Source organism: Saccharothrix violaceirubra, from assembly GCF_014203755.1.
Taxonomy (GTDB): domain Bacteria; phylum Actinomycetota; class Actinomycetes; order Mycobacteriales; family Pseudonocardiaceae; genus Actinosynnema; species Actinosynnema violaceirubrum.
The window spans coordinates 6,063,387-6,986,132 of the sequence record NZ_JACHJS010000001.1; the positions used below are offsets into that span (position 1 = coordinate 6,063,387).

Here is a 922,746-nt window from a genome sequence, read left to right on the forward strand (position 1 = left end):
GGCGTCGAGGAGTCGCTGCCGCTGCCGAAGCTGGACGCCGGGCCGTTCTACTCGTACGCGCTCCAGTGGATCGCGTTCGGCACGATGGCCATCGGCGGGTGGCTGTACTTCACGATCCGCGAGATCAAGCCGGGCGGTGCGCTCAGCGAACCCCGCCCCAGGCGGAAGTCCGTCGCCGAACTGCTCGCCGAGGACGAGGCCGAGGCCGCGCGTACCCCCGCACCGCACTGACCGTCCAGGACAGCCTCAACCGCGCGAGTCATGCGTTCGGACACCGCGAAATGTGCGTTCGGACACCACGAAATGTGCTCTGCCGCACGGGTCCCGCCTCAACCAGAAGCCCGTCGCCGCCGCGGACGCACGAACGCCAACACCGCACCGACCACCGCCGCCGACGCACCGACCACCCGGGACAACTCCACCGCACGGGTCACGTGCCCGGCGTCGGGGTTGCGGCCGTGGCCGAGCACGGGCCGGTCCTCGGCGCCGTGCGCGTAGACCGTCCGCCCGCCGAGCCTGATCTCCAGCGCACCCGCGAACGCCGCCTCGACCTGGCCCGCGTTGGGACTGGGGTGCGCGGAGGCGTCCCGCCGCCACGTGGTCAACGCCTCGCCCGCCGAGCCGCCGACGACCGGCGCGCCCACGACCGTGAGCAGCGCGGCCAGCCGCGACGGCAGCAGGTTGGCCACGTCGTCGAGCCGGGCGGAGGCCCAGCCGAACCGGCGGTACCGGGCGTTGCGGTGGCCGACCATGGCGTCCAGCGTGTTGACCGCGCGGTAGCCGAGCAGACCGGGCACGCCCGCGACCGCACCCCAGAACAGCGGGGCGACGACGGCGTCCGAGGTGTTCTCGGCGACGGACTCGACCGTGGCCTTGGCGATCCCCATCGTGTCCAGCTTCGACGGTTCGCGCCCGCACAGGTGGGGCAGCCGGTCGCGGGCGGCGGCCAGGTCGCCGCCGTCGAGTTCGCGGCCCATCGCCGTGCCCTCCTCGGCCAACGACGCGCCGCCGAGCACGACCCACGTCGCGGCGGCCGTGGTCGCCACGCGCAGCAGCGGGTGCCGCCGACCCAGCCGTTCGGCCGCGACGCCGACCAGCACCGTGCCGCCGACCAGCACCGCCGTGTACACGGCACCGACGGCCCGGTCGTCACGGTGGATCTTGCGTTCCACAGCCGACGCGACCCGGCCGAACCCGGCGACCGGGTGGAACCTCCGGGGATCGCCGAACGCCGCGTCGGCGGCGACACCCAACAGCAACCCGACGGCACGCCCCACGCTCACGTCCGCACGGTAGCCCGCGACTGTCGGTGGTCGGCACTAGGGTGGCCCACCGTGGAACCGGCCCGCCTGAAGCTCTACGCCTACCTGGACGCGCGCGAGCACCAGCGCACGTACCTGGCGATCATGCGGCTGTTCACGTCCACGCTGCTGGCCGACCTGTCGGCGGGCGAGGTCGCCGGCGCGCTCGCGGGCGTGGAGCGCCGGGGCGGGGTCGAGCCGGGCGAGTCGCGGATCGAGAACGTGATCAACCGCCTGCGGCAGCTGGTCGACTGGGGCAACCTGGTGCAGGGCCGGCGCGAGGTGGTGGCGTCGAGCATCGCCGAGTTCCAGCACGGCAGCGTGCGCTACCAGGTGCACAAGCTGGCCGTGCGCGTGCAGCGGGACGTGGACGAGCTGCTGCGCGTGCCCGAGGGCGCCCGCGAGGTGTCGCGCGAGCTGCTGCCCGCCGTCGAACGCGGTCTCGGCGTGCTCGGCGAGTCCCTGTCGGCCGCGCTGGTCGACGGTTCGCGACGGCCGCGCGAACTCGTGGCCGAGCAGGTCACGACCCTGTTCCTCCAGCACGCCGAGCTGGCCGCCACGGTCCGCGACTTCTACGCCTACCTGGGCCAGGTCGTCACCCGCCACCACCTGGCGCCGGACGAGATCTCCGGGTTCCGCGACCTGCTGGTCGAGTACATCGGGATGGTCGTGGAGGACGTGCTGCGGCACACGCCCGCGATCGCCCGCGCGTTGGCCGGACTGGCCGCCGCGCGGTCCGAGCTGCTGCGCGTGCTCGGCACGGCCGGGCTGGACGGCCGGGTCGAGCGGGCCCGCGGCCGGTCGGCCGCCGACTGGCGCGAGCTGACCGACTGGTTCGTGGACCGGCCGGGTCGACCGAGCCAGGTCACGGCGTTGCGGGAGGCGACCGCACGGGCCATCGGGTCGCTGCTCGCGGGCGTGAAGCGGGCGACCTCGGGCGGCGCGCTGCTGCCCGGTCGCCGGGCCGAGCTGCTCAAGCTGGCCCGCTGGTTCGACGAGGCGACGCCGGACGGGGCGCACGCCCTGTACGCGGCGGCGTTCGGCCTGTACCCGGCCCGGCACCTGTCGCCGGCGCCCGAGCACGACAGCGACAACGAGCGCACGCGGTGGAGCGACGGCCCGGTCCAGGAGGTGTCGGTGAGCGTGCGCGGCCGGGGCGACCGGGGTGCGCGGGGCCGGCCGGCGCGCATCCTGGACGACCCGATGACCGAGCAGTCGCTGCTGGCGCAGGCCCGTGAGGCGGACGGCCGGCGGGCCGCGTCGGTCGCCGAGCTGCGGTCGGCGGCGCTGGCGCGGGACACGCTCTCGCCCGGTGCTCTGGGCGTGCTGTGCGAGCTGCTCACGTTGGCGATGGCCCAGCGCGACAGCGACCGCGACGCCGGGCACGCGGTCGACCCGGTGCGCGGCCTGCGCGTGACCGTGGCGCATTCGCCGGGCGTCCACACGAAGGTCCGCTCGGCGGGCGGGACGCTGACCCTGCACGACTCGACGGTGACGCTGGACTGACGTGGACGGACTTCCCGATCTCGACGCGCGCGACGTCGTGCGCTGCGCCCGCACGCTCCTGCGCCGGCCGTTGCTGCGCGCGGACGGCCCCGAGGGCGAACTGCTCTCCCTGGTGTACCGGCACCGCGTGGCGTTGACCGAACTCTTCGCCCGGCACCTGGGCTACCGGCTGGTGGTGGAACGCCGCTTCGCCCGGCTGCACAAGGCGGGTCCCGGCCACGACGGGACGCGCGGCGTCGCGGGCCTGTCGCCGCGCGGGTACGCGTACCTGGCGGTGACGTTGGCCGTGCTGACCGGGATCGGCCGGCAGGCGCTGCTGTCGCGGTTGGTCGCCGACATCCGGGCGGCGGCGGCCGAGGCGGGTGTCGGGGTGGTGGACGACATCGCGGACCGGCGTGCGCTCACGGCGGCGTTGCGGCACCTGGTGTCCCTCGGCGTGCTCAAGGAGACCGAGGGCTCGGTCGAGGTGGGCGCGGAGGCGTTGATCACGGTCGACACGGACCTGCTCGGGCAGCTCGTCACGGGTCCGGTGGCGGACGCGGAGAGCGCGGACGGGCTCGTGGAACTGGCGGCCCGGCCGGGTCCGCGCGGGGTCGAGCACGCGGTGCGCCGCCGACTGGTGGAGGACCCGGTCGTGCTGCACGCCGACCTGCCGGCCGAGGCGTCGGCGTGGCTGCGTGAGCACCAACGTCCGGAGTCCGCCCTGCTGGAGGCGGAATTCGGCCTGTACACGGAGTGCCGGGTCGAGGGCGTGCTGGCGGCCGACCCCGAGGAGTACCTGAGCGACCTGGCCTTCCCGGGCACGTCCACGGTCGCGCGGATGGCGTTGCTGGCGTTGCCGTGCCTGCTCGAAGGCGACGGCGGGCCGGACGGTCGCCACCCGGTCGACCGCACGCGGCTCGTGGAGGTGTGCGCCGGGTTGGTGCGCGACCACCCGACCGCGTGGTCGCGCAAGGTCGTGGCGGACCTGGACGAGCTGGCCGACGAGGTCATGGAGCTGTTGCGGCGCGTCGGGGTCGCGGTCGTCGGCCCCGACGGCGTGTCGCTCAACCCGGTCGCGCACCGGTGGCTGCCGGAGCCCGACGGCGTGCCCGGACCCGAAGCGGAGCGGCCGGTTCCCGAGGAACCGCACTGGTCGCTGTTCGACGAGGAGAACGTGTGAACAGGTGGCGGCTGCACCGCGGCGGCATCGTCAACATCTGGCAGTACGGCGAGCAGGTGTTCGACTTCTCCGGCGGACGCGCGATCTTCCAGGGCACGAACGGCTCGGGCAAGTCGCGCACGCTGGAACTGCTGCTGCCGCTGTGCCTGGACGGCGACCTGCGCCAGGTCGGGTCGAAGGGTTTCGACACGGTCAGCGTGCGCAGGCTGATGCTCGACGACCACGGCGGCGCCTCGACGAACCGCATCGGCTACGCGTGGGTGGAACTCACGCGCGGCACAGACGAGTACCTGACCTGCGGCATCGGCGTGAAGGCGTCCAAGACCTCGCAGGCGATCACGGACTCGTGGCGGTTCGTCACGTCCGAACGGATCGGCCACGACTTCTTCCTGGTCGCCGAGCAGACCCCGCTCGGACCGGCCCAGCTGCGCGACCTGCTCGGCGCGGACCGCGTGCTGGACGAGGCCGCGTTCCGGGAGAAGGTCGCCGAGGTGGTCTACGGCGTGCCGGTCGCGCGGTACGGCGACCTGCTGCACCTCCAGCGCACGCTGCGCAACCCGGACGTCGGACTGAAGGTGCTGGAAGGCCAGTTGGAGCAGATCCTGTCCGACGCGCTGCCACCGCTGGACCCGGCGTTGGTGGAGCGGCTGGCGACGTCGTTCGACGACCTGGAGTCGATCCGGGAGAACATCGCCCGACTGTCGTCGGCGGACACGGCGTTGAGCACGTTCCTGGAGACTTACTCGTCCTATGCGTTCGGCGGTCTGCGCACTGCGGCGGACCGCTCGGACGCGGCCGAGGCGGCCGTGCGCGACCTGGAAAAGGCGGCACGCGACCAGCGGAACTCGTTGGCGCACAAGGAAGCCGAAGCGGCGTCGGCAGAGCGTGAACAGGAACGGCTGGAGGCCGAGGAGCGCCAGGCCGAGGAGTCCGCGGACGCCTTGAAGCAGTTGCCCGCGTTCACCCGGCTCCAAGACCTGCGCACGCACGAGCGCCTGGTCGCGGAGAAGCGGTCGTCGGCCGTCGCGGCGCTGGAGGCGGCGAACCGGCAGCGCGGCGCCGAGGACGTCGCGGTCGACGGCGTGGCGCGGGCGCTCGGCCGGTTGGCCGACGACCTGACATCCGCGCACGGCTCGGCCGTGTCGCTGGGCGAGGAACTGGTCCGGATCGGACTGGACCCGACGCCCGTCACCGTCCCCGTACTGTCCACTGTGGACTTCTCGGTGCGCGAGGAGGAGGTGCGGGCCAAGCCGGACGCGGGCGCGCCACCCCTGACCGTGCGGCGGTCGGTGCCGCCCGAGGTCGACGTGCCGGACCTGGCCGGTCCGGGCGAGCGGGTGGCCGGGATCGCCGCGGCGGCACGCGGGCACGCGGCGTTGGCGACCGCGCTCGGCGAGCGTGCGGGTCGGGTGGACGAGGACGACCGCCGGGCTTCGAGCGCCGAACGGTCGGCGTCGGAGGCCCAGGACGCGGCCGTGGACGCCGCCGCCGAGCGCGACCGGGCGCAGGAGGACTACGTCGAGGCCGGTCGCGCCTGGTCGACCGCTGTCGGCACCTGGCTGACCACCGGCCCGGAGGTCCTCGACGCGGCGGTGCCCGACGCCGTCGACCTGGACGCGGCCCGGACGGTGACCGCCGGCGCACGCGACCGCGCCAGGCCGTTCACGGCCAAGGCCGGCGCGGAGGCCCACGCCTGTGCGGCCCGCTGCGCCGACCTGCGCGCGGCCGTGGACGCGGCGGACGCCGACCTGGCCGCGCTGCGCTCGGGCACGGAACGGACCCCCGAACGGACCCGGTTCATGTCGGCGGACCGCGACCCGTCGTCGGGAGCGCCCTTCTACCGGCTGGTCGACTTCCGGCCCGAGGTCGCCGAGTCCGACCGGGCCGGCGTCGAGGCGGCGTTGGAGGCGTGCGGGCTGCTCGACGCGTGGGTGACCGGCACGCCCGACCATGCCTGCGACGTGCTCGCCGTGCCCGGCCCGCCGGTGGAGTCCTCGCTGGCCGCGCTGCTCGTCCCGGCCGTCGAGCCGGGGTCGCCGGTCGACGAGGCCGTGGTCGCCGCGCTGCTCGCGTCGGTGTCGATCGACTCCGGCACGACCGCGGTGTCCACGTCCGGCCGGTGGAGCGCGGGCGTGCTGACCGGCGCGTGGCGCAAGGACGCGGCCGAGTTCCTGGGCGCGGGTGCCCGCGAATCGGCCCGCGAACGCCGGATCGCCGAACTGGAGGCCACGCTCGGACAGCTCCGGCTCGACCTGGGTGCCGCCGAGCGGGACGACGCCGCGGCCCGTGCCGCGGTCGTGGCCTGGGAGCGGCACCTGGACCGCTTCCCGGCCGACCGCGACCTGGCCGCGGGCCACGCGTTGGCCGACTCGGCACGCCGCGCCGCCGCCGACCGGGAACGCCGGGCGGCGGACGCCCGGGCCAAGGCCCGCACCCTCAGGGCGCACGCCGAAGCGACCCGGGCCGACCTGGAGCGCGACGCGGGCGACGCCGGGCTGCCGGCCGGCGCCGAGTCCCTGCGCCAGGCCGGGCACCGGGCGACCGGCGTGGCCGCCGACGCGGACCGCCTGGCGGACCTGCTCCGGCACCGTTGCGCCACGGCGATCGGCGACCTGGCCGAGGCGGCCGAACGCCACCGGGTGGCCGTGGCCGACCGTGCGGAGGCGGAGGCGACGGCCGACCGTCGGTGCGCGGACTACGCGTCGTCGGCGGCCACCGTCGCCGAACTGGTCGAGGCGGTGGGCGGCGAGGCCCAGGAGATCAACGACCAGCTCGCCAAGCTGGACACCAGGCGCCGCGAACTGCGTGCGGCCCTGGAGACCGAACGCAAACGCGGCGTGACCACGGCCGCGCAGGTCGGCCGGCTCAGCGAGAGCGTGGAGAACACCGACCGGCGCCTGGCCGCGGCCCGCGCGGACCGGGACCGGGCGGCGGCCCACTTCACCGACACGATCCACGCGCCGGGCGTGCTGATCGCGGCCCTGCCCGACGTCGAGGCGGACCCGGCCGCCGTCCGCGAGGCGTTGAAGACCGGACGCCGCGCCGCCGACGAGCCGAAGGTGCTCGCCAAGCTCCAGGAACTCCAGTCGACGCTGGCCGGCACGCACGAGATCGGGACGGGTCGGCACGCGGACCTGCTCACCGTGACCGTGACCGGCGAGGAAGGGCACCGGCCGGTGGCCGTCGCGGCGCAGCGGGTGACGACGCTGCTGGCGCGGCAACGGGGTTTCCTGGACGAGCAGTACCAGCGGATCTTCGCCGACTACCTGATCCGCGACCTGGCCGAGTGGCTGCGCGGGCAGATCGCCGTGGCGGAGGACCTGTGCGCCCGGATGAACGAGATCCTGGGCCGGGCGAAGTCGAGCCAGGGCGTGCACGTGAAGCTGGCGTGGAAGCCGTCCGCGAAACTGGACGACGCCACGCGCGAGGGCCTGGCCCTGGTGCGGACCCCGTACGCGGGCCGGGACCAGGACCAGGACGCCACGCTGCGCCGCGTCTTCACCGAGCGGATCGAGGCCGAACGCGACCGGCACGCGGGCGACTACGCCGACATCCTGTCCAGCGCCCTGGACTACCGCACCTGGCACCAGTTCACCGTGACCGTCGCCGACACCGGGCCCGACGGCAAGCCCCGCGAACGCCGCCTGCGCCAGCTGTCGTCGGGTGAGACGCGGCTGATCTCGTACGTGACCCTGTTCGCGGCGGCGGCGTCGTTCTACGACGCCGTGGGCGAGGAGGCGTCCCCGTTGCGGCTGGTGCTGCTGGACGAGGCGTTCGAACGGCTGGACGACCCCACGATCGCCAGGATGCTGGGGCTGCTCGTCGACCTGGACATGGACTGGCTGATCACGTGGCCCAGCGGCTGGGGCGTCTCGGACCGGATCCCGCGCATGCACATCTACGACATCCTCCGCCCCAAGTCGGGGCGGGGCGTGGCGTGCACGAAGACCACCTGGGACGGCGCCGCCCTGGACCGGGTCGACCCTTGATCCCTACGTGGCGAAGCGTTCGGTGTCCCAACGGTCGTGCGCCTCGAGGAGCTTGCGGCCGATCCGCCTGAGGTCCGCCACGTCCCGGTCCGTCAGCGCGGCCGTGAACTCCTCGGCGACGGCGGCCCGGTAGGCGGGCCCCGTGGTCGACTTGAGGAACGCCCGCCCCGACGGGGTGAGTTCCGCGTAGACGACCCGCCGGTTCTCCGGCAGTTGGACGCGGACCACCCACCCCCGGCCCACGAGTCGCTCGATCAGCCGCGTCACCCCCGACGGCGTCACGGCCAACAGCTCCGACAGGCCGGACATGGGCAACCGTCCACTCCGGTCGATGCGGTACAGCGCCTCGTGCTCGACCAGCGAGCACCCGATCTCCTCCATGCGGGCGCCCATGGCCGCCTTCACGGCATCCACGCCCTGCTGCGCGTACAGCCACGCCAGCAGCGCATCACTCGCCTCGAACACGTCACCACCCTACCAAACCAACTTGACAGCGGAACATTTCCACAGTCAACCTTTGCTCATGGAACTCACATTGGTCACCGGCGCGACCGGTACCCAGGGCGGCGCCGTCGCCCGCCTCCTGCTCGACCGCGGCCACCGCGTCCGCGCCCTCACCCGCACGCCGGACTCCCCCAGGGCGACGGAACTCCGGACACTGGGCGCCGAGGTCGTGCCCGGCGACTTCGACGACGACCGCTCGCTGGCCGAGGCCCTGCGCGGCGTCGACCGGCTCTTCGCCGTCACCACGCCGTTCGGCACCGACCTCGCCACCGAGACCCGCCAGGGCCTGGCGCTGCTCGACGCGGCGAAGCACGTCGAGCACATCGTCTTCACGTCCGCCTGCAACGCCGACCGCGACACCGGCATCCCGCACTTCGAGAGCAAACGCCCGATCGAGGACCGCCTGCGCGACCACACGGTCATCGGCCCGGCCGCGTTCATCCAGGACAAGTTCGACGACTGGACCCTTCAAGGCCTACGCGAGGGCTACGTCGGCATCCCCATGCCCGGCGACGTCCCGCTGTTCCTGATCGACGTCAAGGACATCGCGCAGGTCGCCGTCCTGGCCCTCGAACAGCCGGCCCGCTTCGCGGGCAAGCGGATCGACCTGGCCGGCGAGACCCTCACGCCCGAGCAGATGGCCGCCGTGCTCACCGAGGCACTCGGCAGGCCGATCCGGCACCACCGCACGCCCATCGCGGAGGTGGAACGCTTCTCCACCGACGTCGCCACGATGTTCCGCTACTTCTCCGAGGTCGGCCTGGAGGTCGACATCCCCGCGCTGCGGACCACGCTCCCGGAGGTCACGTGGCACCGCTACGCCGACTTCGTCGCCGCCCGCGACTGGAGTGATCTCTAGGCGAACGCCCAGGACTGGATCATCCGGTACGCGATCGACGCGCCCGGTGCCAGCAGCAGGTCGGGCACGCTGCCCGGCCGCTCGAACGCCTGCCGCACATCCGCGCGCGTGACCCACTTGGCCTGCGCGATCTCGCCGACCGCCGGCCGCAACGGCTCGTCCGGGTCGGCCACCGCCTCGAACCCGATCATCAACGACCGGGGGAACGGCCACGGCTGACTGCCCAGGTAGCGCACGTCGCGCACGGCGACGCCGACCTCCTCGAGGATCTCCCGGGCGACGCACGCCTCCAGGGACTCCCCGGCCTCGACGAACCCGGCCAGCACCGAGTACCGCCCGGCCGGCCAGCCCTCGCCGCGGGCCAGCAGCACGCGGTCCGCGCCGTCGTGCACCAGGCAGATCACGGCCGAGTCCGTGCGCGGGTACTCCTCGTGCCCGCACGCGCCGCAGATCCGGGCCCAGCCCGACTTCACCGCGTCCGACCCGGCACCGCACCGCGCGCAGAACCGCGCGGTGCGGTGCCAGTGGAACAACGCCACGGCGGTCGTGAACAGGCCCGCGCCCATGTCGTCGAGCAGGGCGCCGCACGACCTCAGGTCCAGCCACGTCGGCTCGGCACCCGCCGCCGGCCGGTCCCACACCCGGCCGGGCGCGAGGGCCTCGGTCGTGTCGTCGGCCCGCGGCACGGCCCAGTACGCCACGCCGTCCTGCTCGCCCAGGAACACGGCGTGCTCGTGCGGCACGTCGCCGTACCCGGTGGCCTCCCGGTGCACCAACCGCGACCCGCCGTCCGCGACGAGCGTGCGCCCACCCGCGTCGACCTCGATCACCCGGGCCTTCGGCCAGCCCTGCGCGAGCCGTTCCGCGTCACCGCGCAACGGCTCGGACCGGTCGACCGTGAACCGCGACAGCGCCGGCGACGCGACCAGGTCGAACGTCACGACAGCGCCACGCCGCCGAGCGCGCGCAGCCGGGGCGCCAGCACGTCGGCGTCGCCGACCACCACGCCGGTGAACGCGCTGGGCGCGAAGAACTCCAGCGCCACCTCGGCGACCTGCTCCACGGTCACCCCCGCGAGCCGCTCCGGGTGCCCGGTGAACCACTCGATGCCCAGGCCCAGCCCGGCGAGGTTCACCAGGAACGACGCCAGCCCGCCCTGCGACGACGTCGCCGTCAGCAGCGACCCGATCGCGTACCGACGGGCCGTGTCCACCTCGGCCTCGGTCGGCGAGACCAGGCTCAGCCGGCCCAACTCGTAGCGGGTCTCCAGCAGCGCCGCCGCCGTGACCTCGCTCGCGGTGTCCGCGTCGATCATCAGCGCGGCGCCGCCGGGCGTGAACTCCGGGTGCGACCGCGCGCTGTAGGTGTAGCCCTTGTCCTCGCGGATGTTCTCGACCAGCCGGGACGAGAAGAACCCGCCGAAGATCAGGTTCGCGATCTGCAACGCCGAGTAGCGCGGATCCGTGCGGTCCAGGCCGCGACCGGCCAGCCGGATCTGCGACTGCACGGCACCGGCCCGGTGCACGAACGCCACGTCGCCGCCCTCGACCGCCGGCAGCGGGCGCAGCGCCACGGCCTCGCCCTCGCCGGTCCACGACCCGAGCGCGCCGTCGACCGCGCGCACCGCGTCCGCCGGTTCGACGTCGCCGACGACGACCAGCACCGACCCGCGCGGCAGCACGGCCGCCGCGTGCAGCGCCACGACCTCGTCCCGGGTGACGACCTCGACCTCGTCCGCCTCGGGCATCTCCTTGGCGTACGGGTGGTCGCCGTACAGGTGCCGCTGCAAAGCCTCGCGCGCGATCACGTTGGGCTGCGACCGGGCCAGCCTGATGCGCTCGACGAGCCGGGCGCGTTCGCGTTCGACCTCGTCGGCCGGGTGGGTGGCGCCGGTGAGCACGTCCCGCAACACGTCGAGCAGCGTGTCGAAACCGGACACCAAAGCGTTGCCGGACAACGCCAGCCGCTCCGGGTCGACGACCGCGTCCAGCTCGCCGCCGACCAGGGCCAGCTCGGTGTCGATGTCCACGCGGGTGCGCGTGGCCGTGCCGGTCAGCACGGTGTTCGCCAGCACCTCGGCCCGCGCGGCGTGCGCCGAGCCGACGCTGGTGTCGGCCGGGTCGGCGAACGGGATGCGCAGCCGCAGCTCGACCACGGGCACCGACGAGCGGCGCACCGCGATCACCCGCAACCCGTTGTCCAGCACCGTGTCCACACTGGACAGATCGGCGGCGGCCCGCTGCTCGCCCAGCTCGGGGAGCGGACGCGGGCCGACCTCCGTGCGTCCGATCTCCTCGGCGCTCCGATGGGTCGTCACGGCGTTCACTCGGTACCTCCGTCGGCGGGCTTGACGATCAGGACGGCACGCGCGTCGGCGCGCAGTGCCTTGGCCGCGGCGGCCACCGCGTCGGCGGTGACGGCGGCCAGCTTCTCGGGCAGCTCGTAGAGCAGTTCCGCGCGGCCGAACAGCAGCTCGGCCGAGCCGAGGCCGAGCGTGCGGCTGGTGAGCCGGTCGTGCTCGCGGTGCATCGTGGACACCCAGCGGGCGGTCACCTTGGCCAGTTCGCGCTCGGTCGGACCGTGCTCGGCGAGCTTGAGCAGCTCCTCGTCGACGGCCGCGATCACGCGCTCGACCGGCACGTCCGGCGGGTGGATCGCGGTGACGCTGAACGTGTCCGGGTCGCGCGCCTCCAGCGGACCGAACAGACCGCAGCCCGCGCCGACGTCCACCACGATCGCGTCGCCGTGCACCAGGCGCTGCTGCAACCGCGACCCGTCGCCGTCGGTCAGCACGCCCGCGAGCACCAGGTACGCCAGGTACCCCTCCACCTCCGTCACCGGATCGGGGATGCGGTACCCCAGGGCGAGCGCGGGCATGGGCGCGAGCTTGTCCGTGTGCTCGGCCCGCCGCTCACCCTTCGGCGCGTCCTCCGCGAAGGACGGACGCGCCGGCACGGGCCGCGCGGGCACGTCGCCGAAGTGCTTGTCCACCAGCGACTTGGTGCGCTCGACGTCGAGGTCGCCGGCGACCGTCAGCACCGCGTTGCCCGGCGCGTAGTAGGCGTCGAAGAACGCCGCGCAGTCGTCGACGGTCGCGTTCTCCAGGTCCACGAAGTCGCCGTACCCGTTGTGCGCGTTGGGGAACGTCGTGAACAGCACCGGCGGCAGCAGGATCCAGGGGAACCCGCCGTAGGGCCGGTTGAGCACGTTGAGGCGGATCTCCTCCTTCACCACGTCGATCTGGTTGCGGAGGTTCTCCTCCGTGATCTTGGGCGCGCGCATGCGGTCCGCCTCGAGGAACAGCGCGCGCTCGAGGGCCGCGCTGGGCAGCACCTGGTAGTAGTCGGTGTAGTCGGGGTGCGTCGAGCCGTTGAACGTGCCGCCCGAGGACTGCACATGGCGGAAGTGCGCCAGCTTCTCCAAGCTCTCGCTGCCCTGGAACATCAGGTGTTCGAAGAGGTGCGCGAAACCCGTACGACCTTCGGGTTCGGAGCGGAACCCCACGTCGTAGTGCACGCTCACGCCTACGACGGGTGCGCTTGAATCAGGGGCGAGCACGACCCGCAGTCCGTTGGGGAGCGTGAACCTGTGCAGTTCCGGTAGCGCCATGGACGCAGCCTACGGGGTGGGACCGACAGCGGGGGCGCACCACGTTCACCCCTTGAGCGAACGCAGGTGCCCCGCCTGGGCGAGCACGCCGTCGACCGCGCCGAGGAACGCCGGGAACCGCCCCGCGAACCGCCGCAGGTCGGCGGTGCGCTCGGCTTCGCCGTACCAGTACAGGCCCGCCTGCTCGCCCGCGAACGCGCCGAGCCAGCGCTCGGCCTCGCCCAGCACGACGGCGTAGGGCAGCGATCGGGAGAACACCATCTCGCGGTCGGCCGCCGGCACGTCGGCGGGCGTGGCCGTGACGAGGTAGCCGCGCAGCCCCCGGACGTGTTCGAGCAGCACGCTGCCGCGCTTGGTGCGCGCGGGCATCCACCGCGCGCCGAGCGCCACCGCGACACCGGCCACGGCGACCAGCAGACCGAACAGCGCCGGACCGCCCGTCACCACGAACACGACGGCCGCCGCCAGACCCACCCCGCCGATGCCCAGGCCGACCCACCACCACAGGCTGCGCTCGGCGTCCGGGCGGCGGGCGAACCAGTTCTTGGCCACGACGTCCGCGTACAGCTCGTGCCGGACCGCCGACAGGTCGATCCGCCGGCCGCGCAACTCCGACAGCAGCACGGCGTCCGTCCCGGCGGGCAACACCGCGTCGTACACCGCGCGCTCGTAACCCGACAGCGAGGCGTCGGCCGGGTTGCGGCGGACGAACCGCCAGTCCAGCTCGCCGACCTCCTCGATCCACACGTAGTTGCGCACCGCCAGGTCGACCGCGGTCGCGGTCACGTCGACCACGTCCACGTGCTCGTCCACCACGGTGCCGACCTGGCCGGGCAGCACGCCGTCCGGCGAGGCGAACGCCACGTGCCCGTGCCCGTCGTCGACGAGCACCCGGACCGGGGCGACGTCGCCCGCCAACGCGCGCGCGTCGCGTCCGCGCAGGAACCAGAGCAGACCGACGCCGACCAGCAGGACCAGCGCCAGGGCGCCCAGGCCCAACCCCGTCGCCGGGGTGAGCGCGAACGCCGACGCCAACGTCGACGACTCCTCGACCCGGGCGTTCGGCGGGGCGGCGCCGTCCTGCAGGCCGATCGCGATGTCGACGCGTTCGCCCGCCGCCAGGCCGAACTCGGTGGCGCGCACGCCCCGCCCGTCGCCGAGTTCGGCCGACGAGCACGGCTGGGAGGTGCCGGGCGGACCGGCCAGGCAGTTGACCGACCTCGGCATGTCCGGCGTGATCACCGAGACCTTCACCGAGTCCAGGTCGGTGTTCCAGCCGGAAGCGGGCTGCCAGCGCAGCTCCAGCGCGTCGCCGATCTTGGCCACCGCGCCGACGACGCGGTAGGAGACGGTGGACGTGCCGCCGTCCAGGGCGAGCGAGAGCTGCTCGGCGTCGGCGGTGGCGGTGCCCCTGCCGTCGACCTTCGCGTCCGTGACGGTGAACACGCGGTCGCGGCCGTCACCGACCGCGATGCGCAACGGGACCGTCCGGCCGGCCGTCCGGCCCTCGGGCACGGCGACGACCTCGGTGACGGTCAGCGCGCCGTCGCGTTCGAGCTTGAGCCGCACGTCGACGGCCACCGTGCCGGGCAGACCGGGCGCCTCGCCGGTCGTGGGCTGCGCCGCGGCCGTGCCGCCGAACGCGAGGAGCGCCGCGACACACCCGAATGCCGCCACCCAGTTTTTCGACACGGCCGCGGAGGATAGCGGAGTTCGCCTAAGCTCCAACGCGGATTCGGGCAACCGCGGACATGGGGGATCACCAGCGATGACGCAACCACCGCAGCCGGGTGGCCGGCCGTCGCCACGGCCGGTCGGCCCGCCCCCGGTGCCCGCACCGCTGACGCCGCGGCCGACCCGGCCCTATCCGATGCCGCCGCCCCAGAACCAACCCGGGCCTTATCAACAACCCGGACCGTACCCGCAGCAACCGGGCGGCTACCCGCAGCAGCAGCCCGGTCCGTACGGACCACCGCAGCCCGGCTACCAGCAGCCGTGGCCGCAGATGCCGCCACGTGCGGTCATGCCCCCGCCCGTCCCCGCGCAGCAACCCGGCTGGGGGCAGCAGCCGCCGGGGTGGCCGCAGCAGTACCAGCCGTACCCGCCGTTGCGGCGCAAGAGCAACAGCGGCCCGATCGTCGCGGCGGTCATCGTCGGCGTCGTGGTCCTCGGCATCGCGGCGATCGGCGTGTTCGCCTCGCTCACCCGACACAAGACGACCGACGACGCGTCGTACTCCGGCTACTCCACGTACACGTACTCGGTGGCGCCGACCACGACCACGACGAACCGGACCACGACGCAGAGCACCACCAGACCATCCGCGACGACAAGACCGTCGCCGAGCACCACCGCCAAGGCCGGCCCCAAGGCGGTCGTCGCCCTGGGCGACAACCCCATCCACGGCAACGACCTCGGGGCGTTCGACATCGACGGGTGCGCGTTGCCGCCGATGGACTACTCGGTCGCCGGCCAGGAACGGTTCCTGCGCGCGGCGCTGCCGTGCATCGAGGCGATGTGGAAGCCGTCGTTCACCAAGGCGAACCTGCCCTACCAACCGGTCGAGCTGACCATGGTCACGTCGCAGGTCACCAACGCGTGCGGCACCGTCAGCCCGGACCGGACGGCCGTGTACTGCGAGGGCGGCATCTTCTGGACGCCACTGCACTACTCCGGCGAGACCGGCAACGCCAACCCCAACCACCCCGGCAAGTACCTGGGCCAGCTCGCCCACGAGTACGGGCACCACGTGCAGTGGCTGTCGGGCATCCTGCGCGCCGCGAGCCAGGCCCAGTACGACAAGGGCGGCTGGGACACCCCGGCCGGGCTGGAACTCAACCGCCGCAAGGAGTTGCAGGCCACCTGCTTCGGCGGCATGACGCTGGCGCCGCTGTCGCACGGCGCGATCCCGACCGACGTCATCCAGGTCGCGCTGACCGACGCGGGCAACCGCGGCGACTACCCGGTCTACCCGAACCGTGACCACGGTGCGCCGGAGCGTAATGCGGCGTGGGTCCAGCACGGGTACAAGAACAATTCCACGAGCGCGTGCAACACTTGGACCGCCAGCGCGGCCGATGTCAGCTAGTTGGAGGATCGTGCACACGCCCGAGCAGCCCAGGAACAACCCGATGGTGCTCGTCGGCGTGTTCTCGGCGGTGGTCCTCTTCGTGCTCGGCCTGGGCGCCGTGCAGGACATCCGCGTCCCGGACCCGATCCCCGGCCGGGCGGTCGCCGCGCCCGGTGGCGCGCTGCCCGCCGAGGCGCCGGGGCCGCGGCCCGTGCTCCGGCTCGGCGACCACCCGTTGCTGGTGAAGGCCGTAAGCCTGCCCGCGACCGCGTGCGCGTTGCCCGCGTTCGGGCTGTCGGACAAGGAACTGATCGCCTACTACACGGCCGGTGTCGCGTGCATGGACGAAGCGTGGCGGCCGGTGCTGGAGCAGGCGAACCTGCCGTTCGAACGGCCGACCCTCAACGCCACGCCGGAACTGGGCGGGTCGCCGTGCGGCGACGCGCCGGCCGAAGGCGAGGCCGTGGCGTACTACTGCGGGCGCAACCGCGCGATCTACATGCCGACCGGGCGGATGCGCGACAACGGCGGCGGCGACCGGCCGGGCACGCACCTGGCGACGTTGGCGCACGAGTACGGGCACCACGTTCAGGCGCTGTCGGGCATGCTGCGCGCGGCCGACTTCAAGATCGGCGCGGCGGGCGAGGAGACGCCCGCGGGCCTCGAGTGGTCGCGTCGCATCGAGTTGCAGGCCAACTGCTTCGCGGGGCTCTTCCTGTACGCGACCTCCGACGCCCTGGGGCCGGACCTGGCCCGTGAGGCGGCCGAGGACTTCCAGTACGCGGTCGAGGAGCCGGCGGAGAAGAACGCGCACGGCCTGCCGGACAACCAGGCGGAGTGGGCGATGAACGGGTTCGCGGCCGGCACGACCGGGTCGTGCAACACCTACACGGCGTCGGCGGCGGACGTCGCCTGAGGGCGGGTGCGCAGCAGGTGGGCGTAGAAGCCGCCCGCCGCGGCGCTCAGGCAGGTCAAGAGGATCCCCAGCGGTCCGCCGCCCTGACTCCGGACGGGGCCTGACATGGCCCTGCCGACCATGACGTCTCCGTCGGCGCCGGGGGGGACGGTCACGTCGAACACCTCGCCCACCGAATGCCCGCACCCGTCGAACCGCACGTCCCTGGGCTGCCCGCCGATCTCGACGCGGACCTTGTCGTAGGCGTCGGCGCCGCCGCAGGAGGCGGACTCGACCACGGTGGCGGCTGTCGTCGTGGTGCCTTCGGCGGCGTCGTCGCCGGGCAGGAAGACGACGAGCGCGATCACGACGGCGACGAACCCGACCACCGCCGCCGCGGGCACCTGGACCGACCCAAGCCGAACCGCCACGCGTGGATGGTGGCAGACGGGCCACCCCGTTGTCGCCGGCATCACGACCGTCGATGCCCCGGAACCGGTACCGGGAACGACCACAGTGGACACTCCGCGGATCACCCGATCGTGATCTTGCACCATTCGAACACCTGTTCGAAACTTGAGTCATGCCTCCACACCGGACACTCCGCCCGAAGCCCTACACACCCCCGTACTTCCGCCGGTCGACCTCCCGGACGGCCGCTCCCGACACCCTGCCCACCCGATGGTCCGCGTGCCCGGCCGACTGCCCGATCGCGCGCGCACTCGGCCTCCACGGCACACACCCGCCTGGCGCCCGCCTGCCACCTCCACGGCACACACCCGCCCGGCGCCCGCCTGCCACCTCCACGGCACCCGACCGCCGTCCCCGTGGCCCCCGCCTCGTCGGCTTCCACCACTTCGGTCCACGCCACCTCGACACCCGAGGCGGCCTCCCCCGACCCGACCCGATCCGCCGCCCTGTCCCCCTGACCACCACGCACGCCACAACCCGAACCACAGATCCCCGCACGGCCCCGACACCCGCTGCTCCCCGCCGGCCGCCCGGCCCCGCCGAACGGAGGTTCCGCCATGCACACGACAGCCCCTGCACACACGCCGGGCCGGACTTGGCCACCGCCCTGCCTCCGGTCCAGCCCGCGTCGAACCCACCGCATCCGCGATGCGCCGTCCGGACCGACGACCGGGCAGCCGGTCGGGTCGGCGACCCGGTGGTCTGGCCGGTCGCCGACGCGGCGACCGGCCAGGTGGCTGAGAACCGGCTGAAGACCCGGGCGACCTGGGCGGTGCGGGCCGGCCGGCACGCACAATGACCGGGTGTCGACTGCCGCCAGGGTTCTGGTCATCGAGGACGCCGAGGCCATCGGCGCCGCCGTCGGTTCCGCGCTGCGGGAGGCGGGCTACCAGGTCCAGCTCCGCGCCGACGGGCGGGAGCTGGAGTCCGACCTGGCGCGGTTCCGCCCGGATCTGGTCGTGCTCGACGTGATGCTGCCCGGCCGGGACGGGTTCGCGTTGCTGGAGGTAGTCCGGCGCACGACGGGCGCGGGGGTGGTCATGCTGACCGCGCGTGACGGGGTCGCGGACCGGCTGCGCGGCCTGGACCGGGGTGCCGACGACTACGTGGTCAAGCCCTTCGTGCTGGCGGAACTGGTGGCCCGGGTCAGCGCGGTGCTGCGCCGGCTCGGGCGGACCCCGTCGACGGTGCAGATCGGGGACCTCGTGGTCGACGCCGACTCGGCCGTGGTGCTGCGCGGCGACGCGCCCGTCGAGCTGACCGCGACCGAGCTGCGGCTGCTGCGCTACCTGGCCGTCCAACGCGGGCGGGTGGTCGGCAAGACGCAGATCCTCACGGCGGTGTGGGGCTACGAGGACTACGACCCGAACCTGGTCGAGGTCCACGTCAGCGCGTTGCGCCGCAAGCTGGAGGAGCACGGTCCCCGGCTGTTGCACACCGTGCGCGGGCTCGGCTACGTGCTCAGAGCGGAGGTCTCGTGAGCGTCCGACCCGGCCCCGAGGACCCGGACGAGGCCCCCGGCCTGCGCACGGTGTCGCTGCGGCGTCGGGTCACGCTGTCCGCGCTCGGCGTCCTCGCCGTGGTGCTGATCGGCGTGGTGCTGCTGGTGGACGCGTTGTTCACCGTGCAGTCCGGCCGCGACGTGGACGCGCTCCTCGCGGAACGCGGACGCGTGGCCCAGCAACTGGTCAAGCAGGGCAGGTTGGACGGGGAGGAGTTGGTCGCGCGGCTGGCGGGCCGGGGCATCCAGGTCCGGGTCGTGCTGCCGGACGGCACGGTCTACGGCGACCCGCCGACGGACAAGCGGATCGACAAGGTCTTCCCGGACGGCACGCGGGTCACGCTCTACGCCGACCAGGCCGTGCTCGCCGGACCGCAGGCCCGGTTGCGGCGGCTGCTGGTCGTGGTCGGACTCGGCGCGCTCGGTGTCGCGGCGGTCGCGCTGGTGCTCGTGATCCGGCGGGCGCTGGGGCCGTTGGACGCGATGACGACGCTGGCCAAGTCGATCGCCGGCGGGCACCGGGGCTACCGGCTCAACCCGGCGCGCACGGACAACGAACTGGGCCGTACCGCGGCGGCCTTCGACGACATGCTCGACTCGCTGGAGGGATCGGAGGAACGGACGAAGCGCTTCGTCGCGGACGCGGCGCACGAACTGCGCACCCCGATCGCGGGCGTGCAGGCCGTCGCCGAGGCCCTCGTGCAGGCCGGTGGCGCCGAGGAACGGGAGGAGTTGAACCTGTTGCTGGTACGCGAGGCACGCCGCGCCGGCCGACTGGTCGACGACCTGCTGTCGTTGGCCCGCATCGACGCCGGACTGGAACTGCACCGCGAACCCGTGGACCTGCTCGCGCTCGCCGAAGCGGAGGCGACCCGCACCCGCCTGGTCGCGCCCGAGTTCGACATCGCGGCCGAGGGCACGACGGCCTACGTCGACGGCGACCCGCAACGCCTGGCCCAGGTGCTGGTCAACCTGGCCGACAACGCCCGCCAGGCGACCGGCCACGGCGGCACGGTCCGGATCCGGGTGTCGACACCCGGCGCGTTCGCCCACCTGACCGTGTCCGACAACGGTCCGGGCGTCCCGCCCGACGACCGGGAACGCATCTTCGACCGCCTGGTGCGCCTGGACAAGGCCCGCGACCGCCGCTCCGGCGGCTCGGGCCTGGGCCTGTCCATCGCCCGAGGCGTGGTCCGCGCCCACGGCGGCGAACTCCTCTGCGCCACACCGGAATCCTCCGGTGCCACCTTCCTGGTCCGCCTGCCCCTCACCGACCACCCGACCAGACCGGACCGCCCTTCACCCGCCACCCACCCGATGCCGACCGACCACCCACCCCGGTCGGACCACCCAGGCCAGGCGGACCACCCACCTCGGGCAGGCCACCCACCTCGAACACCGCACCCCGGCTCGGCAGACCGCTCGGCTCCGATGGACCAACTACACGCGGACTCATCGCCCGGCCCGACTTCACACCGCTGACCACATCCCGGCGGCGATCACGAAGTCGACCGTCGGTCCGGCAGTCCGCATCGGGCCCATGGCCATCCCGCCGACCGGCGACCGGCGACCGGACCATCACTCACCACCGACCAGCCGACCTCCGACCACGACCAGCCAGCCCCACCGGACCAGTCGCCACACGACATCGGCGGCACCGGTTCGGTGGCGCCCCCGTCGGGGGGCGGTCGCCGCCTGTCGCCACACGACCTGGGGTGACACCGGTTCGGCGGCCCCTTCGGCGGTGCGCCGGGCTCAGTCGCCGTCGGGCGGGGTGACCTTCTTGACGTAGAGGAGCCGGTCACCGGCCTCCACCGCGTCGGCCTCGGCCGCGTCCACGCGGTACAGCTTCCCGCCGCGCACGACCCCCAGCACGATGTCGGGCAGGTGGCGGGGCGAGCCGCCGATCTCGGACGCCTCGACGTCGCGTTCGGCGATGGCCAAGCCCGCGTCCGGGGTGAGCAGGTCCTCGACCATCGCAACCACCGACGGGGTCGCGGTCGCCATGCCCAGCAGGCGACCGGCGGTCTCGCTGGACACCACCACCGAGTCGGCGCCGGACTGCCTCAGCAGGTGCTCGTTCTCGCGTTCCCGCACCGACGCGACGATCTGCGCCTTCTTCGCCAGCTCGCGCGCGGTCAACGTCACCAGCACCGCCGTGTCGTCCCGGTTGGCCGCGACGACGATCGCCCGCGCCCGGGGCGCACCGGCGACCTGGAGCACGTCGTTGCTGGTGCCCGACCCGTGCACGGTCACCAGGCCGATCGCGGACGCCGCGTCGAGCGATTCCTGGGAGGTGTCGACGACGACGATCGAACCGGGGTCGACACCGTCGCCCAGCAGCGCGCTGACGGCCGACCGCCCCTTCGTCCCGTACCCGACGACGACCACGTGGTCCCGCACCTTGGATCTCCACTTCTGGATGCGCAACGCCTGCCGGGAGCGCTCGGTGAGCACTTCGAGGGTGGTACCGACCAGCACGATCAGGAACAGCACCCGCAGCGGGGTGATGACGAGGACGTTCACCAGTCGCGCCGACGAGCTGGCCGGCGTGATGTCGCCGTAGCCGGTGGTCGACAGCGACACCGTGGCGTAGTAGATCGAGTCCAGCAACGACAGGCCGTCACCGTTGACGTCGCGGTACCCGTCGCGGTCGAGGTAGACGATCAGCACGGCGGCGCACAACGCGGCCAGCGCGCCGATCACGCGTTTCATGATCGCGCGGACCGGGCTCTGCACCGAGTCCGGCATCCTGATCACGCCGACCAGCGAGTGGCCGGGGCGCTCGCTCAGCGGCTCGCCCTGGGTGAACCGGCGGATCATGGCAACCTCTCGGCTAGGAGCCGCCACAGGTGTGCGGCGGCCTCGGCGCCGCGCCCGAGCTGTGACACGACGACACGCTCGTTCGGCGCGTGGATGCGATCATCCGGCAGGGTCGCACCCAGGTAGACGACCGGCACGCCGAGGCGTGCGCGCAACACCGCGGCCGGGCCCGAGCCGCCGGTGCGACTGAACCGCACAGGTTGGTCGAACGCGGTCTCCATGGCTTCGTGCAACGCCTTGACGGCCGGGTGCGCGACGTCCACCGCGTAAGGCGGCACACCGTCGCCCACGTCGACGACCTCGGCGTGCAGACCGGCCGGCGTGTGGGCCGCGACGAACCGGCGCAACGCCTCCGCGACGTGTTCGGGCCGCTGGTCGGGCACGAGCCGGAACGACAGCTTCACCGACGCCCGCGCGGGCACGATCGTCATGACGCCGGCGCCCGTGTACCCGCCGTGGAAGCCGTTGACCTCGGCGGTCGGGCGCACCCACACGCGTTCGAGCGTGGACCACCCCTCCTCGCCGGCCAGGCCGCGCGCACCGCCGGAGTTGGCCAGCCACGTGTCGTCGTCGAACGGCAGGGCCGCGTAGTCGGCGCGTTCGGCGGCGGTGGGCTCGACCACGTCGTCGTAGAAGCCTTCGATCCGCACCCGGCCCCGATCGTCGTGCAACGCGGCGACGAGCCGGGCCAGTCCGGTGACCGGGTTGGGCACGCTGCCGCCCGCACGTCCCGAGTGCACGTCGGACTGCCCGCCGACGAACGTGACCTCGGCCGCGTACACGCCACGCTGACCCGTGCACACGGTCGGGGCCTCGCGCGCGTAGACCGGTGTGTCGCTGAACACGACCAGGTCCGCGGCGAGGTCGGCGGCGTGGTCGTCGACCAACCGACCCAGGTTGGGCGAGCCGGTCTCCTCCTCGCCCTCGACCAGCAGCTTGATCGTCACGGCGGGCTGCCGCGCTCCGATCGCGGCGAGGTGGGCGCGCACGCCGAGCAGGTGCATCGCGACCTGGCCCTTGTCGTCGCTGGCACCGCGTCCGAACAGCTCGTCGCCGACGAGCGTCCCCGCGAACGGCGGGTGGTCCCACCGGTCGAGCGGCCCGGCGGGCTGGACGTCGTGGTGGGCGTAGACGAGCACGGTCGGCGCGTCCGGGTCGGCGGCCGGCAGGCAGGCGTACACGGCGGGCAGCGCGGGCCCCTCGTCCCACACCCGGACGTCGGGCCAACCGTCGGCACGCAGGGTGTCGGCCAGCAGGCGCGCGGAGGCGTCCATGTCGGCGCGGTGCGCCGGGTCGACCCCGACGGACGGGATCGCGAGCCAGTCGCGGAGGCGGGCGACGGTGTCGTCGAGGAACGCCGCGACCGCCTCCCGTTCGGGATTTTCCGGATCACCGGTCACGATGCGGGAGGATAACCCCGCGCACGCGGCACGGCGGTCGCCGTGCCATCGTGGATTCCATGGAACCGACTCGTCCCCGGACGTGGTCCGCGCTCGCGTTGGCCGGACTGCTCGGCACGGCGGGTGTCACGCACTTCGCGAAACCGAAGGCATATGACGCGATCGTGCCACGATCGCTGCCGGGCGAGCCGAGGACCTGGACCCGCCTGTCCGGCGTCGCGGAACTGGCGTTGGCGGTGACGGTGGCCGCACCCCGGACCCGGCGACTCGGCGGACTCCTCGCCGCCGGTTTCTTCGCGGCGATCTTCCCGGCAAACGTGAAAATGGCCAACGACCTTCGGAATGCCCCACCGCGGACCCGGGCCCTGGCGCTCGGCCGGCTGCCGCTCCAGGCGCCGCTGATCGTCTGGGCGCTGCGCGTCCGCCATGCCGCACCTTGATCACTCTCGGCGCAGGCGCGGCCACCGAGAGCGCCGGCAGGTCTGTTTTCGTCACCCCACGCGACTCTAGGATGCCCAGGTGCAACCGCTCCTCCACGCCGCGACAGCACTGGCCTGGCGCGGCGTCGTCGTCCCCGACGTCGCCGTCCTCGGCCACCGGGTGTCCGCCGTCGTGCGCGTGCACGCGGACGTGCACGCCTGGCGTGCCGTCAACGGCTGGCCGCCCCAGGCCGACCCGTCGTGGTTCCGCTCGTGGTTCGAGCCCGACGAGCACGACCGACTGCCCGTCCCGGCGGTCGAGCTGGCCGGGGTTCTCGTGGGCGAGTCGACCGTGGACCGCGCGTTGCAGTCGTGCGGCACGCTGATGACACTCGCGCCGTGCGCCGTGGTGCTGCCCGCCACGCCGGGGTCGAGTTCGTGGCCGTTGATCGAACTCGACTACTACGGCATCGGCGTCGTGGCGATCGACGAACCGGGGACGGCCGAACTGCTCGTTGCGCCGGAGGACCGGTCGACCGAGTTCGGCCCGTCGCTGTTCGGCCGCTGGCTGCTGGAGGTCCTGTACGACCGGGTCCTGCGGGAGGTCCCCGTCGAGGCCCGCGTGAACAGCCGGTCGAGCAGCTAGCTCAGGCCGGCACCGAGGCGAGCAACGCCCGCAACCCGTCCGCGTCGAGCAGGTCCGCGGGCCGCAGGGTGTGGTCCTGCCGCACGTAGTGGAACGCCGCCCGCACCTTCTCCACGGGCGTGCGCGACAAGGCCGCCCACGCCAACCGGTATGCCGCGAGCTGCACCGACAACGCGGGCAGCCGGTCCTCCTCGGGCACCGCACCGGTCTTCCAGTCGACGACGGTCCACCCGCCGTCGTCGTCGGCGAAGACGGCGTCCATCCGCCCCCGGACCGCGAACCCGTCGATCTCCGCCTCGAACGGCACCTCGACGTCGTGCGGGACCCGTTCGGCCCAGGAACTGCCCAGGAACGCCTCCTGGAGCCGGGCCAGGTCCGAGTCGGGCGCGGCACCGTCGTCCGCCGCGCCGGGCAGGTCGTCGATGTCGAACAGCCGTGCCGCGCCGAACCGCTGTTCGAGCCACGCGTGGAACGCCGTGCCGCGCCGCGCGAGCGGGTTGGGCGGGAACGGCAGCGGGCGGCGCAACCGCCGGGCGAGCAGGTCGGGGTCGACGGCCAACTCGACCAGTTGGCTGACCGACAGGTGTCCGGGCAGCACGACGCGTTCCCGCCGCACCGACGCCGCGGCCCGTTCGGCGAGCAGCACGTCGACGTCCCGCGCCCACCCTTCGGGGTCGGCCGGGTCCACCGGTTCTCTGCCGGGCTCCGCGTCCTCGACGGGCTCCGCGAGGCCGTCGGGCACGACCTCGGGCTCCGGCTCTTCGTGTTCCCCGTCCTCGGGCGGCGACCCCCAGTCGTCGAAGTCGGGTGCCGGCTCGTCGGGGAAGTCGGGTTCGTCCGGGAGCGGGATGTCGGCGTCGTCGGGTGGCGGTACGTCGGCGAAACCGGTCCCGTGGTCGGCCGGCTCGGGTGGTTCGGGCAACGGCACGTCGGGTTCCGCGTCATGACGATCCAAAGCGGACAGGACCAGGTTGGCGCCCTCGGTGACGGCGGCCCGGCGGTCGCCGAGCGGATCGGCGGGCCACGTCCCGGTCTTCGCCTGGGCCGAGAGGGGGTTGGACTCGTTCTCGACGGGTTCGTCGGACCACTCGACGACGTCGGCGGGCGGGTGTCCGGCCGCGCGGACCACGTCGTGCAGTTCGGTCAGGAACGCGGACGGCCCCTTGGGACGGTCGCCGGTGTCGGCCCACCAGTGGCCCGAGACCAGCAGCGTGTGCTCGGACCGGGTCAGGGCCACGTAGAACAGCCGGCGCTCCTCGACCAGTCGGCGCTGCTCGAACTCGTCCGCGTGCAGGTCGAGCGCCGCCGCGACCTCCTTGCGGTCGGCTCCGCCGGGAAGGCGCAGCCTGGGCAGGTCCTCGGCGTCACCGCGCAGGTCGGCGGGCAACTCGGCCACGGACTTGAGCCAGCACGAACTCTTCTTGCGCCCCGGGAACACGTCCTTGACCACGTGCGGCACGGCGACGATGTGCCACTCCAGGCCCTTCGCCGAGTGCATCGTGACGATCTGGACGCGGTTGTCGGCGACCTCGATCTCGCCCGGTTCCAGGCCGTCCTCGGCGTGTTCGGCCGTGTGCAGGTAGTCCAGCAGGGCGGGCAGGGTCGCGCTCGGGCTGGCGGCGGCGAAGTCCGCGACGACGTCGGCGAACGCGTCGAGGTGCGCGCGGCCGACGACGCCGGGCCGGGACAGGGCCTCGATGTCGAGCAGCAGCGTGCGTTCCACGTCGGCCACGAGTTCGGGCAGCGGCTGGTCGAGGCGTCGGCGCAACGCGGACAGCTCGGCGCCGAGGCGGCGGATCCGCCGGTAGCCCTCGGCCGAGTACGGGGTCGGGTCGCCCGGGTCGTCGAGCGCGTCGGCGAGTCCGGCCTGGTCGGCGTGCTCGCCGGGCAGTGCGTCGGCGATCACCGCCAGCGGGTCGTCGACGGCGGCCTGTCGGGTCGGTGCGCCGGCCAGGTCGCGGGCACGTTGCCACAGCGCGGCGAGGTCGACCGCCGCGACCCGCCAGCGCGAGCCGGTCAGCAGGCGGGCGGCGGCCGTGCCGGCGAGCGGGTTGACCAGCACGCGCAACGCGCTGACCAGGTCGCGCACCTCGGGTTCGTCGAGCAGGCCGCCGAGCCCGACGACCTCGACCGGCAGGCCGCGTGCGCGCAACGCGGCGGCGATCCGGGACATGTCGGCGCGGCGGCGGACGAGCACGGCCGCGGTCGGCGGCTCGTCGGACGTGTCGAGGTGCTCCTGCCAGGCTTGCGCGACCGTGTCGGCCACCCACTCGACCTCGTCGCGCACGGTCTCGAACAGGCCGAGCCGCACGTCGCCGGGTCCGGCGCCGGCGCGGGCGCGCAACTCGTCGACGTCGAGGCCCGACTCGCGCAGCGGCAGGGACACGGCGTTGGCCAGCGCCAGCACCTCGGGCGGGTTGCGGAAGCTGGTGAGCAGGCCGTACTTGCGGGCCGGCGGGAAGTCGGGCACGAACCGGGGCAGGTTGGCCGCGCTCGCGCCGCGCCAACCGTAGATCGCCTGGGCGGGGTCGCCGACCGCGGTCACCGCCATGGGTTCGCCGCGACCGAACAGGGCGCGCAGCAGGACGCGCTGCGCGTGCCCGGTGTCCTGGTACTCGTCGAGCAGCACGGCGCCGTAGCGTTCGCGTTCGCCCTGCGCGACCTCGGGGTGTTCCTCGGCGAGCCGGGCGGCCAGGGACATCTGGTCGGCGAAGTCCATGGCCGCTTCGCGCCGCTTGCGCGCCTGGTAGGCGTCGAGCAGCGGCAGCAACGCGACCCGCAGGCGTTGGGCGTTGATCACGGACTTCAGCGATTCGGGCAGCTTGTCGGCCTGGCGCGGGGCCTTGGGCGCGGACTCGATCATCGTGGTCAGCCAGTCGGCGTGCGTGCGCAGGCTCGCGTGGTCGACGAGGTGTTCGCCGAGTTCGCCGGCGAGGGCGAGCAGGTAGCCGGTGACGGTCGCGGGGACCTTGTCGGTGTCGAGGTCCTCGGCCCAGGACGTGACGACCCGGTGCGCGAGCTGCCAGGACGCGGTCTCGGTGAGCAGGCGCACGCCGGGTTCGACGGGCAGCCGCAGCCCGTGCTCGGCGACCAGGCGGCCGGCGTAGGCGTGGTAGGTGAGCACGACCGGTTCGGCGGTGAGCACGGCGGCCCGGCGTTCGCCGCTGGGGTCGAGCCGGTCGAGCAGTGGCGAGCCGGCCAGGCGGCGCAGGCGCAGGCGGACGCGGTCGGACAGCTGGCGGGCGGCTATGCGCGTGAAGGTCAGGCCCAGCACGCGGTCGGGCGTGACCAGTCCGTTGGCGACGAGGTAGACGACCCGGGCCGCCATGGTCTCGGTCTTGCCGGCGCCGGCGCCGGCGACGACGAGGGCGGGCGCGGCGGGTGCCGCCACGACGGCGGCCTGTTCGGGCGTGGGGCGGGGCAGGCCGAGGGCTTCGGCCACCTCGAACGGGCCGGCGAGGACCGCCTGACCGCCTGTCCGACCGACCTCACCCGGCACAACCACGTCGAGCATTCTCCGACTTCCCCGCCTGAACCTTCCGGCGCCCCGCGCAAGGCAGGACGATCCCCACCCGAACCGCCCGACCGAGGGAACGCACCGACCCGACCCGGCCACACCATGTGGCCACCACCCCGCAACCGCGGGACCCAGCAGTCCAACACCGGACCACCCCTGCGGGCAACCCGCAAAACAGCGGCCAACCCCACACCCATCCGGCCCAGCGGCCGGAAACCACTTCGGGTATCGCCAACCCACCCCAGCCACGCCGGCCACCCGACCACGACCGAAGAGACCCGAACCGAGCCGCCCGGGCGACACCGGACAGGATCAACCTGAACCGGACCAAGCCCGGCGGAACCGAGCAGCCAAAACAGAACCCGGCCGACCCGACCCGCTCGACCCAGTCCGCTTGGGTCAAGCCGCTCGATCCGAGTCTGTCCGATTGGCTCAGTCGACTCGGGTCCGCTCAGTTCGCCCAGCTCAAGCCAAGTCAAGTCGCCCAGGCCGAGTCGAGTCGGTTGGGGAGGTTCGGTCCGGCCGGTCGCCGAGGGGTGACCTGGCCGGGCTCACCTACTCGCGCCAGGCGAATCATCCACATCGGCCGGGCCTGGGCAGGGCACGTGGGCAGTGGTCGTCGGCCCGACGTCAGGTGGTCATTGGCTCACCTGGCGGCCGGATTCGTGCAGGGGGCAGGTGGTGCGGGCCGGGCAGCGGGAGCAGTCCGGGTTTTCCGTCGCCTGGTAGGCCGGGCCCACGCTGGAACCCGCCGCCGCCTGCACGGCTTCCAGCCACACGCGGACGCCCTGCTCGTCCAGGGGTTTCTGCGCCAACTCGGTGGCGCCGGTCTTCGCGTTCTCCTTCGCCACGTACAGCAGCCGGGCACCGCCCGGTTCGGTGGCCAGGCCCAGGTGGGTGAAGCCGCCCAACGCCGACGCGAGCTGGTACACGGCCAACTGCGGGTGCTGTTCGGCCTCCTTCCTGGTCACCGGCGACTTGCCCGTCTTCACGTCCACCACGACCGGACGGCCGTCGCGGTCGGTCTCCAGGCGGTCGACGCGGCCTCGCACGCGCAGCCAGGGGCCGCCCTCCTTGCGCGGGACCTCGACGGAGATCTCCTCCTCGACGGCCACCTGGGTGAGCTGGGCACGACTGCTCGCCAACCACGTCAGGAACGTGTCCAGCATGCGCTCGACCCGGATCCGCTCCCGGCGCGAGAACCAGGGCGCCCCGGCGTCGACGGCCGCCCACGCCTCGTCCAACTGCTCCCGCAACTGCTTCTCGTCCGCACCGGACGCGGCGGCCTGGGCCAACGCGTGCACGAGCGTGCCGGTGATCGACGCCAGTTCCGCCGGGTCCTGCCCCCCGTGACGTTCGACCACCCACCGCAACGGGCACTTCGCCAGCACCTCGACCGTCGACGGCGACACGCTGACCGTGTGCTCTTCAGTCCACAATGGACTCTCCGACGTCACGGAACCCAAGCCGTACCAGGAATCCGGGTGCGCGCCGGGCACACCCTCGGCCGCCAGCCTGGCCAACTGGGTCGCCGCCCGACCACGACGGTCCGCCGACTCGTCCGCCGAGCACACGACCCGCCGCAGCTCCCCCACCAACTCGGCCAGCACCAGGCCGCGTTCGGGCTTGAACGTCGGCCGCTCGCCCTCCTCGCCCGACAATTCCTCCAACTCGTCCAGGAATCGCGACGGCTGCTCGTCCTCACCCCGCACGGCGCTGACCAACAACGTCCGCCGCGCCCGCGACGCCGCCACCAACAGCAGCCGCCGCTCCTCGGCGAGCAGCGGCGCCACCGGCGACACGTGCTCCGCGTCGACACCGGACACCACGTCCACCATCCGCTCGACGCCGAGCAACGACCCGCGCAACCGCAGGTCCGGCCAACTCCCCTCCTGCACGCCCGGAACGGCGACGACCGTCCACTCGCGACCGGCCGCCGCGTGCGCGGTCAGCACGGTCACGGCCTCACCCGTCGGCGCGGCGGCGGCCAACGTGTCGCCGACGAACTGCTGTGCCGCGAGGTAGTCGGCGAACCCCTCGGCACTCGCGCCCGGCAGCCGGTCGACGTACTTCGCCGCCGACTCGAACAACCCCACGATCGCGTCCAGATCGCGGTCGGCCTGCATCCCGGACGTGCCGCGGCGGGCGGACTGCGCCACCCACCGCTGCTCCAACCCGGTGGCCTGCCACAGCTCCCACAACACCTGCTCGACGCTCAGCCCGTCCGCCATGGCCTTGCGCGCCCGCCGCAGCAGACCGGCGATCCGCCGCGCGGGCACCGCCTCGGCGGCCTCCAACGCGGCCAACCGGTCGCCCGACTCGATCACCTCGACCAGCAGCTCGCCGCTGGCCCGGTCACCGCCCGCCGCCAGGTCGAGCCGACGCAGGCCGCGCCGCAACCGCCGCAACGCCAACGGATCCGCGCCGCCCAACGCCGACGACAGCAGCATCGCCGCCGTGTCCTCGTCCAACGTGCCCGGCACGGCCGCACACCGCAGCAACGCCAGGAACGGCATCACGGCGGGCTGCTGCGCCAACGGCAACTCGTCCGCCGACACCGACACCGGCACGCCCGCCGCGAGCAGCGCGCGTTGCAGCACCGGCAGCGACCGGGTGGCCGACCGCGCCACCACCGCCATCCCCGACCACGGCACCTCGTCGATCAGGTGCGCGCGCCGCAACCGGTCGGCGACCCAGGCGGCCTCCTGGGCGGCCGACGCGAACAGCCGCACCTGCACCGCGCCCACCGCCGGCACGGGCGTCACGTCCCGCGTCGGCGAGACGCCGGGCAGCCGCCCCGCGACCCGCGCCACCGCGTCCCGGATCTCCGGCGCCATCCGGTACCCCCGCCGCAGCACGACCGTGGGCCCGTCGAAGGACGTCAGCACCGCCGGGTCCGCGCCCCGGAACGAGAACACCGCCTGATCGGGGTCGCCCGCCAGCACGAACTCCCGGGCCGCCGTGCCCAACGCCCGGACCAGCTCGTACTGCACGGGATCGAGGTGCTGCGCGTCGTCGACCAGCAGGTGGCGCACGCGGCGGCGTTCCGCGTCCAGCACGTCCGGCTCGGTCTCGAACGTCAGCAGCGCGCCGCCGACCAGCTCGGCCGCGTCGTAGGTCGGCGCGAGCCCCTGGCCCGCGCCGGACAGCAGGTTGACCTGCTCGTACTGCTGCCCGAACGACCCGGCCGCGGCCCATTCCGCCCGGCCGTGCACGCGGCCGAGTTCGAGCAGGTCCTCGGGCGCCAGGCCGCGTTCGGTCGCCCGGGACAGCAGGTCGCGCAGCTCGGCCGCGAAGCCGGGCAGGGTCAACGCCGGGCGCAGGCGGTCCGGCCAGTTCTCCGCGCCCATGGCCACGTCGCCGAGGAGCAGTTCGCGCACGACCGCGTCCTGCTCGGGACCGGCGAGCAGCCGCGGCGCCGGTTCACCCGCCAGCACGGCACGGGCGCGCAGCACCGCGAACGCGTACGAGTGCACGGTCCGCACCAGCGGTTCCTGTGTCGTGGGCAGGACGCCCGCCTCGCCCGGCCGGGCGAGCAGCCTGGTCAGCTCCGCACGCATCGCCACGGCCGCACGCCGGTTCGCGGTCAGCACCAGCACGTTCTCCGGGTGCACGCCCCGCCGCAGCACCCGGTCCGCCACCACCTCGGCGAGCAGCGTCGTCTTGCCCGTGCCCGGACCGCCCAGCACCCGCACCGGTCCGGACCCGTGGTCGAGCACGGCGCGTGCGGGCGTGTCCCAGTGGCGCTCCGGCCGCTCCTGCGGTGCCGGGCGCACCAGCAGGGGTGCTCGGTCGACTGCCATGGGCCGATCGAACCACGAGGGTCCGACAGCGCGAGCCGCACTCCACCCGTCGATCGAACACATGTACGCCTGTCGCCGGACAAGGCTGACCCGATCGAGCGACGGCCGGCAAGCTGTCGGGCGTGGAAGAGGAACTGCACGAACAGGTGCGCGAGATCGTCAAGTCCATCCCGGCGGGACGGGTCGCGACCTACGGGGACGTGGCGGACCTCGCCAAGGCGCCGTCGCCGCGGATGGTCGGCCAGGTGCTCAACGGCGACGGGCACGACCTGCCCTGGCACCGAGTGCTGCGCGCCAACGGGACCTGTGCGCCCCACATCGCCGAGGAGCAGTTGCAGCGGCTGCGCGCCGAGGGCGTGATCGACGACGGGGGCAAGGTCGACCTGCGCAAGTACCGCTGGGAGGAAGCGGTCAAGGACGAGGACGGGCCGCCGTCGCTGTTCTGAGCACTGCCCGAACGCGTGTTTCAGGGTGTCCGAACGCGTACTTCGGAGTGCCCGAGTGCGTGTTTCAGGGTGTCCGAGTGGAGGACTCGCGGGTCAGAGCAGGTCCAGGACGCGGGTGGCGGCGCGTTCGATCCCGGTCAGCGACCGCGTCGTCGACAGGGGGTGCAGGGCGTGCACGGCCAGCCGGAACAGGGTGGCGCGGAGCACGATCTGGGGCCAGTCGTCCAGGTGGGACCAGCGCTTGAGCAGGCCGGCGTCGGCACCGCCCCACGCCAACGAGTCGACCACGACGACCGCCGCGCCGTAAGGCGCCGGACGCCAGTAGGCCGTGAAGTCGATGATCGCCGGCGGCGCGTCGCCGGCGAACAGCACGTTGCCGAACAGGTCGCCGTGCACCACCTGGTTCTTCGCGGTGACGGGCTTGCGCCGGTCGGCCAGGAGTTCGAACAGCCGCCCGCCGAGTTCGGGCCGCAGGTCGGGCGTGTCGTCGCCCCACGCGGCACGGTCGGCCACGGCGAACACGTCGGTGCGGGCGTCGAGGAACCGGGGCCGGGGCAGGTCGGCGGTCGCCGTGTGCAGGCGGGTCGCCACGGCGGCGACCTCGTCGTGCCGGGGTTCGGCCCGGCCGGTCAGGTGCCTGGTCGCCGACCAGCCGCCGACGACGTAGCGGCCGTCGGTCGAGCGCAGGGGACGCGCGATGCGCAGGTTCTCGACCTCGAGCGTGTCGAGCGTTCTGGCCACCCAGGTGGCCTCGGCCGGATTGCCGGCGGGTCTGATCGCCGCGTCGCCACACCGCCACGCCGGTCCGCCGTCGATCGGCTCCGGCTCGGCGTCACGCTGGCCGAACGCGGCGCGCACGTGTGACGGAGGAGGGTCCGGGGGTGTGGTCACGCGCGCACGCTACCCAACCAAGGCTCCGGGGTGGTGGACCTTGAGGCGGCGTCGCGTGCGGTGCCCACATTCAGCGCAGTCCGCAATACTGCGGTTCCACTACGTCACCTGCGTCACACGGCGCCCGACGACCGGTGGTCGTCGGGCGCCCGGACACTCAGTACGTCGGCAGGCTCGTGTCGATCTGCCGCGCCCACGCCAGCACGCCGCCGCCCACGTGCACGGCGTCCTTGAAGCCGGCCGCGTGCAACGACGCCAACGCCTCGGCCGACCGCACACCGGACTTGCAGTGCAGCACGATCTGCTTGTCCTGCGGCAGCTCGGCGAACGCCTCGCCGGACAGGATGCGGTCCTTGGGGATCAGCACCGAGCCGGGGATGCGGACGATCTCGAACTCGTGCGGCTCGCGCACGTCGACCAGCAGGAAGTCGTCGCCCCGGTCCTGCTTGTCCTTCAGCTCCCGCGGGGTGATCGTGCTGTCCGCCGCCGCGCGCTGCGCCTCGTCGGACACCACGCCGCAGAACGCGTCGTAGTCGATCAGCCCGGTGATCTTCGGGCTGGCCGGGTCCTTGCGGATCTTGATGGTGCGGTACGACATCTCCAGGGCGTCGTACACCATCAGCCGGCCCAGCAGCGGGTCGCCGATGCCGGTCAGCAGCTTGATCGCCTCGGTCACCATGATCGAACCGATCGACGCGCACAGCACGCCCAGCACGCCGCCCTCGGCGCACGACGGGACCATGCCGGGCGGCGGCGGCTCGGGGTAGAGGTCGCGGTAGTTGAGGCCCTGGCCGTTCGGCGCGTCCTCCCAGAACACGCTGACCTGGCCCTCGAACCGGAAGATCGAGCCCCAGACGTACGGCTTGCCCAGCAGGACGGCCGCGTCGTTGACCAGGTACCGGGTGGCGAAGTTGTCCGTGCCGTCCAGGATCAGGTCGTAGTCGCGGAACACGTCGAGCGCGTTGGCCGACGTGAGCTGCTCCTGGTGCAGGTTCACGTGCACGAACGGGTTGATCTCGGCGACCGACTCCTTGGCCGACAGGGCCTTGGGCTTGCCGATGTCGGACTGGCCGTGGATGACCTGGCGCTGGAGGTTCGACTCGTCGACGACGTCGAAGTCGATCACGCCGAGCGTGCCCACACCCGCCGCCGCCAGGTAGAGCAGCGCCGGGCTGCCGAGGCCGCCGGCGCCGACGACCAGCACCTTCGCGTTCTTCAGCCGTTTCTGCCCGTCCACCCCGACGTCGGGGATGATCAGGTGGCGGCTGTAGCGGGCCACTTCTTCCTTGGTCAGCTCCGCTGCGGGTGCCACGAGCGGCGGAAGCGCCATCTGGTCCTCCTCGACGAGATATGTCCTACACAGACGGACAACACCAGACTGCTCCGATGTCTTCCGGAACGGAAAGTGATCCCACTACTTGGGCGCCACCGGGAAGGCGTTGGGCGTGCACACCTTGCCATCCGCCGGCACGGCGCCGCTGTTGGAGGCGTCGACCTGGTTGAGCTGGTGCACGTAGTCGTTGGCCACGCCGAACGTCTGCTGCATCATCACCGGCGCGGGCTGCCCGTTCTCCTTGCAGCCTTCGTGGTTGTTGCCCAACGCGTGCCCGACCTCGTGGTTGATCGCGTACTGCCGGTATGTCGAAAGGTCGTTGCTGAACGCCTTCGCGCCACGCACCCACCGCGCGACGTTCATCACGACGCGTTTGGTGGCCGGGTTCCAGCACGACGACTCGTACTGGATCTGGGTTCCGCACAGCCCGTGGGTCGTGCCGGTGGTGGTGAGGCTCACCACGAAATCGGCGTCGATCTCGTTGTCGACCCGCTGCATCGCGACGGTCCCGGTGCCGACCCAGCTGCGCGGGTCGGCGAGGAAGCTGTCCACGGTGCGGGCGAACGCGTCCCGGTCGCCGCCGTAGTCGGCCGGGTCGATCCCGTCCTCGATCGTGATCGCGTACCGGTAGAGCCGCCCCTGGCCGATCTGGCCGGTCGTGCCGAGGACCGTCCCCCACGTGCCCGCGCCCTGCTCGGAGAACCTGGGCCCCTCGGGCAGCACGGCGGTCGGGATGTCCACCAGGTCGACCTTGACCGGCGGCGTCTCGGTCGCGGCGGGCGGTCCGCTCGGCGGCGGCACGACCTGCGCCGAGGTCTCCGCGGCCGGCCGGTCGACCCGGCTCGGCACGGCGGTGTCGATCACCACCAGCGCGGTGAGCACGAGCAGCACGGGGATGGCGTACACCCGCCAGCCGTAGCTCTTGGCCAGGCGTTTGATCCCGGACGACGACTTGTCCCGCCGATCCGCGCCGGGCTGCCAGCACGCGGCCAGCGGCTCGGCGGCGGTGCGCCGCGTGCCGCGGCGGTAGCGATCCTCCGGGGGCGACGACCGGACGCCTTCGGAAGGCGTCGTGTCACGCCCACCCTGAGACGTCCGGTTCACGCGCACCAGCCTGCCACAGGCGTGCCACCGGAGCGGAGTCGAGCACCACGTTCAGGGGGTCTCACCAGGTACCCGCCGCGACGGCTTCCCACATCCCCAGCACCGCACGGGCTACCGTGACCGGTCGTTCCATCTGCGCCACGTGGCCTGTCCTGGGCAGCACGAGCAGGCGTGCGCGGGGCAGCAGGCGGGCCACCCGGGGTGCCTTGCGGACGCTGACGAGACGATCTTCCGTACCCCACACGACCAGCGTCGGAGCCGTGATCCGGGGCGCCAGCACCCACAGCGACCGGCGTCGGGGCGCGAGCCAGGCCCTGATCAGCTCGACGGTGCTGCGGCCCAGCGCGTGGCCGGCCCACGGCTGGGTCGACCGTTCGGCGTACTCGGCGTCACTCTGCGCGATCCGGTGGGCGGGCACGATGTCGGGCTCGGCGAAGCACAGCCGCAGCATCTGACGCGTGCGTTCGGCGGGTGTCACGAGGGCCAGCCGGGCCCGCAGGCGCGGGCCGACGACGGGCAGCATCGCGAACGGCAGCCGCGGGTCGGACACGCGGCGCAGGCTGGGCCGCAGGTCGGGGACGGCGGGCGAGATCAGGGTCAGGGTGCGGACCAGGTCGGGCCGGGTCGCGGCGACGATCATCGAGATCGCGCCGCCCATGGAGTTGCCGAGCAGGTGCACGGGGCCGGCGTCGAGGCCGGCCACGAACGAGGCCACCACGCGGGCGTGCGCGGCGAGGCTGAAGTCGTACCCGTCCACCGGCTCGGACCGGCCGAAGCCGGGCAGGTCGGGCGCGTGCCCGCGGACGTGCCCCGCGAGCTGGGCGGCCAGGTCGGTCCAGTTGGTCGCGGAGCCGCCGAGCCCGTGCACGTACACGGCGGTGGCGCCGTCGGGCCCCGGCGTGCGGCGCACGTGCACCAGGTGGCCGCCGACCACCAGGTGGTCGCCCGGCCAGGGCTGGATCGACGTGTCCAGGTGCGGCAGAGGTGTGGTGGACAGCGGCACATGGGTCAGTGGCGCTCTGCTCGCCTCCACGGTGTCGGTCATGGCACCAGGATGCCCGCCCGCGGACCGTGCCGAACGAGAAGCTTTCCCGCGACGCCGCTACCAGCGAGTAAGGTTGCGCGCGAACCGGGAGGGGCGACCCCTTCGCGGCACCGGTCGGCTGGAGGCACCATGACGGAGACGGCCCAGGGCGCGGTCGGGCACGGCGGCGCGGGACGCGGCGTCCGCCTACCCCGGACCGCACGACGCGCCCAGTTGCTCGCGGCGGCGCAGGACGTGTTCGTGAACAACGGCTACCACGCCGCCGCGATGGACGAGATCGCCGAGCGCGCGGGCGTCAGCAAGCCGGTGCTCTACCAGCACTTCCCCGGCAAGCTGGACCTGTACCTGGCGTTGCTGGAGTCGCACGTCGACGAGTTGGTGGACCGGGTGCGCGGCGCGTTGGCGTCCACCACGGACAACAAACTGCGCGTGCAGGCCGCGGTCGCCGCGTTCTACGACTTCGTGGACGGCGAGGGCCAGGCGTTCCGGATGGTCTTCGAGTCCGACCTGCGCGGCGAGCCCGCCGTGGCCAAGGCCGTCGAACGGGCGACCACCGACAGCGTGGACGCGATCACCGAAACGATCACCTCCGACGCCGGTCTCGACGAGGACCGGGCCCGGCTGCTCGCCGTGGGACTGGTGGGATTGTCGCAGGTCACGGCCCGTTCATGGCTGGCGGACGACCGCAGGCTCAGCAAGGAGGACGCGGTCGCGCTGATCTCCAACCTGGCCTGGCGCGGCATCGGCGGCGGCTTCCCACTTCACCCGAACGAACACTGAATCACCCCGCCCACGAACGTTACCCGGAGTAACGGTTACGTTTGGTAGCGTCACCCCATGGCGCGTACGGGCACGGACTCCCGCCGTGAGCGGTGGAAGGGTCACCGCGAGACGCGGCGGGCGGAGTTCGTCGAGGCCGCGATCCGCGCGGTGGCCCGGCTCGGACCCGACGTCGGCATGGACGACATCGCGGCCGAGGCGGGCGTGAGCAAGCCGGTGCTGTACCGGCACTTCACGGACAAGACCGACCTGTACCTCGCGGTCGGCCGGCGCGGCACGGCCATGCTGCTCGACCGGCTCGCACCCGCCCTGTCCCAGGACGGCCCGATCCGGGCCCGGCTGCGCACGATCGTCGACGGGTACCTGGCGGTCGTCGAGGAGCACCCGAACCTGTACCGGTTCGTGGTGCGCGGCCCGGTCGAGCGGGGCGCGGAGGAGGCGCTGGTGTCGGCGGCGCTGGCGCGCATCCTGGGCGACCACCTGCGCGCGGTCGGCGTCGCGGCCGACGGCACCGAACCCGTGGCGCACGCCCTGGTCGGCATGCTGCGCAACGCGGCCGACTGGTGGCTCGACCGCCGGTCGATGAGCCGGACGAGCCTGGCCGAGCACCTGACCGCGATCATCTGGCACGCGGTGGACGGCCTGCTGCGCGCCGCGGGCCTGGACGCCGACCCGGACGCGCGGGTGCCCGCCGTCCCGGCCTGATCGGCGGACCGGACGCGAACGCCGGCGACCGGGGTCACCCGGCCGAATCCGACGACAGCGGCACGACTCGCCCGCCGGCCCTCGGCCCCGGCGTGCCCGGCACCACCCGCCCACCGCTCTCGTCCACGCCGGATCGCCAATGGCGGACGGCCCGCTCGTCGGGCCAAGTCCGTCCGAAAGTGTGACCTGACAAGCCGAGGGCGGCACCCGTTCGGGTGCCGCCCTCGGCTCACGATCCCGCGAAAAGCCTCACTCCGTGGTGAAGCCGACCCGCCGGGCGTCGCTCGGGCCGATCTCCACGTACGCGATGCGCGCCGCCGGGATGACGAACCGGGCGCCCTTCTGGTCGACCAGCGTGAGCTGGCCGCTGCCGCTCTTCAGCGCGTCCGCGACCTGCGCCTCGACCTCGTCGGGGGTGAGTCCGCTGGACACCTGGAGCTCCCGCGGGCTGTCCGCGATACCGACCCTGACCTCCACGCTGACCTCCGTGCGCGCCTTGACCGACACCGGATTCGACGGTGTTCGAACGACTACCCGGTCAACCCTAGCCGAGCCCGAGGGCGGTCATGCGCCGCGTGTGGCTCTGCTGGAGGCGGCGGAAGAGGGCGGCGATGCCGGCCAGGTCCCCGGAACCGCGCACGATCAACTCGGCGAGCCCGTCGCGTTCCGCCACCACGTACTGGGCCTGCGTCAACGCCTCGCCCAGCAGCCGGCGACCCCACAACGTGAGCCGGTCGCGCAACGTCGGGTCGACCTCGCACGCGGCGCGGACTTCGCGCTCGGCGAACGCCGAGTGCCCGCTGTCCGCGAGCACCTCCAGCACCAGCGACCGGGTCGGCTCGGCCAGCCACTCGGCGACCTCGCGGTAGAAGTCCGCCGCGAGCCCGTCGCCGACGTACGCCTTCACGAGCGACTCCAGCCACGACTTCGGCGCGGTCGACGTGTGGAACGCGTCGAAACCCGCCACGAACGGGTTCATCGCCTCCTCGACCGTGTGGCCGCGGTCGGCCAGGTACCGCTCGATCGCCCCGTAGTGACCGATCTCGGCGGCGGCCATCCGGGCGAGCGCGGCACGGCCGGACAGCGTCGGCGCGGACCGCGCGTCCTCGGCCATCCGCTCGAAAGCCGACAGCTCGCCGTACGCCAGCGCGCCGAGCAGGTCGACCACGCCCTCCGCAACCGGGTCCGACGCCCCGGGCCGACCTGCGTTCGAGTCGTTCATGACGACCGAGCCTAGACGGGTGGTGCCGGCCACACCCCGGGCACGCCGCCGAAGCGCGTGGTCCGGCGTTCCACCCCGATCGGCCTAGTCGCCGGGTAGACTCGCACCTCGACGCCCGGCGCGGCGCGGCCCACCCCGGGGCCCGCAGCGGTGCCGACGGCTGACCTACGGCGGCACCGTGCCGCCCGGAGAGGGTGCGCGCACACTCCTCGCCGGCCCCTCCCGCGCCACAGCCCGGCCCGCCCCCGGCCGAGCGGCGGACGACGCGGTCGAGCGGCCCGTACAGGCCGTGCGTGCGCGCTGTACGAGAGAGGCGATCACCCTGACCGCGACGAACGAAGACACAGACCATCTGGACCCGGTCGCACTGGAGCACAGCGAACTCGGCGTGCCGGACGTGGACACGTCGCACCCGCTGACCGCGAACGCCCCGGTCCAGACCGACTCCCCGACGTTCGCGGAACTCGGCGTCCGCGCGGAGATCGTCCGCGCCCTCGGCGAGGCCGGCATCGAACGCGCCTTCGCCATCCAGGAGCTCACCCTGCCGCTCGCGCTCGCGGGCGACGACGTGATCGGCCAGGCCCGCACCGGCACCGGCAAGACGCTGGGCTTCGGCGTGCCGCTGCTCCAGCGCATCATCACGCCGGGCGACGGCACTCCGCAGGCGCTCGTCGTCGTGCCGACCCGCGAGCTGTGCCTCCAGGTGACCCACGACCTGACCGACGCTTCCAGGCACCTGGACGTGCGCGTCCTGGCGATCTACGGCGGCCGGCCGTACGAGCCGCAGATCGCCGCGTTGCGCAAGGGCGTGGACGTGGTCGTCGGCACGCCCGGCCGCCTGCTCGACCTGGCCGAACAGCGCCACCTGGTGCTGGGCAAGGTGCGCGGGCTGGTGCTGGACGAGGCCGACGAGATGCTCGATCTGGGCTTCCTGCCCGACATCGAGCGCATCCTGCGCATGGTGCCCGACGAACGGCAGACGATGCTGTTCTCCGCGACCATGCCCGGCCCGATCATCACGCTGGCCCGCACGTTCCTCAACCAGCCGACGCACGTGCGCGCCGAGGAGAACGACGCGGGCGCGGTGCACGAGCGCACCGAGCAGTTCGTCTACCGCGCGCACGCGCTGGACAAGACCGAGCTGCTGGCCCGCGTGCTCCAGGCCCGCGAGCGTGGCCTGTCCATGATCTTCACGCGGACCAAGCGGACCGCGCAGAAGGTCGCGGACGAGCTGGTGGAACGCGGTTTCGCGGCGGCGGCCGTGCACGGCGACCTGGGGCAGGGCGCACGTGAGCAGGCGCTGCGGGCGTTCCGCGCGGGCAAGGTGGACGTGCTGGTCGCCACCGACGTCGCCGCACGCGGCATCGACGTCGAAGGCGTCACGCACGTGGTCAACTACCAGTGCCCGGAGGACGAGAAGACCTACGTGCACCGGATCGGCCGCACGGGTCGCGCCGGGCGCACGGGCGTCGCGGTCACACTGGTGGACTGGGACGACACCCCGCGCTGGAAGTCGATCAGCGACGCCCTGGGCCTGGACCGGCCCGAGCCCGTCGAGACGTACTCCACCTCCGACCACCTGTTCGCGGAGCTGGGCATCCCGGCCGGGTCGACCGGACGCCTGCCGCTGGGCCTGCGCACCCGGGCCGGGCTGGACGCCGAGCCCGAGGAGAAGATCAAGGGCGCCAAGCGGTCGCGGCGCCGGCGCGGTGGCGGCTCGGACGAGTCCGCCCCGGCCGGTGAGGCCGTGAAGAGGCCCGCCAAGGCCGAGGGCGACGAGTCGTCGGCCGGCCGGACGCGTCGACGGCGGCGGACCCGGGGCGGGGCCGCCGGGAACGACACCGCCGAGAACACCGCCGAGAACACGACCGGGGCCGTCGCCGTCGAGGCGGGGTCCGGCGACGCGGCACCGTCGGCGGAAGGCCGTACCCGGCGGCGTCGGCGGCGGCGTTCCGGTACGGAGTCCGGCGGTGCGCCGGCCGAGGGTTCGGCGGACTGACCTGGTCGAGGCCGGCCGCCCCCTGATCGCCCGCGGCCGGCGGACACTTCCGCGGCCGGACCGCCCGGGTCCGGCCGTAGCGGTCGGACGGACCTGGAATCCGGTGGTACCGGACCGGCCCCCGGCTGTGCAGACTGGCTCCTCACACGGATCTCGGTCCGGGTAGTGCAGCATGGACGACCACGGATCAAGTCTGAACACCAGGAGCCGGGCAGTGGGTCAGCCGGAGCAGGCGGAGTCGAACGACGTCGTGCGGGTCGTGTCGGAGGAGGACGTGCTCGAACCGGACGCTCTCGGGTCCGACGACGAGCACCACCCCGAGGCCACGCCCCGCACGTGGCGGCGTGGCGGCGACTTCGCCGCGGTCGCGCTGATCGTGGTCGCGGTCGTGGTCGCGTCCCTGGTGCTGTACTCGACCAGCGACGCGGTCGACACCACGTCCCAGGTCGGCCCGAGCCAGGCCACCCCGCTCATCCCGGTCACGTCGTTGCCGCCGACGCTCGCCGAGGCGTGGCGCGCGTCCAGCGGCGCGACCCCGCTGCCGGTGGCCGCCGACGGTGTCGTGGTGACCGGTGACGGCGGTGAGGTCGTGGGTCACGACGCGCTGACCGGCGAGGTGCGCTGGCGTTACGCGCGCGACCGGCAACTGTGCACGGTGTCGCTCACGTGGGGCAAGGTCATCGCGGCCCACACCAAGGGCACCAACTGCTCGGAGATCACCACGCTCGAACTCGCCTCGGGTCAGCGCGGGCCACAGCGCAACGGCGACGCCGAGACCGGCACCCGACTGCTGGCCGAGGGCTCGCACGTGGTGACCACCGGCGAGACGTACATGGAGGTCTACCGGCGCGAGGACCTCGTCCGCGCGTTGGAGTACGGCAAGCTGCGCGCGATCGTGAACCCGGGCAAGCAGCCCCGGGTGGGGTGCACCTACGGCTCGTTCGCGGTGGTCGGCGGCAAGGTCGCGTTGATCGAGCGGTGCCCGCACCAGGACCCGGCCGACCGGTTGACCGTGCTCAAGCCGAACCCGGAGAAGTCCGACGAGCCGCAGGTGCTCAGCTCGACCGTGGTCGGCGGCACCGGTGCGCGGGTGATCGCGGTCAGCCCGACCAGGGTCGCCGTGGCGCTGCCCGGGAGGCTGGAGATCTACGACGCGGAGACCGGCGGGCTGTTGTCCGAGGTCCCGGTCGAGGTGACGGCGGACGAGCTGGCGGGCGACCCGCCGGGTCGCGTGGCGTCGACGTACACGAGCACGGCGAACGTCTACTGGTTCACCGGTTCGAAGACGATCGCCCTGGCGGGCGGCGACCTGACCCCGTTGTGGACCAAGGAGGGCACGATCGGGCCGGGCACGACGCTCGCCGGCCGGGTCCTACTGCCGGTCCGCGACGGCCTGCTGGTGGTCGGCCAGACCACCGGCGCGGAGGAGGCCCGCTACCGGCTGGACCGGGGCGGCTTCACCGGCACCGTGGAGATGGCCACCGAGGGACCGGTCGTGCTGGAGCAGCGCGGCGACACCCTGGTCGCCCTGCGCTGACCCCGCGAGTCCTCCACTCGGACACCCCGAAACACGCACTCGGACACCCCGACCGCGCGAGTTCTGCGTTCAGGCACCACGAGTCGGGCCTCCCCCGCTCGACCGGCCCGGCCCGAGGTTTCGTGACGGTGATACGGGAGTCCGTCGGCTCGGTCACGGGCGGGGCGCGGGGGTGTCGGGCAGACTCGGGGGTGTGTACACGCAGCTGAGTCCCCATCGTGCGCAACGGGTCGACCTGCCCGGACGGCACGGGACGATCGCGGCGTTGCGCGCCGCGGCCTCGGGTCGTGATCTCGGTGCCACCGTGTTGCTGCTGCCCGGTTTCACCGGGTCCAAAGAGGACTTCGCGCCGCTGGTGGACCCGATCGCCGACGCCGGGTTCGAGGTGGTCGCGGTCGACCTGCCCGGCCAGTACGAGTCAGCCGGTTCCCGACTGGAAGGCGACTACCTGCCCGAACGACTGGGTGCGGACCTCGTCGACGTCGTGGGCAAGCTCGCCGCCGAAGGCCGCCGGGTGCTGCTGGTCGGCCACTCCTACGGCGGGATGGTGGCCCGGGGCGCGGTGCTCGCCGGTGCGCCGACGGCCGGGGTCACGCTGATGTCCACCGGCCCGGAGGCGTTGCCGCCGGGCGATCGCCGGGACGCGTTGGACCTGGGCGAGACCGTGTTGCGGGCGCAGGGGATCGAGGAGTCCCAACGGCTCAACGAGGTCCGGCAGGCCATGAACCCGCGCTGGGCGTCGCTGCCCGAAGAACTCCGCGACTTCTACCGGACCAGGTTCCTGCGGTCCTCCACCGCCGGTCTGCTCGGGATGGGCACCGGATTGCGCTCCGAACCCGACCTGGTGGCCAAGCTGTCCCGCAAGCTGCGCACGTCCTGCGTCCCGTGCCTGGTCGTCTGCGGCGAGCACGACGACGCGTGGTCGCCCGCGAGCCAACGGGACATGGCCGAACGCCTGGACGCCGACTTCGCCGTCCTGCCCGGCGTGGGCCACTCCCCCGGCACCGAGGCGCCGGACGCCCTCCTGGCCACCCTGCTGCCGACCTGGCGGGCCTGGCTGCGCCCCTAGGCGTACCAGAAGAACCAGAGCACGAGCGCGGCCGACACCAGCACGACGACCGTGCACCACGGCACCACGCGGCCGGTCCGCCGGTCGGCCAGCACCTGGGCGACCACGGCGACCACGGCCGCCAGCACGTGGCACAGCACCGATGACAGGCCCGGTCCGGGCAGGTCGTGCACGCCCGCGTACACCTGCACGGCCCCCACCGCCAGGGCGAGGAGCACGACCCCGGCCGTCACGACGCCGCCGACACCGCGCCACACCCGCGCGAGCCGCGTCTCCGGCTTGCGGATCTCCACTGTCGTCACAGGTCTCCCTTACCCACCACGGCGCGACATCCACCCCCGCGGACGCCGGGAGACTCTTCCGTGCTTTCCCCGCCGGAACAAGCCCCCGGTACCAACGACGCGCGACCCGCCCCGAGGGTTGGCCTCACGGCGCGAGCGACGCCCACGGTTCCAGCTCGGGCGACGCGGCCCGCCCCTCGGGGCAGGACCGGCGGAAGTCGCACCACGTGCACTGGTTGCCGGTGCGCGGCGGGAACAGGATCTCCGGGTCGCCGCCGGCGGCCAGCGTGTCCGAGGCCAGACCCAGTTCGTCCGCCGCCTCCTCGGCCCGGCCCAGGTGCCGCCCGAGGCTCTCCTCGGTGTGCTCCCACACCGCGACCGTGCCGGACGGCAGGTGGTGCAACTCGACCCGGCGGCAGGGTTTGCGCAACGTGCGCCGCGCGGCCAACGCGTAGAGCGCCAACGCCTGCGAGCCACGCGCGTCGTCCGCGCTCAACGCGTGCCGCCCGGTCTTGTAGTCCACGATCACGAGTTCGCCGTCGCGCAGGTCGATGCGGTCGACCCGCCCCTCGGCCACGATCTTCGCCGTCGGCGTGGACACCCACCGCTCGATGCCGACCGGTTCGATCGACGTGTCGATCCCGGCGACGTAGTCGTGCACCCAGCCCACGGCCCGCTCGCGGTACTCGGCGGCCTGGTCTGCGTCGCGGAACCCCTCGCTCTTCCACTGCCGGTGCAGCAGCGACACGGCGCGGTCCGGATCGCGTTGGGCGGCGGGCAGGTCGAAGAGCCCCTTCAACGCGTTGTGCACCACCGCACCCAACGTGTTGTGCGCCCAGGCACCGCCGCGCGGCGGTGCTGGGCGGTCGAGGTAGGCCATGCGGAACCGACGTGGGCAGTCCGCCCACGTGGCGAGTTTGGCGGGCGTGACCCGCACCAGTTTCTTCGGCATGGCCCCGAAGTCGAACCCGAGCTGCTCCGGCACGGCGCACACGGTACCGAGCGGGGCCGACAAGATCGCGAACCCGGCGGCTCACGCCCCGCCGACCAGCACCTCCACGCCGGTCGCCCGCTCGACGAGCGCGTCGAGCACGTCGGGGTCGGTGGTCTCGGCGCCGATCCGGACGGTCTTGTTGGTGCCGTGGTAGTCGCTGGACCCCGTGGTCAGCAGGTCGAGTTCCTTGGCCAGGCCGCGCAGCCGGTCGCGGGTGTCCGGGTCGTGGTCGGGGTGGTCGACCTCGACGCCGGCCAGTCCTTCGGCCGCGAGCGAGGCCACGACGTCCGCGGAGACGATCGGCCCGCGCGAGGCGGCGAACGGGTGGGCCAGGACGCACACGCCACCCGCCTCCCGGATCATCGCGATGGCCCGTTCGACGGGGGTGTCGGTACGCGGAACGAGGTAGCGACCGTCGTTGAGGTGGCGGGCGAACGCCTCGTCGACCGAGGCGACGACACCGGCCTTGATCAACGCCATGGCCAGGTGCGGACGTCCGGCCGGCGCGTCCGGCGGCAGGCCGGCCATGAGTTCGTCGGGGTCGACGGGGAAGCCGTCCGCCGCCATGCGCTCGGCCATCCGGCGCAGGCGTTTCCGTCGTTCGAGCCGCAACCGCTGCTGCTCTTCGGCCAGCGCGGGCGAAGTGGGGTCGAACAGATAGGCGAGCAGGTGCACGGTCACGCGTCGGCCGGTGCCGTCGTCGGACGCGCAGGACAGTTCGGCACCCCGCACGAGACGCAGGCCGGGCGGCAGCGCGGCGGCGGCCTGCGCCCACCCGGCGGACGTGTCGTGGTCGGTGATCGCCACCGCGGACAGGCCGTGGGCCGCGGCGGCGGCGACCAGGCCGGCCGGGGTGTCGGTGCCGTCGGACTCGGTCGAGTGGGTGTGCAGGTCGATGACCACCCGCCCAGTCTTGCCCACGGCGACTACCGCCGTGTCACGGCACCATCTTCTTGCCGCGCGCCGCGCGCTGCGCCTTGATCATCGAGAACCGCTCGGCCTGGGCCTTCTTGTCGCCGAAGGTCAGCTCGGAGATCGCGTCGTAGACCTCTTCGGGCGCGGGCAGGTACTCGATCCGGTTGAGCGCCTGGATCTGACCGGCCGACTCGACGACCAGGGTGCCGAAGCCGAACATGCGCCCGAGCACGGTGCGCTCGTAGGTCAGGTCCGTGACCTTGCTGATCGGCATCATCGCGACCTTGGTCTCGAAGACGCCCGAGGAGATCATGAACCGTTTGTCCGTCACCACGATCCGCTCGACCCACCACTCGATGACGTAGTACGCCAACCGGAGCAGCACGAGCAGCGCGCCGTACCAGAGGATGTTCTGGACGAAGCCCAGGTTCTCCGGCAGCAGGTACGAGATCATCATCGCACCCGCGAGGAGAGCCATCGCCTCCAACACGTCGAAGAGCACGTAGCTCCAGTGCCTGCGGACGCGGATGACCCGGCGTTCCGTCGGCAGGAGGTACTCGTCGGGGTCTCTTGGCGCGAACATCGTTACGACCTCCGGCGGGGCGGGGAGGGAGCCGGGCGACTCAGAACAATTGTTTCACGAAGGTGATGAGCGCCTCAGCCGCCGAGCGGAGGGTCCCGAGCACGTTGTGCACCAGCTGAGCCGCCTGCTGCGGCTCCGCGATGAGGAAGAACAGGACCAAGCCGACCCCGGCGAAGGTGAGAATCTTCTTCAGATTCACGGTGATCAACCCCGTTCGCTACCGCACCCGTGTGGCGCCAGTGAAAACCGTTGTACCGCACTCGGCGGCACGTTGGGAGTTTTGTACCGCACTTGGGTCAGCGGCTTGCACCACCATTCGGGATTGACTACGCAACGTCACCATAACGCCGAGCGACGACCGCCGAATCCGCCCTGCCGGTGACGCGGAACGCGACACGACCGGGCGACCGCTGCCCGTTCGGCGAGCGAATCGCCCAGGTGAGGGACCGTGGTCGGCCTCGGGTGGTGGAGTCGGCGCCGGCAGGACCGGTCGTGCGACCCCGGTCCACCGAATCGAGGCGGGATCGGGACTGTCCGTGACCGTCGGCGACCGGATCGACGACGTCGGAGCACCGACCGCGAAGGGCGTCCGAGCCGGCCACGACCATGCCTGCCAGGTGCGATCCGGCACGTTGCAACCTCATGGCGACCCGATGCGGGTACACCGCCCCGACGATGCGATCTTGGCCACAGTATCGCTGAGTGACGAACAATGTGAGTCCTGCTCACACAGGCGTCCGCCGGTCGGGTACGCCTGATCGTGGCTGGTCACGCCAGCCAGACGAGCCGCTGGCCGTGGGGTGCGGTCGTGGCCAGCGCCTGCGCCGAGACGACCTCCCCGTCCTCGACGCGGGCCAGGCCGAGCACGATCGGCTCGGGCCCCTCGGCGCCGGGCGCGAGGTCGGCCCGGCCGGGCAGCACGTGCTCGAGCGCGGCCGTGTACCGCTCGTGGCTCACCCACCACGCGGGCCGGTCCAGCGCACGCAGCGCGGCCACGAACTCCACGCCCGACACGTACTCCAGCACCATGCTCGTCACGACCACGAGCGGCAGGTCCGCCGGCACCAGCGCGGCGGCCTTCGCCAGGTCCGCGACGGCGTCCCCGGTCACCAGTTCCGGCCGGGACTTGCCCTGCACGCCCGCGGCGACGCCGAACAGCCGCAGCCGCTCGGGCTGGTCGGCCCACACGCACGCCTCCAGCCACGCGTACGTGTCCTCGTCCGACAGGTCGGCGGGCGCGACGTCGAGACCGATCTTCGCCCCGACCTTCACGGTCTTGGGCAGCTTGGGCAGCACGGCGCCGGGCGCGAGCTCCAACGCGCAGTGCAGGCCGAGCGCGGCCTTGGTCGGACCGGCGACGAGCTGGCCCGCCTGCTCGGTCTGGTAGCGGTAGTTGTACTGGTCGACGCCCAGCAGCAGACCCGCCGAACAGCCGACCTCCAGCAGTCCCAACGGCCCCTTGATCCGCGCCAGCGCCGGGTACAGCAGGGCGGCACGGCGTACCTCGTTGGTCTGCGTGGTGCGCGTGGAGATCAACGCGCGCATGCGGTCCGCGCGCTCCAGCACGAACGAGCGGAACAACGGCCACGTGCGCTCGTCCGCGCCGTAAGTACCGCCCAACGACGGGTAGTAGTCCGCCAACGGGTGCACCGGTTCGGCCTGCACCAACCGATGCGCGGCGGCGAGCAGCAACGTGGGGTGCGCGAACGGTTCCGGTGCGGCGGTGAGCAGACCGGCGACGTCGTCGTCGAGTGCCGCGTTAGCCGAAAGGTGTTCGTAGAGCGGCGAAACACCGGGCGCGTCGAGCCGGGCGAACCGGGACAGCCGGTCCCGCACCAGATCCAGGTCGGTCACGTCGCTCCTCACGTCCGCCGGTCCGGGTCGAACCCACCTGGGCGGGACGACCGTTCCCTCCTGTTTCTACCCGTGTCACGACGTGGACGACGCGCCGGAGGGCGGAATCCGCCTGGTGTGACGGGAAACGTCGGCGACCGGGACGACAGTGTGAACCCCGGAGGAGTACCCTCGGCAACCGGTCTGTGAGCGACTCCACCGCCACAGCCGTCGACCCGAGGAGGTGAGGGCAGCCGATGAGCAACGACCCCCACCCTGCGAGTACCCGGCGCGTCCTCATCGGAGGGTCGGCTTCGCGAGGCTAGATCCGCATTGCACCGGTCGGGGACACGCGCCGTACTTCCGTTCGCCATGCCCTCTCCACTCCAGCGACACCCTGCTTGGAGGACCCGTGCCCAACATGCCTTCGTTGAGCGGACTCGGCGGCCTGAGAGGCCGCCACCAGGACCGCCCCGCCGTGCCCATCCCCGTCCCGCTTTCGGCGTACGTGGTCGACTGCGGCGTGTACGTCGACGGCGCCCGTCTGCCCGGCCGCTGGTCCCACACCGAGGCCGTGAAAGAGGTCCGCAAGCGCGGCGACGGCTTCGTGTGGATCGGCCTGCACGAGCCGGACGAGGAACAGATCCAGGGCATCGCCGACACGTTCGGCCTGCACGCGCTGGCCGTCGAGGACGCGGTGCACGCGCACCAGCGGCCGAAGCTGGAGCGTTACGACAACACGTTGTTCATGGTCCTCAAGACCGTGCGGTACGTGCAGAACGCCTCGCCCGACACCGCGAACGAGATCGTGGAGAGCGGCGAGATCATGGTCTTCCTCGGCCGTGACTTCGTGGTCACGGTCCGGCACGGCAACCACTCCGGGCTCGCCGCCGTGCGCCGCGACCTGGAGGCCGACGTGGAACGGCTCAGGCTGGGCCCGGCGGCCGTGCTGCACACGATCGCCGACCACGTGGTCGACAACTACCTCGACGTCACCGACCACATCGAGGACGACCTCGACCAGATGGAGACGCTGGTCTTCGCACCGCGCAGCGGGGTCAGCGCGGACCAGATCTACCTGATGAAGCGCGAGGTGCTCGAACTGCGCCGCGCGGTGATGCCGTTGGCCGTCCCGCTGCGCCGGCTCGCCGAGGGGTACACGCCGCTGATCCCCGAGCAGGTGCGGTCGTACTTCCGCGACGTCGACGACCACCTCACCGAGGTGTCCGAGCGCGTGACCAACTTCGACGAGTTGCTGACCACGCTGGTCGACGCGGTGCTCGCCAAGATCACGCTCCAGCAGAACTCGGACATGCGCAAGATCTCGGCGTGGGTCGCGATCATCTCCGTGCCCACCATGGTCGTGGGCGTGTACGGCATGAACTTCGAGCACATGCCCGAGCTGAAGTGGAAGTTCGGCTACCCGGTCGTGATCGCGGTGATCCTGGTGTCCTGCCTGACGCTGTACCGAATATTCCGTCGGAACCGCTGGCTGTAGTCCACCGCCCACCCGATCCGACGGGACTCCCACCATGACGAGAATGCTCACCAACCTGCGGTTCTGGATCCTGACGTTCCTGATCGGCTGGCTGGCCACCGTGACGGTGCTGATCGCCACCGGGAACTAGATCTTCGGCAGGTCGTCGAACGTGGTGTTCACGTAGTCGGTGACCGCGTCGTGCACCTCGGACCACCGGGCCTCGCTGTCGAGGTCGGTCTCCACGAGGACGTCCACCCGCACCGTGACGCCGACGTTGCCCCGCTGGGCGCGGAACTGGAGCTGGCCGGGCCGGGCGGCCACCTGCGGGCCGTTGACGAAGCGGTGGCCGCGGTCGCGTAATCGCGTCACGTCCACGACTTCGCCCGCCTTGCGGTCGCCGTCCTGCTTGTGGCCGCGGTAGTCGGCGTAAGCCTCTTCGACGTCGGCGAAGAAGCGGACCTCGGTGTAGATCGTGGCCCCGGTGTAGCGGCCTTCGACGAGGTCGAGGTCGCAGCCCAGGTCCCCGCCGTCGCCCCGTACGCGCGGCGCCAGGTCGGCTTGGCCGAAGAGCGCCTCGAACGGCGTGTAGCGCAACTGGGCGCACCCCTCGTTCGCATCGGTGAACGAACGGAACACCGCGGGACCGTCGGTGGGCGCGGAGTTCGCCGACGGCACGCCGGTCGACGACCCCGGCCGCCGCTCGGACGAGCAGGCCATGACCGAGGCCACGACGAGCGACGCCGCGACCACTCTCCGCATGATCGCGATGCTAGTGATCCACAACGGGATTCCGACCGCCGAACAGCCGACCGCCGACGACTCCGGACATCCCACGCGAAATGGACCGGTCGCATGCCTGTACCGGACACGGGACGTTCCGTGTGAAGGCGTACGCCTTTCGCGTGCGACCGGACGGGACGCGATGCGGCGCGTGCCGGGACGCGGCCATCCCTAGTCCCAGGCGCGGACGTCCCACGTGAACGGGACGCCGTGCGGGGCGCCCGTGCCCAGGCGCAGCGACACCCCGGCGGGCCAGAGCTTGAGCAGCAACTCGTAGTGCTCGCCCGACCGGCGCGGTTCGTAGACCAGCAGGGCCAACGGCGCCATGGGCGTGGCCCGTGCGGCGGCACCGGCCAGCACCTCGCGGCCCATCGCCCGGTCGGCGGGCGAGACGTGGTGCCACACCAGCGAGTGCCACACCACGGTCAGCACGTCGCGCTCCGGCCGGGCCAACTGCTCGGCCAGCCACTCCGGTCCGGCCGCGCGGCTGACCGGCACCGGGTCGAGCAGGGCCAGTGCGAACGCGGCCTGGAGCCGTTCGTAGTGGTCGGCGCGGTCGCCGGGCACGGCCGCCGACAGGCTCAACCTTCCATCCACTGTGGACACGTCGACCGGGTTCGCGTCGCACCCGGCGCGGCGGACCAGGCGCAGGTTGCGGGTCACGTCCGCGTCGGGCCGGCCGCACCACCCGGCGTCGAGCGTGAACGGGCTGTGCCGGTCGCCGAGCAGGTCGTCGTCGACGCGGTAGGCGACCCGGTGCGGACGCAGGTTCAGCCCGCCGGACGCGCCGACCTCCAGCAGCCGCACCGGGAAGCCGGTCCGCCGGCCGGCCGCGTCGGCGGCCAGGTGGGTCGCGGTCTGCAGGCCCCCGAACAACGGCGAACTGCGGCCGGGTTCGTCGGTGGGCACGGCGGCGGACGCGATCACCGTGTGCAGGTCGTCGGCGTGCTCCTCCAGCACGGGCAGGGCGTCGGCCCAGAACGCGCCGGCGTCCAACCGGCCGCCGACCGTGGCGTAGTGGCCGGCCAACGCGGGCGCCCGGCCTTCGAGGACGAGCCGGTGCACGGCGGACGCGAACCGCCGGGCCGGTGCGCTGGCGGCGCGGTCGCACTCGGCGCCCGCCATGATCCGCGCGGTCACGCCGCCGCCGGCCAGGTCGTCGGCCGCCGACACCAGCAGGGCGCGGGTGAGCGGGCTCGACTCCCGGCAGGCGTCGGACGCGTCGAGGAACAGCTCGGCGAGCACCCCGGTGACGTTAGCCCGGATCCCCTTGTGCGGCACCGGGACGACCGGGCTTTTCACCCTTTCACCGAGGACGTGTCACCCGGCGCCCCGGCTCAGCGCTGACCCTCCGCCTTGGGCAGCGGCCGGGCCTGGTCCATGACGCGGTCGGCGTAGCTGTCGAGCAGGCGCGTGGCCACCTGCTGCGAGTAGCCCAGGATCACGGCCCACAGCAGCAGGGCCGCCTGGGACGCCACGCCGATCAGCCCGGTCGTCACGCCCGCGCCCAGCGCCAGGATGCCGACCACGGCCAGCGAGGCGCCCAGCAGGATCTTGATGGTCGCCTGGTAGCCGATCATCACGTACGGGGACAGGCTGGGCCGGCGGCGCAACAGCAGCACCACGGCCGACAGGACCGCGCCGAACGCGCCCAGCACCTGCACCAGCCACACGTCGGTGCCCGCCGCGTCCCGGCCGGACGGGCATACCGTGGGCAGGCGTTCCGAACCGACGCACGTCGGGATGAACCCCGGCTGGAGGAAGCCGATCAGCCCGATCAGCGTGTTCACCGCGAACAGCACGACGGACGCGGCGATCAGCTTGTTGCGCAACGCACGTGACCCGACGTGCGCGAAGTCGGACCGGTCGAACGCGGCGCGCAGGGCGTCCACCACGATCTCGCGCTCGACCGACAGCGGGAACTCGCCCGGCCGCAACTCGTCCAGCGCCACGCGGCGCGGGTCGTCGTCGTCCAGGTACTCGCCCACCCGGCCGCGCAGGCCGGGCAGCCGGCCGAGGAAGCCGTTGCCCGCCGCCACGACCGCGATCTCGGCCTCGTGCAGCGACCGCCACGCCCGTTCGATGTGCCAGCCCGACCACCAGGACGCCACCGTGCGCCACCGCGACTCCTCGCGGGTGAGCATGTCCTCCACGACGGCGGCCTCCTCGACCGCGACCTCGCGCCAGCGCGCGCTCTCCGGGTCGAGCGGGTCGAGCGGGTCGAGCGCGGACAGGTCCGCGCGGACGCGGTCCAACCGCGACTGGACCACCAACCGCCAGTCGGTCACCCTCGGTCTGCGCGTGGCCATACCCGATGGTGGCAGGCGGGTACGCCGGTACTGCGATCACCCGTCCGAGTGAGATCAGGCCGACTGGGACGGTTCGACCAGTTCACGCAGCCTCGGCGGCATGCGCTTCTCCAGCCCGAACGGCTCCAAATGCGCCTGGAGCACGCCGTCGAACGCGCGTTTGACCGACACCGCGTCCCACGCGTCACTCTCCAGCACCGGCTGCTTGAAGTACGGTTGGCCGATCAGGTGCAGTTGCCTCCCGTTGCACCGGACGATCTGGCCGGTGATGCCCTCGGCCGCGTCGCTGAGCAGGAACAGCACCAGCGGTGCCACCTTGCCCGGCGTCCGGTCGGCCGGGATGGCCCGCAGCGACCGCTCGGACTGCCACACCATGCGGGTGTGCGCGACCGGGCAGACCGCGTTGACCCGGATGCCGTCGGACTCCAGGTCCAACGCCCACGACAGGCTCAGGGACGCCACCGCGCCCTTCGTCGCCGAGTACGTGCCCAGCTTGCGCTGCCCGAAGAACGCGCCCGAGGACACGTTCACGATGGACCCGCCGCCGCCCTGGTCGCGCATGGCGCGCATGGCGGCCATGCCGGTGTAGATGACGCCGAGCAGGTTGACCTCGACGGTGGTCCGGATCTGCTCCGGGTCGTCGGCCCAGGGCACCGCCTCGTAGTTCAGGCCGGCGTTGTTGACCAGCCCGTCGATCCGGCCGAACTCGGCCACGCACGTGGCGACGATCTTCTCGGCCTGCGCCGGGTCGGCCACCGTGTGCGCGCTCGCCACGGCCTGGCCCCCGTACGCCCGGATGTGCTCGGCCACGCGTTCGGCCAGGTCGCCGTCCACGTCGTTGACCACGACGGACGCACCCGCCTGCGCCGCGTGCATCGCGTACGCCTCGCCGAGACCGCGGCCCGCGCCGGTGATCACGACGGCCTTGCCGTCCAGGTTCCCCATGTCGCGCTCTTTTCCGTGTCCCCCGGCCGCACGCCGAGGTCGCCCCGCCATGTCGACCAGGGTGCGGACGCGGTACGCGGTACGGCTCCACCGGTGCGGCGAACTGTCGGGTTGCTGCGCTGAATGGCCTGTGGAATTCGTCCCCGCCGATGGCCTTCGCTAATCAGTAACGCACCGTGACATGACACCCGTACAGCGGCTCCCGTGCAGGCCAAGCGTGCGACAAGGCCATGCGCCGAACGGGCGAGCGGGCCGTTCCGGTGGGAACGGCCCGCTCCGGTCACCGACCGTGGACTCAGCCCGCGTAGGTGAGGTTCGCCCCGGTCTTCGGGTCGAAGAGCTGCACGCGGTCCGGGTCGAACCAGACCCGCGCCTCCTGCCCCTCGGTCGCGGTGGACGCGGCGGACAGCCTGGTCACCAGGGCGACGTCGCTGCCGGGCACGTCGGCCGCGCCCGCGTCGGCCGCGAGTTCGGCGAGGTGGTCCGAGGTCGCCCGCTCGGGCAGGCCGAAGTAGGCGTACTTGTCCGAACCCATGGACTCCAGCACGTCCACGTGCCCGCTGAACGTGACGCCCCGGGCCGGGTCGTCGACCAGTCGGGCGTCCTCGAAGTGCTCCGGGCGCAGCCCGAGGATGACCTCGCGCGGCGCGTCGGCGCGTTCGAGCAGGCCGCGCACCCGGTCGGTGAGCGGGACGTCGCCCAGACCGGACCGCACGGCGCCGTCCTCGACCCTGGCCGGCACGAAGTTCATCGAGGGCGACCCGATGAACCCGGCGACGAACAGGTTGGCCGGGTGGTCGTAGAGGTGCTGCGGCGCGCCGATCTGCTGCACGGCACCGCCGCGCATCACCACGACCCGGTCGCCCAGCGTCATCGCCTCGGTCTGGTCGTGCGTCACGTAGACCGTGGTCGTGCCCAGGCGCTTCTGGAGCCGGGACACCGACGTGCGCATCTGCACGCGCAGCTTGGCGTCCAGATTGGACAGTGGCTCGTCCATGAGGAACGCCTTGGGGTTGCGCACGATCGCGCGGCCCATGGCCACCCGCTGGCGCTGACCGCCGGACAGGTTGGCGGGCTTGCGGTCGAGGTGGTCGACGAGGTCGAGGATCTCGGCCGCGTCCCGCACCTTCCGGTCGACGGTGGTGTCGTCGACCTTGGCCAGCCGCAACGGGAAGGCCATGTTCTCCTGCACCGTCATGTGCGGGTACAGCGCGTACGACTGGAACACCATGGCGATGTCGCGGTCCTTGGGCGCGCGCTCGTTGACGCGTTCCCCGCCGATGCGCAGCTCGCCGGACGTGATGTCCTCAAGGCCCGCGATCATGTTGAGGGTGGTGGACTTCCCGCAGCCGGAGGGTCCGACCAGGATGACGAACTCGCCGTCGGCGATCTCGATGTCCACGTCCCGCACGGCCACGGCGCCGTCGGGGTACCGCTTGGTCACCTTGTCGAGCACGATCTCGGCCATCACGTCACCCCTTCACCGCGCCGGAGGTGAGGCCGGCGACGATCCTGCGCTGGAAGAACAACACGAACAGCACGATCGGGATCGTGATGACCACCGCGGCGGCGGCGATCGACCCCGTCGGGTCCTCGAACTGCGAACTGCCGGTGAAGAACGACAGCGCCACCGGAACCGTGCGCGAACTCTCGGTCGAGGTCAGCGAGATCGCGAACAGGAAGTCGTTCCAGCAGAAGATGAACACCAGGATCGCCGTGGTGAACACGCCCGGCGCGGCCAGCGGCGCGATCACCCGGCGGAACGCCTGCCCCGGCGTGGCGCCGTCCATCTTGGCCGCCTTCTCCAGCTCCCACGGGATCTCCCGGAAGAACGCGGACAGCGTGTAGATGGCCAACGGCAGCGCGAACGTGATGTAAGGCAGGATCAGGCCGGGCCACGTGTCGAACAGGCCGAGCGTGCGCTCGATCTCGAACAGCGGCGACACCAGCGAGATCTGCGGGAACATCGACACCAGCAGGGACACGCCGACGAGCGCGCGTTTGCCGGGGAAGTCCAGCCGGGCGATCGCGTACGCGGCCATCGTGCCGAACACGACCGCGATCGCCGTGGCGATGAGCGCGATGCCGATCGAGTTCACCAGCGCGCGCACGAACTCCGCGGTGCCGAAGATCGACGAGTAGTTGTCCAGCGTCCACTCGCGCGGGATGAAGTTGCCGTCGCCCATCGTGGCGGTGGTCTTGAACGACAGCGACACGATCCACAGCACGGGGAACAACGCGTACGCCACGACCAGGACGTTGAGCACGGTCCAGCGGGCCTTGCGGGCGGGGGTCTGGGCCCCTCCGATGCCGGCCATCAACGCCTCCCCTCGCTGTCGCTGCCCGGCGCGGAGGTGCCGAACAGCTTGATGAAGACGAACGCGATCAGCGCGACGGCCAGGAAGATCAGCACGGACATGGTCGACCCGATGCCCAGGTTCAGGCCCTTGATCAGGTTGTTGTAGGTCACCATCGACACCGACGACGTGCCCTGCGAACCGGCGGTGAGCACGAACAGGTTGTCGAAGATCCGGAACGCGTCGAGCGTGCGGAACAGCAGCGCCACCAGGATCGCGGGCTTCATCACCGGCACGATGATCCGGGTGAACCGCTGCCACGCGGACGCGCCGTCCACCGCCGCGGCCTTGAGCAGGTCCTCGGGCACGAGCGCGAGACCGGCCATCAGCAGCAGTGCCATGAACGGCGTGGTCTTCCAGATCTCGGCCAGGATCACGGTCAGGATCGCCGGCACCTTCTCGGTGAGCACGGGGTCGCCGCCGGCGAGTTCGGCCAGGTAGCCGGTACCCGGCGTCCACGCGTACCGCCAGGAGAACGCGGCCACGACCGTGACGATGCCGTAGGGGATGAGCGTGGACGTGCGGACGATGCCCCGGCCCACCAGCGTGCGGTGCATGACCAGCGCGAGCGCCATGCCCAGCACGAGTTCGACCGCGACGGACACGACCGTGATCACGACCGTGATCCACAGCGCGTTCCACCAGTACGGGCTCGACAGCACGGTGACGTAGTTGTCCAGGCCGACGAACTCCGTGCGGTCGGGGAACTTCAGGTCGTAGCGCCGCAGCGACAGCCACACGGAGTAGACGATCGGCCAGCCGGCGACGGCGGCCATCACGAGGATCGCGGGCAGGCACAGCAGCAGGCCGAGGCGGCGTTCGGCCTTGCGGCCCGCGGAGAGCGCGCTCACGGCAGCACCCCCTTCGAGTCGAGCGCGTCCTGGAGTTCGGCCCGCATCCGGTCCCCCGTCGCCTTCGGGTCGATGTCCGCGGGCGGCGACAGGATCGTGGAGATCACCGTGGAGACGTTCTGGTACGCGGGGGTCACCGGTCGCGAGCCGGAGGACTTCAGGGCGTCGAGGATGGCGTCGCGCATCGGGTACGGCTTGGCCATGTCCGGGTCGTCGTAGACGGATTCGATGGTGGGCGGCACGCCGTCGTTGACGGCGGCGAACTTCTGGCTCTCCGCGTCACGCAGGCAGCGCACGGCGTCGAACGACTCCCGCGAGTGCTCGGTGAACGCGCTGACGGCGTAGTTGATGCCGCCGACGGTGACCTTCGCCGGACCGCCGTCGATCGACGGGTACGGCGCCCACTTGAAGTTGGCCGCGAAGTCGGGCTTCTTCTGCGCGGCGGCGTAGACGTAGGGCCAGTTGAGCATGAACGCGGCCTTGCCGCCCTCCATCGCCAGGCGCGACACGTCCTCCGTGGAACTGGCGAACGACGGGTCGACCACGGGCGACGTGGCGAACTTCTTCAGTACTTCCAAGGCTTTCACGGCACCGTCGTCGACGAGGGCCTTGGTGCCCGAGTCGTCGACGATCCTGCCGCCGGCGGAGTTGACGAGCGTGTTGTAGAGGACGACCAGCCCCTCGTACTGCTTGCCCTGCGCCTCGATCAGGCCGGGCTTGCCCTGCTCCTTGAGCTTCGTGCCCATCTCGATCATCTCGTCCCACGTCTCCGGCGGCGTGGGCACCAGATCGCTGCGGTACCAGAGGAGTTGGACGTTGGTGTTGTCCGGTGCGCCGTAGAGCTTCCCGTCGTAACGGGCGGTGTCCAGCGGCGTTTCCAGCGTGCCGTCCTCGACGGCGGTCTTGTCCGCGCCGGTGAACTCCTTGATCCACCCGGCTTCGGCCAGCTCGGCCGTCCACGTGACGTCGAGCGCGAGGACGTCCATCCCGGTGTCGCCGGCGGCGAGCCGGCGCACCAGCTGCTCCCGCTGGCCGTCGGCCTCCCGGGGCAGCTTGTGGTAGACGATCTCGTAGCCGTCCGCTTGGTCGTTGCAGCGGTCGACGATCTTCTGGAAGCTCTCCTGCGGGTACTTGTAGACGTTGACTGTGATCCGCCCGTCGTCCGAGCCACAGCCGGCCAGCCCGGCCGCCGCGATCACCGCGACGACACCCAGGACTGCCGGCCGACGTCGGTACGCGCCCCTCATCGGCCCCTCCCTCCTTCCGACGGCGAAGGAGCCAGACCGCGAACGCCCGGCACCTCGTCGTGCCACGCCGCGTGACGCAAGTCACCCGGTGGAACGAACGTAGGCCCGGTGATCAGGTGCCGCAACCACCGGAGCCCGGCCAGGCGTTACCCGGTGTGCGGAATCGCGAAACCTCAGTCCTTGCGCACGTCCGAGGGACGCATGGCCAGCTTGGCGAGCAGATCGCGGCCCCGTTCGGCCGAACGGGGCTGGCACAGGACGTCGTAGCGGCCCGCGACCAACTGCGACGCGGACTGGAAGTCCCGTTTGCCGCGCGTGGAGCCGTAGCCGACGGCCGCGAAGATCACGCCGAACGCGATGCCGGCCACCAGGCCCGCGATGATCGGCCCGATGCCCGCGCCGGGCGCGGAGTTGAACAGCGACAGCAGGATGCCGACGAAGAAGCCGAACCAGGCGCCGGACGCGGCACCCGTGCCGAGCACCCGGGCCCAGGTGAGCCGGCCGGTGACCCGCTCGACGAGCATGAGGTCGACGCCGACGATCGTCACCTCCTGGACCGGGAAGTCGCCGTCGGCGAGGAAGTCGACGGCGCGCTGGGCTTCCTCGTACGTGCCGTAGGAACCGATCGGCCACCCCGTCGGCGGCGTCGGCAGGCGCGGGGTCATCCCGGGCCGGGCGTTCTGGGGACCGGGCGAGAACGAACCAGTCACGTCGACCACCTCTCGCGGTGCTGATCACCCCATCCTGCCAACCCGGGGCGAACCACGCGAAACGGCCTGCCACGAGTGCGCCGGACCACACCGGAGGAGGGTGTCCTTCCGTACATTCCCGGTGTCCCAGCGTGTATTTCGAGGCGTCCGAACGCGCAATTCCGCGTGTCCGAGCGGAGGACTCGCGCGATTTCGCCACAGGAAGGTCACGAAGTTCCGGACGGCGTCCCGATATGTGCGAATCTCGGGTTATCCTGCGCACCCCGAAAGCTCAAGAGGGGAAAGCAGGCACATGTCCCAGTCCTACCCGCCTCCGCCGCCCGGTTACCACCCGACGCAGCCGCGGGGCACCAACAGCCTGGCGATCGCCGCGCTGATCTGCGCGTTCGTCTTCTCGCCGGTCGGCATCATCCTCGGCATCATCGCCAAGAAGCAGATCCGGCAGACCGGCGAGGAGGGCTCCGGCCTGGCCACGGCCGCCCTCGTGATCAGCATTTTCTTCACGGTGGTCGCGGTGATCGCGATCATTCTGTCGTTCGTGGTGTTCGCGGCGGCCGTGGACCAGATCAACGACCTGCCGAACTACGTCCCGACCACTTGATCCCGAGGATCAGGCCGCGACGATCTCCAGTTCGCCGCCGCAATGGCGGCACACGTCCGCGAAGACGTGGACGTCGGCAGCGCATCCCGGGCACGAGCGGATGCTGCGGCTGAGGAGGTCGTCGGCGGGCCGGCGGCGGAACAGTCGGCGGCCTAGTCGGATCACGCGGTGTCGGGCCATACCCGACACCATGCGCAGGTCCCACCCCGTGATCGCCAGTCCTGGGCGGTGTGACGTGGTGATGCTCACCGGCGGGGTCGACGCAGTGCGACCCCGCCGGTACCGGCAGTCAGGAGGACGGCGTCCAGACGTCCGCGCGCACCAGTCCCGCGGCCCGGCCCTTCGCCGAGATCACCAGCGCCATCTTGCGCGACGCCTCGTCGATCATCTCGTCGCCGAGCATCACCGCACCGCGCCGACCACCCGCCTCGGACGTGAAGTGCGCGTAGGCGTCCAGGATGTTCTCCGCGCGGTCGAAGTCCTCTTGGCGCGGGCTGAACACCTCGTTCGCCGCCTCGATCTGGCCGGGGTGCAGCACCCACTTGCCGTCGAAGCCCAGCGCGGCCGACCGGCCGGCCACCCGCCGGAACCCGGCCACGTCGCGGATCTGCAGGTACGGGCCGTCGATCGCCTGGAGGTCGTACGCCCGCGCGGCCATCAAGATCCGCATCAGGATGTAGTGGTAGGCGTCGCCGACGTCGTAGCCGGCCGGCTGCTCGCCCACCACCAGCGACTTCATGTTGATCGACGCCATGAGGTCCGCCGGGCCGAACACGATCGTCTCCAGGCGCGGCGACGAGGCGGCGATCGCGTCGACGTTCGTCAGCCCCAGGGCGTTCTCGATCTGCGCCTCGATGCCGATCCGGCCCACCTCGAGGCCCGTCGCCTTCTCGACCTGGGTGAGCAGCAGGTCGAGCGCCTGGACCTGCTGCGCCGTCTGCACCTTGGGCAGCAGCAGGCAGTCCACGTGCGCGCCCGCGCCCTCGACCACCTCGACGACGTCGCGGTAGGTCCACTCCGTGGTCCAGTCGTTGACCCGCACGACCCGGGTCCGCGCACCCCAGCCCCCCTCGTTGAGCGCCGCCACGATCGTCTTGCGCGCGTCGGCCTTGGCCAACGGGGCGCAGGCGTCCTCCAGGTCCAGGAAGACCATGTCGGCGGGCAGGGTGCGGGCCTTGTCGACCATCTTCCGGCTCGACCCCGGAACCGCGAGACACGAACGTCGGGGACGCTGCCGGTCGACCACTGGGGAACCTCCTCGATGTCGGCACGGAGCGTGGCACGGGTCACCGGCGTCCGCCATCGGCCTGAGTCGCGCCTCACACCACGCGTGGCAGGCTGGGACCGTGGAACTCGCACAGGTGCTGGACAACGCGCTGCGCAAAGCCGCCGCGCTGTGGGTCCGACCGGCCGGTCACCCGCCCCGGCTGGTCTGGGCGCTGTGGCGCGACGGCGCCGTGCACGTCGCGGTCGGCGGAACCGGGCAGGTCGTGCCCGGACTGGCCGATGGGGTGGACTGCACGCTCACCGTCCGCTCGCCCACGACCCACTCGCACCTGGTCGACGTCACCGCGACCGCGCGGCTGGTCGACCCCGACGACGACACGGCCGCCGCGCTGCGGTCGGCCCGGCTCAACGGCCGACCGGACTGGGATTCGGTCTACCGCTGGGACATCCCGTGATCACCGCACCGGCGGACTTCGCGGTCGACCTCGGCGCCGAGGCCCGGCGGTGGCGCGACACGCTGCCCGCCCTGGCGACGAGGTACTGCTCCCGCTGGGCGCTGACCCCCGACGGCGACCCGATGTTCGGCTACGTCGCGGCCGTCCTGCCCGTGCGCCGGGCCGACGGGCACCCGGCCGTCCTCAAACTCACCTGGCTCGACGAGGAGACCCGGTCCGAACCCCTCGCCCTGGCCACGTGGAACGGCGACGGGGCCGTTCTGCTGCTCGACCACGACGACGCGGACGGCGCACTGCTGCTGGAACGCCTCGACGCCGACCACTCGCTCGCGGACGAACCGATCGCCGCCGCCCTGGCCGTGATCGGCGGACTGGTCCGGCGGCTGACCGTGCCGGCGCCGGCCGGGCTGCGCCGCGTCGTGGTCGACGACCTGGCCGCGCGCAACCGGGAACTCGGCACGCCGGTGGAACCACGCGTCGTCGACCACGCGGCGGGCATGGGCCGTGAACTGGCCGCGTCCGCCGCACACCTGCTCGTCAACGAGGACCTGCACTACGGGAACGTGCTGCGGGCGAGCCGCGAACCGTGGCTCGTGATCGACCCCAAACCGCTGTCCGGCGACCCCGAGTACGGCGTGATCCCGCTGCTGTGGAACCGGCTCGCCGAACTCGACGGCGAACGCGGGCTGCGCGACCGGCGTGCCGCGGTCGTGGCCGCCGCCGGACTCGACCCCGACCGGACCCGCGCGTGGACGTACTACCGGGCCGTGGTGAACCACCTGTGGGCCGTCGAGGTCGGCGACCGGGCGTTCGCCGACCGGCTGGCCGCGATCACGCGGTCCACTGTGGAGCGGGCGGCATGACCGACCGGCGACGGCTAGCCTGATCACCGTGGTCGTCGTGAACCGGGTCTTCGCCGCTCAACTCGCCGGATTGCCCGTGTTCGGGCCGGACGGCGAATCCATCGGCAAGGTCCGCGACCTCGTCGTCGGACTGCGGATCGACCGGCAACCGCCGCGCGTCCTCGGACTGGTGCTCGAACTGGCCACCCGGCGTCGCATCTTCGTGCCCATGCTGCGCGTGACGACGATCGAGCCGAACGCCGTGAGCCTGGCCACCGGAACGGTCAGCCTGCGCCAGTTCCACCAGCGCGCCAACGAGGTCCTGGTCGTCGGCGAACTGCTCGACGCCCGCGTGCGCATGGACTCCGGCGCGCAGGCCGTCCTGGTCGACGCGGCCATGGAACCGACCCGCACCCGCGACTGGCGGATGACCCGCGTGGCCGTGCGCGAGCGCACCGGACGGCTCAGCCGGCGCGGACCCGTGCAGGTGCTGGCGTGGGAGGACCTGACCGGGCTGTCCATCACGGAACTCGCCGGGCAGCCGCAGGGCGCACAACACCTCGTGGCGCTCTTCGAGACCATGCGCGCGGCCGACGTCGCCCTGGCGTTGCACAGCCTGCCGTCCAAACGCCGGTACGAGGTCGCCGAAGCCCTGGACGACGAACGGCTCGCCGACGTCATCGAGGAGATGGCCGAGGAGGACCAGAAGGACCTCCTCGCCCACATGGACGAGGAACGCGCGGCCGACGTGCTCGAGGCGATGAACCCCGACGACGCCGCCGACCTGCTCGCCGAACTGCCCGAACCGGAAAAGGACCGGCTCCTGGACCTGATGGAGCCCGAGGAGTCCGCGCCGGTCAAGCGGTTGCTCAAGTACAGCTACGACACCGCCGGCGGTCTGATGACCCCCGAACCCGTCGTGCTCGCGCCCGACGCCACCGTGGCCGAGGCGTTGGCGCACGTGCGCAACCCCGACCTCACACCCGCACTGGCCAGTATGGTGTTCGTGTGCCGGTCGCCGACCGCGACGCCCACCGGCCGCTACCTCGGCTGCGTGCACATCCAGCGCCTGCTCCGCGAACCGCCGTCCGACCTGGTCGCGGGCGTGCTGGACACCGACATGGCGACTCTGTCGCCGACCGCGTCGCTGGGCGAGGTGACCCGCTACTTCGCCGCGTACAACCTGGTGTGCGGCCCCGTGGTCGACGAGGCCGAGCACCTGCTCGGCGCGGTGACCGTCGACGACGTCCTGGACCACCTGCTGCCGGACAACTGGCGGGAAACGGGGTTGACCAATGCCTGAGCTGCTGCCACGACGCAGACTCGACCAGCCGCGCCAACCGGCCCGGTTCCGGCTCTCCCTGGACCCGGAGGCGTTCGGCCGGTTCTCCGAACGGCTGGCCCGGTTCCTGGGCACCGGAAAGTTCCTGTTCTGGCAGACGCTGCTCGTGCTCGCGTGGATCACGCTGAACCTGGTCGCGGTCGAGTACTCGTGGGACCCGTACCCGTTCATCCTGCTGAACCTGGCGTTCTCCACGCAGGCCGCCTACGCCGCACCGCTGATCCTGCTGGCCCAGAACCGGCAGGACGACCGGGACCGGGTGTCGCTGGAGGAGGACCGGACGCGGGCCGCGCAGACCAAGGCCGACACCGAGTACCTGGCCCGGGAACTGGCCGCGTTGCGGCTGGCCGTCGGCGAGGTCGTGACCCGGGACTACCTGCGCAGCGAACTGGACCGCGTGCTGCGCAAGACCCGACGGCGTGCGCTCAAGGACTCCGAGGTGGGGTCCTAGGTCAGACCTGGCCCTCGTCGACGAGCTTGGCGCAGGACCGGCCGAAGCGCTCCAGCTCGGCGGCGTCGAACACGTCGCCGAAGTGGCGGGCCACGCCGGTCAGGTGCGTCCCGCCGGCGGTGCGCAGCCGGTCGACGCCCTGGGCGGTGAGGACCGCGACGACGCCCCGGCCGTCACCGTCGGCGCGTTCGCGCAGCACCAGGCCGGCGCGTTCGAGCCGGTCCACGAGACGGGTCACGCCGGAGCGCGACAGCAGGACCGCGTCGGCCAGTTCGGTCATCCGCAGTCGGTGCCGCGGCGCCTCGGCCAACTGGACGAGCACGTCGTAGGCCGCCAGGGACAGGCGCTGTTCGGCGATCAGCTCGGCCTCGAGGACCCGAGTGAGCCGCGCGTGGGCGCGGAGGAACGATCGCCACACCCCCAGCTCGGTTCGGGTGGGCAACCGGGCACTTCCGGTTTCCGGCACGGGCCACGATGTTACGGAAAGCACCCGGCCGACTCCCCTGCGGCCCCCGTCTTCCCGGGTCCGCGATCGCCGTAGCATGGGAGGTCGGAGCCCCATCCCGTTGATATTTAAGGCGATCCTGTGTTCCCTACTGCTGACGACGTGCGCAAGGCGCTGGCCGGCGTGCACGACCCCGAGATCAAGCGTCCGATCACCGAGTTGGGCATGGTGAAAGACGTCGTGGTCGGCAAGGACGGCGTCGTCGACGTCGCCGTCTACCTGACCGTCCAGGGGTGTCCGCTGCGGGACAAGATCACCGCGGACGTGACGGCGGCCGTCTCGGGACTGCCCGGCGTGACCGGCGTGCGGGTGGCGTTGGACGTGATGTCCGACGCGCAGCGGACCGACCTGCGCAAGATGCTGCGCGGCGGCGTGGACGAGCCCGTGATCCCGTTCGCGCAGCCCGGGTCGTTGACGCGGGTGTACTGCGTGGCGTCGGGCAAGGGCGGCGTCGGCAAGTCGAGCGTGACGGTCAACCTGGCGGTGGCGATGGCCGCGCGCGGGCTGTCGGTCGGCGTGGTGGACGCGGACATCTACGGGCACTCGATCCCGCGGATGCTGGGCACCGAGGCGCGGCCGACCCAGGTCGAGAAGATGATCATGCCGCCGCAGTCGCACGGCGTGAAGCTGATCTCGATCGGGATGTTCACGCCCGGCAACACGCCCGTGGTGTGGCGCGGACCCATGCTGCACCGGGCGTTGCAGCAGTTCCTGGCCGACGTGTTCTGGGGCGACCTGGACGTGCTGCTGCTGGACCTGCCGCCCGGTACCGGCGACGTGGCGATCTCCGTGGCGCAGCTCGTGCCCAACGCCGAGATCCTCGTGGTGACCACGCCGCAGCAGGCCGCCGCCGAGGTGGCGGAACGGGCCGGGTCGATCGCGTTGCAGACGCGGCAGCGGGTCGCGGGCGTGATCGAGAACATGTCGTACTACGAACTCCCCGACGGCACCCGGGCCGACATCTTCGGGTCGGGTGGGGGCGCGGCCGTGGCGGCTTCGCTGACCGCGGCCGTGGGCGCCGACGTGCCACTGCTGGGCCAGGTCCCGCTGGACCCGCGCCTGCGCGAGCAGGGGGACGCGGGCACCCCGATCGTGCTGGCCCACCCCGAGTCACCCGCCGCCGGCGTGCTCACCGACGTGGCACGCCAACTGTCCGTGCGCTCACGCGGCCTGGCCGGCCGCCTGCTCAACGTCTCCCCCCGCTGACCCGCGCGAGTTATGCGTTCGGACACCGCGAGTTGTGCGTTCAGGCACCGCGAGTCCTCCACTCGGACACCCCGAAATACGCACTCAGGCACCCTGGACCGCCTCTGGCGGTTCGGGGTCTCGAAGGTCCGGCAGCTCTCGGCCCGCAACGTGCAGGCAGCGCACGGGGGTTCGGGGTCCCGAGCGCACATTTCGCGGTGCCTGAACGCACAACTCGCGGTGTCCGAACGCATAACTCGCGCGATGGGGGTCAGGTGGCGTCGGGGTCGTACGGGGGGCGCTCGCCGTTCTGGAGGGGGCGCTCGCGTTCCCGCTCCCGCGCGCCCTGAGGGCTCGGCGGGGCGGACGACTGGACGGCCGGGTGCCCGTTGGCCTTGGTGGGCTCGGGCAGGTCGTCCCACAGGTGCTTGGTGATGGCGCGTTTCGGGTCGAAGTTGCGCAGCTCCCTGAGGTCTTCCAGGGGTTTGCGGAGCGACTCGAACTCCGGTCCCATCTCGTTCTTGAGCTGGTCGCGTGCGCCCGTGGCGTACTCGCGGACCTGCCGCAGCGTCTTGCCGACCCACGCCGCCGCCGACGGCAGCCGTTCCGGTCCCAGGATGAACAGGCCCGCGACGATGATGACGAGGATCTCGACCCAGCCGATGCTGTCGAACACGCCCCTTGCCTCCTCCACGCCCCTCAGCGGCCTGCGTTCGTCAGCCTAGCCGTCAGTCGGACCGCAAAGTCACCTGCACGGTCAGCTCCCGCCCCTGCCTGGCCAGCGTGACCGGCACCGTTTCGCCGATCTCGTGGTCGCGAACGGCAACGGTCAACTCGGCGGCGTTGCGGACCAGGCGGTCGCCCACCTTCACGATCACGTCGCCCTCGACGATCCCGGCCTGGGCCGCCGCGCCGCCGTCGGGCACGTTCTGCACCTGGGCGCCCTCGGCGGTCTCGGCCGACGCCGAGCGCACGTTGACGTTCATGTCGGCGTGCTTGACCTCGCCCTTCTGGATGAGGTCCTGGGAGATCTTGCGCGCGTAGTTGCCGGAGATCGCGAACCCGAGGCCCACCGAACCGCCGGTCTCGGTGCGGATCGACGAGTTGATGCCGACCAGCGCACCCGACGAGTCGACGAGCGCACCGCCGGAGTTGCCCGGGTTGATCGCGGCGTCGGTCTGGATCGCGTCGTAGGTCACCTGCGGGCCACCGTTCTCGCCGGCCGCCGTCACGGGCCGGTGCAGGGCGCTCACGATGCCTTCGGTCACGGTGTTCGACAGTGACAGCGGCGACCCGATCGCCAGCACGGTGTCGCCCACGGCCAACTCGTCGGAATCGCCGAACTGGAGCACGGTCGGGTTGTCCGCCTCGACCTTGATCACGGCCAGGTCGGTCTTGGAGTCACGCCCCACGACCCGCGCGATCGCCCGCTTCCCGTCGATGAAGACCACCGTCAGCTTCGCCGACGAGTCCTGCACGGCGGGCGCCACGACGTGGTCGTTGGTCAGGATGTAGCCCGCACCGTCGATCACGACACCGGAACCGACACCGGCCACGTTGGCGCCCTTGAACTCGATCGACACCACGCTCGGCGTCACCCGCTTGGCGATGTCCGCGACCGACCCGACCGGCCGCTCCTTGCCCGGCTTCACCTCGGCCAGCGTCACGCCCGCGTCGGTCAACTCGTTGCCCGCACGACCGAACAGCCAACCCACCACACCACCGGCCGCACCCACGGCCAAGGCCACGACCAGCAACAACGCCAACGCGGTCGGCTTGACCCGCCGGCCGAACAGCAACTCGGGCACGCTCAGCAACGGCCCACGACCGACCTGCGCGGCCTCGCCGTCCTCGGCGGCCTTCTCGCTCACCGCCGGCGGCCCGATCACCGCACTGGCACCCGGATCGCGCCACGCGTCACCGGCGGGCTCGCCCTCCCAGAACACCGGCTCGACCTCGGGCTCACCCGACGCGTCCAACGGCGGGCGCTGCAGCCGGGTCGTGGTGTCGGGACGACCGAAGGCAGTGGTCAACGCCTCGGCAGGCGGCGGCGCAAGGCCAAGCGACCCGTTGAGCGCCGGACGATCGCCGGAAAACGCCCCGACGACCCCTTCCGGACGACCGAAGGCGACAGCCGCACCGGGATCGACGGCAGGACGGTTCAACGGACGCGGCGCGAGCCTGCGATGGGCCCCGTCGTCGACGCCGGACCTCGGAGTCCCGTTCGGCTGGGTCCCGTTGCCCTGGTCTGGCTCGCTCATCGCTCCCCGAACGTCGTCCTGCCTGAAGCCCCGCCGGGGCAATGGTGCCCGACGACCGGTGAAGTCGCCGTCAGCACCACGTCAAACAGCAAGAAGGAAAGGAGAACCCGGACGACAGCCCCTTTTCTGGTGGTCTGCCCACGCTTCCCGAGGTCGACCCCGGACAGCAGCCACCGAGCGAAGAAACCCCAGCTCAGCGAGCCTGGCCCGAAACCGGCCGCATGACACCGAGCGGACTGTCCACCGGAACAGGCGCCAACGAGGCAGGCGCCACCGCCGGAGTGGTCGGCGCGGCACCCGGTCCCTGCACGGGCACCGGCGCCGGATCATCGCCTCCGGGCACGACCAGGGCCAAGGCACCGAGCATCAACCCGGACACCACCGCCCCCGCACCCTGACGCGCGCGTTTGCCGCCCAGCCGACTACCGGTACCGAAAGGGCGGCTCTGCCCCAACACCGGTCCGGACCCGAACGCGGCGGCGGCCCGATCCGGCCGCTGCACGGCGACCAGCCGCCCGTCCTCGGTGACCGCGAGCCCGTCGGGCGCGCTGGGGAGTTCGACCTCCTGCGGGATGGCACCGAGCCGGGCCAGCAGGCCCGCCGGTGCGCTCGGGGTCGTCGCGGCCCTGACCGCGGACCTCGCCTGCTGCTGCGAGTAGGTCTCGGCCGCGCAGAACGGACATCGCGCGAGATGCGCGGACGCCCGGCCGTGCGCCGAGGCGGACAGCTCGCCGTCGACGAAGGCGACGACGGCGTCCGGCAGCAGGTGCTGCTCGGACAGTCCCCAACCTCGCAGGTCGGTCATGCAGAGTCCTCCTGAACAAGACCCCGACGGCGTTCGAGGGAAGCCCGCAGTGCTTGCCGGCCCCGGTGAATCCTGCTTCTCACCGTACCCAGTTTCACCCCGAGTGTGGCGCCGATCTCTTCGTAGGACAGCCCTTCGACGTCGCACAGCACGACGGCCGCGCGGAACTCCGGCGGCAGCTCGTCGAGGGCGGCCTGGAGGTCCGGGTCGAGGTGGGTGTCCGACCACACCTGCTCCGGGCTCGGGTCGTCGCCCGCGAGCCGGTCGGTGTCCTCGGGCAGTCCCTCCATGCGCAGCCGGGTACGGCGGCGGGCCATGTCGAGGAACAGGTTGGTGGTGATGCGGTGCAGCCAGCCCTCGAACGTGCCCGGCTTGTACGACGCGAGCGAGCGGAAGACCCGGATGAACGTCTCCTGGGTCAGGTCCTCGGCGTCGTGCTGGTTGCCGGTCAGGCGGTAGGCGAGCCGGTACACGCGGTCGGCGTGCTCGCGCACGACCTCGTCCCACGTGGGCGGGCTCCAGTCCGCGCTCTCGATGGGCGCGGTGGGTGCGGCGGTCGACTGCTGGGTCGGCATGGGGCGGTTGAGCACCTCCAGTGGGCCGGCGGCCCGGCTGCACGGTTCAACGCGGTGGTAGGCCCGCGTGTTCCCGTGTGGTTCCTGCGCTGGCACCAGCGTGCCTCGTCCGCTTATAACTCTCGTGAGAGTCGGCTGAGAGCACGCTGAGAAATCCCGGGGTTCCCCGCTTCACGCCGGATTCACCCGATCCGCCCCGGACGGCGTTAACCTTCCCCCTCGTGGACGTGGCTCTGCGCGAGTACGTGGAGCGCTACCCGCCCGAGGACGCCGTCATAGCGGCGGCCCGCGCGCGTGGCGTCGAGCTGGGCTGCGTGCCGATCGGGTCGGGCGGCGGCGCGGCCCTGCGGTTCCTCGCCGCGGCGACCCGGGCCAGGACCGTGGTCGAGGTCGGCACGGGCGCGGGCGTCGGCGCGCTGTACCTGCTCGGCGGCATGACCCCGGACGGCATCCTGACCTCGATCGACGTATCGGCCGAGTACCAGCGCGCCGCCCGGCGGGCGTTCGCCGACGCCGGTGTGGCGGTGTCGCGCACCCGGCTGATCACGGGCGCGGCGCTGGACGTGCTGCCCCGGCTGACCGACGGCGGCTACGACCTGGTGTTCGTCGACGCGGCCAAGACCGAGTACCCGCGCTACCTGGCGGAGGCCGTGCGGCTGCTGCGACCGGGCGGCGTGGTGGCGTTCGACAACGTGCTGTGGCAGGGCCGCGTGCTCGACCGGACCGTGCGCGACCCGGCGACGACGGCGTTGCGGGACGTGACGCGGGCCGTGCGCGAGGACGACCGGTTGGTGCCGGTGATCCTGCCGTTGGGCGACGGACTGCTCGTGGCCGCACGCACCTAGAAAGCCGTCACGCCCTTGCCCAGGACGGTCACGCCACCGGCGGACACCGTGTAGCGGGTGCGGTCGGTGGCCGGGTCGACGCCGATCAGCGCGCCGTCGGGCACGATCACGTTCTTGTCCAGGATCGCCCGGCGCACCACGGCGCCCCGGCCGATCCGCACGCCCGGCAGCAGCACGCTGCCCTGCACGACCGATCCCGACTCGATCACCACGTCCGACGACACGATGCTGCCGTGCACGGTCCCGGAGACGATCGAACCCGGCCCGACCATGGAGTCCTCGGCGCTGCCGCCGGCGACGAACTTGGCCGGGGGCAGGGGCGGTGTGGCGGTCCGGATCGGCCACGACCGGTTGTAGATGTCGAACACCGGGTCCGCGGACACGAGGTCCATGTGCGCCTCGTAGTAGGCGTCGATCGTGCCGACGTCGCGCCAGTAGCCGCGATGGCGTTCGGCCTCGCCGGGCACGACGTTGCGGGAGAAGTCGTAGACGTGCGCACGGCCCTGGTCCACCAGCGCGGGGATGATGTCGCCGCCCATGTCGTGCGCCGAGTCCGGGTCGGCCGCGTCGGCGCGCAACGTGTCGATCAACGCCTCGGTGGTGAACACGTAGTTGCCCATCGAGGCGAACGAGACCTCGGGGTCGTCGGGCACGTGCGGCGGTTCGGCGGGCTTCTCCAGGAACCGGGTGATCCGGCCGTCGGCGTCGGAGTCGATGCAGCCGAACGCCTTCGCCTCCACGCGCGGCACGCGGATGCCCGCCACGGTCACCGAAGCGCCGGTCGCCACGTGCTGGTCGACCATCTGGCCGGGGTCCATCCGGTACACGTGGTCGGCGCCGAAGACCACGACGTGGTCGGGGCGTTCGTCGTTGACGAGGTTGAGCGATTGGTAGATCGCATCACCGGAGCCGTGATACCAACGCGGGCCGAGGCGTTGCTGCGCCGGGACGGGTGTCACGTACTGACCGAGCACAGTGGACAGGCGCCACGTGGTCGAGATGTGACGGTCCAGTGAATGCGATTTGTACTGCGTGAGAACGCAAAGCTTGACGAAGCCGGCGTTGACCAGGTTGGAGAGGACGAAGTCGACGAGGCGGTAGTTGCCGGCGAAGGGCACCGCCGGTTTGGCCCGGTCGGCGGTCAGCGGCCACAACCGCTTCCCTTCGCCACCGGCGAGGACGATTCCGAGGACGTTCGGTTGTCCCGTCACGGCGACGACCCTAATGGCGGGGACTGCCGCCTACCAACGGTCTACACCGGCCGTTCACCCGGCCGGCCCGCGACCCGGCGTTACGGTGGACGTCGTGCGAATCGGACTGCTGACCCGGGAGTACCCGCCGGAGGTGTACGGCGGCGCCGGCGTGCACGTCGGCTTCCTCGTGCCACGCCTGCGCGAACTGGTCGACGTGGACGTGCACGCGTTCGGCACGCCGCGCGCGGACGCCCGGGGTTACCACCCCGCGCACGGCCTGGAGAACGCGAACGCGGCGTTGGCGACGCTGTCGGTCGACCTGGAGATGGCCGCCGCGTTGGCGGACGTGCGACTGGTGCACTCGCACACCTGGTACGCGAACATGGCCGGGCACTTGGCGAAGCTGTTGCACGGCGTGCCGCACGTGGTGACCGCGCACTCGCTGGAGCCGCGTCGGCCGTGGAAGGCCGAGCAACTCGGCGGCGGGTACCGGGTGTCGTCGTGGGTGGAGCGGACCGCGTACGAGGCGGCGGACGCGGTGATCGCGGTGAGCGAGGGCATGCGGACGGACGTCCTCGACTGCTACCCGGCGTTGGACCCGGCCCGGGTGCACGTGGTGCGCAACGGCATCGACCCGGACGCGTACCGGCCGGTCGACGAGACGGACGCGCTGGTCGCGCGCGGGATCGACCCGACGCGGCCGATCGTGGCGTTCGTCGGGCGGATCACGCGGCAGAAGGGCGTCGGACACCTGGTGGCGGCGGCGCACCGGTTCTCGGCGGACGCCCAGCTCGTGCTGTGCGCGGGCGCGCCGGACACCCCGGAGCTGGCCGAGGAGACGCGGGCGGCGGTGGCGGAGCTGTCGGCGGTGCGGCCGGGGGTGTTCTGGATCCGGCAGATGCTCCAGCCGGCCGAGGTCCGGCAGATCATGAGCCACGCGACGGTGTTCGTGTGCCCGTCGGTGTACGAGCCGCTGGGGATCGTGAACCTGGAGGCGATGGCGTGCGGCACGGCCGTGGTCGCCTCGGACGTGGGCGGGATCCCGGAGGTCGTGGAGCACGGCGTGACCGGACTGCTGGTGCACTACGACGAGCGGGACGTGGAGGCGTTCCGGCAGGGGTTGGCGGACGCGGTGGACGCGGTGCTGGCGTCGCCTTCGCGGGCGCGGGAGTTCGGCGCGGCGGGGCGGGAGCGGGCCGTCCGGGAGTTCTCGTGGACGACCGTGGCCGAGCGGACCGTGGAGGTGTACGACCTCGCTCTCCGTTGATGTGTGAGATGCGTCTCACGCTATAGGAGGCAACCCGAAAGGGGTCCCAGCGCACTTACCAGTAGTCAAACCACTACTGGGGGTCCTGGATGCGGTGGGTTGTACTCGCGACGGTGGGGGTCCTCGTGGCCGGCTGCGCCGGGGAGACGGGCTTCGACGCCACCTCCGTGCCGCTCACGATCAAGGGCGGAACCGTGCTCGACCCGCAGGGGCTCCAGGTGCGGGCCGAGGCCGAGGTCAGCTACACGCTGGGCTTCGGGTACGTCGCCCGGACCGACGGCGACGAGGTGAGCTGCTGGTTCGCCCGGGTCGACCCGGACTCCGAGGTCGACACCCGGCTGTGGTGCGGACCGGTACAGGTGCCGGGCACCCCGACCACGACGGACTGGGTGCCCGTGCCCCTCAAGGAGGTCGAGCGGACCGACGCGGGCGTGCGGCTGGACGTGCTGCCGCCACAGGTGCCCGCGTTCGGCGCCAAGAGCACACCCGTGGGCGACCTCGTGCGGACGGACGGGCGTTCGGCGTCGGCCGACCAGGGCGTCGGCGAGGCCGGACCGGACTTCCTGGCCGTGCTGCCCGACGACGGACGTGCCCTCGACAGCGCCACCGGACGGCTGCGCGACGACCAGTTGGACGTGAAGCTCACCGGGTACGCGCGGCCGTCGACCGTGCGGACCGGGCAGGGGGAACTGCGGGCCGAGCACGGGGTCGGGCTGCGGGTCGTGCGGTTGGAGGTCGACCGGCTGCGGGAGGCCGACGGGGCGTTCGACCAGAAGCTGTGGGAGGGCCGGGGGCCGCAGCCGCCCGAGCTGAGCCTCCAGGTGCCGGGACGGCGGCACGCGCTGTCCGTGGACCAGTTGCCCAAGGACGGCACCGTGCTCGTGGTCTACACGGTGCCGTCGACGCCGGGTGCCGAGGAGTTGGTGCTGGACAGCGTGGGTGCGCGTCCCCTGGTGCAGCGGCTTTCGGTCACGGACGGGCGGACGTCGGACGGGCCGCCGGCGTTGCGGCGCGAACCGGCGGCCCAGGTCGACGGGGTGTCGGCGCCGGTGCGCGTGGGGTCGTCGTCGGGGACGTTGGCGGTCAAGCGGGTGCGGGTGGGGTGGCAGCGGCCGGTCGACCTCGGGGGGCGGTACCGGCTCGTGACGGCCGACGAGGGCAAGGCGTTGGTCGAACTGCGGCTGGAGGGTCAGGGCCTGGTGTCGGTCCTCGGCGCACCGGAGACCGTGAAGCTGCTGGGCACGTCCGCCGGGGCGCGGGTGGTGGGTGCCCAGTACGGGGGCGACACGTTCCCGTACGCCGTGATCGTGGAGGTCCCGGCGGACGCGAAGTCGGTGGAGCTGACCGTGGCGGCCGGGCGGCCGGTCCTGCCCAACCTGGGTGCCACCGAGGTCACGGCCGCCCGGATGACCGTCCCGCTGCCCTGACCCGCGCTGCGCGCGTGCCTGAGTGCGCGACTCGGGTGCCCAAATGCGCAGCTCGCGCGCCCGAACGCACGACCCGTGGTGCCCGAGTGCACAACTCGCGGTGTCTGAACGCACAACTCGCGGTGTCCCGACGCACGACTCGCGGGTCAGCGGGTCGACTTGGCGGTGGCCAGGGCCAACAGGGTCCGGGCGGCGAAGCCCGTCGCACCGGGCGTCACCTCGGCGTAGGACTTGTCCGACCGCGCCGGACCGGCGATGTCCAGGTGTGCCCAGGGGACGTCCGCGGCGAACTCCCGCAGGAACAACGCCGCCATGATGCCACCCGGACCCGGCGGGCACTGCCGCAGGTCGGCCAGGTCGCTGTGCACCGCGTCGGCGTGCTCCTGGAGCAGCGGCATGCGCCAGTACCGCTCGGCCGCCGCCTCCCCCGCCGCCAGCAGGTCGGCGGCCAGGGCGTCGTCCGTGGCGAACAGGCCGGCCGTGCGCACGCCCAGGCTGATCTTCATCGCGCCGGTCAGGGTCGCCACGTCCACGATCAGGTCCGGCGACAGGGTGCGCACCGCGTACGCCAGGGCGTCGGCCAGGACCAGCCGGCCCTCGGCGTCGGTGTTCGTCACCTCGGTGGTCGTGCCGCCGTGGTGGCGGATCACGTCGCCGGGCCGGTAGGCCGAGCCCGACACGTGGTTCTCCGCGCACGGCACCAGGGCCGTCACCCGGACCGGGAGCCGCCGCCGTGCCGCCGCGATCGTCGCGGCGATCACGGCCGCGCCGCCCGCCATGTCCGTGCGCATGAGGTGCATGCCCTCGGCGGGCTTGATCGAGATCCCGCCGGTGTCGAACGTGATCCCCTTGCCGACGAACACCAGGTGGGGACCACCGCCGGTGCCCCGCCACGCCAGTTCGACCAGCCGGGGCGGACGCGGCGACCCGCCGCCGACCGCCAGCACGCCGCCGAAGCCCTCCGCGCGCAGCCACTTCTCGTCGCGCACCCGCACGTCCAGGCCGGGCACGGCCCCCGCCAGCTTCGCGGTCGTCGCGGCCAGCCAGGCGGGGTCCTTGGTGTTCGACGGGGTGTTCGCCAGGTCCCGCGCCAACGCCGTCGCGGCGGCGGCGTCCAGCGCCTCGCGCACCGCGTCGGCCACCGGCGCACCGGTCACCAGGCGCACGGACCGCACCCGCCGGGGCCGCTCCTGCCCGGTCACCTTGAACCCGTACCCGCCCAGGGCCAGACCGAGCGTGAACGCCGCCGCGTCCGCGTCGGCGGGCAGTTCCACGTCGCACCGCTCGGCCACGTCGGTCAACGCCCTGCTCAGCACGGCACCGGCGGTACGCCAGTCACCGGCCGTGCCCGCGCCGACACCGAGCACCCACGGGTCGCGCCGGGCCGGCGCGCCGATGTCGCCGTCGTCCTCGCCGGCCGACGCGACGACGACCCGGAGGACGCCCCGTCTGGGCGAGCCCGCCACGTCGACGCTGGGCAGCGGGGTGGGCAACGGCTGGCGCACGGGTGGTTCTCCTGTCCGGTCGATCAACGACTGCCGACGCAGCGATGCCCCGGTTCCACTGTGGAACCGGGGCTTCGACGCTTACTCGTTCCGGCTGGTCAGCCCGCGGCTGCCTTGAGGGCGTCGCCCAGGGCGTTGGCCTCGTCCGCCGACATCTCGACGACGAGGCGCCCACCACCCTCGAGCGGAACGCGCATGACGATGCCGCGCCCCTCCTTGGTGACCTCGAGGGGACCGTCGCCGGTCCGGGGCTTCATGGCCGCCATCGCGTGCTCCCTCCGTCAACATCTTCCCCGTCCGACCAGGGCCGGATACTCGCCCCATTCTCCCCTATGCGGACTGCGCGGCGAAACCGAACCGATCTTTCCGGTCCCGGCGAGACTCGGTGACGATCTTCGCCTCGTCGCAGTTCAACGCCAGGATGGCCGCGCACCAACGACTTCCGGGGGCCCGCGGGTCGTCACCCGGCCGTGACCCGAATCGACGACTGTGGCGTGTCGCGGGGTCCGCCTGACAGACTCGGAAGCCGTGCGAGCCCGTTCCGCGCTCTTCGACGTCTACGGCGGCCACCTGCGCGAGCGGGGTGGTGCCGCGACGATCGCCGCCCTCGTCCGCCTGCTCGAACCGCTGGACTTCGCGGCGCCGGCCGTGCGCACGGCGGTGTCGCGGACGGTCCGCCAGGGGTGGCTCGAACCGGTCCGGCTGGCCGAGGGCCCCGGCTACGCGATGACACCCCGCGCGGAAAGGCGGCTCGACGAGGCCGCCGCGCGCATCTACCGGACCCGCCCGTCCACCTGGGACGGACGCTGGCACGTCGTCGTGCCGGACGTGCCGCCGGTGCGCGAGGCCCGCGACCGGCTGACGTCGTCGCTGCAACTGCTCGGCTACGGCGCGTTGGGCCCGGTCGCGTGGATCGCGCCGCGACCGTCGCCCGAACTGGCCGACGTGCTCGCCGCCGAGGAGGTCGCCGCCACCTCGTTCCACGGCGAACACGAAGGCGACCCGCGCGAGCTGGCCGCCAAGGCGTGGGACCTGGAAGCCCTCGGCCAGGACTACGCACTCTTCGTGGCCGAGTGGGAACCGCTCGTGTCCGCTGTGGACGGAACGGCGCCCGCCACGGCGTTCGCCGCGTCACAACGGTTCCTGCACGCGTGGCGCAAGTTCCTGTTCCGCGATCCGGGACTGCCGCGCGAACTGCTGCCCGCCGGCTGGCCGGGCCTGGCCGCCGCCGAGTTCTTCGACCGGCACACGGCACGGCTCGCGCCGGCCGCGCGCCGGTTCGTCGACGACAGTCTCGGAACCGACTGACCGGAGGTATCCCGTGTCCGAACTCCTCGTCGAGGACGCCGAGGGCGTGCGCACGCTCACGCTCAACCGGCCCGACTCGTACAACTCGCTGACCGTCTCGTTGAAGGAGCGGTTGCGGGACGTGCTGGCCGAGACGGCGGCCGACGACCGGGTGCGCGCCGTGGTGCTGACGGGTGCCGGGAAGGCGTTCTGCGCGGGCCAGGACCTCAAGGAGCACGCGCGACTGCTCGCCGAGGGCGACCCGGCACCGCTCAAGACCGTGGAGCTGCACTACAACCCGATCGTCGAGTCGATCATCGGGATGCCGAAGCCGGTCGTCGCGGCGGTCAACGGGATGGCGGCGGGCGCGGGCGCGTCGTTCGCCTACGCGTGCGACCTGCGGGTGGCGGCGGCGGGCGCGCGGTTCCTGATGGCGTTCGCGAACGTGGGGTTGAGCGCGGATTCGGGCGCGTCGTGGACGCTGCCCCGCCTGATCGGCCGCGGTCGGGCCACGGAGATGATGTTGCTGGCCCAGCCGGTGGACGCGGCCGAGGCGTTGCGGATCGGCATGGTGTCGCAGGTCGTGCCGGACGGCGAGGCGCTGTCCACGGCACACGCCCTGGCCCGCACGCTGGCGTCCGGACCGACCGCCGCCTACGCCGCGATCAAGGAGGCGTTGGCGTTCTCCGGCGCGTTGTCGGCGGCGTTGGAGGTGGAGGCGCGCACGCAGGCGGCGGCGGGCGGCACGGCCGACCACCGCGCGGCGGTCGAGGCGTTCGTGGCCAAGCGGAAGCCGACGTTCAGCGGTCGATAGCGCGGAAGCAGGTCGCCACGTGGTCGTCGACCATGCCGGTGGCCTGCATCAACGCGTAACACGTGATCGGTCCGAGGAAGACGAAGCCGCGCCGCTTGAGCTCCTTGGCCATGGCCTTGGACTCGGCGGTGACGGCGGGCACGTCGGCGATGGTCGCGGGCCGGACGTGGGTCTTGGGCGCGAACGACCAGAGCAGGTCGTCGAGCGGCTCGTCCATGGCCGCGAGGACACGGGCGTTGGCGACGGCCGCGTTGATCTTGGCCCGGTTGCGCACGATGGACGCGTCGGCCATGAGCCGGTCGAAGTCGGCATCGTCGTAGCCGGCGACGACCACCGGGTCGAAGTCCGCGAAAGCCCGCCGGAAGTTCTCCCGCTTGCGCAGGATCGTGATCCACGACAGGCCGGACTGGAACGACTCCAGGCACATGCGCTCGAACAGTTCCGCGTCGCCGTGCAGCTCCACGCCCCACTCGGTGTCGTGGTAGTCGCGGTAGTCGGGCGTGCTGTCGCCCCAGGCGCAACGGACGACGTCGATCATCGGTACCTCTCGGCGAAACGGGCGAAGCGGCGCAGCGACCAGGCCACGCCGGGCGCGAACGCGGCGGCCAACGGCCACGGTACGTCCTCGTACCAGACGAACTCGGAACGGTCGCCGTGCCCGCTCACCCGGAACCCGCCCGTGCCCCGGACCAACCGCCCGGTGTGCTCGACCACGCACCGGACCGGAGGCTCCCACACCGTGACGCGCATGGTGTCGACGAACCCGAACCGGCCGATGCCGGTGAACGCGGACAGCGTCGAGCCGGTGGACGTGCCGTCGCCGCCGGTCACCCGCACGCGCGTGCCGAGCATCCACTCGCCTTGGCGAACCCAGTCGGTGGCCGCCGCCCACGTGGTCGCGGCGGGTGCGGCGACGTCGACGGCGAGTTCGAGCCGGGTCATGAGGGCGTACCGGCCGGCCTCACCGCGTCGGGTTCACGGTCGGCCTCGAGTTCGGCCACGCGGGACCGCAGTACCTCGATCTCGCCGGCGAGCCGGTCGAGCACCCAGTCGACCTCGGACATCCGGTAGCCGCGCAGGACCTGCTGGAAGCGCACGGCACGGACGTCCTCGGGCCGCACGTCGTCGGCCGGCAGCCGCGTCGGGGACGTGCCGGGTGGCAGCGGTGCCATCTCCTCACCCCGCCCGAACACCAGCGAGGCCAGCAGGAACACCACGGCCGCCACGAGCACCATGACGACGAGGTAGATGAGCGCGGTGGTCACGACACGATCGTGACACACCACCACGCGTAACACCGAGGATGGCTCCACACTCGACCAGGCAGCCGAAGTTCCCCGAACGTGACGACACAGCTACCAGGCGGCAACAGAGCTGCCACCCGTTCCGGGCGCCCGAACGCACAACTCACGGTGCCTGAACGCAGAGTTCATGGTGTCCGAACGCACAACTCGCAGTGTCCGAAGGTATAACTCGCGCGTTCAGGGGGCTACCCGTCCCGGCGGAAGCGCAACGCCTCCGTGAGAGCGGCGGTCGCGGCCTCGTCCGCGACCGCCTGCTCATTGGCCTTCTTCAGCTCGCGGTACACCTCGTCCCGGTGCACGGCGATCGACCGAGGCGCCGCGACACCGATCCGGACCACGTCACCCCGCACGTCCAGGACGGTCACCGTGACCTCGTCGCCGATGCGCACGCTCTCGCCGGAGCGGCGGGTCAGGACCAGCATCTCGGTCGTCCTCCCTGGAGGTCAGGCGCTCAACAGCGGCGCGCGGAGATCACCCGCGGTCAGCACGACCTGGACCGCGCGTCGGGTCCGCTGGTCGACCACGATGGGGGCGAGCAGGTTGGCGGTGGCCGAGGAGGCCGACTCGCCGACCGTCACGACCAGCAGCACCAGCAGGTCGGACACGTCGACCGTGCCGAGCTGCTCGACGGCCTGCGCACCGATCTCCGGAGCGTAGTCCGGGAAGAACGGCGCCGGCGGCACGACGAGGAACCGCAGCTCCGGGTCGTCGACCGAGCGCAGCGAGAACAGCAGGCCGTCCTCGGTGGTGCGCACGAGCAGGAAGCGGCGGTGCTCCGGGAACCCGGGCATGGGGACGCTGAACTCGATGACGGGCGCCGTGTCGGCGTCGCTCACGTCCGTCCTCCTCGTCAGGACCGCGGTCATCGGAGGAAGTCCAACAACGAGGGCTGCTGGATGCGCGCCGTGGCGGCCAGGGCCGCCTGGTAGGCGGTCGACTGCGTCTGCAACGACACCACCGCCTCCGTGAGGTCGACTTCCTCGATGTCCGACAACTGCCCGGTCAACGTCACCGCGCGGTCCTTGGCGACGTCGACCGCCGTGGTGAGGCGACTGTATCGACTGCCGACGGCGGCGAGTTCGGTGTTGACCGACGAGAGGCGTGAATCCACACGATCGAGTTCGGTGTTGAGGGTGGGGTCGCCCGATCGGAGCTTGCTCGCCACGGTCGACAGCACGGAGAAGACCGAATCGGTGCCTGTGCCGAACACCGTGGAGGGCACGTCCACGCGCACCTGGGTGCGGGCGTCCACCCGGCGCAGCACCTCACCGTCGTCGCCGAGGTAGGCGCCGCTGTCGTCGAACGCACGGGAGTTCGCGGTCGTGCCGCCGAACACCGGCCGGCCCAGGTAGGACGTGTTGGCCGCGGACAGGGCGGCGTCGCGCAGCGACTCGATCTGACCGGCGAGCGCGACCCGCGCGGTCGGGTCGGACGCGGTGGCGTTCAGGCCCTGCACGACCAGGTCGCGGGCCTGGTTGAGGTAGTTCGAGACACCGAGCAGCGCGTTCTCGGCCGTGCCGAGGCGTGCGGTGCCGTCGGCGGCGCTGCGGGTGTACCGCTCGCCGGCCGCGAGGTCGGTGCGCAGGCGCATGGCGGCCACGGCACCGGTCGGCGAGTCGGACGGGGTGTTGATCTTCCTGCCGGTGGTGACCTGCTGGCGCAGTTCCTCGCCGCGGTTCTGGTTGGCGCGCAGCGCGGACAGCGTGCGCTGCGAGGAGGAGAGTTCCGTCGTCCGGGAGATGCCGATGCCCATCGGGTCACGCACCCATTCGGTTGATCATGGTGTCGAGCATGGAGTCGATCGCGCTCATGACCTTCGCGGCGGCCTCGTAGGACCGCTGGTAGGTGAGCATCGCGGTGAGTTCCTCGTCGAGGTTGACGCCCGACTCGCTGGCGCGGGCCGAGTCGATGGTGTCGGTGACGGCGGTCTGGGTGTTCAGGACCGTCTTCGCCGAGTTCGCCTCGATGCCGATCTTGGACACCGCGGTCCGGTACGCCACGTCGGCGCCCGTGGCCGAGTTCGCGAGTTCGGACAGCTTGTCGGCCGCGCTGCCGTCCAACGCCTTGGTCGCACTGCCGGAGGCGGCGATGTCGGCCGGGTTCGTGATGGCCACGGAGATGCCCGCGGCGGTGGTGCCGCTGAAGAACGCGCCGCCCGCGACGCCCGCCTTGGTGAACGCGGCGGTGTGGACGGTGTTGACCGACGTGGTCAGCGCGGAGGCGACCTTGTCCAGCTCGGCTGCGTAGTCGGGCAAGGTGTTGTTCAGGCCGGACAGCGTGGCGCCCATGGCACCGCCCACGCCGCTCACCGCCGTGCCGGTGTCCTGCCAGACCAGGCCGACCGGGTTCGCGGACTGGCCGGACAGCGTCGTGGCACCGGCCGGATCGACGGCTCGCGCGGTCGCGCCCTGCACCAGCCAGCCGCCGCCCAGGCTCAGGCCCACCGAGCCGTCGGCCGCGGTGACGGCCTTCGCGCCGGTCGCCTCGACCAGGTTCATCACCAGCAGGTCGCGCTGGTCGGCCAGCTCGTTGCCGGTGCCGCCGGACTGGCGGGCGCGGCGCACCGCGTCGTTGAGGTCGGCCAGCCGGGCGGCCTTGGTGTTGATGTCGGCGGTGGTGTCGGTCATCGCCGCGCGCTGGGCCGAGAACTGGTCGGACAGCTCGCCCGCGCCGGAGTTGAGCGCCGTGGCCACGTCCTTGGCCCGCGTCAGCAACTGGGTGCGCGCGCCGAGGTCGCCGGGGTTGTCGGCGAGGTCGGCGAAACCCGCCCACAGCTCGCCGAGCTTGGCCTGCAGGCCCGTGCCGCCGGGCTCGTTGAAGACGGTCTGGACCTCGGAAAGCACTTCGAGGCGTCCGGTGGCGGACGCCTGGCGCTCGTGCTCGACGTGGCCGCGCGACTCCAGGTAGGAGTCCCGCAGACGGGCGATGGACGTGACGTTGACGCCACCCTCGAAATTGGACGCCCGCGCCCACCGACCGGGTGCCATGGTGCCCGCGGGCTCGGTGTTGAGCCGCTGCCGGGAGTAGCCCTCGGTGTTCGCGTTGGCGATGTTCTGCCCGGTCACTTCCAGGCCGCGGCGGTTCGTGGTGAGCGCGCTCAGGGCGGCGCCGATCCCGGCGAAGGTGCTCATGTCTAGAGGGCCTCGTCCACGAGTCGGGCGCCGACCGGCGCGCTGACGGTGCTGCCGTTGGCCTGGTACAGCGGGCCGCTGCCGTCGCCGCCGACGGCGTCGAGGGCGTCGCGCACGGCGCGGGCGCCGACGGTGAGCCGGTCGCGGTTCTCCCGCACGGCACCGGAGATCTCCGCGGAGATGGCCAGCAGCGCGGTGCGGTGCTCGGTGAAGACGTCCCGCCACGGCTCGCCCACGTGCTCGGCGATCTCGGCGAGCGAGGCACCGGGCGCGAGGCCCAGTTCGTCCACAAGGGTGTCGACGAGTACCGCGCGCAGCACGTCCGCCTCACGGACGCGCGCGAGGACCCGCTCGACCTCGTGGGTGGCGGTGCCCAGCCAGCGGGTCCGGCCCGAGGCCAGCACCAGGCTCTCGACCTGCAACTTGTAGAGCAGCATCGACAGCAGCTCCCGCTGACGCCACAAGGCTGCGGACGTCTCGACGAGACTCATCGGTCCTCCAGGTTGTAAGCCGCCGGACTCTCCCCCCAACGACAGCCCCGGTGCCGCCTTGCGGGTTTTTCCCGGACGAGTTGCACCCGGTTCGCACCCGGAACGTCGACCGACTTGCACCCACGGGCTTCGAGTCTTGGACATGTCGCCGGGAGCGAGTCCCGGTGGGGAGGTGGAGACCCATGACCGGCAACATCAAGACCCAGCAGCCCGCCCTCGACGACCAGTACGAGTCGACCGGCACCGGCTTCGACGCCGAGGACGGCAAGCACCGCAACGACGACGCCACGATGCGCGAGCTGGCCGAGGCCCACCTGCCGCTGGTCCGCCACGTCGTCCGCGAGCTGCTGGCCCGCGTCCCGGCGCACGTCCGCCGCGACGAGCTGATGTCCGCGGGTTACGAGGCCCTGGCCCACGCGGCCCGCTGCTTCGATGCCTCCCGGGGCGCCCCCTTCTCCTCTTACGCCAACGTCCGCGTCCGCGGCGCCCTGCTCGACGAGCTGCGCCGCGCCGACTGGGCGAGCCGCTCGGTCCGCAGCAAGGCCCGCAAGCTCGACACCGCGCGGGACGCGTTCGTCGTCGCCCACGGCCGCACCCCCAGCGACGTCGAGCTGGGCGAGAAGCTCGACATGAGCGTCCGCGACGTCGCGTCCATCCGGGACGACGTGCAGCGCTCCGTCCTCCTGCGACTCGAGGGCGCGGTCGGCGACACCAACGACGACGAGGTGTCGCTGTCCATCCCGGACCCCTCGCCCAACCCCGAGCAGACGCTGCTCGAGCGCGAGCGGATCGGCTACCTGCGCGACGCCATCGAGGCGCTGCCGGAGCGGCTGCGCACGGTCATCGAGCAGTACTACTTCGCCGGCCGCCAGATGTCCGACATCGCCGCGGACATGGGCGTCACCGAGTCCCGGGTGTCGCACCTGCGTGCCGAGGCCACCGTGCTCATGCGCGAGGCCCTGAACACCCACCTCGACCCCGACCGCGTCACCGACCGTGACGCGACCGGCTGCGCGGCCCGTCGCCGTGCCGCCTACTACGCCTCCGTCGCCTCCCAGGCGACGCTGCACTCGCGCCTCGCGCGCACTTCTTCGACCGGCATGCCGGTCGACCTCTCCGCGTAGCACCAACCCCATCGGGAAATCCGCCAGGAAATCCCGGAAAGTCCCGCAACTCCCGGGCACGAAGGCCGATCTGCCCGGTGTCGGAACAAGGACGGACCGACCTGGACTCGCTTCAAGGAGGAAATCATGAGTCTGCGCATCAACTCCAACATCGCCGCGATGAACGCCTACCGCAACCTGTCGGTGAACGACAAGCAGATGCAGGGTTCGCTGGAGAAGCTCTCCTCCGGTCTCCGCATCAACAAGGCCGCCGACGACGCGGCGGGTCTGTCGATCAGCCAGGGCCTGCAGGCCCAGATCGGCGGCCTCAAGGTTGCGGCGCGCAACGCCCAGGACGGCGTGAACGTCGTTCAGACCGCCGACGGCGCGCTGAACGAGTCCGCGTCCATCCTGCAGCGCATGCGTGACCTGGCGGTGCAGGCGGCCAACGGTGGCTCCCAGGACGCCACCGCCCAGGGTGCCGCCCAGACCGAGTTCTCGCAGCTGCAGAGCGAGCTCGACCGCATCGCCAAGACCACCTCGTTCGGTGGCCAGAAGCTGCTCGCCGCCGGCACCACCGGTGGCACGGCTTACACGGGCACCTTCCAGGTGGGCGCGAACAACACCACCGACGACCGGATCAGCGTCAACCTCGACTCGTCCGTCTTCGGTGCCGCGGGCACGAAGGCGTCCTTCACGGCGACCGGTGGTACCTACACCAGCGCCGCGTTGGACACCAAGACCATCACGGCCACTCAGGGTTCCACCACCGCCACGGTGACCCTGGCCACCCCTGCCGACCTCGACGCGGTCGTCTCCCAGCTGAACGGCGACTCGACCTTCGCGGCCGGGTTCGTCGCCAGCAAGGCGGGCGGCGAACTCAAGGTCGAGGCCAAGACCGCCGGTGCGGGCACCATCGCCCTGACCGGTACGGCCGCCCTGACCGGTACCGCCACGGCGGGCACCGACGGCCCCACGGCCACCGGCTTCGACAGCACGGGTCTGGGCGTCGGCTCCACCGTCAAGGTGAGCGACACCAGCAGCGCCCAGTCCGCGATCACGGCTGTGGACAAGGCGATCCGCAGCCTGTCGACGGCGCGCTCCGAGCTCGGTGCTTACCAGAACCGGTTCGAGCACACCATCAACAACATCAACGTCCAGGTGGAGAACCTCTCGGCGTCCAAGTCGGCGATCACCGACACCGACATGGCCAACGAGATGGTCAGCTTCACCCGGTCGCAGATCCTGTCGCAGGCCGGCACCGCGATGCTGGCTCAGGCCAACCAGGCTCCGCAGTCTGTTCTGCAGCTCCTGCGCGGCTGATCCACCGGACGGCGGCCCGGGCGAGGTCCCCCAGACCCCTCCCCTGCCCTCGCCCGGGTCGCATCAGGTGACTTAGGAAGGAAGCGAGCAGCATGACCAGCAGCGTCGACGGACTCGTCAGCGGTCTCAGCACCTCCACCATCATCAACCAGTTGATGCAGTTGGAGGCCGCCCCCCAGACCCGGCTGAAGAAGCAGGTGAGCGCCGAACAGACGCTGCAATCCAACTACCAGGCGGTCAACGCGCGCATGCTCGCCGTGCGGAACGCCGCCGAGACACTGACCTCCGCGGACACCTGGAACTCGGTGACGGTGACGTCCTCGAGCGACGCGGTGAGCGGTGTCGCCGGTACCGGAGCCCTCACGGGCACCGCTACGTTCGACGTGGTGCGGACCGCCACCCGACATGTCGCCTCGTCCGCCGTTCCGCAGTCGGGTTCCCTGACGACGAACGGCTCGCTGACCGTCACGGTCGGCAACAAGGCGACGTCGGTGGCGGTCACCACCGATACCGCCCAGGGGGTGGCCGACGCGATCAACAAGGCCGACCTGGGCGTGCGCGCCACCGTGCTGACTACCACCACGGGTTCCGTGCTCCAGTTCTCGGGCACCGGGACGGGCGCGGCCAAGGCTTTCACGATCGACGGCCTGACCTCGGGCACGACGGTCATCACGCAGGGCGCGGACGCGCTCGTCACGGTCGGCAACCCGAACGCGGGCGGCTACCAGTTGACCAGCGCGGACAACAACTTCACCGGCCTCATCCCCGGTGTCACCGTCACGGTCTCCAAGGCCGCGACCAACGTGACCGTCACCGCCGACCAGAACACCGCGAAGCTCGCCGACGCGATGCAGAGCCTGGTCAACGCGATCAACAGCGCGGCGTCGGACATCAACAACCGCAGCTCCTACAACGCCACCACCAAGACCTCGGGCGCGCTCAACGGCGACCCGCTGGTCCGCGGTCTGCGCCAGAGCCTGCTCGGCCAGGTCAGCTCGGGTGTCGAGGGGTTGGGCAGTGCCGCGAAGCTCGGTGTCCAACTCGGCCGCGACGGCACGGTCACGTTCGACCGCGGCAAGTTCCTGGCTTCGCTCAAGGAGGACCCGGCGGCCGTCAAGACCGCCGTGCAGACCAAGTTCGCCGAGGGCTTCCGCAAGACGGCAGACGCCGCGACCAACACGACCGACGGCAAGCTGACCCAGATCATCCAGGGTCGCGACAACGTCGTCCGGTCGTTGAACAAGCAGATCGACGACTGGGACTCGCGTCTCGCCGATCGCAAGGTCGCGTTGCAGCGCCAGTACACGGCGTTGGAGACGACGCTGGGCAAGTTGAAGGACCAATCCACGTGGCTGGCGGGGCAGTTGTCCTCACTGTCTTCGAGCTGAGAGGCTCTCGATGTCGACTTCCGCGCTGCGCGCCCGTTATCTGACCGACTCCGTGTCCACCGCGTCGCCTTCGCGACTGCTGGTGATGCTGTACGACCGGCTGTGCCTGGACCTCGACAAGGCGTTGACCGCGATCGCCTCGGGTGAGCGCGAGGCCGCGTCGGTCGCCCTGGTGCACGCCCAGGACATCGTCCTGGAACTGCGGGGATCGCTGAAGCTGGACGAGTGGGCCGGTGCCCGCGGTCTGGCCGACCTCTACACGTTCATGACCTCCGAACTGATGCGTGCCAACCTCCAACAGGACGCCGGGCGGGTGCGGGCCGTGCTGGCGCTCGTCGAACCGCTGCGCGAGGCGTGGCGGCAGGCGGCCGAGGTGGCGGCGGACGAGCGATGACCGCGGTCGAGACGGACTGGCGCGTGGTGTGGGCCGCGACGCTGGACCTGATGGAGGCCGACGTCGCCGCCGCCGAGGCACTGCTCTCGCACGACCGCACGGTGCGCGCGCTGCCGCCGGCTTCGTTCACCGCGCCGGCGGGGATGGGGCCGTTGCCGTTGGAGCTGCGTCCTCGGGCGGATGCGGTGTTGGCGCGGCAGTTGGCCGTGGCCGAGGCTCTGGTGGTGGCGATGGCGGCCACTGCCAAGCAGGCGGCGATGCTGGGGCGGATCGAGGACGCGGGCCAGGCTCCGGCTCGGCCGGGATACCTGGATTGCGCGCTCTGAGGCTTTTCCCGGGCCGCTGCCTTTCGGGTCACTGTGCCGTTGTGGGCGGGTTTTCAAGCAGGCGCGCGCCGCTGGGGCAGACCGCCAAAATGGGACTGTCGTCCGTCGCCTGCCGCGCGAGTTATGCGTTCAGGCACCGCGAGTTACGCACTCGGACACCGCGAGTTGTGCGTTCCGGCACCGAGAGTTGCGCACCCGAACCCTCTCCCGGTGTGGTCCTGCCGCGCGTGTGCCTCCGTGAACGCGCGAGCCCTCGGTTCGGACACCCTGAAATACGCACTCAGGCACCCTGAAATACGCGTTCGGGCAGTGCCCGTGTCGGAGTGGTCGGATGTCCGGCGTCCGGGGGGCGGTCCTCCGCGCCCTGGAGTCGGGACTGCTTGGTCGGTCGCCGTGCCTCAAGCGCGGGCACGTGGTGACGTTCTGAATAGTGGTCCCACACTTTGGTGCCGGTTCAGGTGAAGCACAGTTGCGAAATGGTTGTCCAGTACTTGCGCTGTGACACCGGATACATCCCTGAAAAACCCTCATGGCTATGGCGTGTCAGCCGATCGGCTAAGCGTGAGCACGGATTGCTCCGCCCCCACCGCCACGGATAGGCGTCCCGGTACCTGTCAAGGAGATCGGACGTGTTCGACGATGTCGCTTCCTACGCGGTGCGCAACGCCCTGACCGGACTGGCTTCCCGCCAGCGGGTGTACGCGAACAACATCGCAAACATCGAAACACCCGGGTTCACCGCAGGTCGCGTCGACTTCGAGGACACTCTGCGCCGGGCCGTCGCCTCGGGCGACACCTCAGCCAAGGTCACCCCGCACTACAGCACCTCCACGCTCGCCGCCCGTCAGGACGGGAACAACGTCAACCTCGACGAGGAGACGATGGCGGCGACCAAGGCCGGCCTCCAGTACAAGCTGGCCCTTCGCGCGATGGACGACCGTTACGGCCTCGTCAGCACGGTGCTGAAGGGGGTGCGGTAAGCCATGTTCGACAGCATCGACATCGCGACGACCGGCGCCTCCACCTACCGCAAGTGGCTGGACGCGGTCTCGGACAACATCGCGAACATCAACGACGTCGCACCCACGAGCGGTGCCGCTTTCCAGGAGCGCTACGTCGTCGCCACGTCCCTTCCACGTGGCGGCGTCACGGTCTCGGGCATCGAACTCGGCAGCGCGGAAGGTCGGATGGTGCAGAACCCCGACCACCCGCTGGCCGACGAGGACGGCTACGTCCGCATCCCCGACATCGACCTCAGCGAACAGATGGGCTACCTGATCATGGCCCAGCGTGGATACCAGGCCAACCTCGCCGTCGTCGATCGCGCGACCAGCGCATACGAAGCGGCGCTCCAGCTCGGGAAGAACGCATGAGCAGCCCCATCTCGGCCATCGGTGCCGTTTCCGCCCCCATCGCCCCGATCTCGCTGTCGGGCGCCACCTCCGCCGACTACGCCGAGAAGTCGTCCTTCGGCGACATGATCGGCGCCGCGCTCGCCAAGACCGAGCAGGCCCAGAGCAAGGCGTCGGACCTCGCGGTCCAGCTGTCCACCGGCGACCTCGACGACCCGCAGGAATACCTGATGGCCGCCACCGAGGCGTCGCTGTCCACCCAGCTCACCGTCGCGATCCGTAACAAGGCCGTCGACGCCTTCAACGAGATCATGAGGCTGCAAGCGTGAACCGGGACCGCCTGAGCGCGCTGATGCGTCGCGCGACCGACGGTTTCAAGGCCTTCACGCCGGGGCAGCGCGTGGTGGCGATCGCGAGTGTCATCGCGGTCCTGGTGGGTGTCGTCCTGTTCACGGGCTGGGCCTCGACGCCGAACTACTCGCCCCTGTTCACCAACCTCGCCTCGAAGGACGCCGCCGCGATCGTCGAGCAGCTCGACGCGGCCGGCACGTCCTACGAGCTGGCCGACGGCGGCCAGACCGTGATGGTGCCCAAGGAGCAGGTCTACCAGCTGCGCATCCAGCTCAGCGCCGACGGCCTCCCCGCGCAGGACGACACCGGCTACGCGCTGCTGGACCAGCAGGGCGTCACGACGTCGGAGTTCATGCAGCAGGTCGGCTACCAGCGCGCGATGGAAGGCGAGCTGGCGAACACGATCAAGTCGATCAACGGGGTCGAGACGGCGACCGTCCACCTGGTGATCCCCAAGAAGGACGTGTTCTCCGACGACTCCAGCAAGCCCACCGCGGCCGTCATGGTCGACACCGCGAGCGGCAAGGACCTGTCCGCGGACCAGGTCCAGGCGATCGTCCACCTGGTCGCGTCCAGTGTGGAGGGTCTCGACCCCGACGACATCACCGTCGCCGACTCGACCGGCACCGTGCTGGCCGCGCCCGGTGGCGCGTCCACCGGCGGCTCGGGCAACCAGAACCAGCAGACGGTGGCGTTCGAGCAGCGGCTCAGCTCCTCGTTGCAGTCGCTGCTCACGCAGGTCGTCGGGACGAACCACGCCATGGTGAAGGTGACCGCGGACCTGGACTTCGACCAGTCGGAGACCAAGACCCAGACCTACACCAGCGACCCGAACACCGCGCCGCTGTCGGAGAGCACCACCGAGGAGACCTACACCGGCACCGGCACCGGGCAGAACGGCACGGGTGTGCTCGGCCAGATCAACGGGTCCGACTCGTCCGCGACCGGCACCAACGGCAACGGGTCCTACCAGCAGAAGTCGACCGTGCGGGACAACGCGGTCGGCACCGTGATCGAGACCCGCCAGTCGGCCCCGGGCAAGATCCGCAAGCTCGGCGTGGCCGTGCTGCTGGACGAGAAGGCCGCCGGCTCCGTCGACATGGCCGCGGTGAAGGAACTCGCGGCGTCGGCCATCGGCGTGGACACCACGCGTGGCGACACGCTGGCCGTCACAGCGATGCCGTTCGACCAGACCGACGCCGAGCAGGCCGCCAAGGACACCGCCTCGGCTTCCGCCTCCCAGCAACAGGACGACCTGGTCTCGCTGATCAAGACCGGTGCCGCCGTGCTCGGCGTCGTGGTCCTGCTGATCGGCACGTGGATCGCCACCCGCAAGCGCCGCAAGCGCGCCGCCGCCAACGCGGAGGAACTGCGGGTGCTGGCCGAACTCCAGGCCGAGCTGGAGCGCAACCGCCTTGAGGCGGGGGCGACCCAGGGCGCACTGGAGAGCGGCGGCGTCGCCGGGGCCCTCGGGCCGGGCAGCGGCCCCAGGCAGGACTCGGACGAGGTCCGGGAGCAGAAGCTGAAGGAGATCGAGGCCCTGGTCGACGACCAGCCCGACGAGGTCGCACGGCTCCTGCGCGGTTGGCTGAGCGGCAAGGGGGTCTGACATGTCGGACATCGTGGTGAGTTCCCAGGCCTCCATGGAGGGGCTGCGCAAGGCCGCGATCCTCATCCTCCAGATGGGCAAGGAGGAGTCGACCAAGGTCCTGTCGAAGATGCGCGAGACCGAGGTCGAGGCCCTCTCGGCGGAGATCGTCCGGCTCGGCTCGGTGGACAACTCGTCCGTCTCGGCCGTGCTCGACGAGTTCCACGCCATGACCCAGGCCCGCTCGCACATCGCGTTCGGCGGCATGGACTACGCCCGCGAGCTGCTGGTCGAGACCCTCGGCCACGACCGCGCGGACGAGATCGTGCACCGCATCGGCGCCTCGATGGTCGACGTCCCGTTCCGCTTCCTCCAGCGCGCCGAGCCGCGCCAGGTCCTGTCGTTCCTCCAGGAGGAGCACCCGCAGACCGTGGCGCTGGTGCTGGCGCACATGCCCTCGCACCTCGCGTCGCTGATCCTGTCCGGCCTGCCGTCGGACCGGCAGTCGGACGTGGCGCTGCGCGTGGCCACGATGGGCCGCACCTCGCCGGAGATCATCCGCAAGGTCGAGAACGTGTTGGAGCGCAAGCTCTCCTCGCTGCTGACGCCGAGCGACGTGTCCACTGTGGGCGGTGTGCAACCGTTGGTGGACATCATCAACCGCTCGGACCGCACGACGGAACGCGCGATCCTCGAAGGCCTGGCGAAGCGCTCGCCGGAGCTGGCCGACGAGATCCGCAGCCGGATGTTCATGTTCGAGGACCTGGTCGGCATCGACGACCGGTCGCTCCAGCTCGTGCTGCGCCAGGTCGAGGGACAGGACCTGGCCACCGCGCTCAAGGGTGTCACCGAGGTCGTCCGCGACAAGATCGTCGGCAACCTCTCGGCCCGCGCCGCGGAGAACCTGCTGGAGGAGATCGAGGTGCTCGGCGCGGTCCGCCTGCGGACCGTCGAAGAGGCCCAGGCCAAGATCATCGGGGTCATCCGATCCCTCGAAGAGTCGGGTCAGCTCGTGCTGCGACGAGGGGACGAGGATGAGTTCGTCGACTGAGCACCTGTCCACCGGCACGGTGCTGCGGGACGTCGAGACGGCCGTGCCGTACCGGGTCGGACCGCGCGGCGTGCCCACCATCGGCACGGTCCGCGCCGGCGCCCACGCCGAGGGCTACGCCGTCGGCTGGGCGCAGGGCATCCGAGAGGCCCGGGAGGCGACCTCCGCCGCCCGCGCCCGTGCGACGAGCGACCTGACCACGCTGTTGGCCGACCGCGACGCCCGCATCGGCCGGGCCGTCGCCGCCGTCGCCGCGGCGGCCGACCAGGTGCGGGCGATCACGGTCCAGCGGGCCGAGGAGATCGCCGAGCCGCTGGTCGCCGCGGCGGTCGACCTGGCCGAGTCGCTGCTCGGCGCCACGCTGGCGGTCGACGCGCCGGCCGCCGCCCGGGCCGCCGTGCGGCGCGCGCTGGCCAACGTGCCCGAGCGCAAGCCCGTCGTCGTCCGGCTCAACCCGGCCGACCTCGCCGAACTGGCCGAGGCGGAGACGCCGACGCTGTCCGGTGCGCCGGTCTCGCTGGCCGCCGACCCGTCGGTCGGCCGCGGCGACGCCGTCGCCGAGACCGACACCACCACGGTCTACGCCGTGCTCGCCGAGGCCCTGGCCGCCGTCCGCGCCGAACTGGGCGCCCTCACCACTTCGCTCCGGGAGGCATCGTGACCACGCTGACGTTCCCGGTGCCGGAACTCGCCGCGTACGGCAAGCCGCGCGTGGTCGGCCGGGTCACCGGCGTCGTGGGCCTGGCCGTCTCGGTCTCGGGCATCACCGCGCGGGTCGGCGACCTGGTCCACATCGGACCGCAGGACGCCCCGCTGCCCGCCGAGGTCGTGTCGCTGTCCGCCGACCGCGTCGTGTGCCTGCCGCTGGGTCCGCTCGACGGCATCGGCATCGGCCAGCCCGTGGTCAACACCGGCCACCCGCTGCGCGTCGTCGTCGGCGAGGGCCTGCGCGGTCGCGTGCTCGACGGCCTGGGCGAGCCCATGGACGGCGGCCCGGCGATCGTCGGCCGCCCGGTGACGGTCGAGATGCCGCCGCCGTCGGCGTTGGAGCGCGGCCTGATCCGCGAGCCGCTCCAGCTCGGCGTGCGCGCCCTGGACACCGCCGTCCCGTGCGGTCGCGGCCAGCGCGTCGGCATCTTCGCCGGTTCCGGCGTCGGCAAGTCCAGCCTGCTGTCGATGATCACCCGCGGCACGTCCGCGCAGATCACGGTCGTGGCGCTGATCGGCGAGCGCGGCCGTGAGGTGCGCGAGTTCCTGGAGCACGACCTGGGCCCCGAGGGCCTGGCCCGCTCGGTCGTCGTCGTGGCGACCTCGGACCAGCCGCCGCTGGTGCGCCTGCGCGCCGGTTTCGTGGCCACGCGCATCGCCGAGTGGTACCGCGACCAGGGCATGGACGTGCTGCTGCTGATGGACAGCCTGACCCGCATCGCCACGGCGCAGCGCGAGGTCGGCCTGTCCGCCGGCGAGCCGCCCGCCACCCGCGGCTACCCGCCGTCGGTGTTCGCGCTCATGCCGCGCCTGCTCGAGCGCGCCGGTCCGGCGTCGAAGGGCAGCATCACCGGCCTGTACACCGTGCTCGTCGAGGGCGACGACCACAACGAGCCGATCGCCGACACCGCGCGGTCGATCCTCGACGGGCACATCGTGCTCACCCGGGCCCTGGCCACCGCGGCGCACTTCCCCAGCGTCGACGTGCTGGAGTCGGTGTCCCGGGTCGCGGGCGCGGTGACCACGCCCGAGCAGCGCGCCGACCTGTCGATGTTGCGCCGGCTGCTGGCCGCGCACCGGGACGTGCGCGAACTGGTGGAGATCGGCGCGTACGCGGCGGGCTCGAACCCGGACGCCGACCGCGCGCTGGCGCTGTGGCCCCGGCTGATGGAGTTCCTGCGCCAGGACATGGACGACCGCGTGCCGTCCGCGCAGTCCTGGGCCGCCCTGCGTGAACTGCTACACGGGACGGAGACCCGATGAGCGTCAAGAGCCGGCTCGCGGCCGTGCTGCGGGCCCGACGCGCTCAGGAGGACATGGCCCGGGGTGCGGTCGCCAAGGCGACGATGGAGCTGCGCCGCGCGCACGACGTGGTCACCGACCACGAGGACGCGCTGGCCGACCACAGCCTGCCCGAGGAAGCCGACCCGCGCGCGTACCTGGCCGCCATCGCGGCCGGCCGGTCGCTGGCGAGCGCGCTGGACCAGGCGGTGTCCCTGGCCCGCAGTGCCGAGGTCGACGCCGACACCACGTACGACCTGCTGCGTGCCGCCGCCCGGCGGCGGCGCGGCGTGGAGAAGCTCGTCGAGCGGGCCGCCGAGGCACGCCGCCTCGAGGAGCTGGCCGCCGAACAGCGCGACACCGACGAACTGTCCACGCGAGGGTGGGAGCAGTCATGACCGTGACCGGCATCGACGGCATCGCGGCACGCATCCAGCAGCTCGAATCGCTGATCTCGGGCGGGGTCCGGACCAGCCAGACCTCGTCGACCGGTTTCGCCGACGCGCTCTCGTCCGCGATGGGCGCGGGCACCACGTCGTCCGGCACGACCGGTGCCGACGTCGTCGCCGATGCCAAGAAGTACCTCGGCGTGCCCTACGTCTGGGGCGGCACCGACCCGTCGGTGGGCCTGGACTGCTCCGGCCTCGTGCAGAAGGTGTACGGCGACCTGGGCGTCTCGCTGCCCCGCGTGAGCCAGGACCAGGCCAAGGTCGGCACCGAGGTGCCGAGCCTGGACCAGGCCAAGCCGGGTGACCTGATCGCGTTCGGCGACCCCGCCCACCACATCGGCATCTACGTCGGCGACGGCAAGATGATCCACGCGCCGGAGCCGGGCGCGAACGTGCGCATCCAGGACGTGTGGGAGACGCCGAGCACGATCCGGCGCATCCTGCCCGACTCGGGCACCTCGTCGGTCTCGTCCGCGTCCTCGGGCGCCGGCCGGTACCAGGCGCTGTTCGACGCGGCGACCAAGAAGTACAACCTGCCGGAGGGCCTGTTGTCGGCGGTGGCCAAGGCCGAGTCGAACTACGACCCGAACGCGGTCAGCTCCGCGGGCGCGCAGGGTCTCATGCAGATCATGCCCGCGACCGCCGCCGGCCTCGGCGTGAACCCGCTCGACCCCACGCAGGCGGTGGACGGCGCCGCGCGGCTGCTGTCGAGCAACCTCCAGTCGTTCGGTTCGGTGCCGCTGGCGCTGGCCGCGTACAACGCCGGTCCGGGCGCGGTCCGCCAGTACGGTGGCATCCCGCCCTACGCCGAGACGCAGAACTACGTCAGCAAGATCATGGCTTCGCTGGGCGGTGCCGCGTGACCACTCCGCTGATCCAGTCCACGCCGTCGCGTCCGCAGCAGGCGTCGACGCGCTCGCGCGGCGAGGGCGAGCCCGGCTTCCACGCCGCGTTCGCCGCGAGCCTCTCGACGTCCGCCGAAGAGTCCACAAAGGACCATGGCGGTGTCGCCGGTGCGCCGGCCGACCGCACGCCGATCCCGGTCGGGGGCGTTCCGCTGCCCGCACCCCAGCCGGAACCGGCGGCCGACCCGACCGTGACGGAGGCCGCTGTCGCGGTCCTCCGTCACGGCACGGTGGTCGCGACCGCGGCGACCGCCACCGCGGTCGAGGCCGACGCGAAGACCGACCCGAACACCGACGTGAAGATCGACGTGGATGTCGAGGCCGAGGTCGGCACGGGTGCGCCGGGGCTCGACGCGCAGGTCGCGCTCGGGCTCCAGGCGGGACTCGCCCAGCTCGCCGTTCCGGCGCCGGTCGTGCGGACCACCACCGTCCCCGTCGCGGACGTCCCCACCACGAAGGTCGCCGTCGTCGGCACCGGTGTCGTGGACGCCGCTGTCGTGGACGCCGCTGTCGTGAATACCGCTGTCATGAATACCGCTGTCGCGGATGCCGCCGTCATGAACGCCGTCAAGGCGAACGTCGCCGTGGTGACACCTGTGCCGCCCATGGCCACTCCGGACGTCGCCGTCCCGGGCACCCCTCCCACGACCGGTGCCGTCGCGGACAGTGCTGTCGCGGACAGTGCTGTCGCGGCGAGTGCCGTCGTTTCCGACACCGTCGTGGCCGGCCCGGCCCGGCCCGAGCCGGTCGCCGTGGACGCGCGCGCCGCCGGCGAGGGCTTCGCCGGTCCGGGCCTGCCCGTCGAGTCGGTCGTCCCGACCGCGACCGCGACCCCGTCGGCGGTCGCGGTGGCCGCCGGCACACCGCAGGTGGCCGCGATCGCCGTGCCCCTGACCCGGACCACGCCGACCGCCCCCGAGGTCGTCGTCCCGCAGGCGGTCGGCACGCCCGACGCCCCGGTCGGGCTCGGTGCCCGGATCGGGCTGCTGGCCGGACTCGCGCTCCAGGCGGACACGAGCGTGTCCGTCGCGACGCCGCAGCCGGCCGTGCCGTCCCAGGCACCCACCGGCCGGGTGGTCGGCATCGACGCCCTGGCCGCCGCGCTGCCCGGCGACGTGCGGATCGCCTTCACGCAGGCGCTCGGCACGCCGGCCGCCACGCCGGTCGTCGACGCGCCCGTCACTCAGACCCCGAAGCCGGTCGCCACGCCGGTCGCGGTCGCCACGCCGGTCACGGTGGCCCAGGTCGCGGGGGCCCAGGTGGCAACGGCCACGGCGACCGTGGCCCAGGCCACGCCCGAGACCGGCCAGACCGCCACCACGCCGGCGGACGGCACCACGCCGACCGCCCAGCAGACCACGGCTCCGGCCGGAATCGCCCGTACCGGCGACACCCGAACCGGTGGCGATGCGCAGGGCGACAGCCGGAACAGCGGATCGAAGGGCCAGGAAACCCCCGCTTCGGCGGCAGCCGGGCACACGACCGGTGGATCTCCGGTAGACGGTTCGCAGGTGACCGCTCCCCGGACCGATGGGGCGCTCGTGAGTCGTACATCGGCCGACGCCGAAGCACCGACCCCCGTGACCCGACCGTCCACAGCGGACGCCGTCGGGATCACCACCGTGACCACCGCTGTGACCACTTCGGCGACCACTTCCGCGACCACTTCGGCGACCACCGCGGCCGACCCCGTGACCACCACGGCGAGCACCGCGGCGACTCCCGCGGCGACCGTCGGCGACCCGACCGCGCAGGCGACCGCCGAGGTCGCCCCCGAGACCGTCCGGCCCGGCAACTCCCCCACCCCCGGGCCGGACACCACCCCCGCGGTCGTCGAGCCACGCCACGCCGACGCGGGCCTGCCCGTCGTGCCGCAGCAGGTACCCGCACCCACCACGCCGACCGCGCCCGCCGCGATCGCGCACGCACCCGCGCCGCACCACCCCGTGCACCCGGTGGCCACGCAGGTCGGTTCCGCGCTGGTCGCCCTGGGCGTCGGCGAGCACGAACTCACCATCCACCTGCACCCCGCCGACCTGGGCCCGGTCGCCGTCACCGCGCAGATCGCCAACGGCGAGATCCGCATCGAACTCGGCGGCGGCACCGAGGCGGGCCGCGAGGCCATCCGCGACGCGCTGCCCGACCTGCGCCGCGAGATGGAACGCGCCGGTTTCGCGTCGTGCCGGTTCGACCTGGGCACGGCCGGTGGCGACCAGGGCCGGCGCACGTGGGCCGACCCCAGGCCCGCCTGGGCCGCCGGTCGCGAGGCGACCGACACCGCCACCGAGGCCACGCCGGTCATCCGCCGGCCCTCCCGAGGCGTCCTCGACCTGCACGCGTGAAAGGAACTCCATGACCAGTCCCATCGGCGGGACGTCGTACACAGCGGCGACGACCACCACGCAGAAGACGGCCCCGACCACCCAGACCACGAGCACGACCGGTCTCAAGTCGGACGACTTCCTCAAGCTGCTGATCGCGCAGATCAAGTTCCAGGACCCGACGAGCCCGACCGACCCGGCGCAGTTCATGTCGCAGACCGCGCAGCTCACCCAGGTCGACGTCCTCAACAAGCTCGCCGCCCAGCAGGAGACGCTGCTCACGTCGACGGTCAGCGCCCGCGCGGCCGACCTCGTCGGCAAGAACGTGGAGTACCTGGACGCGGACGGCATTCGGCACACCGGTGTCGTCGACTCCGCGACGTTCGGGAGCGACCCGACCGTGCGAATCGGGAAAACCGATGTCGCACTGTCCGCACTCACCGCTGTTTCCGGCCGTACAGCCTGATCGGGACGCCCTTACCCACCCTCGAAAGAGAGCAGGAAAATCCATGCTGCGTTCGCTCTTCGCCGGCATCTCCGGTCTCCGTACCCACCAGCGCATGACCGACGTCACCGGCAACAACATCGCCAACGTCAACACCACGGGCTTCAAGGGCTCGCAGGTCATCTTCCAGGACGCGCTGAGCCAGACGATCCGCGGTGCCGCCACCGAGGGCGCGACCACCGCCGCCACCAACCCGGCCCAGGTCGGCCTGGGTGTCGAGCTGGCCGGCGTGAACACCAACTTCGGCCAGGGCGCCACCCAGGTCACCGGCCGCGACACCGACATGCTGATCCAGGGCGACGGCTTCTTCGTCGTGGACGCGGTCGGCCAGCGGTCCTACACCCGCAACGGCGCGCTGTCGTTCGACTCGCACGGCAGCCTGACCACCACCGAGGGCTACCTGATCCAGGGTTGGTCCGCCGACCCGGTCACCGGTGCCATCGACACGACCGGCGCCACCGGCCGCCTGACCATCCCGTCCAGCACCTACGCGGACTTCTCGGTCGCGCCCGACGGCACGATCACCGGCGTGCTGCCCGACGGCACCACCAAGAAGATCGGTGCCATCGCGGTCGCCAACTTCGCCAACCCGGACGGCCTGGAGAAGGTCGGCGGCTCGCTGTACCGCGCCAGCGTCAACTCGGGCACCGAGCAGATCGGTCTCGGCGGTCAGAACGGCACCGGCACGTTCGTCACCGGCGCGCTGGAGATGTCCAACGTGGACCTCGCCCAGGAGCTGACCAACCTGATCATCGCCCAGCGCGGTTTCCAGGCGAACTCGAAGGTCATCAGCACCTCGGACGAGCTGCTTCAGGACCTCATGAACCTCAAGCGCTGAGGTCATCGGACGTTAGGAAGGGCAGGGCGCCACGGACGGCGCCTTCCCCATAAGCCAAGGACGGTCGCCGTGATACTGCTCAACCGCCTCAACGGGCAGGTCTTCGCACTGAACCCCGACCTGCTCGAACGCGCCGACCCGACGCCGGACACGGTGATCACACTCGTCACCGGCGCCAAGTACGTCGTGGCCCAGTCGCTGGACGAACTGGCCGAACTGGTGAGCAACCACCGCGCGGCCCTGCTCGAACGCGCGCAGCTGGGCACCGACAACCCCGGCCCGTCGCGGGCGGCCCGGGCGACGGTGCTGCGGTTCCCGGAAGGGGATGAGCACTGATGGACCCGGCATCCATCGCAGGCATCGTCCTCGCCCTCGTCGCGATCATCGTCTCCATGCTCATGGAGGGCGGTGACCCGATGTCGATCCTGCTGCTGCCCCCGATCATCCTGGTCATCGGCGGCACGTTCGGCGTGGCGATGGCCGGCGGCATGATGAGCGACTCGATGGGCATCGGCGCCCTGTTCAAGCGCGCGCTGATGACCAAGAAGATCGAGAACGGCCCGCTGGTCGACGTCATCGTGAAGCTGTCCGACCGCGCGCGGCGCGAGGGCCTGCTCGCCCTCGAAGAGGAGGCCAAGTCGGTCGAGGACCCGTTCCTGCGCCGCGGCCTGGAACTGGCGATCGACGGCACGGACTCCCGCGAGGTCCGCGAGATCCTCGAAGGCGAGATCGACTCCAAGCGCCGCGCCGACAAGGCCGGTGCCAAGATTTTCACCGACATGGGCGGTTTCGCGCCCACCATCGGCATCATCGGCACCGTGCTCGGCCTCGTGCACGTGCTGGAGAACCTGTCCGACCCGAGCAGCCTGGGCCACCTCATCGCGGGTGCGTTCGTGGCGACCCTGTTCGGCGTCATGACCGCGAACGTGTTCTGGCTCCCGCTGGCCAACCGCCTCAAGCGGATCAGCGAGCTGGAGATCGAGGGCATGGAGCTGGCGCTGGAGGGCGTGCTGTCCATCCAGGCCGGTGCCAACCCGCGCATCGTCGCCCGCAAGCTGCGCGGTCTCGTCTCCACCGGGGGCGAGAAACAGCAGAAGGCGGCGTGATGTCCGGCAAGAAGAAGGGCCACGACGAGGAACACGAGAACCACGAGCGGTGGCTGCTGACGTACTCCGACATGATCACGCTGCTGATGGTGCTGTTCATCGTCATGTTCGCCATGTCCACCGTGGACGCGCAGAAGTTCGACCAGCTCAAGCAGAGCCTGGCGGGCGCGTTCGGCGGCAGCGAGATCGTCGTCGTCGGCGAGATCTCCAGCAAGGGCACCAACGACGAGAGCCTGCTGCCGTCGGCCGTGGACCTGTCCACGGGCGGCGTGGCGAACGACAAGCCGATCAGCGAGGACCAGGCGGCGGCCGCCGTGCGTGAAGCGGACCGGGCCAAGGCGTCGCAGGACGAGCAGAAAGCCCGGGACGAGGTCGACAGCCTGCGCGGCATCCAGCAGCGGATGACCGAGGAGCTGACCAAGCAGGGCCTCGCCGACCAGGTGGCGTTCTCCATCGACGACCGCGGCCTGGTGGTCACCGTCATCACCAGCTCGATCGTGTTCGGCGGCGACAGCGCGGTGCTGCTGCCCGACGGCCGTCGGGTGGTCATGGCGCTGGAGCCGACGCTGGTCGACCTGCCCAACAAGCTGGAGATCGGCGGGCACACCAACCAGCTCAACGTGCCCACCGTGAACTACCCGTCGGCGTGGGAACTGTCCACGGCACGGGCGTCGAGCGTGGTGCGAGTACTCGCCGAGGCGGGCGTCTCCCCCTCCCGGATGACCGCCACGGGCCACGCCGACCAGAAGCCGCTCTACCCGCCGTCGGACCCCCTCGCGGTGACCCGCAACCGCCGCGTGGAGATCGTCGTGATGTCGGGCCAGTCGCCGGAAGTGCGCTCGCTGCTCCCGGTGATCGCCACCCACGAGTAGGAACCGACCGGAAAGGAGGCCGGCCATGGCCAAGTCGGACGAGTCGACCGCCAAACCGGCGGAGAAGAAGAAGTCCAAGAAGCTGCTGATCATCATCGTGGCCGCGGTGCTGGTCCTCGGTGGCGGCGGTGCCGCGTACTTCATGTTCTTCAAGGGCGAGAGCACGCCGCCGCCGCCCGAGCCGGGCAAGGTCATCGCGCTCGAGGCCATCACGCTGAACCTGAAGGACGGTCACTTCCTGAAGCTCAGCCTGGCGTTGCAGGCCACGGCCGACGCGACCGGCGAACTCGACGGCAGCCGGGCGCTGGACCTGGCCGTCTCGGAGTTCAGCAACCGCTCGATCGCCGAGCTGAGCACCTCGGAGGCCCGCGAGGCCGGCAAGGCCGAACTGCTGAAGAAGATCGAGGAGGCGTACGAAGGCCAGGTCATGGACCTCTACTTCACGCAGTTCGTCATGCAGTGACGACGCTCACCGTGCCCCGTTCGGGTTAGCCGACGGGGCAACGGCTCAGGTGCTCCGGGGGTGGGCCGATCGGCTCGACGTGTCAGCCACTCCGCTCACTCCCGGAACTCCTCGGTCCCGGTCCGCCAAGACGGCGGGCCTGGTCACCGACGGCAGGGCGTCGTCGACGTACGACTTCCTGCGCCCGGCGAACCTGCCGCGCGAGCACCTGCGCATCCTCCAGATCGCCTACGAGACGTTCGCGCACCGCCTGAGCGTGCTGCTGACGTCGAACCTGCGCGTGGTCTGCCGTGTCGCCATGACCGGCATCGAGCAGGTCTCCACGCGCACCGTGCTGACCGAGCAGACCGACGACCTGATCGCCGTGTCGATCGGTCTGTCGCCGCTGTCCGGCGCCGGTGTGCTCGTGTTCCCCCGTGAACTGGCCATGGTGTGGATCGACCACATGCTGGGCGGCACCGGCGGCGGCGAGCAGCCCCGACGCACGCTCAGCGACATCGAGACACCGCTGGTCCGCGAGCTGCTCACCGACGCGCTCGCCGAGCTGGGCGCCGCGTACGCCGAGTTCGCCGCCGTCGACCTGGTGCTCGGCGTGCTCGAGTACGACCCCCAGCTGGTCGCCGTCGGCGGACCGGCCGACGCCCTGGTCAAGGCGTCCTTCGAGATCGCGGTCGGCACCGCCGCCTCCGAGCTGACGTTCAGCGTCCCGGTGCAGGCGGTCCAGCCCTCGCTGCAGCGCCGCCTGGACTCCACGGCCATCAGCGCCGGCGAGCAGGCCGCCCGTGCCGCCGCCCGCGACCTGCTCACCGAGAGCCTCAGCGACGTCCCGGTCGAGGTCGCGGTCCGGTTCTCCCCCGCGCGGATGCGCTCCGAGGACCTGCTGGACCTGCGGGTCGGCGACGTGGTCTCGCTGGACCACCCGGTCGACCGCCCCCTTGTCATCACCACGGCGGGCGGCATCTTCGGCCGCGCCGTGCCCACCGCCCGCGGCACCCGGTTGACCTGCCAGGTCGTCGCCACCGAATCGGAGGAGAGCCGAGCATGACGTCCGCGACCACGAACCCCGCCCTGCCGACGACCGTCCGCGCCGCCGCCGAGGCCGCGCTCAGCGTCCTCCCGGTCGGCGAGAACGTGACCGTCGGCCTGCCCGACCAGAACCCGATGGCGGTCGCCCGGATCGCCGGTGCCGCCGTCACCGCGCCGATGACCGGCATGCTCGCCGGTTCCCTGGTCGTCGTCGTGAACCAGGACCTGGTCGACGCGCTGCGTGCCGGTCCGCTGGGCGAACTCGACCTGGTCGCCGCCGTGGCGCCGGCGCTGGGTGCCGCCGCCGGCGCGCTGGGTGCCGCCGCCGGTCCGGCCCGCGAGGTGTCCGTCGCCGAGGCGGTGGAGCTGCTCCAGAACGGCGGCACCCCGGTGGTCGTGCCGCTGGACGCGGCCGGCGCCCCGTACGCGGCCGTCGCGGTCAGCGTCGCGTCCGCCCGGACCGCGCCCGCACCGGCCGCCGCGCCCGTCCGCACCGCCTCGCTCGCGTCCGGCCTGCACCTGCTGCACAGCGTCGAGATGGAGGTCACGGTCGAGCTGGGCCGGACCCGGATGGCCGTCCGCGAGCTGCTGTCGCTGACCACCGGCTCGGTCATCGAACTCGACCGGCTCGCGGGCAGCCCGGCGGACCTGCTGGTCAACGGCAAGCTCATCGCACGCGGCGAGGTGGTGGTCGTCGACGAGAACTTCGGCCTGCGCCTCACGGAGATCCTGGCACCGGCCGACGCGGCGGGAGAGTAGTCGATGGAAGCGCTGCCGCGCCTGCTCCTGGGCCTGGTCCTGATCCTGGGCCTGCTGTGGCTGATCGCCCGCGTCCTGCGCCGCCCGATGCGCGGCCGGGCGGTCGCCGCGGGCCTGGAGGTCCTGGCCCGCACCCAGCTCACCCGCGGTGCGGGTGTCGCGGTGGTCCGCGTCGACCGCCGGGCCCTGGTGCTCGGTGTCACGGACGCGGGCGTCAGCCTCCTGCACGAGGCCGACGCGGACGTCTTCACGGCGCCCACCGGCACCACCCACCGGACCCCGCTGGACCTGGACGAGCTCCAGGCGCGCACGGAGGTCCAGGAGCAGCCGGCAGCGGACGGCACCACCTCGAAGCTCAACGGGTCGGCGTTGTCGCCCGCCACCTGGCGTCAGGCGTTCGACGCCCTCAAGGAACGGTCGGTGCGCTCGTGATCGGACGCAGGTTCGTCGCCCTGCTGCTCACGTTCTTCACGGTCGGCGCCGTCGTCTTCGGCGGCACGGCCACGGCCTCGGCCTCGGCCTCGGTCCAGCCCGCCGCCGCCGTCTCCGGTGCCGTCGCCGCCGCGCCGGTCGGCCCGACCGAGCCGACCTCGCCCGACGTCACCGTCACCGTCGGCACACCGGACAAGCCCAGCGAGTCGCTGGTCATCCTGATCACGCTGACCGTGCTGTCCGTGGCGCCCGCACTGCTGTTGCTGTGCACGAGCTTCACCAAGATCTTCGTGGTCCTGAGCATCACCCGCAACGCACTGGGTCTCACCAACGTGCCGCCCAACCAGGTGCTCGCCGGCCTGGCGCTGTTCCTGAGCCTGTTCATCATGGGACCGGTCGCGTCCAAGGTGAACTCCGAGGGCGTCCAGCCCTACCTCAACGGCGAGAAGTCCCAGTCCCAGGCGTTCGAGGACGGCTCCAAGCCGCTGCGCGAGTTCATGCTCAAGCAGACCCGGCCCGAGGAGATCGCGCTGTTCACCAAGGTCTCGGGCGCCGACAAGCCGGCCAACGCCGACGCGGTGCCGATGACCACGCTGGTGCCCGCGTTCGCGCTCTCGGAACTGCGCGCCGCCATGCTGATCGGGTTCGTGCTCTTCATCCCGTTCCTCGTGATCGACATGGTCGTCTCGGCCGGACTGATGTCGCTGGGCATGATGATGCTGCCCCCGGTGACGGTCGCACTGCCGTTCAAGCTGCTGCTGTTCGTGCTGGCCAACGGGTGGGGACTACTGGTCACCGCGCTCGTCGGCACCTACTCCTGAGGGGCCTGTCGATGAACGACACCACGGTCGTCGAACTCGGTTTCGAAGCCATGATGGTCACCGGCAAGCTCGCCGCGCCGGTCCTGCTCACCGCCCTCGCCATCGGCTTCGGCATCTCGCTGTTCCAGTCGGTCACCCAGATCCAGGAGGTGACGCTGTCGTTCGTGCCCAAGGCCATCGGCGTCGCCGTGGCGCTGCTGATCTGCGGCAGCTGGATGGTGCACGAGGTCATCACGTTCACCTCGACCCTGTACGAGCGCATCCCCCAGCTCATCGGCGGATAAGGACCCCATGGAAGCCGCCATCCCGACCGGGACCCTCCTCGCGCTCCTGCTGGCCACCGCGCGCACGGCCGCGTGGCTGATGGTGAGCCCCCCGTTCAACGGCCGGGCCATCCCCACGACGGTCAAGGGCATGCTGGCCCTGGCGATCGCGCTGCCGGTGCTGCCCGGCACCTCCGCGCACGTGCCGGAGCTGACCACCTGGTCGGTCGTGTCGGGCGTGGTGACGCAGGCGATCGTCGGCGCCGGACTGGGCTTCCTGACCGCGCTGATCTTCGCGGCGATCCAGGCGGCGGGCGACCTGCTCGACGTGTTCGGCGGCTTCTCGATGGCGTTCGCGTTCGACCCGATGTCCTTCTCCGGCAACAACTCCGTGCTCGGCCGCTTCTACGGCATGCTGGCCACGGCGCTGCTGTTCGTCACCGACGGGCACCAGATCATCATCCGCGGCTTCACACTGTCGTTCGAGGCCGTCCCGCTCGACCACGGACTCTCACTGTCCACTTTGGGCAGTCTGCTCACCGAGGGCCTGGGCCGGATGTTCCTGTCCGCCATCATGATCGCGGGTCCGCTGATCGTCGTGCTGTTCTGCGCCGACATCGGACTGGGCCTGCTCAACCGGATCGCGCCCGCGCTCAACCCGTTCGCGATCGGTTTCCCGGCCAAGATCGGCCTGACCCTGCTGCTCGTCGGGTCCGCCATGTTCCTGCTGCCGGCCGCGGTGCGCGGCACCGTCCAGGGCGCCGTCGAGGCGATGTTCAAGGCGATGGGCAAATGAGCAAGAACGAGGGCACCGAGAAGCCCACCGAGAAGCGCATCCGCGATGCGCGCAAGGACGGCCAGAGCCCGCGCACCGCCGAGATCGGCAACTGGGCGGCGGTCCTGGCCGCGTCGTGGCTCGCGCCGATGGGCCTGTCGAGCCTGATGGACTCGGCGCAGCTGATGATGCGCGGCACGGCCGACTTCATCGCCAAGCCCGACACCGGCGTGGCGTTGCGGATGCTCGGCGACGGGTTGGGCAAAGGCGCGTGGGCCGTCACGCCGCTGCTCGCGGGCACGGTCGTGGCGACGCTCGTGGCCGCCGCCGCGCAGGGCAGCCTGCGCCCCTCGCCCAAGCTGCTGATCCCGAAGTTCAACCGGCTCAACCCGTTGCCCGGCTTCAAGCGGATGTTCGGCCCGCAGGCGGCGTGGGAGACGGCCAAGACGCTGATGAAGACCGCCGTGCTGGCGATCGTGCTCTACATGGGGTTGAAGGACCTGGTGCCGACCGCGCTGAGCGCGGGCACGCTGCCGTTGAGCGCGCTGGTCGGCCTGGTGGGCGACACGATCCTGACGCTGATCCGGTGGGCCGGTGTCGCCGGCCTGGTCCTGGGTGTCGTGGACTACTTCGTCTCGCGCCGGCGCGTGATGAAGGAACTCAAGATGACCCACCAGCAGATCCGCGAGGAGCACCGCAACTCCGACGGCGACCCGCAGCTCAAGGCGGCCATCCGGCAGAAGCAGATGGCCATGGGCCGCAACCGCATGATGGCCGACGTGCCCGAGGCGGACGTCGTCCTGGTGAACCCGACGCACGTGGCCGTGGCGCTGCGCTACGACCCGGCCAAGGGCGCACCGCGCGTGGTGGCCAAGGGTGCCGACGCCATCGCCGCCCGCATCCGCGACCTCGCCACGGAGCACCGGGTGCCGATCGTGCGGGACGTACCCCTGGCCCGTGCGCTGCACAAGGCGTGCGAGGTCGGCCAGGAGATCCCGGCGGACCTGTTCGAGCCGGTGGCCCACGTCCTGGCGTTCCTGTACCGGCTCAAGCGCAAGGGCAGCGCGGCCGGCATCCACACCATGACCGGCGCCGCCTGACCCGCGAGTCCTCCACTCGGGCACCCTGAAATACGCACTCGGGCACCGTCGACCGGGTGAACCCGCCACCAATGCGAAAGAGCGCACGGATCGGGGGTCCGTGCGCTCTTTCGCGTACTGCCGTCAGCGGTCGGTGCGTGCGGCCTTGGCCGCCACGGGCGCGGTGGCCACGCGGTAGGACGGACGGCGTGCCGTCGCCATGCGCAGCAGACCGGTCAACACGGCGGACACCGGGACCGCGATGAGGAACCGGGTGAGCGCGTCGACGACGGGCAGGTCCTGCACCACGAGCGCGTGGTACAGGGCGGGCGAGGTCATCAGGGCCGCGAGGCCCAGGGTGGAGTAGCGGAACATCGCAGGGTCACCTTCACTCAGCTGTTCTCGGCGGGCTTGCCTTCGACGAGGAGCACGGGCAGGGCCAGCTCGTCGATCGTCTCGTCGTCGACGTGCGGACCGCGCACCGCGACCGCGTCGACCTTGCCCAGCTCCGCGATGTGGCGGCGCAGGGCGACCAGGGACCTGGTCGGGTCGACGACCGCGATGGACGCGTCGACCCGCAGGGCCTGGGTGATGTCGCGGGCCCACTCGGCGTCGTCGGGCTCGCTGCCCGCGATCTCGATGGCCACGACGGCGGGCAACGGGCTGCGGTGCAGCTCCGTCGCCAGCATGGCGGCGTGCTCCGGACCGCAGATCCGGCTCTGCCCGGCGGTGAGCGCGACCGGTCCGGCCACGAACACCCGGTCGGTGCCGACGCGCAGCTTGCGCGCGGCCCAGTGCGCGACGTCCACCGTGTGCCCGGACGTGCCGATGATCACCACGACCTGGCCGGGCATGGCCCGCACGAGCTGACCAAGCGCCACCCGCGGCGCGCGGCGGAGACGTCCGCCCGCGTCCTGCGGGATGTCCGCGACCAGCGGTTCGCGCACCCGTGCCTCGGGGATGTACGACTCCCCGCCGGGTGCCGTCGCGGCCCCGCCCATGGCACCGGCGGTCATCCCGAGCCCGACGGCGGGCTCGGCCTGCTGCGGCTCACCGCCGTACGGCATCCCGGCCGCGTACTCCTGCGCGCCGGGGGCGGACGGCCGCAACCCCGGCATACCAGCGAATCCCATCCCGGAACCCCCGCTCGACATCTGTTCCGGAGCCGACGCGGCTCCGGTCTGCGACCCGGCCGCCCACTGGGGCGCGGGTCCGGCGGCCACGTACGACGCGGCCTCCGGCGCGGGTCGCGCGACGGACCCGACGGCACCCGCGCCGGCCTGGGCCGTCCCGGGTCCGCCGATGCCCGCCGAAGCGGCCATCGCTTCCCCGGCGAGCCGATACGCGGCTGCCGGGTCGTACGGTTCCCCGCCGTGCTCCGGGGAATAGGTCCGCTCACCGATGTACGGCGACGGCACGGCCATCTGCGGGCCGCCGTGCTGTGACGAGGCCGTCATCCCGGACGACGGCACGAAGCCGGCCCGGTCGCCGAGTGCCCCGACGTACTGCGGTTCGGCGTACTGCGCCTCGGCGTACTGGGCATCGGCGTACCGGGCATCGGCGTACCGGGAGACGTCGGCCGGCTGCCGCACGACCGGGGGAACGCCCCCCGTGGCCTCGGCCGACCTGGGCGCGGGCGCCCCGTAGAACTGCTGTCGCACAACGGATTCGCCCACGTCCGACACCTCCGGTTCACCGGCCGGGTACCCGACCGACAGGGCTGTTGACTCCACATCGCTCCAGGGCCCGGCAACGGGCTCCCGCTCGACGAACTCCTGCCCGGCGAACTCCTGCCCGGACGCGGCCCGCGTCCCGGACGGCACACCGAACTCCCGCTCGGTCACGATCGGATCCGGCACACCGGCCGCGAGCCCGGACCACGGCCGCGGAACGGAAGGCCCGCCCGCGGGCTCCCACTGCCCCGGACCACCGGCGGCCGGCTCGAACACACCCGACTCCGTGACACCCCAGGCCGCCGGCTCGACGGGCGTCGACTCCGACCACATCGCACCGCCCGCGATCCCGGCCTCGACCTCGGCCAGCCACGACGCCGCGACGGTCTCGGGAGCGGGTTCGCCGACGATCGGGCCGGCGGCCGACGCGGAACCCGGTTCCCACTCGTAGCCCTGGAAGATCGGCTCGCCCACGCTCGCCGCCGCCGGTTCGGCACCCTGGCCACCGACGGCCGGACGGGGATCCGACGCCGACGAGGTACCGGGCCACCCCGCCGATTCGTACGACTCGGAGAACTCCCCACCCACGACCGACGCGGCACCCGGGTCGGCACCGACGGGTCCGGCGGCACCGGACTCGACCGCGCCGGACTCGGCGGCGGGTGGGACAGCGGTGTGCCCGGTCGCGGCGGGCACGACCGGCCCGGACTCCGCGGCGGTGTCGACGACGGCGGACCCCACGACACCGGTCGCCGCCGATCCGACGGCTTCAGGACCGCCCCCGGCCACCCCGGTCGCGATGGACTCCGTCCCGACCGACTCGACACCGGTCGGACCGACGCCGGTGATCCCGACCGCACCGGATTCGGCCGCGACAGGCCTGATCACGACCGGCCCGGCAGCGGGTCCGTCGGCGACGGGTTCCGCGGCACCGATCGCGGAGGTCTCGACGTCGATGCGCCCCATCGCGCCGGACCCGACGGCCTCGACCGAACCGGCGGCGATCGAACCGGCAGCGGCCGGATCGGCGGTGATCTGGCCAGCGGCGATCGGGTCGGCAGCGGTCGAACCAACGGCAGCCGGGCCGACACCGGTCTGGCCGGCGGTGATGGACTCGGGCGGCGAGTATGCGGTCGCGGCGGGTTCGACGGCCGCGGTCGGACCGGCGGCGGGCTCGCCCGCACCGGGCCGAGTCGGGCTGGATCCGCTGGTCGCGGAATCGTCGACCGTGAACTCGGCGACGGGCTCGGCGGCCATGGACTCCGGGGCACCCGGACCGGGCGCGGAGAGTGCACCGGTCGCGGCTTCGGTGTCGACCGAAACAGCGGCAACGGGCTCGGAAGCAGTGGATTCGGAAACTGCGGGCTCGACGGCAGTCGGCTCGACGGCAGTCGGCTCGATGGCAGTCGGCTCGACGGCAGTCGGGCCGACCGCCGCGGACCAACCGGCGGCCGGCTCCACCGCATCGACCTCGGCCACGAGGCCGGTCGCACCGGGCTCGGCCACGCCGCCACTCAAGCCGGACTCGGCGGCGACAGGACCGACCGCAGAGGGAGCCTCAGGCATCGAGTCCGGTTCGGAAGTCGTACCGACCGGCGATTCCGGACCGCCCGCGGACATCGGTTCGGAGCCGGCCTCGACCGGAGAGTCCTCATCGACCGGAGCCTGGACGTCCGAAGTGGACGTGAAGTCGTAGACCTCGTAGACCGGCGATTCCGCACGGACCGTCTCGACGACCGGCTCCTGGGGCGAGGTCGCCACCGGGTCGGGCGTCGGCACGGTGCGCGAGGCACCGTTCGCCGACGGGTCGGCGCGGACCGGAGTGTCCGGTTCGGGAATCACCCCTTCGAGGGTCGCCTGATCGGAGGTTTTCGGCGTCTCACGCCGTGTCGCGAGAACGGTTTCGTCGTCCTCGGTGTCCTCTTGTGCCGGCACGCCGTGCGCGGCCAGCAGGTCCTGGAACGCGGGGCGCACCTCGGCCTCGCCGGACCTGATGACCGACGCGCGGGGCCGCTCCTCGGGCTCGTCCACGACGGCGTCGACGAGTTCGTCCACAGGCGACGGTTCACGAAGGGTGCGTGGCTCGACAGGTGGCTCGCGAAGGGTGCGCGGCTCGACCGGCGACTCGCGTCGGGTACGCGGCAGCGTCGGCGTGGACTCCGGCTCGCGCCACGTCGCGGTCGACGGGTCACGGCGCGCGTGGCGGGGCGTGGTGAACGGGTCGGGTCGGGTCCCGCCGCGCATGCGGGCGCGGTCGGCGTTGTCGGCCAGGTCGATGAGCGCGTCGACGGAGTCGGCCTCACGTCGTGGTCGCGGTGGTTTCGCCTCGGCGGTCGCCTGCTCCTCGTCGGGCACCTCGATGCCGATCTCGAACCACTGCTTGCTGAAGAACCCGCCGATGCCCCCGCGGCGCAGCCGGTCCGCGGACACGATGCGTGCCCGCGGACCGTATTCGGCGCTTACGCGGCCGAGGAGGGCCTGAAGATCAGGACCTTCAAGCAGGAATCGCGTAACCACTGTTCACCACTCCGACCGTTTCGATCCGATGTGAACCGCCGGACAGCTCCGAGTAGGACAGCACCGCGAGACGTGGCACGGCCGTCCCCACCACCCTCCGCAATGCGGAGCGCAGTGCGGGCGCGCACACCAACACGGGGCTGACGCCCCGGTCTTCTGCCTGCCCGACGAGGCGGGTCACGTCACCGATGATCGTCTCCAGGTGCTGGGGCTCCAGTGCGAGCCGGGTTCCCGAATCAGTGTTGTGCACCGACGTCAAGAGCGCTTGTTCCAGCCGCGGGTCGAGGGTGAGGACGGCGAGCGTGCCGTCCTGGACGTGCGGGTCGGCGACGGCCGGGCCGAGCGCGAGCCGCGACGCCTCGACGAGCCGCTCGATGTCGGTGCCGGACTTGGCCGTGAGAGACAGCGATTCGTAGATCCGGACCAGGTCGCGCACCGGAACTCCCTCGTCCAGCAGGCGATGCAGCACGCGCTGGATCTCGCCGAGGCTGAGCAGGCCGGGGGTGAGTTCCTCGACGACGACGGGGTGCGAACGGCGGACGAGATCGGTGAGCGCGCGGACGTCCTCACGCCCGAGCAGGCGGGACGCGTTCTGCCGGGTGACTTCAGCCAGGTGGGTGACGACGACGGACGCGCGGTCGACCACCGTGGCGCCCGCCAGCTCGGCCTGGTGGCGCAGTTCGGCCGGGACCCACTTGCCGGAAAGGCCGAAGACGGGCTCCACGCCGGGCGTGCCGGGAAGGGCGTCCAGACCGTCGCCGATGGCGAGCACGGTGCCGGGCAGCGCGGTGCCGGTGGCGACCGTCGAACCGCTGATCCGGATCGCGTAGCTGCCGGGTGGCAGTTCCAGGTCGTCGTGGGTGCGCACGGGCGGCAGCACGATGCCCAGCTCCAGCGCGATCTTGCGGCGCAGCGCGCGGACGCGGTCGAGCAGGTCGCCGCCGGCCGAGTCGACCAAGTCCACCAGATCGGGTGCCAGCGCCAACTCCAACGGGTCGACCGCCATCTCGGCGAGCAACGTCTCGGTGGCATCGCGGGCGGGTTCGGCCGCGGTCTCGTCGACCTGCTCGACCTCCGTCTTGGGGCCGCCGACACGCTGGGCGAGCATGAGCAGCGGCACGCCGACGAGCAGGAACGGCAACATCGGCAGACCGGGGAGCAGGCTGAGCAGGACGAGGGCGCCGCCGCCGATGCGCAGCACCTGCCGGTTGTTGGAGAACTGGCCCGCGACCTGCGTGCCCATGTCCTCGTCGGTCGCCGAACGGGTGACGATCAGACCGGTCGACACGGACAGCAGCAGCGCGGGGATCTGCGAGACGAGACCGTCGCCGACGGTGAGCAGGCTGTAGGTGTTGACCGCGTCCAGCGGGTCCATGCCCTGCTGCACGACACCGACGGTGAACCCGCCGATGAGGTTGATCAGGGTGATGACCACGGCGGCGATCGCGTCGCCCTTGACGAACTTCGAGGCACCGTCCATCGCGCCGTAGAAGTCGGCCTCGGCGGTGACCTCCGCCCGGCGCTTGCGGGCCTCGGGCTCGTCGATCAGACCCGCGTTGAGGTCGGCGTCGATGGCCATCTGCTTGCCGGGCATCGCGTCGAGGGTGAACCGCGCGCCGACCTCGGCGACGCGGCCCGCGCCGTTGGTGATGACGACGAACTGGATGACGATCAGGATCAGGAAGACCACCAGGCCGACGACCAGCGACCCGCCCACGACGAAGTGGCCGAACGCGCCGATGACCGCGCCCGCGTCGCCGTCGAGCAGCACGAGCCGGGTCGCGCTGATGTTGAGCGCGAGCCGGAACAGCGTGGCCAGCAGCAACACCGACGGGAAGACCGAGAACTCCAGCGGCTTGCGGACGAACATGCTGATCATGACGATCAACAGCGCGATGGCGATGTCGAACACGATGAGCACGTCGAGCAAGAACGTGGGCATCGGCAGGATCATCACGACGATGATCATCAGCACGCCGCCGGGCACGGCGAACTGGCTCAGGCGCTTCCCACTCACGGTCCATCCCCGAGTAGCGCGGTCGGCCGGTCCGTGGCCTGGTTCGCCTTCCTGGCGGGTCTCGACGGTCCTATCGACACCGTCGGCCGGCGGTTGCGCCAAAAAGGACGAGGACGGCCACCGGGGTGTTCCGGTGGCCGTCCTCGGAGGTCAGCACGGGGATCAGACGGGCACGACGATGGAGAACTTGCCCGGCAGGTAGCCGTTGACCTGGACGGTGAGGTCCAGGCGCGAACCGAGCGCGTTGAGCTGGGCGGTGATGTCCGACGGCACCTCGGAGGGCTTCGAGTGGAGCGCGTGCAGCCGCACGTGGCGCCCGCCGCCCTTGTTGAACACCGCGGTGAGGACGTTGCACACCTCGAAGAGGTTGTCCTCGATCATCTTGCTCAGCTCGCCGTCCTCGACGCACGCCTCGGCGCCGCCGACCGGGATGAGACCCAGCACGGCGCCGAGGCTGGCCGCCAACGGCAGTTCGAACGCGACGACTACCCCGACCTTCATGTCGTTGCACACGAGCACGGCTGTGACCGGAGGTTTTCCGGACCAACCGGGCGAGTCGTGCGGCGACACGTCCACCGCACGCCCGGTCAGGTCTTCGAGTAGAACGCGAATTTCCATCACGGACGGCAGCTGGTCATTCATCAGGCGGACTCCAGGAACGGTGCGAGGTGTTCCTTGAAAGCGTCGGCGGTGAACGGCTTGGTGATGACGCACAGCGCGCCACCGGCCTCGGCTAGGTTCTTCATGTCTTGCGAGCACTCGGAGGTGACGAAGGCGAAGGGTACCTGCTTGCCGCCCGCGCGCAGCGCGTGCAGCAGCTCGATGCCGGACATGTTGGGCATGTTCCAGTCCGACAGCACCAGGTCGGGGTTCTCCTCCTGGACCACGGTGTGCGCGGCGGCGCCGTCGGGCGCCTCCACGACGTCGTGGTCACCGAAGCCGGCCTGCCGAAGCGTGCGGATCACGATCTGCCGCATCACCCGGCTGTCGTCGGCGACCAGGATCTTCATGACGCCACCTCTTCCTGCGCCACAGCCCGCGGGGACTTGAGCAGCGCGACCGTGAACGTGCGCTCTCGCCACGTCACCACTGTTCGGCAGACCTCGACCACCTGCGAGTCGTCGTCGGTCGTGAATACCTCGGGCAAGGACAACGTGGACGGCGAGGGCAGCATGCTCTTGACGTTGCCGCCGAGCACGTTGGCCAGCTCACCGAGCGCGTCGCCGATGTCGGCGGGGGTCACCTCGCTGACCGGCATCGCGAAGAGGGCCGAGGCGACCTCACGCGACGCGTCGTCCGTGCAGGACACGACCAGGGTGCCTTCCCAGGCACCGGCCACCGAGACGGAGGCGGCCAGGTCGCCACGCTCGTCACCGGCCGCGAAGCCGATGACGGCCGGGTTGCCGTCGTCCAGGAACGCCGCCCAGACCTGCTCGGCAATGTCGTCCAGTTGCTCCACCGTGGGGATCTCGGAGCTCATGAGTTCACCCCCGCGGGGAGCAGACCCAGGAGCGCCAGCTTGTCGTGCAGCGCGTCCCGGGTGAACGGCTTGATGACGTATTCGTGTGCACCGGAGGCCAAGGCTCGCACGATCTGGCCGTGCTCGCTCTCCGTGGTGACCATGATCAGCGACATGTTCCGCAACCTTTGCTGTTTGCGCGCGTTGACCACGAATTCCAGACCGGTCATGATCGGCATGTTCCAGTCGATCAGGGCCAGTTCGGGTACCCGGGTCTCGGCTTCTTCCGTACCGAGCAGGTCGAGCGCCTCCTGGCCATTGCCCGCCTCGACGACCTCGTATCCGACCTCCTGCAGCACGGTGCGCAGGATCCTGCGCATCGCCCGGGAATCGTCGATCACCATCGCTAGCAAGGTGTCACCTCTTTCACGGGTTGCCGACTGCCGGCGGGCACCCGGTAGATCGCGGTGCGTCCGGCCGGGACGCGTTCGAAGTCCGCATCGATGCCAACGGTGGTCTCCGCCGCACCCAGCAGCAGCCAGCCGCCGGGCTTGAGCGCTTGGCGAATCCGGTTGAGCACGGCCCGCTTGGTGTCCAGGTTGAAGTAGATCAACACGTTGCGCAGGAACACCACGTCGAACTTCTGCATGGGGGGCAGTGCCTCGGCCAGGTTCAGCCGCCGGGTGGTGACGTGCGACCGGAGCCGGTCGTTCACCCGCCACTCGGCACCTTGGCGCTCGAAGTACGTGACCAGGTCGCTCGCGGGCAATCCGCGGTTGACCTCAAGCTGGTTGTACCGACCCTCGCGGGTCTTGGTCACCATCTCCTCGGACAGGTCCGTGGCCAGGATCTCGTAGCCGCGACCCGACATGCCGGCCTTGTCCAGCAGGATGGCGACGCTGTACGCCTCCTGCCCGCTGGAGCAGGCGGCCGACCAGATCCTCAGTGGACCGCGCGGGGTGTCCCGCACGATCTCGGGCAACGCCACGTCGGTCAGCGCCGCGAACGGGTCGCGGTCGCGGAACCAGGACGTCTCGTTGACCGTCATCGCCTGCACCAGCTCGTGGCGCAGGGACGGCGGCGAGTTGCGTTGCGCCGCCAAGACCAGGGCGTCGATCGAGTCGAACCCCGCTTGCGTGGCGAGTCTGCGCAATCGCGACTCGACCAGGTATTCCTTGCCTGGAGCCAAGACGATGGCAGCGGCGCGCTCCACCATCTCGGCGATCCAGGCGAACTGGCTCGGGGTCAGGCTCACGATGCCACCTCCGGCACGGGTAGAGCGGACAGGATGCGGTCGGCCATTCCGCCCAGGGGGACGACGGCGTCGGCGAGCCCGGCCTCGACCACCGCCCCCGGCATGCCCCACACCACCGAGCTGGCCTGGTCCTGGGCCAGGACCTGCGCACCGGCCGCGGACAACGCCCGACAGCCTTCGGCGCCGTCCCGGCCCATTCCGGTGAGCACCACGGCGAGCGCGGAGTTCCCGTAGACGCGGGCCGCCGAGCGGAAGAGCACGTCCGCGGCGGGTCGGCAGTGGTTTTCCTTGGGACCGTCGTGCAGACGGGTCTTCACCATCTTCCCGGCACCCGCCACCTCCAGGTGGCGGTCACCGGGTGCGATGTAGACGGTCCCGGGTTCGAGGATCATCCCGTCGGTGGCCTCGACGACCCGCACGGCGTTCTCGGTGTCGAGACGCTGGGCGAGCATGCCGGTGAACACCGGTGGCATGTGCTGCACCACCACGATGGGCACCGACAGGCGGGCGGGCAGACCGCGCAGGACTTGGCGCAGCGCGGTCGGTCCCCCGGTCGAGGAGGCGACCACGACCACCCGCGTCTGACCGCGGGCCGGGCGTGGACCGCCACCGGCGGGACGGCGCACCGGCGGCGGCGCGGCCATGGGCCGCGGGCGCTCGCACAGCGCGTGGATGCGGGGCAGGAGTTCCTCGCGCACACTTCGCACCGATTCGGCGACACTGCCGAAGTTGCTCGGTTTGGTGACGTAGTCGGACGCACCGGCCGACAGCGCGGCCAGGGTCGCCTCGGCACCCGAACTGGTCAGCGTGCTGAACATGATGATCGGCAGCTTGGGGTGGCGGAGGCGGATCTCGCGTGCCGCCGTCACCCCGTCCATGACCGGCATCTCGACGTCGAGGGTGACCAGGTCGGGCTTCAGCTGATCGATCTTCTGCAAGGCCACGCGGCCGTTGGGCGCGGTGCCGACCACACGGACCCGGGGATCGCTGCCGAGCGCGTCGGTGACCAGTCTGCGGATGACGACGGAGTCGTCCACCACCAGTACGGAGATCACACCGGCCTCCCGTCTCGGTCGGCGGAGACCTCAGTGCTCCGCATCGCCAATCCGATCGGCCCCCATCCGGGCTAGCTGAGGAATTCCAGTTCCTCCGGACGGGTTCAGAACGGGTTCAATCCAGTGACAACCAGCCGGGTCCGAGCGCGGCCAGGCACGGCACGAGCAGCTCGTGCGCGGTCGAACCGTCGACCATGTCGCGCACGCTCAACGCCTGCACGGCACCGCTGAGCACGTTCCACACGCCGGCCGCCCGGTCACCGACCGGGATGCCCGCCACGTCGACGGCCTGGACCAGCTCGAACTGGGCCGCCGCCGTCGACCGCACGCGGTCGGACAGGTGGACGGCCCAGGTCGCGGAGTGCATCGCCGACGCCCAGTCACGGCGTTCGGAGCGCATCCGCTCGGCCGCGGCCAGCAGCGCCGCGCTCTCCGTCCTGGTCACGCCGCGCACGCGGGTGAGCAGGGCTTCGACGCTCGGCGACCACGGTCGCGTCCCGCCCGGTTCGGGCAGCAGGCGGCGCAGGGAGACCCAGCGCGCCGAGAGCGTCCGCCGGTCCTGCGCGGACACGAGTTCGCTCAGGTACGACGCCCGGATGGCGTCGCACACCACTTCGACGAGGTCCCCGTCGACGGGGCCGTCCTCGCCGTTGCCGTAGTCCGGCACCAGTACGTCGGTGCGGACGCAGTGCAACAGGGTCGACAGATTTCCGATGGGTGCCCGTTCCAGCGCCTCCGGGTCGAGACCGACCAGTCTCGACACCGGGGGCCGGTTCGCCTCGCCCGCCTCGGCTCGGTGCCGGGCATGCGCAAGCCTCGCGGGTGCAGTACGCACCCACGAGGCCAGTGCCGCCATCCCGGCAGTGTCGAAGCCGAGCAGCGCGGTGAGAATCCCGGCGGTGGCCGACCCTCCCGGCAAGCGGGTCAGGTCGAAACCGAGGACCGGGGCACCGATGAGGGTGTGCACGGAACTGGTCCGCTGCCCGTCAGATCTTGAACTGCCCGACCTGGGCGCGCAGCTCCGTGGAGAGCCGGGCCAGGTCCTCCGACGCGCGGGTCGTCTCGCCGACGCTCGTGGTCGTGGTCTCCGAAGCGGTGGCCACACCCGCGATGTTGGTCGCGATCTCGCCCACACCGGTCGACGCCTCGCCGACGCTGCGGTTCATCTCCGCGGTCGTCGCCGTCTGCTCCTCGACCGCCGAGGCGATGACGAGCTGGAAGTCGTTGATGCGGCTGATGATCTGGCCGATCTCGTTGATCGCCTCGACGGCGTTGCCGGTGTCGTGCTGGATCGACTCGACCCGGCGCGAGATGTCCTCGGTGGCCTTGGCTGTCTCGCGGGCCAGGTCCTTGACCTCGTTGGCGACCACGGCGAAGCCCTTGCCGGCGTCGCCGGCGCGAGCGGCCTCGATGGTCGCGTTGAGGGCCAGCAGGTTGGTCTGCTCGGCGATCGAGGTGATCACCTTGACGACGTTGCCGATCTCGATCGACGACTCGCCCAGCTTCGCGACCGTGCCGTTGGTGGCCTCGGCCACGGTCACGGCGTGGCTGGCCACACCGGCCGCCTCGTTGGCGTTGCGGGCGATCTCCTTGATGGAGGCACCCATCTCCTCGGAGCCGGTGGCGACGGTCTGCACGTTGCGGGCGACCTGCTCGGCCGCGGCGGCGACGACGCCGGCCTGCGCACTGGTCTCCTCGGCACCCGCGGCGACCTCGTTGGCCGAGGTCGACAGCCGGCCCGCGGAGGTCTCCAGGGACGCGATGCCCCGGCTGATCGCCCGGACGGTGTCGCCCATGCTGGTCGTGGCCTTGTTCAGGGCCTCGCCCATGGCGCCGACCTCGTCGCTGGAGGTGATCTCCGCGCGGCGGGTCAGGTCGCCCTCGGCGACGCTGTCGAGCACGTCGTGCAGGCGGCGCAGCGACCGGGTGATGCCCCGGACGATCAGCAGCGCGATGCCGATCGCGACGGTCAGACCCAGGATGACCAGCAGGATCGCGTTCCAGCGGGTGCTGACCCGGGTCTCGTCGACCGAGGTGATCTCGGCCTGGGTGCCGGTGATCTGCGCCGTGCGCATGATCTCCATGATCTGCTGGAGACGGTCGATCATCGGCTGGATGGTCGTCTGGTAGACGCTGAGCGCGGTGGCCCGGTCGCCCGCCATGATGGCCGGCTCGATCTGGCCGACGACGGTGTCGTTGAACTTCGTGATGAGCCCGGCCATCTCGACGTTCAGCGGGTCCGCCTGCATCTGCGGCGTGCCGCCGGACATCATCTGGCGAACGATGCCGATGCCCTTGGTGTAGACGCCCAGCTGCTGCTGCGCGGTGGCCACGTCGCTCGCCGCGACGGCCTGGAGCAGGCCGAACTCGGCGTTGGTCATCAGAGCGGTGCCCTGGGCCATGCCGTCGAGCGCCATGACGTTGTTGCCGACGCGGGTGGTGGCCTCGCTGGACGACTCGATCGTGGAGATCTCCTGCACGCCCAGCGCGATCGCCACGAGGGCGGGCAGGGCGACGGCGAACAGGATCTTCGTCCGCAGCGAGCGGTTCACGAGCACCGAACCGAGACCGCGACGCGGGGTGGGTTCGCCACCGGTGATTTCGGACATTGCCGTTCGCCTTTCCTCAAAGCTCTTGGGCATGGTCGGGAAGCGCTCAGTCGTGGTTGGCCGAGTCGACCGCGCGCTCGGCGTCGAGCACGAGCATCAGCCGGTCGGTCAGCGGGAACGTGGCCGTGATCAGCGACCGCACCGGGCCCATCAGGGTGTCCGGCAGCGGCTCGGCGTGCCGGTCGTCGAGTTCGACGACGTCGCCGATGTGATCCACCAGCAGGCTCACCGACTCGTCCTCGGTGCGGATGATCACGTTCATCGCACCGGCGGACAGGTCGGTCGGCGGCAGGCCGAGCCGCACCCGCATGTCGAGTGCGGCGATCACCTGACCGCGCAGGTTGAACAGCCCGCCCACGTACCCGGGCGCCAGCGGCACCGGGGTGTACTCGGAGAAGGAGAGGACCTCCTGGACCCGCTCCACCTCCAGACCGAAGAGCCGGTCGGCCACCTCGAAGGTCGCGTACTGCACAGTGCTCATGCCGTCACCACCCCACCGCGACGTGCGCGTGGTCGTCGGAGTGCTCGGAATCGAAGAACCGCGGGTCGGCGGCGAGGATCGCCTGCCGCACGTCCAGCAGCTCGGTCACCCGGTCCTGGATCACGGTCGAACCGCCCAGGCCGGTGTCGTCGAGCCGCGAACGGCCCGTCGTGTCCTCGACGATGTCGAGGATGGCGTCCACGCCGAGCGCGACGCTCTCGTCGCCGTCGGTGTAGACGATCGCCGAGACGGTCTGGCTCTCGGTCTCCGACCAGGCACCCAGCAGGGTGCTCAGGCGCAGCAGCGGCAGGATGCGGCCCCGGTACTGCACGACCTCGCGGTTGCCCACGCGTTCGATGCGCTCGACCGGGAACTCCTCCAGGCGCGTCACCATGCTCAGCGGCACCGCGACGCGGCGGTCCGCGACCTTGGTGATGAGCAGGCGCTCGCCGTTCGTCGAAGTGGACTGCTCGACCTCTTCGGCGTTCTGGCGGGCCACCTTCTCCAGCTGGGCGAACTGCGCCCGACGGGCCAGCGAGGGCACGTCGAGGATCAGCGACACCCGGCCGTCGCCCAGGATCGTGGCACCGGCGTAGCAGCCGACGTCCTTGAAGCGCTGGGCCAGCGGCTTGACCACGACCTCCTCGGTGTTGAGCACGCGGTCGACCACGAGACCCAGCTCGTGACCGTCGCCGCGCAACACCGCGATGTAGATCTCCTCGTCCTGGCTCGTGTCCTGCACGCCGAGCACGTGCGACAGGCGGACGAGCGGCAGCAGCCGCCCGCGCAGCCGGTAGACCGGGGCGTCGGAGACGTACTCGACCTTGGAGCTCTGGCCGTCGATGTAGACCAGCTCGTGCACGGCCATCTGCGGCACGACGTAACGCCGTCCCGCGCTCTCGATGATGAGCGCCTGCACGATCGCCAGCGTCAGCGGGATCGTGAGCTTGAAAGTCGTGCCCTGACCAGGGACCGAGCGGATGTCGACGAGACCGCCGACCGCTTCGAGGCTGGTGCGCACGACGTCCATGCCGACACCGCGGCCGGAGACGTTGCTGACCTTCTTCGCCGTGGAGAACCCCGGACGGAAGATGAGCTTGAGGACCTCTTCCGAGTCCATGCCCGCGAGCTGGGTCTCGGTGAGCAGGCCGCGTTCCACGGCCTTGGCGCCGATGACCCCAGGGTCGATGCCGCCGCCATCGTCGCCGACCTCCACGATCACGTGGCCGTGCTCGTGGAACGCGCGCAGCGTCAGGGTGCCCTCGGCGGACTTGCCCTTGGCGACGCGCTCGGCCGGGGACTCCAGGCCGTGGTCGACCGCGTTGCGCACGAGGTGCGTCAACGGGTCCTTGACCGCCTCCAGGAGGCTGCGGTCAAGCTCGGTCTCCGCGCCCTCCATCACCAGGCGGACCTCGCGGTCGAGGGCGTTGCTCAGGTCGCGGACGACCCGGGGCAGCTTCGACCACAGGTTCTTGATGGGCTGCATGCGCGTCTTCATGACGCCTTCCTGCAGCTCACTGGTGATGATGTTGAGGCGCTGGGCGGCCTGGGCCAGGTTGTGCTCCGTGGCGGCCTCGGCGGCCCGCACCATCTGGTTGCGGGTCAGCACCAGCTCGCCGACGAGGCGCATCAGCTTGTCCAGCAGGTGGACGTCGACGCGGATCGACGTGTCGGCGACGCTGCGCCGGCCGGCACCGTCCTCGGTGTCCACCTCGGCGACCGCGACGGGCACGGCCGCGGCGGGCTCGACCGCGACGGCGGGCGCCTCGGCGACGGGCGCCGGGGTCTCCTCCGCGACCGGGGTCGCGGAAGCACCGTCCGACGGCGCCTCCTCGGCCTCGGGCGCGGCGGGCAACGGCGCCACGGGCTCACCCGTGATCGTCGCGCCGACGGCCGCGATCACCTCGTCGATCGCGACGTCACCCTCGGTGCCGTCACGCTCGATGTTGGCCAGCATCGCCCGGACACCGTCGACGACGCGGAGGAGCACGTCAGTGCCCGCCCGGTCGAGCACCTGGGTGCCGTCGCGCAGCCGTGCCAGCAGCGACTCACCGGCGTGGGTGAGTCGCTCCAGCTTGCCGAAAGCAAGGAACCCACTGGTTCCCTTGATCGTGTGAATGGTGCGGAACACCGCGGCCAACCGGTCGCGGGCACCCGGGTCGCGCTCCAGCGCCACCAGATCCCGGTCGAGCTGATCCAAGTTCTCATAGCTCTCGACCAGGAACTCCTGGACCACGTCGTCGATATCGTCCACCGCGTTCCCTCCAGGTCCGACTGCCAAGCCCATCGGCCGGACCGGGGATCGCATGAGCGATCGACGGCGATTCATCCGGACAGGGGAAGCTCCACCCTGAGCACGGTCCCGACCTGGTCGTCCGCGCCGGCCTCGGTGGTCACCCACACCGAGCCGCCGTGCCGCTCGCTGATGGCCCGCGCGAGCGCCAGGCCCAGGCCCGATCCCATGAACGGGTCGGTGCCGTCCTGCGGCAGTGCGACGAACATCCGGCCGCTGGTCGACGTCACGTTCGACGGGTCGACGACGTCGGCGACCCACCGGCCGTCCCGCACGGTCGACCGCACCTCGACGGTCGTGCCGCGCTCGCACGTGCCCGCCACGCTCGTCAGCACGTACTTCAGCATCCGGCCGAGCAGGTCGGCGTCGCCCTGCACGTCGGCACCGGTCCGCCCGCCCGAAAGCCGGAACACCACCCGCCGGGTCTTGGCGGCCAGCCGGGTCTCGGAAAGCTGGCGCCGCAGCAGCCCATCCGGGTCGACGCGCTCGCGGCGCAACGGCAGCGAGCCGGACTCCACCTTGGCCAGGAAGAGCAGGGTCTCCACCAGGTTCACCAGCCGGCGGACGTTGCGCTCGACCGCGTCGGCCAGCGGCAGGTCCGGGTCCTGGAGCACCTCGCCCAGCAGCGGCGCGAGGCCGACCAGCGTCGTCAACGGGGTGCGCAGCTCGTGCGACACGGTCGCGATGAACTCGGTCTTGAGCGCGTACAGCCGGGACAGCTCGGCGTTGCGGCACTCCAGGTCGCGTCGGGCGCGTTCCTGCTCGGTGACGTCGCGCAGCACCCACACCTGGCCGTGCCGCCGGGCGTCGAAGTCCACGGGCACGAAGTCGACCTCGACCATCCGCAGCCCGCCGCCCAGCGCGACCACCTCGCCGCGCACCGGTTCGTCCTGGAGCGCGAAGTGCCGGGCGAGGTCGATCAGCTCCGCGTAATAGGGCTCGGGGTGCGCGGCGACGGACAGGTACTGGGACAGGTCGAACCCCACGAGGTCCGCGGCCGGCACGGTCAGGTCGAGCAACGACACGAGCGCGTCGTTGGCGACGAGCACGCGGTACTCGGAGTCGTGCAGCATCACGCCCACGTCCAGCGCGCCGACCAGCGCGCCGAGCCGGGCCACGGTCAGCCGCCGGTGGAACTGGGCCTGGTGCGTCTCGGTCACGTCGAGCCCGAAGCCGAGCAGGCCGTCGACGGGGTTGGCGCCCAGGTGGTTCTGCACCACGACGTTGAGCACCTGCCAGCCGTCCTCGGGCGTGCGCACGCGCACGAACCCGTTGCGGGAGGTGCCCGGCGGCGCGGTGCGCAGCATGGCCAGCGTGTCGGTGAGCGAACGCTGGTCGTCGGGGTGGGCCAGGGTCGCGATGGCCTCGAACATGTCGCCGCCGTCGACCCGGACCTGGCTGCCGTCGGGCCAGCGGTCGATGTTGGTCCAGCGCACCACGCCGGTCTCGTCGAGCAGCACGACGAAGGCGGGCATCCAGCGGACCAGTTCCTCGTAGAACCCGTGCGTCGGCACGAACCGGTCGTCCTCGACCAGCGCGTCGACGGCCGAGGCGACCACGGGCAGCACGACGTCGACGTCGGAGGGCACGGCCGGGTCGGTCTCGACGACCAGGTGCCCGCCGGCCGCCGGCGCCCACGAGCCCGACCGGTGGGGTGCCGTCGTGTGGAAGACCCGGACGACGCCGGGCAGGACGGCCAGCGCGGACACGGCCGCTTGCACAGCATGCTCCGCGCCCGCGCCCACCACGGAACGCACGGCGTCGGCGACCACCGACGCGCGGCGGGCGGCCTCCTGGTCCTCGGCGCGATCCGCCATGGCACACAGTGTCACCGCGTCCGCCCCCGGTCAGGTACCCCGTGGGCGATGTGCACCCGAAGCGCTACCACGGAACGACACGACCGAGTGAACTCGTGCCACCTGGGCCGGGTCCTGTCGCTCACACGCGCCTAGGGTCGTGAGGACACCGGGACACGCGGGGGAATCGGGACACTGGGCCGGCGAAGGAGTGATCGGTGCACCCTCCGAGCGGCGACCGCGGACGCGGTTTCACCCTGTCGGTCGACCTGGCGGGCCTGTTCGCCGCCGTCCTCGACCTGGCCGCCGCCGACGCGCCGTTCGACGACGCGGCCGACGCGGTCGCCCGCCACCTGCTCGACCTGCCCGGCGTCGTCGACGCGTTCGTGACCGCGGCCGGTCCGCCCCGGGCGGGCAGCCGCGAGGTGGTCGACCCGCTGGGCACGCGTGCGGTGCGCGTGGTGTTCGACGACCACGCCGAGGCGCACGACCGGGCCCGGCTGGACGCGGTGCTGACCCTGGTCGAGGCGGCGGCGGGCAGCCGGACCATGCCGTTGCAGCGGATGCGGGCGGGCTCGCGGCGCAGCGGGTCGGTCGTGGCCACGATCGACGCGGCCGGCCGGTGGTACGCCGCGCCCGAGACGGTCGCCCACGTGCTCGGCCACGTGCGCACCGGCACGGACCTCGCGGGGCTGCGTTCGCTGGTGCACCCCGACGACCTCGAAGGTCTGCAGCGGACGTTCCGGCACATCCTCGCCCACCCCAACAGCCAGTCCGAAGTGGACATCAGGGCCAAGCACGCGGACGGGCACTGGGTCGTGCTGCGGGTGGCGATGATCAACCTGCTGGACGTGCCGACCGTGGGCGCCGTGGTGGTGCACGGGCACGACGTGACCGCGGTGCGGGCCGCCGAGCGGGTGGTCGCCGAGGAGCGGCGGCGGATCCGGGAGGTCGTCTCGCGGCTCACCGGCGGGGTCGTGCTCGACGACGGCGAACGGGTCATCCTGGCCAACTCGGCGACCGCGCGGATGCTGGGCCGGGCGCCCGCGCCGAACACGCCGATCGCGGACTTCCTCGACCTGGTGGCCGACCAGTGCCACGACCCGGCGAGCGCGCAGGTGCTGCTGGCCCAGCTCAGCGGCACCGGTGTGGAGCGGCGCGGCGTGCCGTTCCAGCTCACCGGCGGCCGGACGCTGGTGTGCGACGTGCTGCCGCTGGGCTGCGGCGACGAGACCGTGCCACAGGGCGTGCTGTGGTACCTGCGCGACACGACCGAGGAGACCACCGCCCGGTCGGAGTTGGAGGAGCACAACCGGGCGCTCACCGCCGCCGCCGAGATCAAGAGCCGGTTCGTGGCCGTGGTGTCGCACGAGCTGCGCACCCCGCTCACCGCGATCCACTCGTTCGGCGAGCTGCTGCTCGACGAGAGCGAAGGCATGAATCCCGAGCACGTCGACGGGCTGGCCGCGATCAACCGCAACGCGGCCCGGCTGCTGCGGCTCGTGGACGACCTGCTGCTGCTCACCCGGCTGGAGGCGCTCCAGCTTCCGCTGCACCGGCACCAGGTCGACGTGCCCGAACTGGTCGACCGGGTCCGGCAGGACCAGAGCGGGTCGGCCGCCGACCGCGGGGTGGCGTTGCGGGTCGAGGTCGAACCCGGCCCGAACCTGCACGCCGACCCGTTGCGGCTGGCCCAGGTGCTGGACAACCTGGTCGGCAACGCCATCAAGTTCACCGCCGCCGGTGGCGAGGTCGTGATCCGGGCCGTGCCCGAGGGCGACGGGTGGACGATCTCCGTCGCCGACACCGGCATCGGCATCCCCGAGCACGAGCTGCCCCGGCTGTTCGAGGCGTTCGCGCGGGCCAGCAACGCCGCGTCGGCCGGGTTGCCGGGCAGCGGGCTGGGCCTGACGATCTGCGCCCAGATCGTGGAGCTGCACGGCGGGCGGCTGACCGTGGACAGCACGGAGGGCGAGGGGACGACCGTCCGGGTGCGACTGCCCGGGGACGGAGGCGAGCGGTGAGCGCCGTGCTGGTGGTCGAGGACGAGCCGGACATCGCGATGGTGCTGCGGGTGCTGCTCACCCGCGCGGGGCACGAGGTGCTGCTGGCCGGGGACGGCAAGTCGGGGCTTCGGCTCGTGCACGAGACGCGTCCCGAACTCGTGCTGCTGGACATCGGCCTGCCCGCGATGGACGGGTGGACCGTGCTGGAGCGCATCCGCGACGTGAGCGACGTGCCCGTGATGCTGCTGACCGCGCACGGCCAGGAGACGGACAAGGTGCGCGGGCTGCGCGGCGGCGCCGACGACTACATGACCAAGCCGTTCTCCAACGGCGAGCTGCTGGCCCGGATCGAGGCGCTGCTGCGCCGGGCCGGACAGCAGCAGGCCCCGGCGGAACCGGCCGACCAGGTGTACGACGACGGCACCGTCCGGGTGGACCACATGTCACGCCGGGTGTACCTGGAGGGCGCCGAGGTCACGCTCAACGCGACCGACTACGGCCTGCTCACCATGTTCACCCGGCACCGGGGTTCCGTGCTCTCGGCGGGGCAACTGCTGGCCACGGTGTGGAAGGACCACAGTGGACTCGGTACCGAACGGGTGAAATTCGCGATCCTGCGGCTGCGGCGCAGGCTCGGTTGGACCGCGGACACCTCGCCCATCAAGGCCATTCCCAAGATGGGCTACCGGTACGACCCGCCGCGCCGCTGACGCCCGATCGCGTGCCCGGTGAACCACTCAACTCGGGCGGACCAGGGTCGATGAGCTGGAGGACTCGCCATCGGCAGCTCAGGGAAAGGCGCGAGCGATGACCGCACCCGCAACACAGGCCGGCCGCAAGCGCCGGGTATTCGCCGACAGGTCGTTGACCGTCAAGATCATGTCAGCGCTGCTGTTGTCCAGCGTGGTCACGTTCGTCGTCGGCCTGGTCTGCCTGGCCGCCCTGTCCGCGGCGTCCTCGGCGACCGGCCGGATCAGCACCAACGTCAAGGCGTTGACGCTGCTGAACTCCGTGTCGCTGGCCGGCGCCACCGGCTCCGAGGAGCTGCTGCTGGCCGTGTCGGTCGGCTCGCCCGAGGCGGCCCAGTCGCACATCGCCGCCATGGGCGCGGCGTTCGAGAAGTCCGGCAAGCTGTTCGAGGAGTACCAGAAGGTCACGGCCGTCGACGACGAGCTGCTGGCCGAGTGGGGCAAGGTCGGCGCCCAGTACACCGACCTCATCCAGAACAAGCTGATGCCCGCCGCCATGAGCGGTGACGCCGCGACCGGCATCAAGGTGTTCGCCGACGAGGTGAACCCGCTGCTCAAGCAGTTCGACGCGATCAGCCAGAAGTGGCTGGAGGCCGAGCGTGCGCGTGCCGACGCGGACATCGCCTCGGTCGACGCCGACGAGCGGGACAGCCGCACCGTCGCGATCATCCTGCTCGGCGTCGGCCTCGTCGTCTCGGTCGCGGTCGGCCTGCTGATCACGCGGTCGATCGTGAAGCCGATGCGCAAGCTGTCGGCCACGCTGGACTCGGTCGCCGACGGCGACCTGACCGGACGCCTGGACTCGGCCTCGAACGACGAGGTCGGCCGCATGACCACCGCCCTGAACCAGGCGAGCGAGGGCATGGGCCGCGCGGTGTCCGCGATGGCCGACGGCATCCACTCGCTGCGCGGCGCCACCGAGCGCATGTCGCAGACCACCGACCACCTGACCGCCGGCACGCAGGAGACCAACAACCAGGCCGACGTGGTCGCCGCCGCGGCCGAGCAGGTCGCCCGCAACGTGCGCACCGTCGCCGACGGCGCCGACGAGATGAGTTCCTCCATCAAGGAGATCGCCCGCAGCGCCAACGAGGCGGCCGACGTCGCCGGCCAGGCGGTGCGTGCCGCCGAGGCGACCAACAGCACCGTCGCGAAGCTGGGCGAGTCGTCGATCGAGATCGGCAACGTCGTCAAGGTGATCACCTCGATCGCCGAGCAGACCAACCTGCTGGCCCTCAACGCGACCATCGAGGCCGCTCGCGCCGGCGACGCCGGCAAGGGCTTCGCCGTGGTCGCCAACGAGGTCAAGGACCTGGCCCGCGAGACAGCCAAGGCCACCGAGGACATCTCGCGCCGGGTCGAGTCGATCCAGCACGACACCGGCAACGCCGTCGAGGCCATCAGCGAGATCGGCCAGATCATCAGCCGCATCAACGACTTCCAGCTCACGATCGCGTCCGCGGTCGAGGAGCAGACGGCGACGACCGCGGAGATGAACCGCAGCGTCGGCGAGGCGTCGTCGGGTGTCGCCGACATCGCGGCCAACATCGCGGTGGTCGCGAAGAGCGCCGCCGAGAGCACCGCCAGCATCGCCCAGACCAACGTCGCGCTCAAGGACCTCGACCGGCTGTCCGCCGAGTTGCAGGGCCAGGTCGACCGCTTCGTCTGCTGACAGCACCCGGACACGACTTCCAGCCAGTGGTTCCGCTCAGGGACCGAGCCGTTCACCACTCGGGTACAGGAGAACTCCCCATGGTCAGGTCATCGTCACGGAACCCGCTGAACCGGAGTCTGCGGGTACGCGTCATCAGCGCGTTCTCCGCGCTCGCGGTCGTCGTCGTCGGCCTCGGTGTCTTCGGCATCGTGCAGCAGGACAACCTGTCCGAGCGCGCCGACGCGATCGCCGAGGGCAGCGTGGACCCGCTGGTCGCCCTGAAGTTCGCGCAGACCTCGAACCTGACGGCGCTGCTCACCGACGTCGTGCTGGAGACCGTGAAGGACCCGCAGGCGCAGGCGAGCCTCGCCAAGGGCCGTGACGAGTACAAGACCCAGGCCAAGCAGGGCTTCGCGGCCCTCAAGACGAGCATCCCGGCCGACCTCCAGTCCACTTTGGACAAGCTGGTCGCGGACAACGACAAGTTCTGGACCTCGCACGAGGCACGGCGTGCGGCCACGGCGGCGGGCGACGCCGCCGCCGAGGTCGAGTACAACAAGCAGGCGCAGGCCAGCCTGCCGATCGTGAACGCGGACTTCCAGAGCCTGACCCAGGCCCTGGTCGACCACTCGGCGGCCGAGCGGCAGGCGATCACGGACGCGACGTCCACGTCGCGCAACCTGACCATCCTGGTGATCGCCGTGAGCGTGCTGCTGGCGCTGGGTCTGGGCTGGGTGCTGGCCCGCAGCATCCGTCGTCCGGTGCACGCGCTGGAGGACTTCGCCAAGCAGGTGGCCGCCGGCGACCTGACCGGCGTGCCGTCCGTGCACAGCGAGGACGAGATCGGCCGCATGGGCAAGGCGCTGCACAACGCCGTGGGCACCATCCGCGAGGTCGTGTCGAAGGTCGCCGAGTCGGCGTCGGGCCTGGCCGGTTCCGCCGGGTCGCTGTCGTCGACCAACGTGAAGCTGTCCGGTGCGGCCGGTTCCACGTCGCGTCAGGCCGGCGAGGTCGCGAACGCGGCGGCCCGCGTGTCCGAGAGCGTCGACACCGTCGCCACGGCGACCGGCGAGCTGGGCGCGTCGATCCGCGAGATCGCCCGCAACACCTCGGAGGCGGTCAAGGTCGGTGCCGAGGCGACCGACACCGCGCAGCAGACCAACGACATCATCGCGCGGCTGGGCTCGTCGTCGGCGGAGATCGGCGACGTGCTGAAGACGATCCGCTCGATCGCCGAGCAGACCAACCTGCTGGCTCTGAACGCCACCATCGAGGCCGCGCGCGCCGGCGACGCCGGCAAGGGCTTCGCGGTCGTCGCCGGCGAGGTCAAGGACCTGGCCCAGGAGACCGCGCGGGCGACCGAGGACATCGGCCGCCGGGTGGCCGCGATCCAGACCGACACCGAGGCGGCGGTCGACGCGATCGGCCGGATCGTCGTGGTGATCGACCGGGTGAACCAGTACCAGACCGCGATCGCCGCGGCGGTGGAGGAGCAGTCCGAGACCTCGAAGGAAGTGGGTCGCAGCGTGTCCGAGGCGGCCGGTGGCAGCACCGAGATCGCGTCGGCCATCACGCAGGTGGCCGGTGCCGCGGACGAGACGTCGCGCGGTGTCACGGAGGCCGAGCACACGACCGTGGAGCTGTCGCGGTTGAGCGGGCAGCTCCAGGACATGGTGTCGCGCTTCCGCTACTGAGAGACCCACGGTCGGCGTGCCCCCACCCCTGCGCGCCGGCCGTGTCCGACGACCGGACCTCGACTCGCACGGTCGTCCCGCACCGCCCACCCCTTCCGGGGTGGGCGGTGTTTTCGGTTGTCCCACCTGGCTCGGGTACTGCGGGGTCGGCGGGGAAGCATTGCCCGGCGGGTCACGTCGGCGGCTGGGGGCGGTCCCGCACGTTCGGCGACGCGGTCAGCCCTTTCGAGTGCACGCGCGAGGTGAGGTGCGAAACGGGAGAGCCTGCCGAACACGGAGTGGGTGAGCGACTTTGTCACCGGGTCCGACCGGCTTCCCGGTGGCGAGAAGGGGCCGGTGCGGCGAGGCGGTTGGGCTCGGACTTGAAACCCAACCGCCGGTTCGCCCAGGTCAACCCTGCTGACTGACCTTCAGTGCGGCCAGGAAAGCGAGCCTGGCCCGAGGCCCGACGAGCACCTCGCCACCATCCGAGTTCGTGCTGTCCCGGATCGCCAACCCGGCCCCGACGGTGGCCAGCTCGACGCATTGACCGTTCTCGCCGTTCGAGTAGCTGGACTTCCGCCACTCGCGCTGGGTGAGGTCGTTCATTCCTCTCCCTCCGGTCGCTCTCGTTGCCGCGCCGGCGTATCCAGCAGGTCGCGAGAGTCGGAGGGGTCGGCGGCTGCCGCGATCAGGTCCTCGAACACGGCGCTGAAGGTCTTCAGGTCCTCGGGAGCTTCCAGGTGGGTGCCGCTGCGCAGGTTCTCGGTGTAGACGACTTCCGGGCCGGCGGTGTGCGTCACCGTGTACCCGGCGCCATGGCCCGGTGCGAGCCCTGTCGGTCGTCCGCTCATGTGCGAAGCCGTGCGGTGGACAACAGTATTCACATGGAAGCCGAGTTGGAGCCGAGCCAGGTCGCGAAGTTGGCCAGGTTGCCAGACCGTCGGCTCTCCATCGTCGCGATGCCCCGCACAGTCTCCCGCACCATCGGGTGCAAGCGGGTCTGTTGAGGGGCCACCCTACGCGCGCGGTTGAGCGCTTCGAGTGCGCGAGCACTGTCTCCCGCCATGAGGCAGGCCCTGGCGGTGTCCTGCCAGTGGTGTCCGGCTCGTGGGGGTGCGATCTCCGCTGGGAGGGTAAGCGCGAACCCGGCTTCGGCGGCCTTGCCCGGATCACCTGCTTCGAGTTCGACGGCCACAGCGTGGATTCCGACATTGCCCGCGCCGAACAGGGTTCCGTAGGCGTCCGACTCGCCGCGCACGTGACCGGCGATCACGCGGGCCTCCTCCAAGTGTGCACGGGCGACCTCGATCTTTCGTCCCCGTGCCGCGACAATCGCTCCCGCGAGGTGGCCGTAGCCACGAACCGCAAGCGAGCCCTCCCCGGAACCCTCGATTCGATCGAGGCCACGTTCCACCAGGTCCAAGCCGACCTCATAGGCACCGTGGTACATCAGGACGCGGGCGCGTTTGATGAGGGCCTGGGAGGTGAACAACGGATCGCCCGCCCGTTCCGCGTACATGTCGAGGCGGTCGAGGCTCGGTGTCGACAGTTGCATATAGCCGAAACGACGCGCGATCCGCTCCGCGGTCACATAGGCACTGGCGAGCAGCGAGTAGAGGTCGCCACGCGCTTCGTCGGAACGCGCGACTTCGAGTGCGCCATGAAGCTGCCTGATCAGTCGGGGAAGCAACGCCAGCGCCTGCCGGCCACGATCACCTCGGTACAGGCTATTGATCCTGGTCAACTCCCTGCCCAACTCGCCGAGCGACAACGGCTCCTCGGCTCGGACGTACCTGCCCTCGGCGAGGATGGCTTGGAGGTCGGTCAGACCGTCCAACGGCCCGTCCTTCTGGATGACCTCCTTGTAGGGAGCACCGGTGAGGTCGTCCGGAGAGACCTTGGTCGCGCGCGCCCAAGCGGTCACCAGGGCCGGCGAAGCGGGCTCGGACCCACGCTCGGCCTTCTGGACGTACGACAGGGAGTAGTTGGTCTCACGAGCCATCTGAGCCTGTGTCAGACCCGCCAGCCGCCGAGCCGCCCGCATGCGGTCACCGATTCCGATGACGCCTTCGTCTGCCACTTGCCCTCCCGCCGGGAGTTGAGACGTTGCCGAGTCAAGCCTAACGAACGTCTGCGTTAACCCGGACGGACTGCCACTTTCCTGCCACTTGGCCGCCACCAAGAGTCCTACAGTCGGATTCCACAGGTCAACCACTAGAGGCCAAGCGCATGCGGGCTTCGGCAAGCCACGTCCGGCATGACCGCTCGGCTACGCCCTCAGAAAGGCCGGTCGCACAACGATGGACAGGTTGCGCAGCCCGTTGATCGACTCCGCGATGCCGGCCGGCACGAAAAAGCGGAATATCCGATCGAAATGAACGTCCACACCGAATGGGATTGATCTTGAGCTGGGATTTTCAGCAGAACATTGCATTAATTCTTCGGGTTCGCCGTCCTCGGAATTGCGACAGGGGCCGCCATTGACGCCCTGACCCACCCCGCCCCCGCCTGACCCCCGATCCCCGCCGAACGCCGTCCTCGGCGTGACACCCCCTGCACGTTCTCTCCATTTCCGAACAGAGTCGAGGAGTTCTTTCGATGAACAGTGTCCTGGCCATCCCCACCAGCGTGTGCGCCGCGATCGGCGACACCACCCCGATCCGGCACGAGGTTGTGGGCGAGGAGGTCCGCATCGCCTTCGGCCGCAACGAGATCGACCTCGTCCTGAGCCCCCGCGCCGTCCACGAACTCGCCACCCGCTGCACGATCGCCCTGGACATCCTCGCCGCACCCGAACCCGACGAGAACGTCCCGGCCTGACCGACACCGACACCGACACCGACGTCGAGGAAGGGTGGCGGGCGTGGCACGCAGGTTCCGATGGCTGCCCCACGACGGCAAACGGCACGCCGTCCCGGCCGGACTCGCGGCCGGGACCGACGGGACGACATTGTGCGGCCTGGCCGTGACCGTCCCGGCCACCTCTCCTCCCCGTCACCCGCACGGGTGTTGGCCCACCTGCACCGCCTGCGACACCGCCTGGCGACGTGCCGAAGGAATCCCCCTGCCCGCCGAACGCGGAACGCGGAACGTCCGCGCGAGCGACAACCGCCCGGCGGAGGGCACCACGGCGGTCGTGGTCGTGGGCCGACTGCCCGACGGGCGCGTCCGCTCGTCGGTCGTCGCCCACGTCCCCGGTCTGCTCGACGCCGCCCTCGACGTGGCCGGCGACCTCACCGCCGATCACTTCGAGGCGGACGGGGCATGAGCCCGATTCCCGCCCTCCGTGATGCCGACGAGGCCGCTTCGGTCGCCCGGATCGAAGCCGACCTCGCGCGGGGCCGCTGGTGCGCCGCGCTGGACCGCGCCTTCCGACTTCCCGGCCTGCCGGTGCGGGACGCGCACGACCCGGCACGGCGACTCGCGGTCGTCGCCCGCACCCTGGCCCGCGCGGGCCGGGCTTCGGCCGCACGGCACTTCGCGGACCTCGCCCGCCGGGCATTGCCCAAGGCGGGCGGTGAGACGGCGACACGGATCGCGCTCAGCCTCGACCCCCTGCCCCCCAACGCGCCTCCCCGAACCGCCACGCCCCTGCCTGCCGACCGACCGCGCACCACCCGGATGCCCCCGATCGGCACGGACACGGCAAAGGCACTGGGGCGCGCGGAAGAAGCCCTGACGTGGCTGGACCATGCCGCGACCCGCTCGGCACACGCCGCCGACTGGGCGCGACTCATGCGGTGGTGCGAGGCCCGCGACTCGGCACGCCTCGACGGTGTCCACGCCGCACTGCTGGAGTTGATCCACCACGCCCTGCCCCGCCCCCGCAACCGCCCCGTCCACACCGACCGAGCCCTCGTCCCCTATCTCGACCACGACCACGCCCCCACAGCCGCGACACCCCGGCCGGTGGACCTCGCCGAGATCGCCGTGCGCCACCTTTCACCGGCAGCGACACACCACGCCCACCGCATGGCCTTGGCCGGGGACGTCAGCCGACTCCTGTCCGGTCCCTGGCTGCCGTTCGCCGGCGGCCTCGTCGCCCGTCGACACCAGGCAGACGCGTCCGACGCCGAGCACTTCGTGCGACTGGTCGCCGACGCGACGACCGCCGCCTGCCACGCTGCCGTCACCACCCTGCACGACCTCGAACGCCTGCACGGCCGCCTCGCCACCCTGCTGCCTTTCGGGCGCCTGTCCCGCCTGGCCCTGCGCGACCTGTTCACCCGCGGCCTGATCACCGCACCGGACCTGGCCCGCCGACACCCCATGAGCGCCAAGACCGCGGTGAACATCCTGGGACGGTTCCTCGACCGCGGACTCGTCGTCCCCTACAACCACCACGGCTACGCCCGTTGCTTCTACAACCCGGACCTCGTCGACCTGCTCACCCGCACCCCAAAGCACCTGTGACCTACAGCGTCGAGCGATCGGTGGTCCCGAGGTGCTCCGACGTCGGACCGCTGCCCAACGACAAAAGGGCGCGAGGTCCGAGGACCCTGCGCCCTTCGAGCACGATCATCAGTACCGGAAAGCCGGCAGGCGATCGAGCTGCGGTCGGTGCCCGCCGAGTGACCGTCTATTCGGTGGCTTTGGGGTGGGCACCTGCGTACTGGACCCATACGGTGTGTTTGTCGGCGTCCAGCAGATACCAGATACGGTCGCCGCCGGTGACTTCGATCTGCCAACGGGGAAGGGTCTTCCCGTTGTGCGTGCCGTGGGCAAGGCTGCCTTTGAGTTGATGGTGGCGGTTGGTCGGCTTGCCCGGACCCGGACCCGGGTCTTCGCGCATGGTGTCCCAGGCTTGGCGCAGGTTGCCCGAGGCTCGGGTTTCGAGGTCCTGCCAACCTTTGATCGCTTCAGTGGTGCAGTAGCGGATGCGCCACTCGTCCCCGATGGCGGGCGGGGCGACCGGATCGCCTTTCTTCGGGCTCACGCGGTGGCCGCTCCTGGTGCGGGGACATCACCGAGGTCGCCGCCGTCCTGCTTGAGGACCGCGAGAAGTCGTGGGTCGGCGTGGACTTCGGCCGTGTGCCGCCACTGGTCGATGAGTTGCGTGACCGGGGCCGGGGTGCCCAGCGAGTCGGCGGCTTCCAGAGTCTCGACGAGTTCGACGACGAATGCCCGCATGTCCTCGCGCGGCAGGAAGCGGACCCAGGGGAAGGCTGTGGGCATCACGTCGGTCACCAGGTCCCGGACGCTCTCGCTGTGCTGCATCAACGCCACGAAGAGGGCCGTGGTGGTCGAGACGACCTCACGGACCTCCCGTGCCCGACCGGCGGTGGTGAGGACAAGGTCCTCCTCGTCACCACGGCGATGTACGAGCAGTGTCCGGCTGGGCGACTCCTGAAGCTTGCGGACGGAGTCGGCCGGCTTGTTCGACAGATCGCTGAAGTTGATCTCTGAGGCAGCCGCGGACATAGTTGCAAGGTACCTTAAAACTGGTCGCGATGCCAGGTCATCGCATCCCTGGCAGCCGAAAAGACCCGCGGAAACACAAAGGGGCGTGAGGTCCGAAGACCTCACGCCCCTGAGCGCAGAACAGGAATCAGTACCGGAAAGCACTGACCAGGTGGTTCAGGTCACTCGACGCCGTGGTCAGGTCGTCCGCCGTCGAACGGGCCTCCCCGGCCGCCGCGCTGGTGGTCTCGGTGCCCTGGGCGACACCCGTGATGCCCTCCGCGATGCGGAGCGCACCCGTGGCCGTCTCCTGGACCGCACGGCTCAGCTCGGCCGTCACCGCGGTCTGCTCCTCGACCGCCGCGGCGATCACGTTCTGCGTGTCGTTGATCGAGCCGACCACCGCGGAGATCTGCCGGATGGCGGCGATGGCGTCGGCGCTTCCGGTGTCGATGGCGCGGATGCGGGACGTGATGTCCTCGGTCGCCGAAGCCGTCTGCTGGGCCAGGGCCTTGACCTCGCCCGCCACGACCGCGAAGCCCTTGCCGGACTCGCCGGCACGTGCGGCCTCGATGGTGGCGTTCAGAGCCAGCAGGTTGGTCTGCTCCGCGATCGAGCTGATCAGCTTCACGACCTCGCCGATCTCGCTGGTCGACGCCACGAGCCTGGTCACGGTGTCGTCCGCGGCGACCACGTCGCGGGCGGCGGCGCCGGCGACCTCGGCGGCACGGCTGGCGTTCTGGGTGATCTCGTCGATGGCGGCGCGCAGTTCCTCGGCGGCGGACGCCATGGCACCGGCCATCCGGGACACCTCCTCGGCCGACGCGCTGGCCTCGCTCGCCCGACCACTGGTGTCGTCGGCGTTCTCGGCGAGCTGCCGGCTCACGCCGCCGAGCTGGGCCGAAGCGCTCGCCACATCGACGGCGCGCTGGGCGACGCGGCCGATCAGTTCCTGCATGCGGGTGGCCAGGGCGTTGAAGCTGCGGGCGACCTCGCCGAGTTCGTCACCGCCCGACGCGTCCAGGCGCCGGGTCAGGTCGCCTTCGGTGATGTCGGACAGGCCGGCACGCAGCGAGGTCAGCGGACGGGTGATCGAGCGCAGCAGCACGATGCCGCAGAACCCGCCGATGAGCAGCGCCGCGACGGCCAGCAGGATCATCACGAGGGTGGCCTGCCCGGACTGCGTGTCGGCGTTCGCGGTCGCGTCGGCCACGGCCTGGTCCACCTCGGCGACCATCTGGTCGACCTGGGCGGCGATCGCGTTGAAGATCTCGATCTCGTCGACGGCGACGAGCTGGTTCGCGGTGGCGACCGAGGCCGGGTCACCCGACCGGTACGCGGCGACGATCTGCTCGTCCAGCTTCATGAACCGGTCGAAGTCCTTGCCGATCTGGTCGACCCGGGCCCGCAGGCCGTCGGTCAGCTCCAGTGCGCCCAGCGCACCCAGTTCGGTCTGGAACGCCTGCGCGGACTTGAGGAACGCTGTGCGCGCGGACGCGCTCTCCTCGGCCGCCCCGGCGATGCCGCGCGCGACGTCGAACGAGTAGGCGGTCTGCCAGCCGTTGAAGTCCGCGGACCGGTACTTGACCTGCATCGCCGTGTTGTCCAGCTGGGACAGCCGGGCGATCTCCTCCGCCGACTGGTGCTGCCCTCGCAGGCCCACCAGCCCGACGGCCGCGACCGTGCCCGTCAGTGCCAGCAGGACGGCGAGCGTCACGCCGATGCGGCGGCCCACCCGCCAACGATTGATGAGCTTGCCCATCCGCTCTGCTCCGCTCGTCGTCACCGATGGTTCCCTTGGGCGGCCCATCGACGGACGGACGGCGCGCATGCGGCCGATAACCGAAATTGTCAGCCGGACGCGAACGAGAAGCAACGACGCGCGAGCACCATCAACCTTCCCAGGACCAGCAAGGACACCAGACTGGCCGAGGTCATGGGCGGGGAGGACATCATCCGTTCGGGGTCCAGGTGCAGGGTGGCGACCATGATGGACACGTTGCAGAACAGCGCCAAGCCGACCATGCCCACCGACACCGATCCGGTCAGCCGCCCGAGTGCCTCGGTCGACGTGCCGCGTCGGGCCAGGTACCGGCTCGCGACCAGGGTGAGCAACGCCGTCGCCGCCGCGATCCAGCCGATCCGATCGTTGATGTGGGCGATCACCCGGTACCAGTCGGGCATGACCCCGCCCGGCAGGGGCGGCCACTCGCCGATCCAGAACACCTGGTTCAGGCCCCAGATCGAGTACATCAGCGGCACGGCGAACAGCATCGCGCGCAACGTCCGCGAGCCCTGTGCCAGTGCGAGCACGGACTGGTAGTCCCGGGCGATCACGTGCGCCGGTCCGAACTCGGCCACGGCCAGCCGTTGTGCCTCGGCCTCGGGCACGCCGCCGGCGCGGTACGCCTCGGCCGCGTCCGCCAGGCTGTCGCGCGCCTCGGCGAGCAGGTCGCCCTTGACCGGGCCGGGTCCGCGCAGCCGCCGGTCGAGGTCGGCCAGGTACCGGTCGATCACGCCCGCGTCGGCCACGGCCCACCTCCGAGCACGCCCTCGATCGCGGTGGTGAACTCGCGCCACGCGGTCCGCTCGGCCGCGAGCGCCTTCTGCCCGGTCCTGGTCAACTTGTACGTGCGCCGTCGCCGACCGCCGACGGTGCTCCAGTCGCTGACCACGAGCCCGGCCGTCTCCAGTCGCCGCAACGCCGGGTAGACGGTGCCGGTGGGCAGGTCGAGCGCGCCGCCGCTGCGGGCCTGCAACGCCTCGATGATCGCGTACCCGTGCAGGGGTCCCCCGTCCAGCACCGCGAGCAGGAGCGCGTCGAGGTGACCGCGCAACGCATCGGACTTCATAGGTAGTCACTCTACCGATGAGAGACCCGGGACACATCGGGGACATCCCCCATTCACATGTTGTCTGACTACATATACCGTGGCTACCCATGGACGCACTCGGTCTCGCCCGGTTGCAGTTCGCGGTCACCACCTCCTTCCACTTCCTGTTCGTGCTGCTGACGCTCGGACTCGTGACGCTGGTGGCGGTGACCCAGACCCGGGCGACAGTGACGAAGAACCCGGTCCAGTGGCGGATGACCCGCTTCTGGGGCCGGCTGTACGTGGTGAACTACGCGCTGGGCATCGCGACCGGCATCGTCATGGAGTTCCAGTTCGGACTGAACTGGTCGGGCCTTGCCGAGGTGGCGGGCGACGTGTTCGGTGCGCCGCTGGCGACCGAGACGCTGGTCGCGTTCTTCCTCGAATCCACGTTCCTGGGCCTGTGGATCTTCGGCTGGGACCGGCTGAACCGGTGGGCCCACCTCGCGCTGATCTGGCTGACCGCCCTCACCGCCTACGCGTCGGTGCTGTGGATCATGGTCGCCAACGGCTTCCTCCAGCACCCCGTCGGGCACGTGGACGACGGCGGCGTCCTGCGCCTGGTCGACTTCGGCGCACTGCTGACCAACCCCACGTTCAGGGTCGCGTTCGCACACGTGTTCTCGGCCGCGCTGACCGTCGGCGGCGTCTTCGTCACCGGCGTCAGCGCCTACCACCTCATCAAGCGCACCAAGGAGAACGAGTTCTTCCGCTCCTCCCTGCGCCTGGGCGTGGTCACGACCGCGCTCGCCACCCCGTTCCTGATCGGCGCGGGCTTCGGCCAGTTCCCGGTGATCGGCGAGTTCCAGCCGGACAAGTCGGCGGCGGCCGGCACCCTCGGCGGCATCGGCCTCGGCCTGATGATCCTGACCGGCTTCACGCTGTTCCTGGCGAGCTGGCTCGGCCTGCCGCTGCTGCTGCGCGACTGGGTCATCCGACTGCGCTTCCCGCTGTACCTGATGGTGCTGTCGATCCCGCTGCCGTTCCTGGCCGCGATCGGCGGGTGGCTCTACCGCGAACTCGGCCGTCAGCCGTGGCTGGTCTACGGCGTACTGCGCACCGAGGACGCGATGTCGCCGGTCTCCGAGAGCGGGATGCTCACGTCCTTCATCGCCTTCACGGCCCTGTTCGCCGTGCTCGCGGTCGCCGACTGGGTGCTGATCGCCCGGCTGGCCCGCCGCGGTCCCGAACCGGTCGACGCGCCCGCGACGCCCGTGTCCCCGCTCGTCCCGGCGCTCTAGGAGGCAGCCGTGCACGCTCTCTGGGTCGTACTCCTCAGTCTGCTCACCGCCGGGTACTTCGCGTTGGCCGGCTTCGACTACGGCGTGGGCCTGCTGGCCCGGTTCGTCGGCCGCGACGAGGCCGAACACCGTCGCGTGCTGCGGGCGATGACGCCGTTCTTCCTCGGCAACGAGGTGTGGCTGATCGCGGCGGCGGGCGTGCTGTTCGGCGCGTTCCCCCGCCTGGAAGGCGAACTGCTGCACGCCCACCACGGCACGGTCGTCGTGCTGCTGTGCGGGCTGGTGGCGTTCACGGCCGCGGTGCAACTGCGCGGCACGGCGCCGCTGTGGGACGTGCCGCTGGTCGGCGGCGCGCTGGCCGTCGCCGCGGGCTGGGGCGTGCTGTTGGGCGACGTGGTCGGCGGCTCGCCGGTGCTGTGGGCGGCCGGGATGGTCGCGCTGTTCACGCTGCACGGTGCCGTGTTCCTCGCGTGGCGGTTGCAGGGTCCGCTGCGCGCCCGCGCGATCCGCTACGCCGGGTGGGCCGCGGTCGCGTCCGGGGTGTTCGTCGTCCTCGCCCTGGCGCTGGGCGCCACCGTCCGCGAACCCGTCCTGGGCGTGCTCGGCGCGGTGGTCGCGGCGGCGGTCCTGATCGGACTGCGGTTCGCGCTGCGGGCCGGCGCGTTCCGGGTCGCGTTCGGGTGCAGCGCGGCGGCGTGCGTGCTGCCGGTGCTCACGGTGTTCGCCGCGCAGGACGTGGTGACGCCCGAGGTGATGGCGCACGCCTCGACGTTGCGCGCGCTGTCGTGGGTGGCGCTCGCGGTGATCCCGGTGGCGTTGGCGTTCCAGGCGTTCACGTGGCGGTTGGCCCGTGCGGCACGCTGACCGCCGCTACGTCCTGGTCCTCGGCCTGCTGGGTGTGCTCACGGCCGCGGTCGTACTCGTGCAGGCCGAGGTCCTGGTCGGCGCGCTGACCGGCGCCCCGGACTGGTGGGCGCTCATCGCCGTCGTCGCCGCACGCGCGCTGGTGGTGACCGGCTCCCGGATCGTCACCCAGCGCGAGGCGGCCACCGTGAAGGCGTTGCTGCGCAAGCGTTTGCTGCGGGACGCGGCGGCGCGGCGCGGCGCCCGTGCGGGCGAGGTCACCACGCTCGTGGTGCGCGGCCTGGACGCGGTCGAGCCGTACTTCGCCGGGTACCTGCCGCAGCTCGTCGTGGCGGTGACCGTGCCGGTCGCGGTGCTGGTCCGGCTGTCGTTCGCGGACCTGGGTTCCGCGTTGCCGATCGTGGCGACGTTGCCGCTGATCCCGGTGTTCGCGGCCCTGGTCGGCAAGCACACCCGCGACCGGACGCGGCGGCAGTGGGACGCGCTGGTCACGCTCGGCGGCCACTTCCTCGACGTGGTGCGCGGGTCGGGCACGCTGCGGATGTTCGGCCGGGCGCGGGCCCAGGCCCGGACCGTGCGGGCCATGGCGGACGCCCACCGCGCCGAGACGATGCGGACGTTGCGCGTGGCGTTCCTGTCCGCGTTGGTCCTCGAACTGGTCGCCACGCTGTCCGTGGCGCTGGTCGCGGTGCCGGTCGGCCTGCGGCTGCTCGACGGCGGCGTGACGCTCCACGTCGCGCTGCTCGTGCTGCTGCTCGCCCCCGAGGCGTACCTGCCGCTGCGCGCGGCCGGTGCGCAGTTCCACGCGAGCGCGGAAGGGCTGGCGGTGTTGGAGAACGCGGTGTCGGAGAACGCGGCTACGCGCCCGGCCGCCGCGACGGCCGCGGGTCGGCCGCCGGACCTGCGCACGGCCGAGATCGTGTTCGACCACGTCACCGTGCACTACCCGGACCGCGACGCGCCCGCCCTGGCCGACTTCGTCCTGCGGGTGCGGCCGGGCGAGCGGATCGCCCTGGTCGGCCCGTCCGGCGCGGGCAAGAGCACCGTGCTCGGCCTGCTGCTCGGCGAGGTGGCGCCGACCTCCGGACGGGTCCTGGTCGACGGCGTCGACCTGCGGGAACTCGACCGGGCGGCGTGGCTGCGGCAGCTCGCGTGGGTACCGCAGCGACCGACCCTGTTCCCCGGCACGGTCGGCGGCAACATCGCGCTCGGCGGTCCCGGCGACGTGCGGGAGGCCGCGTCGGCGGTCGGCGTGGCCCACCTGCTCGACGAGCGCCACCCGCTGTCCTCGGGCGAACGTCAACGCGTCGCCGTGGCCCGCGCGCTGGTCCGCCCCGACGCCCGCCTGCTGCTGCTGGACGAACCGACCGCCCGGCTGGACAACGGCACCGAGGAGACCGTGCTCCGCGCCGCCCGTGAGTGGTCGAGGACGCGGACCGCGCTGCTCGTCGCCCACCGGCCCGCCCTGCTCGACGTCGTGGACCGGATCGTGGAGGTGCGATGAAACGCCTGGTCACCGCCGTACTCGCCGGGGTGGCGGCCGAACTGGCGGGCATCGGCCTGACGGTCACGGCCGTGTGGCTGATCCTGCACGCGGCGCAGCAGCCGCCGTTGGCCTCGCTGACCGTGGCGATCATCGCGGTCCGCACGCTGGCGATCGCGCGCGGCACGCTCCGGTACGCCGAGCGCCTCGCCGGCCACGACGCCGTGCTGCGCTTCCTGGTCGAGGCACGCGGGCGGGTGTACGACGCGCTGGTCCGCCGTCCCGTGCCCGGCGGCGACGCGCTGACCCGCCTGGTGTCCGATGTGGACGCTCTCCAGGACGTCGTGCTGCGCTGCCTGCTGCCCGCCGCCGTCGCCGCGGCGGTCGGCCTGGCGGCACTGATCGCGACGGGTTTCGCGCTGCCGCTCGTGATCGGCCTGGCCGGCTGCGGCGCGCTCCTGCCGTTCGCCGCCTACCGGTGGTCGACCACCCGGCTGCGCGACCTCGCGCCCGTGCGGGCCGACCTGGCACAGCGGACCGTGACGCTGCTGGACGGCGCGGCCGAGCTGACCGCGTTCGCCGCGCTGGACCGTGAACTCGACGCCACCGGCGAGGTCGTGGACACCTTGGCGCGCAAGGAGAAGCTCGGCTCCCTGGGCACGGCCGCGCTGGGCGGTCTGGCGGTCGTCGTGCAGTTCGGCACGGCCGTCTTCCTGCTGTGGCAGGGCGAACCGGGTCACGTCGTACTCGGCGCCGTCGCCGTGCTGGAGATGACGATCCCGCTCACCGCCGCCGCACACCGGTTCGCCGAGGTGCGGGGTTCACTGGACCGCCTCCGCGAAACCCTTGCGGCCCAAGCGGAAACGCCAGTAACCGTCCCCCTTCCGCCAGGGCGCCGGACCGCGATCGTCGGCCGCAGCGGCGCGGGCAAGACCACGCTGCTGGACGCGATCGCCGCCGCACACCCGGGCGTGGCGAAAGGCGCGTTGGCCGACTCGCACGTGTTCCACGCGACCGTGCGCGCCAACGTCGTGTTCGCCGCACCCGACGCCACCGACGCGGACCTGGACCGTGTCGCCCGGACGGTCGACCTCGACGTGCCGTGGGACACCGTCGTCGGCGAGCACGGCACCGCGTTGTCCGGCGGCCAACGCCAACGGCTCGTGCTGGCCCGCGCGCTGCTCGCCGACCCGGACGTGCTGCTGCTCGACGAACCCGTGGAGGGCTTGGCCGTCGACCACGGCGACGAGGTGCTCGCCCGCGTCCTCGACGCCGCCCGCGACCGGGTCGTCCTGGTCACGCACCGCCTCGCGCCGCTGGTCGACTTCGACGAGATCCTCGTGGTGGAGGACGGCGTGGTGACCCGACGCGGCACGCACGCCGAGCTGCTGGCCGTGCCGGGCCACTACCGGGACCGCTGGCACACCGAGCGCAGCGGCGGCCGGTCGGCCACGAGCACGTCCACCGGATCGGGCACCCACTCCCCCGCCACCGGCACGAACCGGGTCAGCGTGTCGGACGTCGTCGGCACGCCGCAGCGCCGCAGCACCGTGCCGACGACCTGACGCGCCATCGGCCCAAGATCGTGCAACGACCGGTTGCGATGCCGCCGCACCCCCAGGTTGACCTGCGCGATCCCCGCCAATCCGTACCGGTCGCAGGCGTCGAGCAGCAGCCCGACCTCCACCCCGTACCCGGCCGCGAACGGCACCGACTCGAAGAACTCGCGCGTACCCGCGTACTCGCCGCCCAGCGGCTGCACGACACCGGCCAACTCCGGCCGCAACGCGTTGAGCAGCGGCCGGGCCGCCAGCTCGGTCACCCGCCCGCCGCCCGCCGCCGCCTCGTGCAACGGCCGCCGGTAGAAACCCTTCACCAGGTGCACGCCGGACGTCGACAGCAGCGGCCCGAGCAGCGCCGGCACGAACCCCGGATCGGGGTCGACCAGGTCGGAGTCCAGGAACACCACGAGATCGCCGGAGGTGGCGGCCAGCGACCGCCACAGCACCTCGCCCTTGCCCGGCCACGGCGGCAGGTCGGCCAGCACGTCGGTGCGCCGCACGACCCGCGCGCCGGCCTCCCGCGCCACCCGCACGGTGTCGTCCCGCGAACCGGAGTCGACCACCACCAGCTCGTCGACCAGACCGCCGACCAACGGCAGCACGGCGGCCACGACGGCACCGACCGTGCGTTCCTCGTCGAGCGCGGGCAGCACGACGCTGACCGCACGACCGCCCTTGGCCCGCACCAGCTCCTCGACCGTCCACTCAGGACTCTGCCAGGTCCGCGCGGCGAACCAGTCGCGCATCAGGCCAGCGCCCGCGACACCCGCGCCGGTGGCCGGGTGCCCGCGATGCCGGCCACCATCTCCACCACGTGGCGGGTCCGCCTGACCTGGTGCGCCCGGAACACCTTCGCCCCCGCCAGCGCGGCCACGGCCGTGGCGGCGAGCGTGCCGTCCACCCGCTCGTCCACCTCGGCACCCAGCGTCTCGCCCACGAAATCCTTGTTGGACAACGCCATCAGCACCGGCCACCCGGTGTCGACCAGTTCGTCCAACCGGCGCAGCAGTTCGAGCCCGTGCCAGGTGTTCTTGCCGAAGTCGTGCGTCGGGTCGATCAGCACACCGGCACGCGGCACGCCCAGGGCGACCATGCGCTCGGCGCGGTCGACCAGCTCGGACACCACGGACGCGACGACGTCGGCGTACCGCACCCGGTGCGGATCGGTCCGCGGCGGCAGACCCCCGGTGTGCGAGCAGACGATGCCCACCCCGAACTCCGCCGCCACCTCGGCCAGCCGGGGATCGGCACCCGCCCACGTGTCGTTGATCAGGTCGGCACCCGCCTCGCACACCGCGCGCCCGACCTCGTGCCGCCAGGTGTCGACGCTGATCACCAGCGACGGGTGCCGTTCCCGCACGGCGGCCACGAACGGCACGACCCGGCGGGTCTCCTCGGCGGCGTCCACGACCTCGCCCTTGGACCCGGCCTTCACGCCGCCGATGTCCACGATGTCGGCGCCCTCGGCGACGACCCGGTCCACCGCCGCCATCGCCGCGTCGTCGGCGAAGGTGGCCCCCCGGTCGTAGAAGGAGTCCCGGGTGCGGTTGACGATCGCCATCACCAGGGCACGGTCACCGACCACGTCACGCACACCGAACCTCATCGGGCCATCGTGCCACGGTGCGTGATCCTGACCGCGGCTGTCAGGTACGGGTGTGAGGATGCGGGCGTGGAAGCCGAATTCGACATCACGCGCTGGGAAGAGACCGTGCTCGACGCGACCGAGCCGCCGATCGGGCGGGTCGGCGTCGGCAAGACCTACACCGGGGTGCTGGCGGGCACCAGCACCGGCGAGCTGACCACGTGCCAGGCCGGCGATGCGGGCGCCGGGTACGTGGGCACCGAGCGGTTCACCGGCACGTTCGACGGGCGCACCGGGACGGTCGTGTTCCAGCACGGCGCGACCATGTCGCCCGCCGGGCCCGTCCAGTTCGGCCACGTCGTGCCCGGCTCGGGTACCGACGGACTGGCCGGGCTGACCGGGAGCGTCCGCCTGGACCACGGCCGGATCACGCTCGACCTGCGGTTCGGGTGACGGAGTGGGCGCCCGCGCGGCGCCCACCTCCCTTCAGGCGCAGGCGTCCAGCGCGGTGGTGACGTCGTCGGTCACGACCAGCCGGTCCAGCGCGTACCCGGACACGAACCCGCGCGAGCGCAACTCGTCCAACCAGTCCAGCAGTCCCCGGTAGTGCCCGTCGACGTCGAGCAGGACCACCGGTTTGTCGTGCATGTCCAGCACTCGGCCGGTCCAGATCTCGAACAGCTCCTCGCACGTCCCGATGCCGCCGGGCAGGGCCAGGAACGCGTCCCCGTGCGCCTCCATCAGGGCCTTGCGGTCCCGCATCGTGTCCACGAGCAGCAGGTCGTCGGCCTCCCTGTCGGCCCACTCCCGGTCGACCAGGGACCGCGGGATCACCCCGACGGTCCGGGCGCCCCCGTCCCGGGCGGCCTGGGCCACGCACCCCATCATCGAGGTCCGCCCGCCACCCCAGGCCAGCGACCAACCCCGTGCGGCGATCTCCGCGCCGACCCTCGTGGCCAGGTCCAGGTACGACCGCGGCACGCCGGTGCGGGACCCGCAGTAGACGGTGACCGTCCGGCTCATCAGTGCGCGTCACCCCACGCCTTGTGCGACTCGTCCACCACGCGCACCGCGTCGTCGATGTCGTCGGTCAGGTGCAGCAGCGCCAGGTCCTTCTCGCCGACCTTGCCGCTGGCCAACGCCGAGTTCTTCACCCAGTCGTACAGCCCCTGCCAGTAGGAGCGGCCGAACAGCACGACCGGGAACTTCGTCACCTTCTTGGTCTGCACCAGGGTGAGCGCCTCGAACAACTCGTCGAGCGTGCCGAACCCGCCGGGCAGGCAGATGAACGCCTGGGAGTACTTGATGAACATGGTCTTGCGCACGAAGAAATAGCGGAAGTTGACGCCCAGGTCGACCCACGGGTTGAGCCCCTGTTCGAAGGGCAATTCGATACCGAGTCCGACGGAGAATCCACCGGCCTCCGAACACCCCCTGTTGACCGCCTCCATCGCGCCGGGACCACCGCCGGTGATCACCGCGTACCCGGCGGCGGCCAGCGCGCCGCCGAGCCCGCGGCCCAGCTCGTACTCGGGGTGGTCGCGCTGCGTCCGGGCCGACCCGAACACCGTCACCGCGCTCGGGACCTCGGCCAACGCCCCGAAACCCTCGACGAACTCGGCCTGGATGCGCAGGACCCGCCACGGGTCGGTGTGCACCCAGTCGCTCGGCCCGCGTGAATCCAGCAGGCGCTGGTCGGTGGTGGTCAGTTCCTCCCGGCGCTGCCGGCGCAGGACCACGGGACCACGCTGCTTTTCTTTGGGGTGCTCGTCAACACCGTTGTCGCTCATTGCCGGGATTCTAGGCGCGGAACGGTCCTATTCGCCGCCGAGAAAGCGCGCCAACACGTCGCGGCAGTGGCGGATCTGCTCGACCGGCACGTGTTCCTGCTTCGTGTGCGCGAGCGAGGGGTCGCCCGGACCGAAGTTCACGGCCGGCAGCCCGAGCGCGGCGAACCGGGCCACGTCGGTCCACCCCAGCTTGGCGACGGGCGCGGCACCCGAGGCCGCGACCAGCTCCCGGGCTGCCGGTGCGGACAGGCCGGGCAGCGCGCCGGGCGACAGGTCCGTGACGGTCACCTCGTACCCGGCGAACAGCTCGCGCAGGTACTTCTCGGCGTCCGCGCCCGACTTGTCCGGCGCGAACCGGTGGTTGACGGTCAGCACGGCCTCGTCCGGCACGACGTTGCCCGCGACCCCGCCGGTGATCTTCACGGCCTGGAGGCCCTCGCGGTACGTGCAGCCGTCGATCTCCACGATCCTCGACTCGTACGCGCCCAACGTGGCCAGCGCGTCGCCCAACGCGTGGATGGCGTTGCGGCCCATCCACCCGCGCGCGGTGTGCGCCCGTTCGCCGACGGCCCGCACCTCGACCCGGATCGTGCCCTGGCAGCCGGCCTCGATCACGCCCTGCGACGCCTCGCACACGATCGCCAGGTCGCCGCGCAGCCACTCGGGCAGCTCGCGCTCGACGCGGCCCAGGCCGTTGCGCGACGCCTCGATCTCCTCGCAGTCGTAGAAGACGAACGTCAGGTCGTGCCGGGGCGCGGTGACGGTGGCGGCCACGTTGAGCATGACCGCGTCACCGCCCTTCATGTCGACGCTGCCGCAGCCGTGCAGGATGCCGTCCGCCAGCCGGGACGGCAGGTTGTCGTTGATCGGCACGGTGTCCAGGTGGCCCGCGAGCACGACCCGTGACGGCAGGCCCAGGTTCGTCCGCGCCAACACCACGTTGCCGGTTCGCACGACCTCCAGCCCGGTCTGCTCGCGCAACGCCCGCTCGACCAGGTCCGCGATGTGCTTCTCGTCGCCGGAGACGCTGGGCGTGTCCACGAGCGCGATGGTCAGCTCGACGGGATCGGCGGCGAGGTCCAGGGTGTCGGCCATGGGCCGCACGTTACCGTTGGTGTCCGTGAGCACCGAAAACACCTCCGGCGCGTACGGCGTCGGCCTCGCCACTGTCACCCCGTCGGGCACCGTGCTCGACACCTGGTTCCCGGCTCCGGCGCTGGGTGCGACCGACGCGGGCACGGTCCGGCTGTCCGCCGCCGAGATCGCCGCGGAACTCGGCGAGGACGCCGCCAAGCTGCTCGGCGTCGACGCCGAGCGCGACGTCGAGGTCGTCGGTGTCCGGGTCGGGATCGCCGACCTGTCGACCGCGCCCGCCGACACCTACGACGTGTACCTGCGCCTGCACCTGCTCTCGCACCGCCTGGTGCGCCCGCACGGCCAGAACCTCGACGGCGTCTTCGGCCTGCTCGCCAACGTCGTGTGGACCAACCACGGCCCGTGCGCGGTGGACGGGTTCGAGCGGACCCGGCTGCGGCTGCGGTCACGCGGTGCGGTGACCGTGTACGGCATCGACAAGTTCCCGCGCATGGTCGACTACGTGGTGCCGACCGGCGTGCGCGTCGCAGACGCCGACCGGGTCCGGCTGGGTGCGCACCTGGCGTCCGGCACGACCGTGATGCACGAGGGGTTCGTGAACTTCAACGCGGGCACACTCGGCTCGTCCATGGTCGAGGGCCGGATCTCGGCGGGCGTCGTGGTGGGCGACGGCTCGGACGTCGGCGGCGGCGCGTCGATCATGGGCACGCTGTCCGGCGGCGGCAAGCAGGTGATCAGCATCGGCGAGCGCGCCCTGATCGGCGCGAACGGCGGCGTCGGCATCTCGCTCGGCGACGACACCGTGGTCGAGGCGGGCCTCTACGTCACCGCCGGCACCAAGATCACGACGCCGGACGGCGACGTGGTGAAGGGCGCGCAGCTCTCGGGCGTGTCGAACCTGCTGTTCTTCCGCGACTCGACCACCGGCGTGGTCCGGGTGCGCCCGCGCCAGGGCACAGGCATCGAGCTGAACGCCGCCCTGCACGCGAACGACTGACGGACGAGGACCGGCGGCCACCCAGGCCGCCGGTCCCGCGAGTCCTCCACTCAGGCACCCTGAAATACGCACTCGGACACTCTGAAATGCGCACTCAGGCACCCGGACCACACGCTCGGACCCCCGCGATGTCGGCCTGACGCGACCGTTCTCAGCCCGCCAGCCGCTCGACCGCCGCCGCGATCCGCTCGTCGGTCGCGGTCAACGCGATCCGCACGTGCCGGCCACCGGTCGGCCCGTAGAACGTGCCCGGCGCGGCCAGGATGCCCCGGGCCGCCAGCCACGCCACGGTGTCCCACGCGTCCTCGCCCCGGGTCGCCCACAGGTAGAGCCCGGCCTCGGAGTGGTCGACCCGGAAACCGGCACCGGTCAGCGCGGGCAGCAGCACGTCCCGCCGGGCGCGGTAGCGCTCCCGCTGCACGGCCACGTGCTCGTCGTCGTCCAGTGCCGCGATCATCGCCGCCTGCACCGGCCGGGGCACGATCATGCCCGCGTGCTTGCGGGTCTGCACCAGGTCCCCGACGATCCGGCCGTCGCCCGCGACGAACGCGGCCCGGTAGCCGGCCAGGCTGGAGGACTTGCTCAGCGAGTGCACGGCCAGCAGACCCGTCAGGTCGCCGCCGCTCACGTCGTCGCGCAGCACGGACGCGGGCTCGCCCGTCCACGGCAGCGCCAGGTAGCACTCGTCCGAGGCCACCACGGCACCGACCGCACGGGCCGCCGCGACGGCCTTGGCCAGCGCGTCGGCGTCGAGCACCCGGCCGGTGGGGTTGGACGGCGAGTTCAGCCACACCAGACGCGTGCCCGGCGGCGGCGCTTCGCCGTCCTCCAGTCGCACGGTCGTCGCGCCCGCGAGCGTCGCGCCGACCTCGTAGGTCGGGTACGCCAACGCCGGGATCGCCACCACGTCGCCCGGCCCGATGCCGAGCAACGTCGGCAGCCACGCGACGAGTTCCTTGGAGCCGATCGTGGGCATCACGGCCGCCGGGTCGCAGTCCGGGGTCCCGAACCGCCTGGTCAGCGCGGCGACCACGGCGTCCCGGAGTGCGGGGGTGCCGTGCACGGTCGGGTAGCCGGGCACCTCAGCGACGCTCGCCAAAGCCCGCTGGACGATCTCCGGGACCGGGTCGACGGGTGTGCCGACGGAGAGGTCGACCACGCCACCGGGGTGCGCGCGCGCCGTGGCGGCGTGGTCGGTCAGGCTGTCCCAGGGGAAATCCGGGAGGGTCCGCGACGTCACTCGTGCGACGCCTGCGGGGGGAGCGCCTTGACGAAGGCGGGGTCGGCCGACACCTTGCCCACCTTGGACGCGCCGCCCGGGGAGCCGAGGTCGTCGAAGAAGTCCACGTTCGCCTTCGTGTACTCCTTCCACTCGTCCGGCACGTCGTCCTCGTAGTAGATGGCCTCAACCGGGCACACCGGCTCACAGGCACCGCAGTCGACGCACTCGTCGGGGTGGATGTAGAGCATCCGGTCGCCTTCGTAGATGCAGTCGACGGGGCACTCTTCGATGCACGCCTTGTCGAGTACGTCCACGCACGGCTGGGCGATCACATAGGTCACTGCGCTCTCCTGCTCTGGTCATGGTCCACACCGCGCAAGCCGGAGAGTACGCGGCCGGCTCGATTGTCCAACGCCCAGGTTCGCCTTATCTGCTGCGTGCGGCACGTCACAGGGGCTCCGGACGGCGTCCCGGGCGACGATCCCGGCATGGACGAATTCACCGAAATGGAGGAACTCTGCGCCGACGCGTGGCCCGCGCCGGTGGAGCTGCGGCTGGGTTCGTGGCGGTTGCGCGCGGCGGACGGCTTCACCGGCCGGGCCAACAGCGCGTTGACGCTGGGCGACCCGGGCCGGCCGGTGGACGAGGCGCTCGCCGAGGTCATCGCGTTCGCGACCGCACACGGCATCCGGCCGGCCGCGCACGTGGTGGTCGGGTCGGCGCACGAGGCGGCGATCGCCGGGGCGGGGTGGCGCGTCGACGAGGATCACCCCGGCGGGGCCGAGTCGGCGGTGCTGACGGCGTCGCCACGCACCTTCGCCACCCCGAAGACCCCGAACGCGGCGGTGTACCCGCATCCGCCGACGGCGTGGTGGGCGTTGACCGCCGACGCGGAACCCACGGCGGCGCAACGGTTCGTGCTCGGCGGTGGGCGGACCGCGGACCACAAAGCGACTCCCGACCGTCCGCCCGGCACCGGCCGCGGGCCCGCCTCCCACCGGGCGTGCGAGGTCGGCTTCGGCGTCGTCCGGCGCGACGACACCGTCGTGGCGGCGGCACGTGCGGCGGTGGTCGGCGACCTCCTCCACGTGGCACGCCTGGCGGTACGCCCCGAGGCCCGCCGCGGCGGTCTGGCCCGCTCGCTCATGGGCGCGCTCGGCGTCTGGGGTTGCGAGCGGGGCGCGACCCGGTGCGCTTTGCAGGTGGCCACCGGCAACACGGCGGCCCTCGGCCTCTACGCGGCGCTGGGGTTCACCGAGCACCACCGCTATCGCTACTGGGTGGCGGACTCCGCGGCGAACCACGCGTAGGCGGCCGACCGGACGCGCTTGAGGGCCGACCGCTCGCCGAAGTAGTCGCCGACCACCCCGACCACGGGCAGCATCCCGAGTGCCTGGTGGTAGAAGCGGCCCCGCGGTCGCTTGTCCAGCTCGCCCTCCAACGCCCACAGGACGCGGGCGAGCTTCCACAGCGTGCGGCCGATGCCCTTGATCGTGGACCGGCCCTTCAGGTCGGCGGTGAGGTCCTCGGTCCGCCGGTCCTCGTCCGCCTCGACCGGCGTGGGGTCGACGTCGCGGTGGAACAGCACGTGCGCGAGCAGCCGGACCCGGTCCTCGGTGGACGTGAACCCGTGCTCGCCGGCCAGCGCCGACAGCAGCAGTCCCTGGCCGGCCGTGCCGAGGGTCGACTGGAGGGGCAGCCGGTCGGCGAGCGCGCCGCCGATGCCGGGCAGCGCCGCGATCAACGAGACGACGTGCCCCACGCGGTCGAGCCAGAAGTCGTCGCGGGCGGTCACGTCGGCCTCGGCCCACGCCCGCGTGCCGGGCACGGTCACCCGCGCCAGCCGGTCCCAGACCCGCTCCAGCCGCGTGCGGTCGGCCCCTTCCTCCACCGTGCGGTCGCGCAGGCCGAGCAGGTCCACGTCGCGCAGGGTGTCGAGCAGCGGCCCGGTGGCGCGGACGAAGGGCCGCAGGGCGCGGACGACGTCGCGATCGGTGATCGCCGGCACGTCAGCGCTCGCGGACCTGGCGGCCCATGAAGGCGCCGACCGAGATCGCGGCGGGCAGCGCGCCGGCGCCGAACAGCAGCAGGGTGCGCAGGTCGCCGAGCAGCAGCACGTCGCCGCCCGGCCCGAACAGGCCCAGCACGATCAGCGTGCCGAGCCACACCAGCAGCGGGGACAGCGCGCCCAGGGTGGTGGTGGCGTACCGGGCCGCCATCGTGACCAGGAACGGCGTCGTGCCGGCCGCGAGCAGGATCACCACCGGGAACGGCCAGTCGTGGAACTCGGGCAGCAGCGTGCCGTCCAGCCGCAACGGGAGGAAGAACAGCTCCAGCGTGGCGAGGACGACGGCCTGCACGTGCACGACCGCCAGGGCGAACCGGTCGCGCAGGCTCAATCCAGGCCCCCGAACAGGTCGGTCTCCGCGCCCTCGGCACGACCCCTGGCCAGCACGTAGTGCTCGGCGCGCAGGACGGGCTGGGCGATCGAGTTGGACAGCGAGTACGCCGCGTCCGTGCCGTCCTGCCACACGCCGACCTGCGTCGAGTGCGCGCGCAACGCCCGCAGCTTGGCCACGACCTGGTCCGAGATGTCGATCGTGGTGGTGATCGTGTCGTCGGGGACGGCGGGCAGCTCGCCCGGCTCGGGCAGCCGCCACGGCAGCTCGGGCAGCTCGGCCAGGCCCCGGACGCCCTCGTCCAGCGCGCCGCGCGCGGTGACCGTGTGGAACACCCGGTCGACGTCGTTGGACGCGGCGGCCGTGGTGATCTCGTGCGCCCGGACGTGGTCGGGGTGGCCGTAGCCGCCGAACGCGTCGTAGGTGACCACGACCTGGGGCTTCACCGAGGCGATGACCTCGGACAACGCCTCGACCTGGGCGTCGAACGAGCCGCGCGCGAACGCGCGGGGGTGGTCGTTGGCGGCGACGCCGGCCATGCCCGAGTCGCGCCAGCGGCCGATGCCGCCGAGGAAGCGGTGGTCGGTCACGCCGAGCGCGGCGCAGGCCGAGCGCAGTTCGGCGACCCGGTACCCGCCGAGCTGGTCGGCGGCGTCGGCGGCGAGTTCGCGCAGCGCGGGCGGGATGATCTCGCCTTCCTCGCCCAGCGTGCACGTGACGACGGTGACGTGGACCCCGGTGGCCGCGTAGTGGGCGATCGTGCCGCCGGTCCACAGGCTTTCGTCGTCCGGATGCGCGTGTACCAGCAGCAACCGGGGTGGTGCGGTGAGCGTCACCGGATCAGCGTAGAGACCCGGTCGGGACCACCGTGGACCGGTGGCCCCGACCGACGTCGGTCAGCCGACGAGCATCGGGCGGACCTCGGCGAAGTGGCACGCCGAAGCCGTGCCCGAGCCGTCGCCGCGGCGTTCGAGCTTGGGCTCCTCGACCCGGCAGATGTCCTGCACCTTCCAGCAACGGGTGCGGAACCGGCAGCCCGACGGCGGGTTCACCGGCGACGGCACGTCACCGGTGAGCACGATCCGCTGGCGACGGCGCTCCAGCTTGGGGTCGGGCACCGGCACCGCGGACAGCAGGGCCTGCGTGTACGGGTGCATCGGCCGGTTGTAGATGTCCTCGCGGGCGCCGATCTCGACGATCTTGCCCAGGTACATCACCGCCACCCGGTCCGAGATGTGCCGGACCACGGACAGGTCGTGCGCCACGAACAGGTACGCCAGGCCCAGCCGCTCCTGGAGTTCCTCCAGCAGGTTCACCACGCCCGCCTGGACGGACACGTCCAGCGCGGACACCGGCTCGTCGAGCACGATGAGCTTCGGGTTGAGCGCGAGCGCGCGGGCGATGCCGATGCGCTGGCGCTGACCGCCGGAGAACTCGTGCGCGTACCGGTTGCGGTGCTCCGGGTTGAGGCCGACCAGCTCCATCAGCTCGTTGACCCGGTGCTGCACGTCCTTGCCGTTGCCGCCCTCCACGCCGTGGATGCGGAACGGCTCGGAGATCAGCTCGTTGATCTGCCAGCGCGGGTTGAGCGACGCGTACGGGTCCTGGAACACGATCTGCATGTCCCGGCGGACGCCGCGCAGTGCCCGGCTGCCGATCTTGGTCAGCTCCCGGCCCTCGAACTTGACCGAGCCCGAGGTCGGCTTGTGGAGCTGGAGGATCGCCCGGCCGGAGGTGGACTTGCCGCAGCCCGACTCGCCGACCAGGCCCAGGGTCTCGCCCCGGTCGAGGTCGAACGAGATGTCGGAGACCGCCTGCACCTGTCCCACGGTGCGCGGGATGATGCCGCCGCCCCGCACGGGGAACGACTTCACCAGGTTCCGGACCTGGAGCAGGGGCGCACCGCCCCGGGTGTTCTGCACGGTGCTCATGAGGTCGGGCTCTCCTCTTCGTACCGGCGCTGCGCGTCGGCGAGGTCCTCGACGACGGGCAAGCCCGGGTTGGCCATCGTGAGCGCGGCGGGGTTCTCGACCGTGCCGATCTCGTCGTGCGCGAACAGCCGCTGCGGGTTGGGGATCGTCGCCAGGTGGGCGGACCGGTGGCAGCGGGCGAAGTGGCCCCGCCGGTCGGTCTCCAGCAGCGCGGGCTCGGTGGTGCGGCACTCGTCGACGGCCAGCGGGCAGCGTGGCGAGAACGCGCAGCCCGCGGGCAGGTTCATCAGCGAGGGCGGCGCACCCGAGATCGGGGTGAGCCGCTTGCCCAGCATGTTGGGGTTGGGGATCGAGCCGAGCAGGCCGACCGTGTACGGCATGCGCTGGGCCTCGAAGACCTCGTCGACCGAGCCCTGCTCGACGACCGTGCCGCCGTACATGACCTGGACGCGGTCGACCATGCCCGCGACCACGCCGAGGTCGTGCGTGATGATCATGATGCCCGAGCCCGTGTTGTCCCGGATGCGCAGCAGCGTGTCCAGGATCTGGGCCTGCACGGTCACGTCGAGGGCCGTGGTCGGCTCGTCGGCGATGACCACGTCCGGGTCGTTGATGATCGACATGGCGATCATCACGCGCTGCCGCATGCCGCCGGAGAACTCGTGCGGGTACTGGGCCGCGCGCCGGTCCGGCTGCGGGATGCCGACGAGTTCCAGGGCCTCGACCGCCTTCGCCCACGCGGCCTTCTTGGACACGTCGTGGTGCGCCCGGTACGCCTCGGAGAGCTGCCAGCCCACCGTGTAGACCGGGTTCAGCGAGGTCATCGGGTCCTGGAAGATCATCGCGACGCTGTTGCCGCGGATCGGCTGCATCCGCTTGTAGTCCAGGCCCACGAGTTCGCGGTCCTTGAACTTGATCGAGCCGCCGATCCGGGCGGTCTTGGGCAGCAGACCCATGATCGCCATCGAGGACACCGACTTGCCCGAGCCGGACTCGCCGACGATGCCGAGGACCTCGCCGCGGCCGAGCGTGAACGACACGTCGCGCACGGCGTGCACGGTGCCGTCGTCGGTCGGGAAGTCCACGGACAGGTTCTCGACCGTCAGCAGCTTCTCGTCGGTCCGGTGGCGGCCGATGTCGACCGCCGCGAACGAGGTGGTCATGTCGAAGTCGTTCACGCCTTCACCCTCTTCTGCCGCGGGTCGAAGGCGTCCCGGAGGCCGTCACCGATGAAGTTCACCGACAGCGAGATCAACACGATGAGGGTGAACGGGATGAAGAACAACCACGGGTGCAGCTGCAACTCGTTCTTGTTCTGGTTGATCATCAGGCCGAGCGATGTGTCCGGAGTCTGCACGCCCAGACCGATGAACGACAACGCGGCTTCCAGCAGGACCGCCTGCGCCACCGCGAGCGTCGCGTTGACGATGATCACGTCGATCGTGTTCGGCAGGATGTGCCGGAACACGATCCGGCCGGTCGAGGCGCCCAGCGCACGGGCCGCCTCGACGAACTCCTTCTCGCGCAACGACAGCACCATGCCGCGGATGACGCGGGCGATGGACAGCCAGCTGATCAGGCCGAGGTACAGCGCGACGATGATCCAGTTGCTGTTGTTGCTGCCGTTCACGCCGACCGCGAAGCTGTTGCGCGCCAGCACGGCCGCGATGACGAACGACGGGATGACCAGGATCAGGTCGATGAACCGGCTGATCAGCGTGTCGACCCAGCCGCGCAGGTAGCCGGCGAGCGCGCCGAGCACGACGCCGATGAGCGTGGACAGGAACGCCACGATCATCGCGATCTGCAAGGAGAACTGCGTGCCCCGGATGGTCTGGGCGACCATGTCGCCGCCGAGCCGGTCGGTGCCGAACGGGTGCTGGCCGCTGGGCGGCTTGTACCGGCCCAGGCTCAGCTCGCTGAAGCTGTACTTCCAGAACAGGCCGCCGAAGAAGGCGAACAGCACGAGCACCACGAAGATGATCACACCGGCGACGGCCGCGCGGTGCCGCAGGAAGCGGCGCAGGATGACCTGCCACTGCTTGCGCGCCTGGGTGGAGTCGAACTGGCTGATCGCCTCGGCCGATGCCGGCGTGGGCGCCTGCGCCACGGGGGAACCGATCTCAGTCAAGGCGAATCCTCGGGTCAAGGAAGGCGTACAGGATGTCCGCGATCAGGTTGAACGCGATGATGAAGACGGCCGTCACCATCATGAAGCCCAGCACCTGGTACAGCTCCAGGCCGTTGATCGCGTCGATGATGAACTTGCCCATGCCGGACCAGCCGAACACGGTCTCGGTGATCACCGCGCCGCTGAACTGGAGACCGATGTTGAGCGAGGACACCGTGACGATCGGGATCAGCGCGTTGCGGAACGCGTGCTTGAAGATCGCACGTCCCTGCGAGATGCCCTTGGCCTGCGCCGTGCGCACGTAGTCGGAGTTGAGCGTGTCCAACATGGACGCGCGCTGGAACCGGCTGTAGAGCGCGAACTGGATGACCACGAGGCAGATCGTCGGCAGCAGGTAGGCGCCGGTGTACTGGTACACCTGCTCGCCGAAACTGCCCTTGAACCCGTCGCCGGGTGGTCCGGCCGTGGTGATCCAGCGGTCCGCGCCTATGGATTCGAGCCAGTCGTTCAGCGAGATGCCGCCCTGCTTGATGATCAGCGCGACGCAGAACAGCGGCATCGAGAACATGGTGAACGATATTCCGGTCGCCACGTAGTCGAAGAGTGAGTACTGTCGGACCGCGCCGATCACCCCGACCGCCATGCCGAGCGCGAGGGCGACGAACTCGGCGATCAGGATCAACCGGAGGGTGACGCCGAAGGCCCGGAGCACGTCCTCCTTGACCGGCTTGCCGGCGTGGCCGGGCGCGATGCTCTTGCCCCAGTCGCCCTTGGCGAAGTTGACGGCCCAGTCCCCGTAGCGCTCGAGGAAGGGCTTGTTGTAGCCGGTCCGCTCATAAGCCTGGGCGATCTCGGCCGGTGTCCGGGGCTTCTGGAGCTTCCACTCGCCCAGGGGATCGCCCATGGCGGCGGTGAGCGCGAAGCACAGGAACGAGGCGACGATCAGCAGCGGGATCGAGATCAGCAGTCGTCGAATGATGTAACGAAACATGACAAGGTCTCTAGTCTCCCTAGGCGTGCCCGCTGCGGGCGGGCAGCACCTATCGGACGCGGACACCGTACGGGGGGCCGGTGCTTGTGGCACCGGCCCCCCGGCCGGATGGGTCAGTTAAAGCCGCGAGCTAACCAGAGCCCGTCTTACTTCTTCTTCTGCCACGCGTAGAGGTTCCACGTGATGCCGCCACCGACGCCGATGTAGGAGATCGGGCTGTAGTCGGCCGAGGACGCCGCGAAGTCGGGGAGCTGGAACAGCGGAACGCTGTGCAGGTCCTCGCGCATGATCTTGTCGACGTCGTTCATCTCGGTGACGCGCTTCTGGTAGTCGAGCTGACCGTTGGCCGCCGCCCACTTCTCCGTCATCGCGGCGGAGTCGTAGTTGTTGTAGTTGGCGTTGCCGCCCTTGGCCTTCTGGGCGTAGTTGCCGTACGCGCCGGCCTTCAGCGGCTGGCCGACCCACGCGAACAGCGCAGCGTCGAACTCGCTGGCCGGGAGGCGCTTGTCGTTGAAGTCGGCCGCCTGGTCGTCGAGGATCTCGATGCCGGCCTGCTTGCACTTGTCCTGCAGGATGCGCACGGTGTCGGCACGACGCTGGACGATCTTGTGGCCCAGCTTGAACGACGCCTTGAACTCACCCTTGGTGTAGATGCCGTCGGGGCCCTGCTTCCAGCCGGCGCCTTCGAGGGTCTTCTTGGCCGCCGCGACGTCAGCCTTGCCGACGTCACCGTAGTGGTCCTCGTAGCCGACCTCGTTGGGCATGAAGGTCAGGCTGCCCAGCGGCTTGGCGTTCGGGTCGACGTCCTTGACCAGGTTGTCGACCAGCGACTCGCGGTCGAAGCACTGCGCGACCGCCAGGCGCAGCTCCTTGTTCTGCTTGAACAGGGGGCGGGCCATGTTGAAGTCGATGTGCTCGAAGGTCTGGCCACCGGCCGCGTAGACCTTGAACGCGCTGTCGCCACGAAGCTGCTGGGCCACGGAACCGTCGGCCTGCGGCGCGATCGCCACGACCTCCTTGTTCTGCAGCTGCTGCGCCGCGGACTGGGCGTCGGTGTTGGTCTTGATGATCACGCGGGCCGGACCGCCCGGGTTGCCCCAGTACTTGTCGTTGCGGACGAGGACCGTCTGGTCCTGCGTGTCCGACGACTCGATCTTGTAGGGGCCGCCGGAGAGCGCGACCGCCGCGTCGAAGCCCAGCCAGCCGGTCGTGTAGAACTCGGCGACCTTCTTGACCGTCTCGTCGTTCTGGTCGACGGTCACCTTGGTGATGTCGGAGACGCCGGTCTTCTGCTCGAGCACGTGCGCCGGCAGGATGCCGTCGCTACCGGGCTGGGAGAACATGCCCCGGTAGTCGGCGAAGGTCTTGTCCTTCTTGAAGGTCGTGGTGATCGTCTTGTCGTTGTCCGAGCACTCGACCTTCTCGACGTCCTCGTAGCCGGTCGGCGACGAGTCGAACAGCGAAGCCTCGCTGCCGTCCTCGCCCTTGACCTTGGCCTTGCTCGCGCCGGCGAGCCAACGCAGGTAGAAGTCGTCGCAGTCGATCGGCTGGCCGTCGGACCAGACGGCGGCCTTGTTGACCTTCCACTCGATGACCTGCGGCGAGGTGGAGGTGACCTTGATCGAGTCCATGAGGTCGCCGTCGACCTTGATGACGACCTTGCCGTCGGACGACAGGTCGACGATGAACGGCGAGGGCGAGACGTTGGACAGCGCGATGACGCTGGAGAAGTTGTTCGTCGCGCCGATGTAGTTGTTGTAGTTGTGGAAGCCCTCTTCCACGGCGATGGCGATCTCGCCGATGTCATCGACCTTGGGCCGCTTCAGCAGCTCGTCCTGACCGCCGATCTTGCCGGGGTCCGCGTTCTGCTGGCCGCCCTGGTCACCCTCGCCGGCTCCACCGCCGCCGCAGGCGCTGAGCAACAGCGCCGTGGACGTCACCAGCGCGAGCGCCGAGACAACTTTTGATCTCCTGATCGACACGTGCCCTCCTAGCACCGGGTTGGAACGACTGTTTGAGTCGACTTCCACCCATAACCGAGATGTGCCAAACGCGCCCCGAACCGACACACCGTTGCAGCACGATAAGAAGAGCCCAACCGAAAGGTCACGGCCCGAGCGGCGATCGTAACCAAAGGGTGACACGTTGGTAGCAGCATGCTACTCCGTCGTTACCGGGCGGGAGCGTTCGTTAACCGGACGACGAGAATACTGTCAAAATCATAGTCCGAACACACCCCAGAGGTACCCATTCGGGGTGTGTCAACTGTCAACGTCCTTCGCGACGCCAGGTCGAAGCACCGGACAACGGGCCTGCGAACGGTGCACCGGCCGATACCCCCTGAGCCACCGGCAACGTGACCAACACGTCTGTCACCTGGAACAACGGCATTGCAACCGCCTGTTGCCAGAGCACCGGCTCCACCGTCGCGAGCGCCTCGGCCAGCAGCAGCCGACCGGTCAACGCGTCGTCGATCACGGGCTGGATCGACTGGTCGCAGAAACCCGACAGATTCGCCGGAATGGGTGTACCCGGGTCACCCGTCGTGGAACGACAGCCGAAAGCGGAAGCCAGAACGGCCGCGGAATCACCGGTGTCGACGAGAGGCACGACCGCAATGTCGACGACTTCCGGCGGTTCGCCATTCGACGTAGCTGTGCCCGCGAGATCGACCCCGAACAACTCATTCGCGGGCGTTGTCCGGACCTCGGACGCGATTCCGGACAATGCCAACCGGCGTTGTAGCTGGGTCGCGATGGTGACATACGGTTCGACGCCTTCGGGCGCCGCGATCGTCAGGTTCAACGGACGGCCCTCACGTGACCACTGACCGTTGTCAGGCTTCGAGAAACCGGCCTCGGACAACAGCCGGGCGGTGGCCGCCGGATCGGTCGCGACCAGCGTCTTCCGGTAGCCGGACTTCGTCGGGGGCACGATCTGGGCGTCGGCGCGCAACCCGGCGCCGGGACCGCTGCGACTGCCGATCGCGATCAGCTCGTCGCGGTCCAACGCGCTCATCACGGCCGTCCGGACCCGGACGTCGGACAACTGTGGCGCGGCGGGCCTCAACAGGACCTGGACGACCTCGGCGCGCGGCACCTGCGTGATCGTGAGCGGGGTCGCCTTGCCCAGCTCGGCGAGGTCGGTCATGGCGATCGCGTCGGCCCGGACGAGCGCGGCCTGGTCGTCGCCGGTCTTCAAGGCGCCGACTATGTCGTGCTGGGAGGCACGGCGCAGCACGACCCGGTCGAGCGCGGCCGGCTGCTCCCAGAACCGGTCGTTGCGCTCCAGCACGATCTCGCCGCGCGGCCGGTCCAGCGACTTGACCGAGAACGGCCCGGCGCTGGCCGGGAAGCTGTCGTCCAGCGCGGTCGACCAGCCGCCGGGCGCGTCCTTGAGCAGGTGGGCGGGCAGCAGGTCGTGGAACAGGGTCCGCCACCCCGGATAGGGCTTGGCGAACGTGACCTCGACGACCTTGCCGCCCTCGCGGCTGGCGATGTCGTCGATCAGCCGGTAGCCCGCCGGGTCGACCACGCCGGGTTCGGAGCGCATCCGCTGCCACAGGTAGACGAAGTCCTCGGCGGCCACCGGCGCACTGTCCGACCAGCTCGCGTCCTTGCGGATCGTGTAGGTCACCGTGTACGGGTCGGCCCTGGTCACCCGGGCGTCGAGCAGCAACGTCCGGTCCAGCACCTGGCCGCCGTCGGGCGCCGTGCGGAACGTCGACGGGAGCAGCACGGACGCCAGCGCCGTGGTGATCGTCGACTGGCCGGCGAACGTGTGCGGGTTGTAGCCGCCCTTGACGTCGTCGACACCGACGACGATCTCGTTCAGCTTCTCCTTCGGCACGACCGTCATGCCCGGCGTGCTGGGCACCAGCGGCGGAGGCGGCGTCGCGGTGCAGGCGGTCACGGCCAGCAGGCCGACGAGCACCAGCAGCCGCGTCGCGATCCCCCTCGTCATGAGCACGAGATTGCCAGACGCGGACACCGCCCGACGGAGGAACCCCCGCATCTGAGAGGTGCGCGACATGCGACCGCCCCCGGTCGGGGACGACCGGGGGCGGTGGCGGCGGACCGGGGTCAGCCGCGCAGCTTGAGGCGGTTGCGCTCGCGTCCGCGCTGGTTGGCGTCGAGCGTGACCTTGCGGACCCGGACGACCTCGGGCGCGACCTCGACGCACTCGTCGGCGGCGCAGAACTCCAGCGCCTCCTCCAGCGACAGCTTGCGCGGCCGGGCCAGGGTCTCCATCACGTCCGCGGTCGACGTGCGCATGTTCGTCAGCTTCTTCTCGCGGCACACGTTCACGTCGAGGTCCTCGGCACGCGGGTTCTCGCCCACGACCATGCCCTCGTACGCGTCCGCGCCCGGCTCGACGAAGAACGTGCCGCGGTCGGCGAGCTGGATCATCGCGTAGGCGGTGATCGAACCGGACCGGTCGGCCACCAGGCTGCCGTTGTGCCGGGTGCGGATCTCGCCCGCCCACGGGCCGTAGCCCTCGGCGACCGCGTTGGCGATGCCGGTGCCGCGGGTCTCGGTGAGGAACTCGGTGCGGAAGCCGATCAGGCCGCGGCTGGGCACGACGTAGTCGAGCTTGATCCGCCCGGTGCCGTGGCCGTCCATGTTCTCCATCCGGCCCTTGCGGTTGGCCAGCAGCTGGGTGACCGCGCCGAGGTGCTCCTCGGGGCAGTCGACGCTCAGGCGCTCGAACGGCTCGTGGGTCTTGCCGTCGACCTGGCGGGTGACCACCTGCGGCTTGCCGACGGTCAGCTCGAAGCCCTCGCGGCGCATCTGCTCGACCAGGATGGCCAGCGCCAGCTCGCCGCGGCCCTGCACCTCCCAGGTGTCGGGGCGCTCGGTGGGCAGCACGCGCACCGACACGTTGCCGACCAGCTCGGCGTCCAGGCGCGACTTGAGCAGGCGGGCGGTGAGCTTGGTGCCGCCGTTGCGACCGGCCAGCGGCGAGGTGTTCACACCGATGGTCATCGAGATCGCGGGCTCGTCCACGGTGATCCGGGGCAGCGGCTCCGGATTGTCCGCGTCGGCCAGCGTGTCGCCGATCGTGATCTCCGGGATGCCGGCGATCGCGACCAGGTCGCCCGCGCGCGCCTCCTCGGCCGCGACGCGCTCCAGCGCCTCGGTGATCAGCAGCTCGGTGATGCGGACCTTCTGCGCCGAGCCGTCCTCGCGGCACCAGGCCACGGTCTCGCCCTTGCGGATGCGACCGGACGCGATCCGGCACAGCGCGATGCGGCCGAGGAACGTGGACGCGTCGAGGTTGGTGACCAGCGCGCGCAGCGGCGCGTCGGCGTCGCCCAGCGGGGCCGGGATGTAGTCGAGCAGCACCTTGAACAGGGAGTCCAGGTTCTCCTCGTCCGGCAGGCCGCCGTCCTCGGGCTGGGTCAGCGACGCGCGGCCGGCCCGCGCCGAGGCGTAGACGACCGGCAGGTCGAGCACGGAGTCGTCCGCGCCGACCTCGGTGGCCAGGTCGAGCAGCAGGTCGTGGGCCTCTTCGACGACCTCGGCGATCCGGGCGTCGGGGCGGTCGACCTTGTTGACCACGAGGATCACGGGCAGCCCGGCGGCCAGTGTCTTGCGTAGCACGAACCGGGTCTGCGGCAGCGGCCCCTCCGAGGCGTCGACCAGCAGCACGACGCCGTCGACCATGGACAGGCCGCGCTCGACCTCGCCGCCGAAGTCGGCGTGGCCGGGGGTGTCCACCACGTTGATGGTGACCACGCCGTCGGGCGTGTGCCGCCGGACGGCGGTGTTCTTGGCCAGGATCGTGATGCCCTTCTCCCGTTCCAGCTCGCCCGAGTCCATGACCCGGTCGACCAGCTCGGCACGTTCGGAGAAGGCGCCCGACTGGCGCAGCATGGCGTCGACGAGAGTGGTCTTGCCGTGGTCAACGTGCGCGACGATCGCGACGTTGCGCAGGTCGTGGCGGACCAGCGTTTCCTTGATCGACGCGGTGGCCGTGGGCACGCGGAACTCCTAGAGCTTCTGTCGAGGAAGGCAGGCGCCGGGACGGGTGAACGCGCGCAGCCTTCTACAGCCTAGCGGGCGGAGCGTCATTACCACACACGCGGCCCGGGTGAGGTCAGCCTCACCCGGTGTGGTGACGACCTGACGCACGAGTCACCATCCGCCGCCGCGGAACTCCGGGGGACTCACCCGAGCCGGGGACCGCTACGATCCCGGACATGCGCGTTTACGGCTCGTGGTGGCCCGCCTCCCGGCGGCCCTAGAGCTACGCGTCGAGCACTTTCGACGAAGGCCGCCCGAGCCCCGGGCGGCCTTCGTCGTGTCCGGGGTCGGGCACGACCCAGAGGACCCACCCATGATCAGACTGTCCGCCATCACCCCCTCCGGCCAGGTCCAGCTCGGCAACTACCTGGGCGCGATCCGGAGGTGGGCCGCCGAGGGCACGGCCGAGGACGTCTACTTCATCAGCGACCTGCACGCGATGACGTCCGCGCACAACCCCGCACGGCTGCGCGCCTTGACCAGGGAGCAGCTGGCCGTGCTGGTCGCGGCCGGCGTCGCCCCGGAGTCGGTGTGCGTGCAGTCGGATCTGGTGCGCGAACTGGGCGCGTTGACCTGGTTGCTGGAGTGCACGTGCTCGTACGGCGAAGCGGCCCGGATGATCCAGTTCAAGGAGAAGTCGGAAGGCCGGGCGTCGGTGCGGTTGAGCCTGCTGACGTACCCGGTGCTGATGTCGGCGGACATCCTGCTCCAGGGGACGCACGAGGTGCCGGTCGGCGAGGACCAGTTGCAACACGTCGAGCTGGCCCGCGTGCTGGCGAGACGGTTCAACGGGACGTACGGAGAGGTGTTCGTCGTGCCACGCGCTGTCGTCGCGCCGACGGCGGCACGAGTACGCGACCTGGCCGAACCGTCCCGGAAGATGGCCAAGTCGGCCCCCGACGCGGCCGGCACGGTGTTCCTGCTGGACCCGCCGGACCTGGTGCGCCGCAAGATCATGAGGGCGGTCACCGACGACCGGGGAGAGGTGCGGTACGACCCCGACGGTCAGCCGGGCGTGACCAACCTGCTGGAGATCCTGTCGGCGTGCACGGGCAAGGAAGCCCGCGAACTGGCCGGTTCGCTGTCGGACTACGCCTCACTGAAAGAGGCGACGGCCGAGGCCGTGGTGGCGGAACTGAAGCCCGTCCGCGAAAGGACTTTGGCGTTGTTGGCCGACCCGACCGAACTGGACCGCATCAGGGCGGCGGGAGCCGAACGAGCCCGTGACCGCTCGACGCACAGGCTGGAATCGGCCCTAAGGGTGTCCGGCCTGGGCTGAAAGCAACTCGCGCAGGGCAGGCACCAACACCCGGTCGGCCGGGAGCCAGTCAAGGTCGGCAAGCTCGTCGACCCGAACCCAACGGACGCCTTGGTGCTCCTCGGCGACGGGCTCGCCGTTGATGAGATCGGCGGCGTAGACACGCAACAGCAGGTCGGCCTTCAACGGAACGTCAAGGCCGACCTGTTGGCGTGCTTTTACTTCGACGCCAAGCTCCTCACGACACTCCCGGACAACAGCCGCGCGGTCATCTTCACCGACCTCGACCCGCCCACCCGGCAACTCCCACTTACCGGCCACCTCCGCCGGAAACCCCCGCTGCTGCACTAGAAGGCGGTCACCCCTCACAACAGCCGCCCCGACGACAACCCGCGCCTCAACGAGTTCTTCGATCCTCTTGGCAACCCTGGCAGCCCGATCTTCCAACAACCGCAACGCGATCCGCCGCCAAAAGGCAACATCGACAACCCGCTCCCAGACCGTACGAGGCTGACGCCACCCGACCTCGTGCACAACCAACACCCCGGCCCCGGTCACCCGAACATCGGTGCCCAACCAGAACTCCGGCGAACGGTCGGCGACAACCCGAACACCAACCCCACCAAGCCCAGCCCGAGTGACAACAACACGACCAGACCGCCCGACCAAAGAGAACTCGGCACCCTCGTACAGAAGGCCCCCACCGTCGACCCGAACCCCCAGGGTGCCCACATCGACCACCGCACCCGCCACCGTGGCCACCGGTACATCGACCAGGGCCGTGGCCCTCACCACCGACACGCGGGAATGCTACTTGTCCACAGCCCCCTCAGTTGTCCACAGCCAAGATCCACACCACGCCCCCGACCGGCTGACGCCGGTAGAATGGGTGCGGGGCGCTCCCCCAGAGGATGGGCGGGGGTCTGTACAGGTGACGGCCGAATTCGCGTTTCGGCGACCGAGACGAATTCCCGACGGCCTCACGCTGCTCGTCGACCACCTTCACCACGCGCGACGACGTTGAACAGGTCGTGGAACTCCATCGGTGCCAGGGCGATGAGGGCTCCGGCGATGAAGGCGGGGCCGGGGTTGAGGTGGCCGGTGCGGACGCGGGTGACGGTGCTGCGGTTGAGGCCCATGGTCTGGGACAGGGCGTAGTCGGACCGGTATCCGGCCAGGGTCATGGCCTTGGCGAACTCGACGGCCCGGAGTCGGATCGTGTGGGTCACGGCCGGTTCCCGGTCAGGAGTGCGACGGCGTCGGGGGGAGTAGAGGGATCGGCCGTAGTCGGTGGTGCCGTGGCGGGTGGTGATGCCGTGGTCGCGGAGTCGGGCCAGGGCGTTGTGGGCGGATCTCGACGGCCGGCCGTGGCGGGTGGCCGGGTCGCGGGCGTTGACCATGCCCCGGCCGGCCAGGTCGTGCAGCACGGTCCGGTGGTGCCGGGTCGGCGAGGGCAGGCAGCCCAGGAGCCGGGTGTGCAGGTGGTGGAGGTCGTCGAGCAGGGCGATCTCGGTGTGGCAGGTCTCGGCGATGCCGTCGGCCAGCAGCGCGATCATGGCCGGGTCGTCGCCGTGGAGGGTGCCGGGGTGGTCGACGAGCCACCCGGTGAACGGCAGCCACGGCCCGGACAGCAGACCGGCACGGGCCAGTGCGGACGGCAGTCGTCGTCGGTCGGTGGACACCAGCACCCGTTCCAGCGGTTCCGGCACGACCACCAGGGGCAGCCCGGCATGGGCGATGGCCTCCCGTGCGGCACTCACGTGCGGAAACAGGCCCGCGTCCACCTCCACCGCGTGCCCGCGTGGCAAGAGGTGGTGCAGCACCTCGATCAATGTGGCGGGGACGCCGTCGAGTCGGGCCGCGTGCCACGCCTCCCGGACGAGCACCATCCGCGCCCAGCAGGACGACCAGGGCGAGCGGCGGACGACGTGGTCGAGCCATCGCAACGCCTCACCGGCCCGACCCAACGACGTCGAGACGTTCGGCCCGCCGCGTGACATCCCCAAGCCGGGCACGGGAAAGGCGGTGGAGACGGTCACCACCACGGTTCCGTCTCGTCCTCGACGTCGTCCACCACGTCCACCGGCTCGGTCAAGCGGGCGTTGAACGCGGGCAGCCACACCACCGACGCCGACACGCCCTCCCGCGTGGCGAACGCCGGCAGCACCGAATCCACCTCCCCCAGCGTCATCCGGAGACCGCCCTCCACCGACACGACCTCGGCGTGATCGGGGAACGCCATCCCCCACGCCGCGACCCGACCGTCCACCCGGTCGCCGTACTCCTGCACCACCGCGAACAACCGGGGCGCGAAATCGACCACCATGCCCCGGACGACCTCACCGAAACGCGCCTTCCACAGCAACGAATCGGTCACACCGGTGTCGGCCGTCGAACTCTCCATCTTCCTACCTCCAGGAATGTTGCGTCGATGCAACTGGTACGCAATGCTGGTGGAACAACCCGATCCGAACCCGCCGTGCCCGGCAGCACCGAGGTGGATCGTGTGAAGATTCCGTGCTCGACCACAGCTAATCCGGTACGCGTCCGCGAAAACAGGGCGAGGGTTCGCGGCGGCCGTGAATGCCATCGGGATTCCTCCTTCCAACGGCGTTGCTGCGGTGGTTCACAGCTTCGCCGTTGGAAGGGCTCGGAATCCAACAACGCTCGCTTGTACAACGCGGCGTAGTAGACGACTAGCTCAGCAACGCGTCCCGGTGGCTCCAGGCAAGTGCCAGCAACGCGGCACCGGCGGCCTGAGTCGGTTCTTTGTGGGCGAAGCGCCCGACGGTGTCTTCGGTGAACCGTTGAGCCTTCAGAATCCGGCCTTCGTCGTTGGTTTCCACGATGTTGCCGAACAGCGTGTCGAACAGCGGCGCGTCGACCACGGCGACCGTGAGCATGTCCGTGGCCAGGGTCAACGGGTCCACACCCATGCCCAGGTAGTACGCGCGTACGCCCGTGCCAAGCTCCTGGGTGATCTGTGCGGCGAACGGCCAGGTTTCATAGTCGATCGGCGCCTGGTCGCTGCCGTGTTCCTCGGAGGTTCCGAGCAGCTCTTCCGAGAACTCGCGGACCATGCAGCGCCACAGGTCGAAGTCGTTGTCCTGATTCCACGATTCGTCGCTGGACGCCTGGAAGATGCCGACCGGCAGTACCTGATAGAGACCGCCCGCATGGCCGACCCGTTTCGGATCGCGCCAGTGGAGGAAGAACTGGGCGGTGCCGGCCTCACGGTCGTGGCGGAGGGTCAGCGTGCTGATCGCGACGTTGGTCGGGCGGCGGGCCGGGTCGCACGGAGCACCGATCGCCTCGCGCAGCTTCAGATCGTCGACCAGGCCCAGCTCGCGGGCGGCGAACTCGTGGGCGCTCGCCTCGCCTACGTCGATTCCGTCGAAGTACGTGCCGCTGCCGAAGAGGAGTCGGCCCGTGGAGGTGGTGAGGTCGGCGTCCAGCAGCCGGTAGGTCGATCGGTTCTGGAAGACGCTGGGTGCGGCGAGGTCGGCCATGGCCGCCGAGTAGCTGCGGTAGTGGTGGCCTTGTGTGTCGTCGGGGAGGTGCGCGACGGCGAACCCCTCTGTGCCGTCGACACCGTGGAAGTCGTGGCCGGTTTGGTGTTGAAGGCCGATGTCCGCGAGCGGTATGGGCGCGCTGGGCGTCCACAGTGGGTCGGTCAGCAGCGACGTGCCCGCGACCTTGGGGATGTCGGGGTACTCGGCTGTGGCCTTCAAAGTCAAGACATGGCGGTGTTCACCCAGGTAGGCGCGCACTTGAAGCCACTGGTCAGAGGTCGGCATGGTGTCCTCTCACCCCCGCGCGAGCGGGGAGGAATGGAAACGTTCCTCCCCGCTCGCGGGGGAACTACGTGAGGAACGTTCCCCGACCCCGCATTGGCGGGGTGATATCGGCTGACTCGAAAAGCCTGGTTACAACCCGAGTAGGAGGCGACGATGTCGCCAGGCCAAGGCCAGGCAGGCAGCACCGGGCGAAGCCATCGGCTCGGACGTCAACATACGCTCCACGGCGGTCTGGGTGAACGGAATGCCTTCGGTAGGAGTGCCACCACCGACCGACACGATCTCACCCTCTTCGTTGTAGCGGACGGCATCGCCGAAGAGCCTCTCGAACACGTCATCGTCGATCACCACGACGGTCAGGATGGTCGCCGCGAGTGTCAGGGCGTCCATGCCGATGCCCAAAAGAACGACCCGAGCTTGCCCGCGGCTCGTGCCTCGCCGAGCGCCCGGTAAAGGTGCCAGTTGTCGTAGTCGATCGGCTGCGTGCGGGTGCCGTCGTGTTCGGGTTCGCCCAGCAGTTCTTCGGGGTACTCGCGGACGATGTTGCGCCACAGGCCGAAGTCGTTCCTGCGGTCCCACAGAGCGACGCTCGACGGCTGGAACTCGCCGGCCGGGATGACGTCGTACACCCCGCCGGCGGTGGCGACCTTCGCGGGATCGCGCCAGTGCAACAGGAACGAAGGCTCGGCAGGGTGTCGGCGCAGCCTGATCGTGAGCGTGGTGATGGCGGGGATGATCGCGCGACGGGCAGGATCGAACGGATCGCCGATCAGTTCGCGGAACGGCAACCGCCCACGGAGCTGATCGGGGTTGTCCGGAATGCCGTCCATGCATGCCAAGGCCATTTCGGTGCGGTGATCAGCGGAGTGCGGGGAACGCGGTGCTGCGGCTGGTACAGCCGTACGGCGAGCCGGGCGAGCGCTGACCGGCTCTGGTTCAACCACCGCCGCTGAGCACGCCACCGAACTCGGCTTGAGGCGATCTCGGGACTGGCGTCGTCGGATGCGATGAGGCCACGGGCTTGGCCTCCGGACAGCCCGAGGTCTTCGGGAGCGATGCCCAGACGTTCGACGAACTTCCGACGCAGTTCCAAGGAGACCGGACGAGCACCGTTCTCCATTTGACTGAGGTTCTGCTGCGTGATGCCGAGCACGGCCGCCACCGAGGTCTGGTTCTGCTTGGCCGCCTTGCGCCACTCGCGCAACGCTGCTCCGGCATCGTCGTTGAAGGTGCCGCTCGGTCCTCGCACGAGCCAGGCGTTCGTGTCGTCCATCCGTCCCCTCGGTCGTCCCTCATACTGGCACCATCCGAGAGAGCTTGTGCCTGAGTGTCGATCACGGCGACACGAGAACAAGTAAATGAGAAACACTGTTCTGGTTCGAAGACGCGCAGGTCAGGAAGTGTGCTCCCCGCACATGCGGGGGTGGTCCGTTCTCCACAGTGGACGTGTAGAGGTTCGCCCAACGCTCCCCGCACATGCGGGGGTGGTCCGGTGGGCGTGGACGTGCTTTCCGTCTGCCAGACGCTCCCCGCACATGCGGGGGTGGTCCGTCTGGCTGCGACGGCAGGTGTAGGCGAGACTAACGCTCCCCGCACATGCGGGGGTGGTCCCACCGTGCAGGCAGCCGAGCAGGGGCGCCTGACACGCTCCCCGCACATGCGGGGGTGGTCCCCCGCCGCCGGTCCCGGGAAGGGTCCGGGTCGGACGCTCCCCGCACATGCGGGGGTGGTCCCGGCCTGTTTCGAGAGTGATGGGCATACCGGATGATCCGAATCGAATAGCTCAGCCGACGGCGGCCAGGGCAGAAGTCTCCATCACCGGTAAGCGGGCCAGCGAATTTCCAGGCGGGCTCCGCCCTCGGGGGATTCGGTTGCCCTTACGGCTCCTCGGCGGCGGCTTACGAGGTGGGCCACCAAAGCCAGGCCCAGGCCGAAGCCGCCCGTTGCGCGGCCTCGGTCGGAGTCGACCCGGTAGAAGCGGTCGAAGACCTTTTGGCGGTGTTCCTCCGGGATGCCGGGGCCGTCGTCGTCTACCAGCAGGCGCACTTGGCGGCCTGCCGGCAGGACCGACACCCTGATCAGCGTTCGGGCGTGGCGTGCGGCGTTGCGCAGAAGGTTGTCGAGGACCAACTCCACCTCGGTGTGGGCTGCTGAGATCAGGCAGGCACTGATGGGGGCGCTTACCTGAACCAGGAGTTCCTTGGAACCAAGCCGGTCAACGGCGGACTGGGCGCCCAAGGCCAGGTCGACGGGTTCGGCGCGAGGGAGTTCACCGGTGTCGGCGCGGGCGAGTAGCAGCAACGCGTCGACCAAAGCCGACAGTCGCTCCGACTCCTCCACGATCGACTCCAGCACCTCGATCGAGAAGTCCGGATCGGGGTGGGCTACGGCTACCTCTGCCTGGGCCCGTACGGATGTCACGGGCGAACGCAGTTCGTGGGCAGCATCTCCGGTGAAACGGCGCAAACGCTCGGTTGCCTCGTCCCGACGCGCCAACAGGGCGTTCAAAGCCTCGGCCAAAGCCTGGAGTTCGTCGCGTGCCGCGGGCACCGGCAGTCTTTGCCCGCGTGGCAATTCCCCCGCCGCCGCGCGCATCCGCTCCACCGGGCGCAGCGACGACCGGACGGCCAGCCACGTCGCGATCCCCACGAGCCCGGCCACCAGCACGGCCGCCACGGCGAGCCACCGGGTGCCGAGCTCGTTCGCCTCCTGGTAGCCGACCAGGACGTCCCCCGACACGTGCAGTTCGGGCGTTCCGTCCGCCGCGAACACGACCCGGCCGGTCCAGCGGTGGGCCGACGCGCCGTCCAGGCGCAGTACCGACTCGCCCGCCTTCAGGGACCTGATGTCCGACGGGGTCAGGTCCAGAAAGCCGCCGCCGTCCAAAGGCACGCCCGCGACGTCGAGCACCCTGGTCACCCCGGCCCGTGACAGCTCCCGGTCCACGGCGCTGACCTGCACGAACCCGATCAGCCTCGGCGCGAGCAACGTCAACGCGAGCAGGCACAGCAACGCAACGCCGGTGGCCACCACGGTGATCCGGAACCGCAGCGTGCGCCGCAGCCACCACCGGCGCGGGTTCACCGCCGCCTGCTCGACGCCGCGCCCAACGCGGCGTCGAGGTCCGGCGTCGACGCCAGGTAGCCGTGGCCGCGCACGGTTCGCACGACCTCGCCCGCGCCCATGGCGTCGAGTTTGCGCCGCAAATACCCCACGTACACCTCGACCGCGTTACGGGTCGCCGCCTGCTCGTCGCCCCACACCGCGCGCAGCAGTTCGTCCTTCGTCACGACCGAACCCGCCCGGCCGGCAAGAACGTCCAGCACGGCGTATTCGCGCGGCGACAGCGACAGCTGCTCACCCGCCCAGCTCACCTCACGCGTCGCCCGGTCGACGACCAGCTCCCCCAGTTTCAGCCGGCGCCGGCCCGAGTCCGCTGTGTTGCGTCGAAGCAACGCCCGGACCTGGGCGACCAGCACCACGAACGAGAACGGCTTCACCAGGTACCCGTCGGCGCCCAGGTCGAGCCCATCCGCCTGGTCCACCTCGCCGTCCTTCGCCGACACCATCAGCACCGGCGTGCGCACGCCCTCGGCCCGCATCCGCTGGAGCACCCGGTACCCGCTCAGCCCCGGCAGCATGATGTCCAGCAGCACCACGTCGAACGCCCCGGTCAACGCCACGCGCAGCGCGTTGGGGCCATCGGCGGCCGTGACGACCTCCATGCCTTCCGCGGACAACCCACGCTCCAACGCGCGGCGGACACCGACCTCGTCGTCGACAACCAGCACTCTCGGTCTCACGTACCACAGCATGCCCAACGGAAGGGACAATCGGCTCGGGGTCTCAGCGCGCTCTCAGGCTCTCAGCGTGGTCTCAGTCCGACCGGAGGAGCGTTCACCTCGTACGCGACACGAAGGAGGAGGGACCGATGAACCGGAGAAGGGTGACCGTGGCCGCCGCGGCGGCCGGTGTGGTCGCCGGCGTGGTCGGCATGGGGGTGCTGGCCATGCCCGCGGGTGCGGGTCCCGCACCCGTCCTGCCCGCGATCGAACCGCAGGCGCTGGTCGAGTCGGTGCTCACCGCCAAGCCGGCCGCGTTCGGCGGGTCGGTCGACGTCGACAACGACCTGGGCCTGCCCGGACTGCCGGGCGTGCCAGCGCAGTTGACGGACGGCGACAGCGGGCTGCGCGTCTGGAGCGACGGCACGGGCAAGTTCCGCGTCCAGGCACCGTCGGGCGACTCGGACAAGACGTTCGTCGACGACGGCTCCACGGCGTGGCTGTGGAACTCGGCCGAGAAGACCGTCGCCAGGTTCCCGCACGGCCCCGGCGAGAAGCCCGAGGTCAAGGACGGTGCGGTCGACCCCGTCACCGTGGCCCGCGAGGTCGTCACCAGGGTCGAGGAGTTCAGCACGGTGTCCGTGGACGGCACGGCGCGCGTCGCCGACCGGGCCGCGTACGAGCTGGTCCTCACGCCCAAGCCGACGGAGAAGACCGTGCTGCGCGAGGTGCGCATCGCGGTGGACGCCGAGCTGCGGCTGCCGCTGCGGATCGCGGTGTACACCAACGGCACCAACGAGCCCGCCGCGCGGATCGGCTTCTCGCAGCTGTCCGTCGGCGCGCAGGACCCGGCGCTGTTCGCGTTCACGCCGCCGGCCGGCGCCAAGATCGTGAACGAGGCCGACGGCCCGTCCGAGGAGGAGAAGGACAAGGCCCGGGAGGCGCTGGACGGCGTCCAGCCGGTCGTCATCGGCGACGGGTGGGACACCGTGGTCGGCACGCGCGTCCGGTTCGACAAGCTCGGCGAACTCCAGGACGAGGCAACCGAGAAGCACGGCAAGCCCGAAGGCCTGGAGGGCAACCCCCAGGACCTGCTCAAGCGGCTGGGCAAGCCGGTCTCCGGCGCGTGGGGCAACGGCGTGCTGATCACGACGAAGGTCGGCTCGGCGCTGGTGGCCGACGACGGCCGGGTCGTGGCCGGTGCCGTGCCCGAGCAGGTGCTCTTCGAGGCGATCGGTCAGGTGAAGTGACCGCCTCGACCAGCGCGTGGGTGGGGGCGGCCCCGGCCGACCCCACCCCGGTCCTCGCCGCCCGGACGCGGGGACTGCGCAAGGTGTACGGGCGGACGGTCGCGGTGGACCGCGTGGACCTGGACGTGCCGGAGGGGGCCGTCCTGGGGATGCTCGGCCCGAACGGGTCCGGCAAGACCACCACGATCCGGATGCTGCTGGGCCTGGTCAGGCCGACCGAGGGGGAGGTCGAACTGCTGGGCCGGCGGCTGCCCGACGGCGCCGCACAGGCGCTGCCGCACGTCGGCGCGCTGGTCGAGGGTCCGGGCTTCCACCCGTTCCTGTCCGGACGGGAGAACCTGCGGCGGGTGGCGGCGTTCGAGCCGCTGCTGGCCACGGGCTCGATCCGGCAGGCGGTGGAGGACGCGTTGGAACGCGTCGGGCTCGGCGGTGCGGCGCACCGCCGGTACCGGGGCTACTCGCTGGGCATGAAGCAGCGTCTCGGCCTGGCCGCGGCGCTGCTCGTCCGGCGCAAGCTGATCGTGCTGGACGAGCCGACCAACGGCCTCGACCCGGCGGGCACCCGCGAGGTGCGCAAGGTGATCGCCGACCTGCACGCGGACGGCAGCACGGTCGTGGTGTCGTCGCACCTGCTCAGCGAGATCGAGGCGATCTGCACGCACGTCGCCGTGCTGCACCGCGGCACGGTCGTGGCCCAGGGCGGCCTGACCGAACTGCTCCAGGCCGACAGCAGCGCGCTGCTGATCGAGACGCCGGACGTGGACGCGGCACTGACCGCGTTGCGCGCGGGCCGGATCTCGGCCCGGCCGCTCGGGGAGGGCATCCGGGTCGAGCTGATCGGCACGACCGCACCCGTGGTGGTGCGGACGCTGGTCGAGGCCGGTGTCGAGGTGCACGAGGCCCGCCGGCACCGCGCGGGCCTGGAAGACCTGTTCGCCCGGCTCACCGACGCCGAGGAGTCCGAGCACAGCCTGTCGGCCGTGGACACGATCGAGGAGGGGGCGCGATGAGCACCGCGGTCGCGACGCGCGCGCCACTGGGCCGGCAACTGCGCTCGGAGCTGCGCTGGATCCTGCGCCGCCCGCGCACGGTGATCGGGTTGGCGTCGCTGTGCCTGGTGCCGATCCTGGCCGGGGTCGGCCTGTGGTTCTCGGTCACCGACGGTTCGCCGCCGGAAGGTCCGGGCATCTCGGCGATCATCGGCGGCAACGGCCTGGCGCTGCCGGTGTTCACGCTGTTCCTGGCGTTGCCCATGCTGCTGCCGCTGGTCGCCGCGATCTGGTCGGCGGACGGGATCGCGGGCGAGGCCCAGCACGGCACGCTGCGCGGGCTGATGATCTCGCCGGTGGGCAAGGTGCGGCTGCTGGCGATCAAGTCGTTCGGCATCGCCACGATGTCGGTGCTGGCGGTCGCGTTGATCACCGTGGTCGGCGTGGTCGTGGGCGTGCTGCTGTTCGGCGGCGACGGCCTGTTGACGCTGTCGGGCAGCACGCTGCCGTTCGGCGCGGGCCTGGGCCGGGTGGGGTTGACCGCCGTGCTGGTCGTCGTGCAGATGTGGGGGGTCGCGGCGATCGCGCTGGCGATCTCCACGTGCACCGAGCACCCGCTGGTCGTGATGGCCTCGACGTTGGCCGGGACGATCGTGTTCACCGTGCTGGGCCTGTTCGACTCGCTGTCGTGGCTGCGCCCGTACCTGATCACGTCCACGTGGGAGGGGCTGGCCGACGTCATGCGCGACCCGCTGCCGACCGGGCAGCTGTGGAACGCGACGGCCGTCGCCGGCTGCTACATCCTGGTCGGACTGTCGCTCGCGGTGATCCGCTTGTCCACCAAGGACAATTAGGCCCATGTTCCTGGAGACCCCACGCCTGGTGCTGCGCGCCATCGAACCTTCCGACGTCGACGACGTCGCGCGGCTCCTGGCCGAGCCGGACGTGATGCGCTACATCGACACCGGCCGCCCGGTGCCACGCGACGAGGTCGAACGCGAGGTCATGCCGAAGGTGGTCGGCGGGGTCGGCTGGTGGGCGGGGATCGAGAAGTCCTCGGGCGCGTTCGTCGGCTGGTTCGAGCTGAGTCCGGTGGCCGAGGGCGTGCGCGAACTCGGCTACCGGCTGCACCCGTCGTCCTGGGGCCGCGGGTACGCGACCGAGGGTGCGACCGCGCTGGTCGCCAAGGGGTTCGCCGACCTGGGCGTCCACCGGGTCGTGGCCACCGCGATGGCGGTGAACACCGGGTCGCGACGGGTGCTGGAGAAGGCCGGGCTGGTGTACGTGCGGACGTTCCACGAGGACTGGCCGGACCCGATCCCGGGCGCCGAGCACGGCGACGTGGAGTACGCGCTCAGCCGATGAGCGCGAGGCCGTCGTCGTCGACGGCCAACCGCACCCGGTCGCCCGGTTCGGGGGGACGGGCGACCGGGGCGACCGCGTCGAACTCGCCCTCGCCGTCGACCACGACGACCAGCCGCACGTGGTCACGCCGGTGGACGCGTGCCCGCACCACGCCCGCGAGCGACCCGTCGGCGTCGACCCGCAACGCCGTCGACCGCAGTCCCACGCGGTGGTCGACGCCGACCAGGCGCCGGGCGGCGTCCGCGTCGAGCACCCGGCCGCAGCCGAGGAACCGCGCGGTGTCGTCGTCCGCCGGCCGCCGCCACACGTCGACGGGCGGCCCGACCTGCACGATCCGCCCGGCCCGCAGCACGGCCACGCGGTCGGCGAGCGTGAACGCCTCGTCGTGGTCGTGCGTCACGACCAACGCGGTGGCCCCGGTGTCGCGCAGCAGTCGGGCCAGGTCCAGCGCGAGCTGTTCGCGCAACGCCCGGTCGAGCGCGGACAGCGGTTCGTCGAGCAGCAGCAGCCGGGGTTCGGCGGCCAACGCGCGGGCCAACGCGACGCGTTGCTGCTCGCCGCCGGACAGCTCGGTGACCCGCCGCCGCCCGTAGTCGGCCAGGCCGACCAGGGCGAGCAGGTCGGCCACGCGCCGGTCCCGGGTCGCTTTGTCGACACCGGCCATGCGCGGCCCGAACGCGACGTTGCCCGCCACGTCCCGGTGCGGGAACAGCTGCCCGTCCTGGAACACGAGCCCGAATCCGCGCCGGTGCACGGGCACGCGCGCGAGATCGCCGCCGTCCCACGCGATCGTGCCCGCGCTGGGGCGTTCCAGTCCGGCCACGGCCCGCAGCAGCGTCGACTTGCCGCATCCCGAAGGGCCGAGCAGCGCGACGACCTCGCCGTCGGCGATCTCCAGGTCGACCCCGGACACCGCCTTCACGTCGCCGTAGCGGACGTCGAGCCCACGCACTGCCAACGCCATCAGAACTCCCCGCTGCTGGGCACGCGCAGCCGTTCGATCAGCAGCACGGTCACGGTGGTCACGACCATCAGCAGCACGCACGCCGCGTAGGCCAGCTGGCTGTTGAGCTGGCCGGGCCGCGACATCAGCCGGGCGATCACGACCGGCAGCGTGGCCGCGTCCGGCCTGGCCAGGAAGCTGGTCGCGCCGAACTCGCCGAGCGCGACCACGAACCCGAACCCGGCCGCCGCGACCAGCGACCGGAAGGCCAGCGGGAAGTCGACCTCGCGCCACACCCGCCACGGCGACGCGCCCAGCGTGGCGGCGGCCTGGCGCAGCCGTTCGTCGACCGCGCGCAGCACGGGCAGCACGATCCGCACGACCAGCGGCGTCACGACCAGCGCCTGGGCCAGCGGCACCAGCAGCGGTGACGTGCGGAAGTCGCCGGGCAGCGCGTCCATCGTGATCAGGTAGCCGAAGCCGACCGTCACCGCCGACACGCCCAGCGGCAGCATCAGCGCGGTGTCCAGGGTTTCGGCGAACCACGACCCGGACCGGCGCAGACCGACCAGCACGACCGCCGACAGCACGCCCACGACCAGCGCGATCATCGTCGCGTCGGTGGCCGCGCGCAGCGACCGCACGGCCGCGTCGAGCCCGGACACGACGAGCGTGCCCCGTTCGCCGGTACCCGCCAGCGCCCGGTAGCCCGCGAGGCTCCATCCATCCACAGTGGACAGCGAGCGGACGGTCAACGCGACCACCGGCACCAGCAGCACGCCGACGACCAGCCACGCCGCGCCCACCACGACCCACTCGCCGCCGCCGGGCCGGCGCGGCGGTTCGACCCGCAGCGGCAGGCCGCGTTCCCGTCGGCGCCTGGTCACGACGCCGATCACCAGCACCGCGATCACGGCCGCGAACTGGAGCAACGACAACGTCGCCGCGCCCGACAGGTCCAGCAACTGGACCGTGCGCAGGTAGATCTCGGTCTCCAACGTGCGGTAGCGGGCGCCGCCGAGCACCAGCACGACCCCGAACGCTGTGGAGCAGAACAGGAACACCACGGCCGCCGCCGACCCGATCGCGGGCGCCAGCGCGGGCAGCGTGACCGACCGGAACGCCCGCAGCCGGGACGCGCCCAAAGACCGGGCCGCGTCCTCCACCCGCCGGTCCAGCCGCGCCCACAGCCCGCCGACCGTGCGGGCCACGACGGCGACGTTGAAGAACGCGTTGGCCAGCACGATCGGCAGCACGCCGCCGTCGGGCCACAACGCGCGGAACGCCAACCCGACCACGACCGTGGGCAGCACGAACGGCACCATCACGGCCGCGCGCACCACCCCGGTGCCGCGCACGCGACACCGGGCCAGCAGGTAGGCCACGGGCAGGCCGGCCACCAGCGCCACGGCCGTCGCGGCGGCGGCCTGGCCGAGCGTGAACCCGACCAGGCCCCAGGTGTCCGCGTCGACCTGGACGCCGTCACGAAGGCCCAGGCCCACGATCGCGACGACCGGCCAGAGGAAGAAGACGCCCAGGAACGCCAGCGGCAGCAGGGACGCGAGCGCCCAGGTCAGCCGACGACGAGCGAACGCCACTGCTTGACCCACTCCTCGCGCTTGGCGTCGAGGAGGTCGGCGGGCACGGTCCGGGAGGACGGGGGCAGCGGCGCGGCCTTGGCCCACGACTCGGGCAGCGAGACGCCCTCGCGCGAGGGGTACACGTACATGTTCTCGGCCACGGTCGACTGGAACTTCTCCGAGAGCAGGAAGTCGACGACCTTGCGCGCGTCCTCGGTGTTCTTGGCGCCGCTGAGCACGCCCGCGTACTCGACCTGGCGGTAGCAGGTGTCGAACACGGCCCTGGTGCGCGGGTTGCCGTCCGCGCCGATCTCGGCCGACGGCGACGACGCGTAGGAGACCACGATCGGCCGCGGCCCCTTGCCCGCCGAACCGGAGAAGTCCTGCGTGTACGCCTCTTCCCAGCCGCTGACGACCTTGACGCCGTTGGCCTTCAGACCGGCCCAGTAGGTGCGCCAGTCGCTGTCGCCGCCGTCGCCGTACGTGGCGATCGTGGACAGCAGGAACGCCAGGCCCGGCGAGGACGTGGCCGGGTCCTCGACGACGAGCAGGTCCTTGTACTTCGGGTCGAGCAGGTCGGCGAACTTCTGCGGCTCGCCCTTGTCCTTCAAAGCGGCGATGTCGTAGTTCAGGCACACGTCGCCGACGTCGACCGCGTGCAGCCGGTTCGCGGGCGTGAGCGCGTACCGCTGGGCGCCGTTCTTCGCCGCGCCGCTGTCGTACTCGGCGAACACGCCCTCCTTGAGGGCGCGCGAGGCGAACGTGGAGTCGACGCCGAACGCGACGTCGCCGATCGGGCTGTCCTTGGTGAGCACGAGCTTGTTGGTCAGCTCGCCCGCGTCGCCACTGGCGACCTGCTTGACCGTGATGCCGGTCTCGGCCTTGAACGCGTCGAGCAGTTCGGGCTTCACCACGAACGAGTCGTGGGTCACGAGCGTCACCACGCGTTCGCCCTGCGAAGGGGTCGGCTCGGTGGCCGAACACGCGGCGAGCGCCAGCACGGAGGCGGCGGCCAGGACACGGCGGAGCATCGTCTCTCCCTACACCGGCATGACCCGGATCAGGTGTGGACGGTCGGGGGCCGGCGTGCCCCCCTCTCAGCCCGGCGCGCCGGACTCCCGTGGGTGAACAGGCATTTTACTCGACGGGGTGGAAGGCTCGACGCATGGCCGAACTGCTGACCGACGACCAGGTGACCAATGCCCTGTCCCACCTCCCCGGGTGGATCGCCCGGAACGCGGCCCTCGTGCGCACCGCCGAGCTGTCCTCGTTCGCGCAGGCGATCAAGGTGGTGGACCGCGTCGCGGAGATCGCGGAGCGCGACGACCACCACCCGGACATCGACATCCGGTGGCGCACGCTGACCTTCCGGTGCGCCACGCACTCCAGCGGCGGGATCACCGCGCTGGACGTGTCACTGGCTGAGGAGATCGACCGGGTCCTCGCGGCGCACGCGTAGCGAGACCACGATCGCGACGAGGGTGAGCAGCCCGAGCGCCGGGTAGGCCCAGCCCAGCGCCGACAGGTACCACGGCCGTTCGATGATCCAGATGGACGGCTGGAGGATGAGCAGGATCGAGATCAGGTAGCCGCCGATCGCCAGGACCCACAGCCCGGCCGTGATCCTGGCGATCGGGTGGTTCGCGCGGTAGAGCAGCCACATCAGCGCGGGCACCACCCAGACCCAGTGGTGGCTCCACGAGATCGGGCTGACCAGCAGGCCCAGGAACTGCACCGCGACGATCATGGCGAGCGTGTCGCGGCGTGCCGCGTGCAACGCCCATGCGGTGAGCGCCACGGCCACCGCCACACCCGCCAGGTAGACCGGGCCCGAGCCGACGTCGTGGCCGACCGTGCGGGACAGCGCGCCGCGCAGCGACTGGTTGATCGCCGACCCGACCGGGCCGACGCGGTCGGCGTCGCCGAGCAGCTCGAACCAGAACCGGTGGGACTGGCCGGGGCTCACGGCGTAGCCGATCGCGACCGTGCCGACGAACGCGGCAGCGGACAGCGCGGCGGCCCGGAACCGCTTGGTGACCAGGAAGTAGAGCCCGGAGATCGCCGGGGTGAGCTTGATGCCTGCCGCGATGCCGACGCCCGCGCCCGCGACGGAGTCCTTGAGGCTCACCAACGTCACGAGCAGCAACGCGCACAGCGCGAGGTTGATCTGGCCGTAGTTGAGGGTCGTGCGCACCGGCTCGACCCAGACCAGCAGGCCGGTCCACAGCAGGACGCGTCTGGAGTCGTGCGCGCCGATCAGCCGGAGCGACTGCTTCGTGATCAGCCACAGGCACGCCAGCGACAGCAGTTGCCAGAACCAGCGGGCCGCGCCCCACGGGATCCACGACAGCGGCAGGAAGAGCAACGCCGAGAACGGCGGATAGGTGAACGGCAGGGCGAACTTGTCGGAGAACTCGGACAGTCGCCAGTCGTAGAGGTTCCCGGTGAACAGCTCCGGCGAGCCGTTCCGGTAGACCATGAGGTCGATCATGGTCATCTTGGTCTGGAACGCCACCATGAGCAGGTGGCCCGCCAGGGACACGCCGAACACCCACGGCGCGACGGCGAGCAACCGGGCTTCGACGGCTCGCAGGTGCACCAGGTTCCTCCACGATCGTGTGAATTGCGTGACTACGAGGCCACTATTCCGGGTACCCGGACGTCTGACGAGTGGGAGATCAACGCAAGGGGATTCGCATGACCGCCGACATCGTCGTGTTCGCGATCGCAGCACTGGGCATGCTGGGCACCGCCGGTGGCGTCTTCGCCATGGCCCGCCACAGCCGCAAGCAGCTGCACTGAGACCCGGTCGGGGCGGCGTCCCGCGTGGACGCCGCCCCGACCGTCACTCAGACGTTGAAGCGGAACTCGACCACGTCGCCGTCGGCCATGACGTAGTCCTTGCCCTCCATCCGGACCTTGCCGGCCGCCTTCGCGGCGGTCATCGACTTCGCCTCGACCAGGTCCGCGAACGACACGACCTCGGCCTTGATGAACCCGCGCTCGAAGTCGGTGTGGATCACGCCCGCCGCCTGCGGCGCCGTGGCGCCCTGCGGGATCGTCCAGGCACGCGACTCCTTGGGACCGGCCGTGAGGTAGGTCTGGAGCCCGAGCGTGTGGAAACCGGCGCGGGCCAATGCGTGCAGGCCCGGCTCGTGCTGGCCGATCGACTCCAGCAGCTCCCGGGCGGACTCCTCGTCCAGCTCCAGCAGCTCGGCCTCGACCTTGGCGTCGAGGAACACCGCGTCGGCCGGTGCGACCAGCTCGCGCAGCTCCTTGAGCTTCGCGTCGTCGGTGAGCACGGACTCGTCGGCGTTGAACACGTACAGGAACGGCTTCGTGGTCAGCAGGCTCAGCTCGCGCAGTAGGTCGCCGTCCACTTCGGACTGGGCCGAGAACAGCGTGCGACCGCCGTCGAGGATCTCCTTGGCCTTGTTCGCCGCGTCCAGCGCCGGGCGCCGGTCCTTGACCGTGCGCGCCTCCTTCTCCAGGCGCGGGATCGCCTTCTCCAGGGTCTGGAGGTCGGCGAGGATCAGCTCGGTGTTGATCGTCTCGATGTCGGACGCGGGGTCCACGCGGCCGTCGACGTGGATCACGTCGTCGTCGGCGAACACGCGGATCACCTGGCAGATCGCGTTGGCCTCGCGGATGTTGGCGAGGAACTTGTTGCCCAGGCCCGCGCCTTCCGACGCGCCCTTCACGATGCCCGCGATGTCGACGAACGACACCACGGCGGGCACCTCGCGCTCCGAGCCGAAGATCTCCGCGAGCTTCGCCAGCCGCGCGTCGGGCAGCGGCACCACGCCGACGTTCGGCTCGATGGTCGCGAACGGGTAGTTCGCCGCCAGCACGTCGTTGCGCGTGAGGGCGTTGAACAGGGTGGACTTGCCGACGTTGGGCAGGCCGACGATACCGAGGGTCAAACTCACGGGTGGTGAGTCTACGCTGTCCACCCCCGTGTCCGATTTCCGCGAGAACCCAGGTGGAAGCCCTGGCAGAGTGGTGTCCATGCTCGTTGACGACGAACGCGCCTACCGGGCGGTCGCGGCCCGGGACGCCCGGTTCGACGGCTGCTTCATCCTCGCGGTGCGCACCACCCGGATCTACTGCCGGCCCTCGTGCCCGGCCGTGACGCCCAAGCGCCGCAACGCCGAGTTCTACCCCACCGCCGCCGCGGCGCAGTCGGCCGGCTACCGCGCGTGCCGCCGCTGCCTGCCCGACGCCGTGCCCGGCTCTCCCGAGTGGAACCTGCGCGCCGACCTGGCCGCGCGGGCGATGCGGTTGATCTCCGACGGCGTCGTGGAACGCGAGGGCGTGTCGGGCCTGGCGAGCCGCCTCGGGTACTCCGAGCGGCACCTGACCCGCGTGCTCACCGCCGAGCTGGGCGCCGGGCCGCTGGCGTTGGCCCGCGCCCACCGGGCCCACTCGGCCAGGCTGCTGATCGAGACGACCGACCTGTCGTTCGCCGACGTGGCGTTCGCGGCCGGGTTCGCGAGCGTGCGGCAGTTCAACGACACCATCCGCGCGGTGTTCGCCTCGACGCCGTCGGCCATGCGGGCACGCCGGTGCGCGGTGGGTGCGCCGGGCCGGATCGTGCTGCGACTGCCGTACCGGCCGCCGTTCGACTTCGCGGGACTGCTGGAGGTCTTCGCCGTCGAGGCGATCCCCGGCGTGGAGCACGTGACCTGGTCGTCGTACGCCCGCTCGTTGCGACTGCCGCACGGCGAGGGCACGGTGCTGCTGGAGCCGTCGGACGGGCACGTGCGGTGCTCGCTGCGGCTGACCGACCTGCGCGACCTGGGCAGTGCGGTGAGCCGGGTGCGCCGGCTGCTGGACCTGGACGCCGATCCGCAGGCCGTGGACTCGTTCCTGTCGGCGGACCCCGCGCTGCGCCCGTCCGTCCTCGCTCGACCCGGCGTACGGCTGCCCGGCAGCGTCGACGGCGCCGAGACCCTGCTGCGACTGCTGGGCCACCGTCGCGCGGGAGAGCCCCTGCGCGTGCCCGACGGCGAAGTGACCCACCTCTACCCCGAGCCCGCCGCCGTGGACTCCCCCGTGGCCCGCGCCCTGGCGGACGGCGGCCTCGTCGTCGACGTCGGCTGCGACCAGGCGGAGTTGGAGGCTCGGCTGACCGCGTTCCCCGGCGTGGGCGCCGACATCGCCAGGCAGGTCGTGGTGCGCGTGCTCGGCGCGCCCGACGTGCCGTCGACCACCGACAACGCGGCGTGGCGCCCTTGGCGCTCGTACGCCGCCCTGCACTCCAGGAGGATCGCGTGACCGCGTACGTGTCCACTGTGGACACCCCTATCGGACCGTTCACCGCCGTCGTGGCGGCGGACGGAGCCGTGCTGGCCAGCGGCTGGACCGGGACCACCGACGACCTGCTCCCCCGGGTGTCGCCGTCCCTGCGGCCGACGGCACTGACCACGCGCCGGGACCTCGGCCGGGTGACCCGCGCCGTCCGCGACTACCACGCGGGCGACCTGACCGCGATCGACGACGTCCCGGTCCGGCAGCGGGCCGGCGACTTCATGGACCGGGCCCTGGCCGTGTTGCGCGACGTCCGGGCGGGCGAACCCGTCAGCTACGCCGAGTACGCGGGGCTGGCCGGTCGGCCGTCGGCGGTGCGCGCGGCGGCTTCCGCGTGCGCGCGCAACGCGGCGACGTTGTTCGTGCCCTGTCACCGCGTGATCCGCTCGGGCGGCGCGATCGGCGCCTTCCGCTGGGGAGTGGACGCCAAGCGCTGGCTGCTGAACCACGAGGCCCCGGGTCAGGACGGATCGGCGAGCAGGTCGCCCCGATAGGCGGCGGCCTGGAGTTCGAACAGCTCGAAGTACTGGCCGTTCAGGGCCATCAACTCGTCGTGCGTGCCCTGCTCGACCACGACGCCGCGGTCCAGGACGACGATCCGGTCCGCGTTGCGGATGTTGGCCAGCCGGTGGGTCACCAGGATCGTGGTGCGGCGGGCCGCCGCCGCGCGCAACCCGGTGAACACCCGGGCCTCGGCCTTGGCGTCCAAGGCGGCCGTCGGCTCGTCGGCCACGAGGACCGCGGCGTCGCGGTACATGCCCCGGGCGATGCCCATGCGCTGCCACTGGCCGCCGGACAGGTCCTGGCCGTCGTTGAACTGGCGGGACAGCACCGTGTCGGCGCCCGCCGGGAGCGTGGCGATCACCTCGTCCGCGCCGGAACGGGTCACCGCGGACTGCCACGCGTCCGGGTCGTCGCGGTCCAGGCGGCCGACGGCCACGTTGTTGCGCGCGGTCATCGGCCACTGCGCCGGGTCCTGGGCGATCACCGCGATCGAGCGGTGGACCGTGCGCGGGTCGGCGTCGGCGAGGTCGACGTCGTCCCACCGGACCATGCCCGACGAGGCCGGGAACAGGCCGGTCAGAACCTTGCCCAGCGTGGTCTTGCCCGAGCCGTTCTCGCCGACCAGGGCGATCACCTCGCCGCGTTCGACGGTGAGGTTCACGTCGCGCAACGCGGGCTCGTCCTTGCCGGGGTAGGTGAAGGAGACGTCGGTGAGCGTGATCCGCTCCGGATCGGCGGGCGCGGTCACGCCCGACGTCGACTGCGCCTGTTCGGCGCCCTCGGCCAGCAGTCGTCGGTAGAAGTCCAGGTAGAACGAGTCCTCGTAGAGCGAGTTCACCGCGCTGGTCGTGCGGGACAACGCGGAGAAGCCGGTGCGCATCGCGAGCACGGCCGTGCCCGCCAACGCCAACTCCATCCCGCCGGACGCGAGCAGTAGGCCGAGCACGCCGTACGCCGCGCCCGTGCCGATGCCCGCGAGCGCACGGCCGGTGAGCTGCACCAGGTTCGTGCGGTGGGCCATGCGCACCTGGTCGCGGACCAGGCTGACGGAGATGCGGCGGTACTCGTCCAGCAGCGTTTCCTGGAGCACGAACGCGTGCCGTTCCAGCGCGAAGGTCCGTTCGGTCGCCACGCCCTCGACCACGCTCTTGCGCATGTTGCGCGTGACCGAGTCGAGGAAGTGCTGGTAGCGCAGTTTGGACACGCGGGCCGCGGCCCAGGCATTGGCCACCGCGGCCAGCATCAGGGCCGGGACGAGCCAGGGGTCGAGCAGGCCGGCCGTGACTATCGCCGCGATCATGGAAATGCCCGCCGAGATGAGCGTGGCCGAGGTGCGGAGGCTGCTGTCGAGGCTGCGGACTCCGTGTCGGCCGCCCTGGCGTGCCAGTTCCCGAAAGTCCGCGTCTTCGAAGGCCAAGAGGTTCGCGCGGACCAGGACGGCGGTTACTTCGTCGTTGGCTTTTGTGGTGACCAGCGGGCGTAGGGAGCCTTCCACGGCGGCGACCGCGGCGTCGAGCAAGGCTCTTACGGCGTAGGAGGCGATCACTACGGCCAAAGCCGGGAGTGATGCTTTCACGCGGTCGGGGGTCGGGCCGTCGCGGAGGAGGGCGGCGAAGACGTCGGCCGTGGCCAGCAGCCCGAAGGCGGTCACGCAGCCGGAGAGCAGGTGGACGGCGCCGGCCGCGGCGGTGAGTCTGGGAGATGCCTGCCAGGCCAGGCCTATGACCAGGCGGATGCCCGAGGGGAGGCTTCTCAGGGCTTTGCCCAGGCCTACTGTGGCCGCTTGGCGGCCTCTGGTGGCCCACCTGGGGGTGGCCACGTTCTCTACTCCGATCAGCACCATCCGGTCAGCCAAACCTGGGATCGGCTGTGGGCCAAGCGATTTCGCGGTCCGCACAAGCGCTTCGAGCGGTCGCTCGTCGTTCGGGGTGAGGTTTTCGACCCCAGGTTGTTGTCAGGCGGTCAGGTTCAGGGTCGAGCCGGTGCGGGATTTGGTCACTCGTAGGCGGGTGGGGATGCGTTGGCGTAGTTCTTCCACGTGGGATACCAAGCCGACTACCCGGCCGCCTGCTCTCAGGTCGTCGAGGGTGGTCATCACCAGGTCCAGGGTTTCGGCGTCCAGGGTGCCGAAGCCCTCGTCGATGAACAGGGTGTCGAGTACCGCGCCGGCGGATACCACGTCCGACAGGCCCAGGGCCAAGGCCAGGGATGCCAGGAAGGACTCGCCGCCGGACAGGGTTTTCGCCGGGCGGCGGCGACCCGAGTAGTCGTCGAGCACGTCCAGGCCCAGGCCACCTCTGGTGCCGTATTTGCCGGGTTCCACCGAGTGCACGAAGCGGTAGCGGCCGTGGCTCATGTGTTCCAGGCGGGTGCTTGCGGCCATGGCCACTTCTTCCAGGCGTGCCGCCAGGACGTAGGTGCGCAGGGTCATGGCGCGGGTGTTCTGGCCCCGGCCGTTGATCGCGTCGGTCAGGGCGTCCAGTTCCTCGAACTCGGCCGCCACGGGTTCCAGACGGGTCCACACCTCGCGTAGGTGGGTGGCCAGTCGTTCGGTCCGTTCCACCTTTCCGGTGGCCACGGCGAGGTTTTCCGCTGCCTTTTCCGCGCCGGCGGTTGCCTCGTGGAAGCGTTGTTCGGCGCCGGACACGTCCACTTCGGTCTCCGGGGACACGTCGGCCAGTTCGTCGAGCACGGCCTGCGCCGCGATCCGCGCGTCCTCGATCTCCCGCACGCGGCGTTCGATCCCGGCCAACGCGTCGGGGGTCCGCGCGGCCGACAGGGCGTCGGCCACGTCGGCGAAACCGGCCGCCGCCGCCGCTTCCGCGACCGCCACCCGCTGCTCGGCCAACCGCACGGCGGACTCGGCCGCCTCGGTGCGCCGCTGGTCCCACGTCGACAACGCCTCGGCCTGGCCGATCAGGTGATCGCGGCGGGCCACCACGTCCGGAAAGCCGTCGCGGGCCGCTTCCAGGCGGGATTGCCGTTCCCGCACGACCTCGATCAGCCCGTCGCGCTGTTCGGTCGTCCGGGCGACCTCGCGTTCCCCCTCCGAGCGCTGCCGGACCAGTTCCGCGACGCGCTGTTCGAGCACGCGCAAGGAGTTCTCGCGCTCGGCCCGCTGCCGCGCCAGGGTCTCGACCTCGCGGTGCTCGGCCAGGATGTCCTCGACCTCGCGGTCGCCGACCACCTCGCGCAACGCCGCGACACGGGCCTCGGCCTGCTGCGCCGCGCGTTCCACGGCCGTGCGCCGTTCCTGCGCGCGCTGCTCACGGCCGGCCGCGGCCTCCTCGTCGGCCGCCGTCACGGCGTCGAGCACGGGCTGTGCGGGCGCGGGGTGTTGCGCGGACCCGCACACCGGACACGCCTCGTCGGGACGCAACGCCTCGGCCAGTTCGACGGCCATCTGCTCCAGGCGCCGCGCGCGCACGGCCTGCCACCGGTCACGCGCCAGTTGGTGCGCGTCGACCGCCGCACGGCGTTCCTCGTCCACCTGTCGGCCGCGCTCCAGTGCGTCGGGTAGTTCACGCGCCGCCTGGGCCCGCGCGGTCGTCTCCGCCGACCTGGCCTGTGCGACCACCGACTCCTCGACCAGCGCTTGAGCCGCCGTCACCCGGTCCGGCGCCTCGTCGAGCGCGCGGACCACCACAGCGAGCTGTCCCGACAGCCCGGTCAGGCGCGCGGTGAGCCGCTCGACCCGCTCGCGGTCCGCGCGCTGGCGGTCCGCCTCCTCGGCGAGCGCCGCCAGCCCGCCCGCCACCTCGCGGTACCGCTCCCCGTCGGCCCGCGGATCGGTGCCCTCGTAGCCGATCACGGCGGCAGCGGCCTCGGACGCCCGGGTGCGCTCCAGGTCGCGGGCGAAGCGTCGCTCCACCTCGTAGGCGGGGACGACCGCCAACGCCCGCCGGGCCACGTTGCGCTCGCGCACCCACTCCAGCCGTTGTGGCTCCTGCTCGTCGCACCGCGCCACGGTCGCCGACGCCGCCCGCACCCGCGCGCTGCGCTCGGCGGCGACGCGGGCCTCCTGCCAAGCCTTCTGCGCCGACCCGCGCGCGGCGGCGACCTGCCGGGCCCACAGCCCGGCCGCGTCGCGCTCCTCGACCAGCCGCTTGAGCACGGAGCTGAGCCACTCCTCGTCGCCGGAGTCCTCGGGCGGCTCCTCGCCCGCCGTCTCCGCGAGCCGCACGCCGAGTTCCCGCGCCTCCTGGGCGAGCGCCTTCACGGCCCGCCCCCGCTCCTTGCGCCGTTCCACGAACCAGTTCTCGACCGCCTGGAACCGGTCGGTGCCGAAGAGCTTCTCCAGCACCTTCTCCCGCTCGCCGGTGTCCGCGCGCAGGAACCGCGCGAACTCGCCCTGCGGCAGCAGCACCACCTGGAAGAACTGGTCGGCGGTCATCCCCAGCAGGGACTCCACCTCGCGGGCCACCTCGTCGATGCGCGTGTGGCCCTCGCCCGACCACCCGGCCAGCCAGGTCAACGACACCTGCGCCTGCTGCCGGGTGAACCCGTCCCCGCGCTTCTTCGGCCGCTCGTACTCGGGACTGCGCACGAGCCGGAACCGCCGCCCGCGCACGGTCAACTCCAACTCGACGACCGTCCGCGTGTCCCGGTCCGCGTAGTCGCAACGCAGCCGCTTGACGTCGTTGCGCGCGCCCGGCACCCGGCCGAACAACGCGAACGCCACGGCGTCGAGCAACGTCGTCTTGCCCGCGCCCGTGTCGCCGTGCAGCAGGAACAATCCGTCGGCACCGAGCAGGTCGAAGTCGACCTCCTCACGCCCGGCGTACGGCCCGAACCCGCTGACCACCAACCGGTGCAGCTTCACGAAGCCTCCTCACGCGCCGCGGCGGCGAACGCCTCGCGCAACATCGCCAGTTCCCGCTCCGACGGCCGCTCGTCGCGCACGTCCTCCAGGAAGCAGCACGCGATCTCCTCGTCCGACCGGCCCCGGACCCGCTCGGCGAAGCGCAGTTCGGCCGACCGGCCGCCCTCGGGCTGCCAGTCCACGTGCACCGCGTGCGGGAACCGGGCCTGGAGGCGCCGCAACGCGTCCAACGGCCGCACCCGGTCGGTCAACACCACGGACAGGAAGTGGTCGGCGATCTCGTCGTGCTCCGGCGCGGACAGCAGCTCCGCCAGCCCGCCGCTCACCGTCGACAACGCGCGCGGCACCGGCAGCGGTCGCCGCTCGACCCCGGCCAGGCCCCCCGCGTCCAACTCCACCAGCCACACCGACTTGCCGTGCCGCGCCTCGGAGAACGAGTACGCCATCGGGCTCCCCGAGTACCGCATGCCCTCGGCCAACGTCTGCTGACCGTGGAGGTGGCCCAACGCCACGTAGTCGACCCCGTCGAACACCGACGCGGGCACGTCCTGCACGCCACCCACGGCGATGGTCCGCTCGGACTCGCACGCCTGACCGCCCGTCACGAACGCGTGCGCCAGTACGACCGACCGCGCCGACCGCGTGGCGAGATCGGCCCGCACCCGCCGCATCGCCTCCGTCAGCACCCCCCGGTGGCCGCGCGCGTCCGGTACCTCCAGCGCCTGCCGCGCCGTCTCCGGCTCCAGGTAGGGGATGCCGTACACCGCGACCGGACCGTGGTCGTCCGCCAGCAGCACCGGCTCGCCGACCGCCGCCGCCCGCGTGCGCACGTGCAGCCCGCCCGCCGCCGTGAACCCGCCGAACAACCCCAACCGCGCCGCCGAGTCGTGGTTGCCCGGTGTCACGACCACGGTCGCGCCCGCCGCGCGCAACCGTTCGAGCACGCGCGAGCACACCGCGACCGCCTCGGCGTTGGGCACGGCCCGGTCGAACAGGTCGCCCGCCACCACGACCACGTCGACGCGTTCCGAGTCCACGAGGTCGGCCAGGCCGGACAGCACCGACTCCTGCTCGGCGAGCAGGTCACGGCCGTGGAACGTGCGTCCCACGTGCCAGTCCGACGTGTGCAGGAACCTCATGCGCTGCACCGTATTGAGGAGCACCGACAATTCCCGGCACTCCGATCCGGCGTGTCGCTCGAACGTGTGATCGGCCACGCATGCGCCATGATCGGGGGTGTGGCGGCGGTCCTGAGCACGGCGGCGGTGGTGGTGGCGCTCCTCCTGGCGGGGGCCCTGGTCTTCCTGTGGCGGCTCTACCAGGACGGCGTCCGGCGTGCCGACGCGGCGCTGGCCGCGATCCAGGTCGAGCGGCAGCGGGCCGACGCGCACCGGGAGGCGTTGCAGCGCTACGAGGTCGCGTTCTCGTCCGTCAGCGGCCGGGGCGAACTGGGCGAACAGGTCCTCGTGCAGACCGCGCGGCTGCTCGGCCTGCGCGAGGGCGTGCACTTCGAGGTGCAGGTCGACGTGGCCGGCGGCGGGTCGGTGCGACCCGATCTCGTGCTCAACGTCGGCGGCGGCCGGCAGGTGCCGGTCGACGCGAAGATGAGCATGGCCACGTGGGCCGAGGCCGTGGAGACCGACGACCCCGGCGAGCGGGCCGACGCGTTGCGCGTGCACGTGCGCAACATCCGCGCCCGCGCGGGCGAACTCGCGGGCAAGGGCTACCAGCGGTTCGCCGACGCGATCTACGGGACGATCATGTTCGTGCCCAACGACGGTGCCGTGGTCGCCGCCCTGGACACCGACCCCGAACTGCTGCGCTGGCTGCTGGACCGGCGGATCTTCCTGTGCGGCCCGACCGGGTTCGCGGTGATCGCCTCGGCGGCCATGTTCGCGGTGACCGACCGGGCGCTGGCCGACGACGTCGAACGCGTCCGCACCCAGGCCACGGGCGCGCACCGGGCCGCCGACGCCGCCATCGACGCGGTCAACCTGACCAGCACCCACCTCCAGCGGTTCCTGTCCGCGCGCCGCCGTGAACTCGACGCGCTGGAGGGCTTCCGGGCGGCCGTCGAACCGCTGTCCGACGCCTCCGCGAGCCCCACGCCGCTGCCCGTCGTCCGGCGCGCGGACGAACGCAACGGGCACGGCTCGCCGCTGGACGCCCGCGAAGCCTGACCGAAGTCGGCTACCGTGTGCCGACGACGTTGGCGAACGAGGAGTGTGGCGCGTGACCGCTGCAACGCGCGACCGGCGCAGCGAGCCCGAGGACGACGATCTGCACAGCGTGCGCTGGAACGACCGGGCGCTCTTCGGCACCTTCCGGGGTCTGCCCTGGTGGGCGGCCGTCGCGGGCACGTTCGTGCTCGCCATCGTCGGCACGTTCCTCGACCTGAGCGCGGACTCGGCGGTCGGCTGGGTGTTCGCGGTGACGTTCTTCGTCGGCGCGGTCGGCTCGGTGGTGTTCGTCGAACGCCGCTCGATGTTCGGCCCGGTCGTCGAACCGCCGCTGGTCCTGGCGATCGTCGTGCCGCTCGTGGTCGTCCTGACGCAGGGCCTGCCCACCGGCGGCCTCGCGTCCGTCGGCCTGAAGCTGGGCAAGCCGCTGATCGACGGGTTCCCGGCGATGGCCGTGACCACGGCGTGCACCGTGCTGCTCGGCCTCTACCGGGTGATCAAGCAGCGCGACCCGAACCGGCCGACGGCCGACGAGGTGCGCGCGGCCAAGCGCCGGCCGCGCGACGACGACTAGTCCGCATTCCGGCCGCGGGTACCGCCCGGGCTAGCGGACCATGTCCTTGCGGAGTTCCCGCGGCAGCGCGAAGGCGATCTTCTCGTTGGCCGTGGTGATCTCCTCGACCTCGCCGTACCCGTGGGAGGCGAGGAACTCCAGCAGTTCCATCACGAGGATGTCCGGAACGGACGCACCGGAGGTCACGCCCACCGTGGACACGCCGTCGAGCCACGCGAGGTCGACCTCGCGGGCGTAGTCGATCAGGTACGACGCCTTCGCGCCCGACTGGAGCGCCACCTCGACCAGGCGGACCGAGTTGGACGAGTTCTTCGAGCCGACCACGAGCACCAGGTCGCACTCGGGCGCCATCGTCTTCACCGCGGTCTGGCGGTTGGACGTCGCGTAGCAGATGTCGTCCGACGGCGGGTCCTGCAGCTCCGGGAAGCGCTCCTGGAGCTGGCGCACGCGCACCATCGTCTCGTCGACCGACAGCGTGGTCTGGGACAGCCAGACCACCTTGGACGGGTCGCGCACGGTGACCTTGTCGACATCCTCGGCGGTGTCCACGAGCTGGATGTGCTCGGGTGCCTCGCCCGCGGTGCCCTCGACCTCCTCGTGCCCCTCGTGGCCGATGAGGAGGATGTCGTAGTCGTCACGCGCGAACCGGCGGGCTTCGTTGTGGACCTTGGTCACGAGCGGGCACGTGGCGTCGATCGTGCGCAGGCTCCGCTCGGCGGCCTCCTGATGCACCATCGGCGACACGCCGTGCGCGGAGAACACGACCAAAGCACCCTCGGGCACCTGGTCGGTCTCGTCGACGAAGATCGCGCCACGCGCGGACAACGTCTCGACGACGTGCTTGTTGTGGACGATCTCCTTGCGCACGTACACAGGTGCGCCGTACTGCTCCAACGCCTTCTCCACCGTCACCACGGCACGGTCGACGCCCGCGCAGTAGCCACGTGGCTTGGCCAGGAGAACTCGCTTGTCCATGCACCAAGGGTACGGCGTGGCGTGCCTAGGCATTCCCGGCCCGACTGGGGCAGGCTAATGCGCATGAAGCCACTGCCGCTGCCCGTCCGCCTCGCCGCGGGACTCGCGGTCACCGCCGTCGAGCAGGCGCGCAAGCTGCCGCAGCAGCTGGTGGGTCTGCCCGTGACCGTGGTCAGCGAGGCGCTCCAACTCTCCATGCGGGTCCAGCAGCGCGTGACGGAACTCGCAATCAAGGGCGACGACGCCCTGTCGGTGCTGCGGCCGGTCGAGCAGGAACCGGAGTGGGCGACGTTCGACGAGGACGAGGAACCCGAGCCCACCGACCCGCCGGACGACGGCGACGACCCCTGGTCGGAGGAGGAGCGCGCGCTCGCCGCCGAACGTCCCGGCGTGCTGCCCAACTACGACGAACTGTCGCTGCCGCAACTGCGGGCGCGGCTGCGGACGTTGCGCGTCGACGAGCTGGAGTCGCTGCTGGCGTACGAGCGCTCGCACGCGGGACGGCCCGAGTTCACGGGGATGCTGTCGCGGCGCATCGCGAACCTGCGCGCCGAGTCGTGAGCGAGGAGAAGTCCTCGCCGGAGCACCCGTGGCCGGTGCGCACGGTCGCACGCAAGATCTTCGACTGGATCAACCGGCTCGGCGACGTGTGGGTCGAGGGCCAGGTCACGCAGCTGAGCGCCCGGCCGGGCACGGCCACCGCGTTCCTCACCCTGCGCGACCCGTCCGTGGACATGTCCATGCAGCTCACGGCCCCGGTCGGACTGGTGCGCGACCTCCAGCTCACCGAGGGCAGCCGGGTCGTCGTGCACGGCCGGCCGCACTTCTTCCCCAACCGGGGCACGCTGAGCCTGCGCGTGGACGAGATCCGCGCGGTGGGCGTCGGCGAACTGCTCGCCCGGATCGAACGACTGCGCAAGCTCCTGCACGCCGAGGGCCTGTTCGACCCGCGTCGCAAGCGCCGGCCGCCGTTCCTGCCGACCAAGATCGGGTTGATCACCGGTCGGGCGTCGGCGGCCGAACGGGACGTGCTGACCAACGCCCACGCGCGCTGGCCTGGCGCCCGGTTCCGGGTGGTCAACGTGGCCGTGCAGGGCGCGTTGGCCGTGCCGCAGATCCTGACCGCGCTGTCGACGCTGGACCGCGACCCCGAGGTGGACGTGATCGTGCTGGCGCGCGGCGGCGGCAGCGTCGAGGACCTGCTGCCGTTCTCCGACGAGGCGTTGTGCCGCGCGGTGTCGCGGTGCCGCACGCCCGTGCTGTCCGCGATCGGGCACGAGCCGGACAGCCCGCTGGTCGACCACGTCGCGGACCTGCGCTGCTCGACGCCGACGGACGCGGGCAAGCGGGTCGTGCCGGACGTCGCCGAGGAGGCCGAGCGGATCAGGCAGTTGCGCGACCGCAGCCGGCGGGCGCTGTACGGGTGGGTCGACCGGGAGCGCAAGCTGCTCGCGTCGTTGCGCACCCGGCCGGTGCTGGCCGACCCGCACGGACCGCTGGACCGGCGGGCCGAGGACGTCGACCGGCTGCGCGAACGCGGTCGGCGCGCGATCCGGAACCGACTCGATTCAGAGGCGGCCGGACTCGCCGCGACCACGGCACGCTTGACGACCTTGGGACCGGCCGCCACGCTGGCGCGTGGCTATGCCGTGGTGCAGGTCGTCGGGGACGGGGTCGTCCGGTCGACCGCCGACGCGCCGGCCGGGACCAGACTGCGGATTCGAGTGGCGGACGGCGCTGTGCACGCGGTCGTCGAGGAGGGAGACGGTGGTGGCCGACCCGGCGCGTGAGACCACGTTCCTGCCCTTGACGATGTCCGCCGCGGGCGACGCGGGCGACGACGGCGCGCGTACGGTGCGTCACCGTGCGGAAGTCGCGGACCGGGCCGCCGCCGACTGCTGGCTGTCGCTCGTCGCGGGGTGCACGTCGGGCCGGGAGACGTTGATCGACAGCCTGCACGACCTGTCCGAGGCGACCTCCGGGTACGCCGGACCGCAGTGGTGGCTGTCGCACGGATCGGTGCATCGGCGGCGCGTCGCGGCGGCCGAACACCGCATCGACGACGCCGTCCGCGAGGGCGACGGAGCCGAGTTCGCCGAGGCTTTCATAGGCTATGACCAGGCCGTTGCCACCGTTCTGGTGCACGTGCGCAATCGATTGGGGAACCTGTCCACGTGACGGAGCCGGGATACGAGCAGGCCAGGGACGAACTCGTCGAGGTGGTGCGCCGACTGGAGGCGGGCGGGCTTTCGCTCGAGGATTCGCTGGCCCTCTGGGAACGCGGCGAAGCGCTCGCGAAGTCGTGCGAACGGCAGCTCGCGGGCGCCCGCGAGAGGATCGATCAAGCACTGAGTGTGACCGAGGAGGACGTGGCCGACGCCTGATGACGTGCGAGGATCGGTCCACCGGCCGGTTATCGCAGGAGGATTCGTCATGGTGTCTGGCAGCAACCCGTCCGAGCGTCGACGCGAAGCACCCGACCGGAACCTGGCGCTCGAACTCGTCCGCGTGACCGAGGCAGCGGCGATGGCCGCGGGGCGCTGGGTCGGGCGTGGCGACAAGAACGGCGGCGACGGCGCGGCCGTCGACGCGATGCGCAAGCTGATCGGCACGGTGTCGATGCGGGGTGTCGTCGTGATCGGCGAGGGCGAGAAGGACGAGGCGCCCATGCTGTTCAACGGCGAGGAGGTCGGCGACGGCAACGGGCCGGAGTGCGACGTGGCGGTCGACCCGATCGACGGCACGACGTTGATGTCCAAGGGCATGCCGAACGCGTTGGCGGTGCTCGCGGTGGCCGAGCGCGGCGCGATGTTCGACCCGTCCGCGGTGTTCTACATGGAGAAGCTGGCGGTCGGGCCGGAGGCGGCGGACGTCGTCGACATCACCGCGCCGGTCGCCGAGAACATCCGGCGGGTGGCCAAGGCCAAGCACAGCGACGTGTCCGACGTGACGGTGTGCATCCTGGACCGGCCGCGGCACGAGTCGATCGTGCGCGAGGTGCGGGCTGCGGGCGCGCGCATCCGCTTCATCTCCGACGGCGACGTGGCGGGCGCGATCTCGGCGGCCCGGCCGGGCACGGGCGTCGACCTGCTGCTGGGCATCGGCGGCACGCCCGAGGGGATCATCGCGGCGGCGGCGCTCAAGTGCATGGGCGGCGAGATCCAGGGCCGGCTGTGGCCGAAGGACGACGAGGAGCGCGAGAAGGCGATCGGGGCCGGTCACGACCTCTCCCGCGTGCTCACGACGACCGACCTGGTGCGGGGCGACAACGTCTTCTTCTGCGCGACCGGCGTCACGGACGGTGACCTCGTACGGGGCGTGCACTACCGGGCGGGCGGGTGCACGACGCAGTCGATCGTGATGCGTTCCAAGTCCGGCACGGTGCGAATGATCGACGGTTTCCACCGTCTGACCAAGCTTCGCGAGTACGCGTCGGTCGACTTCGACTTCCCGCCGGGCGACGAGGAAGCTCTTCCCCCGCTTCCTTAACGAGTTGTTAATAGTCAACGGAGCGTTACAGATCGACCGGCGGTTGGCCTACGCCGTGTTCGTCTTTAGTTTCCGATTCGTGCCCGGCATCCCTGCGCCGGGTGCGGAGAGGAAAAGATGAAGGTTCGTACCCTGTTCACCGCCGTCGCGGTCGCGGTCGGTGCTGCGCTGGCGACCATGGGCAGCGCGGCGGCGGCACCGGCGGCGGACGGCGGCGTGACCCCGTACATCGTCGGCGGCGGCAACGCCACGCAGACCTACTCGTTCATGGTCTCCCTGCAGAGCACGTCGGGTAGCCACTTCTGCGGCGGCTCGCTGATCAAGGCCAACTGGGTCGTCACGGCCAAGCACTGCGTGCAGGGCCGGTCGGCGTCGTCGATCCGCGCCCGGATCGGCACGACCAACCGCACCAGCGGCGGCACGGTCGCCACCGGCGCCCAGATCATCACGCACTCCAGCTACGACATCGCGCTGCTGCGCCTGTCGACCTCGGTGACCCAGACGCCGATCAAGGTGTCGGACTCCTCGGGCGCGACCGGCACGGCGACCCGCATCATCGGCTGGGGTCAGACCTGTGCGGCGTCCGGCTGTGGCGGTGCCCCGGTCACCCTCCAGGAGCTGAACACCTCGATCGTGGCCGATGGCAGCTGCCGGGGCATCAACGGCGCGTACGAGATCTGCACCAACAACCCCGGCGGTCGCGCGGGCGCCTGCTACGGCGACTCGGGCGGTCCGCAGATCAAGCAGGTCGGCGGCACGTGGGAGCTGATCGGCGCCACCAGCCGGGCGGGCAACAACAGCTCGACCTGCGCCACCGGCCCGTCGATCTACATGGACGTCCCCTCGTTCCGGTCGTGGATCAGCCAGAACGCCGGCTCCGTGTGAGCCGTCGCTGATCGCTGAGTCACTCGGGCCGTCCCGCCACGCGCGGGGCGGCCCGTTCCGTTTTCGTTACCCCTCGCAGGCAACCATCGTGATCTAGCTGACGTCTCCTTCGGTCAGGTGAGTCACTTACGGGGGTGTCAAATGCGCAGAGTCATGGTGGCCGGGGTCGCGTTGCTGGCCGTGTCGTGCGGGTCGGACCCCGTGGCCTCCTCGGTCGCCACTCCTTCGACCACCGCTTCCCCGACTGCTTCCCCCACCACCGCGCCGTCCTCCACCACCGCGCCGTCCTCCACCGCTGCGCCGTCCCCCACCGCCGCGCCGTCCCCCACCGCACCGGGGGTACCCGTCGAACTGTCCCCCACGACGATCACGCCCGCCCCTGAACCGGCACCCCGACCGCAGACGGCACCGCCCGCCACCACGGTCGGGACCCCGTGCGAGGTCGTGGAAGGCGCCTGCATCCGCCTGTCCACCCGGGAAAGTTGGCTGATCGAAGGCGGCGTGGTCGTCCTGGGCCCGGTGCCGATCACGTCCGGCCGGCCCGGCTACGAGACGCCCGTCGGCCGCTTTCCGGTGCTGTACAAGGTGAAGGACGAGTGGAGCATCCCCTACGACGCGCCCATGCCGTATTCGGTGTACTTCACCAACTACGGCATCGCGTTCCACGAGGGCAGCCTCACCGACCTGTCGCACGGCTGCATCCACCTGTCGCCGGAGGCCGCGCGGCGCTACTTCGATTCCCTCCGGACGGGCGACGTGGTTCAGGTGGTCGCCTGATCCGAGCGATTGCATCCTCACTCGGACGGGTAATCCAGGTCCAAGGGGTGATTCGAGATGAGGAGAACGCTCGGCACCGCACTCGCCACCGGCTTCGCCGCGGTGGTCCTGACCGCCGGTACGGCACCGGCCTGGGCCGCGGGCGGCACGCCGTGTTCGATCCAGGAAGGCGCGTGCCTCAAACTGTCCACCAACCAGGCGTGGCTGGTCTACCACGGCAACGCCAGTTACGGCCCGGTGCCGGTCACCCACGGCCGACCCGGGTACGAGACGCCCACCGGCACGTTCCCCGTACTGCGCAAGGTCCGTAACGACTGGAGCATCCCCTACAACGCGCCCATGCCGTTCTCGGTGTACTTCACGTCCGACGGCATCGCGTTCCACGAGGGCAGCCTGACCGACCTGTCGCACGGCTGCGTGCACCTCTCGCACGCCGCTGCGGAAACGTTCTTCGACAACCTGCTCCCCGGTGAACAGGTCCAGGTCGTGCCCTGACCACAGGCCACACCACGACGGCGACACCGAAAGCCAACACCGACGCATCGATGAACCCGGCCGGCACCGACAGGCCTTGACGGCCACCGGCCCACCACGGCGCCGCGCACCCCGGCTCCACCGCCGCGGTCGCGCCGCCGATCGGTGCGAGGACAAGAACACCGCCCGACCGCCCACGCACCGCCGTCGTCCTGGCACCGTCGTCCTGCCGCCACCGACCCGACGACCGACAGCCCGACGACCGGCCTTCCGGTGCGGTCACCCGGCCGCGCTGGAGTGCCCCGGGAACAGGTGCGCGTCGGGATCGAGCAGCACGGCGATGTTGTTCACCGCCGTCGCGGCCTCCCCGAACCCGGTCGCGATGAGCTTGACCTTGCCGGGGTAGGTGGCCACGTCACCCGCCGCGTAGACCCGGTCGAGCGCCGTCCGCATCGTCGTGTCGACCACGACCGCCCGGTGGTCCAGTTCCAACCCCCAGGACTCGATCGGCCCGAGGTCGGCGGTGAACCCGAGCGCCGCGACGACGGCCTGCGCGGGCAACGCCTTCCGATCACCGCCCTTGAGGCCCAGCTCGACCTCCCGCACGACGTCGTCACCGCGCAGTTCGAGCACCTCCGCATCGGTGATGATCTCCACGCCCAGCTCACGGACCTGGCGCACGGTCGGCGGATGCGCGCGGAACGTCGCCCGCCGGTGGACCAGCGTCACGCTCGCCGCGATGGGGTGCAGCGCCAGCGCCCAGTCGAACGCCGAGTCGCCGCCACCGACCACCACCACGTCCTGTCCGGCGTACACGCTCAACTTCGGCACGAAGTGCACGACCCCGCGCCCGAGCCACCCGTCACCGACCGGCAGCGGTCGCGGCCGGAACTCCCCGATCCCGGCGGTGATCAACACCGCACCGGCTCGCACCGTCGCGCCGTCGGCGAGCCCCACCACGAGCTGATCATCCACTGTGGACAGTTCACGCGCCTGTCTCCCGAGCAGGTAGGTCGGACTCCACTGTGCGGCCTGCCGGACGAGCGCGGCCACGAGGTCCCGCCCGCGCACGGCCGGGAACCCGGCCACGTCGTAGATCATCTTTTCGGGGTACATCGCGGTGATCTGACCGCCCGCCTCCGGCAGCGAGTCGACCAAGGCGACGGACAGGTCCCGGAATCCGGCGTAGTAGGCGGCGAACAGGCCCGTGGGTCCGGCTCCCACCACGAGCAGGTCGACCTCTAGGTCCATGGGTCCGACCATAGGTGGTCGAGGCCACCGTGCCCACCGACGCGCGTCGGTGGAGACTCGAAGGCATGGGTGAACAGGACTACCGCGTAGAGCACGACACCATGGGCGAGGTCCGGGTGCCGGTCGACGCACTGTGGCGCGCGCAGACGCAACGCGCGGTGGAGAACTTCCCCATCTCCGGCCGCGGCCTCGACCGCGCGCAGATCCGGGCCTTGGGCCTGCTCAAGGCCGCCGCCGCCCGGGTCAACGCACGCCTGGGCGTGCTCGACGAGGACGTGGCGACGGCCATCGCCGAGGCCGCCGACGCGGTCGCGGAAGGCGACCACGACGCCCACTTCCCGGTCGACGTCTTCCAGACCGGTTCGGGCACCTCGTCCAACATGAACGCGAACGAGGTCATCGCCACCCTGGCGAGCCGCGCCCTGGGCCGGGACGTCCACCCCAACGACCACGTCAACGCCTCGCAGTCGTCGAACGACACCTTCCCCACCACGCTGCGCGTCGCCGCGACCGAGGCGGTGGCCCGCGACGTGATCCCCGCGCTGGCCCACCTCGCCGAGGTCCTCGACGCCCGCGCCGCCGACTGGGCCTCAGTGGTGAAGTCCGGCCGCACGCACCTCATGGACGCCGTGCCGATCACTCTCGGCCAGGAGGTCGGCGCGTGGGCCACCCAGGTGCGCAACGGCATCGCCCGCCTGGAGGCGAGCCTGCCGCGCCTGGCCGAACTCCCGATCGGCGGCACCGCCGTCGGCAGCGGCCTCAACGCGCCCGCCGGTTTCGGCGCGGCGGTGTCGGCCGAACTGGCCGCCGCGACCGGCCTGCCCCTGACCGAGGCACGCGACCACTTCGAGGCCCAGGCCACCCAGGACGGCGCGGTCGAGATCTCCGGCCAGCTCCGCACCACGGCCGTGAGCCTCTACAAGATCGCGAACGACCTCCGCTGGCTGGGCTCGGGCCCCCGTACAGGCCTGGCGGAACTGGCCCTGCCCGACCTCCAGCCCGGCTCGTCCATCATGCCGGGCAAGGTGAACCCGGTGATCCCCGAGGCGACGATGATGGTCGTCGCCCAGGTCGTCGGCAACGACGCCGCCGTGGCGTTCGCCGGTTCCCAGGGCAACTTCCAGCTCAACGTCATGCTCCCGGTCATCGCCCGCAACGTCCTCGAGTCGGCACGACTCCTGTCCGCCGTCGCACGCCTGCTGGCGGACAAGGTCCTGACCGGCGCCGAGCCCCAGGTCGACCGTCTGCGCGAGTACGCCGAGTCCTCCCCGTCCATCGTGACCCCGCTCAACCGCCACCTCGGCTACGAGGAGGCCGCGTCGATCGCCAAGCAGTCCCTCAAGGAGCGCAAGACCATCCGCGAGGTCGTCCTCGAACGCGGCCACGTACCGGGCAAACTCACCGAGGCGGAACTCGACGAAGCCCTGGACGTCCTCCGCATGGCCCACGGCGGACGCTGAAACACCTCCTCCCATCACCCGACGCCCCAGCCCACGAACCTGACCGGCCGAAGCCCACGCCGCGCCCAGCCCGGTAACCCGAACCAGGTCCCGCACCACATCGGCCCCGAAGTTCCACCGCACGAAAGGCCCCGAACCTCCCCGACCTGGACGAGCAATGCGTAAGTCGGTAGGTGGTCGCGGGCGGTCAGGGACCGGGTAACGGGTCGGCCGGTTACGCGGTCGTGCCGGTTGGCTGTGGTCAGGGCCGGAAGGCGTTGGGCGATGCGGACTCCGACGCCCTCGATGGTGCGTCCGCCGTGCCGTTCCAGGTCGGGCCGGCCCGTGAAGAGGCCATCGACCGACTCGATGAGCCGGCAGTCGGACTTGCGCAGCGGCTCGCCGGGCGCGGGGTCCGGTTGCGGTAGAACGGCCGGATCAGCCGAACACCAAGCTCGTACGGGAACCGGTCCGGTTCGGCGGAGAGACGTGGCCCCTGTCGGCGATGATCGACAGGCCGGGCCGGTCGGCGGGCAGATGGGGTTCGTGGTCGCGGATGGCCGTGGGCACCTGGCGCTCGTCGATCTTCGGGTCGGCCGATGCCCGGGTGCCCGCCGTCCACCTGGGACGGCGGGCACCCGACCTTCACCACCACAAGGCGCGCACGCCCCCGTCACTCCCGCGCACCCCGCCGGACACCGCGTGGTGAAGGCATCCGGAAAGCCCTCACCCAACGGCCACGACACGCCCCGCTTCGCCGCCGTCGCCCGACGCAGCACCAACAGACACCGCACCAGCCGACGCAGCACCGGCAGGGACCGCACCGGCCGAACCAGGTCGGGCCGCCACCGATCTGTCCGACTCCGCACCAGCCGAGGAAGGGCAGGCCGACTCGACACCGGTCGCCACCACACCGGCCAAGACAGGTTCGGCCGCCACGGCACCGCCGTCCCCGCCCGCAGAGGACGACTCGTCCGAAACGACCCGCGCCCCACGCCGCCACAGGCCCACCGCACACCCACCGGCCACGGCCACGGCACCCGCGAACGCGACCAGCGTGGCCTGCTGCGCGCCCAACGCCACGGCGGCCACCAGCCCCGCCACCGGCATGAGCCCGACCAGCACCCCGGCCCGGTCGGCACCCAACCGGTCCATGGCGAAGTACCAGAGGACGAAGGCGACCGCCGTCACCAAAACCCCCAGCACCACCAACGCCGCCCCTTCGCGGACCGTGGGCACACGCCACCCACCGACCACCGAGCCGACCACGCCGCCCACCGCCGCGGCGATGAAGCAGCACCACATCGACACGGCGACCCCGCCGAGGCGCCGCACCACCCCGACGGCGAAGAGCGTGAACGACGCCTCGCACACCATCGTCAACACGGCCAGCACAAGCCCCGGCCCGTGCCACGCCCCACCGCCGGACAGCGCGACGACACCCGCGACCACGGCCCCGGCACCGACCACCGGCATCAGCGCCGGTCGACGCCCCGCCAGCAGGGGCGCGACCAACGCCAACACCAGCGGGCTGGCACCGAGCACCGCCGCCACGAACCCGGGCTCGGCGTACCGCTGGGCGTACAGGACACACGCGTTGAACCCGAGCATCCCGAAGCCCACCAGCGCCACCAACGCCAGCCAGTCCCTGCGCCGCGGCAACACGACCCGTTCACGGCGCAGCAACGTCAATCCGAGCAGCAACACGCCACCCAACGCGTAGCGCAGTGCCTGCCCCGTCAGCAGCGGGTAGTCCTGAAGCATCCCAGTCGTGGGAACCGAGGCGCCCACGATCACCGACGACAGCACACCGGCCACAATCGCCATTCGCATGACAACACCCTCGCCGGGCAGTGGACCAGGATTAAGCTCCACTTCGATGGCCACGAACTGGACCACTTACCGTGAACTCCTGCTCCCCCACCCGACGGGACGTCGCCGCGCCGTGGAGTCCGAACTGCGCCGCGCGGTGCGCGACGGCCGTCTCGCCCCCGGCACCCGCCTGCCGTCCAGCCGGGACCTCGCCGCCCAACTCGGCGTAGCCCGAGGCACGGTCACCTCGGCCTACGCCCAACTGGTCGGCGAGGGCTACCTGGTCGCCAGGCGCGGCTCCGGAACCGCGGTCGCCGCCGCGGTCACGTGGCCCGACGCCCCACCGGCCGACCGGCCGCCGGAGGACGCCGCACCACCCCGCCGCTGGCGGTACGACCTGCGCCCCGGCCTGCCCGCACTCAACGCGTTCCCACGCGACGAGTGGTCACAGGCCCACCGCACCGCCCTCGCCGGACTCCCCGCCGACGCCCTCGGCTACCCGGACCCGGCCGGGTACGCGGGCCTCCGCGCGGAGCTTGCCGACTACCTCGGCCGGGTCCGGGCGGTGGCCGCCCGGCCGTCCGACGTGGTCGTCACCGACGGCGCCGCCGAGGGACTCGCCCTCGTGGCGAAAGTGTTGCGCGACAACGGACACCGCACAGTCGCCGTCGAGGACCCATGCCACTTCGGCAGCACCGCCCTCCTGTCCTCACACGGCTTGGAGGCCGTGCGAGTACCCGTCGACGAACGGGGAATCCGCGTCGACCGATTGGCCGCCACGGACTGCCGCGCCGTGCTCGTGACCGCGGCCCACCAGTTCCCGCTCGGCGTCGTGCTGCATCCGGAACGCCGACGGGCCCTGCTGGCATGGGCACACGACCGCGACGGCCTCGTGGTCGAAGACGACTACGACGCCGAACACCGCTACGACCGACCCGCGACCGGCGCGATGCAGGCACTCGACCCGAACCGTGTCGTCTACCAGGGCAGCACGAGCAAGGTGCTCGCACCCGCACTACGCCTCGGCTGGCTCGTCCTGCCGCCCGTGTTGCACGCCGCCGTCGTGCAACGCAAGCGGATGAACGACCTCGGCACGGCGACCCTTCCGCAGGCCGCACTCGCACACCTGATGCGCTCCGGCGGCTACGACCGCCATCTGCGACGCACCCGTCAGCTGTACCGGGCACGCCGCGACGCGCTGCTCTCCGCGTTGGCCGAAGAGCTGCCGACGTGGGAACCGATCGGTGTCGCGGCCGGGCTGCACGTGGTGATCCGCCTGCCGGACGGGACCGACGACGTTGCCGTGCAAGGACGTCTGGCGGGCAGAGGCGTCAACACCCTCGCATTGGCGGACTTCGCCGGGACACCGACTTTTCCGGGGTTGGTCCTGGGCTACGCGGCCACGACCCCGGACCGGCTGCGGGCGGCGGTGCGGATCATGGCGAGCGTCGGAACCGTGGGCACATCCGTTCGAACACCTCCTCTCGATTCACGACCAAGGTAGCCACCACCAGCACGGACTCGGCAAGTACCGCCATACGATCGTGTGACACAGCACGGTTACCGACCGGTATTTGTCAGGGGTCGGGTGCACCATGGCCGCATGTTGTTCTCCGAGGTCGTCGAGACGTCCGCCGCGGTGGCGGCGACGCGCTCCCGCCTGGCCAAGGTCGCCGCCCTGGCCGGACTGGTACGCCGGTCGACCACGCCCGCGGTCGTCTCGTTCCTGGTCGGTGCACCGAGCCAGGGCCGCGTCGGCGCGGGTTTCCGCACCGTGTTCGACCTTTCCGTGCCGCCGGACGGTGAGGCGACGCTGACGGTGTCCGATGTGGACGAGGCGCTCGGCGCGTTCGCGGGGATCAGCGGCAAGGGCGCGGCGGGCAGGCGGGCCGAGGCGTTGGCCGGCCTGTTCTCCCGCGCCACGGAATCCGAACAGGACTTCCTGCGCCGGTTGCTGACCGGGGAACTGCGCCAGGGAGCGTTGGAAGGGGTGATGCTGGACGCGATAGCGAAAGCCTCGGACGTGCCGGGCGAGGTGGTGCGCCGGGCGTTCATGCTCAGCGGGAGCCTGTCGGAGACGGCTTCGGCCGCGTTGTCGACAGGTGTCGAGGGCCTGTCGGCGTTCCGGCTCCAGGTCGGCCGTCCGGTCCGACCGATGCTGGCCTCCCCCGCGGCGTCCCTACCGGAGGCGTTGGCAGAGCTGGGTTCCTGCGTGGTCGAGCACAAGCTCGACGGCGCACGGATCCAGGTCCACCGGCAAGGGGACGAGGTCCGGGTGTTCACCCGGACGCTGCGGGAGATCACGGCATCGGTTCCGGAGCTGGTCGAGCTGGTGCGGGGACTGGCATGCGACTCGGTGGTGCTCGACGGGGAGACGCTGGCGCTCGACGACAGCGGCAAACCGCGGCCGTTCCAGGAGACGATGAGCAGGTTCGGCGCACAGGACACCCGGGAACTGTTGCTGAGCCCGTTCTTCTTCGACTGCCTGCACCGGGACGGTGTCGATCTGCTCGACGAGCCGTTGCGCGCACGGCTCGCGGCGCTGCGCGACATCGCGGGCGAGCACGTCATTCCCGGCTTGTCCGATCCCGACGGCGACCGTGCGGCGGCCGTGCTCGACGAGGCGTTGGACGCCGGGCACGAGGGCGTGATGGTCAAGTCGCTGGAGTCGGTCTACGCGGCCGGTCGGCGTGGGCGGGCGTGGCAGAAGGTCAAACCCGTCCACACCCTCGACCTGGTCGTACTGGGTGTCGAGTGGGGCAGCGGTCGCCGCAAGGGCCTGCTGTCCAACCTGCACCTGGGCGCCCGGGACCCGGACGGCGGTCCGCCGATGATGGTGGGCAAGACGTTCAAGGGGCTGACCGACGAACTGCTGGCTTGGCAGACCCGCGAACTGCTGGCCATCGCCACCGACAAGAGCGAGTGGGTGGTCGAGGTCCGTCCCGAACTCGTGATCGAGATCGAACTCGACGGCGTCCAGACGAGCACGCGGTATCCGGGCGGCGTAGCGCTGCGCTTTGCCCGGGTCGTCCGCTACCGACCCGACAAGGACGCTGCCGAAGCCGACACGATCGACACCGTGCGAGCGTTGTCGCACAAGGCAGGTGGTGCCATTGGCTGACGCCCCTTGCACGGATTCCGGCCCGCGGGTCCGACCGCTCAGAACAGCCGGCCGGTCATGGCGTCGCCTTGACGACCTTCCGGGTCCGTCACGGTGGGGCATGTCGGTCGTGGGTGCCTGCCTTGGGTTTGGCGATGGCGAACGATGCGCGGCGGACGAGAACGATCGGCCGCTCACCGTTCGACTCGCAATGAACCGACGCGTCGGCGTCGTTCCAGGATCACCGTGTGTACGGAGATCCTGGCCGACGGACGGTGGCCGGGTCCGAAACCGCCGATCCCGACGCGCCGCCACCAACCAGGTCTCGGGCGTGCCGACGACCGGACCGCATCGGAACTCGCCCTGCACGCGGTGCGTGCCGGCATCGCCCGCCACCACGCTGCTCGGCACCCGACTCCTGGTGGCGGCTGCCCAAGCGGCCTGCGGCAACGGCCAGGACGGCCACCCGCTCCCGGCCTTCGTGCCGCCGGTCTGCCTGGTGCCCTGGATGGGGCATGCGCTGGACGGGTAGGGCGTAATTCGGTCAGCGGTCGTGGGCGGTCAGGGTCGGTTGACGAGTTGGTGGGTCTTGTCGTTGTGCCGGATGGCGGCGGCGAGGCCAGAACGCGTTGGAGCACGAAGGCGATCACGCCAGCGGGTGTGCGTCCGCCGTGTCGTTCGAGGTCGAGTTGGCCGTTGGAGGTCTGGTTGATCGACTCGACGGCCTGGCACAGCGGCTTGAACAACGCCGTACCGGGTCGTTCGGCCCCGCCTTTGCGGGCCCGGCCGCAACGGGACCGGCCCGGCCAGGGCCTGTTCGACGTCGTGGCCGTAGTACCGGCGGTCGGGAGCTGACCCGTCGTGCGGTCGTCAGGTCGAGATCGGCGTGGAGGATGTCGAGTCGGGTGGTGCGTTCGTCGGGTGGTGCCCCGGTCAGGCCGAACCTGACCGGCAGTCCGCCCGGCGTGCGGACCGGGTGCGTGCGCAGACCCCGAACCAGCGCGAATGCGAGGCGCCGGTCCACGGTGTCGCGTCGGCCAACCGGGGCCATAGGCCGATTCGAGGACGCCATGGAGCCAGATCCGGGCTCTGCCTGGCTTCCCGACGCACGGGTCCGGTGGACTCGAGGATCGGCGAGCAGCGGGGTGCTCGCGGCGATCCGCGATCAAGACTCCCTGCCTGCCGACCCGGCCCGGTGGTCAGCGGGTGGAGGTCGGACTGTCGGCAGTTGTCGCTTCTCACGGCGGAACGGAGGTGTGCGGGGTATCAATCGGGTGTGCGATTCATCGAGGGGCACCGGCCCAGTCACGATCTGACCTACGACGACGTCTTCCTCGTTCCCGGCCGGTCGGCGGTCGAGTCCCGGTTCGGGGTGGATCTGTCGACCTTCGACGGGACAGGGGCCACGATTCCGGTCGTGGTGGCCAACATGACCGCGGTCGCGGGGCGGCGGATGGCCGAGACCGTGGCCCGGCGCGGCGGGTTGGTGGTGCTGCCCCAGGACATGGCGCCGGATGCCGTCGCCGAGATCGTCGGGTGGGTCAAGGCGCGGCACACGGTCTGGGACACGCCGTTGACGCTGGAGCCCGGTGATTCCGTCGCCGATGCGCTCAACCTGCTGCACAAGCGGGCGCACGGTGCGGTGGTCGTGGTCGACGGCGACGGACGGCCGGTCGGGGTCGTCGACGAGGGTGCGTTGGCCGGGGTGGACCGGTTCACGCGGTTGCAGGACGTCCTGGACGAGCGGGTCGTCACCGTCACGCTCGGGACTCCGTCGCGTGAGGTGTTCGGGCTGCTGCACGGCGGTTCGCAACGGGTCGCGCTCGGGGTCGACGGCGACGGGGTGCTGCGGGGCGTGCTGACCGAACTCGGCGCGTTGCGGGCCGAGGTGTACGCGCCGGCGGTCGACGCCGACGGACGGTTGCGGGTCGCGGCGGCGATCGGTGTCAACGGCGACGTGCGCGCCAAGGCCGCCGACCTGCTCAAGGCCGGGGTGGACACGCTGGTCGTGGACACCGCGCACGGGCACCAGGAAAAGATGATCACGGCGCTGCACGCCGTGCGGTCGTTGGAGCCCGGGGTTCCGGTGGTCGCGGGCAACGTGGTGACCGCCGAAGGCGTGCGGGACCTGGTCGAAGCGGGTGCGGACGTGGTGAAGGTCGGCGTCGGGCCGGGGGCCATGTGCACCACGCGCATGATGACCGGGGTCGGCCGACCGCAGTTCTCGGCGGTCGCCGAGTGCGCGACGCAGGCACGTGCGCTGGGCAAGCACGTGTGGGCCGACGGCGGTGTGCGGCATCCGCGTGACGTCGCGCTGGCGTTGGCTGCCGGGGCTTCCGCGGCCATGGTCGGTTCGTGGTTCGCGGGGACCTACGAGTCGCCCGGCGACCTGCACCGCGACGAGGCGGGACGGCTTTACAAGGAGTCGTTCGGCATGGCCTCGAAGCGGGCGGTGAGTGCGCGGACCCGAAGCGACAACGCGTTCGACCGGGCGCGGAAGGGGTTGTTCGAGGAGGGCATCTCCGCGTCGCGGATGCGGCTCGACCCGGCGCGGGCGGGGGTCGAGGACCTGCTGGACTCGATCACGGCCGGTGTGCGGTCGGCCTGCACCTACGCGGGTGCGACCACCCTGGAGGAGTTCCACGGGCGGGCGGTGCTGGGCGTGCAGTCGGCGGCCGGATTCGCGGAGGGTCGTCCGCTGCCCGCCGGGTGGTGATCACCGAGGCTGCGACTCCCGAGGCGGTGACCAACGCCCGCGACCAGCGATGTCCTGTTCCCGAGGCAGCGACCACCAGGGGCGACCACCAAGAGGTGACCACCAGGGAGGCGAACGCTTGGAAGGCGAACACTTCGGCAGGGAACGGGTGGCGGAGAAGAGTCGGCCGGTGGGCAGGCGGGCAGGCGGGCCAGAGAAGTCGACCGGCGGTCCGCAAGGCCGGACGTCAGGTCCGCGAACCGACGAGTGGCAGGCAAACCGGCGACGCAAGCCGACCCGCGACGCAAGCCGAGTGACAGCGTGCGAGCCGGAGGGCGAAAACTCGCGAAACCGGGCGGGCCGGCAGGAGGCGCCCGGACAGGCACAGCCGAAGCGACCCGCGACCCGTAGCCGAGGTGCACGGAACAAGCCCCACGCCGGGCAGGGAGACCTGCCCGGCGCGGGGTGGGATCAGGACGCGTAGTCCTCCAGCATCTCGGTCACCAGGGCGGCGATCGGCGAGCGCTCCGAGCGGGTCAGGGTGATGTGTGCGAACAAGGGGTGGCCCTTGAGCTTCTCGATCACCGCGGCCACACCGTCGTGCCGCCCCACCCTGAGGTTGTCGCGCTGGGCGACGTCGTGGGTCAGCACCACCCGGGAGTTGGCACCCAGCCGCGACAGGACCGTGAGCAGGACGTTGCGCTCCAACGACTGCGCCTCGTCGACGATCACGTACGAGTCGTGCAGCGACCGCCCCCGGATGTGGGTCAGGGGCAGGACCTCGAGCATGCCCCGGTCCATGATCTCCTCGACCACGTCCTGGCTCACCAGCGCGCCCAGCGTGTCGAACACGGCCTGTGCCCAGGGCTGCATCTTCTCGGTCTCCGAACCCGGCAGGTAGCCCAACTCCTGCCCGCCCACCGCGTACAGCGGCCGGAAGACCACGACCTTGCGGTGCTGGCGCCGTTCCATCACCGCTTCCAGACCCGCGCACAGGGCCAGCGCCGACTTGCCCGTACCGGCTCGTCCGCCCAGCGAGACGATGCCGACCTCGGTGTCGAGCAGCAGGTCGAGGGCGACGCGCTGCTCAGCCGACCGGCCGTGCAGGCCGAACGCCTCGCGGTCGCCGCGGACCAGCCTGATCTGCTTGTCCGGCGTCACCCGGGCCAGGGCGCTGGATGTCCCGGCCAGCAGGCGCAGACCGCTGTGGCACGGCAGTTCGGCCAGTCGGGCGAGGTCGACCGTCGACGGGTCGACGGTTCCTTCGCGGTAGAGCGCGTCCACGACGGACTGGTCCACGTCCACGTCCGCCATGCCGCTGTACCCGGACAGGGTCACGTCGTGCGCCCGGTACTCCTCGGCCGCCAAGCCGACCGCGCCCGCCTTCACGCGCAGGGGCATGTCCTTGGTGACCAGGACGACCTTGTGCCCCTCGGCCGCGAGGTTGAGCGAACAGGCCAGGATGCGGGCGTCGTTGGAGTCCGTGCGGAAACCCGCGGGCAGCACCTCCGGGTCGGTGTGGTTCAACTCGACGCGCAGCGTGCCGCCGACGTCCCCGATCGGCACGGGGCTGTCGAGGCGACCGTGCCGCAACCGCAGGTCGTCGAGCAGTCGCAACGCTTCCCGGGCGAACCAACCCAGCTCGGGGTGGTTCCGCTTGGCCTCCAGCTCGCTGATCACCACGAGCGGCAGCACGACCTCGTGCTCCGCGAACCGCGAGATGGCCAGGGGGTCGGAGAGCAACACGGACGTGTCCACCACGTAGGTGTGGCACGCCGGCGCGCCACGGCGCCGGGAAGTGCTGCGCGGTGAGCCTGAGGAACGGCTCGCGGGTCGTCGTGCGTTCACGGCAACTCCCTCACGAACGCGGCACCCGCGTCCGCTCCTCGCTGGGCCAGGCACTACCCTGATAGGCCGGTGCGCGCTACGCGTACCGACCACAAGGGCCGGGTGCCGGCCCCCTCGCGCCAACCGCCACGATCAGGGCCTCCCTGCGCGGTCCGCAGTGGACGCGGTCCGCCACTGCGGAAGTTACCTCCGCAAGCACTCCTTTTGCAGGCAGCCACACAGGTGATTCGCCAATTCGTCACCTCACCGACGCACCCGCGAAAGATGATCCGTTCGGCCTATTGCGTTACGAAAACGGTATCGCGACGTGTTGACGCGTACGCCGTCGTGGCAGCTCAGGACAGGTTCACACGACCCACCGGTCGGATTTTGCCATGGTCGAAGGACAATCGGGGAATTCCTGCCGACAGTTCCCGTTGAACCATTCGAGGCACAAGCGGTTCGTCCAGAAGGCGCAGATACCGGTCCTGGAGCGTCTCAGCGGGTGGACGCACGTCCAGCCATGCTTTCAGCAACCGGACGCCTTCCACGTACGTTGTGGTGTACGCCCGCCACAGAGGGTCACCGAGGAAGCGCACCAGCTGCCGCGCCCGCACCTCGGACACCAGCAGCCACCGGCACAGGAACGCCACCACGTCGTCGGGGTGGGCGCCCCGGTCGTGCAGCATCAACGCCGCGTCCTGCCGGACCGCGAGCAGCCCGGCCGACGCCGCCTCGACGCGTTCGCACGCCTCGCCCGCCATCCGCAGGCCGAGTTCGGCCAGGACGTCCTGCGCCCACCGCCCCCATCCCGGTCCGACGGCCGCGTGCAGCCCGAGTTCGGCCAGGCCCTCGGCCATCAGGCACTGCGGCGTGTCGATCAGGAACAGCGACCGCTCGGCGTGGCCGGCGAGCCCGACCTCCTTGCGGCAGTGCTCGGTGTGATGACCCGGGTACGACTCGTGCGCCACGAGGTGCGGCAACGTGGACATGCGGTGGCCGAGGTCGGCGTTGACCGCGACGCGCGACCGGAACCCGCCCAGGTAGTGGTTGAACCCGCTCCACGACCGGTCCCGGACGACCTCGTACTCGACCGCCTCCCCGGCGGGCAGCGCAAACCGCGACCGCACCACGCCCCGCAGCGCGCCGGACAACGCCTCGACCGCGCCCTTGAGCCGTCGGCGCGGCACGCGGTCGGCGCACCGGTGATCGGCGAGCCGCCCGGCCAGCGGACCCCGGCCGGGCAGCAGGTCGTCGAGTTCGCGGTGCACGCGCAAGTACCGGTCCTGGTCGCCGGGCACGGGCGTGACCTGGTAGTACGACTCGACCTCGGCGACGAACCCGATCCGCGCACCGGCCAGCGCGCGGGCCGTGCACTCCATCGCGACGAGTTGCGCGTGCAGGAACTCGCGGCGGACCGGTTCCAGGTCGGCGTCCGCCACGGCCCGACGCAGGTCGGCGGCACGGACGGCCAACGCGGCGGCGTGCGGACGCGACTCGTCCCCGACGATCCGCCGCAGCACCGGGTCGCCGGTGTACGAGTCGACGAGACCGGGACGCAGTCGGCCCAGGCGAAGACCCAGGAGCAGGTACTCGCGGACGACGTCCATGCGGTTTACGAACCGAAGCGGCGGTGCCTGATCGCGTAGTCGCGCAACGCCCGCAGGAAGTCGGTCCGCCGGAACTCCGGCCAGTACGCCTCGCAGAACCAGAACTCGGAGTGCGCCGACTGCCACAGCATGAACCCGGACAGCCGCTGCTCGCCGGACGTGCGGATGAGCAGGTCGGGGTCGGGCTGGCCGGAGGTGTACAGGTGCTCGGCGATGTGGTCGACGTCGAGGACCTCGGCCAGTTCCTCGATCGTGCCGCCGGACTCGGCGTGCTTCTGGAGCAGCTTGCGGACCGCGTCGGCGATCTCCTGCCGGCCGCCGTAGCCCACGGCGACGTTGACGACCAGGCCGGTGCGGTCGGCCGTGCGCAGGGCGGCGGCGGACAGCCGGGCCGCGGTCTCGGTCGGCAGCATGTCGAGCGCGCCGACGTGCCGCACGCGCCACGGGTTACCGGGTTCGGCGATCTCGTCGACGATGTCGGCGATGATGTCCAGCAGCGGCAGGAGTTCCGCGGCCGGGCGGTCCAGGTTGTCCGTCGACAGCATCCACAGCGTGACGACCTCGACCTCGGCCTCGCGGCACCAGGCGAGCAGTTCGAGGATCTTGCGCGCACCGGCCCGGTGCCCGTGCGCCACGTCCTCGAACCCGGCTTCACGAGCCCACCTGCGGTTCCCGTCGAGCACGACGCCCACGTGCCGTGGTCGTTGTTTGCCGGCGAGCCACCGGTTCAGCCGGAACTCGTAGCCTTTGAGGAGAACGTGCTTGACATGCTCGCGGACACCCACGCCGGTAGAGCGTACGCCGGGTGGCCCCGCTCACGCCGTCCCGTGCCGGCCGCACAACCTACCGTCCCGTAACCTCGGTCCGGTGACAACGCTCAACCCGGCTCCCGCGCTACGCCCGCGCATGCGGGGCTGGCTGCACCTCTGGTCGTTCGTCGTGTCGGTCGGCACGGGGGCGACGTTGATCGCGCTCGCGGCGTCGACCGCGTCCACGAAGGCCACGCTGGCCGTGTCGGTGTACGGCGTGACGGTGCTGGGCCTGTTCGGCGTGAGCGCGCTCTACCACCGGGTGAACTGGGTGAGCGCCAGGGCGCGGACGTGGATGAAGCGCCTGGACCACTCGATGATCTTCGTGTTCATCGCGGGCACCTACACGCCGTTCGCGCTGTTGGCGATGCCGCCGGACACGGGCAACGTCGTGCTGGCCGTGGTGTGGTTCGGCGCGCTGGGCGGCGTGACGTTGAAGCTAGTCTGGCCGCACGCCCCGCGCTGGCTGGGTGTGCCGATCTACATCGCGCTGGGCTGGGTGGCGGTCTTCGTGCTGCCGGACCTGCTGGAGCACGTCGGGGTCGGAGCGTTGGTGCTGATCGTGGTCGGCGGCCTGCTGTACACGGCGGGCGCGATCTTCTACGCCTCCCGCTGGCCCGACCCGTGGCCCCGGGTGTTCGGCTACCACGAGTTCTTCCACGCGGCGACGGTCGTCGCCGCGTTGTGCCACTACATCGCCATCTGGTTCGCGGTCTACTCCTGAACTGCGGTTTTACCCCTCTCAGCACCCCTATTTCCATGATCAGGCCGTCTCCAGGCCGTCAGGCCGCCCCCTGGGCTTGAAGAGGCGATCGGCGGCCCGGCGGCTCCGGTCGTGACTGGTCGGCATCAGGTGGGTGTAGGTCCGGAGCGTGAAGCCCGGGTCGTGGTGCCCGAGGTTCAGCGACAGCGCCTTGATCGACACCCCGTTCTCCAACTGACTGGAGGCGTAGAGATGCCGAAGGCCGTGCATCCCGTCTTCCCGGGGGCGGTACTCCAGCCCGGCCGTGGCGAAGGCAGGTCGCCAGACTCCCATGTTGAACACCTGACGCCTGCACGCCGTGCCTCCCATCGACAGCACGAGCCGAGCCGTCACCATCTCGCCGCCGGGTCGCTCCCACGGCAACGTCACGTCGACAGGCGGGAAGTCCGCCATGTGGTCATCCAGGGCATCCAGGACGCCGCCACCCAGCGGAACCGTCCGGGCCTTCTTGCTCTTGGGCAGGGCGTACACCAACTGGTTGCCGACGATCCGGACCTGACGAACCACGTTCAGCTGCAAGGCGTCACGATCGATGTCATCGACCGCCAAGCCGAACACCTCACCCTGCCGCAGACCTGTCCCACCACCGAGGACGAGCGCGATCCTGTACTCGATCGGCAGGGCCAGCCGGACCGAACGCATCCGAGCTTCCGGCCACGGCGTAACCCGTCGCTCAGGCGGTGAAGGCCGCTGCACGCTCCGCGCCTTGCACGGGTTGGAGGTAATGATCTTCTCCTCCACGGCCGCATTGAGGATGGACGACAGCCGATCGAACAGCAGTTGCTGATAGCGGAGGCTCAGCCCCGCGTCCCCAAGCCAGCCGATCCACTCGCGGACGCGCGGGATGGTGATCCCGCTCATCTTCATCCGGCCGAAGAACGGTTCGATGCGCTTGTCCACTTGGTTGTGAAGGTTCTCCTGGGTCGCCGCGTCCTGCGACTGCCCGCCGAACCACGTCACGACGTACTTCGAGAACAAGATTTCTCCTGCCCTGGGGTCGACGTACTTACCTTCCCTCTTGTCCGACTCGACCTCAAGCAGGAAGTCGTCGGCCCGCTTCTTCTGCCGGTCCGGGAAGCTCTTGCTCTTCTCGTTGTCCTGCGGGTCGAGGTAGCGCACCTTGTAACGCAGTCCCTTCCCGTACGACGAGGTCTTGACCCGCGTGACCTGACCGGACACCGGGTCGGTGACCTCCTTCCACCAGCGGTCTTGGATGTGACCCATGGCAGGCTCCTCCTGTCTGTCGAATTGCTGAAACCTCTACGCGGCGGCGTCTTCTTCGACCCACCGACGAACCTGAGCGGGCACGTAGCGAAGGTGCTTGCCCACTTTGCGAACCGGCGGTCCGTACCGCCGCCACTTCCATTGGTAAAGCGTCTTCACCGGGACCCCCAGGAAGATCGCGACCTCGTCAACGCTCCACAAGGGTTCAACCTGCGCCATGATTCCCCCCGCCATCAAGCCGCTATTGCCGAAACTTCGGGCGGTCCCGCTGCTGCGAGTAGTGCGCGGTCGTACTCGGCTCGCCATCGGGTCCGTTCGGCGATGGCGTGCATGAGCTGGTGCGCGCGTGGCGGGACGTTCGGGTCTCCGGGCCGGACCTTGTGCCAGACGAGTCGGGAGGTGTCGGGTTCCGGCTTCTCGATGCCGACCGCTGCCAAGGCGTCGAGCACGAACCGCTTCCGGTCCGCCCGGTGGTCGGCCAGGGTCTTGCCCGACCACTTGCGCGACACGAGCACCCGCCGTCCGGGCAGGCCGAGCGTCGACCGGCGGTGCGCCCGACCTTTGCAGTGGCCGGGGATGGTCCGGGGACCGGCGCCGCGCGGTTGGACGCTGTGGAGCAGCCAGACCGGGCACCGGTCCGAGCAGGGCGTGACGGCCAGCTCATCGGCCAGACGGTCGGCGTGCCGCCGTTGCCGGTCGGTACGCTGGTCGACCACCTCGCCGATCGACTTTGTCAGGTATTTGCACAGGTAGCCGATGTGGCGTCCGGCTTCTTCCGTGCCGCCGAGGATGCCCTTGGAGTGCACCTGGCGGCCGAAGCGGACCACGTGCGCGGGTTCGTCGGCCGCCTGGACCGCGTCGTCCCACAAGGTGAGTGGTCGGCGGGTGTCGGGGTCGACGAACGCGTCGGCCCGTGCGTCCCAGACGGGCGGGTGGTCGCGGTCGTAGGCGGGTTCGTCGTGTCGTGGCCACCAGACCTGGTGGTAGGTGGCGGCGGTGACCAGGCGGATCGTCGCGTGCGGCAGCGAGCCGCGGAACGCGGCGTGCAGGTGCGGCGCGGCCCGGCGTTGGGGTTCGACGGTGGCGAAGTACTGCACGTCCCATCCGGCGACGCGGCGCAGGTTCTGCCACCACCGGTCCACCAGCGACGCGAAGTGCACCGCGTCCCGCGCGGCCCGCCGGTAGTCGTAGGTCGTCGGGTCCACGGGGGTGCCGTCGTCGTGGACACGGCCGTAGGTGTCGAGGGTGAGCGTGACGAACATCGAGGGCCGGAACCGACCCGCGTACTCCCGTCCGACGGTCCGCTTCTCGACCCGCCGCCGGGGCAGGTCCGGCGCGTCCTGACGGCGTTTCGTAGACCGCTTCACCGGCCGCGCGGCGGGCAGGTCCGGCGAGGGCAGCCGACCCCGCACGCCGAGTTGCCGAAGTTCCGCGTCGACCGAGTGGACTTCTTCCCTCAGCTCATCCGCGTGCCCCGCCTCCCCGGACCCGACCGCCTCCCGGTACGCCGTGACCAGGTCCGCGCGGAAGGTCGTCAGCGCCGTCTCGTCCTCGGACGGTCGACGCGGCGTGAGGTCGGGTTCCTCCGTCAGGTGCCAGCCCTCGCGGCACTGGGCCATCCGCAACGCCCTGGCCTTGCGGGCACACGGCCCGCACACACTCTCCACAGTGGACCCGCACGGCACGGCCACGTACCGGACTTCGAAGCTCTCCCGGTCCTCGACCTCCATCGTGAACGGCCGCACGCACACCCCGTACTTCTCCGCAGCCGCCTTGGCCACGTCCAGCGCCATGGGTTGGCGCATCCGCTCAGCGCGAGTCCCGCCGTTCATGCCGCCTCCTGCCACTGGTCGCCGTCGTCGGGCTGTTCGTGGACCCGGCCGTAGGTCAGGTAGTCGCGCAGCTCCACCAGATCGCCGTCGGTCACGTGGAACGCGCGGGCACGCTCCGGCTCGCGGCGGTCGTCCTGCTTCACCCAGGCGACACCGGGGGTGTCCTCGCCGATCTCATGCGCCGCCGCACCCCGCTCCCGGACCCCGTCGCCGAGCACCATGTCCACCTGGCCCGGTTCGTCCAGGCGCAGCGCCACACGGGTGGAGAACAGGTGCCGGAACCCGACGACCTCCTTGCGCGGGTCCTGCACCAGACCCACCACCGCATAACCCGGCGCCCGGCCCTGCGAGGTGATCGTCTGCACCGCCCGCACCGCGCGTTCCCGCAGGCCCTTGTCCGGCTGGTAGGCGACCAGGTCCGCGAGTTCGTCCACCACCAGCACGGTGAACGGCTCACCGGCCGACCGCGTCCACAGCCGCCGCACACCCCGGTAGCGGGACGCGCGTTCCCTCACCTGCGCGGCGACGGCCTCCAACAACGCGACCGCGTCGGGCCCGTTGTCGTAGACGACGCGGTCGAACGCCTCCGGGCACTGCCCCAGTTCCATCCCGCCCTTCGGGTCGATCCCGACCAGGCGGACCAGACCGGCCCGCACGGCCGGGGCCAGGAACCAGACCAGCGACCACAGCACCGAGCCCTTGCCCGCACCCGGCACGCCGACCACCAGGACCTGGGCGCCCAGCAACCGCAGCCGCCACGGCCGCCCCGACTCCGTCACCCCCACGACCACCCGGCGGAAGTCCACCTCCACCCCGCCCAGCGCGGGGACCGGGACCGGCCGGGCCAACGGGTCCGAGTGCACGAAGTCCAGCTCCACCACCCGGGGCCGCAGCACCCGCACCCGACACGACCGGGCGCCGAACGAGTGCGCCAACCCCTCCCGCCGCGCCTCCCACGCGTCCGGCGCCTGGCCGGGCACCATCCGCACCCGGACCCGGTCCCGCCACCCCTCCGACCGCACCCGCCGCAACCGGGGCCGGTACTCACGCCCCCGGTCCCGACCGACCAGGCCCGACAACCGCACCACCGACCGCCACCGGGGCACGTACACCGTCGCACGGCGCCACTCCGTCACCACCCGCAGCCAGAACCACCGCAGGAACGACCGCCGCCACAGCCCCCACCACAACTCCAGGGCCGCCACCAGCGACAACAACGCCAGGACCAACGGCGACAACCCGAACCGCCACCAGACCCACGCCGAGCCCGCGAGCACCACGACGGCGATCGGGTACCGCAGCACGACGAACACCAGCCGCACCACCGCCACGACCAGCGACCACACCAGGAAGACCAGCACGGCCAACCACCGCAGCCGCCCCGGCATCAACATCCACCACGGCACACGCGGCCGGGCACCCTCGAACGGCGCCGGATCGACCCACCGCCCGCTCACCGCGCACCCCCGGCGAAGACGAGCGGCAACCAGCCAAGGCACCGCGAGCACACGACCTGTCCAGGCGCGTACACCGCGAACCTGTGGCAGCCGTCGCACCGCCGTCCATCGCGGATCTTCCACATGACCGGACGGCGCCGACTTGACGCGCCACCCCCAGAGAGCAGTACGCTTGACATGACCGAAACCCCTTGTGTGTCAACGAAAGCGCGCAAGAATTCCGGTCGGTGTGTCGTCGGGAAACGGATCTGGCCCGCCAAGACTCGATCCGCTTCCCGCGACCACGCCGACACGTCGGTGATCGTTTTCGGTTGTGTGATGGCAGATGTGGAAGTCAACCGTCGAGTTCGAACACTTCGCCCCACGCGTCCGCGCCGTTCGACGTCAGTCGGAAGCGGCATTTCGTGGGCGTGCCGTCCCGCCGCAACGCGAGGGGCAGGTTGTCCAAGTGGCCTGCCGCTACCAGGTCGTGGCATGCCAACAGCACGGTGCACGTACTTATGGTCGTGGCGAGACTCAGTTGATCACTGGTCCACATCCGCGCCGGTCGCCTCAGCACCGCCCGCATGACCAGGATCAGTGTCCCTTTCGAATAGCCGACCAGGTCGGTTCGCGCCCGTCGCACCTCGGGCAGTCGGGCGCCCATCACCTGGGCCGTCAGGTCGGAAAGTGGAGTCGTCGGGGTCAGGAGCGACCCCGTGCGTGCCAGGCGACCGCCCCATTCGACCGTTCCGGCATCGGTCAGGCGGTAGAGCTTGGCCGCCCGGCAGAAGTCCCGACTGCCTGGCTGTAGCCGGTACCGCAGGTGCCCCAACGAATACAGGTCTCCACAGGCGACCCGAACCGGCGAGTAGCTGAACCCGGCTGGGTCGGCCAGCTCCCGTATCGACCACTCCCGGGCCGGTACTCCGAGCATCGGCATCAGCACGGCCTTCAGAACTCTCGCGCTGTAGCCCGCGCCGCGCAGGTGTTCGACAGGCAACCCTTCCCCGATTACGCGGGACAGCGGCACCCGCCCGGCAGTTCCACTAGGCAACATCGCCCGCGCCTTCCTGCTCGGCCTTCAGAGCGTTCCGGATGCGTGTCGCGCTGTTCAGCTCGCAAGTCGCCCAGGCCGTCGCCTCGTGCTTGTGGGCAGCGTCGACCTTCGAGACCTTCGAGTACACGTCTCGGCATCGTTCGTGGTACGCGATTCGGTCTTCGGGGGCCGCGTTCGGAGGCGGTGCCAGCTTCCCGAGCCGCACGTGCGCCTCGTGCAGCGTGGGAGAGGCCAGGGCATCCGTCCACCGGTCGGATTTCCTCATGGGCGATTCCCTCCCCGCTCGGAGGACCTCTCGCGGGTAGCCGACGAGTCCGCGACGCGTTCGCACAGGCTCGCTTCCTGATCGAACGTGTCGGCCGCGTGCAGCGCCGCCGCCTTTGCCCACCAGGGAATCGTCTTGATCGAGGCGAGTTGGCGCCACGACCAGGCGACGCTGCGGTAGGCCGACGCCAATCGGCATGCCGCATCCGGGTCGTCGGGTCCCGAGTACCGGCTTCGCTCCGACGCTTCCGTGAACCTCCGGTAGGCGCCTTCCCACTGAGCACTGGCCTTCTGCTGATCGCCCACGACTCATGCGGCCTTGGACGGTTCTGCGGCGGCGCCCTTCCCGCCGGCGCCCCGTCCCGAGCCGGCGAAGCCCGTGGCCCGGAACAGGTAGGTCTGGTACTTGAACTCACCCGTCCCCGCGACGCGCGGCTCTGCGGTCAGCCCTTCGAACTCGACCGGCCGCATCCCCGGCAGGACCTCACTGGTGGACGGCACCGGCTGAACGTCGGCCAGCACGGTGACCTCGAAGCTCTTCCGCTTGGCGTTGGGCTCGTGCGGGTCCGTGACGGACACCTTCCACTGCCGCTTGCCGGTGGTCTCGTCCATCCGCTGACGAGCCGGACGACCGGCCGCCTTGTCCTCCCGCGTCTGGTACTCCACGTCGGGCATCACGTCCCCGACCATCACCAGGCCCTGAGGAAACGCGTCGTCGAACGAGATCGGGAACCGGTGTCCCTTGGTGATCGCCATGCCTGTACCTCTCTGGACAATGCCGCCTGTTTGCGGCTTGTCCATCAAGCGTCGGCAGCGATTCGTCCCGTCCGGGGTACGTCGGTGTCTCTCTTCGTGCGCGCCATACTCACGGGTGTCTCATCTTTGTCTCATCCGAGTGCTAGTTGTTCTGTCCTGTGAGGTTGGGGACGCGGCTGGCAGGTGGTTGGCCTTTGAGTGCGGTGTGGCCGCGGTGGTGATTATAGGTGTGCAGCCACCGCGGCAGCGTCTCGCGGCGTTCGGTCTCAGACCGGTATGCCTGGGCGTAGGCCCATTCGTCGAGCAGGGTGCGGTTGAAGCGTTCGACCTTGCCGTTGGTCTGTGGCCGGTAGGCGCGGGTGCGTTTATGGGTGATGCCCGCGTTGGCGAGGGTGTCGCGCCAGAGCCGTGAGCGGTAGCAGGAGCCGTTGTCGGTCAGCACCCGGCGGACGGTGACGCCGGCTTCCCGGAAGAACGCCTGTGCCCGGGTCCAGAACGCGGCGGCGGTGTCCTTGGTCTCGTCGGGCAGGATCTCGGTGTAGGCCAGCCGGGAGTGGTCGTCCACCGCGTTGTGCAGGTAGGCGTAGCCGAGGTTCGGGCGGCCGTGGACCTTGCGGGGCCTGGTCGGGTCGCGGTGGGCGGAGCTGTTGCGCCCGCCGGCCCGCCGTCCGTGCACCTTGTGGCCGCCGCCGTCGGGGATGTTGCCGAGCTTCTTGATGTCGACGTGGACCAGGTCGCCCGGTGCGGCGTGTTCGTAGCGGCGCACCGGCGTGGCGGTGGCCCGGTCCAGGTGGGCCAGGCGGGCCAGGCCGAAGCGGCGCAGCACCCGGTGCACGGTGGAGGGGTTCAGTCCGAGCAGGTGGGCGATGCGGGCCGGGCCCCACCGACGCGCCAGGCGGACCTTGACGATCCGGCGTTCGCGGCGGGTGGGCAGGCGACGCGGGCTGCGGTGCGGGCGGCTGGAACGGTCGACCAGGCCCGCCTCGCCCAGCTCGCGGTAGCGAGAGGCCCAGCGGGCGGCGGTGGTCGGCGAGACCTGGAACCGCTCGGCCGCCCGCCGCAGCGGCCACCCCTCGTCCACGACACACCGGGCCAGGCGCAGCCGTCCCAGCTCGGTCAAGGGTGCGTTAGCGTGGGTCACGAGGGCCTCCGTGGGCTCGGTGTCGACGTCGCAATCCACACCGAACCCGGAGGCCCTCCCTCATTCCAACATCATCCGACTACGTGTCGAACCGTCCACAACCTCTCAGGGCAGTACAGCTAGTCTGGTCGGGACGCACTAGGTAAGGGGACGCCGGATGCCGACTGAGTCGACGTTGCTGAAGCTGCTTCTCAGGCAGCGGCACATGCAGGGCTACCGAACCTTCTGCAAGGAGTACGACCGTATGGCAAAACAGTTGGACGGCGACCTCATAGGGGCGTACCCGAGCAAAGCACAGTTCTACCGATGGCTGTCCGGTGACCTACTGGGCCTGCCCTACGCCGACCACTGCCGCGTTCTGGAGAAGATGTTCCCCGGCTGGACAGCAGAACAGCTACTCGCGCCGCACACGGGTGACGCCGAAAGCCTGGTGACCCCGACGGCGACCCGCTCCGACGCCGCCCACCACGACCGACCGGCGCCGCGTCCGATCCAGCTTCCGCAACAGGTACGCCTTGCCGACGTCACCGCCATCTACCCCAGCCGAACCGACTTTCTGCACAATGTCACCCCGCAGGCCCTGTTCGTCGACGCGCAGGACATCCGCATAGCCGGACTGTCTCTCAACGTCCTGTGTCAGCAGTACTCGGACAAGCTTCTGTTGACCTCGATCCAGACAGGGACCACTGTCAAGGCTCTGTTCCTCGATCCGAACGGTCGGAACACCACCGCGCGCGAACACGAAGAGGGTCTGCCCGAGGGTCACTTGTCCATGCTGACCCGACTCAACATCGAAGCCTTGCGCCGTGTCGCGTCGAAGGTTCCGCCGGATGCGCAGGGCAGCCTGGAAATCCGTACGTATGACGAACCCATCAGGTACAGCATCCTCATCACCGACCACACGAAGTGCGTGGTGCAGCCCTACCTGCCCGATGCCCGTGGGGTCGAATCGCCGACGTTGGTCATAGAGAAGGACGACACCGTCCCTGGCTTGTTCGCCACCTTCTCACAGGTGTTCGAATCCATGTGGGACCGCGCTCAGGAGATGACGTGAAGCGCTCGTACGCGCAACTGACCGAAATAGCACAGAAGGCGGTGCGCATCGGCGGCGATGTCATGAAGCACGCACGTCCGACCACCGTGACCGAAAAGTCCGATCGGGACAGCTACACCGACGTGGATCTGAGGATCGAGCAGGAAGTCCGCGAATACCTCGCCGAGGCCACCCCCGAAATCGGGTTCATCGGCGAAGAGCAAGGCAGGGGCGGGCAGGCCGCGCAGAGCGCCTACGTGTGGCTGCTCGACCCGATCGACGGAACGGCGAACTTCGTCCACGGAATCCCGCTCTGCGCGACTCAGATAGCACTGGTGCACGAAGGAAAGCCGCTTGTCGCGGCGATGAGTTTCCCCTATCTTGAGGCCGACTATTGGGCATCTCAAGGTCATGGCGCTTTCATGAACGGAAAGAAGCTCGCCGTCAGCGATACCGCCCGTCTCGACAAGGCCATCATCGCGATCGGCGACTACGCGACCGGCCCTGAATCTGGCGACAAGAACAAAGTCAGACTGGAGCTTACCCGACTTCTCGCCGAGCAGGCCGAGCGAGTTCGGATGTTCGGATCGGCCGCGCATGATTTCGCGTGGCTGGCCGAGGGGCGAATAGACGCCGCGATCGTTCTCTCAAATGACTTGGTCGATATCTTTCCCGGCGTACTGATAGCGCAGGAGGCAGGCGCGTCACTACGCGATGCCCTGGGTAATGATCATACTGCCAATTCTTCCAGCACGGTGGGTGCCTGCCCGGGAATTTCCGAACAGTTGGCAGAGCTGCTGCGTGGCCTGAAGAGCGCCTGACGTGACGGCCCGGATTTCTGCGGCTACTTGCCGAATTGGGCTCTATGGGATCAAGGCGCGCCGCCTGCGGCGGCGCGCGGGCGGGAACGGCCTGCGTTGGCGTCGACTCCCCGCATCACGGCACGCCGGGCTCCCGCTTCGCTCCGCCCGGCGGCCGTGCGCGGAGTCGACGCCACGGGGCCGGGTGGCGGCGCGCCTGGTAGGAGGAGGCCCCGGCCATGAGCCGCTACCGGCGGCAGGGCTCCGGTCGATCGCGCGGTCATGGGCTTGACAGCGCTGGACACGGCGATCGGCTGCCGCGACGGCTTCGCCGCCTTGCCACCGGGATGCGTAAGCGGCATAGCAGGCCAAACGACGAAGGCCGAGCGTCAGCCCCGATCCGCGTGGAATCGGGACGGCGCCCGGCCGGTTCGCCGTTCAAGATCAGGCCGTCCACAGGCCGTGGAACGTGGGAAAACGGTGAGATGCGGCGAGAAGTGTCGAGATGGAATATCGCAGCTCAGACCACTTTTCGATCATCGACAGGCACAGCGCGTCAGACCTGGGTCAGAACATCGCCATCTGGTTCGCGGTCTACTCCTGAGCGCGGTGGTGATCACCCCCGACGCCGGGGGTGATCACCGGTTCAGGCCAGGTCCGGACCTTGGGCGCGGAGGTCGTCCACCTTCGTCATGGCCTCGCGCAGGTCGGCCAGCCAGCGGTCGGCGTGGTCGCCGACCAGTCGCACCGCCCACGCCAACGCCTCGGACCGCGACCTCGCCACGCCCGCGGCGACGAGCGTGTCCAGCACCTTGCGCTCGGGCTGCCGCAGCCGGGTCATCACCGGCACCGACAGCGTCGTGAACAGCTCCTCGGTCCCGCCCTGCCGCACGCCCCACGCCACCTTGCGCGCGTACCGGCGTTCGGCCTGCCGGGCGATGCCGATCCGCTCCTCCCGGGTCTGCTCGCGGAACCGGGCGATCCGGCCCGACTCGGCGGCCGACCGGTCGGCGGCGTCCGGGTAGTCCTCGGCCAGGGCCGGCAGTTCGCCGACGACCACGATCTCCTCGCGGTCGACGCTCACGTCCACCGGCCCGGTGAACCAGTCGTCCGGCAGGCGTCCGGCGAACCACGCCGCCGCGTCGTCGGCCGGCGGTTGGTCGACCTGTTGCCCTCCACGTCGCATCGCACACCACCTTGATTACATGATTACGGTGATACCGACGCTACGCCCGCAACACCGCACGGCCCAGCGATTTCGCTCAGCGGTGAAGAGCCGCGACCAGCTCGTCCACACCCGTCACCGGCCGATCGCACACGTACCCCCGGCACACGTACGCCGCCGGCCCACCCGCCACCAGCGGCCGGTCGACCAGCAACGGCGCCGCGTCCGGCGCACCGGCCACCACGACCGCACCGCCGGGCACGCCCGCCCACGCCGCCGACACCAGCTCCGGCGCCTCCCCGACGACCGCGACCTGCACCGGACCCGCGAGCAACGCCTCCGCGACGCTCGCCCAGTGCCCGGCGAACCGCGGTTCGCGCGCCACCAGCAACCCGGCCCGCGACACCGCCGCCTCGGCCGCCGCCCGGTACCGCGCGGCATGCGGAGCGCCTAGCACCGAAGCCGTCACCAACGCCGACGCCAACGCCGACGCCCCCGACGGCGACGCGTTGTCGGCCGGGTCGGCGGGCCGCTGCACGAGCGCCTCGGCGTCGTCGGCCGTGTCGAAGTACACCCCGTCCTCGGCACCGGCGAACCGGTCGAGCGCGGTGTCCAGCAGACCGCACGCGTCGGTCAGCCACCGCACGTCACCGGTCGCCTGGTGCAACGCCAGCAACCCGTCCGCGAGACAGCCGTAGTCCTCCAGCACGCCCGCCGCACGCCCCACCACGCCGTCGCGCGACGTCCGCCGCAGCCGCCCGTCGACCAGATGCAGGTCCAGCAGCAACGCGGCGGCACGGGACGCCGCCCCGATCCACTCCCCGACGCCGAACACCGCGCCCGCCTCGGCCAGCGCCTGGATCGCCAGGCCGTTCCACGCCGTCACGACCTTGTCGTCCCGGGCGGGCTGCGGACGCCGGTCCCGGGCCGCCAGCAGCCGCGCCGCCGCCTCCGGGTCCACGTCGCCGAGCAACCTCAACGTGGACGTGCCGTGCTCGAACGTCCCCGCGTCGGTCACGCCGTACCGTGCGGCGGCCTGCGCACCCTGCTCCAGTCCGAGCACCTCCACGAGCTGCGCGGGCGTCCACACGTACGTCGCGCCTTCCACACCTTCGGTGTCCGCGTCCAACGCCGACGCGAACCCGCCTTCGGCCGTGCGCAACGACCTCAACAGGAAGTCGGCCGTCTGCCGGACCACGTCCGCGTAGCGCGGCTTGCCGTCGCGACGGCTCAGATGCGTGAACACTCGCAGCAGCAAAGCGTTGTCGTACAACATCTTCTCGAAGTGCGGCACGACCCACGCCGCGTCCACCGCGTACCGCGCGAACCCGCCCGCGAGCTGGTCGTACAGGCCGCCGTCGGCCATCGCGTCGCACGTCGACCGCGCCATCGACAACGCCTCGACCGACCCCGTGCGCTCGTGGTGGCGCAGCAGGAACTCCAGCACCATCGACGGCGGGAACTTGGGGGCGCCGCCGAACCCGCCGTACGCCCGGTCGAAGTGGCCCAGCAGCGACACCACCGCACCGTCGAGCGCGTCTTCGTCCACAGTGGACTTCGGTAGCGCCTTGAACTCCAGGCGGGACACGATGTCCGCTGCCGACGCGCGCACCTCGTCGCCCTGTTCCTCCCACGCGTGCGTGATCGCCTCCAGCACCTGCCGGAACGCGGGCACGCCCGGTCGCGGCACCGGCGGGTAGTAGGTGCCCGCGTAGAACGGCTCGCCGTCCGGGGTCAGGAAGCAGGTCATCGGCCAGCCGCCGTGCCCGCTCATCGCCTGCGTGACGGCCATGTACACCGCGTCGACGTCGGGCCGCTCCTCGCGGTCGACCTTCACGTTCACGAAGTGCGCGTTCATGTACGCGGCGGTGGTCTCGTCCTCGAACGACTCGTGCGCCATCACGTGGCACCAGTGGCAGGCCGCGTAGCCGACCGACAGCAGCACGGGCACGCCGCGTTCCCGCGCGTGCGCGAACGCCTCCGGCGACCACTCCCACCAGTGGACCGGGTTGTCGGCGTGCTGGAGCAGGTAGGGGCTGGTCGAGGACGCGAGCCGGTTCGTCATGGGACCCACACTAAAACCGCCGCCGATCGGCGTCCCGAGGGGGAAGACTGGCCGGCATGGAGATCGAGGTCCCGGACGGGTCGCTGGTCGTGCTGGTGGACGTGACGGCACCGGACGCGGTGCCCGGACGTCGGCTCGACGAGATCACCCGCCGGGCGGCGGCGGGCGTGCTCACCCTGGTCGAGGGCGGCGACCGGCGGGAACTGGTGCGGATCGCCCGGCGTCACCACGTCCGCCCGGTCGCGATCAGCGCCCACGACCGGCTGCGCGACGAGGGGTTCCGGCCCGTCCACCTGACCGGCGGCGAGCCGTTCGCGGTGCGGGTCGTGCCGGCGCGCTCGGACCTGCGACACCTGACCGGGCCGTTCGACGTGATCGGCGACGTGCACGGGTGCGCGGACGAACTGCGCGAACTGCTGGGACTGCTCGGCTACGTGGACGGCGCGCACCCGGACGGGCGGACGGCGGTGTTCGTCGGCGACCTGGTCGACCGGGGGCCGGACACGCCGGGGGTGCTGCGGCTGGCGATGCCGATGGTGCGCGCGGGCACCGCGCTGTCGGTGCGCGGCAACCACGAGGACAAGCTCGTGCGGGCGTTGAACGGCCACAACGTGGTCGTGGCGCACGGTCTGGAGACGACGTTGGCGCAGCTCGACGACGAGTCGCCGGAGTTCCGCCGCGAGGTGGCCGAGTTCTGCGACGCGCTCGTGCCGCACTACGTGCTCGACGGCGGACGGCTGGTCGTCGCGCACGCCGGGCTGCCCGAGCGGTACCACGGCCGCGAGTCGGCGAAGTCCCGCGGCCTGGCGATCTGGGGCGAGTCGACCGGCGCGCTGGACGACCGGGGCTTCCCCGTCCGGCACCCGTGGGCCCTGGAGTACACGGGTGCCGCGACCGTCCTCTACGGACACACCCCGGTCCGGGAGGCGACGTGGGAGAACAACACCCTGTGCCTGGACACGGGGTGCGCGTTCGGCGGCGCGTTGACCGCCGTGCGCTACCCGGAACGCGAGATCGTGTCCGTGCCCGCCCGGCGCGTCTGGTACCGGCAGGTCAGTCCGGCTTCTTCCCCGACTCCTCGGGCGGCGGGTCGAACGACGCGGGAACCCGCTTGAGGTGCTTGTTCATCGAGCGGACGAGGAACACGACCGCGATGAAGAACAGGACCAGCAGGAGCAGGCCCAGCGGGGAGGACTTGCCGAAGTCCTCCTGCTGGCCGCCTGGGTCCTTGTCGGTCGACGGCTGCACGAGCACCATCGCGGTCGTGCCTGTCCAGGGGTTCATCCGGTGATCACCTTCTCGCGGACGCCCGCGAACAGGTCGTCCTCGGGCACGGTGCTGTCGACCAGCGACCGGGCCAGCTCGTACTCCTCCGTCGGCCACACCTCGCGCTGGAGGTCCAGCGGTACGGCGAACCAGCGGCTGGTCGGGTCGATCTGCGTGGCGTGGGCCTTCAGGGCCTCGTCACGCTGGGGGAAGTAGTCGGCGCACTCGACCTGAGTGGTCACGCGCTCAATGACGTCGGGTTTGCCGTCGTCCCAGTGCTTGAGCCACTCGTCGTACGGCGACTCCAGGCCGCGCGCGAGCATCGCGTCGTGGAAGGCCACGAGCTTCTTGCGGGAGAAGCCGTGCGAGTAGTAGAGCTTCAACGGCTGCCACGGCTCGCCCAGCTCCGGGTAGCGATCGGGGTCGCCGGCCGCCTCGAACGCGGCGATCGACACCTCGTGGCAGCGGATGTGGTCGGGGTGCGGGTAGCCGCCGTTCTCGTCATAGGTGACGATCACGTGCGGGCGGAACTCGCGGATGACCTCCACCAGCGGCGGCGTCGACTCGTCCAACGGGACCAGCGCGAAGCAGCCCTCCGGCAGCGGGGGCAGCGGGTCGCCTTCGGGCAGCCCCGAGTCGACGAACCCGAGCCAGCGGTGCTCGATGCCGAGGATCTCGGCGGCGCGGCGCATCTCCTCGCGACGGATGGGGCCCATGTTCTCGAGCACCTCGGGCCGGTCCATCGCGGGGTTCAGGATGCTGCCCGCCTCGCCACCGGTGCAGGTCACGACCATGACCTCGTGGCCCTCGGCCACGTAACGGGCCATGGTGGCGGCGCCCTTGCTGGACTCGTCGTCGGGGTGCGCGTGCACCGCCATCAGGCGCAGCGTCTCAACCATGAGGGTCGTGGTCCTCCCCTTGCCCCTGCCGAACGGGGTCCGTTCGGCCCCTGCGACACTCAACGTGGTGGTCGAGGGCCATTGTTCCCCACGAGCTGGAAGGCGGTGGAAGGTGGCCGTTCAGGCGGGTCCGCCCGAGGGCAGGTACGGCAGGCCCCGGCGTCCGCTGCCCCGCTGGGCACGGTGGTCGCTGCCCGTCGTCGGCGTGCTCGTCGGCGGAGTCGTGGCGTGGGTCGGCTACCGCAACCTCGGCACCGCGCCCGTGGAGGCGAAGCAGACCGCGTTCCAGGTGCTGGACGACTCGTCGGTGGCGGTGACGTTCGAGGTGTTCCGGCAGACCCCCGACCGTCCCGTGGTGTGCATCGTCCGGGCCCGCGCCGACGACGGCGACGAGGCCGGGCGGCGCGAGGTCCTGGTGCCGGCGGGTGCGGAGACGGTGCGACCCAAGACCGTCGTCCGGACCTCCAAACGACCGACCACCGGCGAGGTGTTCGGGTGCTCTTACCAGGTGCCGCCCTACCTGTCCACGAGGTAGCGGCCAAGCGGGTGATCTGCGGCTTTGGCGGCGTCCGGGGGGAACAAAAGGGGGCCGTCAGGCGTTCTCGGCATGTTACTCTGGCGTTTCAGCACGGCCCCGGCGCGGGCCGTGTTTTTCCGTTCCGGGCGCGTGCGTCCGGGAACTGCCGGCCCTCCGGGGCTTGGAGCACGACAAGGAGTTGGTGACCGTGAGCGACACCGAGGTGACCTGGCTGACCCAGGAGGCCTACGACCGGCTCAAGGCGGAGCTGGACGAGATGATCGAGAATCGCCCGGTCATCGCCGCGGAGATCAACGCACGGCGTGAAGAGGGCGACCTCCGCGAGAACGGCGGCTACCACGCGGCGCGGGAGGAGCAGGGCAAGCAGGAGGCCCGCATCCGCCAGCTCCAGGAGCTGCTGCGCGTGGCCAAGGTCGGCGAGGCCCCCACGACGTCCGGTGTCGCCGCGCCCGGAATGGTGCTCACGGTCCGCTACGACGGCGACGACGAAACCGAGGAATTCCTCCTCGCGACCCGCGAAGAAGGCGCGCACGGCGCTTTGGAGGTGTATTCCCCCTCCTCCCCGCTGGGCAAGGCACTGCTCGGCGCCAAGGACGGCGAGACGCGGCAGTACGAACTGCCCAACGGCAGCACGATGAAGGTGACGCTCATCAAGTCGGTCCCCTACTCGGCCTGATCTTCGGGCGAAAGCGGCCGTCCCACTCCGCGGGGCGGCCGTTTTCGCGTGTCCGGGCCCCGAACGCGTATTCCGCGGCGCCCGGATGCGTATTCCGGCAAAGGACTAGAGGGACTGTTCGAGCAGGGGGCGGACGCGCGGGGGGACGGGGGTCGACAGGGCGATCGACGTGGACAGGCGCTGGACGCCGGGCACGTCGACGATCGAGTCGATCACGCGTTGCAGGTCGGCGTTCGACCGGGCCACCAGGCGGACGAACAGGTCGCCCTGGCCGGTGGTGGCGTGGACCTCGCACACCTCGTTGATCGATGCCAGGCCGCGCGACACCTCCCGCCGCCGGCCCTGGGCGATCTCCAGCACGGCGAACGCGGTGAGCGAGTAGCCCATCGCGGCCAGGTCGAGGGCCGGCGGGAAACCGGTCAGCACGCCCCTGGCCACGAGTCTGTCCAAACGCGCCTGGACGGTGCCCCTTGCGACGCCCAGACGGCGCGAGCACTCCAGGACGCCCAACCTGGGTTCGTCGGTCAGCAGCAACAGCAGCCGGGCGTCCAGTGCGTCGAGAGCCTGGTCAGAGTGTTCGATCTGCCGATCGGAAGTCATAATCAACTATACAAATTGTTCAGCGATGACGGGAAGAGTTGCTCACCCTGACCACCGAACGCATGCTGTGAGCCATGACGCAGCAGCTTGACGACGTGAGCTACGACCAGCTCCGCCAGCTCGTGGGACTGGTCGACTACGACGGTTCCAAGGACCCGTTCCCGGTCCGCGCCATGGACGCGGTGGTCTTCGTGGTCGGCAACGCGACCCAGACCGCCTGGTTCTACCAGGTCGCGTTCGGCATGGAGCTGGTCGCGTACCGCGGCCCCGAGACAGGACATCGGGACCACAAGTCCTTCGTCCTCAAGTCCGGATCGGCGCGGTTCGTGATCAACGGCGGCGTCGCGCCCGACAGCCCGCTGCTCGACCACCACCGCCGCCACGGCGACGGCGTGGTCGACCTGGCGCTGGAGGTCGCGGACGTCGACAAGTGCGTCGAGCACGCACGGGCGCAGGGCGCGACCGTGCTGGACGAGCCGTACGACGTGTCGGACGAACACGGCACCGTGCGCGTGGCCGCGATCGCGACCTACGGCGAGACCCGCCACACGCTGATCGACCGGTCGAAGTACGACGGCCCCTACCTGCCCGGGTACGAGGTGCGCACGAGCACCGTCGTGCGGCCCGAGGGTGCGCCCAAGCGGTTGTTCCAGGCGGTCGACCACTGCGTGGGCAACGTCGAGCTGGGCAAGATGGACTACTGGGTCGAGTGGTACAACCGCGTCATGGGCTTCGTGAACATGGCGGAGTTCATCGGCGACGACATCGCCACGGACTACTCGGCCCTGATGAGCAAGGTCGTCTCCAACGGCAACCACCGCGTGAAGTTCCCGCTCAACGAGCCCGCGGTGGCCAAGCGCAAGTCGCAGATCGACGAGTACCTGGAGTTCTACGAGGGTGCCGGCGTGCAGCACATCGCGCTCGCCACCAACGACATCGTCGCCACGCTCTCCGCCATGCGCGCGGCGGGCGTCGAGTTCCTGGAGACCCCGGACTCGTACTACGACGACCCGGAACTCCGTGCCCGCATCGGCGAGGTGCGCGTCCCGATCGAGGTGCTCAAGGAGCACAAGATCCTGGTCGACCGCGACGAGGACGGCTACCTGCTCCAGATCTTCACCAAGCCGATCGGCGACCGGCCGACCGTCTTCTACGAGCTGATCGAGCGGCACGGTTCGCTCGGCTTCGGCAAGGGCAACTTCAAGGCCCTGTTCGAGGCCATCGAGCGCGAGCAGGAACGTCGGGGCAACCTCTGACGTTTCCCGCCCGAGGCCGGTCCGGTGAACCCGGACCGGCCTTTCGCGTGGAATCGGCGGTACTCGCGCCATGCGGCTGGACCGATACCGGTACCCTCGGTGCCGGGGCGTTCTCACCTGGGGAGGTGCCATGGCTGTCGCGGGACGGGTCACCGCGGTGCTCCCGCTCGTCGGAGCGGTGGCCACGGCCGCCGCGCTCACCGGCGCGGCTTTCCTGACCGTCGCGCACGCCGGGTGCGAGCCGGGCCGGTTCGTGCAGCACGACGGCGTGGTCGAGTACGTCGGCGGCTGTGTCGAGGACCTGCCCACGGTGCCGGCCAAGGCCGAGAACATCAGGTACGACGTCAAGCCCTGACCTGGGCGATAGTGGACGCATGTGCCGCAACATCCGTGTGCTCCACAACTTCGAACCGCCCGCGACCGAGGACGAGGTCGTCGCCGCCGCGGTCCAGTACGTCCGCAAGATCAGCGGGGCCGCGAAGCCGTCGGCCGCCAACCAGGAGGCGTTCGACCAGGCCGTGCGCGCGGTCGCCGAGGCGACCCGGGTGCTGCTGGACAGCCTCGTGACGACCGCGCCGCCCAAGGACCGCGAGGTCGAGGCCGCCAAGGCGAAGGAGCGGTCGGCGGCCCGGTTCGGGCCACGCTGACGTCGGGTGTCCGAACGCATGTTTCGCGGTGTCCGAACGCACAACTCGCGGTGTCCGAACACATGACTCGCGGGCCCGGAGCGACGGTGGTCCGGGCCGGCGGGTCAGTCCAGGGCGGTGAGGAGGTCGGCCACCAGGTCGTCGCCCGACTCGATGCCCACCGAGATCCGGATCAGGTCGGCGGGCACCTGGAGCAGGGAGCCGGCCGTGCTGGCGTGGGTCATCCGGCCCGGGTGCTCGATCAGGGACTCGACGCCGCCCAGCGACTCGGCGAGCGTGAACAGGCGGGTGCGGGCGCAGACCTTCAGCGCGGCGTCCTCGCCGCCGTCGACGGAGAACGAGATCATGCCGCCGAAGCGGCGCATCTGGCGGGCCGCGACGTCGTGGCCGGGGTGCTCGGGCAGACCCGGGTAGTACACGCGGGTCACCTTGGGGTGGTCGAGCAGGGCCGCCGCCACCAGCTCCGCGTTGTCGGAGTGCTTCTCCATGCGCAGCGCCAAAGTCTTGATGCCGCGCAACGTCAACCACGCGTCGAACGGACCGGGCACCGCGCCCGCGCCGTTCTGGAGGAAGCCGAACGCCGCGTCCAGCTCCGCGTCGGAGGTGACGAGCGCGCCGCCGATGACGTCCGAGTGCCCGCCGACGTACTTGGTCGTCGAGTGCAGGACCACGTCCGCGCCCAGGGCCAGCGGCGTCTGGAGGTACGGCGACGCGAAGGTGTTGTCCACGACCAACTTCGCGCCGGCCGCGTGCGCGATCTCGGCCAGCGCCGCGATGTCGGCGATGTTGAGCAGCGGGTTGGTGGGCGTCTCGACCCAGACGACCTTGGTCTCCGGGCGGATCGCGGCGCGCACGGCGTCCACGTCGGACAGCGGCACGGGCGTGTGCGTGAGGCCCCAGTGCGAGAAGACCTTGTCGATCAGGCGGAACGTGCCGCCGTACGCGTCGTTCGGGATGATCACGTGGTCGCCGGGGCGGCACAGCGCGCGCAGGGCCGTGTCGGTCGCGCCCATGCCCGACGCGAACGCGCGGCCGTGGGTGCCGCCTTCGAGCGCGGCGAGGCACTCCTCCAGCGCGGCCCGGGTGGGGTTGCCGGTGCGGGAGTACTCGAACCCGTCGCGCAGGCCGCCGACGCCGTCCTGGGCGTAGGTGGACGTGGCGTGGATCGGGACGATGACCGAACCCGTGGTCGGGTCGGGTTCCTGCCCGGCGTGGATGGCCTTGGTCGCGAAACCGTACTGGTCCATATGCCGAAGCCTACGGCCCGGAAAAGGCGACTGCCCGCGGGTACCGGGTACCCGCGGGCAGTCCTCGATCACTGTCCGATCACCACTGCTGGGGCGGCTGCTGCTGGCCGTAACCCTGCTGTGGCTGCTGGCCGTACCCGGGCTGCTGGGCCTGCTGCCCGTAGCCGGGCTGCTGGCCGTAGCCGTACGGCTGCTGCTGGCCGGGGACGGGCAGCGGGCCGGCGGGCGTCGCGTAGTTGACGACGACCGTCTTCATGATCTTGTCGGCCCAGGTCTGCTTCTTGACCTCCCAGAGCGGGGCGAAGAAGCCGGCGTAGCAGGGCAGGCCGTCCACGATGTGGCACAGGTGGCGGACGATCGCCATGCCGAAGCCGATCGGCTGCCCGGTCTCCTCGGAGATCAGCCGGGTCTTGGCGATGCGCTTGCCGATCGACTGGCCCGTGGTGCCCTGGAGGTAGCCCATGTTGTAGATGAAGTACGCGATCACCGCGATGTAGGCGACGGAACTGATGATGAACGAGATCGTCAGGTCGCCGGTGAGGCCACCGATCAGGACCAGCACGTACATGACCGCACCCGGCGCCGCGAAGTCGATCAGGCCGGAGATCAGGCGGGTGCCCCACTCGGCGTAGCCGCCGGGCGGGGGCGGGGCGCCGTAACCGGCGGGGGCCGCGCCCCAGCCGGCCGGCTGGGCGCCCGGGAAGCCGGGCTGCGCGGGCTGGCCGAACGGGTTGGACGGCGGCGCGGCGGCGTAGCCGGGCTGCTGCGGCTGGCCGTACGGCGACGGCGGCGCCTGGGGCGGCTGGCCGTACGCGGGCGGCTGCTGCGGCTGCCCGTACTGCGGGGGCTGCTGGCCGTAGGCAGGCGGCTGCTGGGCGGGGAACCCGCCCGACGGCGGCTGCTGGGGCGGCTGCCCGTAGGGGTTGGACTGCGGGGGTTGCACGGCACCTCCACCGGGGACGACCTGCGTGGCGTCCGGGTTCGCGACGGGCTGTGGGCCCGAGGGCACGACCTGGGTCGCCTCCGGCGGCGGGAACGCGGGGGGCTGGGAAGCGCCGGGCACGACCTGGGTCGCGTCGGCGTTCGGGGGCTGCTGGGCACCCTGTCCCTGCTCGTTGTTGCCGCCGAAATGCTGGTTTCCTGGCGGCTGAGGAGCGTTCATCGGAGTTTCCAACCCCCTTGGCGTGGGCCGTAGGCGTATGAGTCGGTGGCCAACGCTAGCGGATGAGTCACCCGATAGCGTCGGCGACCGTACAACATCGCGCGTCAGCGACCTGCGAGGAAACCCAGGATGTCCTGCCGGGTGACGACACCTACCGGCTTGCCGTCGTCGAGGACGAGCGCACCGTCCGCTGAGGACAGCGCGTCCATCACGGTGCCGATCGACTCGCCCGCGCCGATCGTGGGCAGCCGGGGCGACATGTGCGCCTCCAAGCGGTCGGCGAGTTTGGCCTTGCCGGTGAACAACGCGTCGAGCAGGTCGCGTTCGTTGACCGCGCCCGCGACCTCGGCCGCCATCACCGGCGGTTCGGCGTTCACGACCGGCATCTGGGAGACGCCGTACTCGCGCATGATCGCGACCGCCTCGGCGACCGTCTCGTTGGGATGGCCGTGCACGAGGTCGGGCATGGTGCCGTCCTTGCGCCGCAGCACGTCCCCCGCGGTGGCGCCGGAGCTGTCCGGGGGCAGGAAGCCGTAGCGGGCCATCCACTGGTCGTTGAACACGCTGGACAGGTAGCCCCGACCGCCGTCGGGCAGCAGCACGACCACGACGTCGTCGGGTCCCAGGCGTTCGGCGACGCGCAGGGCCGCCGCGACCGCCATGCCGCACGAGCCGCCGACGAGCAGGCCCTCCTCGCGGGCCAGGCGCCGGGTGAGGTCGAACGAGTCCTTGTCGGACACCGCGATGATCTCGTCGCACACGTCGCGGTCGTAGGCGTCGGGCCAGAAGTCCTCGCCGACACCTTCGACGAGGTAGGGCCGGCCCGTCCCGCCGGAGTAGACGGAGCCCTCGGGGTCGGCGCCGACGACCTGGACGCGGCCCTCCGACACCTCCTTGAGGTAGCGGCCGGTGCCGGAGATCGTGCCGCCGGTGCCGACGCCCGCGACGAAGTGCGTGATGCGCCCGCCGGTCTGGCGCCACAGCTCGGGGCCGGTGCCGTGGTAGTGGCTGGCCGGGTTCTCCGGGTTGGCGTACTGGTTGGGCTTCCACGCGCCGGGGATCTCGGCGACGAGCCGGTCCGACACGTTGTAATAGGAGTCGGGGTGCTCGGGCGGCACGGCGGTCGGGCACACGACGACCTCGGCGCCGTACGCCTTGAGGACGTTGCGCTTGTCGACGCTGACCTTGTCCGGGCACACGAAGACGCACTTGTAGCCCTTTTGCTGGGCCACGAGCGCCAGGCCGACGCCGGTGTTGCCCGAGGTGGGCTCGACGATCGTGCCGCCCGGCTTGAGCGAGCCGTCCCGCTCGGCGGCCTCGACCATGCGCAGGGCGATGCGGTCCTTCACGCTGCCGCCCGGGTTGAGGTACTCGACCTTGGCCAGGACGAGCGGGCGCAGGCCGTGCGCGACGGCGTTCAGCTTGACCAGAGGGGTGTTGCCGACCAGGTCGACGACGTTCTCGACGTACTCCACGGACGATCCCTTCCCGGCGGTCGCGAGGACGGTCCGAGCGTATATGCGGTCGTGTGGTCCGGCGTGACTACGCTGGAGGACAGCTTCGACGAGACAAGGGAGTTTCGTAATGCCCGAGGCCGTGATCGTCTCCGCCGTCCGGTCGCCCATCGGTCGCGCGGGCAAGGGTTCGTTGAAGGACATGCGGGCCGACGACCTGACCGTGCAGGTGCTGCGCGCGGCGTTGGCGGCCGTGCCGCGGCTCGACCCCGCCACGATCGACGACCTGATGCTGGGCTGCGGCCTGCCCGGCGGCGAGCAGGGGTTCAACCTCGGCCGCGTGGTCGCGGTGCTGGCCGGGTACGACGGGCTGCCGGCGACGACCGTGACGCGGTACTGCGCGTCGAGCCTCCAGACGACGCGGATGGCGTTGCACGCGATCAAGGCCGGCGAGGGGCACGTGTTCGTCAGCGCCGGCGTGGAGATGGTGTCGCGGTTCGCGCGGGGCAGCTCCGACTCGTGGCCGGACACGCACAACCCGGCGTTCGCCGACGCCGAGGCCCGGACGGCGGCTCCCGGGCCGTCGTGGACGGACCCGCGCGAGCGGGACGTGTTGCCGGACGTCTACATCGCGATGGGACAGACCGCCGAGAACCTGGCCCTGGCCAAAGGCGTGACGCGGCAGGAGATGGACGAGTTCGGCGTGCGGTCGCAGAACCTGGCCGAGGAGGCGATCGCGAACGGGTTCTGGGCGCGGGAGATCACCCCGGTCACGCTGCCGGACGGCACGGTCGTGCGGGCCGACGACGGGCCGCGGTCGGGCGTGACGTACGAAGGCGTGGCGGGCCTCAAGCCGGTGTTCCGGCCCGACGGCCGCGTGACGGCCGGGAACTGCTGCCCGTTGAACGACGGCGCGGCGGCGTTGGTGATCATGAGTGACACGCGGGCGGCCGAACTGGGCATCACGCCGTTGGCGCGCGTGGTGTCCACGGGCGTGTCGGCGTTGTCGCCGGAGATCATGGGGCTGGGCCCGGTGGAGGCCACGCGCCGGGCGTTGGCGAACGCGGGGCTGGGCGTGGCGGACATCGACCTGTTCGAGATCAACGAGGCGTTCGCGGCCCAGGTGATCCCGAGCTACCGGGAACTGGGCATCGACCTGGACCGGCTGAACGTCAACGGCGGCGCGATCGCCGTGGGCCACCCGTTCGGCATGACCGGGGCGCGGATCACCACGACGTTGATCAACTCGTTGCGGTTCCACGACAAGCGGTTCGGCGTGGAGACGATGTGCGTGGGCGGCGGCCAGGGCATGGCGATGGTGCTGGAACGCCTGAGCTGATCCTGAACGCACATTTCGCGGTGCCTGAACGCACAACTCGCGGTGTCCGAACGTACAACTCGCGGTAAACGAAAGCCGCCCCTCGGCGAGGGGCGGCTTTCGGGTGAGAGGGAGGTCAGTCCCGCTGGAGGTACGACAGGAGTCGCAGGATCTCCAGGTAGAGCCAGACCAGGGTGGTCATCAGGCCGAACGCGGCCCACCACGCCCACTTCGACGGGACACCGCTGCGGATCATCTCGTTCGCCGCCTCGAAGTCGAGGAGGAAGTTGAACGCGGCGATGCCGATCACGACCAGGCTGAAGACGATCGCCAGGGTGCTGCCGTCGCGCAGGCCCGAGTTCACGCCGAACCAGGACAGGACCAGGTTGGCCAGGATCAGGATCGCGGCGCCGGCCGTGGCGCCGATGATCCACTTGGTCAGGCGCGGGGTGACCCGGATCGCGCCGGTCTTGTAGACCACGAGCATCGCGACGAACACGCCGAACGTGCCGAGGATGGCCTGCCAGGCGATGCCCGGGAACATGCCCTCGAAGAAACCGGTGACGCCGCCGAGGAACAGGCCCTCGAACGCCGCGTAGGCCAGCACCAGCGGCGCGCTGGGCGTCCGCTTGAAGATGATGACCAGGGAGATGATCAGGCCGACGATGCAGCCCGGGGCCGCGAGCGCGTACCACTGGGCCGCGCCCGTGAGCACGAGGTAGGCCGAGATGAAACCGGTGACCATCGTGACCGCGAGCGTGGTGGCGGTCTTGGTCACCACGTCGTCGATGGTGATCGGACGCTCGCCCTGGACGGGCGGCGCACCCTGGTAGCCCCCGAACTGCGGGGCACCGTACTGCTGACCGTAGCCCGCTTGCTGCCCGCCGGTCGGCAGGTTGCGGAACGCGGGATTGCTGGTGGTACGCACCTCGTCCTCCTGTGGCGTGCTGACGCCGTCACGGGGTTCAACGACCACGACAGCCGGTCGGTTCCCGTCGGTAAAAGGGACTTTACCCACACTGTCGATCGTGAATCCACAATCGCCTGCGGAGCGTAGTCGGGATCTCATCCTGCCGGTGGCTTGTCCGCAACTCCGACGACCCATAAGGCTCACCTCCGGTGGGTTCGCCGGAGATCCCGAGGGATGAGGGTCACGCATGAGGTGGAGACGTCTCGGCGCCGCAGCGGTCGCGGTCGGTGTCGTCCTGCTGGTCGCGCCGGGCGTCTCGGACGCCGCCGCCGAGGAGGGCATCGGGTACACGACCCCCGCGCAGGGCTACATCGCCAAGCCCGGCAACACCGACTGGGTCGGCTCCTACATCTGGCGCGGCAAGCACGTGTGGTGCGTGCAGTACGCGCTGCTCGCACCCGATTCGGATGTCGAGTACAGCGACGGCGACGAGCTGAGGACCAAGGCGGGCGCGGACCTGCCCGACGACGTCGCCTCCTACATCTCCTACCTGTTGCTGCGGTACTCGACGACGACCTCGGCGGACGAGTCGGCCGCGCTCGCGCACCTGCTGCACTCGTGGACGGCCGCGCCCCAGCCGGGCCTGGAGCTGGACCCGGACGTGGCCACCTACCTGACCGTCGCCTACGACGAGCAGTTCCACTATGACGGGCTGCCGCCGACCGCCCAACAGGCCGTGAACACGCTGCGTCAGGACGCGATCGCCAACAGGGGACCCTGGACGGTGACGGCCACCGAGCCCGAGGACTCGCAGACCATCGGCACGCCCGGCGCGTGGCGGATCGACGTGACCAAGGCCGACGACAGCCCGGTCCGCGGCGCTCCGCTGACCGTGGAGGTCGTCGGCGGCGAGCTGGAGAACGGCGGCACGACCGGCGAGTTCACCACCCCGACCGACGGCACGGCACTGGAGGTCCAGGTCACGCCCACCGAGGAGGAGGTGTCGCTGGTCGTCAAGCTCGACAGCCCGGCGGACCGGCCGGTGGTGCACGTGCCGGACCAGGGCCAGGGTGCCGCCATGCAGCGGATCGTCACCACCGGCGGCGAGAAGAAGCTGACCGCGCAGGCCGAGACGGTCGCCCGGACGGCCCCCGCCGAGGTGCGCACGGTCAAGACCGACAGCGAGACCGGCCGGCCGATCGGCGGTGTGGCCCTGCGGTTCACGGCCGGTGACGGCGTCTCCCCCGCGATCGGCCAGGACGACCGGCCGCTGGTCGGCGCCGACGACAAGCCGGTGGTGATCCAGACCGCCGACGACGGGTCGATCACCGTGCCCGAGGTGCGCACTCCGCAGGAGGTGTGCGTGGTCGAGGTCGCCGCGCCGAGGGGTTACGAGGAGGACTTCGACCCGAACGCGCCGCCCAAGGTGTGCACGACGGCCCAACCGGGCCAGAAGGTCGACCTGGCGTTGCGGAACAAGCCGAACAAGCCCATCGTGCCGCTCAAGATCCCGGCCGGTGTGGACGGTTCCGGAGTGGTCGCGACGGGGGCGTCCACCACGCGGACCGACGCGGGTGCGTTGATCGGTTACGGCGGCGGCGTGCTCGTCGCGGGCGTCCTGCTCGGCGCGTGGGTGCGGCGGCGGGCGACGGCACGGACATGAGGACGGGTGGCGCGGCCGACGACGTGCCCGCGCGCGAGCCAGGTGATCGGGTGTCCGCGCGGGACGGGGATTCGGCGACTTCGTGGACGGCGGTCGACGGTGTCCCCGTGACATCGGCGCCGGCAAGACCGGTCGCGCGGTCCGAGGCCGACGGGACGACCGGAAGTCCGGCCGGGCCAACCGGAGCCGACGGGCCACGGAGGACCGCGCGGGACGCGGCCGGTGGACCGGCGCCGCGGACGGGAGCCGACGACGTGTCCGCGCGGAAGCCACCGGCGCGGTCGACCTCGCGGACCCGGGACGCGCGCTTGATGCGGACAGTGCGGAGCCGGCGGGCCGGTGGTTCCTCCGCGCGCAGGCCGACCGTGCGGATCGCGTCGGCGGTGGCCGTCGTCGCGGCGGTGGTCGCCGTCGTGACGGCGTTCGACTGGCCCCCGGTCGTGACGGCGGGCGTCGCCCGGCCCGGTGCGCCGGTCACGCCGAACCCGCTCGGCGACAGCATGCGGACGGGACGGGGGCCTGATCTCGCGGGCGTGCCCGCCGGGTTCCAGCCCCCGTCCGGTCCGACCACGCCCGCGCCGACGACCACTCCGCCCCCGACCGGGCAGACGCCCGGCACCGTGCGGCTGCCCGGTGGTGGCACGGCCGCGTTGGTGCGCAAGGAGGTCACGGCCGACGGCGTGCTGCCCGTGCCCGACGGGGTCGGCGAGGCCACCTGGTGGGGTGTCGACCTGGGTGCGGGCGAGGGCGCGACCGTGCTCGCGGGCCACGTGGACTGGCAGGGCATGACCGGTCCGTTCGAGGTGCTCTGGCGTGCCGAGGACGGGCAGGAGGTGGTCGTGGTCGACAACGCGGGCAAGGAGTTCGCGTACACGGTGTCCCAGGTCGTGACCGTGCGGAAGGACGAGCTGCCGGCGAAGGCGGTCGAGTTCTTCGGGCCGCGCGGACCGCACCGGCTGGTGCTGGTGACGTGCGGCGGGCGCTGGGTCGGCGGCGGTGCCGGGTACGAGGAGAACCGCGTGGTGATCGCGACGCCCCGACGCTGAGCCCGACGTACGAAGACCGGGCGCGAGGACGACCGGGCGCCCGCGCCGTGCCCGTCGCCGAGCCCGGCGGACGAAGGCCAGGCCCTTCGGCGCGGCGCCGGCGACGTGCGACCCCGGACCAGTGCGGTGGCTCGACCTGCCCGCGTGGACTTCGGCACGAGGTCGGCGCGCACGTAGGCTCGCGCGGGCCCGAAGACTTCGGGCCGGGTCCGGGGGTGGGCGCAACCTCGCCGCGCGCATCGTCGTCTTGACAACGTGAAGCGATGGAGTGCGGTGTCGACCGCGGTCGCGCTGGTGATAGCGCTCGTCGTCCTCGCGGTGCGGGGTGCGGGCGAGGCCGAGCCCGGCGACCGGACCGGGGACGTGGCCGTGCCGCGGCCCACCGCGCCCGTCGGGACCAGCGGCGTGGCGGCACCGCCGCCGACCGTGCCGCCGCACCCGAATCCGCCCGCGTGGATGCACCGGCTGGCTCCCGGTGAGAAGCCGCCGCAGTTCGTGCTGTTCTCGTTCGACGGCGCGGCGTCCAAGGCGCACTGGGACCGGATCATGCCGTTGGCCAGCCGGACGAACGCGCACGTGACCGGCCTGCTGTCGGGCACCTACCTGGTACCCGACTCGGACGCGTCCACTTACACCGGTCCCGGCCACGCCGCAGGCGTCTCGTCGATCGGCTTCGGCGGTTCGCGGGCGGACGTGGCCCTGCGGATCGGCTACCTCAACGACGCCATCGCGGCCGGGCACGAGATCGGCACCCACTACAACGGCCACTACTGCAAAGGAGCGGAGCCCAGTGTCGGCGTGTGGACGACCGAGCAGTGGAACCGCGAACTGGACCAGTTCACCGGAATCGTCGAACGCGCGCGGCAGCAGGGTTTCACGCTCGACCCGGCGGCGGTGCGCGGTGGCCGCACGCCCTGTCTGGAGGGCGACTGGGCACAGGCGTTCCCGGCGATGCGGCAGCACGGCCTGGTGTACGACACCAGCCACGTGAGCCTGGGCGTGGTGTGGCCGGAGGTGCGCGACGGGCTGTGGGAGTTCCCGCTGCCGGAGATGCGCGTGCCCGCGTTGGGCAAGCGGGTCGTGATGATGGACTACAACCTCTGGTACGCGCTCAACGGCGCGGCCGAGAACGACCCCGGTCCGCCCGGTGAGTACTCCCGGATCGTGCTGGACACCTACCGCTCGGCGTACACCGTCGCGTTCAACGGCAACCGCGCGCCCCTGGTGGTGGGCAACCACTTCAACGACTGGGCGGGCGGTGCGTTCACCCAGGCCGTGGAAGGGTTCCTCGGCGAGGTGTGCGCGAGCGCCGAGACGGTCTGCGCCACCTACACCGAGGTGATCCAGTGGATGCAGCTCCAGGACCCGGCCGTGCTCGACCGGTTGCGCGGGCTGCCGGCGGCGCGCAACTGAACGCCGTGCCATCACAGGAAGCGAGTCGAGACGAGGTGTCAAAACTTCGCGGAAATCAACCGGTTCCGATCTGGCACACCGCGTGACCGGCTGGGAAAGTTGGTCTGTACCTCCACGACGGCCGGTAGCGCGCCCGACGCCGCTGTGCTCGGGAGCCGGCCGTCATACCGTGGTCCTCGCGCCGCCGCACCCACGGAACGCAGCAACACCGATCCGAGGAGTCGCGACATGTCAGCACAGGAGCCGAAGACCGCGCCCGCCGAGCAGCGCCCGACCTGGGTCAAGCCGGACTTCCGGGACGTCGACACCCCGATGGAGATCACGGCCTACGCCGCTCGCGGCTGAGCACCGCCACACCGCCGTGCCGCGGCCGGTGCGCCGCGGCACGGCGCCGACCGAGAGGTGGCTTGATGCCGGAGCCGTTGCCCGCCGAGGACTTCATCGCACGGATGCGGTCGCTCAAGGACCGCTATTGGCACGACCACCCGTTCCACCTGCGACTGCACGCGGGCGAACTGGAGCCGCGCGAACTGCGGCTGTGGGCGGCCAACCGCTGGTACTACCAGCGCCGCATCCCGCAGAAGGACGCCGCGATCCTGGCCAACTGCCCGGATCTGGACGTGCGGCGGCGCTGGCGCGAGCGGATCGTCTGGCATGACGGCACGCACCAGGGCGAGGGCGGTGCGGAGAACTGGTTGCGCCTGGCCGAGGCGGTCGGCCTGACCCGCGAGGAGGTGCTCGACGAGCGGCACGTGCTGCCCGGCACCAGGTTCGCGGTGGACGCGTACGTCACGTTCGCCCGTGCGCGGCCGTGGGTCGAGGCGGTCGCGTCCGGTCTGACCGAGATGTTCTCCGGCGCGCTGATGGCACGGCGCCTGGCGGACATGCGGTCGCACTACCCGTGGATCGCCGAGGAGGGCTTCGCCTACTTCACGTCCCGGCTGGAGGTCGTCTCCGACGAAGGAAAGTCCACTTTGGACATAGTGGTGCGCAACTGTCCCACGCTCGAACGACAAGAGGCGGCGATCGCCGCGCTGGAGTTCAAATGCGACGTGCTGCGCTCGATCCTGGACACCGTCGACTACTACGCGCGGAAGTCACCGTGACCGGACCGGATTCCGTTCCTCGGCTGCGAAAAGGCGTCAAGGTCGCCTTCGACGACGTGCGGTCAGGGCACGTCGTGCTGTTCCCGGAGGGCGTGCTGGTGCTCAACGACACGGCGGCGGCCGTGATCGCGTTGTGCGACGGCGTCGCGTCCGTGCGCACGATCGCCGACCGGCTCGCGGTCGACTACGCGGGTGTGGAGCCGGCCGACGTGGCGGAACTGGTGGACCGGCTCGCCGACCGGCGGGTGGTGGACGTCGATGGCTGAGGCGCCGTTCGGGCTGCTCGCCGAGCTGACCCACCGCTGCCCGTTGCGCTGCGGCTACTGCTCGAACCCGGTGGAGCTGATCCGCCGGGAGGCCGAACTGGACACGGCCGCGTGGCGCTCGGTGTTCGACCAGGCGCGTGCGCTCGGCGTGCTCCAGGTGCACCTGTCCGGCGGGGAACCGTTGGCCCGCAGGGACCTGCCCGACCTGGCCGCGCACGCGAGCGGGCTGGGCTGCTACGTCAACCTCGTCACCAGCGGCCTCGGGCTCACCCCGGAACGGCTCGCGGACCTGGCCGTCGACCACGTGCAGCTGTCCGTGCAGGACGCCGACCAGGCCGACAACGACCGGATCGCGGGCGTGAAAGCGTTCCGGCACAAGCTGAAGGCGGCACAGGCCGTGCACGAGGTCGGGTTGCCGCTGACCGTCAACGCGGTGCTGCACCGGCTGAACGTCGACCACGTCGGCGCGATCATCGCCCTCGCGGCGGAACTGGGCGCGCAGCGGCTGGAGCTGGCCAACGCCCAGTACTACGGGTGGGCGTTGCGCAACCGCGCCGCACTGCTGCCGTCCCGCGCGCAGCTCGCCGAGGCCGACCGGGTCGTGGCGGCGGCGCGGGCGCACACCGACATGGAGATCGTGCACGTGATCGCCGACTACCACGAGGCGCACCCCAAGCCGTGCATGCACGGGTGGGGCGCGCGGCAGCTCACCGTGGCGCCGGACGGGACCGTGCTGCCGTGCCCGGCGGCGACCGTGATCACCGGGCTGGGGCTGGAGAACGTGCGCGACCGGCCCTTGGCGGCGATCTGGCACGACTCGCCGTCGTTCGAGGCGTTCCGGGGCACGGACTGGATGCGCGAGCCGTGCCGGTCGTGCGTCCGCCGGGAGATCGACTTCGGCGGGTGCCGCTGCCAGGCGTTCCAGCTCACCGGCGACGCGGCGAACACCGATCCGGTGTGCTCGCTGTCGCCGCACCGGCCCGCGGTCGAGGCGATCCTCGACGCGGCCACCCCGGAGGACCTGCGGATGCGGAAGGCCACCCTGTGAAGACCGTGGTGCTGGGCACGGCCGCCGGCGGCGGCGTGCCGCAGTGGAACTGCGCGTGCCCGACGTGTGCCGAGGTGCGGGCCGGCCGGCTCTCGCCGCGCACCCAGGACTGCCTCGCGGTGAGCGGGAACGGCGTGGACTGGTGGCTGGTCAACGCCTCGCCGGACATCCGGTCGCAGCTCGTGTCGACGCCCGCGGTCGCACCCGGCCCCGGTCCGCGCGACACGCCCGTGCGCGGGGCGCTCCTCACCGACGCCGAGATCGACCACATGTCGGGGCTGCTGACCCTGCGCGGTGCGGCGGACCTGCGGGTGTACGCGCCCGCGACCGTGCTGCACGCGTTGGCCGGCACGCGTGCGACGCTCGACCGGTACGCCGGGTGGTCGTGGCGGCAGGTCGAGCCCGAGCAGACGTTCACGCTGACCGGCGGGCTGGAGGTCACCGCCTTCCCGATCAGCGGCAAGCGGCCCAAGTACACCGATTCCGACGTGGACGGTCACTGGGTGGTGGCGTACCGGTTCTTCGACCCGGCCACCGGGGGCATCCTGCTGTACGCGCCCTGCCTGGCGGCGTGGCCGCACGGCTTCGACGCGTTGGTGGCCGAGGCCGACGTGGCGCTGCTGGACGGGACGTTCTACTCGCCGGCCGAGATGGGGGTGACGACGGGGCGTTCCGGCGGACAGGCGGCCATGGGGCACCTGCCGATCACGCACACGTTGCCGGAGCTGCGGCGGCACCCGGGGGTGCGGCGGGTCTACACGCACCTCAACAACACCAACCCGGTGCTGGACCCGTCGTCGGCCGAGCACGCCAAGCTGGTGGAGGCCGGGGTGGAGATCGTGCCCGACGGCACGGTGATCGAGGTCTGACCCGCGAGTTATGCGTTCCGGCACCGCGAGTTGTGCACTCAGACACCGCGAGTTGTGCACTCAGGCACCGAGGTCGGGCGCCAGGCGGCCGTCGTCGCGCACAGCGGGCCGGGCCCAGCGGGTCGGGTGTCGGGACACCCTCGACGGTGGCATGTCGGGCGCGTCCCCCTCGTGCCGGGCCGTGATCCGCGTTCGGGGTGCTAGACCCACCGACAGCGGTAGGGCGGACAGGAAGAATTCCCGCCATGAACGACACGGAGATCGTGCGCGGCGTCAAGGCCCGCCTGAGGACGGCGATCCTCGCGCCGACCAGGATTCCGCTCGCCCTGCTCGGGCTGCCCCTGGTGCCGCTGCAACTGCTCCCGTTCCCCCTGGTGCTGATCACCATCGGTGTGGTGCTGCTGCCGCTGATCACGAAGGTCGTCCGCGCCTACGCGAACCGGTACCGACGGCTGGCCGGCAAGGTGCTCGGCGAGGAGATCCCCGTTCCCTACCGCACGCCCACGAGCACGGGACCGGTCGCGCGGGTACGGGCCATCGCCACCGACCCGGCCACGTGGCGTGACCTGGCGTTCCTGCCGGTCAACGCGATCGTCACGGTGGTCTGCTCGCTGATGCCGCTGGTCCTGTGGACGAGTGGGGTGCTGGGCTTCCTCATGCCCTTCCTGTGGGCGGCCGGTGCCGACGGTCTCGAGTACTCGGCGATCGACGAGACCACGCCCGGCAACATCCTGCTCGCGCCGCTGCTCGGCACGCTCTACCTGTCGCTGGCGTGGTGGCTCACGCCCGTGTTCGGCAGGCTGCACGCGCAGGTCACCCGCAGGCTGCTCGGCCCGACCGCGAACTCGGCCCTGGCCGCCCGGGTCCGGGTGCTGGCCGACTCACGGGCGGACACGGTCGACGCACAGGCCGCCGAACTGCGCCGGATCGAACGCGACCTGCACGACGGCGCGCAGGCCCGGCTCGTGGCGCTGGGCATGAGCCTGGGCATGGCCGAGGACCTGATCACCCGCGACCCCGAGGCCGCCGCCCGACTGCTCACCGAGGCGCGGCAGTCGTCCTCGCAGGCGTTGTCCGAACTGCGCGACCTGGTGCGCGGCATCCACCCGCCGGTGCTGGCCGACCGCGGGCTCGACGGCGCGTTGCGCGCGTTGGCCCTGGCGAGCCCGCTGCCGGTCGAGGTCGACATCGTGCTCGACGGCCGGCCCGAGGCACCCGTCGAGTCGGCCGCCTACTTCGCGGTCGCCGAGACGCTCACCAACGCGGCCAAGCACAGCGGCGCGGCCGGCGCGTGGCTGCGGGTCCGGCACGAGGACGACCGGCTCACGCTGATGATCGGCGACGACGGCCGGGGCGGCGCGGTCGCGACCGAGAACGGCGGATTGCGCGGAATCGAGCGCAGGCTGGCCGCGTTCGACGGCACACTCGGCATCGCGAGCCCGGCCGGCGGGCCGACCATCGTGACCATGGAGCTGCCGTGCGTGTTGTCCTCGGGGAAGACCTCGTCCTCCTCCGCGACGGGTTGATCCGACTCCTCCAGGCGCACGACTGCGAGGTCGTCGAAGCCGTGGACACCGGCCCGGACCTGCTGCGGGCCATGGTCGACCACCGCCCGGACGTGGCGGTGGTCGACGTCCGCCTGCCGCCGACGTTCACCGACGAGGGCCTGCGCGCGGCGATCGAGGCCCGCAAGCGGGTGCCGGGTCTGCCCGTCCTGGTGCTGTCGCAGTACGTGGAGCACCTCTACGCCCGCGAGCTGCTGTCCGACCGGGCGGGCGGTGTCGGCTACCTGCTCAAGGACCGGGTGTCGGACGTGCGGCAGTTCGTCGACGCGATCCGCCGGGTCGCGGCGGGCGGCACGGCCATGGACCCCGAGGTGATCGACCAGCTGCTGGCCCGCAGCGGGCGCGACCGGCCGTTGGCCACGTTGACGCCGCGCGAGCGCGAGGTGCTGTCGCTGATGGCGGAAGGCCGGTCCAACGCGGCGATCGCGGGTCGGCTGTTCGTGACGGAGAAGGCGATCGGCAAGCACATCGCGAACATCTTCGGCAAGCTCGACCTGCCGCTGTCCGAGGACGACAACCGTCGGGTGCTCGCGGTTCTGGCCTACCTGGACCGCGTGTAGGTAGTTTCCTCGGCTAAATACCCGTTCACGAGCCGGGGGATCGCCTCATGACGCCGACCGCGCAACTCGCCGACGAACTGCTCGACCTCATGCTCACCCAGTCGCCACTGGGCGCCACCCTGTACGGGTTGCCCGGCTACGACCACCTGCTGCCCGACCACCGGCCGGAGACCGAGGAGGCGATCCGGACCCGGGCCGTGGACATCGCCCGCCGGGCCCGCGCGCTGGACTCCGACGATCCCGTGACCCGCGCGGTGATCGTGCAGCAGGCCGAGGCCGTGGTGGACCGGGTCGACGCGCTGGGCGTCGAGTACACGATCACGGACTCGTTCTTCGCGCCGGCGGGCGAACTGCTGTCCCTGATGCCGTCGACCCGGCTGACCGGTCCCGAGTCCGAACGCGCCTACCTCGACCGGCTGGCCGCGATCCCGGAGTTCCTGCGCCGCGTGGCCGATCGGCACCTGGCGGGCGTGACGGCCGGGCGGTTGCCCGTGGCGCACCTGGTGCGGGCGACCGTCGCGCACCTGGACCGGTACCTGGGCGCCGACGTGGACCCGTTGTCCCGGCCCGAGGGCGGCACGGAGTTCACGGCCGAACGCGACCGGCTGCTGTCGTCGGTGGTGCGGCCCGCTTTCGCGGCCTACCGGGACGTGATCGCCGGGCTGGCCGGACGCGACGAGGACCACCCGGGCCTGTGCGCGCTGCCCGGCGGCGACGAGGCGTACGCCGGGCTGGTGCGGGCGTACACGACGACCACGCGCACGCCCAAGGACCTGCACCAGACCGGCCTGGACCTGATGGCGTCGCTCGCGCTGGAGTACGCCGACCTGGGCGAGCGGGTGTTCGGCACGCGGGACACCGCGGAGATCTTCACGCGCATGCGCACCGACCCGGCGTTGCGCTGGCGCGACGCCGACGACCTGATCACGACCGCGCGGGCGGCCGTCGTGCGGGCCGAACAGGTCGCGCCGGAGTGGTTCGGCCGGCTGCCGGCCAAGCGGTGCGAGGTCGAGCCCGTGCCCGCGGCGGACGCGCCGGGCGCGCCCACGGCGTACTACGTGCCGCCGTCGCTGGACGGCGCCCGGCCGGGCACGTACTTCGCGAACACCCACCGCGTCGAGGAGCGGTTCCGGTACCAGGCGGAGGCCGTGGCGTTCCACGAGGCCGTGCCGGGGCACCACTTCCAGATCACGCTCGCGCAGGAGTCGACCGACCTGCCCATGCTGCGCCGGGTCGCGGACGTGATCGCGTACCTGGAGGGCTGGGGCCTGTACACCGAGCGGCTCGCCGACGAGATGGGCCTGTACTCGGACGACGTCGCACGGCTGGGCATGCTGGCCCTGGACTCGATGCGAGCCGGGCGGCTGGTCGTGGACACCGGCCTGCACGCCAACGGCTGGACCCGCGCGCAGGCGATCGGATACCTGGAGGAGAACACCCCGCTGGCCCTGGTGGAGATCGAGAGCGAGGTCGACCGCTACATCGCCGCGCCCGGCCAGGCGCTGACGTACATGGTGGGACGGCTGGAGATCCTGCGCATCAGGGCCGAGGCGAAGGAGGCCTTGGGCGACCGGTTCGACATCCGCGCGTTCCACGACGTGGTGCTGGGCGGCGGGCCGTTGCCGCTGGCGGTGCTGGACGACGTGGTGCGGACCTGGGTGCGTTCGCGGCGGTAGCGGTGACGCGGTGGGTGGGGTCGGGTCCGCCGGGTCCCACCCGTCCGCGTGCCTGGCCCGCCCCGACCGAGTCTGGGGGTCCGCGGTCGAGGCGGGGTCCGGGTCGCGACCGGTCCGGCCGCGCGGTCGACCTGGGTGGTCGAGACTGTGATCGTCTTCATCCCCGTCAAGACGGACGACGGCGCAGGTCGCCCTGGAGCCGTCGCCATCCCCCCTGCCTTACGGAGAGCACCCCCGTCAGGCCCTCCGACACGTTGACTCTGGTGAACATCTGAGCATTCTGTTCACACCAGTCAACGCGATCCAGTCAATCCGGTGCGTGTTCCACTGTCAAGGCGACGGCGTGCAGAATGTTTCGGGGCCGACCGGGGAGGTGTGGCCGATGTCCGGGACGTCCGGTCGCAAGACCCTGGCCCAGCGGATCGACTACCTGTTCCGCACGGTCCGCCCGCCGCACCGGCGCGAGTACACCTACGAGGAGGTCGCGCAGGCCGTCGCCCGCGACCAGCGGGAGACGATCTCCGCCTCCTACCTCTGGTACCTGCGCACCGGCCAGCGCGACAACCCGACGCTCAAGCACCTCACCGTGCTGGCCCGGTTCTTCGGCGTGCCCACGGCGTACTTCGTCGACGAGCCGACCGGCGAACGGGTCGTGGCCGAACTCGCCCTGCTCGCCGCACTCCAGGACGCGGGCGTGCGGGACGTGGCGTTGCGCGCCGCCGGGCTGTCGCCGGCCAGCCTGGAGACGATCGGCGACATGATCGCGCGCGTGCGCGAACTCGAAGGCCTGCCGCCCCGACGGGACGATTGATCCACTCCCGACGGCTTTGGGGCGCCACCGCCGGGAATCAGGGCCCGACCCGGCGGAAATTGCCGGACCGCGCAGCCGTCGGTCTTGCCGACCAGGACACACGACACCACGGCGGCCGGGTCGCGGGACCGCGGCACAATCCCCCGCCGCTGATCAGAGCCATCGCGGGCGACGATCCCGACCGGTGACACCCGAATCTTCCGGGCCATCGCACAAAACAGGTCGACAATTCTCGCAGGATTTCTTCGATCGACCTGACCGGCGGATTCCGACGCGGAATTCACCTTCACCGCCGCACACGAGGGACCAGTGCCCGAATTCGCCGACGGAACGACCTAGGTCCTATTTCCCCGGGGCGGCCGGGAAGTACGGCGACCGGACCGGTGGCGCGACGCCGAGGGGACCGCACCACCCCGCTCGCGAACGGCCTCCGGATCCACTCCGCCGCACCGCCACGCCCCGCCGCGACGAACCACCCCCGAGGGCTTCGCGCACCCGGCACAGGCCCGCACAGGCACACGGCACCGACGAACCATCCGGAACTCACGAATACCCGAAATCGAGCGACGTGCGCCGGCCACGTACCGAGACTGGCTCACAGGCGTACGACACCGGATGCCGCACCGCCGACCAGGGGCTCCACGGAAACCGCCGGAAAATCGTTAGCGAAGCTCAAGAACTTGCCCCGTTCGGGTGGACTAAGGCAGTCACCCACCTGCCAGTCGAGTAAGACCTACAGGTGGGTGACATGCGCCGTCGCACTCACGGTGCCCCCGACGGGATTCGAACCCGTACTGTGACTCTTTTAAGGAGCCTGCCTCTACCGTTTGGGCTACGGGGGCAGCGAAGAGCTTAAGCCGTTACCGAGCGTTCGTGGAGCCGGTTCACGCTAAGTCCCCTGTACGGCTCAATCCGATCCGCTATTGCGCTCATTCGGGTAATGGACCCGCGGCACTCATCGCAAGTACATACGTGTGATGCACATCACAATCAGCATGCCGATAGGCGAGTATTTTCCGCATTTCTGCGGTCAACCCGATACCGAAGTGCTTGACTCAGCAAGCGGATAAGGTGTGCCGAAGCTTCGGCAATCCGCGCTCAGCGACCTTTGCCCGCACCGGCCAGCTCCCTGAAGCGCGCGGCGGCCCAGTCGTGCACGGCGGTGGACACCCGGTCGTCCTCGGCCCGGTGCTCGAACCACCGCCAGTCGCAGTTGACGTTGACCTCCAGGAACACGTGCTCGCCGCCGGACACCAGCAGGTCGAACGCGGCCACGCGCAGACCCCAGTGCGCGGCCAGCGCGAGCAGCTTGTCGGTCAGCGCCGCGGGCACGTCCACGGGCGCGACCCGCACGGCCTCGGGGTCGATCCAGAGCTGCGCCGGGTCGAGCTTGTCCACCTGGAAGGCCAGGCACCGCTCCCCCACGACGAACACGCGCAGTTCGGTCTCCGACGGCACGTACTCCTGCACGATCACGGGCGCGGACTCGGGCGCCTTGCCCGTGCGGCTGGTCTCCAGCGGACGCGGGAACAGGCCGTGCTGCACGCCGGGCCGGGGTTCGAGCAGGTGCTTGCCGGACGTCTTCACGATGCACTGGGCGCCGCCGGGTCGCGCCCGTCCGGGCTGCGTGGTCACGGCGGTGCGCGGAATCCGCAGCCCGAACGCGGCGGCGTCGGCGAGCTGGGTCAGGCGGTCCAGGTCGGCGACGCCGTTGACGTGGGTGAAGTCGCGTCGGGTCGACAGCCAGTCCGCCACGGCGCCCCACTGGTCGGTCGCGTACGCGGCGGCGAGCGTGCCCGGTTCGACGGGCAGCGCGGACAGCTCGAAGTGGCGGCGCCACACCAGCAGGGGGCGCAACAGCCAGCGGTCGAGTTCGAGCAGGGGCGTGTCGGTGTAGACGGTGAGCGCCAGGTCCAGGCAGCGGTCGGCGTCCACGCGCACCATGCGGACACCGCGCTCGGCGAGCGCGATGGAGAGTTCGTTCATCTCCATGTCGGCGGACCGTGCGAGCACCAGCACGCACGGCACGGGGCTGCCGTCGCCCTGCTCGACCATGCCGAGCCGGTGCACCTGCTCCTGGAAGTCCAGGGCCTTCGGCGGCGACCGGAAGAGGTAGTCCTGGCCTTGGAGCAGCAGTGGCGTCGGCTTGGCAGGACGGGGCGTCCCGGTCGGGGGAACGAACTCGTTCCCCCGGCCCGACACGGACATGCTCAATCGTCCTTCTTGCTGCGGAACAACTTCCTTGCGGCTGCGTACTCGGCGGCGTACTCCGCCAGGGCACGGTCCTCGATCTCACCGCGGCGAAGCTGTGCGGCCAGCTCCTCAAGCGACATCGCGGTCACCTTCTCTCCCCACACGTACGTCACGCATTCAGGTGACGCACCAGCGGTAGTGTCAGGTTCACGTTACGCAATGTCAAGATGACCCGAACGTATTGGTCCGATCGGGGGCTCAAGTACGCGTCCTGCACCGGACAGCCCCGCTCCGACTCACCGGATCGGGTGAGCCGGAGGGGGTTGACTCAGCTCTTCGTGGCCCGGTCGAACTCGGCCTTGGGCTCGTGGATCTGGCCCAGGGCGACGATCTCACGGCCGGAGAACAGCGCCTGCGTCCAGTCGACCAGCACGCGGAACTTGCGGTTGACCGTCGGCACGAACATCACGTGGTAGCTGCGGTGCATGAACCACGCGATCACGCCCCGGAAACGCAGGCCGAACACGTCCGCCACGCCCTTGTAGAGGCCCAGGCCCGCGACCGAGCCCAGGTACTTGTGGAAGTAGTCCTTGGGCTTGCGACCGCGCAGCGACGCCACGATGTTCTTCGACAGCAGCTTGGACTGCCGGATCGCGTGCTGCGCGTTGGGCACGCAGGTCGCGTTCGGGTCCTCCTCGGTGCGCGACAGGTCCGGCACGGCCGAGCAGTCGCCCGCCGCCCACACACCCGGCAGGCCCACGACCTGCATCGCGGCCGTGCAGCGGACCCGGCCACGCTCGTCGAGCGGCAGGTCGGTGTCGCGCAGCATGGGGTTGGCCTTCATGCCCGCGGTCCAGATGATCGTGTCCGAGTCGAACTCGGTGCCGTCGTCGAGGACGACGTGACCGTGCTCCATGCTCTTGACCCGCGTGTCGAGGAAGCACTTGATGCCGCGCTTCTCGAGCTGCTCGACCGTGTAGACGCCCAGCTTCGCGCTGACCTCCGGCATGATCCGGGTGGTCGCCTCGACCAGCACCCAGTTCACGTCCGACTGCTTGAGGCCGTCGTAGTAGCGCAGCGCGTAGCGGGTCATGTCCTCCAGCTCGGCGAGCGTCTCGATGCCCGCGAAGCCGCCGCCGATCACCACGAACGTCATCAGCCGCTTGCGCAGCTCCGGGTCGTTGGTGCTGTTGGCCTGGTCCAGCCGCGACAACACGTGGTTGCGCAGGTAGATGGCCTCGCCGATGGTCTTCATGCCGATGCCGACCTCGGGCAGGCCCGGGATGGGCAGCGTGCGCGAGATGGCGCCCAGCGCCGAGACGAGCACGTCGTACTCGTACTCCTCGACGTGGCCGTCGGCCAGCTCCACGGTCACGGCCTTGCGGGCGTGCTCGATCTTCGTGGCGCGGCCGGTGACGACGTGGCAGCGGTTGAGGACCTTGCGCAGCGGCACGACGACGTGGCGCGGCTCGATCGACCCGGCGGCGGCCTCGGGGAGGAAGGGTTGGTAGGTCATGTGCGGCTGCGGGTCGATGACGGTCACGGACGCCTCACCGGAGCGCAGCTTCTTCTGCAACCCCAGCGCGGTGTACATGCCGACGTACCCACCGCCGACAATCACGATCCGTGTGGGTTGCGACTTCACAGCAGCCATACGGTTATCGTCGCACCGCGACCGGGATTCCGAGGTGTCCGCGAGGCTCGTTGTGACGATGGTCGCCGGGTGATGGTCGACACGTGGCCGCTGACCTGGACGGGACGGGAAAACCCCTGAGAGAAACGATCCAGTTGGTCAGCTCGCGCTGAGCCGGGGGGCCGTTTTCCTCAGCCTCGACGCCGCAGCAGGACGACCGTGCCCACCACGAGCCCGGCGGCTGCGGTAAGTCCTACCAGTTCGACTGTTTCGTCCGTTGTGCCCGGCGGGATCAGGTAGACCACGCCGACCAACGCGAACGCCGCGAGCTGCACCAGGCCGAACCTCTTGGCGGGTGCGCGCAGGGCGGCGACGTCCAGCCGTGCGGACACCGGCACGACCGCCGCGTAGGCGGTCGTCAGGTGCAGCAGGTGCAGCAGCACGACCAGCGCCGACACGGCCACGACGCCCGCGTCCTCGACGAACGCCATCGCCACCGCCGGGTAGCCCACCAGCAGCACGGCGGCGGCCGACGCCGGGATGGCCGCCGTCACCGCGGCCAGGGCCAGGTAGAGCCCGACCGCGAGCCAGTCGACCCCCTCGGCCGCCAGGACGAGCCCGACCACCAGGGCCCCGGCCCCGATCCCGCCCCGCAACACCCACCCGTTCACGCGAGTCCTCCACTCGGACACCCCGAAATACTCACTCGGGCACCCCGAACCACACGTTTCGGGCACCCCCGAACCGGACTCACCGGACCGTCCGCCGGGCCGAACGGGCCTGGCGGAGCGTGCCCGCGATCGAGCCGCCACCGCCGTCCCACCGCACGACGGCCACCCCGTGCCGACGCATGGCCTCCAACCGCACCTCGTGCTCGGCCGCGATCACCGCCAGCGCGCCCGCCCCCCACGGGTCGGGATCGGCCACCAGCGGGGCGGGCAGGGCGTCCACGGCCAGCACGACGTTGCCCCGGCGCGCGGCGTGCACGGTCGCCTCGACCACCTCGGCGTCGAGGAACGGCGACAGCACGACCACCAGCGCCCCGTGCGGCACCTGCCGGTGGGCGAGCACGGGTCGCGGAGCCCAGCCCGCCGACCGCGCGCACACCACGAGCTGGTTGCGCAGTCGCAACAACTGTCGGCGGCCCGCCCCCGCACGCACGCCGAGCTGCGGCCGGCCAAGGTCGACCAGCCCCACCCGGTCGCCCTGGCGCAGGTAACCGGCCGCCAACGACGCCGCCGCCCGGCACGCCACGTCGAGGCTGCCGCCCGGCCGGATCGTCACGCCCTGGTCCGCGACCGCCCACTCCCCCACCCGGGTGCCCACGTCGAGCCGGGTGTCCAACGCCAGCACGACGTCCGCGTCCGCCTCGGCGTGGTGCTCGCGCACGTGCAGGCCGCCGGACCGCAGCGACACCCGCCAGTCGATCCGCTTGAGCCGGTCGCCCGGCTGGAACGCCCGGATGTCGCGCAGCTCCGTCGAATCGCCCGGCCGCCACGCCCGGTGCGCGCCGACCAGGCCCGAGGCGCGGGCGGGCAGCAGACCGGCGGGCAGCACGGCGACCGGCGGCAGGACCACGCGACCCAGCTCGACCCCGGTGACCGGCCCGTAGACGAGCAACGCGTCGGGCCCGACCGCGAGGTGGTCCGGGCGCAACTCGACGCCCTCGCCCCACGCGTCACGCCGGATCGTGGCCTCGACCTCGCGGGTGCCGGCGGCCACCACGCGCACCGGTCCCAGGCCCGGCCGCCCGTCCGGCACCCGGACCGCGATCACCTCGGCGCCTTCGCCCGCGTCCAGTTCCACGACGGCCCGCGCCGCGCCGATCTCGCCGGTGCGCGGCACACCCCGCACGGACACGCGAGGCGTGCCCCGACGGCCCCGGACCGGGATCGCGATCAGCGTCGACAGCAGCAGCGGCGTGCCGAACAGCACCAGCGCGACCTTGTGCAGCACCAGCCCGAACACGACCAGGCCGACGCCCAGCGCCAGGCCCCGGACCAGCGCGTCCGTCGGCTGCCACCGCGTCACGAGCGGCTGCTCGCCGGGCCGGGCACGCCGCCCAGCAGCCCGTCGACCACCTCGACGCCGGTCGTGCCCGACGTCCACGTCTCCGGTCGCAACGTGAGCCGGTGCGCCAACGCCGGGACCGCGCACTCCTTCACGTCCTCGGGCAGGACGAAGTCCCGCCCGTCCAGCACGGCCAACGCCCGGGAGACGAGCACGAGCGCCAACGCGCCGCGTGGCGACGCACCCACCTCGACGGCCGGGTGCGACCGCGTGGCCGACGCCAGGTCGACGCAGTACCGCAGCACGTCCGGGTCGACGGACACGGTCTCGACGCCGCGCTGCAACGCGAGCAGGCGGTCGGCGTCGAGCACGGGCGCGACCTCGGCGTCCTCCTGCTGCCGGGCCAGGCGGCGGCGCAGCACCTCCACCTCCTCGTCGGCGGGCGGGTAGCCGACGTCCAGCCGCAGCAGGAACCGGTCGAGCTGGGCCTCGGGCAGCGGGTAGGTGCCCTCGTACTCCACGGGGTTCGCGGTGGCCAGGACGTGGAACGGGCGGGGCAGCGGGAACGTCCGGCCCTCGACCGTGACCTGGCGTTCCTGCATGGCTTCCAGCAGCGCGGACTGGGTCTTGGGCGGCGTGCGGTTGATCTCGTCGGCCAGCAGCAGGCCGGTGAACAGCGGGCCGGGGCGGAACGTGAAGTCGCGGTCGCCGGGGTTGTACAGGAAGGAGCCGGTGACGTCGGCGGGCAGCAGGTCGGGCGTGCACTGGAGGCGTTTGAAGTCCAGTCGCAGCGCCTGGGCCAACGACCGCGCCATCAGCGTCTTGCCCAGACCGGGCACGTCCTCGAACAGCACGTGCCCGCCGGCGAGGATCGCGGCCAGCGCGAGCCGCAGCGAGCGCTGTCGACCGACGACGACGGTGCCGACCGCGTCGAGCACGGCCTTGCCGTCGGCGGCGATGGTGTCCACGGACGTCACAGGTCCTCCAGGAGTTCGGCGAAGCGCTTCGGGTCGGGGAGGGTGGCGTCGGGCGCCGTGACCAGGCGGTGCAGTTCGGGGCCGAGCAGCGCGACGGCGCGCGGGTCGGCCAGGTCGGGCACGCCGTGGCGTTGGCGCAGCCGGGCTTCGACGAGCCGGCGCAGGCGCGGCTGGACGCGTGACGCGAACCGGTCGGGGTCGACGGCGGCCTCGGCCAGCCGGGTGGCCAGCGTGCTCGCCTGCACGGTGGTGGCGCTGGAGTGGTGGACGGGCGGCGGCGCCCAGTGGACGTCGGCGGCGCGCGGCAGCCGGGCGCCGAGCAGGGCCAGGGCGGCGACGGGGACGGCGATCACGACGGACCAGAACAGGGACGCGCCCATGTGGTTGATCCCGAACACCGTGGCCACGCCGACGACCACGGCGACGAGCACGGACTGCGCCACGCCGGTGAGCGGGTTCACCCGAGATCACGCACGATCGTGGCCAAGGCGGTGGTCGCGGTGCGCGCGTCGGCCTCGGTCACCTCGCCGGTGCCGAAGCGGGCACGCTGGTAGGCGCCGCGCAGCGCGGCGGTCGCCGACTCGTCGACCCGGTAGCGGTCGAGCAGCGACCCGGTGAACTCGGTCGAGGTCTGGTGGTCGAGCCGGGTGACGCCGCTGTCCGCGGCGGCCCGCTCCAGACGTAACCAGGCGGCCACGACCGCGTCGCCGGGCGGGCCGCCTTCGCGGGCGCGCAGCTCGTGCAACGCGGCCCGCGCGCCGTCCACGAACACTTCGGACGGCGGCCCGTCGACGGCGTCGGCGTCGGTGACCGGCACGACGTCACGGCCGCGCGGCCGACGTTTCCGGCGGCCGAACAACGTCCACAGCAGGGCGACGAACGCGACGACGGCGGCGAGCGACAGGACCCCGTAGACGAGGACGAGCGAGGCGCCGACGGGTCCCGCCCCGTAGTCCGGGACGGCCTCCACCTCCAGGGAGGGCGGCACTTCGACGGCCGTGTCGTCGACCGGTGGGGGTTGGGCGTACCGCACGGGCGAGGTACCCCGTGCGGCGATCGCGACCAGCAGCAACGCCGTCCCCGCGACGAGCAGACGGGACTTCATGCGTGCAGCATGCCTCGCCGAGGGCGATCTCCGATGCGGATTTCAGACGAATCGAACGGACCGCGCGTCGCTGTCGTGGATGCGCTTTTCGCGCGGTTCGAGGACGTAGTAGTCGCCTTGGCAGTCGTCTTCCCGGTAGACGATCGCGGTCGCGTCGGTCTGGTTGCGGGTGGACCGGGCGAGCCGCTCGTCGCCGAGTCCGGGAAAGGCCAGGCAGGTGCCGATCTCCGGATCACGCAGCGAACCGGTCTCCACGTCGCCCAGATCGGTGGAGTAGACGTAGCGGAACTGGCCCTTGGCGTCGGCGTCGGCGGCGACGGCCGTGCCGGGGAGGACGAGGGCGGCGACGAGCACGAGGAGCGCTCTCATGGGCGGGGCCTTTCGGGTTCGGGACACCTCCACCCTGGGCCGCGCCCGCCGGACCCGCAGCCCGGTCACCCGAACGAGCCACCGTTCGACGGTCGCGAGGTCGTGGACCATGAGCCAGGAGCGTCGGGCCACGCGCCGACAGCCCGGGAGAAGCGGCGCTCCCCGCGGTGGCCGGGCCGCTTGCGCCGACCCGGGGGTCGAACGACCCGGTCATCCCGCTACGCGCTCGCCAGGGGCTGAATGCGCGCCAGTTCGTGCGCTACCCGGTCCTTCTGCTGTTCGATGTCGTAGCGGGCCTGGAGGTTGAGCCAGAACCGCTCGGACGTCCCGAAGTACCGGGCCAGGCGGAGGGCGGTGTCCGCCGAGATGCCGCGCTTGCCGTGCACGATCTCGTTGATGCGACGCGGCGGGACACCGATGGCGATGGCGAGGCGGTGCTGGGTGACCCCGAGCGGTTCGAGGTACTCCTCCGCGAGGATCTCGCCGGGGTGGACGGGAAGCATGATGTCTTCGGTCATCCCCTCACTCCTTCAGTGGTAATCCGCTATCTCGACATCCTCCGGTCCTGCGTCCGTCCAGCGGAAGCAGATCCGCCACTGCTGATCCACCCGGATGCTGTACTGCCCGGCCCGGTCACCCTGGAGCTTCTCCAGGCGGTTGCCGGGCGGCACGCGCAGGTCCTCCAAGGTCTCGGCCGCGTCCAGGATCGCGAGTTTGCGCAACGCCACCCGTTGGACCGCGGGGTCAAGCGCCCGCGAACGCCGTCGTAGCCATACCCGCTCGGTCTCCCTGCCGACGAACGACCTCAACACCCATCCAAGCATAACGCATTCCGTTAATAACGGCCACCGTTATGCCAGCGGGTTCCGGCGACCGGCCGCCGCCCAGGTCAGGCGGGTGGGACGTGGTTTCCCCGGACACCGCCGGAGGCGATGTAGTCGGCGCGGGCGTCGTCCAGGCTGAGCGAGCCGTTGGGGCCGCCTCGGACCATGGCGCTGTCGTGGTCGTCCTGGCCGTCGTCCTCCCAGCCGCACTCGTTGCAGATGTCGTACTCGGCACGGGCGTCGAGGGTCGGGTGGCCGCAGCACGGGCACGTGTAAGGCCCGCCGCCCTTGGGTGCCTTGACGTCCCTCATGTCCAGGTACGACGCGTAGTAGCGCGACTTGTCGGGCGGCGAGTTCTCCGACTCCGTCCGCGGCACGTGCACGCCGGGGTAAGGCAGGTCCTCGTACCGCATCGTCCCTCCAGGTCCGCGAATGTCGCCGCCCCGACCAGGATCTCAGGAGCGTCGCCGTCCCGCCTCCGACCGTAGAGTCGCGACCATGACCGACAAGGACGCCCCCGAGGACGAGAAGGACCTCCCGTCCGACGACTTCGTCACCACCCGGCACAGCATCACCGTCAAGCAGCGCACGTTGGACTACACCGCGACCACCGGTCGGGTGGTGCTGCGCCAGGAGGTGCTCACCGACGGCAAGTTCGACGGCCACGTGCCCAAGGCCGAGGTCTTCCTCACCTCCTACACGCTCGACGGCGCCGATCCCGCCGAGCGGCCGGTCACGTTCGCGTTCAACGGCGGCCCCGGCTCGTCGAGCGTGTGGCTGCACCTGGGCCTGTTCGGTCCCCGGAGGGTGGTCTCCGGCGACGTCGGCGCGATCGCCAAGCCGCCCTACGAACTCGTCGACAACCCGGAGACGTTGCTCGCGCACAGCGACCTCGTGTTCATCGACCCGGTCTCCACGGGCTTCTCCCGCGCGGTCAAGGGCGAGAAGCCCGGCGACCACCACGGGTTCACCGGTGACGTCGAGTCGGTCGGCGAGGTGATCCGGCTGTGGACCACGCGCAACGGCCGCTGGCTCTCGCCCAAGTTCCTCGCGGGCGAGTCGTACGGCACGACCCGCGCGTCCGCGTTGGCCGACCACCTCCAGAACCGCTACGGCCTCTACCTCAACGGCCTGGTGCTGATCTCGACCGCGCTGGACTTCGGCACGCTGGACTTCGGCACGGGCAACGACCTGCCGTACACGCTCTTCCTGCCCACGTACGCGGCGATCGCGCACTACCACGGCTTCCACGAGGGCCGCACGCTCGCGGACGTGCTCGCCGAGGCCGAGGAGTTCGCCGCCCGCGACTACCCGTGGGCGCTCGCCCGCGGCAGTCGGCTGTCGGCGGCCGAACGTGCCGACGTCGTCGCCCGGATCGCCCGGTTGACCGGCGTGTCCGAGGAGTACGCCGACAGCGTGGACCTGCGGTTGGAGCACGTCCGCTACTACACCGAACTGCTGCGTCCACGCCGGTTGGCCGTGGGCCGGCTCGACTCGCGGTTCACCGGGCCGGAGGCCGATTACGGCCGCGAGCACTTCTCCCAGGACCCGTCGTACGCGGCGATCCTCGGCCCGTACAGCGCGACGCTCAACCACTACCTCAAGGTCGAGCTGGAGTACGCCAACGACCTGCCGTACGAGATCCTCACCGGCAACGTGCGCCCGTGGTCGTACCAGGAGTTCGAGAACGCGCACGTGACCGTGGTGGACAAGCTGTCGGCGGCGCTACGTGCCAACCCGCACCTGAAGGTCCACGTGGCGTCGGGTTACCTGGACGGTGCCACGCCGTACTTCGCGACCGAGCACGTGCTGGCGCACCTGGCGATCCCGGCCGAGCTTCACGACAACATCGAGCACGCGTACTACGAGGCCGGGCACATGATGTACGTACACGAACCTTCCCGTGTGCAGCAGTCGAAAGACATCGCGGCGTTCGTCCACAAGGCATCGAACCGTTGAGATGACCGTTGTGGGGGAAGGAAACCCTTCCCCCACAACGGTTTCTAAGGAACTACCGAACGCTCCTCCGCGAAGTGGCACGCCGACGCGTGACCACCGCGCACCACCAACGCGGGCTCCTCCTCCGCGCACACGTCCCGCGCCTTCCAGCACCGCGTGCGGAACCGGCAGCCCGAAGGCGGGTCGATCGGCGAGGGCACGTCACCGCTGAGCCGGATCACGTCCCGCCGCCCGCGCAGTTCCGGGTCCGCCACCGGCACGGCCGAGAGCAGCGCCTGCGTGTACGGGTGGGTCGGGTGCGCGTAGATCTCGTCCTCGGTGCCGATCTCGACGATCTTGCCCAGGTACATCACGGCGACCCGGTCCGACAGGTGCCGCACCACGGACAGGTCGTGCGCGATGAAGATGTACGCCAGGCCGAACTGCCGCTGGAGGTCGGCGAGCAGGTTCATCACCTGCGCCTGGATCGACACGTCCAAAGCGGACACCGGCTCGTCGCACACGATCACCTTGGGCCGCAACGCCAACGCCCGCGCGATGCCGATGCGCTGCCGCTGCCCGCCGGAGAACTGGTGCGGGTACCGGTTGATGTGCTCGGGGTTGAGGCCGACCACGTCGAGCAGTTCGCGCACGCGTGCCGCCCGTAACCCCTTCGGCGCGACCTCGGGGTGGATCTCGAACGGCTCGCCGACGATGTCGCCGACGGTCATCCGGGGGTTGAGCGAGGTGTACGGGTCCTGCATGACCAGCTGCATCTCGCGCCGCCACCGGCTCACGGCGGCGCCACGCAGCTTGAACAGCGACGAGCCCTCGAACGTGACCTCGCCGGACGTCGGCGGCTCCAACCGCATCAGCACCTGGGCGAGTGTGGACTTGCCGCACCCGGACTCGCCGACGACGCCGAGCGTCTCCCCGGCCGACAGCGTGAACGACACGTCGTCCACGGCGCGCACCCGGCCGATGGTCCGCTTGAACACCACGCCCCGGGTCACCGGGAAGTGCTTGACCAGGTTGCGGACTTCGAGCAGTTCAACCACCGAGCACCTCCGGTGCGAAATGGCACGCGCTGGTCCGGCCGCCGAGGTCGAGCGGCGGCGGCACCTCGGCCAGGCAGCGGTCCTCGGCGCGCGGGCAGCGCGGGTGGAACGGGCACCCGGACGGGATGCGCAGCAGGCTCGGCGGCAGGCCCTTGATGGTCTCCAACGTCGAGCCCTTGTCGTCCAGCCGGGGCAACGACCGCATCAGCGCGGCCGTGTACGGGTGGCCGGGCGAGCGGAACAGCGCGAACGCGTCCGCCTCCTCCACGATGCGGCCCGCGTACATGACCACGATCCGGTCGGCCACCTCGGCGACCACGCCCAGGTCGTGCGTGATCAGCACCAGGCCCATGCGCCGTTCGCGCTGGATCTCCGCGAGCAGGTCCATGATCTGGGCCTGCACGGTCACGTCCAGCGCCGTCGTGGGCTCGTCGGCGATCAGCACCTCGGGGTCCAGTGCCAGCGCCATCGCGATCATCACGCGTTGCCGCATGCCGCCGGAGAACTGGTGCGGGTAGTCGCGCACCCGGAACCGGGCGTGCGGGATCTTCACCAGGTCGAGGAGTTCCACGGCGCGCTTGCGCGCCTCGGACCGGGACATGCCCCGGCGCAGCCGAAGCTGCTCCTCGATCTGGAAACCGACCGTGAACACCGGGTTCAACGCCGAAAGCGCGTCCTGGAAGATCATCGCGATCCCCTCGGCGCGCACCTCGCGGCGGCGGTCCGCCGACGCGGTGAGCAGCTCCTCGCCGTGGAACCGGACCGAACCGCCGGTCACGAACGCGGGCGGCGTGTCCAGGATGCCCATGACCGCCTGTGCCGTGACGCTCTTGCCCGACCCGGATTCGCCCAGCACGGCCAGGGTCTCCCCGGCGCCGACGTGGTAGCTCACGCCGTTGAGCACACGGGCGACGCCGTCGCGCGTGCGGAACTCGACCCGCAGGTCCTCGACTTCGAGCACGGGGTCCACGGTCACCTCAGCTTCGGGTCGAGGGCCTCGCGCACCGCGTCGCCGAGCATCACGAACGCGAGCACGGTGGCGGTGAGGAAGGCCGAGGGGAACAGCAGGGCGTGCGGTGCGACGCGCAGGTAGTCCTTGGCGCTGTTGATCATCACGCCCCAGGACACGACCGGCGGGCGCAGGCCGATGCCCAGGTAGGACAGCGTCGCCTCCAGGCCGATGAACGCGCCGAGCACGATCGTCGAGTACACCAGGACCGGTGCGACGCAGTTGGGCAGCAGGTGCTTGACGATGATCCGCCGGGGTCCGGCGCCCAACGCCCGTGCCGCTTTCACGTAGTCCTGCTGCTTGGCCGCGATCGCCGTCGACCGCATGATCCGCATCGACACCGGCCACGACAGCACGACCAGCGACAGCACCACCTGCGCCACGATCCGCGCCGCGCCCGCGTCACCGCCCGCGTTGAGCGTGGTCAGGATGACGATCGCGCCCAGCACGAACGGGATGCCGACGAAGATGTCCGCGATCCGCGACAGCACGACATCGAGCCAGCCGCCGTAGAAGCCGCACATCATGCCGACCGCGGCACCCAGCAGCACGGCACCGGCCATGGCCATCAACCCGACCACGATCGACGCCCGCGCGCCGTAGACGACCCGGGCGTAGATGTCGTAACCCTGGTTGTCGTAGCCGAACCAGGCGGCCGACGACGGCGCCTGCCGACTGCGCGACAGCATCGCCAGGGTCGGGTCGGCCGAGGTGAACAGGCCGGGGAACAGCGCCATCAGCAGCACGAACGCGATGATCGCCACCGACACCCAGAACAGCGGGCGGTGGCGCAACGCGTACCAGGCGTCGCCGAACAGACCGCGGGTCCGACCGGTGTCGGGCTGCTCGACCGTGGACAGCGCGGCGAACTGGTCACTCATAGCGAATCCTCGGGTCGAGCACGGCGTAGAGCAGGTCCACCAGCAGCGTCATCAGCAGGTAGACCAGCACCAGGACGGTGACGACACCCGTCACCATCGCGCCGTCCTTGGTCAGGATCGAGCGGAACACCAGGCCGCCGACGCCGGGCACGTTGAAGATGCCCTCGGTGACGATCGCGCCGCCGAGGAACGCGCCGAGGTCCGTGCCCAGGAACGTGATCACCGGGATCAGCGAGTTCCGCAACAGGTGCACGCCGACCACACGACGTGGCCGCATGCCCTTGGCCAGCGCGGTGCGCACGTAGTCCGCGCGCTTGTTCTCCGCGATGGACGCGCGCGAAAGCCTTGCCACGTATGCCATCGAGAGGCTTGCCAGCACGAAGCCCGGCACGATCAGGTTCACGAACGTCGGTTTCGACACCGTCGGCGTGATCCAGCCGAGCTGGATGCCGAACACGAGCTGCACCACGTAGCCGGTCACGAACACCGGGATCGAGATCAGGAACAGCGTCGACACGAGCACGAGGCTGTCCAGGAAACCCCGGCCGCGCAGACCGCTGACCACACCGGCGGTGATGCCGATGACGGCTTCGATCAGCAACGCCACCACGGCGAGCTTGAGCGTGACCGGGAACGTCGCCGCGATCCGGTCCGCGACCTCCAGGCCCGACGACGTCTTGCCGAAGTCGCCCTGCAGGAGGTTGGCCAGGTACTTGCCGTACTGGACGAACACGTTGTCGTCCAGGTTGAACTGCTCGCGCATGGCAGCGACGTACGAGGGCGGGCAGTCGCGTTCGCCGCACTTGCCCTCGAACGGGTCACCGGGGACGGCCCAGACCATCACGTAGATGAGGAACGTCGTGCCGAGGAACACCGGGATCATCTGCAACAGCCTGCGCAGCACGTAACGCCCCACCGCACACTCCCAACCACAGGCCGCGGTCCGGCCCGAGCGCGGGCCGGACCACGACGTGAGCCACTACTTGGTGACCTCGACGCTGAACAGGTCGAGCGAGCGGAACGGGTCGAGGGTCGCGGTCTTGAGCCGGTTCGACTTGCCGCCGATGGTGTTCTGCGTCCACAGCGGGATCGTCGGCATGTCCTGGGCCGCGATCTTCTCGGCGTCCTGGTACAGCTTGTTCGCCTCGTCCTTGCTCGGCGCCTTGTCGGCCTCGGCGAGCTTGGCGTCGAACGCGGGGTTGCTGTACAGGCCGTCGTTGGAGGACGCGCCGGTGCGCAGGATGGGCGTGAGCCAGTTCTCGATCGACGGGTAGTCCGCGATCCAGCCCGCGCGGTACATGCCGGTCATCTCGTGCGCGTTCACCTTCTGGCGGAACTCGCCGAAGCTGGTGGTGGGCACGAACTTGATGTCGATGCCGAGCGTGTTCTTGATGCTGTTCACCACGGCCTCGGCCCACTCCTGGTGGCCGCCGTCGGTGTTGGACTGGAGGATGATCGGCCCGGTGTAGTTCGCCTTGGCCCAGTACTCCTTGGCCTTGGTCGGGTCGAACTTGCAGAACTCGCACTGGCCGGGCTTGTAGCCCTCGGTCAGCGGGTGCACCCAGCCGTCGGCGGGCTTGCGGCTGCCCTCGAAGATCCGCTGGGTGATCTCCTCGCGGTTGATCGCCAGGGACAGCGCCTTGCGCACGTTCACGTCGTCATAAGGCTTGAGGTAGAACGGGAACGCGATCGTCTGGTTGTTCAGCGTCTCCCGCTGCACGACCCGGTCGCCGAGGTCCTGCTCGTACTTCTGGCCGGCGAGCGCGTTGGGCGGCAACTCCTCCATGAAGTCCAGGGAGTTGGTGACGAGGTCGCCGTAGGCCGCCTCACGGCTCTGGTACGCCTTGAGCGTCAGGTCCTTGAACTTCGGCTTCTCGCCGCCCTTGTAGTCGTCCCACCGGGTCAGCTTGATCTCCTGCCCGACGACCCGCGACACGAACCGGAACGGCCCGTTGCCGATGGGGTGCTGCTCGAAAGCGGCCTTGTCCTTGAAGAAGGACTCGGGCAGCGGCGAGAACACCTCGTAGCCCACGGTCACGGGGAAGACGGAGAACGCCTCCGAAAGCGTGATGGTGAACGTGGTGTCGTCGACGACCTTCAACCCGGACAGGGTGTTCGCGGTGGGCGTCGGCGCGGGCTGCGGCCCGTCCGGCCCGTCGGGGTCCTTGGGGTTGACCGCCGAGTAGCCCTCGATCTGCGAGAAGAAGCTGGCGCCCTGGGCGGCGTTGGGCCCGTAGGCCGTCCAGTTCCACGCGTCGACGAAGGACTTGGCCGTCACCGGCGAGCCGTCGTGGAACGTCCAGCCGCTCTTGAGCTTCACGGTGAAGAGCTTGGAGTCCTTGGTCTCGAAGGACTCGGCCATGGCGTTGACCGGCTTGGCGTCCTTGGGGTCGTACTCGATCAACCCGGTGAACAGCGGGTCGAGCACGTTGCCGCCGCCGACCTCGGTCGTGTTACCCGGGACGAGGGGGTTCTCGGGTTCCGTGTTGAAGATCGTGATGCCCGCGTCCGTGTCCACCGTCGCCTCGGGCTCGGCCGGCGTGGCGCAGGCCGTCGCGGCCAAAGCCGCCACAGCCAGTAGTGGAACTAACCGAACACGTGACATTCCGGCCTCCCGGGGTAACCGAGCAGAGTCGCCCGCCTGCACAACGTCATGGGGACGCTATGTCCTTGTGGCAGCCGCCACACGGGTGACCGGGTCACGAGACCGTCACGAACATTCCCTGTTGACACTCAAGTCCCGCCGACGCCACGAAGCCCATCCACACCGCCGTCCCCACCCGCAACCCCGGACCCCGCAGTCCCTGCCGTGTGCACCCGAACGCACATTTCGTGGTACGCCAACGCATGAACCGCGACACCACGACGCAGACCCGCCCGAGGGCGACGCCACCCGAACCGCATTGCCGGTCCTTCCGGGGCACGCCCGCGGAAGCCGGGGCGGCAGCGCGACAGAGCCGTCCGACTGGAGGAAGACGCGCCTCCGCGCCTGCCGGGTACCTCGGTACATTCCCGCCCATGGCGGAGGAACCAGTCCGGGCGGTACAGGGCGTGGTCGGGGTCGTCTACGGATTCTTCCTCGTGGAATCACCGGGGCTGGACGAACCACCACGATTCGCATTCGCCGCGCGGAACGGGTTCCTGGACGTGCTGGACGACGTGATAGGGGTACACGCCACGTCCGACTGGATCACCGCCGCCGACGTGCGAATCGAGGCGTGGCGCGATCCGCCTACGGTGGACAACAGCCTGGACGGGAGCGAGACAAGCGAACGGACCGTGCTGATCACGGACGGCTCGGTACACACACGAGCGGTACCCGCCACCGAGCCGGAGATTCCGGCACTGTCGCTCGGCGAACCTGGCTGGTACCACGTACGTGGTCACCGCCGGCGCTCCGTGGCCGATGCCCGAACCGAGGACTTCCTGCTCCGCTTCTGGCCCTCCGACACCCCGGCACCGGAAGACCGGTCCGCCGAGGCCGAGGTCGACGAGTTCACCCGGTGGAACCGGGAGATCAGAGCCTGGGCACGCGAACAGGCGTCGAGCGAATGACTCGCGGTGCCTGAACGCACAACTCGCGGTGTCTGAGTGCATAACTCGCGCGGTTGGAGGAGGTCAGGCCAGGGAGAAGGCGATGCCGTCCAGGATGTCGTGCTCACTGGCCACCAGCTCGGTCACCCCGACGGACGCCAGGTGCTCGGCCAACGTCCGCACCACCAAAGCCCCACCGCAGATGACATCCACCCGCCCGGGGTGCATCGCACCCAGAGCCGCCCGCTCCTCCCGCGTCATCGACAACAACCGCGACGTGGTCTCCCGGACCTCGTCGACCGTCAACCGCGCCAAGTGGATCGAGTACGGGTCGTAGGCGGTCAACCCCTGAGCCACGGCCACCAGCGTGGTGACCGTCCCCGCGACCCCGATCCACGTCCGGGCCTTCTCCACCGGCACGGCCGCGAAAGCCTCGGCCAACACCGAAGAAGCCACCGAGACGGCCCGCGACACCTCGGCCTCCGTGGGCGGGTCGGAAGCCAGGCACCGCTCGGTGATCCGCACGCACCCGATGTCCACCGACCGGGCCGCCGCGACCTCCCCGCGGACACCGTCCCAGTCGCCCAACACCAACTCGGTGGACCCGCCACCGATGTCGGACACCAGGAACGGCCCGCCGGAAGAGTCCACATCGGACACCGCGCCGGTGAAGGACAACCGGGCCTCCTCGTCCCCCGAGATCACCTCGGCCGAGACGCCCAGCACCTCACGGGTCATCGAGAAGAACTCGTCCTGGTTCGCCGCGTCGCGCGTCGCGGACGTGGCCACCATCCGGACCCGCTCGGCTCCCTTGCGCCGCAACACGTTCGTGTAGTCGACCAACGCCGCACGGGTCCGCGCCAACGCCTCGGCGCTCAACACCCCGGTGGCGTCGACCCCCTGCCCCAGCCGGACGACCCGCATCTCCCGGTGCACGTCGCGCAACGACAGCGCACCGTCGTCCGACGTGGACACATCGGCGACCAGCAGACGAATCGAGTTCGTCCCGCAGTCGATCGCGGCAACACGCCCCATCAGGTCCTCCTCGTCGTGATCCGAGGAGAACCGTAACCGCTCAGGCCGACTTCATCGGGGTGATCGTGGACGACGACGTCGGCGCGCCCGCCACCGCCGTGGTGGTGGTCGTCGTCGTCGCGGTCGTCGTGGTCGTCACGCACGTCGACGGCACCGTGGTCGTGGTGGTCGTCGTCGAGCTGGACGCCGTCGCCGTGGTGGTCGACGTCGAGGTGGGCGTCGTGGTCGTCGGACACCCGGGGGTAGTGGTCGTCGTCGTAGTGGTCGTGGTGGTGGTGGTGGTGGTCGACGACGAAGTCGAAGAAGAGGTCGAAGAAGAGGTCGTGGTCGTCGTGGTGGTCGGGGACGACGACGAAGAGGACGACGGCGGCGGCGGGTTCGAGGGCGCCGGGGGGTTCGACGGCGCGGGCGGCGTGTAATCGTCGTCGCCGTAGTCCTCGTCCGACCCCGGCGGCAGGTCGGGCAGCGGCGTCACGCCGCCCGCGTACGCGTCGGCCCAGTACAGGACGTTGGCCACGTACTCGTTGGAGTGGTTGTAGCGGAAGACCGCCCTGGCCCGCCCCTCGGGCGTGCCCAGGTCCCCGTCGTAGGCGCAGAGGTAGTTGCCCGCGCCGACCGTGGCGTCGTAGATGTTGTTGGGGTTGCTCTCGCCGTCGTTGTTGCCGTCGGCGGCGTAGCCGGCCCAGGTGGAGGGGATGAACTGCATCGGCCCTACCGCGCGGTCCCACACCGAGTCGTAGTCGAACTTGCCGCCGTCGGTGTCGGGGATGGCGGCCATCCCGGGGCCGCCGTTGAGCACCGGCCCCAGGATCGGTCTGGCCGTGTTGCCCTTGAGGTCCACGGTGCCGCCGTGCGCGTGGCCGGACTCGATGTGCCCGATGCCCGCGAGCAGCGACCAGTGCAGGTTGCAGCGCGGCGTGGTCTCGGCCAGCCGGTCGGCGGCCTTCATGTACGCCCGCAGCATCACACCGGGGATGCCCAGCTCTCCGGACAGGAAGTCCGCGTCACCGGGGAAGAAGTCGTCGCCGAACTCGGACGGGTCGTCGGCGTCGGCGAGCAGCGCGGCGCTCAGCTCGTCGGCCTCGGGCAGCCGGCCGCCCGCGCCGAGCGACCCGGAATCCCGCATGCGCAGGGTGCCCAGCACGTCGCCCGCGCCCGGCGGCAGGGCCTCGACGTCACCGCCGGAGGCCGCGGCCGTGATCCACCCGACGCCACCGGTGGCGCTGAGCAGGGCGGGCACGAGTGCCGCGCACGTGGCGGCGGCGGTCAACCCGCGCTGACGCGGCGTCAACGACCCCGGACGGTGCTTGCGTCCCCGTCGCTTCGGCACAGCCACGAACTCCCACTCCTCGGCACGATCCCCCGTAACGAACCTCGGTCCACCCTGCCCGATCGTTACCCCCGGTGTCACGCGCCGGAAGGCGATTTGTTCGTTAACAGCTACCGAGGACTGTGCCTACTAGCCGTTTTCCACAGTTGACGCGCAGTCGCCGTCGGGCCACCACTGGGCCAACGCGTCCAACGTCTCGTCGCCGAACGGGTTCACGCCCCGCCCCACCGCGAGCGTGTGCGCAAGGTGCACGTGCAGGCATTTCACCCGGTCCGGCATACCGCCGGCCGTGACCTGTGTGCCCAGCGACTCGATCGCGTCCCGCTCGGCCAGGTACGACTCGTGCGCCCGCAGGTACGCCGCGGCCAACTCCTCGTCCACGGCGAGGCGGTCGGTCATCTCCTTCATCAGACCGGCGCCCTCCAACCGGCTGACCAACGAGGTCAGCCGGGAGCACGTCAGGTAGTACAGGGTCGGGAACGGGGTCCCGTCCTCCAGCCTGGGGCTCGTCAGCACCACCGCCGGGTGCCCGCCGGGACACCGCGCCGCCACCGCGCGCATGCCGCGCGGCGTCCGCCCGAGCTGTGCCGCCACCGCGAGCCGGTCGGCCTCGCTCACCGTCATTTCGCCGCCACCGAGTTCCACAACTGCTCGTACCACGCCTTGTCCTTCGCCGGCCCCGCGGCCGGTTTCCGGTCCTCCGGAGTCCGATTCTCGTCGCCGGGCAACTGCACGACGTAGGGGGTCTCGCCGGGCCGCACGTAGTGCAGCCGCTGCCGCGCCTCGATCTCCCGCCGGGCCGGGTCGGCGAGCTGTTCCTTGCGGTCGGCCAACCGGTCGACCTCGGCGCGCAACGCGTCCTGCTCGGCCGTGGCCTCGCGGAGTTCCTCGCGCTGCGCCAGGTAGGTCCGCAACGGGACGGCGATGCTCAACGCCAGGGCGCAGACCACCATGGCCAGCAACGCGGCCCGCCGGGTGCCCGTCATGCCGAACGCGCCACCGGTGCCCGCGCCCGCCCGCGTCCGCGCCCGGGACTGGGGCCGCCGGTTCGCGGCCCGCGCCGACTCGCGCCGCGCCTTGGCCTTGTCCCGAGCGCTCTTCGCACCGGAAGGCTTCGTACCGGACGACTTCCCGGTCCCGAGCACACCCCGGCTCTTGCCCTCGGGCGCCTTGTCCCGACCACCGCGACCGGTCCCGCCGGCCGGCGTCTTGGTCGTACCGCCCGTCACACCGCGACCGGTCTTGCCGCCGGAGATCCTGTCCCCGCCGGCTGGACCGCCGCGTGCCGCCTTGTCGCGTGCCGCCTTGTCGCGGGACGTCTTGTCCGAATCGCCCGCACGACCGGACCGTGCCCGGGACGAGCCCGCACGTCCGGTGCCGCGGCCTTTCGACCGGCCGTCCCCCCGACCCTCGCCCACGTCGCTGCTCCCACGGTCGGCCCTGGACCGACCAGCGTCCGCGTGATCGGCATCCCGGCGGTCGCCCGGCCCGCACCGGGCCGATCGTCCGCCCGACCATTGTCCACGTGATCAGCCGGCCGGGGTCGCCGGTGCCGCTCCCGGCGCGGGCGTGCCGGGAGCGGCCGGTCCGTCAGCCCTCCGGCGTGAACCGGGGGAAGGCCAGGTCGCCGGCGTAACGCGCGGCGTCGCCCAGGGCCTCCTCGATGCGCAGGAGCTGGTTGTACTTCGCGGTCCGCTCGCCACGCGCGGGCGCACCGGTCTTGATCTGGCCGGCGCCGACCGCGACCGCGAGGTCCGCGATCGTGGTGTCCTCGGTCTCGCCGGACCGGTGGGACATCATCGACTTGTAGCCGTAGGAGGTGGCCAGCGACACCGCGTCCAGCGTCTCGGACAGCGTGCCGATCTGGTTGACCTTCACCAGCAGGGCGTTGGCCGCCTTGCGGGAGATGCCCTCCTCCAGGCGCTCGGCGTTGGTGACGAACAGGTCGTCGCCCACGATCTGCACCCGGTCGCCGACCTCGGCGGTGAGCTGGACCCAGCCGTCCCAGTCGTCCTCGGACAGCGGGTCCTCGATCGAGACCAGCGGGTACGCGTCGAGCAGCTCGGCGTAGTAGCGGATCAGGTCCGCCGACGAGCGCTGCTGCTTCTCGAACGTGTACGAGCCGTCCGAGTGGAACTCGGTCGCGGCCACGTCCAGGGCCAGCGCGATGTCGCGGCCCGGCGTGTACCCGGCCTTCTCGATCGCCTGGAGGATCAGGTCGAGCGCGTCGCGGTTGCTGGACAGCGACGGCGCGAACCCGCCCTCGTCGCCCAGACCAGTGCCCAGGCCCTTGCCCTTCAGCACGGACTTGAGCGAGTGGTAGACCTCGGTGCCCCAGCGCAGCGCCTCGCGGAACGAGTCGGCGCCGATGGGCGCGATCATGAACTCCTGGATGTCCACATCGGTGTCGGCGTGCGCGCCGCCGTTGAGGATGTTGAGCATCGGGACCGGCAGGACGTGCGCGTTCGGGCCGCCGACGTAGCGGAACAGCTCCAGACCGCTGCTGGCCGCCGCCGCCTTGGCCACGGCGAGCGACACGCCGAGGATGGCGTTCGCGCCGAGCCGGGACTTGTCCGGCGTGCCGTCCAGGTCGACCAGCTTCTGGTCGACGACGCGCTGCTCGACGGCCTCCAGGCCCACCAGCTCCGGGCCGATCTCGTCGAGCACCGCGGTGACCGCGCGCTCGACGCCCTTGCCGAGGTAGCGCTTGGCGTCGCCGTCGCGGAGTTCGACCGCCTCGTGCTCACCGGTCGAGGCCCCGGACGGCACCGCGGCGCGCTCCAGCGTGCCGTCGTCCAGCGCCACCTCGACCTCGACGGTGGGGTTGCCTCGCGAGTCCAGGATCTCGCGGGCTCCGACCTGCTCGATGACCGCCACGTGCGCTCCCTAGTCAGACCTTCTGCCGGTTACCGGCACGAGCCTAGTCGGCTCGCTTTCCGTCGCGTTCCCGCACCGGCAAGTATCTGTACCGGTTCCGAAGTGATGATCTCTTCGGGGTGATCCGGGCCTCTTCCGGACACCCTCGGGATTCCCCGTGGCGGGTCCTGTCATCCGGTCGGCTGTGGAGGAACAGCGGGGGGCGGAGGTAGCGTTGATCGGACCATGACGGACAGCACCTTCGACGCCTTCCGACAGGCCGAGGCGCTGCTCGCGGAACGCCGCCCGCTGGACGCGTTGCGCGCGCTGAGCGTCGTCCTCGAGGTGGCCGGTGACGAACCCAGCGTGCAACTGCTGGCGGGACGGGCCTACCTGGGCTCGGCCCAGTTCCAGCGCGCCGAGGAGGCGTTCCGCAAGGTCGTCGACCTGGACCCGAGCGACTACTACGCCCGGTTCGCCCTGGGTCGCACGCTCCAGCGGCAGAGCCGGCTCACCGAGGCGCTCGCCCAGTTCCGCATGGCCGCCGCGATGAACCCGACGCCCGAGTACCAGGAGGCGTTGGGCGAGGTCAGCGCACGGCTGGCCGTGGAACGGGACCGCCGACCGGACCGCTGACCCCGATCAGGTGGTCGGCGGCGCCGAGGCCGCCTTGGCGTAGGCGTCGGCGCCGCTGAACACCTTGCGGCCGTACTCGACCGAGTTGTTGTACGTCATCACGGCCTGCCACCAGCCCGCGCCCGTCGACAGGTCCTTGCCCGCGGCGCACAGGTAGTTGGCCGCGGCGAGGGCCGCGTCGTCGATGTTCTGCGGGTCGGGCGGCCGGCCGTCGCCGCTGGCCCGCACCGCGTAGATCGCCCACGTGGTGGGGATGAACTGCATCGGGCCGACGGCCCGGTCCCACCTGCCGTCGCCGTCGAGGACACCGCGGTCGCTGTCCTCGATCGCCCGCACGCCCGGCGAGCCGTCCAACGGGATGCCCACGATCGGGGACGACGGGCGGCCGTCCTCCCCGAGCGCCAGACCGCCGAGCGTGCCGTGGTGGGACTCGACCCGGCCGATCCCGGCCAGGGTCGCCCACGAGATGCGGCAGTCCGGGCTGGTCGCGCGGGTCTTCCGGTCGGCGTCCACGTACGCGCGCAGGGCCCGCGCCGGGATCTCGGTGCGGTCCGCCACGGCGGCGGTCCACTCGGTCGTGGACTCGCCCGACGACGTGGCGGGCGCCGCGGCACCCGGTTCCACGTCCAACGCGGGGATCGCGAAACCCGACGACGGGCGGCGCTCCAGGGCGTCGAGCGCGTACGCCCCGCCCGCGGCGAGCAGCACCAGCGCGGCCACGACGAGGGCGACCCTGACCCACGGCGGGCGGGAGGACGAGGGCGGCGGTACCACGTCCGCCAGGCTACGTGTCGTCGGCGCCCACCGATCGTGAATGACCCGAAAGATTCAGCCGATTTGCCCGAATCCGCAGGTCATGTGACGTGTCCGTGCTGGACATTAAGGGCAGGCGTGCCTAAGTTCGACAAGCCTAAGTTCACTTTCCGTGAGGACGACGCCGTGTTGGTCAGCAACGGGCTCATCGGACTGCGCGAGGGGCTCGAAGCGGCCCTCGTCGTCAGCATCCTGGTGGCCTTCCTGGTGAAGACCGACCGCCGCGACCGCCTGCCCTTCGTGTGGCTGGGTGTCGGGATCGCGGTGGTGCTGTCGGTGGGCTTCGGCGCGCTCGTCACGTTCACCACGGCCACGATGACGTTCGAGCAGCAGGAGGCGTTCGGCGGCGGGATGTCGCTGGTCGCGGTGGCCTTCGTGACCGGGATGATCTTCTGGATGCGCTCGACCGCCCGGACGATCGCGGCCGAACTGCGCGGGAAGATGGACCAGGCGCTCAAGGTGGGCCCGGCCGCCGTGGTCGTGCTGTCGTTCCTCGCGGTCGGCCGCGAAGGGCTGGAGACCGCGGTCTTCTTCTACTCCAGCGTGCAGAGCGCGGGCGTGGGGACGACCCAGCCGCTGATCGGGTTCGTGGTCGGCATCGCCGCGGCCGTCGCGCTGGCGTACGGGCTCTACCGGGGCGCGATCCGCTTCGACCTGGGCAAGTTCTTCACCTGGACGGGTGCGCTGCTGGTGTTCGTGGCGGCGGGCGTGCTCGCGTACGGCCTGCACGACCTCCAGGAGGCCGCGATCCTGCCCGGCCTGAACACGCTCGCGTTCGACCTGAGCGACACCCTGCCCGAGGGCGAGTGGCTCGGCGCCCTGCTCAAGGGGATCTTCAACTACTCGCAGCGCACGTCGGTCCTCCAGGCCGTCGCGTGGGTCGCCTACGTCGCGATCGTGCTGCCGCTGTTCCTGATCAAGCCGCGGTCGCGGGCCGCGGGCGACAACTGAAACCGGAGAACGACCGTGTCCACTGCCACCCGTAGCCTCGGCCTGGGTTCGCTGCTGTTGCTGCTCGCCGCGTGCGGCGGTGGCGGCGGCACCCCGTCCGCCGACGGCCCCATCGCGGTCGAGGCCACCGACGACGCGTGCAAGGTCGCCAAGAACACCGCCGGCACCGGCAACGTGACGTTCGAGGTGACCAACAAGGGCACCAAGGTCACCGAGTTCTACCTGTACGCCGAGGGCGACCGCATCCTCGGCGAGGTCGAGAACATCGGCCCCGGCCTGACCCGACGCCTGATCGTCGAGGTCACCGAGGCCGGCAAGCTCCAGACCGCGTGCAAGCCCGGCATGAAGGGCGACGGCATCCGCGCCGACTTCACCGTCACGGGCGACGCGAAGAAGGCCACCGACTCCGACGCCAAGCTGGCCGAGGCGACCAAGAGCTACCAGCGGTACGTGAACTCGCAGGCGGACAGCCTGCTGACCAAGACCACCGAGTTCGTCGACGCGGTCAAGGCGGGCAAGGTCGAGGACGCCAAGGCCCTGTTCCCGGTCTCGCGCACCTACTGGGAGCGGATCGAGCCGGTCGCGGAGAGCTTCGGCGACCTCGACCCGCGCATCGACGGCCGCGAGGACGTGATCGAGGAGGGCCTGGAGTTCACCGGCTACCACCGCCTGGAGAAGGACCTGTGGGAGACCGGGCTCCAGCCCGACTCCGCCGCGATCGCCGACAGACTGCTGACCGACGTGAAGGAGATCGTCGAGAAGGCCAAGGCCGTCGAGCTGACGCCGCTCCAGCTCGCCAACGGCGCGAAGGAACTGCTCGACGAGGTCGCCACCGGGAAGATCACCGGTGAGGAGGACCGCTACTCGCACACCGACCTGTGGGACTTCCGCGCCAACGTGGACGGCTCTCAGGCAGCCATCGCGGCGCTGCGCCCGGTGATCGCGGAGAAGGACGCGGCGCTGGCGGCGACCGTCGACGAGAAGTTCAAGGCACTGGACGCGCTGCTGGAGACCCACCGCAAGGGCGACGGGTTCAAGCTCTACACCGAGTTGTCCGAGGCCGAGGTCAAGGCGTTGGCCGAGGCGGTGGACGCGCTCGGCGAGCCGATCAGCAAGGTGGCCGAGGTCGTGGCGCGATGAGCGGCATCCCGCGACGCAGGCTGTTCGGTTACGCCGGGGCGGGCGTCGCGCTGGCGGGTGCCGGCGCGGCGGTCGGCGCGCTGGCCGCGGCACCACCCGCCGTCCGGCCGGCGGCCTCGCTCGCGGACGCCGTGCCGTTCGACGGCGAACACCAGGCCGGGATCGTCACGCCCGCGCAGGACCGGATGCACTTCGTGGCGTTGGACGTGAAGACGACCAAGCGCGACGAACTCGTCGGGCTGCTCAAGGACTGGACGGTCGCGGCCCGCCGGATGACCGAGGGCCGCGAGGCCGCCGAACTCGGCGCGGTCGGCGGTCGGCCCGAGGCGCCGCCGAAGGACACCGGCGAGGCGCTGGGCCTGGCCGCGTCCGCGTTGACGCTCACGATCGGCTTCGGCCCGTCGCTGTTCGACGACCGGTTCGGTCTGAAGGACCTGCGGCCGGCGGGGTTGATCGACCTGCCCCGGTTCCCCCGCGACGACCTCGACGAGCGGCGCAGCGGCGGCGACCTGTGCGTCCAGGCGTGCGCGAACGACCCGCAGGTGGCCGTGCACGCCATCCGCAACCTGGTGCGCATCGGGTTCGGCCGGGTCGCGGTGCGGTGGTCGCAGCTCGGCTTCGGCCGGACGTCGTCCACGACCCGCGACCAGGCGACGCCGCGCAACCTGTTCGGGTTCAAGGACGGCACGAACAACATCAAGGCCGAGGACGCCGACGCGCTGCGCGACCACGTGTGGGTCACCGCGGACGATGGTCCGCGGTGGCTGGTCGGCGGCACCTACCTGGTGGCCCGGCGCATCCGCATGCACGTGGAGATCTGGGACCGCACGTCGCTGGCCGAGCAGGAGGACCTGGTCGGCCGCACCAAGGGGTCGGGCGCGCCGCTGGGCCAGGTCGACGAGTTCGACCCGGTCGACCTGCATGTGCGGGGCGCGGGCGGGGCGCCGCGGATCGCGGCGGACGCGCACGTGCGGCTGGCCTCGGCCGAGTCCCTCGGCGGCGCGCGCATCCTGCGGCGCGGCTACAACTTCACCGACGGCACGGACGGGCTCGGCCACCTGGACGCGGGGCTGTTCTTCATCGCGTTCAACCGGGACACCGCGCGCCAGTTCGTGCCGATGCAGCAGGCACTGTCCACAAAGGACAGAATGATGGAGTACCTGGAGCACACCGGTTCCGGCCACTTCGCCGTGCCGCCGGGCGTGCGCGAGGGCGGCTACTGGGGCGACACGCTGTTCGCGTGAGGAGGACGGTCCGGGTCCGGGCGGCGCATGTGCCCGGACCCAAGCCGCCTCCGATCCACCGGACCGGAAGGCCGCCGCCGGCATCGGCCGGGCGACACCGACCCACGACCACCACCGGTCCGGGCGCGGCACCGCGCCCGGACCGGTGTGCTCAGACCGTCGGCAGCTCCGGCGGCACGGCGGCCGGCCGCAGCTCCAACGCCTCCAGAGCCAGCCGGACGGCCGTGTCCAACTGCGGGTCACGACCGGCCGCCCGATCCTGCGGCGTGATCACGACCTCCACGTCCGGGTCCACGCCGTGGTTCTCCAACCCCCACCCCACGCCGTCGATCCACACCCCGTACTCGGGCTGGGTGACCACGGTGCCGTCGACCAGCGAGTGCCGCGGGTTGATCCCGATCACCCCGCCCCACGTGCGCGTGCCCACCAGCGGACCGATGCCCAGCCGCTTGATCGCCGCGCTGACGATGTCGCCGTCGGACCCGGCGAACTCGTCGATCACCGTGACCACCGGACCGCGCGGCGCGTCGTTGGGGTAGCTGGTCGCCGTCGCCGTGTCGCGACCGCGCTGCGTCTCCCAGCCGATGACCTTGCGGCCCAGCTTCTCCACGACCAGCTCGGACGTGTGCCCGCCCGAGTTCTCCCGCACGTCGAGCACCACGGCCTCGTGCCGCAGCTCGACCCGCAGGTCCCGGTGCAGCTGGGCCCAACCCGACCCGACCATGTCCGGCACGTGCAGGTAGCCCACCCGGTCGCCCGACAGCTCGCGCACGCGCGCCCGCCGGTCCGCGACCCACGCGTGGTAGCGCAACGCCCGGTCGTCGCCCAACGGCACGACCACGACCCGGCGCGGCTCACCGCCGCCACCGGGCCGCACGGTCAGCTCCACCGGCTTGTCCGCCGTGCCGACCAGCAGCGGCGCGGGACCGCGCAGCGGGTCGACCTGGCGGCCGTCCACGGCCACGATCGCGTCGCCCGCGCGCACGGCCACCCCCGGCGCGGACAGCGGCGACCGGGCCGCCGGGTCCGACGTCTCGCCCGGGATCACCCGCACGACGCGCCACGCGCCGGACGCGTCGCGTTCCAGGTCGGCGCCGAGCAGGCCCACACCACGCCCGCGCCCGCCGCCGCCCGCCGGGTACACGTACGCGTGGGACGTGCCCGTCTCGCCCTGGACCTCCCACAGCAGGTCGACCAGGTCGCTGTAGCTGCCGATGCGGTCCAGCAGCGGCCGGTAGCGGTCGAGCACGCCCGCCCAGTCCAGGCCGCCCAGGTCGGCCCGCCAGAAGTGGTCGCGCATCAGGCGACCGGCCTCCGCGTACACCTGGCGCCACTCGGCCGCCCGGTCCACCTCGACCCGGACGCGGGCCAGGTCGACGGAGATCGAGTCGTTGTCGTCGGCGTCGACCTTGCGGTCGGTCGGCACGACCCGCAGGTCGCCGCCGTCCTGCACGACCATGCGCTGGCCGTCGCCGGTGACCGCGAACGCGTCCACGCCGTCGGCCAGCGCGTCCGTGCGGGTCTTGGCCAGGTCGAACCGTTCGAGCACGGCCCGCGGCGGCCGGGACGTGGGACTGGCCTGGTTGTCGCCGAGCACGCCGCGCACCGCGCTGCGCAGCCACAGCAGGCCGCCCTTGGCCGCGGTGAGCCCCGAGTACCGCGCCGCCGCGACCGGCAGCGCCACGACCCGGTCGGCCAGACCCTCCAGGTCGACGACGGTGATCGGGTTGTCGTCGTCCTTGTCCTTCTCCTTGTCCGACGAGTCGTCGCCGACCGGGCGGCCCAGGCGCAGCGGGTCGAACGGGGACGGCGTGGTCGCGGCGAGCGTGACCAGGTGCGGCCGGGTGCCGGTGGGGAACGACAGGTCGAACACGTAGGCGTCGTAGACCGGGTCGAAGCTGCGCACGGACAGGAAGGCCAGGTAGCGGCCGTCCTCGGTGAACGTGGGCGAGGTGTCGGCGAACCGCAGCGGCGTGACGTCCACGACGGACAGGTCCGTGGTGTTGGTCATCCGGATGTGCCGCAGCGGCCAGGGACCCGGGTGCGACCAGGCCAGCCAGTTCGAGTCCGGGGAGAACGCGAGGTCGGACACCCACGGCCCGGCGTCGCGCAGCACCTCGCGCACCTCGCCGGACTCGGCCTCCACGAGCAGCAGCCGGCCGTCGTGCGTGGCGACCGCCAGCCGCCGGCCGTCGGGCGAGACCTCCAGTTCGAGCACGCGCCCGAGCCGGCCGACCGCGACCCGGCGCGGCGTGTTGCCCGGCTCGACCCCGCCGACCGGCGAGAACTCCAGGCCCTCCTCGCCTTCCGCGTCGGTCACCCACACCACGCTGTCGCCGACCACGCGGGGCAGGCGGGCGCGCACGCCGGGCTGCTCGGCCAGCGCGCGCACCGGACCGTCCCGGTGGGTCACCCAGTGGACGGTCCCGCGCACCTCGACCACGCTGGCGCGGCCGGACTTGTCGGGGTGGAAGTCCTCGGGGTGCGCGGAGACGTGCCGACGCCGGCGGGCGGTGCGCGGCCCGGCGAGCGCGACGTCGAGCCGGCGGGGTTCGGCGTCGAGGCCGTCGAGCAGCCACAGCTCGCCCGCGTGCTGGTAGACGACGCGTTCGCCGTCGGAGGTGGCGTTGCGGGCGTAGAACTCCTGCGCGCTGTGCCGGCGCAGGTCGGAGCCGTCGGGCGCGACGGAGTACACGCTGCCGACGCCGTCGTGGTCGGAGAGGAAGACCAGCCGGCCGCCGACCCACGTCGGGCTGGTGAGCGAGGACGTCAGGTGGTCGAGGACGCGGTGGAAGCCGTGGTCGGGTCCGGCGACCCACAGCTTGCCCGCGGCGCCGCCCCGGTACCGCTTCCAGGACGAGGGGTCGCGGCCGTAGACGGAGGTGACGACGACCTGCCCGTCCGGGCCGTGGTCGACGTCCTCGACCCAGCCGTAGGGCAGCCGGCGGGCGGGTCCGCCGTCGACCGGCACGGCGTGCGCCCACTGCCGGTTCCCGGTCGCCTGCCCGGCCGTGGTGACGGCGACGACGTCGCCCGCGGGCGTCCAGCCGCGCACGCCGGTGTACGTGTCGCCCCAGTAGGTGAGTCTGGTCGAAGGCCCGCCGTCGACCGGTGCGACGTGGACCTCGGGCGTGCCGTCACGCCGACTGGTCCACGCCAGCCGGGTGCCGGTCGGATCGAAACGCGGTGACGAGACGGGAACCTGGTCGGCGGTCACCCTCCAGGCCCGGCCACCGGAGACAGGAGCGAGCCACACGTCGTTCTCCGCGACGAAGACGACGAGCTCCCCATGCAGATGTGGGAAGCGGAGATAGGCGGATTCGGTCACCCTTCGACGTTAGCGCCGTACCGGACCGATCGCGATCATGTCCACACGTGCCGCACCTGGAAGTTCTCCACCGTTACCCGATCAAATGCGAGCCCAGCTCACGCCCGGCCTTCGCGACCTGGAATCGTTCCGCAATTCGGCGGCTCCGGAAAAGGGATTCAGCCGGGCCAGTGGGCACGCCAGTCGGCCACGCCCATCGTGGTCACGCCCGCCGCGCGGGCCGACTTCTCCGCCGCGCGGACCTTCGCCTCGAACGCACGGGCCACGGCCCGCAGCTCCGTCTCGGGGTCCTCGCCCGCCAGCTTCGCCCGCGCGGCCACCGCGAACAACGCCGAACCGGCGTCCTCACCGGTCGGCAGCAGGTCCGCCGGCAGCCCGGCCCGACCGGTCCGCTGGGCCAGCTTCCCGGCCAGCGCGACCGCCGGCTGACCGAGGGCCACGCCGTCCACACTGGACGTCCGCCGCTTCTCGGCCTGCTTCAGCTCCTCCCAGCGGTGCTCCTGCGACCGCGCGTCGCGCACCGCCGGGTCGCCGCCCGCGAACACGTGCGGGTGCCGGCCGACCAGCTTGGCCACCAGGTCGCCGGCCACCTCGTCGATCCCGAACGGTTCGCCGTGCTCGGCCGCGACGCGGGCGTGGAACAGCACCTGGAGCAGCACGTCGCCGAGTTCCTCGCGCAACGCCGCCCGGTCGCCGTCCTCGATCGCCTCCAGCAGCTCGTAGGTCTCCTCGACCAGGTACTGCCGCAACGTCTTGTGGTCCTGCTCGGCGTCCCACGGGCACCCGCCGGGCGACCGCAGGCGGTCCATCACGGACACCGCCGACAGCAGTGCCGTGCCCGCGGGGTTGCGCACGACCTCCGCGCCCGCCGCCACCAGCGCGGCGGCGAACGGCGAGGTCGGCGACGTCGTCACCAGCACGACCGGCCCGGCGGGCACGGCCTCGGGCGGCGGGTCGCCCCAGGGCACGCCCTCCGCGTACACCGCCGCCGCGCCCCGCAGAGCGGGCAGCGCGGCGGCGGGCAGGACGGTGTCGTGCGCGGAGACCAGGACGACCAGGTGCGTCACGGATCGGTCCGCTTGGCGGGCGGACCGGCGACCTCGGCGACGTACCCGCCGCGCTCGCCCTCGCTCGCGGCGAGGCCGATGCCGACCACGTCCCACACGCCGTAGCGCGGGTTGATCTCGATCTCCAGGTCGGCGCCCAGGTACTGGACCAGGCGCAGGCCGATCCGCTCCAGGATCTGCGGGGTGAGCTGCTCGGACGAGGACTGCTCGGACGGCTTGGCGTCGTCACGCCGGTCGGTGACCAGCACGACCAGCCACTGCGCGCTCTCCTCCGACGGCGGGTAGGCCACGACCGTGCCGGGCTTGACGCCGAAGAACGGCGCCGCGGCGGCGGTCGGCTCCTGCGAGGACTTGATCACCTGGCCGCGCTTGGCGAGCTGCTGGTTGCCGTTGCCCTTGGGCGCGGCGTTCACGTACCCGGCCATCAGGCCCGGGTCCTTGGCGATCTTCGCGGCCTTGTCCAGGGCCTCGTTCTTGTCCCGCGAGTAGAAGTAGTCGAACGTGACCTCGAGCCGGTCGACGTACTTGCGCGCCAGCGCGACCTGGAGCAGCTGGTCGACGGCGCGGTCCCGGAAGGTCGTCGAGTCGTAGACCGTGCCCTCCGACCCGGCCTCGGCGCCGCCCGCGTCCTCGATCGCCTCGGCGATGTCGGCCTCGTCCACGGTGATGCCCTCGCGCTGCGCCACCTTCAGCGTCAGCTCGTGCTGCACGGCGGTACCCGCGACCAGGCGGGCGACACCGTCCAGTTTGTGCTGCTTGAGGGCGGCCTGGGCGCCGGGCTCCTTCTTCAGCACGCGGTCCAGCCGCTGCTGGACCTGCTCCAGCGGGATCACGGTGCCGCCGACGATCGCGGCCGTGCCCACCTTGCTCGGGCCGCTCGCGCAACCCGCCGTGACCAGCAGTGCGACGACCGCACCGACCAGGGTGAAGCGCTTAGGCAGAGTCCTCACGACCAGTACCTTCTCACGAACCCGTGACGCCGCTCACGGGAGTACCCGCCAACGATTCGAGGAACCGTGCGCACCAGTCGAGGAGTTCCTGGTCCCGCAGCACGGGTGCGCCCATCCGGCCGCCGGCCGCGCCTTCGGTGGGCCGGGGCACGGTCACGGTCTTCACGGCCTGCTTGTGCACGGCCTTCGGGAACAACCGGCGCAGGCGGACGAGCTGCGAGTCCCGCGGTTCCAGCGGCGCGAAGCGCAGGTTCGCGCCCTGCATCGCGACTTCGGTGACGCCGTGCGCGCGGCACGTGTGCCGGAACCGGGCCACGGCCAGCAGCCGCTCGACCGGCAGCGGCGGCGTGCCGTAGCGGTCCTTCAGCTCGTCCCACACGGCCTGCAACGACGGCTCGTCGACCGCCGCCGCGATCTTGCGGTACGCCTCCAGCCGCAGCCGCTCCCCCGGCACGTAGTCGTGCGGGATGTGCGCGTCCACGGGCAGGTCGACGCGGACCTCGGCCAGTTCCTCCTCGCCGTCGACCTCCGCGCCCGCGTGCCGGCGGAACGCCTCGACGGCCTCGCCGACCAGCCGCACGTACAGGTCGAAGCCGACGCCCGCGATGTGCCCGGACTGCTCGGCGCCGAGGATGTTGCCCGCGCCCCGGATCTCCAGGTCCTTCATGGCCACGGCCATGCCCGCGCCCAGCTCGGTGTTCTGCGCGATGGTGGCGAGCCGGTCGTGGGCGGTCTCGCTCAGCGGCGTCTCGGGCGGGTAGAGGAAGTAGGCGTAGCCGCGTTCCCGGCCGCGGCCCACGCGTCCGCGCAGCTGGTGCAGCTGGGACAGGCCGAGCATGTCGCCGCGTTCGACGATCAGCGTGTTGGCGTTGGAGATGTCCAGGCCGGTCTCGACGATCGTGGTGCACACGAGCACGTCGTACTCGCGCTCCCAGAACCCCTGGATGATCTTCTCCAGGCGGTCCTCGTTCATCTGGCCGTGCGCGGTCACGACCCGCGCCTCGGGCACCAGGTCGCGGATGCGGCGGGCCGCCTTCTCGATCGACGACACCCGGTTGTGCACGTAGAACACCTGGCCGTCGCGCAGCAGTTCGCGGCGCAGCGCGGCGCCGACCTGCTTGTCGTCGTACCCGCCGACGTAGGTCAGGATCGGGTGCCGCTCCTCGGGCGGGGTGAGGATCGTGGACATCTCGCGGATGCCCGCGAGCGACATCTCCAGCGTGCGCGGGATCGGCGTTGCGGACATCGTCAGGACGTCCACGTGCGTGCGCAGCGCCTTGATGTGCTCTTTGTGCTCGACACCGAAGCGCTGCTCCTCGTCGACGATCACCAGGCCGAGGTCCTTGTAGCGCAGGCCCTTCTGGAGCAGGCGGTGCGTGCCGATCACCACGTCCACGTCGCCGTCGGCCAGGCCCGTGATGGTCTGCTGGGCCTCCAGCGCGTCGGTGAACCGGGACAGGCCCTTGACCTTCACCGGGAACGCGCGCATGCGCTCGGAGAACGTGTTGAGGTGCTGCTGCGCGAGCAGGGTCGTCGGGACGAGCACGACCACCTGCTTGCCGTCCTGCACGGCCTTGAACGCCGCGCGCACCGCGATCTCGGTCTTGCCGTAGCCGACGTCGCCGCAGATCACCCGGTCCATCGGGACCGACCGCTCCATGTCGGCCTTGACCTCGTCGATCGCGGCCATCTGGTCGACCGTCTCGGTGAACGGGAAGGCGTCCTCCAGCTCGCGCTGCCACGGCGTGTCCACGGCGAACGCGTGGCCGGGCGCGGACTGGCGCGCGGCGTAGAGCTGGACGAGTTCGGCCGCGATCTGCTTGACCGCCTTGCGCGCCTTGGCCTTCGTGTTCTTCCAGTCCGAGCCGCCGAGCTTGTTGAGCGTGGGCAGTTCGCCGCCGACGTAGCGGGACACCTCGTCGAGCTGGTCGGTCGGCACGAACAGCCGGTCGCCGGGCTGGCCGCGCTTGGACGAGGCGTACTCCAGGACCAGGTACTCGCGGGTCGCGCCGGCGACCGTGCGTTGCACCATCTCCACGTACTTGCCGATGCCGTGCTGCTCGTGCACGACGTAGTCGCCGGCCTTGAGCGCGAGCGGGTCGACGGCGTTGCGCCGGCGGCTGGGCATGCGGCGCATGTCCTTGGTGGACGTTCCGCCGCGCCCGCCGGTCAGGTCGGTCTCGGTGAGCACGACAAGCGCGAGGCCGGGCAGCGCGAAGCCGTCCTCCAGGGCGCCGCGCGCGACCGTGACGAAGCCCTGGCGCGGCGCGTCGTCGAGGGACTCGACGAGCGTCGCGGGCACGTCGGCGTCCTTCAACTGCTCGGCGGCGCGTTGCGCCGTGCCCGCGCCGGGCACCACCAGGACGGCCGTGCCGCCGGACGACGTGTGCGCGCGCAGGTCGGCGAAGGCCCGGTCGATGTCGCCCTGGTACGCCTCGACGTGCTTGAGTTCCAGCCGGAGGACGTCCGCGCCCTCGCTGGTCAACTGGCTCAGCGTCCACCACGGACGACCCGCCGCGCGGGCGGCCTCGGCCACCTCGTCCAGGTTCCGGTACGCCGACGCGCCCAGGTCGATCGGCGCCCTGCCGCCGCCGGCCGCGGCCATCCAGGACGCCTCCAGGAACTCCTGGCCGGTGCGGACCAGGTCGTGCGCGCGGGCCCGGATCTTCTCCGGGTCGTTGAGCACGACGTGCGTGCCGTCGGGGACGACGTCGGTGAGCAACTGCAACGCGTCCTCGCACAGGGCGGGGATCAGCGCCTCCATGCCCTCGGACGGGATGCCCTCGGCGATCTTGTCGAGCATCTCGACGAGCTGCGCGTCGGCTTCGTGCTCGGTGGCCAGCAGCGCGGCCCTGGCCCGGACCGAGGCGGTGAGCAGCAGTTCGCGGCACGGCGGCGCGACGAACTCCTCGACCTCCTGGGGCAGCGACCGCTGGTCGGCCACGGAGAACGGGCGGATCTCGCTGACCTCGTCGCCCCAGAACTCCACCCGCAGCGGGTGTTCGGCGGTCGGCGGGAACACGTCCAGGATGCCGCCGCGCACCGCGAACTCGCCGCGTTTCTCGACCATGTCGACGCGGGTGTAGGCGATGGCCGTCAGGCTCGCGGGCAGGGTCTCGAAATCGACGTCGGCGCCGGTCTTCAGGCGGACGGGCACGAGTTCGCCCAGGCCCGGCGCCATGGGCTGGATCAGGCTGCGGACCGTGGCCACGACCACCCGCAGCGGGTCGCCGTCCGGGCGGGCCAGGCGGCGCAGCACCTCCAGCCGGGCGCCCACGGTGTCCGCGCGCGGCGAGAGGCGTTCGTGCGGCAGGGTTTCCCAGGACGGGAAGTGCGCGACGGCGTCCTCCCCGATCAGGTCCCGCAGCACGGACGTCAGCTCGTCGGCCTCGCGCCCGGTCGCGGTCACCGCGAGGACCGGCGCCTCCAGGCTCAACGCCGCCGCGACCAGCGGGCGGGCGGCGGGCGGGCCTTCGAGTTCGAGGGCGGGCACGCCGACGGACTCGGTCAGCGCGCGCAACGCCTTGTCGGGAAGGACGGCGGTCAGCAGGCCGGACAACGGGCCGGACTGGTGCATCTGATCAGGCTCCAAAACGCGACGAGGACAGACCTCTGCCCGGGATGTCGGCAGCGGTGCTCGGTCACCCAGCCTACGTCGGGCGTGCCGTCGTGTGCCGGTCGATTACCGCCGGGTGCGGGACCGGTCGTGCGGCCGTGCCGGAGCGTCACGGCGTTACGACTCGGCGGGGATTTCGGGTCCGGCCGATATGACGTCACTCGTCCGGGAGAATCGCGCTTTGGTCCGGTCTGGTGATTTCCCGGTCACGACCTCGAAGTCACCGACAGAACGTACTTACGAATGGAGCGCGTCTCACTCGGCAGGGGCATCCTGAGGGCCATGCGCCGATTTGCCGGATTCGCCATTCCCCTGCTGCTGACCGGCTGCGCCACCGCGATGGGTGGCACCGCACCGGCCGCAACGGCGGAACCATTGAAGGTGACCACTGTCGTCAGTGGTCTCACGCACCCCTGGGACGTCGGATTCCTGCCCGACGGCCGTTTCCTCGTGCCCCAGCGACCGGGCCGGATCGCCCTGGTCGACAAGGGCGTCGCCACCACGCTGACGGCCGACCTGTCGGACGTCGTCGCGCGGGGCGAGGGCGGGCTGATGAGCCTGCTCGTGCATCCCGACTTCGCCACGTCGCGCCAGTTCACCACGTGCTACAACACCGCGTCGGACATCCGGCTGGTGACGTGGGAACTCGACGGCACGACCGCGCGCAAGGTCAAGAACCCGCTGCTGGGCGGCTTCCCGGTCAACGCGAGCGGCCGGCACTCCGGCTGCAAGCTCGCCGTGGACAAGGAGGGCGCGCTGCTCGTGGGCACCGGCGACACCGCCAACGCCCGTGCCGCGCAGAACCGGCAGAGCCTGGGCGGGAAGGTCCTGCGCCTCAACCTGAAGACCGGTGCCGCGTTCACCGGCACCGACCGCGTGTACTCGTACGGGCACCGCAACGTGCAGGGCATCGCCGTGCGGTCCGACGGCCTGGTGCTCACCGCCGAGCACGGGCCGAGCACCGACGACGAGATCAACCTCCACAAGCCCGGCAACTTCGGGTGGGACCCGTCCAAGGGCGGCACCCAGGACCGGTACGACGAGAGCGTGCCGATGACCGACACCCGCCGCTTCCCGGACGCGGTGCCGGCGGTGTGGTCGTCCGGTCGGCCGACGGAGGCCATCAGCGCGGCGGCGTTCCTGTCCGGTCCGCAGTGGAAGACGCTGGACGGGTGGCTCGCGGTGACCGCGTTGCGCGGCACGAAGCTGCTGCTGTTCAGCGTGGCCAAGGACGGGAAGGTCGCGAACCGGACCGTGCCGCCGGAGTTGAGCACAAAGTTCGGCCGGCTGCGTGCCGCGGTGCAGGGCCCTGACGGCGCCCTGTACCTGAGCACGTCCAACGGCACCGACGACAAGATCCTCAAGGTCACCCTCTAACCCCGCGAGTCCTCCACTCAGGCACCCCCGAACGCGCGAGTTATGCACTCGGACACCGCGAGTCGTGCGTTCGGACACCACGAAACATGCACTCGGGCACCGCGACCCCGCTCCAGGGGCCTCGGTGCCCGAGTGCCGTTCGCCCGATCGAAGGTGCCTGAGCGCGCAACTCGGGGTGCCTGAGTGGAGGACTCGCGCAGGTGCGCCGCGGCGGCTTCCCGATCAGGGGCTCGCACGTGCGACTCGCGGTGTCTCAACGCACGACTCGCGGTACCCGAATGCACAACTCGCGGTGTCCGAATGCACAACTCGCGCGGAGTCTGGTCGGTCAGCGGCGGGTGCGGAGTTTGGGCTTGTGGTCCATGTGGGACAGGCCCTTCCAGGCCAGGTTGACCAGGTGGGCGGCGACCTCGTCCTTCTTCGGCCGGCGCACCTCCAGCCACCACTGACCGGTCAACGCCACCATCCCCACCAGGGCCTGGCTGTAGAGCGCGGCGAGCTTGCGGTCGTAGCCCTGGCGCGAGAAGTGCAGTCCCAGGATCGACTCGACCTGCGAGGCGATGTCGTTGAGCAACGACGAGAACGTCCCCGTGGACGACGCCACGGGCGAGTCGCGGACCAGGATGCGGAACCCGTCCGTCGAGCCCTCGATGTAGTCGAGCAACGCGCACGCGGCCTGTTCGAGCAGCTCACGGGGATGCCCGCCGGACAGCGCGTTGACGATGTGGTCCATCAGGTACTGCATCTCGCGGTCGACGACGACGGCGTAGATGCCTTCCTTGCCGCCGAAGTGCTCGTACACGACGGGCTTGGACACGCCCGCCCGGTGCGCGATCTCCTCGACCGAGGTGACCTCGAAGCCCTTTTCCGCGAACAACGCGCGGGCGACGTCGAGCAGTTGCTCACGCCGTTCCTTGCCGGTCATCCGCACGCGCGGAACCGGTGCCCCGTCGTCCCGCCGTCGTCCCGCCATCCCCGCAACACTAACCGCCGGCCCGCCACGCGTGTCGCGGCGGGCCGGCGGAACGTCACTTCCGGCTGATCCGCGCCAGGCGCTGCGGCGTGGGCCAGCGCACGTCGGTCGCCCAGCCGAACTTCTCGAAGATCCAGATGATCCGCGCCGACGTGTCGATCTGGCCACGCTTCACGCCGTGCCGCGCCGACGTCGGGTCCGCGTGGTGCAGGTTGTGCCACGACTCGCCGAACGACAGGATCGCCAGCGCCCACACGTTGGCCGAGCGGTCGCGGGCGGCGAACGGCCGGTCGCCGACCATGTGGCAGATCGAGTTCACCGACCACGTCACGTGGTGCAGGAACCCGGCCCGGACGAAGCCGGCCCAGAAGAACGCCGTGAACGCGCCCCACCACGACATCGACACGAGGCCGCCGATCACGGCGGGCGCCGCCAGGCTGATCACGGTCCACAGCCAGAACAGGTCGTCGACGCGGCGCAGGTCCTTGTCCTCCAGCAGGTCCGGGGCGAACCGCTGCGCGTTGGTCTTGTCACGCTCGAACAGCCACCCCATGTGCGCGTGCCAGAAGCCCTTGGCCAGCGCGACCGGTCCGCTGCCGAACAGCCACGGAGAGTGCGGGTCGCCCTCGCGGTCGGAGAACGCGTGGTGGCGGCGGTGGTCGGCGACCCAGGTGATCACCGGTCCCTGGAGGGCCATGCTGCCCGCGATGGCCATCCCGATCTTCAGCGCCCGGTTGGCCTTGAACGACCCGTGCGTGAAGTAGCGGTGGTAGCCGATCGTCACGCCGAGGCCGGAGATGTAGTAGAAGGCCACGAACAGGATCACGTCGACCCAGCCGAGCCCCCAGCCCCATGCGAACGGCACGGCCGCCAGCAACGCCAGGAACGGCACAATGACGAACACGTAGACACCGAGCTGCTCCAGGTGTCCGCGCTGTCCTCCGATCAACGGCTTGGGCCCGCGATCCGGGCTCGGCGGCGCCGCGGAACCGCTCTCCAGGGTGCTGGTCATGCGCAAAACCTCTTGGGGTGTCGACTACCTACGGAACCGTAACTTACGACACCGTAAGTTAGGTCCTCCCGCTCCCGCCATACGGGGACCGAAAGTCACGGCGTGTTCTCAGGAAGCCGGGCGTGTCGAGCGCAATCGCACGATGATGGGATGTTTTCGCCCGTTCGATACTCTCCACCGCTCGTTCCCGAACCGACCGGCGCCACAAAGGCGTTCCCGACCATGGCATTTGACCAGCGACAACACTCAGTGTCATGATCGAATCACCGAGCGAAGACCGCCAGTTGAGTGGTGCTGCTGACCTTCGGGCGGCAGTCGTGACAACATGTGTTCGCGCGGGCGGGGTGCACCTCGCCCGATCCGCCATGGTGTAAAGGCAGCACCTCGGATTTTGGTTCCGATGGTCCAGGTTCGAATCCTGGTGGCGGAGCGATGGGCCGGGCCGGACGGTCCGGTCCGGCCCTGGGTCGGCATGGGGGTGTGTCTCGCTGCGCGAAGAAGCCGTCGACGAGCAGGACACCGTGGGCCAGCCGGCGCTCAACGAGATGTCCGACGCCTGGCTGGTCGGACGTGCCAGTGAACTCGTCGCGATCGCGCAGAGCAGCAACTACTACGAGAAGCACGACGCGTCCGACGAGGTCGACCGCATCCTCGCCGAGGCGCAGAGCCGGGGCGAACCCCGTATCGTCGGCCAGCTCCTGCGCGCGGCGGCCGTGATGCGGATCGTGACGCCCGACCTGGTAGAGCAGTCCGACGTGCTGCTCGAGGAACTGCTCGTGCACTGCCGGCGGCACGGCCTGGTCGTGCTGGAGGCCGAGGCGCACGCGCTGCGCGGCCGGCGCTTCCTGTTCAGCGGCCACGAGGACAAGGCGCTCACCGAGGTGGCCAGCGGGCTGGCCATGCTGGAGGAGGACCTCGCCCCGGACCCGATGCTGGACAAGCGCACGTGGGACCGGCTGCTGGCCAACGCGCTCCAGAGCACCGGGCTCGTGCTCACCCAGCTCGGCGTCTACGACATGGCCGACGAAGTCCTCGCCCGCGCGCACAACGCGATCCGGGACAGCGCCGGGCCGCACCAGATCTACGTGCACCTGGTCAACCGGGCGCGCATGCTCATCGGCTGGGGCCTGCGGCTGGAACGCGTGGACGACCGCGACGGCGCCGCCGAGCGGTTCGCCACGGCGTCGGCCATCGCCACGGCGGTCGAGGGCCCGTTCCGCGACTCCCTGCATCCGGGCCGACGCGGGCGCACGGCCGCCGAGCAGGTGCCCGTGATCGGCGCGGCGCACGCCCTGCACAAGCCCGGCGGCGAGCACCTGGCCCGGCTGTGGTCGTTGCGCGAGATGGCGATGTACGCCCGCGAGCTGATCATCGTGTCGGTCGCGCTGGCCCGGTGCCTGGAGATCGAGGAGCTGCCCCAGCAGGCGCTCCAGGTGCTGGAGGACGCGCGCAAGCGCTTGGCGACCGACACCTCGGAGCCGACCCTGGGGCTGTGCCTGGTGCGCGAGTTCGCCCGGATGTCCGGTCCGCACGGCGAGCGGACGGCGTCGGCGCTGGAGGACTACGCGACCGCGCTGGAGACCGAGCTGTGGCTCATGCAGGAGGCGCGCACGGCGACGTTGACCACGCGTCGCGACCACGAACGGCTGACGCGGGCGCACGGCGCCGTGGCGCAGCAGGCGTTGCAGGACCCGCTGACCGGGCTGCCCAACCGCCGCGCGCTCGACGACCGGCTCAACGCGCTGACCGTCGCGCAGACCGACCCGATGGCGATCGCCCTGGTCGACCTCGACGGGTTCAAAGTGGTCAACGACAAGCATTCGCACGCGGAGGGTGACGACGTCCTGCGCGTGATTGCCAGCACACTCCGGCAGGCCCTGCGAGGTGACGACCTGGTGGCGCGGTACGGGGGCGACGAGTTCGTCGTCCTGCTGCCCGGTGCACCGTTGCAGTCCGCGGAGGCAGCGTTGGGCCGAGCCGTGGAAGCCGTGGCGGACTTGCCATCCGACCTGTCCCGGGGTGTCACGCTGTCGGTCGGGGTGATCGCGGTGAAGCCCTTCGAGTCCGCCGGCGAGGCCCTCGCCCGAGCCGACTCCGCGATGTACGTCGCGAAACGCAGAGGTGGCTGCCAGGTTGCGGCCGTGGACGGCGAGGTCGTCCCGGAGGCTTAGTATCGGCACCTGGCGGGAGCCAGGCTTTCCCGCCGCAGTCCCGTACTGGAGCCTAGGGAGAGCGCTGATGCTTGAGGGTGTCCCCACCCCGGTCAGCACGATCGTCCTCGCGGCGGGTGAAGGCACCCGCATGCGCTCAGCCACCCCCAAGGTGTTGCACCGCGTGGCGGGTCGCTCGCTGGTCGAGCACGCCGTGCGGGCCGCCGCCGGAACAGACCCCGACCACCTGGCCGTCGTCGTCGGCCACGGCCGGGTCGCCGTCGCCGAACACCTCGACTCGTTGGCCACCGCCCTGGACCGCAAGGTCACCGTGGCGGTGCAGGAAGAGCAGAACGGGACCGGCCACGCGGTCGGGTGCGGGCTCGCCGAGCTGCCCGTCGACCTGACCGGCACCGTGGTCGTCACTTACGGTGACGTCCCGCTGCTCGACGCCCAGACCCTGCGCGCCCTGCTGCTCGAACACGGCGAGCGGGGCAACGCGGTCACCGTGCTGACCGCCGTCGTGACCGACCCGACCGGCTACGGCCGGATCGTGCGGGACGCGGACGGCGCGGTCGCGCGGATCGTCGAGCAGAAGGACGCCTCCCCGGTCGAGCAGGCCATCACGGAGATCAACTCCGGGGTGTACGCGTTCGACGCGGTCGTGCTGCGCGACGGTCTGTCCCGGCTCTCCACGGACAACGCGCAGGGCGAGCTGTACCTGACCGACGTCCTCAGGATCGCGCGCGACGACGGTCGGCCCGTCGGCACCCTGGTGACCGGCGACGCGTGGCTGGTCGAGGGCGTCAACGACCGGGTCCAGCTCTCCCGGATCGGCGCGGAGCTCAACCGCCGGATCGTGGAGCGCTGGCAGCGCGAGGGCGTGACCGTCGTCGACCCGGCCACCACGTGGATCGACGCGGACGTGACCCTGGAGCGCGACGTGCTGATCGAGCCCGGCGTGCAGCTCAAGGCGGGCACGACCGTGGGCGCGGGCGCCGTGGTCGGCCCGGACACCACGCTCAGCGGGTGCGTGATCGGCGCGGACGCCTTCGTCGTGCGCACCCACGGCTCGGGCGCGGAGATCGGCGCGGGCGCGTCGGTCGGCCCGTTCGCGTTCCTGCGGCCGGGCACCAGGCTGGGCGACAAGGGCAAGGTCGGCACGTTCGTCGAGATCAAGAACTCGACGATCGGGACCGGCTCGAAGGTGCCCCACCTGAGCTACATCGGCGACGCCACCATCGGCGAGCACTCGAACATCGGCGCCGCGAGCGTCACGGTGAACTACGACGGCGTGCACAAGCACCCGACCGTGATCGGCTCGTACGCGCGGACCGGGGCGGACAACATGTTCGTCGCACCGGTGACTGTGGGTGACGGCGCTTACACGGGCGCCGGGACCGTGGTGCGGCGGGACGTCCCTCCCGGCGCGCTCGCGGTGTCCGGTGGTCCGCAGCGCAACCTGGCCGGCTGGGTGACCACCCGCCGGCCCGGCACCGGGTCCGCCGAGGCGGCACAGCGCGCACAGGCGTCCGAGCAGGCCGACCAGACCGAGGAAGGGCGCTGACCCCGTGAACCCCACCATGACCGGGACACCCAAGAAGAACCTGATGCTCTTCGGGGGGCGGGCCTATCCGGAGTTGGCCGAGCAGGTCGCCCAGCACCTGAACGTGTCGGTGACGCCGCAGTCGGCGTACGACTTCGCCAACGGCGAGATCTTCGTGCGGTTCGAGGAGTCCGTCCGCGGTTGCGACGCGTTCGTGATCCAGTCGCACTGCGCGCCGATCAACCAGTGGCTGATGGAACAGCTGATCATGGTCGACGCGCTCAAGCGGGCATCGGCCAAGCGGATCACCGTGATCATGCCGTTCTACCCGTACGCGCGGCAGGACAAGAAGCACCGCGGCCGTGAGCCCATCTCGGCCCGGCTGATCGCCGACCTGTTCAAGACCGCGGGCGCGAACCGGCTCGTGGCAGTGGACCTGCACACCGCGCAGATCCAGGGCTTCTTCGACGGCCCGGTCGACCACCTGTGGGCCATGCCGCTGCTGGCCGAGCACATCCGCGACAAGTACGCGGGCCGCGACTGGACCGTGGTCTCGCCCGACGCCGGCCGCACCAAGCTGGCCGAGAAGTGGGCGGACACGCTGGGCGGCGCGCCGATCGCGTTCATCCACAAGACCCGCGACCCGCTGCGCCCCAACGAGGTCGTGGCCAACCGCGTGGTCGGCCAGGTCAAGGACCGGCTGTGCGTCGTGATCGACGACATGATCGACACCGGCGGCACGATCGCCAAGGCCGTCGACCAACTGCTGGCCGAGGGCGCCTCGGACGTCGTGATCGCCGCGACCCACCCGGTCCTGTCGGGCCCGGCCGTGGACCGCTTGAAGAACTGCGGTGCCCGTGAGGTCGTCTTCACCGACACCCTGCCCATCCCGCCCGAGAAGCGCTTCGACTCGATGACCGTCCTGTCCATCGCGCCTCTGCTGGCCCGCGTGATCCAGGAGGTCTTCGAGGACGGCTCGGTCACGAGCCTCTTCGACGGCAACGCCTGACCCGAGGGGCTCGCGCCGCGAGCCCCTCCCCCGCGAACCAGGCCGGACAGGCACTCGAGTCGCACGCTCGCAGTGCCTGAACGCACAACTCGCGGTGTCCGAACGTATAACTCGCGCGTTCGCGGCGGCAGGCCCAGCGGCGAGCGACCACCTCCGAAACCCGCAGACGATCACTCGTTCGGGCGCATCAGCCGGAGTAGGGGCAACCCCGATTAGGAGCGATCCCGTTCGCGGGCCTACACTGTTCAGGTTGCCTCGGCGAGGGCGAGCATCACGCTCGGCGTGATCGACGCGGCGGTTGATGATGCCGCGCGTGTCCACCTTCCGCGCCGTCCACCGTCGCAGGCGCCGACCACCCCGCTCCAGCCCCGCCCGACGTACAAGGCCAGACCGTTAGGAGAGCCCCACCGTGTCCGAGGTCCGTCTCGCCGCAGAGCAGCGCACCGAGTTCGGCAAGGGCGCCGCCCGCCGCACCCGCCGTGCCGGCAAGATCCCCGCGGTGCTTTATGGCCACGGTTCCGACCCGAAGCACCTGGCCCTGCCGGCGCTCGAGTTCGCCCGTGTCGTCCGCGAGCACGGTCACAACGCCGTCCTGACCCTGGACATCGACTCGTCCAGCGAGCTGGCGTTGACGAAGACCGTCACCACGCACCCGCTCAAGAACTACATCGAGCACGTCGACCTGCTGCTGGTGAAGCGCGGCGAGAAGGTCACCGTCGACATCCCGGTCGTCATCGTCGGCGACGCGGGCCCCGGCACGCTGGTCACGCAGGACCTCACGACCGTCCAGGTCGAGGCCGAGGCCCTGCACATCCCCGAGCAGATCGAGCTGTCGGTGACGGGCATCGCGGCCGGTACGCAGATCCACGCGTCCGACCTCGAGCTGCCCGCCGGCTCCACGCTGGTGACCGACGCGGAGGCGCTGGTCGTCGCCGTCGGTGCCGCGCCGACCGCCGCGCAGCTCGACGGTGGCGAGGGCGACAACGCCGCCGAGGCCGGCGAAGAAGGCTGAGCCCATCCCGTCGGGCTGGACCAACGGCACGCCTCCCGGTCAGGGTGGCGTGCCGTTCCCGTACCTGACCCCGGCCAGGATCAGGTCGCTGCGGTTCTCCCGGCGGCGCAACGGCAAGGGGTACGACCCGGCGCAGGTCGACGCCGCGGTGATCAGGATCGCGGACGGCCTCGCCGGTCTGGTGCGGTTGGAGCCCGACGAGGTGCGCAACCTCCGCTTCCACGAGGTGCCCGGCGGCTACGACCAGCGCCCGGTCGACGAGTTTCTGGGCCAGGTCGAGTGGCAGTTACGGGCGGGCGTCGTGCCGCCGACCCGGCTGCGGTCCGGGCAGGACCTGCTGGACGTGCGCCTGCCCCGGGCGTCGGGCGGCTACGATCGCGGCGAAGTCGACGCCTTCCTCGCGCGGGCCGCCACGAGCCTGGACGGTCGGGGCCGGATGACCGCGGTCGAGGTGCGGCACACCCGGTTCAGCACCACCACGGGTTTGCGGCGCGGGTACCGCGTGCAGGCGGTCGACGCCCTGTTGGACGATCTTGAGCAGGAGTTCCGATTCCGTGGGCGATGAGCTGACCCTGGTCGTCGGCCTGGGCAATTCCGGCCCGAAGTACGAGGGCAACCGGCACAACGTCGGGTTCCTCGTGCTCGACGTCCTCGCCGACCGGATCGGCGGGAAGTTCAAGGCGCACAAGGGCGGCGCCGAGGTCCTGGAGGGCCGGCTCGCCGGGCACCGGGTCGTGCTGGCCAAGCCGCGCGGCTACATGAACACCTCGGGCGGCCCGGTCGCGGGCACGGCCAAGTTCTACAAGACGGAGCCCGCGTCGATCGTCGTCGTGCACGACGAACTCGACCTGCCGTTCGCGTCGTTGCGGCTCAAGCTCGGCGGCGGCGAGAACGGCCACAACGGGCTGCGGTCCATCACGAAGTCGTTGGGCACCAAGGACTACCACCGCGTCCGCTTCGGCGTGGACCGCCCGCCGGGTCGCATGGACCCGGCGGACTACGTACTGCGGGACTTCTCGTTGGTGGAGCGCAAGGAGCTGGCCTTCGAACTGGACCGGGCCGCCGATGCCGTGGAGGCATTGGTGTCCTCGGGGCTGGAAGCGGCCCAGAACCGGTTCCACTAGGGCACGAGCGCGGCGGCGGCCGAGCGGCGCAGCTTGCCCGACGGGGTCTTGGGCAGGCTGCCGGGACCGAGCACGACGACCGCGAACGGCCGCAGGCCCACCGCGTCCACGACCCGCGTGATGATCTTGCGGGACAGGTCGCGCACGGCCTCCTCGTCGTCCGCGTGCTTCGACTCGACCACGACGGCGAACCGCTCGCGCCGCGTGCCGGCGTCGAGCCGCACGGCCACGGCGTTGCCCGCGCGCACGCCTTCGACGGAGGCGGCGGCCCGTTCGACGTCGGTCGGGTAGATGTTGCGCCCGCCCATGATGATCACGTCCTTGCGCCGGCCGCACACCACGACCTGGCCGTCCACCAGGTAACCCTCGTCCCCGGTTGCCAGCCAGCCGGTGGCGTCGCGGGTCGCGACCGGCCCGTCGACGGTCAGGTAGCCCGGCGTCACGGCCTCGCCGCGCACGCGCAACTGCCCCACCTCGCGCTCGCCGAGTACCGCGCCCGACTCGTCCACCACGCACACCTCCAGGTCCGGCAGCGGCGGTCCGAGCAACGGGAACGTGCGCGCGTCCGGTGACGTGGACGGCACGGCGCGGTGGTGCGCCGCCAACGCCTCGGGGTCGACCGTGTCCACGGCCATGCCCGTGAACGCCGGCGCGAACGCCACGCCCAACGTCGTCTCGGCCATGCCGTACGCGCACATCACGCACTCGGCGGGCATGCCGAACCGGGCGCCCGCGTCCACGAACGCGCGCACGGCCGCCGGGTCGATCGGCTCGGCGCCGTTGAGCGCGATCCGCAGGCGGGACAGGTCGTAGGCGCCGTCGTCGACGTTGGCCATGCGGCGGGCGGCGATGGCGTAGGCGAAGTTGGGCGCGGCGGTGATCGTGCCGCCGTACCGGCTGATCAGGTCGGGCCACAGCGTCGGGCCGCGCAGGAAGTCGGCGGGCGTGACCTTGACCAGGTCGATGCCGAACAGCATGGGCACGGTCAGGAAGCCGACCATCCCCATGTCGTGGAACAGGGGCAGCCACGACACCATGCGGTCGACCTCGGGGTCGAGCTTCGCGGCGACGCGCATGGCGGACGCGTTGGACCAGAGGTTGCCGTGGGTGATGCGGACGGCCTTGGGGTGCGCGGTGGAGCCGCTGGTGAGCTGGAGCAGCGCGGTGTCGCCCTCGCCGACCGGCACGGGTGCGGTCAGGGGTGGTCCGTCGAGGTCGGCGATCCGCCGGTAGGCAACGCCGTGCTGGTCGAGGACGCCGGCCAGGGCGTCGAAGGGCGCACCGAGCAGCACGAGCCGGGCCTCGACCATGGCCAGCACGCGGAGCGTGTCGGCGGCCCACTCGGCGAGGTCGGTGCGCGCGGTCGGCTGGTGCAGCATGGTGATCGACCCGCCGGCCAGCCACGCCGCCTGGACGGCCGGCGCGATCTCGGCCGGGTCGCCCGCCAGGACGGCGACGGCCGCGCCCCGGTCCACCCCGAGCGCGCCCGCGATGCGGGTCGCGTGCTCGTGCACCTGTGCCCAGGTGCGGTGTGCGGGCTCGTGCGGTTCGCCCGTCGTCATGCCGCGTTTCCGGCCTTCGGCGCTGGTCGCCGTCGCCACCATCGTGTCCACGAACCGGCTCATGCCCGCCAGGGTAGGGCTCCTCCGGCGGTATTGAGCCGATAGGGCGAAACAACTACGACACCATCAGGCGATACTCCCCGGAACAGAAACGAAGGAGGTCCGGGTGGAACGGGTGGGCTTCGAGACGCGGAACCACTCCCCGGCGCATCCCGCGCCGCTGTTGAGCGCGCAGGACCTGGGCCAGGTCGCGTTCCACCGGCCGCCGCCCGGACAACCCGGCTACGACGAGCAGGACGTCGACACGTTCCTCGACCGGATCGAGGAGACGTTGCGCGGACGCGACGACGTGACCGAGGAGCAGGTCCGCCGCAAGAGATTCCGGCCCGCCCGGCCGGGCTACCACGCGGCCGAGGTCGACGTGTTCATGGACCTCGTCGCCGAGACCTTGAAGTCCACGCCGCAACGCCGTCAGGCCGCCGCTCCCGCGCACGGCGCGCACGCGACCACCACGGGCATGCGACCCGCGCCCCAACTGACGCCGCAGGACGTGCGCGGCGTGCGGTTCCACAAGCCCCGTCCCGGCAACCGCGGCTACCACGAGGGCGAGATCGACGCGTTCCTCGTCCGGATCGAACGGACCCTGTCCGGGCGCGACGTGCTCACCGCGCGGGAGGTGCAGGACGTCGAGTTCTCGTACGCGCCGACCGGGCGGGTCGGGTACGACGAGGAGGACGTCGACACGTTCCTCGACCTCGTGGTCGTGACGCTGGAGCGCAACCCGCTGCCGCCGCCCGTGCGACCGCGTCCCGGGCCGGGCAGCCGGCCGTTGACGGCGCGCGACGTGCGGACCGTCGCGTTCGGCAAGCCGCCGCGCGGGCGGCGTGGGTACCAGGAGTCGCAGGTGGACAAGTTCCTCGACCGCGTGGAGAACGCGTTGCTCGGGCAGGACGACCTGAGCGCCCGGGACGTGCGCGAGATCCGGTTCAGCAGACCGGTCTTCGGGCGGCGGGGGTACGACGAGACCGAGGTGGACGCGTTCCTGGCCCGCGTGGAACGGCAGCTCTCGGACTCGCCCGCACCGGGTGCCCTGCCGGCGATCACGTCGTGGAAGCAGTTGCGGGCCGTGCGGATCCCGTCGGCCCGGCCCGATCAGCGCGGGTACCGGACGTCGCAGGTGGACCGGGCGTTGGAGGAGATCGGGATCGCGCTGGACGGGATGGTGGGCGCGACCTCGTCGGAGGTCATGGCGACCCGGTTCGCGTTGGCGATGACCGAGGGGCAGGGGTACGACCGGGCGTTCGTGGACGAGCTGCTGCCGCTGTTGGCCGCGGAGCTGCGCCGGCGGGACCGCTGAGTCCCGCGTCCGGGGTGTCCGGACGCGGGGCTCGCGGTGTCCGGGTGCACGACTCGTGGTGCCTGAGTGCACAACTCGCGGTGTCCGAACGCACGACTCGCGGTGTCTGAGTGCATAACTCGCGCGTTCGGGGTGTCTGGGTGGAGGACTCGCGGGCTAGGAGTCGGTGGACTCGGCGGTGGTGAGCCACTGGGTTTCGACGTCCTCGGCCTCGGCCAGCACGGCGCGCAGTTCCGCGTCCAGGGCCAGCAGGCGTTCGGGGTCGGTGGCGGCCTGGGCCAGCGCCTCGTGCAGGACGGCCTCCCGCTTGTGCAAGGCCTCCAGACGGCGTTCCAGCCGGGCCAGTTCCTTGCGCGCGGCCCGCTGGTCGGCGGCGGTCGAAGGTGCCTTCGGGGCCGCGGCGGTCGTGGTCACCGGCTGGGCTTCCGTACGGCGACGGAGGTACTCCTCGATGCCGCCGGGCAGGTCCGTCAGGCCGCCGTCGCCGAACAGCGCCACGACCTGGTCGCACACCCGCTCCACGAGGTAGCGGTCGTGGGAGATCACCACCAGCGTGCCCGGCCACGAGTCGAGCAGGTCCTCCAACTGCTGGAGGGTGTCGATGTCCAGGTCGTTGGTGGGCTCGTCGAGCAGCAGGACGTTCGGCTCGGCCATCAGCAGGCGGCACAGTTGCAGGCGTCGGCGCTCGCCACCGGACAGGTCGCCGACGGGCGTCCACTGCCGTTGCGACGAGAAGCCGAACCGCTCGGCCAGCTGGGACGCGGACAGCTCCTGCTTGCCCAACGACACGCGACGGGCGATCTCCTCCACGGCCTCCAGCACGCGCATGGAGCCGTCGAGGTCGTGGAGTTCCTGACTCAGGTGGGCCAGCTTGACCGTCTGGCCGCGCACCAGGCTGCCCCCGGCCAACGGCAGTTCGCCGGCCAGCGAGCGCAGCAGCGAGGTCTTGCCCGACCCGTTGACGCCGACGATCCCGACGCGGTCGCCCGGACCGATGCGCCAGGTCAGCCCGTCGACCAGCTTCCGGTCACCGACGACGACGGACGCGTCCTCCAGCTCCAGCACGGTCTTGCCCAGCCGGCGCTTGGCGAACGCGAGCAGCTCCACCGAGTCGCGCGGCGCGGGCACGTCCGAGATCAGCGCCTCGGCGGCCTCGATGCGGTAGCGGGGCTTGGACGTCCGGGCCGGTGCGCCCCGGCGCAGCCACGCCAGCTCCTTGCGGGCCAGGTTGCGGCGCTTCTCCTCCAGGGTGTCGGCCAGCCGGGCACGCTCGGCGCGGGCGAAGATCCAGTCCGCGTAGCCGCCCTCGTACTGCTCGACGCGTCCGCCGACGACCTCCCACGTGCGCGAGCACACGGTGTCCAGGAACCAGCGGTCGTGGGTCACGACCACGAGCGCCGTGCGGCGGGCCAGCAGGTGGTCGGCGAGCCAGCGCACGCCCTCGACGTCGAGGTGGTTGGTGGGCTCGTCCAGCACGACCAGGTCGAGTTCCTGGACCAGCGCCGCCGCCAGCGCCACGCGTCGACGCTCGCCACCGGACATCGTGGCGACCGGCGCGTCCAGACCGAATCCGGTGACGCCCAGACCGTCGAGGATCGACCGGACACGGGCGTCCGCCGCCCACTCGTGGTCGGCGGCGAACCCGAGCGGGTCGATCACGGCGTTGCGGACCGTCGACCCTTCGGGGAGTTCGGTGCGCTGCGTGACCACGGCCATGCGCAGGCCGCGGTTGCGGCTGACCCGACCCTCGTCGGGTTCGGCAACGCCTGCGAGGACTTCGAGCAGCGTCGTCTTGCCGCCGCCGTTGAGGCCGACGACGCCGATGCGGTCGCCCTCGCCGACGCCGAGCGACACGCCGTCGAGCAACGGGCGCACGCCGAAGGACTTGGAGACGGACTCCAGGTTGACCAGGTTGGCCATCAACACAACTTTCCGGTGATGAAACGGGTGGTTACGCGTGGACCTCGGGCGGCGTCGGGCGCGGCGCCTCCTCGGTGCCGACCACCCGTGCGCCGTGCACCGGGCCCTGGGCGACGCGGACCGTGCGGCACACGCCCGCGCCCGCGAGTTCGGCGGCCACGCGCACGGCCGCGTCGCCGTCCGTGCACAGGAACGCGCAGGTCGGCCCGGAGCCGGACACCATGCCGGCCAGCGCGCCCGCGTTGACGCCGGCCCGCAGCGTGCGGCGCAGGTTGGGCCGCAGCGAGACGGCCGCGGCCTGGAGGTCGTTGCCCAGCAGCAGCGCGAGCTGCCGGGGGTCGCCCGAGGCCAGCCCTTCGAGCACGGCCTCGGCCTCGCCGACGCGGGGCGGGTCGCCCTCGGCGCGCAGCCGGTCGAGTTCGCCGAACACCTCGGGCGTGGACAGGCCGCCCTTGTCGAACGCCAGCACCCAGTGGAACTGGTGGCGGGCGAGCACGGGCACGATCCGGTCGCCGCGGTCGGTGCCCAGCGCCGTGCCGCCGTACAGGGCGAACGGCACGTCGGCGCCGATCGTCGCGGCCAGGCCGGCGAGTTCGTCCTTGGTGATCTCCAGCCGCCACAGCGCGGCCAGGCCGATCAGGGTGGCGGCGGCGTCGGCGCTGCCGCCCGCCATGCCGCCGGCGACCGGGATGCTCTTCTTGATCACGACCCGCACCTTGGGGTCGTCCGCGTCGCGCCCGGCGTGCTCGGCCAGCACGCGCACGGCCCGCCACGCCAGGTTCGAGGGACCGGTCGGGACCACGTCCGCGCCCTCGCCGCTCACCTCGACGCCCGGGTCGTCGGCGACGGCGACGGTGACCTCGTCGGTCAGCGACAGCGCCTGGAAGATCGTGACCAGGTCGTGGTAGCCGTCGTCGCGCTGATCGCCTACGGCAAGGTGCAGGTTGACCTTGGCCGGGACGCGGACGGTGACCGGAGGGGGAACGACGGCGAGCACACCCTGAAGCCTACGGCGACCGGCGGTGTGCTCGCCTCCACCCGACCGTCCGATCCCCATGCGACCACCCCTGACTCCGCGACAATCGTTCAACAATCCGACAAGAACCGGCCCGGCCACCGCGAGGGCGACCGGGCCGGGTCCGGGGAGTGCGAGGTCAGACGGGCAGCACGGACCCGTTGAACTCCTTGTTGATGTAGTCCTTCACCTGCTGGGACTGGAGCAGACCGAGCAGGTCCTTGATCCGCTTGTCGTCCTTCAGCTCGGGCCGGGTGACCAGACCGTTCGCGTTCGGGTTGCCCTCGGCCTTCTCCAGCACCAGGGCGTCGGCCGCGGGCTTGAGACCGGCGTCGATCGCGTAGTTGCCGTTGATCACCGACACGTCGGTGTCCTCGAGCGAGCGCGGGAGCTGCGCGGCTTCGAGCGTGACGAACTGGAGGTTCTTCGGGTTCTCCGCGACGTCCTTGGTCGTCGCGGTCTTCTCCGTGCCCGCCTTGAGCTTGATCAGGCCGTTCGCCTGGAGCAGCCGCAGGCCGCGCGCCTCGTTGGCGGCGTCGTTGGCCAGGCCGACCTTCGCACCGGACGCCAGCTCGTCGAGCTTCTTGATCTTCTTCGAGTACAGGCCGAGCGGCTCCAGGTGGACCGGACCGATCCACTCCAGCTGCGAGCCGCTGTCGGTCTTGAAGGACTCCAGGTACGGCACGGTCTGGAAGTAGTTGGCGTCCAACGACTTGTCGACCAGCGCGGTGTTCGGCTGGACGTAGTCGCTGAACTCGACGATCTCGATCTTCAGACCCTTGTCCTTGGCCAGGTTGTCCGCCACATAACGCAGGATCTGCGCATGGGGGACGGGGCTCACGCCGACCTTGAGGGCGGCCTCGGGGTTGCCGGCGGCGCCCTGGTCGGCACTCCCGCACGCCGTCACGCCGATCAGCAGCGCGGCGGTCAGGAGGGCAGCACGAATACGCATTTCATTCCTTCGGGTACGGCGGTCGAAAAGGTCAGATCGAGGCGTGCCGGCGCCGGTCGACGGCGCGGGCGGCACGGTTGAAGCCGTATTGCATGATCGTGGCGAAAATAGCGAGGACGATCACCGTCGACCACAGGTAGCGGTCGTCGAAGCGCTGGTAGCCGTACCGGACGGCCAGGTCGCCCAGACCACCGCCGCCGACGACACCGGCCATCGCCGAATACCCCAGCAATGCGATCGCGGTCACGCCGATCGCATTGATCAAAGCGGGCAACGATTCACGCAACAGGACGCTGCGGACGATTCGCAACGTCGAGGCGCCGGTCGTCACCGCAGCCTCCACCACCGACACGTGCACTTCCGAGAGCACGTTCTGCACCAGCCTGCCGACGAACGGGATCGCGCCGATGGACAGCGGCACGATCGCCGCGCTGGCCCCGATCGTGTTGCCGAGCAACAGCCTCGTCAGCGACATCAGCAGGATGAGCAGGACCAGGAACGGCATCGAACGGCCGAGGTCCACGACGAACCCGAGCAGTCGGTGCACCACCGGCCGGGGCTTCAGCCCACCGGGAGCGGTGAGCTGAAGCCAGACGCCGACGGGGATGCCGAGCAAGGTCGCGATCAGGGTGGAGACGGCCACCATGTACAACGTGTCCCCTGTCGCGACAAGGAGATCGTCGAACACGGTGGACCAGGGGGTCGACTTCCTCACGCAGCTACACCCTGCGGACCCTTCGCCGCACGACGCACCGCACCGCCGGCCTCGGAGATCCACTCGAGGGCCGAGTCCGCGCGCTCACCGGACAGGCCGACGCGGAACCGCGCGACCGGGGTCTCGCCGAGCCGGGTCAGGCCGCCGCCGAGCAGGTTCAGGTCGACCCCGAACCGGCTGGTGGCCTCGGGCAGCAGCGCGCCGACGGCCGCGAAGCCGACCAGCACGACGTCCGCCACGCGGTCGTAGCGACCCTCGGACGCGGGGTTCTGGTCCACGGCGGGCAGCAGCGACGAAGCCGTGCGGCTGTCGGCGTCGGACACCAGGTCCAGCACCTTGCCGTGCTCGACCACGCGGCCGTTCTCCAGCACCGCGACGTCGTCGCAGATCTTCCGCACGACGCCCATGTCGTGGGTCACGACGAGGACGGTCACACCGAGTTCGGCCCGCGCGCGGTCCAGGACCGTGAGCACCGAGCCGGTCGTGTCGGGGTCGAGCGCGGACGTCGGCTCGTCGGCCAGCAGCACCGACGGGGACGCGGCGAGCGCACGCGCCACCGCGATCCGCTGGCGCTGGCCGCCGGAGAGCTGGTCCGGGTAGGACGCCGCCTTGTCGGTCAGGCCGACGAGGTCGAGCAGCTCGGCGACGCGGGTGCGCCGCTGCGGGCCGGGCACGCCGGCGGACTCCAGCGGCAGCGCGATGTTGCCCGCGGCGGTCCGCTGACGCAGCAGCGAATCCCCTTGCGGCACAACGCCGATCTGCCGGCGGGCGGCACGCAGCGCGGTGCCGCCGAGCGAGACGAGGTCGGTTCCGTCGACGCGGATCGCACCACTGTCCGGACGCTCCAGCAGCGCGACGCACCGGGCCAAAGTGGACTTGCCGGCACCGCTGGGGCCGACGACGCCGAGGACCGTGCCGGCCTCCACTTCGAGGTTCACGCCGTCCAGGGCGCGAACCTGCCCGGCACCGCCGGGAAAGGACTTGGTGAGGTTCTCAACAGTGATCACGATTTCACTCCACGACTGCACGCGGCAGCGCACGCTCATGGCGTGGGCGACCGGAAACTCAGCTCAGACGGGTGTCCTGCGAAAGGACGCGAAGAGGCGGGGGAAGCGTCTACGCAGTGAAGTTGCGACAGCCCGTGACGGTGCGGCGGCCGTGGTCGACAACCCGCCGTCTGGTCAGCATTCGAGTCCTGGGCACGTGATCCTCCATCGGTCCTGGCTGAAGCACCTGCCCCGGTGGCGGGGTGGTTGCTGCGGCGTCGTGGAGCCAGGTCTCTCGGCCGCTCGGGATGGCAGCACGAGTACACCCGACGCACCAGGAAAAACGCAAGCCCGGTTTGGGATCGTTCGTCAAATCACACGTACGGCCGAAAGATCACCGGCTAACGCAGTGCCGAAGCCTCGGCTATCCGGACGAACTCACTGACGGCCAATTGCTCGCCGCGCACTCCGGGATCAACACCCGCAACCGTGAGCAACCGCTCGGCCTCGGCCGCCGACCCCGCCCACCCCGCGAGAGCACCGCGCAGGGTCTTGCGCCGCTGGGCGAAAGCCGCATCGATCAAGGTGAAGAGGGCTCGCCTGTCCACAGTGGACGGAAGGGTGTCGCGGACCGTGAACGCGACCAGCGCGGAGTCGACGTTGGGTACCGGCCAGAACACCGATCGTGACACCGGACCCGCGCGCCGGGCATCCGCGTACCAGGCGAGCTTCACGCTCGGCACCCCGTAGACCCGGCTGCCGGGGCCCGCCGCCATGCGGTCCGCGACCTCGGCCTGGACCATGACGAGACCGGATCGCAACGAAGGCAGCTCGGCCAGCAGGTGCAGGACGACCGGGACGGCCACGTTGTAGGGCAGGTTCGCGACCAGCGCCGTGGGCTGGACAGGCAGATCGGCGGCGGTGACCTTCATCGCGTCGGCAGGCACGACGTGCAGGCGCCGGGCAAGGTCGGGCGCACGGTCGGCCGCGGTCTCCGGCAGCTTGGCGGCAAGGACGGGGTCGATCTCCACCGCCACGACGGACCGACAGGCCGGCAACAGCGCCAGCGTCAACGACCCCAGACCGGGTCCCACTTCGAGCACGACGTCGTCGGGCGACAACTCGGCGGCGGCCACGATCTTGCGCACGGTGTTGGGGTCGTGCACGAAGTTCTGGCCCAGCTTCTTGGTCGGCCGGATGTCCAGTTCGGCCGCCAACCGCCGAACGTCGGCAGGCCCCAGGAGCGAACTCCCAGGGCCTGCCGACGACGAAGTCTCAGTCACGCTGAACAGTGTCCCTCACCCGCCAACCCGCTTCACCGCGAGCCCGTGTCCGGGACAACCACCACGGCGTGGCCACGCCGGCCACACCTACACCCGCTGCCCCACCGACTCCGGTCCGGCCAACCACCACGGCGTAGCCGCGTTGGTGTCTGGACTGAGCCAATCCGATCCCCGCGCAGCGGCGATCGGATTCGCGAGGGAAGACGCCGACTCAGGCGGCCACGCCCGCCGCGACGAAGGAGCGGCAATCAAACACAGTCGCGGCAATTCAACACAGTTACGGCAGGCCCAGCTTCGCCTGGCACGCGGGCCACGCCGAGTAGCCGCCGCGGGCGTCGCGGACCTTGGTGGCGATGGCGATCTGCTGCTCGCGGCTGGCCTGGTGCGGGTACGCGGCGTACGCGGAGCCGCCGTAGGCGTCCCACGTGCCCTTGTCGAACTGGAGGCCGCCGTAGTAGCCGTTACCGGTGTTGATGGCCCAGTTGCCCGTGGCCTCGCACTGCGCGAGCTTGTCCCACACCGCGCCGTCCGGCGGGAGCTTGGTGCCGACCTTCACCTTCTTGGCCTTCGGCTCCTTGGTGACCTTGACGCCGAGCTTCTCGCGGCCGACTTCCTTACCGTTCTTGACGGTCACGCGGTAGGTGACGATCTGCTCGCCGGCCTCACCGGGCTCGACGACCTGCTTCTCACCCCGCATCAGGGTGTCGTCCTTGACCTCTTCGACCGGCGGCTGGATCGGCTCGGTCGCGTTGATCACGGACACGCCGGTCCGGCTGATGTGGACCTCGGCGCCGTCGGTGATGCGCAGGTCGGCGGCGGTCTCGAGCTTGTCGTCCGGGCCGAGGCTGAGGTTCTCGGTCTTGAGCAGCTCGTCGACGGTCAACGCCGTCGTGTCGAGCTTGCGCGCCTCGTTGGCGCCGTCGAACAGGGTGATCGTCTTGAGGGTCTTGACCTCGACGGACAGCCCGGCCAGCGGCACGGCCATGTCGCGGTTCTGCGAGATCCAGGCGCCTTCGTCGTCGACCTTGAGCTGGTCGAGCGCCTCGCCGACGTTGACCGAGCGGACCCAGCCCTCGCGCTGCTCGCCGTCGACCGTCGCCTTCACCAGGCGCCCGCGGTCGAGGGTGATCCGACCGCCGTCGGTGATCTCGGCCTGGGGCGAGGGGCTCAGGGCGTCGTGCTCGCCGACGGCGATGCCCTCGTCGGCGAGGATCTCGCCGACGGTGTCGTCGAACGTGCTGACCGTGCGGACCTCGCCGTCGATGTCGACGGTCACGTCCTTGTTCATGGCGTAGGCGGTCGCGGTGCCACCGCCGATGCTCACCAGCACGGCGGCCACGGCGGCCTTGAGGAAGCGGCGCTTCCACTTGCCGGCGGACTCGACCAGGGCGGCGGGCGGCGCGTCGGGTTCGTCGAGCGCGGGGCCGGCCTGGGAGACCTCGTCCGGGAAGATGATCGGGGGCAGGAGCGTGGTCTCGGCGTTGATGAGCCGGATCAGCTCGTCGACGTCGACGTTCGCGTTGGCCAGGACCTCGTCGGCGTCGGGTCCGAGGACCTCCAGGACGTCGTCCGGCGTGATGCTGAAGACCGTGGTGTCCCACTCGGAGGGTTCCGGTCTGTCCAGCACGTCGACCGAGGTCGACTTGACCGGGGTGAACCAGTCGGTGTCCTCGTTGAACGAACTCACGGGTTTCCTTACCTCCTGAAGGCGCAAAGCCGTGCTTCGCGCGCGTTCGCCGTCGGTGCCCAGCTCGTGAAGTCCGGCAGCTCCCGCGTGTTCACTCGTCTTGTCGCTTCTGGCGTCGGTACCCGCCCCGACAACGGGTTCGTCCCCTGCGCTTCGAGGGGCACGGTCACGGGACCGTAACGGAGGTCGCGAGGTTGTGCAAACACCCCTACGAAGCTTGTGACGTCGCTCACCCTATCAGGGGATGATCCGGGTCGGCCGTTCGTCGTAACCAGCACTACGACTCCGCAACGTCACCGAGTCGGAACACCCGTTCGGCGTTTCGGGTGACAGTGGCTGCCAACTCCCCGAGGTCCACTTCACGCAAAGTGGCAAGGTCGCGCAGTGTGTAGTTGGCCGCGTAGGGCTCGTTCGGGCGCCCGCGAAACGGGTGAGGCGTCAGGAACGGGGCATCGGTCTCCACGAGCACGTGGTCGGCGGGCGTCCGCTTGGCGGCCTCGCGCAACGCGTGGGCGTTGCGGAAGGTCACCGTGCCCGCGAACGACAGCACGAAGCCCCGCTCGACGCACGCCCGCGCGAACGCGAGGTCGCCGGAGAAGCAGTGGAACACCACAGTGGACGGCGCACCCTCCTCGTCGAGGATCTTGAGGATGTCGTCGTGCGCCTCGCGGTCGTGGATCATCAACGGCTTGTCCACGAGCTTGGAAAGCCCGATGTGCCAACGGAAAGCCGCGTGCTGGTCCGCTGTGGACGAGTAGTCCCAGTAGTAGTCCAGCCCGGTCTCGCCGATGGCCACGACCCGGGGCCGCCGCGCCAACGCGGTCAGCTCGGCGCGCTCGGCGTCCCCGAAGGACGACGTCCGGGTGGGGTGCAGCGCGACGGCGGCGAACACCCGGTCGTCCCAGGTGGCGGCCTCCGCGGCCCACCTGGCGGACGCCAGGTCGTCGGCCACCGTGACCACGCGGTCCACGCCCGCCGCCGCGGCGCGGTCGAGAAGTGCGCGGACGTCGTCGGCGTTCTTCGCACCGCACGCGTCGAGGTGGGTGTGCGAATCGACCGCCGGCACCGGAAGGGCTTCCGGCACCGGCGGTCGCTCGCCGTGGCGCTTGGTCACTTGGCGATGGGCGCCCAGGCAGGGCCCGTCTCGCCCAGCTCCGGGTCGAGCTTGGCGAACAGCGGGCTCGGCTTGTCCAGCGGACGGCCGACCTCGATCGGCGTCGACCCCCACTTGGCCTGTTCGACCGTGTAGTCGCCGGTGATCACCGGGTACTCGCGCCCGGCTTCGTCGAGGTCCTCGACCTCGCGGATCTCCGGCTGCGCCGCCCACACGCCCGTGCCGCCGAGCAGCTCGTGCACCTTCTGCGCGGCGTGCGGCATGACCGGCGTGAGCAGCGTGTTCGCGTCCTGCACGACCTGGAGCGCGGTGTGCAGCACGGTGTCGCGCCGGTCCGGGTCGTCCTTCATCTTCCACGGTTCCTGGTCGGACAGGTACCGGTTCGCCGCGCCGACGACGCGCATCGCCTCGCCGACCGCGGCCTTGAACCGGGACCGGCGCAGGTGCCCGCCGACGACGTCGAACGCACCGCGCGCCAACGCCTTCAGCTCTTCGTCGGCGGCGGTGGGCGTGCCGGGCTTCGGCACGGCGCCGTTGTTCTTGTGCGCCAACGACACCGAGCGGTTGACCAGGTTGCCCCACTCGTTGGCCAGCTCGAAGTTGGTGCGCCGGACGAACTCGTCCCAGGTGAAGTCGGTGTCCTGGTTCTCGGGGCCGGCGACCGCGATGAAGTAGCGCAACGCGTCCGGGCCGAACTCGCGCAGGAAGTCGTTGACGTAGATGACCTGGCCGCGCGAGGTGGAGAACTTCGAGCCGCTCATGGTGAGGAACTCGCTGGACACGACCTCGGTGGGCACGTCGAGCGTGCCGAACCGGCCCGGCGTGCCGCCCTTGTCGCCCTGACCGTTCTGGCCGTAGAGGATCGACGGCCAGATCAGCGAGTGGAAGACGATGTTGTCCTTGCCCATGAAGTAGTAGCTCTGGGCGTCCTTGCCCCAGAACTCCTGCCACGCGTCCGGGTTCCCGGAGCGGCGGGCCCACTCGACGCTGGCCGACAGGTAGCCGATGACCGCGTCGAACCACACGTAGAACCGCTTCAACGGCTGGTCGCGCCACCCGTCGAGCGGGATCGGCACACCCCAGTCCAGGTCGCGCGTGATGGCGCGCGGGCGCAGGTCGCCGAGCAGGTTCGACGAGAACTTGATGACGTTGGGCCGCCAGTCGACCCGGCTGCCCAGGTACTCGCCCATGACCTGCGTGAACGCGGGCAGGTCGAGGAACAGGTGCTCGGTCTCGACGAACTTCGGCGTCTCCCCGTTGATCTTCGACCGGGGGTTGCGCAACTCGGCCGGGTCGAGCTGGTTGCCGCAGTTGTCGCACTGGTCGCCGCGCGCGCCGTCGTACCCGCAGATCGGGCACGTGCCCTCGATGTAGCGGTCGGGCAGCGTACGGCCGGTCGACGGGCTGATGGCGCCCGTGGTCGTCTTCGGCAGGATGTAGCCGTTGCGCCACAGGGCCGTGAAGACGTCCTGGGTGACCTGGTAGTGGTTGCCGGTCGTGGTCCGGGTGAACAGGTCGTAGGTGACGCCGAGGCCGCGCATGTCCTCGGCGATGACGCGGTGGTACTTGTCGACGAGCTGACGCGGCGTGACGCCTTCCTTGTCGGCCTGCACCGACGTGGGCGTGCCGTGCTCGTCGGAACCGCTGACCATGAGCACCCGGTGGCCGGACATTCGCAGGTAGCGCGAGAAGAGGTCGGACGGGACACCGATACCGGAGACGTGGCCGATGTGGCGGGGGCCGTTGGCGTAGGGCCACGCCACCGCGGTCAACACGGGGGCACTCATGGGGCAAGCCTACGGAGCATGTCGCGTCCTTTCCCGACCGGACCCACCTCGGTGGGGTGAACGTCAGGCCCGCGCCCACTCCCCCGGCTCACCGGTGCGCTTGACCTGGTCGTAGAGCGTCACGAGGTGGATGAATTCCTCGTGGGTGAGCGTGGCCTCGGGGAAGTCGTAGAGGTTCTCCAGGAAGACGTCGGCCCGACGCACGGTCACCTGCGTGTAGTTGCCACCCCACCACGCGGCGTCTTCGTCGTCCGGGACCCGCTCCGGCGCGCGGGCGGCTTCGACGGCTTCGCGGAGGAAGGAGAGCGGGGTGTCCTCGAACACCTCCTCGATCACCTCGGCCTCGTCGTCGGTACGCACGACAACCCGGTTCGCCTCCCGGACCATCTCGACCTTCACCGGTCGTCACCCTCTCTCCAGTCGTGGACCGGCCATGCCGTCGTCACGTCGTCGATCCCGGCAGTGTTCGCGTCCAGACCCGACATGACGTACCCGCGGATGAGAACACCCCGGTAGTGCCCCTCCCACCGCGCCGTCACCTCGTGCCCCGGTCGTGGCACGCTCGGCCGCCGGTTGGCGAAGGCGGTCCGCACCGCGTGCGCGATCTCGACCTTGGTCCACGTCGCGGGGAACAGGGAGGTCCGGGCCTTGCTCACGAACCGGCCGCCGGTGACGGGCTTGTCCACGTCGGCCGCGTAGACACCGCGCCGGTCCTCGGGCAGGACGGCCGAGAGCACGGTACCGGTCGTCGGGTCGTGGCGGTGGTAGCCGCTGAGCCGGCCGCCCCGCACATGGCCGACGAACAGGTGCTCGTCCAGTCCGGGGTGCAGGGGGTGGGTGGGCAGGGTCCACGCCGGAGGTCGGGTCGGGACGTCGTAGACGGGCGCGCCGCCACGGTCGAAGCCGATCAGACCGGAGATCGTCGCGGCCACCGCGTCCTCGGCAGCCGACAAGGTCGCCAGGAGCGCCACGGCCTCGTCCTCGGACCTGCGGAACAGACCCACGGTCTCCCACACGTCGTCACGCGAGCTGCCCGCGAAGACCCCGGCGAGCGTGCAGGCGACCTCCCCGGACGAGTCCGCGACCCCGACCAGCAGCGCCCGGACCGCCCGGCCGAGGTCGATCACCCGCCGACACCGGTCGACCACGTCCCGCAACAGGGCCACACCTGACCATGGCAGGTCCGCAGTGGAATCGCGGCCGGATTCACCGTGCCGGGGCTACGACCCCACCACCGCGTCGTAAAGCGCCTTCTTGCCCACGCCGGACCGTTCGGCGACCTCGGCGGCGGCCACCTTCAGGCGTTCGCCCTCGGCGACGCGGCGCTTCACCTCGGCGACCAGGTCCTCCAACGCCGGTGCGGGTTCGGGGTCCGCGCCGGCCAGGACGACGGTGATCTCGCCGCGCGCGCCGGCCTCCGCCCACGCCGCCAGTTCGGCCAGCGTGCCCCGGCGGACCTCCTCGTACGTCTTGGTCAACTCGCGGCACACGGCGGCACGCCGGTCGCCGCCCAGCACCGTCACGGCGTCGGCCAACGTCGCCGCCAACCGGTGCGGGGACTCGAAGAACACGGTGGTGCGGGGTTCGCGCACCAAAGCCGCGAACCAGCGTTGGCGCTCGCCGCCCTTGCGCGGTGGGAAACCCTCGAAGCAGAAGCGGTCCGACGGCAGGCCCGAGACGGCCAGCGCGGTGGTCACGGCGGAAGGTCCGGGCGCGCACGTGACCGGGATGCCCTCGTCCGCGCACGCCGCCGCCAGCCGGTAGCCGGGGTCGGAGACGCTGGGCATCCCGGCGTCCGTCACGAGCACGACGGTCGAGCCCGTGCGCATCGCCTCCAGCAGTCCGGGCAGTCGGGACAGCTCGACCTGGTCGTAGAAGCTCACCACGCGGCCGGCAATGGTCACTTCGAGTGCCGAAGCGAGAGCGCGCAGTCGTCGCGTGTCCTCGGCCGCGACCACATCCGCCGAGGTCAGAAGGTCTATCAGGCGGCGGGAAGCATCGCGGATGTCGCCAAGTGGCGTAGCGGCCAGAACCAAACGGCCAGATACGGGACTCACACCACTCACCTTACGATCCCCTACCGTGAGCCTGATCGCACCGCAGTCCGCAGACGACGACGTGGTCGGCGTCGGCGAAGTGCCGCCGACGAGCCCGCCTCCGGGCAACGACCGCGCCGCGCGCGCGGACCAGCTCGAACCCGGCCCCACGAGCAGTGCCCTGCGCGGCTGGCTCGTGACACTGGCCGTCGCCCTGATCGGCGGTGTGGTCCGGTTCTGGAACCTGGGGTTCCCGACCGACAAGGGCACCCCGATGTTCGACGAGAAGCACTACGTGCCCCAAGCGGCACAGGTGTTGCGCAACGGCGGGTACGAGGACAACCCCGGGTACGAGCTGATCGTGCACCCGCCGCTGGGCAAGCAGCTCATCGCGATCGGCGAGTGGCTGTTCGGGTACGACGGGGTCGGCTGGCGGTTCGCATCGGCGCTGGCGGGCACGGTCGTGATCCTGCTCGTGATACGGATCGCGCGCCGGCTGACGCGGTCGGACCTGCTCGCGGCGATCGCGGGCGTGCTGATGATCGCCGAGGGCCTCAGTCACGTGCAGTCCCGCATGGGCATGCTGGACAGCTTCATCACGCTGTTCGTCGTCGTGTCGTTCGCGTGCCTCGTGGCCGACCGGGAGCAGATCAGGGCACGGCTGGCGATCGCGGTCCGCGAGGGCTGGGTCGGCAACTCGCCGTTCGGGCCGTGGCTGGGCTTCCGGTGGTGGCGGTTCGCGGCCGGGATCTCGCTGGGCCTCGCGTGCGGCGTGAAGTGGTCGGGCGCCTGGTTCATCCTGTTCTTCGGCGTGCTGTCGATGTTCTGGAGCGCCACGGCCCGGCGCGCGGCGGGTGTGGAACGGCCGTGGCTCGGCTCGTTCGCCAAGGACCTGCTGCCGTCGCTGTTGGCGTTGGCGCTGCTGCCGATCCTGGCGTACGTCGCCACGTGGTGGGCGTGGTTCGGCAGCGAGACCGGCATCGACCGGCACATCGTCGGGGTCAAGGTGACCGGCGACTCCTGGATCCCGGACCCGTTGCGCGCGCTTTGGTACAACAGCTCGAACGTGTTGGAGTTCCACACCAAGCTGTTGACGACCGAGACCAACAAGCACCCGTGGGAGTCGAAGCCGTGGACGTGGCCCATGGGGCTGCGACCGATGCTCTACTACTACGAGGGCACGACGACGGGTTGCGGCGCGGCCACGTGCGTCGGCGCGATCATGCTCGTCGGCACGCCCGCCATGTGGTGGCTCGCGTTCCCGGTCCTGGCCTGGGCGCTGTGGAAGTCGATCGCGCAGCTCGACTGGCGGTACGCGGCCGTGCTCGTCGGCTACGGCGCGGGCTTCCTGCCGTGGTTCACCAACGTCGACCGGCAGATGTACTACTTCTACGCGATGCCCATGGCACCGTTCCTGGTCCTGGGCATCACGTTGGCGTTGGGCGACATCCTCGGCGCGAAGAAGGCCGGAAAGGAACGACGGGGCACGGGTCTGCTCGTCGTCGCCCTGTACGTGGGCCTGGTCGTGGCCAACTTCGTGTGGCTGTGGCCGATCCTCAACGGCATCCCGATCACCCCGGAGATGTGGGACGCCCAGCGCTGGCTGCCCTCCTGGCGCTAGTGGAGTTCGGTGATCGCCGGCGTCTTCGTGCTCAGGTAGATCATCGAACTGCGGTAGCCGACCACCTCGCGCCGTCCGCCCAGCCGGTCGACGACGAAGGTGTGCATGTGCTCCATGTCGCGCACGGCCACGTGCACGACGAAGTCGTCGACGCCCGAGGTCGTGTACACGGTCAGCACCTCGGGCAACGCGATCAGGGTCCGCTCGAACTCGGCGACCTCGGCCCGGGACAGCGGGCGCACGCGCACGGCCACCAGCGCCTCGACCGACCGGTTGAGCGCCTTGAGGTCGACCTCGGCGTGGAACCCCTTGAGCACGCCCCGGTTGCGCAGCACGCGGACGCGTTCCAGGCACGTGGACGGCGCGATCCCCACGCGGGCGGCCAGGTCGCGGTTGGTGATCCGGGCATCCGTTTGGAGTTCCCGCAGGATCGCCGAATCCACTTCGTCCACGGCCGAATCGTGCCAGGTGCGCGGCGAATGTTGTTCGGGACGGCGGTTCCGGGCCGGTGGCCGTCCCTAGCTTGGGCCCGTGCGACTCGGGGTGGGACAGGCGACGGCGTTGGTGCTCGGGGGCGTGCTCGGGCCGGGGGTGTTGGCGTTGCCGGCGGCGGCGACGCGCGCGGCGGGACCGGCCGCGCTGGTGGCGTGGGCGGTGCTGCTCGCGGTGAGCGTGCCGGTGGCGCTGTCGTTCGCGGCGCTGGGTGAGCGGTACCCGGGCGGCGGCGGTGTCGCGGGGTACGTGGTGCACGCGTTCGGCCCGGCCGCCGGTGCGCCGGTCGGCTGGTGGTTCTACGCGTGCGGTGTGCCGGTCGGGGTGCTGGGCGGCGCGTTGGTGGGCGGGTCGTACGTCGAGGCGCTCGGCGTGGACGCGCGGCTGGTGGCCGTGGTGCTGCTGGTGGCGGCGTTCGGCACGAACCTCGCGGGACTGCGGGTGACCGGACGCGTGCAGCTCGTGCTGGTCGGCGCGTTGGTCGTGGTGTTGGCGGTGGTCGTGGTGACGGCGTTGCCCCGCGTGGGCGGGTTCACGCCGTTCGCGCCGCACGGCTGGTGGGCGGTCGGGTCGGCGGCGACCGTGCTGTTCTACGCGTTCTCCGGCTGGGAGGCGGCCAGCCACCTGTCCGGCGAGATCGGCTCGCCGCGCCGGGTCACGCTGTCCGCGCTGGTCGTGGTCGGTGTGCTGTACCTGGGACTGGCCATCGTGACCGTCGGCGTCGAGGGGGACGCGCCGGTCGCGACGCTGCTGGAACGCGCTTTCGGGTCGGGCGTGCGGCCGGTGACGGCGGCGGTCGCGGTGGCGTTGACGTTCGGCGCGATCAACACCTACATCGCGGGCGGCGTGCGGTTGGGCGTGGCGCTGGCGCGGGAGCGCGCGTTGCCGGCGTGGTTCGGCCGGGAAACGCGGAGCCTGGGCGTGTTGGGCGTCCTGTGCGTGGTGGCGGCGGCCGTGCTGTGGTCCGTGCCGCTGGACGAGGTCATGCGCGTGACGGCCGTCGTGCTGACGGCCGTCACGGGTGCGGGCATGGCGGCGGCGGTGCGGTTGCTGCCGTCGGGGTGGCTGCGCCGGTGTGCCGCGTCCGCGCTGGTGCTGAACGCGGTCGTGTTGGCGTTCAACGGTCTGCTGCTGCTCGTGCCCGTGACGCTGGCGGTCGCCGCGCTGGCGACCCGGCGCGTGCTGACTAGCGGACCGGCCGGGTCGGGGGTTCGGGGCGGTCGATCATCCGCGTGACGGGACCTTCCTTGCTCACACCCGTGCGGGACAGGTACGAGGTCAGCTCGCCGCGGATCTGGGCCAGGGTGGGACGGCGCTTGGGGTCCTGGTCCAGGGCGTTGGTGAGCAGGCGGTGGTGCGCGCTGAGCTGGGGCAGCTTCACGCACGGCTCGCCCTTGGCGGCGGCCATCAGCGACGAGATCGGGTTCTCCCGCGACCCGCGCGGCGGGTGCCCGGTCAGCGCGTAGCTCACGGTCGCGGCCAGCTGCCACGCGTCCGAGGCGGGCGTGGCGTTCTCGCCGCGTGCGGTCTCCGGCGCCAGGAAGTCGGGCGTGCCGACCATCATGCCGGTGGCGGTCAGGGTCGTGTCGCCCTTGGCCCGCGCGATGCCGAAGTCGATCAGGTGCGCGTTGCCCTCGCCGTCGACGATCACGTTGGAGGGCTTCACGTCCCGGTGCAGCACGCCGCGGTCGTGCGCGGCGGCCAGGGCGTCGGCCATCGTCACCCACAGCCGGGCCGCGAACGCGTCCTGGAGCAGGCCGTTCTTCACGACCACGTCCGACAGCGCGGCGCCGTCGATGTACTCCATGACGATCGCCAGCCCGTCCGGGTCCTGGACGATGTCGAACACGCGCACGCAGTTGGGGTGGCGCACGGCCGCCAGCGCACGGGCCTCGCGCAGCATGCGCTGCTCGGTGTCGTTGTCCGGCGCGTGCGCGAGCTTGACCGCGACGGTCCGGTCGAGCTGGGTGTCCACGGCCAGCCACACGGTGCCGAAGCCGCCGCTGCCGAGCTGCCGCACGCGGCGGAACCGGCCGCCCGCCGGGTTCCACACCTTGCCCGACACCGGCGAACTCGGGGCCTCGTGGTTGCCGCTCTCGGGCCCGAACGGCAGCGGTCCCGGCGTGTTGGCCAGCGGCGCGGGCTGCTGCGACGGCTGCTCGACGCGCGTGGGCGCGGGCTGCTGCGACGGCTGGTCCACGCGCGTGGGCGGCGGGGTCTGCTGGGGCCGGTTCACCGGCGGCACCTCGGCGACCCGCGTCGGCGGGTAGTGGCGCTGCGGCGGCGTCGGCCGGTACGGCGGCACGGGCTGGTACGGCGGGATCTGCGCGGGCTGGTACGGCGGCGGCTTCTGGCCGGGCCCCAGGGGTGCGGGCGGCGGCTGGTTCGACTGCCGGGGCTGCTGCTGCGGTTGCTGCTGGGGCCGGCTCGGCTGGTGAGGCTGCCCCTGGGGAGCCGGCGGGGTGCCGCGGTCGCGGCCGGGACGGTTCAGCATGGCGGTAGTCAACCCGAAAACACGCACGACCAGGGAGCCGATCAGCGCAATCGGGAAGAATCCGAGCAGCAGGTGGCCGACCATCGTCACGGGCAGTGCCGACACGGCCACGAGGAGGAACGCGAACGGCGGCCAGAACACCCGGCGCGGCCACGACGGGCCGAGTCGGAAGGCCGAACCCGCCTGCGTCATCACGAAGAGCAGGCACAGCAACGCGAGCAGTGCCGTGACGCACGCCGCACCCAGGAACAGCGCCCCTTCCTGGTTGGTGATCGCGCGGTAGATCGACGGCGCGTCCACCAGGTACTCCTGCTGTGTGAACGCCACGCACGGCGACTCGTCCAACGAGCCGATGCCGGGCAGCGTCCGGTCGTCGAGCGCGTGGAAGGTGTTGGAGAACAGGACCCACGGGAGCACGAGCGTGCTCACCACGCCCAGCACCGCGAACAGGCCGCCGGTGATCGGGCCGTACGAGTTGCCCACGATCCGCCGCACACCGATCGACAGCAGCGCGGCCACGGTCGGCAGCACGCCGATGAGCGCGCCCATCGCGGTCGTCGTCCAGGCCCAGTCGCCGAAGCACAGCGGCACCCCGGCCCAGCCGTGCAGCCACGCGAGCAACGACTCGGCCAGCGCCACGCCTCCCACCACCCCTTCTCGTCGCCTCTCAGGGTACGGGTGACCGGTGTCGCAACCGGTCCACTCGGACGGCGTGGTCCGCATCCAGTCGCCCGGACGCACGATCCCGTACCACGACGCGCGGAAACGGCCGCCCCGTCCCCGGCGTGCGCGGCCGGGTGGTGGAGACGGTCCAGCGTTCCGCGGGCGCGGTCGGCGTCCGGTACGCCACGTCGGCGCCCGTGGCCGAGCAGGCGCTCCCACGCGCGGTCGGCTGGGTTCGCACGGGTCCGCTTCCGCGCGGCCCGTCCCCGCGACGCGCGGAAAAGGGGCCCGGCCGAAGCCGGACCCCTCCTCCGCGTGTGCCTTGCCGCTAGATCACACGCGCTGCCACAAAGCGGGCACCGACGGCGGTTCCCAACCGGGCTGGGCCGTGTGGCCCTGCAGGCACCGGTAGTTCGCGCCGTTGTAGGTCACCGTGGCACCGGCCGCGTAGGCCGTGCCCTGCTTCCAGGTCGTGTTGCCCGGGTTGGTCGGGCCGGTCGGACCCGTGGGACCGGTCGGGTTGGTGGTCGTCGTGCCACCGCCACCGCTGGTCATCAGGGTCAGGCCGTACGCCTGGAGGATCTCGTTGACCGGCTGGAAGTACATGACCGGCGTGCCGCCCGAGCAGGTGCCCGAGCCGCCGGACGTGACGCCCTGGGCCTGGTCGCCTGCCAGCCACGAGCCACCGGAGTCACCGGGCTCGGCGCAGGCGTTGGTCCGGGTCAGGCCCGTGACCGTGCCCTCCTGGTAGCTCACGGAGGCGTTCTTCTGCTGGATGGTGCCGCAGTGCCAGCCGGTGGTCGAACCCGAGCGGCAGACCGACGCGCCGACGGCGGCCTCGGTCGAGCCATTCACCTGGACGGTGCCGGGGTACCGGTTGACCTCGGGCTTCATCGTGTTGCCGGCCGAGACGCGGACCCAGGCGTAGTCGTTGCCCGGGAAGCTGGAACCGGCGAACGAACCGCTGGGCTGCGTCGTGGACGCGCCCTGGGTGCCGCAGTGGCCGGCGGTGACGAAGCCGCCGTTGGTCACGGAGAAGCCGACGGAGCACCGCGAGCCGCTGCCGATGTAGTAGGCGTTGCCGCCGACCACGTCGATGTACGGCTTCGGGTCCTCGACGGACTGCTCGAAGCGGACGTCCGCCTCGTTCACGCCCGCGCTCTTGACGAACTGCTTGGCGCCGGCGGTGTCGCGCGTGAGCACGACGACCGTGTTGTTCTGCACGTCGACGTACCAACCCGGCACGGCCTTGGTGACCTTGCGCGCGTTGTTGTCGAGCTTGGTCTTGAGCGCGTCGAGCGTGCCCAGGTTGTTCTTGACCAGCTTCGGCGTGGCGCCGGCGTTGCGGATCGTCTGGATCTGGCTGTCGCTGGTGGCGGCGACGGTGAGCTGGGAGGCGTCACCGTTGAGCCACGCACCGGCGTAGGCCGGGCCGAGCTTGGCCTTCAGGTCGCCCTCGGTGCGGCTCGCGGCGTCCTCGCGGACGAGGCGGTCGCGGGCCTGGTCGGTCGTGATGCCGAAGTCGCGGGCCATGGCCGCGATCATGGCGCTGTCCGCCGGTTGCGTAGGCGGGCCGGCGGTCGCGCTGCTGGTGAGTGCGACTGCCACGCCGGCAGCACTCACGACAACAACCGCGACGGCGGCGGCAATGCGTCGAGTCATCCGCTGTGCTCCTTGCAGGGGGTGGGGACACAGTGTGGGTTTGCGGGGCCGTGCCATGACGCTAGTCAGACAAGCCGGACAGGGGATATTCCAGACGGGTCATATCACCGCGTTATGGTCTGGTCCTTTTATGATCTTGAGACCAGGGATCACAGCAGGCTGAGTTGGGTGCCCTGCCTGCGCCGACGAGGCGATGCGTCGCCGATGCGCTCGATCTCCTTCAACGGAACCAGAAACGGTGACGGCGGTCGTGCCGCCGAATGGCTCAAAAAGAGGTGACGCTGCGCACGCGTCATGCCCACGAAGAGCAACCGGCGCTCCTCGTTCGTCTCTTCTTCCGATGCCGGTGCACCCGGCCACCGCAGCGGCAGCAGCCCGTCCTCGCACCCGACGACGAACACCACCGGGAACTCCAGCCCCTTCGCCGCGTGCAGGGTCAGCAGCGAGACGCGGTCCGCGCGCGGGTCGAGCGTGTCGACCTCGACGCCGACGGACAGCTCGGTGTGGAACCGCTCGAAGTCCGCGCCGCACTCGGCGGCCAGCGGCTTGAGCAGTTCGTACGCGGTGTGGTCGTCGCCCGCGACCGCGCGCACCCGGTCGGCGACCGTGTCGCCCGGCGTGAACGTCAGCTCGCGCACGATCCGCGCCACGCCCGGCCGGTCGAGCAGCCGGTCGTGCGACCGCTTCTGGAAGGGCAGGCCCGAGGTCGTCAACGCCTCGACCAGGGCCCGGGACTGCCGGTCCGTCCGGTAGAGCACGGCGAAGTCGGAGAACCCGAGCCCCTGCGTGCCGTCCTCGACGACCCGGCCGCTGTCGAGCGCGTGGAACGACGCGCCGCCGATGACCCGCTCGATCGTCCGCGCCACGAACACGGCCTCGGCCTGCTCGGACACCGCCCGGTGCAGGCCGATGCGCGCGTCGCCGTGCTCGCCCATCGGCCGCAGTTCCCGGCCCGGCACCAGCGTCGTCGGCTCGATCACCTGGAGGGCACCGGCGACCACGCGGGCGCTGGAGCGGTAGTTGCGGGTCAGGTGGACCTCGCGCGCGGTCGGGAAGTCGTGCTTGAACCGCAGGAAGAACCCGACGTCCGCGCCGCGGAAGCGGTAGATCGCCTGGTCCGGGTCGCCGATCGCGGTGAGGTTTCCGTCGGCCGGGGCGAGCAGCCGCAGCAGCCGGTACTGCTGCTCGTCGACGTCCTGGTACTCGTCGACGGAGATCCACCGGAACCGGTCACGGTAGCGGTCGACCAGGTCCGGGTCATCGGCGAGCAGTGCGAGGGGGACGGTCACCAGGTCGTCGAAGTCCACCAGGTCCAAGGCGCGCAACGCCTTCAGGTAGCGCTCGTCGCGTTCCTCGATCAGCCGCTTCGCCTGCTTCGCGTCACCCGTGATCTCCAGCGCGATCTCCAGCCGCCGGTCCGGGTCGGCGATGCCGAAGTCGGCGCCCAGCCCGACGCGGTCGTGGAGTTCGCGCAGCAGCAGGACGCCCAGCGAGTGGAAGGTGGCGATCGTCAGCCGGGCGGCGTGCGCGGGGACGAGCGCTTCGAGGCGTTCGGCCATCTCCTCGGCGGCGCGGCGGGTGAACGTGATCGCGAGGCACTGCTCGGGCGGCACGCCGTGGTCGGTGACCAGGTGCGCGATCCGGTGCGTGAGCGTGCGGGTCTTGCCCGTGCCCGGACCGGCGACGATCAGCAGCGGGCCGGACGTGGTCGCCGCGGCGGCGCGCTGGTCGGGGTCGAGGCCGTCGAGCAGCGAAACGCTTACGGGGTGCGGGGTCGCGGACACGGACTTGGACGCGGGCACGGCCGCGGGCCTGGGCGCGGGTGCGGGCCTGGGTTCGGGTGCCGGGCGCGTGGCCTTGGGAGGTGTGGGCGCGGCGACCTCGAACAGCGAGAACGACGCCTTGCGCCGGTCGAGTTCGCCGGGCTCGAACACGCGGATCACGCCGTACTCGCCATCGTACCCGGCGTCGCGGATCACCTCGCCGCGCCGCAGCCGGGTCAGGGCCTCGGCCAGCAGCGGCGAGTGCGGCTCGACGTCGTCGACCGGCACGTCCCGCAGGATCTCCAGCTCCGGGCCGAGCGCGGCGGTCAGCTTGTCGATCTCGGCGAGCACCTTCTTGCTCTTGGGCCCCGTGCCGACGATCTCGCTCATGATCTCCGGCAGCGGCACGAGGTTGCGGAACCCGGCGGCGCCCTCGGGCCGGAACCCCTCGTCGCGGTCGGCGAGTTCCTCCACGCGGCTGAGCACGCCGACGGTCAGCGGCTTGGCGCACTCGGGGCAGATCCCCTTGTGCGCGATGGTCTCCTTGGGTTCCATGCGCACGTCGCACTTGCGGTGCCCGTCGACGTGGTACTTGCCCTCCTCGGGGAAGAACTCCAGCGAACCCGCGTGGCCCTCGCCGGTCTCCAGCGCGCGTTTCACCGAGTAGTAGTCGAGATCGGTGTCGAACAGCGTGGCCTCGCGGCCGAGCATGGGCGGCGAGTGCGCGTCCGAGTTCGACACCAGCCGGTAGCGGTCCAGGCCCGAGATGCGCCAGTTCATCTCCGGGTCGCTGGACAGGCCGGTCTCGATCGCGAAGACGTGGTCGGCGAGGTCGGCGTAGCAGTCCTCGATCGCGTCGAACCCGGATTTCGAGCCCAGGACGGCGAACCACGGCGTCCATACGTGCGCGGGCACCAGGTAGCCGCCGCACTCCAGCGTGATCTCCAGGAGGTCGCGCGAGTCCAGGCCCAGGATCGGGCGGCCGTCGGAGCCGAGGTTGCCGATCTTCGCGAGCCGGCGGTTGAACTCGGCGGCGGACTCCAGGTCGGGCATGTAGACGAGGTGGTGGACCTTGCGGGTGCGGTCGCCGCGCTTGTAGATCGTGGAGATCTCGACGGACAGCATGAACCGGACGGGCGCACCGGCCAGGCGTGGCGGCAGGCGGCGGTCGACGTCCCGGTCCAGGGCGTCGTTCAGCCGGAACACGCCGGGTTCGGCGGGCACGAGCGTGTCGCGCAGGTGGTCGTACCACGCCGGGTGGGTGAAGTCGCCCGTGCCGACCAGGGCGATGCCTTTGCGGCGCGCGTACCAGGTCAGGTGTTCGAGGTCGCAGTCGCGACTGCACGCGCGGGAGTACTTCGAATGGATGTGGAGATCTGCCACGAAACGCACCGGCGCACCGTACCGCCGGGGACCGACACTCTCGAACACCAGTCCGAGCGCATCGGTACTCCCTCGCGCCGAACGGGCGACGTCGACCGCTCGTCGAGGGCGATCACGGGACGGAATTACCGGAATCGGGCATTCATCCCCGACAGTCACACTATCGAGTGAAGGGTTGGGGAGTTCCTCACCCGAATGCCGACGACCGGACTACCGGGACGACCCCTGACTCCTGGCCGCCACATCGGCTCGACCGTTCGACGCACCGCCGCTGGGCGCACCTTGAGGCCATTCGGCGAAATTCCTTCCTTCGCGAGTCATTTTCACCTGATAGTCGGGCAGACTCCCCGGACACCGCTCACAAAAGCGCAAAGGACGACCTCATTGGCCCGGATCGAAGACCCGACCCGCCCGACGACCCTCCACCGCCTGCACGCGGGCCGCGGACTGGCCGACTACCTGGTGGACGACGACCACGTGCTAGTCGTGTTCGCCGGACCCGTGACCCTCGACGGCGTGGAGGCGTACCGGGTCGAAGGGGTGCTCGACGACGACCGCACCCGGCCGTCCGCCGTCGTCGTCCTGGTCCGGGTCGACGACCGCGTGTTCGCCGCGACGTGGGGCCACGGCGTCCGTCTGCTCGACGGCACCGCGATCGACCACCGGTCCCCCGGCGTCGAGCCGCACGTCGTCCGGCTCCTCACGCGCGTCGTCGGCACCGCGTCCACCGGGCGGGCCGACCGGTTCTTCGCCGACCTGCGGGAGGTCCTGCGGACGATGACCGACGAGCACCCGCCCCTGCGCCGACTCGTCGGCGGACCGCTCGACCTCGCCGACGACGACCCGGTCCGGCTCCTGCTGGAGGACCGGCTCGCGGACGCGCTCGGCGGCGGCGGCACCGACCGGGTCGACGTGCGGTGGCCTTCCGGCGCCCGGCCCTACGCCGACCGCACCCGGTCGTTCCGCAGCAACGACATCGGCGGCTACGGCCCGTTGCGCGTCGACGGGCCCCTCGCCGTCGACCACGTCGTCGACCGGTTCGCCCTGCTGTGCAAGGGGACCCGCGTCGGCGAACTCCGGCAGGCCAGGCTGATCCCGTGCGCGGACGCGGACGCCCAGGCGCTGTTCACCGGGCCGATCGCGCTCGACCGCTGGATCGCGTTCGAGACCCGCGTCGACGGCGACCGGTACTGCCTGCACCAGGGCCACTGGTACCGGCTGGACGCGGACACCGCCGCCGACCTGCGGTCCCGCGTCGAAGATCTGCTGCGCCGGCGCCGCGACCTCGGCCTGCCCGACTGGGCGCCGACCGACGACGAGGAGCGCTACCGCGACCGCGTGGCCGCCCGGACGCCGGGCTTCACGACCGTCGAACCGGTCGGCCTCGTCGGGCCCGACGACGAACTCGTGCACGTGGCCCGGCCGACGCCCGACGTGTTCGACCGGGCCAGGGCGGCGATGTGGGACCTGCGCCTGGGCCACCGTGTCGGTGCGGAACCCCGTTGTCGGACGGCGACGGTCGTGCTCGCCGTCCCGGGTGGCCTGCCCGTGGCCGACCTGCCCGCCGCGACGATGGCCGACCTGCTCGAACTCGGTGCGGATCTGGAGGTGCTCGGCGTCGCGTTGCGCTTCGCCGACATCCCCCTGGCGGGCCGGCCCGGAGCCAAGCCGACCGCGGGGAGTCCTTGACCGGCTCGCGCGTCGACGCGGGCCGGGTGGCCGGACGTGACCGCGGGACCCGTCCCCCGACTAGGAGCTGTTTGGGGTTGGGATCATGTGGTTGGGGTAAGGGTCTTCAACCACATGATGGCTCCTCGTAGATGCAGTCCGGCCTCGTAGCTTTGTGGTGTCTTGTCGTAGCGGGTGGCCAGTCCGCGCCATGTCTTGATCTTCTGGAAGAGGCGTTCGACGGTGTTGCGCCGCCGGTAGCGCACGGGATCGAAGGACACAGGCCGCCCGCCGGCGGAGCCCTTGTTCCTGCGGTTGGCCCGCTGGTCGGTCTTCTCCGGGATCACAGCCGTGATCCGGCGGCGGCGTAGGTAGGCCCGGTTGGCTTTGGAGGAGTACGCCTTGTCCGCGGCCACCGCGTCCGGACGGGTGCGCGGCCTTCCGACCGGGCCGGGAACCCGGATCCGGTCCAGCACCGTCCGGAATTGCGGGCTGTCCCCGGCCTGGCCAGGGGTGAGCACGAACGCCAACGGCAGCCCGGCGGCGTCGACCGCGGTGTGGACCTTGCTGCTCAGCCCGCCCCGGGACCGGCCGAGCCCGGCCGCCGCAGCCCGCGCCTTCCGACGGCGCCTACGGGCGGCACGGTCCCGACCGGCAGATGTGCCCGCGTCGGTCGTGTCCGGCGCGGACCGCGACGCACCACCCGCAGCACGCTCCGCTGGACGGGCAACGGAGCCCCTTTTTCCCCGGTCAACGCCTGTTCCAGCGCGTCAAGGGTCTCCCCGGTCACCGCGAGTCCGGCCGATTCGTGGTGTGCCCGCACGATCGTGGAGTCCACGCTCACCAGTTCCAGGTCGACCTGTCCGCGGGAGGCGGCCTCGGCGATCAGCGCCTCCATCAGCGTCTGGAACACTCCGGTCTTCGCCCAGGTGTTGAACCGGGAGTAGACGGTGGACCAGGGACCGTACCGTTCGGGCACGTCACGCCAGCCTGACCCGGTGCGGAACCGCCACAGGATCCCGTTGAACTGCTCCCGCACCCGACGTGGCAACGGCCCGGTGGCCGCCACCGGCATATGCGGCTCGATCAACGCCCACTCGGCATCGGTCAGATCAAAACGCGCCACATCCGTGTTCTACCAGCCCAACCAGCACACCACCGGGCCCACCTAGATCCGAACTTCAAACAGCTCCTAGCCGACCTGGAGCCACGCCGGCTGCCGGAAGTCCTTGACCACCACCTCGACCGGTTCGAACCGGACCAGGCCCAGCCCGCGCTCGCCGGCGAGCACGACGTCGCGGTGGAACCGATCGGACACGATGAGCCCGAAGTCCACGTCCCGCTCGTCGGCGACGAACCGGCGCAGCGCCGGGGCGTCGACCAGGCGGGCCGCGGTCACCACGGCCTCGCCGTTGACGTGCGGCGGGTCCATCACGGTCGGACCGTGGTCGACCGCGATGCGCAGGCGCAACCGGTAGTCGTCGTGGACCGGCCGGTTCACGTCGTGCAGCGCGATCGTCAGCTCGCGCATCAGGTCGCTGGCGATCCAGGCGCCGGGCACCTGCGCGCCGACCAGGAGCGTGGCGCTGTCGCCGTCGTCGCGGCGGAAGCACTCGGCGTCGGCGTAGCGGGAGTGCCGGACGGAGTCGACGACCTGGTCGAGGACCGTCCCGAGTGCCCGGTCGAGGTGCCTCTGCCGTGTCACACCGCCGGAACTGGAGTCGACGACGTCGACGCGCACCACGGTGCGTTCGAGGGCAAGGAGGTTCACGGGTCCACTCCGGATCGTCGGGATCACGTGCCCACCCTCTGCGGGCAGGTGGGCGAGCCGCCACATCCGTTGATGGGATTCCCGTAATCCGGCGGCGCCTGGGCGGCCCGGCGCAGACATCCCTGGCAGGGCACCGTGAGCTTCCGGGACCCGGGGTCCAGGAGGTTGCGTCGCCGCAACGCCCGTACGGCCCGTTGCGCGGACGGGTACGACATGTCGGCGAGCTGGCCGAGGACCTCCTGGGTGACCGGGAGGACCACCTTCCGGTCGCGGTCGTCCGAGAACGCCTGGGCCAGGTCGACCAGTTCGCGCAGTACCCGGGCGACGGCCTTGCCCGCCCGGCGGCGTTCGACGGTGTGCAGGCGCAGGGCCAGCATTCGGACGATGGCCTGGTAGACGCGCGGGTGGCGGTCGAGGAACGCCTGGAAGCGGCGGCCGGGGATCTTGACCACGGTGACCAGGCCGTAGGCGATCACCGAGGCGGTTCGGCGGCCGTCGCCGAAATAGGCCAGTTCGCCGAGCAGTTCGCCGCGTTTACGAAAACCGAGAACCCTTCGCAATCCGTCGTCGCCGCGGTCGAGGACCTGGACGTAGCCGGAACGGAGGACCATCACGCAGTCCGCGACGTCGCCCTGCCACATGAGGTGGCGGCCGGATTCGTAGGTGACCTCGTTGCCCAGGCTGAGCAGGGCGTCGAAGTCCTCCGCCGCGGTCCACTGTTCGAAAGTGTCCCGTGTGGTCATCTACGACCACCGCGGTGGGGGATCGGCGTTCATGCCCTATCGCCTCCGCGACATTCGTGCCGTCACTCGTTCGGGGACACAATGCACGGGGGTTGCGGGTGTCGCCAAGCAACAGCACCGAAACTGCATCACTAATCGCCGAACGGCAACAGTGGGTCGCCGACCAAACGCCCACGATCCGCAAACGGCAGGGGGTGGGTGCTTGGCGGGTGTCGTTCGGAGTCGGGCCGGGGAAGCGTTCAAGATCAAAAGCGGTCGCCCGCCGCTGGGCAGGCCGTACGGAGAGGGACTCGGGGACGGGGAACCCGCTCCCCTCCTTTACATCGTGAGCCGACCATCATGCTGCCCGCGCACGGTTCACGGTTCGGCGCGGGTGGGTCGCGGGGTTGCTTGGCGTGCTGCCCGTGCTTCGGCCGGCTGCTGCCTGGGCTTTGTCCGGTTCTGTCGTCTTTCGGCGGCCGTCCGGGTCCGGTGTTCGATATGTCGGCGAAATACCCCGGCCCATAGCATCGGGGTATGCGCGTGTTGATCGTCGAGGACGAGTCCTACATGGCCGAGGCCATCCGTGACGGGCTTCGGCTGGAGGCGATCGCGGCCGACATCGCGGGTGACGGGGACACCGCCCTGGAGTTGCTGGCCGTCAACAGCTACGACATCGCGGTCCTCGATCGGGACATTCCGGGGCCTTCGGGTGACGAGGTGGCCGAGCGGATCGTCGCCTCCGGCAGCGGGATGCCGATCCTCATGCTCACCGCCGCCGATCGGCTCGACGACAAGGCGTCCGGGTTCGGGCTCGGGGCCGACGACTACCTGACCAAGCCCTTCGAGTTGCGGGAACTTGTCTTGCGGCTCAGGGCTCTCGACCGGCGGCGTGCGCACAGTCGGCCGCCGGTGCGGGAGATCGCGGGGTTGCGGGTGGACGCGTTCCGGCGCGAGGTCTACCGGGACGGGCGGTACGTCGCGTTGACCCGCAAGCAGTTCGCGGTGCTCGAAGTGCTCGTCGCCGCCGAAGGCGGTGTGGTCAGCGCCGAGGAGTTGCTGGAGCGGGCGTGGGACGAGAACGCCGATCCGTTCACCAACGCCGTGCGCATCACGGTCTCGGCGTTGCGCAAGCGACTCGGTGAGCCGTGGATCATCGCGACCGTCGCCGGTGTCGGTTATCGGATCGACGCGGGGTCCGACGGCGACCGTGAGCGGGCCGGTCGTGGATAGGACGCCGGGGTTGAGCGTCCGCCTCAAGCTCACGCTCAGCTATGCCGGGTTCCTCATGGTCGCGGGCGTGCTGATGCTCGCCTCGGTGTGGATGTTCCTGTTGCGGGACGTGCCCGCCTCGTGGCTGATCCCGCTCCTGCCCAACGTCCCGCGCGTCTTCGACCCGAGCAACTTCGGTCCCGGCGTCTTCGTCACGGCGGCGGCCGTGGTGCTGGTGTTCCTGCTGGTGTTCGGGCTGTTGGGCGGGTGGGTGCTCGCCGGTCGCATGCTCAGCCCGTTGACCCGCATCACCGACGCCACCCGCAAGGCCGCCAACGGGTCGCTCTCCCACCGGATCCGGCTGCCGGGCCGCAAGGACGAGTTCCGCGAACTCGCCGACGCGTTCGACACGATGCTCGCGCGGATCGAAGCGCACGTGGCCGAGCAGCGCCGGTTCGCGGCCAACGCCTCGCACGAACTGCGCACGCCGCTGGCGATCACGCGGACGCTGCTCGACGTGGCCCGCAACGACCGGGAGCACGACCCCGTCGAACTCGTCGACCGCCTGCACTTCGTCAACAGCCGGGCGATCGACCTCACCGAAGCGCTGCTCCTGCTCAGCCGCGCCGGTCGGCGGACCTTCACCCGCGAACCCGCCGACCTGTCCCTCATCGCCGAGGAGGTCGCGGAGACGCTCTTCGGGCTCGCGGAGAAACGCGGCGTGGCCATCGAGGTCGCCGGCGACGCGGCCCACACGGTCGGTTCGCCCGCGCTGCTGCTGCAGATGGCCACGAATCTCGTGCACAACGCGATCGTCCACAACCTGCCCGCCGACGGCACCGTGTGGATCACGACCGGTGTCCTGCCCGGCGCGGCGGTGATCGTGGTGGAGAACACCGGCGAGAAGCTCGCCGCGACGCTGGTCTCGACGCTCACCGAACCGTTCCAGCGCGGGTCCGAGCGCATCCGCGCCGATCACGCGGGTGTCGGCCTCGGCCTGGCGATCGTCGAGAGCATCGTCGAGGCGCACGACGGGACGCTCACCCTCACCCCCCGTCCGGACGGGGGGCTCAGGGTCACGGTGCGGGTGCCGCTCGGCCCGGTTAGGTGATGGGGAAGTCGAAGTACGTGTCGGGGTGGGGTTCGCCCTTCAGCGAGTAGTGCCACCACTCGAACTCGTACCGGCCGAAGCCGCAGTCCTCCATGATCGAGCAGAGGTGTCGGCGGTTGTCCGCCTCGACGGCCGTGATCCCGCTCGCGCCGTGGTGCGAGAGCACGTCCATCAGGTCGTGGCCACCGCCCATGGCCGCGAGTTCGCCGGTGTCGAGGTGGTAGAGCGTCAGGTCGACGGTGCTGCCCCGGCTGTGGCCGGATTTGGCGGCCACGTACCCCTTCTCGAACATCTCGGGCCGGTCGATGTTCGGGTAGTGGCGCGGTTTCGTCCGACCGTCCTCGGGCTCTTCCGACCAGCGCAGGAAACGGTCCACGGCCCGCTGTGGGCGGTATCCGTCCCAGAGGAGGAGTCCGAAGCCGAGCGACGCGGCCTTCTCCTGGGCCCGGCCGAGGGCGGCGCACAAGGCCCTCGTACCGACGATGCGGTTCGCCAGGTACCCGTCCACGGGTTTGCCGGTGAAGTTGTCCCAGGTCGCGTACTTGGCGTCCCACCGGATCCCGGGCACCCACTGGTCGACGAAGACGAAATCCTCGTTCACCGGATCCGCCCCGCCAGGGCAGCCGCGACGATCCGGTCGATCACTTCGCCGAGCGGCAGGCCGGCAGCCGCCATCATCCTCGGGTAACGGCTGTAGGGGGTCAGGCCGGGCAGGGTGTTGACCTCGTTGAGGACGACCGTTCCGTCGTCCTTCAGGAACATGTCGACCCGGGCCAGTCCCCGGCACCCGAGGGCGCGGTACACGGCTTTCGCGGTTTCCTGGACCAGCGTGCGCTTCTCCGCCGGGATGTCGGCCGGGACGATCGGCGTCGAGTTCTCGGAGCCGCTCTCGGGATCGGCCTCCTGGTGGATCTTGAAGAACCCGTGGGTCAGGGCGATCCGGTCGACCTCGCCGGTGACCAGGTCCGGGTCGTTGCCCAGGACGGCACAGCCGACCTCGCTCGCGACGACGGCCTCCTCGATCAACACCTTCGAGTCGAACTGCCGCGCGATCTCCACCGCTTCCGCCAGGTCCGCCGCGGCGGACACCTTGGTGACGCCGAACGAGGACCCGGACCGGGCCGGCTTCACGAAGACCGGGTAGGTGAGCGCGTCCGCGTCGGGAACACCGCCCGGCGGGACGATCAGGAAGCTCGGCGTCGCGATGCCCGCGCTTTCGGCGACGACGTACGTGAAGGACTTGTCCATGCACAGCGCGGAACTCTGGACGTCACAGCCGACGTAGGGAATGCCGGAGAGTTCCAGCAGGCCCTGCACCGCGCCGTCCTCGCCGAACCGGCCGTGCAGGACCGGCAGCACGAGGTCCAACGCGACCTCCTCGTACTGCCCCTTGTCCAGGACGAGCAGGCCGCCGACGCCCCGGTCGGGCGACAGCACGGCCGGGCGCCCGCCCCCGTCCTCCCAGTCCGTGTCGGGCCCGTCGCACAGCTTCCACGTGCCGTCCTTGGTGATCCCGATCCAGAACGGCTCGTACTTGCGGGTGTCGATGTGCTCCGCGACCTGCCGCGCGGACTTGACGGAGACCGGGTGCTCCTCGGAAGTGCCCCCGAAGACGATCCCCACCCTCAACCTGGTCATACCCGATTCCCCCGGACGAAGTTCGTGCAGTTGACAAGACAGTTCTCGACGGTGTCGCTCAGCGCGTGGTCGGTGTAGAAAGCGGTGTGCGGACTGACGAAGACGTTCGGCAGATCCCGCAACCGCGCCAGATGTCCGTTCTCGACGGGTTCGTCCCGACGATCGGCATAGAAGATTCCTTCCTCACCTTCGAGGACGTCCAAAGCCGCTCCACCCAGGGCGCCGCTTTCCAATGCCGCGACAAGAGCGCCGGTATCGAGAAGCGCACCGCGCCCGGTGTTGACGACGTAGGCGCCGCGCTTCATGCGCGCGATACGCCGACGGTCCAGCAGGTGGTACGTGTCCGCGTTGAGTGGCGTGTGAAGCGTGACGATGTCGCTTTGCCGCAGAAGGTCGTCGAGCGGCACATGGTCGACCGCGACCCCGGGCCGAGTGTCGTGGGCGAGGATCCGGCACCCGAATCCGCGCAACCGGGAGACGACCGCGGTCCCGATCCGCCCGGTGCCCACCACTCCGACGGTCAGGTCGCGCAGTTCCTTCCCGCGCACCTCACCCAACCGGTAGTCGTGCGAATCCACCCGGCGGATGGTGGCCTTGGCACCGCGGACCACCATCAGCATGGACATCAGGACGTAGTCGGCCACGCTGTCCGGTGAATAGGAGACGTTGCCGACGGAGATGCCGAGACTCCCGGCGTATTCGACGTCGACGTGGTCGAACCCGACACTGCGCGTGGAGAGGTACCGCACCCCGACCCGGCGAAGCGCGACAAGCGCGGAATTCCCGACCCGCGTCCGGTGCCCGACACTGACGCACCGATTACCGGCCGCCAACCCCGCATTGCCTTCGTCCAACGCCGCCTCGGTGATCGACGGAACGACCCCGAACCGAGGCGCCAATTCTCGAAAAAGGTCGGCCTCGTCCCCCGAACACCCGTAGATCGTGATCCCCGTACCGGCCGGCACGCCCGAATCGGACACCCCTACCGGCCCCCGCCCACGACGTGGCCCACTGTCGGTCATGGGCCCCAGTCAAAGCGCCCCGATGTTGCCACCTCGTATGCGAATTTCAATACACCCGCGATATACGCCGACCGCCCTGTACGCGAACGCCCACCCCAAGGCGACCAGCCCGAAGGGAAGCAAACCCTCCAACCCTCGCCCTTCAGACCGAGCTTCCCAGCACCTTCCAGGCTCGGGTGGCCACGTGCAGGTTGAGCCTGCTGTCGACGTCATTCAGGTCGAGGTCCGCGATCTCCCGGATCCGGCCCAGCCGGTAGCGCAGGGTGCTGCGGTGGATGACCAGCGCGGAAGCGGTCTCGTCGTAGTGTCCGCCGCATTCGAGGTACTGCGCCAGCGTCTGGACCAGATCCGTGTTCTTGTGCTCGTCGTAGTCGAGTAGCCGGCCCAGCCATTCCCGCACGTACGCCACGATTTCGGCGCGATTTCGCCCGCTGTCCAGAATGCGATAGAGGCCCAGCTGGTCGAAGGTCGTCACACCGTGGGGCGACCCCGATTTCCGGCGGATGTCCAACGCCCGCATCGCTTCCGAGTAGGACCTCGGAAAGTCGCCAGGGCGGTCGCAGCGGCCACCGATCCCGGTCGCGCCGGCGCCACCGAGGTTCTCCGAGAGGAGGCGATGCAGCGTGTCCCCTTCCGGGCAGCCGCTGACGAGGAGCACCACCGCACCCGAGTGCCGCGAGATCATCGAACTCAGCCGGAGCGATGCAACCGCCCGGCCTACGGCCTCGGCGACGGCGTCGTCGGTCTGCTCCTCGCCCCAGCGGACGACGATCACGCAATGTGCACCGCGCAGGTCGTGCCCGAGCGCGTCGGCGCGAGCGTAGGCGCTCTCGTCGTCGGTGCCGGTGATCAGGTCGTCGACCAGGTCACGGTGCAGGCGCAGCTCGACCTCGGCGAGATTGCGCAGGTGGGACAGTTCCTGCGCCAGCACCGTCGTCCCGTACTCGAGCGCGAACATCTCGTGGCTGCCCACGGTCCTGCGCGGGTCCACGAGCGCCAACAAGCCGAGCACCTCGTACCGCGGTTTGACCAGCGAGAGCACCCGGTCCTCCTCCCGGACCGGGTGGGGGACCGCCGCGGCTCGCCTGAGCAGCTCCTCGCGCCGGTGCGCCTGGTGCTTCGGGTACGGGTCGGGCTTGCCGGGACCGGCCCAGGCCCGCAGATTGCCGAACCGGTCCTCGATCGCGACCGGCAACGACGTCAGCTGGTGCACGGCGTGGGCGATGCCGGGCTCGCCCGCACCGGACACGGAGATGTCGCCGAGCACCTCGTGCACGTGCGTCTGCTGCTTGAGCCGGGCGACCGAGGCGGACAGCCTGCCGTTGAGCTCCTGCAGTTCGAGCGCATGCTCGCGCTCTCGCCGGTGAAGCGAGGCGTTCACCAGCGCACCCGCCGTCTGCCGGCCGAGCGCCTCAAGCAGGAAGAACTCGTCCTTGGACGGCTCCACCGCCGCGTGCACCACCAGGTACCCCAGCAGGCCTTCCAGCCCCGGCAGCGCGATGCCCCAGCACCAGCCGCCGTCGGGGAGGACGAGCGGACCGCTGACGCCGTCGAGGAGCCGGACCTGCCGGTCGAGCTCCGCGTCCGGCTCCGTGTCGTCACGACGGCGGAGTGCGCCGCCGATGAACAGATACACCGCCTTGACGCCGCACCTGCTCAACGACGAGACAGAGGTGACGGCCAGCCGGATGATGCCGTCGGCTTCCCGGCCGTCGATCATCATCGTCGAGACGGCGAACAGTCCGCGCAGAGTCGACCGCCGGCCACGCCACCAGTTGTGCGGCCCTTGTGGAGTTTCGCGGGCTCCGTCGCCCGCCGCCGCGGGTGTCATCGGACCTCCGACCGTCGACTGGTCAGAACGTTACAGCGGTTGATCCTGCTCCGCGGTGTCGATCGTGCGCGCGAATTTCGGCCTGCCAGGCGCATGCGCGGGCGCCATCGTCCTTGCCACTGTGGGTCTCACATGTGGAGAGATCCCTGGGACAGTGCGGTTTCCGCCGGTGTCGCAGGACTTGTGCCGATGGGAAGAAGCACGTCGCGGTGCCCGTCGGGCGCGATTGGTCTCTTCGCGACAAGCGCCCGGACGAGGAATGAGGAGAGTCATGACACTGATGCGTTTCGACCCGTTCCGCGATCTCGAACGGTTGACCGAGCAGGCCCTGGCCGGTGCACGCGGGCCGCGGGCCATGCCGATGGAGGCATTTCGCCGCGACGACCGGTTCGTCGTCGCGCTGGATCTGCCGGGAGTGGACCCCGGCGACGTCGACGTGACGGTGGAACGCAATGTGGTGACCGTGCGCGCCCACCGCGTCCCGCTCCGCCAAGCAGGTGACGACCTGCTGGTCGACGAACGGCCGCAGGGTGAGTTCAGCCGCCAGTTTTTCCTCGGCGACAACCTGGACAGCACGCGGCTGTCCGCGGAGTTCGACCGCGGTGTGCTCATGCTCGGTATCCCGGTCGCCGAGGCCGGCAAGCCTCGCAAGGTCGAAATCGGCACCGGTTCCGAGACGGCCGAAAAGAAGCCTCGCATCCCCGAAAGGGCTTCCCGAGAAGAAACCGCCAACGTCTAGGAGTCGGACGATGACCGCGCAGCCCGGCGCCACGGCGCCACCACCGCGTCACTCTACGGATCCCGGCACTTCGGAACAGCGACGTCCGATCGGCTCTTACGAGAGGTACAGCGAAGCCGAGCGTGCCGTCGATTACCTGTCGGACAACGGCTTCCCGGTCGAGCGGGTGGCCATCATCGGCTCGGACGTCAAGCTGGTCGAGCAGGTCGTCGGGCGCCTGAACCTCGGCGGCGCCGCGCTGCGGGGAGCCGGCTCGGGTGCCCTCACCGGGCTGCTGATCGGCTGGTTGTTCGGCGTCTTCAACTGGTTCACGCCGTTGCTGGCGGCCTTCACGCTCGCCATTTACGGCCTCGTGTTCGGCGCGGTGATCGGCGCGGTCTTCGGCCTCGTCGTGCACGCGCTCCAGGGCGGCCGCCGGGACTTCGCCTCGGTCCGGGCGATGACACCCACCCGCTACGAGGTCGTCGCCGACGAAGCGGTGGCGGACGAAGCCAAGAACCTGCTCGCCAAGCTGAAGGAAGGTGTGTGATGGCGAAGGCGGTCGGCATCGACCTGGGGACGACCAACTCGGTGATCGCCGTCTGGGAAGGCGGCGAACCCACGGTCATCGCCAACTCCGAAGGCGCGCGGACCACCCCGTCGGTGGTCGCGTTCACCGAAAGCGGTGAACGGCTGGTCGGCCAGCTCGCCCGCAGGCAGGCGATCCTCAACCCGAAGGGCACGATCTACTCGGCGAAGAGGTTCATCGGCCGGAAGTACGACGAAGTCGGCGAGGAGGCCAAGGCCGTCGGTTTCGACGTCGTCGAGGGTCCGGGCGGTGTCGTCCGGTTCAAGGTCCGCGACAAGCTCCACTCGCCGGAGGAGATCAGCGCGCAGGTCCTGCGCAAGCTGGCCGACGACGCGGGCAAGTTCCTCGGCGAACGGGTGACCGAGGCCGTCATCACCGTGCCTGCGTACTTCAACGACGCCCAGCGGCAGGCCACCAAGGACGCCGGCAAGATCGCCGGCCTCGAAGTCCTGCGCATCATCAACGAACCCACCGCCGCCGCGATCGCCTACGGACTCGACTCGAAGGCCCACGAGACGGTCCTCGTGTTCGACCTCGGCGGCGGCACCTTCGACGTGAGCCTGCTCGACGTCGGCGACGGCGTGGTCGAGGTCCGGTCGACCGCCGGGGACACCCACCTCGGCGGGGACGACTTCGACCGCCGGATCGTGGACCACCTCGCCGATCGGTTCCAGCAGGAGAACGGCATCGACCTGCGGTCGGATCCCCAGGCGCTGCAGCGGCTCTTCGAAGCCGCGGAGAAGGCGAAGGTCGAGCTCAGCTCGGTCAGCCAGACCAGCGTGAGCCTGCCGTTCATCACCGCGGACAAGGACGGCCCGAAGCACCTCACGACCACCTTGATGCGTTCGGTGTTCGAGCAGATCTCCGCGGACCTGGTCGAACGGTGCCTCGGCCCGGTCAAGCAGGCGATGGCCGACGCGAAGGTGACCGCGAACGACATCGACGAGGTCATCCTGGTCGGCGGGTCGACCCGGATCCCGGCCGTGCAGAGCCTGGTCCGCAGGCTGACCGGGGGCAAGGACCCGAACATGAGCGTCAACCCGGACGAGGTCGTCGCGCTCGGCGCGGCGGTCCAGGCGGGGGTGCTCAAGGGTGAGGTCAAGGACGTCCTGCTGCTCGACGTCACCCCGCTGTCGCTCGGCGTGGAAACCCGCGGCGGCGTGATGACGAAGATCATCGAGCGCAACACGACGATCCCGGCGCGGCGGACCGAGGTGTTCTCCACCGCGGAGGACAACCAGCCCGCGGTCGACGTCGTGGTGCTCCAGGGCGAGCGGGAACGGGCCGCCGACAACCGGGTGCTCGGGCGCTTCCAGCTCACCGACATCCGGCCGGCGCCGCGGGGCGAGCCCCAGATCGAGGTCACGTTCGACGTCGACGCCAACGGCATCCTGGATGTCACCGCGAAGGACAAGGACACCGGCGCGCAGCAGGGCATCACGATCAGCGAGAGTTCGAACCTCGACCAGGCGGAGGTCGACCGCATGGTCACCGAAGCCGAACGCAACCGGTCCGAGGACCAGCGGCTGCGCGAGGAGATCGACGCGCGCAACCTGCTCGACTCGGCCGCCTACCAGGTCGAACGGACCATCACGGACACCACTGCGCCGCACGAGAAGGCGCGCGCGGAGATGCTCATCCAAGAGGCTCGTGAGGCGGTGAAAGACGCCGCTCCCCTGGACCGGGTGCGGTCGCTGACCTCCGAACTGCAGCAGATGCTGGCCGGGCTCAACGCGCCCCGGGCGAGCGGCGGCGGCAACGGTTCCGGCGGCGGCCCGCAGCAGGCGGCCGACGAGGACGACGTGATCGACGCGGACTTCGACCGGACGTGAGGCGGATCGATGGCCACCACAGGAAGTGCCGCGGAACACGAGAACCCCTCCGCGGAGATCGCCGAGGACGGCTCCCGGCAGGCGCCGGCCTCGGCGACCGGGGCGGACGAGAAGATCGCCGAGTTCGAGGACCGGTGGCGGCGGACGGCGGCGGACCTCGACAACGTGCGCAAGCGCCATGCCGCCGAACTGCGCCGGGCGACCGAAGCCGAGCGGGCGCGGGTCGCGGCGGCCTGGCTTCCGGTGCTGGACAACCTCGAACTGGCGCTCGCGCACGCCGAGGCGGACCCGTCGGGCATCGTGCAGGGCGTCCACGCGATCCGGGAGCAAGCCGTCGGGCTGCTCGCCGGGCTCGGGTACCCGCGTGACGACGAAACCGGCGTCCGGTTCGACCCGAACCGGCACGAGGTCGTCGCCGTGGTCGAGGACCCGGCCACCGAGCCGAACACCGTGACCCAGGTCGTGCGCCCCGGCTACGGGACCGATCGGCACCAGCTGCGGCCGACGGCCGTGGCGGTGTCCAGGTCGCGGGGGTGACGGCCGGTGGCCACCGACTTCTACGAGGCCCTCGGTGTCGCCAGGACCGCGAGTGCCGACGAGATTCAGCGGGCGTACCGGAAACTGGCCCGGCAGCTCCACCCGGATGTGAACTCCGAGCCGGGTGCCGAAGAGCGCTTCAAGGAGATCAGCGAGGCGTACCAGGTGCTGTCCGACCCGGAGCAGCGCAAGAAGTACGACCGGTTCGGCGCGGATTTCCGCCGGGTGCCCGACGACTTCGACGAGCGGGCGTACGCGGGTGCCGGCGGGCGGGGTGGCGGCCGTGTCCGCCACGCCCAGGCGGGGCCGGGATTCGGTGGCGGGTTCGAAGGTGTCGACATCGAGGACCTGCTGGGCGGCTTCTTCCGGAGCCGAGGCTCCGGCGGGCCGATCGCGGGGGCCGACCAGGAGGCCGAGCTCGACCTGACGATCGAGGATGCCTACCGGGGCGGGCGACGGCACTTGAGCATCGCCGGCACGGGCGCGCGCGGTTACGACGTCGAGATTCCGGCCGGCGTGCTCGACGGGCAGCGCATCCGGCTCGCCGGTCAGGGCGGGCGGGCGTCCGGGAACGCCGCGCCCGGTGACCTCCACCTCGTGGTGCGGATCAAGCCGCATCCCCGCTACCGCCTGTCCGGGCGCGACATCACGGTCGAACTGCCGGTGTCGCCCTGGGAGGCGGCGCTCGGCGCCACAGTTCCCGTGCCGACTCCCGGTGGTGAAGTGAAGGTGCGGGTCGTGCCCGGCTCGTCGACCGGACGGCGGCTGCGGCTGCGCGGCGAGGGCCTGCCCAACCCCAGGGGCAAGCCGGGCGATCTCTACGCCGAGGTGCGCGTGATGGTGCCGAAGAAGCTCGGAAAGCGGGAGCACGAGCTCTTCGAGGAGCTCGCCGCCGTGTCCGATTTCGACCCGAGGAGGACCTGATGGCCGAGTACCTGCTCGCCCACCCGGTCCGGCTCAGCCTCGACACGGTCGCCGCGCGAAGCGGACTGCACCCGGAGCTGCTCCGCCGGTTCGTCGCGCTGAGCCTCGTGGACGGCACCGCCGACTCGAGCGGGCGGCTGTGGTTCGCGCCGTCCGCCGTCGCCGCTCTCGCGCGCATCCAGCGCCTGCGCACGGGCCTCTGCCTCAACTACGCGGCCATCGGGCTCGTGCTCGACCTGCTGGACCGCATCGACGTCCTCGAAGCCCAAGTCAGGAGCCATCGGCGATGGACATGAGCAAGCTGACCCGGAAATCGCAGGAAGCGCTGCAGGAGGCCCAAAGCGTGGCACAGCGCCACGGCCACACCGAGACCGACGGGGAGCACCTGCTGCTCGCCCTGCTCGACCCGGCCGACGGCCTGGCACCCCGGCTGCTCGCGCGGACCGGCGCGGACGTCGACGGTCTCCGCGAAGCAACCGAAGCGGAACTCGCGCGGCGGCCGAAGGTGACCGGCCCCGGCGCCACCCCCGGGCAGGTCTACGTCACCCGGCGCCTCGCCGGGCTGCTGGATGCCGCCGAACGGGAAGCCAAGCGGCTCAAGGACGAATACGTCTCCGTCGAACACCTCGTCCGGGCCCTCGCGGACGAGGGTGCGAAGTCCGCGGCGGGGCGGCTGCTGACCCAGTACGGCGTGACGCGCGAATCGTTCTTGACGGCGCTGACCAAGATCCGCGGCAACCAGCGGGTCACCTCGGCGACACCCGAGGGCGCGTACGAGGCGCTGGAGAAGTACGGCCGTGACCTGGTCGCCGACGCGCGGTCGGGCAAGCTCGACCCGGTGATCGGCCGGGACGCCGAGATCCGCCGGGTGATCCAGATCCTGTCGCGGAAGACGAAGAACAACCCCGTGCTGATCGGCGACCCCGGCGTCGGCAAGACGGCGATCGTCGAGGGCCTCGCCCAGCGGGTCGTGCGCGGCGACGTGCCGGAGGGCTTGCGGGACAAGACGATCTTCTCGCTCGACATCGGCGCCCTCGTCGCCGGGGCGAAGTACCGCGGCGAGTTCGAGGAGCGGCTCAAGGCCGTGCTGGCCGAGGTCAAAGCCGAAGAGGGACGCATCCTGCTCTTCGTCGACGAACTCCACACGGTCGTCGGGGCCGGCGCCACCGAAGGCGCGATGGACGCCGGGAACATGCTCAAGCCGATGCTGGCGCGCGGTGAACTCCACATGATCGGGGCGACGACGCTCGACGAGTACCGCAAGCACATCGAGAAGGACGCCGCGCTGGAGCGCCGGTTCCAGCCGATCGTCGTCGACGAACCCTCCGTCGAGGACACCATCTCGATCCTGCGCGGACTGCGGGAGCGGCTCGAGGTGTTCCACGGGGTCAAGATCCAGGACGGCGCGCTGGTCGCCGCCGCGACTCTGTCCCACCGGTACATCACCGACCGGTTCCTTCCGGACAAGGCGATCGACCTGGTCGACGAGGCGTGCGCGCGGCTGCGCACGGAAATCGACTCCATGCCCGCGGAACTCGACGAGCTCACCCGGCGCGTCACCCGCCTGGAGATCGAGCAGGCCGCGCTGTCCAGGGAATCCGACCAGGCCGGCAAGGCGCGGCCGGCGGACCTCGACCGCGAACTCGCCGATCTTCGTGCCGAAGCGGACTCGAAGAAGGCGCAGTGGGAAGCCGAGCGCCAGGGGATCCGGCGGGTTCAGGAACTGCGGTCCGAACTGGAACTGCTGCGCCACGAAGCCGAAGAAGCGGAACGGGACTACGACCTGAACCGCGCGGCCGAGCTGCGCTACGGCGAGATCACCGAAGCCGAGCGCCGGCTTGCCGCGGAGGAAGAACGGCTGGCGGACAAGCAGGGCCGGAAGCGGCTGCTGCACGAGGTCGTCACCGAGGACGAGATCGCCGAGATCGTCGCCTCGTGGACCGGGGTCCCGGTTTCCCGGCTGCGGGAAGGCGAGCGGGAGAAGCTGTTGCGGCTCGACGAGATCCTGCACGAGCGGGTGATCGGCCAGGACGAGGCCGTTCGGCTGGTCGCCGACGCGGTCATCCGGGCGCGGTCGGGGATCCGCGATCCGCGCAAGCCGATCGGGTCGTTCCTCTTCCTCGGCCCGACCGGGGTCGGGAAGACCGAGCTGGCCAAGACCCTGGCGGCGGCCCTGTTCGACAGCGAGGAGAACACGGTCCGGCTCGACATGAGCGAGTACCAGGAGCGGCACACCGTCTCGCGGCTGCTGGGCGCTCCCCCGGGCTACGTCGGCTACGACGAGGGCGGGCAGCTCACCGAAGCCGTACGGCGCAAGCCTTACTCGGTCGTGCTGTTCGACGAGATCGAAAAGGCGCACCCGGACGTGTTCAACACGCTGCTCCAGGTCCTCGACGACGGAAGGATCACCGACGCGCAGGGCCGGACCGTCGACTTCCGCAACACGGTGATCATCATGACCTCCAACATCGGCTCCCAGCACCTGCTCGACGGGGTCACCTCCACCGGCGAGATCAAGCCGTACGCCCGCGACGCCGTGCTGGCCGAGCTGCGACACCACTTCCGACCGGAGTTCCTCAACCGCGTCGATGACATCGTGCTGTTCACCCCGCTCGGGCCGGGCGAGATCGAGCGGATCGTCGACCTGCGGTTCGACGAGCTGCGCCACCGGCTGGCCGAACTGGGCATCGCGGTCGAGCTGACCGGCCAGGCGAGGAAACTCATCGCCCGGCACGGCTTCGACCCCGTGTACGGCGCCCGGCCGCTGCGCCGGTACATCTCCCACGAGGTCGAGACCAAGATCGGCCGCACGCTGCTGCGCGGTGAACCGACCGAGGGACTGGTGATCACCGTCGACGCCAAGGACGGCGAGCTCGTCGTCACCTACAGCGGGGGCGAAGGGAGGTCCGCGGCATGAGCACCGACACCGCCGGCACGGTCGTCTGCGAACACTGCGGCCACAAGAACCGCGTCCAGGCCGCCGCCTCGGGCAAACCGACCTGCGGGCACTGCCATCAGCCGCTGCCCTGGATCGTCGACGCGGGCGACAACGACTTCGCGGAACTCGCGGAGCGGGCCACGATGCCGGTGCCGGTCGATCTCCGGGCCACCTGGTGGGGGCCCTGCCGCCAGGTCGGCCCCGCGCCGGCCCAGCCGGCCCGGGAGCGGGCCGGGAAGGTCAAGCTCGTGAGGGTCGACGTCGATAGGGCACCCGTGCTGTCCCAGCGGTTCGACGTGAAGGCCGTGCCGACGCTCATGGTGCTGCGCGGCGGCGAGGTCGTCGCGCGGCAAGCGGGCGCCGCGCCCGTCCCCGTGCTGCGCGAGTGGCTCGACCAGGCGCCGGCTCGGCCAACCTCGACCAGGGTCGGTGACGTGCGATGACCGGTGCCGTCGACCGGCATCTCGCCCTCGTCCGGGACGTGGTGCCGCGAACCCCGCAGGGCTGCGAGGAGTGCCTGATCGCCGGCACGCCGTGGCTGCACCTGCGGTTGTGCCTGACGTGCGGGCACGTCGGCTGCTGCGACTCGTCGCCCATGAAGCACGCCGGCAAGCACGCCCACGCCATCGTGCACCCGATCGTGCGCTCGTTCGAGCCCGGGGAGACCTGGCGCTGGTGCTACGTCGATCGGACATTCGTATGACCGCCTCGACAAGGATCGACCTCGGCACGCCGCTGACCGAGACCCCGGACTCCTGCGGTGCCTTCCCCCGGCTCACGGACGAGCAGATCCGCGTGCTCGGCGAAGAGGGTGAACGCCGTCCGGTCCGGGCCGGCGAGGTGCTGTACGCGCAGGGCGGGTGGCCGTCCGAGTTCTTTGTGATCTTGAGCGGCAAGGTCGCCGTCACCGAAGGAACCGGGGACGACGCGAAGGTCGTCCGCGTGCACGGCCCTCGCCGGTTCCTGGGCGAGCTCGGACTGCTCGAAGGCCTGCCCGCGTTCGTCGGCGCCGTGGCCGCCGACCCCGGCGAGGTGCTTGCCATCCCGGTGAGCGCGGTGCGGCACCTGGTGCTCGGCGACCCGGTGCTCGGCGACCTGATCCTGCGTGCCTACCTCGTGCGCAGGACCCTCCTCATCGGATCCGGCAACGGGCTGAGGATCGTCGGTTCCTGCTACTCGCCGGACACCAGGCGGCTGCTGGAGTTCGTGGCGCGCAACCGGCTCCCGTACCGGCTGGTCGACGTCGACAAGGACCAGCAGACCGAGGCGCTCCTGGAGCGCTTCGGCGTCGCCGTCGCGGACACCCCGGTGGTCGTGGTGAACGGCACCGAAGTGCTGCGGAACCCGAGCACCGCCGAGCTGGCCGGGAGAATCGGGCTGCTGCCGCCGGAACCCGAAACCGGTGTGCGGGACGTGCTCGTCGTCGGCGCCGGGCCCAGCGGCCTGGCCGCGATGGTCTACGGCGCTTCCGACGGTTTGCGGCTGTCGGCGTTCGACGCCATGGCCCCGGGCGGCCAGGCCGGGACGACGTCCCGCATCGAGAACTACCTCGGCTTCCCACCGGGGATCTCCGGCGCGGAGCTGGCCGAGCGATCGGTGATCCAGGCGGCCAAGTTCGGGGCCCGGGTCGCCGTGCCGGCCCAGGCACGCACCCTCGAAGCACGCGGCGGCCGTTACGCCGTCGGATTCGACGACGGCATCGAGATCGTTTCCCACACCGTCGTGATCGCCTCCGGTGCCCGCTACCGCAGGCTCGTCGTACCCGGCATCGAGACGTTCGAGGCGACCGGCGTCTACTACGCCGCGACTGTGCACGAAGCGCGTCGATGCCTGGCTTCTCCGGTGGCGGTGGTCGGCGGCGGCAACTCGGCCGGCCAGGCGGCGGTGTTCCTCGCGGAAGGTTCGCCGGTGGTCCATCTGCTGGTGCGCGGCGGCGATCTCGCCGCGAACATGTCCCGCTACCTCGTCGACCAGGTCGAGCAGCATCCGCGGATCAGCGTGCTCGGCCACACCGAAGTCCGTGAGCTCGTCGGCGGGGACGGCCTCGAATCCGTGGTCGTCGAGAACAACCGCACCGGCGAGCGCCGCGTCCTCGACGCCCGCGCGTTGTTCGTCTTCATCGGAGCTTCCCCGCACACGGCCTGGCTTTCGGGGACGGTCGCCCTCGACGAGGACGGGTTCGTGCTCACCGGGGCGGACGCCGAGGGGTTCCGGGACGCCGACGTTTGGCGCGGGGTGCATCGCGCGCCGCTGGTGCTGGAAACGAACAGGCCCGGGGTGTTCGCGGTGGGGGACGTACGCCACGGCTCGGTCAAACGGGTGGCCTCGGCGATCGGGGAAGGCGCCATGGCCGTCCGGTTCGTCCACGAACATCTCTCGCAGGAGGCGTGATGCCGGTCATGAGTATGGCCAACGGACTCTCACTCAACCTCGATCGGCCGGCGTGGGTGGCCGCGTTCGCCGAGCCGCAACTCCTCACCGGACAGGCGCGCGTGCACCACCCGAGGTCGCCGGCACGCGGCACCTGATGCTCGACCTGTCCCAGGTCGGGCAGGTGGACGACAGCCTGCTCGCACTCATGCACCGCGCGGAGGACAGGCTGACCGCGCTCGACGGCGTGTTCGAGCTGACCGGGCTCGCGCCGCCCGTGCTGTACGCGATGGACGACACCCCGCTGGCCGAAGTGTTTTCCTGGTACCGCGCGGTCGTCGACGACCCGAAACCGCATGCCGCGCTGTGGTCCTCACTGCGCTGCCTCCAAGGCTCGAAGACGTCGCGGAGCCCGGTTCCGCGGCCCGGTACCCGAGTGTCGTCGACACGGCCGCCCGCGGTGGGGCAGGGCCTGATCGCGGCGATCGGGGTGGTGTGGCTGCTGGTGCTGGTCGCGCGGGGACGCCGGGAGCGGCGGGGCACGCCACCGGCACGGGCCTACCGCGTGGCGACCTCCCGGCATCCGGCTCTTCGGCTCTGACCCGCTGTCCGGCCCGGCTGATCTGGCCGGCACCCGTCGGGGAAACCGGCCGCTGCCGAGGAGCGAGGTGAACCACATGAACGCGCCGCACCAGGTGGCCGTCGGGGTGCTGACCGGCGGAGGGCGGCCGGAGCGGGTGATCACGACGATCGCCGACGAGCTCCCCGAACTCTTCGCCACCCAGGTGAACGGGCAGACGTGGTGGCGGGCGGAGCACGAGGTCGACCAGCTCCCGCTGGACGAAAACGGCGACATCCCGATGCGCACGCTGTCGCAGCGGCACCGCCAGGACCGGGGCTGGGACCTGCTGGTCCTGGTCACCGACCTGCCCCGGCGCGCGGGAACCGACCCCGTCGTCGCCGGAGTCGACGTCGAGCACGGTGTCGCGATGATCTCCCTGCCCGCCCTCGGCGCCGTCCTCGTGCGACGCCGGGCACGCGCGTTGCTGGTCCGCGTGGTGCGGCAACTGGTGTCACGCCGGTCCGGGGTCGACGGCGGTCACGGCGGACACGGGACGGCGGCACGGCTGCGTGAAGTGCCGGCCCCGACGCCGCGGATGCCCGGCGAACGCCAGTCGTCGGCGACCCACCTCACTCTGGTCGGCCTGCGTGGCCGGCTGCGGCTGCTGGCCGGGATGGTCCGGGACAACCGTCCGTGGCGGCTCGTCCCGCACCTCGCGGGCGCCACCGCGGCCGCGGCCGGGACCGCCGCCTACGGCATCGTCACCAGCTCGTTCCGGCAACTCGCGGACGCGCTGTCCCCGCTGCGGCTGGCGGCGATCACCGTGGTCACCATCCTGGTCATGACGGCGTGGCTGACCGCGTACAACCACCTCTGGGACCGGCCCTCCGAATCCGCAGGGCGACGCAAAGCGCTGCTGTACAACGGTTCCACGGCCACCACACTGGCACTCGGGGTGGCGTGCATGTACGCGATCCTGTACGTGCTCTCCCTGCTCGCGGCGGCCGTCCTGATCGACAGCGGCTATTTCGCCCAGTCACTCGGGCACTCGGTCGGTGTGGGTTCGTACCTGAACCTGGTCTGGCTGTGCAGCTCGGTGGGCATCGTCGCCGGCTCGCTCGGATCAAGCCTGGAAGACGAAGAGACCGTCCGCAACGCGACCTACGGCCGCCGCGAACGGGAACGCCAGGAACGAAACCGGCGCCGGCGGGACGACCGGATATCCGGCGAAAGGGAAAACCCCACGCAGGCCGCGCGAAGCGACAAGTGACCGACGGAGTTGCAGGCGGATCACCCCGGCGACCATCCCCACCTGCGTGACCAATGAACCGTCGCGACAAGGCGGCAACGCTGATGACCAAACCAAAGAAGCGGGGACACAAGCCACGAGCCCGCGTGTCGAAGGTCCGGATTCGGGGCGTGCGACACGATTCACCACACCCGTGCAGGATCACCAAGGTTCTCGTTGACCTCGCGAGAAGCCGGCATGGCGCCCCGAATGAAGGTCCAGGCAGCTCGACGGAAGTTCTGGTAAGCGACGCAACGTGCCGCGACCAAACCCCGATACGGATGAAACCCCTGTGAGCGCCTGACCTGGGATTTCCAAGCGCTCAGGGGTTTCATCCGCAACTTCATGTGTGGAGCTGAGGGGAATCGAACCCCTGACCTACTCGATGCGAACGAGTCGCGCTACCAACTGCGCTACAGCCCCGTGTTCGGTTGTCGTCGTGCGGGGGAAGCATATCAGGCGTCGGGGGGTGGTTTCACCACCCCCCTCATTCGCCCGCGGCCCGGCGGTACGGGAGGGCGTCCAAGCCCTCCAGCTCGTCGAACGCCGGGTCTTCGTCGTCCATGTCGACGACGACCGTGCCGGGACGCACCTGGTGCTCGAAGCGCGGGCGCGACGGCTCCGGGCGGTCCTCGTCGTGCTCGTGGCGGTCGTCTTCCTCCGGGCTGCGGGCCGGGCGGCGCCGGCCCTGGGTCAGGCGGGCCTGGCGGCGGGACCGGATGTCCTCCTCGATCCGCACCTGGCGGCGCAGGTAGGCGAGGTAGCCGAACAGCGTCGCGTCGACCGCGCCGTGCGCCCACCACGCGGGCGTGAACAGCAGTCCCGCGACGAGGCCGGTGGCCAGGGCCACGAGCAGCAGGACCGCGACCACACGCCGGCGGAAGGCGTACTTCGCCTGGGCGACGGCGGCGGCGGTCTCCGGGTCGAACCCGCCCCTGCCGGGGCGGTACGGCCGGTGGACCTCCTCGTCGTACTCGTCGGCGGGGTCCTCGTAGTCGTCGAACTCGGCGTCAGGCATGGCGTCGTACTCCTCCTCCATGCTGCTGCGCGCGTCCGCGCGCCTGCGTGCCACGACGGGGACGAGGACGACCAGCCAGGCCACGACCAGACCGACCACGATCAGCGAACTCGGCATTCCCCGTCACCTCCCCCTGCCTGCGGCGCGCACTGTGCGTACGCCACGCTAGTCACAACAGTCACACCTGTGTCGGAGGCTCGCCGACCGGAATGGGTACCAAAGTGTGGTCCATCACCCACTTTCGGGCGATCCGAATAGTCCACTCAGCCCTGTGATCAGGCGCTTCGGACGTACCCCTGTGCGACCAATCGGCGCACAAGTCCCTCGGGGAAGGTCTCTTCGGCGGTCATCGCATAGCACAGGTGATCGCGCCAATCACCGGCCACGTCCAAATACCTCCGGAAGAGTCCTTCCTCCCGGAATCCCGCTTTCGCGAGCACCCGCAGGCTCGCCGCGTTCTCCGGCCGCACGGTCGCCTCAAGGCGGTGCAGTCCCGCGTAGCCGAAGCAGTGGTCGACGACCGCGGCCAACGCCGCCGTGGCCACGCCGCCGCCCGCCCGGTCGGCCGCGACCCAGTAGCCGACCCAGGCCGACCGCAGCGACCCGCGCACGATGTTGCCCACGGTGACCTGCCCGGCCAGCTCGCCGTCCACCGTGACCACGAACGGCAGCGCCTGGCCGCGCCTGGCCAACGCCTTGAGCGACGACCACTGCCCCGGCCAGGACAACGCGGCGTTGCGCTCGGCCCAGCCGCCGACGGCCGTGGGCTCCCACTCCTCCAGGTACTCCTGGTCCCGTAACCGCAGCCGCGACCACGCCGAGGCGTCGAACAGCCTCGGCGGGCGCACCGCGACCAGGCCCGCCGCGACCCGCAGCGGACCCAGCCGAGCCGGCCAGCCGGGGTGCCGACCGCCGTCCCACGCCAGACCCGCGCTCATCTATCCCCTCTGGGCCAGGAAGCTGACCAGGACCTCTTCGCCGGACGACACGTCGGTGACGTCCTCGTCGACCATGATCAGGCAGTTCGCCTCGGCCAACGACGCCAGCAGGTGCGAGCCGGACGTGCCCAGCGGCTGCACCAGGTACTCGCCCGTGTCGGCGTCGCGCAGCAGTTGGCCGCGCAGGAAACCACGCCGGCCCTTGGTCGACGTCAACGGCGAAAGCAGGCGCGCGCTCACCGCGCGTCGGTACGGGTTGCGCTTGCCCAGCGCGGCCCTGATCAACGGCCGCACCAGCACCTCGAACACCACGAGGGCGCTCATCGGGTTGGCTGGCAACAGGAACGTGGGCACGGCGTCGGGCCCGAGCCGCCCGAAGCCCTGCACGGAGCCGGGGTGCATGGCCACGCGCGTGACGTCCACGTCGCCCAGGTCGGACAACGCCGCGCGCACCTCGTCGCCGATCGTGCCGCCGACGCCGCCGGAGATCACCACGATCTCCGAGAGCAGCAGGCGTCCTTCGACGACCTCCAACAGGCGGCGCGGGTCGGCCGACTGGATGCCGACCCGGCTGACCTCGGCACCCGCGTCCCGCGCGGCGGCGGCCAGCGCGTAGGAGTTGACGTCGTAGACCTGGCCCTGGCCGGGCGTGCGGTCGACGTCGACGAGTTCCTCGCCGATCGACACCACGGACACCCGGGGCCTCGGGTGGACCAGGACCTTGTTGCGCCCCACGGCGGCCAGCAGGCCGACCTGGGCGGACCCGATCACCGCGCCGCGGCGCACGGCCACGTCGCCGGTCTGCACGTCCTCGCCGGTGCGGCGGACGAACGCGGCCGACGGCACCGGTTGGCGGACCGTCACGTTCGCCGCGTGCCCGTCGGTGTACCCGACGGGCACCACGGCGTCGGCCAGCGTCGGCAGGGGCGCTCCGGTGGCGATGCGGACCGCCTGGCCGGGTTGCAGCCGTCTGGGCTGCCGGGACCCGGCCGCGATCTCACCGACCACCGGCAGGCGCACCGGTTCCTCGGCGGCGGACTGGACGTCCACGCTGCGCACCGCGTAGCCGTCCACCGCCGCCTGGTCGAAACCGGGCAACGCGCGCTCCGCGACGACCTCCTCGGCGCACAGCAGTCCCTGCGCCTCGGCGATCGCCACCCGCACCGGTGCCGGCCGCACGGCGGCGGCGATCACCTTGGCGAGCTGCTCGTCGACTGACCTCATGTACGGCCCTTCTCCTGACTTCAGCCGATCCGGTCCCGCAGCCAGGCGGCCAGGTCGGGACCGTAGTCGGGGTGGTCCAGCGCGAAGTCGACGGCGGCTTTGAGGAACCCGCCGGGGTTGCCCAGGTCGTGCCGGCCGCCGCGGTGGACCACGACGTGGACAGGATGGCCCTCGGCGATCAGGAGCGCGATCGCGTCGGTGAGCTGGAGTTCGCCGCCCGCGCCGGGCGTGATGCGCTTGAGCGCGTCGAACACCGCACGGTCGAGCAGGTAGCGTCCGGCCGCGGCGAACGTGGACGGGGCGTCTTCCGCCTTGGGCTTCTCGACCATGCCGACGACCTGCTTGACGTCGGCGTCGTCGGTGTCGCGCACGTCGAACACGCCGAACGCGGAGATCTGGTCGCGTGGGATGTCGAACGCGCACAACACGCTGCCGCCGAACCGTTCCCGCACGCCGGCCATCGTCTTGAGGACACCGCGCGGCAGGACCAGGTCGTCGGGCAGCAGCACGGCGACGGCCTCGTCGTCGTCGGTCAGGTTGGCCTCGGCGCAGCCGACCGCGTGGCCGAGTCCGAGCGCCTTCTCCTGGAGAGCGGTCTCCACGGTCAGCAGGCCGGGTGCCCGGCGGACCTTCTCGACCAGGTCGGTCTTGCCGCGCGCTTCGAGCGTCGATTCCAGTTCCGGCTGGGGGCGGAAGTACTCGACGACCGAGTCCTTGCCGGGCGAGGTCACGATCACCAGCCGGCTCGCGCCCGCCTCGGCGGCCTCGGTGGCGACCAGTTCGATCCCGGGGGTGTCGACGACCGGCAGCAGCTCCTTGGGCACCGCTTTGGTGGTCGGGAGGAAGCGCGTGCCCAGTCCCGCCGCGGGCACGATTGCTGTCTGGAAGGCGCTCATGAAGAGCGAGCGTAACGGCGTGCGTAGGGGTAATCGCGATGACGTCCGATGAACGTGACCGGAAGACGACGGAGCGCGCACGGCTGCGCGCCGCTCGGCGTAGTGCCCCGGCGGCGCCCATGTCGGCCGAAGGGCTCGCGGCGGTGGAGGCGTTCGGCGTCGTTCCCGGTGGAACGGTGTGCGCGTATTGGGCGGTGGGCTCGGAACCGGGGTCGCGGGCGATGCTGGACGCGTTGTCGGCGTTCCGTGTCCTGTTGCCGGTCGTGGCAGGGGACGGACCGTTGGATTGGGCGGTGTACGCGCCTGACGCCCTGCGCGCGGGGCCATACGGATTGCTCGAACCTTCCGGTCCGCTGCTGGGCGTGTCGGCCGTCGCGTCGGCGGCGGTCGTGCTCGTGCCGGCGTTGGCGGTGGACCACGCGGGCGTGCGGTTGGGGAAGGGCGGCGGGTATTACGACCGGACGTTGGCGGCGGCGACGGGTGCGTTGGTGGCGGTGGTGCGCGACGAGGAGTTCGTGGAGGTGCTTCCGGCTGAACCGCATGACGTCCGGATGGACGCGGTGGTGACTCCGGGGCGTGGTGTGGTCCGTCTCCCGTTGTGACGTTGACCTGTGATGTTTGCGTGACGTACGTCGGCCGGCGCATCATCGTGCCTGGCACTCGTGACGTCGGAGTGCCAATCGTGAACCGTGGAGGGGCAACCGTGCCGACCTATCAGTACGCCTGCACCGAGTGCGATCACCGGTTCGAAGCGGTGCAGTCCTTCTCCGACGCCGCGTTGGCCGAGTGCCCGCAGTGCACCGGCAGGCTGCGCAAGCTCTACGGCGCCGTGGGCGTGGTGTTCAAGGGCAGCGGCTTCTACCGGACGGACAACAGGTCGTCCGCCACCGGTTCCTCGTCGACGACGACGTCCGCGAAGACCGAGTCCACTTCTTCCGCTTCGACGAAGAGCGAGTCCACTTCGTCCACCGCGGCGGCTTCCTGATCCCCAGGTTGTCCACAGGCCCCCGAGTTGTCCACAGCCCGGGGGCCTTCGCCCACTCCGGACCCGAAACCGCCCTACGGTCGGTCCCATGCACAACCTCCGCAAAGTCTTGGCGGTCCTGTCGGCACTGACCGGCCTGTTCCTGCTGCTGCGTCCGGCACCCCCGACCACCACGGTCCTGCTGACGACCCGCGACCTGCCGCCCGGCGTCCCCCTGGCCAAGGAGGACGTGCGGACGACGGAGATCCCCGCCACCCTGGCCCCACCGGGCGCCGCGACACCCACGTCCGCCGAGGGCAGGACCCTGGGGTCACCCGCCGGCGCGGGCGAGATCCTCACCGACGCGCGCCTGACGACCGCGGATCCGGATACCGCGACCGTGGCCGTGAAGCCGACGGACCCGGCCGTCCTCACCCTGCTGAAGCCGGGCGGGCGGGTGGATGTGGTCACGGAAACCGGCGTGCTGGCCGAGAACGCGACAGTGATCGCCGTCCACGACAACACGGTCGTGGTCCTGTCGACGGACGCCACCACAGCGGCCCGCGTGGCCACCGAGTCCCTGACCCATCCGTTGGCGGTCACCGTCCACTAACCACCGGCCTGACCACCGGGTCGCCTCCCTGGCCACCTCCAGGAGGCGACCCACCTGCCAGGATCAAGCAGGCTGGCGACGCACCACCCTCGACGCCCCAGCCCCGCCAAACCCGAATGAAAGCCGACCCAATCCCCGCCAAAACCCCAGGTCAACAAGTGTGTCTTCCCCGCGCACGCGGGGATGGTCTCCCACTTGCCTTCCAAGCGGTTTCACACGGAGTGTCTTCCCCGCGCACGCGGGGATGGTCCCTGCTACGCGAGCGTGCGGGACGTCAAGGACGTGTCTTCCCCGCACACGCGGGGATGGTCCCGCGATCAGGCCAGCGCCGCCGCCGCAGCCGCGGTCTTCCCCGCACACGCGGGGATGGTCCTGGCGGACGCATACCGACTCGCCTGCGATAAGGAGTCTTCCCCGCACACGCGGGGGTGGTCCGTTGGCGCGCACCATGCCGTATGCCCTGGTGCGGGCCTTCCCCGCATGCGCGGCGGAGCCACCTCATGCCGGCATCGGCGACCGATGCAGTCCTCCCCTCGAGAGCGGGTCGGGGCCTCTCCCGGTGGTGGAGGTGGCCGGGTTTCCGCACCCGTCGGGTTGCCGCCGCGGGTCGTGGCGGTCTTCCTCGCCCAAGAAGGCATGGCGGCGGTTCGAGGAGGGGGCTTCCGGCGAACGAGCGGGTGTCGTTTGTGGACATTCCGAGTGGATGGTGGGCTCGCACGGGCACCTTGGCAGTGCGATCTTCGGGGCTGGTCGGAGGGGGTGGCGTGGGGGTCGCTAACCTCCCGCTCGCCCTCAAGTCGTCCTCCCGAACGGAGAGCAAGTCGTGATCAAGGGCTTCAAGGACTTCCTCATGCGCGGCAACGTCATCGACCTGGCCGTGGCCGTGGTCATCGGCGCCGCGTTCAACGCGATCGTCACGGCGTTCACGTCGAACCTGATCAACCCGCTCATCGCGCTCTTCGGCGGCAACGACGTCAAGGGCCTCGCCGTCCAGCTCGGCAGCACGGACAAGACCGTCATCGACTTCGGCGCGATCATCACCGCAGTGATCAACTTCGTGATCGTCGCGGCGGTCGTCTACTTCATCTTCGTACTGCCCATGAACAAGATCAAGGAGCGGCGCAAGCGCGGCGAGGAGCCCGGTCCCGCCGAGCCGACCGACGTGGAACTGCTCAAGGAGATCCGCGACCTCCTGGCCGCCCAGCAGCGCCGCGACTGACCATCGGCAGATTCCCACGACCAGGTGAGTATTCCGCCGACCATCGAGGTCTGCCCCGGTTCGTCCCCGGGCGGATCACCGCACCGACGAGTTCGCACCGGTCGGCGGGTGTGATCCCCGCCGACCGGTTCGGGAGAAGCGGAAGTCGAGGACCCGGGCGGCCAGGTCCAGCGGTCGGCGACCACGCCGATCCGGATCGGCGCATCGGGCGGGCGGCGTACGTGGGTGACCGGTCGAGCCATCCCCGGTGAAGTCGGGGCGGCATCCGGATTGCGCGACACGTGACGACGACCGACCAGGTCGTACGACGGGAGGAACCCGGCCGGCACTCGCGGACGGGGGCCGGTGGGGTCGCGAGGTGGTCGGCCGCGTACCGCGCCGGACGACAGCCGCCGGGACCGGACCGAAAACGTGCCGCGTTCCGAAACAGCCGTCCGGGACTCGGGTTCCCGAGACGGCACAGCCGGAGGACACAGGTGCCGCTTCCGGTGGCAGACGGTCGGGCCGGACCGGGTCGGGGCTCCGGCCCGGTCCGGGCCTCGGGCTTCAGGTGCCGTGGTGCGGGGGGCGGTTCTCCTCGTACCACTCGTCCGCCCGTGCGGACGGGGGCGGGTCGTCCGACTCGGGCAGGACCTCGCCGAACACCTCGGCCAGGCGGCGGCGTCGGGCCGCCGCTTCGGCCGTCGGGTCCGGCGGGGGCGTCGTCACGCCTCGTCCAAGCCCGAGAGTTGCTCGATCACGTAAGGCACCAGCGCCGTCAAGGTGGCCATGCCGTCGCGGACCGCCGATCGTGAACCCGCCAGGTTCACCACCAGGGTGCTGCCCGACACGCCGACCAGGCCGCGCGAGATGCCCGCGTCGACCGCACCCGCCGCCAGACCCGACGCGCGCAATGCCTCCGCGATGCCGGCGATCGGCCGGTCGAGGACGCCCTGCGTGGCGTCCGGCGTGACGTCGCGGGGCGACACGCCGGTGCCGCCCACCGTCACCACGAGGTCGACACCGCCGATGACCGCCGTGTTGAGCGCGGCCCGGATGCCGACGACCTCGCCTTCGACGGCGACCGTGCCGTCGACGATGAAACCCGCCTCCTCAAGCAACTCGGTGACCAGCGGTCCCGTGCTGTCGTCGTGCTCACCGTGCGCCACCCGGTCGTCCACGATCACGACAAGGGCGCGTCCCAGGCGCTGCGCGCTGCGTTCCATGCTGGTCACCGTAGCCAATCGGCGGTCGGAAGGTTTCGTCGGAACCGGGACGTGTCGACGCACCCGGCGGGACATGCGAGATCGCACACCGGGCGGTGAGGGGTGGCCGCCCGGTGTGCGATCGCGGTACCGACCCGGGGCACGTCGGGCCGGGGTCTGCGGTGGGGTCAGCGGGTCTCGACAGGCTGGCTGCCGAGGGTGACCTCCACGGTCTTGTCGCCGATCGTGAGCTTGACCTTGTCGCCCGGTGCCCGGGACCGCACGGCGGCCACGAGCGCGTCGGACGTGTCGATCGGGCGGTCGCCGAACTTGGTGATCACGTCGCCCGCCTTGACGCCCGCCTGCTCGGCCGCGCCGCCGCCCGAGACCTCGCGGACCTGCGCGCCGCCCTCCTGGACGTCGGTGACCTGCACGCCGAGCACGGTCTGGGTGGCCTTGCCGGTCTCGCTGAGTTCCTTGGCCGTGCGCCGGGCCTGGTCGATCGGGATGGCGAAGCCGATGCCGACCGAGCCGCCCTGCGACGTCTGGCTGGAGTTGGGGCTGTAGATCGCGGAGTTGATGCCGATCACGCGGCCGTTCATGTCGACCAGCGGCCCGCCGGAGTTGCCGGGGTTGATCGCGGCGTCGGTCTGCACGGCGTTGAGCACGGTGGCCTGGCTGCCCTGCTCGCCGCCCGCGCGCACCGGCCGGTCGAGCGAGCTGACGATGCCGGACGTGACCGTGCCGGCCAGGTCGAACGGCGAACCGACGGCCACCACCTGCTGACCGACCTTCAGGTCGCCGGACGAGCCGAGTTCGGCGGTCGGCAGCCCGGACACGCCCTGGACCTTGATCACGGCCAGGTCGGACGACGGGTCACGACCCACGATGCGGGCGTCGGCGATCTTGCCGTCCTGGAACTGCACCTTGATCGCGCCGCCGCTCGCGGCCGACTCGACGACGTGGTTGTTGGTCAGCACGAGCCCGTCGGAGCTGATCACGAAGCCGGACCCGGTGCCGCCGCTGAGCTGCACCTGGACCACGGTCGGCAGTACCTTCCGCGCGACCGACTCGATGGTCCCCTCGGCCGTGTTGCCGGACTGCCGCACGGGCGGCGCCGCGTCGAGCGCGTTGCTCACCGCGGACGTCCGGTCGTTCGCGGCCTGGTACCCGACGTAGCCGCCGATGCCGCCGGCCAGCCCGCCGACCACGAGGACGAGCGCCGCGACCCCCGCCGCGACCCGCCCCCGGCTCCTGGGCGCCCGCGGCACGGGAGCCCCGAAGGACTGGGGCTGACCCGGAACACCCTGGTAGGGGTGCCGCGGAAAGCCCTGCTGCGCCCAGGCTCCCGAGTCGGTGGAGGGACGTTCCCAAGGACTCGCCGCGGCGCCGTGCGGTGCGGCTTGGCCGTAGGTGCCGAACGCCGTCGTGGCGGCCTGGCCATCGGCGTTCCCGTACGGACCGCCCGCGGCTCCCTGGTCACCACCGGGCCCGGACGGGTGGCCCGTGCCGACCGAAGGACCCCGGTCGACGCCACCCGCCGACGAGCCGCTCGCGAACGAGCCGCCGGAGGGGTGGCCCACACCGGGCGAAGCGCCCTCGGCCTCGGGAGAACCGCCGGACGAGGAGCCCTCGCCGCCGAACGCGTCGGCGGCCGGGTGGCCCGTCGCGGAACCCCCGCCGACGGTGGAACCGGTCGAAGCGCCGGGCAGACCGTGCGTCGCGGTCGGGCCCGATTCCACCTCCTGGGTGGAGAAGTCCGCCGGCCGCGTGGAACCGGGCGCTGCCACGCCCGACCCCGACGCGGCTGGAGATCGTCCGGAGGACGAGTTTTCGGCCGGTCGCGCGGGGGCACCCTGCCAGGCTCCCGGCGCGGCCGACCGGTCCGGTCCGGCGGCGTCGCCCTGCACGACGTCCCGCGAACCGGGGTCGCGGGGGACGGTCGCCCCCGCGGCCGGTGCGACGCCGCCCTGCACGGCGTCGGCACCGGAGTTCCTGTCCGTCCACTCGGGACGGTCACGACCGGGGTCCGAGCCGTCCGACGACGGGTTCGACTCCGGCCGCTGAGGCTCGTTCTCGGTCATGTCCACCACTCTGGGGTGCGCGCCTGAGAGGAGCCTTAAACGAAACTGGGCATCAGTTGTGAACCTCGCGGAGTCTGCGGGCGACGTCCTCCGGCGTGGCGTCGTTGATCCACACGCCCATGCCCGACTCGGACCCGGCCAGGTACTTGAGCTTGTCCGCCGCACGCCGCACGGAGAACACCTCCAGGAACAGCCACAACGCGTCATGCCCCACTCGGACGGGTGCCTGGTGCCACGCCGCGATGTAAGGCAAAGGCTTGTCGTACAAGGCGTCCAGCCGCCGCAGCACCGCCGGGTACAGCTCGGCGAAGTCCGCCCGTTCCTCGGCGCTCAAAGCGGGCAGATCGGGCACGTGCCGACGTGGCACGACGTGCACCTCGACCGGCCACCGCGCCGCGACCGGCACGAACGCCGTCCAGTACGGGCTTTCCGCGATCACCCGGGGTCCATTCCGTTCCACCGCAAGGACATCGCCCATCAGGGGACGTCCGGTCGACGCCAGGTGGTCCTCGGCGACGGACAGCATCTGTTCCGTCCGGGGAGTCACGAACGGGTAGGCGTAGATCTGCCCGTGCGGGTGGGAGAGCGTCACGCCGATCTCCGCGCCCCGGTTCTCGAACGGGAAAACCTGGGCCACGTCGGGCAACGCGCCCAACGCCGACGTCCGGTCCGCCCACGCCTCCATCACGGTCCGCACCCGCACCGGACCCAACCGGGCGAAAGATCCGTCGTGCTCCGGCGTGAAGCACACGACCTCGCACCGGCCGCGTCCTGGCGCGCGTGACGGCGAAACCTCGCCGGGCACGTCCGGGGCGAACGTCGGAAACCGGTTCTCGAACACGACCACGTCGTAGGACGTCGGCACCTCGGTCGCGGAACCCGGCCGTGAAGGGCACAGCGGGCACAGGTCGGCGGGCGGCCGGTAGGTCCGCGCCTGCCGGTGCGCCGCGATCGCCACCCACTGCCCGGTCAACGGGTCGCGGCGGATCTCCGATTCCACCCGCACGGGTGGCAGTTCCCGCAGATCCGGCGCCGGGGGCACAGGCGTGGACCCGACGTCGAAGTAGTGGAAGATCTCCCGCCCGTCGGCGAGCGTCCCACGCCGCACCATGATCAGGGATGCCCCGGCAGCCGCAGCGTGAACAACGCACCGCCCTCGGGCGCCCGGCCCACGTACGCCACGCCCCCGTGCCGGTCGGCCGCCTGCTGCACGATCGCGAGCCCCAACCCCGAGCCCGGCAGCGTCCTGGCCTCGGACGACCGGTAGAAGCGCTCGAACACGTGCGGCAGGTCGCCGTCCGCGATGCCCGGCCCCGAGTCGGCCACCTCCAGCACCGCGCTGCCGTCGCCCAACGGCCGCAGCTCGACCCGCACCACGCCGCCCTCCGGGCTGAACTTGACCGCGTTGTCGAGCAGGTTGAGCACCGCGCGCTCCAACGCGCTGGAATCGCCCAGCAGCGACCACGGCAGCAGGTTCACGCGGAACGTCACGTCGACCACGGCCCGCCGCCGCGCCCGGTCCAACGCCCGTTCCACGACCTCGACCAGGTCGACCGGTTCGTGTACGACCTGGGGCGCGTCCTCGCGGGCGAGTTCGACCAGGTCGCCGATCAGCGTGGTCAGCTCGTCGAGCTGTGCCCGCACGTCGGCGTTGATCTCGGCCTTGTCCTCGTCGGACAGCGTCGGCGAGCCCGGCTGCTCGGAGGCCAGCAGCAGTTCCAGGTTGGTGCGCATGGACGTCAACGGCGTGCGCAGCTCGTGCCCGGCGTCGGCGACCAGCCGCCGCTGCCGCTCCTGCGACTCGGCGACCGCGCCCAGCATCGCGTTGAACCGCGCGGTCAGCCGGGCCAGCTCGTCGTCACCCGTCACCGGGATCGGCCGCAGGTCGCCGGTCAGCGCGACCCGTTCGGTCGCGTCGGTCAACCGCTGCACGGGACGCAGGCCGGTGCGCGCCACGGCCGTGCCCGCCGCCGCGGCGACCAGCACGCCCAGGCCGCTGATCACGAACAGCACGACGGACAACTTGCCCAGCGTGGTGTTCATCGGCTTCATGGACTGGGCCATGACCATGGCCTGCCCGTCGCCGTAAGGCACGGAGAGCACGCGTGAATCCGTGCGCGTGTCCGTCCAGATGTTCTCCAGCTCCTCGCCGCGCGCCACGGCCAGGTCCGACTCGCTGGTCGGCGGGCGGACGGTGTCCGCCGGGAACGAGATCTTGCCGCTGACGTCGAGCACGCCGATGCGGATGTCGCCGGCCGCGAGGAACGCGCCGGGGATCTCGTCCAGGTCGTAGTTGACCTTGGGTGCGGTCACCGCCGCCTGCGCGCGTTGGCGCAGGTTCTCGTCGAACTGGTCGCGGACGTTCTGGCTCACGGTCATGTAGGCGCCCAGCGACACCACGGCCACGGCGCCGGCCACGCAGAACGCGGCCAGCAGCGTCACGCGGGCACGCAGCGAGACCCGTTGCAACCGGCTCGGCGCCGGTTCGATCACGGAGGGGTCTCCCGCAGCACGTAGCCCACGCCGCGGACCGTGTGCAGCAGCCGGGGTTCGCCCTCGGCCTCGGTCTTGCGGCGCAAGTAGCCGACGTACACCTCCAGCGCGTTGCCCGAGGTCGGGAAGTCGTACCCCCACACGTCCTCCAGGATGCGACTGCGGGTCAGCACCTGCTTGGGGTGGCCCAGGAAGAGTTCGAGCAGCGCGAACTCGGTGCGCGTCAGGCTGATCGGCCGCTCCCCGCGGCGCACGTCGCGCGTGCCCGGGTCGAGTTCGAGGTCGGCGAACCGCAGCACCGAGCGCTTCCGCTCGTCGTCCTGGTCGTCCGGGCCGGCCCGGCGCAGCAGCGCGCGCAGCCGGGCGAGGAGTTCCTCCAACGCGAACGGCTTGGGCAGGTAGTCGTCGGCGCCGGCGTCGAGCCCGGACACCCGGTCGCTGACCGCGTCCCGCGCGGTGAGCACCAGGATGGGCAGGTCGTCGCCGGTGCTGCGCAGCCGGCGGCACACTTCGAGGCCGTCGAGCCGCGGCATCATCACGTCCAGCACCATCGCGTCGGGTCGCTGGTCGACGACCGATTCGAGGGCTTGGAGGCCGTCGCCGGCCAGGTCGACCTGGTAGCCGTTGAACTGGAGTGAGCGACGAAGCGACTCACGCACGGCCCGGTCGTCGTCGACAACGAGGATGCGCATTGCCTCAGTGTTGTCCGCCGGCCTGAGAGGCGCCTGAGAGGCAGGTGTGAGCTATCCGTCAAGTTTCGGTGCGGTCGGCGCGTTCCACCGCCGCCACAGCGCGAGCAGCCGGACGCCGGCGATCAACGCCGACGCCAGGATCGACACCGGCCCGGCGGGCAGGCCGGCGACGTGGCCGAGCACGACGACCAGCGCGCCGCCCAACGCCGCCACCGCGTAGATCTCCTGCCGCAGGACGAGCGGGATCTCCCGGAGCAGCACGTCCCGCAGCACGCCGCCGCCGATGCCCGTGACCACGCCGATCAGGCACGCGGTGTACTCGGGCGTGCCCAGGAGCAGGGCCGTGGTCGTGCCGGCCGTGACGAACAGGCCCAGGCCGATGGCGTCGAGCAGCAGCACCGACCGCCGCAGCTTGGCCACGGTCGGGTGATACCAGAACACCACCAGCCCGGTGCCGCCCGCCACGGCCAGGTACGGCCAGGTGACCAGCGCGGTCGGCGGGTGCACGCCCAGCAGCACGTCCCTGGTCAGACCGCCGCCCAACGCCGTGGTCAGGGCCAGCACGATCACGCCGAACACGTCCAGCCGCGCCCGCACGGCCGCGAGCGCGCCGGACGCGGCGAACACGGCGATGCCGATCAGTTCCAGGGCGGTGAGCACGGCTGCCGAGGCTAGAAGAAGTCCGCCAGTCTCGGCACGCCGGGCACGCCCACCAGCAGGTCGAGCAACCCGGCCGGGCCGTCGAGCAGTCCCGCGCGGCGCAACGCGTTCGTGTCCTGCATGCCGCTGTACCAGGCGCCCAACGCGCGGGCGTGCACGCGGACCTCGCCCGTGCCGCCGGGTTCCACGCGGACCTGGCCGTCCTCGACGACGAGCCGGTGGCGTCCGGCGTGCCAGGGGGCGTGCTCGTCGACGACGTCGAGGTCGACGGCCGCGTTGGCGAGGTGTCGTGCGACGGGCCAGCCCCGGAGGGCGACGGCGGCGGGGAGGTCGACCACGCGCAGCAGCCAGGGCGAGACCGTCGACGTGTACTTGATGCCCTGTCCGGTGAGCAGGCCGGTGACGGCCGGGTCGGTCACCCGGACGGAGATCTTGTCGAGGACGCCGCTCCAGCTCCCGAGTTCGGCGATCAGGCCCTGGAGCGTGGTCGCGTCGCGGCCGACCAGGTCGTGGACCCGCAGTTCGGTGCGGTCGCGTTCGGCGACGAGGTAGCCGCGGACCTCGCCGTCGTGGCCGGGGACGACCGAGACGACGTCGGCGTCGAGCAGGTGCCGGGGGTCGAAGGTGGGCGGGCGGCGGTCCAGGAGGCCGTTCACGGTGGAGGCGAGGTCGACGTAGCAGGCGTGCAGGGCGGGCAGGTCGGCTTCGGACAGGGCGCGGGAGCGCACGCGGGGGCCGGAGCGTGGCAGCCGGTCGAGGCCGAGTTCGATCCACTCCAGCACACCCGCGCGTTCCCAGCCGCGTGAGCGGTAGAGGCCGGGCACGGTGGCGAAGAGGGCGGACAGGACCTGGCCGTGGTCGCGCATGTCCCTCAGGGCGTGGTCGAGCATCGCCGAGGCGACGCCGGTGCCCCGCGCGTGCGGGTCGACGGCCACCAGGCCCACGCCGCCCATGGGGACCGGGGTGCCGCCGTGGAACTGGTGGAAGTCCTTGATCGTGAGCACGCCTACGGCGTGGCCGTCGATCTCGGTGAGGAGGCCGCGTACGCCGGGTTGGAGCGGGTTGCGGCCGGTCGCGCGGCCGAACGCGACCTTGCGCAGGCGGTCTACGGGCTCGGCGTCGTCGTCGGTGAGGGTTCTGATCGGCACGAAGTCCTGCTTACCAGCCGGGATCGGGGTGATCGGGTGCGGGTTTCGGGGTGGCCGGGCATGACCTGCGGGGTCGCGAGGGGACGGTGCGGCCCGAAGCGTGGTTCGAGGTGTCCGAACGCGTGGTTCAGGGTGCCTGAGTGGAGGACTCGCGGTGTCTGAACGCACAACTCGCGGTGTCTGAGTGCATAACTCGCGCGATTGGGGGTGGGGGGTTACCAGGTGAAGAAGCCCTGGCCGGTTTTGCGGCCCAGTTCGCCGCGGGCGACCTTCTCGCGCAGGAGGTCGGGCGGGGTGAAGCGGTCGCCCAGCTCGGCGGCCAGGTGTTCGGCGATGGCGAGGCGGACGTCCAGGCCCACCAGGTCGGTCAGCCGCAGCGGGCCCATGGGCCAGCCGTAGCCCAGGCGCATGCCGGTGTCGATGTCCTCGGCGGACGCGACGCCCTCGGCGAGCAGGCGGATCGCCTCCAGGCCGACCGCGACGCCCAGCCGCGAGGTGGCGAAACCGGGTGCGTCGTTCACCTCGATCACGGTCTTGCCCAGGCCCTCGACCCAGGTCCGCGCGGTCGCGACGGTCTCCGGCGCGACGCCGGGGTGGCGGACCAGTTCGACCAGCGGCTGGACCGGCACGGGGTTGAAGAAGTGCAGGCCCAGGACGCGCTCGGCGGGCAGGCCCGCGGCCAGGCGGGTGATCGACAGCGAGGAGGTGTTGGACGCCAGGATCGCGTCGGGGCAAGCGTTTGCGGCCTCGGCGAGCACGGCGTGCTTGAGGGCGGCGTCCTCCGGGACGGCCTCGATCACCAGCTCGGCGGGCACGGCGGCGAGCCGGTCCACCACGGTGAGCGCGGCGAGCAGGGACTCGGGCGACCGGTCGATCTTGCCGCGTTCGGCGGCCTTGGCCAGCGAGCGGGCCACGGCGTCGCGCGCGGCGGTGACCCGGTCGGCCCCGGACTCGGCGAGCACGACCTCGTGCCCGCCCGCGAGCAGCAGGTGCGCGATCCCGGCGCCCATGGTGCCGCCGCCGACGACCACCGCGATCATGCCGCCACCGGTTCCCGGTACGGAGCGAGGCATTCGATCATGTGACACCTTTCCTCAGGTAGCACCGTCGGACTGTAACACCGGCACGATGGTGGAGTGCGGATCATCCTGTTGCGCCACGGGCAGTCGCTCGGCAACGTCGACGAGCTGGCGTACTGCCGGATACCCGACCACGCGCTGCCTCTCACACCCCTGGGCGAAGAACAGGCCAGGGCGGCGGCACCCCGCGTCAAGACGCTGGTCGGCGACGCCCCGGTGGCGGTCTACGTCAGCCCGTACGTGCGCACGCGGTCCACGTTGCGCAACCTCGCGCTCGGTTCGCTGGCCGAACGCGTCGTGTACGAACCGCGTCTGCGCGAACAGGACTGGGGCAACCTCCAGGACCCGGTCCAGCAGGAAGTCCTCAAGCACCAGCGGCACGCGTTCGGGCACTTCTTCTTCCGGCTGCCCAACGGCGAGTCCGGTGCGGACGTCGACGACCGGCTCGCCGCGTTCCTCGCCGACCTGGAAACCCGGATGGCCGACCCGGCGCACCCGTCCACCGCGCTGGTCGTCTCGCATGGACTGACGATCCGGCTGCTGTGCCGACGGCTGTTCGGCTGGAGCATCGAACTCTTCGAGTCACTGTCCAACCTCGACACCTGCGAGGACCGGGTGCTCAGCCACGACGGGACGCGGTGGCACCTCGACCGCCCGTTCACGCAGTGGCGGCACTCGCCGGACGACGAGGTGCAGGCACCGTTGAGACCGACGCCACCGTCCGTGATCAAAGATCAGACCATCGAGTGAGGCACGATGCCTCGAATGAACTTCTACGACGTCCTGCACCGTCGCCGGGACACCCGGGCCGAGTTCACCGGCGCACCGGTCGACGCGGACGTCCTGCGTCGCGTGCTCACCGCCGCCCACGCCGCGCCGAGCGTCGGACTCACCCAACCGTGGGACTTCATCGTCGTACGCGGCCAGGAGACGCGCCGTGCGTTCCGCGACCACGTGTTGGCGGAACGCAGCGTGTTCGCGGCCGGCCTGGACGACGACCTGGCCGGGGTGTTCAAGCGGATCAAGGTCGAAGGCATCCTGGAAGCCACGCTCGGCGTCGTCGTCACCTACGACCCGCGACGCGGCGCGCCGGCCGTGCTCGGCAGGCACGCGATCGCCGACGCGGGCCTGTACTCGGTGTGCCTGGCCATCCAGAACCTGTGGCTGGCCGCGACCGCCGAGGGCCTGGGCGTCGGCTGGGTCAGCTTCTACCGCGAGGACGCGTTGCGCCGCCTGCTCGACATCCCGTCCGGCGTGCGACCGGTGGCGTGGCTGTGCGTCGGCCCGGTCGCGGCGTTGCCGGACACGCCGGACCTGGAACGGCACGGCTGGCGGACCAGGATGCCACTCGACGACGTCCTGCACGAGGAGCGGTACACACCGCGTTCCGCCCGGTAGCCTGTCCGGTACCGCGCCGGCGGCGGGCGGGTCCGCGTACCCCGTCCCGCCCAGTCGGAATGGAGCGTCAGCAGGAGTGGACCGACCGGAACCGCCCGCCACGGCAGCGCCGCCCGACCACGAGGTCAGAACGCTGCTCAACGCCGGTCGCCTGCCCGAGGCCAACCGGCTGTTCGACCGGGTCGTGAGCACCCGCCCCGAGGCCGGGGACCGGTGGGAGCGCTCGGCCGTCCTGATCGACCGGGCCAAGCTCGCGTGGCGCCTGGGCCGCATCCCGCTGGCGCTCGAACTGGCCGCCGAGGGCTGGAGCGACCTGGACTCGGACGCGGGCGACAACCCCGCCGCCGCACGCGCCATGCACGCGCTCGCATACCTGCTCGAAGGCATCGGCAACCGGCGTGCGGCCATCGACATGCTCCGCCTGTCGGTCGACGTGGCCCGCCGGTCCGGCGACCGCGAGATCCTCGGCCACTGCCTCCAGGGGCTCGGCGGAACGCTCAACTTCCGCGCCATCGCCGCACCGGCCGAGGTCGCGCCGGCCGTGTTCACCGAGGCGGCCGAATGCCTGCGCGAAGGCTTGGAGCTGGCCGAGGACCGGCTGATGCGCTTGGCGCTCATGGGCGCCTACAGCCGTTCGCTCGCGGGCATGGGCGAGTCGGAGCGTGCGGAGGAGGTCGCGACGGACACACTCGCCCAAGCGCGGGCGGCCGGCGACCACTGGGCCATGGCCGTGGCGAACTGGGTCCTGGCGGGGGTGGCCCGTGATCGCGACGACCCGGCGACGGCGCGCACGCTCGCGAGCCGTGCGGTCGCGTCGGCCGAGATGATCAACGACACGTCGTTGTTGCTGCGTTTCTCGCTGGATCTCGCCGACCTGTGCGCACGGATGAACGACTCAGTGGGTGAGGCGGCGGCCCTGCGTCGTTCGGTCGCGGCGGGACGCACCGTGCTGGAGACCCTCCAGGAGGGGCTTGGGCAGGCGTTGGAGCAGCGACGTGTGGCGGTGGCCGCGCAGCGGCTCGCGGTGGCGGCTCAGGAGGCGGCTACGCGGGATCCGTTGACGGGGCTGGCCAATCGGCTCGGGCTGGAGCGGGCGGCGCCGGTGTTGTTGGAGAGCACGGCGGCCAAGGGGCGTGTGCCTTGGCTGGTACTTGTCGACGTGGACTGGTTCAAGGGTGTCAACGACGACGCGGGACATGCGGCGGGGGATGCCGCGTTGCGGGAGATCGCCACGCTTCTCCGCCGTGAGTGCCGGGCCGATGATCTGGTGGCGCGGTGGGCCGGGGACGAGTTCGTCGTGTTGCTTGGTGGGGATGCGCCGGACACGGGGCCGACTGTGGCGGAACGTATTCGGGCGGCGGTCGATGCGCATGATTGGACGTTGGTGTTGGGGAGTGTTCGGCGGCCGACAGTGAGTATCGGGGTGGCGGCTGGGCCGGCGAAGCTCGACCTGTTGTTCGGGGCGGCGGATATCGCGTTGTACCGGGCCAAGCGGCAGGGGCGGAATCGGGTCGAGGTGGAGCCTTCGATCGACGTGGCGTCGGTCGAGGGGTGATCCTGCGTGAATACGTTCAGACACCGCGAGTTGTGCGTTCAGACACCGTGAAATGTGCGTTCGGGCACCGTGTGGTCCCGGGTCGGTCGTGGTGGTGCGGGCTTCCTGGCCGACTTGTGCGGGCATGAAGCGAGGCCCCGGTCGCGTGCTGGGTGGCACGACCGGGGCCTCGGGTTGCTGTTGTGTCTTGTCAGGCGATCAGGCCGCCGCGGAAGGCGACCAAGGCCGCCTGCACGCGGTTGACCGCACCGATCTTGCCGAGCACCGAGGACACATAACCCTTGACCGTCGCCTCGGAGAGGTGCAGTGTCCCGCCGATCTCGGCGTTCGACATGCCCTGTCCGATGAGCACGAGGACTTCGCGCTCCCGTTCCGACAGCGAGGCGAGAAGCCGGCGCGCGGGCTCCGCGGCCCGTTCGCCGTCGGCGACCGCGGCCAGCACCCGGGCGGCGACACCGGGATCCAGCACGGCTCCGCCGCGGGCCAGATCGCGCACGGCCTTGACCAGTTGTTCGGGTTCGGTGTCCTTCAACAGGAATCCCGACGCTCCCAGGCGCAGGGCCTCGGACACGTACTCGTCCACGTCGAACGTGGTGAGCATGGCGATCCGGGGCGGGTCCGGGATGGCGCGCAGCCGGCGCAGGGCCATCAACCCGTCCGAGGACCGCATCCTGATGTCGAGCAGCACGACGTGCGGGCGGTGCTGGCGGGCCAGGTCGGCCACCAGGTGCCCGTCGTCGCATTCGGCCACGACCTCGATGTCGCCGCTGCTGCTGAGGATCATGCGAAGGCCGGACCGGACGAGATCTTCGTCGTCGGCCAGCATCACCTTGATCACGACGCCTCCCCGCTTTGGCGTTTCGTGTTCGTACCCGCCCAGCATCGCGCACGAACACGCAAGCTGACGTTAATTCACCGTTATCTCACCATGGAACCGCAGCCCACTCCACGTTCACAGTTGCCGGCGCTTCGGCAGACGTGAAGCACTTTCGCGAACCGTCGGGGCTCGGTATCGTGCGACACACGGGCCACTCGCGCACCTCCGAACCCGCCGTGCGCGTATCGAGACAGTCCACAGTGGACGCGAATCCCGATATGCCATGGGAAAAAGCATAAATCCTTGCCGAAAGCACTGCGGCGGACAGTCGATTCGTACGAATGACGGGTTCCCAACGGACGGCCGGTTGCGGATACTCGCTGTGTGAGCTTGAGGTCCATGCCAGCGCGTGGACCGGTCCGCAGGAAGACCCCGGTCCACCCCCAGGGACCGGGGTCTTCCGTTGTCACCGGTGGAATATCCGCCCGTCAGGCCGTGAACAGGTAGTTGCGCACACCCTCGGTCACGCGTTCGGTCGGCCGCCACGCGTTGTCACGCCACGCACTCATCCGATAGCCGCGCTCCGCGAGCCAATCCACGATGTCCCGCGGCCGGTGCCCGAAGCGGTGCAGGTGGCGGTCCTCGATCTCCAGCAGGAGCTTGGGGCGGAACCGTTCGATGGTCTCGACACCGCCTTGCAGCACCCGCAATTCGGCGCCTTCGACGTCGGCTTTGACGAAGTCGATCCGGTCGATCCCGTTGGACGTGCGGAAACGGTCAAGCGTGTCGGTCCGCACCACGACCTCCAGGTGCTCGGCGAACTCGACGTTGGAACCGAGGCCGTCGGCGCCCGCGGTGAGGAACGACCGGCCGGTGACCGGGACGCCGTGGCGGACCGGGACGCTCATGACGTCCTTGCCCTCACGGGTGCCCAGGGCCACGGAATGGCGCACGATGTTGCGACCCTCGCGCGGACGCAGCACGTAGGAGAGCGCGGGATGGGCGAACAGGAGCGGTTCGATGCTGTGCACCGTCCCTTGTGGACCGACCAGTCGCGCGAGCGACACGGTGTAGAGACCGAGGGCGGCGCCGATGTCGAGGCACACGTCTCCGGGGCGCACCACGTGCCGCAGGCCGATCAGCTCGGATTCGACGAACGGGGTCAGTCGGGCGAGGACGCGCAGCGCGCCGGCGACCGCCGCGCCGCGCATCCCGGTCAGGTTCTGGCTCACCCCACCCAGGCTATCGACCCCGGTCACGGCAGGGGCTTGGCGCCGTTCCCGTGCGGCAGGCCGACCTGTTCGGCGAACTCGCCGGCGACCGACGAGCCGCCGTAGACGCCCAGCGCCTTGGCCAGGTGCAGGCGCAGGTCCTGGCGGTGGCCGTCGGACAACGTGGGCAGCGCGCTCTCGAAGCTCGTGACCAGCGTGTCAGCCCAGTGCGCGTCACGCCGCTCGGACGCGATGCGGACCAGGGCCGCGAGCTGCTCGGCCAGCGCCACGGCCTGCTCGACCTGGTAGCCGTTGCGGTACAGCCACCAGATCGTCGCCGTGGACAGGTCCGTGAGCACCTCGTCGCGCAGGTAGCGGATCTCGGCGCGTTCGGCGTCACGCTCGGCCTCGCGGACCGTGAGGGCCTGGTGCAGTTCGACGTGCTTGCGCGCCATCTCCAGATCACCGGGGTCGACGGTCAGCTCCACGTCCTCGGCGCGGGCCCACACGTGGGTGCCCTCGACCTGGCGTTCGGCGGACAGCTCGTCGCCGAGCTGGTGGCGCAGCGGCGCGTGGTGCACGAGCATGGCCCGCTCGGTGAGTGCCCTGGCCCGGCGCACGAGGTCGTTGACGGCCGCGCTGCGGGGCGCGTTGTGGCGGGCGTTCGAGTGCATGTCCAGGCGCCAGCAGACCGTGAACGACGCCCGGAAGTCCAAGCCGTGGACGGCGCTGGGCAGCGGCGTCTCGAACGGGTACTCGTGCGACGACTGGGCGGGCACGAACGTGAACTCCTCGGGCGCCGGACGGTCTTTCCGGCGCCGGAACCAGGCGCCGACCGCGCCCAGTGGTCCAGGTCGGAAGTCGGGCCAGGGTCTACCGGTCATGGGACGGCTCTCCGTGCAGTGGTCGGTGGCTCCTCCTTACCTCAGCACACGGACGTGGAGAAGGAGGGTGGTCCCACATCCCCCGAACAGCCCACCCCGGTTCTACGCGTGGTACACGGCCCGGCCGCCGGACGGGTGACGCGCCACCAGGACGCAGGCCACTCCCAGGACCAGCTCGGCGACCGTCGCCGCGACCAGCGGCGCGGCGGGCAGGCCGTCCACCGCGGCGCCGTAGAGACGGGCGAGCCCGTAGCCCAGGTAGAGCACGGCGCCCGTGAGCGCGGCGGGGACCGCGAACCCGCGCCGGAACGCGCCGAGGCCCATCAGGAACGCGGCGGCGAGCACGCCGCCGCCGGCCGCGCGGACCTCGCTGAGCAGGTTCGGGCCGTCGAGCGTGATGCCCGTGGTGGCGTGGAAGGCGTGCGGGAAGAACAGGGTGCCGATGCCGACGGCGGCGGCGACCAGCGCCGAGATGATCAGAACGGTTCTCATGCGTTCAGCTTCGGCGCGGTCTTGGTGGGAGGCCATGACCGCGCCGCCGCGCCCGTTTGCCGATCGTCCACGGCCGTGGATTCGCGGTCGGCGCCGGCGCAGGATGACGACATGGACCCCCTCGGCGAGGCACTGCACCTGCTGCGACTGACCGGCACGCTGTACTGCCGCGCGGAGCTGACCGCGCCGTGGGCGATCGCCGTGCCGGAACTGCCGGGGCTGATGGCGTTCCAGGTGGTCACGTCCGGGCGGTGCACGCTGGAGGTGGAGGGGCGGACGTGGGAGCTGGAGCAGGGCAGCCTCACGTTGATCCCGCACGGCACCCCGCACCGGTTCCACAGCGGGGGCGGCGGGCCTTACACGCCGCTGTTCGACATCCCCGTGGACCAGGTGAGCGACTGCTACGAGTTCCTCGACTTCGGCGGGGGCGGTGCCCGGACGTCGGTGACCTACGGCGTGGTCCGGTTCGACCACGTGGCGGCCCAACGGTTGGTGGCGTTGCTGCCGACCGTGCTGCACGTGGACACGTGGGACGAGGACACCACGGGGTGGCTGCACAGCACGTTGCGGTTCATCACGCGCGAGGCGGCGGCCCTGCGGCCGGGCGGCGAGACCGTGATCACGCGCCTGGCCGACATCCTGGTCGTCCAGGCGATCAGGACGTGGCTGGACACGGCGCCGGAAGCCCGCGAGGGCTGGCCGGCGGCGCTGCGCGACCCGCACCTGGGCCGGGCACTGAACGCCATCCACCGCCACCCCGAGCGGCCGTGGACCGTGGCGTCGCTGGCGGCGGTCGCGGGAATGTCGAGGTCGTCGTTCGCGGCCAGGTTCACCGCGCAGACCGGGGAACCACCCCTGCAGTACCTGACCAGGTGGCGCATGCAGGCGGCGCGCACCCACCTGTCCACCACCCGGGACCCGCTGTCGTCCGTGGCACACCGCTACGGGTACCGGTCGGAGGCGGCGTTCAGCAGGGCGTTCAAACGCACGTACGGCACCCCGCCCACGACCCACCGCCACCCTGCCGGGTACCCTGAGGCGCCACGCCCTCGTAGCTCAGGGGATAGAGCATCGGTTTCCTAAACCGTGTGTCGCAGGTTCGAATCCTGCCGGGGGCACTCACCTTTCGCCGGGTGAATCAGGCCCTGAGCTGCGGCAACGCGCTCGGGGCTTGATCTTTTCCGTCAGTCGCCGTCAGCGGGAATCTGTCCCTGTTTGCCGCCATCCACGGACTCACCACGGACTGGCTGTGCCCAATACGTGCCCAAGCGGAAGGCCCCCGGAGTGCTCCTCCGAGGGCCTTGCTCCCGAGTTGCGGGTCACGCTTCGAAGAGACCTTCGATGGTCTTGTTCACGGTCTCTCGCTGCCCGTCGATGCACTTCGCGTAGACCTTCAGGAGCACGTCCACCGAGTGCCCCGCACGCTCAGCGACCTCGGTAGCCGGGACGCCTCCGTTCAGCCAGAGCGACACTGCGGCGTGCCGAAGGTCGTACGGCCGGGCTGCCAGCGGAGATGCCACTTGGGCAGGCGTCAGGGCGTACTGACGGGCCTCCTCCCACACCCGGTAGTAGGTGGAGGACGACACCACCCCGCCACTCGGCGACCTGAACAGCCGCCTGTCCGGACCGACCCCGTACCGGTCGAGGTGATCACGCAGGATGCGGACGAGAACCGGTGGGATCGGTACCGGCCGCACATCCTTCCGCCCCCGGTGCTTCAGCCCACGCCGGTCGTGAACCTCACCGGAGTCCGTCCACCGCTTCCCCGCCGCCGGCCGCGACTCACCGAGCATCAGGAGGCCCCAGCCCTCCTCGGGCAGGGTGCAGTCATCCTCTCGGAGCGCCAGGCCCTCAGCGGGCCGAGCAGCGGCGTAGTAGCCGGTAGCGAAGAACGCCGCCAGGTGCGCGCCCCGGTCCAGGTTCCGCCGCCCGACGTAGGTCACCGCCGTCAGCAGCCGAGCCACCTGGCCGGGGTTGGCCACCACTCGCGGGTCAACCTGTTCGACCACCTTCGCGGCCTTCCGCTTCACCCTGGTCAGCGGGTTGTCCGGGATCAACTCCCGCTCGACCGCGTAAGACAGCAGGTTGAACAGCACCGCCCGTTTCCGCTGGTAGACCGTGGCCGCAGCCGCCTTCCCGTCCAACTTGGCTGCCAGCTCATCCAGCAAGCTCCGCAGCAGGACAGCGTCCGTCACCTCGAACAACGGCCGCGAGTTCCGCACGAGCCAGTCAACGACCTCCCGCTCCTCCCCCGACAGCTCAAGATCACGAGTCGTCGGAGGCAACAGATTCCGCGACAGCACACCCCGCAGCTCCGTGACCGCAGGTCGCCCGACACCGTCCTTGACGAACGCAGCAGCCGCAGTCGCCAGCGCTTCCACAGTGCTACCCCGAGTCGTAGCGGCAGCGTCAGGCCACTTCAGATCCATATAGGACTGTGAGAACTCCAAGAACGACAAAGAGTTTCGCCGTCGAAGCTCCGAGACGGGAAGCCCTGTCTCCACATCGAACGGCTCACCATCCCGGACCGCCTGCATCAACTCGGACAGCCGCCAGTGGCCAACGGCTTGTTGGCGTACCACTCCGAGTGTTCCTTCTTGTCTGTCAGCCACCGGACCGCCCACGGCCGCTTACGCCCAGCCCGCTTCTTGATCTCCCAGAACTTGACCTTGAACGTCGTGGTCATGCCGCCGCCCCGTACAGCGACTCCAGCCAGGCCACGAAGTCCGCCCGCCGGCACCGCAGCTCCCCGTTCGGAAGCGGGAAGCAGCGCGGCCCCTTCCCGGTCTGCCGCCACTTGTAGAACGTGTCCCGCGAGACCCCGCCCAGGGCCTCCAACATCTCCGGGACGGTCATCAACTGCCCTAGCTCACGCACCTTGCCGTTCATCCCATCCCCCTGTTTACGCAGCTTGCGGAGTTGCCGAATGGTTGGGAGGACTGGCCGAGGCCAGCAGCGCGGCTGTGTATTCGGCTTTCCATCGCCTTCGTTCGGCCACGGCGCGCATCAGCAGGTGTGCCCGTGGCGGCACGTTCGGGTCCCCTGGTCGGACGTTGTGCCACGCGACCCGTCGGGGCTGTTCGTCCTGGGCGATGCCGACGTCGGCCAGGAGTTGCCGAACGAAGGCCACGCGGTCGTGCTTGTGATCGGCGAGGGACTTGCCCGACCACTTGCGCGACACCAGCACCCGCCGCCCCGCCACACCGAGCGTGGACCGCTTGTGCGCCTTGCCCTTGCACTTCCCCGGCTCCATCGACACCCGAGCCCCACGCGGCTGAACGCCGTAGAGCAGCCAGACCGGGCACTGCGGCGAGCAGGGCGTGACAGCCAGCTCCGCACACAGCCTCTCGGCGTGTTCCTCCTGGCGGGTGGTCCGCGCGTCGTGACAGTCACCGATGCTCTTGGTCAGGTACTCGGTCAATCTCTTACTGCACACTGAGTGTCATGGCCACCTCACGCCCCCGCCGCGCTGGCGGACGCACCCAACTGGACATCGTTCCCGATCAACTGATCTGGGCTCTGTACGGCCGTGACTCGCTCGACCCGAAAGGGACCGCAGTACGGGTCACCAACCAACTAGCTGAGCTTCGCCCGTTTGCCCTGGGAATCGGCGGACGAATCGGCGAGGAATACCCGGAGAACAACGTATCTGCGTTCAAACGCGTGAAAGTGATGCTCCCGGACGAAACCTACGGCTACCGTGTCGTACGACCAGACTGGGATTCCATGATGACCGCGCTGCGGCGCGGCGAGTACAACGCACTGGCGTTGCCGAACATCGACCGTGGAATGCGCGACCCGCGCGATCTGGAAGACCTCATCGACCTGGTCGAACAGTACGGCGTCTACGTCGTCGGAATGACCGGCACCATCGACCTTACCACCGACGAGGGTATTTCCAGCGCGCGCCGCGAGGTTGACCAGCGTAACCGCGAGTCCCGGAATACCTCACGGCGCATGGCGGACGGCAACCGAAAAGCCGCCATGGCCGGAAAGCAACACGGCGGGGCGAACCGGCCATTCGGGTGGCGCAAGGACCGGACCACCATCAGCAAACGAGAGGCCGCGCACATCCTCCGCGAAATCCCCCGCCTGCTCGGCGGAGTGCATCCGCGCACGATCGCAATCGAATGGGGGGAGCGCGGCATCCCCACGATCGCGGGTGGAAAATGGCGGATGATGACCATCCGTCAGATTTTCACGAACCCCCGGCTGTGCGGATGGCGAGCCTACCTCGGCGAGGTGTTGCGTGACGAACACGACAACCCCGTACAGGGGCAGTGGGAACCCATCATTACAGTGGAACAACATCTCGCACTGGTCGCGAAACTCATCCCTTCAGACTCGCCTGAACTGCCTAAACGAGGAAGGGGGCATGTCACCCGACGGCTGCTGTCCCCCTTTGCCCGGTGCGGGATGTGCAACTCGAAAATGACCGGCGGGAGTCGCAAGGAAAAGAAAACCGGCGAACGCATCCCGATCTACAAGTGCCCACCCCCCGGATTCGGCGGATGCGGCCGCGTGTCCCGCACCTGTGCCCCTATCGACCGATACATCACCGCATTGGTCCTCGCGGAGCAGAGTAGAATTCAACTCGGACGCGCGGACGAATTGCCACCATGGGGCAGGGAGGCGGAACTAAAGGCCGTGACCGACCAGATCAAAGAGTCCACCACGGCCTACAAGAAGAAGCTGATATCAGGTGGCCGCTACTTCCCGTTGATGGCAAGTCTGGAAGCCGATGAAAGCAAGCTCCGTGCCGAGAAACGCAAGTACGAGGCAAAGCGGCAGGCGCGCGTGTCGCGTGCCGCGAACCTGGAAGCGGAATGGAGCCGACCAGACTTCACCCTGGAACAGAAGCAGGCGGCGATAGCCCGCAGCCTCACCGCCGTGATCATCCACCCCGCACCCCACCCGGGGGCACGATTCACCCCCGATCAGATCACCCCGGTGTGGCGGGAAGACGACGAATGACGATCGGCAAACAGCAGCAATCGACATCCCCGCACACGGAGAGGCCCCGACGCCAACGTCGGGGCCTCTGCCATTCAATGAGGGGCGCCTACTCCTCCCAGCGAATATCAAGTCCGTAGATGGCTGCCACCGACCGTGCCCACTTCCGTGACCGGGGAGGCGCATTCCTCAACTGCTCCCGCGCCCACTCCTCGGGCGAGGGCACCGGTGTAGGTCCTGAACCACGCTGCCCGCCCGCCCCGACGTCGGACGGAACTCCGGACCGCCCACGGCGTTTCGTGCGCCGTACGGCCCTCTGAGGCCGTTCCACGGCGCCGCCGCGCCCATCGTCGTCACCCTGTCGGGGCTGCGGCACCGCCGCGTACCCGCTCGGGGCGGTGACCGGTCCGTCCCCGGCCTGCCCCGACCCCCCGGAATCGTCTCCCGAATCGTGAACCTGTCGATCATCGCTGCTTCCCTGGACCTGGGTGGATTGAGTCGCTTGTGAACGATCAGCCGCCGTGGACACCACCCCCGCCTGACCGAGGGAGGGAGGCCACACCACAGCCCGGCACGCAGCGAATCCGGCCCGTTCGGGCCACTCCGCCGGGACCCTGCCGCACACTCCCTGAACCGCATTCGACCAGGTCAACCCATGGAGGAGCCACCGGGGACATGGGAGGGACAACTCCCTGCCTCCCCGGTACCTTCCCGACCGAGAGAACGCCCTGGCGGCCGACCAGGATGACCGACCGCGACCGGCCAACACACGTTCCGCTGACGTCCGCCCGGATCGCGACCGGCCAACAACCGGAAACCAGATTCATCGTCATCGTGTTGCCCTTGGCCCCTCTCAGTCATCAGAGGCCAGGTCGCGGCGGGAGATCGCCTCGGCGACATCGGCAGCGCGCAGAACCATCGTGCCGTCGGACTTGTAGGCACGGATTCCGTAGCTGCGAAGTGTCGCACGCAGGTCTCGGAGGCTCCATGGTTCGTATTCGCGAGGATTGTGTGCAGCAAGGCGTGCGAGAATGACTTGAGTGCGGACACGTGGTTCCTCTCCGATTATCGAGTAGATGTCTTTCAAGTGATCAGCCGGTGTCGTGTCGATCTCCTTGCGGGTGCCGCCGGTCGTGACCACTGTGCGTTTCGCGTCCGTCATGTGGGCCATGGCCCGTGCGATGACCGGGCTCACCAGGTCAGCCCCGTCCTCGAACGGCACGTAGAACGTGCGCACCAGTTCGAATGTCGCGTCTGTGATGCCGACGGCGACGCAGGTTCCCCGGTCGGTGCGCATCCGTAGTTCCGTCGCGCGGATTCCCGCCCGGTACTTCCCGGACCCGAGAAGCCCGTCGTTGGCGATGTGGTCGGCGACCGCGAACGCGGCGCCGCACGAGATGTTCCGGGTGATCTCCTTGGGAATGCTGTCCTTGGTGGGTGACTGCGTGGCCAACATCAGAGTGATTCCGTACTTGCGTCCGCGTTTGATCAACCGGACGGCGAACTCCTCGGCCTTCCTGCCGTAGGTGGGGTGTTGGAACAGTTCGTGGCACTCGTCGACCGCCAGGATCAGCGGATGCAGTCCCAAGGCGGGTTTGTCGGCCAGGCGCCGGGAGACCTTCGGCGGACGTCCGGGCTGTTCCCCGAGAATCCGGCCGCGTCGTTCCATCTCGGAGCACAGGTCTTCCAACGCCCGCACGGCGCCGGCCGCGACGGTGTCGTCCAAGCCCATGCGGTAGCGGCTCAGGCGCGGCCTCAGGGGCTCGAAATCGGGGCTCTCGCCCATGACGAACACCCACAGTTCGCATGTGGGGTCCAGCGCCGCGCCCAGCAGCAGCACTCGGAGCAGGTTGGTCTTGCCCTGCCCCGGCCGGCCGCCGATCAACCAGTTGGACTCGGGCAACGGCGGGGCGACGACCACCCCGCGCTGCGACAGTCCGACGGGGACCCCGTCGAACACGTCCACGGTTCCCTCGTGCAGCAACGGCCAGTCGCCCGCGCCGCCGGAGAGCGTGCCCTTGTCGGCGACCCACAGGTCCAGCACGCCGTCCTCCTCGCCGGTGGTCGGCCAGGTCTCCAACGACGACCTTCCGAGGTTCGCGGCCAGCACCCGGCGTCGGTCGCAGACCATGTCCGCCGTGACCCCCAGCGGCAGGCGGATGCGGGCGTGGGTACCGTCGCCGTCCCGGCGCGCGGGCACGGTGTAGACCAACTCGCCGCCGCCGCGCAGGAACGCGTTCAACGGCGCGATCCCCAGGTGTGCCAACGCCTTGGAGATCATGCGTTCGTCCACCCAGGACCCGTCGTCGTCGCGGTCGGGGCGGGTGATCCAGGACGCGCCCGGTGTGCGGTCGCGTCCCTCCCACACCGCCGCGCACACCAACGCGCACACCGTCGACCGCCACACCCACGGCCACCCCCCGGCCACCCCGTGCCCGATCGCGTCCCGCACGGCGTACACCGCGCGCAACCACCCCGGCATGACCTCGCGCCCGGCGACCATCTCGCCCAGTGCCAGCAGCACCAGCACCACGGTGGTCACGGCCGCGCCGACCACCGTCCGCCGCACGACGGTCCCGGCCTTGGCCCAGCGTGCGCGCGCGTCGGCCCGGATCGTCTCCTGCGCGGTGCGCCGGGCCTGCACATCCCCGGCCAGCCTCGCCGCACGGGCATCGGCGCGCAGATCCGCGTGCGACCCCCACCGCCACCCCTTGGCACCCCACCGACCCACACCGCGCACCAGGAACCACACCAGCCGCACGGCGTCACGCGGAGCCTGACGCACCCGGTACCCGGCCACCGACCGGGCGTGGACCACGGCCGGACACCGCACCACCGCACGCACCCGGCCCCCGGCCACGCCGGCCACCGCACGCCACCGCGGAAAGGTAAGCCGCGGCACACTTTGTCCCTGTGGCACAACGGTTTCGTCGTCGATCATCTCGCCGTCGAACACCATCGGCACCATCTCGCGTTCCGGACGACGGGTCATCGCCGGTCCCTCCGACGGTCGTCGACGACGGTGACGGTCACCGCGCGCACCAACGACCACGACGCGACCAACGCCGGCAGCCCCAACGCGGCGACCCGCACCACCGTCGTGGTGTCCGGGTGGGTCAGCGCCAGCCACTGGCACGTGACGATCACCGACGCCCCGACCACCGTCCGCCCGGCCAACGAGAACACCCGCACCCCGCCGGCCCGCGACCGCCGCACCGACCGCCGCCGCCACACCACGACGAACACCAGCACCGCCACCGACCCGGCCACCGCCGTGAGCACCCCGCCCGAGGCCATCAGCGGCCCCCCGCCGGGCGTGCGCCGTCACGCCGGTCCGACCACGAGACGAACACCGCCGGGAGGTCCATCGGGGCCACCGGACCCCACACCCCCGTCGTGGCCGTACGTCCCGCCCGAAGTTCACGCAGGTCCCATTCCAAGCACTCCCGCTGCACCGGGCAGCCCGCGCACACCCGCGCGGCGAGCGCCCGGTCCGCCCGGTCGTCGCCGGTCCACCCGGGCGCCTGGTCGCCGGTCGCCAGCCAGCCGCACGACCCGTCGACGCGCACGGCGTGCACCAGCTCGGCGTCCGCCAGCCCGGCGACCCGGTCCAGGTCGACCGCGACCCGGTCGAACACGTCCCCGCTGTCGGTGTCGGTCATCGGCGCACGCCCCGCTCCGGGGACTCCACGAGCCGGGCGACCGCGCACGCCGGCACCCGTATTACCCCGCCCCTGCCCGCCACCGTCGGCAGCAGCCCGGTCCGGACGGCCCGCCACACCCCCGCTTCCCCACATCCCAACAACCACGCCGCTTGCCTGATCGTCAGCGAATTCGAACGCGACAATTCCATGATTGGTGTCCTTTGGCCGATGAACGCGGCTCGCGGGACCGCGAGCCGTCGCCATCGAGTAACCGCCGGCCGGCACCCTGGCGACCATGACGGATCGGGAATGTCCTCATGTCAGCGGAGGAATACCGCAGGTCACCGTGGGCGCGGCGGGACGGGGTATTCCGAGAAGGAATTTCGACCGGCCGGATACTCATCTCGGGAATGTCACGGCGACTGCCCGCCGACCGGCTGTCGAGGACGGCGCCGGGTCGGGACCCCACACCGGGCGGGGTACTCCGATCGGTGTAGCCGGTTGGAGTACCCCAGGGGTACTGACCAGCGGTTATTCCTGTACCAGAGTGTCCCATTCCCAGATTGACATAGACCCCGACCAGTGACAGGACCCATGGTGGTGCCGACCGAACCCAGCGTCACCGATAGGCCCTTAGGAAAGGCAGGATGCGCCTTGTCCGGCAGGCTGTTCAAACCGTTCGTCGATCTGGAGATGCTGGCCCGCATGACCCTGCGTGAAATCGCCCGAAACGCATTCAGGAGTGATTACCACGCTGATCTATCTCGTGTCCGACGGCTACGCCCCCCATCCTCATGGGGTGCCCGCCACGGAGTTTCCGCGCCTGGTGTTCATCTCATTCCTCAGGAATCCAGATCATGACCGCAGAGCACGCGCCGTGGCATCACCCACGCCGCAACGACACAGAACACACCGTGACCGAGAGGATCAGGGCACACGACGTCGACGACCGTCGACATCGAGCCTTGGACGATGCCTTCCACCTGCTCAGCCTGCCCACAGTCGATCCGCTGGCACCCGCGCGAAGGCTGGCCCTCATCGCCCGACTGATGGCCCGCTCGGGTCGACGTGTCGGGGCCGCCCACCATGCCGACCTGGCGCGGCGCGCACTTCCGCTCGGGGGCGGTCGTGAGGCCGTCCGCGTCACCGATGTCCTGCACCGGGTGGAGGACGAGTGCGTCGCCCGCGTCGAGTCGGGCACCCCGGCCGGGTCGAACCGCCCCCGGCGTCCCCGCGTCACGGGGTTGAGCGCACCCACCAGCTATGCCCTCGGCCGCGCACGGGAAGCGCTGCTCTGGCTCGACAGCACGGTGGAGACGTCCCGCTTCACCGCACGGTGGCCGCGCACCGTGATGATCCGCGAGGCCCGCGATTCCGCACGACTGGACGGCCTGCCCGTCGCGTTGGTCGAACTCCTGCACCAGGCCCTCTACCGGGCGCACCCGACGCACGTCGATTCCGACCTCAGCCCGTACTTGAAGGGCGTTGAAGGCCCCGCCTCGCCGACCTCGTCACCGGAGCCGGGCATGCCCACGACTCTGGTCCTCACTCACGTCCGGCGCCTGGTGAATCCGCAGGCCACAGCGGGGGCCCGCCACGCCCAACGCCTCGGTCTGGTCGCGGACGCCGTCCACGACGGCCTGCTCTCCCGCCCCGTCCTCCCGTTCACCGGCTGGCTGGCCGACCACGCCGAGACCTTCCGGCACCTGACCGGCACCGCCACGACCACCGCCGGCACGGACGGTCTCGTGCGGTTCCTGGCGGAAGGGATCGTCGCCGCCTGCCACCACGAGATGGCCCTGATCAACGCCCTTCCCGGCCTGTACGACCGCCTCGCCGGGAGACTTCCCCACAACCCCAGCAGATTTCAGAGAAGCGTGCTGGCCGACCTGGTGGCACATCCCGTCACCAGCGGTCCGGACCTGGTGCGCCGCCACAACATGACCTCACGCACCGCCGTCAACACGATCGCGGCGTTCCGCGACGCCGGAATCCTCCTTCCCCACGGCACTACGAAATACGGCCGAACCGTCTACTGCCCGGCCGCACTCGAACTCGTCCACCACCACGACACGACGGGACGACCATGAGATACACCGTCCGCCTGCGATCAGGCGACTTCACCAAAGCGGCCACCCTCGCGGGTCTGCGCTCCGACTACGCCCGATCCAAGGCCATGGGCGTCAACCGGTCGACCGTCACCCGCGTCCTCGCCGGCGAACTCCGACCCGGAGCGGCCTTCATCGCCGGAGCCCTGGCCGCACTCCACCCCATGGACTTCAAGGACTTGTTCGAAGTCATCGAACATGGCCCAGCTCGTGGCACGACCCAAAACCGCTAGTGCGGCACGTGAGCCACCGATCACTGCCACATCATCAACCTTCCAGAAAATTCGACGAAGTGACTACCACAGTGACCGACACCCACTCACGTTCGCTCCACGTCCCCTACATCACCGCGTGGTCCGCAGAACAGACCGAACCCCACGATCTGGTCGCCCTGCCCGGAAACACCGGCATCGGATACCGCGACGAACGTCCCCGCGACCGCGACCACAACGGTGTCCTCTGGCGCCGGGTACCGCTCGCCCGGAACCAGGGAAAGCCCCTGTTCGGCGTCGTCCACTCGCCCCGCCAACGCCGCGCGATGCACAAGCTCCTCTGCCAGGTCTGCGCCCACCCCGCCGACACCGACCCGGACGGCACCCTCTTCGTACTACCCGACCACCGGACCGACTGGGCCGACTGGCCGGAAGGCATGGCCTGCACCGAACCGCCCGTCTGCGCCGACTGCCTCACGCTCTCGACCCGCCTGTGCCCGGCGCTGCGACGCGGTCACGCCGTGGTCCGCGTACGAAACGCACCCATCGTCGGAGTCCACGGCGCACTCCACATCGCTTCACCCACCGGCGTGCGGGCATGGAAACCCACCATCGTCACGTTCGACGACCCCGCACTTTCCTGGGTCCTCGCTTCCCACCTGGTTCGGGAACTCCGAGACGTCAAGTCGTAACGCTGAGGCGCTCGGAAATCTGACTGACCAGGAACCGCACTGCCGAACCGGAACTGCACTGTTTTGGACAAGCTTGAAGATCGTGAAGACCTAAAAGGGGAGTTGTGACCGAACAGTCGGAAAAGGCCCTGACGTTGACGCTCGAACTCGAACCACGCATTGCTTTTGCTCTGACGACGGTCGCGAGGCTGGACCAAGTAGAGATCGCCGAAGCGCTACAAAGGCTGATCTCTGTAGGCTTCGAGGTTTACGCGGCCGAGAAGCTTGACGGCCTGGCGGTCGCGATTCAAAACAGAAGCTGGCTGGAGCCGATTTTCCTGCCACGGTAGTTCGCCTGCCAAATCGTTCCGGTAAGGGTCGAAATGATCGTCACCGCTTCACTCACGACGGGTATCGTGACCGTACTTCGCGGAGAGGAAGCATTCTGCGAGTTTGCGGAGAAGCTTCTGATAACCCCACATCCTATGTGGGAGTCAGTCATGTCTATTGGCGATCAAGAGTACTTCGCGGAACCGTTGACCGGTGGTCCTGTCCCGAACCACCAACTTCGGATAAGCGTCGACCCTGTCGCAGGGTTTGCGGCTCTGAACTACTGTGACCATGACGACGACGCAATGCCACTGGCAAACTCGTACAACCCTGGCCACCCGTCCCCTCAGGTTGACCTGATTTTCAGCGGCGCCACTGGGGCCGTGTTCCCACGGTCCGCCGCTGTACCAATTGAGGACGCACGGAAAGCGCTGCATGAGTGGTTCCGGACCGGTTTAAGGCCACGGTGTATCAAATGGAGGCCGTATGATCAGTTCTGAACTGGATCATCGGCGAGCCGCGCGTATTCAACCCGGACAAGGTAACCTCGGGGATGTGAACGCTTCGACTGAAGGCGATGCCACGGGCGACTTCTCGTCCGGCCACACGGGCCGAGCTTTGCGGGCCGCATGCGAAGCTGCTGGCCTTAACGCAACGGGCGCATCTCTCATCCGGACCGGTGAGAACGCACTATACGCATTGGCCGATGAGCCGATTGTCGTGCGAATCGCTCGCACTATGGACTACATGGCGCAAGCTCGAAAAGAGGTCCTTGTATCCGACTGGCTACAAGGTGTTGGGTTTCCCGCCGTGCGTGTCGCCGACGTCGATAATCAGCCGTTGAGCGTAAATGGGCACCCTGTGACGTTCTGGCAGTTCATACCGGGAGGCAGTGCGCCGAAAGATCGAGTAGATATTCTCGCTCAGCTATTGCGTAGACTGCACAGTTTGCAGTTGCCTTCCGATCGCGTCATTCCTCAGTTCAGATTTGGCGACCGCGTGAAGTCCCGGCTTGAAAAGTCGGACGCCCCTGTCGAGGATGTCACGTTTCTTCTTGAGCGCTTCGAGTCGCTAGCGGCCCAGGTTCGGGATCTGGATTTCCCGCTCGACCCATGCATCGTGCACGGCGATGCGCACATGGGAAATGTCATGCTCTCGGACACGGAAAATCCTATCCTGATCGACCTTGAGAATGTCGGCATTGGCCAACCGGAATGGGATCTAACGGTGGCAGCGGTCGAATGTGCGACCGCAAAACTGATGTCTGTCGAGAAGTATGGAGAGTACGTCGAGGCGTATGGGTTCGACGTTACCCGGTGGTCGGGGTTCGATGTCTTGCGGCAGATTCAAGAGATTAAAATGACAACTTGGCTCATGCAAAACATCCGCCACTCCCGTGAGATACTCGACGAGTTCAGTGCGCGCGTTTATGCACTGAGGAACGGACATTCGGGCCGGGTGTGGAGACCTTTCTAAGATTCCAAGCTGAGGCGTGGGTAGTGTGCTCGAAGCAAGTCGAAAACCTGCGACCCCTTTCCTGGGTGGCGGGTCTTCAACGCTGCTTGAAAGTCGGTCAGGTACTTGACGTACCGTGCCGATTGCAGGGAGACGTTTGTCTCTATGGCCTCAGTTGCAAGCGCAATAGCTGATTCAAGATCGCCGTCCGCCAAGGCCCCTGAGGCCGCTACCATCCGAATAAAGCTCCGGGTCCTAGGCGGGGTACGGTCTGGATCGATCGCTAGTGTTGAGAATCTTGAGACTTGACCTGGTTCGCCGATAGCCAGGAAGCAATGTGCGGCCTCGCCGGCTAGTTCATGCTGGTCGAAGTAGCTAATCCATGCTGGGTCGTGATCGATGTCGCGGGTGTTAAAGACTTTTTCAACGGTGTTCAGTGACGCCACCATGCCGAGTTTGTCGCCCAGACTGGCGCGGGCGCGGGCTTCCATTGCGTGAATCATCGCTTGAAGCGTCTTACTCGGATTGTCTCGTGTGACGTCAAGCGCCTGTTGCGCAAGCTTTACTGCGTCATCAAACCTGCCCATATAGTTTGCTTGATGTGACATGTTCGCGAGAATCACGCCCACCATCGAACTGTCCCGTGCTTCATGTGCTATCCGAAGGGCTTGCGTGAAGTATTGTGCTGCGGTGCCATGCCTTCCGGCATCGTAAGCGGTCCACCCTATTAGCCGAAGAAGTTCCGCGGCTGCACTGAATATTTCCTGCCTTAGCGAGACGTCTGCATAGTGCCAACTCAAAAGCGGGGCTACTTCGTTCTGGAAGTAGTGCATGACCAGTCGTCGCGCATGGCCGCCGCCGCGCTTGAAGTCCATCATCTGTAGGTCGGCGGTTGTCTCGCGGATTATTGCAGGCAAGACGCGTTGTGGAAGTGACCCTGCCCCCAAGAAGAGGCTGTCCGTTAGAACGCTTCCTGTTAGCGGGTCTGCGTCTTCGAAGACGAGAGTTGGTGGAACCGAGAAGTTGTCAAGGGTGCTGCCGAGGCTTACGTTTTCAAGGTGACCGTGTTCTTCGATCCTGAACCAAAGCTGCTTCTGCGGAAAGTGCAGTGTTTTGGCGTAGAACCGAAGACGGTCAATGTCCAGTTCGGGGGTTTTCGCATTTTCTAGTTTACTTACGGCCCCCTGTGTCATCCTCAACCAGCGCGCCATTAGCTCTTGACTCAGGGCGCCGCCGAATAGCTGTAGGTGGCGTGGGTGGTGTCGGTATACTTTAATAACCCTGCCGACGTGCTGACTATCGAATGCGGCGTGGAAATCCGCCGTCTCGTAGAAGTCCGGTTTTACCACCGGCGGCATATGCAACTGGTCATGGTGACGCCTGCGGCAGTTGATGCAGGTCTGTGCAGTGTTGTCGGCTGCGAGTGGTTTCCCGCACCCTACGCATGATCGACTACCAGGTCGCTGACTGGTATCGCTCATAGGGAGTACTCCCTGGCAGCTCTTCAGGTGGCCCTTGGGCCATCCAGCGTACTCTCACCCTTCGTATCGGTGCCCTTACCTGGCCCAGTTGACCAGGGCGCATCGGCTTACGGGCCGTATCAGGCAGCATGGTTGGTCCAATATGGACATTCTGAGCGTGCGGGTGGCCGGGACTCCAGCGGCTAACGATCTTGGGAAGTCGGCGGGTGGTCCAGACCACCGATGATCGAACAGCGGGTCTCGCAGGTGGGACGCGCAGAGGTCCGGAGCTAAATACTTGATGATCTTGACATATGCCCAGGTCAGAGCTGCTCTGTAGTCACCAGTAAGAGATTGGCGGTTTACTTCGTCAGGTAGCCGATGTGGCGTCCGGCTTCCTCGGTGCCGCCGAGGATGCCCTTGGAGTGCACCTGGACGCCGAACCGGGCGACGTGCGCGGGTTCGTCGACCTGGTCCAGGGCCTCTGCCCAGGTGGGCAGGGGTGTCCGCGTGGTCGGGTCCACGAACCCCTTCGCGCGGGCATCCCACACGGGCAGGTGGTCGCCGCCGTACTTGATCTCGTCGTGGGCGGGCCACCACACCTGGTGGTAGGTGGCCCGGGCGACCGCCCGCAGCTCGGCACGCGGGATGCTGCCCCGGATCGCGGCGTGCCAGTGCGGAGCCAGCCGTCGCTGTGGTTCGACGGTGGAGAAGTACTGGACGTCCCAGCCCACGCAGCGCCGCAGGTTCTGCACGAACCGGTCCAACAACGCGGCGAAGTGCACCGCGTCCCGCGCCGCCCGCCGGTAGTCGTACGTCGTCGGGTCGACCGGGGTGCCGTCGCCGTGGACCGGGCCGTAGCTGTCCAGGGTGAGCGTGAGGAACGTGGACGGCTGGTACCGGCCGCCGAACACCCTGCCCACCGTGCGTTTCGCGACCGGACGACGGGGCAGGTTCGGTGCGTCCTGCCTGCGCCTGGTCGACCGGCGCGCGATCCGAGGGCGCGGGTCCAGGGGCGGGAGGGCACCGCGGATTCCCAGTTGCCGAAGTTCGGCGTCCACCCCGGCGACTTCGTCGCGGACTTCCTCCGCCCCGGTGTCGTCCCCTTCGTCCACGGCACGCCGGTACGCCTGGACCAGGTCGGCCCGGTAGGTCGTGAGTGCCTTCTGGTCGTCGGTGGGCGGGTCGGGGGTGAAGTCGGGTTCCTGGGCCAGGTGCCACCCTTCGCGGCACTGGGCCATGCGCAACCGGCGGTTGCGTTCCGCGCAGGACGGGCAGACCGCCGCGATCGTGGACCCGCACGCCACCGGCACGATCTCCACCCGCCCGGTGTCCAGGTCGACCCGTTCCCGTGCCAACGGACGCACGCACACGCCGTGTTCCTCGGCGACCGCCCGCACCACGTCGAACGCGACCGGGTCGCGCATGCGGTCGGCCCGTGTCCGGTACTCGTTCACGCCGCCTCCTGCCACTGGTCGCCGTCGTCGGGCAGTTCGTGGACCTGGCCGTAGGTCAGGTAGTCGCGCAGCTCCACCAGATCGGCATCGGTCACGTGGAAGGCGCGGGCACGCTCCGGTTCGCGGCGGTCGTCCTGCTTCACCCAGGCGACACCGGGGGTGTCCTCGCCGATCTCATGCGCGGCAGCCCCGCGTTCCCGCACGCCGTCGCCGAGGACCATGTCCACCTGGCCCGGTTCGTCCAGGCGCAGCGCCACACGGGTGGAGAACAGGTGCCGGAACCCGACGACCTCCTTGCGCGGGTCCTGCACCAGACCCACCACCGCAAAGCCCGGCGCCCGGCCCTGCGAGGTGATCGTCTGCACCGCCCGCACCGCGCGTTCCCGCAGGCCCTTGTCCGGCTGGTAGGCGACCAGGTCCGCGAGTTCGTCCACCACCAGCACGGTGAACGGCTCACCGGCCGACCGCGTCCACAGGCGTCGGACACCCCGGTAGCGGGAAGCGCGTTCCTTGACCTCAGCGGCGACGGCCTCCAACAGCGCGACCGCGTCGGGTCCGTTGTCGTAGACGACGCGGTCGAACGCCTCCGGGCACTGCCCCAGCTCCATCCCGCCCTTCGGGTCGATGCCGACCAGGCGGACCAGACCCGCCCGCACCGCCGGGGCCAGGAACCAGATCAGCGACCACAGCACCGAGCCCTTGCCCGCGCCGGGCACGCCGACCACCAGGACCTGGGCGCCCAGCAACCGCAGCCGCCACGGACGCCCCGACTCCGTCACGCCGACGACCACCCGGCGGAAGTCCACCTCGACCCCGCCCAGCGGCGGCACGGCGACCGGCCGGGCCAACGGGTCCGAGTGCACGAGGTCCAGCTCCACCACCCGGGGCCGCAGCACCCGCACCCGACACGACCGGGCGCCGAACGAGTGCGCCAACCCCTCCCGCCGCGCCTCCCACGCCTCCGGCGCCTGGCCGGGAACCATCCGCACCCGGACCCGGTCCCGCCACCCCTCCGACCGCACCCGCCGCAACCGGGGCCGGTACTCACGCCCCCGGTCCCGACCGACCAGGCCCGACAACCGCACCACCGACCGCCACCGGGGCACGTACACCGTCGCCCGCCGCCACTCCGTCACCACCCGCAGCCAGAACCACCGCAGGAACGACCGCCGCCACAGCCCCCACCACAACTCCAGGGCCGCCACCAGCGACAACAACGCCAGGACCAACGGCGACAACCCGAACCGCCACCAGACCCACGCCGAGCCCGCGAGCACCACGGCGGCGATCGGGTACCGCAGCACGACGAACACCAGCCGCACCACCGCCACGACCAGCGACCACACCAGGAAGACCAGCACGGCCAACCACCGCAGCCGTCCCGGCATCAACATCCACCACGGCACACGCGGCCGGGCGCCCTCGAACGGGGCCGGATCGACCCACCGCCCGCTCATCGCGCACCCCCGGCAGCGGTGCGGTCGGACGGCTTCCACTCGGTTGGGGCAGTGCCGCGACTTGACGCGCCACCCCCGGGGAGCACTACGCTTGACATGACCGAAACCCCTTGTGTGTCAACGAAAACGCGTGAGGAAACCGGTCGATGTGTCGTCGGTGGACAGTCCCCGGGCCCGCCAAGACTTGAGGACTTCCGCCGACGACCACACCACCGGTGGTCGTCCTATTCGGTTGGACGAGGGGGCACGGCCGACGCCGCACCCCGACCGTCATCCGTTGTTCTCGAACCTCTCCCGCCAGGCCGCGCGCCCGGCGTCGGTCAGCCGGAAGAACTTGCGCGGAATCGACCGCGTGGCGTCCTCCTCGATCCGCACCGTCAGATGCCCCACGGCGACCAGATCACGGCACACCAGCCGCACCGTCGAGCAGTTCAGCCCCGCCGTGTCACCCAAGTCCCGGGCCGTCCACGACCGACGCCCACCGGCCAACAGCCGACCCACGACCTGTTCCAGCGAGTACACCGAGTACCCGATCGCGTCCGTACTTCGGGCGAGCCCGTCGGCCAGCCGCGCACCCATCACCGCGTCCGTCAAGGCATCCGCCCGGTAGAACCGGTCCCGCCAGACCGACACCCACGCCGTGACGCACTCGGGCCGGACCCGGTAGAGCTTGGTCGGCAGAAGGCGGCTCGGTTCGCCCTGTTTGTGGCTCACCCTGGCCTGACCCGACGCCGCGAGATCCGCGCACACCAGGCGCACCGTCGACCGCTTGACCCCGCTCTCCCGAGCCAACTCCGAGACCGACCAGACACGCTCCGGATCGGCGGTCACCGCGTCCATCACGACCACGAACAACCGCACCGAGTAGTCCGCCGGCTTGCTCCACCCGAACCTGGCACCCCGCACCCACGGCGTCGAAGCGGACTCACTCGTCGTCATCGCCCGACACCTCCCCCGAGCCACCCATGAGGGCGTCAAGCCGGTTGCGCTCGCACTGCGCCCACGCCCTGGCCTCGTAGTGGTGCCGCTGATCGGCCTCGGCGACCTGGTCGTAGACCTTCGCCGCAGCCTGGTGGAACGACACCCACACCGACGCCTCCGCATTCGGAGCGGGCATCACCCGCCCCAACGCCTCATGCGCCCCGGTCAACGTCCGTGCCTCGTGCGCAGCAGCCCACCGCTTCGCCGCGTTCACAACATCCCACCGCTCTCCGGCTCCTTGCTCTCCAAGGCCGACTGAGCCTCCGCGAGTGCGGCCATCAGCCTGGGCAACGCGCCCCGGTCGACCACGAGGACGGCCGGGAACGCCTTGCCGAAGCGCAGCTCCACCCGATCCGCGAACGGCAGGGCGACCGGCCGGATCGGCAGGTCGGCGGTCACGTGGACCCGCACCATGTCAGGAGCCACGCGGTCACGCGGCCTTGGAGGAGGTCTTGACGACGACCGGCTTCATGCCGGACGCGCGCAGGCTGTACCCGAGCTTGGCCCGGCACCGGTGCCGCTCGCCGCCGTGGCTCCCCCGGCACGTCTTGTCGTCGATCCAGGGCGTGACCGTCAGCCCCTCGAACACCACCGGCCGGACATCCGTCCCCGGAATAGCCTCCGGCGGGACCGGCCGGTGGGCCGCCGCGATCTTCACCGTGACCGCCGCGTCCGACTTCCGGTCCGCCGCCTGGTCGATGACCAGCACGGACCAGACGAGCATGCCCGTCTCCTTGTCCGTCTCCTGTTCGACCGGCAGCCCCTTCGTCCGTTCTTCTGCGGACTGGAACTTGAGCACCGGCTCAACGCCCATCACCAGCGCACCGCGCGGAAATACGAAGTCGTGCGGCGTGGGAAGCCTGCTTCCACCTGTGATCGCCACCGTCTTGCTCCTCGTGATCAGTGTCGGCCGGACCCGACGTCCGGCACCTCGACAGCGATCACTTTCCGCTGAAATCGAGGACGCAAGCACCGCATAGCGGGACTTCTGAGGACGTCCCTGCTAGCTTGAAGACGTCCCTAGCCGTCTCCACAGGAGTGCACAGTGGCCAACGAACGCCTACGAGAAGCGTTGCTGCGCAACGGTTTGGACCTCGACCACGTCGCGCGGGCAACCGGCGTGGACCCCAAGACGGTCGAACGCTGGATCACCAAGGGCCGCGTCCCCTACCCACGCCATCGCCATACCATCGCCTCGATGGTCCGCGAAACGGAGAACTACCTCTGGCCCGATGCGGTGGCCGCGGACCGCAAAGTCGAGATCGCCGAGTCCGAAGTCGTCAAGGTCTATCCCCACCGCAACAACATCCCGGCAGACCTGTGGGACCGCCTACTCGGCGACGCCACCAAACACATCGAGGTCTTGTCCCTGGCAGCCCTGTTCCTGGTCGAACGCCCGACGTTCGCCAAGGAACTGCGCAACAAGGCCGCGACAGGCACCCGCGTCCGTCTCCTCTTCGGCGACCCCGCCGCCCGCGAGGCAGCCCGCCGCAGCGAGGAGGAGCAGTTGGGCAAAGGCACCGTCGCAGCCCGCATCCGCAACGCCCTGGCCTTCGTCCGCCCGCTGGCCGAAGTCCCCGGCATCGAGGTCCGCCTACACAAGACGACCCTCTACAACTCGGTGTTCCGCTTCGACGACGAGATGATCGTCAACACCCACGTCTACGGCTTCCCCGGCGCCCACGCCCCCGCGCTCCACCTGCGCCGCCTGTCCGCCGGGGACCTGTTCGAGACGTACTCGGAGAGCCTGGAGACCGTCTGGGCGGGCGCGAAGCGCGCCACGTTCTGACAAGGTCGAAGCCATGAGCCGGATCGACTACCTCAACGACCCGAACGCCCCGAAGCCGAACAGCATTCGGGTGGCAGTCAGCGCCATCGTCCAGGACCCCACCGACCGCCTATTGATGATCCGCCGAACCGACAACGACCTGTACTCCATCCCCGGCGGCGCACAGGACGTCGGCGAGCCCATCGGCCGCACCGTCGTCCGCGAGATCAAGGAGGAAACCGGCTACGACGTCGAACCCACCGACGTCATCGGCATCTACTCCGACCCCGCCCACGTCATCGCCTACACCGACGGCGAAGTCCGACAAGAGTTCTCCATCTGCTTCCGCGCCCGCCTGACCGGCGGCGAACTGCGCACCAGCAGCGAGTCCAGCGAGGTCCGCTGGGTCGCCCGCGACGACCTCGCAGCCCTCACCATCCACCCGTCCATCCGCCTGCGCATCCAACACGGCTTCGACAACCGCACGACGCCCTACTTCACCACCTGACCAAGACCAACCGCCCTCAGGCGCTCTTCGGTCCGCTCTACCGCCGCCGCCAACTCCGGCCGGGCCTGCCCGATGGAGGCCGTCACCAGGTCATCGGGGCCGTAGCGCTCCCGGATCTCCTCGATCCGGTCCGCGACGGTCGTCAGCCCACCGTCCGGCGTGGTGGTCATGTCAGCCCACCACAGTGCATCCCGGACCGCCGTCTTCTCGTCCTCCCAGCGGGCCAGGTCCGCCGACACTTCCCGCAACGCGGCCTCACTGTGCGCACACGAGTGGCGCGCCACGAGCGCGCAGAGCCTGTCCGGAAATCCCTGTTCTTCCAGGTAGCGGGCACCATCAACCGGATGGAAACCGGACGCCACGACGTCCGGTGCGTACCCGACGTCATGCAGGACCGCCGCCGCCTCTGCCAGTTCCCGATCAGCGGGGGTGAACAAACCACCGGCCTGCGCGATCCGACGCGCCACACCCTGTACATGCGCCCACCGACGAGGCAGAGGCTCAGCGAGCCTCCCCCATGCGACCGAGTAGGCCCAGGCGACAAGATCCACCATTCGACCCTATGCCGCCAGCCCTGCCACAGGCACTTTCACAGCTCTTGAGCTGGCACTTTGCCGAATTCCGCTCTATGGGATCAAGGCACGCCGCCTGCGGCGACGCGCGGTCGGGCGGTCCCCCCGTTGACACCGGCTCCCCACATCGCGGCACGCCGGGCTCCCGCTTCGCTTCGCCCGTCGGCCGCGCGCGGAGCCGGTGCACGTGGACCGGAGGCGGCGCGTGAGGGTGGCCGATCTAGACGACGGGCTGGGAGGCTCATCGGTCGGGACGATCGCGCGGTCGCCCGGCTAACGTGGGCTGTGCACGGCGATCGGCTGCCGCGACGGCTTCGCCGCCTTGCCAACGGATCGTGTCCGCCGGACACGGCAAGGCCACCGGACACGGACTGGCGGACTGCGGACTCCACGCGGACTGGGGGGACTGCGTCGTGATGACTAAAGGATGGTCTGCGCTGGTCACGGCACACGGGACGTCTTGTGCACCACGAGGTTTCCTAAACCGTGTGTCGCAGGTTCGATTCCTGCCGGGGGCACTCACCTTTCGCCGGGTGAATCGGCCCCTCAGCAGCGGAAACGCAGCGAGGGGCCGATCCTTTCCCATCCGGTTGTGTCCGGCTGTATCCGGCCGTCTGCGAGCGTTTCTGCCCAATAGCTGCCCAAGTTTGCCGATGCTTGGGCTACCGCATGGCATCCATGATCTTCCGCTTAGTGGCTTCGTCGCCGCCGTGCAGGCACTTGGCGTACACCCGGTACAGCACCTCCACGGAGTGGCCGGCCCACCCGGCCACCCGTGTCGGCTCAACCCCACATTGAGCCAAGTCGACACGCAGGCGTGCCGCAGGTCGTAGGGCCGTCGGGTGAGTGGCCCCGCGGCTACCTCGGGGGTGAACACCCGTTCTCGGGCCTTCCGCCACGCGGCGCCATACAGACGTACCGGAACCGGCCCGCCTCGCTCACCTCGGAACAGCCTTCCGTCGTCGCCGGTACCGAACTCCTCAAGGTGCGCCCGCAGGATTCGCACCAGCTCGGGCGGCACGGGAACGGGGCGCACCGCGCGGTCCGGCCGGTGCTTGAGTCCGCGTTCGTCCCTGACCGCTCCGGAGTCGGTCCACCGACTGCCCGCATGCGGCGCGGCACGTTCGAGGTGCGGCACGCCCCAGGCGTCTGGTTCGCCTTCGGCGGGCAACGTGAGGTTCCGCGGCCGCAGGTTCACGGCTTCCTCGGGACGCAGGCCCGCGTGGTACGTCAGCGCGTAACAGGCCGCGAGACGTGGCCCGGCACGCCGGACGCTGCGGACCTCCTTCAGCAGCGTCCGGGCCTGGACGGGATTGGCCACCACACGTGGGTCGATCTCCCGTTCGGCTTTCGGCGGGCTCCACTTCAGGCGCGGAATCGGGTTGGTTTCCAACACCGGGGTCCTGAACCCGCACACCTCGACTCGACCACCGCAAACCCCCCACCCCCGGGTTCCCGACCGGCCGTCCTCCGGAATCCGCGAACTCGCGGGCTTCCGCGGCCACCCCGTGGCGCGGATGTGCGTTTGCTGCGACATGCTCAACCGAAGCTGCTCCACCACGCCTATCGAGTGACACCCGGCGCTCGACGACCAGACGTCCCTCAAGAAATCCCTGCTCAGAGCTGTGCCCATCTGCCGTGTGCCCCGCCCGGGGCCCGCCGACGTGGCCATTGCCGGACGACCTCACCGGACCGGACTCGGCGGCGCGGTTGTTCGGCTGGTCGCTCCCTTGTTCGGCTCATGACCCCATGAGATCCCCGTCGACTCCGGCCTGTTCGCCGCAGGGGGTCAACGCTCGGCCAGGTACACCGCGCGAACGGCAAGGACGCGCTCGACCTCGTCGATGATCGGTGCGAAGAACTCCTGGCGGTGTTCGACATCGCTCATGGAGGTGATCTCGAAGTACATGCTGCCGAACGCGGCGAACAGCGTGGCGTTGCTCAGCAACGCGACCGGGATGCCGGGTACCAATCGCGACTGGACGACAGGTCCGCCGATCCACTGCTCGGCGACCTCCGGCGTGATCATCACCGACCCCAACACCAGGAAGAACGCGAACAACGCCAGTCCCACGACACCGGCCTGCACGAGCTGCCGCGTGGCCAACACCAACAGCAGATTCCGATTCTGTCGACCGCTCAAGGGCGTGGCGTGCAGCATCCCCTCGATCGACACGTCGGACAACGGTGTGCCCTGACACGCCGCGGAGAGGCGCTCCGGGCTCAGGTCCTGTTCCACCCGGCCGATCTCGTCGCGCAGGCGGGCCGCCGAGGCCAACACGGTGATCGCGACGAACAACGCGACCACGATCAGCAACCGCCACCCGTCCAACTGGTTCATCATCTGCCACAGTTCGCCGGTGAAGAACAGGAACAGCGTCACGAACAACATCACGGGCAACGCCCTGCCGATCAGGCGCACGCTGTTGCGCAGGTCGTAGAACGTGTGCCGGATCGCACGCCGCACGAGCGTGCCCGTGCCGTAGGTGGTGGCCACCAAGGTGACCACGAAGACCACCGCGAAGAAGATGACGAACCCGAGCAACCCGACCACGCTCCCACCCGGCGGGGTCACGGTGTCGTCCACGAGCAGTTGCAGCAGCGGTACGGCCACCGGCATCGACGCGTACGTCGCCAGGATCACCAGACGCGCCCCCTTCGTGAACCGGGGCAGGCGCAGGGCGAACACGCGCAGCACGAACCACGCCGCGACCGTCGCGCCGAACACACCGGCCAGCAGCACCCACCGCTGGGGCCCGGCCGACTTGAGCGGCACCAGCCAGGCGAGACTGGCCAACGTCACGAGACCGAGCGCGGGCAGCATCCGGGGCAGGACGTGGGTGGCGAACCCGTATCCCTCGATCATGGTGGGCGTGCCCTGGCTGACGAACCACCTCTCGGTCCGGCGGATCCGATTGCTGGACTGGCGCGGCGACATGGTCCGATCATCCACCGCGGAAGCGACCCGCACGCCACCGGCTCCACCGCATGGCGAGGTCCGCCCGGTAGCCCGGAGTCTTTCGTCGGGCGGCTTCCACCTGCGCGGACATGCGAAGGCGGGGTGGGTGCGCCGTCGCACCCACCCCGCCTTCGGTCACTTCAGGATCAGCCCGTGGTCAGCGCCACGTCGTCGATCACGAAGCTGGTCTGGAGGCTCGCGTCCTCCACACCCACGAACGAGATGCTCACCGACTGACCGGCGTACTGACCGACGTTCAGGCTCACCTGGGTGTAGCCCGAGTTCGAGTCGAGGTTCGAGTACGAGGCCACCGTGGCGCCGCCGACCTTCACGGTCAGCGTGTCGTACGCCACCTGCTCGTTCTCGGCCGTGTCGATGTGCAGCCAGTACGTCAGCACCGAGTTGGAGCAACCCGCCGGGATGGTCACCGTCTGCGCGGCGCTGTCGGTCAGGGTCGAGCCCCGGCCGTTGAGCCACGCCTTGTAGGTGCCGCCGTGCGCGGGCTGCGCCGCCTGGCTGTCGATGACGCCGGACGTGACGGTCCACGGCGACGCGCCGTTCTCGAACCCGCCGTTGCGCACGACGTCGGACGCCGTGCAACCCGACGAGCCGCCCACGTTCAGCGTGTAGTTCGCCGACCGGGTCGCCGAGCCGACACCCGAGATCGTGAGGGTGTAGGAGCCCGGCGCGGTGGACGCGCCGACGTTGATCGTCGCGGTGGACGAGCCACCGGTCTGGACCGACGACGGGTTGAAGGTCACCGTCACGCCGTTGGGCGTGCCCGTGGCCGACAGGTTCACCGTCTGCGCCTGGCCGGCCGTCGTCTGTGTGGCCACGGCCACCGTCGCCGAACCGCCCGGCTGGACCGTGCCCGAACCCGGGTTCACCGACACCGAGAAGTCGTTGGTCGGCGTGGAGTTGCCGACCGCCTGCTTCCAGATGGTGTAGGCGATGCCGTCGGCCGAACGGTCGAGGGCCGTGGCGTTGATGTTGCTCGTCGTGTCGCACGCGCTGTGGTAGCAGGAGTCGTACGCCGAGTTGGCCGTACCGCCCCACTTCGTCGCCTGGGCGCTGGTCTTGCGCGCCGAGGCACCGGTCGCGTAACCGGACGACGGGATGCCCGCGTTCTGGAACGAGTAGTCGTCGGAACGACCCGCGCCCTCGACGTTCTCCTCAGGCTGCAGGGACAGCGAGTCCCAGTACGCCTTGAGCGGCGCCGCCGCGGCGGTGCCGATGTTGTTGATGAAGTAGCCGCCGTTCTTGGAGGCCACCATGTCGAAGTTGTAGTACGCCTTGATCTGCGACCGGGCGGTCGAGCTGAGCTGCGAGACGTAGTACTTCGAGCCGTTGAGGCCCTGCTCCTCGTCGGTCCACCAGGCGAACCGGACGTGCTTGAGCATGGTCGGGTTCTTCGCCGCGAGCTGGAGCGCGTTCTCCAGCAGGGCCGCCGAGCCCGAGCCGTTGTCGTTGATGCCCGGACCGGCCGAGACGCTGTCCAGGTGCGCGCCGAACATGATCGTCTGGGCGGTGTCGCCACCGGGCCAGTCGGCGATCAGGTTGTTCGACACGTAGGTGCAGCTGGAGCAGGTCTGCTCGGAGACCTGGAAACCGGCCGCCTGGAGCTTCTGCTTCACGTACGCGACCGACTGCGTGTAACCCGAGCTGCCCGCGCGCCGGTTGGAACCGAACGACTGGAACTGGGTCAGGTGCGCCTGGACGGCCGTCACGTCGATGTTCGGCGGGTTGCCGGTCCCCGGGTTGCCGCCGCCCACGGTCAGGGTGTAGGTCGCGGTGTGGCTGAGCGAGCCCTGGCCGTTGACCGTGATCGTGTACGTGCCGTCGGCGACCGAGGAGCCGACCGAGACCGTGGCGGTCGAGGACGCGCCCGACTGCACCGAGGACGGCGAGAAGCTCACCGTCACGCCCGAGGGCTGGCCCGACGCGGACAGCGACACGTTCTGCGCGCTGCCGCTCGTGGTCTGCGTGGCCACGGAGAACGTGCCCGACGCACCCTTGTTGATCGAGCCCGACGACGGGTTCAGCGACAGCGAGAAGTCGTTGTTGCCCGACGGGGTGCACGAGGTGGGCTCACCGGACTGCGCGGGCAGCGAGATCGCGTCCCAGGCGGCCTTGGTGCGGTTGTACAGCGTGCAGCTCGGGTCGAGGGTCTTCGCCGCGGTCAGCGTGGCGATGCGGTACTTCTTGTGGGTCATGCCGCTGGTCTTGAGCAGCATGCCGCCGTAGAAGACCCGGCCCGCGTCCTTGATGCCCACGCCGGTGAGCGTGGTGTTGTTGCAGGTGGGGCTGGTCGGCTTGCCGCCACCGGGGTTCGTGCCCTCGGCCAGCAGGTAGAACCAGTGGTTGAGCGGACCGGCCGCCTTGTGCACCTCGGTGTTGGGGATCGAGGAGCTGTAGCAGTTCGGGTCGTTGCTCACCAACGACGGGTTGTACATGTTCCGGATCGGGCCGCTGCCGGTGAGGTTGATCGTCTCGCCGACGAGGTAGTCCGGGGTGTCCTTGGGGTTGTTGGTGTACGCCTCGGTCAGCGCGCCGAAGATGTCACCGGTCGCCTCGCCGAGACCCGCCTCGCTGGACGTGCCACCGGGGGTGTTCTGGTCGAGGCCGTGGCCGTACTCGTGGCCGACGACGTCCATCGACGAGATCCACTTGCCGGCCGCGTTCTTGCCGATGGTGATGGACGAGCCGTCCCAGTACGCGTTCTGCTGGTCCAGGCCGACCTTCGCGGGCCAGCTGCCGCCGGACCCGGTGTGGCCGTTGCGGCCCAACCAGTCGCGGAGCATGTCGAATTCCTTCTGCGCCGCGTACATCAGCTCGGCGCAGCCGGTTTCCTTGCTGGTCTCCGAGCCGTTGCCGAAGGTGTCCGTGGACTTCGAGAACACCGTGCCGGTGCTGTAGTCCGCGCACTGCAGGCCGGGCCGCTTGGTCTGGTTGGACAGCCGGTAGGTGCTGCCGGTGTTGTCCGTGTCGATCGGGACGGTGCCGTTCCACTCGCCGTTGGCGGTGCCGTGCGCGGCGTCCTCGACCTTGTCCAGGACGGCGCCGGAGTCGGCGTCGACCCACACGTTGAGGTGGCTGGGCCCGTTGTCCTTGGTGGTGCCGACGAGCACGTGCTCCCACGCCAGGCGCGGGGTGTCGCCGACGAACTTGACGACCAGGCGCGAGGACTCGACCTTCTCGGTCTTGCCCTGCAACGCGCGGGACGCCTTCTCCGCGTCCGCCTTGCCGACCTTGGCGTTGGTGGACGGCAGCTGCACCTTGGTCTTGGTCGCGCCGAGCACGGCCTTGACCCGGCCCTGGCCGTCGGCCAGGACGGTGGCGTCGCCGCCGACGACCGCCAGGCCGCGGTAGCTGCGCTGGTAGCTGACGGAGTAGAGGTCGTTGAGGTAGGGCGTGACGAGGTCGCGCGAGTAGGTCTCGCCCGGCCCCTTCACCAACGCGTCCAGACCGCTTGACGCGGCGACGTCGGCGGCAGCGACCGCCAACGTGCGCGCGTCCGGCTTCGGCTGTTGCGGCTCCGCCGCGGCAGCCGAACCCGACACCACGCTGAACGCGGTGCCGGCGAGGACGGCCAGGGCGAGCCCGGCCGTCATCGTCTTGTGCTTCATGGGTGCTCCTCGCACGCAGGGAAAGTGGCGGCCGTCGGCACGGTCGGTGCGTGGGCCGCCGTGGAGCTTGTCGCCGCACGGCGGACTTCAGGCAGGGTCCGGGATCGGGCGGCGACGCACGCGGTCCGGGCCGCGACGCGGCGGTCCGGATCGGGTGATCAGGTCACGCGGCGACGTGCCGGCGTGAGATGACGACCGGACGCCCTCGGGCGGACCCGGCACGCGACTGGGAGCGTGGAGTCATGGCAGCTGCCCTTCGGGGGTCGTCGGTACCGGTCGGATGATCGGCGGAGACCACTATGAGCACCCCTGGCTCGAAGGGGGTAATACCAATAGTCCATAACATCGGGACATGGGGTCCATAGTGGAACGCCCCGGCCTCGCTTCCCTTGCCCCCGTTGAGGTTCCCTCCGTGTCGGCTTTGGGATGTTCGTCCTCGGGCGATGGGCGGGCGCGACCCCGGACAGGGGTTGAGCACTATGTCCTCTATGTCCGGATCACCGATCCGTCACCCGAAGGTCGCCGACTGTTCGGAATGCCGCAAGGAGACCGGCAGCCGACGTGGCCACGTGACCGTGCCGCACTCCCCTGCCGCTGCCTTGTGGCGCCGTACAGGGAAAACGCCTGTACAGCACCGTCGGATCCGTGAGACCCCACAGACAGGTCCGCCCGACTACGGCGATCCGGACGCCACGGCACGGCGACCCCGGCCCCGCCCTCCGGAAGCGGGCGGAAGCGACTCGCGACACGGCGTCCGTGTCGTACGTCCGATGTCCGGAGAAGCTCCGCCGCAACGGGTCCACGACGCCGTCCCGCGCGTTCCGTCGGGCAAATGTCAACGACCGGGTGGACCGACCGCGAGCGGAACGGTTGTGTCTCAACGGGTCGAGGTCCGGACTGACCACGTTGTCACCGTGCTCCTCTGTGGACTCCCGACCACTGGGACGGAACGCGGTGCGCGCCTTCGTGCCGCACCCCGACGGCCGCGCGACCCTCTCCCGAGCGCGGGTGCGACACCGACACCTCCCGCCGTGACCGCTCGGCGGAATACACCGGAACCGGCGTCCGCCGCCGCGGCGATTACAGCCGGCGCGGAATCACCCGATCGGCCACTTGCCGGCCTTCGACGTCGATAACGTCGCCCACGCCGACCCCGTCCAAGTACCCGACTCCAAGCGAGGCGCCATGATCGAGGCAGTCGGCCTCACCAAGGTATTCGGCCGGAAAGTCGCCGTCGACGACCTGGATTTCGTCGTACGACCGGGCACGGTCACCGGTTTCCTCGGACCCAACGGCGCCGGGAAGTCGACGACCATGCGCATGGTCCTCGGCCTCGACCGGCCGACGGCGGGAACCGCCACCGTCAACGGTCGGGCGTACGCGGAGCTGCACCACCCGCTCCGGGAGGTCGGCGCGGTCCTGGACACGCGGATCGCCCACCCCCGCACCACCGCACGCGACCACCTGCGCGTGCTCGCCGTCTCCCACGGCATCCCGGTCGCCCGGGTCGACGAGGTGCTCGACCTCGTCGGGTTGACCGAGGCCGCGCGCGAGCGGATCGGGAAGTTCTCACTGGGCATGCGACAGCGATTCGGCCTGGCGGTGGCGCTGCTGGGCGATCCGCCGACGCTGCTGTTCGACGAACCCCTGAACGGCCTGGACGTGGCCGGCGTGCACTGGGTCCGGAAGTTGTTGCGCGGCTTCGCGGACGAGGGCCGGACCGTGCTGGTCTCGTCACACCTGATGGCCGAGGTGCAGGGGACGGCCGACCGGCTCGTGGTGATCGGGCGCGGTCGGCTCGTCGCGGACGCGCGCACCGCCGACTTCATCGCGGACACCGTCGGCGTCCGGGTCCGGGTCGAGACGCCGGACGCGCGCGCGTTCGTCGACGCGTTGACGGCGGCGGGTGCCGACGTGGACCAGGTCGGCACGAGCGTGCTGCTCGTGTCCGGGATGGAACGGCACGCGATCGGCGACCTGGCCGCACGCGCGTCACTGGTCGTCCACGGCCTCGCCGACGAGGTCGCCTCGCTCGAAGAGGCGTTCCTCGACGCCACCGAGAGCAGTGTCGAATTCCGCGGGAAGCCGGAGTGGAACCATGCCTGAAGCGCACCGCGTCGTCCGGGCGGAGCTGGTGAAGATCCGCACCCGCCGGTCCGTGAAGTGGACGCTGGCCGCGTTCCTGCTGCCCGCCCTCGCCCTGACCTGGGGTCTCGCGGAGGCTGACGGGGCCGCGTTGTCGCAGACGCCGGAGGGCCGGCTGATCGTGCCGATCGTCACCGCGGTGCTGCTCGTGCAAGGGGCCGTGGCGGTCGTCGCCGTGGTCGGCACGGCCGGCGAGTACACGCACGGCGGCATCCGCGGTTCGCTGCTGATGGCGCCCCGGCGCTTCCAACTGGCCGGAGCCAAGTTCGTCGCGATCGCGGTGGTCGGCTTCGTCGTCGGTGTCGTGGTGGCGGTCGCCGCCTCGGCTTTGACGACGGGCGTCCTCGACGATCGGGTCGAAGCGGGGTGGTCCCTGGTGCGCGCGGTCTTCGGTGCCGGGGCCTACCTCGCCGTGCTCGGTGTCTTCGCCACGGCGCTCGCCCTGCTGATCCGCAACACCGCGATGTCGGTGCCGGCCGTGATCGGCGTCGTCTACGTGGTGCCGTTGGTGGTGTTACCGCTCGTGCCCGGACTCGTCGACACGGTCGGCGAGCTGTGGCCGACCTTGATCGGGTTGTCGGCACTCGCCCCGCCCGAGGCGGCCGAGGTCGCACCCTGGCTCGGGTTCACCGTCTTCGTCGCCGAGACCGCCCTCGTCGTCGTCCCGGCGGTCCTGGTGTTCGACCGACGCGATGCCTGAGCGGGGTGGGACGGCGGCGGAACCCCGGATGCGACCGGTGGCGCTCCGGACCCGATGTCGAACGCCTGTTCGATTCTCCACAGGTGTGCACAGGTCTGTGGACAACTACTGTTTTCGCAGGTCGGATAGGCGGTGCGAAGGCCGTCACACTGGGGAGTGACGGCCTTCGCACCACGAGCGACGAACGCGGAGTGCGTGGGAGGCGAGCCGGCTGCGGGCGCGGTGCCTGGCTCACGGCGCTTACTCCCAGGTCGTCCGTCGGCGAGAGTTCGACGGAAACGGCGGGCCCGTCGAACCCGGTGTCCCGCTGACGTGCGCGGGAAGGTCAGGCGGTTCTGTCGTCGGGCAGGTCGAGCAGTTCCTCCAGCACGCTCGTCGCCGGGCCGCGGCGGCGCCAGGAGAAGCGGCTGGGTTCCAGGACGTTGGCCTCGTCGGCGGGCATGCGCGTCGCGACCACGTCGTCCTCGGTGTGCAGTCGCACGACGTCGATCACGGCGTGGTGCGCGCGGACGCCGACCACGGCGGCGAGTTCGCCGCGCGCGTCACGGGGGTGCAGGAAGCGGAACCCCCTGGCGATCAACTGGCGGAGCTGGGATGTCGTCCGGCCGATGTGGTCAGCCGGCGAGGTCATCGAACTCGCCGTCCTTGATCCCGGCGACGAACGCCGTGATCTCCGAGCGGGTGTACACGAGGGCCGGGCCGTCCGGGAACCGCGAATTGCGCACGGCGACGTCGCCGCCCGCCAGCTCGGCGATCTCCACGCAGTTGCCGAGCGCACCGCTGCGGGCGCTCTTCCGCCACGTCACACCTTGGAGAGAAGCCGCCGACATGCCGTTGCGGGCCGTGTTGGCCATTTCTCGTCACCTACCCATGGGACAGGATGCACCTGCACGTGCATCTGATTGTGCACGGAACGTAGCACCGGCCCTCGCACGGGTAAATGCACGTGCAGACGCGGACGGCGAATCTCCCCCGGACGGACCAGCCCTCAGAGCGCCGCGCGGATCTTCGCGAGCATCTGTCGACTTCTGTCCGGTGTCTCCGCGTCCACGGTCAACCGGTCGAATGCCCGGCCGTACGTTTCGAGTTCTTCCTGTTTGTCCAGGTAGAGCGCATTCGTGAGGTGTTCGAGGTACACCACGTCCGGCAGGTCCGATTCCGCGAACCGGAGCATCGTGAACGAACCCTCGGCCTGGTAACCGCTCAGGTGATAGGGCACGACCTGGAGCGTGATCGTGCGTTCCTTGGTCATCGCGAGCAGGTGGTCGATCTGGTCGATCAACACCTGGCGTCCGCCGATCGGGCGGTGCAGCACGGATTCGTCGATCACGGCCCACAGCTGCGGCGCACCCGGCCGGAACATGATCTTCTGGCGCTGCATGCGCAGCTTGACGCGCCGCCGCACGTCCGGCCCGGCCAGTTCGGGACGGCCGTGCGAGGCGATGGCCAGGGCGTATGCCTCGGTCTGGAACAGGCCCGGCACGAACTGCGCCTCGTAGGTCAGGATCCGCATCGCCGCCTCTTCGAGGCCGACGAAGTCCTGGAACCAGTCGGGCATCAGGTCGGTGAACCGGTTCCACCAGCCGGGTTCGTTGGACCGGCGGACCATCGCCAGGAACTTGTCCCGCGCGTCGGCGTCGGTCATCCCGTAGAGGGTCAGCAGGTCCGCGACGTCACGTTCCTTGAGGCCGACCCGGCCCAGTTCCATCCGGCTGATCTTCGACTCGGAACCGCGGATGCTGTACCCGGCGTCGGCGCGGGTGATCTCCACCAGTTCTCTCAGCCTGCGCAGTTGCGCGCCGAGCACGATGCGCAGCGCGGTGGGACCGCTGTCCCGCTCCGGGGCGTCAGCGTCGGACATCGTCGACCCTCCCGACGGTCATCTCGTGGTGCGATCGGCCCACCCGAACAGCGGTTGCGCTCAAGGGGCCGGAAATCGCATCGTCACTGAACGTACACCCTCGATCATCCACCATCTGTCGCATGTCACTCACTCACACGAACTACCCAGAGATCTACGCTGAGTGGCTTGCGGTTGGTGCACGGATACCGCCCCCTTGATTCGCCCTGAGAGGTCACCAATGCCCGGTCCGGGTTCGGACGCCACTGCCCCGGTCTACATCGACACCACGAAGGCCAGCATCGCCAGGGTCTACGACGCCTTCCTCAACGGCAAGGACAATTACGAGATCGACCGGGAAGTCCTGCGGCGGGTCCAGCAGGTGGCACCGGAGGCCGCGACCCTGGCGATCGACAACCGCGGCTTCCTGATCAGGGCGACCCGCTTCGTCGCCGGTCAGACCGGCATCACCCAGTTCCTCGACTGCGGTTCCGGCCTGCCCACCGCCGAGAACACCCACCAGGTGGCGCAGCGCATTCAGCCGGACGCACGAGTGGTCTACGTCGACAACGACCCGGTGGTGCTCGCGCACGGCCGCGCGTTATTGGAGGAGAACGACCGCACGCACTTCTCCGCGGCCGACATCTTCGAACCGCGCCGCATCCTGGAGGACGAGGTCGTGCGACGACACCTCGATTTCTCCGAACCGATCGCACTGTTCCAGATCGGGACGCTGCACCACTACAACGGTACGTCGCCGACCACCCGGGAGATCATGGCCGAGTACATCGACGCCCTTCCGTCCGGTTCCTACGTGGCGATCAGCCACTTCTTCGACCCGGAAACCGAAGAGCACTCGGCGATCGCGCGACGGATGGAGCAGACCTTCCTGCACTCGCCGATGGGCAGCGGCCGATTCGCGACGCGGTCGGAACTCGAGGGCCTGTTCGAAGGCCTCGAACTCGTCGAACCGGGATTGGTGATCCTGGCCGACTGGTGGCCGGACGGACCGCGACTGAAGGAATTGGACGCGGTGTCCTATTGCATCGCCGGCGCAGTGGGCCGCAAACCGTAATACCGGCGGCACGCGCGACCCGCGTCCGGCGGTCGGCCGGCAGGAGTCGGGGCGGGGCCGGTGGGAACGGGGCCGGTGGGAACGGGCCGGCACGCTTCGGACGCGGGTTTCGCCGGGTTCGGGACCGGGAACGGAAAAGCACGGGAGCAGGGTGCCGCAGGTCGGACCAACGTCGTGGTCCGACCTCCCCCGACGACACCGCTGAGGAGACCCCCAGGACCCCTCAGCGGTCGGTCGACCGGACACCGGCCGACTCGCAGCGGAGCTTGGCAGGGCAAGTCGTTAGGGTGGACTCCGCGGACCCGTCCGGTCCGCGAACCGGCTGGTCAACCGACCTCCCCCGGTTTTCCGGACCGGAAGGCGGACCGCGAGGAGGCCCCCTGCCGATGGCGAGTCCCGATCGCGGCGCGGGTCCACGCGCGGTGTTCGCGGAGCGGTTCGCGCTCCTGTACGCCGAAGCGGGCGACCCGCCCCTCAAACGGGTGACCGAGTCCGTCGGCCGGGCCAGGCGGCTCGACGAGCGCGGCCGGCCGGTGCGCGCGACCGCCCAGCGCGTCAGCGACTGGCGGCGCGGCCGCAATGTGCCGGCCCGTTTCCCGGCGTTGGCCGTGGTGCTGGAAATCCTGATCGGGGAAGCCCGGAAGAACCGCCCGCCGTCCATTCCCGACCTTTACGACCTGGACGTGTGGCGCGAACTCTGGGAAGCCGCACTGGCCAGTCCGGCGCTGCGCCCGGAGGACGAACCGCCCAGCACGGACGAAATCGGGGTCTGCCCTTACCGCGGCCTCGCCGCGTTCCAGGCCGAGGATTCGAACTGGTTCTTCGGCCGGGAACGCAGTACCGCCGCCCTGGTCGACCGACTGCGCGCCGCCGCACTCGACGGCGGAATCGCGATGCTGGTCGGCGCCTCGGGCGCGGGCAAATCGTCGCTGGTCCGCGCCGGTGTCGTCCCGGCGATCGGCCGGGGCGCGCTCGACCTCCCCGGTTCACACGACTGGGTAACAGTCGTAGTCACGCCCGGTGCCGACCCGCTCAAGGAACTCCTCCGCCGCGTGCCCGAACTCGTCGACGTCGACGACGAGTCACCCGAACAGGTGCGAGCCGCGTTCGCCCGGCACGTCGCACGCACGGGCGGCGACCGGGTCGTCGTGGTCGTCGACCAGTTCGAAGAGGCGTTCACGCTTTGCCCGGACGACGACGCCGTACGCACCCTCGTCCGGGTCCTGCACGCCGCCTCGGGCGGTCCCGCCGTCGTCCTGCTGGGCGTGCGCGCCGACTTCTACGGCCGCTGCCTGGACTACCCGGAACTGGCCGACGCGCTCCAGCACCGCCAGCTCGTGCTCGGCCCGATGACCTCCGCCGAGCTGCGCGAGGCCGTCACCCGCCCGGCCAAGGCCGCCGGGCTCGTCCTGGAGACCGGGCTGATCGACCTGCTGTGCCGCGACCTCGGCGTGCGCGACGGGCGGTCCGGGCCGGGCGGCGCGTACGACGCGGGCGCGTTGCCGCTGCTCTCCCACGCCCTGCTCGCCACCTGGCAACGCCGCCAGGCGGGCCGGCTCACGATCGCCGGCTACCGCGCGGCGGGCGGCATCCAGGGCGCGGTGGCGGCCACCGCCGAACGCGCCTGGGCGGACCTCGCGGCACCGGCGCAGGCCGCCGCGCGACCGCTGCTGCTGCGCCTGGTCCGCGTCGGCGAGGACAGCCAGGACACCCGGCGCCGCGCGACCCGCGCCGACCTCGTCGGCCACGCCGACACCCCGGCCGCCGTCGAGGAGGCGCTGGAGGTGCTGGCCCGCGCCCGGCTGGTCACGCTCGACGCGGGCTCGGTCGAGATCACCCACGAGGCGCTGCTCCAGGCCTGGCCGCGGCTGCGCACGTGGATCGACCAGGACCGGGCGGGCCAGTTGCTGCGTCAACGCCTGGAGGAGGACGCCACCACGTGGCACGCCCAGCACCGCGACACGTCACTGCTCTACCGGGGCGCGCGGCTGGAGAACGCGCGGACCTGGGCGGACTCCGCCGGGCGGACCGCGCTGACGGCCGTCGCCCGCGACTTCCTGGCGGTGTCCGGGCAGCACCGGCGTCGCAACGCGTTCGTCCGGCGTGGCGCGGTCGTGGTCGTGGCCGTCCTCGCGGTCATCGCGGTCACCGCCGCCGTGCTGGCCGTGCGGCAACGCGACGACGCGGTGTTCCGGCAGGTCGTCGCCGAGGCCGACCGGCTGCTCGACTCGGACCCGTCGCTGTCCGCCCAGCTCGACCTGGTCGCCCGGGACATGCGCCCGGACGACCACGACGTGCACAGCCGCCTGCTGTCCACGCAGGGCACGCCGCTGGCCACCCCCCTGGTCGGGCACCAGGGTGCGGTGTACCTGACGTCGTTCTCGCCGGACGGCCGCACGCTGGCCACCGCGAGCTACGACAAGACCGTGCGGCTGTGGGACCTGTCCGACCCCGACTCGCCCAAGCCGCTCGGCGTGCCGCTCCAGGCGCACAAGGGCTGGGTCAGCTCGGCGGTGTTCTCCCCCGACGGCCGCACGCTCGCGACCGCCGGCGAGGACGGCACGGTCCGGCTGTGGGACGTCGCCGACCCGATGAAGGTCCGGTCGCTGGGCGAGCCCCTCGCCGGCGACAACGGCACGATCTACCTGATCGCGTTCGCGCCGGACGGCCGCACGCTGGCCACCGCGAACGCCGACAAGTCCGCGCGGCTGTGGAACGTCGCCGACCCGACCGCGCCCGTGCCGCTCGGCGAACCCCTGCGCGGGCACGCCGACCAGGTGCGCGCGGTCGCGTTCGCGCCGGACGGGCGCACGCTCGCGACCACGGGCGACGACGGCACGATCCGGCTGTGGGACCTCGGTGCCACGCCGGCCCCGCTCGGCACCCCGCTGACCGGGCACGACGGGATCGTGCACTCGGTGGCGTTCAGCCCGGACGGCCGCGTGCTGGCCTCCGGCGGCGAGGACCGCACGGTCCGGCTGTGGAACGTGGTCGACCCGCACGCCGTCACCCCGCTGGGCCGGCCGCTGGCCGACCACGCGGGCGCGGTGTGGTCGGTGGCGTTCAGCCCGGACGGCCGGGTGCTCGCGTCGGGCGGCGCGGACGGCGCGGCCCGGCTGACCAACGTCGTCGACCCGACCCGGCCGCTGCCCATCGGCCGACCGCTGACCGGTCGCAACGGCACGGTGTTCGCGGTGGCGTTCAGCCCGGACGGGTACCGGCTGGCGACCGGGTCGCAGGACACGGCCGTGCGGCTGTGGTCGTTGCCGCGCACGGTGTTGATCGGCCACTCCGCGCGCACGACCGGGCCGGTGTTCACGGCCGACGGGCGGCGGATGGTCACCGGCGCGGACGACACGACCGTGCGGGTGTGGGACACCGCCGATCCGACGGCGCCGACGTCGTCGGCCGGGACCGTGACGTCGACGGGCGAGGTGGTGTGGGCGTTGACCGCCGACGACCGGACCCTGGTGACCGCGAGCGACCGGCACGTGCGGCTGTGGGAGTTCCCCGCCGCGGGCACGCCGCGGCCGTACGGTCCGCCGCTCGAGTTGGAGACGCGGTACACGTCCACGATCGCGCTGCACGGCGACCTGCTGGCCACCGGCTGGACCGACGACTCCGTGCAGCTGTGGGACGTGCGCGACCGGTCGGCGCCGCGGCGGGTGGGCGCGCCGCTGGTGGGCCACGGCGGGTACGTGCACTTCGCGCGGTTCACGCCGGACGGTCGGGTGCTGATCACCGGCAGCGCGGACCACACGCTGCGGTTGTGGGACGTGCACGACCCCGCCGCCGCGCACCCGCTCGGCCGACCGTTGACCGGGCACACCGGCGCGATCCGGGACGGCGACGTCAGCCCGGACGGGCGGGTGCTCGCCACGGCGGGCGACGACAAGACGATCCGGTTGTGGGACCTGTCGGACCCGACGGCCGTGGTGCCGCTGGGCGGGCCGCTGGTGGGGCACGTCGAGGCGGTGGTCGGCGTGGCGTTCGCCCCGGACGGGCGCACGTTGGCCTCCGGCGGCGAGGACGGCGCGATCCGGCTGTGGGACGTGGCCGCGCGCACGGCCGTCGGGCAGGCGTTGACCGGGCACACCGGCGGGGTGCGCGAGGTGCGGTTCCACCCGGACGGCCGGACGCTGGTGTCGACCGGCGTGGACGCGACCGTGCGGGTGTGGCGGCTGGACCTCGGTCAAGTGGCGGCCCGGATCTGCGCGAAGACGAAGGGCGTGCTGCCGGAGGACGTGTGGCGCCGACACCTGTCCCAGCTCGACTACGCACCGCCATGCGGCTGAAAGCCACCCGGAGTAGTTGATATCGCACGCAAGGTCACTAGATTCGACGGTCATGCGACTCCTGGGCAGCCGCCGGACGGCCGTCGCCGTGCTCACCGCCGTTTCGGCCGTGTACATGGTGTTGGTGGTGCTGGGCAACGTGACCGACTACGGGACCAACCGGGCGTTCGTCGAGCACGTGCTGGCGATGGACACGACGTTCCGGTCGCCCGACCTGATGTGGCGGGCGATCACCAGTCCCGCCGCGGTGACCGTCGCGTACGTGGCGATCATCGTCTGGGAGGCGGTGGACGCCCTGGTGTTCCTGGGCGCGCTGGTCGCCTGGATCCGCCGGGACGAGCGGGCCCGGGCGTTGGCGTCGCTGGGGTGGGTCATGCAGGTGCTGCTGTTCGGCCTGGGGTTCCTGGCGATCGGCGGCGAGTGGTTCGCGATGTGGCAGTCCTCGACGTGGAACGGCGTGACGGCGGCGACGCGGAACGTGGTGATCGCGCTGCTGGGCCTGGTGCTGGCGCACCTGCCCGACCGTTCTTCCTGATGCCGCGCGGGTTTTCGCGGAGTCGGTGTCAAGTCGGGAGGCAAGGGATAGCGTCCGGGTGTGACCGGTGACCTTCTGATCCGCTCGGTGCGGCCCTGGCCCGGGGACCCGGCCGAGCCGGTCGTCGACGTGCTGTGCCGGGACGGGCTGGTGGCGGCCACCGGCGTCGGGCTGGAGGTGCCCGACGGCGTCCCCGCGGTCGACGGCAAGGGCGGCGTGCTGCTGCCCTCCTTCACCGACGCGCACGCCCACCTCGATTCGACCCGGCTGGGACTGCCGTTCCGGCCGCACAGCGCGGGGACCGGGCTCGCCGAGCTGATCGACAACGACCGGCGCAACTGGCGGTCGGCCGAGCAGGGCGTCGCCGAGCGGGCCACCCACACCCTCGGGCGCACGATCGCCGGCGGTGCCACGCACGTGCGCAGCCACGCCCAGGTCGACGTGGACTCGGGGTTGGCCAAGCTCGAAGGGGTGCTCGCCGCCCGCGAGGCGCACGCCGACCGGGCGCACGTCGAGGTCGTGGCGTTCCCGCAGTGCGGCATCCTGCGCGAGCGCGGGACCGCCGAGCTGCTGGACGCGGCGTTGCGGGCCGGTGCCGACGTCGTCGGCGGGCTCGACCCGGCGGGCTACGACCGCGATCCGGTGCGGCACCTCGACGTCGTGTTCGAACTCGCCGAACGGCATCAGTGCGGCGTGGACGTCCACCTGCACGACGTCGGATCGCTGGGCGCGTTCCAGGTCGAGCTGGTCTGCGAACGGGTCGCGGCGTTGGACATGCGCGGCCGGGTCACGATCAGCCACGCGTTCGCACTGTCCACTGTGGACAGTGAGCGGCAACGGGAACTCGTCGACCTCCTGGCCGAGCACGACGTCGCCGTCACCACGGTCTCGCCCGGCGCGCGGGAGCCGTTGCCGCTCAGACAGCTCCGCTGGGCCGGCGTCCGGCTGGGGCTGGGCCAGGACGGGATCAGGGACTACTGGTCGCCCTACGGCAACGGCGACATGCTCGACCGCGCGTGGATGCTGGCCCACCGCAACGGTTTCCGGCAGGACGCGCTGGTCGAGATGTGCGTCGACATCGCGACGCGGGGCGGTGCCGCCGTGCTCGGCCGGACCCTGGGGCTCACCGAGGGAGCGCCCGCCGACCTCGTGGTGGTGCCCGGCGACACCGTCACCGCGGCGGTGATGGACCGCGCACCCCGCACGCTCGTCGTGCACGCGGGGCGCGTCGTCGCCGCCGAGGGGGAGTTGGTCTAGAGGGCCACCACGGCCTTGCCGACGTTCTCTCCGCGCAACAGGCCGATGAACGCACCGGGCGTGTTCTCGAAGCCGTCGGTGATCGTCTCGCGGTACTTCAGGCCGCCGTCGGAAAGCCACGCGGACACGTCGCGCCGGAACGCCTCGCCGTACTCCTCCTCGTGGTCCCGCACGAGGTAGCCGCGCAGCGTGACCCGCTTTCCCACGACCAGTCCCAGGTTGCGCACGCCCACCGGCTCGGTGTTGTAGCCGGAGATCCAGCCGCACAACGCGAAGCGGGCGTGGGCGTTCGCGACCTCCAGGGCCGCTTCGAGGTGCTCGCCGCCGACGTTGTCGAAGTACACGTCGACGCCGTCCGGCGCGGCCTCGCGCAACTGTCCGGCCAGGTCGCCGTCGTGGTAGTCGAACGCGGCGTCGAAGCCGAACTCCTCCACCAGCAGGCGCACCTTCTCCGGGCTGCCCGCGCTGCCCACGACCCGCCCGGCACCCAGCCGACGCGCGATCTGCCCCGCCGCCGCGCCGACCGCGCCCGCCGCGCCGGACACGAACACCGTGTCACCCGCACGGACCGGCGCGATGCCGACCAGGCCGACGTACGCGGTCAGGCCGGGCATGCCGAGGATCCCGAGGTAGTGGCTCGACGGCGCGTCCAGGCGCTGCGCGGCCGAGGCGTCGACCAGCGCGTACTCCCGCCAGCCCAGGAAGTGCCAGACCGCGTCGCCGACCGCGAACTCGTCCGACCCGGACGCGACGACCTCGCCGACCGCGCCGCCCTCCAACGGCTCGCCGACCTCGAACGGCGCGATGTAGGACTCGCCGGCGTTCATCCGGCCCCGCATGTAGGGGTCGACGCTGAGGTAGCGGTTGCGCACCAGGATCTGCCCCGGACCCGGTTCGGGCACGGCGACCTCGGCCAGGGTGAAGTCCTCGCGGGTCGGGTAGCCGGTCGGCCGGGAGGCGAGGCGGAACTCACGCGCGGTGGTGGGAGCGCTCATGATCCTGGTCAGCGCCCGTGCGGTGCGGCCTGTTCCGACACACCGCTGTGACCTGCGTCTCGGTAAACCGCATGACCGGGCGGTGCCGGACGTCTACCGTGCGGGGCATGGAGATCCGCCGTGCCACGTCCGTGGCCGAGGTGCTCGCCGCCGGCCACCTGTTCGACGACACGCCGCGCGAGGACGTCACCGCCACGTTCCTCGCCGAGGACCGGCAGCACCTGCTCATCGCCTACGTGGACGGGGAACCGGCCGGCTTCGTGTCCGGCAGCGAACTGCTCCACCCGGACAAGGGCGTGGAGATGTTCGTCAACGAACTCGGCGTCGACGACGCGTTCCTGCGCCGGGGCATCGGGTCCGCGCTCGTGGAAGCGCTGCTGGAGCTGTCGAAGGAGCGCGGCTGTCACGGCATGTGGACCGCGGTCGACGCGGACAACGAAGCCGCCCTGGCCCTGTACAAGGGTGTCGACGGCGACATGGACACCGGGGTCGCCGTCGTGACCTGGGACCTGCCTTAACCCTTACGCCCGAACAGGGACCGCTTCTGGAGCGACTCGACCAGGTTCCGGTACGCCGCGTCCATGGCCTGGACGTAGTCGTTCTGCGGCCGGGCCGGGACCTTCTCGTTCGGCGGCGGCACGGGCGTGATCGCGAACCAGCGCTCGTTCCACAGCGCCTCGACGGCCTGCTCCCACACGACCGACACGCCGACGCGGACGTCCCGTTCCTGCGCGATCGCCCGCGCCATCAGCTCCTGCGTCTCGATCAGCCGCCCGACGAGGTCGGCCACGCGGGCGCGGTCGGCGGTGCGCATGCGCTCCACCGCCTCGCCCGCCAGGCCGATGATCTCCTTGTACCGCTCGACCGCGCCGACCCGGTCCTCGTCGGCACCGGCGGCGCGCTGCGCGGGCAGCGCGGACGTCCCCTCGCGGATCATGTGTCCTCCCCGGTGTCGAACGGGATCACGACCTGCGGCCGGGCGGGCGCGAACCGGTCGAAGAACAGGCCGCGCCGGGGACGCGGCGACCAGCTCAGCACCTGCTCGGGACCGAACGGCACGAGTTCCTTGCCCTGCACGTCGAACGCCACCCACGCGCCGATGTCGTCGTAGACGCCGGGCGAGAGGCTGTTCTTGAGCCGCTGCACGCCACGCCACCAGCCCAGCACATGCGTCCGGTTCTCCGGGCCGTGCTTGAGGACCGTGCGCAGTCTGTCCACTCCGGACACTTTCGCGTCGTCCTTGTGCTCCAGGAACGTGTGCCCGCCGTCGACCGCGTAGACGATCACGTAGTGCGGCCGCAGCGCCGAACCCTCGCCCTTGAGCCGTTCCTGCAACTCCCCGGCCTTCTCGACCAGGAACTTGTCGCGGAACTCCCCCATCGGGACCTTCTTGGCCTCGTACCCCAGGTCGTCGAGCTGTTTGTGCAGCTTCTCCGCGTACGGCTCGGCGTCGTCGGCGAAGCACGCGATCGTGAACCGCGCCTCGGCCTTGCCGTGCTGCTGCGCCAACGACAACGCGGCACCGCGCAGCACGCCCGCCGCGTCCTCGGCCAACGACCCGATCACCGCGATGTTGCGCCCCGGCGCGCTGGGGAACCGCACCTGCGCCGCACTGCCCGCCACGTCGATCACCTGACCCAGCAGCACGGTCGGGTTGGACGCGCCCGGCCGCAGCGCGCGGAAGTCCGGCAGGTCCTGCAGCACGGGCACCTTGCTGCCGTCGAACAGGATCGGCTCGGTCAGCTCCGGCGGCCGGACCTGGTGCAGCTCGGTCTGGAGCAGGTCGAACGTGCCGCGCGTGGTCGCGTCCGGCACGCGCGCGATCGCGTTGCCCGGCCGCACGCCCGACTCGTGGTTGACCACGGCGTGCCACCGCGGCAGCTCGACGGCCGCGTCGTTCTGCGGCTCGGCCAGCACGCGCCGCGCCTTGGGCAGCGCGATGCGCACGGTGAACTGCTCGAAGATCGCGGCCTTGCCCCAGAACCCCTCGATGCCGGACACGTCCTGGCTCGACAGCACCAGGTGGATGCCCTGCGACCGGCCGCGCCGGGCCACGTCCTCCAGCAGCTGCGTGGCCTGGGAGGTGACCTGGTCGCGTTCGGCGAACAGGTACTGGAACTCGTCGATCACCGCGACGATCCGCGGCCACCGGCCCTCCGGGTCCTCCTCGCGCAACTGCTCCAGCTTGGTGACCTCGTGCCGCTTGGCCGCGTCCGCCCGTCGGCGCATCTCGTCGGACAGGAACCGCAGCAGGGCCACGCCGAACTCGCGGTCGGTGTTGACGTTCACGCCGACCAGGCGCGCGTGCGGCAGCCAGCTCGGGTCCTTGCGGCCCGGCGCGAACTGCGCGAACGACACGCCCTCCTTGAAGTCCAGCAGGTACAGCTCCAGCTCGTCCGGCGCGTACCGGGCGGCCAGGCTGCCCAGCAGGGCGTACAGGAAGTTCGTCTTGCCCGACCCGCTCGGCCCGCCGATCAACGCGTGCGGCGACGTGTCGCCGAGCACCACGGGCACCGGCTCGCCGTCGTCGAAGCCGACCGGCGCGGCGACCCGGGCCGAGGAGTCCTCCTGCCAGTACCGGTCCGGCAGCAGGTCGGCGAACGTGCTCATCCGGGTCCGCCGGTTCTCCCGCTCCTCGGCGATCACCGCGCACGCGCGCGGCACGAGCGTGCGGTCGAACGGCGCGTCCAGCGTCACGGTCACGTGCCGTCCGGTCATCGTGCACGACGCCGACCCGTCGGCCGCGATGGTGACGGTCTCGATCGGCGAGTTCACCGTGACCGGGATGTCGACGAGGAAGAGCTGGATGCCGCACGCCAACCCGTTGCGCGCCACCCGTTGCAGCTGTTGCTGGTGCTCTTCCTTCAACGCCTTGCGGTTGCCGAACAGCACGGCGATCCGCCACGGCTCGGTGCGCCGCCCGCCCGCCGCGCCGACCGACTGGTGACCCTGCACCAGCACGCCCGTGTGCACGCGGCGGATGTGGTCGGACAACTCGTCGAGCAGCTCGTGCAGCCGTTTGGGGTCGTGCACGGTCAGCAGACCGGCGCGGGTCAGCGGGTAGAGGCCGGGCAGGGCGCCGGTGAGCTGGTTGACGTCCCACACGTGCACCTGCACGAGGCCGGGCGCGAAATGGCTCAGCACGCGCAGCAGCAGGTTCTCCACGAGCGCGTCGGCCGCCGCCCGGCCCTCCGGCGCCGAGGCGATGTGCAGGTGCGCCCGGTCCAGCAGCGGCACGGCCACCGGGAACGACTGGTGCTCGGGCGCGGACCGCACGACACCCGTGCCGATCCGCCACAGCTCGGGGACGCCGTCGCTGCCGTCGGCCGTGCCCGGTGTGCCCAGCCACGCCTGCGGCGGGCGGGACGCCGCCCCCGTGCCGACCTCGTCGACCAGCGCGGTCAGCCGGTCGGGTCCGCGTTCCGACCACTCGCGGAACGCCTCGACCCGGTCCAGCAGCGCGCGGGCGACCTGCGGCGCGAACGCCGGGTTGCCCAGCACCGCGGCCATGGCCGGGTCCTCCAGGGCGCGGTCGATCCCGCCGCCGCGCACCATGACCTCGACCATGTCGCGGGCCCGGTCCTCGGCGATCAGCCGCTGTTCGCGCGCGGCGTTGCCCAGCGCGGCGGCCACCGCGCCGTGGAAGGCGCCGAACGACTTCTCGATGCGCCGCTTGCGATCGTCCCGCCTGGCCACGTCACAGCTCCGCGGACAGTCGTCGGACGAGTTCCTGGCTCACGACGATCAGCTCCAACTCGTCGGCGAACCGCTCCCGCGCCGTGACGAACCCGGCCGGGACCAGGTCCTCGCCGCTGGTGGCGTCCACCTCGGCGAGCAGCTCCAGCGCCTCGTCCAGCGCGGTCTGCGCCTCGCGCACGCACCGGTAGACGTCGCCGAGCAGCTCGCAGCCCTGTTCGAGCCGGAGCTTGACCTCGCCGACCGACGTCACAGCCTGGCGCTGATGTTCTCGGCCTGGGAGATGCCGTTGGCCAGGAACTTCTGGAGGTCGTCCACGCCGTTGGCGACCTCGGCGAACTGGGCGTTCGCCTGGTCCACGTCGGCCTGGTCGCTGCCCTCTGTCGCCTGGCTGAGCAACGCCTGCGCGTCCTTGGCCAGATCGGCGGCCTGTTGCAGGGCAGCGGCGCTCTGGCCCGCCTTGTCGACGGCCTGGGCGATCGCGGCACGGACCTCTTCAATGCTGGCCATGTCGCCTCCTGTGCAGAGATTCCCGTAGTTGAAGTAGTACCGAAAGTTTCGCGCTTGACAAGCAAGATCGGCTGACCGGGTGGCGTTCGGAATCCACTCGATCGGGGCAGCTGCCGAACACCTAGTCGGGCTCCGTCCACACGAATGCCGACGCGGGTGTCGCGGTGAGTTCCAACGCCGCGATGCCCCCGGTCGGCACGGGTGTCGCCGACCAGCGCACGACGGTGGACTCGCCCTCCCGGGTCGGCGCGGACCACCCCGGACGGCCCAGTGACGCGACCGCGTCCAGTAGCGCGACCGCGGGCGGATCGATGCTCGTGCCGAGATCGACATGCACGCTCAGTAGATCCCCCCGTGGCGCCACCCGGGTGATCTTGCCACTGCGGGCGACCCGGCTGGCTACCGCCCGCGCCTGCCATTCGGCACCCGCGGCGCGGTCCGTGGCCACGTCGACCCTCAGCAGCAACCGGGTACCCGGTTCGGGTTGCGGCCCCACGTCGGGTTCGGCGGCCGGTTCGGGTTCCCGGTATTGCGGGTCCCCGCCGGCCCACGCCTCGACCAGGAGCCGTTCGGCGCCGGGCACGAGCGGGTCGAGCACGTCCGGGTCGTCGAGCACGGTCCACGCGGTGGGCGGCTCGCAGGAGATCCGCGGCGCGGGGAAGCCGAGGTCGCGCACAAACCCGCGCACCGCACGGGCGAGCCCGGCGGCCACGTTCTCCGGCACGCGCTGCCCGCTGTCGATGGCCAACGTCAACGACCAGCAGCCGGGTTCCTCGTCCGAGCAGTCGCCGACCCGCAGCACGCGACCGCCGACCCGGTCGAGCAGACGCGCGCACGCGGCGCGTGCCCGTGCCGCACCGTCGGCCGCGACCACCGCCGTGATCACCAGTTCGAGGTCTTCTCCCACCATCGCACCGGGATTGTCCATCAGGCAGGTGAACGGCGGGCGATCCACCCGGCTCCCTGCGCCGTTCGCCGCCGTGCGGCTGGTCGGTACGCAGCACGTCGTCTTACCGACGCGTGGGCGGGGCCTGGTGTGCACACCAGGGGATCGGCCGGACCCCCGGCGGACGTTTCCGGAAGGCGGGACGTTCGGTGGTCGCGGGCCGATCGGACACGGGCCGCGAAAGCCGACACCGGTGCCGCACCGGCCGACGCGCAAGCAAGCCGCCGCCCGACCGGCCCCCCGCTAGACGACCCGCCGCACGAACGACACCAGGTCCGCCAACACCTCGTCGCGGTTGGTCTCGTTGAGCACCTCGTGCCGGGCGCCGGGGTAGATGCGCTCCTCGAAGCGCAGGCCGCGGATGCGATCGGTGCCCGTGCGGGTGTCCGACACCGGCACGATCCGGTCGTCGGCGCCGTGCAGCCACAACGCGGGCAGGTGTTCCAAGGCCGGACCGAAGTTCACCTCGTCCAGCGCGTGCTCGATCGTCCCCAACGTCACGTCGGGCAGGGGGCCGTGCCAGACCAGGGGGTCGGCCGCGTACCGGCGGCCGACCTCAGGATCGCGGGAGAGCAGGTCCGGGTCCACGGCGTCGTCGGGCCGGTCCAGGCCGTCCCACGCGCCGAGCAGGGGCGCGGACAGCACGAGCGCGGCCACGTCGTGGTCCTGGGCGTGGCGGACGGCGGCGAGCCCGCCGAAGGAGTGTCCGAACAGGACGGTGGGCAGGTCGGCCGCGGCCGAGGAGATCGCCGCGCCGACGTCGGCCACGATGCCCGCGAAGTCGGCCAGGACCGCACGCCGCCCTTCCGAGCGGCCGTGCCCGACCAGGTCCGGAGCCACGACCAGGGCACCGTGCGCGACCAGTTCCTCGGCGACGTGCGTGTACCGGCCGCCGTGCTCGCCGAGCCCGTGCACGAGCACGGCGAGCCACGTGGCGTCGAGGTTCGGCCAGGTGCGCACGGACAGCTCGCCGGCGTGCCCGGGGACGTTGGACTCGATCACCTAGGCAGCGTAGAACGCGCTGATCTCGATGCGCCCACCGCCGCACACCGGGCCAAGACCCCACGCGACGGTCAGCGGCGCGGTCTCGTCGGGCGGGATGGCGGCGGCGTTCGCGGCCTCCGGCCGGCACGGGCCGTCCTGCGTCTCGTCGCCGGCCGGCACGACGGTCCAGTGCAGGTTCGCCGCGGCCGACCCGCCGGGCGCGAGCGTGACCGGCGCGGGTGCCGGGTCGGCGACGCGTTCGAGCGCGGTCGGCAGCGGCGAACCGGCGGCGTCGAGGAGCTGGAAGCCGCTGTAGCCGGTGAGCGTGCACTGGGCGGCGGAGGTGTTGGTGACGACGAACTTGGCGTACCGGTTGCCGGCGCCCGCGTCGGTGTTCTCCACCTTGCCGGTCAGGCCCGCGGCGGTGCACCGGGTGGTCACCGGCGCGATGCCCGTCGGCGTCGGCGTCGGTGTCACCGCCGAGCCGGCCGCCGGCGTGGACCCGGCGACGGTGGTCGTGCCGCTTTCGGTCGACGGACTGCCGCACGCGGTCACCGCGACCGCGAGCGCGCCGCACACGACGATGAGCCGTCGCCTCATGTCCACCTCCAGGGTCGGGGTACGAGGGGTCTACCCCATGCACGTACCCCGTCGGCGACCGGTCGGGCCGCTTCGGCGGGAATTCACCGCATCGAGCGCATCACGGGTGGTTGTCGACCCAGCCGTCCGGCAGCACGGCCATACCCTCGACCCCGCCGGTCCACAGGTAGGTCCAGCAGACCCGGCCGTCGGGCAGCGTCACGCGGACGCGGCGGTACTCGTCGCCTTCGTACTCGTCGAGCGCGGGCAGCACGTCCTCCGGGGCGTCCAGGCGCAGCACGTGGCCCGGCACGCTGCCCGCGCCCGGTCTGAGAGCCGGGTAGCCGCGCCCGGTGTCGTGCAGGGTGCCGGTGACGGTGACCGGCGTGGCCTCCACGACGTGGTCGGCCACCAGGTGCCAGCCGGACATGCCGGGCCGGAGCGTGCCGTAGACGAAGATCAGGTCCGGCCAGTCGTCGGGCGACGGGTCGCCGTGCACGGGCGTGACGTCGAGGCCGTCGGACGCGGCGGGCCGGCCGGGCTGGTAGCGGGCGCGGTGCTGCGGCACGTCGGCGCAGCGGATCGGGCGGTCGCCGTAGAGCAGGGGCATGCGGCGCTTGCCGGCGCCGGTGTAGGCGAGCACGGAGTCGACCACCGCGCCGTCGAAGAGGGTCACCTGCCCGCTGTGCACGCGGACGAGTCGGTAGCGCAGGCCCCGGCCTTCGCAGCGGTCGAGCACGCGGAGCTGTTCGGCGGTGGCGAACCACACCGCGTGCTCCTCCTCGACGCCGGGCGCGTGGGCGAGCGTGGCCGGGCGCTGCCCGTCGGACTTGCGGTGTCCGGCCGCCCAGACGGCGGACAGGTCCCGGCACTTCGCGCGGAGCACGACCGCCGGGCCGGTCAGACCCAGCTCTTCACGCAGCCAGGTGACCTTGGAGGGGTTGGCGTTGGACCCGTACGCCAGCACGGGCATGCGGTGCGCCAAGGGCGGCTCGCCGTGGTCGGCGAGCCAGTCGTCGAGATCTCGGCCGTCCGGAGCGACCCGCCACCCGGAGTCGGTCGCGGGGTCCGGCGTGACCGGCCACCCCTCGCCGTCGAGGTGCACGAAACAGTGTCCCGGCCGAGCGCCCGGGTAGGGCTCGGCCGGGTGACTATCGTCTGTGAAGGGCTGAGTCATGGCCTCATTCTGGCAAGACTCACCTGGAATTCACCCGACGTTGGTTTTCGTTTGCGCCCAGACGTCGGGTGAATCCTGCCCTTGCGAGGGTCAGTGGGGATGAGTCTTCGGTCGAAGGGGTGGGGAGGTCGGAGCTTTCGGCGTGAGGGGAACCACGTCCGGAGCTTCGGGCTACCCGCTGCGGCGGGCGGTCAATCAGTTCTTCGGCGCGGACGCCTCGGCCATGAGCAAAGCGGCGTCCAGTTCCGGGTGGGCCTCCGGGTGCTTGTCCCACCACGCCTCGTACGCGGGGTTGCGGGGCAGGACCGCCTTGTACGCCTTGGCCGCGCACGCGAACACGTCGTGCGCACGCCCGGCCGCCGGTCCCTCGCGGCGGGTCGCGAGGAGCAGGTCGACCATGAGCGGCGCACCGCGCAGCGGCTTGATCACGATGCCGTCCCCGCTGCGCGACTGCGGCAACGCGAACGAGATCGCGCCGTTGGCGACCAGGGACCGGGCCGTCGACGCCTCGTTCACGTGGTGGGCGAACCGGGGCGTGAAGCCGGCGTCCGCGCAGACCGAGAAGATCTGGAGGCGGTTGCCGACCGACTCGTCCGGCGGCGACACCCAGTCGCGGTCGGCGAGCGCGGACAGGTCGACCTCGTCCTCGGCGGCCAGCGGGTCCCAGTCGGGCAGTGCGACGAACTGCGGCTCCGAGACCAGTCTTCGTACCTCCAAACCGCGTAGTTCGCGTCGCTCCATTCCCTCGAACCGGTCGACGATGCCGAGTTGGATCTGACCGGAGACGAGGAGTTCGAGCAGCGCGGACCCGCCGGGGAGAATCTCGGTGCGGACTTCCGAGCACGGGATCGTTCTGCGCAGTTCCTCGACGAAATGTCCGAAGAACAGCGTGGGGACACCGCCCACCACGAGTGGGCCGGGTGTCCCGTCGTTGGTCGACCGCGACTTGGCCAGCGAGACCAGCTGGCCGACCTCGTCGAGCACGAGGCGGGCGGTGCCGACCACCTGCTTGCCGAGGTCCGTCGGCACCGAACCACCGGGGGTCCGGTCGAACAACTGACCGCCGACGATGCGCTCCACGGTGCGGAGTTGGGCGCTCATCGCCGGCTGCGTGAGACCTAGCCGCGTGGCGGCTTTGGTCAGGCTGCCCTCCTCGGCGATCGCGCAGACCGCTCGGAGGTGGCGGAGTTCAAGCTCGGGCATAACGCTCTTCTATCCCCCTTTTGAATGAGCCGCCACCCCTTCGGGCAGTCATAGTTGTCCAAGTACCCCGATCCGGAAGAGGAAGACATGAGCCGGGCGAGCCAGATCTACTGAGAACACCAGGGCCAGACCATGGCCGTCGACCTTTCGACACCGGGTCCTGCCGGACCCGGTAGAGCGGCCCTGACCACCGTTTACGCGGGCGGTGCCAGGGGAACGCCGGGAGGGTCGATCGGGCCAGGGGGTGCGGCGGCGGACGTCCCCACCCCAGTAGCGGAGCCGTCGGTCGTGACTGCGGAGTAGCGACCGACGGCTTCGTCACGTTCTGTGGCGGTTCCCGGACTTTGGGTACGGTCGAAGCATGTCTGTTGCCGACAGCCCAGTGGGCTGGGTGAACGATCACATCCGGCGCTACGTCGAGACCGACGGCGCCGAGGGCCACGAGTGGCGACCGGGCGTCCACACGCTCCTGCTGACCACGAAGGGTCGCAAAAGCGGCGAGCCGAGGCGCACGGCGTTGATCTACCGGCGTCACGGCGACGCGGTGGTCGTGGTGGCTTCCTCGGGCGGGGCGCCGAAGCACCCGGCGTGGTACCTGAACCTGGAAACCAATTCCGAAGCGGAAGTCCAGGTCGGCCCGGAAAAGTACCAAGTCCGCGCGCGGACCGCCGAAGGTGAAGAACGCGCGGAACTCTGGAAATCCCTCAACGAGGTGTGGCCCGACTACGCGAATTACCAGACGAAGACCGATCGGGAAATCCCGGTCGTGGTGTTGGACCGGGTCTAGTCCCGTATGCGGACCGCCGGGACGCCACGTCCCGGCGGCCCGTCCGCCTATCCCGCGATCGGGACCGCTCGGCCCGTGACCCGCACCCGCGCGTCGTCCGGGCGCACGTCCACCACCAGCTCGCTGGGCCGGCCCATGTCGACGCCCTGGTGCACGGTGATCACCCGGGGCGCCGCCACCACACCCAGCGCCCGGAGGTACCCGCCGAACGCCGCCGCCGCGGACCCCGTCGCCGGGTCCTCGACCACACCGCCGACCGGGAACGGGTTGCGGGCGTGGAAGACGTCCTCCTCGGCCTGCCACAGCAGGTCCGCGGTCACCGCGCCGTGTGCGCGGAGCAGGTCGCCCAACGCGTCGAAGTCGTAGTCCAGAGCGGCCAACCGCGACCGGCCGCGCACCACGACGACCAGGTGCGTCGACCCGCCGAACGCCCAGTGCACCGGGTAGCGCACGTCGAGGTCGTCGGCCGTCCACCCCAGTGCGGCCAACGCCGCCGCGACGTCCGCCGCCGGCGCCGGGGTCGACGACGTGGGCACGCTCGTCAGCGTCGCGGCACCGTCGGCGGTCTCCACCTCCACGACGCCCGCGGGCGTGTGGAACACCAGCCGGCCCGCGATCCCGGACGCGACGGCCGTCGCCACGGTGGCGTGACCGCAGAACGGCACCTCGACCACCGGGCTGAAGTACCGGATCCCGAACCCGTCGGCACGCGGGACGACGAAGGCGGTCTCGGAATATCCCACCGATGCGGCGATCTCCAGCATCTCCGCGTCCGACAACCCGGTAGCGTCGAGCACGACCCCGGCGGGGTTCCCACCGGCGGGATCGGCGCTGAAAGCCGTGTAACGCAAGACCTCGACCATGCGGCCCAGCGTGCGCCACAGGCGGCGATGAAGTCCAACGATTCTCAACGATCCAATCAATCGGTATCGTCGATGGGCATGGACACCCGGCTCCTGCGGACCCTCCTCGTGCTCGCCCGCACCGGCAGCTTCACGGCCACCGCCACCCAGCAGCACCTCGTCCAGTCGACGGTGACCAGCCAGGTCAAATCCCTGGAACGGGCCCTCGGCGCCCGGCTGTTCGACCGCCTGCCCACCGGCGCGCGCCTCACCGAGGCCGGGCGCCGCGCGGTGGAGCACGCCCGCGAGGTCCTGGCCGCCGAACAACGCCTGCGCGACGCCGTCCGGGGCAGCACGGCCGTCGAGGGCGACGTGCGGATCGGCGCGCCGGAATCCGTGTGCGCCTACCGCCTCCCCCAGCGCATCGCCGACGCCGCCCTGCGCTGGCCGGGCATCGCCGTGCACCTCAACGCCGTCAACACCCGCCCGGCCCTGGCCGGCGTCCGCTCCGGCACGCTGGACCTCGCCCTGGTCCTGGAGGAGTCGGTCGCGGTCGCCGGGCTGCGGGCCACCGCCCTGGGCGTCGAGCAGATCGACCTGGTCACGGCGCCGGGCGTCGCCGAGGAGGAGCGCTACTTCCTGCTGGAGGAAGGCTGCTCCTACACCGACCGGTTCGTCCGCGACCTGGCGCCGACGCCGACGATCACCCGGTTCGGCAGCATCGAGGCCGTCCGCTCCTGCGCCGTCGCGGGCCTTGGCCACGCGGTCCTGCCCCGCGTCGCCATCGCCGACCACCTCGACGCCGGCACGCTGCACAGCGTCCGCACGCTCCCGGAGACGACGCTGTTCCTGGTCACCGACCCCCGCCGGACCCCGTCGGCGGCGGTCAAGGCCGTGATCGACGCGATCAGCTGATCCCACACCACACCGATCACGCGGCGCAGGCCCGCCCGCGTCGACCCGACCGGCCGAGCCCGGATCAGCCGAGCCCCGCGTACATCCCCTCGCAACTGCGCACCACGACGGCCGCCGCCCGCCGCTGCGCGTTGTCCAGCACCGGGTTCGCGGCGTGCTCGCGCCACCGCGCCACCGCGTCGAGCACCGCGTGCCGCAACTCGCCGTCCGTCGGCTCGTACTCGATGGCCAACCGGGCGAGCATCGACGTGCCCGTGCCGCCGATCAACCGCACGGCCTCGTCGTCCAGCTCGTCGGAGAACCGCACCCGCCCGGCGTGCAACGCCGCCAGCAGCCGCAGCTCCCGGAAGTCGTGCGCGGAGGCCACGAGCCGCTCCATCGCGGCCGTCAGCCGGGCGGCGGCGGGTCGGGGCGTGGCCCGCAGCACCACGTCCAGCCCCAGCAGCGCGGCACGGGCCTTGAGCACGTCCCGGCGTTCGGCGAAGTACAGCCCGATCGACTCCCGCAGCTCGCCGAGGCCGCTGCGCTGGGCGAGCTGGGCCGACAGCTTGACCGGCGTGTCGCACCCCTGCCGGACCAGCGTCGTGGTCAGCCGGACGCCGAAGATCCCGAACCGCTCCACCAGCGCGTGCCGCACGGACCGGTCCAGCGGCAGGTCGGTCGACACGAAACGGTCCACCGACAGCAGGTGGTCCTCCAGGTCGACCCGGGAGTGGCGGGCCAGCGTGGACAGCGCCGTGAACTCGTCGTCGCGCAACGTCCGCGACGCCACCGCGAGCAGGCCCGACACCGCGACCACGTTCTGGCACAACGGGATCACCGAGGCCTCGCGCCGGTACCGCCGCGCCACCTGCCGGGCCGACGACAGCGCGTCGATCCGCCCGGCACCGATCTCGTCGGCCCGCGCCAGCACGACCACGGTGTCCACCGGCGTGGCCCGCGCGAACGGGTGGTCGTGCGCCGACCGGAGCTGTTCGAGGTCGGCGCTGTGCATGTGCCGGGTCAGGTACAGCACGGCGTCCGCGTCCCGGTACACGCGCTCGACCGACGCCCGTGCCGGGGAGTCGATCAGCACCAGGTCCCGCAGCGACCGCGAGGGCCATTCGACGTCGATCCGCTCGGCACCGGTCGCCTCGACCGCGATCCGCCCGTCCCGGCGCACGACCGGGACCTCGTGCCGCCCGACGTGGGCGTGCGCGCGCGGCCCGTCCCGGTACCAGAGGAACGCGTCGCCGCCGGCGAACTCCTCGCCGATCAGGGCGCCGACCAGCGTCGTCTTGCCGACCCGGTGCGGACCGGCCACGGCGATGCGCAACGGCTCGTCCAGCCGGGCCGCGAACCCGCGCAGCCACGCCGTGGCGCGCGGGTCGTCCCGGTAGACGCCGAGCGCGTCGTCGAGCAGCTGCCAGACCTCGTCGCCGAGCATCAGGCGCTGATGCCCAGTGGCGGCGCCTGGCCCGCGGCCGACGCTTGGACCCGCTGGTACAGCTCGACCAGGCGGTCGAGTTCCCGCTTGGCCTCCTGCAGGCGGCGTTCCCGGTGGACGGTGTCCTCCTGCACGGCCCGACGCGCGCCGCGCGCGGACTCCAGCAACGTCTCCTGCAACTCGTCCGCCAACGTCGAGAAGTGCCCGCGCAGGCTGCGCTGCACGTGCCGGGCCGCGTCCCGGCAGTCCTTGGAGAACTTGAGGAAGAAGTCGTCCACGTGCCGCTGCGCGGCGGCCTTCGCGGCGGACTGGCGGCGGCGCAACCGCTGCCCGCTCTCGTCCAGGATGGACTTCCCACCGAACAGGGCGCCCGCACCCAGCGACACGGCGTTGATCAACGGCATGCCCGCGAGGCTCGTCACCAGACCGAACATGAGCACGCCGCCGTAGGACCCGCGCAGGCCCGTGAAGAACTTCTGCACGACGCCGAACCGCTCTATCACCGGTCTGTCCATAGTAGACACCCGATCGAGCGCGTCGTCCGGGAACACCGACTCGGGCAGCAGGCCGTCGCGGTGCACGGGGAAGCTCCGGGCCACCTTCTCGGCCACCCACTCCGCGCGGTCGAGCAGCCACGTGAAGTTCGCCGTCGCCGCCTCGGTGAGCCGCTCCTCCAACCACGCGCCGAACTCGTCCCAGCCCACCGCCGGATCGGCGGTCTCGAACGTCCGGTCGACCTCGCGCAGGATCCGCCGGGTCCGGTCGCGCAGGTCGTACTCGACGTCGGACACCAGGTCGGCCATCTCGTCGGCCAGAACCGTCTGCCACCGCGCGGACCTGCGGCGCAGCTCGTCGACGCGGCGCTGGGCCTCGTTCAGCGCGGCCACCACGTCCTCGGTGCGGCGCGGTGCCGTCAGCTCCTCCCGCACGGGCACGACGAGCTGCCGGATCGCGGCGGCGGCCAGCACCGTGACCGTGCGCCGGGCCAGCACGTCGGCCGCCGCCACGATGTCGCCGCGCACGCACTCGATCAGCTCCGGGAAACCCGACTCCGCGTTCAGGTCGCGGTCCCCGGTCTTCGCCGCGCGCAGGCGCAACGCCGACGACACCGGGAACACCCGGGCGGCGATGCCCGCGCGCGCCAGGTGCTCGCGGTTGCGCCGCACGACGTGCCGCCAGCCCGCCGTGAGGTCGATCTTGGTCAGCACCACGAACACCGTCGGGCACGACTGCGTGACCCGGCCGAGCAGGTCCAGCTCGGACGCGGTCAGCTCGGCGGTGGCGTCCGAGACCATCAGCACCGCGTCGGCCTGGAGCAGCGTGGCGAACGTGCTCGCGGTGTGCGCGGAGCGCAGGTTGCCGATGCCGGGCGTGTCCACGAGCACGAGCCCGGACGTGAGCAGGTCGCGCGGGATGCCGACCTCGGCGCGGACCAGGTCGCCGCCGTGCTCGGTGCTGACCTGGTCGGCCACCTCGTCGATGGGTACGGGGATGCGCTCGGTCGGCGCGTCGGCGCCGCGCACCAACGCGGCCGAGGGGGTCTCGGCGTGCTGTACGAACGTGGGCACGGTGGTCGTCACGTCGTCGCCGACCGCGCACACCGGCGCGTTGACGAGGGCGTTGACGAGTTGGCTCTTGCCCTGTTTGGACTCGCCGACGACCAGGACCCGCACCTTGGGGTCCAGTTGCCGGGCGCGCTTCTCACGCAGCCGCAGCGCCAGATCGGGCCGGTTGTGCGTGGTGCACGCCCGGATCGTGTCGTCTAGCACGTCGAGCCATGGCGCGGACATCACCCGGCAGAGTGTGCCGTGCCCGACGCCCGTCGGGGAAGGAGGCCGGCCCCGCACCCTTCGCGGAACCGGCCTCCGGGCGCGGCGATCAGAAGAGCAGGTCGCCGAGGTCCGACACGACGGGTACGTCCGCGTGGTCGACGTCGGTGACACCGTGGCCGGTGACGTCGCTCACGGCGACCGGCGCGGCGGACTCCAGCGGCGCGGTGACCTGACCGAGGTCGGGTGCCTGGCCGACGCCCAGGCCTGCCGTGTCGTGGTCGAGGTCGAGCGCGACGGAGTCGGTGACGGTGCCGACGACGTTGCCGATCGTGCTGTGCAGCGGGCCGAGGACGTCGGTCGTCGCGGCCGGGACGGGCAGCGTGCCGGTGTCGGGGACGACGTCCGGCACGGCCGCGGTCGCCTGCCCGGCGACGTCGGCGGGCTCGGGGACCCGGTCGAGGGTCGAGGTGACGTCGTGGACGGCGGCGAAGTCGCCGTCGACCGCCGCGCTGATCGAGCCGACCGAGTCGACCGCGCCCCAGCCCGCGTAGCCGCCGAAGATCTCCAGGCCGTGGGCGTCGGCGCTGAGCGCGCCGGCGGCGGCGAGGTTGACGTCGGAGGTGCCGGTGACACCGGACAGCGCGAGCTGCTGGGCGACGGCCTGGAGCTGGCCGACCGCGGACGTGGCGTCGTCGAGCGGCACGTCGGTGAACATCGAGTGCTGGTCCAAGGCCGGGATGCGGCCGGCCGGCGCGTAGTCCAGCACCAGCGGGATCACCTCCTGGACGTCCTGGGCGGTGATGTCGCCCAGGCCGGCCGCGGCCAGCGAGCCCTCGGCGTCGGCCTGGAAGTCGGCCAGGGCGTCGGGGTCGCTGAGCAGGTCGAGGACGAAGTCGTGGAGGGTGCCGGCGCTGCTGCCCATCGTGCTCGTTTCTCCTGGTGTGTCCGTGGTTCCGGGATCGGCAGGGGTGGATCCCGGTGAGTCGGTGTCCACCTTGGCGAACCGGTCGCCGTCCCTCATCGGGGATCACTCCCCGTATATAGCGCATCCACATTGGGGTGGCGCTCGTTCACTCCCTAGGGGATTAGGGGATCGGGTTGTCACGGGCTCGGCACCCCGTGTAATCAGATTGGCGTTCGCGGAACGAAGGAGATCGGGCTTGCCGTACGTCCTCGGCGTCGACGTTGGCACCACGCGCACCGCCGTGGCGGTGTGCCGCACCGACGGTGCGGGACGCGCCGAACCCGACGTGCCGCTGCCCGCCGTGCCGTCCGCGCTCCGGCTGACCCCGACCGGCCGGATCGCGGTCGGCGAGGCGGGCGAACCGCTGGTCACGGCCACCGGCTTCGCCCGCCGCGTCGGCGACCCGACACCGTTCGCGCTGGGCCGCGAGCTGTGCCCGCCGGAGGAACTGACCGCGCTGGTCGTGCGCTGGGCCGTCGACCGCGTCACCGGGCACGAAGGCATACCACCCGAGCACGTGGTGCTGACCCACCCCATGTCGTGGACCGGACACACGCGGGCCGTGATGCTCGCGGCGCTGCGCGAAGCCGGGGTCGACCGGGTCACGCTGCTGGCCGAACCGCTGGCCGTGGCCGAGAACCACGCGTTCCGGCACGGCGCGGTGGGGTGCCTGGCCGTGTTCGGGCTCGGCGGCACGTCGTCGAGCGCGGCGGCCGTCCGGGCGGGAGCGGTCGAACGGTGGTCGGAGGACCTGGAACCGGTCGCGGGCGAGGACTTCGACGACCTGATCGCGTCGCACGTGCGCGCGGTCCTGGGCCGCGAGTTCGAGGACGCGGACTACGCGTTGCTGCGCCACGCCTGCGAGGCGGCCAAACGCGCGCTGTCGGCGGGACCGTCGACAGTGGTCCCGGTCCACCTGCCGACCGGCGTGGCCGAGGTGGCACTGACCCGGACCCGGTTCGAGGACCTGGTCCGCCCGGCCGTCGAGCACGCCGTCGCCCTGCTCGCCCGGACCGTGCGCGGCCTGCCCGTGGACGTGACCGTGCTGGTCGGCGGGAGCGCACGGATACCCCTGATCGCGACGCTGGTGCCGGGCCGCGTGGTCGTCGAGGCCGCACCGGAGCTGGCCGCCGTCCGGGGGGCCGCGCTGCACGGTCGGCGGGTGCTGCTGGGCGACGTCGAACCGGAACCGCGCGAGACCTCGGTACTGGCCCGCGACGACCCCTCCCTACGCTTCCCGGTGGGGGCCGCGGACCAGGACGACGACTTCACCGCCCCGCCGCCGAGACCGCCCGTGGACATCGTGCCGTTGGAACTGCCCGTGCGCCGGACCGTCGGCCGGGTCGTCCGGGACCTCGCGTCGGTGGGCCGCCGCGCGACCGGGGAGGACCGGTGACGCACACCAAGATCGGCGTCGCCGCCAGGATCCGACGGCCGGACGCCGGGGCGTCGGCGGTCGAAGAGTGCGTGGCGGCGGGAAGTCGTGGCCGGACGCCGGAATCCGGCCGCGGGCCGGCAGGCCGCCGGAGCCCGGCGGTCCACGACCGCCGCCCGACCGCGGGCCTCGGCCCGACCGACCTCCGCACCGCCGACAGGAATCCCGCACCCGAGACGCCCTGGAATCCGACCGGCCACCCCATGACCGCCGGCCTCCGTGCGACCGGGTCGAACCGGACCACCCACCCCGCACCGGCGACCCACCGGAACCTGGCAGACCACGCAGGTCGGCGGCCGGTCGACGAAGCACGGGTGGCCGTCGGTTTCCCGGGAGCGGGCCGGTGACCGCGATCGCGCCCATCGCCGACGTGCGGATCGCCCGGGTCCTCGACGACCTGGCCACCCGCCACGCCGTCCCGGTCCGGCTCGGCGTCGTCGCGCCCGGCGGGTACGGCAAGACCACGCTCCTCGGGGAGATCTCCCGCCTGCTCGACGACGCACTCGTGGTCGACGACGCCCACCTGCTCGGCGACGCGGAACTCGCCGACCTGCGCGTCGCGGTCGACCGGGCGGACCGGCCGGTCGTCGTGGCCTGCCGGCCGTGGCCGCGGTCCCGGCCGCTCGCCGCGCTGGCCGAGGCGCTGGGCCGGTCCCGTCCCGCCCTGGCGCTGTCGCCGTGGACCCGCGACCGGGTCCGGGCGTTCCTGCCGGTGTCCGCGCGCGGTCTGGCCGACCACGTGCACCGGCTGTCCGGCGGCGTGCCCCGGTTCGTGGCCCGGCTCGCCGGTCTCACCTCGACCGAGGTGCCGGCCGACGTGCTCGACTCCTTCCACCCCGACCTGGACTGGCTCGCCGACGACGTGCGCCGCTACCTGCTCGCCGCCGAGGCCGGTGTCGCCCACCGCCTCGACCTGCTGGCCGGTCTGCTGCACCGCGACCTCGACGGCGTGGGCGACGTGCTCGACGAGGCCCGTGCGACCGGTCTGCTCGCCGCCGACGGCACGCTGCTGCCGATCGCGCGGGCCGCCGTCGCCGCACTGTCGCGCACCGACCGCCGGATCGCGGTCCGCTGCCGCCTGGCCGAACTGGAACTGGCCGCCGGCGGTCCCGTGCTCGACCTGGTCCGCCCGCTGGTCGGCACGGGCGTGGCGGGTCCGGCCGACGCGTTCCAGGCCGCCGCCCGCGAGGCCCTGCCCGTCGACCCGGCGCTGGCCGCCCGGCTGCTGGCCGCGGTCGGCACGCCGTCGGCCGCGGTGACCGTGCGCCGGGCCGCCGCGTCCGCGCTGGCCGGCGACCTGGACACCGCGTTGCGCCTGGCCGACCGCGTGGTGGCGGGCGAGGCCGGACCGCACCGGGGCGAGGCCGCCGAGGTGGCCGCGATCGTCCTGGCCCACCGCGGCCAACTGGCCCGGGGCACCGAACTGCACCGCTGGTCGGCCTCGCCGACGTCGGCCGCGTTCGCGGTGATCGGCCGGGTCGGCACCGGCCACCGCCCGGCCGACGACGTGCCCGAGGCGCCGCCCACGATGCTCGACGGCGCGGCCACCCTGATGGCACGCGGCGTCCTGCGCACACTGGACGACGACCCGACCGCCGCCCTGTCGACCCTGCTGCGCGCCGCCGACCTGCTCGAACCGGCGGGCCGGGGCGTGCTGCTGCCCGACACCCCGGCGGCGCTGGCCGCGTTGGTCGCCCTGCACAGCGGGCAGCCCGCGATCGCCGACTCGGTCCTCGACCGTGCCGTGGCGACCGGCCAGGGCGGGCCGTTGATGTCCGTACGCCATCGCCTGCTCCAGGCGTGGACGGCCATGACCCGGGGCGAGTTCGCGCCCGGCCGTGAACTCCTGGCGGCCGTGCGCCGCACCCCGCTGGAGGCCCGCGACTGGCTGTTCGCCGTGGCGCTGGAGGCCGGGATCGCCCGCCGCACCAGCGATCTGGCGGGCGTGAAACGCACCTGGGAGCAAGCCTGCGAGGCCGTGCTGCGCCACCCCGTCGACCTGTTCACGTTCCTGCCGCTGGGCGAGTTCGCGGCGGCGGCGGCCCGCGTGCGCGACCGGCGCCGGTTGGCACCGCACCTGACGGAGGCGGCGGACCTGACGGCCCGCCTGGGCAATCCTCCACTGTGGACTGTCCAATTGCACTGGAGCGCCCTGCACGCCGCGATCATCGCCGATGACGACGAGGAAGCCGGGCACCACGCGGCGGCACTGTCCACTCACGCCCACCGCGGCGGCCACCCCGCCGCCGTCGCCAAGGCCGCGACGACGTGGTTGGACGTGCTGGCCGGCCGGATCGACGCGGATGCCGTGGAGGAAGCCGCACGCGACCTGCACGCGGCGGGCCAGTGGTGGGACGCGGCCCGGCTGGCCGGCCAGGCCGCCATCCGGACGGCGGACCGCCGGGCCATGGTCCACCTGCTCGACTGCGCCCGGACGTTGCAGGGCCGCCCGCCGACGCCCGTGAGCACGGCACCCGCCGAACGCACGGACAGCCGGCTGAGCGGGCGCGAGCACGAGGTCGCCGAACTCGTGGCGAAAGGCTTGACCTACAAGCAGATCGGCGACCGGCTGTTCATCTCCGCGAAGACCGTGGAGCACCACGTGGCCCGCATCCGGCGCCGGCTGGGCTGCGCGAACCGGGCCGAACTGCTGGACCAGCTCCGCCAGTTGACCGACAACTGACAAGGCCGTCCCGGGAGGAGTCCTCCCGGGACGGCCGGAAAACGCCTTACTCGCCGATGATCGGCTTCGCCGCCTTGGGCGCGTCCTCGATCAGGGGCTCGCCCTCGATGCGGACCTTGCGCTGGTGGTCCTTGCCGTCGCCCTGGCCGCCGCCACCGGCCATGGGCGGCATCATGCCCATGCCCATGCCGCCGGCACCGCCACCCGCGCGGCCGGCACCGGCCGCGCCGGGGGCACCGCCCATCGCGCCCGGAGCGCCGCCACCCGCACCGGCGGGCAGCACGCCGGACGCACCGCCGGCCTGGAGGGTCGGCGTGCCGCCGGCGGCACCGCCGCCACCGCCACCGAAGCCACCGGGAACGCCGCCGCCTCCACCACCGCCGAAGCCACCCGGGATGCCGCCGCCACCACCACCGCCACCACCGCTGGTGTGCGTGAGGTCAGGCGCGGTGTAGGGCCGCACCGGCGGGATCGTCGGCGTGGAGCCGGACGAGTTCGTCGTGTGTGTGTAGCCCGAACGGTCCGACGGGTAGTTCGGGAACGGGTCGTTGGGGTTGTAGCTCCCGCCCGGCGGGATGTACGGCGGGGTCACGCGACCGCCGCCACCGCCACCGGACGAACCGCCGTCCGGCACCCACTTGCCCGGCTCCCAGTGCCCGCCGCCGGTGCCCGGACCGCCCGTGCCGCCACCGGAACCGCCGGAACCGGGGTTGCCCACGACCGGCGGCCGGCCGACCACTGGCCCGGTGGGGTTGGTCGGGTTGGGCACGATGCCCGGGTAGTAGCGGCGGTCGTCGGGGGTGCCGACGACCGGCGGCCGGCTCACGACCGGACCGGACGGGTTGCCCGGACCCCAGCCGCCGCCGGGGTAGCCGGACGGGTCGGTCGGGCTGCCGCCACCACCGTTGAGGACGGGTGGCCGGTTCACGACCGGGCCGGACGGCCCCTGGCCGCCGCCACCGCCACCGCTCGGGTTGGTCACCCCGCCGTTGACGTAGCGGTCGCGGGCGTTCTGGTCCATCTGCCGCAACTGCTCGTCGGTCAGCCCGAGGCCGCCCGAGGACGGCCGCGTGTTGGCGCCGCCGGCGCCCTTGTTCGAGTGGGTCATCGCGGTGATGGCCTGGAGGATCTGCTTGGCCGTCTGCGCGATCTGGCCGACCGACTTGATCAGGTCGATCAGCTTCTTGAGCGAGTCGCCGAGCTTCTGCAGGAAGTCGGCCAGCTTCTTGGCGTAGTTGCACGCCATCTGCACGATGTCCGAAATGGCCGCCGCGATCGCCGCGCCGAACGTCAGGAACGACGCCGCCAGCCACTGGATGATCTTCATGACCATGTCGGACACGGCCTGGCTGATCAGGTCCATGATGGTCTTGCGGACGGTCGCCACGAGCTGGCCCGCACCCTTGGCCGCGTCGGAGATGCCCTTGGCCGCCTTGGACAGCGTCTCCAAGCCGCTCGCGTGCTTCTTGGCCGCCGCGCGGTAGCCGTCGGCGGACTTGCCGCGCCAGCCCTTGGTCTCCTCGACCGAGGTGCGCCGGTAGTCGGCGACGATCTGCTCGATCTGCTTGCTCGCGGACAGCCAGGCGCCGGACATCTTGTTGATCGACTCGGGGCTGCCCAGCAGCGCGTCGAACGGCTCGCGCAGGAACGACACGTGGTTGATCGCCCAGCTGAACCCGGCGGACAGGAAGCCCGACAGCGGGTTGGCGGCGAGGCCGACGATGCCCATCGCCGTGTTGGCCATGCCCAGGCCCGCCGACACCCAGTCGCCGCGCTCGACCGCGGACACGGTGCCCTGGACGTCACTGATCAGGTGCGACGGGTCGCGTCCCTGGGTGGTCGCCTGCTGCTCGGCCATCAGCCCCGCGCCTTTCCGGAGAACCCGAACGCGTTGTCCAGGTCGATGTTCTCGTACAGGTCGGCGACCTCGCGCAGCCCCTGGCACATGTCCGCCACGGTCTCGGTCGCCTGTCCGAAGAGGTCCTGCGACATGCCCGCCGTCCGCAGCAGGAACGACGCCAGGAAGCCGCCGAAGATCCCGAACGCGTCGCTGGACAGCGACGGGTCGGCGGTCTTCGTCGCCGCGAGCATCCGTTGCGTCAACTGGTCGACGGTGGCGGCGTGCGCGCGCACCTCTTCCGGGCTGACGTGGAACGAGTCGAACATGTCAGGTAACCCCCTGCTCAGCCCATGACCTCGGGTGGGTTGGTGAAGTAGTCGTCGTCGGGCCTGGTGTCACGACGCTGGATCTCCGGCTGCGGTTCCTCCGGGTCGGTGCCGTCACCCGAATAGCCGTTCGGCATCTTCGACTTGACGAACTCCAGGGCGTCGCCCTCGCCGACGAACTCGGTCATGATCTCCACGACCTGCCCCGCGGCCTCGCGCTGCGCCTTGGCGAGCGTCGTCATGATCGACGACGAGATCCGCTCCGGGTCCTCACCGCGCAGCGCCGGTCGCAGGATGAGGTCGGTCAGCGCGCCCGAGGCGTTGACCACGACGGTCACCAGGCCGTCGCCGGACGTGGCGCTGCCGCCGACGCCGCCGAGGCGGTTCTCCGCCTGCACCGCGTTGCGCTTGGCTTCCTCGATCTTCTGCCCGTACTGCGCGAGCCACTGGTCCGGCTCCATGTCCACCCCTCACGACAACGGGGCTTTGCGGCCCACGCGCCTTCGACCCGTCGGTGTTCGTTTCGGTTCCAGGGTTCGTATCGTTTCACCGATTCGTGACTTCGGGGAACACCCTCGACAGGGAGGGTGCCTGCGCCTCCCGGGTGAATCGTTTACTTGCCGTTTCGTTGGGTTTTCGCAACACTTCGGACATGAGTCCGGTTCGCCGGGGCACCATGCGGCCGATACACAACCGGATCGCGGCACTGCGGGCCGAGCGGGGTCTGAGCCGGGCCGGCCTCGCCGACGCGGTCGAGGTCAACCCCCAGACGATCGGGGCGCTGGAGCGGGGGGACCACTACCCCAGCCTCGATCTGGCGCTGCGGATCTGCGAGGTGTTCGGGCTGCCGGTCGAGGCGGTCTTCGGCCGCATGCCGTTCGGACGGGCGTCGACCCACGAGTGAGGAGAGCGACCGTGGCACAGGGGGTGCTGGAGATCGACCGGATCTCCAAGCGCTACGGGGAGGTCGTCGCGCTCGCCGACATGACCTTCGACGTCCGCGCGGGTGAACTGTTCGGTTTCGTGGGCAGCAACGGCGCGGGCAAGACCACGACCATGCGCATCGCCCTCGGGGTGCTCGCGGCGGACGCCGGGGAGGTGCGCTGGAACGGCGCACCGGTCACCCTCGACACCCGTCGGCGCATCGGCTACATGCCCGAGGAACGCGGGCTCTACCCCAAGATGAAGGTCCACGAGCAGCTCGTCTACCTGGCCGAACTGCACGGCATGACGACCGACGACGCGCACCGCGGCGCCGACGCGTGGATCACCCGCCTCGGCCTGCGCGACCGGGCCGGCGACGAGGTGCAGAAGCTCAGCCTCGGCAACCAGCAGCGCGTCCAGCTCGCCGCGGCGTTGGTGCACGACCCGGACGTGCTCGTGCTCGACGAACCGTTCTCGGGCCTTGACCCGGTGGCCGTGGACGTGATGAGCCAGGTGCTGCGGGAGAAGGCGGCGCAGGGCGTGCCGGTCGTGTTCTCCAGCCACCAGCTCGACCTCGTCGAACGGCTGTGCGACCGGGTCGGCATCGTGCGCAGTGGCTCGCTGGTCGCGTGCGGCACGGTCGACGAGCTGCGGTCCGGCGGCACGGCGCGGCTGGTCGTGGACGCGCCGGACGCGGGCGCCGGGTGGGCGTCGGCGCTGCCGGGCGTGACCTCGGCGTCCTACGAGGGCACGCGGGCACTGCTCGAACTCGCGCCGGACGCCGACGACCAGGTCATGCTGCACGCCGCACTGGCCACCGGCCCGGTGCGCGAGTTCTCCCGGCAGCGCCCGGCGCTGACCGACCTGTTCCGCAGCGTGGTGGCAGAGGAGGGTCGGGCATGAGCGCGATGACACCCGGACGGGCGGTGTTCCTGGTCGCCCGGCGCGAGTTCGTCGGCAAGGTGCGTACCCGGTCGTTCCTGGTCGGCACGCTCGCAGTGGTGCTGCTGATGGGCGGGATGGCGCTGCTCCAGGCGTTCCTGTTCGACAGCGCCACCAGCGACCGGGTCGGACTGTCCGGACAGGCCACGGTCCTGTCCGCGCCGTTGAAGGAGACCGCGAAGACGTTCGGCCGCGACGTCGAGACGGTCGACGTGACCGACGCGCGGGCAGCCGAGGAACAGGTCCGCGCGGGCGACCTGGACGCGTTGGTCACGGGCGCGCCGGACGCGCTGCGGGTCGTGGTGAAGGAGGAGCTGGACGAGCCGCTGCGCAATTCGATCGACCTGATCGTCAAGCAGCAGGTGCTCAACGCCCAGCTCGCCGAGGCGGGCCTCGACCCGGCCAAGGTCGCGGACAACGTGGCCCGCGCGGCGGTCGACGTGGTCGCGCTGGAGCCCTCGGACGACCAGAAGGGGCAGCGGCTGGCCATCGGGCTGGTGATCGCGATCCTGCTGTACTACTCGCTGCTGGTCTACGGGACGATGGTCGCCCAGGGGGTCGTGGAGGAGAAGTCCAGCCGGGTCGTGGAGATCCTGCTGTCGACGTTGCGGCCGTGGCAGCTCCTGGCGGGCAAGGTGATCGGCCTGGGCCTGGTCGGGTTGGTGCAACTGCTGCTGATCGGCGGCATCGGGCTGACTCTGGTGACCGTGACGGACATCCTCGACGTGCCGGGCGTGGCAACGGGTGCCCTGGCCACCGGCGTGCTCTGGTACCTGCTCGGGTTCTACCTGTACGCCACGGTGTTCGCGGCGGCGGCGTCGCTGGTGTCGCGCCAGGAGGAACTGCAGTCGGTGATCACGCCGATCAGCATGGCCGTGGTGGTCGCGTTCGTGGTCGGCTTCAACCTGATGATCCAGGACGCGTCGGGCACGGCTGTCACCGTGCTGTCCCTGCTGCCGCCGTTCGCGCCGATCCTGATGCCGGGGCGGATGGCGATGGGGGTGGCGCCGCTGTGGCAGGTGGGGTTGTCGATCGTGCTGGCTCTGGGCGCGGTCGTGCTGCTGACCTGGTTGGGCGGCAAGGTCTACGCGAACGCGGTGTTGCGGACGGGTGCGCGGGTCAGGTTGCGGGACGTGCTGCGCTGATCAGCTTCCGCGGTGCCCGTCGGGCGTCCTGGGTGGAGGGTGTCGTTGTGGGGTGAGGGCGGAAGCGTTCAAGCGTCGCTCGCCGCCGGGCAGGCCGCCAAGGCGGGTGTCGTGCCCAGGTTTGCCCCCGTCGTGGGTTGAGTCAGATGCTGCCGGTGCGTGGCCGTGGGACATGGGCTGCTATTTGATCGCCCCGAAGCGGGCCAGGGCCTCTTGGCGTTCGTGGGCGTGGTCGACGATCGGGTCGGTCGGGCGGTGGACCTGTTTGCCCTTCACGTCGCGCAGTTCGGGTACGTAGCGGCGGACGTAGGTGCCGTCCGGGTCGAACTTCTCGCCCTGGGTGACGGGGTTGAAGATGCGGAAGTACGGTGCCGCGTCGGTGCCCGAACCGGCCGCCCACTGCCAGTTGTGCTGGTTGGACGCGAGGTCCCCGTCGACCAGGTGGCGCATGAAGTGCCGGGCACCCCACCACCACGGCAGGTGCAGGTCCTTCACCAGGAAGCTCGCCACGACCATGCGGACGCGGTTGTGCATCCAGCCCTCGGCCAGCAGCTGGCGCATGCCCGCGTCGACGAACGGGTAGCCGGTGCGGCCTTCGCACCACGCCGCGAAACGCTCGCGGTCGTCGTCGAGGTGGATGCGGTCGAAGCGCTTGTCCAGGTTCTCCCGCGCGCTGGACGGGTTGTGCCACAACACGTCCGCGTAGAACTCACGCCACGCCAGCTCGTTGCGGAACGCCTTCGAGCCCTCGTCCGAGCCGAGGTCGGCGAGCAGCGTTCGCGGGTGCACGACGCCCCACTTGAGGAACGCGGAGAACCTGCTCGTGCGGTCGAGGTCCGGGCGGTCGCGGTGGTCGGCGTAGTCGGGTAGGCGTTCGTCGCGGAACGTGCGCCACAGGCGGGTCACGTCGGGCAGACCGTCGCCCTCGGGGAGTCGTTCCGTCTTCTCCGGCGTCATCCAGTCCACAGTGGACTTGTTCGTGTTCGCCGGTGCGCGCCAGCCGTGTTCCCGCCACGCGCGGGAGAACGGTGTGAAGACGCGGTAAGGCGTGCCGTCGTTTTTGAGCACACGACCGGGCGCCACGGCGTAAGGCGAGCCGACGCGGACGAGTTCCACCTTCTCCCCCACGGCCTCGTCGCGTTCACGACCGTACGGTCCGAAGTCCGCGGACACGTGCACCGACTCCGCGCCGACCGACCGGGCCACGCGCGGCACCACGTCGACCGGGTCGCCGACGGCGATCATCAACCGGCCGCCGAGCTTCTCGTCGAGCGTGCGCAGGCACCGGTGCAGGAACTCGACGCGCGGCTGCCCGGACGCCTCGAGCAGCCTCGGGTCCAGCACGAACAGGCCCAGGGCGCGGTCGGCGCGGCCGGCGGCTTCGAGGAGGGCCGGGTGGTCGGTGACGCGCAGGTCGCGCCGGAACCACACCACGGTCGAGGAGTCCACGTGCCGACCCTAGGAGTCGGGGCGGTGCCCCGCATGACAGGAGGCCCGCACTCACGAGAAGTGCGGGCCTCCGGCGGAAAACCACTCAGCGCTGGTCGATCGACACGAAGTCGCGCGACGCCGGGCCGGTGTAGATCTGGCGCGGGCGGCCGATCTTGGTGGCCGGGTCGTTGATCATCTCGCGCCAGTGCGCGATCCAGCCGGGCAGCCGGCCGAGCGCGAACAGCACGGTGAAGAACTTCGTCGGGAAGCCCATGGCCCGGTAGATCAGGCCGGTGTAGAAGTCGACGTTCGGGTACAGCTTGCGGGAGACGAAGTAGTCGTCCGCGAGGGCGGTCTCCTCCAGCTTCTTGGCGATGTCCAGGAGCTGGTCGTCGCCGCCGAGCTTGCCGAGGATCTCGTCCGCCGTCTTCTTGATGATCGCGGCGCGCGGGTCGTAGTTCTTGTAGACCCGGTGGCCGAAGCCCATCAGGCGGACGCCGTCCTCCTTGTTCTTGACCTTCTTCACGAACGCGGCCACGTCACCGCCGTCGTTGCGGATCTTCTCCAGCATCTCCAGCACCGCGGAGTTGGCACCGCCGTGCAGCGGGCCGAAGAGCGCGTTGATGCCGGCCGAGATGGACGCGAACAGGTTCGCCTCGGACGAGCCGACCAGGCGGACCGTGGAGGTGGAGCAGTTCTGCTCGTGGTCGGCGTGCAGCACGAACAGCAGGTCCAGCGCGCGGACCAGGTCCGGGTCCACGTCGTAGGGCTCGGCCGGGAAGCCGAACGTCATGCGGAGGAAGTTCTCCACCAGGCCCAGCGAGTTGTCGGGGTAGAGGAACGGCTGCCCGACGGACTTCTTGTACGCGTACGCCGCGATGGTCGGCACCTTCGCCAGCAGGCGGATCGTGGAGATCTCGACCTGGTTGGCGTCGAACGGGCTCAGGCTGTCCTGGTAGAACGTCGACAGCGCGGAGACCGCCGAGGACAGGACCGGCATCGGGTGGGCGTCGCGCGGGAAGCCGTCGAAGAACCGTTTGAGGTCCTCGTGCAGCAGGGTGTGCCGGCTGATCTTGGAGGAGAACTCCTCCAGCTGGGCGGCGGTCGGCAGCTCGCCGTAGATGAGCAGGTAGCTGACCTCGTTGAAGTTGGACTTCTCGGCGAGCTGCTCGATGGGGTAGCCGCGGTAGCGCAGGATGCCCGCGTCACCGTCGATGTATGTGATCTCCGAGGAACACGACGCGGTGTTGACGAAGCCGCTGTCCAGGGTGACGAGACCGGTCGTGGCCAGGAGCTTGCCGAGGTCGATACCCGGCGCACCCTCGGTGGCCTGGACGACCTTCATCTCGTGCTCTCCACCCTCATGGCGCAGCGCGACGGTACGGGGGTCGTTCGGCGCAATCGTCGCGTCGGGCATGCAGAGTCCCTCTCACGCTAGGGCGGGATGGCTCATGCATTCGCACGTGCGGACACCGGCGATCCCTTGATCGCCACCACCGCAGCACCACCCCGTCGGGGTCCTGTCAGTTCTCCCACGCTAGTCGGCGGACAACCCGCTCCACAGTCGCGGTGTGCACCGGTTCTGGTGGATCGGACCGGCATCACACGAGGATGCACGGTGGCTAGCGTGCATCCCCTACCGTAGCCCTTATGGGGTGTTTATCCACCTCAGCGCGGGTGAGAGCTAGGTCATCCCCAACTCTGCGCTGAACGGTGGCTCCGCGCCGGCCCGGGAGCACGTCAGGGCTGCCGCCGCTCCGGCGTACCCGAGCGCTTTCGCCCAGTTCGTCCGGTCGAGGCCGCGAACCGCCTCTGTGGACAGAGCGTCGTGCGCGTGGAGCCAGGCCAGGAGGGCGCCGTGCACGGTATCGCCGGCCCCGATCGTGTCGACCACGGTCACGGGCACGGGTGGGACGTGGATCACCTCGCCCGTGCCGGACAGCACGACCAGCCCGTCCCCGCCGAGGGTGAGCACGATCGCCGCGGGGCCGGTGCGCTGCCAGTCACGGGCCACGTCGAGCACGTCGGGCAGGCCCGCGTCGTCGTCGAGGTCGGCCAGCCAGCGGGCGTCCTCGATGGACAGCTTGAGCAGGCCGACGTGCGACAGCCACGAGTCGTACCGGTCCCGGTAGGCGAGCGGGTCGTCGATGAGCCCGGTCCGGATGTTGGGGTCCAGCACGGTGAGCGCGCCACGCTCGGCCTCACGCCACAGCACGCGCTCGTAGGTGCTCGCGCCGGGTTCGAGCACGAGCGAGAGCGTGCCGAACGAGACCGCGTCGGTGCCGTCGGGCAGCGGGCCGGGGTCGACGACGAGCCGGTCGGCCGTGCCCTCGACGTAGAACGAGTAGCGGGCCGAGCCGTCCTCGGCCAGGCCGACGACGGCCAGCGTGGTCGGTTCGGTTCCGCGTCTCACCAGGTCCGTCCGCACGCCCGACGCGTGCAGCCGCCGGATCAGCCGGTCGCCGAACAGGTCGGTGGACACGCGGGACAGGAACGACGTGGGCGTGCCGAGGCGCCCGGTGGCCACGGCGACGTTGTACGGGCCGCCGCCCAGGCGGGGCGCGAGCGCGCCGTCGGGCGTGGGGACGAGGTCGACGAGCGCTTCGCCGGCGACGACGATCACGGCTCGCTCCGGTGGAGTCCGTCGAGCAGAAGTTCACCCAGAGCGGTGAACGCCTCGGAGTCGGCGACGGCCGCCCTCCGGGTCAGCACGCCGGTCTGGATGCTTTCGATCAACAGTCCGACCATCTCGGCGATGAGGCTCGCGTGCACCTCGCGGAAGACGCCCGAGTGGACGCCCTCCTGGATGAACTCGCGGATGCGCTGCGCGGCGGCGCGGGCGTTGCGCTCGTAGGTCGTCCGGGTGGGCGCGAACGCGGAGACGTCGGCGATGAACTTCGCGGACGCCTTGCGCAGCTCCTCGGCGGCACCGGCGAGGTAGGTGCCGATGCGGACCCGGATGTCCTCGATGCCGGCGATCTTGCGTTCGATGCGCTCGGCCGCGCCCTTGAAGTACCGGCCGACGACGCGCACCGCGAGCTGCTCCTTGCTGGCCGCCAAGGCGTAGAGCGTCGACTTGGAGCAACGCAGGCGTGCGGCGAGGTTGTCCAGCGTGAAGTGCGCGAACCCCTCGGCGAGCACGAGCGCCTCCAGCCGGCCGAGCAGTTCGACCTGCCGGGGTGTCGGTGGTCTGTGCGCGGTCGAGGTCATGACGGGACTCTGCCACACTCCCTGGCGACAGTACTGGAGTACGTCCTACAGTACTCTCGTCAGTACCCCGTGATCCGGAGGTCGACGCCGTGCCCGCAGAGCGCCTGCTGCCCACGACCGAGGCAGAAGACCTGTTGTCCCTGGTCCGCGAGATCTCCCGGGAGGAGCTGGCGCCGCACGCGGCGGCGGCCGAGGAGGCGTCCGCGTTCCCGAGGGACAAGTTCCTCCTGTTGGGCAAATCCGGCCTGTTGGGGCTGCCGTACCCGGAGCGGTTCGGCGGCGGCGAACAGCCGTACGAGGTCTACCTCCAGGCACTGGAGGAGATCGCGTCGGCGTGGATGTCGGTCGGGGTCGGGCTGTCGGTGCACGTGATGTCCACGTACGCGTTGGCCGCGTTCGGCTCCGAGGAACAGCGGCAGCGTTGGCTGCCTGACGCCCTGGGGGGTTCGTGGCTCGGCGGCTACGCGTTGTCCGAGTCGCACGCCGGGTCGGACGCGGGCGCGTTGACGACGCGGGCCGTGCGCGACGGGGACGAGTACGTCGTCGACGGCACCAAAGCGTGGATCACGCACGGCGGCGTCGCCGACTTCTACACGCTCATGGCCCGCACGTCCGACACCGGCGGCAAGGGCATCAGTTGCTTCTTCACGCCCGGCGGGTCCGACGGCATCGAGGCGGCCAAGCCCGAGCGCAAGATGGGCCTGACCGGGTCGGTGACCGCGCAGGTGTCGTTCACCGGCGTGCGACTGCCGGCCGACCACCGGCTCGGCGACGAGGGCGACGGGCTGCGGATCGCGTTGTCCGCGTTGGACTCCGGGCGGCTGGGCATCTCGGCGTGCGCGGTCGGCCTGGCGCAGGCGGCACTGGACGAGGCCGTGGCGTACGCGAAGCAGCGCACCCAGTTCGGCCGGGCGATCATCGACTTCCAGGGCTTGGAGTTCGTGCTCGCGGACATGGCGGCGGCGGTCGAGTCGGCGCGGGCGACCTACCTGGCCGCCGCGCGGCGGCGTGACCTGGGGTTGCCGTTCACCCGGCAGGCCGCGATCGCGAAGTTGGTGTGCACGGACGCGGCGATGAAGGTGACGACCGACGCGGTGCAGGTGCTCGGCGGCGCCGGGTACACGCGCGACTTCCCGCTGGAGCGGTACATGCGGGAGGCGAAGGTGCTCCAGATCTTCGAGGGCACCAACCAGATCCAGCGCGTGGTGATCGGCCGCGAACTGCGGCGGTGACCCGGCGTCCTGCCCGGTGCGGAGGCCGGGCAGGACACTCGCGAGGTCCGTCGCGTCACGGCCGGGTCCGGCACCGCAGCACCGGTCGTCCCCGCTCTCGATCCAGGACGGGTGACCGGTGTGCCGGCCCGACCGTGACGCGACGTTCGTCGTTAGCCAGGCTAACGACCTAGGCCAAAGGGCGCAATCCCCATCGGCCCGCCCACTGGTCCCCCGGCTCCAGCCAGATCAGGTCCACGCCCGAGTTCAGCGCGTCCGGCGGACAGGTCATCGGCTCGACCGCCACGGCCCGGCCCCGGCCGGGGAAGTCGCCCGGCGTGAACACCTGGACCCACCTGAAGTCCGGGTCGGCCCAGAGTTCGACACCGCCGGCCGGGCCGCGCAGCTCGTGCCGGACCAGGCCGTCGACCGGCTCGCAGCCGCCGAACGCGGTGTCCAGGCGCACGTCCTTCAAGAGGCGCGGCGTGCGGAAGTCGTGCTGTCCGGCCACGGGCGACGCGGGGCCGGACGGGATCATGGTGTCCGGGTCGAGCGGCAGCACGGTGGTCGCGGCCAGGCGCAACGTCGTCTCGTCGGTCGCGCTGTTCCCGGCCCGGGGGTACGGGTGGGTGCCGACGCCGAACGGGGTCCGCGCCGCGCCGACGTTCTGCACGCCGTGCGAGACGGTCAGGCCCCGGTCGTCCAGGGCGTAGGTGATCGTGGTGCGCAGTTCGACGGGCCAGCCGTGCCCCTTGACCGCGACCAGGAGCGAGATCAGCGAGCCGGTGTGCTCGACGACGTCCCACTCGACGCGGCGGACCAGGCCGTGGATCGCGTTGCCGCGCGCGGGTTCGGTGACCTCCAGGCGCTGGACCTCGTGGTCGAGCGTCCAGGTCGCCTCGGCCGTGCGGTTGGGCCAGGGGATCAGGACCGCGCCGCTGCCCAGGACCGGCACGTCGTCGTACGTCTCGACGTAGGGCACGCCACCGACTTCGAACGACCTGAGCCCCGCGCCGACCGGCGCGATCACCGCCCGCGCGTCGGCGTACGCGATCTCCAGCATCGGCCAAGCGTACCGAGGCGGCGTACCACCGCTCGGCCTATAGTAGACCAGTCTGTATAGTTCGCCGCATGCCACGACGTACCGACACCCGTGAGCGCATGATCCGCACGGCGGCCTCGCTGTTCCGGGCGCAGGGTTACCACGCGACCGGCCTGAACCAGGTCCTCGTCGAAGGCGGTGCGCCCAAAGGGTCCCTGTACTTCCACTTCCCCGGCGGCAAGGAACAGTTGGCCGTGGAGGCGGTGACACTGGCGGGCGCGGCGCAGTGCGAACGCCTGCGGGCCGTACTCGCGGAAACACCCGATCCAGTGACGGCTTTGGCGCGGGCGTTGGACGTCCTCGCGCAGGACCTGGTCGACAGCGACTTCCGCGACGGGTGTCCGATCTCGACGGTCGCGCTGGACGTCGGCGGGGACAACGAACCGATCCGGGTGGCCTGTGCGGATGCCTACGCGTCGTGGCAGCGGATCATCGCCGACCACGTCGGCTCGGAGTCGTTGGCCGCGGTCGTCCTGGCCGCGCTCGAAGGCGCGCTCCTCCTGGCCCGCACGCAGCGCGACCTGGCTCCCCTGCGCGCACTGGAAACCCACCTGGCACCACTGCTCGGAAGGACTTCACCGTGAAGGTTCACCACCTCAACTGCGGCACCTTGAGACCGGTCGGCGGCAAGCTCGTCGACGGCCGGCCGGGCGTGTTCCGCACCGCCGAACTCGTGTGCCACGTACTGCTCCTGGAGCGCGAGGACGGGCTGGTGCTCGTGGACACGGGCATGGGACTGGAGGACGTGCGTACGCCTTCGCGGACGCTGGCCCGGCACTGGCGGTTGATGAGCCGACCCGTGCTCGACGAGCGCGAGACGGCACTGCGCCAGGTCGAGGCGTTGGGGTACCGGGCTTCCGACGTGCGCGACATCGTGCTCACGCACCTGGACCTCGACCACGGCGGCGGCTTGCGCGACTTCCCGGAGGCGCGCGTGCACGTGCTCGCCGAGGAACTGGCCGTCGCGACCCGGGCCGGGAAGACCGGCAACGACCGGACCCGGTACCCCGACGCGCAGTGGGCGCACAAGCCGCGGTGGGTGACGTACGAGGACTCCGGGGAGTCGTGGTTCGGGTTCGACGGCGTGCGCGAGGTGCTGGCCGGCGTGCTGTTCGTGCCGTTGTTCGGGCACACGCACGGGCACAGCGGGGTGGCCGTCGACACCGGCTCCGGGTGGCTGCTGCACGCGGGCGACGCGTACTTCCACCACCGGGAGACCGGGCCGGACGCGTACTGCCCGCCGGCGTTGCGGTTCCTCCAGAAGCGCATGGAGGTGCTGCCGGAGCTTCGACTGTCCAATCAGGACAGGCTACGCGCCCTGGTGGGTGCGCACGGCGCCGAGGTGGACGTGTTCAACGCCCACGACCTGGAGAACTTCCGGCGGTTCCGGACTTCCTAGACCGACAGCTTCTCGGCGTCGACCTTCTTCCGGCCGCCGGCGAACCGGTTGACCAACCAGAGCACCGCGCCCGCACCGAGCAGGTAGAGGGCGATCCGGTAGTCGGCGGCCGGGCGGCCGGACAGCGGGCTCGCCAGGTAGACGCAGGTGAGCACGCCGAGGACCGGCGCCCACGTGGGGGCGCGGAAGTGCTTGTGCGCCACGGTGTCCTTGCGCAGGACGAGCACGGCGACGTTGACGATCGCGAAGACGACCAGGAGCAGGAGCGCGGTCGTGCCGCCGAGCTTCTCGATGTCGGCCGTCGTGACCAACGCGATCGCGACGCCACTCGTGAACACGATCGCGACCCACGGCGTGCGGCGGAGCGGGTGCACCACGCCGAAGGCCTTGGGGATGATGCGCTCGTTGGCCATGCCGTAGACGAGCCGGCTGGCCATGAGCATGTTGATCAACGCGGAGTTGACCACGGCGAACAGGCCGATCAGCGAGAAGACCCAGAGGGGGAAGCCGGGTGCGCCGACCTCGACCACCCGCAGCAGGGCGGACGACTTCGCACCGGCGAGTTCGTCGGCCGGGATGAGCAGGGACGAGGTGACCGCGACCAGGACGTAGATGACGGCGGCGACGACCATGCCCCAGAGCACGGCGCGCGGGAAGATGCGGACCGGGTCCTGGCATTCCTCGGCCATGTTGACCGAGTCCTCGAAGCCGACCATGGCGAAGAAGGCGAGGGCCGTGGCCGAGGTGACGGCGAGCAGGGCGGACTGGCCGTTCGCGGGCTCGATCTGCGTAAGGCGCGACGCGTCCCCGTCGCCGTTCAGCACGGCGGACAGGCCGATCGCGATCACGATGAGCAGGCCGGACAGTTCGATGCAGGTCAGCACGACGTTGGCCTTGACCGACTCGGACACGCCCCGGAAGTTGACCAGGGCGAGGCCGACGATGAAGAGGATCGCGACGAGCGTCGCGGAGACCGTGAACGTGTCGGAGAAGAACTCGCGGATCACGGACTGAAGGTAGGTCTTGCCGAACGCGAGCGCCGCGGAGGAGGCGGACGTGATGCCCGAACTCATGACCGCGAAGGCCACCATGAAGGTCAGGAACTGGATCTTGAACGCCCGGTTGGTGTAGAGCGCGGCCCCGGCTGCCCTGGGGTACTTGCCGACCAGTTCGAGGTAGCTGAACGCGGTGAGGAAGGCGACGGCGAACGCGATGAGGAAGGGGAGCCAGAGGGCTCCCCCGATCTTGCCCGCCACGTTGCCCGTGAGGGCGTAGATCCCGGTGCCGAGGATGTCGCCGACCACGAAGAACAACAACAACTTCGGCCCGATCGCCCGCTTAAGCCCAGGCTCGTCCGTTTGCGCCATGGGTGGTGTGTATCCCCAGTTTTCGCCTGTTCAAACCTGGTTGTCGGGCTCGATCGCGGTGGTCGACGGCGTGTGGACAGCGGGTACCGGGTTTCCGGTCGGGTTTGCACGAGCTTTCAAGCGTCGCTCGCCGCTGGGCAGGCCGCCACAGAGGTTCCGTCCCTCTCCCCGCCTTTTTCGTCGTAGGGCGGCCAACATGCTGCCGGTGCATGGCATAGGGATCGGCGCCGGGCAGTAGTCGGTGCGTGAGTACACATTTCGCGGTGTCTGAGTGCACATTTCGTAGTGTCTGAACGTGCGACTCGCGGTGTCTGAACGCATAACTCGCGCGTTGACACGGGCGAAGCATGGCAAGCAACCACGACGGCGACAAGCCGGGGGTCGATCCCCTTGAGTGCCCCTCCCCGTATGGCCTGGGCGCAGCCCTACCGCACGACAGCCCCTTTCTGGTGGTCAGCCCGAGCGGCGAGCGACGCTTTGAAGCTTCCGCCACCACTCCGGACGGTGGCCACCAGGCACTGGCCAACGACAAGGTTTCCGTCGCCCGCCCCGGACGGCGGCCACCGAGCGGGCAGGGGTCAGGCCCTGGATTGGAGATCGGACTCGGCCTGGTCGATGGCCTCGTCCAGGACTGCCCGGAACTCCGCGATCTGCGAGCGCTCCAAGTGGACGCAGTCGAGGTGATCGGGCGGGTAGATCTCCACGGCACCGCGCGAGACGGTCACGGAGAAGATGTCTCCCTCCTCGCCCTCGCAGCGGAGCAGCCACTCGCGCTTGGGACCTCGGGGTTTGATGATGCGGTCGGTCTCTGTGGTCATGTCGGTACCTTTGCAGCGCTTTCTTTTGGACTGCAATTACACGATGGTGTGAACAGGGTGGCGGGTTTGGGTGCGGCGGACCTACTGTCGCCGGCATGGCACGACGCGCTGGGCGGTCAGTCCGCTCTCGACGACTCTCGTACGTCCTCCGGAAGTTGCGGGCCGCCACTGGGATGAGTACCGACGCCACGGGTGAGGCCGTGGGGATGTCGGGGAGCAAGATCTCTCGGATCGAGACCTCGGACATCGGGGTCTACCTCGACGACCTCGAGAAGTTGTTGGACTTCTACCGGGTCACCAAGGCCCAACGGGTGTTCCTCCTCGACCTCGCCCGGAACGCGGAGCAGCGGGGCCTGCTCCGCATCCACAACCCCAACCTGCCCGAGGACTGGCAGACCTGGACCGACTTCGAAGACGAGGCGAGCGCTCTCCTCAACTACGAGCCGCTGCTGATCCCCGGACTCCTCCAGACCCCCGAGTACGCGAAGTCGATCATCGTGGCCACCGGGGCCGGTTTGTCGGACGCACAGGTCGATGCCCTGGTCGCCAGCAGGATGGCGCGGCAGGGACTGCTGAACCGGACGAGCCCGCTGCGGCTGCGCGCGATCATCGACCAGCAGGTCTTCGAGCGCCCCTTCGGGGACCCCGGGGCGATGGACCGCCAGGTTCGCCACCTGATCGCCCTCGGCGAGCGGCCGAACGTGGAGGTGCGGGTGCTCCCGACCACCGCCGGGCTGCACTCCGGGTTGAACGGGCCGTTCGTGGTCCTGGAGTACGACGACGACGCGAGCCTCGTGTTGGTGGAGAACAAGATTTCGAGTCTGTTCATCGACGAGGACGAGCAGATCCGCTTGTTCGAGTCCACCTGGGACGAACTCGTCCGGCTGGCGTACGACACCGAGGAGACGGTGGCTTTCCTGCGGGATCTGCCATGACAAAATGCGGGCATGGTCTTGTGGCGCAAGAGTTCCCGGAGCAACAGCAGCGCCAACTGCGTCGAGGTCGCGTGCTCGGGACGACGGGTGCTGGCCCGCGACTCGAAGAATCCCGCGCCCGAGCTGGCGTTCCCGGCTGAGGCGTGGCGAAGGTTCCTGGACAAGCAGGAGTGACACGGACATGCGGACCCACTTCGAGATCGGCTGGATGGTGCGAGGGGGATTCAGCCGACTCGGAGGGAACGGGTTTGCGCCTGTCGGCCGCCCGTCCACGGGTCCGGAGTTCTTTGCCTGGTGCCAGGTTAGGGGCGTCGATCAGGGCGGGTCCAGCGAAGATCGACCGGTGTCACCCGATCGTATGGGGTGATGGCCGAGGGTCGAAGCGGTAGCGCCAGAACGCCGGGATGAGCGCCGTCGCGACCACCGTGGCCACCACGACCAGGACCCCGCCGACGGCCGTGGCCACACCCGCGCCGACGGCCGCGCCACCGGTGCCGTGCACGAGGTCGGCCAACCGCGGCCCACCCGCCACGACCACCGTGAACACACCCTGCATCCGTCCGCGCATCTCGTCCGACGCGGCCGTCTGGAGCATCGCGCTGCGGAACACCATGCTGATCATGTCCGCCGCGCCGCCGATCGCCAGGAACACGACCGCGAGCCACAACGCGTGCGACAGCCCGAACCCGATCATGGCCACGCCCCACGCCACGATCGAGAACACGACGCCGACGCCGTGCCGCATCACCTTCGACGTCCACCCCGACACCAGCCCGCACAGCAGGGCGCCCAACGGGATCGCGGCGAACAGCCACCCCAGCGCCAACCCGCCGCCGGGCGGGTCGCCGAACGTCCGCTCGGCCATCTCCGGGAACAACGCCCGGGGCATGCCGAACACCATGGCGATGATGTCGAGCAGGAACGACGCCAGCAGCACCTTCCGCACGGCCAGGTACCGGAAGCCTTCCACCACGTCGGCGACCCCGGCCCGCCGCGACTCCCCGCCGGCCGGGGGCATCGGCGGCAGCCGCCACACCGACCAGATGGTCAGCGTCAACGCGATCGCGTCCACCAGGTACAGCGTCGGCAGGCCCACGACCGGCATCAACGCGCCCGCGAGCATCGGGCCGAACACGCCGCCGAACATCATCACGGTGGCACCCAGGGCGGTGGCCGCCGGGATCTGGTGGTCCGGCACGATCCGCGCGATGGCGGCCGTGCGCGCCGGTGCGTTGGCCGCGAAGAAGACCTGCTGCAACCCGAGCAGCACGATCACCAGCCACACGGACCGCACGTCCAAAGCGGCCTGCACCCACAGCAGCACGGACGTCACCGCGATGCCGATGTTGGTCACGACCAGCAGCTTGCGCCGGTCGACCAGGTCGGCCACGGCACCGCCGTACAGGCCGAACACCAGCAGCGGGATCAACGCCACCGCGGCCGTGATGCCGACCCACCCGGACGAGCCGGTGATGTCGAAGACCTGCTTGGGCACGGCCACGGCGGTCAACTGGCTGCCGACGGCCGTGACGACCGTGGACAGCCAGAGCCTGCGGTAGGCGGCGATCTTCAAGGGCGCCGTGTCGATCGCGACCCTGCCGAACAGACGCTTCACGTTCGTTAGCGTACGAGAACTAACGACTCGCGGCCCACCGCGAAAAAATCACGGCGCGACGCGCTGGACTTCCCAGCCGTCCCGACCCAGGCGGAACCGGAGCCGGTCGTGCATGCGGTCACGCCGGCCCTGCCAGAACTCGACCTCCTCGGGCCGGATGCGCCAGCCGCCCCAGTGCGGCGGCACGGGCACGTTCTCGGCGTCGGCGAACTGCCGCTCGATCTTGTGCAGCGCGCTCTCCAGGTTGGACCGCCCGGTCACGACGCGGGACTGGGGCGACGCCCACGACCCGAGCTGCGACCCACGCGGCCGGCTCGCCCAGTAGGCGGCGGTCTCGGCCGGGCCGACCTTCTCGACCGTGCCGCGCACGTGCGCCTGACGCTGCATGGCGAACCACGGGAACGTCACCGAGGCGTAGCGGGTGGCCATCAGGTCGTGGCTCTTGGCCGAGGTGTAGTTCGTGAAGAACACGAGACCACGCTCGTCCAGGCCCTTCGCCAGCACGGTGCGCGAGGACGGTCGCCCCTTGGTGTCGGTCGTCGCCAACACCATGGCGTTCGCCTCGGGCAGCCCGGCGCGGGCGGCCTGGTCGAGCCACAGCTGCAACTGCTCGTGCCACGTCGCGGCGAGATCACTCTCGGTGAGCGACCCCTGCTCGTACGACACGCGCATAGCGGGCAGCGTGACGTTCGTGGTCTCCGTCATTCCCGACCTCCCGGAGCAGGCACTTGTGGCACCTCAGCGATCCAGCGACCGTACGGGCTCGAAGCCGCTCGCGGAACCGCCCGAGCGGTGATGAGCACCACCGGCACGGTCACGCTCGGTGTGACGACCTTCTCGGAATCGAGCAAGTCGCGCCGGATTCCGATCGTTTCGATCACAACCCACCTCTCACCCGTCCGTGTCCCCACTCACCGACGGGGCTACCAAGTCGGTGACCGGCTGTTTCCTGACTACCCCGACCACAGTGGACGGAAACGACCGCCCGCGAACCTCCATTCGCACTGAATCGTTTTCTGGATCGTGACCGACACCACGGGCACACCCGATTGCCGGCGGCCGGCCGTGAGAGCAAGGTTTTCGGCAACCCTTTTGTCTCGTCTCGCCGGACAGGAGCGCACAACGTGGTGCAGCAAAAAGAAGAGGACGGCTTCCGGCCGGGCCTCGAAGGGGTCGTCGCGTTCCGCACCGAGATCGCCGAACCGGACCGCGACGGCGGATCGCTGCGGTACCGGGGCGTGGACATCGAGGACCTGGCCGGCAAGGTCACGTTCGGCAACGTGTGGGCGTTGCTGGTCGACGGCCGGTTCGGGCCGGGCCTGCCGCCCGCCGAGCCCTTCCCCATCCCCGTGCACACCGGCGACGTCCGCGTGGACGTGCAGGCCGCCCTCGCCATGGTCGCCCCGATCTGGGGGTACTCCCCCCTCCTGGACATCACCGACGAGCAGGCGCGCGACCAGCTCGCCCGCGCCTCGGTCATGGCCCTGTCCTACGCGGCCCAGTCGGCACGCGGCATCGGCCGCCCGGCCGTGCCGCAGCGGCGCATCGACGAGTGCCGCACGATCACCGAGCGCTTCCTGACCCGCTGGCGCGGCGAACCCGACCCGGCGCACGTCACCGCGCTCGACGCCTACTGGGTGTCGGCCGCCGAGCACGGGCTCAACGCGTCCACGTTCACCGCGCGCGTGATCGCCTCGACCGGTGCCGACGTGGCCGCGTCGCTGTCGGGCGCGATCGGCGCCATGTCCGGCCCGCTGCACGGCGGTGCGCCCGCCCGCGTGCTGCCCATGATCGAGGAGGTGGAGCGGACCGGCGACGCGCGGGCCGTGGTCACCTCGATCCTCGACCGGGGCGAGCGGCTGATGGGCTTCGGCCACCGCGTCTACCGGTCGGAGGACCCGCGGGCCCGCGTGCTGCGCCGCACGGCACGGGAACTGGGCGCGCAGCGGTACGAGGCCGCCGCGGCGTTGGAGCAGGCCGCGCTGGCCGTGCTGCGGGAACGCCGCCCGGACCGGGCGATCGAGACCAACGTGGAGTTCTGGGCCGCGGTGATGCTGGACTTCGCGCAGGTGCCCACGCACATGATGGCCGCGATGTTCACGTGCGCCCGCACGGCCGGCTGGTCGGCGCACATCCTGGAGCAGAAGCGCACCGGCCGACTGGTCCGCCCGTCCGCGTCCTACGTCGGCCCGGCGCCGCGCAAGCCGTCCGACGTGGAGGGCTGGGACGAGATCGCCTGACGCGCGGTCCCGGTTGTCCACCGGTCGGTGGACAACCGGTGTCCGTCGTCGGGTCGTCCCGCACGGGCACCCCGCCGGAGCAGCATTTCCGGCATGAACGCGATACGAGTCCGGGGCTTGCGCAAGTCCTACGACGGCAAGCCCGCCGTCGCCGGAATCGACCTGGAAGTCGCCGAGGGCGAGGTGTTCGCCCTGCTCGGCCCGAACGGCGCGGGCAAGAGCACGACCGTGGAGATCCTCGAAGGGCTGCGGCGGCGCGACGGCGGCGAGGTGTCCGTCCTCGGCCAGGACCCGGCCAAGGCGCCCCGGTCCTGGTACGAGGACATCGGCGTCGTCCAGCAGGCCGCGACCGACCTGGCGGACACCACCGTCGCCGAGGCCGTCCGGCACTTCGCCCGCTACTACCGCCGCGCCCGCGCCGTCGACGAGGTGATCGACCTCGTCGGCCTCACGGAGAAGGCCGGCGACCGCGCCGGGAAGCTCTCCGGCGGCCAACGCCGACGCCTCGACGTGGCCCTGGGCATCGTCGGCCGGCCGAAGCTGCTGTTCCTCGACGAGCCCACCACCGGCTTCGACCCCGAGGCCCGCCGCCGGTTCTGGTCGTTGATCAGGCTGCTCGCCCGCGAGGGCACGACGATCGTGCTCACCACCCACTACCTCGACGAGGTCGAGGCGCTCGCGAACCGGCTGGCCGTCGTCGCGCGGGGCCGGGTCGTGGCCGAGGGCACGCCGCTGACCGTCGGCGGCCGGCACACCGCCGACGCGCTGGTCTCGTGGATCGACAACCGGGGTCCGCAGTCGTACCGCACCCCGCGACCCGACGAGTTCGTGCGCTCGCTGCCCGCCGCGCCCGGCCTGACCGTCACCCGGCCGACCCTCGAAGACGTCTACCTGGAGCTGATCGCATGAGCACCGTCGACATCGGACTCGCCCGGGGCGGCGTCGAACTGCGCCAGTTCTTCCGGGACCGCGCCGGCATGGTGTTCACGTTCGCGCTCCCGGCGTTCATCCTCATGCTGCTGGGCAACATCACCGGCGACGCGCCGGGCGCGGGCCAGTCGCTGGCCGCGAGCCTGCTCGGCGCGGGCATCATCTCCACGTCGTTCATCACGCTCGGCGTCGGCGTGGCGCAGGACCGGGGCGACGGCACGCTCAAGCGGCTGGCCGGCACGCCGATGTCACCCGGCGCGTACTTCGTCGGCAAGATCACCCTGGTCGGGCTGCTGAGCCTGGCCGAGGCGGTGCTGATGATCGCGGTCGGCGTGGCGTTCTTCGACATCGAACTGCCCACCTCGCTCGACAAGTGGCTGACGTTCACGTGGGTGTTCGTGCTCGGCGTCGTGTCGTGCGGCCTGCTGGGGCTCGCGATCGGCGGCCTGGTCAAGTCGGCGCGCAGCGCGCCGGCCGTGATGAACCTGCCCTACATCGGGTTGCAGTTCGTCTCCGGCGTCTACGTGGCGCTGCCTATGCTCCCCAAGGCGATGGTCACGGTCGCCTCGTTCTTCCCGCTCAAGTGGGTGGCGCAGGGATTCCGCTCGGTGTTCCTGTCCGACGACATGGCGATCCAGGAGGCGGCGGGCGCATGGGAACACGGCCGGACGGCGCTGGTGCTGGGGGCGTGGTGCGTGGTCGGCCTGGTCCTGAGCCTGCTGGTGTTCCGATCGTCGAGCCGGCGCACTGGCGCCTAGTCGCCTGGGGGTCGCTGGCGGCCACGGCGCTGCTGGTCTGGGTGGACGACTTCTCCGCGACGCGCAACCTCGCCGCGCTGGGGGTCGTCCTCCTGGGCGCGGTGTGGTTCGCGCTCCGCCCGCCCGTGCTGTACCTGCCGGTCCTGCTGGTGCTGTTCGTCGGCGCGGAGTGGCTCAACCCGTGGACGACGTTCACCTTGTTCGCGGTGCTGCCCCAGGTCTACGCGCGGCTGCCGGAGCTGCGGGCGTTCCTGGTGATGACGCTGTTCGCCGCGACGCCGTGGGCGACCTGGTACGCCAAGACCGGCGATCCGCGCGGGATGCTGCCGACCACGCTGTCGATCGTGCTCTTCTCCCAGCTGTTCTCGTGGGTGCTGACGGTGATCGCCGAGCGGAACCGGGCGATCGCCGAGCTGTCCCGCAACGCCGGGGTCGCCGCCGAGCGCGAACGGCTGTCCGCGGAGATCCACGACACGCTCGCGCAGGGCTTCACCAGCATCGTCACGCTCGTGCAGGCCGCGCGGTCCGACCCCGAAGGCGGCGCGCGGCACCTCGACCTGGCGTTGCGCACGGCCAAGGAGAACCTCGCCGAGGCACGGGCCCTGGTGGCGGCGTTGGCGCCGGCGGCCCTCGACGGGTCGTTGGCGCAGGCGTTGGACCGGCTCGTGGCCCGGCTGGAGGAGGACGGCATCTCCGGCGCGTTCTCGGTGAGCGGCACGAAGTCGTTGCCGACGACCGTCGAGGTGGTGCTGCTGCGGGCGGCGCAGGAGGCGTTGACCAACGTGCGCAAGCACTCCGGGGCCGCGCTGGTCGTGGTGGACCTGACCGTGACCGACGACCGGGCCGTGCTGACCGTGCACGACGACGGCGCCGGGTTCGGGGAGAATCCCGAGGGCTTCGGGTTGCGGGGCATGCGCAACCGGGTCGAACAGGTCGGCGGCACGGTGTCCGCGACGGACTCCGACGGTGCGGTGGTCGTGGTGGAGGTGCCCCTGTGATCCCAAAGACGATCAAGGTGCTGCTCGTCGACGACCACCCGGTCGTGCGGCAGGGCGTGCGGGGCATGCTCGCCGCCGCCGAGGACATCACCGTGGTCGGCGAGGCCGGGTCGGGCGCGGACGCCGTGGCGCGGGTTCCCGAACTCTCGCCGGACGTCGTGCTCATGGACCTGCGCATGCCGGGAATGGACGGCGTCGAGGCGACCGCCCGGATCGCGGACCGGTGCCGGGTGGTCGTGCTGACCACGTACGACACCGACGCGGACATCCTGCGCGCGGTCGAGGCCGGCGCGGTCGGCTACCTGCTCAAGGACGCCGCGCCCGAGGACCTGCTGGACGCGGTCCGGGCGGCGGCGCGCGGCGAGACCGTCCTCGCGCCCGCCATGGTGCGCAAGCTCGTCGTGCGCACGCCCGCCCTGTCGCCGCGCGAGATCGAGGTCCTGCGCCTTGTCGCACGTGGACTGTCCAACGCGGAGATCGGGCGCGAGCTGTTCATCGGCGAGGCCACGGTGAAAACCCACCTGCTGCGCGTCTTCAACAAGCTCGGCGTGTCCGACCGGACCGCGGCCGTGACCACGGCGATGGAACGCGGCGTGCTCGGCCGGTGAGCCGGACCACCCGCCCGTCGCACCCCGACGGGCCGGCTGCGACACTGGGAACCCCGGCAACGGCGCCGGTCAGGTTGTCCACGCACCCGGAGGCCCACGCGATGACCCAGACCGCCGATCCGACCACTCTGGTCCTTCCCGCCGACCTGCGACCGTCCGACGGCCGCTTCGGGTGCGGTCCGTCCAAGGTGCGTCCCGAGGCCCTCGCGGCACTGGCGATGGAAGGTGCCGCGCTGCTGGGCACCTCGCACCGGCAGAAGCCGGTCAAGTCCCTGGTCGGCGAGGTCCGCTCGGGTCTGCGCGACTTGTTCTCGCTGCCCGAGGGCCACGAGGTCGTGCTGGGCAACGGCGGCACCACGGCGTTCTGGGACGCGGCGGCGTTCGGCCTGGTCCGCGAGCGCGCGCAGCACTTCGTCTACGGCGAGTTCTCGTCGAAGTTCGCCAAGGTGACCGGCGACGCGCCGTTCCTGGGCGACTCGATCGTGGTCAAGTCCGACCCGGGCAGCGCGCCGGAGATCGCCTACGCCGAGGGCGCCGACCTGGTCGGCTGGGCGCACAACGAGACGTCGACCGGTGTCGCCGTCCCGGTGTCGCGACCCGCCGGGTCCGACGGCGCGCTCGTCGCCATCGACGCCACCTCGGGCGCGGGCGGCCTGCCCGTGAACGCCGAGGACTTCGACGTCTACTACTTCGCGCCGCAGAAGTCGTTCGCCTCCGACGGCGGCCTGTGGATCGCCCTGATGTCGCCCGCCGCCCTGGAGCGCGTGGCCGAGATCGGCGCGTCGGGCCGCTGGGTGCCGGAGTTCCTGTCGCTGACCACGGCGCTGGACAACTCCGTCAAGGAGCAGACCTACAACACGCCGTCGCTGAGCACGTTGTTCCTGCTCAACGAGCAGATCAAGTGGATCCTGGGCAACGGCGGCCTGTCCTGGGCGGTCGAGCGGACGGCCGACTCGTCGTCGCGCCTGTACTCGTGGGCCGAGGCCACCTCGTACACGTCGCCGTACGTGGCCGACCCGGCGTACCGGTCGCAGGTCGTGGGCACGATCGACTTCGACGACTCGGTCGACGCCGCCGCCGTGGCCAAGGCGCTGCGCGCGAACGGCATCGTGGACGTGGAGCCGTACCGCAAGCTCGGCCGCAACCAGCTCCGGGTGGCGATGTTCCCGGCCATCGAGCCGGCGGACGTCACCACGCTGACCAAGGCGGTCGACTGGGTGGTCTCGCAGCTCTGAGCACGCCTCGTGCGGAAGCCCCCGTCCGGTCCGGACGGGGGCTTCCGCACGTGAACCTTGAGCCAACGCGCGTGCGATCAGCGGCGATATGAGGCAAGATCACGCGAAGATATCGGATCGAACGGCGAGTCTCCCCCCTCCTGACGGCGGGCCGGATTACCGTCGGTACCTGGCGAGGTGTATGTCGGCTCTGGGAGGCCATGATGCGAGCGCTGCGAGTCATCGGGCTCGAAGACGACGGCAAGACCGTCGTCCTCGAGGACCCGGAACGCGGCGAGCGCTTCGCGCTGCCCGCCGACGAACGACTGCGTGCTGCCGCACGCGGTGACCTCACCCGACTCGGCCAGATCGAGATCGAGGTGGAGAGCCAGATGCGACCGCGGGAGATCCAGGCGCGCATCCGCGCCGGCGAGTCCGTCGACCAGGTGGCCGTGGCGTCCGGCCTGCCCGCGAACCGGGTGGAGAGATTCGCCTACCCGGTGCTGCTGGAGCGCTCGCGCACGGCCGAACTGGCCCAGCGCGCGCACCCGGTGCGCGAGGACGGCCCGGACGTGCAGACGCTCGGCGAGGTCGTCGCGCACTCCTTCGGCCTGCGCGGCCAGGAGTACGCCGACGTGCGCTGGGACTCGTGGCGCGGCGAGGACGGCAAGTGGGTCGTCCAGCTCCACTGGACGGCCGGCCGCTCGGACAACCGGGCGCACTGGGCGTTCCACCCCGGCGCGCACGGCGGCACGGTGACCGCGCTGGACGACTCGGCGGTCGAGCTGATGGACCCGAACCCGAACCGGCCCCTGCGGACGGTCCGGCCGGTGACGCAGCTCGCCCGGCAGGCGCTCCAGGTGGAGAAGGCCGCCGAGCCGGAGATCCTGGTGCGCGAGGAGCCGGCACCGCCCGTGCTGCCGCCCGCACCGGAGCCCGAGCCGGAACCGGAACCCGTCGTGGTCGCGGAGGAGCCGACACCGGAACCGACACCCGCGCCCGCGCCCGCGCCGCGCAAGGAGGCGGCACCGCCGCCCAAGCGCGGCAAGAAGAACCACCCGATCGTGCCGTCCTGGGAGGACGTCCTGCTGGGCGTCCGGTCCAATCGCGGTTGATCGTCACCCAAGGAACCTTGTGGTCGAAGTGGGCGGGAGGGGTCTTCGGACCCCTCCCGTTTGCTTTGCCCGGCGGCCGGAAACCCCGGGGCCATGGTGCGACGTGTGGTCGTCGGAGCGCTCCTGGGTGTCGGGCTCGGCGGTGCCTGGTGGGCGACGCGGGAGATCATCGCCTCGGGACGGGTGTGCTCGACGGACGACTGGGACTGCCTGGCCATGGCGCTGTTCGCGATCCCGGTGAGCCTGGTCGTCGGCGTGGTCCTGGCCTGGCTGCTGCTGCGCGCCGTCCGCGAGGAGCGGGCGTTGAGCATGGCGGCGGTCGGCGTCACGATCACGGCCGTGCTCACGTTCATGACGCTGTGGGTCGAGGTGCCGGCCAGTGGACTGGTCGCGGGCGCGCTGGGGTTCATGATCGCGGCTCCGGTGACAGCGCGGCACGACGTCCGCCACACTGCGACGCATGACTGACACCCCCGGTCGCATCGCCCTCCGCATCCTCCTGCGTGTGGTCCTCGCCGCCGCGGTCGGCGCCGCGCTGCTCCTGCTGTGGGTGTCGGTGTTCACCGAGGGCACGCTGGACCGGGCGCTGGAAGGCACGTCGATGGGCGAGTTCCTGCTGATCGTCGTGGTCGGGCTGCCGCTGGCGCTGGTGTCGAGCGTGCTGCTGGCCGGGCCGGTGCTGTGGCTGCTGCGGGTGCGCCCGGTGTGGCCGATCGTGCTGCTGGGCCCGCTGCTGTTCGGGCTCGCCCAGTGGTTCGGCGTGCACGACAAGCTCTCCTGGCTCGGCGACCGGTGGACCGTGCTCGCCGTCCTGGCGGCGCTGGCCTACGCGGTCGCCGCGCTGATCACCTCGCCCGCCGCGCTGAAGCGCTAGTCCGGCGCGGGCACGGCGTCCAGCACGGCCGTGTCCCGGCCCTCGAACCCGCACCACTGGCCTGCCTCGGCCCGGCTCATCGGGCGGGCGCCCTCCGGACGGACGCCGCCGACCGGGTCCCAGCCGTCCGGCGCGAGCACGTACAGCCGACCGCCGCGCACGGCCAGCAGCCGCCCGCGCGGGAACGCCATCGTCGGTTCGGTTCGCAGGTAGCGCACGTCCACCTTGACCTCCACCTAGGTCGAGACCTCACGCTCGTCGACGGGAAAACCGGATGCCGAGGACGGGTCCACCTTCGTACCGTCGGAGGCGGACCGAGGGGGTAACGATCCGTGAAAGACCAACGTACTTCCACAGCCGCCACCCTGCGCCGACTGTGGCCGTACCTGAAACCCGTCCGGACACCCGTCCTGCTCAGCATGGTCGCCGCGCTGCTCGCGATGCTCTGCGGCCTCGGCACGCCGCTCATGACGCAGAGCGTGGTGGACGGGCCCATAGCCCACCGCGACCCCGCCGGCCTGATCTGGCCGATCGGGGTCGTCCTGCTGCTCGGCCTCGGCGAGGCCGCGCTCTTCTACGCCCGGCGCAAGCTCATCGCCGGGCCCGCGGCCGACGTCGAGGCCCGCATGCGAATGGACCTCTACGGCCACCTGCAACGGCTGCCCGTGGCGTTCCACGACCGCTGGCAGTCTGGCCAGCTCCTGTCGCGGGCCACCGGCGACATGTCCACCGTCCGCCGGTTCGTCGGCTTCGCGATCGTGTTCCTGGTGGTCAACTCGATCGTCGTGCTCACCGGCCTGGGCGTGCTGTTCTGGCTCTCCCCCGCGCTCGGCCTGATCGTCGTGGCCTGCACGTTGCCGCTGGTCGCGCTGTCGTACCTGTTCGAGACCCGGTTCAAGGTCGTGGCCCGGCGGGCGCAGGACCAGACCGGCGACCTGACCACCGTGGTCGAGGAGTCGGTGCTGGGCATCCGGGTGCTCAAGGCGTTCGGGCGCGGCCCGCACCTGGCCAAGAAGTTCCTGCGCCAGGCGCGCGACCTGCGGGACACCGAGGTCGAGAAGGCCGGGGTGTTCGCGAGCCTGTGGGCCGTGCTGATCATCCTGCCGGAGCTGGGCATCGCCGGGCAGCTCGCCTACGGCGCGTTCGCCATCTCCGACGGCACGCTCACCGTCGGCACGCTGGTCGCGGCCATCACGGTGAACGCCTACCTGCGCTGGCCGATCGACTCGATCGGCTGGCTGCTGGCCGAGCTGAACCAGACCGCGTCCGCGCTGGAGCGGTTCTTCGAGGTGCTGGACACGCCGGTGGAGATCACCAGCCCGGAGCCGGCCGCCGACGTGCCGGCCGTGCGCGGGCACGTCCGGTTCGAGGACGTGCGGTTCGGCTACCCCGACAGCGGCACCGAGGTGCTGCGCGGCGTCGACCTGGAGATCCGGCCCGGCGAGACGGTCGCGCTGGTCGGCGCGACCGGTTCGGGCAAGACCGCCGTCACCGAACTGGTGCCCCGGCTCGCGGACGTGACCGGCGGCCGGGTCACGATCGACGGCGTCGACGTGCGGGACCTGGAACTCGACGAGCTGCGCCGGCTCGTGGGCACGGCGTTCGAGGAGCCGATCCTGTTCTCGGCGAGCGTGACCGAGAACGTGGCCCTGGGTGCCGGTGACGTCGACGCCGAGCGGGTGCGCGAGGCGTTGGCCGTGGCCCGCGCGGACGGGTTCGTGGACGACCTGCCGTGGGGCGCGGAGACGCGGATCGGCGAGCAGGGCCTGTCCCTGTCCGGCGGTCAGCGGCAGCGGCTCGCGCTGGCCCGCGCGGTGGCGGGCCACCCGGCCGTGCTGGTGCTGGACGACCCGCTGTCGGCGTTGGACGTGCACACCGAGGCCGAGGTCGAGGCGGCGTTGCGCCGGGTGCTCGCGGACGTGTCCGCGCTGGTCGTGGCGCACCGGCCGAGCACGGTGAAGCTGGCCGACCGGGTGGCGCTGCTGTCCGGCGGCCGGATCGCCGCGGTGGGGACGCATCAGGAGTTGTTGGCGAACAACGAGGAGTACCGGCACCTGCTGGCCACGATGTCCGACGAGGAGGTGGCGGCGTGACCGTCGCCGAGGAGTCCTGGCGCGGGGTCGCCGCCGAGGACGTCGAGGACCTGGAACACGCCGTCGACGTGAAGCTGCGCGCCCGGTCGCGGCGCCTGCTCGGGTCGCTGCTGCGCCCGCACCTGCGGGTGTCGCTGCTGGCACTGCTGATCGTGGTCGCGGAGAACCTGGCCAACCTGGCGGGTCCGCTGCTGATCGCGGCGGCCATCGACCGGGGCGTGCCCGCGGCCGTGTCCGGCGATCCGGGCGTGCTCGCGTGGTGCGTCGGCGGGTACGTGGCCGTCGGCCTGTTCGCCACGCTGATGCGCTGGACGTTCGTCCGGCTCTCCGGCCGGATCGGCCAGGACCTGCTGCTCGACCTGCGGGAACGGGTCTTCCGGCACGCGCAGCGGCTGTCCGTGTCGTTCCACGGCAGGTACACGTCCGGCAAGGTCATCTCCCGGATGACCAGCGACGTCGACTCGTTGCAGGACCTGCTGGAGGAGGGGCTCGACGGGTTCTTCACGTCGATGCTCTCGCTGATCGGCATCTCGATCGTGCTGGTGGTGCTGGACGTGCGGCTCGCCCTGGTCGTGCTGGCCGGTTTCGTGCCGCTGATCCTGCTGATCCGCTGGTTCCGGCGGCGGTCGGCGACCGCCTACCGGGGCACGCGCGGCGCGATCGCCAAGGTGATCGTGCAGTTCGTCGAGACCATGAACGGCATCCGCGCGGTGCAGGCGTTCCGCCGCGAGTCCCGCAACGAGCGCATCCTGGCCGCGCTCAACGGCCGGTTCCGGGACGCGAACACCGAGGCGTTGAGCGTGATGGCCGCGTTCACGTCCTCGGTACGGGCCATCGGCAACGTGTCGGCCGTGGTGATCCTGGCCTGGGGCGGGTACCTGGTCGCGCACGGCGAACTCGAACTCGGCGTGCTGGCCGCGTTCCTGCTGTACGTGCGGCGGTTCTACGACCCGTTCGACCAGGTGGCCATGTTCGCCAACGCCTACGCGTCGGCCACGGCGGCGTTGGAGAAGATCTCCGGTCTGCTGGAGGAACGGCCGGACGTGCCCGAGCCCACCGACCCGACCGCGTTGCCGGAGGTGCGCGGCCAGGTGCACTTCGACCGCGTCGGGTTCCGGTACTCGGCCGACACGCCCGTGGTGCTGCCGACGTTCGACCTGCACGTGCCCGCCGGGCAGACGGTCGCGATCGTGGGCGCGACGGGTGCGGGCAAGTCGACGTTGGCCAAGCTGGTGGCGCGGTTCTACGACCCGACCGAGGGCGCGGTCCGGCTCGACGGCGTGGACCTGCGGTCGGTGGCCGACCAGGACCTGCGGCGTGCGGTGGTCATGGTGACGCAGGAGAACTTCCTGTTCGACGGCACGATCGCGGACAACATCGCGCTCGGGCGGCCGGCCGCGACCCGGGCCGAGATCGAGGCGGCGGCGACGGCCGTCGGCGCGCACGGGTTCGTGTCGGCCATGCCGGACGGCTATGACACCGACGTGAACAAGCGCGGCGGGCGGCTCTCCGCGGGTCAGCGGCAGTTGGTCGCGTTCGCGCGGGCACTGCTGGCCGACCCGGCGGTGCTGGTGCTCGACGAGGCCACGTCCAGCATGGACGTGCCGACCGAGCGGCTGGTGCAGCGGGCGTTGGAACGCGTGCTCAGCGACCGGACGGCGATCATCATCGCGCACCGGCTGTCGACCGTGCTGGTCGCCGACCGGGTGCTCGTGGTCGACGACGGCCGGGTCGTCGAGGACGGCACGCCCGAGGAGCTGATCGGCGACGCCGGGCGGTTCGCCGCGCTGCACGCGGCGTGGCGGGACTCGCTGGTCTAGGGAGCCGCTGGTCTAAGGCGCCGCGTCGAGCAGGGTCAGGATCAGGGCGAACCAGGCCACGAGCACACCGGCGGTGACGCCGTAGGCGACCCACCGCCACACCGGGACCCGGCGGGCCAGCCACACCGACGGCGCGATGCCGCCGACGACGAGCACGTTCGCCAGCAGGGCGAGCCAGCGGCTGGTCTCGCCGAGGCCCTCGGAGAGCGTGACGACCATGATCGCCATGACGGCGCCGGAGAACACGCTCACGGTCAGACCCGTCGCCCACGGGGTCGGCTCCGCAGGGCCGACCTCGGGGGTGCCTGCCTCGGCGGGCTCGTCCACCGGCTCCGGGGCGTCCTCGGGTTCGACGAGCACGAGGACGCCGCTGACCGGGTCGGTGAACTCGACCGGCGTGCGCATGTCGGCGGCCAGCCGGGTGGCGAGCTGGCGGCCCCGGGTGACCAGCAGGTCGCCCGCGCCGTCGGCCGAGGGCGAGTCGGCACGGGCCACCGCGTCGGCGACCTTGGCCCACTCGTGCAGGGCGTCGGCGAGACCCGCGCCGAGCGGGAGGTTGTGGGGGTCGACCGCTCGCTCGTCGCCGCCGTCACGACCGGCGACCACGGCCCGGCCGTCCTGGACCCGCAGTTCCACGAACGCCCTCCTCTTCGTCGACGCAGAAAGTAGCGTGTTCAGACGATCGCGTAGAAGGCGACGGCACCGGCCGTCGCCACGTTCAGCGAGTCGACGCCCTCGGCCATCGGGATCTTCACGGCCACGTCGGCCGCCGCGATCGCCGCGTCGCTGAGCCCCGGGCCCTCCGCGCCGAGCAGCACGGCCACCCGCCGGCCGCGCAACCCGGCGTCGGCCAGCGCGACGGCGTCCGCGCGCGGCGTGAGCGCGACCGTGGTGAAACCCTTGTCCCGCAACAGGTCCAGACCGCCGGGCCAGTGGTCGACGTGGGCGAACGGCACGCGCAGCACGTGCCCCATCGAGACCCGGACGCTGCGCCGGTAGAGCGGATCGCTGCACCCCGGTGCCAGCAGCACGCCGTCCACGCCGAGCGCGGCGGCGTTGCGGAACAACGAACCCAGGTTCTCGTGGTCGCCAACGCCCTCCAGCACGGCGAGCGTCCGCGACGATTCGGCCAGGGCTTCGGGGTCCAGGCGCGGCGCGCGGTCGGCGGCGGCCAGCACGCCCCGGTTGAGGTGGAAGCCGACGACCTCGGCCATGACGTCGGCGGACGTCACGTAGGCGGGCGCGGGCAGGTCCGGGCCGAGCGCCTCGATCCGGCGGCGCACGCCCAGGAACGCGCGCACCGGGTACGGGCTGCGCAGCAGGCGTTCGACGACGACCACGCCCTCGGCGATCACCAGGCCCCGCCCGCCGGGCCGGTCCGGGCGTCGGTCGGCCGTCGACAGGTCGCGGAAGTCGTCGAGCCGCGGGTCGGCCGGGTCGTCGATCTCGATCACCCGCGCAGTGTGCCACCCGACAGGCCGGCGTCGACCCCGCTCGTAGCCCAGAGGGCCGATCGACACGGCTCCGACCAGCACATTCTTGCTGATTGTTACCGTGAAGTGACAGAGAGCACCGATTTGGGCGCTGGTGTGCGCCAGGTCGCCATGTCACCGTGAGCCTCCGCGATGCCCGCCGTAGCAGCCCGAATCGGAAGGGGAGGCGGCATGGGTAGGGGAGTGTCCGTTCGGACGTTCACCAGGGAAGACCGCCGGCGCCACCGGGAACGGGTACAGCGATGTCTGGACGCCCTCGGCACCATGCTGGCCGAGGACACCTTCTCGTTCCCCCGACAGCAGATGGGACTGGAGATCGAGCTGAACCTGGTCGACGGCGCGTGCCGTCCGGCCATGGCCAACGCCGAGGTGCTGGAGAAGATCGGCGACCCGTCGTTCACGCTCGAACTCGGACAGCACAACCTTGAGGTCAACGTCCCGCCACGCGAACTGGCGGGCGACGAGACGCTCGGACTGGAACGGGAACTGCGCACGCTGTTGGCCTCGGCCGACGACAAGGCGCACGACGCGGGCACGTCGATCGTGATGATCGGCGTCCTGCCCACGTTGCGGCAGGAGCACTTCCACCGCCGCTGGCTGTCGGACCAGCCGCGTTACGCGCTGCTCAACGACCAGATCTTCGCCGCGCGCGGCGAGTGCGCGGAACTGGTCATGGAGGGCTCGCCGCTGCCCGGTTCGGCGGCCGAGAGACTCGACACGTACGCCGAGTCGATCGTGGCCGAGGCCGCGTGCACCTCGGTGCAGCTGCACCTCCAGGTGGCGCCGGGCGACTTCGCGGCGCACTGGAACGTGGCGCAGGCGTTGGCCGGCGTGCAGGTGGCGATCGCGGCGAACTCGCCGTTCCTGCTCGGCCGGGCGCTGTGGCACGAAACACGCATCCCGCTGTTCCTCCAGGCCACCGACACCCGGCCGGCGGAGCTGCGCAACCAGGGCGTCCGGCCGCGGGTGTGGTTCGGGGAGCGGTGGATCACGTCGATCTTCGACCTGTTCGAGGAGAACGTGCGCTACTTCCCGGCGCTGCTGCCCGAGACCGGCGACGAGGACCCGTTGGACGTGCTCGGCGCGGGCGGCACGCCGACGTTGAGCGAACTGCGCCTGCACAACGGGACGGTGTGGCGGTGGAACCGGCCGGTGTACGACGTCGTGGACGGCGTGCCGCACCTGCGCGTGGAGAACCGGGTGCTGCCCGCCGGGCCGACCGTGCTGGACATGATGGCCAACGCGGCGTTCTTCTACGGCGCACAGCGGGCGTTGGCGACGCTCGACCGGCCGTTGTGGACGCAGATGTCCTTCCAGGCCGCCGAGGAGAACCTCTATGCGGGTTCACGCCACGGCATGGGCGCGCAGCTGTACTGGCCGGGCATCGGCTGGATCCCGCCGGACGAACTCGTGCTGCGACGGCTGCTCCCGTTGGCGCACGAGGGACTCCGGGCGTGCGGGGTGTCGGACTCGGCGCGTGAGCGCTACCTCGGCGTGATCGAGGCGCGGTGCCTGACCAGGCGCACCGGGTCGCAGTGGCAGCGGGAGACCGTGACGCTGCTGGAAGAGCGCGGCGCGACGCGGGAGCAGGCCCTGTCCGGGATGCTCGCGCGCTACGTCGAACTGATGCACCACGGCGAACCCGTGCACACCTGGCCGGTGGGCTAGGCCGTGTTCCGGGTGTGGCGTGTGGGAGTCGTGATCGGTTCGTTCTCCGGGGGTGCGGGCGGGGCGGCCCGATACCGCTGTCGTATCGGGGCGTTCCGCCCGTGCCTTCGGTGGGCGCACCGGCGCGGCTGGCGCGTACCCCACACCCGGAACACGGACTAACGGCGCCGGCCCGCCTTCAGCGGTGCGACGTCCGCCCCGTCGTGGGAGCTGCGGCATTCCTCGGGTGTCACGGCTTCCACGGCGAGGGTGAGCATGCCCTTGACGCCGGTGTAGATCGACTCGCCGGCCGAGGCGATCGACGTGTGCACGCGGTGCGAGTCGGAGAAGTCGCGCTCGTCCTTGGCGCGTTTCTTCCCGGCTTCCTCGGGCTTGGTGGCGCTGCGGAGGTTGACCTCCAGCCACGCGGCGACCTCGGTCGGCGTGGTCAGCACTTCCTCGGGCGTCCGTTCGAGGCGTTCCTGCCGGGGCGAGGCGTGGTCGAGGGACGTGTGCTCCACGTAGGCGTGCCAGTGGGTGTTGCGCAGCGACCACGTCTGCTCGACGGGCCACTCCTCCTCGTTGCCCATGGGCCCATCTTGCCAGGGTGATTATTCCCGGGTTTGTCCCGCTCCCCTGTGATCAGTGCCCCGGTGTCGTCCCGCGCTCGTTGCCACTAGGTTGCAACTAACAAATCTTTGCGACGAGGGGATGTCATGGGCCAGTACGTGCTGCCGGACCTCGACTACGACTACGGCGACCTCGAACCGGCGATCATCGGCGAGATCAACGAGCTGCACCACGGCAAGCACCACGCGGCGTACGTCAAGGGTGCGAACGACACGCTCGAGCAGATCGCCGAGGCGCGTGACAAGGACGCGTACGGGTCGATCGTCGGCCTGGAGACCACACTGGCGTTCCACCTGGCGGGACACGCCCTGCACCAGGTGTGGTGGAAGAACCTCAGCCCGAACGGCGGCGACAAGCCGGTCGGCGAGCTGGCGGCGGCCGTGGACGAGCACTTCGGCTCGTTCGACAAGCTGCGCGCGCAGCTCACGGCGGCGTCGGGCACGATCCAGGGCTCGGGCTGGGGCGTGCTGGCGTGGGAGCCGGTCGGGCAGCGGCTGATCACCCAGCAGCTCAAGGACCACCACTCCAACCTGTCGATCGCCACCACGCCGCTGCTGGTGTTCGACATCTGGGAGCACGCGTACTACCTGCAGTACCGCAACCTGAAGGCGGACTACATCGGTGCGTTGTGGAACGTCGTGGACTGGAACGACGTGAGCGCGCGCTTCGAGGCGGCGCGGGCCGGCAAGAACGGTCTGCAGCTCCCGCAGCAGTGACCACGGGCTCGGTGGTGGGTGCTCCGACAAGCTCCGGCCACTGACGACGAGGCCCCGCTCCCCGGCGGTACGACCGGGGGCGGGGCCTTGTCTGTTCCCGAACTGACTGCCGCTCCCACCACGAAGCGACGAGATTTAGGTTAGCCTAAGCTCTCCTGCTGGGGAAGACCTCCGGACGAGTCCACTCGCGACCAATTCGACCACGACGACGATCGCGACGCCCTCGACCACGAGCAGTGCCAAGAGCACCACCAGCTGCAACACCCCTGCCTGCCACACCGGGGAACCGCCGAGCGGCATGCCGACAAATGCACCCGGAAGCGTGACGAGCCCGACCGTCCGGGTCTGGTCCGACGCGGGCACCAGGGTGATACCGGCCATCGGCACCAGGCCCGACAGCACCAGCACCACCAGGGTCGGCAGCGTGCCCGCGAGGATCGCGACGCCCACCCACGCCCCGCGCCGGCCCGCCTTCGTGCGACCGGCCGAGGTCGCCGTCGCCACACCGGCCATGACCAGCAGGAACGCGGCCGTGAGTGGGAGCGACGCGAGCACGGCCGTGAGCACCGCCGACACGGCCGCGAGCTGGGCGGTCACCCGGACCGCGGCCCGGACCGGCACCCGTCAGACCACCCCACCGCACCACGACGGCGGCAGCGGCCACGAGCACCAGGCAGACGACGAGGACCCGGGTCCACTCAGTCGCGACGACCACGGTTCAACGTAGCCCGCAACGTGACACCGCCGCGCCGGGCCAGCACGACCGCGCCGACCACGGCCGACAGGATCGCGACGACCCCGCCGACGACCAGGGGCGCACGGGGCGTGAAGTGCTCGGCGAGCCAGCCCATCACCGGGCCGCCGAGCGGGTTTCCGCCCAGGAAGACGAGCATGTACAGGCCCATGACCCGGCCGCGCATGGCCGGCGCGACCGAGAGCTGCACGGTGGCGTTCGCGGTGGTCGTGAAGGTCATCATGGCGATGCCGACCGGGATCAGCACCGCGCCCGACAGCCACAGCGACGGCATCAGCCCGGCCGCGATCTCCAGCACGCCGAACGCCAGGGAGCCCAGGAAGAGCAGGCGCAGCCGGGGCCGGCCGCGGGCGCTGCGCCGGGCGGCGAGCGTGGCGCCCGCCAGCGTGCCGACCGCGAGCAGGGTGGACAGCAGGCCGTACGCGTCCGCGTCGCCGCCGAACGTGTTGCGGGCGAGCACGGCGAGCGTGACGTAGAAGTTCAGGCCGAACGTGCTGATGAAGAACACCAGGCAGAGCAGGATCACCAGGTCCGGGCGGCGGCGCACGTAGCGCAGGCCCTCGACGAGCTGGCCCTTCTCGCGCGGAACGGGTTCGCCGCGGTGGAGCTTCGCGGCGTCCATGCGGAGCAGGCCGACGATCACACCGACGAAGCTGAGCGCGTTGATCAGGAACACCCAGCCGGTGCCGACCGCGATGATCATCACCCCGGCCACGGCCGGGCCGACCATGCGGGCGAGGTTGAACGTCATCGAGTTCAGCGCGACGGCGTTGGTGAGCTGGTCGCGGCCGACCAGCTCCACCACGAACGACTGCCGCACCGGCGTCTCCACGGCCGCGACCGCGCCGAGCACCAGGCACAGCAGGTAGACCTGCCAGAGCTGGACCAGGCCCGTGACGTCGAGCAGGCCCAGGACCAGCGCGCACAGGCCGAGCCCGATCTCCAGGCCCACCAGCAGGCGGCGCTTGTCCATGCGGTCGGCGAGCACGCCCGCCCACAGCGAGAGGAAGAGCGTGGGCGTGAACTGGAGGGCTGCGGCGATGCCGAGCGCGACCGGCGAGCCGTCGGAGAGTTCCAGGACCAGCCAGTCCTGCGCGACGCGTTGCATCCACAGGCCGACGAGCGAGACGACCTGGCCGGACGCGTAGTAGCGGTAGTTGCGCACGCGCAGCGACCCGAACATGCCGGAACGCCGGGCCGTGTCGGCTTCTCCACCACCCGCGTACGCCGGCACCCGCCTACTGCCCCGCCATCCGGTCGATGATCCCGGCGGCGCGTGACAGCACCGCCCGTTCCTCGGGTGTCAGCTCGGCGAGGCGCTTGTCCAACCACGCCTCGCGGGCCGACACCTCTTCCTTGATGTACGCGCGGCCGGTGTCCGTCGTCTCGACGATGGCCTGCCGGCCGTCGGTCGGGTGCGGACGTCGGGTCGCGAAGCCGAACTCCTCCAGAGCCGCGATCACCCGGGTCATCGACGGGGGCTGGACGCCTTCCTTGGCGGCGAGTTCGCCGGGCGTGAGCGGGCCGCACTTGTGCAGGGTGGACAGCGCCGAGACCTGGGTGAGCGAGATCGTCGAGTTGATCCGCTGGGCACGGAGCCTTCGCGTGAGCCGGACGACCGCGAGCCGCAGCAGGCTCGCCAGTCCGGGTTCCGGGTCGCTCTCGGGCATATGGTTAGCATACCTCACGAATTGTCGCCGCGGATCGGCGGCTTCGCGCGGGAGGTAGCCTGCGAGCGTGGAGTCCGCACCCCCGCCGCCCGCCCTGCCCGCCCGCCTGGCCGACCCCGTGCCCGCCATCGTCGGCGGGACGGTGCTGTGGTTCGCGGCCTTCGTGGTGGTGCTGGTTTTCGCGCGCGACAACCAGATGCTGCTGTGGACGTGCCTGACCGGCGGCGTGCTCGGGATCATCGGGTACGGGATCTTCGCGTGGCAGCGGTCGGCCGCGCGGCGTGGTTCCCGCACCGCCCAGTCCGGTCTCTAGAACAGGGCCACCAGGACCAGGATCACCGCGACCACGACCAGGATCGGCAGCCACGGGATGTGCCCGGCCCGCCGGCGGTGGTGCGCGTCGACGGTCGTCGTGCGGAACCAGCTGCCGGGCAGCCGTCGACGGTGTCGCTGAACCCAGGGCATGACCACTCCATCCGGTAGGGGACCTCGAACCGGGGTTACCCACCAGGGTGCGGCCGGCACACATCCCGGTTGTCCGGGGGTGTGGTCGGGGTTCTTGCGTGCACGACTCGTGGTGTCCGAGCGTGCCGACCGCGGTGCCCCGACGCACGGCACGCAGGTCCGAACGCACAGTTCGGAGTGCCCGAGTGCACGACTCGTGGTGTCCGAACGCATAACTCGCGCGATCGGGGGGTCCGAGTGTGTGTTTCGGGGTGCCTGAGTGGAGGACCCGCGGGGTCAGCCCAGGAGGATGGTCGGGGTGGGGTCGGTGATCAGGGCGGCGAACGTGTGGCGGTCCGGCCAGCGCGACGTGGCCCAGGCCAGCGCCCGTGCCAGGCCCTCGGGGGTGTCGGCGGTGTGCAGGACGTCCTCGTCCAGCCACCACAGCACGTCGTGGGTGTCGCCCTCCGCCGAGACCTCCAGCCGGTCGTGGACGGTCACGGTGCCGGCGGGCAGGGCGACGCCGAGCAGGTCGCACGCCAGGCGCACGGCAGCCAACTCCGCCCACCCGACCTCCTCGCCGGTGGTCAGGACGGTGCCGGTCACCTCCTCTGACGCCAACGGCAGCGCGAGCAGCTCGGCCAGCGCCTCCGGATCGGTGTCGGCGGTCAGCACGGCCTCCGGGGGCAGCACGCCCAACAGCCACGGCCGGTCCATCACCACGACCTCGTCGGCCGGTTCCGCCGCGCCGGTCAGCACGCGGACGCGGTCCGGCGGTTCGACGCTGACCGCGTCGGCCACCTCGGCGAGCGCGGCGTGCACGCGCAGCACCAACGCATCGGACAGCGTGCGCGCGGGATCGCCCAGGCGGGCCAGCAGATCGGTGACGTCGTCCTCGTCCAGCACGGCCAACTCGGTGCGCACCCCGCACGCCGCCAGCACGTGCGGCGGCAGTCCGACCTCCGGGACCACGTCGTACAGGCCGGTCAGCGACTCGGCGTCGGCGGTGCGCCACTCGCGCGGGGGCGTGCCGGCGAACTGGGCGTACCTGGCCAGCCACCAGCCGGTGTAGCCGTCGGGTTCGACGACGGCACGCCAGGTCTCCGGCGACCCGGCCATCATCGCCAGGGCGGCGGGCCACTTGTCGTCGGCCACCAGGTCCAGGTCTCGGATGCCCAGCACGCGCGCGGGCGGCTCCTCGGCCGCGTCCCACCAGTAGCCCTCGTCGGCCAGGTCGTGGTCCGGTTCGGTCGGCGCGTCGTCGACCACGACCGTGAACCCGTCCAGCACGCCCACCCCGGTCAGGGTCGGGCGGTCCCAGGCGGCGGCGACGTCGGCGGACAGGACGCCCACCGGGGCGTCGTCCTCCAGGACCTCCAGCAGGGGCGAGTCCGGCAGCACGAGTTCGTCCGCGCGCCGCCACTCCCCCGCGGCGTCCGGCAGTGCCAGGGCACCCAGCCACGGCCGGCCACCGGCCCGGGACACCAGGCGCAGCACGGCGTCCAGGAGGTCCCGGCCCTCCAACGCGGGGTCGTCGAGGCTGTGCTCCACGGCCTCGCGGACCGCCGGCGAGTCGAGCAGCTCGGCCGGTCCGGCCTCGACCGCGCCCAGGCGCAACAGCAGCGGGTGCGCGGCGTCCGGGTGCGCGATGCGCAGGCCGGGCACCTCGAACGGGGTGTCGAGCAGGTAGACCTCGCGCGGACTGCCCACCAGGCGCCCGTCCGCGAGCGGCACGGGTAGCGAGCCGAGCGCCTCGCGGGCCGCCGAGTCCACGTCGGCCAGCGGTGCCAGGGCCGCGTACACGTCGTGCCACCACGTCGGGTCGCCGCCGACGCCGGTCAGCGCGGTCACCACGCCCGCGACCGACAGTCGCGGGACTTCCAGCGCCGCCAACGCCTTCGCGTACTTGGGCAGCGTCAGTTCGCCGTCGAGCAGGCCGGGGACCACGTCCTCGAGCAGGTCGACCAGGGCCTCGGACGCCGCGTCCAGCACGGTCGCGCCCACCGGGGAAGCCCAGTCGCCGGTCGCCATCGGCAGCCACGTCGCCCGGCGCAGCGCGGCCAGCACGCCGGCGCGCAGCAGCCCGTCCACTTCGGACAGCGGGAAACCGGGCAGCGGCACCAGGTCCATGCGGTCGATCGCGGGCAGACCCGTGACCAGGTCCGGGTACGCGGTACACGCCTGGTCGAGCACGTACGACGCGGCGGGGCCGACGAGCACCCGACGGCGGGACGGCTCGACCGGCAGCGTCGCGATCAGCCGCGCGGGCAGCGACAGCTTCTCGTCGGTCGGAGTAGGCGCGTGCAGCACGTCGCCGGCGAGGGGTGCGTCCAGCGGGTACGCCCAGCAGGCCGACCAGTGCGGCCGGGCCTCGACGCCCTGCACCAGGTCGGCGGGCAGCTCCCCGCCCACGCGGTGCACAAGCCAGCGGCGTTCGCCCTCGGGACCGGCCAGCACCACGACGCCGTCGACGGTCGTGCGTTCCCAAACGCGGTCGTCGACCTCGATCCGGCGCAGACCGGGCAACGCCAGCAGCAGGTCGGGCGCCTGACCGGCGAACTCGTCGAGCAGGCCGGCGGCGTCGAGCCCGAGCGGCAGCCGCACCTCGGTGTCGAAGCCGGCCGGGAGGTCCGCCTCGTCGGTCGGCCACACCAGCCGGAGGACGGGCACGTCGCCGCCGCGCGCGGAGGCCAGTTCCGGGACGGCCGCGCGGGTCCGGGACGCGGAGAACAGCACGCCGCCGGACGACGAGACGACGCGCGGGGCGTCGGTCACGGCCAGCACGGCGGCGAACCCGACGCCGAACCGCCCGACCGTGTCGCCCGACTTGGCGGACGCGCGCAGCGAGGCCAGGGCCTCGACGCCCGCGGCGGTCAGCGGGGCGCCGGTGTTCGCCGCGCGCAACTCGCCGTCCACAACGGACAGCCGGAGCACGCCGGGCCGGTCACCGGCCGCGTCGGCGGCGTTCTGGGCCAACTCGACCAGCAGTCGGTCGCGGTAGCCGCCGAGGCGCAGGTCCTCTTCGGCGTTGGCGTCCTCGCGGAACCTCGTGGGAGAGCCGCGCCAGGCGGCGAGCACCGAGTCACGCAGGGCCTCGGTGCCGAACGGGTCGCGGTTCACGACTCGGTGGACCCCGCGATCCCGTCACCCGGGGCCGGGGTGGGTGCCTGTGCCTGTGCCGACGGCGGAGTCTGCGGACCGGCGAAGACCTCACCACCCGGGACGGGGTCGGTGGCCGGATCACCCGCGGCCTCCGTACCGGAAGCGGACCGGACACCGGTGGTCGTGGTGTCGCCGGAGGCCCGGGCGCCAGTGGACCGGGCGGCGGAAGTCGGGTCGGCCGCCACGCGGACGGTCTCGCCGACGACGAGCACGCGATCCGAAGCCTGACCGGCCGACCCGACGACGGAGGCACTCGCGGTCGCAGGCACGTCGGCGGACCCGGTACCGACCTCGTCCGGAACGGTCGCGGTGTCGGCGGATCCGACGGCAGCCTCGTTCGCGGCGGTGTCGACGCCCGGACCCGGGGTCGCGGCGGTCCCGTTCGCGGCGGTGTCGACGCCCGGACCCGGGGTCGCGGCGGTCCCGTTCACGGCGGCGTGGGCGTCGGTGGCGTTCGTCGCGGCGGCCCGGATGTCAGCGGTCCCGTTCGCGGCCTGCGGGTGGGCGGTGGCCGTGTCGGCGACAGTGTCCGCGGCGGCCTCGGCGGCGCTCTCCGCGAGAGCGGCCTCCGTGGCGGCGGGCACCACGTTGACCTCGATGTCGAGCCGTGCGTCGTCGTAGACCAGGTCCGCGACCGGCACGATGGGACCGTTGTCCACGGCCACCTCGGAGTGCGCGCCGCAGCCGTACTCGGCGTGCACCACGTGACCGTCGGCGGGCGTGAACTCGTTGCCGCACACGCCGAACGCGGCACCGAGCGACCCCGCGACCCGGAGGTAGAAGCCGCACGTGCCGCAGTTCGCGGGCGCGCTGCGGGCCATGTCGCTGCGTGGACCGAAATCGCCGCCGTGCCAGCGGTGCCCGGCGTCCAGCACGCCCTCGCGGGACAGCACGCGGACGCGGCCCAGGCCGATCTCCAGCGCCGTCTCCTCGACCGCCGGGTCCTCCGACGCCACGTAGGCGGGCGCGAGGCGGGGGTCGTCGGCGCGGCTGGGCAGCAGGTCGCCGACACCGAGGTCGCCCGCGCGGACCCGTTCGTGCCACGGCACCCAGTCGGGCGCGACGAGCGCGTGCTCGCCGGGCAGCAGCACGACCTCGCTGACCGAGACCGGCGTGCCCTCACCGCCGTGCGCGACCGTCACGGCCCAGCGCCAACCCCGGTAGCCGGCGTGTTCGGCGCCGAAGAGGTGGGTGACCGAGGCGTCGTCCTCGGCGACCACGCCGACGTGTCCGCCGACCTGGTCCTGACCCGCTTCCTCCTGCGCGGCGGCACGGGCGAGCGCGACGGCCGCGGGGTCCGCGAGCACGGGCTGGGGCTGCTGGGTCGGCGTGGCGGTCACACGAGGGATTGTGCCGCACGGCCGTCGGTGCCCGCGCACACGTGCCACCCTTTCGGAGTGCGTTGGTTCCCGGCGGTGGTACTGGTCCTGCTCCTGGCCGCGTGCGCGGAAGACCCGCACGAACAGCCCCCGCCGGTGGCGGTGCTGGCGGCGATCCCGCACGACACGTCCGCGTTCACGCAGGGCCTGGAACTGGTCGACGGCGTGCTCTACGAGGGCACTGGCCTGGAGGGGGAGTCGACCGTGCGCCGCGTCGACCCGGCCACCGGCGAGGTGCGGCGCCGCGTCGACCTGCCCGCGCCGCTGTTCGGCGAGGGCATCACGGTCGTCGACGACCGGCTCTGGCAGATCACCTGGCAGGACGGCGTGGCGATCGAGCGCGACCGGTCGACGTTGGCAGAGGTGAGACGCGTCACGTACGAAGGCGAGGGCTGGGGGCTGTGCCGCGACGGCGACCGCCTGGTCATGAGCGACGGCAGCGCGCGGCTGACGTTCCGCGACCCGAGGACGTTCGCGGCGACGGGTTCGGTGTCGGTGGCCGAGGGCGGGCGGCCGGTCGCGCGGCTCAACGAACTGGAGTGCGTCCGCGGGCAGGTGTGGGCGAACGTCTGGCAGACCGACCGGATCGTGCGGATCGACCCGACGGACGGCCGGGTGACGGCGTCGTTCGACCTCGGGCCGGTGCGACCGGCGGACGTGCCCCGGTCGGACGTGCTCAACGGGATCGCGGCCGTGCCGGGCACCGACGAGTTCCTGGTCACCGGCAAGAACTGGCCGGTGATGCTGAGGGTGCGGTTCGGCGGGGTCTGACCGCCGGGAGCACCCCGACGGCACGGACGGCCGCCTCGGGCAGCCACCGCGGGCGCTTCCGGCGGCGTGGACGTCGGGAGTGGGCACGGCAGGACGGCCCCGACCTGCCGCCGCGAGCGGTTCCGGCATCCGGACGAGGGGGATTCTGGTCCATCCGGCCGTGAGGCAGGATCGGGGTGTGACACCGGACCAACCGCCGCGCCGGTACCCCTGGGAGGACGACGAGTACCGGCCGCGGGCGCGGTCGTACCCGGTCGTCCCGGCCGAGCAGGCGCCGCCGCCGCCACCGCCGGCCGCGCCGCCGCGCAAGATCACGGTCACGCGGGTCGCGGTGTGGCGGGTCCGGCAGCTCACGGGCCGGGCCTGGGCGGCGTTCCGGCGGGCGGCGCACGCCGACGGCGCGCAGCGGTCCGGCCAGTCCGCGTTGACCTACGCCGTCATGCTCAACTACGCGGCCGACGCCGCCATGGCCGTCGCACTCGCCAACACGCTGTTCTTCTCGGCCGCCACCGGCGAGAGCCAGGGCCGGGTCGCGCTCTACCTGCTGGTCACGGTCGCGCCGTTCGCGCTCGTCGCCCCGGTGATCGGCCCCGCGCTCGACCGGCTGCGGCAGGGCCGGCGGGCGGCGTTGGCCGCCTCGTGCGTGCTGCGGATCTTCCTGTCGATCGTGATGGCCGTGGACTTCGACGGGTGGGGTTTGTACCCGGCCGCGCTGGGATCGATGGTCCTGTCGAAGTCGTTCACGGTGCTCAAGGCCGCCATGACGCCGCGCGTGGTGCCGCCCGGCATCACGTTGGCCAAGGTCAACGCCCGGATGACGGTGTTCGGCCTCGCCGCCGGCGGCGTCTTCGGCGCGGTCGCGGCCGGGTGCGCGAAGGTGTTCGGTTCGCCCGGCGCGCTGTGGTTCACGGCGGTGTTGTGCCTGGCCAACGCGTGGCTCTGCCTGCGGATGCCGCCGTGGGTCGAGGTCGCGGACGGCGAGGTGCCCACCTCGTTGCGGGCCCGCACGAAACGGCCGCGGCAGGTGCTCGGCCGGACCGTCGTGGTCGCCCTGTGGGGCAACGGGTCGATCCGGATGCTGACCGGTTTCCTGATGCTGTTCTCGGCGTTCGTCGTCCGCGCGCAGACCGAGGGCGAACCGGTCCTCCAGGTGCTGCTGCTCGGCGTCATCGCCGGTGCGGCCGGGATCGGCAGTTTCCTGGGCAACGCCGTCGGCGCGCGGATCCACGTCGGCGCACCGGACCAGGTCGTGGTGTGGTGCGCGGGCGCCGCACTGGCGGCCGTGGTCGTGGCCGCGATCCTGCCCGGACTCGGCACCGCCGCGATCGTCGGCCTGGTCGGTGCCGCCGCGAGTTCGCTGGCCAAGATCAGCCTGGACGCCGTGGTGCAGGACGACCTGCCGGAGGAGTCGCGGGCCTCGGCGTTCGGCCGGTCCGAGACGGTGTTGCAGCTCGCCTGGGTGTTCGGCGGCGCGTTGGGCGTCCTGCTGCCCACCGAGTACTGGATCGGCTTCACCGTGCTGTCGGGGCTGCTGGCCGTCGGCCTCGCGCAGACGATCGCCACCCGGCGGGGCACGTCGCTGCTGCCCGGCCTCGGCGGCGACCGCCCGCTCCGGCCCACGCCGGCCGCACCGTAGGCTCGCACCCGTGCGCCGAGTGACGTTCCCGCTGCTGGCCCTGTCCGCGACCGTGCTCGCCGGGTGCGCCGCACCCGCGCACCCGACGGTGACGTTCTACGCCGACGGCCACGCCATCGAGGTCCCGCCGACGCAGTACTGCGACATCGCCTCCGAGAACTGCGCCGTCGACCCGCGGGCCGCCGGGGTGCTGCGCGTGCGGCCCGGCAAGCCGGTGCAGATCTCGGTGCCCGGCGAGATCGCGGACAGCGCGTGGGCGGTGAACTTCACCTACCGGAACGCGTCCGGCGTCCGGCAGGAACCGTTGCGCAGCAAGGTTTTCACCGCGGCCGACCCGCGGCACGCGTACACCCTGACGCTGCCCTCGGCCGGCGACCAGCTGGAAAGCGTGGAGATCCAGCAGTACGGCAAGCGGATCGAGAGCAGCGCCTTGGGCATCGAGTTCGTCGCGCGGGCGACGTGGGTGCTGTCGGTCGACGACCGGGGCTGACCTACGGGTCCAGCTCCCGGGCCACGGCGCGGACGACCTCGGCGATCAGCTTGACGTTCTTGCGGTCGGGGTAGCGCCCCCGGCGCAGTTCCGGCTGGACCTTCAGCTCCAGCAGCTTGATCATGTCGTCCACCAGGCCGTGCAGTTCCTCGGCGGGCCGACGGCGGGCCTCCACCACCGACGGCGCCGGGTCGATCAGGCGCACGGACAGCGCCTGCGGACCCCGCCGCCCTTCCGCCATGCCGAACTCGATCCGCTGACCGGCTTTGAGGGCCTCGACTCCCGGGGGCAGCGCGGACTTCCGGACGTACACGTCCTCGCCACCGTCCTGGGTGACGAACCCGAAGCCCTTCTCGGAGTCGTACCACTTGACCTTGCCGGTCGGCACTTCGCTCACCAATCCTCTGCGTCCACACGACGAACGCGCCCCAGGCGTGCCCGAGACGCGTCTCACCAGATTAGCCAAGTCACCTCCGCCGGGGCACCACCGATCGCGCGACTAGTCTCACCCGCATGACCACCTCGAAGGCCCTGCCGACGGCTGTCGCCCTGTTCACGCTGGGTGTGGCGGCCATCGTCGCGATGTTCGTCGCGGGTGCGGACGGGCTGCCCGCGTGGGTGTTCGCGGCGGGCTGGCTGCTCGCGCCGGCCGGGCTCGCCGTCGGCGTGTTCAGCGCGGTGCGCGGTTCCCGACGGCGCTGAGGCGGTCGGCGTTGGCGCGCAACCACTCCGGGAAGGCCGTGAGGTCGGCGAGCACGACGTCCGCGCCCTCGTCGGCGAGTTCCCGCGCCGTGCACGGCCCGCTCACCACGCCGACCGACACGGCGTCGGCGGCCTTGGCACCGCGCACGTCGCCCACGTGGTCGCCGACGTAGACCGCGGCGCCGAACGTGCGCAACGCCTCGCCCTTGCCCGTGGACCAGACCTCGCCGACCAGATGGTCGACCCGCCAGTCGAACGCGGCCAGGTGCAGCGCGGCGTTCACCCGGTACTTGCCGGTGACCACGACGGTGCGTGCGCCCAGTTCGCGCACGGCCGCGAGCGCGTCGGCGGCACCGGGCAGCGCGACCGTGGACGGGATCACGATCTCCGGGTAGAGCGCGCGGAACCGGGCGACCAGCGCGGGGATGTCGACCTCGGGCACGCCCTGGTCCCGGTAGACCAGGTCCAGCGGCGGGCCGAGGTTGGCGGCGAAGTGCGCGCCGTCGAGCGGGTACCCGGACTCGGCCGCCACGGCGTCCATGACGGCCGCCATGCCCGCTCTGGGGTCGATCAACGTCATGTCGAGGTCGAAGCCCACCGTCAGCGGCACACCGGTCACAGTAGAACCCCACCCGATGCGGTGGGGGGATTCCCATTCCGTGCCAAGCTTCCCCTCGTGACGGACCTCACCCGTTCGATGCTCGACGCCGCGGCCGGGTTGATCGCCGCGCACGGGGCACGTGGTCTGCGGATGGCGGACGTGGCCACCAAGGCGGGGGTGAGCCGGCAGACCGTCTACAACGAGTTCCGCAACAAGGGACGTCTCGTGCAGGCCGTGGCGCTGCACAAGACCGCCGAGTTCGTCGACGGGTTGCGCGAGCGGATGGCCGGGTGCGCCGACCCGGTGGACGGACTGCGCGCGGGGTTCGGGTTCGCGTTCGACCTGGCGGCGTCGGACCCGCTGGCCCGGTCGGTGCTCGGCGGCGCGCACGCCGAGGACATGCTGCCGATGCTGACCACGCGGGGGCGTCCGGTGCTCGACCTGGCGACGGCCGCCGTCGCCGCGCACGTCCGGGAGCACTGGCCGCTGCTCACGCCGGAGCGGACCGCGTTGGTCGCGGACACGGCCGTGCGGATCGCGATCAGCCACCTGCTGACGCCGGCCACGTGCGGCGTGGAGTCGGTGGTGGAGGTCACGGTGTCGTTGATCGGCTGACCGCCGCCGGTCCGACCCGTTCCTCGCGCAAGCCGCCGCCTATCCGGACCACTCCGGCCCGGCCATGTTGCCACTCTGTGGCAACATGGCCGGACGTGACCGTCCTGGAACGCGTCCGGACGGGCGCGATGCTGCTCGGTCCGGCCTTCGTCGCCGCGATCGCCTACGTCGACCCCGGCAACGTGGCGACCAACACCGCCGCCGGCGCCCGCTACGGCTACCTGCTGGTCTGGGTACTGGTCGGCGCCAACGTGATGGCGGGCCTCGTGCAGTACCTGTCCGCCAAGCTCGGCCTGGTGACCGGGCGGACGCTGCCCGAACTCGTCCGCGACCGGCTGCCCCGCCCGGCCCGCCTGGCGTACTGGGCGCAGGCCGAGGTCGTCGCCATGGCCACCGACCTGGCCGAGGTGCTGGGCGGCGCGATCGCGTTGCGGCTGCTGTTCGACCTGCCGCTGCTCGTCGGCGGGCTGATCACCGGTGTGGTGTCCACGGCTTTGCTGCTGGTGCAGGACAAACGCGGGCAACGACCATTCGAACGGGTGATCACGACCCTGCTCCTGGTGATCGCCGTCGGCTTCGCCGCCGGACTACTGGTGTCGCCGCCGGACGCGGGCGAGGCAGTCGCCGGCCTGGTGCCCCGCTTCGCCGACGCGGACAGCGTGCTGCTCGCCGCCGGGATGCTCGGCGCGACCGTCATGCCGCACGCCGTGTACCTGCACTCGGCACTGGTGCGCGACCGCCACGGTCGGGCGCCGCACCTGCTCGGATCCACCCGGGTGGACGTCGTGGTGGCCATGGTGCTGGCGGGCGCGGTGAACCTGGCCATGGTGCTGCTCGCCGCGTCGGCGTTGCGCGGACGCCCGGACGTGGACGGCCTCGACGGCGTGCACGCGGCGATCGGCGCGGAACTCGGCGGCGGGATCGCGATCCTGTTCGCCGTCGGCCTGCTGGCCTCCGGCTTCGCCTCCACCGCCGTCGGCTGCTACTCGGGCGCGGTCGTGCTGGACGGGTTGCTGCGGGTGCGCGTGCCCCTGTCGACACGTCGGCTGATCACGCTGGTGCCCGCGCTCGTCGTGCTCGCGTCCGGCGTGGACCCGACTTGGGCGTTGGTGTTGTCGCAGGTGGTGCTGTCGTTCGGCATCCCGTTCGCGCTGGTGCCGCTGGTGTTGTTGACCTCACGGCGATCCGTGGTCGGCGAGTGGGTCAACCACCGCGTGGTGACCGCGGCGGCCTGGGTGGTCGCGGCGGCGGTGATCACGCTCAACGGCGCGCTGGTGTGGCTGACCGTCGCCGGGTGATCGGGCAGGATGGACCGCGTGAGGTTCATCCTGAACGTCCTGTGGTTGGTGCTCAGCGGCTTCTGGCTGGCCGTCGGGTACGTGCTGACCGGGCTGCTGTGCTTCGTGCTGATCGTGACGATCCCGTGGGGCCGGGCCGCGTTCCGGATCGCGAACTACGCCCTGTGGCCGTTCGGCCGGACCGTCGTCGACCGGCCGGGCGCCGGGGCGCCGTCGGTGGTGGGCAACGTGATCTGGCTGCTGGTGGCCGGGATCTGGCTGGCGCTGGGCCACCTGGTCACGGGTGCGCTGCTGTGCCTGACGATCATCGGCATCCCGCTGGGCGTGGCCAACTTCAAGATGGTGCCGCTGTCGCTGATGCCGCTGGGCAAGCAGATCGTCGACCTGCCCTAGTCCTGTTCGTCGAGCCGGACCACGAGGCACGGCCCGCCGCTGTAGAGACCCGCGTCGATGGCCAGGACCTTGCCGTCGGCGTAGCGCAGCGGGCCGTCGATGCGGTCCGGCGTGACGCCCAACTGGTCGGCGATGACGCTGTGCCCGTGCACGACCTCGAAGCCGCCCAGGGACGCGAGCACCTCGGCGGCGGTGTCGGCGCCGTCGGGGCCGCGGAAGGCGTACCGGGTCGTCATCTTGCGCCAGCACTCCCACCAGTGTTCGAGGTCGTCGCCGGTGAGCACGGCGCGCACGGCCTTGTTCACCGCGTCGATCGTCCCGCCCCACTCCAGGTAGGCGAGGGTGTCGGAGTGCATGAGCAGGTGGCCGTCCACGAGCTTGAGCACGTCGCGGCTGGTCAGCCAGTCGATGTGCGCCGGGGTGAGCCGGTCCTGGTCGCTGCGCAGACCGCCGTTGAGCAGCCAGCTGCGGGCGAAGCTGCGCGGCGTGGGCGCGTTGGGCACGTTCTCGTCGCCGAAGCGGTGCATGCCCAGCAGCAGGACCTCGTGGTTGCCGACGAGCGCGTCGACGTGCCCGCCCGCCTCGGCGGCCTGCGCGGACAGGCGCATGACGAACTCGATCACGCCGATGCCGTCCGGGCCGCGGTCGACGAAGTCGCCGAGGAACCACAGCTCGGCATCGCCGCCCGTCCACGAGCCCTCGGGGTCGACGAGGGCCGAGGCGTGCAGGGCGCGGGTCAGCTCGGCGAGGTGCCCATGCACGTCGCCGACCACGAAGAGCGGTCGTTCCACACTTCGACGATAGGCGACCGGGAGCGTCGGCGCGTAGATCGCCACCACCCCCGTCACCGTGGGTGAGAGCGCGACCACGAACGCGGATCAGGACGTCGCAGACCCGCGCGGGTGGTTCACGTGAGGTCCGGCCACGCCACGAACCCGGCGGCCGGCCCCGTCGGGTCGACCCGGTCGAGTGGCAGCCGGCGCCACAGCACCAGGTACAGCTCCTCGGCCGTGCCGGTCAGCGTGGCCAGGCCGGGCGCGTTCCCGGTCACCAGGCGCGGCCGGGCCGTGCCGTCGGTCGCGACCAGCCACTCGTCGTCGGTGTCGGTGGCGCGCAGCCGGACGGTCAGCGGGCCGTGCGGCCAGTCCGGGCCGGTCAGGAAGCGGCGGAGGAACTCGGTGACGCCGTCCGCCGCGAGGTCCGCGGGCACCGACCGTGCCGCGCCGACCGCCTGCCACGCGTCCCAGCAGTGCACGACGACCTCGTGCGCCTGTCGTTCCGCGACGGCCGCGGCCGTGTCCCGGCCCTCCTCGGTCCACCACACGGGGACCTTGACGTAGGCCGGGCAGTCCCGTTGCGCGGCCAGGTAGCGCGCGTGGGCCTCGCGCCACCCGGCGAGCCGGTCGGGGCCGGTTTCGGCGGCCCGACGCAGGTCCTCCGGGTCCGGGGGCTCGCCCCGGGCGTCCAGCACGACCGCCCACCTGCCCTGGACGGCGGCCAGGTGGGCGGCCAGGTCCTCGACCGTCCACCCCGGACAGGCGGGTACGGGCACGCCCGGGTTCCCGGTCGCCGCCTCGGTGAACGCGGCGCCGTACCTCTCCACTGCCTCGACGTGGTTGGGGCCCATGTCGTTCGACGGTAGCGAGGACGGCCGGAGATCTCAGGCCGGGAACGGCTCGGAAGAGTGGCCGACGAGGTCCGCGATCGAGTCGATCACGCGCGTGGGCCGGTACGGGTAGCGCTCGGCGGTCGACCGGTCGGAGATGCCGCTGAGCACGAGGATCGTGCGCAGACCGGCCTCCAGGCCGCTGCGCACGTCGGTGTCCATCCGGTCGCCGATCATCAGCGTGTTCTCGGAGTGCGCGCCCAACGCCCGCAGTGCGGACCGCATCATCAGCGGGTTGGGCTTGCCGACGTAATACGGCTCGCGGCCGGTGGCACGTTCGATCAGCGCGGCGACGGACCCGGTCGCGGGCAGCGAGCCCTCGCGGGACGGCCCGGTCGCGTCCGGGTTCGTGGCGATGAACTTCGCGCCCTCCTCGACCAGGCGGATGGCACGCGTGATGGCCGTGAAGCTGTAGGTGCGGGTCTCGCCGAGCACGACGTAGTCCGGGTCGCGGTCGGTGAGCACGTAGCCGACCTCGTGCAGCGCGGTGGTCAGCCCGGCCTCACCGATGACGAACGCCGAGCCGCCCGGCCGCTGGGCGGCCAGGAACCGGGCCGTGGCCAGGGCGGACGTCCAGATCGCGGTCTCCGGCACCTCCAGGCCGGTGCGGGCGAGCCGGGCGCGCAGATCGCGGGGTGTGTAGATCGAGTTGTTGGTGAGCAGCAGGAACGGGGTGCCCGCCGCGGTCAGCTCGGCGACGAACTCGCCCGCGCCCGGCACCGGGTGCTCCTCGTGCACGAGCACGCCGTCCATGTCCATGAGATAGGTCCAGACCATGGGCACATACTCCGGGTCGGGCGTGCTCTCGGCGTCAAGCGTCGACGACCCGCCGCCGGAAGGTCTCGATCATCGCCCGGTTGTACCGCTCCAGCACCTCGCGCTCCTCGGGGGTGAACTGGGCGAGCACCTCCCGGACCGTGTCCGTCGCCCCCACGAACAGGTGGTGGAAGCGGCTCTCGTCCAACGTGACCTCGACGAGCACCTTGCGCCGGTCGTGCGGGTCGCGCACCCGCCGCACGTAACCCGCGCGCTCCAACCGGTCGATCACGCCGGTCACCGCGCCGGTCGACAGCCCCGACAGCTCCGCGATCCGACCGGCCGTGATCGGCCCCTCCGCGCGCATCGCCAGGTCAAGGCACTTCTCGTCCGTCGGCGACAGTCCCATCTGCTCGGCGACCCGACTGTGGAACAGGATGGTGAGCGTGCTGCTCTCCCGCGCGTAAGCGCCGAACCGTGCCAACACCTCGGCGGGGACGTCGTGCTCGCTCGTCATGTCAAGCAATTTAGCCGGAAAGAGACTTCGGCCGGCACCGTCCTCTTCGTCTTCGGGACGGTGCCGTTCCGCACTTGCCGAACCACCCGCCGGCGTGCGCCGATTACCCTGGTATGGGTGACAGCAGTCGATCTGGGTGTACCGGTTGTGCGCGCCGCGACCGACCTGTCCGGCCGACCCGACACCCCCGCGCTCGTCGACCGGTTCGGTCGCCACGCCACCGACCTCAGGGTGTCCCTGACCGACCGGTGCAACCTGCGCTGCACGTACTGCATGCCCGCCGAGGGGCTGGACTGGCTGCCCAAGCCCGACCTGCTCACCGACGACGAACTCGTGCGGCTGATCCGGATCGCGGTGACCGACCTCGGCGTGACCGACGTGCGCTTCACCGGCGGCGAGCCGCTGCTGCGCCCCCGGCTGGAGGACGTGATCGCCGCGGTGGCCGCGCTGACGCCGCGCCCGCGCCTCTCGTTGACCACCAACGGCGTGACGCTCGCCCGACGTGCCGCCGGCCTCGTGGCCGCCGGGCTCGACCGCGTGAACGTCTCGCTGGACACGCTCGACCCCGCGCGGTTCCGGGACCTGACCCGGCGCGACCGGCTCGACGACGTGCTCGCCGGGCTCGCCGCCGCGCACGCGGCCGGGCTCGCGCCGGTCAAGGTCAACTCCGTGCTGATGCGCGGCGTGAACGAGGACGAGGCGGTCCCGCTGCTGCGGTTCTGCCTGGACAACGGCTACCACCTGCGGTTCATCGAGCAGATGCCGCTGGACCCGCAGCACGGGTGGGACCGGGGCGAGATGGTGACCGCCGGGGAGATCCTGGCCGCGCTGGGCACCGCGTTCTCGTTGACGGCGCACCCCCAGGAGCGCGGTGCCGCGCCGGCCGAGCGGTGGCTGGTCGACGGCGGGCCCGCGACCGTGGGCGTGATCGCGTCCGTGACCAGGCCGTTCTGCGCGTCCTGCGACCGGACCCGGCTCACCGCCGACGGGCAGGTGCGCAACTGCCTGTTCGGGCGGACGGAGACCGACCTGCGGGCCGCGCTGCGCGGCGGCGCGTCGGACGCGGAGCTGGCCGGGCTGTGGCGCGGCGACGCGTGGGCCAAGGCCGCCGGGCACGGCATCGACGACCCGGGGTTCCACCAACCGGACCGGCCCATGAGTGCCATCGGAGGTTGAGATGTCCGACCAAGCGGCGGTGACGGTGACCGTCCGGTACTTCGCCGGGGCACGGGCGGCGGCGGGTGTCGCGGACGAACCGGTCGTGCTGTCGGGTCGCCCGACAGTGGCGGATGTCGTGGCCGCGGTGCGCCGCCGGCACGACCCCGCGCTGGGCCGCGTCCTGGACGCGTCGAGCTTTCTGCTCGATGGGATGGCGGTGCGCGATCGGACCGTCGTCGTGCCCGCCGGCGCCCTCGTGGACGTGCTACCGCCCTTCGCCGGCGGCTGACGCCCTAGGGGGTGAAAGAGGTGATCCAGACCTCACTTTCCGTAATTTATTTCGATCGATCTCGGAACGGAAACGGGACGATAACGAGCCTTTGAGCTGGCTAAACACGCGGGTCGAATCCGTACCCGTTGGTGTTACAGTGACGCGCATCACACCCGCTTCCGTTTGGCGCGCACTCCCCGGTTACGTACCGTCGCTCATCGGTCGGCCCCGAACCGACCACGAGCACGACCCGGGACGCCGAACGCCGTGCCTGTCCACCGGCCCCCGGGACACGACCCCGAGCGAGAGAACTCCACCGGACAGGACGCGAGCGGTGCTTCCCGGTCACCGAGGACCGGTCCGACGACGCAGGCGTGGTGGGCTGAGAGGCAAATGGCTTCGAACCGAGGCAAGCACCGCCCGACCTCCGGCACCACGCGCACCATCGCGAGGTTCGCCGTCGCCGGCGTCATCGTGGGCGCACCGCTGGCGCTCGCCGCCGGCACCGCCCAGGCACAGGGTTCCGGCGTCAACTGGGACGCGGTCGCGGCGTGCGAGAGCGGCGGCAACTGGAGCATCAACACCGGCAACGGCTACTACGGCGGTCTCCAGTTCTCGCCCGGCACGTGGGCGGCGAACGGCGGCAGCGGCCAGCCGCACCTGGCGTCCCGCGAGGAGCAGATCCGCGTCGCGGAGAACGTGATGCAGACCCAGGGCATCGGCGCGTGGCCCGTGTGCGGCCCGCGTGGCCTGGGCGGCGGTGCGTCCGCACCGGTGCAGCAGCGCCCGGCCCCGGCTCCGCAGCAGCCGCGGACCCCGACCGCGCAGCAGCAGCAGCAGCAGCAGCAGTACCAGCCCCCGGTCCAGCAGTCGGCCCCCGTCGTGGTGGCCCTGCCGACGACGAACCCCGAGGGCGACTACGAGATCAAGGCGGGCGACAGCCTGTCGAAGATCGCCGGTGAGCTGAAGATCGAGGGCGGCTGGCAGAAGCTGGTCGAGCTGAACAAGGAGTTCATCCCGAACCCCGACCTGATCATGCCGGGTCACAAGATCAAGACGAAGTAGCGCTCGTCGACGCGCTCCCCCACCGCGATCCCCTCCGCGGTGGGGGTTTCGCGGCTCTCAGGGGCAGTTGACCCATTCGTCCGTGCCGTCGGTGAACACCTGGCGCTTCCACACCGGCAGCCGCCGCTTCACCTCGTCGACCAGGTCCGCGCACACGGCGAACGCCTCGCCCCGGTGCTCGGCCGCCACCGCGCATGCCAGCGCCACGTCCCCGATCGCCAACGGCCCGACCCGGTGCGACACGGCCACCGCGCGCACCCCGGACCGCCCGGCCACCACGTCCGCGACCACCTCGGCCACCACGTCCGCCGCGCTCGGGTGACCCACGTACTCCAGCGACGCCACCGACCGGCCGTGGTCGTGGTCCCGCACCACGCCCGCGAACGTGACAACCGCGCCCGCCGCCCGGTCCTCCACGAGCTTGGCGTGCTCCTCGACCGACAGCGGCTCGACGCCGACCGCCGCCAGCAGGATCTCGGTCATGCGTGGTCACCTCCGGTCACCTGGTCCACGGCGTGCTCCAGCACGGTGCCGAGCATCTCCAACCCGTCGCGCACCCCGCCCGTCGACCCGGGCAGGTTCACCACCAGCGTGCGGCCCGCCACCCCGGCGATCCCGCGCGACAACACCGACGTGGGTATACGCGGCCAACCGGACATGCGGATCGCGTCCGCGATACCGGGAATCGGGAAGTCGACGACCGCGGCCGTCGCCTCGGGCGTGCGATCGGTGGGCGTGATGCCCGTGCCGCCGGTCGTGATCACCACGTGCACGCCGTCGGCCACGGCCGCGCGCAACGCCGCCTCGACCGGGTCGCCGTCCGCGACCACGACCGCGTCCGGCACCTCGTAGCCCCGGCCGCGCAGCCAGTCCACGACGATCGGCCCGGAGCGGTCGGCGTACACCCCGGCGGCGGCCCGCGTCGACGCCGTGATCACCCGTGCGGTCCTCACGGCCGCACCCACAGCCCGGTCTTGCCGCCCTCTTTCCGCTCGACCCGGACCTCGTCCAACGACGCCGCCGGGTCGACCGCCTTGACCATGTCGTGCAACGTCAGCCCCGCGACCGCGACCGCGGTGAGCGCTTCCATCTCCACGCCCGTGCGGTCGGTCGTCCGCACGGTCGCGGTGATCCGGACCTCGGCGTCGCCCGGCTCCAGGTCGACGCGCACGCTCGACAGCGCGATCGGGTGGCACAGCGGCACGAGGTCCGACGTGCGCTTGGCCGCCATGATCCCGGCGATCCGGGCCGTGGCCAGCGCGTCGCCCTTGGGCAGGCCGTCGGCGAGCAGCAGCGCCACGACCTCCGCGCTGGTGCGCAGCACGCCGGACGCGACGGCCGTGCGCGTGGTCGGTTCCTTCGCGGACACGTCCACCATGTGCGCGGCACCGGCGTGGTCGAGGTGGGTCAACCGCTTGGTCATGACCCCGATGCTAGGACTGGCCGGTCGCGGCCTTCCGCACGGCTTCGGCCACGGCCGGTGCCACCGACGTGTCGAACACGCTCGGCACGATGAACGACGCGTTGATCCGGTCGCCGTCCACCACGTCCGCGATCGCGTTCGCGGCGGCCAGCAGCATGGCGTCGGTGATCGTCTTGGCGTTGGCGTCGAGCAGGCCCCGGAACACGCCCGGGAACGCCAGCACGTTGTTGATCTGGTTGGGGAAGTCGCTGCGCCCGGTGGCCACGACGGCGGCGTGCTTCTGCGCCTCCATCGGGTCGATCTCCGGATCCGGGTTGGCCAGCGCGAACACGATGGCCTTCTCGTTCATCGTCGCGACCTGCTCGGCGCCGAGCAGGTTGGGCGCGGAGACGCCGATGAACACGTCCGCGCCGACCAGCGCCTCGTGCAGCGTGCCGGAGACGTTGTCGCGGTTGGTCGCCGCCGCGATCGACCGCAGGTTGTCGTCCAGGCCGGGGCGGTCGCGGTGCACGATGCCGTCCACGTCGACCGCGACCACGTCGCCCGGCTCCTGCTTGAGCAGCAGGCGGATGATCGCCGAACCGGCCGCGCCGACGCCGCAGACCACGATCTTGCAGTCGGCGGGTTTCTTGCCGACCACGCGCAGGGCGTTGCGCAGCGCGCCGACCACGACGATCGCGGTGCCGTGCTGGTCGTCGTGGAAGACCGGGATGTCGAGCTTGTCGCGCAGCCGGGCCTCGATCTCGAAGCAGCGCGGCGCGGCGATGTCCTCCAGGTTGATGCCGCCGTAGACCGGGGCGATCAACTCGACCGCGCGGATGATCTCCTCGGTGTCCTGGGTGTCCAGGCACACCGGCCACGCGTCGACGCCGGCGAACTTCTTGAACAGCGCGGCCTTGCCCTCCATGACCGGGAGCGCGGCGGCCGGGCCGAGGTTGCCCAGGCCCAGGACGGCCGAGCCGTCGGTCACCACGGCGACGGTGTTGCGCTTGATCGTCAGCCGGCGCGCGTCGTCCGGGTTCTCGGCGATGGCCTGGCAGACGCGGGCGACGCCGGGCGTGTACGCGCGGGACAGGTCGTCGCGGTTGCGCAGCGGGACCTTCGAGGAGATCTCGATCTTGCCGCCGAGGTGCACCAGGAACGTCCGGTCGGACACCTTGCGCACGACGATCCCGGGGAGCTGGCCCAGGGTGTCGGTGATGTCCTTGGCGTGGTTGGCGCTCAGGGCGTTGCAGGTGAGGTCGATGATCACGCGGTCGGCGTGCGACTCGACCACGTCGAACGCGGTGATGACCCCGCCCGCGCGACCGACCGCCGAGGTCAGGTCGCCCGCGGCGCTCGCCGACGGCGGCGACTCGAGGCGGACGGTGATGGAGTAACCAGGGCCGGGAACCGGCATCGAACCTCCCAGAACGTACTGGGACGAGCGTAGCCCCCGGGCCGTTGCGGAACGCGCGCGGCTCGCCACCGCGCGCGTCCGTCCGGGGTCTAGCGGTTGATCTCGGTGGTCGGGTGGTGGTAACCCAACTGGTCCACGGGCAGCGGGAAGGCGGTCGTGCCGAACGGGGAGAGCGCGCCCTGGCGGTCGCTCGTGAGTTCGGTGACCGGGTGCTTGTGGTCGGCGGGCGCCTCCGGCCAGTGCGGGTCGATGCGCTCGGGGCGGGCCTTGGCCACGGTTCCTCCTCGGTGGTGCCGGATTCGCGGTCAAGTGTGCCTCATGGGGCAGTGGTCCGACCTCCGACCTGGATCACAGCGATCACCGCGTCCGGTCGTGGGTGCCCGAACGCACATTTCGCGGTGTCTGAACGCATAACTCGCGTGTGGGCGGGGTGGGGTGGGCGGGGGTGGGCATATACCGTGGTGAGGATGTCCGGCAGCACATTGGCGGAGTGGTTGCGGGCGCTTGACGACCGGGCGCTCGTCGCGTTGCTGCGCGCCCGTCCCGATCTCGCGACGCCGCCGCCGGCCGACACGACCGTCCTGGCCACGCGGATCGGCTCCCGTGCCTCCGTGTCACGGGCCTGCGAGGACCTCGACACGCTGACCTTGACGGTGCTCGAAGCGCTGCTGGTGCTGGACGCCGATCTCGCCCCGGTCGGCCGGGACGCCCTCGCCGCGCTCTTCCCGGTCGACATCACGGGCGCCCTGGAGACCTTGCGGGGACGCGTCCTGCTCTGGGGCGACGACCACCTCTCCACGCCGCCGGCCACCCGGGACGCGGTCAACCCGTTCCCCTGCGGCCTGGGACGGTCGGTCCCCCGCCTGGCCGGCGTCGACCTCGCCGACCTCGCCGGCCTCGGCGACGACGAACTGCGGGTGCTGGAGACGCTCGCGGCCGGACCGCCGGTGGGGCAGACGCGGGACGCGGCGCACGTCGTGGCACTCGACGACGCGACGAGCCCCATCCAGAAGCTGCTGGCCCGGGGCCTGCTCGTGCGGCGGGACGCGATGACCGTCGAACTGCCGCGCGAGGTCGGGCTCGCGGTGCGCGGCGACCGGCCGTTGGGCGCGGTCCCCACCGCGGAACCCCCGCTGCCCACCCGCGCGCTCGACCCGGTCGCGGTCGACAGCACCGGTGGCGGCGCGGCGCTGGAGCTGTGCCGGCACGTCGACGCGTTGCTCACGGCGTGGTCCGAGGAGCCGCCGACCGTGCTGCGGTCGGGCGGGGTCGGCGTGCGCGATCTGCGCAAGCTCGCCAAGGACCTCAAGGCCGACGAGACGCGCGCCGCGTTGCTCGTCGAACTTGTCGTCAACGCAGGTCTGGTCGCGGACAGTGAGGGCGCCGAGCCCGAGTGGGTGCCCACCACCCAGGCGGATGCCTGGTCGACCGCGTCGCCCGAGCAACGGTGGGCGACGTTGGCGCTCGCCTGGGTCGACCTGCCCCGCCTTCCGGGTCTCATCGGGCGCCGGGACGAGCGGGACCGCCTGCTCAACCCGCTGGCCCCCGAGCTGAACCGGCCCGGCGCGCCCCGCGACCGGCGGCGGGTGCTCGACGCGCTCGCCCTGCCCGCGCCCGGCACCGCCGTGCCCGACGTCGACGCGTTCGCCGCCCTGCTCGCGTGGCGGGCGCCGCGCCGGGGCGGCCGACTGCGCGACGAACTCGTGCGTTGGACGCTCGAAGAGGGCACGGCCGTCGGCGTGATCGCGCTCGACGCGCTCACCTCGCAGGGCCGGACGTTGCTCGTCGAGGGCACGGCACCGGCGGCCAAGCGGCTCGCCGACGTGCTGCCGGCACCCGTGGACCACGTGCTCGTGCAGGCCGACCTGACCGTGGTCGCGCCCGGCCGCCTCGACCCGGACCTCGCCGACGAGATCGCGCTGGTCGCGGACGTCGAGTCGGCCGGCGGCGCGACCGTCTACCGGGTGACCGAGGATTCCGTGCGGCGCGCGTTCGACGCCGGGCGCACCGCCGCCGACCTGCACGAGCTGTTCACGTCCCGGTCCCGCACGCCGGTGCCGCAGTCGCTGACGTACCTGGTCGACGACGCGGCGCGCAAGCACGGGCGGCTGCGCGGCGGCGCGGCCGGGTCGTTCCTGCGCTGCGACGACCCGGTCTTGGTCGCCGAAGTGCTCGCCCACCACGCGGCCGACGCGCTGGGACTGCGTCGGATCGCGCCGTCCGTGCTGGTCAGCCCGCTGCCGCTGGGCGATGTGCTGGACGGGCTGCGCGCGGCCGGGTTCGCGCCGGCCGCCGAGGGACCCGACGGGCGGGTGCTCGACCTGCGCACGCCGGGCCGCCGGATCGCGAGCCGGGGACGCCGCCGGCCCGTGCCGCCGGCCACCCCGTCGGACGAGCAGCTCGGCGAGCTGGTCCGGCTGCTGCGCGCGGGCGACCGGGCGGCGACGACGAGCGGCGGTGCCCGGATCGCGGTGCCCGGCCACCTGGGCGCGGGCCCGTCGGCAACGCTCGACCTGCTGCAACGGGCCGCCCGAGACGGTCTCGACGTGCTCGTGGACTTCGTCGACGGGCACGGCACGGCGGCCCGCCGGGTGATCACGCCCCGGTACGTCGGCGGGGGCGTACTGGAAGGCGTCGACGTCAGCTACGGCGAAGTGCGGAGATTCCCCCTTCACCGCATCACTTCCGCCGCGTTGGTCCAAGATTCGTGACACTGCGTGTTCCATCGTTAGTGCATTCGGTCCACCCGGCAGTGATCCATTTTCCCTCTAGCGTCGGTCCAGACGTTCCGGACGTGACCTATCACACGAGGGAGCAAACGCATGGCCATCCTCCGCAGGAGCGTGCTCACGATCGCGGCAGCCGCCGCGACCTGGGCGTTCTCCGCCGGCACCGCCGGGGCCGTACCGATCGACAACCCCGTTGCCGACGCCCTGAAGCCGGCGACCACGACGGACTCGGCGATCGCCCAGCCGGTCCTCGACGTCATCGGCGAGATCGTCCCGACGGCCACGGACGGCAACCAGTCCGCTGCCGATGATGCGCCCGCGACCGCCGCCGACCCGCTCGGCCTCGACGACCTGACGACCACCGCGAACGAGATCGCGGACATCGGCCAGACCATCGCGGACACGGTGACCGACACCGTCTCCGAGGCCACCGACACCGTCGGCGACATCGTGCCCGAGGTCGCCGAGGCGACCGACGCGGTCGACACCGAGACCCCGGCCGACGCAGTCGTGGACGTGGTGGCCGACGTGACCGCGGACGTGACCGCCGACGTGGACGCCGACCTCGATGTCGTGGCCGACGTCGTCGCGGATGTGGACGCGGATGTGGACGCGGATGTGGACGCTGACGTGGACGCGGTCGTCGACGTCGCCGCGGACGTGGTGGCCGATGTCGACCTCGACGTGCTCGTCGACCTCGAGGACGCGCTCGAGGACCTGGTGGACGCCGATGTGGACGTGGTGGTGGACGCGGTCGTCGACGCCGACGTGCTGGCGGACATCGACGCGCTGATCGACCTCGACCTCGACCTAGACGTCGTCCTCGACATCCTCGACGACGACGGCATCCACATCTACATCGGCGGCATCGAGATCGACATCGACGACCTGCTCGACATCCTGATCGACCTCGACATCGACCTGGATCTCGACCTCGACGGCCTGATCGACATCGACCTCGGCGACGGCGGTCTGCTCGACCTCGACGGCGACGTCCTGATCGACCTCGACATCGACCTCGGTGGCGGCGACGGCGGCCTGCTCGGTCTGATCAATATCGGCGGCGACGACTCCGACGAGCCCGCGGCCGACCAGCCGAGCGACGAGCCCACGGACAAGCCCTCGACGGACGAGCCCGCCACCGACCAGCCCGCCCAGGACGAGCCGGTCCAGGACCAGCCCGCGGACGACGGCGCGTCCTTCTCGGCCGCGAACCGCTGAGCACGCGAAAGCCACCGGCGGGCACAACCTGCCGGATCATGGGAACAGTGCGGTAAACCGAAGGGCGGCTCCCCACAAGGGGGCCGCCCTTCCGGTCGTCCAGGGCCGGATCAGCCGGCGCGCACCGACATCCACTGGCGCATGGCGTGCTCCACCAGCGTGATCAAGGTCTGCTTGGTCGACTGCCGGTTGCGGGCGTCGCAGGTCACCATCGGCACGGACTGGTCGATGGTGAGCGCGTCGCGCACGTCCTCGATGCGGTGGTGCAGCATCCCGTCGAAGCAGTTCACACCCACGACGTACGGCAGCTGCCGGTCGTCGAAGAAGTCGATCGACGCGAACGCGTCGGCCAACCGGCGGGTGTCGACCAGCACGATGGCGCCGATGGCACCACGCACCAGGTCGTCCCACATGAACCAGAACCGGTGCTGACCCGGCGTACCGAACAGGTACAGGATCAGGTCCTGGTCCAGGGAGACCCGGCCGAAGTCCATGGCCACCGTGGTCGTGACCTTGTTCGGCGTCGCCGAGAGGTCGTCGACCCCCGCGCTCGCCTCGGTCATCACCGCTTCGGTGGTCAGCGGGACGATCTCGGACACGGAACCGACGAACGTCGTCTTGCCAACGCCGAACCCACCGGCCACCACGATCTTCGCGGAGGTCGTCGGCTTCCGTGCGCCTTCGGCCGCGTTGGGGCTAGAGCCTGCGAAGCCCACTGAGCACCCTCTCAAGGAAATCGATGGACGGCCGGTCCCCCACGACCAGGCCACCCTGGTGAATCAAAACCAAACCCATGCTCGCCATGTCGCCGATCAGTACCCGCACGACGCCCAGCGGGAGTCGCAGGTGCGCGGCGACCTCGGCCACCGACCTGGTGTCGGTGCACAGACCGCAGATCGACCGGTGCTCGGGGAGCACCGCCGCGTCGCGCTCGAGGCCCCGCTCACTGGTCGAGACCAGCGCCTCGATGGCGAGATCGTAGTCGGGCCGGGTGCGGCCACCGGTCCGCGTATAGGGGCGGACCAGCGACCCGGATTCCGCCGCGGGGTTCTCCTCGTGGCGGATGACCGGCTGCGGTCCGGTCGTGTAGGGGAGCTGTTCCGGCACGCTGTCGGGCAAGCCGTGGGCACCGAACAGGTCGGCACCCGGGCCTCCGAACAGCCCGCTGCCGTACCCGTCGATGTCGAACCGGTTGGGGACGTCGTCGTAGTCGTACGACGAGTCGTCAACCTCACGCTGAGACATATCGTCTTGCCCCTGCCCTGTGCCTTCTACCCGTGGCATCTCGGCCCGCTCCGCTCGGCCCGGCCACGAGTGAGGTGCGTCGTCGGCTTCCTCGTCCTGCGGGTCGGCATCCGGCTCAGCGAATCGGAAGCCACCTGCGGCCCACTCCTGGTAGTTGAAGTTCCTACCCAAGCGGCGGCCACCGGCGCCAGATCGTTCAGCCATTTACCCACCCACACGATCTCATGAGGCGCTACCGCCGGACCACGCCCTGGAGCTGGGCACGCAACTCCGGCGTCAGCTGCTGGCCCACCCGCTCGACCAACAGGGTCATCTCGTACGCGACCAGGCCGATGTCGCAGTTCGGGGCCGCCAGTACCGCGAGGCACGACCCGTCGCTGATCGACATCAGGAACAGGTAGCCCCGTTCCATCTCGACCACGGTCTGGTTCACCGACCCCGCCTCGAAGCAGCGCGCTGCTCCCGCGGTGAGGCTCACCAGGCCCGAGGCGACCGCGGAGAGCTGCTCCGCTCGGTCACGCGGCAACCCCTGGGAGCCGGCGAGCAGAAGCCCGTCCGCCGACACCACCACGGAATGTGCCACGCCGGGGACCCGGCGAACGAAGTCGGTGATAAGCCAACCAAAGCTGCCTGGCTGAGCTGCGGTCGTCACTCCTGCTCCTCGTCTTGCCGGCTCGACATGTCACCAGCGTAAGCGTCGATCAAAGCGTGTCGTCCCCGGCGGACGCCCTGCTGGAGGCTCGACATCCGCCCGCGGACCGCGTCGGCCGTCCTCGGGGGCAATGCCGGCCCCTGCGGCACGGGTGCCGCGGCGGCCTCGGGTGACGGGGCGAGCGGTGCGGCCGAGCCCGGCACCAGTTGTGCCTTGGGCACCCGCTTGGGCAACCCGGCCTGCGTCGTCGTCTCGGGCACCCGACTGAGCAGGGCCTGCGCGGCGTGCCAGCCGTCGTCGGCGGGCGAGGACCACGCGGGTTCCGGTGCGGCGGCGACCGGCTCGGGCACGGCGACCGGCTCGGGCGTCCGGTCGGCCGGGGTGCGTCCGGGCTTGTTGCCGGGCGCACCGGGCTGCCGCTTGGGCAGCCCGCCCTCGGTGAGGACGGGGGCCGACGGCGGCTCGGGTGCCGCCGGCGGTGCGTCCTCGGTGGTCGTCGGCGCGACCGGGGGTACCGGTTGCGGCTTGCGGGTCGGCAGGGCCGTCTCCTCCCGCGCTTCGGGCTCGGACTCCGGTTCGGGTGCCGGTTCGACCGCCCGCGCGGTCGACGCCGGCGTCTCGCCCCCGACGGCCTGGAACCACTGCGAGAGGACCGCCTCGTAGATCGGCAGCCGCTCGGTCGGTGCGTCCAGGTCCGGGACCACTCTCCGCCCACCGGTTTCGCCGGTGGACGCGGGGGTGGCCTCGGGGGTGGCCTCGGGGGTGGCCTCGGACCACCCGTCCTCGTCCGCGGGCGACGGGTCGGTGCTCTCCGGTTCCGGTTCCGAGTCCAGGTCGAGGAAGCCGCCCACGTGGACCGTGCTGTCGAGGATCGGCGCGAACTGCGTCGTCTCGAAGCCGTGGCCGTTGGCGGACTCCTCGTCGTCCCGGTCCTCGTAGGCGGTGAAGAGCATCGGCTCGCCGAACGAGCCTACGGGCTCGTGCTCGACGTCCCGACCGGTGTGCTCCTCCGGCAGCGGTTGCCACGGCTGGAAGGAGTCCTGGGAGGTCTCCTCGGGCGTGGGTTCCGGCTCGGCGAGACCGAACGACGGCAGTCCGGCCGCGTCGGCTTCGCCCTCGGAGCGGACGAAGCTGACCGGGAGGTTCGGGGACGACGACTGCTGGTCGTCGTCGAGGCGGGGCATGCTGCCGGTGAACGCGCCGGCGATGCCGCTGGCCCGCTCGGCGGGGTTCTGCGTGGTCGGCGCGGGCGAACCCAGTCCCGGGAAGCCGGAGTCGGTCGTCGGACCGCCCAGGCCCGGGAACGCGGGCTCGTAGCCGACCGGCGACGGCGCGGCGCCGGGCGCCTGCACCAGGTTCTCGGGCACGAGCACAAGCGCGGTCGTGCCGCCCTCGATGTCCTCGTTGGCGCGCAGGCGCACCTTGATGTCGTGCCGCTTGGCCAGTCGCGCGACCACGTACAGGCCCATGCGGCGGGACACGGCGACGTCGACATCCGGCGGGTCGGCCAGGCGCTGGTTGGCGTCGACGATGTCCTTCTCGCTCATGCCGACGCCGCGGTCCTGGATCTCGATCGCCAGCTCGCCCCGGCGGGTGCGCGCCGTGCGGACGGTGACCTTCGTCACGGGGTCGGAGAACACGGTGGCGTTGTCGAGCAGCTCCGCGATCAGGTGCACGAGGTCGTTGACCGCGCGGCCCTGGACGGTCAGCTCCGGCGTCTGGCCGACCTGCACGCGGGCGTACTGCTCGACCTCGGACACGGCGGCGCCGAGGACCTCGGCGGCCGGGACCGGGCGGGTCAGCCGCCGGGACAGGTCCGTTCCGGACAGGACCAGCAGGTTCTCGCTGTTGCGGCGCATGCGCGTCGCGAGGTGGTCCAGTTCGAACAGCGACGCGAGCTGGTCGGGGTCCTGCTCGTCCTGCTCCAGGCGGTCGATCAGGTTGAGCTGGCGCTCGACCAGGGCCTGCGAGCGGCGGGACAGGTTGACGAACATGGCGTTGACGTTGTCGCGCAGCAGCGCCTGTTCGGCGGCCAGCCGCACGGCTTCGTCGTGCACCGCGTCGAACGCGCGGGCCACCTGGCCGACCTCTTCCCGGGTGTTGACGGGCACCGGGGCGACCGCCGACTTGGCGGCCTGCTGCGGGTCGGGGTCGGCGAGGATGCGGGCGACCGCCTCGGGCAGGCCGTGGTCGGCCACGTCGAGGGCGGTGCGGCGCAGCGTGCGCAGCGGCGTGAGGATCGACCGGGCGACGAACAGGGCCATGACCAGGGCGAGCAGCAGGGCGCCGAGCACGATGCCGGAGTCGCGGAACGCCGCGGAGCGCGCCTCGCCGGTCAGCTCGTCGGTGCGGGTCTGCAGCTGCTCCAGCAGCAGGCTTTCCACCTCGCGGGTCAGGTTGACCGTCAACGTCGCGGCGATGTCCCACTTCTCGGGGCGCAGCGCCGAGAGGTTCTTGTTGTTCGCGGCCAGGTTGAGGGCCGTCTCCTGCATGTCGTTCGCGGTGTCGACGATCAGACCCGTGACCGTGTCGTCGTAGATCTTCGCCTGGTCCGGCGTCGCGGACTTGCGGAAGTCGTTGCGCGCGGCGTCCAGCTCGGCGCTCGCGGTGTTGAGCGCGCGTTGCTGGCCGGCGGAGAACTCGCCGCGCTGGAGGACGTCGAGCATGATGCCGCGCTTGAGCGACTCCTGCTCCTTGATGCGCGCGATCGCGTTCGTCGCCAGGTGGAGACGTACGAGCTCGGGGTCGTCGATGCCCGCGATGGCCTGCTCGCCGAGGTCCAGGAGGCTCTCGACGGACTCGGAGTAGGTGCGCAGCACGGCTTCCGAGGGGTACTCGGTGTCGCGCACGGCGTTGCGCAGGCTGTTGAGGCGCTTGAGCTGCTCGGCGGCGCGGCGGAACCGGGTGAGCACCTCGTCGTCGAGGTCGCCGCCCAGCTCGCTGATCTTGTTGTTGAGCGCGTCGGTGGTGTCGTTGACGCGGCGGAGCTGGCGGTCGAGCACGACGCGGTCGAGCTTCTTGCCGGACGCCACGTGGCTGACGCTGAGGTCGCGTTCGCGCTGGAGCTGCTGCACGAGGTCCGCGACCGCGGCCTCGAGCTGGATCTGGTTGGCCAACCGGTTGAACTCGGTGGCCGCGGCCAGGTCCGAGTTGACCCGCAGGCCGCCGAGCGCGAGCGCCGCCACGGTGGGGATGAGCAGCACGGCGGCGAGCTTGGTGGGCAGCCGCCAGTTGCGCAGCCGCCAGGCCGACCCGGGGCCGGCAGCACGGACGTCGGACGCCGATCGAGGGCTCGTTGATTCGGTCACAGTTCCATCACGCAGCGCAGTCATCTCCTCACCCATTCCGGGGTTATCGGAGCGTGGTGGATTCCCCACGCCTGACTGGCTGGGACCTCTCTCGCGTCGGGCCACCCTGGGCTTCCTCTTCCGGCAGCAGTGTTCCCCGGCCTCTCCCCACGGACCGAAGCATGGACTGGAAATATCGGGCCGAATTGCAGCACAGAGGTGGTGGCGCCGGCTAGGGCGCCCCGCTGTGCACTCCGGACACGACGGCCCGCACGGGCGGTGCGCGCATGGCGGGGAGCGTAGTGCGCCACCCCTGCTTCGGGGAAGACCACGCGAGCACTCAACGTATCCACCGGGACTGTCGTTTCATACCTCCGGGTGGTTACCATCCACGAGCAGTCGACAAGTTGAGCGACTTAATTCCGTTGATCAAAAGACCCCGCTGTCGAGGTCGTACCGCCGAGAGGTGCCATGCCTACCCCAGCGCGTGTTCTGCGTCGTACGGCCGCCTTGTTCGCCTGTGCCGCGACTCTCACGGCGTGCGGTCTCTTCCCGGACTCCGGCGGGAACGCGGCCCCCGAGGTGGAGCGGACGACGCTGCGCATCGGCATCCTGCCCGTGGTCGACGTCGCACCCCTGAAGCTCGCGCTCAACGACAAGCTGTTCGAGAAGGCCGGGCTCCAAGTGCAGCTCGTCACGCTCAACAGCGAGAGCGAGGGCATCAAGCAGCTCGACACCACGCTGGACATCACGTGGGCCAGCCACGTGAACCTGTTCCGCGCCGTGTCCGAGGGCACCCAGCTCCAGCTCCAGGGCGAGGCCTACCAGGCGGGCGCGAACACGATGGCGCTGGTCACGGCCGACCCCGAGTACGACAGCCCCGGCAAGATCGCGTCGCCGCGCGTCGCCGTGAACTCGCTCACCGACGTGGGCGCGTTGACCACCAAGGCCACGCTGAAGACCGCGGGCGTGGAGAAGCAGCGGATGCAGCTGCGCGAGATGCCGTTCGACCAGATGACGGCGGCCATGCAGGCCAGGCAGATCGACGCCGCCTGGATGGTCGAGCCGTACATCACCAAGGCGCAGCGCACGATCGGCGCGCGGATCGTCAGCGACACGGCCGTCGGCCCGACCAAGGACTTCCCGCTGTCGGGCTACGCGTCGAGCAAGAAGTTCGCCGAGGGCAACCCCAAGACGCTGAGCCTGTTCCGCAGCGTGCTGCGCGACGCCCAGCAGGCGGCCACGAACAACAAGCTGTCCGTGCAGGACGTGCTGACCAGCTACGTCGACGTCGACCAGCAGACCGCCGCACTGGTATCGGTCGGCACGTACCCGTTGTCGCTCAACCCGGTCCGGCTCCAGCGGGTCGCCGACATGATGGACACCGAGGACGAGCTGCCCCAGCGTTTGGACGTCGGATCGCTGCTCCCGCCGGGAACGGGGAACTGATCCTCACCTTCACGAGCAGGGGGCCTTCTCGATCCGAGAAGGCCCCCTATTTTTTCGCGTTTCACACCTCGATGAGGCAAACAGTCGTCGCCGGCTGTGAGTAGACGGACACGAAGTCGCCACCTTCACAAGCGCTCTCGTCCGCTGTACCGGTAATGACCTTGCGCACCTTGTGGGTCGCCGATGAATCGCAGACGATCTTGGTGGTTTTCCCGGCGACGATGGTGCCCTCCTGCTTGAAGCAGTCGCCCTCACGGGCATTGAGCACCATGCAGAGCTTGAACCCGTCGCTGCGCCGACCGCCACTGTCCGTGTACTCGGAGTAGTCGCCGGAGGGGCAGGAGTCGCGGCTGCTGTCGAGGTTCACGGCGACCTTGTAGGTCGCGTCCATCGAGCCGCAGTCGACCTTGTCGATGTCCGCGCTCGTCACGCCGACCTTGTTCACCTTGATGCAGTCGCCGGGCTCCGCGCCCGCCGGACCGTTGATGCCGGAGATCACGGCCGCGACGACGATGCCGACGATGATCAGACCCACCGTGGACAGCAGGGCCTTGGCGCCCTTGGACGTCCGGCCGGCGGACGGCGGCGTGAACCCCTGCTGGGGCGGGCCGTACGGCTGCTGCGGGTACTGGCCCTGCGGCGGGCCCGACTGCTGCCCTGGATAGGGCTGTCCGGGATAGGGCTGTCCGGGATAGGGCTGCCCCGGGTAAGCCTGATCGGGATAGGCCTGGCCAGGTGCGGGCTGCCCCGGATAGGCATGGCCGGGTTGGGCCTGGCCCGGATAGGGCTGCGCCGGGCCGGGCTGCCCGGGGTACTGCGGCGGCGGCCCCCAACCGGGCGCGGGCTGCTGCGGGGGCGTTCCGCCGTAGGGGGGCGGCTGGTACGGGGGCGTGGTCACCTGCGGTTCCTCTCGACTTCCGGGCGAGCGGAACCTACCCGTGCGACCGGACCGCACGCAGCGGAATCGGCCGAACGCACAGCCGCCGCGCACCCCCGTGACGGGATGCGCGGCGGCCGCGGGTGCTGCCTATTCGACCGGTTCGAGGCAGAACGTGACGGCGGGCTCGGGGAACGACATGCCCGAGCCGTCCTCGCACGTCTCGGTGGTCGTCGAGCCCTCCACGACCTTGGTGACGCGGAACGTCTCCATGCCGGTGCACTCGGACTTCACGTAGTCGCCCAGGTCGTTGGCCTTGTAGCAGTTGCCGGCCGAGACGTTGGGCAGCAGGCAGAGCTTGGCGCGGTCGGCGGCGTCCGACGCGTCGGCGACGACCTCGTGGTACGAGCCGAGCCCCTCCTCGGGGCAGCTCGCCTCGGCGCCCGCGAGCGCCTTGCCGACCTTGTAGGCCGCCTTCTGGTCGTCGCAGCCGAGCACGTCGACCTTGGCCACGTTGTCGTCGTTCACCTCGCCGACCGACACGCAGTCGCCGGCCTCGGCCCGACCCGGACCGCTCAGCTGCCGGACCGCGAACACGGCGCCCACCACGACGATCAGGGCGACGACCGCGATCAGCACCTTCTTGAGCGTGCCGCCACCGCCACCGGCCCGTGCCGGCGTCTCCGGTTCGTCCTCGCCGGAGACGTAGGTGTAGGGCTTGGCCGGCTCGGCGGCCGGAGGCGCCTGGTCACCGGCGGGCTCGGCCGCGGCCTGCGCCGCAGGCTCCGCGTCCGGTGCGGACGGTGCCGAAGCGTCACCGGCGGGCTTTTCCGGGTCGGTGCTCATACTCATCCTCACTGAGGCGGGGTGTGCGCGTGACCCGTCAGACGGTAGACCCACGCGCACACCACGCCATCGGTCAGGAGTAGGTCACGCGCCCTCGGTCGGCTCGAAGCACAGCGTCAGCTTCGGCTCCTGGAAGGCGAGCGCGCCTTCGACGAAGTCGCACTGCGCGGTGTCGGCGACGTCCTTGACCTGCTTCACGAGCTTGAGCACGTCACCACCGCCGCCGCACGCCACGGCCGGGTAGCCCATCGTGCTGCCCTGCAGGTTGTAGCACTTGCCCTCTTCGAGCTTGGGCACGAGGCAGAGTCGCGTCTGCGGGCCGCGACCGGTCTCGATGTACTCGTCGTAGTCGCCGTCGCACTTCTCGCTGGTGTTGAGCGCCTTGCCGACGATGTAGTTCGCCTCGGCCGCGCCGCAGTCGACCGTCTTGTACTCGGGCTTGCTGGTGGTGCCGGTCAGGCTCGCGCAGTCGCCGGCCTTGGTCTGGGCGGCGTCGCTGGTGAAGTACTTGATGCCGTAACCGACGGCGGCCACCACGGCGATGCCGATCAGCGCCGAGAGGATGCGCCCCAGGACGCCCCTCTTCTTGGGCTCCTGCGGCACCTGCGCGGCAGGAGCCTGGTTGAACTGCGGCTGCTGCTGGAACGGCTGCTGCGGGTACTGCGGCTGCGGCTGGTTGGGCGCGTCCGTGCTCATGTAGACCTTCTCGATCGCGTGGGTGCCCCCAGTGTGTCCCGCGTGAAGTCGCGGGCCGGGCGCAGGCAAGCTATCCGCTGCCGGGCCGTGACATGGCGTCCTTTACCGAAACGAGTCCGTAAGCAAGGGGTGCTCGCACGGCGACAGTCCGTTGTCGACTTGCGCGAGGTTGGGAGACTGGGACCCATGACAGACGGGCCGTTGATCGTCCAATCGGACAAAACACTGCTGTTGGAGGTGGAACACCCGCTCTCCGACGAGGCGCGCACCGCCATCGCGCCGTTCGCCGAGCTGGAACGCGCGCCCGAACACGTGCACACGTACCGTGTCACGCCGCTTGCTCTGTGGAACGCACGTGCGGCAGGTCACGACGCCGAACAGGTTGTCGACGCGCTCGTCCGGTACTCGCGCTACCCGGTGCCGCAGCCGCTGCTGGTCGATGTCGTCGACACGATGGGCCGGTACGGCAGGCTGCGCCTGGCCAACCACCCGGCCCACGGGCTCGTGCTGTCCACTTCGGACCGGGCCGTGCTCGAGGAGGTCCTGCGGCACAAGAAGATCAAGCCCATGTTCGGCGAGCGGATCGACGACGACACGGTGATCGTGCACCCGTCGGAACGCGGCCGGCTCAAGCAGCTCCTGCTCAAGGTCGGCTGGCCGGCCGAGGACCTGGCCGGGTACGTGGACGGCGAGGCGCACCCGATCGCGTTGCGCGAGGACGGGTGGCAGCTGCGCGACTACCAGCGGCGGGCGGCCGAGGCGTTCCACGCGGGCGGCTCGGGCGTGGTCGTGCTGCCGTGCGGCGCGGGCAAGACGCTCGTGGGCGCGGCGGCGATGGCCGAGGCCGAGGCGACCACGCTGATCCTCGTGACGAACACGGTCGCGGGCCGGCAGTGGAAGCGGGAGCTGGTCGCGCGGACGTCGCTGACCGAGGACGAGATCGGCGAGTACTCGGGGGAGCGCAAGGAGATCCGGCCGGTCACGATCGCCACGTACCAGGTCGTGACACGCAAGTCGAAGGGCGAGTACCGACACCTGGACCTGTTCGACTCCCGGGACTGGGGCCTGATCATCTACGACGAGGTGCACCTGCTGCCCGCGCCGGTGTTCCGGATGACGGCCGATCTCCAGTCGCGGCGGCGGCTGGGGCTGACCGCGACCCTGGTGCGCGAGGACGGCCAGGAGGGCGACGTGTTCTCCCTGATCGGGCCCAAGCGGTACGACGTGCCGTGGCGCGACATCGAGGCGCAGGGGTGGATCGCGCCGGCGGAGTGCACCGAGGTGCGCGTCACGCTGACGGACGCGGAACGGCTGGAGTACGCGACGGCCGAGCCGGAGGAGCGGTACAAGCTGTGCTCCACGGCACGCACGAAGCTGCCCGTGGTCCGCGCGGTGCTGGACCGCCACCCCGACGAGCCGGCGCTGGTGATCGGCGCGTACCTGGACCAACTGGAGACGTTGGGCGAGGCCTTGGACGCGCCCGTGGTGCAGGGGTCCACGCGCAACAAGGAGCGCGAGGAGCTGTTCGACGCCTTCCGGCGGGGCGAGTTGCGCATCCTCGTGGTGTCCAAGGTGGCGAACTTCTCGATCGACCTGCCCGAGGCGTCGGTGGCCGTGCAGGTGTCGGGCACGTTCGGCTCGCGGCAGGAGGAGGCGCAGCGCCTGGGACGCCTGCTGCGGCCGAAGGCGGACGGTCGGCAGGCCCACTTCTACTCCGTGGTGGCCCGCGACACCTTGGACACGGACTACGCCGCGCACCGGCAGCGGTTCCTGGCGGAGCAGGGGTACGCGTACCGGATCGTCGACGCCGACGACCTGCTGGGGCCGCCGTTGCCGGAGGTGGGCTGATCAGTCGGTGATGAGGTGGTAGCGGCCACCGGTCTCGTCGCGGCCCTCGTCGTCGTACCAGTCGGGGAGTTCGTACGCCTCCCAGCCCCACGGCTGCCACCGGACAGCCGTGGGCCTGTTCCCGGTGGCTACGAACTCCTCGATCGCCCGTCGGGCATCGGCCTCGGCGACGTAGGTGTCGCGCATCCAGAAGTTGAGCGGGTCGTTGTCGCCGTCCTCCGGGACGAGGGGGGCGTCGGCGAACGGCTCGGGGTTGAGGGAGTGTTCGCCGAAGCACCAGTGCAACGCGACGTACCCGGTGACGGGATCGACCAGGACACCCAGCAGCGCGTCCTCCCCCAACCTCTCCACGATCGCCCTGGTCGTGACTTTGTCGCCGTGCCGTTCGAACAGGGCGTCGACGGCCGCCCGCACCCCTTCGGGGGTGTCTACGACCCAGTCACCAGGCCGGTGATAGCGGCCCGCCACGTACTCCGACACCTGCACCTGAGTGTCCATCTCACCCTTGATGATCACCGGTTCCGGTGTGCCCGCGCTCTTCACCCAGCCTCACACCGTTGAGCGGGGGCGATACGGGACCTACGACCCGATGATCCGGTAACGCCCGACGGACTTCTCGCGCTCCTCGTCGTCGAGCCACTCGGGCAGCTCGTGCACCTCCCAACCCCACGGCTGCCAACCCACCGACGTCGGCCGCCCACCGGTGGCCAGGTACTCCCCGATCGCCCGCCGAGCCACCACCTCGGACACGTACGCGTCACGCATCCAGAAATGGAGCGGATCGTCATCGCCGTCGTCGGGAATGAGCGGGGCATCGGGAAACGGCTCGGGATTGAGGGAATGCTCCTCCAGGCACCAGTGCAGGGCGACGTACCCGGTCGCCGGGTCGACCAGCACACCGAGCCCGGTGCTTTCGCCCACCCGTCCGATGGCCGCCTTGGTCCTGACCCGGTCGCCCTGACGTGCGAACATCGCCTCGACCGCCGTGCGCACCTCTTCAGGGGTGCTCGCCACCCATTCGCCCAGTCCGTAGTACCGGCCGGCGATGTGTTCCAGGAACTCCACCTGAACGTCCACCGTCACCCCTCGCCCTCGATGATCAACGGAACCTCGCGGCCGTCGCACCAGACTCGCATCGTCTGCCCTTTCACCAGGATCAACCGGACGGCCTGGGCGCATCCGGCGGTCACGGATGAGATGCCCGGCCGGTACGCCTGGCCGCACACGTAGTTGCGGTTCGTCACCACGTCCACGAGCGCGCGACCCGTGCGTCGAGCCCACACCGCCGCCTTCGTCTCGACATGCGTGGCGGCGATGCCCAGGCCCTTCGCGTACTTCGGATCACCTGGCGCGAGCCCGTCTCGAATCGCCTTGAGGACCCGGTACCGGGCCTCGCCGGTCAGGCTTTCGGCGCGGTCGACGCCGCTGAGCAGCTTCCAGCACTTGGCCGACTCGTCGTAGATCTTCCCCTCGGTCTTGTCCCCCAAGTCCCACGCGGGCAGCTCCCACCGAACCCGCTCGGCCCAACCAGCGCCGCGCAGGTCTGGCACGCCCGCCGCGATCCGGGGCACCTCGATCACCACCGGCCGGAAATAGATCCGAGGATCGACACCCACCACCGCCGGGCGACCGGGAAACTCGACAGTACGAGGCGGGCGGGACATGCCCAGCCGACCGAAATACGACTCCAGGGACCGCTCCGCGACGAGGTAACGCTCCTGCAGATGCCACGCCGCCACGACCGCCCTGGCGAACCCCTCCACCCGCAGACTGCCCAACAGATCGTTCGCCTCACCCAAAGCCCCGGTCACCACACCCAACTCCACGCACACGAGAGCGGCCCGGTCCAAAGCCGCCCCCACCTGCCGCCACACCACCCCCAGCACGGCCTCACCCCCACGACGAAGCCTGGCCACGAACGACCACCGCCGGAAGTCGCCCGAGGAGGTGAACCCGGAAAGCCGGTCCTACGATTCGACGCATGTTCGTCTACTCGATCCCCCTCCGGAACCGGTTCCGGGGTATCACCGTGCGTGAGGGCGTGTTGTTCGAAGGCCCGGCGGGGTGGGGTGAGTTCTGCGCGTTCCTCGACTACTCGGACAGCGAGTGCGTGCCCTGGCTCGACTGCGCCGAAGAGTCCTCTGTGGAGAGTTGGCCTTCCCCCGTGCGCACGCGGATTCCGGTCAACTGCACGGTTCCCGTGGTCGATCCCGAACGCGCGCGGGAGATCGTGCTGAAGTCCGGCTGCACCACGGCGAAGGTCAAGGTGGCCGATCCCGGTGTCGATCTCGCAGCCGATCTGGAACGGGTCGAGGCCGTGCGCGATGCCCTTGGGCCACAAGGAAAACTCCGCGTCGACGCGAACACCGCGTGGGACGTCGACACCGCCGTCCACGCCATCCGCGAACTGGACAAGGTCGCGCACGGCCTGGAGTACGTCGAGCAGCCCTGCCCATCCATCGAGGAACTGGCCGCCGTGCGCAGGAAAGTCGACGTGCGTATCGCCGCCGACGAGTCGATCCGCCGCGCCGACGACCCGCTCAAGGTCGCGGTCGCCGGTGCCGCCGACCTCGCGGTGATCAAGGTCGCCCCGCTCGGCGGGGTACGGCGGGCGTTGCGGGTCGCCGAGGCGTGCGGGCTGCCCTGCGTCGTCTCGTCCGCCGTGGAGACCTCGGTCGGGTTGGCGGCCGGTCTGGCGTTGGCGGGCGCGTTGCCCGAACTCGACTTCGCCTGCGGGCTCGGGACGTTGTCGTTGCTCGACGGCGACGTCGTGGCCGAGCCGCTCACGCCGCGCGACGGGTGGCTGCCGGTGCCGACCTCGCCTCCCGTTCCCGTCCTGCGCGACGAGTTCGCCGCCGACGCCGAGACCACCGCGAAGTGGCTGGCCCGCGTCGACCGGGTCAGGGCCGGGCGATAGCGGCGCCCAGGCTGCGCACCACGCCGTCCGTCCGGGCCGACGCCTCGGCACGACGGGCCGTCACGGGGGCGCGGGTCAGGTCGACCACCCTGATCGGCGGCCCGAGTTCGACCAGCGTGGGCACGTAGAAGGCTTCCACCGCACGCCACTTCGCCCCGTCCTTGACGAACTTGAACCGGGTGACGATGCCCTCCTCGGTGATGCCGCGCGGTTCGGAGTGGCGGGCGATCTGGTTGCCCATGCCGTAGACCACCCACTTGTCGCCGATCCGTTCCACCGGCTGCACGGCGTGCGCGTGCGTGCCGATGATCAGGTCGATCGGCGAGTCGGGTGCCAGCAGCCGTGCGGCCAGGGACCGCTGCGTCGGGGACGCCTCCTGCGAGTACTCCACGCCCCAGTGCAGGCTCGCGATCACGACCTCGGCACCGGCCGCCCGCGCGGCTCTCGCGGCGGCCAGCACCGCCTCGGGGTCGAGCAGGTCGGCCGTCCACGGTTCCGGCAGGGGGATCCCGTTGAACCCGTACGTGAACGACACGTGCCCGACCTTGACCCCGTTGGCCTCCAGCACCAACGGCGTCCGCGACTCCTCCTCGGTCCGGTACGAGCCGGTGTGCGCCAGTCCCGCGCGGTCGAGGGTGTCGAGAGTCGTCACGACGCCCCGTACGCCCCGGTCGAGCGTGTGGTTGGACGCGGTCGAGCACGCGTCGTAGCCCACGCCCTTCAGCGCGGTGGCGATCTCCGGCGGCGCGCTGAACGCCGGATAGCCGAACGTGGGTTCGCCGGGAGCCGACAGCGGGGTCTCCAGGTGGCACAGCGACAGGTCCGCGTCGACGGCCGACCTCAGGCCCTCCAGCAGCGGCGCGAAGTCGCGGGCGCCGTCGGCGTCGGCCTGCTCGGTCAACGCGGGGTGCACCAGGATGTCGCCACCCGCCGCCACCGTGAAGGACGGGGCGACCGGGGCGGGCACCGTCGTGGTGGGCGATGCCGGCGGCGGCGATGCCGGGGGTCCCGAACAGGCCGCCGCGAACAGTAAGGCGACGACGCCGACCCGACGGATCACCGGCCGCGCCGCGACCGCAGGACGACCAGGAGGACGGCCAACGCCACCGGGACGAGCAGCACGGGCAGGACACGGCGCTTCGGGCGCGGCTCGGGGTCGGGCACGACGCGCAGCCGGGGACGGGAGGGCACCTGGGTGGTCACGCCTCCAGGTTCCTCCGCGCGCGCCGTTCCCGCCAGTACCCCGAGAGCGGGGGTCCGGGGAAAGCCAGGGTGCGTCCCCGATGTCCCCCGGCCCCCTGACCGGCCACTATTCACCCATGACGAACGACGTGCTCGGCCAGGCCACCGCCAAGGTCAAGAAGTTCCGCCGCAGCCGGAGCGACCGCATGGTCGCCGGTGTGTGCGGCGGGTTGTCCGAACTCATCGGCGTGGACGCGGCGCTGCTGCGCGTCCTGCTGGTCGCCGCGACCCTGTTCGGGTTCGGCACCGGCGCGCTGCTCTACCTCGCGGGCTGGATCCTCGTGCCCGAGGCCGAGTGATCACCTCGGGTGGCCGGGCACGCCCGGCAGCCGCTGCCACGGCAGGGGACCGGACAACGGCCGGTACTCCACGCCGAGCGCGGCCAGCCGCGGCAGGTGCGACCCGGCCAGCCGGTCCCGGAACTCCGCGACGTCCCGCTCCCCCGTGCTCCACGCCAGCTCGGCGAGGGCGCACAGGCGCGGGAACGTCGCGTAGTCCAGCCGGCGCGGCGAGTCGAGGTGCTCGGTCCAGACGTTGGCCTGGACGCCGAGCAGCCGGTCGGCCGCCGCGGGTTCGTATCCGTACACGTCCTCCAGCGTGGTGACCGTGCCGACGGGGACGGGCTCGTCGGCGGAGTCGGACTGCCGGTAGTCCAGGTACACGTACTTCTCCGGGCACATCACGACGTCGAGTCCGCGGTCCAGTGCCGTGACGCCCGCGTCCTCGCCGCGCCAGGACGCGATCACGGTCGCGTCGGGCAGCGGTCCGGTCTCCAACGCCTCGTCCCAGCCGAACGGCCGACGTCCGCGTGACACCAGGAACTCCGTGACGGCGCGCACGAGCGAGCCGTCGCCGCCCTCGGCCTCGTCGCCGCCGAACCCGACGTACTCGCCGGGGAACACGTCCAGCAGCTCCTCGAACACCGCCAGCACGAAGTCCACAGTGGACGGAGCGGTGTTCAGCAGGTTGGGGTTGATGCCCCAGTCCGTCCACACGCCACCGGGTGCGACGCCCAGTTCCGGGTACGCTGCGATCGCCGCCTGGCTGTGGCCGGGCACGTCGATCTCGGGCACGACGGTGATGTGCCGTTCGGCCGCGTAGGCCACGACCTCGCGCAGGTCGTCCTGCGTGTAGTAGCCGCCGTGCGGTCGTCCGGTCTGCCCGCCGTGCCGCCGGTCCCCGTACCGCGAGGACGGCCGCCACCCGCCGACCTCGTGCAGCAGCGGGAACCTGAGCGACTCGAACCGCCAGCCCTGGTCGTCGGTCAGGTGCAGGTGCAGCACGTTGAGCTTGTGCACGGCCAGCAGGTCGACGTAGCGCAGCAGGTCGGGCTTGGGCAGGAAGTGCCGGGCCACGTCGAGCATGCAGCCGCGCCACCGGAACCGGGGGTGGTCCTCGACCACGCACACCGGCAGCGTCACCGGCCCGGGGGCGACCGCGCGGAACGCCGACGGCCCGGAGAGCTGCCGCAACGTCTGCCGCGCGTGTGCCTCGCCGGCCGCGTCGGCGGCCTCGATCACCACGCCGGAGGGCGCGATCGTGAGCCGGTAGCCCTCGGCCGGACCGCCCCACTGCCGCACGTCCACGACACCGTCGAACACCACTTCGCCGTCGCCGCGGCCGAACGACACCGGTCGGGGCAGGATCACGCCTTCACCGCCCCGGCCAGACCGGCGACGAGCCGGCGTTGCACCACGATGAAGAACAGCAGCACCGGGATGGTCATCAGGGTCGAACCCGCCATGATGGCGCCCCAATCGTTCTGGTCGGGCTTGACGAACACCTGCAACGCCAGCGGCAGCGTCTGGTTCTCGGCCGCCGAGATGATGAACGTCTTGGCGAACAGGAAGTCGTTCCACGCGTGGATGAACGCCAGCACGCTGGTGGCCACCAGGCCGGGCGCGACCAGCGGGAACAGCACCTGCCACAGGAACCGGAAACGGGACGCGCCGTCCAAGGTCGCGGCCTCCTCCAGCTCGACCGGGACGGCCGCGACGAACCCGCGCAGCATCCAGATCGAGAACGGCAGGCTGAACGCCAGGTGCACCAGCACCAGCGAGCCCAGGTGGTTGAGGCCGAACACCGGCACCACGTCGCGCACGGACTTCATCATGAAGAACAACGGGATGGTCAGCGCCTCGACCGGCACCATCTGCACGATCAGCAGCATGATCAGCAACGTGGTACGCGTCCGGAACCGGAACCGGGTCAGCGCGGTCGCGGCCAGGAACGAGATCAGCAGGCTGAGCAGCACCACGACCAGCGCCACCACCAGGCTGTTGACCAGGTAGCGGCCGAAGCTCTGCACGGTCAGCGCCCGGGTGAAGCTGTCCAGCGTGGGCGTGAGCGTCCACGGCCGGGGGTCGGCCGTGATCACCTCGGCCTCGGGCTTGAGCGCGGTGAGCACCATCCAGTAGAGGGGGAACGCGACCACCGCCGCGATGACGACGGTGACCGCCTCGACGACGCCGCGTTTCACAGTTCCTCCCCGGACTTGCGCAGCGCCCGCAGGTACCCGAGCGTGACGACGAGCAGCAACGCGGTCATGACCACGCCGATCGCGGCGCCCAGGCCGTACTCGGAGGCGGCGAAAGCCTGTTGGTAGGCGTACACGTTGAGCACGAGGTTGCGCCCGGCGATGCCGCCGCCGTTGGTCATGACGTAGATCTGGGTGAAGACCTTGAAGTCCCAGATGATCGACTGGATCGTGACGACGATCAGGATGGGCCGCAGCAACGGGAGGATCACGCTGCGCGCGGTGCGGAACGTGGACGCGCCGTCCAGCGCCGCGGCCTCGATGACCTCGCCGGGGATGGCCTTGATGCCCGCGTAGAGCGTGACCATGACGAACGGGAACGAGCACCAGATCACCTGGGCGGCGACCAGGCCGAACGCCGTCCACTTGTCGAACGTCCACGAGAACCCGGTGGTGCCGAGCAGTTCGTTGACGAAGCCGAAGTTGGCGTCGAACAGGAACAGCCAGATCGTCGACCCGGCGACGGCCGGCGTCGCCCACGCGCCGAGCGCGGCCAGGAACAGCACGGTCCGCGCCCAGGTGCGGACCCTGGTCGCCAGGACGGCCAGGGTCGCACCGACGAGCAGGGTCCCCACCACGCACACGGCCGCGAACCCGAGCGTCTGGCCCAGCACGGACCAGAACTTGGCGTCGGACAGCAGCGTGGCGTAGTTGCCCACGCCCAGGAAGATCAGCGGCGCACCGCCGCTGACCTGCTCCTGGCCGTAGTCGAACAGGGAGATCAGCACGAGCTGGTAGATCGGGTAGCCCATCAGCCCGACCAGGACCAGCAGTGCGGGGGCGAGGAGGGCGTACGCGATCCGCCCGTCGCCCTTGCGCGCGTTCATCACGAACTGAACGCCGCGTTCATGGAGTCGGCCGCCTTCTTCGACGCGGTGTCGAGGTCGGCGGTCTTCGTCGCGACCTCCTGGATGAGCGTGGGCAGCACGGCCTGGGCGTCGATCTTGGCCCAGTTGGCGCTGACCGGCACGAACTTCGTGCCCGCCGCCAGCGTCTTGACGAACGGCCCGATCGCCGGGGTGCTCTTGGCGACCTCGTCCTGCACGTCGCCGAACGTGGGCATGTTGCCCATGGCGTCGAACATCTTGCGCTGGTACTGCTTGCCCGCCAGGAGCTGGACGAACTTGTTGGCCAGCGTCTTGCGCTCGGAGCCCTTGAGCACGCCGAGCAGGTTGCCGCCGGCGAAGGCCGGTGCGATGGAGCCCGCGTCCTTGCCGGGCAGCGGCACGACCGCGTACTTGCCGGCCGCCTGGGAGGCGTCGACGGACTTGCGGTTGAAGTCGCCGCCGATGACCATCGCGGCCTTGCCCGCGCGGAACGCCTCGACGCTGGCGTCGCCGCCGTTGCCCGCGCACTGGGCGGCCGGGCAGATGTCGTCGGCGATCAGGTCGGTGTACTGCTCCAGACCGGCCTTGGACTCGGCGCTGTCGATCTTGGCGACGTACTTGTCGCCGCTCTTGGTCGCGATGTCGCCGCCGTTGGCCCACACGAACGGCATGGCCGCGTAGGTGTACTTGCCGCCGGCCGAGATGCCCAGCAGGTCCGGCTTCGCCGCCCGGATCTGCCGCGCCAGCGGCGCGATCTCGTCGAGCTTCGTCGGCGGCTTGAGGTTCAGCTCGGTGAAGACGTCCGTGCGGTAGTAGAGGGCGCGCACGCCGACGAACCACGGCACGCCGTAGGTCTTGCCGTCCACCTTGGCGGTATCAAGCACCGCGGGCAGCAGGTCCTTCGAGTCGGCCCACGACGAGAGGTCGAGTTCGGCGAACCCGCCGCCGGCGACGTAACCGGCGAGGTCGGTGTTGCCGAACTCGGCGACGTCCGGCGCGCTCTTGGGGTCGCTGAACGCGGCCTTGAAGCGCTCGGCGCGGGAGCTGGTCTGGATGTACTGGACGTCGACCGTGACGCCCTGGTTGGCCTTCTGGAACTCCTCGACCGCCTCCTTGACGACGGCCTCCTTCGGTGCCCGGTTGACCTCGTCGAAGAGCCAGATCCGCAGTGTGCCGGTCTGCTCGTCGGTCCCGGACGACGCCGCGGGGCCGGACTGGACCGGGGCACACCCGGCCAGTACGGCCGCGCTCACGGCGACGGCTGCCAAAACGAACCGCATCGTTGTCGACCCCTCTCAGCGTTGCGTCACCTGCAACGGCTATTTCATGGGAAGCAACGGCGATGCTAATGTCCGAATCGACGGCCGGTCTAGATGTACTGCCCTGAGAGGTTGTGGACGGTTCGACACGTAGTCGGATGATGTTGGAATGAGGGAGGGCCTCCGGGTTCGGTGTGGATTGCGACGTCGACACCGAGCCCACGGAGGCCCTCGTGACCCACGCTAACGCACCCTTGACCGAGCTGGGACGGCTGCGCCTGGCCCGGTGTGTCGTGGACGAGGGGTGGCCGCTGCGGCGGGCGGCCGAGCGGTTCCAGGTCTCGCCGACCACCGCCGCCCGCTGGGCCTCTCGCTACCGCGAGCTGGGCGAGGCGGGCCTGGTCGACCGTTCCAGCCGCCCGCACCGCAGCCCGCGTCGCCTGCCCACCCGCCGCGAACGCCGGATCGTCAAGGTCCGCCTGGCGCGTCGGTGGGGCCCGGCCCGCATCGCCCACCTGCTCGGACTGAACCCCTCCACCGTGCACCGGGTGCTGCGCCGCTTCGGCCTGGCCCGCCTGGCCCACCTGGACCGGGCCACCGCCACGCCGGTGCGCCGCTACGAACACGCCGCACCGGGCGACCTGGTCCACGTCGACATCAAGAAGCTCGGCAACATCCCCGACGGCGGCGGCCACAAGGTGCACGGACGGCGGGCCGGCGGGCGCAACAGCTCCGCCCACCGCGACCCGACCAGGCCCCGCAAGGTCCACGGCCGCCCGAACCTCGGCTACGCCTACCTGCACAACGCGGTGGACGACCACTCCCGGCTGGCCTACACCGAGATCCTGCCCGACGAGACCAAGGACACCGCCGCCGCGTTCTGGACCCGGGCACAGGCGTTCTTCCGGGAAGCCGGCGTCACCGTCCGCCGGGTGCTGACCGACAACGGCTCCTGCTACCGCTCACGGCTCTGGCGCGACACCCTCGCCAACGCGGGCATCACCCATAAACGCACCCGCGCCTACCGGCCACAGACCAACGGCAAGGTCGAACGCTTCAACCGCACCCTGCTCGACGAATGGGCCTACGCCCAGGCATACCGGTCTGAGACCGAACGCCGCGAGACGCTGCCGCGGTGGCTGCACACCTATAATCACCACCGCGGCCACACCGCACTCAAAGGCCAACCACCTGCCAGCCGCGTCCCCAACCTCACAGGACAGAACATCTAGACCGTGTTTCGGGTGTGGCGTGCGTGGGAGTCGTGATCGGTCGGTTCTCCGGGGGTGCGGGCGGGGCGGCCCGATACCGCTGTCGTATCGGGGCGTTCCGCCCGTGCCTCCGGTGGGCCGATCCGGCGCGGCTGGCGCGTACCCCACACCCGAAACGGGGTCTACACCAGATTTGCCCAGGTCCTCACGGCATCCGCCGAGAGCGGGGCGTCCCATCCGCCTGGGCGCACCGCGGAGCCAACGTGGAATCCCATGGCACCGGCGGCCTTCAGCGGCGCCACGTGCTCGGGCTTGAGGCTCCCGCCGACCAGCAGGCGCACGACTTCCTGGCGTGCCGCGAGCTTTTCGAGGACCGGCAGGCCGTCCGCCACGCCCTTGGGGCTGCCCGCCGCGAGCACCGTGTCGCAGCCGAGCCCGGCCACGACGTCCCACGAGCGCTCGGGGTCGGTCGAGTTGTCCAACGCGCGGTGGAACGTCCACGCGGCGCCGTCGAGTTCGGCGACCAGGGCGCGCACGGTGTCGACATCGATCGCGCCTTGATCGTCGAGGAAGCCCAGGACGAACTCGCGGGCACCGGCCGCGCGCAGCTCGGCGGTCGTCCGCCGGAGGGCGTCGAGGTCGCCGGGCGCGAACCCGTTCGCGTCCCGGAGCATGACCCGGACCGGCAGGTCCGTGGCGGACAGGACGTCGCGGAGGGTGGCGACGGACGGCGTCAGGCCGTCGGCGGCCATGTCGGCGACGAGTTCGAGGCGGTGCGCCCCACCGGCCTGGGCGGCTTCGGCGTCCGCCGCGTGCAGTGCGATGACTTCCAGCATGGTCTGGACCATAGCCAGACCGGCCGCCGACCGCCTCAGTGCTGTTCGGCGCGGACCTCGCCGCGGACCTGGCCGTGCCGGACCGCCTCCACCGCGATCCACCCCACGCAGGTCACCGTGAGCAGCAGCAACGCACCCCACGCGGGCAGCAGCGGCGCCACCGGCGTCTCCGCGACCAGCACCACGGCCACCACCACGCGCACCGCGTTCACCGTGCCGAGGTTGCGCAACCGGAACCCGAGGTGCCCGAGCACGAACAGCAGCACCCCGCCGAACAACGCGAACGGCCCCACGCCGTGCAGGTGCTCGGACGCGGTGTGCCCGTCCGCGCCCGCCAGGTAGTTCATCGTCTTCTTCAGGCCCAACGCCGACAGCACGATGCCCGCGATCATCGGCAGGTGCAGGTAGGTGAACGCGTCACGCGCCAACGCCGCCCGCTTCGCACCCGCCGCCTGGTGCAGCACCCGCTCGGCCAGCGGCGCGTCCACGTCGAAGTACGCCCACCACAGCGCCGCCGCCACGACCAGACCGCAGCCGATGCCGAACATGATCGGCCACGACACCGGCAGGTCCGCCACCCCCACGCCGACCGCGACGATCGACTCGCCCAGCGCGATCAGCACGATCAGCCCGTACCGCTCGGCGAAGTGCACCGCCGAGTGCACCCGCCACCCGGACACCCCGGTCACCAGCACGCCGCCGTAGTCGACCACCAGCGCCGCCACCCACAGCGCGGTCTGCGTCGCGCCGCTCGTGAACGCCGCGACGACCAGCAGCACCGACCCGGACAGCATCGGCGCCAGCGTGACCGCCAACTGCCGCCGCAGTGGCACGTCACCGACCGAGAACCGCCAGTACGCCACCAGGTGCAGCACCCGCACCACCACGTAGCAGGCGGCGAACACCAGCGGACCGGACAGCCCGCCCGGCAGGTCGTCGAACGCCTCGGGGATCGCCACGGCGGCCACCAGCATCACGGCCATGGCCGCGAACAACACGACGCGCACGCCGTCGTCGTCGGCCCGCACCCGGTTGCCCAGCCACGAGTAGCAGCACCAGCACCACCACAGGATCGCCAGCAGCAGCAGGCCGCGCAGCACGCCGTGCACCGACGCGTCGGCCGCCATCAACTGCGTCACCTGCGTGATGGCGTAGACGAAGACCAGGTCGAAGAACAGCTCCAGCGGCGTGACCCGCGCGCCTTCGCGCACGACCCTGGGGGTGATCATGCCGGGAAGTGTGCCGGCCGGACCGGCGTCGCCCACACCATCAGGGGAACTGTCAATTGTGAAAACGATCCCCTGTATCCAGCGCGGATCCACCCCCTCCTTATCTGATGTCCGATCCTCAACCCCGACTGAGGAGACCGTATGAACGCCAATCCCAACGGCGTCGACGAGTTGAGAACCGAGGACGCCGCCACGACCCCGAACGGCGACGTCCCGAACGAGGACAACCCGCACGACCCGCTCGCCGACCTCCCGGTCGACGAACGGACGCTGGACCCGCTCGCCGAGGCCGAGGTCGTCCTCGCGACGGCCGAACTCGCGACCGCCGGGCTCGCGACGGCGGTACCCGAGCGACTTCTCGCCACCGAGGGGGAGGACGAACCTGTCGGTCCGACCGGCTCGCACCAGACCAACGGGGGCCAGGGCGGCAGCGGCACCGGTGGCGGAACTCCGCGGGAGGCGCCGACCGGTTCGCACCAGGGGGACGGCACGAACGGCTCGCACCAGACGAACACGGGTGGGAGCTAGCACCACAGGTCCACTCCGGGGGGAGTGGGGGCCGAGTCGGTCGACTTCGAGGGGTGTCGACCGGGGAAGCACCCGGAAGCGCGGCGGTCCGCGATGTCGTGGGGACATCGCGGGCCGCCCGACGCGGATGAGGTCGGCGTGTGTGACGATCTGCGCCGGCTGGGTACGCCGAGGAGGAGGTGACGACGTGGGAGACCTGCGTATGACCGGTGAGCGCCCACCGTGGGAGGGACTCGACGGTACGGATCGGCACGCGGCCTGCGTCGTCGCGGCACGCGCCGGCGACCGGCGTGCCCTCAACGTGCTCGTCAACGACCTGACGCCGTTGGTCTGGCACGTGGCCAGGGGCCACGGGCTCGACCGCAGCACCGCCGAGGACGTGGTGCAGACTGTCTGGCTGGCGTTGCTGCGCCACCTGGACCGGCTCAACGAACCGAGGGCACTGGCCGGTTGGCTGGTCGTCGCCACGCGCCGCGAGTCACAGCGGACGTGGACGCCGGCCCGCCGCGAGGCCCAGCTCTCCGACGAACTGGCCGACAACCTGGAAAGCGATTTCGGCCTGCCCGAGGACGCCGCGCTGATCGACGACCGGGACCACCGGTTGTGGCGGGCGTTCGGACGCCTGTCGCAGAAGTGCCAGGAGCTTCTGCGGCTCACCGTGCTGGCCGGGCGCGCGGAGTACCGCGCGGTCGCCGAAGCACTGTCCATGCCGCGCGGCAGCATCGGCCCGACCAGGGGTCGGTGCCTGACGACGTTGCGCACCCATCTCGACGCGGAAGGAGGATCGCGGTGACCGACATCGACCCGCGCGATGACCGCAGGGGGCCCGAGGACACCGCCGTCCTCACGGAACTGAACCGACTGGTGTACGAACTGGACGCACCGCCGCTGGGTCTCGTCGAGAGAATCCAGTTCGCGGTGGCGCTGGAGAACCTGGACGTCGAGGTCGCCCGCTGGGAGCGGGCCGGGTCGTTCGCGGGTGTCCGCGGCGGCAACCCGGGCACCATCACGTTCACGGTCGACAACCTGACGCTGATGGTCAACTTCACCTCGACCGGTGCCCGACACCGCATCGACGGCTGGCTCGTCCCCGCGGGCGAGCACACCGTCGAGGTCCGGGTCGCCGAGCACGAGTCCAGCACCACCAAGGCCGACGACGGCGGGCGGTTCGTGCTCGCCGACGTGCCCGCGGGCACGACCCAGATCGTCGTGCACCTGGTGAACTCCAGGGGCGAACCCGGTCGGACCGTGGTGACGCCGACCATCGTGTTGTAGCGGGCACAGGGCCGGACATGACCCGTTCGGCCACCACCGACCCGTCCATCGAGGGGCAGACCGGACGCTTCGGGTGTGCTGCCATAGACGCGTGCCCCCGCTCCGCGCCGCCGCAACGGACGTGCGGTCGCCCCTGTCGGGCGTCGCCATCGCCGCCGCCCTGCACCGGGAAGCCTTCGACGCGGCGTCCGCCGGCCGACCGGTCGACGCCGTGCGCCTGCTTCGCCGTGCGCTGACGGTCCTGCCGGCGGAACCCGGCGACGCCGACGCCACGTCGGTCCGCGTCCGCATCCTGATCACCCTCTCCTACGGCGAGGCCGAGACCGGCTCCATCGCCGACGGCCTCGCCCACCTCGACGCCGCGACACTCCTGGTCGAAGCCCTGCCCGAGGGCGACCTCCGGATCGGTCTCGCCCCCGTGATCAAGTGCCAGCAGGCGCTGCTGCTGCACCGGGCCGGACGGACCGCCGAGGCGCTCACCCTGTTCGACGCCGCGATCACCGGGCTGGAAACCGGGCACGAACTGGGCGCCGTCACCACCGACCGCCTGGCCGGCAACCTGATCAACCGGGGTCTGACCCGCATCGCGTTCGGCGTGCTCGACGGTGCCGAGCAGGACATGCACCGGACCATCGACCTCGCCGAAGCCGCCGACCTGCCGCTGATGAAGGCCAAGGCGCTGCACAACCTCGGCGACATCGCCCAACTGACCGGCGACGTGCCGACGGCGTTGCGGCACTACGACGACACCGTGCGGGAGTTCCGCGCGCTCGCGCCCGACCTGGTGTACCGGGTGCGGATCGACCAGGCCCGCACGCTGCTCGCCGCCGGACTCGGCGAGGAGGCCGCGCAGCACCTCGACGAGGCGTTGGCCGTGCTGCGCGAACGCCGCGTCGGCCAGGACCTGGCCGAGGCCGAGCTGAGCCGGGCCGCCGCCGCGTTGCTGCACGAAGACCCCGGTCTGGCCCGCGACCTGGCGGGCCGGGCCAGGCGCCGGTTCCTCAGGCGCGGCAGCACCTCGTGGGCGGAACTGGCCGCGCTGACCCGGATGCGCGCGGAGCTGGACGTGCCCGCGTCCCGGATCGCGACCCCGCGCCGGGCCGTCGACCTGGCCGGTCGGCTGGCGGCGGTGGGCCTGGCCGACGAGTCGGCGGTGGCCACGATGCTCGCGGCGCGGATGTCGGTGCGACGCGGTGCGTTGGACTCCGCGCGGTCGCTGCTGGCGGACCTCCCCCACCCCGGACCGACCACGCCGATCGACCACCGGATGCTGCTGCGGCTGTGCCAGGCCGAGGTCGCCGTGGCCGCCGGCCGGGACGCCGAGGCGTTGGCGCAGGCCCGTGCGGGTCTGGAGGAACTGGGCGTCGTCCGGGACCGGATGGGCGGGCTCGACCTGCTGTGCGGAACCGCGGTGCACGGCCGTGAACTGGGCGAACTCGCCGTAGGACTGGTGCTGGACCGGGGCGGCGACCCGGCGGCGGCGTTCGACTGGCTGGAGCGGACCCGGGCTCAGGTCTACCGGTACGAGCCGCTGCCGGCGATGGAGGACACGTCGCTGGCCCGCCGGGTCAACGAGCTGCGGTCGCTGTCGCGGTCGATCCAGCAGGCCCGGCTGGAAGGGCGGCCGATCGAGGAGACGGCGGCCCGGTTCTCCCGGTTGCAACGGGAGATCACCCGGCTCGGGTGGCACACGTCGGCGTGGGGCCGGCCGCGTCCGGTGGCGCGGTTGGCGGACGTGGTCGGGGCGCTGGGCTCGCGGGCCCTGGTGAGCTTCGTGTCGCACGGGGACGTGTTGCGCGCCGTGGTCGTGGTGGACGGCCGGGCGTCGTTGGTGCGCTTGGGCGCGTGGGCCGACGTGTCGGAGTTGGCGCGGCAGTTGCACGCCGACCTGGACGCGCTGGCGCCCGACCTGATGCCGGCACCCCTGGTGGCCGCCGTGACCGCGTCGGCGACCCGGCGGGCCCGGCTGCTGGACGACGCGCTGCTCGGGCCGCCGGCATCGCTGGTGGGGACGCGGGAACTGGTCGTCGTGCCCACGGGGGACCTGTATGCCGTGCCTTGGGGGGCGTTGCCTTCCCTGCACGGTCGGCCGGTGGTCGTGGCTCCGTCGGCCACCGCCTGGTTGACCGCTTCCGAGTCCGCCGCGCGCTCGTCGGCCTCGCGGGTGGCCTTGGTGAGCGGGCCCGGTTTGTCGGAGGCGCGCGGGGAGGTCCACGGACTTCTTTCCACGTATCCGGACGCCGTCGAGCCATCTTCGGTGGCGGATGTGCTGGCGGCTTTGGACGGTGCGCGGTTGGCGCACATCGCGGCGCACGGGGAGCATGTCGCGGACAACGCGTTGTTCTCGCGGCTGGAATTGTCGGACGGATTCCTGTTCGCGCACGAGACGGTGCGGTTGAAACGGGTTCCGGAACAGGTCGTACTCGCGGCTTGTTCGTTGGCGTTGAGCCGGATCCGGCCCGGGGACGAGGCTTTGGGGTTTGCCGGGGCATTGCTCGCGGGTGGTTCGCACACCGTGGTGGCGGCGGTGAACAAAGTGGGTGATCGGGCCGCGGCGCGGACGATGGACGTGTTCCACGAGTTGTTGTCCTCGGGGGCTCCGGCGGCGGCGGCTTTGGCCGAGGCCACTGCTTCGGATCCGCTACGACGGCCTTTCGTCTGCTTCGGGTCCGGTTCCTGATCAGGTTCCCGGGTTCCGGTCTCGGACACCGCGAGTTATGCACTCGGACACTGCGAAATGTGCGTTCGGGCACCCTGTGTTGTGCGCTCGGGCGTGCCCCTGGCGTGCGGGCTCCGCATCCGAACGGCTGGGGCGCCACCGGGTCGGGTCTGCCCGGCTGCCGGAGCCGTGACCGGGTCCTGTGCTCGTGGGGTGTGGCGGCATGGGTCTCGTGTGGTGGGCGGCGGGTTCCGCTTACCGGCAAAGGAAAGGCCCCGGTCCGCCGGACCGGGGCCTTTCCTGGCTTACTGGTGCTGTGCGCGTGGACTCAGAAGTCCATGCCGCCGGCGTCCGGGACGGCCGGGCCGGCCGCGTTCTTCTCCGGCTTGTCGGCGACGACCGCTTCCGTGGTGAGGAAGAGGGCGGCGATCGACGCGGCGTTCTGGAGCGCCGAGCGGGTCACCTTGGTCGGGTCCGGGACACCGGCCGCGAGCAGGTCCTCGTACACGCCGGTGGCGGCGTTGAGGCCGTGGCCGACGGGCAGGCCCTTGACCTTCTCCACCACGACGCCGCCTTCGAGGCCGGCGTTGATGGCGATCTGCTTCAGCGGGGCCTCGACGGCCACCTTGACGATGTTGGCACCGGTGGCCTCGTCGCCCTCGAGCTTCAGGCCCGCGAACGCGGCCTCGGCGGCCTGCAGCAGGGCCACGCCACCACCGGCGACGATGCCCTCCTCGACGGCGGCCTTGGCGTTGCGCACCGCGTCCTCGATGCGGTGCTTGCGCTCCTTCAGCTCGACCTCGGTGGCGGCACCGGCCTTGATGACCGCGACACCGCCGGCGAGCTTGGCCAGGCGCTCCTGGAGCTTCTCGCGGTCGTAGTCCGAGTCCGACTTCTCGATCTCGGCGCGGATCTGGTTGACGCGGCCCTGGATCTGCTCGGCGTCACCCGCACCCTCGACGACCGTGGTCTCGTCCTTGGTCACGACGACCTTGCGGGCCTTGCCCAGCAGCGACAGGTCGGCGTTCTCCAGCTTGAGGCCGACGTCCTCGGTGATGACCTGGCCACCGGTCAGGATCGCGATGTCCTGCAGGATCGCCTTGCGGCGGTCGCCGAAGCCCGGGGCCTTGACGGCGACGGACTTGAAGGTGCCGCGGATCTTGTTCACGACCAGGGTCGCGAGGGCCTCGCCCTCGACGTCCTCGGAGATGATCAGCAGCGGCTTGCCGCCCTGCATGACCTTCTCCAGCAGCGGCAGCAGGTCCTTGACGGACGAGATCTTCGAGCCGTAGAGCAGGATGTACGGGTCCTCGAGGACCGCTTCCTGACGCTCCGGGTCGGTCACGAAGTAACCCGAGATGTAGCCCTTGTCGAAGCGCATACCCTCGGTGAGTTCGAGCTCGAGGCCGAGCGCGTTGCTCTCCTCGACGGTGATGACGCCTTCCTTGCCGACCTTGTCCATGGCCTCGGCGATCAGCTCGCCGATGGTCGAGTCGCCCGCGGAGATGGACGCCGTGGCGGCGATCTGCTCCTTGGTCTCGACCTCCTTGGCGGTCTTCAGGAGCTGCTCGGTCACGGCCTCGACGGCCTGCTCGATGCCGCGCTTGAGGCCCAGCGGGTTGGCGCCGGCGGCCACGTTGCGCAGGCCCTCGCGGACCAGGGCCTGGGCGAGGACGGTCGCGGTGGTGGTGCCGTCACCCGCGACGTCGTCGGTCTTCTTCGCCACTTCCTTGACGAGCTCGGCCCCGATCTTCTCCCACGGGTCCTCGAGCTCGATCTCCTTGGCGATGGAGACGCCGTCGTTGGTGATCGTGGGGGCGCCCCACTTCTTCTCCAGCACGACGTTGCGACCCTTGGGACCAAGGGTCACCTTGACGGCGTCCGCAAGGGTGTTCATGCCGCGCTCAAGACCACGGCGGGCGTCCTCGTCGAACGCGATCATCTTGGCCATTGCGGTGTGTTCCTCCGCCTTGTTAACGACTGGTGGGGCCACTGCGGGCGAGAGTGCCCGCAGCGGAACACGGTGCTTGGCCAGGTGCGGTGCCCGCGACGGACGACCCGATCCCCCGTGGGGACCGCGCCTCACCAACCCAGCCGGCGTACCTGGCACTCGAACGGTCCGAGTGCCAGCACCGTGTTTAGCACTCGTGGGCGTCGAGTGCAAGGAGACCGGGTCACCTGGACGGGCGTACGGGCACGCTCGTGGGCAGGCCGCGGCTGCCGGAGGTGGGCTCGCCCACCTGGATGGACTGGTTCGAGCTCGTACCGCCCGCGGGCCTGGTCGGCTCGCTCTTGGGCGTGAGGATGACCACCAGGATCACCACGAGCGCGATCGCGACCACGCCGACCAGGACCGGCGCCACCCACGTGGGCCGCTGCTTCTTCGTCGACGTGAACGCGCTGACCCCGACCGGCGCGGGCGGGCGCAGCCGAACGGGCTCGGGGAACGACTGGGGCCGGGCCTGCTGCTGGGTGTAGGGCTGCGTCGGCCGGTACTGCGGCGTGGGTTCCACGCGCGCCGGCGCCTGCTGCGGCGCACCGGCCAGCGCGACCCGGGCCGCCTCGACCAGCTCCTGGCACGAGCCGTACCGCCGGGCCGGGTCCTTGGCCGTGCCCTTGCGCAGCACCTCGTCGATCGCCGGCGGCACGGACACGAGCGTGGTCAACGCCGGGATCTCGGCGCCGAGGTGGCCCTGGATGACCTCCTGCACACCGCCCTGGAACGGCGGGCGCCCGGAGAGGCACGCGAACAGCATGCACGCCAACGCGTACTGGTCCGTGCGCCCGTCGAGCGGCTCGCCGCGCAGGTGCTCGGGCGCGGCGTAGGTGGGCGAGCCGAGGAAGTCGCCGGTACGGGTGCGGTGGCCGGTGGCACCGCGCCGGGTCAGGCCGAAGTCGGCGAGGTAGACGTGCTCACGCACCGCCTCCTTCGTCGTGACCAGCACGTTCGCCGGCTTCACGTCGAGGTGCACCAGGCCCTTGCCGTGCAGCATGTCCAGCGCTTCGGCGACCTGGGCGAGCAGGGTGAGGGTCCGCGCGGGCGGCAGCGGCCCGTCCTTGATGTGCGAGGCGAGGTCCTGGCCGTCGACCAGGCGCATCGCGATGTAGAGCAGGCCGTCGACCTCGTCGAAGTCGTACAGCGGGACGATGTTCGCGTGGTCGATCGCCGAGGTGTTGCGGGCCTCGTCGACGAACCGCTCGCGGAATTCGGCGTCGGCGGTGAGGTGTTCCCCGATGACCTTCAGGGCCACCTTGCGACCGAGTCTGACGTCCGTGGCCCGGTAGGTCACGCTCATGCCGCCGCGGCCCAGCACACCGTCGATCCGGTAGTGGCCGAGCCGTCGCCCGCTCAGGTCTTCCGACACGCCGGGCAGCCTAACGTCCGCGTCGGCCCGTCTGCGGCGGGTTCTCGGCAAACACCGGCCCGGCCCGTCGGGCTGCGACGGGCCGGGCGGAGGTCACGATGCCTTCCGGACGTCCGAAGCCTGGCTCCGGCCGTCCCTACCGGCCTGGATCTCGAACTCGACGCGATCGCCTTCGGCCAGGGTGCGGAAACCCTCCATCTGGATCGCCGAGTAGTGCACGAAGACATCCGGCCCGCCGTCGGCGGCGATGAAGCCGTACCCCTTCTCCGAGTTGAACCACTTGACCGTGCCGACAGCCAAGATGTCCTCCTTCGAGAAATACCTGAGCAAACCGCCACGCTAGAGGTACGAGGGGGTTCGCCGATACCTCCTTATGGAGTCATGAGCGCGGGCTGAATCCGTTGTCCCGCAACCAACTGACCAAACCCCGCGTACTGCGGGTCCGGGTCAGGACAAGGCCGGGTCCGGCGAAGTCGAGGACCAGCCCCTCGCCATTCCGCACCGATTGGGACGCGCCCGGTGAAACGGCCCGCAACCGGCACTGGACGGTGTCGGCGAACGCCACCGCGTGACCGCTGTCGACGGTCACGAGTTCACCCGGTTCCAACGTCACGAGATCGAGGACGCCGTAGCAGGCGAGCACGACCTGACCGGTGCCGAACAGGTAGTGCAGGAATCCGCTGTCGCCGCCGTGCAGCGCGCGCAACGGCGGCGCGGCCTGGTCGGCGGTGACGGTCGCGGACGACGCGAGCCAGCCGTCCTTGGCCACACACCAGCCCGTGGTGCCGTCGAGTTCCATCACGTGCAGGTCGCCGGGCAGCGCGGGCGCGACGTCCACCCAGCCGCCCTCGGGTCCGGCGGTGCACGTCGACGCGTGCAGGCCGGGGACCTTGGCCCGGGGTTCATGGCGCACCCCGTAGCTGGTCGCGACGACCGAGGACCGCTCGACCAGCACCGGTTCCCCCGGTGCGAGCACGAGCCTGGCCACGCCGAACGTCGGTGTGTGCCGCGTGCGGACCTGCACCGCCCCTCCCTCGCCGATACGCGCCGGACCGACCAGCCGGTCGGTCGGGGCAGTGTGGCACGGGCGCGCGATGATGGGAGCCGTGTCGAAGCCGCTGACCCGAGTCGCCGATCACAAAGCCGACCTGGCGGGCCTGGTCGGGCTCACGCCGGTGGTCGACCTGCCGCTCGCCGACTGCACCGGACTGGTCCTGGCACGCGACCTGGTCGCGCCGATCGCGTTGCCGCCGTTCGACAACTCGGCCATGGACGGGTACGCGGTGCGCGCCGCGGACGTGGCCGTGACACCGGTCGTGCTGCCGGTCGCGGAGGACGTCCCGGCGGGTCGGGGCGACCTGGTCCCGCTGGTGCCGGGCACCGCGCACCGGATCATGACGGGCGCGCCGGTGCCGCCCGGCGCGGACGCGGTCGTGCAGGTGGAGTGGACCGACGGCGGCACGGCGACCGTGCGGATCGACCGGTCGGTGGTCGCGGGCGCGAACGTGCGTTCGGCGGGCGACGACGTGGCGCCGGGGACGACCGTGCTGACCGCGGGCACGGTGCTGACCGCGCCCCGGCTGGGTCTGGCCGCCGCGCTGGGTTCCGCGACGCTGCCGGTGCGCCGGCCCGCACGGGTGCTCGTCCTGTCGACCGGGTCCGAGCTGGTCGAACCGGGTCGGGAGCTGACGCCGGGGACGATCTACGAGTCCAACGGCGTGATGCTCGCGGCGGCGGTGCGCGAGGCGGGCGCGCACGCCGAGCTGCTGCGGTTCGTGCCGGACGACGCGGACGCGTTCCACGCGGCGATCGCGGACCGGCTCGGCTCGGTGGACCTGCTGCTGACCTCGGGCGGGGTGAGCGCGGGCGCGTACGAGGTGGTCAAGGACGCGTTCACCGGTCGCGGCGTGGAGTTCCGGCGGGTGGCGATGCAGCCGGGCGGGCCCCAGGGCATCGGGCGCTACCAGGGCGTTCCCGTCGCGGCGCTGCCCGGCAACCCGGTGAGCGCGCACGTGTCGTTCGAGGTGTTCGTGCGGCCGGCCCTGCGCGCGGCGATGGGGTTCGCGGACGTGGAGCGGCCGACGACGACCGCCGCGCTGAGCGCGGCGCTGACATCGCCGGAAGGCCGGACGCAATTCCGGCGCGGCGCGTACGAACCGGAGTCGGGCCGGGTCGTCACGCCGGTCGGCGGACCCGGTTCGCACCTTTTGTCCGCCTTGGCGATCAGTGATTGCCTGATCGAGATCCCGGCCGATGTGACGGAACTCCCGGCCGGTGCGGAAGTCGTGCTCAGATTCCTCTAGGACGTGACACCCGGTCGCATTAAGCTCCCCGGTCCAGCCGGTCGAAGTCCAGGGGGGCCGGCCTACCCACCGGGGAATATCGTCATGCGTGCCGTACTGGCCGTAGTCATGCTTGTCGGCTTTTTCGTCCTTGCGTTCGGGATGACGTTCGGCCTCGGCGCGGCCGTCGTGATCGCGTTCACCACCGGCCACTCCGGAGTCGGCGTGGCCAAGGCCGGAATCCTCGCGCTCGTCGTCGCGTTCGCGGTCGGCGGCGCGCTGTGGAAAGCGCTCAGGACCAAGGACGAGGCGGAAGGCGCTCCGCTGACCCGCGAGGAGCAGCCCCGGCTGTGGGCCGCGGTCGACGAACTCGCGGCCGTCGCCGGCACCCGCCCGCCCGACGACGTCCGCCTCGTGCCGTCGGTCAACGCGGCGGTGTGGGAGAAGACGTCGTTCCTGGGCCTCAAGCCGGGACCGCGCCACCTCATGATCGGCCTGCCGCTGCTCGCCGGGCTGTCCGTCGGCGAGATCCGTTCGGTGCTCGCGCACGAACTCGGCCACTACGGCGGCGGGCACACCCGGTTGTCCGCGTTGACCTACCGGGCCAAGAACGCGCTCGCGGCGACCGTGGAGAACCTCGACGGCAACCTCCTGCGCTACCCGCTGTACTGGTACGCGCAGCTCTACGCGATCGTCGCAGCGTCGGCGACCCGGCGGCAGGAACTGGAGGCCGACCGCGCGTCCGTGGTCGCGGCCGGACGCGAGACCGCGCAGTCGGCGTTGCGCAAGGTGCTGTCGCTGGACGTCGCGTGGAACGTCTACCACGAGAACTACGTGTCACTGTCCCTGGCCGCCGAGCGGACGCCCCGGGTGATGGTCGGCTTCCGCGCGTTCCTCGGCGACCCGACCCGGCAGGAACAGCTCGCCGAAGTCCAGGACCGGTTGGTCGACGAGGAGTCGTCGTCGGTGTTCGACAGCCACCCGCCGATCCGCGTGCGGATCAAGGCCATGGACGCGCTGCCGGCGGCGGACGTGCCGCGCGACGACCGGCCCGGCTGGACGCTGGTCGACGGCATCGAGGAGATGGAGAAGGGCCTGATCCGCGACGACCTCGGCCCGGTCGCCGACTGGCCCGAACTCGTCGAACGCGCCGGTGCCGCGCAGATCTCGCACTACGCGAACATCCTCGCCGAAGCCGGTCGGGCGAGCGGGATCGCGCCGCACGGCACGTCCGACGAGATCATCGCGTCGCTGGCCCGCGGCGAGGCGCTGGAGGCGTTGCGGCCACACGTCGTCGACCCGGCCCTGACCGGGAACGAGATGGTCACCGCGCTGCTGGAGGTCGTGCGCGAACTGCTCGCCGCGCTCGTGGTCGACGAACTCGTCCGGGCGGGACGTGCCAGGTTCGCGGTGAACTGGGGCCGGGAGTGGGACGTCGTGGTCGACGGCCGGGCGGTCGACGTGCCCGCGCTGGTCGCGCCCGTGGTGGTCGACCCGCGCGAGGCCGGCGACGTCGCCGAACGGATCTTGGCCCTGCGCGGCGGCTCCGACCTCCGTCACTCCATGTGACTTGGATTACACTCACCGGTGCCCGTCGGTACCGGGCCGCGCGCTCGTCGGGGGATGCGCGGACCGGACCCGACGGGCGCCGTCGGTGCCGGCGTAGCGTGTGGCCTTTCCCAGCCCTCCAACGGAAGAGCCATGAGCGCCGAACGCGACCAGCACAGTGGTGCCGTCTCCCACCTCATCGACCTGGCCAAGGGCATCGTCCCGCCGATGAACCCCGCGGGCCGTCCGTTCGTCCTCGGCGCGGCCGTCGCGTCCCTGCTGCTGCGCCGGTTCTCGCGCCGGGCGGGCGTGGTCGGCTTCGTGCTGACGGCGTGGGTCGCGTGGTTCTTCCGCGAGCCCAAGCGCGTGACGCCGACCGACCCCCGCCTCGCGATCGCCGCGGCGGACGGGACCGTGTCGCACGTCGTCGAGGCCGTGCCGCCGGCCGAACTGGGCCTCGGCGACGAGCCGATGACCCGGATCAGCGTGTTCCTGTCGGTGTTCGACGTGCACGTGCAGCGCGTGCCGGTGTCGGGCGTCGTGCGCGCGGTGGCGTACCGGCCGGGCAAGTTCCTGTCCGCAGACCTGGACAAGGCCAGCGAGGACAACGAGCGCAACGCCGTGTGGCTGCGCACCCACGACGGCCACGACGTGGTCGTCGTGCAGATCGCGGGCCTGGTCGCGCGGCGGATCGTGTGCCACGTCGGCGAAGGCGAGAAGGTCGACGCGGGCTCCACGTACGGCCTGATCCGGTTCGGCTCGCGCGTCGACCTGTACGTGCCGCTCGGCAGCGAGGTCCGCGTCGAAGCGGGCCAGCGGACCATCGGCGGTGAGACCGTCCTCGCGGTCCTCCCGGTGATCTGATGGCACCGAGCGGACCGGGCATCCGGCTGCTGCCCAACGCGATCACCGTCCTGGCGATGTGCGCGGGCCTGTCGTCGGTGTACTTCGCGAGCATCGGCATGTGGGCCGCGTCGATCGCCTCGATCGGCGCGGCGGCCGTGCTCGACGGGTTGGACGGCCGGCTGGCCCGGCTGCTCGACGCGACCAGCAAGATGGGCGCGGAGCTGGACTCGTTGGCCGACGCCGTGTCGTTCGGCGTCGCACCGGCCCTGGTCGTGTACCTGTGGCGGTTCGAGTCGGCGGGCCTGGGCGACCGCACCGGGTGGGTCGTGTGCCTGATCTTCGCGGTGTGCATGGTGTTGCGGCTGGCGCGCTTCAACACGCTGCTGGACGTGGAGCAGCCGCCGTTCGCCAAGGAGTTCTTCGTCGGCGTGCCGGCGCCGGCGGGCGGGTTGCTGTTGCTGCTGCCGTTGATCGTGGACGAGCAGCTGCGCCGGTCCGGTTGGTGGTCGCAGCCGTGGGTCGTCGCGGTGTGGACCGTGGCGATCGCTTTCCTGCTGGTGAGCCGGATTCCGACGTTGTCGGTGAAGACGGTGAAGGTGCCGCAGCGCTTCATCGTGCCGCTGTTGCTGTTCATCGCCCTGCTCGCCGCGGCCGTGGTGACGTACCCGCTGGTGGCGTTGATCTCCGCGATGCTGCTGTACCTGGGGCACCTGCCGTACTCGGTGCGCCGGTACCGGTGGCTGGCCCGGCACCCGGAGGCGTGGGAGGTGCCGGCGGCGGACCGGCGGGCGATCAAGCGTGCGCACGGCGTGGCGGCCCGGCGGTTGGGGTTGCGCCAGCCGTTGGGTGGGCGCGTGGCGGGTGCGGCGATGCGCGCGGTGCGCCGGCCGCGGCGCAGTTCGGAGCCGGGCGAGGGCAAGCGCCGGGGTTGGCGCACGCTCGGCCTGCGCCGCCAACGCCCCTGAGGTCATTTCGGCGGTAGGGTGGCCGGCGGACCGCCGGCCACCCTTGGCCACACTTTCGAGTGAAAGCGGCCCCGGACATGTCCGTAATCGGCCTCGAACTTCCTCGGTAAGAGATGTCGAAGGCCCGCGAGCCACCCCGCACTAGTCTCGACACCGTGATCACCCTGACCACCCGCCTGTCCCCCTCGGCCTTGGACACCCGCCGCGGCGTGGTCCGCCTCCACCCGGAGGTGCTGGACGCCCTGGGCCTGCGCGCCTGGGACGCCGTCCGCCTGACCGGTGCCAGGGTGAGCGCGGCCCTGGCCGCCGCCGGCGACGGCCCGCCGGGCGTGGTCCTGGTCGACGACGTGACCCTGTCCAACCTGGGCATCGTCGAGGGCTCGGAGGTCGTGGTCGCCCCGACCGTCGTGACCGCCGCCCGCGCCGTGACGGTCGCCGGCTCCCGCCTCGCCGCGACGTCCCTCACGCCGGAAACCCTGCGCATGGCGCTGACCGGCAAGGTGCTGACGGTCGGCGACGCGGTCTCCCTCCTGCCCCAGGACCTGGCCCCGCCGCCGGGTGCCGACGTGGGTGCGACCCGCAGCCGGTTGTCGAACGCGATCGGCATGACGTGGACGAACGAGCTGGTCACGATCACCGCCGTCGACCCCGCCGGCCCCGTCGCCGTCCAGCCGTCCACGGTCGTCGGCTGGCGCGACGGCCCCCGCACCGGCGCCGGCCCCGTGTCCACCCCCGCCCCCGGCGGGGTCCTGGGGCCGGTGCGCGGCCGGGGTGACGGCGCGCTCGGGTCGGGCCTCGCCGCGTTGGGCTCGGGCGGGCCGGGCCCGATCGCGCTGGGCTCGGCCGGGTCGGGCTCGGCCGGGTCGGGCTCGGCCGGGTCGGGCTCGGCCGGGTCGGGCTCGGCCGGGTCGGGCCGAGGTGGACTGGGCGCGGGCGGGTCCGGTGCGGACGGGTCCGGTGCATCGGGGGGCGGCGCGGCCGGGTTCGGCGGCGCGCGTGACGGCTTGGGGCAGGGAAGCCTCGGGCAAGATGGGGTGGCCGGCGTCGCGGGAGCCGACGGTGGGCGTTTTGCCCGAAATGCCGGTTTTGTTGGAAATGCGGACTCCGGTGTGGTCGAGCCGGGAGTCGGGGACCTGGTCGGGCAGCGGGACGCGATCCGGCGACTCGGCGAGTGGTTCGACCTCTCGTTCACCCACCCCGAACTGCTCGCCCGGCTCGGCGCGGCGCCCGGCATCGCGGCCCTGGTCAGCGGACCCGAGGGCGTCGGCAAGGCGACCCTCGTCCGGGCCGTCGCCCGCGAGGCCGGCGCGGCGGTCGTCGAAGTCGCGTCACCGGGGATCGCGGTCCTGGAAGCCAACGCCACGGCCGCGCGCCTGGCCGAGGCGATCGACGCCGCCCACGCCGTCGGCGGCCCCGTGGTGCTGCTGCTGACCGACGTCGAGGCACTCCTCCCCGCCGCCTCCCCTCCCCCGGTCGCGACGATCGTCCTCGACGCGTTGCGCACGGCGGTGTCGGCGTCGTGCGCACTGGTCGTCACGAGCGCCCATCCCGAGTCGATCGACCCCCGGTTGAGGGTCCCCGATCTGGTCGACCGCGAGATCGTGCTGCCACTGCCCGACGGCGCGCAGCGCACGGAACTCCTGCGCGTGCTGTTCCGCGACGTGCCGATCGACTCCGAAGTGGACTTCGGCGCCATCGCCGACCGGACGCCCGGCTTCGTGGCCGCCGACCTCATCGCGTTGCGCCGCGAGTCCGCCGTGCAAGCGGCTTTGCGACAGCGGAAAGCCGAAGAACCCCAAGTGGCACAAGAGGATCTCCTCGGTGCGCTCGACACGGTCCGCCCCATCTCGATGTCCACTTCGGACACCCTGCGCACGGGCGGTCTCACGCTCGACGACGTCGGCGACATGGTCGAGGTCAAGCAGGCCCTCACCGAGGCCGCGCTGTGGCCGTTGCAGTACCCGGATTCGTTCGCACGACTGGGTGTCGCACCGCCGCGCGGTCTGCTCATGTACGGCCCGCCGGGCTGCGGCAAGACGTTCCTCGTGCGCGCGCTGGCCGGGTCGGGTCGGCTGAACGTGCTGTCGGTCAAGGGCGCCGAGCTGATGGACAAGTTCGTGGGCGAGTCGGAACGGGCCGTGCGCGAGCTGTTCCGCCGGGCCGCCGAGGCCGCGCCCGCGCTGGTGTTCCTCGACGAGGTGGACGCGCTGGCTCCCCGCCGGGGTCAGTCGTCGGACTCGGGCGTGGCGGACCGGGTGGTCGCCGCGCTGCTCACCGAGTTGGACGGGGTCGAGCCGTTGCGGGACGTCGTGGTCCTCGGTGCCACGAACCGGCCCGAGTTGGTCGATCCCGCGCTGTTGCGCCCCGGCCGGCTGGAGCGGCTCGTGTACGTGCCGCCGCCGGACGCCGACGCGCGCACGGCGATCCTGCGTGCCGCGGCGCGCAACACCCCGTTGGCGGACGTGGATCTCGGTGCCCTGGCCGCCGACCTGGACGGCTACTCGGCGGCGGACTGCGCGGCGCTCATCCGGGAGGCTGCGTTGACCGCGATGCGGGAGTCGTTGGAGGCGACGGTCGTGACGGCCGATCACCTGGCGGCGGCACGGGCGGTGGTGCGGCCGTCGTTGGACCCGGCGCAGCTCGCGTCGTTGGCCGCCTATGCGGAGTCACGACGCTGAGATCACGCGTTCGGGCACCGACCCGGTGCCCGAACGCACAGTTCACGGTGTCCGAACGCACGACTCGCGGTGTCCGAACGTATGACTCGCGCGGTCACTTCTTGGCGCCGGTCGTGCCCTTGTAGTCGTTGGTGACGATCACGATGATCCCGGCGTGGGCGCCGACGATGCCCTCGAAACGGGGTTCGGCGCGGGCGTGGAGGACCTCGGCCAGCTGTCGTGCGGACGCTTCCTCGTCGGTGCCGGGCCGGAAGTACACGGTGGTCGTCGGGATCTGCCCCTGGGAGTAGTTGGCCGTGTCGGCGACCTCCCAGCCGGCCCGCTTGACGTCCTCGGCGGCACGGGCGCCGAGACCGACGATCGTGCTGTTGTTGTACACGCGCACGAGCGGCTTCGCGGACGCCTGACCCGACGTCGTCGGCGCGGCGGAAGTCGGCGCGGCGGAAGTGGCCGCCGGCGGCGCGGACGAGGGAACGGCGGAGGTGGTCGTGCGCGGCGCCGGAACGGCGGTCGTCACAGGTGGTGCGGCGGTCGTGGCCGAGGAAGTGGATTCCGCCGTCGACGCGGCACGGCTCTGGCCGGCGACCGTCGAGTCGTCGGAGTCCACGAACAGGCTCGCCACCCCGATCACCAGGGCGACGGCGGCCACACCGAGCAGCACGATTCCCGCGGCCCGCGCCGGGTGCGCGGAGCCGGTCGGTTCGGGGTTGGTCATCGGTTCTCTACACCCAGCCGCTTCGCCGCTCGTGCCCGCTGCCGCCCCGACCTCGACCGGCGCAGTCTCTTCACCAGCATGGGATCGGCGGCCAGCGCCGCCTCTTTGTCGATCAACGCGTTGAGCAGCTGGTAGTACCTGGTGCCGGACATGTCGAACAGTTCCCTGATCGCCTGTTCCTTGGCACCCGCGTACTTCCACCACTGGCGTTCGAAAGCGAGGATCTCCCGCTCCCGGTCGGTCAACCCGTCGTCCGGCTTCTCCGCCGGCGCCAGTGCCTCTGCGGCGTCCATCTGGCTCCTCAGCCGTCTCCCGTGCGTGGGTGCCATTACATCATGTGATCTTCGCCGGGGCCGGTTCCTCGCCCGGCGCGTCACCCGGAGGTCGGCCGATAGGCTGGCCGGCATGGCCGTTCACCCGATCGTCATCGCCGGCGAGCCCGTGCTGCACCGTCCGACTCGTCCGGTCGAGGTGTTCGACGACGCGTTGCGCACGTTGATCCAGGACATGTTCGAGACGATGAAGGCGGCGAACGGCGTCGGCCTGGCGGCCAACCAGATCGGCCTCGACCACCGGGTGTTCGTCTACGACTGCCCGGACGACGACGGCAACCGGTTCCGGGGCGTGGTGGTGAACCCGGTGCTGGAGACGTCGGAGATCCCGCAGGGCATGCCGGACCCGGACGACGACTTCGAGGGCTGCCTGTCGGCGCCGGGCGAGTCGTACCCGACGGGTCGCGCCTCGTGGGCGAAGGTGACCGGGTTCGACGGCCACGGCGAGCCGGTGTCGGTGGAGGGCACGGGCTTCTTCGCCCGGTGCCTCCAGCACGAGACCGACCACCTGGACGGCTTCCTCTACCTGGACCGGCTGGTCGGCCGGCACAAGCGGGCGGCGAAGAAGATGCTGCGGGCGAACGGCTGGGGCGTGCCGGGGCTGACGTGGGACCCGGCGGTGTCCGAGGACCCGTTCGCGGACGACGAGGACGAATAACCGCTGGACGTCGGGGTGACGATGGCGGCATGTGGAGCAACCTCGCCGCCTTCGTCGGTGCGTCCTTCCTGATCGCGTTGTCGCCGGGTCCGGGTACGGCGATGGTGCTGCGACAGTCGGTGCGCGGACGGGCGAGCGCGTTGGCGACCGTGGCCGGGATGGAGATCGGGGTCGCCCTGTGGGCGGTCGCGGCGGCCCTGGGCCTGTCGGTGTTGCTGACCGCGTCCGAGATCGCCTACCACGGGCTGCGGATCGCGGGCGCGCTGTTCCTGGTCTACCTGGGTGTGAAGGCGTTCCGGAACGCGGGTGCCGAGCTGCCCGAGCCGCCGGCCGGGCACGCGTTCCGGTCGGGGCTGGTGGTGAACCTGGCGAACCCGAAGCTGGGTGTGTTCGCGATCTCGTTCCTGCCGCAGTTCGTGCCGACCGGGTCGGGCACGGCGACGCTACTGCTGTTCGCCCTGGTGTGGGTGGCCGTCGACACCGGCTGGTACCTGGTCGTCGTCACGGTGCTCGACCGCCTGCGGGGCCTGCTGTCGCGGCAGGGTGTCCGCCGGGCGCTCGAACGGCTTTCGGGTGGCGTGCTGGTCGCGCTGGGTGTCCGCCTGGTGCTCGACGGGCGCTGACCTGCGCCAGGGCAGTTCGGGGAACGCGACCAGGTCGTCGTAGGAGGTGACGGCGGCGAGGTCGGCGTAGCCGCCGGCGAGGACCTGGGCGCGCAGTCGGCGCACGTCGCCGGTCGCGGGCAGGCGGCCGTCGAGCAGGAACGGCAGGAGCAGCCGCCACGTGTCGACGATGGCCGTGCGGTGCCGGTGGGGTGCGCGCAGCACGACGCGGGCGACGCGCAGCCGGTGGTCGAGGGCGCTCATCTCCTTCGGGAAGCCGGTGTGGTCCCAGTGCCGGCGGCGTTCGTCGGCCACGGCGCAGCGCACGCAGTCGACGGGTCCGGTGCCGAGTTCCTCGCCGCAGTGGGAGCAGAGGGTGAGCGTCATCGCCCAGTCGATGCACGTCCACGGGTGAGCGCCGGTGTCGTCGGCGAGGACGAGTTCGGCGAGTTCGCGTTCGCCGGCGCCGCCTTCGGTGAGCTGTTCGGCGGCCAGGAGTTCCTGCCAGTCGACGAGTCGGTGCTGGTCGACGAGTTCGGCGCAGAAACGGCACGCCGGATAGCCGCGTCCGGCCAGGTCGCCGCACGACGGGCATGCCGGGACGGCGCCGGGTCGTGCCGTGCGCCGCGCCGCCGGCGGGGACGGCCGGTGATCAGCCACGAGAGAAAGGTACGCCGAAAGGGCGGTTCTTGGCATCCGCGCTTCGCAGGGTCCGTCTTGGCATCGGGTCGGGGCCGTGGTTAGGGTCGGTCGACAACTCAACACACGCGGGAGCTCGCGCCGGAGCGGGCTGAGAGGGCGGCTCGGGGTAGGACCCGGGTGCCGCCGACCGCCTGAACCTGACCGGGTAATGCCGGCGTAGGGAGGAATGTCGTGACGGCACTCGACGACCGTTCGGTGCGGCCCAGCGTGACCACCGGCCCGATCTCCGGATCGCGCAAGGTGTACCGGGAGGTGGGCGACGGTGTTCGCGTCCCCTTCCGCCGCGTTGACCTGACCAACGGCGAGCACGTCGACCTCTACGACACTTCCGGTCCGTACACGGATTCCGCCGTGACCATCGACGTCCACAGTGGACTGCCGAGGTCGCGCGCGGACTGGATCGCGGCACGGGAGCCCGTGAACGGCGCGAGTACGCAGCTCGCGTGGGCCAGGGCGGGGGTCGTCACGCCCGAGATGCGGTTCGTCGCCGCGCGTGAGGGCGTCGACCCGGAGTTCGTGCGCGCGGAGGTGGCGGTCGGCCGGGCGGTGATCCCGCTCAACCGCAACCATCCCGAGGCCGAACCGATGATCATCGGGAAGAAGTTCCTGGTGAAGATCAACGCGAACATCGGCAACTCGGCCGTGTCCTCCTCGATCGAGGAGGAGGTGGAGAAGATGGTGTGGGCGTCCCGCTGGGGCGCGGACACGATCATGGACCTCTCGACCGGCAAGCGGATCCACGAGACCCGCGAGTGGATCATGCGGAACTCGCCGGTGCCGATCGGCACGGTGCCGATCTACCAGGCGCTGGAGAAGGTGGACGGCGATCCGGCGAAGCTGTCGTGGGAGGTCTACCGCGACACCGTGGTCGAGCAGGCCGAGCAGGGCGTCGACTACATGACCGTGCACGCGGGCGTGCTGCTGCGGTACGTGCCGCTGACCGCGAAACGGGTCACGGGCATCGTATCGCGCGGCGGGTCGATCATGGCCGCGTGGTGCTTGGCGCACCACAAGGAGAGCTTCCTCTACACGCACTTCGAGGAGCTGTGCGACATCCTGCGCACGTACGACGTGACGTTCTCGCTGGGTGACGGGCTACGGCCGGGGTCGATCGCGGACGCCAACGACGAGGCCCAGTTCGCGGAGCTGCGCACGCTCGGCGAGTTGACGCACGTCGCGCGGGCGCGGGACGTGCAGGTCATGATCGAGGGCCCGGGTCACGTGCCGATGCACAAGATCGCGGAGAACGTGCGGCTGGAAGAGGAGTGGTGCGGCGAGGCGCCGTTCTACACGCTCGGACCGCTGGCCACCGACGTGGCGCCCGCGTACGACCACATCACGTCGGCGATCGGCGCGGCGCAGATCGGCTGGCTGGGCACGGCGATGCTGTGCTACGTCACGCCCAAGGAGCACCTGGGCCTGCCCAACCGGGACGACGTGAAGACCGGCGTGATCACGTACAAGATCGCGGCGCACTCGGCGGACCTGGCCAAGGGGCACCCCGGCGTGCAGGACTGGGACGACGCGCTGTCCAAGGCGCGGTTCGAGTTCCGGTGGGAGGACCAGTTCAACCTGTCGCTGGACCCCGACACCGCACGGTCGTACCACGACGAGACGCTGCCGGCGGCGCCCGCGAAGACCGCGCACTTCTGCTCGATGTGCGGGCCGAAGTTCTGCTCGATGAAGATCACGCAGGACGTGCGGCGATACGCCGAGGAGCGCGGTCTGTCCACTGTGGAGGCCATCGAGGCGGGCATGTCGGAGAAGTCCGGCGAGTTCGCCGACCAGGGCAACAAGGTCTACCTGCCGGTGGTGGACTCGCCGTGACCACGCCGCCGAAGGTCCTCACCATCGCGGGCTCGGACTCCGGCGGCGGCGCGGGGTTGCAGGCCGACCTGCGGGCGTTGTTCGCGTGCGGCGTGCACGGGATGACCGCCGTGACGGCGGTGACCGTGCAGAACTCGCTGGGCGTGACCGGGTACACCGAGATCCCGGCGGACGTGGTCGCCGCGCAGATCGTGGCGGTGGCCTCGGACATCGGGGTCGACGCGGCCAAGACCGGGATGCTCGCCTCGGCGGCGATCATCGAGGCGGTGGCGGACGCGTGCGACCGGGTGGGGATCGGTGCGGCCGTTCCGTTCGTGGTCGACCCGGTCGCGGCGTCGATGCACGGGGACCCGTTGTTGGCGGACGCGGCGTTGGACGCGTTGCGGGTGTTGCTGTTCCCGCGCGCGACGATCGTGACGCCGAACCTGGACGAGGTGCGCTTGCTCGTCGGCGTGGACGTGAAGTCGCGTGAAGACCAGTACGAGGCGGCACGGGCGTTGCACGCGCTCGGGCCGCGGTGGGTGCTGGTCAAGGGCGGCCACCTGTGGACGGATCCGCAGTGCGTCGACCTGTTGTACGACGGGTCGGAGTTCCTGGAACTGCCCGGTCCGCGGTACGACGTGAAGCACACGCACGGCAGCGGCGACACGTTGGCGTCGGCGATCTCGTCGCGGTTGGCGCGGGGCGAGGACGTGCCGACGGCGGTGCGGTACGGCAAGGAGTTCATCGTGCGGTCCGTGGCGGCGGCGTACCCGCTGGGCGCGGGCGTGGGACCGGTGTCGCCGTTGTGGCGGTTGGCGGACTAGGAGGTCGGCGCGTTCACCCGAGGCGGTCGAGGTAGTTCCGGTACAGGTCGACGAGGTCGACGGTGTCCGGGTCGAGCAGCCACTGGGTGAGCGCGCCCTCCAGGAAGGCCACCAGTTCCACGGCCGTCGCCTCGCCGACGATCGTGGCGAACGCGGCGCGCAGCAGGCGGTTGCGGGTGCGGAAGCGTTCCCGTACCGGGGAGTCCCGGGCGAGGTGTTCGGCCTGGAGCACGGCGTGGAGCGTGGCCAGACCACGGTGGCGCGCGGTGTGTTCGGCGTCGGAGAGCAGGGCTTTCTTCAGCCCTTCGAGGCCGTGGCCCGCGTGTTCGGCGACGCGGGCGGCCGAGCGGGCGTCGAACTCGTCGAGGACCGCTTCGAGCAGGTTCTCCTTGCTGCCGAAGTGGTGGATCACCGCCGACGGGGTGACCCCGGCGCGTTTGGCGATGGCGGCGACACCCGTGCCCGCGTAGCCCTGCGTGCCGAAGAGGTGGATCGCGGCGTCGACGAGATCGCGGCGTCGTTCGACCCCGCGTCGTTGCACCTGCCCTTTGATCCCGGCGATACCGGGGATCTTAACCGGGTGCGCCCGTGGCCTGGAGCTGATTATCCTGCACGACCATGCAGGAAAATGAGCTGAGGACCGAGATCACGATCTCGGCGCCGGTCGCCGTCGTATGGGCTGTCCTGGTGGACTTCCCCCGGTACGCGGAGTGGAACTCGCAGATCGCCTACGTGTCGGGCGCGGCCGTGGCGGGCACGCCCGTGCGTACGCGGGCGGCGTGGGGCTCGCCGGCCGAGCGCGAGTTCGAGGGGGTGATCACGGATGTCGAGGAGAACGCTTTGCTGGCGTCGGAAGGCGGCGACCCGGAGCTGTTCTTCGGCCGCCACCGCTGGGAGTTGGCGCCGGTCGACGGCGGAACCCTCCTGGTCAACCGCGAAACCTGGACCGGCCCCCTGGCAGCCTCGGTCTACGCGGAGAGCGCCGACCTGCTCCGGTCCGAGTTCACCACGTTCAACCAGGCCCTCGCGTCCGAGGCCGCGCGAGTTATGCACTGAGACACCGCGAGTTGTGCGTTCGGACACCATGAAATGTGCACTCGGGCACCCGAGGCCCCGTCCCGAACGCACATTTCGTAGTGCTTGAACGTATAACTCGCAGTGTCCGAACGTATAACTCGCGGGCTAGGGGGTTTCGCCGACCAGGTCTTCCAGGGCGGGGAGGGCGTCGACCAACGCGGACTGGTGCGCGGGACTGAGCTGCTCGATCCGGCGCTGGAGTTCGTGCACGCGCGCGGAACGCACGCCGGACACCATGGTCTCGCCCTCGGGGGTCGGGGTCGCCAGCCAAGCCCGGCCGTCCTGCGGATCGGGCTCCCGCGTCACGTAGCCGGCCTCCACCAGCGCCGCCACGATGCGGGACAGGGTCGGCGGCGCCACGCCCTCCTTCGTCGCCAGGTCGCCCAGTCGCATCGGACCGCAGCGGGCCAACGTCGCCAGCGCCGACACGGCGCCCGGACCGAGCCCCGGCGAACCGGTCCGGCGCAGCAGGCGGGAAAGCCTGCCGATAGCGAGGTACAGCCGCGCGGTGGCGTCCTCGACCTGGTCGGCCGTCACGGGCGTGGTCCTCCTCGGTGACCCGGCGATGAGAATGGTTCAGCATCCATCATCGCGTACCGATCGGCCACCGCCCGTCGGGGGAGTTCGCGTTGCTACGCGTCGACGTCCGGGCTCGACGCGTGCGCCCAGAACCGGCGCGGGATCCGGCCGGCGAGCCTGGCGGACCTGCCCGCTTCCACGGCCGAACGCATGGCGCGCGCCATCAGCTCCGGGTCCTGCGCCCTGGTCACCGCAGTGGCCAAGAGCACAGCGGAACAGCCGAGTTCCATGGCCAGCGCGGCATCCGAGGCCGTGCCGACGCCCGCGTCCAGGATCACCGGCACGCCCGCGCGCGCGACGATCAGCTCGATGTTGTGCGGGTTGCGGATGCCCAGCCCCGTCCCGATCGGCGAGCCCAACGGCATCACGGTCGCGCAGCCCACGTCCTCCAGCCGCCGCGCCAGCACCGGGTCGTCGTTGGTGTAGGGCAGGACCACGAACCCGTCGTCGACGAGCCGTTCGGCGGCGTCGAGCAGTTCGACCGGGTCGGGCAGCAGGGTCCGGTCGTCGTGCACGACCTCCAGCTTCACCCACGACGTGCCCAGGGCCTCACGGGCCAGGCGCGCGGTCAGCACGGCCTCGGCCGCGGTCCGGCAGCCGGCCGTGTTGGGCAGGGTCTCGATCCCCAAGCGCCGCAACAGTTCCAGCACGCCCGTGCCGCCGCCCGCGTCCATGCGCCGCATCGCCACGGTCGTCAGCTCGGTGCCGGCCGCCACGAGCGCGCGTTCCAGCACGGACAGGTTCGCCGCGCCGCCCGTGCCCATCACGAGCCGCGAGCCGAACTCGCGTCCGGCGATCACCAGCGGGTCGTCCACGTCAGCCTCCCTGCACGGCGGTGAGCACCTCGACCACGCCGCCTTCCGGCACGGTCGTCGTCGGCCACGCGGCACGCGGCACGACCTCGCCGTCTAGTGCGACCGCGACCCCGGCGGCCGGTGCGCCGAGCAGGGCGAGCACGGCGGCGACGGTGGCACCGTCGACGAGTTCGCGCTCGGTGCCGTTGATCTTCGCCTTCACCTTCGTCCTCCTTCGCCCACCAGCTCCAGGACCCGTCGTGCGGTCACGGGCGCGAGCAGCAGCCCGTTGCGGTGGTGGCCGGTCGCGGCGAGCACGCCCGGCTCCAGCCACCGGACGACCGGCGCGTTGTCGGGACTGCCCGCGCGGAACCCGACGGCGGTCTCGGCCAGCGCGTACCCGGCGATGCCCGGCCACACGACCTCGCCGTCCCGCAGCAGGTCGCGCACGCCGCCGACGGTCACGTCCGCGTCGAAACCGGCCTCGTACTGGGTGGCGCCGAGCACGATCCCGTCGGCGCGCGGCACGAGGTAGACCTGGCGTCCTTCGACGTGCGCGCGGATCGTGTGGCGTGGTGGCGGCAACGCGCCGGGTCGCGTGGAAAGCCGCAGGATCTCGCCTTTCACGGGCCGGATCACGGTGCGCAGGGCCGGGTGCAGGTCGCGGCTCCACGCGCCGGCGGCGATCACCGTGACCGGCGAGTCGGCGCCGTCGACGAACCGCACCCCGTGCCCGGCGCACGCGGCGCGCAACGCCGCCAGCAGGACCCGGTTGTCCACCGAGAGGTCGCCGGGCACCGACAGTCCACTTCGGACGGACGTGCCCAGGCCGGGTTCCAGCGCGCGCAGTCCGCGGCCCGTGAGCCGGTCCGCCGCACGCCCCCGCGCGGCGAGGTAGCCGCACAACTGGTCGAGCACGGCGGTGTCCGCGCCGTCGACGCCGACGGCCAGCGTGCCCACCGGGCTGAGCGGCACGCCCAGGTCCGCGGCGAACGCGGGCCACAGCCCCAGGGACTCCACGCCGAGGTCGAGCACGTCCTCGTCGCCGGGCCAGGCCTCGGTGATCGGCGCGAGCATCCCGCCCGCGACGTGCGAACCGCCGTGCCGGGAACCTCGGTCGACGACCGCGACCGCGTAGTCCGCGCGCGCGAGCGTCCACGCGACGGACAGACCGATCACGCCGCCGCCGAGCACGGTCACATCAGTAGTCAAGGCATTCACGCTCCCTGCGCCGGCATGACCCGGATCAGGTTCGACGGTCGGAGCGACGCCACGCTCCCTCTCAGCCCGGTCTCTCCGGACTCCCGTGCGGACCGCCTTCACCGTAGCGCACGGTCCACCGGTTACGGTGCGGCCCGTGCCCGGACTCGACGCCTCAGCGCTCCGCCGTCGCCTCGCCGACGCCACCCTCTACCTGTGCACGCCGAACCGGCCCGACCTCGGGGAGTTCGTCGACGCGGCGTTGACGGGTGGCGTGGACATCGTGCAGTTGCGGGACAAGACGTTGGAGGCGCGGCAGGAGTTGGCCGCGTTGGAGGTCATGGCCGAGGCGTGCGCGCGGCACGGCGCGTTGTTGGCCGTCAACGACCGGGCGGACGTGGCGCTCGCGGCGTCGGCCGACGTGTTGCACCTGGGGCAGGACGACTTGCCGGTGTCGGTGGCGCGGCGGATCGTGGGCGACGACGTGGTGATCGGGCGGTCGACGCACGACGTGGCGCAGGCCGGCGCGGCGGCCGTCGAACCGGGGGTCGACTACTTCTGCACGGGTCCGTGCTGGCCGACGCCGACCAAGCCGGGGCGGCCGGCGCCGGGGCTGGACCTCGTGCGCGCGACCGTCGGCGCCGCACGGCCGTGGTTCGCGATCGGCGGGATCGACGGGCGGCGGCTGCCCGAGGTCCTGGCGGCGGGCGCGACGCGGGTGGTGGTCGTGCGGGCGATCACGGAGGCCGAGGACCCGCGTGCGGCGGCCGTCTCGTTGAAACTTCAACTATGAGGCGTACTCTGGTTCCCGTGATGCCTGTGTTGTACCTGGGCCACGGCGCTCCCCCGCTGGCCGACGACGAACGGTGGGCCTCGGAGCTGAACGCCTGGTCCGCGACCCTCCCGCGCCCGGAGTCGATCCTCATCGTGTCCGCGCACTGGGAGAACGACCCGCTCACGCTCGGCGCCACGCGGACCGTGCCGCTGACGTACGACTTCTGGGGCTTCCCGCGGCGGTATTACGAGGTGACCTACGAGGCACCCGGTGCGCCGGAGCTGGCGGCGGCCGTCGCCGGGCTGGTCGGCGAGCCCGTCGTCCAGGACGAGGAACGCGGGCTCGACCACGGCGCCTACGTGCCGTTGAAGGAGATGTACCCGGACGCGGACGTGCCGGTCCTCCAGATGTCGATGCCGACGCTGGACCCGCGCCGGCTGTTCGAGGTGGGCCGCAAGCTCGCGCCGTTGCGCGACCAGGGCGTGCTGATCGTGGGGTCGGGGTTCATGACGCACAACCTGAGCTGCGTGGACATGAGCCGGCCCGCCGACTACGCGCCGCCGTCCTGGTCGGCCGAGTTCGACGACTGGGCCGGGCGGGCGCTCGACGACGGCGACGTGGACACGTTGCTGGACTTCGCGCACAAGGCGCCGGCGGCCGGGATCGCCCACCCGCGCACCGAGCACCTGGCGCCGTTGTTCGTGTCGCTGGGTGCCAGTGCCGACCAGCGGTCCCGGACGACGGTCGACGGGTTCTGGTACGGGCTGTCCAAGCGGTCCGTGCAGTTCGACTGACCCGATCGAGGATGCCTGAGTGCATAACTCGCGGTGTCCGAGTGCACGACTCGCGGTGTCCGAACGTATAACTCGCGCGGACGCCCCGATGCGGGCAGGCATCGGGGCGTCCGGGTCGGAATGCAGGGGTCAGCCGGTGGTCAGGGTGAGGCGGTAGGCGCTCAGCGCCTCGCCGACCGGCTGGAAGTAGGTCGTGCCGCCGGACGAGCAGTTGCCCGAGCCGCCGGAGGTCATGCCCTGGGCCGAGCCGAAGCCGGTGCCCGCGACGGCCGAGCCGCCGGAGTCGCCGGGCTCCGCGCAGGCGCTGGTGCGGATCAGGCCCTGCACCGAACCCTGCGGGTAGTTGACCGTGGCGTTGCGGGCCTGGATCGAGCCGCAGCGCCACTGGGTCGTCGAGCCGGAGCGGCAGATCTGCGCGCCGGTCGCGGCCTCGGTGGCGTCCTTCACCGTGACGTTCGAGCCGTTGTAGCGGTTGACCCACGGCTTCGAGGTCCAGCTGGAGTTCGTCGCGACCCAGGCGTAGTCGTTGCCCGGGAACGACGAGCCGCGGAACGTGCCCTGCGACTGCCGGTTGACGCCGGTGGTCGTGTTGCCCGACTTTCCGCAGTGGCCGGCGGTCACGAAGCCGCCGGTGACCGCGAAGCCGACCGAGCAGCGGCTGCCGCTGCCGATGTAGTACGCGTCGCCGCCGCGGGTGTCGGCCAGCGTGGTGGGCGACTCGGTGACCTCGACCACGCGCACGGCGGGGCTGAGGGTCTTCGCGCCGGCGATGAACTTGTCGGCCGCGGCGTCGCGGGTGAGCTTGTTCACCTCGACGACGACCGTGTTGGACGCGTCGTCCACGTGCCAGCCGGTGATCGACACGGGTGCCGAGGTCCGGTCGAGGGAGGACTTGGTGCCGGCGAGCTGCCTGGCCGAGTAGGTCACGACCTTGACGTCCGCGCCGAACGCACGGGCGACGCCGGTGCGGCGGGCGTCGGTGACACCCACGGTCAGGCGGCCGGTCGACGCGTCGATCCAGGAGCCGGCGAAGCTGTCGCCGAGGCCGGCGCGCGCGGCCCGCTCGACCTGTCCGGCCTTCGTGTCGCTCGCCAGACGGGCGCTCAACTGTTCGGCGTTCAGGCCGAGGTCGCGCTGCGCCGCCTGGAGCAACCCGGCCGGGTAGCTCTCCGTGTCGGAAGAGGTCACCCCTTGGGGGGCGGCAGTGTCCGCGATCGCCGGTACGCTGAGACTTGTAGCCGCGCCGGTGGCCATTAAGGCCACGACGGCGAGGCGGGCCGCACTCGTGCGGTTCATTTAGGCGTCTCCCTCATCTTCGGGTGCAGGGAACCCGAGAGCCTGGTTGCAGGGACCGCTCTCGGGGGCTCTAGGGGGACGGGTGGTGGGGCGGCGGCAGGGGTCGCCCCACCCCTTTATCTCTCACCCTCGTGGCAGACCCGGACCGGGCGAGGAGCGCCTCGGACTTCTTCACGAGCGCCCTCCTCCACGGTTGTTACCGATCAGTACTCGCCCGATCGAGCTACGTTATAACCCTGTTACCTGTTACGGCTCGGGCCATCCGTGTTCGGAGTGTGTCACAGTTCACGACCATCCGACTGCGCTGTGTAGCAGTTGACTGTTAACTCTCACTCAAGGTAGTGATCCAGTCACCGAAATGGGGGTTTTGCCAGAAGTAAGAATCCCGCAGGTTGCGGTCCCCCAGCTGTGAAAAGTGCTGTGCCGAGAGAGTGAACGCCACCAACGTTAAGTGACTGCCACCACACCTGGACGCCGCCGATCGGGCGGGCACGATCGACCCATGGATCTCGTGACGCTCGACGACATCCGGGCCGCCGCGGCCCTCCTCGACGGCATCGCCGTGCGGACGCCGCTGCTGCGCTTCGACGACCACCTGCGCCTCAAGCCGGAGAACCTCCAGCCGATCGGGGCCTTCAAGATCCGCGGCGCGTACAACGCGATCGCCCGCCTGTCCGACGACGCGCGCGAACGCGGCGTCGTGGCCTACTCCAGCGGCAACCACGCCCAGGCCGTCGCGCACGCGGCCCGGGTCTTCGGCGTGCCGGCCGTCATCGTGCTGCCCGACTCCGCGCCCGCCGTGAAGATCGACGCCACCCGCGCGCTCGGCGCCGAGGTCGTGCTCGTGCCCGTCGAGGAACGTGAGAGCCGCGCGCACGCACTCGTCGAGGAACGCGGTGCCACGCTCGTGCCGCCCTACGACCACCCGAACGTCATCGCCGGCCAGGGCACGGTCGGCCTGGAGATCGTCGCGGACGCGCCGGACCTGGCGATCGTGCTCACGCCGGTCAGCGGCGGCGGCCTGCTCTCGGGCGTGGCCACGGCGGTCAAGGCGCTGCGCCCGGACGTGAAGGTGGTCGGGGTCGAGCCCGAGCTGGCCGCCGACACGGCCGCGTCCCTGCGCGCCGGCCGGCTCGTGCGGTGGCCGACCGCCGACCGCAGCCGCACGATCGCGGACGGCCTGCGCGCCGAACCGTCCGAGCTGACCTTCGCCCACCTGCGGGCGCACGTCGACGAGGTGGTCACGGTGACCGAGGCCGAGATCGAGGCGGCCGTCGCGCTGATCGCCCGGCGGGCCAGGATCGTCGCCGAGCCCAGCGGCGCGGTCGCGGTCGCGGCGCACCTGCGGTCGCCGACGCCGGGCTCGGTGGCCGTGGTGTCGGGCGGGAACATCGACCCGGCGCTGTTCACCAGGTTGACAGAGGTCCGATGACCAGGCGGGTTATCGGTCCGAAACAGCAGGTCGGGTTTACCGATGGCGCCCACCGCTCGGACCTGACCGCCCCTCGGGACGGCCCTGGGCACCCCGTCCGGCCGCAGGTGGCCGCGAGGTGCCGCGGCGAACGGGCACCGGCGTGGCGCCACCCCTATCACACGAACCGGCGACAATGCCGCCCACCTGCGCGAACAATCGTTCGTGCGCCCCGAACACGGGCGCCTGCGGGTCGTGACCCATTCGTTGCCGGACGACGAACGGACTGAGACCGACACCGCATAGGGGCGGTCCGGACGGACGTCGCGCACCGCGATTCCACGCCGGTGCGCGACGTCACCCTTCGAACGGAGTGGTCCGAGGACTGACCGGTTCCGGTCAGTCCGCGGGCCGGTTCAGGGTGGCCACGAACTTGTACCTGTCACCCCGGTAGACCGACCGCACCCACTCCACCGGGTTGCCCTCGGTGTCGAACGAGTGCCGGGACAGCAGCAGCATCGGCAGGCCGATGTCCGCACCCAGTAGTTCGGCCTCCTCGGGCGAAGCCAGCGCGGTCTCAATAGTCTCCTCCGCGTGGCCCATCTCGACGCCGAACCGCTCGCGCAGCACCTGGTACAGCGAGGCACCCGGTGCCAGGTACCGGCGCAGGCCGCGGAAGCGGCCCAGCGCCAGGTGCGTCGTCTCGATCGCCATCGGCTCGCCGTCGGCCAGCCGCAGGCGGTGCAACCGCAACACCTTGGCTCCCGCGCGCACGCCCAGCAGCCGGGCCAGTTCCGCCTCGGCGGCCTGCTCCGACGCCTCGATCAGGCGCGACGAGGGCTGCCTGCCCTGAGCCCTCATGTCCTCTGTGTACGAGGACAGCTGAAGCCTTTGGGCCACCTTGGGTTCCGCGGCGAACGTGCCCTTGCCCTGCACGCGCAGCAACCGGCCCTCGACGGTCAGCTCCGCCAGTGCCTGCCGGACCGTCGTGCGCGACACGTCGAACTCGGCGGCCAACGACCGTTCCGTCGGAATCGGCGACCCCGGCGGCAACGCGCGCAGGAGATCGAGCAGATGCCGCTTGAGTCCCCAGTACTTCGGCTCCCGCTGTGCGCGGGATCTGGCGTCCAAGCCGGTCCCAGGGCTCGTCTCCAGCATGCCTTCCTCCTCGACCTTGCCAGCGCTCCCGAACACAGGATGCCTTGTCCACGTCGGAACGTGGACCCGAACCCCCGCACAAGACCCGAAAATTGATCCGATGACTTTGCAACGGTCCAGCAACGTTCTTGACATGCCCTGTGGCGAGGCACACTCTAGGCCGCATTGGTCTACACCACTTGAGTCGTCCGGTCGCTGGGACCGGGCATCGGGAAAGGGCGCACAACGTGAAGGGCTGGAAGGGACTGGCCGTCGGCGCCACCGCTGTCGCGGTGGCCGTGGCCGGATGTGGATCGGGTAGCACGGACACGAGCAGCAGCAGCAAGGCCGGCGAGCCTCGCACGCTTACGGTCTGGTTGATGGACGGCTCGGCGCCGACCTCCCTGACCGACGCTCTGAACAAGGAATTCGAGGGTGCGCACGCAGGCGTCACCGTCAAGTACGAGATCCAGAAGTGGAACGGCATCCAGGACAAGCTGACCACGGCGCTGGCCAGCAACAACCCGCCTGACGTGATCGAGCTGGGCAACACCCAGACCGCGAAGTTCGCGTCCGAGGAGACCCTGCTCGACCTGAGCGGCGACGTGTCCTCGCTCAACGGCGACCAGTGGCTCAGCGGCCTCAAGGACTCGCTGACCTGGGACGGCAAGCAGTACGCCATGCCGTTCTACGCCGCGAACCGCACGGTCCTGTACCGCACGGACCTGTTCCAGGCCGCCGGCATCACCGCCGCGCCGACCTCGCGTGACGAGTGGCTCGCCGCGATCGAGAAGCTCAAGGCCGCGAACGCGTCCGACCCCGAGTTCCAGGCGCTCTACCTGCCCGGCCAGTCCTGGTACTCCCTGCTGTCCTTCATCTGGGACGAGGGCGGCGACGTCGCCAAGTCGCAGGGCTCCGCGTGGACCGGCTCGCTGAACACCGCCGAGGCCAAGGCCGGCCTGGAGTTCTACAAGAAGCTCGCCGAGGCCGGCTCGAAGGCGCCCAAGGACACCGACGAGGCCACCCCGCAGCAGGCCGAGGTGTACGGCAAGGGCAAGGTCGCGATGTTCATCGGCCTCCCGTGGGAGGTCGGCACGGCCGCCAAGGCCGACCCGACGCTGAAGGACAAGACGGGTGCGTTCGCGATCCCGTCGAAGACCGCCGGCAAGACCGCGCCCGTCTTCCTGGGCGGCTCGAACGTGGCCATCCCGCAGGGCAGCAAGAACCAGGACCTGGCCAAGGAGTACCTGAAGCTGCTGTCGTCCAAGAAGTACCAGGACCTGCTCGCCGAGGGCGGCTCGGTTCCGGGTACCTCGAAGGACACCGCGAAGCTGGCCACCACCCCGGTCGGCAAGGCGCTGGCGGCCTCGGCCCCCAACGGCAAGGTCACCCCGACCACGCCGGCGTGGGCTGCCGTCGAGTCCGGCCAGAACCCGCTGAAGGACATGCTGACCGCGTACCTGACCGGCGCGAAGTCGATCGACCAGGCGACCGGTGACGCGAACGCGGCCCTGTCGAAGACGCTCGGCGGCTGACGTTCCGAGATGACGGCCGTGAACACGACCGACAGCGCGGTGCCGGCGAGGGGTTCCTCGCCGGCACCGCGCCGTGCCGTTAAGGGCGGCGCACGACGCCGCCAGGGCAGCGCACTCGACCGGGCGCTGCCCTACCTGTTGCTGGCACCCGCCGTGATCGCCATCCTGTGGCTGATCGGCTGGCCGGTGCTGTCCGTGGTGATCACCAGCTTCCGCAAGCTCAACCTCAAGGAGCTGACGCGCGGCGAGGTCGTGTGGACCGGGCTGGACAACTACACGCTCATCCTCAGCGAGCCCACGTTCTGGACGATCGCGCTTCGCACGGTCCTCTTCACCGCGGCCGTGGTGTTCGTGTCCGTGGGCGCGGGTCTGGCCATCGCACTGCTGATGCGTCAGGTGAGCCCCGTGGTCCGGGTCGTGCTCCAGGTCGCGATGCTGCTGGCCTGGGCCATGCCGCTGCTCGCCGCGACCACCGTCTACCAGTGGATCTTCGACCAGCAGTACGGCATCCTCAACAAGACCCTGGTCAAGATCGGGCTGTCCGGGTTCGAGGGCTACTCCTGGTTCACCTCGGGCGTCTCGACCATGTCGGTCATCGGACTGCTCATCGTCTGGCAGGCGATCCCCTTCCTCGCCTTCTCGCTCTACGCCGGCGTGATCGGCATCCCGAGGGACCAGTACGAGGCGGCCGGCATCGACGGCGCGTCCGCGTGGCAGACGTTCCGCGCGGTCACGTGGCCCGAGTTGCGTCCGCTGCTGCTGATGGTGACGTTCCTGTCGCTGCTGTGGGACTTCAAGGTCTTCACGCAGATCTGGGCCTTCAAGAAGGGCGGGCCGGACGGGGGCAGCACGACGCTCCCGGTGCTCCAGTACCTCGAAGGTCTGGCGAAGAGCCACTTCGGCGTGGCCGCCGCGGTGAGCGTGCTCATGGTGGCCCTGCTGGCGTTGCTGACCTTCCAGTACCTGCGTCGGCTCATCCGGCAGGAGGGTGACCTGTGATCGCCAAGAAGGTGACGGCCAACGTCGTCGCCGTCGTGATCGCGATCTTCTTCGCGTTCCCGACGTACTGGATGCTCACGTCGGCGCTCAAGCCGCGCAGCGGCCTGATCTCGACCGACTACGACCTGATCCCGCTGTCGATCACCGGCACGAACTTCTCGACCGCGTGGACCAAGCCGGGCTTCCTCACCGCGCTGGGCAACAGCCTCCTCGTGTCGCTGACCGCGGTCCTCGCGGCGATCGTGGTCGGCCTGCTCGCCGCGCTGGCCCTGTCACGACTGCGGTTCCGCGGTCGCAAGGGCTTCGTGCTGATGATGCTGATCGCGCAGATGGCGCCGTTCGAGGCGCTGCTGATCCCGGTGTTCCTCATGATGCGGGACCTGGACCTGCTCGACCGGCTGCCGTCGCTGTCGCTGATCTATTTCGCGGTGACGCTGCCGTTCTGCGCGTGGACCCTGCGCGGCTTCGTCAACGGCATTCCGATGGAGCTGGAAGAGGCCGCGATGGTCGACGGGTGCAGCCGGTGGCAGGCGTTCCGCCGGGTGACACTGCCGCTGCTCGGACCGGGCCTGGTCGCCACGTCGGTGTTCGCGTTCGTGACCGCGTGGAACGAGTTCCTGTTCGCGCTGTCGCTGATGAAGGACCAGACCAAGGAGACCCTCCCGGTCTGGCTGAGCGGTTTCCAGACCAACTTCGGCACGGACTGGGGCGGCGCGATGGCCGCGTCGGCGCTGTTCACGTTGCCGGTGCTGGTGTTCTTCCTGATCGTCCAGCGGAAGATGGTGTCCGGCGTGACCGCCGGCGCCGTGAAGGGATAGTCGCCCCATGTCGCCGCACCGGCTCGCCGCCGGCGTCCTGCTCCCCGGGTTCCACGGCACGACCGCGCCCGACTGGCTGCTCGCCCGCTTGGCGGACGGCCTGGGCGGTGTCGTGTACTTCGGTCGCAACGTCGTCGACGACGCCCAGGTCACGGCGTTGTCGGCACAGCTGCGCGCGGTGCGCGCGGACGTGGTGATCGGCATCGACGAGGAGGGCGGCGACGTCACCCGCCTCGACTACGGGCGCGGTTCGGAGGTGCCCGGCAACCACGCCCTCGGCGCGGCGGGCGACCCGGACCTGACCCGTGCCGTCGCCGCGTCGGTCGGTGCCCGGTTGGCGGCGTGCGGCGTGAGCCTGAACCTCGCGCCGTCGGCGGACCTGGTGCTGACCCTGGACGACCCGGTGATCGGCGTGCGGTCGTTCGGCTCGGACCCGATGGCGGCGGGCGTGCACGTGGCCGCGTACGTCGAGGGCATGCAGGCCGTCGGTGTCGCGGCGTGCGCCAAGCACTTCCCGGGCCACGGCGCGTCCACTGTGGACTCGCACGCGGCGCTGCCCGTGCTGCCCCGGACCGTCGCGGAGTTGGCGGCGGTCGAGTTCGTGCCGTTCCGCTCGGCGGTGGCGGCGGGTGTGCGGTCGATCATGACCGGGCACCTGGTCGTGCCGGAGTGGGGCGCGGAACCGGCCACGCTCAACCCCGTGGCCGTGCGGGTGTTGCGCGAACAGCTCGGGTTCACCGGCGCGATCGTGACCGACGGGCTGGACATGAAGGCCGTCGGCGGCGACCTCGCGGCGGGCGCGGTGCGGTCGCTGGTCGCGGGCGCGGACGCGTTGTGCCTGGGCGGCGAGCCGCTGGACGACGCCGGACTCCAGTGGTTGATCGACAGCATCGTGGCCGCGGTCGAGTCGGGCACGTTGCCGCTCGAACGGTTGGCGGAGGCCGCGCGTCGCACCGCGGCGTTGGGCGTTCCGCCGGCCCGGGTCGAGGCGCACGACGCGTCGCTCGGGTCGGAGGCGGCCCGGCGGGCGGTCGAGGTGCGCGGGACGCTGGCGCTGTCGGGTCCGCCCGTGGTGCTCGACCTGGAGGTCGAGGCGTCCATCGCGGTGGGCGACGTGCCGTGGGGTCTGGGACCGTACCTGACGGAACTGATCCCCGGGACGACGGTCGTGTCCGCGCGGACCGCCGACGAGGTCGCGGCGGTGGCGGCGGGTCGGACCGTGGTCGTGGTCACGCGGGAGGCGCACCGCTTTCCGTTCACTCGCGATCTGGTGTCCTCGCTCGCTAAGATTGGTCTAGACCTAGTGCACGTCGAGACCGGCGTGCCAGGACCCGACCTGGGCACCGTCGCCCGCGTCGACACCCACGGCGGATCGCGGGTGTGCCTGCGCGCCGCCGCGGAGCGCATCGCCGCAAGCCAGCGTCTGGAACAGGGGAACCAATGACCGACCACCAGCCCGGCGGGCACATGGCGGCGGAGATCGCCCAGCAGCCGAAGATCTTCGCCGACCTGGTCGCCCGGCGCGACCAGATCGCCGCCGTCGCGGACGTGATCCGCGAGCGCAAGCCCCGGTTCGTGCTGTTCGGCGCGCGTGGCTCGTCCGACCACGCGGCGCTGTACGCCAAGTACCTGACCGAGGTCCTGCTCGAACTGCCGGCCGGGTTGGTGTCGCCGTCGACCACCACCCTGTACGGCGCGCAGCCCGACCTGCGCGACGTGCTGCTGGTCTCCGTGAGCCAGTCCGGCGGGTCCCCGGACCTGCTGGAGGTCACGCAGTCGGCGCGCGAGCGCGGCGCGCTGACCGTGGCGGTCACGAACACCGCGTCGTCGCCGCTCAACGCCGCCGCCGAGCTGTCGGTGGACATCGGCGCGGGCGTCGAGCAGGCGGTCGCCGCGACCAAGACCTACTCGGCCACGTTGCTGGCCCTGTACCTGCTGGTCGACGCCATCCGCGGTGGCGACGGCCGGGCGGCGGCGCCGCTGGGCGACCTCGCGCAGTCCACTCTCGACGGATCCGTGGACGCGGTGTCCGAGGCCGTCCAGCGGTACCGGTTCGTGGACCGGGTCCTGACGACCGGTCGCGGCTACTCGCTGCCCACGGCGTTGGAGTCGGCGTTGAAGCTGGCCGAGACGTCGTACCTGGCGGCGCGCGCGTACAGCGGCGCCGACCTGCTGCACGGCCCGGTCGCGGCGGTGGACGGCGAGACCGCCGTGCTGGCCGTGACCAGCAAGGGACGTGGTGGCGACGCGCTGCACGACGTGCTTGACGTGGTGCACGGGCGTGGGGCGGACGTCGTGGCCGTCGGCTCGGCGGCTTCCGCCGTGTCGGCCGCGTTGCGCATCCCGGTGCCGGAGACCCCGGAGGAGGTCGCGCCGATCCTGGAGATCCTGCCCGTGCAGCGGTTGGCCCACGGCCTGGCGTTGGCCCGCGGCGGCGACCCGGACAACCCCCGCGGCCTGAAGAAGGTCACCCAGACCCGCTGACCCTCTCGCACGGACGAGCCCCCGCCCTCCTTGTGGTCGGGGGCTCTCCTTTTCGCGCGAGTTATGCATTCGGACACCATGAGTTGTGCGTTCGCGCGTCGAACTCAAGGTGCTCCAACGCACAGTTCACGGTGTCTGAACGCACAACTCGCGGTGTCCGAACGCATAACTCGCGCGGCTTGGGCGGGGTCCTGCCTGAGCTTGTCTTTTGAGGTCCCGGGCGGTTGACGGACACCCCGGTTGATCACAGAAGCAGCCCTTGGTCGATCATCGCTCTTGCGACAGAAGGACGATCGACCAAAGGGCTGCGTGATCAGTGTGCACCATCTCGACCCCAGATCGGCGCTCGGGGCGTTGTCCGGGTTCCGGCGGGAGTTCCACCGGTGTCTGACCCGTCGGGCGGACGGGTTGTTCGAGCTGGCCGACGCCGTGCTGTGCGCCGACGGACCGGTGCGGACCCTGGTGGGGTTGTCGTTGGCGCCCGAACACCGGCGTGGGCACGGTGGCCTCTACGACGCGGTCAACAACGGCCGCATCGAGGTCGACCGGCTACGCGACGCGCCGGCCGGGACGCCGTTGCCGCGGGCCGCGGACGGCCGCCTGGTGCTCGCGGTCGACGTCTCGCCGTGGTTGCGGCCGGACGGCGCGACCTGCCCGGACCGCACGTTCTGCCACGTCTACGGACGCGGCAGAGGCGAGCACCGCATGATCCCGGGATGGCCGTACTCGTTCGTGGCCGCGCTGGAGACCGGCGGCACGTCGTGGACCGCGCTGCTGGACGCGGTCCGGCTGCCGCCCGGCGCGGACCTCGCCGCGGTGACCGCCGCCCAGGTCCGCGGAGTGGTCCAACGGCTCATCGCCGCCGACCAGTGGCGCCGGGGTGATCCGGAGATCCTGGTGGTGTTCGACGCCGGTTACGACGCGCCCCGCATCGCCCGTCTGCTCGAGGACCTGCCGGTGCGGGTGCTGGGACGGATGCGGTCGGACCGGGTGCTGCGCCGCCCGGGCCCGCCCCGGGTCCACAACCCTCTGGGCGGACGGTTTCGCAAGCACGGCGGCGAGTTCGTCTTCGGCGACCCCGCCACCTGGGGCGCCGAGGACGTGCTGACCCGCACCGACACCCGTCTCTACGGCACCGCCACCGCACAGGCCTGGAACCGGCTGCACCCGCGACTGACCCGCCGGGCCGCCTGGATCGACCACAGTGGACCGCTGCCGATCGTCGAGGGCACCGTGATCCGACTGACGGTGGAGCGCCTGCCCTCCGGCGGGGTGAACAAACCGGTCTGGCTGTGGTGTTCCGATCCCGACTCCGGCCCGGTCGAGGTCGACCGCTGGTGGCGGGCGTTCCTGCGGCGCTTCGACATCGAGCACACCTTCCGTCTGCTCAAGCAGACGCTCGGCTGGACCAGACCCAGGCTGCGCGATCCCGAGGCCGCCGACCGCTGGACCTGGCTGATCCTGGCCGTCCACGCACAACTGCGCCTGGCCCGCCCGCTGGTCGCCGACCTGCGCCACCCCTGGGAACGACCCGCCGAACCCGCCAGGCTCACCCCGACCCGCGTCCGGCGCGGGTTCCGCAACCTCCACATGAAGATCGCCCGCCCAGCGGCTGCACCGAAACCGGTCCGCCCCGGACCGGGACGACCTCCCGGCTCGAAGAACCGCGCCACCGCACCGCGCTTCGACGTCGGACTCGTCCTGGCCACTGGACGGGCACATACCCGACCGGCCCACCACAAGAAGGGCACCAAACCCCGCCGAACAGGTTAAAAGACAAGCTGAGTGCGTGTTTCGGAGTGTCTGAGTGGAGGACTCGCGAAGGCAAGGGAAAGTGGGCAGGGACCCGGTCCCTGCCCACTTTGGTGTCGGCGACTACTGGCCGGCGGTGGCCACGACCTCCAGGGCGGGCTCCCGGCCAGCCGGGACGACCGCCGCGTCGGCGTCGTACACGACCACGCCGTCGACCCAGACCTTGCGCGGGCGCAGGTCCTCGTCCCACCACACCAGGTCGGCGACGGCACCGGGCGTCAGGCGGCCCAGGGTGGGTTCGCCGATGGCGTCCGCCGGGACGATGGTGGCCGACGCCAGGGCGTCCGCCGCGTCCACGCCGACCGACACGATGTTGCGGATGGCCCGGTCCAGGGTGAGCGCGCTGCCCGCGATCGTGCCCTCGGGCGAACGCGGCACGCCGTCCTCGGTCAGGACCACGTCCGCACCGCCGAGCTGGTAACGGCCCGGCGGCATGCCGGCCGCCGCGACGGCGTCGGTGACCAGGGCGACCCGCGGACCGGCGGCGTTGAACACCAGGCGGCACACGTCCGGACCCACGTGGGCCAGGTCGGCGATGAGGCCGAGGGTGAACCGCTCGTCGACCAGGGCGACGCCGGGCACGCCCGGTTCGCGGTGGCCGAGCGGGCGTTGCGCGTTGAACAGGTGCGTGACCATGCGCGCGCCGGCCTCGGCCGCGGTCCTGGTCTGCTCGCCGGTGGCGTCCGAGTGGCCGACGGCCACCAGCACGCCCGCGTCCGCGAGCCTGCGGACGGCTTCGAACCCGCCGGGCTGCTCGGGGGCGAGCGTGACCATGCGCAACGCGCCGGCCAGCACCTCGTCGTCGAGCAACGCGTCGATCTCGGCCTCGCCCGGCTCGACCATCAGCGCCGGGTCGTGCACGCCGGGCCGCTTGGGCGACAGGAACGGTCCTTCGAGGTGCACGCCCAGCGGGCGGGCACCGGAGTTCTCGGGCAGGGCGGCCGACGCGGCGAGCACGTCGTGCGCCTGCCTCAGCACCACGCCGACCGGCGCGGTGATCAGCGTCGGGAGGAACCGGGTGACGCCCGTTTGTGGGAGCGCTCTCGTCACCACGGCCATCGACACCGGGTCCACCTCGGCGAAGTCCACGCCCACCGCGCCGTTGATCTGGATGTCGACCAGTCCGGGAGTGAGCAGACCGTCGGCCAGCACCTCCGCACCGACCGGTGGTTCACCCGTCACGACCTCGACGATCCGGCCCGCACGGACGCGGACCCACGCGGGACCCGTGATGGTGCGGCCGAGCAGTGCTCGTGGAGCTGCGACAACGGTGTCCAAGGTCCCTCCTCAAATGGTCTGGACCATTATGCGCGTAAACAGTGCACGCCGTCACGTTTAGTCGGAAGATAACCAATAGTCAGTGCAACTTGTTATCCATCGACCTGCGAGGGGCTCTCGGCGGCGACCCGCGGGAGGGGCCCATACTTGGGCTCAGACATCCGAGGTCTAACGACGAGCGAGGGCCGCCGTGGCAGTAACCGACGACGCGATCCTGCGCGTGCGGGAAATGATCGTGACCGGCGAACTCAAACCCGGTGACCGGCTGCCGCGCGAGGCCGACCTCGCCGAGCGGCTGGGGCTGTCCCGCAACTCGCTGCGCGAGGCCGTGAAGGCGTTGTCACTGGTCAGGGTGCTGGACGTCCGCCAGGGCGACGGCACGTACGTCTCCAGCCTGCGTGCCGACGACCTGCTGGGGGCACTGTCGTTCGTGCTCGAACTGCACCGGGGCCAGGAATCGACGCTGGAGGTCCTCCAGGTGCGCCGCATCCTGGAACCGGCCGCGACCGCGATGGCCGCGCAACGCGTCGGCCCCGAGGAGGTGGCCTCGCTGCGGGCGTTGTGCGACACCGCCGAGTCGGCGCACTCGCTGGAGGAACTCGTCGCGCACGACCTGGAGTTCCACCAGGCCATCGCCCGCTGCTCGGGCAACGCCTACCTCGCGCAACTGCTGGAGACGATGGCCGGGCCGCAGGCGCGGACGCGGATCTGGCACGGCATCGCGGAGGGCGGCGCGGTCGAGCGGACGGTCTCCGAGCACCGCGCGATCGTGGACGCGCTGGCCAACCGGCAGACCGAACTCGCGCGGTCGTGGTCGACGGTGCACGTGGCGGGGGTCGAGCAGTGGCTGGTCGGCCTGTCCTGACCCGGCGGTCACCTGGGTGGATGACAGAGGTGGCGGCGGACGGCGTCGGGTCGGGAGGATCTCCGCGCCCCGCTGCCTGACGAAGGACCCCCATGAGACTGGTCGCCGTGCTGACCGCTGCCCTCTTGTCCGCCACGGGACTCGCCGGTGCCCAACCGGCTGGTGCCGAACTGACCGGGAGCGGCCGGACCGCCACGGTGTTCGTGGAACTCGCCACCTCCTCGGCGGTCGACGCCTTCGAGCGCGAAGACGACCGCGGGCGGGCGATCGGCGCGGCGCGGGAGTCGCGGCGGCTCATCGGCGAGATCACCGACAAGGTCTTGAAGGCGTTGCGGGACAAGGACTCCCGTGCCCGCCAGGTCGCACGGACCGCCAACGCGGTACCCGGCTTCGTCGTCACCGGCGACGCCGCGCGGCTGCGGGAACTCTCCGCGCTGTCCGAGGTGCGTTCCGTCCGCGCCATCGTCCCGAAGACCGCGTCCAACTCCGGGGCGGCGCAGCTCACCCGCGCGGTGAAAGTCTGGCAGGACAACGGAAAACTCGGCGAGGGCCTGCGCATCGGCGTCATCGACACCGGCGTCGACTACACGCACGCGGACTTCGGCGGCGAAGGCACGGTCGAGGCCTACCGCGCCGTCGACCGCACGGCGCCCTGGACGCCCAACGCCAAAGTCGTGGGCGGCCACGACTTCGTCGGCGACGACTACGACGCCGACGACCCCGACCACGCCACCCCCGTGCCCGACCCGAACCCGATGGACTGCTTCGGGCACGGCACGCACGTCGCGGGCACGGCCGCCGGCTACGGCGTCGAGACCGACGGCAGCACGTTCCGCGGCGACCACCGGATGTTGACGCCCGAGCACCTCGACCGCATGCGGGTCGGCCCGGGCACCGCGCCGGCGGCGGAGATCTACGCGCTCAAGGTGTTCGGCTGCACGGGGTCGACCAATCTGACCGCCGAAGCCATGGATTGGTCGCTCGACCCGAACGGCGACGGCGACTTCTCCGACCACCTCGACGTCGTCAACCTGTCGCTGGGCACGGACTTCGGCGGCCAGGACGACCCGGACAGCCTCTTCGTGCGCAAGCTCGTGCGCAACGGCGTGCTGGTCGTCGCGGCGGCGGGCAACGGCGGCGACTTCTACGACGCCGGCGGCGCGCCCGGCAACACGCCCGAAGCCCTCACCGTGGCCAACACGCGCGACGCGCACGTCCTGCTCGACGGCCTCGGCGTCACCGACCTCGGCGACCAGCCGGGCCAGTACAGCCAGGACTACCGGGACTTCCCCGCGCTCGACCTGACGCGCCCCGTCGTCCGCATCCAGGAAGAGTCCAATGTGGATGGATGCGGACCGGTCTCCCAGGACCTGACCGGAAAAGTCGTGTGGCTGGAGTGGGACGAGGACGACGCCACCCGCGAGTGCGGCTCGAAAGCCCGCACCGACAACGCGGAGAAGGCCGGTGCCGACGGTGTCCTGCTCACGTCCACGCGCGCGATCTTCGCCGCCGCCATCGCCGGGAACGCGACCACCCCGGTGTTCCAGTTCACCGGCCCGGCGACGCAGCGCGTCCGCCCGCTGCTCGACGCGGGCACGCTCGAAGTCCGCTTCCAGGGCACGGGACGACGGGCGCTGCCCACCCTGGCCCCGTCGATCGCCGACACGATCACGCCCACGTCGGCCCGCGGCGCGCGCGGACCGGTCGGCGCGAAACCCGACGTGGCCGCGCCCGGCGACACCATCGTCTCGGCCGCGGTCGGCACCGGCGCGGACGGCGTGAGCAAGGGCGGCACGTCGATGTCCACGCCGCACGTGGCGGGCATCGCCGCGCTGGTCCGCGAGACGCACCCGGACTGGACCGTGGAGGAGGTCAAGGCCGCGGTCGTCAACACCGCGGACGCGACCGTGGTGTCCGGCGACGACCGCGCGACCGGCGTGCCCGAGGCGCCCATGCGGGTCGGGGCGGGACGCGTCGACGCGCGGCAGGCCGTGGACACCGACCTGCTCGCGATGGTGGCCGACGACCCGGGCTCGGTGGGCGTGACGTTCGGGACCGTGCCGGTGAACCGGTCGGCGCTGCTGATGAAGACCGTGCGCGTGGTCAACAAGTCGACCACGCGGCGTACCGCGAGCGTCGCGTACCGGCCCTCGACCGAGGTACCGGGTGCCCGGATCGAGGTCCGCCCATCGGAGGTTTCCGTGCCACCGGGTGGCGAGGCCCGGGTTCGGGTGACGCTACGGGTCACGGCTTCGGAACTCCGAAAGGTGGCGGACCCGACACTGCGGACGACGGAGGACGGCCGGGCGCGGCAGTTCCTGTCGGAGGCGTCGGGGCTCGTGGTCGTGTCGTCCGGGGAGGCCGCCGCCCGCGTGCCGGTGTACGCGGCGCCCAAGCCGGTGTCGGCGCTGACCGCCGCCATGGCCGACGGCACGGTGCGGGTCAACGGCCGGGGGTTCGACCGGGGCGGGTACGCGTCGATGGTGTCGGCGTTCGAACTCCAGGGCCGCAGTCCCGAGCTGCCGCCGTGCGACGACGAGCCTCAGGTCGCGTGCGCCGTCAACGGGTCGGCGCGCGGCGGCGACCTGCGGTACGTGGGCGTGACGTCGACGCCGGGTGCGGAGGACCCGGTCGTGGCGTTCGGTATCGCGATGTGGGGGCAGTGGTACACGCTCGGTTCGGTCGCCTCGCCGGGCGTGCGGATCGACACGACCGGGGACGGCGAACCGGACTTCGCGGTCACGGCGGTCAAACCCACCGACCCGGGTGGTTCGGTGAAGGCGGACGTGTGGCTGGCGCGGACCACAAGGCTCGCGGATCGGGCGACTGTGGACGAACGTCCGCTCAACGGCGCGTTCGGCGACGTGGACACGAACCTGATGGACAGCGACGTCGTGGTGCTGCCGGTGGGCGTGCGGGCGTTGGGCGTCGACCCGGCGGCCGGATCGGCGCGGATCTCCTACACCGCCAGGGTGACCGGCGCCTACGCACCGCCGGGCACGACCGACAACGTGATCGACACCTTGGACGTGCCGATGTCGTTCGACGTGCTGCGGCCGGGGTTCGCGGTGCTGTCGTACGGGTCGGCCGTGCTGTCGACGGTCGTGGCCGACGGTGCCGAGTTCGAGGTGCGGCGCGACGACGGGGCGTTGGCCGCGGACGGGTCGGACAGCCTGCTGGTCCTGTTCCACCACAACGGCGCCGGGCGGCGCGCGGAGGTCCTGACGCCGTGACCCGGTTGGCCGTGCCGGTGCGCGTTCGGGACGGCCATACTCGGGCGAATGGGCTTCGTGGTCGGGCTGGACGCGGGAGGAACGGCTACCCGGGCGTTGGTGTTCGACCTGGACGGCACCCGGCTCGGCGCGGGTGTCGCGGGCGGCGCCAACCCGCACTCGCACCCGCCGGAGCGGGCCGCGCGGCACGTGGGCGAGGCGTTGCGGATGGCGTTGGACGGGCTCGACGCGGGCAAGGTCGAGTCCGGGGTGCTGGGCATGGCCGGGTCGAGCCGGTTGGGCGACCCCGAGGTCGAGGCGTTGTTCACGGCGGCGTGGAACTCGGCCGGGCTGCGCTGCCCGATGCGGGTGATCACGGACTGCGAGGCGGCGTTCGCGTCCGGGTCGGCGGCGCCGGACGGGACCGTGCTGGTCGCGGGCACGGGGTCGATCTCGGCGCGGATCGTCGACCACCGGCTGGTGTCGGCCGGCGGCGGGTACGGGTGGCTGCTCGGTGACGAGGGGTCGGCGTTCTGGATCGGGCGCGAGGCCGTGCGGGCGACGTTGCGCGAAGTCGCGCGGCCGGGGCCGTTGGCACGGGCCGTGTTGGCGCACGCCGGGGTGACGTCGGGGGACCGGCGGCGGGCGTTGATCGTGGCGGCGAACGCGGGTGCGCCGGTGCGGTTGGCGGAGTTCGCGCCGTTGGTGACGGCGAACGCGCACGATCCCGTGGCCGACGACATCATCGCGTCGGCCGTCGAGCACCTGGTGGACCTGGCGTTGGCGGACCGGGGACGGGACGAGCTGACGCCGCTCGTGCTGATCGGCAGCCTGGTGCACGCGACGGCGATCGGTCCGCGGCTGCGGCGTGCGCTCGCGACGCGGACGTCGGCGCCGATCCACGTGGCGTCGGGCGCGGCGGCGGGTGCCGCGTGGCTGGCGGCGGTGTCCCTCCTGGGCGAGAGCGCTCCCCGTCTCCGGTAAGCCCGCGAGTTGTGCGTTCGGACACCGCGAGTCGTGCGTTCAGGACGGGTCCGGTGCCTGAACGCACATTTCACGGTGTCCGAACGCACATTTCGTGGTGTCTGAACGTATGACTCGCGCGGTCAGGAGCGGGGGTGGCGCAGACCGGGGTGGTCGGCGGGGAGGGTGCGGCGGATGAGCCACCAGCTCACCGCGATGCAGGCGAGTTGGAGCGGCCACGTCATGACGCCCCGGGCGAAGCCCAGCACCAGGACCTGACCGGACAGCCACAGGGTGCCGAAGACGACGACGCGCAGCACGTACTGGCCCACCCACGCCCAGCTCGCCACGCGGTAGGCGCGCATCAGGTCGGGATCGCGCCGCCAGCGGAACTTCTGGCCGGTCAGCAGGCCGACCACCACGCCCAGCAGCGGCCAGCGGATCACGATGCTCGCCGCCCAGGCCAGCGCGCTGCCCACGTTGAGGAAGATCTGGAGCAGGAAGAAGTCCTCGGGCCGGCCGGTCTGCAACGCGATGTACGCGGCCAGCACCACCAGCGCCACGGACACCAGCACGGCACGCGGCCGGTCGCCGCGCACCACCCGCACGACACCGATCGCGACACCGCAGGCCACGGCCGCGATCGCCCCGCCGATGATCGACTGCCCGCCCAGCAGCCAGCCGAACGCGAACAGCAGCGGCGGCAGCGACGCGTCCAGTGCGCCGCCACGACCGCCGAGCAGCTCGCCAAGTGTCTCGGGACGGGTGTCGGTCATGCCACCAGCGTGCCTTAGGCGAACCTAAGTCAGGTAACGGACCCGCATCACCCCATTGACCCCGGTGACCCCGGTCACTAGCGTGGCCGGAAATCGTCTGGAAAGTTAACAGACAGGAGAGACGATGCGAGCCGGCAGCCCCCGACTTCTGCGCGAGATCAACGACCGCGCGGCGATCGAGGCATTGCTGCGCAACGGCCCGCTGACCAGGTCGGACCTCGAAGGGATCATCGGTCTCTCGAAGCCCGCGACGGCCCAGCTGCTGACCCGGCTGGAGACCGACGGCATGGTCCTGCGCAACGGTCTGCGCGGCGGCGGACGCGGCCCGCGCGCGCAGCTCTGGACGGTCAACGGCGCCCTCGCCCACGTCGCCGCCGTCGACCTCACGCCCGACGCGATCGACGTCGCGGTGGCCGACATCTCCGGCACGCTGCTCACCGAGCACAGCGCGCCCATGCCGCGCACCGACGTGCTCGACGCCTTCCACGCCGCCGTCCGACAGGCCGCCGGCCAGGCCGGGCTGACCACCGAAGCCCTGCACCACGTCGTCGTCGGCAGCCCCGGCGCGGTCGACCCGGCGACCGGACGGCTCGTCTACGCGCCGCACATGCCCGGCTGGTCGGACGTGGACGACCTGCCGCGCACGCTGGAGGCCCTGCTCGACACCGGCGTCACGGTCGAGAACGACGTCAACCTCGTCGCGCTGGAGGAGATGATCGCGGGCCGGGCCACCGACGTGCGCGACTTCGTCCTGATCTGGCCCGCCGACGCGGTCGGCGCGGCGGTCGTCGTCAACGGCGTGCTGCTGCGCGGCGCGACCGGCGGCGCGGGCGAAATAGACGCCATGCGCGTGCCCGACCGCGCCGGCGCCGACACCGGCACGACCCGCGCGGGCAGCCGTTACGGCGAACTGCTCGACAACGCCGCCGTCGTCCGGCTCGCCCGCGCGCACGGCCTGACCGCGCGCACCGCGCAGTCCGCGGTGCGCAAGGCCGAACCGTCGAGCCCGTTCCTGCTCGACCTGGCCCGGCGGATCGCGACCGGTATCGCGAACGTCGTCGCCGTGCTCGACCCCGAACTCGTGCTGCTCTCGGGCGAGGTCGCCCACGCGGGCGGCACGGCGCTCGCCGACCTCGTCGCCGAGCAGCTGCACCGACTGGTGGTGCCCCGCACCCCGGTCCAACTGGCCATGGTCACCGGGAAACCCGTGCGCTCCGGCGCACTGCATTCCGCTCTCTCGGTCGCCAGGGAACAGGTGTTCGGTCTGCCCGCCGCCACGACCGAACCCTTCCGCGGCCCGCGTCTCGACCAGCGGTCCGCGGCAACGTCACCGTCCGCACGTTGATCCGAAGAGGAGAGCAAATGCGCAAGATCTCCCGCGCGGCGTTGCTGTGCGTCGCCGCCGCGGTCTCGTTGACCGCCTGTGCGGCGGGCGCGGGCAACAACAACACAGCCGCAACGACGGCTCCGGGCAAGGACGACAAGTTCTCCTTGACCGTGTGGAGCAACTTCTCCGGCCGTGAGCAGGACGAACTGACCAAGGCGTTGGACAGCTTCAAGAAGAAGTACCCCAACGCCGAGATCAAGCACGAGGGCAGCCAGGACGACGACAAGATCACCGCGGGCATCCGCGGCGGCAACCCGCCGGACGTCGCGCTGTCGTTCACCACCGACAACATCGGCCAGTTCTGCTCCAGCGGCACGTTCCAGGACCTCAAGCCGTTCATCGAGCGGGACAAGGTCGACCTCGGGCAGATCCCCGACGCGGTGCGCTCCTACACCGAGTACAAGGGCCAGCGGTGCGCGCTGCCGGTCCTGAGCGACGTGTACGGCCTGTACTACAACAAGGACATCCTCGCGGCGGCCGGCATCACCACGCCGCCGAAGACGATCGCCGAGCTGGTCGACTTCGCCAAGCGCACCACCAAGAAGGCGGCCGACGGCTCCATCGAGGTCGCGGGCTTCCTGCCCTCGCCCCAGTTCTACGAGAACCGGGCGCAGATGCTCGCACCGGCGTTCGGCGCGAAGTGGTTCGGCGCCGACGGCAAGTCCTCGCTCAGCACCCCCGAGTGGCAGGACATGTACAAGTTCCAGAAGGAACTCGTGGACTTCTACGGCTACGACAACCTGGAGCGGTTCCGCGCGGGCCTGGGCCAGGAGTACTCCGCCGACCACGCCTTCCACCAGCAGAAGATCGCCATGATGATCGACGGCGAGTACCGCACGGCGTTCCTCAAGGACCAGGCGCCGACCGTCAAGTACGGCACCGCGCCGGTCCCGACCGCGAAGCCCGACCTGTACGGCACCGGCCTGACCACCGGCACGATCGTCGGCATCCCCAAGGGCGCCAAGAACCCCGCCGCCTCGTGGGAGCTGATCAAGCACCTCGGGTTCGACACCGACGCGATCGTCGGCCTGTCCAACGGCCTGAAGAACATCCCGCACACCAAGGCGGCGCTGGCCGACCCGAAGCTCGAGGTCGACGAGAACTTCAAGACGTTCATCGACCTCGCGGCGGGCGGCAAGCTCCAGGGCAACGTGTCGACCCCGATCGGCGACGCGCACATCAAGGCCGTCGGCGACTTCTCCTCGAGCTGGCAGGCGGGCGCGGTCCCGGACCTGGTGGCCGGGCTCAAGGAGATCGACAAGCAGATCGACGACCAGATCGCCAAGAGCGGCAAGTAGCGATGACCGCCACGCTCGACCGCGTGGACGTGCCCGGGGCCGCCCCTTCACGGCGGCCCCGGGCCCGCGGGCGACTCGTCGCCCTGGCCTTCATGGCACCCGCGCTGATCGGTTTCCTCGCGTTCTTCGGCTACCCGCTGATCGCCACGATCGGGTTCTCGTTCACCAAGTACGACCTGATCAACCCGCCGAAGTGGATCGGCTTCGCCAACTACGAGTACATGTTCTCCGACAAGCTGTTCCGCACGTCGGTGTACAACACCCTGTGGTTCGTGGTCGTGCTGACGACCGCGCGCCTGGTGTTCACGCTCGGCGTGGCGTCGGTGATCGCCCGGCTCAAGTCGGGCGTCGGCCTGATCCGCACGCTGTGCTACCTGCCGTCGCTGGCACCGCCGGTCGCCGCGACCCTGGTGTTCTTCATGGTCATGCGGCCCAACGGCGGCCCGGTCGACGAGTTCCTCGACTGGTTCGGCATCCAGAGCCCGCTGTGGTTCGCCGACCCGGCGTGGGCCAAGGGCGGCATCACCGCGGTGATGCTGTGGGTGTCCGGCGACCTGATGATCATCATCCTGGCCGCGATCCTGGACGTGCCGCAGGAGCAGTACGAGGCGGCCGAACTCGACGGCGCCGGCCCGCTGCGCCGCTGGTGGCACATCACGCTGCCGTCGATCTCGCCGGTCCTGCTGTTCGGCGTGGTCAACTCGATCATCCTGGCGTTGCAGCTGTTCACCCAGGCCGTGGTGGCGGGGTCGGCGGCGAGCGGGTCGGCGGAGGCCACCGGGAACACGAAGTACCTCGGGTACCCGGAGAACTCGACCCTGACGTTCCCGGCCTGGCTGTACACGCAGGGCTTCCGCTACTTCGACATGGGCTACGCGGCGGCGATGGCGACCGTGCTGTTCATCGTGTCGTTCGCGGCCACGGCCGTGCTCGTGCACCGCATGCGCAAGAACTCTCATCAGGAAGAAGGAGGGCCGGGAGCGTGACGGGTGTTTGGCGTCGCCGGCTCGACTGGATCGCCGTGCACAGCCTGGGCCTCGCCCTCGGCCTGATGTTCGCCCTGCCGGTCCTGTTCGTGATCCTCACCGCCGTGATGTCGGATTCTCAGGCGTTCACGGCGCAACTGTGGCCACGCGAGTGGCACTGGGAGAACTTCGTCGAGGTCTTCGACAAGGCTCCGCTGCTGAAGTACCTGGTCAACAGCTTGACGTATGCGCTGCTGGCCACGGCGGGCATGCTGCTGTCGTCGATACCTGCGGCGTACGCGCTGGCGAAACTGCGCTGGCGCGGCCGGAACGCGGTCTTCCTGCTCGTGGTCGGTGCGATGATGCTGCCGCCGCAGGTGGTCGCCGTCCCGCTGTACGACACGTGGTCCAGCCTCGGGCTGACCGGCACGCTGGTGCCGCTGATCGTGCCGTACTTCCTGTTCGACGCGTTCAGCATCTTCCTGCTGCGCCAGTTCTTCCTGACCATCCCACAGTCCTATGTGGACGCGGCGCGGGTCGACGGCTGTACCGAGTTCCAGACGCTGACGCGGATCGTCGTGCCGATGGCGAAGCCGGGCATCGCGGCCACCGCGCTGTTCTGCTTCCTCTACACCTGGAACGACTACTTCGGCCCGCTGCTCTACACCGGCGAGAAGCCGGACCAGTGGACGTTGTCGCTGGCCCTGTCGTCGTTCAAGGGCATGCACCACGTCCAGTGGAACCTGACCATGGCCGTCACGCTGCTGATCATGGTCCCGGCGGTGGTCCTGTTCGTCCTCGCCCAGCGCTCGTTCGTCAAGGGAATCACGTTCACGGGGGTAAAAGGGTGAAGCTCACCGTTGTCGGCGGCGGGTCCACGTACACGCCGGAGCTGGTCGACGGCATCGCGGGCCGGCGCACCAGCCTCGCGGTCGACGAGATCGTGCTGGTCGACCCGGACGCCGACCGGCTCGCCGTCGTCGGCGCGTTCGCCCAGCGCCTGCTCGCGCACGCCGGGCACCAGGCCCGCGTCACCACGACGTCCTCCCTGGAGGAGGGCGTGGACGGCGCGTCCGCCGTACTGCTGCAACTGCGGGTCGGCGGGCAGGCGGCCCGCGCGTCCGACGAGACGTTCCCGCTGGCCTGCGGCTGCGTCGGCCAGGAGACGACCGGTGCCGGCGGCCTGGCCAAGGCGCTGCGCACGGTCCCGGTCGTGCTGGACATCGCCGAACGGGTGCGCCGACTGGCTGGTGACGACACGTGGATCGTGAACTTCACCAACCCCGTCGGCATCGTCACACGGGCACTGCTGCAGGCCGGGCACCGCGCGGTCGGGCTGTGCAACGTCGCGATCACGTTCCAGCGCTGGACGTCCGAGCTGCTCGGCGTGACGCCGGACGCGGTGCGGCTGGACCACGTCGGCCTCAACCACCTGTCGTGGGCGACCGGCGTGCACGTCGACGGCGTCGACCGGCTGCCCGAACTGATCACGACGCACGGCGAGGACCTCGGCACCCACATCGGGCTGCCGGCGTCGCTGATGCGCCGGCTTGGCATGGTGCCGTCGTACTACCTCAAGTACTTCTACGACCACGACGAGGTCGTGGCCAGGCAGAAGAAGGAGCCGCCGCGGGCCGAGGTCGTCTCGGCCGTGGAGAAGGAGCTGCTCGACCTCTACCGGGACACGTCGGTGGTGACCAAGCCCGACGCGTTGTCCCAGCGCGGCGGGGCGTACTACTCCGAGGCGGCCGTGCAGCTCGTGCACGCGTTGACCGGCGGAACGGGTGCCGAACAGCACGTGGTGAACGTGCGCAACGGCGGCACCCTGCCGTTCCTGCCCGACGACGCGGTGGTCGAGGTGCCGGCGGAGGTCACGCGCGACGGGGCACGACCGCTGCCGGTCGCCCCCGTGCCGCCGTCGATCTCGGGGCTGATCTCGCACGTGACCGCGTACGAGTACCTGGCGCTGGACGCGGCCGTGCGCGGCGGGCGCGACCGGGTGGCCGACGCGCTGCTGGCGCACCCGTTGATCGGTCAGCGGGCGACGGCGGAACGGCTGGCCGACGAGCTGGTGGCGCGCAACCGGGACCACCTCGCGTGGGCGTAGTTCGGGGGGAAGAAATGACGGAGCGGGTGCTGGCCATCGACGGCGGCAACAGCAAGACGGCCGTGGCGCTGGTCGACGTGGCGGGCCGCGTGCTCGCCCAGGTGCGCGGTCCGGGCGCGTCGCCGCAGAACGTCGGTCTCGCGCGCAGCCGGGAGGTCTTCGACTCCCTGGTGCGCGAGACCGCGCGTCGGGCGGGCCTTTCGCCGGACGAGCGGATCGCCACGCACACGGCGGCCTACCTCGCCGGCGCCGACCTGCCCAAGGAGGAGGAAGACCTGACGGCCGCGCTCGCCGGGCTGTGGTCGGAGACGATCGTGGTGGGCAACGACACGTTCGCGCTGCTGCGGGCGGGAACATCCGACGGCGTCGGTGTCGCCGTGGTGTGCGGCGCGGGGATCAACTGCGTGGGCGTGGCGGCGGACGGTCGGACGCACCGGTTCCCGGCGTTGGGGCGGATCTCCGGCGACTGGGGCGGTGGCAGCCACCTGGGTGCCGAGGCGTTGTGGCTGGCCGTGCGCGCGGAGGACGGGCGCGGTGAGCCCACCGCCCTCGTGGCCGCCCTGAAGGCCCACTACGGCGTGCGCTCGATCGCCGACGCGGTGGAGTCGTTGCACTTCGGGAAGGTCGAGTTCGACCCGCACCCCCTGTGCCCGCTGCTGTTCTCGGTGGCGCGGGACGGGGACGCCGTGGCCCGGCGGGTGGTCGACCGGCTGGTCGAGGAGATCACGCTGCTGGCCGGCGTGTCGTTGCGGCGGCTCGGGTTGCTGGGCGAGGCCGTGGACGTCGTGCTCGGCGGCGGCGTGGTGACCGGTACCGACGTGGCCCGGTTCGTGGCTTCGTCGTTGTCCGCCACGGCACCGCTGGCCCGGGTGCGGGTGGTGGACGTGCCGCCGGTCGTGGGCGCGGCGTTGTTGGGGTTGGACGCGCTGAACGCCGACCCGTCGGCCGAGGCGCGGCTGCGCGCGGCGTACGAACCCCTGAGCGTCGACTGAGGGTTCCCTTGATCGTGACCGGACGTGTGCGGCGGCGCCCCTCCGGTCACACGACTCGCGGGGGTCGGCGCCGACCCCCGCGAGTCCTCCACTCGGACATCCCGAAATACGCACTCGGACTCCCCCGATCGGGTCGGGTGGATCTTGGACCGCGCGGGCGGTCCGGTAGTGGCTGGCGTCCGGACGGGTGAAAGGAGCATGCTGGGTCGGCGCGGCGGCCGGGGGCGGGGCCGCGTGGGCTGCGAGAAAGGGACGACCGTGCACGGATTGGACAGTTTCGTCGCATTGGGGGACAGCTTCACCGAAGGACTCGACGACCCGGGCGCCGACGGGGCCTACGTGGGCTGGGCCGACCGGCTCGCGGAGGTGATGGCGGCCACCCGGCCCGGCTTCCGCTACGCCAACCTCGCCGTGCGCGGGAAGATGCTCCAGGAGATCGTGCGCGAGCAGGTGCCGCTGGCCACGTCGCTCAAGCCGGCACTGGCCACGTTCTGCGGCGGCGGCAACGACCTCCTGGTACCCGGCAGCGACCCGGACGCGCTCGCCGAGGTGTACGAGATCGCGGTCGCCGAACTCCGCGCCGCCGGTGCCGAGGTGGTCATCTTCACCGGGTTCGACCCCCGGCACACGCCGTTGCTGCGGTCGTTGCGGGGCAAGATCGCCATCTACAACAGCCACCTGTGGTCCGTCGCCGAGCGCTACCACTGCCGCGTGGTCGACCTGTGGTCCATGGCCGTGCTGCACGACCGTCGCGCGTGGAGCGAGGACCGCCTCCACCTCTCCACCGAGGGCCACCGCCGCGTCGCCGCGCGCACCGCCGAGGTGCTCGGCCTCCAGCCGGTCGAACCGTGGGACACGCCGTGGCCGCCGGCGGGCGTCGAGGACTGGATCTCCCAGCGCCGGCAGGACCTGAAGTGGGCCCGGGAGCACGTCATGCCGTGGATCGCGCGCCGACTGCGCGGCGAGTCGATGGGCGACGGCGTCGCGCCCAAGCGCCCCGAACTGCTCCCGCTGTGCGACTGACCGGCCGGACCGGCCGGCCGGCACTCTCCCCCGAATGCCGGCCGGTCGGTGGTTCGGAGTGGTATTCCCCCCTGGCTCTCCCCACCAAGTACCACTCCGAGGCGCCGGTCACCGCATCGATCGTCCGACCGGACACGACCAAACTCCCACGAAATGCGGCCACGCCACTAAACGTCGGCTAAACCTCAGCGGTCCAGGGCTTCCAGCGCGGATCTGACCTGCCGCGCCCGCGCCGAGCCCAACCGCTCGAACAGGCGCAGCGACTCGGCCAACTCCGCTTGCGCCGCAACGACTTCGCCCCGGCGGGCCAGCACCCCGCCGAGCACCAGCCGGCCGAACGCCTCCTCGAACCGCATCGCGCCACCCCGGGCCAGTTCGACGCCCTGACGTGCGTTCTCCTCGGCCTCGGCCAGCAATCCCAGGTCGGCGTACAGGCCCGCCAAATTGTTCACGGCCACGACGAACGCCCGCTCGTCGCCGTTGCGGTGGTGCACCTCCATCGCCTCGAACTGGTGCCGCGCCGCCTTTTCCAACCGACCGAGCTTGCGCTCCGCCTGGGCGAGGTCGTCCAGCACCGTCGCCTCGCCGAGCGCGTCGCCGTCACCCCGGGCGACCTCGACCGCCTCCCGGTAGCACGCGAGCGCCTCCTTGTCGCGGTCCTCGGCGGTCAACGCGCACGCCAGCTGGTCCAACGCCATCACCAGGTACCGGGGTTCGCCCAGGTCCGCGGCGATCGCGTAGGCCCGTCGGGCGTCGGCGAGCCTGCCGCGCGACGACCCCGCGCGCTTGTCCACCTCGTGCATGGCGTGCAGCACCAGCATCTCGCCGCGCCGGTCGGCGGCGATCCGCGCGGACGCCAGACCGAACTCGGCGATCGCCTGCCACTCCCGCCCGGCCGGCCGCGTCACGCAGTAGGTGTGCACGAGCCGCACGAGCTGCCAGACCTGCCGGTGCAGCCCGGCCTCGGCACCCGCGTGCACCAACGCGATCAGGTTCGGCCACTCCTTGTCGAACCACGACAGCGCCTGGCCGGCGGTGGCGGGCCGGGCGGCGGGCGTGTCGCCGCCGGAGAAGTCGAGGCCGTCGGCGACGGGCCTGATCAGCCGCCGCGCGTGGTCGCACGCGGCCAGGTAGTGGTCCACCAGCCGGCGCAGGTCCGGCCCGGCCGGTCCGACCACTTCGCGCGCGTAGAGCCGGACCAGGTCGTGCAGGACGTAGCCGCCACGCCACTGCTCGACGACGAGGTGCGCGTCGGCCAGGTCCGCCAGCCGATTCTGGGCCGTGCCCAGGTCCGTGCCGCACACCGCCGCGATCGCGTGCGGGCTCACCCACCGCCCCGGCACGAGCCCGGCCGCGCGGAACGTCTCGGCCAACTCGGGCGGCAGGTTGCGGTACGACACGGCCAGCGCCCGCGCCACGCCGACACCGGTCTCGGGCAGATCGAGGGTGCGCAGCCGGTGGTCGTCGTGCGACAGCCGCACGACCAGGTCCTCGACCGTCCACTCGGGGCTGAGCACGAGCTTGGCCGCCGCGATCCGCAGCGCCAACGGCAGGTTCCCGCACAGCTCGACCAGCATGCGCACGGCCGTGGGTTCCTGTTCGGACACCGGCTTGCCCACCACGGAGTCCACCAGCCGGACGGACTCCTCCTCCCGCAACGTGTCCAGGGTCAGCATCCGCGCGCCGTTGGACACCACGAGCGACTCCAGCCGGCGCCGTGAGGTCACCAGCACCACGGAGCCGGCGCCGGGCGGCAGCAGCAGGCGCACGTGCTCGGGGTCCCACGCGTCGTCCAGCACGACGAGCACGCGCCGCTTGGCCAGCACCGACCGGTACAGGCCGACGCGGTCGTCGAGGTCGCGCGGCAGGCCGTCGGCGGGCACGCCCAACGCGTGCAGGAACCGGCCGAGCACCTCGCCCGGCTCGACCGGGTCGCGGTCTGGCACGAAGCCGTTCAGCGACGCGTACAGCAGGCCGTCGGGGAACCACTCGGCCCGGCGGTGCCCCCACGTGACGACCAGTTCGCTCTTGCCGATGCCGGGCGCACCCGCGACCACGGCGATCGTGGTGGCCTGGAGGTCGCGTTGGGCGCACAGCAGGTCGAGCCGGGCGAGTTCGTCGTCGCGGCCGATGAACCCGCTCGCCGCGGCGGGCAGCAACGCGGGCACGACCACGCCCGCCCGCGGCGGCACGAGCGCGACGGGCGCGATGTCGCCCTCGCCGCCGAGCGCCGGGTCGTCGCGCAGGACCTGCTCGTGCAGGACGCGCAGTTCCGGTCCGGGGTCGATGCCGAGTTCGTCGACGACCCGACGGTGGAAGCGCTGGTACGCGTCGAGCGCGTCGGCGCGCTGACCGGACCGGTAGAGCGCCCGCATGCTGTGCGCGACAAGCCTTTCCCGGAACGGGTACTCGTCGACGAGTCGGCGCAACTCGCCCACGAGTTCCAGGTGCCGGCCCAGTTCCAGCTCGGCCTCGACGCGTTCCTCGAGTGCGGCAAGCCGTAGTTCCTCCAGGTCGGTGGTGGCCGGTCGGCCGGGCACGTCGCCGAGCACCGGTCCGCGCCACAGGCCCAGGGACTCCCGCAGGAGCTGGGCCCGGATCGGCGCGGGCTTGCCGCGGGCCGACGACACGAGCTGCCGGGCGCGGTGGAAGTCCAGGCGCCACGGGTCGACGAGGAGCTGGTAGCCGGGCGGCGTGGTGAGGATGCGCGCCGAGCCGGCGGGGTCGGCCTCCTCCAGCATGCGGCGCAGGCGCGAGACGTAGCCGTGGACGATGGTCCGCGCGGTCGCCGGCGGGTCGTCGGCCCACAGGCAGTCGACGATCCCGTCGATCGGGACGACCCGGTTGGCGTCGAGCACCAGCATGGCGAGCAGTCCGCGCATGCCCTTGCGCCCGATGGGGAGGGGCTTGCCGTCGGCCAGCACCTGCAACGGGCCGAGCACGCCGAACTCCAACCCGCTCCTGCCCTCGGCCATGCCCCTCCCTCCGTCGTAGTGCGTCCCCCTGGTCACTGGATCAGGTACGGCCGGTGACGGTGTGGATACCTGCCAGTAGTTGTTGTTTCGACAAACACTCGTGCTCCCATGACCGGACGACCGCCGTCCGGCTAGGGTTCTGTCCCCGGAGATCCCCGCCAGGAGGGCAAGTGCCACGCGAGCCGATGAGCGTGGTCGACCGTGGCGCCGCCTGCCTGCTCGGCGGCGCGCTCGGCGACGCGTTGGGCGCACCCGTCCAGTACCTCGGCTGGACGGACATCCAGCGCGACCACGGACCCGACGGCGTGCTCGAACCGCCGCGACCCGCGCTCGTGACCGACGACACCCAGCTGACCCTGTTCACCGCCGACGGCTACCTGCGCGCCTGGGTGCGCGGCCGGACCACCGGCGAGTGGGAACCCGTCGACATGGTGTGGCAAAGCTACCGGCGGTGGCTGGTCACCCAGCAGGTGGCCGCGCCGGAACTCGGCGTGACCGGGCTGGCGGGCGACGAACGGCTGTACTCGTCGCGTTCGCCCGGCCTCACGTGCCTACGCGCGCTGGCCGCCGACGACCCGCCGACACCCGAGGCGCCGCACAACGAGTCGTCCGGCTGCAACGGCGTGACGCGCACCGCGCCCGCCGGGTTCGCGCCCAGCGCCGAGATCGCCTACGACCTGGGCTGCCGGTTCGCCGCGCTCACCCACGGCGGCACCGGCGGCTGGGTGGCCGGCGGCGCGTTCGCGTTGCTGATCCACCTGATCGCGGTGCGCGGGCGGCCGTTGCGCGAAGCCGTCGACCAGGTCGTGGGCCGCGTGCTGCGGGACGACCCGTACACGGCGAACACGCTCAACCGGGCCGTGGTGTTCGCCGAGGAGCACGTGGCGCAGAACTTCGAGTCGGTGCGCGTCGACCGGCTGGGCAGCGGGTGGACCGGGCCCGAGGCGTTGGCGATCGCCGTGCACACCGTGCTCGTGCACCCCCGGCGGGCAGAGGTGGCGACGGCGTTGCGCGCCGCCGCGAACCACTCCGGGGGCAGCGACGCGACGGCGGCGTTGACCGGCAACATCCTCGGTGCGCTGCACGGCACGGCGGGCCTGCCCCGCGAGTGGCTGGCGAACCTGGAGCTGGTGGACCTGCTGACCCGGCTGGGCAGCGACCTGGGGCGTTCGGTGGTCGGACTGGAGTTCGACGAGCACCGGTACCAGAAGTGAAGCCGGCCTCGGCCGCACGTTCCCGAATGCGTGCGACCGAGGCCGGCTCTCCGCGCGGTCGACACCGGAACACGCCCCGAGCGCGATGACCGGCGGACCCGCGTGGAGCGGGAATACCCGTGAACCGACCGTAGCAGAGCCGTCATCGACGGTGACAGGGGGCGTGGAAAGCCCAGCTCGGGGAATCGTGGTGCCTGAACGCACAACTCGCGGTGCCTGAACGCACGACTCGCGCGATGGGGTGAAGCTGTCGGAATCCTGTCGACGCGGGGTGTGCCGGCGGCACCCGGTCGGCGGTACCGCACCATGGACGGGTGGACACTCGCCCGGTCCGGCTACTCGTCGTGGACGACGAGCCGCACATCGCCGATCTGGTCGCCACCGTCGCCCGGTACGAGGGGTGGCAGGCGGTCACGGCGGGCAGCGGCGAAGGCGCGCTGCGCACGGCCACCGAGTTCAAACCGGACATCGTCGTACTCGACCTCATGCTGCCCGACATCGACGGGTTCGCCGTGCTCGACCGGCTGCGCGAGGTCGGCCAGGTGCCGGTCGTCTTCCTGACCGCACGCGACGGCACGGCCGACCGGGTCGCGGGACTGACCAGGGGCGGCGACGACTACCTGGTCAAGCCGTTCTCGGTCGAGGAGCTGATGGCCCGGCTGCGGGCGGTGCTGCGGCGCAGCACCGGGCCGACGTGGCAGCGGTCCGTGCTCCAGGTGTCCGACCTGGTCCTGGACGAGGACACCCGCGAGGTGCGCCGCGCGGGCCGGCTCGTGCCGCTCACGCCCACCGAGTACGAGCTGCTGCGGTACCTGATGCGCCGCTCCCCCGCCGTGCTGACCAAGCCGCAGATCCTCGACCACGTGTGGGAGTACGACTTCGGCGGCCGGTCCAACGTGGTCGAACTCGTGATCTCGCACCTGCGCCGCAAGCTCGACGACGGCGCCGAGCCGTTGATCCACACCGTGCGCGGGGTCGGCTACGCGCTGCGCCGGGCCGCCGGATGAGCCCTGGGACGGTGTCGGGCTGGACCCGGCTCGACCGGACCCGGCTGGGCACGCGGCTCGCGCTCGGCCTCGGCGTGCTCGCGCTCGCGGTGTTCGCCGTGCTGGGCGCGGTCATGGCCGGGTCCATGGAGGACTACCTCGCGGGCAAGCTCGACGAGCAGATGCGCGGCACGCAGATCGACCTGGAGAAGGACATCGCCAAGTACGGCGACCTGCACCGGTCCGCGTACGGCTGGTACTCGGCCGTGTACGACGTGCGCGACGGCGTCGCCGTGCCCCGCTCGACCGGTGACCTGCCCGCGGACCACGCGGAGCTGTCGTCGATCGCGCTGCTCACCGGCACCGAACCGGTGTTCCGCACGGCCGACCTCGCGGGCGACGGCACGTACCGGGTGCGCGGCTGCCCGGTGGGCGCGGGCGTGGTGCTGGTCAGTGCGGCGCCGATGGACGAGATCACGACGACCGTGCGGCGGCTCGTGCTCGTGGAGATCGGCGCGTTCGCGGTGGCCCTGGCGGCGTTCGTGGTGATCGGCCGGGCGGTGCTGAGGCGCGGGCTCAAGCCGTTGAGCGACATGGCCGCGATCGCCCGGGACATCACCTCGCACGACCTGACCGACTCGGCCCGGCTGCCGGTGCGCGTGGAGACCGGCGCGGGCGGCGTCGAGGTGGAGGAGCTGCGCACCGCGTTCAACACGATGTTGGAGCACATCGACTCGTCGCTGGCCGCGCGCACGGCCGCCGAGCAGCGCCTGCGCCGGTTCATCGCGGACGCCTCGCACGAGCTGCGCACGCCGTTGACGTCGATCCGCGGCTACGCCGACCTGTTCCGGTACGCGGCGGCCAACGCGCCGGGGGAACGCGAGGCGCACCTGGACAAGCTGCGCTCGGAGGCCCGGCGGATGGCCGTGCTGCTCGACGACCTCCTGCTGCTGGCCCGGCTGGACGCGGCCGAGGTCGAGACGCCGCTGCGCACGCACCGGGCCGACCTGGTGGAGGTCGTACGCGAGGCGGCCGACGCGTTCGTGGTGGCCCGGCCCTACCACCCGCTCGCGGTGACCGTCCCCCGCGAACCGGTCGTGCTGGAGTTCGATCCGGTCCGGGTGCGGCAGGTGGTCGACAACCTGCTGGCCAACGCCGCCTCGCACACCCCGGCGGGCACGGCCGTGTCGCTGGCGCTGGCGGTGTCCGGCCGGTACGCGGTGCTGCGCGTGGCCGATGCCGGTCCGGGCATTCCCGAGGGGGAGCAGGCCCGCGTGTTCGACCGGTTCCACCGGGTCGACGACTCGCGCACGCGTGGGCGTGGGGGCAGCGGCCTGGGGCTGGCCGTGGTCCATTCCCTGGTCGCCGCCCACGGCGGCACGATCACCCTGCGCAGCCGACCGGGCCGCACGACCTTCACGATCCGCCTGCCCGGCCTCGCCTGAGGTCGTCCAGGACCCGGTCACCTGGATCCGCGCCACCACTCGACGACGAAGCCGCGTCCGCACGATCGGCACACGCCGGGAACACCACCTCGGCAAGATCACTTCACCCGAGGTTGTCCACAGCCCCTCCGGTTGTCCACAGCCAGGATCGACATTCCGCTCCCAACCGGGTGAGGCCGGTAGACTGGCTCCGGGGCGCTCCCCCTGAGGACGGGTGGGGGCATGTACACCTGACGGCCGAAATCACCGAGAACGACGTCACCCGGCCTGGGACGACCGGGCCCAGAGGTCGATGCCGGACTCGACGGCGTGCTCGTCGATGGCGGCCAACTCGTCGTGGGTGAGCGGCGGCCCGTCCAAAGCGGCCACGTTCGCCTCCAGCTGTGCCACCGAACTCGCGCCGATCAGCGCCGACGTCACGCGTGGATCGCGCAGCACCCACGACAACGCCAACTGCGCCAACGACTGCCCGCGCGCCGCCGCGATCGCGTTCAACGCCCGCACCCGTCCGATGTTCTCCTCGCCCAACAACCCGGTCGACAACGACTTCCCCTGCGCCGCACGGGAATCCGCGGGTACGCCGTCGAGGTACTTGTCCGTCAACATGCCCTGCCCCAACGGCGAGAACGCGATGCAGCCGGTCCCCAGCTCACCCAACGCGTCCAGCAACTCCGCCTCGACCCACCGGTTGAGCAGCGAGTACGACGGCTGGTGGATGAGCAGCGGCACGCCCTCCGCGCGCAGCAGCACAGCCGCCTCGCGGGTCTTGGTCGCCGAGTACGACGAGATGCCCACGTACAGCGCCTTGCCCTGTCGCACCGCGCTGACCAGGGCACCGACCGTCTCCTCCAACGGCGTGTCCGGGTCGAACCGGTGCGAGTAGAAGATGTCCACGTAGTCCAGCCCCAACCGACCCAACGACTGGTCCAACGACGCGAGCAGGTACTTGCGCGAACCCCACTCCCCATAAGGTCCCGGCCACATGTCGTAGCCCGCCTTCGTGGACACGACCAGCTCGTCCCGGTACGGCGCCAGGTCGCCGGCGAGCAGGCGGCCGAAGTTGCGCTCGGCGCTGCCGTAGGGCGGCCCGTAGTTGTTGGCCAGGTCGAAGTGCGTGATCCCGAGGTCGAACGCCCGCCGCACGATCGCGCGGCCGGTCTCGAACGGCCGGTCGTCGCCGAAGTTGTGCCACAGGCCGAGCGAGATCGCGGGCAGCTTCAAGCCGCTGCGCCCCACCCGCCGATAGGACATCCGGTCGTAACGGGACTGGTCGGGTCGGTAGGCCATGTCACCACCCTGGCACGCGCGACCTCCGTTCGCCGTACCCCGACGGCCCGGAAAGTTAGTCCTAACGGCATGTACTAGCCGCAGGTCGAACCCATCCGCCCTGACGTACCCGGGACACCGGGCTACCCGGACTCCCTGATCCGGTGGTGCGAGCGAAACGAGATCCACACGATGCATCCCTTTCGCCGGCGCGGCGCGGTGGCGCTCGCCGTCGCGGCCCTGACCGCGTCCGCTGTCCAGTTCCTCGCCCCGGCCGGTGTCGCCGCACCGGCCCCGGCACCCTGCGGCCCGCTCGACGTGACCTTCGTGCTCGACGACACCGGCAGCATGGGTGGCGCGATCACGAACCTGAAGACCGGCATCAACTCGATCGTCAACGACGTGGTCACCGCGTCCGGCGGCGACTACCAGTTCGGCCTGGTCACGTTCAAGGACAACATCACCGTCGTCAACGACCTGGCGCCGGGCAACGCGGCGGCGGTCACCAACTACGTCACGAACACGCTCGCGGCCGGCGGCGGCTCGAACGAGCCCGAGGCGTCCGACGAGGCGTTGAACACCGCCGTCAACCGCAAGCCCGCGGCGGGGCGTCCGCAGAACGTCGACTTCAACGGGGTCTGGCGGACGAACGCGACGAAGTTCGTCGTGCTGGTGACCGACGCGCGGCCGGGCGGGTTCGACGACGCGTACGGCGCGGCGGACGTGGCCAACGCGTCGGCGGTGGCGAACTCGGCGCTGGCCAACGGGATCAAGGTGTCCGCGGTGTACGTGCCGACGTCGGCCACGTACCAGGCGCAGATCGTGCCCGTGATGCAGAACTACGCCAACACCACCGGCGGCCTGTACACGGCCGCGGCGGCGGACGGCTCGGGCACGGCGTCGGCGATCCGCAAGTTCCTCACCGACTGCCGGCAGACCGACGTGTGGCTGCACGACCAGACCACGGACACCGGCGTGGAGACCAACCCCAACGGGGTCGTGTGGAACAGCCCGGACATCAAGGTCTGCCCGACGGCCGCCGACTGCCCCGGCATCCAGCCGGTGGTCGGCGCGACGAACTACGTGCACGTGCGGCTGAACAACCCCGGCCCGTACGGCAGCGGCACGGGTCTGGGCACGTTGAAGGTCTACTACGTGGACGCGGGCGGCTCGACGTCGTGGAACAACGCGACGAACGGCGACTGGACGTTCATCGGCCAGCAGAGCGTGTCGGTGCCGGCGGGCGTGACCGTGGTGAAGATCCCGTGGGTGAACGTGCCGGGTCCGGGCCACTTCTGCCTGCTGGCGCGCTGGGTGTCGGCCACCGACCCGATGACGTTCGCCGAGGGCTCGAACACGGCGTTGAACACGAAGAACAACAACAACATCGCGTGGCGCAACTTCATCACCGTGCGGGTCAAGCCGACCAAGCCGGTGAAGTCGTGGTTCACCGTCGGCAACGCCACCGGTCGCACGATCAAGACCGACCTGGTCGTGGGCACGCCGGGCAAGCCACTGGTCGGCAACGGTCGCGTGGTGATCGACCTGGGTCCGCGCCTGTTCGAGCGCTGGAAGGCGGCGGGCGGCCAGGGCGAGGGCGTGAAGCAGGCGGGCGAGACGTCGATCGAGATCGCCGACCCGCGCCGGGCCGTGCTGCACGGCATCCTCGTGGAGCCGGGTGAGCGGTTCAAGACCGAGTTGACGTTCACGGGCGGGACGGTCGGCGAGTTCGAGCAGACCGTGACGCAGCTGTCCGAGGGCGAGGACATCGGCGGCGTCGGCTACCAGGTGATCGTGGAGTGACCGCGAGCCGGGTCGGGCCCCTCGGAGGGGCCCGACCCGGCCTGGTCAGTCGAGTGCGCGATGAAGGCGGACGAGCCACCGTTCGACACCGTGCACCGGCTCGCCACTCCATTCCGGCACCCGTGAGCGGCCGGACACGCGCACATCGACGACGTACCGCCCGGGGCCCGGCAGGACCAGTCCCTCATCGGAGACCCACGCCGTGACCGAGGCCAACCGGACTTCGACACGATCGAACTCGACGACGGCCGCGGCGGCTTCCTCCCACGTCCCGTCGTCACCGACGTACCGCCCCGACCAGGACTCGACCCGTACCCGGGCGAGGTGGTCGACGCCGCCGCTGCGGAACGTCGCCCCACCAGGCCCCGCGCGGACCACCTCGGTGACGTCGGGACGACCGGCCGCGAGCGCGACCCTCGGGCTGAAGTGCTCTTGGAGGACGAAGACCCCGAACTCGACGAAGACCTCGTCTTCGAGTACCGAAAGCGGTCGCGGCGCCATCAACGGATACTGACCCAGAAGGCGTCCTTCGCCAAGATGTGATCCTGGGTGTACCAGACGCCCAGGTCACTACCGGCCTTGCCGTTCTGGTCCCCGTCGACCATTCGTGCCGAGTACTTCCACCTGGATTGAGGATCGACCGCGGTCGAATATGCACCTTCCCAGGTGGACCGGAACGGGTACTCGTCGCACTGCAGTCCCGGCTTCCCGTAGTTCGGATCGAACTTCTCGCAGGTGTTGCGGGCGATCCGGTTGTTCGCGTCGTAGTAACGTCGCGACTCATCGTCCATTCCGCTGTAGAGCCGGGTCAACGGACGACCGCTCGTATACCCTCCGGGAATAGCTGTCCCTGCTCCGCCGGGATACATGCTTCCCGGATCTTCCTGAGCTTTCTTGATGTGTGCCGCGATTTCGTCGACGCCATCACCGGACAACCTGTACTGCATCACGGCCTCGACTTCGTGAAAGATGCACGCACCGCCGCCGGCATAGGTTGCGGAATCACATCGGAAAGACTGGTCGAATCGCCCGCTTCCGGTGGGCGCTACGATCTCCAATCGCATCTGATGGTAGTTGACCTTGTCCTGGTCGTAATTCGCACCGTCTCCACCTCCCGGTGAACGGGCGGTGACAAAGGTCGCATAATCGTAGCCCCGCACCTTCCAGTCGCGAATCGTCGACGCACGGCCGCCGCCCACCGTGTCGCACTCGGCCTGTGGAAGGTTCAAGCAGGTCGTCTTGATCTCCAGCGGCGCTTCATCACGCTGGAACCCCCAGCCATCCCAGTCGTCCACGTCCAACTCGAAGCGCATCCGCCGGACTCCACGCTCGCCGTAGCCGATCAGCATGATGCGAAAAGTGGCTTCACCGACCAGGACGGGAAACCTTCCGATGTACCGGTAGAACCGATAGCGGGGCCTCGAGACCAGACAGAATGCGAAGTGATTCTTCCGTCGAACCTCCTGCTCGTCCTGGCGCGGATCGAACGCCCCGCACTCGCTCGGCGCATAATAGTCGTATTCAGCGTTCGAAGCCGCAGGATGTACGCCGACGGAATCCTTGTGGGTCAGCACCGCCGCTCGTTGACCATCCGCGAGGTCACGCAGTGTCCGACTCGGCGTCACGGCCGTCGCAACCGCCTGCGAAGTCATCAGATTCCATGTAGGATCATCGGAATCTCCACGCGGCATCACCAGTCGACCGAATATTTCACCATCGCCCCCGACCTGCGCAGCAGCCGGGGGTGCCACCCGAGACGATAAGCACGGCCACGCCCAGGGCAACTGCCCTGAACCTTTTCAAAACTTCCCCCCTTGGACGACAGGGGCGGCCCATAGGACAACAGGACAACCGGAATTCGACTGCATCAATCCGACATGATCTTTGAATCAGCCCGCCCCCACGATCGAGTTTCGCGCACCGACGGCATGACACCTATCGCCGCGTGGACTATTCGACGGAGTACGGCCGGATGGCGCACCGGATACCGACAGTAAAGATCACACAGATCTGAACGGGAATGCCGGATCTTGCCGTTCCATTACCTCTGGACATCGACGTCCGACCACCTGAAGGAAGGGCCGCTTCATGCGAACCGACGGCCGCGACCACTCGGGGCGGGATCACCCGAGTCCGACCCCGCGTCGTCCAGGGATGCCCCCTGGTCGCCGGGAGACGATGACCGTGCGAAGATGTTCTTGATCAACTGCGAGACGGCGGGATGCGCCGACACTTCCGTCGACGCACCCCGCCCGCACCGAGCCGGTGAGGGGACTTGAACCCCTAACCTTTCGCTTACAAGGCGAGTGCTCTGCCAATTGAGCTACACCGGCGTGCGAACCGAACCTGGAACATCGTAAATGCCCGCGCCGGCCGTTACCTGCGACGAACGGTGCGCTCACCGTTGACCGAAGTTGGTCCGACCGGACGGATCTTGTCCGGCCAGGTGGACCCCGGATCGGGCGTATCCGCTGGTCACAGCCCTCAACAGAACTGGGCCGAGAATGATCGAATCACCCGGTCCAGTGACCCCTGAAGAGGGTGGCGGACGCCACACCGGCCACTGTGGATTCGGCGTGGCGCCCTGGCCGGCGTCCGTCCCTTCCGGACTGGAGCGTCCGTCCACCCCGTACCGGGTCCAAGCCGCCGCTTTCCATGTGACGTGGCCCACCTGACGCACTTTCGTCAAGTCAACACAAGTGTGACGGGATCGACGCGCGGGCATCCCGGCGTCGATCCCCCCACTAACCTCGGTGTCGGGCGGACTCAACATCGAGGAGGCGCGACCAGGTGAGCAGCGGCATCGGTGAGAACGGCGCGGACTTCCTGGTCGTGGCGAACCGGCTGCCGGTCGACCTGGAACGGCTCGAAGACGGCACCCAGCGCTGGAAGCACAGCCCCGGTGGCCTGGTCAGCGCCCTGGAACCCTTCCTGCGCTCGCACAGCGGCGCCTGGGTCGGCTGGCCGGGCGTCGCGGACGCCGACGTCGAGGCGTTCTCCGAGGACGGCCTCCAACTGCACCCCGTGGCGCTGAGCGCCGCCGACGTCGCCGACTACTACGAGGGCTTCTCCAACGGCACCCTCTGGCCGCTCTACCACGACGTCGTCGCGCCGCCCGCGTTCCACCGCCGCTGGTGGAACGCCTACGTGCGGGTCAACCAGCGGTTCGCGGACGTCACGGCCAAGGTCGCCGCCCAGGGCGCGACCGTGTGGGTCCAGGACTACCAGCTCCAACTCGTGCCCGCGATGCTCCGCGAGCTGCGTCCCGACCTGCGCATCGGGTTCTTCCTGCACATCCCGTTCCCGCCCGTCGAACTGTTCATGCAGCTGCCGTGGCGGACGGAGATCATCCGCGGCCTGCTCGGCGCCGATCTGGTCGGGTTCCACCGGCCCGGCGGTGCGCAGAACTTCCTGTGGCTGGCCCGCCGCCTGGTGGGCCTGGAGCCCAGCCGGGGCGCGGTCGGCGTGCGCACGCGGCCCGGCGTCGTCCAGGTCGGCGACCGCACGGTGCGCGTCGGCGCGTTCCCGATCTCCATCGACTCCACGAGGATCGACGCGCTGTCACGCGACAAGGAGGTCCAGAAGCGGGCCCGGAAGATCCGCGCCGATCTCGGGAACCCGAAGCGAATCCTGCTCGGCGTCGACCGCCTCGACTACACCAAGGGCATCGACCTCCGGCTGCGCGCGCTGCACGAGCTGTTCGCCGACGGCCGGATCGACCCGGGCGAGGTGACCATGATCCAGCTCGCCACGCCGAGCCGGGAGCGCATCGAGCATTACAAGCAGATGCGCGACGAGCTGGAGCGGATCGTCGGCCGGATCAACGGCGAGTTCTCGACCGTGGGTCACCCGGTCGTCCACTACCTGCACCAATCGGTCGACCGCCGTGAACTCACCGCGTTCATGTCCGCCGCCGACGTCATGGTGGTCACGCCGGTGCGTGACGGCATGAACCTCGTCTGCAAGGAATACGTGGCCACGCGACACGACCTGGGCGGCGCGCTCGTGCTGTCCGAATTCGCCGGTGCGGCGGCGGAACTGACCAGTGCGTTCCTCGTCAACCCCCACGACCTCGACGGCGTGAAGAACGCTCTTGAAGCCGCCCTCAAGCTCGATCCGGCCGAAGGTCGCCGTAGGATGCGCGCGCTGCGCCGCCAAGTCCTGACCCACGACGTCGACCGCTGGGCTCGTTCGTTCCTGGAAGCCTTGGGCACGCAGACCGCGATCTGAATCAGTTCAGAAGATCCCTACACACCTCCAGGAGGGGCGTTGACCGCCGAAGCCCTCCCCGCCGAGTTGCGTCGCGCGATCGTCCAGTTGGCGCGTACACCGCGCCTGCTCGTCGCGTGCGACTACGACGGGACATTGGCTCCGATCGTGGCTAACCCCGAGGACGCCCGCCCCTCGACAGAGTCGGTAGGCGCACTGCGCTCCCTCGCCGGGCTGCACGAGACGACGGCCGCGGTGATCTCCGGCCGGGCCCTGCGCGACCTCGCGACCCTGTCCCGCCTGCCGTCCGAGGTGCACCTCGTCGGCTCGCACGGGTCCGAGTTCGACGTCGGCTTCGTGCACGCGCTCGACGAGGACGCCCGCGCCCTGCACCGACGCCTGGAAGCCGAGCTGGAGCAGCTCGTCGACGGGCACGAGGGCGTGGCGCTGGAGGTCAAGCCCGCCAGCATCGCCGTGCACGTGCGCCGCGCCGAGCCCGACGTCGGCGAGCGTGTGCTCGCGGACGTCCGCTCCGGGCCGTGTACCTGGGACGGCGTCCAGGTCACCGAAGGCAAGGCCGTGGTGGAACTGGCCGTCATCCAGACCGACAAGGGCCACGCGCTCGACGTGCTGCGGCACCGCGCGTCCGCCACGGCGGCCGTGTTCGTCGGCGACGACGTGACCGACGAGAAGGCGTTCGCCCGGGTCACCGGGCCGGACCTGGGCATCAAGGTCGGCGACGGCGAGTCGCTCGCCGAGTTCCGGGTCGGCGACACGACCGACGTGGCGACCGTGCTCGCGTTCCTGCTCGAAGAGCGGCGGGCGTGGCTGCACGGCGACCAGGCCGTGCCGATCGAGCGGCTGACCATGCTGGCCAACGAGCGGTCCGTCGCGCTGCTCACGCCCGACGCCCGCCTGACGTGGCTGTGCCACCCCGAACCCGACTCGGCGGCGGTGTTCGCCGACCTGCTCGGCGGGCCGGCCGCCGGCCACTTCTCGATCAAGCCGGAGCACGGGTCGCTGCCGCTGGGCCAGCGCTACGTGCCGGGCACGATGACCGTGGAGACGCGCTGGTCGCGCCTGCTCGTGACGGACTACCTGGACCACGACCTGGCCTCGCACCGCACCGACCTGGTCCGGCGGATCTCCGGCTCGACCAACGCGGTGATCACGTTCGCGCCCCGGCCCGAGTTCGGCCAGGTGCCCGTGCGGCTGTTGCGCGAACGCGGCGGCCTGCGCGTGGTCGGCACGTCCGACCCGATGGTGCTGCGCTCGCCCGGCGTCGACTGGCAGATCTCGTCCGACGGCATCCAGGAGACCGCGACGGCGATCGTGCGCCCGCGTGAGGGCGCGTCGATCCTGCTGGAGCTGCGCTGCGGCACCGACGACCTGTCCGAGGCCACCCTCGGCGAGCCGGAACGGCGGGCCCGCGCCGGCGCGTACTGGTCGGACTGGGCGGCCACGCTCAAGCTGCCGACCGTCGAGCCGGACCTGGTGCTGCGCTCGGCGTTGACGCTCAAGGGCCTGGTGCACCACGACACGGGCGCGATCATGGCCGCCGCGACCACGTCACTGCCCGAGGAACTGGGCGGCATCCGCAACTGGGACTACCGGTACTGCTGGCTGCGTGACGCGGCGTTGACCGCCCAGGCGCTGGTGTCGGTCGGGTCGCTCGGCGAGGCCGAGGCGTTCCTGGGCTGGGTGCACGGCGTGCTGGGCACGTTGCCCGGACCGGAGCGCCTGCACCCGCTGTACACGTTGCAGGGCACCATGCTCGGTGCCGAGGCGGTGATCGATACGCTGCCCGGTTACGCGGGTTCACGCCCGGTGCGCGTGGGCAACCTGGCGAACCAGCAGGTGCAGCTCGACGTGTTCGGTCCCGTCGTGGACCTGGTCGTGGTGCTGGCGGCGGCCCGCGGCGACCTGACCGACCAGGACTGGCGAATGGTCCAGGCCATGGCCGAGGCGGTGGCACGACGGTGGCACGAGCCCGACCACGGCATCTGGGAGGAACGGCACGCACCACGTCACCACGTGTACTCGAAGGTCATGTGCTGGGTGACCCTCGACCGGGCGGTACGACTGGCGGAGTCGTACGGACGTGACATCGACCCGGCGTGGCCCGTGCTGCGTGACACGATCGCCAACGACGTGCTCAAGCACGGCTGGAGCGACGCCGCGCAGTCGTTCACGACGGCGTACGACGGCGACGACCTGGACGCGGCTTCGCTGCACGTCGGCCTGGCCGGCCTGATCGACCCGACCGACGAACGCTTCCAGGCGACGGTGACCGCGATCGAGGCCGAACTGCGGTCGGGCTCGACCGTGTACCGGTACCGCCGCGACGACGGCCTCCCCGGCGACGAGGGCGGCTTCCACCTGTGCGCGGCGTGGATGATCGAGTCCTACCTGCTCACCGGCCGCCGAACGGAAGCGGAAGAACTGTTCGCGCAGATGGTCGACGCAGCCGGCCCCACAGGCCTGCTCCCCGAGGAATACGACCCGATCGCGGAACGCTCGCTGGGCAACCACCCCCAGGCGTACTCGCACCTGGGCCTGATCCGCTGCGCCCAACTCCTGGCCGCACGCTAAGCAGCCACACCGGCCAACAGCCCTCCGGCCCACACGCAGTGGGCCGGAGGGCCACCGGCGGACCTCGACGCCACACCTCCGCACCCACCTCAGGGTGCCCAAGCACACACCCCTCACTGCCCGAGTGCGTATTTCAGGGTGTCCGAGCGGAGGACTCGCGCGTTCACACCGGCCCCGAGCAGCCCGGCTACTTCAGCTTGAGCAACCGCAAAGCCTCTCCCAGGTCGTGCGCCACCAACGCCCGCGTATCGGCCGGCAGCTTCCCCGCATCAGGCGGCACCAGCGCCCGCGTGTACCCCAACCGGGCGGCTTCGGCCAACCGCCGCCCCACCCCCGTGACCCGACGCAACTCCCCGGACAGACTGACCTCCCCCACCACCACCAGGTCGTGCGGCAGGGACTGATCGGCAGCAGCCGACGCGATCGCCAACGCCAACGCCAGATCCACCGCCGGTTCCGTCAAACGCATACCGCCCACCGTCGCGGTGAAGACGTCCTTGTTCCCCATCGGCACCCGACCGCGCTTCTCCAACACCGCCATGACCATCGCGACCCGCGACGCGTCCAAACCGCTGACCGCACGACGCGGCGACGGCAGGCTGGTCGGCGTCACCAGCGCCTGGACCTCCCCGAGCAACGGCCGCTTGCCCTCCACCACGACCGTCACCGCGGAACCGCTCACGTCCTGCTCCCGCCGGTTGAGGAACAGCCCCGACGGGTCGGGCACACCGACGATCCCGTCGTCGCGCAGCTCGAAGCAGCCCACTTCGTCCGCCGCGCCGTACCGGTTCTTGATGCCGCGCAACAACCTCAGGCTCGAATGCCGGTCGCCCTCGAACTGGAGCACGACGTCGACCAGGTGCTCCAGCACGCGCGGCCCGGCGACCGAGCCGTCCTTGGTCACGTGTCCCACGAGGACGATCGGCAGGTTGCGCTCCTTGGCCACGGCGATCAGCCCGGACGTCACGGCCCGCACCTGGCTCACCCCGCCCGGCACGCCGTCGACCGACAGGGACGACATGGTCTGCACCGAGTCGACGATCAGCATGCTCGGCTTCACCAGGTCGACCTGACCGAGCAGGGCCGCGATGTCGCTCTCGGCCGCCAGGTAGATCTCGTCGTGCAGGTTGCCGGTCCGGTCCGCCCGCAACCGCACCTGCCCGGCCGACTCCTCACCGGTGACGTACAGGCAGCGGCCGACGTTCAACGCCCACTGGTGGGCGACCTCCAGCAGGAGGGTGGACTTGCCGACGCCGGGTTCACCGGCCAGCAGGACGACCGCGCCGGGCACAAGGCCGCCGCCGAGCACCCGGTCCAGCTCACCGACGCCGGTCGGGTTCGCCCGCGAGGACTCGACGTCGACCTGCGCGATGGGCCGGGCGTCGGTGCCGGGGATGCCCGCGATCAGCCGCTGCGGCGCCAGTACACCGCGTTCCTCGACCGTTCCCCACGCCTGGCACTCGGGGCAGCGCCCCACCCACTTGGCGACCTCGAACCCGCACTCGGCACATCGGTAGACCGCAGCCCTGCCCGCCTTCTTCACGCGGCGAGGCTAGCGCCGGCCACCGACACCCACGATGCCCGAACGCACTTTTCACGGTGTCTCAACGCACAACTCGCGGTGTCCGAACGTATAACTCGCGCGAAAAGCGTGGAGCGGGGATCAGTGCTCGGACTTGCCCTCGACGCGCGCCTCGGGCGTGGCGCCGATCGGCACCTGGAGGACGACCTGGCCGCCCTTCTCGAACAGGAACGCCACCGCGACCGTCTCACCCGGACGCACGTCCTTGCGCAGACCCTTGAGCACGATCTTCACCGTGCCGGGCTCGGCCTTGGCCGCCGTGGTCGTCGTGGGACGCGCCGACGAAGCCGACGAGGACGGCTTGCCCGACGACGCGGTGGTCGGCGCGGCCGACCCGGTGGTGGTCGAGTGGGCCGACGATTCCGAGGTGGCGTGCGCCGAAGTGGTGGCGTGCGCCGAAGAAGAGGACGTCGCGTGACCCGAAGCCCCGTCGGCCTCGCTCTTGATCGCGGTACCCGGCTCGAGCTGGACGTCGCCCTCCAGCACGCCCTCGCCCGCCTCGGCACTGGTCACCGACACCAGCTTGTCGAGGTCCACGCCGTTGTTGACGATGGTGACCACGACGGTCGCGTCGGAGCCGGACGCGTAGTGGCCCTCGGCGACCGGGAAAGCGAGCTGCGCGTCGCGGACCGCCACGGTGCCCGCATCGCCGGACGCGCCGTCGACGGCGGCGACCTGGCGGTCGGTCTGCGTGATCTGGCCGGCGCCGCACGCTGCTGCGGTCAGACCGAAACCGGCGACGACGGCGGCCACGAGGGCCAGTCGACGCGTCGGGGACTTCTGCTGTGCGCGACCCACGGCTGCTCGGAATCCTTCCGGGTGTGCTGACCGGTCGGACCCGTCCGCGCCTGACGGCGTGCGGACGACCACGACCACTGGTCAGGGAGCCTAACGGGGCGCCCGGGATCCGGCGGCATGTGGTGCCCCACAGACGATCTCGCCGTCCACAGTGGATCAAGATCCACCCCGGGCGGAGCATGCGAACGGGTGGTTTGTCAACCCCCCGCACGGGCCTTGACCAGCGCGAACCGATCTCCGGACGCCGAAGAGGGGATTGCTCGGCGTGTTAGACTGGGGTTAGCGAAAGGGGCAGAGGACACATGGTTTTCAAGGTCGGAGAGACCGTCGTCTACCCGCACCACGGTGCCGCTCTCATCGAAGCGATCGAGACCCGTGTGATCAAGGGCGAGGAGAAGAAGTACCTCGTCCTGAAGGTCGCCCAGGGTGACCTCACGGTTCGCGTTCCCGCCGACAACGCCGAGATCGTCGGTGTGCGGGACGTCGTCGGTCAAGAGGGTCTCGACCGGGTCTTCGAGGTCTTGCGCGCTCCGCACACCGAGGAGCCGACCAACTGGTCCCGGCGGTACAAGGCCAACCTGGAGAAGCTCGCCTCGGGCGATGTGAACAAGGTGGCGGAAGTGGTGCGCGACCTCTGGCGGCGCGAGAAGGACCGCGGGCTGTCCGCCGGTGAGAAGCGGATGCTGGCGAAGGCTCGACAGATACTGGTCAGTGAACTGGCGCTCGCCGAGGGCACCGACGAGGACAAGGCCGAGGTCCTCCTCGACGAAGTCCTCGCCACCGCCTCCTGAGCGACAAAATTTCCCCGAATAAGAAGATCCCACTCGGACCATCGCGAGAACATGGGTGTAGTCGCGCTTGTGCCCGCGGCCGGCCGTGGTGAGCGGCTCGGCTATGGCATGCCCAAGGCGCTGGTCCCGGTGGGCGGCGTTCCGCTGCTCGTGCGTGCGGTGCGCGGCCTGTTCGAGTCGGGCCGCGTCGGGCACGTCGTGATCGCGGCACCGCCCGCCGACGTGGACGCAGTGCACACCGTGACCGCCCCGTTGGCTCCCGCCTTCGGGGCGGTGCGCGTGTTGGCGGGCGGTGCGGAGCGGTCCGACTCGGTGCGGATCGCGTTGGCCCACGCCCTGCGTGAGATTCCCGACACCACGGTCGTGCTGGTGCACGACGCCGCGCGCGCGTTCACGCCGCCGCACGTGGTGAAGGCCGTCGTCGACGCGGTCGAGGCCGGCCACGAGGCGGTCGTGCCGGTGCTGCCGGTGGCGGACACCGTCAAGGAGGTCGACGACGCGGGCGTCGTCACGTCCACCCCGGACCGTGCGCGACTGCGCGTCGTCCAGACACCACAGGGTTTCGCGGCCGGCACGCTGCGTCGCGCGCACGAGTCCGGTCTGCACGCGACGGACGACGCGGGCCTGGTCGAGCGGCTCGGCGTGCGGGTCGTGACCGTGCCCGGGCACCAGGACGCCATGAAGATCACCACGCCGTTCGACCTCGCGGTCGCCGAGGCGTTGTTCGTGGGAGAAGCACGGTGAGGGTCGGTATCGGCACGGACGTCCACCCGATCGAATCCGGCCGCGAGTGCCGGCTGGCGGGCCTGCTGTGGGAGGGCGTGGACGGGTGCGCCGGGCACTCGGACGGCGACGTGGCCGCGCACGCCTTGTGCGACGCGCTGCTGTCGGCGGCCGGTCTCGGCGATCTGGGCGCGGTCTTCGGCACGGGCGACCCGCGCTGGGCGGGCCGGCCCGGCGTGGACTTCCTGGCCGAGGTGCGGCGGTTGTTGGCCGGACGGGGTTTCCGGGTCGGCAACGCGGTGGTGCAGGTGATCTGCAACGCGCCGAAGATCGGCAAGCGCCGCGCGGAGGCCGAGGAGGTCCTGTCGGCGGCGGTCGGTGGTCCGGTCTCGGTGAGCGGGACGACGACGGACGGCCTCGGGCTGACCGGGCGCGGCGAGGGGATCGCGGCCGTGGCGACGGCGTTGCTCGTGCCGCTCGACGAGGCCCGTGTCCCACAGGGTTGAACGGCGGGGAATTCCCGGTCCCCCGGCCTAGCCTGAGGATCATGGCAGTCACCTTGAGCGAGACCACCCGCGCCCTCGTCGACGCTCCCAACTACGCCACGATCGTCACGCTGGGCCGCGACGGCCACCCGCAGACGTCGGTCATGTGGATCACCCGGGACGGCGACGACCTGCTGTTCTCGACCGTCGGCAGCCGGCAGAAGGCGGTCAACCTGCGGCGCGACCCGCGCGCGAGCGTCAACGTGTGGGACTCGGCCAACCCGGAGTCGTACGTCGAGATCCGCGGCACCGTGTCCGTCACGCCGGACGAGGGCCGCACGCTGCTGAACGCGTTGGCGCTCAAGTACACGGGCAAGGCGTACCCGACCGAGGCGCCGGAGGTCGAGCGGGTCGTCCTGCGGCTCACGCCGCAGCGGGTGGCCGGCAACGCCAAGTAGTCGCGGTGCCGGAGAGGTCGACTAATTGGTCCAGACCACGTAGCGTGCGGTCGTGACGATCCGCGCCGTCCTCTTCGACTTCTCCGGCACGCTCTTCCGCCTGGAGCACGACTCCCTCGCCGCGCACGCCGACCTGATGCGCGCGCTCACCGCACCCGTCGGCGTCGCCGAGGGCCTCGACTTCACGGTCGAGGAGTGGGAACGCCGGGACCTCGACTCCCAGGCCCACCGCGACCTGCACGTGGCCGTCCTGGAGAAGTCCGGCGCGACCGACTCCGAGGACTTCTACGACCGGTTGACCGGCCCCGACTTCTGGCAGCCCTACCCCGACACCGCGCAGGCGCTGGGCACCGCGCTGCCCACGGCCGTGGTGAGCAACATCGGCTGGGACATCCGCAAGGTCTTCGACCGGCACGGCGTGACCGACCGCGTCGACGAGTTCGTGCTCTCCTACGAGGAGGGTGTGATCAAGCCCGACGCCAGGATCTTCCGGATCGCGTGCGAACGCCTCGGCGTGCGGCCCGAGGAGACGCTGATGGTCGGCGACAGCGAGGAAGCCGACGGCGGCGCCCGCGCGATCGGCTGCGCGGTCGAGATCGTCGACCCGCTGGCGACCGCGCAGCGGCCGGACGCACTGCTCGCCGTACTCCGTAAGCACATATAAGCAGCCGATTCAACCCCGGGTAGCCAACGCCCGTACCATTCCCCTGTGAGCCTCCACCTCCACGACACCGCGACCCGGTCGCTGCGGGAGTTCGTCCCGCACGTCAGCGGAACGGCGTCGATCTACGTGTGTGGGGCCACCGTGCAGGGCGTTCCCCACATCGGCCACGTGCGCAGCGGGCTCAACTTCGACGTGCTGCGCCGCTGGTTGATGCGCACCTACGACGACGTCCGCCTGGTGCGCAACGTCACCGACATCGACGACAAGATCCTCGCCAAGGCCGCCGACGCCGGCCGGCCGTGGTGGGAGTGGGCCTCGACGCACGAGCGCGCGTTCGCCGACGCGTACACCGCGCTCGGCTGCCTGCCGCCGTCGTACGAGCCGCGCGCCACCGGCCACGTCACGCAGATGGTCGAGCTGATGCGGCGGCTGATCGACCTCGGCCACGCTTACGCGGCCGACGGCGACGTGTATTTCTCGGTGTCGTCGTTCCCCGCGTACGGCGCGCTGTCCGGGCAACGGGTCGACGAGGTGCACCAGGGCGAGTCGGCCGCGACCGGCAAGCGGGATCCGCGCGACTTCACGCTGTGGAAGGCCGCCAAGCCCGGCGAGCCCGCGTGGCCGACGCCGTGGGGTCCGGGTCGGCCGGGCTGGCACCTGGAGTGCTCGGCGATGGCGACCGAGTACCTCGGCGGGACGTTCGACATCCACGGCGGCGGCATCGACCTGATCTTCCCGCACCACGAGAACGAGCAGGCCCAGTCCCGCGCGGCCGGCGACGGCTTCGCGAACTACTGGATGCACAACGCCTGGGTCACCATGAGCGGCGAGAAGATGTCCAAGTCGCTGGGCAACGTGGTGTCGATCCCGGAGATGCTGACCAGGGTGCGCGCGCCCGAGCTGCGCTACTACCTGATCGGCCCGCACTACCGGTCGACGATCGAGTACTCCGAGGCGGCACTGGAGGACTCGGTCTCGGCGTACCGGCGGATCGAGTCGTTCCTGCGCCGCGTGGTCGAACGGACCGGCGCGGTCGGCGAGGGCGACCTGGCGGAGGCGTTCGTCGCCGCGCTGGACGACGACCTGGGCACGCCGGGCGCGTTGGCCGCGATCCACCGGAGGGTCCGCGAGGGCAACTCCGCGCTGGAATCGGGCGACGACCTCGGTGCGCGGACGGCCGCCGAGTCGGTGCGCGCCATGGCGGGCGTGCTCGGGCTCGACCCGCTGTGCTGGACCGACGGGACCGCGTCGGACGGCGGCGGGCGCAAGGCGTTGGCCGTCCTGGTCGAGCAACTGCTCGACCAGCGCCGTCAGGCCCGGCAGGAGAAGGACTTCGCGCGGGCTGACGCCCTGCGCGACCGGCTCCTGGCCGCGGGCATCGCCGTCGAGGACACCCCCGACGGTCCGCTGTGGACGTTGAAGGACGACTGAGCACGTGGCAGGAAACTCACGACGTCGGGGTGCGATGCGCAACCCCGGCTCGAAGAAGGGCGCGGTCGTCGGTTCCGGCGGCCAGAAGTCCAAGGGACTCCAGGGCAAGGGTCCGACTCCCAAGGCGTCGGACCGGCCCAACCACCCGGCGTACCGGCGCGCGCAGGCCGGTGCGAAGGCCGAGCAGGCCCGGACGCAACGGCGTAAGGCGGCCGAGAACGGTCCGGAGACCGTGGCCGGGCGCAACCCGGTCGTCGAATGCCTGCGTGCGGAGATCCCGGCGACGGCCCTGTACGTGGCGTTGGGCATCGACGCGGACGACCGGGTCGCCGAGGCCGTGCAGCTCGCGGCCGGGCGGGGCATCTCCGTGCTGGAGGTGCAGCGCGGCGAGCTGGACCGGATCACGGGTGGCGCGATGCACCAGGGCCTCGGGCTCCAGGTGCCGCCGTACGAGTACGCGGAGCCGCGCGACCTGCTGCGGATCGCCCAGCAGTCGGGGGCGCACCCGCTGCTGGTGGCGTTGGACGGCGTGACCGACCCGCGCAACCTCGGTGCCGTGGTGCGGTCGGCCGCGGCGTTCGGCGCGCACGGCGTCGTGCTGCCCCAGCGGCGGTCGGCGAGCGTGACCGCGGTGGCGTGGCGGACCAGTGCGGGCACGGCGGCACGGGTGCCGATCGCGATCGCCACCAACCTGACCCGGCAGCTGCGCGAGTGGGCCGAAGCCGGCCTGATGATCGTCGGTCTGGACGCGGACGGGTCCGTCGACATCGACGGTCTCGACCTGGCCACCGGGCCGCTGGTGGTCGTCGTGGGGTCCGAGGGCCGCGGGCTCTCGCGGCTGGTGCGGGAGACGTGCGACCAGACCGTGTCGATCCCGATGGCGTCGGGTGTCGAGTCGCTCAACGCGTCGGTCGCGGCGGGCGTGGTGCTGGCCGAGGTGGCGCGGCGCCGCCGGCTGGACGCGCGGGGCTGATCTTCACCGATTCCGGGCGGGTGCGAGAATCCGAGCAGGACTCGCACCGCCCGGAACCGGGGAACGCGGGCAACCGCCGGACACCCCGGTCTCCCAGCAGCTAAGGTCAGCCGCGATGTCGTTCGCCTCGCCCCTGTTCCTGTGGTTCTTCCTACCGGTCGTGCTGGCGGTCCTGCTGATCGTCCGGCCGTCGTGGCGCAACGGGGTCGTGGCGGTCGCCAGCCTCTTCTTCTACGCGACCGGTGCCGGCGGCACGACGTTCCTGCTGATCGCGTGCATGGTGGCGAACTACCTGGCCGGTGCGCGGCTGGAGCCGGGCGGGACGCGGACCGACCACGAGCGGCGGAACCTGCTCGTCGCGGTGATCGTCTTCGACCTGGCCGTGCTGGTCGTGTGGAAGTACCTCGGGTTCGCGACCGAGCAGCTGCACGCCATCGCGTCGGTCATCGGCGCCGATCTGCCCGTCGTGCACCTGGCGCTGCCGATCGGCATCTCGTTCTACACGTTCCACCACATCTCGTACGTGGTCGACGTGTACCGGGGCGAGCGGACCGCGCTCAAGGACCCGGTCTCGTTCGTCGCCTACATCGCGATGTTCCCGCAGTTGATCGCCGGGCCGATCGTGCGGTTCCGCGAGATCTCCGACCAGCTCCCGCAGGAGCGGACGCACCGGCTCGACGACATCGCGGCCGGGTTCCCCCGGTTCGCACTCGGGCTGTGCAAGAAGGTGATCGTCGCCGACTCGATCGCGCCGCTGGTCGACGCGTGCTTCGCCACCCCGGCGGACCGGATGACGTTCGCCGTGGCGTGGCTCGGCGCGATCGGCTACACGCTCCAGCTCTACTTCGACTTCTCCGGCTACTCGGACATGGCGATCGGGCTCGGGCGGATGCTGGGTTTCCGGTTGCCGGAGAACTTCGCGCGACCGTACTCGGCGGTGACGATCACCGAGTTCTGGCGGCGTTGGCACATGTCGCTGTCACGCTGGTTCCGCGACTACGTCTACATCCCGTTGGGCGGCAACCGGGGCGGCACGGCGTTGACGTACCGCAATCTCGCGATCGTTTTCGTGCTCACCGGATTCTGGCACGGCGCGAACTGGACCTTCCTCGCATGGGGTTTGTTCCACGGTGCACTGCTTGTTCTCGAACGCCGTTTCGGATGGCATTCCGCACCCGATTCCCGAAGTCGCGCGATCGTGCGCAGGATTGCGACCGTGGTACTTGTCGCATTCGGCTGGGTGTTCTTCCGCTCAGCCGACCTCGGCACCGCGTGGACGATCATCGGCACCATGCTGGTCCCCGATTTCGCCGGTCTGCCGGAGGCGGTGGCGTCGGCCGCGACGAATCAGCGGATCGCGCTCCTGCTGATCGCCGCGATCGTGTTGTTCCTGCCGGACCACCCGGTCACCGGCCCGTTCATCGAGTCGTCGCGCGGCCGGATCGCCACGACCGCACGGGTGTCGCTGATGACGGTCGGTGTCGTGTACTCGGCGATCCTGATCGCGAGCGGCACGTTCAGCCCGTTCCTCTACTACCAGTTCTGAAGATCGCTCACGCGAATTGCCGGCCGCCGCCGCGCTCGGCGACTCGCCGGAACCCGCTGCACCGGTCGGACCAGCCCGGAGGTGACCATTGGCGGGGCGTCTGACGTAGGGTAGGCGAGGATTGCGCACGTCGGGTCACCTACGGTCAACTGTGAAGAATGGACGGCAAACTTTTCCCCACTATAACTACTTTCGGTGACCAATGTGATCCGTTCAGGTACACACTGTGGTAGGACAGAGAGTGAACAACCGGCAGCTTCTACCGTGCTAACCGGAACAATTGTTGCTTCGGGTGGGGGTAACGTGGCTCACTCATCGGAACCCTTCCGCCAGGGGGAATCGTGACCTCCGGCGGAACCCTGCGCGCACTCGTCGGCAACCGCGAGTTCCGGGGACTGTGGATCGGCTCGACGGTGTCGACCGCCGGCGACCAGCTCGCGGCCGTCGCCCTGTCGCTGCTGGTGTTCGAACGCACCCAGTCGGCCGCGTGGACGGCGCTGACGTGGGCGCTGACCCTGTTCCCGCCGCTGGTCTCCGGGCCGCTGCTCGGCTGGGTCGCCGACCGCTACCCACGACGCACGGTCATGGTGTGCTGCGCGTGGCTGCAAGCCGTGCTCGTCGGCCTGATGGCGATACCCGGCGTGCCGTTGTGGATCATGATAGTCCTGCTCGTCACCGTATTGATGATCTCGTCGCCGTTCCTGGCCGCGCAGGAGGCGAGCCTGCCGTCCGTGCTGCCGGAGAAGCGGTACGACGACGGCGTCGCCCTGTTCGGCACCTCGGTGGACGTCGCCCAGATGGCGGGTCTGGCGGCGGCGGGCTTCATCGTCACGCAATCGAGCCCGCAACTGGCCCTCGCGCTCGACGCGGCCACGTTCGTGCTGGTCGCGGTGCTCGTCCAGCTCTCGGTGCGGTTCCGACCGGCCGCCGACCCGCACGGCGGGACCCATCGGAATCCCGAAGCTCCGCGAGGAGCTTTCGCCCTGCTCGTCACGGAACCGCGTCTGCGCTCTCTTATGGGTATGCGACTTCTCGCGGGACTGGCCATGGTGCCCGAGGGGCTCGCCGTGCCGCTGGCCGCGAGTCTGGACGCGGTGTGGGCCGTCGGCCTGATCCTGGCGATCGAACCGGCGGCGAACGTGCTCGGCGTCGCCGTGCTGTTCCGGTTCGTGCGGGACCCGGCGAAGCGGGAGCGGCTCATCGGCCCGCTGGCGATCCTGTCGCTGGCGCCGCTGGTGATGTTCGCGCTCGACCCGAACCTGACGTGGACGATCGCGTTGCTCGTGATCGCCGGCATGGCCGGGGCGTACCACACGCCCGCGCGCTCGGCGTGGATGCGACTGCTGCCCGACGCCTACCGGGGCCGGGCGTACGGCATCGGCCGCGCCGCGTTGCGCTCGTCACAGGGCGGCGGCATGGCGGTGGCCGGCGTCGTGGCGCACGCCGTGGGCTCGGTCACCGCGACGATCGCGGGCGCGGGGGGAATCGGGCTGCTGCTCGCCACCCAGGCGACTGTCTCCTGGCGGCGCGCACGCGCGCGCAACGACCCCGAAGCGGTGGCCATTTGAAACGGAGTCATCACATATCGCGATTGTCAAACATGAAGGACTCCTCGGCTGCGGGCCGCCAACCGACGGCCACGTACGGTGAACGTTCGGACCGATGTGGAGGGAAGGGGAGGTCACATGTCGCGGTTGCGCATGGCGAACGCCTCCTTCGCGCGGTCGGGGGGTACCGGTAGGGAGCCGCGACCGGTGTCGCGACCGAACGCGTCGCGCCGCCTGCCGGGGGGTATGAGGTCGTGGTGAAGAACAGTCTGACTGACCAGAAGGCATCTGGGGCAGTCGGCCGTCTCCGGTTCCGCGACTGGGACGTCTGGTCGCTGCGGCCTGCTGCGCTCGCCTACTTCCTGATCGTCGAAGCGGTGGTGGGCACCGCCGCCGTTTGGCTGCTGACCACGCTCGGCAGCGTCGACCGGGCCGATTGGATGCGGTTCGGCGCGGTGATGTTCGCGCTCACGGTCCACCTGACGATCGTGCGGCGTGCCGAAGAGGCGCGGCGCGACGAGTCGTCCGGGCCGCACATCGACCTCACGTCGGTGTGGACGTTCGCGGCGGCGATCGCCCTGCCCGGCGCCCTGGTCGTGCTGGTCACGGTGTGGATGCGCATCCTGGTCCAACCCATCGCCCGGCGGCAGCCGCACCGGTTCGTGTTCTCCTCCGCCAGCATCCTGGGCGGCACGATGCTCGCGTGGGCCGTGGTCCACCTGTCGGGATTGTCGTTGCTCGCCACCGGCGACGTGGTGACGGACCTGGGCCTGGTGCTCGTGCTGATCGTCGCGGCGGTCCTGAACTGGTCCGTACAGGGCATGAACATCGCGGCGGCGTTGAAGATCGTCACCCCGCACACCCGGATGGTCGAGTTCCTCGGCTCGCGGGCGGACAACATGCTGGAGCTGAGCACGCTCGGCGCCGGTGCCATGCTCGGCATGCTGATGACCACGCACTGGGTGGGTCCGCTGCTGCTGGTGTTCCCGGTGATCCTGGTCAACTCGCTGCTCAACAAGGCGTCCGAGCGGCGGGCCCACCTGGAGCGGCTGGTCCGCGAGCAGGAACGCCTCCAGGCGCGGCTCACCGAGGACGCGCACACGGACTTCCGCACGGGTCTGCTCAACACCGCCGGGCTGGTCGAGTACGCGGGCCGGCTGACCGACCGGTGCGCCCGCGACGGCCAGCCGGTGACCGTGCTGGCGGTCGACCTCGACCACTTCAAGCGGATCAACGACACGTGGGGCCACCCGGCGGGCAACGCCGTGCTGGCCGAGGTGGGGCGCATCCTGCGGGGGAAGCTCCGGCCGGGCGACGTGGCGGGCCGCGACGGCGGCGAGGAGTTCGTCGTGGTCCTGGCCAACACGGGCCTGAGCGAGGGCGTGCTGATCGCCGAGCGCATCCGCGGCGCGATCGGCGGGATGACGGTCGTGACGACGGACAAGCACCGAAACAACGTGGCCCTGCGCGGCCGGGACCTGCCGTACGCGGAGGGGCCGGAGCTGCGCGCCATCTCGGCGTCGATCGGCGTGGCCGTGCTGCCGGAGAACGGCGACTCGCTGGCGTCGGGCCAGCACAGCGCCGACACGGCCCTCTACGCGGCCAAGGAGAACGGCCGCAACCAGGTGCGCGTGGCCGGTCTGGACATCCGGCCCCGACGTCTTCCCGTGCCGCGCGTGGACGAACCGGAGATCACCCGGTCCGCCTGAGCGCCGAGTCGCCGCGACCACGCGAGTGGTCTACCCGCCGACGGGCACGGCCAAACACGAATTCTCAGACCCGGCGCACGGCCGGCCGCGACACCAGGCGGCAGACCAGGTAGATCAGGAACGACACGGCCGTCACGAACGCGCTGACCGGCACGCCGGGGGCCAGCGACAGCAGCATCCCGCCCAGCACCGAGACCTCGGCGAACACCACGGCCAGCGCGCTCGCCCGCAACGGCGACGCCGTGACCCGGGCGGCAGCGGCGGCGGGCGTGATCATCAGCGAGAGCACGAGCAGCGCGCCGACGATCTGCACGCTCAACGCCGTGGCGATGCCCACCAGGACCGCGAACACGACCGACAGCGTGCGCACGGGCACCCCGCGCGCGGTCGCCACCGCCACGTCGACGGACGCGAAGTGCAGCGGCCGGTAGATGAAGGCCAGCACGAGCAGGACGGCGACCGACGACCCGATGAGCAGCCACAGGTCGGTGGACCCGACGCTGACCACCTGACCGGTCAGCAGGCCGAACTTGTTGGCCGCACGGCCCTTGTAGAGGGCCAGGAACAGCACGCCGAGCCCGAGGCCGAAGGCCAGGATCGCGCCGATGACCGAGTCGCGGTCGGAGTCGCGCCGGGACAGCAGGCCCAGCAGCAGGGCCGCGATCACCGAACCGGCCAACGCCCCGTAGCCGACACCGACGCCGACGAGCAGCGCCGCGGCACCACCGGTGAAGGCGAGTTCGCTCGTGCCGTGCACCGCGAACGCCATGCGCCGGGTGACCACGAGCGGTCCCAACAACCCGGCCACGACGCCGAGCACGGCGCCGGCGACGAGCATCTGCTGGACGAACCCGTACCCGAGCAGTTCGCCGGTCAACTGGAGGTCGAACACCTCAGTCCCCCTCCGCGTGGTGCGGCTCGTCCTCGCACACGTGCTGCGCGCCGACCACGTGGATCTGGTCGCGCACCCGGACCACCTCCACGTTCGTCCGGTACAGCCGCGACAGCGTCGCCGAGGTCATGACCTCGGCGGGAGTGCCCACCTCGAACCGACCGTCGACCAGGTAGAGCACCCGGTCGACCAGCGGCAGGATCGGGTTGATCTCGTGGGTCACGAACAGCACCGCGGTGCCGGCCGCGCGCCGGCGGGCGTCGATCAGGTCGCTCACGACCCGCTGGTGGGCGAGGTCGAGCGACAGCAGCGGCTCGTCGCACAGCAGCACGGCCGGGTCGCCGACCAGCGCCTGGGCGACCCGCAGCCGTTGCTGCTCGCCGCCGGACAGCACGCCGACCGGCGCGTCCGCGTAGGCGGCGGCGCCCACGGCCGCGAGCGCCGCGTCCACCTTGATCCGGCGTTCGGCGCGGCGGCGGAACCCCAGGCCCCAGGCATGCCCGTCGAGGCCGAACCCGACCAGGTCGCGCCCGCGCAGGCCGAGCGAGGAGATCGCCCGCTGCTGCGGGATGTAGCCGATCCGGCGCGGCCCGCCGGCGACCTCGACCGTGCCCGTGCTCAACGGCTGGAGGCCGAGCAGCACGCGCATGAGGCTGGTCTTGCCCGACCCGTTGGGTCCGAGCACGGCGACGAACTCCCCCGGTGCCACGTCGAGGTCGAGGCCGTCCCACAGCACCCGGTCCCCGTAGGCGAGTCGGGCACCGCGCAACGCGACCGCGCTCGTCACCGACCGCTCCGCGATCCCGGCCGTCATCCGCGCAGCGCCGCGGCGAGCGCGTCGACCTGCTTCGTCATCCAGTCAAGGTAACCCGCCGCCGCGACCGGGAGCGTCTCGGTGACCTCCACGACCGGGACGCCCACCTCGGCCGCCTTGCCGACGAGCTGGGTGATGGCCGCGTTGCCGGTCTGCGTGTTGTGCACGACCGCCGCGACCTCCTTCTTCCCGACCAGGTCGAGCACCTGGGCGAGGGCCGCGGCCGGGATGTCGCTCTCGTTCTCGACCGCCTCGACGAACTCGGCGGGGGTCGCGCTCTCGGTGCCCGCGAGGTCGAGCAGGTAGTGCGAGACCGGCTCGGTCTCCAGCACGCGCTTGCCCCGGCCGATGCCCTCGACCTTGGTCTTCAGCTCCTCGATGCGCCGGGTGAAGTCCGCGGCGTTGGACTCGAAGGACGCCTTGTTCCCGGGCTTGATCGCGGACAGGTCCGCGGCGACCTGGTCGGCGACCTTGCGCACGGTCTCCAGGTCGTACCAGACGTGCTCGTTGACCTCGTGGTCGTGACCGGCTTCGGCGGGGGGCTCGTCGTGCCCGGACGCCTTGCCGGACAACGGGAAGGTCTCGATCTTGCGCGCCGACTCGGACCCGGGGCCGATCAGGGTGGCGAAGAAGTCGTCGTACCCGCCGCCGTTGAAGATCACCAGGTCGGCGTCGCGGACGGCCGCGACGTCGGCGGGCCTGGCCTCGTAGGAGTGCGGGTCGCCGGACGGGTCGGAGATGATCGACGTGACGTCGACGGCGTCGCCGCCGACCGCCGCGACGACCGAACCCCACACGTTCGTCGACGAGACGGCCTTGATCCGGCCGCCCTCGGCCGGACCGGTGGCGGCCGTGCCACAGGCGGTCAGGGTCAGCGCGGTCAGGGCTGTCACCACCCCCAGCAGGGCGTTACGCACGGTCATCGGGCACTCCTCGCGGCGGTAGGGCAAACGTGCAATGGAAACCGTTGTCGAGTTCAGTTTAGAACCCGCCGCCACCGTCTTGTCCACCGACCGGGTGTAAGAAGGGCCGCCCTCCCGGAGGAAGGCGGCCCTGGAAGGCAGCGGACTCAGTCGCTGAGCCGCGCGCCCGACTCCGGGTGGAACAGGTGCGTCTCGCGGGGGTCGCGCACGGCGACCCGGACCTGCTGGCCCAGCGCCGGCGGGGTGCGGCCGTCGACGCGGACCACGAACCGCTCGGTGCCCTGGCCGACCCGCACCGCACCGTGGACGAGCGCGTCGGCGCCGAGTTCCTCGACCAGCTCGACGGTCATGTCGAAGCCGTGCTGCGAGCCGCCGACCAGCGCCAACGTCTCGGGCCGGACGCCGAAGGTGATCTCCTTCAGGCCTTCGCGACCGGCCTGGTCGAGCACGCGGCGGTCGATCGGCACGACGAGGTTGTCCAGCAGCGCGCCCTCGGCGGACAGCGGCACGGTCTTGAGGTTCATGGCCGGCGAGCCGATGAAGCCCGCGACGAACGCGTTGCCCGGCCGGTCGTACAGGTTGCGCGGCGTGTCGCACTGCTGGAGCACGCCGTCCTTGAGCACGGCGACCCGGTGGCCCATGGTCATGGCCTCGATCTGGTCGTGCGTGACGTAGATCATGGTCGTGCCCAGGCGCTGCTGGAGGCCCGCGATGTTGGCCCGGGTCTCGACGCGCAGCTTCGCGTCCAGGTTGGACAGCGGCTCGTCCATCAGGAACACGGAGGGTTCGCGGACGATCGCGCGGCCCATGGCGACGCGCTGCCGCTGGCCGCCGGACAGGGCCTTGGGCTTGCGGTCGAGGTACTTGGTCAGGTCGAGCAGGCGGGCGGCCTCGGCCACCTTCTCCTTGATCTCGGCCTTGTTCACGCCGCGCAGCTTGAGCGCGAAGCCCATGTTCTCGGCCACGGTCATGTGCGGGTAAAGCGCGTAGGACTGGAACACCATGGCGATGTCGCGGCCCTTGGGCGGCACGTGGGTGACGTCCCGACCGCCGATGCGGATGGCGCCCTCGTCGACGTCCTCCAGGCCCGCGAGCATCCGCAGGGCGGTGGACTTGCCCGAGCCGGACGGACCCACGAGGACGAGGAACTCGCCGTCGGGAACCTCCAGCGACAGCGCGTCGACCGCGCGGACCGGCGGGTTGCCGGAGTAGATCCGCGACGCCTTGTCGTAGGACACCTCAGCCATGCGACACACCTCTCGACCACCAGTGCTTTGTCGCAACACTAGGGATCGCAAGCGCTTACGGGAACGACACAATTGGTCCAGTCCACCGAATTTTTCGTTGGATTGTTGAACAACTCACCCCTTCACCGCCCCGGACGACAACCCGGTGACCAGGTACCGCTGCACCGGGTAGAACAGCGCCACGGCGGGCAACGCCACCAGGACCGACGCCGCCGCCAGGTGCCCCCACTCGGTCCGGTTCTGCTGCACGAACACCTGCAACCCCACGGCCAGCGTCTTCGACTCGTCCGACGCCGACAGCAGCGCCGACGCGAACGCCACCTCGCCCCACGCGGTCAGGAACGCGTAGAACCCGGTCACCGCCAGCCCCGGCCGCGACAGCGGCACGATCAGCCGCCAGAACACGCCGAACGGCGACAGCCCGTCCACCCGCCCGGCCTCGTCGATCTCCGCGGGCACGGTGTCGAAGTAGCCCTTGAGCATGTACGTGCAGAACGGCACCGCGGTCGTGCAGTAGACCAGCACCAGCCCGAAGGACGAGCCCTGCAACCCCAGCGCCAGCAGCACGTTGTACAGCGGCACGATCAGCACCGCGAACGGGAACATCTGCACCAGCAGGAACGACCGCAGCAGCACCCGCCGCCCGGCGAACCGGAACCGCGACGCCGCGTACGCCGCCGTGGCCGACAGGAACACCGCGAGCACCGTCGTGGCCAGCGCGATCGACACCGAGTTGGCGGTCCAGGCCAGGAAGTCGCCCTTCTCCCCGGACAGCACCCGCACATAGTTGTCCACAGTGGACTCGTCGAGCAGGCGGGACGACACGGCCCGCGCGTCCGGCTTGAACGACGTCACCAGCACCCAGAACACCGGGAACACCGCCACCGCCGACGCGCACACCAACGCCGCGTGCAGCCCCACCGACGCCAACGGCGACCGCTTCACGCCGCCTCCTCCCGCAACGCCCGCCGGTAGGCCGCCGCGAACACCAGCAGCACCGACAGGATCAGCACGCCGTAGGTCGACGCCACCGCGTAGTCCCGCGACGCCGCCGAGAAGAACCGCTCGAACGCGTAGGTCACCAGCAGCCGCGTGTTCGGGTTGGCCCCGGTGATCAGGTACACGACGGCGAACATGTTGAACGTCCAGATCACGCCGAGCAGCACCACGGTCCCCGACACCGCGCGCAGGCCCGGCAGCGTCACGTGCCGGAACCGCTGCCACGGCGACGCGCCGTCCACCTCGGCCGCCTCGTACAGCGTCGTCGGGATCGACTGGAGCCCGCCCAGCAGCGCGACCATCATGAACGGCGTCCCCAGCCACACGTTCACGACCATGACCGCGACCAGCGCCCAGTCCGACTGCCCCAGCCACACCGGGTCGGGCAGGCCGAGCGCCCGCAGCACCTGGTTCACGATCCCGTACCGGGCGTTGAGCAGGTGGCGCCACGCGAACGCGGACACGAACGCCGGCACCGCCCACGGCAGGATCAGCAGCGCCCGGTACACGGCCCGCCCGCGCACCTGGCGGTTGAGCAGCAGGGCCAAGCCGAGGCCCAGGGCGTAGTGGCAGAGGACGCACCCGAACGTCCACACCATCGTGCGGCCCAGCGTCCCCCAGAACGCCCCGTAGCCCGGATCTCCGGACAGGATGCCCGCGTAGTTGCGCAGGCCCACCCACTCGTAGGTCGCGGGCCGGCCGAGCACCGGGTTGGCGATGGTGCCCTCGTCGACGTCGGTGAACGTGAAGAGGACGCCTTGCCCCAACGGGAACAGCACCAGCACGGCCACGACCAGCACGACCGGCAACACCATCGCGTACGCGTACCAGTGCCGGGACAGGAAGGCGCGCACGCCGGTCAGCCGATCGAGTAGGACGGCACGACCTGGTCCCGATACGCCCCGGCCACCTCGTCGAGCGCGGCCTTGGCGCCCTTGCGCCCGGCGAGGAAGTCCGCGTACGCGGTCTTCAACGGGTCGAAGAGCTGCCCGCCCTCGGGTATCCACGGCCGCGGGTGCGCGGCGTCGACCACCGGGCGGAACGCCGCCACGACCGGGTTGGACTTCACGTCGGGGTGCTCGTAGGCGGACTTGCGGGTGGGCAGCAGGCCGAGTTCGCGGGAGACGCGGACCTGGTTGTCCAGGCTGCTCATGCAGGTCACGAACCGACGCGCGGTGTCGACCGACTTCCCACCCTGCCGGACCACGTAGTCGTGCCCGCCGACCGGTGCCGAGCCGCGCCCCTCGCGTTCGCCTGGCACGGGTGCGATGCCGAGGTTCGCGGCATCGGCGAACGCGGGGCCGCGCAGGTAGTCGGCGACCGACCACGGCCCGTTGACGACCATGGCGACCTCGCCGGCGGAGAACGCGGCCTGCATGCCGGCGTAGGAGTTGCCGGGGTCGAGCGCGGTGGTGGCGGCCCGCCCGTCGAGCAGGCCCTTGGCGCTCTCCAGGGCGCGGACGTTCTCCGGCGAGTTCACGACGATCTTCTTCCTGGGCGCGTCCACGAGGTCGCCGCCCGCGCCGTAGATGAACGGGAGCGCGTAGTAGGCGTCGTTGTTGAGGAAGAACGCCTTGGTGCCGCCCAGTTTTCCGGCGACGGCCTTCAGCTCGTCCCACGTGCGCGGCGGCGTGACGCCCGCGTCGGCGAGCAGCTTGCGGTTGTAGAACAGCGCCAGCGAGTCGGTCACCTGGGGCACGCCGTAGGTCCGGCCGCCGTAGCGGGTCGAGCCGACCGGGGTGTCGAGGAAGTCGGCCGTGTCGGTGCCGCCGAGTTCGACCAGGTAGCCCAGTTCGGCGAGCTGGGCCACCCACGCCACCTCGGCGCGCAGCACGTCCGGTCCGCGCCCGCCCTGCGCGGCGGTCTTGAAGTTGTTCGACGCCGCGTCGAACGCGACCGTCTCGACCTTCACCCGGTAGCCGCCGGCGGTGGCGCACTCCTGCGCGATCCGGGCGAACACCGGGCTCTCGTGGGGACCGCTGGTGTCCCAGTAGACGATCTCCCCGGGATCGTCGGCCGGACCACCGCACCCGCCGAGTGCCAGAAGCACCATGAGCAGACCGATCGAACGTCGCATCGCCTTCGCCTTCCCGACCTGTCCGCCCGGCGGGCGGGTTCGCAAGAACTTGCGGGAACCGCCTGGCGAACCTAAACCTCAGAACGCGGTCGGGTCAAGGTCGCGGCACCGATCAGGCCCGTAACGGAGCAGTGCGTTCGAGCGAAACGGCGAGGAGGTGCCGCAACTTTTGCCGTTCGACGAGGGGGCGTGATGCCTGGTCTGTCCGAGATCGCCCGCGCGGCGGGCGTGAGCATCTCGACGGTCAGCCGGGTGCTGAACCGGCGCGCGGGCGTGAACGAGGAGACCCGGCAGCGGGTGCTCGCCGTGCTGTCCGAGATGCCTTACACGCCAAGGGGTATCGGCGCGCTGCAACGCACGGGCGTGATCGGCCTGCTGGTGCCGGAGCTGTCGAACCCGGTGTTCCCCGCGTTCGCCGAGGCGTTGGAAGTGCGCGCGGCCCGGCTGGGCTACTCGTCGCTGCTGTGCAACACGCGTCCGACGGGCAGTGCCGCGATGGGCGAGGAGGAGTACGTCCGGATGCTGCTCGCCCGCGGCGTCGAGGGCATGGTGTTCGTGTCGCCGGAGATCACCAACACCGAGGTGCCGCTGGGCCAGGCGCCGCGGCCGAGCTATTACGCCAAGCTGCTCGCGGACGGCGTGCACATGGTGTTCGTCAACGGCGCCACGCCGGCGTTGGACGTGCCGGACGTGACCGTGGACGAGCAGCACGCGGGCTACGCGGCGACCCGGCACCTGATCGACGCGGGACACCGGCGGATCGGGTTCGTGTCGGGTCCGGCGCGGTCGTTGCCGTCACGGCTCAAGCGCGCGGGCTGGTCGGCGGCGTTGGAGGAGGCCGGGCTCCCCGCCGATTCGGCGTTCGTGGCGCACGCGGCGTACGACCCGGAGGGCGGCGCGGTGGCAGTGGGGACGCTGCTGGACACGATCGCGCCCACGGCGGTGATCTGCTCGTCGGACTACATGGCGATCGGCGTGCTGCGCGAGGTGCACCGGCGCGGGCTGTCGGTGCCCGACGACCTTTCGGTGGTGGGGTTCGACGACATCCGGCTGGCCGCTTACTGCTCGCCGCCGCTCACGACGTTGGCCCAACCGATCGAGGAGATGGCGGCGGCGGCCGTCGACGAGTTGGTGCAGCGGCTGGACCCCGACCGTCGCCGTCGGCAGTCGGGCAATTACACCCGGGTGTTCCGACCGCGCCTCGTGGTCAGGCAATCGTCCGGACCACCACGCTGAGCCAAATTGGTCTGGACCAAAGGTCCAGACCTATACGGGTGCTGATCTGCGGATACGATGTTTCCGAGGGACGGAAATCACCTCTACTTCAGTAATTGGTTCTGAACCGTTACGGTCACTTCATGGCGCGGTCGATGCATGTGCGACGCCCGGCGACGCTTGCCTCGCTGGCAGCGGAGCTTGGTGTTTCCCGGACAACGGTGTCCAACGCCTATAACCGTCCAGACCAGCTCTCACCGGAGCTGCGACGCCGGGTGTTGGAGACAGCCAGACGACTCGGGTACCCGGGGCCTGACCCCGTGGCCCGTTCCTTGCGTACCCGAAAAGCCGGAGCGGTGGGCCTGCTGCTCACCGAGAACCTGTCCTACGCGTTCCGCGATCCGGCGGCGATCGGGTTCCTGGAGGGCCTCGCACTCGCGTGCGAGGACGCCGGCCAGGGCCTGCTGCTGGTGCCCGCGAGTCCCGAGCGCGAGGACGTCGCGTCGGTGCACCGCGCGGGCGTGGACGGGTTCGTCGTGTACTCGGTTCCCGACGACGACCCGCACCTCGCGGCCGTCCTCGAACGCCCGGTGCCGACTGTCGTGTGCGACCAGCCCGACCTGGGCAACGTCGACCGCGTCGGCATCGACGACCAGGCGGCGATGACCGAACTGGCCCGGCACCTGATCTCGTTGGGGCACCGGCGGATCGGCGTCGTGTGCATGCGCCTGGCCCGCGATCGCAACGACGGCCTGGTGACCCTCGACCGGCAGCGCTCGGCGCACTTCCACGTGCAGCGCAACCGGATCTCGGGGCTGGAGCAGGCTTTCGCCGAGGTCGGCGTCGACTGGTCCACGGTGCCGGTCGCCGAGCGGTTCGACCACACCACGGCCTCCGGCGCGTCGGCCGCGGCCCAGGTCCTGGAGCGCGACCCGCAGATCACGGCGTTGATCTGCACGTCGGACATCCTGGCACTGGGCGCGCTCGGCGAGGCGCAACGGCGTGGTCTGCGCGTACCGCAGGACCTGACGATCACCGGGTTCGACGGCATCCGCGAGGCCGAGCAGGCGGGCCTGACCACGGTGCGCCAGCCGGTGCTGGAAAAGGGGCGCGCGGCGGGCAAGCTGCTGCTGGACTCGGGCGAGCGGTCCCGGCCGCGCTCGGTCGTGCTGCCGACCGAACTGGTCGTCGGCGAGACGTCCGCCGCACCGCGAGGGGCCGCCGAGGAGCGCTGGTTCGGTCCGTGAGGCGCTGAACCCGACGCACGACGACCCGGTGGCCCCCGCCGCGCCACCGGGTCCAATCCCACCGGGTCCAATCCCACCGGGTCCCTACTCCAACCGGAAGACCACCGGGTCGCTCGACTTGCCCGACACCCGCGCCGTCAGCAGGTAGTCGCCCGGACCGAGCCTCGTGTGCTTGCCGCACCCCGGCTCCGACGTGCTGCCGGCCCAGCGCGCGCCGAACTCGAAGCGCTCGCCCGGCGCCAGCACGCGGGACTCCCGGCCCTCGGTGGCCAGGCAGTCGTTGCTCGACCACAGCCGCACCTTGCCGTCGGCCGTCGAGACGACCAGTTCGCGGACCTCCCGCCCGATCTCGCGCAGGCACGGCAGCGGTCCGGTGTTGGACACCACGATCGCGAACTCCGGCTGCTCGCCCGACCGGTACGCGGGCTTGCCCACCTTCGCCGTGACACCGAGCTGGGCGTCCTCGCACACGGGCGGCGGGCCGGGCGGCAACGTCGGCGTCGGCGCGGGCGGCGGCGGGCTCGTGGCCGAGGACGACGAGGACGACGCCGCGACCGGGGTGTCGGCCGGCGAGGGCGGGTTGCTCTGCTGCGCGCCCTGCGGCACGACCGCCGGGCCCTCGCTGCCGACCATCGCGCCGACCAGCCAAGTCACGCCGACGAGCATCAGCGCGAACGCCGTGCCCGCCAGCATGCGACGCCGCCGGTAGACACCGGGCGGCAGAGGCGGTGGGTAGCCGGTCACCCGACAGACCGTAACCGGGCGATACGCCATCGTGGCTCAGCCTTCGGTAACCCAATGTGGTGAACGTGATCCCTGTCCGATTCACTTGCCGATGTCCGGCTTCCGGGTTCCAATCGCGGGTACCCGCACGCGCGCAACCGAGGGCTGGAGTCATGACTGCGATCGACGAGCTGCTGCGTCGCAACGCCGAACTGGGCAACGCCGTACCCGGCGACCGATCGTCGCCCAAGCCCTCCATGCGGGTGGCGATCCTCACCTGCATGGACTCCCGCATCCGGGTCTTCGAGATCTTCGGCCTGAAGCAGGGCGAGGCGCACGTGCTGCGCAACGCGGGCGGCGTCGTCACCGACGACATGATCCGCTCGCTGGCGCTGAGCCAGCGCAAGCTCGGCACCCGCGAGGTGCTGCTGGTGCACCACACCAACTGCGGCCTCGAACTCGTCACCGAGGACGACTTCAAGAACGAGCTGGAGCGGGACTCCGGCCTGCGGCCCCCGTGGTCGGTCGAGGCGTTCCGCGAGGTGAAGGACTCCGTGCGCGGCTCGGTCAACCGCGTGAAGCACAGCGCGTTCCTGCCGCACCGCGACCTCGTGCGCGGCTTCGTCTACGACGTGCACACCGGAGCGCTCACCGAAGTCGATTGAACCGGGGTCGACCGACCTGGGACACTGGCACCCGCCATGAGCCTGGATGCCGACGTCCTCATCGACTGGTTCACCGACACCGCGCGGGATCTGCCGTGGCGTCGGTCCGAGTGCACCGCATGGGGAGTGCTGGTCAGCGAGATCATGCTCCAGCAGACGCCCGTCGCCCGGGTCGAACCCGTGTGGCGGTCATGGCTCGAACGCTGGCCGCTGCCGTCGTCGATGGCCGCCGCGTCGCAGGGCGAAGTGCTGCGGGCGTGGGGCAAGCTCGGCTACCCGCGCCGCGCCCTGCGCCTGCACGAGGCCGCGAAGGCGATCGCCGACAAGCACGACGACGTGGTGCCCGAAGACGTGGACACGCTGCTGGCGTTGCCCGGCATCGGCGCGTACACGGCACGCGCGGTCGCGGCTTTCGCCTACGGGCAAAGCGTTCCCGTCGTGGACACCAACGTGCGCCGGGTCGTGGCGCGGGCCGTGCACGGCGCCGGCGACGCCGGTCCGCCGTCCACCACGAAAGACCTGCGCGACGTCGAGGCGCTGCTGCCCGACGAGAAGGCGGACGTGTACTCGGCCGCGTTGATGGAACTCGGCGCGCTGGTCTGCACGGCGCGCACGCCCAAGTGCGCGGACTGCCCGGTGATCGAGGACTGCGCGTGGCAGCGCGCCGGACGGCCCGCGTACGCCGGCCCGGCCAAGGCCGTGCAGAAGTTCGCGGGCACCGACCGGCAGGTGCGCGGCCTGCTGCTGGACGTGCTGCGCGGCACGGTCGAACCCGTGGCGAAGGCCCGGCTGGACGTCGTGTGGCACGACGCCGGCCAGCGGGACCGGTGCCTGGACTCGCTGCTCGTGGACGGGCTCGTCGAGCAGACGGCGGGCGGGCTGTTCGCCCTGCCCGGGGAGCACTGACGTGCACGCGCTCGTGGTGTTCTTCGACGAGGAGGCCGACGCCCGCGTGCGGGAGCTGTGGCGGCGGATCGGCGCGACGTTCCCGTACCCGCCGCACCTGACCTACGCCATCGCCGGGACCATCGGCCCCAAGGTCCGCGCCGAGCTGCGCGAGGACCTGTCCCGGCTGTGGTTGCCGGACCTGTGGCTGCACACGCTCGGCTCGTTCCCGAACACCCTGCACCTGGGCGCCGTGGTGGACACGGAACTGCTGGCCCTGCACTCGGCGGTCCACGACGTGCTGGCGGGTCGGGTGAAGCACCCCAGCGCCTACTACCTGCCGGGCAACTGGGTGCCGCACTGCACGCTGCTCGCCGAGGCGGACGAGGCCGCGGTGGCCGCCGCGTTCGCCGAGCTGCACCCCGTCGAACCGATCCGCGCCCGCGCCCGCGAAGTGTCCATTGTGGATACGCAGACGGCCACGATCGAGGTGCTCCGCCGGACGTAGCATCATGGCGGCATGGCAGTGAGTCGGAAGACCCGTCCGGCGCTGGCGGTCGTCGCCGTGCTGGCCCTGGTGACGGTGGGCGTGGTGGTGTGGCGGATCCCGTCGTCGGACGAGTCGCGCCCGGCCGCGGCGACCACCACCACGGCCGCACCGGCGACGGGACTGCCGGGCGCCGACGGCGCGGGCGACCCGTACTACCCGACCGACGGCAACGCCGGGTACGACGTCGAGCGCTACGACGTGACCGTCGAGTACGACCCGGAGACCAAGCGCCTCGACGGCCGGACCAGGGTCACCGCCACCGCGACGGCCGACCTGACCGGGTTCAACCTCGACCTCTACCGGCTGACGGTGTCCGAGGTGGAGGTCGCCGACACGGCGGCCCGGTTCCGCCAGGAGGGCGACCACGAACTGGTCGTGACACCCGCGGCACCGATCCCGACCGGCACGCGGTTCACCGTCGAGGTCGCCTACGGCGGCGAACCCGGGCTGTTCCCCGAGAAGGCGCTCGGCTCGAACGGCTGGCAGATCTCGGCGTCCGGCGGCGCGTTCGCGGCGGGCGAGCCGCACTCGGCGACGACGTGGTTCCCGGCCAACGACACGCCGCGCGACAAGGCGTCGTTCCACCTGGTGGCGACCGTGCCCGAGGGGTGGTCGGTGGTGTCGAACGGCCGGCTCGGCGAGACCACGACCGCGGCCGGCAGGACCACGGTCCGGTGGGACGCCGAGACGCCCATGGCCACCTACCTCACCACGATCGCGATCGACCGGTGGCGGATCGAGAAGTCGACCGCGAACGGCGTCGAGATCGTGCACGCGTACGCGCCGGGCGCCGAGAAGCGGACCGAACTGGGCGAACGGCTGCCCGAGGTGCTGGAGTTCCTGGCCGGGAAGTTCGGGCCGTACCCGTTCGACGCGGCGGGCGGGATCTTCCTGTCCGACCGGATCGGGTTCTCGCTGGAGACCCAGACCCGGCCGATCTACGCGGCGTGGGCCGACCTGGACACGGTCGTGCACGAGAACGCGCACCAGTGGTTCGGCGACTCGGTGACCGTGGACACCTGGGCGGACATCTGCCTGAACGAGTGCTTCGCCAGCTACGCGTCGTGGCTGTGGGACGAGGCGAAGAACGGCGCCGACCTCGACGCCGCGTACCGCGCGGACGTCGAGAAGCGCAGCGACAAGTCCTGGAAGCACAAGCTCTACGACATGGGCGCGGGCAACGAGTTCAAGGCCGTGTACGACAAGGGGCCGTTGGCCCTGCACGCCCTGCGCAGGTACGTGGGCGACGACGCGTTCGACCGCATCCTCAAGGGGTGGGTCGCCAAGCACACCGGCGGCAACGCGTCGTGGCCGGAGTTCGAGAAGTACGCCGCCGAGACCGCCGGACGTGACCTGGACGGGTTCTTCGCGGCCTGGTTCCGGGGTGACGGGGTTCCCGCGGACGAGTACCTGTGGCCCGGTCCGCTGCGTCGTTAGGCTGGGCGGCATGGCAGTCGTGAAGATCAACGCAATCCACGTGCCCGAGGGCTCCGGCGAGGAGCTCGAGAAGCGGTTCGCCGCCCGGCTCGGCGCGGTGGACTCCTCCCCCGGTTTCCTGGGCTTCCAGCTCCTGCGGCCGGTGGCCGGCGACACGCGGTACTTCGTCGTGACGCAGTGGGAGGACGACGCGTCGTTCCAGGCGTGGCGCGAGGGCAGCGGGCAGGCGGCGCACGCGGGCGAGCGGGCCAAGCCCGTGGCGACCGGCGCCGACCTGCTGGAGTTCGAGGTCGTGCTCAGCTCCACGCCGAAGCCCTGACGCCCGTGCTCGACCGCGCGGCCGGGCTGATCGCCGGCGCCGACGCGCTGCTCGTGTGCGCCGGCGCCGGGATGGGTGTCGACTCGGGGCTGCCGGACTTCCGCGGCGGCTCCGGGTTCTGGCGGGCGTACCCGCCCTACGAGCGCCTCGGGCTGCGGTTCGAGGAGCTGGCCGATCCGGTGCACTTCGTCGAGGACCCCACGTTGGCCTGGGGTTTCTACGGGCACCGGCTGGAGCTGTACCGCCGGACCGTGCCGCATGCCGGGTTCGCGGTGCTGCACGGCTGGGGCGCGCGGGTGTTCACGTCCAATGTGGACGGCCAGTTCCAGCGGGCCGGGTTCACCGACGTGGCCGAGGTGCACGGGTCGATCCACCACCTCCAGTGCGTCGAGCCGTGCACGGACGACGTGTGGCCGGCGGACGACGTCGACGTGGTGGTCGATTTGTCGACAATGCGGGCCGAGTCGCCGCTGCCGGCGTGCCGCAACTGCGGCGGACTGGCCCGGCCGAACATCCTGATGTTCGGCGACTGGGCGTGGGTCGGCGGACCTTCGCAGCGGGCCCTGGACGACTTCACCGCGTGGCGGCGTGGCGCGCGGAACCTGGTGGTGCTCGAACTCGGGGCGGGGCAGGCGGTGCCGACCGTGCGGCGTCAGGCCGAGCTGGCGTCGGCCGCCTCCGGGGCGTTGATCAGGATCAACCCGCGCGAGCCCGAGATCCGGCACGGACGCGGGGTGTCGCTGGCCATGGGTGCGCTGGAGGCGCTCACGGCGTTGGCCGACCTGGTGCCGACGGCACGACCAGTCGGCTGACGATCGCGCGGTGGTCGGTGTCCGCGATGTCGAACACCGCGTAGTCGAGCACCTGGCAGCGGTCGTCGGCCAGGACGTGGTCGATGGTGACCGGCGGCAGCCACGAGCCGTCGGCGGGCCAGGTGGGCGTCAGGCCGTGCCCGGTCCGGTCGGCGGCGTCGACGTAGCCGCTGTCCAGCAGCCTCCTCAGGCCCGCGTGGTCGAGGGTGGCGTTGAAGTCGCCCGCCAGGATCCGGATCGGACCGGCCGAATCCCTTCTGGCCGAATCCCTTCTGGCCGAATCTCTTCTGGGCAGGCCGTCCATGTCGCGCTGCCAGTGTTCGGCGCTGTCGCCCACCACCGGGGGCAGCGGGTGGACCGACAGGATTTCCACGTCCGTTCCCGGCAGGTCGACCACGGCACCGGCCTGGCGCATGGTGCTCGGACCGGTCAGGTCTTTCCGCGTGAGCGGGTGGCGTGAAGCGATACCCGACCCCGAACCTCCCGGTTCGTCCAGGAAGACCCGGTAGGGCAGGAAGCGGTCGAGTCCGGCGCGCTCGAAGTCCTTCACCATGGCGGGGGTCAATTCCTGCATCGTGAGGATGTCGACGTCCTGGCTCGCGACCACCCGGACCACGTCCTCGGCCACGGCTTTGCCGACCATCAGGTTGGCCGACATGATCCGCACTTCCCGGCCGTCCACCCGCTCGGCCCCGTCCGCGAACGCCCTGGGCACGACCGCGCCCACGAGAACCGCCGACAACAGGAGCGTCACCGCCGCGACGACCCATTTCCGGACCACCAGGGCGATCACGCCCAGGACAATGCCGACAATCAGCACATAAGGGGTCAACGAGGTCAGGGCCAACAGGTGCTGCCCGCCGTCGATCCCGAGCAATCGCACCCCGCCGAAGACGACGAACAATCCCGCCGCCGCACCCAATGCCCAGGACCCCACCCGACGCCGGTTCACGTTTCCAGTCTGCCCGGAAGATCGCCTTCCCCGCCGGGACCGACGAAAAAGTGCCCCCCGCCCGAAGGCGGGGGGCACTTCGTCCGATCAGGTGATCAGGCGGACTCGGTGTCCGAGTCGCCCTTGTCGGAACCCGACGAGGCCGCCAGGTCGACCGGCGGGCTGTCCGGCACGGTGAACGGCTTGGACTCGCCGCGGAAGACGAAGTGGGCCTTGTCGTCGGGCTCCTTCTCGCCGCCGTCCCAGCCCTCGACGTCGGTGATGATGATCTGGCCCGGCTGGATCTCGCCGAACAGGATCTTCTCCGACAGCTGGTCCTCGATCTCGCGCTGGATCGTCCGACGCAGCGGACGGGCGCCCAGCACCGGGTCGAAACCGCGCTTGGCCAGCAGCTTCTTGGCGCGATCGGTGAGTTCGATCGCCATATCCTTGTTCTTCAACTGCGCCTCGACGCGGGCGATCATCAGGTCCACCATCTTGATGATCTCGTCCTGCGTGAGCTGGTGGAAGACGATGATGTCGTCGATGCGGTTGAGGAACTCGGGCCGGAAGTGCTTCTTCAGCTCGTCGTTGACCTTGTTCTTCATGCGCTCGTAGTTGGACGCGGTGTCCTGCCCCGAGGCGAAGCCCAGGCCGACGGCCTTGCTGATGTCGGACGTGCCCAGGTTGGACGTGAAGATGATCACGGTGTTCTTGAAGTCGACCGTGCGGCCCTGACCGTCGGTCAGGCGGCCGTCCTCCAGGACCTGGAGCAGCGTGTTGTAGACCTCGTTGTGGGCCTTCTCGATCTCGTCGAACAGCACCACCGAGAACGGCTTGCGGCGCACCTTCTCGGTGAGCTGGCCGCCCTCCTCGTAGCCGACGTAGCCGGGAGGGGCGCCGAACAGGCGCGACGCCGTGTACCGGTCGTGGAACTCGCCCATGTCGATCTGGATCAGGGCGTCGTCCTCGCCGAACAGGAAGTTCGCCAGCGCCTTCGACAGCTCGGTCTTACCGACACCGGACGGGCCGGCGAAGATGAACGAGCCCGACGGGCGCTTGGGGTCCTTCAGGCCCGCGCGGGTGCGGCGGATCGCCTGCGACACGGCCTTGACCGCGTCGACCTGGCCGATGATCCGCTTGTGCAGCTCGTCCTCCATGCGGAGCAGACGCGAGGTCTCCTCCTCGGTGAGCTTGAAGACCGGGATGCCCGTCCAGTTCGCCAGCACCTCGGCGATCTGCTCGTCGTCCACCTCGGCGACGACGTCGAGGTCGCCGTCCTTCCACTGCTTCTCCCGCTCGGCCTTCTGGCCCAGGAGCTGCTTCTCCGCGTCGCGGAGCTTGGCGGCGCGCTCGAAGTCCTGCGCGTCGATCGCGGACTCCTTGTCGCGCCGCACGTCGGCGATCTTCTCGTCGAACTCGCGCAGGTCCGGCGGCGCGGTCATCCGGCGGATGCGCATCCGCGCGCCCGCCTCGTCGATCAGGTCGATCGCCTTGTCCGGCAGGAACCGGTCGTTGATGTAGCGGTCCGCGAGCGTCGCCGCCGCCACCAGTGCGGAGTCGGTGATCGAGACGCGGTGGTGCGCCTCGTAGCGGTCGCGCAGACCCTTGAGGATCTCGATCGTGTGCTCCAGCGACGGCTCGCCGACCTGGATCGGCTGGAAGCGGCGCTCCAGCGCGGGGTCCTTCTCGACGTACTTGCGGTACTCGTCGAGCGTGGTCGCGCCGATGGTCTGGAGCTCGCCGCGGGCGAGCATCGGCTTGAGGATCGACGCGGCGTCGATCGCACCCTCGGCGGCACCCGCGCCGACGAGCGTGTGGATCTCGTCGATGAACAGGATGATGTCCCCGCGCGTACGGATCTCCTTGAGCACCTTCTTCAGGCGCTCCTCGAAGTCGCCGCGGTAACGCGAGCCCGCGACCAGGGAGCCGAGGTCCAGCGTGTAGAGCTGCTTGTCCTTGAGCGTCTCGGGCACCTCGCCCTTGACGACCATCTGCGCCAGGCCCTCGACGACGGCGGTCTTGCCGACGCCGGGCTCGCCGATCAGCACCGGGTTGTTCTTGGTGCGGCGGGACAGCACCTGCATGACCCGCTCGATCTCCTTGGTGCGACCGATGACCGGGTCGAGCTTGCCCTCCCGCGCGGACGCGGTGAGGTTGCGGCCGAACTGGTCGAGCACCAGCGACGAGGACGGCGTGCCCTCGCTGCGACCGCCGGACTCGGCGGGCTCCTTGCCGGTCGAGTAGCCGGACAGGAGCTGGAGCACCTGCTGGCGGACCCGGTTGAGGTCGGCACCCAGCTTGACCAGGACCTGGGCCGCGACGCCCTCGCCCTCGCGGATCAGGCCGAGGAGGATGTGCTCCGTGCCGATGTAGTTGTGGCCGAGCTGCAACGCCTCGCGCAGCGACAGCTCCAGCACCTTCTTGGCGCGCGGGGTGAAGGGGATGTGTCCCGAAGGGGCCTGCTGACCCTGGCCGATGATCTCCTCGACCTGCTGGCGGACGCCCTCCAGCGCGATCCCCAACGACTCCAGCGCCTTGGCGGCGACACCTTCACCCTCGTGGATCAAGCCCAGGAGGATGTGCTCGGTGCCGATGTAGTTGTGGTTGAGCATCCGGGCCTCTTCCTGGGCCAGGACAACCACCCGCCTCGCGCGGTCGGTGAACCTCTCGAACATTCGCACTCCCTGACTGCTGCGCCGGCGGTCCTCGGGCTCACCACAGGCTGACCGTGGAGAGCGCGGCACCGTGGGACCACTGTAGTCGTCGGCTCCGACACTCTCAGTTCCCGATCGCAGCCTGTCGACGCCGGAGATCCCGGACACCGGCTCCAACGCGTGATCTGCCAGGCAGATTCCGCGAAGACGACCCTGTCCGCTGACCGCGAACAATCAGCCATTCGGCGACATCGGAGGTGAGCGCCGTCACACCACGCTGCGAGTAAGGCAAACCTCGGTAAGGTTAGGCAAGCCTCATACGACTCCAGTTCCAAGGACTCTCTGGTGATGACGGTACCGACGAAGGTGACGGCGCGCGACGCGCGCTCACCCGTCGCGGACACGCTGGCCGGCGTCGCGCACGCGGCCGGGACGTTCGAGGTGCGTCACGGCCTGCCGGAGCAACGCGACGGCTGGGTCACCTCGGCCGAGCTGTTCACCGAACCGGACCGCTTCACGGCCTGGCGCGACCTCCTCGCCGACTGGCTGCGCGCCGAGTACGGCTCCGCGCCCGAGCGGACCACGGCCGGGTACGTCATGGGCTGGTACCTCAACGTCGTCGGCCTCGCGGGCGGCCTGCTCTTCCACGCCGCGCGCCGCGTGCCGTCGCTGCGACCGGACGACGTCGCCGTGCGGATCGCCGGCACCGGCCGGCCGCACCTGGTCGGCGTCGCCCTGCTCGCCGAGGGGTTCGCCTGCCTGGCCGAGGACCCCGCCTCGGACCACGCGGACGCGACCGTCGTCGGCTGCGAGCGGGCACTGGCGGACCTCATGCGGGCCCGCTTCGCCGCGCACGCGGCGGCCTTCGTGTCGGCGTACGGCCCCACGGTCCGGCTCGGCCGCCGCACGCTGTGGGCGGGCGCCACGGACGCCCTCGACAGCGCGGCGTGGACGGCCGGTCGACTGCTCGGCGACGAGACGTCCGGCGTGGCGGACGCGGCGCTGCTGCTGCCCGCGAAGCTGGAGCCGTTCACCTCGGCCACGACGCTGCGCACGGTGGACGGCGAGTGGACCCGACGGCGCGAGAGCTGCTGCTTCCACTACGTGCTGCCGGGCGCCCAGGAGTGCGTCACCTGCCCGCGCGTCCGCTGAGACCGGGGTTTTGTGACGCCGTATCCGTTCCGCCCGCCCGTTCACCCGGATGTGCGGCCCGAGCGGGATTCGACCGCTCCTATAGGGGGTACGGCCGTCGGTTGCGCACGAAACCGGCCGGCCGACAAAACATCGGCGTTCCGCACGCGCGGTAAGTCGGCGACTCCATTCGGAGCAGGACGACCGCGATCAGCCGGAAAGGATCTTCCGCCGGGAGGTGCCCGGGAACGGCGAAGGGGTGCCGGAGAAATCCGACACCCCTTCGCCGTTCGACGTATTCGCCGTGGCGGCGGCCACGTCCCCGGTCAGCCCTGCTGGTGGTACGACTCCAGCACCTCGGCGGGGATGCGACCGCGATCGGAGACCTTCATCCCCTGCTTGCGCGCCCACTCCCGAATCGCCTGGTTCTGCTCGCGGTCCGCCGAAGCGGGACGCGCGGCCTTCACGCCCGCCGGTCGTCCCGGGCCGCGCTTGCGACCACCCGCCTTGCGGGCACCGGCGACGAAGTCGGCGAGCGCGTCGCGCAGCCTGCCCGCATTGCCGGCGGAAAGGTCGATCTCGTAGGACACGCCGTCCAATCCGAAGCCGACCGTCTCCTCGGCCTTACCGCCGTCCAGGTCGTCGACCAGGGTCACGGTGACCTTCTGCGCCATGCGTATCCTCCTGGACTCGAATGCGCGGTTGTTCCCCGACCGCGACAAGCATTGGCGAGTGCAGGTTAGCGCACAAGTACGCGAATGCGCCTACCGGAGCCCGAGACGTTACTTCATTCAGGTCCCACTACTCGGGTCGCACCAACGGGAACAGGATGGTCTCCCTGATCCCCAGGCCGGTGATGGCCATCAGCAGTCGGTCGATGCCCATTCCCACGCCACCGGTCGGTGGCATTCCGTACTCCAGCGATCGCAGAAAGTCTTCGTCGACCGGCATCGCCTCGACGTCGCCCTGGGCGCTCAACCTGGCCTGCGCTTCCAGCCGCTCCCGCTCGACCACGGGGTCCACGAGTTCGGAGTAGCCGGTGGCCAACTCGAATCCGCGCACGTAGAGGTCCCACTTTTCCGCCACACCCGGTTCGGTGCGGTGCTGACGGGTCAGCGGCGACGTCTCGACCGGGAAATCGCGGACAAACGTGGGAGCGTGCAGGTGGTCGCCCACCAGGTGCTCCCACAACACTTCGACGAGCTTCCCGTGGCCCAGCTTGGGATCGGTCTCCAGGCCCGCCTTGTCGGCCAGCACACGCAGGTGGTCCGCGGGCGTCTCCGGCGTGACCGGCTCGCCCACGGCGTCCGAGAGCGAGTCGTACATGCGCAACGTCGTCCACTCGCCGCCGAGGTCGTACTCGGTGCCGTCGGCCAACGTCACCACATGCGAACCGGCGATCGCGAAGGCGGCTTCCTGCACGAGTTCACGGGTGAGCACGGCGTTCGTGTCGTAGGTCGCGTACGCCTCGTAGTACTCCAGCATGGAGAACTCGGGCGAGTGCGACGAGTCCATACCCTCGTTGCGGAAGTTGCGGTTGATCTCGAAGACCTTCTCGATTCCGCCGACCACGCAGCGCTTCAAGTACAGCTCCGGCGCGATGCGCAGGAACAGCTCGATGTCGAGGGCGTTCGACCGGGTCGTGAACGGTCGCGCGGAGGCGCCGCCCTGCAGCGTCTGCAACATCGGGGTCTCGACCTCGACGAATCCGCGGCGGTGGAACGAGTCGCGCAGCGAACGGACCACGGCGGCCCGGTTGCGCACGGTGTTCCGGGCCTGTTCACGGACGATGAGGTCGACGTAGCGCTGCCGAATGCGGGTTTCCTCGGCCAACTCCTTGTGCACGACCGGAAGCGGTCGCAACGCCTTCGCGGCCAACTGCCACGAGTCCGCCATCACCGACAACTCGCCGCGCCGGGACGTGATGACCTCACCGTGCACGAACACGTGGTCGCCGAGGTCGACGTCGGACTTCCAGTCGGCCAGGGCCTGCTCGCCGACGCCGTTGAGGCTGAGCATCGCCTGGAGTTCGGTGCCGTCGCCCTCGCGCAGCGTGGCGAAGCACAGCTTGCCCGTGTTGCGGACGAACATGACGCGGCCGGTGACGCCGACGACCGTGCCGGTCGCGGTGTCCGGCTCCAGGTCGGGGTGGGCCTCGCGCACCTCGCGCAACGTGTGCGTGCGGGGCACCTCGACCGGGTACGGGTCGACGCCCCGGTCGAGCAGTCTGGCCCGCTTCTCCCGGCGGACCCGCAGCTGCTCGGGAAGATCGTCGTCGCTGGTCGCGGTACCGGCCGGGATCTGCTCGCTCACGAAGGGGAAGGGTACGGAAAGGAGGTCGCCGTGATCCAACCGGATACCGCGTCCGCCTCGCTAGGGTGTGGTTGGTGACGAGTGACGACCTGCGCGCACGACGGGCCGGCTCCTTCGGTGCGCACGCGCACGCCTACGCCGAACACCGACCGGACTACCCCGCCGCCGCCGTCCGCTGGGCGCTCGCCCCGCTGGGCGCCGGCCGGCACGAGGTGCTCGACCTCGGCGCGGGCACCGGCAAGCTCGCCGGCGGCATCCTCGCCGAAGGCCACCGGGTGACCGCCGTCGAACCCGACGAGGCCATGCTCTCCGAACTCGTGCGCCGGCACGGCGGCGTCCGCGCCCTGCCCGGCACCGCCGAGCGCATCCCGCTGCCCGCCGCGACCGTGGACGCCGTCCTGGTCGGCCAGGCGTTCCACTGGTTCGACCCGGACCGGGCGCTGGCCGAGATCGCCCGTGTGCTGCGCCCCGGCGGCGTGCTGGCGGCGCTGTGGAACGACTGGGACGAGGACGTCGACTGGGTGGCCCGGTTCCCCCGGCACACCGAGGGCCTGCCGGCGGGGACCACGCCGACCGAGGACGTCCCCGAGCACGAACTGTTCCACGACGGCGCGCAACGGCGGTTCCGGCACGTCCTGCGGCGCACGGCGGACACGCTCGTCGCGATGCTCGGCACGCACTCGAAGCTCCTCGTGAGCCCGCCCGAGGTCAGACAGGCCTACGAGGAGCGGGTCCGGGCGTTCCTGGCGGCCGAACCCGCGACCGCGTCCGGCGAGTTCGACGTGCCGCACGTCAGCGACGTGTGGCGACTCGTCCGCCGCTGAGGATCACCGCAGGTTGCGCTCGAACACCAGGCGCAGGCCCAGCAGGGTCAGGTCGGGCACGTGGGTCTGGATCGTCGCCGACTCGGACACCACCAGCGGCGCCAGGCCGCCGGTCGCGATGATCGTCACGTCGCCCGGCTCGGTGGCGTGCAACTCGTCGACGATCCGCCGGACCAGGCCGTCGACCTGGCCCACGAAGCCGTAGACGATGCCCGACTGGAGGCACTCGACGGTGTTCTTGCCGATCACCGACCGGGGCCGGACCAGCTCGACCTTGCGGAGCTGGGCGGCGCGCGCGGCCAGCGCGTCGACCGAGATCTCGATGCCCGGCGCCAACGCGCCGCCGAGGAACTCGCCCTTGGCCGAGATCACGTCCAGGTTCGTGGACGTGCCGAAGTCGACCACCACGCACGCGGTGCTGTACAGGTGGTGCGCGGCCAGGGTGTTGATCACCCGGTCCGAGCCCACCTCCTTGGGGTTGTCGACCAGCAGCGGCACACCGGTCTTCACACCCGGCTCGACCAGCACCTTCGGCACGGACGAGTAGTACCGGCCGAGCATCACGCGCAGTTCGCGGAGCACGGCGGGCACGGTCGACAGCGCCGAGATGCCGGTGATCTTGTCGGCGTACTCGCCGAGCAGGCCGCGCATGGTCAGCGCCAGCTCGTCGGCGGTCATCCGCGCGTCGGTGCGCATCCGCCAGTCGCGGAGCAGCTCGGCCTTGTCGCCGGAACCCTCGTACAGGCCCAGGACGATGTTGGTGTTGCCGACGTCGATGGCGAGCAGCACGACGCCCCTCCCCTAGTTCTCGGCCTGGATGAGCGCGTCGAGCGCGGCGGCGTCCTCGGTCTCCGACGACGCCGTGACCGCGCCGCTGAGCAGGCCGGAGCCGGCGGGCGCGTGCGCGGCGTCGACGCCGAGGTCCACGACCCGGTTGTCCGCGTCCACGAACACGACCTTGGGCTCGTACACGCGGGCCTCCAGGTCGTCCATCTGCCCGTAGGAGATGAGGATGACCAGGTCGCCGGGCTTGACCAGGTGCGCGGCGGCACCGTTGATGCCGATCACGCCCGACCCGCGCTCGCCGGGGATCACGTAGGTCTCCAGGCGGGCGCCGTTGGTCACGTCCACGATCGCGACCTGCTCGCCGGGCAGCAGGTCGGCCGCCGCCATCAGGTCCTCGTCGACGGTGACCGAACCGACGTAGTGCAGGTCCGCCTGGGTGACGGTGGCCCGGTGGATCTTCGACTTGAGCATGGTGCGGAACATCGGTGTCCCCCTCACTCGTCGCCGGTGCCGAGCAGCACGGCGATGTTGTCGATCAGGCGGGTCCCGCCGACCCGGGCGGCGACGAGCAGGCGCGCGTCGCCGTTCTCCGGGGCCGGTCCCAGGTCCGGGGCGCGCAGCTCCAGGTAGTCCACCTCGACGCCCGGGACGCTCGCCAGCGTCTCGCCGGCGACGCGCAGCACGGCGTCGCCGCCCTGCCCGCTGACGTGCGCGCCGGCGACGAGCGCGGCCGACAGCGCGGTCGCGGTCTCCCGCTCGGCCGCGGACAGGTAGCGGTTGCGCGACGACAACGCCAGGCCGTCGTGCTCGCGCACGGTCGGCACGCCCACCACCGCGGTCGGGAAGTCCAGGTCGCGTGCCATCCGGTGGATCAGCGTGAGCTGCTGGTAGTCCTTCTCGCCGAACACCGCGTAGTTCGGCCGCACGATGTTGAACAGCTTGGCCACGACGGTCAGCACGCCCGCGAAGTGGCCGGGCCGGGACGCGCCCTCCAGCTCGCCGCCGAGCGGTCCGGGGTCCAGCGTGACCGTGCTGCCGGGCAGGTACATGTCGGCCGGCTCGGGCGCGAACACCAGGCCGACGCGTTCCTCGCGGCAGATGTCCACGTCCGCGTCGAGCGTGCGCGGGTAGCGCTCGAAGTCCTCGCCGGCGCCGAACTGGGTCGGGTTCACGAAGATCGACACCACGACCACGGTGTTCTGCATGACGTGCGCCTCGCGGATCAGCTTGCGGTGGCCCGCGTGCAACGCGCCCATCGTGGGCACGAGCGCGATGTTGCGCCCGGCCGCGCGCAACGCGGCGACCACCCGGGCGAGCCGGGCGGGGTCGCGGTGCACCGTGACGTCGTTCGGCGCGTAGTCGTCCTTGGAGAGCGGCTTCGTCATGCCTGTTCCTCGTCGAGGGTGGAGCGGACATCGGCGGCCAGGTCGGCCTTGAGCAGCCCGGCGGCCGACGCGCGGTCGGCCGTGCGCCGGGCCAGCGCCCGGTAGGCGGGCAGGGTCGGCGAGTCGGCGAGCACGGCGAGGTGCTTGGCCACGGTGCCCGCGTCGCCCCGGGCGACCGGGCCGGTGAGCGCGCGGTCGCCGTGCCGCAGCACGTTGTCCAGCGCGGCCGAGAGCAGCGGGCCGAGCACGCGTTCGGCGTCCTGGACACCGGCCGCGCGCAGCGTGTCGGCGCAGTCGGCGACCAGCGTGATCAGGTGGTTGGCGCCGTGCGCCAGGGCCGCGTGGTAGAGCGGGCGGGCCGTCTCGGGCACGCGCACGGGCTCGGCGGACATCTCCACGACGAGCGCCTCGCCCACGTGCCAGGCCGCCTCGTCGCCGTCGGCCGCGGTGATGCCGACCGAGCAGGCGGTGAGGCGTTGGACGTCCTCGGAACGCCCGGTGAACGTCATCACCGGGTGCAGGGCCACGCACAGCGCGCCGGCCCGCGCGGCGGGCGCCAGGACCTCGACGCCGTGCGCGCCGCTCGTGTGCACGACGATCTGTCCGGGCCGGACCGAGTCGGTGGCGACCAGACCGCGCACGAGACCGGCGAGTTCGTCGTCGGGCACGGCCAGCAGCACCAGGTCGGCGGACGCGGCCACGTCGGGCGGCGGGAGGACGGGGACGTCGGGCAGCAGCTCCTCGGCCCGGCACAGCGAGTCGCGCGAGACAGCGGACACCGAGGCGACGAGGTGGCCCGAGCGGGCGAGCGCGGCGCCGAGCACCGAGCCGACCCGGCCCGCCGAGATCACCCCGACGGCCAACCGCGCGGGGCGGGGGGTCGCGTCCATGCGACGTAGCTCCTTCAGGCGTTCCAGTCCCTATGCCGGGTACCGGACGACGCTCCCGAGCGTAATCCGGCGTATCCGACGCGGCCGTCAACTGCGACGAACACCACCGGCGGCCTTGAGCGCACCCGGTGCCTCCACGGCGGCTTTCCGTGCGGCGACAAGGGCTGCGAGCAGCCGTTCGTGCCGCTGGTCGGCGTCGGCACCGGCCGTGCCGGCGGCGATGCGGTGGCGCAGGAAGGCCAGTTCGGTCGCGGCCACCTGGTAGCCGGCCACGGCCCGGGCCGCCTGGTCGCCGACCTTGCGCTTGACCCGCCGCCGCCACGCCCGCCGACCCTGGAGGCTGGCCAGCAGGGAGACCTCGCTCGCCGCGATCCAGCGCTCCTGCGCCATGCCGGGCAGTTGGCCGGCGACGATCCGCTGCTCGCGGCGGCGTTGCCACACGACCAGGGCCACCATGGCGGCGAACACCGGGACCATGATCAGGAAGTACAGGTTGATGAACGTCGAGCCGGTGCCGACCGTCGTGGAGAAGTTCCACAGCGAGTGCAGGCCGGCCGCGCCCAGGTAGCCCAGGATCGGCGCGGCGATCCGGATGCCGCGCCGGTCGAGCGTCGCCGCGATCCCGATCCCGATGCCGGTCAGGGACGTGAACAGCGGGTGCGCGAACGGGCTGAGCACGCCGCGCAGGATGAACAGCGCGACCACGCCGTTGGACAGGTCGCCGAAACCGCTGACCGAGAAGACCCGGGCGAAGTAGTAGATGTTCTCGGTGAACGCGAAGCCCGCGGCCGTGACGCCCGCGTAGACGATGCCGTCGACCACGCCGTCGAACTCGTCGCGCCGGCGCAGGTAGAGCACGAGCACGAAGGCGGCCTTGGTGGCCTCCTCGACGATCGGCGCGCCCAGCACGGCGGCGAACGTGGCGCCGTCGCCGTTGATCAGGTCGCCGAGCACGTGCGCGGTCTGGTTGAACACCAGCGAGGTGATCGTCGCGCCGCACGCACCCCAGGCGAACGCGAACAGCAGCATCTTCGCGGGCTCGGGCTCCCAGCGGTCCACCCACAGGCAGGTGCCGATCACGGCGGCGACCGGCAGCAGCGCGGCGACCGCGCCGACCAGGATCGGACCGAGGCCGATCTTGGACGTGCCCAGGCTGAAGAGGACGATCCCGCACACGCCGAGCACGATCAGGAACAGCACCGGCAGCAGCACGGTGATGCGGCGTCGGTCGAAGCGCGGGCGGGTGTCGGTCACAGTGGGCAACCTTAAAGGGACACTTCACGCATGCGGGACTCGGAAGCCGCTTGGCGTGCCGCGTTGTACGGCCCGTCGGGGTTCTTCACGCTCGGCGAGCGGCCCGTCGACCACTTCCGCACGGCGCCCCTGGTGGGTCCGGAACTGGCCGAGGCGCTGCTCGTACTGCTGGAACGGGTGGACGCCGCCCTCGGCCGGCCGGCGCGGTTGGACTTCGTGGACGTGGGTGCGGGCGGCGGTGAACTCTCGGGCGCGATCCGCCGACTGGCTCCGAGCCGACTGGCGGACCGGCTGGTCGTGACGGCCGTGGACGTCGGTCCCCCGCGTGCCGTGCCGGGCGTGGAGTGGACCGCCGACCTGCCGCGCTCGGTGACCGGGCTGCTCGTCGGGCACGAATGGCTGGACGCCATCCCGTGCCCGCTCGTGTCGTGGCCGTGCGCGGACCCGTGGGTGCGGCGGTGGTGGCCGTTGCGACCGGGGTGGTCGGCCGAGGTGGGCCGGCCGCGTGACGAGGCTTGGGCGGACGCGGTGGCACGGGTGCGCGGGGCGGCGTTGGCGGTGGACTACGGGCACCTGCTGGCGGACAGGGCGGCGGGGCGGTACGCGTCGGGGACGTTCGCGGCCTACCGGGCGGGGCGGCAGATCGAGCCGGTGTTCGACGGGTCGTGCGATCTGACGGCGCACGTGGCGTTGGACGCCTGCGCGGAGGCGGCCGGGGAGCCTTACATGCTCGTGTCGCAGCGTGACGCGTTGGAGGCGTTGGGCGTGGGGGCTTCCGCGCCGGCCGGCGCGGGCATGGCCTGGCTGGACTCCGCGGCCCGTGCGGGTCGGGTGGCGGAACTGCGCGCGATCCCGGGGCTGGGGGCGTTCGGGTGGTTGTTGCACGCCCGCGAGATCCCGATGCCGCTGCCGCCGTTGCCGGCGTGGGTGCCCTGATCACCCGATCGAGGGTGCCTGAATGCACATTTCGCGGTGTCCGAACGTATAACTCGCGGGTTTGAGGGCTGAAGACCGCCGGCGTTCCCTGGGGGTGGGGAAGAGGGTGGGGGTATGCGAATTCATGCGTTGCCCGAAGCCGTGGTCGAGCGGGCGCGGGCGTCGGCGGGGGTGGACGAGTTCCACGAGTTGCGTGACGAGGCCGTGGGGGCGCCGTTGCGTTGTTGTCTGCGGCGGGCCGGCGAAGGGGAGGCCGTCGTGTTGTTCCGGTACTCGCCCACGGCCGGGACCGGGCCCTATGCGGAGCTGGGACCGGTGTTCGTGCACGCGGAGCCGTGCGGTGGGCTCGACCGGGACGACGTGTTCCCCGAGGCGTTCCGGCATTCGCCCCGGGTTTTCCGGGCCTACGGGCCGGAGGGGCGGATCGAGGGCGGTCGGGTCGTGGAGGTCGGGTCGTTGGACGCGGAACTCGCCCGCATGCTCGACGACCCCGCGGTCGTCGAGGTCCAGGTGCGCAGCGCTTCGCACGGGTGCTTCCTGTTCGCGGTGACGCCCGGCTGACATGCGAGCATGGGCGCGTGCAGATCACCGTCGGCGTGGGGGCCGGTGCGCGACATCTCGGCGTCGACCGGGTCGTCGACCTCGGCCCCCTGCACCCCTCGGCGCACGGCGCCTACCGACTTCGGCTCACCGTGCGCGACGACTCCGTCATCACGGCCGCCGAGCCGCTCGTCGGCCACCTCCACCGCGGCGCCGAGAAGCTCTTCGAGGTGCGTGACTACCGACAGGTGCTGACCCTGGCCAACCGGCACGACTGGCTGGCCGCGTTCTGCAACGAGCTGGCCGTCGCGCTGGCCGTCGAACGCATGACGGGCATGGACGTGCCGCCGCGCGCCCAGGTGCTGCGCGCGATCCTGTGCGAGGTCAACCGGGTCGTGGCGCACGTCGTCTTCCTCGCCCCGATCACCGGGGCACGGGGTCGTGAGGCCGTGCAGACCGTGCTGGAGGAGGCGTCGGGCGGGCGCGTCCACTTCATGTTCAACCGGATCGGCGGACTGCGCGAGGACGTGCCCGCCGGCTGGGTGGACCGCACGCTCGACGCACTGTCCACAGTGGACGTCGGCACCGTGCCGGAAGGGCTGGCCGGACTCGGCGTGCTGAGCCGGGAAGCCGCCCTGGGCCACGGCGTCACCGGGCCGATCGGCCGGGCGTCCGGAGTGGACTTCGACCTGCGCCGCGACGACCCGTTGCCCGCCTACCGCGACCTCGGCTTCACACCGGTCGTGCGCTCCGACGGCGACGCGCACGCCCGCGTGCGCACCATGGTCGACGAGGTCGGGCAGTCCAGGACGCTGGTCCGCACGCTGGTCGGCCTGCTGCCCGGCGGGCCGGTGAACCTGCGTCTGCCCAAGGCGGTCAAGGCCCCCGAGGGTTCGGTCTACACGTGGGTCGAGGCACCGTTGGGCACGTCCGGCGTCCACCTCGCGTCACGGGGCGAGAAGACGCCGTGGCGGCTCAAGCTGCGTACGCCGTCGTTCAACAACGTGCAGGCGTTGTCGGCCCTGCTGCCCGGCACCCGGGTCGACGACCTGCCGGCCGTGCTGGGCTCGTTCGCCGTGGTCGTCGGCGACATCGACAAGTAGGACGGTCGGTTCAGGCGGCGGGCGACTCGCTGACCGACTTGCCGTCCGCGTGCACACCGTTCCGGCCCGCAGGCGACCGCCCGGTCCTCGGCGGTCCGCCGCGACGGAACCCGCCGGTCAGTCCTCGCGACGGCGACGGCGACGCGGCGAGTCGGCGCCACCGAACGCGGCGAGCAACTCACTCACCGACTTGCCGTCCGCATGCGCACCGCTCGGCTCGGGAGACTCGGCCCGCCGATGACCACCCTCGACCACCCGGTCCTCGGCGGTCCGCCGCGACGGGACCTGGTGGAAGCCGCTGTCGTCGGCCGGACGGCGTTGTTCGGCGGGCTTCGGTGCCACGGGCGCCCGGTAACCGCTCTCCTCGGCGGCGGTCCGACGCGGGGGCACCTGGTGGAAGCCGCTGTCCTCGGCCGGACGGCGTTGTTCCGCGGGCTTCGGTGCCACGGGCGCCCGGTAACCGCTCTCCTCAGCCGGACGGCGAGGAGCGCCGTAGGCGGGATCGTCGGCGAGCCGGCGGGGTGCGGGTGCGGTCGTCCGCGCGGTCGGGCGGACGGGTTCGCGGTAACCGCTCTCCTCCGCACGGCGCGCGGCCGGCTGCTCGGGCCGGCGGGCGACGTCCGCCTCGGACAGCGGGTTGATCATCGCGGTGCGTTCGGCGACCCGGCTTCGTCGCTCGGGCTTCGGGGCTTCCGCGCGTGCGGGTTCGGGGCGGACGGCCTCGGCGCGGACCGGTTCGGCGCGAGTCGGTTCGGCGCGGGCCGGTTCCGGGCGGCGGGATTCGGGGCGGGCGGGTTCACGGGCGGGCTCGGTGCGGCGGACCTGGCCGGGCACGGGGTCGGGTCGGCGGGCCTGCTCGGCCGGCCTGGCCGGTGTCTCGCGGCGGGGTTCCTCGGCGGCCGGGCGGACGTCCACCCTGGTCGCGCCGGCGGCCGGGTCGAGGCGGTCGGCGAGGTCCGCGCGGGTGACGCGTTCGGTCGACTCGGGTCGGGGCGCGGCGGGCCGTTGCGGGGCGGCAGGACGCTGCGGGGCGGCGGCACGGGCCGGTTCGCGGCGCACGGGCTCCGGGCGGGCGGGTTCGGGACGCCGCACCTGCTCCTTGCGCGCGGCCTCGGCCGCGACGCGTTCGATCAGCTCGGTGCGCTCGACCGGCGGGTCCGCCTTCTTGGCGACCGGTGCGGCGGTGATCACGCGCTGGTCGACGGCCGGCAGCAGCCGGGACTGGTCCGACAGCGACCGCATCCGGGTCGCCTCGGCGCGCAACGCCACGCGTTCGACGAGCACCTCGCCGCCGAGGAGGACCTCCAGGTTCTCCTTCAACGCGCGCAACTCCTCGCGCAACGCCGTCAGGTCGTCCTGGGACTCCTCGCGGACGCGCTTGCGGGTCTCGGTCTCCAGCTCCAGCTCGTACTCGCGCCGGGCGGCGACCTCGCGTTCCAGCTCCAGCTCGTAGACGGACTGGAGGTCGGCGACCTCGTGGTCGCGTTCGGCCGCCTGCCGCCGGTACCGGGCGGCGAGGAACGCGCCGACGAGCGCGGCCCACAGCGCGGACACCACGGCCAGCCGGAGCCACCGGGCGTTGTCGCTGAGCACCAGCACCGCCGCCGCGACGAGCGCCAAGCCGAGCGCCGCGACCAGCAGCAGCCGCGCGAACCCACGCCCGCGATCGTGACGGTCGCCCTGTGACGTACCTCGCCCGGTCATGGGACTACGGTACCCGGCGGTTATCCGATCGAGACCTCGGAGTCGGAGTTCCGCAGTCCATTCGGGAATAGTCCGTCACCGCGCGGCGACGTTCCGACAGCGGCGGGTGCGGACCGCGACGGCCAGGTCACGATACGTCGACGGCCGTTCGCCGCTCGACCGAGTGCCTCCCGGGCCGACCCCACTCCAGGTCGACGATGCCGACCCAGCAGCCGAGCCCGCCGAACAAGATCATGACGAAGGACAGGAGGATGCGGGAGAACTCCGGGGAGTACCGACCCGGCAGGTAGCCGGGCCACAGGTGGACCATCAGGAAAACGCCGAGCGCGAACAGTGCGCCGCTCAGCGCCATCACCCCGAGGGTGCGCCACGAGGTCTTCCAACGCCCGTACCTGAACACACGGCGATTTTACGTCAAAGATCACCGAAATCGGGCTTGCCGGGCAAATTCCTCCGAGGTCCACTCGAAGAAGTCCGTCGGAGATCAGCTCTCACCGCGTGAGTCATCGGGTGTCTTGCAGCAGTGCTCCAACCACAGCCCCGCACCCACGAGGGCCGCGGCGCAGCCCAGGCCGACCAGCGCGCTCACAACGTCGTGCCCGGCGGCGTCGAACTCCTCGCGCACGGGCAGCACGTAGAGCAACGCCCCGGCCCACGCGCCGCCCATCATCGCGCCCAGCACCGACGACGCCTTGGCCAGCACCACCGCGCGTGCGGCCGTCAACGGTGCCACGGGTCGGGTACCCGGCACCCGGCGGATCCGGGCCCGCAGCGGGAACGCCAGCGCCAGGTCCGTCGCGGCGATCACCAGCAGGGTGAACCCGGCGAACGTGGGCAGGGGCGGCAACGTGTCGTACACCCAGTTCAACAACGCGTGCGCGACAAGACCGGCGAGCAGGGCGACGGCGAGCAGGTCGCGGGGCCTGGTGAACCTCACTCCCCCATCATCCCCGCAGCGCCAGGTCGTCCCGCCGGTGCACACCGGACAGGTCGAGTCCGGCCACGAGATCCGCCACGCGCCCGTGTCCGGGCAGCACGGCATCGGGCTCCACGTCGAGCCATGGCACCAGCACCGTGGCCCGTTCGAACGCACCGGGGTGCGGCAGCAGGAGTTCCGGGTCGTCGGAACGCACACCGTCCACGGTGACCACGTCGACGTCCAGCGTGCGCGGTCCCCAACGCACTGTCCGAACGCGCCCGGACGCGTTCTCCAACGCCTGCCCACGCGCGAGCCAACCCCGCTCGTCGACGTCCGGCGCGGACACGACCAGCACCGCGTTGAGGAAGTCGTCCTGGTCGGTCACGCCCCACGCCGCCGTCTCGTACACCGGCGACACCGCCACGAGGACGTCGGCGAACCCGGCCACGGCCTGGCGCAGGAAACCCTGACGGTCGCCCATGTTGGAGCCGATGGACAGGACGGCCCGGGTCACCCGCGCTCCCGCCGCACGGTCACCGACACGTCCGCGAACGTCAGCGGGATCGGCGCCGAGGGCTTGTGGACGGTCACCTCGGTGCCCCGCACCCGCAGGTCGGTGAGCACCTCTTCGGCGATCTTCACGGCCACGGTCTCGATCAGGTCGTACGGTTCGCCGCCGATGATCGCCGCCGCGCGCTGGGCGAGTTCGCCGTAGTGGAGCGTGTCGCGCAGGTCGTCGGTGGCGGCGGCGCGCGACAGGTCGAGCCACGCGGTGATGTCGACCAGGAAGTCCTGACCGTCCCGCTTCTCGTGCTCGAACACGCCGTGCCGACCACGGACCCGCAGGCCGCGCAACGAGATCCGATCAGCCACGGCCGGTCCTCCAAGCCCGTGCGACGGCAACGGCGTCAAGGGTCCGCTCCACGTCGTGCACCCGCACGCCCCACACGCCGAGATAAGCCGCAAGAGTGGACACGGCGGCCGTGGCGTCTTCCCGGCCGTCCGGTTCGCGTCCGCCGAGCAGTGCACCGAGGAACCGCTTGCGGGACGCGCCGACGAGCACAGGGTGTCCCAACGACATCAGCTCGTCGAGCCGGTGCAGCAGTTGCCAGTTGTGCTCGGCGGTCTTGGCGAAACCGAGTCCCGGGTCGAGCACGATCAGTTCCGGCCGGACGCCGGCCGCCAGCGCGGCGTCGACGCGGGCGGCGAGTTCCTCGCGCACGTCCTTGACCACGTCGTCGTACGCGGCGAGCCGGTCCATCTCCCGGCTGTGCCCACGCCAGTGCATGAGCACGTAAGGCACACCGGCGTCGGCGACGACGGACGCCATCCGGGGATCGGCGAGCCCGCCGGACACGTCGTTGACGATCGTGGCACCGGCCTCCAGCGCGGCCAGGGCGACCTCGGACCGCGTGGTGTCCACGCTGACCGGCACACCCTCGGCGGCCAGGGACCTGATCACCGGTGCGACGCGCTCGGCCTCGACCGACGGCGACACGCGGCCGGCGCCGGGCCGGGTCGACTCGCCGCCGACGTCGATCACGTCGGCGCCGCGGCGGAACAACGCGACGCCGTGTGCGATCGCGTCGTCCACGTCGAGGTAGCGACCGCCGTCGGAGAACGAGTCCGGGGTGACGTTGACCACGCCCATGACCACGCAGTGGTCGGGTCGCGGCAACGTCACCTCAACCGTCCCTTGATCAACTCGATGGCCTCGGCACGGGACGACGCCGAACTGCGCAGCAGGCCGCGCACGGCCGACGTGGTGGTGCGCGAGCCGGGCTTGCGCACGCCGCGCATGCCCATGCACAGGTGCTCGGCCTCGACCACGACGATCACGCCGCGCGGTTCGAGCCGGCGCACCAGGGCGTCGGCGATCTGCGACGTGAGCCGCTCCTGGACCTGCGGGCGCTTGGCGTACAGGTCGACCAGGCGGGCCAGCTTGGACAGACCGGTGACCCGGCCGTGCTCGTTGGGGATGTACCCGACGTGCGCCACGCCGTGGAACGGCAGCAGGTGGTGCTCGCAGAACGAGAACATCGGGATGTCGGTGACCAGCACCAACTCCTCGTGACTCTCGTCGAACGTCTTCGACAGCACCTCGGACGGGTCGGTGTACAGGCCCGCGAACAGTTCGCGGTACGCCCGCGCCACACGGGCGGGCGTGTCGCGCAGGCCCTCGCGGTCGGGGTCCTCACCGCACGCGAGCAGCAGCTCGCGCACGGCGGCCTCGGCCCGCTTCTGGTCGAACACCCGGCGGGCGCCGACCTCGCCGTTGGTGGCGGGGTCGGCGTGCTCTGTTCCGGTCACCTGCGGTTGTCCGGGTCCGCGTCGAAGTTGCGCTTGTCCGCCTCGGCCGGGTCCGGCTGCCACCCGCCGGCGGGCTGGCCGCCGGGGACGGTGGCCGGGGTCCAGCCGGGGGGTGCGCCGTAGTGCGGCGGTCCGGCGGACGGGTGCGTCGGCTGCGGCTGGTAGGTGCCGTTGGCGGGCGGCACGACCTGCGGCGTGGCGGACGGGTCGGGCACCGTCGGCGCCTCGTCGACCCGGTCCTCGACGACCGGCGGCCACGGCTCGCCGCGTTCGCGGGCCAGCTCGCCGGGCGTCTTGACCGGCGGCTTGTCCGACGGGACGCGGTTGCCGAAGTCGTTGAACTTGGTGATCCGGGGCCGCTTCTCGACGGTGGAGAAGATCCGCTCCAGGTCCTTCTGGTGCAGGGTCTCCTTGTCGATCAGCTCCAGCGTCAACGCGTCGAGCACGTCGCGGTAGGTGTTGAGCACCTCGTACGCCTCGGTGTGCGCGGCCTCGATGAGTTCGCGCACTTCCTCGTCGATCTCGTGCGCGACCTCGAGCGAGTAGTCGGCCTGCCGGCCGGCCGTGCGGCCGAGGAACGGCTCGCCCTGCTCCTGGCCGTACTTGACGGCGCCCAGGCGCGCGGACATGCCGTACTCGGTGACCATCGCGCGGGCGATCTTGGTCGCCTGCTCGATGTCGTTGGACGCGCCCGTGGTGGGCTCGTGGAAGACCAGTTCCTCGGCGGACCGGCCGCCCAGTGCGAACACCAGCCGGGCGATCATCTCCGACCGGGTCATCAGGTCCTTGTCCTCCTCGGGCACGGAGAGCGTGTGACCGCCCGTCCGGCCGCGGGCCAGGATCGTGACCTTGTACACCGGGTCGATGTCCGGCATCGCCCACGCGGCCAGGGCGTGCCCGGCCTCGTGGTACGCGGTGATCTTCTTCTCCTTCTCGGAGATGATCCGGCTCTTGCGGGCCGGACCGCCGATCACGCGGTCGACGGACTCCTCCAGCGCGGCGCCGGTGATGACCGTGCCGTTCTGGCGGGCGGTGAGCAGCGCGGCCTCGTTGATCACGTTGGCCAGGTCGGCGCCGGAGAACCCGACGGTGCGCTTGGCCAGGCCGTCGAGGTCGGTGTCCGGGCCCAACGGCTTGCCCTTGGCGTGCACGCGCAGGATCTGCTTGCGGCCCTTGAGGTCGGGCGCGGACACCGGGATCTGCCGGTCGAACCGGCCGGGGCGCAGCAGCGCCGGGTCCAGGATGTCGGGGCGGTTCGTCGCGGCGATCAGGATGATCCCGCCGCGCGAGTCGAAGCCGTCCATCTCGACCAGGAGCTGGTTGAGGGTCTGCTCGCGCTCGTCGTGACCACCGCCGAGGCCCGCGCCGCGGTGGCGGCCGACCGCGTCGATCTCGTCGACGAAGATGATGCACGGCGCGTTCTGCTTGGCCTGTTCGAACAGGTCGCGGACGCGCGAGGCGCCGACGCCGACGAACATCTCGACGAAGTCCGAGCCGGAGATCGAGTAGAACGGCACGCCGGCCTCGCCCGCGACGGCACGCGCGAGCAGCGTCTTGCCGGTTCCGGGCGGGCCGTAGAGCAGCACACCCTTGGGGATCTTCGCGCCGAGTGCCTGGTAGCGGCCGGGGTTCTGGAGGAAGTCCTTGATCTCGTGGAGTTCCTCGACGGCCTCCTCGGCGCCGGCGACGTCGGCGAACGTCGTCTTGGGCATGTCCTTGGAGAGCTGCTTGGCCTTGGACTTGCCGAAGTTGAGGACCCGGTTCCCGCCGCCCTGTGCGTTGTTCATCATCCACATGAGCAGCAGCAGCAACAGGCCGAGCGGGACCAGGTACAGCAGCATCTGCATCAGGAACGAGTCCTGGCTGACCTTGGTCTCGACGGTCGGCTTGTTGCCGGCCTGGTCGAGGATGGTGAAGATCTCGTCCGTCGAACTGGCCGGGAACTGCGTGATCAGCCGGTTGTGGCCCTCGAAGTCCTTGCCGTCGACGAGGGTCAGCTTGAGCCGCTGTTCCTTGTCCTCGACGGTGGCTTCCTTGACGTTGCCTTCCCGGACTTGCTCCAGTGCCTGGGACGTCTTCACCGGGGTGTAGCCCCGGGCGTCGTCGAAGAGCACGGAGAAGGCGTAGTAGAGCAACAACACCGCGACGATCCACAGCAGCGGGTTGCGAAGCAGGCGCTTGCGGTCCATGCACTTACGGCCGGCGGGCGGCCTCGACCCTCCCTGACTTGATGACGGGCGCAGACGGGCACGCCCGTCCGACCAGCCTACCGCCCGGGGCGTCTGAGCAGTGCCCCACGTGCGCGGCCATCGGACCCGGCTATCACGTCTCGTGTGCCCAACGGGTGAACGAGCCGTGGTGTTCCCGGAACGGACATCGTCGACCGCGATCACGGTCGGACCGGCGATATTCTCACCCGAGGTGACTTCGCTCTAGCAGCTAGTAGCCTGGCTAGTGGTAAACATGTGACGGAAACCACTCGATTCCCAAGCTATCGACCACACCGTGTCATTCTCGGACGCACGTTGAGCGCTTTTTGCACCCGGATGGGTTAATCCAACTCGAAGGTAATAACGACCATGACCGCACGCACCCCGAGTCGCGTCCGTCGCGTCGTCCTCCCCCTCGTGGCCCTCGTCGGCATCGTCGCGGCGGCCGGTGTCACGGTCGTCGCGCTGCGCCTCACCGACGGCGAGGACTGCACCGGCACCCTCTCGCTGAAGGTCGCCGTCGCGCCCGGCGCCGAGGGGGTCGTGCGCGGCGCGGCCGAGGACTACCAGGCCGACCAGCCCGTGGTCGAGCACCGGTGCGTGCAGGTCCAGGTCGAGGCGCGCAGCGCGCCGGACGTGGCGAACGAGCTGCCGACCGCCCAGATCAACCCGCCCGCGCTGTGGATACCCGATTCGACCATGTGGGCCGAGCAGACCAAGCGGCAGGCCGGCGAGCACGGCGCGGACGCGCCCACCCTGGAACTCGGGCCGTCGCTGGCGACCTCGCCGTTGGTCGTCGCCGGGTCGGCGAAGGCCGTCGGCGCGCTGGGCGACTCGGTGAGCTGGGCCGGCCTGATCGACCCGAAGGCCCGTGCCACGCTCACCGACCCCACGACGTCCACCGAGGGACTGGCCGCGCTCGCGATCGTGCGCGGGTTGCTGGGCAACCCGGACGGCACGCCCAAGCCGGAGCTGATCGGCGCCCTGATGCGGGTCGGCCGCAACGCGCTGCCGTCCGTGCGCGACGCGTTCACCAAGATCACCCAGGGCAGCGGCGACGACGCGCCGGTGTTCGCCACGACCGAGCAGTCCGTGCTCGACGCCAACCGCGTCGCGGGCAGCCGCAAGGTCGTCGCCGCCTACCCGAAGGAGGGCACGCTCGCGTTCGACTACCCGGTGGTCCGGGTCGGTCGCGCGGGCGAACCCGCCGGGACGGCGCAGGCGGCCGAGGACTTCGAGCGGCACCTGCGCACCGGCCGGACCCTCCAGCGGTTCGCCGAGGCGGGGTTCCGCACCACCGACGGCAAGGCGCCGCAGGGGTGGAAGACCGATCGCGAGGGCGTGCGCGGCGAGGACGTGTCGCTGCTGACCAGGCCGGACGCCGACCAGGTCGCCGAACTGCTGCGCACGTGGGGCGCGGTGTCGCTGGACACCAGGATGCTCACGCTGCTGGACGTGTCCGGCTCGATGGCCGAACCGATGGAGGGCAGCCGCGAGACCCGGATCGGCGCGGCGCGCGACGCCGCGCTCACCGCGTTGGCGATGCTGCCCGACACGTCCGAGGTCGGGCTTTGGGCGTTCGGGCGCAACAAGCGCCCGCCGGACGACTGGATCGAGCTGATCTCCACCGGTCCGCTGGGCGAGACCGTGGCGGGCACGACCCGGCGGGCCCGGTTGCAGACCAGCGCGGGCGGGCTGGCCACGCTGGTCGGCGGCGGCACCGCGTTGAACGACACGGTGCTCGCCGCCTACCGCGAGGCCCGGCGGACGTTCGACCCGATGAAGATCAACTCGGTGGCGCTGATCACCGACGGCAGCGACGACGACATCTCGTCGATCGACCTGCCCACGCTGCTCTCGACGCTGCGCGAGGAGGCGGACCCGGCACGGCCGGTGCCCATGTTCCTGGTGGGCCTGGGCGCGGACGCCGACCTGGACGCGTTGCGGCAGATCGCCGAGGCGACCGGCGGCAAGGCGTACCAGGCCCTCAAGGGCGAGGACATCCGGACCGTGCTGCTCGACGCGATCTCGCAGCGCCGCTGCCGGCCGAACTGCTAGGAGTAGACCTTCGGGTCCAGCTTGCCGATGTAGGGCAGGTCCCGGTAGCGCTCGGCGTAGTCGAGGCCGTAGCCGACGACGAACTCGTTGGGGATCTCGAAGCCCACGTACTTGACCGGCACGTCGACCTTGACCGCGTCCGGCTTGCGCAGCAGCGTGCAGACCTCCAGCGAGCGCGGCCGGCGCGACGCCAGGTTCTTGAGCAGCCACGACAGGGTCAGACCCGAGTCGATGATGTCCTCGACGATGATCACGTCGCGGTCGGCGATGTCGCGGTCGAGGTCCTTGAGGATCCGCACCACGCCCGAGGACGAGGTCGCGGAGCCGTAGGAGCTGACGGCCATGAACTCGAGCTGCACCGGGACGGGCAGCGCGCGGGCGAGGTCGGTCGTGAACATGACCGCGCCCTTGAGGACGGTGATCAGGACGAGGTCGTTCCCGTCCTCGGCCGGGTAGTCGGCCGCGACCTTGCGGGCCAGTTCCGCGACCTTGTCGCCGATCTCCTGTTCGGTGATGAGCACGGAGCTGATGTCGCCGTCGTACACGGACGGTTCCCCTTTGGTCATGCCTGCTGTTCCACCTGAAGCCTGCCATGCGCACGCCGGGCCACAAAGCCGCCCGGCAGCCACACACCCCCCTGACCGCGCCATTCCGCGACCAGCGCGTCGACCCTCCTGAGGTGCGAATCAGACAACTCGGGCACGCCTTCGCCGACCAGCCAACGCCGCAGCACCCGCCGCCGCAACGCGGTCGGCAGGCCGTCCACGTCGTCCACCGCGCGGCAATCCCCCTCGAACGCCGCCGCGAGGTCGTCCAACGCGTCACAGTCTTCCCGCAATTGCGCCGCCGTGCGGGCCAACGCTTCGGCCACGCCGCCCTGCAACACGTCTTCGAGCAGTGGCAACACCTCGGTGCGCAATCTCACCCGGGTGAAGGACGGATCGGCGTTGTGCGGATCGGTCCACGGGTCGAGCCCGAGTTCCGCGCACGCCGCGACCGTGGCCGACCGGGGAACGCCGAGCAGCGGCCGGCCCCACGGCGGGTCGAACGCCCGCATGCCCGCGATGCTGCGCGGCCCCGAACCCCGGCCCAGCCCCAGCAGCACGGTCTCGGCCTGGTCGTCGCGGGTGTGCCCCAGCAGCACGACACCCCGGTCCGGGCGCAACGCGGCGTAGCGGGCGGCCCGTGCGGCAGCCTCGGGTCCACCCGGTCCGTCGACCGTCACGCGGGTGACGGTCGTGGGCAGACCCAGCCCTTCGAGGGTTTGGGCGGCCCGGGCGGCGACGGCGGCCGAGTCGGGCTGGAGGCCGTGGTCGACGACGTGCGCACGGGCGTCGGGCGCCAGGCGTGCGGTGACGGCGGCCAGCGCGAGCGAGTCCGGGCCGCCGCTGACCGCGACCGTGACGCGCTCCGGCTCGTGCCCGGCCAGGAAGCGGCGGACGGCGGTGCGGATGTCGGCCAGCGGGCCGTTCACGGTGCGACGCGACGCAGCCAGGCCGCCGGTTCCGCGATCTCGGCCCTGGTCGGCAGGGTCTCCGGGCTCGTCCAGACCGCGTTGAACCGGTCCATGCCGACCGCGCCCACGACGTGGTCGGTGAACGCCGCGCCCTCCGCGTACTGGCGGACCTTGGCCTCCACGCCCAACGCCGTGCGCAGCGCGCGGTCGAGCACGCCACCGGCCTTGCGCCGGGCGGTGAAGCGCTCGCGGATCGTGCCGACCGACGGGACGACGTCGGGGCCGACCGCGTCCATCACGTGGTCGGCGTGCCCCTCCAGCAACGTCGACAAGGCGATGAGCCGGTCGAGGATGCGGCGTTGGGCCGGGGTCTGGAGCAGGTCGACGACACCGCCCGCCTCGCGCAACCGCTTGGGCAGGTCGCGCAGCTTGGGCGCGGAGTCCTCGTCCATCGAGCCGAGCAGCTCGGCGACCAGACCGGCGAAGTGGTCGACCAGCCACGGCACGGCCGTGAACTGGAGCCGGTGCGTGCACTCGTGCAGGCACACCCACATGCTGAAGTCGTCGCCGGGCACGTCCAACGCCCGCTGCGCGCCCACGATGTTGGGCGCCACGAGCAGCAACCGGCCGCCGTTGGTGTACGGGTCGTACTGGCCCAGCACCCGGCCGCTCAGGAACGCGATCACCACGCCCGCCTGTACGCCGGCCGTGCCGGCCAGGACGCCGCCCAGCGGACCACCGCGTTCGGGCAGCGCACCCGAGGTCAGCGCGGCCAGCCCGCGCACCGCGGCCCGCACCCAGCCCGGCCGGTCGACGACCTCGCCCGGTCGCAGCGGCAGCCCGTGGCCCAGTCCCGTCAGGTCGCGGACGTGCACCTCGGCGTCGACGGCCAGCTCGCGCAGCCGGCCGACGGCGTTGTCCGCCTCGGCGCGCGGCACGACCGGCCCCGGTCGGACCAGCCTCGTCGCGGTCGCCGTCGCCAGGTCCCAGTCGACCGGTGTGCTCTGCGTCGCCGAGTTCACGCGGCTGACGCTACCTGCGGGTGAGGCACCCGTCACGAACAGCCGCACGACCGCAGCGACGCGGCGAGCACGTCCAGCGCCTGGCGCACGTCGGCGTTGGGCAGCGTGCTCAACGACATGAACGCGAACACCAGCAGCCGGCCGTCCTTGTCCACGACCACGCCGGCCAGCGAGTTCACGCCGGTGAGCGTGCCGGTCTTGGCGCGCAGCCAGCCCTTGCCGATCGACTCGCCGTACCGGCCGGCGAGCGTGCCGCTGCCGCCCGCGACCGGCAGGGCGGTGAGCAGCGGGCGCAGCTTCGCGGTCTTCGGTGCGGTCGGGTTCGGGCTCGCCGCCGCGACCAGGACGTCGGCCAGCAGCCGGGCCGGGATCTTGTCGTTCGGGGAGAGGCCGCTGCCGTCCACGACGGTGCCGCCGGTCAGGTCGAACCCGTTGTCGGTCAACACCTTCACGACAGCCTGTGCCGCGCCCGCGAACGACGGCTCGGCGCCGGTCGCGATGGCGACCTCGCGGGCCATGGTCTCGGCGAGCACGTTGTCGGAGACCTGCATGAGGTTCTCGACCAGCCGGTCGACCGGTTGGCTCTTCACCTCGCCGAGCACCTCGGCGTTCGCCGGTGCCGGGCCGGTCGCGACGGCCGTGACGCCGAGGCGTTGGGCGAACGTCTGCGCCACGGTCTCGGCGGGTGCCGCGTGCCGGGGCGGGTCGACGGCCTTCGGGTCGGTGCGACCGCCGTCCATGATCAGCGGGCTGATCGGCGTGACGTAGCCGGCGGCCACGTCGGCCGGGTCCCAGCCGGGCGCGAACCCGTCGCCGGTGTAGCGCGACGTGTCGTAGAGGACCTTGGTCACCGGACCGGTCTTCCGCACCTGGGCGACCAGGTCGTCGATCGTGGGCGCGCCGGGGTACATCGAGCGCTGACCGGCGGGCAGGGCGGTGAGCGTGGGGTCGCCGCCGCCGACCAGCACGACCGTGCCGGGTTCGGCACCGCGCACGACCTTGGTCGAGAACTGGGCGGTGTGGTCGAGGCTGAGCAGGGCGGCGGCCGAGGTGAGGATCTTGATCGTGGACGCGGGCGTGTAGGCCGAGCCCTGGCCCTGCTCCCACAGCGTGGTGCCCGAGGCCGGGTCGACGACCCGGCCGCTCAGCGGTGCGAGCGCGGCGGAGGCGGCCGGTCCGGAGACGACGGCCGCGACACCGGCGGCGCTGGGTGCGGGCGCGTCCGTGCCGACGCCGCGCAGGGCGAAGGCGATGTCGGCGGGCGGCGCGGGTGCCGCGGTGGTCGGCGTCGGCGGACCGGCGAACCAGTCGAGCCCGACGCCGGCGAACGCCGTGCCCGCGCCGAGCACGACGACGGCAGCGACCACGCCGAGGACCTTGCGTTTGCGGCCCTTCTTCTTCGGCGTGACCGCGACGGCGTGGTCTTCGGCACGCGGCTCGATCCGCCGCGGCATGGCACGTTCGGCGGGTGCCTCCGCGGGCGATTCCGCCTGCGCACCGGTGGGCACGGTGATCCGCTCGGTGTCCTTCGCGTCGGCCGGTGACTGCGCCCGTGCGACCTCGAACCGGGACCGGTCGGGCCCTGCCGGGCCGGGTTGGTTCCGATCAGCACGAGCCTGGTCAGCGCGGTTCTGGTCGGGACGTGCCTGGTCGGAACCCGACACGGACCCGTCCGGCCGCGCCCGGTTCTGCCGAGTCGCGTCCGAACCGGACTGGTCCACGCCCGGTGGCACCGGACTCGGCGACCCCGGGCGTCCCCGCCCCTGCTGTTCGGACCGCGACCGATCCGATCCCGGCCGACCCGGGCCGTCCGGCCGCTGCTGCCCCTGCCGGACTGCGTCCGAATGCGCCTGATCCGGACGCTGCTGCTCGTCGCGCGACCCGTCGGCGCCCGATCGTGCCCCGCCTCGGGGTGGCTGCGGCCGTTCCATCCGCCGGGTCACGTCGCCCCGGTCGGGTGCCGGCGGCACGACGGGCTGCGTACCGGTCTGCGGGCCCCGATCAAGTCCCGAAGGCACGGCGGGCTGCGGACCGGTCCCCGGACCCCGGTCGGCTGCCGGCGGCACCGCACGCTGTGTCCCGGTCTGCGGACCACGGTCGGACACCGCGGGCTGCGTGCCGGTCTGCGGACCCCGATCAGGTCCCGAAGGCACGGCGGGCCGGGTACCGGTCCTCGGACCTGGATCACCCGGACGAGGACCGCTCGCAGACTGGACCATTCGGTCCCCGCCAGCCGCTCCCGGGCGTGCGTTCGGTATCGAAGTGGTCACCGTCCGCGCTTCGCCGGCAGGGTCCGCACCCGTCGGCGCGGGCGGCGGGACCTTCAGGTAGCGGGTCGGCGGATCGACCGGTGCGGGTGGTCCGACCTGCGCCTTCGGCGACTCGTCCGAGGGGTCGTCGCCGTCGACGGTCGGCCACGTCGGGTCGTCGGGCACACAGTCCTCCGCGCTCGATTACGGGGAACGTCACATACATCAATGAGGGTTGACGTGACGTCGTGGTCCACACTAGTGGCGTAACGCAGGACAAAGACGAGCGAGGACCGCGCAGTGGAGTTCGACGTCACCATCGAGATCCCCAAGGGGGTCCGCAACAAGTACGAGATGGACCACAAGACCGGGCGCATCCGACTGGACCGCACCCTGTTCACGGCCACCCAGTACCCGGCGGACTACGGATTCGTCGACGACACGCTCGGCGAGGACGGCGACCCGCTCGACGCCCTGGTCCTGGTCCAGGAGCCGACCTTCCCGGGCTGCCTGATCCGTGCGCGCGCCATCGGCATGTTCCGCATGACCGACGAGAAGGGCGGCGACGACAAGCTGCTCTGCGTCCCGGCGGAGGACCCGCGCAGCGAGCACCTGCGCGACATCCACCACCTGAGCGAGTTCTACCGCTTGGAGATCCAGCACTTCTTCGAGGTCTACAAGGACCTGGAGCCCGGCAAGAGCGTCGAGGGCGCGACGTGGGTCGGCCGCACCGAGGCCGAGGCCGAGATCGTCCGGTCCTACCAGCGGCTCAAGGACGCCATCGCCAACGGCGAAGAGCACTGAGAAACCGCGGCACAACGCGATCGAGGCCCTCCCGGAGATCCGGGAGGGCCTCGATTTTTCACACGATCTAGTGCATCGCGACCGGAGCCGGCTCGGCGGCGTCCTTCGCGCGCTCGAGACCGGAGCGGTTCGACAGCGGGATCTCCTTGAGGAACCACACCACCAGGAACCCGATCGTGGTCACCATGCCGCCGACCAGGAACACCAGGCCGATCGAGTCGGAGAAGCCGTCGAGGAACGGCCGGGCGAGCACCGGGTCGATCTTCGACAGGAACTCGGTGTTGTTCAGGTCGAGCTGCTGGTTCTTGAGCATGGCCGCGAACTCCGGGTTCCCGGCCAGCGCCTGCTGGTAGGCGGGGGTGGCCAGGGCGTTGCGCAGGCCGTCGCCGATCTTGTCCACGACCGTGCTGAACAGGATCGACAGGAACACCGCGGTGCCCACCGTGCCGCCGATCTGGCGGAAGAACGTGGCCGAGGCGGTCGCCACTCCCATGTCCCGGGGCTCGGAGTCGTTCTGGATCGCGACGAGCAGCGTCTGCATGCACAGGCCAAGGCCTGCTCCGACGAAGAACATCAGCGTGAGCGGCTGCCACGACGGCGAGTCCGTGCCGATGGTCGAGAGCACGAACATGGCCACCGAGAGCAGACCGAAGCCGATGATCGGGAAGACGCGGTAGCGGCCGGTCTTGGACGTGATGTTTCCGCTGGTACCGGCGGCGGTCATGATGCCGAGCGTCAGCGGCAGCATCATCAGACCGGCCTCGGTCGCCGAGAAGCCCTTCACGATCTGCAGGTACAGCGGCAGCGACGCCATGCCGCCGAACATGCCGACGCCGAGCAGGAAGTTGAGCGTGTTGCCCAGCGAGAACGTGCTCTTGCGGAACAGTCGCAGCGGCAGCAGCGCCTCGTCGCCCATGCGGCGCTCGGTGAACACGAAGCCGACCAGGCCGAGCACGCCGACGACGTACATGGCGATCGAACGGCCGGAGTCCCAGCCCCACTCGCGGCCCTGTTCGGCCACGATGAGCAGCGGCACGAGGCCGACGGTGAGCAGCAGCGCGCCGACGTAGTCGATGCGGTGGTTCACCCGCTTGTGCGGGATGTTGAGCACGCGGGCGACGACGAACAACGCCACCGCGGCGATCGGCACGTTGATCAGGAACACCCAGCGCCAGCCGTCGGTGCCCAGGAACGTGTCCATGCCCGCGAACAGACCGCCGACGACGGGGCCCGCGACGCTGGAGATGCCGAACACGGCCATGAAGTAGCCGGTGTACTTGCTGCGCTCACGCGGCGAGGTGATGTCCGCGAGGATCGCCATGGCCAGCGACATCAGACCGCCGGCGCCCAGGCCCTGGACCGCGCGGAACGCGGCCAGCTCGTACATCGAGCCCGCGATGCCGGACAGCAGCGAGCCGGCCAGGAAGAGCGTGATCGCGGTGAGGTACATCGGCTTGCGGCCGTAGATGTCCGACAGCTTGCCGTAGAGCGGGGTGGAGATGGTGCCCGTGATCAGGTAGGCCGTCGTCGCCCACGCCTGGAGCGTCTGACCGTTGAGCTGGTCCGCGATCGTCTTCATCGCGGTGGCCACGATCATCTGGTCGAGCGCGGCGAGGAACAGGCCGAGCAGCAGACCCGACAGGATCGTCAGGATCTGCCGGTGTGTGAGCAGTGCGGCGCCTGTGGGTGCCGCTGTCGTCTCCGACATCAGTTCTTCCCTTCTGAGCGCGGCCCCAGTCCGCTCTCAGCGATGAAAACCGGAAGCGCTTTCTCGTAGGACTCCACGAAGCGCTCGAAGTACTTGATGAACTCGGCCAGGTCTTCGTCGGGCCAATCGGCCACCATCTGGCCGATTGCCCGGTTCCGCTGCCGTCTACGCTCATCGAGCAGCCGTTCCCCCGACTCGGTGACCGCGAGTACGCTCGCGCGTCCGTCGTCCGGGTCGGCACGTCGTTCGACGAGCCCGTCCTTGACCAGGGTCGCGACCTGGCGGCTGACCGTGGAGGGGTCGGAGAAGACCGCCTCCGCCAGCGCACTGGACCGCGACGGCCCCAACTGGCGCAAGGTGGCCAGCAGCACGAACGAGGCTTTGTCCATACCCGCCTTGGTCATCTGCGCGACGACGCAGGCGTGCATCTTGTTGAGTCTGATCAGCGCCATGCCGACCCGCTCGGCCTCGCCGTGGCGGTCACCCGCTGAGGTCGTCATGGCACACTCCGTTTGCTTGCATCAACCAACTAGTTGCTGGGTACAAGCTTGACTGTCGGGAAGAGTCTTGGCAAATGAAATACCGGTGACCCATCTCTCACGGACAACCGGTCACGAACAGCCGGCCCCGGACGTCCGCCGGTAGCGTGACCAGCCGTGAAGATCGACCAGGTCGCGATCGAGTACGACCCCCGCACGCTGCGAGCGTCGGTCATGGCGGGCGTCGACGGCTTCTGGGTGGCAGAGACCGCCCACGACCCGTTCGTTGCGTTGTCCCGAGTGGCCGGCGAGGTGGACGTGGAGCTGGGGACGGCCATCGCGGTGGCGTTCGCCCGGAACCCGATGAGTACCGCGGTCCAGGCCAACGACCTGCAACTGCTGTGCGAGGGCCGCTTCCACCTGGGCCTGGGTTCGCAGGTCGAGGCGCACATCACCAAGCGCTTCGGCATGCCCTGGTCGAAGCCGGCAGCACGCATGCGCGAGTTCGTCCAGGCACTACAGGCGATCTGGACCTGTTGGGAGACGGGCGAAAGGCTGACCTTCAGAGGCGAGTTCTACCGCCATACCCTGATGACCCCGTTCTTCAATCCTGGCCCGAACCCTTATGGCAGGCCGAAAATCTGGCTGGCCGGTGTGGGTGAGCTGATGACGGAGGTCGCGGGCGAGGTGGCGGACGGCTTCCTGTGCCACGCGTTGACGACTGAGCGGTACCTGCGAGAGGTCACCCTGCCGGCGTTGGCCCGGGGCCGTGAGCGGGCCGGGCGCCCCATGGACATCGAGATCAGCGGGCCTTCGCTCGTGGTGCACGACGAAGCTTCCGCTCGCGAGGCCCGCGAACGCATCGCGTTCTACGGCTCGACCCCGGCTTACCGAAAAGTCTTGGACTTGCACGGCTGGGGCACCCTGCATGAGGACCTGCACCGCTTGTCTCGACGGCAACAGTGGGCCGACATGGCGGCATTGATCGACGACGAGATCCTGTCCGCTTTCGCCGTGATCGGCACCCCGTCCGAAGTGCGGACCGAACTGGAGGACCGCTACGGCGACATCGTGTCGCGCGTAGCGGCCCCCAGCCTGGCCGACATCTGAAAAATTTATGAGTATAGATTACCCGAAGATACCCGGAACCTCACTCGGAAAAAACTTTCTGACAGTCGGCCGAACGTACATCTTCCACGGAATATGCGAAAGTCCGGAAATAAAATTGAGAACGCCGGAATGACTCCTTGAAGAGGCCACTAGATCGCAGATCGGCGCAGTCGAACCGACATCACCATCGACCACCCTGATCAACGTTTCCGTTCCCATGAATATTTTCCCCGCAGCGGCTGGACACCGACTTTCCGATGAAACAACCAAACTACATCCACGCACCAATTCCGGTATCAACCCAACTTCCACATCACGTGCGTAATACTGATCAGTGGCTTCGACAACTGCACCCAAGAGTGCCGCATGCAAAAGAAACCGATGCATGGTCTCCCCCGTCGAACGCCATGCCGAACCGGAAGACCCCGTCTCACGTTCGAAGACCTGCGCATCCTCCTCTATTTTTGGTACCGACCACTCCCAATCGCCCTCATCGTCTACCCAGAAAGTAGTTCCACCAAAATCACCTGAATTCTCCCGGATATACACCTGACCGAATACCGGAATCGTACTGAATCGACCGTCGATCAGACTCGACCAGAACGCAGGCCATCCCAGAAGATCCGAAACCGTACCTACCTGCCCGATATCCAAATCGCCGTACCAGCGCCGCAAGAACCGTACGACTTCGTCACTGTCAGCAGCGCTTAGTTCATCCATAGCGACAATATGCCACAAATCCCACCAATTGAAAACATGAGCGGACCCAACCCACCCACCATGGTCGGCCCTACCGGCCCAGGCAGGGCCGACCACGAGGCCCGCCTAGCTTGCGTTACCAATAAACTTTCCGAACGGAAGTCCGTTCATGTAGACCCACATCTCAACACCCTCTGGCAACATATCTTCGATATTCGCGGCACACCCGTTCGGCCCCGGACACATCTGCCCCTTGGAGTTGCTTACGTACAAAACAGCCTTCCTGATGACCGGATTGCTCCTCAGAATTGCCGCAGCATGCGTTTCGACATGGTCCGAGTTCTGCTTCGTACGACCCGGCAGGCTGGCCAGTTCCTCAGACGGCCCACCCGGTCCGCTCGACAGCGGAATTTGCTCATTTCCTACGTCGAGAATTCCGGTAGTCCTACGTGGGTAATCAGTCGGAAGTTCAGCGGCAGCCTTGGATATATCACAGCTCGTATTGTGAACGAGGACAGGCGTAACCCCAGTGAGGGCATAGTAGGTGTGGATTCCCTCGACGGTGAGGTTGAACACCTGACGGACGGCCGACCAGGGGCGGACCTCGACGATGTCGACCTGACGACCCTCCGCTGTTTCCAGCAGAGCACCGGGCTTCAGTTCGTCGGCTCGGACCCAACGATCTTCGTCCGTACGCCAGAACGGGTGGTTGCCGGTGGCTGAGATCGTGGAGCGGACGCCGTCGACCTCCACCGTCACGTCGACCATGTACTTCTTGCCATTGCCGACGATGACGTTCGCGACGGTCTTGGCCTCGGTCTTCCCGGTTTCAGGATCGGTGGCCTTGACCTTGTCGCCTACATCGACGTCCTTCAGCGCCTTGCGCGTCCCATCGGCGAGCAGAATCTCGGTATCGGGTGTAAAGCTGTTCTTACAGCCACCGCCAGTGATCTTGGCCAATGCGGCGCGACCCCTGCCAAGGACGTTCTTGGCCCAGTCCTGGCGTTTCATGAAGGACTTGACCGCGCCGATGGCGTTGTCGATGGCCTTGACGATCTTCGGAGCCTTGAGGATCTTGCCCCAGGGGATCGCACCGAGAATCATCGATGCACAAGCACCGAGATCGCCTTCGCCGAAACAGCTCTGGATGTCGTTGATCCCCAGGACTTCCTTGAGAATCTCGCCACCCGCTTCGAGCGCGATGTCGAGCCAGTTCTGCTTCTCGACCTGCTCGGCATCGATGATGTCCTGCTCGGAGACACCGGCCGCCGCGTAGGCGTTCTTCTTCTCGTTCTCGGTCCGCTGGTGGTACTCGTACGCCGTCTCGCCGGTCGAACCCCTGTCGCCGTAGCTGTCGCGATTGGGCACCGAACCGCAGCCGTCGCCATCCACACCGCATCGCTTCAGACCGGTCGGGTCCGAGAACGTGATGGGACTGCTGTTGCCGTACGCGTAGCCGTTGATCTGCTGCGGATCGGTCAAGTCCATGATCGGGTCGGCTGAGATGAATCTGCCGATGCCCGCGTCGTACTCACGGGCCCCGAGGTGGACCAGGCCGGTTGTCGTGTCGTTCGTGCCGCCGACGAATCCCTTGTCGTCCGGCCACGACGCCGGTGCCGTGCCGCGCGACTCGCCGAACGGGGTCTGGCGGCGTTGCGTCACGGCCAGGTTCGCCGAGTTCAACGACACCTGGTTGGTGCCCTGGTGGTCACCCGCCAGCCACGTCAGGCTCGACGACGTACGGGCCGCCACCGTCGTACCCGCGATCGAGTACCAACGCGTCCCGCTCTTCTGGTTCGTCGACGTGGTGAGTTTGATCTCCTGGCCGGCCAGGTAGAGGGTCACCTCGCCGGGCACCTTGCGCAGCAGCCGCGAACCCTCGGCGTCGTAGACGAACGACGTCGTCTGCCCGGACGCCGTGTCCGAGGTCAGCTTGCCCTCGGCGTCCCACACCAGGTCGTGGGTGACGCCGTTGGCCATGCGCTTCTTGGTGTTGCCGGTCTGGTCGTACTCGAACGTCTGCAACTGCTGCCCGGACGGCCCGTTGCTGGTCACCGACTGGAGCAGGTGGCCACCGGACTGGGGCAGCGCGTACGTGCTGACCGTGTCACCCGCGGCGGTGTGCTCGGTGTCCGTCGCACGGTTGCCCGCGGCGTCGTAGGTAAACGACTGCCAGTACCCGGCCGGACCGCCGACGACCTGCAACGACGGGTTCGCCGCGCACTTCGACGTGCCCGCCCACGCTTCCTTCAACTGCTGCACGTGGTCGTACTTGAAGCACTGGTAGTCGACCGACGACGGCAGGCCGTTGGGCAGGCTGGTGATCGTGCCCGACGCATCCGTGGTGAAGTTGGTCGGCGCCTCGACGACCGACGTGATGTTGCCCGCCGGGTCGTAGAAGTACTTCGACCGGCTTGCCACGCCGTTGCCCGTCACGTGCCGGACGACGGTCGAGTCGGACAACCGTCGCGTGTCCGCCTCGTAGCCCCGGTTGAGCTGCACCCACTTGCTGCCCTGCGAGACCCCCGCGTTGAGCATGATCTGGGAGACCTGCGAGTACTCGTTGTACGTCACCTCGGGCACGTAGTCCGTGGTGCCGCCGAGCGACTCCTGCTCGCCCGTGGTCAAGTACGTGTACTGCAGGGTCTCCGCGGCGAGGTTGCCCGCCGCGGGCAACGCCACCGACACGACGCTGCCGTCGTGGCCGTAGCCCGTCGTGGTCTCGTACGACCCGGCCAGCGAACCTTCCGCCGTCGGGATCGTCACCTTCTGCCCGGTCGGTCGACCGGACCCGTCGTACGCCGTCACCTCGGAGCTGTAGGCGTTGCCGCCGACGTACCGGGTCGACTTGCGCAGGTCGCCCTTGCGCAACGTGTCGTAGGTCCAGTCGGAGAGCTTCGTGGTGCCCTCGTACGACGCGGTCTTGCGGCCCAGTTCGTCGTACTCGAACCGCACGGTGCGGTTGCGCGAGTCCTTGGTCGTGAGCAGTTGCCCGGCGTCGTCGTAGGTGTTGGTGGTGAGACCCCGGTCCGGGTCCTCCACGGTCACCACGCGGTCGCGCAGGTCGTAGGTGTTCCGCCAGAAGTTGCCCGCCGGGTCGATCAGCTTCAGCAGCTTCCCGTCACGGGAGTACTCGTACCGGGTGACGTCCTTGTCGCCGGTCGGCGTCGCCGCCTTGTGCTGCCACAGCTCGGTCGTCCGGCCCTGCGCGTCGGTCAGCACGGTGGTGGCCGTGCCGCCGGCGGGCGGCGTGGTCATGACCCGGTCGCCGCCGTAGACCTTGGTCGTCGTCCACTTGTCCTGGCCCAGGCCGCGGAAGGTCTGGGTCAGCGGACGCGCGAGGGCGTCGTAGGTGGTGAGCGTCTGCGACGGCAGGTCGGGCTGGTTGCCCGCCGGCACGGTGACCAGCTCCGGTCCCGGTCCCGCGTCGTCGTCGTAGTACAGGGTCGCCGTGCGGCCGACCAGACCACGCGAGTCGTAGAACGTGTCCGAGATCTGCCTGCCCACGTAAGGCGCCGGCGACTGGGTCTGACGTGGCCGCAGCAGACCGTCGTAGATCGCGTACGACGTCGACTGCGCGTCGTGCGCGTTGAGCGTCGTCGTCGACACGGACGACACGGCGTCCTTGCGGATCGTGTACCCGTACTCGATGTTGGGCGTCTCGTTGTCGCCACGACCGGGCATGCGCACGGTCTTCAACCGGCCGAGCGCGTCGTACCCGAGCCGCGTCGTCCCGTTGTTGGCGTCGGTCTTCACGGTCGGGCTGCCCCACGCCGCGTTGAAGGTGGTCGACGCCGTGAAGTTCTTCGGGTTCGTGACGGACTGGGTGGTCAGCAGGCCGTTGGTGTGCGTGTAGGTCGTCTCGGACTTGCGGTCCAGGGCGTCCCACGACTTCGTCACGCGGCCGTAGTTGTCGTACTCGGCGCGCGAGACCTGCTTGAACTGCGGCACGCCCAGGCTGTACTCGGCGACCTCTTCGGACTTGGTCACGGCACCGGCACCCGGCACGGTGCCGAGGGTCGTGCTGCCGTCGTAGTAGTTGCGGCTGTAGCCGATGATCCCGGCGGGGATGACGTAGACGCCGCCGCAGGCCGCGCCGTACTTCTTCACCTCGACGACCAGGTCCAGGATCCACGCCGTGGTGTTGCTCGCGTGCGTGGTCTCCGTGCACATGTCGTCGTTGGGGGTGGACTCGTCGCCGAACTCGTCGAACTTGATCGCGACGCCGTCGTCGTTGTAGACGTTGACGGCCTTGGTCGACCGCGTGCCGCCCGCCGCGAGCGTGGTGATCGTCCGCGTCGACGCGGGCCGGGTCATGTACGCCTCGATCGGGCCGCGCTTGGCGGTCGGACCGCGGGTCCACGGCGTGGTGATCGTGGTCAGCAGCGTCGCGCCGCCCGGACCGCTCTTGAGGATCTCCTCCCGCTGGAAGCCCTGTGCGGCCGGGATGTCGTCGGCCTCACCCAGTTGGGAGTCGATCACCTTGTCGGTCCGCGTGCCGCCGGCGGCCTTCTTGTCGCCGAACATGCCGCGGTAGTAGAGGCGTTCGGTCTGCGTGTTGCCCTTGGTGGTGCGGACCTTCTGGTAGCCGCGCCACTCCGACCAGGACCGCCGCTCCTCGGGGATGATCGGGTCGTCGGTGTAGTGCCACGCCGGCGTGCCGACGTACTCGTAGCTGGTGACCTGGTCGGGCGCACCGCCGACGCGGTCGGTCTCCACGACCTCGCGCACCGGGTACTTGTGGAACCAGTCGTCGATCTCCGAGTGGTCCGGCGGCGCCCACTTCACCGGGAAGCAGCGGGTGCCGTTGGTGTCGTCCGCCGCGGGCAGCGCGGCACGGTCGCAGTCGCCGTCGAAGTAGTCCAGCGCCACCAGGCCGCCGGCCTCGGAGTAGATCTTGGTGAGCCGGTACTTGTAGAGCGGCAGGTAGCCGCCCCACCCGGCGGTCGGCGAGCCGACGCGGTTGGCCAGGCGTTTGCCGTCGAAGGTGACCTCGGGCAACGTGATCTCGCCGCCCACGTGTCCCTTGTGGACGATGCCGGTCAGCCACAGCGCGGCCGACGACGAGTCGCCGGTCTCCGGGAAGCTGTGGTTGAACGACCAGCTGTCGACGTCCTGCCAGCCGGAGCCGACCCGGGCCTTCGTGACGATCTTGGTGAGCTTCTTCGTGGTCCAGAACGTCGGCGAGAGCTTGTCCGGGCACGTGGTGGCGTCGCACTTCTGGTCGAGCGGCACGTCCGGGAAGTCCGTCGCCGTCGCCTGCGAGCAGCCCGTGTTCGGGGCACACCGCTCGGCCGTGTCGAAGGTGACCTTCGCGGGCGGCTCGCCGGCGTACTCCTGCCCGGCGCGCGTGCCGTACTCGATCCGGTTGAGCGTGCCGCCGCGCACGTACTGCGACGCGGTCTCGTTGCGGTTGCGGCCGTAGTTGTTGGTCTCGGTGTCGTAGTAGTAGGTCATCGAGTTGCCGCGAGCGTCCACGACGTAGTCGAGGTTCCAGCGCCACGCCCGCGTGCACCACGCGTCCTTGAAGGTCGCGTTGTAGCAGGGCTGCCCTGACAGGCGGCCGAACACCGGCACGGTCCAGGTCGACTTGGTCTCCGGCTTGCCGGCACTCCACCCGTCGAGCCGGTTGAGGCCGAAGTAGTACTTGGTGCCGTCGGACTTGGTGATCCGCCAGTACTCGCCGTCGACGTCGCCGTTGGTCGCGCCGGTCAGCCGCTCGATCTTGGACCGGTCGTCGTTCTTCAGCCGCCAGTAGTCGTTCGCCGGGTCCTCGTTGTGCACGAGCTTGCCGCCGGACCCGTTGAGCATCAACGTCGCGTTGTCGTCGAACCAGCACTTGTCCAGCGTCTTCTTCGCCGGTTCGTCCGTGTTGTCCGCGCACGACATGAAGCTGCGCTCGATGTAGCCCGACCACGACTCCCAACCCTCGCCCAGCCACGACGGCTGGTTGTTGGTCGAGGCCATGTGCCCGTCCACCGTCGACGACGAGTAGCCCAGCGCCACGGACGGCGCAAGGCCACCGGGCACCGGTGGCACCTTGATCGGGTACGACCAGCTGAAATCACCGGTCTGCTGCGATACCTGCCACGTCGCCGAGGGCTTGAGCGGCGTCGCCGCGTAGTCGCCCTGGCCGTCCGCGGAGGTCCCCGAAGAGGTGACCGCCAGCAGGATCTCGCCGCCGGGCGCGGCACTGCCCGCGAACGTGCGCCCGCTCTCGCCGGGCAGGGAGAACGACGCCGTCAACCGCCCCAGCGTGCTGTCGTTGTGCGATTCCACCGGCGTGTGGTCGGGGAGCTGGACGACCGTGAGCCGGGAGGCCCAGTCACCGCCGAAAGCGTGCCGGAAACCGCTGTAGTCGATGGCGACGGTCACCGGGCCTTCGGCACCGGACACGCGCAGGAGCGGACCGGACACCCCGGCCTTGTCCGCTTCGGCGCGGTCGAGCAACCGCACCCGGACGTCGCCGGTCCGGCCTTCCACCCGCACCGGCAGGTCGCCCGCGCGAAACTCGGCGGACCCGCCCTCGGACAGCTCGGCCGCGCCCTCGCCCGCGCTGGGCCAGGTCGCCGCCGGTGCGCCGGTCAGCGCCCGTTTCGCCGCCTCGTCGGGCGCGATCGGGGTGGTCTCCTGACCGGTCACGGGCACGGTGTGCCGTGCAGTCCTGCCGAACGGCGCCGCCTCACTTCCGGCGTACACGCTCGCCGGTACGGTGAGCACCCCCGCGGCCAGCACGGCGCCGACGAACAGCGCTGTCGCTCTTCGGGATTTCGATATGCCGGGTATTCCGGACATGCTTCGCACGAGCACCTCTTCCGGTCGGTGTCGGAACATGACGAGATCCCCGTGCCGGCCGAATCGGTTGTGTCCGACCGGGGGTCCACGGGTTGCCGAAGGCACGCCAAGGGGCAGCCGCGCGGGATCGTGCGCGGCCACATGCGTGACGGGAACGGACAGGACGGGTGCCCGCGCCGGTAGCACCGACACGGGCACCCGTCGCCGGCTCAGCCGGAGGTCGAGATCAGCTTGATCTCCCGGGGCGTCAGCACGCCCTGGTAGACGCGGACGCTGTCCACGCCGCCGAGGAACGGGGTCATCGCGGAGCCGTTGAACAGCGCCCGCCCGATCCCCACCGACCCGGCCGCGTTCCACGTGGACACGTGCTTGGTCGGATCGCCCTGCGGCACGCCGTTGACGTACAGGCGCAGCTCACCCGCTGCCGCGTCGTACACGGCGGCCAGGTTCACCTGCTGCCCGTTCGTCGGCGCGTTGGACGACTTGACCACGTCCTCCACCGGGTTGTCCTGGTCGGCGTTGCCCATGGCGAAGGTCCAGCGGCTGTCCGAGTACTGGAGGTAGTAGCCCCCGACCCTGGTGCCCGACTGGCTGACGATCGGCCGCCGCCCGTCGAGCTGTGAGGGCGTCACCCGGGCCGTCACGCTGAAGCTCTGGTCGGTCCGCAGCGCGGAGCCGACCGTGGCGGCGAAGTCGTCGCCGTCGGCGAGCTGGAGCTTCCCGCCGGTGATCGCCGCGCCGCCGAACACCGTGGCCGTGCGGTCGCGGGTGGACGAGTCGACCGCGGACGTGCCGGCCGGGTCGAGCTGCCACGCCCAGCCGGCGGGCGGCGTGGACTGGTGCAGCGCGGTGATCTGCGCGGCGGTCAGCGCCGAGCCGTACACGAAGACGTCGTCGACCGTGCCCGGGAAGTACCCGAGCGACGCGCCGTTCTGCTTGCCCCGGCCGACCACGAGCGACCCGGCCGCGTTCCACGACGAGGACTTCGTGGTCTCGCCCTGCAACACGCCGTTGACGTAGAGCCGCATCTTGCCCGCGGTCGCGTCGTACACGCCGGTCAGGTGCGTCCACGTCTCGGTCGCCGCGGTCGCGGTCGAGTTCACCCACGTCTCGGCTGACCCGTCCGCGTCGGCGTCGGGCATGTCGAACGCCCACTTGTCGCTCGAGGACGAGTACTGGAGCACGAACCCGCTGTTGCGGTTGCCGTCCTGGCTGACCGCGTCGAACCAGTTGCCCTTGTTCCGCAGGAAGACCCGGGCGGACACGGTGAAGCTCTGGTCCGTGCGCATGGGTGCCGGGGTGGACAGGGTGCCGCCGGCCAGGCGCAGGCTCTGCCCCGTGCCGCCGTAGCCGACGTCCCACTTGGCGCCCAGGGTGATCGTCGACGCCGGACCGGTGGGAGCCGGGTCGTTGAACGCCCAGTGGCCTTCCATGACCGCGGGCCGGTTGGACAGCTCGGAGATGTCCTCGGCGACCAGGACCCGGTCGTACACCACGACGTCGTCCACGGCACCGGCGAAGGCACCCGTCGACGCGCCGGTCTGCTTGCCCCGGCCGACGACCAGCGAGCCGCCCGCGTTCCACGGCGTGTTCCGCTTGGCCGAACCCTGGTAGACGCCGTTGACGTACAGCTTGATCTCACCGGACGCGGCGTCGTACACGCCGATCAGGCGCGTCCAGACGTTCTTCTCGGCCGGCTGGTTCGACGTCACCCACGCCTCGCCGGACCCGTCCGCGTCGGCGTTCGGGGTGTCGAACACCCAGCCCTTTGTCGACCCGGAGTACTGGAGCACGAAGGCGCTGTTGCGGTTGCCGTCCTGGCTGAGCGCGTTGTACCAGCCGTTCGGGTCGGCGTTCGCGCCCAGCTTGACCCACGCCGCCACGCTGAAGCTCTGGTTCGTCGCCACGACGGGACCGGCCGTGGTCAGCACGCCGCCGTTGAGTTGCGCGGCCTGACCATCACGTCCGGCCACCCACGACACGCCGGTGGGCGACGCGGTGAGCGGGTGCGGCACGTCCGCGACGTCGGAGCCGTCGCCGTCGAGCTGCCACCGCCCGGTGGACACCGTCTGCTGGTCGGTGTGGAAGGCGTACGCGGCGGGCTGCCCGGCGCTCACGTTGCCGGCGCGGTCCACGCTCTGCACGTAGACCACGTTGCGGCCCAGGTGTTTCGCGGTGAGGTTGACCGACGCGGTGCCGCCCAGGGACGACGCGGCGACGTAGTTCACCGGCGGGTTCTCGTAGCCGTAGCGGTAGCCGGCGACGTCCGAGACCCCGCCGGCGGCGAACGTGAACTGCCCGGCCGTGCCCGCGATGCCGTGGAACTCGTCGTCCGCGGGGAAGTCGGTGGAACTCACGCCGGGTGCCGCCGCGGGCTGCGACAGGTCGAGCACGAACTCGCAGAACGTGGACCGGGCGGACGGGTCGATGTAGTCGCCGACGCCCACGGTCCACGCGTACTGGCCGCCGTCGGTGAACGTGCCCGTCGGGAAGTTGTACCGCGCGATCTCGCCGTTGGGGATGCCGTCGATGCCGCCGGACCCGAGGTCGCCGCCGTTGACGTGGCCCCAGTAGAAGCGGGCGTTGAGCAGCGGGTTCTCGGCGCCGTCCGAGTCGGAGACGCGGGCGGTGAACTGCGGGTTCGGGTTGCGCAGGTACGGCCGGTTCGCGCCGGTCGCGCACCCGGTGCCGTCGGTGGACAGCTCGGTCGGCGTGTTCGGCCGCGAGTTGTAGGTGATGTTCAGGGCCGGGTTGGGGTCGAACTTGCGCCACCCGTTGACGGTGTTCTCGTCACCGGCCGAGATGCCGAGCGAGACGTACTGCTTGCCCTCGTTGAGGGCGCCGACGACGCCGTTGACCGCGTTGAGGTCGACACCGACCGTGGGGCAGCCGGCCCCGCCCTTGTCGAGTCTGGAGTCGAGCCACTGCAACCAGCCGATGTTGTTCCAGTTCGTACCCGGTCCGGCTTCGGTGGTGCGCCAGAGGTTCACGTAGCTGTCGTTGCAGTTCCAGGCGTGTGTCTGGGTGGCCTGGAACCAGGCCGTCTTGACGATCTTGCCCTGGAGCGCGCCGATGTCGAACGTCCAGACGGAGCGGACGGTCTGGCCGGTCTGCGCCTCGTAGCCGACCCGCGCGACGCCGGTGTACCAGTTGTTCCAGTTGGGGTCGTTGGAGAAGTTCTTCCACAGCTCGGTGCCGCCGAGCCGGGAGGCGTTGAACGGCGGGTCGATGTAGACCGGGTAGACGGTGTCCTCGCCGGTCAGCAGCTTCTCGTCGGTCGTCACCTCCAGGGAGTCGCCGGTGACGTCGAGGCCGAGCGCGGCCCGCTTGGCACCGATGGACGGACCGTCGGCGGACGACGCCTCGCCCCGCTGCGGGTCGGCGCCCGACGAGTCCCACATCATCGGCTTGGCGCCGCTGAGCACCTCGACCCCGGCCTTGTCGACGACCTTGGGCGTCTCGAAGTCGCCTTCCTTCAGGGAAACCCCGGTGGTGCTCGTCTTCAGCGCGACTTCGCGCAGGTCCGGGTTGTCCGCCGCCTCGGCGTTCTTGACGACCAGGACCTGCGTGAACCCCTCGGCGCGCGCGTTGAGCACCAGGTCGACGCCCGGGAACACCTCGGCGTAGGTCGCGCTGTCGCCGTCCACCGTCGGCTTCGGCAGCGCTGAGGGCCAGGACAGGGAGACTTTCCGCTCCCCGGCGCCGAACTCGACCAACGGCGCGGTCCCGCCGCCGGAGAACACGATGGGCGCGGTGACCGCCTTGGGCGTCAACGCGCCGTCGGGCCGCGTTTTCAAGGACGTGTCGACGGGTTCCCACCCGTCGTCCCTGCGCACCCGGACGGCGCCCGGTCTGGCTTCCAGTGTTCGTGTGCCGTCGGGGTTGACGAACACCTTGGTCCGCTCGGTGCCCTGGTCCGCCAGCTCGACCGGCTTGCCGGTGGCCTTGGCCTGCTGCTCGGGCGTCGTCGGAGCGGTCGGGGTCGGAGCGGGCTGGGCGTGGGCGGGTAGCGCGGTCATACCCGCGAGCAGCGCCGCAGAGGAGACGGTGGCACACAGCAGACGTGACAGGCGCGCAGGCTCGCGCCACGTCGCGGAACGACGTGTCATCAGGTGAAACCCCCCGGGCTCGAATGATCGGCAACAGCATGACCGGGAGTCAAACCTCAATCAATAGAATGATCGAGCGGGGATCGGTTTCCCGCACTTCGGTACCAGATCACACCCAGCAGACGAAACCTGTTGAGAACAAACGACTTGCGGTGATACCACCGCACGGGAACGACACAGGTAGTACCGTCCCGGTCTGGTCCGTGCAGGTCAGACCGGGACGACTGCCGTTCGGGACCGGACTCTGCCGCTCGCTGATCAAGCGTTCGGGCACACACCGGGCACACGTCACACGCTCATTCCGTGCTCGTGACCAGCACCGATGCCGCACCGCAGACCGCGAACCAAATCGGGACGCCTCAGCAGTCAATCGGCTCGGCGTCCCTGCGACCGCGTGCGCCAACGAGCGGAAGACGCCGAGCGCCGGTCTGGCTACGGCGTCCACAGCGCAGGAGCGGACGCGACCACCAGGCGGGGCGCGAACCGCTGAGTCGGTGCGGGAAGGCTCATCAGACCCTCGACCACATCGGACAGCGAACCGGTGCGCTCCCACACGATGCCGGGCGGCTCGTCGCCGTCCGCGCGCAGCGCCATCGCGTCGGAGTCGCCGTGCACGCGAAGTGCGTCATGCCAGCCATCCGGCCAGAGCCGGTAGCCGTCCACCCTGGCGGGGATGCCGTCAACGACGTCGTGGTGCACGAACCGCCATCCCGCGTCCCGGATGGCGACCAGTCCCGTCAACGCGGGGAACGCACGCACGGCTGCCTCGTCGCTCATACCGCACCGCTCCGCGCACGGGTCGGGATGCCGGTCCGGATGCCGAGGTGCGGCAGCGGGTTGCCGTTGATCCGGTGCACCACCCGGTGCCCGATGAACGCTCGTCGGCCGTGCAACCAGCGGTGGTTGTCGAGGACGTAGCCCTGCCCGGCGCTCAGGTCCAGTTCGCGCACGTGCTGCTCGATCGCCGCGCGCAGCGTCGGCAACGACCGTTCCACGTCCGGCGAGAACTGCACGAGATCGTCTTGCCTCAGCCTGACGGTGACCCGCCCGTCGTCGTACTCGGTGAAGATCGCCCCGAGGTGCCCGGACGCACCGCCGAACAGCACGGACCTCGGCGCACGCAGCGCCGCGAGCGCATCGGGTTCGGTCTCGGCAAGCGTTTCGTAGACCGCGAGTCCGTCGAACAGCACGCATTGACCGCCGCTCGTCGCGCGCCGCGAACAGCCCAACATCAGCAGCGCGGGCGGGTTGGCGACACCGGAGCGATCCGTGTGCGGCGCAAGCGCGCACGAGCTGAACCCCGCGAACCCGCTCGCGTCCGAACCGAGGTCCACCAGGGTGGTCACGCCGTCCGACGCGCTGTCCCGGTGCGGAACCACCGTGGCGACGGACTGAGCGAGCCGCAGCACGTCCGCCGAGTCCGACAGCCCGTCCACGAGCACCAGGCCGTGACGAGCCAGCGCATCCGCCACGGCCGCCTTGTCATCGGCCGCGATCCAAGCCCTGCCCAACGGGTCATTCATCGTCCCTACCTCCCGAAACACCGGCTTCGTGGAGGCCATGGGAACGCGCTCGACTCGCAAGCGTCCAGTGACAACCTGTCAACCCAGCGTCGCATGTCATCACGTGACGTAGTGCTAGCTTGCCGATGAGCGGTTCGCGCACGCCTTGTGGAGGTCAGCACCGATGAGCCAGTTCAGCTACCCCGTCTCGATCAAGGGCGTGGTGGTGCGCGACGACCGGGTGTTGCTGCTGAAGAACGTGCGCGACGAGTGGGAACTACCCGGTGGCCGGATCGAGCCGGGCGAGACGCCCGAGGAGTGCGTGGCACGGGAGATCACCGAGGAAACGCGGTGGAACGTCACCACCGGGCCGATCCTCGACACGTGGATGTACTACATCAACGTGGCTGAGAAGAACGTGTTCATCGTGACCTACGGCTGCCACCCCGAAGACGATGCCGAACCCGTGCTTTCCCATGAGCACAAGGAAGTCGGCTTGTTCACCGAGTCCGAGGTGCACGGACTGAACATGCCGGACGGCTACAAGCGCTCGATCACGACTTGGTTCGCGCGTCTGCGTGAAACCGATCGGGAACTGATCCGGTAGGCGGTCATGACAGGCGGACGATGCGAAGCGTGCGGGGCTGAGCTGAGCAGGCTCGCCGTCGAGCCTGTCTGTCCAACGTGCCACGCGAGCACTCGCCACGCACCGCCGATCATGCCCGTTCGCCCGCTGACACCAGCCGTCTGGTTTGTGGTCGGCACCAGAGGCAGCAGCGGCGCTGAGACCGCGATCTGGCGGTGATTCTGCGGCTCTACCGTCGCGTGAACAGCCTCAATCAGGAACGACTCGCCGCGCTGCTCGGCTATGACAAGACCTACGTGTCCATGATCGAGACCGGTCGGCGCACGATCAGCGACGTCACCACCCGACGCCACATCGCCCGCGTGCTCGGCTTGCCGATGCACGTCCTCGGTGTGACCGACAACGACGACGCCGACTTCGCCGCGATGATCCAGTTCGGTGACTCGACCATCCGACTCGCCGAGATCGCCCGCCAGTCCGGCCGCGCCGTGGACGCGGTCAACGAGCTTTGGCCACTCGTCGCCAGGTTGGAGGCTCGCGCCGCCGAAGGCCGCGCCGAACGCGACACGATGATCCTGCTCGGGCAGGGCAGGGCGGCACTCGGCGTCTCGTTGGGCACCGTTCTGCCCGAGGAACGCTTGGCCGCTGCGGCGCGCTGGACCGGTAAGGCCCTCGTCGTCGCCGAGCGACTGGGTGACCCCGCGTTCCTCGCGCACGCGCTCCGGATGCACGGCGACGAGCTGCGCAAGGCCGATCACGTCGGGGCGGCAGTCGCACACCTGAGCCGATCGGTAGCTGTGTCCAGCGATCGGGAAGGCCAAGGCACTGCGTTCGCGCTGCTCGCACGGGCGGCAGGCGAACAGGGGAACCCGGACCTCTTCGACCACGCGATCACCGGCTACCGCGCCCTACTCGACACGGGAGCGGGACGCGGGATGCTGTTCAATCCGTTCACCTTCCGCGAGATCGGACTACGCGGCCTGATCTCGACCGGCCGCGCCGCCGAGGCCGTACACGCAATGCAGTCCGACCAGAGGGCCGGAACACCTGCCGCGCCACAGTGGCACATCATCGAACGTGTGACAGCCGGGCAAGTGCTGCTCGCAGCCCAGCACCAGGACGGCGCGGCAGAGGCGTTCCGAACGGCCCTGACCGCTGCCGAGGTCCACAGGCTGCCGCACCAGGTGCAACGCACGATCCGGGCAGCCGACGACGCGGGCCTCACCGAGATCACTACCGAGGGCCGTGCCGCTCTCCAACGATTCAACGGTATTGCCGCAACGCTTTCCGGCCTAAATGTTGCCCTCACCTTCTTCATTCTGCGAGCCGCGCTCGGACAATTGGATGTCCTCCATCAGGACATGAACAACCAGGAGGCCCGGCATCGGGAGGCACTGCAAGCTCAAGAGCAACGAAGAGTAGAAGAGGAAGAGCAGGCCCAAACCGAGCTAACTCGGCAGGAAAAACGACACGCGGACGAGTCCGGGCGCGCGCAGGCACAGCTTGCCAACGCACAAGCGCAGCTTGCACTGCAAGCGAACTCCGTACAGATCGCACAGGCCAGCGCGATGCAGGCACAGCGAGAAGCAGCAAGAACTCGCCTAGACTTCACCGCCCCCGCTGTTCGATCGAACTCGACAGCGCGCTAGTGAACCTGTACCGACAGGGGAGCCAAGAGCCGCAAGAAATCCAAGACGACCTCAAGCTCGACGAGGAAGTCAACAAGCAGTACCTGGAGGTGATCATCACCTTCACCATCAAGAACTGGGGTCGCGAGCCGGTTACCTACTCACTGGGGAGCCCCTGGGAAAACACTGGCTCCTACATCCTGTACCCAGACGCTCCGCAGAGGCTCTGGTGGAAGTACCGCACCTCCGTTGACCACTGGATGCGGATATCCACAGGAGAAGCCAGCATATACAGGAGCGAGGAAAGGCCGGACGGTCCCACGAATTTGATCACACTCTGGGTTCCGGTCGACAATCTCGACAGCACGGTCAACGACATGCACAAATGGGACTCGTACATCATGCCAATAACCGTCAACCGCCTAAGCGTGGTGGCACACCCGGGAACGCGCATATCGACAACCGCCCGGAAAATCACCCACTTTAAGCGTGAATGGATACCCCTCCGAGAAGAGAACGCATAGCCGTCAACTCACGTTCGTCTGGGACACCTGCGCGGAGAAGGTGGCCTTGGGGTCACGCCTCGTACGCGCGAGACGGTAGACGACCGGTCGGCGAGGGGGCGTTCGGATCACCATTCGGCTCATTCGGATCAGCTCCCGGGACGCGATCCGAACGGTCTGAATGGTGATCCGGATGACGGGTCACAAGTCGAGCGACCAGACCGAGCCCTGCCCGAAGCCCTGTCGGGTGGTGTCGATCCCGGCGCGCTTGCGGGCACGCTTCAACGTCGCCTCGGCGATGCCGTCCGCTCGTGCGGCCTTGATGATCTCGGCTGCCTTGCCACTGCCGCCGTGCTGGATCAGGTAGTCGCGCAACCACCCGGCAGCCTCGTCCCGCTCGGAACGCGCCTCGGGATCGACATCGGTCTAGGCGAGGATGTCGCGCACGTTGCGCGCAGTCTCGCCCACCATCACCAGCCGACCGACCTCGGCGGGACCAGCCGCAGGCACTACGAATCGGCGATCAGGGTCCACCTCAAGCCGCACATCGGGCACGTTCCGCCGAACCGGCTCCGCGTGAGCCACCTCAACGAGATGTTCGCCAAGATCGCGGAGAACAACGACGAGATCATCTCGGCGTACGCTGCGCGTCGGGCAGTGGATGACGCGCGCAAGCAGGCCACCAGGCGAACGGATCAACGCGCATTCCGGGCGCAGCTCCGCGAGATGCCGCCGTTCCGCCGAACGACCGGACCGGCCCCACAGCACCGGCTGAGGGCAACGCTGCGAGCGTCCCTGAACGACGCCATCGCGCAGCAGATCATCACGTTCAACCGGGCTGCTCATGTCGAGTTGGACCCCGCCAAGCGACCCAAGGCGCTGGTGTGGACGACTGAGCGTGTCGAGCAGTGGCAGCGGACCGGCGAGAAGCCGTCACCGGTCATGGTCTGGACCCCGGATCAGACCGGCGACTTCCTCGACCTGGTCCACGAGGACCGGCTGTACGCGCGCTACCACCTGATCGCCTTCCGGGGGCTGCGCCGAGGCGAAGCGTGCGGGCTCCGGTGGGCCGACGTCGATCTGAACGCGAAGACGGCGACGGTCGCGACTCAGCTCGTGCTCGAGGGCTGGGAGGTCGAGGAGGGCGACCCGAAGACGTCCAGCGGCGCTCGCGTGATCGCCTTGGACGGCGAGACGGTCAAGGTGCTGCGCGCACACAAGGCGCAGCAAGCAGCCGAGAAGCTGAAGTGGGGTGAAGCGTGGATCGACACCGGCCGCGTGTTCACCGAGGCGGACGGCACGCTGCTGCACTCCGGCAAGGTGTCCGAGGCGTTCGAGAAGATCGTGCGCACCTCGGACCTTCCGCCGGTCCGACTGCACGACCTCCGGCACGGCGCGGCCACGCTCGCGCTCGCCGGTGGTGCTGACCTGAAGACCGTGCAGGAGATGCTTGATCACTCGTCCATCACGATCACGTCGGACATCTACACGAGCGTGTTGCCCGAGGTCGCGCACCGGGCGGCAGAGGCAGCGGCCCAGCTCGTCCCGCGCAGGTCCACCGGGACCGATGGGCACACTTCGGGCACACACGACGCCCGAGACGGTTCAGCTCTACTGCTCGTCGCCAACCCGGGAAATGAGAAAAGACCAGGTCAGACGCGCTGACCTGGTCTTCCATCCCACCGAGCCGCCTATCGGAATCGAACCGATGACCTGCTCATTACGAGTGAGCCGCTCTGGCCGACTGAGCTAAGGCGGCGAGACGTGACAACTATAGCCCATGATCCGACCGTCACCGATCGGGGGGTGGGTCGTTAGCCCTCCTGGTGACCCGGCTCACGTCGGGTGGCTGCGGTGACCTCGTCCGAAGGGTCTTGTTCACCCGTTCGGTTGGAGTCTTTCCGGCGGGGTGGCCGCGTGGTTGTCTGTCGTCCACACCGGGCCGAACCCTGCACCGGCTGCGTGGTGGTGATGTCCTTCCGCGCGGTCGCCCCGGTTCCTAGCCCCGGTGCAGGGTGGTGAGCATTGCTTCGACGGCGATGCGTGGTTTCACGTTCAGCTCCAACGCCTCTCGACAGGCGAGTACGGCCTCCAAACGCCGCAACGTCGACTCGGGTGACCACTCGGCCGCCGCCGCGGCCGACTCGGCGGCGCGGTCCGGGTGGTTGAGGACCACACCGGCCGCGGACACGAGCACGTCCCGGTAGAACGCGGCCAGGTCGACGAGCGCCTGGTCCAACGAGTCGCGCTGGGTGCGGGTCGCCCGGGACTTCTGGCGCTTCTCCAAGTCCTTCAGCGCGCCCTTCGCGCCACGCGTGGCCGCCGCCGTCCCCTTGCCCGTGCCGCCCGCGCCCATCGCGGTCTCAAGGGCCGTGCGTTCGGCTTCGTCCTGACCTTCGTGCGCGCCCGCCGCGTCCTCCTCGGCCGCGCGCACGAGGGAGTCCGCGCAGGTGAAGATGTCGACCGGCCTGCGCAGGGCGAGCGGGATCCGCAGCACGGCCTCACGTCGCGCGCGCGCCTTGTCGTCGGTGGCCAGCCGCCGGGCCCGGCCGACGTGCCCGCCGCACACCGACGCCGCCCAGTCCGCCAAGTCGGCGGCCACGCCCTCGGTCACCAAAGCGGACGCGATGGACGCCGCGCGCGGCGTGCCCAGCGGCACGATCCGGCACCGCGAACGGATCGTCACGGACACGTCCTCGGGGTGGTCGGACGGCGCGCAGAGCAGGAACACGGTCCGCTCCGGCGGCTCCTCCACGGCCTTGAGCAGCGCGTTCGCCGCGCCTTCGGTCAACCGGTCGGCTTCGGCGACGATGACGACCTGCCAACGGCCGGACGTCGGCCGCCGCGCCGAAACCTGGACCAAGGACCGCATCTCGGCCACCGAGATCGACAGTCCCTCGGGGGCGACCACGCGGACGTCGGCGTGCGTGCCGGCCGTCGTCGTGTGGCACCCGGCGCACACCCCGCAGCCGGGCCGGTCGTCGGTGGCCACGCACTGGAGGGCCGCCGCGAACGCCCGTGCCGTGGCCGCCTGCCCGGAACCGGGCGGTCCGGTGAACAGCCACGCGTGTGTCATCGCGCCGGGCGCGGGCGTCCCGCCGGCCACGATCGACGCCGCCGCCTCGGCGGCGGCCCCCAGCACCGCGACCGCCTCGGGCTGGCCGACGACCCCACTCCACACACCGCTCACCGGGCCGAAGGTACCCAAGCCGTCAGGTGCTCTCGACGACCGGTTCGGACGTCCTGGGCACCAGCGGCACGACGGCGGCGAGCACGCGTTCGGCGATCTCGTCCTCGGTGCCGTCCGCGTCGACCACCACGTAGCGGTCCGGGTCCGCGGCGGCCATGTCGGTCAGGAGTTTCTGCACACGCCAGTGGTGCTCGACCGTGTCCATGGCGAGGCCCGGTTCGAGGTCGGCGGCGGGGGTGCGGTCCAACAACACCGTCACGTCGGGGCGCAGCCGGCCGGTCGCCCATTCGACCAGGCCTTCCAGTTCCCGGGTCTCGATGCTGCCCGCCGCGCTGAAGTGCGCCAACGGACTGTCGACGTACCGCTCCATCACCACGATCGCGCCCTTGGCCAGGGCCGGTCGCACCTCGCGTTCGACCACGTCGGCACGCACGGCCGCCGCGACCAGCGCATGTGCGCGCACGCCCGCGAGGTCGGCCGTGGACAACACGTTGCGCAGGCGCCGCTCGTCCAGGTCCGGGTCGGAGGCCAGCAACACGTCCAGGCCGTTCGCGCGCAACGCCTCGGCCAGGCGACGGGCCTGGGCTGCGGTGTCCAGCCGGGTGTCGCCCTCGACCGCGATCAGCAGGCCGCCCGCCCGCCGACGACCGCGCAACGCCGCCATCAGGTCGGACAGGATCGGCTCGGACCTGCGGTCGTCCATCAGCCGGTACGAGATCAGGCCCACCGCCGTGGCCAGCAGGCTCGCGCCGAACAGCACCGGGCGGGTGCCGTCGACCTTGAAGTCGTGGTCGAAGAACGTGACGACCCGGGGCTGCACCAGCGTGACCAGCAGCGGGCTGATGATCACCGACAACCCGAGGATGATCTTGAGCAGCGACTGGACCAGGGCGACCATCCGGCCGCGCATGGCGTCCTCGACCTGCGAGCCGATGATCGTCAACCCGGTCAGGAACGCGATGCCGGCCGCCGCGCCGACGAACGCGACCGCGAGCAGCGCCACGCCCAGGTGCGGTGCCAGCGACACCACGACCAGGCTCAGGCCCGCGACCACGATCGTCACGCCGAACAGCCGGTTGTACGACAGCCGCCGCGCCAGCCGGGGCGCGGTCGCCATGCCGATCGCCAGGCCCGCGAACACCGCGATGAACAACGTGCCGTAAGCGCTCTCACCGCCGAGCAGGCTCAACGCGTACAGCTTGGCGCTGCCGATCACGCCGCCCGCCGCCGCGAACGCCCCGCTCATGCCGATCACCAGACCGCGCAGCAACGGCGTGCGCCACGCGTAGGCCAAGCCGTCGCGCATCATCACGAGGAAGCCGGGCCCACCCTCCTCGGAGCGCTTGCGGCGGGTCACGGCGATGCGCCCGGACAGCTCCGGGATGCGCACGGCGACCAGCACGGCCGAGGTGAGGTAGAGCAGGCCGTTGACCACCACGGCGATGATCGCGATGCGGAACCCGAGGTCGCCGTCGCGCACGTTGAGGTAGCCGGGGATGCCCGCGATCAGCGAGTACAGGCCGAAGCCGCTGATCGTGGAGATGCCGTAGGTCATCACCAGGCCGAGCTGGTTGGCGGTCTCGACCTGGTCGGGCCGGCGCAGCAGGTTCGGCACGGCCGAGTCCTTGGCCGGGATCCAGAGCATCGCGCAGCAGCCGACCAGGAAGTTCGCGATGAACAGCCACCAGGCCGTGCCGACGAACGCGATCGAGAGGAACAGGCAGCCGCGCGCGACGTCGCAGGCGACCATGACCTTGCGCCGGTCGAACCGGTCGGCGAGCACGCCGCCCAACGGCGCGAACAGCATGCCGGGCAGGAGCTGGGTGAGCACGACCGCGCTGAGCGCGAACCCCTCCCAGCCGTAGCCCTCGGCGAGCTTGGTGACCAGGCCCGTCAGCGCCAGCAGCGACAACCAGTCACCGACGCTGCACAGATAGGTGACACCCCACAGCCTGCGAAACGGGCGGATCGCCAGAACGCTGCGAATCCGCTTGCTCGTCGAGGCACCTGTGCCACTGTCCGAGATGACCGTCACCTCCTGCTTCCGTGCAGGCCAAGGGTAACCGGGAGGGTCGAGGACCCTGACCGCATCCACCGTTCGGGTGGTCGTGGCGGGTTCAGCGGAACAGGTCGACGACCGCCTCGATGATCGCACGGAGCACCGGGGAGATCGCGGCGATCAGGCCCAACAGCACCAGACATCCCAGCCAACCCCGGGATTTGCGCTGTTCAGGAGCTGTTCCGGGCGGCGTGGGCCGAGCGGGTGCGGGCGGTCGCACGACGGGCGCAGACCGGGCGGCCGGCAGTCTGACCTGCGGCGGCACGCCCTGACCGACGACCGCGGGCCGCGCACCGACACCCGGCGGCGGGACCCGACGTGCGGTGGCCCGGACCGGACCCCCGCTCGGCTTCGGCACCGACCGGTCGCCGGGCCGAGGCGGAACGGGACGACCGGCAGGCGACCGGACCGGTTGCCTGCTCGGCCCCGCCTGCGCCGGAACCGACCGCCCGACGACCGGCAGCGGGGCCGGTTGCCCGGTCGGTTCGACCGCAGCCGGACCGGATCGGTCGGCACGCGGACCCGACGACGTGAACCCCTCGCCCGTGACCAGGCCCGCGAGCGGGTCCGGGAACAGCGCGGGCGGTGGCGGCGGCTGCGTGCCGTCGGGTCCGAAGTCGCCCACCGCCACCCCGACCCTCAGCCCTTGGACTTCGCGGGAGCCTTCTTGCGGGCCGGCGCCTTCTTCTTCGGCGCCGGACCCTTGGCACGCTTCTCGGCGAGCAGCTCGGCCGCACGCTCGTCGGTCAGCCCTTCCACGCTGTCGGTCTTGCGCAGGGACGCGTTGACCTCGCCGTCGGTGACGTAAGGCCCGAAACGGCCCTCCTTCACCACCATCGGTTTGCCGGACACCGGGTCCGCACCCATCTCCTTCAACGGCGGCGCGGCGGCGGCGCGTCCCCGCTTCTTGGGCTCCGCGTAGATCTTCAGAGCCTCTTCCAGCGTGACCGTGAAGAGCTGGTCCTCGCCGGTCAGCGACCGCGAGTCCGTGCCGCGCTTGAGGTACGGCCCGTACCGGCCGTTCTGCGCGGTGATCTCCGCACCGGACTCCGGGTCCGTGCCCACCACGCGCGGCAGCGACAGCAGCTTCAACGCGTCGTCCAACGTCACCGTGTCCAGCGACATCGATTTGAACAGCGACCCGGTGCGCGGCTTGGGCGACTTCTTGCCCTCGGGCGGATCGGGCAGCACCTCGGTCACGTACGGCCCGAACCGGCCTTCCTTGGCCACGATCTCGTGCCCGGTGACCGGGTCGTTGCCCAGCGACCGGCCCTCCTGCGGGGTCGCGAACAGCTTCTCCGCGATCTCCCGGTCCAGCTCGTCGGGCGGCAGGTCGTCGGGCAGGTTCGCGCGCTGCGACGCGCCGTCGACCTCGCGCTCCAGGTACGGCCCGTACCGGCCGACGCGGACCACGACCGTGCGACCGTCGGCGTCGGCGAACAGCGGGATCGAGTTGACCTCGCGGGCGTCGATCGCCTCGACGCTGGACCCGACGAGCTTCTTGAGCCCACCCGACCGGCCGACCGACGACTCCGGCCCGACGTTGCCGCCGAAGTAGAACCCGGACAGCCACGTGGTGCGCTCCTGGCGACCGGCGGCGATGCCGTCCAGCTCGTCCTCCAGCGCGGCGGTGAAGTCGTAGTCGACGAGCCGGCCGAAGTGGTTCTCCAGCAGCCCGACCACGGCGAACGCCACCCACGAGGGGACCAGCGCGGACCCCTTCTTCCACACGTAGCCGCGGTCCTGGACCGTGCTGATGATCGACGCGTACGTGGAGGGCCGGCCGATGCCCAGCTCCTCCATGGTCTTGATCAGGCTGGCCTCGGTGAAGCGCGGCGGCGGGGACGTCGAGTGGCCGTCGGCGGACAGCTCGGCGGCGAGCACGGACTGGTCCTTGACCAGCTGCGGGAGCCGGGACTCGGCGTCGTCGGACTCGCCGCCGGCCTCCGAGTCGACCGTCTCCACGTACGCCTTGAGGAAGCCCGCGAACGTGATCGTGCGGCCGGACGCGGCGAACGTGGCCTCCTCGCCCGCCGTCGTGGTGCCGACGATCCGGACGCTGGTGGTGTTGCCGCGCGCGTCGGCCATCTGCGAGGCGATCGTGCGCTGCCAGATCAGCTCGTAGAGCTTGAACTCGTCGGACTCCAGCTCGCGCGCCACGGCGCCGGGCGTGCGGAACACCTCGCCGGCGGGCCGGATGGCCTCGTGCGCCTCCTGGGCGTTCTTGACCTTCCGGGTGTACTGGCGCGGCTCCTTGGCGACGTACTGGGCGCCGTACAGCTCGGTGGCCTGCGCGCGGGCGGCGGTGATCGCGGTCTCCGACAGCGTGGTGCTGTCGGTGCGCATGTAGGTGATGTAGCCGTTCTCGTACAGCTTCTGCGCGGTGCGCATGGTGCGGTCCGCGGAGAAGCGCAGCTTGCGGCCGGCCTCCTGCTGGAGGGTCGAGGTCATGAACGGCGCGTACGGCTTGCGCGTGTACGGCTTCTCCTCGACGGAGACGACCGTGAGCGTGGCGTCGACCAGACCGGTCGCGATGGCGCGGGCATGGTCCTCGTCGAGCACGCGGACTTCGGCGCCGGCCTTGAGGCGGCCGTCGGAGCCGAAGTCGCGGCCGGTGGCCAGGCGGGTGCCGTCCACGGCCACGAGCCGGGCGCCGAACGTGCGCGGCGTGGCCTGCTCGCCCGCGTCGAGGGTCGCCGAGACGTCCCAGTAGTTCGCGGACACGAAACGCATGCGCTCGCGTTCGCGCTCGACCACGATCCGGGTGGCCACGGACTGCACGCGGCCCGCCGACAGCTTCGGCATGACCTTCTTCCACAGCACGGGGCTGACCTCGTAGCCGTAGAGGCGGTCCAGGATGCGCCGCGTCTCCTGCGCGTCGACCAGGCTCTGGTCCAGGTCGCGCGGGTTGGCGGCGGCGGCCAGGATGGCGGGCTCGGTGATCTCGTGGAAGACCATCCGGCGCACGGGCACCTTGGGCTTGAGCGTGTCGAGCAGGTGCCAGGCGATGGCCTCGCCCTCGCGGTCGCCGTCTGTCGCCAGGTACAGCTCGTCGACGTCCTTGAGCAGTTCCTTCAGCTCGGCGACCGTCGACTTCTTGTCCGGCGTCACGACGTAGAGCGGCTCGAAGTCGTGGTCGACGTCGACGCCGAGGCGTGCCCAGGACTGGCCCTTGTACTTGGCGGGCACGTCGGCCGCGCCGCGCGGCAGGTCCCGGATGTGCCCCTTGGAGGACTCCACGACGAAGCCGGTGCCGAGGTAGGACGCGATCTTGCGCGCCTTGGCGGGCGACTCGACGATCACCAGTCGCCGGCTGCCCGTTCCCCCGCTGCTCTTCTTCGTCCGTGTCGTTCCAGCCACGCCGTCCCGCTCTCTTCGAATCCCGTCGTCCCGATCCGCCAGTGTGCACTGTCCTTTGTCGCCGACGGGCAGCCCTGGTCGGGACAGGGTGACACAACTGTGCCCGATCGCCTCCCAGGAGTGTCCGCTACGCGGCGGGCCAGGTACGCCCGGTGACCCCCGTCGGCGCACGTCCGACCAGCTCCGCGAGCCGTTCCAGCCGCCGCCTCCCGTTCACCCGCAAGGCCGGTCCACCGGCTTTCGGTGCCGATAGTGTCGCGGGCAGGCCCGCTGTCGCGAGCGCTTTCCGCAGCGGTTCGTGCGTGTCCGGCGCGTCCGGGTCGAGGCCGAGGACGTACCCGGACTCGACCCACCGGCCGGCGGCGAGCGCCCACAGGCGCAACACGCCGCCGTCCGGCGCGAAGTCGTCCGGCACGACCTTGGTCCCGGACCGGAGCCACTGGCCGGCAAGGCCCGTCAGATCGGTCCGGAACGCGGTCGTGACCTCCGGGTTCCCCTTCTCGGCGCACGTGCCGACGCGGGCCTCGACGCCGCGTTCGGCCATGGCCGACACGAGCGCGGGCCCGCGTCCCGGTTCGTCGAGCGCGACCGACACCCTGGCCGCCCGTCCCCTCGCGAAGCCCAGCGCCCGGCCGGGCCCGCACAACAGGCCCGCCAGGTCACCGACGCGCGGAGCGCGCGCTTCGGCCGAGAAGAAGGACAGTTGCCCCACGGCCTCGCAGCGTAGAACACACGTTCGAGGTCGACCAGTCTCCGACCGGTGGAGATCCGATCACTCGCCCGCAATGGACGCCTTGGCCTCCACACACGCGGGCGTCTGCTCGAACGCCTCCTTGAGACCGGGCAGCTTGTCGACGGTGTCGAGCTGGGTACCCAGCTTGTCCATGTCGCCGTACTGGGTCAGCGTGTCGGCGAGCTTGTCGTTCATCGCCGGGTCGGCGGGGTCCAGCGCCACGATGGCGGGCCGGGCCTTGGCGGCGCCTTCCGCCATGCCGGTCATCGCGTCGATGACGGCCTGGTGCTCGGTGGCCGTCTCGGGGGTGGGCGGGCCGATCGTCTTGAGCTTCGCGGCGGTGTCGTTCAGCAGCGGCGACACGGTGTCGATGTACTTCAGGTGCGCGTCGCGCTTGGCCGCGCCTTCCAGCGTGAACGTGTCCTTGAGGAGCTGGAGCGTGCTCACCATGACCGGCCCGATGCCGGTGCAGAACGCGCCCGCCCACTCGGTGGTCTTCGCGCCGGACGCGGCCGAGGACGCCGAAGACGTGGCAGCGGCCGTCGCGGACGACGTGCCGGCCGCGCTCGACGAGCCCGAACCGGTCGACGCGTTCTGCGAGCAGCCGACCAGGGACAGGGCCGCGACGGCACAGGCCGCGGCGATGCGGAGCTTCATGCGGTATCCCCCCGAATAGATGAAGTCGGGAGCAAGGTACTACGTGGTCGGAGCGGCGGCAGACGGAGACGGTTGCTCCGAACGGCCGACCCGGCGCAGTTTCTGGCACGACTCGGCCTTCTCCGCGGCACCCTTCAACTCCGGCGTCGCGTCGAGTTCGCGCAACGGCACGACGAACTCGTCCATCTTCGCGATCGCGTCGCCCGCGGCCTGCAGACCCCCGGTCGGGTCGCCCGCGTCGGCGGCCTCGATCTTGGTCTTGGCGTCGGCGAACGCGGCGGCGATGTCGGTGAACGTGGTGGCCATCGCCGCGACCTCGCTGTCACCGGCACCCACCGGCGACGGGCCGACCTCGCGCAGCGCGGTCGCGGACTTGGTGAACGCGTCCGCCATCTGGCCCATGTACCGGGCCATGTCCGCCTTGAGCTTCGCGGGGTCGTCGCCGGCCAGCCCCGGCGGCGTCTTGGGCGCGTCCACGAACGCCGACGCGGCCGAGCACACCTTGCCCATGTAGGCCACGGCGGCCGAGTCGTCGGGCTTGGCGGACGTGGACTGCGCGGTGCCCCCGCCACCCCCGGTGCAGGCGGTGAGCACCGCCGCGACGGCGAGCGTGGCGACCAGGCGCGATCTCATGACATCCCTTCCGTTCGACCGACCGGTTCACCCACCAGTGTGCGTCGAACGCACGGCGCGGGTGCCCCGAGGGTGGGCACCCGCGCCGTGACAAGGGGTTTTCTCAGGCCGCGCTGTTGCTCGGCTGCTCGGCGGGCGCGTCGGCGATCGCGGTGCCGCGCCGCTTGGACACGACGACCGCCGCCACGATCACCAGGGTCGCGACGATCGCGATCGAGTAGCGGATCGCGTCGGACGCGTCCACGCCGATCGTGTACGTCACGATGGCCGGCGCGATCAGCACGGAGACCAGGTTCATCACCTTGATCAGCGGGTTGATCGCGGGGCCGGCGGTGTCCTTGAACGGGTCGCCGACCGTGTCGCCGATGACCGTGGCCGCGTGGGCGTCGGAGCCCTTGCCGCCGTGGTTGCCGTCCTCGACGAGCTTCTTGGCGTTGTCCCAGGCACCACCGGAGTTGGCCAGGAACACCGCCATCAGCGTGCCGGTCGCGATGGCGCCCGCGAGGTAGCCCGCGAGCGGGCCGACGCCGAGACCGAAGCCGACCGCGATCGGCGCCAGCACCGCGAGCAGGCCGGGCGTGGCCAGTTCGCGCAACGAGTCCTTGGTGCAGATGTCCACGACGCGGCCGTACTCGGGCTTGACCGACCCGTCCATGATCCCCGGGTTCTCGCGGAACTGGCGGCGCACCTCGAACACGATGGCGCCCGCCGCCCGCGTCACGGCGTTGACCGCCAGACCGGAGAACATGAACACCACGGCCGCGCCGATCACCAGGCCCACCAGCACGTTCGGGCTGGACACGACGTTGCTGAACGAGACCGTGACGGAGTCGAGCGTCTGCCCGGCCTCCTTGACGGCCTTCTCGATCGCGTCGCGGTACGAGCCGAACAACGCGGTCGCCGCGAGCACCGCGGTGGCGATCGCGATGCCCTTGGTGATGGCCTTGGTGGTGTTGCCCACCGCGTCCAGCTCCGTGAGGATCTGCGCGCCCGCGCCGTCCACGTCGCCGGACATCTCGGCGATGCCCTGGGCGTTGTCCGACACCGGGCCGAACGTGTCCATGGCGACGATCACGCCGACCGTGGTCAGCAGGCCGCAGCCGGCCAGCGCCACGGCGAACAGCGCCACGACGACCGAGCCGGACAGCAGGAACGCGCCGTAGACCGCGCCGCCGATGACCAGCGCGGTGTACACCGCCGACTCGAAGCCGACCGAGATGCCCGACAGGATCACCGTGGCCGCACCGGTCAGCGAGGTCTTGCCGACCTCCTTGACCGGCTTGTGCTCGGTGCCGGTGAAGTAGCCGGTCAGCCACAGGATCACACCCGCCAGCACGATGCCGATGATCACCGCGACGGCCGCGACCACCGCCGGGTTGCCCGCCACGCCCTTGATCGAGTCCGGCCCGGTCAGGTTGGCGAACGAGCTGGGCAGGAACACGAGCGCGGCGACCGTGCACAGCACCGCCGAGATCACGGCCGAGATGTAGAACGACCGGTTGATCGCGGTCAGCCCGCCTTCGCCGGGACGGGCCCGGGTCGTGTACACGCCGATCACCGCGGTGATCACGCCGATCGCCGGGACGATCAGGGGGAACAGCAGGCCCTGCGTGCCGAACGCGGCCGTGCCCAGGATCAGCGACGCGACCAGCGTCACGGCGTAGGACTCGAACAGGTCGGCGGCCATGCCCGCGCAGTCGCCGACGTTGTCGCCCACGTTGTCCGCGATGGTCGCGGCGTTGCGCGGGTCGTCCTCGGGAATGTTCTGCTCGACCTTGCCGACCAGGTCGGCGCCGACGTCCGCGGCCTTGGTGAAGATGCCGCCGCCGACACGCATGAACATGGCGAGCAGGGCCGCGCCGAAACCGAAGCCCTCCAACACCTTGGGTGCCTGACCCGCGTACACCAGGACGACCAGCGCGGCACCGAACAGGCCCAGGCCGACCGTCACCATGCCCACCACGCCGCCGGTGCGGAAGGCGACGCGCATGGCCTTCTCCCGACCGCCGGCCTCCTTGGCCGCGGCGGCGACGCGGACGTTCGCCCGCGTGGACAGCCACATGCCGAGGTAGCCGATCGTCGCGGAGAACACCGCGCCGACGACGAAGAACAGCGACCGGCCGATCCGCTCGCCCGCGTCCTCGGCGGGCAGCGCGAACAGCAGCGCGAACACGACCACCACGAAGATGCCGAGCGTGCGGAACTGCCGGTTGAGGTAGGCCGCTGCGCCCTCCTGTACCGCCTTGGCGATGTCCTGCATCTTCGGGGTGCCCTGGCCCGCGGCCAGCACCTCCCGCAGCAGTACATACCCGACGGCGAGGGCAGCCAGGGCGACCACGGCGACCACGGCGACCACGCCGCGATCACCTCCGGAGAGCTGTAGGCCCTCCGCGAGGAAATGCCGGGACATCCGTCCTCCTGGTGAGTATCCAAGCCCAAGGCGAGGAGCACCGCGCACTACAGCATCATGGCCGGCAAACTCACGCGAATGTCGGCCGCGACACAACGTGATGCACCCCTCATTGGATGCGATAGCGGCGGAGTCTATTCATAGCGCGCAAGTGATCAACAGTCTGTCCCGAACCAGGCACCGTCTGTTATCGGCGCTGGAAGAAACCAGCGTGCCGGCATGGTGTGCGAAGCTGCGGGCGTGGGGAACGAGGGACGCCGGCTCCTGCGCCGGGTGCTCGCCGGTGTCCCGGTGGGCGAATCGCCGCTGACGCACACCGCCGACCTGCCCCGCCGGGACGCCCGGACGGCCCACTGGCCGACGTGGGCGCCGGCGGATCTGGTAAAGGAGCTGACTTCGCGCGGCGTGGAGCGGCCGTGGCGGCACCAGGTCGAGGCCGCCGAATTCGCCCGCTCGGGACGACATGTGGTGATCGCCACAGGAACGGCTTCGGGCAAGTCCCTTGCCTACCAACTGCCGGTGCTCGGCGCGCTGGTCGACGACCCGAAGTCCACGGCGTTGTACCTGTCCCCCACGAAGGCGTTGGGCGCCGACCAACGGCGTTCCGTCGAGTCGTTGTCGTTACCGGATGTAAGGGCCGCGACGTACGACGGCGACACGCCGATCGCGGAACGGGATTGGGTGCGGGCGCACGCCAACTGGGTGTTCACCAATCCCGACATGCTGCACCGGGGCATGCTGCCCCACCACACGCGGTGGATCAGGTTCTTCCGGCGGCTGCGGTACGTGGTGGTCGACGAGTGCCACGCGTACCGGGGCGTGTTCGGGTCGCACGTGGCGTTGCTGCTGCGGCGACTGCGGCGCGTGGCCCGCAGGTACGGGGCCGACCCGGTGTTCGTGCTGGCTTCGGCGACCGTGGCCGATCCGGGGACGTCCGCGCGGCGACTGGTCGGCGTGCCGTGCGAGGCCGTGACGGAGGACGGGTCGCCGCGTGCGGCGCGGACGGTGGCGCTGTGGGAACCGCCGCTGCTGGAGGACCTGGAGGGCGAGAACGGCGTGCCCGTGCGGCGTTCGGCCGGTGCGGAGACGGCGCGCATCCTGGCGGACCTCGTCGTGGAGGGCGCGCGGTCGTTGGCGTTCGTGCGGTCGCGGGTCGGTGCGGAACTGGCGGCCCTGGGTGCGCGGCGGGTGCTGGCCGACGTCGACCCGGGCCTGGCCGAACGGGTCGCGGCCTACCGGGGCGGGTACCTGCCGGAGGAGCGGCGGGCGTTGGAGCGCGGGCTGTCCTCCGGCGCGTTGTTGGGCGTGGCGACGACCAACGCGTTGGAGCTGGGCGTGGACATCGCGGGCCTGGACGCCGTGGTGGTGGCGGGTTTTCCCGGGACGCTGGCGTCGTTCTGGCAGCAGGCCGGGCGGGCGGGGCGGGGCGGCGAGGACGAGGCGCTGGTCGTGTTCGTGGCCCGGGACGACCCGTTGGACACCTACCTCGTGCACAACCCGGCGGCGATGCTGGAGAAGCCGGTCGAGGCGACGGTGCTCGACCCGGCGAACCCGTACGTGCTCGAGCCGCACCTGGCGTGCGCGGCGGCCGAACTGCCGCTGGGGGAAGAGGACCTGGCCGACTTCGGCCCGGCGGCCCGGGGCGTGCTGGACGACCTCGTGGCCCGGAAGGTGCTGCGTCGCCGACCGCAGGGCTGGTACTGGACGGCGCGCGAACGCCCGCACGGCGAGGTCGACATCCGCGGGACGGGCGGCGAGCCGGTGATCGTCGTGGAGGGCGACTCGGGTCGGATGCTCGGCACGGTCGACCGGGGGTCGGCGTTCCGCACGGTGCACGAAGGCGCGGTGTACCTGCACCAGGGCGAGTCGTACGTGGTCGACCGGTTGGACGTGGCGGACGGGATCGCGTTCGTGCACGCCGCCCGGCCGGACTGGACGACGACGGCGCGCGACGTCAAGGACATCACGGTCGTGCGGACGCTGGAACAGCGCGTGCACGGCGGCGTGACGGTGTCGTCGGGCGAGGTCGAGGTGACCTCGCAGGTGGTCGGCTACCTGCGCAAGCTGCCGTCCGGCCAGGTGGTCGACTCGGTGGCGCTGGACCTGCCGGCGGACACGCTGGTGACGCGCGCGGTCTGGTACACGATCACGCCGGACCTGCTCGCGTCGCTGGGGCCGATCCGGATACCCGGTGCGTTGCACGCGGCCGAGCACGCGGCGATCGGCCTGCTGCCGCTGTTCGCCACGTGCGACCGGTGGGACATCGGTGGCGTGTCGACGGCCCTGCACCCCGACACGGGCGAGCCGACGGTGTTCGTGCACGACGGCCACCCCGGCGGCGCGGGCTTCGCGGATCGTGGGTACGACGCCTTGGTGCCGTGGTTGCGGGCGACGCGGGAGGCGATCGCGTCGTGCGCCTGCCCGGCGGGCTGCCCGTCGTGCGTGCAGTCGCCGAAGTGCGGCAACGGCAACGACCCCTTGGACAAGGCCGGTGCCCTGACGGTCCTGGACGCCGTCCTCGCCGCCGTCCGCTGACCACGGCAGCCGATCGCAACACCCCTGATCACGACGACGGATTCGCGCCCCAGCGGATCAGGACACCACCGCGGGATCCGGCCGACGACGACCGCCGTCGACGGCCACTCCCGATGACCGCTGCCGACGACCGCTGCCGACGACCGCGGAACCCGCCGGCGGCACGGCGATCCCGCTGCCACCCAGGTCGTTCCGACGCTGCCCGGCGAGCGGCCTGCCCACCGGGCGCGATCCCGGACCGGCCCGTCGGGCGGCATTTCGTTCCCGCCCTTCGACATCTCCACCCGGCCTGCCGGCGGCACGCCCTCAGCTTGCGTGCCGCCGGCTCGTGGCCTCGTCTTCCCTCGCCCGAAACGGCCTGGCACAGCCAAGATCCGGGCGGGGTCCATGCGGTACCTCCCGTCGCCGGGTCGTGCCGCGTGGTTCGGTGTCGGGGTCGGCGACCCCGGTGGTCGGGCGGTGCGGGTCAGGCGGTCTCGGGGTCAGGCGGTCTCGGCGGTGAGCAGCGACTCGTAGGAGTCGGTCGCGTGGGCGGCCTCGTGGAGGGCGTCGCGGACGATCGTCGCGTCGGGTAGCTGCCACCCGCAGATCTGGGGCTTGACCCGCCAGTGGACGACACCGTGCCGGACCGGGGTCGGCGGGAGGACGATGAACTCGCCCTTGCCGTGGTAGGTCACCCGGTCGTCGGACGGCCACGGCGAGCCCGTGGCGACCAGGAACGTCCAGCGGCCTTCCGGGGTCGCGAGGATCGGTACCGGGAAGCCCGCCGCGCGCAGCGCCACCGCGGCCTTGCGGCCGAGGTCGGTGTCGACCTCGACGGCGTCCACGCCGTGACCGGTGGCCAGCAGGATGCTGTAGGAGTGGCCCGCCCACCAGGCGGCCACCTGGTCGGCCTGGGTGCCGACGCGTTCCTGCCAGTCGTCGTGCACCGGGGTCGGACCGGTCGACTCGACGCCGTCGCGCCCGGCCCAACCGTCGCCCGCCGGATAGGTGCCCGGCAGCACAGGCCATCCGTGCCACGCGAGGCTGACCGCCTCCGCGCGCAGCTCGATGCGGAAGGCCCCGCGCCAGCTATCCGACCACTCCATTGTGTGTCGCCTCCTCGTACGGGCGGCACCGCCTCGGTGCCGCCATTCGAATCAACCCCATGACCGGGAGTTCCGGTAACCCGGCAGTCGACAACTGGTAGGAACGGCACGGCGAATGCCGCCCGATCGGGCGGGGGGCAGAACGCCGCCGTTCCCCTACTCCGGCCGCTCGACCCCCAAGAGCCCCACTGTGAGTCCGCTCACCGTCGGCAAACGACCGTTCGTCGCGGAACGCAGAGGTCACGGCCCCTGGACCGGTCCCGCCGCGGCCCGCGCTCGCGGCGTGCCGAACACCGTGGACCGACCGGCGATCTCGACGACCACCTCCTCCCCGTCCACCGAACAGTCCTCGACACGCCCACCCATCCGGTGGGCCACGCGTTCCGCTCTCGCACAGGGCGACGCCCCGAGGATCACCCCGTTGGCCGCCGCGAGCGCGCCGAGATCCGCGACTCCCTCCAAGCGGTGACGCTCGACGAGCGCCGCGCCGTACTGGCAGGCGAGCGCGGTCACGGTGACGAGCACCCCCGCCACCCCGACCGCGACCAGCGACACCGATCCCCGGTCGTCACGCAACGTCGGGCTCCATCAGCGCGAAGGCCGTGCCGGCCACCTGGACGAGGGAAGCCTCGACAGTCACCCGGACGGTGATCTCGTCACCCGAGGTTCGTACCTCGAACCGGGCGCCGGGCGGCGCCGCGCGGGCCACCACCTCGCCGGCCCGCGCCGCCTCGCCCCGCGACACCAGCCGGGCGACCTCGACCGCGGCGTCGGTGCACCGGATCTGCGCGACCGTCGCCATGACCGCCTGCACGCACAGCGCCAGCACGACGACCAACCCGGAGACACCGAGCGCGGCCTCGACCGTGACCATGCCCCGGTCGTCGCCCCGTCGCAGCCCTCTGGAAGGCAGTCCTCCGGAAGGCAGTCCTCCGGAAGGCGGTGGACCGGACTGGCAGTCCCGGTCGTCGCCCCGCCGCGGTCGTCCGGAAGGCGGTCGACCCGGCCAACCGGCCAGGCCGTCCCGGTCGCCTCTCATGTGACCGTGCTGAAGGCTTCTTGCAGCAACGCCCGCAGCAGGCCGCCGATCCAGTCGCCACCGAGCAGCGCGAACAGCACGCCCCCAAGGGCCGCCGCGGCGAGCGTGCCCACCGCGTACTCGGCGGTCGTCATTCCCCTGTCGTCCATCTCTTCACCCTTTCGTCCACAGTGGACATTCGGTCACCAATGGGTCGCGACGTCCCGCGCGAGGCCGATCACGACGGGCGCGACGCCCAGGCACAGGAACGCGGGCAGGAAGCACAGCGCCAGCGGCCCGGCCACCAGCACCGCGGCCCGTTGCGCACGGGCCTCGGACCGGTTGTCGGCCTCGACCCGGGCGGTGCCGGCCAGGTCTTTCACCGCCGAGGCGAGCGCGGCACCTGACCGCGCCGACCGCCGCGCCGCCCTGGCCAACGACGCCGTCGCCGGGTCGGCCAGGGCCGGCGCCCAGGCTTCGACCGGGTCCGCGCCGAACCCGAGCAGGTCGGCCACCCGCCGCAGCGGCTCGGCCGGCGCCGGCGGGACACCGGGCAGGACGGCGCGGACCGCCGTCGCGACCGGCAGGCCCGCCGTCAGCACGGCGGCCAGCAGGTCCCAGGTGGCGGGCAACGCGAGCGGGTCCGGTGGCCCGGCGCCGCCCCGGACCCGACGCGCACGTGGCGCTCGAAGCCGGTCGATCACCGGTCGACGCGGGTAGCACGCGAGCGCCAGCGCGAACAGCAGGAAGATCACGCGACCACCTGCCGGGTGAGCCGCGCACTCCACCGCAACCCGGCACACACCAGCACCGCGCCGAGGACGAGCAGCACCTGGCCCACGACCGTGGTGCGCAGTACCTCGGTCGGTCCGGCGCCTACCGCCTCGCCGAGGAGGACGCCGAACACGGGCATCCCGGCCAGCACCGCCGCGCTCGCCCTCGGTCCGGCGAGGCGTGCGGCCACCTGCCCGGCGAACGCCACTCGGCGGTCGAGGTCCCGACGCACCTCCGCCAGGACGTCCGCGAGCGGGACGCCGTGTTCGGCCGACAACCGCCATGCCCGCGCGAGCTGGTGCGCCTCGGGGAAGTCCCGCAACGCGGTCGCCACGTCGCCGCCGCGTGCGGCCGTGGTGGCGATCGTGCGTAAGACCTCGGAAGCGGGCGGCTCCGCGTCCTCGGCCGCGCCCGACGCGGCGGGTGCCGGATGGGCACCGGCTTTCAGTTCGGCGACGAACCCGGCCAACCCGGCGGCCAGCGCTGTGGTGGCTTTCAAGCGCTCGCGGTGGGTTGCGCGCTCGTGGTGGTCGTGCCAGAGGGTGCGGGCGACCACGGCGGCGGCGATGGCACCGCCTGCTCCGGCGAGGAGGCCGAACAGGGCGCTGCCCAGTACGACGGTTCCCTGATTCGGTTTGGGCAGGGTGGGTTTTCGTCGTGGAGTCCACCTCAGGCGGTGGGCTGCCGACGGAGGGAAGAGCAGGAACGCCAGCGACAGCAACAAGAAGCTCATGGTTCACGTCCGGGGGGTGAGTGGCCGAGCGGCAGGGGTGAGGAGGCGATCAATGTGTGCGGGAAGAGGTGATCAATGTCTGTAGGTGGTGGGAGGCGGCTTGGTGCCAGCCGTCGGTGTGGGTCCAGGCGGGGGTGATGCGGGTGCTGTTGTTTTCGAGCACGCCTATGGCTGCCAGGTGGCGCCTGCCGTCGGCGGAGCGGTGCATGTGCAGGACGACCTTCACCGCTGCGGCGAGTTGGGCGTGCAGGGCTGTGCGGTCCAAGCCGCCCAAGGCGGCCAAGGCTTCCAGCCTCGCGGGGACCTCGGTCGGGGAATTGGCGTGCAGAGTGCCAGCGCCGCCGTCGTGGCCTGTGTTGAGGCAGGCGAGCAGGTCCACGACCTCGGGGCCTCTCACCTCGCCGACCACTATTCGGTCGGGGCGCATGCGCAGGGCTTGGCGGACCAGGTCGCGGGTGGTCACCTCGCCCGCGCCTTCCACGTTGGGTGTGCGGGAGAGGAGGTGGACCACCTGGGGGTGGGTGGGTTGGAGTTCGCCTGCGTCTTCCACGCAGACGATTCGTTGGTCGTGGGGTACGCGGCCGAGCAAGGCCGCGAGCAACGTTGTCTTGCCTGAGCCGGTGCCGCCGGTCACCAGGAAAGCGGCTCGGGCCAGGACGATCCTGTGTAGTACCTCAGCGATTTCGTCGTCGAAGGTGCCTCGGTCGCACAGGGTGTCGAGGGTGTGGGCGGCGGGACGTAGTACGCGCAGTGACAGGCAGGTCGAAGGCGCGATGGGCGGTAGGACGGCGTGCAGGCGGACCGAGCCCGACAGGCGGCCGTCCACGTAAGGGACTGCTTCGTCGAGTCGGCGGCCGGCTGCGATCGCGAGGCGTTGTGCCAGGCGGCGGACGGCTGCCTCGTCGGGGAAGCGGATCGGGGTTCGGCGTAGGCCGTTGCCGTCGTCCACCCAGACCTGGTCCGGGGCTGTCACCAGGACGTCGGTCGTGTCGGGGGCGTGGAGCAGTGGTTCGAGAGGGCCTGCGCCTGTGAACTCCTGACGTAGCACGGTGAGGGCGTTGAGCATGTCCTCGTCGCCCAGGACGCCGCCGGACTCGCCGCGCACGGCGGCTGCCACCGATGCGGAGGTCAGGTCGGACCGGGTGTCGGCCAGGCGGCGGCGGACGCGTTCGACCAGGTCTGTCATCGGATGTCCACAGAGGACTTTTTGGTGATCATTGTTGCTCCGGGGGGTCGGATTCCGCGGACGGTTGTGCGGTTGGTTTCCGTAGGTGGTTTTCGCGGACGGTTTCCGCGGTTGGGGACCAGGTCGGGGGGTTCCAGGTCGGGATGGGCCTTGGGGGTACGGCAGCGCGGCAGGCAGGGCAGAAGGACAGGTCGGGCGGGGTCGGGCATTGGCAGACGGCGGGTGGCCAGGTCATGTCGGTGTGCGGGGTGTTGCCGGTGGGGCGGGCGGGGGCGGGCGGGAGGCCGTCCGGGGTGTGGCGTTCGGCTTTCAAGGGGGTGACGGGAGGGACGGGAGTGCTTTCGGACATGGTTCGACCCTTTCTGGAATTCCTTGCCGGGCAAGAGTTTCTGGTTTGAGCTTTTGCGGCTTGGAAAGTGCCGCTTGTTGTCGGGGTCGGGTTTTCGAGCCTTCAAGCGTCGCTCGCCGCCGGGCAGGCCGCAAAGAGGTTCCGTCCCTCTCCGTATGGCCTGGTTCGTGTGGGGAGGTAAGGAATTGCGGGTTGAGGTGGGTGGGTGTCGAGTTCGGGTGTTCGGGTCAGAGGGGTGTCAGCAGGGCGGTCAGGGTCAGGCGGGCGGCTTTTGACAGGGGGCCTCGGGGGCGATGGGGGAAGTGGCCCTGGTCCAGGGATTCGGGTAGGTGGCGTTCCGGGCGCATGGTGGTCAGCAAGGGAACGCCTACGGCTTCTGCTACGTGGTGAGGGGTCAGGCCGGAGGGTGCCGGGCCTCGTACGACTGTGCGGATCCGGGCCTGGGGGTGGCGGGTTCGGATGTGGGTTGCCAGTTGGCGCGCGGCTGCGCAGGCGCGGATTTCGGCCGGTACCAACAGGATCACCAGGTCGGCGCGGTCCAGGACGGCGGTCGACGGGGGTGTGGGGTGGCGGGGGACGTCGCAGACCACGGTGTCGCCGGCGCGGGTGCCGGCGTCGACCACGGCGCCTACGGCGGTGGCGGTGAGGGTCGGGGTGCCCTCGCGGGCGCAGGACAGCACCGTCAGGCTGCCGGTGCCGGCCGTGCGGCGTGGTAGTGCTGCGCGTAGTGCGGTTGCGCGCACCCGTCCACCGGTCACCCGGACTTCCGGCCAGCGCAGGCCGCTCTCCCCCTCGGCGCCCAGCGTCAGGTCCAGGCCGCCGCCGAACGGGTCGCAGTCGACCAGCAGACCGGTGCCCCCGGACGACAGGACCTCCTGGGCGACGGCTGCCGCGAACACCGAAGCGCCCGCGCCGCCACGGCCGCCCAGCACCGCCAATACCCGGCCGCGCACCGGAGAGGGGTTGTCGGCGGCGTCTGCGAGCAGGGCGTGCAGTTCGTCGGTGTCGGACGGGAGGTCGACGAGTTGTACGCCCAGGCGCAAGGCGGCGGTCGGGGTGGGCGGCGGGCCGTTCGCCACCAGGAGGACGTCGGACCGGTGTGCGAAGCCTTCCCCCGCGCACGCTTCCACGGCGTCGGTGTCGAGCAGGACCAGGGGGGCGGTGCGCCAGCGGGCGCGCAGTTCGGTCACGTCGGCGACGCGGTCGAGGTCGCACCCCACCGCCGCCGCGAGCCGCAGGACCTCGTCCGTCGTCGCGGACTCCGCCATCAGGACCACCGGTCGTTCCACTGCCGCCTCCTCTTCGGGTTCGCTCTGGAACCACGGTGGAGGGGGGTGGAGGAGGAGTCCAGTGGGGGTCCGGAAACTGTGGACAAGTCGGACCCCGGTCGTCCGCCTGTGGACAACTCCCGGCGACAAGCGGTCTACCAGGGAGAACAGTGTCCGGACATGGGACGACCCCCGCCAGGGGGGAGGGACGGGGGTCGTCAACGGTTCAGTCCCGGGGGGTCGGACTGAACCCGTCCGGTCGAGCCGGACCTGTCTACTGTATCCCCACGGGGAAGGGTCATGCGTGTCTTCCGTTAGAGGGACACGAAAAATTCGGTAGACCGCATCACCCTTGGTTCGTAAATCTGCGAACCAGATGAGCCGATCGGCCGTCTCCTAAGCTGGTGCACGTGACCGAGCACGCCACCCACGGCAGCCGTGTCGCCGCGTTCTTCGACCTGGACAAGACAGTCATCGCCAAGTCGAGCACGCTGGCGTTCAGCCGGCCGTTCTTCCAAGAGGGCCTGATCAACCGGCGTGCGGTGCTCAAAAGCGCCTACGCGCAGTTCGTGTTCATGCTCGCCGGCGCCGACGCCGACCAGATGGACCGGATGCGTTCGCACATCACCGCGCTGTGCGCGGGCTGGGACGTCGAACAAGTTCGCTCGATCGTGGACGAGACACTCCACGACATCGTCGATCCGCTGGTCTACAAGGAGGCCACCCAACTCATCACCGACCACCGGACCGAGGGCCACGACGTGGTCGTCGTGTCCGCGTCCGGCGAGGAGCTGGTGGCCCCGATCTCGACCATGGTCGGCGCGACCCGCAGCGTCGGCACGCGCATGGTCGTCACCGACGGCCGCTACTCGGGCGACGTCGACTTCTACTGCGCCGGCGAGAACAAGGCCGTCGCGGTCAAGCGGCTCGCCGAGGAGTACGGCTACGACCTGACCCGCTGCTTCGCCTACTCCGACTCGATCACGGACCTGCCGCTGCTGGAGGCCGTCGGCCACCCGACCGCCGTCAACCCGGACCGGGCGTTGCGCCGGGTCGCCCTGCAACGCGGCTGGCCGACGCTCACGTTCTCCGACCCGGTGTCGTTGCGCGCACGCATCCCACGCCCGTCCGGCACGGCCGTCGCCGTCACCGCGATCGGGCTCGGCGCGGCCACGGCCGCAGGCGTGGCGTGGTACGGGTTGCGCCGGAAGAGGCGCGGCTGATTCACCCCAGGGAGGGCTCGGACAGCGGTACGGCGCGAAGAAAACGCTGTCACAGCAGGAGAATCACTACACAGGGTCGCTTGACCGGTGCACACCATCGAGCCCTTGATGTGACGGCCACCACGCACTACAAATGGAGATGCGGACCTTCGGTCGGCCAGGGACAGAGCGGAAGAGAAGCGCTGTCCACCCCGGCAAAGCTCCGTGCGCGGACTTCGAGTACCCACGCGCAGCACGCCGCGGGAGGCTTGTCGTCCAGGGCCTGCGTACCGGGACGCCGGACGCCGAGGCCAGATCAATACGACACGAGTTGCACGCTTGGTAACTCGACAGCCCGCGCCGCCGGCGGGGCCCCACCCACGTGGGGCCCCGCCTGTTTTTTCGCCCGTTCGAGGGACGGCCGGAGCAACCGGAATTGTCGGTGCGCGTCAGCAGAATGCAGGCGTTGACCCACTTCGGAACCGTGGGTAACTTCCCGATGACGTCCGGCTACCGCCTCTGGAGGGAGGCCCCAGTGCTCCGCGTCCTGACCGTCGCGCTCGTCGTGACGGCGCTGGTCAGCCCGCCCGCGGCGGGCCAGCCGCCACGCCCGCAGGCGGTGACCTCGCTGCTCGCGGGCATGACTCTCGAACAGAAGGTGGGCCAACTCTTCGTCACCTATGTCAACGGACAACGTGCGGACGAGGAACATCCGGACAACGTGCGCGATTTCGGCGTGGCCACGCCCGCGGAGATCGTCGCGAAGTACCGGCCGGGCGGCGTGATCTACTTCGACAACGATCTCCACGACAACATCGACTCGCCCCGGCAGATCGCCGGTCTGTCCCGGGGGTTGCAACGCGCGTCGAAGATTCCACTGGCGATCTCCACCGATCAGGAGATGGGCCTCGTCACCCGGATCGGACCGCCGGTGACGCAATTCCCGGGCAACATGGCATTGGGTGCGGGCCGCAGCACGACCGACGCCGAACAGGCCGCGACGATCACCGCGCGCGAACTGCGGGCGCTGGGCGTGAACCAGGACTTCGCACCGGACGCCGACGTGAACTCCAACCCGGCCAACCCGGTGATCGGGGTCCGCTCGTACTCGGGCGACCCGAAGCTCGCGGCCGAGTTCACCGCCGCCCAGGTACGCGGGTACCAGCAGCGGTTCCTGACGTGGTCGGGCGTGGCGGCGACGGCCAAGCACTTCCCCGGCCACGGGGACACGGCGACGGACAGCCACACGAGCCTGCCCGTCGTCGACCGCACCGTGGAGCAGTGGCGTGAGATGGACGCGCCGCCGTTCCGCGCCGCGATCGCGGCCGGGGTCGACTCGATCATGACCGCGCACATCCTGATGCCGCGGATCGACCCGTCCGGCGAACCGGCGACGCTGTCCAAGCCCGTGATCGACCTGCTGCGCGGCGAACTCGGCTACGACGGCGTGGTGATCACCGACGCGCTCGACATGGCCGGGGTGCGGCAGAAGCACCCGGACGCGCGGATCCCCGTGCTGGCCCTGAAGGCCGGCGTCGACCAACTGCTGATGCCGCCGAAGCTGGGCGAAGCGATCACGGCCGTGGTCGACGCGGTGAAGTCGGGCGAGCTGACCGAGCGGCGCATCGACCAGAGCGTGCTGCGGGTGCTGCGGATGAAGTTCCTGCGCGGCATCCTGACCTCGCCGCCGGTGGACCCGGACAAGGCGGACGCGGCGGTCGGCACGCCGGAGAACCTGGCCGCCGCGCGGACGATCACCGACCGGACGACGACGGCCGTGCGCAACGACGGCGGCGTGCTGCCGAGGCGACCGAAGGCGGCGCTGGTCACCGGGTGGGGCGAGAACTCGACCCGCACGCTGGCGAAACTGTTGGGCGGCAAGGCGTTGCCGACCGGTGCGACGCCGACGCCCGAGCAGATCACGGGCGCGGTCGAGGCCGCGGGCGCGGCGGATCTCGTGGTGGTGCTGACGTCCGGGTTGTCGGGCAGTCCGGAACAGCAGGCGCTGGTGGACCGGTTGGTGGCGACGGGCAGACCCGTGGTGGGCGTGGCGGTGCGCAATCCGTACGACGTGGCCTACACGTCGGTGCCGGTCTGGTTGGCGACCTACTCGTACGGTGCGGGCGCGCTGGAGTCGGTGGCGAAGGTGATCACCGGGGAGATCGGTCCGAAGGGGTTGTTGCCGGTGGCGGTGCCGGGGCCGACGCCCTACCCGCTCGGACATGGGCTGACCTGGTGATCGGGCGGCGGGAGGTCCTGTTCGCCGCGGTGACCGTGCCCGCCGCGGGGTTGGCGCCCGCCTCGACAGCGGGGGCGGAGGCCGCCGCGGTCGTCGCCACGGGACGCCGGGTGGTGACCGGTGCCGACGTCCTGGCGGCCGACCACTGGCGGGGGTTGGAGGGTCGGGTCGCCGTGCTCGGCAACCCGACCGCGGTCCTGCGGGACGGCGTCCACGTCGTCGACTCGATGGTGGCGGCCGGGGTCCCGCCGGTCGTCGTCCTCGGTCCGGAGCACGGGTTCCGGGGCACGGCGCAGGCCGGCGGTTCCGAAGGCGATCACGCCGACCCGCGCACGGGAATCAAGGTCCGCGACGTCTACCGGGCCGACGCGGCGAAGTTCGCGGGCGTGCTGCGCGAAGAACGGGTCGACGTCCTGGTCTTCGACATCGCCGACGTCGGCGCCCGCTTCTACACCTACATCTGGACCATGCTCACGGCCATGACCGCCGCGGCCTCCGTCGGCGCGCGGTTCGTGGTCCTCGACCGGCCCAACCCCTTGGGCGGCAAGGCGAAGGGCCCGCAACTCCTGCCCGGTTTCGCGTCCGGCGTCGGCGTCAAACCAGTCGTCCAGCAGCACGGGCTGACGGTGGGCGAACTCGCCGGGCTGTTCGCCGGGGAGTTCCTCGACACCCCGCTCGACCTCGACGTGGTCGAGGTCCGGCACTGGCGGCGCGACGACCTCGACACGGGCCTGGCCTGGGTGCCGCCGAGCCCGAACATGCCGACGCGGGACACCGCGCTGGTCTACCCCGGCACGTGCCTGTTCGAAGGCACCTCCTTCACCGAGGGCCGGGGCACGACGAAGCCCTTCGAGACCGTCGGCTCCCCCGACGTCGACTGGCGCTGGGCCGAGGACCTCAACGGCGAGCGGCTGCCCGGCGTGCGGTTCCGGGAGACGTACTTCGCGCCCGCCTTCGGCCGGTACGCCGGGCGGACCTGTGGCGGCGTGCAGCTCCAGGTCACGAACGCCAGGGAGTTCGACGCCGTGCGGACGGGCGTGGCCATGATCGTCACGGCGGCCCGGCGGTACCCGTTCGCCTGGCGCGAGGACAACTGGGTCGACCTGCTCTTCGGGTCGGACCGATTACGGCGCATGGTCGACGCGCGGGCCGGGATCGACGACATCGTGGGTTCGTGGCGGCAGGAACTGGACGAGTTCGACCGGACAAGGAAGCCGTACTCGAGGTACCGGTGAAGAGACTTCTCGCGCTGCTGCTCGCCATGGCCACGATCACCGCCGGGTCCGCCGCCGCCACCAGCGGCGACGGCCGCTACGACCACCCGCGGACGGGGTGGATGAACGCCGTGCTGCACGACGGCTTCTCGCCGGTCGACCGAACGCCGATCGAAAAGGCACTGCGACATGTCCGCGCCCTGCCCAACTTCCCCGGCGCGGTCACCCTGCTCGCGCACGACGGCGTGATCGTCGCCGAAGAAGCCGCCGGCTGGGCCGTGCGCTACGCCGACGCCAAGACCGAACTGCCACCCGACCGGCGCGTGCCGATGACCGTCGACACGGTCTTCGACCTGGCCTCGATCTCCAAGCTGTTCACCTCGATCGTGGTCATGCGCCAGTACGAACTCGGCCGCATCGACCTCGACGCGGCGGTGAGCCGGTACCTGCCGGAGTTCGGTGTGAACGGCAAGGCCGACATCACCGTGAAACAACTGCTCACGCACACGTCCGGCCTGGTCGACTGGCTGCCACTCTGGTCGGATTACCCGGACGTCCCGGCACGCATCAAGGCCGTGATGGACACCAGGCCGACCGATGCGCCCGGCACCGGCTACCGCTATTCCGACCTGAACCTGATCACGCTCGGCCTGCTCGCCGAACGCGTCTCCGGCACGACACTCGACGTCCTGGTCGACCGGACGATCGCCACTCCGCTCGGGCTGAAGGACACCGGCTACCGGCCGAAGGACAAAAGCCGGACCGCGGCGACCGAATTCCAAGCCGGTCGCGGCATGGTCCGGGGCGAGGTGCACGACGAGAACGCGTGGTCGCTCGGCGGGGTCGCCGGTCACTCGGGCGTGTTCTCCACGGCCCGGGAATTGGCCACCGTCGGCCAGATGATCCTCAACGGTGGCCGCTACCGGGGTGTCGAGATCCTCGAACGGGACACCGTCACGTTGATGCTCACCGACTTCAACTCGCGTTTCCCGGGCGACGCCCACGGCCTGGGCTTCGAACTCGACCAGAACTGGTACATGGGCGCCCTCTCCTCCCCCGGGACGGCCGGGCACACCGGTTTCAGCGGCACGTCGCTCGTGCTCGACCCCCTGTCCGGTTCGATCGCGGTCCTGCTCACCAACCGCGTCCACCCGGACCGGAACCGGGGTTCGATCAACCCGTCGCGGCGGGCCGTGGCCGACGGCCTGGCGCAAGCGCTTGCCGTCCGGCCCGTCGCAGGTAAGACGTCCTGGGCTGCCGAACGCGACGGTGGCACACTGACCACGCGGGTCCTGCCGGCGCAGCGGCACCGGCTGGAGTTCGCCGCCTTCGTCGACCTCGCTGCGGGCGAAGAGGTCGCCGTGCAGGCGTTCACCGACGACCAGTGGCGTGACCTGCGAAAACTCACGGGTTACGGCACGAGGCGTTGGCAGCGGATCGTCGTGGAGGCCGAGGCGACCCGGTTCCGGTGGCGGTACACCGCCGGTACCGGACCGTACGGGCGCGGGGTCCACGTCGACGCCGTCCGCGTGACCGATCGACGTGGTCAAGTCCTCGACAGCGAGTTGTCCCCCGACGGATGGCGAATCGCCGACAGATAGTGGGCAATGGGCCTAAAGGTTCCGACCGGTGGGCGGCAATTTGCCACGAATGGGGTGACTTTCCCGCACGTTGCGTTGATATCCGTTTGACCGGTTAGTAAGTTTCCCACGTGTCCACGGAAAACACCGACGCCAGCCCACTCGTCCGCATCCGCTCGCTGCTCCCGGGATTGGCCCGCGCCGAGCAGCGCGTGGCCAAGGTCGTGCTGGAGAACCCGGCGACCGTCGCGCACCGCAGCATCACCGAGGTCGCCGAGGCGGCGGGCACGAGCGAGACCACCGTGACCCGCTTCTGCAAGGCGATCGGCGTCGGCGGCTACCCCGAGCTGCGCATCGCGCTCGCGGCCGAGACCGCCCGCACCGCCGCCCGCACCGACCGCGACCTCGGCGGCGACATCGGCCCGGCCGACGACCTGCGCCAGGTGGTCGGCAAGGTCGCGTTCGCCGACGCCCGCGCGGTCGAGGAGACCGCCGAGCAGCTCAACGTCGACACGCTCCAGGCCGTCGTCGAACTGGTCGCCGGCGCCCGCCGCGTCGACGTCTACGGCTTCGGCGCGAGCGCGTTCGTCGCCTTCGACCTCCAGCAAAAACTCCACCGGATCGGGCGAACGTGCTTCGCCTGGAACGACACCCACATCGCCCTGACCTCGGCGGCCGTGCTGACCGAGGCGGACGTCGCGGTCGGCATCTCGCACACCGGCTCGACCGCCGAGACGGTCGAGGCCCTGCGGGTGGCCCGCGAACGCGGCGCCGCGACCGTCGTGCTCACGAACTTCCCCCGCTCGCCGATCACCGAGGTCGCCGACCACGTCCTGACCACGGCCGCCCGCGAGACCACGTTCCGCTCGGGCGCGATGGCCAGCCGGATCGCCCAGCTCACGGTGATCGACTGCCTGTTCATCGGTGTCGCGCAGAAGCACGCCGACAGCGCCAAGGCCGCGCTCGAATCCACGTACGAAGCGGTGTCCGGCCATCGGCTCGGTGCCCGTCCGGACGGCAGGCGGCGCCGGGAGTCCGGCAAATGACACCGGGCCGGGACGATGTCGCCATACGCGTCGAATCGCCGACGGAAGCACGCAACCCCCGGACCGGGGACATCGACCGGCTGTCCACGCTCGACCTGCTGCACCTGATCAACGACGAGGACCGGCACGTGCCCGACGCCGTGTCCGCCGCCCTGCCCGACCTGGCGCGCGCCGCCGATCTCGCCGTGCGCGCGCTGCTGGCCGGCGGGCGCGTGCACTACGTCGGCGCCGGCACCTCGGGCCGGTTGGCCACGCTCGACGCCGCCGAACTCGTGCCCACGTACAACATCCCGGCCGACTGGTTCCTCGCCCACCAGGCCGGCGGCCCGGACGCCATGGTCAGGGCGGTCGAGGGCGCCGAGGACCGGGGTGACGAGGGTGCCGCGCGGATGCGCGACCACGCGGCACCCGGCGACCTGGTCGTCGGCGTCACGGCGTCGGGCCGCACGCCGTTCGTACTCGAAGCCCTGGCGCAGGCCCGGCGGCTCGGCGCGGGCACGGTCCTGGTCTCCAACAACCCGTCGGCGCCGGCGCCCGAGGTCGACGTGCTGATCACGGTCGACACCGGTCCCGAGGCGATCGCCGGGTCGACCCGGATGAAGGCCGGCAGTTCGCAGAAGCTGGTGCTCACGTCGTTCTCGACCGCGATCATGGTCCGGCTCGGGCGGACGTACTCGAACCTGATGGTGTCGATGCGGGCCACGAACGCGAAACTTCGCGGACGCACCGTGCGCATACTGCGCGAGGCCACCGGTTCGAGTGAGAACGAATGCGTGAACGCCCTGTCCGACGCGAACGGTGACCTCAAGATCGCACTCGTGCACCTGCTCGCGGACGTGCCGATCAGCCGGGCCACCGAGGCGTTGATCCACGCGCATGGGCACGTTCGGCAGGCGCTCACCCTGCTGTCAGCGGACGCCACGGGATAGGCGTCGACAACACCATCGCGCTGGACGTCTCGCCGTAGCCTCCCAGCCGGACGAGCAGCCGTTCGAGTTCGCCGATCGACGTGGTCACGACCTTGACCACCGAGCAGATGTCCCCGGTCAGCCGCACCACCTCGACCACCTCCGGGCAGTCGTCGAGCAGCTCGGGGTGCACGGTGATGCACCGCGGCCCGTAGCACTTCATCCGGACCAGGGCGACGACCGAGCGACCCACGGCCGTGGGGTCGACGACCGCGCGGTAACCGGTGATCACCCCGACCTCCTCGAGCCGGCGCACGCGCTGGGCCGCGGTCGGCGGCGACACGTGCACCCGGCGGGCCAGCTCGTTGTACGACAGCCGCGCGTCTTCCTGGAGGGCGTCCAGCAGTGCCCAGTCGGTGCTGTCCAGGTCGGTGTTCATAAAAGCCAAGCCAATCGCCGTTTTGGTTGCCGGACGTGAACAGATTGACCCGAAGTGGCACTTGACGGCCATTCAGTTCACCCGGATGCCGGGGAATCATGGAAGTCATGAGTTGCCCGGTCGCTCCCAAGCTCGACTTCGGCGGCACGACGCCGTACGAGGACTACGTGCACGCGTCGGTCCTGCACTCGTTGCAGAAGCAGGCGTCCGACGACCCGCGCGAGATGTCCTTCCTGGTGATCACGCAGGTCATGGAGCTGTACTTCGGCCTGCTGTGCTTCGAGTGGCGGCAGGCGCAGATCGAGCTGCGCGACGACGACCTGCGCGCGGCCGTGCGGACGTTGCGCCGCAGCGAGCTGCACATGCAGGCGTTGAACGCGGCGTGGCGGCCGATCGCGCGGATGACGCCGGCCGAGTTCAACTCGTTCCGGGACGCCCTGGGCGAGGGTTCGGGGTTCCAGTCCGGGCGGTACCGGGAGCTGGAGTTCCTGCTCGGCGAGAAGTCGCGGTCGATGCTGGTGCCGCACCGGGCCGTGCCCCGGCAGCACGACGCGCTCGAAGCGCTGCTGCACGAGCCCGGCCTGTACGACGACGTGCTCGCGGCGTTGGCCCGGCACGGGCTGGCCGTCCCGAAGGAAGTCTTGGACCGGGACGTGAGCGCGCCCTACGAGCCGCACCCCGAGGTCGAGGCGATGTGGGCGGGGATCTACCGGTCAGACGACCGTGACCTGCTCGAACTCGGCGAGGCGCTGACCGACGTCGCCGAGGAGTTCACCCGGTGGCGCCATGATCACCTGCTGGCGACGCGGCGGGCGATGGGCGCGAAGACCGGCACGGGCGGGTCGGCCGGCGTGGCGTGGTTGGAGAAGCGGGCCGTGCGGTCGATCTTCCCCGAGCTGTGGACCGCGAGGAGCTACGTGTGATCCGCGAACTGTTCGACCTGGACGACGACGTCGTCTATCTGGACGGGAACTCGTTGGGCGTGCCGCCGCGGCACGTGGCCGCGCGGGTGAACGAGGTGATCACCCAGCAGTGGGGACGGCGGCTGATCCGGAGCTGGTCCGAGGGCTGGTGGGAGACGCCGGAGCGGGTCGGCGACCGGGTCGGCCGGTTGGTCGGGGCCGCGCCGGGGCAGGTCGTGGTCGCGGACTCCACGAGCGTGAACCTGTTCAAGGCCCTGATGGGAGCGGTGCGGGGTACGGAGCGTGGCGAAATCCTGGTCGACGCCGGGACTTTTCCCACGGACGGGTACATCGCGCAGTCGGTCGCGGAGTTGACCGGGCTGACGCTGCGGGCGGTCGATCCGGAGTCGTTCGAAGTCGGGGACGCGGCCGTGGTGCTGCTGAACCACGTGGACTACCGGAGCGGGCGACTGCTGGACATGGCGTCGTTGACGGAGCACGTCCACGCCGGCGGGGCGAAGATCGTCTGGGACCTGTGCCACAGCGTCGGTGTGCTGCCGATCGAGCTGGATCGACTGGGAGTCGATCTTGCGGTGGGGTGCACCTACAAGTTCTTGAACGGCGGGCCGGGCGCACCGGCGTTCCTGTACGTGCCGAAGGCCGCGCAGGAGGATTTCCACCAGCCGCTGACCGGGTGGACCGGGCACGCGGTGCCATTCGCGATGAGCCAGGACTACACCCCTGACCAGGGAATTTCCCGAGCACGAGTCGGGACGCCGGACATCTTGTCGATGTTGGCACTGGATGCGGCGCTGGACGTGTGGGACCAGGTGTCGTTGGCGGACGTGCGGGCGCGCGGGCTGGAGCTGACGGCGTACTTCCGGCGGTTGGTGGAGGGCTTGCCGGGCATCGAGGTGATCACACCGGACAGCGAGTGGCGCGGCCACCAGGTGTCACTGCGCCACCCGGACGCTGCACGGATCATGGGTGAACTGATCGCACGGAACGTGATCGGTGATCATCGTCCACCGGATGTACTGCGGTTCGGGTTCGCGCCGCTGTACAACACGGACGAGGACGCGGAGCGGGCCGCGCGGGCGTTGCAGGAACTCCTTTGAGCTTGGGGCACCCGGGCGCGGGTGCCCCAACCCGCCTCAGCCCTGCTTGAGCCCGGCGACGAAGGAATGGAACGTGGTGGCCCGGAACTCCAGGGTGGCCCCCATCGGGTCCTTGGAGTCGAGCACACCGGTCCGCTCGACACCCACCGCCACGGCGACGCAGGTGCTTTCGGGCAGGCTCGCGCTCGACGTCAGGTAGACAAGTCCGTCGCGTTCGAACCGCTTCCTCATGATCCTCGGGTCTCCCTTGCCGCTCGGATGACCTCGATCGAGGACTCGACCGAGAGCGCGCGGCCGACCACGTCGTCCCACACAGCGTGGAACCGCGCGACACCCTCCTCATTCTCCACGGTGTCGAGGCTGATCAGACTCTCCGCGTAGACCGCTCCGGGGTCGTCCACTTCGGGGAAATCGAGGAACGTGAGGGTGCCCGACAGCGCACCGTGGGCTCCGGCCGTGCTCGGCAGGATCTGGATGGTCACGTTCGGCAGAGTCGACAGCTCCACCAACCAGTCCAACTGGGCCGCCATGGTCGCCTGCCCACCGATCTCACGGCAGAGCGCAGACTCGTCGATCAGCGCATGGACCACAAGCGGATTCGGCTTGCGGTGGAGCAACGCTTGGCGGTCGAGGCGCTCGGGCGCAACACGCTCGGTTCGCCCCTCGCCGACCAGCAGGAGTCCGCTGCCGCCCGCGAGTGCCGAGGCGTAGTCGGCTGTCTGGAAGATGCCCGGGATCAGCAGCAGGTCGATCGAGCGCTCGGAGACAGCCTCGGTCTCATCGCGGCGGAAGCGCACGTAGGGACGGGGGAGCACGTCCACGTGCTCGATGGGCATGGCCTCGTAGTCGGCGACCTCCCAGAGATCGATCGCACGTCGGCGCTCCTCCTCCGTCAGGTTCAGGACCGACAGGATCGCGATGAACCCCGACCACCGTGGCCTGGCCTCGCCGTTCAGCATCCGGTTCCAGGTGGTACGACCGATTCGGATCTCCTTGATCACGTGCTCGGCCTTGGCCCCCGACTGGTGCAGGTACTTCGCCATCAGTGCGCCGAGCTTGCGTTTTCCGCGCGTGGTTCCCACAGCCATTCGCACACCTGTCCTTAGAAATCTGTTGCGTATTCGCACTCACCCGAATGGGCATTGCACATCGGTACCGTTCGAACGATACAGTGTCGTCAACCCCCGGCACGAAAACGAGAAAGCGGGAATGCCGATGATCTACGTTAGCGGTGTCGCGTCGTCCAACTACATCCGGGTCGGCGGCGATGTGGCGATGAAGTGCTCGGTCAACGCGGACGAACTCGAAGTGTCCCTGGGCGCGGGTCAGGTCGACTTCGTGCTGTCCAGGGGCGCGACCGAGCGCCTGCACGTCGAGATGGGCCGGGCCTTGGAATTGATGCGCGCAGACAACTGAAGAATCACGCGGAGGCGGCGTCGGCGATGCTGCGAGCCTCGCGGGCGCCCGACTCCAGCGCCGCACACTGGAACAGAATCCACCCTGTCAGACCTTCGGGCGTGCCGGTCGAAAAACCGATCAGCGCGGCGTCGTAATCGGCACGATTCCGGAGCAGGTGGACTTCGGGGACGCCCAACGACTTCGGGTCCACCCCGGTCGACATCGCGGTCAACCGTGCGGCGGCACGGGCGACCACACCATTCGCGACGGTAAAAGGCGACAAAGAAAGCAACTCACCGTGCACCACGGCGATCAGCAACGGTCCCGGCACCGACGTGCCGCCCGTGACCAATCCGGCCAACAGGTCCAGCCGCTCGGACAGGCCCGGTACCGCACGCGGGCGTCCGGGAGTGTCGTCCAGGTCCGCCGAGGCCAGGACGTGCAACCGCGCCAACGCCTGGAGCGGGGCACGTCGCCAGGTCGGGAACACCGTCCCCAACGCCTCGGCCACGCGCAACGCACCCGCCAACACCGGGTCGGCGACCTCGCCGGACTCGGGGATGTCGGTCGACCCGCCGTCGAGCGCCGCCGACGACCGGGCAGCCCGCACGGACGCCTCCGCGGCGGTCGTGGCCCAACCCCGCAGGTTGACCCGGTGCCGGTGGACGGCGAAGACCGCGTCCCGGGCGGCGGTGACCGCGTCGGCCACTCCGGGCAGTTCGAGCAGGGGCGCGAGCGGGTCCACGGCCGGAAAGCCTACGCAGGGGAAAGTGGCATCCCTGTCGATGAGCAGGAAGCCAGAGAAGAGAGAGCCACTTGCCGCACGTGCGCTCCACGCCAATGCGGAGTTCCCCCTGCTCCAAGGGGCGTTGGCTACCCTCGAAACGTCCTCGAAACACCTTCGACACCCCACGACGTGACTGGTGTCACGGGATGTGCCGTTGGTCGCAGCGGAGGTGTCACTCGGCGGAATCACCGTGGTCAGCGCGGGGCCGCCGCGTTACACAGTTACCCGCACGTGTCGAACCGCGCCGAAATTGGTCTGAACCTTTTGGGTGCGCAAGGGGCGGATCGGCACTAGCGTCAATGCGCACCCCACCGGATTCAGGAGGTCCGCCCCCATGACCCAGCCGCCAGCCGCACTGGACAACCTGCTGACGGAGAACCGGACGTTCCCGCCGAGCGACGAGTTCGCCGCGCAGGCCAACGCCACCGCCGCGCTCTACGAGGAGGCGAACGCCGACCGCGAGGCGTTCTGGGCGAAGCAGGCCGAGCGGCTGTCGTGGGACACGAAGTGGACCCAGGTCCTCGACTGGTCGGACGCCCCCTTCGCGAAGTGGTTCGTCGGCGGCAAGCTCAACGTCGCCTACAACTGCGTCGACCGGCACGTGGAATCCGGCCACGGCGACCAGGTCGCGATCCACTGGGAGGGCGAGCCCGGCGACAGCCGCGCGATCACCTACGCCGAACTCCAGCGCGAGGTGTCCCGCACGGCCAACGCCCTGGCCGGTCTCGGCGTGGGCGCCGAGGACCGCGTCGCCATCTACATGCCGATGATCCCCGAGGCGATCTTCTCCATGCTCGCGTGCGCCCGACTCGGCGCGCTGCACAGCGTGGTCTTCGGCGGCTTCTCGGCCGAGGCGTTGCGCACCCGCATCGAGGACTCGCAGGCCAAGCTCGTCATCACGACCGACGGTCAGTACCGGCGTGGCAAGCCCGCCGCCCTCAAGCCCGCCGTCGACGAGGCCGTGGCCGCCGCGAAGAGCGTCGAGCACGTGCTCGTGGTCAAGCGCACCGACACCGAGGTCGAGTGGACCGAGGGCCGCGACATCTGGTGGAACGACCTGGTGCCGCAGCAGTCCGACCAGCACACGCCGGAGGCGTTCGACTCCGAGCACCCGCTGTTCATCCTCTACACCTCGGGCACCACCGGTAACCCCAAGGGCATCCTGCACACGTCCGGCGGCTACCTCACGCAGGCGTCGTACACGCACTACAACGTGTTCGACCTCAAGCCGGACACCGACGTCTACTGGTGCACCGCCGACATCGGCTGGGTCACCGGCCACAGCTACATCGTGTACGGCCCGCTGTCCAACCGCGTGACCCAGGTCGTCTACGAAGGCACGCCGAACACCCCGCACGAGGGCCGGCACTGGGAGATCGTGCAGAAGTACGGCGTCTCGATCTACTACACCGCGCCGACGCTGATCCGCACGTTCATGAAGTGGGGCGCGGACATCCCGGCCAAGTACGACCTGTCCACGCTGCGCGTGCTCGGCAGCGTCGGCGAGCCGATCAACCCCGAGGCGTGGATCTGGTACCGGGAGAACGTGGGCGGCGGCAAGGCGCCCATCGTGGACACCTGGTGGCAGACCGAGACCGGCTCGATCATGATCTCGCCGCTGCCCGGCGCCACCTCCACCAAGCCCGGTTCGGCGCAGCGCCCGCTGCCCGGCATCGGCGCCAAGGTCGTGGACGACCAGGGCAACGAGGTCCCGCACGGTGGCGGCGGCTACCTGGTCCTCGACCAGCCGTGGCCGGGCATGCTGCGCGGCATCTGGGGCGACGAGCAGCGCTACCGCGACACGTACTGGTCGCGCTTCGGCGACCTGGGCTACTACTTCGCCGGCGACGGCGCCAAGTACGACGCCGACGGCGACATCTGGCTGCTGGGCCGGGTCGACGACGTGATGAACGTGTCGGGTCACCGCATCTCCACGACCGAGGTCGAGTCCGCGCTGGTCTCGCACCCGACCGTGGCCGAGGCCGCCGTGGTCGGCGCGTCCGACCCGACGACCGGCCAGGGCATCGTCGCGTTCGTGATCCTGCGTGGCGGCGTGGCCGAGGGTTCGGACGGCGCCGACGCGATCAAGGCGCTGCGCGACCACGTGGCCAAGGAGATCGGCCCGATCGCCAAGCCGCGCCAGATCCTGGTCGTGCCGGAGCTGCCCAAGACGCGCTCGGGCAAGATCATGCGCCGGCTGCTCCGCGACGTGGCCGAGAACCGGCAGGTGGGCGACGTGACCACGTTGGCCGACTCGTCGGTGATGACGCTCATCTCCCAGGGCCTGAACTCGGGGTCCTCGGAGGACTGACCGGCTGCGAGAAGCGCCCCACCCGTAATGGGTGGGGCGCTTCTTCGCGTTAGGATTCCGTCAAGGTGAGCCGGGAAGTCTGGTCGGCACGAGGATCTGTCGTGTCCGCCGGAACCTGGAGCCGCCCGTGAGCAAGCCGTCCGAGTTCGCCCGCTACCTGCGCACGGAGACCGTCGGCGGGTCGCTGCTGCTGGCCGCCACGGCCGTGGCGCTGCTGCTGGCCAACTCTCCGCTGTCCCCCTGGTACCTGGGGGTGCGCGACTTCCACCTCGGACCGTTGACGGTCGGGGCGTGGGCGTCGGACGGGCTGCTGGCGGTGTTCTTCTTCGTCGCCGGGCTGGAGCTGAAGCGCGAACTCGTCGTCGGCGAGCTGAACTCGGTGAAGGCGGCCGTGCTGCCGGTGATCGGGGCGGTCGGCGGGATGGTCGTGCCGGCCCTGATCGCCCTGGGCGTCGGGTGGGGCACACCGGGGGTCGAGCGGGCGTGGGCGGTGCCCGTGGCCACGGACATCGCGTTCGCGCTCGGGGTGCTGGCGTTGACGGCGTCCGGGCTGCCGAGCAGCCTGCGGGTGTTCCTGCTGAGCCTGGCCGTGGTGGACGACCTGGGCGCGATCGTGGTGATCGCGGTCCTGTTCACCACGGGGTTCGACCCGCTGTTCCTGGCGGTCGCGATCGTGCTGCTGGGGCTTTATGCGTTCCTGCAACACCGACGCGTCACGACACCTTGGGTGTACGTGCCCTTGGCTCTCGGCACGTGGTTCGCCGTCCACGAAGCCGGGGTGCACGCGACCATCGCGGGCGTGGCGTTGGCGTTGCTCACGCGTGTGCGACGTGACCACTACGAACGCGAAGCACCGGCCGTGCGGTTGGAGCACCGGTTGCAGCCGTGGTCGGCCGGACTCGCCGTGCCGGTGTTCGCGCTGTTCGCGGCCGGGGTGCCGGTGGGCGCGAAGGCGTTGTCCTCGTTGCCGCACGACCGGATCGCGGTCGGGATCGTGCTCGGGCTCGTGGTGGGCAAGGTCATCGGGATCGTCGGGGCCTGTGCGGTGGCCGTCTTCTCGAAAGTCGCGGTGTGGCCGGCCGGTGCGGGGTTCCGCGACCTGGTGGCCGTGGGCATGCTCGGCGGCGTCGGGTTCACGGTCAGCCTGCTGATCTCCGACCTGGCGCTGGACGACGACGCCGCCGAACGGGCCAAGGCCGCCGTGCTGCTCGCCTCGCTCGTGGCATCGCTCCTGGCGGCCGTCCTGCTGCTGCGACGCCGTCGCGCGCACCGGGCCGACACGTGATCAAGCCGCCTGTCCGGCTCCGGAGGGTCGGCCATGGCACGATGAAGCGGTGACCAGCGCTCGTGACGGCGGCGACGTGCCCCCGATCCCGTCCATCCCGCTCAGCGCGGAGACCCCGGAGCGGATCGCCGGGGAGACCTCGATCGGCGGCCTGGTCCGCGACGCGACGGCGCACCTGTCCACGTTGGTCAGGGCCGAGGTCGAACTCGCCAAGTCCGAGATCGCGGGCGAGATCAAGAAGGCCGTCAAGGGCAGCGTCTACTTCATCGTCGCGTTGACGGTGCTGCTGTTCAGCCTGTTCTTCTTCTTCATCTTCGTGGGCGAGCTGCTGGCCGTGTGGCTGCCGAGCTGGGCCGCCTACCTGATCGACTTCGGCGGGATGCTGGCGTTCGCGGGCTTCTTCGCGTTCCTCGGCTTCCGCAAGCTCAAGAAGCTGCGGGCGCCGCAACGCACCATCGAGTCCGCCCGGGACACCGTCGCGGCGTTGCGCCACCGCGGCGAAGCCCGCTGACCGTGCGGCTGCCGCCGGACCCGTCGAGCGTGCGCGTGGCAGGACCGTGGACGCACCGGGACGTGTCCGCGAACGGCATCCGGCTGCACGTTGCCGAACTCGGCGACGGACCGCTCGTGCTGCTGCTGCACGGGTTCCCCGAGTTCTGGTGGACGTGGCGGCACCAGCTCGTCTCCCTGGCCGAAGCCGGGTACCGGGCCGTGGCCGTGGACCTGCGCGGGTACGGGGACTCGGACAAGCCGCCACGCGGCTACGACGGGTTCACGCTGGCCGGCGACGTGGCCGGGCTGGTCAAGGCGTTGGGCGCGCGTCGGGCGCATCTCGTGGGGCACGCGTGGGGCGGGCTGCTGGCGTGGACGGTCGGCGCCATGCACCCCCGGCTCGTCGACTCGGTCACGGCCATCGCCGCGCCGCACCCGTTGACGTTGCGGCGGGCGATCCGGCGCAACCCCCGGCGGCACGCGCACGTGTTCCGCTTCCAGCTCCCGTTCCACCCCGAACGGTGGCTGCTCGCCGAATCCGGTGCCGCCGTCGGACGGCTGATCACCTCGTGGGCCGGTCCGAAGTGGACGGTGTCGTCGGAGTTCGACGAGGTCCTGCGGCGCAACCGGTCGGCGATGACGATCCCCGGCGTGGCGCACTGCTCGGCCGAGTACTACCGGTGGGCGGTGCGGTCGCAGTTGCGTTCGGACGGACGGCGGTTCGCGGAGGCCGTGGACAAACGGCTCGGCGTGCCGGTGCTGGGGCTGCACGGAACCCTGGACCCGGTGATGCCGGAGACGGACAGCTCGGCGTGGGCGGTCGAGTCCGTGCACCACGAGGTGCCCGAGGTGGGGCACTTCCCGCACGAGGAGTCACCGCACACCGTGGGGCGGCTGTTGTCCGACTTCCTCGGACAGTTTGGCTCTTAAGGCGTCGATCAGGGCGACGAGTTGGCCTGGTGACGAGCCCCGGTAGACCATGCCCGCCGGGCGGTCCTCGGGCAGGGTGCCGAAGTCGACCAGGAGGACGCGGCCGGGTGTATTCGCCGTGACGGAGTCGTATTCGAGCCTCGTCCAGTGCTTGGTCACGTAGCTGTTCGTACTGAGCACGAGGACGTAGCGGCTTCGGGCGCCGTAGACGTTGGGCAGCACGCGGTGGAGGTCGTTGCCCCACAAGGCGCCTTGCTCGTCCGGGGCGTAGAAGACCTTGAAGTGCGGCTTGAGGGCCTTCTGGATCTCGTGGGCGATCGCGGTGTCTTCGGAGGCGTAGGAGATCGCGAGGTCGTAGGCGAGTTCGTCCTCGGGGCGGCCGAGCAGCCATTCGGTGAAGATCCTGGGGCCGGGCTGGAGGACGTCGTCGACGTAGCGGACCGCGCCGACGCAACGGCCGACGACCGCCGCTTCGCGCCAGCGTGAGGCACGCAGGGCCTGGCGGGTCATGGGGAGTTCGCGGAGCAGGTCACGGCCGTCCTCGCCGAGTTGGCGGTGCCAGGCGTGGAAGGTGGTGACGGCGTGGTCGAAGACAGTGTCCAGGGCTTCTTCCTGGTCTTGGCCGTCCCATAACGCCGCCAGGAGACGGACCGTGAGCCACGCGTGACCACCGGCCTGGTCGAAGACCATGTCCACGTCCGCGTTCTCGGCCAGTTCGGCCACCGCCGCGCGGTCGAGCGGCTGGACGTGGCTGGTCTCGGCGGTGTTGAGCGGGGGCGAGCCCCGGTCGTCCGGGTCCTTGAACGAGGCCAGGACCGGGCCGCCGGCGAGCAGGACGGCGATGTCGTCGCGCAGGTACGTGTCGTCCAGGTAGCGCAGGTAGGCGAAGAAACCCGGACCCCAGCGGGTTTGCAGCAGGCGGTCGGCCTCGTCGATCACGAGGGCGAGTGGGCGGACGTCGTCGAGGGCGTCGCGGATGTCGGGGCGGGTGGCCGCGGGGTGGTCGCCGCCTTTGAGCGCGCCCAGAAGGGCACCCAAGGCCGTGGACTCGTCGTGCAGGTCCCAGCCGGTGGTGTCGGTGCGGATCAGGGTCCGGCCGACTTCGACCCGGCGGAGGAGGGTGGTCTTGCCGACCCGTCGGCCGCCGATCAGCAGGACCGAGCGACCCCGGTCGAGCATGGCGTTGAGGCGGGCCAGGTGATTGTGGCGGCCTACGAACAGGTCCGACGAGTGGTACGGGTTCACTCGTCCTCCACCCAGCGGCGGAAGAGGCCGATCTTCTCCAGGCCCTGTGTTTTCAGGGCGGCCGAGGCTTCTTTCTCCTGGCGGCGGGACAGGAAGTCGGGCGTGGGCCGGTCGTGGATGCGGGCGGCGGCGACCTCGCGTTCGGCCGGGGTCATGAGCTGCCAGATGTTGTTGCGCAGGAACGAGTCCACGGCGTCGAGGTCGTCCAGGTGTTCCAGGCCCTTGGCCAGGTCCGGGCCGCGTAAGGCGTTGGGTTCGGCGCGTTGGCGGTACGCCTCGGCGGCGAGCATGCGGACCAGGGACGGGTGGCCACCGGTGTGGCCGAAGAGGTTCTCGATGAAGTCGACGGTGACCAGTTCGATGCCCATCGCGCGGGAAACGTCGTGGACCAGGTCTTTCACGGCGTCGTGGTCGAGCGGGGAGACGGGCATCTCCTGGAAGAAGGCGAAGAACGGGTTGGTGCCGGCGTCGAGGCCGTTGACGCGGTTGACCTCCGGGCGCAGGTCGGCGCCCACCACCACGACGTGCCGACGATCGCCTTGGGCGAGGGCTCTCAGGCCACCGGTCGCGGTTATCCATCGTCGGGCGGCTTCTTGCTCGCCTGGTGCGGGGAAGACCCGCTCCAGTTCGTCGAGGATGACGACGAGTTGGGTGTGCTTGCCGAGATGATCCTGACGGGCGTCGAGTTCGCGTTCGAGTCCGGTGACGGTGGCCGGGCGGGACGGCTTGAAGGGCCAGTCGTGGTCGTTGAGGCGGGCCCAGTTGTCGAACGCCTCGACCATGAGCGCGAACAGTTCGCGTGGCCAGTCCTCGGTGTGGGGGTCGAAGCGCTGGAGGTCGACCCGGCAGACCGGCCGGTCGGCGAGGTGTTGGCGCAGGATGTTGAGCAGGCTGGTCTTGCCGATCTTGCGCAGGCCCGTGATCAGCACGTTCTCGTGGCGCTTCAACGCGCTGCCGATGGTGTTGAGCAGGACGTCGCGGCCGAACAGGGCACGTTCGTCGACCAGGGCGTTGCGGGTGTCGAACAGGTTGTCACTGTTGCCGTAGTCGCGTTCGAGTTCGTGCAGGAACGCGGCCGTCCGCTGATCCGCCAAGGCCGCCCGCAGCGACCGCTCCCGGACCGTGATGACCGGCGTGCCTTGCACCCGTAATCGGTCGAGGCCGAGCCGCACGTCGTCCGGCAACTCCCCGACGTGCACGAAGTACGCCATCCGCTGGTAGTTCGCGAGGTGCTTCGAGAACTCCTCGACCTCGGAGTACTCGGCTTCCGACACGACCGACACCCACACCGGACCGGGACGGAGGAGCTGACGACCCACCTCGCGCAACGGCCGCCCGGCGGCGGCGAACACCTCGGCGACCCGCTCCACCTCTACCGGACTTCCGACACGGTGGGAGCCCGGGGACACGGCCTCCCGATCGACGAACGCGTACCGGACCTGGCTGACGAACCGGAGAATCGAGAGCGCACTGTCGGGATCGACCCTGACGGTCGGCCAGGTGCGAAGCTCGCGCGGGGCCGACCGGCTTTCGGGTCCCCGACCCGTTTCCACCGCGATCACCTCGCCGCCCGCACGCTGCACCCGTTGCGCCTGCACCAGCAGGCGCGAGTCGATGCCTCGTCCCAAGACCATCAGCAACTGCGTCATGGCGAAGACCGGTTCGCCTTCGGTCGACAGGCGGGCGCTCACCTCGCTCCCGACCAGCGCGTCCACCAGTTTCTCCGCGATCTCGCGGTCCTGCGGCGAGTGGCTGACCAGGATCATGGCTACGAAGCACATCCCTCCGTGGAGACCTGACGGGTCAGCTCGGGAGCCTTGGCGACCTCGTCGGCCACCTCCTGGGCCGTGAGCACGAAACCCGTCTCCTGGTCGTCCACCGCCGCGCCGAACACGACGCCCATCACCCTGCCCTGGGGATCGACCAGCGGGCCGCCGGAGTTACCGCTGCGGACCTTGGCGCGGATCGTGTAGACGTCACGCTCGACCGTCTGCCCGTCGTAGATGTCCGGTCCACGCAACACAGGGATGCGTTCACGCACACGCGCCACCGACGGCGTGTACGGCCCGTCCAGCGGATACCCGAGCACGATGCCGTCCTCGCCCTGGTTGATCTCGTCCGTGCGGAACGCCAACGGGGTCGCGTCGAAGTCGTTCACGGCCAGGATCGCGACGTCCGTACGCGGGTCGTAGTGCACCACCACGGCGTCGAACTGACCGACTCCGACCTCGATGCTGACCTCGTTCGTCCCGGCCACGACGTGCGCGTTCGTCATCACGCGGTGCGGCGCGATCACGAAACCCGTCCCCTCCAACGCCCGCGAGCACGACGGCGCACGGCCACGCACCTTCACCACGCTGGGCCTGAGCTTCTGCACGATCGGGTTGGCGGCGAGGGCCGCGTCGGGCGGGTCGACGTTGCGCAACGGGGTGTCGTCGAACGGGTTCGTGGGCGACGGGAAACCCGACACGTCGAACAGGGCTTCGAGGTCCTGCGACAACGTCCGCGCCGCCTGCGGCATGGCGTCGTCGACCGTGGACAGGATCACCGACTGGTTCAACGACTTCGACAACGACGGCAGGCCCGCCACGGCGGTCAGCGGCAGCGCGATCATCCACGCCACCACGAACACCACGGCACCCTGCACAACCGCGCCCAACGCGTTGTCCGCGCCGCGCAACGGACTCGCGTTCACCCTGGCCTTGATGATCCGCCCGACGTACACGCCCAGCGTCTCGCCCAACGCCACCAGCAGCACCACGATGCCGACCGCGAACACGACCTTGGTCACCACGTTGTCGAACCTCGACACGACCAGCGGCGCGAGCTGCGTGCCCAGGACCAGTCCGACGAGCACGCCGACGAACGCGGGCAGGGCGACGACCATCCCCTGCCGGGCACCGGACACCGCGGCGAAGGCGGCCAGCGCGAGGACGAGCACGTCGACCCAGTTCAAGGACACCTCCGGCTACAGCGCACGCGACGCGGGCTCCAGGTCGCGCACGTCGTCGGGGTCCCACGGGCGTTCCCAGCCGCCCAGGGAGAGCAGTCGGCCGAGCAGCCCGGCGGTGAACCCCCACACCAGCATGCCCGGCGCGGAAAAGGCAGGCCCGACGTAGCCCGACGGGTGGCGCACGCGGAACCGGTTGGCCGGGTCCGCCAGGTGCGCCAGCGGCACGCGGGCCACAGCCGCGGTCTCGTTCGCGTCGACCGCCACGACCGGCGCGGGCCGGTGCCAGTACGCGAGCACGGGCGTGACCACGAACATCGACACGGGCACGAACAGCTCGGGCAGCGTGGCCACGACCGTCACGCCGGCGCGCAGCACACCGGTCTCCTCGAACGCCTCGCGCAACGCCGTGTCGGCCGGACCGTCGTCGGTCGGGTCGACCTTGCCGCCGGGGAAGGCGACCTGGCCGGGGTGCGAACCGAGGGTGTCGGCGCGGCGCAGCAGCAACACGTCGGGTCCGTCCGCGCCTTCACCGAGCAGCATCAGCACGGCGGCCGGGCGCGTGATCACGCCGGCGGGCGGCGGCGAGATGCGGGTGAACGCCCGGTGGTCGAGTCCGTCGACGGCCAGTGCCAGGCCGCGCATCCAGTCGGGGACGTCGGTCACCCCACCACCTCGCGGACCTGCTCGACGGTGTCGAACACCGCGGGCGAGGCGATCTCGGTGATCGAACCGTCGGTGCCGACCAGGTAGCTGACCGGCAGCCGGGCGGGCGTGCCGACCGCGCGGCGCACGCCGTCGGCCTCGTCGAACACCGAGGGCAGGTGCACGCCGAGCTTGGCGAGCAGTTCGAGGCCGTCGGCCTCCTTGCTCTGCACCTGCACGGCCACGACGGACACGGCGCCGGGCTGCTGGGCGTAGGCGTCGAGCACCTTCAGCTCGTCCTGGCACGGGCCGCACCACGTGGCCCAGAAGTTGACCAGCGTGCGGCCGGCGGTGGCGGCGCCGACGTCGACCTGCTCGCCGTCGCCCAGGCAGATCGCGGTGACGCCGCGCAGCACCTCGGGGCCGCCCTCGCCCTTCGGGCACGGGCGCAGCGCGGCCTGGTTGCGCGCCATGATCAGGTCCGGCGGCGGCTTGGCCTGGAAGTCGGACCCGCGGTCGCCGGGCGCGGGCTCCTCGGAGGCGCGCGGCCACAGCGCGATCACGCCGGCGACGACCAGCACGAGCGCGGTCAGCGCCCACCTCGTGCCTTTGCTCACGCGAGCTTCTCCCCCGCGCGGACGCGTTCGGCGAGCGCGATCAGGTGGGGTGCCTCGTCGCCCTTGACCAGCTTCTGGGCCTTGACCGGGTCCTGCTGGCCGACGTCACTGGACGGGCATTGGGGCGCGAGGAAGCAGGCACCGCACGCGGGCGTGCGGGCGTGGCAGACGCGGCGGCCGTGGAAGATCGTCCGGTGCGAGAGCAGGGTCCAGTCCTTGCGCTCGATCAGCTTGCCGATGGCGTGCTCGACCTTGACCGGGTCCTCCTCCTCGGTCCAGCCCCAGCGCCGCACGAGCCGGCCGAAGTGCGTGTCGACCGTGATCCCGGGCACGCCGAACGCGTCGCCGAGCACGACGTTCGCGGTCTTGCGGCCCACGCCCGGCAGCGTGACCAGGTCGTCGAGCTTGCCCGGCACCTCGCCGCCGAACTTCTCGACCAGGGCCGAGCCCAGGCCGATCAGCGAGTTCGCCTTGGCCCGGAAGAAGCCCAGCGTGCGGACGAACTCCTCCAGCTCGGCGCGGTCGGCCGAGGCGTAGTCGGCGGCCTTGCGGTAGCGGCGGAACAGCGCCGGGGTGACCTGGTTGACGCGCACGTCGGTGGTCTGCGCGGACAGCACGACGGCGACGAGGAGTTCCAGCGGTGTGGTGAAGTCGAGTTCGCAGTGCGCGTCGGGATAGCCCTCGGCCAGGACCCGGACCGTGCGGCGTGCCCGGCGGGTCAGTCCGAGCTGCGTCTCGGGGCGTTTCGCCATGCGACCAACCGTACTGCGTGGCAAGGTGCCGCCGGTTGAACGATCGACGGCCGGGTAACCGGCGGCAGGCAACCGGATGCGGTGCGTACGCGTCCACCCTGCGAGTGACACGTTCAGCCACCCCGCAAGCGTGCGGGTTACCCCGATGCGCAAGGATCGGAGCCATCATGACTGCCTGGTTCGTCATCGCCGTTCCGATCGTGATCATGTTCTTCGCGCTCTTCATGGAGCGCGTCGAAGCACGACTGCGCCACGTCGCCGTCCAGGAGGACGAGGTCGAGGAGTTCCTGGAGTCGGCCCGACCCGACGAGGTCAGGGCGCTCTACGGGCACGGCATCGGCCGCGCGCTGGAGCTGTTCCGCCTGCGCCGGCTGGGTGGTCGTGCCCGGAGCCTGCGGCAGCGGCGCCCGCGCCGTTAGCGGGCAAGGACCGTTTTACGAGGCCCGCGGGGTCACACCCCACGGGCCTCTTCGGGCTGTCGGGAGGTCGGTCGACGGCGTGCCGAAAGGCGAACCGCCGATCAGCCCTTAGACTGCACTCAGTGATCGACGGCAGGCGCTGGATCCGCCAGAAGGCGGAACGCGCTCGACCATGCCGTCGCGTCTCGACAGGAGGGACGAGGTGGACGAGACCCTGGCACGGGCTGGCATCTTCCAGGGCGTGGAAGCGGGCGCGGCAGAGGCTCTGGCGCAGACGCTGGAGTCGGTGGAGTTCCCGCGTGGACACGTGATCTTCGCGGAAGGCGAGCCCGGTGACCGGCTCTACATCATCCAGTCCGGCAAGGTGAAGATCGGCCGCAAGTCGCCGGACGGTCGCGAGAACCTGTTGGGGATCTTCGGGCCGTCGGACATGTTCGGCGAGTTGTCGATCTTCGACCCGGGTCCGCGCACGTCCACCGCGACGACGGTCACCGAGGTGCGCGCGGTCAGCATGGACCGCCCCGCGCTGCGGCAGTGGATCACCAACCGGCCGGAGATCGCCGAGCAGCTGCTGCGGGCGCTGGCCCGCAGGCTGCGCCGGACGAACTCCATGCTGGCCGACCTGATCTTCACCGACGTCCCCGGCCGGGTCGCGAAGGCGTTGCTGCAGCTCGCGCAGCGCTTCGGCAGCCAGGAGGCGGGTCTGCTGCGGGTCACCCACGACCTGACGCAGGAGGAGATCGCCCAGTTCGTGGGCGCGTCGCGCGAGACCGTGAACAAGGCGTTGGCCGACTTCGCGCACCGCGGCTGGCTGCGGCTGGAAGGCAAGAGCGTGCTGATCCTGGACCCGGAGCGTCTCGCCCGTCGCGCACGCTAGAAAAACGGAGCAGAGACCGGGCGCCGCCCCCGACGCGGCGCACCGGCCTTGCCCTGCGCGTGTCCATCCCCCGACGGAACCGCGCTTCCACACCTCCGGTGTCCGCAGGCCCCGACCCTGGGTAACACCGGAAGGAGGTTCGGATACCCGCCCCCGATCCCGGTGAAACCGGGTAGAGGTGGTGGTTCAACGATCGCACGTCCCCCGCGGTGCGTCTCAAGTGTTTTCACCCTCACAGACGTGCTGTTCAGGGCTTTCCGTCGAGGTGTTCACCCGGTCATCCGATTGTTGTGACCCGATTGTGATCTTGCGATCCGCGTGACGGACCACACCGGCCAAACAGTGGTACGCCCGTACCACTGTGCTGCACACTGGTACGCATGTCCCACTCTGCCCGGCTTACGGACTACCGCACCGCCCTGACCACGCCGGGCATGCGCGGACCCGTCGTCGCATCCGTCCTCGCCCGCCTGCCCATCGCCATGGTCGGGCTGTCGATGCTGTTCTACGTCCGCAGCGTGAGCGGCTCGTTCGCCACCGCCGGACTCGTGTCGGCCGCCTCCCTGATCGGCGTCGCCGTCGGCTCGATCGTGCAGGGCCGGCTGATGGACCGGTACGGACCCACCCGGCCGCTGTTGCGCGTGACCGGGCTGTTCGCGGTCTTCGTGACGCTCGCGGTCCTGGCCGTCGAGTCCGGTGCGCACCTGGCCGTGCTGATGCCGTTGACGTTCGGCGTCGGACTGACCGAACCCATGGTCGGATCCGCCTCGCGGGCCCTGTGGCAGCAGGTGCTGCCGCCCGGCAACGCGCGGCACGCCGGGTTCGCGTACGAGGCCATCAGCATGGAGGTGTTCTTCATCCTCGGACCGGGTCTGGCCGGACTGCTGGTGACCGCGCCGTGGGCCGGGACGGGTGTCGTGCTGGGCGCGACGTCCATGGTGATCGGCGCCCTGTGGTTCGCGCTGAACCCGACCGTGCGCGGCGTGCGGCCGGAGCACGAATCCCGTGACCTGCTCGGGGCGTTGGCCTCGCCGGGCATGCGGACGGTCGCCCTCGCCGCACTGGGCTTCGGCGTGACCATCGGGTTCATCGAGGTCGCCGTGCCGGCCGCCGCCGCGGAAGCCGGGCACGTCGGCATGGGCGGGCTGCTGCTGAGCCTGTGGTCGGTGTCCTCGGTGCTGTTCGGCGTGCTCTACGCGATGAAGCCGTTCCCCCGGGCCATGCACCTGCGGCTGCCGGTGCTGCTGGGCGGGTTCGCGCTGCTGTCGTTCCTGCTGGCGGTGCCGACCACGCTGATCGGGTTGGGTGTGGCGCTGTTCGTGGTGGGCACGTTGATCACGCCGCAGGCCACCACGCACTCGGCCGCGCTGGAGCAGGTCGCGCCCGCGGGGACCGCCACCGAGGCGTTCGGCTGGGTGATCACGGCGGTGACCGTCGGACTGGCGTTGGGGCAGTCGGTCAGCGGACAGCTCGTGGAGTCGTACGGGACGCAGGCCGCCTTCGTGGCGGCGGGGGTCGCCGGGCTGGTCGTGGCCGCGGCCGTGTGGGCGTTCCGGGGGACGGTGGCCGCGTCGGCCGACGTCCCGCGGCTGATCGTCCACTGAAGATCCGGCGGAATTGTCGGTGGGCGTCGTTACTGTTCCCACCTATGGACTTCACCGCCTCGACCGCCGGGCTGGCGTCGGCCGCCGCCGACGTCGCCCGGCTGCTGCCCACGCGCGTCGTCGACCCCGTGATCGCGGGGTTGGTGCTGCGGGCGACCGGCTCCGGGGTGGAGTTGGCGGGCAACGACCGGGAGCGGGCGGTGTCGTTGTCGCGGGCGGCGACCGTGCACGACGAGGGGGCGGTGCTGGTGCCCGCGCGACCGTTCGCCGAGACGTTGCGAGGGTTGGACGAGCCGCAGGTCCGGGTCGTGGTGGAGGGGTCGCGGCTGGCCGTGCGGACCGGGCGGGGGCGGTTCGCGTTGCCGTTGCTGGACCTGCACTCCCATCCTGGCGTGCCCGCGCTGCCACCGTTGGCCGGGCGCATCACGGCGCGGGTGCTGGCGTCCGCCGTCGTGCCGGTGGCCGGTGCGGCGTCGAAGGAGGACGCGTTGCCGGTGTTCACGGGCGTGCACGTGCAGGGTGCGGGCTCGCGGCTGGAACTGATCGCCACCGACCGGTACCGGATGGCGTACTCGTCCCTGCCGTGGAGCGGCGGGGAGTTGGACGTACTCGTGCCGGCGTCGTTGCTGGCCGAGGTCGTACGGCAGCCCGGCGCCGGTGACGAGGTGTCGTTGCACGCCGACGACGACCGGCTGGCCTTGGCGTGGCGCGGGGGAAGCGTGAGCACGGCGCTGCTGGCGGCGCCGTTCCCGGATGATCGAGCGCGGAAACTGTTGGAGGCCACCATCGACAGCACGGTCCTGGTCGAAGCCGACGCCCTCGCGGGCGCGGTGCGCCGGGCGGTTCCCTACGCCGGACCGCACGGCGCGGTCACGCTCCAGGTCGACGACGGCGAGGTGCGGGTGCGCGGCAGCGACCCGCAGGCCGGCGAGTCGGAGGAGTCGATCAAGGCCACGGTCGACGGCAACCGCCTGACGAAGTCCTTCCAGGCCCGCTACCTGTCGGACGCGTTGAAGGCGTTCAGCGGTCGACGGGTGGAGTTGCGCATCCAGGACGGCCTGCGGTCCACGGTGCTCACCGCGCAGGCGGGGGACGACGGCGTCGAGTTGACCTACCTGGTGGTGCCCCTGCGCACGGTGTCCTGACCAAGGCGGAAGGCGTCCTGCCGGGTGGTGCTCCGGCCCACCCGGCAGCGCTTCCACGCACGACGCGCATTCCATGGCCGCCCGATCCAGAGCACCCGGTCCGAGACACCGGCCTCACCCACCCGGCCGGCGGTTCGCCGTCAGGCACCGGCCTCGCGCAGGTACTCCAACTGCGCTCGGACCGACCACTCGGCGGCGGGCCACAGCGACTGGTCCACGTCGCGGTACACGAGTTCGACCACCTGGCGTGGCGTCGGCGTGCCGCCCAGTTCCGCCACCGCCGCCCGCACCTGGTCCAGGCGCTGCCCGCGGTGGGCCAGGTAGCCCGCGGCCGCGGCCACGACGTCCGGCAGCACCGGGCCGTGGCCGGGCAGCACGAGCCGACCCGGGGGCAGGCCGGCGAGCAGGCGCAACGAAGCCAGGTAGTCGCCCAGCCTCCCGTCCGGGTGGGCGACGATCGTCGTGCCCCGACCCAGCACGGTGTCACCGGTCAGGACCGCGTCGGCCAGCACGAAGCACACCGAGTCCGACGTGTGCCCCGGCGTCCGCAGCACGGTCAGGTCCAGCCCGCCGGCCTTGATCACCTCGTCGTGGTCCAACCCGGTGCCCGTGCGGAACGTCGGGTCGACCGCGCGTACTGGTGCGTCGACCCGGCGTCCGAACTCCACCGCACCTTCCGAGTGGTCGGGGTGGCCGTGGGTCAGCAGCACGAGTTCGACCGGTCCGAGTGCTTCCAGGCGGTCCAGGTGCGTACCGGGCGGGCCGGGGTCGACGACCACGGCCGACTCCGCACCCGGCGCACGCAGCACCCACGTGTTCGTGCCGTCCAACGTCATCACGCCCGGGTTCTCCGCGAGCAGCACCCCCGCCGAGTCCGTGACCTGGCGCAACACCCCGTAACTCACGACACCACCACCCGGATCACCGCGCCGTCGCGCACCAGCTTGGGAATGATCTTCTCGACCTCGCGGTCCGCGGCGAGCACGTCGGCCGCCGTCCCCAGCTCGGCCAGGTCCGCCAACGCCGCCCAGGTCGGCGGCAGCAGCAGGCGCCGCCCGGCCCGCCAGTCGGCCACCGCGTCGGCCGGGCGCTGCCACACCGCGTCCGACGCCTCCGCGGTCTCGCCGTCCGCACGCTGGCCCGAAGGCAGCACGGCCGCGAAGAACCGCGTGTCGTAGCGGCGTGGCTCGTCGACGGGCGTCACCCAGTTCGCCCACGGCCGCAGCAGATCGGCGCGCAGCACGAGCCCCTCCGCGTTGAGGAACTCCGCGAACGACAGCTCGCGGGCGACCAGCGCCGCCCGCGCCGACGCGTAGGCGGCCGTGTCCGCGACCACCGTGTCCGGCGACGGCCCGGCCAGCAGCACGCCCGATTCCTCGAACATCTCCCGCACGGCCGCGCACACCAACGCCGCGGCCGACTCCGGTGTGCAGCCGAACCTCCCGGCCCACCACTCGCGGGGCGGACCGGTCCACGCGACCGGGGCGTCCGCGTCCCGCCGGTCGACACCGCCGCCCGGGAACACGGTCATGCCGCCCGCGAACGCCATGCCGACCACGCGTCGCAACAGGAAGACTTCCAGCCCCGCCGAGCCGTCGCGCACCAGCACCACGGTCGCCGCGTCGCGCGGCACGACCGGCGGGTCCGGTGCCTCGTCGGGCACCATCGACGGCGGCACGACCAGTTCCGGCGGAAGTTCACGCACGTCCGCGAGCCTAACCACGAAGATGATCCCGTGAAGAAGGGTTGTCTGGTCAACGTCGTGCTGTTCGCCGTCGGTGCCGCGTTCGGCACCGTGCTGACCGCGATCGTGGCCGTGCTGCTGTTCCTGCCCTCGACCTCCTTGATCAGCGCCCACGACCCGGCCGGCGACCTGCCCGGCATGTACGTCAAGCGGGAGGGCGACGACCTGGAGGTGTGGCTCGGGCAGACCGCCGACCACGGCTACGTGGTCCCGATTCCCGAAGGGTGGGACGACCACCCGGTGCTGACCCGCGTCGAAGGCGGCGTCGAACTGCGGTTCGAGAAGGGCGGGCGGATCTTCGTCCCCGAGTCGTACTACCTCCACGGCCGGTGAGCGGCAGGATGATCGCGTGGACGAACAACTGCGCGTCGGACTTATCGGTGCCGGACCGTGGGCGGAACGGGTGCACGCACCGGCCATCGCCGGACACCCCGGGAGCAGGCTCGTGTCGGTGTGGGCCAGGCGGCCCGAAGCCGCCGCCGGGCTCGCCGGGGCACATGGCGCGGCGACGGCTTCCAGCCCCGAGGAGTTGATCTCGCAGGTCGACGCCGTGGCGTTCGCCGTGCCGCCGGAGGTGCAGGCGCCGCTGGCGATCCAGGCCGCCGAGGCCGGTCGGCACGTCGTGCTGGAGAAGCCGATCGCCGGGTCGCTCGACGAGGCGCGGCGGCTCGCGGACGCCGTCGACCGCGCCGGGGTGGCGTCGCTGGTCGTGCTGACCAAGCGGTACACGCCCGACACCCGTGAACAGCTCGAACGGGTCCACGCCGAAGGCGGCTGGGTCGGCGGCAGTGTCCGGTGGCTGACCGGTGCGCTGCTGTCCGGTCCCTACTCGCACTCGCCGTGGCGGCACGAGCGCGGTGCGCTGGACGACCTCGGACCGCACGTGTTCGACCTGCTCGACGCCGCGCTCGGGCCGGTCGTCGAGGTCGTGGCCGCCGACCGGTCGGCGCACGACGTGTGGCAGGTGGTCCTGCGGCACGAGGGCGGCGCGACGAGTACGGCCATGCTGACCATGTCGTTGGCCGTGTCGCCGCCGGTCCTGGAGGTCGAGGTCTACGGGACGGCCGGGCAGCGGACGTTGACGACGCCCGCGACGACCCCGATCGAGGCGTACACGAACCTGCTCGACGAGTTCGCGGCCCTGATCGACTCCGGCAAGACCTCGCACCCGCTGGACGTGCGACGCGGCCTGCACCTCCAGTCGATCATCGCCAAGATCCGCGAGTCCTCCACTCGGACACCCTGAGATACGCGTTCAGGCACCCCCGATCGGGGGTGCCTGAGTGCGTGTTTCGCAGTGCCTGAGTGGAGGACTCGCGCGTCAGCCCGGGTATTTGCCGTTGTTGGGCTTGGGCACGCCGTTCACGAACTCGCCCGACGGCCACGCCTGCTGCTCGCGTTGGGCCAACTCCTCGTGCAACTGCTGGAGCAGGGCACGTTCACGGTCGCTGAGCTTGGCGTCCACGGTCGGCGGCAGGTGCACCGACGACGGCGGCTTGCCCTCGTCCAGTGCGGCCTGGAGCACGGCCAGGTCGTCGGCGTTCAGCTCGGTCGTCACCTCGGCCCTCGACAGCGGGTGCTCGACGGCGAGCGACTCGACCGTGAGCGGCTCGACTACAGCCGGTTCGACGACGGGCGGCTCGACCTCGACGGGCTCGACGACCGGCTCTTCGACGACGGTCTCGACGACCGGTTCGGAGACGACCTCCTCCTGCTCCCGGACGGGCAGGCGCTTGACCGGCTTCGGCGGGAACGGCTGGCTGCCCTCGTACGAGTCGACACGCGCACGACGTGACTTCGAGCCGGATTCGGGTTCGGTGACCGGCACCGGTTCCGGCTCGACCACCGGTGCCTCGACCCGCACTTCGCCGTCGAACCAGGTCGCGCCCGACTCTTCGGCTACGCGTACCGGTGTCGCCGAGGGAAAGTAGACCTCACGGGCCGCCGAGACGGCCGCCGCGTGGTACTCACCCAACGGCGTACCGACCGTCAGCACCTCCGTGGAAGCCCGGATGCCCGCGTTGCGCAGCACCGTGTCCAGCCGGTACGAGGTCGCCGGCGGGAATCCCGACGGGCCGACCTCCACCAGCACGACACGGTGGGGCATCGGGCCGGGGACGCCACCGGCCGGGGAAAGCCGCCACGTCGCGCGCACGCCGCGCACGTCGGGCAGTACCGACACGGTCTTGCCGAGGACCTCGGCCAGGCCCGCGTCGGGTTCGGAGTCGGCGGTGAAGCGGTGCCGCTGCGTCGGGACGTCCTCGACGGCGAACAGCTTGTCGGCCAGCACCGGGTCCGAGCGGACCTCCACGAGCTGGTCCGCGATCTCCCGACGTTCCTGCGACGACACCGGGATGCGCCCGGCGATCAGGCAGCCGACCAGCAGCTCGACCGCGCGGTCGAGCTCGGCGACCGCCAGCAGTTCCCGGGCCTGCGTCAACGCGTCGTCGTCAACGCGTCCGGCCAACGCCAACAGGAGGTCGTGTAAACGGACGGGCAGAGCCACACCGTCGTTCGTCACGCCTGTTCTCCTTCCGGCCCGCGCGGCAGCGACGAGCTGTTAGACCGGCACCAGGTGCCCGTCGGCCTCGGCGCCGGTGCACACCAGCTCCGATGCCTCCAACGCCGCCCGTTGGTAGGGCGGCACGTCCGCTTCGACGGGCAGGACCTCGACGCACGGGTCCTGCTCGCCCAGTGCCCGCAGCACCCGCTGGAGTTCACCCGTCAGCCGGGTGTACCCGCCGGTGGCGGTGACCAGCAGGACGCGCCTGGTCTCCGTGCCCCGCAGCCGCCAGGTGGACCGGACCTCGCCGATCCCCGGACGCCCGCGCAGCGTCGCGCCGAGCACCACGGACGTGGAATCTCCCATCGGCACCCGATCGGGTGATTCCGGGGAGAAGGTGTAGTCGGCTTCGGGCAGTTCGTCCAGTCCCTTGACGGAACTGATCGTGCCCCGGTCGGCCCCGTGCGGAATGAGGGCGTCGCCGAGCAGTTGCTGTTCGTAGTCGGTCAGCCCGATCCGGTCGTGCAGCAGCGTGCGCGGCAGCACCCGGGCCAGCACGACGACCGCGTCGCCCGCCGCCCAGTCACGGAACCGCCACAGCACGTCGTCGGGCAGCCTGCCCGCCAGTCTCAGCAACAGTTCGTGGACCGTGTCGGACATCTCACTCCCCGATCTCGACGACGAGTTCGACCTCGACCGGCGAGCCGAGGGGCAGTTCCGAGACCCCGACGGCCGAACGGGCGTGCCGGCCGGCGTCGCCGAAGACCTCGCCGAGGAACTCCGACGCGCCGTTGAGCACGGCGGGCACCGCGGTGAAACCCTCGGCGACGGCCACGTAGCCGACGACCTTGACCACGCGCACGACCCGGTCGATCCCGACCAGCTCGTGGATCGCGGCCAGCGCGTTGATCGCGCTGGTGCGGGCGTAACCCTTCGCCTCCTCCGGGCTGACGTCCGCACCGACCTTGCCGGTCGCGGGCAGCGCGCCGGACACGAACGGGAGCTGTCCGGCCGTGAACACCAGCGACCCGGACTGTGCCGCGGGGACGTAGGCGGCGAGCGGCGCGGGCGCGGAGGGCAGTTCGACGTCCAGTTCGCGCAGCCGGTCGGACCAGGTCACGACTTCGCCCGCTTCAGGTACGCCACGTGCTGCTCACCCGTCGGGTTGGTCAGCACGGTCACCAGCTCCCAGCCGTCCTCGCCCCACTGGTCCAGGATCGCCTTCGTGGCGTGGATCAACAGCGGGACGGTCGCGTACTCCCACTTCTGCATGGCGCGGAGCCTAGCCTGAACCCCCGACGCCCCACCGCCCCCTTCGCCCCCGGCATCCCCCTTGTCAGCGGTCCGACTTCACCGCCGCGACGAACGCGCCGAACGCGCGCGACGAGAACCTGAGTGCGTCACCCCCACGATTCTTGGTGTCCCGGACACCGGTCGACCGCAGCCCGATCGCGACCTCCACGCACTTCGCGTCGGACGCGCTCCGGCTGCTCTTGCGCCAGCTCATCGCTCCCCTTTCACCACCTGGACGAGGACAGCGTCGACTCGACCAGCTCCCGCGAGTCGTCCGCCGTGAGTGCCAGGCGTGCCGCGTCACCCCACACCGCGGACAGCACACCCACCACTGCATCCTCTACCGGAACCAGGCCGGTGAAACCCTCCACATAGCCCGCTTGCGGTTCGTCCTCTTCGGCGAAATCCAAGAGGTGAACACCGCCGCTTTGCGCTCCATAAGCGCCTACGGCAAGCGGCAGAACCCTGATGGTCACGTTCGGCCGCGCGGTGACGGCCGCCAGGTGTCGCAACTGCTCCCGCATCACCTCCCGCCCCCCGACCATCCGCAACAGTGCGGCCTGGTCCACGAGTGCCTCGTACTCCAATGGCCGGTCCCCGGTCAGCACCTTCTGCCGTTCCAGCCGTTCGGCCGCCGCCCGTGCGCTCCACGCGCCGTCGCCGACCCGCCGACCCGCCGCCCGCGCCAGCGCCTCCGCGTACCCGGCGGTCTGGAGCAGGCCCGGCACGAAGACCGGGTCCAGTGACCGCTCGCGCACGGCCTCCAGCTCGTCGAGGCGGAACCGCAGGTAGCCGGCCGGCAGGTCACGGGCGTGCTCGACGCCGGACGGGTCGACGTCCGCGACCTCCCACAGTTGGAGCGCCTTCGTCCGTTCCTCCGGCGAAGCCCCGACGACGTCGAGCACGACCGACACCGACGGCCACCGCGCGAGGCCGTCCCCCGAGAGCATCCGGAAGATCGTCTGTCGTGACACCTTGGTTTCCCGGATGACGTCCTCGACCTTCATCCCGGACCTGTCGACCAACGGGCGGATGAACCGACCAAGTCTCCGCTTGCCACGCGTTGACCCGATTGCCATACGACAACATTAGCCACCGCGCGTAGTCGGCCGTCCACTCCTTTCGTGGAAAACCAAGCGTTTCGACAGACAACCGGAATGCGCACGGAATTGGTCCTGATCAATTCGGCACTCCCGAGCCGGCCGGAACACGCCCGATCGCGCTACCTTGATCGGGTGGAGACCTGGCGGATCGTCGCCACCGGCTCGTTCCTGCTCGGCGGGCTGGTGCTGGTGCTGGTGGGCATGGCGCAGGCCCGTGACCGCAAGGGTTCGCGTCCGGCGGACGTGAAACGCGCTGCGTTCGTCGGTCTCGCGCTCGTCGGGATCGTGGCCGTGCTCGTGGCCTACGTGCTGCCATCCGTGGCTGCGTGGGGCGTGGTGGCCGCGACGGCGATCGCGGTGGTGTTCATCACCATGGTCGACTGACGGTGTCGGGCGGGTCTCAGGTTCGCGCGCCTAGGCTGACCCGGTGACCGGCTGGACCGACGAACTCACCCGCGCGCGACTGCACGTCGTCACCGGCAAGGGCGGGACGGGCAAGACGACGGTCGCCGCCGCGCTCGCCCTCGCGCTGGCCACCGGCGGCCGGCGGGTGCTGCTCGTCGAGGTCGAGAACCGGCAGGGCATCGCCCAGCTCTTCGACCGGCCGCCGCTGCCCTACGCCGAGGAGCGCATCGCGACCGCGCCCGGCAACGGCGAGGTCAAGGCGTTGGCCGTCGATCCCGAGGCCGCGCTCCTGGAATACCTCGACATGTTCTACAACCTCGGTTTCGCGGGCCGCACGCTCAAGCGCATGGGCGCGGTCGAGTTCGCCACGACGCTCGCACCCGGCCTGCGCGACGTGCTGCTCACCGGCAAGGTCAAGGAGTGCGTGCGGCGCACCGGCGCCAACGGCCGGCACGAGTACGACGCGGTCGTGCTCGACGCGCCGCCGACCGGCCGGGTCGTGCGGTTCCTCGACGTGACCCGCGCGATGGCCGACCTGGCGAAGGTCGGTCCGATCAAGGGGCAGAGCGAGGGCGTGGTCACGTTGATGCACTCCGGCGACACGGCCGTGCACCTCGTCGCGCTGCTGGAGGAGATGCCGGTCCGCGAGACGCTGGACGCGGTGGCCGAACTCGACGGCGCCGACCTGCGTCCGGGCGCGGTGTTCACCAACCGCGTGCGCCCGTCGCGGCTGCCCGCCCGGTCGATCGCCGCCGCGGCGGCCGGCCGCGTGGACGCGAACCGGGTCCGCTCCGGACTCGAGGCCGCCGGCCTGACCGCGTCGCCGGACGTGCTCGACGGTCTCGTGGACCAGGTGGTCGAGCACGCGATCCGCGTCGACATGGAGGCGCGGGCCAAGGACAAGCTCGCCGAGTCCGACCTGCCCACGCTGGAATTGCCGGAGCTGGCCGACGGCGTCGACCTCGCCGGCCTGTACGAGCTGGCCGAGATCATGGTCGCCGGCGGTGTGCGGTGAACAGGCTCGACGTCGACGCGCTGATCGACGACCCGCGCACCCGCGTCCTCGTGTGCTGCGGGTCCGGCGGCGTCGGCAAGACCACGACGGCCGCCGCCCTCGCGGTGCGCGCGGCCGGGCGCGGCCGGCGCACGGTCGTGCTGACCATCGACCCGGCCCGGCGCCTGGCGCAGTCGCTGGGGCTGGGCGAACTCGACAACAACCCGCGGCGCGTGGCCGGTGTCGACGGCGAGCTGCACGCGATGATGCTCGACATGCGTCGCACGTTCGACGACATGGTGCTCCAGCACGCGGGCCGCGAACGGGCCGAGCAGATCCTGGCGAACCCCTTCTACCAGACCATCTCCACGTCGTTCTCCGGAACGCAGGAGTACATGGCCATGGAGAAGCTGGGCCAGCTCGTGGCGCGCGACGAGTGGGACCTGATCATCGTGGACACGCCGCCGTCGCGGTCGGCGCTGGACTTCCTGGACGCGCCGCAGCGGCTGTCGACCGTGTTGGACGGCAAGCTGATCCGGATGCTGTCCGCGCCTGCCCGTGCGGGCGGGCGCGGCATCCGCAAGATCGTCGGCGCGGGCTTCGGCCTGTTCACCAAGGCCGTGTCGACGATCGTCGGCGGCCAGCTCCTGAACGACGCGTCCACGTTCGTCCAGGCTTTCGACAGCATGTTCGGCGGCTTCCGGCAACGCGCACAGGCGACCTACGAGCTGCTGCGCTCACCGGGTACGGGGTTCCTGGTGGTCGCGGCGGCCGAACCGGACGCGTTGCGCGAGGCGGGCTACTTCGTGGAACGACTGGTCACCGAGGGCATGCCGGTGACCGGTCTGGTCGCGAACCGGACCCATCCGGTGCTGGCACCCCTGCCCGCGGCGGGCGCCCTCGCCGCGGCGGAGAGACTGGAGCGCACTGGGGACGCTCCCCTCGCCGCCGCGGTCCTGCGGGTGCACGCGGACCGCGTGGCCGTCGCCGATCGGGAACGGCGGCTGCTGGCGCGGTTCACCCGGGCGCATCCCGGCGTGCCGCTGGTGGGCGTGCCCGCGTTGCCGGCGGACGTGCACGACCTCGACGGTCTGCACGAGATCGGGCACCGGCTCACGGGCGGGTGATCACCCGACCCGGGACTCCTCGAAGTGCTCCTGGCGCGCGGTGTCCAGGAGTTCGTGCCACGACGTGACGTCCGGGCGGCGCCGCAGCAACGCCCTGCGCTCACGTTCGGTCATACCGCCCCAGACACCGAACTCGATCCGGTTGTCCAGCGCCTCGGCAAGGCACTCGGTGCGCACGGGGCAACCCAGGCACACGACTTTGGCCTTGCGCTGTTCCGCCCCCCGGACGAAGAGCTGATCCGGCTCCTCGTCCCGGCAAGCGGCCTTGATCCGCCAATCCCCCTGCTGCTGCATGACCCCCACCTCTGTTTCTCCCCTGTTTGCCCAGATGTGCAAATCCGCCACACCCCTGCCGCGGATGCCGTAGGCTTCACCAACGAGTGGCTTCGCCGATGGCTGCTGTCCTGGACGTTGACGGACTGTAGAGCCTTCCGGTTCCACCTCCAACCCTGGGTTGCTTACCTGTTACCTGTCTTGAGTACTCGTACTCATCCTGAGTAATGGGTCTTGCTCGCCTGCCTTCCGGCCGGTCATCGGGCCAGTACCCTGTGCCAGGTGCGAGTGCGGAACAGCGTGCTGAAACTGCTCGGCCTGTGTCTGCTTGCCGGAGTCCTGCTGGCAGGCATGTTGTTCCCTGTCATGGCATCGCTCGGGTTCGCGTCCAACCGGGCCGGCGACACCGTGGACGCCATCTCGGCCGATCTGGTGGCCACCGACCCGCCGTTGGTCACGACGATCACCGACCGGGACGGCACGCCGATCGCGTACCTGTATGACCAGTACCGGGTACTGGTACCACCGGAGAAGATTTCACCCACCATGAAGGCCGCGTTGGTGTCGGTGGAGGACCGGAGGTTCTACGAGCACCAAGGCGTCGATTGGAAGGGCACGTTCCGCGCCGCGCTGACCAATCAGTTCAGCGGTTCGGTCACCCAGGGCGCATCGACGCTCACCCAGCAATACGTGAAGAACTACCTCGTACACGTGGTGGCACGGAATAACCAGGTCGAACAGCAGAAGGCCCAAGAGCAGACAATCGCGCGAAAAGCACGTGAAGCGCGCATCTCCTTGCAGCTCGAACGCAAACTGGGCAAGGAGGAAATCCTCGCCCGCTACCTCAACGTGGTCCCGTTCGGGTCCACGATCTACGGCATCGCGGCGGCGTCGCAGGCGTACTTCAACACCACGGCCGACAAGCTGACCGTGCCGCAGGCGGCGATGCTCGCCGGCATGGTCAACAGCCCGTCCGCGCTCAACCCCGAGGTCTTCCCGGAGAAGGCGCTCGAACGGCGCAACCAGGTCATCGACAAGATGGTCGAGAACGACAAGCTGTCCCGCGAGGCGGGCGCGGTGGCCAAGCAGGAGCCGCTCGGCCTGGCCGACCCCGTGCGCACGCCGCCCAACGGGTGCGTCGGCGCGGGCCCGGAGAACGGCTTCTTCTGCTCGTACGTCGTGAACTACCTGGAGCGCAACGGGTTCAGCGTCGAGCAGCTCAAGACCGGCGGGTACACCGTCGTCACGACGCTCGACCGCGCGATCACCACGACCGCGAAGGCCGCTGCCGAGGCCCAGGTGTCCAAGTCGACCGACGGCATCGCCAACGCGATGGCGATCGTCAAGCCCGGCCGGGAGCGACACGAGGTTGTCGCACTCGTGGCCAACCGCGACTACGGCCTCAAGGCGGACCAGTTCCAGACCCAGTACGACCTGCCCAGCGGCGTCGAGAACAAGTTCGGCGCGGGCTCGGTGTACAAGGTGTTCACGGCCGCCGCCGCCATGGAGAGCGGCATGGGCTACGAGAACATGATGGCCACGCCCAACTTCTACGAGTCGAAGGTGTTCAAGGGCGGCGGCGAGCGCTGCCGGTCGACCGGCGAGCCCAACACCCGCTGGTACTGCCTGGGCAACGCGTCCAGCGGCTACCCGGCGCAGATGACGTTGCAGACCGCGTTGCAGACCTCGCCCAACACCGGGTTCGTGATCCTGGAGGAACACCTCGGCATGAACCCGGTCGTGGACATGGCGTCCCGGCTGGGCATGCGCGAGACCATGGCCACCAACCTGCGGGGCGAGCGACCCGACCCCAAGGCCAAGGACAAGCAGCTGCGCGTGTCGCAGTCGGAGTTCTACAAGGCCGACGGCGGCAACGCGTCGTTCACACTGAGCCCGGCGCCCGTCAGCACGCTGGAGCTGGCGAACGTGGCCGCGACGCTGATGAGCGGCGGCACGTGGTGCCCGCCGACGCCGATCGTCGAGGTGACCGACCGCAACGGCAAGCAGGTGCCGGTCAACGAGGCGCCGTGCGAGCAGGTCGTCGCCGAAGGGCTGGCCAACGGGCTGGTGGTCGGGATGAGCAAGGACAGCGTCGGCTCGGGCACCGCCTCGGACGCCGCCCGCAAGTTCAAGTGGGACCGGCCGATGATGGGCAAGACCGGGACCACCGAGGAGTACAAGTCGGCGGCGTTCATCGGCGCGACGCCCGACTTCGCCGGTGCGGTGCAGACGTTCAACGACGGCACCCGGCCGCGGGGGATCTGCGTCGGCGGGGTGCCCAGGCTGTGCAACGAGGGCGACATCTACGGCGGGACGGTGCCGGCGCGCACGTGGTTCGACTCGATGTCGCGGATCCACAGTGGACTCCCGCCCAAGCCGCTGCCCGAGGTGGAGGAGAGGTATCGCAAGGGCGGCAAGGAGATCCAGATTCCGAACGTGGTGGGGGACGACGTCAACTCGGCCACGCAGACGTTGCAGGATGCCGGGTACAAGGTGACCACGGTGAACCGGAACTCTTCGGAGCGGAAGGGGACTGTGGTCAGTCAGACGCCGCAGGGCAGTGCTTTGCGGGGGACCGTGGTGACGTTGTTCGTCAGTACGGGGTATGTGCCGCCGCCTGCGCCGCCTACTTCCACCGAGCCTTCGCCGGATCCGGATCCGGATCCTGGGCCGCCTACCGGGGGTCCGCCTGGGCCTGGGCAGCCTCCCGGGTTCCCGTTCCCGCCTTGGCCTACTCGCTGATCGCGAGTCCTCCGCTCGGGCACCTTCTTTCGGGTGACTGTGCTCTCGTGAACACGCGAGTTATGCGTTCAGACACCGCGAGTTGTGCACTCGGACACCGCGAGTTGTGCGTTGGGGGATCGTGAGTTGTGCGGTCGGGTGCAGCGTGGCGCGGTGGGATCGTGGGGCGTGCGTTGGGGCGCCGAAAGGTGGGCTGTTGCCGTAGGGAGGCAGGCCTGTCGGTTCTGGCCTGCCTGACCTGCCGACGTTGGCCGCTGGTCTGAGCGACCTTGCCTGATCCGGTTCGTCCGCTCCCCGCCGCTCTTGTGTGCCTTGTTCGTCTTGCGGGTTTTGGCGTCAGGCCAGTTTGGCCTTGACCGTGGTGGCGATTCGGCCGCCTTCGGCGCGGCCGGCGGCCTTGGCGTTGGCCTCCTTGATGACCTGGCCCATCTGCCTGAGGGTGGGCTTTTCGCCGAGTTGGGTGGTCAGGTCGGCGATCACCGCGTCGACGAGCGTGGCGAGTTCGTCGTCGGACAGTGGCGTGGGCAGGTAGTCCTCGAGCACTGCGCTCTCGGCGCGTTCCAGCTCGGCCTGCTCCGTGCGGCCGGCGCCGGCGAACGCCTCGGCGGCCTCGCGGCGCTTCTTGACCTCGCGGGCCAGCACCTTGAGAACCTCGTCGTCGGACAGTTCACGCGCGGTCTTGCCGGCGACCTGCTCGGTCTGGATCGCGGCCAGCGTCATGCGCAGCGCGCCGGCGCGCACCGTCTCCCGTGCCTTGATCGCCGTCGTGAGGTCGGCCTGAAGTCGCGCCTTGAGCTCCGCCATGAGCCGGAACGGTACCGGGCACCGGGCGGAACCCCGAACAGGTAAACCCCTTACCCTCGGTAGGTGTGAAGACGTTCGGCCGCACCCTGCTCGCCACGACCGCCCTCGGAACCGCGACGCTCGCCTACGCGGCGGGCATCGAACGGCGGAACTGGACACTGCGCCAGGCGACCGTGCCGGTGCTCGCGCCCGGGTCGACGCCGTTGCGCGTACTGCACCTGTCGGACCTGCACATGCTGCCCGGTCAGAAGTCGAAGCAGCGGTGGGTGGCGGCGTTGGCCGAACTCGAACCCGACCTGGTCGTGAACACCGGCGACAACCTCTCGCACCAGCAGGCCGTGCCCGCCGTGCTGCGCGCGCTGGGTCCGCTGCTGGACCGGCCGGGGCTGTTCGTGTTCGGCAGCAACGACTATTACGCGCCGCGCCCGAAGAACCCGGCGCGGTACCTGCTGCCGTCGGCGAAGACCAAGCGCATCCACGGAGTGCCGCTGCCTTGGCGCGACCTGCGGGCGGCCATGATCGAACGCGGGTGGCTGGACCTGACCCACGTGCGCCGCGAACTGGAAGTCGCCGGTCAGAAGATCTTCACGGCGGGCCTCGACGACCCGCACCTGAAGCGCGACCGCTACGCCGACATCGCAGGCCCCGTACCCGAGGCCGCCCTGCGCCTGGGCGTCACGCACTCCCCCGAACCCCGCGTCCTGGACCCGTTCGCGGCGGACGGCTACGACCTCGTGCTGGCCGGGCACACGCACGGTGGACAACTGCGCGTACCCGGCTACGGCGCGTTGGTGACGAACTGCGACCTCGACCGCTCCCGCGCGCGCGGCGTGTCCCGCTGGGGCGCGCACATGTGGCTGAACGTCTCGGCGGGCCTGGGCACGTCCCCGTACGCCCCGGTGCGCTTCGCCTGTCCCCCGGAAGCGAGCCTGCTCACCCTCGTGCCGCGCGCCGAAGCCGCAGGTCAGACCCCGCCCACCACCGAGAGGGATACCCGATTCGGTGTAGGCGGGACGATCGGGTAGAGTTCACCTCGTCCGCAAGACCGGGGTGTGGCGCAGTTTGGTAGCGCGCTTCGTTCGGGACGAAGAGGTCGCAGGTTCAAATCCTGTCACCCCGACACCTGCTCAGGGGCTGTCCGAGATTTCTCGGACAGCCCCTGAGTCGTTCGTACAGCAGCGTTGTACAGCAACTCAGGTTTCCAGGCTGTCGTTGAGTTTGCGGAGTGCTTGTCGGGCAACTTCGGTCGACACCTCCGAGTAGATCTCCATCGTGACCTCCATCTGGGCATGTCGGAGAATCCTCATGATCACGCGCGGGTGGACGTCCAGCTCCACGAGCAGCGAGCCACAGCTACGACGGCCGTCATGGACTGTGATCCTCGGCACTCCCGCTTTCACGCACCGGGCATTCCAGGACCGGTTGAGGTTGCGCGGCTCGATCGGACCGCCGAAGCGGGTGGTGAACAGCAGGCCCGTTTCCTGCCACTCGTCCCCAGCCCGTACCCGGTCCTGCTTTCGGCGTTCGGCGCGCTGTTTGAGAGCCACAGCGGCCATCGGGGGCAACGGGAGCGTGTCCTCGGACGCCTCGGTCTTGGTCTCGCGGTGCAGGAGTTGTCGGCCGACGCGTTGAAGCTGGTGGTCGACCTCCAGTTCTTCGGTCCGGAAGTTCGGGGCATCGACCGGGACGCCCAGCGCCTCTCCTTTCCGCATGGCCAGGAGGACCACCAGGACGTAAACGGCGTACAGCGGGTCGCCGTCCTCCCGTGCCGAGGCCAGGAAGGCTTTGGCCTCGGCGTTCGTCCACCGCTTCCGCTTGCGGGCACGGCGCTGGCCCACCACCTTGGGGATCTTGATGAGCGCGGCCACGTTGCGGGTGACCAGCTCCTCCCTGATTGCCTGGGACAGGGCGTTGCGCAGGCACGCCCTGATGTCCGAGAGCGATCGTCGGCTCAGCAACGCCTTGCAGCAGGCACCTCGGGCACAGCACCGTTGCCGCTTGGCGTCCCTCCGTGCGTCCTTGCCCTGGAAGCAGCACTGGCAGGTCCGGGCCAGCTCGTTCATCCACCGCTGGGTGCGGCTCACCGTCAGCTTCGGGAGGCGGAGGTCCCCGAGGGCAGGGACGAGGTGGAGTCGGACGAACGTCTCGTTGGTCGCGTGGGTCAGCGGGGCAGCGTTCGGCTTGATCACCTCCTCCAGCCAGTACCGGAGGAAGGTGCCCAGCTTGGGCGTCGACGTCGGGATCGGATGCTCCTTGGCCTGGGCCAGGAGCTTGATCCACTTGTCGTGGACTTCGTCTCGGGTCTTGCCGTAGACGTACTTGCGGGTCCGCTTCCCGACCGGCGTGGTGACCCAGGCGTACGCCGCGAACCCGTTCCGGTGCGGGTAGATCGACCCTTCGCCGTTGTCGCGCTTCTTGGCGGCCATGTCAGGCTGCCTCCGTCGCACGTCGGCTGACGTACTCGTCGACCCAGCCAGGGAGTATTCGGCGATTGCCGCCGTCCTTGAGAGAACGGATCTGGCCGGTGGCGACGAGCATCTTCGTTTTGGACAGGCCGTAGCCGAGCAGGTCGGCGACCTGGGCGACGGTGTACCAGCGGGGTTGGACGTCGGGTGTCATGGCGTCACCTCCTCGACCGACTACGGGCCATGGCCAGGGCCAGTTCGCGTTCGGCGTCATTGCGGTGGCCGGAGCCGGTGTAGGTCCAGTGGTTGATCACGACCACCTGGTCCGGTTCGAGGCCGAGGCTGTGCACGGCCTCGGCGAGGCGATAGGCGCGGCGGTCGTCGCGGATGCGGGTGAACGTGGTGCTGTAGTACTTCGACTTGGTCAGGAAGTGGCCCCGGAAGCCGAGCATGTGCGCCCATTTGCGCAGGTTGAGGTCCATGTAGCGGTGCAGGGCGCCGAGGTTCCACGCGGTTTGGATCATGCGGCGGTGGTGGTCGCCGACGTCCAGGTGGTCGACGTCGCGTTGAGAGCGGATCGGGCGGTCCGGGGTGTCGCGGGCTCCGGTGCCCTTCGTGGCGTACTTGGCGATGTACGACGCCAACGTGACGTCGGTGTCGCCGATCGGGCGGACGTCGAGTTGGGTGCCCCAGACCAGGGCGAACGGGGTGCCATCCGGGCGACGGGTACGGAGTCGGACGGCACGGGCCGCAGCGTGAATGGCCTGGTCGATGAATTCCGCAGTGGCCCCGTCGAGGCGGATGACAGCGTGGAAGTGGACCAGGCCGCGCCGTTGGTACTCGGCGACCTTGGCGTAGGAGATGCGGGCGTGGAAGTCGCGTACCCGTAGGCCCGCCGCGTTGGCCAGGTGACGGCGCAGGGCGATCGTGAAGCGGTGCCAGAGCTTTCCGGCGTGCGCCTGCCAGAGGATCGCCCCGACGTAGTCGTAGCGGTCCGGGTCGAGCGGGGTGCCGATCACCGGGTCGTCGGGTCGGTGGCGACGGCGGCAACACCGGCGGGTCACGCTGTGGACGGGGCCGAAGGACGGCGCGGTGAGCGTGACGAACCAGCGTGGGTTCTTGATCACCGCCTCGGGTACGCCCTTGCCGCCGCTGAGTCCGGCTCGCACGAGGTGAAACGCGTCTGCGGCGTAGCGGTCGGAGCACGTGGGGCAGACCGAGGCACGCCGGTTGCCGCACGGCACCATGACGTTCCCGCCACGGTGGGCCAGGACCGTTCCGGCCCGGTCGGTGAGCTGCCAGGTTCCGGTCAGGTGGATGGGACGGGCGCAGCCGCCGATGGCCGTCACGGCGTCGCGCCACTGGTGGTAGTCGCGTCGGCGGACGCGGTCGGTGATGCGGTCGTTCAGGGTGAGCATGGGTGTTCCCCCTCGGGTCAGGCGGCACGGTGCCGCCGTTTCGGTTTGTGCAGGGCGCGGCGGCCGGGTCCGTCGACGCCGCCGAACACACCCACGACGGTGTACCGGTTGACGGCGCGATCGGCGGATTCCCACCGCAGTTGGTCTTTCAGGCACAGGTCGGCGACGGGACAGCCCGCGCACACCGATGTGGCGGCTGTCGTGTTCGGGGTGAAGAACGCCTCGGGATCGGTGTCCCGGCAGGCGGCTTGGGCGTGCCAGTCGGGCGCACGGCCGTTCCCGCCGAACAGGGCCAGAAGCAACGCGGCGTAGGCCGGTTCGAGCGGATTCGCGTTGTTGAACCCCAACGAGTGGGGATGGAGGTTGTGGCGTCCGACCGACGGAGGACGGTGTCTCTCGATCACGCCGCCGCTCCCGTCTTCACGAAGGCCACGAGTTCGGCCACGTCGTGGTCGGTGGTGTAGGCGGCACGGACGCGGCGTGGCGTGCGGGACCGGGCATCGACGCGGTAGCCGATGCCTGCCGAGGACTCGTCCGCCGGAATCTGGTCGGCGATCGCGCCACGCTTGCGGGCACCGTCGCCGAGGACCATGTCCGGGTGCCGGTCCGAGGTGACCCGCAGGCACAGGCGATGCGGGATCAGGTCGCGGATCGGGACGACGTCCTTGGCCGGTTCCTGCACGTAGACGTCCAGCACGTCGTTCGTGGCGCGGCCAAGGCTGGAGACGATCGCGCACGCGTTGGTGATCTCGTGGGCGTAGTCGGTGCGGTAGGCCATCAGGAAGCCGACTTCGTCGAGGATCAGCCAGTCCACCGGGTGTTCGGCCGAGACCTTTGCCGCGCGCTTCTTTTTGCGCTGCAAGCGTTTCTGCTTGCGTTCCATGTTGTCGACGAACCGGGCGATCAGGTCCGCGCAGTCCTCGGGCGAGTCCGCGTACCGACCGTCCAACATCGGCTTGAGCGCCACGAACTCGAACCGCTTCGGGTCGCACACCCAGGGCCGCACGAGCCCGTCACGGATCATCGGCGCGACGGCCCGGAGCTTGGCCATGACCACCGAGTTCTTCCCCGACCCGGTCGCGCCCGCCGTGAGGTGGTGCGTGCCGATCAACGGCTCACGCCACTCCCCGCCCAGTTCGGTCTCCCCCAGGCACAGCGACCGCAGGTCGACGGCGTCCGAGGTCTCGGGCATCGCGGGTGCCGGGATGACGCGGTCGAACGGTTCGCCGCGCTGGACGATCAACACGACCTCACCGGGCCGGGCCTGCTCGACCGCGACCCGTTCCACGCGCAGGGTCGCCGCAAGTTCGGGAAGCGCAGCGGTGAACGCCCGAAGCGCTTGGCCCTGCACGAGCCGGACCCGCACGGTGTCCAGCGACAGCGACGAACGGACTCGCACCACGCGTGGCACGAGCAGCGCGCCGGACCTGTGGTGGCGTCGGGTCAGTTCGCACGAGCCCATCAGGGCCTGCCAGCGACGGCCCGCGTAGGCGCCCAGCCAGCGGCGACGCCACGACCGCAGGACCGGCGCGGCCCAGGCGTCGAACGTGTCCGGGTGCGCGCGGTACCAGGCAGCCGTGCCCAAGACCGCACCACCGACGATGCCACCGGTCCATTCGGCGCCCAAGCCGACGAGCGAGCCGGTCAATGCACCCGGTACGCAGAGGGAGCCGGGATGACGTCCCAGCCAGCGAACCATTCTGAACTCGAATCCCGGCGATCGCCGGGACGTTCCGGTAAAGGTCATCGCATACTCCGATCTTCAGAACAGGCGAGCGGCCGACCACCGATGATCGACCGCTCGTCCACGTTCAGTTCTGGGATTTCAATTCGTTCTCACACCGCTCAGCCCGCTTTCGTAGCGCGGCAAGGCTCCGCTTCACCTCCTCGATCAGCTCTTTCAGGCCGTCGGGCGGTGGCACCGATTTGTTCTTCAGGCACGCGATCAGCCGGTCCAGCGGGCCGACCAGATCGGCCACCCGGTCGATCGAGTCGACCAGGTCCGAGTACTCGCCCATGGCATCTCCGAGGTCACGCGGCCGGTCCCATCAGGTCTTCCCACTGCCTCAGCAGTTCCCAGCCGTGTTCGCTGATCACGACCGGTGCCGCAGAGGTCACCACCGGCCCGGACCGCATCACCCGGAATGCCGGGACGACGATCACCAGTCCGGCGCCGATCAGCTTCCGGAGGATCGCGGCGTCCTGCTCCGGAATCCCGACCATGCGGTCGTCGCCGCTCTCACGGTTGAGTTCGCCCGTGGTCAGCACGACCACGTAACCTCGATTCGAACATGCGACCGCGAGCACTTTCATCACCTCCCGAACCTCGACCATGCTTCCGGGCTTTTCCATCGGATACTTCGGAATCGTCATCTTGTCCTCCTCATAGGTTTTCAGGCATGGCTCTACCCACTGTGGAATTGTCAAAGAACAGCGACCTCGATCGGTCGGAAATCAGGCGGCTTCCCGCACCGCGCGAACGGGCTTCAAACCGGACGCCTTGAACCAGAGCCCAGCCGAAGCGATCTTGCGCGGGTCGACGCGGTCCGGAATCTCGTACGTGTTCACCACGGCGTTGACCAGTTCGACGTACATGCCTTCGCCGAACTTGTCGCCGGGGTCGCCGGGCAGGTTCACCCGGATCTCCTCACCCTTGCCCGGCCGACGCCCTTCGACCGGGACGGGCTTGGCGAACACCGTCACCACGTACTGGGTCTCACCGGACAGTCGGTCCACGACGGGTGAGACCGTGCCATCCTCCGCTTCCCGCGTCTTCACGGCCGGAGCCTCGGTGATCATCAACCGGTAGCCGTTCAACATCACCGGCAGGTCCTGCAACATGCGCACCTCCGAGTCGAAGCAGTACCAACACAATCAGCATAGCTAGTAGAGCTAGTACTGACAGTCGCTCGTTCGGGTGTCTTTCAGCTCAGCTAGCTCTGTCGGTACAGTCCGCGCATGGACACCCGGCCCGCCTACCAGCAGATCGCCGACGACCTACGCCGCCACATCGCTTCCGACGAGGCGAACATCGGGGACAAGCTCCCGTCGCTGTCGGAGCTGACCGCCAAGTACGGCCGCGCCGTGATGACCGTTCAGAAGGCGCTGGACCAGCTCCGCGCCGAAGGACTTGTCGTCTCACGCCAGGGCGAGGGAACGATCATCACCGGAAAGCCCGAAGCCCATGCGGCGGACCACGTGCCCTCACCGCATGAGCTTCGGACGATGTTCGAGCGCATCAACAACGCGTTGGACGACCTCAGTCGACGGGTCGCCGTGGTGGAGTCCGAGCTGTTCGGGCCACCTTCAAGTGATCCTCGACCCGGGCCAGGCGACCGTTGATCTCCTCACAGCGGTCCAGCAGATCGGCCAGACACGAGCGCAGTTCCCGCCACCCGTCCGCCGTCCACTCGGCGTTCCCCGACATGCCCGCCTCCCCTCACTCGTCCAGCGGGTCTTCGTCGTAGCTCTCCACCGGCTCCTCCAAGCGCGGGTTGAAGGCGGGCAGCCACACGAGCCGCGCGGTCACGTCCGCCGCCTCGGACGTGAAGACCCTGACCGCCCCGTCGGGTTCGGCCAGCCGCAGCCGCAACCCGCCGTCCACCGAGATCACGTCCGCGTGCTGCGGAAACGCCATGCCCCACGCGGCGATCCACCCGTCCGCCCGGTCGCGGTACTCGTGCACCACGGCGAACAGACGCGGCGCGAAGTCCACCGCCAAGCCGTTCAGCAGTTCCGCGAACTCCGTCTCTCCGCACAGCGGTGACCAGGTGATGGTTTCGCTCATCGGTCGTGCCCCTTCGTTCCGATCGACAGTCCGGGGTTTGTTGATCACGTTCCGCAACTCCCCGGAATCAGAATCGACCGGTGCTTGGACGCATCACAGTGTCAGCATTGGGGACGCCGGGGTGACGAGGTGACATGTCCGTGTCACCTCCACCTCACCTGCGTTGCGCAGGCACAACTGCCACACTGGACAGGGGAACGCAAGGCCGGGGAGGTATCGCGTGAGCAGCGATGTTCCGGACTGGGCACGCCGGATCAAGGCCCTGAGGGAAGCCCGCGGCTGGTCGCAGTCCGAAGCCGCGGAACGCATGCGCCAACACACCGAAGACGTCCTGCCGGAGCCCGACCACCTGCTTCGGCGGTGGAAGGCATGGGAACGCGGCCAGAACAAGCCGAGCCCCCACTACGCCCCGATCATCGCCGCGACCCTGCACTCCGTCACCACGGCACTGTTCCCACCGGAAACCCGAATCGAGTCCGGCCTGGAGATCGTGAACGCCACGGGCATGGACACGATGGAAATCGTCGCCCGGTTGCAGTCGTCTTCGGTCAACGACGCCACATTGCAGGCACTGCGCATCACCGTCGACCAACTGTGCTCCGAGTACGCCCACAGCAGGCCCGACGAACTGCTCATGGAAGGCCGCCGCTGGCTACGGCGGATCGTGGAGATGCAGGAACAGCGACTCAGCTTCTCCCAACGCCGCGACACCCTGGAACTAGCGGGTTGGCTGGCCCTTCTGGTCGGCTGCCTGGAATACGACCTAGGCGACCGCCGAGCCGCCGAAGCCACCCGCCAAGCGGCCCTGAACCTGGGCCAGGAGGTAGGAAACCCCGGAATCCTGGGCTGGGCACACGAGATGAGGGCATGGTTCGCGCTGACCTCGGGCGACTACCGGGGCGTCGTCGCAGCAGCCCAGACCGGACAGGCCAACTCCGGAAACCACTCCGTCGGCGTCCAACTCATCGCCCAGGAAGCCAAAGCGTGGGCACGCATGGGCCGCCAACCGGAGATGGAAAACGCCCTGGAACGCGGCCGAGCCCTACTCGACTCACTCCCGTACCCCGACAACATCTCCAACCACTTCGTCGTAGACCCGCTCAAGTACGACTTCTACGCGATGGACTGCCACCGCCACATCGGCAACGACCGCCTGGCCTCCACCCTGGCCGAGGAAGTCATCCGCAACGGCACCGACTTCAACGGCTTCGAACGCGCCCCCATGCGCATCGCCGAAGCCCGCATAACCCTCGGCGTAGCCGCCGCCCGCTCCGGCGACCTGGACACCGCGATCTCCTACGGCCGCCAAGCCCTCACCGGCCAACGCCGCTCCCTACCCTCACTCGCCATGGTCTCCCAAGACCTCGCCATGGCCCTCACCAACCACTTCCCCGACGAACCCGACGCCCTCGACTACCTCAACCAACTCCACGAAATCCACCGCAACCGCTGATCTCCCTCAGAGCCAACGCGGCCCGTGTGTTCAGAGTTTCTTTACTTGTTCAAGGCGGCCCCTGGCGGGGCCGCACGCGCCGCTGTGCCCAGGCCGCACGGCAAGGGCGCGGGGCCCGCCTCCGGCACCTACGCAACTGGCGGCCAGCGGCACGCGCGACCCCGACAGCCGCCGCAAGCTCAAAGATGCGCTCGCCGCGCGGCAGGCCAACAGGATGACCAAGAGCCGCAGCCAGTTCCCGACCCAGCGGGGACCGGGGTTCGTGTCATCCCGACGACCTCCCTTAGGGCTATCACGCGAGCTGGGGACCTGCGAGCCTGACACCGCACCCGCCGGTCAACGGGCATGCCGCAGGCCCCCAGCTCGCGTGATAGGGCTGCGCCAGGTCGACGGGATGACACGAAGCCCCTCTGACAGGTGAGCGGGGACAGTGATTGCATGTGGGCTCAGGCAGGCTGGCAACACTCTCTAACGATCCGCTTCCCAGGAGTCTCGAACCAACACTCCAACCAACGTCGCACCCAACCCGCGACGCTCCAACACCAACAGCCGTTCCGTTGGAACCTGCGACCAACGATCCAACGATCGTTGCCAACCAACAGTCACAGATCAACGACACAGCCACAGACGTTGGAACCTCGAAGCAACACTCCAACCAACGTCGCACCCAACCCGCGACGCTCCAACACCAACAGCCGTTCCGTTGGAACCTGCGACCAACGATCCAACGATCGTTGCCAACCAACAGTCACAGATCAACGACACAGCCACAGACGTTGGAACCTCGAAGCAACACTCCAACCAACGTCGCACCCAACCCGCGACGCTCCAACACCAACAGCCGTTCCGTTGGAACCTGCGACCAACGATCCAACGATCGTTGCCAACCAACAGTCACAGATCAACGACACAGCCACAGACGTTGGAACCTCGAACCGGCGAGCAGTCGTCACTGCCAGTTAAACCTTAGCCCGATCGAGTGAAGCAAGGACCGTTACGAGATCGCATCATGCACCTGCTCCGCCACCCAATAGATCCGCCCCCCCCGCCCTACTGTCCCCACCTTCCGGAGAATGCCTTTCTCCTCAAGTGAGTCGATCAGGTTTCGAGCACCTTGATTAGTGACACTCAACGCGCCTTGAACGCGTTTCACAGTAATGAACGGGTTCGAGAAAAACAAATCGACAACTTCGGCGGCCCTGCTCTTAGTGCCGCGAAGCTGCTCACGATACTTCTCTCGAAGCTCAACCAGCCTGCCAGCACGCTCCTCGGCATCAACCGCCTGCCTATAGACAGCAGTGAAGAAGAACTGCATCCACTCCTGGATCTCCCCACGCTCGCGAACTGCCTGAAGGCGATCGTAGTACTCACGCCGGTTATCCTCCATGTAAGCACTTACATAGAGCAAGGGCAGTTCGAGGACTTTTTGCTCCATCAGCAGAAGGATTATCAGCAATCGGCCAATACGACCGTTGCCGTCCAGAAATGGGTGGATAGTCTCGAACTGATAGTGCATCAAAGCGCAGACTGCAAGGATCGGAAGCGAGGCCTCTTCGTTTATAAACTTCTCCCAGTCGGAGAGCACGTCATCAAGCAAATCCGGGAGAGGTGGGACAAAGGTTGCGGTATCGGGCGAGTCTGTAGGCGACCCGATCCAAACCGGCGTCTTACGATACTCGCCAGGAAGCTTCTCCTGCCCCCGAACACCCGACAGTAGAACTTTATGAACTTCCCGCACAAAGCGTCGACTAATCGGCAGCTTCTCCAGAAGCTTCATACCTTCGCGAAGCGCCCGCTGATAGTTAATCACCTCCTCGATATCGTCATTCTCCGGAATGTCATCCGCAGCTTCCGCTTTAAGAACGTCCGACAACGAGGCCTCAGTGCCCTCGATCCGAGAACTCGCAACTGCCTCCCTGGTCAGGTACGGGTGCACCAAGATCGATGGGTCACGCAGAAGACGGCCTACGCCCGACAGTCGTCCCAGAGCTGCATCCGCCTTGGAGAGCGCCAAGATCGTCTTCGGCTCCATGACAAGCTCACGCGGCACAGGGGCAGGCTCGAAGTACCAGAAGGCCCACTTGTCTCCTGGCTTCTTGGTTACACGGCCGAACTGAGGTGCCTGGAAGGCTTCGGGCTTCACAAACCAGAGGGTACAACGCAAACGCCTGATCCGTTGGAACTAACTCCTGACCAGGGAAGATGTGAAGCTGTACCGGCCAGTACTGACATCTCAACCTCGCGGAAGGGGACTCCGCACCACGTGGATGTGTCACCGTCAGCAAGAGCTAGGCCTGCGCTGCGGACGCCTACGGTGCCGACGACCACGGTGCCATCCGATGACTGGACATCAAGATCAACCCCATGCCTTACCCCGCTCAAACGACGGCGAACGACCGTGCATGATGGTCGTTCGAGGTCCGGGAAGCGCCTGGTCATGAGGGGTGTTACCAGTTGCCGGCAGGTGGCGGGAGAAGTGGATACCTAATCCCGAGATAGCACGGGTCGACCAGCTTCAACCTCAACCGCTGTGGTGTCATGGTGTCTGTCCTGGCGGGGGTAGTGGTCGTCAGTCGTTCCTGTCCACCGCCGTCGCGAAATCCGACCCCGGCGATGTTCTTGGTCGCACCCAAGTGGGCCTGACGGCCCACTGGCGCGACCGCGAGGCACCGGGGCCGTCCGCAACGGCAGAGGCCACGACTGACGACCACTGTGCCCAGGGCATGAGCGCGTCAAGTCAGGCTGACTTCAGCACCCACTTGAAGAGCTTTCAAGCAGTCGCGACCCACGGGACGCTGAGGCAGACGTAGGCCCGGCTCAGCAAGCTGATGTACAGCAACGAAGTACAGCAACCATCCCGACCTAGACCGGTCGTGCATGACCGTGCCTGACCTGCCCGTCTCCACCATGGCCGAAGATGACCTTGTCGCGGGCAGTTCGGGACGAAGAGGTCGCAGGTTCAAATCCTGTCACCCCGACACAGATCAGGCGCTGTCCGAGTTTCTTCGGACAGCGCCTGACTTGTCTGTACAGCAGCGCCAACGGCTGTCGTGAATGTGATCCTCGGCACTTCCGCTTTCGCCATCGGGTATTCGGGATCCGTCGCGCGGGTTGACCTGGCGGGTCCTGTTTTCGGTGCGCCGCTGGGGAGACGTAGGGGATATCGGGGTGAATGCCCGCCCGGGCGGAAGATCTCGGACCTTCCGCCCGGGCTTCGGGTCACTTGCCGCCGACGATGATCGGTGAGCCCTGCGGGACCGGCAGGACCTGGACCTTGCCGTCCTTGATCGCCTGGTTGATCGCCTGTTGCTGCTGGTACGCCTGGTACCCCGCCAAGCCGCCCGGGAAGTTCTCGGCCGCCTTCTTGTCCACCTCCGCCGCCTGGTTTCTGAGTTCGGCGGCCTGCTTGTCGGTCAGGCCGGACATCAGGGCGGGCTGGATGTCGGGCTTCTGGAGCAGCACCGCGTTGATGCTGATCAGTTCCACGCCTTGCGTCAGGGTCTTCAGGATCTCCGGCAACTGCCCCAGGACGTCCTGCTCCCACTGGGCCTTCTTCGCCGGGTCCGTGTAGAGCTGGAGCCACCCGTACTTCAACGCCTCGTTGTCGGCGGCCCGGTCGAGGGCGGCGCCGACGTAGTTCCGCAGCAGCTTCCGCCACCCCTCGCGCATCGACTCGCCGCCCTCGAGCGGGGCGGCTTCGTACTTCGCGGCGATCAGCTCGTGGAACATCTGCAACCGACCACCCGGCCAGGTCTTCCCGCTCGGGTCGGTGAACTCGGCGCAGTCGGTGTTGAGCGTGAACTTGACCGTGCCGGACACGCTGATCTCCTGCGCGTCGCTGGTGGTCGAGGTCAACTGGGCGGAGTCCAGGCCCTCGTCGGGGCCGAAGGTGAAGTCGCGTTGGCCGGCCGGGTAGTAGTAGTGGTCGTCCGCGATGTCGTTGAGCTCGCGGGTGCCGGTGGGGACGCACTGCACGAAGACCCGGGAGTCGAACATTCCGGCCCCGTACTGGAGTGCGACCTCGGAGGCGGTGGTGTTCGCGATCGAACACCCGGACACGGCCAATGTGGCGGTGGCGAGCAGGGCGACGGTAAAGCGGCGGTTCACAACGTCTCCTGACGTGATGACGCGCGGTGCGCGTGGAGCGGCTGGCTCGGACGGCGGATGACGAGACGGCATCGAGATCGCGGTATGGGCACCCCGACCTCGTACGCGCGAGTATGGCGAGACCGGCCTCCACGCCGAAGGCGAATGCGTCGGCATCGCTCGAACGCCCACGGACGCAGCACCCCGCCTCGGATCTGGGGGGATTGCCGAGCACTGATCGTCATTCCGAAACCGACACGAACCGAATGAAGGCCGGCCTGAGGAGCGCTAGCGTTCCAGGTGGGCAAACGTCGTCCCCGCGCGAGCGGGGGTGGTCCGGCTCCGCTGGTCGTCAACGCCCTGGTCGAGGCGTCGTCCCCGCGCGAGCGGGGGTGGTCCCGGCTCACCGCGGCTCGTGCGCTCGATGGTCATGGTTTCCCCGCGCGAGCGGGGTGGTTCCGGGACGCCCAGGCGCGTGGCGATGAAGTCGGCGTCGTCCCCGCGCGAGTAGGGACGACGCCGGTGGTGCGCGGTGCCGGCCGTCGGGGCGTCGTCGTTCCGTGCCTGTGGAGATGATCTGGCCGGGACTGTTGTCCGACGTCGAGGACGGTCGTTGTGTCTGGTCAGTGGGGGTGGCTGCCGCCTGGCGGAGGTGGCGGCAGCCCTGCCCGTGGCCGGGTGCGGACCCGGTCGGAGGGAGTTTTCGAGAACTCCGCAAGTCCTCGGGGGTGGGGTCGTTGTGGGGGTTAGCGGGTCATCACCAGTCGGGCTACGCGGGCCGCTGTCACCCACAGCCATCGGGGGACCGGGGTCCTGTGGGCGTGGTTGGGCTTGGTGGTGGGCCGTTGTTGGGGCATTTGTTCTTCTTGTCCTGACTTGGTCTGGCTGTGGGCGGTTGGGTATGCCCGTTCGATGGTTCGGGTATGCCTCAGGGTCGCACTTTCGGGTGAAGTGTTCGCTCCTGTCCATTGACATGACGTAACGTAACTGGTGCGTGAGCCGCAGTCACGCACTGTTAGGCCGATCGGGTGTTGTTCCGCTACTCGATCTCACTGTGCGTAACGAGAAGTGTGGTGGGGGCCGCTGTCCTAGTGGCTGCGTTTCCTGCCTTTCCGCCGCTTCTCACCAGGGAGAGCCAAACTTATGAGCACCGTCTCCACGTTCAAGAGTCCTGCCAGAGCCGCCTGGTTGCCGGTGGTGGCGTGGGCGCAGGTCGCCGTTGCCGTCGCCGCCACGATCGCCGTCCTCGCCTCCCCGCTGCTCGGGGTCACGGCCGGCGTGTTGTTGCTGTTCGTGGCCTTGGGTGCGCGTTCCATGAAGCGTGCGTCCCAGACCATGGACAAAATCTTCGCGGAGGAACTCGACCGGCGGTGACGCCCGCCCCGCGGGCACCATCGAACCGTGACCGAGAACCTCTCACCGTCATCGGTGCACGCCGCGTACGGCGCCGGTGACCTGGCCGAACTGTCCGTCTTCGCGGGCGGCTTCATCAACTTCGGGTACTGGGCCGGCCTCCCCGCGGACGGCCCGCCGACCCTCGACCACCGGATCGCGTCCGGGATCGCGTTGTACGACCTGGTCCTCGACGAGATCTCGCCCGGCGACCGGGTGGTCGAGGTCGGGTGCGGTCGTGGACTGGGTGCCCGACGGGCGTTGACGCGTGCCCCCTCGAGTGTCGTCGGGGTCGACGTCACGCCCGAGCAGGTCGAACGCGCGCGTTCGGCCGGCACCGACCCGCGCCTGGAGTTCGTCGTCGGGTCCGCCGACGACCTGCCGCTGTCCGATGACTCCTCCGACCTGCTGATCTCCGTCGAGGCCGCCCAGCACTTCGCCGACCTGTCCGCCTTCTTCCGCGAAGCGGCACGGGTATTGGTACCCGGTGGGCGTCTCGTGCTCACCACGTTTTTCGCCGCCGACGACGACGCGGGGCCAAAGCTGTCCGCCCTGCTCGAGACCTTCGCGTCCGGCCTCGATCGGGCTCACCCCATCAGCCGGGTTCCGGATCAGCTCGCCGCTGCCGGGTTCGTCGACGTGCGCATTCGCTCGATCGGGGAACACGTGTGGCGTGGCCTGGACCGGTGGATCGCACAGGGTGAACGGCGGGACTCCTGGGACCGCGACTGGCTGCGGGCCGCCGACCGGGGCCTGTTGGACTACCACCTGCTCACCGCCCGGCTGCCGGCAGGATCGGGCTCGTGACCACGCACCCGACGGCCGACGTGCCCGCCCAGCTCTTCGCCGACCCCGCGGCCGAGGAGCGCTGGCGCTCCCGCTTCACCGCACCCCGCGTGACGCTGCCCGACTGGGCCGACGACGCACCGGACCGCAGCCTCTACCTGTCGAACTCCAGCGGCGTCTGGGAGATCTACGCCTGGGACCGCGCGTCCGATTCCCATCGCAAGGTCACCGATCGGCCCAACGGCACGTCACACGCCACGCTCAGTCCCGACGGCGAAACCATCTGGTGGTTCTCCGACACGGATGGTGACGAGTTCGGCATCTGGGTGACCGAGCCATTCGCTGAATCCGGTGGTAGCGCCGAGCCCGGTGTCGACGGCGTCCACGCCGGCTACTCCGCGGGCCTCGCCGTCGGGCACGACCTCGTCGCGGTCGCCACGTCCACCGACGACGGCACGGTCGTGCACGTCTCGCGCTCCGGCGGACCCGCCGAGGTCGTCTACGAGCACCGCAACGACGCCGGCCTCGCCGCGCTGTCCAAGGACGAGACCCTCCTGGCCGTCGCCCACTCCGAGCACGGCGACAACCGGCACCTCGCGTTGCGCGTGATCACGCCGACCGGCGACAAGGTCGCCGAGAAGTGGGACGGTCCCGACAAGGGCCTCGACGCGATCGCGTTCAGCCCGGTGCGCGGGGACAACAGGTTGCTGGTCGGCCACGAACGGCGTGGCCGTGAGGAACTCCTGATCTGGGACGTGGCCGCGGACACCGAGACCGAGCTGCACATCGACCTGCCCGGCGAGATCAGCGCCGACTGGTACCCGGAGGCCGACGCGCTGCTCATCGTGCACACGTTCCGCGTGCGCAACACGTTGCACCGCTACGACCTCAAGACCGGCACCCTCACGACGCTCGGCACCCCGCGCGGCACGGTCGGTTCCGCCTCCGTCCGCCCCGACGGCGCCGTGGAGTACTCGTGGTCCTCGGCCGCACGCCCCGGCGTCGTGCGCGTGCTCGACACCGACGGCGACGAGCGCGTCCTGCTCGCGCCCGCCGGGCACACCCCGCCGCCGTCGGTCGGTCTGGAGGACGTCTTCGTCGGCGACGTGCACGCCCTGGTCGCCCGGCCGGAGAACGCGCCGGCCGGCCCGCTGCCGACCGTCTTCCTGCTGCACGGCGGCCCGCACGCGGCGGACGAGGACCGGTTCTCGGCGTACCGCGCGGTCTGGCTGGACGCGGGCTACGCGGTGGTGCACGTCAACTACCGCGGCTCGACCGGGTACGGCTCGGCCTGGCGGGACGCGACGACCGGGCGGCCCGGCACGACCGAACTCGAGGACGTGGCCGCCGTGCACGACTGGGCCGTTGCCGAGGGTTTCGCCGACCCGGCCAAGTGCGTGGTGGACGGTGCGTCGTGGGGCGGCTACCTGACCCTGCTCGCGCTGGGCACCCAGCCCGAGCGGTGGGCGGCCGGTGTCGCGGGCGTGCCGGTGGCCGACTACGTCGCCGCGTACGAGGACGAGATGGAGCCGTTGCGGGCGTTCGACCGGGCCCTGTTCGGAGGATCGCCCGAGGAGGTCCCCGACCTCTACCGCGAGGCTTCGCCGTTGACCTACGTGGACGACGTGCGCGTGCCCGTGCTCGTGCTGGCCGGCGAGAACGACCCGCGCTGCCCGATCCGGCAGATCGACAACTACCTGGACCGGCTGGCGGCGCGCGGCGCGCGGTACGAGGTGTACCGGTACGACGCGGGCCACGGCTCGCTGGTCGTCGCCGAGACGATCCGCCAGACCGCGGCCGAGGTCGCGTTCGTGGGCCGGGTGCTGTGAGACGTCGTGCGGGGTGGCCGCCTGCCACCCCGCACGACCGGTGTCACTTGCCCTGGTCCAGTGGTGCGACCAGGTCCTTGACCGCGACCCAGCGTGGCCGCCAGTCGCGGATGATCACATCCCGGGGGATGTCCAGTCCGTTGCTCAAGAGCGCTTCCACGATCCGCCACGACGGGAGCACGGCGCCTTTGAACGCCCGTTGGAGGGTGCTCGGCGAGCCCTTGTGCTCCATGCGCCGGGCCAGGTCGCGCAGCGACAGCTCGCCGGCGTCACGACGGGCGCGGCGCAGTTCGTAGGCGAAGTCCGCGATCGCGCTCGCGACTTCGGGGCTGGGCGAGGGCATGTTCCATGTACCCCTTCCCGCGCGGCGGAAGGTCCCCGCGCGGACACGTGTCGGCTTGCGGGTTCCGGGCGGCGACTCGGGCCGCCCGGGAACGGGTTCCGGTGAACCGGAACTCCGCAACGCCCTCCTCTCCGTTGCTATTGACCTGGACGTGGGCTTTTCGCGCCGGACTGGCAGGTCCTGCGTGGCGCAGGTGGCTGATGGTAGCGCGCCGACCACCTGTTGGCGTGACCGCGTACCCGCCTCGGGGATAAGAGCCGTCAGATGATCAGTCCCCGCATGTTATCCCCACGGAGGCGGTTTTGGCATCGCCGGAGTTTCGCCGGACGCGCGTACGGAACGGGCGGCGGCAGTATTGCGGCGGCCTATGTCAAGCGAAAGGCCCCCCACTGCCATGGGGGGCCTTTCTTTGTCCCGATGCCCACGTCCAGGTCGAATGCAACGGAGGGAGCGCCGGGAGATCCGAGGGGTTCGGCACGGCCGGTGGTCGACGTCGCACGCGGGGCCGTTCGGCGGTATTCAGTTTGGTCCGCACGGATGCGGACTGCCGTCCGGTGCCGCCGTACGCGCAGCCGAAAGCACCCGACCAGTGTAACCACCACCAGGTCAGGTCAGTGCGCCGAGGGTCTGGACGCAGGCCGGACGACCGGCCGTGACCAGGGCGGCCCGAGCGGCCGGTGAACCGGCGGGACGGAATGCCCGAACCGGGCACGGGGAGAATCCGGGGCGTTCCACCGTCCGTGCCGATCCGCCGCCCATTGCCTCCCCAATCCGCACGCCGCCGAACCACCGGCGGCGACACCCATGCCACCAAGAGTGGCCCACGGGCACCGCGCGGCGCAAGGATGACGGACCCCTGGCACATGATGGGACGAACGAAATCGCGGTCGACACAAATCGAATCGACCCGAAGTGGGCACAATGCGGTACCTTCACGCGCCCGCGCGAGGCTTGTTTCGTAGCGGTCGGAAATCATCGAACCGGTCCGCAGATTTGCGGACCGCCGAGCGGAAGCTCACTCATGATCCACGATACGAACCGACACCGGATCACTCTTTCGGGTGAAAATGGTGACAGAACGAGAATAGCTCGGAAACCGGCGGGATCAGGTCAGGCCGACCGTGCCGCGGCGAACTCGGCCACCTGCCGGCCGACCGTGCGCAGGCGGTCCGCGACGACCGGGTCCGAGCAGCCGCCCTCCAGGTCGAACTCGACGTCGTGCGAGTTCACGGCCACGCCCAGCGGCGTCGGCCAGCCCCGCAGCGAGTGCACGATCGAGCGCAACGCGGTCAGTGTGGTGACCGACGCCTGCCAGCCCATGGCCGTCGCCACGCAGCCGACCGCCCGCCCGTCGAGGTACGGGCGGTCGTCGCCACGCAGGTCCTCGATGTAGTCCAGGGCGTTCTTGACCAGACCGGACACCGTGCCGTGGTAGCCGGGCGACACCAGGACGACGCCGTCGGCCGCGCGCAACGCCTCGACGAGCACGCGGGCGTTGTCCGGACGATCGGCGACGGCCGGGTCGTAGAAGGGCAGCACCAGGTCGGGACCGACCACCTCGACGGTCTTGGCGCCCGCATCGGCCGCGCCCGCCAAGGCGATGCGCAGGGCGCGTTCCGACTGCGAGTTGGGGCGTAGGGAACCGCCGATGCCCACCACCGTGACCGTCATGGTGGTCGATCCTGCCACCTCTACCTAGCTGGAGATCCAGCCTCGCGTACGCGAGGTGAGGAGCCGCACAGCGGCTTTCACCGGCCGAAAGCGGCGGCGATCCGGTCGCCGGTCTCCTTGTCGATGTTGCGCCAGTACTCGAAGACGCGGTCGCGGACCGGTTCGGAGACGCCCTTGGAGACGTGCGCCACGACGGTCTCCACCAGGCGTTCCCGTGCGGCGTCGTCGAACACCTCGCGGACGAGGGTGCCGGCCTGGCCGAAGTCGTCGTCCTCGGCGTGGAGCGTGTACGCCTCGCGCACCACGCGCTGTTCCACCCCGTAAGTGGACGCGTGGTCGTCCGCCTTCGGGGACGCGTGCGGACCGCCGTAGGAGTTCGGTGCGTACACGGGGTCCGCGGCGTTGGTGTAGCGCATCGGCCCGTCCTTGGCGTACGAGTGCACCGGCGACTTGGGCCGGTTCACGGGCAACTGCGCGTAGTTCGGACCGATCCGGTAGCGGTGCGCGTCCGGGTACGCGAACAGGCGGCCGATCAACATCTTGTCCGGGGACGTGCCGATGCCGGGCACCAGGTTCGACGGTTCGAAGGCGGCCTGCTCGATCTCGGCGAAGTGGTCCGCCGGGTTCCGGTCGAGGACCAGCTTCCCCACCTTGATCAGCGGGTAGTCGCCGTGCGGCCAGACCTTGGTCAGGTCGAACGGGTTGAAGCGGTACGTCGCGGCGTCGGCGTACGGCATGACCTGCACGTGCAGCGTCCACGACGGGAACTCGCCGCGCTCGATCGCGTGCCACAGGTCGGCACGGTGGGCGTCGGCGTCCTCGCCGGCGATCACGGCCGCCTCGTCCGACGTCAAGGTCTCGATGCCCTGGTCGGTCTTGAAGTGGTACTTCACCCAGAACCGCTCGCCGGCCGCGTTCTCCCACAGGTACGTGTGCGAGCCGTAGCCGTTCTGGTGGCGCCACGTCTTCGGGATGCCCCGGTCGCCCATCAGCCACGCGACCTGGTGCGCGGTCTGCGGCTGGAGGGTCCAGAAGTCCCACTGCATGTCGTGGTCGCGGCGGCCGGTGTCGACGCGGCGCTTCTGGGACCGGATGAAGTCCGGGAACTTGATCGGGTCGCGCAGGAAGAACACCGGGGTGTTGTTGCCGACCAGGTCGTAGTTACCCTCGGTCGTGTAGAACTTCAGCGCGAACCCGCGCGGGTCGCGCCACGTGTCGGGCGAGCCCAGTTCGCCGGCCACGGTGGAGAACCGCAGCAGCGTCTCGGTCTTCACACCCGGCTGGAACAGCGCGGCCTTGGTGTAGCGGGAGACGTCCTCGGTGGTCTCGAAGCGGCCGAACGCGCCGCCGCCCTTGGCGTGCACGACGCGTTCCGGGACGCGTTCGCGGTTGAACTGGGCGTTCTTCTCGATCAGGTAGTGGTCCTGGAGCAGGATCGGACCGTTCGGCCCCAGGGTCAACGAGTGGTCGTCGCTGCCCACCGGGATGCCGGCGTTGTCGGTGGTGTTCCGTTCGGTCACGCTGGTCGCTCCTCCGCTGTACGGCAGTCCGGGCACTGACCCCAGAACAGGATTTCCGCCTCGTCCAAGGCGAAACCAGCAACATCGGATGGTTCCAGGCAGGGCGCGGCGCCGTGGACGCAGTCGACGTCCTCGGTGCGTCCGCACGTCCGGCACACGAGGTGGTGGTGGTTGTCGCCGGTCCGCGTCTCGTACCGGGCCGGGTGGCCGGCCGGTTCGATGCGGCGCAGCAGTCCGGTCCGCTCGCACGCGTTGAGCACGTCGTAAACCGCCTGCGTGGACACGGACCCCAACCGTTCCCGAATGCCGCCGGCCACCTGGTCGGCCGTGGCGTGCGGGTGGCCTGCCAGCCAGTCGAGGACGGCCAGGCGGGGTGCGGTCACCCGCAGTCCGACGCCCTTGAGCAGCTCACGGGATCCAGGGGTCATCGCCACCACTCCATCTGGAATCAGTCAGGAAAACGAACGATTAAACCGTTGTACCGCCCAGTGAAGATGGGCCTGTGAACGCCTCCCCCTACCTCGCCGTCCTGCGCACGCCGCGCCTGCCCTCGATGCTGGCGCTGATGCTCGTCGCGCGGGTGCCGGCGACGGCCGCGGGCATGACGATCACGATGCACGTCCTCCTCGGTCTGAATCGAGGCTACGGCGAAGCGGGCCTGGTGGGAGCCCTCTCCACGGCGGGAATCGGGCTGGGCGCGCCGTTGTTGGGCCGTCTGGTCGACCGCCGCGGCCTGCGGACGATGCTGCTGGTCACGACCCTGGGCGAGACCGCGTTCTGGTTCATCTCCCCGGAACTGCCCTACCCGGCGCTCGTCGTGGCCGCGTTCGTCGGCGGCCTGCTGGTGATCCCGATGATGTCGCTGGGCCGCCAGGTGCTCACCGCGCTCGCCGGTCCCGACCTGAGGCGCCCGGCCCTGGCGCTGGACTCGATGGCCGTGGAGCTGGCGTTCATGGCCGGCCCCGCGTGCGGGGTGTTCCTGACCACGCACTGGTCGAGCCGGACCGCGATGTGGGCGATCGGCGGGTCCCTCGCGGTGCTCGCGGTGCTGCTCTACGCCGTCAACCCGCCCGTGCGCGGCGAGGACGAACCGGCCGCCGGCACGCCGTCGGGCAGGCGCTGGGCGTGGATCGACGGCCGCGTGCTCGGCACGCTGCTGACCGCGAGCGCCGCCACGTTCACGATGTCCGGCTTCGAGGTGTCGTTGGTGGCGTCCATGCGCGGCCTCGGGCTGACCGACTGGACGGGTGCGCTGATCATCGTCTCGTGCCTGGCGTCGCTGGTCGGCGGCTTCGTCTACGGCGGGCTGAGATCGGCGCCACCGGCGTGGGTGCTGATGGCGGGCCTCGGCGCGCTGACCGTGCCGTTGGGGCTGGTCGGCGACATGCCCTGGGTCCTGGCGCTCGCACTCGTGCCGGCCAGCGCGTTGTGCGCGCCCGCGATCGCCGCGACCGGCGAGGCGATCACGACGCTCGCGCCGGTCGAGGTACGCGGCGAGGCGATGGGCCTGCAAGGCTCCGCGTTCACGCTCGGCGCCGCGCTCGGCCAGCCCGCCGCCGGGTTCGCGATCGACCACACCGGGCCGGCCTGGGGCTACGCCGTCGCCGGCAGCGGCGGCGTGGTCATCGCACTCCTGGGCGCACTGCTGTCCCGCCGTCAGCCCACCAGCGTCCGGTAGGGACGGATCACGTCGTCGACGAAGCCGTCGAGTCTTCGGTCGAGGCCCACCGGGTCGTCCAGCTCGTTGTCGACGTGGTGCAACCGTCCGTCGAAGACCCGGTGCGGCGCCAGGGCGGCGGCATCGTCGCCCACGTAACGCGAGGACGCGGCCGTCGCCGGCACGAGGTGGTTGTCGGACAGTTCGACGGTCACCCCGCGCAGACCGTCGACCTGCACACGGGCCGGTTGCGCCCGTGCCTCCAACCGCATCGCCCGCCGTGCCGCCGACGCCCGCACGTGGATCACCTGGGCCCGGGACAGGATCTCCTCGCCGAACACGAGCAGGGCCGCGACGACGTCCGCACGGGCGAACTCCACGAGCGTCACCATCGGCTTGTCCACGGTGGTCAGCACCTGGCGGGACAACCGGCGCAGCGCGGGTTCCAGCCGGCGCTCGTCGTCCACGTCGAACGCACCGCCGGACACCGCCACGAAACCGGTCGAGTCCTCCTCCAACCGGATCATCCGCTTCACGAACTCGGAGAAGATGTAGGCGTAGTCGCCCTGCTGGTCCACCTGGAGCCGCAACGCGCCGAGCTTCTCGGCCAACCTGTTGCGCACCAACGACTTCCCGGCGCCGGGCAGTCCCGTGACGAACACGACCCGCGCCGAGTGCAGGAACGCCAGGTGCCGCACGACCGCCGCCTCGGCCTGGCCGGACAGCGCGTACCGACGTCGCAGTTCGCGCAGCCGTTCGGCCACGACCGCCCGGTCCGGCCCGTCGCCCAGCGCCTCGTCCGCGAGCACCGACTCGATCGGCACGGCGCAGCGCCACGCGTCGGCGAAGTGCGCCTGGAAGATCCGCGTCGGCGACGGCCCGACCAACCGGCTCGGCCGGTCGCGGCGGCCGTCGCGGTGGTTGACCACGACCTGCGGCCGTTCGCCGCCGAACACGTGGTACGACAGGTCGTCGGCCAGCAGCGACCGCTTGACCCGCACCTCGACGCCCTTGCCCGCCAGTTCCGCGCCGGCCGCCAGGGACTCGGGCGCCTCGCTGACCACGAACCGCGCGTCGACGCGTGCCCACGCGGCCTGGATGTCGGGCAGCAGCGGACCCGCGGTCGACGGGCGCAGGCTGGGGATCACGCCCTCGATGCGTTCGAGGCCGGGATCGCGGGACAGCGTGAGGATCGTGGCGAGGTAGCTGCGCCGGGTGACCGCACGGGACAGTCCGAGCGGAACCCGACGATGGGTCCACCCGACCCGCAGGGACGCCAAGACCAGGCTGACGGCCACGCCGCTGAGCACCGACACGAAGAACTGGCTCCAGACCATGGCGCCCAGGTTCTGCCCGAAACCCGGACGGGACCACGAAGTGGCAGTTACTGTAGTGGCGCTTACGGACACGGAAAGTAGCTGGAACTCTTTCGGTCCGAAGGAGGCGCACCGTGCCGGACCGGGGCACAACCGCGGGCAGAGCAGGTCCGAACGACCGATTGGCCCAGCTCATGCGCACGTGGCGTGATCGTCTGGAACCCAACACCATTCCCGGACTCGTCACCGGAATGGCGCGGCGCAGGCGCAAGCACGTCAGCCAGGAGGACGTAGCGCGCCTCATAGGGGTGAGCACGGTCTGGTACGGGAAACTCGAACGCGGTGAACCCGGCAACTACTCCGCCGACCTGCTCGACCGGACCGCGATCACATTGCGGCTCAACGAGGACGAGCGGGCCATGCTCCACCTGTGCTGCACCGGGCGTGAACCGGCGCAGCAGACCCGACCGGCGGGCGCGCTGTCGGCGGGGTTGCGCGCGGTGATCGACCGGCAGACGTGGCCCGCGTACGTGTCGGACTGCGCGTGGGACATCCTGGCCTGGAACGCGCCCGCGCAGGAGTGGTTCCCGTGGATCGTGTACGAGCAGAACCTGATGCGCTGGGTGTTCACCTATCCCGAGGCACGCCACCAGTTGCACCGCTGGGACACCGACTGGGCGCCGTTGATGATCGCGCAGATGCAGTTCGCCCACGCCCGACTGCCGGACAACTTCCGTCTCGCGGCGTTGATCCGGGAAATCCTGGCGTGCAGCGCCGAGGCGCGCGAGATGTGGAGCGCGACGTCGGCCGTGGCGGTCCACCCGGACGGCGACGTGCGCGGCCTGTGCCTGCCCGACCGGGACGAGGTCATCCGCGCGGAGATCGTGGCGCTGTCGCCGTTGCGGTCGTCGGACTGCCGCCTGGTGATGCTGGTGCCGGTCACCTGAGGGCGAGGTACAGACGTTCGACGTCCTGCCGTCCGCGCCGGTAAAGCTCGGCGATGTCCTTGTCAGGGCGGAATATCCGACCCGGTCGGTGCGCGGGGGTGGGCGGGCGGTCCTCCAGCGCGCGCCACGCGAGCAGGGCCGCGCCGACGGCCGAGTCGCCGGTGGCCACCTCCAGGTCCAGGTCGAGGGCGGACGCCAGCACTTCAGTCCACAGTGGACTTCGGAACGCGCCGCCGGTGACGCGGGCCGTGCGCACGTCCGCCGTGGACCTGACCGCGTCGAGGACCAGGGCCAACTGCTGGGCGACGCCTTCCACCAGCGCCCTGGTGATCTCGGCGCGACCGTGGTCGTGCCTGATGCCGACCAGGGCCGAGCGGGCGTCGGAGGTCCACCACGGCGCGCGTTCGCCGAGCAGGTACGGCAGGGCGGTGATGCCGCGTGCGCCGGGTGGGACCAGTGCGGCCTCGGCGAGCAGGTCCGCCGCCGGGAGACCGAACGTGTCGGCCGCCCACTGGGTGACTATTCCGCCGTTGCTCACGGCACCGCCGACCACCCACAGGCCCTCGGCGACGTAGTAGCAGAACGTCCGGCCCCGCTCGTCCACGATCGGCGCGTCACGGGCGACGCGCAGGGCGCCGCTCGTGCCGAGGGAGACGGCCGCGACGCCGGGTGTCGTGGCGCCCACGCCGAGGTTGGCCAGCGGACCGTCGCCGCCGCCCAGGACCACGGGGACGTCGCGGGGCACGCCGGGCACGTGCCGGGTGAGCGGTGCCGAGTCCAGCGGGGAGCGCAGGTCGGGCAGTTTTTCGGGGTCGATGCCGGCGAAGTCGAGGGCGTCGGGGTGCCAGTCGAGCGTGGCCGACTCCAGCAACCCGGTGCCGGAGGCGGACGAGTGCTCGGTGGCGACCTCTCCCGTGAGGGCGCGGAACAGGTGGTCCTTGAGGCCGTACCAGCGGTCGGCGGTGATCTTGTTCGCGCCGGCCCAGGCCAGCTTGGCCAGCGGGGCGAAGGGGTGGACCGGCGTGCCGGTCTCCCGGTGGAGCCGCCGGCCGAGGTCGGTGTCGCGCAGAGCCTGCGCCTGGTCCTTCGCGCGGTTGTCCGCCCAGCTCAGGGACGGGGTGACCGGCCGACCGGCCCCGTCGACCCCGAGCAGGGTGTGCATCGCGCCGGTCAGGGCGAGGGCGTGGACGTGGTGCCCGGCCGCCGCCACCTCGCGCAACGCGTCCAGGGCGGCGTCCACGACTTCCCCGGGGTCGTGCGTCGCCTCGCCGGCCGGGGTGGTGCGCACCGGGTGGGACCGCTCGGCCGAGACGAGCACGTGGGCGTGCCGGTCGACGGCACTCACCTTGGTCGCCGTGGTGCCCTGGTCGATCGCGAGGACGACGTCCGCCATGGGCCGAAAGTACCCGGACATGGGAAAACCCGGCCCACGAGGGACCGGGCGGGTATGGAACCGAAGGGTAGCCGGGTCGAGCCACCACCCCACCGGCGGGGTGTGGTGCGCACCGGACTGCCCGATGCGCACCACACCCGGAAGAACCTCAGAGCCGGTTCGCCAGCTCCTCGGCGATCTCGTACGTGTTCAGCGCCGCACCCTTGCGCAGGTTGTCACCGCACACGAAGAAGTCCAGCGTGTTCGGGAAGTCCAACGCCTGGCGCACGCGGCCCACGTAGGTCGGGTCCTGCCCGACCACGTCGACCGGCGTGGGGAAGGTCTTCGTCGTCGGGTCGTCGACCAGCACGATCGACGGCTGGGCGGCGAAGATCTTGTGGGCCGCCTCGACCGTCACCTCGCGCTCGAACGTCGCGTGCACGGCCAGCGAGTGGGTGGTCACGACCGGCACGCGGACGCACGTCGCCGAGACCTTCAGGTCGTCGATGCCCAGGATCTTGCGGGACTCGTTGCGGACCTTCAGCTCCTCGCTGGTCCAGCCCTCCTCCTTGAGCGAACCCGCCCACGGCACCACGTTCAGCGCCAGCGGTGCCGGGAACGGGGAGTCGGACACGGGCAGACCCGCCGCCTCGAGCACCTCGCGGACGTCGCCCGCGCGGACGCCGACCTGCTTGCCCGCCAACGCCTCGATCTCGCCGTACAGCCGGTCGATCGCCGACTGGCCGCCGCCGGACGCCGCCTGGTAGGACGCGACGACCAGCTCGCGCAGGCCGAACTCGCGGTGCAGCGCACCGAGGGCGGCCATCATCGACAGCGTGGTGCAGTTGGGGTTCGCGATGATCCCCTTCGGCCGCTCGCCGATCTTGTCCGCGTTGACCTCGGGCACCACCAGCGGCACATCGGGGTCCATGCGGAATGCGCCCGAGTTGTCCACGGCCACGGCACCGCGCGACGCCGCGATCGGCGCCCACTCGGCCGAGACCTCGTCCGGGACGTCGAACATCGCGACGTCCACGCCGTCGAACGCCTCGGGCGACAGCGCGATCACCGTCAGCTCCTGGCCACGCACGGAGATCTTCTTGCCGGCCGAGCGCGCGGACGCGATCAGCCTGATCTCGCCCCACGGCACGGACGACCGGCCGTTGATGATGTCGATCATGACGGTGCCCACGGCACCGGTGGCGCCGACCAGGGCCAGAACCGGGCTCATCGTCCACTCCCCGCGTACACGACCGCCTCTTCGTCCCCGCCCAGCTCGAACGCGTCGTGCAGCGCGCGCACGGCGTCGTCGAGCTGCGTGTCCCGGCAGATGACCGAGATGCGGATCTCCGAGGTCGAGATGATCTCGATGTTCACGCCCGCCGACGCGAGCGCCTCGCAGAACTGGGCGGTCACGCCGGGGTGCGAGCGCATCCCCGCGCCGACCAGCGACACCTTGCCCACGTGCTCGTCGTAGAGCACCTGGTCGAACCCGATCTCCTCGCGCGCCTTCTCCAGCACGGCGACCGCACGCGGGCCGTCGTCCTTGGGCAGCGTGAACGTCACGTCGGTGCGGCCGGACACGGCCTGGGAGACGTTCTGCACGACCATGTCGATGTCGAGTTCGGCCTGCGCGACGACGCGGAAGATCCGGGCCGCCACGCCCGGGTGGTCCGGCACCGCCGTCACGGTGATCTTGGCCTCGGACCGGTCGTGCGCGACGCCGGTGATCATCGCCTGTTCCACGGGAAGGTCCTCCACTGACCCGGACACGATGGTCCCGGGCTTGTTGCTGAACGAAGAGCGGACGTGCACGGGGACGTTGTAACGACGCGCGTACTCGACGCAGCGCAGCATGAGCACCTTGGCGCCGGACGCGGCCATCTCGAGCATCTCCTCGTAGGTGATGGTCTCGAGCCGCTTGGCGTTGGGCACGATGCGCGGGTCGGCGGTGAACACGCCGTCGACGTCGGTGTAGATCTCGCAGACGTCGGCCTTGAGCGCGGCGGCCAGCGCCACCGCGGTCGTGTCCGTGCCGCCGCGACCGAGCGTGGTGATCTCCTTGCTGTCCTGGGACACGCCCTGGAAGCCCGCGACGATCGCGATGGCCCCCTCCGACAGCGCGTCCTGGATGCGGCTGGGCGTCACGTCGATGATGCGCGCCTTGCCGTGCACGGACGTGGTGATCACACCCGCCTGGGAGCCGGTGTAGGAGCGGGCCTCCGCGCCGAGCGACGTGATCGCCATCGCGAGCAGCGACATGGAGATGCGCTCACCGGAGGTCAGCAGCATGTCCATCTCGCGCGCGGGCGGCACGGGTGACACCTGGCGGGCGAGGTCGAGCAGCTCGTCCGTCGTGTCGCCCATGGCGGACACCGCGACGACGACGTCGTTGCCCGCTTTGCGGGTGGCGACGATCCGTTCCGCCACGCGTTTGATCCGCTCGGCGTCCCCGACCGAGGAACCGCCGTACTTCTGGACGACGAGAGCCACTGATCCTCTCCTTCCAAGGCCGAAAAAGCCCAGTTCCCGGGCAGACTACCCGGCCGGAGGAGCGGACCACCCCCACCGTGACGCCCACTACCCTCGGGGAGGTGTCGACGCTCAAGGCCGTCCCGTCGGACGTGCGCGCCGGGTTCACCTGGTTGACGGGCCACCGGGCGGCCGTGCTGCTCGCGCCGGCCCTGCTCTACCTGCTGGTCCGCGAACTGGGGCTGCTCGTCGTGCAGGCCATGGCCGCACGCTGGGACAAGGACGTGACCAAGGCCCTGACCTCGTGGGACGGGCAGTGGTTCCTGGGCATCGCCGAGCGCGGCTACGGCAACGTGCCGCCATGGCTGGTCGACGCCTTCGGGCGGCGTGACCCGTCCACTGCGCTGGCGTTCTTCCCCGGTTACCCGACGCTGGTGGGCTGGGTGGACGCGTTGCCGGGCGTGGGTTCGGTCGGCGCGGGGTTCACGGTGAGCTTCGTGGCGGGTGTGTGCTGCGCGTACGGGTTGGAACGGCTGGGTCGGGCGGTGTCCGGCGGGTCGCGCCGGGTCGGGCTGGTGCTGGTCGTCCTGTTCGCCGCGTCGCCGATGGCGATCGTGCTGTCGATGACGTACTCCGAGGCGTTGTTCTGCGCGTACGCCGCGTGGGCGTTGGTGGGCGTGGTCGAACGGCGTTGGCTGCTCGCGGGCGTGTGCTGCGCGTCGGCGGGTCTGGTCCGGCCGACGGCGGCGGCGCTGGTGCTCGCGGTGTGCCTGGCCGCGCTGCTCGCGATCAGGCGGCGGGAGGGGTGGCGGCCGTGGGTGGGCGCCGCGATCGCGCCGCTCGGGCTCGTGGGCTACCTGGGGTACGTGGCCGTGCGCACCGGCCGCTGGGACGGGTGGTTCGCCCTCCAGCAGCGCGGGTGGGACTCGCGCTTCGACGGCGGCGCGGCGACTTGGCGGTTCGCGAAACTGATCCTGGGCGAGCCGCGGTCGGTGCTGGAGCTGGCGACCGTGTGGTTCCTGGTCGGCGCGCTGGTCCTGGTCGTGGTGTGCCTGCGCCGGCGGGTGGAGTGGCCGCTGGTCGTCTACGGCGTCGGCGTGCTGGCGATGGACCTCGGGTCGAACGGGCTGATGAACTCCAAGGCGCGGTTGTTGCTGCCGGCGTTCACGCTGCTGGTACCGGTGGCGGTGTGGCTGGCCGGCCGGCGGACGGGGACGGTGGTGGCGGTGTTGTCGGGAGTCGCGGTGTTCGGTACGTGGTTCGGCGCGTACGCGATCACGGCGTGGCAGTACGCGATCTGATGCACCCGTTGATCTCGGGGCGGACGAGCCCGCGCACGTTCGCGGACGCGCCGGTCGACGTCGAGTCGATGCGGGTGCTGTTCGAGGCGGCGCGTTGGGCGCCCTCGCACGGGAACAGCCAGCCGGCGCGGTTCCTGCTCGGGTACTCGGGCGACGCCGTGCACGAGCGGCTGCTCGCCGTGTTGCGGCCGAAGAACCGGGCGTGGGCGTCCGCCGCGCCCGTGCTGTTCGCCGGGCTGGTGATGACGGTGAACGAGAAGGGGCCGCTGCCCAACGCCGAGTACGGGTTGGGGCTGGCCGTGGAGAACCTGGCGCTGCAGGCCGTGGACCTGGGGTTGGTCACGCACCAGATGGGTGGGTTCGACGCGGACGCGCTGGTCGCGGCGTTCGGGTTGCCGCCGGAGGTGCGGCCCGTGGTCGTGGTGGCGGTGGGCCGGCCGGGTGCGCCGGAGGGACGTGAGCGGGTGCGCCTGCCGTTGAGCGGGACCGTGTTCGGCGAGTGGGGCACGCCGGCGTTCTGAGGGTGTGGGGCCGGCCCGCACTCCGCCGCGGGGGAGGTCGTGCGTCGCGGTACCCGGCGCCGGAGGGGGGAACCGACGCCCGGGTGCCACCGGGGAGTCCGCGTGGAGGTGCGGGCCGGCCTCGGGCGCCGCCGCGGTGGACTCCGTCGTCCGCCGCGGGCGCCCGGCCTCGAGGGGTTACCTGGTCACGAGCCGGGCGATGAACCCGGTCAGGACCAGCCAGAACACGGCCGCCAGGCCGTAGTTGAGCAGTACGCCGAGGTTGTAGTTGCCGAGGTCGAACAGGCCCGGGAAGAACAGGGCAAGGGGTTCGGCCAGGCTCTGGACGAACCTGAAGAACGCGTTGCCCTGGTTCGCCCCGAACAGGATCATCAAGATGTAGAGCACCTCGATGAGCGCGAAGACCGCGCCGATGCCGCTGATGATCCGGGCGGCGGTGAAGGTGCCGCTCCCGGTGCGGGTGGAACGCCATCTGGACATGGGGTAAGGGTGCCCACCACTCGATCGAGTGAAACTCGATCCGGTCGAGTTCCACCATCTGGACGCTCGATTCCAGCTTTGCCGCCGCGTCTGGTTACCCTGTCGAACGTGGCACGCGCCCTCCTGCTTCGCCGCCGTGACGGGGTCTGACCAGACCGGCCCCCCGTCGCGGGTTTCGGCGTTGCGCGCCGGTCGTCCTTCACCGACACGGCCGCAGGAGCACTCACCATGACCACCAGCCCCGACGCGTACAGCACCGGGATCAGCCGCATCCGCAAGCCCGCCCGTCCCGCGCCCGGCGACCAGCCCGCGTGGAACCGGCAGCTCGGCACGTCCATGCCGGTGCACCGGTACCGCCCGTTCCACGAGCTGGTCGAGACCGTCGACGTACCCGACCGCACGTGGCCGACCAAGCGGATCACGCAGGCACCGCTGTGGTGCGCGGTCGACCTGCGCGACGGCAACCAGGCGCTGATCGACCCCATGTCGCCCGCCCGCAAGCGCAAGATGTTCGACCTGCTGGTGCGCATGGGCTACAAGGAGATCGAGGTCGGCTTCCCGGCCGCGTCGCAGACGGACTTCGACTTCGTCCGCGAGATCATCGAGGACGGCGCGATCCCCGACGACGTGACGATCCAGGTGCTGACCCAGTGCCGCGCCGAGCTGATCTCCCGCACGTTCGAGTCGTTGCGCGGCGCGTCCAAGGCGATCGTCCACTTCTACAACTCGACGTCGATCCTCCAGCGCCGCGTCGTGTTCCGGTCCGACCGCGACGGCATCAAGAAGATCGCCACGGACGCGGCGCGGTTCGCGCTGGAAGAGGCGAAGAAGTACCCGGAGACCGAGTTCCGGTACGAGTACTCCCCCGAGTCCTACACCGGCACCGAGCTGTCGTACGCGCTGGAGGTGTGCGACGCGGTGTCCGAGATCATCGCGCCGACGCCCGACCTGCCGCTGATCATCAACCTGCCGGCGACCGTCGAGATGGCCACGCCCAACGTGTACGCCGACTCGATCGAGTGGATGTCGCGCAACCTGAAGCGGCGTGAGTCGATCATCCTGTCGCTGCACCCGCACAACGACCGGGGCACCGGCGTCGCGGCGGCCGAGCTGGGCTACCTGGCCGGCGCCGACCGGATCGAGGGCTGCCTGTTCGGCAACGGCGAGCGCACCGGCAACGTCTGCCTGGTCACGCTGGGCATGAACATGTTCGGCCAGGGCATCGACCCGCAGATCGACTTCTCCGACATCGACGAGATCCGGCGCACGGTCGAGTACTGCAACCAGCTGCCCGTGCACGAACGCCACCCGTACGGCGGCGACCTGGTCTTCACCGCGTTCTCCGGCTCGCACCAGGACGCGATCAAGAAGGGCCTGGAGGCGTTGGAGCACGACGCCAAGGAGGCCGGGCGGCACGTGGACGCGCACCCGTGGGAGGTGCCGTACCTGCCGATCGACCCCAAGGACGTCGGCCGCAACTACGAGGCCGTCATCCGGGTCAACTCGCAGTCCGGCAAGGGCGGCGTGGCGTACCTGATGAAGACCGAGCACCATCTGGACCTGCCGCGCCGGTTGCAGGTGGAGTTCTCGCGGGTGATCCAGGAGGTCACCGACACGCAGGGCGGCGAGATCGGCCCGAAGGACATGTGGGACTCGTTCGCCGGCGAGTACCTGGACGGGGTCGTGCCGCTGAAGCTGGTGCGGCAGAAGGTCACTTCCGACGGCACCGGGCACGAGCGGATCAAGGCGCTGGTGATCGTGGACGGCGACGAGCAGGAGATCGTCGGCACGGGCAACGGTCCGATCGCGGCGTTCGTCGACGCGTTGGCCACGGTCGGGTACGACGTGCGGGTGCTGGACTACTCCGAGCACGCGCTGTCGGCCGGTGACGACGCGAGCGCCGCCGCGTACCTGGAATGCGCCGTGGGCGACCGCGTGCTGTGGGGCGTGGGAATCGACCAGTCGACGACGTCGGCGGCGTTGCGCGCCGTGGTCTCGGCGTTGAACCGGGCGCACCGGTAGGAACCCGCCCGGGGGTCGGCGGTGTCCGCCGACCCTCGGCGTTCGCCCGGTGTTCGCCGGCAGTTCCCTGAAGGACGCCCAGGTCGGGGGACGTTCGGCGGTCGCGTAGCGTTCCCGGATCATGACCACCCTCGTGGTGCTGTTCGTGGTCTCCGTGGTGCCGTTGGCGCCGACCGAGGCCGTGCTGATCGCTTGTGGCGTGCTGGCGGCGTCCGGTGAGGTGCCGTTGGCCGCGGTGATCGCGGTGGCATCGGTCGGGTGCTTCCTGTCGGACCTCGTGAACTTCGCGGTGGGGCGCGGCGCGGGCATGCGGGCGTTGCGCCGGTTCAGCCGGCGGACGGGGCCGCGTGCGGTGGTGGAGTGGACGGCCGGGCGGCTGGCCACGCGGGGGGAGCCGATCCTGGTCGCGGCCCGGTTCGTGCCGGGCGGCGGGTTGATCGGGGCGTTGCTGGCCGGGTCGTTGCGGCTGCCGCGGCGGCGGTTCGCGCCCGTGGCGCTGGTGGGTGCGACGTTGTGGAGCGCGTACACGGCGTTGCTGGGTTACTTCGGCGGGCACCTCGTGCCGGACACGCTGACCGCGATCGTGGTGTCGTTCGCCGTCGCCACCCTGCTCGGCATCCCCGTGAGCCTTCTCATCCGCAAACGCGCGAGCCCTCCGCTCAAGCACCCCGAACTACGCGCTCAGGCACCTTCGAACGGGTGAGACCCGAACGCACAATTCGCGGTGTCCGAACGCACAACTCGCGGTGCCTGAACGCATGACTCGCGGGGTTTGGTGCCTTCAGGGTGTCCGAGTGGAGGACTCGCGGAGGGTGCGGGTGATGGCGATGCGGGCGCGGGTGTAGGCGGTGGGGTCGTCGTGCAGGACTGAGCGGAGGTTGGCCAGTTCGAGGTAGGCGACGAGTTCGAAGGCGAGTTGGGCCGGGTCGTCGGTGACGGCGGCGGCGGTCCTGGTCACGAGGTCGTGCCAGCGGCGGTCGTAGTCGGCGATCGCGTCGCGCACGCGGCCGGGGCGGGCGTCGAACTCGGCCTGCACGGCGTAGAAGAAGCAGCCGCCGGGGAACGTGCGGCCCTCGGAGTAGGCGATCCAGCCGTCCAGCAGCGCGGTCAGGCGGACCAGGCCCTCGGGCAACGCCAGGGCTGGCTCGACCACCTGCCCGACGAAGATCGCGGCGGCGGCCTTCACGGTCGCGAGCTGGAGTTCCTCCTTCGAGCCGAAGTGGGCGAACACGCCGCTCTTGCTGATCTCCAGCTCGGTGGAGAGCCGCCCGATCGACAGGCCCTCCAGGCCCTCGACGGACGCGATGTCCACCGCGCGCCGCAGGATCTGCCGACGGGTCTGCCCGCCGCGCTCCAACCGTCCGTCCACCTTCACGTCCTCACGCTAACCGGTTGACCACCCCCAAACTAACTGTACGATCGTTCGTATAGTTAGGAGGACGCACATGGTGGACCTGCTCGCACTCGACCGCGCCGCGGTGGAGATCAACCTGGCGCTCTACGACAACCTCGCACCCGATGACTTCGACCGCACCACGCCCTGTGCCGGGTGGACGGTCCGCGACCTGCTCCGCCACCAGGTCGAGTCCTCTTTGGACTTCGTCGCGGGCGCGCACCGCACGACACCGCGCCCGTTCGACGAGGACGACCTGGTCGCCGAGTTCCACCGGGCCGCGGCCGAGGTCGCCGACGCGTTCGGCGCGGCCGGCATGCTCGACCGGGAGGCCGACTTCCCCGGCCTGACCGCCATGCCCGGCAACCGCCTGGTCGCCGCGCACTTCGTCGACAACCTGGTGCACTCGTGGGACCTGCGCCGTGCGCTCGGCGTCGACGCCACCCTGGACGAGGACCTCGCCGGACCGGCCTACCGGATGGCGTTGAAGTACCCGTACACGCCGGAGGTGCGCGGGCCGGGCGCGTTCTTCGCGCACCCCGTGCCGGTCCTGGACACGGCACCGCTGACGGACCGGCTGGTCGGACTGCTCGGGCGCGACCCGTCCTGAACGGAACCGACGGTGCCCGTCACGACGACCGTCCGGTACGAGCGGCGGGCGCCCTCCTGGGGGTGGGCGCCCGCCGCGTCGTCACGGGTTGAGCGCCTCGGTCACCGAAGCCGGACCAACGAGGGGCAGGTCGGGCGAGAGCCCGTCCTCCTCCACGAGCACCGGCTCGACCTCGTGCGGCCGGATCTCGCCCGACCGGATGCCCTCGGCCCAGTGGCACGCCACCCGGTGGCCGGGCAGCACCTCGCGCAGCACCGGGCGTTCGGTGTCGCACTTCGTCGCCTGCCGCCACGGGCACCGGGTGTGGAACCGGCAGCCGGACGGCGGGTTGGCGGGCGAGGGCAGGTCGCCGGTGAGCAGGATCCGCTCCCGCCGGTCCTCGACCTCGGGGTCGGGCACCGGGATCGCGGACAGCAGCGCCCGCGTGTACGGGTGCAACGGCTCGGCGTAGAGGCCGTCGGACGTGGCCTCCTCGACCAGCCCGCCCAGGTACATCACGCCGACCCGGTCGGAGATGTGCCGCACCACGGCCAGGTCGTGCGCGATCACCAGGTAGGTCAGGCCGAACTGCTCCTGGAGGTCCTCCAGCAGGTTCACGACCTGGGCCTGCACGGACACGTCCAACGCCGAGACCGGCTCGTCCGCGATGATCAGGTCGGGCTCCACGGCCAACGCGCGGGCGATGCCGATGCGCTGCCGCTGACCGCCGGAGAACTCGTGCGGGTACTTCCGCAGCGAGGTCGTCGGCAGGCCGACGGCCGCGAGCAGCTCGCGCAGCCGCTTGGCCGTGGACTCGCGGCCCTTGTCGAGACCGTGCGCACGCAGGCCCTCGACCAGGATCGACTCCACGGACTGGCGCGGGTCCAGCGACGACATCGGGTCCTGGAACACCATCTGGAGCCGTCGTCGCATCGTGCGCAGCGGCTCGCCGCGCAACGACGACAGGTCCGTGCCGTCGAACACGACCTCGCCGCCGGTCGGCTCGGTGAGCCGCAGGATCGCGCGGCCGAGCGTGGACTTGCCGCACCCGGACTCGCCGACCAGGCCGTACGTCTCGCCGCGCCGGATGCTCAGGTCGACGCCGTCGACCGCGTACACGTACCCGACCGTGCGATCCAGGAACACGCCCCGCTTGATCGGGAAGTGCACCTTGAGGCCCCGCACCGTCATCAGATCGTCCACAGTGGACTGTTCTGCCGCGGTCACACCGACACCTCCTCGGTCGACGCGGGCTGGACGGGGTTGTGGCAGCGCAGCAGCCGACCGCCGCCCAGGTCCTCCTGGACCGGGGTCGTCTCACGGCACACGTCCAGCGCGTTGGGGCACCGGGGAGCGAACGCGCACCCGTCGGTCCACGGGATGTTGTCCGCCACGGACCCCTTGATCGGCACGAGCTTCTCGCCGCGCGGCGCGTCCAGGCGCGGGATCGAGGCGAGCAGGCCGTGCGTGTAGGGGTGCCTCGGCTGCGCGAACAGCTCGTGCCGCTGCGCCTTCTCGACGACACGACCGCCGTAGAGCACGTTGACCTCGTCGCACAGGCCCGCGACCACGCCCAGGTCGTGCGTGATCATCACGAGCGCCGTGCCCAGGTCGCGCACGAGTTCCTTGAGCAGCGCCAGGATCTGCGCCTGGATGGTGACGTCGAGCGCGGTGGTCGGCTCGTCCGCGATCAGCAGCCGGGGCCGGCAGGCGAGCGCGATCGCGATGAGCGCGCGTTGCCGCATGCCGCCGGAGAGCTGGTGCGGGTACTCGGTGAGCCGCCGCTCCGGGTCCGGGATGCCGACCTTGTCCAGCAGGTCGGCGGCCTCGACCATGGCCTTCTTGCGCGCCATGTCCCGGTGCCGCTCCAGCACCTCGGTCACCTGGAGCCCGATCGGGATGACCGGGTTCAGCGACGACAGCGGGTCCTGGAACACCATGCCCAGGTCGCGGCCGCGCCGGTCGCGCATCTCCTTGTCGGACAGCGACAGCAGGTTCGTGCCCTCATACGACACGGACCCGGAGACCTTCGCGCCCCGCTTGGGCAGCAGCCCCATGATCGCCAACGACGTCACGGACTTGCCGCACCCGGACTCGCCGACCAGGCCGACGGTCTGCCCGGGTTCGACGTCGAAGCTCACGCGGTCGACCGCGGTGAAGGGCTGTTCGCCCTTGCGCTCGAACACGACGGTGAGGTCACGGACTTCCAGCAGTGCCACGGCTGATCACCGCCTGTTCTTCGGGTCGAGGGCGTCCCGCAGCGACTCGCCGACCAGCGTGAACCCGAGGGCGATCACGATGATGCAGCCGGCCGGCCAGAACGCCAGGTGGGGATGGCTGTCGATCACGGTCTGGGCGTTGCCGAGCATCTGGCCCCACTCGGGGACCGTGTCGTCGGGGTTGCCCAGGCCCAGGAACGACAGCGCCGCCGCGTCGATGATCGACGTGGCCAGCACGAGCGTCGACTGCACGATCACCGGGCCCAGCGAGTTCGGCAGCATGTGCCGGAACACGATCGGGCCGGGCTTCACGCCCAACGCGGTGGCCGCGAGCACGTGGTCGCTGCCGCGCTGGGCGAGCATCGACCCGCGCAGCAGCCGGGCGAACACCGGGATCTGCACGATCGACACCGCGAGGATCACGGTGAACAGGTTCGGCTTGGCGAACAGCGCGCCGATGCCGAACGCGAGCAGCAGCTGCGGGATCGACAGCATGACGTCGACGACGCGCATGACGATCGAGTCGACGATGCCGCCGAACGCGCCCGCGAGCGTGCCCAGGATCAGCCCGCCCGCCAGGCCGATCAGCGTGGCGAACACGCCGACCAGCAGCGTCTGCTGCGAGCCGACCAGCAGGCGGGACAGGAAGTCCCGGCCGACCAGGTCGCCGCCCAGCGGGTGGCCGGGCTGGGCGGGCGGGATCTCGTTGCGCGCCTTGACGACCTGGTCGATCAGGTCGCGCGCGGCCGGGTCGTGGGGTGCGATGAAGGGCGCGATCGCGGCCGTGACCAGGAACAGCCCGATGATGACCAGGCCGACCAGGAAGACCGGGCTGCGCCGCAGCCGCTTCCAGGCGCTGGCGGCGAGGCTGACGCCGGAGTCGCCCTTGGCGGTCGACTCGGCGAGAGCGTCGATCCGCTCCTTCTTGCCGGTGGGAGTGACCATGTCCGGCTACCTCGCCCTGATCCGCGGGTCGATGAGCGCGTACGAGAGGTCGACCAGCAGGTTGACCAACACGTAGATGACCGCCGCGACCATGATGAACATCTGGAGCACCGGGTAGTCGCGCCGTTCGAAGCCGAGGGCGAGCGCCTCGCCGACGCCTTGGAACGCGAACACCTTCTCGGTCAGCACGGCGCCCGCGAGCAGCGCGCCGACCTGGAGGCCGATGGTCGTGACGACGGGCAGCATGGCGTTGCGCAGGACGTGCCGGCGCCGGATCACCGAGCCGAGCAGGCCCTTGGACTCGGCCGTGCGCACGTAGTCCTCGTTGACCACGTCGAGCACCGCGGCCCGGGTGATCCGGAAGATCACCGCGAACGGGATGGTGGCGAGCGCGACCGCCGGCAGCAGCAGGTGCAGGAAGGCGTCCCAGGCGGCGTCCCACTCCTGCGTGAGCAGGCCGTCGAGGACGAAGAAGCCGGTGACCCGGGTCGCTTCGATGTCGCCCTGCCGGCCCAGCGACGGCAACCACTGGAGTTCCGTCGCGAAGATGTACTTGAGCAGGTAGGCGAGGAAGAAGACCGGGACGGCGACGCCGACGAGGGAGCCGCCGACGCTGAGGTTGTCGAACCAACCGCCGCGACGACGTGCGGCGAGGTAGCCCAGCGGGATGCCCGCGAGCACCGCGAGCACGATCGCGAACAGGCTCAGTTCGATGGTGGCGGGGAATCTCTGGAGGAAGATCTCGACCACCGTGTCGCCCGGCTGGACGGTGGTCGAGTTGCCGAAGTCCCCGGTGAGGGCGCGGCCGAGGAATTTGAAGTACTGGAGGAAGATCGGCTGGTCCAAGCCGAGCTGCGCGCTCAACGCGGCCCGCGACTCCGGTGTGCCGCGGTCTCCCAGGAGGGCCGATACCGGCCCTCCCGGGAGCGCGCGCAGCCACGCGAAGACGAGCAGCGAGAGCACCAGTACCACGACGACGAGCTGGATCAGCCGTCGAACCGTATAGCGGAGCACTGGTAACCCCGTGGTGTGTCAGTCAGTCGGGTGGTTCCAGTGACCGTCAGCTGACGCTGACGGAGTAGAACCGCTCGTCGGTCAGCGGGCTGGGCACGATCCCCTTGACGGAGGACTTCGTGACCAGGGCGGGCGGCGAGTGGGACACCGGGATGGCCGGCAGGTACTCGGTCATGATCTTCTTGTTCAGGTCCTCGTAGAGCTTGAACCGCTTGTCGCGGTCGGGCTCGGCGTCGGCCTTCTTCAGTGCGGTCGCGAGGTCGGTGCCCCACGTGTTCGCGCCGGTGTTGAAGCGGTTGGCCGGGTTGCCGAAGAACGTGCCGATCCAGTTGTCGGCGCTACCGGTGTCACCCGTCCAGCCGAGCAGGAACAGGTCCGGGACGCCCTGGTCGACGTCGGTCAGGTAGCCGCCGTTCCACGGCTTCGTGGTGACCTCGATCTTGATGCCGAGCTTCTGCAGGTCCGCCGAGATCGCGCCGAAGATGTCCTTCGGGTTCGGCATGTACGGCCGGGTGACCTCGGACGGCCAGTAGAACTTCAGCGTCAGGTCGCTCGCGCCCGCCTCGGCGAGCAGCGCCTTGGCCTTGGCCTCGTCGTACTTGTACTCGGTGACGTCCTTGGCGTAGCCGCCGACGGTCTCCGGGATGAACTGCGTGGCGACCTTGGCGCCCTCGGGCAGCTGCGACTTGACCAGCTGCTCGCGGTTGATGCCGTAGATCAGCGCCTGGCGGACCTTGAGGTCGCGCAGCTTCGGGTTGTTCTTCTGGTTGATGCCCAGGTAGAGCACGTTGAACGCGGGCCGGATCTGGACGTTGAAGCCGTCCTTCTTCAGGCTGTCCCAGTCCGCCGCGTTCGGGAAGTCGAAGCCGTCGATGTCGCCGGACTGCAGCGCCTGCTTGCGCGCCGTCTCGTCCGGAATGATCTTGAAGACCAGCTTGTCGACCTTGGCCTTCTCGCCCCAGTAGTCGTCGTTGCGGACCAGCTCGACGGTGCCGTTGGCCTTGTCGTACTTCGAGAACTTGAACGGACCGCTACCGGTCGGGTGCTCGGTGGCGTAGGCCGGGAACACGAAGCTCTCGCCCTGGGCCTGCACGTTGTCCGCGTCGTACTTCTTCAGCGCGTCGGGGCTCTGCATCGAGAACGCCGGCAACCCCAGGATGTCGGGGAACTTCGAGGTCGAGCTGGTGAGCACGATCTCGGCCGTGGCCGCGTCCTTCGCGGAGCAGGACTTGTACAGCGACGGCTTGGCACCGTCGGAGAAGCCGCCGAAGTTGTCGCCGTAGTACTGCGACACGGCGTCGGACTGGCCGGCGCCCTTCTGGTTGTACCAGCGCTCGAAGTTGGCGCACACGGCCGCGGCGTTGAACTCCGTGCCGTCGTGGAACTTCACGCCCTTGCGCAGGTTGAACGTCCAGGTGAGGCCGTCCGAGCTGCTGGACCACTTCTCGGCGAGCTGCCCGACGGGCTCCGCTGTGCCCGGTTTGAAGGTGGTCAACCCGTCGAACATCTGCCGCGCGACGCGGAACGTCTCGCCGTCGGTGGCGTAGAACGGGTCGAACAGCTTGGGTGCGCCGGCGGCGCCGAAGGTGAACGTACCGCCGGTCTTGCCGGACCCGGAGGAGGAGTCGGTTCCCCGCTCGGATTGAGCGCAGGCGGACAGTGCGAGCGCGGCAACGCCGGTGAGGCCGATCGCGGCCGTCCAACGGCGGCGTGCCGTTCGGGAATGAACCATCAAACACCCCTTGGGAAATCCGGGCTCTCTCGGTGTGGTCACGGACCCTAACCGGTCGTCACATCCCATCAGACGTAACACAGGTCACGATCCGGCCACGTGAATCATCATTCTGGTACGTCCGGCGCAGGTTCGCTCACCCGACGTGAGCACGCTGGATCATGCGAACGCGCTCCTACGCTGTACAACGGACAACGGAAATACCTGCACTCGGGGCGGAAGGGGTCGCCGATGGGGCCACGGGCCGAGTTCCGCTTCCTGGGCCCGCTCCAGGTATTGGTCAACGGTCAACAAGTCGTCGTCCGCGCAGGCCGCCAGCGTTCGCTTCTGGTATCGCTGTTGATCCGCGCCGGGTCGAGCGTGTCGGTCGACGAACTCGCCGAGCACATCTGGGGCGCCGAACCACCCGCACGGGCGCGCGGCACTCTCCAGACCTACGTGATGAGACTTCGGCAGGTGCTCGGTCCCGAGATCCCGATCCGCACCGTCCCCGACGGCTACCTCATCGACGTGGACGAGCGCACGATCGACGTGATGCGCTTCGAACAGCTCGTCGAGGAGGGCGAACGCGAACGCGCGGCGGGCCGGCTCGACGCGGCGTCCTCGATCTTCAGCGCGGCGCTGGACCTGTGGCGCGGACCGGCGATGGTCGACGTGCCGTCCGAGGTCCTGCACCGCGACGAAGTCCCTCGTCTGGGTGAGCGACGGCTGCACGTCGAGGAACGGCTCGTCGAAGTCGAACTGGAACTGGGCCGGCACGCCGGACTCGTGCCCAGACTCTCGCGGCTGACCAGCGATCACCCGCTGCGCGAACGGCTCTGGTCGCAGCTCATGATCGCGCTCTACCGGTCCGGGCGGCAGGCCGACGCGCTGGGCGCGTACCGGCGGGTCAGCGGACTGCTCGCCGACCAGCTCGGCATCGACCCCGGCGACGAACTGCGCCGCGTGCACCAGCAGGTGCTCGACGGCGCGTCGGCGCTCGACCTCGGCGGCAGCGGCACCGCCGAACGCCGGGACCGGGTCGTGCCGTCGCAACTGCCCGCCGACATCGGCGACTTCGTCGGCCGCGAGCAGGCCGTGGCGTTGATCGAAGCTTTGTTGCGCACCGCGCAGGGCGTGCCGGTGGTGACGCTCGCCGGGCCGCCCGGCGTCGGGAAGACCGCGCTGGCCGTGCACGCCGCGCACAAGATGCGGCAGTACTTCCCCGACGGCCAGCTCTACGTCAACCTGCGCGGCTACGCCCAGGTGCAGCCGTTGAGCGCGGTCGACGTGCTGCCCCGGTTCCTGCGCGCGCAGGGCGTGGCGCCCGAACTCGTGCCGCTGGACCAGGACGAGCAGGAGGCGATGTTCCGGTCGCGGCTGACCGGGCAGCGGGTGCTGCTCGTCCTGGACAACGCGGCCGACGCCGAGCAGATCCGGCCGTTGCTGCCCGGCTCGCCCGGGTGCGCGGTGCTGGTGACGAGCCGGGACACGCTGCGCGGTCTGGCGGTGAGCCACGCGGCGTCGAACGTCCGGCTGGACGTGCTCGACCTGGACGAGACCCGCGCGTTGCTGGCCGGGATGCTCGGCGAGGACGTCGTGGCCGCGCAGGCCGACGCCGCCGACGAGCTGGCCCGGCTGTGCGCGCACCTGCCGCTGGCGTTGCGGATCGCCGCGGCCAACCTGCTGAGCCGACCGGAGATCACCATCGCGTCCTATGTGGATGAACTGCGGGCGGGCAACCGGCTGGCGGCGCTGGCCGTCGAAGGCGACGAGCGCGCGGCCGTGCACGCGGCGTTCGACCTGTCCTACACGGCACTGAAACCCGAACTGGCGCAACTGTTCCGGCTCCTGAGCCTGGCGCCCGGCGACATCACGCCGGACGTGGCCGCCGCACTGGGCGGACTGACCACACAGGACGCCCGCCGCCGGCTCGACCGGCTCGCCACGGCCAACCTCGTGGACAACCACTCCCCCGGCCGCTACCAGTTCCACGACCTGCTGCGCGATTACGCGGCCGAACGGCTCGCCGTCGAGGGCGGTCCGGGCGAGGGCACGTCCGCGTTCCACCGGCTGCTCGACTGGTCGATCCGGTCGGTCGACAACGCGACCGACGCGATGAAGGCGACCCTGATGCGCCTGCCGCGCAACGACGTCGTCGCGGGCGTGACACCACGCGTGTTCTCGACCCCGGCGGAAGCGTTGGCCTGGTTGGACGCCGAACGCGCCACGCTCGTCGCGACGGTCGAACACGGCGCGGAAACCCGACCGCACGGCGACATCTGGCAACTGGCGGACGCGTTGCGGCGGTACTTCTACGCGCAGGGCCTGCCCGCCGAGTGGCTGGCCACCGCGAAGTCGGGACTGGCCGTGGCGCAGGCGATCGGCGACCCGGTCGGCGAGGTGGCCATGCTGTCGTCGTTGGGCACGCTGCACTGGGGCATCGGGCAGACCCGGGTCGCGGTCGACCACTTCCGGCGGGCCATCCCGATCCAGCGGCGGACCGGAGCGGCACCGGCGGCCGAGGCGGCGGTCCTGGCCAACCTCGGCGGCGTGTACATCGACCTGGGCGAACTGGAACAGGCGGCCGACTACCTCGAACGCGCGCTGGTGATCGTGCGGGGCATCGGCGCGTTGCAGCAGGAAGGGATCGCGCTGGTCAACCTCGGCGGCGTGTACCTGCAACTGGGACAGCTCGACCGGGCCGTGTCGTCGTTCGAGGGTGCCCTGGACGTGGGCAACCGGCTCGGGGTGTGGATCACCCAGGCGGACAGCCTGCGGTCGTTGGCCGAGGTCCACCTGTTCCAGGGGCGGCCGTCCAAAGCGGCCGAGCTGTACGAACGGGCGGGCCGGCTGTACGAACGGGCCGGGGCGCGGGGGTTCGCGCACATCCCGCACGAGGGGTTGGCGCACACGTACGTGATGCGCGGGCACTACGAGGCGGCGATCGAGTCCGCGGCGCGGGCGTTGGGGATGGCCGAGGAGTTCGAGAACCTGAAGGGGGTTTGCGACTCGCAGAACGCTTTGGGGGAGGCGTTGTTGGGGGCCGGGCGGCACGAGGAGTCGGTGGCGCGGCACACCGAGGCGTTGCGGATCGCCGAGGAGACCGGGTACTCGTGGGGGATCTGCACGGCGCGCAAGGGACTGGCCCGGACGCACCGGGCGGCGGGGCGGTTGGACGAGGCCAGGTACTCGGCGCACCAGGCGTTGGACAGCGCGGTGAAATACCGGCTGCGGTTGGCCGAAGCGGACGTGTTGGCGTTGTTGGGGCGGATCCTGCTCGATCGGGGGGAGGTGGCTCAGGCGTTGGAGTACGGAAAGCGGGCGTGGAAGTTGAGCCGTGCGACGGGGCAGCGGTACGTGGAGGCCAAGGCGGCGCACCTGTCGGGGGATGCGCAGGTCCGGTTGTCGGACCACGCTTCGGCGGCGGCTTCCTGGCGTACGGCCAAGGACTACTTCACGTCGATCGGCGCTCCCGAGGCCGCCACCCTCCCCTGAACGCGCGAGTTATGCGTTCAGACACCGCGAGTTGTGCGTTCGGGGCTTGGATCCCCGGGTGGTGGGTGCTCGTGCGTGGGGGTGTTTTGTTCAGACAGCGTGGATGATTTTTGTCGCGCGGGAGCGGGTGGCGTCCTCGGTGAACCACTTGCGTTCGAAGGTCTGCCAGCGTTTCAGGTCCGGGCGGCAGTATTCGCCGTCTCTGGCTACTGCGCGTTCCAGCCTGGTTTGCTCGTCGGGGCCTTCTATCCAGATCAGTTCGGACAACCAGGGGGTGGCTGCTCTTCTGCCTGAGGAGACGCCTTCGATCACCAGCAGGTCGCACGGTGGGAGTGTCAGCCACGGGCCCGGACTCGGGGTGCCATCCGTCCACACGACCCGGCGGTAGTGGGCCGCGTGGCCGGCGGTCAGGGGTTCCAGGACGCCCTCGACCAGTTCCGGCCACCAGTCGACGGGGTTGTCCCAGGTCGCGAAGTGGTCCGTGGGGACGACTGTGCCGCCCAGGGTCGCGGCGAACGTCGTTTTGCCCGCGCCCGACGGGCCGTCCACGGCGACGACCCTCACATGCTTCGCCGGCCGGACAAGGCCCGGCCCAGGGTCAGTTCGTCCGCGAACTCCAGGTCGCCGCCCATCGGGAGACCGGACGCCAGACGCGTGACCGTCAGGCCCGGGAAGTCGCGCAGCATCCGGACCAGGTAGGTCGCGGTCGCTTCGCCCTCCGTGTTCGGGTCGGTGGCGATGATGATCTCGGAGACGTCCGTGCCGATCCTGGTCAGCAGTTGTCTGATGCGCAGTTGGTCCGGGCCTACGCCCGACAACGGGTCGAGGGCGCCGCCCAGGACGTGGTAGCGGCCCTTGAACTCGCGGGTGCGTTCCACCGCGAGCACATCTTTCGGCTCCTCCACCACGCAGATCAGCGTCAGGTCACGGCGCGGGTCGCGGCAGATGCGGCAGGTCGCCTCGGCCGAGACGTTGCCGCACACGTCGCAGAACACCACGCCGTCCTTGACCTTCTGCAACGCGTCCTGGAGCCGGCCGATGTCGGCGGACTCGGCGGCGAGCAGGTGGAACGCGATCCGCTGCGCGCTCTTCGGACCGACGCCCGGCAGGCGGCCGAGTTCGTCGATCAAGTCCTGGACGGGGCCCTCGTACATCAGCCGAAGAGCTTGCCGAGGTCGCCGAGGTCGTTCATGCCACCCATGCCGCCGGCCAGCGGGCCCATCTTCTGGGCGGCCAGTTCCTGGGCGGCCCGGTTGGCGTCGCGCACGGCGGCGACGACCAGGTCGGACAGCGTCTCCACGTCGTCGGGGTCGACCGCCTTCGGGTCGATGTTCAGGCTCTTCAGCTCGCCGCCGCCGGACACGACCGCAGTGACAAGCCCGCCGCCCGCCGTACCGGTGACCTCGGCGTCCTGGAGCTCCTGCTGGGCGAGCATGAGCTGCTGCTGCATCTGCTGCGCCTGCTGGAGGATCTGCTGCATGTTCGGCCCACCGGGTTGCACGCGGGTTCCTCTCTTCGGGGTCTTGTCACCAGCGTAGTCGTGCGTCAGCCCTTCAACGGCCGCGCGCCCAGGTGTTCGGCGAGCAGTTGGAGCACGACGCTCTCGGGGTCGAGTTGCTGCCGGTCCGGATCGGCCGGGCGGGCCGCCTCGGCGAGCATCTCCTCCTCGTCGACCGGCTCCGGCTCGGGTTCTTCGGGGTCGGACGGCTCGGGGGGCAGTGGGACGTCGTCGGCTGCCGACGGGCGGGTCGGCGGGGTGCGCGGCGTCTGCTGGGCCTGGCTCGCGCGCGTGGGCACCGGGCGTTGTGGGCGTTGCGGTGCGGCTGGGCGCGTCGGTGCGGCGGACGCGTCGCCGTGGACGCAGCGGACCTGCCACGTGCCGCCGAAGACGGCCGTGAACGCCGCCGCGATCGCCTCGCAGTTGCGGGGTTCGGCCAGTCGTCGGGCCAGCGGTGCCGACGGGTGGGACAGGGTGACGGCCGTGCCCTCGACGTCGAGCACGGTCGCGTTGGTGAGCATGGCCTCGGTGCTGCGGCTTGTCGTGCGTACCGAGGCACGCAGGTCGGGCCAGCGGCGGCGGACCTCGTTCACGTCGATGCCGGTGTCGGAGTCGGTGCCGATCCCCGTGTCGGTGGCGATGTCGGTGCCGGTCGTGTTGGCGCCGGTCGCCGTGGGGGTGGGCTGGGTGCCGGTGTTCTGCGGGCGGGAGTCGTGGGCGGCGGGTTCCTGCCCGGGAACGGGCCTGGTCGCGGGCCAACCGTCGGCCGCTCCCCCGGTGACGCCTTGGCCGTTGACGCCCTGACTGGTGCCGGCCTGCCCCGTGCCGGCCGGTGTCGGACGGGCTTGGGTCTGGCCGGGCTGGGGCTGGACGGATCGCGCCTGGACGGGTCGGGCCTGGGCGGTCTCGGGCTGGGTGGCCTGGGTGTGTCCGGACTGGGTGGCTGCTTCCTGGCTTTGGGAAGTGCTGTTCCGGGTGGCAGCGGCCGGAGTGCGGCTCTCGGGCGTCGCGGTCTGGGAGGGGTGGCTCCCGGTGGATTCCCTTGGGACGCCCGCGTCCCGCGTACCCGGGTCCGGCTCGGCGGCGTCCGGCTCGGCGGGGGCCTGGTCGGGTGCGGCCTGGGCCTGGGCCTGGGCCTGTGCGGAGGCGGTGCGTTGGGACGGGCGTTGGAAGCGGGTATCGGCGGGAGGTGGCGTGGCCGAGGCCAAGGCGGGTACGGCGCCGGCGGGCGGGCCGTAGCGCTCCAGGCGCTCGACGCGTTGCAGCACGGCCGATTCCGCGTCGCTGGCCGACGGCAGCAGCATGCGTGCGGAGACCAGTTCCAGCAGCAGGCGGGGTGCGGTCGAGCCGCGCATCTCCGTCAGGCCCTGGTGCAGGACCTCGGCCCAGCGCGTCACGGTCGCCGGTCGGGTCGCCTCGCGTTGGGCGGCCATCTTCACGAGCTGGTCGGCGGGCGCGGACACCAGGCCGCGGTCGGCCGCGTCCGGCACGGCGTGCATGAGCACCAGGTCGCGCAGGCGGTCCAGCAGGTCGGACGCGAACCGGCGGGGGTCGTGGCCGGCGTCGACCAGGCGGTCGATCGTGCCGAACACCGCCGACCCGTCGCCCGTCGCGAGGCCGTCGACGACCTCGTCGATCAACGCCACGTCGGTCACGCCGAGCAGCGAGATGGCACCTTCGTAGGTCACACCGCCGGGTCCCGCGCCGGACAGGAGCTGGTCCATCACCGACTGCGTGTCACGGGCGGACCCGCCGCCCGCGCGGATCACCAGCGGCAGCACGGCCGGGTCGACCGCGACGCCCTCGGCCGCGCAGTTGCGCTCCAGCAACGCCCGCATCGCGACCGGCGGGATCAGCCGGAACGGGTAGTGGTGCGTACGCGAGCGGATCGTCGGCAGGACCTTGTCCGGCTCGGTGGTCGCGAAGATGAAGATCAGGTGCTCGGGCGGCTCCTCCACGATCTTGAGCAGGGCGTTGAAGCCCTGCGTCGTGACCATGTGTGCCTCGTCGATGATGAACACCCGGTACCGCGCCTCGGCGGGCGCGTAGAACGCCTTGTCCCGCAGCTCGCGGGCGTCGTCGACACCGCCGTGACTGGCGGCGTCGAGTTCGACCACGTCGACGCTGCCCGGCCCGTTGGGCGCGAGCCCGACGCAGGAGTTGCACTCGCCGCAGGGATCGGCCGTCGGCCCGTTCGCGCAGTTCAACGACCTGGCCAGGATGCGCGCGGACGACGTCTTCCCGCACCCGCGCGGCCCGGAGAAGAGGTAGGCGTGGTTGACCCGACCGGCTCCGAGCGCCGTGCGCAGCGGATCGGTGACGTGCTCCTGCCCGACCACCTCGGCGAAGGTGGCCGGTCGGTACTTGCGGTAGAGGGCGAGCGCCACGCCGGGGACCTTACCGGGAGGGTCCGACAAAAGAAGGGGACCCCGCACACCCACCAGAGCCCGCTTATCCTTGCTGCCTTCCGGCCCTGGGGAGGTTCGCGAGATGTGTGCCGCACGAGGTCCGAGTCCAGTGTAACCGGTGTCCGCCACGGCATGGGTACCCGACCCCGCTCACTCGATCTACCAGCCGTTTTGGCCGGTGAAACACGTGTTCACCGGACCGGAACCACCGATTTCCAGCCGGAAAGGACCGAACCCGCTGTCGCGCATACGTTCGATTCACCCTGCGGGGAAGTTCGACGGGTCGTGCTCCACGTCGCAGCTCGCGTCCGGCCCGTCACCAGTCGACGAGCAGACTCGACGTAAGTCGGTCGAGCGGCCCGGCGAGGTCCGGGTATTCACCGCCGTCGACCCGCCGCCTGAGCCGCGCGACGACGTAGAGCTGAGCCACACGCCCAGCGGAGGTGTCGAGCACGTCGGCGAACACCGCGCGCACCCGCTCGGCGACATCGGGCACCAACAGGCTGTAGCACAACAAGGTCGCCGCGTCCGAGCCCTTCAGACCCCGGCCCCACATCTCCCAGTCGAGCAATCCGAACCGCGGGCCGAACAGGTTCGCCCAGTGCAGATCACCGTGCACGGTCTCCCATTCGGCGGCGGTCACGTCGACGACGTCGCCGAACCGCTGCACGAGCCGTTCGGCGAGCTTGTCCGGACCGCTGTTCACGCGCGTGGTCGACGTCGCGGCGACCGTGTCGACCGTCCGACGCAACTCGGCCCACCACTGGTCGGACAGGTCGACCGCGACGCGCAGCGCGTCGGTGAGCGAGCAGGGGGTGCCCGGCATCCTGGTCATGACCTCGGCGCGCTGCTGCCGCCACTCTTCCCACTCGAACACGTCGAGCACACGGGGCTTGGCGAGTCCGTCGAACACGTTGGCGTCGAGGTTCCCGGTCCAGAAGTTGCCGCCGATCCACTGCTTGTCCTCGGAGACCACGCGCAACCAGTAGTCGGAGCCGTCCTTGCGGACGGGAGCGCTGATCGACCGGTCGACCCAGCCGAGCACGGGCTCGCCGGACACGACCAGGCCGAAGTGCTCGGCGGCGCGGGTCAGGTTCTCGCGCATCCACTTCTTGAACCGCGCGTCGGCTTCGCTGGTGTCGACCGTCAACGGGTGTCCCCTACTCGTTGGTGATGTACCGCAGATAGGCGTCGGGGTTGTTCAGGTAACGACGCCAGTGGTCGACGAGTTCGAGGTCTTTCCATTCGGTTCGGCGGAACCCGTGATCGCCCACCTCGATGATGTCGGCACCGGGGGTCGCGGCGAGAATCGGCGAGTGGGTCGAACAGATGATCTGCGCGCCGGACTCGCCGAGGTCGTGCATGAGGTTGACCAAACGCAGGCAGGACTTGAACGACAGCGCGGCCTCGGGTTCGTCCATGAGGTAGAAGCCGGGTTCGCGGAACATCGTCGAGAGCACGGTGAGGAACCCCTCGCCGTGGCTCATCTCGCTGGTGTCCTCTTCCCAGTAGCCGTTCATCCCACTGACCGCGTCCATGAAGCCGAACGCGGTTTCGGCGCGCAGGAAGTAGCCGCGGCGCTTGGTCCGCGTCCCGCTCTTGTGCCGAGCGCCGGCACCGGTGGTTTCCCAGCGCAGCAGCTCACCAAGGACGGTTTTCGGACGGTCGTTGACATACTTGCGCCCCGCCCGCCCGCCGCGCGCGTCCAGTCCCCACGCCTCGGCGAACGCCTCGACGAGGGTGGACTTCCCCGACCCGTTCTCGCCCACCAGGAAGGTGATCGGCCGCTCGAACCCGATCCCGGACTCGGCCAACTGCGCCACGCACGGCACGGTGAGAGGCCAGGAGTCGAGCACGTCAGCGGTCAGGAGTTCATCGGGGATGTACGCGCGGCGGGCGAGTATGGGTAATGACCTCGTGTTTGAAATGTCGATCCACGAAAGGAGGTAGTCAAGCCGCTTCCACCCACCCGTGACGCCTCCACCCTTCTTCCACATACACCAGCCCGTTCGCTCTACCACTGCCGCGAGGAGCCGGAGCGACTTGAGCGGTTGAGCATCGCCTGAATGCCTTGGATCGTGAGCGGCGTGCCGTTCCTGCGCGACAGTAGTGGTGGGCGGCGTTCGCGGGTGAGGTCGCGACGATGATGTTCGTGATGAAGTCCTCGATGTGGTGAACCTTGACCTCGTTCGGCTCGATGTCGAACCCCTGATCGTCAAGCCACCGACCCACCGGTGGGCGGTGGCGAGGTACCGCTCCTCGGTCTTGCCGGACAGCGCCTTGGACTTGATCGTCCCGCGCCAACGCTCGGCCGACATGCCCCAGACGGCCGCGCTCATGCCCGTGGTGCCCATGTAACAGACGCTCCAATAGTGTCGTCACCGAGCGCTGTGCCGGCACCACGCCAGACCTACGCACCCGCCCTACCAGCCCTTTTGGCTGGTCAGACCCCCATCCGGTAGTGTCTCCGGCGGAGGATTCGCATAGTGGCCTAGTGCGCACGACTGGAAATCGTGTTGGGTTAACCCCCTCACGGGTTCAAATCCCGTATCCTCCGCAGCGAAGAGCCCCCTGGGAATCCCAGGGGGCTCTTCGGCATTTCACGAGGTCACGCGCCGAGGCACTCCGCGAGGTCCTCCAACGCGAACAGCAGCCGGTCGACGCGGGGGTCACCGGTGCTCGGACGCAGCTTCACGACCTGCGGGTCGTGGTCGCTGGCCTGGTCGGCGAACTCCGCGTTCACGTGCACCACGTCGTACCGGTAGCGGGTGATGTTCGAGCTGATCAGGATGTGGTCCAGGGTCTGCGAGTTGCCCTCGAACACGTAGCTGTACCGCTCGGCCGGCGGCAGCGTCGCGATCAGGTCGACCACCGCGCCGCCCGCGGTGAGCGTGCCGACCGCCGGCGAGAACTGGTAGTCGTTGATGTCGCCCGCGAGCACCACGTTCGCGCCCTTGTCGATCGCCTTCACCTGGTCGACGAACGCGCGCAACGCCGTCGCCTGCTTGGCGCGCTGCACCTCCGACGACCGGTTCGGCTGCTGGTAGCGGCCGTGCACGGCCTGGTCGCCGCCCTTGGAGTTGAAGTGGTTGGCCACCACGAACACCGTGCGCCCGCGGAACTTGAACTCGCCCGCCAACGGCTTGCGGCTGCTCTCCCACGCCGGGTTCGCCGGGTCGATGCGGCCCGGCGAGACCGACAGCGCGGCCCGGCCGTACTGCTTCACCACGGACACCGGGGTCGTGGCGTCGCCGCCCGCGCGGTCGACGAACTGGACGCGTGCGGGGTCGAACAGGAACGCCACGCGGATGTTGCCGCCGGGGGCGCCGCCGTCGGTCTTGTTCTGCGGGTCGATCTGGCGCCACTGGTAGCGCGGGCCGCCCGCCGCGGCGATCGCGTCGGTGAACCTCGTCAGGGTCGCGTTCGCGGTGACCGTGCCGTCGTCGACCGTGCCGTTGTCGTCCTGGATCTCCTCCAGCACCACGACGTCCGGCGACGCGAGGTTCGTCACGACCGCGCCCGCGAGCCGGTCGAACTTGGCCTGGTCGTTGGTGGCGGCCAGGTTCTCCACGTTGTACGTGGCCACGCTCAGCTCGGACTTGCGGCCCGCGTCGGTCTTCTCCGGTTGGATGCCGCCCGACACGTACTCGCCGACGGACTTGGTCGCCAGCGTGTAGCCGCCGAAGTCGGTGTACTCGATCGTGCCGACGGTCGCGCCGCGCCAGACGTCACCGACATTGCTCTTGGCGGGCGTTGCCGCGCCCGGCTTCACCTTGATCCGGCCGCTGTTCGGCTGGTCGTAGCCCAGGTAGATCGAGCCGCCGCGCACGGTCGGGTTCTGGTCGGGACGCGCGGTGATCCACGTTTCGTTGTAGCCGTTCGTGGGCCCCACGACGCGGGCGTCGTTCACCTGGACGAGAGTGCCTTCCAACGACTCGAAGTAGTCCTGCCCGTAGCGGGCCGGGTCCAGCGGCAGCGACTCGATGCTCGCGCCGCCGTTGGCCGGGAGGTACGCGTCCGGCACGGCGAGCACGACGGGGGCGGGCACCGGGTTGTTCCTGGACACCACGGACACCGTCGCGCCGGTGATCTCGGTGAGCGTCTGGTTGGAGTTGGACGCGGTGTCGCCCGCCGGGCGGTACTCGGCGACCGTGCCGCTCACCAGCACGGCGTCGCCGGTCTCGACGGTCGGCGCGGTGCCGGCCGTGTAGACGAACAGGCCCTCGCTGGTGCGCGGGTCGTTGTCGGCGGCGGTGTCCTGGATCCAGAAGCCGCGGTCGCCGACGGCGCGCACGGCCGTGACGACGCCGGGCACGCCCGCGACCTTCTGGCCGAGCAGCGGCGAGATCCGGGTCGTGCCCTGGATGTCGTGGACGCGCTTGTCGCCGGGCTGCGGCTCTTCGGGTTCCCCACCGCCGGGAGTCTCGCCGCGCGAGTTGGTGGGCGTCGGCACGCCGATGGCGAAGTCCGCCGAGTTGTCGTCGGTGTCGACGAGGGCCGGCCGTGCGGCGGCCGTGGCGTTGGCGGTGTTGGCCGTCGGCGTGGTCTCGCGGACGACGGTCGCCGTGCCGTAGCCGACCAGGTCGCGGATGCGGGTGTCGGCACCGCAGTCGGCGACGGTCTTGCAGGTCAGCGGGGTCGTGCCGGACACGAGCGCGACCGTGCCGCCGGTGGCGGACAGGGCGGTCGAGCCGGTCGCGTCGGGCGTGGGCAGGGCGACCGTGCCGCCCGTGCCCTTCGCCTGGGCGACGAGGTAGCGGCCGGCGGGTGCGATCGCGCCGGTCAACGGCGTGACCTGCCACTGGCTCGCGGCACTGGCGCTCGCGGGCAGGTACTGCACGCTCCAGCCGTCGAGGCCGACGGACGCCGTGCCGCGGTTGGCCAGCTCGACGAAGTCCTGCGTGAGGGTCGCGCCCGAGTTGCCGCCGCCGCCGTAGACCTCGGCGATCAGCGCGTCCGGGCTCGGGGTGGCCGAGGCCGGTGCGGCGAGGGCGAGCGTGACGGCCGCGGCGGCCGTCAGCACCAGCCCGGTGCGGAGCGGGTCCGTTCTCAAAGGAGTTCCTCCGGAAGATCGGCGGGTGCGGCGATCCTCCCCGGACGGGGTGAACGGGGGAAGACACCGTGACCAACAGTTGACCGTGAGTACACTCGAACGTGTGTTCGATCATGGGGTACGCTCGGCGCAGTCCTCCGGTGGCCCTCCCAGCGCCGGAAGACGCCCACACCGAGGGGGCGCCGCCCGGCTGACGAGTCGGACCGGCGCCCCCGGTGTCCACTATCGTGCGCGGGATGGCGGTCGGCTTCTGGAGTTACGCCCATCGTGACGACGAGTCCGCGCGCGGCGGCGTCCTGCGCCTGGCCGCGGCGATCGCGGAGGAGTACGACCTGCTGACCGGGCGCACGCTGGAGATGTTCGTCGACCGCGACGGGCTGGCGTGGGGCGACAACTGGAAGGAACGCATCGACGCCGGACTGGCGGGTGCGACGTTCTTCATCCCGGTCGTCACGCCCCGGTACTTCAACCGCCCGGAGTGCCGGCGCGAGTTCGTGGACTTCTCGGCCCAGGCGCGCAGCCTCGGACTGGAGGAGTTCATCCTGCCGATCCGCTACGTGCCCGTGCCCGACCTGGACGTGGACAGCCCGGACGAACTCAAGGCCACGGTCGCGCGCACGCAGTACGTGGACTGGTCGGAACTGCGCCTGCTCGACGAGTCGTCGGGCGAGTACCGGCGGGCGCTGCACGAGTTGGCCGCGCGACTGGTCGACATCGAGAGCCGCATGGTCGAGGTGCAGCGCGAGGCCGAGACGTCGCCCGAAGGCGACGACGACCTGTCCACCCTCATCGACCGGATCACCCGCCTGCTGCCCGACTGGCACGAGGCGACCGTGGACAACCGGACCACGTCGGCGCAGTTCTGGGCGACGTTCGAGGCGTACCGGCACAACCGCAGGCGCACCTCGGACCTGTCCGCCCTGATCCGGTTCGGGCGGGAGATCCAGCCGTTGAACGAGCGCTGGCTGCGCGAGGCCAGGACGTACTCCGCGCGCAGCATCGAACTCGACCCGTTGATGACGAGCCTGCTGCGGGAGCTGGCGGACTACCCGGAGGGGCTGTCGCTCACGGGTCCGATCCTCGACGCGGTCGAGGACGCGCACGACAACATCGTCACCTCGGTGAAGCGGACGGACAAAGGCGCCCTCGGGATGATCGAGTTCTTCGGCCGGCACGCCCGGCTGAGCCCCACGTTCAAGACCTTGCACAGCCAGAGCACGGAAATCGACAAACTCGCCAACGAGGGCAACGCGATCGTCGAGCGGTGGGCGACGGGTCAGAGCGGTTTGCGGAAGACGAAGAGGTAATAGCCGCAGTGGTCGCGCATGAACGTGCGCATCAGGTGGATCAGCGGTTCCATCCCGACGACGAGTTCCTCGCCGTAGCGGGCGACGATGTCCGGCCGGCGTTCGGTGAACAGCAACGCCATCAACTCGCCGGAGAACGCGCAGTTCGGCGTCATGTCCTCGGCCTTTTCGAGTTCGAGCCCGGCATCGGCGGCCCATGCCACGGTCTGCGCGGGCGTGGGCGGCGTCGTGCAGCACCAGGTTTTGGTGAACGCGCCGACCACGTCCTCGGCGGGCGTGCCGCGGGTCGTAAACTGGCTCATCATGAACCGGCCGCCGGGCCGCAACACCCTTTCCGTTTCCCGGAAACCCTTCGCCTGGTCGGACAGGTGCACGAAGACGTCGATCGCCATGGCCGCGTCGAACGAGGCGTCGGCGAAGTCGAGGTCCATGACGTTGCCGTAGTGGAAGGAGACGCGGTCGGACAGCCCGGCGTCCGCCGCGGTCGCGGTGGCCTTGCCGACCTGTTCGCGACTGACCGTGATGCCGGTGACCGGGCCGCCGCTGTGCTGGGCCATGCGGACGGCGGGCAGGCCGGTGCCGCAGCCGATGTCGAGCAGGTGCTCGCCGGGCCGCAGACCGAGGGTCGTGACGTGGTGGGCGGTCTGCCGCTCCTGGGCGCGGTTGGCCAGATCGCCCAGGGTGGCGACGGGTTGCCGTTCACCGGGTTCGACCCACCGGCCGACGTGGAGACCGACGTCCCCGATGGTCATCGCGTAGAGATCGCCGAACTCGTCGTACGCAGCCCCGACCTGCTCAGGCGTCGGCACTCGAACCACCACCCTTCGATACGGACAGTGACGTGATCTGAGTCACCTTACCGACGAAGGGCGCCCGTGACGCCTGCCGAGCAGGTGCATCATCGAGAACGAGGAGACGATGGCGAACCGCCGTGAGTGGGACCAGGTGCCCGAGCCTGTCAGGGCCGCTGTCGAAAGCCGGATCGGCGCGGTGCTGACGGCGGAATCGCCCAGCGCGGGGCGGAGTTCCGAGTTGTCGGTGACCCTGACGACCGACTCGGGACGGGTGTTCTGCAAGGGCGTCACGGACGGTTCGTCATTGGCGTGGATGCACCGCAACGAGCGCGCGGTGAGCCCGTTCCTGCCCGAACGTCTCGCCGCACGCCTGCTCTGGGACATCGAGGTGGACGGGTGGCTGGTGCTCGGCTTCGAACACGTCGCCGGGCGGCACGCCGACCTGTCCCCCGACTCACCCGACCTGCCGCTCATCGCCGACGCCGTGGAGGAGATCGGCCGCACCGCACCGCCGCCGGAATCCGTGGCGCGGCGACCGATGGCGGCCCAGTGGGCGCAGGCCATGAAAACCGAGACCGCACTCCCACCACCCGCCGACGCCGATCCGTGGTCGATCGCGAACGCCGGCCGGCTCGTGTCCTGGGCCGCTCACGCACCCGACCACATGACCGGTGACGGCTTGGTCCACTCGGACCTCCACCCGCTGAACTTCCTGGTGTCGGACCGCACGAGGGTGATCGACTGGGCGTGGTGGCGGACCGGGGCCGCGTGGATCGACCCCGCCTTCCTCGTGATCAGGCTCATCGCCGCCGGACACGAGCCAGAGGCCGCCGAGAAGTGGGCCGGGCGGTTCGACGGGTTCGCGGCGGCACCACCCGACGCGCTCACCGCCTTCGCCGCGTCCGTACTCCGACTCTGGGAACGCCGATTCCCGACCACGGACACCACCGACGCGGCCCGCCGGTGGGCACGCCATCGGGTGCCCGCACCGGGGCGGTAGGTCCGTGGCGGACCGTCCACATCAGACTTCGGACGGACCGGGCCTCCTCGCGATCGCCGCGCACCCGACGCCGCAACACCCGGAAACGGAAACGGGGCCCCGCTGCGGATATGCAGTGGGACCCCGTCTTCAGCGGTGGCGGTGGGATTTGAACCCACGGAGGCTTTCACCTCACACGCTTTCGAGGTCTGCGACCGTCTGTTCGCTGACATTCCCGCAGGTTCATGCTCCCAGGTCAGAGCATGGCTGTGCACCGCTCGTGAAGGTCAGCGAACGGCCCTGAACAGGGCTGAACGCCGGACGACTGAGACGACAACTGAGACGGTCAAGCCACGAGCCGTGTCCACTATGTACTATCCCAGGCTCTGTGGAAGCACCGAGCGGGCAGCTTCCGGGACAGATTTACAGGCTCCTACCGGAACATGCCCTGGCCAGCTTCGATCGCGCTCGGGCGCTCTTCTTGGACGTGTCCTGGACGTGGCTCCCCGCATCCGGTGACGCGACAAGCGGTGTACCTCGCGTCGGACTCCCCGCTTCCCGAACCAGGCCCGTGACACTTTCGCCCTGGTCCCTTGCGTCACGTGCACACGCCGAGGCAGGCCAACCCGACAGCTCGCACCCGTTCCCGGGATCGGTAACTGCGGTAACTGCGGTAACCGTGCAGGTCAGAGGGTTACCTTTGATCATGGGTTACCGATGCGCATCGGTAACCCGGCACGCGCACACCCCAACCCCCGCCGCAGGCCCGGGGACGCCGTGTGACGGATGGCGACGTCGAGCGGGTTTCGTCTCCGCTCGCCGGCGTGGTTTCGTCCCGAGCGGGGCGTGACGGTTCCCCTCCGCGGTGGTTTCGTCCCGCCGCTGCGGTGCGTGGGCCGCCACGTAGCGGCTGCCCATCGGCAACCCGGCACGCCCCGACACCCGCCCCAAGGGGGGCTGTAGCCGCAGGGGGCACCTCGGTTCAGCGGCCAGCCCCCCGGCTACAGCCATCCCCATCCGGTTACCGATGCCGATCGGTAACCCGACCCCCATCGGTAACCGCCTGACCTGCACGGTTACCGCAGTTACCGCAGTTACCGATCCCAGCAGGGGCCTGGCCCGAAGCTGCCTGCCGTCACCTCATGCATGGGCGCAGTTCCGCATACACGACCGAGGCATCGTCTGAAACCTTGTTTCTTGGCCAGCGAAGAACGGCCGGATCAGAGGACTCTACGTGACGCACCGCGCCGATCAGGCCGTGCGCTCCCCGATCGGCCAGCAGCTTGAAGGCATGACTCCAATCGAACATGCCAAATAGGTCGACGGCCCGTGCGGCGCCATCAGTCAGCAGCGCAAAACGACCCACAGAAGAGGCGCCGAAACGGCCCACCAGTGCATGCTCTGCGGCGGACGGATCACTGCCCGCGATCCAATAGCCACCCTCCCGGTTTCTGCACTCAAGCTCGGCACGCTTCATCGCGACCAACGCGTTTGCCTTTTCGCTCGACCCGTACGGCAAGGCGTCGGCAAAATCGCGCTCACGCCTCGCCGAGCGGCCAATCCTGCTGTCGGTGACGACAGAAAATTCGTTTCCGGGCGTCTCGATCACCAGCGTGACATCACCCAGAACGAGATACTCGAACACACCGTCTCGGCAAAGTACGATTCCGACCGCAGCGCACGGAGTAGCAACATTCCGAAGGTCACACGTAGAGCTGTGCAGTGCCGCCGTTCGCCCTATGGCACGACTTAGGGCCTGGACAAGCGGACCGCTTGCGATGGACGTGATCGAGTCGCACAGTTTCTCCGCGAACCACGCGACACCGTGGACACATCCGCTGTCGGTCCTGGCGGTCAGGCCGTCCAAGACCACGAATATCTCACCGTTCGCGAAAGCTCTGTCCTCGTTCGGGACCTCTGACGATCCCGGTTGACTCGCCACCGAGAACCACATGGAGGTCAGCCTTCGTGGCGATAGATTGGAGTGACGCGCTCAACGCTCCGCATGCGCAACCGATTACCCTCTTCGTAAGAGTACCGAACGACGAAAGAGAACCTACGCGCCTTCAGTTCCTTGTAGAGTGTCGCCAAATTGTCGACAAGGTATCGAGCCGCACCATAAGTACCGGGCGCGTGGGTACCCGCCAGGTACAGGAAGGTTCCTTTTCCATCGGGTCGCGGGAGACGTCCCACATAGCCGTAGTCCGCACTGTCCCCCCGATCGCGAGGTGAGCGATACTCGGTAGAAGTGGAATTGTCGAACAGGAACCAGCCGTCGCCGTCTTCCACATATCGAATATGCGGGTCCGCTTCCATCACTTGCGCCAGGAACGGCAGCAAGCGCGGGTTGGTCAACACCACGAGGTTCGGCCGGTTGAGGTGAACGTTTCCCGGACGCGGAACGACTTCGTGAGTCGCACTCAATCCAACCTTCCGTGCGGATTCGCTCAGCAACTCGAAAGCTCCGAACGACTCGACAGATAGAATGTCACTCGGGTCAGCACGGTTCTCTTCACGCTTCGCACCGATAGCCACAGTAACCGGCCCGGTGCCGTAGAAGGCGCGCTCAGGCTTGAGCCCGGCCGTCAAGAGTTGTGAAACACGACCTTTGGACATGCCAAGCAAGTCGGCTATCTGCTTCTGCGAAATTCCTGTGGCCAGAAGTTCATCCAAGGTGTCACGACGTACGCGCGACAACTCGTTGATCAGATTCTGGTACTCGTCGATCAGCTTCCCGACGGTCAGCGCGCGCTCCCGTGGATCTCGGATCGCGGTAACCCGCTCCAGGTCATCGGTCATGGGACCTCCGTCCACACCTAGGGGGGCTGGTCAAGCGTAGACCCGACAGGAACACCCGGGTTGACCAGCCCCTCTAGACATCGTGGTTTAGGGGGGCTTGACAGCCCCGGTTTACCCATGGTGTCCTTGTGCCACACTGAGCCCTGAGGACCAGCACCTCGCAGCTCACCCGCGATACGAACACCCACGTAAAGCACGTGGACACGGAGGGCGAACGGCATGTACACCCCACTAAACCGAAGCAGGGCCCTCGACATCGAGGGCACCCAGCTCAGCCCGGATGGGCTGACCCCCGACCTGGTCGAGAAGCTGATCGACGAGGTCGCCGCAGAGTTGGGCGTCGACCCCGCAGTGCTCGGAGGTGACAGGGCGGTTGAGCGCCGGACCGCACGTCGTGTCCTCGACGGAACGGTTCGCGTTCTGCGAGCGCAGCGGGACGCGGGACTGGTCGGTACCGAAGGCGAAACCGGAGAGGGGATGACGACGTACACCGCCGACCTGGTGGTGCTGGCCCCTCGCGGCGGCGTGCCCAACCTGCTGCTGATCGAGCGTGGCAAGAACCCGTTTGCGAACCGGTGGGCACTGCCCGGCGGCAAGGTCGACTCAGGCGAGACCTTCACCCAGGCCGCGCTTCGGGAGCTGGTCGAGGAGACCGGCGTGCGGGTCGGTTACTCGGCGCTGCGTCGGGTCGGGATGTACGACGAGTACGGCAGGGACCCGCGCGGGCGCTACGTCAGCACCGCCTTTCTGGTCGTGCTGGGCGAGATGCCGACTGCGGTCGCCGGGGATGACGCGGCCGATGTCCGGTGGGTGCCCGTCACCGAGCTGGACCCGGTGGAGCTGGACCGGTTGGCGTTCGACCACGGTCGGATCGTGAGCGACGCGCTCGCCGCATGGCAGGTCGAGCGGGCGTACCTCCCGCATCTCGGCGCGCTGATCACGGCGGTGGCGTGATGGACCGGACGTTGCAGAACTTCGACGCCCGGTTCAGGGCCGCCGAGGACCGGTTGCGCGGGGCGCGGGATCGCTTCGCCGCTGCGGGGTTCGAGTTGTACGCCGAGGGTTTCGACCGGATGGCGTACTACCGGGACGTGGTCGGGGCGGAGACCGCCTTGGCGGAGGTGTTCGCGGAGGCCCGGATGTCGGTGCGGGTGGGCGGCGTCGTCTGGTCGGCACTGTACGACGCGGAGCGCTTGCACCGGAACTACGCCGACGAGTGCCGCCGCCTACTGGCCGAGTGACCCGAGATTCAGCCTTCCCCGAACGTCCTTTGAGGAGTACGCCGTGTCCGTCCCCGTAACCCCGTCCGCGACCACGGAGGATTCCGCCGAGTCCCGCAAGTTGCGCGTGGACGTGGCGTTGGCCGAGTACAACGCCCTCAAGGCAGAGCAGTCCAAGCGGATCGGTCACCGGGACCGCACCGTGTACAGCACGCTCGCGGCCGGTGCCGGGGTCGTGGCCGCCGCAGCGTCCAGCGGACACGCCGTGCTGTTGCTGGCGCTGCCGGTGGTCTCGTTGCTGCTGGGCTGGGTCTACCACGTCAACGATGAGCTGATCGGTGCGGCGGGCCGCTACCTGCGTGAGCACACGGGGCCGCGCTTGGCGGCTCTGCTCGGCGACGTTCCGGCGTTGGGCTGGGAGACCGCCCACCGCAGCGACGCCCGCCGTCGCCTGCGCAAGATCGGGCAGATGGTCATGGACCTGACCGCGTTCGTGGTCATGCCGACCGCAGCCCTGATCACCTGGTGGACCACCGGGCCGTGCCCCGCCGGGCTGGTCGTGGTCTCGATCGTCGAAACCCTGCTGCTGGGCTGGCTGGCCGTGATGACCGTGCTCGCCGCAGACCTCACCACCAGCGCCCAGCGCTCCGTCTGACTACCCGGACCGGCGGCCCAATCCCTGGCAGGACGCCGCCGGTCCGGTCTCTCCACCCACCTCAGAGCAAGGAAGAGAGAGGCATCATGTTGTCGGACTCGCCCCGCGAGTACCAACCACCGACCGAGGCAACGCGCCCGTCCGTGCGGGTGGTGTCGTTCGGCTACCTCCACGTCCACCTGCCGCGTGTGCTCACCGAGGGCGGTGAGCGGGGATGAGCGTGATCACCGCCTGCCCTCTGCCGTTCCTGCTGATCGCGATCGTCGCGGCTGTGCTGTGCGTGCTGCTGTGGCGCCTGGTCCTGTCCACCGGGACCGCCGGGTTCGGGCTGTGGCTGCTGGCCGCGCACGGCGACCACACCGCCGTGGCATCGCTGGCGGTGCTCTTGCTGGCCGCAGCACTGACCGTGTTCGCCAAGCCCACCGGCCGTCGGGGGGTGGCGTGATGAGCATCGTGACCCCGGCCGTTCCCGGGCCGGAGGAGCCCCGTGACGACTTGGACCACGCGGTCGCGGAGGTGGTTCGCTACGTGGCGGCCCACGCACCGCAGAGGCGGGACGAAACCCCCGCGGTGGGGAACCGTCACGCCTTGCCGGACGAAAGCACGCCGGCAAGCGGCGACGAAACCACGCCGGCGGGCATTCGTCACGCGGTGTCCCCGGACCGGACTCGGCGGGTGCGGCGGCTGCGTGCCGAAGTCGAGGAAGCGCACTCCCTGCTGAGGTTGCAGGAGGACGCGGCACCGTTGGAGGTCGACTCACGACGGGTGCGGCGTCACCGTCGCCGTGCGGTGCAGGCGGGCCGGTTGCACGCGTTGGCGCAGGACGCGGCGGCTCGGGCCTGGCAGGCGTCGCGTGTGCGGTCGGTGCTGACGTTGGTCGCGCTCACGGCGTTGGTCGGGGCGTTGGCGTGGTCGACCACTGGGGTGCACCTCACCCTGACCCTGTCCACCGCGCCAGGCAGCGCGGCGTGGTGGGGCGCGTGGGCGGTGGAACCGGTGATTTCGGCGGTGCTGCTGGTCGTGGTGGCCGCACGTGCCTATCTCTCCACCCGTGGACGGGTGCTGGACCACCCGCAGCTCGACCGCGTGGAACGCGGCGCGCTGGCCGTCACGCTGACGTTGAACGTCTGGCCCTACCTGCCGTTCGTCGCCACCCGGTTCGATCCCATGACCCTGTTGGCACACGCGATCGGGCCGCTGGTGGCAGTCGCGGCGGTGACCGTGATGCCCGTGATCTGGGCCGAGTTCGCCGCGCTCGACCACGGTGACACATCGCCTGGTAGCCACGTCCCGACGCCCTCGTCCGAGGCCGTGACGGAAGAGACCAGGGCACTTGCGTCACCTGCGGCCGAACCCGTCCAAGAGGACGTGGTGACCGTCCCGACTGGAGTCGGCACCCCGATCGTTCAGGCACAACAGCTCCCGACGCTGTCCAAGCGGGCGGCCGAACTGCTGCCCGAAGTGGACGCGGCGATCGCCGCCGGGCAACTGCCCGCCATGCCGTCCGGCAGTGCCATCCGCGCCCGGTTCCGGTGCGGCAGCGAGTACGCCCGTGAGGTCCGCACCTACCTGTCCGAGCGGCACGAAGGTGAGGCGACCCGATGAGCGCGCCCGAGTTCGACGCCTCCGGCGACCTTCCCGACAACGTGCGACCGCTGCGGGCAACCGACGACACACCCCACGCGCAGGTCGAACCCGTGGCCGACGTGTTGGACGCCGAACTGGTCGAGGACGACCAGAACCGGCCGGTGGTGTTGGTCGACTCCGACGACGTGGCCGACGACTCCACGTGGTTGACCCGGCTGCGACACCAGACCCGCCAAGCGATCATCCCCGCCTACCTGTCCGACCTGGACCAGATCAGGCAGACCGCCACGTGGGTCACGCGGCACTACGCCCACGCCACCGCCTACCACGCCGTTCGTGCCCCCATGTACGCCGTGCGGTTGGCAGTGCGGTCCCCACGCGGTGCCCTGTTGCTGCTGGCCGCAACCGGCCGGTGGGCCACCGACGCGGAGGGACGGCCCCTGCGGCGGCAGATGGTCGTGCAGAACGACGCGGACAAGTACCTGCGCCTGGTGGCCGAACGCAACGCCAGGGTCAGGGCGCGCGGCCTGCTGCTGGCCGTCGGTGTGGCGGTCGGTGTGCCGCTGGTGGTGCTGCTGCCGTCACTGGCCCCGGCTTGGGTGATGGGGTTGTGCTGGGCGTTGACCGTGGGCGTACTGGGCGCGGTCGGCTCACCTGCGGACAAGCCGGTCGCCACCCGCGCGGTTGTGGGCGCCCAAGTGGCCAAGCTGACCTCGGACCTGGTGGTGCGGGCTTTGACGTCGCTGGGCATCTCCGGAATCTCGAAGAACCCGGACGCGATCGGGTTCACGTCGCCCATCCACCGCGACGGCCCCGGTTGGCGTGCGGACGTGGAGCTGCCCGGCGGTGTGGTCGCGGCGGACGTGGTCGAGCGGCGGGACCGGCTCGCGTCCGGCCTCGGGCGCGCGCTCGGATGCGTGTGGCCCGAGCAGACCCCCGGCGGTCACCCCGGTCAGCTCACCCTGTGGGTGGGGGACCGTGACATGGCCAAGGCCAAGCAGCCCGCTTGGCCGCTGCGGACGGGACGGAAGGTCGACCTGTTCGAGCCGCAGCCCTTCGGCACCGACGTGCGCGGACGGTGGGTCGAGGTCACGTTGATGTACGTCGCGGCCCTTATCGGCGCCATCCCCCGCATGGGCAAGACGTTCACGCTGCGGCAGTTGCTGCTGACCGCCGCGCTGGACCCCCGCGTCGAACTGCACGTCTACGACCTGAAGGGCACCGGTGACCTGTCCCCGCTCGGGCCGGTGGCACACCGCTACCGCGCCGGGGACGATCCCGAGGACATCGGCTACGCCGTTGCGGCCCTGCGCGCCCTGCGTGAGGAGATGCGGCGTCGAACCAAGGTGATCCGGGAGTTGCCCAAGGACCTGTGCCCCGAGAACAAGGTCACGTCCCCCCTGGCGTCCAAGCGGTCGTTGCGGCTGCACCCGATCGTGATCGGGGTGGACGAGTGCCAGGTGTGGTTCGAGCACCCCGAGCACGGCGCGGAGATCGAAGAGATCTGCACCGACCTGGTCAAACGCGGCCCGGCCACGGGAATCGTGTTGATCCTGGCCACGCAGCGGCCGGACTCGAAGTCGATCCCCACCCAGATCAGCGACAACGCCGTCCTGAGGTTCTGCCTCAAGGTCACCGGGCAGATGGCCAACGACATGGTGTTGGGCACCTCGTCCTACCGCAACGGCGAACGGGCAACCCAGTTCTCGTTCTCCGACAAGGGAATCGGGCTGCTCAAGGGCGTCACCGACGAGACGACCACGGTCAAGGGCGTCTACATCGACGGCCCCGGCGCAGAGGCTCTTGCCGCCCGTGCCCGAGTCACGCGCACCGACGCCGGGTTGCTCACCGGCTACGCGGCAGAAGCGGACGTGCAGGTCGAAGAGGGGGACGTGACCTCGACCCTGCTTCCGGACGTGCTCACCGCCTTGGGCGGGGCCGACAAGGCGTGGTCCGAGTCCATCGTGGACAAGTTGGTCGAGCTGCGGCCGTCCGTCTACAGCGCGTGGGCCAGCCAGGACGGCGCGGACAAGGCCAAACAACTCACGGCCGCACTCAAGCCCTACGGGGTCGGCACCGTGCAGGTGTGGGGCACCGACCCCGTCACCGGCAAAGGCGCAAACCGACGCGGCGTCCACCGCGACGACGTCACCGCGATCATCACCGAAAGTGACCGGAAGTAGGTCGAGTCACCGGCCCGGAACGGCGCTGGGTCTAGCACCGGACCTCGCTAGACCTAGCGCCCCCGCTAGCACCACATCTCGCACCTGATCAGCGCCCTAGTTCCTAGCGGCGTTGGTGCTCCACACCCTCGGACAGCCCGAAAGGCCACATCGTGACCCCCTCGCGCGTCGCGTTCGCAGCCCTCGTCCTACTCACCATCAGTAACCAGCCATCCGCAGTCACGATCGGCGCCGCAGGGCTGTCTGTGCTGGTCGCGGTGCACGCGGTCCTCTACGTCACCCACCCGTTCACCCGCTGTCGGACCTGCACGGGCAGCGGAAAACGCCGCTCCGGACTCGTCCGCGCCTACCGGTACTGCCCGCGCTGCGGCGGAACCGGCCTTCGCCTGCGTGCCGGACGCCGGGTCTGGATCGCCATCACACGCAACCGCCGCAACCGCTGACCTGAAGGGGACGTGACATGTGCCGCGCAGGAGGACGCCGTTGCAAGGGAAGCAGCCGTAGCGGCAAGGCCACTCAGACCCACCGCAAACGCCTTTCCCGTGCCCGCAAGGCGCTGCGCAACGCGCAGGCCAGCGGCGACCAGGCGGCCATCGCCGCCGCACAACACCGCCTCGACCAACTCAAGCAGGCCACCCAGGACGGGGACGTGACCCCTGGAACGACCGGCCACGACGCCGTGCCCACCGACACACCCGCAGGTCAGAACGAGGACGTGACCGACCAGCACCAAGACCAGGACAGGAAGGACGAGGACGTGACCGACCGCCACCGCACCCGGCGCCCGTTCCTGCACAACACCAACACCGTCGAAGGCAACGCCCGCGTCGGTTCGCAGCACGACATCCACGTCTCGGACCACACCTCCGACCGTGACCGGGAACGGCCTGGCAGGTCCGGGGATCGGGAGCGTCGACGCGGCGGACGCACCCGCGTGACCGGGCAGTACGTCAACGTCAACATCGCCGACGGCAACGACCACGTGACGACCCAAGTCGGGTTCGTGTTCGGCAACTTCCACAACAACGGCTGACCGGCCAGGCCACGCCGGGGACGTGACCACACCACCGTCCCCGGCGCGGTCCACCACACCCGCACTCCACTGTCCACAGGAGATAGACATGGACCGCGCCACCACCACCCTGATGCGCCACGCCTTGGACGCCGCAGCCCAGGGCTTCCACCTCTTCCCGCTCCGGCCCGGCGAGAAGACCACGGCACTGCACGGCGAACGCCGCTGCCCTCGGACCGGGCCGTGCCGCTCCGGGCACCTCAAGCCCGAGCAACGCGCCACCACCGACCCGGCCGTGATCGAACGCTGCTGGTCGGCCGGACCGTTCAACATCGGCATCGCCACCGGCCCGTCCGGGCTGGTCGTGGTCGACCTGGACACCCGCAAGTCGCCCGACGACCTTCCCCCGGATGGCTGGAACCGGCGGGGCATCGTGGACGGCCACGACGTGTTCACCGCCGTCTGCGAAGACGCGGGACACCCCGTGCCCTGGGAGACCCGCACAGTCCGCACCGCACGTGGAGGAACACACCTCTACTTCCGCGCACCGGCCGGTGTGGCACTGCGCAACACCGAGGGCAACACCGGGGCCGGACTCGGATGGAAGGTCGACACCCGCGCGTGGGGAGGCCACGTCGTCGGACCGGGCTCGACCACCCCGCACGGCGACTACCGGGTCATCGAGGACGCCCCGGTCGTCGACCTGCCGGACTGGTTGGTCGGACGCCTCACTCCCAAACTCCCACCGGTTCGCACATCGCCGATCGTAAGCCGTTCGGAGCGGCTACCGGCCTACGTGACCGCAGCGGTGGAGGGTGAGCGGAACCGGGTCGCAGCGGCTCAACCAGGGGTGCACACGCGCACGTTGTTCGTCGCCTCTGTCGCGCTTGGGCAACTCGTCGGTGCGGGATTGCTCCCCCCGGCTACAGCAGAGGCAGAGTTGTTCAACGCCGCTATGAGCGTCATCGGCACACCGGGATGCCGCTGCACAGATCGCGAAGTCCTGCGCACCATCGGCAATGGGCTCCGCGCCGGAGCCTCCCGCCCCCGACAGACGCCACAGGACCGGCCCACCACCACGGCCATGTTCGACCACCGGGGCGCGGCATGAGGCCACGCCTGCTGGACCTGTTCTGCTGCGCGGGTGGCGCGTCCGCCGGATACCACGCCGCCGGGTTCGACGTGACCGGCGTCGACATCGTCGACCAGCCCCACTACCCGTTCCCGTTCATCCGGGCCGACGCGCTCACCGTCGACCTGTCCGGCTACGACGTCATCGCCGCGTCCCCACCCTGCCAGCTCTATTCCGCAGCCACCCCGGAGAGCAGACGGCACAACCACCCCGACCTGGTCGACCCGATTCGGCAACGGCTGCGCGACGCTGTCGAGCACGGTGACGCCTGGGCCTACGTCATCGAGAACGTGCCCGGTGCACCGCTGATCGAGCCGGTCACCATCTGCGGCGACACCCTGAGACTCGGCGTACGGCGACACCGCCTGTTCGAGTCCAACGTCCCTCTGTACGGCACGCCCTGTCATCACGACCGGGACGCACCCGCCGTGCCCGTCTACGGCTCCTACGGCCAACGCGGACGAAACCCCGTCGACGGGGAAACGTCACCCGGCACCGCAACCGAGACCGCCCGCGCCGCCATGGGCATCGACTGGATGCCCTGGCCCAACCTCACGCAGGCCATCCCACCCGCCTACACGTTCTGGCTCGGAACCCAGCTCATCGGCCATGCCCGCCGCCTGGCAATACCCGTGACGCAAGCGACCAGGACCGAAACGTCACGAGCGCCGCTGACGGATGCCACCGGTGGAAAACATCACTGTCGCTGTGGCGCACCACTTACGCGCCCCGCTACCGGCCGGTGGCCCCGCCACTGCTCCCCCGCCTGCCGACAAGCCGCCTACCGCGCACGCACGAAAGGACACGCCGCATGAGCACCCACAACGGCGCCGAAGTGCTCGACCAGGTCCGGACGTTCGTGGCACGGTTCAACGCCTTTCCGGACGAGCACTGCGCGCCCATGCTCGCGCTCTGGTACGCCCACACCTGGGGAGCCGAGCACTTCTACATCACCCCGCGCGTCGTGCTGTCCAGCGCGGAACCCGGCTCGGGCAAGACCCGCGTTCTGGAAGTCGCCCGTCACCTGGTCCGCACGCCGGAGATGACGTTCTCGGCTACGCCCGCCGCGCTGTTCCGCATGGTCGGTGCCGGGCCACTCACCATTCTGTTTGACGAGGTCGACGCCATTTTCGACAACAAGGGTGGCGGAAATGAGGACCTGCGCGCCCTGGTGAACGCGGGCTACAAACGCTCCGCGACCGTGGCGCGCTGCAAGGGCGACGCGGGGAACATGGTGATCGAGCGGTTCCCAGTCTACGCCCCCGCCGCGTTGGCAGGCATCGCAGGGAACATGCCCGACACCATCACCACTCGCGCCATCACCATCCACATGCGTCGCCGCCGTCCCGACGAACGAGTCGAGGCGTTCCGCGAACGGAAGGTCGAGGAACAGTCAGCACCGGTCCGTGAGGCTCTGGCCACGTGGATGGAAGTGGTGGGCGAACGCGTCGGCGCGGCCTACCCCGACATGCCCGAGGGTGTCACCGACCGTGCCGCCGAGATCTGGGAACCGCTGCTCGCAATCGCGGACATGGCGGGAGGGCATTGGCCGGAGACCGCGCGTGCCGCGTGCCTGCACTTCGTGAAGGCGGCACAGACCAACCCGACCTCCGACCGAATCCGGCTGCTCTCCGATCTGCGCACCGTATTCGCCGATCGTGGTGTGACCCGCATGAGCACCGTAGAAATCCTCGCCGTCCTGCACAGCATGGAAGAAGCACCGTGGGGCGACTTCTACGGCAGGCCCATCAACGCCCGCCAACTGGCGATGGAACTCAGCGCCTACGGCGTGAAGGTCACCGCGTTCAAGAACGGCGCGAAAACGTTCAAGGGCTACGTCATCGACGGCGCTCACGGGCTTGGCGACGCATGGGCGCGCTACCTGCCGGAGCCGAAGACAGACGAGAACTCGGAAGGTGAACTGTGATGAGCGAGAACATCGGAACTCCTGTCGAGCACATCGTGTTGACGGTCGAGCAGGCGGCAAAGCGACTCAACATCGGCCGGACGCTCATGTACGAACTCGTCACGACGGGTGCAGTGGAGTCCGTTCACATCGGTCGTCTGCGCCGTATTCCCTTGCAGGCGCTTACGAACTACGTCACGAAGCTCATGACCAGCACGCCTAATCCAGAAGCCGCGTAGGGGACGACATGGGGCGCAAGTCGAATGGTGAATCGAGCATCTACGAGGGTTCTGACGGCTACTGGCACGGCCGCGTGACGGTCGGCACGAAGGACGACGGCAGCCCGGATAGGCGGCACGTCCAGGCAAAGACAAGGCCCGAGGTCGCGAGGAAGGTTGCGAAGCTCGAACAGGAGCGCGACGCGGGCAAGGTGCGCAAGACCGGTAAGGCATGGACGGTCGAGAAGTGGCTGAACCACTGGCTGGAGAACATCGTTGCTCCACCCGCGATCACGGAGAACGCGTTCAGCGCGTACGAGGTTGCGGCACGTGTGCACCTCGTTCCCGGCGTCGGAAAGCACCGACTCGACAAGCTCGAACCGGAACACCTGGAGAAGCTATACCGCAAAATGATCCGGGAAGGCGCGAAGTCATCGCGTGCGCACCAGGTTCACCGCACGATTCGAGCCGCGTTGAACATCGCAGTACGGCGCAAGTACATCACCGAGAATCCGGCCCTGATTGCTCGCGCACCGAAGATCGAGGATTTCGAGGTCGAGCCGTACTCAGTGGATGAGGTCAAAAGGCTCATGGAGACCGCGCAGAAGCGCCGGAACAGCGCGCGGGTAGCGATCGCTCTCGCGCTCGGCCTGCGGCAGGGTGAGGCGTTGGGCCTGAAGTGGGCTGACGTGGATCTCACGCTTGGCACGCTGACCGTGCGCCGTAGCCGCCTGCGTCCTCGGTGGAAGCACGGATGCGACGACCAGCCATGCGGGCACAAGCTCGGTGGCCACTGCCCGCAGCGAGTCGCGTTGCGGCAGGAGACGGCCGGTACGAAGTCCAAGGCAGGTACCCGAGGCATCGGCCTTCCCGACGAGTTGGTGTCGCTGCTCAAGAAGCACAAGGCCACTCAGGACAAGGAGCGGCGGCAGGCAGCACAGATCTGGACGGAAACCGGTTACGTGTTCACCACGGCGACCGGTGGTCCACTGAATCCGCGCACGGACTACACCGAGTGGAAGAACCTGTTGAAGGCTGCCAAGGTGCCGGACGGTCGGTTGCACGACGCCCGCCACACGGCGGCAACGGTGCTGCTGCTGCTCGGTGTGGCCGAACGAACCGTGATGGGGATCATGGGCTGGTCGAACACGGCGATGGCCGCCAAGTACCAGCACATCACCGCCTCGATCCGGCGGGACGTCGCTCAGAGGGTCGGTGGGCTGCTCTGGGAGCCTTCCGAGACGACCGACGAGAGCGACGACGAGGACGGCGCGGCAGGGGAGCCGATCCGGCCTAGCGGCCACAACTGAGACTGAAACTGAGACTAAATGTCAGAGCCCCGATCACCGGATGTGGCGATCGGGGCTCTGACCTGCGGTGGCGGTGGGATTTGAACCCACGGAGGCTTTCACCTCACACGCTTTCGAGGCGTGCTCCTTCGGCCGCTCGGACACGCCACCGCCGAGAACAATACAGGCTTCGATCGTGGTCACGAAATCAGGTGGTCAGCGCCAGTTGCGCATCGCGTCGGAGAGGCGGGAGCGGGCCCGGCACAGGCGTCCGCGCACCGACTCCTCCGTGGCGCCGACCGCGATCGCGATCTGGGCGTACGTCAAGCCGTGCACCTCGGCCAGCAGCCAGGTCACGCGCTGGAACTCCGTCAACGCCGACAACGCGTGGGTCAGTGCCGCGAACGTCTCCGTCACGCGGGCGGGATCCCGGTAGGCCGGTGTGCACAACGGGGTGGACGAGTCGGGCAGTTCGCCCACCGCGGCGCAACGGCGGGCGCGCAGGATGCCCAGGCACCGCCGTTCCGCCACCCGGAAGAGCCAGGTGCGGACGGCCGCGGGCTCTTCGAGTTCGCCGAGACGATTCCATGCCGTGGCGAATACTTCCTGGGTCACGTCCTCCGCGTCGCACCTGTCGCCGAGCATCCGCAGGGCCACGCCGAACACGCGGCCCGAGTAGCGCAGTACGAGTTGTTCGAACGCGAGCGCGTCGCCCCGGGCCACCCGGTCCGCCAGCGCCGCGTCTGGGCTGTCCACCCGTCGGATCGTGGCAGGCCCCCCGCGTCACGGCGACCTCAGCGCGCGAAGAACCGCTCCATCAGTTCCGCGCACCTGTCCGCCAGCACGCCGCCGAGCACCTCGGGACGGTGGTTCAAGCGCCGATCGCGCACCACGTCCCACAGCGAACCGACCGCACCGGTCCTGGGCTCCCACGCGCCGAACACCACGCGCGCGACCCTGGCGAGCACCAACGCCCCCGCGCACATCGTGCACGGCTCCACGGTCACGACCAGCGTGCAGCCTTCCAGGCGCCAGCCGTCGCCGAACCTCGACGCGGCCTCGCGCAACGCCAACACCTCGGCGTGCGCGGTGGGATCGCCCAACGCCTCACGGGCGTTGCAGGCACGCGCCAACTCCACCCCGTCGGGGTCGTAGACGACCGCGCCGATGGGCACGTCCCCGGTCTCGCCGGCGCGCTCGGCGATCGCCAGCGCGGCCTCGACCATCTCCTCCGGCTTCACGCCTGGATGGTGTCCAACAACGCCGTGAACTCCTCGCCGAACCCGCACCGCTGGGCGATCATCTGCAACTGCTCGTCCGGGTACAGGTCGACCTCGTCCACGATCACCTGGAGTTCGTGCTTGGGCATGCCGACGTCCGCCAGCACCGCGAGGTCGCCCTCGGGCCACAGCTCCTCGTCGTCCTCGTCCGGCGGGTCGACGCGCAGCAGGTCCAGGACATCGGCCGCGATGTCGTAGTCCAGTGCCGCCGCCGCGTCGGACAGCAGCAGGGAGACCCCGCCGGGCACCGGGCGCAGGATCACGAAGAACTCGTCGTCGACGGCCAGCAGTCCGAAGACCGCGCCCGTCGAGCGCAGCCGGCGCAGCTCGGTGATCGCCGCGTCCAGTTCCGCGAGGGCCGAACCTTCCATCCTGGTGCACCGCCAGCGGCCGTCCTCCCGGACCACCGCGACAGCGAAGCCGTTGACCGGCTCCTGGTCTGCCATGGTGCACACCGTAGGGCCATCCGAGGCCACCCGGTAGCACGGGGGGCTCGGGGCGAGGCGGTCGACACGTTCCGATGCCACTATCGAGGGATGAGCACAACTCTGCCGAACACCCGCACGACCACTCCCGAGCCGAGGTTCACGGGGCTGGCGGAAGCTGCGCGCGCACTCCAGCCCCGGACGGTCGCCCTGCGTCGTCAGGTGCACCGCCACCCGGAGCAGGGTCTGACCCTCCCGACGACGCAGGCCGCGATCCGGCACGCGTTGAACGGGCTCCCGTTGGAGATCACCGAGGGCACGTCCACGACCTCGCTCACCGCCGTGCTGCGCGGTGCCAAGCCCGGTCCGACCGTGCTGCTGCGCGGCGACATGGACGCGTTGCCGTTGCAGGAGGAGACCGGCCTGGACTTCGCCTCCGAGGTCGACGGCACGATGCACGCGTGCGGCCACGACACGCACGTGGCCATGCTCGCGTCGGCCGCGCGGCTGCTGAGCGACCGGCGGGACGAACTCGCGGGCCAGGTCGTGTTCATGTTCCAGCCCGGCGAGGAAGGCCACCACGGCGCCAAGTTCATGCTCGACGAGGGCGTGCTGGACGCGGCGGGCACGCCGGTCGAGCGGGCGTTGGCGCTGCACATCTCGTCGAAGCTCCAGTCGGGCGTGGTCACGTCGCGGCCCGGCCCGATGATGGCGTCGGCGGACGAGTTCTTCGTGACGGTCACCGGTCAGGGCGGGCACGGCGGCATGCCGCACAACGCGCTGGACCCGGTGCCCGCGGCGGCGGCGTTGATCGGCGCGTTCCAGACCCTGGTGGCACGGCGGGTCAACGCGCACCACCCGGCGATCGTGTCCGTGACGCGGCTGGCGGCGGGCACCACGACCAACATCATCCCGGAGAAGGCGTACCTGGACGGCACCGTGCGGACGCTGTCCGAGGACACGCGGAAGTTCGTGCTCGCCGAGCTGGAGACGATCGCCACGCACATCGCCGCCGCGCACGGGTGCAGGGCCGAGGTGCGGATCAAGCCCGGCTACCCCGTGACGATCAACGACGACACGGTCGGCACGCACGTGCTCGACGTGACCGCGACCGCGCTCGGCGCCCGCTGGGCGGTGCCCATGGCCGACCCGCTGATGGGTGCCGAGGACTGGTCGTACGTGCTCCAGCGGGTGCCGGGCGCGTTGGCGTTCCTGGGCGCGTGCCCGCCGGGCGTGGACATCGAGAAGGCCGAGGCCAACCACTCCAGCAAGGTGTTGTTCGACGAGTCCGCGATGGAGCACGGCGTCGCCGTGTACGCCGCGTTCGCGCTCGACGCCCTGCGCTGACCCGAGCCGGCAGGATGGCCGGGTGCGTGACGTCTGCGTGGTCGGGTTGGGGTTGATCGGTGGTTCCGTCGCTCGGGCCGCCCGCGCGGCCGGGCGGGAGGTGTGGGGTGCCACGGCCTCGCCCGCCGACGCCGAGGCGGCCCGGGGCGACGGGGTCGAGGTGTCGGACCTGGCCGCGGCGCTCGACCGGGCCGCGAGGTCAGATGCCCTGGTCGTGGTCGCCGTTCCGCTGCCCGCCGTCGAGGAGGTCCTGCGCGCGGTCCCGGCCGGCACGCGGGTGACCGACGTGGTCAGCGTCAAGGGTCCGGTCGCCGACCTGGTACGCCGGGTCGCGCCGGGCGTCCGCTACGTCGGCGGGCACCCGATGGCCGGCACGTCCGCGTCCGGGTGGGCGGCGGGCCGGGCCGACCTGTTCCGCGACGCCGCGTGGGTCGTCGCGCTCGACGACGACGCCTCGCCCGACCTGCTGCTCGACGTGATCGCGTTGGCGCTGGACACGGGCGCGCACGTCGTGCCGACCACGTCGGCGGAGCACGATGCCGCCGTGGCCCGCATCTCCCACCTGCCGCACCTGCTGGCGGCCGTGCTGGCGAGCGTCGGCGCGGACGGCGGCGCGCTGGCGTTGTCGTTGGCGGCCGGGTCGTTCGGCGACGGCACGCGGGTCGCCGGCACCCGGCCCGAGCTGGTCCGGGCGATGTGCGAGGGGAATCGCACGGCGTTGCTCGACGCGGTCGACGACGCCCTCGGCCGCCTGGGCGCGGCACGGGGATCGCTGGCGTCCACGGGTGGTCTGGCGAAGACGATCGACGCCGGGCACGCGGCACGCGGGTCCCTGGACGCGATCCGGTCGTCGACCGGCACGCCGTTCGACCTGGACCTGACCGCGCCGGACGCCCTTGAGCGCCTGCGGGCACTGGGCCGCGAGGGCGGCCGGGTCACCTCACTCGAAGGTGCAACGTTGCGAGCGCGCACCTCGTAGAGTCCCGGGGCATGAGACGTCGTGCCCTGGCGATCGCATCGGTCGTGGCGGTGCTGGTGGGCGCCGTCGTCGTGCTGCGGGAACCGGCGCCCGCGCCGCCGCCGGAGGTCGAGTACCTCCCCGACGCCAGGTCGCTGAGCGAACCCACGCTGCTCTCGCTCACCGCGCACGACGCCACGACCGCGCGTGCCGCGTGGACCGCGACCGGCGGGGTGACCGACAGCGGGTTCGAGGTCCGCTGGGGCGACCGCACCGTGCTGGTGCACGGCACCGAGTACGACCTCACCGACCTCACGCCGGACCGCCCGGTCACGGTCGAGGTGCGGGCGCTGGACGCGCACGGCCGCCGGTCCGCGCCGGCCACCGCCACCACGACGCCGCGCTACGTCCCGGTGACGGACTCGTTCAGCCGCGAGTCCCTCGGCACGCCCCGGTGGCGGGTGATCGACAAGGGCGAGGGGTGCCTGGGCGTGCGCGACGGCCTGGTCGAGATCGCCTGCCCCGCCGTCGACCTCGTCTCGACGGTCCCGATCGGACCGGGCTCCCGGTTCTCGATCACCACCGACGGCCCGACCGAGGGCGAGTTGGTCGTCGCCCTGACGCCCGACGACCACCAGGACCTCCTGCCGGCCGAACGGCTCCCGGACTCGGTGTACGTCAGGCTGACGCCCACCGGCGCGGGCGTGGAAAGCGACCTGCCCACCGGCACCGGGACCATGCCGGCGGGCGGCGCCTTCACCCCGGCGACCAGGGGTGTCCGGCACCGCTGGGACCTGGACGTCCGCGCCGGCTCGGTGATCGTGTCCCGCGACGGCGTCGAGGTCGCCGGCGGTGCGTTCGCGCTCCCGTGGCGGTCGGGCCGGATGCGGATCGCGGCCCGCGGCGCGGCGGGCACGACGCTGTTCACGGCGGACATCCCCGGCACCCCGGTCGCGGCGGACTCCCGGCCGGTGTGGGTCGAACTGCCACCGATCACGGCGCTGCTGCCCGTGCCCAAGGTCAACGCGGTCCCGGCGGGCGATCGCGTCCGGGTGGTCGTCGAGGTCGGCGGACGCGGCCGGGTCGAGGCCGTGCGCGGCGTCGAACTCGACCTCGACGGGACCAAGATCGCCGATCTGTACGCCGAACGCGCGGCGGGCGGCAGGTACGAATGGACGTTCGCCGTCGCGCCGGGGGAACACCGGCTCACCGCGCGGGTCCTGCCCGCCGACGGCGGACAGCCGACGACGACCGACTTCACGTTCACCCGATAGGTATCGGCTGCGCAACGACTGGTGACCCCGGTCACGCGGCGACCTAGCTTGGCGCCATGACTCGACGCCGGATCGCCGTGCTCGTCGCGGGTGTCGTGCTGTTCGGCGGTGTCGTCGCGGTGCTGCGGACAGCGGGCGTCGACACGCCCGCCACGCCGACCTCCACGTCCGTACCACCGCCGACGTCGCTCGCCCCCTTCGCCGCCGAGGGCGTGCTCGTGCCCCGGCCCGGCGAGGCGCCGCACACGCTCGACGTGTTGACGCTGCGCCCCGGGCCGCGCCGCATCCAGGCGAGCTGGACCGGCACGGCGCCCGGCTACGAGGTGAGCTGGGGTCGGGACGGTCGGCTCGACCACACCGCCCTGGTCGCGCGCACCACGGCCCAGATCGACGGGCTGGACGACGGCGTCGAGTACACCGTACGGGTGCGCGAGGTCGACGCGTTCGGCCAGCGCTCGGAACCCATGCAGGACAAGGCGACACCGCACACCCAGGACGTGGGTTCGCTGGTGTTCGTCGACCGCTTCGACCAGCCGGACGCGCCCGACCCGCGCCGGTGGCGATTCACCTCGCGGCCCAACTGCGCGCGGGCCACACCCGGCCGGGGTGACGACGGCGCCCGGCTGGTGATCAGCGGGTCGTGCGCCGCCGCGCCGGCCGCATTGCGCTCGCGCACGCCGTTCGTCCTGCGCGACGCCGACGACCTCGGCCGGTTCGTGGTCGAGACCGACGGGCCGGGCCCGGACGGCGAGCTGTTCGTCGATCTGGTGCCCGGACCGTTCAGCGTGCTCGTTGGCGAGTCGCTGCCGCCGAACGCGTTGCGCCTGCGCGTCGCATCCGGCGGAGGCACGTCGTCGGTGTCCGTGCTGACTCCGGCCGGCACGCCGACCACGCGGGTCCGGCCGGTGCCCACGCTCGAACCGGGCCTCACCCACCGCTGGGAACTGGTGCTGCGACGCGACGGCACGACCGTGCTGCTGGACGGCACGCCGGTCGCGACGAGCCCGGCCGTGCCCGCGTGGCGCGAGGCCACCGCCCTGCTATCCGTCGCCGGGCCGACCGGCCAACGGGTGAACGTGAGCCTGATCGGCTTCGACGGCGTGACCGCGCAGGCACCGGAACTCGTGCCACCGCCACCGATTCGGGTGAAGGTCGCGGCGGAAGCACCGCCGCCCGGCGACCTCAAGCCCATTCCCGGTCTGACCGGCGGACAACTGCGCCTGTCGATCCTGCACAGCGATCCCGCGCCGACACCGCCGCCGTTCGAGGCCGTGATCGGCGGGGTGAGGGTGCCGCTTCGACCGGCCGTGGCCGACACGCCGTGGGCGGCGGACACCGCGTACGCGGTGATCGCGGACGTGCCCGCCGAGGCGTTGCGCTGGGACGGCGCCGCCCTCCACGTCACGGTCCTGAGCGCGCAACGCCTCCAGGCCACCAACGTCGACCTCGAACCGACCGGCACCCCCGGCACCCCGCCCGACCGCGGGGACGTCACCCCATTGGGCGGCGATAAGACGCTCGCCCGCGCCACCGGGACCGTGCTCGACGCGAGCGGCAACCCGCTGCCCGAGAACACGCCCGTGCACCGCGGCCGACTGGTGTTCGACCTGGTCCTCGACGGGGTCGCCAGTCAGCGCGGCGCGGGGATCGCGGGCCTGGCCGGGTTCACGGTCCGGCTCGACGGCGACCGCGTCGCCTCGGTGCCGACCGCACTGGGCGGACCGGCCGTGGCCGGGCGGTACCGGCTCGCCGTGGACACGCAGGGGCTGGCCGAGGGGCCGCACATGATCGAGGTGAAACTGTTCGGCACGTCTTCGGACACCGTCCCCACCTCGGCGTTCGTGCCGTTCTTCGTGGGACGGTGAGACAATGCCGCCCATGGAGCGCCCATTGATCCTGGACGCCGCCCGCACCCCGTTCGGCCGCTACCGCGGCGGTCTGGCCGGGGTGCGCGTCGACGACCTGGCCGCGCTGCCGATCACCGAACTGCTGCGCCGGCACCCGCTCGACCCGGCGCGGGTCGACGACGTGCTGCTCGGCAACGCCAACGGCGCCGGCGAGGAGAACCGGGACGTCGGCCGGATGGCGGCGCTGCTGGCCGGGCTGCCGCCGACCGTGCCGGGTGCCGCGGTGAACCGGCTGTGCGGCTCCGGCGGCGAGGCGATCGTGCAGGCCGCCCGCGCGGTGGCGCTGGGCGACGCCAGCCTGGTCGTGGCGGGTGGCGTGGAGGGCATGACGCGGGCGCCGTTCGTCGTGCCGCGACCCGACCGCCCGTTCGCCGACCGGCTCGAACCCGTGTCCACGACGGTGGGCTGGCGGCTGGTGAACCGGCGGATGCGTCCTGAGTGGACGGTCTCGATGGGACGCGCGGCCGAGGAGTTCGCCGTGGACCTCGGGTTGACGCGCGAGGACATGGACCTGTTCGCGTTGCGCTCGCACCGCCGGGCGTCGGCGGCGTGGGACGCGGGCGTGCACGAGGGGTTCGCGTTCACCGTCCACCTCGGCGACGGGACGGCCGTGCGTCGGGACGAGTGCGTGCGGCCGGGCACGACGCTGGAGCGGTTGGCCCGCCTGGAGTCGGCGTACTCGGAGAAGGGTCCGGTGACGGCGGGCAACTCGTCGCCGTTGGGCGACGGCGCGACCGCGCTGCTCGTGGGGTCCGAGGCGGCGGCGGCGGAGCTGGGGCTGGAGCCGTTGGCCGAGGTGCTCGGGTCCGCGGTGACGGCGGTGGAGCCGCACCGGTTCCCGCTCGCGCCGGTCACCGCGATCCGCAAGCTCATGACCCGGCTCAAGGTGTCCGGCGACGACGTCGACCTGTGGGAGATCAACGAGGCGTTCGCGGCGACGACGCTGTCCGTGCTGCACCACCTGCCCGAGGCGGACCGGGAGAAGGTCAACGTGCACGGCGGGGCGATCGCCTACGGGCACCCGTTGAGCGCGTCGCTGGCCCGGGTGATCGCGGACCTGGCCCGGCACCTGCGCGCGCGGGGCGGCGGGTTGGGCATCGCGGTGGCGGCCATCGCGGTGGGCCAGGCGCTCGCGGTCGCGGTCCGGTCCTGACCGGAGTCCGGGGTGGACGCCGCGTCGCGATCGGACTCCGGAGTCAGATGCGGTGGGCGACGCCGGGCCGGTCGAGCACGAGGCCCGCGTCGTCGACGGTCACGAGCTGTTCCACGCCGTCGTCGGTGAACGCGACCACGGACCGGTCGTCGCCGACGGACACCGTCCGGTAGCGCTGGCGGACGAGTTCGACCGACAGGTCGGGCAGCGTCACGCGCACGACCGGCAGTTCGTGCCCGCCCTCCTCGCGGTGGAGGTTGAGCCGGCGGACCGGGATCGCGGTGAACAGCACGGCCGACCGCACGTCCACGTCGAGCGCACCGTCGAAGTCCGCGCGTTCCGCGCCGCCGCCGTGGTCGATCAGCCACTGGCCCTCGGAGGACCGGGACACGGACAGCTGCCGTTCCTCGGTCGCGGTCGCGGTGCGCAGCAGCAGGCGGGTCACGGCGCCGGTGTCGCCGACCGAGACCTCGAAGGACGCGCTGAAATGCCGGTCGCCGGCCGTGACGAGCCGGCCGGACGCGCGCAGCTTGCGCTCGGACAGCAGGAACCGGACCTGTTCGAGCCGGGGTACGTCGTAGCCCTGCCAGGTCAGGATGCGCGCACCCGGCGGGCGCGCACCGGCATCGCTGGACGTGTCCACTGCCCACCCTCGGTCGACGTCGTGCGTTCCGCAGGCAGGCTACCCGACCCGGACGCGGAGCGGCCCCCTCGACCGGGGAGGTCGAGGGGGCCGCTCGTCACTGGCTGCGACTACTACGCGGCGGACTTCCGTCGGCGCACGATGATCAGCGCGGCGGCACCGGCACCCAGCAGACCGAGACCGATCAGCAGCGGGACGAAGATCGACGCACCGGTGGAGGCCAGGTCGTCGTCCTGGCCGCCGGTGGTCGGCGCCTGCGTGGTGGTGGTCGTCGGCGCCGGCGTGGTGGACGGGGCCTGGGTGGTGGTCGGCGCCGGCGTGGTCGACGGGGCCGTGGTGGTCGTGGTGACGACCTCGGTCCAGTCGGCCTTGGCGGTGTCGCGGACGTCGACGTCGACCGGGGTCACGACGATCAACGACTGCGTCTTCTTGTTGCGGTCCTCGCTGACGAACAACCGGCCCTGGCTCAGGGTCGCGGTGGCCTCGACGGTGAACTCCGCCTCGCCGGCCTTGGTGCCGGCCTCGACCTGGATGTAGACGTCGGTGACGGTGACGTCGGCGGGCGCGGCCTTGGCGGCGGCGTCGCCGGCCTTGACGTACGGCAGTTCCTTGCCGTCCTTGTCGACCAGCTTGACGCCGGCGGGCAGGTCGGCCTTGAGCACGATCTGCTTGGCGGTGGTCGTCACGGTGAACGGACCGATCCGCTCGCCCGCCTTGCCGTGCACCGTCTCGTCGGGCTTGATGTCGAGCGTGGGCTTCGGCTCGGCCTCACCGGTGTTGTCGTCGCCGGTCAGGTAGTCGTAGACCTTGACCACGTGGGCGTCGACGTCGGCGGGCTCGGCGGTCGCGTCCGGCTTGGTCAGCTCGGCACCGTCGCTGTAGTGCCACACGGCGGCCTGGGTGGCGGCGATCAGCGAGCTGGACTTGAGGTCGGGCAGGCCGAACTTGGTGCGGGCTTCGTCGACGGTCAGTCGCGGGTAGCCGTGCGTCAGCACCCAGTTGACCTTGGCCGCGTTCTGCTTGAACTTGGTGTCCGGGTTCGGGTGCTGGTCCCACGGCACCTCGTGCAGCGGCGTGGTGTCCTCGAGCGGGGTGGGCAGCTCGACGCAGTAGGTCTTGAGCGTCTGGCTCTTGCCGTCGCTGGTCACCTTCACACCGATCAGCTCGGTGTTGACCGCGTCCTTCTTGCCCACCAGGTGGACGCCCATGCCCTGCTCGTTGGCCGGCGGGTGGGGAACGATCTTCACCGGGTCGGCCAGGGCGGGCAGCGCGCCGGACATCAGGACGAGGGAGGCACCGAGGACGGCGGCCCCCACGCGCTTCAAGGTCAACCGGTGTGCCATGTGTCTCCTCAAGGCCGGCTCGGTAGCCCGATGGGGTGATTTCAAGACTCCGGACCAGTCGAAATCGGTCGTCTGCCAGCGAGGGCGCCGACACCGAATCGACAGGAATCGGCGGAAGACTATCCGATTGAGTTACCCCTGAACGGATGAGGGCTCTACCTGTGGTAGAGCGGTCAGGAGCAGCGAAAACGCTGGTATTCACTCCACAGTGGATGATCGAACCGGGTTTTCCCGGCTTCGACGACGGCGGTGGTCCGCAGCTTCGGCCCGTGCCGAACAAGCTTGCCACACCGGTTGACGACCGCATTTTTGCAGGTCAGAAGCTTTTCATTGCAAATACACGTAATAATGGGAGTCACGATTCGACGCGACTCCGTTGCCAAACGGTGACTCAGGCGACGAGGTCGGCCGGGACCACCGGTCGAATGTCACCCGGTCGAAGCGACGTCCCGGGCAGGCAAAGGTCCTTCACCGACGGGTGACGGCCGGTCAACATCCACGACACCAGCGTGGCGAGCTGGAACGAGATCAACGGCGGCACGGCGTCCCCGAGGTGCCGGTACGCGTTGCCGATCACCGACACGTCGAACCGGAAGCGTTGCGGAAAACCCTGCAACAGCGCCATCTCCCGGACCGTGCACAGCCGGTGCTGGTCCGGGTGCGCGTAGCGGCCGTTGCCGACGTGACCGCACTCGCGCTTGATCGTCCGCGCGGGCTCGTCCCACCACATCCGGCCGTACACGTCGGGGTGCGAACCCCACTTGCCCGCCTCGATGATCTTGCGCTGCGCCGGGTTGAGCAGACCCTCGTTGCCGTTCACCAGGTCCGCCCACGACCCGCCGTCCACCGGGATCGCCTTCATCCGGTCCAACGACCGGTCCCGCCGGAACGACGGCGACACGTGCATCGGGTCGTCCGGGTGCGCCAGGCCCGCCTCGACCTCCGGCAGCCGGCCGATCGCACGCCGCACGGTCAACGCCTGCTCCCGGACCTCCCAGTTCCGCCACAGGTCGTCCAGGGTGCGCAACGGCACGCCCGCGTCCACGGCCACGACCATCGCCCGCTCGCGCAGTTGCGGCAGCCCGAACCGGGACAGCATGTGCTTGCGCGCGTCGACCTCGTAACCGATCTCGATCAGCCGCTCCGCGAGGTTCTCCAGGTGGTGCCGCTGCTTCCCGCCGACCAGTTCGCGCGCGTTCTCCAGCAGCACGACGCGGGGCCGGAACTCGGCCGCGTACGCCGCCACCCGGCCGACGAGCGAGTTGCGCGGGTCGTCGCGCAGGTGGTTCGCCGGGCTGATCCGCGTGAAACCCGAACACGGCGGGCACGCCACGAGCACGTCCAGTTCGCCGCGCTCCAGGTTCCACACCTGGCGCAGCACGGCCGGATCGAGGCGGCCGAGGTCCACCTGGAGCGGATCGACGCCGATGTTGTCGCGGTAGGTCCCGTTGCAGCGCAACGAACCCAGCCGCGACGAGGGCTTGCCGATCTGCGCGTCCGCCGCGCCGACCACGGTGAAGTCGCGGTGCGCCTGGAAGCCCAGGCTCATCCCACCCGCACCGGAGAACAGGTCGACGACCTTGAGAGTGGGAGCGCGCACGGCGGAATCGTACGGCCATCCGTTAGCTTGCCCGCCATGGAGTTGCCACCGGCCTGGCTGCGCCCGGACCCGCTGCGCGGGCTGGCGAAGGTGCCGTGGTCCGGACTGGACCGGGGCGTGGGCGTCGACGGCTGGTTGCGCACGGCGGCCGAAGGCGACGACGCGGCGTGCACGGCCCTGGCCGACCGGCTGCTCGACGACGACACGGTGTCCGAGGCGAGCGCCGCGGCCGTGCCGTTCCTGGCCGGACTCGGCGCGGGCTACCAGGTGCCCGGAGCCGTACGCGATCGGGTGATCTTCCTGCTGGCGGCGCTGGCGTCGGCGGGCGCGGGGTTCACCGACGCGGGCCGGCGGACGCGTCGGCGCTGGAACCCGCTCGGCCGCGAGCTGCCCCGCCGGCCGCCGGACTGGATCACGCAGACCCGGTACGCGGTCGCCAAGGCCGCGCCGCGGGTGTTCGAGTCGTTGGCACGGGCCGAGGTCGCGTGCGCGCTGGCGTTGGCGATCGCCGTGCCCGAGGTCGCGCCCGCGCACGTGGCGGACACGGCCGAGGGGCTGGCCGCAGGGCGCGGGTTCTTGGCGGACGCCGCGGCCGTCGTGCTGCACCTGACCCAGGACGTGACGACCGACGCGCGGTTCGTGCGCGCGCTCGCGGCCCGGCACCCGACGATCACCGTGCCCGACGCCCCGCACCGGCCGGATCGCGTGACGCTGCAACTGGTGGGCCACCGGGTGGCCCACCTCGCGGCGTACGGCTAGGCCGTGACGGCGGTGGGCTCCAGCGCGGGCGCCACGTCGTCGTCCACCGCGACGGCCGGTTCCAGCGGACCCAGGGACGTGCCCCACTCCTGGTCGGCCAACGCGAACGCGGCCACGGTCAACGCGGCGACCGGCCGGCCGGGCACGAGCTGGTCGGCCACGAAGTCCAGCTCCAGCTTGGCGCCCAGCGGGGACGGCTTGAGGCGCAGCGTGCCGTGCGGCGCCTCGTCGGGGTGCGCGAAGCGGCACGACCACTCGGTGAACACGACCGGCCGTTCGACCACCTCGGTCGGGTTGACCGCGCGGACGTTGGCGTTGACCGAACTCTGGCGGTAGGCGTCGGCCGACGACACCAGCAGTTCCTCGAACTCGATCGAGGACACGCCGAGGTCGTGCCCGGCCACCAGCGCCACCTGCACCAGGGCCAGCGGGAGCTGCGGCACGGCGTCCTCGAAGCACACCATCGCGCCGCCGTACCGGGTGTTGATCTCGGTCGGCAGGAAGCCGTCGGCCGTGGCGATGCCGTCGAGCGTGAACGTGCCGCGGTAGTCGACCGTCTCGCGCAGCCGCTCGCCGACGCGGCGGGCCAGGTTGCGCATCTCCTCGCGGATGCGGGTCGGCGGGTCGTAGTGCGACGCGCAACCCGCGTAGAGGAACCGGGCCTGGCCTTGGCGGCGCGGCACGACCATCTCGATCGGACGCAGTACGGCCGTGCCGTCCGGGAAGACGATCCCGTGCACGCTGACCGGAATCCCTTCCAGGAACGGCATCACGCGCACAAACTCGCACTTCGGTTCGAGCACGCCGAACGCCTCGCGCGCCTCTTGCGACGTGCGCACGCGGCGGACGAAGTTCGCCCCGCCGTTGATCGCCGGGCCGTCGCCGGACCAGACCACGCCCGCGCCCCGGTCCAACCGGGCGGTCGCGGCGAGCAGGGCCCCGAAGTCAAGGCCCATGACCTCGGCCGGCGCGCGCGGCGCGGACAGCTCGTCCCACAGCGCGTCGATCGTGGTCTTGTTCTCCAGCTCCACCCACTCGGGCCGGCGGTGGTTGAGCACCGGGCGGCCCGCGAACTCGGCGGTGTGCACGTACGGCGTGCTGATCACCAGCGCCTCGCCGTCCGGGTCGAAGTCGCCCAGCACGGCGCGCACCCGCTTGTTGGGCGAGGTGAGCAGCCGGGTCAGGCGGTTCTGCTCGACCGCGACGAAGCCGCCCGCGATGCCCAGCGGCACCCAGCGGGCCACCTCCGAGTCGTACAGCGGCGCATGATCGTCCGTCGACAGCACGAGGGTATGGCGAGCACCGAGCTGATGGAGCTCGGCGGCGCGATTACTCAGTCGAGTACCGCCCGCGAGCACGACCAGCCGGTCGCCGAACAACGTGCCGAGGCGCTGCTGGAGCGCGTGGAGGACATGATCCATCGCCGAGAACTCGCTTAGAGGAGAAGCAGACGAGACAACCGGCGAGTGCCGGTGTGTCGCACTGTAGAGCCACGCGAGCGGACTGGCCCAGCACGGTCCGGCAACGACCGCATGAAACTTGCCGATGGACGTCGATCTACCTCCGCGAGATCATCGAGCGGCGTCCCGGAGCACCTGGTCGACGCGGGCGAGGAAGGCGCGGGCACCCTTGGCGCGGGTGAGCGTGACGGTCAGTCCGAAGACGGTCTCCTCGACGGTCGTCGGCGCGGCGGCGGCCACGATGGCGGCGGCGTCGGCCAGGAAGCGCAGGCGCTTCGCCTCGTGCACGGCGTGGTCGGCAAGTGCACCGTCGATCGTGCGGTGCACGGCGGGATGCGGGTAACTCACACGAGGTATATCGACTCGGCATAGCCACACCTTTAGGGTCAATTTTTGCCGGCCGGCTTCACCCGTGCCGGTGGGTCCGTGCTCTGATGACACCCATGCGCGTGATGATCACCGGAGCCGCTGGTTACGTGGGCCGCGCGGTCGTCGCGGAACTGGACCGCGCCGGGCACGCACCGGTCCCCTTCGCGGGCGACGTACGGGATTCGGCGGCCGTGGAGGCGGCCGTGCGGGGGGTGGACGCGGTCGTCCACCTGGCCGCGCGCAGCCGGGTGCGCGAGTCGTTCGACCGGGCGGCCGAGTACTTCGACGTGAACGTGGGCGGGACGCTCAACGTGGTGCGCGCGCGTCCGGCCGTGCTGCTGCTGGCCTCGACGGCGGGGGTGTACGCGCCCGCTCCGTCGTTGTCCGAGGATTCGCCCCTGAAGCCAACAAACCCTTATGCCGCTTCGAAAGCCGTCGCCGAGGAGGTCGTGCGGTGGACGCCCGGGGCGAGTGCCGTGCTGCGGCTGTTCAACGTCGCGGGCGGCGGTGACGCGGACCCGACGCGGGTGATCACCAAGGCCTGTCTGGTGGCGGCCGGGCGGGAGCCGTCGATGCGGGTGTTCGGGAACGGGTCGGCCGTGCGGGACTTCGTGCACGTGCGGGACGTGGCGCGGGCGTTCGTCGCGGTCCTGGAGAACACGTCGTCGGGGCACGAGGTCTACAACGTGGGCGCCACCCCGGCGAGCGTCGCCGAGGTGATCGCCACGACGGAACGGGTCGCGTCCCGGCCGGTGGCCGTCGAGTGGGCGCCGGCCAACCCCGGCGAGGTGCGCGAACTCCGGGCCGACACCGCGAAGCTGCGGGACCTGGGGTGGTCGCCCGAGGAGTCCGGGCTGTCCGACCTGATCGCCGACCAGTGGCGGTCCACGGGTGCCTGAACGCACAACTCGCGGTGTCTGAACGTACGACTCGCGGTGTCTGAACGTATAACTCGCGCGGTTCTAGGGGCGGCGGCGGTAGGCGAAGAAGGCGCCGGTCGTGACGGCGAGCGCGGACAGCGCGGCCACCAGGGGCAGCGGGTGGACGCCCGTCCCGGTCGCCGGCGGCGGGGGTTCGGTGGCCGCCGCGACAGTGGTGGGCTCGGGGCGGGTCTGGTCGTGCGCCGGCGATTCGGGCAGGAAGCGCTCGGTCGCCGGCGGCGGGTCGCACGCGGTGAAGCCGGACAGGGTGATCGACTGGGCGGCCGACAGGGCGGTCGGCGGCGCGGGGAACGCGATCGTGGGCCGGGCCGCCGAGTCCGGTTCACCGTTGGAGTAGGTCACGCGCAACGCCGTCACCGGGCCGGTGGTCGTGTAGCCGGTCGGGGTCTCCCCCACGTCGACCATCTCGCCGGCGCCCCAGGCGCTCACCACGGCCTTGTCCGCGTAGGACAGCCACGGCACGTCCGACTCGACCTCGTCGATCCCGCCCACCACGAACGACGACACCACCACGGGTCGCGAGAAGAAGAACGTCAGGCGGACCGAGTCGCCCTTCGACAGGCTGTTCATCGCGAGCGTCATCGTCCCGTTCCCGGTCGTGCCGGTGAGCGGACGCGCGGGCCAGCCGGGGACGCCGGTCTCGCCGAAGTCGGCCAGCGGGTTGGAGTCGTCGCCGTTGCGCGAGGCCGGGTCGACCAGTTCGGCGGACACGCCGAGACCGTCGAACGTCCCCTCGGCGCCCACCACGCCCTGCGGCCACTCCAGACCGGGCGAGTCCCAGGTCACGGTCGCGCACGCCGGTGTCGCGGCGGCCACCACGGGCACGCCGGCCAGGAGCAGTGCCGCCACCGCCGCCACGCGCACGAGCAACGCGAACCCCTTTCATCAAAGGCTGCGCGCATGACATCGCCCGATCAGCCCACGTGTTACGTCCGGCCGGCTGTACGCCGCCGAGGGACACCCACTCTCTGTAGGTCCGCTGCCACGACAATCTCGCCGTCGAACACCTCGGCAGCCTCTGTGAAGAACGCCGCCGGATCGGAGTAGCGCTGGGAGAAGTGCGTCAACACGAGCGTCCGCACACCGCACTCCTGGGCCGCCGACGCCGCCTGCCGGGCCGTCAGATGCCCGTGGGCCTGGGCCAACGCCTCGTCCACATGCAGGTAGGTCGACTCGATCACGAGCATGTCCGCGCCGTCGGCCAGCTCGTACACGCCATCGCACAGCCGCGTGTCCATCACGAACGCGAACCGCTGGCCGGGCCGCACGACACTCACCCGATCGAGGAGTGGCGGCGTGAGCGAACGCACGGCCGGTCCGCGCACGCCGTGGCGTTCGAGCAGCTCGGGGATCATGGTCCGGCCGTCCGGCTCGACCAGCCGGTACCCGAACGACGGCAGGGAGTGGTCCAGCGCCCGGGCCTCCAAAGTGCCGAACTTCCCGGTCGCGATCACACCCGCCGACCGCACGGGCACCTCGCGCAGGTCCACGACGTCGTGGAACGCGGTCGCGTGCCGCAGCCGGGAGAAGAACTCGGCGCCGGACTCGGGGTAGTGCGCGAACACCGGGTGCGGCGCGTTGTCCAGCGACAACCGCTGCACGACGCCGGGCACGCCCAGGCAGTGGTCCCCGTGGAAGTGGGTCACGAACAGCCGGGTGACGTCGGACGCCGCCACGCCCGCGCGCAGCATCTGGCGCTGGGTGCCCTCGCCGGGGTCGAACAGGAACCCCTCGTCGTCCCAGCGCAGGAAGTAGCCGTTGTGGTTGCGGGTCCGGGTGGGCACCTGGCTCGCGGTGCCCAGTACGACCAGTTCACGCGGTGACACGTGGCAGAGTCTGCGGCATGGAGAGTCTGCGGGTGGTGTCCTCCTGGCCGGTCGACCACGTGGCGGGTGCCGTGGTGGACGCGGACGGCCGGGTCCTCGGCACGGTCGGCGACGTCGACCGCCGGTTCGCGCTGGCGTCGGTGACGAAGCTGCTCACGTCGTACGCCGTGCTCGTCGCGGTCGAGGAGGGCGCGGTCGAGTGGGACCGGCCCGCGGGTCCCGAGGGCTCGACCGTGCGGCACCTGATCGCGCACACGTCCGGGTACGGGTTCGACTCCCTCCAGGTCCAGGCCGCGCCGGGCACCAAGCGGATCTACTCCAACTCCGGGTTCGCCGTGCTGGCCGAGACCGTCGCGACCGCCGCCGACATCCCGTTCGCCGACTACCTGCGCGAAGCCGTGTTCGCGCCGCTGGGCATGACGTCGTCGAGCCTGGACGGCCCGGCCGGGTCGGGTGCCACGGCCGCGGTCGCCGACCTGGTCCGGTTCGCCGCCGAGGTGCAGAACCCCAAGCTCGTGTCGCCCGAGCTGGTCGCCGAGGCGACGAGCGTGGTGTTCCCCGGTCTGCGCGGCGTGCTGCCCGGCTACGGCTCGCAGCGCGAGAACGACTGGGGTCTGGGGTTCGAGATCCGGGCCGCCAAGTCGCCGCACTGGACCGGCACGACCAGTTCGCCGCGCACCGCCGGGCACTTCGGGCAGAGCGGCACGTTCCTGTGGATCGACCCGGACGTGCGTGCGGCGTGCGTGGTGCTCACCGACCGACCGTTCGGCCAGTGGGCCGTCGAGGCGTGGACGCCGTTCACCGACGGCGTGCTCGCGGAGCTGCGCGGCTGATCACGGCTCGCGCGCGACGCCGACCGTGCGCAGCGAGGTGGTGAACCCGACCCGGAGGTTCACGCCGATCATGGCCGCGTTGGCCGCCGACGTCATGGTCAGCACGCTCCGGGTGGCGGGGTGGTCGTCGACCAGCCACCGGTAGTGGTGCGCCTTGATCCAGCCGCCGACGCCCCGGCGCCGGTGGTCGGTCCGGACCACGGTGTCGGACTGGATCGCCACGTCGCGCCGGTAGGACCGCACGCGCAGTTCGCTGAACGCGACGATCTCGCCGGTTTCTTCGTGGACGGCGGCGACCACGCGGATCTCGTCGCCCAGCCCGCGCTGGGCCTGCTCGTGTCGACGGACCTTCGCCACGGTCCATTGCGGCTGCGTGTAGCCGGAATCGCCCGAAGGCGCGTCCCCCATCAGGCCGCGGACGTCGGCGTAGGACTCGACGACGTCGTCCGGTGCCGCGTCGACCCAGCGGACGATGCGGTAGCCGGCGGGCGCGGGCACTTCCCAGAGCGTGCGGTCGACGTGCCCGAGGTCCAGCGTCTGGATCACCGCGCGGTGCACGGTCCGGAAGCCCCTGGCCAGCGCCGCGGCCTCGCCCGGACCGCCTTCGACGACCTGCGGGTTCTCGGCGGACGTGCGGCCGAGCCCACGCAGGACGGCGGCCATCGCGTCGAACAGCGCCGTACCGATGCCTCGACCGCGGAAGTCCGGGTGCACGCGCACGTTGAACAGCGCGAGGTGCCGGTTCGCCTCCTCCTCGGGCAACTGGATCTGCGCGACGCCGACCACGGTCCCGTCCACCCGGGCGACCCAGTACCGCACCGGCCCCACCCGGCCGGGCGGTCCGGTGAGCCTGGCGGCGGTCTCCTCGTAGGTGGGCGGCGGCATCCCGGGCTCGTCCGCGACCCGGACCGCGTGGGCGACCTCGTAGTAGCCGGCCAGATCGGATGGCGTGGCGGCAGACGGCTCGAACTCCTCGACGTTCATGATTCCCCCCGGTCTTTCCCGATCCTGCCGGCTCACCCTCGGATCCGGACGACGATCTGCCCGTGCGGCAGGCCCAGGCGCACCGACTCGATCGCCTCGGGCACGAGGTCGAACGACATGACCTCGCCAACCACGGGCCGCACCGCGCCGGACTCGATCAACGCCTTGATCGCCCCCAGGTCGTCCAGACTGTCCTTGTGCACCAGGGGTTTCATCGTCACGCCGAGGAAGGGGGCAGCGATCGCCGCCCGCAACCACCGGTCCGTGCCCATGAACCAACGCCCACCGACGCCGCCGACGAGCACGGCCGTACCGCGCGGCTTGAGCACGTCGCGGCACTGTCGAACGGAGGGCACGCCGAACACGTCGAGCAGGACGTCGAAACCCCGTCCCGCGTAAGCGAATTCCCGGTAGTCGAGGACGTGGTCGGCGCCGAGCCCACGCACCAGGTCTGCCTTGCGCGGACTGCACAGGGCGGTCACCTCGGCCCCGGCGGCTTTGGCGAACTGCACGGCATAGGTGCCGACGCCACCGGACGCCCCGGAAACGAGCACGTGCTTGCCGTCCACGTTGCCGACTTTTACGGCCTGGAACGCGGTGAAGGCCGCGATGGGCCCGCCGGCCGCGTCGTCGAGCGACAGGTTCACGGGTTTGGTGACGAGCTGGGTCTCCGGCACCGCCACGTACTCGGCGAAGGTGCCCGCCGCCCACCCGAACACCTGGTCCCCGACGGCCAACGTCCGCACCCCGTGGCCGATGCCCTCGACCGTGCCGGACAGTTCGAGACCGAAGACCCGGTTGCGGGGCCGTCGTAGCCCGATGCCGGGGCGGGCCGCGTAGGGCAGACCTCTGGCGAGATGCCAGTCCGTGCCGGTGATCGGCACGGCGTGGACGCGCACCAACACCTCGCCGGGCCCAGCGGCGGGTTTGTCGACTTCGAGGTAGCGGAACACCTCGACCGGGTCGCCGTACCGCTCGTGGACGATCGCCCTCATGCACCCTCCCGACTTCGGATGTCAAGAATTCTTGACATCTCCAGTGTCAGCCGAACACGACACCAAGTCAAGAAAACTTGACACCGACAACGTATGCGGGCCCACCTGGAACAGCGACCACCAAGATCAACGACCCGACGACGCCCAGGGTGACGACCGACCACGGCGGCCGAAGCGACCCGACGGATCCGGCCTACACAAAGAGACCGCACGACAAAACAGGCCCCGTTCCGAAAATCGAAACGGGGCCTGACTGCTGCGCGCTCGGCAGGATTCGAACCTGCAACCTTCTGATCCGTAGTCAGATGCTCTATCCGTTGAGCTACGAGCGCATCGTTCTTCAGTTGTCACCCTACCGGAGTGGGTGTTGCGGAGGCTCCGGGATTTGAACCCGGGATGGGCGGTAAACCCAAACCGCATTAGCAGTGCGGCGCCATAGACCAGACTAGGCGAAGCCTCCCGGAGCCCCTCGGCTACGACGCATAGGTTACACAGGTACCCCACCTCCAAGCAAAACGCCCCCCTCCCACCCACGTTTGCCCTGCTCAAGGGGCGAATTCGGGGATCAAGAGGGGCGTTCACCGGGGGTTCACGCGACCACAAGTGATCGACGTCTCAACGCCCGAGCGCGAGGAACGGGTCCAATGCGGCCGGGTTGCGCAGGGCGTCCCTGCTCACCGCCCGCTCGGGCGGGGTGCCGGCCAGGATCTTCTTCACCGGGACCTCGCACTTCTTTCCGTTGAGGGTTCTCGGGATCTCCTCGACGACCACGAAGCGGTTCGGCACGTGCCTCGGCGACAGCTGGGTGCGCAGTTCCCGCTTCAGGTCCGGTTCGACGTCCGCCAGCGTCACTCCGTCGAGCACGACGAAGCACAGCAGTTCGCCGTCCGGGTTCGCGGCGCCCGACGTGTCGATCACCAGGGAGTCCGCCACCCCCTCGATCCCCTCCACCACCCGATAGAACTCGCTCGTCCCCATGCGCACGCCGCCGCGGTTCAACGTCGAGTCGCTGCGGCCGTAGATCACCGCGGACCCGCGCGGCGTGATGCGGATCCAGTCGCCGTGCCGCCACACGCCCGGGAAGTCGTCGAAGTACGCCTCACGCAGCCGTGTGCCGTCGTCGTCACCCCAGAAGAACACCGGCATGGACGGCATGGGCTTGGTGATCACCAGTTCGCCCACCTCGTCGACGACCGGCCGGCCGTCCTCCGAGTACGCGTGCACGGACGCGCCCAGCGCCCGGCACGACAGCTCGCCCTCCCACACCGGCAGGTCCGGCGCCGCGGCCACGAATGCCGTGCACAGGTCCGTCCCACCGGACACCGAGGCGATCTGCACGTCCCCGCCGATCGCCGACGCGATCCAGCGGAACCCCTCGGGCGAGAGCGGCGCGCCGGTCGACCCCACCACGCGCAACGCAGTCAGGTCGTACCGCTTGGCCGGTTCCAGCCCCTCCTTCAGGCACGACTGGATGTACGGCGCGGACGTGCCGAAGTAGGTCGCCCGGTGCTGCTCGGCCAGGTGCCACAGGACGTTCAGGTCCGGGTAGGCCGGGCTGCCGTCGAACAACACGACCGTGGTGCCCACGAGCAGCCCGGAGACGAGGTAGTTCCACATCATCCAGCCGGTGGTGGTGAACCAGAAGAACCGGTCCCCCGGCCCCAGGTCGCTGTGCAGGGCCAGCATCTTCAGGTGTTCCAGCACGATGCCGCCGTGGCCCTGGACGATGCCCTTCGGCAGGCCCGTCGTGCCCGACGAGTACAGGACCCACAGCGGGTGGTCGAACGGCACCGGCTCGAACGACAGCGGCACGTCCGGCACGGGCAGCTCGTCCCACGCCACGACGCCGGGCAGCGTGCCGCCCGTGTAGTCGATCAGCACGGTGGCGCGCAGCGACGGGATCTCCGCGCGCAACGCCTCCACGACCGGTCGCACGTCGAAGCCGCGCCCGTTGTACCGGTAGCCGTCCACGGCGATCAGCGCGACCGGCTCGATCTGGGCGAACCGGTCGGTGATGGCGCGTGCGCCGAAGTCCGGCGAGCACGACGACCACACCGCGCCCAGCGACGCCACGGCCAGGAACGCGATCAGCGCCTCCGGCGAGTTCGGCACCAGCGCCACCACGCGGTCGCCGCGACCGACGCCCAGCCCGGCCAGCCCGGCACGCACGCCGGCGACGCGTTCCCGCAGTTGCGCGTACGTGAGCTGCGACGACACCCCGTCCTCACGGTGGAACACGACGGCCAGCTCGTCCGTGTCGTGGCGCAACGCGTGCTCGGCGTAGTTCAGCGTCGCGCCCGGGAACCAGGACGCGCCGGGCATCGCGTCGGACGCCAGCACCGCCTCGGGCGGGGTGTGGAACGAGACCTCGAAGTACTCGGCGATCGCGCCCCAGAACCCGGCCAGATCGGTCGTCGACCACTCCCACAGCGCCGGGTAGTCGGGGAACTCCAGCCCCTTCGTCGTGCCAAGCCAGGAGCGGAACGAGACCATGCGGCTGTCGGAGACCCGATCGGGGTCCGGACGCCACAGCGGCTCTGCCTCGCCGGCGGCGGCGCCGGCTCGTGTGTCGGTCATACCTGGAGTTCCTAGCCGATCCGACGGCCGCGAACCACAGTCGTCCGGCTAGCCGCGGCTCACGGAACCGATCAGGGACTCCACGGCGGACACCAGCCGCGGTGGGTCGACCGGCGCGACGACCAGCCACTGCCGGTCGCGGCGCAGCAGGTAGCGGCCGTCGGCCGTGTCCAGCCAGGACAGCGCCGCGCCACGCACGTTGTGCAGGTAGCCGTTGCGGTTGCGGGCGATGAGACCCACCTGGCCGCCGCCCTGCCGGGTCGTCACGATGCGCATCAGCGTCTTCATCTCGGGTTCCCGCATGCCCAGCCGGCGCAACGTGTCGAGGAACCCCTCGGGACCGTCGGTCTCGCCCGCGCGCACCGCCGCCAGGTAGTCGTCCCAGCGCACGTTGAGCGAACGCCCGGCGCCCGGCGACACGCGTGGCAGCGTGTTCACCGTCGTGTACGCCAGCGAGGAGGGCGGGAAGCCGCTGAGCTGCACGACGTCGCCCAGTCGACCGGCGAACGCGCCGTGCCACGCGGCCGTGGCGAGGCCGCGCGCGAGACCGCCGGCCTGGTTGTTGAACACCACTTCGAGGCCGACCTGGAACTCGGCCAGTCCGCGCAGCAGCCCGTACAGATCCTCGTCCGGACGCTGCACGGTGCCGTAGCCGCGCTGGTAGAGGTCGCGCGAGGCGACCTCCTCCAGGCTGCGGCGGTCGGCTTCGGTGAACCCGTAGTGCCTGGTGCCGAGGGGTACCGGCGGGCCGCCGCGGTGCGCTGCCTGCCACAGCAGGAAGAACTCCGCGGCGCTCAACCGGAACACCCGCTCGGTCACAGTCCGATCACCGGGGGCGCGGCCTTGCGGTCGACGCCGAACACGTTGTCCTCCTCCTCCAGGTAGTCCGGCCGGTTGCGGTCGCGGTCCTCGGAGTTGCCGCCGGCCACGGGCGGCGGTGCGGCCATCGGCGTCGCGCCGATCATGCCCGCGTGCGGTGTCACGGTCTTGGGCGACTGGAAGTGGCTGGTCGTGCTGCCCGGGTGGGCCGGGGGCCGGTCGGCGAGCGCACCCGTCGACCCGCCGACGCCGGGCGTGAAGCCCACGTCACCGGCGGCGCCACCACCGCCGCCGAACGCGGCGAGCGGCGAGGGCAGGTGCCCGCCGTACCCGCCGCCACCGCCGGCTCCGCCGCCGAACCCGCCCGAGCCACGGCCGGTCTGGGCCGTGGTCGTGCCGGACGGGACGTCGGGGTGGCCCGGCTTCGGCGGGACGACGTCGCCGCCGCCACCGCTGCCGGGCTGCTGGATCGGACCGACGCCCACCGGGGGTGTCGGTCGCGGGCCGGATGTCGGCGGCTCCGGCGGCGCCGCGAACGACGGCACCGTGCGGTCCACCTCGTACGAGTTCTGCTGGAACATCGCCATGACGTCGGCTGCCTGGCGGTGTGCGCTGTCGGCCTCCACCACGGAGTCGACGACCGGGCCCGCGATCGTGTCCGCGCCGGTGAACGGGCTGCGCGCGTCCGTGGCCGGGTTGAGCGCGCGCGCCTGGTCCACCTGCTTCACCTGGGAGATGCCGTCGACGGGCGTCACGACCGGCGGGGTGGGCACCGGCGCGGGCATGAGCCGCCGGGCGGTCTGCACGTGCTCGATCTCGGAGCCGATGCACTTGGCGACGTTGTCCGCGTGGTCGCCGGTGGTCATGGCCCACTTCTCGACCGAGGCCAGCGCGATGCGCGCGTCCTCGGCGGCCTTGCCCTGCCACGCCCTGGTGGACTTGACGACCGCTTCCTTGAGCAGGTCCTGCACCTCGACGAGCGCCTTGCGGATGCCGTCCCAGTTGACCTGGGCGGTGCTCGCGCTCTGGAGGTCGACGCCGGTGTGGATCATGTCGTAGAGCTGCTGGTGCGAGTACACCATCCAGTTGCAGTTCTCGCCGAGGTTCGGCGCGTTCGTCGTCTTGGGGTCCGATCCGGCCATCAGAACTGTCCTCCCCCGGCGCGACGGATCTCGTCGGCGGTGTCGTCGTCGGCTTGGCCGAGAGTGGCCGCGGCGCGCTCGATGGACTGCTGGACCTCGCTCAGCACGTTGCTGAACCGCGCGATCACCGACAGGGCCGACTGGTCGTCGCCCACCGCGACCGCGTGCAGCCGCTTGCTGATCGTGTGGCCGACCCAGTTGTTGCCGAACTGGAGCTGCACGTCGAGCTGCGGGATCGCGTCCTTGCGGACCGACTCGACCTTCCCGACCGCCTCCGCGATGACCTTCAGCATGGTGTCGAACTCGGCGCGGTCGACGACGACGTGGTCCGGCTTGGGGCTTTCGACGTTGCCCGGCTGGGCTTCGCCGCCGGAGTTCGGCGGCACCTTCGGGCCGGTGTCGCCGGGCTTCTCCTGGCCGGTGTCGTCCCGACCGGACTTGTCGTCGGGCTTGGACCCGTCGGGGTCCGGCTTGGACCGGTCCGGCGTGGAGTCGCCGGGTGCGGGGTCGCCCGGCTTCGGGTCACCCGGCTTCGGGTCACCGAGGACCGGGCCGCCGGGCGTGGTGTCGGGGTTCGTACCGCCGGCGTCCGGCTTGGACGCGCCCGGATCGGTCGGTTGGCCGGGCTTGGTCGAGTCCGGGTCGGATGGTGCGGGTGCCTGGCCGTCGGGCGTGGACGGCTGGGTGGGCTGCGACCCCGGCGTCGGCGGCTGCGGTGCCTGGTCCTGCGGCGTCCCGTTCTGCGGCGTCCCGGTCTGGGGAGGCACGTCGTTCTGCGGCACGTCGTTCTGCGGCGTCCCGTTCTGCGGACTCCCGTTCTGGGGAGCTTGCGGCGTGCCCGGCAACGGCGCACCCGACGTCGGGGCACCGGCATCGGGCGTCGCGGGCAGCGTCGGGTCGACGGCCGGGGTGCCCGGGTCGGCGGGCGTGCCCGGTTGGCCCGCCTGGGGCAGGTCGGACGGCGTGATCGTCACGGTCGCGTCGGACGGCGGCGTGAAGGTCACCGTCGCGTCCGGCGTCTGCGGCGGCGTCACCACCACCGTGGCGTCCGGCGGCGGCTGGATCTGCACGGTCTGCGTCGGCGCCGACTCCACGTGCGACACCGGAACCGGCACGAAACCCGGACCGCCGGAGAAACCCGACCCCAGGGTGACGGTCGGTGAGGGGTCGGCCGAGTACGGGAGAGAGCCGACCGAGTGCACCGCGGTGGCGCCGTCGATCGGTGCCGCCCCGGCAGGTGGCACCCGTCCCGCATGGGGAAAGGGTGTCGGCTGTGCCAGTGGAACCTTGTACCCGTCGCTCATCACTACCCCCTGCACTGCGGTGTTTCGCCGCAGCCACGCCGTGCGTTACCCGGCCGCGTCGTCGCGGACGCTCTCCTTAGATGTACCGGGTGGGTCCGACGGTTCCAACCCTCCGCGAAGGGGATCGGCACCTCCGCACAGGGGATGCGGCGCCGGGATCAGCGCAGATGCGCGTCGAACCAGTTCAACGCCCGTTGCCACGCCTCGGCACCCGCCGCGGGCGACGCGTCGAACCGGTGGCCGGTGTCGGGGAACCGGACCACGTCGGTCACCACCGACGCGGTCTCCGCCGCGTCACGCAGCTTCTCGACCTCGACGACGGGCACCTCGTCGCCGTACAGGCCCAGCCACGGGCACGCCAGCTCGGGCGCGATCTCCAGTAGCGCGGGCAGCCCGGCGGACAGCGGCTGCACGATGCCACCGCCACCCACGGTGACCGCCGCGCCGATGCTTCGGCTTGCCGCAACCACCATCGCGACCGATCCGCCCAGGTCGAAACCCATCACGCCGAGCTGGTCGCGGCTCACGCCCCGTTGTTCCAGCCACAGGAACGCGACGTCGGTGTCGTTGAGGACGGCCTCGCCGGACAGCGCGCCGACGCGGGCGCCCACCTCCTCGCCCGCCACCTCGTCGCCGTCGCCCGGGTAGAGGTGCGGCGCGACCGCCAACCACCCCTCGCCAGCCAGGCCGGACACGAGGCGGCGCACCTCGTCGGTGACACCGCGGGCCTCGTGGAGCACCACGAGACCACCGCGCACGGCGTTCTCCGGCTCGGCGACCGTCAGCCGCAGCTCCCTGCCGTCGGTGAGCGAAAGCGTCTCCGTGCGGGTCGGTGTCATGGCGACACCCTTCCATGAGGGGGTTAACACCAGTCAACGTGAGCTATCGGACCTCCGGTATGACCCGTTCGGCCCTGGAACGGCTAACGTCCAGGTCAGAACCGGAAGGAGTCCTCGCATGACCGTGCGAACCCGTGCCGACCTCTCGTCGTTGCCCGGCTACGTGCCCGGCCGTTCCATCCCGGGCGCGATCAAGCTGGCCAGCAACGAGGTGTCCGCCGGACCGCTGCCGAGCGTGGTGCGGGCGATCGCGGACGCGGCCACCGCCGTGAACCGCTACCCCGACACCGCGGCCACCGACCTCGTGGCGCGGCTCGGCGACAAACTCGGTGTGCCGAACGAGCAGATCGCGGTCGGCTGCGGGTCCGTGACCCTCTGCCAGCAGTTGATCCAGTCGACGTGCACCGAGGCCGACGAGGTCGTGTTCCCCTGGCGCTCGTTCGAGGCGTACCCGATCCTCACGTCCGTCGTGGGCGCCGCGGGCAGCCGCGTGCCGCTCACCGCCGGGCACGGGCTCGACCTGGACGCGATGGCGGACGCGCTGACCGAGCGGACCCGGCTGGTGTTCGTGTGCAACCCCAACAACCCCACGGGGACGGCGTTGCGCACCGAGGAGATCGAGCGGTTCATCGACCGCGTGCCCGAAGACGTGCTGGTCGTGATCGACGAGGCGTACAAGGAGTTCGTCGACGACCCGCACGTGCCCGACGGCGTCGAGCTGGCCAAGACGCAGTGGGCGCGCGGGCGGGACAACGTGGCCGTGCTGCGGACGTTCTCCAAGGCGTACGGGCTGGCGGGGCTGCGCGTGGGGTACGCGGTGGCGTCGCCCGCGGTGGCCGAGACGCTGCGCAAGGTCTACGTGCCGTTCAGCGTGAACGCGTTGGCGCAGGCGGCGGCGATCGCGTCGTTGGACGCCGAGGACGAGCTGCTGGTGCGCTGCCGGGCGATCGTGGCCGAGCGCGGGCGGGTGCGGTCGGAGCTGATCGCGGCGGGCTACGAGGTGCCGGTGTCGCAGGCGAACTTCGTGTGGCTGCCGTTGGGTGCGCGGACCGACGCGTTCAACGAGCACTGCCTGGCGCACAAGGTGGTCGTGCGGGCGTTCAGCGGGGACGGCGCGCGCGTCACGATCGGCGAGGTGGACGAGAACGACGCGTTCCTGGCCGCGGCGAAGGCGTTCAGCGGCTGAGCATCTGGACGATGGCCACGACTCCCACCACGACGATGACCGCGCGCAGCGCGGCGGGTGGGAGTCGGCGGCCGACCCTCGCGCCGAGCTGACCGCCGACCACGGAACCGGCCGCGAGCAACGCGACGGCGAGCCAGTCCACGTCGGCGATGAACACGAAGACCAGTCCGGCGACGAGGTTGACGAACGCGGTGAGCAGGTTCTTGAGGGCGTTCATGCGTTGCAGGTGCTCGTTCATGAGCACGCCCATGAGCCCCATGACCAGGACGCCTTGCGCGGCACCGAAGTAGCCGCCGTAGATGCCGGCGAAGAAGATCCCGGCCCAGAGCACGAGGCCGCCGTTCGCCGGCCGGTGGACCTCGGCGAGCCGGCGGTTGAGCCAGGGCTGGACCACGACCAGGACCAGGGCGATCGCGATCAGGACGGGGACGATCGCGGCGAACGCGTCGTCGGGCAGGTTCACGAGCAGGACGGCGCCCACGACGCCGCCGAGGAGCGAGGCGGGCAGCAGGCGGGCGATCCGGGGTTTCTGCCCGGCCAGTTCGCGCCGGTAGCCCCAGGCGCCGCTGAGCGAGCCGGGCACGAGCCCGAGGCTGTTGGACACGTTGGCCGTGATGGGCGGCAACCCGACCGCGAGCAGGACCGGGAACGTCACCAGCGTGCCGGACCCGACGATGGTGTTGATGCCGCCCGCGAACACGCCCGCGAGGACGACGAACACCGCCTCGACCGTGGACACTCCCGCCACCCCCTTTGGTTAGCGACGCTAACACTTCTCAGGGGCGGGGCGGACGGCGTCCGGTTTCGGACCGACTCGCTCTCGGAGTCCCGTTGCGCGTGGGAGCCACCCGGTCCGGACGTCGACCGGCCCGTCGACCGTGATCGTGCCGCCGGCGAGGAGGACCGGGCTTCGGGCAGCCCGGTACCGGACGCGTCCGCGACCCGACCGGACATGAATTTGATTACGATGAAATCGACGTGGAACGGCGCGATCCGCGACCTCACTCATTCGGCAGCCGCTGAACGGGTGGAATGGGCAGAATCCCCGATTTCCTCGACCGCCATCGTTACCCTGGAGCCGAGGATTCAATCGAGGTGGCAAAACAGAGGAGAGAACCGTTGAATATCCGAAGGGTTCTGGTAAAAGCTGCCGGAATTTCTGCGGCGGGAATGCTCGTCTTCGTCCCGGTCGCTTCCGCCGATGTCCACGCGCTGGGCGCGGTCTACCAGGGTGACGACTACGCCTGGTCGAACGGGTCCGACGTCGAAGTCTGCGACAGGGAGGCGGACGGTCACGGCGTCTACGGGGAATTCAACCTCAGCGGAGGCTCCAAGGCGACTGTTCGCGATACGAACGGCTCGGCGAGCGGCTGCGGGACGAACAGGTTCAACGGGGTCCGGACCTTCCGCGTCTGCGAAGTCCTGAACAACCTGCCGGATCCGTGCTCCAGTTGGGGATCGCCCTGACCCCGGGCAGTCGGCCGGCAGCGTCGCGTGGCCGAGTCCGCACATGACCGCCATTGCCGCCGAAGGCGCCCTCCTTCGGCCGGACAAAGCCGACAGGCACAAAACGACGCAGCGGAGCCCCGGTCACCGTGCACGGCGACCGGGGCTCCGGCCCGCGGAAGTGGAGGGATTTGAACCCCCGGACGGTTTCCCGTCTCCCGCTTTCAAGCTGAGCGCTAGCGAGCACTGTGCCCACCTGGCGATACGCAGGTTAGCAGCGAGCGCAAGTCGCCCAAGCGCGTGCACTGGGTTCGATCTTGGTGGAGATGCCCCGAGGCCGTCAGGTGGTCACCCCGGGGGACGGCGCCCGACCCAACGGAGAGACCCGGACATACCTTCCGGACCGTGAATGACCGAGGGGGCGCCCACGCCGGGCGCCCCCTCGGTCATTCACGGTTCAGTCCTGATCGTGTTGGACGGCGATGAAGCGCTCGACCGCGGCCGAGTTGAACCGGAGCACAGGACCGTCGGGGTTCTTGCTGTCGCGGATCGCGGTCGCGTTGATCAGCTTCGCCAGCTCAACGCAGTTGGCGGACCCGTTCTGACTGCGGCTGCTCTTGCGCCAGGTGGCGGAGAGCAACTCGGGGTCACGCTTCACGGTGCCTGCTCCGAACTGTGGATCTTGGTGAGTTGGTCGAGCCGTTCGAGGGACACGTCAGGGGACAACGCCGCACGCTGGGCTCGGTCGAAGGCAAGTGTATAGACCTCGGTGTGCGGCGGGCGATCGTAAAACTCGGACGACGTGAGCGCCTCGACGTAGACGAACGTCACCGCAGGGTCGCCGAGGTGGATCAAGTTGAACCAGGTACCGAGCGCGAGGTGCGCGCCAGCATCGAACGGCAGTAGGTGGAACTCGACGTTGGGACGCTGCGCAAGGTCTCGAATGTGGTTGATCTGCCCCCGCATCACAGCGGCGCCGCCCACCTGTCGACGCAACGCCGACTCGCTGAGCACGATGGTTAGGCGTGGCGCGCCTGGCTCGACAAGTCTGCGCTGCCGCTCCACCCGGCCAGTGACGGCGAGGTCGATCTCGTTGGGCGCGAGCAGGCCGCCCTCGGTGAGGATAGCGCGGGCGTAGTCCTCAGTTTGAAGGTTGCCCGGTAGCAGCTCCTCGACGTAGACCTTCAGGTGCGAGGCTGCTGCCTCCAGCGCCACGTACGTCAGAGCGAAGTCGGCCACGAACTCGGGACCGGGGTCGCGCTTCCGCGCCTGCACGCCGAGGGCGACCACCTTGTCGCGCTCGTGCTCATCAAGTCGGTAGAGGTCGGCGAGGGTGGTCACCTCGGTTGGCGCGAGCTTGCGTTTACCGCTCTCGACCAATCCGACCTTCTGCACGTACGACCAGCCGAGCGTCTCGGCTACGTCGCTGACGTCCAAGCCCGCGCGCTCGCGGTAGGTACGGAGCAGCGCGCCCAACTCGATCCGTCGTGCCAGCGGTGGCGGGTTGGCCATCGGTTCGTCCTCTCCGTGCTCGTCGTGAGCGTCGGTAGCTGTACCGGCACCACGTTCGCACGCGCAACTACACCCGAAGGAGAGGGTTCCAACTGTCACGTGACAGTTGTAGCGTGACAGTAGGGACGGTGATGACTGTTTCAGTGCAGTAGATCACTAGGCGTTGGTCAGGCCCAAATGGCCTAACGCAGCGCTCGTCCGTTCGACCCGGGATCGGCGACCCTGCGCTAGCTGGTCGCCGGTCTCGGCCCACGCCAGGTGGGGCGATGGCGAGAGAAGGAGGTCGCAAGGCATGGCAGGCCAGTACCTAGCCGCTGGGCTTACGGCGTTGGTGTTTCTCGGCAGGCTCGCGGCTCACCTCTACGACTGGTGGCTGTACTCCAAGTGCACCGGGCGGCGCGGATGAGCGAGCACCCTCTCGTCGCGCGTCTACTGGCGGCCGGTTTCAGCGTTCACCCTCAACTCGACAGGCACGGATACGACACGGGACTTCTGTTCGTGCGCCGCTCGCCGCGAGGGTTCGAAGTGCTTAGCGCATGGGACGACGACTACGCGCTCGCGACTTCCCTCCCGGAATCGCGCGACTGGTCGAACCCGTTTGCTTCCTCGGGAACGGAGACTACCGGCGAAACGACGTTCGCCGCTGCGGTCGAGTTCCTACTGTCCGCCAAGCACGCCGCGGTCGAAGGTGACTGGTTTGACGGGGGCAGCGATGTCCAGCAGTAACGATGCGCTGCGTGCTCTCAATGATCACGGGTTTCAATATGTCATAGGGCCGGGTTATACCTCAAACGGCAAAGAGATTCCATTTACCTTGCTTTACGTTCGCGCCTGGGGAGAGGCCCCGTTTATCGACCTTGTACACCTGCGAGCGGAAGATGACGCAACGGCGTTGCGGGTCGCATCGAACGGGCCAAACCCGAATCTCTTCGCGCGCGACAACATTGTGTGGAGCAGCCGGGACGGCGGCGATTTGGTCGAGGTGGTCACCGATCTTCTCGCCGTACCTAAGCCCGGCGAGCCTCACGCCCCAACTCTTCAAGTGAGAGAACCTAGCCGTATGTGGCTCCCCGAACAATCGAAGTCAAACGGCGAGATCATCTCTTACCCTAATACGATCAACAGTTAGCAACCGGGGGGATCACGTGCTCTACTACTGGCCGATTGCCGCCACGATAGCAATCGTCTTGGTGACACTTGGCGCTTTGATCTACTACCTGCGCCGCTCAACCGGACAACACGGGAACCCCAACGGTGCCGCATTCACGGTTGAAGACGCTCAGCAACAGGCCGCTCCCAAGGGACGCGGTCAGCCGAACGACGTTCAGCACCGACCAAGCACCTTATGGTCAAGTGGTGAAACCTCGCAGCGCGTCGAGCAGGTCATCGCGGACGACGACCTTTCGATGCTGGTGCGTCGATACGTTCTACACGCCGAGGCGCGGCGCGACGCGCTCGCCGGCGCGTGGCACTCGGCGGGTACGGGCGCGAGTCGCTCGATCGTCGAACCAGTTGCAGCCTGACACGCAAAAATCGACATTCAGGTGTTTTCACCCGAGTGTCCCCCTGATCAGCCCTGGGGCGACCCGGGGTGAAGAGAGAAAATGATGCGTCCTGACAGGGCGCAGAAGGGAGTACGCGACGTGATGATCGACGTTGTGGAGAGCTTCAACGACGTGTTCGAGGGATCGCCGTTGATCTCGGTGCAGGCGACGGAGTACCACAAGATCCCCGGTTCGTCCGACACCCGCAGCAAGTACGACGAGATCTGATCGGCTCATTCCGGGGGGCGGGCGATTTGTCCGCCCCCCGGCGCCTGTCTGGGAGTGAAAATGCTCAAACTCTGTTTACGGATGCCGCCCGGTGCCGAATGGCGCTGGAATGGTGAACACTGGTCGGACGGGGTGAGCACGATCCGTCCCTATGCGCACCCCATGCTCGAACACGCGGCCGTCACCGACGGTGTGTCGACGTTCGTCGTTGTCCGAGAGCGCGCTCGCCAGGTGGCCGGATTCGGCGCGGCCGACGTGTTCACCACCGCCGACACCCCGACCTACTTGCGCTTGCTCGACGAGATCAAGGCATGGCCGCTCGACTTCGTGCTGATCGAGTGCACCCCGCCGGATGGCTATCGCATCACGTCCGGCACGTGGGGCACAGCGCCGCTATACCTGACCGATGCCGGGGAACGGCTTCGGGGATCGTGGTCCCTGCCTGATCTCCGACAACAGTTCAGCCTCGACGCGCTCGACGAGCGCTCAGTCGCCCGATTGCTGACCGAGCGCACCCGCTACGCACGCGAGACCCTGTTTCGGGGGGTCTACATGCTGACCGAGCGGGCGCACGCCACTTACGGCGACGACGGGCTCGTAATGCACTACCCCGCACCCGCCGAACACGCCTCACCCCGCGAGATACGCCACGACGTCGACGTTGTCGAGGTCTACCGGCGAGTGCTGTCCGATGCGGTATACGCGCGTCCGTTCGAGCCGCAGACGGCCGCGGTCGAGCTGTCCGGCGGGATGGACTCGGCATCGGTGGCTGTCGCACTCGCCGAGCAGCACCGCGGCGAGGTGCTCTCCTACGCGCTCGCCATCGGGGGCGAGGCAGGCGAGCAGCAGCTCCGGCGCCGGGCCGAGATGCTGCTCTATCTCGGGTTCCCCGACCTGACCGTCGACGCGCTGCCGCTGGCACCACTCAACCCCGACGGCGCACGAGCCCGCGGGCTGTTCGTCGAGCCCGGCGCCGAGCCCTATCACGAGGCGGTCGGCACCATCCTCGCCGCAGCACGTGGGCAGGGCGTTCGGACGGTCTTCACCGGCGACGGGGGCGACGAGCTGCTCAGCCTGCGCGGTGACGAATGGGCATCGGTCGGCAAGGTGCGCGGCCGGTTCTCCGACCACGAGCGGTTGCCCCCGTGGCTGGGCCGCCGCACGGCCGACCAGCTCGACGCCGTCGATGACGATCTCGCACCGCCGACGGTGATCAACGAGGCGACCCTGCTCGGGTTCGCTTTGCGTTCTCCGCAGTTCCTCGACGCGGGAATCTGGCCGGTGTCGCCGTTGTGTTCACCGCGGTTGATCCGGTTCGCCGAACAGCTTCCGGTGTCGTGGCGGGTCGACAAGCACATCTGCCGCGAGCGGTTCCACCGGATTGGGTTCTCCCATGACGCGAGGTACCCCCACCTTCGGGAGAACTTCCGGCATGTCATGGGCGCTGGACTGCGCGAGTACGGTATGCCGTTGCTCGCGGAGCTGTTGGCCGAGGCGGTTACTGTCGACCTCGGGTTCGTCGACGGCGACGCGCTGCGCGCGGCGTTGGAACGGTGGAAGCACGGCGAACAGGTCGACATGAAGGTCTTTCCCGTTCTCTCGCTCGAACTGGCGCTACGGGCGATGACGGCTCACAGGGGCGAACGGGAGGGCGCATTGTGTACGTGATCCGGCCAGCCGAACCGAGGGACCGCGACGGCGTCGCCGAACTTGTGCGCACCCGTGCGGAGTGGATGCGTGATCAGGGGCTCGGCCGGTGGCGAGGGTGGGTGAGTTCGGCCGAGCACCTTGCCGACCAGGTGACCGAACCCGACTGGCCGGTATGGGTACTCGTCGACGATGGGCTACTGCTCGGCATCACCACGACCGACGACACGCCTGCGCTCGGGTGGACCGACCAAGAACGCGCCGAGTCGGCGATCTTCCTGCAATCCACGGTGACCCACCCGACGCGCGCGGGCGCAGGGCTCGGGATGGTCGTTGCCTTCTGGGCGCTCGATCGGGCTGCGCGCCGCGGGCAACAGTGGGTGCGCCGGGGCGTGCTCAGCGACAGTGAGGGTGGAAACCTCGGCCTGGTGCGTTACTACCGACGCCAAGGCTGGCGTGTGGTTCGGGCGGTGCCCCACCCGCGCAAGCCGGGCGAAATCACCGTGTGGTCGCTTGCTCGCCCGGCCGGGAGGCAGCCCGACCTCGTGGACATCGTGACCGAGGTCGAGCACGACGACGAGCTGCGGACGCGTCTTGCCTCTGCCTAACCGGGCTACAACGCGAACAGCGCCCCCGCACCCGATGAAGGGTGCGGGGGCGCTGTTGGCAGACGAGCATCAGCCGGTCTGGGCTGCGGTAGCGGTGGGATTTGAACCCACGGAGGTTTCACCCTCGCACGTTTTCAAGACGTGTCCCTTAGGCCGCTCGGGCACGCTACCTCGCCCAAGAGCCTAGCCGACTACGGTCGTCGGCGAGCGTGAGATCAGCCGTCCGACGGCGGTCGGGTGCCGGGGTAGATGGGCGGCTTGGCTGAGCCGAGCAGGACCCGGGTCAGCCAGTCGGGCAGCCTGGCCTCGATCTTGCGGGCGATGGGGTAGACCACACCGACCAGGACCGGGACGACGAGCAGCTCGGCGGCGCCGCCGAGCGCGTTGGTGAGGTAGTCGGGGGCGCCGAGGCTGATCAGCCAGGCGACCAGCGCGGACCACGCGACCGGAACCACAGTGCGTAGCCATGCGATGAAACGATCGGACATGCTTCCTCCACAGGTGGGGACAAGGGTGGGGATAACTCGAACGCACGTTCGAGTAGGCGCGGTTTGCGCTGTTCAGGTGTGGTCGCGCTCATCGGGCGATCGGTCGCAGGCGAGTCGTACGAACCACCTCGGACGCCGTTCGGCCACGTAGTCCGGTGAGGTGACGCGTGCAATCCACTGGTCGAAGGCCGCGCGCGTTCCGGACGACCACCGACGGAGTGCGGATACGGGATGGGGCATCGGCTGTCCTAGTCGCGTTGGGCGAGTTCGATGTCAGCGGCGCGCATCTCGGCCTCGGTTCGGCCGAGCCAACGCCACGTGTGAGCGGCAAGCGCAACGAGCGCCAGGGCGAGCGCGACGGTGAGTAGGCGCACGGACTCAGCCGCCGAGCAGTCGACGCCAGGTGGCCGGACCGGCGATGCCGTCGGCGACGAGCCCGGCGGCGCGCTGCATGTGCTTGACGCGCGTCTCGGTCGCTGGCCCGAAATCGCCGTCGACGACCAGCCGCGGCAACGCCGGATACCAGGCGTTGAGGATGCGCTGTAGCTCCGACACGGCTGGTCCCTTGGAACCACGCCGGACGGTGGATCGCTGTCCCGGCGTCGGTGGCTTGGGACCTGTGCCGTTCGCGATGCTCCACCCTTGGGACGAGTCGTAGCCGCCCGCAGCCAACGACACCGAGACATGGGTGTGGGAGGTGTGCGGGTTGCTTCCCGTGTAGGTACGCCATGCCCACCCGGACACGGGCGAGGCGATGCGGCGCGCGGAGATCACGTAGGAACCGGCGCCCAACGCAGGGTGTCCGGTCAGGCCGAGGTTGCGCACGTGCTCGGCGATCCACAGCCCGATCTCTGTGTTGACGCCCGTCCCTGCGTCGACGTCATAGGCGCGGACCACACCTACGCCTGCGGCGTCTTTCACCCACGGGTTGTGGTCCGAGTTCGACGCTGCGTGCGCGGCGTCGCCGATCCAGCCGTCGGAAGCGTGGTCCCGGTTGGGCCATCGGGCGTTGACCTCGTCGCGAAACACCATGAGTGAGCGTGCCAGTCGGTAGGCCATCAATTCACCTCCTGGTTGCTCATGTGGTTCTGAGGGGATTTGTCCTCAGTTGAAGCGAACGCGCTTATTTCCACGGGAATGGGCGCTGCGTCGTCCTCGAATATCTCGACGGGAAGCTGGTCGTCAATCACGGATTCCTCTTTGCTGGAAATGGAAATACGATTCGATTCGGAAAATGGACGCGTGAGTTCGACCCCCGCTATGGGGTTTGGTAGAAGTCGAGCTAGTTGGTTATGGCCGAGGCGAGTTGTTCGCGGTAGCGCGCCCGTTCGATCGCGATGTCGTCGACGTCGGCCAGGACCAGGGCGCGCAGGGCGGCGAACCCGGCATCGTCAACGATGGTCACTTCGCCTTTGACCTCGGCGACCTCAGCGTCGCGGATCTTGCGAGCCTTGGCCTTCAAACGGTCTGCCTCTGCGTCGACTTGATCGACGTCGTCGGCGAGAGTCCTCGCGTGGCTGGCATCGAGCCCGTCGACAAGTCGCGACCGCTTGTACTCCGCAACTGCTTGCGCCTGCTGTGCCTGCACGGCAAACGTCAGCGATGGTTCGGGCACAAACGTCGGGGCGGAGGGTCCGCGGTAGCCATGTAGGCGCCAGTCGAGCACGCGCAACGGGTCGTCAACTCCGTACATCTCCATGTCGGCGGCGACCGCCGAGCGTGGCAACACGTATAGCTCGACGCCCTGCGGCGACTGTTGCAAAACCCGGTAACACGGGCCGAGGCCCTGCTCGTCAGAGACGGCAACGCCGATTATCGAGATTTGCACGTCAGGCACTCCTGATGATCAGCCAGTGGATGTCGATCTCAGCGCCCTTGGACCAGTTGAATTGAAACCCGCGATTATCCCAACGGGACACCCCCCATGTGACGCCATCTTGCGGTGCGCCGGTGACGATTGTGCAATGAGGAACCGGGGCACCCTCGGTGATCGTCGATCCAAAGTCGATACGAATCGAGTAGGCTCCAGGGTTGACGTGGGTCACCCCAAACCCGAGCATTCGCGTACTCGACATTCCTCGCGGGAGAATCCCGTCGATAAAGAGCTTTCCGTCGCCGGGCGCGTTCAACGATGCCGAGGTGTTGACGTCGCCGTATTGCTTACCAAGGAACCAGGAACCGCCCTTCCGCATGATCAGGTCGGTCCGCCCGGACGAGTTGCCGACCGCCTCGGCCGAGAACGACCACAGCGTCCCGTCTTCGCGGCCGTGCACGGTCGGCTCGAACCCGGGTGATCCGGCCATGCCTTGGAACACGACGCCCGGGTACGCGCCGAAGACGTTCGAGGACACCACGGCACGCACACCGCTCGTGCCCGTGCGCAACGTTCCGGCGACGTCGGCGGCTCCGGTACTGGCCGAAATGGACACGGTGCGGGTGCCCGCGCTGTTCCACGCCTGCAAGCCGCTCGCGTCGAGCTGCACGCGCGGGTTGGTCGCCGCGGTGCGCAGCGTGGCGCCGGTGATGGTCTTGCCGTCGATCGCGGTCGCGGCGATCTTGTCGGCCGTGATCGCGTTCGCCCGGATCGCCGAGGCCGTGATCGCGCCGGCGGCGAGCTGGTCGGCGGTGACGCTGTTGGCGAGAATGGCGTCGCCACGGATGACGGTCCCGATGACGTCGCCCTCGACAAGAGGGCGAGTAGAGATCGTGGCCGAGGCGGACACGGCCGAGGCGTTCCCGGAGCGGTCGACCGCGACGAACCGAAAGGTGCGCGGGCTGTTGTAGGGCTGGTTCGTGACGACGATCGACCCGGCGCCTTCCATCTGGTTGATTCGGGTCGGTCCGGTGCCGGGGTCCATGCTCACGTCGAGGTGGGAGAAGTCCGGCGGCATCGACTCGCCTGCGGCACCACGGCCGTTCCACTCGACGTGGATCACGCCGAGCCGGGTCGACAGGATCGGCGTCGAGGGGGTCGGGGGTGCCTCGGCGTCGGCGGCGATCCTGACCGCGTAGGCGTTCGACCAGGGGCCGATCACCCCGGCGCGGCTGATCGCGCGGACCTTGAACGCCCATTCGGTGCCCACGTCGTAGGGGCTCGCGGTGACGGTGTTGTCCGGGTGTTGGGTGTCGGTGAGCTTCGCCCACGCCAACGCGACGATGTTCGGCCGCTGGTACAGCTCGTATCCGGCGACCTCGATCGCGGTCCCGTCGGTGGCGGTGCCGACCGTGCCCCACGTGGCGGTGACCTGCCCGCGGGCGGCGCCGTCTGAGTCGAGGTAGGCGTCGGTGTCGACGATCAGCCCGGCGGGTGCGGCGGGCGAGCGCGGGTCGGGGCCTTCCGGGGCGGGGCGGGCGCCCGATCCGCCGTCGGCGGTCGAGCCTCCGACGATGCCCGCGGTGCGTTTGGCGAGGCGTAGGTCGCGCTCGATCAGTCGGTCGTTGAGCACGAGGTTTCCGCCGAGCGTGCCCGCCTGGTCGCGGGTGAGGGTGACCTGCCGGACGCGCAGCACTGAGCGGGCGCCGGTGTCGCCGGGGGCGAGCACGTAGTCACCGGGTCGGTAGTCGCGCCAGGGCAGCCGGGCGGCGAGGGTGAAGTCGACGCCGCGGGTGACCTGCACCCGCTCGCGCCCGGTACGGCCGAGTTCGGCCTCGGCGAGCAGGCGCATGGTCCCCTCGTCGCGCACCCCGCCTTGGGTGATGAACCCCTCGAACCTGCCCCAAGGCGTCGGGGCGTCCGGGTTGACCAGTTCGAGCCGGGCGGCGCCCTCGCCCTTGACGTAGACAGCCGAGGCGAGGTCTTCGAGCGTGCCGGTGTCGGGAGCGTCGACGACGTCGCGGCCGAGACGCAGCTCGACCGGGTACGGGCCGGTGGCGAGGTTGCGGGCGAGCGCGGTGTCGGCGTTGAACACCCGCAGGGTCCGGCCGCTGGTGGTCCAGTCGACGACGCCCTGCTCGGCGAGGTTGTCGAGCACGGCGAGCACGTCGATACCGGGCTCGTAGGCGATCGTGAGCACCTTCGCCCAGCGTTGACCGGCGCTGTCGACGCTCGGTGTGAAGTCGATCGCGAGCCCCGGCAGGGCACCACGGGCGCGTGCCTCGGCGATCAGGGTCGCGAGGATCGTTCCGGCGGTCGCGGACAGAAACGGGCGCTTGCCCTCGGCGTTGTCGCGCACGGAGGGGAACAGCCGGGCTTTGCGCAGCAACCAGGCGTAGGCGGGCAGCTCGAACGAGCGGGTGCCGGTCGGGTCGGTGATGTTGCCGCTGCGCTTGATCCGCAGGAACCGGGCGCCGTCGACCTCGGTCCACCGGTCGTCGGTGGGGTCGTAGGTCTCGACCGCGACCTCGACCGGCGCGGCGAGCAGCTCGGCGCCCGGTGCCTGCGCGGCGTAGGCCAGGCGCAGCGAGCCGACGTCGTCGAGCGGTATGCCGACCTCGACCGACGTCGCGCCGGGCAGCAAACCCAGTCGCGGCCCGTTGGGCGCATACGCCATGAGCCGCACGTCGAACCCGCTCACCGTTCACCCCCAGGTGGTCAGAGGAAGGCTCGGCGGGCGCGCATCTCGATCAGCGTCGCCGAGCTGGTTCCGGTGCCCCCGATGAGCACCTGCACACCACGGTCGTGCGCGGATGTCACCGGAACCGGGGTGAAGGTCAACCAGCCGCGCGCCGACCCGGGTCCGCCGTTGGTGATGCGGCCGGTGGCGCCCGCGCTGGTGCCGTCCCACGCGATCGACGCGGCCTCGTGCGCGTCCAACCGTCCGCAGTGGATACGCAGTTGCCGCCCGGCGTCGAGGGTGCCCGGGTAGGACACCCACGAGTCGGTGAGCGAGTCGGCGATGCGTAGATCGCTGATGGGGCCGGTGATCCGCCACACCGTGTCCGACACCGGGGCGGTCGATCCGTCCAGGGTGGTCACCCGTTCCGGGAAACCGGGTTCCGGGGTCGACCACACCCGCGCCGCGACGTCGCGCCAGAACGCACCGGGGATACGGGCGATAACGGCCAGGCGGGCGCGGGCGGCGCCGACCCACATCTGCGGTTCCGATGCCGCGGTGACTGTGGCCTCGGCGGCGACCTCGGCGACAGTGGGCGCCGGGCGGTAGCGCAGTTCGAGCATTCTGTGCCGCACCCCGAACAGCCCGTAGAGCGCGGCGAGGTTGGCGTCGAGCCCGGCGGCGCCCTGGTCGATGCCGGTCGGGCTCGCGCCGGTGATGCCGAGCGTGAGCCCGATCGTGGTCGCCTCGACGTCGGCGCCGACGAGCGGCAGCTCGCCCGGGCGACCGGGGATGACCACCGACGCAGCCCGCGCCCCGGGTAGCGGCCGGACCTGGGTCGCGGCGAGCAGCTTCCAGCACCCCGCGGGGTGGTCGAGCGGCACACCGTCGACGGTGTAGGTCGCCACTAGATCACCCCCAACGCGCCCGCGTACTGCAACGACCGGTTGACCGTGGTCGAGGTCGGTTCGGCCTGCGGGTAGTGGTTGGTCACGTGCACCACCGGTCCGCCGCTACCGAGGTGCGGGTCGAACGTCGAGAGTCCGCTCGCCCAGTCCGAACCGGCGGGCGCGGCCAGGCGCGGCGCCGGAATGACGGTCTTGGGGATGGGCGGCAGCGCGGCCATGTCGAGGAACGCCCGGTCGACCTTGCCGGACATGCGGCCGAGCCCGACGACCAGGCCCTCACCGACGTAGCGACCTGCCTCGGCGGCAAGCCGGGACGGCGAGTTGATCCCGAAGAACGACAGCACCGAATCCCAAGCCGCCTTGACCAGGCCGAGCAGCTTGTCGCGGATCGCACCCGCGAGCGAGCCAAAGCCGTTGATCAAGCCGCGCACGATGTTCGCGCCGGTGTCGTAGAGCAGGCGGCCCAGGTCGCCGAGCGCGTCGAGGATGCGCTGCGGCACACCACGCACCCACGCGACCGCGTCCGACCAACGGTCCACAATGGAGTCTTTGACTCGCACGAACCACGCGCCAACCCGGCCCGGCAGCTCACCGAGCCAGCCCACAGCGTCGAGCACCCACCGAACCGCCGTGCGGACGCCCGAGACGATCGAGTCCCAATGCTTGATGATCAAGCCCGGCAGCGACCAATTGAGGAACAGGTCGACGAGGAACTCGGCGGCGCCGCGGACGATCCCGACAATCCAGTCCCATGTGGACTTTCCGACGTCGACGAGCCAACGCCAGGCGGCGCCAACGGCCGCAGTGATCGTGTCCCAGTTGGTGACGATCAGCGTCGCCAGAACGACCGTCGCCGCGATGAGCAGTGCCCAAGGGTTCGCCGAGCTGATTACGTTCAGCACGCGCACGGCCGTCGAGACGACCCCGAACGCCTGAGCGGCGGCGTAGAGCCCGATGCCCAGCGGGCCTAGCCAGCCGATATTTTCCGACAGAAAACCGGCCAGTCCCAACAGAAGTGGCCCGGCCAGGGTCAGTGCCGTGACCAAAGTGGACCCGACCTGCGTTGCCAGTTGCGCAAAAGCCGGTGCCAGAGTGACGACCAGCGGCGCGAGTTGGCGCAGCGCGACCAGCAGAACCGAGGTCACGGTCGAGGACACGGTGCCGAGCAGTTCGCCGAGCGCGGCAAGGGCCTGTTGTCCCTCGAACGATTCGAGGAACTCTCGTACCCCGCCGGTGACCCGTAGCAGCGTGTCGAGCAGGGAGGCGCCGCCGGTGTCGAACGCGCCGAACACGCTGCGCGCGATAGCCAACAGGTTGCCGAACACCTTGCCCAAGTCGCCCAGCGTCGACAGTCCAGACGAGATCCACTCGCGTAGTCGTCCGCTCTCACGCGCCGCGCGTACGAACTCCGCGGCGCGCTGCGCGGCGTCACCAAACCCGCCCGACAGGTTCGGGAGAAACTCCGAGCCGACGGCGACCAGATCGAGCAGGATCGACACCAACGCCGGAAGGGCCGAGGTCGTGTTGCCGATCGCCTGCCGGACCTGGCCGAAAATGCCGCTGACGGTCTGGACCTGCTGCGATTGGCCTAGGAACGCACCTGTGCCGCGCGCGGCGGTGTTGAACTCCGCTGTGATGCCGGACAGCCCTGTTTTCAGCACGGGCAGGTAGGCGCCGCCCAGTTCGCGCACCTCGTCGGCGACCCCGGCGAACAGCGCGTCTTGCGTCGCCCGCTGGACGTCCTTCCACGCGGGTGCCAGGTCGCGGACGGCGAGCGCGGTCTGTCGCGCCGCGGGGGAGAGCTTGTCGAGGCTCTCGGCGAATGCCGCAGGGTCGTCGACCGCGGCGAGCGCGTCGCCGAACCCGGTCATGCCGACCTGTGCGGCGAACATGCCGACCTTAACCGCTACGCCGAGCGCGGGCAGAAGGGCGAGCGCGCCGCCCATCGCGACCACGGTCGGGACCGCGCCCTGCACGGTGGAGATCGCGCCCGCAACCTTGGTGATCGACAGCGCGAGCCCGACGAACGCCTGCCCCGCCCGGTCACCTGCCGACCGGGCGCGCTCACCGAGCTTGTCGAGGTCTCCCGCCGAGTCGCGGGCGACGCGCGCGAGCGTCGCCCGCGCTTCGCCGAGCCCGCGTCGCCACGCCGAGGCGTCGACACGTAGATAGCCGACAAGCTCGCCGATAGTGAGCGCCATCGGGAATCACCCCCGGTCGCGCTGCTCAGACGCCGGTTAGCGGCGTGACCGGGGGTGATCGGGTGGCATGAGCGAGCGAGCGAGCCTCGATTCGCAGGACAGCAGTCCGACGATGCGGGTGCGCAGCCAGCGCCACGTGCGGTCGCGCAAGATGCCGGACTCGACGTCGGCGCCGTAGACCTCGTGCAAGTCGGCCTCGACCAGGGACCAGCGTTCTAGGACTTGCGTCCACGTGTGCCCGTCGCCGTCTTCGCCGTGCTGGCCTTGCGGGTGCGGGTCGTACCACTCGCGGATGCCGGTTGCCGGGTCGATCGGGCCGCCGTTCGTCGGCTCGCCCGATTCCCGGCCGTCGAGTTTGGGGAGCCTGCCGCGTTCCAATACGCCTCGGCCGCTTCCCTGCCGACAGCCGCGTCGAGCCACGCCGTGACCCCGGCCAGCTTGAGTGCGGGCCACGGCACCCGATCGGCGAGCATCTCGTCGTAGACCGGACCGAGCGCGTCGCGGTACAGGTCGACCTCGGCCGCGTCGTCGAGCGCGACCCCGTCAAGCGACCCGCCGTTCTCCGCGGCGTCGGCGACCTGCGCGGCGACCTCGGCGAGCCGTTGCAGCCGCAGCCCGGTCTCGGCGTTGACGGGCGGGACGGTGTAGACCTTGCCCCGGATCGGGAGGGCGAGCCCGGCGTCGAGCAGCTCGCCCAAGTCGCGGAACGCCATCACGCACCCGCCTTCACGGACTCGGCCGCGGCGAGCCCGGCGCCGCCGGTCCCGTTCGCGGGGTTGGTGATCTCGACCGGGGCGCCCTGCCCGTTCAACGTGAAGTTGAACGGTTCGAGATCGGTCACTGCGCCGCCCTTGGTGAACCCCGACACGGTCGCAGTGCCTTCATAGGCGTCCGGGCTACCGTCGCGCCGGTACCAGCGCACGCGGATGTTGGCGGCGAACCCGACCACCCGTCCGGCCTTGCGGATGGCTTCCTGTCCGGGGTCGGGGGTGAAGGTCTGCGCGTCGGCGCGCTTGCGCTTGCCCTCGGCCTCGATCGACCACGTGCGCTGAGTGACCACTGTGGAGCCCCAGCCGTCGGAGTCGAAATCGCCGTCGTCCTCGGTGTTGTCGTCGGTGGTCTCGGTGAAGCTGGTCAGGCCGTTGACGCGCGTCCACTGTGGTTGTGCCGCGCCGGATGCGCGGGTGTCCACTTCGAGTGCCCAATCCTTTGCCAGCAACGAACGTAGAGCCATTGAGCAGCCTCCTAGCTGCGGTATCGGGTCGGCCGGTGGGCCGTGAGTTGGTAGGTGTCGGCGTGCTCATAGCGGCCGGACTGGTCGCGGCTCAGGGGCACGGATGCGGTGCGCTGCGCGAGGTGGACCAGGGCGCCGCCGAGGTCGAGGTGCGTCGCGCCGTGCAGCTCGTCGAACACGGCGTCGAGCAGGTCAAGCGCTGGACGGGGGTCGGGTCCGGCAGCTCGGGCGCGGACCTGGAGACCGAGCACACTGTCGGCTTGGTCCACGTCGTCGACGAGCGCATAGGGGGTGAGCACCAGGACGCTCGGCGGCGCCGCGGGCACGATCCCGACGACGATGCCGACCTCGGCGTCGCGGTAGATGCCGGTCGGCCGGTACACCGCGACCCCGGTGTCGGTGAGCAGCTCGGCGAGCCCGTGCGCGAGCCTGGTTGTCCAGCTCACAAGCCGAGCGCCTTCCTGATCTGCGCTTGTACCAGGCGGGCGACGACGTCGCGTTCGCTGGCTAGGGCGCTTTCGAGGTACTTCGGGCCGCCGGTTCGGTGGTGGTAGTCGAGTTCCTCGTGCTGCCTGGCGGCATACGGGGTGTCGTAGGAGACGGCAGCAGTGAGCGACTCGGCGTCGACGCTCGCGGTCGCGGAGTTGCGCAGGGCCGCGGTGTCCAGCGGCGCCCGGTCTACCGACACCCCGCGCACGTGCTCGGCGCCCAGACCGAGCCCGCGCGCGGCGCCCTGGTGGGCGGCGGTGTCGATCGCGACACCGTTCCACTCGACGCGCACGCGCCCGGTGCCGATGTTCTCGGCCATGTCCTCACCCCCGGTTCCGGTGGTTAGGTGAGGGCGACCTCGACGTGTGACCAGCTCGACGGGTGGTCGAACAGGTTCGCGGTGATCACGCGGGCGTTGCGTTCGTGTGGGGTGCCTGCCCAGACGGTGACCAGCGAGCCGACCGGTACGTGCACGTCGGGGCGGGCGCGCACAGTGGTTTCGCTGACGACTTCCTCACCGGTCGACGAACGCACGAGTCGGCGCCGGTCCTCGACGAACGTGCGTCGGATGACGACCGGGTCGGCGTGCACGTCGCCGTAGGGACCTGTGCCGAGGTAGCGGCGCAGGGTGATCGTGTGCGGCAGCAGGACCGCGGGAATCTGCAAGGGGGATCACCCCCCTCACGGCTTGCCGGGCAGTCCCCAGCGGTCGGGGGCCAGTGGGGTATGCGCGAGCAGTCCGGCGGTCGCGAGGATGCGCGCGGCTCTGGGACCTATGTCCGGGGGTGCGCCGGTGTCGGCGCGCTTGAACCGCAGGGTGCCGAGCGCGGCCTCGCTGAACTGCGCCCCGGCGCCGACCGGGTCGCCGGTCTCGCCCCACCACTCGACCACCGCGCACGTCGCCCGCCGCACCGCATCGCGGGTGCCTTGTTCGACGGGGTAGCCCTGGGCGTCAACGGGGTAGACGGCGGCGACGAGCAGCGCGTCGACTTCCTCGGACGCGCGGGCGAGCAGCCGCGGCGAGTCGTCGTCGACCGCTGCCTCGCCCGCGTACTCGACCAGGTCGGCCGTGGTGGCGTAGACGCGCACGGTCCTAGTCCTGGTCCTCGTCGAACAATCGGGCCAGATCGTCACGGGAGAGCGATTCGGCGTCGGCACGGGAGTAGCCGCGAGACATCGCGTAGTCGACCCACTCGGCTTTCCGCGCGCCCTTGACCGGCCGCGCCGGGGTGACCGTCTCGGCGGTCTCGAACGGTGTCCACACGTCCGGCAGGGACGCGAGCCGCTCAGCCATCCACGAACCCGGTTCGGGCTCGTGCACCTCGCCGGTGCGCTCGTTGCGGTAGGCGACCATCAGGCGCCCGCCTTACGCTTGATCAACACGGCGCGCTTGGGATCGAGGGTCTTCACGCCCATGAGGCAGTCGATCGACACGACGTCCTCTTTCCGGGTCATGTCGTAGCCGTAGATCACCCGCAGGCCGAGACCCTTGTACGTCACGACCGCCCCCTGCCCGGCGCCGATGCCCCGCGGAAGCGGCAGCGTGCGCGTCACCAGGGCGAACGCCTCGCGCCGGAACGCGACCGACACGTCATCCTTGACGTTCTGGGTCAGCACGTTGTCGAAACCGCGCTTGCGGCCGAGGCTCGCCTCACGCAGCGCCGTTCCGTCGTCGCCGACCTTGTCGGCCTCGACGAACAGGGGGTCTTTTTGCAACAGGGCGGCAAGGGTGGTGCTGTGCACCGCGCGCCGCTGGGAGGTCGGCACGTTGGCGTCGTTGAGCACCTTCCCGGCGTCGATCAGCACATCGGACACGTGCGCGGCGGCCGGGTCGTAGGTGACCGACTGCGTGATGTCGGCGCGCAGGCCGAGCACGAGCCGGTCGGTGTACTGGTTGATCGCCTCCATTGCCGGGGTGAGGAACTGCTCGGAAAAGTCGGTGATCCGCATCGACCAGTCCTCGGAGGTCACCGCGAACGACACGTCGGGAATCTTGTTGAGCACCAACGACGTCGAGCCCTCGGTCGCGTTCTGCAACTGGATTCCGTTGGTGCGGTTGAACTCGTTCACCACGAACGTCGCGGGCTTGCGGATGGTGATGGTGTCACCTGAGTTGCCGGTGAAGTCACCTTCGTAGTCGCGGTGCACGAGCCCGGACATGACGGTCTGCTCGTACAAGGTCGCGATGGCCTCGCGGGCGATCACGTCGACGGTAAGAAGCTGGTTGGGCATGGTCAGCTACGCCCCTTCCTGGTGCGCTTGATGTAGTCCTCGATCGAGAGCGAGCCGAGGTCGTCGGAACCGGTGGGTGACCCGCCGGTGATCTCCGCGCCGCTGCGCGGTGCCGCGGCCGGTGCACTGGCGAGCCGAGGGTGTGCCTTGACGGTCTCGGCGATGGCGGCGGCGACCTGGTCGCCGAACTTCTCGGCCGAGGGGTCGAGGTCGGCGACCTTGCGGCGGAAGCTGGCCGAGTCGAGCAGCGCGTCGGGATCGGCGCCCGCGGTCGGCGCGGCGCGGTACACGGCCAGGTCGACCGCGCGCTCGCGCGCCTCGCGCTGCGCGGCGGTGAGCTGCTCGGTGACCTGCTCGACGGTCGGCGCCTCGCCCGACTTGTCGATGCCGAGCGCTGCGGCGATCTTGTCGACGATGCCCTGCTGCGCCCCCTCGGCCTTGCCTCGCCACTCGGCAATCTCGGCGCGCAACGACTCGACGTCCGCGGCGCCCGTCGGCGGGGCGGGCTCGCCCTGCGGCTCGCCGATGCCCGGTGTTGTGGGTGGTGTCGGGTTGTCCTGCGGGTTAGACGGCGCCGTTGGGGCGTCGGTCGGACCGCTCGCGGGCGGCGAGGCGGGCACGGGTACGGACATCGGCGGACCTCCTAGGCCGGCGATCAGGGGAAGCGCCCGACGGATGTCGAGGGCGCACGAAAAAGTCGTCTTCGTTCTAGACAACTTCTGACGACGTGCCGTAAAGTCGTCGCCAACAGAGACGACATAAGGAGTGGTTCAGGTGGGGGAACTGTTCAGCCTGGTTGACCTGCTCGGCGAGCCTGCGATACAGCTCTCGATCGACGACGCGCTCGCCGAGGTCGCCGAGCAGAACACCGCGGCGGCTACGGTCGAGAACGACGTCATGCCGTCCACGTGGGAGCTGATCCCGCGCGAGACGATCACCGGACAGGGGGTGCTCGGCGCTTGAAGACGCGTTACCTCGACATGGCGGGGGTGGGTCGAGCGCTGGCGAGCCCGGTCTCTCGTCATGCGGTCGTGAAGTGGCGAGAGCGGTACCCGCAGGGGTCCGAGCACCCGTTCCCTGAACCCGATGTGATTACCGGCGCGTGGGACGTCGACCCGGACACCGGCGAGCTTGTCGACGATCAGGACGAGCGGGGCGTGCCCGGCTGGAATGCCGAACGTCTTCCCGAGATCGAGGCATGGCGCGCGAGACTGCCGGGCAGGACCGGGCGCCCGCGCAAGTCGGACTAAGTTGACCGCGTGGCCACCTCGGATGCTTTGGCGATCGTCGGTGCGATTACTGGCAGTGTGTCGCTCATCTGGAACGTCTCGTCGTACCTGCTGGCGGGCGGTCGAGCGTCGGTCGAAATAGGAATCGGCCTATACAACGGTACCGACCTTTTCATCATGCCGACCCCCAAAGAGGGGATCAATGTCTACGACAATCCACTGAGTGCGCCGATAGATAACGTGTTGGTCATCCAAATATTCGGCAAGGGTCGACAGGGGTTGACGGTCGACGGGGTTAAGCTCGTCGACCGGTCGGGTATCTCTTATCTGCCAACGCGGTTCCTACGCGGTGGGCTACCCGCGCGCATGGAAGTACACGCCTCGCACACGGTTGTTTTGCCCATGAACGAAGTCAACGTGAACGTGCATCACGCGCTGCGGAAAACTCAGATGACCGAGCTACGGTTGCGGGCCGTTGTTCGTTTCGGCAACGGCAAAGCGGTTCGCAGCAAGCCCATTCGGTTCTATGCGGGTGAAGACCCGTACATCCGCGGGCCGGTCGCCTCCGACGAGCGCGACGATGACTAGCCCACCGACGGCAGGGTGAGCTCGCGCTCGCGGGCGTGGGCTGCGAGCCCTTCGGAGTGGGCTCGCAGCCACACCCCTGCAAGGATGCGCGCCGGTTGCTCGGCCTTCTCGGCGTTTGCCTTCTCGGTCGCGGTGCGCCGGTCGTGCCAGATGGGTAGGTGCCGGGGCGCGTAGGGATTGGGGCGTGACGGGGTGAGTGCGTATCCGGCTGCGTAGCCCTCGGCCCGTGCTGCGCGCACCTGCTCGGCGGTCACTGCTGCCACGTCTCACCCCCGGTTCGGTGTCGTTCCCCGTTGCCGCCGTTGAGCAGTTCCTCGCGGAACTGGTCGAAGGTGAGCCTACCGTTTGCGTCCCACCACTCTTTGAGTTCGTCGGATGCCCACTTGCGTGCGTAGGTCTCGTTCTGCCGCCACAGGTTGCGCGGGTCGATCTGTGCCCGGCGCCCCTCGTTGGTGACCATGTAGCCGTTGGTCGCGGCCTCGGCGGCGAGGTACTGCTCGTCGAGCGCCTTCGCGTAGGCGGCGCGGGCCAACTCGTCGAACCCGCGGCCGGTGAACCCGTCGGCGCGCAGGCGGGCGATTGCGTCGTCGCGGCGTAGCCGTTCGAGGTCGACCTCGAACGCCTCGGCGTAAGCCTGCTGGTAGTCGTAGCCCTCGGCGACGAGCCGGTCGACTTGCGCCCACTGCTCGGCGTGCGGGTCGTCGTCCTCGGCGTCCTGGTGCTCGTCGAGCTGCTCGCCCTGGTCCTGCTCGGCTTCGGCGTCGCGGCGATCCATCTCGGCGAGCACGGCCTCGACCGCGGCGTCGTCGTCGGCGACCTCGGCCAGGTGCGCGGCGAGTTCATCGTCGGTCATGACGGCGAGCCGCTGCCGCTCGGCCTGCTCGGCGGCCAGGCGCTCACGCTCGCGCCGGGCGGCCTGCTCGGCGGCGACGGCGTCGAGTCGGGCCTGCTCTGCGGTGCCCTCGGCGACCTGGTCGGCGACCGCGGCGCGGCGGGCTCGCGCGGCGGTGGCGGTGCCGTGGCCGAGGTTGAGCTGCTCGCGGTGGCGCTTGCGGTTGAGGCCGGTCGCGTCGACGTGCTCGCGAATCTCGGCCTGTAGCGCCCGGATGCGCTGCTGTGCCGCGCGCCGGGCGGTGACGTCGAGTGCCCCGGCTTCCTTGCGCTTCTCCCGCCGCACTTTGCGCTCAAGCTCGCGCAGGTCTTCGCGCTCGTTCTCGGCGGCCTGGTCGTGCTCGACCGGTTCGTCGAGCCGGGTCACTCCGGGGATGAACGGTAGGAAGGTGTGCCGACAGTTCGGGTGCATGAGCCCGGCGGCACGGGCCTCGTCGACGGTCGCGGCGACGTCGACGCGCATCGGGTCGCCGGTGAGTTCGTTCTCGACGGTGCGTTCGCCCGCGGCGCCGGTGCGGGCGAGGATGCGCCCTTGCCACACCGAGCACAGCGCGCACCCGTCGGTGGTGTTGGAGACGGTCACCAGGTCCACGCCGAGCGAGTCGAGGCGGGCGAGGTGTCCCTCGTTCCACGCTCGCGCGGTCGCCGTGCGGGTGGCCATCTCCACGTACGACGCGAGGTTCCACCCGCGCCCGGCCCGGTCGACGAACCCGGTCACCCCGTCGGCGACGAGCCGATCCCACGCGGCGCGCTGCGCCGAGCGGGTCGTGCCCGTGCCGAGCAGTTGCGCCGGTGCCGCGGCGGCGACTGCGACCTGATAGGCGTCCTGTCCCCAGCGCAGGACTCGCAGATACAGCGCGTCGAGCCGCGAGGTGAGGTCGGCCGCGAGCAGCGCCGCGGCGTCCATGCCGGGGATCACCTCGCGCAGCGCGCCGAGCTGCGACTCGTCGAGCGCGCCGAGGTCGGCGAGCTGCGCGAGCGCGGCGGCGCTGCCCGCCTGCCAGGCGGCGAGCACGGCCTCGGCCGCGCCGGTGCCGACCTCGGTGCGTAGCTGCGTGAGCATCCGCTCGACCGCGAGCCGTACCTCGCGCGCGGCGGCGGCCTTCTGCGCTGCCCACTCTGGGATCTCGACCCCGGCGCGGGCGCGGCGGGCGATATCGGCGAGCAGCCGCGCCTCGGCCTCGGTGAACACGGCGAGCAGGTCGCGGGCGAGCTGCTCGACGACCTCGGCCGGATCGCTATCCGGTGGGGGCTCCCACGCCATCGTTCGTGCCCCCGTCCTGGGTGCCTCGCCAGGTGGCGGGGTCGGGAACGGCGCGGCCGGTCTCGGCGAAGATCCGGCCGACCTCGGCGTCGACCTGGTCGCCGGTCCACTCCGGGTGGACCAGGCGCACGCGGACCTCGGTGGAGGCGGCCTCGGCGGTCAGCAGCGCGTGCGCGGTGCGGGCAAGCTCGCCCGTGTCGGGTTGGGCCTGGTCGCCGAACTCGACGACCGGCTCGGCGCCGGTCACACCGCGGGTGCCGAACACGTGCGCGTCGACGTCGAGCAGCGAACCGACCAGGGGGCCGAGTGCGGCCGACCAGTAACGCGACTTCTTGTCGCGGGTGGTCTCGGACAACTCGCGCCGGTCGGTGACCTCGGTCGCGGTGATGCCGGTCGCCCGCCCGTTGATCTCACCGAACGTCGACGTCGAGTAGCCCGCGGACCTGAGTACGTCGTGCGTGATCTGCTGCGCGGTCGCTTGGTGCTCGGCGACCCTGATCGCGAACTGCGATGGCGTGATGGGCGGCGAGCCGTCTCCGCGGCCGGTAAGCATGTTCAGCTCGTGGAAGACCTCTTGATCGTCGTCGAACGTGGCGCCTTGGCCAGGGCCGTTCGGGGTGAGGTAGCCAGTCGGCACGATGAGGCGGGCTTTTGCGAGCCGGATGTCGCGGACCCAGGACGAATAGACCTCGTCGAGCACGTCGAGCAGTGGCTCGACCCCGTCGAGGTCCGAGCGGCCGAGCGGGCGCAGCGCCGGAATCGAGCGCCACTCGCGAGACGGTCGGATGTTTGGGGCGTAGGCGGCGGTGAGCCGCTGGGTGCCGGTGCCGATCGCGCCCTCGGCGTCGACCAGCTCGGCCGCCCACGCGGTCGACGGGTGCTCGGCGAGCGGGATCGCGCGGCCGAGTTCGTCGTCGCTGCCCTGGTGCAAGGTGTGCACGATCCGGCCGGGCTCGTGCCGTTCGAGGTGGCGCAGCACGGTCGGGCCGTCAGTGCCCACCGTCTGCCAGAACGTCACCCCAACGAGCCGCTTCCAACGCCAGTCGGGCACGGCCGCGTCAGCGTCGACGGCGTCGAGCATGGCGTGCGGGCGAACGTCGCCGTCCCACACGACCCGCAGATACGCCCCGCCCAGCGCGGCGGCGACCTCGGCCGCTTCCAACAGGGCCGAGTGAGTCTCGGCGGTGTTGACCACCTGGTCGAGGCGAGCCTGCGCCGCGGTGTCCTCGGTGAGCACCCGGGGAGGTTCAGCAAACAGCAGGTCAGCGCTCGCGGTCGCGATGTCGGCGGCGAGGGGCACGTGCACGCGGGTCCGCTGCTGTCCACGGGGGGAGACCGGGCGGCCCCAGAAGAACCGCGAGACGGCGCCGACGAGCCCGCCCCGGTACTGACCGGGTCGGGTATGCACGACCGGGCCGGACCCGTACAGCGCGGCGAGCTGCTCGGCGCGCCCGACGTACCAGGCGTTCCACTCGCGCATCTTGGCCGCGGCCTGGTCGAACGGCGCAGGTGGCCACTGGTTGCCCATGCTCACCCCCGTTCATCGGCTCAGGCGGCAAGCGCGAGGGTGGGACGCCACAGGTTTTCCGTGGTGGTGATGGCGTAGCGACCGGCGTCGAGGCTGTGGTCGGCGACCTTGATCGGCGCGTCGGTGCCCTTGGCGGTCGCGGAGTCGTCCCACGAGTAGCCGGGTGCTTCGCCGATGAACCCGGTGCACCGGTCGGCGACCCGCAGGTGCTTCTCGGCGAGCAGCGACGACACGGTGCGGATTCCATAGGCGACGTCGTTGTCGGCTGCGGCCGTGGTCACCCCGTCGTTGTGGAGCTGCACCCGGAACGACGCGGCCGACGGATCGGCGACGACCCACTGTGGACGCAGCGCCGATGGGCGCGGCAGGTGCGGCCGGTCGAGCCAGTCGCGCAGTCCCGCCGAGAGCTGCGAGTCGGCGAGTCGCACCTGTGCGTGCGCGGGGTCATGGCGCCACTCGTCGACCAGGTAAAGCCGGTGGTCGACACCTTCGCCGAGCAGCAGGGCCGCGGTCGCGTTGGTCGTGCCGTAGTCGATCCCGACCGCGAGTAGCCGCGCCATGTCCGGGAGTTGCTCCCAGGGCACGACGTGGTCGGCCGGGTTCCACATGTCGAACACGGCGCCCTCGGCGGCCACCCACTCGCCGAGCACGAACCGGCGGAACCACAACCCGGTGTACTCGCGCCGGATGCTGTCCTTATAGGACTCGGTGAGCGCCGGGTTGTCGTCGAGCCGGAAGGCGAACGAGCGCCAGTCGGACAGCTCGGCGAGCCGGTCGAGGTAGCGCCGTTTCACCCAGTGCGCCGGACTGTCCGGGTTCGTGGTCGCGAACAGTTGCGCGCCTGGGACCGACATGCGGCCGAGCAACTGCACGAAGAAGTCGTGCGCGATGACGGTCAGCTCGTCGACGTAGGCGCCGCAACAGGTCAACCCGCGCAGCACCTTCTCGGCCTTTGCGTCCGACGCGCCGAGCACGTAGACGGTGCGGTCGAGAATCCGGGCGGTCGGCGCTCCAGGGGTGTAGTGCACCTGGTCGGCGATCGGTCCGAACAGTGACGGGTCTTGCAACGGCGCGAACACGTTGCGAGCGACCGAATCACGGGTGCGGCCGACAACGACGAGCTGACCGCCGCGGGGCGCCGAGGCGACGTAGATCAACCACCGGAGCAAGCTCGCGATGGTCTTCCCGGACCGGATCGCGCCCGACCAGATCGACACGCGCGTCGTCGACTCCCGCAACGACTCGACCTGTCTCGGCGACAGCGGAAGATCAACCATCGCCGAATCTCGTCTGAATCCCGAGCGCAACGGCGAGACCGCCGAGCATGGACTTAGCGCCCTCGCTGCCCTTGTCGGCGTCGACCTGCTCAAGCCGTGAGGCGGCCGACAAGTGCGTCGACAACGCGGTCGCGAGCGCCTTCTCGTCCGGCGCCGGGACGTGATCCAGCGGCTTGGACTCAATGCCGTGGATCGTCGTCGCGGTGAACACGTACCGCTCGGCTTCCAACCGGGCGAGTAGGTGCTCGGCTCGCCCGTAGAGTCGGCCGACGATCTGGGTACGCCGTGACCGGTTGTCGATCTGTCGCGCCTGAGTGGCCGCGGCCGTCTTGCTGCGGTCGAACGAGAGCCCCAAGGTGCGGGCGATGCCCGTCACCGTGGACGGCGAGCGGTTGATCGCGCGGGCGATGTCGTTGCGGGTTTTGCCCTCGGCGTGCAGCTCGCGCACACGGGTGCGGTCGGCATCAGTGATCAGGTTGCGCGGCACGGCCGATCACCTCGCCCCGGTCCAGACAGGCGACAGCCCCGCGACCCGGGGGGAGGGGTCGCGGGGCTGTCCGGTTCGGGGTGCGGGTACAGCTCACCCGCTGCTGATCGCCAGTTTAAGCAAGCTCGGCGACATCGCGGGTGACGCGCTGCCGGGTGGGGGTGGCGAGCGCGACGTCGATCACCTCGCCGACCAGGAACCGCGGGCGTCCGCGGGCGTCGGGCTCGCGTCGGGTGAGCTTGCCCGCCCGCGCCCAAGTGCGAACCGTGTTCGCCGACAGGGTGCGGCCGAGCAGTCGCGGTAGAGCGAGGGACACCTCGGCCGCGGTGGCGAGATGCTCGCGGGCGGCGTCGAGCAGCGCGGCGCGCAGGGCCTCGACGTCGTGCCGCGACTCGCACTCGCGGCACCCGACCGTCGCCCGGTCCGGGTGGGCGTAGAGGTCGGCGCCGCAGTCCGGGCACGGTCCGCAGAACACCAGCGCCGGGGGGAGGTCGACGGCTTGGCGGGCGCGCTCGACGGCGTCGGTGATCTCGTCGACCAGCTCGCCCCCGGCGGGGTGGTACTCGATCCATGTCGGGTGTCGGCGCAGCCACGCGGCCATCTCGTGCAGGGTGTCGTCGAGGTACAGCGCGTCGAGTGCGACGACCACGACCGGCGAGCCGTCCGGGCCGGTCTCCCCGGTGGTCACCTCGCGGCGCGGCCCGTGCGTTTCCCACAGTTCGCGGACCCACGTCGACAAGGTGTTGCGCAGGTCGTCGCGCACCTCGGCCGCGCCCAGGTTGAACGGCAGCCCGATCTCGGCCGAGCGCGAACCGACCCGCTGCCCAGTGCTCGTCTGCCGCGAGATCGTCGCGCCTAGGTCGTCGACCAGCTCGGCGACGGCAAGCAGGTCGCCGAGCAAGCGGCCGAGACACAACCCGCATACCTCGGAGTCGGTCCGGGTGGCACACGAGGGAACGGTGCACAGGTTCACACACCCGAGCGTCGAGCGGCCATGTCACCGACCGTCGACGAAGGCGCACGGGTGACCTCAGTCACCATGAATAGTCGATTTGGCGCCCTGGGTAGGCTCGGCTGCGCAGCAGCGCCTAGCGGCACCGAGCTACCCCCGGTCCGTTCCGTTTCGGGAACACCTGTCTATGCCGCTTTGCTTTCCCCCTCGCCATTGCGATTCAATTGTGCTCGTCGATCACATCGCAGCTTCCCGCATTGGGAGGTGCGCGACGTTCTCGCGCGGGGTGACTTCCTCCGGCGTTCGGAGGACTGCGCGGGAATGGGGAAGGATGCGATGCCCGATCGACGGGGGGTACCTCCCGGCAACCCGCGCCGCGACCTACCCGAACTGCTAGAACAGTGGGCGCTGGGGGTGGATGCGGTCGGCGTGACCGCTGACATGCTCGGCGCGAGCGGCCTTGGCACATGGACAAGGCCGCTCGCCGGGGCGCTCCGGTTGGCTGCTCGGATGCTGCGCGGTAGGAGGTAACCCACACGGGCGGCGGTCCGGTCGCAGGTGTTCACAGCACCTTGTGATCGGACCGTCGCCCCCGCCGTGGACACAACTAACGTTAATTGCGTCCGCCGGAAGCCAGGAACGGTCATCCATCTTTCCGACATCGGCAACTATACCGTAATCAGGGTGGCGCGATTCCAGTCATATCGGCATTTCGCCTGGTAGATCATGCCGCTTTGATCGTCTCGACGCCGGGCTGCTGGTCGTCCTGGTGCTCGACGTCGACAGGCAGGGGCACACCTGGCAGGGGCAACAGGAGTTGACCGGGACCGGCCCACGTGTGCCCGGTGCGCACCCGCTCGGCGAGCACGATCGGCCGCACCCACGGGTCGCCCACCCGTGCCCGGTTGCGCGCTCGGCGCTGTCGGTCGTAGGCGGTGTGCGCCTCGCGGCACAGGTCGCAGCGGCATCCGTGTTTGGCGTAGCGGCTGTTCGTGCCGTGCGCGGGCCGGACTGCGGGGGCAGGGTGGCCGGTCTGCTCGGCGAGCTGTTCGCGTCGCTCGGCGTCGAGCCCGCCCCAGATGCCCCACGCCTCGCCCGCGTCGAGGGCCTCGGCGAGGCACTGCTCGGCGACCGGGCACGCGGCGCACAGGGCGAGGCACTCGGCGAGCTGCTCGCCGGGCTCGACGAAATCGAGGTCGAACCGGCCGCGGCAGGCTGCCCGTGTTCGCCACTCAGGCAGGCGCAGCGTCATCGAGCACCCCCCGCAAGGCGTCGAGCGCCTCGGCGAGCGCGAGGGTGAGCGGCGAGTACGTCACGCGCGGGGTGTGGCCGAGGTCGATATCGTGCTCGTCGCGGCGCCGGTGGTGGGTGTGCGCCCGCTCGACGACCTCGGCGACCTCGACCAGGGCGCGGCGGGTCTCAGCGTTCATCGCCGACCCCGTGCTCGGCTGCGGAAGTAGGTTCTGGTAGCCGAGTTGGGGCCGGGGCTCGCGGTCTGGTCGACGTCGGGTGACGGCGTCACCGGGCACCATCCCCAACGGCGTCGATGTCACCGACATAAGCCGAGTTATGTAGGCATCCTGCCCGCTCGGCGTCCTCGTCGACGTGATCGTCGACGGGCTCGCCGTACCCGGCGGCGCGCAGCAGCAGCACCAGGTCGACGAGTTCGAGCCGCACGGGCCTGGACAGCGGCGGGGCCGGGGCGTCGGCGACCAGGGCGACGAGCTGCGCGGCGGGCAGCCACACCCACCAGCGGCCGGGGTCGGCCGCACCGCGGCGGCGCACGACGAGCAGGCCGAGGTCGGCCGGGACGCTGCCGGGCTCGCCGAGGCGTTGCTGCTCGGTTTCGTCGAGCCATGCCTCGGCGAACTCGCGCGCCTGGTCTTTCACCTGCCACACGAGTAGCGGCGTGCCGACGATGTCGCCGGGGTCGACGACCAGGCGCCCGGCGCTGCGGTAGCCGGTGCGCACGGCTCGCTCGGCGTGTGGCCAGCCGTGCGCGCGCAGCCACGCGGCGAGTCGGCGCTCGGCCTCGGCACCCCGGCGCCGGTTGGCCGCGCCGAGGCGGGAGCGCTCGATGGAGCCCGACGCTAATCCCCGATAACCCTCGCTTATCGGAAGCGAGCCGGGGCGCCGAGTAGTACCGCGCGCGTGCGCGCGGGGGCGCTCGCGACCGGTCGCGACCTGCTGCTCGACGGTCGTGTCGTCGGCGGCCTGGCCCTCGTTGTGGTCTGCCGGGTCGGTGCTGGTCATGCTGTTTCCCCCTGGTTGGTCATGGCGGCGAATGCGGCGTCGAGCCGGGCGGGATGTGCCGTGGTCTTGGTGAGCGGTCGCCCGCCTGGTCCGGCGCATCGGGTGCCGGGTTGGGCACGGCAATAGGGGCAGGTGACGGCGAGCCAGGCTCGGCGCACGTCGGCCTCTGCCTCGGCGTGTTCGGGGTCGACTCCACGGGTGACGGCGAGCGCAGCGGTGACCCGGGTGACCCCGTCGCGGATGGCGCGCAGCCCCCGGTCGTCGAGCCGTCGGGCGTGGGCAGTCAGTTCGCCTCGGTGGCGGCGTTCGGCCGTGTCGCGGCGGACGATGCGCCAGTGCTCGACGACGTCGGCGGGCATGACCGTCTCGACCCGGCGCCGGTAGTGCTCGCGCACGGCCTCGGCGGCGATGTCGGCGGGGACGTCGTCGAGGATCGCGGCCCACATGTCGAGCACGTCGGGGTCGGGTTGGGGCACTTTCGGGTCGACCGCGGCGGCGGCACCGAGCAGGGTCGCGACTTCGCTCCGGTTCACCGTGCCCCCTCGATGGCGGGCCGGTGGGGCTGGTCCTGGCCCTCGTCGGCGAGCGCGAGCCAGCCGCGGACCTTCTCGCCGCGGGCACTGCGGGCGACCGGTGTTTGCGCTGCTCGGCGGGGTCGTGCGGTGATCTTGACCGCGTCGTCGTAGAGGTGCGGGAGCAGGCCGGGGCGGGCACCGGGGCGGCGGTGCCACTCGTCGAGGGCGGCGCGTAGGGCGACCAGGTCGCCCCCGTCGCGCAGCAGGTCGTCGACGTGGCGGGCGAGCGCGCGCACCGTCGCCGGGCGGTAGGCGGCGCCGGTCTGCTCGCGCCAGGCGGACACGAGCCGGTAGGCGTCGGGCCGGACGGCGGTGGCCGAGAGTTCGGCGAGCGTGCTCGTGCCTGGCGTGCGCGCGGGGCGGCTTGGTTCCTTCCTCCGGTTCCGTAGTTCCGGTTCACCTTGGGGTGTCGCTGTGTCCCCCGCGTGGGCTGTCGCTGTGACAGGGCCGGGGTGTCGCTGTGTCCCCGGGGGACTGTCACTGTGTCGCGTGGACGGTTCGGGGGCGGGTGTCGCTGTGTCCGGTGTGGTCGGTCCGTCGAGGGCGAGGCGGTACTCGTTCGAGGTGTCGGCGCCGGTGCCGCGTTGGCGGCGGGCGCGGCCGAGCAGACGGCGGTCGGCGAGGGTGTCGAGTGCGCGGCGCACGGTGCGCTCGGACGCCTCGGTCTCTCGGGCGAGGGTCCGCACCGAGGTCGTCGCGCGGCCGTCTCGGTTGGCGTGTTCGGCGAGCACGAACAAGATCAGTTTTGGCATGGGTCCGCCTGCGGTCTGCTCAGCGGCCCAGCGGACGGCGACCACGCTCACCACGACCCCGATGCGGCGGCGTACTGCTCGGCGATGAGGTGCAGCTCGACGTCGAGCAACGCGGCGACTCGGCCCAGGCGATCACCGCGGCGGGCGAGGATGCGCAGCACCTCGGCGGCCTCGGGCGCGGGCAGCTCACGGAACGGGCGGCGCCCCCGCAGCGCGGCCTCGACGACGAGCGCGTCGAGGCGGTGCACGGCGTCGGGTGGGTTGGTGGCGGATGTGGTGTTGTCGGTCATGGCTCCCCCAGATGGAGCGCGGCGGACGCGGGCGTGCTTCACCGCGCCCGCCGCACGTGTGCGACGGACTTCGTGACGTGAAACGGCGTTAGGCGGCGGCCTCGGCGGTGCGGGCGATCCAGACCCGGTTACGGCTCGCTCGGCGGGAGCGGCGCCGCGACCGGTACTCACCGCAGGAGACGATCACCCGGCGCGCGGCCCAGGTGCCCAGCACCGAGGGCAGCACGTTCGGCGAATGCGCCTCGGCGGCAACGTCGTCGGGGATGGCCTTGCGCACGTCGTCGGCGGTGAACGGCGCCCCGGCTGCGACCAGGTCGGCGAGCACGGTCTCGACGGTCTCGCGGTAGCGGCGATGTGCCGCGGTCGCGGCGGCGAGGTTGGCCTCGTGCCCGGCGTGGCGGTCGGCGAACGCTAGGGCGAGCTGGTCGGCCACGGTGGCGCCCCCTTCTCGATGTCCTCGGCCCACGCGGCGAGCGCGAGCAACAGGTCGCGGTGCGCCGCCGCGTCGCGGGCGCGCTGCTCCGGTGTCCGGGCCTGCACCACCACGCAAGTCGGGCACTCCGGGCAGCAGGGCGCGCAGTCCTCGGCGTCACAGCACCCGGTCGGTAGGTGGTCGCCGCAGCAGACGAGCACGCGGCCAGGGGGAACGATCGCGGTTGTCACGCGACACCCCGCAGAGCGGTACGCAGGGTTGACAGGGACCACTCGGCGCGCTGGGCGCGGATCTTCCACTCGTCGCGTTCGGCGGCGAGCTGGTCGTGCTCGGCCAAGCGGGCGACGACGTCGTCGAGCGTGAGCGCGCCAAGAGCACCGACATTCGGAACGGCGGGTACGCGGTCGCCGCGGTGCTTGTTCAGGTGCGGTCGGACGCTGTGCACGTTCGGCGAGGTGTAGTCGCAATGCGCGCACCCGTAGACGGTCCGGCCGTCGGCGAGCGTGAGCGTGCGCGTCTGCTTCCACAGCACTGGGGTACCTGCGTTGTCGCGCATCGGGGCGGGGGTCGGCTCATCGGTGACCACGGCCACCCCGTCGACAGTGGTCGCGGTCATCGGGTGCCCCTGGTGGTTGACGTGGTGGCCGGTTCGCGTTGGGGGGTGGTGTCGTCGACGACCTCGGCGTCGACGACGTCGTCGGCGGAGCGCGCGGGCGGGACGTTGGTCGTCTCCTGCTCTGCGGCGCGGTCAGGGCGCAGGGTCTCGCGGTACTCAGCGGACGTGGGCACCCACTTCTCAAGCTCGTGAACGGCCGTCTTGCGCCACATGGACTCTTCCCAGACCTGCCACGGCGAGTCGTCGCCGGTGGCGCCGCGGGCGACCGACTTGTGCCGCATGACCTCGGCCCGGTTCATCACCACCACCCGGGAGGTCGCTCCGTCGAGCATCACGGCGTAGGCGTAGACCCCGATCAGCTCGCCACGGTCATCGGCGAACCAGTCGGGTCGGTGGCGCGGCCGGTCCATGACGTCGGGCTCGTAGGCGAAGCTGTCGCGGGCGCGGACCACTTCCGCCTTGACCGAGCGGACAGCGCCGGCTCGGTACATGCGTTCGATGACGCCTTGATACTGCTCGATCCCGACGACCTCGACCGTGTTGTTCCTGCGGTCGTTGAACGGCACCAGGGCGAACGCGTCGGTGCCCGGGTCGTGGCCGAGCCGGGCGCATTCGAGCAGCGCGGCGAGGAACGAGGCGGGATTGCGCTCGGCGGCCTGGGCGAGCTTGACGTTTCGCCGCAACAGCCCTTGCGACAAGCGCACGAACGTCGCCGCCTTGACGTGGCTGGGGAGCACCTGCGCGAAGTCGGCCCGGTACTGCCCGATGAGGGCCTGCGCGGCGGTCTGCGTGGCGACGGCGTTGGTGACGGTCTGGGCGGTCATGCGGCGGCGCTCACCTTCTGTGGCGTCGAACGGATAGGGGACGGGCGGAGAGATGGCGGCGCGGCACCGCGACCGGGCACCCGGATAGCGATCGACTCGCCGTCGACCACGGCACGGCGGGCGCGGCCGAGCACGTCGAGCAGCTCGACCGTCGCGCGCTGCTTGGTGGACTCGGCGGCCTTGTGCTCGGCGACCGCGGCTCGGTACCGCTCGGCGAGCGCGGGGTCGATCTCGACCTCGACGTCGTCGATCTGCGGGTGCAACTCGCGTACGGCGCGGTAGGTGACGGCGTGCTCGTCGAGGTTCGGCCGCTCGCCGCGGTCGAGCGAGTCGAGGAACTCGCGCGCCGCGGCGCGCAGCAGCTCGACTTCGTCGGCCGCGTAGGACACGAGGTACTCGCGGTACTCGCTGCCCCCGATCAGCACGGCGACGAACGCACGGGATAGGCCGAGGGTGTCGAGCTGCCAGAGGACTTGAGCCCGGTAGTACACCGGAATGTCGTCAGTGCCGGGCTCTCCCCACCCGGTCGTATCGTGGGCTGTCTTGATCTCCAACAGCACGCGCTCGTCGGGCAGGCTCACGAGCCGGTCGGGGGTGGCGAGCTGCCACGGCCGAGCGCGGTTCACCCATGACCCGGTTCGGCGCACGCGGGCGTCGGGGTGCTGCTCGGCGAACACGGTGGCGATTGGTGATTCGAGGATGCGCCCCCAACGCATCGGTTCGTTGTCGGAGGTGGGCGGAATGAGTCCCTTTTTCTTGTGCCACAGGGAAAAGCGGCTCTCGTAGGGCGACAGGCCGATCACAGCAGCCACCTCGGACCCGCCGAGACGAGAACCACGAGCAGCGATCCACTCGGGCGAGCCGGGGGTGAAGGACCCAATTCGGACGGCGGACCTCATGACGCCGCCGTCTGGGGCTCATCTAGCAGCAGGTCACCCGGCTGGCAGTCGAGCACCTCGGCGAGCCGCACGAGCAGGTTAGGACTGGGCCGCCGGTAGCCGTTTTCGATAGCGGACACAGCGCCCTTGGTGCACCCGGCTTCCCTGGCGAGGGCTGTCACTGTCCGGCCCGATGTGATGCGGAGCCGCCGCAGCTTGTGCCGGTTGATCGGTGGAGCAACCATGCCCCAAACCCTAGACAAACAATCGCAAACCCGCCACGGTGTTTGCTAGCGTTTGCGCAGGTAGCGAGCCGTGTCGCGGCAAGCACTGACAGTTAGATGGTTAGCTGTGCTCAACGCTGCACGTCCCCGTCAGGGGTTGCGGGGTTTGCTTTCGTTTGCGGAAAATGTTGATCTATGAGCGAGGGTGTCGACGTGGTCGAAGCGGTGCGGCACGAGTGGCCGCTCGGGCCGTACCTCAAATCGGCTCGTGAGTCCGCAGGGCTGTCGATGCAGGAAACCGCTCGTCGCGCGGGTGTCAGCCACGCCAAGGTGCGAGACCTCGAACGCGGATACAAGATCAAAGACGGCAAGCAGTACCCCGTCGGCACGACGAAGTCGACCGTCGAGTGCGTTGCCGACGCCGTAGGTGCTGACGTAGCCGAAGCGCTTCGATTGGTCGGCATCACCAAGGACGACCCAAGCCGCCCGGGGCGGAGGCCGAAGGGGCTAGACCTGAGTGCGGTCCCATACGAGGAACTGCTCGCCGAGCTGGGGCGACGCCTCTCCAAGCTGCCCCGTCAGCCGTAGCCTGTACAGGCTAAATCCAGTGACTCTCCGTGGAGTAGACGACTACCCATTTGCGGCGTATACACCTCTAGGGGGCAAGGACTGTAGGCGCTGGGGGTAGAGCCGTGTCGGTCGTTGGCGAAGCTGAGTGCTTCGTATGCACGTCTGCAACAGGGCAGACGATGCACTTGTGGTTGAAGGCGCTTGACGACGGGCGTATGTGGGCGTGGCTCGAAGAGAGTCTCCTCGAACCCGTGATCGTGGCTCCTGCCGAAGCAGCGCAGGCGTTGAACTCCTGGCGCGCGATCCGCGATCGCATCAGGCGAGGCGCAGCCAGCGATCAACAATTTGCGATCATCTTCACCGGTGAGCACAGCCGTCGTAGAACGGTGCTCGTGTTCGGCCAGACCAGGCAAGGTCACATGACCTACTGGCGTGACGGCGAGTTGCTCGAACCGGTGCCGCTCGACCTCAACGCCGTAGATGAGCTGATCGACACTTGGGAGGCTGTCGCTTGCGTCGCGGCAGGCAATCCGCGCCAGACTGCTTGCTAAACCGCACGTCCCTTGATGTGATCCCGGTCACGGCTACCTCTTTCGGCTACCGCGTCTGGCGCGAGCACTGAGCATCGCAAGCCGGGAGAAGTACGCCTTTCGCGCACTCTCGGCTCGCTGTGCGCGTTCATCGGGCGGTAGGACGCCGTCGGGATCGACCTGCCGCAGGAAACGGTCGGAAGCGGCTCGGCGAGCCGCTTCCGTCCGGGCTGCCCTGTTCGCCGTATTCGCCCACGAGACATGGGCCGCCATTTTCGCATGTAGGGAGCGCTGCGCCGGTGTGAGCCGTTCATCCATGAAACCAGCACAGCGCATCCCCGTCACCGACCGGCTTGCTAGACGCGGTCCCCGAGTTTCAACGAGCGTGCCGTTGCGTGCGCTCGTTCAATGGCGGCACTCGCACCGTAGCGCTCTAGCATCTCTCGCGACTTCCACCCCATGATCCGCATGAGGTCAGTCTCGTTGCCGCCCGCAAGCTGCCAGTGGTGCGCGAGCTGGTGTCGGAACATGTGCGGGTGGATGTGACCGACGCCCGCCTGCGCACTGCGGCGAATGAGCATCGCCTTAATGCCTGCCCCTGTCAGAATCCCTTGTCCGGTAAGGCCCAGCCAGAGGCCCGGCAACGCCGCTTGTCGTTGTTTCGCTCGCGAACGAATGTACCGACTTAGCGACTGGATTGTTTTGGGCGACAGGGGAATCACTCGGTCTCGCCGACCCTTGCCTCGGACGTAGATCACACCGAGTTCGAGGTCGATATCGTCAAGGGTGAGTGCGGTCACCTCCCCTTTGCGGGCGCCGCAATCGAACAGGACGCGCAGGATCGCGGTGTCGCGCCTGTTCTCAAAGTCGTTCCCTTTACAGGCGTCGAGCAAAGCGGACATCATGTCAAGAGTGACGATCGGAATAGGCTTCTCTTCGAGCTGCGGGGCTTTCATTCGATCCATCGGCGACCGCTCGATTTCTTCCTCATTGACCAGCCAGCCGAAGAAGGTTCGCAAGCAACGAAAGTTGTTGTGCGCGTTTCCTGGGCTGGTGCGGCCGAGCAAGTCGACCATGTAGTCACGGAGGGCCGAGGTAGTGATCGTGGTCGGCTCGAACTCGTCGTCAGCCTGGTCGTATGCCCACTCGCCGAGCAGACGAAGGGCGTGCAGGTAGATACGCACGGTATTCGGTGACTTGTTGTCAGCTTCGAGGGACCTGCACCATTCCAACCCGAGCGTCTTCCACTCGCCGGGCGCGTAGGCGTATGCGGCTGCGGACTTCTTCATGGTCTCCAACCTGGTGTCGTGATGTCACCAGGCGCGTGCACTGCGAGCGCTGTACGCGCTCAACTGTGCACTGCCGAGACCGCATGAAACCTACGTTTCCGCAGGTCAGAGGCCAGCAGAGCAAGCGGGGAAGACTGCTCGGAAGGTCCGTCGCAAGTCATCCGCTTTCAAGGCGGGTGCATTCGGCCGCTCTGCCACACTTCCCTGTGTCGGGCAGATTACCCGTCCCGGCCGCGGAGGTGGGTGATGACCCGGTCGAACACCCGGGCGAGCACCTCCTGCTCCGATCGCGTCAACAAGTCGACCATGTGCTCGCGCACGCCCTCCACGTGCGTGGGTGCGCTGGTCCGGAGGGTCTCCATCCCCTTGTCGGTCAGCTCGGCGAACACACCGCGCCCGTCCTCCGGGCACTCACGCCGCCGCACCAGCCCCACCCGTTCCATCCGGGCCACCTGGTGGGACACCCGGCTCTTGGACGACGCGACCTCCTCGGCCAACTGCGACATGCGCATCCGCAGTCCCCGGTGTTCCGACAGGCGCACGAGTACCTGGTAATCGGCCAGCGAGATGTCGTGGTTGTCCTGGAGTTCGCGGTGCAGGCGGTCGGCGAGCATGGCCGCGCCGATCGCGTAGTTGCGCCACGCCTTCATCTCCGCCGCGTCGAGCCACCGCGGCTCCTGTTCCGTCACGTCGACAGGCTATGTCGACGTCCTACCGTTAACGGACCATCCACCCCGATGTCTGGTGTCCTTCAGCCGCGAGAGGCACACTCCCACGCCGTGGCGCGTAAAGCGCCCGCGAGGGAGGGGACCCATGAACGACTTCAGACGAACCGCGCGGCGTGCCGGCACGCTCGCGGTCACGGCGGCGACGGGCTTGGCGTTGCTGTTGGCGCAGGCACCGGCGCAGGCCGACAACAAGGCACCGCGCACAGTCGACGTGCGCCTCATCGGCATCAACGACCTGCACGGCAACATCGAGCCGCCGACCGGGTCCTCGGGCCGCGTGACGCTGGCCGACGGCACGACGGTCGACGCGGGCGGCGCCGCGTACAACGCGACGCACATCAAGAAACTCCGTTCGGAGGTGCGCAACTCCGTCGTCGTGGGCCAGGGCGACCTCATCGGCGCGTCGCCGATCGTGTCCGCGCTCTTCCACGACGAGCCCACGATCGAGATCCTGAACGACTTCGGACTCGAAGCCGCGGCCGCGGGCAACCACGAGTTCGACGAGGGCTACAAGGAACTGCTGCGCATCCAGCGCGGCGGCTGCCACCCGACCGACGGCTGCCAGTTCCGCCCCGGTTTCGAGGGCGCCGACTTCCCGATCCTGGGCGCGAACGTGACGCTGGCCAAGAACGGCCTGCCCGCGCTGCCGCCGTTCTGGGTCGAGTTCCGCGACGGCATCCCGATCGGCTTCATCGGCCTGCCGCTCAAGGACGTGCCGATCCTGGTCGACCCGAACGGGATCAAGGAGTTGAAGTTCGGCGACGAGATCGCCGCCGTCGACAAGTACGCGGACCTGCTCAACCGGCTCGGCGTGAAGTCGATCGTCCTGCTGATCCACCAGGGCGACAACACCACGGGCGGCGGGCCGGACGAGTGCCGCACGGTCGCCGGCGGTCCGGGCCGGGTCATCGCGGAGAAGGTCAGCCCGAAGGTCGACGCGGTGTTCTCCGGCCACAGCCACCAGCACTACAACTGCACGGTCACCGACCCGGCCGGCGACCCGCGCCCGTTCATCGAGGGCCTGGCGTTCGGCCGTGAGCTGTCCGTCGTGGACCTGAAGATCGACCGCAAGACGCGTGACGTGATCCGGCCGGCGACCAAGTCGCGCAACCACGTGGTGACGCGCGACGTCGTCGCGGACCCGCGGATCCAGTCCGTGATCGACCTGGCCAAGTCCAAGTCGGGGCCGATCGCGAACAAGCAGGTCGGCACGATCGCGTCCGACATCGTCCGGGCCCAGAACCCGGCCGGCGAGTCGCCGCTGGGCGACCTGATCGCGGACTCCCAGCTCGCCGCGACGCAGGGCAACGGCGCCGTGCTGGCGCTCATGAACCCCGGCGGCGTGCGGGCCGACCTGTCCTACGCGTCCTCGCCCGCCGGCGAGGGCAACGGCGTGGTGACCTACGGCGAGGCGTTCACCGTGCAGCCGTTCGGCAACATCCTCCAGACCGTCACGCTGACCGGAACGCAGATCAAGGCCGCGTTGGAGCAGCAGTGGTCGCTGGTGAACGGCGCGGTGAAGCAGACGGTGCTGCAACCGTCGGCCGGGTTGACGTACACGTGGTCGGCGTCCGCGCCGATCGGCTCGAAGGTGTCGGCGATCGTCCTGAACGGCACGCCGCTGGACCCGAACGCGAGCTACCGCGTGACCATCAACAGCTTCCTCCAGGGCGGCGGTGACGGCTTCAGCGCCTTCACCGGCGGCACGAACATCACCGGCGGCGGCATCGACCTCGACGCGTTCGCCGGTTACCTGGCGTCGCACCCGAACGCCACGCCGCCCGCTCTGGGCCGCATCACCACCACCGCGTGACGTCCGCGTGCGGTGGGCGGGGCCGCCCGCTCACCGCACGCGACCACCGTCCCACCAGGACCGCGCAAGTCCGTTTCACCACTTCAGGGCACCGCCGAAGGGTTGCGATGCAGCTCACACCGGCGCATCCTCGATGACAGGACCGGTCGCCGGCGGCAACCCCGAGCCAAGCCCCGGCGGCACGCCCGGAAGGGAAAGGTGATGCGGTGCTGACAGTCCTCCCAGTGACGACCAGTGTTCGGCCGCGTCCCCGCGTACGGGATGGCCAATCCATCCCGGACGTGGTCGTGAGCGGCTCCGCAGAGGTTTCGAGCGCGCGACGCATCCGGCGTGTTCGGCGCGCTTGACGCTGTTGACCCGGTGTTTCTGCGGCACCCCGTACGGGTGCCGGCCGAGGTCCACGCCGACCTCGACCCGCGAACTCCGTCGTCACCCGTTTCGAAGCAGGAAACCCGGGTGCGGTGCCCGATGTCGGGGCACCGCACCCGGGCTTTATCGTTGAGCCGCCCCTTCCCGGTTGGAGGAACGCGGTGCAGTTCAACGAGGACGCCGAACTCGACACGTCCCAGATCTCCGATCTGCGCGGTGTCGGCGGGCGCGTGGCGCTGGGCGGCGGTGGTCTCGGCATCGTCGGATTGATCATCTACTTCGTCCTGTCGCAACTGGGCGGCACGGTGCAGCTGCCCAGCGGCTCCGGTTTCGAAGACGTGGGTTCCGGCGAGCAGGTGGGCTCCGAGGCGTTGAAGTCCCGGTGCCGGACGGGCGCGGACGCGAACCGCGACGCGGACTGCCGCGCGGTGGCGTTCATCAACTCCGTGCAGGCCTACTGGGGCGACCAGTTCGCGCGGTCCTCCCGGACCTACCGGCCGGCGCAGACCAACTTCTTCTCGGGCGGCGTGCGGACCGGGTGCGGCAACGCGTCGTCCGCCTCAGGCCCGTTCTACTGCCCGGCGGACGGGCAGGTGTACATCGACCTGTCGTTCTTCCGGGAGTTGCAGACCAGGTTCGGTGCCTCGGGCGGGCCGTTCGTCGAGGCGTACGTGCTCGCGCACGAGTACGGGCACCACGTGCAGAACCTGCTGGGGACGTCGGATCGGGTGTCGTCGCGCAGCGGGCCGGACTCGGACTCGGTGCGGCTGGAACTCCAGGCCGACTGCTACGCGGGCGCCTGGGCGAACCACGCCACGCAGGTGCCGACGGCATCCGGGAAGCCGTTGATCACCGGGGTGAGCGCGGAGGACGTCGCCAACGCGCTGGACGCGGCCGGGCGGATCGGCGACGACTTCATCCAGCGTGAGCTGGGCGGCGGGCGGGTCGACACGACGCAGTTCACGCACGGGACGTCGGCGCAGCGGCAGAAGTGGTACTCGATCGGCTACGAGTCCGGCGATCCGGCGCGGTGCGACACGTTCGGAGCCCGCAACCTGGGCTGATCGCGCGTTCGAGAGTGTCCGAGTGCGTATTTCGGGGTGCCTGAGCGTATTTCGGGGTGTCCGAGTGGAGGACTCGCGGGGTGGGGCAGGCCCACCCCGCGAGGGTGATCACGACGTGGCGTCGTGGGTGTGGTGCTCCTCCACGTGGAAGGACTTCGACGCGGCACGGGCCTTCGCGCGGATCGCGCGGGCCGGGACGCCGTTCACGGACTCGGTGCTGATCGCGTACGACGCGGTCACCCAGGCCAGGGCGTCCGCGTTGCGGTCGAGCGCCACCCGGTCGATGTTGCCCAGGTTGTCGCCCTTGCCGTGGTAGTTCGGGTCGTAGGCGACGCCCGCGGTGCCGCCCCACTTGGCGACCTGCTCGGGCGTCTTGATGCCCTCCGCGCCGGTGAACAGGCCGCCGGCGGGGATGCCGTGCTTGATGAACTCGCCGTAGTCCGAACGACCCGAGAAGTCGGTGCCCTCGACCTGGACCTTCTTCTCGACGGTCAGGTAGTCGACGAACGCCTTCTCGATCTGCGCCGAGCCGTACGGGCCGGCGGGCTCGCCCACCGCGTCGGAGTTGTCGCCGTCGTAGACGAAGTACGCCGCGTTCGGCGAGCCGATCATGTCGAAGTTCAGGTACAGCGCGATGTCGAGCTGCTGCTCGAACGTCAGCGACTGCACGTACTTCGTCGAGCCGATCAGGCCCAGCTCCTCGGCGCCCCACCAGCCGAAGCGCACCGCGTTGTTCAGCTTCGGCGAGCTGCCCAGCTGCAACGCGGTCTCCAGCAGACCGGCCGAGCCGGAGCCGTTGTCGTTGATGCCCGCGCCGTTCGCGACGCTGTCCAGGTGCGCGCCCGCGAACACGAGGTTGTCCCGCCGACCGGTCTTGGTCGTGGCGATGACGTTGCGCGAGACCTTCTGCTCCTCGTGGTAGCGCAGGTCGAGCGTGACGGACTGGCCGGCGGCGGCGAACAGCTTGTCGCCGTCCGCCTTCGAGACGCCGCCGGTCGGGACGACGCCGGGCGTGCCCAGCGTGACGCCCGACAGCTTGCCGTCGATGTTGTTGGCCACGATGACGCCGATGGCACCGGCCGCGGCGGCGTTGCGGTGCTTGATGTCGAACGTGCACGCGCCACGCCGGATCACGGCGACGGCACCCTTGAAGTCCTGGCCCGCGAAGTCGTCGGCCTCGCAGCCCGGAGTGGCGTCCTGGGGCACGGCGCGCAGCGGGCCGGTGATGCCGCCGACCGGGGTCTGCGGCGACAGCGTGAGCGCGATGGCCTCGTACGACGCGGCACCGACCTTGGCCGTCGCCGCGTCCGTGACCTGCACGGGGTAGGTGAACGTCGGCGTGTCGACGTCGAAGCCGGCCGCGCGCAGCTTGCCAGCGACGTAGTCGACGCTCGCGTCGTAGCCGGAGGTGCCCGCGGATCGGTTGCCGGCGTTGCGGTCGGCGATCCGCTGGAAGGCGATCAGGTGGCGGTTGACCCCTTCCGCGGACACGGCCTTGGTGAGCTTCTTCGCCAGCGCCGGACCGTCGAGCGCGGGTGCCGCGTCGGCGATCGGTGCGGTGGCCAGGGCGAGGGAAGCCGACGCCGCGAGGATGGCCGCGCGTCGGATCCCGGTTCTAGCTGACATGGTCGAGTACCCCTTCACTCGGATGCCGAACACTCACAATTCGCGGCGGTGAAAGCAATCCGACAGAAGGCGGGTTCTCATTCCGTGAGCGGACTTACGCCCGGTGTGCATCGGCGCATGTCAGGTGGGCGTCCGGGTGGTGGTGCGCTCACGTTCGTGTGTCGCGTCGGCCGGCGTTCGCCTGCCGTACACGAGCGACCTGCGGCTGCGCGGTGACCGCGGCGCCGGTTTACCGTCGGGGCCATGCACGCGATCACCGTGAAGGCACCCGGCGGACCGGACGTGATGGAGTGGACGGAGCTTCGGGACCCCGAACCGGGTCCGGGCGAGGTGCTGCTGGACGTCGCCGCGACCGCCGTGAACCGCGCCGACCTGCTGCAACGCCAGGGCCACTACCCGCCGCCGCCCGGTGCGTCGGAGATCATCGGACTGGAGGCGTCGGGCGTGGTCGCGGCGCTCGGCGAGGGCGTCACGGGGTGGCGGGTCGGGGACGAGGTGTGCGCACTGCTCGCGGGCGGCGGCTACGCGACGAAGGTGGCCGTGCCCGCCGGCCAACTGCTGCCGGTGCCGGCGGGCGTCGACCTGGTGACGGCCGCGTCCCTGCCCGAGGTGGCGTGCACGGTGTGGTCGAACCTCGTGCTGCACGCCCGACTCCGGGCCGGTGAGACGCTGCTCGTGCACGGTGGCGCGGGCGGGATCGGCACGCACGCGATCCAGGTCGGCAAGGCGCTCGGCGCCCGGGTCGCGGTGACGGCCGGTTCGGCGGACCGCCTGGCCCGGTGCGCGGAGTTGGGCGCGGACGTGCTCGTGAACCACCGCGAGCAGGACTTCGTCGCCGAGGTCGGCGGCGCGGACGTCGTGCTGGACAACATGGGCGCGGCCTACCTGTCACGCAACGTCGCCGTGCTCAACCCGGACGGTCGCCTGGTCGTGATCGGCATGCAGGGTGGCCGCAAGGCCGAATTGGACCTGGGAAAGCTGTTGGCCAAACGCGCGACGGTCACCGGGACGGGATTGCGCGCCCGCCCGCTCGACGGCCCGAGCGGCAAGGCGCGCATCATCGCGGAAGTGCGCGAGAACCTGTGGCCACTCGTCGCGGCCGGCCGCGTGAAACCGGTCGTGCACGCCGTGTACCCGTTGGCCGAGGCCGCCGCCGCCCACCGGGCGATGGACGACGGCAGCGTGGTGGGCAAACTCGTCCTCACCGCCTGACCGGCGGCGATTCCGGACCGAGCCGTTTCCTGATGTACACCGACCGGTAGCCGACGGTCAGCACACCCGCGTTCCGGAGCTTGGCGAGTGCTTTCGCGACGGCAGGCTGGGAGGCGCCGATGGCCGCCGCGAAATCGGCCTGGCTCAGCCCGAGCGAGATCTTGATTCCCGCAGGAGTGGAAACGCCGCCGAGTAACTGCTGACGGCCGAGAAAAGCGATCAGCCGCGCCTCCACGCCCATGGTCGCGTAGGCGAGCGAGGCGTCACGCAGGCACGCCTCGCTCGCGAGAACGGCGCACAACGCGTTCATCACCGGTTCGTGGTCGCGAACGAATTTGGTGAACGCTTCACGCGGAATGGCCACGACATTGGAGGCTTTGGCCGCCGTGTACGTGACGTGGCTCTGCTTGCCGAGCCACGCGGTCGCGACACCCAGGGCTTCGCCGGGCATGCGCAGGGAGATGAGCATCGGCGGGCTGTCCTGCCGCGCGGTCCGCGTCATCTTCACGACGCCGCCGACGAGGACGAGCACCGGTGATTCCCGGGCACCCTGTTCGACCAACGTGGCGCCGACGTCGAACTGGGTCGACCGGCCGAGTCTGAGCAGTTCCGAGTCGAACGGTGGGGGCAGCAGGTCGAGCATGCTGCCCCGCAGCCAGCGCGGCGCGGGAGTCGCCACGACTCAGCCCCCCATCACCGCGCCGAGCGCGAACAGGATGGGCGGCAGTCCCGCCATGACCGCGCCTACGGCGACAAGCAGCCGGCCCATCGTGCCCGGGACCTTGTCGGACAGCCGCCAGACGACGAACGCCACGAACGCGAGATAGGCGATCACCACCACGGCATAAATGATCTTCGGTAACACGTCGCTGGGGATAGTCATACCCTTTCGCTCTTCGCCGAGTCCGGGTGTCTTATCGACGGACGGGATGTCGTGCCTGGTAGTGGCACACCATCCGTCGAGGTGGCGTCGAGCCTAGACGTATGTCGATGACGTGAACAGAGAGCGGAACGGAGCTGTCTAAACGAGCGGGTTAGCGAATCGGCCGGAACGGGAAACTCGTTACCCACAGTCACCCATGAGAGTGGATTCGAAGGTCGGGCAGATCCTCATGCCCGACCTTCCGATAGCTGGAACCTGAACCGCAAATGTGCCGAATACGGAAAATTACATGGTGTGTCACACGCATTTGGATGAGGCTTACGCCCAGCGACTTCCTGTCCTCTTCGCCGAGTTCGGGGTTGTCGCAGGTAGAAGGCGGAGGCGGGCGCGGGGGTGGTAGCCCGGGCCCTCCTCCGTCGGTTCCGCGCCGCCTTCCGGACCGCCGGCAGTACCCGATCACCCGTCGTAATCACCACGGACCACGGCGTGCCCTGGATCACATCCACCTTTTGTACAGGGTCGCCGTGAACTAGGCCAATGCGGTCGCCGTCGACAGCGAAGTGCGCTCGTGCGGGGTGAAGCGCAGGTCGAACTCCTCCGCCCAGCGGACCAATACCTCAGGGCCGCCGGGCTCGTCCATGTCGTCAGCCAGCACGGCCGCGCCCGGGGCCAGCACGCCGCGGAACACGGGCAGTGCGGGATAACGGGCCGTGCCCGGTCGGGGGCCGTCGACGAGCAGCAGGTCGACCAGGCCGAAGCGCTCCACGTATGTCGACACCTCCTCGTGCACCAGGCCCGGGTGGTACCAGGGGGTGTCGGCGATCGCGGCCGGGTGGCGGGCCAGCGGTGCGTGCACGACGCGGGCGACGTGGCCGAGTCCCTCACGGCGCAGTTGGCTCGCCACGAACGCGGCCGTGCGCTCGTCGTGCTCGATCGACAGCAGGTGCCCGTACCCCCTCCGGGCCAGCAGGCGGGCCAGGAGCACCGACGACGCGCCGCACCCGCACTCCACCGCGACCGTGCGCGAACCGAGCAGCACCTCGTCGACCAGCGCGACCAGGGCGGCCGGGCCGAGTTCGTCGGCCGTCGTGGGCAGGTACTCCGTCATCAGGGGTGCCAGCCGGACCAGTGCCGCCAGATCGGCCAACTCCCGCTCCAACCCACAACCCCTTCGCTCAGCCCAGTTCGGCCACCGCTCTGACCAGTTCGTCCACCTCGACCGCGTTCGTGTAGTGCGCCAGCCCGACGCGGACGGCGCCGCCGACCTCGCCGACGCCGAGCACGGAGAACACGCCGTGCTGACCGGAGTCGGCGAACGCGCACACCCCGCGCTCGGACAGGTGCTCGACACAGTCGCCCGCCTTGACGCCGGCCACCGTGAACGCCAGCGCCGGCACCCGTCGCATGGCGTCGCCGATGACCATCACGTGGCGTAGCGACCGCAGTTCGTTGATGAGATTAGCCAGAAGTCCCGCCTGGTACGCCTTCACCGAACCCAGCGAGGTCAGCACGCGCTCGCGCCGCGGACCCACCGACGCGTCGTCCAACCCCGCCAGGTACTCGACGGAGGCAACGAGTCCGGCCAGCAGCGGATACGCGTGCGGGCCGAGTTCCAGACGTTCGGGACCCCGCGCTCCCGGCTCCACGGCCACCGACGGCAGCAGGTCCAGCCGGGACGGGTCGCGGAAGACCAGGGCGCCCACGGGCGGGCCGCCCCACGTGTTGGCCGACACGGCGACGACGTCGGCGTTCATCGACGTGATGTCCAGCGGCACGAACGGCGCGGCGGCCGAGGCGTCCACGACGACCAGGGCGTCGGTGCGGCGCGCGGCTTCGGCGATCTTGCGCAGGTCGGGACGGGTGCCCACCGAGCCCGACGCGGCGGTCACGGCGACCAGCTTGCACTTGTCCGTGATCAGCTCGTCGTACTGCCACGCGGGCAGTTCGCACGTCTCGATGTCGACCTCGGCCCAGCGCACGACGCTGCCGGTGCGCTGCGCGGCGCGTTGCCACGGCGCGATGTTGGCCGGGTGGTCCAGCCGGGACACCACGACCTCGTCGCCGAGGAACCACGTGTCGGACACGGCGTCCGCCAGGCGGGACAGCAGCACGGCCGAACTCGGGCCGAGCACGACGCCGGCCGGGTCGGCGCCGACGAGGTCGGCGACCGCGCGGCGGGCGGCGTCGACGATGGCCTCGGCGCGTTGCGACGCGGGGAAGATGCCGCCAGGCCCGGAGACCGGTGCGCGAAGCGCCGTGGAGACGGCAGTGGCCACCTGCTCGGGTACCTGCATGCCCGCAGGAGCGTCCAGGTGCACCCAGCCGTCGCCGAGCGCGGGGAACAGACCGCGGACCCGTGCGACGTCGAACGCCATGCCGCACACCGTACGGGGGTCGGCACCGGGGTCGCGTACCCGGTTGCCCGGGACGTGTGCCATCGGGCCAGGATGGACGCATGAGCGAGGGACGCGAAAAAGAACGCCACGTCGTGGTCGTCGGCCCGGACGGCACCCCGGTCACCACCGCGCGGGTACCGGCCGGCGAGGAGGACGCACCCGGCATCACCGACCTGGTCGAACAGCCCGCCAAGGTGATGCGCATCGGCACGATGATCAAGCAGCTCCTGGAGGAGGTGCGTGCCGCTCCCCTGGACGAGGCCAGCCGCAACCGCCTCAAGGAGATCCACAAGCGCTCGGTCCTCGAACTGGAGGACGGCCTGGCGCCCGAGCTGCGCGAGGAGCTGGAGCGCCTGTCGCTGCCGTTCACCGAGGAGGGCACGCCGAGCGACGCCGAGCTGCGCATCGCCCAGGCACAGCTCGTCGGCTGGCTGGAGGGCGTCTTCCACGGCATCCAGACCGCGCTGTTCGCCCAGCAGATGTCGGCACGCGCCCAGCTCGAGCAGATGCGTGGACGTGCGCTGCCCGCCGGATCGTCGGGCGAGCACGAGCACGGCCCCAACCCGCGCGGAACCGGTCAGTACCTCTGACCACGCGGTTCATGGCACTCCGTCGCGCACCGACGACGGAGCGCACCGGCCGCGGCACCCGGTCGTCGAATTCGGGCGCGGCTCTGGACATCCGCGCCCCACTGGTCGACCGTGTTCTCGCCCACATCCCCCGAAAGGAGAACCGGTGCTCGACAACCTCCGGCGGGCTCTGCGCGCCGACCAGGTCAGGCGGACGCTGCGCGACAAGGTGACCCGCGCGATCGACGAGGTCGTCGGCCCCTACCACCGAGCGCAGGCGGCCGAACTCGACCGGGTCAGCAGGGAACTCGCCGACGTGCGCGAGGAGTTGCGCCGCCAGTCCGACCGGATCGCCGAGGACACCCGTCGGTTCGAGGTGCGCGCCCGCCGCGACCTGGTGTTCGCGGGTGAGCAGGAAGCCGCGCTGGAAAGCGCGCGGTTCGTCCGCGAGGTGATGCCGACCGTGCCCCAGTTCGGGCACCCGCACGCCACGCTGGAGTACGCGTTGTCCCTGGTGGCCGCGGACGGGCTCGCCTTGGAGTTCGGCGTGTACACCGGCACGACCCTCAAGATCATCGCGCAGGCGCTGGAGGACCGCGGCGTCTTCGGCTTCGACTCGTTCGAGGGTCTGCCCGAGGACTGGCGCAACGGCTTCCCGGCCGGGATGTTCAGCGTCGACGGCCTGCCCGACGTGCCCGGCGCGGAACTGGTGCCCGGCTGGTTCGACGACACCCTGCCCGGCTTCCTCGCCGAGCACCCGGAGCCGGTGGCGTTCCTGCACGTCGACTGCGACCTGTACTCGTCGACGCGGACCGTGCTCGACCTGGTCGGACCGCGATTGGTGCCGGGCAGCGTGATCGTGTTCGACGAGTACTTCAACTTCCCGGGGTGGCAGCAGCACGAACACCTCGCCTGGACGGAGTACGTCGAGCGGTCCGGCCTGGAGTTCAGCTACGAGGGGTACACGTACGACAACGAACAGGTGGTCATGAAGGTGACCAGTGTGCTGACGCCCGCTACGGAGCGGTGATCGCACCGTGACCGCCCGGCGGCAGGGGCACCGACCTGCCGCCGGTAGTCTCAGCAATCGTGCAGCACACGAGTACGGTCGCGCCGTCGGCGCCACCCCCGGCACCCGATTCCCGCACGTTCGCGCGGGCGTTCGCCGACGTCCGCGACGCCTGGCGCAATCGCGAACTGTGGGGCCACCTGGGGTGGCAGGACATCAAGCAGCGCTACCGCCGGTCGCTCATCGGTCCGTTGTGGATCACCATCTCGATGGGCACCACGGCGCTGGCGCTCGGCCTGCTCTACTCGCAGCTGTTCAACCAACAGCTCCCGACGTTCCTCCCGTACGTCACGGCCGGGTTCGTCATCTGGAACTTCATCCTCGGCGTGGTGTCCGAGGGCACGGACGTGTTCATCGCCAACGAGGGGCTCATCAAGCACCTCCCCGCGCCGATGACCGTGCACGTGCTGCGCATGGTCTGGCGCCAGGTGCTGTTCTTCGTGCACAACCTGGCCGTGTACGTGGTCGTGGTCGCGATCTTCTTCCCGGCGCTGACCAAGCCCTACACGATGGAGGGCGAGAACGTCGTCCAGCCCGGTATCGGGTGGGACATCCTCCTGGCGATCCCCGCGTTCGCGCTCATCGTGGTCAACGCGGTGTGGGTCGCGCTGCTGTTCGGCATCATCAGCACGCGGTTCCGGGACATCCCCCCGGTGATCCACAGCTTCATCAACCTGATCTTCTTCATGACGCCGATCGTGTGGCACACCGGCGTGCTCAACAAGGTCACGAACGGCGAGGGCAGCTGGCGCGTCCTGATCGCCGAGCTGAACCCGATCTACCACTACGTGGAGATCGTGCGCGCGCCCCTGCTCGGCCACCAGCAGAGCTGGCACCACTGGGTCGTCGTCGGAGCCCTGACCCTGGTCGGCTGGGCTCTCGCACTCGTGGCGCTGCGCAACTACCGTGCCCGCGTCTCCTACTGGGTCTGAGTGGAATCAATGGTCAGCATCGACGTCTGGAACGCCTCGGTCGACTTCCCGATCTTCGACGCCAAGTCGCGGTCGCTGAAGAAGCTCGCCCTGGGCAAGGTCGGCGGCAAGATCGGCTCCGAAGGCCGCGTCCCGATCATCGAGGCCCTGCACGACATCACCCTGTCGCTCAAGCACGGCGACCGGGTCGGCCTGGTCGGACACAACGGCGCGGGCAAGTCCACGCTGCTGCGACTGCTCTCGGGCATCTACGAGCCGACCCGGGGCAGCGCCCGGATCTCCGGCAAGGTCGCGCCCGTGTTCGACCTCGGCGTCGGCATGGACCCGGAGATCTCCGGGTACGAGAACATCATGATCCGCGGGCTGTTCCTGGGCATGAGCCGCAAGGAGATGGAGAAGCGGGTCGACGACATCGCGGAGTTCACCGAACTCGGCGACTACCTGTCGATGCCGCTGCGCACCTACTCCACCGGCATGCGGGTCCGGCTCGCGCTCGGCGTCGTCACGTCGATCGACCCGGAGATCCTGCTGCTCGACGAGGGCATCGGCGCGGTCGACGCGGCGTTCATGGCCAAGGCGAGGGACCGGCTGAACGACCTCGTGAAGCGGTCGGGCATCCTGGTGTTCGCCAGCCACTCGGACGAGTTCCTGGTCGAGTTGTGCAACTCGGCGATCTGGATGGACGAGGGACGCGTCAAGATGTTCGGCGGGCTGCGCGAGGTGGTCACCACCTACAAGGGACGTGACCCCTACGAGCACTTGGACGCGGAGACGCTGGCCAGGATCGGGCAGACGCACGCACTGAGCGGGAACGGTGGCGAGTAGGACGTGAGCGCACTGCCGAAAGGCTCGGTCGTCGGTGTGGTGGTGACCCGGCACCGACGCGAGCTGCTCGCCGACTCGTTGAAGGTGCTGGCCGCCCAGACCAGGCCGCTCGACCACCTCGTGGTCGTGGACAACGGCCCCGACCAGCCGGTCGAGGACCTCGTCGAGCAGTGCCCGATCCCGACGACCTACCTGGTGTCGCACCGCAACCTCGGCGGCGCCGGCGGGTTCGCGCTCGGCATGCTGCACGCCCTGGCGCTGGGCGCGGAGTGGCTGTGGCTGGCCGACGACGACGGCCGGCCCGCCGACGAGACCGTGCTCGCCGTGCTGCTCGAAGAGGCGGACAAGCGCAAGCTGGCCGCCATCTCGCCGGTCGTGGCCAACATCGAGCGGCCGGACAAGCTCGCGTTCCCGTTGCGTCGCGGCCTGACGTGGAAGCGCGACGCCGCCGACCTCGGCGACGACTTCCTGCCCGGCATCGCGTCGCTGTTCAACGGCGCCCTGTTCCGCGCCTCGACGCTCGACGTCGTCGGCGTGCCGGACTACCGGCTGTTCTTCCGCGGCGACGAGGTGGAGATCCACCGCCGGCTGGTGCGCTCGGGCGTGCCGTTCGGCACGTCGCTGCGCGTGGCCTACCTGCACCCGGACGGCTCGGACGAGTTCAAGCCCATGCTCGGCGGCCGGTTCCACGCACAGGACCCGGAGAACCCGGTCAAGCGCTACTACACCTACCGCAACCGGGGCTACCTGCTGTCCCAGCCGGGCATGCGCAAGCTGGGCCTGCTGGAGGTGTTCCGGTTCGGCCTGTACTTCGTCGGGGTGCGCCGCGACCCCAAGGCGTTCCTGGAGTGGCTGCGCCTGGTCCGCCTCGGCCGCCGGGAGCGCTTCTTCCGGAAGTGACCTGAACGCGAGGAAGCCCCGCTTCCGTTGCCGGAGCGGGGCTTCCTCGGTAGAAGATCAGTCGTTCTCGAAGACCTTCCGCCACGACTCGACGGAGGTCAGCTCCGGCAACGCGTCCCGGTACACCTGCTTGAGGCGGGGCCACTCCTGGCCCAGCCGGCGGTAGTTGCGGACCGCGCGCTTCATCAGGGCGCGGAACTCCTTCGGGTCGCGCTTGCGGAACGCCACGCCGCTGCCGTCGGCGTTGGACACGGTCGCCGAGTCCAGGTTGCCGAGCAGGAACCAGCGGGCGTTCGTCGCCGGCACGTTGATCTGCGGGCGTTCGGTGGTCGACGAGTCCGGCTCGCGCAGGTTGTGCACCAACGCCTTCGCCGCCTCGGCCGCGATCGTGGCCGGGTTCGTCGGCGGCTTCAGCATGGACTCGGCGCGCACCATGTCGAACGTGGGCGGCGGGAACTCACGGGCCGACGGCAGCACCTGCGCGTCCGTGTACTGCTTGCGCAGCGCCTGGATCTCCGGCAACGCCGTGCGCAGCGAGTCGAACAGCTTCGTCGGGCCGGCCAGGAAGTCCTCGATCGCCTTCTGCTGCACGGCGACCGTCGAGTACTCCATCGACAGCAGGTGCCGCAGCGACAGCTTCAGGCCCTGCTTGAGCAGGGTCGACCGCACGTCGTACGGGCTGTGCAACGCGGCCAGCACCAGCCGGTTGCGGGTGTGGAAGTACGCCTGCCAGTCGGTGGCGTCGTTCTTGTCCGTCCACGGCATGTGCCACACGGCCGAGCCGGGCAGCGACACCGTCGGGTAGCCGTTCTCCAGCGCCCGCAGCGAGTACTCGGCGTCGTCCCACTTGATGAACAGCGGCAGCGGGTAGCCGGTGCGCTGCACGACCTCGCGCGGGAACAGGCACATCCACCAGCCGTTGTAGGTGGAGTTGATGCGCAGGTGCAGTTCCTCGGTCTCGCGCAACGACTCCGCGGCGAAGTCGTGGTCGGTCAGCGCGCCCGGCGCGGCCCGCCAGTAGCACGTGCCCAGGTCCACGACCTCGCCCATGCTGTGCAGGCGGGCGCGGGCCTGGAGGTTGAGCATGTGGCTGCCGACGATCACCGGCTGGGCGCACGCGCGGGCGAACGCGTTGGAGCGCAGCACCGCGTCCGGCTCCAGGCGGATGTCGTCGTCCATGAGCATGATCTGGTCGACGTCGGTGTGCTCGATCGCCTCGTACAGGCCCCGGGTGAAACCACCGGAACCGCCGAGGTTGTCCTGCTCGATGACCTCGAGCTTGTCGCCCAGCAGGCGCACGGCCTCGGCGTAGCCCTCGGTGTCGCGGACCTTGACCGCACCCTGGTCGGCGACGAACACCTTCTGCACCACGTCGAGCACGGCCGAGTCCTCGCCCAGCGCACGCAACGCGATCACGGCGTCGACCGGGCGCATGGTGGTCATGCCGATGGCGACCTGCTGCGTGGGCAGGTCGAGGTCGGTGGTCCAGGCGGCCTCGCCGATCTCCAGCGTGGACTCGTCGGTGAACACGTCGAACCAGATCCAGCCGCCGTCCTCGAACGGCTTCAGGCTGACCCGGAACTCGACCGACGCCCACGCGGACTTGTCGCCGCGCACCGGGCGGCCGTCGAGGTGGACGATGTCGCCGTTGGGCTTGGAGCGGTACACGTCGAGCCGGCCGGCGCCGCGCACCCGCAGGCGCAGCACGACCTCGTCGACGACGGTCCAACGCTTCCAGTAGCTGGCCGGGAACGCGTTGAAGTAGGACGCGAAGGACACCTTGGCCGACGCGGGCACCGTGACCGAGCGGCGGGACGACACGTGCGAGTGCACGTTCTCCGGCTCGTCCAGGTACAGCGGGCGGACGTCGAGCGGGTCCTCGTCGCGCGGCAGGATGACCCGCTGGAGCACCTTCTTCGGGTCGAGACCCGCACCGTCACGAGCCGAAGCGGAATCGGCGGTGCCCTGGTGCTTCGGGTCGACGGGGCTCTGCTCGGTCACTGGCTTTCCTCCGGCGAACCGCCGGACGACGGTTCGGGTCAGGTGCGGACGAGCGCGTCCACCGGAACGCGGTGGCGCGATTCGGGAATAAAACCGACCATACCGCGTCGCGCGGACATGCCGCGCGACGCGACACGGGCGCCTGGGCCGTGTTCCGGGTGTGGCGTGTGTGGGAGTCGTGATCGGTTCGTTCTCCGGTGGTGCGGGCGGGACGGCCCGATACCGCTGTCGTATCGGGGCGTTCCGCCCGTGCCTCCGGTGGGCGCACCGGCGCGGCTGGCACGTACCCCACACCCGGAACACGGACTAGTCCAGGCTGCCGTCGAGCGACGCACCGGTGGTGAGGTGCGGGGCGATCTTGTTGTCGAACGCGCTGAGCGCCGCACCGATGGCCATGTGCATGTCCAGGTACTTGTAGGTGCCCAGCCGGCCGCCGAACAGCACGTTGCGCTCGGCCGCCTCGCGCTTGGCCAGCTCGCGGTACCGCTCCAGCTTGGCCCGGTCCTCGGCGGTGTTGATCGGGTAGTACGGCTCGTCGTCCTTCTCCGCGAACCGGGAGAACTCGCGGACGATGACCGTCTTGTCGGCCGGGTACTCCCGCTCCGGGTGGAAGTGCCGGAACTCGTGGATGCGGGTGTACGGGACGTCCGCGTCGTTGTAGTTCATGACCGGCGTGCCCTGGAAGTCGCCGATGGGCAGCACTTCCTGCTCGAAGTCGAGCGTGCGCCAGCCCAGCCAGCCCTCGGAGTAGTCGAAGTACCGGTCGACAGGACCGGTGTAGACGACCGGGGTGCCGTGCGGGATCTCGGCCCGGACGTCGAAGAAGTCGGTGTCCAGCCGCACCTCGATGTTCGGGTGGTCCGCCATGCGCTCGAGCCACGCGGTGTAGCCGTCGACGGGGAGACCCTCGTAGGTGTCGTTGAAGTACCGGTTGTCGAAGGTGTAGCGCACCGGCAGCCGGCTGATCACGGCGGCGGGCAGGTTCTTCGGGTCGGTCTGCCACTGCTTGGCGGTGTAGTCCCGCACGAACGCCTCGTAGAGCGGGCGGCCGATGAGCGAGATCGCCTTGTCCTCGAGGTTCTGCACGTCGGCGGCGTCGACCTCGGCGGCGTGCTCGGCCACCCACGCGCGGGCCTGCTCCGGCGACAGGTACTTGCCGACGAACTGCGTGATCAGGCCCAGACCCATGGGGAACTGGTAGGCCACGCCGTCGTGCATGGCGAAGACCCGGTGCTGGTAGCCGGTGAACGCGGTGAACTGGTTGACGTAGTCCCAGACCCGCTTGTTGGACGTGTGGAACAGGTGCGCGCCGTAGCGGTGCACCTCGATCCCCGTCTCCGGTTCGGCCTCGGAGTAGGCGTTGCCGCCGATGTGTTCGCGGCGCTCGACGACGAGCACCTTCTTGTCAAGCTGACTGGCGGCGCGCTCGGCGACGGTCAACCCGTAGAAACCGGAACCGACCACGATCAGGTCATACCCTGCGAAGCTCACGCCGTCCGAGGGTACCGGTGACGTCGGATACAACCGCACGACCCTCCGTTCCGGAGTCCGTGAACAGCGTCGACGTGCTCCGACCGCCGATCTCGGGGTTCGTGCGGACACCTCGGGTCGGTTGTATAGCCTTCGCGCACCATGCGGGCGTGCACCCCCCTCCGCGCCCCAGCTACTTCGTTGGGTGAGCCTGTGGCCGAAGCCAGCCCCCTTCTGACCGCAGGAACGATCGCGGTCTACCTCGCCGTGCTGTTCGTACCGGGTGGTCTCGTCGCACTGGCCGCAGGATTGCGCGGCTGGCTGCTCGCGGCCGTCGCACCGGTCTTCACCTACCTGATAGCGGGCCTGGCCGGTCCGTGGTTGTCGAAGATCGGCATCCGGTTCGACGTGCTCACGTTCGTCGTCTCGACCGTCGTCATCGCCCTGCTGTTCCTGGCCGCACGGTTGGTCGCCGTCCGGCTGCGCGGCAGGGGGGAACCCGACACCTCGCCGTGGGCGCCCGGCGGGCACGCGGCCGTGGTGCTCGCGGTGGTGGTCGGCGCGGGCGTGGGCATCTTCGTCCTGCTCAAGGCCATGGACTTCGACCTGGGCGTGGTGCCGCAGGACTGGGACGCCGGGTACCACGCCAACGGCATCCGCTACATCGCCGACACCGGCGATGGCAGCCTGTACGGCACCGGCAAGGTCAACTGGTACGACGTGCCGACCGGGGTGTTCTACCCCAACGCCTACCACCTGGTCGGCGCGCTGGTGTTCAAGCTGACCGGCGCGACCGTGCCCGCCGTCGTCAACGCGCACATGGCGCTGCTGCCCGGCCTGCTGGTGTTCGAACTGGCCGCGATGGTCCGCCACTTCCGCGGCCGGGCGGTGACCGCGGTGTTCACCGCACTGGTCGCCGCCGCGTCGACCAGTGCCACCTACGACAACCTGTGGCGCGGGCCGCTGCTGACCTTCACCCTGGGCCTCGCGCTGATGCCGGTGCTGGTCGTGGTGGTGGACCGCTACCTGCGCCGGCCCGGACTGGACACCGGTGCGGCCTTCGCGGGCGTCGCGATCGGCATGCTGTGCGTGCACTCCAGCAACCTGTTCGGCGGGGTGCTCTTCGTGATCCCGTTCCTGGTGCAGCGCTGGTGGCGTGCGCCGCGCGTCATGCTGCGCGACATCCTGTGGACCGTGCCGCCCGGCTTGGCCGCCGTCCTGGTGACGCTGCCGCACCTGCTCGGCGCCGCCAGCATCAAGGGCACGATCGCCATCGTGGACTGGCCGTCGACGTTCCCGGTCTCCCAGTCGGTCGGCTCGCTGCTGACGTTCCAGCACATCATCGACCGGCCCCAGTACTGGCTGGCGCTGCCGCTGTGGGTGGGTCTCGCGTTCGCGTGGCGACTGGGCAACCAGCGCTGGCTGCTCGGTGCGGCGGCGCTGTTCGGCGCGGTGTGGGTGCTGACGGCGTCCTACGCGCAGCCGTGGGTGGCCCGTGTGACCAGCCCGTGGTGGAACGACCAGTACCGGCTGATCGCGTTGGCCTGCGTGCCGTTGATCGTGGTGGCCGGGCACGGGTTCGCGGTGCTGCACGACCGCCTGGCGGGACTGGCACGCGACGCGTCCGGTCGACCGCCGGTGCGCGCGGCGTCGGTGGCCGTGGTGGCCGCGGCGTTCATCGGGCTCAGCGGCATGTACGTCACGCTCAACGCCGGGCAGGTCGCCCGGGGCTACGGCAACGCACCCGGTCAGGACAAGAACGACGCGGTGGTGTCGACCGGCGAGGTGCTCGCGTTCCACGAACTGGCCAAGGTCGTGCAACCCGGCGAACGGGTGCTGAACGACCGCAACGACGGCACGCTGTGGATGTACGCCATCGCCGGGGTGCAGCCGATCGCCGGGCACTACGACGGTTCGTTGGAGTCACCGGCCATCGCGATGCTGGAACAACATTTCGTCGAGTACGACGAAAACGCCGCGGTGCGGGCCGCGGTGAAGCGGTTGAACGTCCGGTACGTGATCCTCGGGCAAGGATTCGTGCGGGGCTGGAACGAACGCGCGGGCGGGTTGCGCGGCCTGGAAGGCAAGCCGTTCCTGACGAAGATCTACGAGAACGACAACGCAGTGGTCTACCGGCTGGTGCCCCCGCCCGGCGAGGTCGTCGCGGGCGGCTGAGCACCCGTACGTCCCGCCGGGGAGGTCACGTCGCGGCCTCCCCGGCGGTGTCTTCAGCTCTCGGGGTGCGTGGGCGATCCGGTGCGGGGTGCCGCCAATTCGGGCAGGACGTCGGCGGCCACCTGCTCCAGCACGGACTCGCGGCCCGCGTAGACGCCCTCGTCGCGCGGCCAGTGGCAGACCACGTCGGTGAACCCGAGCGCCGTCGCCCGGCCGACGCAGTCGCGGAACCGCTCGACGCTGGTCAGCGAGAAGACCGGGCCGGAGTCGAGGTTGAGGTGCCGGGTCGGCACGCGGCCGGCCGCGATCTCGTCGAACCGCGCCGCCGACTCGGCGATGCCGGCCCACCACGCGTCGTCGTCCTCGGTGTCCGGGCCGGTGGTCACCCAGGACGAGCCGTACCGGGCGGCGACGGCCATCGCCTTCGGGCCGTTGGCCGCGATCAGGAACGGCAGTCGGGGGCGCTGGACGCAGCCGGGCGTGCTGCGGGCTTCCACGGCGCTGAAGTACTCGCCGGAGAAGTCCGTGCGCTCGACCGTGAGCAGGCGGTCGAGCAGCTCGACGAACTCCGCGAACCGCTTGCCGCGCGCGGCCGGCGCCAACGGTCCCCCGCCGCCCAGGACGTGCGTGTCATAGCCCGAACCGCCGGCGCCGACGCCGAGCGTGAACCGACCGTCGGAGATGTCGTCCAGGGCGAGCAGTTCCCGGGCGAACGGCACCGGGTGGCGGAAGTTGGGCGTGGCCACGTAAGTACCCAGGCGGATCGTGGAGGTCACCGCGGCGGCGGCGGTCAGCACCGGCACCGCGGAGAACCACGGCCGGTCCACCAGGGAACGCCAGCCGAGGTGGTCGTACGTCCAGGCGTGGGAGAACCCGTACTCCTCCGCACCACGCCACTTCGGTTCAGCGGCCCACCAACGGTCTTCCGGAAGGATCACGATGCCTGCGCGCACACATCGACAGTAACGAGCCGTACGGCGGATCTTCATCGGGCCGATCGGCGGGCAAGGCAGGATGTGCGCGTGGAGAAACCTCGCCTCATCGCCTCCGACCTGGACGGCACGCTGCTCGCGGTCGACGGTTCGGTGACCGGGCGCACAGCCGCCGCGGTGCGCCGGACCCGGGCGGCCGGACTGCCTTTCGTGCTGGTCACGGGACGTCCGTTGCGTTGGGTCCGCGAGGTTTGCCTGGCCGCGGGCGCGTCGCCGCTCGTGGTGTGCTCCAACGGCACCGTGCTCTACGACGTGCTCGCCGACGGAGTGGTGTGGCGGCACGAGCTGACGCCCGCGATGTTGGCGGACATCACATCCGCGCTCGACGGGCTGTTGCCCGGAAGCACCTTCGCGGCCGAACGCGTCGGCCGCGGCGTCGACCCGTACCTGTCCGAGCCCGAATACCCGCACACGTGGTCGCACGACGACCACACGACGGCGTCGCGCGGGGAGGTGCTCGGCCACCCGGCGGTCAAGCTGCTGATCCGCAACCCGGAGATGACCAGCGACCTGATGGCCGAGGCGGTGACCTCGCTGCTCGGCGACTCGGTCGTGGCGACCTACTCGACGAACTCGGGTCTGGTGGAGATCTCCCCGCAGGGCGTCACCAAGGCAACGGGTCTCGCCGAGGTGGCCGAACGCGAGGGTGTGGACGCGGCGGACGTGGTGGCGTTCGGCGACATGCCCAACGACGTGCCGATGCTGCACTGGGCCGGGCACGGCGTCGCCGTGGCCAACGCGCACCCGGAGGTGCTCGCGGTGGCCGACGAGGTCACCGATGCGCATTCGGCCGACGGGGTGGCGCAGGTGGTCGAGCGGTGGTTCTGATTCTTTGAGTGTTCCGATCAGGGGGTTTGGGTTTTGCTCGACGTCATCTTCGACGTGAACGGCAGTGCGTTGGCCGCCATCGCGGTCACCATCGCCCTGCTGTGGTTGCCGGGGGCGGTGATCGCGGGCCTGGCCGGTGTGCGCGGCTGGCTGCTGGCGGGCGTCGCGCCCGCCGTCTCGATGGGCTTGGTCGCGGTGGCCGCACCGCTGGCGTCCGGGCTCGGTCTGGGCTGGGACATCGTGGTGTACCTGGGATTCGGCGCGCTGGTCGCGCTGCTCACCGCCGGGGGCGTGGTACTCGCCCGAAGACGTGGCCTGGTCTTGACCACCACGCTGACGCCCTGGTCGCGGACGGGCACGATCGCGGTCGCCGCCGCCGTGGTGGTCGCGGCGGTCGTCGCGGTGAACGTGATCATCGTCGCCACGCACGGCCTGGGCTCGGTGCCGGTGGGCTGGGACTCGCCGTACCACGCCACCGCCATCAGGCTGATCGGCACGACCGGGGAGTCCGGCACCCGGATGCTGGGCTGGATCGACTTCCCCGACAAGCCCGGCGGCTCGTTCTACCCCTACGCGTACCACTGCTTCGAGGCGCTGGTCTACCAGACGACAGGCGCCGACATCCCGCGCGTGATGAACACGGGCATGGCGGTCACCACGACCCTGGTGGTCCCGCTGGGCGCGGTCGCGTTCGTGCGCGCGGTCGGCGGTGGCGCGGGTTTCGCCGCTGCGGCGGCGCTGGTGTCCACGTCGTTCGCGAACTACCCGTGGGACCTGTACCAGTGGGGCCAGCTCTTCCCCTACGCGGCGGGCCTGTCGCTCGTGCTGCCGTTCCTGGCGTTGCTGGTGCACTGGTTCCGCGGTGGTGCGGACCGCGCAGGACCGCTGGTGGCGTTCGCCGGCGTCGGCCTGACGGGCACGCACTCGGCGATGATCTTCGTCAGCGCGATCTTCGGCGCGTGCTTCGCGGTGCACCGGCTCGTCGAAGACCGGCGTCGGTTCCTGCGGGGCGACCTGCCGCGCCTCGGCCTGGCCGCGGCCGGGGTCGGCCTGCTGGCGTTGCCGTACCTGCTGGGCGCGTTGACAATGGCCGGCATGACCGCCGCCTACGACTGGCCGGCCGTCACGTCCCCGTCCAAGGCACTGGGCGACGGGCTGCTGCTGGGCAGCGATTCGTCCTGGCCGCAGTGGCTGCTGGCCTGCTTCATGGTGCTGGGCGTCCTGCTGATGCTCCGCAACGACCTGCTGCGCTGGGTCGCCGCCGGGTGGCTGGTGTTCCTGTTCCTGTTCGTCGTGGCCAGCGGCGTCGACTTCCCGTGGGCGCAGGCGATCACGTCGCCGTGGTGGAACGACCGGTTCCGCCTGGTCTCGGCGATGATCCTGCCCGCGACGATCGCGGCCGGCTGGGGCATGTGGTCGACGGTGCGGTGGCTGACCGAACGGGTGTCCAGGGTGGTGCGGCTCCGGCCGGAGCGGACGGCCTTCGCCGCGCTCGGCGTGGTGGCGGTGCTCGTCGCGGCGGTCTTCCTCGTCCAGACCAAGGGCGGGTACGTGCAGCGCAACGCGGAACGCCTGTGGTGGACCTATGGCAGCAACGTGCTGTCGGTCCGCGAGCAGGAGGGCATGCGGGAGATCCGGAAGATCGTCAAGCCGGACGAGATGGTCATGAACGACGGCGGTGACGGCACGGTCTGGATGTACGCGCTGACCGGCGTCCGCCCCGTGATCAACCACTACCTGCTGAACCCGACGAGCGAGCGCCGCCAACTGCTGCTCGACGACTTCGACCACCTGTCCGACGATCCCGCGGTCGCCAAGGTGATCCGCGACCTCAACATCCGGTACGTCGCGGTGAGCACCGGGTACATCGGCGGTTTCCGCCGGGCGCCGGGGCTGACCAACCTGGACGGGCTGCCCGCCCTGAGCCTGCGGTACGCCAACCCGGACTTCCAGTTGTACGCGATCGACTGGTCGAAACTGGCCGACGGCGACGGCAACTGAGCCCGGACGAGAAGAGGGCCCGACCGGATTCGGCGGATTCCAGGGGTCGTAGCAACACAAGTGATCAACTGGCTTCGGCCAGGAGCTTAGCCAAGCGCTCGGCTGGGGTGTCCCAGCCGAGCGTTTTGCGTGGACGGCCGTTGAGTTCGGCCGCGACCGCGACCAGGTCCTCCGGTGTGTGCCCCGATAGGTCGCTGCCCTTGGGAAAGTACTGGCGCAACAGACCGTTTGTGTTCTCGTTGGAGCCGCGTTGCCAGGGGCTGGCGGGGTCGCAGAAGTAGACGGGGATGTCGGTGGCCAGGCTGAACGCGGCGTGGTTGGCCATCTCGGCGCCTTGGTCCCAGGTCAGAGATCGGGTGAGGTGGGCGGGCAGGGCCTGGAGGGTATCGATCAGAGCGTCGTGGACGGCTTCGGCGGAGCGGCCGTGAGGCAGATGAACGAGCATCACGTAGCGGGTGGCGCGTTCGACCAGGGTGCCGATCGCGGAGGCGTTGTCCTTGCCGATGATCAGGTCGCCTTCCCAGTGGCCGGGCACCGCCCGGTCCTCGGCCTCGGCGGGACGCCCACTGATCATGATCATCGGGTTGATGAACCGCGGCTGTCGTTGTCCGGGGCGGCGACGGGGTTTGCGCACGGTGCGGCCGGTGCGCAGCGCCCGAGCCAGCTCGCGACGCAGCTCGCCACGTCCTTGCACGTAGAGGGCCTGGTAGATCGTCTCGTGGGTCACGTGCATCTCCGGCCGGTCGGGAAAGTCCCGTCGCAGCACGGCGGCGATCTGCTCGGGGCTGAGCCTGCGACCCAGATGGTCCCGCACAGCCCGGTGCAGCTCGGCGTTGGCCGCCAACTTGCGCTCTTTCGGGCGGGGACGCCGGGCGTCGGCGCGGGCCTGCGCGGCATGTGGCCGGTACTGACCGTTGCCGGGGTGACGGTTACGACGGATCTCCCGGCTGACCGTGGACGGGCTCCGGCCCGGCTCGGCAGCGATCTGTCGGATCGTGGCCCTCTCACGCAGCCGGTCGGCGATGTGGATTCGGTCGTCCTCGCATGGATAGCGGGACGGTGCGGAAGGCGACGCCACCGACTGGATCGGTGACGCCGCCTTGTTCTTGCCAGACGCGTTACGCCCGTTACGCCAGCGCCTGCCGGTCTTCGGGTTGACCCCGACGAGCCCGCACGCCTGCTTGTTGGTCATTCCCCGCTGCACGAGCCGCAAGTATTCGGCCCGCTCCGCAGCCAACTTCCGAGGCCCCTGAGGCTTCCGCACCGCCCGGATCTGAAAGTCCATCGCATCCCCTGAACTGGGGTGATGCAACGACTCCTAGAACCCAAGATTCCCGGTCGGGCCCTCGCGCTTTCACCGTCTACTCAGGACGCGATGGTCTTGCCGCGCTGCAGCCGGGCGACCAGGGCGGCGATGCCGGCCGACGCCAGGTCGGCCACCGTGAACATCAGCCGCGACACCAGCGCCAACGCCACCGCCTGACCGGACGGCAGCACGGTCGCGATCGCCGCGGTGATCACCAGCTCGCGCGCGCCCAAGCCGGACGGCAGGAAGAACGCCAGCAGACCGGCGGTCATCGACAGGCCCATCGTGCCCGCGCACAGCACCAGCGTGCCCAGGTCGGGCGAACCCAGCGAGTTCACCAGCAGCCACAGGTGCACGCCGTAGAGCACGTAGATCAGCACCGCGACGCCGGTGGCCTTGAGCACCTCCTTGCCGGTGAAACGCTGCTCCAGCGGCGCCTTGCGCAGCACCTTGAGCACCAGGTTCACCAGCCAGGTCAACAGCTTCGGGTGCAGGAACACCAGGCCGACCAGCAGCAGCGAGAACAGCCAGAGCAGCTCCTGGTGCTCCGAGTCGCCCAACAGCACCGGCAACGCCGCCAGGCCCGTGATCAGCGACGCCACCACGCCCATGCCGGTGGCGACCAGGCCCGCGGTGAACGACCGCGCGCGGTTCACGCCCGCCTGCTTGGCCAGCTCCATCGACAGCAGCACGGCCCACACCGCGCCCGGCAGGTACTTGCCCAGGCCGCCGACGAGGTAGAACTTCGCCGCGTCGGCGTAGGACACCGGCGCGCCCACGTCGGACAGCACGATCTTCCACACGACCGACCCGAGGAACAGCCCGACGAACACCGCGCCCAGGGACAGCACCACCGACTGCCACGGCAACGCCAGCAGTGTCGCGGACACGTCGTCCCACTGGGCGTAGAGCTGGTAGCCGGCGCCCAGGAGGACCACCGTCACCAGCACGCGCCGCGCCCAGGCGATGATCGTCTGCTTGCGCGTGCGCTCCGGTTTGGCCGCGGCTTCCGCCTCGGCTCGTGCCGACTCGAAGTCGGCGTCGGGTGCGGCCGTCATCGCTTCTCCGGTTGTCTCGGGCCGCGTGCCGGTCACACGGTCACCGTCGTGAGCCTGCTGAACTCGGCGAGCAGGTCGTAGCCGTCCCAGATCGCCGCGAAGTCGAGGGCCTTGCCGAACGGCACGACGCGGTCGATGCCGCGACCGCCGAGCGAGCGGACGAACTCCACCAGCTCGGCGCGGTCGAAGCCGAACGCGGACAGCGTCTGGTCCTTGCGGCCGACGATGCGCCCGAGGTCGGCCAGGGAGTCCAGCGTCGCCTGCGGGAACGTGCCCACGCCGAGCCACTCGCGCGGCACGTCGTCGGGCGAGGCCAGTTCCAGGGTGGCGACCGCGTTGCCGGTGAACCGGATCTCGGTGGCGTGGCCCTCGGCCGCGACGCCGTAGGCCGAGACCCGCTTCTGCACGGCCATCGCGGGCTCGACCACGAAGTTCTTGGCCGCCGTGACCGAGGCCAGCAGCGTGGTGAACTCGTCGCGCTCGGCCCGGCTCGCGTCGCCGACCCAGAACAGGGTGCGCGGCGACGAGCAGGCGGCCTGGTCGAACCAGTAGGAGTCGTTGTAGAAGCCCACGACCGCGTCGTGGCGCTGCTCGGGCGTGGCCGCGCGCCACCCGACGACGGACACGGCCGCGAACGAGGCGCGGTCGGGGAACGTCACGTCGCGCGCGGAGGGCTTGAGCGGGAACTGGCGCAGCGTGCGCACGGACGCGTCGCCGCCCCAGATCACGCGCAGTTCGCACGCGCCGGACAGCGCGGCTGTCACGGCGTCGTCGCGGCCGTAGGTGACCATGCGCTGGGTGCGGGCGATGACCGGGTCGGCCTCGGCCAGCGCCTCGTTCAACGCGTCGATCACCGTGGACGCGGCGCCCGCCGACCGCGACGAGATGCGCACGACGTTGGGGTTGCCCGCCAACGCCGACAGCGCCCACGAGTACACGAAGATCGTGTCCACGTTGGCCGGTGGCACGTGGAACACCAGGCCCCGCGGGAACCGCAGCACGTCGGCGGAGCCGGTTTCCAGGCGTGCCAACGCTTTCGTGATCTCGCCGCGGCGCAGGAAGAAGCCGAGCGAGGCCAGTTCCGGGTAGCGGCGGGCCACGGCGGGCGCGAGCAGCTTGCGGGCGAAGCGGACCAGGAACTCGACCACGCGCGGGTCGCCGACCTCGAGCCGGTCGCCCGAGGCGACCTCGGCGAGCAGGTCGTCGACCGACAGGGACGGTCCGGCCGGGAAGCGCTGTTCGACCAGGGTCATGACGCCGCTCCCGCCGGTACGCGCGGCGCCGCGTCGCCGCTGAAGGTGTCCGAGCAGCCCCGCGCCTCGGCCCGGGGCAGGCGGCCGAGCACGGAGAACCGCTTGCCCGGCCAGTCGCCGTCGTCGATGCCGTGCACGACGCCGAGATCCTCGGTGAGCAGCACGTGGCCGGGGTAGGACCGCGGCACGGTGCTCACCACCTCGATGACGCCCGGCACGCCCACGGGTTGCTCGGCCCACGTCTCCGGGTCGCGGATGATCACGTCGGCGAAGTCCGGGCAGTACAGCGAGTTGCCCGACGGTCCTTCGAGGAACACGGTGCCGAGCTGCTCGACCATGCCGTAGTAGTTGTGGATGCGCCTAAGGCCGGTGTCGTTGGCGAAACGACGGCGGAACTCCGCGTTGTCCACGGCCCGGTCGATCAGCTTCTTCCAGCCGCCGGAGTGGATCAGGATGCCGTTGGACAGGTCGAGCCCGTGCTCGACGGCGACCTCGTAGAGGTACTGCCACACCATGAACGTGAAGCCGAAGATCAGGAACGGCTGGTCGCCGTACTCGCGCAGGAAGCCCTTGATCGCCTCGACGTCCGGGCGGTCCTGCTCGTCGAGCGCGTAGACGTGCTTGCGGCCGAAGTTGGCCATGCCCAGCACGCCCGCGCCGCGTGCGGAGAACGAGCGCCGGTTCTTGATGATGCCGATCGTGTCGACCATGAGCATGGGCAGGCGCTGGTCGCCGAGCACGGTGCGCAGCGTGCGGCCCAGGTAGCGCGGCTGGTCGCCGGCCGCGTCGCGGTCGAGGTAGATGCGGGACACCTCGGCGCCGGTCGTGCCGGACGAGGTGAGGACCTTGAACACCTCGTCGTCGGGCACGGACTTGAGCACGTGGTGCTTGAACATGCGCACGGGCAGCCACGGCAGGTCGGCCACGGCGTCGAAGCGCGTCGGCGTGCCCAACGAGGACAGGATGCGGTCGTAGGGCGCGCAGTGCTCGCGGTGGTGCGCGGTCAGCTCGGTGAGCGCGGGCAGCAGCGCCGCCTCGCGCGCGGACTGGTCAAGTCCGAACACGGTGTCCGTCACGCCCGTCCCTCCAGTGCGCGGTAGTCGACCTTGCCGCTGGCCAGCAGCGGCAGGCTGTCGATCTCCCGCACGTCGAACCCGCTGACGTGCAGGTGCAGCTTCTCCGACAGTGCCTTGGCCGCGGCCTTGCGCGCGTCGGCGGTCGCGTTCTCCACCCAGACGACGACCTTGTCCCCGGCCGGGACGGCGGCGGCGGCACCCAGGTCCAACCCCGCGACCCGCAGCAGTTGTTCCAGGTCGTCGAGGTTGACCCGGTTGCCGAAGACCTTGCCGATCCGCTTGAGCCGGCCGGTGATGAACAGGTAGCCCTCGGCGTCGAGGCGGCCGAGGTCGCCGGTCTCCAGCACGCCGCCGACGACGTCGCCGAGCGCCAGTTCGGCCTCGGACTCGGCGTAGCCCATCATCACGTTCGGGCCGCGGTAGAGGACTTCGCCGACCACGTCGGGCGCGGTGGTCTCGGAGCCGTCCTCGAGCCGGATCGCGAACGCGCCGCCGGGCAGCGCCGGACCGGCCGAGCCGATCTTGTCCGCGAGCCGGTCGGCGGGCACGGTGGTCATGCGCGGCGCGGCCTCGGTCTGGCCGTACATCACGAACATCTTCCCGTCGGCGGCGCGCATCTTGTCGTTGAACTCGACGACGAGGTCGTCGCGCAGCTTGCCGCCGGCCTGCGTGATCGTGCGCAGGGACGGGTACTTGGCCGGGTCGAACCGCAGCCGCTTGAGCATCTCGTAGTGGTAGGGCACGCCCGCCAGCGAGGTGATCTTGTACTCGTCCACGGCCTGCCAGAACGGCCGCCCCATCACGCCGGTCGGCTCGACCACGACGGTCGCGCCGCGCAGCAGGTGGCTGTTGAGCACGGACATGCCGTAGCTGTAGTGCAGCGGCAGGCTGGTCGGCGCCACCTCGTCGGCGTCGATGCCGAGCACGTCCGCGATCGCCTCGGCGTTGGCCAGGACGGCGGCCTTCGACAGCCGCACGAACTTGGGGTTGCCGGTGGAACCGCTGGTGGGCAGCAGCACGGCCAGGTCGGGGTGCGGCACGACGCCATCGGCCGACTCGCGCACCCACGCGGACCCGCCCACGTCGCCTTCCCGGTAGCCCTCGGGTGCGTCGCCCTCGGCGCCGAGCACGGCGGCCGGGCGGAACCGCGCCACGAGTTCCAACAGCACGTCCCGGTCCTGGCCGGCGTCGAGCAGCGCGACCGCGCGACCGGACTCGAAGGCCGCCAGGTAGCGCAGCACACTCGGCACGTCCACGGCGGTGCGGGCGAACAACACCCCGGCGGGCACGTCGTCGAACACGACCGCGTCGACGGCCGCCCGCAGCGCCGCGCCGTCCAGCACACCACCGCCGGCCGCGTCCACCAACCGGGCACCGGGGTGGAGCAGGTCGCCGGTGGTCACAGCACCAGACCGCCGTCGACGCCGACGATCTGGCCCGTCACGAACGACGCGTCGTCACTGGCCAGGAACCGGATCACGCGGGCGACCTCGTCGGCCTTGCCCAGGCGGCCCAGCGGCGTGTCGGCCGCGCGCTTGTCCAGCACTTCCTCGCCCAGGTGCGAGGTCATCGAGGTCTCGATCACGCCAGGGGCGACGCCGTTCACGCGGATGCCGTAGCGGCCGAGTTCCTTGGCCGTGGACCGGGCGATGTTGCCCACGGCGGCCTTGGACGCGGCGTAGGCGGTCTGCCCCGCGCTGCCCTTCTCGCCGACGATGGACGCCAGCACGACGATCGCACCGGTCTTGTGCTTCATCATGGCGCGCGCGGCGGCCTGCACGGTGTAGATCGTGCCCGCCACGTTCGTCGTCAACATCCGGTCGACAAGGTCGTCGCGGATCATGCCGATCAACGCGTCCTCCAGGACGCCGGCGTTGGCCACGACGACGTCGAGCCGACCGCGTTCCTTGGCGACACCCCGGATCAGGCCGGCGACGGCCTTGCTGTCGGTCACGTCGAGTGCGAGGCCGGACACGTCCGCGTCGAACTCGGCGGCGACCGCCGCGGCCTTCTCCTTGGCGACGGCTTCGTCACGGCCGGTGAGCACCACCGACGCTCCGGCTTCCGCGAGCGCGCGCACGGTGGCCAGGCCGATTCCGCGCGTACCGCCGGTCACCACGGCAACCTTGCTGCTCAGGTCGATCACTACACCAGTCCCGTACCGAATCGATGAACCGGAAAGCGCGCCCCTCGCGGACGAGCGACGCCCGGACGCAGATCTGAGAGTACCCGGCGGCACCGGACCGCATTCGCACGCGCCACGTCCGTCCGTTCCGGTGAACGACGAAACACCGGACGAGTGATCGCCGACACAAGGACCGACAGCCAGTGGGCGTCAGGGGGCGTTTTTATGGCGATCGATTCCGAACAGTCCCAATTACGCATGGTCCCCGGTGGCAACGGGGTCTTCTACAGCGTCCAGGCCGACGGACGGCTGCTCCGCTTCCGGCACAGCGGGTGGCAGGTCGGCACGTTCGACTGGGAGAACAACGGCGTCGGCGTCGCGATCGGCACCGGGTGGCACGTCTACGACACCGTGCTCGGCGCGGCCGACGGCCAGTTGTTCGGCATCACCGGCGACGGCGCGGTGCACTGGCACCGCTACGACGCGGTGGCCGGGAGGTGGGCGCCGAACTCCGGTGCCGTGATCAAGACCGGTCTCGGCGGCTACCCGACCGTCTTCGGCGGCTGGGACGGCGTCCTCTACGCCGTCGACGGCGACGGCCGCCTGTTCTGGTTCCGCTACACCGCCGGCAACGGCAGTTCCGGGCCGAACGCGTGGGCAGGCGGCGGCGAGCCGCTGCCGATCAAGGACGACGTGCGGCTCTACCTCCAGTACCTCGCCGACCAACAGGGCGTCGTCTACGCCGTGCGGCAGGGCGGCGGCCTCGACTGGTTCCGCCACCTCGGCGGCGGGAACTGGGCCAACGGCGGCGTGCCGATCAGGGTCGGCTCGGGGTGGACGACCGACGACCAGCGCGAGATCAGCGCGCAGGGCGGCTCGCTGTACTCGGTGCTCATCGACCGGTCGAGCGAGCCGGGACCGGACCACGAGCTGAACTGGTACCGCCTCGTGAACTGGCTCGACCCGGCCGGCGGACCGAACTGGGCCAACGGCGGCACCGGGCGGCGCTGCGGCGTCGGCTGGACCACCTGCCGCACGGCCAACCTCCAGGGTTACGCGACATCGTGGTCGGTGCGGTCGGGCGCCTCGCTCGGCGTGAAGGTCTCGTCCACTTTCGACTCGTTCCAGGCGTCCGTGCGCCGCGTCGAAGGCCCGCTGCCCGAAGGCGGCACGACGGTGTGGGGTCCGGTCACGACCCGGGGCCGGTTGCAACTCCTCCCGCCGGGCTACCGGCGGTCGGGCTGCGGGTGGGCGGACAGCGTCACCGTCCCGGTGGGCACGTCGTGGCCCAGCGGTCTGTACACGGTCGTGCTCTCCGGTCCGTCCGGCCTGACGCGGACGATCCCGTTCGTCGTCCGGCCCACCACACCCGCCGCACGGCTGGCGGTGCTGATCCCGACGCTCACGCACAACGCGTACAACTCGTGGGGCGGACACAGCCAGTACACCTGGGACAACGTTCCGACACACCGCTACGTCACCACGCGCCGCCCGGCCGACAACGCCGTGCTGCGCCCACCCGGACGCGTGGACGCGCGCTGGTTCAGCGATCTCCTGCTGCTGCGCTGGCTCAAGCGCAACGGGTACGCCCACGACTGCTACCAGGACCTGGACCTGCACCACGACCCGGCGTTGTTCGACCGGTACCGCGCGGTCGTGCTGTGCACGCACCCCGAGTACTGGAGCGCGGGCATGCGCGACGCGCTGGGCCGGTACCTGGACCGGGGCGGCCGGGTCGTGTCGTTGGGCGGCAACGTGATCTACGAACCGGTGTCCACCACCGACGACGCCGTGATCGTGCACCGCGACGCGGCCGGAGCGCGCACGCCCTGGGCGGCGCTGGGCAAACCGGCGTGGGAACTGGTCGGCACCGCGTTCACCGACGAGTCGTACCTGACGTTCGAGCCCTACAAGATCGTGTCCGCCCACCCGTTCCTGACCGGCACGGGGCTGTCCGTCGGGTCGACGGTCGGCGCGGACGGCTACAACTTCGCCGCGGCGGGGTGGGAGATGGACGCGTCGCCGGCGAACCTGCCGGGGCTCCAGGTCATCGCGCGGTCGCCGCAACCCGGCGGCGCGGAGATCGTGCAGTACCGCCGGACGGGCGGCGGGTGGGCGTTCAGCGTCGGCTCGCTGTCCTTCGTCGGCTCGCTCGACCGGGACACGGCCCTCACCGCGTTGGTGCGCAACGCGATCGACGCCGCGCTCGCGTAGGCGGGACCGGGGCGCCCGGAGTTTCCGGGCGCCCCGGGTCGCGTCAGTCCTCGGCGCCGAGACCGCGCAGCTGGTCGACGGCCACCTTGAAGCTGCTCATGTCGATGACCTGGTCGGTCTCGAACTCCACGTCGAACTCGTCCTCGATGGCCGCGACGAGCGCCATGTGGCCGACCGAGTCCCACTCGTCGATGTCGCGGTACTTCAGGTTCTCGACGTCGACGTCGTCGGACAGACCGAGGGACTCGACGAAGACGGCACGCAGCCGATCGGACAGCGCCATGTGACTTCGATCTCCGGTGTTCGCGGGGTCAGTGGTTGAGCGGGGCGCGGTCGGCCCACGCCTTCAGGAGGGTGGACAGCTCCTCGGGGAGGCCGTCCGCGGGCAGGTCGCCCTTGCCCTTGAGGAAGGGTTCCAGCGCCGCGATGGTCTGCTCGTCGCAGCCCCGACGGCTCAGCCCGACGACGTTGAGCCCCGTCGCGCGGGCCGGGTTGCCGACGGTCACGGTGAACGCGTCGACCTCCTTGCGCACGGCCGAGCCCATGCCGACCATCGCGCCCGGACCGATCCGGCCGTGCTGGTGCACGACCGTGCTCATGCCGATGTTGGTGTGCGACCACACCTCGGTGTGCCCGCCCAACTGCGCCGAGCAGGCCAGCACCACGTTGTCGCCGAGCGTCACGTCGTGACCGACGTGGCTGCGCACCAGCAGGTAGCAGTCGTCACCGACCGCGCTCGGCCGGTGCGTGCCCTGGTGCACGGTGACGTACTCGCGGATCTTGTTGCGGTCGCCGACGACGACGCCGTGCCCCTCCAGCTCGCCCTCCCAGGCGACCGGGTGCGGGCCGCCGCGGTCCTCGGCCGGCGTGCCGATGGTGACGTGCGGGCCGATCCAGTTGCCGTTGCCGATGCGGCACGGCCCGACGATCACCGAGTACGGCCCGATGACGTTGTCGTCGCCCAGTTCCACACCGTCGCCGATGATCGCGGTGGGGTGAATGCGGTTGGCCACGTGGTCCGTTCCTGCTGCGGTCGGTCTGCGTCGGTGCGTTCCCGCACGGACACCGCCCAGAGGCTCGGGGGCGGACGGCGGGTAACGTGTGGCCCGCGCGTCAGGGCGGGACCGACCAGTCACTGTACCGGACGCATCCCACCGTCCCCGAAAGCGAAAGTCTGCTGCATGATCCCCATCACCGTCGTAGACGTGAAGGACGCCGAAGCACTCGTTCTCGAGGTGCTGCGGTCCGGCGTCATCGCCCAGGGCCCGATGGTCAAGCGGTTCGAGGACGCCTTCGCCGCCATCGCGGGCGTTCCGCACGCGGTCGCCGTGAACAACGGCACGACCGCCCTCGTCGCGTCCATCCAGGCACTCGATCTCAAGCCGGGCGACGAGGTGATCACCTCACCCTTCACCTTCGTCGCGACGTTGAACGCGATCCTGGAAGCGGGCGCCACGGCGCGGTTCGCCGACATCCGGGCCGACGACTTCTGCATCGACGCCGACGCGGTGTCCGCACAGGTCACCGACCGGACCAAGGTCCTCATGCCGGTGCACCTGTACGGGCAGACCGCGGACATGGGCAAGCTCGTCCCGCTCGCGGAGCGCCACGGCCTCGCGATCGTCGAAGACGCGGCCCAGGCCGTCGGCGCGACGTTCGAGGGCAGGCCCGCCGGCAGCTTCGGCACCGGGTGCTTCTCGCTCTACGCGACGAAGAACGTCACGACGGCCGAAGGCGGCGTGATCACCACGTCCGACGACGCGCTGGCGGACAAGCTGCGTGTCATGCGCAACCAGGGGATGCGGGCGCGCTACCAGTACGAGATGGCCGGCCACAACTACCGGCTCACCGACCTGCACGCGGCGGTGGGCATCCCGCAGCTCGAGAAGCTCGCGGAGCTGACCGAGGCGCGGCAGCGCAACGCCGAGGCGTTGACCAAGGGCCTGTCCGAGCTGCCCGGCCTGACCGTGCCGACCGTGCTGCCCGGCCGCACGCACGTGTGGCACCAGTACACCGTGCTGGTCGGCGACGACGCGCCGGTGACCCGCGAGGAGCTGTCCGCCAAGCTCACCGAGAAGGGCATCGGCAACGGGATCTACTACCCGAAGCTGGTCTTCGACTACGACTGCTACCGGGACAACCCGCAGGTCGTGGCCTCGGACGTGCCGGTCGCCGCGAAGGTGGCCGAGCAGGCGCTGTCGCTGCCGGTGCACCCGAAGCTGACCGAGGCCGAGCTGGAGCGGATCGTCGCCGCCGTCCGGGAGGTGTTCTCCGCGTGAGCGCACGTCCCAAGGTCGCCCTCATCGGCGCGGGCATGATGGGCTCGCTGCACGCCCGCGTGCTGTCGCAGTCCGACCGCGTCGACTTCGCCCTGCTGGTCGAGCAGCGCGAGGAGGTCGGCAAGGAGATCGCCGACCGCTACGACGCCGCGTACTCGCCCTCGATCGACGACCTCGCGGGCATCGACGCGGTCGTGATCGCCGCGGCCACCGAGGCGCACTACGACATCGCCAAGCAGGTGCTCGCCCTGGGCAAGCCGCTGCTGGTGGAGAAGCCGCTCGCGGCCACCTACGCCCAGTCCGAGGAGCTGGTCCGCGAGTCGCAGGCGCGCGGCCTGCCCCTGGTCTGCGGGTTCCTGGAGCGGTTCAACCCGGCGATCCTCACCGCGCGCCAGTTCGTCGGCGACGTGGTGCAGATCAACGCGATGCGGCACTCGCCGTTCGTGCCGCGGATCAAGACCGGTGTCGCGGGCGACCTGCTCATCCACGACGTCGACCTGGCGATCCGGTTCATCGGCGACACGCCGAAGGCGATCAAGGGCTCGTTCGGCTACTTCAACGAGCAGTCGGTCGAGAACCGGTCCGAGGACTCCGCGGACGCCACCATGTCGTTCGAGAAGGGCGCGCTCGCGACCATCTCCGCGTCCCGGATCAGCCAGCGCAAGATCCGGCAGATCTCCGTGCTGGAACTGGACCGGCTGATCGAGATCGACCTGCTGCGCCGCGACATCACGATCTACCGGCACGTGGCCGACTCGCCGGCCGCGGACGGCGTGGGCTACAAGCAGCAGACGGTCATCGAGCTGCCCACGATCCTCCAGTCCGCCGAGCCCCTGGCCGCTCAGCTCAACCACTTCCTGAACCTGCTGGAACTGGGCGCGGGCTCGGACGAGGTGCTCGCCGAGCGGACGGCTATCCTGCCCGCGCACCGCGTCGTGCACGAGGCCACCGTGTCGGCGGGCAACGCGAGCTAGACGAGGGGAATTTCGCGTGCGCATCGCGATCGTCAACAACTTCTTCCCGCCCCGGATGGGCGGCAGCGCTTATGTGTCGGACACGCTGGCGCGGCATTACGCGGCGGCCGGGCACGAGGTCCTGGTGATCACCGCTGCGTACGGCGGTGCCCACCCCGTCGAGGAACGCGACGGCATCCGCATCGTGCGGCTGCCGTCGTGGACGCTGCCGGAGACGCGCATCTCCTTCAACTTCGACATCACGTTCGCGTTGAAGTGGGGCAACCGCAAGCGCGTCTTCCGCCTGCTCGACGAGTTCAAGCCGGACGCGATCCACCAGCACGGCCAGTTCTTCGACCTCACGTGGCAGAGCGGGTTGTGGGCACGCAAGAACAAGGTGCCCACGCTGCTCACGCTGCACACCCGGTTGCAGAGCCCGGTCAAGCTGGTGCACGGGGTGTTCCGGGTGCTCGACGCGCTCGTCGTGCGGCCCATCACGTCGTACAACAGGCCGACCAAGGTCATCGCGATCGACACGATCTTCGACGAGTACATCAAGAAGCGGTACAAGATCCCGGACGCGCGGATCGAGAAGCTGGCCGTCGGCGTCGAGCTGGACCGCTTCCGCAACCTGGTGCGCGCCGAGGAGCGCGTCCGGGTGCGCAAGGAGTACAACCTCGGCGACGGTCCGCTGATCGCCTCGCTCGGCCACGTGATCCCGGTCCGCGACCGGCTGAACCTGGTCGAGGCGCTGCCGAAGGTCCTGGCCGCGCACCCGGACACCAAGGTCATGGTCATCGGCGGCCTGTACTTCACCGCCTTCCTCGACCGGGCCAAGGAACTGGGCGTCGACCACGCGCTCATCTGCACCGGCACCCTGCCCAAGCCCGAGATCCCGGGCCTGCTCGCCGCCGCCGACATGGAGGTCCACGACCTCCAGGGCTTCGGCATCGGCATCGCGTCGTTGGAGGCCATGGCCGCCGGCACGCCCACGGTGATGGCCGAGCGCGCGGACTACTTCCCCGGCGTGGCGATGACCAACGGGACCGAGTCGCTGCTCACCAAGCCCGGCGACCACCAGGGCCTGGCGGACGCGATCAACTCCCTGATCGACGACCCGTCGCTCGCGGAGAAGGTCGGCGAAGCCGGTCGGCAGTGGGTGTTCGAGAACTTCGACATGCCCAAGATCTGCGAGGCCAACCTGGACATCCTCAAGTCCATCTCGGGCAAGGGCTGACGTGGCCTCGCGGGTCGTCGTGGTCGGCGGCGGGATCATCGGTCTCGCCGCCGCCCGGGAACTGGTGTCCCGGGGCAACGACGTGGTGGTGCTGGAGAAGGAGACCGGCTGGGCCGCGCACCAGACGGGCCACAACTCCAACGTCGTGCACGCCGGGCTCTACTACAAGCCCGGTTCGCTGAAGGCCCGGATGTCCGTGGCGGGCAACGCGTCCATGATCGCGTTCGCCCGGGACAACGACGTACCGGTGGACGTGTGCGGCAAGCTCGTCGTGGCCACCGCGAACGAGGAACTGCCCCGGCTGGCGGTCCTCGCGGAACGGGCCGAGGCCAACGGCGTGCCCGCGCGGCGCGTGTCCGCCACCGAGGCCCGCGAGTTCGAGCCCGAGGTGTCCGCGGTCGAGGCGCTGCACGTGACCTCCACCGCGATCATCGACTACCCGGCCGTGTGCGCGGCACTCGTACGCTCGCTGGACGGCCAGGACCTGCGGCTGTCGTCGCCGGCACTGGGCATCAGGCCGGGCGCGCAGGGCGGCGTCGAAGTGGCCACGCCGCAGGGCGTCGTACGCGGTGACGTGCTCGTCAACTGCGCCGGGCTGCACGCCGACGCGATCGCCCGGCTGGCCGGGCTGTCGCCGTCGGCGCGGATCGTGCCCTTCCGCGGCGAGTACTACGAACTGCGCGAGGACCGCCGCTACCTGGTACGCGGTCTGATCTACCCGGTGCCCGACCCCGACCTGCCGTTCCTGGGCGTGCACCTGACCCGCATGCTCGACGGCTCGGTGCACGCCGGCCCGAACGCGGTCCTGGCCCTGTCCCGCGAGGGGTACCGGTGGCGCGACGTGTCGCCGGCGCACCTGGCGGACGTGGCCCGGTTCCCCGGCACGTGGCGGCTGGCCAAGCGCTTCGCCCGCACGGGTGTCGAGGAAGTGCTCCGCTCCTTCAGCCGACGTCGTTTCGCCGCGAGCCTCGCCCGGCTCGTGCCCGCGGTCGGCGAGCACGACCTGGTGCGCGCCGAGTCCGGCGTGCGGGCACAGGCGATGCTGCCCAGCGGCGCGCTGGTCGACGACTTCCTGATCGACCAGGCACCGGGACAGGTGCACGTGCTCAACGCGCCGAGTCCGGGCGCGACCGGCGCGCTGGAGATCGCCAAGCACGTGGCGGACCTGGCCGTCACCCACCTGAGGTGACCGCGAGCGGGGGCGTCGGACGCCCCCGCTCTCACGGTCGCCGGGCGGCCAGGACGTCCAGCAGCGTCAGGGTCGTGTCCACGATCGTGCTCTCGATGCCCTCCTCGAACGGGACGGGCCACCGGTAGGGCATCGTCGCCGAGCCCTCGCCGGCGATCGTGTTGTCGTCCGTCCAACCGGCTTCGTAGCCGCCCTGGGCCAGGCATTCCTCGTCGGGCACGTAGCACTCCACCTCGCCGCTGTAGGCCAGCACCCAGAGCGGCTCGGGAAAACGTTCGTGCAACGTCACGTCGTACGACGACAGCACCTCGTGCGACAACGCGGCGATCGCCAGGCCGTCGAACCGCCACACCTGGATCGGCATGGGCGCGAACGTCGGCAGGTCGTCGTCGTCCGCCAGGCCGATGATCGCCTCCGCGTGCCGCCGGACCTCGACGGCGGGGTCGGCCAGCCGGTCCTCGTACCGCCCGCGCAACCTCGCCGCGACGCGCGGGTCGGACAGGTCCACCGACAGCGGTAATCGCACCTCGGCCGACACGACGCGGATCGGCCCGGTCACCGGGCTCGTCGAGTCGCCGACCACGTCGAGCACGGCCGAGGCGACGGCGTCGCCGATCTCCTCCACCAGGGGCGGGCCGAGCGACCCGTCCGGGTCCTGGTCGCCGGCCGCGCCCAGGAAGAACAGGGCCGGCACGCCGAGTTCGTCCTCGATCGCCTCGGCCGCCGCGCCCGGGTAGTCGCTGTCGAACACGCTGTCGTTGCCCCGGGACACCGGGTGGCAGGCCGCGCCGAACAGCACCGCGAACGGATCGTCGTCCAGGTCCCGCACCAGGAGCACGGGCACGTCGGACAGCACCGTCGACAGGCCGACCCGGTTGAACCCGATCTCCGCGCTGCCCACGCCGAAGCCCAGCACCACCTCGGTGCGCTCCTGGTCGGCGGTGTCGCGCACGAGCTGGACCAGCCGGTCGACGACGATCCCCGTCGACCCGTCGACCGCGTCCACGTCGGCGTCGTTCAAGCCCATCAGTATCCGCGGGTCCGGGCGGGTGTCGCCCAGACAGGCCCCGGAGTGCGTGTGGCTGCCGGCCAGCAGGAACCGGTCCGACTCGACCAGTCCCTCCTCGACGACCGCGTCCCAGATCGCCCGGTGCACGTCCCGGGGAAAGCTGATCACGTCGGCACGCAGGAGCACGTGCGGCACGTCGTCGTCCCACAGCACCAGGCAGTGGGCGCGTAATCGACGCGCCACCTCACCGTGGTTGCCGCGGGGCGACCACCCGTACCCACCCATCCACAAACTCGGAAACGGCGGAAACACCGGCGTGATGTCGACGCTTCCGACGGCGGCTTCGAAAGTCATACCCCAGATGACACCCCTGGAAGCCGCCTGATACCTACCCCTGGGGTCGAATGACGTCCAGACCGAGATAAGGCCGCAACGCCGCCGGCACGGTGACCGAACCGTCGGCGTTCTGGTGGTTCTCCAGGATCGCCACCAGCCAGCGGGTCGTGGCCAGGGTGCCGTTCAGGGTCGCGACGACGCGCGGCTTGCCGTCCTCGTCGCGGTAGCGGATGTTCAGGCGGCGGGCCTGGAACGTGGTGCAGTTCGACGTCGAGGTGAGTTCCCGGTACGCCTGCTGGCTGGGCAGCCACGCCTCGCAGTCGAACTTGCGGGCGGCGGACGTGCCCAGGTCGCCGGCGGCCGTGTCGATCACCCGGTAGGGCACCTCGACCTTGGCCAGCATCTCCTCCTCCCACGCCAGCAGCCTGGCGTGCTCGGCCTCGGCGTCCTCGGGACGCACGTAGGAGAACATCTCGACCTTGTTGAACTGGTGCACGCGGATGATGCCCCGGGTGTCCTTGCCGTACGAGCCCGCCTCGCGGCGGTAGCACGACGACCAGCCCGCGTACCGGCGCGGACCGTCCAGGATCTCGTCCGCGTGGTAGCCCGCCAGCGGCACCTCGGACGTGCCGACCAGGTACAGGTCGTCATCGCGCAGGCGGTAGACCTCGCTCGCGTGCTCGCCCAGGAAGCCGGTGCCGGCCATGATCTCGGGGCGGACCAGGGTGGGGGTCACCATCAGCGAGAAACCGGCCGCCGTCGCCTGGGCCACGGCCAGGTTCAGCAGGGCCAGCTCCAGGCGGGCGCCGACGCCGGTCAGGAAGTAGAAGCGCGAACCCGACACCTTGGCGCCGCGCTCGGTGTCGATGGCGCCCAGCCGCGTGCCCAGGTCCAGGTGGTCCTTGACCTCGAAGTCGAACGCCCTCGGCTCGCCGACGTGCTTGACCACGACGTAGTCGTCCTCGCCGCCCTCGGGGGCGTCCGGGTGGACCACGTTGGGCACGACGCGGTGCAGGCGGTCGAGGTCCTCCTCGGCGGCGTGCTGTTCGGCTTCGGCCGCCTTGACCTCGGCGGCCAGCTCCTTGCCCTTGGCCAGCAGCGCCTCGCGCTCCTCGCCGCGTGCCTTGCCGACCTGCTTGCCGAAGCTCTTCTGCTCGCCGCGCAACGTGTCGGCCCGCGCCACGGCGGCCCGGCGGCGTTCGTCGGCGGACAGCAACGCGTCGACCACGGACTCGTCCTCACCCCGCGCCCGCTGCGACGCTCGGACGGCTTCCGGGTTCTCGCGAAGTACCTTGAGGTCGATCACGGGCTGAAGGGTAGTCCGACCTGCCTACAGCCTGCCAACCAGTTGGCAAGCCGTAGGCACCGTCGGAACAGGTCAGAAGATCGCGACCGCCACGACCAGACCGAGCGCCAGGTGCGCGGCGGCCACGACGACGCTGGCCGGAGCGAACTTGTCCGACTCGATCAGCGACCCGATGTCCAGCCGGGTCACCCACTCCAGCAACCGCACGGCCAGCACCTGCACGACGATGCCCGCCAGGCCGAAGATCAGGCCCGTGAGCAGGCCGTCGGCCAGTCGCCCGCCGGAGTTGTAGATCACGACCACCACGATCAGGGCCATGCTCACCAGCCCGGCCGCCGTCACCACGACGGCGTTGGGCGCACCCGTGCGGACCAGGTACGACAGCTTCCCGGGCGTCGTCCAGTCGATGGCGTAGAAGCCGAACACCATCAGCAGCGTGCCGAGGATCGCGTACAGGGCGATGGCACCGAGCCCCTGGCCGATCGTGCTGCCGAAGCCCGGCTCCAGCGCGAGTTCGGTGATCACGAGAACTCCATTCACTCAACAATCCGATGCGGGACGAACGCCGCGCCGTCGTCGGTCACCAGGCCGACCGTCTCGCGGATGCCGAGCCCGGCCGCCGAGTCGCCGACCACCCATGCGCCCAGGGCGGGCCGGTAGCCGTCGAACTCGGGCAGCGGGTCGAACAGCTGGTAGACGAACCCCTCCTTGCCGTACACGCCACCGGTCTCGGTCTCGTAGCCGGGCGCGACGATGCGGATGTTCGCCCCTTCCCGGCCGAGCCGGGGCTTGCGCACGTACTCCGTGAGCAGGCCCGGATCGTCCAGGAACGAAGGCAGCAGGTTGGGGTGGCCGGGGTACATCTCCCACAGCACGGCCAGCAGCGCCTTGTTGGACAGCAGCATCTTCCAGAGCGGCTCGACCCACAGCGTGGCGGGCAGCGTCTCGACCGCGTACCGGCCGAACTGCTCGTCGACGACCCACTCCCAGGGGTAGAGCTTGACCACGGTGGCCATCGGCGACTCTTCGAGGTCGACGAACCGCTTGATCAGCGGGTCCCAGCCGATCTCCTCGATCGCCAGGCCGACCGTGTCCAGGCCCGCCTCGGCGGCGGTCTCCTGGAGGTAGGCCACGGTCACGTGGTCCTCGCCGGACGGGTCCGCGCCCGACCACGTGAAGTGCAGCTCGGACGACGGCAGCCCGGCGCCGATCTCCGCCCACCGCTCGACGAGCTTCTCGTGGATCGAGTTCCACTGGTCGTCGTCGGGGAACACGTCGGTCTTCCAGTTCCACTGGACGACCGACGCCTCCAGCAGCGACGTGGGCGTGTCGGCGTTGTACTCCAGCAGCTTGGCCGGGCCGCGACCGTCGTAGCGCAGGTCGAAGCGGCCGTACACGTGTGGGTCCCGGCGCTTCCACGACTCGGCGATCGCCGGCCACAGCCACTCGGGCAGGCCGAAGTCCCGGTACCGCTCGGTGGTGACGACGTTGTCGACGGCGTCCAGGCACATGCTGTGCAGCAGCTCGACGTCGGCTTCGAGCGACAGGACGTCGCTCATGTCGAACACGTAGTGCACGGACTCGTCCCAGTAGGGCCGGGGGTTGCCGGCCGCGTCCTTGGCCGGCGCCCCGAACACGAGCCCTTGGTCGGACACCGTGCGCTGCCAGCCTGGCCGCGGCGCGGAGGTCTCACGGCGCAACTCAGCTGCCCCCGCTCTTGCTGCCGCCCGACACGCCGAAGCCGCCGCGCTGCACGACCGTGCCGGACTTCGTGGTGACGTTCGAGCCCTTGGGGATCGTGTAGCTGCCGCCGCTGACCTTCGAGCCGACGGGCGTGCTCGTGCCGCCGTAGTGGTAGCGGTAGGAGCTGCCGCCGATGTAGATGAAGCCGCCGCTGGTGTAGCCGCCGTGGGTGGAGGCGTAGGACGGGTCGCAGTACTGGTCGTCGACGACCACGTCGTCCTTGGTGCACTGCGCCTCGACGTCGTCCGGGCTGGACGCGGCGTACCAGATCGCGACCACGCCCACGACGCCGACGGCGACACCGCCACCGATGAGCAGCCGCTTGCGGGTCTTCCTCTTGCGGGCCTGCTCGGCTTCGAGGGCGAGTTGGCGTTCCTGCTCCTCGCGCACGGCCTGTTCACGGGCGCGCTGCACGGCCAGGGAGGGCGGCTTGGGCTTGGTGCGCCCCGACTCCTGGTTGCGCACCCGACCGCGCCCGTCGGGGCGGGGCGGCTCCGGGGCGGTCGCCGGCCGGTAGGGCGGCGGCGCGGCGGGGCTCGTCGTGGTGGGCGTGTCGTCCGGGCCGCTGCGCCCCGAGGGGCCGGCGGCGCCGGAACCGGGCACGTCGGCCGCACCGACCTGTCCGGTCGGATCGGGCACGCCGGCGGACGCGGGCGGCGTCGGCCCGCTCTCCGGCGGCACGGCGTTCCCGGAGTTGTCGTTACCGGTGTTCTTCTCAGTCATCAGCCACTCCCGGCGGGGACGGTACGGCAGATCGGCCGCCGAACGGGTGAAGGGTGTCCCAAAAGCAACACACTGCACCCGTGCGATGGGCTTGCGGTCCGGTCCAGGCATCATGGAACAGATGTCCGAACGCGGTGGTTGGTTTCGTCGAGGTGACCGGGTGGTCATGATCGGCGCGTTCGTGGGCGCCTTCGCACTGCTCGGGCTCAGCGCTTTCACGTCGTTGCCGCTGGGTGGTGGCGCGGCGGGTACCTCCCACTCCACCACGCCGTCGGTGAACCCCGCGTTCACCGCCAAGGCCGGCGACTGCCTGGACTGGAAACGTGAAGATCTTTCAGACCTCACGCTCGTCGACTGCGCCAAGGAACACCTCTTCGAGGTGACCGACGTGGTCGACCTCGGACCGGAGTACGCGAAGGACGCGCCCTGGCCCGACGCGACCGGCTGGCAGCAGATCAACGAGAAGCACTGCGCCAAGGCCTCCCTGGACTACCTGTCCGGCAAGTTCGACCCGTTCGGCAAGTACACCGTCGGCCCGCTCAACCCCAGCGAGGCGAGCTGGAAGGAGGGTGGGCGGACGGTCCGCTGCGGCCTCCAGGTCGCGGGCCCCGGCGGCGCGCTCCTGCGCGCGTTCGGCTCGGCCCGCGCCCAGGACCAGTCGGACGTCTACGACGCGACCGTGTGCCTGGGCATCACGCCCGCGCGCTCGGTCGGCGACCCGGTCCCGTGCGCCGAACCGCACACGTTCGAGATCGTCGGCGTGGTGCCGCTGCCCGAGGGCGACTTCCCGAAACCGGAGAAGCAGGACGAGATCATGTCCGCCGAGTGCGCCCGGATCGCGACGGAGTACACCGGCGGCGCGGACCTCAAGGCCAAGGGCCGCATCGTCACGTGGGACACGCGGGCCGTCGAAAGCTGGACGGCGGGCTCGCGCAAGGCGAACTGCAAGGTCGGCGCCGCACCCGACGAGGGCGGCCTGGTCGCGTGGACGGGTTCCGTGCGCAACCCGGACGCGCCGCCCCCGACCACCGCCAACCCGCCGCAGACGACGGCCGTCCAGCAGAGCGAGGCGACCGGCGCTCCCCTGCACCCGAGCACGTCCGCCACGGGTTCGGCACCGCCGACCACGACGTCGTCCGGCCGCACCACGACCAGCCAACCCACCACCACGACGACCGAAGCGGACGGCTGACCCCGTGCCCGTCGACATGACCCGGCAGCGTTTCGAGGAACTGGTCGGCGAGGCTCTCGACGAACTGCCGCCGGAGTTCGCCGCCGCGATGGACAACGTGGTCGTCCTGGTCGAGGACCGCCACCCCGACGAGCCGAGCCTGCTGGGCCTGTACCACGGCATCGCCCTGACCTCGCGCAACAGCGACTACGGCGGCGTTCTGCCCGACCGCGTGACGATCTACCGGGAAGCCATCCTCGACATCTGCGCGGACGAGGACGAGGTCGTCGACGAGGTCGTGATCACCGTGGTGCACGAGATCGCCCACCACTTCGGCATCGACGACGAACGCCTGCACGAACTCGGCTGGGGCTGAGCCTCAACGATCCCGGCGGGCCACGAAGGCGGCGGCCTGCGTCCGGCGTTCCATCCCGAGCTTGGACAGCACGGACGTCACGTGGTTCTTCACGGTCTTCTCGGCCAGGAACAACCGCTCGGCGATCTGCCGGTTGGTCATCCCCTCCCCGATCAGGTGCAGGACCCGCCGCTCCTGCTCGGTCAGCGCGTCCAGGACGTCCACCTCGGGCACGCGACGCATGCGCTCCAACACCCGCGCGGTGGTCCGGGGGTCCAGCAGGGACCGCCCGGCCGCCACCTCCCGCACCGCCACCACCAGGTCCTGCCCCCGGACCTGCTTGAGCAGGTACCCGGAGGCACCGGCCATGATCGCCGCGACCAGGGCGTCCTCGTCGTCGAACGCGGTCAGCACCAGGCAGTGCACCCCGGTGGGCCGCAGCCGTCCGCACAGGTCGATCCCGGTCCCGTCGGGCAGCCGCACGTCCACCACGGCCACGTCCGGCCGGGTCGCCTCGGCGCGCACCACGGCCTCGTCGACCCCGCCCGCCTCGGCCACGACGGTGATGTCGTCCTCGTCGTCGAGCAGTTCGCGCAGTCCTCTGCGGACCACCTCGTGGTCGTCGACCAGCAACACGCGCACGGGCACGAACCAACCATAGGTCGAATGCCGGTACCGACAGAACGCGCCCGCCAACACAGTGCAGGCATGTTCGTACGCGCGATCGAGGAAGCCGACCGGATCGTCGTCGGCCGACTGGTGTTGGAGCTGTGGGGGGCGCACACCGCCGTCGCCCACGGCCAGGTGTTCTTCCCGGCGAGCCTGCCCGGCTTCCTGGTGGAACAGCAGGAGCAGGTCGTCGGGCTGCTCACCTACACCGCGTCGGACGGCCAGTTGGAGATCGTCACCATCGACGCACTGCGCCGGGGCCGCGGCGTGGGCAGTGCACTCGTCGACGCGGCCGTGCACCGGGCCCGCCAGATCGGTTGCTCGCGCGTCCGCCTGACCACCACGAACGACAACCTGGACGCGTTGCGGTTCTACCAACGCCGGGGGTTCCGCCTCGCCGCACTGCGTCCTGATGCCGTGCGCGAGTCACGGCGGCTCAAACCCGAGATCCCGTCGGTCGGCGAGTACGGCATCCCCATCACGGACGAGCTGGACCTGGAGAGATGGGTGGCGCCGCGCTAGTAGTCCACAGCCCGGTCGCCGGTAGTCCACAGGGTTGTGCACACACCTGTGGACAAAGTTGTGGACAACCCTGTGCACAACTCACCGGCGCGGCAGCGGGGAGAACACCTCGTCCCACGCGGCGGCGACCTGGCGTGCGCACGTACCGGGCGCCACGCCGCCGATGCCGGTGCCCAGACCGGGCATCACGAGGGTGCGGATTACCGAACGGATCGGGCGGCCGTCCTCCAGCCGCCCGTCCCGCCAGAGGCGCAGGACGGCACGTGCCGCGAGGTACGGGTGCACGGTGTCGTCGGGCAACGTCTCGGCCGGGCGGCGCATGGTGGGTGCGCTGACCAACCACTGCGGCTCGATCTCGCCGGTCGGCACGAGGACCGCCTCGCCGACCGGCAGTTCGCCGCCGTGCAACGCCAGCACGGCACTGCGCACGTTGGCCTCGACCAGCGGAAAGGCCCTCGCGTAGACGGCGTCGATGCCGCCCCGCATCCAGCCCGAGGAGTTCGCCGGGCTCACCACGGCCTCGGCGGGGATGTCGAGCACGGAACCACGGTGGACTTCGACGCCGGGTCGTCCGTCGGCGACGGCACCCCAGGCGTTCGCCAATGGTTCATCGACTGCGCATAGCACCAGACGGGGAACTGCTACCGGAGCGTTGATCTCACCCTCCGTATCCACGGCCACGATCACCAGCATTCCAGGAGAACCGGCTTATTCGGAACAGGGACGACCACCCACCGGACAGGTGATCCTCGCCTCAACGGTGATCACTTGCCGTGCTGCTCGTATCGTTGGCCCGTGCTCGCCTACCTCGGACCGCAGGGAACCTTCACGGAGCAGGCCGCTCGCGGGCTTGCCAAGCCGGACGACGACCTGACGCCCTACGACACCGTGCCCGCCGCGCTCGACGCGGTCCGTCGTGGCGACGTGGACGCGGCGTGCGTCCCGGTGGAGAACTCCGTCGAGGGCGCCGTGCCCGCGACGATGGACGCCCTCGCGTCGGGCGACCCGCTGGTCGCCGTCGGCGAGATCGTGCTCCCGGTCCGCTTCAGCATTCTCGTCCGTCCCGGCTCGACGGGCTCGGTGAAGACCGTGACCAGCCATCCGCACGCGTTGGCACAGGTGCGTTCGTGGCTGGCCAAGAACCTCCCGGAGGCCCAGGTCGTGCCCAGCTCGTCCACGGCGGCCGGCGCTCGCGCCGTACTGGCGGGCGAGTTCGACGCGGCGGTGAGCGCCCCCGTGGCCGTCCACCACTACCCGTTGGAGGAGCTGGCCACCGGCGTCAACGACGTGGAAGACGCCAAAACCCGCTTCCTGCTGGTCGAACGACCCGGCACGCTCCCCGCCCCCACCGGCTCGGACCGCACGTCGGTGGTCGTGACCGCCGCCGACCGCATCGGGGCCCTGTCGGAACTACTGGCGGAGCTGGCACTACGCCGGATCAACCTGACCCGGATCGAATCCCGCCCCACCAAGGGTCGACTGGGCGAGTACCGCTTCTACATCGACCTGGACGGCCACGTGGCCGAACCGGCGGTCGGCGACGCCCTGGCGGCACTGCACCGCCACTGCCCGGAAACCCGCTTCCTGGGCTCGTACCCCAGGGCCGAGGCCGGGGTCGGGAAGACCGACGACTCGGGCTTCGAAGCAGCCGCCCAGTGGCTGACGAAGATCCGCACCGGCAACGGCGCCTGACACACCAAGCCTGCCCGAACGCACAGTTCGCGGTGTCTGAACGCACAACTCGCGGTGTCTGAACGTATAACTCGCGCGTTCACACAGGCACCGACCACAGAATCGTGGTGCCGCTGAGAGCGGAAGAGCGCACCTCGCAAGTCCCCCCGGCAGCCAGAGCCCGCTCCTCCAAATGCCTCAACCCCCGCCGAGCCACCCCGCCGGGAATCCCACACCCGTCATCGGAGACCTCCACCGACAACCGCCCCCCGACACACCCCACCACGATGGAGACCTGCAACGCCCCGGAATGCCGGACCACATTCGACAACGCCTCCCGCAACGCGGCTCGGGCATGATCCGCCAACCCGGCCGGCACCCCCGTCAGATCCCCGTCGATCCGCACGTCGGGCTCCCGGTCGAGCAGCTCCCCCGCTATCCGGGCCTCGGCCAGGATCGAACCACGCAGATCGGCATCCACCCGCCCCGCCGGATCGGCACTGCGCAGAGCCCGAACGGTAGCCCTGACCTCGGCCATCGTCGCGTCCAACTGATCGACGCACTCGGCCAACCGCCGAGCCTCCCGCCCCTCCAGCTTCAACCGGCGATCAAGCAGGTCAAGCTGCACCCCGGTCGCATAAAGCCGCTGGATGATCACATCGTGAAGATCCCGGGCAATCCGCTCGCGTTCCTCATAGACAGCGATGCGATGCCGGGCGGTAAACCCCTCGGCCAACACCACAGCCAACCCGGCCTGCGCGGCAAACGCCGTCAACACCCCCACGGTGTCGCTGCTGAACGGCCGCTCCCCCTTCTTCCGATAAACGGCCAGCGCACCGATCCGCCGCTCCCGAGTCCCGAAGGGCGCCACCGCGAACGGCCCGTACCCCCGCAAGGACCGAGGGACGAAGGGCGCAGTCCGAGGATCGGTGGTGAAGTCGTCGGCCGTGACCGGAACACCGGTACGTGCCGCCCGAGCCGCCGAAGACCGGGATGACAACACCACCCCGATCGGCCCGGCCGTACCGGAAGACGCCTCCACGGCCAGGGTCCCATCGGAAGCCGTGATCATGGCCAACCCCAGATCGGCACCCGCCACCTCGGCCGCGTGCCGCACGACCAGCGGCAGCACCGAATCCGGGTCGTCACCGGCCAGGGCAGCCGACGTGATCTCGGTAGACGCGGCGAGAATGCGTGCGGGGTCCACGGCGCTCAACGGTAGGCCCTGACGACGACCCGCCCCTCGGCGATCTCCACGACACGATCCGCCCGCACGGCCTCCTCCGGCCGATGCGTCACATGCAGGACCGTGCGATCCGCCAACGCCGTGTCGATCAGATCCAGCAACGCCCGCGCGGACGGCTCGTCCAGGTGCGCGGTCGGCTCGTCGAGCAGGACGAGATCGGCGTCGTGGACCAGCGCACGGGCCAACCCCAGCCGCTGGGCCTCGCCACCGGACAGCAGGGTCGGGCCGACCTCGGTGTCCAGGTCGAGCCCCAACCCGACCGCGTCGAGAGCCGCACGAAGCCGGTCGTCCGACGCGTCGGGATCACCGATCCGGAGGTTCTCGCGCACGGTCGTCGACACGAGCACGGCTTCCTGCGGGCACCACGCGACCCGCGCGGGCACCTCCACCGTCCCCCGCGACACGTCGACAAACCCCAACAGCACCCCGAACAGACTCGACTTGCCCGCACCGGACCCACCGACCACGGCGACACGTTCACCGGGCCGCACCGTCAACTCGACACCGGAGAGCACCGGCTCGGCCGCGTCCTCCCACCGGGCCGTGACCCCGGAGAGCACCACCCCGCGATCGTCACGCACCACCGGCACCCGCCACTCCGACTTCCGGACGACCCGCCCGTTGGCCTCCCGCAACGTCTGCCGATGCGCGGCAGCACCCGGCAGTGCGGCCCACGCTTCGGCCAACGCCAACGGCACCAACCCCAGAACCGGGATCAACAGCGGATCCACCCCCGCGGCCCGACCAAGCGCCACACACACCACCGCGGCAAACCCCATGGTCAGATGAACGACACCGGTCGCCGCCCCAGCCGCCCACGCCTGCCGCCGAGCCAACGCAGCCAGTCGGGTGTCGGCCTCGGCCACCCCGGCCCGCACCCGCCCGGCCGCCCCGAACGCGATCAGGTCGGGCGCGGCGGTGAGCAACGTCAACACCGCTTCCGCCACCTCACGCCGACCACGGGCCGACACCGTGCTCGCCCGCCGCTCGGCGATCACCGCCACGGCCGGCGCGAGCACACCGCCCACGGCCAAAGCCACGGCCAGCGCCACCCCCACCAGCGGGTCGATCGCCAGGAACAACCCGACCGACGCCACCCCGACCCCGAACGCCACCAACGGCGGCTGGAGCACCCGGGGCACAAGATCCCGCACGGTGTCCACGTCGTCGACCACCGTGGCCAGGTCCGCACGGCCGGGCCGCAACCGCTCCCAGGTACGCACCCGCAGATCGGCAGCCAGCCGGAACGCGGCGTCGTGCGACACCAGCCGCTCGACGTACCGCAACACCCCCTTGGCCAGGGCAAACGTCCGCACACCCACCACGAGCACCGTCAACGTCATGATCGGCGGCTGCGTGGCGGCCTTCGCGATCAGGTACGCCGACACAGCCGTCAACGCCACACCGCACGCCGAGGCTGCCGTCCCCACCAGCGCCCCCGCCAGGACCCGACGGGTCGGCCGGGGCAGCACCGGCACGACCGGAGCCGCCTCGACGGCCTCGCCCGACCGCGCCACGACGACGTCGTCCACATGATCGACAACCCGGTGCGTGGCGAGGACGACCGCGGCACCCCCGGCGGCGGCCTCCTCGATCGCGGCCATCACCGACGACGCCGTCGCCGGATCGAGGTGCGCGGTCGGCTCGTCCAGCAGCAGAACCGCCGCACCGTCCTTGACCAGCGTCAACGCCCGCGCCAACGCCACCCGCTGCCGCTCGCCGGTGGACAGCGAACCAATCGACCGCCCCACCAGGTGCCCGGCCACGACCGACGCCAACACCCCGTGATCCACCCGCCCGGTGGTCAACTCCAGTTCGTCGGCCACGGTCGCACCGGCGAACGCGGGCCGCTGGGGCACCCAGGCGATCGGCCCCCGGACCCGGACCTGGCCGGAGTCCGGCCGCACGAACCCCAGCAGCGCCGCGAACACCGTGGACTTGCCCGAACCGCTCGGCGACGAGAGCCGGTGCACCTCCCCCTGGCGCACCGTGAAGCTCACCCCGTCCGGGGCGAACCGCCCTCGCCGCCGAACCCGCAGCGACCGCACCTCGACCGGCAGGACCCCCGTCTCCACCGGTGCGGCGGTCGCCGGGGTCTCCAGCACGGCCGACACCCGTCGGACCGCCTCGACCCCGTCCTCGCTCGCGTGGTGCGCCGCGCCCGCAGCCCGCAGGGGCAGGTAGCACTCGGGCACCAGGATCAGCACGACCAGTCCCGTGACCAGCGTCAGGTCGCCCGACACCAGCCGCAGTCCGATCCCCACCGCGATCAGCGCCACCGACAGCGACGCCAGGATCTCCAGGACCAGCGCCGACAGGAACGCCACGCGCAACGTCCCCATCGCCGCGCGGCGGTGCGCCTCCCCCAGTCGACGCACCACCGCCGCCTGCCCCGCCACCCGCCCGAAGGCGCTGAGCAGCGGCAACGCCCGGACCAGTTCCAGCATCCGGCCGGACAACCGCTCCAGCGCCGACGCCGAGGCCTCGACCCGGCCGGCCGTGAACCGGCCGATCAGGATCGCGAACACCGGGATCAGCGGCACGGTCACCGCGACCAGCACCGCCGAGGTCGGGTCGGTGATCAACACCCACAGCCCGACCAGCGGCGGCACCACTCCCGCCGTGACCAGCGCCGGCACGTAGCGCGTGAAGTACGCGTCCAGTGCGTCCAGCCCCCGCGTGGCCACGACCGACAGCGGCGCGGCACCCCGTGCCACGATCCAGTCCGGGCCCAGCACCAGCGCCCGGTCCAGCAGCGCGGCCCGCAGTTCCTCCTTCGCGCCGGCCGCCGCCCGGGCCGCCGCGGTCTCCGTGGCCCACGCCAACCCCGCGCGCAGGAGCACGAACACCGCGAGCCACCCGAACGACCCGCCCCCGACCAGCACCCCGGCGAGCGTCACCGCCTGGCCGACCAGGGCGGACGCGGTCAGTCCCGCGAGCAGCGCGCACAGGACCAGCGCCCGACGCGCCGACCGCGAGAGGGTGGGCAGCGCGCCGAGCGGGCCACGCCCCGGCTTCTTGGCGGAAGGGGCTCCGGGGACGTTCACAGGTCGAACAGTAGGAGCACTCCGACTTTCCGCAAGAGGTACGACCGTCCCCTCCGGCACGGGACCTAGGTCCCGCCTCGAAGCGACCGCTCTCCCGGAAACCGCCCTTCAGGAAACTGCCAAGGAACACGCAGGTTGGTCACAGGCTGCGCGGACAGACTCCGGACCGTGCGAACGCGGCTCGTCAACAGCCTGCTGGTGGTGGCGCTCCTGGGCGTCGGCACGGCCGGCTACTTCGTCCTGTCCGCCGAGGCGGCGGGCAGGGGTTCCCGGCGGACTACGCGGTGTTGCGGGACGCGGGCCGGTCGGTCGACCTGATCACGGGCGACGTGCGGCCGGCGGTGCCCGCGTTCGGGCAGCTCGTGCCGCGCGAGCCGGTCACGGTCGCGTCGGCGGGCAGCGGTCCGCGGTGGCGGGTGGCGTCCCGGAAGATCGGCGACGGCGAGCTGGTCGTCGGCGTGGGCCAGGCGGACGTCGACGACGCGGTCGGCGACCTGCGGCGGACGTTCCTGCTGATCAGCGCGTGCGCCCTGGTGTTGATGGCGGTCACCGGGTACGTGCTGGTGCGGCGCAGCACGCGACCGTTGGAGGAGGTCGAGGCGATCGCGGCGGGCGACCTGTCGCAACGCGTGCCCGTGCGCGTGCCGGGCAGCGAGGTCGGGAACCTGGCCACGGCGTTGAACACCATGCTGGGCCAGATCGAGTCCGCGTTCGAGGCCCGTGCCACGTCCGAACGCCAGGCGCGGGGCTCGGAGGTGCGGATGCGCCGGTTCGTGGCGGACGCGTCGCACGAGCTACGCACGCCATTGACGTCGATCCGGGGCTACGCCGAGCTGTTCCGGCAGGGCGCGACGCCCGCGGTACGAAAACTGGCCGCGCAATAGCTCCGGCGCCCCCACAGCGAAGCCGTGGGGGCGCCGCTCGAACTGCCGCTTTAAGGCACGTGCACGGCGGGGATGTGCCGCGTGCCGATGCGCTTGCGGAACACCCAGTACGTCCACCCCTGATAGATCAGCACGGCGGGCGTGCCGAACGCGGCCACCCACGTCATCACGGTCAGGGTGTACGAGCTCGACGCGGTGTCCGCGACCGTGAGTGAGAACGTCGGGTCCACAGTGGACGGCAGCACGTTCGGGTACAAAGCGCCGAACAACGCCGTCACGGTCGCCGCGACCGCGACGCCCATCAACGCGAACGCCTGCCCCTCGCGGCCGAAGTACAGCCGGACGTAAGCGCCGACGGCGGCCAGCGCCACGGCCACCGACGCGGCCCACGTCCACGCCGACCCCGAATGCAGTTGCACCACGAGCAGCAGCACCAGCAACGGCAGCAGCGCGACCGGCGCGATCTTCAAGGCCAGCGCACGGGCACGCGCCCGAACGTCGCCCTCGGTCTTGAGCGACAGGAACACCGCACCGTGCACCAGCGCGTACCCGGCGACCGCCAACGCGCCCAGCAGCGTCTCCGGCCGGATCGCGGCGAACGGCGAGCCGACGCGATCGCCGTTCGCGTCCAGCGGCAGGCCGAACACGTTGGCCGACAGCACCAGTCCGACGCCGAGCGTGGCGACCCACGACCCGACGAAGATCAGCGTGTCCCACAGCTTCCGCCAGCGCGCCGAGTCGACCTTGCCCCGGTACTCGAACGCGACCCCGCGGCCGATCAGGGCGAGCAGGAACAGCGTCAGCGGCAGGTAGGCGGCGCTGAACAACGAGGCGTACCAGCCGGGGAACGCGGCGAACGTGGCACCACCCGCGACCAGGAGCCACACCTCGTTGCCGTCCCACACCGGGCCGATGGTGTTGACCAGCACGCGGCGTTCGGTCTCGTCGCGGCCAAGCACGGGCAGCAGCATGCCCACGCCGAAGTCGAAGCCCTCGAGGAACAGGTAGCCCAGCCACAGCAGGGCGATCACGCAGAACCAGAGCGTCTCCACGGTTCCCCCTCAGTACGCGAACGACAGGACGTCGTCGGCCGGTTTGTCGGGTTTGTCCGGTGGCAGCACGCCCGCGACCCCGGCCCGGATGTAGCGGCGCAGCAGGAACACCTCCACGACCGCGAGCAACCCGTAGACCAGCGTCAACGCGACCAACGACGTGAGCACCTCACCGGGCGTCGAGTTCGAGACGGCCCGCGCGGTGAACATCCACACCCCGTCGACACCCGACGGGTTGGGCACGACCACGAACGGCTGGCGGCCCATCTCCGTGAAGATCCAGCCGAAGCTGTTGGCCAGGAACGGGGTCGCGATGCTGCTCAACGCCAGGATCGGGAACCACCGGCCGCGCGGATTCCGGCCGCCACGCGTCAGCCAGAGGACCAACAGCCCCACACCGGCGCCGATCGCCCCGAACCCGATCATGAGCCGGAAGCCCCAGTAGGTCACGGGCAGCGCGGGCACGTAGTCGATCGGCTTGCCGCTCAGCTCGCCCAGCCGCTCGTCCACCGGGTAGTTCGTGCCGTACTTCTCCTGGTAGAGCGGGACGAGTTCCTCGACGCCCTTGACCTCGGTCGTGAAGTCGTTGTGCGCCAGGAACGACAGCAGCGCGGGCACGGTGATGCTCTTGACGTTCTCGCAGTCCGGCCGCGACACGTCGCCCACCGCGAAGATCGAGAAACTCGCGGGCGACTCGGTGTGGCACAACGCCTCGGCCGCCGCCATCTTCATCGGCTGCTGCTCGAACATCAGCTTGCCCTGGATGTCACCGGTGATCGACAACCCGGCGAACGCGACCACGCCCACCCACGTGCCGAGCTTGATCGACGACCGCCACACGGGCTCGTCCGCCCGCCGCCGCCACAGGTGCCACGCGCCGATGCCGACCAGGAACGCGGCGGCCACGGCGAACGCGCCGAAGATCGTGTGCGGGAACGCGGCCAACGTCGTGTTGTTGGTCAGCACGGCCCAGATCGAGGTGAGCCGGGGACGGCCGTCCTCCAGCACGATCCCGACCGGGTGCTGCATCCACGAGTTCGCGGCCAGGATGAAGTACGCCGACGCGATCGTGGCCAGCGAGAACGCCCACGCGCACGCCAGGTGCACCCGCTTGGGCAACCGGTCCCAGCCGAAGATCCACAAGCCGAGGAACGTGGACTCGACGAAGAACGCGACGAGCCCCTCCATGGCCAGCGGAGCACCGAACACGTCGCCGACGAACCGCGAGTAGGCGCTCCAGGCCATGCCGAACTGGAACTCCTGCACGATGCCGGTCACCACGCCCATGGCGAAGTTGATCAGGAGCAGCTTGCCCCAGAACTTCGTCATGGCCAGGTACTTCCGGTCGCCCGTGCGCACCCACGCGGTCTGCATGCCCGCGACGAGCAGCGACAAGCCGATCGTCAACGGCACCATCAGGAAGTGGTAGACGGTGGTGATGCCGAACTGCCACCGGGCCAGATCGAGAACGTCCACGCCGATGACGCTAGGTCCGATCATGCCGCCATGTGGAGGTACGACGGTCCTGTCACCCGAGGTACGACGGTCCCGTAACCGATGGGACGAAAGTCCCGGTGGCCGCCGTCACGGCTGGTCACGTCACCGTCCCAGGTAGACTCGTCGGTGCCAGAGGGGAGTAGTTCCCGAGTTCCGCCGAGAGGCGGACCGGCGAGCGGATCGACATACTGACCCACCGCGAGTGGGTCCGGTCCCTCACCTGGGTCATTCCAGGCGAACGAGACCTCCGGCCGGGCAGTGCACGACGCCCGGTCGGGGTCGTGCTGCCTCCGTCCGGGTCTCTTCCGACGGAGGTAAAGCTAGCGATGACGACCTGGTTCCTGGCTCTGGTCTCGGCGTTCGTCGCCGTGTTCGTACTGGAACTCCCGGACAAGACCACCGCGCTCACCCTGGTCCTGACCACGCGTTACCGCTCCGCGCCGGTGATCGCGGGCGCGGCCGTGGCGTTCACCCTCCAGGCCGTGATCGCCGTGGCGCTGGGCAGCGCCCTGACGCTGCTGCCCGAACGCCTCGTGGCCGGCGCCGTCGCGCTGATCTTCGGCATCGGCGCGTTCCTGCTGTTCAAGGAGAGCTTCGACCACGACGAGGAGGAGGGCGGCGCGGCGGCCCGCCAGTCCGTCCCGTTCGGCCGGGCCGCGCTGGCGTCGTTCGGCGCGCTGTTCGCCGCCGAGTGGGGCGACGCGAGCCAACTGGCGGCCGTCGGCGCGGCGGCGAAGTACGCCGAGCCCACCGCCGTCGTGCTGGGCACGTTCCTGGCGCTGATGTGCGTGACGCTGCTCGCCGTCGCCGTCGGCCGCCGGATCCGCGACCGCATCCCCGCCCACTGGGTGCAGCGGGGCGCGGGCGTGGTGTTCGCCGCGTTCGCCCTGATCGCGGCCTATCAGGCGATCGTGGGCTGACCCCGCACGCTGCCGAACCGGGCGTGGTTGTCCCGCAGCCACGCCCGGAAGCGCGGATCGCCGTCGTTGGCCACGTACAGCGGCACGACGGGACGTCCGAACAGCGCGTCGTACGGCGAGAACACCCACAGCTCGTACCAGTCCGTGTAGACGGTCACCGTGACGACTCGGCGCGGCGTGATCGCGTACCGGTGCCGGGTCGTGAGCACCGCGAGTCGCCGGCCGCGGGTGCGGCGCGGGTCGACGACGCCCACCCGGTGGTCGGGTGGCCGGGCGGTCGACCGCGGTCGCGGTTCCGGTGCGGTCGATGCCGGTCGCGGCACCGGGGTCGCCGCACGGGGACGGTCGCCGTCGAACGCGTGGACCGCGAGGTCGAGGTAGTCCGACAGGGTCAGCCGCGCGCCGGCCACGTCGGACACCGTGGCCACCGTGCCGTCGGCCCGGCGCCGGTCGTGGACCGTCCACTCCGCGTCCGCGCGCCGGTTGGCGGTGACCATGCCCAGCCACGCGACGGCCGCGCCGCTGGTGTCGTGGACGATCTCGGCGAGCGGACGCGGCGGCGGTCCCGAACGCGCGCGTTCCCGCACGCCGGCCGTCGCCCCCTCGACCACGGCGACGATCCGGGCCAGGTCGCCCTCCTCGGTCGCGGTGCGGGCGACCGCCTCGGCGAGCGGCTCGACGTGGCCCGGCGACACCAGCCGGCCGACGGCCCGGACGTGGTCGAGCAGGTCGGTGTGGTCGCCGACCAGGGCGTGCAGCAGGGTCAGACCGCGCCGGCCGAACTCGTCGGGCAGGTCCAGGCGCAGTCCCAGCAGGACGGTCGTGGCGGCGGGCGTGCCGGTGGCGCCGAAGAACGCACGGCCGGGCACGTCGCCGAGGAAGTCGTCGGCCCGGCTCGCGAGCGTGCGGAATCCGGGTGGCAGGTCGGGCGAGGGCACGTCGAGGGGTAACCGGCGGACCACGCCGGCGTCCACGACGTGCAGTCCGTAACCCTCGCCGACGGTGTTGACGCGGACGATGTGGCGCATGGCGTCGCCTCAGAGGTGCGGGGAGATGAAGGTGGTGGTCAGGTCCTCGCCGATGACCCGTTCCGCCTCGTCGCGACCGGCCATCTTCTCGACCAGCCCGCGCGCGGCCTCGCCGAGCACGATCGAGCCGCCCTGGTTGTCCAACGGCTTGTCGCGGTCGAGGTTGGTGAACGTCTCGCAGATCCGCTCCTGGTTGCAGGCGCCGGACAGCGGCTCCAAGATCGGCGCGAACCGGTCGATGCACAGCTTGAGCAGTTCGCGGGTGGTCCGGCCGGGCAGTTTCGCGGCGAGGATGTCGTACTTGTTGAACACGATGATGAGCCGCTCGATCCGGATCTGACCCGAGCCCATCATGGTCTTGAGGTTCGCGAACAGCTCGCCGTTGTAGTAGCTCGTCGTCTGCGAGTTGGCGCCGGACACAGCCTCGCCCGCGTCGAACATGCAGATCAGCACGATGCCGAGGTCCTTCTTCGTCTCCCGCCGCAACTGGTCGGTCTCGGTGCGCGCGGTCACGACCGCGGACTTCTGGGCGTCGAGTTCGCCGGGGAAGTCGTGCACCCGCAGCTTGAGGTGCAGGTGCTCGGTGGTCATGACCTCGGAGTCGGCGAAGTGCGGCAACGCGTCGGGCCGGGAGAAGTCGTAGACGGGAATCGTGCAGAAGCGGTGCTTCTGGGTCGAGCCGAACGCCGTGTGGTCCCACGGCGCGTGCCACTGGGTGACCAGGGACGTCTTGCCGACGTGGCGCGGACCCAGCACGAGCACGGGTTGGTGGTAGTCGCGGACCACGGAACTCGCCGAGAGGGCCTTGCGGACGGCGGCGTACTTCTTCGCCACGGCCCGCAGGTCGTCCGCCTCCTTGGTTGCGGCGCCCAAGGCTTTCGTCTTCTCGGTCAGGGCCGCCCGCTTCTTGCGCAGGCTGTCGGCGAGGGATTCGTTCTCGCGGTGCAGTTGGGCCGTCGCGGTCTTGCGGGTGACGGCCCAGGTGATCAGTCCGGTGATGGTGGCGCCGAGTACGGCGGCGACCACTTCGGCAGCACCCGAGTCGGCCTCAGCAAGAATATTCACGGTGGCGTGGAGAAGAGACATCGGCGACGTCCACAGGGCTCGTGGGGATTTGTCGCCGGGTATTCGCGTGGTTCCGCCGACCCGTTACAGGTCCATTACCAGCGGAAATATTCGTTTTACGGCGAACGGCCGCGAACACCGGCCCGCGGCCGATCCGTCGTCAGTCCAACAGGGGGACGGTGTCGAGCGGTTCCAGCTCCGCCAGGCCCGCCGCCAGTTCGGCGTTGGTCAGGACCGCGATCACGCGGTAGGTCCGGCGCACCGCGCGGACCGGGCGGTAGACGAGCACGTAGTCCCAGGCGCGCTCGCCCGCGGTGCCGGTGTCGGGCCTGGCGGAACGGGTCGCACCGCGCCGCCAGAACCCCACCGGGATCGGTCCGCCGTCCTTCGACGGCGGCTCGTCCAGCAGCGTCCTGCTCACCTCGCACAATTCTTCGGCCACGGCGGCCGACGTGACCTTCACGAACAGGTCCTCGGCGGCCGAACGAGACCACTGGACTTCGTACACGTGAACCATTCTGTCTTTCCTCCCGGTGGGGTTGCCCGTCCCCCTCGACAAGCCACCCGTTCGGTGGAGGAATCGACCGAAGGTCCACATGATTTCAACCGGGTCGCCGATCCGAGAACCGCCGTGCCACCTCGACGGGTGACAGGTCGTCGCTCGTCGAATCGCCCGCGCGCCGGTCCAACTCGTCGCCCAGGGCCCCTCGCGACAGCACGAGCTGCTCGATCTCGAGATCGCGCAACGGCGTGATGAGCGCGATGAACCGGCCGTGCTTCGTCACCGCGGCGGGCCGGCACGAGTCGTTGACCTCCTCCAGCACCCGTGCGGTGTTCTGGTTGAGCTCGCGCATCGTGTAGGTCTTGACCTTGGCCAGGTCCAGGCCGAGTTCGGTCTCCATGGGACTCCCCGCTTCTGGTTCAGCACGCCGAGGCCACCGGCCCACGCGCGCGCGCACCGGACCCGTCCGGTTCTGTCCGGGTCCGCCGCTCGGGTATGACGACGTCGTGCCTGGTGCCGCCTTCACCACCGGAGCGGCGACCGGCGGCGAACGAGTGCGCGGCCATCGCCACGCGGTGCGCCTTGAGGACGTGCGATGCCGCAGGCACCTTGAACGACTCCGTCCGTTGTCGTTCGACTGGTCGTGCTCCTCGTTTCGCGAAGGTCATGTTCCCCACCCCCCGGCCGAGAGTTGTACTACCTTTGTACTACAACGTCGGGAAGTGTCAAGGGGGGAAGCCATGGTCGACGCCACGAGCGAGGTCGAGGCGGTCCGCGCCGCGGCCCGCTGGACGGTCGGCGCGGCAGCCGCCCTGCTGGCCGCGATGCTGGCCGGCGTGCAGCTCTCGGCGGTCGGGCGACTCGAGGAGTTCACGGCCGCGCGCGGCGGCGGCTCGGTGATCGCGGCGACGGCCGGCCTGCTCGGCGCGGGCGCCGTGCTCTGGCTCGCGGCCCGCGTGCTGGTCTCGCCGGGCTGGACGCTCAACCGCCTGGCGGGACTGGAGCTGACCGCGCCCGAGACGTGGCGCACGCACTGGGCCCGCCTGGAACTGGAGAGCCGCCAAGCGCTGCTCTCCCCCACGCGCGACCTGAAGCTGGCCGGGCTCTACCGGCACCAGCGGGCGCTGTTCGTGGCGTCCGTCGAACTGAGCGAGCACGGCCGCACGACCGTCGCCGGGTCCCTGCTCGACGGCGAGGAGACCACCTACCGCGCCGACCACCAGGGCGACGAGGACCGGCTCAACCGGCGAAGGGCGCTGGCCGACGCGTTGGCGGCCCGGATCGTGGAGACGATCGACGTCGCGGACACGCACCGCCGCTACCGCGTGCTGGTGCGGGCGCTGCCCTGGCTCGGCGCCACCGCGGTGCTCTCGATCGCGGCGTTCATCTGGGCGACCTCGCCGCCGGTCGGCGTGCCGGTGACGGCGCCGACCCCGGTGCGGGTCGAGTTCGCGGGCGACCGGGCGGCGTTGGCCGAGGCGGGCGTGCCGGACGGCTGCGCGGGCGTCGTGGTCGCGGGGGTGGCCGTGGGCGGCACCCTGGTCGAGCCGGTGGTGTCCAGTGTGGAGCGCGCGGACTGCCGCGTGGACCGGGTGCGGCTGCCGAAGCGGGTCGCGGTCGTCGTGCCGACCACGAAATGAGCTAGCCCAGGGCGTTGAGGTCCACCCGGACGGGGAACGGTGCGTCGGCGCGGAACTCGTCGACCACCTCCCCGTCGTCGACGTACCCGCCGTCGACGAGTCGGCAGGCGATCAGAGAAACGGGTTCGTCCAGGTCCACGATCCAGTAATGCGGAATACCGACGTCGGAATATTCACTCCTCTTGACGACACGATCGGTCCGCTTCGAACCCGGCGACACGATTTCCACGATCACCACGACGTCGCTCGCGCGCAACATTCCTTCACGCTTCAGCGCGGATCGCCGGGCGACCACCAGATCGGGCCGCCGGGAAAATCCCGGCTCGGCCTCGGACGCGAGGCCGAGGTCCACGTCGAGGTCCTGGATCGCGATCAGGTCCGCCGGAACCTGACTCCTGAGCTGCACGAACAGCTCACCGGACCCGATCATGTGCCGCTTGGACGGACTCGGAGAAATGTGCAGTCGACCCTCTTGCAGCTCGGAATAGCCGAACTCGAACTCGCCGAGTCCGACATATTCTTCCACGGTGAACAAGCGCGGCTCCTGTGCCGATCCAGGGAACACCTTGCTCTCCTTTTCCCGAGCCGGAGTATCGCATTCTTTCACCGCAGGGCTTCCGCGACCTCCTGCGCCGCCCGCACCACCTGCGGACCCACCACTTCCCCGTCCAGTTTCTCCAATGCGACCACCCCGACGCTAGCCCGCAATCCGGGCACTCCGCGAACCGGAGCGGCGAAACCGTACGCGCCGGGCTGCAACTCGCCGGTCGAATGCACCCACTGCCGGCCTTCGGTCGACAACCCGATCGCCTTGCCCGCCGCGCCCCGGTGCACCGGGTGGCGCGATCCCACGCGGTACGCCACGTGGTACGCCGTCCACGACGGTTCGACCACGGCGACGGCCTGCGCCTCCGTGCCGTCGGCCACGGTCAGGTGCGCGGTCGCGCCGACGGTCTCGGCCAGCGTCCGCAGCGCGGGCTGCGCGGCCAGGCGCAACTGCGGCAGCACGTTGGACGCCAGCCGCAGCACGCCGAGCCCGAGCCGCACCTTCGACCCCTCGCGCCGGATCAGGCCGCGCGCCTGCAAGGGCACCAGCAGCCGGTAGACCGCGGCGCGGGACGCGCCGATGGCCGCCGCCAGCTCGCTGATCGACGGCGCCTCGGACTCCGCGTCGGCCACCGCCTGGAGCAGGGCCAGGCCCCGTTCCAGCGTCAGGGAACTCTCCTTGGACGCCGGGACGGGGACCCTCGGCCGTGGTTCTCCGCGCACGTCCTACCTCTCGTCGGCCGCGACGACCGTGCCGACGACCTCGGCGAGCCCGACCACCGAGCCGTCGACGCCGGGTGCCGTCGCGGTGAGCCGGACGGTGTCGCCGTCCTCCAGGAAGGTCCGCCCGACCTCGGCGACGGGTTCCTGACCGTTCCAGCTCAGTTCGAGGAAGGAGCCGCGCTCGTCGCGTTCGGGACCCGACACCGTGCCCGACGCGATCAGGTCGCCCGGACGCACCGTGGCGCCGTTGGCGGACAGGTGCGCGAGCTGCTGGGCGAACGAGAAGAACATCTCGCGGAACGGCGGACGCGACACCACGACGCCGTTCCACTCGACCTCGATGCGGATGTCCAGGCCCCACGGCCGTTCCTCGGCGAGGTACGGCAGCACGTCGCCGTGCGTCGGCGTGACACGCGCGCCGGAGAACGCCTCCAGCGGGGTGATCCACCCGGCGATCGACGTGGCGAACGACTTGCCCAGGAACGGGCCGAGCGGCTGGTACTCCCACGCCTGCACGTCGCGGGCGGACCAGTCGTTGACCAGGGCCACGCCGAACACGTGGTCGACGGCGTCCGAAGTGGACAGTCGACCGCGCACCGGCCCGCCGCACACGAAGCCGACCTCGGCCTCGATGTCCAGCCGCCCGGACGGGCCGAACACGGGGCCGTCGGGCGTGCGCCGCTGGCCGTGCGGGCGCACGACCGGTGTGCCGGACACGACGACGGTGCCCGCGCGGCCGTGGTAGCCGATCGGGATGTGCCGCCAGTTCGGCAGGATCGGGTCACCGTCGGGGCGGAAGATGCGGCCGACGTTCTCGGCGTGGTGCAGCGACGAGTAGAAGTCGACGTAGTCGGCCACGGTGAACGGCAGGACGGTGCCGTCGATGCCGGTCAGCGCCGCGCCGCGGGGCGCGGACACGGCCGTCACCAGCTCGACCAGGCGGGCCCGCAGCTCGCTCCACGCGGCCGAGCCGGCGGCCAGCAGCGGGTCGAGCGACGTCGCCGAGACGAGTTCCGCCAATCGTGGGCCGAAGCTGTCCGCCAGGGGCCGCAACGGCAACGCGTGGTCGCCGACCCGCACGGCGATGCCGTCCGGGATCACCCCGTAGGGAAGGGTCTGCGGCCCGAACGGGGCGTCCGCGCTGAACGCCGGGTCGTCGATCCAGCTCACAGCAGGCCCAGCCCTTCCAGGTCGGTGATCGGCTCTTCCAGGGAGCACGAGCCGTAGGACGCGAAGACGCCGCGCACGGCGTGCGCGGCCTGGTCGGACAGCGACCCGGCCTCCTCGCCGAGGGCGGCGGAGTCGGTGCTGTCCAGCGCGGCGCGCACGTCGCCGCCGGACAGCGCCCGTACCGTGGCCACCAGCAGGTTGAGGAACCCGTGGTGGGTGAAGCCGGTCTTCTCGTCGGTGTAGCGCACGGCGTGGTGCAGCCCGGCCGTGGCCTTGAAGGCGACCCCGCCGCCGCTGACGACGGCCAGGAAGTCCGCGACCTCGTCGATGCTCGGGAAGTTCTCCCGGCTCAGGCCGCCGCAGCGGATCTTGGGCCAGCTGCCGTGCTCGATCACGCGGCGCACGCCGTCGAGCCACTCGGCGCCGCCCCGGCGTGGTTCGACCACGCGGATGACGTCCTCGGGCACGAACTCGGAGACGCGTTCCAGCCACACCTCGTCGACGTCGGACGGCGCGGGCATCTCGACCATGCGCAGCGCGAGCAGCTCGCTGCGCGACTCGACGATCGAGACGGCCTTGGGCACGCCGCCGAGGCCGGTGTCGATGACCAGGGACAGGGCGATGGGCTTCACCGGCTTGACCTTGATCAGCTCGGTGATCAGCTCGGCGAGCCGCGACGCCGGGCACAGGAAGAGCCCGACCGCACCGGCCCACGGCCCGACGCGTGCGTCGAGGTGGCCGCGTACCGCGTCGGGCATCGTCGCGTTGCCCGGCGGGAACAGCGCGGCGTCGTCGACGAGCCGCGCGAGCAGGGGCGGAGTGCCGCGTGGACCGGGCGCACGGAGTTCGAAGGCGCTTGACACGGCTGACACGCTAGTGGCGTACCGGTACTTGAACAAAGATGTCCGACTATCGAACGCCCGGAGTGAGACGAAATGGCGTACTACCGTCAGGTCGGCGAGATCCCCCGAAAGCGGCACACGCAGTTCCGGACGCCCGACGGCGGCCTGTACGCCGAGGAACTCATGGGTGTCGAGGGTTTCTCGGCCGACTCGGCGTTGCTGTACCACCGCCACCTCCCCACCGCGATCGTCGACGCGGTCACCGTCGAGGACGATCGTGGCGGTCTCGTGCCGAACCTGCCGCTCAAGCCGCGCCACTTCCGCACGCCCGACCTCACGTGGGACAAGGCCGACGCGGTCACCGGGCGGCGGACGCTGTTCGGCAACCCGGACGTCACGATCGGGTTCGTGGTGGCCACCGAGCCCAGCCCGCTCTACCGCAACGCGGCGGGCGACGAGCTGCTGTACGTGCAGTCCGGCGAGGGCGTCGTCGAGACGATCTACGGCGCGCTGACGGTCGGTGAGGGCGACTACGTCGTGCTGCCGACCTCGTGCACCTATCGGGTGGTGCCCGACTCGCCGCTGAGCCTGCTGGTCCTGGAGGCCGGCGGACACATCGGGCCGCCGAAGCGGTACCTGTCGAAGCAGGGCCAGTTCCTGGAGCACTCGCCGTACTGCGAGCGCGACGTGCGCGGCCCGACCGAACCGCTGCTGGTCGACGGCGAGGACGTGGACGTGCTCGTCCGCCACCGCGCGGGCCTGACCCGGTTCACCTACGCCAACCACCCGTTCGACGTCGTCGGCTGGGACGGGCACCTGTACCCGTGGGTGTTCAACATCGCCGACTTCGAGCCGATCACCGGCCGCGTGCACCAGCCGCCGCCCGTGCACCAGACGTTCGAGGGCCCCAATTTCGTGGTGTGCTCGTTCGTGCCGCGCAAGGTCGATTACCACCCGCTGTCGATCCCGGTGCCCTACAACCACGCCAACGTGGACTCCGACGAGCTGCTGTTCTACGTGGGCGGCGACTACGAGGCGCGCAAGGGCTCGGGCATCAAGCTCGGCTCGCTGTCGCTGCACCCGGCCGGCTGCACGCACGGCCCGCAGCCGGGCGCGGTCGAGGCGTCGCTGGGCGCCGAGCGGTTCGAGGAGCTGGCCGTCATGGTCGACACGTTCCGGCCGCTGGACCTGGGCGAGGCGGCGCTGTCGTCG

General features: G+C 70.8%; 884 protein-coding genes, 13 tRNA genes, 1 other RNA gene, 9 pseudogenes, 2 CRISPR repeat arrays and 3 riboswitches (2 of these 912 running past the window's edge). Of the genes and pseudogenes, 389 read left to right on the plus strand and 518 right to left on the minus strand.

The window, feature by feature from the left end; genetic code table 11:
• Positions 1-231 carry the 3' portion of an SURF1 family cytochrome oxidase biogenesis protein gene (locus F4559_RS27860; protein ID WP_184673685.1) on the plus strand. It extends 576 nt beyond the left edge of the window, so 231 of the gene's 807 nt are visible here — the last part of the coding sequence; its start codon lies off the left edge, out of view; its stop codon occupies positions 229-231.
• A 98-nt stretch (positions 232-329) separates the two neighbouring features.
• On the opposite strand, the gene F4559_RS27865 is transcribed toward F4559_RS27860, so the two are convergent.
• Positions 330-1,283: a cobalamin biosynthesis protein gene (locus F4559_RS27865; RefSeq protein WP_184673687.1), complete on the minus strand. Its 954-nt coding sequence runs from the start codon at positions 1,281-1,283 to the stop codon at positions 330-332.
• Between the two features lie 51 nt (positions 1,284-1,334).
• Here F4559_RS27865 and F4559_RS27870 point away from each other — a divergent pair, with 51 nt between their 5' ends.
• The 3 genes from F4559_RS27870 to F4559_RS27880 are packed head-to-tail and all read left to right on the plus strand — an operon-like array spanning position 1,335 to position 7,958.
• A complete protein-coding gene (locus tag F4559_RS27870) occupies positions 1,335-2,807 on the plus strand; it encodes a DUF2397 domain-containing protein (RefSeq protein WP_184673689.1) in 1,473 nt (490 codons plus the stop codon).
• A 1-nt stretch (position 2,808) separates the two neighbouring features.
• Positions 2,809-3,969 carry a TIGR02678 family protein gene (locus F4559_RS27875; RefSeq protein ID WP_184673691.1) on the plus strand — a complete coding sequence of 387 codons (1,161 nt, stop codon included), beginning with the start codon at positions 2,809-2,811 and terminating at the stop codon, positions 3,967-3,969.
• Positions 3,966-7,958: a TIGR02680 family protein gene (locus F4559_RS27880; protein WP_184673693.1), complete on the plus strand. Its 3,993-nt coding sequence runs from the start codon at positions 3,966-3,968 to the stop codon at positions 7,956-7,958. Before F4559_RS27875 ends, F4559_RS27880 begins: the two co-directional genes overlap by 4 nt.
• Before the next feature lie 3 nt (positions 7,959-7,961).
• Here the strand turns inward: F4559_RS27880 and F4559_RS27885 are convergent, their stop codons facing one another.
• The gene (locus F4559_RS27885) at positions 7,962-8,423 is read right to left on the minus strand and encodes a MarR family winged helix-turn-helix transcriptional regulator (protein ID WP_184673695.1); all 462 of its coding nucleotides are present in this window, start codon (positions 8,421-8,423) and stop codon (positions 7,962-7,964) included.
• 58 nt (positions 8,424-8,481) lie between these two features.
• On the opposite strand from F4559_RS27885, the gene F4559_RS27890 reads away from it, so the two are divergent.
• Positions 8,482-9,321 carry an NmrA/HSCARG family protein gene (locus F4559_RS27890; RefSeq protein WP_184673698.1) on the plus strand — a complete coding sequence of 280 codons (840 nt, stop codon included), beginning with the start codon at positions 8,482-8,484 and terminating at the stop codon, positions 9,319-9,321.
• Here the strand turns inward: F4559_RS27890 and nudC are convergent.
• Genes nudC through F4559_RS27910 form a run of 4 tightly spaced genes read right to left on the minus strand, consistent with a single transcriptional unit; the run spans position 9,318 to position 14,622 of the window.
• Positions 9,318-10,262: an NAD(+) diphosphatase gene (nudC, locus tag F4559_RS27895; RefSeq protein WP_184673700.1), complete on the minus strand. Its 945-nt coding sequence runs from the start codon at positions 10,260-10,262 to the stop codon at positions 9,318-9,320. The two genes, F4559_RS27890 and nudC, sit on opposite strands and share 4 nt — an antisense overlap.
• On the minus strand, positions 10,259-11,647 hold the full coding sequence (locus F4559_RS27900; RefSeq protein WP_184673702.1) for a M16 family metallopeptidase: 1,389 nt from the start codon (positions 11,645-11,647) through the stop codon (positions 10,259-10,261). The genes nudC and F4559_RS27900 overlap by 4 nt, the downstream gene beginning before the upstream one ends.
• A complete protein-coding gene (locus F4559_RS27905) occupies positions 11,644-12,930 on the minus strand; it encodes a M16 family metallopeptidase (RefSeq protein ID WP_184673704.1) in 1,287 nt (428 codons plus the stop codon). The genes F4559_RS27900 and F4559_RS27905 overlap by 4 nt, the downstream gene beginning before the upstream one ends.
• Positions 12,931-12,975: 45 nt before the next feature.
• On the minus strand, positions 12,976-14,622 hold the full coding sequence (locus F4559_RS27910; RefSeq protein WP_184673706.1) for a DUF2207 family protein: 1,647 nt from the start codon (positions 14,620-14,622) through the stop codon (positions 12,976-12,978).
• 76 nt (positions 14,623-14,698) lie between these two features.
• Between F4559_RS27910 and F4559_RS27915 the strand changes: the two genes are divergently transcribed.
• Both F4559_RS27915 and F4559_RS27920 read left to right on the plus strand, forming a co-directional pair.
• The gene (locus F4559_RS27915) at positions 14,699-16,018 is read left to right on the plus strand and encodes a neutral zinc metallopeptidase (RefSeq protein ID WP_246445348.1); all 1,320 of its coding nucleotides are present in this window, start codon (positions 14,699-14,701) and stop codon (positions 16,016-16,018) included.
• 10 nt (positions 16,019-16,028) lie between these two features.
• Complete coding sequence (locus tag F4559_RS27920) at positions 16,029-16,916, plus strand: neutral zinc metallopeptidase (RefSeq protein ID WP_184673708.1); 888 nt, start codon at positions 16,029-16,031, stop codon at positions 16,914-16,916.
• Here the strand turns inward: F4559_RS27920 and F4559_RS27925 are convergent.
• The gene (locus tag F4559_RS27925) at positions 16,886-17,326 is read right to left on the minus strand and encodes a hypothetical protein (protein WP_184673710.1); all 441 of its coding nucleotides are present in this window, start codon (positions 17,324-17,326) and stop codon (positions 16,886-16,888) included. The genes F4559_RS27920 and F4559_RS27925 overlap by 31 nt on opposite strands.
• 843 nt (positions 17,327-18,169) lie before the next feature.
• On the opposite strand from F4559_RS27925, the gene F4559_RS27930 reads away from it, so the two are divergent.
• Both F4559_RS27930 and F4559_RS27935 read left to right on the plus strand, forming a co-directional pair.
• Positions 18,170-18,847 carry a response regulator transcription factor gene (locus tag F4559_RS27930; protein ID WP_184673712.1) on the plus strand — a complete coding sequence of 226 codons (678 nt, stop codon included), beginning with the start codon at positions 18,170-18,172 and terminating at the stop codon, positions 18,845-18,847.
• The gene (locus tag F4559_RS27935) at positions 18,844-20,349 is read left to right on the plus strand and encodes a sensor histidine kinase (RefSeq protein WP_312865854.1); all 1,506 of its coding nucleotides are present in this window, start codon (positions 18,844-18,846) and stop codon (positions 20,347-20,349) included. The genes F4559_RS27930 and F4559_RS27935 overlap by 4 nt, the downstream gene beginning before the upstream one ends.
• A 273-nt stretch (positions 20,350-20,622) precedes the next feature.
• Here the strand turns inward: F4559_RS27935 and F4559_RS27940 are convergent, their stop codons facing one another.
• Together F4559_RS27940 and F4559_RS27945 are read right to left on the minus strand one after the other, a co-directional pair.
• Positions 20,623-21,690 carry a potassium channel family protein gene (locus F4559_RS27940; RefSeq protein ID WP_184673714.1) on the minus strand — a complete coding sequence of 356 codons (1,068 nt, stop codon included), beginning with the start codon at positions 21,688-21,690 and terminating at the stop codon, positions 20,623-20,625.
• Entirely contained in the window at positions 21,687-23,090 is a 1,404-nt protein-coding gene (locus F4559_RS27945; protein ID WP_184673717.1) for a M20/M25/M40 family metallo-hydrolase, read from the minus strand. Before F4559_RS27945 ends, F4559_RS27940 begins: the two co-directional genes overlap by 4 nt.
• 59 nt (positions 23,091-23,149) lie before the next feature.
• Here F4559_RS27945 and F4559_RS27950 point away from each other — a divergent pair, with 59 nt between their 5' ends.
• Together F4559_RS27950 and F4559_RS27955 are read left to right on the plus strand one after the other, a co-directional pair.
• Positions 23,150-23,530: a DoxX family protein gene (locus tag F4559_RS27950; protein WP_184673719.1), complete on the plus strand. Its 381-nt coding sequence runs from the start codon at positions 23,150-23,152 to the stop codon at positions 23,528-23,530.
• Positions 23,531-23,609: 79 nt separating this feature from the next.
• Positions 23,610-24,155 (plus strand): hypothetical protein, encoded by a 546-nt coding sequence (locus tag F4559_RS27955; protein WP_184673721.1) that lies wholly within the window; start codon positions 23,610-23,612, stop codon positions 24,153-24,155.
• Position 24,156: 1 nt separating this feature from the next.
• Here the strand turns inward: F4559_RS27955 and F4559_RS27960 are convergent, their stop codons facing one another.
• Positions 24,157-27,669 carry an ATP-dependent helicase gene (locus tag F4559_RS27960; RefSeq protein ID WP_184673723.1) on the minus strand — a complete coding sequence of 1,171 codons (3,513 nt, stop codon included), beginning with the start codon at positions 27,667-27,669 and terminating at the stop codon, positions 24,157-24,159.
• Positions 27,670-28,310: 641 nt separating this feature from the next.
• Positions 28,311-31,475, minus strand: coding sequence for an ATP-dependent helicase (locus F4559_RS27965; protein WP_184673725.1), 3,165 nt, complete (start codon positions 31,473-31,475; stop codon positions 28,311-28,313).
• Between the two features lie 122 nt (positions 31,476-31,597).
• Between F4559_RS27965 and F4559_RS27970 the strand changes: the two genes are divergently transcribed.
• The gene (locus tag F4559_RS27970) at positions 31,598-31,921 is read left to right on the plus strand and encodes an MGMT family protein (RefSeq protein ID WP_184673727.1); all 324 of its coding nucleotides are present in this window, start codon (positions 31,598-31,600) and stop codon (positions 31,919-31,921) included.
• Positions 31,922-32,014: 93 nt separating this feature from the next.
• Here F4559_RS27970 and F4559_RS27975 read toward each other — a convergent pair whose 3' ends face one another.
• The 4 genes from F4559_RS27975 to F4559_RS27990 all read right to left on the minus strand — a co-directional run bounded on the left by F4559_RS27975 (position 32,015) and on the right by F4559_RS27990 (position 36,294).
• On the minus strand, positions 32,015-32,812 hold the full coding sequence (locus tag F4559_RS27975; RefSeq protein WP_312865855.1) for a TIGR02569 family protein: 798 nt from the start codon (positions 32,810-32,812) through the stop codon (positions 32,015-32,017).
• Positions 32,813-32,969: 157 nt separating this feature from the next.
• Entirely contained in the window at positions 32,970-34,142 is a 1,173-nt protein-coding gene (gene moeZ / locus F4559_RS27980) for an adenylyltransferase/sulfurtransferase MoeZ (protein WP_184673729.1), read from the minus strand.
• An 84-nt stretch (positions 34,143-34,226) separates the two neighbouring features.
• Positions 34,227-35,249, minus strand: a complete 1,023-nt coding sequence (locus tag F4559_RS36580) for a DUF3152 domain-containing protein (protein ID WP_184673730.1) — start codon at positions 35,247-35,249, stop codon at positions 34,227-34,229.
• 61 nt (positions 35,250-35,310) lie between these two features.
• Entirely contained in the window at positions 35,311-36,294 is a 984-nt protein-coding gene (locus F4559_RS27990) for an alpha/beta fold hydrolase (RefSeq protein ID WP_184673732.1), read from the minus strand.
• 129 nt (positions 36,295-36,423) lie between these two features.
• Between F4559_RS27990 and F4559_RS27995 the strand changes: the two genes are divergently transcribed.
• The gene (locus F4559_RS27995; RefSeq protein WP_184673734.1) at positions 36,424-37,074 is read left to right on the plus strand and encodes a TetR/AcrR family transcriptional regulator; all 651 of its coding nucleotides are present in this window, start codon (positions 36,424-36,426) and stop codon (positions 37,072-37,074) included.
• 57 nt (positions 37,075-37,131) lie between these two features.
• Positions 37,132-37,779 carry a TetR/AcrR family transcriptional regulator gene (locus F4559_RS28000; protein ID WP_184673736.1) on the plus strand — a complete coding sequence of 216 codons (648 nt, stop codon included), beginning with the start codon at positions 37,132-37,134 and terminating at the stop codon, positions 37,777-37,779.
• A gap of 249 nt (positions 37,780-38,028) precedes the next feature.
• On the opposite strand, the gene F4559_RS28005 is transcribed toward F4559_RS28000, so the two are convergent.
• Complete coding sequence (locus tag F4559_RS28005; RefSeq protein ID WP_184676294.1) at positions 38,029-38,256, minus strand: DUF3107 domain-containing protein; 228 nt, start codon at positions 38,254-38,256, stop codon at positions 38,029-38,031.
• Positions 38,257-38,323: 67 nt separating this feature from the next.
• Positions 38,324-39,001 (minus strand): ferritin-like fold-containing protein, encoded by a 678-nt coding sequence (locus F4559_RS28010; protein WP_184673738.1) that lies wholly within the window; start codon positions 38,999-39,001, stop codon positions 38,324-38,326.
• Between the two features lie 316 nt (positions 39,002-39,317).
• Here F4559_RS28010 and F4559_RS28015 point away from each other — a divergent pair, with 316 nt between their 5' ends.
• The 3 genes from F4559_RS28015 to F4559_RS28025 all read left to right on the plus strand — a co-directional run bounded on the left by F4559_RS28015 (position 39,318) and on the right by F4559_RS28025 (position 43,606).
• Positions 39,318-41,000, plus strand: coding sequence for a DEAD/DEAH box helicase (locus F4559_RS28015; protein ID WP_312866012.1), 1,683 nt, complete (start codon positions 39,318-39,320; stop codon positions 40,998-41,000).
• Positions 41,001-41,214: 214 nt separating this feature from the next.
• On the plus strand, positions 41,215-42,537 hold the full coding sequence (locus F4559_RS28020) for an Rv3212 family protein (protein ID WP_312865856.1): 1,323 nt from the start codon (positions 41,215-41,217) through the stop codon (positions 42,535-42,537).
• 193 nt (positions 42,538-42,730) lie between these two features.
• Positions 42,731-43,606: an alpha/beta fold hydrolase gene (locus F4559_RS28025; RefSeq protein ID WP_184673742.1), complete on the plus strand. Its 876-nt coding sequence runs from the start codon at positions 42,731-42,733 to the stop codon at positions 43,604-43,606.
• On the opposite strand, the gene F4559_RS28030 is transcribed toward F4559_RS28025, so the two are convergent.
• The 6 genes from F4559_RS28030 to F4559_RS28055 form a co-directional block, all read right to left on the minus strand.
• Positions 43,603-43,908, minus strand: coding sequence for a hypothetical protein (locus F4559_RS28030; protein ID WP_184673744.1), 306 nt, complete (start codon positions 43,906-43,908; stop codon positions 43,603-43,605). The genes F4559_RS28025 and F4559_RS28030 overlap by 4 nt on opposite strands.
• Before the next feature lie 124 nt (positions 43,909-44,032).
• Positions 44,033-44,872 carry a RecB family exonuclease gene (locus tag F4559_RS28035; RefSeq protein WP_312865857.1) on the minus strand — a complete coding sequence of 280 codons (840 nt, stop codon included), beginning with the start codon at positions 44,870-44,872 and terminating at the stop codon, positions 44,033-44,035.
• A gap of 48 nt (positions 44,873-44,920) precedes the next feature.
• Positions 44,921-45,784 carry a PHP domain-containing protein gene (locus F4559_RS28040; RefSeq protein WP_184676298.1) on the minus strand — a complete coding sequence of 288 codons (864 nt, stop codon included), beginning with the start codon at positions 45,782-45,784 and terminating at the stop codon, positions 44,921-44,923.
• Positions 45,785-45,818: 34 nt separating this feature from the next.
• Positions 45,819-46,379, minus strand: a complete 561-nt coding sequence (locus tag F4559_RS28045) for a PH domain-containing protein (protein WP_184673746.1) — start codon at positions 46,377-46,379, stop codon at positions 45,819-45,821.
• A gap of 40 nt (positions 46,380-46,419) precedes the next feature.
• Positions 46,420-46,578, minus strand: coding sequence for a hypothetical protein (locus F4559_RS28050; RefSeq protein WP_184673749.1), 159 nt, complete (start codon positions 46,576-46,578; stop codon positions 46,420-46,422).
• 569 nt (positions 46,579-47,147) lie between these two features.
• On the minus strand, positions 47,148-48,233 hold the full coding sequence (locus F4559_RS28055) for a DUF2332 domain-containing protein (protein ID WP_184673751.1): 1,086 nt from the start codon (positions 48,231-48,233) through the stop codon (positions 47,148-47,150).
• 400 nt (positions 48,234-48,633) lie between these two features.
• Between F4559_RS28055 and corA the strand changes: the two genes are divergently transcribed.
• Positions 48,634-49,710, plus strand: a complete 1,077-nt coding sequence (gene corA / locus F4559_RS28060; protein ID WP_184676300.1) for a magnesium/cobalt transporter CorA — start codon at positions 48,634-48,636, stop codon at positions 49,708-49,710.
• A 126-nt stretch (positions 49,711-49,836) separates the two neighbouring features.
• Here corA and F4559_RS28065 read toward each other — a convergent pair whose 3' ends face one another.
• From F4559_RS28065 to F4559_RS28105, 9 genes are all read right to left on the minus strand, one after another.
• Positions 49,837-50,451 carry a hypothetical protein gene (locus F4559_RS28065; RefSeq protein WP_184673753.1) on the minus strand — a complete coding sequence of 205 codons (615 nt, stop codon included), beginning with the start codon at positions 50,449-50,451 and terminating at the stop codon, positions 49,837-49,839.
• A gap of 192 nt (positions 50,452-50,643) precedes the next feature.
• Positions 50,644-51,717, minus strand: a complete 1,074-nt coding sequence (locus F4559_RS28070; RefSeq protein WP_184673755.1) for a DUF2332 domain-containing protein — start codon at positions 51,715-51,717, stop codon at positions 50,644-50,646.
• A 92-nt stretch (positions 51,718-51,809) separates the two neighbouring features.
• Positions 51,810-52,781: a hypothetical protein gene (locus F4559_RS28075; RefSeq protein ID WP_184673757.1), complete on the minus strand. Its 972-nt coding sequence runs from the start codon at positions 52,779-52,781 to the stop codon at positions 51,810-51,812.
• 54 nt (positions 52,782-52,835) lie between these two features.
• Positions 52,836-53,726 (minus strand): SDR family NAD(P)-dependent oxidoreductase, encoded by an 891-nt coding sequence (locus F4559_RS28080; protein WP_184673759.1) that lies wholly within the window; start codon positions 53,724-53,726, stop codon positions 52,836-52,838.
• A gap of 295 nt (positions 53,727-54,021) precedes the next feature.
• Complete coding sequence (locus F4559_RS28085; RefSeq protein WP_184673761.1) at positions 54,022-55,194, minus strand: ABC transporter ATP-binding protein; 1,173 nt, start codon at positions 55,192-55,194, stop codon at positions 54,022-54,024.
• 4 nt (positions 55,195-55,198) lie between these two features.
• Positions 55,199-56,044 carry a carbohydrate ABC transporter permease gene (locus tag F4559_RS28090; protein ID WP_184673763.1) on the minus strand — a complete coding sequence of 282 codons (846 nt, stop codon included), beginning with the start codon at positions 56,042-56,044 and terminating at the stop codon, positions 55,199-55,201.
• A complete protein-coding gene (locus F4559_RS28095) occupies positions 56,044-56,934 on the minus strand; it encodes a carbohydrate ABC transporter permease (protein WP_184673765.1) in 891 nt (296 codons plus the stop codon). Before F4559_RS28095 ends, F4559_RS28090 begins: the two co-directional genes overlap by 1 nt.
• On the minus strand, positions 56,931-58,181 hold the full coding sequence (locus F4559_RS28100) for an ABC transporter substrate-binding protein (protein WP_184673767.1): 1,251 nt from the start codon (positions 58,179-58,181) through the stop codon (positions 56,931-56,933). Before F4559_RS28100 ends, F4559_RS28095 begins: the two co-directional genes overlap by 4 nt.
• Positions 58,182-58,354: 173 nt before the next feature.
• Positions 58,355-58,846 (minus strand): YflT domain-containing protein, encoded by a 492-nt coding sequence (locus tag F4559_RS28105; protein WP_184676302.1) that lies wholly within the window; start codon positions 58,844-58,846, stop codon positions 58,355-58,357.
• Positions 58,847-59,183: 337 nt separating this feature from the next.
• Between F4559_RS28105 and F4559_RS28110 the strand changes: the two genes are divergently transcribed.
• On the plus strand, positions 59,184-59,492 hold the full coding sequence (locus tag F4559_RS28110) for a DUF4190 domain-containing protein (protein WP_184673769.1): 309 nt from the start codon (positions 59,184-59,186) through the stop codon (positions 59,490-59,492).
• A gap of 9 nt (positions 59,493-59,501) precedes the next feature.
• Here F4559_RS28110 and F4559_RS28115 read toward each other — a convergent pair whose 3' ends face one another.
• Positions 59,502-59,741, minus strand: coding sequence for a hypothetical protein (locus tag F4559_RS28115; RefSeq protein ID WP_184673771.1), 240 nt, complete (start codon positions 59,739-59,741; stop codon positions 59,502-59,504).
• Between the two features lie 40 nt (positions 59,742-59,781).
• The gene (locus F4559_RS28120) at positions 59,782-60,738 is read right to left on the minus strand and encodes an HpcH/HpaI aldolase/citrate lyase family protein (RefSeq protein WP_312865858.1); all 957 of its coding nucleotides are present in this window, start codon (positions 60,736-60,738) and stop codon (positions 59,782-59,784) included.
• A gap of 100 nt (positions 60,739-60,838) precedes the next feature.
• On the opposite strand from F4559_RS28120, the gene F4559_RS28125 reads away from it, so the two are divergent.
• Genes F4559_RS28125 through F4559_RS28140 form a run of 4 tightly spaced genes read left to right on the plus strand, consistent with a single transcriptional unit; the run spans position 60,839 to position 63,809 of the window.
• Entirely contained in the window at positions 60,839-61,174 is a 336-nt protein-coding gene (locus F4559_RS28125) for a hypothetical protein (RefSeq protein WP_312865859.1), read from the plus strand.
• Positions 61,171-62,037: an aminoglycoside phosphotransferase family protein gene (locus F4559_RS28130; protein WP_184673775.1), complete on the plus strand. Its 867-nt coding sequence runs from the start codon at positions 61,171-61,173 to the stop codon at positions 62,035-62,037. Before F4559_RS28125 ends, F4559_RS28130 begins: the two co-directional genes overlap by 4 nt.
• A gap of 28 nt (positions 62,038-62,065) precedes the next feature.
• Positions 62,066-63,319 carry a magnesium transporter MgtE N-terminal domain-containing protein gene (locus F4559_RS28135; RefSeq protein ID WP_184673784.1) on the plus strand — a complete coding sequence of 418 codons (1,254 nt, stop codon included), beginning with the start codon at positions 62,066-62,068 and terminating at the stop codon, positions 63,317-63,319.
• The gene (locus tag F4559_RS28140; protein ID WP_184673786.1) at positions 63,312-63,809 is read left to right on the plus strand and encodes a DUF1003 domain-containing protein; all 498 of its coding nucleotides are present in this window, start codon (positions 63,312-63,314) and stop codon (positions 63,807-63,809) included. The genes F4559_RS28135 and F4559_RS28140 overlap by 8 nt, the downstream gene beginning before the upstream one ends.
• 1 nt (position 63,810) lies before the next feature.
• Here the strand turns inward: F4559_RS28140 and F4559_RS28145 are convergent, their stop codons facing one another.
• Positions 63,811-64,299, minus strand: a complete 489-nt coding sequence (locus F4559_RS28145) for a MarR family winged helix-turn-helix transcriptional regulator (RefSeq protein ID WP_312865860.1) — start codon at positions 64,297-64,299, stop codon at positions 63,811-63,813.
• Between the two features lie 96 nt (positions 64,300-64,395).
• Here F4559_RS28145 and F4559_RS28150 point away from each other — a divergent pair, with 96 nt between their 5' ends.
• Positions 64,396-65,520, plus strand: a complete 1,125-nt coding sequence (locus tag F4559_RS28150; protein ID WP_184673790.1) for an Mrp/NBP35 family ATP-binding protein — start codon at positions 64,396-64,398, stop codon at positions 65,518-65,520.
• A 250-nt stretch (positions 65,521-65,770) separates the two neighbouring features.
• Here F4559_RS28150 and F4559_RS28155 read toward each other — a convergent pair whose 3' ends face one another.
• The 4 genes from F4559_RS28155 to sigE all read right to left on the minus strand — a co-directional run bounded on the left by F4559_RS28155 (position 65,771) and on the right by sigE (position 69,140).
• Positions 65,771-66,175 (minus strand): sec-independent translocase, encoded by a 405-nt coding sequence (locus F4559_RS28155; protein ID WP_184673792.1) that lies wholly within the window; start codon positions 66,173-66,175, stop codon positions 65,771-65,773.
• Positions 66,176-66,227: 52 nt separating this feature from the next.
• On the minus strand, positions 66,228-67,760 hold the full coding sequence (locus tag F4559_RS28160) for a S1C family serine protease (protein WP_184673794.1): 1,533 nt from the start codon (positions 67,758-67,760) through the stop codon (positions 66,228-66,230).
• A gap of 193 nt (positions 67,761-67,953) precedes the next feature.
• Positions 67,954-68,565, minus strand: a complete 612-nt coding sequence (locus F4559_RS28165) for an anti-sigma factor family protein (protein ID WP_184673796.1) — start codon at positions 68,563-68,565, stop codon at positions 67,954-67,956.
• A complete protein-coding gene (gene sigE / locus F4559_RS28170) occupies positions 68,562-69,140 on the minus strand; it encodes an RNA polymerase sigma factor SigE (RefSeq protein WP_184673799.1) in 579 nt (192 codons plus the stop codon). The genes F4559_RS28165 and sigE overlap by 4 nt, the downstream gene beginning before the upstream one ends.
• A 221-nt stretch (positions 69,141-69,361) precedes the next feature.
• Here sigE and F4559_RS28175 point away from each other — a divergent pair, with 221 nt between their 5' ends.
• Positions 69,362-69,985, plus strand: coding sequence for an O-methyltransferase (locus F4559_RS28175; RefSeq protein ID WP_184673801.1), 624 nt, complete (start codon positions 69,362-69,364; stop codon positions 69,983-69,985).
• Here F4559_RS28175 and glgC read toward each other — a convergent pair.
• Positions 69,982-71,196 carry a glucose-1-phosphate adenylyltransferase gene (glgC, locus tag F4559_RS28180; protein ID WP_184673803.1) on the minus strand — a complete coding sequence of 405 codons (1,215 nt, stop codon included), beginning with the start codon at positions 71,194-71,196 and terminating at the stop codon, positions 69,982-69,984. The genes F4559_RS28175 and glgC overlap by 4 nt on opposite strands.
• 94 nt (positions 71,197-71,290) lie before the next feature.
• Here glgC and glgA point away from each other — a divergent pair, with 94 nt between their 5' ends.
• Together glgA and F4559_RS28190 are read left to right on the plus strand one after the other, a co-directional pair.
• Entirely contained in the window at positions 71,291-72,445 is a 1,155-nt protein-coding gene (glgA, locus tag F4559_RS28185) for a glycogen synthase (RefSeq protein WP_312865861.1), read from the plus strand.
• A 113-nt stretch (positions 72,446-72,558) separates the two neighbouring features.
• A complete protein-coding gene (locus tag F4559_RS28190) occupies positions 72,559-73,872 on the plus strand; it encodes a hypothetical protein (RefSeq protein ID WP_184673807.1) in 1,314 nt (437 codons plus the stop codon).
• Between the two features lie 146 nt (positions 73,873-74,018).
• On the opposite strand, the gene F4559_RS28195 is transcribed toward F4559_RS28190, so the two are convergent.
• Together F4559_RS28195 and F4559_RS28200 are read right to left on the minus strand one after the other, a co-directional pair.
• Positions 74,019-75,377 carry a leucyl aminopeptidase family protein gene (locus F4559_RS28195; protein ID WP_184673809.1) on the minus strand — a complete coding sequence of 453 codons (1,359 nt, stop codon included), beginning with the start codon at positions 75,375-75,377 and terminating at the stop codon, positions 74,019-74,021.
• Positions 75,378-75,475: 98 nt separating this feature from the next.
• A complete protein-coding gene (locus F4559_RS28200; RefSeq protein ID WP_012783412.1) occupies positions 75,476-75,643 on the minus strand; it encodes a DUF3117 domain-containing protein in 168 nt (55 codons plus the stop codon).
• Between the two features lie 262 nt (positions 75,644-75,905).
• Here F4559_RS28200 and F4559_RS28205 point away from each other — a divergent pair, with 262 nt between their 5' ends.
• Complete coding sequence (locus F4559_RS28205) at positions 75,906-76,685, plus strand: PaaX family transcriptional regulator (protein ID WP_184673811.1); 780 nt, start codon at positions 75,906-75,908, stop codon at positions 76,683-76,685.
• Between the two features lie 13 nt (positions 76,686-76,698).
• Positions 76,699-77,478, plus strand: a complete 780-nt coding sequence (locus tag F4559_RS28210; RefSeq protein ID WP_184673813.1) for an enoyl-CoA hydratase-related protein — start codon at positions 76,699-76,701, stop codon at positions 77,476-77,478.
• Here the strand turns inward: F4559_RS28210 and F4559_RS28215 are convergent.
• The 8 genes from F4559_RS28215 to flgN all read right to left on the minus strand — a co-directional run bounded on the left by F4559_RS28215 (position 77,465) and on the right by flgN (position 82,404).
• Positions 77,465-78,016: a DNA-3-methyladenine glycosylase I gene (locus tag F4559_RS28215; RefSeq protein WP_184673816.1), complete on the minus strand. Its 552-nt coding sequence runs from the start codon at positions 78,014-78,016 to the stop codon at positions 77,465-77,467. The two genes, F4559_RS28210 and F4559_RS28215, sit on opposite strands and share 14 nt — an antisense overlap.
• The gene (locus F4559_RS28220; RefSeq protein ID WP_184673817.1) at positions 78,013-78,420 is read right to left on the minus strand and encodes an SRPBCC family protein; all 408 of its coding nucleotides are present in this window, start codon (positions 78,418-78,420) and stop codon (positions 78,013-78,015) included. Before F4559_RS28220 ends, F4559_RS28215 begins: the two co-directional genes overlap by 4 nt.
• The gene (locus F4559_RS28225) at positions 78,417-78,743 is read right to left on the minus strand and encodes a DivIVA domain-containing protein (RefSeq protein ID WP_184673819.1); all 327 of its coding nucleotides are present in this window, start codon (positions 78,741-78,743) and stop codon (positions 78,417-78,419) included. Before F4559_RS28225 ends, F4559_RS28220 begins: the two co-directional genes overlap by 4 nt.
• 224 nt (positions 78,744-78,967) lie before the next feature.
• Positions 78,968-79,204 carry a carbon storage regulator CsrA gene (csrA, locus tag F4559_RS28230; RefSeq protein ID WP_184673821.1) on the minus strand — a complete coding sequence of 79 codons (237 nt, stop codon included), beginning with the start codon at positions 79,202-79,204 and terminating at the stop codon, positions 78,968-78,970.
• A 21-nt stretch (positions 79,205-79,225) separates the two neighbouring features.
• Entirely contained in the window at positions 79,226-79,648 is a 423-nt protein-coding gene (gene fliW, locus F4559_RS28235; protein WP_184673823.1) for a flagellar assembly protein FliW, read from the minus strand.
• Entirely contained in the window at positions 79,645-80,547 is a 903-nt protein-coding gene (locus F4559_RS28240) for a flagellin N-terminal helical domain-containing protein (RefSeq protein ID WP_312865863.1), read from the minus strand. Before F4559_RS28240 ends, fliW begins: the two co-directional genes overlap by 4 nt.
• On the minus strand, positions 80,540-81,913 hold the full coding sequence (flgK, locus tag F4559_RS28245; protein WP_184673826.1) for a flagellar hook-associated protein FlgK: 1,374 nt from the start codon (positions 81,911-81,913) through the stop codon (positions 80,540-80,542). Before flgK ends, F4559_RS28240 begins: the two co-directional genes overlap by 8 nt.
• A 2-nt stretch (positions 81,914-81,915) precedes the next feature.
• On the minus strand, positions 81,916-82,404 hold the full coding sequence (gene flgN / locus F4559_RS28250; protein WP_184673828.1) for a flagellar export chaperone FlgN: 489 nt from the start codon (positions 82,402-82,404) through the stop codon (positions 81,916-81,918).
• A 182-nt stretch (positions 82,405-82,586) separates the two neighbouring features.
• Here flgN and F4559_RS28255 point away from each other — a divergent pair, with 182 nt between their 5' ends.
• The 28 genes from F4559_RS28255 to F4559_RS28390 all read left to right on the plus strand — a co-directional run bounded on the left by F4559_RS28255 (position 82,587) and on the right by F4559_RS28390 (position 105,904).
• Positions 82,587-83,528 (plus strand): sigma-70 family RNA polymerase sigma factor, encoded by a 942-nt coding sequence (locus F4559_RS28255; RefSeq protein ID WP_246445351.1) that lies wholly within the window; start codon positions 82,587-82,589, stop codon positions 83,526-83,528.
• Between the two features lie 126 nt (positions 83,529-83,654).
• Positions 83,655-84,830 (plus strand): flagellin N-terminal helical domain-containing protein, encoded by a 1,176-nt coding sequence (locus F4559_RS28260; RefSeq protein ID WP_184673830.1) that lies wholly within the window; start codon positions 83,655-83,657, stop codon positions 84,828-84,830.
• Positions 84,831-84,922: 92 nt separating this feature from the next.
• A complete protein-coding gene (gene fliD, locus F4559_RS28265) occupies positions 84,923-86,218 on the plus strand; it encodes a flagellar filament capping protein FliD (protein ID WP_184673832.1) in 1,296 nt (431 codons plus the stop codon).
• Positions 86,219-86,228: 10 nt separating this feature from the next.
• Complete coding sequence (fliS, locus tag F4559_RS28270) at positions 86,229-86,612, plus strand: flagellar export chaperone FliS (protein WP_184673834.1); 384 nt, start codon at positions 86,229-86,231, stop codon at positions 86,610-86,612.
• Complete coding sequence (locus tag F4559_RS36130) at positions 86,609-86,938, plus strand: hypothetical protein (protein ID WP_184673836.1); 330 nt, start codon at positions 86,609-86,611, stop codon at positions 86,936-86,938. The genes fliS and F4559_RS36130 overlap by 4 nt, the downstream gene beginning before the upstream one ends.
• Positions 86,939-87,567: 629 nt before the next feature.
• Entirely contained in the window at positions 87,568-87,918 is a 351-nt protein-coding gene (flgB, locus tag F4559_RS28280) for a flagellar basal body rod protein FlgB (RefSeq protein WP_184673838.1), read from the plus strand.
• A gap of 3 nt (positions 87,919-87,921) precedes the next feature.
• Positions 87,922-88,311 (plus strand): flagellar basal body rod protein FlgC, encoded by a 390-nt coding sequence (locus F4559_RS28285; protein ID WP_184673840.1) that lies wholly within the window; start codon positions 87,922-87,924, stop codon positions 88,309-88,311.
• Positions 88,308-88,619, plus strand: coding sequence for a flagellar hook-basal body complex protein FliE (gene fliE, locus F4559_RS28290; protein WP_184673842.1), 312 nt, complete (start codon positions 88,308-88,310; stop codon positions 88,617-88,619). The genes F4559_RS28285 and fliE overlap by 4 nt, the downstream gene beginning before the upstream one ends.
• Positions 88,616-90,250: a flagellar basal-body MS-ring/collar protein FliF gene (gene fliF, locus F4559_RS28295; protein WP_312865864.1), complete on the plus strand. Its 1,635-nt coding sequence runs from the start codon at positions 88,616-88,618 to the stop codon at positions 90,248-90,250. The genes fliE and fliF overlap by 4 nt, the downstream gene beginning before the upstream one ends.
• Position 90,251: 1 nt before the next feature.
• Positions 90,252-91,280 (plus strand): flagellar motor switch protein FliG, encoded by a 1,029-nt coding sequence (gene fliG / locus F4559_RS28300; RefSeq protein WP_184673844.1) that lies wholly within the window; start codon positions 90,252-90,254, stop codon positions 91,278-91,280.
• Positions 91,264-91,941: a FliH/SctL family protein gene (locus F4559_RS28305; RefSeq protein ID WP_184673847.1), complete on the plus strand. Its 678-nt coding sequence runs from the start codon at positions 91,264-91,266 to the stop codon at positions 91,939-91,941. Before fliG ends, F4559_RS28305 begins: the two co-directional genes overlap by 17 nt.
• Positions 91,938-93,251 carry a FliI/YscN family ATPase gene (locus tag F4559_RS28310; RefSeq protein WP_184673849.1) on the plus strand — a complete coding sequence of 438 codons (1,314 nt, stop codon included), beginning with the start codon at positions 91,938-91,940 and terminating at the stop codon, positions 93,249-93,251. Before F4559_RS28305 ends, F4559_RS28310 begins: the two co-directional genes overlap by 4 nt.
• Positions 93,248-93,667 carry a flagellar FliJ family protein gene (locus F4559_RS28315; RefSeq protein ID WP_184673851.1) on the plus strand — a complete coding sequence of 140 codons (420 nt, stop codon included), beginning with the start codon at positions 93,248-93,250 and terminating at the stop codon, positions 93,665-93,667. Before F4559_RS28310 ends, F4559_RS28315 begins: the two co-directional genes overlap by 4 nt.
• Entirely contained in the window at positions 93,664-94,581 is a 918-nt protein-coding gene (locus F4559_RS28320) for a transglycosylase SLT domain-containing protein (RefSeq protein WP_184673853.1), read from the plus strand. Before F4559_RS28315 ends, F4559_RS28320 begins: the two co-directional genes overlap by 4 nt.
• The gene (locus F4559_RS28325) at positions 94,578-96,965 is read left to right on the plus strand and encodes a flagellar hook-length control protein FliK (protein WP_184673855.1); all 2,388 of its coding nucleotides are present in this window, start codon (positions 94,578-94,580) and stop codon (positions 96,963-96,965) included. The genes F4559_RS28320 and F4559_RS28325 overlap by 4 nt, the downstream gene beginning before the upstream one ends.
• A 10-nt stretch (positions 96,966-96,975) precedes the next feature.
• Positions 96,976-97,410 carry a flagellar hook capping FlgD N-terminal domain-containing protein gene (locus F4559_RS28330; protein WP_184673857.1) on the plus strand — a complete coding sequence of 145 codons (435 nt, stop codon included), beginning with the start codon at positions 96,976-96,978 and terminating at the stop codon, positions 97,408-97,410.
• 43 nt (positions 97,411-97,453) lie between these two features.
• On the plus strand, positions 97,454-98,287 hold the full coding sequence (locus tag F4559_RS28335; RefSeq protein WP_184673859.1) for a flagellar hook-basal body complex protein: 834 nt from the start codon (positions 97,454-97,456) through the stop codon (positions 98,285-98,287).
• A gap of 69 nt (positions 98,288-98,356) precedes the next feature.
• On the plus strand, positions 98,357-98,623 hold the full coding sequence (locus tag F4559_RS28340; protein ID WP_184673861.1) for a flagellar FlbD family protein: 267 nt from the start codon (positions 98,357-98,359) through the stop codon (positions 98,621-98,623).
• Positions 98,623-99,393: a flagellar motor protein gene (locus F4559_RS28345; RefSeq protein WP_184673863.1), complete on the plus strand. Its 771-nt coding sequence runs from the start codon at positions 98,623-98,625 to the stop codon at positions 99,391-99,393. Before F4559_RS28340 ends, F4559_RS28345 begins: the two co-directional genes overlap by 1 nt.
• A complete protein-coding gene (locus F4559_RS28350; protein ID WP_184673865.1) occupies positions 99,393-100,265 on the plus strand; it encodes a flagellar motor protein MotB in 873 nt (290 codons plus the stop codon). Before F4559_RS28345 ends, F4559_RS28350 begins: the two co-directional genes overlap by 1 nt.
• A 25-nt stretch (positions 100,266-100,290) precedes the next feature.
• Positions 100,291-100,728, plus strand: a complete 438-nt coding sequence (locus F4559_RS28355; RefSeq protein ID WP_184673867.1) for a flagellar basal body-associated FliL family protein — start codon at positions 100,291-100,293, stop codon at positions 100,726-100,728.
• Between the two features lie 79 nt (positions 100,729-100,807).
• Positions 100,808-101,773, plus strand: coding sequence for a flagellar motor switch protein FliM (locus F4559_RS28360; protein ID WP_184673869.1), 966 nt, complete (start codon positions 100,808-100,810; stop codon positions 101,771-101,773).
• Positions 101,770-102,513 carry a flagellar motor switch protein FliN gene (fliN, locus tag F4559_RS28365; RefSeq protein ID WP_184673871.1) on the plus strand — a complete coding sequence of 248 codons (744 nt, stop codon included), beginning with the start codon at positions 101,770-101,772 and terminating at the stop codon, positions 102,511-102,513. The genes F4559_RS28360 and fliN overlap by 4 nt, the downstream gene beginning before the upstream one ends.
• Positions 102,514-102,516: 3 nt before the next feature.
• Positions 102,517-102,945, plus strand: a complete 429-nt coding sequence (locus F4559_RS28370; protein WP_184673874.1) for a flagellar biosynthetic protein FliO — start codon at positions 102,517-102,519, stop codon at positions 102,943-102,945.
• Entirely contained in the window at positions 102,942-103,766 is an 825-nt protein-coding gene (fliP, locus tag F4559_RS28375) for a flagellar type III secretion system pore protein FliP (protein WP_312865865.1), read from the plus strand. Before F4559_RS28370 ends, fliP begins: the two co-directional genes overlap by 4 nt.
• A gap of 11 nt (positions 103,767-103,777) precedes the next feature.
• Positions 103,778-104,050: a flagellar biosynthesis protein FliQ gene (gene fliQ / locus F4559_RS28380; RefSeq protein ID WP_184673876.1), complete on the plus strand. Its 273-nt coding sequence runs from the start codon at positions 103,778-103,780 to the stop codon at positions 104,048-104,050.
• 7 nt (positions 104,051-104,057) lie between these two features.
• Complete coding sequence (locus tag F4559_RS28385; protein WP_184673878.1) at positions 104,058-104,825, plus strand: flagellar biosynthetic protein FliR; 768 nt, start codon at positions 104,058-104,060, stop codon at positions 104,823-104,825.
• On the plus strand, positions 104,822-105,904 hold the full coding sequence (locus F4559_RS28390) for an EscU/YscU/HrcU family type III secretion system export apparatus switch protein (protein ID WP_184673880.1): 1,083 nt from the start codon (positions 104,822-104,824) through the stop codon (positions 105,902-105,904). Before F4559_RS28385 ends, F4559_RS28390 begins: the two co-directional genes overlap by 4 nt.
• Before the next feature lie 123 nt (positions 105,905-106,027).
• Here the strand turns inward: F4559_RS28390 and F4559_RS28395 are convergent, their stop codons facing one another.
• From F4559_RS28395 to F4559_RS28460, 14 genes are all read right to left on the minus strand, one after another.
• Positions 106,028-106,258 carry a hypothetical protein gene (locus tag F4559_RS28395; protein WP_184673881.1) on the minus strand — a complete coding sequence of 77 codons (231 nt, stop codon included), beginning with the start codon at positions 106,256-106,258 and terminating at the stop codon, positions 106,028-106,030.
• A gap of 17 nt (positions 106,259-106,275) precedes the next feature.
• A complete protein-coding gene (locus F4559_RS28400) occupies positions 106,276-109,986 on the minus strand; it encodes a hypothetical protein (RefSeq protein WP_184673883.1) in 3,711 nt (1,236 codons plus the stop codon).
• Positions 109,987-110,050: 64 nt separating this feature from the next.
• Positions 110,051-112,090, minus strand: coding sequence for a flagellar biosynthesis protein FlhA (gene flhA, locus F4559_RS28405; RefSeq protein WP_184673885.1), 2,040 nt, complete (start codon positions 112,088-112,090; stop codon positions 110,051-110,053).
• A 162-nt stretch (positions 112,091-112,252) separates the two neighbouring features.
• Entirely contained in the window at positions 112,253-112,732 is a 480-nt protein-coding gene (locus F4559_RS28410) for a hypothetical protein (RefSeq protein ID WP_184673887.1), read from the minus strand.
• The gene (locus F4559_RS28415; protein WP_184673889.1) at positions 112,732-113,100 is read right to left on the minus strand and encodes a response regulator; all 369 of its coding nucleotides are present in this window, start codon (positions 113,098-113,100) and stop codon (positions 112,732-112,734) included. The genes F4559_RS28410 and F4559_RS28415 overlap by 1 nt, the downstream gene beginning before the upstream one ends.
• Positions 113,097-113,570 (minus strand): chemotaxis protein CheX, encoded by a 474-nt coding sequence (locus F4559_RS28420; protein ID WP_184673891.1) that lies wholly within the window; start codon positions 113,568-113,570, stop codon positions 113,097-113,099. The genes F4559_RS28415 and F4559_RS28420 overlap by 4 nt, the downstream gene beginning before the upstream one ends.
• Entirely contained in the window at positions 113,567-113,953 is a 387-nt protein-coding gene (locus F4559_RS28425) for a response regulator (protein ID WP_221447404.1), read from the minus strand. The genes F4559_RS28420 and F4559_RS28425 overlap by 4 nt, the downstream gene beginning before the upstream one ends.
• A gap of 2 nt (positions 113,954-113,955) precedes the next feature.
• Positions 113,956-114,804: a CheR family methyltransferase gene (locus F4559_RS28430; RefSeq protein ID WP_184673895.1), complete on the minus strand. Its 849-nt coding sequence runs from the start codon at positions 114,802-114,804 to the stop codon at positions 113,956-113,958.
• On the minus strand, positions 114,801-115,859 hold the full coding sequence (locus tag F4559_RS28435) for a protein-glutamate methylesterase/protein-glutamine glutaminase (protein ID WP_184673897.1): 1,059 nt from the start codon (positions 115,857-115,859) through the stop codon (positions 114,801-114,803). Before F4559_RS28435 ends, F4559_RS28430 begins: the two co-directional genes overlap by 4 nt.
• 115 nt (positions 115,860-115,974) lie before the next feature.
• A complete protein-coding gene (locus tag F4559_RS28440) occupies positions 115,975-116,826 on the minus strand; it encodes a hypothetical protein (RefSeq protein WP_184673899.1) in 852 nt (283 codons plus the stop codon).
• Between the two features lie 19 nt (positions 116,827-116,845).
• On the minus strand, positions 116,846-118,468 hold the full coding sequence (locus tag F4559_RS28445; RefSeq protein WP_221447405.1) for a methyl-accepting chemotaxis protein: 1,623 nt from the start codon (positions 118,466-118,468) through the stop codon (positions 116,846-116,848).
• Between the two features lie 46 nt (positions 118,469-118,514).
• A complete protein-coding gene (locus tag F4559_RS28450) occupies positions 118,515-118,949 on the minus strand; it encodes a chemotaxis protein CheW (RefSeq protein WP_184673901.1) in 435 nt (144 codons plus the stop codon).
• 4 nt (positions 118,950-118,953) lie between these two features.
• Positions 118,954-121,203, minus strand: a complete 2,250-nt coding sequence (locus tag F4559_RS28455) for a chemotaxis protein CheA (RefSeq protein WP_184673903.1) — start codon at positions 121,201-121,203, stop codon at positions 118,954-118,956.
• Between the two features lie 71 nt (positions 121,204-121,274).
• On the minus strand, positions 121,275-123,059 hold the full coding sequence (locus F4559_RS28460; protein ID WP_184673906.1) for a sensor histidine kinase: 1,785 nt from the start codon (positions 123,057-123,059) through the stop codon (positions 121,275-121,277).
• A 197-nt stretch (positions 123,060-123,256) separates the two neighbouring features.
• Between F4559_RS28460 and F4559_RS36585 the strand changes: the two genes are divergently transcribed.
• The 4 genes from F4559_RS36585 to F4559_RS28480 all read left to right on the plus strand — a co-directional run bounded on the left by F4559_RS36585 (position 123,257) and on the right by F4559_RS28480 (position 129,141).
• Positions 123,257-125,062: a sensor histidine kinase gene (locus tag F4559_RS36585; protein ID WP_184673908.1), complete on the plus strand. Its 1,806-nt coding sequence runs from the start codon at positions 123,257-123,259 to the stop codon at positions 125,060-125,062.
• Entirely contained in the window at positions 125,059-125,754 is a 696-nt protein-coding gene (locus tag F4559_RS28470; protein ID WP_184673910.1) for a response regulator transcription factor, read from the plus strand. The genes F4559_RS36585 and F4559_RS28470 overlap by 4 nt, the downstream gene beginning before the upstream one ends.
• 97 nt (positions 125,755-125,851) lie before the next feature.
• Positions 125,852-127,465, plus strand: a complete 1,614-nt coding sequence (locus F4559_RS28475; RefSeq protein ID WP_184673912.1) for a methyl-accepting chemotaxis protein — start codon at positions 125,852-125,854, stop codon at positions 127,463-127,465.
• An 80-nt stretch (positions 127,466-127,545) separates the two neighbouring features.
• Entirely contained in the window at positions 127,546-129,141 is a 1,596-nt protein-coding gene (locus tag F4559_RS28480) for a methyl-accepting chemotaxis protein (protein WP_184673914.1), read from the plus strand.
• A 390-nt stretch (positions 129,142-129,531) separates the two neighbouring features.
• Here F4559_RS28480 and F4559_RS28485 read toward each other — a convergent pair whose 3' ends face one another.
• From F4559_RS28485 to F4559_RS28495, 3 genes are read right to left on the minus strand one after another with little or no spacing between them, the layout of a single operon-like run.
• Positions 129,532-129,729 carry a DUF397 domain-containing protein gene (locus F4559_RS28485; protein WP_184673916.1) on the minus strand — a complete coding sequence of 66 codons (198 nt, stop codon included), beginning with the start codon at positions 129,727-129,729 and terminating at the stop codon, positions 129,532-129,534.
• Positions 129,726-129,974, minus strand: coding sequence for a Scr1 family TA system antitoxin-like transcriptional regulator (locus F4559_RS28490; protein ID WP_184673918.1), 249 nt, complete (start codon positions 129,972-129,974; stop codon positions 129,726-129,728). Before F4559_RS28490 ends, F4559_RS28485 begins: the two co-directional genes overlap by 4 nt.
• A 29-nt stretch (positions 129,975-130,003) precedes the next feature.
• Entirely contained in the window at positions 130,004-131,203 is a 1,200-nt protein-coding gene (locus F4559_RS28495) for a helix-turn-helix domain-containing protein (protein WP_312865866.1), read from the minus strand.
• 518 nt (positions 131,204-131,721) lie between these two features.
• On the opposite strand from F4559_RS28495, the gene F4559_RS28500 reads away from it, so the two are divergent.
• The 3 genes from F4559_RS28500 to F4559_RS28510 are packed head-to-tail and all read left to right on the plus strand — an operon-like array spanning position 131,722 to position 133,536.
• Positions 131,722-131,943, plus strand: a complete 222-nt coding sequence (locus F4559_RS28500; RefSeq protein ID WP_184673921.1) for a hypothetical protein — start codon at positions 131,722-131,724, stop codon at positions 131,941-131,943.
• A gap of 43 nt (positions 131,944-131,986) precedes the next feature.
• Entirely contained in the window at positions 131,987-132,391 is a 405-nt protein-coding gene (locus tag F4559_RS28505; protein ID WP_184673923.1) for an HC3 family zinc finger protein, read from the plus strand.
• Positions 132,388-133,536: a hypothetical protein gene (locus F4559_RS28510; protein WP_184673925.1), complete on the plus strand. Its 1,149-nt coding sequence runs from the start codon at positions 132,388-132,390 to the stop codon at positions 133,534-133,536. The genes F4559_RS28505 and F4559_RS28510 overlap by 4 nt, the downstream gene beginning before the upstream one ends.
• A 166-nt stretch (positions 133,537-133,702) precedes the next feature.
• Here F4559_RS28510 and F4559_RS35595 read toward each other — a convergent pair whose 3' ends face one another.
• From F4559_RS35595 to F4559_RS28535, 5 genes are all read right to left on the minus strand, one after another.
• On the minus strand, positions 133,703-134,059 hold the full coding sequence (locus F4559_RS35595; protein ID WP_184673927.1) for a hypothetical protein: 357 nt from the start codon (positions 134,057-134,059) through the stop codon (positions 133,703-133,705).
• Entirely contained in the window at positions 134,056-134,544 is a 489-nt protein-coding gene (locus F4559_RS28520) for a hypothetical protein (RefSeq protein WP_184673929.1), read from the minus strand. Before F4559_RS28520 ends, F4559_RS35595 begins: the two co-directional genes overlap by 4 nt.
• A 127-nt stretch (positions 134,545-134,671) precedes the next feature.
• Positions 134,672-136,285 (minus strand): methyl-accepting chemotaxis protein, encoded by a 1,614-nt coding sequence (locus tag F4559_RS28525; protein ID WP_184673931.1) that lies wholly within the window; start codon positions 136,283-136,285, stop codon positions 134,672-134,674.
• An 89-nt stretch (positions 136,286-136,374) separates the two neighbouring features.
• A complete protein-coding gene (locus F4559_RS28530; protein WP_184673933.1) occupies positions 136,375-137,055 on the minus strand; it encodes a permease prefix domain 1-containing protein in 681 nt (226 codons plus the stop codon).
• Entirely contained in the window at positions 137,037-137,375 is a 339-nt protein-coding gene (locus F4559_RS28535; protein ID WP_184673935.1) for a PadR family transcriptional regulator, read from the minus strand. The genes F4559_RS28530 and F4559_RS28535 overlap by 19 nt, the downstream gene beginning before the upstream one ends.
• Before the next feature lie 89 nt (positions 137,376-137,464).
• Here F4559_RS28535 and F4559_RS28540 point away from each other — a divergent pair, with 89 nt between their 5' ends.
• From F4559_RS28540 to F4559_RS35600, 4 genes and pseudogenes are all read left to right on the plus strand, one after another.
• Positions 137,465-138,637 (plus strand): cytochrome ubiquinol oxidase subunit I, encoded by a 1,173-nt coding sequence (locus F4559_RS28540; RefSeq protein ID WP_184673937.1) that lies wholly within the window; start codon positions 137,465-137,467, stop codon positions 138,635-138,637.
• 9 nt (positions 138,638-138,646) lie between these two features.
• Positions 138,647-139,501, plus strand: coding sequence for a cytochrome d ubiquinol oxidase subunit II (locus F4559_RS28545; protein ID WP_184673939.1), 855 nt, complete (start codon positions 138,647-138,649; stop codon positions 139,499-139,501).
• Positions 139,488-141,005 (plus strand): thiol reductant ABC exporter subunit CydD, encoded by a 1,518-nt coding sequence (gene cydD / locus F4559_RS28550; RefSeq protein WP_184673940.1) that lies wholly within the window; start codon positions 139,488-139,490, stop codon positions 141,003-141,005. Before F4559_RS28545 ends, cydD begins: the two co-directional genes overlap by 14 nt.
• Before the next feature lie 749 nt (positions 141,006-141,754).
• A pseudogene (locus tag F4559_RS35600) lies at positions 141,755-142,192 on the plus strand (ATP-binding cassette domain-containing protein); the annotation flags it as partial.
• Between the two features lie 197 nt (positions 142,193-142,389).
• On the opposite strand, the gene F4559_RS28560 reads toward F4559_RS35600, so the two are convergent.
• Together F4559_RS28560 and folP (F4559_RS28565) are read right to left on the minus strand one after the other, a co-directional pair.
• Complete coding sequence (locus tag F4559_RS28560; protein ID WP_184673941.1) at positions 142,390-143,292, minus strand: glucosyl-3-phosphoglycerate synthase; 903 nt, start codon at positions 143,290-143,292, stop codon at positions 142,390-142,392.
• A complete protein-coding gene (gene folP / locus F4559_RS28565; RefSeq protein ID WP_184673942.1) occupies positions 143,292-144,152 on the minus strand; it encodes a dihydropteroate synthase in 861 nt (286 codons plus the stop codon). The genes F4559_RS28560 and folP (F4559_RS28565) overlap by 1 nt, the downstream gene beginning before the upstream one ends.
• 66 nt (positions 144,153-144,218) lie before the next feature.
• Here folP (F4559_RS28565) and F4559_RS28570 point away from each other — a divergent pair, with 66 nt between their 5' ends.
• The gene (locus F4559_RS28570; RefSeq protein ID WP_184673943.1) at positions 144,219-144,584 is read left to right on the plus strand and encodes a DUF3224 domain-containing protein; all 366 of its coding nucleotides are present in this window, start codon (positions 144,219-144,221) and stop codon (positions 144,582-144,584) included.
• A 33-nt stretch (positions 144,585-144,617) separates the two neighbouring features.
• On the opposite strand, the gene F4559_RS28575 is transcribed toward F4559_RS28570, so the two are convergent.
• From F4559_RS28575 to dapE, 3 genes are read right to left on the minus strand one after another with little or no spacing between them, the layout of a single operon-like run.
• Complete coding sequence (locus tag F4559_RS28575; RefSeq protein WP_184673944.1) at positions 144,618-145,154, minus strand: LOG family protein; 537 nt, start codon at positions 145,152-145,154, stop codon at positions 144,618-144,620.
• Positions 145,154-145,921, minus strand: coding sequence for an LOG family protein (locus tag F4559_RS28580; protein ID WP_184673945.1), 768 nt, complete (start codon positions 145,919-145,921; stop codon positions 145,154-145,156). The genes F4559_RS28575 and F4559_RS28580 overlap by 1 nt, the downstream gene beginning before the upstream one ends.
• A 27-nt stretch (positions 145,922-145,948) precedes the next feature.
• Positions 145,949-147,016, minus strand: a complete 1,068-nt coding sequence (dapE, locus tag F4559_RS28585; RefSeq protein ID WP_184673947.1) for a succinyl-diaminopimelate desuccinylase — start codon at positions 147,014-147,016, stop codon at positions 145,949-145,951.
• On the opposite strand from dapE, the gene dapD reads away from it, so the two are divergent.
• Complete coding sequence (dapD, locus tag F4559_RS28590) at positions 147,015-148,013, plus strand: 2,3,4,5-tetrahydropyridine-2,6-dicarboxylate N-succinyltransferase (protein ID WP_184673949.1); 999 nt, start codon at positions 147,015-147,017, stop codon at positions 148,011-148,013. The two genes, dapE and dapD, sit on opposite strands and share 2 nt — an antisense overlap.
• A 151-nt stretch (positions 148,014-148,164) precedes the next feature.
• On the opposite strand, the gene dapC is transcribed toward dapD, so the two are convergent.
• Both dapC and fdxA read right to left on the minus strand, forming a co-directional pair.
• The gene (gene dapC / locus F4559_RS28595; protein WP_184673950.1) at positions 148,165-149,253 is read right to left on the minus strand and encodes a succinyldiaminopimelate transaminase; all 1,089 of its coding nucleotides are present in this window, start codon (positions 149,251-149,253) and stop codon (positions 148,165-148,167) included.
• Positions 149,250-149,576 carry a ferredoxin gene (fdxA, locus tag F4559_RS28600; protein ID WP_184673952.1) on the minus strand — a complete coding sequence of 109 codons (327 nt, stop codon included), beginning with the start codon at positions 149,574-149,576 and terminating at the stop codon, positions 149,250-149,252. The genes dapC and fdxA overlap by 4 nt, the downstream gene beginning before the upstream one ends.
• Before the next feature lie 147 nt (positions 149,577-149,723).
• On the opposite strand from fdxA, the gene F4559_RS28605 reads away from it, so the two are divergent.
• Positions 149,724-150,545, plus strand: a complete 822-nt coding sequence (locus F4559_RS28605; RefSeq protein WP_184673954.1) for a GNAT family N-acetyltransferase — start codon at positions 149,724-149,726, stop codon at positions 150,543-150,545.
• On the opposite strand, the gene F4559_RS28610 is transcribed toward F4559_RS28605, so the two are convergent.
• The 10 genes from F4559_RS28610 to typA form a co-directional block, all read right to left on the minus strand.
• The gene (locus F4559_RS28610) at positions 150,509-151,243 is read right to left on the minus strand and encodes a hypothetical protein (RefSeq protein ID WP_184673956.1); all 735 of its coding nucleotides are present in this window, start codon (positions 151,241-151,243) and stop codon (positions 150,509-150,511) included. The genes F4559_RS28605 and F4559_RS28610 overlap by 37 nt on opposite strands.
• Position 151,244: 1 nt before the next feature.
• Positions 151,245-151,634 carry a hypothetical protein gene (locus F4559_RS28615; RefSeq protein WP_312865867.1) on the minus strand — a complete coding sequence of 130 codons (390 nt, stop codon included), beginning with the start codon at positions 151,632-151,634 and terminating at the stop codon, positions 151,245-151,247.
• Positions 151,631-152,470: an N-acetyl-1-D-myo-inositol-2-amino-2-deoxy-alpha-D-glucopyranoside deacetylase gene (gene mshB / locus F4559_RS28620; protein WP_184673958.1), complete on the minus strand. Its 840-nt coding sequence runs from the start codon at positions 152,468-152,470 to the stop codon at positions 151,631-151,633. Before mshB ends, F4559_RS28615 begins: the two co-directional genes overlap by 4 nt.
• Before the next feature lie 60 nt (positions 152,471-152,530).
• Positions 152,531-153,565, minus strand: a complete 1,035-nt coding sequence (locus F4559_RS28625) for an ABC transporter ATP-binding protein (protein WP_184673960.1) — start codon at positions 153,563-153,565, stop codon at positions 152,531-152,533.
• Positions 153,562-154,728 carry an ABC transporter ATP-binding protein gene (locus F4559_RS28630; RefSeq protein ID WP_184676318.1) on the minus strand — a complete coding sequence of 389 codons (1,167 nt, stop codon included), beginning with the start codon at positions 154,726-154,728 and terminating at the stop codon, positions 153,562-153,564. Before F4559_RS28630 ends, F4559_RS28625 begins: the two co-directional genes overlap by 4 nt.
• Positions 154,729-154,739: 11 nt before the next feature.
• Positions 154,740-155,696, minus strand: a complete 957-nt coding sequence (locus tag F4559_RS28635) for an ABC transporter permease (RefSeq protein WP_184673962.1) — start codon at positions 155,694-155,696, stop codon at positions 154,740-154,742.
• On the minus strand, positions 155,689-156,687 hold the full coding sequence (locus tag F4559_RS28640; protein ID WP_184673964.1) for an ABC transporter permease: 999 nt from the start codon (positions 156,685-156,687) through the stop codon (positions 155,689-155,691). The genes F4559_RS28635 and F4559_RS28640 overlap by 8 nt, the downstream gene beginning before the upstream one ends.
• A 146-nt stretch (positions 156,688-156,833) precedes the next feature.
• Complete coding sequence (locus tag F4559_RS28645) at positions 156,834-158,669, minus strand: ABC transporter family substrate-binding protein (RefSeq protein WP_312865868.1); 1,836 nt, start codon at positions 158,667-158,669, stop codon at positions 156,834-156,836.
• 286 nt (positions 158,670-158,955) lie between these two features.
• On the minus strand, positions 158,956-160,650 hold the full coding sequence (locus F4559_RS28650; RefSeq protein WP_184673966.1) for an ABC transporter family substrate-binding protein: 1,695 nt from the start codon (positions 160,648-160,650) through the stop codon (positions 158,956-158,958).
• A gap of 119 nt (positions 160,651-160,769) precedes the next feature.
• Positions 160,770-162,671, minus strand: coding sequence for a translational GTPase TypA (typA, locus tag F4559_RS28655; protein WP_184673968.1), 1,902 nt, complete (start codon positions 162,669-162,671; stop codon positions 160,770-160,772).
• 355 nt (positions 162,672-163,026) lie between these two features.
• Between typA and trpS the strand changes: the two genes are divergently transcribed.
• Positions 163,027-163,992, plus strand: a complete 966-nt coding sequence (trpS, locus tag F4559_RS28660) for a tryptophan--tRNA ligase (protein WP_184673970.1) — start codon at positions 163,027-163,029, stop codon at positions 163,990-163,992.
• On the opposite strand, the gene F4559_RS28665 is transcribed toward trpS, so the two are convergent.
• The 9 genes from F4559_RS28665 to F4559_RS28705 all read right to left on the minus strand — a co-directional run bounded on the left by F4559_RS28665 (position 163,969) and on the right by F4559_RS28705 (position 171,583).
• Complete coding sequence (locus tag F4559_RS28665; protein ID WP_184673972.1) at positions 163,969-164,772, minus strand: (deoxy)nucleoside triphosphate pyrophosphohydrolase; 804 nt, start codon at positions 164,770-164,772, stop codon at positions 163,969-163,971. The two genes, trpS and F4559_RS28665, sit on opposite strands and share 24 nt — an antisense overlap.
• Before the next feature lie 179 nt (positions 164,773-164,951).
• Entirely contained in the window at positions 164,952-166,010 is a 1,059-nt protein-coding gene (locus F4559_RS36590; protein WP_312865869.1) for a hypothetical protein, read from the minus strand.
• On the minus strand, positions 166,007-166,375 hold the full coding sequence (locus F4559_RS35605; RefSeq protein WP_246445353.1) for a hypothetical protein: 369 nt from the start codon (positions 166,373-166,375) through the stop codon (positions 166,007-166,009). Before F4559_RS35605 ends, F4559_RS36590 begins: the two co-directional genes overlap by 4 nt.
• A gap of 292 nt (positions 166,376-166,667) precedes the next feature.
• On the minus strand, positions 166,668-167,741 hold the full coding sequence (locus tag F4559_RS28680) for an XRE family transcriptional regulator (protein WP_221447407.1): 1,074 nt from the start codon (positions 167,739-167,741) through the stop codon (positions 166,668-166,670).
• Positions 167,742-167,897: 156 nt separating this feature from the next.
• A complete protein-coding gene (locus tag F4559_RS28685) occupies positions 167,898-168,158 on the minus strand; it encodes a hypothetical protein (RefSeq protein ID WP_184673976.1) in 261 nt (86 codons plus the stop codon).
• Positions 168,146-168,598: a hypothetical protein gene (locus F4559_RS28690; RefSeq protein WP_184673978.1), complete on the minus strand. Its 453-nt coding sequence runs from the start codon at positions 168,596-168,598 to the stop codon at positions 168,146-168,148. The genes F4559_RS28685 and F4559_RS28690 overlap by 13 nt, the downstream gene beginning before the upstream one ends.
• Positions 168,538-169,041, minus strand: a complete 504-nt coding sequence (relB, locus tag F4559_RS28695) for a type II toxin-antitoxin system RelB family anti-toxin (protein ID WP_184673980.1) — start codon at positions 169,039-169,041, stop codon at positions 168,538-168,540. The genes F4559_RS28690 and relB overlap by 61 nt, the downstream gene beginning before the upstream one ends.
• A gap of 129 nt (positions 169,042-169,170) precedes the next feature.
• A CRISPR array of direct repeats spans positions 169,171-169,502; the repeat unit is 29 nt; unit sequence ACGCTCCCCGCACATGCGGGGGTGGTCCC.
• 81 nt (positions 169,503-169,583) lie between these two features.
• A complete protein-coding gene (locus F4559_RS28700) occupies positions 169,584-170,852 on the minus strand; it encodes a sensor histidine kinase (RefSeq protein WP_184673982.1) in 1,269 nt (422 codons plus the stop codon).
• Positions 170,849-171,583 (minus strand): response regulator transcription factor, encoded by a 735-nt coding sequence (locus F4559_RS28705; protein ID WP_184673984.1) that lies wholly within the window; start codon positions 171,581-171,583, stop codon positions 170,849-170,851. Before F4559_RS28705 ends, F4559_RS28700 begins: the two co-directional genes overlap by 4 nt.
• 116 nt (positions 171,584-171,699) lie before the next feature.
• On the opposite strand from F4559_RS28705, the gene F4559_RS28710 reads away from it, so the two are divergent.
• Genes F4559_RS28710 through F4559_RS28725 form a run of 4 tightly spaced genes read left to right on the plus strand, consistent with a single transcriptional unit; the run spans position 171,700 to position 175,154 of the window.
• Positions 171,700-172,800, plus strand: a complete 1,101-nt coding sequence (locus F4559_RS28710; RefSeq protein ID WP_184673985.1) for a LolA family protein — start codon at positions 171,700-171,702, stop codon at positions 172,798-172,800.
• A complete protein-coding gene (locus F4559_RS28715) occupies positions 172,797-173,810 on the plus strand; it encodes an ABC transporter ATP-binding protein (RefSeq protein WP_184673986.1) in 1,014 nt (337 codons plus the stop codon). The genes F4559_RS28710 and F4559_RS28715 overlap by 4 nt, the downstream gene beginning before the upstream one ends.
• Positions 173,807-174,643: an ABC transporter permease gene (locus F4559_RS28720; RefSeq protein WP_184673987.1), complete on the plus strand. Its 837-nt coding sequence runs from the start codon at positions 173,807-173,809 to the stop codon at positions 174,641-174,643. Before F4559_RS28715 ends, F4559_RS28720 begins: the two co-directional genes overlap by 4 nt.
• A 4-nt stretch (positions 174,644-174,647) precedes the next feature.
• Complete coding sequence (locus F4559_RS28725) at positions 174,648-175,154, plus strand: GNAT family N-acetyltransferase (RefSeq protein WP_184673988.1); 507 nt, start codon at positions 174,648-174,650, stop codon at positions 175,152-175,154.
• On the opposite strand, the gene F4559_RS28730 is transcribed toward F4559_RS28725, so the two are convergent.
• The 3 genes from F4559_RS28730 to F4559_RS28740 form a co-directional block, all read right to left on the minus strand.
• The gene (locus F4559_RS28730) at positions 175,144-176,118 is read right to left on the minus strand and encodes an ABC transporter ATP-binding protein (protein WP_184673989.1); all 975 of its coding nucleotides are present in this window, start codon (positions 176,116-176,118) and stop codon (positions 175,144-175,146) included. The genes F4559_RS28725 and F4559_RS28730 overlap by 11 nt on opposite strands.
• Entirely contained in the window at positions 176,118-177,695 is a 1,578-nt protein-coding gene (locus F4559_RS28735) for an ABC transporter permease (protein ID WP_312865870.1), read from the minus strand. Before F4559_RS28735 ends, F4559_RS28730 begins: the two co-directional genes overlap by 1 nt.
• Positions 177,671-178,708: a thiamine ABC transporter substrate-binding protein gene (locus tag F4559_RS28740; protein ID WP_184673990.1), complete on the minus strand. Its 1,038-nt coding sequence runs from the start codon at positions 178,706-178,708 to the stop codon at positions 177,671-177,673. The genes F4559_RS28735 and F4559_RS28740 overlap by 25 nt, the downstream gene beginning before the upstream one ends.
• A riboswitch (TPP riboswitch) is annotated at positions 178,697-178,809 on the minus strand. It overlaps the preceding gene by 12 nt.
• Positions 178,810-178,842: 33 nt before the next feature.
• On the opposite strand from F4559_RS28740, the gene F4559_RS28745 reads away from it, so the two are divergent.
• On the plus strand, positions 178,843-179,136 hold the full coding sequence (locus F4559_RS28745) for a 4a-hydroxytetrahydrobiopterin dehydratase (RefSeq protein ID WP_184673992.1): 294 nt from the start codon (positions 178,843-178,845) through the stop codon (positions 179,134-179,136).
• Here the strand turns inward: F4559_RS28745 and F4559_RS28750 are convergent.
• Positions 179,092-180,276, minus strand: coding sequence for a mannosyltransferase (locus tag F4559_RS28750; protein ID WP_184673995.1), 1,185 nt, complete (start codon positions 180,274-180,276; stop codon positions 179,092-179,094). The genes F4559_RS28745 and F4559_RS28750 overlap by 45 nt on opposite strands.
• Positions 180,277-180,526: 250 nt before the next feature.
• Positions 180,527-181,606, minus strand: coding sequence for a redox-regulated ATPase YchF (gene ychF, locus F4559_RS28755; protein ID WP_184673997.1), 1,080 nt, complete (start codon positions 181,604-181,606; stop codon positions 180,527-180,529).
• A 79-nt stretch (positions 181,607-181,685) separates the two neighbouring features.
• On the opposite strand from ychF, the gene F4559_RS28760 reads away from it, so the two are divergent.
• Together F4559_RS28760 and F4559_RS28765 are read left to right on the plus strand one after the other, a co-directional pair.
• Entirely contained in the window at positions 181,686-182,954 is a 1,269-nt protein-coding gene (locus F4559_RS28760; protein WP_184673999.1) for a DNA-3-methyladenine glycosylase 2 family protein, read from the plus strand.
• Positions 182,951-183,481 (plus strand): methylated-DNA--[protein]-cysteine S-methyltransferase, encoded by a 531-nt coding sequence (locus tag F4559_RS28765; RefSeq protein WP_184674001.1) that lies wholly within the window; start codon positions 182,951-182,953, stop codon positions 183,479-183,481. The genes F4559_RS28760 and F4559_RS28765 overlap by 4 nt, the downstream gene beginning before the upstream one ends.
• Here F4559_RS28765 and F4559_RS28770 read toward each other — a convergent pair.
• The 3 genes from F4559_RS28770 to F4559_RS28780 form a co-directional block, all read right to left on the minus strand.
• Entirely contained in the window at positions 183,448-185,310 is a 1,863-nt protein-coding gene (locus F4559_RS28770) for an ABC transporter ATP-binding protein (protein ID WP_312865871.1), read from the minus strand. The two genes, F4559_RS28765 and F4559_RS28770, sit on opposite strands and share 34 nt — an antisense overlap.
• Positions 185,311-185,445: 135 nt before the next feature.
• Positions 185,446-188,313 (minus strand): AAA family ATPase, encoded by a 2,868-nt coding sequence (locus tag F4559_RS28775; protein WP_184674003.1) that lies wholly within the window; start codon positions 188,311-188,313, stop codon positions 185,446-185,448.
• Entirely contained in the window at positions 188,310-189,452 is a 1,143-nt protein-coding gene (locus tag F4559_RS28780) for an exonuclease SbcCD subunit D (protein ID WP_184674005.1), read from the minus strand. The genes F4559_RS28775 and F4559_RS28780 overlap by 4 nt, the downstream gene beginning before the upstream one ends.
• A gap of 87 nt (positions 189,453-189,539) precedes the next feature.
• On the opposite strand from F4559_RS28780, the gene F4559_RS28785 reads away from it, so the two are divergent.
• Both F4559_RS28785 and F4559_RS28790 read left to right on the plus strand, forming a co-directional pair.
• Positions 189,540-190,493 (plus strand): DNA recombination protein RmuC, encoded by a 954-nt coding sequence (locus F4559_RS28785; RefSeq protein WP_184674007.1) that lies wholly within the window; start codon positions 189,540-189,542, stop codon positions 190,491-190,493.
• A 52-nt stretch (positions 190,494-190,545) separates the two neighbouring features.
• Positions 190,546-191,067 carry a DUF6542 domain-containing protein gene (locus F4559_RS28790; RefSeq protein WP_184674009.1) on the plus strand — a complete coding sequence of 174 codons (522 nt, stop codon included), beginning with the start codon at positions 190,546-190,548 and terminating at the stop codon, positions 191,065-191,067.
• 30 nt (positions 191,068-191,097) lie between these two features.
• Here F4559_RS28790 and F4559_RS28795 read toward each other — a convergent pair whose 3' ends face one another.
• Positions 191,098-192,042, minus strand: coding sequence for a 4-hydroxy-3-methylbut-2-enyl diphosphate reductase (locus F4559_RS28795; RefSeq protein WP_184674011.1), 945 nt, complete (start codon positions 192,040-192,042; stop codon positions 191,098-191,100).
• Positions 192,043-192,105: 63 nt separating this feature from the next.
• On the opposite strand from F4559_RS28795, the gene F4559_RS28800 reads away from it, so the two are divergent.
• From F4559_RS28800 to F4559_RS28825, 6 genes are all read left to right on the plus strand, one after another.
• Positions 192,106-192,603 carry a lipid droplet-associated protein gene (locus F4559_RS28800; protein WP_184674013.1) on the plus strand — a complete coding sequence of 166 codons (498 nt, stop codon included), beginning with the start codon at positions 192,106-192,108 and terminating at the stop codon, positions 192,601-192,603.
• Positions 192,600-193,832: an exodeoxyribonuclease VII large subunit gene (xseA, locus tag F4559_RS28805; RefSeq protein WP_184674016.1), complete on the plus strand. Its 1,233-nt coding sequence runs from the start codon at positions 192,600-192,602 to the stop codon at positions 193,830-193,832. The genes F4559_RS28800 and xseA overlap by 4 nt, the downstream gene beginning before the upstream one ends.
• A complete protein-coding gene (locus F4559_RS28810) occupies positions 193,813-194,220 on the plus strand; it encodes a sugar ABC transporter substrate-binding protein (protein WP_184674018.1) in 408 nt (135 codons plus the stop codon). Before xseA ends, F4559_RS28810 begins: the two co-directional genes overlap by 20 nt.
• Entirely contained in the window at positions 194,217-194,426 is a 210-nt protein-coding gene (locus F4559_RS28815; protein ID WP_184674020.1) for an exodeoxyribonuclease VII small subunit, read from the plus strand. The genes F4559_RS28810 and F4559_RS28815 overlap by 4 nt, the downstream gene beginning before the upstream one ends.
• 49 nt (positions 194,427-194,475) lie before the next feature.
• A complete protein-coding gene (glpX, locus tag F4559_RS28820) occupies positions 194,476-195,531 on the plus strand; it encodes a class II fructose-bisphosphatase (RefSeq protein WP_184674022.1) in 1,056 nt (351 codons plus the stop codon).
• 117 nt (positions 195,532-195,648) lie between these two features.
• The gene (locus tag F4559_RS28825) at positions 195,649-196,416 is read left to right on the plus strand and encodes a S1 family peptidase (protein WP_184674024.1); all 768 of its coding nucleotides are present in this window, start codon (positions 195,649-195,651) and stop codon (positions 196,414-196,416) included.
• A 137-nt stretch (positions 196,417-196,553) separates the two neighbouring features.
• Here the strand turns inward: F4559_RS28825 and F4559_RS36595 are convergent, their stop codons facing one another.
• A complete protein-coding gene (locus F4559_RS36595) occupies positions 196,554-196,787 on the minus strand; it encodes a hypothetical protein (RefSeq protein ID WP_184676567.1) in 234 nt (77 codons plus the stop codon).
• A 73-nt stretch (positions 196,788-196,860) separates the two neighbouring features.
• On the opposite strand from F4559_RS36595, the gene F4559_RS36600 reads away from it, so the two are divergent.
• On the plus strand, positions 196,861-197,193 hold the full coding sequence (locus tag F4559_RS36600) for a L,D-transpeptidase (protein WP_312865872.1): 333 nt from the start codon (positions 196,861-196,863) through the stop codon (positions 197,191-197,193).
• A 57-nt stretch (positions 197,194-197,250) separates the two neighbouring features.
• Positions 197,251-197,688, plus strand: a complete 438-nt coding sequence (locus tag F4559_RS28840) for a L,D-transpeptidase (RefSeq protein WP_184674026.1) — start codon at positions 197,251-197,253, stop codon at positions 197,686-197,688.
• Positions 197,689-197,946: 258 nt separating this feature from the next.
• Here F4559_RS28840 and F4559_RS28845 read toward each other — a convergent pair whose 3' ends face one another.
• Complete coding sequence (locus tag F4559_RS28845; protein WP_246445354.1) at positions 197,947-198,930, minus strand: NAD(P)/FAD-dependent oxidoreductase; 984 nt, start codon at positions 198,928-198,930, stop codon at positions 197,947-197,949.
• A gap of 53 nt (positions 198,931-198,983) precedes the next feature.
• On the opposite strand from F4559_RS28845, the gene F4559_RS28850 reads away from it, so the two are divergent.
• Positions 198,984-200,378, plus strand: coding sequence for a class II fumarate hydratase (locus F4559_RS28850; protein WP_184674030.1), 1,395 nt, complete (start codon positions 198,984-198,986; stop codon positions 200,376-200,378).
• Positions 200,379-200,551: 173 nt separating this feature from the next.
• On the opposite strand, the pseudogene F4559_RS36930 reads toward F4559_RS28850, so the two are convergent.
• Positions 200,552-200,960: pseudogene (locus tag F4559_RS36930) on the minus strand (IS982 family transposase); the annotation flags it as partial.
• On the opposite strand from F4559_RS36930, the gene F4559_RS28855 reads away from it, so the two are divergent.
• Positions 200,863-201,066, plus strand: coding sequence for a hypothetical protein (locus F4559_RS28855; RefSeq protein ID WP_184674032.1), 204 nt, complete (start codon positions 200,863-200,865; stop codon positions 201,064-201,066). The pseudogene F4559_RS36930 and the gene F4559_RS28855 overlap by 98 nt on opposite strands.
• Positions 201,067-201,083: 17 nt before the next feature.
• Here F4559_RS28855 and F4559_RS28860 read toward each other — a convergent pair whose 3' ends face one another.
• Entirely contained in the window at positions 201,084-202,190 is a 1,107-nt protein-coding gene (locus F4559_RS28860) for a DMT family transporter (RefSeq protein ID WP_184674034.1), read from the minus strand.
• Positions 202,191-202,236: 46 nt separating this feature from the next.
• Between F4559_RS28860 and pdxR the strand changes: the two genes are divergently transcribed.
• The 3 genes from pdxR to F4559_RS28875 all read left to right on the plus strand — a co-directional run bounded on the left by pdxR (position 202,237) and on the right by F4559_RS28875 (position 205,801).
• Positions 202,237-203,673 (plus strand): MocR-like pyridoxine biosynthesis transcription factor PdxR, encoded by a 1,437-nt coding sequence (gene pdxR, locus F4559_RS28865; protein WP_184674036.1) that lies wholly within the window; start codon positions 202,237-202,239, stop codon positions 203,671-203,673.
• Between the two features lie 99 nt (positions 203,674-203,772).
• Complete coding sequence (locus F4559_RS28870) at positions 203,773-205,290, plus strand: ATP-dependent DNA ligase (RefSeq protein ID WP_184674038.1); 1,518 nt, start codon at positions 203,773-203,775, stop codon at positions 205,288-205,290.
• A 355-nt stretch (positions 205,291-205,645) separates the two neighbouring features.
• Complete coding sequence (locus F4559_RS28875; protein WP_184674040.1) at positions 205,646-205,801, plus strand: hypothetical protein; 156 nt, start codon at positions 205,646-205,648, stop codon at positions 205,799-205,801.
• Between the two features lie 12 nt (positions 205,802-205,813).
• On the opposite strand, the pseudogene F4559_RS36935 reads toward F4559_RS28875, so the two are convergent.
• A pseudogene (locus F4559_RS36935) lies at positions 205,814-206,283 on the minus strand (IS982 family transposase); the annotation flags it as partial.
• A 262-nt stretch (positions 206,284-206,545) separates the two neighbouring features.
• Between F4559_RS36935 and F4559_RS28880 the strand changes: the two are divergent.
• Positions 206,546-207,985: a GuaB1 family IMP dehydrogenase-related protein gene (locus tag F4559_RS28880; RefSeq protein WP_184674042.1), complete on the plus strand. Its 1,440-nt coding sequence runs from the start codon at positions 206,546-206,548 to the stop codon at positions 207,983-207,985.
• Between the two features lie 450 nt (positions 207,986-208,435).
• Here F4559_RS28880 and phoH2 read toward each other — a convergent pair whose 3' ends face one another.
• The 3 genes from phoH2 to F4559_RS28895 all read right to left on the minus strand — a co-directional run bounded on the left by phoH2 (position 208,436) and on the right by F4559_RS28895 (position 212,186).
• Positions 208,436-209,725, minus strand: coding sequence for an RNA 5'-3' helicase PhoH2 (gene phoH2, locus F4559_RS28885; RefSeq protein ID WP_184676331.1), 1,290 nt, complete (start codon positions 209,723-209,725; stop codon positions 208,436-208,438).
• A 422-nt stretch (positions 209,726-210,147) separates the two neighbouring features.
• Entirely contained in the window at positions 210,148-211,401 is a 1,254-nt protein-coding gene (locus F4559_RS28890) for a DUF885 domain-containing protein (RefSeq protein ID WP_184674044.1), read from the minus strand.
• 5 nt (positions 211,402-211,406) lie between these two features.
• Entirely contained in the window at positions 211,407-212,186 is a 780-nt protein-coding gene (locus F4559_RS28895; RefSeq protein WP_184674046.1) for an isoprenyl transferase, read from the minus strand.
• Between the two features lie 121 nt (positions 212,187-212,307).
• On the opposite strand from F4559_RS28895, the gene trhA reads away from it, so the two are divergent.
• Entirely contained in the window at positions 212,308-212,934 is a 627-nt protein-coding gene (gene trhA / locus F4559_RS28900) for a PAQR family membrane homeostasis protein TrhA (RefSeq protein ID WP_184676333.1), read from the plus strand.
• A 39-nt stretch (positions 212,935-212,973) separates the two neighbouring features.
• On the opposite strand, the gene F4559_RS28905 is transcribed toward trhA, so the two are convergent.
• From F4559_RS28905 to F4559_RS28945, 9 genes are all read right to left on the minus strand, one after another.
• Positions 212,974-214,197, minus strand: coding sequence for a tyrosine-type recombinase/integrase (locus F4559_RS28905; protein WP_184674048.1), 1,224 nt, complete (start codon positions 214,195-214,197; stop codon positions 212,974-212,976).
• A 36-nt stretch (positions 214,198-214,233) separates the two neighbouring features.
• Positions 214,234-214,503 (minus strand): helix-turn-helix domain-containing protein, encoded by a 270-nt coding sequence (locus tag F4559_RS28910; RefSeq protein WP_312865873.1) that lies wholly within the window; start codon positions 214,501-214,503, stop codon positions 214,234-214,236.
• Positions 214,431-216,029, minus strand: a complete 1,599-nt coding sequence (locus F4559_RS28915; RefSeq protein ID WP_184674052.1) for a replication initiator — start codon at positions 216,027-216,029, stop codon at positions 214,431-214,433. The genes F4559_RS28910 and F4559_RS28915 overlap by 73 nt, the downstream gene beginning before the upstream one ends.
• On the minus strand, positions 216,026-217,486 hold the full coding sequence (locus F4559_RS28920; RefSeq protein ID WP_312865874.1) for an FtsK/SpoIIIE domain-containing protein: 1,461 nt from the start codon (positions 217,484-217,486) through the stop codon (positions 216,026-216,028). Before F4559_RS28920 ends, F4559_RS28915 begins: the two co-directional genes overlap by 4 nt.
• Before the next feature lie 334 nt (positions 217,487-217,820).
• Positions 217,821-218,468 carry a hypothetical protein gene (locus F4559_RS28925; RefSeq protein ID WP_184674054.1) on the minus strand — a complete coding sequence of 216 codons (648 nt, stop codon included), beginning with the start codon at positions 218,466-218,468 and terminating at the stop codon, positions 217,821-217,823.
• 46 nt (positions 218,469-218,514) lie between these two features.
• The gene (locus F4559_RS28930) at positions 218,515-218,790 is read right to left on the minus strand and encodes an AMED_5909 family protein (protein ID WP_184674056.1); all 276 of its coding nucleotides are present in this window, start codon (positions 218,788-218,790) and stop codon (positions 218,515-218,517) included.
• Positions 218,787-219,095 (minus strand): hypothetical protein, encoded by a 309-nt coding sequence (locus F4559_RS28935; protein WP_184674058.1) that lies wholly within the window; start codon positions 219,093-219,095, stop codon positions 218,787-218,789. The genes F4559_RS28930 and F4559_RS28935 overlap by 4 nt, the downstream gene beginning before the upstream one ends.
• Positions 219,096-219,098: 3 nt before the next feature.
• Positions 219,099-219,545 carry a hypothetical protein gene (locus F4559_RS28940; protein ID WP_184674060.1) on the minus strand — a complete coding sequence of 149 codons (447 nt, stop codon included), beginning with the start codon at positions 219,543-219,545 and terminating at the stop codon, positions 219,099-219,101.
• A 142-nt stretch (positions 219,546-219,687) separates the two neighbouring features.
• Positions 219,688-220,686 (minus strand): IS481 family transposase, encoded by a 999-nt coding sequence (locus F4559_RS28945; RefSeq protein WP_184668183.1) that lies wholly within the window; start codon positions 220,684-220,686, stop codon positions 219,688-219,690.
• 157 nt (positions 220,687-220,843) lie between these two features.
• Between F4559_RS28945 and F4559_RS28950 the strand changes: the two genes are divergently transcribed.
• Together F4559_RS28950 and F4559_RS28955 are read left to right on the plus strand one after the other, a co-directional pair.
• Positions 220,844-221,740: a DUF5919 domain-containing protein gene (locus F4559_RS28950; protein WP_184674062.1), complete on the plus strand. Its 897-nt coding sequence runs from the start codon at positions 220,844-220,846 to the stop codon at positions 221,738-221,740.
• The gene (locus F4559_RS28955; RefSeq protein WP_312865875.1) at positions 221,737-222,540 is read left to right on the plus strand and encodes an inositol monophosphatase family protein; all 804 of its coding nucleotides are present in this window, start codon (positions 221,737-221,739) and stop codon (positions 222,538-222,540) included. Before F4559_RS28950 ends, F4559_RS28955 begins: the two co-directional genes overlap by 4 nt.
• Before the next feature lie 625 nt (positions 222,541-223,165).
• Here F4559_RS28955 and abmR read toward each other — a convergent pair.
• Both abmR and F4559_RS28965 read right to left on the minus strand, forming a co-directional pair.
• Complete coding sequence (gene abmR / locus F4559_RS28960; RefSeq protein WP_184674064.1) at positions 223,166-223,705, minus strand: ATP-binding transcription factor AbmR; 540 nt, start codon at positions 223,703-223,705, stop codon at positions 223,166-223,168.
• A gap of 76 nt (positions 223,706-223,781) precedes the next feature.
• Positions 223,782-225,749: a thioredoxin domain-containing protein gene (locus F4559_RS28965; RefSeq protein WP_184674066.1), complete on the minus strand. Its 1,968-nt coding sequence runs from the start codon at positions 225,747-225,749 to the stop codon at positions 223,782-223,784.
• Between the two features lie 149 nt (positions 225,750-225,898).
• Here F4559_RS28965 and F4559_RS28970 point away from each other — a divergent pair.
• Positions 225,899-226,861, plus strand: a pseudogene (locus F4559_RS28970) (metallophosphoesterase); the annotation flags it as partial.
• Here F4559_RS28970 and F4559_RS28975 read toward each other — a convergent pair.
• Both F4559_RS28975 and mca read right to left on the minus strand, forming a co-directional pair.
• Positions 226,803-227,033 carry a hypothetical protein gene (locus tag F4559_RS28975; protein ID WP_184674070.1) on the minus strand — a complete coding sequence of 77 codons (231 nt, stop codon included), beginning with the start codon at positions 227,031-227,033 and terminating at the stop codon, positions 226,803-226,805. The pseudogene F4559_RS28970 and the gene F4559_RS28975 sit on opposite strands and share 59 nt — an antisense overlap.
• Positions 227,030-227,914, minus strand: a complete 885-nt coding sequence (mca, locus tag F4559_RS28980; protein ID WP_184674073.1) for a mycothiol conjugate amidase Mca — start codon at positions 227,912-227,914, stop codon at positions 227,030-227,032. Before mca ends, F4559_RS28975 begins: the two co-directional genes overlap by 4 nt.
• A 112-nt stretch (positions 227,915-228,026) precedes the next feature.
• Here mca and F4559_RS35610 point away from each other — a divergent pair, with 112 nt between their 5' ends.
• Positions 228,027-228,449 (plus strand): DUF4307 domain-containing protein, encoded by a 423-nt coding sequence (locus tag F4559_RS35610; RefSeq protein WP_312865876.1) that lies wholly within the window; start codon positions 228,027-228,029, stop codon positions 228,447-228,449.
• Between the two features lie 184 nt (positions 228,450-228,633).
• On the plus strand, positions 228,634-229,128 hold the full coding sequence (gene greA / locus F4559_RS28990; RefSeq protein ID WP_312866013.1) for a transcription elongation factor GreA: 495 nt from the start codon (positions 228,634-228,636) through the stop codon (positions 229,126-229,128).
• A gap of 105 nt (positions 229,129-229,233) precedes the next feature.
• Here greA and F4559_RS28995 read toward each other — a convergent pair whose 3' ends face one another.
• On the minus strand, positions 229,234-229,728 hold the full coding sequence (locus F4559_RS28995) for an Lrp/AsnC family transcriptional regulator (protein WP_184674079.1): 495 nt from the start codon (positions 229,726-229,728) through the stop codon (positions 229,234-229,236).
• A 74-nt stretch (positions 229,729-229,802) separates the two neighbouring features.
• Between F4559_RS28995 and hppD the strand changes: the two genes are divergently transcribed.
• The 3 genes from hppD to F4559_RS29010 all read left to right on the plus strand — a co-directional run bounded on the left by hppD (position 229,803) and on the right by F4559_RS29010 (position 231,631).
• Positions 229,803-230,984 carry a 4-hydroxyphenylpyruvate dioxygenase gene (gene hppD, locus F4559_RS29000; protein WP_184674081.1) on the plus strand — a complete coding sequence of 394 codons (1,182 nt, stop codon included), beginning with the start codon at positions 229,803-229,805 and terminating at the stop codon, positions 230,982-230,984.
• Positions 230,985-231,114: 130 nt separating this feature from the next.
• A complete protein-coding gene (locus F4559_RS29005) occupies positions 231,115-231,339 on the plus strand; it encodes a hypothetical protein (RefSeq protein ID WP_184674084.1) in 225 nt (74 codons plus the stop codon).
• A gap of 19 nt (positions 231,340-231,358) precedes the next feature.
• Positions 231,359-231,631 carry a DUF2277 domain-containing protein gene (locus F4559_RS29010; protein ID WP_184674085.1) on the plus strand — a complete coding sequence of 91 codons (273 nt, stop codon included), beginning with the start codon at positions 231,359-231,361 and terminating at the stop codon, positions 231,629-231,631.
• 104 nt (positions 231,632-231,735) lie between these two features.
• On the opposite strand, the gene F4559_RS29015 is transcribed toward F4559_RS29010, so the two are convergent.
• The 3 genes from F4559_RS29015 to F4559_RS29025 all read right to left on the minus strand — a co-directional run bounded on the left by F4559_RS29015 (position 231,736) and on the right by F4559_RS29025 (position 235,515).
• Entirely contained in the window at positions 231,736-232,878 is a 1,143-nt protein-coding gene (locus tag F4559_RS29015) for a cystathionine gamma-synthase (protein ID WP_184674087.1), read from the minus strand.
• Between the two features lie 79 nt (positions 232,879-232,957).
• The gene (locus F4559_RS29020) at positions 232,958-234,040 is read right to left on the minus strand and encodes an RDD family protein (RefSeq protein WP_184674089.1); all 1,083 of its coding nucleotides are present in this window, start codon (positions 234,038-234,040) and stop codon (positions 232,958-232,960) included.
• Positions 234,041-234,144: 104 nt separating this feature from the next.
• Positions 234,145-235,515: a cystathionine beta-synthase gene (locus tag F4559_RS29025; RefSeq protein ID WP_184674092.1), complete on the minus strand. Its 1,371-nt coding sequence runs from the start codon at positions 235,513-235,515 to the stop codon at positions 234,145-234,147.
• Between the two features lie 109 nt (positions 235,516-235,624).
• Here F4559_RS29025 and F4559_RS29030 point away from each other — a divergent pair, with 109 nt between their 5' ends.
• On the plus strand, positions 235,625-236,833 hold the full coding sequence (locus tag F4559_RS29030; protein WP_184674094.1) for an acetyl-CoA C-acetyltransferase: 1,209 nt from the start codon (positions 235,625-235,627) through the stop codon (positions 236,831-236,833).
• 115 nt (positions 236,834-236,948) lie between these two features.
• Here the strand turns inward: F4559_RS29030 and F4559_RS29035 are convergent, their stop codons facing one another.
• Entirely contained in the window at positions 236,949-237,740 is a 792-nt protein-coding gene (locus F4559_RS29035) for a Bax inhibitor-1/YccA family protein (RefSeq protein ID WP_184674096.1), read from the minus strand.
• 229 nt (positions 237,741-237,969) lie between these two features.
• Here F4559_RS29035 and F4559_RS29040 point away from each other — a divergent pair, with 229 nt between their 5' ends.
• From F4559_RS29040 to F4559_RS29095, 12 genes are all read left to right on the plus strand, one after another.
• Complete coding sequence (locus F4559_RS29040; RefSeq protein ID WP_184674098.1) at positions 237,970-239,385, plus strand: hypothetical protein; 1,416 nt, start codon at positions 237,970-237,972, stop codon at positions 239,383-239,385.
• Positions 239,386-239,696: 311 nt separating this feature from the next.
• A complete protein-coding gene (locus F4559_RS29045; RefSeq protein ID WP_184674100.1) occupies positions 239,697-240,431 on the plus strand; it encodes a class F sortase in 735 nt (244 codons plus the stop codon).
• 273 nt (positions 240,432-240,704) lie between these two features.
• The gene (locus F4559_RS29050) at positions 240,705-241,844 is read left to right on the plus strand and encodes a polysaccharide deacetylase family protein (protein WP_312865877.1); all 1,140 of its coding nucleotides are present in this window, start codon (positions 240,705-240,707) and stop codon (positions 241,842-241,844) included.
• A 228-nt stretch (positions 241,845-242,072) separates the two neighbouring features.
• Positions 242,073-242,189, plus strand: coding sequence for a pyrroloquinoline quinone precursor peptide PqqA (gene pqqA, locus F4559_RS29055; protein WP_184674103.1), 117 nt, complete (start codon positions 242,073-242,075; stop codon positions 242,187-242,189).
• A gap of 65 nt (positions 242,190-242,254) precedes the next feature.
• Entirely contained in the window at positions 242,255-242,950 is a 696-nt protein-coding gene (gene pqqC, locus F4559_RS29060; RefSeq protein WP_184674104.1) for a pyrroloquinoline-quinone synthase PqqC, read from the plus strand.
• The gene (pqqD, locus tag F4559_RS29065) at positions 242,947-243,216 is read left to right on the plus strand and encodes a pyrroloquinoline quinone biosynthesis peptide chaperone PqqD (protein WP_312865878.1); all 270 of its coding nucleotides are present in this window, start codon (positions 242,947-242,949) and stop codon (positions 243,214-243,216) included. The genes pqqC and pqqD overlap by 4 nt, the downstream gene beginning before the upstream one ends.
• A complete protein-coding gene (gene pqqE / locus F4559_RS29070) occupies positions 243,209-244,264 on the plus strand; it encodes a pyrroloquinoline quinone biosynthesis protein PqqE (protein ID WP_184674106.1) in 1,056 nt (351 codons plus the stop codon). The genes pqqD and pqqE overlap by 8 nt, the downstream gene beginning before the upstream one ends.
• Positions 244,261-245,133, plus strand: a complete 873-nt coding sequence (gene pqqB / locus F4559_RS29075) for a pyrroloquinoline quinone biosynthesis protein PqqB (RefSeq protein ID WP_184674108.1) — start codon at positions 244,261-244,263, stop codon at positions 245,131-245,133. Before pqqE ends, pqqB begins: the two co-directional genes overlap by 4 nt.
• A 245-nt stretch (positions 245,134-245,378) precedes the next feature.
• Positions 245,379-246,659: a sensor histidine kinase gene (locus tag F4559_RS29080; protein WP_184674110.1), complete on the plus strand. Its 1,281-nt coding sequence runs from the start codon at positions 245,379-245,381 to the stop codon at positions 246,657-246,659.
• Positions 246,611-247,258: a LuxR C-terminal-related transcriptional regulator gene (locus F4559_RS29085; RefSeq protein ID WP_184674111.1), complete on the plus strand. Its 648-nt coding sequence runs from the start codon at positions 246,611-246,613 to the stop codon at positions 247,256-247,258. The genes F4559_RS29080 and F4559_RS29085 overlap by 49 nt, the downstream gene beginning before the upstream one ends.
• Positions 247,259-247,305: 47 nt before the next feature.
• A complete protein-coding gene (locus F4559_RS29090; RefSeq protein WP_184674114.1) occupies positions 247,306-248,934 on the plus strand; it encodes a DUF885 domain-containing protein in 1,629 nt (542 codons plus the stop codon).
• A gap of 382 nt (positions 248,935-249,316) precedes the next feature.
• A complete protein-coding gene (locus tag F4559_RS29095) occupies positions 249,317-249,745 on the plus strand; it encodes an XRE family transcriptional regulator (protein WP_184674115.1) in 429 nt (142 codons plus the stop codon).
• 768 nt (positions 249,746-250,513) lie between these two features.
• Here F4559_RS29095 and F4559_RS29100 read toward each other — a convergent pair.
• The 13 genes from F4559_RS29100 to F4559_RS29160 form a co-directional block, all read right to left on the minus strand.
• Positions 250,514-250,587: transfer RNA gene (locus tag F4559_RS29100), tRNA-Leu, on the minus strand.
• Positions 250,588-250,843: 256 nt separating this feature from the next.
• On the minus strand, positions 250,844-251,953 hold the full coding sequence (locus tag F4559_RS29105) for an ATP-grasp domain-containing protein (protein WP_184676339.1): 1,110 nt from the start codon (positions 251,951-251,953) through the stop codon (positions 250,844-250,846).
• Between the two features lie 2 nt (positions 251,954-251,955).
• Positions 251,956-252,111, minus strand: a complete 156-nt coding sequence (locus tag F4559_RS29110) for a hypothetical protein (protein WP_184676569.1) — start codon at positions 252,109-252,111, stop codon at positions 251,956-251,958.
• A 155-nt stretch (positions 252,112-252,266) separates the two neighbouring features.
• Complete coding sequence (locus F4559_RS29115; protein WP_184674117.1) at positions 252,267-253,592, minus strand: NAD(P)/FAD-dependent oxidoreductase; 1,326 nt, start codon at positions 253,590-253,592, stop codon at positions 252,267-252,269.
• 170 nt (positions 253,593-253,762) lie between these two features.
• Positions 253,763-254,242: a hypothetical protein gene (locus F4559_RS29120; protein WP_184674120.1), complete on the minus strand. Its 480-nt coding sequence runs from the start codon at positions 254,240-254,242 to the stop codon at positions 253,763-253,765.
• 79 nt (positions 254,243-254,321) lie between these two features.
• Positions 254,322-255,602, minus strand: a complete 1,281-nt coding sequence (locus tag F4559_RS29125) for a DUF58 domain-containing protein (RefSeq protein ID WP_184674122.1) — start codon at positions 255,600-255,602, stop codon at positions 254,322-254,324.
• Positions 255,599-256,558, minus strand: a complete 960-nt coding sequence (locus F4559_RS29130) for an AAA family ATPase (protein WP_184674124.1) — start codon at positions 256,556-256,558, stop codon at positions 255,599-255,601. Before F4559_RS29130 ends, F4559_RS29125 begins: the two co-directional genes overlap by 4 nt.
• Positions 256,555-257,019, minus strand: coding sequence for a hypothetical protein (locus F4559_RS29135; RefSeq protein ID WP_184674126.1), 465 nt, complete (start codon positions 257,017-257,019; stop codon positions 256,555-256,557). The genes F4559_RS29130 and F4559_RS29135 overlap by 4 nt, the downstream gene beginning before the upstream one ends.
• Positions 257,016-257,663 carry a DUF4129 domain-containing protein gene (locus tag F4559_RS29140; RefSeq protein ID WP_184674128.1) on the minus strand — a complete coding sequence of 216 codons (648 nt, stop codon included), beginning with the start codon at positions 257,661-257,663 and terminating at the stop codon, positions 257,016-257,018. The genes F4559_RS29135 and F4559_RS29140 overlap by 4 nt, the downstream gene beginning before the upstream one ends.
• 42 nt (positions 257,664-257,705) lie before the next feature.
• Entirely contained in the window at positions 257,706-258,032 is a 327-nt protein-coding gene (locus F4559_RS29145) for a hypothetical protein (RefSeq protein WP_184674130.1), read from the minus strand.
• Between the two features lie 218 nt (positions 258,033-258,250).
• Positions 258,251-258,550: a HigA family addiction module antitoxin gene (locus tag F4559_RS29150; RefSeq protein ID WP_184674132.1), complete on the minus strand. Its 300-nt coding sequence runs from the start codon at positions 258,548-258,550 to the stop codon at positions 258,251-258,253.
• Between the two features lie 12 nt (positions 258,551-258,562).
• On the minus strand, positions 258,563-258,844 hold the full coding sequence (locus tag F4559_RS29155; RefSeq protein ID WP_184674134.1) for a type II toxin-antitoxin system RelE/ParE family toxin: 282 nt from the start codon (positions 258,842-258,844) through the stop codon (positions 258,563-258,565).
• 77 nt (positions 258,845-258,921) lie between these two features.
• Entirely contained in the window at positions 258,922-259,269 is a 348-nt protein-coding gene (locus F4559_RS29160; protein WP_246445356.1) for a CPCC family cysteine-rich protein, read from the minus strand.
• An 85-nt stretch (positions 259,270-259,354) separates the two neighbouring features.
• On the opposite strand from F4559_RS29160, the gene F4559_RS29165 reads away from it, so the two are divergent.
• Positions 259,355-260,815 (plus strand): S10 family peptidase, encoded by a 1,461-nt coding sequence (locus tag F4559_RS29165; protein ID WP_184674136.1) that lies wholly within the window; start codon positions 259,355-259,357, stop codon positions 260,813-260,815.
• Between the two features lie 44 nt (positions 260,816-260,859).
• On the opposite strand, the gene F4559_RS29170 is transcribed toward F4559_RS29165, so the two are convergent.
• The 5 genes from F4559_RS29170 to F4559_RS29190 form a co-directional block, all read right to left on the minus strand.
• Entirely contained in the window at positions 260,860-261,852 is a 993-nt protein-coding gene (locus F4559_RS29170; RefSeq protein ID WP_184674138.1) for an ABC transporter ATP-binding protein, read from the minus strand.
• Entirely contained in the window at positions 261,845-262,822 is a 978-nt protein-coding gene (locus F4559_RS29175; RefSeq protein WP_376774726.1) for an ABC transporter ATP-binding protein, read from the minus strand. Before F4559_RS29175 ends, F4559_RS29170 begins: the two co-directional genes overlap by 8 nt.
• A 2-nt stretch (positions 262,823-262,824) precedes the next feature.
• Positions 262,825-263,742 (minus strand): ABC transporter permease, encoded by a 918-nt coding sequence (locus tag F4559_RS29180; protein WP_184674142.1) that lies wholly within the window; start codon positions 263,740-263,742, stop codon positions 262,825-262,827.
• A complete protein-coding gene (locus F4559_RS29185) occupies positions 263,735-264,658 on the minus strand; it encodes an ABC transporter permease (protein ID WP_184674144.1) in 924 nt (307 codons plus the stop codon). The genes F4559_RS29180 and F4559_RS29185 overlap by 8 nt, the downstream gene beginning before the upstream one ends.
• A gap of 63 nt (positions 264,659-264,721) precedes the next feature.
• The gene (locus tag F4559_RS29190) at positions 264,722-266,314 is read right to left on the minus strand and encodes a peptide ABC transporter substrate-binding protein (protein ID WP_312865879.1); all 1,593 of its coding nucleotides are present in this window, start codon (positions 266,312-266,314) and stop codon (positions 264,722-264,724) included.
• Between the two features lie 446 nt (positions 266,315-266,760).
• Between F4559_RS29190 and F4559_RS29195 the strand changes: the two genes are divergently transcribed.
• Positions 266,761-267,297, plus strand: coding sequence for a hypothetical protein (locus tag F4559_RS29195; protein ID WP_184674146.1), 537 nt, complete (start codon positions 266,761-266,763; stop codon positions 267,295-267,297).
• A 63-nt stretch (positions 267,298-267,360) separates the two neighbouring features.
• Here the strand turns inward: F4559_RS29195 and F4559_RS29200 are convergent, their stop codons facing one another.
• From F4559_RS29200 to eno, 5 genes are all read right to left on the minus strand, one after another.
• Complete coding sequence (locus F4559_RS29200; protein WP_184674147.1) at positions 267,361-268,311, minus strand: Ppx/GppA phosphatase family protein; 951 nt, start codon at positions 268,309-268,311, stop codon at positions 267,361-267,363.
• 40 nt (positions 268,312-268,351) lie between these two features.
• Positions 268,352-269,647 carry a lytic transglycosylase domain-containing protein gene (locus F4559_RS29205; RefSeq protein ID WP_312865880.1) on the minus strand — a complete coding sequence of 432 codons (1,296 nt, stop codon included), beginning with the start codon at positions 269,645-269,647 and terminating at the stop codon, positions 268,352-268,354.
• Positions 269,648-269,770: 123 nt separating this feature from the next.
• Complete coding sequence (locus F4559_RS29210) at positions 269,771-270,265, minus strand: DUF501 domain-containing protein (RefSeq protein ID WP_184674148.1); 495 nt, start codon at positions 270,263-270,265, stop codon at positions 269,771-269,773.
• Positions 270,262-271,059 carry an FtsB family cell division protein gene (locus F4559_RS36605; protein ID WP_312865881.1) on the minus strand — a complete coding sequence of 266 codons (798 nt, stop codon included), beginning with the start codon at positions 271,057-271,059 and terminating at the stop codon, positions 270,262-270,264. The genes F4559_RS29210 and F4559_RS36605 overlap by 4 nt, the downstream gene beginning before the upstream one ends.
• 172 nt (positions 271,060-271,231) lie before the next feature.
• Entirely contained in the window at positions 271,232-272,518 is a 1,287-nt protein-coding gene (eno, locus tag F4559_RS29220; RefSeq protein WP_184674149.1) for a phosphopyruvate hydratase, read from the minus strand.
• A gap of 225 nt (positions 272,519-272,743) precedes the next feature.
• Between eno and F4559_RS29225 the strand changes: the two genes are divergently transcribed.
• Positions 272,744-273,133: a tetratricopeptide repeat protein gene (locus F4559_RS29225; protein WP_184674150.1), complete on the plus strand. Its 390-nt coding sequence runs from the start codon at positions 272,744-272,746 to the stop codon at positions 273,131-273,133.
• Positions 273,134-273,139: 6 nt separating this feature from the next.
• On the opposite strand, the gene F4559_RS29230 is transcribed toward F4559_RS29225, so the two are convergent.
• The gene (locus tag F4559_RS29230; RefSeq protein ID WP_312865882.1) at positions 273,140-273,907 is read right to left on the minus strand and encodes a lytic transglycosylase domain-containing protein; all 768 of its coding nucleotides are present in this window, start codon (positions 273,905-273,907) and stop codon (positions 273,140-273,142) included.
• Positions 273,908-274,072: 165 nt separating this feature from the next.
• Between F4559_RS29230 and efeU the strand changes: the two genes are divergently transcribed.
• The 3 genes from efeU to efeB are packed head-to-tail and all read left to right on the plus strand — an operon-like array spanning position 274,073 to position 277,281.
• Entirely contained in the window at positions 274,073-274,897 is an 825-nt protein-coding gene (gene efeU, locus F4559_RS29235) for an iron uptake transporter permease EfeU (protein ID WP_184674151.1), read from the plus strand.
• A 15-nt stretch (positions 274,898-274,912) separates the two neighbouring features.
• On the plus strand, positions 274,913-276,037 hold the full coding sequence (gene efeO, locus F4559_RS29240) for an iron uptake system protein EfeO (protein ID WP_184674153.1): 1,125 nt from the start codon (positions 274,913-274,915) through the stop codon (positions 276,035-276,037).
• Entirely contained in the window at positions 276,034-277,281 is a 1,248-nt protein-coding gene (gene efeB, locus F4559_RS29245; protein WP_184674155.1) for an iron uptake transporter deferrochelatase/peroxidase subunit, read from the plus strand. Before efeO ends, efeB begins: the two co-directional genes overlap by 4 nt.
• Positions 277,282-277,432: 151 nt before the next feature.
• On the opposite strand, the gene F4559_RS29250 is transcribed toward efeB, so the two are convergent.
• The 4 genes from F4559_RS29250 to mfd form a co-directional block, all read right to left on the minus strand.
• Positions 277,433-280,609 (minus strand): S41 family peptidase, encoded by a 3,177-nt coding sequence (locus F4559_RS29250; protein WP_184674157.1) that lies wholly within the window; start codon positions 280,607-280,609, stop codon positions 277,433-277,435.
• 158 nt (positions 280,610-280,767) lie between these two features.
• Positions 280,768-281,676: a nucleoside triphosphate pyrophosphohydrolase gene (locus F4559_RS29255; protein WP_184674159.1), complete on the minus strand. Its 909-nt coding sequence runs from the start codon at positions 281,674-281,676 to the stop codon at positions 280,768-280,770.
• Entirely contained in the window at positions 281,673-282,626 is a 954-nt protein-coding gene (locus F4559_RS29260) for a SurA N-terminal domain-containing protein (protein WP_184674161.1), read from the minus strand. Before F4559_RS29260 ends, F4559_RS29255 begins: the two co-directional genes overlap by 4 nt.
• Positions 282,627-282,639: 13 nt before the next feature.
• Positions 282,640-286,203 carry a transcription-repair coupling factor gene (gene mfd, locus F4559_RS29265; RefSeq protein ID WP_184674163.1) on the minus strand — a complete coding sequence of 1,188 codons (3,564 nt, stop codon included), beginning with the start codon at positions 286,201-286,203 and terminating at the stop codon, positions 282,640-282,642.
• 321 nt (positions 286,204-286,524) lie between these two features.
• On the opposite strand from mfd, the gene F4559_RS29270 reads away from it, so the two are divergent.
• Positions 286,525-287,619 carry a PQQ-dependent sugar dehydrogenase gene (locus F4559_RS29270; protein ID WP_184674166.1) on the plus strand — a complete coding sequence of 365 codons (1,095 nt, stop codon included), beginning with the start codon at positions 286,525-286,527 and terminating at the stop codon, positions 287,617-287,619.
• A gap of 328 nt (positions 287,620-287,947) precedes the next feature.
• Here the strand turns inward: F4559_RS29270 and F4559_RS29275 are convergent, their stop codons facing one another.
• Complete coding sequence (locus F4559_RS29275; RefSeq protein ID WP_184676349.1) at positions 287,948-288,544, minus strand: TetR/AcrR family transcriptional regulator; 597 nt, start codon at positions 288,542-288,544, stop codon at positions 287,948-287,950.
• 103 nt (positions 288,545-288,647) lie between these two features.
• Complete coding sequence (locus F4559_RS29280; RefSeq protein WP_184674168.1) at positions 288,648-289,604, minus strand: acyl-CoA desaturase; 957 nt, start codon at positions 289,602-289,604, stop codon at positions 288,648-288,650.
• A gap of 359 nt (positions 289,605-289,963) precedes the next feature.
• Here F4559_RS29280 and F4559_RS29285 point away from each other — a divergent pair.
• The 7 genes from F4559_RS29285 to pth all read left to right on the plus strand — a co-directional run bounded on the left by F4559_RS29285 (position 289,964) and on the right by pth (position 296,445).
• Positions 289,964-290,034: transfer RNA gene (locus F4559_RS29285), tRNA-Gln, on the plus strand.
• A gap of 91 nt (positions 290,035-290,125) precedes the next feature.
• Positions 290,126-291,775 carry a GGDEF domain-containing protein gene (locus tag F4559_RS29290; RefSeq protein ID WP_312865883.1) on the plus strand — a complete coding sequence of 550 codons (1,650 nt, stop codon included), beginning with the start codon at positions 290,126-290,128 and terminating at the stop codon, positions 291,773-291,775.
• A gap of 67 nt (positions 291,776-291,842) precedes the next feature.
• On the plus strand, positions 291,843-293,321 hold the full coding sequence (gene glmU / locus F4559_RS29295; protein WP_184674170.1) for a bifunctional UDP-N-acetylglucosamine diphosphorylase/glucosamine-1-phosphate N-acetyltransferase GlmU: 1,479 nt from the start codon (positions 291,843-291,845) through the stop codon (positions 293,319-293,321).
• A 16-nt stretch (positions 293,322-293,337) separates the two neighbouring features.
• Complete coding sequence (locus F4559_RS29300) at positions 293,338-294,309, plus strand: ribose-phosphate diphosphokinase (RefSeq protein WP_184674173.1); 972 nt, start codon at positions 293,338-293,340, stop codon at positions 294,307-294,309.
• A gap of 409 nt (positions 294,310-294,718) precedes the next feature.
• The gene (locus tag F4559_RS29305; protein WP_184674176.1) at positions 294,719-295,321 is read left to right on the plus strand and encodes a 50S ribosomal protein L25/general stress protein Ctc; all 603 of its coding nucleotides are present in this window, start codon (positions 294,719-294,721) and stop codon (positions 295,319-295,321) included.
• Positions 295,322-295,370: 49 nt separating this feature from the next.
• Positions 295,371-295,886: a DivIVA domain-containing protein gene (locus tag F4559_RS29310; RefSeq protein WP_184674178.1), complete on the plus strand. Its 516-nt coding sequence runs from the start codon at positions 295,371-295,373 to the stop codon at positions 295,884-295,886.
• Positions 295,876-296,445: an aminoacyl-tRNA hydrolase gene (pth, locus tag F4559_RS29315; protein ID WP_184674180.1), complete on the plus strand. Its 570-nt coding sequence runs from the start codon at positions 295,876-295,878 to the stop codon at positions 296,443-296,445. Before F4559_RS29310 ends, pth begins: the two co-directional genes overlap by 11 nt.
• On the opposite strand, the gene F4559_RS29320 is transcribed toward pth, so the two are convergent.
• Positions 296,442-298,070, minus strand: coding sequence for a fatty acyl-AMP ligase (locus F4559_RS29320; RefSeq protein WP_184674183.1), 1,629 nt, complete (start codon positions 298,068-298,070; stop codon positions 296,442-296,444). The two genes, pth and F4559_RS29320, sit on opposite strands and share 4 nt — an antisense overlap.
• A gap of 103 nt (positions 298,071-298,173) precedes the next feature.
• Here F4559_RS29320 and F4559_RS36135 point away from each other — a divergent pair, with 103 nt between their 5' ends.
• Positions 298,174-299,364 (plus strand): DivIVA domain-containing protein, encoded by a 1,191-nt coding sequence (locus tag F4559_RS36135; protein ID WP_221447413.1) that lies wholly within the window; start codon positions 298,174-298,176, stop codon positions 299,362-299,364.
• 156 nt (positions 299,365-299,520) lie between these two features.
• Here the strand turns inward: F4559_RS36135 and F4559_RS29340 are convergent, their stop codons facing one another.
• From F4559_RS29340 to rsmI, 12 genes are all read right to left on the minus strand, one after another.
• Entirely contained in the window at positions 299,521-301,284 is a 1,764-nt protein-coding gene (locus tag F4559_RS29340) for an ABC-F family ATP-binding cassette domain-containing protein (RefSeq protein WP_184674186.1), read from the minus strand.
• 31 nt (positions 301,285-301,315) lie between these two features.
• A complete protein-coding gene (locus tag F4559_RS29345; protein ID WP_312865884.1) occupies positions 301,316-302,281 on the minus strand; it encodes a 4-(cytidine 5'-diphospho)-2-C-methyl-D-erythritol kinase in 966 nt (321 codons plus the stop codon).
• A gap of 157 nt (positions 302,282-302,438) precedes the next feature.
• Positions 302,439-303,251: a MetQ/NlpA family ABC transporter substrate-binding protein gene (locus tag F4559_RS29350; protein WP_184674190.1), complete on the minus strand. Its 813-nt coding sequence runs from the start codon at positions 303,249-303,251 to the stop codon at positions 302,439-302,441.
• A gap of 31 nt (positions 303,252-303,282) precedes the next feature.
• Positions 303,283-303,966, minus strand: coding sequence for a methionine ABC transporter permease (locus F4559_RS29355; RefSeq protein ID WP_184674192.1), 684 nt, complete (start codon positions 303,964-303,966; stop codon positions 303,283-303,285).
• The gene (locus F4559_RS29360; protein ID WP_184674194.1) at positions 303,963-304,973 is read right to left on the minus strand and encodes a methionine ABC transporter ATP-binding protein; all 1,011 of its coding nucleotides are present in this window, start codon (positions 304,971-304,973) and stop codon (positions 303,963-303,965) included. The genes F4559_RS29355 and F4559_RS29360 overlap by 4 nt, the downstream gene beginning before the upstream one ends.
• A 201-nt stretch (positions 304,974-305,174) precedes the next feature.
• Positions 305,175-305,267, minus strand: a riboswitch (SAM riboswitch).
• Between the two features lie 86 nt (positions 305,268-305,353).
• Positions 305,354-306,235 carry a 16S rRNA (adenine(1518)-N(6)/adenine(1519)-N(6))-dimethyltransferase RsmA gene (gene rsmA, locus F4559_RS29365; protein ID WP_184674196.1) on the minus strand — a complete coding sequence of 294 codons (882 nt, stop codon included), beginning with the start codon at positions 306,233-306,235 and terminating at the stop codon, positions 305,354-305,356.
• 277 nt (positions 306,236-306,512) lie between these two features.
• Positions 306,513-307,922, minus strand: a complete 1,410-nt coding sequence (locus F4559_RS29370; RefSeq protein WP_184674198.1) for a resuscitation-promoting factor — start codon at positions 307,920-307,922, stop codon at positions 306,513-306,515.
• A 277-nt stretch (positions 307,923-308,199) separates the two neighbouring features.
• On the minus strand, positions 308,200-309,036 hold the full coding sequence (locus F4559_RS29375; protein WP_184674200.1) for a TatD family hydrolase: 837 nt from the start codon (positions 309,034-309,036) through the stop codon (positions 308,200-308,202).
• On the minus strand, positions 309,033-310,823 hold the full coding sequence (gene metG / locus F4559_RS29380) for a methionine--tRNA ligase (protein WP_184674203.1): 1,791 nt from the start codon (positions 310,821-310,823) through the stop codon (positions 309,033-309,035). Before metG ends, F4559_RS29375 begins: the two co-directional genes overlap by 4 nt.
• A gap of 63 nt (positions 310,824-310,886) precedes the next feature.
• The gene (locus F4559_RS29385; RefSeq protein WP_184674205.1) at positions 310,887-311,222 is read right to left on the minus strand and encodes a hypothetical protein; all 336 of its coding nucleotides are present in this window, start codon (positions 311,220-311,222) and stop codon (positions 310,887-310,889) included.
• The gene (locus tag F4559_RS29390; protein ID WP_184674207.1) at positions 311,219-311,989 is read right to left on the minus strand and encodes an EndoU domain-containing protein; all 771 of its coding nucleotides are present in this window, start codon (positions 311,987-311,989) and stop codon (positions 311,219-311,221) included. Before F4559_RS29390 ends, F4559_RS29385 begins: the two co-directional genes overlap by 4 nt.
• A 54-nt stretch (positions 311,990-312,043) precedes the next feature.
• Entirely contained in the window at positions 312,044-312,880 is an 837-nt protein-coding gene (gene rsmI, locus F4559_RS29395; RefSeq protein ID WP_184674210.1) for a 16S rRNA (cytidine(1402)-2'-O)-methyltransferase, read from the minus strand.
• A 25-nt stretch (positions 312,881-312,905) separates the two neighbouring features.
• Between rsmI and F4559_RS29400 the strand changes: the two genes are divergently transcribed.
• Positions 312,906-314,480, plus strand: a complete 1,575-nt coding sequence (locus F4559_RS29400; RefSeq protein ID WP_184674221.1) for a dolichyl-phosphate-mannose--protein mannosyltransferase — start codon at positions 312,906-312,908, stop codon at positions 314,478-314,480.
• Here F4559_RS29400 and F4559_RS29405 read toward each other — a convergent pair.
• Positions 314,477-314,932, minus strand: coding sequence for an Lrp/AsnC family transcriptional regulator (locus F4559_RS29405; RefSeq protein ID WP_184674224.1), 456 nt, complete (start codon positions 314,930-314,932; stop codon positions 314,477-314,479). The two genes, F4559_RS29400 and F4559_RS29405, sit on opposite strands and share 4 nt — an antisense overlap.
• Positions 314,933-315,011: 79 nt before the next feature.
• Between F4559_RS29405 and F4559_RS29410 the strand changes: the two genes are divergently transcribed.
• On the plus strand, positions 315,012-316,208 hold the full coding sequence (locus tag F4559_RS29410) for an APC family permease (protein WP_184674226.1): 1,197 nt from the start codon (positions 315,012-315,014) through the stop codon (positions 316,206-316,208).
• On the opposite strand, the gene F4559_RS29415 is transcribed toward F4559_RS29410, so the two are convergent.
• From F4559_RS29415 to F4559_RS29425, 3 genes are all read right to left on the minus strand, one after another.
• On the minus strand, positions 316,159-318,105 hold the full coding sequence (locus tag F4559_RS29415; protein ID WP_312865885.1) for a protein kinase domain-containing protein: 1,947 nt from the start codon (positions 318,103-318,105) through the stop codon (positions 316,159-316,161). The two genes, F4559_RS29410 and F4559_RS29415, sit on opposite strands and share 50 nt — an antisense overlap.
• 357 nt (positions 318,106-318,462) lie before the next feature.
• Positions 318,463-319,737 carry a carbohydrate-binding protein gene (locus F4559_RS29420; RefSeq protein ID WP_446689145.1) on the minus strand — a complete coding sequence of 425 codons (1,275 nt, stop codon included), beginning with the start codon at positions 319,735-319,737 and terminating at the stop codon, positions 318,463-318,465.
• Positions 319,738-319,940: 203 nt separating this feature from the next.
• The gene (locus tag F4559_RS29425) at positions 319,941-322,946 is read right to left on the minus strand and encodes a UvrD-helicase domain-containing protein (protein ID WP_184674232.1); all 3,006 of its coding nucleotides are present in this window, start codon (positions 322,944-322,946) and stop codon (positions 319,941-319,943) included.
• Positions 322,947-323,321: 375 nt separating this feature from the next.
• On the opposite strand from F4559_RS29425, the gene F4559_RS29430 reads away from it, so the two are divergent.
• Complete coding sequence (locus F4559_RS29430) at positions 323,322-324,626, plus strand: TIGR04141 family sporadically distributed protein (RefSeq protein WP_184674234.1); 1,305 nt, start codon at positions 323,322-323,324, stop codon at positions 324,624-324,626.
• 83 nt (positions 324,627-324,709) lie between these two features.
• On the opposite strand, the pseudogene F4559_RS29435 reads toward F4559_RS29430, so the two are convergent.
• The 3 genes and pseudogenes from F4559_RS29435 to F4559_RS29445 all read right to left on the minus strand — a co-directional run bounded on the left by F4559_RS29435 (position 324,710) and on the right by F4559_RS29445 (position 327,119).
• Positions 324,710-325,731, minus strand: a pseudogene (locus F4559_RS29435) (IS5 family transposase).
• Positions 325,732-325,797: 66 nt separating this feature from the next.
• Entirely contained in the window at positions 325,798-326,376 is a 579-nt protein-coding gene (locus F4559_RS29440; protein WP_184674236.1) for a hypothetical protein, read from the minus strand.
• 23 nt (positions 326,377-326,399) lie between these two features.
• Entirely contained in the window at positions 326,400-327,119 is a 720-nt protein-coding gene (locus F4559_RS29445; protein ID WP_184674238.1) for a Crp/Fnr family transcriptional regulator, read from the minus strand.
• A gap of 516 nt (positions 327,120-327,635) precedes the next feature.
• Here F4559_RS29445 and F4559_RS29450 point away from each other — a divergent pair.
• On the plus strand, positions 327,636-328,331 hold the full coding sequence (locus tag F4559_RS29450; RefSeq protein WP_184674240.1) for a response regulator transcription factor: 696 nt from the start codon (positions 327,636-327,638) through the stop codon (positions 328,329-328,331).
• The gene (locus tag F4559_RS29455; RefSeq protein ID WP_184676355.1) at positions 328,324-329,421 is read left to right on the plus strand and encodes a sensor histidine kinase; all 1,098 of its coding nucleotides are present in this window, start codon (positions 328,324-328,326) and stop codon (positions 329,419-329,421) included. The genes F4559_RS29450 and F4559_RS29455 overlap by 8 nt, the downstream gene beginning before the upstream one ends.
• On the opposite strand, the gene vanX is transcribed toward F4559_RS29455, so the two are convergent.
• The 4 genes from vanX to F4559_RS29475 all read right to left on the minus strand — a co-directional run bounded on the left by vanX (position 329,414) and on the right by F4559_RS29475 (position 333,912).
• Complete coding sequence (gene vanX, locus F4559_RS29460; protein WP_184674242.1) at positions 329,414-330,022, minus strand: D-Ala-D-Ala dipeptidase VanX; 609 nt, start codon at positions 330,020-330,022, stop codon at positions 329,414-329,416. The two genes, F4559_RS29455 and vanX, sit on opposite strands and share 8 nt — an antisense overlap.
• Positions 330,019-331,059 (minus strand): D-alanine--(R)-lactate ligase, encoded by a 1,041-nt coding sequence (vanA, locus tag F4559_RS29465; RefSeq protein ID WP_184674244.1) that lies wholly within the window; start codon positions 331,057-331,059, stop codon positions 330,019-330,021. The genes vanX and vanA overlap by 4 nt, the downstream gene beginning before the upstream one ends.
• Positions 331,056-332,024 (minus strand): D-isomer specific 2-hydroxyacid dehydrogenase family protein, encoded by a 969-nt coding sequence (locus F4559_RS29470; protein ID WP_376774677.1) that lies wholly within the window; start codon positions 332,022-332,024, stop codon positions 331,056-331,058. Before F4559_RS29470 ends, vanA begins: the two co-directional genes overlap by 4 nt.
• Positions 332,025-332,223: 199 nt before the next feature.
• The gene (locus F4559_RS29475; RefSeq protein WP_184674248.1) at positions 332,224-333,912 is read right to left on the minus strand and encodes a PucR family transcriptional regulator; all 1,689 of its coding nucleotides are present in this window, start codon (positions 333,910-333,912) and stop codon (positions 332,224-332,226) included.
• Positions 333,913-334,183: 271 nt separating this feature from the next.
• Between F4559_RS29475 and F4559_RS29480 the strand changes: the two genes are divergently transcribed.
• From F4559_RS29480 to F4559_RS29540, 13 genes are all read left to right on the plus strand, one after another.
• The gene (locus F4559_RS29480) at positions 334,184-334,651 is read left to right on the plus strand and encodes an Hsp20/alpha crystallin family protein (RefSeq protein ID WP_184674250.1); all 468 of its coding nucleotides are present in this window, start codon (positions 334,184-334,186) and stop codon (positions 334,649-334,651) included.
• A gap of 10 nt (positions 334,652-334,661) precedes the next feature.
• On the plus strand, positions 334,662-335,180 hold the full coding sequence (locus tag F4559_RS29485; RefSeq protein WP_184674252.1) for a YflT domain-containing protein: 519 nt from the start codon (positions 334,662-334,664) through the stop codon (positions 335,178-335,180).
• The gene (dnaK, locus tag F4559_RS29490) at positions 335,180-337,051 is read left to right on the plus strand and encodes a molecular chaperone DnaK (RefSeq protein WP_184674254.1); all 1,872 of its coding nucleotides are present in this window, start codon (positions 335,180-335,182) and stop codon (positions 337,049-337,051) included. The genes F4559_RS29485 and dnaK overlap by 1 nt, the downstream gene beginning before the upstream one ends.
• Positions 337,052-337,060: 9 nt before the next feature.
• Positions 337,061-337,588, plus strand: coding sequence for a nucleotide exchange factor GrpE (locus F4559_RS29495; RefSeq protein WP_184674256.1), 528 nt, complete (start codon positions 337,061-337,063; stop codon positions 337,586-337,588).
• A 6-nt stretch (positions 337,589-337,594) separates the two neighbouring features.
• Positions 337,595-338,512, plus strand: a complete 918-nt coding sequence (locus F4559_RS29500) for a DnaJ C-terminal domain-containing protein (RefSeq protein WP_184674258.1) — start codon at positions 337,595-337,597, stop codon at positions 338,510-338,512.
• Complete coding sequence (locus tag F4559_RS29505; protein ID WP_184674260.1) at positions 338,512-338,808, plus strand: chaperone modulator CbpM; 297 nt, start codon at positions 338,512-338,514, stop codon at positions 338,806-338,808. Before F4559_RS29500 ends, F4559_RS29505 begins: the two co-directional genes overlap by 1 nt.
• Complete coding sequence (clpB, locus tag F4559_RS29510) at positions 338,799-341,429, plus strand: ATP-dependent chaperone ClpB (RefSeq protein WP_184674262.1); 2,631 nt, start codon at positions 338,799-338,801, stop codon at positions 341,427-341,429. Before F4559_RS29505 ends, clpB begins: the two co-directional genes overlap by 10 nt.
• Positions 341,426-341,893 carry a thioredoxin family protein gene (locus F4559_RS29515; RefSeq protein WP_184674265.1) on the plus strand — a complete coding sequence of 156 codons (468 nt, stop codon included), beginning with the start codon at positions 341,426-341,428 and terminating at the stop codon, positions 341,891-341,893. The genes clpB and F4559_RS29515 overlap by 4 nt, the downstream gene beginning before the upstream one ends.
• Positions 341,890-342,153, plus strand: coding sequence for a UBP-type zinc finger domain-containing protein (locus tag F4559_RS29520; protein WP_184674267.1), 264 nt, complete (start codon positions 341,890-341,892; stop codon positions 342,151-342,153). Before F4559_RS29515 ends, F4559_RS29520 begins: the two co-directional genes overlap by 4 nt.
• On the plus strand, positions 342,150-343,841 hold the full coding sequence (locus tag F4559_RS29525) for an FAD-dependent oxidoreductase (RefSeq protein WP_184674269.1): 1,692 nt from the start codon (positions 342,150-342,152) through the stop codon (positions 343,839-343,841). The genes F4559_RS29520 and F4559_RS29525 overlap by 4 nt, the downstream gene beginning before the upstream one ends.
• Positions 343,841-343,978 carry a hypothetical protein gene (locus F4559_RS35630; protein WP_246445360.1) on the plus strand — a complete coding sequence of 46 codons (138 nt, stop codon included), beginning with the start codon at positions 343,841-343,843 and terminating at the stop codon, positions 343,976-343,978. Before F4559_RS29525 ends, F4559_RS35630 begins: the two co-directional genes overlap by 1 nt.
• Positions 343,978-344,421, plus strand: coding sequence for a hypothetical protein (locus F4559_RS35635; protein WP_246445361.1), 444 nt, complete (start codon positions 343,978-343,980; stop codon positions 344,419-344,421). The genes F4559_RS35630 and F4559_RS35635 overlap by 1 nt, the downstream gene beginning before the upstream one ends.
• A 76-nt stretch (positions 344,422-344,497) precedes the next feature.
• On the plus strand, positions 344,498-345,652 hold the full coding sequence (locus F4559_RS29540) for a hypothetical protein (protein ID WP_184674271.1): 1,155 nt from the start codon (positions 344,498-344,500) through the stop codon (positions 345,650-345,652).
• Between the two features lie 368 nt (positions 345,653-346,020).
• Here F4559_RS29540 and F4559_RS29545 read toward each other — a convergent pair.
• From F4559_RS29545 to F4559_RS29565, 5 genes are all read right to left on the minus strand, one after another.
• Positions 346,021-346,093: transfer RNA gene (locus F4559_RS29545), tRNA-Ala, on the minus strand.
• Between the two features lie 64 nt (positions 346,094-346,157).
• Complete coding sequence (sepX, locus tag F4559_RS29550; protein ID WP_184674273.1) at positions 346,158-346,805, minus strand: divisome protein SepX/GlpR; 648 nt, start codon at positions 346,803-346,805, stop codon at positions 346,158-346,160.
• Between the two features lie 158 nt (positions 346,806-346,963).
• On the minus strand, positions 346,964-347,626 hold the full coding sequence (locus F4559_RS29555; protein ID WP_184674275.1) for a GNAT family N-acetyltransferase: 663 nt from the start codon (positions 347,624-347,626) through the stop codon (positions 346,964-346,966).
• Positions 347,627-348,850, minus strand: coding sequence for a molybdotransferase-like divisome protein Glp (gene glp, locus F4559_RS29560; RefSeq protein WP_184674277.1), 1,224 nt, complete (start codon positions 348,848-348,850; stop codon positions 347,627-347,629).
• Positions 348,851-348,870: 20 nt separating this feature from the next.
• Positions 348,871-349,746, minus strand: coding sequence for a UTP--glucose-1-phosphate uridylyltransferase (locus F4559_RS29565; protein ID WP_184674279.1), 876 nt, complete (start codon positions 349,744-349,746; stop codon positions 348,871-348,873).
• A 38-nt stretch (positions 349,747-349,784) separates the two neighbouring features.
• On the opposite strand from F4559_RS29565, the gene F4559_RS29570 reads away from it, so the two are divergent.
• From F4559_RS29570 to mscL, 4 genes are all read left to right on the plus strand, one after another.
• Complete coding sequence (locus tag F4559_RS29570) at positions 349,785-350,348, plus strand: 5-formyltetrahydrofolate cyclo-ligase (RefSeq protein ID WP_184674281.1); 564 nt, start codon at positions 349,785-349,787, stop codon at positions 350,346-350,348.
• A 101-nt stretch (positions 350,349-350,449) separates the two neighbouring features.
• Positions 350,450-350,731 carry an FmdB family zinc ribbon protein gene (locus tag F4559_RS29575; RefSeq protein ID WP_184674283.1) on the plus strand — a complete coding sequence of 94 codons (282 nt, stop codon included), beginning with the start codon at positions 350,450-350,452 and terminating at the stop codon, positions 350,729-350,731.
• An 88-nt stretch (positions 350,732-350,819) separates the two neighbouring features.
• Positions 350,820-351,323, plus strand: a complete 504-nt coding sequence (locus F4559_RS29580) for an SAF domain-containing protein (RefSeq protein WP_184674285.1) — start codon at positions 350,820-350,822, stop codon at positions 351,321-351,323.
• Between the two features lie 162 nt (positions 351,324-351,485).
• A CRISPR array of direct repeats spans positions 351,486-351,758; the repeat unit is 28 nt; unit sequence GTCTTCCCCGCACACGCGGGGATGGTCC.
• A 388-nt stretch (positions 351,759-352,146) separates the two neighbouring features.
• Positions 352,147-352,542: a large-conductance mechanosensitive channel protein MscL gene (mscL, locus tag F4559_RS29585; protein WP_184674287.1), complete on the plus strand. Its 396-nt coding sequence runs from the start codon at positions 352,147-352,149 to the stop codon at positions 352,540-352,542.
• Between the two features lie 546 nt (positions 352,543-353,088).
• On the opposite strand, the gene F4559_RS29590 is transcribed toward mscL, so the two are convergent.
• The 9 genes from F4559_RS29590 to F4559_RS29630 all read right to left on the minus strand — a co-directional run bounded on the left by F4559_RS29590 (position 353,089) and on the right by F4559_RS29630 (position 361,843).
• Positions 353,089-353,250 carry a hypothetical protein gene (locus tag F4559_RS29590; protein ID WP_184674289.1) on the minus strand — a complete coding sequence of 54 codons (162 nt, stop codon included), beginning with the start codon at positions 353,248-353,250 and terminating at the stop codon, positions 353,089-353,091.
• Positions 353,247-353,747, minus strand: a complete 501-nt coding sequence (locus F4559_RS29595; protein ID WP_184674292.1) for a MogA/MoaB family molybdenum cofactor biosynthesis protein — start codon at positions 353,745-353,747, stop codon at positions 353,247-353,249. The genes F4559_RS29590 and F4559_RS29595 overlap by 4 nt, the downstream gene beginning before the upstream one ends.
• Before the next feature lie 167 nt (positions 353,748-353,914).
• The gene (locus tag F4559_RS36610) at positions 353,915-355,810 is read right to left on the minus strand and encodes a trypsin-like peptidase domain-containing protein (RefSeq protein ID WP_184674294.1); all 1,896 of its coding nucleotides are present in this window, start codon (positions 355,808-355,810) and stop codon (positions 353,915-353,917) included.
• Between the two features lie 52 nt (positions 355,811-355,862).
• On the minus strand, positions 355,863-356,921 hold the full coding sequence (galT, locus tag F4559_RS29605; protein ID WP_184674296.1) for a galactose-1-phosphate uridylyltransferase: 1,059 nt from the start codon (positions 356,919-356,921) through the stop codon (positions 355,863-355,865).
• 2 nt (positions 356,922-356,923) lie between these two features.
• On the minus strand, positions 356,924-358,303 hold the full coding sequence (locus F4559_RS29610) for a HAMP domain-containing sensor histidine kinase (protein WP_184674299.1): 1,380 nt from the start codon (positions 358,301-358,303) through the stop codon (positions 356,924-356,926).
• Positions 358,300-358,995, minus strand: a complete 696-nt coding sequence (locus F4559_RS29615; protein ID WP_184674301.1) for a response regulator transcription factor — start codon at positions 358,993-358,995, stop codon at positions 358,300-358,302. Before F4559_RS29615 ends, F4559_RS29610 begins: the two co-directional genes overlap by 4 nt.
• A 51-nt stretch (positions 358,996-359,046) precedes the next feature.
• Positions 359,047-359,655: a trimeric intracellular cation channel family protein gene (locus tag F4559_RS29620; RefSeq protein WP_184674303.1), complete on the minus strand. Its 609-nt coding sequence runs from the start codon at positions 359,653-359,655 to the stop codon at positions 359,047-359,049.
• Positions 359,656-359,666: 11 nt separating this feature from the next.
• The gene (locus F4559_RS29625) at positions 359,667-360,803 is read right to left on the minus strand and encodes a GNAT family N-acetyltransferase (protein WP_184674305.1); all 1,137 of its coding nucleotides are present in this window, start codon (positions 360,801-360,803) and stop codon (positions 359,667-359,669) included.
• Between the two features lie 215 nt (positions 360,804-361,018).
• On the minus strand, positions 361,019-361,843 hold the full coding sequence (locus tag F4559_RS29630) for a 3-hydroxyacyl-CoA dehydrogenase family protein (RefSeq protein WP_184674307.1): 825 nt from the start codon (positions 361,841-361,843) through the stop codon (positions 361,019-361,021).
• Positions 361,844-361,939: 96 nt separating this feature from the next.
• Between F4559_RS29630 and F4559_RS29635 the strand changes: the two genes are divergently transcribed.
• From F4559_RS29635 to F4559_RS29645, 3 genes are all read left to right on the plus strand, one after another.
• A complete protein-coding gene (locus tag F4559_RS29635) occupies positions 361,940-362,632 on the plus strand; it encodes a histidine phosphatase family protein (protein ID WP_184674309.1) in 693 nt (230 codons plus the stop codon).
• A 15-nt stretch (positions 362,633-362,647) separates the two neighbouring features.
• On the plus strand, positions 362,648-363,280 hold the full coding sequence (gene bluB, locus F4559_RS29640) for a 5,6-dimethylbenzimidazole synthase (RefSeq protein WP_184674311.1): 633 nt from the start codon (positions 362,648-362,650) through the stop codon (positions 363,278-363,280).
• 76 nt (positions 363,281-363,356) lie between these two features.
• On the plus strand, positions 363,357-364,835 hold the full coding sequence (locus F4559_RS29645) for a GGDEF domain-containing protein (protein WP_184674313.1): 1,479 nt from the start codon (positions 363,357-363,359) through the stop codon (positions 364,833-364,835).
• 190 nt (positions 364,836-365,025) lie between these two features.
• On the opposite strand, the gene F4559_RS29650 is transcribed toward F4559_RS29645, so the two are convergent.
• The 4 genes from F4559_RS29650 to F4559_RS29665 form a co-directional block, all read right to left on the minus strand.
• Positions 365,026-365,673, minus strand: coding sequence for a response regulator (locus tag F4559_RS29650; protein ID WP_184674315.1), 648 nt, complete (start codon positions 365,671-365,673; stop codon positions 365,026-365,028).
• A gap of 467 nt (positions 365,674-366,140) precedes the next feature.
• A complete protein-coding gene (locus F4559_RS29655) occupies positions 366,141-366,884 on the minus strand; it encodes an FkbM family methyltransferase (RefSeq protein ID WP_221447419.1) in 744 nt (247 codons plus the stop codon).
• Positions 366,885-366,907: 23 nt separating this feature from the next.
• Entirely contained in the window at positions 366,908-367,747 is an 840-nt protein-coding gene (locus tag F4559_RS29660; RefSeq protein WP_184674317.1) for a hypothetical protein, read from the minus strand.
• Between the two features lie 102 nt (positions 367,748-367,849).
• A complete protein-coding gene (locus F4559_RS29665) occupies positions 367,850-368,239 on the minus strand; it encodes a DUF4345 domain-containing protein (protein WP_184674319.1) in 390 nt (129 codons plus the stop codon).
• A 111-nt stretch (positions 368,240-368,350) separates the two neighbouring features.
• On the opposite strand from F4559_RS29665, the gene F4559_RS36850 reads away from it, so the two are divergent.
• On the plus strand, positions 368,351-369,322 hold the full coding sequence (locus tag F4559_RS36850; RefSeq protein ID WP_184676359.1) for an AraC family transcriptional regulator: 972 nt from the start codon (positions 368,351-368,353) through the stop codon (positions 369,320-369,322).
• Positions 369,285-369,357, plus strand: a tRNA-Arg gene (locus F4559_RS29675). The genes F4559_RS36850 and F4559_RS29675 overlap by 38 nt, the downstream gene beginning before the upstream one ends.
• A 201-nt stretch (positions 369,358-369,558) precedes the next feature.
• On the opposite strand, the gene F4559_RS29680 is transcribed toward F4559_RS29675, so the two are convergent.
• The 3 genes and pseudogenes from F4559_RS29680 to F4559_RS29690 all read right to left on the minus strand — a co-directional run.
• A complete protein-coding gene (locus F4559_RS29680; protein ID WP_312865886.1) occupies positions 369,559-370,821 on the minus strand; it encodes a tyrosine-type recombinase/integrase in 1,263 nt (420 codons plus the stop codon).
• Positions 370,822-370,921: 100 nt separating this feature from the next.
• The gene (locus F4559_RS29685; protein WP_184674321.1) at positions 370,922-371,128 is read right to left on the minus strand and encodes a helix-turn-helix transcriptional regulator; all 207 of its coding nucleotides are present in this window, start codon (positions 371,126-371,128) and stop codon (positions 370,922-370,924) included.
• A 13-nt stretch (positions 371,129-371,141) separates the two neighbouring features.
• Positions 371,142-371,660: pseudogene (locus F4559_RS29690) on the minus strand (replication initiator); the annotation flags it as partial.
• Between the two features lie 23 nt (positions 371,661-371,683).
• Here F4559_RS29690 and F4559_RS29695 point away from each other — a divergent pair.
• On the plus strand, positions 371,684-373,213 hold the full coding sequence (locus tag F4559_RS29695; RefSeq protein ID WP_184674325.1) for a recombinase family protein: 1,530 nt from the start codon (positions 371,684-371,686) through the stop codon (positions 373,211-373,213).
• Positions 373,214-374,045: 832 nt separating this feature from the next.
• Here the strand turns inward: F4559_RS29695 and F4559_RS36615 are convergent.
• Genes F4559_RS36615 through F4559_RS29710 form a run of 3 tightly spaced genes read right to left on the minus strand, consistent with a single transcriptional unit; the run spans position 374,046 to position 376,854 of the window.
• Entirely contained in the window at positions 374,046-376,184 is a 2,139-nt protein-coding gene (locus F4559_RS36615; RefSeq protein WP_184674327.1) for an FtsK/SpoIIIE domain-containing protein, read from the minus strand.
• Complete coding sequence (locus F4559_RS29705) at positions 376,181-376,489, minus strand: hypothetical protein (protein WP_184674329.1); 309 nt, start codon at positions 376,487-376,489, stop codon at positions 376,181-376,183. The genes F4559_RS36615 and F4559_RS29705 overlap by 4 nt, the downstream gene beginning before the upstream one ends.
• A complete protein-coding gene (locus F4559_RS29710; protein WP_184674331.1) occupies positions 376,489-376,854 on the minus strand; it encodes a WhiB family transcriptional regulator in 366 nt (121 codons plus the stop codon). Before F4559_RS29710 ends, F4559_RS29705 begins: the two co-directional genes overlap by 1 nt.
• An 896-nt stretch (positions 376,855-377,750) precedes the next feature.
• Between F4559_RS29710 and F4559_RS29715 the strand changes: the two genes are divergently transcribed.
• The 6 genes from F4559_RS29715 to F4559_RS29740 all read left to right on the plus strand — a co-directional run bounded on the left by F4559_RS29715 (position 377,751) and on the right by F4559_RS29740 (position 381,633).
• Positions 377,751-378,926, plus strand: coding sequence for a Fic family protein (locus F4559_RS29715; protein WP_184674333.1), 1,176 nt, complete (start codon positions 377,751-377,753; stop codon positions 378,924-378,926).
• Positions 378,923-379,177, plus strand: a complete 255-nt coding sequence (locus tag F4559_RS29720; protein WP_184674335.1) for a transcriptional regulator — start codon at positions 378,923-378,925, stop codon at positions 379,175-379,177. The genes F4559_RS29715 and F4559_RS29720 overlap by 4 nt, the downstream gene beginning before the upstream one ends.
• Before the next feature lie 59 nt (positions 379,178-379,236).
• The gene (locus tag F4559_RS29725) at positions 379,237-379,848 is read left to right on the plus strand and encodes a hypothetical protein (RefSeq protein ID WP_184674337.1); all 612 of its coding nucleotides are present in this window, start codon (positions 379,237-379,239) and stop codon (positions 379,846-379,848) included.
• Positions 379,849-379,952: 104 nt separating this feature from the next.
• Entirely contained in the window at positions 379,953-380,177 is a 225-nt protein-coding gene (locus tag F4559_RS29730) for a hypothetical protein (RefSeq protein WP_184674340.1), read from the plus strand.
• A 33-nt stretch (positions 380,178-380,210) separates the two neighbouring features.
• On the plus strand, positions 380,211-380,657 hold the full coding sequence (locus F4559_RS36855) for an Imm1 family immunity protein (protein ID WP_184674342.1): 447 nt from the start codon (positions 380,211-380,213) through the stop codon (positions 380,655-380,657).
• Positions 380,644-381,633 (plus strand): phosphotransferase family protein, encoded by a 990-nt coding sequence (locus F4559_RS29740; RefSeq protein WP_184674344.1) that lies wholly within the window; start codon positions 380,644-380,646, stop codon positions 381,631-381,633. The genes F4559_RS36855 and F4559_RS29740 overlap by 14 nt, the downstream gene beginning before the upstream one ends.
• On the opposite strand, the gene F4559_RS29745 is transcribed toward F4559_RS29740, so the two are convergent.
• The 7 genes and pseudogenes from F4559_RS29745 to F4559_RS29775 all read right to left on the minus strand — a co-directional run bounded on the left by F4559_RS29745 (position 381,630) and on the right by F4559_RS29775 (position 387,850).
• Positions 381,630-382,970 (minus strand): NsdA family TPR-like regulatory protein, encoded by a 1,341-nt coding sequence (locus tag F4559_RS29745; RefSeq protein ID WP_486374937.1) that lies wholly within the window; start codon positions 382,968-382,970, stop codon positions 381,630-381,632. The two genes, F4559_RS29740 and F4559_RS29745, sit on opposite strands and share 4 nt — an antisense overlap.
• 467 nt (positions 382,971-383,437) lie before the next feature.
• A pseudogene (locus F4559_RS29750) lies at positions 383,438-384,499 on the minus strand (replication initiator); the annotation flags it as partial.
• 26 nt (positions 384,500-384,525) lie between these two features.
• The gene (locus tag F4559_RS29755) at positions 384,526-385,986 is read right to left on the minus strand and encodes an FtsK/SpoIIIE domain-containing protein (protein WP_184674351.1); all 1,461 of its coding nucleotides are present in this window, start codon (positions 385,984-385,986) and stop codon (positions 384,526-384,528) included.
• A gap of 270 nt (positions 385,987-386,256) precedes the next feature.
• On the minus strand, positions 386,257-386,925 hold the full coding sequence (locus F4559_RS29760) for a helix-turn-helix domain-containing protein (protein ID WP_184674353.1): 669 nt from the start codon (positions 386,923-386,925) through the stop codon (positions 386,257-386,259).
• Positions 386,912-387,181 carry an AMED_5909 family protein gene (locus tag F4559_RS29765; protein ID WP_184674355.1) on the minus strand — a complete coding sequence of 90 codons (270 nt, stop codon included), beginning with the start codon at positions 387,179-387,181 and terminating at the stop codon, positions 386,912-386,914. The genes F4559_RS29760 and F4559_RS29765 overlap by 14 nt, the downstream gene beginning before the upstream one ends.
• Positions 387,178-387,393: a hypothetical protein gene (locus F4559_RS29770; RefSeq protein ID WP_312865887.1), complete on the minus strand. Its 216-nt coding sequence runs from the start codon at positions 387,391-387,393 to the stop codon at positions 387,178-387,180. Before F4559_RS29770 ends, F4559_RS29765 begins: the two co-directional genes overlap by 4 nt.
• Before the next feature lie 4 nt (positions 387,394-387,397).
• Positions 387,398-387,850, minus strand: a complete 453-nt coding sequence (locus F4559_RS29775; RefSeq protein ID WP_184674357.1) for a plasmid replication, integration and excision activator — start codon at positions 387,848-387,850, stop codon at positions 387,398-387,400.
• A gap of 162 nt (positions 387,851-388,012) precedes the next feature.
• Between F4559_RS29775 and F4559_RS29780 the strand changes: the two genes are divergently transcribed.
• Both F4559_RS29780 and F4559_RS29785 read left to right on the plus strand, forming a co-directional pair.
• Positions 388,013-388,756: a DUF5919 domain-containing protein gene (locus tag F4559_RS29780; RefSeq protein WP_184674359.1), complete on the plus strand. Its 744-nt coding sequence runs from the start codon at positions 388,013-388,015 to the stop codon at positions 388,754-388,756.
• Between the two features lie 13 nt (positions 388,757-388,769).
• A complete protein-coding gene (locus F4559_RS29785; protein WP_184674361.1) occupies positions 388,770-389,243 on the plus strand; it encodes an NUDIX hydrolase in 474 nt (157 codons plus the stop codon).
• Here the strand turns inward: F4559_RS29785 and F4559_RS29790 are convergent.
• The 3 genes from F4559_RS29790 to F4559_RS29800 form a co-directional block, all read right to left on the minus strand.
• The gene (locus F4559_RS29790) at positions 389,228-389,710 is read right to left on the minus strand and encodes an HD domain-containing protein (protein WP_312865888.1); all 483 of its coding nucleotides are present in this window, start codon (positions 389,708-389,710) and stop codon (positions 389,228-389,230) included. The genes F4559_RS29785 and F4559_RS29790 overlap by 16 nt on opposite strands.
• A gap of 1,894 nt (positions 389,711-391,604) precedes the next feature.
• A complete protein-coding gene (locus tag F4559_RS29795) occupies positions 391,605-392,753 on the minus strand; it encodes a hypothetical protein (protein ID WP_184674365.1) in 1,149 nt (382 codons plus the stop codon).
• A 167-nt stretch (positions 392,754-392,920) separates the two neighbouring features.
• The gene (locus F4559_RS29800; RefSeq protein ID WP_246445365.1) at positions 392,921-396,400 is read right to left on the minus strand and encodes a M28 family peptidase; all 3,480 of its coding nucleotides are present in this window, start codon (positions 396,398-396,400) and stop codon (positions 392,921-392,923) included.
• 1,185 nt (positions 396,401-397,585) lie between these two features.
• Between F4559_RS29800 and F4559_RS29805 the strand changes: the two genes are divergently transcribed.
• Entirely contained in the window at positions 397,586-398,506 is a 921-nt protein-coding gene (locus F4559_RS29805) for an ABC transporter ATP-binding protein (RefSeq protein ID WP_184674375.1), read from the plus strand.
• Positions 398,499-399,245, plus strand: a complete 747-nt coding sequence (locus tag F4559_RS29810) for an ABC transporter permease (protein ID WP_184674377.1) — start codon at positions 398,499-398,501, stop codon at positions 399,243-399,245. Before F4559_RS29805 ends, F4559_RS29810 begins: the two co-directional genes overlap by 8 nt.
• Before the next feature lie 325 nt (positions 399,246-399,570).
• Here F4559_RS29810 and F4559_RS29815 read toward each other — a convergent pair whose 3' ends face one another.
• The 3 genes from F4559_RS29815 to F4559_RS29825 form a co-directional block, all read right to left on the minus strand.
• The gene (locus tag F4559_RS29815) at positions 399,571-399,876 is read right to left on the minus strand and encodes a hypothetical protein (RefSeq protein WP_184674379.1); all 306 of its coding nucleotides are present in this window, start codon (positions 399,874-399,876) and stop codon (positions 399,571-399,573) included.
• Positions 399,860-400,099 (minus strand): DUF397 domain-containing protein, encoded by a 240-nt coding sequence (locus F4559_RS29820; RefSeq protein WP_184674381.1) that lies wholly within the window; start codon positions 400,097-400,099, stop codon positions 399,860-399,862. The genes F4559_RS29815 and F4559_RS29820 overlap by 17 nt, the downstream gene beginning before the upstream one ends.
• A 134-nt stretch (positions 400,100-400,233) precedes the next feature.
• Positions 400,234-401,106, minus strand: a complete 873-nt coding sequence (locus F4559_RS29825; RefSeq protein WP_184674384.1) for a Sco1979 family transcriptional regulator — start codon at positions 401,104-401,106, stop codon at positions 400,234-400,236.
• A gap of 220 nt (positions 401,107-401,326) precedes the next feature.
• Here F4559_RS29825 and F4559_RS29830 point away from each other — a divergent pair, with 220 nt between their 5' ends.
• The 4 genes from F4559_RS29830 to F4559_RS29845 all read left to right on the plus strand — a co-directional run bounded on the left by F4559_RS29830 (position 401,327) and on the right by F4559_RS29845 (position 408,247).
• Positions 401,327-402,160: an SAM-dependent methyltransferase gene (locus F4559_RS29830; protein ID WP_184674386.1), complete on the plus strand. Its 834-nt coding sequence runs from the start codon at positions 401,327-401,329 to the stop codon at positions 402,158-402,160.
• A 386-nt stretch (positions 402,161-402,546) separates the two neighbouring features.
• Complete coding sequence (locus F4559_RS29835; protein ID WP_184674388.1) at positions 402,547-406,455, plus strand: nSTAND1 domain-containing NTPase; 3,909 nt, start codon at positions 402,547-402,549, stop codon at positions 406,453-406,455.
• 52 nt (positions 406,456-406,507) lie between these two features.
• The gene (locus F4559_RS29840) at positions 406,508-406,990 is read left to right on the plus strand and encodes a DUF2165 domain-containing protein (RefSeq protein ID WP_184674390.1); all 483 of its coding nucleotides are present in this window, start codon (positions 406,508-406,510) and stop codon (positions 406,988-406,990) included.
• Between the two features lie 60 nt (positions 406,991-407,050).
• Positions 407,051-408,247 carry an amidohydrolase gene (locus tag F4559_RS29845; RefSeq protein WP_184674392.1) on the plus strand — a complete coding sequence of 399 codons (1,197 nt, stop codon included), beginning with the start codon at positions 407,051-407,053 and terminating at the stop codon, positions 408,245-408,247.
• Here the strand turns inward: F4559_RS29845 and F4559_RS29850 are convergent.
• Entirely contained in the window at positions 408,244-409,242 is a 999-nt protein-coding gene (locus F4559_RS29850; RefSeq protein ID WP_184674394.1) for an NADP-dependent oxidoreductase, read from the minus strand. The genes F4559_RS29845 and F4559_RS29850 overlap by 4 nt on opposite strands.
• 107 nt (positions 409,243-409,349) lie before the next feature.
• On the opposite strand from F4559_RS29850, the gene F4559_RS29855 reads away from it, so the two are divergent.
• Positions 409,350-409,760: a GNAT family N-acetyltransferase gene (locus tag F4559_RS29855; RefSeq protein WP_184674396.1), complete on the plus strand. Its 411-nt coding sequence runs from the start codon at positions 409,350-409,352 to the stop codon at positions 409,758-409,760.
• Here the strand turns inward: F4559_RS29855 and F4559_RS29860 are convergent.
• The 9 genes from F4559_RS29860 to F4559_RS29900 form a co-directional block, all read right to left on the minus strand.
• A complete protein-coding gene (locus F4559_RS29860) occupies positions 409,757-410,179 on the minus strand; it encodes a hypothetical protein (protein WP_184674398.1) in 423 nt (140 codons plus the stop codon). The genes F4559_RS29855 and F4559_RS29860 overlap by 4 nt on opposite strands.
• Positions 410,176-412,938 carry an FtsK/SpoIIIE domain-containing protein gene (locus F4559_RS36620; RefSeq protein ID WP_184674400.1) on the minus strand — a complete coding sequence of 921 codons (2,763 nt, stop codon included), beginning with the start codon at positions 412,936-412,938 and terminating at the stop codon, positions 410,176-410,178. The genes F4559_RS29860 and F4559_RS36620 overlap by 4 nt, the downstream gene beginning before the upstream one ends.
• A 1-nt stretch (position 412,939) precedes the next feature.
• On the minus strand, positions 412,940-413,191 hold the full coding sequence (locus tag F4559_RS29870) for a hypothetical protein (RefSeq protein ID WP_184674403.1): 252 nt from the start codon (positions 413,189-413,191) through the stop codon (positions 412,940-412,942).
• Positions 413,188-413,448, minus strand: a complete 261-nt coding sequence (locus tag F4559_RS29875) for a hypothetical protein (RefSeq protein ID WP_184674405.1) — start codon at positions 413,446-413,448, stop codon at positions 413,188-413,190. The genes F4559_RS29870 and F4559_RS29875 overlap by 4 nt, the downstream gene beginning before the upstream one ends.
• A gap of 121 nt (positions 413,449-413,569) precedes the next feature.
• On the minus strand, positions 413,570-414,403 hold the full coding sequence (locus tag F4559_RS29880; protein ID WP_312865889.1) for a hypothetical protein: 834 nt from the start codon (positions 414,401-414,403) through the stop codon (positions 413,570-413,572).
• Positions 414,404-414,637: 234 nt separating this feature from the next.
• Complete coding sequence (locus F4559_RS29885; protein WP_184674408.1) at positions 414,638-415,396, minus strand: alpha/beta fold hydrolase; 759 nt, start codon at positions 415,394-415,396, stop codon at positions 414,638-414,640.
• Positions 415,397-415,978, minus strand: coding sequence for a DUF4232 domain-containing protein (locus F4559_RS29890; protein ID WP_184674410.1), 582 nt, complete (start codon positions 415,976-415,978; stop codon positions 415,397-415,399).
• Positions 415,979-416,078: 100 nt separating this feature from the next.
• Positions 416,079-417,134 carry a gamma-glutamylcyclotransferase family protein gene (locus F4559_RS29895; protein ID WP_184674419.1) on the minus strand — a complete coding sequence of 352 codons (1,056 nt, stop codon included), beginning with the start codon at positions 417,132-417,134 and terminating at the stop codon, positions 416,079-416,081.
• Positions 417,135-417,329: 195 nt separating this feature from the next.
• The gene (locus F4559_RS29900; RefSeq protein ID WP_184674421.1) at positions 417,330-418,337 is read right to left on the minus strand and encodes a LysR family transcriptional regulator; all 1,008 of its coding nucleotides are present in this window, start codon (positions 418,335-418,337) and stop codon (positions 417,330-417,332) included.
• A gap of 391 nt (positions 418,338-418,728) precedes the next feature.
• Here F4559_RS29900 and F4559_RS29905 point away from each other — a divergent pair, with 391 nt between their 5' ends.
• Entirely contained in the window at positions 418,729-419,124 is a 396-nt protein-coding gene (locus tag F4559_RS29905; protein WP_312865890.1) for a nitroreductase family deazaflavin-dependent oxidoreductase, read from the plus strand.
• A 47-nt stretch (positions 419,125-419,171) separates the two neighbouring features.
• On the opposite strand, the gene F4559_RS29910 is transcribed toward F4559_RS29905, so the two are convergent.
• On the minus strand, positions 419,172-419,987 hold the full coding sequence (locus F4559_RS29910) for a PhzF family protein (protein ID WP_184674425.1): 816 nt from the start codon (positions 419,985-419,987) through the stop codon (positions 419,172-419,174).
• 78 nt (positions 419,988-420,065) lie between these two features.
• Here F4559_RS29910 and F4559_RS29915 point away from each other — a divergent pair, with 78 nt between their 5' ends.
• Positions 420,066-420,881 carry a LysR family transcriptional regulator gene (locus tag F4559_RS29915; protein WP_184674427.1) on the plus strand — a complete coding sequence of 272 codons (816 nt, stop codon included), beginning with the start codon at positions 420,066-420,068 and terminating at the stop codon, positions 420,879-420,881.
• Between the two features lie 64 nt (positions 420,882-420,945).
• On the opposite strand, the gene F4559_RS29920 is transcribed toward F4559_RS29915, so the two are convergent.
• The 3 genes from F4559_RS29920 to F4559_RS29930 all read right to left on the minus strand — a co-directional run bounded on the left by F4559_RS29920 (position 420,946) and on the right by F4559_RS29930 (position 425,001).
• A complete protein-coding gene (locus tag F4559_RS29920; RefSeq protein ID WP_184674429.1) occupies positions 420,946-422,307 on the minus strand; it encodes a GTPase domain-containing protein in 1,362 nt (453 codons plus the stop codon).
• On the minus strand, positions 422,307-424,097 hold the full coding sequence (locus F4559_RS29925) for a dynamin family protein (RefSeq protein ID WP_184674431.1): 1,791 nt from the start codon (positions 424,095-424,097) through the stop codon (positions 422,307-422,309). The genes F4559_RS29920 and F4559_RS29925 overlap by 1 nt, the downstream gene beginning before the upstream one ends.
• An 88-nt stretch (positions 424,098-424,185) precedes the next feature.
• Complete coding sequence (locus F4559_RS29930) at positions 424,186-425,001, minus strand: IniB N-terminal domain-containing protein (RefSeq protein ID WP_184674433.1); 816 nt, start codon at positions 424,999-425,001, stop codon at positions 424,186-424,188.
• 238 nt (positions 425,002-425,239) lie between these two features.
• Between F4559_RS29930 and F4559_RS29935 the strand changes: the two genes are divergently transcribed.
• Both F4559_RS29935 and F4559_RS29940 read left to right on the plus strand, forming a co-directional pair.
• A complete protein-coding gene (locus F4559_RS29935) occupies positions 425,240-426,439 on the plus strand; it encodes an Hsp70 family protein (RefSeq protein ID WP_184674435.1) in 1,200 nt (399 codons plus the stop codon).
• A gap of 382 nt (positions 426,440-426,821) precedes the next feature.
• On the plus strand, positions 426,822-429,161 hold the full coding sequence (locus tag F4559_RS29940; protein WP_184674438.1) for a LuxR C-terminal-related transcriptional regulator: 2,340 nt from the start codon (positions 426,822-426,824) through the stop codon (positions 429,159-429,161).
• A gap of 46 nt (positions 429,162-429,207) precedes the next feature.
• On the opposite strand, the gene F4559_RS29945 is transcribed toward F4559_RS29940, so the two are convergent.
• The 3 genes from F4559_RS29945 to F4559_RS29955 are packed head-to-tail and all read right to left on the minus strand — an operon-like array spanning position 429,208 to position 431,788.
• On the minus strand, positions 429,208-431,019 hold the full coding sequence (locus tag F4559_RS29945; RefSeq protein WP_184674440.1) for a WXG100 family type VII secretion target: 1,812 nt from the start codon (positions 431,017-431,019) through the stop codon (positions 429,208-429,210).
• Positions 431,019-431,327 (minus strand): type VII secretion target, encoded by a 309-nt coding sequence (locus F4559_RS29950; protein WP_184674442.1) that lies wholly within the window; start codon positions 431,325-431,327, stop codon positions 431,019-431,021. Before F4559_RS29950 ends, F4559_RS29945 begins: the two co-directional genes overlap by 1 nt.
• Before the next feature lie 17 nt (positions 431,328-431,344).
• Entirely contained in the window at positions 431,345-431,788 is a 444-nt protein-coding gene (locus tag F4559_RS29955) for a YbaB/EbfC family nucleoid-associated protein (RefSeq protein ID WP_184674444.1), read from the minus strand.
• Positions 431,789-431,979: 191 nt separating this feature from the next.
• Here F4559_RS29955 and F4559_RS29960 point away from each other — a divergent pair, with 191 nt between their 5' ends.
• From F4559_RS29960 to F4559_RS29970, 3 genes are read left to right on the plus strand one after another with little or no spacing between them, the layout of a single operon-like run.
• Positions 431,980-432,231, plus strand: coding sequence for a helix-turn-helix transcriptional regulator (locus F4559_RS29960; RefSeq protein ID WP_184674446.1), 252 nt, complete (start codon positions 431,980-431,982; stop codon positions 432,229-432,231).
• An 11-nt stretch (positions 432,232-432,242) separates the two neighbouring features.
• Positions 432,243-433,154, plus strand: coding sequence for an ABC transporter ATP-binding protein (locus F4559_RS29965; protein WP_184674449.1), 912 nt, complete (start codon positions 432,243-432,245; stop codon positions 433,152-433,154).
• Positions 433,151-434,338, plus strand: a complete 1,188-nt coding sequence (locus F4559_RS29970; protein WP_184674451.1) for an ABC transporter permease — start codon at positions 433,151-433,153, stop codon at positions 434,336-434,338. Before F4559_RS29965 ends, F4559_RS29970 begins: the two co-directional genes overlap by 4 nt.
• A 180-nt stretch (positions 434,339-434,518) precedes the next feature.
• Here the strand turns inward: F4559_RS29970 and F4559_RS29975 are convergent, their stop codons facing one another.
• From F4559_RS29975 to F4559_RS29990, 4 genes are all read right to left on the minus strand, one after another.
• Positions 434,519-435,787 carry a cryptochrome/photolyase family protein gene (locus F4559_RS29975; RefSeq protein ID WP_184674453.1) on the minus strand — a complete coding sequence of 423 codons (1,269 nt, stop codon included), beginning with the start codon at positions 435,785-435,787 and terminating at the stop codon, positions 434,519-434,521.
• An 85-nt stretch (positions 435,788-435,872) separates the two neighbouring features.
• The gene (locus F4559_RS29980) at positions 435,873-437,186 is read right to left on the minus strand and encodes a citrate synthase (RefSeq protein WP_184674460.1); all 1,314 of its coding nucleotides are present in this window, start codon (positions 437,184-437,186) and stop codon (positions 435,873-435,875) included.
• A gap of 267 nt (positions 437,187-437,453) precedes the next feature.
• Positions 437,454-438,392 (minus strand): carbohydrate kinase family protein, encoded by a 939-nt coding sequence (locus tag F4559_RS29985; RefSeq protein WP_184674461.1) that lies wholly within the window; start codon positions 438,390-438,392, stop codon positions 437,454-437,456.
• Complete coding sequence (locus tag F4559_RS29990; RefSeq protein ID WP_184674462.1) at positions 438,389-438,979, minus strand: TetR/AcrR family transcriptional regulator; 591 nt, start codon at positions 438,977-438,979, stop codon at positions 438,389-438,391. Before F4559_RS29990 ends, F4559_RS29985 begins: the two co-directional genes overlap by 4 nt.
• 89 nt (positions 438,980-439,068) lie before the next feature.
• Here F4559_RS29990 and F4559_RS29995 point away from each other — a divergent pair, with 89 nt between their 5' ends.
• Positions 439,069-440,211 carry an acyl-CoA dehydrogenase family protein gene (locus F4559_RS29995; RefSeq protein ID WP_184674463.1) on the plus strand — a complete coding sequence of 381 codons (1,143 nt, stop codon included), beginning with the start codon at positions 439,069-439,071 and terminating at the stop codon, positions 440,209-440,211.
• A gap of 169 nt (positions 440,212-440,380) precedes the next feature.
• On the opposite strand, the gene F4559_RS30000 is transcribed toward F4559_RS29995, so the two are convergent.
• Positions 440,381-441,253 carry an aldose 1-epimerase family protein gene (locus tag F4559_RS30000; RefSeq protein WP_184674464.1) on the minus strand — a complete coding sequence of 291 codons (873 nt, stop codon included), beginning with the start codon at positions 441,251-441,253 and terminating at the stop codon, positions 440,381-440,383.
• Between the two features lie 68 nt (positions 441,254-441,321).
• Here F4559_RS30000 and F4559_RS30005 point away from each other — a divergent pair, with 68 nt between their 5' ends.
• Positions 441,322-441,876: a TetR/AcrR family transcriptional regulator gene (locus F4559_RS30005; RefSeq protein WP_184674465.1), complete on the plus strand. Its 555-nt coding sequence runs from the start codon at positions 441,322-441,324 to the stop codon at positions 441,874-441,876.
• The gene (locus tag F4559_RS30010; RefSeq protein WP_184674466.1) at positions 441,873-442,691 is read left to right on the plus strand and encodes an MBL fold metallo-hydrolase; all 819 of its coding nucleotides are present in this window, start codon (positions 441,873-441,875) and stop codon (positions 442,689-442,691) included. Before F4559_RS30005 ends, F4559_RS30010 begins: the two co-directional genes overlap by 4 nt.
• Here F4559_RS30010 and F4559_RS30015 read toward each other — a convergent pair.
• Both F4559_RS30015 and F4559_RS30020 read right to left on the minus strand, forming a co-directional pair.
• Positions 442,688-444,058, minus strand: a complete 1,371-nt coding sequence (locus tag F4559_RS30015) for an APC family permease (protein WP_184674467.1) — start codon at positions 444,056-444,058, stop codon at positions 442,688-442,690. The genes F4559_RS30010 and F4559_RS30015 overlap by 4 nt on opposite strands.
• Positions 444,059-444,636: 578 nt before the next feature.
• Entirely contained in the window at positions 444,637-444,876 is a 240-nt protein-coding gene (locus tag F4559_RS30020; protein WP_184674468.1) for a hypothetical protein, read from the minus strand.
• 95 nt (positions 444,877-444,971) lie between these two features.
• Here F4559_RS30020 and F4559_RS30025 point away from each other — a divergent pair, with 95 nt between their 5' ends.
• Together F4559_RS30025 and F4559_RS30030 are read left to right on the plus strand one after the other, a co-directional pair.
• Positions 444,972-445,811, plus strand: coding sequence for a helix-turn-helix domain-containing protein (locus F4559_RS30025; protein WP_281386377.1), 840 nt, complete (start codon positions 444,972-444,974; stop codon positions 445,809-445,811).
• A 12-nt stretch (positions 445,812-445,823) separates the two neighbouring features.
• Complete coding sequence (locus tag F4559_RS30030; RefSeq protein ID WP_184674470.1) at positions 445,824-445,985, plus strand: DUF397 domain-containing protein; 162 nt, start codon at positions 445,824-445,826, stop codon at positions 445,983-445,985.
• A 172-nt stretch (positions 445,986-446,157) separates the two neighbouring features.
• Here the strand turns inward: F4559_RS30030 and F4559_RS30035 are convergent, their stop codons facing one another.
• Both F4559_RS30035 and pdxH read right to left on the minus strand, forming a co-directional pair.
• A complete protein-coding gene (locus F4559_RS30035) occupies positions 446,158-447,426 on the minus strand; it encodes an MFS transporter (protein ID WP_184674471.1) in 1,269 nt (422 codons plus the stop codon).
• A 48-nt stretch (positions 447,427-447,474) separates the two neighbouring features.
• On the minus strand, positions 447,475-448,131 hold the full coding sequence (pdxH, locus tag F4559_RS30040) for a pyridoxamine 5'-phosphate oxidase (protein WP_184674472.1): 657 nt from the start codon (positions 448,129-448,131) through the stop codon (positions 447,475-447,477).
• 419 nt (positions 448,132-448,550) lie between these two features.
• Here pdxH and F4559_RS30045 point away from each other — a divergent pair, with 419 nt between their 5' ends.
• The 9 genes from F4559_RS30045 to F4559_RS30085 all read left to right on the plus strand — a co-directional run bounded on the left by F4559_RS30045 (position 448,551) and on the right by F4559_RS30085 (position 456,163).
• Entirely contained in the window at positions 448,551-449,666 is a 1,116-nt protein-coding gene (locus F4559_RS30045; protein ID WP_184674473.1) for a citrate synthase 2, read from the plus strand.
• 93 nt (positions 449,667-449,759) lie between these two features.
• Entirely contained in the window at positions 449,760-450,575 is an 816-nt protein-coding gene (locus F4559_RS30050; protein ID WP_184674474.1) for an ABC transporter ATP-binding protein, read from the plus strand.
• Positions 450,572-451,354, plus strand: coding sequence for an ABC transporter permease (locus F4559_RS30055; protein WP_184674475.1), 783 nt, complete (start codon positions 450,572-450,574; stop codon positions 451,352-451,354). Before F4559_RS30050 ends, F4559_RS30055 begins: the two co-directional genes overlap by 4 nt.
• A 41-nt stretch (positions 451,355-451,395) precedes the next feature.
• On the plus strand, positions 451,396-452,352 hold the full coding sequence (locus F4559_RS30060) for a sensor histidine kinase (RefSeq protein WP_184674476.1): 957 nt from the start codon (positions 451,396-451,398) through the stop codon (positions 452,350-452,352).
• Positions 452,349-452,960, plus strand: a complete 612-nt coding sequence (locus tag F4559_RS30065) for a response regulator (RefSeq protein WP_312865891.1) — start codon at positions 452,349-452,351, stop codon at positions 452,958-452,960. The genes F4559_RS30060 and F4559_RS30065 overlap by 4 nt, the downstream gene beginning before the upstream one ends.
• A gap of 101 nt (positions 452,961-453,061) precedes the next feature.
• The gene (serC, locus tag F4559_RS30070) at positions 453,062-454,195 is read left to right on the plus strand and encodes a phosphoserine transaminase (protein ID WP_184674477.1); all 1,134 of its coding nucleotides are present in this window, start codon (positions 453,062-453,064) and stop codon (positions 454,193-454,195) included.
• 203 nt (positions 454,196-454,398) lie between these two features.
• Positions 454,399-455,289, plus strand: a complete 891-nt coding sequence (sepH, locus tag F4559_RS30075; protein ID WP_184674478.1) for a septation protein SepH — start codon at positions 454,399-454,401, stop codon at positions 455,287-455,289.
• A 105-nt stretch (positions 455,290-455,394) separates the two neighbouring features.
• Positions 455,395-455,757 carry a hypothetical protein gene (locus F4559_RS30080; protein WP_312865892.1) on the plus strand — a complete coding sequence of 121 codons (363 nt, stop codon included), beginning with the start codon at positions 455,395-455,397 and terminating at the stop codon, positions 455,755-455,757.
• Positions 455,750-456,163: a hypothetical protein gene (locus tag F4559_RS30085; protein ID WP_184674480.1), complete on the plus strand. Its 414-nt coding sequence runs from the start codon at positions 455,750-455,752 to the stop codon at positions 456,161-456,163. The genes F4559_RS30080 and F4559_RS30085 overlap by 8 nt, the downstream gene beginning before the upstream one ends.
• Here the strand turns inward: F4559_RS30085 and F4559_RS30090 are convergent.
• Positions 456,160-456,399: a hypothetical protein gene (locus F4559_RS30090; RefSeq protein ID WP_312865893.1), complete on the minus strand. Its 240-nt coding sequence runs from the start codon at positions 456,397-456,399 to the stop codon at positions 456,160-456,162. The genes F4559_RS30085 and F4559_RS30090 overlap by 4 nt on opposite strands.
• Before the next feature lie 96 nt (positions 456,400-456,495).
• Between F4559_RS30090 and F4559_RS30095 the strand changes: the two genes are divergently transcribed.
• Positions 456,496-458,256, plus strand: coding sequence for an ABC transporter ATP-binding protein (locus F4559_RS30095; protein WP_312865894.1), 1,761 nt, complete (start codon positions 456,496-456,498; stop codon positions 458,254-458,256).
• Positions 458,253-460,076, plus strand: a complete 1,824-nt coding sequence (locus F4559_RS30100) for an ABC transporter ATP-binding protein (protein WP_184674481.1) — start codon at positions 458,253-458,255, stop codon at positions 460,074-460,076. The genes F4559_RS30095 and F4559_RS30100 overlap by 4 nt, the downstream gene beginning before the upstream one ends.
• 12 nt (positions 460,077-460,088) lie before the next feature.
• Here F4559_RS30100 and F4559_RS30105 read toward each other — a convergent pair whose 3' ends face one another.
• Positions 460,089-460,712, minus strand: coding sequence for a DUF2537 domain-containing protein (locus F4559_RS30105; RefSeq protein WP_184674482.1), 624 nt, complete (start codon positions 460,710-460,712; stop codon positions 460,089-460,091).
• 38 nt (positions 460,713-460,750) lie between these two features.
• Positions 460,751-461,530: a TrmH family RNA methyltransferase gene (locus F4559_RS30110; protein ID WP_184674483.1), complete on the minus strand. Its 780-nt coding sequence runs from the start codon at positions 461,528-461,530 to the stop codon at positions 460,751-460,753.
• Between the two features lie 210 nt (positions 461,531-461,740).
• Between F4559_RS30110 and F4559_RS30115 the strand changes: the two genes are divergently transcribed.
• A complete protein-coding gene (locus F4559_RS30115; protein WP_184674484.1) occupies positions 461,741-463,237 on the plus strand; it encodes a glutamate-cysteine ligase family protein in 1,497 nt (498 codons plus the stop codon).
• A gap of 158 nt (positions 463,238-463,395) precedes the next feature.
• On the opposite strand, the gene F4559_RS30120 is transcribed toward F4559_RS30115, so the two are convergent.
• Positions 463,396-463,806, minus strand: coding sequence for a hypothetical protein (locus F4559_RS30120; protein ID WP_184674485.1), 411 nt, complete (start codon positions 463,804-463,806; stop codon positions 463,396-463,398).
• 126 nt (positions 463,807-463,932) lie between these two features.
• On the opposite strand from F4559_RS30120, the gene F4559_RS30125 reads away from it, so the two are divergent.
• A complete protein-coding gene (locus F4559_RS30125; protein ID WP_184674486.1) occupies positions 463,933-464,562 on the plus strand; it encodes a superoxide dismutase in 630 nt (209 codons plus the stop codon).
• A gap of 135 nt (positions 464,563-464,697) precedes the next feature.
• Here F4559_RS30125 and F4559_RS36625 read toward each other — a convergent pair whose 3' ends face one another.
• From F4559_RS36625 to F4559_RS30140, 3 genes are all read right to left on the minus strand, one after another.
• Positions 464,698-465,183 carry an ABC transporter permease gene (locus F4559_RS36625; protein WP_312865895.1) on the minus strand — a complete coding sequence of 162 codons (486 nt, stop codon included), beginning with the start codon at positions 465,181-465,183 and terminating at the stop codon, positions 464,698-464,700.
• Positions 465,184-465,260: 77 nt separating this feature from the next.
• Positions 465,261-466,550: an MFS transporter gene (locus F4559_RS30135; protein WP_376774679.1), complete on the minus strand. Its 1,290-nt coding sequence runs from the start codon at positions 466,548-466,550 to the stop codon at positions 465,261-465,263.
• Positions 466,551-466,554: 4 nt separating this feature from the next.
• Positions 466,555-466,986, minus strand: a complete 432-nt coding sequence (locus F4559_RS30140) for a MarR family winged helix-turn-helix transcriptional regulator (protein WP_184674487.1) — start codon at positions 466,984-466,986, stop codon at positions 466,555-466,557.
• A 67-nt stretch (positions 466,987-467,053) separates the two neighbouring features.
• Between F4559_RS30140 and F4559_RS30145 the strand changes: the two genes are divergently transcribed.
• Positions 467,054-467,299, plus strand: a complete 246-nt coding sequence (locus F4559_RS30145; protein WP_184674488.1) for a DUF2530 domain-containing protein — start codon at positions 467,054-467,056, stop codon at positions 467,297-467,299.
• Here F4559_RS30145 and F4559_RS30150 read toward each other — a convergent pair.
• From F4559_RS30150 to F4559_RS36630, 3 genes are all read right to left on the minus strand, one after another.
• Entirely contained in the window at positions 467,296-467,451 is a 156-nt protein-coding gene (locus F4559_RS30150; protein ID WP_184674489.1) for a hypothetical protein, read from the minus strand. The two genes, F4559_RS30145 and F4559_RS30150, sit on opposite strands and share 4 nt — an antisense overlap.
• A gap of 276 nt (positions 467,452-467,727) precedes the next feature.
• Positions 467,728-470,550: a sacsin N-terminal ATP-binding-like domain-containing protein gene (locus F4559_RS30155; protein WP_184674490.1), complete on the minus strand. Its 2,823-nt coding sequence runs from the start codon at positions 470,548-470,550 to the stop codon at positions 467,728-467,730.
• Positions 470,547-471,932 carry a DUF3027 domain-containing protein gene (locus tag F4559_RS36630; protein ID WP_312865896.1) on the minus strand — a complete coding sequence of 462 codons (1,386 nt, stop codon included), beginning with the start codon at positions 471,930-471,932 and terminating at the stop codon, positions 470,547-470,549. Before F4559_RS36630 ends, F4559_RS30155 begins: the two co-directional genes overlap by 4 nt.
• A 57-nt stretch (positions 471,933-471,989) precedes the next feature.
• Here F4559_RS36630 and F4559_RS30165 point away from each other — a divergent pair, with 57 nt between their 5' ends.
• The 3 genes from F4559_RS30165 to F4559_RS30175 all read left to right on the plus strand — a co-directional run bounded on the left by F4559_RS30165 (position 471,990) and on the right by F4559_RS30175 (position 474,868).
• Entirely contained in the window at positions 471,990-472,742 is a 753-nt protein-coding gene (locus F4559_RS30165; RefSeq protein WP_184674491.1) for a glutaminyl-peptide cyclotransferase, read from the plus strand.
• A 79-nt stretch (positions 472,743-472,821) separates the two neighbouring features.
• Entirely contained in the window at positions 472,822-474,378 is a 1,557-nt protein-coding gene (locus F4559_RS30170; protein ID WP_184674492.1) for an MFS transporter, read from the plus strand.
• A gap of 10 nt (positions 474,379-474,388) precedes the next feature.
• A complete protein-coding gene (locus F4559_RS30175) occupies positions 474,389-474,868 on the plus strand; it encodes a DUF2771 family protein (RefSeq protein ID WP_184674493.1) in 480 nt (159 codons plus the stop codon).
• Between the two features lies 1 nt (position 474,869).
• Here the strand turns inward: F4559_RS30175 and F4559_RS36140 are convergent, their stop codons facing one another.
• On the minus strand, positions 474,870-475,256 hold the full coding sequence (locus F4559_RS36140; protein ID WP_184676376.1) for a cold-shock protein: 387 nt from the start codon (positions 475,254-475,256) through the stop codon (positions 474,870-474,872).
• Positions 475,257-475,381: 125 nt separating this feature from the next.
• Between F4559_RS36140 and F4559_RS30185 the strand changes: the two genes are divergently transcribed.
• The gene (locus tag F4559_RS30185; RefSeq protein WP_184674494.1) at positions 475,382-475,570 is read left to right on the plus strand and encodes a hypothetical protein; all 189 of its coding nucleotides are present in this window, start codon (positions 475,382-475,384) and stop codon (positions 475,568-475,570) included.
• Here the strand turns inward: F4559_RS30185 and F4559_RS30190 are convergent.
• Positions 475,539-476,180 (minus strand): HAD family hydrolase, encoded by a 642-nt coding sequence (locus tag F4559_RS30190; protein ID WP_184674495.1) that lies wholly within the window; start codon positions 476,178-476,180, stop codon positions 475,539-475,541. The genes F4559_RS30185 and F4559_RS30190 overlap by 32 nt on opposite strands.
• Positions 476,181-476,246: 66 nt before the next feature.
• Here F4559_RS30190 and F4559_RS30195 point away from each other — a divergent pair, with 66 nt between their 5' ends.
• The 3 genes from F4559_RS30195 (at position 476,247) to F4559_RS30205 (ending at position 478,477) form a co-directional block, all read left to right on the plus strand.
• Positions 476,247-476,786 (plus strand): TetR/AcrR family transcriptional regulator, encoded by a 540-nt coding sequence (locus F4559_RS30195; protein WP_184674496.1) that lies wholly within the window; start codon positions 476,247-476,249, stop codon positions 476,784-476,786.
• A 95-nt stretch (positions 476,787-476,881) separates the two neighbouring features.
• On the plus strand, positions 476,882-478,084 hold the full coding sequence (locus tag F4559_RS30200; protein ID WP_184674497.1) for an Nramp family divalent metal transporter: 1,203 nt from the start codon (positions 476,882-476,884) through the stop codon (positions 478,082-478,084).
• Positions 478,085-478,102: 18 nt separating this feature from the next.
• Entirely contained in the window at positions 478,103-478,477 is a 375-nt protein-coding gene (locus F4559_RS30205) for a YccF domain-containing protein (protein ID WP_184674498.1), read from the plus strand.
• On the opposite strand, the gene F4559_RS30210 is transcribed toward F4559_RS30205, so the two are convergent.
• The 4 genes from F4559_RS30210 to F4559_RS30225 form a co-directional block, all read right to left on the minus strand.
• On the minus strand, positions 478,474-479,268 hold the full coding sequence (locus tag F4559_RS30210; RefSeq protein ID WP_184674499.1) for a metallophosphoesterase: 795 nt from the start codon (positions 479,266-479,268) through the stop codon (positions 478,474-478,476). The genes F4559_RS30205 and F4559_RS30210 overlap by 4 nt on opposite strands.
• Before the next feature lie 116 nt (positions 479,269-479,384).
• A complete protein-coding gene (locus F4559_RS30215; RefSeq protein ID WP_184674500.1) occupies positions 479,385-480,104 on the minus strand; it encodes a maleylpyruvate isomerase family mycothiol-dependent enzyme in 720 nt (239 codons plus the stop codon).
• Between the two features lie 33 nt (positions 480,105-480,137).
• On the minus strand, positions 480,138-480,920 hold the full coding sequence (locus tag F4559_RS30220; RefSeq protein ID WP_184674501.1) for an HAD-IIA family hydrolase: 783 nt from the start codon (positions 480,918-480,920) through the stop codon (positions 480,138-480,140).
• 34 nt (positions 480,921-480,954) lie between these two features.
• On the minus strand, positions 480,955-481,416 hold the full coding sequence (locus F4559_RS30225; protein WP_184674502.1) for a MarR family winged helix-turn-helix transcriptional regulator: 462 nt from the start codon (positions 481,414-481,416) through the stop codon (positions 480,955-480,957).
• 117 nt (positions 481,417-481,533) lie between these two features.
• On the opposite strand from F4559_RS30225, the gene moaA reads away from it, so the two are divergent.
• The 3 genes from moaA to F4559_RS30240 all read left to right on the plus strand — a co-directional run bounded on the left by moaA (position 481,534) and on the right by F4559_RS30240 (position 483,910).
• Positions 481,534-482,592, plus strand: a complete 1,059-nt coding sequence (moaA, locus tag F4559_RS30230; RefSeq protein WP_376774681.1) for a GTP 3',8-cyclase MoaA — start codon at positions 481,534-481,536, stop codon at positions 482,590-482,592.
• Position 482,593: 1 nt separating this feature from the next.
• Positions 482,594-482,863 carry a MoaD/ThiS family protein gene (locus F4559_RS30235; RefSeq protein ID WP_184674503.1) on the plus strand — a complete coding sequence of 90 codons (270 nt, stop codon included), beginning with the start codon at positions 482,594-482,596 and terminating at the stop codon, positions 482,861-482,863.
• A 375-nt stretch (positions 482,864-483,238) separates the two neighbouring features.
• Positions 483,239-483,910: a LysM peptidoglycan-binding domain-containing protein gene (locus F4559_RS30240; RefSeq protein WP_184674504.1), complete on the plus strand. Its 672-nt coding sequence runs from the start codon at positions 483,239-483,241 to the stop codon at positions 483,908-483,910.
• Between the two features lie 57 nt (positions 483,911-483,967).
• On the opposite strand, the pseudogene F4559_RS36145 reads toward F4559_RS30240, so the two are convergent.
• The 4 genes and pseudogenes from F4559_RS36145 to F4559_RS30265 all read right to left on the minus strand — a co-directional run bounded on the left by F4559_RS36145 (position 483,968) and on the right by F4559_RS30265 (position 487,007).
• Positions 483,968-484,848, minus strand: a pseudogene (locus tag F4559_RS36145) (molybdenum cofactor biosynthesis protein MoaE).
• A gap of 11 nt (positions 484,849-484,859) precedes the next feature.
• Positions 484,860-485,333 (minus strand): cyclic pyranopterin monophosphate synthase MoaC, encoded by a 474-nt coding sequence (gene moaC / locus F4559_RS30255; RefSeq protein WP_184674507.1) that lies wholly within the window; start codon positions 485,331-485,333, stop codon positions 484,860-484,862.
• A gap of 10 nt (positions 485,334-485,343) precedes the next feature.
• Entirely contained in the window at positions 485,344-486,732 is a 1,389-nt protein-coding gene (locus F4559_RS30260; protein WP_184674508.1) for an NAD-dependent malic enzyme, read from the minus strand.
• A gap of 89 nt (positions 486,733-486,821) precedes the next feature.
• Positions 486,822-487,007 carry a hypothetical protein gene (locus tag F4559_RS30265; RefSeq protein WP_184674509.1) on the minus strand — a complete coding sequence of 62 codons (186 nt, stop codon included), beginning with the start codon at positions 487,005-487,007 and terminating at the stop codon, positions 486,822-486,824.
• A 192-nt stretch (positions 487,008-487,199) separates the two neighbouring features.
• Between F4559_RS30265 and F4559_RS30270 the strand changes: the two genes are divergently transcribed.
• Both F4559_RS30270 and F4559_RS30275 read left to right on the plus strand, forming a co-directional pair.
• Positions 487,200-489,443 (plus strand): helicase-associated domain-containing protein, encoded by a 2,244-nt coding sequence (locus tag F4559_RS30270; protein ID WP_184674510.1) that lies wholly within the window; start codon positions 487,200-487,202, stop codon positions 489,441-489,443.
• 111 nt (positions 489,444-489,554) lie between these two features.
• The gene (locus F4559_RS30275; RefSeq protein ID WP_184674511.1) at positions 489,555-490,682 is read left to right on the plus strand and encodes a hypothetical protein; all 1,128 of its coding nucleotides are present in this window, start codon (positions 489,555-489,557) and stop codon (positions 490,680-490,682) included.
• A 110-nt stretch (positions 490,683-490,792) separates the two neighbouring features.
• On the opposite strand, the gene F4559_RS30280 is transcribed toward F4559_RS30275, so the two are convergent.
• Genes F4559_RS30280 through F4559_RS30295 form a run of 4 tightly spaced genes read right to left on the minus strand, consistent with a single transcriptional unit; the run spans position 490,793 to position 495,887 of the window.
• Positions 490,793-491,398 (minus strand): GTP-binding protein, encoded by a 606-nt coding sequence (locus F4559_RS30280; protein ID WP_184674512.1) that lies wholly within the window; start codon positions 491,396-491,398, stop codon positions 490,793-490,795.
• Positions 491,379-492,131, minus strand: a complete 753-nt coding sequence (locus tag F4559_RS30285) for a DUF742 domain-containing protein (RefSeq protein ID WP_184674513.1) — start codon at positions 492,129-492,131, stop codon at positions 491,379-491,381. The genes F4559_RS30280 and F4559_RS30285 overlap by 20 nt, the downstream gene beginning before the upstream one ends.
• A gap of 28 nt (positions 492,132-492,159) precedes the next feature.
• Positions 492,160-492,579 (minus strand): roadblock/LC7 domain-containing protein, encoded by a 420-nt coding sequence (locus F4559_RS30290; RefSeq protein WP_121223425.1) that lies wholly within the window; start codon positions 492,577-492,579, stop codon positions 492,160-492,162.
• A complete protein-coding gene (locus F4559_RS30295; RefSeq protein WP_312865898.1) occupies positions 492,576-495,887 on the minus strand; it encodes a nitrate- and nitrite sensing domain-containing protein in 3,312 nt (1,103 codons plus the stop codon). Before F4559_RS30295 ends, F4559_RS30290 begins: the two co-directional genes overlap by 4 nt.
• Positions 495,888-496,337: 450 nt before the next feature.
• On the opposite strand from F4559_RS30295, the gene F4559_RS30300 reads away from it, so the two are divergent.
• On the plus strand, positions 496,338-497,315 hold the full coding sequence (locus F4559_RS30300; RefSeq protein WP_184674515.1) for an ABC transporter substrate-binding protein: 978 nt from the start codon (positions 496,338-496,340) through the stop codon (positions 497,313-497,315).
• A 61-nt stretch (positions 497,316-497,376) separates the two neighbouring features.
• On the opposite strand, the gene F4559_RS30305 is transcribed toward F4559_RS30300, so the two are convergent.
• The 3 genes from F4559_RS30305 to F4559_RS30315 form a co-directional block, all read right to left on the minus strand.
• Positions 497,377-498,213, minus strand: coding sequence for an LppU/SCO3897 family protein (locus F4559_RS30305; RefSeq protein ID WP_184674516.1), 837 nt, complete (start codon positions 498,211-498,213; stop codon positions 497,377-497,379).
• A 129-nt stretch (positions 498,214-498,342) separates the two neighbouring features.
• Positions 498,343-499,038, minus strand: a complete 696-nt coding sequence (locus F4559_RS30310) for an LppU/SCO3897 family protein (protein WP_184674517.1) — start codon at positions 499,036-499,038, stop codon at positions 498,343-498,345.
• A gap of 84 nt (positions 499,039-499,122) precedes the next feature.
• Complete coding sequence (locus F4559_RS30315) at positions 499,123-499,734, minus strand: LppU/SCO3897 family protein (protein ID WP_184674518.1); 612 nt, start codon at positions 499,732-499,734, stop codon at positions 499,123-499,125.
• Positions 499,735-499,920: 186 nt separating this feature from the next.
• Between F4559_RS30315 and F4559_RS30320 the strand changes: the two genes are divergently transcribed.
• Positions 499,921-501,582 (plus strand): DNA repair helicase XPB, encoded by a 1,662-nt coding sequence (locus F4559_RS30320; RefSeq protein WP_184674519.1) that lies wholly within the window; start codon positions 499,921-499,923, stop codon positions 501,580-501,582.
• On the opposite strand, the gene F4559_RS30325 is transcribed toward F4559_RS30320, so the two are convergent.
• From F4559_RS30325 to F4559_RS30335, 3 genes are all read right to left on the minus strand, one after another.
• Positions 501,583-502,080 (minus strand): Imm1 family immunity protein, encoded by a 498-nt coding sequence (locus F4559_RS30325; RefSeq protein ID WP_184674520.1) that lies wholly within the window; start codon positions 502,078-502,080, stop codon positions 501,583-501,585. It abuts the gene before it with no gap.
• Between the two features lie 81 nt (positions 502,081-502,161).
• A complete protein-coding gene (locus F4559_RS30330) occupies positions 502,162-502,659 on the minus strand; it encodes an Imm1 family immunity protein (protein ID WP_184674521.1) in 498 nt (165 codons plus the stop codon).
• A 2-nt stretch (positions 502,660-502,661) separates the two neighbouring features.
• A complete protein-coding gene (locus F4559_RS30335) occupies positions 502,662-503,468 on the minus strand; it encodes a DddA-like double-stranded DNA deaminase toxin (protein ID WP_184674522.1) in 807 nt (268 codons plus the stop codon).
• Positions 503,469-503,563: 95 nt separating this feature from the next.
• Between F4559_RS30335 and F4559_RS30340 the strand changes: the two genes are divergently transcribed.
• On the plus strand, positions 503,564-504,499 hold the full coding sequence (locus tag F4559_RS30340; protein ID WP_184674523.1) for an o-succinylbenzoate synthase: 936 nt from the start codon (positions 503,564-503,566) through the stop codon (positions 504,497-504,499).
• Here F4559_RS30340 and F4559_RS30345 read toward each other — a convergent pair.
• Entirely contained in the window at positions 504,483-505,556 is a 1,074-nt protein-coding gene (locus F4559_RS30345; protein WP_376774727.1) for a CapA family protein, read from the minus strand. The two genes, F4559_RS30340 and F4559_RS30345, sit on opposite strands and share 17 nt — an antisense overlap.
• A complete protein-coding gene (locus tag F4559_RS30350; RefSeq protein ID WP_184674525.1) occupies positions 505,556-505,702 on the minus strand; it encodes a hypothetical protein in 147 nt (48 codons plus the stop codon). The genes F4559_RS30345 and F4559_RS30350 overlap by 1 nt, the downstream gene beginning before the upstream one ends.
• A gap of 116 nt (positions 505,703-505,818) precedes the next feature.
• Here F4559_RS30350 and F4559_RS30355 point away from each other — a divergent pair, with 116 nt between their 5' ends.
• The gene (locus tag F4559_RS30355) at positions 505,819-506,040 is read left to right on the plus strand and encodes a PspC domain-containing protein (protein ID WP_184674526.1); all 222 of its coding nucleotides are present in this window, start codon (positions 505,819-505,821) and stop codon (positions 506,038-506,040) included.
• Here F4559_RS30355 and F4559_RS30360 read toward each other — a convergent pair whose 3' ends face one another.
• Genes F4559_RS30360 through F4559_RS30375 form a run of 4 tightly spaced genes read right to left on the minus strand, consistent with a single transcriptional unit; the run spans position 506,041 to position 510,384 of the window.
• A complete protein-coding gene (locus F4559_RS30360; RefSeq protein ID WP_312866015.1) occupies positions 506,041-507,387 on the minus strand; it encodes a beta-N-acetylhexosaminidase in 1,347 nt (448 codons plus the stop codon).
• On the minus strand, positions 507,387-508,220 hold the full coding sequence (locus tag F4559_RS30365) for a carbohydrate ABC transporter permease (protein WP_184674527.1): 834 nt from the start codon (positions 508,218-508,220) through the stop codon (positions 507,387-507,389). The genes F4559_RS30360 and F4559_RS30365 overlap by 1 nt, the downstream gene beginning before the upstream one ends.
• Positions 508,217-509,104, minus strand: a complete 888-nt coding sequence (locus F4559_RS30370; RefSeq protein WP_184674528.1) for a carbohydrate ABC transporter permease — start codon at positions 509,102-509,104, stop codon at positions 508,217-508,219. Before F4559_RS30370 ends, F4559_RS30365 begins: the two co-directional genes overlap by 4 nt.
• Positions 509,104-510,384, minus strand: coding sequence for an extracellular solute-binding protein (locus tag F4559_RS30375; protein WP_184674529.1), 1,281 nt, complete (start codon positions 510,382-510,384; stop codon positions 509,104-509,106). The genes F4559_RS30370 and F4559_RS30375 overlap by 1 nt, the downstream gene beginning before the upstream one ends.
• Positions 510,385-510,596: 212 nt before the next feature.
• Between F4559_RS30375 and F4559_RS30380 the strand changes: the two genes are divergently transcribed.
• Complete coding sequence (locus F4559_RS30380) at positions 510,597-511,595, plus strand: IS481 family transposase (protein WP_184674530.1); 999 nt, start codon at positions 510,597-510,599, stop codon at positions 511,593-511,595.
• A gap of 161 nt (positions 511,596-511,756) precedes the next feature.
• Here the strand turns inward: F4559_RS30380 and F4559_RS30385 are convergent, their stop codons facing one another.
• Positions 511,757-512,410 carry a copper homeostasis protein CutC gene (locus F4559_RS30385; protein ID WP_246445367.1) on the minus strand — a complete coding sequence of 218 codons (654 nt, stop codon included), beginning with the start codon at positions 512,408-512,410 and terminating at the stop codon, positions 511,757-511,759.
• Between the two features lie 35 nt (positions 512,411-512,445).
• On the minus strand, positions 512,446-513,639 hold the full coding sequence (locus F4559_RS30390; RefSeq protein WP_184674532.1) for a low temperature requirement protein A: 1,194 nt from the start codon (positions 513,637-513,639) through the stop codon (positions 512,446-512,448).
• Between the two features lie 141 nt (positions 513,640-513,780).
• Here F4559_RS30390 and F4559_RS30395 point away from each other — a divergent pair, with 141 nt between their 5' ends.
• From F4559_RS30395 to F4559_RS30410, 4 genes are all read left to right on the plus strand, one after another.
• A complete protein-coding gene (locus F4559_RS30395) occupies positions 513,781-514,167 on the plus strand; it encodes a hypothetical protein (RefSeq protein WP_184674533.1) in 387 nt (128 codons plus the stop codon).
• Between the two features lie 187 nt (positions 514,168-514,354).
• Positions 514,355-514,960, plus strand: a complete 606-nt coding sequence (locus F4559_RS30400; protein WP_184674534.1) for an RNA polymerase sigma factor — start codon at positions 514,355-514,357, stop codon at positions 514,958-514,960.
• A 59-nt stretch (positions 514,961-515,019) separates the two neighbouring features.
• On the plus strand, positions 515,020-515,442 hold the full coding sequence (locus F4559_RS30405) for a carboxypeptidase regulatory-like domain-containing protein (protein ID WP_221448603.1): 423 nt from the start codon (positions 515,020-515,022) through the stop codon (positions 515,440-515,442).
• A gap of 91 nt (positions 515,443-515,533) precedes the next feature.
• A complete protein-coding gene (locus tag F4559_RS30410; RefSeq protein ID WP_312865900.1) occupies positions 515,534-518,122 on the plus strand; it encodes a CHAT domain-containing protein in 2,589 nt (862 codons plus the stop codon).
• Between the two features lie 307 nt (positions 518,123-518,429).
• On the opposite strand, the gene groL is transcribed toward F4559_RS30410, so the two are convergent.
• From groL to F4559_RS30430, 4 genes are all read right to left on the minus strand, one after another.
• Positions 518,430-520,052 (minus strand): chaperonin GroEL, encoded by a 1,623-nt coding sequence (groL, locus tag F4559_RS30415; protein WP_184674536.1) that lies wholly within the window; start codon positions 520,050-520,052, stop codon positions 518,430-518,432.
• Between the two features lie 223 nt (positions 520,053-520,275).
• Positions 520,276-521,466, minus strand: coding sequence for a serine/threonine-protein kinase (locus F4559_RS30420; RefSeq protein WP_184674537.1), 1,191 nt, complete (start codon positions 521,464-521,466; stop codon positions 520,276-520,278).
• 93 nt (positions 521,467-521,559) lie between these two features.
• On the minus strand, positions 521,560-521,766 hold the full coding sequence (locus F4559_RS30425) for a cold-shock protein (RefSeq protein WP_033432301.1): 207 nt from the start codon (positions 521,764-521,766) through the stop codon (positions 521,560-521,562).
• A gap of 79 nt (positions 521,767-521,845) precedes the next feature.
• Positions 521,846-522,490: an AIM24 family protein gene (locus F4559_RS30430; RefSeq protein ID WP_184674538.1), complete on the minus strand. Its 645-nt coding sequence runs from the start codon at positions 522,488-522,490 to the stop codon at positions 521,846-521,848.
• A gap of 73 nt (positions 522,491-522,563) precedes the next feature.
• On the opposite strand from F4559_RS30430, the gene moeA reads away from it, so the two are divergent.
• From moeA to F4559_RS34645, 5 genes are all read left to right on the plus strand, one after another.
• On the plus strand, positions 522,564-523,769 hold the full coding sequence (gene moeA, locus F4559_RS30435; RefSeq protein WP_184676385.1) for a molybdopterin molybdotransferase MoeA: 1,206 nt from the start codon (positions 522,564-522,566) through the stop codon (positions 523,767-523,769).
• An 84-nt stretch (positions 523,770-523,853) separates the two neighbouring features.
• Complete coding sequence (locus F4559_RS30440) at positions 523,854-525,317, plus strand: M48 family metallopeptidase (protein ID WP_184674539.1); 1,464 nt, start codon at positions 523,854-523,856, stop codon at positions 525,315-525,317.
• A 132-nt stretch (positions 525,318-525,449) separates the two neighbouring features.
• The gene (locus F4559_RS30445) at positions 525,450-526,160 is read left to right on the plus strand and encodes a phosphatidylserine decarboxylase (protein WP_184674540.1); all 711 of its coding nucleotides are present in this window, start codon (positions 525,450-525,452) and stop codon (positions 526,158-526,160) included.
• Positions 526,160-527,107 (plus strand): CDP-diacylglycerol--serine O-phosphatidyltransferase, encoded by a 948-nt coding sequence (gene pssA, locus F4559_RS30450; RefSeq protein ID WP_184674541.1) that lies wholly within the window; start codon positions 526,160-526,162, stop codon positions 527,105-527,107. Before F4559_RS30445 ends, pssA begins: the two co-directional genes overlap by 1 nt.
• 113 nt (positions 527,108-527,220) lie before the next feature.
• On the plus strand, positions 527,221-529,785 hold the full coding sequence (locus tag F4559_RS34645) for an AAA family ATPase (protein WP_221447424.1): 2,565 nt from the start codon (positions 527,221-527,223) through the stop codon (positions 529,783-529,785).
• A 94-nt stretch (positions 529,786-529,879) separates the two neighbouring features.
• Here the strand turns inward: F4559_RS34645 and F4559_RS30465 are convergent, their stop codons facing one another.
• Together F4559_RS30465 and F4559_RS30470 are read right to left on the minus strand one after the other, a co-directional pair.
• Positions 529,880-530,500 (minus strand): LytR C-terminal domain-containing protein, encoded by a 621-nt coding sequence (locus F4559_RS30465; RefSeq protein WP_184674542.1) that lies wholly within the window; start codon positions 530,498-530,500, stop codon positions 529,880-529,882.
• Complete coding sequence (locus F4559_RS30470) at positions 530,497-530,793, minus strand: DUF3263 domain-containing protein (protein ID WP_184674543.1); 297 nt, start codon at positions 530,791-530,793, stop codon at positions 530,497-530,499. Before F4559_RS30470 ends, F4559_RS30465 begins: the two co-directional genes overlap by 4 nt.
• Before the next feature lie 112 nt (positions 530,794-530,905).
• Between F4559_RS30470 and F4559_RS30475 the strand changes: the two genes are divergently transcribed.
• The 4 genes from F4559_RS30475 (at position 530,906) to thiD (ending at position 535,427) form a co-directional block, all read left to right on the plus strand.
• Positions 530,906-531,490, plus strand: a complete 585-nt coding sequence (locus F4559_RS30475; RefSeq protein ID WP_184674544.1) for a peptide deformylase — start codon at positions 530,906-530,908, stop codon at positions 531,488-531,490.
• A 29-nt stretch (positions 531,491-531,519) separates the two neighbouring features.
• The gene (locus tag F4559_RS30480) at positions 531,520-532,113 is read left to right on the plus strand and encodes a LysE family translocator (protein ID WP_184674545.1); all 594 of its coding nucleotides are present in this window, start codon (positions 531,520-531,522) and stop codon (positions 532,111-532,113) included.
• Positions 532,114-532,965: 852 nt separating this feature from the next.
• Positions 532,966-534,621, plus strand: a complete 1,656-nt coding sequence (thiC, locus tag F4559_RS30485; protein WP_184674546.1) for a phosphomethylpyrimidine synthase ThiC — start codon at positions 532,966-532,968, stop codon at positions 534,619-534,621.
• Positions 534,618-535,427, plus strand: coding sequence for a bifunctional hydroxymethylpyrimidine kinase/phosphomethylpyrimidine kinase (thiD, locus tag F4559_RS30490; RefSeq protein ID WP_184674547.1), 810 nt, complete (start codon positions 534,618-534,620; stop codon positions 535,425-535,427). The genes thiC and thiD overlap by 4 nt, the downstream gene beginning before the upstream one ends.
• 13 nt (positions 535,428-535,440) lie before the next feature.
• On the opposite strand, the gene F4559_RS30495 is transcribed toward thiD, so the two are convergent.
• Positions 535,441-535,968, minus strand: a complete 528-nt coding sequence (locus F4559_RS30495; protein ID WP_221447425.1) for a TetR/AcrR family transcriptional regulator — start codon at positions 535,966-535,968, stop codon at positions 535,441-535,443.
• Positions 535,969-536,045: 77 nt separating this feature from the next.
• On the opposite strand from F4559_RS30495, the gene F4559_RS30500 reads away from it, so the two are divergent.
• On the plus strand, positions 536,046-536,483 hold the full coding sequence (locus F4559_RS30500; RefSeq protein ID WP_184674548.1) for an SRPBCC domain-containing protein: 438 nt from the start codon (positions 536,046-536,048) through the stop codon (positions 536,481-536,483).
• A gap of 126 nt (positions 536,484-536,609) precedes the next feature.
• On the opposite strand, the gene F4559_RS30505 is transcribed toward F4559_RS30500, so the two are convergent.
• From F4559_RS30505 to thiO, 4 genes are all read right to left on the minus strand, one after another.
• Positions 536,610-537,041 carry a MarR family winged helix-turn-helix transcriptional regulator gene (locus F4559_RS30505; RefSeq protein WP_184674549.1) on the minus strand — a complete coding sequence of 144 codons (432 nt, stop codon included), beginning with the start codon at positions 537,039-537,041 and terminating at the stop codon, positions 536,610-536,612.
• A 95-nt stretch (positions 537,042-537,136) separates the two neighbouring features.
• A complete protein-coding gene (locus F4559_RS30510; protein WP_184674550.1) occupies positions 537,137-537,898 on the minus strand; it encodes a thiazole synthase in 762 nt (253 codons plus the stop codon).
• Position 537,899: 1 nt separating this feature from the next.
• Entirely contained in the window at positions 537,900-538,100 is a 201-nt protein-coding gene (thiS, locus tag F4559_RS30515) for a sulfur carrier protein ThiS (protein ID WP_184674551.1), read from the minus strand.
• Positions 538,097-539,089 carry a glycine oxidase ThiO gene (gene thiO, locus F4559_RS30520; protein WP_184674552.1) on the minus strand — a complete coding sequence of 331 codons (993 nt, stop codon included), beginning with the start codon at positions 539,087-539,089 and terminating at the stop codon, positions 538,097-538,099. Before thiO ends, thiS begins: the two co-directional genes overlap by 4 nt.
• Positions 539,084-539,195, minus strand: a riboswitch (TPP riboswitch). It overlaps the preceding gene by 6 nt.
• A gap of 39 nt (positions 539,196-539,234) precedes the next feature.
• Here thiO and thiE point away from each other — a divergent pair.
• Both thiE and F4559_RS30530 read left to right on the plus strand, forming a co-directional pair.
• A complete protein-coding gene (thiE, locus tag F4559_RS30525; RefSeq protein WP_184674553.1) occupies positions 539,235-539,870 on the plus strand; it encodes a thiamine phosphate synthase in 636 nt (211 codons plus the stop codon).
• Positions 539,871-539,890: 20 nt separating this feature from the next.
• Positions 539,891-540,646 (plus strand): dioxygenase family protein, encoded by a 756-nt coding sequence (locus F4559_RS30530; RefSeq protein WP_184676389.1) that lies wholly within the window; start codon positions 539,891-539,893, stop codon positions 540,644-540,646.
• Positions 540,647-540,775: 129 nt separating this feature from the next.
• On the opposite strand, the gene F4559_RS30535 is transcribed toward F4559_RS30530, so the two are convergent.
• Positions 540,776-541,834 (minus strand): S1 family peptidase, encoded by a 1,059-nt coding sequence (locus F4559_RS30535; RefSeq protein ID WP_312865901.1) that lies wholly within the window; start codon positions 541,832-541,834, stop codon positions 540,776-540,778.
• A gap of 610 nt (positions 541,835-542,444) precedes the next feature.
• Here F4559_RS30535 and F4559_RS30540 point away from each other — a divergent pair.
• Complete coding sequence (locus F4559_RS30540) at positions 542,445-543,374, plus strand: threonine ammonia-lyase (RefSeq protein ID WP_184674555.1); 930 nt, start codon at positions 542,445-542,447, stop codon at positions 543,372-543,374.
• Between the two features lie 378 nt (positions 543,375-543,752).
• Here F4559_RS30540 and F4559_RS30545 read toward each other — a convergent pair whose 3' ends face one another.
• Entirely contained in the window at positions 543,753-544,511 is a 759-nt protein-coding gene (locus F4559_RS30545; protein WP_184674556.1) for a GntR family transcriptional regulator, read from the minus strand.
• A 227-nt stretch (positions 544,512-544,738) separates the two neighbouring features.
• On the opposite strand from F4559_RS30545, the gene F4559_RS30550 reads away from it, so the two are divergent.
• The 6 genes from F4559_RS30550 (at position 544,739) to F4559_RS30575 (ending at position 552,099) form a co-directional block, all read left to right on the plus strand.
• Positions 544,739-546,025, plus strand: coding sequence for a sugar ABC transporter substrate-binding protein (locus F4559_RS30550; protein ID WP_184674557.1), 1,287 nt, complete (start codon positions 544,739-544,741; stop codon positions 546,023-546,025).
• A gap of 9 nt (positions 546,026-546,034) precedes the next feature.
• The gene (locus F4559_RS30555; RefSeq protein WP_184674558.1) at positions 546,035-547,024 is read left to right on the plus strand and encodes a carbohydrate ABC transporter permease; all 990 of its coding nucleotides are present in this window, start codon (positions 546,035-546,037) and stop codon (positions 547,022-547,024) included.
• On the plus strand, positions 547,021-547,842 hold the full coding sequence (locus F4559_RS30560) for a carbohydrate ABC transporter permease (RefSeq protein ID WP_184674559.1): 822 nt from the start codon (positions 547,021-547,023) through the stop codon (positions 547,840-547,842). Before F4559_RS30555 ends, F4559_RS30560 begins: the two co-directional genes overlap by 4 nt.
• A 7-nt stretch (positions 547,843-547,849) precedes the next feature.
• Positions 547,850-549,286 carry a glycoside hydrolase family 3 protein gene (locus tag F4559_RS30565; RefSeq protein WP_184674560.1) on the plus strand — a complete coding sequence of 479 codons (1,437 nt, stop codon included), beginning with the start codon at positions 547,850-547,852 and terminating at the stop codon, positions 549,284-549,286.
• Positions 549,283-550,326 (plus strand): SIS domain-containing protein, encoded by a 1,044-nt coding sequence (locus F4559_RS30570; RefSeq protein ID WP_184674561.1) that lies wholly within the window; start codon positions 549,283-549,285, stop codon positions 550,324-550,326. Before F4559_RS30565 ends, F4559_RS30570 begins: the two co-directional genes overlap by 4 nt.
• 309 nt (positions 550,327-550,635) lie before the next feature.
• Positions 550,636-552,099, plus strand: a complete 1,464-nt coding sequence (locus F4559_RS30575) for an NF041680 family putative transposase (protein ID WP_312865472.1) — start codon at positions 550,636-550,638, stop codon at positions 552,097-552,099.
• A 102-nt stretch (positions 552,100-552,201) separates the two neighbouring features.
• Here F4559_RS30575 and nagA read toward each other — a convergent pair whose 3' ends face one another.
• Entirely contained in the window at positions 552,202-553,416 is a 1,215-nt protein-coding gene (nagA, locus tag F4559_RS30580) for an N-acetylglucosamine-6-phosphate deacetylase (protein ID WP_184674562.1), read from the minus strand.
• A 190-nt stretch (positions 553,417-553,606) separates the two neighbouring features.
• On the opposite strand from nagA, the gene F4559_RS30585 reads away from it, so the two are divergent.
• From F4559_RS30585 to F4559_RS30595, 3 genes are all read left to right on the plus strand, one after another.
• On the plus strand, positions 553,607-554,281 hold the full coding sequence (locus tag F4559_RS30585) for a FadR/GntR family transcriptional regulator (RefSeq protein ID WP_184674563.1): 675 nt from the start codon (positions 553,607-553,609) through the stop codon (positions 554,279-554,281).
• A 92-nt stretch (positions 554,282-554,373) separates the two neighbouring features.
• The gene (locus F4559_RS30590; protein WP_184674564.1) at positions 554,374-557,514 is read left to right on the plus strand and encodes a S8 family serine peptidase; all 3,141 of its coding nucleotides are present in this window, start codon (positions 554,374-554,376) and stop codon (positions 557,512-557,514) included.
• Between the two features lie 48 nt (positions 557,515-557,562).
• Positions 557,563-558,477 (plus strand): N-acetylglucosamine kinase, encoded by a 915-nt coding sequence (locus F4559_RS30595; RefSeq protein ID WP_184674565.1) that lies wholly within the window; start codon positions 557,563-557,565, stop codon positions 558,475-558,477.
• Positions 558,478-558,599: 122 nt separating this feature from the next.
• Here F4559_RS30595 and F4559_RS30600 read toward each other — a convergent pair whose 3' ends face one another.
• Entirely contained in the window at positions 558,600-559,232 is a 633-nt protein-coding gene (locus F4559_RS30600) for a DUF3159 domain-containing protein (RefSeq protein WP_184674566.1), read from the minus strand.
• 124 nt (positions 559,233-559,356) lie between these two features.
• Here F4559_RS30600 and F4559_RS30605 point away from each other — a divergent pair, with 124 nt between their 5' ends.
• The 7 genes from F4559_RS30605 (at position 559,357) to F4559_RS30635 (ending at position 567,004) form a co-directional block, all read left to right on the plus strand.
• Positions 559,357-560,577 (plus strand): ROK family transcriptional regulator, encoded by a 1,221-nt coding sequence (locus tag F4559_RS30605; RefSeq protein ID WP_184674567.1) that lies wholly within the window; start codon positions 559,357-559,359, stop codon positions 560,575-560,577.
• 17 nt (positions 560,578-560,594) lie between these two features.
• Positions 560,595-561,917, plus strand: a complete 1,323-nt coding sequence (locus F4559_RS30610; RefSeq protein WP_184674568.1) for an ABC transporter substrate-binding protein — start codon at positions 560,595-560,597, stop codon at positions 561,915-561,917.
• A 2-nt stretch (positions 561,918-561,919) separates the two neighbouring features.
• A complete protein-coding gene (locus tag F4559_RS30615; protein WP_184674569.1) occupies positions 561,920-562,903 on the plus strand; it encodes a carbohydrate ABC transporter permease in 984 nt (327 codons plus the stop codon).
• On the plus strand, positions 562,900-563,733 hold the full coding sequence (locus F4559_RS30620) for a carbohydrate ABC transporter permease (protein WP_312865902.1): 834 nt from the start codon (positions 562,900-562,902) through the stop codon (positions 563,731-563,733). The genes F4559_RS30615 and F4559_RS30620 overlap by 4 nt, the downstream gene beginning before the upstream one ends.
• Positions 563,730-564,989, plus strand: coding sequence for a 6-phospho-beta-glucosidase (locus F4559_RS30625; RefSeq protein WP_184674570.1), 1,260 nt, complete (start codon positions 563,730-563,732; stop codon positions 564,987-564,989). Before F4559_RS30620 ends, F4559_RS30625 begins: the two co-directional genes overlap by 4 nt.
• Positions 564,990-565,003: 14 nt before the next feature.
• Entirely contained in the window at positions 565,004-565,981 is a 978-nt protein-coding gene (locus tag F4559_RS30630) for an N-acetylglucosamine kinase (protein WP_184674571.1), read from the plus strand.
• Positions 565,982-566,239: 258 nt separating this feature from the next.
• Complete coding sequence (locus tag F4559_RS30635) at positions 566,240-567,004, plus strand: SGNH/GDSL hydrolase family protein (protein WP_312865903.1); 765 nt, start codon at positions 566,240-566,242, stop codon at positions 567,002-567,004.
• 185 nt (positions 567,005-567,189) lie between these two features.
• Here F4559_RS30635 and F4559_RS30640 read toward each other — a convergent pair whose 3' ends face one another.
• On the minus strand, positions 567,190-569,979 hold the full coding sequence (locus tag F4559_RS30640) for an AfsR/SARP family transcriptional regulator (RefSeq protein ID WP_184674573.1): 2,790 nt from the start codon (positions 569,977-569,979) through the stop codon (positions 567,190-567,192).
• Between the two features lie 170 nt (positions 569,980-570,149).
• On the opposite strand from F4559_RS30640, the gene F4559_RS30645 reads away from it, so the two are divergent.
• From F4559_RS30645 to F4559_RS30655, 3 genes are all read left to right on the plus strand, one after another.
• Positions 570,150-571,193: an ADP-ribosylglycohydrolase family protein gene (locus F4559_RS30645; protein WP_184674574.1), complete on the plus strand. Its 1,044-nt coding sequence runs from the start codon at positions 570,150-570,152 to the stop codon at positions 571,191-571,193.
• A gap of 314 nt (positions 571,194-571,507) precedes the next feature.
• Positions 571,508-572,200, plus strand: coding sequence for a response regulator transcription factor (locus F4559_RS30650; protein ID WP_184674575.1), 693 nt, complete (start codon positions 571,508-571,510; stop codon positions 572,198-572,200).
• Entirely contained in the window at positions 572,197-573,624 is a 1,428-nt protein-coding gene (locus tag F4559_RS30655) for a sensor histidine kinase (RefSeq protein ID WP_184674576.1), read from the plus strand. Before F4559_RS30650 ends, F4559_RS30655 begins: the two co-directional genes overlap by 4 nt.
• Positions 573,625-573,882: 258 nt before the next feature.
• On the opposite strand, the gene mgrA is transcribed toward F4559_RS30655, so the two are convergent.
• Positions 573,883-574,911 (minus strand): L-glyceraldehyde 3-phosphate reductase, encoded by a 1,029-nt coding sequence (mgrA, locus tag F4559_RS30660; protein ID WP_184674577.1) that lies wholly within the window; start codon positions 574,909-574,911, stop codon positions 573,883-573,885.
• 171 nt (positions 574,912-575,082) lie between these two features.
• Between mgrA and F4559_RS30665 the strand changes: the two genes are divergently transcribed.
• On the plus strand, positions 575,083-576,693 hold the full coding sequence (locus F4559_RS30665; RefSeq protein WP_184674578.1) for a vWA domain-containing protein: 1,611 nt from the start codon (positions 575,083-575,085) through the stop codon (positions 576,691-576,693).
• A 45-nt stretch (positions 576,694-576,738) separates the two neighbouring features.
• Here F4559_RS30665 and F4559_RS30670 read toward each other — a convergent pair whose 3' ends face one another.
• The 3 genes from F4559_RS30670 to F4559_RS30680 all read right to left on the minus strand — a co-directional run bounded on the left by F4559_RS30670 (position 576,739) and on the right by F4559_RS30680 (position 579,026).
• Positions 576,739-577,194: a hypothetical protein gene (locus F4559_RS30670; RefSeq protein ID WP_184674579.1), complete on the minus strand. Its 456-nt coding sequence runs from the start codon at positions 577,192-577,194 to the stop codon at positions 576,739-576,741.
• Positions 577,194-578,267: a NucA/NucB deoxyribonuclease domain-containing protein gene (locus F4559_RS30675; RefSeq protein ID WP_184674580.1), complete on the minus strand. Its 1,074-nt coding sequence runs from the start codon at positions 578,265-578,267 to the stop codon at positions 577,194-577,196. The genes F4559_RS30670 and F4559_RS30675 overlap by 1 nt, the downstream gene beginning before the upstream one ends.
• A gap of 686 nt (positions 578,268-578,953) precedes the next feature.
• A tRNA-Thr gene (locus F4559_RS30680) sits at positions 578,954-579,026 on the minus strand.
• A 457-nt stretch (positions 579,027-579,483) separates the two neighbouring features.
• On the opposite strand from F4559_RS30680, the gene F4559_RS30685 reads away from it, so the two are divergent.
• The gene (locus F4559_RS30685) at positions 579,484-580,923 is read left to right on the plus strand and encodes an alpha,alpha-trehalose-phosphate synthase (UDP-forming) (protein WP_184674581.1); all 1,440 of its coding nucleotides are present in this window, start codon (positions 579,484-579,486) and stop codon (positions 580,921-580,923) included.
• 39 nt (positions 580,924-580,962) lie between these two features.
• Complete coding sequence (gene otsB, locus F4559_RS30690) at positions 580,963-583,494, plus strand: trehalose-phosphatase (protein ID WP_184674582.1); 2,532 nt, start codon at positions 580,963-580,965, stop codon at positions 583,492-583,494.
• A gap of 187 nt (positions 583,495-583,681) precedes the next feature.
• On the opposite strand, the gene radA is transcribed toward otsB, so the two are convergent.
• Positions 583,682-585,037 (minus strand): DNA repair protein RadA, encoded by a 1,356-nt coding sequence (gene radA / locus F4559_RS30695; protein ID WP_184674583.1) that lies wholly within the window; start codon positions 585,035-585,037, stop codon positions 583,682-583,684.
• 120 nt (positions 585,038-585,157) lie between these two features.
• The gene (locus tag F4559_RS30700; RefSeq protein ID WP_184674584.1) at positions 585,158-585,874 is read right to left on the minus strand and encodes a copper chaperone PCu(A)C domain-containing protein; all 717 of its coding nucleotides are present in this window, start codon (positions 585,872-585,874) and stop codon (positions 585,158-585,160) included.
• 302 nt (positions 585,875-586,176) lie between these two features.
• On the opposite strand from F4559_RS30700, the gene F4559_RS30705 reads away from it, so the two are divergent.
• The 10 genes from F4559_RS30705 to F4559_RS30750 all read left to right on the plus strand — a co-directional run bounded on the left by F4559_RS30705 (position 586,177) and on the right by F4559_RS30750 (position 596,201).
• Complete coding sequence (locus F4559_RS30705; RefSeq protein ID WP_065915127.1) at positions 586,177-586,665, plus strand: CarD family transcriptional regulator; 489 nt, start codon at positions 586,177-586,179, stop codon at positions 586,663-586,665.
• Between the two features lie 51 nt (positions 586,666-586,716).
• Positions 586,717-587,409 carry a 2-C-methyl-D-erythritol 4-phosphate cytidylyltransferase gene (gene ispD, locus F4559_RS30710; RefSeq protein WP_184674585.1) on the plus strand — a complete coding sequence of 231 codons (693 nt, stop codon included), beginning with the start codon at positions 586,717-586,719 and terminating at the stop codon, positions 587,407-587,409.
• Positions 587,406-587,894 (plus strand): 2-C-methyl-D-erythritol 2,4-cyclodiphosphate synthase, encoded by a 489-nt coding sequence (gene ispF / locus F4559_RS30715; RefSeq protein WP_184674586.1) that lies wholly within the window; start codon positions 587,406-587,408, stop codon positions 587,892-587,894. Before ispD ends, ispF begins: the two co-directional genes overlap by 4 nt.
• A gap of 41 nt (positions 587,895-587,935) precedes the next feature.
• Complete coding sequence (locus F4559_RS30720; protein ID WP_184674587.1) at positions 587,936-588,331, plus strand: PPOX class F420-dependent oxidoreductase; 396 nt, start codon at positions 587,936-587,938, stop codon at positions 588,329-588,331.
• A gap of 52 nt (positions 588,332-588,383) precedes the next feature.
• Positions 588,384-588,995, plus strand: coding sequence for an HAD family hydrolase (locus tag F4559_RS30725; RefSeq protein WP_184674588.1), 612 nt, complete (start codon positions 588,384-588,386; stop codon positions 588,993-588,995).
• 45 nt (positions 588,996-589,040) lie between these two features.
• On the plus strand, positions 589,041-590,426 hold the full coding sequence (gene cysS, locus F4559_RS30730; RefSeq protein ID WP_184674589.1) for a cysteine--tRNA ligase: 1,386 nt from the start codon (positions 589,041-589,043) through the stop codon (positions 590,424-590,426).
• 4 nt (positions 590,427-590,430) lie between these two features.
• The gene (gene rlmB, locus F4559_RS30735; protein ID WP_184674590.1) at positions 590,431-591,399 is read left to right on the plus strand and encodes a 23S rRNA (guanosine(2251)-2'-O)-methyltransferase RlmB; all 969 of its coding nucleotides are present in this window, start codon (positions 590,431-590,433) and stop codon (positions 591,397-591,399) included.
• 115 nt (positions 591,400-591,514) lie between these two features.
• Positions 591,515-592,945 carry an MBOAT family O-acyltransferase gene (locus F4559_RS30740; RefSeq protein WP_184674591.1) on the plus strand — a complete coding sequence of 477 codons (1,431 nt, stop codon included), beginning with the start codon at positions 591,515-591,517 and terminating at the stop codon, positions 592,943-592,945.
• Between the two features lie 341 nt (positions 592,946-593,286).
• Positions 593,287-594,513, plus strand: coding sequence for an MFS transporter (locus F4559_RS30745; RefSeq protein ID WP_184674592.1), 1,227 nt, complete (start codon positions 593,287-593,289; stop codon positions 594,511-594,513).
• A gap of 236 nt (positions 594,514-594,749) precedes the next feature.
• Entirely contained in the window at positions 594,750-596,201 is a 1,452-nt protein-coding gene (locus F4559_RS30750; protein ID WP_184674593.1) for a GGDEF domain-containing protein, read from the plus strand.
• A 64-nt stretch (positions 596,202-596,265) separates the two neighbouring features.
• On the opposite strand, the gene F4559_RS30755 is transcribed toward F4559_RS30750, so the two are convergent.
• The 7 genes from F4559_RS30755 to F4559_RS30785 all read right to left on the minus strand — a co-directional run bounded on the left by F4559_RS30755 (position 596,266) and on the right by F4559_RS30785 (position 603,153).
• On the minus strand, positions 596,266-597,093 hold the full coding sequence (locus tag F4559_RS30755) for a metal ABC transporter permease (protein ID WP_184674594.1): 828 nt from the start codon (positions 597,091-597,093) through the stop codon (positions 596,266-596,268).
• 1 nt (position 597,094) lies between these two features.
• Positions 597,095-597,907, minus strand: coding sequence for a metal ABC transporter ATP-binding protein (locus F4559_RS30760; protein ID WP_184674595.1), 813 nt, complete (start codon positions 597,905-597,907; stop codon positions 597,095-597,097).
• Positions 597,904-598,830, minus strand: a complete 927-nt coding sequence (locus F4559_RS30765) for a metal ABC transporter solute-binding protein, Zn/Mn family (RefSeq protein WP_184674596.1) — start codon at positions 598,828-598,830, stop codon at positions 597,904-597,906. Before F4559_RS30765 ends, F4559_RS30760 begins: the two co-directional genes overlap by 4 nt.
• Positions 598,831-598,976: 146 nt before the next feature.
• Positions 598,977-600,077 (minus strand): ABC transporter ATP-binding protein, encoded by a 1,101-nt coding sequence (locus tag F4559_RS30770; RefSeq protein WP_184674597.1) that lies wholly within the window; start codon positions 600,075-600,077, stop codon positions 598,977-598,979.
• A 114-nt stretch (positions 600,078-600,191) separates the two neighbouring features.
• Positions 600,192-601,022 carry a sugar ABC transporter permease gene (locus tag F4559_RS30775; protein ID WP_184674598.1) on the minus strand — a complete coding sequence of 277 codons (831 nt, stop codon included), beginning with the start codon at positions 601,020-601,022 and terminating at the stop codon, positions 600,192-600,194.
• On the minus strand, positions 601,019-601,891 hold the full coding sequence (locus tag F4559_RS30780; RefSeq protein WP_184676393.1) for a carbohydrate ABC transporter permease: 873 nt from the start codon (positions 601,889-601,891) through the stop codon (positions 601,019-601,021). The genes F4559_RS30775 and F4559_RS30780 overlap by 4 nt, the downstream gene beginning before the upstream one ends.
• A gap of 44 nt (positions 601,892-601,935) precedes the next feature.
• Positions 601,936-603,153, minus strand: coding sequence for an extracellular solute-binding protein (locus tag F4559_RS30785; RefSeq protein WP_184674599.1), 1,218 nt, complete (start codon positions 603,151-603,153; stop codon positions 601,936-601,938).
• A 192-nt stretch (positions 603,154-603,345) separates the two neighbouring features.
• Here F4559_RS30785 and F4559_RS30790 point away from each other — a divergent pair, with 192 nt between their 5' ends.
• Together F4559_RS30790 and F4559_RS30795 are read left to right on the plus strand one after the other, a co-directional pair.
• Positions 603,346-604,389 (plus strand): LacI family DNA-binding transcriptional regulator, encoded by a 1,044-nt coding sequence (locus F4559_RS30790; protein ID WP_184674600.1) that lies wholly within the window; start codon positions 603,346-603,348, stop codon positions 604,387-604,389.
• Positions 604,390-604,511: 122 nt separating this feature from the next.
• Positions 604,512-605,615 (plus strand): LacI family DNA-binding transcriptional regulator, encoded by a 1,104-nt coding sequence (locus tag F4559_RS30795; protein WP_184674601.1) that lies wholly within the window; start codon positions 604,512-604,514, stop codon positions 605,613-605,615.
• A gap of 84 nt (positions 605,616-605,699) precedes the next feature.
• Here F4559_RS30795 and F4559_RS30800 read toward each other — a convergent pair whose 3' ends face one another.
• Positions 605,700-606,359, minus strand: coding sequence for a hypothetical protein (locus F4559_RS30800; RefSeq protein WP_184674602.1), 660 nt, complete (start codon positions 606,357-606,359; stop codon positions 605,700-605,702).
• A 152-nt stretch (positions 606,360-606,511) separates the two neighbouring features.
• On the opposite strand from F4559_RS30800, the gene F4559_RS30805 reads away from it, so the two are divergent.
• Genes F4559_RS30805 through F4559_RS30830 form a run of 6 tightly spaced genes read left to right on the plus strand, consistent with a single transcriptional unit; the run spans position 606,512 to position 611,006 of the window.
• On the plus strand, positions 606,512-607,003 hold the full coding sequence (locus F4559_RS30805; RefSeq protein ID WP_184674603.1) for a beta-class carbonic anhydrase: 492 nt from the start codon (positions 606,512-606,514) through the stop codon (positions 607,001-607,003).
• A gap of 36 nt (positions 607,004-607,039) precedes the next feature.
• Positions 607,040-607,909 (plus strand): iron-sulfur binding domain-containing protein, encoded by an 870-nt coding sequence (locus F4559_RS30810; RefSeq protein ID WP_184674604.1) that lies wholly within the window; start codon positions 607,040-607,042, stop codon positions 607,907-607,909.
• 1 nt (position 607,910) lies between these two features.
• The gene (locus F4559_RS30815) at positions 607,911-608,396 is read left to right on the plus strand and encodes a 2'-5' RNA ligase family protein (RefSeq protein WP_184674605.1); all 486 of its coding nucleotides are present in this window, start codon (positions 607,911-607,913) and stop codon (positions 608,394-608,396) included.
• A gap of 12 nt (positions 608,397-608,408) precedes the next feature.
• Entirely contained in the window at positions 608,409-609,875 is a 1,467-nt protein-coding gene (locus tag F4559_RS30820; RefSeq protein WP_184674606.1) for a M1 family metallopeptidase, read from the plus strand.
• 10 nt (positions 609,876-609,885) lie between these two features.
• A complete protein-coding gene (locus tag F4559_RS30825; RefSeq protein WP_184674607.1) occupies positions 609,886-610,194 on the plus strand; it encodes an antibiotic biosynthesis monooxygenase family protein in 309 nt (102 codons plus the stop codon).
• Between the two features lie 5 nt (positions 610,195-610,199).
• Positions 610,200-611,006 carry an SIR2 family NAD-dependent protein deacylase gene (locus tag F4559_RS30830; protein WP_184674608.1) on the plus strand — a complete coding sequence of 269 codons (807 nt, stop codon included), beginning with the start codon at positions 610,200-610,202 and terminating at the stop codon, positions 611,004-611,006.
• Here the strand turns inward: F4559_RS30830 and F4559_RS30835 are convergent.
• Positions 610,960-611,958 (minus strand): endonuclease/exonuclease/phosphatase family protein, encoded by a 999-nt coding sequence (locus F4559_RS30835; RefSeq protein ID WP_184674609.1) that lies wholly within the window; start codon positions 611,956-611,958, stop codon positions 610,960-610,962. The genes F4559_RS30830 and F4559_RS30835 overlap by 47 nt on opposite strands.
• Positions 611,959-612,053: 95 nt before the next feature.
• A complete protein-coding gene (locus F4559_RS30840) occupies positions 612,054-614,615 on the minus strand; it encodes an ATP-dependent Clp protease ATP-binding subunit (RefSeq protein WP_184674610.1) in 2,562 nt (853 codons plus the stop codon).
• 327 nt (positions 614,616-614,942) lie between these two features.
• Between F4559_RS30840 and F4559_RS30845 the strand changes: the two genes are divergently transcribed.
• Complete coding sequence (locus F4559_RS30845; RefSeq protein WP_184674611.1) at positions 614,943-615,746, plus strand: (2Fe-2S)-binding protein; 804 nt, start codon at positions 614,943-614,945, stop codon at positions 615,744-615,746.
• Between the two features lie 305 nt (positions 615,747-616,051).
• Here the strand turns inward: F4559_RS30845 and F4559_RS30850 are convergent, their stop codons facing one another.
• Positions 616,052-616,399, minus strand: a complete 348-nt coding sequence (locus F4559_RS30850; protein ID WP_184674612.1) for a histone-like nucleoid-structuring protein Lsr2 — start codon at positions 616,397-616,399, stop codon at positions 616,052-616,054.
• A gap of 127 nt (positions 616,400-616,526) precedes the next feature.
• Positions 616,527-618,038: a lysine--tRNA ligase gene (gene lysS / locus F4559_RS30855; RefSeq protein ID WP_184674613.1), complete on the minus strand. Its 1,512-nt coding sequence runs from the start codon at positions 618,036-618,038 to the stop codon at positions 616,527-616,529.
• 74 nt (positions 618,039-618,112) lie between these two features.
• Here lysS and F4559_RS30860 point away from each other — a divergent pair, with 74 nt between their 5' ends.
• A complete protein-coding gene (locus F4559_RS30860; RefSeq protein ID WP_312865904.1) occupies positions 618,113-618,862 on the plus strand; it encodes a class I SAM-dependent methyltransferase in 750 nt (249 codons plus the stop codon).
• A gap of 3 nt (positions 618,863-618,865) precedes the next feature.
• On the opposite strand, the gene F4559_RS30865 is transcribed toward F4559_RS30860, so the two are convergent.
• The 5 genes from F4559_RS30865 to F4559_RS30885 form a co-directional block, all read right to left on the minus strand.
• A complete protein-coding gene (locus tag F4559_RS30865; protein ID WP_184674615.1) occupies positions 618,866-619,651 on the minus strand; it encodes a type III pantothenate kinase in 786 nt (261 codons plus the stop codon).
• Positions 619,652-619,663: 12 nt separating this feature from the next.
• Complete coding sequence (gene panD, locus F4559_RS30870) at positions 619,664-620,131, minus strand: aspartate 1-decarboxylase (RefSeq protein ID WP_184674616.1); 468 nt, start codon at positions 620,129-620,131, stop codon at positions 619,664-619,666.
• A gap of 11 nt (positions 620,132-620,142) precedes the next feature.
• Positions 620,143-621,033 (minus strand): pantoate--beta-alanine ligase, encoded by an 891-nt coding sequence (gene panC, locus F4559_RS30875; RefSeq protein ID WP_184674617.1) that lies wholly within the window; start codon positions 621,031-621,033, stop codon positions 620,143-620,145.
• Positions 621,030-621,923, minus strand: coding sequence for a Rossmann-like and DUF2520 domain-containing protein (locus tag F4559_RS30880; RefSeq protein WP_184674618.1), 894 nt, complete (start codon positions 621,921-621,923; stop codon positions 621,030-621,032). The genes panC and F4559_RS30880 overlap by 4 nt, the downstream gene beginning before the upstream one ends.
• Positions 621,924-622,010: 87 nt before the next feature.
• The gene (locus tag F4559_RS30885; RefSeq protein WP_184676395.1) at positions 622,011-623,135 is read right to left on the minus strand and encodes a PrsW family intramembrane metalloprotease; all 1,125 of its coding nucleotides are present in this window, start codon (positions 623,133-623,135) and stop codon (positions 622,011-622,013) included.
• Between the two features lie 72 nt (positions 623,136-623,207).
• Between F4559_RS30885 and F4559_RS30890 the strand changes: the two genes are divergently transcribed.
• The 3 genes from F4559_RS30890 (at position 623,208) to F4559_RS30900 (ending at position 625,756) form a co-directional block, all read left to right on the plus strand.
• On the plus strand, positions 623,208-624,113 hold the full coding sequence (locus F4559_RS30890) for an SAM-dependent methyltransferase (RefSeq protein ID WP_184674619.1): 906 nt from the start codon (positions 623,208-623,210) through the stop codon (positions 624,111-624,113).
• A 114-nt stretch (positions 624,114-624,227) separates the two neighbouring features.
• Positions 624,228-624,674, plus strand: a complete 447-nt coding sequence (locus F4559_RS30895) for a DUF1203 domain-containing protein (protein WP_184674620.1) — start codon at positions 624,228-624,230, stop codon at positions 624,672-624,674.
• Between the two features lie 17 nt (positions 624,675-624,691).
• Complete coding sequence (locus tag F4559_RS30900) at positions 624,692-625,756, plus strand: NADH-quinone oxidoreductase subunit D (RefSeq protein ID WP_184674621.1); 1,065 nt, start codon at positions 624,692-624,694, stop codon at positions 625,754-625,756.
• Positions 625,757-625,873: 117 nt separating this feature from the next.
• Here the strand turns inward: F4559_RS30900 and F4559_RS30905 are convergent, their stop codons facing one another.
• From F4559_RS30905 to ftsH, 8 genes are all read right to left on the minus strand, one after another.
• Entirely contained in the window at positions 625,874-627,460 is a 1,587-nt protein-coding gene (locus F4559_RS30905; protein WP_184674622.1) for a DUF6779 domain-containing protein, read from the minus strand.
• Positions 627,461-627,587: 127 nt separating this feature from the next.
• Positions 627,588-627,860, minus strand: coding sequence for a hypothetical protein (locus F4559_RS30910; RefSeq protein ID WP_184674623.1), 273 nt, complete (start codon positions 627,858-627,860; stop codon positions 627,588-627,590).
• An 84-nt stretch (positions 627,861-627,944) separates the two neighbouring features.
• Positions 627,945-628,397, minus strand: a complete 453-nt coding sequence (locus F4559_RS30915) for a DUF3180 domain-containing protein (RefSeq protein ID WP_184674624.1) — start codon at positions 628,395-628,397, stop codon at positions 627,945-627,947.
• Between the two features lie 7 nt (positions 628,398-628,404).
• Positions 628,405-628,893: a 2-amino-4-hydroxy-6-hydroxymethyldihydropteridine diphosphokinase gene (gene folK / locus F4559_RS30920; RefSeq protein ID WP_184674625.1), complete on the minus strand. Its 489-nt coding sequence runs from the start codon at positions 628,891-628,893 to the stop codon at positions 628,405-628,407.
• Positions 628,890-629,252, minus strand: coding sequence for a dihydroneopterin aldolase (folB, locus tag F4559_RS30925; protein ID WP_184674626.1), 363 nt, complete (start codon positions 629,250-629,252; stop codon positions 628,890-628,892). The genes folK and folB overlap by 4 nt, the downstream gene beginning before the upstream one ends.
• Positions 629,245-630,030 (minus strand): dihydropteroate synthase, encoded by a 786-nt coding sequence (gene folP / locus F4559_RS30930; RefSeq protein ID WP_184676397.1) that lies wholly within the window; start codon positions 630,028-630,030, stop codon positions 629,245-629,247. The genes folB and folP (F4559_RS30930) overlap by 8 nt, the downstream gene beginning before the upstream one ends.
• A gap of 29 nt (positions 630,031-630,059) precedes the next feature.
• Positions 630,060-630,689, minus strand: coding sequence for a GTP cyclohydrolase I FolE (folE, locus tag F4559_RS30935; protein WP_184674627.1), 630 nt, complete (start codon positions 630,687-630,689; stop codon positions 630,060-630,062).
• Positions 630,686-632,878: an ATP-dependent zinc metalloprotease FtsH gene (gene ftsH, locus F4559_RS30940; RefSeq protein ID WP_184674628.1), complete on the minus strand. Its 2,193-nt coding sequence runs from the start codon at positions 632,876-632,878 to the stop codon at positions 630,686-630,688. Before ftsH ends, folE begins: the two co-directional genes overlap by 4 nt.
• A 390-nt stretch (positions 632,879-633,268) precedes the next feature.
• Between ftsH and F4559_RS30945 the strand changes: the two genes are divergently transcribed.
• On the plus strand, positions 633,269-634,957 hold the full coding sequence (locus tag F4559_RS30945; protein ID WP_184674629.1) for a substrate-binding and VWA domain-containing protein: 1,689 nt from the start codon (positions 633,269-633,271) through the stop codon (positions 634,955-634,957).
• Here F4559_RS30945 and hpt read toward each other — a convergent pair.
• The 4 genes from hpt to dacB are packed head-to-tail and all read right to left on the minus strand — an operon-like array spanning position 634,954 to position 639,099.
• Positions 634,954-635,502 (minus strand): hypoxanthine phosphoribosyltransferase, encoded by a 549-nt coding sequence (gene hpt, locus F4559_RS30950; protein ID WP_184676401.1) that lies wholly within the window; start codon positions 635,500-635,502, stop codon positions 634,954-634,956. The genes F4559_RS30945 and hpt overlap by 4 nt on opposite strands.
• 17 nt (positions 635,503-635,519) lie before the next feature.
• Positions 635,520-636,431 (minus strand): tRNA lysidine(34) synthetase TilS, encoded by a 912-nt coding sequence (tilS, locus tag F4559_RS30955; protein ID WP_184674630.1) that lies wholly within the window; start codon positions 636,429-636,431, stop codon positions 635,520-635,522.
• Positions 636,428-637,435 carry an Rv3626c family coenzyme F420 biosynthesis-associated protein gene (locus tag F4559_RS30960; protein ID WP_312865905.1) on the minus strand — a complete coding sequence of 336 codons (1,008 nt, stop codon included), beginning with the start codon at positions 637,433-637,435 and terminating at the stop codon, positions 636,428-636,430. The genes tilS and F4559_RS30960 overlap by 4 nt, the downstream gene beginning before the upstream one ends.
• Before the next feature lie 32 nt (positions 637,436-637,467).
• On the minus strand, positions 637,468-639,099 hold the full coding sequence (gene dacB / locus F4559_RS30965; protein WP_184674631.1) for a D-alanyl-D-alanine carboxypeptidase/D-alanyl-D-alanine endopeptidase: 1,632 nt from the start codon (positions 639,097-639,099) through the stop codon (positions 637,468-637,470).
• 885 nt (positions 639,100-639,984) lie between these two features.
• On the opposite strand from dacB, the gene F4559_RS30970 reads away from it, so the two are divergent.
• On the plus strand, positions 639,985-640,488 hold the full coding sequence (locus F4559_RS30970) for an inorganic diphosphatase (RefSeq protein ID WP_184674632.1): 504 nt from the start codon (positions 639,985-639,987) through the stop codon (positions 640,486-640,488).
• Positions 640,489-640,555: 67 nt separating this feature from the next.
• Here the strand turns inward: F4559_RS30970 and F4559_RS30975 are convergent, their stop codons facing one another.
• A complete protein-coding gene (locus F4559_RS30975; RefSeq protein WP_184674633.1) occupies positions 640,556-642,196 on the minus strand; it encodes an MDR family MFS transporter in 1,641 nt (546 codons plus the stop codon).
• Positions 642,196-642,696 carry a MarR family winged helix-turn-helix transcriptional regulator gene (locus F4559_RS30980; protein WP_184674634.1) on the minus strand — a complete coding sequence of 167 codons (501 nt, stop codon included), beginning with the start codon at positions 642,694-642,696 and terminating at the stop codon, positions 642,196-642,198. Before F4559_RS30980 ends, F4559_RS30975 begins: the two co-directional genes overlap by 1 nt.
• Positions 642,697-642,852: 156 nt before the next feature.
• Between F4559_RS30980 and F4559_RS30985 the strand changes: the two genes are divergently transcribed.
• On the plus strand, positions 642,853-643,785 hold the full coding sequence (locus F4559_RS30985; RefSeq protein WP_312865906.1) for a TIGR03617 family F420-dependent LLM class oxidoreductase: 933 nt from the start codon (positions 642,853-642,855) through the stop codon (positions 643,783-643,785).
• 18 nt (positions 643,786-643,803) lie between these two features.
• Here the strand turns inward: F4559_RS30985 and F4559_RS30990 are convergent, their stop codons facing one another.
• The 5 genes from F4559_RS30990 to F4559_RS31010 form a co-directional block, all read right to left on the minus strand.
• Positions 643,804-644,505 (minus strand): hypothetical protein, encoded by a 702-nt coding sequence (locus F4559_RS30990; RefSeq protein ID WP_184674635.1) that lies wholly within the window; start codon positions 644,503-644,505, stop codon positions 643,804-643,806.
• Between the two features lie 105 nt (positions 644,506-644,610).
• Positions 644,611-651,126 (minus strand): RHS repeat-associated core domain-containing protein, encoded by a 6,516-nt coding sequence (locus tag F4559_RS36635; protein ID WP_184674636.1) that lies wholly within the window; start codon positions 651,124-651,126, stop codon positions 644,611-644,613.
• Between the two features lie 362 nt (positions 651,127-651,488).
• Positions 651,489-655,388 (minus strand): LamG domain-containing protein, encoded by a 3,900-nt coding sequence (locus tag F4559_RS31000; RefSeq protein WP_184674637.1) that lies wholly within the window; start codon positions 655,386-655,388, stop codon positions 651,489-651,491.
• Positions 655,389-655,820: 432 nt separating this feature from the next.
• Positions 655,821-656,165, minus strand: coding sequence for a hypothetical protein (locus F4559_RS31005; protein WP_184674638.1), 345 nt, complete (start codon positions 656,163-656,165; stop codon positions 655,821-655,823).
• Positions 656,162-656,911, minus strand: a complete 750-nt coding sequence (locus F4559_RS31010) for a TauD/TfdA family dioxygenase (RefSeq protein WP_184674639.1) — start codon at positions 656,909-656,911, stop codon at positions 656,162-656,164. Before F4559_RS31010 ends, F4559_RS31005 begins: the two co-directional genes overlap by 4 nt.
• A 163-nt stretch (positions 656,912-657,074) precedes the next feature.
• Here F4559_RS31010 and F4559_RS31015 point away from each other — a divergent pair, with 163 nt between their 5' ends.
• The 3 genes from F4559_RS31015 (at position 657,075) to F4559_RS31025 (ending at position 659,628) form a co-directional block, all read left to right on the plus strand.
• Complete coding sequence (locus F4559_RS31015; protein WP_184674640.1) at positions 657,075-657,497, plus strand: NUDIX hydrolase; 423 nt, start codon at positions 657,075-657,077, stop codon at positions 657,495-657,497.
• Between the two features lie 194 nt (positions 657,498-657,691).
• Positions 657,692-659,125: a helix-turn-helix transcriptional regulator gene (locus F4559_RS31020; protein ID WP_221447432.1), complete on the plus strand. Its 1,434-nt coding sequence runs from the start codon at positions 657,692-657,694 to the stop codon at positions 659,123-659,125.
• A complete protein-coding gene (locus F4559_RS31025) occupies positions 659,125-659,628 on the plus strand; it encodes a hypothetical protein (RefSeq protein ID WP_184674641.1) in 504 nt (167 codons plus the stop codon). Before F4559_RS31020 ends, F4559_RS31025 begins: the two co-directional genes overlap by 1 nt.
• A 180-nt stretch (positions 659,629-659,808) precedes the next feature.
• On the opposite strand, the gene F4559_RS31030 is transcribed toward F4559_RS31025, so the two are convergent.
• Positions 659,809-659,982 carry a hypothetical protein gene (locus F4559_RS31030; RefSeq protein WP_184674642.1) on the minus strand — a complete coding sequence of 58 codons (174 nt, stop codon included), beginning with the start codon at positions 659,980-659,982 and terminating at the stop codon, positions 659,809-659,811.
• A gap of 201 nt (positions 659,983-660,183) precedes the next feature.
• Here F4559_RS31030 and F4559_RS31035 point away from each other — a divergent pair, with 201 nt between their 5' ends.
• On the plus strand, positions 660,184-661,272 hold the full coding sequence (locus F4559_RS31035) for a site-specific integrase (protein WP_221447433.1): 1,089 nt from the start codon (positions 660,184-660,186) through the stop codon (positions 661,270-661,272).
• A 20-nt stretch (positions 661,273-661,292) separates the two neighbouring features.
• Here F4559_RS31035 and F4559_RS31040 read toward each other — a convergent pair.
• From F4559_RS31040 to F4559_RS31080, 9 genes are all read right to left on the minus strand, one after another.
• A tRNA-Thr gene (locus F4559_RS31040) sits at positions 661,293-661,366 on the minus strand.
• A gap of 240 nt (positions 661,367-661,606) precedes the next feature.
• Positions 661,607-662,797, minus strand: a complete 1,191-nt coding sequence (locus F4559_RS31045; protein ID WP_312865908.1) for a DNA polymerase III subunit delta' — start codon at positions 662,795-662,797, stop codon at positions 661,607-661,609.
• A gap of 22 nt (positions 662,798-662,819) precedes the next feature.
• The gene (locus tag F4559_RS31050; RefSeq protein ID WP_184674644.1) at positions 662,820-664,832 is read right to left on the minus strand and encodes a bifunctional MFS transporter/dTMP kinase; all 2,013 of its coding nucleotides are present in this window, start codon (positions 664,830-664,832) and stop codon (positions 662,820-662,822) included.
• An 82-nt stretch (positions 664,833-664,914) separates the two neighbouring features.
• Entirely contained in the window at positions 664,915-665,481 is a 567-nt protein-coding gene (locus tag F4559_RS31055) for a hypothetical protein (protein ID WP_184674645.1), read from the minus strand.
• Between the two features lie 14 nt (positions 665,482-665,495).
• Positions 665,496-668,216, minus strand: coding sequence for a type I DNA topoisomerase (gene topA / locus F4559_RS31060; RefSeq protein ID WP_184674646.1), 2,721 nt, complete (start codon positions 668,214-668,216; stop codon positions 665,496-665,498).
• Positions 668,217-668,343: 127 nt separating this feature from the next.
• Positions 668,344-668,928, minus strand: coding sequence for a hypothetical protein (locus F4559_RS31065; RefSeq protein ID WP_184674647.1), 585 nt, complete (start codon positions 668,926-668,928; stop codon positions 668,344-668,346).
• Between the two features lie 60 nt (positions 668,929-668,988).
• Entirely contained in the window at positions 668,989-669,606 is a 618-nt protein-coding gene (locus tag F4559_RS31070; protein ID WP_184674648.1) for a hypothetical protein, read from the minus strand.
• A gap of 39 nt (positions 669,607-669,645) precedes the next feature.
• A complete protein-coding gene (locus tag F4559_RS31075; RefSeq protein ID WP_184674649.1) occupies positions 669,646-670,239 on the minus strand; it encodes a hypothetical protein in 594 nt (197 codons plus the stop codon).
• A 103-nt stretch (positions 670,240-670,342) separates the two neighbouring features.
• Positions 670,343-672,649 (minus strand): sodium-translocating pyrophosphatase, encoded by a 2,307-nt coding sequence (locus tag F4559_RS31080; protein WP_184674650.1) that lies wholly within the window; start codon positions 672,647-672,649, stop codon positions 670,343-670,345.
• 240 nt (positions 672,650-672,889) lie between these two features.
• Between F4559_RS31080 and sftH the strand changes: the two genes are divergently transcribed.
• Complete coding sequence (gene sftH, locus F4559_RS31085; RefSeq protein ID WP_376774685.1) at positions 672,890-675,184, plus strand: DNA 3'-5' helicase SftH; 2,295 nt, start codon at positions 672,890-672,892, stop codon at positions 675,182-675,184.
• Between the two features lie 482 nt (positions 675,185-675,666).
• On the opposite strand, the gene F4559_RS31090 is transcribed toward sftH, so the two are convergent.
• The 8 genes from F4559_RS31090 to ssd all read right to left on the minus strand — a co-directional run bounded on the left by F4559_RS31090 (position 675,667) and on the right by ssd (position 681,621).
• On the minus strand, positions 675,667-676,272 hold the full coding sequence (locus tag F4559_RS31090) for a bifunctional DNA primase/polymerase (RefSeq protein ID WP_184674652.1): 606 nt from the start codon (positions 676,270-676,272) through the stop codon (positions 675,667-675,669).
• Between the two features lie 240 nt (positions 676,273-676,512).
• Positions 676,513-676,848, minus strand: coding sequence for an Rv3654c family TadE-like protein (locus tag F4559_RS31095; protein ID WP_221447434.1), 336 nt, complete (start codon positions 676,846-676,848; stop codon positions 676,513-676,515).
• Entirely contained in the window at positions 676,841-677,146 is a 306-nt protein-coding gene (locus tag F4559_RS31100; RefSeq protein WP_184674653.1) for a TadE family type IV pilus minor pilin, read from the minus strand. Before F4559_RS31100 ends, F4559_RS31095 begins: the two co-directional genes overlap by 8 nt.
• Before the next feature lie 161 nt (positions 677,147-677,307).
• On the minus strand, positions 677,308-677,460 hold the full coding sequence (locus F4559_RS31105) for a DUF4244 domain-containing protein (RefSeq protein ID WP_184674654.1): 153 nt from the start codon (positions 677,458-677,460) through the stop codon (positions 677,308-677,310).
• A gap of 33 nt (positions 677,461-677,493) precedes the next feature.
• The gene (locus F4559_RS35680; protein ID WP_312865909.1) at positions 677,494-678,045 is read right to left on the minus strand and encodes a type II secretion system F family protein; all 552 of its coding nucleotides are present in this window, start codon (positions 678,043-678,045) and stop codon (positions 677,494-677,496) included.
• Complete coding sequence (locus F4559_RS35685; protein WP_246445371.1) at positions 678,042-678,797, minus strand: type II secretion system F family protein; 756 nt, start codon at positions 678,795-678,797, stop codon at positions 678,042-678,044. The genes F4559_RS35680 and F4559_RS35685 overlap by 4 nt, the downstream gene beginning before the upstream one ends.
• Positions 678,798-678,846: 49 nt before the next feature.
• On the minus strand, positions 678,847-679,983 hold the full coding sequence (locus F4559_RS31115; protein WP_184674656.1) for a TadA family conjugal transfer-associated ATPase: 1,137 nt from the start codon (positions 679,981-679,983) through the stop codon (positions 678,847-678,849).
• A gap of 576 nt (positions 679,984-680,559) precedes the next feature.
• Positions 680,560-681,621 carry a septum site-determining protein Ssd gene (gene ssd, locus F4559_RS31120; protein WP_312865910.1) on the minus strand — a complete coding sequence of 354 codons (1,062 nt, stop codon included), beginning with the start codon at positions 681,619-681,621 and terminating at the stop codon, positions 680,560-680,562.
• Positions 681,622-682,010: 389 nt separating this feature from the next.
• Here ssd and F4559_RS31125 point away from each other — a divergent pair, with 389 nt between their 5' ends.
• From F4559_RS31125 to F4559_RS31150, 6 genes are all read left to right on the plus strand, one after another.
• Positions 682,011-682,823 (plus strand): HAD-IB family hydrolase, encoded by an 813-nt coding sequence (locus F4559_RS31125; protein ID WP_184674657.1) that lies wholly within the window; start codon positions 682,011-682,013, stop codon positions 682,821-682,823.
• Between the two features lie 478 nt (positions 682,824-683,301).
• The gene (locus F4559_RS31130) at positions 683,302-685,041 is read left to right on the plus strand and encodes a glycoside hydrolase family 3 protein (protein ID WP_184676414.1); all 1,740 of its coding nucleotides are present in this window, start codon (positions 683,302-683,304) and stop codon (positions 685,039-685,041) included.
• Positions 685,035-686,276, plus strand: a complete 1,242-nt coding sequence (locus tag F4559_RS31135; RefSeq protein ID WP_184676412.1) for an exo-beta-N-acetylmuramidase NamZ family protein — start codon at positions 685,035-685,037, stop codon at positions 686,274-686,276. The genes F4559_RS31130 and F4559_RS31135 overlap by 7 nt, the downstream gene beginning before the upstream one ends.
• The gene (locus F4559_RS31140) at positions 686,273-687,856 is read left to right on the plus strand and encodes a serine hydrolase domain-containing protein (RefSeq protein ID WP_312865911.1); all 1,584 of its coding nucleotides are present in this window, start codon (positions 686,273-686,275) and stop codon (positions 687,854-687,856) included. The genes F4559_RS31135 and F4559_RS31140 overlap by 4 nt, the downstream gene beginning before the upstream one ends.
• A gap of 110 nt (positions 687,857-687,966) precedes the next feature.
• On the plus strand, positions 687,967-688,881 hold the full coding sequence (locus F4559_RS31145; RefSeq protein WP_184674658.1) for a MurR/RpiR family transcriptional regulator: 915 nt from the start codon (positions 687,967-687,969) through the stop codon (positions 688,879-688,881).
• The gene (locus tag F4559_RS31150; RefSeq protein ID WP_184674659.1) at positions 688,878-689,810 is read left to right on the plus strand and encodes an N-acetylmuramic acid 6-phosphate etherase; all 933 of its coding nucleotides are present in this window, start codon (positions 688,878-688,880) and stop codon (positions 689,808-689,810) included. Before F4559_RS31145 ends, F4559_RS31150 begins: the two co-directional genes overlap by 4 nt.
• Here F4559_RS31150 and F4559_RS31155 read toward each other — a convergent pair.
• On the minus strand, positions 689,779-690,228 hold the full coding sequence (locus F4559_RS31155; protein ID WP_221447435.1) for an Lrp/AsnC family transcriptional regulator: 450 nt from the start codon (positions 690,226-690,228) through the stop codon (positions 689,779-689,781). The genes F4559_RS31150 and F4559_RS31155 overlap by 32 nt on opposite strands.
• A 107-nt stretch (positions 690,229-690,335) precedes the next feature.
• Here F4559_RS31155 and F4559_RS31160 point away from each other — a divergent pair, with 107 nt between their 5' ends.
• Complete coding sequence (locus tag F4559_RS31160) at positions 690,336-691,151, plus strand: tryptophan 2,3-dioxygenase (RefSeq protein WP_184674660.1); 816 nt, start codon at positions 690,336-690,338, stop codon at positions 691,149-691,151.
• Positions 691,148-692,248 (plus strand): kynureninase, encoded by a 1,101-nt coding sequence (gene kynU / locus F4559_RS31165; protein ID WP_312865912.1) that lies wholly within the window; start codon positions 691,148-691,150, stop codon positions 692,246-692,248. The genes F4559_RS31160 and kynU overlap by 4 nt, the downstream gene beginning before the upstream one ends.
• Positions 692,249-692,284: 36 nt before the next feature.
• Here kynU and F4559_RS31170 read toward each other — a convergent pair whose 3' ends face one another.
• Together F4559_RS31170 and F4559_RS31175 are read right to left on the minus strand one after the other, a co-directional pair.
• Positions 692,285-692,479, minus strand: a complete 195-nt coding sequence (locus F4559_RS31170) for a DUF397 domain-containing protein (RefSeq protein ID WP_184674662.1) — start codon at positions 692,477-692,479, stop codon at positions 692,285-692,287.
• On the minus strand, positions 692,476-693,336 hold the full coding sequence (locus F4559_RS31175; RefSeq protein WP_184674663.1) for a helix-turn-helix domain-containing protein: 861 nt from the start codon (positions 693,334-693,336) through the stop codon (positions 692,476-692,478). The genes F4559_RS31170 and F4559_RS31175 overlap by 4 nt, the downstream gene beginning before the upstream one ends.
• 127 nt (positions 693,337-693,463) lie before the next feature.
• Between F4559_RS31175 and F4559_RS31180 the strand changes: the two genes are divergently transcribed.
• Positions 693,464-693,664, plus strand: coding sequence for a hypothetical protein (locus tag F4559_RS31180; RefSeq protein ID WP_184674664.1), 201 nt, complete (start codon positions 693,464-693,466; stop codon positions 693,662-693,664).
• A gap of 4 nt (positions 693,665-693,668) precedes the next feature.
• Here the strand turns inward: F4559_RS31180 and F4559_RS31185 are convergent, their stop codons facing one another.
• Positions 693,669-694,391, minus strand: a complete 723-nt coding sequence (locus F4559_RS31185; protein WP_184674665.1) for a Fic family protein — start codon at positions 694,389-694,391, stop codon at positions 693,669-693,671.
• 376 nt (positions 694,392-694,767) lie between these two features.
• Here F4559_RS31185 and acs point away from each other — a divergent pair, with 376 nt between their 5' ends.
• The 4 genes from acs (at position 694,768) to F4559_RS31205 (ending at position 699,451) form a co-directional block, all read left to right on the plus strand.
• Complete coding sequence (gene acs / locus F4559_RS31190; protein WP_184674666.1) at positions 694,768-696,744, plus strand: acetate--CoA ligase; 1,977 nt, start codon at positions 694,768-694,770, stop codon at positions 696,742-696,744.
• 127 nt (positions 696,745-696,871) lie between these two features.
• Complete coding sequence (nhaA, locus tag F4559_RS31195) at positions 696,872-698,029, plus strand: Na+/H+ antiporter NhaA (protein WP_184674667.1); 1,158 nt, start codon at positions 696,872-696,874, stop codon at positions 698,027-698,029.
• 49 nt (positions 698,030-698,078) lie between these two features.
• Complete coding sequence (locus F4559_RS31200; protein ID WP_184674668.1) at positions 698,079-698,540, plus strand: phage holin family protein; 462 nt, start codon at positions 698,079-698,081, stop codon at positions 698,538-698,540.
• A gap of 2 nt (positions 698,541-698,542) precedes the next feature.
• Positions 698,543-699,451 (plus strand): alpha/beta fold hydrolase, encoded by a 909-nt coding sequence (locus tag F4559_RS31205; RefSeq protein ID WP_184674669.1) that lies wholly within the window; start codon positions 698,543-698,545, stop codon positions 699,449-699,451.
• Here F4559_RS31205 and F4559_RS36640 read toward each other — a convergent pair.
• The 6 genes from F4559_RS36640 to nth are packed head-to-tail and all read right to left on the minus strand — an operon-like array spanning position 699,395 to position 705,660.
• The gene (locus F4559_RS36640; protein WP_184674670.1) at positions 699,395-700,696 is read right to left on the minus strand and encodes an AAA family ATPase; all 1,302 of its coding nucleotides are present in this window, start codon (positions 700,694-700,696) and stop codon (positions 699,395-699,397) included. The genes F4559_RS31205 and F4559_RS36640 overlap by 57 nt on opposite strands.
• Complete coding sequence (locus F4559_RS31215; protein ID WP_184674671.1) at positions 700,693-702,462, minus strand: ATP-binding protein; 1,770 nt, start codon at positions 702,460-702,462, stop codon at positions 700,693-700,695. Before F4559_RS31215 ends, F4559_RS36640 begins: the two co-directional genes overlap by 4 nt.
• Before the next feature lie 2 nt (positions 702,463-702,464).
• The gene (locus F4559_RS31220; RefSeq protein ID WP_184674672.1) at positions 702,465-703,652 is read right to left on the minus strand and encodes a MarP family serine protease; all 1,188 of its coding nucleotides are present in this window, start codon (positions 703,650-703,652) and stop codon (positions 702,465-702,467) included.
• A gap of 12 nt (positions 703,653-703,664) precedes the next feature.
• Positions 703,665-704,291, minus strand: a complete 627-nt coding sequence (locus F4559_RS31225; protein ID WP_184676420.1) for an NUDIX hydrolase — start codon at positions 704,289-704,291, stop codon at positions 703,665-703,667.
• A gap of 17 nt (positions 704,292-704,308) precedes the next feature.
• The gene (locus F4559_RS31230) at positions 704,309-704,908 is read right to left on the minus strand and encodes a TlpA disulfide reductase family protein (protein ID WP_184674673.1); all 600 of its coding nucleotides are present in this window, start codon (positions 704,906-704,908) and stop codon (positions 704,309-704,311) included.
• Positions 704,905-705,660, minus strand: a complete 756-nt coding sequence (nth, locus tag F4559_RS31235; protein WP_184674674.1) for an endonuclease III — start codon at positions 705,658-705,660, stop codon at positions 704,905-704,907. The genes F4559_RS31230 and nth overlap by 4 nt, the downstream gene beginning before the upstream one ends.
• A 167-nt stretch (positions 705,661-705,827) precedes the next feature.
• On the opposite strand from nth, the gene F4559_RS31240 reads away from it, so the two are divergent.
• The 4 genes from F4559_RS31240 to dnaN all read left to right on the plus strand — a co-directional run bounded on the left by F4559_RS31240 (position 705,828) and on the right by dnaN (position 709,705).
• Positions 705,828-706,079 (plus strand): hypothetical protein, encoded by a 252-nt coding sequence (locus F4559_RS31240; protein ID WP_184674675.1) that lies wholly within the window; start codon positions 705,828-705,830, stop codon positions 706,077-706,079.
• Positions 706,080-706,281: 202 nt separating this feature from the next.
• Entirely contained in the window at positions 706,282-706,956 is a 675-nt protein-coding gene (locus F4559_RS31245) for a Crp/Fnr family transcriptional regulator (protein ID WP_184674676.1), read from the plus strand.
• Positions 706,957-707,336: 380 nt separating this feature from the next.
• Positions 707,337-708,560, plus strand: coding sequence for an MFS transporter (locus F4559_RS31250; RefSeq protein WP_184674677.1), 1,224 nt, complete (start codon positions 707,337-707,339; stop codon positions 708,558-708,560).
• A 44-nt stretch (positions 708,561-708,604) separates the two neighbouring features.
• A complete protein-coding gene (gene dnaN, locus F4559_RS31255; RefSeq protein WP_184674678.1) occupies positions 708,605-709,705 on the plus strand; it encodes a DNA polymerase III subunit beta in 1,101 nt (366 codons plus the stop codon).
• A gap of 140 nt (positions 709,706-709,845) precedes the next feature.
• Here the strand turns inward: dnaN and F4559_RS31260 are convergent, their stop codons facing one another.
• Together F4559_RS31260 and F4559_RS31265 are read right to left on the minus strand one after the other, a co-directional pair.
• Positions 709,846-710,610, minus strand: a complete 765-nt coding sequence (locus F4559_RS31260) for an MBL fold metallo-hydrolase (protein ID WP_312865913.1) — start codon at positions 710,608-710,610, stop codon at positions 709,846-709,848.
• Positions 710,607-711,371 (minus strand): NUDIX hydrolase, encoded by a 765-nt coding sequence (locus tag F4559_RS31265; RefSeq protein ID WP_184676426.1) that lies wholly within the window; start codon positions 711,369-711,371, stop codon positions 710,607-710,609. Before F4559_RS31265 ends, F4559_RS31260 begins: the two co-directional genes overlap by 4 nt.
• A 69-nt stretch (positions 711,372-711,440) precedes the next feature.
• On the opposite strand from F4559_RS31265, the gene F4559_RS31270 reads away from it, so the two are divergent.
• Together F4559_RS31270 and F4559_RS31275 are read left to right on the plus strand one after the other, a co-directional pair.
• Positions 711,441-711,782 carry a hypothetical protein gene (locus F4559_RS31270; RefSeq protein ID WP_184674679.1) on the plus strand — a complete coding sequence of 114 codons (342 nt, stop codon included), beginning with the start codon at positions 711,441-711,443 and terminating at the stop codon, positions 711,780-711,782.
• A gap of 16 nt (positions 711,783-711,798) precedes the next feature.
• Positions 711,799-712,695: a Gfo/Idh/MocA family protein gene (locus F4559_RS31275; protein WP_184674680.1), complete on the plus strand. Its 897-nt coding sequence runs from the start codon at positions 711,799-711,801 to the stop codon at positions 712,693-712,695.
• 75 nt (positions 712,696-712,770) lie between these two features.
• Here F4559_RS31275 and F4559_RS31280 read toward each other — a convergent pair whose 3' ends face one another.
• The 6 genes from F4559_RS31280 to F4559_RS31305 form a co-directional block, all read right to left on the minus strand.
• Positions 712,771-713,970 carry a hypothetical protein gene (locus F4559_RS31280; protein WP_184674681.1) on the minus strand — a complete coding sequence of 400 codons (1,200 nt, stop codon included), beginning with the start codon at positions 713,968-713,970 and terminating at the stop codon, positions 712,771-712,773.
• Between the two features lie 39 nt (positions 713,971-714,009).
• The gene (locus tag F4559_RS31285) at positions 714,010-714,612 is read right to left on the minus strand and encodes a hypothetical protein (RefSeq protein WP_184674682.1); all 603 of its coding nucleotides are present in this window, start codon (positions 714,610-714,612) and stop codon (positions 714,010-714,012) included.
• Position 714,613: 1 nt separating this feature from the next.
• Positions 714,614-715,072, minus strand: a complete 459-nt coding sequence (locus F4559_RS31290; RefSeq protein WP_184674683.1) for a RidA family protein — start codon at positions 715,070-715,072, stop codon at positions 714,614-714,616.
• Positions 715,069-715,224 (minus strand): Sp36 family protein, encoded by a 156-nt coding sequence (sp36, locus tag F4559_RS31295; protein ID WP_184674684.1) that lies wholly within the window; start codon positions 715,222-715,224, stop codon positions 715,069-715,071. The genes F4559_RS31290 and sp36 overlap by 4 nt, the downstream gene beginning before the upstream one ends.
• Positions 715,225-715,288: 64 nt before the next feature.
• Positions 715,289-715,459, minus strand: coding sequence for a DUF397 domain-containing protein (locus tag F4559_RS31300; protein WP_184674685.1), 171 nt, complete (start codon positions 715,457-715,459; stop codon positions 715,289-715,291).
• A 10-nt stretch (positions 715,460-715,469) separates the two neighbouring features.
• Positions 715,470-716,324, minus strand: a complete 855-nt coding sequence (locus F4559_RS31305) for a helix-turn-helix domain-containing protein (RefSeq protein ID WP_184674686.1) — start codon at positions 716,322-716,324, stop codon at positions 715,470-715,472.
• A gap of 156 nt (positions 716,325-716,480) precedes the next feature.
• Between F4559_RS31305 and F4559_RS35695 the strand changes: the two genes are divergently transcribed.
• The 3 genes from F4559_RS35695 to bagB are packed head-to-tail and all read left to right on the plus strand — an operon-like array spanning position 716,481 to position 718,874.
• Positions 716,481-716,732, plus strand: a complete 252-nt coding sequence (locus tag F4559_RS35695) for a hypothetical protein (RefSeq protein WP_184674687.1) — start codon at positions 716,481-716,483, stop codon at positions 716,730-716,732.
• A gap of 43 nt (positions 716,733-716,775) precedes the next feature.
• Positions 716,776-717,768: an ATPase BagA gene (gene bagA / locus F4559_RS31315; RefSeq protein WP_184674688.1), complete on the plus strand. Its 993-nt coding sequence runs from the start codon at positions 716,776-716,778 to the stop codon at positions 717,766-717,768.
• Positions 717,765-718,874 (plus strand): ATPase BagB, encoded by a 1,110-nt coding sequence (bagB, locus tag F4559_RS31320; RefSeq protein ID WP_184674689.1) that lies wholly within the window; start codon positions 717,765-717,767, stop codon positions 718,872-718,874. Before bagA ends, bagB begins: the two co-directional genes overlap by 4 nt.
• On the opposite strand, the gene F4559_RS31325 is transcribed toward bagB, so the two are convergent.
• Positions 718,875-719,168, minus strand: coding sequence for a WhiB family transcriptional regulator (locus F4559_RS31325; protein ID WP_184674690.1), 294 nt, complete (start codon positions 719,166-719,168; stop codon positions 718,875-718,877).
• A gap of 261 nt (positions 719,169-719,429) precedes the next feature.
• Here F4559_RS31325 and F4559_RS31330 point away from each other — a divergent pair, with 261 nt between their 5' ends.
• Complete coding sequence (locus tag F4559_RS31330; RefSeq protein ID WP_184674691.1) at positions 719,430-721,889, plus strand: transglycosylase domain-containing protein; 2,460 nt, start codon at positions 719,430-719,432, stop codon at positions 721,887-721,889.
• A 336-nt stretch (positions 721,890-722,225) separates the two neighbouring features.
• Here F4559_RS31330 and F4559_RS31335 read toward each other — a convergent pair whose 3' ends face one another.
• Positions 722,226-722,693 carry a GatB/YqeY domain-containing protein gene (locus tag F4559_RS31335; RefSeq protein WP_184674692.1) on the minus strand — a complete coding sequence of 156 codons (468 nt, stop codon included), beginning with the start codon at positions 722,691-722,693 and terminating at the stop codon, positions 722,226-722,228.
• 65 nt (positions 722,694-722,758) lie between these two features.
• On the opposite strand from F4559_RS31335, the gene F4559_RS31340 reads away from it, so the two are divergent.
• The gene (locus F4559_RS31340; RefSeq protein ID WP_184674693.1) at positions 722,759-723,718 is read left to right on the plus strand and encodes a metallophosphoesterase; all 960 of its coding nucleotides are present in this window, start codon (positions 722,759-722,761) and stop codon (positions 723,716-723,718) included.
• Positions 723,719-723,739: 21 nt separating this feature from the next.
• Positions 723,740-723,813 (plus strand) — tRNA-Pro (locus tag F4559_RS31345).
• A gap of 73 nt (positions 723,814-723,886) precedes the next feature.
• On the opposite strand, the gene F4559_RS31350 is transcribed toward F4559_RS31345, so the two are convergent.
• From F4559_RS31350 to F4559_RS31385, 8 genes are all read right to left on the minus strand, one after another.
• A complete protein-coding gene (locus tag F4559_RS31350; RefSeq protein ID WP_184674694.1) occupies positions 723,887-725,119 on the minus strand; it encodes a tyrosine-type recombinase/integrase in 1,233 nt (410 codons plus the stop codon).
• 1 nt (position 725,120) lies between these two features.
• Positions 725,121-725,312: an excisionase family DNA-binding protein gene (locus tag F4559_RS31355; protein WP_184674695.1), complete on the minus strand. Its 192-nt coding sequence runs from the start codon at positions 725,310-725,312 to the stop codon at positions 725,121-725,123.
• Between the two features lie 4 nt (positions 725,313-725,316).
• Positions 725,317-726,516, minus strand: a complete 1,200-nt coding sequence (locus F4559_RS31360; protein WP_184674696.1) for a replication initiator — start codon at positions 726,514-726,516, stop codon at positions 725,317-725,319.
• Between the two features lie 17 nt (positions 726,517-726,533).
• Positions 726,534-726,920 (minus strand): WhiB family transcriptional regulator, encoded by a 387-nt coding sequence (locus F4559_RS31365; RefSeq protein WP_184674697.1) that lies wholly within the window; start codon positions 726,918-726,920, stop codon positions 726,534-726,536.
• Positions 726,917-728,263 carry an FtsK/SpoIIIE domain-containing protein gene (locus F4559_RS31370; RefSeq protein WP_184674698.1) on the minus strand — a complete coding sequence of 449 codons (1,347 nt, stop codon included), beginning with the start codon at positions 728,261-728,263 and terminating at the stop codon, positions 726,917-726,919. Before F4559_RS31370 ends, F4559_RS31365 begins: the two co-directional genes overlap by 4 nt.
• Positions 728,264-728,327: 64 nt before the next feature.
• Positions 728,328-728,534, minus strand: coding sequence for a hypothetical protein (locus F4559_RS31375; protein ID WP_184674699.1), 207 nt, complete (start codon positions 728,532-728,534; stop codon positions 728,328-728,330).
• 13 nt (positions 728,535-728,547) lie between these two features.
• Positions 728,548-728,943, minus strand: a complete 396-nt coding sequence (locus F4559_RS31380; RefSeq protein ID WP_184674700.1) for a hypothetical protein — start codon at positions 728,941-728,943, stop codon at positions 728,548-728,550.
• Positions 728,944-728,970: 27 nt separating this feature from the next.
• Positions 728,971-729,357, minus strand: coding sequence for a hypothetical protein (locus F4559_RS31385; RefSeq protein WP_184674701.1), 387 nt, complete (start codon positions 729,355-729,357; stop codon positions 728,971-728,973).
• 117 nt (positions 729,358-729,474) lie between these two features.
• On the opposite strand from F4559_RS31385, the gene F4559_RS31390 reads away from it, so the two are divergent.
• Positions 729,475-729,858 carry a GntR family transcriptional regulator gene (locus tag F4559_RS31390; protein WP_184674702.1) on the plus strand — a complete coding sequence of 128 codons (384 nt, stop codon included), beginning with the start codon at positions 729,475-729,477 and terminating at the stop codon, positions 729,856-729,858.
• A gap of 97 nt (positions 729,859-729,955) precedes the next feature.
• Here the strand turns inward: F4559_RS31390 and F4559_RS31395 are convergent, their stop codons facing one another.
• Positions 729,956-730,303: a hypothetical protein gene (locus tag F4559_RS31395; RefSeq protein ID WP_246445372.1), complete on the minus strand. Its 348-nt coding sequence runs from the start codon at positions 730,301-730,303 to the stop codon at positions 729,956-729,958.
• A 220-nt stretch (positions 730,304-730,523) separates the two neighbouring features.
• Here F4559_RS31395 and F4559_RS31400 point away from each other — a divergent pair, with 220 nt between their 5' ends.
• On the plus strand, positions 730,524-731,756 hold the full coding sequence (locus F4559_RS31400) for a helix-turn-helix domain-containing protein (protein ID WP_184674703.1): 1,233 nt from the start codon (positions 730,524-730,526) through the stop codon (positions 731,754-731,756).
• A 994-nt stretch (positions 731,757-732,750) separates the two neighbouring features.
• Here F4559_RS31400 and F4559_RS31405 read toward each other — a convergent pair.
• On the minus strand, positions 732,751-733,899 hold the full coding sequence (locus F4559_RS31405; protein ID WP_184674704.1) for a Fic family protein: 1,149 nt from the start codon (positions 733,897-733,899) through the stop codon (positions 732,751-732,753).
• Between the two features lie 1,076 nt (positions 733,900-734,975).
• Positions 734,976-735,863 (minus strand): SPFH domain-containing protein, encoded by an 888-nt coding sequence (locus F4559_RS31410; protein ID WP_184674705.1) that lies wholly within the window; start codon positions 735,861-735,863, stop codon positions 734,976-734,978.
• A 1,122-nt stretch (positions 735,864-736,985) separates the two neighbouring features.
• On the opposite strand from F4559_RS31410, the gene F4559_RS31415 reads away from it, so the two are divergent.
• Genes F4559_RS31415 through F4559_RS31425 form a run of 3 tightly spaced genes read left to right on the plus strand, consistent with a single transcriptional unit; the run spans position 736,986 to position 739,849 of the window.
• A complete protein-coding gene (locus F4559_RS31415) occupies positions 736,986-737,216 on the plus strand; it encodes a hypothetical protein (RefSeq protein ID WP_184674706.1) in 231 nt (76 codons plus the stop codon).
• Positions 737,217-737,243: 27 nt separating this feature from the next.
• Positions 737,244-738,041, plus strand: a complete 798-nt coding sequence (locus tag F4559_RS31420; RefSeq protein WP_184674707.1) for a class I SAM-dependent methyltransferase — start codon at positions 737,244-737,246, stop codon at positions 738,039-738,041.
• Positions 738,038-739,849 carry a S9 family peptidase gene (locus F4559_RS31425; RefSeq protein ID WP_184674708.1) on the plus strand — a complete coding sequence of 604 codons (1,812 nt, stop codon included), beginning with the start codon at positions 738,038-738,040 and terminating at the stop codon, positions 739,847-739,849. The genes F4559_RS31420 and F4559_RS31425 overlap by 4 nt, the downstream gene beginning before the upstream one ends.
• A gap of 43 nt (positions 739,850-739,892) precedes the next feature.
• Here the strand turns inward: F4559_RS31425 and F4559_RS31430 are convergent, their stop codons facing one another.
• The 4 genes from F4559_RS31430 to F4559_RS31445 form a co-directional block, all read right to left on the minus strand.
• Positions 739,893-740,192 carry a helix-turn-helix domain-containing protein gene (locus F4559_RS31430; RefSeq protein WP_184674709.1) on the minus strand — a complete coding sequence of 100 codons (300 nt, stop codon included), beginning with the start codon at positions 740,190-740,192 and terminating at the stop codon, positions 739,893-739,895.
• A 1,110-nt stretch (positions 740,193-741,302) separates the two neighbouring features.
• On the minus strand, positions 741,303-741,863 hold the full coding sequence (locus F4559_RS31435; protein WP_184674710.1) for an NADPH-dependent FMN reductase: 561 nt from the start codon (positions 741,861-741,863) through the stop codon (positions 741,303-741,305).
• A gap of 77 nt (positions 741,864-741,940) precedes the next feature.
• Positions 741,941-743,383, minus strand: a complete 1,443-nt coding sequence (locus F4559_RS31440) for a catalase (RefSeq protein WP_184674711.1) — start codon at positions 743,381-743,383, stop codon at positions 741,941-741,943.
• Positions 743,380-743,811 (minus strand): Fur family transcriptional regulator, encoded by a 432-nt coding sequence (locus F4559_RS31445; protein ID WP_184674712.1) that lies wholly within the window; start codon positions 743,809-743,811, stop codon positions 743,380-743,382. Before F4559_RS31445 ends, F4559_RS31440 begins: the two co-directional genes overlap by 4 nt.
• A 74-nt stretch (positions 743,812-743,885) precedes the next feature.
• Here F4559_RS31445 and F4559_RS31450 point away from each other — a divergent pair, with 74 nt between their 5' ends.
• On the plus strand, positions 743,886-745,061 hold the full coding sequence (locus F4559_RS31450) for an MFS transporter (protein ID WP_184674713.1): 1,176 nt from the start codon (positions 743,886-743,888) through the stop codon (positions 745,059-745,061).
• Here the strand turns inward: F4559_RS31450 and F4559_RS31455 are convergent.
• Positions 745,040-746,377, minus strand: coding sequence for an AAA family ATPase (locus F4559_RS31455; protein WP_184674714.1), 1,338 nt, complete (start codon positions 746,375-746,377; stop codon positions 745,040-745,042). The genes F4559_RS31450 and F4559_RS31455 overlap by 22 nt on opposite strands.
• Before the next feature lie 230 nt (positions 746,378-746,607).
• Here F4559_RS31455 and F4559_RS31460 point away from each other — a divergent pair, with 230 nt between their 5' ends.
• Positions 746,608-747,303 carry a helix-turn-helix domain-containing protein gene (locus tag F4559_RS31460; protein ID WP_246446660.1) on the plus strand — a complete coding sequence of 232 codons (696 nt, stop codon included), beginning with the start codon at positions 746,608-746,610 and terminating at the stop codon, positions 747,301-747,303.
• Here the strand turns inward: F4559_RS31460 and F4559_RS31465 are convergent.
• The 3 genes from F4559_RS31465 to F4559_RS31475 form a co-directional block, all read right to left on the minus strand.
• Positions 747,296-748,696, minus strand: coding sequence for a gluconokinase (locus F4559_RS31465; RefSeq protein WP_184674716.1), 1,401 nt, complete (start codon positions 748,694-748,696; stop codon positions 747,296-747,298). The two genes, F4559_RS31460 and F4559_RS31465, sit on opposite strands and share 8 nt — an antisense overlap.
• 148 nt (positions 748,697-748,844) lie before the next feature.
• Positions 748,845-749,906 carry an aspartate-semialdehyde dehydrogenase gene (locus F4559_RS31470; RefSeq protein ID WP_184674717.1) on the minus strand — a complete coding sequence of 354 codons (1,062 nt, stop codon included), beginning with the start codon at positions 749,904-749,906 and terminating at the stop codon, positions 748,845-748,847.
• Positions 749,903-751,168, minus strand: a complete 1,266-nt coding sequence (locus tag F4559_RS31475) for an aspartate kinase (protein ID WP_184674718.1) — start codon at positions 751,166-751,168, stop codon at positions 749,903-749,905. The genes F4559_RS31470 and F4559_RS31475 overlap by 4 nt, the downstream gene beginning before the upstream one ends.
• Positions 751,169-751,269: 101 nt before the next feature.
• On the opposite strand from F4559_RS31475, the gene F4559_RS31480 reads away from it, so the two are divergent.
• Positions 751,270-752,448, plus strand: coding sequence for a hypothetical protein (locus tag F4559_RS31480; RefSeq protein WP_312865915.1), 1,179 nt, complete (start codon positions 751,270-751,272; stop codon positions 752,446-752,448).
• Complete coding sequence (locus F4559_RS31485; RefSeq protein ID WP_184676430.1) at positions 752,448-752,969, plus strand: nitroreductase family protein; 522 nt, start codon at positions 752,448-752,450, stop codon at positions 752,967-752,969. Before F4559_RS31480 ends, F4559_RS31485 begins: the two co-directional genes overlap by 1 nt.
• A gap of 177 nt (positions 752,970-753,146) precedes the next feature.
• Here the strand turns inward: F4559_RS31485 and F4559_RS31490 are convergent, their stop codons facing one another.
• Entirely contained in the window at positions 753,147-753,449 is a 303-nt protein-coding gene (locus tag F4559_RS31490) for a hypothetical protein (protein WP_184674720.1), read from the minus strand.
• Positions 753,450-753,677: 228 nt separating this feature from the next.
• Here F4559_RS31490 and leuA point away from each other — a divergent pair, with 228 nt between their 5' ends.
• Positions 753,678-755,471, plus strand: coding sequence for a 2-isopropylmalate synthase (gene leuA / locus F4559_RS31495; protein ID WP_184674721.1), 1,794 nt, complete (start codon positions 753,678-753,680; stop codon positions 755,469-755,471).
• Between the two features lie 121 nt (positions 755,472-755,592).
• Positions 755,593-756,174, plus strand: coding sequence for a DedA family protein (locus tag F4559_RS31500; protein WP_184674722.1), 582 nt, complete (start codon positions 755,593-755,595; stop codon positions 756,172-756,174).
• Between the two features lie 78 nt (positions 756,175-756,252).
• Here F4559_RS31500 and F4559_RS31505 read toward each other — a convergent pair whose 3' ends face one another.
• On the minus strand, positions 756,253-756,846 hold the full coding sequence (locus F4559_RS31505; RefSeq protein WP_184674723.1) for a TetR/AcrR family transcriptional regulator: 594 nt from the start codon (positions 756,844-756,846) through the stop codon (positions 756,253-756,255).
• Positions 756,847-756,916: 70 nt separating this feature from the next.
• Here F4559_RS31505 and F4559_RS31510 point away from each other — a divergent pair, with 70 nt between their 5' ends.
• Positions 756,917-757,474 carry a TIGR03086 family metal-binding protein gene (locus F4559_RS31510; RefSeq protein ID WP_184674724.1) on the plus strand — a complete coding sequence of 186 codons (558 nt, stop codon included), beginning with the start codon at positions 756,917-756,919 and terminating at the stop codon, positions 757,472-757,474.
• An 81-nt stretch (positions 757,475-757,555) separates the two neighbouring features.
• Here F4559_RS31510 and F4559_RS31515 read toward each other — a convergent pair whose 3' ends face one another.
• The 5 genes from F4559_RS31515 to F4559_RS31535 are packed head-to-tail and all read right to left on the minus strand — an operon-like array spanning position 757,556 to position 763,363.
• Positions 757,556-758,644: an ABC transporter ATP-binding protein gene (locus tag F4559_RS31515; RefSeq protein WP_184676432.1), complete on the minus strand. Its 1,089-nt coding sequence runs from the start codon at positions 758,642-758,644 to the stop codon at positions 757,556-757,558.
• Positions 758,645-758,676: 32 nt separating this feature from the next.
• Positions 758,677-759,672: an ABC transporter ATP-binding protein gene (locus tag F4559_RS31520; RefSeq protein WP_184674725.1), complete on the minus strand. Its 996-nt coding sequence runs from the start codon at positions 759,670-759,672 to the stop codon at positions 758,677-758,679.
• Positions 759,673-759,678: 6 nt separating this feature from the next.
• Positions 759,679-760,617 carry an ABC transporter permease gene (locus F4559_RS31525; protein ID WP_184674726.1) on the minus strand — a complete coding sequence of 313 codons (939 nt, stop codon included), beginning with the start codon at positions 760,615-760,617 and terminating at the stop codon, positions 759,679-759,681.
• 6 nt (positions 760,618-760,623) lie between these two features.
• Complete coding sequence (locus F4559_RS31530; RefSeq protein WP_184674727.1) at positions 760,624-761,631, minus strand: ABC transporter permease; 1,008 nt, start codon at positions 761,629-761,631, stop codon at positions 760,624-760,626.
• Positions 761,632-761,677: 46 nt separating this feature from the next.
• A complete protein-coding gene (locus F4559_RS31535; protein WP_184674728.1) occupies positions 761,678-763,363 on the minus strand; it encodes an ABC transporter substrate-binding protein in 1,686 nt (561 codons plus the stop codon).
• A gap of 231 nt (positions 763,364-763,594) precedes the next feature.
• Here F4559_RS31535 and F4559_RS31540 point away from each other — a divergent pair, with 231 nt between their 5' ends.
• Positions 763,595-766,840: an AfsR/SARP family transcriptional regulator gene (locus F4559_RS31540; protein WP_184674729.1), complete on the plus strand. Its 3,246-nt coding sequence runs from the start codon at positions 763,595-763,597 to the stop codon at positions 766,838-766,840.
• 90 nt (positions 766,841-766,930) lie between these two features.
• On the opposite strand, the gene F4559_RS31545 is transcribed toward F4559_RS31540, so the two are convergent.
• The 7 genes from F4559_RS31545 to F4559_RS31575 all read right to left on the minus strand — a co-directional run bounded on the left by F4559_RS31545 (position 766,931) and on the right by F4559_RS31575 (position 773,100).
• On the minus strand, positions 766,931-767,389 hold the full coding sequence (locus F4559_RS31545) for a uridine kinase family protein (RefSeq protein ID WP_312865916.1): 459 nt from the start codon (positions 767,387-767,389) through the stop codon (positions 766,931-766,933).
• A gap of 11 nt (positions 767,390-767,400) precedes the next feature.
• Positions 767,401-767,994 (minus strand): recombination mediator RecR, encoded by a 594-nt coding sequence (gene recR, locus F4559_RS31550; protein WP_184674731.1) that lies wholly within the window; start codon positions 767,992-767,994, stop codon positions 767,401-767,403.
• The gene (locus F4559_RS31555; RefSeq protein ID WP_221448661.1) at positions 767,994-768,320 is read right to left on the minus strand and encodes a YbaB/EbfC family nucleoid-associated protein; all 327 of its coding nucleotides are present in this window, start codon (positions 768,318-768,320) and stop codon (positions 767,994-767,996) included. Before F4559_RS31555 ends, recR begins: the two co-directional genes overlap by 1 nt.
• 65 nt (positions 768,321-768,385) lie before the next feature.
• Positions 768,386-770,725, minus strand: a complete 2,340-nt coding sequence (locus F4559_RS31560; protein ID WP_184674733.1) for a DNA polymerase III subunit gamma and tau — start codon at positions 770,723-770,725, stop codon at positions 768,386-768,388.
• A 31-nt stretch (positions 770,726-770,756) separates the two neighbouring features.
• An RNA gene (ffs, locus tag F4559_RS31565) (signal recognition particle sRNA small type) lies at positions 770,757-770,851 on the minus strand.
• A 211-nt stretch (positions 770,852-771,062) separates the two neighbouring features.
• Positions 771,063-771,896: a protein kinase family protein gene (locus F4559_RS31570; protein ID WP_184674734.1), complete on the minus strand. Its 834-nt coding sequence runs from the start codon at positions 771,894-771,896 to the stop codon at positions 771,063-771,065.
• A 10-nt stretch (positions 771,897-771,906) separates the two neighbouring features.
• Positions 771,907-773,100: an AAA family ATPase gene (locus F4559_RS31575; protein WP_246445373.1), complete on the minus strand. Its 1,194-nt coding sequence runs from the start codon at positions 773,098-773,100 to the stop codon at positions 771,907-771,909.
• A 118-nt stretch (positions 773,101-773,218) separates the two neighbouring features.
• On the opposite strand from F4559_RS31575, the gene F4559_RS31580 reads away from it, so the two are divergent.
• A tRNA-Ser gene (locus tag F4559_RS31580) sits at positions 773,219-773,303 on the plus strand.
• A gap of 51 nt (positions 773,304-773,354) precedes the next feature.
• Here F4559_RS31580 and F4559_RS31585 read toward each other — a convergent pair.
• Positions 773,355-775,799: a DUF8508 domain-containing protein gene (locus F4559_RS31585; protein WP_184674735.1), complete on the minus strand. Its 2,445-nt coding sequence runs from the start codon at positions 775,797-775,799 to the stop codon at positions 773,355-773,357.
• Positions 775,800-776,035: 236 nt separating this feature from the next.
• Here F4559_RS31585 and F4559_RS31590 point away from each other — a divergent pair, with 236 nt between their 5' ends.
• Positions 776,036-777,106 carry a toll/interleukin-1 receptor domain-containing protein gene (locus F4559_RS31590; protein WP_184674736.1) on the plus strand — a complete coding sequence of 357 codons (1,071 nt, stop codon included), beginning with the start codon at positions 776,036-776,038 and terminating at the stop codon, positions 777,104-777,106.
• On the opposite strand, the gene F4559_RS31595 is transcribed toward F4559_RS31590, so the two are convergent.
• Positions 777,076-777,915 (minus strand): SAM-dependent methyltransferase, encoded by an 840-nt coding sequence (locus F4559_RS31595; protein WP_312865917.1) that lies wholly within the window; start codon positions 777,913-777,915, stop codon positions 777,076-777,078. The two genes, F4559_RS31590 and F4559_RS31595, sit on opposite strands and share 31 nt — an antisense overlap.
• A gap of 109 nt (positions 777,916-778,024) precedes the next feature.
• Here F4559_RS31595 and F4559_RS31600 point away from each other — a divergent pair, with 109 nt between their 5' ends.
• A complete protein-coding gene (locus F4559_RS31600; protein ID WP_184674737.1) occupies positions 778,025-778,900 on the plus strand; it encodes a phosphotransferase in 876 nt (291 codons plus the stop codon).
• 1,114 nt (positions 778,901-780,014) lie between these two features.
• Here the strand turns inward: F4559_RS31600 and F4559_RS31605 are convergent.
• Both F4559_RS31605 and F4559_RS31610 read right to left on the minus strand, forming a co-directional pair.
• Complete coding sequence (locus F4559_RS31605) at positions 780,015-780,833, minus strand: protein phosphatase 2C domain-containing protein (RefSeq protein WP_184674738.1); 819 nt, start codon at positions 780,831-780,833, stop codon at positions 780,015-780,017.
• A gap of 5 nt (positions 780,834-780,838) precedes the next feature.
• On the minus strand, positions 780,839-781,678 hold the full coding sequence (locus F4559_RS31610) for a sigma-70 family RNA polymerase sigma factor (RefSeq protein ID WP_184674739.1): 840 nt from the start codon (positions 781,676-781,678) through the stop codon (positions 780,839-780,841).
• A gap of 477 nt (positions 781,679-782,155) precedes the next feature.
• Between F4559_RS31610 and F4559_RS31615 the strand changes: the two genes are divergently transcribed.
• The 13 genes from F4559_RS31615 to F4559_RS31670 all read left to right on the plus strand — a co-directional run bounded on the left by F4559_RS31615 (position 782,156) and on the right by F4559_RS31670 (position 792,901).
• Complete coding sequence (locus tag F4559_RS31615; protein ID WP_184674740.1) at positions 782,156-782,632, plus strand: NUDIX domain-containing protein; 477 nt, start codon at positions 782,156-782,158, stop codon at positions 782,630-782,632.
• Positions 782,632-782,919 (plus strand): hypothetical protein, encoded by a 288-nt coding sequence (locus F4559_RS31620; protein WP_184674741.1) that lies wholly within the window; start codon positions 782,632-782,634, stop codon positions 782,917-782,919. Before F4559_RS31615 ends, F4559_RS31620 begins: the two co-directional genes overlap by 1 nt.
• Before the next feature lie 43 nt (positions 782,920-782,962).
• Positions 782,963-783,553: a hypothetical protein gene (locus tag F4559_RS31625; RefSeq protein ID WP_221447439.1), complete on the plus strand. Its 591-nt coding sequence runs from the start codon at positions 782,963-782,965 to the stop codon at positions 783,551-783,553.
• Between the two features lie 86 nt (positions 783,554-783,639).
• Positions 783,640-783,771, plus strand: coding sequence for a hypothetical protein (locus F4559_RS36150; RefSeq protein ID WP_281386382.1), 132 nt, complete (start codon positions 783,640-783,642; stop codon positions 783,769-783,771).
• Positions 783,768-783,998, plus strand: coding sequence for a hypothetical protein (locus F4559_RS31630; protein WP_184674742.1), 231 nt, complete (start codon positions 783,768-783,770; stop codon positions 783,996-783,998). Before F4559_RS36150 ends, F4559_RS31630 begins: the two co-directional genes overlap by 4 nt.
• Before the next feature lie 143 nt (positions 783,999-784,141).
• The gene (locus tag F4559_RS31635; protein WP_184674743.1) at positions 784,142-785,158 is read left to right on the plus strand and encodes a hypothetical protein; all 1,017 of its coding nucleotides are present in this window, start codon (positions 784,142-784,144) and stop codon (positions 785,156-785,158) included.
• Complete coding sequence (locus F4559_RS31640) at positions 785,155-787,323, plus strand: FtsK/SpoIIIE domain-containing protein (protein ID WP_184674744.1); 2,169 nt, start codon at positions 785,155-785,157, stop codon at positions 787,321-787,323. Before F4559_RS31635 ends, F4559_RS31640 begins: the two co-directional genes overlap by 4 nt.
• A gap of 460 nt (positions 787,324-787,783) precedes the next feature.
• Positions 787,784-788,356, plus strand: coding sequence for a hypothetical protein (locus F4559_RS31645; protein ID WP_184674745.1), 573 nt, complete (start codon positions 787,784-787,786; stop codon positions 788,354-788,356).
• 88 nt (positions 788,357-788,444) lie between these two features.
• On the plus strand, positions 788,445-789,446 hold the full coding sequence (locus tag F4559_RS31650; protein ID WP_184674746.1) for a bifunctional DNA primase/polymerase: 1,002 nt from the start codon (positions 788,445-788,447) through the stop codon (positions 789,444-789,446).
• Positions 789,443-790,282, plus strand: a complete 840-nt coding sequence (locus F4559_RS31655; protein ID WP_184674747.1) for a DNA cytosine methyltransferase — start codon at positions 789,443-789,445, stop codon at positions 790,280-790,282. The genes F4559_RS31650 and F4559_RS31655 overlap by 4 nt, the downstream gene beginning before the upstream one ends.
• Positions 790,279-791,394 carry a DUF3631 domain-containing protein gene (locus F4559_RS31660; protein WP_184674748.1) on the plus strand — a complete coding sequence of 372 codons (1,116 nt, stop codon included), beginning with the start codon at positions 790,279-790,281 and terminating at the stop codon, positions 791,392-791,394. Before F4559_RS31655 ends, F4559_RS31660 begins: the two co-directional genes overlap by 4 nt.
• Positions 791,394-791,612 carry an excisionase family DNA-binding protein gene (locus F4559_RS31665; RefSeq protein WP_184674749.1) on the plus strand — a complete coding sequence of 73 codons (219 nt, stop codon included), beginning with the start codon at positions 791,394-791,396 and terminating at the stop codon, positions 791,610-791,612. The genes F4559_RS31660 and F4559_RS31665 overlap by 1 nt, the downstream gene beginning before the upstream one ends.
• Positions 791,613-791,620: 8 nt before the next feature.
• Positions 791,621-792,901, plus strand: coding sequence for a tyrosine-type recombinase/integrase (locus F4559_RS31670; RefSeq protein WP_184674750.1), 1,281 nt, complete (start codon positions 791,621-791,623; stop codon positions 792,899-792,901).
• 65 nt (positions 792,902-792,966) lie between these two features.
• On the opposite strand, the gene F4559_RS31675 is transcribed toward F4559_RS31670, so the two are convergent.
• The 4 genes from F4559_RS31675 to F4559_RS31690 all read right to left on the minus strand — a co-directional run bounded on the left by F4559_RS31675 (position 792,967) and on the right by F4559_RS31690 (position 794,606).
• Positions 792,967-793,051 (minus strand) — tRNA-Ser (locus F4559_RS31675).
• A gap of 45 nt (positions 793,052-793,096) precedes the next feature.
• The gene (locus tag F4559_RS31680) at positions 793,097-793,636 is read right to left on the minus strand and encodes an RNA polymerase sigma factor (protein ID WP_184674751.1); all 540 of its coding nucleotides are present in this window, start codon (positions 793,634-793,636) and stop codon (positions 793,097-793,099) included.
• 38 nt (positions 793,637-793,674) lie between these two features.
• Positions 793,675-794,106 (minus strand): nucleoside deaminase, encoded by a 432-nt coding sequence (locus tag F4559_RS31685; RefSeq protein WP_184676442.1) that lies wholly within the window; start codon positions 794,104-794,106, stop codon positions 793,675-793,677.
• Positions 794,107-794,117: 11 nt separating this feature from the next.
• Entirely contained in the window at positions 794,118-794,606 is a 489-nt protein-coding gene (locus F4559_RS31690) for a tRNA adenosine deaminase-associated protein (protein WP_184674752.1), read from the minus strand.
• Between the two features lie 90 nt (positions 794,607-794,696).
• Here F4559_RS31690 and F4559_RS31695 point away from each other — a divergent pair, with 90 nt between their 5' ends.
• From F4559_RS31695 to F4559_RS31715, 5 genes are read left to right on the plus strand one after another with little or no spacing between them, the layout of a single operon-like run.
• Positions 794,697-795,932 carry a M20 metallopeptidase family protein gene (locus tag F4559_RS31695; RefSeq protein WP_184674753.1) on the plus strand — a complete coding sequence of 412 codons (1,236 nt, stop codon included), beginning with the start codon at positions 794,697-794,699 and terminating at the stop codon, positions 795,930-795,932.
• Positions 795,933-795,954: 22 nt separating this feature from the next.
• Positions 795,955-796,911 (plus strand): prephenate dehydrogenase, encoded by a 957-nt coding sequence (locus F4559_RS31700; RefSeq protein WP_184674754.1) that lies wholly within the window; start codon positions 795,955-795,957, stop codon positions 796,909-796,911.
• 11 nt (positions 796,912-796,922) lie between these two features.
• A complete protein-coding gene (locus F4559_RS31705; protein WP_184674755.1) occupies positions 796,923-798,164 on the plus strand; it encodes a fibronectin type III domain-containing protein in 1,242 nt (413 codons plus the stop codon).
• A gap of 56 nt (positions 798,165-798,220) precedes the next feature.
• Positions 798,221-800,029 carry a hypothetical protein gene (locus tag F4559_RS31710; protein WP_184674756.1) on the plus strand — a complete coding sequence of 603 codons (1,809 nt, stop codon included), beginning with the start codon at positions 798,221-798,223 and terminating at the stop codon, positions 800,027-800,029.
• Positions 800,030-800,042: 13 nt separating this feature from the next.
• Complete coding sequence (locus F4559_RS31715) at positions 800,043-801,224, plus strand: thiolase family protein (RefSeq protein WP_184674757.1); 1,182 nt, start codon at positions 800,043-800,045, stop codon at positions 801,222-801,224.
• Positions 801,225-801,267: 43 nt separating this feature from the next.
• On the opposite strand, the gene F4559_RS31720 is transcribed toward F4559_RS31715, so the two are convergent.
• The 3 genes from F4559_RS31720 to F4559_RS31730 all read right to left on the minus strand — a co-directional run bounded on the left by F4559_RS31720 (position 801,268) and on the right by F4559_RS31730 (position 804,810).
• Positions 801,268-801,867 (minus strand): putative glycolipid-binding domain-containing protein, encoded by a 600-nt coding sequence (locus F4559_RS31720; protein ID WP_184674758.1) that lies wholly within the window; start codon positions 801,865-801,867, stop codon positions 801,268-801,270.
• Between the two features lie 113 nt (positions 801,868-801,980).
• The gene (locus F4559_RS31725) at positions 801,981-803,210 is read right to left on the minus strand and encodes a thioester domain-containing protein (RefSeq protein ID WP_184674759.1); all 1,230 of its coding nucleotides are present in this window, start codon (positions 803,208-803,210) and stop codon (positions 801,981-801,983) included.
• Between the two features lie 391 nt (positions 803,211-803,601).
• Positions 803,602-804,810 carry a DNA cytosine methyltransferase gene (locus F4559_RS31730; protein WP_184674760.1) on the minus strand — a complete coding sequence of 403 codons (1,209 nt, stop codon included), beginning with the start codon at positions 804,808-804,810 and terminating at the stop codon, positions 803,602-803,604.
• 36 nt (positions 804,811-804,846) lie between these two features.
• Here F4559_RS31730 and F4559_RS31735 point away from each other — a divergent pair, with 36 nt between their 5' ends.
• Positions 804,847-805,569, plus strand: a complete 723-nt coding sequence (locus F4559_RS31735) for a hypothetical protein (protein WP_184674761.1) — start codon at positions 804,847-804,849, stop codon at positions 805,567-805,569.
• Here F4559_RS31735 and F4559_RS31740 read toward each other — a convergent pair.
• A complete protein-coding gene (locus F4559_RS31740) occupies positions 805,566-806,855 on the minus strand; it encodes a hypothetical protein (protein ID WP_312865918.1) in 1,290 nt (429 codons plus the stop codon). The genes F4559_RS31735 and F4559_RS31740 overlap by 4 nt on opposite strands.
• 6 nt (positions 806,856-806,861) lie before the next feature.
• On the opposite strand from F4559_RS31740, the gene F4559_RS35700 reads away from it, so the two are divergent.
• Positions 806,862-807,008, plus strand: coding sequence for a hypothetical protein (locus F4559_RS35700; RefSeq protein ID WP_246445374.1), 147 nt, complete (start codon positions 806,862-806,864; stop codon positions 807,006-807,008).
• Positions 807,009-807,140: 132 nt separating this feature from the next.
• On the opposite strand, the gene F4559_RS31745 is transcribed toward F4559_RS35700, so the two are convergent.
• Positions 807,141-807,356 (minus strand): hypothetical protein, encoded by a 216-nt coding sequence (locus F4559_RS31745; RefSeq protein WP_184674763.1) that lies wholly within the window; start codon positions 807,354-807,356, stop codon positions 807,141-807,143.
• Between the two features lie 116 nt (positions 807,357-807,472).
• Between F4559_RS31745 and F4559_RS31750 the strand changes: the two genes are divergently transcribed.
• A complete protein-coding gene (locus F4559_RS31750; RefSeq protein WP_246445375.1) occupies positions 807,473-808,297 on the plus strand; it encodes an NAD-dependent epimerase/dehydratase family protein in 825 nt (274 codons plus the stop codon).
• A gap of 63 nt (positions 808,298-808,360) precedes the next feature.
• On the opposite strand, the gene F4559_RS31755 is transcribed toward F4559_RS31750, so the two are convergent.
• On the minus strand, positions 808,361-809,209 hold the full coding sequence (locus F4559_RS31755) for a hypothetical protein (RefSeq protein ID WP_184674765.1): 849 nt from the start codon (positions 809,207-809,209) through the stop codon (positions 808,361-808,363).
• A gap of 56 nt (positions 809,210-809,265) precedes the next feature.
• Complete coding sequence (locus F4559_RS31760; RefSeq protein WP_184674766.1) at positions 809,266-810,165, minus strand: ribonuclease Z; 900 nt, start codon at positions 810,163-810,165, stop codon at positions 809,266-809,268.
• A 17-nt stretch (positions 810,166-810,182) separates the two neighbouring features.
• Between F4559_RS31760 and F4559_RS31765 the strand changes: the two genes are divergently transcribed.
• A complete protein-coding gene (locus F4559_RS31765; RefSeq protein ID WP_184674767.1) occupies positions 810,183-810,998 on the plus strand; it encodes a serine hydrolase domain-containing protein in 816 nt (271 codons plus the stop codon).
• Here the strand turns inward: F4559_RS31765 and F4559_RS31770 are convergent, their stop codons facing one another.
• The 9 genes from F4559_RS31770 to F4559_RS31810 all read right to left on the minus strand — a co-directional run bounded on the left by F4559_RS31770 (position 810,999) and on the right by F4559_RS31810 (position 819,658).
• Entirely contained in the window at positions 810,999-811,982 is a 984-nt protein-coding gene (locus tag F4559_RS31770) for a GNAT family N-acetyltransferase (RefSeq protein ID WP_184674768.1), read from the minus strand.
• Positions 811,983-812,014: 32 nt separating this feature from the next.
• Entirely contained in the window at positions 812,015-812,977 is a 963-nt protein-coding gene (locus F4559_RS31775) for an NAD(P)-dependent alcohol dehydrogenase (RefSeq protein WP_184674769.1), read from the minus strand.
• A 259-nt stretch (positions 812,978-813,236) separates the two neighbouring features.
• Positions 813,237-813,309 (minus strand) — tRNA-Arg (locus tag F4559_RS31780).
• A gap of 38 nt (positions 813,310-813,347) precedes the next feature.
• Positions 813,348-813,437, minus strand: a tRNA-Ser gene (locus tag F4559_RS31785).
• 155 nt (positions 813,438-813,592) lie between these two features.
• The gene (locus F4559_RS31790) at positions 813,593-815,554 is read right to left on the minus strand and encodes an acetoacetate--CoA ligase (protein ID WP_184674770.1); all 1,962 of its coding nucleotides are present in this window, start codon (positions 815,552-815,554) and stop codon (positions 813,593-813,595) included.
• Positions 815,555-815,602: 48 nt separating this feature from the next.
• Positions 815,603-816,373, minus strand: coding sequence for an ESX secretion-associated protein EspG (locus tag F4559_RS31795; RefSeq protein WP_184674771.1), 771 nt, complete (start codon positions 816,371-816,373; stop codon positions 815,603-815,605).
• Entirely contained in the window at positions 816,370-817,515 is a 1,146-nt protein-coding gene (locus F4559_RS31800; RefSeq protein WP_184674772.1) for a PPE domain-containing protein, read from the minus strand. Before F4559_RS31800 ends, F4559_RS31795 begins: the two co-directional genes overlap by 4 nt.
• Positions 817,515-818,819 carry a hypothetical protein gene (locus tag F4559_RS31805; protein WP_184674773.1) on the minus strand — a complete coding sequence of 435 codons (1,305 nt, stop codon included), beginning with the start codon at positions 818,817-818,819 and terminating at the stop codon, positions 817,515-817,517. Before F4559_RS31805 ends, F4559_RS31800 begins: the two co-directional genes overlap by 1 nt.
• A gap of 158 nt (positions 818,820-818,977) precedes the next feature.
• Positions 818,978-819,658 carry a dienelactone hydrolase family protein gene (locus F4559_RS31810; RefSeq protein ID WP_184674774.1) on the minus strand — a complete coding sequence of 227 codons (681 nt, stop codon included), beginning with the start codon at positions 819,656-819,658 and terminating at the stop codon, positions 818,978-818,980.
• A 118-nt stretch (positions 819,659-819,776) separates the two neighbouring features.
• On the opposite strand from F4559_RS31810, the gene hisC reads away from it, so the two are divergent.
• Entirely contained in the window at positions 819,777-820,844 is a 1,068-nt protein-coding gene (gene hisC, locus F4559_RS31815) for a histidinol-phosphate transaminase (protein ID WP_184674775.1), read from the plus strand.
• Here the strand turns inward: hisC and F4559_RS31820 are convergent.
• The gene (locus F4559_RS31820; protein ID WP_184674776.1) at positions 820,834-821,583 is read right to left on the minus strand and encodes a sulfite exporter TauE/SafE family protein; all 750 of its coding nucleotides are present in this window, start codon (positions 821,581-821,583) and stop codon (positions 820,834-820,836) included. The two genes, hisC and F4559_RS31820, sit on opposite strands and share 11 nt — an antisense overlap.
• A gap of 293 nt (positions 821,584-821,876) precedes the next feature.
• Here F4559_RS31820 and F4559_RS31825 point away from each other — a divergent pair, with 293 nt between their 5' ends.
• A complete protein-coding gene (locus tag F4559_RS31825) occupies positions 821,877-822,311 on the plus strand; it encodes a hypothetical protein (RefSeq protein WP_184674777.1) in 435 nt (144 codons plus the stop codon).
• A 436-nt stretch (positions 822,312-822,747) separates the two neighbouring features.
• On the opposite strand, the gene F4559_RS31830 is transcribed toward F4559_RS31825, so the two are convergent.
• Complete coding sequence (locus F4559_RS31830; RefSeq protein WP_184674778.1) at positions 822,748-822,948, minus strand: DUF397 domain-containing protein; 201 nt, start codon at positions 822,946-822,948, stop codon at positions 822,748-822,750.
• On the minus strand, positions 822,945-823,802 hold the full coding sequence (locus tag F4559_RS31835; RefSeq protein ID WP_184674779.1) for a helix-turn-helix domain-containing protein: 858 nt from the start codon (positions 823,800-823,802) through the stop codon (positions 822,945-822,947). Before F4559_RS31835 ends, F4559_RS31830 begins: the two co-directional genes overlap by 4 nt.
• A gap of 402 nt (positions 823,803-824,204) precedes the next feature.
• Between F4559_RS31835 and F4559_RS31840 the strand changes: the two genes are divergently transcribed.
• The 6 genes from F4559_RS31840 (at position 824,205) to F4559_RS31860 (ending at position 827,829) form a co-directional block, all read left to right on the plus strand.
• Positions 824,205-824,528 carry a hypothetical protein gene (locus tag F4559_RS31840; RefSeq protein ID WP_184674780.1) on the plus strand — a complete coding sequence of 108 codons (324 nt, stop codon included), beginning with the start codon at positions 824,205-824,207 and terminating at the stop codon, positions 824,526-824,528.
• Positions 824,515-824,931, plus strand: a complete 417-nt coding sequence (locus tag F4559_RS31845) for a hypothetical protein (protein WP_184674781.1) — start codon at positions 824,515-824,517, stop codon at positions 824,929-824,931. Before F4559_RS31840 ends, F4559_RS31845 begins: the two co-directional genes overlap by 14 nt.
• A 16-nt stretch (positions 824,932-824,947) precedes the next feature.
• A complete protein-coding gene (locus F4559_RS31850) occupies positions 824,948-825,325 on the plus strand; it encodes a hypothetical protein (protein ID WP_184674782.1) in 378 nt (125 codons plus the stop codon).
• A gap of 123 nt (positions 825,326-825,448) precedes the next feature.
• Positions 825,449-825,574, plus strand: coding sequence for a hypothetical protein (locus tag F4559_RS36155; protein ID WP_281386384.1), 126 nt, complete (start codon positions 825,449-825,451; stop codon positions 825,572-825,574).
• A 60-nt stretch (positions 825,575-825,634) separates the two neighbouring features.
• Positions 825,635-827,242, plus strand: coding sequence for an asparagine synthase-related protein (locus F4559_RS31855; RefSeq protein WP_184674783.1), 1,608 nt, complete (start codon positions 825,635-825,637; stop codon positions 827,240-827,242).
• 101 nt (positions 827,243-827,343) lie between these two features.
• Positions 827,344-827,829 (plus strand): GNAT family N-acetyltransferase, encoded by a 486-nt coding sequence (locus F4559_RS31860; RefSeq protein ID WP_184674784.1) that lies wholly within the window; start codon positions 827,344-827,346, stop codon positions 827,827-827,829.
• A gap of 86 nt (positions 827,830-827,915) precedes the next feature.
• Here F4559_RS31860 and F4559_RS31865 read toward each other — a convergent pair.
• From F4559_RS31865 to F4559_RS31940, 16 genes are all read right to left on the minus strand, one after another.
• A tRNA-Ser gene (locus tag F4559_RS31865) sits at positions 827,916-828,000 on the minus strand.
• 44 nt (positions 828,001-828,044) lie between these two features.
• Positions 828,045-828,317: a hypothetical protein gene (locus F4559_RS31870; protein ID WP_184674785.1), complete on the minus strand. Its 273-nt coding sequence runs from the start codon at positions 828,315-828,317 to the stop codon at positions 828,045-828,047.
• A gap of 378 nt (positions 828,318-828,695) precedes the next feature.
• Entirely contained in the window at positions 828,696-829,376 is a 681-nt protein-coding gene (locus tag F4559_RS31875) for a peptidoglycan-binding domain-containing protein (protein ID WP_184674786.1), read from the minus strand.
• A gap of 223 nt (positions 829,377-829,599) precedes the next feature.
• On the minus strand, positions 829,600-830,145 hold the full coding sequence (locus F4559_RS31880; RefSeq protein ID WP_184674787.1) for a hypothetical protein: 546 nt from the start codon (positions 830,143-830,145) through the stop codon (positions 829,600-829,602).
• Between the two features lies 1 nt (position 830,146).
• Positions 830,147-832,831, minus strand: a complete 2,685-nt coding sequence (locus tag F4559_RS31885) for a phage tail protein (protein ID WP_184674788.1) — start codon at positions 832,829-832,831, stop codon at positions 830,147-830,149.
• Between the two features lie 17 nt (positions 832,832-832,848).
• Positions 832,849-833,718 (minus strand): immunoglobulin domain-containing protein, encoded by an 870-nt coding sequence (locus F4559_RS31890; RefSeq protein WP_184674789.1) that lies wholly within the window; start codon positions 833,716-833,718, stop codon positions 832,849-832,851.
• Positions 833,718-835,919 carry a phage tail protein gene (locus F4559_RS31895; protein ID WP_184674790.1) on the minus strand — a complete coding sequence of 734 codons (2,202 nt, stop codon included), beginning with the start codon at positions 835,917-835,919 and terminating at the stop codon, positions 833,718-833,720. Before F4559_RS31895 ends, F4559_RS31890 begins: the two co-directional genes overlap by 1 nt.
• A gap of 215 nt (positions 835,920-836,134) precedes the next feature.
• On the minus strand, positions 836,135-836,632 hold the full coding sequence (locus F4559_RS31900; protein ID WP_184674791.1) for a DUF7426 family protein: 498 nt from the start codon (positions 836,630-836,632) through the stop codon (positions 836,135-836,137).
• The gene (locus tag F4559_RS31905; protein WP_345020646.1) at positions 836,632-837,153 is read right to left on the minus strand and encodes a phage tail tube protein; all 522 of its coding nucleotides are present in this window, start codon (positions 837,151-837,153) and stop codon (positions 836,632-836,634) included. The genes F4559_RS31900 and F4559_RS31905 overlap by 1 nt, the downstream gene beginning before the upstream one ends.
• Positions 837,154-837,164: 11 nt before the next feature.
• Positions 837,165-837,599 (minus strand): minor capsid protein, encoded by a 435-nt coding sequence (locus F4559_RS31910; RefSeq protein WP_184674793.1) that lies wholly within the window; start codon positions 837,597-837,599, stop codon positions 837,165-837,167.
• On the minus strand, positions 837,596-837,961 hold the full coding sequence (locus tag F4559_RS31915; RefSeq protein WP_184674794.1) for a hypothetical protein: 366 nt from the start codon (positions 837,959-837,961) through the stop codon (positions 837,596-837,598). The genes F4559_RS31910 and F4559_RS31915 overlap by 4 nt, the downstream gene beginning before the upstream one ends.
• A 23-nt stretch (positions 837,962-837,984) precedes the next feature.
• Positions 837,985-838,308: a hypothetical protein gene (locus F4559_RS31920; RefSeq protein WP_184674795.1), complete on the minus strand. Its 324-nt coding sequence runs from the start codon at positions 838,306-838,308 to the stop codon at positions 837,985-837,987.
• 15 nt (positions 838,309-838,323) lie between these two features.
• Positions 838,324-838,731, minus strand: a complete 408-nt coding sequence (locus F4559_RS31925) for a hypothetical protein (protein ID WP_184674796.1) — start codon at positions 838,729-838,731, stop codon at positions 838,324-838,326.
• A 4-nt stretch (positions 838,732-838,735) separates the two neighbouring features.
• Positions 838,736-838,996 (minus strand): hypothetical protein, encoded by a 261-nt coding sequence (locus F4559_RS31930; protein ID WP_184674797.1) that lies wholly within the window; start codon positions 838,994-838,996, stop codon positions 838,736-838,738.
• Positions 838,996-839,874 (minus strand): major capsid protein, encoded by an 879-nt coding sequence (locus tag F4559_RS31935; protein WP_184674798.1) that lies wholly within the window; start codon positions 839,872-839,874, stop codon positions 838,996-838,998. The genes F4559_RS31930 and F4559_RS31935 overlap by 1 nt, the downstream gene beginning before the upstream one ends.
• A gap of 2 nt (positions 839,875-839,876) precedes the next feature.
• Positions 839,877-840,506, minus strand: a complete 630-nt coding sequence (locus F4559_RS31940; RefSeq protein WP_184674799.1) for a hypothetical protein — start codon at positions 840,504-840,506, stop codon at positions 839,877-839,879.
• A 142-nt stretch (positions 840,507-840,648) separates the two neighbouring features.
• Between F4559_RS31940 and F4559_RS31945 the strand changes: the two genes are divergently transcribed.
• The 3 genes from F4559_RS31945 to F4559_RS31955 are packed head-to-tail and all read left to right on the plus strand — an operon-like array spanning position 840,649 to position 841,691.
• On the plus strand, positions 840,649-840,837 hold the full coding sequence (locus F4559_RS31945; protein ID WP_184674800.1) for a hypothetical protein: 189 nt from the start codon (positions 840,649-840,651) through the stop codon (positions 840,835-840,837).
• Positions 840,834-841,124, plus strand: coding sequence for a hypothetical protein (locus F4559_RS31950; protein WP_184674801.1), 291 nt, complete (start codon positions 840,834-840,836; stop codon positions 841,122-841,124). Before F4559_RS31945 ends, F4559_RS31950 begins: the two co-directional genes overlap by 4 nt.
• Positions 841,125-841,133: 9 nt before the next feature.
• A complete protein-coding gene (locus F4559_RS31955; protein ID WP_184674802.1) occupies positions 841,134-841,691 on the plus strand; it encodes a hypothetical protein in 558 nt (185 codons plus the stop codon).
• Here F4559_RS31955 and F4559_RS31960 read toward each other — a convergent pair.
• From F4559_RS31960 to F4559_RS36865, 19 genes and pseudogenes are all read right to left on the minus strand, one after another.
• Positions 841,688-841,945: a hypothetical protein gene (locus F4559_RS31960; RefSeq protein WP_184674803.1), complete on the minus strand. Its 258-nt coding sequence runs from the start codon at positions 841,943-841,945 to the stop codon at positions 841,688-841,690. The two genes, F4559_RS31955 and F4559_RS31960, sit on opposite strands and share 4 nt — an antisense overlap.
• On the minus strand, positions 841,942-843,846 hold the full coding sequence (locus tag F4559_RS31965) for a phage minor capsid protein (protein WP_184674804.1): 1,905 nt from the start codon (positions 843,844-843,846) through the stop codon (positions 841,942-841,944). The genes F4559_RS31960 and F4559_RS31965 overlap by 4 nt, the downstream gene beginning before the upstream one ends.
• On the minus strand, positions 843,821-845,374 hold the full coding sequence (locus F4559_RS31970; protein WP_184674805.1) for a phage portal protein: 1,554 nt from the start codon (positions 845,372-845,374) through the stop codon (positions 843,821-843,823). Before F4559_RS31970 ends, F4559_RS31965 begins: the two co-directional genes overlap by 26 nt.
• Before the next feature lie 20 nt (positions 845,375-845,394).
• Positions 845,395-846,651 carry a PBSX family phage terminase large subunit gene (locus F4559_RS31975; protein WP_184674806.1) on the minus strand — a complete coding sequence of 419 codons (1,257 nt, stop codon included), beginning with the start codon at positions 846,649-846,651 and terminating at the stop codon, positions 845,395-845,397.
• Positions 846,644-847,138, minus strand: coding sequence for a helix-turn-helix domain-containing protein (locus F4559_RS31980; protein ID WP_184674807.1), 495 nt, complete (start codon positions 847,136-847,138; stop codon positions 846,644-846,646). Before F4559_RS31980 ends, F4559_RS31975 begins: the two co-directional genes overlap by 8 nt.
• A 115-nt stretch (positions 847,139-847,253) precedes the next feature.
• Positions 847,254-848,054, minus strand: coding sequence for a hypothetical protein (locus tag F4559_RS31985; RefSeq protein WP_184674808.1), 801 nt, complete (start codon positions 848,052-848,054; stop codon positions 847,254-847,256).
• Positions 848,055-848,814: 760 nt separating this feature from the next.
• Entirely contained in the window at positions 848,815-849,342 is a 528-nt protein-coding gene (locus tag F4559_RS31990; RefSeq protein ID WP_184674809.1) for a WhiB family transcriptional regulator, read from the minus strand.
• The gene (locus F4559_RS31995) at positions 849,323-849,520 is read right to left on the minus strand and encodes a hypothetical protein (RefSeq protein ID WP_184674810.1); all 198 of its coding nucleotides are present in this window, start codon (positions 849,518-849,520) and stop codon (positions 849,323-849,325) included. The genes F4559_RS31990 and F4559_RS31995 overlap by 20 nt, the downstream gene beginning before the upstream one ends.
• A gap of 88 nt (positions 849,521-849,608) precedes the next feature.
• Positions 849,609-850,343 (minus strand): hypothetical protein, encoded by a 735-nt coding sequence (locus tag F4559_RS32000; protein ID WP_184674811.1) that lies wholly within the window; start codon positions 850,341-850,343, stop codon positions 849,609-849,611.
• The gene (locus tag F4559_RS32005) at positions 850,340-850,876 is read right to left on the minus strand and encodes a zinc finger domain-containing protein (protein WP_184674812.1); all 537 of its coding nucleotides are present in this window, start codon (positions 850,874-850,876) and stop codon (positions 850,340-850,342) included. Before F4559_RS32005 ends, F4559_RS32000 begins: the two co-directional genes overlap by 4 nt.
• Positions 850,873-851,202 carry a hypothetical protein gene (locus F4559_RS35705; RefSeq protein ID WP_246445376.1) on the minus strand — a complete coding sequence of 110 codons (330 nt, stop codon included), beginning with the start codon at positions 851,200-851,202 and terminating at the stop codon, positions 850,873-850,875. The genes F4559_RS32005 and F4559_RS35705 overlap by 4 nt, the downstream gene beginning before the upstream one ends.
• A 330-nt stretch (positions 851,203-851,532) precedes the next feature.
• Positions 851,533-851,670 (minus strand): annotated as a pseudogene (locus tag F4559_RS36860) (helix-turn-helix domain-containing protein); the annotation flags it as partial.
• A 47-nt stretch (positions 851,671-851,717) separates the two neighbouring features.
• Positions 851,718-851,960: a hypothetical protein gene (locus tag F4559_RS32015; protein WP_184674814.1), complete on the minus strand. Its 243-nt coding sequence runs from the start codon at positions 851,958-851,960 to the stop codon at positions 851,718-851,720.
• 88 nt (positions 851,961-852,048) lie between these two features.
• The gene (locus F4559_RS32020) at positions 852,049-852,393 is read right to left on the minus strand and encodes a hypothetical protein (RefSeq protein ID WP_184674815.1); all 345 of its coding nucleotides are present in this window, start codon (positions 852,391-852,393) and stop codon (positions 852,049-852,051) included.
• On the minus strand, positions 852,372-852,623 hold the full coding sequence (locus F4559_RS32025; protein WP_184674816.1) for a hypothetical protein: 252 nt from the start codon (positions 852,621-852,623) through the stop codon (positions 852,372-852,374). Before F4559_RS32025 ends, F4559_RS32020 begins: the two co-directional genes overlap by 22 nt.
• Positions 852,620-853,009, minus strand: coding sequence for a hypothetical protein (locus tag F4559_RS32030; protein ID WP_184674817.1), 390 nt, complete (start codon positions 853,007-853,009; stop codon positions 852,620-852,622). The genes F4559_RS32025 and F4559_RS32030 overlap by 4 nt, the downstream gene beginning before the upstream one ends.
• Positions 853,006-853,833: a phage-derived integrase/recombinase RecT gene (gene recT / locus F4559_RS32035; protein ID WP_184674818.1), complete on the minus strand. Its 828-nt coding sequence runs from the start codon at positions 853,831-853,833 to the stop codon at positions 853,006-853,008. The genes F4559_RS32030 and recT overlap by 4 nt, the downstream gene beginning before the upstream one ends.
• Positions 853,830-854,732, minus strand: a complete 903-nt coding sequence (locus tag F4559_RS32040; protein ID WP_184674819.1) for a YqaJ viral recombinase family nuclease — start codon at positions 854,730-854,732, stop codon at positions 853,830-853,832. The genes recT and F4559_RS32040 overlap by 4 nt, the downstream gene beginning before the upstream one ends.
• The gene (locus tag F4559_RS36865; RefSeq protein ID WP_184674820.1) at positions 854,729-854,956 is read right to left on the minus strand and encodes a helix-turn-helix domain-containing protein; all 228 of its coding nucleotides are present in this window, start codon (positions 854,954-854,956) and stop codon (positions 854,729-854,731) included. The genes F4559_RS32040 and F4559_RS36865 overlap by 4 nt, the downstream gene beginning before the upstream one ends.
• 174 nt (positions 854,957-855,130) lie before the next feature.
• Between F4559_RS36865 and F4559_RS32050 the strand changes: the two genes are divergently transcribed.
• Together F4559_RS32050 and F4559_RS32055 are read left to right on the plus strand one after the other, a co-directional pair.
• Entirely contained in the window at positions 855,131-855,523 is a 393-nt protein-coding gene (locus F4559_RS32050) for a helix-turn-helix domain-containing protein (RefSeq protein ID WP_184674821.1), read from the plus strand.
• Positions 855,524-855,696: 173 nt separating this feature from the next.
• Positions 855,697-856,056: a hypothetical protein gene (locus tag F4559_RS32055; RefSeq protein ID WP_184674822.1), complete on the plus strand. Its 360-nt coding sequence runs from the start codon at positions 855,697-855,699 to the stop codon at positions 856,054-856,056.
• A 335-nt stretch (positions 856,057-856,391) separates the two neighbouring features.
• On the opposite strand, the gene F4559_RS32060 is transcribed toward F4559_RS32055, so the two are convergent.
• The 3 genes from F4559_RS32060 to F4559_RS32070 form a co-directional block, all read right to left on the minus strand.
• Positions 856,392-857,324 carry a tyrosine-type recombinase/integrase gene (locus tag F4559_RS32060; protein ID WP_184674823.1) on the minus strand — a complete coding sequence of 311 codons (933 nt, stop codon included), beginning with the start codon at positions 857,322-857,324 and terminating at the stop codon, positions 856,392-856,394.
• A 119-nt stretch (positions 857,325-857,443) separates the two neighbouring features.
• Positions 857,444-857,528, minus strand: a tRNA-Ser gene (locus F4559_RS32065).
• Positions 857,529-857,542: 14 nt separating this feature from the next.
• Positions 857,543-858,013 (minus strand): MarR family winged helix-turn-helix transcriptional regulator, encoded by a 471-nt coding sequence (locus tag F4559_RS32070; RefSeq protein WP_312865919.1) that lies wholly within the window; start codon positions 858,011-858,013, stop codon positions 857,543-857,545.
• 124 nt (positions 858,014-858,137) lie between these two features.
• Between F4559_RS32070 and F4559_RS32075 the strand changes: the two genes are divergently transcribed.
• The gene (locus F4559_RS32075; protein WP_184674824.1) at positions 858,138-859,865 is read left to right on the plus strand and encodes a bifunctional metallophosphatase/5'-nucleotidase; all 1,728 of its coding nucleotides are present in this window, start codon (positions 858,138-858,140) and stop codon (positions 859,863-859,865) included.
• A 530-nt stretch (positions 859,866-860,395) separates the two neighbouring features.
• Positions 860,396-861,298, plus strand: a complete 903-nt coding sequence (ypfJ, locus tag F4559_RS32080; RefSeq protein WP_184674825.1) for a KPN_02809 family neutral zinc metallopeptidase — start codon at positions 860,396-860,398, stop codon at positions 861,296-861,298.
• 108 nt (positions 861,299-861,406) lie between these two features.
• Here ypfJ and F4559_RS32085 read toward each other — a convergent pair whose 3' ends face one another.
• Positions 861,407-862,924, minus strand: coding sequence for a M28 family metallopeptidase (locus F4559_RS32085; RefSeq protein ID WP_184674826.1), 1,518 nt, complete (start codon positions 862,922-862,924; stop codon positions 861,407-861,409).
• A 243-nt stretch (positions 862,925-863,167) separates the two neighbouring features.
• Between F4559_RS32085 and F4559_RS32090 the strand changes: the two genes are divergently transcribed.
• Positions 863,168-864,136, plus strand: coding sequence for an NAD(P)H-quinone oxidoreductase (locus tag F4559_RS32090; RefSeq protein ID WP_184674827.1), 969 nt, complete (start codon positions 863,168-863,170; stop codon positions 864,134-864,136).
• On the opposite strand, the gene F4559_RS32095 is transcribed toward F4559_RS32090, so the two are convergent.
• The 4 genes from F4559_RS32095 to F4559_RS32110 form a co-directional block, all read right to left on the minus strand.
• The gene (locus F4559_RS32095; RefSeq protein WP_184674828.1) at positions 864,126-864,815 is read right to left on the minus strand and encodes a Crp/Fnr family transcriptional regulator; all 690 of its coding nucleotides are present in this window, start codon (positions 864,813-864,815) and stop codon (positions 864,126-864,128) included. The genes F4559_RS32090 and F4559_RS32095 overlap by 11 nt on opposite strands.
• 3 nt (positions 864,816-864,818) lie before the next feature.
• Positions 864,819-865,019: a hypothetical protein gene (locus tag F4559_RS32100; RefSeq protein ID WP_184674829.1), complete on the minus strand. Its 201-nt coding sequence runs from the start codon at positions 865,017-865,019 to the stop codon at positions 864,819-864,821.
• A gap of 529 nt (positions 865,020-865,548) precedes the next feature.
• Complete coding sequence (locus F4559_RS32105; RefSeq protein WP_246445377.1) at positions 865,549-866,178, minus strand: class I SAM-dependent methyltransferase; 630 nt, start codon at positions 866,176-866,178, stop codon at positions 865,549-865,551.
• Positions 866,179-866,194: 16 nt separating this feature from the next.
• On the minus strand, positions 866,195-867,394 hold the full coding sequence (locus tag F4559_RS32110) for a cysteine desulfurase-like protein (RefSeq protein ID WP_184676450.1): 1,200 nt from the start codon (positions 867,392-867,394) through the stop codon (positions 866,195-866,197).
• A gap of 80 nt (positions 867,395-867,474) precedes the next feature.
• Between F4559_RS32110 and F4559_RS32115 the strand changes: the two genes are divergently transcribed.
• The 5 genes from F4559_RS32115 to glfT1 all read left to right on the plus strand — a co-directional run bounded on the left by F4559_RS32115 (position 867,475) and on the right by glfT1 (position 871,710).
• Entirely contained in the window at positions 867,475-868,005 is a 531-nt protein-coding gene (locus F4559_RS32115) for a bacterial proteasome activator family protein (RefSeq protein WP_184674830.1), read from the plus strand.
• A 145-nt stretch (positions 868,006-868,150) separates the two neighbouring features.
• Positions 868,151-869,014: a class I SAM-dependent methyltransferase gene (locus F4559_RS32120; protein ID WP_184674831.1), complete on the plus strand. Its 864-nt coding sequence runs from the start codon at positions 868,151-868,153 to the stop codon at positions 869,012-869,014.
• 59 nt (positions 869,015-869,073) lie between these two features.
• Entirely contained in the window at positions 869,074-869,985 is a 912-nt protein-coding gene (gene wzm, locus F4559_RS32125) for a galactan export ABC transporter permease subunit Wzm/RfbD (RefSeq protein WP_184674832.1), read from the plus strand.
• A gap of 9 nt (positions 869,986-869,994) precedes the next feature.
• The gene (gene wzt, locus F4559_RS32130; protein WP_184674833.1) at positions 869,995-870,810 is read left to right on the plus strand and encodes a galactan export ABC transporter ATP-binding subunit Wzt/RfbE; all 816 of its coding nucleotides are present in this window, start codon (positions 869,995-869,997) and stop codon (positions 870,808-870,810) included.
• A 3-nt stretch (positions 870,811-870,813) separates the two neighbouring features.
• Positions 870,814-871,710: a galactofuranosyltransferase GlfT1 gene (glfT1, locus tag F4559_RS32135; RefSeq protein ID WP_184674834.1), complete on the plus strand. Its 897-nt coding sequence runs from the start codon at positions 870,814-870,816 to the stop codon at positions 871,708-871,710.
• 57 nt (positions 871,711-871,767) lie between these two features.
• Here glfT1 and F4559_RS32140 read toward each other — a convergent pair whose 3' ends face one another.
• Positions 871,768-873,711, minus strand: a complete 1,944-nt coding sequence (locus F4559_RS32140) for a glycosyltransferase (RefSeq protein WP_312865920.1) — start codon at positions 873,709-873,711, stop codon at positions 871,768-871,770.
• 306 nt (positions 873,712-874,017) lie between these two features.
• On the minus strand, positions 874,018-875,202 hold the full coding sequence (gene glf / locus F4559_RS32145; protein ID WP_184674835.1) for a UDP-galactopyranose mutase: 1,185 nt from the start codon (positions 875,200-875,202) through the stop codon (positions 874,018-874,020).
• 192 nt (positions 875,203-875,394) lie between these two features.
• Between glf and F4559_RS32150 the strand changes: the two genes are divergently transcribed.
• Positions 875,395-877,356 carry a DUF6541 family protein gene (locus F4559_RS32150; protein ID WP_184674836.1) on the plus strand — a complete coding sequence of 654 codons (1,962 nt, stop codon included), beginning with the start codon at positions 875,395-875,397 and terminating at the stop codon, positions 877,354-877,356.
• 53 nt (positions 877,357-877,409) lie between these two features.
• On the opposite strand, the gene F4559_RS32155 is transcribed toward F4559_RS32150, so the two are convergent.
• Positions 877,410-878,309 carry an LLM class flavin-dependent oxidoreductase gene (locus F4559_RS32155; protein WP_184674837.1) on the minus strand — a complete coding sequence of 300 codons (900 nt, stop codon included), beginning with the start codon at positions 878,307-878,309 and terminating at the stop codon, positions 877,410-877,412.
• A gap of 69 nt (positions 878,310-878,378) precedes the next feature.
• Between F4559_RS32155 and F4559_RS32160 the strand changes: the two genes are divergently transcribed.
• Complete coding sequence (locus F4559_RS32160; protein WP_184674838.1) at positions 878,379-879,176, plus strand: HAD family hydrolase; 798 nt, start codon at positions 878,379-878,381, stop codon at positions 879,174-879,176.
• A gap of 33 nt (positions 879,177-879,209) precedes the next feature.
• The gene (locus F4559_RS32165; RefSeq protein ID WP_184674839.1) at positions 879,210-881,177 is read left to right on the plus strand and encodes a DUF6541 family protein; all 1,968 of its coding nucleotides are present in this window, start codon (positions 879,210-879,212) and stop codon (positions 881,175-881,177) included.
• Between the two features lie 64 nt (positions 881,178-881,241).
• Here F4559_RS32165 and F4559_RS32170 read toward each other — a convergent pair whose 3' ends face one another.
• From F4559_RS32170 to F4559_RS32195, 6 genes are all read right to left on the minus strand, one after another.
• Positions 881,242-882,462 (minus strand): IS30 family transposase, encoded by a 1,221-nt coding sequence (locus F4559_RS32170; RefSeq protein WP_446689144.1) that lies wholly within the window; start codon positions 882,460-882,462, stop codon positions 881,242-881,244.
• 80 nt (positions 882,463-882,542) lie between these two features.
• Positions 882,543-883,541: a lysylphosphatidylglycerol synthase domain-containing protein gene (locus tag F4559_RS32175; protein ID WP_184674840.1), complete on the minus strand. Its 999-nt coding sequence runs from the start codon at positions 883,539-883,541 to the stop codon at positions 882,543-882,545.
• A gap of 32 nt (positions 883,542-883,573) precedes the next feature.
• Positions 883,574-884,794, minus strand: coding sequence for an acyl-CoA reductase (locus F4559_RS32180; RefSeq protein WP_184674841.1), 1,221 nt, complete (start codon positions 884,792-884,794; stop codon positions 883,574-883,576).
• Positions 884,791-885,870: a LuxE/PaaK family acyltransferase gene (locus F4559_RS32185; RefSeq protein ID WP_184674842.1), complete on the minus strand. Its 1,080-nt coding sequence runs from the start codon at positions 885,868-885,870 to the stop codon at positions 884,791-884,793. Before F4559_RS32185 ends, F4559_RS32180 begins: the two co-directional genes overlap by 4 nt.
• Complete coding sequence (locus F4559_RS32190; protein WP_376774692.1) at positions 885,867-887,273, minus strand: AMP-binding protein; 1,407 nt, start codon at positions 887,271-887,273, stop codon at positions 885,867-885,869. Before F4559_RS32190 ends, F4559_RS32185 begins: the two co-directional genes overlap by 4 nt.
• A complete protein-coding gene (locus tag F4559_RS32195; RefSeq protein ID WP_184676457.1) occupies positions 887,270-888,013 on the minus strand; it encodes an SDR family NAD(P)-dependent oxidoreductase in 744 nt (247 codons plus the stop codon). Before F4559_RS32195 ends, F4559_RS32190 begins: the two co-directional genes overlap by 4 nt.
• Positions 888,014-888,220: 207 nt before the next feature.
• Between F4559_RS32195 and F4559_RS32200 the strand changes: the two genes are divergently transcribed.
• Positions 888,221-890,209, plus strand: a complete 1,989-nt coding sequence (locus F4559_RS32200; protein ID WP_184674843.1) for a N,N-dimethylformamidase beta subunit family domain-containing protein — start codon at positions 888,221-888,223, stop codon at positions 890,207-890,209.
• A 43-nt stretch (positions 890,210-890,252) separates the two neighbouring features.
• Here the strand turns inward: F4559_RS32200 and F4559_RS32205 are convergent, their stop codons facing one another.
• Together F4559_RS32205 and F4559_RS32210 are read right to left on the minus strand one after the other, a co-directional pair.
• Positions 890,253-890,492 carry an acyl carrier protein gene (locus F4559_RS32205; protein ID WP_184674844.1) on the minus strand — a complete coding sequence of 80 codons (240 nt, stop codon included), beginning with the start codon at positions 890,490-890,492 and terminating at the stop codon, positions 890,253-890,255.
• Positions 890,493-890,520: 28 nt separating this feature from the next.
• Positions 890,521-891,222: an acyl-ACP--UDP-N-acetylglucosamine O-acyltransferase family protein gene (locus F4559_RS32210; protein WP_184674845.1), complete on the minus strand. Its 702-nt coding sequence runs from the start codon at positions 891,220-891,222 to the stop codon at positions 890,521-890,523.
• A 168-nt stretch (positions 891,223-891,390) separates the two neighbouring features.
• Between F4559_RS32210 and F4559_RS32215 the strand changes: the two genes are divergently transcribed.
• The 4 genes from F4559_RS32215 to lhgD are packed head-to-tail and all read left to right on the plus strand — an operon-like array spanning position 891,391 to position 895,867.
• Entirely contained in the window at positions 891,391-892,488 is a 1,098-nt protein-coding gene (locus F4559_RS32215; RefSeq protein ID WP_184674846.1) for a DegT/DnrJ/EryC1/StrS family aminotransferase, read from the plus strand.
• Positions 892,485-893,462, plus strand: a complete 978-nt coding sequence (locus F4559_RS32220) for a Gfo/Idh/MocA family protein (RefSeq protein WP_184674847.1) — start codon at positions 892,485-892,487, stop codon at positions 893,460-893,462. Before F4559_RS32215 ends, F4559_RS32220 begins: the two co-directional genes overlap by 4 nt.
• Before the next feature lie 16 nt (positions 893,463-893,478).
• The gene (locus F4559_RS32225; RefSeq protein WP_184674848.1) at positions 893,479-894,678 is read left to right on the plus strand and encodes a glycosyltransferase family 4 protein; all 1,200 of its coding nucleotides are present in this window, start codon (positions 893,479-893,481) and stop codon (positions 894,676-894,678) included.
• 1 nt (position 894,679) lies between these two features.
• Positions 894,680-895,867, plus strand: a complete 1,188-nt coding sequence (gene lhgD / locus F4559_RS32230) for an L-2-hydroxyglutarate dehydrogenase (protein WP_184674849.1) — start codon at positions 894,680-894,682, stop codon at positions 895,865-895,867.
• 31 nt (positions 895,868-895,898) lie between these two features.
• Here lhgD and F4559_RS32235 read toward each other — a convergent pair whose 3' ends face one another.
• From F4559_RS32235 to F4559_RS36645, 5 genes are all read right to left on the minus strand, one after another.
• Complete coding sequence (locus F4559_RS32235; protein ID WP_184674850.1) at positions 895,899-897,161, minus strand: hypothetical protein; 1,263 nt, start codon at positions 897,159-897,161, stop codon at positions 895,899-895,901.
• Positions 897,162-897,264: 103 nt separating this feature from the next.
• Complete coding sequence (gene serS / locus F4559_RS32240; protein ID WP_184674851.1) at positions 897,265-898,518, minus strand: serine--tRNA ligase; 1,254 nt, start codon at positions 898,516-898,518, stop codon at positions 897,265-897,267.
• A gap of 72 nt (positions 898,519-898,590) precedes the next feature.
• Complete coding sequence (locus F4559_RS32245; RefSeq protein WP_184674852.1) at positions 898,591-899,043, minus strand: DUF350 domain-containing protein; 453 nt, start codon at positions 899,041-899,043, stop codon at positions 898,591-898,593.
• A gap of 11 nt (positions 899,044-899,054) precedes the next feature.
• Positions 899,055-900,218, minus strand: a complete 1,164-nt coding sequence (locus F4559_RS32250) for a glutathionylspermidine synthase family protein (RefSeq protein WP_184674853.1) — start codon at positions 900,216-900,218, stop codon at positions 899,055-899,057.
• A gap of 1 nt (position 900,219) precedes the next feature.
• Positions 900,220-900,984 (minus strand): hypothetical protein, encoded by a 765-nt coding sequence (locus tag F4559_RS36645; protein WP_312865921.1) that lies wholly within the window; start codon positions 900,982-900,984, stop codon positions 900,220-900,222.
• 166 nt (positions 900,985-901,150) lie between these two features.
• Between F4559_RS36645 and F4559_RS32260 the strand changes: the two genes are divergently transcribed.
• Positions 901,151-902,176: a septum formation family protein gene (locus tag F4559_RS32260; RefSeq protein ID WP_184676461.1), complete on the plus strand. Its 1,026-nt coding sequence runs from the start codon at positions 901,151-901,153 to the stop codon at positions 902,174-902,176.
• A 4-nt stretch (positions 902,177-902,180) separates the two neighbouring features.
• Complete coding sequence (locus tag F4559_RS32265; protein WP_184674854.1) at positions 902,181-902,531, plus strand: metallopeptidase family protein; 351 nt, start codon at positions 902,181-902,183, stop codon at positions 902,529-902,531.
• Between the two features lie 3 nt (positions 902,532-902,534).
• Here the strand turns inward: F4559_RS32265 and F4559_RS32270 are convergent, their stop codons facing one another.
• Complete coding sequence (locus F4559_RS32270; protein ID WP_184674855.1) at positions 902,535-903,158, minus strand: response regulator; 624 nt, start codon at positions 903,156-903,158, stop codon at positions 902,535-902,537.
• Between the two features lie 60 nt (positions 903,159-903,218).
• On the opposite strand from F4559_RS32270, the gene F4559_RS32275 reads away from it, so the two are divergent.
• Complete coding sequence (locus F4559_RS32275; RefSeq protein ID WP_184674856.1) at positions 903,219-903,701, plus strand: GNAT family N-acetyltransferase; 483 nt, start codon at positions 903,219-903,221, stop codon at positions 903,699-903,701.
• Positions 903,702-903,782: 81 nt separating this feature from the next.
• Here F4559_RS32275 and F4559_RS32280 read toward each other — a convergent pair whose 3' ends face one another.
• Positions 903,783-904,394: a macro domain-containing protein gene (locus F4559_RS32280; protein WP_184674857.1), complete on the minus strand. Its 612-nt coding sequence runs from the start codon at positions 904,392-904,394 to the stop codon at positions 903,783-903,785.
• A 102-nt stretch (positions 904,395-904,496) separates the two neighbouring features.
• Between F4559_RS32280 and pheA the strand changes: the two genes are divergently transcribed.
• Complete coding sequence (gene pheA, locus F4559_RS32285; RefSeq protein WP_184674858.1) at positions 904,497-905,393, plus strand: prephenate dehydratase; 897 nt, start codon at positions 904,497-904,499, stop codon at positions 905,391-905,393.
• A gap of 79 nt (positions 905,394-905,472) precedes the next feature.
• Here the strand turns inward: pheA and F4559_RS32290 are convergent, their stop codons facing one another.
• Together F4559_RS32290 and cydC are read right to left on the minus strand one after the other, a co-directional pair.
• Positions 905,473-906,588 carry a GAF domain-containing sensor histidine kinase gene (locus tag F4559_RS32290; RefSeq protein WP_221447443.1) on the minus strand — a complete coding sequence of 372 codons (1,116 nt, stop codon included), beginning with the start codon at positions 906,586-906,588 and terminating at the stop codon, positions 905,473-905,475.
• Positions 906,585-909,665, minus strand: coding sequence for a thiol reductant ABC exporter subunit CydC (cydC, locus tag F4559_RS32295; RefSeq protein WP_312865922.1), 3,081 nt, complete (start codon positions 909,663-909,665; stop codon positions 906,585-906,587). The genes F4559_RS32290 and cydC overlap by 4 nt, the downstream gene beginning before the upstream one ends.
• Before the next feature lie 168 nt (positions 909,666-909,833).
• On the opposite strand from cydC, the gene F4559_RS32300 reads away from it, so the two are divergent.
• Positions 909,834-909,983: a hypothetical protein gene (locus tag F4559_RS32300; protein WP_184674861.1), complete on the plus strand. Its 150-nt coding sequence runs from the start codon at positions 909,834-909,836 to the stop codon at positions 909,981-909,983.
• On the plus strand, positions 909,950-910,549 hold the full coding sequence (locus tag F4559_RS35710) for a histidine kinase dimerization/phospho-acceptor domain-containing protein (RefSeq protein ID WP_312865923.1): 600 nt from the start codon (positions 909,950-909,952) through the stop codon (positions 910,547-910,549). Before F4559_RS32300 ends, F4559_RS35710 begins: the two co-directional genes overlap by 34 nt.
• Positions 910,550-910,599: 50 nt before the next feature.
• Here F4559_RS35710 and cydB read toward each other — a convergent pair whose 3' ends face one another.
• Both cydB and F4559_RS32315 read right to left on the minus strand, forming a co-directional pair.
• On the minus strand, positions 910,600-911,601 hold the full coding sequence (gene cydB / locus F4559_RS32310) for a cytochrome d ubiquinol oxidase subunit II (RefSeq protein ID WP_184674862.1): 1,002 nt from the start codon (positions 911,599-911,601) through the stop codon (positions 910,600-910,602).
• A 9-nt stretch (positions 911,602-911,610) separates the two neighbouring features.
• Positions 911,611-913,077, minus strand: coding sequence for a cytochrome ubiquinol oxidase subunit I (locus tag F4559_RS32315; protein ID WP_184674863.1), 1,467 nt, complete (start codon positions 913,075-913,077; stop codon positions 911,611-911,613).
• A 347-nt stretch (positions 913,078-913,424) separates the two neighbouring features.
• Here F4559_RS32315 and F4559_RS32320 point away from each other — a divergent pair, with 347 nt between their 5' ends.
• Complete coding sequence (locus F4559_RS32320; RefSeq protein ID WP_184674864.1) at positions 913,425-914,018, plus strand: TMEM165/GDT1 family protein; 594 nt, start codon at positions 913,425-913,427, stop codon at positions 914,016-914,018.
• Here F4559_RS32320 and F4559_RS32325 read toward each other — a convergent pair.
• From F4559_RS32325 to F4559_RS32345, 5 genes are all read right to left on the minus strand, one after another.
• A complete protein-coding gene (locus F4559_RS32325) occupies positions 914,000-915,046 on the minus strand; it encodes a hypothetical protein (RefSeq protein WP_184674865.1) in 1,047 nt (348 codons plus the stop codon). The two genes, F4559_RS32320 and F4559_RS32325, sit on opposite strands and share 19 nt — an antisense overlap.
• Positions 915,047-915,055: 9 nt before the next feature.
• Positions 915,056-916,111, minus strand: a complete 1,056-nt coding sequence (locus tag F4559_RS32330) for a GTPase domain-containing protein (protein ID WP_184674866.1) — start codon at positions 916,109-916,111, stop codon at positions 915,056-915,058.
• Positions 916,112-916,271: 160 nt separating this feature from the next.
• Positions 916,272-916,619, minus strand: coding sequence for a hypothetical protein (locus tag F4559_RS32335; protein WP_184674867.1), 348 nt, complete (start codon positions 916,617-916,619; stop codon positions 916,272-916,274).
• A gap of 94 nt (positions 916,620-916,713) precedes the next feature.
• A complete protein-coding gene (locus tag F4559_RS32340) occupies positions 916,714-917,013 on the minus strand; it encodes a type II toxin-antitoxin system prevent-host-death family antitoxin (protein WP_184674868.1) in 300 nt (99 codons plus the stop codon).
• Positions 917,014-917,032: 19 nt separating this feature from the next.
• A complete protein-coding gene (locus F4559_RS32345; protein WP_184674869.1) occupies positions 917,033-917,221 on the minus strand; it encodes a hypothetical protein in 189 nt (62 codons plus the stop codon).
• Between the two features lie 114 nt (positions 917,222-917,335).
• Here F4559_RS32345 and F4559_RS32350 point away from each other — a divergent pair, with 114 nt between their 5' ends.
• Positions 917,336-918,253 (plus strand): hypothetical protein, encoded by a 918-nt coding sequence (locus tag F4559_RS32350; protein WP_184674870.1) that lies wholly within the window; start codon positions 917,336-917,338, stop codon positions 918,251-918,253.
• A gap of 1 nt (position 918,254) precedes the next feature.
• On the opposite strand, the gene F4559_RS32355 is transcribed toward F4559_RS32350, so the two are convergent.
• The 4 genes from F4559_RS32355 to F4559_RS32370 form a co-directional block, all read right to left on the minus strand.
• Complete coding sequence (locus F4559_RS32355) at positions 918,255-918,779, minus strand: Uma2 family endonuclease (protein WP_312866018.1); 525 nt, start codon at positions 918,777-918,779, stop codon at positions 918,255-918,257.
• Between the two features lie 77 nt (positions 918,780-918,856).
• The gene (locus F4559_RS32360) at positions 918,857-919,522 is read right to left on the minus strand and encodes an IclR family transcriptional regulator (RefSeq protein WP_184674872.1); all 666 of its coding nucleotides are present in this window, start codon (positions 919,520-919,522) and stop codon (positions 918,857-918,859) included.
• Between the two features lie 3 nt (positions 919,523-919,525).
• A complete protein-coding gene (locus F4559_RS32365; RefSeq protein WP_184674873.1) occupies positions 919,526-920,692 on the minus strand; it encodes a fumarylacetoacetate hydrolase family protein in 1,167 nt (388 codons plus the stop codon).
• Complete coding sequence (locus tag F4559_RS32370; RefSeq protein ID WP_312865924.1) at positions 920,689-921,555, minus strand: hypothetical protein; 867 nt, start codon at positions 921,553-921,555, stop codon at positions 920,689-920,691. Before F4559_RS32370 ends, F4559_RS32365 begins: the two co-directional genes overlap by 4 nt.
• Positions 921,556-921,627: 72 nt before the next feature.
• Here F4559_RS32370 and F4559_RS32375 point away from each other — a divergent pair, with 72 nt between their 5' ends.
• On the plus strand, positions 921,628-922,746 hold the 5' portion of the coding sequence (locus F4559_RS32375; RefSeq protein ID WP_184674874.1) for a homogentisate 1,2-dioxygenase. The gene runs 54 nt beyond the window's last position; 1,119 of the gene's 1,173 nt are visible here — the first part of the coding sequence; its start codon is at positions 921,628-921,630; its stop codon lies beyond the right edge, outside the window.

Bases quoted from the DNA above. Each gene is read 5' to 3' on its own strand.
- F4559_RS27890 (WP_184673698.1), top strand. From the start codon at position 8,482: ATGGAACTCACATTGGTCACCGGCGCGACCGGTACCCAGGGCGGCGCC.
- F4559_RS27905 (WP_184673704.1), bottom strand. From the start codon at position 12,930: ATGGCGCTACCGGAACTGCACAGGTTCACGCTCCCCAACGGACTGCGG.
- F4559_RS27915 (WP_246445348.1), top strand. From the start codon at position 14,699: ATGACGCAACCACCGCAGCCGGGTGGCCGGCCGTCGCCACGGCCGGTC.
- F4559_RS27940 (WP_184673714.1), bottom strand. From the start codon at position 21,690: ATGATCCGCCGGTTCACCCAGGGCGAGCCGCTGAGCGAGCGCCCCGGC.
- F4559_RS27950 (WP_184673719.1), top strand. From the start codon at position 23,150: ATGGAACCGACTCGTCCCCGGACGTGGTCCGCGCTCGCGTTGGCCGGA.
- F4559_RS27960 (WP_184673723.1), bottom strand. From the start codon at position 27,669: ATGCTCGACGTGGTTGTGCCGGGTGAGGTCGGTCGGACAGGCGGTCAG.
- F4559_RS27965 (WP_184673725.1), bottom strand. From the start codon at position 31,475: ATGGCAGTCGACCGAGCACCCCTGCTGGTGCGCCCGGCACCGCAGGAG.
- moeZ (WP_184673729.1), bottom strand. From the start codon at position 34,142: ATGGCGCTTCCGCCGCTCGTGGCACCCGCAGCGGAGCTGACCAAGGAA.
- F4559_RS27990 (WP_184673732.1), bottom strand. From the start codon at position 36,294: ATGACCGACACCGTGGAGGCGAGCAGAGCGCCACTGACCCATGTGCCG.
- F4559_RS27995 (WP_184673734.1), top strand. From the start codon at position 36,424: ATGACGGAGACGGCCCAGGGCGCGGTCGGGCACGGCGGCGCGGGACGC.
- F4559_RS28000 (WP_184673736.1), top strand. From the start codon at position 37,132: ATGGCGCGTACGGGCACGGACTCCCGCCGTGAGCGGTGGAAGGGTCAC.
- F4559_RS28010 (WP_184673738.1), bottom strand. From the start codon at position 39,001: ATGAACGACTCGAACGCAGGTCGGCCCGGGGCGTCGGACCCGGTTGCG.
- F4559_RS28045 (WP_184673746.1), bottom strand. From the start codon at position 46,379: ATGTTCGCGCCAAGAGACCCCGACGAGTACCTCCTGCCGACGGAACGC.
- corA (WP_184676300.1), top strand. From the start codon at position 48,634: ATGCCTTCGTTGAGCGGACTCGGCGGCCTGAGAGGCCGCCACCAGGAC.
- F4559_RS28065 (WP_184673753.1), bottom strand. From the start codon at position 50,451: ATGCGGAGAGTGGTCGCGGCGTCGCTCGTCGTGGCCTCGGTCATGGCC.
- F4559_RS28075 (WP_184673757.1), bottom strand. From the start codon at position 52,781: ATGGCCACGCGCAGACCGAGGGTGACCGACTGGCGGTTGGTGGTCCAG.
- F4559_RS28080 (WP_184673759.1), bottom strand. From the start codon at position 53,726: ATGGGGAACCTGGACGGCAAGGCCGTCGTGATCACCGGCGCGGGCCGC.
- F4559_RS28085 (WP_184673761.1), bottom strand. From the start codon at position 55,194: ATGGCCGAGATCGTGCTCGACAAGGTGACCAAGCGGTACCCCGACGGC.
- F4559_RS28090 (WP_184673763.1), bottom strand. From the start codon at position 56,044: ATGGCCGGCATCGGAGGGGCCCAGACCCCCGCCCGCAAGGCCCGCTGG.
- F4559_RS28100 (WP_184673767.1), bottom strand. From the start codon at position 58,181: ATGAGGGGCGCGTACCGACGTCGGCCGGCAGTCCTGGGTGTCGTCGCG.
- F4559_RS28105 (WP_184676302.1), bottom strand. From the start codon at position 58,846: ATGACCCCGCGCCTGCCGACGCCGCCGACGGGGTGGCCGATCGGTTCC.
- F4559_RS28110 (WP_184673769.1), top strand. From the start codon at position 59,184: ATGTCCCAGTCCTACCCGCCTCCGCCGCCCGGTTACCACCCGACGCAG.
- F4559_RS28140 (WP_184673786.1), top strand. From the start codon at position 63,312: ATGCCTGAGCTGCTGCCACGACGCAGACTCGACCAGCCGCGCCAACCG.
- F4559_RS28160 (WP_184673794.1), bottom strand. From the start codon at position 67,760: ATGAGCGAGCCAGACCAGGGCAACGGGACCCAGCCGAACGGGACTCCG.
- F4559_RS28165 (WP_184673796.1), bottom strand. From the start codon at position 68,565: ATGACCGACCTGCGAGGTTGGGGACTGTCCGAGCAGCACCTGCTGCCG.
- sigE (WP_184673799.1), bottom strand. From the start codon at position 69,140: ATGCCGACCCAGCAGTCGACCGCCGCACCCACCGCGCCCATCGAGAGC.
- F4559_RS28200 (WP_012783412.1), bottom strand. From the start codon at position 75,643: ATGGCGGCCATGAAGCCCCGGACCGGCGACGGTCCCCTCGAGGTCACC.
- F4559_RS28215 (WP_184673816.1), bottom strand. From the start codon at position 78,016: ATGATCGACGTCGTCCGTTGCGCCTGGGGCGACAGCACGCCCGACTAC.
- F4559_RS28220 (WP_184673817.1), bottom strand. From the start codon at position 78,420: ATGACCCGGCTCGAACTCGCCGTCGACGTCGCCGCACCCGCCGCGACC.
- csrA (WP_184673821.1), bottom strand. From the start codon at position 79,204: ATGCTGGTCCTGACCCGCCGCTCCGGCGAGAGCGTGCGCATCGGCGAC.
- fliW (WP_184673823.1), bottom strand. From the start codon at position 79,648: ATGACCGCGGTCCTGACGAGGAGGACGGACGTGAGCGACGCCGACACG.
- flgK (WP_184673826.1), bottom strand. From the start codon at position 81,913: ATGAGCACCTTCGCCGGGATCGGCGCCGCCCTGAGCGCGCTCACCACG.
- flgN (WP_184673828.1), bottom strand. From the start codon at position 82,404: ATGAGTCTCGTCGAGACGTCCGCAGCCTTGTGGCGTCAGCGGGAGCTG.
- F4559_RS28255 (WP_246445351.1), top strand. From the start codon at position 82,587: ATGACCGGCAACATCAAGACCCAGCAGCCCGCCCTCGACGACCAGTAC.
- F4559_RS28260 (WP_184673830.1), top strand. From the start codon at position 83,655: ATGAGTCTGCGCATCAACTCCAACATCGCCGCGATGAACGCCTACCGC.
- fliD (WP_184673832.1), top strand. From the start codon at position 84,923: ATGACCAGCAGCGTCGACGGACTCGTCAGCGGTCTCAGCACCTCCACC.
- fliS (WP_184673834.1), top strand. From the start codon at position 86,229: ATGTCGACTTCCGCGCTGCGCGCCCGTTATCTGACCGACTCCGTGTCC.
- F4559_RS36130 (WP_184673836.1), top strand. From the start codon at position 86,609: ATGACCGCGGTCGAGACGGACTGGCGCGTGGTGTGGGCCGCGACGCTG.
- F4559_RS28285 (WP_184673840.1), top strand. From the start codon at position 87,922: ATGTTCGACAGCATCGACATCGCGACGACCGGCGCCTCCACCTACCGC.
- fliE (WP_184673842.1), top strand. From the start codon at position 88,308: ATGAGCAGCCCCATCTCGGCCATCGGTGCCGTTTCCGCCCCCATCGCC.
- fliG (WP_184673844.1), top strand. From the start codon at position 90,252: ATGTCGGACATCGTGGTGAGTTCCCAGGCCTCCATGGAGGGGCTGCGC.
- F4559_RS28305 (WP_184673847.1), top strand. From the start codon at position 91,264: ATGAGTTCGTCGACTGAGCACCTGTCCACCGGCACGGTGCTGCGGGAC.
- F4559_RS28315 (WP_184673851.1), top strand. From the start codon at position 93,248: ATGAGCGTCAAGAGCCGGCTCGCGGCCGTGCTGCGGGCCCGACGCGCT.
- F4559_RS28320 (WP_184673853.1), top strand. From the start codon at position 93,664: ATGACCGTGACCGGCATCGACGGCATCGCGGCACGCATCCAGCAGCTC.
- F4559_RS28330 (WP_184673857.1), top strand. From the start codon at position 96,976: ATGACCAGTCCCATCGGCGGGACGTCGTACACAGCGGCGACGACCACC.
- F4559_RS28335 (WP_184673859.1), top strand. From the start codon at position 97,454: ATGCTGCGTTCGCTCTTCGCCGGCATCTCCGGTCTCCGTACCCACCAG.
- F4559_RS28345 (WP_184673863.1), top strand. From the start codon at position 98,623: ATGGACCCGGCATCCATCGCAGGCATCGTCCTCGCCCTCGTCGCGATC.
- F4559_RS28350 (WP_184673865.1), top strand. From the start codon at position 99,393: ATGTCCGGCAAGAAGAAGGGCCACGACGAGGAACACGAGAACCACGAG.
- F4559_RS28355 (WP_184673867.1), top strand. From the start codon at position 100,291: ATGGCCAAGTCGGACGAGTCGACCGCCAAACCGGCGGAGAAGAAGAAG.
- fliN (WP_184673871.1), top strand. From the start codon at position 101,770: ATGACGTCCGCGACCACGAACCCCGCCCTGCCGACGACCGTCCGCGCC.
- F4559_RS28370 (WP_184673874.1), top strand. From the start codon at position 102,517: ATGGAAGCGCTGCCGCGCCTGCTCCTGGGCCTGGTCCTGATCCTGGGC.
- fliQ (WP_184673876.1), top strand. From the start codon at position 103,778: ATGAACGACACCACGGTCGTCGAACTCGGTTTCGAAGCCATGATGGTC.
- F4559_RS28385 (WP_184673878.1), top strand. From the start codon at position 104,058: ATGGAAGCCGCCATCCCGACCGGGACCCTCCTCGCGCTCCTGCTGGCC.
- F4559_RS28390 (WP_184673880.1), top strand. From the start codon at position 104,822: ATGAGCAAGAACGAGGGCACCGAGAAGCCCACCGAGAAGCGCATCCGC.
- F4559_RS28395 (WP_184673881.1), bottom strand. From the start codon at position 106,258: ATGTTCCGCTACTCCACCCTGGGCCTCGCGGCCCTGATGACCTCGCCC.
- F4559_RS28410 (WP_184673887.1), bottom strand. From the start codon at position 112,732: ATGAATGACCAGCTGCCGTCCGTGATGGAAATTCGCGTTCTACTCGAA.
- F4559_RS28415 (WP_184673889.1), bottom strand. From the start codon at position 113,100: ATGAAGATCCTGGTCGCCGACGACAGCCGGGTGATGCGGCAGATCGTG.
- F4559_RS28420 (WP_184673891.1), bottom strand. From the start codon at position 113,570: ATGAGCTCCGAGATCCCCACGGTGGAGCAACTGGACGACATTGCCGAG.
- F4559_RS28425 (WP_221447404.1), bottom strand. From the start codon at position 113,953: ATGGTGATCGACGATTCCCGGGCGATGCGCAGGATCCTGCGCACCGTG.
- F4559_RS28445 (WP_221447405.1), bottom strand. From the start codon at position 118,468: ATGTCCGAAATCACCGGTGGCGAACCCACCCCGCGTCGCGGTCTCGGT.
- F4559_RS28450 (WP_184673901.1), bottom strand. From the start codon at position 118,949: ATGAGCACTGTGCAGTACGCGACCTTCGAGGTGGCCGACCGGCTCTTC.
- F4559_RS28460 (WP_184673906.1), bottom strand. From the start codon at position 123,059: ATGGCGGATCGCGCCGAGGACCAGGAGGCCGCCCGCCGCGCGTCGGTG.
- F4559_RS28475 (WP_184673912.1), top strand. From the start codon at position 125,852: ATGACCGCACCCGCAACACAGGCCGGCCGCAAGCGCCGGGTATTCGCC.
- F4559_RS28480 (WP_184673914.1), top strand. From the start codon at position 127,546: ATGGTCAGGTCATCGTCACGGAACCCGCTGAACCGGAGTCTGCGGGTA.
- F4559_RS28485 (WP_184673916.1), bottom strand. From the start codon at position 129,729: ATGAACGACCTCACCCAGCGCGAGTGGCGGAAGTCCAGCTACTCGAAC.
- F4559_RS28490 (WP_184673918.1), bottom strand. From the start codon at position 129,974: ATGAGCGGACGACCGACAGGGCTCGCACCGGGCCATGGCGCCGGGTAC.
- F4559_RS28500 (WP_184673921.1), top strand. From the start codon at position 131,722: ATGAACAGTGTCCTGGCCATCCCCACCAGCGTGTGCGCCGCGATCGGC.
- F4559_RS28510 (WP_184673925.1), top strand. From the start codon at position 132,388: ATGAGCCCGATTCCCGCCCTCCGTGATGCCGACGAGGCCGCTTCGGTC.
- F4559_RS28520 (WP_184673929.1), bottom strand. From the start codon at position 134,544: ATGTCCGCGGCTGCCTCAGAGATCAACTTCAGCGATCTGTCGAACAAG.
- F4559_RS28525 (WP_184673931.1), bottom strand. From the start codon at position 136,285: ATGGGCAAGCTCATCAATCGTTGGCGGGTGGGCCGCCGCATCGGCGTG.
- F4559_RS28535 (WP_184673935.1), bottom strand. From the start codon at position 137,375: ATGAAGTCCGATGCGTTGCGCGGTCACCTCGACGCGCTCCTGCTCGCG.
- F4559_RS28540 (WP_184673937.1), top strand. From the start codon at position 137,465: ATGGACGCACTCGGTCTCGCCCGGTTGCAGTTCGCGGTCACCACCTCC.
- F4559_RS28560 (WP_184673941.1), bottom strand. From the start codon at position 143,292: ATGCGCGACTGGTTCGCCGCGCGGACCTGGCAGAGTCCTGAGTGGACG.
- folP (WP_184673942.1), bottom strand. From the start codon at position 144,152: ATGAGGTTCGGTGTGCGTGACGTGGTCGGTGACCGTGCCCTGGTGATG.
- F4559_RS28575 (WP_184673944.1), bottom strand. From the start codon at position 145,154: ATGAGCCGGACGGTCACCGTCTACTGCGGGTCCCGCACCGGCGTGCCG.
- F4559_RS28580 (WP_184673945.1), bottom strand. From the start codon at position 145,921: ATGAGCGACAACGGTGTTGACGAGCACCCCAAAGAAAAGCAGCGTGGT.
- dapD (WP_184673949.1), top strand. From the start codon at position 147,015: ATGGGCCGCACGTTACCGTTGGTGTCCGTGAGCACCGAAAACACCTCC.
- dapE (WP_184673947.1), bottom strand. From the start codon at position 147,016: ATGGCCGACACCCTGGACCTCGCCGCCGATCCCGTCGAGCTGACCATC.
- F4559_RS28605 (WP_184673954.1), top strand. From the start codon at position 149,724: ATGGACGAATTCACCGAAATGGAGGAACTCTGCGCCGACGCGTGGCCC.
- F4559_RS28625 (WP_184673960.1), bottom strand. From the start codon at position 153,565: ATGAGCACCGTGCAGAACACCCGGGGCGGTGCGCCCCTGCTCCAGGTC.
- F4559_RS28630 (WP_184676318.1), bottom strand. From the start codon at position 154,728: ATGACCACCTCGTTCGCGGCGGTCGACATCGGCCGCCACCGGACCGAC.
- F4559_RS28640 (WP_184673964.1), bottom strand. From the start codon at position 156,687: ATGTTTCGTTACATCATTCGACGACTGCTGATCTCGATCCCGCTGCTG.
- F4559_RS28650 (WP_184673966.1), bottom strand. From the start codon at position 160,650: ATGACGAGGGGGATCGCGACGCGGCTGCTGGTGCTCGTCGGCCTGCTG.
- trpS (WP_184673970.1), top strand. From the start codon at position 163,027: ATGATCAGACTGTCCGCCATCACCCCCTCCGGCCAGGTCCAGCTCGGC.
- F4559_RS35605 (WP_246445353.1), bottom strand. From the start codon at position 166,375: ATGGAGAGTTCGACGGCCGACACCGGTGTGACCGATTCGTTGCTGTGG.
- F4559_RS28685 (WP_184673976.1), bottom strand. From the start codon at position 168,158: ATGGACGCCCTGACACTCGCGGCGACCATCCTGACCGTCGTGGTGATC.
- F4559_RS28690 (WP_184673978.1), bottom strand. From the start codon at position 168,598: ATGGACGGCATTCCGGACAACCCCGATCAGCTCCGTGGGCGGTTGCCG.
- relB (WP_184673980.1), bottom strand. From the start codon at position 169,041: ATGGACGACACGAACGCCTGGCTCGTGCGAGGACCGAGCGGCACCTTC.
- F4559_RS28705 (WP_184673984.1), bottom strand. From the start codon at position 171,583: ATGCTGTGGTACGTGAGACCGAGAGTGCTGGTTGTCGACGACGAGGTC.
- F4559_RS28710 (WP_184673985.1), top strand. From the start codon at position 171,700: ATGAACCGGAGAAGGGTGACCGTGGCCGCCGCGGCGGCCGGTGTGGTC.
- F4559_RS28720 (WP_184673987.1), top strand. From the start codon at position 173,807: ATGAGCACCGCGGTCGCGACGCGCGCGCCACTGGGCCGGCAACTGCGC.
- F4559_RS28725 (WP_184673988.1), top strand. From the start codon at position 174,648: ATGTTCCTGGAGACCCCACGCCTGGTGCTGCGCGCCATCGAACCTTCC.
- F4559_RS28730 (WP_184673989.1), bottom strand. From the start codon at position 176,118: ATGGCGTTGGCAGTGCGTGGGCTCGACGTCCGCTACGGCGACGTGAAG.
- F4559_RS28740 (WP_184673990.1), bottom strand. From the start codon at position 178,708: ATGCTCCGCCGTGTCCTGGCCGCCGCCTCCGTGCTGGCGCTCGCCGCG.
- F4559_RS28745 (WP_184673992.1), top strand. From the start codon at position 178,843: ATGGCCGAACTGCTGACCGACGACCAGGTGACCAATGCCCTGTCCCAC.
- F4559_RS28760 (WP_184673999.1), top strand. From the start codon at position 181,686: ATGCTCGTTGACGACGAACGCGCCTACCGGGCGGTCGCGGCCCGGGAC.
- F4559_RS28780 (WP_184674005.1), bottom strand. From the start codon at position 189,452: ATGAGGTTCCTGCACACGTCGGACTGGCACGTGGGACGCACGTTCCAC.
- F4559_RS28785 (WP_184674007.1), top strand. From the start codon at position 189,540: ATGATCGGGGGTGTGGCGGCGGTCCTGAGCACGGCGGCGGTGGTGGTG.
- F4559_RS28795 (WP_184674011.1), bottom strand. From the start codon at position 192,042: ATGGACAAGCGAGTTCTCCTGGCCAAGCCACGTGGCTACTGCGCGGGC.
- F4559_RS28800 (WP_184674013.1), top strand. From the start codon at position 192,106: ATGAAGCCACTGCCGCTGCCCGTCCGCCTCGCCGCGGGACTCGCGGTC.
- glpX (WP_184674022.1), top strand. From the start codon at position 194,476: ATGGTGTCTGGCAGCAACCCGTCCGAGCGTCGACGCGAAGCACCCGAC.
- F4559_RS28825 (WP_184674024.1), top strand. From the start codon at position 195,649: ATGAAGGTTCGTACCCTGTTCACCGCCGTCGCGGTCGCGGTCGGTGCT.
- F4559_RS28840 (WP_184674026.1), top strand. From the start codon at position 197,251: ATGAGGAGAACGCTCGGCACCGCACTCGCCACCGGCTTCGCCGCGGTG.
- F4559_RS28845 (WP_246445354.1), bottom strand. From the start codon at position 198,930: ATGGTCGGACCCATGGACCTAGAGGTCGACCTGCTCGTGGTGGGAGCC.
- F4559_RS28850 (WP_184674030.1), top strand. From the start codon at position 198,984: ATGGGTGAACAGGACTACCGCGTAGAGCACGACACCATGGGCGAGGTC.
- F4559_RS28855 (WP_184674032.1), top strand. From the start codon at position 200,863: ATGATCGACAGGCCGGGCCGGTCGGCGGGCAGATGGGGTTCGTGGTCG.
- F4559_RS28860 (WP_184674034.1), bottom strand. From the start codon at position 202,190: ATGCGAATGGCGATTGTGGCCGGTGTGCTGTCGTCGGTGATCGTGGGC.
- pdxR (WP_184674036.1), top strand. From the start codon at position 202,237: ATGGCCACGAACTGGACCACTTACCGTGAACTCCTGCTCCCCCACCCG.
- F4559_RS28870 (WP_184674038.1), top strand. From the start codon at position 203,773: ATGTTGTTCTCCGAGGTCGTCGAGACGTCCGCCGCGGTGGCGGCGACG.
- F4559_RS28890 (WP_184674044.1), bottom strand. From the start codon at position 211,401: ATGGACGTCGTCCGCGAGTACCTGCTCCTGGGTCTTCGCCTGGGCCGA.
- trhA (WP_184676333.1), top strand. From the start codon at position 212,308: ATGCGGGGCTGGCTGCACCTCTGGTCGTTCGTCGTGTCGGTCGGCACG.
- F4559_RS28905 (WP_184674048.1), bottom strand. From the start codon at position 214,197: ATGGGTCACATCCAAGACCGCTGGTGGAAGGAGGTCACCGACCCGGTG.
- F4559_RS28910 (WP_312865873.1), bottom strand. From the start codon at position 214,503: ATGGCGAGCCGAGTACGACCGCGCACTACTCGCAGCAGCGGGACCGCC.
- F4559_RS28915 (WP_184674052.1), bottom strand. From the start codon at position 216,029: ATGAACGGCGGGACTCGCGCTGAGCGGATGCGCCAACCCATGGCGCTG.
- F4559_RS28930 (WP_184674056.1), bottom strand. From the start codon at position 218,790: ATGAGGAAATCCGACCGGTGGACGGATGCCCTGGCCTCTCCCACGCTG.
- F4559_RS28940 (WP_184674060.1), bottom strand. From the start codon at position 219,545: ATGGCGATCACCAAGGGACACCGGTTCCCGATCTCGTTCGACGACGCG.
- F4559_RS28950 (WP_184674062.1), top strand. From the start codon at position 220,844: ATGCCGACTGAGTCGACGTTGCTGAAGCTGCTTCTCAGGCAGCGGCAC.
- abmR (WP_184674064.1), bottom strand. From the start codon at position 223,705: ATGCGACGTGGAGGGCAACAGGTCGACCAACCGCCGGCCGACGACGCG.
- F4559_RS28965 (WP_184674066.1), bottom strand. From the start codon at position 225,749: ATGACGAACCGGCTCGCGTCCTCGACCAGCCCCTACCTGCTCCAGCAC.
- F4559_RS28975 (WP_184674070.1), bottom strand. From the start codon at position 227,033: ATGAACCCCTGGACAGGCACGACCGCGATGGTGCTCGTGCAGCCGTCG.
- mca (WP_184674073.1), bottom strand. From the start codon at position 227,914: ATGGTTGAGACGCTGCGCCTGATGGCGGTGCACGCGCACCCCGACGAC.
- F4559_RS28995 (WP_184674079.1), bottom strand. From the start codon at position 229,728: ATGACTTCCGATCGGCAGATCGAACACTCTGACCAGGCTCTCGACGCA.
- hppD (WP_184674081.1), top strand. From the start codon at position 229,803: ATGACGCAGCAGCTTGACGACGTGAGCTACGACCAGCTCCGCCAGCTC.
- F4559_RS29005 (WP_184674084.1), top strand. From the start codon at position 231,115: ATGGCTGTCGCGGGACGGGTCACCGCGGTGCTCCCGCTCGTCGGAGCG.
- F4559_RS29010 (WP_184674085.1), top strand. From the start codon at position 231,359: ATGTGCCGCAACATCCGTGTGCTCCACAACTTCGAACCGCCCGCGACC.
- F4559_RS29015 (WP_184674087.1), bottom strand. From the start codon at position 232,878: ATGGACCAGTACGGTTTCGCGACCAAGGCCATCCACGCCGGGCAGGAA.
- F4559_RS29020 (WP_184674089.1), bottom strand. From the start codon at position 234,040: ATGAACGCTCCTCAGCCGCCAGGAAACCAGCATTTCGGCGGCAACAAC.
- F4559_RS29030 (WP_184674094.1), top strand. From the start codon at position 235,625: ATGCCCGAGGCCGTGATCGTCTCCGCCGTCCGGTCGCCCATCGGTCGC.
- F4559_RS29040 (WP_184674098.1), top strand. From the start codon at position 237,970: ATGAGGTGGAGACGTCTCGGCGCCGCAGCGGTCGCGGTCGGTGTCGTC.
- F4559_RS29045 (WP_184674100.1), top strand. From the start codon at position 239,697: ATGCGGACAGTGCGGAGCCGGCGGGCCGGTGGTTCCTCCGCGCGCAGG.
- pqqA (WP_184674103.1), top strand. From the start codon at position 242,073: ATGTCAGCACAGGAGCCGAAGACCGCGCCCGCCGAGCAGCGCCCGACC.
- pqqC (WP_184674104.1), top strand. From the start codon at position 242,255: ATGCCGGAGCCGTTGCCCGCCGAGGACTTCATCGCACGGATGCGGTCG.
- pqqE (WP_184674106.1), top strand. From the start codon at position 243,209: ATGGCTGAGGCGCCGTTCGGGCTGCTCGCCGAGCTGACCCACCGCTGC.
- F4559_RS29080 (WP_184674110.1), top strand. From the start codon at position 245,379: ATGAACGACACGGAGATCGTGCGCGGCGTCAAGGCCCGCCTGAGGACG.
- F4559_RS29090 (WP_184674114.1), top strand. From the start codon at position 247,306: ATGACGCCGACCGCGCAACTCGCCGACGAACTGCTCGACCTCATGCTC.
- F4559_RS29095 (WP_184674115.1), top strand. From the start codon at position 249,317: ATGTCCGGGACGTCCGGTCGCAAGACCCTGGCCCAGCGGATCGACTAC.
- F4559_RS29105 (WP_184676339.1), bottom strand. From the start codon at position 251,953: ATGTCCGTGTCGGGCCGGGGGAACGAGTTCGTTCCCCCGACCGGGACG.
- F4559_RS29115 (WP_184674117.1), bottom strand. From the start codon at position 253,592: ATGGCTGCTGTGAAGTCGCAACCCACACGGATCGTGATTGTCGGCGGT.
- F4559_RS29140 (WP_184674128.1), bottom strand. From the start codon at position 257,663: ATGAAGTCCCGTCTGCTCGTCGCGGGGACGGCGTTGCTGCTGGTCGCG.
- F4559_RS29145 (WP_184674130.1), bottom strand. From the start codon at position 258,032: ATGAGAGCGCTCCTCGTGCTCGTCGCCGCCCTCGTCCTCCCCGGCACG.
- F4559_RS29150 (WP_184674132.1), bottom strand. From the start codon at position 258,550: ATGACCGAAGACATCATGCTTCCCGTCCACCCCGGCGAGATCCTCGCG.
- F4559_RS29160 (WP_246445356.1), bottom strand. From the start codon at position 259,269: ATGCGGTACGAGGACCTGCCTTACCCCGGCGTGCACGTGCCGCGGACG.
- F4559_RS29165 (WP_184674136.1), top strand. From the start codon at position 259,355: ATGACCGACAAGGACGCCCCCGAGGACGAGAAGGACCTCCCGTCCGAC.
- F4559_RS29180 (WP_184674142.1), bottom strand. From the start codon at position 263,742: ATGAGTGACCAGTTCGCCGCGCTGTCCACGGTCGAGCAGCCCGACACC.
- F4559_RS29195 (WP_184674146.1), top strand. From the start codon at position 266,761: ATGGCGGAGGAACCAGTCCGGGCGGTACAGGGCGTGGTCGGGGTCGTC.
- F4559_RS29200 (WP_184674147.1), bottom strand. From the start codon at position 268,311: ATGGGGCGTGTTGCCGCGATCGACTGCGGGACGAACTCGATTCGTCTG.
- F4559_RS29210 (WP_184674148.1), bottom strand. From the start codon at position 270,265: ATGACGGTGAGCGAGGCCGACCGGCTCGCGGTGGCGGCACAGCTCGGG.
- F4559_RS29225 (WP_184674150.1), top strand. From the start codon at position 272,744: ATGACGGACAGCACCTTCGACGCCTTCCGACAGGCCGAGGCGCTGCTC.
- efeB (WP_184674155.1), top strand. From the start codon at position 276,034: ATGAGCGGCATCCCGCGACGCAGGCTGTTCGGTTACGCCGGGGCGGGC.
- mfd (WP_184674163.1), bottom strand. From the start codon at position 286,203: ATGCACCAGTCCGGCCCGTTGTCCGGCCTGCTGACCGCCGTCCTTCCC.
- F4559_RS29270 (WP_184674166.1), top strand. From the start codon at position 286,525: ATGCGCCGATTTGCCGGATTCGCCATTCCCCTGCTGCTGACCGGCTGC.
- F4559_RS29275 (WP_184676349.1), bottom strand. From the start codon at position 288,544: ATGACCGGCAAGGAACGGCGTGAGCAACTGCTCGACGTCGCCCGCGCG.
- F4559_RS29280 (WP_184674168.1), bottom strand. From the start codon at position 289,604: ATGACCAGCACCCTGGAGAGCGGTTCCGCGGCGCCGCCGAGCCCGGAT.
- glmU (WP_184674170.1), top strand. From the start codon at position 291,843: ATGCTTGAGGGTGTCCCCACCCCGGTCAGCACGATCGTCCTCGCGGCG.
- F4559_RS29300 (WP_184674173.1), top strand. From the start codon at position 293,338: ATGACCGGGACACCCAAGAAGAACCTGATGCTCTTCGGGGGGCGGGCC.
- F4559_RS29320 (WP_184674183.1), bottom strand. From the start codon at position 298,070: ATGAGCCGGTTCGTGGACACGATGGTGGCGACGGCGACCAGCGCCGAA.
- F4559_RS29340 (WP_184674186.1), bottom strand. From the start codon at position 301,284: ATGGCCAACCTGGTCAACCTGGAGTCCGTCTCCAAGTCCTTCGGCGTG.
- F4559_RS29350 (WP_184674190.1), bottom strand. From the start codon at position 303,251: ATGCGTATTCGTGCTGCCCTCCTGACCGCCGCGCTGCTGATCGGCGTG.
- metG (WP_184674203.1), bottom strand. From the start codon at position 310,823: ATGAGTGCCCCCGTGTTGACCGCGGTGGCGTGGCCCTACGCCAACGGC.
- F4559_RS29445 (WP_184674238.1), bottom strand. From the start codon at position 327,119: ATGACCACACGGGACACTTTCGAACAGTGGACCGCGGCGGAGGACTTC.
- F4559_RS29450 (WP_184674240.1), top strand. From the start codon at position 327,636: ATGCGCGTGTTGATCGTCGAGGACGAGTCCTACATGGCCGAGGCCATC.
- vanA (WP_184674244.1), bottom strand. From the start codon at position 331,059: ATGACCAGGTTGAGGGTGGGGATCGTCTTCGGGGGCACTTCCGAGGAG.
- F4559_RS29475 (WP_184674248.1), bottom strand. From the start codon at position 333,912: ATGACACCCGCGGCGGCGGGCGACGGAGCCCGCGAAACTCCACAAGGG.
- F4559_RS29480 (WP_184674250.1), top strand. From the start codon at position 334,184: ATGACACTGATGCGTTTCGACCCGTTCCGCGATCTCGAACGGTTGACC.
- F4559_RS29485 (WP_184674252.1), top strand. From the start codon at position 334,662: ATGACCGCGCAGCCCGGCGCCACGGCGCCACCACCGCGTCACTCTACG.
- dnaK (WP_184674254.1), top strand. From the start codon at position 335,180: ATGGCGAAGGCGGTCGGCATCGACCTGGGGACGACCAACTCGGTGATC.
- F4559_RS29495 (WP_184674256.1), top strand. From the start codon at position 337,061: ATGGCCACCACAGGAAGTGCCGCGGAACACGAGAACCCCTCCGCGGAG.
- F4559_RS29505 (WP_184674260.1), top strand. From the start codon at position 338,512: ATGGCCGAGTACCTGCTCGCCCACCCGGTCCGGCTCAGCCTCGACACG.
- clpB (WP_184674262.1), top strand. From the start codon at position 338,799: ATGGACATGAGCAAGCTGACCCGGAAATCGCAGGAAGCGCTGCAGGAG.
- F4559_RS29515 (WP_184674265.1), top strand. From the start codon at position 341,426: ATGAGCACCGACACCGCCGGCACGGTCGTCTGCGAACACTGCGGCCAC.
- F4559_RS29520 (WP_184674267.1), top strand. From the start codon at position 341,890: ATGACCGGTGCCGTCGACCGGCATCTCGCCCTCGTCCGGGACGTGGTG.
- F4559_RS29525 (WP_184674269.1), top strand. From the start codon at position 342,150: ATGACCGCCTCGACAAGGATCGACCTCGGCACGCCGCTGACCGAGACC.
- F4559_RS35630 (WP_246445360.1), top strand. From the start codon at position 343,841: ATGCCGGTCATGAGTATGGCCAACGGACTCTCACTCAACCTCGATCGG.
- F4559_RS35635 (WP_246445361.1), top strand. From the start codon at position 343,978: ATGCTCGACCTGTCCCAGGTCGGGCAGGTGGACGACAGCCTGCTCGCA.
- F4559_RS29540 (WP_184674271.1), top strand. From the start codon at position 344,498: ATGAACGCGCCGCACCAGGTGGCCGTCGGGGTGCTGACCGGCGGAGGG.
- sepX (WP_184674273.1), bottom strand. From the start codon at position 346,805: ATGCCGAGTTCGCTGATCGTGGTCGGTCTGGTCGTGGCCTGGCTGGTC.
- F4559_RS29555 (WP_184674275.1), bottom strand. From the start codon at position 347,626: ATGAGCGCGGGTCTGGCGTGGGACGGCGGTCGGCACCCCGGCTGGCCG.
- glp (WP_184674277.1), bottom strand. From the start codon at position 348,850: ATGAGGTCAGTCGACGAGCAGCTCGCCAAGGTGATCGCCGCCGCCGTG.
- F4559_RS29565 (WP_184674279.1), bottom strand. From the start codon at position 349,746: ATGAGCGCCTTCCAGACAGCAATCGTGCCCGCGGCGGGACTGGGCACG.
- F4559_RS29570 (WP_184674281.1), top strand. From the start codon at position 349,785: ATGACGTCCGATGAACGTGACCGGAAGACGACGGAGCGCGCACGGCTG.
- F4559_RS29580 (WP_184674285.1), top strand. From the start codon at position 350,820: ATGCACAACCTCCGCAAAGTCTTGGCGGTCCTGTCGGCACTGACCGGC.
- F4559_RS29595 (WP_184674292.1), bottom strand. From the start codon at position 353,747: ATGGAACGCAGCGCGCAGCGCCTGGGACGCGCCCTTGTCGTGATCGTG.
- F4559_RS36610 (WP_184674294.1), bottom strand. From the start codon at position 355,810: ATGACCGAGAACGAGCCTCAGCGGCCGGAGTCGAACCCGTCGTCGGAC.
- galT (WP_184674296.1), bottom strand. From the start codon at position 356,921: ATGGTGCGGCGTGGGACGCTCGCCGACGGGCGGGAGATCTTCCACTAC.
- F4559_RS29615 (WP_184674301.1), bottom strand. From the start codon at position 358,995: ATGCGCATCCTCGTTGTCGACGACGACCGGGCCGTGCGTGAGTCGCTT.
- F4559_RS29630 (WP_184674307.1), bottom strand. From the start codon at position 361,843: ATGATCGCGGTGGTCGTCGGCGGCGGCACCATGGGCGCCGGGATCGCG.
- bluB (WP_184674311.1), top strand. From the start codon at position 362,648: ATGAACTTCTACGACGTCCTGCACCGTCGCCGGGACACCCGGGCCGAG.
- F4559_RS29660 (WP_184674317.1), bottom strand. From the start codon at position 367,747: ATGACCGGTAGACCCTGGCCCGACTTCCGACCTGGACCACTGGGCGCG.
- F4559_RS29665 (WP_184674319.1), bottom strand. From the start codon at position 368,239: ATGAGAACCGTTCTGATCATCTCGGCGCTGGTCGCCGCCGCCGTCGGC.
- F4559_RS36850 (WP_184676359.1), top strand. From the start codon at position 368,351: ATGGACCCCCTCGGCGAGGCACTGCACCTGCTGCGACTGACCGGCACG.
- F4559_RS29685 (WP_184674321.1), bottom strand. From the start codon at position 371,128: ATGAACGGCAAGGTGCGTGAGCTAGGGCAGTTGATGACCGTCCCGGAG.
- F4559_RS29695 (WP_184674325.1), top strand. From the start codon at position 371,684: ATGGCCACCTCACGCCCCCGCCGCGCTGGCGGACGCACCCAACTGGAC.
- F4559_RS36615 (WP_184674327.1), bottom strand. From the start codon at position 376,184: ATGACCCGTCGTCCGGAACGCGAGATGGTGCCGATGGTGTTCGACGGC.
- F4559_RS29705 (WP_184674329.1), bottom strand. From the start codon at position 376,489: ATGGCCTCGGGCGGGGTGCTCACGGCGGTGGCCGGGTCGGTGGCGGTG.
- F4559_RS29710 (WP_184674331.1), bottom strand. From the start codon at position 376,854: ATGACCGACACCGACAGCGGGGACGTGTTCGACCGGGTCGCGGTCGAC.
- F4559_RS29720 (WP_184674335.1), top strand. From the start codon at position 378,923: ATGAGATACACCGTCCGCCTGCGATCAGGCGACTTCACCAAAGCGGCC.
- F4559_RS36855 (WP_184674342.1), top strand. From the start codon at position 380,211: ATGATCGTCACCGCTTCACTCACGACGGGTATCGTGACCGTACTTCGC.
- F4559_RS29740 (WP_184674344.1), top strand. From the start codon at position 380,644: ATGATCAGTTCTGAACTGGATCATCGGCGAGCCGCGCGTATTCAACCC.
- F4559_RS29745 (WP_486374937.1), bottom strand. From the start codon at position 382,970: ATGCCGCCGGTGGTAAAACCGGACTTCTACGAGACGGCGGATTTCCAC.
- F4559_RS29755 (WP_184674351.1), bottom strand. From the start codon at position 385,986: ATGAGCGGGCGGTGGGTCGATCCGGCCCCGTTCGAGGGCGCCCGGCCG.
- F4559_RS29760 (WP_184674353.1), bottom strand. From the start codon at position 386,925: ATGACGACGAGTGAGTCCGCTTCGACGCCGTGGGTGCGGGGTGCCAGG.
- F4559_RS29785 (WP_184674361.1), top strand. From the start codon at position 388,770: ATGAGCCGGATCGACTACCTCAACGACCCGAACGCCCCGAAGCCGAAC.
- F4559_RS29795 (WP_184674365.1), bottom strand. From the start codon at position 392,753: ATGTCGCCGCGCCAGTCCAGCAATCGGATCCGCCGGACCGAGAGGTGG.
- F4559_RS29800 (WP_246445365.1), bottom strand. From the start codon at position 396,400: ATGAAGCACAAGACGATGACGGCCGGGCTCGCCCTGGCCGTCCTCGCC.
- F4559_RS29805 (WP_184674375.1), top strand. From the start codon at position 397,586: ATGATCGAGGCAGTCGGCCTCACCAAGGTATTCGGCCGGAAAGTCGCC.
- F4559_RS29810 (WP_184674377.1), top strand. From the start codon at position 398,499: ATGCCTGAAGCGCACCGCGTCGTCCGGGCGGAGCTGGTGAAGATCCGC.
- F4559_RS29815 (WP_184674379.1), bottom strand. From the start codon at position 399,876: ATGACCTCGCCGGCTGACCACATCGGCCGGACGACATCCCAGCTCCGC.
- F4559_RS29820 (WP_184674381.1), bottom strand. From the start codon at position 400,099: ATGGCCAACACGGCCCGCAACGGCATGTCGGCGGCTTCTCTCCAAGGT.
- F4559_RS29825 (WP_184674384.1), bottom strand. From the start codon at position 401,106: ATGTCCGACGCTGACGCCCCGGAGCGGGACAGCGGTCCCACCGCGCTG.
- F4559_RS29830 (WP_184674386.1), top strand. From the start codon at position 401,327: ATGCCCGGTCCGGGTTCGGACGCCACTGCCCCGGTCTACATCGACACC.
- F4559_RS29835 (WP_184674388.1), top strand. From the start codon at position 402,547: ATGGCGAGTCCCGATCGCGGCGCGGGTCCACGCGCGGTGTTCGCGGAG.
- F4559_RS29840 (WP_184674390.1), top strand. From the start codon at position 406,508: ATGCGACTCCTGGGCAGCCGCCGGACGGCCGTCGCCGTGCTCACCGCC.
- F4559_RS29850 (WP_184674394.1), bottom strand. From the start codon at position 409,242: ATGAGCGCTCCCACCACCGCGCGTGAGTTCCGCCTCGCCTCCCGGCCG.
- F4559_RS29855 (WP_184674396.1), top strand. From the start codon at position 409,350: ATGGAGATCCGCCGTGCCACGTCCGTGGCCGAGGTGCTCGCCGCCGGC.
- F4559_RS29860 (WP_184674398.1), bottom strand. From the start codon at position 410,179: ATGATCCGCGAGGGGACGTCCGCGCTGCCCGCGCAGCGCGCCGCCGGT.
- F4559_RS29875 (WP_184674405.1), bottom strand. From the start codon at position 413,448: ATGGCCAGCATTGAAGAGGTCCGTGCCGCGATCGCCCAGGCCGTCGAC.
- F4559_RS29890 (WP_184674410.1), bottom strand. From the start codon at position 415,978: ATGAGGCGACGGCTCATCGTCGTGTGCGGCGCGCTCGCGGTCGCGGTG.
- F4559_RS29895 (WP_184674419.1), bottom strand. From the start codon at position 417,134: ATGACTCAGCCCTTCACAGACGATAGTCACCCGGCCGAGCCCTACCCG.
- F4559_RS29900 (WP_184674421.1), bottom strand. From the start codon at position 418,337: ATGCCCGAGCTTGAACTCCGCCACCTCCGAGCGGTCTGCGCGATCGCC.
- F4559_RS29910 (WP_184674425.1), bottom strand. From the start codon at position 419,987: ATGGTCGAGGTCTTGCGTTACACGGCTTTCAGCGCCGATCCCGCCGGT.
- F4559_RS29915 (WP_184674427.1), top strand. From the start codon at position 420,066: ATGGACACCCGGCTCCTGCGGACCCTCCTCGTGCTCGCCCGCACCGGC.
- F4559_RS29920 (WP_184674429.1), bottom strand. From the start codon at position 422,307: ATGCTCGGCGACGAGGTCTGGCAGCTGCTCGACGACGCGCTCGGCGTC.
- F4559_RS29925 (WP_184674431.1), bottom strand. From the start codon at position 424,097: ATGTCCGCGCCATGGCTCGACGTGCTAGACGACACGATCCGGGCGTGC.
- F4559_RS29930 (WP_184674433.1), bottom strand. From the start codon at position 425,001: ATGGGCAGCAGCGCCGGCACCCTCCACGACTTCGTCCTCGACCTGCTC.
- F4559_RS29945 (WP_184674440.1), bottom strand. From the start codon at position 431,019: ATGGCCGAGCAGCAGGCGACCACCCAGGGACGCGACCCGTCGCACCTG.
- F4559_RS29950 (WP_184674442.1), bottom strand. From the start codon at position 431,327: ATGTTCGACTCGTTCCACGTCAGCCCGGAAGAGGTGCGCGCGCACGCC.
- F4559_RS29955 (WP_184674444.1), bottom strand. From the start codon at position 431,788: ATGGAGCCGGACCAGTGGCTCGCGCAGTACGGGCAGAAGATCGAGGAA.
- F4559_RS29960 (WP_184674446.1), top strand. From the start codon at position 431,980: ATGAGTCCGGTTCGCCGGGGCACCATGCGGCCGATACACAACCGGATC.
- F4559_RS29970 (WP_184674451.1), top strand. From the start codon at position 433,151: ATGAGCGCGATGACACCCGGACGGGCGGTGTTCCTGGTCGCCCGGCGC.
- F4559_RS29980 (WP_184674460.1), bottom strand. From the start codon at position 437,186: ATGCCCGACGCGACGATTGCGCCGAACGACCCCCGTACCGTCGCGCTG.
- F4559_RS29990 (WP_184674462.1), bottom strand. From the start codon at position 438,979: ATGACCTCGACCGCGCACAGACCACCGACACCCCGGCAGGTCGAACTG.
- F4559_RS30000 (WP_184674464.1), bottom strand. From the start codon at position 441,253: ATGCTGGAGATCGCGTACGCCGACGCGCGGGCGGTGATCGCGCCGGTC.
- F4559_RS30005 (WP_184674465.1), top strand. From the start codon at position 441,322: ATGCCACGACGTACCGACACCCGTGAGCGCATGATCCGCACGGCGGCC.
- F4559_RS30015 (WP_184674467.1), bottom strand. From the start codon at position 444,058: ATGGCGCAAACGGACGAGCCTGGGCTTAAGCGGGCGATCGGGCCGAAG.
- F4559_RS30020 (WP_184674468.1), bottom strand. From the start codon at position 444,876: ATGACCACAGAGACCGACCGCATCATCAAACCCCGAGGTCCCAAGCGC.
- F4559_RS30025 (WP_281386377.1), top strand. From the start codon at position 444,972: ATGGCACGACGCGCTGGGCGGTCAGTCCGCTCTCGACGACTCTCGTAC.
- F4559_RS30030 (WP_184674470.1), top strand. From the start codon at position 445,824: ATGGTCTTGTGGCGCAAGAGTTCCCGGAGCAACAGCAGCGCCAACTGC.
- pdxH (WP_184674472.1), bottom strand. From the start codon at position 448,131: ATGACGGAGACCACGAACGTCACGCTGCCCGCTATGCGCGTGTCGTAC.
- F4559_RS30050 (WP_184674474.1), top strand. From the start codon at position 449,760: ATGAACGCGATACGAGTCCGGGGCTTGCGCAAGTCCTACGACGGCAAG.
- F4559_RS30055 (WP_184674475.1), top strand. From the start codon at position 450,572: ATGAGCACCGTCGACATCGGACTCGCCCGGGGCGGCGTCGAACTGCGC.
- serC (WP_184674477.1), top strand. From the start codon at position 453,062: ATGACCCAGACCGCCGATCCGACCACTCTGGTCCTTCCCGCCGACCTG.
- sepH (WP_184674478.1), top strand. From the start codon at position 454,399: ATGCGAGCGCTGCGAGTCATCGGGCTCGAAGACGACGGCAAGACCGTC.
- F4559_RS30085 (WP_184674480.1), top strand. From the start codon at position 455,750: ATGACTGACACCCCCGGTCGCATCGCCCTCCGCATCCTCCTGCGTGTG.
- F4559_RS30115 (WP_184674484.1), top strand. From the start codon at position 461,741: ATGGGTAGGGGAGTGTCCGTTCGGACGTTCACCAGGGAAGACCGCCGG.
- F4559_RS30120 (WP_184674485.1), bottom strand. From the start codon at position 463,806: ATGGGCAACGAGGAGGAGTGGCCCGTCGAGCAGACGTGGTCGCTGCGC.
- F4559_RS30125 (WP_184674486.1), top strand. From the start codon at position 463,933: ATGGGCCAGTACGTGCTGCCGGACCTCGACTACGACTACGGCGACCTC.
- F4559_RS30140 (WP_184674487.1), bottom strand. From the start codon at position 466,986: ATGCCCGAGAGCGACCCGGAACCCGGACTGGCGAGCCTGCTGCGGCTC.
- F4559_RS30150 (WP_184674489.1), bottom strand. From the start codon at position 467,451: ATGCCCTGGGTTCAGCGACACCGTCGACGGCTGCCCGGCAGCTGGTTC.
- F4559_RS30185 (WP_184674494.1), top strand. From the start codon at position 475,382: ATGACCACCTCGAAGGCCCTGCCGACGGCTGTCGCCCTGTTCACGCTG.
- F4559_RS30215 (WP_184674500.1), bottom strand. From the start codon at position 480,104: ATGGGCCCCAACCACGTCGAGGCAGTGGAGAGGTACGGCGCCGCGTTC.
- F4559_RS30220 (WP_184674501.1), bottom strand. From the start codon at position 480,920: ATGGTCTGGACCTATCTCATGGACATGGACGGCGTGCTCGTGCACGAG.
- F4559_RS30225 (WP_184674502.1), bottom strand. From the start codon at position 481,416: ATGACGAGCGAGCACGACGTCCCCGCCGAGGTGTTGGCACGGTTCGGC.
- F4559_RS30235 (WP_184674503.1), top strand. From the start codon at position 482,594: ATGTCCGACCAAGCGGCGGTGACGGTGACCGTCCGGTACTTCGCCGGG.
- F4559_RS30240 (WP_184674504.1), top strand. From the start codon at position 483,239: ATGGCTTCGAACCGAGGCAAGCACCGCCCGACCTCCGGCACCACGCGC.
- moaC (WP_184674507.1), bottom strand. From the start codon at position 485,333: ATGACCAAGCGGTTGACCCACCTCGACCACGCCGGTGCCGCGCACATG.
- F4559_RS30260 (WP_184674508.1), bottom strand. From the start codon at position 486,732: ATGCCGGTTCCCGGCCCTGGTTACTCCATCACCGTCCGCCTCGAGTCG.
- F4559_RS30270 (WP_184674510.1), top strand. From the start codon at position 487,200: ATGTCCGGCAGCACATTGGCGGAGTGGTTGCGGGCGCTTGACGACCGG.
- F4559_RS30275 (WP_184674511.1), top strand. From the start codon at position 489,555: ATGGCCATCCTCCGCAGGAGCGTGCTCACGATCGCGGCAGCCGCCGCG.
- F4559_RS30285 (WP_184674513.1), bottom strand. From the start codon at position 492,131: ATGGCTGAACGATCTGGCGCCGGTGGCCGCCGCTTGGGTAGGAACTTC.
- F4559_RS30300 (WP_184674515.1), top strand. From the start codon at position 496,338: ATGCCTACCCCAGCGCGTGTTCTGCGTCGTACGGCCGCCTTGTTCGCC.
- F4559_RS30310 (WP_184674517.1), bottom strand. From the start codon at position 499,038: ATGAGCACCGACCCGGAAAAGCCCGCCGGTGACGCTTCGGCACCGTCC.
- F4559_RS30315 (WP_184674518.1), bottom strand. From the start codon at position 499,734: ATGAGCACGGACGCGCCCAACCAGCCGCAGCCGCAGTACCCGCAGCAG.
- F4559_RS30320 (WP_184674519.1), top strand. From the start codon at position 499,921: ATGACAGACGGGCCGTTGATCGTCCAATCGGACAAAACACTGCTGTTG.
- F4559_RS30325 (WP_184674520.1), bottom strand. From the start codon at position 502,080: ATGGACACTCAGGTGCAGGTGTCGGAGTACGTGGCGGGCCGCTATCAC.
- F4559_RS30340 (WP_184674523.1), top strand. From the start codon at position 503,564: ATGTTCGTCTACTCGATCCCCCTCCGGAACCGGTTCCGGGGTATCACC.
- F4559_RS30355 (WP_184674526.1), top strand. From the start codon at position 505,819: ATGACGAACGACGTGCTCGGCCAGGCCACCGCCAAGGTCAAGAAGTTC.
- F4559_RS30370 (WP_184674528.1), bottom strand. From the start codon at position 509,104: ATGAACGCGCGCAAGGGCGACGGGCGGATCGCGTACGCCCTCCTCGCC.
- F4559_RS30375 (WP_184674529.1), bottom strand. From the start codon at position 510,384: ATGCGGTTCGTTTTGGCAGCCGTCGCCGTGAGCGCGGCCGTACTGGCC.
- F4559_RS30385 (WP_246445367.1), bottom strand. From the start codon at position 512,410: ATGCTGGAAGTCATCGCACTGCACGCGGCGGACGCCGAAGCCGCCCAG.
- F4559_RS30390 (WP_184674532.1), bottom strand. From the start codon at position 513,639: ATGATCACCCCCAGGGTCGTGCGCGAAGGCGCGCGGGTCACGCCGCTG.
- F4559_RS30395 (WP_184674533.1), top strand. From the start codon at position 513,781: ATGAACGCCAATCCCAACGGCGTCGACGAGTTGAGAACCGAGGACGCC.
- groL (WP_184674536.1), bottom strand. From the start codon at position 520,052: ATGGCCAAGATGATCGCGTTCGACGAGGACGCCCGCCGTGGTCTTGAG.
- moeA (WP_184676385.1), top strand. From the start codon at position 522,564: ATGGGAGCCGTGTCGAAGCCGCTGACCCGAGTCGCCGATCACAAAGCC.
- F4559_RS30440 (WP_184674539.1), top strand. From the start codon at position 523,854: ATGCGTGCCGTACTGGCCGTAGTCATGCTTGTCGGCTTTTTCGTCCTT.
- F4559_RS30445 (WP_184674540.1), top strand. From the start codon at position 525,450: ATGAGCGCCGAACGCGACCAGCACAGTGGTGCCGTCTCCCACCTCATC.
- pssA (WP_184674541.1), top strand. From the start codon at position 526,160: ATGGCACCGAGCGGACCGGGCATCCGGCTGCTGCCCAACGCGATCACC.
- F4559_RS34645 (WP_221447424.1), top strand. From the start codon at position 527,221: ATGTCGAAGGCCCGCGAGCCACCCCGCACTAGTCTCGACACCGTGATC.
- F4559_RS30465 (WP_184674542.1), bottom strand. From the start codon at position 530,500: ATGACCAACCCCGAACCGACCGGCTCCGCGCACCCGGCGCGGGCCGCG.
- F4559_RS30470 (WP_184674543.1), bottom strand. From the start codon at position 530,793: ATGGACGCCGCAGAGGCACTGGCGCCGGCGGAGAAGCCGGACGACGGG.
- F4559_RS30475 (WP_184674544.1), top strand. From the start codon at position 530,906: ATGGCCGTTCACCCGATCGTCATCGCCGGCGAGCCCGTGCTGCACCGT.
- F4559_RS30480 (WP_184674545.1), top strand. From the start codon at position 531,520: ATGTGGAGCAACCTCGCCGCCTTCGTCGGTGCGTCCTTCCTGATCGCG.
- F4559_RS30500 (WP_184674548.1), top strand. From the start codon at position 536,046: ATGCAGGAAAATGAGCTGAGGACCGAGATCACGATCTCGGCGCCGGTC.
- F4559_RS30530 (WP_184676389.1), top strand. From the start codon at position 539,891: ATGCCTGTGTTGTACCTGGGCCACGGCGCTCCCCCGCTGGCCGACGAC.
- F4559_RS30540 (WP_184674555.1), top strand. From the start codon at position 542,445: ATGGATCTCGTGACGCTCGACGACATCCGGGCCGCCGCGGCCCTCCTC.
- F4559_RS30545 (WP_184674556.1), bottom strand. From the start codon at position 544,511: ATGCTGGAGACGAGCCCTGGGACCGGCTTGGACGCCAGATCCCGCGCA.
- F4559_RS30555 (WP_184674558.1), top strand. From the start codon at position 546,035: ATGACGGCCGTGAACACGACCGACAGCGCGGTGCCGGCGAGGGGTTCC.
- F4559_RS30565 (WP_184674560.1), top strand. From the start codon at position 547,850: ATGTCGCCGCACCGGCTCGCCGCCGGCGTCCTGCTCCCCGGGTTCCAC.
- F4559_RS30570 (WP_184674561.1), top strand. From the start codon at position 549,283: ATGACCGACCACCAGCCCGGCGGGCACATGGCGGCGGAGATCGCCCAG.
- F4559_RS30590 (WP_184674564.1), top strand. From the start codon at position 554,374: ATGAGACTGGTCGCCGTGCTGACCGCTGCCCTCTTGTCCGCCACGGGA.
- F4559_RS30595 (WP_184674565.1), top strand. From the start codon at position 557,563: ATGGGCTTCGTGGTCGGGCTGGACGCGGGAGGAACGGCTACCCGGGCG.
- F4559_RS30600 (WP_184674566.1), bottom strand. From the start codon at position 559,232: ATGACCGACACCCGTCCCGAGACACTTGGCGAGCTGCTCGGCGGTCGT.
- F4559_RS30605 (WP_184674567.1), top strand. From the start codon at position 559,357: ATGCGAGCCGGCAGCCCCCGACTTCTGCGCGAGATCAACGACCGCGCG.
- F4559_RS30610 (WP_184674568.1), top strand. From the start codon at position 560,595: ATGCGCAAGATCTCCCGCGCGGCGTTGCTGTGCGTCGCCGCCGCGGTC.
- F4559_RS30615 (WP_184674569.1), top strand. From the start codon at position 561,920: ATGACCGCCACGCTCGACCGCGTGGACGTGCCCGGGGCCGCCCCTTCA.
- F4559_RS30630 (WP_184674571.1), top strand. From the start codon at position 565,004: ATGACGGAGCGGGTGCTGGCCATCGACGGCGGCAACAGCAAGACGGCC.
- F4559_RS30640 (WP_184674573.1), bottom strand. From the start codon at position 569,979: ATGGCCGAGGGCAGGAGCGGGTTGGAGTTCGGCGTGCTCGGCCCGTTG.
- F4559_RS30655 (WP_184674576.1), top strand. From the start codon at position 572,197: ATGAGCCCTGGGACGGTGTCGGGCTGGACCCGGCTCGACCGGACCCGG.
- mgrA (WP_184674577.1), bottom strand. From the start codon at position 574,911: ATGGCCTACCGACCCGACCAGTCCCGTTACGACCGGATGTCCTATCGG.
- F4559_RS30665 (WP_184674578.1), top strand. From the start codon at position 575,083: ATGCATCCCTTTCGCCGGCGCGGCGCGGTGGCGCTCGCCGTCGCGGCC.
- F4559_RS30670 (WP_184674579.1), bottom strand. From the start codon at position 577,194: ATGGCGCCGCGACCGCTTTCGGTACTCGAAGACGAGGTCTTCGTCGAG.
- F4559_RS30705 (WP_065915127.1), top strand. From the start codon at position 586,177: ATGGTTTTCAAGGTCGGAGAGACCGTCGTCTACCCGCACCACGGTGCC.
- ispD (WP_184674585.1), top strand. From the start codon at position 586,717: ATGGGTGTAGTCGCGCTTGTGCCCGCGGCCGGCCGTGGTGAGCGGCTC.
- F4559_RS30720 (WP_184674587.1), top strand. From the start codon at position 587,936: ATGGCAGTCACCTTGAGCGAGACCACCCGCGCCCTCGTCGACGCTCCC.
- F4559_RS30740 (WP_184674591.1), top strand. From the start codon at position 591,515: ATGTCGTTCGCCTCGCCCCTGTTCCTGTGGTTCTTCCTACCGGTCGTG.
- F4559_RS30760 (WP_184674595.1), bottom strand. From the start codon at position 597,907: ATGACGGCCGGGATCGCGGAGCGGTCGGTGACGAGCGCGGTCGCGTTG.
- F4559_RS30765 (WP_184674596.1), bottom strand. From the start codon at position 598,830: ATGACCGTGCGTAACGCCCTGCTGGGGGTGGTGACAGCCCTGACCGCG.
- F4559_RS30770 (WP_184674597.1), bottom strand. From the start codon at position 600,077: ATGGCTGAGGTGTCCTACGACAAGGCGTCGCGGATCTACTCCGGCAAC.
- F4559_RS30780 (WP_184676393.1), bottom strand. From the start codon at position 601,891: ATGGTGTTGCCGGTCGTGCTGGTCGTGGCCGTGCTGGTGCTGTTCCCG.
- F4559_RS30785 (WP_184674599.1), bottom strand. From the start codon at position 603,153: ATGCGACGTTCGATCGGTCTGCTCATGGTGCTTCTGGCACTCGGCGGG.
- F4559_RS30790 (WP_184674600.1), top strand. From the start codon at position 603,346: ATGCCTGGTCTGTCCGAGATCGCCCGCGCGGCGGGCGTGAGCATCTCG.
- F4559_RS30795 (WP_184674601.1), top strand. From the start codon at position 604,512: ATGGCGCGGTCGATGCATGTGCGACGCCCGGCGACGCTTGCCTCGCTG.
- F4559_RS30805 (WP_184674603.1), top strand. From the start codon at position 606,512: ATGACTGCGATCGACGAGCTGCTGCGTCGCAACGCCGAACTGGGCAAC.
- F4559_RS30810 (WP_184674604.1), top strand. From the start codon at position 607,040: ATGAGCCTGGATGCCGACGTCCTCATCGACTGGTTCACCGACACCGCG.
- F4559_RS30820 (WP_184674606.1), top strand. From the start codon at position 608,409: ATGGCAGTGAGTCGGAAGACCCGTCCGGCGCTGGCGGTCGTCGCCGTG.
- F4559_RS30825 (WP_184674607.1), top strand. From the start codon at position 609,886: ATGGCAGTCGTGAAGATCAACGCAATCCACGTGCCCGAGGGCTCCGGC.
- F4559_RS30840 (WP_184674610.1), bottom strand. From the start codon at position 614,615: ATGTTCGAGAGGTTCACCGACCGCGCGAGGCGGGTGGTTGTCCTGGCC.
- F4559_RS30845 (WP_184674611.1), top strand. From the start codon at position 614,943: ATGACGGTACCGACGAAGGTGACGGCGCGCGACGCGCGCTCACCCGTC.
- F4559_RS30850 (WP_184674612.1), bottom strand. From the start codon at position 616,399: ATGGCGCAGAAGGTCACCGTGACCCTGGTCGACGACCTGGACGGCGGT.
- panD (WP_184674616.1), bottom strand. From the start codon at position 620,131: ATGTTCCGCACCATGCTCAAGTCGAAGATCCACCGGGCCACCGTCACC.
- panC (WP_184674617.1), bottom strand. From the start codon at position 621,033: ATGACGAAGCCGCTCTCCAAGGACGACTACGCGCCGAACGACGTCACG.
- F4559_RS30880 (WP_184674618.1), bottom strand. From the start codon at position 621,923: ATGGACGCGACCCCCCGCCCCGCGCGGTTGGCCGTCGGGGTGATCTCG.
- F4559_RS30890 (WP_184674619.1), top strand. From the start codon at position 623,208: ATGCGGGACTCGGAAGCCGCTTGGCGTGCCGCGTTGTACGGCCCGTCG.
- F4559_RS30895 (WP_184674620.1), top strand. From the start codon at position 624,228: ATGCGAATTCATGCGTTGCCCGAAGCCGTGGTCGAGCGGGCGCGGGCG.
- F4559_RS30905 (WP_184674622.1), bottom strand. From the start codon at position 627,460: ATGACCGGGCGAGGTACGTCACAGGGCGACCGTCACGATCGCGGGCGT.
- folP (WP_184676397.1), bottom strand. From the start codon at position 630,030: ATGGGCGTGGTCAACGTCACCCCGGACTCGTTCTCCGACGGCGGTCGC.
- ftsH (WP_184674628.1), bottom strand. From the start codon at position 632,878: ATGGACCGCAAGCGCCTGCTTCGCAACCCGCTGCTGTGGATCGTCGCG.
- F4559_RS30945 (WP_184674629.1), top strand. From the start codon at position 633,269: ATGACCGCACGCACCCCGAGTCGCGTCCGTCGCGTCGTCCTCCCCCTC.
- F4559_RS30975 (WP_184674633.1), bottom strand. From the start codon at position 642,196: ATGTCGGAGACGACAGCGGCACCCACAGGCGCCGCACTGCTCACACAC.
- F4559_RS30980 (WP_184674634.1), bottom strand. From the start codon at position 642,696: ATGACGACCTCAGCGGGTGACCGCCACGGCGAGGCCGAGCGGGTCGGC.
- F4559_RS30990 (WP_184674635.1), bottom strand. From the start codon at position 644,505: ATGGATGAACTAAGCGCTGCTGACAGTGACGAAGTCGTACGGTTCTTG.
- F4559_RS31000 (WP_184674637.1), bottom strand. From the start codon at position 655,388: ATGACACGTCGTTCCGCGACGTGGCGCGAGCCTGCGCGCCTGTCACGT.
- F4559_RS31005 (WP_184674638.1), bottom strand. From the start codon at position 656,165: ATGAGCGACGAGGCAGCCGTGCGTGCGTTCCCCGCGTTGACGGGACTG.
- F4559_RS31010 (WP_184674639.1), bottom strand. From the start codon at position 656,911: ATGAATGACCCGTTGGGCAGGGCTTGGATCGCGGCCGATGACAAGGCG.
- F4559_RS31015 (WP_184674640.1), top strand. From the start codon at position 657,075: ATGAGCCAGTTCAGCTACCCCGTCTCGATCAAGGGCGTGGTGGTGCGC.
- F4559_RS31070 (WP_184674648.1), bottom strand. From the start codon at position 669,606: ATGAAGCTCCGCATCGCCGCGGCCTGTGCCGTCGCGGCCCTGTCCCTG.
- F4559_RS31075 (WP_184674649.1), bottom strand. From the start codon at position 670,239: ATGAGATCGCGCCTGGTCGCCACGCTCGCCGTCGCGGCGGTGCTCACC.
- F4559_RS31080 (WP_184674650.1), bottom strand. From the start codon at position 672,649: ATGTCCCGGCATTTCCTCGCGGAGGGCCTACAGCTCTCCGGAGGTGAT.
- F4559_RS31090 (WP_184674652.1), bottom strand. From the start codon at position 676,272: ATGGAGTGGTCGGATAGCTGGCGCGGGGCCTTCCGCATCGAGCTGCGC.
- F4559_RS31100 (WP_184674653.1), bottom strand. From the start codon at position 677,146: ATGGTCACGGTCGAGGCCGCGCTCGGTGTCTCCGGGTTGGTCGTCGTG.
- F4559_RS31105 (WP_184674654.1), bottom strand. From the start codon at position 677,460: ATGGACGACAGGGGAATGACGACCGCCGAGTACGCGGTGGGCACGCTC.
- F4559_RS35685 (WP_246445371.1), bottom strand. From the start codon at position 678,797: ATGAGCTTCTTGTTGCTGTCGCTGGCGTTCCTGCTCTTCCCTCCGTCG.
- F4559_RS31115 (WP_184674656.1), bottom strand. From the start codon at position 679,983: ATGACAGACCTGGTCGAACGCGTCCGCCGCCGCCTGGCCGACACCCGG.
- F4559_RS31130 (WP_184676414.1), top strand. From the start codon at position 683,302: ATGACGTCCGGCTACCGCCTCTGGAGGGAGGCCCCAGTGCTCCGCGTC.
- F4559_RS31150 (WP_184674659.1), top strand. From the start codon at position 688,878: ATGACACCGGGCCGGGACGATGTCGCCATACGCGTCGAATCGCCGACG.
- F4559_RS31155 (WP_221447435.1), bottom strand. From the start codon at position 690,228: ATGAACACCGACCTGGACAGCACCGACTGGGCACTGCTGGACGCCCTC.
- F4559_RS31160 (WP_184674660.1), top strand. From the start codon at position 690,336: ATGAGTTGCCCGGTCGCTCCCAAGCTCGACTTCGGCGGCACGACGCCG.
- F4559_RS31170 (WP_184674662.1), bottom strand. From the start codon at position 692,479: ATGAGGAAGCGGTTCGAACGCGACGGACTTGTCTACCTGACGTCGAGC.
- F4559_RS31175 (WP_184674663.1), bottom strand. From the start codon at position 693,336: ATGGCTGTGGGAACCACGCGCGGAAAACGCAAGCTCGGCGCACTGATG.
- F4559_RS31180 (WP_184674664.1), top strand. From the start codon at position 693,464: ATGATCTACGTTAGCGGTGTCGCGTCGTCCAACTACATCCGGGTCGGC.
- acs (WP_184674666.1), top strand. From the start codon at position 694,768: ATGACCCAGCCGCCAGCCGCACTGGACAACCTGCTGACGGAGAACCGG.
- F4559_RS31215 (WP_184674671.1), bottom strand. From the start codon at position 702,462: ATGATCCTGGTCAGCCACTCGCCGCAGGACCGCGAGATCGCGGAGAAA.
- F4559_RS31225 (WP_184676420.1), bottom strand. From the start codon at position 704,291: ATGCGCGGCCTGGCACTGGCCGTCGACGGACTCGACCACCGGGCGTTC.
- nth (WP_184674674.1), bottom strand. From the start codon at position 705,660: ATGGCGAAACGCCCCGAGACGCAGCTCGGACTGACCCGCCGGGCACGC.
- F4559_RS31240 (WP_184674675.1), top strand. From the start codon at position 705,828: ATGACTGCCTGGTTCGTCATCGCCGTTCCGATCGTGATCATGTTCTTC.
- F4559_RS31250 (WP_184674677.1), top strand. From the start codon at position 707,337: ATGTCCCACTCTGCCCGGCTTACGGACTACCGCACCGCCCTGACCACG.
- dnaN (WP_184674678.1), top strand. From the start codon at position 708,605: ATGGACTTCACCGCCTCGACCGCCGGGCTGGCGTCGGCCGCCGCCGAC.
- F4559_RS31265 (WP_184676426.1), bottom strand. From the start codon at position 711,371: ATGGTGCCCGACGAGGCACCGGACCCGCCGGTCGTGCCGCGCGACGCG.
- F4559_RS31285 (WP_184674682.1), bottom strand. From the start codon at position 714,612: ATGTCCGACACGGTCCACGAACTGTTGCTGAGACTGGCGGGCAGGCTG.
- sp36 (WP_184674684.1), bottom strand. From the start codon at position 715,224: ATGCAGAAGTGGGAGTACGCGACCGTCCCGCTGTTGATCCACGCCACG.
- F4559_RS31300 (WP_184674685.1), bottom strand. From the start codon at position 715,459: ATGAGCTGGCGCAAGAGCAGCCGGAGCGCGTCCGACGCGAAGTGCGTG.
- F4559_RS31305 (WP_184674686.1), bottom strand. From the start codon at position 716,324: ATGGCAATCGGGTCAACGCGTGGCAAGCGGAGACTTGGTCGGTTCATC.
- F4559_RS31325 (WP_184674690.1), bottom strand. From the start codon at position 719,168: ATGCAGCAGCAGGGGGATTGGCGGATCAAGGCCGCTTGCCGGGACGAG.
- F4559_RS31335 (WP_184674692.1), bottom strand. From the start codon at position 722,693: ATGGCGGAGCTCAAGGCGCGACTTCAGGCCGACCTCACGACGGCGATC.
- F4559_RS31350 (WP_184674694.1), bottom strand. From the start codon at position 725,119: ATGGCCGCCAAGAAGCGCGACAACGGCGAAGGGTCGATCTACCCGCAC.
- F4559_RS31355 (WP_184674695.1), bottom strand. From the start codon at position 725,312: ATGACACCCGACGTCCAACCCCGCTGGTACACCGTCGCCCAGGTCGCC.
- F4559_RS31360 (WP_184674696.1), bottom strand. From the start codon at position 726,516: ATGCTCACCCTGAACGACCGCATCACCGACCGCGTCCGCCGACGCGAC.
- F4559_RS31370 (WP_184674698.1), bottom strand. From the start codon at position 728,263: ATGACCTTTACCGGAACGTCCCGGCGATCGCCGGGATTCGAGTTCAGA.
- F4559_RS31375 (WP_184674699.1), bottom strand. From the start codon at position 728,534: ATGGGCGAGTACTCGGACCTGGTCGACTCGATCGACCGGGTGGCCGAT.
- F4559_RS31385 (WP_184674701.1), bottom strand. From the start codon at position 729,357: ATGTTGCAGGACCTGCCGGTGATGTTGAACGGCTACCGGTTGATGATC.
- F4559_RS31390 (WP_184674702.1), top strand. From the start codon at position 729,475: ATGGACACCCGGCCCGCCTACCAGCAGATCGCCGACGACCTACGCCGC.
- F4559_RS31395 (WP_246445372.1), bottom strand. From the start codon at position 730,303: ATGAGCGAAACCATCACCTGGTCACCGCTGTGCGGAGAGACGGAGTTC.
- F4559_RS31415 (WP_184674706.1), top strand. From the start codon at position 736,986: ATGAGCACCGTCTCCACGTTCAAGAGTCCTGCCAGAGCCGCCTGGTTG.
- F4559_RS31430 (WP_184674709.1), bottom strand. From the start codon at position 740,192: ATGCCCTCGCCCAGCCCCGAAGTCGCGAGCGCGATCGCGGACTTCGCC.
- F4559_RS31435 (WP_184674710.1), bottom strand. From the start codon at position 741,863: ATGACGGTCACGGTGGTGGGCATCGGCGGTTCCCTACGCCCCAACTCG.
- F4559_RS31445 (WP_184674712.1), bottom strand. From the start codon at position 743,811: ATGACCCCTGGATCCCGTGAGCTGCTCAAGGGCGTCGGACTGCGGGTG.
- F4559_RS31455 (WP_184674714.1), bottom strand. From the start codon at position 746,377: ATGGTCTGGAGCCAGTTCTTCGTGTCGGTGCTCAGCGGCGTGGCCGTC.
- F4559_RS31460 (WP_246446660.1), top strand. From the start codon at position 746,608: ATGGCGCGGCGCAGGCGCAAGCACGTCAGCCAGGAGGACGTAGCGCGC.
- F4559_RS31465 (WP_184674716.1), bottom strand. From the start codon at position 748,696: ATGGCGGACGTCGTCCTCGCGATCGACCAGGGCACCACGGCGACCAAG.
- F4559_RS31470 (WP_184674717.1), bottom strand. From the start codon at position 749,906: ATGAGCCCGGTTCTGGCCCTGGTCGGCGCCACCGGTGCCGTGGGCACC.
- F4559_RS31485 (WP_184676430.1), top strand. From the start codon at position 752,448: ATGCACCCGTTGATCTCGGGGCGGACGAGCCCGCGCACGTTCGCGGAC.
- F4559_RS31490 (WP_184674720.1), bottom strand. From the start codon at position 753,449: ATGTCCAGATGGCGTTCCACCCGCACCGGGAGCGGCACCTTCACCGCC.
- leuA (WP_184674721.1), top strand. From the start codon at position 753,678: ATGACCACCAGCCCCGACGCGTACAGCACCGGGATCAGCCGCATCCGC.
- F4559_RS31500 (WP_184674722.1), top strand. From the start codon at position 755,593: ATGACCACCCTCGTGGTGCTGTTCGTGGTCTCCGTGGTGCCGTTGGCG.
- F4559_RS31510 (WP_184674724.1), top strand. From the start codon at position 756,917: ATGGTGGACCTGCTCGCACTCGACCGCGCCGCGGTGGAGATCAACCTG.
- F4559_RS31515 (WP_184676432.1), bottom strand. From the start codon at position 758,644: ATGACGGTGCGGGGCCTCAAGGTGCACTTCCCGATCAAGCGGGGCGTG.
- F4559_RS31525 (WP_184674726.1), bottom strand. From the start codon at position 760,617: ATGGTCACTCCCACCGGCAAGAAGGAGCGGATCGACGCTCTCGCCGAG.
- F4559_RS31535 (WP_184674728.1), bottom strand. From the start codon at position 763,363: ATGGTTCATTCCCGAACGGCACGCCGCCGTTGGACGGCCGCGATCGGC.
- F4559_RS31540 (WP_184674729.1), top strand. From the start codon at position 763,595: ATGGGGCCACGGGCCGAGTTCCGCTTCCTGGGCCCGCTCCAGGTATTG.
- recR (WP_184674731.1), bottom strand. From the start codon at position 767,994: ATGTACGAGGGCCCCGTCCAGGACTTGATCGACGAACTCGGCCGCCTG.
- F4559_RS31555 (WP_221448661.1), bottom strand. From the start codon at position 768,320: ATGCAGCAGATCCTCCAGCAGGCGCAGCAGATGCAGCAGCAGCTCATG.
- F4559_RS31575 (WP_246445373.1), bottom strand. From the start codon at position 773,100: ATGGGCACCACGGGCATGAGCGCGGCCGTCTGGGGCATGTCGGCCGAG.
- F4559_RS31590 (WP_184674736.1), top strand. From the start codon at position 776,036: ATGGCGGTCGGCTTCTGGAGTTACGCCCATCGTGACGACGAGTCCGCG.
- F4559_RS31600 (WP_184674737.1), top strand. From the start codon at position 778,025: ATGGCGAACCGCCGTGAGTGGGACCAGGTGCCCGAGCCTGTCAGGGCC.
- F4559_RS31605 (WP_184674738.1), bottom strand. From the start codon at position 780,833: ATGTGGTTCTCGGTGGCGAGTCAACCGGGATCGTCAGAGGTCCCGAAC.
- F4559_RS31610 (WP_184674739.1), bottom strand. From the start codon at position 781,678: ATGACCGATGACCTGGAGCGGGTTACCGCGATCCGAGATCCACGGGAG.
- F4559_RS31615 (WP_184674740.1), top strand. From the start codon at position 782,156: ATGACGACGTACACCGCCGACCTGGTGGTGCTGGCCCCTCGCGGCGGC.
- F4559_RS31620 (WP_184674741.1), top strand. From the start codon at position 782,632: ATGGACCGGACGTTGCAGAACTTCGACGCCCGGTTCAGGGCCGCCGAG.
- F4559_RS36150 (WP_281386382.1), top strand. From the start codon at position 783,640: ATGTTGTCGGACTCGCCCCGCGAGTACCAACCACCGACCGAGGCAACG.
- F4559_RS31630 (WP_184674742.1), top strand. From the start codon at position 783,768: ATGAGCGTGATCACCGCCTGCCCTCTGCCGTTCCTGCTGATCGCGATC.
- F4559_RS31640 (WP_184674744.1), top strand. From the start codon at position 785,155: ATGAGCGCGCCCGAGTTCGACGCCTCCGGCGACCTTCCCGACAACGTG.
- F4559_RS31645 (WP_184674745.1), top strand. From the start codon at position 787,784: ATGTGCCGCGCAGGAGGACGCCGTTGCAAGGGAAGCAGCCGTAGCGGC.
- F4559_RS31650 (WP_184674746.1), top strand. From the start codon at position 788,445: ATGGACCGCGCCACCACCACCCTGATGCGCCACGCCTTGGACGCCGCA.
- F4559_RS31655 (WP_184674747.1), top strand. From the start codon at position 789,443: ATGAGGCCACGCCTGCTGGACCTGTTCTGCTGCGCGGGTGGCGCGTCC.
- F4559_RS31660 (WP_184674748.1), top strand. From the start codon at position 790,279: ATGAGCACCCACAACGGCGCCGAAGTGCTCGACCAGGTCCGGACGTTC.
- F4559_RS31665 (WP_184674749.1), top strand. From the start codon at position 791,394: ATGAGCGAGAACATCGGAACTCCTGTCGAGCACATCGTGTTGACGGTC.
- F4559_RS31670 (WP_184674750.1), top strand. From the start codon at position 791,621: ATGGGGCGCAAGTCGAATGGTGAATCGAGCATCTACGAGGGTTCTGAC.
- F4559_RS31685 (WP_184676442.1), bottom strand. From the start codon at position 794,106: ATGGTCGAGGCCGCGCTGGCGATCGCCGAGCGCGCCGGCGAGACCGGG.
- F4559_RS31690 (WP_184674752.1), bottom strand. From the start codon at position 794,606: ATGGCAGACCAGGAGCCGGTCAACGGCTTCGCTGTCGCGGTGGTCCGG.
- F4559_RS31695 (WP_184674753.1), top strand. From the start codon at position 794,697: ATGAGCACAACTCTGCCGAACACCCGCACGACCACTCCCGAGCCGAGG.
- F4559_RS31705 (WP_184674755.1), top strand. From the start codon at position 796,923: ATGAGACGTCGTGCCCTGGCGATCGCATCGGTCGTGGCGGTGCTGGTG.
- F4559_RS31710 (WP_184674756.1), top strand. From the start codon at position 798,221: ATGACTCGACGCCGGATCGCCGTGCTCGTCGCGGGTGTCGTGCTGTTC.
- F4559_RS31715 (WP_184674757.1), top strand. From the start codon at position 800,043: ATGGAGCGCCCATTGATCCTGGACGCCGCCCGCACCCCGTTCGGCCGC.
- F4559_RS31725 (WP_184674759.1), bottom strand. From the start codon at position 803,210: ATGGCACACCGGTTGACCTTGAAGCGCGTGGGGGCCGCCGTCCTCGGT.
- F4559_RS31735 (WP_184674761.1), top strand. From the start codon at position 804,847: ATGGAGTTGCCACCGGCCTGGCTGCGCCCGGACCCGCTGCGCGGGCTG.
- F4559_RS35700 (WP_246445374.1), top strand. From the start codon at position 806,862: ATGGCGAGCACCGAGCTGATGGAGCTCGGCGGCGCGATTACTCAGTCG.
- F4559_RS31750 (WP_246445375.1), top strand. From the start codon at position 807,473: ATGCGCGTGATGATCACCGGAGCCGCTGGTTACGTGGGCCGCGCGGTC.
- F4559_RS31765 (WP_184674767.1), top strand. From the start codon at position 810,183: ATGGAGAGTCTGCGGGTGGTGTCCTCCTGGCCGGTCGACCACGTGGCG.
- F4559_RS31770 (WP_184674768.1), bottom strand. From the start codon at position 811,982: ATGAACGTCGAGGAGTTCGAGCCGTCTGCCGCCACGCCATCCGATCTG.
- F4559_RS31775 (WP_184674769.1), bottom strand. From the start codon at position 812,977: ATGAGGGCGATCGTCCACGAGCGGTACGGCGACCCGGTCGAGGTGTTC.
- F4559_RS31790 (WP_184674770.1), bottom strand. From the start codon at position 815,554: ATGACCGACACACGAGCCGGCGCCGCCGCCGGCGAGGCAGAGCCGCTG.
- F4559_RS31800 (WP_184674772.1), bottom strand. From the start codon at position 817,515: ATGGCCGGATCGGACCCCAAGACGACGAACGCGCCGAACCTCGGCGAG.
- F4559_RS31805 (WP_184674773.1), bottom strand. From the start codon at position 818,819: ATGAGCGACGGGTACAAGGTTCCACTGGCACAGCCGACACCCTTTCCC.
- F4559_RS31810 (WP_184674774.1), bottom strand. From the start codon at position 819,658: ATGACACCGACCCGCACGGAGACGCTTTCGCTCACCGACGGCAGGGAG.
- hisC (WP_184674775.1), top strand. From the start codon at position 819,777: ATGACCGTGCGAACCCGTGCCGACCTCTCGTCGTTGCCCGGCTACGTG.
- F4559_RS31825 (WP_184674777.1), top strand. From the start codon at position 821,877: ATGGGCAGAATCCCCGATTTCCTCGACCGCCATCGTTACCCTGGAGCC.
- F4559_RS31835 (WP_184674779.1), bottom strand. From the start codon at position 823,802: ATGGCCAACCCGCCACCGCTGGCACGACGGATCGAGTTGGGCGCGCTG.
- F4559_RS31840 (WP_184674780.1), top strand. From the start codon at position 824,205: ATGAGCGAGCACCCTCTCGTCGCGCGTCTACTGGCGGCCGGTTTCAGC.
- F4559_RS31845 (WP_184674781.1), top strand. From the start codon at position 824,515: ATGTCCAGCAGTAACGATGCGCTGCGTGCTCTCAATGATCACGGGTTT.
- F4559_RS36155 (WP_281386384.1), top strand. From the start codon at position 825,449: ATGATCGACGTTGTGGAGAGCTTCAACGACGTGTTCGAGGGATCGCCG.
- F4559_RS31855 (WP_184674783.1), top strand. From the start codon at position 825,635: ATGCTCAAACTCTGTTTACGGATGCCGCCCGGTGCCGAATGGCGCTGG.
- F4559_RS31870 (WP_184674785.1), bottom strand. From the start codon at position 828,317: ATGTCCGATCGTTTCATCGCATGGCTACGCACTGTGGTTCCGGTCGCG.
- F4559_RS31875 (WP_184674786.1), bottom strand. From the start codon at position 829,376: ATGGCCTACCGACTGGCACGCTCACTCATGGTGTTTCGCGACGAGGTC.
- F4559_RS31895 (WP_184674790.1), bottom strand. From the start codon at position 835,919: ATGGCGCTCACTATCGGCGAGCTTGTCGGCTATCTACGTGTCGACGCC.
- F4559_RS31900 (WP_184674791.1), bottom strand. From the start codon at position 836,632: ATGGCGTTCCGCGACTTGGGCGAGCTGCTCGACGCCGGGCTCGCCCTC.
- F4559_RS31905 (WP_345020646.1), bottom strand. From the start codon at position 837,153: ATGGCTCTACGTTCGTTGCTGGCAAAGGATTGGGCACTCGAAGTGGAC.
- F4559_RS31915 (WP_184674794.1), bottom strand. From the start codon at position 837,961: ATGGCCGAGAACATCGGCACCGGGCGCGTGCGCGTCGAGTGGAACGGT.
- F4559_RS31930 (WP_184674797.1), bottom strand. From the start codon at position 838,996: ATGGTCGCCTACCGCAACGAGCGCACCGGCGAGGTGCACGAGCCCGAA.
- F4559_RS31935 (WP_184674798.1), bottom strand. From the start codon at position 839,874: ATGCCCAACCAGCTTCTTACCGTCGACGTGATCGCCCGCGAGGCCATC.
- F4559_RS31940 (WP_184674799.1), bottom strand. From the start codon at position 840,506: ATGTCCGTACCCGTGCCCGCCTCGCCGCCCGCGAGCGGTCCGACCGAC.
- F4559_RS31965 (WP_184674804.1), bottom strand. From the start codon at position 843,846: ATGGCGTGGGAGCCCCCACCGGATAGCGATCCGGCCGAGGTCGTCGAG.
- F4559_RS31970 (WP_184674805.1), bottom strand. From the start codon at position 845,374: ATGGGCAACCAGTGGCCACCTGCGCCGTTCGACCAGGCCGCGGCCAAG.
- F4559_RS31975 (WP_184674806.1), bottom strand. From the start codon at position 846,651: ATGGTTGATCTTCCGCTGTCGCCGAGACAGGTCGAGTCGTTGCGGGAG.
- F4559_RS31990 (WP_184674809.1), bottom strand. From the start codon at position 849,342: ATGACGCTGCGCCTGCCTGAGTGGCGAACACGGGCAGCCTGCCGCGGC.
- F4559_RS31995 (WP_184674810.1), bottom strand. From the start codon at position 849,520: ATGAACGCTGAGACCCGCCGCGCCCTGGTCGAGGTCGCCGAGGTCGTC.
- F4559_RS32000 (WP_184674811.1), bottom strand. From the start codon at position 850,343: ATGACCAGCACCGACCCGGCAGACCACAACGAGGGCCAGGCCGCCGAC.
- F4559_RS32015 (WP_184674814.1), bottom strand. From the start codon at position 851,960: ATGACCGACAACACCACATCCGCCACCAACCCACCCGACGCCGTGCAC.
- F4559_RS32030 (WP_184674817.1), bottom strand. From the start codon at position 853,009: ATGACCGCGACCACTGTCGACGGGGTGGCCGTGGTCACCGATGAGCCG.
- recT (WP_184674818.1), bottom strand. From the start codon at position 853,833: ATGACCGCCCAGACCGTCACCAACGCCGTCGCCACGCAGACCGCCGCG.
- F4559_RS32040 (WP_184674819.1), bottom strand. From the start codon at position 854,732: ATGAGGTCCGCCGTCCGAATTGGGTCCTTCACCCCCGGCTCGCCCGAG.
- F4559_RS36865 (WP_184674820.1), bottom strand. From the start codon at position 854,956: ATGGTTGCTCCACCGATCAACCGGCACAAGCTGCGGCGGCTCCGCATC.
- F4559_RS32050 (WP_184674821.1), top strand. From the start codon at position 855,131: ATGAGCGAGGGTGTCGACGTGGTCGAAGCGGTGCGGCACGAGTGGCCG.
- F4559_RS32060 (WP_184674823.1), bottom strand. From the start codon at position 857,324: ATGAAGAAGTCCGCAGCCGCATACGCCTACGCGCCCGGCGAGTGGAAG.
- F4559_RS32075 (WP_184674824.1), top strand. From the start codon at position 858,138: ATGAACGACTTCAGACGAACCGCGCGGCGTGCCGGCACGCTCGCGGTC.
- F4559_RS32085 (WP_184674826.1), bottom strand. From the start codon at position 862,924: ATGTCAGCTAGAACCGGGATCCGACGCGCGGCCATCCTCGCGGCGTCG.
- F4559_RS32090 (WP_184674827.1), top strand. From the start codon at position 863,168: ATGCACGCGATCACCGTGAAGGCACCCGGCGGACCGGACGTGATGGAG.
- F4559_RS32100 (WP_184674829.1), bottom strand. From the start codon at position 865,019: ATGACTATCCCCAGCGACGTGTTACCGAAGATCATTTATGCCGTGGTG.
- F4559_RS32110 (WP_184676450.1), bottom strand. From the start codon at position 867,394: ATGGCGTTCGACGTCGCACGGGTCCGCGGTCTGTTCCCCGCGCTCGGC.
- F4559_RS32115 (WP_184674830.1), top strand. From the start codon at position 867,475: ATGAGCGAGGGACGCGAAAAAGAACGCCACGTCGTGGTCGTCGGCCCG.
- wzt (WP_184674833.1), top strand. From the start codon at position 869,995: ATGGTCAGCATCGACGTCTGGAACGCCTCGGTCGACTTCCCGATCTTC.
- F4559_RS32170 (WP_446689144.1), bottom strand. From the start codon at position 882,462: ATGGACTTTCAGATCCGGGCGGTGCGGAAGCCTCAGGGGCCTCGGAAG.
- F4559_RS32175 (WP_184674840.1), bottom strand. From the start codon at position 883,541: ATGACGGCCGCACCCGACGCCGACTTCGAGTCGGCACGAGCCGAGGCG.
- F4559_RS32180 (WP_184674841.1), bottom strand. From the start codon at position 884,794: ATGACCCTGGTCGAACAGCGCTTCCCGGCCGGACCGTCCCTGTCGGTC.
- F4559_RS32200 (WP_184674843.1), top strand. From the start codon at position 888,221: ATGGCGATCGATTCCGAACAGTCCCAATTACGCATGGTCCCCGGTGGC.
- F4559_RS32205 (WP_184674844.1), bottom strand. From the start codon at position 890,492: ATGGCGCTGTCCGATCGGCTGCGTGCCGTCTTCGTCGAGTCCCTCGGT.
- F4559_RS32215 (WP_184674846.1), top strand. From the start codon at position 891,391: ATGATCCCCATCACCGTCGTAGACGTGAAGGACGCCGAAGCACTCGTT.
- F4559_RS32235 (WP_184674850.1), bottom strand. From the start codon at position 897,161: ATGGGTGGGTACGGGTGGTCGCCCCGCGGCAACCACGGTGAGGTGGCG.
- F4559_RS36645 (WP_312865921.1), bottom strand. From the start codon at position 900,984: ATGACTGAGAAGAACACCGGTAACGACAACTCCGGGAACGCCGTGCCG.
- F4559_RS32260 (WP_184676461.1), top strand. From the start codon at position 901,151: ATGATCGGCGCGTTCGTGGGCGCCTTCGCACTGCTCGGGCTCAGCGCT.
- F4559_RS32275 (WP_184674856.1), top strand. From the start codon at position 903,219: ATGTTCGTACGCGCGATCGAGGAAGCCGACCGGATCGTCGTCGGCCGA.
- F4559_RS32280 (WP_184674857.1), bottom strand. From the start codon at position 904,394: ATGCTGGTGATCGTGGCCGTGGATACGGAGGGTGAGATCAACGCTCCG.
- F4559_RS32320 (WP_184674864.1), top strand. From the start codon at position 913,425: ATGACGACCTGGTTCCTGGCTCTGGTCTCGGCGTTCGTCGCCGTGTTC.
- F4559_RS32325 (WP_184674865.1), bottom strand. From the start codon at position 915,046: ATGCGCCACATCGTCCGCGTCAACACCGTCGGCGAGGGTTACGGACTG.
- F4559_RS32340 (WP_184674868.1), bottom strand. From the start codon at position 917,013: ATGGAGACCGAACTCGGCCTGGACCTGGCCAAGGTCAAGACCTACACG.